Raw genomic sequence first — 894,514 nt, 5'->3', positions numbered from 1 at the left:
TATGGTCCAGCATCGCCGCGAAGGCTTCCTGCAGGCGGTTGGAAAACCCGCGTTCATTCTCCGAGAGTTCGTTCCAGGGCCGGACCCCCGGATTGCGCGGGGCGAGATTCGTGCCCTTCGGGATCACGCCGAGTTCGTTCTGCCGTGCGAACCACTCCTCGCGGACCTCGTCCCAGCCAGCGTCGAAACGGCCACGGTACTTCTCCAGCCAGGCTTCCGGGGCATGGTGCGGCGAATGCGTCGCGCCGAAGGCCATGTACATGAAGAAGGGCCGTTCGGGCACGAGGCTGTGCAGGTCCCGGATCATGGCCATCGACTGATCCACCATGTCCTCCGAGAAGTGATAGCCGTCCTGCGGCGTGCCCGGCGGATCGATCATGTGGTTGTCGCAGGTGATCTCGGGGCTGAAGTGGTCGGTCTCGCCCTGCATGAAACCGTAATAGCGGTTGAAACCGCGCTGCAGCGGCCAGTTGTGAAACGGTCCGGCGGCGGTGCATTCGATCATCGGCGCCAGGTGCCACTTGCCCGTGGCAAAGGTGGCGTAGCCGCTTTCCCGCAACACTTCGGCGACGGTCGCCGCCGAGCGGGGCAAGGCGCCGCGCATGTGCGGGAAGCCGGTGTCCATGTTGGAGATGGCGCGCATGCGGACCGCATGATGGTTGCGCCCGGTCATGATGCAGGCCCGGGTCGGCGAGCAGAGCGCCGTGGTGTGGAAGCTGGAATAGCGCAGGCCGTTCGCGGCCAGCCGGTCGACGTTCGGCGTCTCGATGGTCGAGCCGTAGCTGCCGAAATGGGAGAAGCCCGTATCGTCCAGACAGATCAGCACCACGTTCGGTTTGCCCTTCGGCAGGGCGGGTTCGGGCCACCAGGGTTGCGAGTCCTCGACGTGACGTTCGATGGTGCCGCCGAAATCCGGCTCGGCCGGGTGCCTGTAGGTCATCGCCAATCCTCCCCTGACAGTCTGTGGGAAAAGCATGGCACTATCGGCCTGTGCCGTGAATTGCGCTGAGCGCCGGTCTGCCACCAGCAACCGGTAATGGAAGGGCGCCAGCACGGGGGGAGCAGGACATGACCAGGATCGCCATCTACAACGGACCAAACCTCAATCTGCTGGGAGTCCGCGAGCCGGAGATCTACGGTTCGACGACGCTGGATGCGATAAGGGCCAGCTGCGGCGACCTGGCCGGCCTGCTCGGCTGCGAACTCGATTTCCGCCAGACCAACCATGAAGGGGTGATGGTCGACTGGCTGCAGGAAGCCCGGACGGAAGCGGACGCCGTGATCATCAACCCCGCGGGCCTGTCCTTCTATTCGGTGCCGGTGCTCGATGCGTTGCGCATGATCGAAAGACCGGTGATCGAGCTGCACATCTCCAACGTCCACGCCCGCGACGAGCATCACCGGCACTCGATGATGTCGGGCTCGGTGACGGCCGTGGTCTGCGGCCTCGGCGTCTACGGCTACACGGTGGCGCTGCTCAGCGCAGCGCGCCTGCTCGGCGCCACATCCGACAGCCTTCCCGCCAGCATTGCGGAGGGTCCGGGCTGACAAAGTCAGGGCAAGGCCGGCCTACTCGGGAGGCCGGTTCGCCCGCGCCTCCACGAAGGCTTCCAGGTCCTTGTAGGCCACCCGCCAGTCGCGCCCGAACTTCACGGCCCGCAGATTCCCGTCATTGATCCAGCCGCGCACGGTGCTCTCCTTCATCTTCAGAAGGTCGGATACCTCGTGAATGGTCAGCATCGGCCGGGAGAGCATGATCACGTTCCTGTCTCGAAAGGCGTTTATATAGGTTTATATAATTTTTTACCAGTCTATTGACGTTTTGAATCTTTCGTATACCTCCAGCGCAATTTGTCGTCGTCAATTGAGCGCCTCGACCACGGAAGCCCGTGCGGTACCTAGTACACTGGGGCGCTCCCCGATGGCGCGCGACCTGCGTCGGCTCTTCGTGCTGGCTGACGCCGGCCCAACTGAACGAAACGAGGGGGCCCCAATTGGAAAGCATGATCGATCTCGCGCTCGGTAATCTGTTGAGCCCCATGGTGCTGTTCTTCGCCCTGGGCATGGCCGCCGGGCTCGCCCGCTCCGATCTTGCCGTGCCGGAAGTCCTCGCCAAGGGCATGGCGCTCTACCTGATGCTGGCGATCGGGCTGAAGGGCGGCGTCGCCCTGGCCGAGACAGGCCTGAACGTCGACGTCATCGCCAAGCTGATGCTCGGCGCCGCGCTGAGCTTCGCAATTCCGTTCCTGGCCTTCGCATTGCTGCGCGCCACGTCGCGGATGCCGGCCACGGATGCCGGATCGGTTGCCGCGCACTACGGCTCGATCAGCGTGGTGACCTTTGTCGCCGCCGGCACCTTCCTGACAGAGATCGGCGTCGACTATGGCGGCTCGATGGTCGCCGTGGTCGCCATCATGGAAACGCCCGCCATCGTTGCCGGTCTCTTCCTCGCCCACCGCTACAGCCGTTCCGCCGACGCCGGAAAGCCGGAGGTCGGCGGTCAGCTGGTCCGCGAGATCCTGCTGAACGGCAGTATCGTCCTGCTGATGGGATCCTTCTTCATCGGCTGGATCACCGGGCCAGCCGGCATGGAAGCCGTGGCGCCGTTTATCGCCGAACCCTTCAAGGGCGTGCTCTGCCTGTTCCTGCTGGACATGGGCCTGGTCGCAGCCCGGCGGCTCCGGGAAGCCGGCAATATCGGCTGGGGCAGCTACGCCTTTGCGGTCTACATGCCGGTCATCTCCGCCTGTATCGGTGCGGGTTGCGCGGCCCTGTTCGGATTCTCTGTCGGCGACGTGATGCTGTTCGGCCTCTTGTCGGCCAGCGCGTCCTACATTGCGGTCCCAGCCGCAATGCGGATGGCCTTGCCCGAAGCGAACCCGTCGATCAGCCTGTCGCTGAGCCTCGGCATCACCTTTCCCTTCAACCTCGCCGTCGGCATCCCGCTCTATCTCGGCATGGCGCGATGGCTGACCGGCGGTTGAGCCTCATCCGCCGAAGCTCTCGAATGTCCGGCGCATCGCGGCTGGCTCCGGATCAGCGCCGGTGAACAGCTCGAAGGCGCGGACGGCCTGGTAGACCGCCATCCCCGCGCCGTTCATCACGCCGCAGCCTTTCGCCTGCGCGGCCTTGAGAAAGGCCGTCTCCATCGGGAAATAGATGATGTCGCAGACCCACTGCTCGGGCCGCAGGCATTCGACCGGCATCGGCGTTCCCGGCAGCTTGGCCATGCCGACCGGGGTCGCATTGACGATGCCCTCCGCCTCGGCGGCGGCGGCCTCGAGATCGCTCACGGGCCAGGCCCGCTCGGCGCCATGCTTTTCGCAGAGCTTTTCCGCCAGCGCGGCTGCACGGTCCGGTTCCACATCGGCGATCCACAACTTGCCCACGCCGGAATCCAACAGTGCCACGGAAACTGCCGCCCCCGCCCCGCCCGCGCCGAGCAGCAGCACGTCATCGCGCAATGCGCCCTTCATCGAGCTCTGGAAGCTTTCGCGGAAGCCCCAGTAATCGGTATTGTGGCCCGACAGGCGGCCCGAGCGGATCACGACCGTGTTCACGGCGCCGATGGCGGCGGCCACATCGGACATCTCGTCCAGCAGCGGGATGATCTCCTGCTTGTAGGGATAGGTGACGTTCAGTCCCGAGAAGCGGAACAGCCGCGCATAGCGCACCAGATCGACCAGCGCCGGCGGGTCGCTGCCCATCTCGGCGGTGTCGAGCAGCTTGTAGACCAGATTGAGCCCCTGCCGCGCCGCCTCGGCCTCGTGCATGGCCGGCGTCCGCGATTCCTGGATGCCCTCGCCGATCAGCCCGACCAGCGTCGATCCACGCCGCCTCGACGTTGCGTTCATACTTCTTCTCCGACCCGCCTTCAGGGCATGTGACGACGCAACCCGGCCCTGTCTATAGTTCACGGCATCACAACGGGAGGAGCAATCATGGATCTGGGTCTGAAGGGCAAGATCGCCATCGTGACGGGCGGTTCGGACGGTCTCGGCCGCGCGACCGCGCACCGGCTGGCGCAGGAGGGCGCCAAGGTCGTCATCTGCGGCCGGCGGGAGGATCATCTGAAGGCGCAGGCCGAGGCGATCTCGGCCGAGACCGGCGGCGATGTCGTCGCCGTCCGGGCCGACGTTTCTGTCGCCGCGGACTGCGAGAATCTGGTGAAGGCCACAGTCGAGAAGTTCGGCGGGCTCGACATCCTGATCAACAACGCCGGCGCGTCGGCTGCTGCCAGTTTCGAGGATGTCACCGACGAGAGCTGGCAGGCCGACTTCGAGCTCAAGGTGATGGGCGCGGTCCGCGTGACCCGCGCTTCCCTGCCGCATCTGAAGGCGCGCGGCGGCGGATCCATCGTCAACGCCACCATCGGCCAGGGCAAGGCGCCGCCGGCCAAGGCGCTGCCGACCAGCCTGAGCCGCGCGGCCGGCATCAACCTGACCAAGTCGCTGGCCAATGAATACGCTGCCGACAACATCCGGGTGAACACGATCTGCATCGGCCTGATCAAGTCGGCGCAGTGGGACCGCCGCGCGGGCGACAGGCCGGTCGAGGAACTGCATGCCGAACTCGGCAAGCGCGTACCGCTCGGCCGCATCGGCGAAGCCGAGGACTATGGCGATCTGGCCGCCTTCCTCTGCTCCGAGCGGGCCACCTACATCACCGGTACGGCCATCAATCTCGATGGCGGCGTCTGTCCGGTGGTCTGATGGGACAGCTGGACGGCAAGGTCGCCATCATCGCCGGGGCGGGTCAGACCGCCGGCGAGGGGATCGGCAACGGGCGGGCGACGGCACTGGCCTTCGCCCGCGAGGGGGCACGGCTGGTTCTGGCGAGCCGCTCGTCCGGACCGCTGGAAGACACGCGCGATGCAGTGAGGGCGGAAGGCTTCGAGGCCGAGATCATCACCGCCGACATCACCTCGATGGACGACTGTCACGCCATGGCTGCGGCGGCGATGAAGGCCTTCGGGCGCATCGACGTGCTGCACAACAACGCCGCCATCGGCGCCTTCGAGGGCGACAGCGTCAACATCCAGCCCGAGGAATGGCGGCAGGTGATGGACATCAACCTGAACGGCGCAGCCTTCGCCTCCAAGGCGGTTCTGCCGGCGATGCGGGAGCAGAAGTCCGGCTGCATCACCCATGTCGGCTCCATCGCCGCCGTCGCGATGTATCCGATCATCGCCTACAAGGCCTCCAAGGCAGCGCTGAACGAATTCACCCGCTGGCTGGCCTTCGAGAACGCGAAATACGGCATCCGCGCCAACGTGCTGCAACTCGGCCTGATCGACACGCCCCTGGCCATCGAAGGCTACCACGAGGCGACCGGGACGCCACGCGAGGAACTACGCGCCCAGCGCGCGGCGCAGGTGCCCATGGGGCGCATGGGCACGGCCTGGGAATTGGCCGCCGCTGCAGTGTTCCTGGCCTCGGATGCCGCCAGCTACATCAGCGGTGCGGTCCTGCCGCTCGACGGGGCGCTGGCGACCAAGATCGGGTAGCAGCCATGGGGCAACGGCGGTCGAGGCAATATCTCGGCGCGCCCTGGACTTGATCCAGGGCCCATTCCTGAGCGTTTCCGCTACCGCCGATCGGCCACAACCGCTCCGGCATGGGTCCCGGGTCAGGCCCGGGACACCACCGTAGCTGTCGTCACGCCGCCTGGCGCTGAGGCCGGCCGCTGCCGCCATTGCGGTTGCGGCGGGGCTTCCGGTTGCCCTGGCCGCCCTTCGCCCTGGCCGCGGTTGGGCTTGCCGCCCGGACCGCCGGCATGCTTGCGCGGGCCGCTCTCGCCGCCGGGCTTGCCGCCACGACCGCGGGGCTTCTGGTTCTGGCGCCGCTGGGGGCGTTCGCCGCCCGGCAGGCCGAAATCGAGGCCCGTGACCTTCTCGATGTCGCGCAGCAGGCCGCGCTCGTCAGGGGCGCAGAGCGAGATCGCCACGCCTTCCTTGCCCGCGCGGGCCGTGCGGCCGATGCGGTGGACGTAGGATTCCGGCACGTTCGGCAGCTCGAAGTTGATGACGTGGCTGACATCCGGGATGTCGATACCGCGCGCGGCCACGTCCGTCGCCACCAGCACCTGGATCTCGCCGGTCTTGAAGGCGTTCAGGGTGCGCTGGCGCTGGCTCTGGTTCTTGTTGCCGTGGATGGCGCCGGTCTCGATGCCGGCCTGCTCCAGATGGCGGGCGACGCGGTCGGCGCCATGCTTGGTGCGGGTGAAGACAATGGCGCGCTCGACGTCATGCTCGTCGATCAGGCGGACCAGCGCGTCGCGCTTCTCGGCCGACGGCACCGGCAGAACGGTCTGCTCGATGCGCTCGATCGGGGTCGCGGCGGGGGCGACGGAGATCTCCTTCGGGCCCGACAGGAAGTCGTTGGCCAGCGCCCGGATCGGCTTCGGCATGGTGGCCGAGAACAGCGCCGTCTGACGCTCCTTCGGCATCGCCGCCATGATCTTCCGGATGGCCGGGATGAAGCCCATATCCAGCATCTGGTCGGCCTCGTCGAGGACCACCATCTCGCAGGCGTTCAGCCGCACCGCGCCGGTGGACATGTGGTCCAGCAGGCGGCCCGGGGTCGCGACCAGCACGTCGACGCCGCGCGCCAGGCCCTTGATCTGCGGGCCGGCCTTCACGCCGCCGGTCACCATGGTGACGGAGATGCGCATGTGGGCCGCGTACTTGCGGACATTGTCGGCGATCTGCACGGCCAGTTCGCGCGTCGGCGCGACGATCAGGCTGCGGCAGGTCTTGTTGTCGGGCCGGCGGCGGTCGCCGGCGATGACGTTCAGGATCGGCAGCACGAAGGCGGCGGTCTTGCCGGTGCCGGTCTGGGCGATGCCGACGATGTCGCCACCGTTCATCAGGACCGGGATGGCCTTCTGCTGGATCGGGGTCGGCTGGTCGTAGCCTTCGTCGGCAAGCGCGCGAAGGAGGGGCTCGGCCAGGCCGAGTTCAGTAAAATTGGTCAAAACGTTTCTTTCGGTTGCCGGCGCGCGAATCCATAGCGGCCGCACGGCGCGGCGAGGTCAGTCTTGGATGCTTGCGCAGAACAGCGTCCGTGGGTTTGTCGGCGCGCCCATGTTGCGGGATCTCAGTCCCAGGGGGTCGGCGCACCCGGTTCCGGCAGCGGTCCTAAGTCAGCGGTCACGCGTTCCGGAACTGCCCATCTGCATGCCCGCCAACGTCCGTCTTGGAAGCGGCGCGTTTCCTACGCGCGGGCTGCGATGGCGCATACATAGACGCAAATGCCTGAAGCGCAAGTTAATTGTGCGGTGCGGAAAAGCGTAGGCGGTGCGGTCAGCCGATCCTCAGCAGCGGCAATCTAATTCCAACTTCCGGATAGGATCACCAAACCACGACAAAAACCAAAAGTAGCAACCCCGTAATAATGCCCGCAGCTATTCTGATTGGGTAACCGCCTCGTGGAACATCATACTTGGTAGAAAAGTGACTAAGAAGTTGAGCCGCACCAAGCAATACAGCGACCGCCAAAGCAACTGCGATCAAAGCCATCGGAAGGGAGAGAGTCATCGAATCCCCTTCAGGAGACAGGAATGATCCACAGATTGTAGCTCAAACCGCCTGCGGTCCCCGCACCAGCTTGCCCGGCAACTCCCCCGTCGCTTCGCCGTCTTCCAGGATCGGGCGGCCGGCCTTGATCGTCATGCGGTAGCCGCTGGCCTTCTGGATCAGCCGCCGCGCGCCGGTGGGCAGGTCCCAGGCCATGCGCGGAGCCTCGATGCCCAGCTTCGCGAAGTCGATCAGGTTGATGTCGGCCAGATAGCCCGGCGCGATGACGCCGCGGTCGTTCAGCCCGTGCAGGGAGGCCGTCGACTGCGTCTGGCGGTGCACCAGCCATTCCAGCGGCAGCAGCCCGCCCTTCTTCCGGTCGCGGCCCCAGTAGGCCATGTTGAAGGTCGGCAGGCTGACGTCGCAGATGACGCCACAATGGGCGCCGCCGTCAGAGCCGCTGAAGTGCGTGTAGGGCGCCTGCAGCATCTCCTTCACCGGTTCGAAGCCGTAGTCCGAATAGTTCAGCAGCGGGAAATAGATCAGCCCGCGCCCGCCGAATTCCAGCAGCGTGTCATAGGCGATGTCCTCGGGCCGCCGTCCCTCGGCCTTCGCGCGCTCGGCGAAGCATTCGGCGCGGTCGGGCTCGTAGTTCGGCGGGTCGCCGAGGCGGAACATCTTGTGCCAGCCCTTCAGGAAGAAGTCGGCCATCTCGCCGCCGCGGCCGCCGGATTCCTCGGTGATGATGGCCTCGCGCACCGCCGGGTCCTTCATCCGCGCGATCTTCTCCTCGTGCGGCAGGCCGGCCAGCGCGCGGCAGCTCGGCTTGCCCTGGAAGGGATGCAGCGAGCCGTCGAGACAGAGCAGCAGCCCCGCCGTGCGCCCCGAGACCTGGGCGTAGACCTTGCCGCCCTCGGCATTGGCCTCGGCGATGCCGGCCAGCAGGTCGCGATACTTGGTCGGCGCCTCGTCGTTCTGGAACAGCAGCAGGCTCACCGGCACGCCGTAGCGGATGGAGAGGTCGCGGATCCAGTCCAGCTCCGGCTTGCCCGCCTTCAGCGTCAGGTCGGTCGCCATTTCCAGCACGCCGTGACCCGCCTTCCGCATGCCGTTGGCGATGCCGAACATCTCCGCCGCGCCGGCATAGGTGCCGGGGACGTAGGCGCCGTCCTTCGTCTTGTGGAAGATCGTGCGCGAGGTCGAGAAGCCGAGCGCCCCGGCCTCCAGCCCTTCCTGCACGATGTCCGCCATCTTGCGGATATCGTCCTCGCCCGCCGTCTCCTCGTCGATGCAGCGGTCGCCCATGACATAGGCGCGGACGGCGCAGTGCGGCACCTGCGCGCCGATGTCGATGGCGCGCGGCTTCCGATCCAGCGCGTTCAGATAGCCGGGAAAACTCTCCCATTCCCACTCGATGCCGTCGGCCAGCGCCGCGCCGGGAATGTCCTCGACCGATTCCATCAGGCCGATCAGCCAGTCTTCCTGGCCGGGTGGCACCGGCGCGAAGCCGACGCCGCAATTGCCCATCACCACCGTCGTGCAGCCATGCCAGGACGACGGCGTCAGGTACGGGTCCCAGAGCGCCTGCCCGTCGTAATGGGTGTGGATGTCGACCCAGCCCGGCGCGACCATCAGGCCCCCGGCGTCGATCTCCCGCTTCGCGCGCCCCTCGACCTGGCCGACCTCGACGATGCGGTCGCCGGCAATGGCGATGTCGCCGGTGAAGGCCTCGCGGCCCGTCCCGTCATGTATGGACCCGCCGCGGATGATGATGTCGTGCATGGCGCTGCCTCCCCAGGCTGAGGGCATGAGGGTACTGCGCGCCGCACACTTCGCAAAGGCATGGCCGCACCGCTAGACTGGCGGGACCGCACCATCGCAGGGGAGGAAACCGATGGAGCCCGTGAAATATGTTGACCGCCTGAACGAGAAGTACCAGTCGCTCGGCTTTCCGCCGTATCAGTGGACGGTCAATGACGACGCGCCGATCACGAAGCTGACGAAGCCGCTGTCGGCTTGCTGCGTCTCGATGCTGACGACCTCGGGCGCGTCCTGTCATGGCGTGCCGGGCTTCGATCCGGACGCGCGCAACGATTTGCGCCTGGACGCCATCGCCAGCGACTGGCCCGAGGACGGCTTCGAGATCAACGACAACTACTACGACCACACCGACGCCAGCGCCGACATCAACTGCCAGTTCCCGATCCAGCGCCTGCGCGAACTGGCCGCCGACGGGATGATCGGCCGCGTCGCGCCGCGGCTATGGAGCGGCTTCATGGGCCGCATCTACAAGCGCACGGCGACGCTGGAGAAGGCCGCCGAGCTCATCGCGGATCTGAAGGCGGACGGCGTCGATCTGCTGGTGCTGGTGCCCGCCTGCCCGCTGGACCACCAGACCGCCGGGCTGGTCGCCCGCGCCGTCGAGGAGGCCGGCATCCCGACCGTGCTGGTCTCGACCGGCCGCGACCTCTCGGCCCAGGTGAAGCCGCCGCGCACCGTGTTCGTGAACTTCCCCATGGGCAACGCCTTCGGCCGGCCCCGAGGACGCCGCCCAGCAGCGCCGCATCCTGGAAGACGCCCTCAACCTCGCCGCCACCGGCGCCACCGCCGGCGAACTGGTCGACCTGCCCTATGTCTGGGGCGAGGAAGTCACCGTCTTCTTCAAGCAGACCACGCGGGAATACCAGCTGCGGAAGTAGGGGGAGCGGAGCGCCCACCTTTCCGTTCCACAGCCGTCACCCCGGCTCCCCGAGCAAGTCGGGGACAAGCACCGAGCCGGGGTCCGGTTACTGGATCGCCGTCGAGCGAATGCGCCCGCGATGTGCCGCGGCCCCGGATCCCGGCTCAAGGCCGGGATGACGCTGAGGCAGGATCAATGCCGTAGGACCGGCCCCCCGAGTGGCTGCGCCATCGGGGGTGACCGCCTCCAATGCCACTCCCTTTGCTGTCCTCGGGCTTGACCCGAGGACCTTGTTCCTCCGCCTGCGACGAGGCCTTCGGATCAAGTCCGAAGGCGGCAAAGGGCTGAACGCGAACGGTCCGGCGCCTCGGGGCCGTCACTCCGGCTCAAGGCGGGGATGACGCTGAGGCGGGTCACGACCTCGCTGCGCCGCCAATCCCCTGCAGAAAACTGTCCGCCGCCATCTGAGCATAAGCGTCCGGGCCGACGGGGCCGTCGGGGTCGTACCAGACATAGGTGTAGTTGACCGACCCGACGAACATCATGGTCCGTGCGGTCAGTTCGGCGTCCGGCACCGGGGCGGGCAGCAGGGCGGCGATGAGGCGTTTCACGATGGCGAGGATGCGGCGCTGTTTTTCGACGATCGCGGCGCGCTGGTCCTCGCCCAGATGCTGCAAGTCGTGGAGCAGCACGATCTGCAGCGCACGGGAGCCGGCGTTGATGCGGACGAACTCGGTCACCGCCGAGCGGAACCGCGCCTCCGGCGTCGCCCCGCGCTCCGCCGCCTCGCCGATGGCCTCGACCATCATGTCGAGATGGTCGTTCAGCATCTCGTCGAGCAACGCCTCCTTGGAGGCGAAGTAGTGGTAGAGCAGCCCTCGGGAGATGCCGTTGGCCCGTGACAGATCGGCGATGGAGGCGGCGGCGTAGCCCCGTTCGGCGAACACCTCCGCCGAGCGGGCCAGGATGCCCTGCCGCACCTCGTCGTAGTTCTTCGCTTGCGTCCGGGCCATGCCCTCCGTCCGGTCAATTGCGTACCAACACCCGCTGCGCCTTGGCCTCGTAGCGCGGCAGCGCGCCCTCGGCGTGGCATTCCACCGGCACCTTCAGGCCCAGCCGGCTGGTCAGGCTGCTGGCGACGCTGTCGGCCAGCGCCTCGGGCGATCCGTTGTAGCCGGTCTCGCTCTCGATCGCGACGCTGAGCTGCTTCGGCGCGCTGCCGGGCTGGTCGACATAGATCTGCCAAGCCTCCTTCACCGTGCCCGGCGTGGCGGCGACGACGTCCTCGATCTGGGACGGATAGACGATGACCCCGCGCACCTTCAGCATGTCGTCGGAGCGGCCGATGATGCGCCCGATGGCGCCCATGCCCTTGCGCCCGCACGGGCAGTCGAAGGGCTTCTCGGCAACGCGGACGAGATCGCGGGTGCGCCAGCGCACGACCGGCGACGCCTGCTTGTCCAGCGTGGTGACCACGATCTCCCCGATCTCTCCCGGCCCGACCGGCTTGAAGGTCTCGGGATCGAGGATCTCGGTCAGCACCGTGTCCTCGTTGATCAGGTGCATCTCGTCGCGCCCGTGGCTATGGGGACAGGTGGTGGCGACGATGGGGCCGCCGGCCTCGGTGGTGCCATAGGTGTTGAAGGTCATGAAGCCTTCGGGCAGTTCCGCCTCCAGCTCGTCGCGGAAGGCGCGGCTGACAGACTGCCCGCCGATGACGGCGTGGCGCAGCTTCCAGTCGCGCTTCGGGTCGATGCCCTTCTCCCGCGCCGTGCGGATCAGGGTGGCGAGGAAGACCGGGGAGACCGTGGCCAGGGTGAACTGCATGTCGCGCATCCACTCGGCGACCAGATCGCTGCGGCCCGGCCCGACGGGGAAGTTGGTCATGCCCAGCTCCGCCATGCCGAGATCATAGGCCAGCCCGCCGACCCAGAGTCCGAAGCCGAAGCCGTTGTAGCCCCGGTCGCCCGGCCTGACGCCATGGCAGTGGAGCTGCCGCGCCACCTGTTTCGCCAGCAGCACATGCATGTCGTCGGCGGTGTAACCGAACAGCACCGGCAGGCCCGTGGTGCCGGAAGTAGCGCAGAACTTCTCCACCTTCGCCGGATCGGTACCCAGCATCGGGAAGGGATAACGCTCCCGCAGCTGCGCCTTCTCCAGGAAAGGCAGCGCGTCCAGCGCCTGCCGGTCGGCCAGGTCCTGCGGCTTCAGGCCCGCCTGCCGGAAATGCTCGACCCATTCGGGTGAAGCAGCCAGCCGGTCGCCCAGCGCCGCCAGCTTGCGGTTCTGCAGCGCCAGCATGTCGTCGCGGTCCAGCTGCTCGATCTCGGGGTGCAGCATGCCTGCGGTCACGTCGGTCATTCGGTCGATCTCCCATTGCGTCGCTGCGGCCCTTGTAATATAAACCGGACGACCGTTCAATTAATAAGGAACGACGAGAGATGAATGCGCCCGCGACCGTCACCCGCTATGCCGACCTGATCCGCGGCGACCATGTGCATGGCTCGCTCTACACCGATCCGGCGATCTTCCAGGAGGAACTGCGGAAGATCTGGTACCGGACCTGGGTCTATGTCGGCCACGAGAGCGAGGTCCCGAACGCGCATGACTTCGTGATGAAGTCGATCGGGCCGCAGCCGGTGATCATGACCCGCGATGCGGCGGGCAAGGTGCATCTGCTGCAGAACCGCTGCCCGCACCGCGGCAACGAGGTCTGCCAGCAGGCCAGGGGCAACAGCCGCACCTTCACCTGCCCCTTCCACAACTGGACCTTCGGCATCGACGGAAAGCTGCAGGCGTTCGCCTTCGCCGACGGCTATGACGGCCAGGACATGAGCGGCCTCGGCATGGCGCCGGTGCCGCGCGTCGCCAGCTATCGCGGCTTCGTCTTCGGTTCCTTCGCGGCGGACGGCCCGACGCTGGAGGAACATCTGGGCGGCGCGGCAGATACGCTCGACCGGCTCTGCGAGCACTCGCCCGAGGGCAAGGTGGAAATCACCGCCGGTTTCCTGCAGCACCGGGTGAAGGCGAACTGGAAGTTCGTCCTCGAGAACGAGACGGACGGCTATCACCCGGCCTTCGTCCACGCCTCCATCTTCAAGGTGGCCGAAAGCGGCATCGGCGGGCTCTACGGCTCGAAGTCCACGGCGCTTACGCGCGACTTCGGCGGGGGCCATACCGAACTCGATCTCAGGCCGGAATTCCGGCGCCTCGACAAGCCGATGGGCTGGTTCGGGACGACACCCGAGCGGCTGCCCGAATACACCGCGGCGATGAACGAGAGCTACGGCGAGACGAAGGCGCGGGAAATCATGATCGACGGCACGCCGCACGTGATGATCTTTCCCAACCTCTTCGTCGCCGAGATCCAGATCTTCGTCATCCAGCCGCGCGCCGTGGACGACACGATCCAGCATGTGACCGCACTGCAGTTCAAGGGCGCGAAGGAGATGAACCGGCGGCTCAGGCAGCAGACCATGGGCTCCGTCGGACCGGCGGGTTTCCTGCTGGCCGACGATTCGGAGATGTACGAGCGCACCCATCGCGGCTGCCAGTCGCTCGATCCGGAATGGCTCTTCCTGGGCCGTGGCGCGCACCGCGAACGCGACGACGCCGACGGCTTCCGCGTCAGCCACGCCACCGACGAAGTGCCGTCGCGGGGCATCTGGCAGCACTACAAATCCCTGATGGAGAGCGCGTGATGCTGGCGCCCGTGACCGACGAGACCCTGATGCGGCGGATCGAGCAGTTCATCCATGCCGAGGCGCGGCTGCAGGACGAGCATGCCTACGAGGCCTGGGAACAACTCTGGACCGACGACGCGATCTACTGGGTGCCGGCCAATGGCGCGGACATCGATCCCAAAAGCCAGATGTCGATCATCTACGACAACCGCAGCCGCATCGGCATCCGCGTGAAGCAATTGCTGACCGGCAAGCGCTACACCCAGGAGCCGAAGTCGAACATCCGCCACTTCGTCACCAACATCGAGGTGACGGGCCGCGAGGGCGACGACATCTCGGTCGGCTGCAATGTCATGGTCTACGAGAGCAGCCTGCGCGGCGAGACGATCTGGGCGGCGCGGACCGACTATACGCTGCGCGACGAGGCCGGCGCCTTCCGCATGGCGCGCAAGAAGGTGGCGCTGGTGAACAACGACCGCCCTCTCTACACCCTCTCCTTCCTGATCTGAGGAGCCGCCGATCATGACCGACCTGCCGATCACCGAGGGCAATGTCCTGCTCTCGATCGAGGACCACATCGCCCATATCCGCCTGAACCGGCCCGAAAGCGCCAACGGCATGTCGGTGGAACTGCTGCGCGACTTCTACGAGACGGTGATGATGGTGCACGGGGCCGACGACGTCCGTGCTGTGGTGATCACCGGGGCGGGCAAGAACTTCTGCGCCGGCGGCGACATCAAGGCCTTCCATTCCAAGGGCAAGCACGGCCTGCCCGCCTACAACCGCCGCGCCACGGCCTATCTGCAGGACGCGATGCAGGCGCTGATGCGCCTAGACGCGCCGGTGATCGCCGCAGTGCAGGGTTACGCCACCGGCGGCGGCGGCTTCGGCATGGTCTGCGCCGTCGATCTGGTGGTGGCTGCGGAGAGCGCGAAGTTCCTGGCCGGGGCGACAAAGGTCGGCATGGCGCCCGACGGCGGCACCACGGCCACCCTGCCCGCCATCGTCGGCCAGCGCCGGGCGATGGAGATCCTGCTGCTGAACCCGACCATGACCGCGGCCGAGGCGAAGGATCTCGGCATTGTCAACCGCGTGGTCCCCGATGGCGCCGAGTTCGACACGGCGATCGAGATCGCCCGGACCCTGGCCGCGGGCGCCCCGCTGGGTCAGGCGGCGGTGAAGCGGGAACTCCGCAACCATGGCAAGCTGCCGGTCGAGGCGGTGTTCACGGAAGAGGCGCGTATCGTCGCCGAACTTTCCGGCACCGACGACGCGATGGAAGGTCTGGCCTCGATGATCGAACGGCGTCCGCCGAACTTCACAGGCCGTTGAGCGAGACGACCGCTTCGCGGGGGATGTGGATCGAGAAGACGGCGCCTTCGCCCGGCCGACCGCTGGCCGTGATCAGCCAGCCATGCCGCTCGACGATCGAACGGCAGGTCGAGAGACCCAAGCCCGCGCCATCGACGTCCGCACCCTCGAGACGGCTGAACGGCGCGAATATCCGCGCAGCATCCGCCTGATCGAACCCGATGCCGTTGTCGGAGACGGTCACCGTGCCGCCGCCGCCGGATTCGGACTGCCAACGGATCCGGACCTGTGTCGTCACGTCCTGCCGACGGAACTTCACAGCATTTTCCAGCAGGTTCTGGAAGACCAGCGCCAGATAGACCGGTGTGCCGCGAACAATGGGCAGCGGCCCGATGTCCAGTCGAACCCTGCTACGGTGAATGTCCATCGCCACAGCGCCGGCGGCGGTCTCGAGGACGTCATCCAGGGGGCAGTCGGCGAGTTCCAGCGGTCCGGCGCTGCCGCTCGAGAAATGGTAGACAGCGTCGATGACTTCTATCATCCGGTCCGCATTGTTCCGGATGCTCTCCAGCAGTTCGGCGGAGAACTCGTCCAGCGAGTCTTTCAGGTCGTCGCAAAGCAGTCCGGCGAAGCTGCTGACCTTGCGGGCAGGCGCCTTGAGTTCGTGAGCTGCGCGGGCTGCGAAACCATCCAGATCCGACCGTGACTGCTCCAGCAACAGCCGCGCCCGGCGGTGACGCAGCATCTCGCGTTTCAGCCGAAGGTCGCGGTTGATTGCCTCGAACGGTGCGTCGGCCTCGGAGGCGAGCTGGCAACGCACGATCACTGCCGCCGTGTCGCCCAGCCGGATGCGACAGGCTTCCAGCCGGACATCGCTTCCCCCGTCTCTCGCCCGGACGCGGCCGGGCACAGGGTCGCCGACCGTACGCGCCTCGCTGATCAGTTCCAGAAACGCATCTGCCGGTTCGACGGCTTCGGCCAGCGTTTCGATGGGTTCGTCATTGGCGGGCATCAGCAGGTCGCGGGCCCGGCGGTTGCCATAAACGACCGCGCCGCCGGTCATGCAGACCAGATAGGCATCATCGACATGCTCGAGAACGTTCAGGGTTCCGGCCATCGACCGGACGGAAGGATCACCCTTCTTCGGCGAAGTACTCTCTGCCGACATCGATTTCGGCCCCTTCCACGGGTTCCAGATGAATGATCACCCGGCACCCGCCGTCGCCCGCCGCGATGGTCTCGGCCAGTTCGACGCGAGCATAGCCCAGGTTCTCGGCTGCAATCTTACCAAAGATGTTGGATGTCATCATGCACAGCGAGGGACGCCCCCTGACTTGATCGCCAAACGGACAGACCCTGTTCTGCAGGACGATCGCGTCGTCGGTGATGCTCGTGACACTGAAACCGCCTTCGATCCGGCGCTTGAGATCGACCAGCGCGGCGGCCACCTGTTCCCGGTTCATCTGTGCGCAACCGGCGTGGGAACGGTATTCCTCGTTCATCAGCCGGCCGATCCGCCCGCCCACCGTGCTCATGAAACCGGCGGCCTGGTCGATACCCACGACGCGCTCCAGGGTCCCCGAGAGTTCCCGGACAAACTCCCGGAGAAACTGATCACGATCCCTGCCGATGGGTGCATCGGCAAACGCCGTTTCGAGATCCCGCCCCACTGAGCCACTCCGTCGAACCGACACGATACGCAGTACGCAACTGCACAAGAAAGAAACTCATGAAGTTTCTTGATCAATCAAATATCAGTCAGGTGGAAGGCAATGTCCAGCCTATCCGGCGACGATTTCTTCTGTCGCGCCGTCCCAGTCGTTCGCCGGCCTCGGATTGCCATGGGGCCTCACGATCCGCGTCGCCGGCAGGCTGACGTCGACGCGCGTACCCTCGCCCGGTCGGCTTTGCAGATCGAGGCTGCCGCCGTGAAGCTCCGCGATCCGGATACTGATGGGCAGGCCCAGGCCGGTGCCCTCATGCTTGCGGCTCAGGCGGCTGTCGACCTGGCCGAAGGGTTCGCGCGCCTTGGCAATATCCTCGGGCGCAATGCCGATGCCGGTGTCGGCGACCGACAGGCGCAGGCCGCCCTCATCCGGCGCAGCCGAAACGATAACGACGCCGCCGGCCTCAGAGAACTTGACGGCATTGGAGATCAGGTTGAGCAGCAACTGACGCAGCTGACGGCTGTCGGCCCGGACTTCAGGCAGTCCCGCCGGCGGGACGCACTGGATCCGGATTTCGCCCTCGGCGGCCTTCGGCTGCATGATGCGCACGCAGTCCTCGACCAGCTCCTTCAGGTCGACGACTTCCTCGCGCAGCGACATGTCGCCGGACTCGATCTTGGAGAAGTCGAGAATCCCGTTGATGAGATCCAGCAGATGCCGGCCGCTGAACATGATGTCGTCCAGGTATGCGCGGTAGGACGGATGGCCGATCGGTCCGTTGGGCTCCATCTGGATCAGTTCGGAGAACCCGATAATGGCGTTCAGCGGCGTGCGGAGCTCGTGGCTCATCATGGCGACGAATTCGGACTTGGCCTGGCTGTGCCGCTCGACGGTCGCCAGCGCCTCGGCCAGCGCCACGGTCTTGCCTTCCAGTTCGGCCTGGGTTGCCTCCAGCTGATGGACGTATTCCTGAAGCTTCTCGTTCTCCCGGCGGTTGCGGACATCGACGAAGCGGTCGAAATGGGCAACGACCAGCCCCGCGACGAGAACCATCACGGTAACCGCGGCGACGCCGATCGCGAGCGAGGTGTGGTCGAACGCCGGAACGGCAAGCTCTGCGGCAAAGGGATCGTGCGCCACGACCATCCCGGTCATCGCCGTGAAATGCAGGATGCAGATAGACGCGACCATCAACGTTGTCGCCTGCCAGTGTTTCGTCAGAACCGCCGCGAGCCGGAAGGCCAGCGCTGAAATCGGTAATGCTGCCAGGACCGAGACGGCGACATAGCTCAGTTCCCACTCGATCCGGATCGGGCCGCCCAGTCCGGTCATGCCGGTGAAATGCATGCTGGCGACGCCGGCGCCGGCGACAAGCCCGCCCAGAAGCGCCTCGCCCCGGCGCAGCAGCCAGAACGCCGCCCAGCCCATGGCAACCGCCAGCAGCGCCGACAGCACCGTCGGCAGGACGTCGTAGACGATCGGCAGCGAAGACCGATAGGCGAGCATGGCGATGAAGTGCGTCGACCAGACGCCGGAGCCGAAGCAGATCGCACCGATCACGTTCCAGCGCCACGCCGACCGGCCACGCGCCTGCGCACGCTCGTGCAGGCTGAAGGCGCAATGGCACCCAAGCAGACAGACGACCGCCGCGCACAGCACGAGCAGTATGTCATGTTCGAAGGCGATGCATTCGATGACGCGCAGCATGAGTCTGTTCTAGGCCGGGATGTCTAACAGGCCGTTAACGCTTTCCGAACGCCGCCCCCCGCGTTCAGTTGATCGCGCTGAGCGGCTGCTTGCGCAGACGTTCCCTGTAGGACGACATGAAGGCCTCGAAGCGGTCGACCTGGGCGATTTCCGCGGCCAGGTTCCGGAACTCCGCGCTGTCGCGCTGATCCTCCGCGGTGACGATCTGGAAGGCCGGCCATTCCGGCTGACCGTCCATCCGCGAGGAGAAATCGTCGCGGAGCCGCTCCAGCGCCTGACGGTCGCCGGCCAGCGAACTGGCGATGGCGAAACGGAGAATGTCCTGACGCGCTTCGCGGGCCAGCGGGCCGCGGCTGCTGCGGATCTCGACAAGCCGGTCGCTGAGCGAGGTCGCAGCCTGCTGCCACTTGCGGGCGCGCCACAGGATTTCCGTCCGGACATCGTTGACGTCGTCGCCGCTCAGGCCGTTGAGCAGCAGCAGGGCACGGTCGTACTGGCCAAGCTCGGTGGTGCCGCGCGCCTCGAGCAGCCGCCGCTCGCGCTGCAGTTCCTCGGGCATCGACAGGTTGCGCGAGCTGCGCAGGGCATCGATCGCCTCGCGCGGCTTGCCGTCCAGCAGATAGAGCACCGCCAGCCGGGTTCCGACGCGTGCACGCTCGTCGCCCTTCAGCCGGTGACGCACCTGATGCTCCAGCAGCTTCGCGGCCTCGTCCAGCAGTTCGACGGCCGCGAGGCGGTCGGCCAGGCGCCGGATCATCCGGTCGCCGCGCCCGCCCTCGGGGGTGAGTTCGCGGAAGTCGTAGTAGAGGCCCATCGCCGTGATCGGCGACATCTCTTCGGCGTGACGGCCCTCGAACAGGCTCGCGAAGACGTTGTTCATCTGGCTCGCCAGACGCTGGGCTTCGGGCAGGTTCGGGAACCGGTCCACAGTCTCCCGCATCACCATCATGCCGTCGCGGTAGCGGCCGCTGTCGATGTAGAGCTCGCCCAGACGCTTCAGCAGATCGAACTCGAAGATGTCGCCACGCCAGGTGAAGCGCAGCCGTTCCATCCGCTCGACGGCATCGCTCAGGTTGATGCGGTCTTCCTTCAGCAGCAGATTGGTTTCCAGGAAACGGGCCCGCGCGCGGATGTCGCGATGGATGCTTTCGGCCAGCGTGGCGTAGAGCGACTCCGCTTCCTCGACATCGCCGGTGCGGTCGTTGATCTGCGCCGCGATCAGCTGCGCGTCCTCGTGGCGGCTGGCGGAACCGGCATACTGCAGCAGCTTGCCGACCTGTTCCTCGGCGGTGCCGAAGTCGTGCAGGTGCAGCGCGGTCTGGGCCAGCGCAATGCGGAAGCGCGGGCGCATGTCTTCGGGCAGGTCGTTCAGCCGGCTCCAGCCATGCGTGAACTGACGCCGCGCCTCGATGAAGTCGCGGCGGCGCTCGGCCAGAATGCCGCGGAACAGCGACAGGTCGCCGGCCTCCATCAGGCTCGGATGCGTGAGATCGACATTGGCGTCGTCGAAGCGGCCGGCCAGCAGGTTGGCCACGCCGCGGGTCGCCCGGTAGACCGGATCCAGGTCCGCGCGCGGATCCTCTTCCTCGATCCGGGCCATGACGCCCAGCGCCTCGGCGGCGAGGCCGTTGGCGACCAGGAATCGGACATAGGCGCGCCGTTCGGCGTTGCGGGCCGCGGGCGGGGCGTTGGAGATGCGCACCATCAACGAATGGCGGTCGTCCACGATGTTGCCGCTGCCGCGCCAGGCCGCCAGGTCCATCATCGACCGTTCCGAGGGCCTGATCGCACCGCCAAGAGCCGGCGGCAGCCCGGAATCGGCGCCGGGATCCTTGGCCTCGGCGCTGAGGTTGAGCGTACGTGTCCCCGAAATCGCGAGACCGTCCGGATCGGCATCGACCTGCAGGTCCAGCGTCTTGAAGCGGATGGCGACGCCCTGCGGCGTTTCGGGGATGTCCAGTTTCACGAAGGCGCGCGCCGGCCGGACGCCATGGCCCGGCTCCATCAGCGGCACCAGCGCGATGCGGTCGCCGATCATCGGGTCATCGACGATGATGGGATCCGACGGTGCGGCGACAGGCGCATAGATCCGCGGTCCGTCCTGGGCGTCGGCCTGCGATTCGAACTCGACTGTCTTCTCGGCGCGGCCGCGGCCGCCGCCGATATCGATGATCCATTCGTTGTCGTCGGCGATGACGTCCAGCGCCGCGCCGCTGACCACGTCGATCCGGACCAGCGTGCCCTTCTGCGCCGGTTCGCGGAAGACGGTAAGGACCGGTCCAAGGTCCTGGTCCGACTGGGCGCCGAAATCCGGCTCGCCCTCGACACCAAAGGCCAGCCAGATGTGCTCGCCGCGATGCAGGGCGACCGCAGACGTCTTCTCGGGCCATGCGAAACGGAGGATCGTGCGGTCGGGGCGGCGCTCGACAATGACGGGAACGCGCACCCGGTCGGACGGGACCGCAGGCGCTTCGGTTTCGGCGGCCGGCGTTTCAGCGGGAGCTTCCGGCTGAGGTTCGGGCGCGGGCGCGGGCGCCGCCTTCGCGACAGCCTTCGGGGCCTGCTTCGCCGGTTCGGGCTGCGGGCGAGGCGCAGCCTTGGCCGCGCTTGCGGCCGGGTGCGGCTTCGGCCGCCGGGAGGCCTCCTCACGGGCGGATTCGGGCTGGGCCATCCGGGCCGGCTCGGGCGAGGCCATCTTCGCCGGCGCAGGGGCGTCCGGCTTGCCCGCACCGCGTGCGATGTCCACGACAACGCGGGTGCCGAGCCGGAATTGCTTCAGCACCTGCCCCGATGGCGCCGTGAAGGTGATCGTCTTGCCGTCGTCGGACACCTCGACGCCGGTCATCGCTCGCGGCGCGCGGGCGCGGTAATGCGACAGGTCGAAATCCGCCGGGCGGTCGAAATGGATGGAGACAGAGCCGTTGCCTTCCTCGATCTTGAAGCCGACATCGGCGCCCCAGTCGAAAACAGCGCGGCTGTAGCCCTCGTGATCGCCGAAGCGGATGTTGACCCGTTCGTCGATGGCGGCAAAGGCCATGGGCGCGACGGTCAGCAGCAGCAGGACGGCCAGCAGGACTCTCGGGAAACGCAACATCACTGGTTCTCCTCGCCGACCCGCATGACGATCTCCAACGTCAGCGGCGCCGGTTCCGCAGCAAATCGGGTCCGCACCGGAATATTCCGGGCCACGCCCTGCCGGCTCAGTTCGGAAGCCAGAGCGCCGGCGGCGCGCAGACCTTCGTCGAATGCGCTCTGCGTCGCCGCGAGCCGGGCGCTGCGTCCGCTCATCACCGCGGCAACGGCAATGGGGTAGCCCGCCGTCCTCAGCCAGGCGGCCATGTCCGCCGGCAGGTCGATCCCGCCTGGCTGCAGCACCTGCCGCAACGCGAGGCTGCCGGAGCGGCGTTCGATGGTCCATGGCCAGTCGGCGCGCTCGATGCGGTCCTGGGCGATGGCGGCCAGATAGTCTGTCTGCTCGGAGTCGGCACCGGTGCGGCGCAGCCCCTCGGCGGTCGCACCCGATGCCGGCCTGTCGGCGACCCAGTCGCCCTCGTCCTTGCCGAAGACCGTCGCCAGCGAACTGAGCGCCGGCGCATCGAAGTCGGACATGGCCAGCATCAGAACGAAGAACGCGCAGAGCACGGCGCTCAGATCCGCGAATGCGATCAGCCAGGCGCTGCGGGTCATGACCGGCCCTCGTCTGCAGCGGTCCTGAGTTCCAGCTCGATCGAGCCGGCGGCGGCGGCGTCCGCGCCGATATCGAAGCGGTCATGCGCAAGCCCGTAGCGCAGCATGTCACGGCCGAGGGACGCAGCGCGGCGGCGCGCGAGGTCCGCGTCAGGCCCCTTGCCGATGGTGACGGAGACGGCGAGCCCGTCCATCGTCTGGGCCTCGCCGATGACCTCCGCCATGCGGCGCATCAGGGAGATGCGGCCGGGCTGGAGAACGGAACTGTCGTCGGAGAAGGCGCGGTGCAGCGGAATGCGGATCAGGATGCGGCCGGCGCGGCTGACCAGATCCCACTCGCCATCGGGCATGTGCTCGCCGAACACGTCCTTCAGACGCTGCTCCAGCGGGTCGGCAACGATGGCGGTGTCGGTGACCGGCGCGATGGGCGGCACGACCGGATCGAGCCGCAGACCCGCGACCATGGCGCGGGTGCGGTCTTCCGACAGCGTGGCGTGCGCGTTCAGCATCAGAAAGAAACCGAGCAGGATGAGATAAAGCGCCAGGAAGACCGCCGAGTTGGCGAGTTCGCTGCCTGTGTTCACGTCCGGACCGCTCTCCGGACCCAGCATGTCGTCAAGCGCTGCCATGGCCGTTCCAGATTGCACCGAAGATGGTTAAGGTCGCGTAAACCGGCGAGCCGCCGGCCCGCCGTCTCAGCGCTTGATGCGGCTTTCGATATCGTTGCGCGTGGCCAGCTCGATGGTCAGTTCCTGGGCCCTTTGCGCGCTCATGTTGGCCATGACATCGGCCACCTTGGCTTCCTTCATGCGAGCCGCGACGTCGATCAGGATGTCCATCTCGATCTGTTCGAAGATGCGCGCCGCGTCCTTGGCCTTCATCTTCTCGTAGACGGTGACCAGGCGCGCCATGCGCTCTTCCTCGGCCTCGTCGTGCTTCTTCACCAGGTTCTCGATCCGGCTCTCCAGCGACTTCAGGTCGGCGATCTTCTCGTCCAGACGCTGTTCGGTCGCTGCCAGCAGGCTCTCGCGCACATCCAGTTCGGCGGCGCGCTTCTCGATCTCCTCGCGGCGGCTGGCCAGATTCTCCAGCAGCGCAATCTCGGCCGGCGAGAAGGTGGTCGGATCGCGGCCGGCCAGCGTGCCCGGTTCGGGACCCGCTTCGGCTTCGGCGGCCTTCTCGCCGGCGTCGTCCTTCTCCTCCGCCATCGCCTCGTCCGGCTTCTCGGCCTTCTCCTCGGCGAAGGCCATGGGCAGGGTCACGACCGTGGTCGCGTCATTACCGTCGAAAAGGCTGGAGACGCGCACGCCCAGCACCATCACCAGAACGATCAACGTCACCGGCAGCAGCCGGACCTGAAGCAGTCTCACGTCAACGCACCTTTCTGAGCGCCTGAAGCAGCTCGTTTTCGGCTTCGGATCGCGGCGCGGCCGTGGGCGGCGCCGGACGCTCCTCGCGCATTGCGCCGGTGCCGGCGGCAGCCGCCGCGGCGGGACGCGATTTCTCGACGCCCTTCTCGATCCGGTCGGCCAGGCGGCCGGCGCTCGAGGTCACCACCGACATCTCCTCGAGCATATCCCGGCCGTGCTGGATCTGCGTCTGCAGGTCCTTCGCCATGGCTTCGGCGGTGCTCTTGAGTTCGTCGACGCTGCCGCGCGCGGCCTCGGTCGCCAGGTGGAAGGAACGGACCATCTCGGCCATGTCGCCCTTGGCGTTGCGCAGCCTGGACAGACGGCGGTTGAGGACGAAGCAATAGACCAGGGTGGCGAAGAGCAACCCGGTCAGGACGAGGTCCAGTATCAGATCGAGCGGCAGGTCCATCACCCGTTCCCCAGCTTCCTGTACATCTTGTCGATCCGGACGGCGATGCTCTGGCCGCGGCGGCCCATCCGTCCGGCGCCCATCGGAATACCGCCGCAATCGAGGCGGATCGTGCTGTCCGGCGAGGCGTTCAGCATCATCGTCTGACCGACTTTCAGCTTCATGAACTTCGACAGCGGCATGGTCTGTTCGTCCAGCACAGCGATCATGTCGATGTCTGTCTGCCAGAGTTCGGTGGCCAGATGGTTTTCCCAGATCGAGTCGCGGCCGAACTTCTCGCCCATGAACATCTGCAGCAGCAGTTCGCGGATGGGCTCCAGCGTCGCGTAGGGCAGCATCACGTCCAGCCGGCCGCCCCGGTCTTCCATGTCGATCCGGAGCTTGATCAGGATCGCGGCGTTGGCGGGGCGGGCGATGGTGGCGAAGCGCGGATTGGTCTCGACGCGGTCGAAGTTGAAGGTGACCGGCGACAGCGGCTCGAACGCCGCGGCCATGTCGGCCAGCACGACGGCGACCATGCGCTCGACCAGATTGCGTTCGATGGTGGTGTAGGGCCGCCCCTCGATACGCATCGCCGCGGTGCCCCGGCGGCCACCCAGCAGCACGTCGACGATCGAGTAGATCAGCGAGGAGTCGACGGTGATCAGGCCGAAATTGTCCCATTCGACCGCCCGGAAGACCGAAAGGATCGCCGGCAGCGGGATGGAGTTCAGATAGTCGCCGAAACGGATCGAGGTGATGTTGTCCAGCGTCACCTCGACATTGTCCGAGGTGAAGTTGCGCAGCGATGTCGTCATCATCCGTACCAGCCGGTCGAAGACGACTTCCAGCATCGGCAGGCGCTCGTAGTTGACCAGCGCCGAGTTGATGATCGCCTTGATGCCGGAGCGGTCGGTATCCTCCTCCTCGCTGGCGTCGAAGCCAAGGAGGTTGTCGATCTCCTCCTGGTTGAGGATGCGGTTGGTCTGGCCGCCGCTGCTCTCGCCTGTCAGCTGATCCCAGGCGTCGGCGGCGGACGCCTCGCCGTCGCCGTCGGCCTTCTTGGCCTTGGCATCCGCCTCGGCGGATTCCCACTCCTCGGCCAGCTTTTCCTGATCGACGCTATCGCTCATGAGTTACGCTCCGCCATGAAAACCGGCAGTTACTGGACCAGCATTTCCTTGAACAGCACGTCGCGGACACGCGACGGCTGAACGGACTGGTTGACCCGGATCATCAGTTCTTCCTTCAGCCGGTACATGCCGGCCGAGCCACGAAGGTCCTCCCGCCGCAGTTCGCGCAGGTAGACCTGGAAGTGATCGATGATCCGCGGCATGACCTTGCGCACCTTGCCCACAAGGCGACGGTCGCCGAACTCCAGCGCCACGCGGATCTTCAGGAAACGCGGCTGGCTGCCCGAGGAGTTCAGGTTGACGATCATGTCCGGCAGCTCGAAGAAGATGAGATCGGAACCGGCATAGTTCACCGTGCCGATCGACGGGTCTCCGTCGTCGCCATGGCCGCCACCGTGATCGCCGCCGCCATGGCCGCCCTCGTCGGCGGTCTCGCTGCCGTGACCGGAATCGTCCTCGGCCTTCGCATGTTCCTCCTGCGCGGGCGCGGCCGCCTGGGCCTCCCCGTCGCCGCCGGAAAGCATCATGACCGCGGCGCCGCCACCGCCCAGCAGAAGCAGCAGCGGCAGGCCGATGAAGAGCACCAGCACCTTGCCGCTGAGCTTCTTCTTCTTCGGTTCCGCGCCATCGGCGCCATCTTCTGTCGTCGCGTCTTCGTCAGCCATTTCCACTGCCTTCGGGCACAAGAGATTGCATATGGGCGCAGCATCGTGGGTTTCGGTTAACAAAGGGTTCTTGGCCCGGTTTCACCCGGCAGAAAATGCCGCCCGGAACGGGTTCTGACCGGCACCGAAAGCCGGGTTCAATTTTTTATCCAATAAAATCAATGGGTTGAATTTGGCACGGCGTCTGCTTCCCGGTCTTCCGTGTAACGCTCGACGAATTCGAGGATGAAATGGGTATCGAGAACGCGATCCTGATTGGCCTCTCCCGCCAGATGGCCCTGCGCAACCAGATGGACCTGGTCGCGAACAACATCGCCAACATGAACACGACCGCCTTCAAGTCCGAGGAACTGCTTTTCCGGGAATTCCTGGTGCAGACCCCGGAAGGCGATCAGATGTCCTACGTGGAAAGCTACGGCAGCCTGCGCAATCTCGATGAAGGGCCGCTGCGGCCGACCGAGAACCCGCTGGACGTGGCGATCTCCGGCGCCGGCTACTTCGTGGTCGAGACCGAGGAAGGCCCGCAGTACACGCGCAACGGCCATTTCCGCCTTAACGATGAAGGCCAGCTGGTGACCATGGACGGCGATCCGATCCAGGACGCCGACGGCCGCGTCATCGAGATCGCCGATCCGGGCGCCGAAGTGACGATCTCGAAGGACGGCACGATCACCGCCGGCAACAACGAACAGTTCCGCCTGGCCGTGGTCAGCTTCAAGGACGAGCAGGCGCTCGAGGCGGTCGAGAGCGGCCGCTACAAGACCGACGAGGCGCCGGAGCCTGTCGAGAACCCGCAGATCCTTCAGGGCATGCTGGAAGGCTCGAACGTCAAGCCGATCGAACAGATGGTGCGGATGATCGACGTCCAGCGCGCCTACGAATCCATGCAGAAGATGATGGACACCGACCACGAATTGCAGGCCGACGCGATCGATCGCCTCGGCGCCGTGGCCTAACCCGGAGTACCGAACATGCGCAGCCTTTCCATCGCCGCCACCGGCATGCTGGCCCAGCAGCTGAACGTCGAGGTCATCTCGAACAACATCGCCAACCTGAACACCACGGGTTTCAAGCGTCAGCGCGCCGCCTTCCAGGACCTTCTCTACCAGAACGTCCGCCGCATCGGCGCCAACTCGTCCGACGCCGGCACCATCAACACCTCCGGCGTCCAGATCGGCGTCGGCGTGAAGGCCGGCTCGGTCTACCGCATCGTCGAACAGGGCGATCTGGCGATTACCGAGAACCCGCTGGACCTGGCCATCAACGGCCGCGGCTACTTCCGGGTGACGCTGCCGACCGGCGAGGACGCCTACACCCGCGCCGGCACCTTCTCGATCGCGCCCGACGGCCAGATCGTGACCCAGGAAGGCTTCATCGTCGCGCCGGGCATCCTGGTGCCGAACAACACCCAGGACCTGTCGATCAACGCCAACGGCGAAGTGCTGGCCAAGATCGCCGGTCAGACCGACCTGCAGAACCTGGGTCAGCTGGAACTGGCGACGTTCTTCAACGACGCCGGCCTGGAAGCCATCGGCGACAACCTGTTCCTGGAAACCCCCGCCTCGGGCGCGTCGACCATCGGCATCCCCGGACAGGCCGGCTTCGGCACCGTGCAGCAGGGCTTTCTGGAAACCTCCAACGTGAACCCGGTGCAGGAAATCACGCACCTGATCACGGCCCAGCGCGCCTACGAGATGAACTCCAAGGTCATCACCGCCTCCGACGAGATGATGTCCGCAATCAATACCCTGAGGTAAGCATCATGACCCGACTGATCGCCCTCCTCGCCGCCCTGATCATCCTGCCCGCCGCCGCCAACGCGTCGCGGGAGATCGAGGACGCCACCCTGCGCTACGACATAACCGTCAACAGCTCCAGCATCCTGCTGTCCGACCTTCTGGAAGGCAGCCCGCGGGCCGCGAACATCACCGTCACCCGCGCGCCGGAGCCCGGCCGTTCGCTGGCGCTGAACCCCGTCGCGATCGCCAAGCTGGCCGCGATGCACCGCATCCGCTGGTCGATGCCCCCGGGCCTGCAGCGGATCATGGTCAGCCGCGCCAGCCAGATCGTCGATGCCAGCCTGCTGCAGTCGGAGATCGAGATCGCCCTGGCCAACGCCGTGCCCGACGAGGATCTGGAGATCCAGTTCCAGGGCGGACGCCTCGAAATCCACGTGCCGGCCGATGTCGAACCGACCGTCCGGGTCGAGAGCCTGGACTACAACCCGACCAGCAGCCGCTTCACCGCCATCGTTTCCAGCCCCGCCGGCGATCCCGCCGCCGAGCGCCACCGCATCACCGGCCGCGCCTGGCGGATGACCGAGATCCCGGTTCTGGCCGAGCGCGTCGGCGCGGGCAACGAGATCGAGCCCCATCACATCGCCTGGCAGCGCGTCCGCGCCGACCAGGTGCGCCGCCAGACCGTGCTGGACTACGCCGAACTGATCGGCATGGCGCCGAAGCGCAACATCGCCCCCGGCCGCCCGATCCGCCAGAACGATCTGCGCCGCCCGGTCATGGTCGCCAAGGGCGACGTGGTCACCATGATTTTCCGCTCCGGTCCGCTCACCCTGACCGCCGCCGGCCGCGCCATCGAGGATGGCGGCCGCAACGCGGTGATCCGGGTGATCAACGACCGCAGCCGCCTGACGATCGAGGGCCGCATTGTGGCCCCCGGCCGGATCGTGGTCGGCGAAACCTTCCACCAGATCTCGCAGCTCTCGAACTGAGCGCGTCTCCCGAACTCCCTGCAAAAGGCAAATCCGTCATGAAACTCTTCCATCGCATCGCCGCCCCCGTCCTCCTGGCCGCCACCCTGTCCGCCTGCGGCGCCGTCGACCGCGTCGCCAATATCGGCAAGGCGCCGGACCTGGCTCCGATCGAGGATCCCCGCAAGGAAGACGGCTTCCGCACCGTGAGCCTGCCGATGCCGAGGCCCGAGCCGGTCATGCACCAGGCCAACTCGCTGTGGCGCCCCGGCGCGCGCGCCTTCTTCAAGGATCAGCGCGCAGCGCAGATCGGCGACATCCTGACGGTGGTTGTCGCGATCCAGGACGACGCCACGCTGAACAACTCCACGACCCGTAACCGCACCGCCTCGGAAGACGCCGACGTGACACAGCTGTTCGGTCTGCAGGGCAACTTCGCCAACTTCCTCCCCGACGCGGTGGATCCGGCCAGCCTGGTCAGCGTCGGCAACACCTCCAACCACAACGGCGTCGGCACGGTCGACCGGCAGGAAACGATCAACCTGCAGGTCGCCGCCCTGGTCGTCGACGTGCTGCCGAACGGCAATCTGGTGATCGCCGGGCGTCAGGAGGTCCGGGTCAACTTCGAGGTCCGCGACCTGCGCATCTCCGGCGTCGTCCGCCCGCAGGACATCACCAACACCAACACCGTCCAGCACAGCCAGATCGCCGAAGCCCGCATCGCCTACGGCGGCCGCGGCCAGCTGACCGACGTGCAGCAGCCGCGCTACGGCCAGCAGCTGATCGATGTGCTGATGCCCTTCTGATCCGAAGGCACACCACGGAAACGGCGAAGGGCCGGCTCGCAAGAGCCGGCCCTTCTCGATTCCATCAAGGCGGCGCCGGGTTCAGGCGCGGCGGATCACTCGTCGCGGTAGGATTTCTCGCGGCGCTCGTGGCGTTCCTGCGCTTCCAGCGAAAGCGTGGCGATCGGCCGAGCCTCGAGGCGCTTCAGACTGATCGGATCGCCGGTGTCCTCGCAGTAGCCGTAGGTGTCCTCCTCGATACGCTTCAGCGCCGAGTCGATCTTGGAAATCAGCTTGCGCTGACGGTCACGGGTGCGGAGTTCGAGGGTGCGGTCGGATTCGGTCGACGCGCGGTCGGCGAGATCGGCCAGAGGCTCGGTCTCGGACTGCATGACGCGAATGGTTTCCTGCGAATCCTTGAGGATATCGTCGCGCCAGCGGAGCAGCTTCTTGCGGAAGTACTCCTTCTGCACCGGGTTCATGAAAGGCTCTTCATCGCTCGGCCGGTAGCCATCACTGAGCTGGATTCCCATATCATCCCCTGAATGGACGCCCTGTCATTGGCGCGGGTTAATAGAGGCGCAAGTCGTTGACGACAAGTCCTTTTTTTAGGCAGATTGATGAAACAGGTTTCAGTTAACAGACTGAGCTAACTGTGGTATTTGGCCAGTTCGACCTCGACGCGGAGGTCGATGGCATCCAGCGTTTCCTGCAGCGCCGGATTGTCGGCGCGCTCGGTGCGCTGCTCCAGCGCCCGCCGCAGGTTCTGCAACTTGTCGATCGCGATCCGGCCGCTCAGCAGGCTCAGGCGAATCTCGTCCAGGCGGTCCAGAAGATCGTCGGCGCGCCGGATGGTGCGGCGGCGCTTCTCGGACGGCGTATCCTCTTCCTGGGCGAGCAGCACGGCGCTGGCGGCTGACGGTCCGGACATGCCGGTGAGCCGCGCCGGCGAGGCCGCCGGGCCGGAGCTCTCCAGCGCGAAGGAACTCTCCGGCTGGCCATTGCGCCGTTCGGCCCGCCGCGCGGGTCCCGTCGAACTGATTCTGCCGGTTTCGATCTTCATGCGGCCACAATGAAGCGGCGTCGTTAACAAAGCATTTAGACAGGGAAAAATCTGCCCACCACCGGCAGGAATGATCCGTACTTCCATCAGGCGCATCCCCGCAACTCATTGAAATTGCTGAACCTAGCGTTGGTACGGAACTGGCATTCAACCGTGCAGACACAATGTCCGTCCGAGGCCAGAACATGACCCGCACCCTGCTTGCCGTTCTTTCCGTCCTGCTGCTGACGCTGCACTCGACCGCCGTTTCGGCGTCGCAGGTCCGGCTGAAGGACATCATCGAGTTCGAGGGCATCCGCTCCAACCCGCTGGTCGGCTACGGCCTGGTGGTGGGTCTGCAAGGCACCGGCGACACGCTGAACAACTCGCCCTTCACCCAGCAGAGCCTGGAAGCGATGCTGGAACGCCTGGGCGTGAACACCCGCGATCAGAACATCAACACCGAGAACGTCGCCGCCGTGATGGTCACCGCCGACCTGCCGGCCTTCGCGCGGCAGGGATCGCAGATCGACGTGGTGGTGAACTCGCTCGGCGACGCCGAGAGCCTGCTGGGCGGCACGCTTCTGGTCACCCCGCTGATGGGCGCCGACGGCGAGGTCTATTCCGTCGCCCAGGGCCCGATCATCGTCGGCGGCTTCAGCGCCACCGGCAACGCCCAGACCGTCACCAAGAACATCCCGACCGTCGGCCGCATCTCCAACGGCGCCACGGTCGAGCGCGAGACCGGTTTCGAACTCGCCGACATGCGTCAGATGCGCCTCAGCCTACGCAATCCGGACCTGACCACCGCAATCCGTGTGGAGCAGGCGATCAACGAGAGCTTCGGCCAGCGCATCTCCAAGGCCATCGACCCGACCACCGTCATCCTGGCCATTCCGCCGTCGCACCAGACCGAGATGGTCAGCCTTCTGGCCCAGATCGAGCAGGTCACTGTCCAGACCGACCAGATCGCCCGCATTGTCATCGACGAGAAGGCCGGCGTGATCGTGATGGGCCGCGACGTCCGCGTCGACGAGATCGCCATCGCCCAGGGCAACCTGACCGTGACGGTGACCGAGTCCCAGCAGGTCAGCCAGCCCAACGCCTTCGCCGCCCAGGGCAATACCGAGGTCGTGGACCGCTCCGAGATCCAGATCGACGAGGGCGAGGACCGCAAGCTGACCGTGCTCAACGAGGGCGTCAGCCTGCAGGAGCTGGTCGACGGCCTGAACGCGCTGGGCGTCGGCCCGCGCGACATGATCTCGATCCTTCAGACCATCAAGGCGGCGGGCGCGCTGCAGGCCGAAATAGAGGTGATGTGATGAGCGACTTCATCGATCGCGCCAACTACCCGCGCAACGTCGTTCCCGCCACCCCGGCCGATCCGGTCAACGCGGCCCAGCGCCGGGCGCGGGAAACGGCGGAGGACTTCGAGAGCGTCTTCATTTCCCAGATGCTGCAGCACATGAACATGGGCATCGATCCGGAAGGTCCGTTCGGTGGCGGCAAGGGCGAAGAAGCCTACAAGTCCCTGGTCGCCGAGAAGTACGGCGAGGCGATCACCGAGATGGGCGGCATCGGCATTGCCGACGCCATCTACAAGGAGATCCTGCGGCTTCAGGAGGTCGGAAGTTGAGCCAGCCAGCGAACGCCAGGGACATCGCGGATACCGGCAACCGCCTGATCGCGCTGATCGGTGAAGAGAACCAGTTGCTGGCCGAACGTCAGGCCCAGCGCCTCAGCGAGACCGAGGCCCACAAGCAGGACCTCATCGACAGCTGGCAGGCCGGCGTGCGTCTGCTGCAGTCCGGCCGCCTGTCGCTGACCGGCGCCGACCGGAAGATGCTGATGGACACGGGGCAGCGGCTCGAGACCGCGATGATCGACCACGCCCGCCGCGTCGCCCGGATGAAGTCGATCAACGAAGGCCTGATCCAGGTCGTCGCCAGCCGCGCCGAGCAGAGCACCGGCCCGGCCGACATCTACGGCGCCAGCGGCAATGCCCGCGCCGCCAGCCTGGCGCGCAACGCCTATCGCCGCCCAACGGCGCTTTCGGTCAACCGGATGGTCTGAGGCAGCCGCGGCGCGTCAGTTGGCGCGTCCGCTGTTCGGGACGTAACGCCCGTTGCGAATCGTCTCGAAGAACTCGTCCACCTGCGGATGTCCGACCGGTTCGCCGGACTCGTCCCACAGCAGGTTCTGTTCCGACACATAGGCGATGTAGGTCGTCTCCGCGTTCTCGGCCAGCAGATGGTAGTAGGGCTGGTCCTTGCGCGGCCGCATGTGGGCCGGGATGGACAGCCACCATTCCTCGGTGTTGTTGAACTCCGGGTCGACATCGAAGATCACGCCGCGGAAGGGAAAGATGCGGTGCTTGACGATGTCGCCGATGCTGAATTTCGCCAACGCCATCTGCGTCACGAGGATCACCTCCTGCTCTGGCCGGGGGGCCGGTGATGGACCCCCCAGTAAATGATCACCGGCGGAAGCACGTCAATGGCTCCACACGATATCGCGATATGACGGAAGCGGCCTGAACCCAACATGAAGACGCCGCCGGGGAGGGGGACCGGCGGCGTCGGGTACTCGGACGAAGTGGGTAGGGAGTGCGTCTTTCCTGGAAACCTCGTCTGGTTTCAGATTTGGTGGCAAAACTGCATCTATCAAGTGATATCAGTCACAAGCTGACGGTCAGCCACGATTTGTCGAACATGCGGCAGCGGGGCTGCAATGCGGCCCCAGCCCGTCACGACGCCGGACGCAGTTCCCCGGGCAACACAGGCATGTAGCGGGGTCCGAACGTCTCGATCAGCCGGGCCGCGTCATAGGTCTTGCGGGCCGGATCGCCGGCCTCGTCGGACGACAGCGGGTCGATCACCGCCTCGATGTCGAAATAGCGGATGGCGAGACCGCCGGGCTCGGTCAGGCCTTCCGCCTTCACCGACCGGAACTGGAAGAACGCCGCGCCAGAGCGCCGGGCCACGGCCGCCGAGGACAGCATCAGGATGTCCTGCGCCTCGGCCTGGCTGAAACGGTCCGTGCTGATCGACACCCGAACACCGTCATCGACCGGTTCGGGGCCGCTACGCAGTTGTACCGAAGGCAGGGCGGCGAATCCGCAGCCCGCCAGCACAAGGCTTGTTGCCAGCGCCACCAGCGCCAGAGGCCTCATGACTCGATCCCGTCGCGAAGGATGGCCACCGACGTGTCGAGATAGATCATCGGCAGGTCGATTCCGGTCTCCTCCCGGACGACTTCCGCGGCGCGCGCGTCCTCCCGCCGGATGCCGGCAATGCCGGGCGGGCGGCCGTCGAAGTCCACGACGAAATTGCCCGAATAATAGATGCCGCCCGGCGCCAGCAGCAGCTTCGGGACGGCCTCGGACTGCAATGCCTTCGTCACGGTGCTGCGAAAGACCAGATGCCCTGGCGGATAGAACAGGTCGGATACCGCCTCGTCCGCATCGATCAGGCCGCTGTTCGCCACGGATATCGACTGCAGCATGTAGACGCCCGCCGGGACCTGATAGGCCGCGTAATGGGTCTGCCCTTCGCCGGCCGGACAGTCGTCCCGGTCCAGCGCCAGGGGATTGCAGTAGGCCCGCTCGACAATGAAGGGCGGCCGGCGCGGATCGATATCCAGCGTGCGCATGTCGATCGGCGTGAACACAAGCCGGATGGTCGGGACATCGGAAAAGATCGAGTTCACACCCGACGGGTGCGCGGTCTCCACGCCGATCACGACGATGGCGGTGGCGCCATCTTCCCCGGCGGCCTGCTGCGCAACCACCCCCCGCCCCGCCAGCAGCAGGGCCGCGAAGATGAGTGCCAGAACGATGCGCATCGGCAGGCGCCTTCAGAGCGAAACGACGGATAACGATGCTAGTCCTGCGTGCATGCCGCGGCAATCGGGGCGGCTGTTTCCGCGATCACGATCCATCGCGTTTTTGCCGAGCCAGTTCGATCACGCGCCGGGTCTCGGGCCAGAGCGTCAGCGCCTCGATCTCGGCGGCGTCCATCCAGACGGCATCCGCCGCATCGTCGCCGGCCACCGGGTCGCCGCTGACCCATTGGCCCCAGAAATCGATGAGCGTGTAGTGATATTCCGGGCCGTCGTCGCCTGCCGGCCCCAGACCGTCGATCACGTCGAGCAGACCGCCGATCCGGCAGATGATGCCGGTCTCCTCCAACACTTCCCGCGCGGCGCCGGCAGCTGCGGTCTCGCCCCATTCCTGGCGGCCGCCGGGAATGGACCACTGGCCCATGCGCGGCGGCTTCCCGCGCTTGATCATCAGCACCCTGTCGTCACGGAATATGACCGCGCCGAGCCCGACCCCCGGCCTGCGTCTGGACATGAGCTTCTCCCTCGCGGACCGGACAATGCCACCCCGCCAGGCTCTCGCCAACTGCGGCGGCCTGCGCTAAACCGACAGGACCGCACTTCTGGGGAGGAGAGCCGGCCATGGCCGTACAGTTCGATCCGAACGCGCCCGATACCATCGTCGATCCCTATCCGGGTCTGGCGCAGCTGCGCCACGAGGAACCGATGCACTGGAACCCGGTCAGCCGGGCCTGGTACCTGACGCGCTACGAGGATGTCCGTCAGGGTTTCCGCGACAAGCGCCTGTCGGCGGATCGCATCCGCCCCTTCGTCGAAGCGCAGAAGAACGGTCCGGACGGCGAGGAAATCGCCTTCCTGGGCGAGCACATCAGCCACTGGGCCGTGTTCAACGATCCACCCCGGCACGGCCATCTGCGCGGACTGATGAACAAGGCCTTCACCACCCGACGTGTCGAAAGCCTGCGGGGAGGCGTTGCCGAAATCGTCGAGGGCCTGATCGCGGACTGGAAGGACGGAGAGGAGATCGATTTCCATCAGCAGTTCGCCTACCCGCTGCCGGCCACGGTCATCGCGCTGCTGCTCGGCGTGCCGCAGGAGGACGTGGACAACCTCAAGCGCTGGTCCGATGCGCTGGCCCAGTTCGTCCTGACCTCCAAGACCAACCCCGACAAGTACAGGATCGCGTCGGACGCGCTGAAGGAGATGAACGCCTATTTCGCGGACTTCCTGGAGCAGCGCCGCCGCGAACCCGGCGAACTGGTGACCGACGGCCTGATCAGCGCATCCGACGAGGGCGACCGGCTGACGCCCGAGGAGCTGACCTCGAGCTGTATCCTGCTTCTGTTCGCCGGCCACGAGACGACAACCCAGTTGATGGCCAACGGCCTGCTGGCGCTGATCCGTCATCCCGACCAGATGGCCGATTTCCGGGCCAATCTGGACGACCCGAAATACGTCGCCAATGCGGTCGAGGAACTGCTGCGCTTCGACGGGCCGTCGCTGACCAGCCCGCGGCTGGTGGCGGAGGATTTCGAGATGCACGGCCAGACCGCGAAGGCCGGTCAGCGCCTGTGGCTATGGAACTGCGCCGCCAACCGCGACCCGGACGTCTTCGAGGATCCGGAACGGCTGAACCTGCGGCGGGAGAATGCCGACCGCCACGTCACCTTCGGCTTCGGCATCCATTTCTGCATCGGCGCGCCGCTCGCCCGGCTGGAGGCGCAGGTCGCCTTCCCGATCCTGCTGAAGCGCTTCAGCGATTTCGAACTGCTGCGCGAGACCCAGGTCTGGTCGGATTCCTATGTCAGCCGGGGGATGACCACGCTGCCGCTTCGCGTTCACCGCTGAGCCGAGGCGGGCGTCGTCTCCTCGGCGCTGCGGTTGTCGAAGGCCCCGCGGGTCCGGTTCGCGAAAGCGACGAGCGACAGCATCACCGGCACTTCGACCAGCACGCCGACCACGGTCGCCAGCGCCGCACCCGAATTGAGACCATAGATGCTGATCGCCACCGCAACCGCGAGTTCGAAGAAGTTCGACGTGCCGATCATGGCGCAGGGCGCGGCGATACGGAACGGCACGCGCATGGCCCATGCGGCGCCATAGGCAACGGCGAAGATACCGTAGGACTGGATCAGCAGCGGTACCGCGATGAGCGCGATAACCAGCGGCTGCGTCAGGATGATCTGTCCCTGAAACCCGAACAGCAGCACGACAGTGGCAAGCAGGCCGACGATGGACCAGGGCTTCAGCCGCGCCATGAAGCCGTCCAGGCCGGCGGCGCCGCTGCTGGCCAGCAGCGCCCGCCGCGTCAAGACGCCCGCCAGCAACGGAACCACGACATAGAGCACGACCGAGAGAACCAGGGTCTCCCAGGGGACCGGAATGCTGGTCACGCCCAGCAGCAGCGCCACGATCGGCGCGTAGGCGAAGACCATGATGACGTCGTTCACGCTCACCTGCACCAGCGTGTAGTTGGCATCGCCCCGCGTCAGTTGGGACCAGACGAAGACCATCGCGGTGCACGGCGCTGCGCCAAGCAGGATCAGCCCGGCAATATAGGCTTCCGCATCCGCGGGCGGGATCAGATCGGCGAAGACGTGGTTGAAGAAGATGACGCCCAGCGCCGCCATGGTGAAGGGCTTCACCAGCCAGTTGACGACCAGGGTCAGCAGCAGACCGCGGGGTTGTTCTGTGACGCGTCCGAGGCTGGCGAAATCCACCGCGATCATCATCGGGTAGACCATGGCCCAGATCAGCACGGCGACCACGAGGTTGACCCGGGCGTATTCGACCGCTGCGAGTTGTTCGAAGAGACCGGGAGCGATTTCGCCGAGCGCGATGCCGGCGACGATGCAGAGAGCGACCCAGACGGTCAGGTAACGTTCGAAGATGGTCACGCGGCACCCCGGCTCGCTCTGCCGCCGATCTCGTCCAGCCGCTGCTGCAGCCGCAGCCGGTCAAGCGAGGCGAGCGGCAGGTTGACGAAGATCGAGATGCGGTTGTTCATCATGCGGTAGGTATCGGCGAAGGCCTGCCGCTTCACGGCTTCGGATCCCTCGACCGCAGCCGGGTCCGGAATGCCCCAGTGCGCGGTCATCGGCTGGCCGGGCCAGACCGGACAGACCTCGTTGGCGGCGTTGTCGCAGACCGTGAAGACGAAATTCATCTCCGGCGCACCGGGCGCGGCGAACTCGTCCCAGTCCTTCGAGCGGAACTGCGAGACGTCGTGGTTCAGGTTCTTCAACAGTTCCATGGCGTAGGGGTGGACCTCGCCCTTCGGCTGGCTGCCCGCAGAGAAGGACCTGAACCTGCCCTGCCCCTCCCGCGCCAGAATGGCTTCGGCAATGATGCTCCGCGCCGAGTTGCCGGTGCACAGAAAAAGGACGTTGTAGGTCTGATCGGCCATCGTTTCGCTCCGCTCCAGATCCGATTTCCTCATCAGCGGCGCGCCGCACAGTTCCGGGCGGCCGCCGCAGCAGTCGTCTGCCAGGAAACCCAGCAGATCACGGACGGATGACGGTTCCACGACGTAGTGCACGTGCCGGCCGCTCTGGACGCCGCTCAGCAGGCCCGCATTCGCCAGCTGTCCGAGATGAAATGAGAGCCCCGAAGGCGCCATCCCCATCCTCTCGCACAGTTGCCCGGCCGTTAGACCGTCCGGCGCTGCCTGCAGCAGCGTCCGGAAGATCGTCAGGCGGTGCCTGTTGCCCAGCGCCCTGAACGCCTCCGTCGCCAATCCGAAATCCATATTTCAATATTACTTGAAATGATCCGGCATACAATGGCGGATTGACCGGCAGGGACCCGGCGACGATGTTGCGGCCATGCCGAAACCGCCCGAGCAGCACCGCGCCCGATGAACCAGTGGATCGCCACAGGCGAGGCCGTGCTGCCGATCTTCGGCCTGATCGCTCTGGGCGCCGTGCTGCGCCGGCTGCCGCTGCTGGACGAGAAGGGCTGGGCCGGCCTGGACCGGATCGTCTACTGGGTGTTCTTCCCTGCGCTGCTGTTCGCCTCGGTGGCGCGCGCCGACCTGCAGGGCGTGGCCGTCGGCTGGATGGCCGCAGCCATGATCGGCACGGTCGTCGCGATGACCGCGCTTCTCTACGTGGTCAGCCGCTTCCTCGGGGCCGGCAAGCCCGCGCGGGCCTCGCTGGTGATGGGCGGCATCCGCTTCAACACCTTCCTCGGCGTCGCCATCGCCGAGCAGACCTACGGCGCCACGGGCGTCACGCTGGCGGCGATCTGCATCGCCATCATGGTGCCGACGGTGAACGTGATCAGCGTCTGGACGCTGCAGCAGGGAACGCCGGGCGGCGGTATCCTGCGGACGGTCGGTTCGCTGTTCCAGAACCCGCTGATCCTGGCCTGCCTGTTCGGCGCCGTGGTCAACCTGGCCCGGGTCGAGCCGGAGCCGGTGCTGATGACCGCCGTGGACCTGCTGGGGCAGGCGTCGCTGCCGCTGGGCCTGATCGCGGTCGGCGCCGGGCTGACCTTCGACACGCTCCGCACGCACGGCCGGCTGCTGGCCACCGGCATCGTCGCCAAGATGCTGATTCAGCCGGCGCTGGGCTTCGGATTCCTGCTCGCCGCGGGCCTGTCGGCCCCCACCCTCGTCATTGCACTGATGTGGCTCGCCCTGCCCGCTGCGCCGTCTTCCTATGTCATGGCGCGCACGCTGGGAGGGGACGCGCCGCTGATGGCGGCGCTGCTGACCGCGCAGGTGATCGTCGCCGTGGTCACCCTGCCGCTGTTGCTGGGTTTCCTTTCATGACCGCGGAACCCTGACGGGCTAATTCTGTTGTGAAATGAGAATATTGGCTATGTTGCGGATGCGAGCGGACAGGCACGGCAACGAATGAGCATCTGGGGCAAATTGATCGGCGGCGGCATCGGCTTCGCCTTCGGCGGACCGATCGGCGCATTGATCGGCGGCATCGCCGGACACGCCGTCGACCGCGTCCGGGAGAGCGACGAGGAACACGCCTCCCGCGTCGAGGATGGCCGCCCCGCCGGCACCAAGCAGATCGCCTTCACCATCGGCGTCATCGTGCTCGGCGCGAAGATGGCCAAGGCGGACGGCGTCGTCACCTCGGACGAGATCGAGGCCTTCCGGGAGGTCTTCCAGGTCCCCGAGGACGAGTTGAAGAACGTCGCCCGCGTCTTCAACCAGGCCAAGCAGGACGCGACCGGCTTCGAGCCCTACGCCCGTCAGATCGCCGACATGTTCCGACAGGACCCCGAGGTGCTGGAGGACCTGATGGCCGGGCTGATGCATATCGCCCGCGCCGACAACGTGATCCACCCCGACGAGGTCGCCTTCCTGAAATCGGTGGCCGGCATCTTCGGTCTCAGCGACGCCGACTACCGGCGCCTCCACGCGACCTATCTTGGCCCGGACGAAGAGGATCCCTACACGGTGCTCGGCATCGATTCCTCGGCCACCGACGCCCAGGTGAAGTCGGCCTATCGCGAACTGATCAAGAAGAACCATCCCGACCGCGCCATGGCCCAGGGCATGCCGGAGGAGTTCATCGCCGTGGCCAACGAGAAGCTGGCCAAGATCAATGCCGCCTATGACCAGATCAGCCGGATCCGGGGGCTTGGCTGATCCCGTCCTGATCGAGCGGCCATCGCCCAACTTCGACAGCCGCCGTGGCCGCGCCGTCGACATGATCCTGATTCACTATACGGGGATGCAGTCGGCCGCCGAGTCTCTGGACCGGCTCTGCGATCCGGCGGCGAAGGTGTCCGCGCATTACCTGATCGAGGAAGACGGGGCAGTTCACCGGATGGTCGGCGAGAACGACCGCGCCTGGCATGCCGGGGTCGGCCGCTGGGCCGGCGAGACCGACATCAACGCCATCTCCATCGGCATCGAATTGCAGAATCCCGGTCACGAGTTCGGATACCGCCCGTTTCCGCCGCCCCAGATCGCTGCGCTGACCCGGCTACTGGACGGCATCCGAACGCGCCACGATGTGCCGAACAGGCGGATACTCGGCCATTCGGACGTGGCCCCGGAACGCAAGGAAGACCCGGGCGAACTTTTCCCCTGGGCCGCCCTTGCCGCAGCCGGCCATGGCACATGGGCGGAGACCGGCGGGGCGCCGGCTTCGGAGGACGAGGCGATGGCCGCGCTGACGCGTATCGGCTACGGCCTGCAAAGCACGACGGCGCCGGATCTCTCCGGCGCCGTCATCCTTGCCTTTCAGCGTCACTACCTGCCGGGAGGGCTTTCCGGCCGGCTGGATCTGGCGACTGCCTCTCGCATCTGCGAAATCGCGGCCGCCATGTTCGATGAGTAGAGATCAGGCAAACAGCCCGGAGATCGCGCGGCGGACGGACCGGAGGCCGGCCAGCGTCGTCTGCGCACGCTCCGCCTTGCCGCGGCGGATGTAGTAGTCGACATTCGCCATCGCGACGTCGAGCTGAACCTGATCTTCGATGACCGTGCGGTTCAGGTCATTGATCTTGTTGATATCGTAGGAGCGATATTCCATTTCACTTCTCCATCAAGCTACGGAAGCGGTCTGTCCTCGGGCCGTGTCCGTCATGTCCTTGGATGCGAATATGGGATAGGTCAGCGATATTGACAAAAGATCATTTCTCACCAGATTGATGAACAGAACTCATTGATCATGCAATTGTTGCAACCGCGAAAAGGCCGCCGATGCCACGCCGTCTTCCGCCGCTGAACGCGCTCAGAGCCTTCGAAGCGGCCGCCCGCCATCTCAGCTTCGCCCGCGCCGCCGACGAACTGAACCTCACCCCGTCGGCGATCAGCCATCAGATCAAGGGGCTGGAGGACCAGGTCGGCGTGTCGCTGTTCGACCGGCGCGGGCGCAAGGTCGTGCTGACCGATGCCGGCGCGCGGTATTACCCCGCCCTGCGCCAGGCCTTCGACCGCATGAACGAGGCGACCGAGGAGCTGAAACAGTCGGATTCCCTCGGCGCGCTGACGATCAACGTGCTGCCCACCTTCGCCATACGCTGGCTGCTGCCGCGGATCAGCGACTTCCAGCAGCGCCATCCGGAAATCGAGGTCCGGATGACCACGAATGTCGAGGTCATCGACTTCCGCCAGTCGGCCGCCGACGCCGCCGTCCGTTTCGGCACCGGCAGCTGGCCGGGGCTGACGGCGCACCTGCTGATGACCGAGGAGATCGTGCCGGTCTGCAGCCCGAAGCTGCTGGAGACCGGCCCGGGGCTGAAGACGCCCGCCGATCTGAAACACTATCAGTTGCTGCACGACATCAACCGCCCGGACAACTGGCGGCAGTGGCTCACCGCCGTCGGCGAGACCAGCGTCGATCCCGACCGTGGTCACAAGCTGGAGAGCACCAACCTGGCCGTCCAGGGCGCGCTGCAGGGCCTGGGTGTGGTCCCGGCCAATCCGGGCCTGGTCCGGGGCGAACTGGAAGCGGGCACGCTGATCGAGCCCTTCGCATATCACCTGCCAGTCGAGAGCGGCTACTACCTGGTCTATCCGCAGGGCAGGGAGTCGCGCCCGCGCCTGAAGGCCTTTCAGGACTGGCTGGTCGAGATCACCCAGGGGCTGAAGACCGAGGAGGGTCCGTCGAAGATTTGACGGCGGCCCCGGCCCGGCGTAATCAGCGGTTCGCGTCAGGCGGCCGGATGGCCGCTGCCGGTCCGCCGGCAGAGGAAAGTCCGGGCTCCACGGAAACACGGTGCCGGGTAACGCCCGGCGGGGGCGACCCCAGGGAAAGTGCCACAGAGAGCAGACCGCCGGTCCTTCGGGGCCGGCAAGGGTGAAAGGGTGCGGTAAGAGCGCACCGCGCGGCTGGCGACAGCGGCGGCATGGTAAACCCCACCGGGAGCAAGATCGAATAGGGATGGCGCGCCCCTTCGCGGGGCCGGAGCGTTTCCGCTTCGCCGTCCGGGTTGATTGCACGAGGCGCCGGGCAACCGGCGTCCCAGATGAATGGCCATCCAGCCCCGGTCAGACGGGGTGGACAGAACCCGGCTTACAGGCCGCCTGACGCGCCCGCATGCGCACCGGCCGCCGGCTCGGGAGGAGAGAGGACGGCGGATGATCGCGCTCTGGATTCCGGTCACGATTGCGGCCGCGTTCCTGCAGAATTTGCGTTCGGCGCTTCAGAAGGCGATCAAGGGCCGTCTGTCGACCGCCGGCGCGGCCTATTCGCGCTTCCTCTATGCCCTGCCGCTGGCGGCGCTCTATCTCTGGGGCCTGGTGAGCTTCGGCGGCGAGAAGCTGCCGCCGGCCAACGGGTTGTTCCTGCTCTACTGCGCCCTCGGCGGCCTGTCGCAGATCCTGTTCACGGTCGTGCTGCTCTGGCTCTTTTCCTTCCGCAGCTTCGCCGTCGGGACCACATTCTCGAAGCTCGAAGTCGTGCTGGTTGCGGCCCTGGGCGCAATCCTGCTGGGCGACACGGTCGGCCCGTGGGCCCTGCTTGCCATCGCCATCGGCGCACTGGGCACCATGATCCTGTCGTTCACCGAGACGCGGATGACGCCGATGGGGCTGCTGCGGGGTCTGGGCGACCGCGCCACGGCCGTCGGCATTCTGTGCGCCGCCCTGCTCGGTGCATCGTCGGTCTTCTACCGCGGCGCGATCCTGGCCCTGGAAAGCCCCCACTTCGTTCTCGCCGCCTCCTTCGCGCTGGCCGTGGCGCTGGCCATGCAGACGGCGATGATGGGAGCGTGGTTCCTGCTGTTCGACCGCGCCGAACTCGGGCGTGTCCTCAAGGAATGGCGACGGGCCGCGCCTGTCGGCCTGTCGGGGATGCTCTGTTCGGTCTGCTGGTTCACCGCCTTCGCGGTCCAGAACGCCGCGTATGTCCGCGCCCTTGGACAGATCGAGCTTGTCTTCACCTTCTTCGCCAGCGTGGTGGTCTTCAAGGAGAAGGTGAAGGCGACCGAGTTGCTGGGGACCGGCATGATCGTGGCCGCGATCCTGCTGATCGTGCTCGCCGCCTGACGCGTGCCCCGGAACGGAAACGGCCCCCGGATCGCTCCGGAGGCCGCTTCAAACTCGAATGTGTCCAGTCGTCAGGGCTGGGGCTGCTGACCGCAGGCGGGCCGGGTCGGCGGGCACTGCGACGGGAACGCTGCCTTCGCGGTGTCGAGGCGCGTCACGGTCGGCGCGGCATAGATGGCCGCCGCGCCAAGACCCAGACGCGTCAGCGCAGCGCGGCGCGTCATGCTGGTCTTCTTCTCGGCTTGCTCGGTCATCGGGACCTCCACTTTCCTCATATTTATGTAGTCAACCATCAGATGGTGAACAAGAGGTTGTTCTCATCGTCGAAGAAGTCGACGCCGCCGCCGTTCTGGGCCAGTGCGAAGGCCTGGGTCGACCCGCCAACCAGATTGACGTCGGTGACGGCCGAGCTGTCGAAGGTGATCGTGCCGTTGCCGTCCAGGAAGCTGATGCGCACCACGCCGCCGCCGAGGTTCTCGAAACCGAGTTCGGAGCGGTCGTCGACGCCCAGGATATCGAGCACGTTGCCGGCGCCGAAATCGATGATCTGATCGTCATTGGCTTCCAGGTCGGTGCGGCGGGCGAACTCGTAGAAGTCCTTCTGGTTCGCGCCGCCCAACATGGTGTCGGAACCGTTGCCGCCATTCAGCGTGTCGAAGCCGACATTGCCGCGCAGATCGTCATTGCCGTCGCCGCCGAAGATGCGGTCGTCGCCCTGATCGCCGGTGATGAAGTCGTCGCCCGCGCCGCCGTCGAGTTCGTCCGCGCCCACCTGGCCGCGGATCTTGTCGTTGCCGGCGCCGCCGAAGATGGTGTCGTTGGCGCCCGCGCCGAACAGTTCGTCGTCGCCGTCGCCACCATCGATGAAGTCGTCGCCGCCATCGGCGTTGATGAAGTCGTTGCCTTCGCCGCCGAACAGGAAGTCGCCGTCCAGTCCGCCGCGCAGCTGGTCGTTGCCTTCGCCGCCCTCGATCGAGTCGATGCCGTCATTGCCGCGCAGGACGTCGTCGCCCAGGCCGCCGAAAATGGTGTCGTCGCCATCCTCGCCGTCGGCGAAGTCGTCGCCGTCCTCGCCGTGCAGTTCGTCGTTGCCGTTGTTGCCGCGCAGATTGTCGGCGCCCTCGCCGCCCAGCAGCGTGTCGTTGCCGCCGGAGCCTCGCAGGAAATCGTCGCCCTCGCCGCCCTCGACACGGTCATCGCCGCCGTCGGCCACCATGAAGTCGGCGCCCAGACCGCCAAACAGGAAGTCGCCGTCGCTGCCGCCGCGCAGCACGTCGTCGCCATCGTCGCCGAACAACTCGTCGACGCCGCTGTCACCGCGGATCACGTCGTTGCCCGCGCCGCCCTCGGCCCGGTCGTTTCCGGCGCCGCCTTCCATGAAGTCGGCGCCGAGGCCGCCCAGGATGGTGTCGGCGCCGTTGTGACCGCGCACGGTGTCGTCGCCGTCACCGCCATCGACAAGGTCGTTGCCGTTGTTGCCTTCCAGCTTGTCGTTGCCGTCGCCGCCGGAGACCTCGTCGTCGCCCTCGCCGCCGGAAACGAAGTCATTGCCCGCGCCGCCGGCGACGGTGTCGTTGCCGTCGTCGCCCTTGACCAGGTCGTCGCCCTCGCCGCCGTCGAGATTGTCCGCACCGGCGCTGCCGCGGAGTGTGTCGACGCCCGCGCCGCCGAAGAGGCTGTCATCGTCCTCGCCGCCATCCAGGAAGTCGTTGCCGTCGCCGCCCAGAAGGGTGTCGAGGCCCAGACCGCCCTTCAGCGTGTCGTTGCCGATGCCGCCGTCCAGAACGTCGTTGCCGGCCTCGCCGACCAGCGAGTCGTTGCCCGTGCCGCCGAACAGCAGGTCGTCGCCGCCATTGCCTTCCAGCAGGTCGTCGCCATCCTCGCCATTGACCGTGTCGGCACCGTCGCCGGCCTCGACCGTGTCGTTGCCGATGCCGCCATAGACCAGGTCGTCGCCCTCGGCGGCATTGATGTCGTCGTCGCCTTCCTCGCCATAGAGGATGTCGTCACCTTCGTTGCCGGCCACGCGGTCATTGCCGAAGCCGCCATAGACGGTGTCGTTGCCCGCATTGCCTTCGACGAAATCGTCGCCCCAGCCGCCAAAGACGGTGTCGTCATCGTCGAAGCCGCAGACCGTGTCGTTGCCGGCGCCGCCGAACAGCAGATCGAAGCCGTTGCCGCCGAAGACCCAGTCGCTTCCTACGCCGCCGAAAAGGGTGTCGTCACCGTCGCCGCCGCCGACGAAGTCGTTGTTGGGGAAGCCGTCATCGACCAGCACCGGCAGGGCCGCGAAGATCACCGCGCCGGTATAGACGTTGCCGCCGTTCGGGCGGTCGCCGCCTTCGTCGTTCAGTTCGGTCTCGATGTCGGCGGCATCGAAATTGGCCGCGCCGCTCTGGTAGCCCCGGAACTGCGCCGGATCGTAGGTCAGCTCGCCTTCGGATGCGTCGGTGGTCGCGCCGTTGAACTCGATCAATTCGACGAAGAGATTGCGGTCCTCGTCGCAATCAGGGCCGAAGGAATTCTCGTGGGTGATCTCGTCCCAGGCGTCGTTCAGGAAGTCGATCCGGACTTCGCCCGCACGCTCGATGTCGGTCAGGCCGGAGATGTCGAAGGCGTAGGCCGTCAGCGACTGGGTCACGGTCACGGTGCCGACCACGACGCCGCCGACAGAGACCTGCATCTCGGGGAAGATTCCGTCCAGCGGCGAACCGTGGGCGTTCACGATCAGCGTGTTGCCGTCGCCGTAGCCGTTCGCAGTACCGTCGCCGAACATCAGGTCGTTGCCGTCGAGGCCGCGGAGATCGTCATTGCCGCCGCCGCCAACCAGCGTGTTGTCGCCAAGATCGCCCGTGATCGTGTCGTCGAAGTCGGAACCCCACACGCCCTGGACGCCGTTGAGCACGCCCTCGTTGGCGTCGGCATCCACGAAGCGGTTGTTCTGCAGCGCCGCGACGATGCCGCCGCCGGCGCTCTGGAAGCTGACGGTGTTCGCGCCGGCGCCGCCGTCGATGGTGTCGGCGCCGCCGAAGCCGTCGATGGTGTCGTTGCCATCGCCGCCATTGATGACGTTGGCGCCCGAATTGCCGAACAGGCTGTCGTTGAAGGCCGAGCCGTTCAGGTTCTCGATGTTCTCGAGGCTGTCGATCCCGCCATCACCGTCCTTCTCGGCAATGCCGTGATGCAGGCTGGCCAGCACCGTGCCCTGCGCGCCGGAATAGTCGGCGGTATCGATGCCCGCGCCGCCGTCCAGCACGTCCGCATCTCGGCCGCCGGACAGCACGTCGTTGCCGTCGCCGCCCTGGACGGTGTCGTAGCCGTCGCCGCCGTTCAGGACGTCATTGCCCTGCTGGCCGTCGATGACGTCGTCGCCGCAATCGCCGTTGATGGTGTCGTCGAACGAACCGGTGTTCGGGGTGACGATGTCGATCTGCCAGTTGACGTCGTTGAAGTCGCCGTCGCCGCCGTTCTCCAGGTCTTCCCAGTTCGAGTTGCCGCCCAGTTCATTGTCGGTCTCGTGGTCGAGGCCGTCGCCGTTGAGCGCCTGGCCCGAGAAGAAGACCGGACCATGGCCGCCGGCAGCCGCCACCGGCACGCCGCCGTCGAGGGCCTGCAGCTCGCCGCTGCCGTTGTCGGCAAAGGTCACTGCGTCGCCGTCGGCGAGGTCCGGATTGAGATTGCCGCCATTGGGGATCAGGAAGAAGCCGAGCTTCGAGGCGCCGCCGAGGGCGGCAGCGTCGAGCGTGAAGGTGAAGACGTCGGCGCCTTCGGCCGCATCGGAAGTCTTGACGTTCGCCTTGACGATCTGGCCGGAGACCGGGGTGCCGCTGCCGTCCGCCAGATAGAAGCCGAAGCTGGAACCGAAATCGGCGGAACCGCCGAGATAGTCCATGGTGATGGTGATCTCGCCGAGGCCGGCAACGTCCCAGGTGCCGTCCGCACCCTGGGACAGGGCGGTTTCGCCGGTGACAGCCGCGCCACCGTCGCCGAACAGGGTGTCGTCGCCCTTGCCGCCGAAGATCAGATCGTTGCCTGCACCGCCCTCGACGGTGTCATTGCCGCCGTCGGCGAGAATCTCGTCATCGCCGATGCCGCCGGTCAGGTATTCGTCGAAATCGATCGAATCGTCATCGGCGCAACCGCAATCCTCTTCATCGCCACCGCCAGGCGTGGTGTCGTCGCCGCCCGGAACCGTATCGCAATAGGAACCTTCGGAGCCGTCCGAACCCTTCGAACCGCCGGTGCCGTACGAACCGTCGGAGCCATACGAACCGCCGGAACTATTCGAGCCATCGGAGGACTTGGAACCCTTGGAGCCATCGGAGCCATTCGAACCGTCAGAACCGTTCGAGCCGCCAGAAGACTTGGAGCCGCCGGAGCCATTGGAACCGTCAGAAGATTTGGAGCCGCCCGAACCGGTCGAACCGTCGGAGGACTTGGAGCCGCCCGAACCGGTCGCACCGTCGGAGGATTTGGAGCCCTTCGAGCCGTCCGAACCCTTGGAGCCGTCCGAACCCTTGGAGCCGTCCGAACCCTTGGAGCCTTTCGAACCGCCGGAGCCGTTCGAACCCTTCGAGCTGTCAGAACCCTTCGAGCTGTCAGAACCCTTGGAGCCGTCAGAGGACTTCGAGCCCTTCGAACCGCCGGAGCCGTTCGAACCCTTCTCGTCCTTCCAGTCGTCGTCGTCGTACTTGCCCATGGTCTCGCTGTATCCGGGGTCGGGGGATATGTCTGACCGTTCCGCAGCAAATGGTGTGCCACAAACCCCGGAAGTGATCACAAGTGCCGGAAAACGCGTGCAGATTGAGCCTGAGGTCATCGGGATACCCGCCCCCGAAGGGAAGAGACGCGCGGCGGCGCGACGAAGAAATCCTATTTCATTGAAATCATTTGACTATTCCTGATCCGCCTGAGCGAAGCGACGATCAGGGCTGCGCGTCTCTCAGACGTCGTCATGTACCCGACACCCGGTTCTGCACCTGTCATTTTCTGGGACTCGAGGGGGACGCTGTTGCAGATTCAGGACAAATTCATGTGTCGTCAGGGAGTCGCAAAGTGCACCCTTGCCGCAGGCGGAGACAGGAACGAAACTGAAACAATGAACGCGCGTATCGAGCAGGCCGAACGGCTGATCACCGAAATTCTGGGGCGGCCGCCGGACAGCCACAGCCGCCCGACCGGGTCGTCAGCGCGCGCCATCCGCTTCGTCTCAGGCAACGAGTCGGTGATCGCCTCGCTCCGGCCGAGCGAGCAGCGGGCGCGGCTGGAAGCCGAGGTTCTGACACGGCTGTCGGAAGCCGATGCACCGGTCCCGGGTCTTGTCGCCCGGCGCGGCGCCTGGATCTTCCAGCAGGATCTGGGCGGCCGGCGTCTGACCGAGGCGCTCTGGGACGCCGGCGCCGACCAGCAGGCGCTGATGACGGCAGCGCTCCAGTCGCTTGCCGCCATCCATGCCGCCGCGGCAGGGTCCGGGATCGCCGGCCGGCTCGCCACGCTGGGTGCTTCGGAGGCCTGGCGGCAGGGATTTGCCGGCATGCCGGCCCGACTGGGCGCCGGCGCCGGACTGCCGCCGCCGGCCTTCGACATGGAGACCGCGGCCCGGCTGCTGACGCCGCGCAGGACCGCGCTGGTCAAGTGGGACGCCCGGCCGGCCAACGCCATGCTCTGCGATGACGGCGCGATCCGCTGGTTCGACTGGGAGCATTGCGGCGTGCGCGATCCGCTGGACGATGCCGGATGGCTGCTCGGCGATGAATTCGCACCGGCGGACGGGCCGGGCGTGAACGAGGCTCTCGCGGCCCTGGCGCCCGAAACGTCCGATGGCGAAAGGCATGCCGCGGAGCAGTACCTGCTGTGTTTCGGCACGTTGCACATGTCGGTCCGGCTGGCGCTGATCCTGACCAAGCGGGCGGAAAAGGGCGGCTGGCGGGACTGGCAGGAGGTGCTCAGCCAGGACAAGGTGGGCTCGACGGCGGCGGCCTTCCGGCGCACGGCCAACCGGGCCGGCGACTGGGCCGGGCGCTCGGCCGTTCTCGCACCCCTGTCGCCGTGGTTCCATGACCTCGCGGCCGGTTGTCCCGATGAGTGAGGCCGCCGAGGATCGGCTCTACGGCGACGCCATCGCCCGCGGCGTGATGCGGCTGATGGCGGAACATGACCGGCCGTCGATCAGGGAGATGACGCTGAAGAACGGCCGCCGCGCCGACGTGGTGGCGCTCGGCAAGGACGGCGACATCTGGATCGTCGAGGTGAAGTCGTCGGTCGCCGATTTCCGCTCGGACGCCAAGTGGGGCGATTATCTGGAGTTCTGCGACCGCTTCTTCTTCGCCGTCCCGACCGACTTCCCGAAGGAACTGATCCCGGCGGAATGCGGCCTGATCGTCGCCGACGCCCATGGCGGCGCCTTCCTGCGCGACTCCCCGCTGGAGAAACTCACCGCCGCCCGGCGCAAGGCCGTCACGCTGCGCTTCGCCCGCCTCGCCGCCAGTCGCCTGCTGCCGCCGGTCGGGTTGGTGTAGGGCAAGGGACACGACTTCTGAGAGGCCCTCCCCCTCCGAGGGGGAGGGTTGGGTGGGGGTGGGAGCAGCTCAGGCGCCTGCCATTGTTCCATCAACGCAGCCGACCCCCACCCGTCGCTGCGCGCCGGCCTCCCCCTGCCAGGGGGAGGCTCCGGAGGCGCGAGACAACCTCACACCGAGAAGTATTTCGCCTGCTTGTGCAGGACCACGATGGCGGAGGTGGACTGCTCCGGGTGCAGCTGTCCCTCTTCGGCCATCTCGACGCCGATCCGGCCGGCGTCCAGCAGGTCGAGAATCTGCGACTGGTCCTCGAGATTCGGGCAGGCGGGGTAGCCGAAGCTGTAGCGCGAGCCGCGATAACCCTGCTTCAGCAGCTTGCGCATGTCCGGATCGTCCTCGGCCGCGAAGCCGAGTTCGCTGCGGATGCGGGTGTGGACGTATTCCGCCATCGCCTCGGCCATCTCGACCGAGAGGCCGTGCAGGTAGAGGTAGTCCTGATAACGGTCGGCGGCGAACCATTCGCGCGCCACGTCGGACGCCCTGCTGCCCATCGTGACCAGTTGCAGCCCGATCACGCCCTTCTCGCCGGTCGTCGCCTCGGGGAAGAAATCGGCGATGCAGAGCCCGCCTTCACGCTTCTGGCGCGGCAGCGAGAAGCGCGCCTTCTCCGCACCGCTGTCGGGATCGTAGAGCACGAGATCGTCGCGCTCGCTCGCAGCCGGCCAGTAGCCGTAGACCGCGCGCGGCTGCAGGATGTCCTCCTTCTGGGTCCGGGCGAGCATGTCGTGCAGGATCGGACGGACTTCCTTCGCGGCCCATTCCAGATAGTCGCCGCGGTCGCGCCCGGCCTTGCGGAAGCCCCACTGGAACTGGAACAGCATGGTCTCGTTCAGATAGGGCAGCAGCGTCTTCGACGGCACGCCTTCGAGCACCCGCGCGCCCCAGAACGGCGGCTCGATCTTCTCGGCGTCGCGGTGCAGTTCGCTCCGCCGCAGGCTGACCTCGTCGTAGTCGACAGGACGCTCGGCGCCCGATGACGGCCGCCCCACAGCCTTGCGGGATGACGGCCGCTGCGCCCGGGTCTCGGAGGCCTCCTCGACATGCTTGTCGAAGGCGCGGTTCTTCACCTTGTTCATCAGATTGAGGCCGTCGAAGGCATCCCGGGCATAGGCCACACCATTGCCGCCATAGGCCTGCAGGCAGTCTTCCTCGACATATTTCCGGGTCAGCGCCGCGCCGCCCAGGATGACGGGGGTACGGACCTGCCGGCGTGCCATTTCCTCGAGATTCTCCCTCATGATGACGGTCGATTTCACCAGCAGGCCGGACATGCCGATCGCGTCAGCCTTCTCCTTCTCGGCCGACTCCAGAATTGCGTCCAGCGGCTGCTTGATACCCAGATTGACGACCCGGTAGCCGTTGTTGGTCAGGATGATGTCGACGAGGTTCTTGCCGATGTCATGGACGTCGCCCTTCACGGTGGCGAGGACGATGGTGCCCTTCTGCTGACCCTCGGTCTTCTCCATGTGCGGCTCGAGATGCGCCACGGCGGCCTTCATCACCTCGGCCGAGCGGAGCACGAAGGGCAACTGCATCTTGCCCGCGCCGAACAGCTCGCCGACCACCTTCATGCCGTCGAGCAGGTGCTCGTTGATGATGTCCAGCGGCGGGATGGTCTCCATCGCCTCGTCGAGATCGGCAGTCAGCCCCTCGCCGTCGCCGTCGACGATGCGGTCCTTCAGCCGTTCCTCGACGGTCTCGGCCCGCTGCTTGACGGTCTTCTTCACCTTCCGGTCCTGGAAGATCTCCATGAAGGCTTCCAGCGGGTCATGACCCTCGCGGCGGCGGTCGTAGATCAGGTCCTCGGCGGCCTTGACCTCGTTCTCCGGGATCTGGTGCAGCGGCATGATCTTGGAGGTATGGACGATGGCGGCGGTCATGCCCCGCTTCTGCGCGTGGTCCATGAACACCGAGTTCAGCACATGGCGGGCGGCGGCGTTCAGGCCGAAGGAGATGTTGGAGAGCCCAAGCAGGATCTGGCAGTCGGGCAGTTCCCGGGCGATCCCCTCGATGGCGTCCAGCGTCCAGAGCCCCAGTTTCCGGTCGTCCTCGTTGCCGGTGCAGATGGTGAAGGTCAGCGGGTCGATCATCAGGTCGGACGACGGCAGGCCGTGCGCGGTCGCGAAATCGTGCAGCCGGTGGGCGACGCGCAGCTTGTCCTCGACGGTCTTGGCCATCCCGTCCTCGTCGATGGTCAGGCCGATGATCGCCGCGCCGAAGCGCTTCGCCAGCTCGATGCGGCGGTCCGCCGGCTCCTCGCCGTCCTCGAAGTTGAAGGAATTGATGATCGGTTTGCCGCCATAGAGCTTCAGCGCCTCCTCAAGCACGTTGAGCTCGGTTGAATCGACCACCAGCGGCGCCGTCACCGCGCCGCGCATGCGGGTCAGCACCTCGGACATGTCGCGGACCTCGTCGCGGCCGACATAGGCGGTGCAGAGGTCGATGGCGTGGCTGCCCTCGCCTTCCTGATCGCGGCCCATGGCGACGCAGGCGTCGTAGTTCTCGGCCGCCTGCAGTTCACGGAACTTCTTCGAACCATTGGCGTTGCAGCGCTCGCCCACGGCCAGCACAGCATTCTCCTGCCGAAGCGGCGTCTGCTGGAACAGCGAGGCGATGGACGGCGTCCATTCGGTCTGGCGCGACTTCGGCGCCGGCCGCCGGCGGCCCTCGCCGAGTTCCTGCAGCATCGCGTCCAGGGCGGCGATGTGTTCGACCGTCGTGCCGCAGCAGCCGCCGACCAGCCCGACGCCCTCCTCGCCGACGAAACGCTTCAGCCAGAGCGCGAGGTCGGACGGCGACAACGGATAGCTGGTCTGGCCGTTGACCAGTTCCGGCAGGCCGGCATTGGGCTGCACGGAAACCGGCTTGCCGACATTCGCGGTCAGCCAGCGCACATGCTCGGCCATTTCCTTCGGCCCGGTGGCGCAGTTGAGGCCGATGCCGTCCACGCCAAGAGAATCGAGCACTGTCGCCGCCGCTGCGATGTCGGCGCCGACCAGCATGGAGCCCGTGGTCTCGACGGTGACCTGCACGAAGATCGGCACGTCGGACCCGGCCTCGCGCCGGGCCTTCTTGGCGCCGTTGACCGCCGCCTTCACCTGCAGCGTGTCCTGGCAGGTCTCGATCAGCAGGCCGTGCACGCCGCCCTCGATCAGGGCCGCCGCCTGCAGGGTCAGCCCCGCCTCCAGTTCGTCATAGCCGATATGGCCGAGGCTCGGCAGCTTGGTGCCCGGTCCGATGGAGCCGAACACGTAGCGCGGCCGCTCCGGCGTCGAGAGCTCGTCAGCCACCTCGCGCGCCAGCTCGGCGGCGCGGCGATTGATCTCGGCCGCCTGGTCCTGCAGGTCGAACTCGCGGAGCGTGATCGGCGATCCACCGAAGGAATTGGTCTGCACGATGTCCGACCCGGCTTCGAAATAGCCGCGGTGGATGTCGCGGACCACGTCCGGCCAGGTCAGATTCAGGATCTCTGTGCAGTTCTCGCAGTTCCGGAAATCGGCTTCCAGATCCAGGTCCATGACCTGGACCCGGCTGCCCATGGCGCCGTCACAAAGCAGCACTTCGCGCGACAGCGCGTCCAACAACTCACTCATGTATCAGGGTCTCTTCGTTCAGGCTTCGGCGGGCCGGGCGGCCATGGCGGCAGCGGCGGTCATCGCCCGGTCTGCATCGGCGCTGCCGATCAGCCGGTCGAGGATCGCAGCCGTCATGTCGGCCTTGTTCAGGGTGTAGAAGTGGAAATCGCGGACGCCGTGGCGCATCAGCCGCTCGCAGAGCGCATGCGCCTGGTCGATGGCCACGTTCCGACGGTCGGCGTCGCTGGTGCAGCGCTCGAACCGGGCCAGCACCGTCTCCGGGATCGTGGCCTCGCAGGCCGCGGCGAACTTCTGCACCTGCTCCAGATTGCGGATCGGCAGGATGCCGGGCACCACCGAGCGCCAGACGCCACGGGCCGCGAGACGGTCGCGGAAGCGCAGGTAGATTTCAGGGTCGAAGAAGAACTGGGTGATGGCGCGGTCGGCGCCGGCGTCGAACTTCGCCTTCAGATTGTCGATATCGGCATCCACCGAGGGCGATTCCGGATGCTTCTCGGGATAGGCGGCGACCGAGATGTCGAACTCGTGCAGCCGCCGCAGCCCCTCGGTCAGCGCCGCGGCATTGGCATAGCCCTGCGGGTGCGCCTGATAGCGCCCGCCATTGCCCTGCGGGTCGCCGCGCAGCGCCACGATGCGGCGGATGCCGGCCTGCCAGAATCCCTGGGCGACGGCGTCGACAGTCTCCCGCGCCGCGCCGACCGCCGTCAGATGCGCCGCCGGTTCGGAACCCGCACCTTCGGCGAGGTCGATGGCGGTATCGAGGGTGCCGGTCTGATTGCTGCCGCCTGCGCCGTAGGTCACCGAGCAGAAGGTCAGCCCGAAACGGCGCAGCGCCTCGGAAGCGGCGCGCGCCGAGCGCGCGGCCTTCTCGGTCTTCGGCGGGAAGAACTCCGCCGACAGCTCAAGGCCGGCGGTATCGGAGGGTATGATGTCGATCTGCATGGTTATTCCCCGTTCTCCGCGGAAGGTTTGGTGGCCGACCAGACGCCGACCGGCAGCGGCCGGCCCGTCAGTTTCACGGCAGCGCCAGGCTCAAGTCCGGCGGTCCGGAACCAGGCGCTGATCTCCCGGTCGTCGAAGCCGAGCCGGCGGTGCGCCTGCTCGGTCTTCAGGTGTTCGAGTTCGTGCGGCAGCAGGTCGGCGATGACCAGCCGCCCGCCCGGCGCCAGAACACGCGCCGCCTCCCGGACCACCCGGTCGGGGTCGTCCAGATAGTGCAGCACCTGGTGCGCGGTGATCAGGTCGAAGCTGCCCCGCCGGAACGGCAGGCTGTGAATGTCCGCCTGCCGGACCTGCACGTGCCTCAGGTCGGGCCGGTCGAGCGTCTGCCGCGCCACTGCCAGCATCTCGGCATTCACGTCGACCCCGACCGCCCGTTCGGCACGGCCTGCCAGAATAGCCAGGAGCCGGCCCGTTCCGGTGCCGAGATCGAGCAGCGATCCGATGGCGCCCGGCCCCAGAACACCGTGCAGCGCCGTCTCGACCTCGCGCTCCGACACCTGAAGACGGCTGAGCTCGGCCCATTGTTCGGCGTTCTTCGAGAAGAAGGCCTGCACGCGTTCGCTGCGTTTCGCCCGCACCTCGTCCAGCCGCTCCAGATAGGTGGCGGTCGGATCCATGGCGGTATCGAGGATGGCCACCAGAGCTTCGCCGATCTGCGACGCGGCCTCGGACATGGCATGCCGGTAGATGACCCAATTGCCCTCGGTGTAGCGCTCCAGCAGGCCCGCATCGCAGAGCAGCTTGAGATGGCGCGAGACGCGCGGCTGGCTCTGGTCGAGAATCCAGGTCAGTTCACTGACCGACAGGTCGCACAGCCTGCAGAGCATCAGCAGATGCAGACGCGTCGGATCGCCCGCGGTCTTCAGGACCGTGACGAGAGACTCTGCCGGCAGGCCGTTCGGTTCGACGCGCGCATCCAAGGTGCTGCGACCTCCACTTGTCGCTTCCGCGACAGACATAACGATATCTTTATATGCGACATGAAAGCGGAAAACAACAGCCGGTGTGATCGCGGCTTTGCCGGGTCCGACCGACCCGTGGTAGAGACCCGCCGGGGGTTGACGTCACGATGGGGTGTGGGCACAGAGGCGGCGGACTGCAAAAGCTTGCCTCGCCGCAGAAATGCGACCACATCCAGAGACGGTTCTAACGGGAGCACCAGAAATGATGAATGCGCTTGCGAGCCGGGTACTTGGCCCGATCTGCATCATGCTCGTGATGTCCTTCCAGGCGGTCGCAGCGGAAGAGCCGGCAGCGCTGATCGAGCGGCTGGGCGGTCAGGCGATCGGCATCGTCGCCAACGGCGCCGACACGACAGACGACAAGCAGAAGAAGTTCGAGGCGCTGTTCGACGAGGGCTTCGACGTGCCGCTGGTCGCGCAGATCGTGCTGGGCCGCTACTGGCGCACGGCCACGGCGGAGCAGCGCGACGAGTTCGTGAACCTGTTCCACAAGTACATCATCTCGACCTACGCCTCACGGTTGAACGCCTATTCCGGCCAGACCTTCGCGGTCACCGGCGAGCAGCGCCTCAACGATGACGAGGTCATGGTCAAGTCGGTGGTGAAGGACCCGGGCGGCCCCGACCTGAAGGTCGACTGGCGGGTGCTGAACCGCAATGGCGAGAACCGCATCGTCGACGTCTATGTCGAAGGCGTCAGCATGGCGGTGACCCACCGTTCGGAATTCGCCTCCGTCATCGCCCAGACGGGCCAGGTCGAAACCCTGCTGGAGCGCCTCAGGTCCCAGACCGGACAGGGCTGATGAGCGACGGCTTCCCCGATCCCGCCCAGGTCCAGGAACTGAGCGAGATGATCGCCGGGGCGAAGCGCATCGTCTTTTTCACCGGCGCCGGCATCTCGACGGAATCGGGCATTCCCGACTTCCGCTCGCCGGGCGGTCTCTGGACCAAGTTCCAGCCCATCGACTTCCGCGATTTCATGCGATCCGAGGAGATGCGCAAGGAATCCTGGCGGCGCAAGTTCGGGATGGAGGGCACCTTCCAGGCCGCCGAGCCGAACCGCGGCCACCGGGCGGTCGAGAAGCTGATCCGCGATGGCCGCGCCAGTTCGGTCATCACCCAGAATGTCGACGGTCTGCACCAGGCGTCCGGCGTGCCCGACGAGAAGGTGATCGAATTGCACGGCAACTCGACCTACGCCAAATGCCTCGACTGCGGCACGCGCAAGGAACTGGCCGAGATTCGCGAGGCCTTCGAGCGCGACGAGACCCTGCCCTCCTGCATCTTCTGCGGCGGCATCGTGAAGACCGCCACCATCTCCTTCGGCCAGAGCATGCCGGTCGACGAGATGCGGCGCGCCGAGGAAGAAACCCTGCAGGCCGACCTGTTCATCGTCCTCGGCTCCTCGCTGGTGGTCTATCCGGCCGCCGGCTTCCCCCGCGTGGCCAAGGAGAACGGCTCCCAGCTGGTCATCCTGAACCGCGACCCGACCGATCTCGACGTGTTCGCGGATCTGGTCCTGAACGCCGAGATCGGCCCGACCCTCGGCGATGCCGTCGGCATCAACTGAGCCCCTGCCGCCGGTCCGCCCCTACGAGGCGGCGATGCGGGACGGCCTGGTCGCGCTCTGGACCGACTGCGGTCTGACGCGCCCCTGGAACGACCCGGACGCGGATATCGAGCGGGCTGTGTCGAACCCCGGCTCCACCATCTTCGTCATCTGCCAGGACGATCAGGTCGTCGGCTCGGTCATGACCGGCTATGACGGCCACCGCGGCTGGGTCTACTACCTGGCCAGCGCCCCGGCGATGCGGGGCCGCGGGATCGCGGCGACGCTGATGCGCGCCGCCGAGGACTGGCTGCGCGACCGGGGCTGCCCCAAGATCGAACTGATGGTCCGCGACACCAACGACGCCGCGCTCGGCTTCTACGACCGGCTCGGCTACGAGCACCAGCCCGTCAGCGTGAAGGCGAAGTGGCTGATCGAGCCGGAGGGCTGAGGACAGCCGCCGCCCGTCATGCCCGCTTCATGCGGGCATCCGGTCGGTCATCGACCTTGCGGCGAAGCCGCTCCTGACCCCCGCACAAGGCGGGGGTGACAGCGACAGAATTCCACGAACGTCCGTCTACTCCGCCGCCTGGACCGACTGGGCCGCCTTCGCCGGATTGCGGAAGGCCGACAGCAGGTCCTGCTCGCGGCGCTTCACGGTCTCGATGTTGCGGTCCTTGATGTGACCGAAACCGCGGATCTGTTCCGGCAGCTTCGCCAGTTCCAGCGCATGGATGTAGTTCTCCGCCGAGAGCTTCTGGACGATCTCGCGCACGATCACCTCGTACTCGACGATCAGCTCACGCTCGCGCCTGCGCTCCTCGGTCCGTCCGAAGATGTCGAACTTGCCGCCGCGCAGACCCTTCATTTTCGCCAGCACACGGAACACCGGCATGATCCAGGGACCGAACTCCATCTTCTCGATCTTGCCCGTCTCCGGGTCCGGCCGCGTGATGCCCGGAGGCGCCAGGTGGAAACGCAGCTTGTAGTCGCCATCGAAGGTCTGGCGGATCTGGCGCAGGAAGTTGCCGTCCGTGTAGAGACGCGCGACCTCGTACTCGTCCTTGTAGGCCATCAGCTTGGCGTAGTTCTTCGCCACCGCCTCGGCGAGGCCGGTGAAGCCGCCGCCGCGCGACTGCTCGGCCTTCTGGACCTCGCGGACCAGATCCTCGTAGTGATCGGCATAGGCCTTGTTCTGGTACTTCGTCAGCAGCTCGCGGCGATGCTCGATGATGTCCTCGATATCGGTGAGCGGCTTGTGGAAGGGCAGAACCTGCGCCGCCGGCGCCGCCGCCTTCTCGACCCGGTCGATGTCGTAGGCGGCCATGCGGCCCCAGTTGAAGCTTTCCTTGTTCATGGCGACGGCGACGCCGTTCAGCTCGATGGCGCGCATCAGCGCTTCCTCGCCGACCGGCAGCTGGCCGCGCTGGAACGCGAGGCCCAGCATGAAAAGGTTGGTGGCGATGCTGTCACCCATCAGCGCGGTGGCCAGCCGGGTCGCATCGACGAACTCGGTCTGGTTGCCGCCGGCCGCTTCCTTGATGGCGTCCTGCATGGCGCTCGGACCGTATTTCAGGTCCGGGTTCAGCGTGAAGGCCGCCGTCGGCGCCAGGTGGCTGTTGACAATGGCGCGGGTGCCGCCGTTCTCCATGGTGCCCAGGGCCTTGTCGGAGGCCGCCACGACCATGTCGCAGCCCAGCACCAGATTGGCCCCGCCGGTCGCGATCTGGACCGCCTTGATGTCCTCGGGCCGCTTCGCGATGCGGATGCTGCTCATCACGGCGCCGTTCTTCTGCGCCAGGCCGGTGTAGTCGAGGACGGTCGCGCCCTTGCCTTCCAGATGCGCGGCCATGCCGAGCAGCGCGCCGACGGTCAGAACGCCGGTGCCGCCGATGCCGGTCACCAGAATGCCGAACGGATCGTCCTCGACCGACGCCGTCTCGGGCGCCGGCAGGTCGGCGAAGATGTCACCGCTGCTCTTCTTCTTCGCCGCGGTCGCCGCCTTGGGCTTGCGCAGATCGCCGCCATGGATGGTCACGAAGCTGGGGCAGAAGCCGTTGACGCAGCTGAAGTCCTTGTTGCAGCTCGACTGGTTGATCTTGCGCTTGCGGCCGAGCTCGGTCTCGTGCGGCTCCACCGAGACGCAATTCGATTTCACCGAACAGTCGCCGCAGCCTTCGCAGACATCGGTGTTGATGAAGGCGCGCTTCGCCGGATCCGGGAAGGTGCCGCGCTTGCGGCGGCGACGCTTCTCGGCGGCGCAGGTCTGGTCATAGATCATCGCCGTGCAGCCGGGCGTGTCGCGCAGCATCTTCTGCACTTCGTCCAGTTCCGAGCGGTGGAAGACGTCGGTGCCGCTCGGGAAAGAGCCGGCCGGATACTTGTCCGGCTCGTCGGTCACGACCACCAGCTTGGTGACGCCCTCGGCCTTCACCTGATCGGCGATCTGCATCGGGGTCAGCTGACCGTCATGGCGCTGGCCGCCGGTCATAGCGACCGCGTCGTTGAACAGGATCTTGTAAGTGATGTTCACACCGGCCGAGACCGAGGCGCGGATCGCCAGCAGGCCGGAGTGGAAATAGGTGCCGTCGCCCAGATTGGCGAAGATGTGCTTGTCCTCGGTGAAGGGCGCCTGGCCGATCCAGGGCGTCCCCTCGCCGCCCATCTGGGTGTAGGTCGAGGTTTCGCGGTTCATCCACACCGACATGAAGTGACAGCCGATGCCGGCCGTGGCGCGGCTGCCTTCGGGCACGCGGGTCGAGGTGTTGTGCGGGCAGCCCGAGCAGAAATACGGCGTCCGCTCCAGCTTCTGCTCGCCGCCCTTGTCCTGGGTCACGACCTCGACGACGCGCTGCTTGCGCTTGAAGAACTCCACATGGTCCTCGATTTCCGGCGAGGTGAAGAAGGGCTTCAGGCGATCGGCGATGTGGAGCGCGATCTCTGACGGCTTCAGTTCGCCGTGACTCGGGAACATCCAGTTGCGGTTTTCGTCGAACTTGCCGACGACGCGCGGGCGCACATCCTCGCGCCAGTTGTAGAGCTGCTCCTTGAGCTGGTTCTCCATCAGGGCGCGCTTCTCTTCGATGACGATGACCTCTTCCAGGCCTTCGGCGAAGTGGCGGGCGCCCTCCGGCTCCAGCGGCCAGGGCATGCCGACCTTGTAGACGCGCAGGCCGATCTCGGAGGCGACCTCGTCGGTGATGCCGAGATCCTCCAGCGCCTGCATCACGTCCAGATAGGACTTGCCGGTGGTCATGATGCCGATGCGGGGCTTCGGGCTGTCGATCACCGTCTTGTCGATGCCGTTGGCGCGGGCGAAGGCGAGCGCCGCGTAGACCTTGTTGCGGTGCAGGCGGCGTTCTTCCTCGAAGCGGTCGTCGGGCCAGCGGATCGAAAGGCCGCCCGGCGGCATCTCGAAATCCGGCTCCTTGATCTGCACCCGGTGCGGATCGATGTACACGCTGGCCGCGCTCTCCACAGTCTCGGACACGCACTTGAAGCCCACGGCGACGCTGGCATAGCGGCTCATGGCCCAGCCCAGCAGGCCGAAGTCCAGGTACTCCTGCACATTCGCCGGATTCAGCACCGGAATCATAGCCGACGCGAAGACATGCTCGGACTGGTGCAGCAGGGTGGAGGACACGCCGCCATGGTCGTCGCCGGCCAGAAGCAGCACGCCGCCATGCTTCGACATGCCGGCCGAGTTCATGTGCTTGAGCACGTCGAGCGAGCGGTCGACGCCCGGCCCCTTGGCGTACCAGATGGCGAAGACGCCGTCATACTTGGCCGTCGGGTAGAGGTTGGTCTGCTGCGATCCCCAGACCGCGGTCGCCGCCAGATCCTCGTTCACGCCGGACTGGAAATGGATGTGGTTCTTCTTCAGGAACTTGTCGGCCTGCCAGAGCTGCTGGTCGTAGGTGCCAAGCGGTGAGCCGCGGTAGCCGGAGATGAAACAGCCGGTATTGAGACCGGCGGCAACGTCGCGCTGTCGCTGCATCATGGGCAGGCGGATCAGCGCCTGCGTGCCGGTGATGAAGACACGCCCTTCTTCCAGCTCGTACTTGTCGTCGAGCGTTACCTCGGCAAGGCTCATCAGGAACTCCCCATGCGATACGGATGCATCATTGGAAGGTACTTACGACCTCCCGCAAAGTCAATAATTGGTCAGAATTACTGACCTATATGACGGGACGCTCCAGAACCATCCGGATTCCGCCCAGCCGGCCCTGCTGCACGAGTCCCACGAAAAATGCATAGGGATCCATGTAGCGCCTGTGCGCGTCCGCCCCGTGCACCTTCTCGGTCGCCGCCTCCATGCGCCGGTACATCTCCAGACGCTCGGTCAGGATCGCCTTCCAGTCATCCGAGAGGTCGTCGGACCGGACAATGGCGAACCCGGCCGCCGACGCCATCGTCCGGTACTCGTCCGCGCTCTGAAGGCTGACCATCTGCATGCCGTCCTCGGCCAGATGCCTGCGTTCGTCGTCCGACAGCCCGCCGGCGGCGATCACGTCGGTAAAGACGAATCGGCCGCCCGGCTTCAGGGCATGGAACACGCCATCCAGAACGCGCCGCTTGTCGGGGATGTGCAGCAGCGCTTCCTGGCTGACGGCGGCGTCCAGAGAGCCCTCGCCAAGCGGCAATGCCTGTGCGTCGCAGCGGACCATGGCCACGCGCTCCGCCATGCCGACCATGTCGTTGAGCCGGGCCGCGCCGCTGCAACGGCTCCAGTTGTAGTCCAGCCCGATCACCAGCCGCGTCCGCCGGGTCTCCGCGATCAGCCGCGCCGGGCCGCCCATCCCGGCGCAGACATCGGCGACGACGTCGCCCTCGCCGATCCCCGCCGCGTCGGCCAGCTGGTGCACGACCTCGACGCCGCCATAGTGATCCTGGTCGTGGGGCCGAAGATCCCCTGGCCGCAGCCGGCCCGTGTCCTTCCCCTCGGCGCGGACGGTATCGAGAATCTGCGCCGCGTTGATGGGATGCCGGTCGTAGAGGTCGATCTCGCCCATGCCGCTACCAGGCCATCTCGAGGATTTCGCGGACCTGCTCCGGCCGGTCGATCGGCCGGGGATTGGTGCGGACCCACAGGTTCTGCATCGCGCCCGCGACGATGTCATCGACCTGATCGCGCTTCACATCCATCGACGACAGGGACGACGGCTGGTCCAGCGATGTCACCAGACCGGCGACCGCGGCGGACGCATCACCGTCGCTGCGGCCCATGGCCTCGGCGATCCACTGCTGGCGCGCTTCGGTGTGGCTGCGGTTGTAGCGCAGCACCGGCGCCAGCATGACGCAGGAGGTGTGGCCATGGCTCATGCCGGTCACGGCGCCGAGGCTGTGGCCGATGCCGTGGCTGGCGCCGTACTGCACCCTGAGAATGCCCGATCCGGACAGCCATGCCGCCTGCTGGCAGGCCAGCCGCGCCTCAAGATCGGACGGGTTCCGCTTGGTCGCCGGCAGCGCTTCGGAAAAGAGGCGCAGCGCCTGCAGGCTGCAACCGTCCACCATCGGCGACGGTTCGACGGCGCAGATGCCCTCGGCCGCATGATCGACGCCCCGGATGCCGGTCGAGAGCCAGAGCCAGTCCGGCGTGTGCAGCGTCGCTTCCGGGTCCAGGATCACAGTCGCCGGATTGATGCCGCGGGCGGTGTAGCCGTGCTTGATCTTGCGTTCGGTATCCGTGCAGCCGCCCAGATTGGAAAATTCCGCCGCGGACAGCGTGGTCGGCACGGCGATGTGCGGGATGGGCGGCGGCGGGACGTCGGGAACGAAGCGGCTGCCGTCCTCCAGCACCCGCATGTGGCACGCGTCCATGTCGCCGATCTCGCGGACATTCATCGCGAGACAGACCAGCAGCACCTTCACCGCGTCGATCGGTGTGCCGCCGCCGACCGACACGATCAGGTCCGGCTCCGCCGCGCGCACCGCCGCCAGCGCCGCCATAACCGAGGTTCGCGGCGTGTGCTCCGCGATCTCGTCGAAGACGCCCGCAAGGCGATCGCCGAGCTTCGCCTCGATCCTCCCGATGACGTCTGTCTTTCGATTGAGCGTCCGGCTCGACACAACGAACACCCGCCGCGCACCGCGCCGTTCCATCTCGTCGGCGACAGCGTCCGCTGCCGGCCGCCCCCAGATCACCCGGTCCTGGGGGAGGAACTCGTGCGCATAGGCCTGCATGTCGGGGTCAGCCTTTCCGGTCGGTGAGCTTCAGATCTCCGCGGTTGTAGGCGCCCAGATTGTTCACCGCCTCGTCCTGGACAAGCAGATCCAGGAACAGCGTGCGCTCCAGCGCCAATGCGTCGCGGTCGCCGGGCTCGTTCGCCGCACGGGCGATCCGCTTGATGTGCTGAACGGGAAGGGGCGCATGGGCGGCGATACGCTGCGCCACATCCATGGCATGGGCGACCACGTCACCTTCGATGACGTCATTGACCAGGCCGAGCCTGTGCGCGTCGGCCGGCCCGAAGGCCTCGCCCAGCAGACAGAGTTCCATCGCCTTAGCCGCGCCGATCATCTTCGCCGTCCGGACAACGCCGCCGGCGCCCGGCAGGATCCCGAGCGCGATCTCGATCTGGCCCATGCGGTAGTCGCCGGCCTTCGCGAATCTGAGATCGCAGGCGAGCGCGAATTCCAGCCCGCCGCCCATGCAGTTGCCGTTGATGGCGGCGATGTGCGGCTTCGGGCTGGCGGCGATGCGGCCGAAGACGGTGTCGATATTCCGCTCCGGCAGCAGCTTGTCCGCGGAGAACTGCATGCCCTTGGCGCGCATCCCGTCGGCCATGTCCGACAGGACGTTGGTGTCGAAATGATAGATGAAGGTCGCCGGATCGGCGCCTGTGTAGACAGCGGCGCGGATGCTGTCGTCGCGGTCGATCTCCAGCGTCAGCGCCTCCAGATCGTCCAGCGTGCCGCCGTCCATGTAGCCCTTCGGCGGATTGTCGAACCTGACCAGAAGAACAGGGCCGTCGCGTTCGGTCTTAAGCTGCTTCATCAGAAACACCCCCCACTGCCGTGAATCTGGCATGATTTTGCAACATTCAGAAGGCACACATACCCGAATCGGCTGAAACGGTGCCCGCGCGCACAAGATAACTGATATGCGAGCCGTGAAGGGGAGACGTCCGGAGTGGCTGAGACGATGAACTGGAACCGGAATGCCGGGGAGCAGCCGATCCTGCCTTATCCGGGCCGGTTTGCCGGATATCTTCTGCTGCTCAGTCTGCCGCTGGGCGCCATTCTCGGCGGCTTCGCGGCCAATACGGACGTATCACCTTCGACGGCGCTGATCTGCTGGCTGGGCCTCAGCGGTCTGTTCGCCATCGTGTTGCGGCAGTTGCTGTCGCACCAGTGGCGGGTGCGCAACGAGTCGGTCCGCGAGGTGCGGGAAACCGCCGACGCCCGCGCCGCCGCCGACGACGCCGCCCTCAGGGCCGTCCTCGACGGTCTGCAGATGCCGGTCATGCTGTTCGACGAGGACCGGCGCATCCGCTTCCTCAACCTGTCATCGCGCGATCTGCTCGGGCCCGCATCGCCGGGGAAGGATTTCGCCACCGCGATCCGCAATCCCGAGATCCTGGCCGCCATTGCCCGGGTCATCCGCAGCGGTTCCGGCGAGACCGTCGAGTTCCGCATCCGCCATCCGGTCAACCGGCTGCTGCGCGCCCGCATCGAAAGCCTGCCTGCGCCACCATCGGGGCCGCGCACCTTCATCGTCATGCTGGACGACATGACCGACACCGAGCGGCTGCGCGAGGTGCGATCGGACTTCGTGGCCGATGTCAGCCATGAACTCCGCACGCCGCTGGCCTCTGTCCTCAGCATCGTCGAGACCCTGAACGGCGCCGCTCGCAACGACCCGGAGGCCCAGAAGCGCTTCCTCGCCATCCTGGACGAGCAGGCCCGGCGCATGGCCCGTATCGTCGACGATCTGCTCTCGCTCAGCCGGATCGAGATGAACGAGCACCGCCCGCCATCCGGCATCGCCGATCTGCGCGATGTCATCAGCGGCGTGGTCGATTCGGGCCGGCTGATCGCGCAGGAAAGGGAGGTTCAGATCGAGGTCGACATCCCCGACCCGATCCTGGTCGCCGGCGACGCGCACGAACTTTCCCGCCTGTTCCAGAACCTGGTCGACAACGCGGTCAAGTATGGCGACCCGGGCAGCACGGTCCGCGTGAAGGGGCTGGCGCGCGACAATGCCGCCCTTGTATCTGTGGCCGACTGCGGCGGCGGCATCCCCAGGGAGCACATTCCGCGGCTGACCGAACGGTTCTACCGGGTCGACAAGGGACGCAGCCGCGCCGCGGGCGGGACCGGGCTCGGTCTGGCCATCGTCAAGCATGTCGTGAACCGCCACCGCGGCCGGCTCAGGATCGAGTTGGTCGAGGGCGAAGGCTCGACCTTCACCGTCGAGCTTCCACTCGCCCCGGGCTGACGCACCGCGCTCGGACGAGCGAGTCGATTCCGCCCGCCGGCGGGTATCACGCCCACACGCCAGATTCCCTGCCGCACCTGCTAACAGGCTGGAATCCAAAGCCCCGAAACTGTCGCACCGGACTGTAATAATCCTGTCATGCTCGGCCTATACGGGTCGCCCTGCCTTTCTGAGCAAGGAGAAAGAAAGTGATCAGGAAAGTTCTACTGACGGCTGGCGTCGCGGTGGCCTTTGCAGGCGCTGCGGAAGCCCGCGACCGCATCAGCATTGTCGGCTCTTCGACCGTGTTCCCTTACACCCAGGCTGTGGCGGAAGAGTTCGCCAACAAGACCGGCAACGCGGCTCCGGTCGTGGAATCGACCGGCACCGGCGGCGGCATGAAGATCTTCTGCGGCGGCATCGGCGAAGGCCATCCGGACATCACCGGCGCCTCGCGCGCCATGAAGAAGTCCGAGTGGGAGAACTGCCAGGCGAATGGCGTGGACAGCGTCTCCGAAGCCCTGATCGGCTTCGACGGCATCGCGCTGGCTCACTCCCGCAAGGGTCCCGACATGGATGTGTCCAAGGCCCAGCTGTTCCTCGCCCTGGCCGCCAAGGTTCCGGTCGACGGCAAGATCGTCGACAATCCGTACACCACCTGGAACCAGATCAACGCCAAGCTGCCGAGCACCCCGATCACGGTGTACGGCCCGCCCCCGACCTCCGGCACCCGTGACGCCTGGGTCGAGCTGGTGATGGAAGAAGGCTGCGGCGAGTTCGAGGCCGTCAAGGCCCTGTCCAAGGACGAGCACAAGTCGGTCTGCGAGCGCATGCGCACGGACGGCCCGTTCATCGAGGCCGGCGAGAACGACAACCTGATCGTGCAGCGTCTGGACGCTGACCCGAACGCCTACGGCATCTTCGGCTTCTCGTTCCTCTACGAGAACCAGGACAAGCTGATGGGCGCCAAGGTCGGCGGCGTCGCCCCGAGCTTCGAGACCATCGAATCGGGCGACTACGGTGTGTCGCGTCCGCTGTTCTTCTACGTGAAGAACGCCCACCGCGGCGTCATTCCGGGCCTGAACGAGTTCATCGAAGAGTACATGAGCGACGCCGCCCTGAGCTCCGGCGGCTACCTCAACGAGCGTGGCCTGGTTCCGCTGAACGACACCCGTCGCAGCGAGCTGCAGGACGCCATCCTGAACGGCAAGCAGTTCACCCGCTACGCGGGTTCCTGACCCGTTCGACCGTTGCAGGAAGGGGGCTCCGGCCCCCTTCCTCGCGCGGCCTTCACATTGCCGGCCTCAATTCGTTAGAACCGGACGTCGCCAGAGCCGGAATTCGTTTGAAAGATTGTCGCCATGTTTGACTATGCCTTCGGTCTGATCGTCATCATCGCGGTAGTTGGTTATTTTCTCGGGCGCTCCCGCGCCATCGCTGTCAGCCCCGACGGCGGACTGAGCCTCCACTCCCTGCCGTCCTACTACGGTGCCTACGTCGCGCTCTGGGTCGGCATTCCGGCCTTTCTCCTCGTGATCATCTGGCTCGCGGCGCAGGGCCCTGTGATCGACCAGCTGCTGCTGGCTTCGATGCCCGACGACTTCATGGCCGGCAAGGGCCAGGGCGAGATCGATCTCATCGTCAGCGAGGTCAAGTCGGTCGCTGACGGGCGCATTTTCGGTGAACCGAGCCCTGAAATTCTCGCGGCGGCGGAGCGGTTCAAGGGCTGGCACGACATCGCCGACATGGCGATGGTCGCGCTCGCCATCGTCTGCACCATCCTGGCCCTTGTGGTGACCCGGTCGCAGATCGCCACGCATTTCCGCGCCCGCCAGGGCGTCGAGAAGATCCTCTCCTGGCTGATGATTGTCTGCTCGGTGATCGCCATCCTGACCACGCTCGGCATCATCTTCTCGCTGCTGTTCGAGAGCTTCCGCTTCTTCGCACGGGTGCCCTTCTACGAGTTCCTCTTCGGTCTGAACTGGGAGCCGCAGATCCCGATCCGGGAGGACCAGGTCGCCGCGACGGGCGCGTTCGGCGCCATCCCGGTTTTCCTGGGCACCATCCTGATCGCCTTCATCGCCATGATGGTGGCCGGCCCGGTCGGCCTGCTGAGCGCGATCTACCTGGCCGAATACGCCAGTCCGCGCTTCCGCGGGGCCGTGAAGCCGATCCTCGAGATCCTCGCGGGCATCCCGACGGTGGTCTACGGCTTCTTCGCCGTGCTGACGGTCGCTCCGGCGCTCCGGGACCTCGGCACCACGCTGGGGCTCGATATCGCACCGAACAGCGCCCTGGTGGCCGGTGCCGTCATGGGCATCATGATCATCCCCTTCATCTCGTCGCTGTCGGACGACGCCTTCGCGGCCGTCCCGCGGGCGCTCCGCGAAGGCTCCTACGGCCTCGGCGCGACACAGGCGGAGACCATCGTCTCCGTGCTCATCCCGGCGGCGCTGCCCGGCATCGTCGGCGGCTTCCTGCTCGCGGTGAGCCGGGCCATCGGCGAAACCATGATCGTGGTCATGGCCGCCGGCCTGATCGCCAAGATGACGGTCAATCCGTTCGAGGCCGTGACGACCGTGACCGTGCAGATCGTGACGCTGCTGATCGGCGACACCGAGTTCGACAGTCCCAAGACCCTCGCCGCATTCGCGCTGGGCCTGGTGCTCTTCGTGGCCACCCTGATCCTGAATGTGATCGCGCTCAGGATCGTCCGGAAATACCGAGAGAAATATGAGTAATCAGACCTTGGAAGCGAAAGCACGCGACGTGACGAGCACAGCCGACGAGGAACGCCGCCGGGTGAAGCGGCGTCACGCCGCCAACCGCCGGATGCAGATCTACGGGCTGTCGGCGATCGGCTTCGCCGTGACGCTTCTCGGCATCCTGGTCGGGTCGCTCGTCTGGTCCGGCTCGCCGGCCTTCGTCCAGACGCATATCCGGTTCGAGGTCTTTGTCGATCCGTCGAAGGTCAACCAGGACGACCTGTACCGCAGCAACTGGCGCAGCATCGCCCAGGACGGCTTCCTCGCCACCCTGCCCGAGATCCCGAATCCGCGCGACCGCCGCGCGGCCGCCGGCATCCTGAGTTCCGGCGCACCCTATGTGCTGCGCGACATGATCATCTCGGATCCCGACCTGATCGGGCAGACCTTCGAGGTGTCGCTGCCGGCGTCCGACCCCATCGACCAGTTCAACAAGGGCGTGGTGACCCGGGACGTGCCCGAGGACCAGCGCATCGTGTCGAACCAGGTCATCGAGTGGTACGACATTCTCGACGCCGACGACCGCCTCTCGACCCCGTTCAACTGGCGCCTGATCACCCAGGCCGACAGCCGCTTCCCGGAACTCGCCGGCCTCTCCGGCGCCATCGTCGGTTCGTTCTACGCTCTGATGGTCTGCTTCCTGATCTCCTTCCCGGTCGGCATCGCCTCGGCGGTCTACCTCGAGGAGTTCGCGCCGAAGAACAGGTTCACCGACCTGATCGAGGTGAACATCAACAACCTCGCCGCGGTGCCCTCGGTGGTCTTCGGCCTGCTCGGCCTCGCGGTGTTCCTGCAGTTCTTCGGCCTGCCGCGATCCGCGCCGCTGGTCGGCGGCATGGTGCTCTCGCTGATGACGCTGCCGACCATCATCATCGCCACCCGGTCAGCGCTGAAGGCGGTGCCGCCCTCGATCCGCGAAGCCGCCTTCGGCGTCGGCGCCTCGCGCCATCAGGTCGTCATGCACCATGTCATTCCGCTGGCCATGCCGGGCGCCCTGACCGGCACGATCATCGGTCTGGCGCAGGCGCTCGGCGAGACCGCGCCGCTGCTGCTGATCGGCATGAACGCCTTCATCACCTCCGACCCGGGCGGCATGCTGGACCCGGCGACGGCGCTTCCGACCCAGATCTTCATCTGGGCCGACAGCCCCGAACGCGGCTTCGTCGCCAGGACGTCGGCCGCCATCGTGGTGCTGATCGGTTTCCTGATCATCATGAACCTGATCGCGGTGGTCCTGCGTCAGCGCTTCCAACGCAAATGGTAACCGAGGGGTACCGAGATGAACGAGGCAGCACCCATGACCGATGAGAGCCCGCACACCGCTCCGGCATCGTCCGGCAGCGCCCGGGTCGCCCTTTCGGCCAGCGACGTGAATGTCTTCTACGGCGAGAAGCAGGCGCTGTTCGAAGTGGATCTCGACATCAACGAGAACGAGGTGACCGCGCTGATCGGCCCGTCCGGTTGCGGCAAGTCCACCTTCCTGCGCTGCATCAACCGGATGAACGATGTCATCGAGGGCTGCCGGGTCGAGGGCAGAATCGAGCTCGACGGCACCGACATCTACGGTCGTGAGATCGACGTGGTGCAGTTGCGCGCCCGTATCGGCATGGTGTTCCAGAAGCCGAACCCGTTCCCGAAATCGATCTTCGACAATGTCGCCTATGGCCCCCGCATCCACGGGATGACACGCAACAGGTCGGAACTCGAGAGCCTGGTCGAGGACTCGCTGAAGCGCGCCGGTCTCTGGTCGGAGGTCTCCGACCGTCTGAACGAGCCCGGCACCGGTCTCTCGGGCGGCCAGCAGCAGCGTCTCTGCATCGCCCGCGCCATTGCCGTCCGGCCGGAAGTGATCCTGATGGACGAGCCCTGCTCGGCCCTCGACCCGATCGCCACCGCCCGCATCGAGGAACTGATCGACGACCTGCGCGAGAACTACACGATCGTCATCGTCACCCATTCGATGCAGCAGGCCGCGCGCGTCTCCCAGCGGACCGCCTTCTTCCACCTCGGCAACCTGGTCGAGGTCGGCGCTACGGACCAGATCTTCACGGCGCCGAAGGACAAGCGGACCGAGGACTACATCACGGGTCGCTTCGGCTGACCCCCAGCATTCTGGAGGCCATCGCAATGGCAAGCGAAGTCAACGCCAAGCCGCATACGGTCACCGCGTATGAGGAAGAGCTCGGCAAGCTCAACAACACCATTCTGGAGCTCGGCGGGCTGGTCGAGGTCCAGATTCAGGAGGCGATGCGCGCCATTTCCCGGCGCGACAGCGAGGCCGCGGAGTCCGTGATCCGGATGGATTCGCGCATCGACGACCTGGAAGAGAGCATCAACGAGATGGCCGTCCGCCTGCTGGCGCTGCGGCAGCCGATGGCCGGCGACCTGCGCACCATCGTCTCGGCGATCAAGATCGCGGGCGATCTGGAACGCGCCGGCGACTACGCCAAGAACATCTCGAAGCGGACGCTGGTGATCAACCAGTCGCCGCCGATCAGCTCGATCCGGGCCGTGCCGCGGATGGCCGACCTGGTCCAGACCATGCTGAACGACGTGCTGACCGCCTACAGCGACGTCGATCCGCACAAGGCCCATCAGGTCTGGGAAGCCGATCAGGAAGTCGACGAGCTCTACAACTCGCTGTTCCGCGAGCTGCTCACCTATATGATGGAAGATCCCCGCAACATCACGGCGGCGACGCATCTGCTGTTCGTGGCGAAGAACCTGGAGCGGATGGGCGACCTGGTGACCAACATCGCCGAGCGCATCTATTTCACCTCGACCGGCGACCAGATCGAGGAAGACCGTCCGAAGAAGGACAATACCAGCGTCACCGACGCGGAGGGCGAGACCGTGGAGAACGAGGTCCTCTGATGAAGCCTTTCGTGCTGATCGCCGAGGACGAGGAAAGCCTCGTCGAGCTCCTGTCCTACAATCTCCGCGCCGAGGGCTTCCGGGTCGATCACGTGCTCGACGGTGGCGAGGTCATGGGCCGGCTGGACGAGGAGCTTCCGGATCTTCTGCTGCTCGACTGGATGCTGCCCAACCTGTCCGGCATCGAGATCTGCCGCCAGATCCGCCGCAAGAGCGAGCTGCGAAACCTGCCGGTGGTGATGCTCACCGCCCGCGGCGCCGAGGACGACCGGATCCGCGGCCTGGACGCCGGGGCGGACGACTATGTGCCGAAGCCCTTCTCCACCAACGAGCTGATGGCGCGGGTGCGCGCCGTTCTGCGGCGGACGCGGCCGATCCTTGCCGAGCAGCGCATCGTGCGCGGCGTCGTCGAGCTTGACCTCGACACCCACAAGGTCACCCGCAACGGCACGTCCATACATCTCGGGCCGACCGAGTTCCGCCTGCTGCAGCATTTCATGGAGCACGCCGGCCGCGTGCAGTCCCGCACGCAGTTGCTGGATGCGGTCTGGGGCCGGGATTCGGAAGTCGAGGAACGCACTGTCGACGTGCACATCCGCCGGCTGCGCAAGGCCATGAACGTGGGCAACGCACCCGATATCATCCGCACCGTGCGCTCGGCCGGCTACGCCTTCGAGGCGCCCGCGGCCTGAAGCCCCGCCTGGCGCTCAGGCGGCGTGGCGCATTCCCGCCGGTATCGTGAAGGTCTCCAGCGCCAGCGCCGCACCGCGGCGCGCCTGCATTGCGGACGGCATCACATCCATGTTCGGCCAGAACCCGCTGCCGAGCGCGAGCCGGTAACCGTCGGGCAACCCGGCGGCGGACATTGCGGCAGCCGCTGCGGCGTGGTCGTAGTCAAGCCGGTGGAACCGGACCTCAACCCCCTTCTCCGACGGGCTCAGCACGACGAAGGCGGTATCGGTTCGCCCGTCATTGAAGGGCATGCCCACCACACCGGCATTGATCCACCACCGGCCGCCAGCTGCGTGTGCGAAGGGGACGCCGCTGTGGCCCGCCAGCACGACATCGGCCTCCGTGCGTGCAAGTTCGGCGGCGACGGCTTCCGTGTCGGTCTCGAAGACGAACCGGTTGACGGCGCTGAAGCCGCCATGGATCGCGGTGAAGGAACGACCGGCCATGCGGAAGCGGATCTCGGCCGGGCAGGCCGCCATGAAGGCGCGGTGAGCCGGCGTCAGCCCGGCATTGGCATGGGCCACCCAGTCGCGCGAGGCGAGATCGCAGGCGCTGCCTTCCTCGAAGCCGCACCCGCAGCCCTCGGCTTCGGCCCCGAAGCTCTCCTCGCAATTGCCCAGGACGACATGGCCGCCCTGCGCCATCACCAGATCCGACACCGCCGCGGCGTCAGCGCAATAGGCCACGATATCGCCGGTGTGGATGCGCCGTACGGGCGGAATGCCGAGCCGGTCGGCAGCGTCCAGAAGCGCCTGTGTTGCCTGCAGATTGCTGTAGGTGCCGCCATAGACCAGCACGGGCTCGTCGACCGCGCCCAGGTCGAGCACGCCGTTCACGCCTTGCTGCACGAGCCGCCGCCCAGCACGCAGAACTTGGCGCAATGGGGATGGTTCAGCTTCACCGCCCCACTGGCCTCGGCCAGGGTCTCGCCCATCTGCAGCCGTTCGTCATAGGGCAGCAGCGTGCAGGGCGCGACGACGGCCCGCGCCTCGCCCTTGCGGTGCACCACCATGCGGCTGGTCGCGCACATCATCGCTTCCGGCGAGACATCCAGGATGCCCCAGCAGGCGGTGGTGATCTCGGGCACGTCGGCGCCCATGTCCATCTCGGGAAACAGGACCAGCCGCTCCGGATCGGCGGTGTCCAGGGCGATGTCCCGCCCCGTCAGCATGCGCCGGAAGCCGTCCCGGAGCCGGGCCTCGGTTTCCGACCAGAAGGTCCTGCCGGCCACCGACAGGTGGAAGCCGTTGGCCGCCAGCCAGTCCAGGCCCGGCAGCATGCGGCGGAAGGCGCGCTCGCCCCGCTCCAGATCGTGCAGCCGCGGGGAATAGTGATCGATCGAGACCCGGATGCGCAGCCGCTCGCCATGCGCCGCCTTCAGCGCCAGCAGCTCGTCGGCGCATTTCATCATCGGCCGCATGGCGTTGGTCAGCACCAGAACCTGATAGCCGCGGTCCAGAGCCGAGCCGAGCATCGTCATGAATTCCGGGTTCATGAACGGCTCCCCGCCCGTGAAGCCGATCTCGTGGGCGTCGAAATCCGCATCCAGTTCGTCGAGAAACCGGTCGGCCTCGGCGGCACTCAGATAGATCAGTGCGTCATTGGTCGGGCTGCTCTCGATATAGCAGTTCACGCAGGCGAGGTTGCAGAGCGTGCCGGTGTTGAACCAGAGCGTCCTGAGCGCGGTCAGCTCGACCGCGGCGCGCTGCGAGCCGTCGGCGGTCACATCGGGGTCCCGGAACTTGGCGGGGTCGAGGCCTGTCCGTTCCGTCCTGGTCGTTGCGTCGGGCATGGGCCTCCTTCCGGTCCGGAGCGAATCGGCCGCTTCGGCAAGAAATGTTACAGGCGGCAAGTTGGGCGGGGGTCTGCGGGCTGTCAACGAACGCCGCTCTTGTCTCACGCAGGGGTGAAACAACGCTATCGCCGCCGTGATAGCTCGGATATGAGGCGCGGATGACCGTTCCCGCCCTCGACACCCGGCCGCGCACCGCCATCTTCCTGATGCTCGCCTCCAGCGCGCTGATCGCCGTGACCACGCTGCTGGCCAAGGCGCTGGGGCTGGGCGCGGCCGCCGGCGAGGCCGGCCTGCACCCGCTGCAGGTCAGCGCCGGACGCTTCTTCTTCGCCTTCCTCGCCATCTCCACCGCCAGCCTGGTTCTGAAGCCCGGACTGAAGAGCGACAACTGGGCGCTGCATGTCGGGCGCTCGCTTTCGGGCTGGGTCGGGGTCAGCTGCATGTTCGCCGCCGCCGCGCGGATGCCGCTCGCCGACGCCACCGCCATCAGCTTCCTGAGCCCGGTCGTCACCATGCTGCTGGCGGTCGTACTGTTGCAGGAGCGTGTGGGCGTCCGCCGCTGGGGCGCCGTCGCCCTCGCCCTGATCGGCGCGCTGGTCCTGATCCGGCCCGGCACCGAGTCCTTCCGGCCCGCGGCGCTGATCGCGCTTGGTGCGGCGCTCGCCATGGGTCTGGAAGCGATCCTGATCAAGCGCCTCAGCGACCGCGAGCCTGTCGCGCGGATCCTGCTGATCAACAACGGCATCGGCGCGACCGTGGCCTGCACGGCGGCAATGTTCGTCTGGTCGTGGCCGACGCCGTCGCAGTGGGGGATGCTGGCGGTGCTCGGCCTGACGATGCTCTGCGCGCAGGTCTGCTTCGTCAACGCGATGCGCCGCGGCGAGGCCAGCTACGTCATCCCCGCCTTCTATTCGACGCTGATCTTCGCGACGCTCTACGACTTCGTCGTATTCGGCGACGCCCCCGCCTGGATCGCCGTCGCCGGCGCCGCCATGATCGTCGCCGGCGTGCTCTCGCTTCTGCGGGCGGAGAGGCACTGAGGGGACTCGGGAACGCACGGGCTCCACCACACCGGCGCCATCCCGGGCCTGACCCGGGATCCGGGGTGGCGTTTCAGCTGCAAGGTCTGGCCGGATCGACCGCCTTTCCGGACCCCGGCTCGGGGGCCGGGGTGACGGTGTAGTAAAGGGCGGTCGTCCGGCGCTCGGCCGTCGCCTGAAACGCTTGTCAGCCGGGGCGTCCGGGCATAAGACTGAAGCCAGCGCGGGTATGATGTAATGGTAGCCTGTCAGCTTCCCAAGCTGAACGCGCGGGTTCGATTCCCGCTACCCGCTCCAGCCTCATCCCCTCCCGCAATGCCTGCTGCCGCGAGAACGCGAACTCCGCTATGATTGGTGTGACCCGCCGATCAGGCGGCACGGTCCGGGCAGGAGAGACCGAAGGCGATGCGGGTTCTGGCGGCAGTGTTCTGCTTCATCCTGATCGCGGACGTGGCGCGCGCCAATGACATGCAATCGGCACGCACGGCGCTTGGCAATGGCGACTTCGAAACGGCGATTTACTATCTCACCGAGGCGATACGGACCGGCGACACGGACGGGCTGAGCGTCGGCGAGATCTACTACGAGCGCGGCCTGGCGAAGGGCCGGCTGGGGCGCAATGACGAGGCGCTGGCCGACTACCGGCAAGCGGTGCAGAGCGGCTTCCGTCAGGCGGGCGTGTTCTCGTCGATCTGCTACACGCTGAGTGACCGGCTGGACCGCCAGGACGAGGCGCTGCCCAACTGCAACGAGGCCCTGCGCATCGACCCCTATCATGCGCCGACCTACGGCATCCGCGCGCTGGTCTGGTGGAAACGGGACAACATCACCGAGGCGGAGAAGGATTTCGACCACGCCATCTCGCTGGACCCGAGCAACTGGGGCAACCGCTACAACCGGGGCAACATGTACCACAGCCTCGGCCGGCACCGAGCGTGCAGCGCAGGATTACCGCGCCTTCCGCGACCTGGCGCCGGACTGGGCCCTGAAACTGAAGGCGGGCCGGCTGCGGGAATACGGCATCATCGACTGACGCCGCAGACCGTCAGGCGTCCGTGCCGACGATCCTGCGGTAGAGCGCGGCGGTCGCTTCGTCGAAACAGCAGAAGATGACCCGGGCCGGCCGGTCATCGATACCGCGCACGGTGGCGACGGCGATCCCGGCAGCTTCGTCGGACGGATAGCCGTAGACGCCGGTCGAGATGGCGGGGAAGGCGATGCTGCCGAGGCCGTGTACCGCGGCGAGTTCAAGGCTGTTGCGGTAGCAGGCGGCGAGAAGGTCCGGTTCGCCCGCATGACCGCCGCGCCAGACAGGGCCGACGGTGTGGATGACATGGCGGGCCGTCAGGCGGTAGCCCCTCGTGATCCGCGCCTCGCCCGTCGGGCAGCCGCCCAGCGTGCGGCATTCGGTCAGCAGATCCGGTCCGGCTGCGCGGTGAATGGCGCCATCCACGCCGCCGCCGCCCAGAAGGCTCTCATTGGCGGCGTTGACGATGGCCTCGACGTCGAGGCGGGTGATGTCGCCGGTGACGGTCTCGAGCGTCACTTGTCCTCTTCGGGATTCATCAGCTTGTGCAGCGGGGCGATGAAGTAGCGGATATAGGCGTCGTCGACATTGGACTGGCTGCGACCGCGCCAGGCCTTCATCGCGGCGTCGTAGCTGCTGTAGACGCCGACCAGATCGGTCCGGCTGGGGTCCGCCAGCACGTTCTGGCGCGGATCGACCAGCGCTCCGCCGAAGACCAGGTAGAGATCCTGATTGCTCATTCCGCTGTTCCCTCTGTTGGCTCCCCGGGCGCGGTCTAGGCCGGAAGCCGTCCCGCGCGGAATGGGGCATTTCGCCCCGTCGAAACGAAAGGGGCGCCGCCGGATACCGGCGACGCCCCCGAATTCGGCTTGTCCGGTCCGGTCAGCTGTTCGAGTTGATCCAGGCCTGGATCTGGGACTTCGGAACCGCACCGACCTTGGTCGCGACGACCTGGCCGTCCTTGAACAGCATCAGCGTCGGGATACCGCGCACGCCATACTTCGTCGGCGTGGACGGGTTCTCGTCGATGTTGATCTTCGCGACCGTCAGCTTGCCGTCCATCTCCTTGGCGATCTCGTCCAGCGCCGGAGCGATCTGGCGGCAGGGGCCGCACCATTCGGCCCAGTAATCGACCACGACGGGTCCGTTGGCGCCCAGAACGTCACTCTGGAAACTGTCGTCGGTGACCTTGACAGTCGTCATCTTCTTGCTCCTTTCGCGCGCCGGAGGCGACGCATGAATCCTCTCCGGTGATCGAATTTAGGTAGCGGGTTTTGTCAGGTCAAGCGAGGCCAGCGCCGCGTCCAGCGCATCCCCCGGCAGCACCATCAGGCGTGTTTCCCAGGTCCAGACCAGCGCCGAAATCACCGTCTTGCCGGGGTGGATCTGGCGCAGCACCTCGCGGTAGAGCGCCATCTGCCTGAGATAGACAGGCGCAACGCCGGCCACATCCGCCGGCGGCGGGCGGTTGGTCTTGTAGTCGACGATCCAGACGGACTCCGCGGTCACGGCCAGCCGGTCGACCTGCCCGGACACGACCGCCGTGCCGACCAGCCCCGCGATGGCCGCCTCGGCCCGGCTGCCGGGTGCGAAGGCAGGGGCTATGTCCGGCGCCTCGATCACGGCCAGGGCTTCCTCCAGCAGTTCGGCGCGGAGCGGTTCATCCAGATCGCGTGCGCGCCGCGCCAGCAGGACCAGACCGGTTTCCCGCCGCGCCGCCGGTTCCAGGCCCGGCAGCACTTCCAGCAGGGTATGGATCAGCACGCCCCGGCGGCGGCCGTCGAGACCCGGCGCGCCGCCCGCGAGCGGGCTGGCCACGGCCGGCTCGGCGGCGTCGGTGCGCGACGGCGCCAGTGGCCGCGGGGGCGCAGGCTCGTCGGGCGGCGGTGCGGTCAGCCAGTCCGGCAGCCCGGCCACCAACGCTGCTTCGCTGCCTTCGCCACTGTCCGGCGGCGGCGGTGCGCCCAGCCGAAGGACACCCTCCGCGTCCCGTTCGCCGATCGGTTCCAGCGCTGTCTCGACCAGCCGGTACCAGCCCAGATCGGAGGGCTTCACCCTGTCGCTGTTGTAGAAGCCGCAGACATAGAGCCGGTCCTTTGCGCGGGTCATGGCGACGTAGAGCAGACGGTTGTATTCCGCCAGCATCGCCGCCTCGTCGGCCTCGGCCTGCTGCGCCAGCCGGTCCGGCGAGGCCTGCTTCGACAGGCCGATGGCCGGCAGCGCCGGTCCGTCGAGAGACGGCAATCTGCGGATGCCGCCCGAGGACGGCCGCGGCGGGCGGGCGGTGTCGGGCAGGATCACCACAGGCGCCTCCAGCCCCTTGGCGCCATGCACGGTCATGATGCGGACGGCATCCCGCGTCTGCTCCATGTCGCGCTTGATCTCGGCTTCCGAGCGCCGCATCCGGAACAGGAAGCCCTGCAGCGAGGGCGGGTGGTCGCGCTCGTCGGCCAGCGCCGCATTGAGGAACTCGTCCAGCGGATCGATCTGATCCGCGCCCAGCCGGGCGTAGAGCCGCCGCCGGCCGCCGCGGGCGCTGAGCAGGTCGCTGTATAAGGCGAAGGGCGTGACCTGATCGGCAGCCGCCATCAGTTCGGTCAGCTCGTCCACCGCCGCGCGCCATGCCGGGCGCTCGTCGGCCCGGTCGCGCAGCGCGCGCCACAGCCTGACGCCGCTGTCCCGGCCATGGGCGAGTTCGAACAGGTCGTCGTCGGTGAGATTGTAGAACGGCGATTTCAGCACCGCCGCCAGCGTCAGGTCGTCCTCCGGCAGCAGCAGGAACTCGCCCAGCGCCATCAGGTCCAGCACCGCGATCTGGCTCGCCAGCTTCATGCGGTCGGAACCGGCGACCGGCACACGGATCTCCGGCGCCTTCAGGGCGCGGGCGATCTCCTCCACCAGCGCGTCGCGGCGGCGGACCAGGATCATGATGTCGCCCGGCTTGATGCGGCGCGGCTTGCCATCGTCGCCATCGACCGTCTCGCCCCTGTCGATCAGGCCGCGGATGTGTCGCGCGATCCGCTGCGCCAGCCGCCGCCGGGGACTGGCCGCGCCTTCGGTGTCCATCGGCGCGCGCCAGCGGTCTGGCTCCTCCAGCGTGACCGGCTCTTCCATCGGCCAGATCTCGACCAGACCCCGCGCCTGCTCGCGGCGGGCCTCGTGAGCGACAGCCGTGCCGGATGCGGTCAGTCCTGCGCCCGCCGGCCCGGCGAAGACCGCGTCCACGGCCTGCAGGATCGCCGGGGCGGAGCGGAAAGACAGTTCCAGCCGCAGATCGCGGAACCCGCTGCCGATGTCGCCGGCCTGCCCGCGGAAATGCTGCCGCATGCGGTCGAAGCCCTCCGGGTCGGCACCCTGAAAGCTGTAGATCGACTGCTTCTCGTCGCCCACGGCGAAGACGGTCCTGAGTTTCTCGCGCGCGCCCTCGCCGGCAAAGAACTCGCCGCTGAGCAGTTCGGCGATGCGCCACTGTTCGGGACTGGTGTCCTGCGCCTCGTCGATCAGGATGTGATCGACGCCCTGATCCAGCTTGTAGTGAACCCAGGCCGCGCTTGATTCCAGCAGTTCCAGCGTGGTCTCGATCTGATCGTCGAAGTCGAGCAGCGACAGCCGCCTCTTGGCCGCCCTGTAGTCACGCAGCAGAACCTCGGAGACCGTCAGCAGATCGGCTGTCCGGTCGCAGAGCGATGCCGCCCGCATCCGGTCGGCCAGTTCGACGACCCGCTCCTGCTCCGCCTCGACGACGGCCATGCCGCCTGGATCGGCCTTCTCGGCGCCCTTGCCGTAGATGGTGGTGGGCTTCAGTGGTCCGCCGTCCTGTTTCAGGAACAGCCGCATGTAGTCGTCCAGCGATTCGAGACGCCCCGCGTCGTCGGACATCAGCCAGGCGTCGATGCCGTCGGCCTTCTCCAGCGCCGTCTTGTTGCCCGCCTCGCGCAGCGCCCGGACCACGCGGCGGAGACCGACTTCGTCCCAGGCGCCGAAGGCGGCGCCCTCCTCCCTGACGCGGTCCAGCGTGGCGTCCGGTGATAGTCCGAAATGCCCGCGCAGGGCCACGGTCGTCCCCTGCACGCCGCCATGGTTCTCCAGCGCCGTCCTGATCAGCCGGCGGCTCATGATCGTGCGCGCCAGAAGTTCGTCGAAACTCGCATCCGCCATCTCGTCGAGCAGCCGGTCGATTGCCGCGGCCACTTCCGGCGGCACCTGCGCACCGGCAATGAGGCGGCGCTTGATGTCGTCCAGCAGTTCCGCCGCCGCCGCGTCGTCCATGACGCCGAATTCCGGCGACAGCCCGGCCTCGATCGGAAAACGGCCCAGAACGGATTCGGCGAAGGCGTGGATGGTCTGGATCTTCAGCCCGCCCGGCGTCTCCAGCGCGCGGGCGAAGAGCCGCCGCGCGGCGTCGAGCGGATAGGCCCCGCCGGTTTCCGCGCCGGCCAGTTCGACCAGATGTCCGCGCAGTTCCTCATCGGACGATGTGGCCCAGCCGCTCAGGCGTTCGAACAGGCGGTTCGACATCTCTGCCGCTGCCGCCTTGGTGAAGGTGATCGAGAGGATCTGCGCCGGTTCCGCGCCGGCCAGCATCAGCCGGATCACACGATCGGTCAGCACCCGCGTCTTGCCGGAACCCGCATTGGCGCTGACCCAGGCGGAGCTGTCGGGCGCGGCGGCGTCGCGCTGCGCACCGATGGTCTTCTCGAAGGGCGTCGGCTCGCGGCTCACGTCTCGCCCTCCTCGCCGCCGGCCACCGACCATTCGGCGACGCGCGCCAGATGGTCGTAGTCGCCACTCAAATCCCTGGCGAACTGGACATGCGGCCGCGACAGGTAGGGACGCTCCGCCTCGGCATAGTCGGCCAGCAGGGTGGCGACGCCGTCCCGCGTTTCGGCGATCAGGGCACCCAGATCGTCGGTCTTCACCGGTTTCCACTCGCCGCCGTCCTTCGACCCGTGCACCCTGATATGGACCAGCTCGTCGATCTCCACCGGCACGTCGTCGCCGAAGCCGCCGGTCGCCGCGATGAAGGCGGTCAGCGGCAGCTGCACGGCAAAGCCCGCATCGATCTGGCTTCGGGTCGGAAGCTGCCCGGTCTTGTAGTCCGCGATGGTGACCGTCCCCTTCGCGAGCACATCCAGCCGGTCGGCCTTCGCCGTCAGCGTGAAGTCCGGCAGGCCCGGCAAGCCCTTCACCAGACCCTTCGCCTCGACCAGCCGTTTCGCCACCCTGTCCGGCCGTTCGGCCTCGGTCCGGAGCAGCCACTGGCCGGCGGCGCGGAAGCGGCGCATCCAGAGCGCCCGCCACGAGGGCGGCAGGCCTTCCCGGTCGAACACCTGCTCGCCGATCTTTTCCAGCGCCGGCATCAGGTCCGGCGACCAGTCGCCGGTGTGGATTTTCGCCAGTTCCTCGAAGGCGGCATGCAGGATGTTGCCGCGGTGGCGCGGGCCCGGTTCCTCGTCCAGCGGATCGAGCGCGCGGAGACCGAGGATGCGCCGGGCGAAGATCGCGTAGGGATCGCGGATCAGCGTTTCCACCGCTGTCACCGGCAGCTCGACCGGGCGCGCCGAGGCCGGTGGACGAGGCGTGGGCGGGTTCACGGGCTGCACCGTGTCCGTGCGGTCCAGCCGGCCGGCCCAGTCCAGCGGCGCCTTGTCCCGGACAAGTTCGAGGCCCGCCCCCTTGGCGACCGATTCCAGCCGCAGCAGCCAGCGCGACGGAACCGTCGGCGACCCGTCCGCCTTGGCGCTGCGGGTCAGGATCACGTTGGGCGCCGCGGCAAGCTGCAGGAAGTCGTGCGCCTGAAGACCGGTCCGGCGCTCGGGCGACGGCAGACCGAAATCGGCGCGCATCGGGCGGCTCATCCAGGGATCGTTGCCGGCCGCCGCCGGCCAGACGCCCTCGTTCAGGCCGCCCAGCACGACCAGATCGAAACTCTGCAGGCGCGCTTCCAGCGGTCCCAGGATCTGCAGCCGGGGGTGCAGGCCGAAACGCGGGCGGACCGTCGCGCCACCCACCAGCCTGTCGAAACTGGCGGCGTACTCGGCCGCTGTCACCGCAGGCGAATGGCCAGAGGCGCCGAGAACCGCGGATATGGCGCCGGCGGCAGCCTCCCCATCATCGCCGCGCCAGAGCCGGGTAGCGCTGTCTGCCTCATCCGTCGAAGCCAGCCATTCGCAGAACCCGGCATGGGCGCGGACGAGAGAGCCCAGATCGCCATCGGCGGATCGGAAGGCGCGGGCATGGGCGGCAAGCTCGCCGAGCCACGGCCCCGCGTCGTCTGCAGCGCGTTCGGCCAGTTCCTCCAGTTCATCATAGTGGCGGATGCCGCGCAGATGTCGCCGTTCCAACCGCCGGACCTGACGCCGGAAATCCGGCGCAGCGAGCCCGACCGCGGCCAGCGGATGCTTCAGCAAGGCCAGCAGGTCCGCGGGCGCGAAGCCGTCCGACAGCGCCACCGCCGCCAGTTGCAGGAACCCGCCCGCGCGCGTCAGTCGCAGTGGGGCTCCTGCCGAGTCGTCCAGCCGGACGCCGTAGCGGGCCATCTCGGCGGCGACGCGGCGGGCCAGATTGCGGTCGGGCGTCACCAGCGCCGCCGTCCGGCCAGGCGACTCGAGCACCTCGCGCAGGCGCACGGAAATCGCTGCTGCTTCTTCCCGCAGGCCCGGCGCGACGATCACGCTCAGACCGTCGAGCGCCGCCTTGTCAAACCGTTTCAGATCACCCCAGCGCTCGGTCGTGGAAGCTGGACGCAGCGCCTCGGTCAGCAGCGCCTGCCGCGGCGGGATGCCGCCCTCGCCCAGATCGGCGACTTCGGACGGATCGACGCCCAGCCGGCGCAGCAGGGTCAGCATGCCGTGCTGGGGATGCACCGGCTCGGCGAGCGCCGCCTCCCGGTCGCGTTCGTCCAGGGCGCGGTCGAAACCCGGCAGAACAACCGCGCCCTTCGGCATCGCCAGCACCGCCTGCATCAGATCGGCCGTGGCGGGGATGCTGCCCGTCGAACCCGCGATCCAGACCGGCGTCTCCGGCGGGGTCTCGCGCCAGTGCGCGGCAAGCCGCGCGGCCAGCATGTCGCGGCGCGCGGCGGCGTCGACTGCGCCGAGATCGTTCAGGATGGTGGGCCAGGCGCCGGTCACGATCTGCAGGAAGTCGATGGTCTCCTGCCAGTGGATCTGGAAACGCTCCGGCGCCAGGTCCTTCAGCCGGACGAAGTCGAGCCGTTCGGTCAGCACCTCGTCCAGCATGTCGCCCAGCGACTGCGCCAGGCCAAAGGCCGTCGCCGCATCGGATTCCGGGTCACGCTTCAGGACCAGCTGCGCCAGCAGCATGCGCCGTGTCACCGGGTCCACGGCGGGCGGCAGCTCCGCCTCGGCGGCGCGGTCCGGCGAGAGCATCGCCGGTTCGTCATCGTCGATATCGCCGAGCGGCTGGATCGCGGGGAGCAGCAGCGCCTGCCCCTCGCCCGCCCGCAGGAACGCCTGCGAGAGCGACCGCACCGCCCGGCGCGTCGGCACCAGCACCAGCGCGTCCGCCAGGCTGCCGTCGCCGCCGGCGCCGTGACGCGCCAGCATCTCGCGCGCGAGCAGATCGACGAAGGGCCGGCCGGCGGGAATGGTCGCGACCCGGCCCACCGGTCAGGTCACCTGCTTCAGGAAGGCCTCTGCGAGCTCCAGCGCCGGCCGGGTGCCGACATCGACCCAGTCGCCCTCATGGCGGATGCCGAACAGGCGTCCGCGCTCCGCCGCCAGATCGTAGATCCGGTTGAGCGAGAAGGGCTCGACCTCCATGCCCTCGAAGAGGTCCGGCTTCAGGATCTGGATGCCCGTGAACAGGAACGGCGCGACGCGGCCCCGGCGCTTGCGTGTCAGGCGTCCGTCGGGGGCCATGGTGAAGTCGCCGGCGCCGCGATAGCCGATGGCGAAGACCGTCGGCATCAGCAGCAGCAGCGCATCCATGGTCTCCGGATCGAAGGCGCGGCCCATCCGCTGAAGCGTGCTGCCGAAGCCGTCCCGCCAGATCATGTCGGAGTTCACCGCGAGGAACGGCGCGCCACCGAAATGCTCAAGCGCGTTGAGAACGCCGCCGCCGGTGTCCAGAAGCACCTCCTCGCGGGCGAAGACGATCTCCGGTTCGGTGCGCTGGGCCAGATGCGCCTCCAGCATGTCGCCGCGGTAGTGCAGATTGACCACTGCCCGGCGGATGCCGGCTTCGGCCAGCCGGTCCAGCGTCCGGTCGATCAGCGTCATCCCGCCGACGCGCACCAGCGGCTTCGGCCGGCTGAGCGTCAGCGGCCGCAGCCGGAGGCCGTAGCCCGCGGCGAGCACCATGGCGCTGTCTGGCAGCTCTGGGAAAATCTCGTTCGTCATCGGGATGTTTCGGCAGGATCCTGAGGAATGTGATTGTCGAACCACTGCGCCACGGGTTCAAGGGCCGGGTCCGCGAGATCGCGACGCAGCAAAGCCCATGTGCGCGGCAGCCAGTCCAGATAACGCGCCTTCCCGTCGCGCCGCCAGAGCCGGGTGAAGATGCCGACGATCTTGGCGTTCCGTTGCGCCGCCAGCAGGGTGTAGGCGCGGCGGAACGCTTCGCCGTCGACGCCGGACGCCGCGATGTAGCGGTCGAGCATTGCCGCCTCGAGCGCCGGCGGCACGTCCCGCCGGACGTCGCTCAGCAGCGACGCCACGTCATAGGCGGGATGACCCCGGACGGCGTCCTGGAAGTCCAGCAGGCCGACACGGGCCAGGCCGGCGCGGGACGGCAGCCAGATCAGGTTGTCGACGTGGTAGTCGCGCAGCACCAGCGTGCCGGCGGCGTCGCCAACCTCGGCGAGGACGGACCGCCAGGCTGTGTGCCAGTCCGCGCGCGCCGCATCGTCAAGCGGATGGCCGGCGACTTCCGGATAGCGCCAGTCGATCAACAGATCGGTCTCGGCGACCAGCATGTCGAGATCGTAGGCCGGCAGGTCCGCGGGCGGCGTGTGGCCGGCGAGTTCGACAAGCAGGTCCACAGCGGCTGCATAGAGCTCGCCGGCGTCGTGGCCCCTCTCGATCAGGCGGCTGAAGAGATCGTCGCCCAGATCCTCCAGAACCAGGAACCCGGCAGCTTCGTCGGCGCCGAGAATGCGGGGCGCCGAGAAATCCCATGCCTCCAGAAGACCGGCAATGCGGGCGAAGGGGCGCACATCCTCCTTGTCCGGCGGCGCGTTCATCACCACCAGCGTCCGCCCGTCCGCCATGTGCGCCCTGTCGTAGCTGCGGAAGGAGGCGTCGGCGGCCAGCGTGTCGATCTGCGCCCCGTCAAAGCCGCAATCGGCGAGCAGGCGGTCCCGTGCGGCGCGACGGTCAGGCGTCATAGAAGCGCTCCATGAAGGCCTCCGGGCCGCGCACATGCGCCCGGCGTACCGGCTCCAGGGTGAATTCGACATGCACGCCACCGGCGGCATCGTCCGGATGCAGCCGGTCCGGCCATTCGACGATCGCTGCGCCGATATCGAGCGCATCCGCCAGACCCAGCTCGTCCACCTCGTCGGGACCCGAAAGCCGGTAGAGATCGTAATGCATGACCGGAAAGCCGGGCAGCTCGTAGGGCACCGCCAGATTGAAGGTCGGGCTCGGCACATCGACGGCGGCGCCTGCAAGGGTCTGGATGAGGGCGCGGGCGAGACAGGTCTTGCCCGCACCAAGATCGCCCGACAGCAGCAACAGATCGCCGGTCCTGAGACAGCGCGCGAGCTTCGCGCCCAGCGCGCGGGTCGCGGCCTCGTCGGGCAGGTCGAAACCGGTCCCGGACGTCACGAAGCCGCCGGCTCCACGGCGGCTACTTCCGCTGCAAGCGCCTCGCCGGCCTCGCTGTCGGCATCTTCGGGCGGGAAGGTGCAGACCACCCGGGTTCCGACGCCCACGTCGGATTCCAGCTCGACGGTCCCGCCATGCAGCTCCATGAGGTTCTGCACCAGCGCGAGGCCGAGGCCGGTGCCGCGGCGGGTGTGGCGTTCGCTGGTTCGGAATGTCTCGAAGACCCGCTCCCGCTCTTCCTCGGCAATGCCGATGCCGGTGTCCTCGACCCAGAGCGACATGCCTGCAGGTCCGGAGTCGGCGCCAATGGTGATGCGTCCGTCAGGAGGCGTGAACTTGACGGCATTGGAGAGCAGGTTGCCGAGGATCTGCTGCACCCGCCGGCTGTCGGCGAAGAGTGGCGGCAGATCCGGAGCGACCTGGCTGACCATGGTCAGCTGACGCCGGTCGACACGCTCGCGGAACCGTTCCTGCAGGGTATCGACAAGCTTGATGATCTCGATTCGGTCGCGGTTCACATGCATGTGGCCGGCCTGGATGGTGGCGAGGTCCAGCATGTCGTTGATCATCGACAGGAACTGCTCGGACGCTTCCAGGATGCCGGAGGCATATTCGCGCTGGCGGTCGTTGAGCTCGCCGAAATAGTCGTTCTGAAGAATTTCCGCGAACCCGAGGATCGTGTTCAGCGGCGTCCGCAGCTCGTAGGACATGTTCTCCAGGAACTCGGACTTGATCACGTCGCCGGCCACCAGCGCCTCGTTGCGTTCGCGCAACGCGCGTTCGATCCGCAGCGAGTCCGTGACGTCCAGATAGGTGAACAGCTTCTGCGCATCGGGCAGGGTCAGGGCGTGGGTGTCGATGATCCGCCCGTCCGGCAGTTCGACATGACCGCTGGCGGCGCGCGGTTCGGTGGCGCTGGCGATCAGCGCATCGCGGCGCTGTTGCAGTTCGGGGGGATTGCCGAGGCTCTCCAGCACCCGGTCCACGATCTGGCGGGCATGCGGATTGGATTCGGTCAGTTCCGGCGTCAGCCCCCACATCTTCCGGAACGGCGTGTTGGACAGGTTGAGCCGCCCGTCGGGGCCGAACACCGCCACCGCCTCGTAGAGATTGTCCAGCGTCGCCCGCTGCACGGCGATGTAGGTATTGAGGTTGCGCTCCATGACAATGCGGTCTGTGGCGTCCTCGAACAGGAACATCAGGCCGCCGAGACCGTGCCGCACGATGGTGGTGCGGATCATCCGCTCGTCGGGCCGCTGGTAGAGCTCCTCCATCGGGTCCAGCAGCGCGTTGAACAGCGCTTCCCGGCCCTTGCGGAACTGCCGGAACTCGACCTCCTCGGGCAGCTTGCGCATCTCCTTCACCCGGTCGAGCACCTCGCCGATGGTCGGCACCGAATTCAGGAACGCCTCGTCCAGACCCCACAGCGTGCGGAAGGCCTTGTTGCAGAAGATCAGCTTCTTGTCCCGGTCGTAGACCGACACGGCGGTCGAGATGTGCTCGAAGATGCCATTGTTCGCCTCGATATGCTTGCGCAACTCCAGCCGAACGGCGTCGATGGCGGAAATGTCGATGGCGAAGCCGGCCGAAGTGCCGTCGGCCAGCGGCGGCGTCTCGTGCACCAGATAGGTCCGCCGCTGCCCGTCCACGACGAAGCGCCGTTCCTCGCTGGTCATGCGGCCTTCCTCGCGCGCCTGCTCGACCAGGCGGATAGGCCGGTCCTGATCGACCCGGGAGGCGATCTCGTCGCCTTCGGCGTCCGGGCCGAGGATGCGGTCGAGCGTCCGGTTGCGCCAGATTACCGACCCGGCGGCCTCGCGCCGCCAGGCGGCGATGGGGGCTTCGTTCATCAGGGCCCGGTAGCTGTCGCGTTCGCTGCCCAGCGCATCGATCTTGTCACGCAGCAGCGCCTGCTCGCCGTGAAGGCGCTCGACCTCCAGTGCGGACTGGGTTCGCTCGGCCTCCGACTCGGCAAGCCGGGCGTCGCACTGCTCGACCCGCTGCCCCATCTTCCGCACGACGAAGAAGACGGCGATCAGCGTGCCTGTGAGGAGCGCGATGGCTGCCAGCGCCCAGAACGGCGCGCCATAGATCTCGGGCAGGGGCTGGGCGCGAGCAGGCGCAAACGGCAGGGCCGTGAGTACGGCCGGCAGGATCAGTCGGAAGCGGCCAGTCGATTCGCCTTTCATAAGGGAACCAGACTAGGCCGCGCCCACATGATCGGCAACGCGCGTCAGTAGCGGTAGTGCTCGGGCTTGAAGGGCCCGGCCGCCGGAATGCCAAGATACTTCGCCTGGTCGTCGCTGAGCTTCGTCAGGTTCACGCCGAGGCGGTCCAGGTGCAGCGCGGCCACCTTCTCGTCCAGGTGCTTGGGCAGGACATAGACCTGTTTGGCGTACTTGGTGTGGTTGTGCCAGAGCTCGATCTGCGCCAGCACCTGGTTGGTGAAGGAGGCGCTCATCACGAAGCTGGGGTGGCCGGTGGCGCAGCCCAGGTTCACCAGCCGGCCCTCGGCCAGCAGGATCAGGCGCTTGCCGTCCGGGAACTCGACCTCATCGACCTGCGGCTTGACGTTGTGCCACTGGTAATTGCGCAGGCCGGCCACCTGGATCTCGCTGTCGAAGTGGCCGATGTTGCAGACGATGGCCCGGTCCTTCATCTCCCGCATGTGGTCGAGGGTGATGACGTCCTTGTTGCCGGTCGCGGTGACGAAGATGTCGCCCTTCGCGGCGACGTCTTCCATGGTCTGGACCTCGTAGCCTTCCATCGCGGCCTGCAGCGCGCAGATCGGATCGATCTCGGTCACCACGACGCGGGCGCCCTGACTGCGCAGGCTCTCGGCAGAACCCTTGCCCACGTCGCCGTAGCCGCAGACGACAGCCAGCTTGCCCGCCAGCATCACGTCGGTGGCGCGCTTGATGCCGTCCACCAGGCTCTCGCGGCAGCCATAGAGGTTGTCGAACTTCGACTTGGTCACGGAGTCGTTGACGTTGATCGCGGGCACCTTGAGCGTGCCGGCTTTGGCCATCTCGTAGAGACGCATCACGCCGGTCGTGGTCTCTTCCGAAAGGCCGCGCACCTCGTCCAGCATCTGCGGGTACTTCTCGTGCATCCGCTGGGTCAGGTCGCCGCCATCGTCCAGGATCATGTTCGGATGCCAGCCGTTCGGGCCCTCGATGGTCATGTCGATGCACCACCAGAACTCGTCCTCGTCCATGCCCTTCCAGGCGAAGACCGGCGTGCCGGCCTCGGCGACGGCGGACGCGGCCTGATCCTGGGTCGAGAAGATGTTGCACGACGACCAGCGCACCTCGGCGCCCAGCGCCTGCAGGGTCTCGATCAGAACCGCCGTCTGGATGGTCATGTGCAGGCAGCCGGCAATCCGCGCGCCGGCCAGCGGCTGGCTCTCGCCGAATTCGTCGCGCAGCGCCATCAGGCCGGGCATCTCCGTCTCGGCGATGGCGATTTCCTTCCGCCCCCAGTCCGCGAGGGAAATGTCCTTGACCTTGTAATCGGGGGTCCCGCTCATCGTCATCTGCTCCGCTGGAAAGTGTCGGCGAAGGCGGTACGCCGCCCGTCGCGCATGGGATCAATCTGGGCCGCTATTTAGCGCCCGCACCGGATTCCTGCAACCGGGCCGGCTGCGGCCATCTCGCCAGACCGATGACCAGCGGCGGCCTGTCGCTGCCGGGCCAGGGAATCCCGACGAGACGCTCCGCCCGGGCCGGCGTGTAGGGGCCGAAGGACGGCAGAGGGCTGTTGGGCGAGACCTGCCAGACGATGACGGCCCCCGCCTCGTCGAGTTCCGCCGTGTCGATCCAGGGCGAGATCGCCGGATCGCCATCCAGCAGCACCGAGGGCGAACCTTCAGCATTCATCGCCGCCAGCCCGCCGGTCCAGAACCGTCCGATGACAAAGCGCAGCGGCCTGTCGGGATGGGTCTCGCGCCAGAAGTCGACGGTCGCGGCGCCGATTGCGTCCATCGGCCAGGCCCCGCGCATCGGCTTCAGCCCGGCCCAGGCCGGCCCCTTGCCGACCAGCAGGCCATGAATGCCGGAGACGAGCACGACCAGCACCAGCACCGCAACAAGCTGGCGGCGCAGACGGACGGCGTCGATCCGGCCGCCGAAATACGCGGCGAGAATGAGGCCGGACAGCGCGAACATGGGCATGCCCCACATGTCCTTCAGACCGCTGCCGCCGATGACCGCGCCGATCACGGTCAGGATCAGCGGTCCCAGCCCGAACATCAGCAGGTAGCGGCGGTCGCGGACCGTGCCCGCCGGCCGCCACATGGCCCGACCGATCAGGCCCGCCGGGCCGGCCACGAGCAGGATCGGCAGGTGATCGGCGATCTGTGCGCCGAGGAAAGTCAGCGGCGTCCCGCCGCCGCCCGAGCGCAGCGCCGCCCAGTCAAGCGGCTGGAAGTCATGTGCGAACAGCCAGACCGCTTCCGGCACGATCAGTAGAACGAACAGTGCGGCGGCGGCCCACGGCCCGGGTTCGCGGAGGCGGCCCCTTCCCTCGGGCGTCAACGCAAGCCAGAGGGGCACGAACAGCAGCATGGTGGCGGCCGAGTACTTTCCGTAGATCGCGATCCCGCCCAACAGGCCCAGCATCAGCCAGTCGCGCCAGCGGCCGCGTTCGACCGCGTGGTGCAGGAACAGCGGCACGGCGGCCCAGATCGGCATCTGGACGACGTTGTGGTTGAACTCCGGCGTCGGCCAGGAAAAGTAGAAGATGCCCGCCAGCAGCAGCGCCCCGGCCGCCGCCCGCTCCGCGCCGATCAGCTGCCGGCCCAGCAGGAATGCGGACCAGACCGTCAGCCCGACGCAGATCTGGCTGAGCAGGAACGGCGCCCAGATGACGCTGCCGGTCGCCAGCCGCGCCACCTCCAGCAGCCAGGACGGCAGAGGCGGATGCTTGTGGGTGCCAAGCAGCCATTCGCGGCCCCAGACCAGGCTCTCGGTCACGTCCAGCGGCGGCGCCGAATAGCCCAGCGCCGGGAACAGGGTCCAGAAAAGCAGTTGCGCCGCAATGAAGGCGCCGACTATTGACGGCGGTGAAAGGCGGCCCGGACCGCCGGGCGCCGCATCGGCCTGCGCCATGTCGCCCCCTGCTGACGAACCGTTGAGATGGCCCGGATATGAGCACCATTGAGACAGACGCCGCAAGCGCCGAGCCGCCATTGCTCTCGGTGGTGATACCGGTGAAGGACGAGAGCGAGGGGCTGGAGCGGCTCTTCGGCGCGCTGATGCCGGTGCTGGACGAAATCTCGCCTGATATCGAACTGCTGTTCGTCAATGACGGCAGCGAGGACGACACGGTCCAGCGCCTGCTGGCGCGGCGCGAGAGCGATCCGCGCATCCGCGTCGTCGATCTGAGCCGCAATTTCGGCAAGGAGGCGGCGCTGACGGCCGGGCTGCATCTCGCCCGCGGCCAGGGCGGTGGTCACCATGGACGCCGACCTGCAGGATCCGCCGTCGCTGATCGCCGAGATGGTGGAGAAGTGGCGCGAGGGTGCGGAGATGGTCACCGCACGGCGCACCACGCGGGACACCGACAGCGTCGCCAAGCGGCTGTCGGCGACGGGCTTCTACCGGTTGTTCAACCGCATCAGCGAGACCAAGCTGCCGGTGAATGCCGGCGACTACCGCCTGTTCGACCGCGCCGTGGTCGAGGCCTTCCGCCTGCTCGGCGAGCGCACACGCTTCAACAAGGGTCTGTTCGCCTGGCTCGGCTTCCGGCAGGCCTTCGTCTATCACGAGCGCCCGAAGGGCACGCGCGACGAGAGCCGCTGGAAACCGCTGAAGCTGATCGGATTCGCCGTCGACGGCATCCTGTCCTTCTCGGCGCTGCCGATCCGGCTGTTCACGATCGGCGGGCTGATCGTCTCCGCCTGTGCGTTGCTGTTCGCGGTCTGGATCGTGCTGGCGACGCTGCTGTTCGGCCGCGACGTGCCGGGCTACGCCTCGATGATGGTCTCGATCCTGCTGATCGGGGGCATCAACATGTTCGGCATCGGGCTACTGGGCGAATATGTCGGCCGCACCTTCACCGAGACCAAGCGCAGACCGCTCTATCTGATCCGCAGCGACACCGGCGCGGCGGATGACTGACGCGCGGGCGCTGATCGCCCAGATCGGCCGCTTCGGCATTGTCGGTCTGGCCGCGACGGCGGTCCACGCGCTGGTCTACTGGCTGCTGGTCCAGTTCGCGGCGACCGAGGCCAATCTGGCCAACCTGCTTGCTTTCCTCACCGCCTTCGCCGTCTCGTGGATCGGACACAGCCGCTGGACCTTCGGCGCCGGCGGACGCCAGCGTCTGGCGAGATTCACCGGCGTCGCGCTGGGCGGCTACGCCCTGAACGCGCTGGCGACATGGATCATCGTGGATGGGCTGGTGATGGACCCGCGCTGGCCGCTGGTCTTCATCCTGTTCGTCACCCCGGCGGCGACCTTCGCGGCCGGCCGGTTGTGGGCGTTCCGCTAGAGCGAAACCCGGGTTTCGCAACTTGCGCAGGCCTTTGCCAGTCCTGGAACAGCGTTTGATGTTTCAATCAAATGCTGTTCCGCCAGGGGTCAGCCGATCCGTTGGGCGGATTCGGAAAGGGCGATCGCGATCCTTTCGCCCTCATGGCTGTCGAGGAACTGCAGCGCCGTCTTCTCGCCACGGTGATCGACGACAGTCGCCTGAATGCCGCTGGCGATGACGCCGATGTCCAGGGAGACGATGCCGCCGCGCCCGCGCGTCTCGACTTCCGGACGGATCAGCAGGCCGCTCGTCGAGACGTTGATGGTCATGTGCGCGCTGGAATGGCCGTCGAAGTGAACGATGACCGGCAGGGCGATCGGAAAGCGAGGTGCGCCGCGCCGCTCTGCCAGGCGCAGAACACTTTGCTGCGCCATCTGGGAACTCATGTGTCCGCAACCCCCAATGAAGGACAGGAATACCCCGGTCTAGTGGCGTAAAGTTAAGAATCTGTAATCGCGGTGCGATTATCTGAACTGGGACGGCAGCCAGACCGCGATGTCGGGGAAGATCATCAGGAAGATCAGCACCAGCAGTTCGAGTACAATGAAGGGCAAGGCCGCAGCGTAGATCTGGGTCAGCCGTATCTCCGGCGGCGCGACGCCTTTCATGATGTAGAGCAGCAACCCGAAGGGCGGCGTCAGCAGGCTGATCTCCATCGCGATCAGCATCATCACCATCAGCCAGATCGGATTGAGGGCCAGGCTGTCGGCGATGGGCAGGAAGAAGGGCAGCGTCAGCAGCGCCATCGAGACCTGATCCATGAAGGCGCCGAGGAACAGCAGGATCAGCATCATCATCGCCATGGCGGTCACCGGCGTCAGCTGCAGCCCGCCGACCAGATCGAGCAGCCCGCTGGTCGCGCCGGAAATCTGCAGCACCTGGCTGAAGGTCAGCGACCCGGCGATGATGAACAGGATCATGACGTTGATCTTGGCGGTCTCGGTCAGCGCCTTCATCAGCCGCGCCATGGTCAGTTCGCCGTAGCAGGCGCAGACCGCGAGAGCGGCGACACAGCCCAGGGCCGCCGCCTCCTCGGGCGCGGCGATGCGGAAGAAGATCGAACCCACCACCACGACGAAGATGGTGAACAGCGGCAGCACATCGCGCACGAACGGCCCCCAGCGCGCCCAGCCGCGGGCGGTGTCCGGCTCGTCCTCGACCGGCGCGAGGGACGGGTTCATGCGGCAGCGCGCCATGACATAGACCACGAACAGGATGGCCATCAGCACGCCGGGCAGGATGCCGGCGATCAGCAGGTCCTTGATCGAGCGCTCCGCCAGGCTGGCCAGCAGCACCGCCAGCGCCGAGGGCGGGATCAGCATGGCGATGCCGCCGACCGCCATGATCGGCCCCATGGCGATCTTCGGCTGATAGCCGCGCTTGAGCATGTCGGGCAGCAACACGCTGCCCAGGATCGCCGTGTTGGCGATGGTCGAACCCGAGAGCGACGAGAACGCGGTGCCCCCGGCGATGGAGACCACGGTCAGACGGCCGGGCAGCCGGGCGATCATGCTGTCGATGGCCTTGATAGCGCGGAAGGCGACGCCGGTCTGGAACAGGATCTCGCCCATCAGGATGAACAGCGCCACCGGCACCAGCGAGAACTTCGCGATCGAGAAAACATACTCCATCGGCATGACCGAGAGGCCGATCTCGCCGCGCAGGAAGATGAAGGTGCCGACGATGTTGGCGGCGAAGAAGGCGAACACCACCGGCAGGCCGAGGAACATCAGCCCGATCACCACGCCGAGCATCAGGGTCAGAGCCCAGTACCACTCCATCGCCTCAGAGCCCCTTGCCGCTCTCGGCGCCCGCCTTGGGCGGGGCGCCGCTGCGGATCAGCCGGAAGACGAACTCGACCGCCAGCAGCACGAAGCAGGCGACGAAGACCGCGAGCAGGGCCCATTCGGGCATCTGGAAATACTTCATCTGCATCGACTGGAACATCCAGGCGCTGGACAGGTTGGCCCAGCCGAACCAGACCAGGGTCAGGCAGACCGCGAGGCCGAAGACGTCCAGCGCCCGCTCCATCGCGGCGGTCAGCCGCCCCGGCAGGTTGGAGACCAGCAGGTCGACGCGGACATGGGCGTAGAGCCGCAGCACCCAGGGCGCGGCGAGAAACACCCCGGCGAACAGCAGATACTCGATCACCTCCTGCAGGCCGGGAATGTTGCCCCATTCCAGCAGTCGCAGCAGCAGGTCGAGCGAGATGCCCACGGCGAAACCGCCGATGGTCAGCCCGACCAGCGCGCCGATCGCCGCGTAGATGCGTCCGACGGCCCTGTCGATCCGTTCAAACATGCCCGCGTCCGGAAAGCGGCAGCATGCCTCGCTGACTTCCCCCCTCGAGGGGGAAGTGGCCGCGGAGCGGTCGATGGGGGGGACAGCCAAAGGCTTCTGCTGAAAGTTTCATGTCTCTCTCGGCTGCGCCGATTCACCCCCACCCTGCCCTCCCCCTTCAAGGGGGAGGGGTATCCTGCCGAGAGCTGTCCGCTCTATTCGTTCGCGAAGAACTTGCGCAGCTGCGGGCCGTAGTCCGGGCTGACCTCGACGACACCGGCCCAGCCGGCATCGCGCGCGGTCGAGGACCACTTCTCGGCATCGGCGCCGGTGAAGGTGATGATCTCGTACTCGCCGGCCTGCTTCTCGGTCGAGGCCTTCACCGCGGCGGTGTCGGCGGCGATGCCGGCCTTCTCGGCTTCCATGGCGAGATCGGCGATCAGGCCGCGCGCCTTGTCGTCCAGCCCGTCCCAGCTGCGGGCGTTGACCAGCAGGTTGATGTCGGCGTCATAGAAGCCCGGGTCGACGCGGTAGGCGGTGACCTTCTCCCAGCCGGGCTGGATGCCGGTGATCGGCCAGCCGTAGCCGCCGACCGTGCCGTTCTCCATCAACGGATAAATCTGGGCCAGGTTGGAGTTCTGGGTGGTCGCGCCCAGCGCCTTGAAGAAGTTGGTGTAGATCGGCGCCACGCGGAGATGCAGGCCGGTCAGGTCCGGCTTGTCGATCTTCTTGCCCTCGCCGAGATAGAGGTGGAAGGGCGTGCCGTAGTGGAAGCGCGACAGCGGCACCAGGTTCTTCTCCCGGTGGATCGTCTCCATCAGGTCCCAGCCGCCATTGGCGCGGATCTCGTCAGGCGACTTCTCCAGCAGCTTCCACGCGTCGGACTCCGGCACCGCATTCTGGTAGTAGGCGCCGGTGCAGCTGACGATGTCGTAGACGCCCTGGGCCTGCTTCTGGACCAGGGTGAAGGGGCTGCCGATGGCCGGCGCACCGCCGACATAGTCGATCTGCACGACGCCCTCGCCCTTGGCGTTGACCTGCTCGACGAAGGCCTCGAAGCGCTTCGAGAAGAACGAGCCCTGCGGGAAACAGCTGGCCCCGACCAGCTTGGTCTCGGCGGCGGCGGACTGCGCCAGGCCGGCCACGCCCGCGGCGATGATCGCGGCGCCGAGGGCGCTGCGGATGGTCAGTCGGGACATGGGGTCCCCTCCCTGTTTTTTCTGGTTCCGCAGGGAACTATGCAAGCGCCGCAGTGCAGGCGCAAGCGAGCCGCAGATCAGGTTGGGGCGGGTTTCAACTCGGCGTCATCCGGCCTTGAGCCGGGATCCGGAGCGGCGGTACATCGCAGGCAACTCCGCTCGACCGGCAGGGCTGCAGCCGGACCCCGGCTCAAGGCCGGGGTGACGGCGGTGCAAGCGGCAGGAACGGTCACCCGAGATGGCGCAGCCACTCGGGGGTCCGGTCATTCGGCGGTCGGGTCGGAGCGGCAGCGGCATCGCCGGCCGGATGCCCGCGCAAGGCGGGCATGAACCGTTGCGCCTACTCGGCCGCGGCGGCGCTGCCTTCGGCGCCGATGCCCTGCTTCACGAACTGCTTCGCGTCGAAGTCCTCGGCGACCTTGTTGTCGGCTTCCAGCAGCGCCTCGGCGTCGATCTCGGAATACTGGATCACGCCCATGTCGGCGTAGGCCTTGCGGACCCGCTCGCCCCAGAGGCCGATATCCTTCACCGTCGGCACGATGCGGGTGAACAGGCGCTGGCGGAACTGGGCCATGACTTCGGAATTGGCGACGGCCGCCATCACCTTCTCGCGGCTGAAGCCGACATTCTCCCAGACCTCGATCTGGTTGAAGCGGTCGCGCATGTGGTAGCAGGCCTCGACGACGAACTCTTCGCGCTCGTCGCGCTCGGCCTCGGTCAGCTCGGGGTAGTAGTCGCGCAGCGCCAGGCGGCCGAAGGCCACGTGGCGCGCCTCGTCCTGCATGACGTAGGCGTTCACGGCCTGGACCAGATCGTTCTGCGAGTGGTCGCGTTGACGCTGGAAGGCGGCAAGCGCCAGACCCTCGATCAGGATCTGCATGGTCAGATAGGTCATGTCCCAGCGGCGGTCGGAAAGCCCCTGCTCCAGCAACGACTTCAGGCCCGGCGTGATCGGATAGGCCAGCTGCACCTTCTCGTGCAGCAGGCGGGAGAAGGCCTCGCAGTGGCGCGCCTCGTCCATCACCTGGGTCGCCGCGTAGAACTTGCTGTCCATGTCCGGCACGGTGGCGACGATCTTGGAGGTCGCGATCAGCGCGCCCTGCTCGCCGTGCAGGAACTGGCTGAGCGTCGAGCTCTGCAGATGACGGCGCAGTTCGGCGCGCTCGTTCTCGTTCATCTTGTTCCAGGCGTCGGTGCCGAAGATCGGAATGCCCTCGTCGGGCAGCGCCATCGGATTGGCCCAGTCGACTTCCCGGCTCCAGTCGATGCGCTCGGCGGCGTCCCACTGCTGCTTCTTGCCCTTGTCGTAGAGGGCCAGCAGCGCCGCGCGCTCGTCGTCATATTCCCAGGTGAACGAGATCTCGGTCGCGCCGTCGAACTCCCACCCCGTCTGCTCCACCGGCATGGCATAGAGATGCTGGGTCGCCATCTGATCCTCCCATTTATGTTTGTCGGTTTCCCTTTGCGGAAACTCTTGCCGCTCTACTGACCCGCGGTCAATAAGATTCCGGAGGTCTCAGAAGACCGAGTTGTTGGACGCGTGACCGCCGTCGACCGTGACGATGGTGCCGGAGATGTAGCCGGCCCGCTCGGAGGCCAGGAAAGCCACCACGTCGGCGGTCTCCCGCACCGTCGCGGCGCGGCCCATGGGCAGGTTCGCCAGATAGTCGGGCCACTTCTCCGGGTCGCCCTTCTGCTCTTCGGCGATGGTCCTGAGCATGGTGAAGATGCGGTCCGTCAGCACCGCGCCCGGATTGACGCCGACGATGCGGATGCCGTCATTCATGCTGGTGCCGCCCATGGTCTTGGTGAAGGCCATGATCGCCGCATTGCCGGCGGAGCCCGCGACATAGGACGAATCCGGATTCTCGCCGGCCATGCCGATGACGTTGACGATGGTGCCGTAGCCGCGGTTCCGGAACCGTCCGTAGTAGTCGCGGGTCATGTTGATGTAGCCGAAGACCTTCAGGTCCCAGGCTTCGCGCCAGACCGCCTCGGTCACCTTGTCCAGCGTGCCCGCCGGGATGGCGCCGGCATTGTTGATCAGGATGTCGGGCATCGGGCAGGCCTCGGCCACCTGCGCGATCGCCTCGCTCTTCGACAGGTCGGCGACGGTGATCCGGACATCGACGTGATAGGTCATGTCCAGGATCCGCTTGGCCTCGGTCAGCCGCTCCTCGTTGACCGAGACCAGATGCAGGTTCGCGCCCTCCTGCGCGAAGACTTCGGCGCAGCCGAAACCGATACCGCGCGAGCCGCCTGTGATCAGGACGGTCTTCCCCTTCAGCGCCAGATCCATGGCGTCCTCCCCCTGGTTCTCCTCGTTGCAGGGCCGATCTTACCGGCTGAACTGCGCCGCGCTAGATTGCCGTTGAACGTCAGGGAGCCTCGACCATGTCCGCCACGCGCCGTTTCGCCTTTCTCATGTTCCACGAATACGAGGAACTCGACCTGATCGGACCCTGGGAAATGGCGACGATGTGGCGGGACTACGCCAGCGGGCCGGAATGCGTCACGGTGAGCGAGAAGGGTGGCGCGGTCCGGTGCGCCAAGGGCCTGCAGACGCAGTCGGATCACAGCTTCGCGGACTGCCCCGCATTCGACTACCTGCTGGTGCCCGGCGGCTTCTCGGCCTTCGACGAGATGAACAACCCGGCGCTGGTCGGCTGGGTGCGGGATCGTGGCGCCGCCGCCGCTCATGTGCTTTCGGTCTGCACCGGATCGTTCATCCTGCATGCGGCCGGGCTGCTGGAAGGGCGCAAGGCGACAACACACTGGAAGGCGCTGGCGCGGATGAAGGAATTGCACGGCGTGGAAGCGGTCGAGCAGCGCTGGGTGCGCGACGGCAATGTCTGGTCGTCGGCGGGCGTGTCGGCCGGAATCGACCTGGCCCTCGGCTTCATCGCCGCCATCGACGGCGAGGCTGCGGCGGGCAGCGTGCAACACAATGCCGAATACTATCCGGAAGGCATCGTTTACGGAGAAGGCGGCCCGGCGGCGCAGCGCGCCTGAGCGGGGGGACGGCGGCCACCAGATTCTAGCCGAGACGGTCGCGAAAAAAGGCGGTGATCTCCTCGAACGCCTTCCGGGTCGGGCTTTCCGGCTTGTCGGAGTAATGCAGCGTCAGAACCGCGTGGCGGAAGCAGAGGTCGGGAATCTCCGTCCCCCTGAAGCTGTCGCCGAAGACGTCCTCCAGCCGCCGGAACCGGGCCCTGGGCGACAGCAGGTCGCTGGCGAACCGGTAGCCCAGCAGCGCCGGCTTCGGCATGGCTTCCGCGCGCTGCCGGGACGCTTCGAGTTCCGCCTCCGACAGTCCCAGATCGGCGCGGTTCGATGGCGGGAACAACGGAAACACCAGCGGCGCCGGCTGACAGGTCACGGCCCCGCCGACCTCCGGTTCGGCCAGCAGCATGACCGCGAAATTGCCGGTCATGCACATGCCGATCACGCCCACGGCGCGGCCGCCGGCCCTGTCAGAGACCTCCCGCACCAGCCCCCTGAACCAGTCGCCGACGGGACCGGAATCGCCGCGCCGCCAGGCGGCGAAATCGCGGCGGACGCAGCGGTTGCTGAGCGTGCCCAGCGAATCCGTCCGGCCCGGCTCGCCGAACAGCAGCGGCATCAGAACGCGGAAGCCCTCGCCGCGCAGCCGGGACGCGAGATCGAGGCACTCCGGCGTCATGCCGGGCAGTTCATGCAGCAGCAGCACCGGCGCGCCGTCTCCGCCGCTGTCATAGACGGCATGGCCGATCTGGTAGGCGCCTTGCCTGTCGCTGACATCCGCCTCGACACGGAATGTTTCGTAGCCGTCCAGCGGCGGGGCGTCGCGCGGCTCTGTCGGGGTTCGGCTCATGCAGCGCCTCAGCCTTCTTGTTCCCGTCATGCGGATCGGCTACGCAGCCGCCATGACCATCGACGTGACCGATCATATCGCCCCAATCGCCGCGCGCTACGACGCCTTCCTGTTCGACCTGTGGGGCGTCGTCCATAACGGGCTCGAGGCCTATTCGGGTGCGCTGCGCACGTTGTCGGCGCTGAAGAATGCGGGCAAGACCGTCATCCTGCTGTCCAACGCGCCGCGGCTGGGCACCGATGTCGATCCGTTCATCGCCAGGATGGGCGTCGAGCGGGACCAGTATCTCCGTGTCGTCGCCTCGGGCGACATGGTCCGCCTGGCGCTGGCGGAGAAGCGCATCGATCCGGGCCGGCGGTTCCTCTTCTGGGGCAAGGGCCAGGACCGATCGATCACCGCGGGTCTCGATTTCGAGGAAACGGACAGCCTCGACAGCGCCGATTTCATTCTCTGCGCCGGACTGAACGACGACCAGACCGAGAGCGTGGACGATTACCGGGAGCGTCTGGAACTGGCGAAGGCCGGCGGAAAGCCGCTGGTCTGCGCCAACCCGGACTACGAGGTCATGCGCGGCGACGACATGCTGCCCTGCGCCGGCGCACTCGCGCTGGCCTATCAACAGATGGGCGGCGAGACGCACTGGTTCGGCAAGCCCTACGCCGTCGCCTACGACTATTGCGAGACTGTGCTGGGCGGCATCGACCCGTCGCGCATCCTCGCCGTCGGCGACACGCTCAGGACCGATATCCGCGGCGCCACCGACGCCGGCATCGACGCGGTGCTGGTCACGGGTGGCATCCATGCCCGCGAGGTCATGCGGACCGGCGAGATCGACCGCGCCGCGCTGGACCGCATCTGCGCCGAGGCCGGACTGACGCCTGTCGCCGCCATGCCGGAACTTGACTGGTAGCACCTGAGGCGCCCTGGACTTGATCCAGGGCCCATGCCTGAGCCTCGAAGGATGACCGGCGGCGGCGGAAACGCTCCGGAATGGGTCCCGGGTCAGGCCCGGGACGCGTGAGCGTTTGGCATGACAAGCTGCGCCCCGCTCCGCTAACCTCCCGCGCGGGGAGGACCATCATGCAGATCAGACCAGTACGGACGCCGGCCGACGTTGCCGAAATCGAGAAGACGCCTTTCGAGGAGTTGCTGCCCGCGGACAATATCTACGCGGCGATCAAGGCGAGCGCCGAGCGGCATCCCGACAAGCCCGCCGTCTGGAATCTGAAACGCGGCGAGCGCACCGACGAGCCCGAGAAGGTCACCTATGGCGAGCTCTTCCGCCGCATCACCCAGACCGCCAACATGCTGCGCGGCCTGGGCATCGGGGAAGACGACACAGTCACCCTGCTCATGCCGGTCATCCCCGAGACTGAATACCTGCTCTGGGGCGCCGAGACCGCCGGCATCGTCAATCCGGTGAACCCCTTCCTGGAGCCGGAGCACATCGTCTCCATCTGCAAGGCCGCCGGCACCAAACTGATTGTCGGCTGTCACCCCGACATCAGCGCGGACCCCTGGCCGAAGATCGAGGCCGTCCGCGCAGCCATGCCCGACCTGAAGGTGATGCAGGTCGGCGGACCGGCCGAGCGCGACGATGGCGTGCTGGTCTACGAACGCGAGATCGAGGGCGTCGAGGCCGACCGCCTGACCTTCGAGCGCGATTTCGACATGCACGGAACCGCAGCGCTGTTCCACACCGGCGGCACAACCGGCGTGCCCAAGCTGGCGCGGCACACCCAGAAGGGGCTGATGCTGCAGTGCTGGAACTACGGCAACGCGCTCGGTCAGGAAGATCTGCACGCGCCGATGGGGCTGCCCATGTTCCATGTCGGCGGCGCCACAGCGTGGTCGGCGATGCCCTTCGTCTGGGGCCACACCATCACCATGGTCGGGCCGGAGGGCTACCGGAACCCGAACGCGATCCGCGACTTCTTCGCCAATGCCGAGCGGCTGAAATGGACCATCTGTCCGGTCGTGCCGGCGATCTGGTCGATGCTGCTGCAGCAGGATTCCAGCGCCTACGACCTCTCCGCCCTGAAGTTCGGCGCGGCCGGCGGCTCAACGCTCTCGGTCGAGGTCGCGAACCTGGCCATAAAGAAGCTCGGCATCCCACTGGTCGAGGGCTGGGGCATGACCGAGACCCACGGCTTCGCCACCACCAACCCGTTCGGCGGCGAGACCAAGGTCGGCTCCATCGGCTTCTCACTGCCGCATGTCGATGTGCGCGTGGTCCATGTCGACGACAACGGCCACATCACCGGCGACTGCGCGACCGACGAGATCGGCCTGGTGGTCTGCCGCGGGCCGCAGATCTTCGGCGGCTATCTGGACCCCGTGCATGACGGCAAGGCCTGGCTGGACAGCGAATGGTTCGACACCGGCGATCTCGGCCGCATCGACGCCGACGGCTACATCTGGCTGACCGGCCGCTCGAAGGACCTGATCATCCGCGGCGGCCACAATATCGACCCCGCCACCATCGAGGACATTCTCTACCAGCATCCGGCGGTCGAACTGGCCGCGGCCGTGGGCCGGCCCGACCGGCGCGTCGGCGAGTTGCCCGTGGCCTTCATCCAGTTCGCCAAGGGCCAGAGCGCGAGCGAGGACGACCTGAAGGGCTTCGTCGCCGAGCGCATCACCGAACGCGCCGCGAACCCGGTCGAGATCATCCCCATCGCCGAGATGCCGCTGACCGGCGTCGGCAAGATCTTCAAGCCCGACCTCCGCATCGCCGCCGCCCAGCGGGTCCACGAACGCGACCTCGCCGCCCTGGCCGCCGAGACCGGCGCGGCGATCTCGGTCAAGGTGCGGTCCGACAAGGTGCACGGCACGCTGGCCGTGGTCACGGTCTCCGGCGGCCCCGGCGACATCCAGGACCGAATCCGCGAGGTGATGGGCGGCTACGAGACGAAGTTCGACATCACTTCCGGTTGAATGCCGTGTTGCCTTTTCGCGCAATATGTTTCTAGAATGTTCCGGTCGGCGTGAGGTTGGGAGGCCGGGATGCGTTGGGTTCTGATCTGGGCGATGCTCTGCCTGCCGGCGGCGGCGGAGGCCTTCGATCTGGATCAATTGCGATCCGACTGCCGGGATGAAGCCGGAGAACACCGCCCTGATCTTCAGGCCGCCTACTGCATCGTTCTTGCGGAGAAGACAATGGACAGGGCGGAGGCCGCCAGGGTGACCATCGAGGCCGCGCGCGAGACCGCCAATGCCGGCATGCCGGTGGCGGCTGCCGCGCTTCTCGAAGACCTGCTGGCAGATCAGCCCGGGCTCGCCGAAGGATGGAAGATGCGCGGCCTTGTCGCGATGGCGGTTCGGGACATGGAAAACGGAATCCGTGCCTTTTCGCGGTGGATCGAGATCGAACCCGGCAACCCCGAAGGCTATGCTCACCGCGCCGCGATCCATCTGGTGCAGGAAGACTTCGAAGCCGCCCTGGAGGATTTCAGCAACGCGCTGGCTATCGATCCCCGCAACGAGAAGGCGCTGGCCGGGCGGGCGGCGCTCTATCACGATCTGGAGGAATACGGAAAGGCGCTCTCCGACTACAATTATCTGATCGATCTGTATCCGAACAATGCCCGGTACTATCTGCTGCGCGGTCATTCGAACCAGGGCGCAGAAAAATTCCGGGCGGCGTTCAATGACTATCAGAAATCCATCGACCTCGACGAAGACAACCCCGAGGCCTTGGCCAGTCTCGGCACCATGGTTCTCGCGATCGACCGCCATGACCGGGAATTGAATGAACTCGCGAAGGAACTGCTTCGTGATTCCACACGGCTCGATCCGGATGACGGGACCGCACAGCTTCATCTCGGCCGCGCCGAGGCGCGGCTGGGCAACGTCGATGCCGCGATGAATGCCTTTCGGAGGGCGGCGGACATCGAGCCGCTCATGCTGCTGATGTACAAGGGTTCGCTGCACGGACGTGGCTTTGGTCCGGGAGACGTCGACGAATGCCCCGACGAGCGGATCTGGCCGGCGATGCGCGAATGCATTGCGAAGGGATGCGGCTTCATGGAGTCGCTGGAAGAATGAAACGGGCCCTGAAATTCCTTGTCGGAACGCTGTTCGTCGGCGCCTTCCTGCCATGGGCCGCGAGCGCGAAGGCAGCCTACGAGCCGGAAGCGTTCATGGCCATGTGCGAGGCGGACGGCGATGACTGGCACCTCCAGGCGGCAGCCTGCCTCATCCTGACGACGCTGACGGCCGACCGCGACGATCTCGCCCGGACCTTCTACAATCGCGGCAACGCGCTCGAGGAACTGCGGGAATACGAAGCGGCTATCCGGGACTACGACCTGGCGGTCCGGATCCGGCCCGGCTACACCGATGCCATCGTCAACCGCGGCCTGACCTACCGGCGCATGGGCGACAGCGACCGGGCGGTCGAGGATTACGACCTGGCCCTGACAATGGACCCGGATCACCGTATCGCGCGGATCAACCGCGGCTATGTCTTTCTTCAGCAGGATCGGTTCCCGGAAGCCATCGCCGATTTCGATCATGTGCTCCGCGCGGATCCGGCGAACGCCTTCGCACTGAACAATCGCGGGCTTGCCTTCTGGGAACTCGGAGATATGGACCGGGCGGTGGCCGATTTCACCGCCTCACTGGAATCGGAGCCCGGCGATCCGCGTGCCCGCCAGAACCGCGGCCTTCTCTACAGCAGCATGGGGCGGGACGACCTTGCGATCGAGGATTTCCGCACCATCCTCCAGGTGACGCCGGGCTTCAGCGAAGCCCGGTCCGAACTGGCCGACATCCTCGCCTTCGGGGACGAGAGCCTGCGCAACCTCGAAGAGGCGCTTGCACACAAGATGATCCTGATCGCCGCACGCCCGGACGATGTCGACCTGCGCTACGATGTGGCCGTCATCCTGACCTGGCTGGGCAAGACCGAGATCGCCATCGCGGAACACCGGAAGATCGCCGATGCCGGTGGCTACGCTCCCGAGTACCAGAATGGCCTGGTGAAGATGGGCTACCTCAATCCGGACGATGCGACCGGCGACTGGAATGCCGCGAGCGAGGCGGCGCTGACCGCCTGCGTGAGCGAAGGCTGCCTGCCGCTGGAATACTGAAGAACGGCCGTTACAGCTCCAGCTTCGCTACCTCGGCATTGTTCAGGAAGCGGCCGATCAGCATGTAGAAGAAGGTGCCGTGGCCGACGACGGCGATGCGGCGTTCGGGCCGGCTGGCGAGCCAGCCGCGGAAGCGGTTGACCCGCTGCATCAGCTCGTCATGCGGCTCCTCGGCGAAGGGGCCGTGATGCCCTGCCTTCACATACCACCACGGGTCGGCCAGATGCCCGAAGTCGAGCTCGGGGAAGGCTTCCGCCAGCCTGAGCGGGGAGGAGCCGACATCGCAGCTGGCCGCAAGGTGCTCACGGTGCAGCGGTTCGATGACCATCGGCAGCCCGCGGGCACCGAACGCGCCGATACTGGTCTGGATGGCGCGGGTGAAGGGCGTCGAGACCACCAGATCGACCGGCAGGGCAGCCACTTCGCGCGACAATGCCTTCACCTGCTGCTCGCCCTTCGGGCTGAGCGGCGCGTCGAAGGTCATCGGGTCCTCGCCCGTCAGCGACATGTGCGCGTTGAAGGTCGACTGCCCGTGCCGGATCAGATGGATGGTCTTCGCCACGGCCGCCCCCCAAATGCCCCTCAGGCGTAGTACACCAGCAGATAGAGACCCAGCATCGCCGTCAGCCACAACACGCTGGTGCCGGGGGTCACTGTGCGCGCCAGCAGGCCCTGCGGGTCCGCCAGCCGCCGCGTGGTGGCGATCACCGCGCCGACCCAGTCCAGCATGCCGCCCTTCAGCGCGGCCGACGTCTCGCCGGCCCATTCGATCACCTTGCGCCAGACATCCTGCAGGCCGCGCCGGTAGAACCAGTCGAACTCCACCACCGTCCCGCGCCGGGTCTCCGGCTGCAGACCGGCATGGAGCAGCCAGGCGAAACCGAGGCCGGTGAAGGCCAGCAGCTGCAGCTGGGTCACGACATGCGCCGCCGTGTAGGGCTGGTAGTCGGACTGGAACGGCAGATGGCGGTAGAGCTGCTCGGGCGCCACGCCGATCGCGATGCAGAGCACCGCCGCCCCCGCCATGGCGATCACCATGTTGGCCGGCGCTTCGGCCACCGGGCCGCGCTGCACCTTCGGGGCGGCGAAGAAGGCGGCGAAGGGGATGCGGATGCCGGTGTTGTAGAAGACGCCGACCGAGGCGAGCAGCAGCAGCGTCCAGACCAGGCTGTAGCCTTCCTTGCCAGCCGAGCTGAGGATCAACGACTTGGAGATGAAGCCGGCGAAGAGCGGGAAGGCCGAGATCGAGGCGGCGCCGATCAGACACAGCGCCATGGTCCAGGGCATGGCTCGGGCCAGCCCGCCGAGGTCGCTCGCCTTGGCGCTGCCGGTCCGGTAGAGCACCGCGCCCAGCACCATGAACAGCAGGCCCTTGTAGATCACCCCGGTGAAGGCATGCGCCGCGGCGCCGTCCAGCGCCAGCTCGGTGCCAATGCCGACGCCGACCACCATGAAGCCGAGCTGTACCTGCAGGCTGTAGGCCATCACCCGGCGCAGGTCGTTCTCGATGGTGGCGAAGAACAGCGGGAACACGGCCATCGCCGCACCGATCCAGATCAGTTCCTCGGTGCCGGGGAAACCGCGCGCCAGAGTGTAGACCGCCATCTTGGTGGTGAAGGCCGACAGGAAGACCGTGCCCGTCGGCGTCGCCCTCGGATAGGCGTCCGGCAGCCAGTTGTGCAGCAGCGGGAAGGCGCATTTGACGCCGATGCCCAGGAACATCAACAGCGGCCCGGCGCCCGAGAGCGTCATGCTCTCGAAGGCGACCGATCCCGTCGCCCGCCAGTGCAGTGCGATGCCGCCCAGCAGCAACACGCCCGAGAGGATCTGCACCAGCAGATACCGGATACCGGCGCGGTAGCTCTCGTCGGTGCGGCTGGCGAAGACCAGGAAGGCCGAGGTGACGGCTGTCAGTTCCCAGTAGACGAACAGCGTCAGCAGATCGCCGGCGAAGACCGCGCCGATCGCGGATCCGGCATAGGTCATTGCCGCCACGTCCTGCATCCGGTCGTTCACATGCAGGTGGAAGACCGCACCGATGAAGGCGGCGATGTAGAAGATGTAGCCCCAGATCAGGCTGAGCCCGTCGACCCGGCTGCCGACCAGTTCGGCGCCGAAGAACTCCGTCGTCCAGTAGCTGCCCTCGGGCACCGCGAGCAACTGCAGGAAGCCCACGACCGGCAGGCCGAGCATCAGCAGCTGGCGCAGCCGCCATGGGAGGACCGCGGCGAGCAGCCCGCCGGCGATCAGGATCAGTCCTGGCGGCAGCTCAGTCCACGTCATCGTCGTAATAGTCCTCGTCGCGCATCAGGGTCCGGCGGAGCCAGCGGGAGATCACGGCCACGAACACGCAGCCGGCCAGACCGAAGAAGCCGTAGAAGTTGGGAATGTGCTCGGCGCTGAAATAGGGGTGATGGTGAACCCAGTGTAGCGCCAGATTGACCACGTCGATCAGCCCCAGAACGGCGCAGAGCGCGATCAGCGCAAGGAAGATCCCGCGGGCGGGACCGCGCCGTCCGGTGTCGTTCTGTTGCGCGGGGGCGGTCATCGGGCGGCCCCTCCGGTCTCGGTGATGGGCAGCAGCATGTCATGGATGTGGTCGGCGCCGAAGAACAGCGCGACGCAGAGCAGCGAGGTGATGACGATGGCGATCAGACAGGGCAGCGGCGCTTCGTGGATCTTGACCGGCGCGCCTTCGGGCGATCCGGGCGGGCGGTAGAGGAAGCCGCGCAGCGGGATCGGCATCAGATAAGCGACGTTCAGCAGCGATGACAGGATGAGCACGCCGATCATCAGCTGGAATCCGGCATCGGCGGCGCCCAGCATGATCAGCGTCTTCGACCACGAGCCGCCCAGCGGCGGCACGCCGATCACCGACAACGCGCCGATCATGAAGCAGATCATGGTCACCGGCATCACCCGGCCCAGCCCCTTCATGTCGGAGATCTCGGTCTTGTGGGCGGCGACGTAGATGGCGCCAGCGCAGAAGAACAGCGTGATCTTGCCGGCCGCGTGCATGGCGATGTGCATGCCCGCGCCGACCACGCCCATGGCCACGCCCAGCGCCGCGCCCAGGATGACGTAGGAGAGCTGGCTGACGGTGGAATAGGCCAGCCGGCGTTTCAGGTTGTCCTGCTGCATGGCGATCAGGCTGGCCAGCGTGAGGGTGATCGCGGCGGCGTAGATCAGCCAGTTGGTCGACGGCTCGGTGGAGATCAGCTCCAGCCCGAAGATGTAGACGATCACCTTGATCACGGTGAAGACGCCCGCCTTCACGACCGCGACTGCGTGCAGCAGGGCCGAGACCGGCGTCGGTGCGACCATGGCCGCCGGCAGCCAGCGGTGGATCGGCATCAGCGCCGCCTTGCCGATGCCATACATGTAGAGCGCCAGCAGCAGGCCCGCGGTCAGGCCCTGGACGTGGCCCAGCAGGATGCCGCCGGGCTGGAAGTCCATGGTGCCGGTCAGGCTCCAGGTCCAGATGATCGCGGGCAGCTGCAGGCCGATGGAGGTGGCGATCAGGATGCCGAGATAGGTGCGGCCGCCCCGGCGGGCCTCGTCGTTCTCCTTGTGGGTGACCAGCGGATAGGTCGACAGCGTCAGCACTTCGTAGAAGATGAACAATGTCAGCAGGTTGCCGGCGAAGGCGACGCCCATCGCGCCGGCAATGGCGAGCGCGAAACAGGCGTAGAATCGGGTCTGGCGGACTTCCTTGTTCCCGCGCATGTAGCCGATCGAATAGATCGAGTTGACGATCCAGAGCGACGCGGCGACGGCCGCGAACAGCATACCCAGCGGTTCGACCTCGAACTTCATCGGCAGGCCGGGCAGGATCTCGATCACGCTGACCAGCGGACGGCCGCCCGCCAGAACGACGGGCAGGATGGTCCAGACATTGACCGCGTTGACCGTCGCCGTGATCAGGGTGACGGTCTCGCGCAGGTTCGGCCAGCGGCCGGTCAGGCCGATCAGCACCATGCCGATCAGCGGGACCGCCAGCGCCAGCAGGATCTGGGTCTCGACCGTCAGGTTCATGGCGCCAGCCCCATCAACTGCAGGGCGGCCTCGCGGGCGATGCCGACGGTGAACTCGCTGTCGATGCCGAACCAGAAGCAGCCGCCGACCAGCAGATACATCGGCACCAGCATCATCAGCGGCGCTTCCTCACGCGGCGCCTCGGGGTCCGGGTCGCGGAAATAGGCGACTTCGACCACGCGCCAGACATAGATCACGGCCATCAGCGAACTGGCCAGAATCAGTGCGGTCAGGAAATAGCCGACAGGCCCCTGCGCCAGCGCGGCCTGGACCAGGTACCACTTGGAGACGAAGCCGACGGTCAACGGCACGCCGATCAGGCTCAAGCCCGCCAGCACGAAGGCGAACATGGTCAGCGGCATGCGCCGGCCCAGCCCCTCGAAGCGGACCAGCCGCACCCCGCCCGCGCGCAGGAAGACCGCACCGACGGCCATGAACAGCGCCGCCTTCATCAGGGCGTGGTTGAACAGGTGGACGATACCGGCGGTGACGCCCTCGACCGAACCGAGGCCGATGCCGGTTATCATGTAGCCGATCTGCGCCACCGACGACCAGGCCAGCATCCGCTTCATGTCCTGCTGAAAGATCGCCGACGCCGAACCGACGAGGAAGGCGATCACCGCGAAGGGCAACAGAAGGTTCGCGAAATCGAAGTTCTCACCCACGGTGACGTCGCCGAACACCGTGAACTGGAACCGCATCATCACGTAGACGGAGACCTTGGTCGCCGTCGCCGACAGGAACACCGCCACCAGGCTGGGGCTGTAGGCATAGCCGTTGGGCAGCCAGAAATGCGCCGGGAACAGACCGCATTTCAGCGCGATGCCGACGGTCAGGAAGCCGGCGGCGGCCAGCACCGGCGGCTGGTCGGCGATCGGCGGCACGCGCACCGCCAGATCGGCGATGTTGAGCGTGCCGGTCATGATGTAGAGCAGGCCGACGCCGATCAGGATGAAGGTCGCGCCCAGCGTGCCGAGCACGAGGTAGTTGAACGAGGCTGTCAGCGCCCGCGGATCGCGACCCGAAGCGATCAGCACGTAGGTCGACAGCGACGAAATCTCCAGGAAGACGAAGATGTTGAAGGCGTCGCCCGTGATCGCGATGCCCAGCATGCCGGTCAGGCAGAGCAGCCAGGCGGTGTAGAACAGGTTGTGCTTGTCCAGCGGGATCTCGCGGGCCGACGCCACGCGGGCATAGGGCAGCGCGATCAGGCTGATCATGGACACGATCAGCAGGACGAAGGCATTGACCTTGTCGACACGGTATTCGATGCCGACCGGTGGCGCCCAGCCGCCCATGGCGTAGGACACGACGCCGAGTTCCATCACCTGTTGCAGCAGCAAGCAGGAGACGGCGAAGGTCGCGGCGCTGACCAGCAGCGCGAACAGCCAGGCGAGTCCCTTCGGCTTCAGGAACATGCAGACCGGCGCCGCGACAAGCGGCAGCGCGACCTGCAGCGCCGGCAGGTTGGCAATCAGATCGAAGCCTGCACTTTCGGTCGCCACTAGCCGCCTGCCCGCTCTTTCAGTTCGGCCTCGAAGGCGGCCTGGGCTTCCAGCACCTCGTCTTCCTCGACCGAGCCGTAAGCCTCCTTGATGCGGACGACCAGGGCCAGGCCGATCGCAGTGGTGGCGACGCCGACGACGATGGCGGTGAGGATGAGCACGTGGGGCAGCGGGTTCGAGAAGGTGAGGTCCTCGCCCTCTACGAAGATCGGCGCTGTCGCGTCCCAGATCTTGCTCGACGAGATGTAGAGCAGGAACACGCTGGCCTGGAAGATGTTCAGCCCGACCACCTTCTTCACCAGATTGCCGCGGCTGATCGTGATGTAGAGGCCGAGCGACATTACGATGGCGAAGATCCAGTAGTTGTACTGACCGAGCAGGCTCATGCGCCGTCCTCGTCGCCTGCGGCCTCCAGATCGCGGGTCAGTTTCAGCCGGTCCGCGAACTTGTAGAAGATGGTGATCATGACCGAGGCCACGGTCAGGCCGACCCCCGCCTCGATCAGGATGATACCGAGATGCTGGCCGTGGACGGGATCGTGGCTGTCCAGCGCGTTGTAGTTCAGGAACTCGGCGCCCAGGAACATGGTCGCCACGCCGACGCCGGCATAGAGCAGCAGGCCCACAGCCACACCCGCGGTGACCAGCTTCGGCGGCACCGCGTTCTCGGCGTTGTCCAGCCCGAAGACCAGAGCGTAGAGGATGATGGCCGCAGCCACGATGACGCCGGCCTGGAAGCCGCCGCCGGGGCCGAAATCGCCGTGGAACTGCACGTAGAGACCGAACAGGGCAATGAACGGGATCAGCAGCTTCGAGAGGACGCGGGGTATCAGATGATGGATCATGACGGACCGGCTTCGTCCTGTTTGCGCCGGCGCCGGCGCGGCCCGATGACCGGCATCACGCCCAGCAGGTACATCACGCCGATCCCGGCGGTGAAGATCACCGCGACCTCGCCCAGCGTGTCGAAGCCCCGGTAGCTGGCGAGTACCGCGGTGACGATGTTGGGCACGTCGATCTCGACCGGCGTGCGCTGGATGTAGTCCGGTCCGACATGAAGCTGGGCCGGGTTGTCCGCACGGCCGACTTCGGGCAGCGAATCCACCGCCCAGATAAGCGCGATACCCGTGGCCGCCGAGATCAGCAGCGGCGCGAAGCGGAACCGGTCCGGGATCTTTTCCCGGCGGTTGTCGATCAGCGCCAGCGTGCCCAGCGCGAGGATCGTCGAGATGCCGGCGCCCACCGCGGCCTCGGTGAAGGCCACATCCATGGCGTCCAGCAGGACGAAGACCGAGGCCATGATCAGGCTGAAGATGCCGGCCAGCATGACCACGGCGAACAGGTTACGGACACGCACGATGCCAATGGTGACGATGACCAGCAGCGCCAGCATCACGATGTTGATGATCTCGATCCAGTTCACACCGTCGATCATGCGCTGCCCTCCCGGTCCTCGGTCAGGTCGTGGTCCAGCAGCGGCTTCTCGCCGTCGAAGAAGGCGGCGTGGCCCAGCGCGTAGGACGCGATCGGCGAGGTGAACCACAGGAACACCAGAATGAAGAACAGCTTCACCGCGATCAGCCAGTCGCCACTGACCAGCACCGGAACGGCGCAGCCGGCCAGAACCAGGAAGGTCGCCAGCGTGTCGGTGACGCTGGCGGCGTGCAGTCGCGTGTAGAGATCGGGCAGACGCACCGCGCCATAGGCGCCGACAACCGTCAGCAGCGCGCCGGACCCGACGAGGATCCAGGTCAGGATCTCGGCCCAGGCGCTCAACTGTCCAGCTCCGACTGGCCAAGGTCGCGGTAGCGGACATATTTCAGCACCGCGATGACGCCGATGAAGTTCATCAGGGCGTAGAGCAGCGCCAGGTCTAGAAAATCCGGACGGCCGGCAACGAAACCGACCACGGCGATCAGCAGCACGGTCTTTGTGCCGAACATGTTCACGGCCATGATCCGGTCGTAGATGGTCGGGCCCAGCAGCGCCCGCACCACGGCCAGCACCATGGCCACCAGCAGACCCATCGCAGCGGCGGCGAACATGATCATGCGTCCCGCGCCTCTCGGTGAAGCCGGTCGTTCTCCAGCGCCGCGCAACGCCGGTTCATGTCGTCGGACAGCACACCCTCGGCGCCTGACTTCGACAGGGCGTGGACCAGGATGCCGTGCTCGTGGTCGATGTCGATGGAGATCGTCCCCGGCGTCAGCGTGATCGAATTGGCGTAGATGACCTTGCCGAGATCGGTCCGCTGCAGCGGCGGCGTGCGGATGAGCGTCGGCGAGATATCCGGCGAAGGGCGCAGCAGCCGCAGCACCACATCGATATTGGCCTTCACGATCTCGACGAACAGCCAGGGCCAGTAGATGAGGATGCGCCAGCCGAGATCCAGCGGCACGCCTTCATGATCGACCACATCCATCCGGATGGCGAGAACCACGCAGGCGATCACGGACCCGGCGCCGAGCCAGTAGAGCAGATTGAAGTCGTAGATGCCGGACAACAGCAGCCAGACTGCGGCCAGAACCACCAGCAATCCCAAAGCCCGCGTCACGTCGATCCGATCCCCCGTTTGCCCGCCCGCTACGTTGCGTGCCCATGCTTATCCCGGCGGCATTACGTGATGCAACTCAGAACGGACCTCAATCAGCCTGTCCAGCCGTTCAACTTTTCGAAGCGGCGGATGGCGTTACGCAACGGCCGGCTGGACCGGACCCACTCGCGCTGCGTCTCCGCGGCCGCCGCCAGCGCGGCGGGATCGGCGAGCAGCCGCGGCAGATCCACCGCCGCCTCGGGCGGCGTCATCGAGGCGGCCGGCGGCAGCGGCGGCGCCCCCTCCCGGCCCGCCGGCCATCGATCCGTGGCCACCCCGGCGACCGGCACGCTCATCGCCGCCAACTGCAGCAGGTGCATCTCGTCGGCGGCATCGCAGCGCCAGGCGGCCGCGAGCCGCACATGCGCCAGGAAGGGTGCCGGATCCTCTGGCCAGGCCATGATGTCGACGCCCGCCACCGCCTTCGCGCCGGGCCGGAACAGGACAGGCCTGAGGCCCGGATGGGTGGTGCGCAGCGCATCGGCCAGCGCCGCCAGGGCCGGCGCGTCGTCCGGTACCGGCTCGCCGACAATGGCCAGAAGTCCGGCATCCGCGGCCCCGTCGACCTCGAGGCTCTCGGCAGCGCGATGCCGCGCGACACCGCCCGAGCTGTTCCGGAACGCCGCCAGATCGATCGCCGCAGGCATCGCGACGGCAGGACGTCGGGTCTCCGGCAGGGTCGTCAGGGCCGGCAAGGACGGCAGCACCGCCCGGACCGTCTTCTGGCCGAGCAGCATCCGCACGGCTGCCTCGACGAAGGCTCCGGCGTCGCGACACTTTTCTTCCCAGCCCTCGGCGAGATGCAGCAGCAGCGCCGGCGCGCCTTCATGCAATGCGGCCAGCCCCGCCGTGGCGTAGAGCCCCGGATCGGCGACATGCACCGCGCAGGGCGACAGCGACCGGATGGTCCGGCGCAGATGGGCGGTCTCGGCCACCATGGCCGGGTGCAGATAGCCGAAGGCCGGCGGCATGTCCGGCGCCTCACTGGCGTCCGAGCCCTTCGCCTCCACCCGGAAATCGCCGATTCCGTACCATGCGCCGCTCAGCAGACCGGCATCGGCGAGCCAGTCCGCGGGCAGACCCGGCGCCCTGGTCTGACGCACCGCCACCGGCCCGCGGGCGCGGCGGACAATATCCAGCAACAGGCGTTCCCGGTCGTTGGGCAGCCTGCCGCCCAGCAGCAGCAGGGCCGGTCCGTCGACAGCTTCCTCCGTATGGGGTCCGCCCCGCCCGGATTCAGGCAGCAGCAGCCCGCGGCCGAAGGCCTCCGACGCCATGTCCAGCGGCAGCGTCTCGCCCGCCTCGACCCAGGTGCGGAGATTCGCGGCAGCCGTCGCCACCGCTTCCGCTGACGTTTCGGGCGCTGCAACCGCTCGGCCCAGAACGCCCGCCGCAGATTTCCAGTCCCCCAGACGGTAATGCGCCAGCACCAGGCTGGGTCCGGCGTCCGGATCCTCGTCGGCGGCAAGGGACAGTTCGCTCAGCACCACCCGCTTCAGATGTTCGTAGCCCGGGGCGCCGATGGTCACGGCCAGGTCGGCGAGATGCACCGGCGAGCGCGCGAAGAGATGTATCGCGGAGCCGATGGCGTTGGCCGCTGCCGATGCGTCGCCCGCGACGTCCAGCGCCCGAACCCGGAGGCCGTGCGAGACACCGCTGGGCGCGATCTCGGCCAGCGCGCCGTAGTGGCTGGCAGCCTGCACCAGATCGCCCGCCCATTCGGCGGCCTCGGCGGCAAGGATGCGCATTGCGGGATCGCGGGGATGGGCGGCAACACCGGCGGAAGCGGCCTTCAACGCGCGCTTCCTGTCGCCGATCAGCCTGAAGAAGTGAACCAGCGCGTGGGCGATGCGAGCCGGCTGCGGCGGCCCCGCCAGCCACAGCTCCGCCAGTCCTCGGGCGGCGCGGGCATCTCCGTGCCTGAGACAGAGAGCCAGCGCGGCCACCCGCAGGGCCGCATCCTCCGGACAGCGCATGGCAAGCCGCTTGAGCCAGAGCAGCGCGTCCTCGTTGTCTCCGGCCCTGAACCGGCAGGCCGCCAGTCGACATCCGGCGAGCACGTGCGAGGGATCGAGAACCAACAACTTGCGGTAGGCGCCGGCCGCGGCGTCGTGGTTGCCTTCGGCGTAGAGCGCCTCGGCATATCCGAGCCTGCGCGACAGGTCATCCGGCGCGGCTTTCAGGCTGCGACGCCAGTACGAAACGGACGTCTCGCCTGTTGCCGCATGCGGGTGATCCGGCCCCGACGACGGCCGATAGCCGACGAGTTCATATATTTGATAACGAGAATGAGTCATAAACCGGAGCCGGAAAGAGGCATGTTTTTTAACGAATTCGCCCTTTATTCACATGCTGGCATAGTGATAATGTCACGCTAGACCATGTTAATATTACAAATTGGCCGTACGGGTAATGAGCAGCATGTTTCACGAGGCCACGAAAAAGCCAGCCGTCGAAATCGGCGGTCACCTGAAATGGTTCAACTACGTCAAGGGCTACGGTTTCATCACAACCAGTGATGGTCAGGACGTCTTCCTGCATCTTTCGTGTTTGCGCAAGGCCGGTCTTTCCTTTGTCGAGGAAGGATCGGAGATCTGGTGCGACGCGGTGGAGGGCCCGCGGGGCCTGCAGGCCGTGGCGGTGACGCAGGTCCGGCCCGCGACGCCCGATGCCCAGCCGCAGGCGCAGGCCCGAATGGACGGCGGCCAGCAACAGCCCGGCGACATGCAACCCTCCGGCGAGGAGGAACTGCTCGACGCCACGGTCAAATGGTTCAACAAGATCCGCGGCTACGGCTTCGTGACGGTCGAGGGCAACCCCTCCGACATCTTTCTCCATATCGAGGTTCTGCGCCGCTGCGGCCTGTCGCAGGTTCAGCCCGGCGAGCGTCTCAAGATCACGCTCGAACAGGGCGACAAGGGCCTGTCGGCCCGCTCCGTCTACCTTCCCGAAACCTGACACCGGACCGGCTGCACCGTGACGCGCCATCCCGGCATGGTCGCCGTGCGCCGCGCGCCCGGCAGCACGCGTGAGATCGAAGCCGATCTGTGTGTCGTCGGTTCCGGCGCAGCCGGCCTGTCGGCTGCACTCGAGGCCAGGGCGCTCGGGCTGGACGTGGTCATCGCCGACGCCTCGCCGCAGCTTGGCGGTCAGGCGGTCGAATCCGCCATCGGCACGATCTGCGGGCTCTACGCCAACGGGCTGTCGCCTCACCGCGTCACCTATGGCGCGATGGACGAGATGCTGGCGGCGCTGACCGCAAACGGCGACGCCACTGCGCGCCGGGCCCGCAACACACTGATCCTCGACTATTCCATCAACGCGTGGATGCGCTGGGCCGAAGATGCCGTGGCCGACCGGGGCGTGACGCCGCTGACCGGCGCCATCCTGCGCGAGGTGACGCTGGAGGACGGCCGCGTTGCCGCGCTGGACCTCGCCACACGCTGGGGCGACGTGCGCATCCGCGCCAACGCCTTCGTCGATGCTTCCGGCGACGCCGCGCTGACCTGGCTGACCGGGCAGGAGATGTACCAGGCCGATGCGCCGGTGCACGGCACGGTCATGGCCGTCTTCGAGGATGTCGACACCGACCTCTGCGGCAGCTGGCCGCGCGAGCGGTTCCACGACGCCATGAAGCGCCGCGGCGCCGAGTTCGGTCTCGTCCGCCATGACGGCTTCATCTTTCCCGTGGCGCGCGGCGGCCGGGTGCTGCTGAACATGACCCACATCGAAACCCCGCAGGACGCGGCAGGTCTGGCACTGGCCGGCATCGCCGGACGGCGGCAGGTCGACGGTCTGCTGGCCCTGTTCCGCGACGAGTTCCCGGACGCCTTCGGCAAGGCGCGGGTCGCGCTCTACGGCCAGCCCGGCATCCGTCAGACCCGCACCATCCGCGGCCGCAGCCGGATCACCGTCGAAGATGTCCGGACGGGGCACCGGCCGGACGATGTGATCGCCCGCTGCAGCTGGCCGATCGAACTGCACACCGAGATGGCCGACACCCATTGGGAGGTCTTCGACGAGGACCACATGCACCACATCCCCTTCGGCGCCATGGTGCCCGAGGGACTGGACAATGTGGTTGTCGCCGGACGCTGCATCGACGCCGAACCGGCGGCGCTGGCCAGCGTTCGGGTGATGGGTCCCTGCTTCGCCATGGGCCGGGCGGCGGCCAGTGCCGCGGCGCGGCTGGGCAGCGGCAGCTTCCACCAGATCGACATCGCCGGCCTGCAGGCCGATGTCGCCGACAATCTCGACCGTACCGATCACGATCCCTGGACCAAGAGCTTCATGGCCGAGAGCGGACGCGAGGCCGACGGGGCCTAGGTTCTGAACCCATAAAGGGGATTCTGTTTCGGTTCTTTGGGTGATTCACTCTGGTGGGTGAATCGCAGGAGGTCCGGAATGGCGCGCTTTGATCTGACCGATTTCGAATGGGAGCTGATCGAGCCGCTGCTCCCGAACAAGCCGCGGGGCGTTCCCCGGGTGGATGACCGCAGGGTTCTCAACGGCATTTTCTGGGTGCTGCGCACCGGCTCGCCCTGGCGCGACCTGCCGGAGCGCTATGGCCCGCACACCACGGTCTACAACCGCTTCAACCGCTGGGCGAAGGCGGGCGTCTGGGTGCGGGTCTTCGAAGCGCTGGCCAGGAAATCGCCGGATTCGATGCAGTTCATCGACAGCTCCATCATCCGCGCCCACCAGCACGCCGCCTCCGGCAAAAAGGGGGCGCGGATCACGCCATTGGCCGTTCTCGTGGAGGACTGAGCACCAAGATCAACGCCATGGTCGACGAGCGCGGCCTGCCGGTCGCGCTGGTGCTCAGCCCGGGCCAGGCCTCCGACAAGGCGGCTGTTGCGGAACTCCTTGCCGCCCATCCGGCGACGGGCGACGTGGTGGCCGACCGGGGCTATGACGCCCGGGCCGTGCTGGACCTGATCGCGGCGCAGGGCGGTCGCGGCCACATTCCCACCCAGCGCGACCGCAAGGTCCAGCGCAGCGTCGATCCGGCGCTCTACCGCCGGCGCAATGTCGTCGAGCGCTTCTTCAACAAACTCAAACACTTCCGGAAGATCGCAACACGCTACGAGAAATCCGCCCGAAACTACCTCGCAGCCGTCCTCATCGCTTCAACCCGAATATGGCTGCGCGCTTATGAGTCCGCGTCCTAGACCGGAATCCGCATTTCGACCCTGAGGCCGCCGATCGGCGCGTCGAGCAGGCGGATGTCGCCGCCGTGCTGGCGGATGACGTCGCGGGCGATGGTCAGGCCGAGACCGGCGCCGCCCGAGTCCGGACCCCGCGCATCGTCCAGCCGTGCGAAGGGCCGGAAGACATCCTTGCGCTTGTCGGCCGGGATGCCCGGACCGTCGTCGTCGATCTGGACAAGGATCTGCCCGACCCGGCGCTCGGCGCGGAGCGAGATCCGCTGCGCGAAACGGCGGCTGTTCTCGGTCAGGTTGGTCAGGCAGCGCTTCAGACCATTGGGCCGTCCGATCATGCTCAGATCGCCCACGGCCTCGACCGTGACCGGCGCGCCCTGACGGGCCATGTCGGCGCCGACTTCCTCCATCAATTGCCCGAAATCCATTGGCTCGGCGGGTTCTGTCTCCTGCCCGCGTGCAAAGGCGAGATAGGCATCGACCATGCGCTGCATGTCGGACACATCCCCGCGCAGCGCCTCGACCTCCGGGCTCTCGCCCAGCATGGCGAGTTGCAGCTTCATGCGGGTCAGCGGCGAACGCAGGTCGTGGCTGACGCCCGCCAGCATCTCGCCGCGCTGTTCGATCTGGCGGGTCAGCCGGTGCTTCATCTCCAGCAGGTTGCGCGCGGCCTGCCGCACTTCGGCCGCGCCGCTCGGCCGGAAGTCCGGCGCGTCCTGCCCCTTTCCGAAGCGTTCGGCGGCGGACGCCAGCCAGCGGATCGGCCAGCACCTGATTGCGCAGGAAAAGGATGGCGATGAACAGCACCACGACCGAGGTGCCCATCATGCCGAAGATGAAGACGTTGAGGGTCAGCGAGTAGAGCCGCTCGTCCCGTGTCGTCAGGCGGATGACGCCTTCGGGCAGCTCAACGGCGACGACGAACTGGCGCGGCTGGCTCTCGGTGTCGATGGTGAAGGGCCGCCAGAGCCGGCTCGCCAGGTTGCGCGCCAGCATGCGGTCTTTCAGCGAGAACTTCCGTTCGTCGAAATTCGCCCGCGTGATGGGGTTCTCCAGATGTGCGCCGGGATCGAACTGGATGTCGAGGCTGAGATGGCGGCGCGCGGTGTTGAACAGCCACTCCCGCTTCTGCGGATCCGGATCCAGCCGCATCTGGTCGATGATCACGGCGATCTCGCCGGCCACGCCGAAGGCCATGTGGGCCGAGACCGAGCTCCAGTGCCGTTCGTAGAAGATCCAGGCCACCATGCCCTGCAGCACGACCATCGGCGTGATGATGATCAGCAGCGCGCGCGGGAAAAGCTTCTTCGGCATGTAGCGCCGGAGCAGGGTGTCGAATGGCAGCGGGATGCGCATGGCGTCAGTCCGACGGCGTCGCGTGCAGCACGTAGCCCTCGCCGCGGATCGTGATCAGGTGCACCGGGTTGCGTGGGTCGTCTTCCAGCTTGCGGCGCAGGCGCGTGATCTGGACGTCGATGGCGCGGCCCGCCGGATCGCCGTCATTGCCGATATTCCCGGCCAGCGCCTCCCGTCCGAAGGTTTCGCCGGGGCGGCCGGAAAGCGCCTGTAGCAGCGCTGCCTCGCCGCTTGTCAGGCGGACATGGGCGCCATCCTCGGTCAGACGGCGGCTGTTACGGTCGAAGACGAAGCGGCCGAATTTCAGCCGCGGCCCTGCCGGCGCCCGCCGACCGCGGCGCAGAATGGCCTGCACTCTCAGGATCAGTTCCTTCGGCTCGAACGGTTTGGCCAGATAGTCGTCGACGCCGGCCTCCAGCCCCGCGATGCGGTCGCCGGGATCGCCCAGCGCCGTCAGCATCAGGATCGGCACCGGCTGACCGGCGCCACGAAGGCGGGAGGCGAAGGCCCGGCCGTCCTCGCCCGGCAGCATCACGTCGAGGATCATCAGGTCGAACACGATCCCCCTCAGCCGCTCCTCCGCCTCGGCGGTCGTGCCGGCCTCGGTGACCCGGAAGCCGTTGTCCAGCAGATAGCGGCGCAGCAGATCGCGCAGGCGGCTGTCATCGTCGATGACCAGGATGTGCGCCGCCTCGTCCACGGAATCAGTCGTCGTCCAGCAGCGTCAGCACGTCCTGGCGGTCGCCCGGCGTGACCAGCGCCTTCAGCACGGCCTGATAGCTGGCCACCGCATCCGGCCCCGCCTCCTCGAACGCCTCGCGGACCCGCTGGCGCTGCGGCGCCGAGCAGGCGGCCTCCAGCGCCTCGCCCTGTTCGGTCAGGAACAGGTGGCGCAACCGGCGGTCGCGTTCGCCCTTCTGCTGGCGGATATAGCCGTCGCGCATCAGCGCGCCCAACACCCGCGACAGCGACTGCTTGGTGATGCGCAGGATGTCGAGCAACTGCTGCACGGTGATGCCGGGATGGCGGCCGACGAAGTGGATTACGCGGTGATGGGCGCGGCCGTAGCCGTGCTCCGCCAGAACCGCGTCCGGGCCGGACGTGAAGTCGCGATAGGCGAAGAACAGCAGTTCGATAGCCCGGCGGATCTCCGCCTCGGAATAGGCCTCCGCTTCGGGGGCTCTCGCACGCGACAAATTTAAGTCAACCATGTTGACGTATATTCCTTACAATGTTACGAAGCGAACGTCCTTAGAGACACAATCGTTCAAGCGAGGCCCACAATGAGCAACTTTGCCGACCTGGAAGGTCTGATCTGGTACAACGGCGACATGGTCCATTGGCGCGAGGCGGATGTGCATGTGCTGACCCACGGCCTGCACTATGCCAGTTGCGTATTCGAGGGTGAACGGGTTTATGGCGGCGAGGTCTTCAAGCTGACCGAGCACAGCGAGCGGCTCGTCCATTCGGCCCAGGTGCTTGATTTCGAAATCCCTTATTCGGTTGCCGAGATCGACGCGGCGACCCGGCAGGTGGTCGAGGCCAACAACATCACCGACGGCTATGTCCGTCCCGTCGCCTGGCGCGGCAGCGAGATGATGGGCGTTTCGGCGCAGGCCAACCGCATCAACCTGGCCATCGCGGTCTGGGAGTGGCCGAGCTATTTCGCCCCGGAAGAGCGTCTGCGCGGCATCAAGCTGCAGATCTCCAAGTGGCGCCGGCCCGATCCGATGACCGCGCCGACCGATTCCAAGGCAGCGGGCCTCTACATGATCTGCACGCTGTCCAAGCACAAGGCGGAGAAGGACGGCTATCAGGACGCTCTGATGCTGGACTGGCGCGGCCGGGTGGCCGAGGCGACCGGCGCCAACATCTTCTTCTCGAAGGACGGCGTGCTGCACACGCCGACGCCGGACTGCTTCCTGGACGGCATCACGCGCCGCACGGTGATCGACCTGGCGAAGAAGCGCGGCATGGAGATCGTCGAGCGGCCGATCATGCCCGAGGAGATGGCGGACTTCGAGGAATGCTTCCTCACCGGCACCGCCGCCGAGGTGACCCCGGTGCGCGAGATCGGCCCCTACACCTTCCAGCCGGGCCCGATCTGCGAGACGCTGATCGCCGACTACGACGCCGTGGTGCGCCGCAAGAACACCGCTGCGGCGGCCTGACGCCAGCCTCACACGCACTTTGCGGACCGGGGCGGCTCCTCTATGTAGGGGCCGCCCCGTTTCGTTGTGGAGACAGATCGTGACCAGGAACGGCAAACCGCCCGCCAACCGCCGCAAGCCCGACGGTCCGTCCACCGGTCCGGCCGCCGGCAACCGGCCGCGCCGGCGCTCCGGCGGCCCGCCCCCGGGCGGCGACCGCATCCCCGCCACCGCGCTGACGATCTGGACCGCGAAGGGCGTCACCCAGTTCAAGCTGGGCGTCATCCGTCTCGACGAGACCGGATCCAACGCCGCGCTGGAACTGGCCGCCCGCGCCCGCGCCAGGCCGATCGAGGCCGAAGTGGTCTACGCCTATCTGCTGGAGCGCCCGAAAAGCTCGGCCTGGTGGCGCGAATGGGGCGGCTACGATCTCGAGCAGGAACTCCTCTACGAAGCCGTGATGGCCCGGCCGGCGGTGAAGGCCCTGCTGGCGTCCTTCGACCCGAAGGACAATGAATGGGGCGTCACCGACCGCGACGACTACGCCGACCTGCTGGTCCACGCCCACCACGCCGAGATCGACGCCGACGACATCCGCCGCGGCTTCCGCAACTGGCTGTCGAAACTGGCACCCGACGCAAGGCGCCTGTTCGCGAACGACCTGCGGAAATGGATGGACGGGCGGTAGACTTTCCGTTCGGAAGCTATTGGCTTGCAGATACCCATTGGCACGCTAGCGTTTGCCGATGGGATTCTGCGTCTTCATGCACCGCTCGGACTCGATCTACGAGGATCGTCCGGAGGTTCAGTACCAGTTCCCCAAACAGTATCTGGGACGGGCGCAAACTGCTGAGGGCGACTGGATCATCTATCTGGAACCTTCGAAAGTTCGGGCGACCCGAGGCTATTTCGCAATCGCCCGGGTCAAGGAAATCATTCCAGATCCCGGCGCGCGAGACATGTACCTCGCCTTGATCGAACCCGGCAGCTATCTCGATTTTGCTCAACCTGTTCCCTTCAACGAAGATGATGGGCCCATTGAGCGCGGCCTTCTCAACAACGAGGGCCGAATATCCGGTCGAGCTCAGGCCGCCGTCCGGCCGATCTCGCCCTCCGACTTCAATCGCATTCTTGATGCCGGCCTGGACGAGGCAAAGCCAACGCTCCCGAGACTGGATACAGACTACCAGCCATCGCACCTGGAAGAGCAGCAGGCGCCGTTCGAATTCGAAGCTGAGCGCGCACGCGTCGAAAGCAGGACCAACCGACTTGTCAGGGACCGCGTGTTCAGAAGGCGCGTACTGCAAGTTTATGACGAGAGGTGTGCGTTCACCGGCCTCAAGCTGATCAATGGCGGCGGAAGAGCTGAGGTCAATGCAGCACACATCAAACCGGTCGCAGACGGCGGCCCTGATTCAATCCAGAACGGTCTCGGACTCTCAGGTACCGTCCATTGGATGTTCGACCGCGGGCTGATCAGCCTTGCGGACGATTTCGAGATCCTGATTTCACGACAGGTAAACGACGTCGACAGTATCAAAGGCCTGATAAACAAGGATGGTCGCGCTTGGCATCCGCCGCGCGTGCCTGACCGTCCGCATCCACGCTTCCTGGAGTGGCACCGCACGAACTGCTTCAAGGGCTGATCGTTCAACCCCTCCCCGATTGCCGCCCCATGCGCTTGGCGCTACAAATCCTCCTATGAACAAGGTGCTGCAACCGCCGGGCTGGCCCCGGCCCAAGGGCTACGCCAATGGTGTGGCCGCGCGGGGGACGATGGTCTTCGTGGCCGGACAGATCGGCTGGACGCCTGACGGCGTCTTCAAGGCGACGGATTTCGTCGGCCAGGCGCGGCAGGCCTTCGCGAACACGAAGGCGGTGCTCGACGAGGCCGGCGCGGCGCCGGCGCACATGGCGCGCCAGACCTGGTACGTCACCGACAAGCGCGCCTATCTGGACAACGCAAGAGCCGTCGGCGAGGCCTATCGCGACGTCTTCGGCCGTTCCTTCCCCGCCATGGCGGTGGTGGAGGTGACGGCGCTGATGGAAGACGCCGCGATGATCGAGATCGAAACGACGGCCGTCATTCCCGACGAGGAGGACCAGTCATGAACGCGGATACCGCCGGTTCCACCAAGGCCCAGGCCAGCTTCAACTGGGAGGACCCCTTCGACCTGGACGGTCAGCTGACCGAGGACGAACGCATGGTCCGCGACATGGCCCGGTCCTACGCCCGTGAGAAGCTGCTGCCGCGGGTGATCGAGGCCTTCCGCGAGGAGAAGACCGACCGCAACATCTTCAACGAGATGGGCGAGCTGGGCCTGCTGGGCTCCACCATCGACGGCTATGGCTGCGCCGGCACCAACTACACCACCTACGGGCTGATCGCCCGCGAGGTCGAGGCCGTCGATTCGGGCTACCGCTCGATGATGAGCGTGCAGTCCTCGCTGGTGATGCATCCGATCCACGCCTTCGGCACCGAGGCGCAGCGGGAGAAGTACCTGCCCAAGCTGGCCACCGGCGAATGGGTCGGCTGCTTCGGCCTGACCGAGCCCGATCACGGCTCCGATCCGGGCGGCATGAAGACCCGCGCGAAGTCGGTCGACGGCGGCTACGTGCTGAACGGCTCCAAGATGTGGATCTCCAACGCGCCCTTCGCCGACGTCTTCGTGGTCTGGGCCAAGACCGACGACGACAAGATCCGCGGCTTCGTCCTCGAGAAGGGCATGAAGGGCCTCTCGGCGCCGAAGATCGAGGGCAAGCTGTCGCTGCGCGCCTCGATCACCGGCGAGATCGTCATGGACAATGTCGAGGTCTCGGAAGATCACCTGCTGCCGAACGTCGTCGGCCTGAAGGGCCCGTTCAGCTGCCTCAACAACGCCCGCTACGGCATCGCCTGGGGCGCGCTGGGCGCGGCCGAGTTCTGCTGGCACCAGGCGCGGCAGTATGTGCTGGACCGCAAGCAGTTCAACCGCCCGCTGGCCGCGAACCAGCTGGTGCAGTTGAAGCTGGCCAACATGCAGACGGAGATCGCCATCGGGCTGCAGTCCTGCCTGGCCGCCGGCCGAATGAAGGACGAGGGCCGCTGCCCGCCGGAAACCATCTCCATCATCAAGCGCAACAGCTGCGGCAAGGCGCTGGAGATCGCCCGCATCGCCCGCGACATGCATGGCGGCAACGGCATCCACGAGGAATATCACGTGCTGCGCCACGCGATTAACCTGGAGACGGTCAACACCTACGAGGGTACGCACGACGTGCACGGCCTGATCCTGGGCCGCGCCCAGACCGGCATCCAGGCGTTCTTCTAGGACGCCGCCGAGACCGAAACACCGACCCACAGGAGGTCTTCGTGACCGACGAGATGACCGAGAACCTGCCGCGCCGCATCACCGAGGCGCGGGAGGCGGCAGGCCTGACACGCGCCCAGCTGTCACAGCGCATGGGTGTCACGCCCGACACCGTCGACGCCTGGGAAGACGGGGAGCGCGTCCCCCGCGCCAACCGCCTGGTCGTGCTGGGCGGCATTCTGGGCGTTACCCCGGCCTGGCTGCTGACCGGCGAGGGCGACGACCCGGGCGCGGCGTCGATGGAACTCGGCCCCGGCCGCATCGAGGTGCAGGCCGAACTGGACGCCATCCGCGCCGACCTCGACCGCGCCACCGCGGCGCTGCAGCGGCTTTCGGAGCGGCTGGGTTAGGGCTGCTCCTGACGCCCCCGGATCCGATCCGGGGGCCTGAGGGACCGGCCAGACCATGCATGGCCGGAAGGTCCGAGACGGTGGCGCCCTGAGGTCCGCGGGTCAGGCCCGCGGACGGCAGGTGGTGGCCGTTGCGCTGAGCTCCGCCGCCCCTACCACGTCATGCCGGGCTTGACCCGGCATCCGGCCAAACCATCAGACAGGCGGCGAAGCCGCTCCGGACCCCGGCTCGAAGCCTGTCCCCGACTGGATCGGGGAGCCGGGGTGACGACCGAGAACGCAATCAATGCCGCACAAAACCTTGCCGCCCCCGGACCCCGGATCCGGGGGCCTGAGGGTTCCGCCCGGCTGCGCATGGCCGGAAGGTCCGAGACGGTGGCGCCCTGAGGTCCGCAGGTCGGGCCCGCGGACGGCAGAGTATGGTCCGGCGCCCCTACTTCACCGTGATCGTCACCACCTTCGAGGCCACCGGCGGGTCGAAGGGGACGTGGTTGGCGTCGCCCATCAGCAGCTGCAGCGTGTGCTGGCCGGGCGACAGCTCGATCAGGGCCTCGGTCTGGCCGCCGCCGAAATGGCGGAGGGTCTCCTCGGCCGGCAGGTTGTACTGAAGGTCCTCGCCCGTGGGCAGCGGCCGGTCGATCAGCAGGTGATGGTGACCGGTGTTTTCCTTCTCGACCCCGGCGGGCGCGACACCCATGCCGCGCAGGCCGAAGATCACACGCACCGGGCTGGTCACCTCCGCACCGTCGGCGGGCGAGACGATGTAGACCTCGGCGCCTTCGGGCCAGGGCGACTGGGCCAGCGCGGCGCCCGGCAGGGCCAACAGCATCAGGGCAGCAAGAATTCGCATCATGTCGGATCTCCTCCTCGTTGGGGCCGTCAAGGGTGACAGGCACCGATGACAGGCGTGTGCACGCCCCCGTCCATGATTGATGACGGACCGGCGCTATGTCCATGGGCCGCCACGGGCGTAGGCTGTGACCGTCACACCAGAGCGGGGGCGGACGCATGAAATTCTCACTGATGTACAGCTTCGTCGTGCCGCCGGAGTCGTCGATGAGCCACCTCGACACCTTCCGCGAGATGGACCGGCTGCTGCCGCTGGCCGAGGAGCTCGGCTATCACGGCTTCCACACCACCGAGCATCACTTCCAGTACAACGGATGGGCGCCGAGCCCGCTTGCGGTTCTCGCACATGCCGCGGGGCAGACCACGCGGATGCGGCTGGCTACCAACATCATGATCCCGGCGCTGAACCACCCTGTCCGCCTGCTGGAGGATCTGCTGACCCTGGACAACCTGTCGAACGGCCGGCTGACCATGGGCACCTCGCCGGGCTATGTGGTCGAGGAGTTTGCCGCCTACGGCATTCCCTTCGAGAACCGCTTCCGCCTGCACGAGGAGATCATCGACTTCCTGCAGGCCGCCTGGCGCAATCCCTCGGACATCGGCTTCCAGGGCAAGCTGCTGCAGGTGCCCTCCGCCGAGATGATGCCCAGGCCGGTGCAGGCCGAACTGCCGATCTGGTACGGCGTCTCCGGCCCGAAGCTGCTGGAGCGCGCGGCGAAGCGCCGGGTGCCGATCACGGCCTCGCCCCGCCACGCCATCGGCGAACTGGAAGAGCATTTCCGGCTCTATGACGAGGTCGCCGCGCGGCACGGCTACACGCCCGAGGAGCGCCCGGTCATCCGCGAGACCTTCGTCGCCGACACGCAGGCCGAGGCAGAACGGCACGCCGGCCCGGCGGTCGAGCACATGTTCGGGCTCTATGCGAAGAAGTCCGGCGAGGGCGTGCGCGGGCTCTACAACGACAATGGCGATCTGGTCACGGACGCGGCCTCGGTGAAGTACCAGAACTTCCAGTCCCGCTACATGATCGGCGATCCGGCGCGCATGAAGGCCGATGTCGAGGAACTGATCGCGCGGTTGAAGCCCACCGAGATCGTCCTCAGGATGCAGCTGCCGGGCATCCCCACAGAAGCGCTGGAGCGGTCGATCCGCCTGTTCGCGGAGAAGGTGATGCCGCACTTCGTCTGACCATCCGCCCGCCCCGGGACTTGATCCCGGGGCCCAGCCTGCTGCGCCGCCGTACTGGATTCCGGGGTCAAGCCCCGGAACGGGCGCGGCTTTCGGATGGGCTGCCGGCGCACTATTCTCGACGCGCGCTATTGAGGGAGCACCAGACCGATGACGGACATCATCCTGCACCACTATGACCTGTCGCCCTTCGCCGAGAAGGCGCGGCTGATGTTCGGCATCAAGGGGCTGGCCTGGAAGGGCGTCCAGATCCCGCTGGTGATGCCGAAACCGGACCTGATGCCGCTCACCGGCGGCTACCGCAGGACGCCGGTGATGCAGATCGGCGCCGACATCTTCTGCGACACGCGCCTGATCGCGGAAGAGCTGGAGCGCCGCTTCGACGGACCGTCGCTGATGGCAGGCGGTCTCGGGCTCGCCAATGTCGTCTCCGGCTTCGCCGAGGAGAAGCTGTTCTGGGCCGTGGCAGGGCTGGTCGTCGGCACGAATGCCGACCGCTTCCCGATGGCCTTCCACGAGGACCGCGCGAAGATGCGCGGCGGTTCGGGCAATGTGAACCTCGACAAGCTCAAGGCCGCGTCCGGCATGCAGGTCGAACAGCTGCGGCCGCAACTTGGTTGGGCAGCCGACCTGTTCCGCGACGGCCGTTCGTTCCTGGCCGGCGAGACGGCCGGTCTGGCCGATCTGACGCTGCACCATCCGCTCTGGTTCCTGAAGAACAGCGGCGGCGAGGCGGCGGCGGTGCTGGACGACTACCCCGCCCTGCCGGCCTTTATGGCGCGGGTCGAGGCGATCGGCCATGGCGAGATGTCGGAGATGAGCGCCGCCGAGGCGCTGGACGTCGCCACGAATGCATCACCCGAGGCGGGCCGTGGCGTGGCCGCCAATGCGGAAGGCTGGAAGGCCGGCGATGCGATGGCCGTGATGCCGACCGACTACGCCCGCGATCCGGTGGTCGGCGAACTGACCGGCTATGGCGGCAATGCGATCACGGTGCTCCGCAATGACGACAGGGTTGGCGCCGTGGCCGTCCATTTCCCCCGCGTCGGCTACGCACTCCGCCGGGCGGGTTGATCGCGCCGGACACGCCACCCGCAGCGGGACTTGATCCCGCTGCCCAGTGCTGCCTCCTGGGAAGGCGGCGGCGAGGCCGACTGGGTCCCGGGATCAAGTCCCGGGACGGGCAGTACTGGTGATTGGGTCTGAGACGCGTCGGCTGCCGCCGCGATGGTGCTGGTGCTATCCCGCCTTGCAGTGACCGCAGGGCGTACCAGGGGCGATGAAGGCGCCGCAGTTGGGGCACTTCACCAGATCGACGGACTGGCCGTCGGCATGATCCGGCTGCGCCTCTTTCGGCGAGGCCCCGCCCCGCTTCGACGCCGACCGCGAGGGCGGGCGGTTCATGTAGCGGAAGCCATAGAGCACGGCGGCAATGGCGGCGATGAGCAGAAGGATCTTCCAGAGCATGGGCGAAACCTAATGCCTGCCGACCGGCTGCGCCAGCGGCTTCGACCCATTCAATGAGTCGCTTCCCGCGGTCCGATCTGGCAATAATCGGGGTTCGCCCGAACCGACGATCTTCATGAGGCGGCCTTGGCCTTTCCGAAGCATTTCCTGGATGAGCTGCGCGCCCGCGTGAACGTCGTGGAGCTGGTCGGCCGCACCGTGCAGCTGAAGAAGCGGGGCCGCGACCATTGGGGGTGCTGCCCGTTCCATTCGGAGAAGACGGCGAGTTTCAAGGTCTCCGAGGACCGCGACGACTACCACTGCTTCGGCTGCGGCGCGCACGGCTCGGCCTTCGACTTCGTGATGCAGACCGAGGGGCTGAGCTTCCCCGAGACCGTCGAGCGGCTGGCCGACTTCGCCGGCATGCAGGTGCCGGAGACGACGCCGGAGGACCGCCAGAAGGCCGACCGGGTGACACGGCTGGCCGAGGCCAACGAGGCGGCAGCGAAGTGGTTCACCTCGCAGCTCAACGGCGCGGCCGGCGCCGAGGCCCGCGCCTATGTCGAGCGCCGCGGCCTGTCGCAGAAGGCCGTCGGCGAATTCCGCCTCGGCTTCGCGCCCGACCGCAATGACGGGCTGAAGGCCGCGCTCCTGGACCGCGGCTTCACCGAGGCCGAACTGGTCGAGGCCGGGCTGATCGCGAAGCCCGATGACGGCCGCGCCGCCTATGACCGGTTCCGCAACCGGCTGATGTTCCCCATCGGCGACCGCCGCGGCCGCGTCATCGCCTTTGGCGGCCGCGCGCTGGGCGAGGCGCGGGCGAAGTATCTGAACAGCCCCGAGACGCCGCTCTTCCACAAGTCGCACACGCTCTACAACCACGCCATGGCGCGCGAGGCGTCCCGCGCCGCCGGAACGGTGATCGTGGCCGAAGGCTACATGGACGTGATCGCCCTGGCCGAGGCGGGCTTCCGCAACGCGGTCGCGCCGCTGGGCACGGCGGTGACCGAAGAGCAGATCGCGCTGCTCTGGCAGATGGCGGCGGAGCCGGTCATGTGCCTGGACGGCGACGCCGCCGGCCTGCGCGCGGCGCAGCGGGCCGCCGAACGCGCCCTGCCCGTCCTCAAGCCCGGCAAGTCGCTGCGCTTCGCCCTGCTGCCCGAGGGCCAGGACCCCGACGATCTGATCCGGGCCGAGGGACCGAAGGCGATGGCCGCGCTGCTGGACAACACCTCGTCGGTCGCCGACCTGCTCTGGCGCGCGGCCTCAACGGGGCGCGCCCTGGACACGCCCGAGCGGCGCGCGGCGATGGAGAAGGACCTCGCCGACTTCGCCTTCCAGATCGCCGACGAGACCATCCGGCGGCACTATCTCGACGATTTCCGCGACCGCGCCCGCAGCATGTTCCGGAAGGGCCGCGAGAACCGGCCTGCGGGCCGACCGTGGCAGCCAGGCTCGGGCTTCCGCCGCCGCGAGACCGAGGACCTGACGGCGCTGAAGGCCTCGGCGTCCCAGAGCGGCAGCCGCGCCCGCGAGGAAACCATTCTGGCGGCGATGCTGGACTGGCCCTGGCTGATGACCGATTTCGATGCCGCGCTGGATGATGTGCACCTGCAACACGACGATCTCGACGCCGCTTTCGTGGCCATGCGCGATGCGGCGATACGGCACCCGGAGCTTGACAGGGAGGGCGTAACACGCCATCTCCACGCGGCTGGTTTCGGGTCCATTGTCGAGCGCCTCAATGCGCCGACCGCCGTCAGGCTTTCCTTCCGCAGCCGGCAGGATACGACCCCCGACACGATCGGGGAGCAATTTGGTGCGTTGCTTCATTACCACCGAACCGAGGTACTGGAGTTAGAGACTCGAGAAGCGGCGATGGTCGCGCGGCGCGAGATGACCGCAGCAGCCTACGAGAAATACGCCGCTACGAAGATGGAACTTGAGCGTCACCGCGCGAGCGAGCCCACAGCCACACGGGCCGCGCGCGGCGAGGCGTCATAGCGAACGGGACAGCCATGGCATCCAAAGCAGCAGCCGAAAAAGACACCGCCGCCACCGAGACGAAGGACGGCCCGCTCCTTGATCTTGCAAAGCAGGACGTCAAGAAGTTCGTCGCCAAGGCGAAGGAGCGGGGCTACGTCACCTATGACGAGCTGAACAAGGCGCTGCCGCAGGATCAGGTCTCCTCGGAGCAGATCGAGGACATCATGGCGATGCTGTCCGAGATGGGCATCAACGTCATCGAGAACGAGGAGCAGGAAGACCAGTCCGACGATTCCGAGAAGAAGGAAGTCGCGACCACCACCAGCTCGACCGGTTCCGACGTCGAGCGCACCGACGATCCCGTGCGCATGTATCTGCGCGAGATGGGCTCGGTGGAGCTGCTCAGCCGCGAGGGCGAGATCGCCATCGCCAAGCGCATCGAGGCCGGCCGTGAGGCGATGATCGGCGGCCTCTGCGAAAGCCCCCTGACCATGCGCATGCTGGTCGCCTGGCGCGACGAGATCGCCGCCGGCAACATGCTGCTGCGCGACGTCATCGATCTGGAGACGACCTACGGCAAGCCCGAGGGTCCGTCGGCCAACAATGACGATGACGACGAGGATGGCGACGACAGCGGGAACGACGACGGCAAGAAGGACGAAAGCTCGGCCAAGGGCGAGTCCCCGTCGGCGGCCAACGACGATTCCAAGTCCGGCGACGACGAGGAAGAGACGTCCAAGTCCGATGACGACGATGACGACGACGATTTCGACGAGACCACGCTTTCGCTGGCGGCGATGGAGGAAGCCCTCAAGCCGCGCATGCTCGAAGAGTTCGACGAGATCGCGAAGCTGTTCAAGCGCGTCGACCGCGCCCAGGAAAAGCGCATCACGGCTTCCCTGGAAGGCGAGGAACTGTCCACTTCTTCCGACCGCCGTTACCACAAGCTGAAGGACGAGATCGTCGACCGGATGAAGGCGGTCCGCTTCAACAATCCGCGCATCGAGTTGCTGGTCGAGGAGCATTACATCCTCAACAAGAAGCTGATGGCCGCCGACGGCAAGCTGCTCCGCCTGGCCGAGAAGCACGGCGTCGACCGCCAGGACTTCCTGGACAACCACTATGGCAGCGAACTGGAGCGGGGCTGGGCTGCGCGCGTGACCGGCATCGGCAAGCCCTGGAAGAGCTTCGTCTCGGCCGAGGCCGACCGCATTCAGGATGTGCGTGACGAATATCTGGCCATCGCGGCCATGGGCGGCCTGACCGTCGGCGAGTTCCGCCGCATCGTCTCCACCATCCAGCGCGGCGAACGCGACGCTCGCCGGGCGAAGAAGGAGATGGTCGAGGCCAACCTCCGCCTGGTGATCTCGATCGCCAAGAAATACACCAACCGCGGCCTGCAGTTCCTGGACCTGATCCAGGAAGGCAACATCGGCCTGATGAAGGCGGTGGACAAGTTCGAGTACCGCCGCGGCTACAAGTTCTCCACCTACGCCACCTGGTGGATCCGGCAGGCGATCACCCGTTCGATCGCCGACCAGGCCCGCACCATCCGCATCCCGGTGCACATGATCGAGACGATCAACAAGCTGGTCCGCACCGGCCGTCAGATGCTGCACGAGATCGGCCGCGAGCCGACCCCGGAAGAGCTGGCCGAGAAGCTGGGCATGCCGCTGGAGAAGGTCCGCAAGGTGATGAAGATCGCCAAGGAACCGATCAGCCTGGAGACGCCCATCGGCGACGAGGAAGACAGCCATCTGGGCGACTTCATCGAGGACAAGAATGCGGTCCTGCCGATCGAGAGCGCGATCCATTCGAACCTGCGCGAGACGACGACCCGCGTGCTCGCAAGCCTGACGGCCCGCGAGGAGCGCGTGCTGCGCATGCGCTTCGGCATCGGCATGAACACCGACCACACGCTGGAGGAAGTCGGCCAGCAGTTCTCGGTGACCCGCGAGCGTATCCGCCAGATCGAGGCCAAGGCGCTCCGCAAGCTGAAGCACCCCTCGCGCAGCCGCAAGCTCCGCAGCTTCCTCGACAACTGATCCGGACGTCAGGTCCCCCAGGCTGATGCTGATCGCCCGGCAGGCGATCCTGCTCGCGTTGAGTCTCGCGGGCGCGTGGCTGTGGGTGGCCGTTCTGGAGGACGACATCGCCGGCCCGCCGCTCTGGATACCCGGCATCCTTGTCTGGGCGGCGCAGAGCATGTTCTGGCTGGGCTGGTGGGAGAGCCGGACGAAGCTGCTGCTCTACCTCGCCGGCGCCTGGGTGGGCGTGATGGCGAGCGTCGCGGTCATGGCGACCTTCATCGGCGGCGGGGTCGCCGCCTCCGGCGACCAGACAGCCATCCGCATCGCGCTGGCCGTGATCCTGTTCGTTCCGGTGCTGCTGCTGCCGCGCCTCAAGGTGCTGTGGCCAGGCGGCGCCCTGCCCGCTTCCCCGGCGGTCCACGCCGCACGCAGCCTGTTCGTGCTGCTGCAGTATGGCGGCGTCGGTCTGCTGATGCTGTCGCTGATCCCGGTGGTGACCTGCGTCACCTGCGACTGACGCCGGCGGTCAGCCGACGCGCAGGCGCATGTTCTCGCGGGCGACCGTGTTGCCGATCCACTGGAACCGCGCCTCTTCCTCCAGGCGCTCCATGTACATGTCCTCATGGTCCGGATCGTGGTGGAAGATGACGTGCTGGCGCACATTCGCTGCCTGGCAGAGGCGCATGCCCTCTTCCCAGGTCGAATGCCCCCAGCCGACCTTGGACGCGAATTCCCTGTCGTTGTAGGTGCAGTCGTAGACGACGATGTCGGCGCCCTCGATCAGCGCCAGGATCCGCTCGTCGGGCTTGCCGGGCACGTGCTCGGTGTCGGTGACGTAGCAGAAGGCGCGGCCGGCGTGTTCGACGCGGTAGCCGGTTGCGCCGTCGGGATGGTTCAGCGGCGTCGTGCGGATGACCACGTCGTCATGCAGGTTGAAGGTGTCGCCGGCGTCGAAATCCTCGAAATCGATCTGCGCCTGCATGATCTCGATCGGCACCGGAAACGTCGGCTGGTTCATCTGCGAGGCAAGCACGTCGCGGATGCCCGTGCCCTGCTGCTTCAGATGCCCCGCCATGATGGTGAAGTGGTGATCCTTCTTGAAGGCCGGCGAGAAGAACGGGAAGCCGTTGATGTGATCCCAATGGGTGTGGCTGAGCATCATGTGGGCATGATGCACGTTCTTCTTCATCAGCCAGTGGCCGAGGTTCCGGATCCCTGTGCCGGCATCGAAGATGATGCGCTTGCCGCCGCAGGACACCTCGATGCAACTCGTGTTGCCACCGAAAGCCACATAACGCGGACCCGGCGTCGCGATGGATCCGCGGACACCCCAGAACTTGACCTTGAAGCTCAATGTTTCATTTCCTCATCCTGTCACCCGTTGGAACAGAAAACGCACCGGAGTCTCGTTCTGCACCTGACGGATGCTCTCTGGTCCACTACAGCACGCCCAACCTGCTGCCGGCCCGAAGCGGGGCCTATGAACGCCGTCACAGTCCCGCTTGCCCCTGCAAACATCGCACCATCGAAACGAGTATTGGCGGACCTGACCTTCACGCCTGTTGCGGCAGCTGCATCTGCACCAGCTGGACCCAGTAGGCCGCGCCGACCGGAAGGGCGCTGTCGTTGAAATCGTAGTTCGGGTTGTGAACCTCGCAGCCGCCCTCGCCGCCCGTGCCGTTGCCCGTGAAGATGTAGCAACCGGGCCGGGCCTGCAGCATCCAGCCGAAATCCTCGGCGCCCATATGCGGCGTGACGTTGTCGTTGACGTTCTCCTCGCCCACCAGCGCCCGCGCCGCCGCGACGGCGTGGCCGGTCTCTTCCGGCGAATTGATCGTCGGGCAATAGCGGCGCTGATAGACGAAATCCGCCTCCATGCCGAAACCCTCGGCCATCGAGGTGGCGATTGCCCGCATCCGCTCCTCGACCAGATCCTGCACCTTCGGATCGAAGGTCCGCGTGGTGCCCTGGATGTAGGCCGTCTCCGGGATCACGTTGCCGGTGAAACCGCTCTTGATCTCGGTGGCGCTGATCACGGCCGCCTTCATCGGATCGACATTGCGGGCGACGATGCTCTGCCAGGCCGTGATGATGTGCGCCGCGGCCAGAACCGGATCGCGCGACATGTGCGGATAGGCGCCGTGGCCGCCCCGGCCCTTCAGGGTCAGTTCGAAGAAGTCGGCCGAGGCCATCATCGGGCCTTCGCGCACGGCGAAGGTGCCGACTTCCATGCCCGGCCAGTTGTGCATGCCGTAGACGGCCTCGACGGGAAACCGCTCGAAAAGGCCCTCGTCGACCATCACCCGACCGCCGGCCAGGTTCTCCTCGGCGGGCTGGAAGATGAAATGCACCGTACCGTCGAAATCACGGTTCCGCGACAGGTGGCAGGCCGCGCCCAGCAGCATCGCCGTGTGTCCGTCATGACCGCAGGCGTGCATCTTCCCGTCATTGACCGACTTGTGGTCGAAGCTGTTCAGCTCGGTCAGGTCCAGCGCGTCCATGTCGGCGCGCAGCCCGATGGCGCGGTTGCCGGTGCCCGCCTTCAGCGAACCGACGACGCCGGTCTTCGCCAGGCCGCGATGGACCTCCATGCCGAAGCTCTCCAGCAGGCCGGCGACCTTGTCAGCCGTCCGCTCTTCCTCGAAGGCGGTCTCCGGATGCTTGTGAATGTCGCGCCGCCATTCGGTCATGTCCGCCTGGATGGCGCGCAGATCGTCGATCAGGCCCACTGTTCGCTCCTTCGACTCGGTGTTGCCCGCGCATCGTCGCGCAGAAATGTCGGTGAACACAACACCGGCCGGCACGCATAAGCGCACAGCCCCTAGCGTCGGGTTTCACAACCCGGAACAAGGAGCCTCCCGATGACCGAAGCGGACACCGACCGCCGTGCCGACACGCTCAGGCGCTTCCATGCCGCCGAACGGCGGCGCCGCGCCTGGGACGCGATCCTGGACGACGCCTATGCCTTCGCTCTGCCGCACCACGACACCGTCCGAGCCGGCGCGCCGGGCGGCGCGCGCCGCGACCGCGAGATCTTCGACAACACCGCCGTCCAGGCGGTGCAGTGGCGCAAGTCGCGGCTGCACGGGCAGCTGTTTCCGCCCTTCCGCCCCTGGATGGATTTCGACGCGGTCGAAACCCTGGCCATGGATCCGGAGACCGCCGCGGACTTCGAGGCCCATGCGGCCGAGGTCAGCCACCGCTTCCACGCCGCCATCGAGGCCTCCAACTTCCACATCGAGATCGACCCGGCGCTGGGCGATGCCCTGGTCTCGACAGGCGCGCTGATGGTGCATGAGGGCAGCTTCGCCCAGCCCGTCCGTTTCGAGGCCATCCCCGCCCGCGAACTGATCCCAGAGGAAAGCGCCGGCGGCATGCTCTCCAGCATGTTCCGCCAGCGCCGGCTGCCCGCCCGCCAGATTGCGGATGTCTGGCCGGACGCACTGCTGACGCCGGATCTGGCGCGGCTGGCCGCCGAGGCGCCGGACACCGACATCGAACTGATCGAGGCGGTGATGGCCGATCAGCCGGGCGGACCGGCGAACTACGAGGTCTGGTGCTGCGATCAGCCCGGCGCCGAGGGTTCGAACCGGCTGTTGCAGCGCGACTACGCCGCCTCCCCGCTGATCGCCTTCCGGATGGACAAGGCGCCCGGCGAGTGGATGGGCCGCGGTCCGGTGCTGAACGTGCTGGCCGACATCAAGACCGCGAACAAGGTGGTCGAACTGATCCTGAAAAACGCCTCCATCGCCGTGACCGGCATCTGGCAGGCCGAGGACGACGGGGTGCTCAATCCCGCCAACATCCGCCTGACCCCGGGCACGATCATCCCCAAGGCGGTCGGATCGGCGGGGCTGACGCCGCTGGAAGCGCCGGGCAAGTTCGACGTCAGCCAGATCGTGCTGGCGCGCCTGCAGGACACCATCCGCAGCGCCATCATGGGGCCGGAGCTGCCGCCGGCGGACCAGGGCGTGCGCACCGCGCTGGAGATCGGGATACGACAGCAGGAATCGGCAGGCCGTGGAACTGCCCATGTCGCTCAGGCTGCTGACCGAGCTGGACTATCCGCTGGCGCGGCGGGTGCTGGCGATCCTCTCCAGCCCGGCCATGGTCGGCTCGCCGTACCACATCGAGCCCTTCCTGGCCGACGGCGTGCCGGTGCTGGCCGGCGCCCGACATCGCCGCTGGTGCGCATGCAGGAGGCCGCAGCCGCCGCCGAGCAGCAGGTCGCCTATGCCAGCGCCGCACAGACCTTCCCCGACATACTGGGTCAGGTGGTGGACCGGCCGGGCTATCTCAGGCACTTCCTGAAGCAGTCGGGTTTTCCTGCCGACTACCTGGCCGTCCAGCCGCCGCATGACATGGAGACGTCATCGGCGGACCCCATGATGGCAGCGGACGGCGCACATGCCGCCGAAGGAGACTGAACCGATGAAGACGCTGATCCTGCCCGTTCTCGCGGCGATGACCGTCTGGCTGTCCGCCGCGGCCGCCGAGCCGTTCCGCTTCGTGGCCATGGGCGACCTGCCCTACAACCTGCCCGGCGACTACGAGAAGTTCGACCGGCTGATCGGCAGGATCAACGATCGGCAGCCCGCCTTCTCGGTTCATGTCGGCGACATCAAGTCCGGCGGCAGCGAATGTTCCGACGCCGCCTTCGAGAAGATCCACCGGCAGTTCATGAGCTTCGATCAGCCGTTGTTCTACACGCCGGGCGACAATGAGTGGACCGACTGCCACCGCGAGGCCGCCGGCGGCTACGATCCGCTGGAGCGGCTGTCGGCGCTGCGGCGCATGTTCTTCGCCGAGGCGAAGAGCCTGGGCCGGACGTCCAGGCCCTATCGCCGTCAGGCCGACACGCCGGTCGGCGACGGGCTGATCGAGAACGCCGTGTGGCGGCAGGACGACGTGCTGTTCGTCACCGCCCATGTGGTCGGCTCGAACAACGGCATGGAGCGCAACGCCACCTCGGTCGAGGAGTTTCTCCGGCGCGATGCGGCCAATCTGGCCTGGTTGGCCGCCGCCTTCCGCGAGGCGCAGGACATGAAGGCCGGCGCGATGGTTGTGATCTTCCACGCCAACCCGATGTTCGAGGTGGAGAAGAGCTGGGACTACAGCAATTCCGGCTTCAAGACGACCATCGCCGCGCTGGCCGAGGGTGCGGCGGCTTTCGGGAAGCCGGTGCTGCTGGTGCACGGCGACTTCCACGAATTCATCATCGACAAGCCCCTGCGCGGCGGCGACGGCAAGCTGCTGCGCAACGTCACCCGGCTGCAGGTGATGGGCGCCCGCGACGTCGGCGGGGTCGAGGTCTCCGTCGATACCGCGACCGAGGCCGTCTTCGGCTTCACGCCCATCCTGGTGGAGTGAGCCGCCTCAAAGCTTCTTCATGACGTGGACGCGGGCCTCGGTCCGGTCTTCCGCCCTTGCCCCCGGAAGCACGACGAAGCGGCGGGTGTTGTAGACCGGGGTCATGACCCGCTCCGCGAACAGGCGTTCCGCCACGTCGCGGTATCCCCCGGCCCAGCTTTCCTTGACGATGGTGAAGACGAAGTAGCCGTCCGACTTCACCACCCGGGCCAGTTCCAGCAGGCATTCGGGCGGCGCGTGGCCGATCGTCATGACGCCCGAACTGACCACGGCGTCGAAGCTGCTGTCGCCATAGGGCAGCGTCTCGCCGAGCACGCCCCGCCTCAGATCCTTGTAGACGCCCTTTTCCGCCGCCCGCGTCAGCATGCCGTCGGAGATATCGATGCCGCTCAGATTGCGGTAGCCGACCAGATAGAGCGCCTCGCCGATCATCCCGCTGCCGCAGCCGGCATCCAGGATCTCCGCATCCAGCCGGGCGACGTAGCGGCCCAGCGTGCCGGTGATCATGAAGGGATAGCGGTATCCCATTGCCGCCAGGTCGGCGTCATAGCTTTCCGCCCACTGGTTGTAGCTCTCGGACAGCTTCTTCGTGTCGCCGGCGGCCTGATAGACCTGCTTCAGAATCGCGTCGCGATCGGGCATGCGCATTTCCCCCCAGCGCCCGTTTCGTGCCGGGCTTTGAAGCCATGATAACCGGGTTTGGGATGCTGCGCCGAAATAAGGCCGTGTCAGCGGGGCTGATTCTCGTGGATATCCAGCAGGCTGATCAGCTTGTCGACCCGCTGGCCATCGCTGGACAGCGGCAGGATCAGGCGCTCCATGTCGAATTCCAGCCCCTCGCGGTTGGTGAATTTCATCCAGCAGTGATGGGGCGCGCGGGTCTCGTATGCGGTGACGTAGGACCGGGTGATCGCCTCCCGGTGTCGGCCGAAATAGACCTCGTCGAGATACTTTCCGGTGTTGTCGTTGCCGTACATGACGGTGACGCGCGTCCCGACCAGGCGGAACAGGAACCGGCCGGTATCGGGTTCGATCTCGGTGATCATGATGTGCGGCAGCAGACGGCGGAGATCGACCGGATCGATCTCCTTGCGCGACGGCATTTCGCGGTCGCCCCGGAGGCCGTTCCAGTAATCCAGCAACTCCTGCGTCTTCGGCCCCATGGGACCGGGCCGCGGATCGCCGTCGTCCTCGCTCATCAACAGGTTTCGCATTCCAACGGCTTACTAGACCGTTCCGCATGAACGGACAGTTAACCGTAGACTAGCGGGCCCGCCCCGTCATCTTTTCCGCGGTCCGGAATGCGCCGAGGCCCAGCATGCCCAGCAGGACCGTCATCAGTTCCTCCATGGCCAGATCCGGCGGCATGGAAGCCTGGACGCCGCTGTTGAGGATCGCCCAGGCCAGCAGGTCGCGGGCGACGAAGTTGTAGAACAGCGCCAGACCGCAGACCCAGCCGATGAAGGGCCGCCAGCCGGCCACGAAGACCGAACGGTGTCCGGCCTCGACCTTGTTCAGCTCGGTCTGGACCAGCGACGGCTGCATCAGCATCTTCGTGCGGAGCATTTCGGCGACCCGCTTCTCGTCATCGGTCTCGACGAAACGGTCGACGATCCCGGCCACGCCCTCGGCAGCGGTGACCACGCCGCCGCCGATCAGATCGCCCAGCCAGCTCATTGTCCGCCCTCCCGCGATTTCACCAGTTCGTTGTATATGCGGACGATGGTCTCGTTCATGCCGCGCGTCCGCTCGTCGACCACGGCCGTGGTCCGTTCCAGCCGCTCGATGCGGTCCCAGATGCGCCGGCGAATGACGATGTTGTCGGCAACGTCCCGCCGAAGCCCGGCGACCTGGGCGCTGAGTTCGCGCACCTGCTGCTGGGTGGCGGCAGCCTGTTCCAGACTTCCGAGCCGCGCATTCATGCTGCCGCCCCACCAGACCCCGCCGACGCCGTAACCGATCAGGAACAGCACCACCGGGATCGGCACCGACCAGTTGCGGCCTGCCCGTATCGTCAAGGCGTCACCCCCTCGAAGCTCTGCAGGACGAAACCGGGACCGTGCAGGTCCGAGCCCTCGATCGTGCGGATCAGGCCCTCGGGCCGGTAGTCCTCGACCAGATCCCAGGGCGCGAACAGACGGAAGGCGCCGCCGCAGCCGTCATGCAGCACCAGCCGCGCCTGGTTGGCGGCCGTCCAGTCGAGGCGCGCGATGCGAAGCTGTTCCGCCGTCGCCGCATTCTCGACACGCCAGCCGCTCGGGTGGCTGGCCTGCAGCAGCCGGTCGCCCGACGGCACGGTGAAGGTGATGTCCAGGCTGACATCGTCGACGCGCGCGATGGACTGGATGACCGGCGGCCCGCCGACGGCGGCCCCATGCGCATGCTTCGCCACCAGCCGCCCCGCCCGGCGGCCGAGCGCCATGTAGCCGGCTGCCGACGGATGGACGCCATCCGCCAGATCGACATCGTGATAGTCGAGCGGATGACAGTGCGCGTCCGCCGCCGCCACGGCCAGCGCCGCCCGCCGCCAGACCTGTCCGGCGCCACCCTTGGTCGCGGTGGAAAGATCGCGGCCCGGAATCAGCAGGATCACGGGCAGCGTCGGTCCGGCATAGCCGTTGTTGCCGTTCTCGACCCGGATCTCGCCGATCAGCGCCTCGAGGCCGGCCTGCGCCTTCGCCGCGTCATAGCCCGCAATCGCACCCGGCGCCGGTTCAACCTGCCCCAGGTCGTTGACGCCCAGGCTGATCACGGCGGCGTCGACGGCGGGGAAGTTGCCCATGATCGCCTTCGCATCGGTCAGCGCCTGGGCCTCGCCAAGGGTGGCGAAGTCGAGAAACCGCGCGGCTCCGGCGGTGTCCATCAGCTTCAGTCCGCCGAAACCCGCATTCACCAGCGCGCATTCCCCGGCGAGCCCGGAGAGCGCGCCGATCTCCTTCAGCAGCGCGCCGCCGGCGGGTCCGAAGCGGAAGGCGGACGCAATCGAATCTCCCAGCACCAGCACATGCGAGACGAAGGCGGGCGGCGTGCCGGTCTCGCGGTTCCGTTCATTGGTCAGCAGCATCAGATCTTCTCCAGGTTGAACCACTGCACGCGGAGATCGATCCCCGAGGCATGGGGGTTGTGGGCCAGCAGTTCGATGGCGCCAGCGGGCAGGTCGGAAACCTGGGTCGTGCCGGCGCCGACCGTCGCCGTCTCCCCCGAGGTCTGGCCCGTGATGGTCTCGTCCTCGACCGGCAGGGCGCCGGCGATCAGTTCGAGCCCGATCCGGCCCGGATCGTTCAGACGGTAGGCGACGCGCAGCCGCCGCGTGCCGGAGCCCTCGACATGGACCTCCTCGCCGACGGTGAAGGGGCCGGCATTGCCGCTGATCGCGTATTCTCGGTCCGGCAGCTGGATGCGCGGCGGCGCGACTGAACCCGCGCCCTTGAAAGCGGCCGAAAGCTGCGGAAACGAGAAGTTCCTGAGCGTCGCATCGGTCGCGATCATGAAGCCCGACGGCAGCGTCAGCGGTGCATGTTCGGCGGTCGGGTTGTGATAGGAGACGCCGTCATACAGGCCGATCTCGTTCTCGATCAGGCGGGACGAGCCGCCGACCTGATGCACCGCCGGGCGGAAGCTGTATTCGATCACGTCCGCGATCATGTTGCCGGCGCCGTTGATGGCGCGGCAGGCGACGCGGATGCATTCGCCAGGCGCGATGCGGAACTTCTCGCCGGCCAGGAAGGGTCCGATGACGCTGGCGGTCCCGCCGTGACCGGTCCCCGGATCGACGACGATGTTCCCGCTGCCGCCATGCCGCACATAGGCACGGAATTCCTGCCCCTGGCCGAGCATCCGCAGATCGACCCAGAGATCGCCGGACGCGCCTGTATGGACATGCCAGCGGCCGGAATCCGTCGGCCGGTAGAGGTGATGCAGGGTGCCCGCCGACGGGTCGAAGGTGAGCAACTCGCGGCCATGGGCAAGGACGGGCACGGCAGGGTAACTTGGCGGCAGCTGACCCGCCGACAGCATCACGGCCGCCTGCTGGTTGGCGCCGATCCCGTCGGCGTCGACCGCCGAGACGGCAGCCGCCGCATCGGCGGCGCTGTCGGCAGCGGCGGCCGCACTCGCCTCGGCGCTGGTTGCCGCGGCCGATGCACCGGCTTCCGCCCCTGCGACGGCGATCAGACTGTCGAGTTCGGCGCTCCTGCGGCCGGCGACCGGCGCACCCTCGTCGTCGAAGGCCAGCACACGGCCGGCCCGGGCGGCGCGTTCGGGCAAGGGGCCGATGGCTGCCGCGTCGTGGCCGGGGATCCTGAGCGCACGACCGGCTTCGGCCTGCAGTTCCTGGCCGATCATGGTCAGCCGGTCGAGCTCGGTGTTCAGCGCCACCGCCCGGAGTGCGCTGCCGGCCAGAAAGTCGCTCGTGCGCGCGATCTGCAGACTGCGCAGGATCACGACCGTCGTCCCCGCGCCCGGCGCCGAGGCGAAGTCGATGCTTCCGCCGCCGGAGGCGCCGATACCGTCGACGGTGAAGTCCACACCCGGCGTCTGTTTCGATCCGTCCACCCAGACGCCGAGATCGGCCGCCTCCAGGACGGGAAAGGTGAAGTCGAAACGGGTGATCGCGCCATCGCCGGCATAGCTGACCCATGGCGTCCCGCTGTTGATGACGACGTGTTCGTCGCTCATGACCTGCTCCGCTGCTGCATTGTCCGGTATTCGGTAAAATTACTGGCGCACCGGCAATGCGTGCCGGCTTATTTCTCGGCTGCGGATTTTTCTCTAAGCTCTGCCGCGTCACAGACGGGGAGGACGAGATGGGCAGCAGGAAACCGGCGCTGGCGATTGCGGCGCTGCCGGGGCGGCGTGCGCGGATGATCGAATACGCCAAGGAGGTCGAGCAGCGCGGATTCGAGGGCGTGTTCGTCACCAGCGTCTCGGCCTGTCTGCCCTTCTGCCAGGCGGTGCTGCAGGAGACCAGCCGCATCACGGTGGGGAGTTCGATCCAGCCGATCTATTTCCAGTCGGCGCGGCTGCTGGCGGACAATGCCGCCTTCATGCACGAGATCTCGAACGGTCGCTTCCGCCTCGGCATCGGTATCAGCCACGCGCCCGCACTGGACCGCTACGGCGTGAAGAACACCGGACGCCCGGTCTCCGACATGCGCGATTACGTCGCCGAGATGCGGTCCGCCGAGAACGAGGTCGGGCCGCTGCCGCCGATCGTGCTGGCCACCCTGCGCGACCGCATGCTGGATCTGGCCTGCGAGGTCGGCGACGGCTGCGTCTGGGCAAACGGTCCGCGGGAGACGGTGAAGAAGCAGCTCGCCGCCCGGCCGAAGACCTCGGAGGACGCCTTCTCCACCGCGGCGATGGTGCCTACCGTTATCGACGACGACGTCGACGCGGCGCGGAACGTCCACCGCAAGACGCTGAGCCGCTACGTGCTGCTGCCCAATTACCGCAACTACTGGAAGGCGGCCGGGTTCGAGCAGGAGATGGCGGATGTCGAGGCGGCGATCGCGGCGAAGGATCTGGACCGCATCCCCTCGGTGCTGACAGACGAGTGGCTGGATTCGACCACGCTGTCTGGCCCCGAAAGCCGGGTGATGGAAGGCATCGAGGCCTGGTACGACGCCGGCATCAAGACGCCGATCATCGTGCCTTCGGCGATCAAGGGCGGGCAGACGGCGGGCATCGTCTCGATCTTCGACATGTACGACCGCAAGGGCTGAGGGCGCGGTGCGGATCGCCCAGATCTCCGACACCCATCTGAGCGACCGCCACGGCTTCTTCGTCGAGAACTTCCGGCGCACCGCCGAGGCGGTGAACGCCTGGAAGCCCGATCTGGTCATCCATACCGGCGATCTGTCGATCAACGGCGCCGACCGCGAACGGGACCTGAGCTTCTCCATGGAGATGATGCGCCTGATCGAGGCGCCGCTGCGCGTGCTGCCCGGCAATCACGATATCGGCGAGGAGCCGGGCTTCATGCAGCTGGACCAGCCGACCACCGAGGCGCGGCTGGCGCGCTATACCCGCGCTGTCGGAACGGACCGCTGGGCCTTCGACGCCGGGGACTGGCGGCTGATCGGCCTCAATGCGCAGGTGCTGGGGACCGGCCTCGCCCGCGAAGCAGAGCAGGCGGCCTGGCTGGCGGACGAACTCGAGGCCGCGGCGGGCTGGCCCGTCGGCATCTTCACCCACAAGCCGCTCTTCTTTCCGCGCGAACTGGACGGGCGGCGGCCGCGATCCATCTTCCTGCCCGCGGGTGTCAGGGCGCGCACCTTCAGCCTGTTCCGCCGCCACCGCGTCCGCTTCGTCGCCAGCGGCCATCTGCACAAGTATCTCGACATCGATGTCGGCGGCGTCCGCTGGCTCTGGGCGCCGGCTACCGCCTACAAGTCCGGCCTGAATGTCGGCGTTGGCCATCCGTCGCTCGGGTTCCTGAAGCTGGAACTGACCGGGTATTCGATGACCGCCGAACTCTGCGAGCCGGAGGGGCTCGTCGCGCGCCGCCTGACGCCACTGAAGGGCGGCGAGAAATATCTGAAAGACGCACCGCCGGCCCCGCCCGACTTTCTCGCCGCCGACTGACATTTCCCGGAACGCTTAGGCCCGGCGCGGTCACCATCGCCTCCATTGCCACCCCAAGGACGAAGGAGATGACGATGGGCGGTTTCTTTCCCAATCCCCGAGTACCCGAGCCGGACACCTCGGCGCTGGACGACGCGCGCGAGCGCGAGGAACGTGAAGCCGCGCGGCTGGAAGCGCAGAACGAGGCCCGCATCCGCAACCTGCGCGCCCGCCGCTCCGGCCGCCGCGCCCTGCTGGCCTTCAGCGACCGCAATTCGGGCAATGGCGGCGACGGGCTGCAGACGACGCTGGGTTAGATGGCGGATGCGCCCTGGACTTGATCCAGGGCCCATGCCGGAGCGCTGATGGCCGATCAGCGGCGGCGGAAACGCTCAGGAATGGGTCCCGGGTCAAGCCCGGGACGCAGAGAGAGACGCTGCCGTCCGCGGGCCTGGTCCGCGGACCTCATGGTGGTACCCGGCACCGCCCAGGCAACGGCAAGCTCAGGCCCCCGGGTCTGACCCGGGGGCGGCAGGGCGTATCAGGCGGCCACCCAGTTGCCATGGAAGCCGTGCGGAATGCGGTGGGGCACCTCGCAGACGGCGACGGGTTCCTGATCCACGTTCATCGCATCCAGCACGACCAGATCGCTCCGGTTCTCCTCGGCGCGGAATACCGTGAACAGCACCCAGCCATCGCCCTCGGCCGCATCTTCCATCCGGGGGACGAAGACCGGTTCCGAGACGTGGTGCGCCTCGCCGTCGGACCAGATGGCCCGCCGCCCCGTTTCCAGGTCCAGATGCACGATCTCGGTCCAGTTGCCGCGGTCGCCACGGTTGCGCCGCTCGACGCCGCCGAACCAGCCATGGCGGTAGTCCAGTCCCGCGCGGCGTTCGTCGAAGCGCGGGAACTCGGCCACGCGGTCGTCCAGCGCGGTTTCGCTGACCGTCCCGGCCGCCGGGTCGATTTCCCAGCGGGCCATGTGCGCCGTCGCCTTTTCGGGATCGCCCGGCGTGCCGTCGGCGAGCGGAAAGAGCGGCGCCGCCTCGTATGTCGCGACATCCGCCACGATCTTGCCGCCCGCATCATAGGCGTTCATCGGATGGAAGACATAGCAGGGCGGGATCTCGATCCACTTGATGTCATCCACCGGCGCGTCCCGGCGCAGTACGCCGAGCCAGCCGGGCTGATCCGGCTCCCAGGCGAAGGGCGGCTGGCCGCTCATCGCGCGCTCCAGGCTGCCGGTCAGCGGCAGGATGGGGAAGACGACGTGGTCGCGGGTCACCAGGAAGTCGTGGACCATGGCCGAATAGGGCACCTTGAACTCGTCGGCGCGGCTGATGGCGCCGTCCGGTCCGACGACGTTGAAGGTCATCCGATCGGTGAAGTAACCGCCGGTGGAGTAGCCGAAGAACAGCATCTCGCCGGTCTCGGGATCCATCTTCGGATGCGCGGTCATGCGGTTGCCGGCCATCCTGTCGCCGAAGGTCCAGTAGCCCTTCGAGGCCAGCGTGCCAGTCTCCAGCTCGAAGGGCGGATGGGCTTCCTCCAGCGCCATCAGCCTGCCCGCATGAAAGACGATGTTGGTGTTTGCGAGGCCGGAGTCCTGGCCGACGACGGATTGATCCGTGGTCATCGGATTGCCGAAGGTGCCGAACATGGCCTTGCCCGCCGCGCGCTCGGTCTCGAACTTCGGCGTCCTGACCCAGCGGTTCAGATAGTCGACCCGGCCTTCCCGGAACAGGAAGCCGTGCACCATGCCGTCGCCGGCGAACCAGTGATGATTCCGGTCGCGCGGCGGATATTGCGGGTTCGGCCCGATGCGGTAGAGCGCGCCGTTCAGCTCCGGCGGCAGCTCGCCGCGGACGATCAGGTCGGGCGCATCGGCCTCCATGCGCAGCGGCGCGTAGTTGCCCTGCAGTTGCGGATGGTTGGGGAAAGGCGCGCTCATGGAAGTCTCCCTTGAAAGGCATGCGATGCCGCGCGATGATATTGACAGTGACAATATGGGCAGAAATGGGCAGTGTCAATATGCCGAAGGCGAAGGCCTATCACCGCGGCGGCCTGCGAGAGGATCTGGTCCGGCTGGGCGCGGAGATGCTGGAGCGTGAGGGGCTGGACGGCCTGAGTGTGCGCAAGCTCGCCGCCGAGGCCGGAGTCAGCCACAACGCGCCCTACATGCATTTCGACGACCGCGAGGCGCTCATCGCGGCCATCGCCGCCCATGGCTTCGCCGAGCAGCGCCGGGCCATCGCCGCGGCGGTAGCCGGTTCGCGGGCAAAGGACTGGGCGACCCGGTTCCGCACCGGCTGCCGCGCCTATGTCCGCTTCGCCACCGGCCGCCCCGTGCTCTACGCCGCCATGCACCGGGGCTTCGATCCGGACCGGAACCCGGAGGCGTTCCAGGCCAGCGTCGGGGCGCTGGGTCAATTGAAGGATGCCCTGGACGAGGGCCAGCGGCTGGGCGAGATCCGCACCGGCGACCTGCACGAACTGGCGATCGGCGTCTGGACGGCCCTGCACGGGCTGGCCGGCATCCTCGGACGCCCCGACGGCGGCCGGTTCATCTCCGCCAAGCCGGCCGAGGCTATCGTCGACGACACCCTGGACATGCTGCTCGGCGGGATCGCCCGCCGCGCCTGAGCCCGTCTACATCCCGCCCGGCATCCAGTCGCCACGGCCGGCGGGTGTCAGGTCGAGCAGGTTCCAGACCGGCGAGAGCAGATCGAGACCGCGGTATTCGCCCGGCTTCGGGTTGGCGTAGCCGGTATAGAAATGGCGGATCACGCCGTCTGCGCCGCGGGCGAAGACGCTGATGCCGGGCGACTGGCTGCCCTCTTCGTCCTCGACCTCGAAGTCCGCGTTGAAACCGGTCTTGGACGCCGACAGCATCCGGAGGTTCGTCCAGCCCCGGGCTTCGGCCAGCGCGGCGAGGTCAGCGGCCGGCGCCGCCGCCGAGAGCACCATCCCGGCCCGCTCGGCCACATGAGGCTGGGCGCGGTCATAGGTGTCGACCCACATGGCGCACATCGGACAGGGGCTGGTCTGCGCCTTCCCGTACATCAGATGGATCACGATCAGCGTGTCCTGGCCCGCGGCGAACAAATCCCGTAGCCGCACCTCGCGCACCGTTCCGCCAGCCACTTCCTCGAAGACATAATCATCGACAGCTGGGCCCGGCGGCAGATCGCGCCGCATCTGCGCCACGTTTTCGGCCTGGTCGCGGAGCGCGAGCTCGGCCTCCAGCAGGGCGGCGCGGGCCCGGGCGTATTCGGGGCCTGGTTCGGGCATGTCAGCCTCCATTAATTAACTGAAAGGTAAATTAATGGAGGCTGCAGGAGAATGCAACAGGATCCAAACGAAAACGGCGCCGGATCTCTCCGGCGCCGCCTTCGGCGTTCAGTTGTCGAAGCTGCCTCAGCCGATGGCCTTCTGCAGGTTCTGGTCGAGGGCGTCGAGGAACTGGTTGGTGGTCATCCAGGGCTGGTCCGGGCCGATCAGGATGGCGAGGTCCTTGGTCATCTGGCCGGCCTCGACCGACTCGACGCAGACACGTTCCAGCGTCTCGGCGAACTTCACCACCTCCGGCGTGTCGTCCATGCGGCCGCGGTAGCCGAGGCCCCGGGTCCAGGCGAAGATCGACGCGATCGGGTTGGTGGAGGTCTCCTTGCCCTGCTGGTGCATGCGGTAGTGACGGGTGACGGTGCCGTGCGCGGCCTCGGCCTCGACGGTCTTTCCGTCCGGCGTCATCAGCACCGAGGTCATCAGGCCGAGCGAGCCGAAGCCCTGGGCCACGGTGTCGGACTGCACGTCGCCGTCGTAGTTCTTGCAGGCCCAGATGTACTTGCCGGACCACTTCATGGCGCAGGCGACCATGTCGTCGATCAGGCGGTGCTCGTAGATCATGCCCTTCTTGTCGAAGGCGTCCTTGAACTCGGCCTGATACACCTCCTCGAACAGGTCCTTGAAGCGGCCGTCATAGGCTTTCAGGATCGTGTTCTTCGTGGACATGTACACGTCCCAGCCGCGGTTCAGGCCGTAGTTCATGCAGGCGCGGGCGAAGTCGCGGATCGAGTCGTCCAGGTTGTACATGGACATGGCGACGCCGCCCGACGGGAAGTCGAAGACCTCCCGCTCGATGGTCTGGCCGTCGGTGCCTTCCCACTTCACGGTCATCTTGCCCGGGCCCGGCACGACGAAGTCGGTGGCGCGGTACTGGTCGCCGAAGGCGTGACGGCCGATGACGATGGGATCGGTCCAGCCCGGCACCAGGCGCGGGACGTTCTGGCAGATGATCGGCTCGCGGAAGACGGTGCCGCCCAGGATGTTCCGGATGGTGCCGTTCGGGCTGCGCCACATCTGCTTCAGGCCGAACTCCTCGACGCGCTGCTCGTCGGGGGTGATGGTCGCGCACTTCACGCCGACGCCGTACTTCTTGATCGCTTCGGCGCAGTCGACGGTGATCTTGTCGTCGGTGCGGTCGCGCTCCTCGACTGAAAGATCGTAATAGTGCAGGTCGATGTCGAGATAGGGCAGGATCAGCTTCTGCTTGATGAAGTCCCAGATGATCCGGGTCATCTCGTCCCCATCCAGTTCGACGACCGGATTCTTCACCTTGATCTTGTCCATAACCCCCACCTCGTAGATTGGCTGATTGACCACCGGCCCGGACGGGCCGCCTGAAAGCTTCGCCGCTTATATCACCGGGGGCGGCGGCGTCAAAAGCCAAGGCGGAAGGTCAGCCAATCACACTGGAGCCATGCCGCACCGCGCTCTCGCCGAAACTGATCAGCGCGCGGGTCGAGGCGGCGCCGGCCCGTCCGGCGGCATCGGCGTCGGCGAGCTGGATCCCGGCGTCGCGGAGCGCGGCCGCACCCTGCGCCAGCCCCGCCTGCCGCCGCGCCTGACGGCTGGCGATCAGTGCCTGACGCATCAAAGAGCCGGAAGTCTGCGCGACACCGCGGGCACTGCCCTGCACGGCCTGCTCGGAGAGCTTCTTGCCGAGGCCGAAGGCGCTTCCGTGGCGCTGCTGCGCCAGCTCGAGGTTCGAGCGCGCCTGATCGAGTTCGGCTGTTCGCCATGGCGATGCGGCGGCGGCGCTGCGCCTCGCTCATGGACTGGGCTGTGCCGAGCCCGGACAGGGCGAGCATGGCGAAGGGGGTGGCTTGTCCCATTACTGTGCGACCTCCGTGGTGACCGAGAGAATGGCGGCCGGATCGGTGGACCGGCCGGCGATGCGGACGCAGGCCCCGACGCCGTCGCGGGCGCCGGACCAGCCGAGGAACCGGACCGTGCGCAGTCCGGCGAAGCGGACGGGCGGCGTATCGAAGCTTTCCAGGTCCATGCCGACGCTGGCAACGGCGCGGCCATTGACATCGAAGCGGGTGGCGTAGCCGGCGCGGACCGTCGCCCGGATCAGACGGTGGCGGTTGCCGATCAGCGTGCCGTCGGTCAGCTGCGCCTCGATCGGCATGGTCTCGACCGACCAGTCGAAGGCGAAACCCGCCATGAGTTCCGAGACCGCCGCAGGCACTGCGACCGCGCCGCCGCTCACCACAGCTTCGCCGAGATCCATGCCGTCGCCACAGAGCCGGACGGTCTCGCCCTCCAGCAGATCCAGCCCCGACCATTGCGCCGTCGGCGTGGCGCCAACCGGCGTTGCCGCCACCGCCGAGTCCAGCCGGCAGGCATCGTCCAGCTTCTCGATCAGGCAGCGGGCCTGGCCGCCGATCTCGCGCTCGACCAGACACCAGACATCGGCGCCCACCGTGGCGATAGAACGGACCTTGCCGCCCGCCGCCGGGACGATGCGCGTCCATCCGGCAATCTTCTGCGCGCGCCGTGTGTTCAGCACCGCAACCGAGCCGTCCTGATTGACCAGGAAGAGATGATTCGCGGCGTCCGACGAGCGACCCAGCCGCGCGGCCATCTCGACCGGACCGTCGATCAACCCGCCGGCCAGCAGGCCAAGGTCCTGGGCCACGAACTGCTGCTGCACCTCGTCGAAGATCAGCTCGTTGCAAGTGGCGCGCGCACCGTCGTCGCCACGGCGGACGAAGGCCACCGCGCCGTCGATCTCGACGGGCCTGAGCCGCGCGGCAGGCAGTTCGCTGTGACGTTCCAGAAAGAAGTTTTCCGGCGTCACCGGGGTCTCGCCATTGGCGAAGACGCCGCCCGAGGTGAAGGCGAAGAACTCGTTGGCCGCGAAAAGCTGCTCGACCGAGGCGACCTGATCGTTGTCCAGCGTCATCTCCACGGCCTCGTCGTCGAAACCGTCGGCGGTGAAGCCGAAATCGAAGAACTGCCCCGCCCGGCTGCCCCAGACGGTCTGTGGACGCGTGGCGGTGCCACCGAAATAGAGCCGCCCCTGAAACAGATGCGCCGAGCGCGGCCAGCCGCGCTGATCGGACCAGGCGTCCTCCTCGACCGACCAGAGACCGGGTTCGGCGGCATCCGTTCCGTCGAGCTCGTGTATCACATCGCCGCGGAGCGTCGTGGCGCCGGTCCTTTCGGTCAGCCGCACCAGCCCGTCATTGATGCGGATCCACCAGCCCGGGTCACCGGGATCGAAACTCACATCGCCGAAGTCGGCGCTCTCGGAGGTTATGATTGCGATGTTGCCGCTGGTGCCGTCCGGCGTCGCCGATCCCGCCGTCGGGGCGCCGAAGGCGAAGGTCGGCGCATTTGTCAGCGGCAGGTCCTCGACCGCCCAGCTCGCGCCGCCGCCAAGCCGGACCAGCCGTTTCGGCGCGTGATCGGGATGCACCAGGATCATGGTGTCCAGACTCTGGGTCCAGGCGAGGTCGGGCAGTTCGGCGGAATCGTAGCCTTCGGCCACGAGTCCGGCCAGCGCATCGCCCGCGAAAATCTGGACCTTCTGGTGCGAGAAGGCCACCAGATAGGTGGTCTCGAAGGAGAAGGCGAAACGCGCGAGGCGGATATTCGGCTCGCCTTCGGGCGGCAGGATCTCGGCCACATGGCGCAAGCCGCCGCGGGTTTCGACCCCGCCCTGCGCGAGGCCCAGCATGTTGGTCAGGTCGCGCGCGCCGGCGTAATAGGCCTTCAGGTCCTGACGGGCGTCCAGGGACGGGTCCAGCATGCCGTTGGTGAAGCTGAACTGCTGCAAGGCGGTGCGTCTCGGCATCGGCCTACCCTCTCGCGTCGATAAGGTTGAAGCCGTCGATCGCCTGCGGCGTCTGCTGCTGGCCGTCAACGGTGCGGGCGCGGGCGAATTCCAGCTCGGCGGCCTTGGTCAGCGCCTCGGTGCGCGACGTGTTCTCCGTCAGCGGCAGACAGAACTCGGCCGCCAGCCGCGCGATCAGCGCCTGATCGAAGAAGGGCGGAAAGGCGCTCTCGTCGGGCCGGAAGACATGGGTCAGGGTGACGCCGTCGGCATTCGCGTGCAGTCGCCGTTCGTGAATGCGGTAGGCGATGCCGCGGCCCCGGCCCGATCCGCCCGCGCCAACCGAGAGCACGCGCAGGAAGTCCGCCGGCAGGGCGAAGGCGGCGTCGAAATCGGCGACGGGTTTCGCGGTCAGCTTCGCCAGCGCGATCTGCGCCGTGGCGAAGGACCAGGGGTGCCCGGAGAGCAGTGCGTCGCGGGTGACGCCGTAGAGCAGCGAAGCGACCTCGGCTTCCGCCGTGCCGTCCCCGAAACTGGCGATGGGACTCGCGCCGACTTTCAGAAGCGCACGCGAGCAGAGCTGGATCCGGTTGAGAGCCATGGGCGGGGTCCTTGATCCGGGAGATTGAACACAGACTCCCACCCGTTCCGGGGCTTGACCCCGGAACCCAGTGCAGCGGCAACGCCAGGCTGGGCCCCGGGGTCAAGCCCCGGGGCGGGTTGGAGCGGAAAGGCCGGTTTCCGTTACGCCGTGTCGCTGCCGCCGATGACGGTGGCGTCGGTCAGGTCGACCGTGCCGCCGGCATTGGCGTTGACGATGGCGATGCCGCTGCCGTCGCTGGCCTTGATGAAGACCCAGTCGTCGACCCGCAGCATGTCGCGCGCCTCGTCGAAGTAGCCGGCCGTGCAGACCGCCGCGAGATCGTCGGCGGCGGTGACGTAGCCCCACTGGGCGAAGCCGGCGCCGCCGCCGGCCATGCGTTCCAGTTCCTCGATGCTGAAAGCCATGTCAGCCGCCTCCTCAGGACTCTTCGCAGGGCATGGTGACGATGCCCTGGCCGTCGATCAGGACGGTGCCCTGCGACATGTAGTTGTTGACGAAATGCGCCGCGCGCTCGCCGTGCCAGGTGATGTCGGTGTCGACATCGGCGCCGATGGCGTGACCGAGGGCCGTGCGGTGGTACCAGTGGCAGAGCCGCTTGGACGAGCCGTCCACGGTCAGGCCGGAATGCGGGAACCACAGCGTCCCCAGCCAGCGCTTGGCCTGGGTCGACTTCCACGGCAGCTGGTCGGTGCCGACATAGTCGGCATTGGCGAACTCGGCGATGTCGAGCAGGTCCGACCACTGCTTCCAGCCCACCACGGCATAGCGTTCGCCATCGTCGGGCACGTCGGCCTCGCCCATCGCCTCGAAGGCCTCCAGCACCTTGGCCTTGGTCAGGCCGCCGGTGGTGGTCGCCGTCAGGTTGGTGGACTTGTCCATCTCTGCGATGATCAGTTCGTCGGTCTTCCGGCCCAGCGCGTAGGCGCCGGCATTGGCCTGGATCTGACGCTCGTCGGCGTTGGTCTTCAGTTCGTCCAGCTTGTCCACCCAGTCACCGGCGTAGAAGTCCTTCAGGAAGCACTCCACGGCCTCGTGGGAGACGTTCATGGTCGGTACGATGCCGTGCCGTGCCTTGGTCGAGGCCGCGCCCTTGCCCACCTTGTGGAACACGCAGGACGAGCCCTTCACCTTGTTCTGCGTCCGGACGGTGTTGCGCAGCTTCGTGCCCTGCCGCTGGTAGGCGATATGGACACTGCTGGCATACTCCTTCTCGAACGCCTGATCGACAGAGTCGCTCATGGGATTCTCCGAATGGGGATATGTCTGGTGAGGGAGGCAGGGTCCGCGCGAGCGCGCCGATGAGGCCGGCCATCCGGGTTCAGCCGCTGACCCGAAAAGGCCGGCGCGGGTTCTGGTTCAGACCAGAATGGGCCGCGCCAAGGCTGATATCGGTAAAATTAAGTAATTATACCGGTATTGTCAATGCGTTTGAGTTCGCCGAACGCGTTCAGCCGCGCATAGTCACGACAATCTGGCGGAAGCGGTGTCCGGTAAATGGAAGCCCGACCGTCAGAACTCCGCCGATCAGCGCCTTCAGGTCGGCCTCCGGCCGCGCGCCGTAGTGGCCGATGATCTCGGCCGCCGCGATGGCGCCGAGACGGCCGCAGGTGGCCAGGTCTCGCCCCTGGGTCAGACCGAACAGGAAGCCGGCGGCGAAGAGATCGCCCGCGCCCGTGGTGTCGACCAGCTTTTCCGGCGCCTTCGCCCCGATCATCTGGGTCTCGGTTTCGGTGACGATCACACAGCCCTTTTCCGAACGGGTCAGCACGGCCAGAGGCGCCTCGTGGCGGACCTGCTCGGCGGCCAGGTCGAAATCCTCCGTCTCGTAGAGCGAGCAGATCTCGGCCTCGTTGGCGAACAGGATGTCGACGGGACCGGCGACCAGTTCGCGGAACTCGGCACGGTGCCGGTCGACGCAGAAGCTGTCGGAGAGGCTCAGCGCGACCTTGCGCCCGCCCGCCTTGGCGATCTCCATGGCCTTGCGGAAAGCAGCCTTGGCAGGCTCCGGATCCCAGAGATAGCCCTCGAGATAGGTCACCTGCGCCGAGAGGATCAGATCCGGATCGACATCGTCGGGGCCCATCTCGGCGCTGGCGCCCAGAAAGGTGTTCATGGTCCGCTGCGCGTCCGGCGTCACCAGAATCAGGCAGCGCGCGGTCGCCGGGCCGGCCTGAGCCGCCGGCGGATCGAAGGTCACACCGGCCGCGCGGATGTCATGGGTGAAGACCTCCCCCAGCTGATCGTCCTGCACGCGTCCGACAAAGGCCGCCTTCCCGCCCAGCGCGGCGATACCCACCGCGGTATTCGCCGCCGAACCGCCCGAGCGCTCGACGCCCGGCCCCATGTCGCCGTAGAGCGCCCTGGCCTGCGCCTCGTCGACCAGTTGCATGCCGCCCTTCGCCAGACCGTGCCGGTCCAGAAAGGCGTCATCGCTTTCGGAAAGCACATCGACGATCGCGTTTCCCAGAGCGACGACATCATGCGTGGTGGCGGTCATGCGGTTCTCTCCTCGACTTGCGCAGCGGGGCTGGTTTACACCGTCATACCGTCAACGCAAACTCCGCCTGCCATGAATGAACTGATCGCGCTGAGCGCAACCGAAGCCGTCGCACGCCTGAAGGCCGGCGACATCACCCCGCTGGAACTGGTCGATGCCGCCGAGGCGCGGCATTCGGAAGTCGACGGGGCCCTCAACGCCATGCCAACGGTCTGCTTCGACCGGGCCCGCGACCATGCGAAGCGTCTGAAGACGCCCGACGACCCCGGTCCCGGCCATCTCTATGGCCTTCCGGTGGCGATCAAGGACCTGACCGAGGTCGAGGGCGTGCGCACGACCTTCGGCTCGACCGTCTATGCCGACAACATTCCGAAGCGGTCCGATGCGATGGTGCTGCGGATCGAGGAGCGCGGCGGGCTGGTGACCGGCAAGGCGAACACGCCCGAATTCGGCGCCGGCGCGCAGACCTTCAACGACGTCTTCGGCGTCACGCGTAACCCCTGGAACACCGACAAGACGCCGGGCGGTTCCTCCGGCGGCTCCGCCGTCGCGGTGGCGGCTGGCGAGGTCTGGCTGGCCCAGGGCAGCGATCTCGGCGGTTCGCTGCGCATCCCGGCGTCCTTCGCCGGCTGCGTCGGCCTGCGGCCCAGCCCGGGCCGCGTGCCCTACGGCCCCGGCCGCCTGCCCTTCGCGCCCAACGGGGTGCAGGGCCCCATGGCGCGCAGCGTCGCCGACGTTGCGCTGTTTCTGGACACGCTGGTCGGCCACCAGCCGAAGGACCCGATCTCGCTGCCCGCCCCGGCCGTGCCCTATCAGCAGGCGGTGGCCAACGCCCTGGCCGCCGAAGCGGATCGCCTTCTCGATGGACATGGGCATCTCCCCGATCCATCCGGACGTGCGCGCGGCGACCGAGGCCGCGATGCAGCACTTCCGCGACATGGGCACCGAGATCGTCGACTCCACGGTGGATTTCTCCTGCGCCGAACCCGTCTTCCAGATCCTGCGCGCGGCGCAGTTCGCCGCCGCCTACGGGCCGCTGCTGGAGACCGACCGCGACAAGCTGAAGCCGGAAGTCATCTGGAACATCGAGAAGGGCCTGGCGCTGACGGCTGCGGATATCGGCTGGGCCGAACGCACCCGCGCCGACCTGTTCCACCGCTTCCAGGCGCAGTTCGACGAGATCGACGCCTTCGTCACGCCCACGGTCAACACGCCGCCCTTCGACTGCGACATCCGCTATCTGGAAGAACTGGAAGGCAGGAAGTTCGATAGCTACATAAGCTGGCTGATCATGACCTTCGCCATCACCATCACGACCTGTCCGGCGATTTCGGTGCCCTGCGGCCTGATGGCGGGCGGCCTGCCTGCCGGTCTGCAGATCGTCGGCCCGCAGCGCGGCGAGGACAGCGTCCTGGCCATCGCCGAGATGTACGAGCAGGCCTCGGGCCGCGCCTTCACGAAACCGGTCGACCCGCGCGGGCCCGCTGCATGATCGGACTGGTGATCAACGGCGCGCTGAAGGGCTTCGGCCAGCTCGCCGCGGACGGACAGCTTCGCAGCGTGATGTGGCGCTCGCTGCTGTTCGCGATGGTAGCGGTCGTGCTGGCCCTGATCGCGGCCTACTTCATCACCGACTACGTTCTGGTGACCTATCTCGGCTGGGTCGAGGGCTGGCTGATCAATGTCGCCGATGTGGGCGCCACCATCGGCGTCGGCGGGCTTATGTACATCCTGTTCCCGGCCATCGTAACCGGCATCGCCAGCCTGTTCCTGGACCGCGCCGCACAGGTTGTCGAACTGCGCCACTACCCGGCGGACCTGCCCGGTCAGGAACCGCCGATGGGTCCCGCGATCTGGAACGCCGTCCAGTTCACCGCGCTGGTGATGGTCGTGAACATCGTGCTGGTGCCGCTCTACCTGGTCGGCATCTTCTTTCCGCCGATTCTGCTGTTGATCTTTCTGGTCAATGGCTGGCTGCTGGGCCGGGAGTATTTCGAACTCGTCGCCTACCGCCACCTGAAGCCGGGAGAGGTCTACGACGCGCGCCGCCGCAACTCCGCGTCGGTGTTGCTCGGCGGCATCGCCATCGCGCTCGGATTCACCATCCCCTTCCTGAATCTCCTCGTTCCGGTGGTGGGAGTCGCCATGATGGTGCATATTTTCAAGGGGCTGCAGCGGCGCGGAAAACTGCCGCCTGCCGATGGGGGGCTTGTCCGCAAGGGCGCCTGACGGAAAGCATGACCATGTTCGGACGCAAGCAACCGCATGAGGAAGGCGGCGGAACACCCGATGAGGGGGGTGTCCTGCCACTGAAGAAGGCGAAACCGACCGCATTCAGTCCCGAGCTGGCCAGACGGCGCGAGGACGACGGGCGGAACAAGGGGGAAGCCGGTATGACCGCTGACGCCAAGACCCTGGTCATCGGCCGGGAAATCAATCTCAAGGGCGAAATCGCCGACTGCGAGCGACTGATGGTGCATGGCAGCGCCGATGCGACGCTGGCGGACTGCAAGCAGCTCACCATCACGCAATCGGGCACGCTGACGGGTACGGCCGAAGTCGAACAGGCCGAGGTCGAGGGCCGCTTCGACGGCGAGATGACCGTGCGCGGCCGGCTTGTGATCCGGGCCAGCGGCCGGGTCCACGGGCGCATCAGCTACGCCGAGATCGAGATCGAGCCGGGCGGCCGCATCGACGGCGAGATCACCTCCATCGAACCGGAAATCGTCCGGTCCCGCGCCGCCGGCTGACCACGCGTGCGTTCGGCCGGGCGGCCAGTACTTGCCGCCATCTTCCTTCTGCTGAGCGGCGCCTGCGCCGACGGCCAGGTGCCAGCCTTTCTCAGCTCGGCGCTGGAGCAGTTGCCTTTCCGCATCGACCGGCCGGAACAGCTCGAGGAAGCGCTGCATTCCCGTCAGCCGCCGCCCGACCGCGGCCCGGCAGCCATTGAGCTGCCGCGCGCGAAACCGGCCGTAACCGCCAACCGGCCCCTGCCCGAAGTCGCACCCAGCGCCCTGGTCGGGCTGCCGGCGCGCCGGATCGCCTACTGGATGGGTCCGCCGACAGCGGTCTGGCGGGAGAACGGACACGCCATGTGGCGCTACGTCAGTGCCGGGTGCGTGGTCATGCTGTTCGTCGACCAGGGGGAGACGGTCCGCCACGTCATCATCGGCCGCCGTGATCACCTCGGCGCAGACACATGCACCCGCGCCATCAGCGACCATATCGGCAATGTGGACGTGCCGGTCGGCTGACGGTCAGTCGATCCGGTATTTCGCCAGCACGTCCGGGTCCGGTTCGAAGCCGAGACCGGGACCCTGCGGCAGAAGGATCTCGCCGCTCTCCGGCAACGGGATCGACGGATCGATGAAGGCTTCCGGCCGGATCCAGAAATACTCGAACAGCCCTGCGGCGGGCTTCGCGGCCATCACCTGCGCCGTGGCCCAGTAGCCCGGCCCGAAATAGGGCGAGTGCGGCATCGCCGTGCGGCCGGCCTCGGCAACCGCGTCCAGAATGGCCGCCATCTCGGTGACGCCACCGGTCTTGATCACGCTGGGCTGCACGAAGTCGATCTTCGGGATGGTGCGCCGGAACTCGGTCAGGGTGCAGGCGTTCTCGCCGCTGGCGATGGAGACGCCATAAGTCTGCTGCAGATCGTGCAGCGTGTCGGCATCATCGGGCGGAAAGACCGGCTCCTCGACCCAGTAGAGGCCGAGCCGCTTCATCTCCGGCATCATCCGGTGCGCTTCGTCCAGCGACCAGTTGCAGTTGACGTCGGTCGTCACCCGCACGCCTTCGCCCGCCGCCGCGGCGCCGGCCTCGATGCAGTCGAGCGCGATCTCGTGCAGCTTCACGGTCCCATAGCCCTTCGCCACAGTGTCGCGGACATAGTCGGCGACCTGCGCCGGATCGCCGTAGCGGACCAGGCTGGCATAGGCGGGGATCGACTTCTTCGGCGTCTCCGACAGCAGGGCGGCGAGCGGAACCCCCCTCTCCTTGGCCGCAATGTCCCAGAGCGCGATATCGACCGCCGAGATCGCGAAGATGGTGATGCCGTAGCGGCCGTGCAGGTGAAGCCGCTGCTGCAGCATGCGGTTGAAGGCGGGGATGTCGTCGATCTCCGCGCCGACGACATGCGGCAGCACCATGTCCTCCAGCACGGCGATGGTCGCGCGGCGGCAGTGATAGGCGAAGCCGTCGCCCCAGCCGGTGATGCCGTCCTCTGTCGTGAGCTTCAGAAGCGCCACGTCCAGATGGGTCCATTTCGACGGCATCAGGCCGGTGCCGCGGCTGCCGTCGGTGAAAGGGATCGAAAGCGGGATGATCTCGGCGGAGCGTATCTTCATCCCGCTATTTGAGCAGTTGTTCGACCAGTTTGTCGATCTCCGCGCCCTGCCTGTCGATGATCGCCTCGGCTTCGCTCAGCAGGCCGAGGATGTTGGACCGGTTGGCCGCGTCCATGTCGTCCAGCCCGTCGCGCAGTTCCTTGTCGAAGCGGAAATAGCGCTGATCGGCGCCGCTGGACGACAGCGTCAGGCCGAGATGGTGATCGGCGCTGTCGGCCTGACCGTCCATCATCACGCTGATGATCGGCTGCACCCAGCCCAGCTTGCCCCAGTCGCGGGCGTCTTCGAACGGAATCTTCCGCGTCGCGATGCCGGTGCCGAAGGACGCGACCAGCAGGTCGTCGTGTTTCTGGCCCATCGAGATCGCCTCGAAATAGCCCGCGAGCGAGGGGTTGTTCAGATAGACGCCGCCATCGACGAGCGCGCGGCTGACCGCCGGCTTCGACAGGCTCTTGACGACTTCCGGCTCGAAATAGGTCGGCGCGGCGGAGGTCGCCCGGGCCGCGTCGCGCATGTAGTGGTTGCGTTCGTCCTCCTCCAGCGCGCGGCGGGTCTTGAACAGGTAGGGCTCGCGGCGCTCGATGTCGTAGGCGGTGATGACGACGGGCTTCAGGCAGTCGCGCAGGGTCGTGTTGCCGAGATACTTCTTCAGCAGCTTCTCCAGCGGCGCCTCGTCATAGAGTTCGTCGGTAAGACCGCCGATATTGGTGACGCCGTCCCATAGGGAGCGGTGGAAGATCTCGTGGCCGCGGTCGACATAGAGCGCCAGCATGTCGGCGGCCGAGAATTTCGGCTTCGCCTTCTTGTTGCCCGGCGCGGTCAGGCCGGCGGCGATGATGCCGCCGGTCGAGGTGCCGATGAACAGGTCGCACATGTCGGCCATCGGCTTGCCTGCGCGCTCTTCGACCTCGACCAGAATACGTGCCGGAATGACGCCGCGGATACCGCCGCCGTCTATGGACAACACCTTGAACATGAGAAATCCCCGCCTGAGTGTACGCCCGAGTGGGAGGTTACTACGCGGCCCTGAGCTTCGCCATCAGCTCCTTCGCCTCGTCCGGCCCGTTGGCCGTGACGTCGACCGTCACCCGGTCGAGTTCGCCGCCGAAATTCTCGATCACCCAGTCCGTCACCTGCGCCGGCGTGCCGGCGATGCCGAAGGTGTCCAGCACCTCGTCGGGGATCTTGTGGGCCATCTCGTCCCAGAGGCCCTGCTTGGACATCATGTTCAGCTCGGGCTGCAGATCGCCCCAGCCGTGATGGTCCAGCACCGGCTTGTAGTTCGGCGTCGAGCCGTAGAAGGAGATGCGCTTCTTCAGCGAGAACCGGGCCTTCTCCAGTTCCTGGTCATTCGTGGCAATGGCCGCCATGACCGGCAGGCTGAACTCGAAATCCGCCCGCTTCCGGCCCGCCGCCTCCATGGTCTTCTTCACTGTCGGCACCGTCACCTCGCGGAAGTAGGACGGGGTGGTGAAGGCGTGCACCAGCAGGCCATCCGCGACTTCCGCCGCCGTCTCGGTCATCTTCGGCCCGACCGCGGCGAGGAAGATCTTCGGCTTGCCGTACTGCGTGTTGTCGGGCGTGAACATCGGCGTCATCAGCGTGTGGGTGTAATGCTCACCGTGGAAGTCCAGCCGCGCGCCGTCATACCAGCAGGCCCAGATCGCCTGCACCGCCTGGATCAGCTCCTTCATCCGCGCCGCCGGCGCCGACCAGGGCATGGAGAACCGCTTGGTGATGTGCGGCTTGATCTGGCTGCCAAGGCCCAGGATGAACCGCCCCTTCGAGTAGGCGTTCAGATCGTGTGCCTGGATGGCCAGCGTCATCGGGCTGCGGGCGAAGGCGACGGCGATGGCGGTCGCCAGTTCCACCTTCTCCGAATGCTCGGCGGCAAGCACCAGCGCCAGGAAGGGGTCGTTGGCAAGTTCGGCGGTGGCGATGCCGTCATGGCCGAGCGCCTCGGCCTCGCGGACTTCGCCGGGCACCTTGTCCAGGTCGGTGCGGACAGTGCGGTCGATCTTCACCGGATCACTTCCCGACCGCCTGGGCGCGCTGCCAGGCCGGCCGGGCCTGAATGCGCTCGATATAGGCGGTGACGTTGGGCTTGTCGTCGATCGCCCCGGAGAGACGGCCGCCGACGACGCAGGCATGGCCGCACATGATGTCGGCGCCCGAGAACTCGCCGGCCAGCCATTCGCGGCCCGCCAGATGCAGCTCGATCGCGCCCAGCATGTTGCCGAGCAGCTTCTTGGCCCGGTTCACATTGTCCTCGTTGCGGCGCTCCGGCGGCAGGAACATCGTCTCCACGACGATGGTGTTCACCGGCGGCATGATCATGCCCTCGGCATAGTGGAACCACTGCAGGTAGTTGGCGAATTCGGGCGAATCCGGCGCAGGCTTCATGCGGCCGCCGGCATGCTTGGTCAGGACGTACTCGACGATGGCGCCGCTCTCGAAGATCGTGACGTCGCCGTCATCCAGCGCCGGCACGCGGCCCATCGGATGCTTGGCGCGGTATTCGGGCGTGCGCATGGCCTTGTCGCCCAGCTTGAACAGTTCGAGCTCGTAGTCGAGGCCGAGTTCCTCGAACAGCCAGACGATGCGGACCGAACGCGAATTCGGCGCGTGATAGATTTTCATGATGCGGTGTCCTCCCCAGGGTGACCGTGTGACCCGCATGATGTAGCGCGCTTGCGGGAAGGTCCATCGCGACGGCGGGGAAACCGGCGCGACTATCCGAAGCTGTCGCCGACGGCGATGGCGCCACCCTGCCTCACCACGGCGAAGACGCCGCAGTCGAGATGGCCGAAACCACCCTTGAGGACGCGGGTAAGCTGAAGGTCGCTCTCCGCCGAGTCCGGATTGACATGAGTCGCCGCGCAGCGGTCGATCCGCATGGTGATTTCCAGCGTCGTCCCGCCCGCCTTCACCGTCTGCCCGATGAGGTCGAACTCGGCCCAGGCCGGCAGGCCGTCGATATAGACATTGCCGCGCATCCGCCGCGGGTCGACGGTCGTTCGGGCCACGCGCTCGATGTCGCGCAGCGTCTCCAGATTGATGATCGAGAGTTCCGGCGCGCGGGCGTCGGAAAACGTCTGTCCGTCGCCGCCGACGACCTTCGGCGGCGTGTTCAGTTCATCCTTCAGATAGGCCGCAAGAAACTGGTCGATAAGGGTGCGGCCGATGGGTTGCGACAGCGCCCCGCGCGCCACCTGCCGGCCCTGACGCTTCAGCGTCAGCACCTGGCCGTCCGGCTCGTACTCGGCCACCAGTGTCGCCAGTTTCGGCGTGTTCTTGAGCTGGACGAAGTCCTTCCAGCCGAAATCTGCGAGATCCCGGTCGGCGGCCATGGCCGAGCCGCGTGCGATCCCGAACGCCCGGTCGTCCGGCATGCAGCCGCCCGCCGAGAGCTCCGCCCGTTCGAGCGACACGCCGTTCAGGCCCTTCACGGGCCAGGTCCAGAGCTGTTCGATCTTCGCCATGGCCCGACAGTGCGGGGAGACGCGGGCCGGATCAAGCAGCGGGCGAAAAACCGCCGTCGCGATCTTGCGACAGGGTGACGAAATCACAACATGTTGGAGGCAGGATGCCGCTTCGGGTCCTGTATTGTAGCGACAGAACAGATCCCGGGACGACGGAGGCGGGCCTCAGATGAGGGCGCGGACGGCGGGCCGGACAGAGAGGGATCATGGAATTCGAGAAATACACCGAACGTGCGCGCGGCTTTCTGCAGTCCGCGCAGGGCCTGGCGCTCCGCTCCGGGCACCAGAAATTCACCCCCGACCACGTGCTGAAGGTCCTGCTCGACGACGAGCAGGGCATGGCAGCGCGCCTGATCCAGTCCGCCGGCGGCGACCCGCGCGACGCCCTGCAGCAGACCGAGATGGCGCTGGGCAAGCTGCCGAAGGTCGAGGGCGCAGGCGCCGGTCAGCTCTACATGGACCCGGCGACCGCGAAGGTCTTCAACCAGGCCGAGGAAGCGGCGAAGAAGGCGGGCGACAAGTTCGTCACCGCCGAGATGCTGCTGCTCGCGCTCGCGATTTCCGGCGAGACGCTGAAGAAGGCCAACGTCAATCCGCAGACCCTGAACCAGGCCATCAACGACATGCGCAAGGGCCGCACCGCGGACAGCGCCTCGGCCGAGGAAGGCTATGACGCGCTGAAGCGCTACGCCCGCGACCTGACCGAGGCCGCCCGCGAGGGCAAGCTGGACCCGGTCATCGGCCGCGACGACGAGATCCGCCGCGCCATCCAGGTGCTGTCGCGCCGGACCAAGAACAATCCGGTGCTGATCGGCGAGCCCGGCGTCGGCAAGACCGCCATCGCCGAGGGACTCGCGCGCCGTATCGTCGACGGCGATGTGCCCGAGAGCCTGAAGAACAAGCGTCTGATGGTGCTCGACCTCGGCGCCATGATCGCCGGCGCGAAGTATCGCGGCGAGTTCGAGGAGCGCATGAAGGCCGTGCTGCAGGAAGTGCAGTCGGCCGCCGGCGAGATCGTTCTGTTCATCGACGAGTTGCACACGCTGGTCGGCGCGGGCAAGGCGGACGGCGCGATGGATGCGTCCAACCTGCTGAAGCCGGCGCTGGCGCGCGGCGAACTGCACTGCATGGGCGCCACCACGCTGGACGAGTACCAGAAGTACATCGAGAAGGACGCGGCCCTCGCGCGGCGCTTCCAGCCCGTCTACATCACCGAGCCGACGGTCGAGGACACCATCTCGATCCTGCGCGGCCTGAAGGAGAAATACGAGGTCCATCACGGCGTCCGCATCGCCGACACCGCCATCGTGGCGGCGGCGACGCTGTCGAACCGCTACATCACCGACCGCTTCCTGCCCGACAAGGCCATCGACCTGGTCGACGAGGCCGCGTCGCGCGTCCGCATGGAGGTCGACAGCAAGCCAGAGGCCCTTGAGCTGATCGACCGCCGCGTCATCCAGCTCAAGATCGAGCGCGAGGCGCTGAAGAAGGAGACCGATCAGGCCTCGCGGGACCGGCTCGAGAAGCTGGAGGAAGAACTGACCAGCCTCGAGGAAGAGAGCCGCGCCGCAACCGAGGCCTGGGAAGCCGCCAAGTCGAAGCTGGTCGAGGCCGCCACCGTCAAGGAAGAGCTGGACCACGCCCGCGCCGAACTGGACGACGCCAAGCGCCGCGGCGACCTGGCCCGTGCCGGCGAGCTGACCTACAGCGTCATCCCCGGCCTGGAAGCCAAGCTGAACGACGCCGAGGGCCGCTGCGCCCCGGCCGCGGTGCGCGAGAGCGTCACCGAGGAGGACGTGGCGACCGTCGTCAGCCGCTGGACCGGCGTGCCGGTCGACAAGATGCTGGCCGGCGAGCGCGAGAAGCTGTTGCAGATGGAGAAGCGCATCGGCGAGCGGGTCATCGGCCAGGCGGAGGCGATCACCGCCGTCTCCCACGCCGTCCGCCGCGCCCGCGCCGGGCTGCAGGATCCGAACCGGCCGATCGGTTCGTTCCTGTTCCTCGGCCCCACCGGCGTCGGCAAGACCGAACTGACCAAGGCGCTGGCCGGATTCCTGTTCGACGACGATCAGGCCATGGTCCGTATCGACATGTCGGAATACATGGAGAAGCACGCCGTCGCGCGGCTGATCGGCGCCCCGCCGGGCTATGTCGGCTATGACGAGGGCGGCGCGCTGACGGAGGCGGTCCGCCGCCGGCCCTATCAGGTCGTGCTGTTCGACGAGGTCGAGAAGGCCCACCCGGACGTCTTCAACGTGCTGCTGCAGGTGCTGGACGACGGGCGACTGACCGACGGTCAGGGCCGGACCATCGACTTCAAGAACACGCTGATCATCATGACCTCCAACCTGGGCAGCGAGTATCTCGCCAACCAGAAGGAAGGCGAGGACACCGACCTCGTCGAGGGTCAGGTGATGAATGTGGTCCGCGGCCACTTCCGCCCCGAGTTCCTGAACCGGCTGGATGAGATCATCCTGTTCCACAGGCTGTCGCGTCAGCACATGGGCGGGATCGTCGAGATCCAGCTCGGTCATCTGGAGAAGCTGCTGGCCGACCGGAAGATCGCGCTGGAGCTGGACGACGCCGCACGGGCATGGCTCGCCGACCAGGGCTACGACCCGGTCTATGGCGCCCGGCCGCTGAAGCGGGTGATCCAGCGCAAGCTGCAGAACCCGCTGGCCGAGGCGATCCTGGCCGGCGAGATCATGGACGGCGAGACCGTCCGGGTCTCGGCGGGCGACGACGGGCTGACAATCAACGAGAAGCCCGTCAGCGCCGTGGTCACCGACCGGGGCGGCGACGGCGGCTGGGCCAGCGGCTCGGAAGCACTGCACTGATCCACCACCCTGTCGTGCCCGGGCTTCGACCCGGGCACCTCAGACCGCCGACGCTTCTGAAGTTCCGGCTGAGGTGCGTGTCCCGGGCTTGACCCGGGACCCATTCCAGAGCCTTTCCACCCACGTGGCGGGGCCATCGAGGCTCTGGATTGGGCCCTGGATCAGGTCCAGGGCGCCGGAGAGCTAGGCCGGATAGACCGGCAGTTCCGTCGTCTCCTTGATCCGTTCCATGGAGAAACACGACGTCACATCGTGCAGCGGCGCGGCGGCGATCAGGCGGCGGTAGACGCGGTCGTAGTCGGCGATCGACCCCACCACCACCTTCAGCAGATAGTCGTAGGAACCGTTGAGTTCGATGGAACTCGACAACCTCGTCGATACGGCTGACCCCGGCGGAAAAGCGCTTCAGCCAGTCCTCGGAATGATCGTTGGTCTTCACCTGCACGAAGACGGTGATGCCGAGGCCCAGCCGCTCCGCATCCAGCAGCGCCACCTGTCCGCGGATATAGCCGCGCTCCTGCAGCAGCCGGATCCGGCGCCAGCAGGCGTTCTGGGACAGGTTCACCGCCTCCGCGATTTCAGAGACCGGCCGCGACGCGTCGCGCTGCAGTTCTCTCAGGATGTGACGGTCGCGGCTGTCGAGATCGCCACCGGATGGCGCCTTCATGCAAGAATTTCCCAATTCTGGATGCCTGGCAGTCAGAATATGAGAAAATTCACCGCGATCAATGCGCGATAATGCATCTCTTCCAAACGAAGGAGATGCACCGCCATGATGTCCCTGTTCCGCCAGATGTTCACCGACCACCCGGAAAGCGTGGACGAGAGCTATGTCGAGCACATGGGCCAGGCGGGCTACTTCGCGGGCGCCATGTTCCTGGGCGCCATGGCCTGCCTGGTGCACGCCCTGGTCCCGGGTCTCTGCAAGACCTCTGGCAGCCGCATCATCGGCCATCTGAACGACCGCATGATCGTCAACCGCCGCCGCCACGCCCGCCGCGAGACCGGCGTCCTGCACACGAACTGAGACTTCGGTCTCAGCCCTGCTGCGGCTGGTCCTGCTGCGCGCGCTGCCTGTTCTGCTGGTAGAGCGAGGCGAAATCGATCGGGTCGAGCAGCAGCGGCGGGAAGCCGCCGTCGCGCGTGATGTCGGCAATGATGCGGCGCGCGAAGGGGAAGATCATCCGCGGAATCTCGATCAGCAGCGCCGGTTCCGCCTGCTGGTCGGGGATATTCTCCATGGTGCACACGCAGCCATAGGCGAGTTCCACCAGAAAGACCTGGCTGTCCTCGGCCTTGGCGTTGATCTCCAGCTTCAGGACGACCTCGAAGACATTGCCGTCGAGGCGGCGGGCGTCGATGTCGGTGCTGACGCCGATCTGCGGCTTCTGGTCCTGCTGGACATAGACCTGCGGGGCGTTCGGGACCTCGAAGCTCAGATCCTTGATGTACTGGATGTTGAGCATGATCTGAGGCCGCGCCTGCGGCTGTTCGTCGGCCATCTGGGACCCCGTTGCTTGCGTGAGAACCGAGCCGCTTCGCTAGCACGCGCGCGGGGGCGTGTCACGGCGAACGCGCAGGGCGGAGGCCGTCAGCGGTTGATCTTGGGCGCGTCGGGTTCGACGGTCTCGTATTCGCCGTCGATCACGGTGCCGCCGGGCTGACCCGGTCCGCGCGGACCGCGGGGGCCGCCGGGCCCGCCCCGGAACGTGAAGCTGGCGGAGCCGTGTACGCGCACCCTTGTGGCGATGACCCGGGCCATGGCCTTGCGGAAGGGTGGCAGGAACAGCAGAAAGCCCAGCGTGTCGGTGATGAAACCGGGCGTGAGCAGCAGCAGGCCCGCGGCAAATATGCACAGTCCTTCAAAGAGTTCGAACACCGGCGGCTTGCCCTGATCCGCCTGCTGGCGGATGCGCTGCACGACGCCGAACCCCTGCACGCGCAGCAGGATGGTGCCCGCCACGCCGGTCAGCAGGATGACGGCGAGGGTGGGCCACAATCCGATCAGGTCGCCGGCCTGTATAAAGACAGCGATTTCGGCGATCGGCACGCCGACGAATAACAGGAGCAGCAGGATGGGCATGGCTTGTTCGGCGGACCTCCGGGGCCTATGTTAGTTCCGTGCGCCGCCGATGTTGGCGGACGCCTGACTGTAACCGGCCGGTCAAACCGGAATGGTGGATATGGGTAGCGACTTCCCGATTTTCGAGATTGTGATCTTCGGCATGATTGCCGCGTTCTTCATACTGCGGTTGAAGAACACGCTGGGCAAGCGGACCGGGCACGAGCAGCAGGAGCCCCGCTCCCGCGTGCGCATGGCGCCTGACGACCGCGCCGCCGGCAACAACAGCGCCGACGACAACGTGATCCATCTGCCCGGCGCGGAAGCCCAGCGGGAACAGGCCCCAGCGTTCGACGAGGCCAACGCCACCCCGCTCGAGCGCGGCCTGCACGAGATCGGCCAGGCCGACCGTAGCTTCGACCCCGCCGGCTTCATGCAGGGTGCGCGCGGCGCCTACGAGATGATCGTCACCTCCTTCGCCCAGGGCGACAAGAAGGCCCTGAAGCCGCTGCTCGCCAGCCGCGTCTACCAGAATTTCTGCGACGCCATCGATCAGCGGAAGGCCGAGGATCTGACCCAGGAGACCGAGCTGGTCGGGTTCAATTCGGTCGATATCGTCGAGGCTCGCATGGTCGACCGGAACGCCGAAGTCACGGTCAAGTTCGTGGCCGAGATGATCAGCGTGACCCGCAACAAGGACGGCGAGATCGTTTCAGGCGAGGCCGAGGACGTCAGCGTGGTGACCGATATCTGGACCTTCTCCAAGGATACCCGTTCGCGGAACCCGAACTGGGAGCTGATCTCCACCCGTTCCGCCCACTGAGCGGACCGCCATGCCGCCCGCGTAGCTTGAGAGGCGATCGATCTTGAAACGGGCCGCCCCGCTCCTCTTCCTTCTTGTCGTCATCGCCCTGGCGGCCGTGTTCGCCTGGTACCTGTTCCGCGACAAGGCGCCCGAGGTGGCCGAACCGTCCGTCGCGTTCGAGCGCGTCGATATCGCCGCCCTGCCCGGCTGGAACGCCGACGACCTTTCCGGCTTCCGCAAGGCGCTGGACACCAGCTGCGCCCGCTGGCCGCGCCGCACCAACCCGCTGGGCCCGGCCATGGCCGCCGCCTGCGCCGCCTTGCCGCACGGCGACGCCGCACTGAAACAGCATCTTGTCGCCAACTGGGTTGCCTGGCGGGTGGCCGCGGACGACGGCAAGCTCACGGGTTACTTCGAGCCGGTCTATCCCGGCAGCCGCGATCCAGGCGACGGCTACGAGACGCCGCTCTACGCCGTGCCCGACGACCTGATCAGCGCCGACCTGAAGGATTTCGATCCCGATCTCGGCAGCCGCACCATCCGCGGCCGCCTAGACGGCAAGCAGCTGATCCCCTATTTCGACCGCAAGGCGATCCGTCAGGGCGCGCTGGGCGGCCGCGATCTGGAACTGATGTGGCTCGCCGATCCCGTCGACGCCTTCTTCCTGGAGATCCAGGGCTCGGGCCGTATCGCGCTGCCCGACGGGTCGGTCGCCTATGTCGGCTATGCCAGCCAGAACGGACACGCCTACCGCGCCATCGGCCGCGACCTGATCCAGCAGAATCTCGTGCCGCGCGAAAAGATATCCATGCAGACCATCCGCGACTGGCTGTCGGCCAATGCGGCCCGCGCCAACGAGATCATGGATCTGAACCGCTCCTACGTCTTCTTCACCGAACGCGATGTCGAAGGCGCCATCGGCGCCGAGGGCGTGGTGTTGACGCCGGAGCGCTCCATCGCCATCGACCGGCGGCTCTGGTATTTCGGACTGCCCTTCTGGATCGACGGGGGCCGGCCGGACCTGCAGCGCCTGATGATGGGGCAGGATACAGGTGGCGCGATCCGCGGCGCGGCGCGGGCCGACTATTTCGCCGGGCCGGGCGATGCCGCCGGCGACAAGGCGGGCGCGATGAACGAACCGCTCGGCCTCTGGGTGCTGCTGCCCGACGGCGTGCCGCCGGAGACCGCCCTGCGCTGACGGCCGTCATGCCCTGCCTGTCATTTTCCGCCAACTCGCGCTAGTTCGACCGTGGTTCGATCGCCGCGGCGATCCGTATCGAGGGGAAGAACATGAGCGGCTGGACCGTTTACGGGCTGAAGAACTGCGACACCTGCCGCAAGGCGCGCCGCTGGCTGAACGACGAAGGTATCGTCCACCGCTTCATCGATGTCCGCGATGACGGAATCAGCGAGGCGCAGGTGGCACGGTGGGCCGCGGCCGTGGACCCTTCGGTCCTGATCAACCGCCGCGGCACCACCTGGCGGGGGCTTCCGGAGGGCGAACGCGCCGGCGCGGACAGCGGGGAGGGCGCCGCCCGGCTCGGCGCCGCGCATCCGGCGCTGATCAAGCGCCCGGTCTTCGAAAGCGGCGCCCGCATCCTGGTCGGCTTCACCGATGACGTGAAAGCCGAACTGAAGGGCTAGCCGCGGCCGATCAGGGACTGCCAGCCCTCGCGGACCCGGCGCGCCGTCGCCTCGTGATCGGGGTGGCGGGAGTTGAGATAGGGCTCGGAGGCCTGCAACCGCCGCAGCGCGGTCTCGTCCATCGCCGCCGATGCGGCCGGCGCGTTGCCCGGCACGCCGCGTTCGGTCAGCCGGTCGCGGATCGCCTTCAGAAGCATCACGCCGCGCGCATCGGAGGCCAGTTCCTCGGCTGCCTCCCTCAGCTCCGGCTGTGCTTCGAAGTCCGGCTGCATCAGGGCGCCGAACCAGTGGCCGACATCCTTGCAGACTTCGTCGCAGCGGTGACCGAAGCGTTCCTTCAGCGCCGACATCTGCAGGTCCCGGAACCTGTCGGGGTCCATCATCTCCGCATCCTGGCGGACGAAGGTCTCGACCAGTTCATCGAAGGCGGCCTGGGGCAGGTTGTTGCGCTTCGCCCAGTCCATCGCCGCTGCGGCGAGCGGATCCTCCGGATCGATCTTCCGGCGCGCGCCCAGATCGTCGGGCAGGCGGATCTCGTAGGCCGCCGGCGCCCGGGTCTGGGCCGAGACCTTGCGGCGCAGGTCCCTGTGGCTCTTCAGCAGGGCGGGCAGGTTGACCTCGCCGGCCTCGGCGTCCCAGAACATCTCCGGTATTTCGACATCCTTACCGCGGTACGCGACACGGCGTGCGGCGCTCTCTCCGCCAGCGGCTGCTGCCGAATAGTCGATCATGCTGGTGTTCATTTCCGTCCTCTTTCGATCAGGTTGATGATGTTCCGGACCAGGAAGCGCTGGCCTTCGAGGTGGCGCAGCCGGGCATCCTGCGTGTCCGGGCCCGTCGCGACATCCAGCGTGATCGCCCGGAGATGGGCGATCGCACGCTCGCCATCGGCGCCGCGGAAGCAGCGCGCGAAGCACTTCGCCAGATCGTCTCCGTCCATTCGGCGACTCCGTTCCCGTTGTCCGGCCAGGCTCGACCGCCCGGCGCTTCATCATCAATATCCGATTTCGGTAATTATACAAGAACAATTTTCGTATATTCGGTATTTTTAGGTTGCGCAGACACATTGCGCCGCTAGGCTCGGGTCATCGGAACGAGCGTGAGGGAGACCCGAAATGGGCAAGAGGAGACAGGGGCGGCCGCGGCTGATCATCGGACGGCAGGAACTGCGGCAGAAGCGCGATTGCCTGTGTTGCGGCGAGGCCTTCACCAGCTATGGCCGTTTCAACCGCCTCTGCGCGAACTGCAAGAACGACGAGTCCGACTACAGCATTCTCGGCTTCGACGGGCGGCGGTGAACGCATCGCGCCCGGTACGTTCGCCTGATTGCTAGCTCAGCTTCACATCCACCAGCAGCGGGTGCTTGCCGATATGAGCCAGGTGAGTGACCAGCCCCGCTGCGTCCGACCAGGTGTGCAGCAGACAGGCGGGCGGTTCGTCGACGATGGCGACACCGTCGGTGCGCACGAAGTCGAGCGCGATCTGGTGCGAGGTGCTGGGGCAGGTCTGGGCCAGCGTACCGCCGAAGATCGCGGAGAACGGCCGGTGCACGTGACCGGCGACGACGCGCTGCACCTGCGGATGGCGGCGGATGATCCCGGCCAGCTCTTCCTTGCCGCGGACCAGCGCGTGCGCATCCATGCGGTCGATCCCGCCGGCAAACGGCGGGTGATGCAGGGCGACGATGGTCGGCTTGTCCGGCGCCTCGGAAAGGCGCTCGTTCAGCCAGGCCAGCCGCGCGGCGCAGAGCTCGCCCTCGATCGCGCCCTCGATCTGGCTGTCCAGCGCCACGATCCGCACGGGCAGGTCATCGACCGTGTAGTGGACGAAACCCCCGTCCCCCAGCCAGCCATGCTCCGGAAAGGCCTGGCGCAGCCGGCCGCGGTGATCGTGGTTGCCGACCATCAGATAGACCGGCATGTCCAGAGGCGCGAGGATATTGCGGAGCCGGGCGTACTGGCTCTCCGTGTAGTGGTCGGTGAGATCCCCGGTCGCCAGCACCGCATCGGGCTTCGGCTTCAGCGTCATGATCCAGTCCACCGCCGCTGCCAGCTTGTCGGCCTGACGGGCAATGCGATCCGAAGTCGGTGCCCGGATCGGATACATGCATGTCGCTGATCTGGACGATCAGGGTCATCCGGTTGCGCTCCTGCGCTCAGGCCTCGTCGACGACCGCCAGCATGTCCGGGATGGTCACGAACTTGCGCCGCGGCGCGCCTTCCTTGGCGCGGGCGATCTCGGCGGCGTCGATGGCGTTCCAGTCGTCATACGTCGTCACCCGCACATTGCGCTCCGCCAGCAGCCGGTCAAGTCCGGCGCCGCCCGATTTGCCGCCGCCCTGGCCCAGATCCTCCAGCACCCGCGCGGCGACATCCTGCGCATCGGGGCGGTTGGTGCCGATGGTGCCGGTCGGGCCGCGCTTGGCCCAGCCGACGCAGTAGAGCCCGTCATCGACGCGGCCTTCCACATTGTCGACGATGCCGCCCTTCATCGGCAGGCCCTCGACCTCGCGGCTGACATAGCCGATGCAGCCGATGATCAGCTGGCAGGGAATGTCGATCATCTCGCCGGTGCCGATGGCGCGGTTGTCGACCAGCCGGGTCCGTTCGACGCGGATACCCTCCACCTTGTCGCCGCCCAGGATCTCGACCGGCCGGCGGTAGAACTCGAAATGCACGGTTTTGTCGGCCTGACCGGACCGGTTGCCCTTGAAGCTCTTCAGCACCTCCAGCACCGGCTTGCGGCTGCGCGCTTCCTTGGGGTCCATGTCCCCGGGCAGTTCGTCCGGGATCTGGTCGTCATGGACCACGGAGATGCCCTGCTCCAGCTCGCCCATCTCGCGCATCTCGGCGATGGAGAAGCTGGCCTGCACCGGTCCGCGGCGGCCGAGGATGTAGACGTCCTTCACCGGCGAATCATAGATCGCCTCACCGGCCTGATCGGCAATGTCGGAGAGTTTCATCTCGTTCTGGGTGCGGACCAGCAACCGGGCGCAGTCCAGCGCCACATTGCCGTTGCCGATCACCACCGCCGATTCGATGTTCAAATCGGGCTCCAGATCGGTGAAGTCCGGATGGCCGTTGTACCAGCCGACGAAGGCGAAGGAGCCGTAGACGCCCTCCTTGTCCTCGCCCGGTACGCCGAGCGGCCGGTCGCCCTCGGCGCCGAAGGCGATGATCACCGCGTCGTAGAGTTCGCGCAGTTCCGGAATGCTGATGTGGTCGCCCAGCGCGACATTGCCGACATAGCGGACATTGTCCCGCGCGGCGGTCTGGTCGTACTTCTTGGTCACCTTCTTGGTGGTCTGATGGTCGGGCGCGACGCCCGAACGGATCAGGCCGTGCGGCGTCGGCAGACGGTCGATCAGGTCGACCTGGACGAAGTCCTCCTTCGCCAATGCCTCAGCCGCGTAGAATCCGGCCGGTCCGGCCCCGATGATGGCAACCTGCAGGGTCATTCCAAACTCCTCCCCAGCGCCGGACGGCCTCTCCCCAAAGGCTAGTCTCCGGCTATTCCTCCGAAGCGATGGTAATAGGCCGGACCCGGATTGGGTAGCCGTCCTGACCTTGTTTCCAGCACCTCGCGCGCATGGGACTGGGCCGCCGCGGCGACGCGCCGGTAGATGGCGCCCGCCAGTTCGCGCGCCTCGACGCCGGGCCAGCCGGCGGTCATCAGTTCGGCCGGCAGCATCGGATCGCGCAGCGTGACGCGCCGGAACTCGTGCACCAGCAGCGTCCGGACAATGAAGGCATCGCGCGGCGGCAGGCCCGCCGAACGATCTTCCAGCGGCCCGAAGAGCGCGATGAACTCCCGGTAGCCGGTGGCGATCGCATCATGGTCCCAGGCGCGGGCGACAAGCTCGCGCGCCGCGGCCCCGCCCGCCCCGCCCGGCTCCCGCGAGCGGAAGACCGCGATCCGGTCCGCTGCGCCGAAGTCGGCAAGGATTTCGCGGACATCGTCCAGCGCGGCATCCGGACGGACGAAGACGCCCGGCGCCGCCACGCCGAAGCCCTGCAGCACCAGTTCCCGGGACAGGCGTTCACGGACCGGATCGATCTCCGGCCCGGCGATGAGCGTCAACCAGTCGCCGTCCCAGTCCGGCAGGCCGGTGCGGTAGATCCGCTGATCGGCGGCGGCCGTCAGGTGCCGCCCTGACGGGGCGAGCCGGTAATAGCTGCGCCGTCCGGACTGTTCGCTTTCCAGCCAGCCATCCTTCTGCAGGCGGTAGACCGCCGTGCGCACGACGCGTTCGTTGAGGCCGAAATCCGCAGCCAGCCGGATCAGGCTGCCGAGCCATACCGCCACGCCCGCGGGCGCGATGGTGTCGCCCCAGACCGTGACGATCAGCGACGGCGCCCGGAACCCGGTCCCGTCCAGCAGGCCGGCTGCGATATCGGAAACGCCTGCGGGGGCGGAAACTGACATGGCCGCAAGCTTATCGGCTTCCGCCCCGCATTCAACGGGGCGGGGCTACAGCCCCCGCGTCATGAAATCGGCCATGCGGCGGCTGAAGGCGGCGGGGTCGCTGATCGGTTCGCCCTCGATGATCAGGGCCTGATCGAGCAGCAGCTTCGCCGCTTCCTCGAAGTCGCCCGACGCGCCGCTCTCCTGCACCACGGCGGCCATGCGCCGGATCAGCGGGTGCTTGGGGTTGATCTCGATGATGCGGCGCGACGCCTCGTCGACCTGCTTGTGGGCCTTCAGCATGCGCTCCAGGCGGAGGTCCATGTCGTATTCGTCGGCAACCAGACAGACGGGGCTTTCCTGCAGCCGGTCGGATTCGCGGACATCCTTCACCGCCTCGCCCAGCGCCGTCTTCAGTCCGGCGATCAGCGTACCCATCTCGGTCGCGTCCGGCTTCTCCGCGTCGTCGTCCTTCGGCGCATCCTCGCCACCGCCGATCTTCGACAGGTCGGCCGCACCGCGTGTGACCGAACGCAGGCTCTTCTCCTCGAAGGCGGGGCGGACCGAGATCCAGAAATCGTCGACCGGGTCGGTCAGCAGCAGCACCTCGACGCCCTTGGCGCGGAAGCCTTCCAGCTGCGGGCTCTTGCGGGCGGCGTCCACATCCTCGGCGGTGATGTAGTAGATCGCCTCCTGGCCCTCCTTCATCCGCTCCACATAGGAGGCGAGATCGGTCAGGCCGTCGCCGTTCGTGGAATGGAACCGCGCCAGCTTCAGTATCCGCTCGCCGAATTCCTGATCCTCATATATGCCTTCCTTCAGCACCGGTCCGAAGGCGGTCCAGAACTTCTCGAAGCCCTCGGCATCGTTCTTCGCCTTGCGCTCCAGCTCGGTCAGCACGCGCTTGACGATCTGGCCCCGCATGTGGCGCAGCAGCGGCTCGTTCTGCAGCATCTCGCGGCTGACGTTGAGCGGCAGATCCTCGGAATCGACCACGCCGCGGATGAAACGCAGATAGCTCGGCGCCAGCTCTTCGGCCTCGTCGGTGATGAAGACGCGCTTCACATAAAGCTTCACCCGGTGCTTGCGGTCCGGGTGGAACAGGTCGAAGGGCCGCTCGGTCGGGATGAAGAGCAGCAGACGGTAGTCCACCTTGCCCTCGACATGGGCGTGCAGCGTCAGCCAGGGCTCGTCGAAGCCGCCGCCGACATGGCGGTAGAACTCGATGTACTGCTCCTCGGTGATGTCCGACTTCGAGCGGGTCCAGAGCGCCGAGGCGCGGTTGACCGGCTTGTCGTCATCGTCGGCCTCCAGATCCTCGCCCTTCGCCTCGCCGGACGAGATCGTGATCGGGAAGGCGATGTGGTCGGAATAGGTCTCCACGATGCCGCGCAGGCGGAAGGGCTCCAGGAACTCCTTCTGGTCGTCGCGGATCTTCAGCGTGATGTCGGTGCCGCGGCCGGCCTTCTCCGCATCGGCGATGGTGTAATCGCCCGAGCCGCCGGAGACCCAGGTCCAGGCCTTGTCCTCGCCCGCGCGCCGCGTGGTGACGGCAACCTCTTCGGCGACCATGAAGGCGGAATAGAAGCCGACGCCGAACTGGCCGATCACGGACAGGTCGCCCGACTTCGCACTCTCCAGCTGCTCCATGAAGGCGGTCGAGCCGGACTTCGCGATGGTCCCCAGATTCTCGATCAGCTCGTCACGGGTCATGCCGACGCCGTTGTCGGAGACAGTCAGCGTGCCGGCCGCCTTGTCGATGGCGATGTGGATGCGGAACTCGGGATCGTCTTCCGTCAGCGACGTGTCGGAGATGGCGAGATAGCGTAGCTTCTCGCAGGCGTCCGAGGCGTTGGAGATCAGCTCGCGGAGAAAGATCTCCTTCTCCGAATAGAGCGCGTTGGTGACGATGTGCAGAAGCCTGGAGACTTCCGCCTGGAACTGGAAATTCTCGGCAGTCATCGGTCAGCTGTCCTCTTTGGGCGACGAAACGGTTTCAAGCGAATGCAGGAAATTCTGGGCGGTGAACTCAGCGAACAGATAGGCCCAGCCATCGGCCCGGGCCTTGGCCTTCGCCGCCCGCGCCGCCCCGGCCTCGACATCGATCTCGCGCTTCTTGCCCTCGTCGTTCGGTCCCGGCTCGGGCAGGTCCGCTTCCGGCGTGACCGCTGACGGGTCGTGAGCGATATCGAAGGTGATCCAGTAGCCCGGATCCTTGTCGACCTCGATGCCCGCCTCGACGGTGCGGACGGTGACCGTCGTCCCGTCGTCGATGCGGATCGTGGTGACCACCGCGCCGGTCATGTCGACCTCGGCGGCCGGTTTCACGTCCTTGAACGGCAGGAACTCGAGCGCGCGCTGTGCGGCGGTGAGGCGGATGTCTTCCTCTTTCCGCCCTTCCGGCAGATTCTCGACATGCAGATTGCCGAACTTGCCGCGCGCCAGGTCGAGAACGCCGCCGTCGGCGCGCGCGACGGAGATCGCGCGGACCTCCTCGCGCTTCACCTTGATCAGGTCCTTGTCCAGCCAGGCGGTCGGGTTCTTGCGGATATCGAAACGGCCCTCGACGAGCCAGCTCTGATCCTCGTCCCAGCGGCGGACATAGGCCTGACCGGCCTCGCGGGAGGTCGGAAGCGCCTTGACGCGGCCGATCAGCAGATCGGCCATCGCGTCGCCATCCGCATCCTTCGCCGTGACCCGGACGCTGGTGACATCGCCTTCCTTTTCCAGATCGACCTTCGGCGGCTCAAGATCCAGACGGGCGAACTTCGCCGGATCCGAAGTCCGCGGCGCGACAATGCGGGCGTTGGTCAGCGCGACGACGGCTTCCTTCACCCGGTCGATATCGGCGGGATAGCCATTGCGCTCCGCCAGCACCCAGCGGCCGCCCTCTTCCTTCTTCAGCGTCCACGCGGCGTGTCCCGTATCGACGGACAGCTCGGCCACCCGGTTGGCGCTCGCGCCTTCCAGACCGGGGAACAGCGGCTCGCCATATTCGCGCTCGGCCAGCTGGCGGTTGCGGTCGATCACCGACCAGACGGCGCCCGCGGCGAAGATGGCCGTGACGATCAGAAGGACAATCCAGTTGCGGGATTTCATGGGTCAGGTCTCCCGGACGCGCTGGCTGGCGATGCGCCGCTGACGGCGGTAGAGCGCGATGCCGATGGCAAAGAGCAGCACCAGCGCGGGCATCAGCGCCAGGTTGGCAAGCTGGACCCGCGACTGCAGCGCCTCGATATCGCTGCGCAGGCTGTGCTGCACGGCGCGCAGGTCGCGGCGGGTCTCCAGCATCTGGTTCTGGAAGGTCTCGATCGCCTCCTGCTCCTCGGACGAGAGGAGATCGGTCGAGCCCTCGCCGGTCTTCGACTGCAGCTCGGCCAGTTTCGCTTCGGTTTCCGAGAGCTTCTCGACCAGTGCCTGCTCCTCGGCAAGATACTGCTGCTCCGCCGCGCGGCGCAGTTCCTCGATGCGGCGGAAGGGCCGGTCGCCCTCGGCGCGGCTGCGCAGACCGATCAGGTCGGCGGAACCGGCCAGGTTGTCCAGCGCGTTGATCAGGAAGCTGCCGTTGCCGCTGGTCGGTTGCGAGATCTCCTGACCCAGCATCTGCTGGCGGGTCAGCCAGTAGCGGTCGTCCATCATGTCGGCGTCGGCCACCAGAATGATCTCCACGCTGCCGTCGGATTGCGCGACGTGCTCGGCCTCGACGCCTCCCGGCGCCGCCTCGAAGGCCGATTTGACCGGCCCGCGCAGACGGGCGGCGAGCACGTAGCGCTCCTCGGTCGGCACCATGTCCGCCAGTAGCGCCTGCGGGTTCGGCCGGTGGCGGAAGCGCGAGGCCTCGAACAGCATGGAATCGGCGCTGGACAGAACCAGCGGGCGGACATCCAGCGTCGCGTCCTCGGTCTGCCGGATATGGCCCGCGGTGGGCATGATCAGCGGCATCTGCAGTTCCGCCGTGACCACGTCGTCACCGTTCAGCGCGTCCGGCCCGGCGGTGATCCAGCCGACATAGTCGATGATCGAGCGCCGCCCCTGCCCGGCATTGACCCGAGTGGCGTTGCCGCGGTCGCCGACGATCCTGTCCTGCTCGACCTCGACGCCCCAGGCCTGGAACAGCTCGGGCAGCACCAACTCATGGCGGTCGAGCGGGTTGGGCGCACCGCCGGCCGGCGGCAACTGCGCACCGGTCTCGGAGAACGGATCGGCGAAGACCAGGGCCTTGCCGCCCTTCACGATGTACTGGTCGATGGCGTAGATCTGCTGCGGGGTGAGATCGCGCGCATGCAGCAGCATCAGGACCTCGGTGTCCGCGGGGATCTCCTCCCAGCTGCCCGGCAGGACGTCGGTGATGAAGAACTCCTGCATCGGCTGCATGATGCCGTAGGGTCGGCTCTGCCCCCGCATCGCGGCCTGCACGCCGCCCGGCCCCCATTCCAGCGGATAGGACGACACGATGCTCAGCTTCGGGCGATCCGGGTTGGACAGGCCGTAGATCGTCCGGGTCAGGTCGTATTCCAGAAACCGCGCCCGCTCCGGCGAGAAGAAGCCGATGGCCTCCTGATCGTCGGTCATGTTGGTGCCGACCAGGCCGAAATAGAAGTTCTCCCCGCCCGGGCCGATGGGCACGCCCGACAGGCCGGCGTCGACGGCGCGGTCCTCGGCCTCGGAGAAGGGCTCGGGATCGATGACCTCCAGCCGGATCCTGCCGTTCGACGCGGCCTGGTATTCCTCCAGCATGTTGATCACGTTCTCGGCGTGATTGCGCACCGTCGGCGCGTTGGCGGACAGCGAACGCGAGTAGTAGAGCTTCAGCGTCACCGGCTCGTCGAGACCGCCGAGAAGGTCCAGCGTCCCGTCGGAGAGGGTGAAGAGATCCCGCTCGGTCAGGTCGATGCGGCTGCCGCCCAGGAAACGGTCGGCCAGCACATTGGCCGACAGGAACAGGATCGCCGCCAGGACGACCGCGGAATAGTTGAAGAAGCGCTGGTTGATCATCGGCTCAGCCCACCAGCTTCTTGTGTTCGATGATGACGACATTGGCGAACAGCCAGACCGCGATCAGGGTCCCGAAATAGACCAGATCGCGGATGTCGATCACGCCCTCGACGATCGAGGTGAAGTGCACGAGGAAGCTGAAACTGGCGATCTGGTCCAGCACCGCCTGCGGCGCCCATGCCGAGAAGAACTCCAGCACCAGCGGCGCGCCCGAGACCGTGAAGGCGAAACAGACGACCGTGCCCACCACGAAGGCAATGACCTGGTTCTGCGTCGTCGCCGACAGGCAGGAGGCGATGGCGAGATAGCCGCCGGCCATCAGCAGGCTGCCGACGTAGCCGGCCAGGATGACGCCGTTATCCGGATCGCCCAGATAGTTGACCGTGATCCAGAGCGGGAAGGTCAGCGCCAGGGCGATGCCGGTGAAGGCCCAGGCCGCCAGGAACTTGCCGATGACCGCCGCGGGCACCGAGATCGGCAGGGTCAGCAGCAGCTCGATGGTGCCGGTCTTGCGCTCCTCCGACCAGAGCCGCATGCCGATGGCCGGGATCAGGAACAGGTAGAGCCATGGCAGGTAGGTGAAGAAGCTCTTCAGATCGGCCTGCCCGCGCTCGAAGAAGTTGCCCAGGTAGAAGGTGAAGGCCGCGGTCGTCAGCAGGAAGATGACGATGAAGACATAGGCCACCGGGGTCGCGAAGTAGCCCGAAAGCTCGCGGCGGAAGATGGTCAGCATGTTCATGCGGCCTGCTCCCCGGTTCCGCCAATGGTGATGGTGCGGAAGACTTCGTCCAGCCGGCCCTGATCGACATGGAACGACGACAGTTCCCAGCCCCGCGCCCGGGCGAGCTGCGCCACCTGGTCGGCGATGGCGCGGCCTTCCTCGGGGAAGACGATGAAACGGCCGTCGCCCTCGGTCTCGACCCGCGCGACGCCCGGCACCTTCGAGACGTCGTCGCGGATGGTCTCGAAATCCGGCAGCGTCTCGCCCGAGAGCTGCACGACGACAGCGTTGTGGTAGCGCGAGCGCGCCATCAGTTCGTCCGGCGTGCCATCGGCGACGACGCGTCCGTGCGCGATGATCATGGCGCGCGAGCAGACGGCGGCGACCTCTTCCAGGATGTGGGTGGAGATGATGATCGCCTTCTCCGGTGAGAGCTCCCGGATCAGGTTTCGGACCTGATGCTTCTGATTCGGGTCAAGACCGTCGGTCGGCTCGTCCAGGATCAGTACCTCGGGGTCGTGCAGCAGCGCCTGGGCCAGGCCAACGCGGCGCTTGAAGCCCTTGGAGAGCGTCTCGATCGGCTGATGCATCACCCGCTGCAGCTCGATCCGCTCCACGACCTCGGCGATGCGGCGGCGGCGGTCGGCGCCCGAAAGGCCGCGCACCTCGGCGATGAAATCGAGATAGCCGGCCGGCGTCATGTCGGGATAGGCGGGCGCGCCTTCCGGCAGGTAGCCGATCTTCTTCTTGGCGGCGATGGGATCGGCGATGGCGTCGATGCCGGCGATCCGCACCGCGCCCTCGGTCGGACCGAGAAAGCCGGTGATCATCTTCATGGTGGTCGACTTGCCGGCGCCGTTCGGCCCCAGGAATCCCAGCACCTCGCCGCGCTTCACCTCGAACCCGATCCCGTCCACGGCGGTGAAGGCGCCGAAGCGTCTTACAAGTCCCGACACCTCAAGCATCGTTTCCACGTGCCCGGTCTCCCCTGCTTTCCTGTCGCCATGTGGCCGCTCGCCGGCGCCTGCGATCGCGTGCCGCTTCTTGATCTTGGTTTCGCGGCGTGCGGCTAGTTAGGACAAGCGCAACGGCGGTTCAAGGGGTGGCGGATATGGCGGGCGCGCACACAAGCGTGTCTCGACGCCGCCAGCCACTTGCGCCACAATCAAACGCCATGCTCAGAAGCCTCGTCCTCCTGGCGGCGATCATCCTGGCCATGCCCGGAACCGCCGCTGCAGATCAGAACAACCCCGAACTGGACAAGCTGTTCGGGAAGCTGCAATCCGCCAACGGCCTGTCCGCCCAGGCGGTGCAGGACCAGATCTGGCAGGTGTGGCACGATTCCGGTTCGGAGACCGTCGATCTGCTGATGCTGGATGCTTCCGAGGCGATCAACCGCGGCCTGCTGGATCAGGCGGAGGCGCAATACGACGCCATCGTCGATCTGGCCCCGGCCTTCGCGGAAGGCTGGAACCGCCGCGCGACGCTGCGGTTCATGCGCGGCAACTACACGGGCTCGATCGAGGACATCAACCGGGTGCTGGAGCTCGAACCCCGGCATTTCGGGGCGCTGGCCGGCCTGGGCGCGATCTACGACCGGCTGAACCAGCCGGCCGCGGCGCTGAAGAGCTTCGAGCAGGCGCTGCTGATCAATCCGCACATGCGCGAGGTAAAGCAGCGCGCCGAGGCGCTGGAAAAGGAAATCGGCGACCGGGACATCTGAAGCGGGCACGCATAGGCCGCTGCCCACTAGCCTGAGCCTTCCGAGCTCCGACCGGAAGGACTGCCCCCTTGAGCGCCACCGACCCCATTTCCGATGACACCATCGACCAGCGCCTGAGCGCGTTTCGCGACGACCCGATGGGCTTCGTCCGATGGGCCTTCCCCTGGCGCGTGGCAGGCACGCCGCTGCACAGGGCGCCCGGCCCTGAGCGCTGGCAGGCCGACATTCTCGCCACCATCGGCAGGCGGCTGACAGAGGCGGCGCTTCAAGGCAAGGGGCCGGACACCGAACCGGTGCTGGTCGCCGTCGCTTCGGGCCACGGCGTCGGCAAGTCAGCGCTGGTGGCCTGGCTGGTGATCTGGGCGATGGCGACGGCGCGCGACACCCGTGGCGTGGTCACCGCCAATACCGAGATCCAGCTGAAGACCAAGACCTGGGCGGAACTGGCCAAGTGGTTCCGGCTGAGCCGCGTCCGGCACCGATTCAGGCTCGGCGCGACCGCGCTGCAGGCGCGCGACAGCGAGGCGGCGAAGACATGGCGGATCGACATGGTGCCGTGGTCGCTGACCCAGACCGAAGCCTTCGCCGGGCTGCACAATCAGGGCCTTCGGATCGTGCTGGTCTTCGACGAGGCCAGCGCCATCCCCGCACCGGTCTGGGAGGTCGCGGAGGGCGCGCTGACCGACCGCGGCACCGAAATCGTCTGGGCGGTATTCGGCAATCCGACCCAGGCGGCGGGCCGGTTCCGCGAATGCTTCGGCCGCCGGCGGCACCGCTGGATCACCCGGCATGTGGATTCGCGCGATACCCGGCTGACCAACGCGGACCAGATCGCCAGATGGATCGACGATTACGGCGAGGATTCCGACTTCATCCGCGTCCGGGTGAAAGGGGAGTTTCCGCGCAGTTCCTCACGGCAGTTCATTGGGGCCGACCTGATCGACGCCGCGCGGCAGCGGCATCCCGAACCGGAGGCGGACGCGCCGCTGGTCATGGGCGTCGACGTCGCCCGCTTCGGCGACGACCAGTCGGTGATCCTGCTGCGGCGGGGCAATCTGCTGGCCGGCGAGATACAGCGCTTCCGCGGTCTCGACCTGATGCAGCTGGCGGCGCGGACGGCGGAACGCATCACAGAACTTCATCCCGACGCGGTCTTCGTCGATGGCGCGGGGATCGGCGGCGGCGTCATCGACCGGCTGCGCCATCTCGGCCACCGCGTGCATGACGTCAATGGCGGCGAGGCCGCCCGACGCCGGCGGGACTACGTCAACCGCCGTGCCGAGATGTGGGCCCGGATGCGGCACTGGCTGAAGGACGGCGCCATCCCGGACGACCCGGCGCTGGCCGCCGATCTGGCGGGACCCGAATACGGCTTCGACGCCAAGGGCCGGATCCAGTTGGAGCGGAAGGAGGACATGAAGCGGCGCGGCCTCGCCTCGCCCGACGCAGCCGACGCGCTGGCCCTGACCTTTGCCGACTTTGCCGCGCTTTCGCCCGATCTGAAACCGCAGGACGCGGAGACCGGGTTCAGGGTGCTGTAGCTATTCCGGCAGCCTGTGATCCTTCAGGAACTGCCAGACATGCAGCGCCGCCGGAAAGTCGCGCGGCGCCGGCCCCAGGATCTCGCCCAGCCGGCCCGGCAGGTTCGGCATCAACGCGTCCGGCCAGCGATGGCCCATGCCCTCGAAGCGGTAGAGCACGACCGACGCATCGCCGCGGCAGCCCGTGTAGCGGGTCGCGAGGAGACGCATCCCATCGTCCAGCGGCATCGCGGGCTCCACCGTCGCCGACCCGCAGCCGCTCAGCTGGCGGAATATCTCGACCGTCCGCTCCGTCGGCAGCACATGACCGCGATTGCCCGGCACCATGGCCGCGACCGGCCCGCCTTCCCACGGGATCAGCAGGTCTTCCGTGCCGTTCATCAGCAGCACGGGCACCGGCCGCGAGGGACGGCAGGTCTCTTCCGCCTCGACCGGCAGGCTGGCGATGGCCGGCGCGATGGCGGCGAAGGTATCGGCGGCCTCGCAGGCCAGCCGGAAACTCATCATGCCGCCATTCGATGCACCGGTGGCGTAGGTGCGGCGGCGGTCAGCGATCCCGTCGGCGGTCAGCCGCGCCGCCAGCGCGGTCAGGAAACCGACATCGTCGATCTCGCCGCCCTGCTTCTCCAGCAGTGCCGGCGCGGTGCGCGCGTCGTTCCAGTGCCCCTCGACGCCCTGCGGGTAGACGGTGACGAAACCGGACGCCTCGCCCTGGTGGTGAAAGCGGCTGGAGCGCCGCACCCTCTCCTTCGACCCGCCGCCGCCATGCAGCATGAAGACTGCCGGCGCCGGCAGGGCGAGACCGTCGGGGACAACAAGGTCGTAGCTCCGCTCGATCCCGTCATGAATGAGCGTGTCGGCAGCAGCCGGTGCAGCGAGGCAGAGAAGGGCGAGGATGGCAAGCCGGCGCAGCATCGTTTCACTCCGCAGCCCGGACATCGTCGAGCATCGCTTCCGTATCGTCGAAGGATGGCCACCCGAACCCGAAGGACGGCAGTTGCACCGCGATGGCGGTCAGGAAACGGCCGTTGACGATGCGGACCGTCCCCGCCACGTCGCCCGATGCGGGCCTGTCTTCGGCAAACCGCTCCATGCAGAGCTTGCCTCCCACGGCGGATTCCGTCGCCGCCATGTCCACGCAGCTCGGCTTCACGGCTCGTTCGCCGGCGCCTTCCAGGATCTTGTCGAGAAACGCGCGGCGAAGGTCGCGCTTGTCAGGGTTCTGCATCGACTGGAACAGTCCGCGCAGCAGTTCGAACTGCAGCAGCTGTTGCCCCGTCGCAGGCCATTCCCGGCCGTCCCGCGCCAGCACACCCCAGACCCGGAGCCTGAGGTCGTCGAGGATGGCGGGATCGTCGAGACGCCCGACGGCGCTGCAATCGATCTGGAACACCTTCGGCTCGATGTAGCGCCGGAGCTTCTGTCCGCCGCTCCTGCCGAGGGCCCTGGCGACCAGATCGGAATCCGAGATGTCGCAGAAGCCGTCGGCGGCCGGCACCGTGTAGGTCCTGCCGTTCATCTCGAAGCTGGAGAGATCGGCCGCCGCAACCGGCAACGCGGCAAGGAAAACACATATGGTCAGGACGCAACGCATGAGCGCAGTAGGCGGCAGGCGGGCGCGGATGGCAAGCGGCGACGCCGGGATGGCGGTAACGTTCTCAGGAACGCACCACCGCCTGCGCCTGTTCGTGCCGTCGCCTCAGATCCGCAATCATCTGGAAGGCCCTATCGTCCATCCGCAGGGGCGGCGCGCCCTCGGCCTGCAGCACGATCTCGCCGTCGGAGAAGGTCACGGAAAGCCGCAGCCCACCGGCCTGTTCGATCTGCGCGAAGGTCTCGACGGCAGCGGTCACCCGCACCCGGTCACCGCCGACCGGCCAGATCGACGATGTCGGCGCGTAGCCGTCGGAAGGCCAGCGCGGACTCCTGCTCCTCGATATCGGTCTCGATGGGGTCGATCAGGCCGAAGAAGGCGTCGTCCAGCGCCTGCTCGACCGAGCCTCGCAGATCTTCCTGCGCGGCCTGGTCGAGATCCGAGGCCATCACCGCCGGGCTCATGGCCTTCAGGATGTCCGCCCGTTGCCCCAGCAGCCGTTCGCGCTCGTCGAGAAGATCGTCCAGATGCATGCCACCGTCTCCATGATTGAAGGCGGTATTATCGGTATTTTTACACTATCGTCAAGGTTCAGGCATCCATGATCGCGACGGCGCGGGTCCAGCCCGCCGAGGCGCCCTTGATCTTGACCGGGAAGCAGCAGACCGTGAAGCCGTCGCCCGGCAGCGCCTCCAGATTGTGCAGTTTCTCGAGGTGGCAGTAGCCGATGTCCCGCCCCGCCTTGTGGCCTTCCCAGATCACCGAGGCGTCTTTCTCCTCGGCATATTTCTCGGCGGTATGGACGAAGGGCGCATCCCAGGACCATGCATCGGTACCGGTAACGCGGACGCCGCGCTCCAGCAGATACATGGTCGCCTCGTAGCCCATGCCGCAGCCTGTCTCGACATAGCGGTCCGAGCCATAGGCCGCGCCCGCGGCGGTGTTGACGACGACGATCTCCAGCGGCTGCAGCTCGTGCCCGATCCGCTCCAGCTCGGCTTCGACGTCGGCAGCCGTGACGACATAGCCGTCGCCGAAGCGTCGGAAGTCCAGCTTGACGCCCGGCCGCATGCACCAGTCGAGCGGCACCTCGTCGATGGTGATCGCCCGCTCGCCCTTGTTCATGGTCGAGGCGAAGTGATAGGGCGCGTCGAGATGCGTGCCGTTGTGGGTGATCAGTTCGACCCGCTCGACGGCCCAGGCTTCGCCGTCCGGCAGATCCTCCGCCTTCAGGCCGGGAAAGAAGGGCAGCATCTGCGGCAGCGACATCTTGTGGTCGATGTAGTCGATCTTCGGCCCGAAGGGTTGCGGGTCGGATATGACATCGTTCTCCAGCGGCATGGAGATGTCGATGATGGTCCGGCTCACGACTGCGGCCCCGTCTCCATCGGCAGCGCCTCGTCGACGGACCATTCGGTCAGCGAGTTGTCGTAGAGCGCCACATCGTCCCGCCCCAGCAGCGCCATGACGAAGGCGGGCGTGGTCGCGGCGATGCCGCCGCCGCAATAGGTGATCAGCCGCCCTTCGCCGGTCGCGCCGACATCGTCCAGCATCGCGCGCAGTTCTTCCAGCGAACGGAAGGCCTTGGTCGCCGGATCGATCATCTCGCGGGCAGGCGCGACCTTCGAGCCGGCGATGCGACCGGGCCGGCCGTAGGCGACGCCGCCGCCCTCATGCTGTTCGCGGCTCAGCGCGTTCAGGACCAGCGCACCGCCATTCGTCACCGCGCCCAGCACGTCCTCGCGGCTGGCGATCAGCCCGGGCCGCGGCTTCGCGGTGAAATCGCCCGGCGGGTAGCTGGTCTCGCCGCTCTCGACCGGCTTGCCCTCGGCCTCCCACTTGTCGATGCCGCCATCCAGGATGGCCGCATTGTCGAACCCGAAGGCGCGCAGCATCCACCAGACGCGCGTCGCCCACATGGGATGAAACCGGCTGTAGAGCACGACGCGGCTGTCATTGCCGACGCCAAGCTCGCGCATCGCCTTCTGGAAATGGTCAGGCTCGGGAAAGGTGAAGCGGAGCTTCGGATGGGGCTTCGACAGCTTCGCCTGGATGTCGATGAAGCCGGCGCCCGGAATGTGCGCCGAGCGCCACTCCTCGATGCAGGGAACGACGCGGTAGGTGCTGGCGGGATCCGGCTCCAGCCGGGTCGAGCAGTCGAAGATGCGGACGTTGTCGTCGGCCAGCATCTCTGCCAGCCGGTCAGTGCCGACGAGCCAGCGTTCTGTGCGGTCGGTCATGGTGCTCCCTCCCCGGATTCATGCCCGGAAGGAAGGGTATCTCAGCCCCCGGCGTAGCGCCAATTCTGCTTGTACTGCCGCAAGGACTCCTGCGCCTGGCGCAGGTCGTTCTCTTCGCCGGGGGTCATCGCTGACACCTCGAAGCCGCGCCCCGTCTCACGAATGTAGACCGTTCCGCCGGAACCGAGCCTGAACTTCTCCGCGAGTTCGTCGGGCAGCACGACGGCGGTGCGACCGTTCGCTTTCGTGATCTTTGCTCTGGCCATCGATTTATCTCCACGTTTCCAAGGAGATACATCAAAATTAACATTTGTTCAACAGCGTTCCTGTGGATAATCCCGGCGCCTGCCGATATCGGATGACAGCCAAGCGCTTGTGATGCCTTGGCCGCAACGCCGCCAGGCTGGTAGATTGCACACAAATATCCGGAGGAATGCGACATGGCGGGCATCGTGCTTTCGAACATCGACGATCTGGCGGCAATGGTAACCGACGGCGCCAAGGTGGCGGTGCCGCCCGACTATTCCGGCGTCGCCATGGAGCTGACGCGGGCGCTGGTGCGGCGCGGCGTGCGCGGCCTGCATCTGGTCTGCGTCCCGGTCACCGGGCTGCAGGGCGACATGCTGATCGGCGCAGGCGCGGTGGACACCATCGAGACATCGGCCGTCACCCTGGGCGAGTTCGGCGGCGCGCCGCGCTTCCAGAACGCGCTGAAGTCCGGCGCGCTTAAGATCATGGACGCGACCTGCCCCGCGGTGCACGCCGGCATCCAGGCGGGCCAGAAGGGCATTCCCTACATGCCGCTGCGGGGCATGATCGGCTCCGACATCCTGAAGAACCGCAGCGACTGGAAGGTGCAGCAGAACCCGTTCTCCGACGAGGAGGACCCCATCGTGCTTCTGCCGGCGATCCGGCCCGATTTCGCGATCTTCCACGGCCTGAAGGCGGACCGTCAGGGCAATGTCTATCTGGGCATCCGCCGCGAGCTGTTCGCCATGGCCGGCGCCGCAAAGCAGTCGCTGGTGACGGTCGAGGAGATCGTCGACGGCAACCTGCTGGAGGACGACGCCACCGCGGCCGGCACGCTGCCGGGCCTCTATGTCGGCGGCGTGGTCGAGGCGAAGCGCGGCTGCTGGCCGATTTCCTTCTGGAACGAGTACGGCACCGACGGGGCGCACATGCAGGGCTATGTGGCCGCCGCGCGCTCGGACGAGGGCTTCGCGGCCTATGTGCAGGAGTTCGTCCACGGCGCCGCCTCGGCCGAGGCTGCCGAATGAGCGGCGCTGGCAGACCCTGCGGAGGTCAAGACCGAGGAACTGCTGATCACCATTATCGCCCGTCTGCTGGAAGGCTGCCGGCTGGTGGCGGCTGGCGCATCCTCGCCCATTCCCGGCGGCGGCTGCCTGCTTGCCAGGCGTCATTCGGGCGGCGCGATGCACGTGAACATTCTCGGCAGCCGCGCCAACAACCTGATGACCAATGGCGGCGTCGAACTGTTCGACTGGGCGGGTCAGGGCCGGCTGGACGCCTTCTTCCTTGGCGGCGGCCAGATCGACGGCGAGGCCAACATCAATCTGGTCGGCACCGGCGACTACCCGCAGAACGACATCCGCTGGCCCGGATCGTTCGGTTCGGCCTATCTCTACTATCTGGTGCCGCGCGTGATCCTGTTCCGCGAGGAGCACACGCGCCGCGTCTTCGTGCCGAAGGTCGACTTCGTTTCCACGCCCGGCGTCAGCGACGAGAGCGTCTACCGCACCGGCGGGCCCTACGCGATGGTCTCGCCGCTCTGCCTGATGGGCTTCGACGCGAAGCGCCGGCGCTTCCATCTCAAGAGCGTCCACCCCGGGCACACCATCGAGGAAGTCCGCGACAACACCGGCTTCGATTTCGACGTGCCCGACAACGTACCCGAGACCGAAATGCCCAGCCGCGCCGTGCTCGACGAGATCCGCCAGCACGTCAGCCGCGAGATCGCCGAGACCTATCCGCGCTTCGCCGAACGGGTCTTCGACGTCGCGGCGTAGCTGCCGCTGCCGCCCCGGACCCGATTCCGGGGCGGCCCGCGCGGCGTTGTCCGGCACGGACGCCGAATCGCTTGCGCCGTTCAGCCCGGATTCAGCAGACTTTCCCAACTTCATGATGCGCGGCTGTCCGGTCGCGCGCGGCGGCTCACAATGGCGTCAGATCGCCGGAATCGCCCTGTTTCCGCCCGTTTCGATGGCTTACTTCCAGTCGGGCATTTGCAATTGAGGAGGCTTTCGTGAGCCAGTATAATCCCACTACATCTGGTATGTATGAGGGTTCGATGACACTATCGAGGCGAAATCTGCTGCTGGGTGGCGTGGCGCTGACGGCGCTTGGAGCCGCCGGCATGCCCGTGCGCGCCGAGGAGGCGATGTTCGCCGCGGGCGACATGGCGATGGGCGCCGCCGATGCGCCGGTCGAGATCATCGAATACGCCTCGATGACCTGTCCGCACTGCGCGAACTTCCATCACAGCACATGGCCGGAGCTGAAGGCGAACTTCATCGACACGGGCAAGGTGCGCTTCATCTTCCGCGAATTCCCCTTCGACCGCCCGGGTCTGGCCGCCGCGATGCTGGCCCGCTGCGGCGGCGAGGAGCGCTTCTTCCCGTTCATCGACGTCCTGTTCGAGCAGCAGCCGCGCTGGTCGCGCTCGCCCGATCCGATGGCCGAACTGCAGAAGATCGCCCTGCTGGGCGGCGTCGGCCCCGACAAGTTCCGCGCCTGCATGACCAACAAGGCGCTGGAGGAGCATGTCCTGAATTCCCGCCTGGAGGGCCATCAGAAGTTCGAGGTCAACGCGACCCCGACCCTGATCATCAACGGCGAGAAGTGGGAAGGTGGCAACGACTACGAGTCGCTCGCCGACCATCTCAACGGCCTGACCTCGTAGATGCACGGCCGCGCGCGCTCCATATCCCCTGACACGGCGGCTGCGGCCGCCGGACACGGGGGCGCGCGCTAGATGGCCATGCAGTTCAAGGGGCTCCGGCTCGTCGGCTTCAAGTCCTTCGTGGAAAACACGGAACTGGTCATCCAGCCGGGCATGACCGGCGTTGTCGGTCCCAATGGCTGCGGCAAGTCCAACCTGGTCGAGGCGCTCCGCTGGGTCATGGGCGAGACCTCGGCCAAGAACATGCGCGGCGGCGAGATGAACGACGTCATCTTCGCCGGATCGGGCACGCGGCCCGCCCGCAACACGGCCGAGGTGCAGGTCGCGCTGGACAATTCCGAGGGCGACGGCCCGCCCGATTACGCCAACGAGCCCGAACTGGCGATCACGCGGAAGATCACCCGCGACCAGGGCTCCGACTACAAGATCAACGGCGCGCCGGTCCGCGCCAAGGACGTGCAGCTGCTGTTCGCCGACATGGCCACCGGCGCACGCTCGACCGCGATCGTCAGCCAGGGCCGCGTCGGAGCGCTGATCGGGGCCAAGCCGACCGAGCGGCGCATGCTGCTGGAAGAGGCCGCCGGCATCACCGGCCTGCATTCCCGCCGCCACGAGGCGGAGCTTCGGCTGAAGGGCGCGGAGACGAACCTGGAGCGGCTGGACGACGTCACCCAGCAGCTGGACCAGCAGCTCGGCAATCTGAAGAAGCAGGCCCGGCAGGCCGCCCGCTACCGCAATCTCTCGGCGCAAGCCCGCCAGGTGGAGGCGATGATCCACCACCTGCGCTACACGGCCTCGCTGGAGGCGCTGAACGCGGCGCGGCAGGCCATGGACGCGACACAGGCCGAAGTCTCGGAAGCCACGCGCAAGGCAGCCGCCGTGACCACGCGGCAGGTCGAGCAGGCAGCCCGGATCGACCCGCTGCGCAAGGCCGAGGCCGAGAAGGCTGCGGCGCTCAACCACCTGAACATCGCGCGCGAGCGTCTCGACGCCGAGGAAGCGCGGCTGAACGAGACGGTCCGCAACCTGAGCGAACGCGCCGCCCAGGCGGAGGAGGACCTCCGCCGGGAAAGCGAGCGGACGCAGGATTCCGCCGACCGGTTGAAGGAACTCGACCGGGAGGCCGAGACGCTGACCGTCGCCTCGCAGGGCGAGGATCAGGCGCTGGAAAAGGCAGGCGCCGCATTGAAGGCCGCGTCCGAAGCTGTCCAGTCGGCGGAACAGGAGCTGTCGGCGGCGACCGAGACGCTCGCAGAACTCCGCGCCCGGCGCAGCGCTCTCGCCCGCCGCGCACAGGAATTGCAGCAGAAGAAGGCCGACCTGGAACGCCGGGTCGCCAGCGCCGAACGCGAACTCGCCGCCGCCGCCTCCGGCGATCATGAATCCCGCCTGAAAGCGCTGGAAGGCGAACTGGATACGGCGCGCGAGGCTGTGGAAGCGCTGGCCGGCGAGATCGACACGGCTGAACAGGCACGCGCCGCAGCGGAAACCCGGCTGAACGAGGCCGCAGAGGCCGACCGCAAGGCGAAGTCGGCGCTCTCCGGCCTGAAGACCGAGATCGACACGCTCGCGCGCCTGCTGGCGAAGGAGAAGAATTCCGGCCACGCCCGCATCATCGATCTGGTAAAGGTCGCGCCGGGCTACGAGAACGCTTTCGCCGCGGCACTGGGCGACGGCGTCGAGGGCGCGCTTGAGCCGGATGCGCCGGCGCGCTGGACCGAAGGCGATGCCGACAGCGGCGACCTGCCCAAGGGCGCCGAGGCGCTCGCCGTAAAGGTCGAAGGACCGGCGGCGCTGAACCGGCGGCTGCAGGCGACCGCCGTCGTTGCCGACATCGAAACCGGCGAACGGCTGGCCGACCAGCTGCGGCCCGGCCAGCGGCTGGTCACCGCGAAGGGCGATCTCTGGCGTTGGGACGGCTACCGCCGCCGCGCCGGCAAGCAGGCCAGCGGCGCGATCCGCCTGGAGCAGCAGAACCGCCTCGCCGCCCTGCAGGCGCAGCAGCCGGAAGCCGAGACCGCGGCCCGCGACGCGGAGGCCGGGATGGCCTCGGCCCGGAACGCCGTGGCCCGCGCCATCGAGGCCGAGCGCAACGCGCGCAACCGCCGCCGCGAGGCGGAGCAGCAGGTCCAGAAGACCGGACAGGCGCTGGAAGTGCTGCGCCGGCAGGCCGAGGCCGAACGCCAGAAGAAGGAGCGCATCGCCGCGCTGCTGGAAGGCGCACGGAACGAACTCGCCGCCGCCACTGAAGAGGCCGGCGCCGCCGAGGCCGAGATGCAGGGCCTGCCCGCTGTCGACGGCGCCGAGGCCGACGTCAATGCACGCCGAGAGCGGGTCCGCACCGCCCGCGAGGAACTGGACCGCGCCCGGCAGGCGCTGGACCGGATCGAGCGGGAGAAGCGGTTCCGCGTCCGCCGGCTTGAAGAGATTGCCCGTGACCGCAAGGACTGGGTCCGTCGGTCCGAGGAGGCCGGCAAGGCCTGCGCCGCGCTGGCCGAACGCCGCGACGCCGCAAGACAGGCCATCGAGGACCTGAAGGAGCGGCCGGCGGAAATCGAGGCGCAGCGCACGAAACTGCTTTCCGAGATCGCCGACGCCGAGGGCGCGCGGCGCGAAGCCATCGACCAGCTTTCAGGGGCAGAGATGGCGCTGGCCGAGGCCGACCGGGACCTGAAGGCGGCGCAGGCCGAGGTTCAGGCCGCCCGCGAGACGCTGGTCCGCCGGGAATCGGCGGTCGAACACGGCGTCGAGGAACTCCGCCGCCTGACCCGCGAAATTCAGGAATCGATGGAATGCGCCCCGCAGAAGGTGCTGGAAGTCGCCGGGCTCGACCCGGACGCCGTGATGCCGCCGCTGGACGACTGCGAGCGCAAGCTGGACCGGCTGAAGCGCGAGCGGGAGAACATGGGGCCGGTCAACCTGCGCGCCGAGATCGAGGCCAACGAGGTGCAGGAGAAGCTGGACACGCTGGCCGCCGAACGCGCCGATCTGGAAGGCGCCATCGCACGGCTGCGTCAGGGCATCTACTCGATCAACCGCGAAGCGCGGGCCCGGCTGCTGGAAGCCTTCGAAACGGTGAACGGCCATTTCGAGAAGCTGTTCCGCCGGGTCTTCGGCGGCGGCGAGGCGCGTCTCGCACTGACCGAGGCCGAGGATCCGCTGGAGGCCGGCCTGGAGATCATGGCCAGCCCGCCGGGCAAGCGCATGCAGATCCTGACCCTGCTCTCGGGCGGCGAGCAGGCGCTGACCGCGACCGCGCTGCTGTTCGCCGTGTTCCTGACCAACCCGGCCCCGATCTGCGTGCTCGACGAGATCGACGCGCCGCTGGACGACGCCAATGTCGAGCGGCTGACCGATCTGCTGGACGAACTGGCCAGCCACAAGCAGACCCGCTTCCTGGTGATCACCCACAACCCGATCACCATGGCCCGCATGGACCGCCTGTTCGGCGTCACCATGGCCGAGCGCGGCGTCAGCCAGCTGGTCTCCGTCGACCTGCAACAGGCCGCGCTGATGCGGGAGACGGCGTAGAGGTTCGCCGTCACGCCGTCCTTGACCGGCGCAGATCTCACCCACCGGCGTCATGCCGGGCCTGACCCGGCATCCGGACAGTCATCGAACGCGCGGTGAAGCCGCACCGGACCCCGGCTCGAGGCCGGGGTGACGTCGGTGCTGACCGGCTCACCGATCGATCGGCAAGGCGTTCAGGCGCCCTTGCGCTTCCATCTGAAGTCGCAGTGCGGCGCGCCCTGCATCCGGGTCTGGGTGCGGGTGAATTCCCAGTCGGGCCGGATCCGCGCCTCCGCGGCGAAATCGACCCCGCAGCACATCAGCGCGCCGATCTCCGGCTCGCCGATCTTGCGAAAATGGTCGGCGAAGGCGCAGCCGGTGATGTTGTGGCCATAGGCACCGGGCGTGTTCTCGACGACCTCCTCCTCGACCGGAAAGGCCGGTGCGTTGCCGGCTTCCCGGTCTTCGGCCGGGTGGCTGTTCTCCTCGAACCCCAGCTTCTCGCGCCACGCGACATAGTTCTGCGCAATGGCCTCGCCGACAATGCGGTGCGCCTCCGCCTTGCCGAGTTCCTGTTCCAGCTTCTTCACGATCGGAATGACGATCTTCGCCTGGATCTTCGTTGCATCGAGCACGGATGTCTTCATGACAGCCTCCCCATCTGACCTTGTACGAACAGCCTACCGCGGCGGGCGGCCCTGGGTTTCGAACTTGCGGACGTCTCCGACATCGTCGACCCAGGGCAGGGCGGACCGGCACCAGATCTGGGTGCGCGGTCTCAGTTCGTGACGCTGCCGGCAATTGCCGAGACGGAGCGAGTAAAACGGCGATTCCCCGACGTCGCCCCCATGGATGGAGGTGCCGCAGCGCGGGCAGAAGGACAGCGCCCGCCGATTGCCGCTTTCGGCGGTCTTCACGTAGACCTTCAGTTCGCCGCTGAGCAGTTCGAAATCGTCCGCCGGCACCATCACCGCAATCCGGAAGGCCGTCGCCGAATTGATCTGGCAGTCGGTGCAGTGGCAGATTCCGACCCTGTCCGGATCGATCTTCGCCCGCCAGGTGACGTCTCCGCAGAGACAGTGTCCATCGACCTCCATCGTCCCCTCCCCTTCGTTTCTGGACCCGACGCCCGGGCAAGGTACGATACCAGCTTACCGCGCGGAAAAGGGGACCGGCACAATGAACGTCATGAACAAGGCGGCGGAGGTCCTGAACCATCCGCTGGATCAGCTCACCGCCGCCGAGATCGGCCACGCTGTCGAACTGGTGCGCGCCGCGGACTTCGCGGCCGACAGCCTGAAGTTCGAGACCGTCGAACTGCACTATCCGGACAAGGCCTTCATCCGCGCATGGTCGAAGGGTCAGCCCTTCCCGCGCAAGGCCTTCGTCTGCTGCTACGACACGTCCACCGGCGACGTATTCGAATGCGTCCTTGATCTGTCCGAAGGCAAGGGCGCCGGACAGATGGAAAGTTGCAAGACCATCCCCGGCGCGCGCACCGCGGTGATGTATGACGAGATCAGACGCTGCGTCGAGGTCGTGGCGCAGAACCCGGACTTCATCGCCGCCATGAAGAAGCGCGGCATCACCGATCTCACCCATCTGCAGGTCGATCCGTTCTCGGCCGGCAATTTCGGCTACCCCGAGGAGCAGGACGTGCGCATCGTCCACTGCTGGTTCTTCTGCCGGAACAGCAAGTACGACAATGGCTACGCCCACCCGGTGGAGGGGCTGAACGTCATCTATGACCTGAACCGCGAGACCGTGATCAAGGTGCTGGACCGCACGCCGGAGGTGATCCCGGTGCCGAAGGCCGAGCACAACTACTCGGTCCTGTTCGACGAGATCGCCAAGGGTATCCGCAACGATCTGAAGGCCATCGACATCAAACAACCCGACGGCCCGAGCTTCAGCGTCGACGGCCGCCAGGTCGAATGGCTGAACTGGCGCTTCCATGTCGAGTTCAACGCCCGCGAGGGGCTGGTGCTGAACGACCTCCGTTTCGTCCATGAAGGACGGGAGCGCCCGGTCCTGTTCCGCGCCTCCATCGCCGAGATGGTCGTGCCCTATGGCGATCCCAGCTACGGCCATTATCGAAAGAACGCATTCGATGTCGGCGAATACGGGCTGGGGCGGCTGGCGAACTCCCTGACCCTGGGCTGCGACTGCCGCGGCCACATCCACTACTTCGACGGGGTGATCAACGACACGAAGGGCCAGCCCTTCACCATCGAGAATGCGATCTGCATGCACGAGGAAGACGACGGCATGCTGTGGAAGCACACTGACTTCCCGACCATGGATATCCAGACGCGCCGGTCGCGGCGGCTGGTGATCTCGTCGATCGCGACGGTCGGCAACTACGAATACGGCTTCTTCTGGAATCTCTATCTCGACGGCACCATCGAGCTGGACGTGAAGCTGACCGGCATCATGAACACCGGCGGGCTGAACGACGTGTCCGGCGACAAGTATGGCGGCCATGTCGCCCCCGGCGTCGTCGCGCCCAATCATCTGCATCTCTTCTGCGCCCGGCTCGACAGCGCCATCGACGGCGACGCGAATTCCGCCGTCGAGGTGAATGTCATCCAGCCGCCGATGGGGCCGGACAATCCGAACGGCAACGCCTTCTACGCCGAGGAGACGGTGCTCGCCTCCGAGAAGGCGGCGCGGCGCAAACGCAATGCCGACACCGAGCGCTACTGGAAGCTGACCAATCCGGAGAGCCGCAACGCCATGGGCCGGCCGGTCGGCTACAAGCTGATGTCGCCCAGTATGGTGCGGACCTTCCACCATCCGGAAACCATGCTGGCGAAGCGGGCGGCCTTCACCGCGAACCATGTCTGGGTCACGCCCTACAAGCCCGACGAACGGTATCCGGCCAGGCTACGTGAACCAGAGCACGGGCAGCGACGGCATCGGCGTCTGGACCGAAGCGGACCGGCCGCTGGAGAACACCGACATCGTGCTATGGCACAGCTTCGGCATCGTGCACCTGCCCCGGCTGGAGGATTTCCCGGTTCAGCCGGTGGTGAACTGCGGCTTCGCGCTGATGGCCGACGGCTTTTTCGATCGCAATCCGACACTGGACATGCCGCCCTCGACCGACGGCGGACCGGCATAGCCGCACCCCCGGCTGCGGGTGTAGGATCGGGCCATGACACCCTTTCGCCCGCGCACCGAGTTGACGACCCACGATGTGACCAACCAGGCCGCACCGCTGGAGGACTACAATCTCTACGATGCCGACCCGGCGCTGAAGGAAGCGCTGCACCGCCATGGCGGCGGTGATGCCGAGGACGCGGTCCGGGAAATGGGCGCCGAGCTCGGCTCGGCCGAGAGCTACGAGCATGGCCGCCTGGCCAATGACAACCCGCCGAAGCTGAAGAGTTTCGACCGCTACGGCCAGCGCATCGACGAGGTCGAGTTCCACCCCAGCTACCACCACATGATGGCGCTGGGCATGCGCCACGGCATCCAGTCCCTGCCCTGGCAGGCAGAGAAGGGCGGCCACGTCGTCCACACGGCGATGCACTACCTGCTCTACCAGATCGAATGCGGCGTCTGCTGCCCGCTGACCATGACCTACGCTGCCATGCCCGCGCTGATGCAGCAGAAGGACGCCGTCGGGCCCTGGCTGAAGGGAATTGTCAGCCGCGACTATGACGGACGCAGCCTGCCGCCCGAGCAAAAGACCGGTCTGACCATCGGCATGGCGATGACCGAGAAGCAGGGCGGCTCCGACGTCCGCGCCAACACCACGAAGGCGAAGCCCATTGGCGCCGGCGGCCCGGGCGGCGAGTACGAGCTCTGGGGCCACAAGTGGTTCTGCTCGGCGCCCATGTGCGACGCCTTCCTGAACCTGGCCTACACGGACGAGGGGCTGAGCTGTTTCCTGATGCCGCGCTGGCGGCCCGACGGCACCCGCAACGCCTTCCAGCTCATGCGGCTGAAGGACAAGCTGGGCAACCACTCCAACGCCTCGTCGGAGATCGAATATCACGGCGCATACGCCATCATGATCGGCGGGGAAGGCCGCGGCGTCCGCACCATCATCGACATGGTGATGCACACGCGGCTCGACTGCACCACCGGGCCCGCCGCGATCATGCGCCAGGCGGTGATGCAGGCCGCGAACCACGCCGACGGCCGCACCGCCTTCCAGAAGAAGCTGAACCAGCAGCCACTGATGCGGAACGTGCTGGCCGACCTGTCGCTGGAACAGGAGGCGGCGACGGCCATGTCGTTTGCCGTGGCGCAGGCCTATGACGACGGCATGACCGATCCGGAGGCCGCGGCCTTCGCCCGCATCGCGGTCTCGATTTCCAAGTACTGGGTCAACAAGCGGGTCACGCCGCTGATCGTCGAGGCGATGGAATGCCATGGCGGCGCGGGCTACGTCGCCGAGAGCATGATGCCGCGCCTTTACAAGGAAGCGCCGCTGAACGGCATCTGGGAAGGCTCGGGCAATGTCATCTGCCTGGACGTCCTGCGCGCCATGCAGCGCGAACCCGAGGCGCTGCAGCTGTTCCTGAAGGCGCTGACCGACGCGAAAGGCCGCGACACGCGGCTGGATCGCGCCATCGACGCCGCGGTCGGCGAGTTCGACCGGCTCGAGGGCATCGAGGGCCGTGCCCGGCGCATCGTCGAACGGCTCGCCGTCACCTGGCAGGCCGTGCTGCTGGCATCCTTCGCGCCCACCGCGGTCGCCGAGGCCTTCATCGCCAGCCGCCTCTCCGGCGACTGGGGCCACGCCTTCGGCACGCTCCCCGACGGCCTCGACCTGCAACCCATGATCGACCGCGCCACGCCGATTTCGGTCTGACGACCATGGTCTGCCGCCCCCGGGCCCGACCCGGGGGCCTAAGGGAGCAACTGCCGCGGCCCAATCGGAAATGCACAGCAGCGGCTGCCACAGGTCCCCGGGTCAGGCCCGGGGACGGCAGGAAGTGGTTGCCCTCGCATGCGCCGACTTGACGGATTGGGCTTCGTCGCCAATTCGGCTACACAGCCGATCCGAACACTCACGCGCGGGAGACCCTGCCATGTCCGCCTACGATCTTGTTGCCAAGCGCGCCTCCATCGGTCCCAAGCTGCAGACCGGGGACGACGTGAGCGACGCCGAGTTGGAGAAGCTCTACGAAGCCGCGATGACCGCGCCGGATCACGGCAATCTCAACCCGTTCCGCTTCACCGTGATCCGCGGCGCGGCACGGGAGAAGCTGGGCGACGTCTTCGCCGAGGCGGCGCTGAAGCGGGGCGAGGACCAGGCCGCCGCCGACATCGCGCGCACCAAGCCGATGCGCTCGCCGGTGCTGATCGCCGTGATCGCCACCGTCACCCCCGATCACCCCAAGGCGCCGCCCATCGAGCAGGTGCTGACCGCGGGCATGGCCGGCTACAACATGGTGCTGGCGGCGCAGGCGACCGGCCTGGCCGCGATCTGGCTCTCCGGTCCGCCGGCCTATGATGCGCATGTGCTGGCGTCGCTCGGCGTCGGCGAGAACGAGCAGCTGCTCGGCTTCGTCTATGTCGGCCGGCCGAAGCGCGACGTCTCCGGCCCCCGCCGCGCGGACTGGCGCAAGCATGTGAGCGAATGGACCGGCTGATCGACGAAGCCGCGCTGGCGCTGCAGGAAGGCCGGCTGGTCGCGTTCCCCACCGAGACCGTCTACGGGCTGGGCGCGGATGCGACCAATGACCGGGCCGTCGCGCGGATCTTCGAGGCCAAGGGCCGGCCGAGCTTCAATCCGCTGATCGTGCATGTGCCCGATGCCGCCGCGGCCGCGCAGCTCACTGTCTTCGACGATACCGCCCGCGCGCTGGCCAACGCCTTCTGGCCCGGCGCGCTAACGCTGGTGCTGCCGCGGACGGAAGATTGCACCGCGTCCCGGCTCTGCTCGGCGGGGCTTGAGACGCTGGCCGTCCGCGTCCCCGCCCATCCGCTGGCGCAGCAGCTTCTGCGGACCGCCGGCGTGCCCGTCGCCGCGCCCTCGGCCAATCCGTCCGGCCGGCTCAGCCCGACCGCGGCGGCGCATGTGATCGAGGGCCTGGGCAACAGGGTCGATGTCGTTCTCGACGGCGGCGATTGCCCGGTCGGCGTCGAGAGCACCGTCGTCGGCATCTTCGACGGGAAGCCGGCCCTGCTCCGGCCCGGCGGGGTGGCCGCGGAGGAAATCGAGGCCGTTGTCGGCCCCCTCGCCCGCCCGAAGACCGATCCGAATGCACCACAGAGTCCCGGCATGCTGGTGAGCCACTACGCGCCGGCGCGTCCTGTTCGGCTCAACGCGGCGGAGGCGGGCGATGACGAGATCCTGCTGGGCTTCGGCCCCGATGCGCCGGACGGCCCCAACCTCAGCCGCGACGGCGATCTGGTCGAGGCGGCGGCGAACCTGTTCCGGATGCTGCACGAACTGGACGGCGCCGACGGCCGCGCGATCGCCGTGATGCCCGTGCCGGAGACCGGCCTCGGCCTGGCGATCAACGACCGCCTGCGGCGGGCGGCGGCGGACCGAGGCGCGTGATCACGACCATCGAGACGGCCAGCAGCGCGACCAGATACCAGAGCGCGGGTTCGTAGACCCCGGCCCAGTCGTGGATCAGGCCCATCGAACCCGGCCCGATGCCCTGACAGAGATAGGCGAAGACGGCGAGCAGGCCGTAGTTCTTGCCGTAGCCGTCGGGGCCGAGCCAGCGCCGGATCAGCAGCGGTGGCAGGATCACAAGACAGCCGACCACGAAGCCCGACAATGCGCAGGCCGCGTAGAGCCAGAAGCCGTCGCCGGCGAGGTTCAGCGCGGCGATGCCGATGCCCTGAAGCGCATAGGCGACCAGCGCCACCGCGCGGAGATCGTAGCGCTCGGCCAGAAAGCCCAGTCCGAAACGTCCGATGACACCGGCCGCGGCGGTGACCGCCACGGCGTCTGCGGCGTCCGTCCGGCTCAGACGCTCTTCAAGGATCGGGATCTGGTGCGACAGAAACCCGACCTGGGCCGCGAGGCTGATGCCCGAGGCCGCGACGATGATCCAGAAGACCGGCATCCCCGCCGTCGCCTTCAGGTGTTTCAGCGCCGGAACGCTTGCCGTGGGTACGACGGTGTCGGCGACCGGCCGGGACATGAAGATCAGGCAGAGCGGCGCGACGACCGCGACGGTCAGGCCGCCCATCACCAGCGTCGCCTGGCTGAAGCCCTGCGCCTCGGCGATGCGCGCCATGGCCGGCACCACCAGCATGGCGCCGACGCTTGCGCCGGTGAGCGCGAAGCTCATGGCGACGCTCAGGCCCTTGTCGAACCACGCGCCAAGCGTGGCGCTGATGCCGACCGCGCCCACGGCCGGATAGCCGATCGCCATCACCGCAAAGCAGAGATAGGCCTGCCAGAGCGCCGTCACCTGACCGAGTCCGATGACGCTGGAACCCACCAGTATCGCACCCGTCGCGGTTACCAGCCGCGGACCGAAGCGGTCGATCAGTCCGCCGACCGTGACGGTCATCGGAATGCCGACAATCCAGAAGAAGGAGATCGCGCCGGAGATCTGCCCGGTGGTCCAGCCGTGCTCAAGTTTCAGTGCCGACATGTAGAGACTGTGGCCGTAGAAGACCGTGCCCCAGCCGAAAATGGCCATGAAGAAGCAGCAGGCCGTCACCAGCCAGCCGCGGTGCGGCCCCTTCCTCCCCTGCAGCGCCAGATCGCTCATCGGGCGGACTATAGGGCGGCGCGCGCGCCGGTCACCCCGTCAGTCGCGCATGGTGACCATCCGGCGCCAGAGACCGTACGGCGTCAGGAACGGATGCGCGGAAATCCCTGTCAGATGCGCAATGACATTGCTGCAGGTGAAGAGCCCGCGCGGCTGCCAGACTGCCGGCCGCCGGGCCGTGACGGCGACGCATCGCGCCCGGCCCGTCTCCGTGCCGCGGCGAATCGAGGCCGGCACAAGCGGCCCGCGCACAAGTCCGGCCGTCAGGCCGCATGAGGCCGGATTGACGATCAGCCAGCCGTCCGGCCCCACGGGCGAGACCGCGAAGACATGCCGGAAGCCCGGCCTCAGCAGCCCGAGCAGTGCGCCGAGCAGACGGTTGCGCAAGGGCGTATCCGCCGCGGCGGATGGCGGGTCGAGAAAGACGACGAGCCAGACCTGTGCTGGATCCGGCAGATCGAAGTCGAGGAGGGGTCGGCGCATCGGGAAAGCATGACCCGCTTCGGGCTAAGCGTGCAGACAAATCGCCGTTCAATACGGCGTCATCCCGGTCTTGAGCCGGGATCCGGAGCGGCTTCGCCGCCAGCTGACAGTTCGACCGGATGCCGGATCGCGTCCGGCATGACGCATATGTGCGTCATCTACCTCACGCAAACTCCGCGATCCGGTCCTTCCAGGTCAGCGCGTCCTCGGGGCTGGAGATGGCCGTGAACAGCCCGGCCATGGAGGTCACCGGGACGGTCACCCGGTCCACGCCGGCCGCCGCAAGCGCCTTCAGATCCGCGGGATCGTCAGGCATGGAGACTGTGATTTCCAACTCGCCGGGATTGCGGCCGGCCTCTCGTGCGCTCTCTTTCGCCAGCGCAATCAACTCCGCCGGTGCGCCGCGGGCCGGAAAGAAGCCGTCGCCCAGCCGCCCGGCACGCCGCGCCGCCGCCTTCGAATGGCCGCCGACCACGATGGGCACGTGACGGTTCGCGGGGCGCGGCTCGCAATAGGTCGGGCCGAAATTGATGTAGTCCCCGTGATGCTCCGCCGGGCTGTCGCGCCAGAGTGCGCGCAAGGCCCGGATGGCGTCGTCGGTGCGCGGCCCGCGGGTGGCAAAGTCGGCGCCGAGGATCTCGAACTCCTCCGGCATCCAGCCGACGCCGATGCCCAGGATGATCCGGCCGCCGGCCATGTGATCGAGCGTCGCGACCTGCTTGGCGACATGGACGGGATTGTGCTGCGGCAGGATCAGGATGCCGGTCGCCAGCTTGATCCTCGTGGTCCGGGCCGCGACCCAGGCCATCCAGATCAGCGGATCCGGCAGGTCGATGTCCTCGGCCCCGCCGGCCATCTTGCCGCCTTCGGCATAGGGGTAATTCGGCGCGTAGCCCTTCGGCACGATCGTGTGCTCGACGGTCCAGAGGCTCTCGAAGCCCGCCGCCTCGGCCGCCTCGGCCAGTTCCACCGCCCGCACCGGATCGGTGTAGGCGCCCGTGTTGCAATACCGCATTCCGAATTTCATCGCCTGTCCCTCCCCTGAAACGGCAACGCCGCCGACCATCATGACCGGCGGCGCAACCGAGGTGAAGGGCGATGCGGTCAGCGGATCCCGAGCTTGCCCGCCGCCAGATGATCGGCCGAGAGCGGGCCGGCGCCGCGGATGAAGATGTAGGCCAGCAGGATCATCCAGTAGAAGTGCTCAATATTGTTGTAGGCCGGGTTGGCCGCGCCGAGCACGAACTGGATCACCAGCGCCATCACGAACAGCGGGATCACGGCGAACCGCGTCAGCAGACCAATGGCGATCAGCACCGGCATCGCCAGTTCGAAGAAGGTGGCCGCCATGGCCGCCAAGTCCACCGGCAGGACCGGCACCATGTATTCGTACTCGAAAAGCAGCAGGGTGTTGTCCCAGTCGTTGATCTTGGTCAGGCCCGACAGGAAGAAGACGCGGGCGATCATCAGCCGGATGGCCAGGTCGATCAGCGGTGTGCCGATCCGCTGGACGGGTTCGAAGATGCTCTGTCCCAGGGCGACCAGGCCGATGGAGCTGCGGGATGTGTCGACGGCGCTCATGAGGTTCCTCCGTTGCTGTCGGGGCCGGACGCCGCGAAATGACCGCCGGCGAGATGGCGGGCCAGTGCGCCCTGCAGGTCGAAGGCGGGGTCGGCGGCCTGGCAGGCTGCGGCGGCCTCACCCAGTGTCTGTCCCTCATGCAACGCGGACAGGAAGGCATGTTCGGCTGGTGCGACCGGTACCGCAACCACCTCGGCGCCCGGCCGGATGATCAGCACCGACTCGGCGCGGCGGGCGATGCGGTCGGGATCGGCGCCGACGACAGGGTTCATGCGGATCGCGTGAACCGGCCAGTCCGACCGGATGAGCACCGCCGACGGCAACAGCGGCAGGCGCCGCGCCACCAGTTCCTCCGGCGACAGACCGGCCAGGTTGTCGGGTGTCAGGCTTGCGGCGTCCGCAGCGCCATAAGCGGCGTTCACCGCCCAGTCGAGTTCCGCGACATCGCCCAGCCAGGGCAGATGGGCCAGCGGCTCGGAGCGGCGAATGAAGTCCGGCAGTTCGGATCCGTAGTCCAGCAGGTGGTTCGCCCTTGGCGGCAGATTGCGCACGAAGGCCGCCGAGAGGCGCGGAAACAGCCCCTCGCCGAGGATCGCGGCGACCGTCGGGAAGGCGTCTTCGAGGACCGACTTCAGCGAGGCGAAGGTGTTGTTGCGGTAGATCTCGAAACGGTCCGCCTGACGGCCGTCATCGGCTGCCAGCCCCAGCACGTCTGACGCGTCGCCGGTCACACCCGCGGCGAAGCGGGTCTGCAAATCGGTCAGCGAGGTCACGCCCGCTTCCTGTCCAGTTCGGAAAGGCGGTCCAGCCGCGACTGCGCCTCGGCGACCTCGGCCAGAAGCACGTCCAGTTCGGGGATATCCGTATCCCACTCGACCAGCGTCGGGACCGGTCCGGCGGCCTCCAGCGCGGCGTCATAGAGATCCCAGACGGCCGCGGACCCGGCTGCCGTGATCGTCCAGCAGCAGCGTGCCGGTGGCCGTCTCCCGCTCGGCATGACCGGCAAGATGGATCTCGCCCACGGCATCGAAGGGCATCGCGGCCAGGTAGGCGGCCGCGTCGAAGCCAAGATTGGCGGCGCTGACATGGATATTGTTCACGTCCAGCAGCAGGCCGCAGCCGGCGCGGGCGACGACCTCGGCCACGAAGGCCGCATGGTCCATCTCGGCACCCGCGAATTCGAGATACATGGACGGATTCTCGATCAGCACCTGCCGGCCGACGGCGTCCTGGAAGATCCGGACATTTCGGGCCAGCACGTCCGCTGCTTCCTCGGTGCAGGGCAGCGGCAGCAGATCGTTCATGCTGGCGCCGCCGGCGCCTTTCGGCGCGCGGACCCATGCGATGTGGTCGGAAATGGCGGCGGGCCGGTAGCGGTCGGCCAGCTCCCGGATGCGCTTCAGATGGCCGGCATCCGGCTCGTCCACCGAACCGAGCGACAGGCCCACGCCGTGGAAGCTGAGATCGAAACGTTCGCGGATGGCGTCGAGCTGCCAGAGACGCGGGCCGCCGGCATACATGTAGTTCTCGGTATGGACCTCGACCCAGTCGACGGCGGGCGGCCGGTCGATGACCTGCAGCACATGGGGATGGCGCAGGCCGAACCCGGCGGTCGGCGGAAGGCTGGTGAGGGAATCGGGCATGGGGTCATCGGCGGCGGCAGGGAGCGGCGGCGGAACCGCCGCTCCCGCACCTGAAGCGCCGTATCAGCCGGACAGCTTCTTGTTGACGCCGTCGAAGGCCGCTTCCTGGCCGCCCATGTCCTTGCACTCGGCAGCGGTCGCGAGCTTCCACTCGCCGCCATCGTAGTCGACGGTCGACTGACCGGCGCAGGAATGGGTGCCGGCCTTGTTGGCGCAGTCGTTCTGACCGGCCTTGGCAATGCCGAAGCACTTGACCTTGTCGGCCGCAGCGGCGTCGGACGGAACCAGGGTGGAGGCCATGCCGACGGCGCCAGCCAGAGCCGCGGCAACGGTGAGGGTCTTGATGGTCGAGTTCATGTCATTACTCCTTCGATAGGCGTGACAATCTTCAGGTTTCGGGCAGGAAGGTCAAAGCCTGGTCCCTTTCGGAAACACCCCGGAACGCAATCCCACCCGATAACGGTCCGGTGAACAGGGCGATTACCCTGTCAGGCGATGAAACAGTTGATGTGCTCCTCAGCTCTTCGGTGCATGAGAGGCGTCGAACGCCGGCACGTCGTCGGCCGCCGCGGCCTGGTCTTCCAGGCTCCGCCAGTTGGCCTCCGACGATCTCAGATTGGCGGGAATGTCGGCCTCCCAGAAACCGACGACCCGCTTCGTGATGTTCAGATAGAGCTTGCCGTCCCGGATCCGCCAGAGATGCGGATTGGCCGGCACCTTGCCACCCTTGGCGATGCCGAAGGCGCAGTGTCCGTCATAGGCGGGCGCGTACTTGCCGGGATCGGCGGCGAACATGTCGCGGTTCGCCTCGTTCGCGAAAGCCCACGTGGCTCCGTTGTAGTCGGCGGTGAATTCGGCCTTGCCGGGCACGGCGGCGGGCTGTTCGTCGCCGACCGGCGCCTGCTGCAGGGAATGGTAGGCGACCACGTCGTAGCCGCTGACCGCGTAGCCGGTGCCATCGACATACTGCTCGCCGGCCAGCGCGCCGGTCGAAAACGCCAGTGCGCCCAGCAGTCCGGCAGCGGCAACCTTCAGCGATGATCCTGGCATGGCGGGCACCTCCTCCGTTGTCCCGTCCCGCCGGCGGCGCGTCCCGTTCGCCGGCTGACGGCCATATGATGCGAACTCGCCGGGATTTGTTACCAACGATTACGCGCCATCGGCGTGATCGATCCGTGATCGGCACCGTCACAGGCTTCACACGTGAACGCCCGACATCATGAAAACGTTAATCGATTCAGTTCGTTGAGACACGATCACGGAAATGCCGGTCGCAGTCTTTCACGTTGAGTTGAGCACGTGTTTTTCAATTCCGCGGTGCGTTCATGGCGGAAACGACAGCCGCGACGACACTGTCGGGAACCTCTTCGGGCAGGGGTCCCATTTCGTCGTCGAACAGCCGCTGGCCCACGGCGATCGCCTTCCTGTAGCCGGCCAGGCTGTGCCGGCAGCGGCCGCACAGACGCATGTGCGTCTCGAACTCCCGGCGCTGGGATTCCGGCAGGCTGCCTTCGTGATAGTCGAGCATGAAGCGTTCGAACTCGCCGCAGGTGATCATACCGGGAAAATGGCGGAACACCCAACCGGCCAGACGGTGTCGCAACGGCGCCCGTTCGGCATCGTGGCCACGGGCAAGAACCAGAATGGTCCTGGCCAGCATCTCCTTCATATCCGGCCCTCCGCCAGCAGCGGCGCCATGAGCTGGCGCAATGCCGACCGGGCCCGGTGCACCCGCACCCTTACGGCGCCTTCGGTCAATTCCAGCAATTCGGCGACCTCACTCAGGGGCCGTTCCTCGATATCGCGCAGGATCAGCACGGCCCGGTGCGTTTCCGGCAGGCACTGGATCGCCTCGCGCACCTGACGCCGGGCGTCGTCGCGTTCGAGGATCTCGTCGGCGCTGAGATCGTTGGTCCGGAAGCCGTTATCCAGGAAATCCTGGCTGTCGAAGACGGGCAACAGATCGTCGATCGGAACCTCCTCCCGGTCCCCCTGACGTCGCAGATGCGTGAGCGCGCAGTTGACCGCGATGCGGTGCATCCAGCTCGTGACCTGGGCGCGGCCCTCGAAACGCTCGAAGTTCCGGATCGACTGGATCAGCGCTTCCTGGGCGCAGTCCAGCGCGTCTTCGCGGTTGCCGACATAACGCTCGGCGACCCGGGTCAGCCGGGCGATCGCCTCACGGATGACCGCTTCCTGATCCTGCGGCCGAGTCGCGCCAAGGGCCGCGGCAAGGGCCGACACCGCGAGCTCGCCCGCGGCCTCCGCCTGTTGCCGGAAGAGTTGAAGCCTGCCGCGAAGCCACATCGCGCGCGTTCCTTGCCGAATGCCGGAGCCGGGTTCAGTCTAGGGAACGGCGCGAACGGTGTCACACGAAGACGTGAGACCTTTCGCCGTAACGAAAGCGGTCCCCGGTGCGTCCCATGCGCACGCTTTCGACACCGACGGATGCAGGGGACCGCTATGACCGCACCGACCGACACCGCCACACGCCGCCGTGCGCCGGCCTGGCTTCCGCCCGTCTACCGGCAGACGCTCACCACGACCGAGTTCGCCAGCCGCACGCTCTGGCCGCTTCTCGATCTGTTCATGCGGATCTGGCTCGGTCAGACCTTCCTCGTCGCGGGCATCCTGAAGCTGGGCAACTGGGAGAACGCGCTCTTCCTGGCCGCCAACGAATATCCGGTCTCCTGGATGGACCCCGTCACCGCCGCCGTGACAGGCGTGGCGATCCAGATCGCCGGCGGCCTGCTGCTGACCCTCGGACTGGGCACCCGGATTGCCGCGATCCCGATGCTGATCCTCTCGCTGGTCATCCAGTACGCCTATATCGAGATCAACACGCATCTCTTCTGGGCCATCCTGTTCGGCTGGTACGCCGTCGCCGGCGCCGGACCGATCTCCCTCGACCGTCTGCTGGGCCGCGGTTTCGCGCGCCTGCCCCTGCCCCTCGTCGCCAGCCTCGGCAAGGCAGCCGAACTCAGCCGGACCTGGCTCGGCCCGGTCTATCTGGTCTTCATCCGGCTCTGGATGGCGCAGATCTTCTTCCTCGCCGGGCTGACCAAGATCGAGAGCTTCGAGAACACCGTCCTGCTGTTCCAGTACGAATACGCCGTGCCGGTGCTGCCGCCCGAGCTGGCCGCGGCGCTGGCGACCTTCTTCGAGCTCGTGTGCCCGGTACTGATCGCGCTCGGTCTCGCCACCCGGCTGTCGGCGCTGCCGCTGATCGCGATGACGCTGGTGATCCAGTTCACCTATCTCGACCATATCGACCATCTCTACTGGATCGTGCTGCTGGGCATGATCGCGCTGGTTGGCCCCGGCCCGCTGTCGCTGGACAGGCTGGTTGTCCGGGGCCTGCGGAAGATCTTCCCCGCCGAGCTGGAGCCGGCGCGCTGGGACGACGCATCGGCGCCGCATGTGGTCATCGTCGGCGCGGGCTTCGGCGGCGTCGCGGCGGCGCGAGGCCTGCGGCATTCACCCTGCCGGGTGACGCTGATCGACCGCCGCAATTATCACCTGTTCCAGCCGCTGCTCTATCAGGTCGCGACCGCCGGACTGTCGCCGTCGGACATCGCCACGCCGATCCGCGAACTGTTCCGGAGCCAGAGTAATGTGCGCACCGTGCTGGGGCGGGTTACCGGCCTCGATACGGACGCCCGGCAGGTGACCGTCGGCGAACAGCGCATCGGCTACGACCACCTGATCCTCGCGACCGGCGCCCGGCACGCCTATTTCGGCCGGGACGACTGGGAGGCCTTCGCGCCGGGGCTGAAGAAGATTCCGGATGCGACCGAGATCCGCGGCCGCATCCTGCGCGCCTTCGAATATGCCGAAGCGGAAAGCGATCCGGCGGCGCGGCGCGCCTGGATGACCTTCGTCATCGTCGGAGGCGGCCCGACCGGCGTCGAACTGGCCGGGGCCATCGCAGAGCTGGCGCATTCGGGCATGGAAGGCGAATTCCGTCATGCCGATCCCGCCGAGGCCCGGATCGTCCTCGTGCAGAGCGCCCCGCGACTGCTGCCGCCCTTCCCGGAGGAGCTTTCCCGGCGGACCCGGGCGGCGCTGGAGTCGCTCCGTGTCGAGATCCGGCTGGGCGCGCGCGTGACCGGCATCGACAGCCACGGCGTCGATATCGGCGACGAACGCATCGAGGCGCGCACCGCCATCTGGGCCGCCGGCGTGATGGCCTCGCCGGCCGCCAAGTGGCTGGACGCCGAGCGCGACCGCGCCGGTCGTGTCGCCGTCGGCCCGGACCTCACGGTGCCCTGGCCAGGACGTCTTCGTGATCGGGGACACCGCCCTTTCGGAAGGCTGGGAAGGCAATCCCGTGCCCGGCCTCGCGCCGGCGGCGAAGCAGGGCGGCGCCTATGTCGCCAATCTGCTGCACCGCCGCCTGACAGGACGCGGGGCGCCGGGTCCGTTCCGGTACAAGCACGCAGGCAATCTCGCCACCATCGGCCGATCCCGCGCCGTCGCCGATCTGGGACGGTTCAGGTTCTCCGGCGCGCTTGCCTGGTGGTTCTGGGGCGTCGTCCACGTCATGTTCCTGGGATCGATGCGGAACCGCGTCTCGGTCGCCTTCGAATGGATCTGGGCCTACCTCACCTTCCGCAGGTCGACGCGGCTGATCGCGGAGCAGTCGGACTAGGACGCGGACTCATAAGCGCGCAGCCATATTCGGGTTGAAGCGATGAGGACGGCTGCGAGGTAGTTTCGGGCGGATTTCTCGTAGCGTGTTGCGATCTTCCGGAAGTGTTTGAGTTTGTTGAAGAAGCGCTCGACGACATTGCGTCGGCGGTAGAGCGCCGGATCGACGCTGCGCTGGACCTTGCGGTCGCGCTGGGTGGGAATGTGGCCGCGACCGCCCTGCGCCGCGATCAGGTCCAGCACGGCCCGGGCGTCATAGCCCCGGTCGGCCACCACGTCGCCCGTCGCCGGATGGGCGGCAAGGAGTTCCGCAACAGCCGCCTTGTCGGAGGCCTGGCCCGGGCTGAGCACCAGCGCGACCGGCAGGCCGCGCTCGTCGACCATGGCGTTGATCTTGGTGCTCAGTCCTCCACGAGAACGGCCAATGGCGTGATCCGCGCCCCCTTTTTGCCGGAGGCGGCGTGCTGGTGGGCGCGGATGATGGAGCTGTCGATGAACTGCATCGAATCCGGCGATTTCCTGGCCAGCGCTTCGAAGACCCGCACCCAGACGCCCGCCTTCGCCCAGCGGTTGAAGCGGTTGTAGACCGTGGTGTGCGGGCCATAGCGCTCCGGCAGGTCGCGCCAGGGCGAGCCGGTGCGCAGCACCCAGAAAATGCCGTTGAGAACCCTGCGGTCATCCACCCGGGGAACGCCCCGCGGCTTGTTCGGGAGCAGCGGCTCGATCAGCTCCCATTCGAAATCGGTCAGATCAAAGCGCGCCATTCCGGACCTCCTGCGATTCACCCACCAGAGTGAATCACCCAAAGAACCGAAACAGAATCCCCTTTATGGGTTCAGAACCTAGGCCGTCTGCCCGGCCCCTTCGGCCCGGTCCGGCCATGCGACAAAATTGCCAAGTGAAGGTCGGACCGGGCGCGCCCACCTCTGACCTGAAAGGCACTCCTGCCGAAACAACAACAATAACAGGGCAGACCTATGCTTGGATGGGCTCTTCTTTTCTTTATCGTTGCGATCATCGCGGCCGTGTTCGGCTTCGGTGGCGTGGCGTCGGCGTCAGCCGGCATCGCACAGATACTCTTTTTCATCTTCGTCGTGCTGCTGGTGATCTCGCTGATCTTCGGCGCGGTACGCGGACGCCGCCCGCGTCCGTGATCCCGGGCCACAGCCAGAAACCAGAGACGAGGACAGAAAGATGACTGAAGAAAACAACAACAAGTCCGGCGGTTCGGGTCCCAACATCGCCGCCGTCGCTGCCATCGCCGTCGTGGCCATCGTCGCCGTGATCGCCGTGGCCTTCCTGGTCGAGCAGAACGACGAACCGACACTCGGCGAGGCGATCGAGCAGACCGGCGAACAGCTGGGCGAATCGGTCGAGGACGCCGCCGAGAAGGCGTCGGAAGCTGCCGAAGACGCCAGCCAGAACAACTGAACGACGTCCTTCGCTTCGTAGCGTAGACAGGTGGACCGTACGCGTATCGTGCGGTCCGCCGGCGTAGCGTGGGTCGCGGGCCGCGGGCATGTCCTGTCCGCGGTCCCGTCGTTCATTCAGACTGTCAGGCGGACCATTTCGTCTTCGGCCGTTCCTGCGTTTCCCCGTCGATGGCGATATCCACCTTCTCGTTGAAGAAGCAGAGGTAGTCACGAACCTGGCCAGCTTCCCGGACCGGATCGCGATAGCTCCAGACGAGGTTCTCCAGCGTCTCGCCACCGGCCTCGACATGCCAGTAGCTGGCCACGCCCTTGTAGGGGCAGGCCGTGGTGAGGTCGGACGGCAACAGCGTCGCGCTCACGTCGTCGCGGGGCACGTAGTAGCGGACCGGCAGACCGGTCTCGAACACGAACAGCGCCCGCTCGCTCGACGCCAGGGTCTCACCGTTCAGCGAGACCTCGACCTTCCGTGAGGACGGCAGGACATCGAGACGCACATGCGGATCGCGGGCATGGACGAAGATCTCCTCATCCTCCTCGAACCAGCGGTCCATCTTGTTCCAGTAGAAGGCTGCGTATCCCGCCAGCTCCGGCACCGCCTCGATCGGCGAGGGATAAGCCCAGACGGCGTTCCGTGCCGCCCGGTCGCCGACAATGACGTCCCAGTAGACGGCATCGCCCTTGAACGGGCAGTGGGTGAAATGCTCGGTCCGCTCCAGGAACTCCGCGCGGACATCATCCAGAGGGAAATAATAGACCGGCGTGATCGGCGGCTCGAACAGATAGAGTCCCCTGGTCGTGTCGGCGACGATCTCGCCGTTGAATTCGACCCGGATGCGCTTGCAGCAGGATTCGGTCGTCACCTTGTGGGCGGGCTTGGCGGGGTTGGTATCGGGCATTGCTTGTCTCCCGTGGCGTCTGTCTGGCGATGATCTAGCGCGCGGCGGGCCGGGGTCGATTCACACTCGCGCTATTCGCTGACCGCACCCGCCATGGACTGGCGCAGGTGGTTGATCAGGTCGACCTTTGTGATCAGACCGTAGAAGGTCTCGTCGTCGGCGACGATGGCGACCTTGTCGGCACGCAGGATCGGCATCAGTTCGCTCTCCCCTGACGACGGGTGGATGGTCTCCAGCCGCGTGACCATGAAATTCGAGACCGGCTGCGCGAAGGCCTCGGCCTGCGGCTTGCCCTGGACCGCCAGCAGCAGGTCGCTCTCGTCGACGATGCCGACGATACGGTTGCCGTCCATCACCGGCATCTGCGAGACATCGAACATGCGCAGACGCGAATAGGTGGTCAGCAGCGTGTCGTCCGGGTTGACCGAGACCACGTCGCCCTCGTCGGCGCGGCGGATGATCATGTCGCGCAAATCCCCGTGACGGCGGCGGCGGACCAACCCCTGATCGACCAGCCAGGCCCGGTTGTAGGCCTTGGAAAGGTACTTGTTGCCGGTGTCGCAGACCAGGGTGACGACCCGCTTCGCCTCCGTCTGTTCGCGGCAGTATTTCAGCGCGGCAGCCAGCAGCGTCCCCGTCGACGAGCCCCCGAGGATGCCCTCCTTCGACAGCAGTTCCTGAACCGCGGCGAAGGCTTCGGCGTCGGTGACATAGATGCCGCGGGCGATCACCGAGAGATCGCAATTGGGCGGGATGAAATCCTCGCCGATGCCCTCGACCAGCCAGGAGCCGACATCCTCCGGCACCACGCCGGTATTGGCTGCCTCGGCGACGACCGAGCCCTCGGGATCGGCGACGATCATCTGCGTCTTCGGCGAGTTGTCCCGCATGAAGCGCCCGATGCCCGTGATGGTCCCGCCCGACCCGACGCCACAGAAGACGGCATCCACGTCGCCATCCATCTGCTCGAGGATCTCCGGCCCCGTGCCTTCGTAGTGCGCCTTCGGATTGGCGGGGTTGGAAAACTGGTCCACCCAGAACGCGCCGGGGATCTCCCGCTGCAGCCGCTCGGCGATGTCCTGATAGTATTCTGGATGGCCCTTGCCAACGTCCGAGCGTGTCAACCGCACCTCGACGCCCAGCGCCTTCAGATGCTGGATCTTGTCCAGGCTCATCTTGTCGGGAATGACGAGGATCAGCCGGTAGCCCTTCAGCGCCGCCACCAGCGCCAGCCCCAGCCCCGTGTTGCCGGCCGTCGCCTCGATCAGCGTGCCGCCGGGTTTCAGGCGCCCGTCGCGTTCCGCCGCCTCGATCATGGACAGTCCGATCCGGTCCTTCACGGACCCACCCGGATTCTGGCTCTCCAGCTTGGCGAACAGGCGGCAAGGCCCGGTGTCGAGATTGGTCAGTTCGACCATCGGCGTATTGCCGATCAGGTCGAGCACCGAAGAATTTGTGGTCATGGCAGGCTCCCCGATTGGTAGAAGCCTATCGCGGCGACCGGCGCCGGTCACGCCTTCAGAGGTCGAGCGCCTGACGAAAGACCTCCGGATCGACATTGCCGCCGGACACGATCGCGACCGCCGTCCTGCCGGCGATATCGATGCGGCCCGCCAGAATGGCGGCGAGCGCCGTCACACCGCCCGGTTCGGCCACCAGCTTCAGCTCCAGAAACGCCGTCCGCATGGCCTCCAGCGCTTCCCGGTCGCTGACGACGAGGCCGCGAGACAGATGATGCCGTCCGATCTCGAAGGTGATCTCCCCCGGGGTCGGGGTCAGGATGGCGTCGCAGATGCTGCGCGCCTCCGGGTCCGCCGTCCGCCGTTCGCCGGCCTCCAGCGACCGCCGCCAGTCGTCGAATCCTTCCGGTTCCGCCGGGTGGATATCGATGTCGTCGAACGCTGCCTTTAGTGCGATCGAAACGCCGCTGATCAGGCCGCCGCCGCCGGCCGGGCAGACGACGACATCGGGCTCGGCGGCGAGTTCGGCTGTCTGCTCCTCGATTTCGAGCCCGACCGTGCCCTGACCGGCGATCACGCTGACCTGGTCGTAGGGCTTCACCAGCGTCAGCCCCTGTTCCGCCACCAGCCGTTCGCCAATGGCCTCGCGGCTCTCGCCGAAGCGGTCGTAGAGCACGACGTCGGCGCCGTACTCGGCCGTGTTCCGCTTCTTCAGCGCCGGCGCGTCCGAGGGCATGATGATCGTCGCCGGCACGCCGTACATCTTCGCCGCCAGCGCCACGCCCTGCGCGTGATTGCCCGACGAGTAGGCGAGGATGCCCCTGGCCCGGATGTCAGGGTCCATGCCGGTCAGAGTGTTGTAAGCGCCCCGGAACTTGAAGGACCCGGTCTTCTGCAGGCATTCCGCCTTCACCAGAAGCCGTCCGCCCAGCCGTTCGTTCAGACGCGGACTCTCCAGCAGCGGGGTCAGCGCGGCCTGACCGTCCAGCGCCGCCGACGCCTTCCAGATATCGTCGATGGTGACCTGCATCTCAGCCGGCCCCGACCAGTGGCGGCAGGGCGGAGAGGTCCTTGATCTGCCGGTCGGGTGGCTGCGGGATGCGCTCCTCCGTCTGGCCGAACCGGTTCACCCAGATGACGTTGAATCCGTAGTCCTTTGCCGCAAAGGCGTCCCACCCGTTGGAGGACTGGAAGCTCATGGCGGACGCATCGAGACCCAGACCGTCGACAGCCAGCCTGTAGACGCTCGGATGCGGCTTGAAGACGCCGACGCTCTCGACCGAATAGACGGCGTCCAGAAGATCTCCGATCCCGGCATTGCCGACGGCGGCGGACAGCATGTCGGGCGAACCGTTCGAGAGGATCGCGGTCTTCAGGCCGGCATCCTTCAGCACCGTCAGCGTCTCCTTCACTTCCGGGTAGGCATCGAGCTGGAAATAGAGGTCCAGCAGTTCCCGGCGCAGCGCATCGTCATCGATCTTCAGCGTCGCCAGCGCAAAGTCCAGCGCGTCCTGCGTCACCTGCCAGAACCCGGCATGCCGGTTCATCAGGGACCGCAACCATGTGTATTGAAGCTGTTTGGCGCGCCACAGTTCGGCGAGCGGTTGCCAGTTGTCGCCAAGTCGGTCCTGGCATCGGGCCGCCGCCGCATTGACGTCGAAGAGAGTTCCGTAGGCGTCAAAGACACACCCCCTTACCCCCTCGATCGCTTCGTCCCGCATGGCATTCGCGCTCCCTGTCCCAGACCCGCCCCAACATGCCGCGTCGCCTGCGGTTTTCAAGCGGCGGTCAGGTTCCGTTAACCATTCTTAAACGTCAATTGCCGCAGGATTGCAGCGCATTCGAACCTGTTCAGGGAGCTGCCGAGATGCGCCTGCGGCCCCGATCCGCCCGGACGGGCGGACCGATTCTCCTGTCCATTGCACTATTGCTCGTTCTGATTGTGCTGCCCGCGAATACACCCCGCGCCGGGGAGGTCCTGCAACGGGTGATCGACGACGGCATCATGCGCTGCGGTGTCACCCGCAGCGGCCCGGGCCTGTCGGAGATCGGCGCGGACGGTCACTGGAACGGGCTGTTCGTCGACTTCTGCCGTGTCGTCGCGGCCGCCGTTCTGAACGATCCGGACGCCATCGAATTCGTCGAGGTCAACGACATCATCCGCTTCGACGCCCTGAACGAGGACGGCTTCGACGTGCTGATGGCGAATACGACCTGGACCATCACGCGCAACTCGGCGCTCGGCATCGCCTTCACCGGAACGATCTATTACGACGGACAGAGCTTCCTCGCGCACAAATCGCTCGGCGCGATGTCGCTCGCGGAAATCGAGAAGGCCCGGGTCTGTGTCAGCGGGGGCACGACGACCGTGAAGAACGTCGAGGAGATGGCAGCGGTCAAGTATCCCGGACTGGAGATCCTGGCGTTCCAGTCCATCGACGGCACCTACGAAGCCTTCTTCGCGCGCGAATGCGAAATCATCACATACGACCGGTTGGCGCTTATTGCTCAGTTGAGGAACCGCACCGCCAATCCGGAGAATTTCGTGCTGTTCCCCGAGATCGTCTCCAAGGAACCCCTCGGTCCGGCAGTTCGCAAGGGCGACCAGGCCTGGTTCGACGTGGTGCGCTGGGCGGTGCTAGCGACATTTGCTGCCGAAGAGATGGGGGTAACGTCAAGGAACATCGACGACGTCCTGGCCTCGACCGACCGACCCGAGATCCGGCGCCTCTTCGGCCTGGAGGGCAAAATCGGCGAAGGCCTCGGCATGCCTGGCGATTGGGCCGCAAACATCGTCCGCCAGGTCGGGAACTACGGCGAAATCTTCGACAGGAACGTCGGCGCCGGCTCGCCGCTCAAGCTGGATCGTGGGCTCAACGCCCTCTGGACGGACGGGGGCCTGCACTACGCCCCGCCGATCCGCTAGACTGCCGCGGGGACTGGAGGCCGGATGGCACTTAAGTCTGTATCGTCGAAGCTGATCACGGCGCTCGCCGTCATCACGCTGGTGGTGACCGGCGCGATTGTGCTTGCGCTGTTCACCTTCGACCGCATGCAGACCGACTACAACGCCGTCGCCCGTGAATCGCTGCCTCGTCTGGCCGCCATTTCCCGCCTGGGCAGCGTCACAAGCGCCATTGCGTCCACGGCGCCGTCGCTGGCGCAGACCAAGTCCGAATTCGCCCGCCGCGCCATTTCGGGCCGGCTGTCCGACCGGCTCGCCGTCCTCGACCGGGCGCTGCAACAACTTCGCGAGCAGCACGTTGTGGCTGGCGAGAAGGACTGGGAACTCATCCAGGCCGTCCAGAGCCGGCGGCACGAACTGGTCTGGAATCTCAACGCGCTCAACGATGCGGTGCGGGAGCGGATCGGGATCGGGCAGTCCTTTGAGCGGCTGATCCGGGACGTGGTCCGCATCGACAATGACCTGCAGTCGCTGGAAAAGGACGGCACCGAAATACCCGGCGGCGTCCCCTATGGCTGGATGATCGAGGCCGACTGGTCGCTGACTTCGATCCTGGCGCTTCCCGTGGCACGGTCCGGCCCGCGCATCGACAGTCTCTACGAAGACTTCAATCGCCACGTGGCCCGCGCGGTCGAGCGCTACCACAGCCGGGCGGCGCTGCAGGAGATGCATCCCAGGCTGGAACAGATGCATCTGAAGTTCGAACAGATCACGGAAGAGGCCACCGTCGCCTTCGACATGCAACGCCGGATGCTGGCGCTGGACCGCAGGCAGCGCGGTCTGCTTGCCGACAATGCGCGACTGTCGAGCCGGCTGGACAGCGCGGTCGGGGAACTGTTCTTCCACGCCCAGCAGGAGGCGGAACGCCGCAACGCCGCGATCGCGCAACTGGAGCAGCAGAGCACGGCCATCCTGCTGACCGCACTCGTCATCGGTTTCCTGCTGATCGCCGGCCTGTTCGTCTATCTCAGGGGCAATGTGCTGCACCGCCTCTCGATGCTGAAAAGCGCGATGTTCGACTTCGTCGAGGGCAACCGCCGCACCGCCAGGATCAGCGGCGACGACGAGATCGCGGACATGGGCGAGGCCTTCGAATTCATGGTCGGTGCGATCTCGGAACGCGAGCAGCGCCTGACAGAGGCCCGCAACCGCGCCCTGAACCTGGCCGAGGAAGCCGAAGCGGCCAACCGCTCAAAGTCGATGTTCCTGGCCAACATGAGCCACGAGCTCAGGACTCCGCTCAACGCCATCATCGGTTTCGCCGAGATGATTCACATGGTCCGCTCGACACCAGAGCGGAACGAGGAATATGCGCGCTACATCGGCGAGAGCGGCAAGCACCTGCTCGCGGTCATCAACGACGTTCTCGACTTCTCGAAGATCGAGGCCGGCAAGCGCCAGCTGGATCTGGAGCGCGTCGATCTGGAATCGATCGTCCGCGCCGTGGTGCCGATGGTCGAGTTCCAGCTGTCGGAGAAGAAACTGGACCTCGGGATCGACTTCGAGGAACCGGTCTTCATGCGCGCCGACGCCCAAGCGCTGAAGCAGGTCCTGCTCAACCTGCTCTCCAACGCGGTGAAGTTCTCGCATCCGGGCGGGCCGATCCACGTGACCGGCAGGCAGGCCGACGACGGTCGGTATCTGCTGACCGTCGCCGACAAGGGCGTCGGCATTTCCGAGGACGAACTGTCCCAGATCATGCAGCCCTTCCACCAGGACCGGAACGAATATCAGGCCGACGGCGGCGGCACCGGTCTCGGACTCAGCATCGCTGAAAACCTGATGCGGCTACATGGCGGAACCATCGAGATCGAGAGCCGCCGTGGCGAGGGCACGACGGCGCGGCTCAATTTCCCCGCCGACATGTTGCTCGAAATCGGCAGCGGGCCGGCTCCGATGCAGGCCGCGAACGGCTGAACCCCGGCCCGGTCGCGCGTCAGCAGGGCCTGCCGCTTCTGCCGCCGCACAGATAGGTGCCCTTCAGGCCGATGTCGCGTGCGATCAGCAAGGGCCCATCGTCAGCCCCGTCCAGACGAATCCGGTAAACCTGTAGCCCCTCCAGCACGCGCTGGACGTAGTTGCGGGTTTCCGAGAACGGGATGAGTTCGATCCAGTCGATCGGGTCGACCGACCCGTTGCGGGGTTCGCCATTGGCAGCGACCCACTGCGAAATCCGCCCGGGCCCGGCGTTGTAGGCGGCAGCGGCCATCGGCAGATACCCGTCGAAGTCGGCGATCTGACGCGCCAGATAGGCGCCGCCCAGGCGCGTGTTGTAGGCCGGATCGCGGGTCAGACGGCCCAGCGAATAGGCAACGTTCTCGCTGGCGGCGACGCTTTCCGCCGTGGCCGGCATCAGTTGCATCAGACCCCGCGCGCCGGCGCGGCTGATCGCATACTGGTTGAAGGCGCTTTCCTGGCGGGTGATCGCGTGGGCCATCGCTGAGGCGACCCGCCCCTGGCCGTCGGCGGCCCGGACCACGGGATAGGCGGTCCCGATCGCCTGATAGCCGTCACGCAGCGCCAGCTTGCCGACGATGAGGCTCTGGTTGGCATCGTCCAGCTGCCCGGCCAGACCGGCCGCGAAGGCATGCATGCCAGGATCCTCGAAGCCATTGATCATGTGGGCGAGGAACACGCGGGAGATGTAGCGCTGACCGGTCTCGGTCAGAAGCCGGATCACCGCAGGCAGCTTCGAATTCATCGAACACCTTCTGCTGGGCCGCAGGCGCGGTCCCGGCCGAGGGCAGCCGCAGCCGGTCCTGTCCCAGTTCATGCAGGGCAAGTTGACCGTAGAAGGTGGTGGCGTGCTCGGCCGCCCGCTCGAACCAGGCTTTCGCCTCCTCGGCATTGCCCTGTGCGGCCAGGGCGCGGCCGCTCCAGTAGGCGCCCCGCGAGAGGCTGATCGGGTACCCGACCCCGTCATGGAGCGTCTGGAAATGTCCCAGCGCGGCCACGGGATCGCCAAGGAAACGTAGGGCCAGCCAGCCGGCTTCGAACTCCGCCTGTGCGAATGCCGCCCCCGAGGCGACACCATGGTCGCGCGCAATCCGGTAGGCGGTCCGGTGATCGCCATCCGCGATCAGGTTCCGGACCTGGATCCGGCGCTCGATCCAGAGGCTCTCGTTTTCGCCGGCCAGCGCGCCGTGCTGCAGCAGCAGCGCCTGGGCCTCGCCATCGCGGCCACCGCGGCGGTGCCACCGCACCCGCTCGTAGACCACCCCTGGATCCGCCCGCATCCGGTCGGTCAACGCCCGGTAGGCCCGGTCGGCGCCGCCCTCGTTGAAATGCAGCTGCAGCCGCGCATCCGCCAGCAGCCAGGCGTCCGGACCGACGAAGGGTTTCATGCGCCGCGCCGCGGACCGCTGGCCGTCCCAGACCAGCCGGTCGAGCCGGCGCCAGTGATCGGCGGGCGCCAGCACCCGCGACAGTTCGGATGCGGCCTTCTTCTCGAATTCGTCGCCAAGCCTCTCTTCGCGCCAGGCCGTCCGGACATGCTCCTTGAGGTCGTCCCATCGGCCCTGCTGCTTCAGCAGCATGGCATAGTGGATCATGCCGTCGCCGGTCCGGGGCGGGTTCCGGCCGAACCAGACGAGCGCTTCGGCGTCGCCCAGAAGCTCGATCACGCCGGCCTCGCGGCGGTCCAGCAGCCGGCCCTGCTGCGGAAAGTCCGGGTGTTGCGCCAGGAAACGATCGAAGACCGCCGGCGCTTCGATCACATCCCCGGACCGCAGCCTGAGCCACTGCAGAACCGGGACAAGGCGCTTGTCGGTGGCGGTTTCGGCGGTCGCCAGTGCGGAGTCGTAATTATCCGCCTCGGCCAGGCTGAAGGCCTGCTCGTAGATGGCGAAATCGGTCGCGGACAGGATCCGGTTCTCCGGCGCGGTCATGCGTGCCGGATTCGGGTGAGGCGGTTGCGGCGTGGCGATCGCCGGTGCTGCGGCAGCGCTCATGATCATCAAGGTGACCAGCGCGGCGGTCCGGCCGTGTCGGGGGAACTTCAATCGTACCTCCTCTTCCTGTCCACAGACGTGGTTGGGCACGGGGTCGATCCAACTGTCCAATTCGTCGCGCGACGTCTGAAGTCGCGGCTTGCCGCGCTGGGCGGGTGGTCTGTATAAGCGGGCGTCCGCTTTGCCGGACGATCATACCCCATCCAACGGAGGAAGGCAGATGGATATCAAGGGATCGAATCCCGCCCTGATCACGCCGTTCCAGAACGGCTCCGTGGATGAGGACGGTTTCAAGAAATTCGTCGAATGGCAAATCACCGAAGGCAGCCACGGTCTGGTGCCCTGCGGCACCACCGGTGAATCGCCGACCATGAGTTCATGCCGAGCACCGGCGCGTCGTCGCCCTGTGCATCGAGGTGTCGGCCGGGTGCCGGTGATCGCGGGCACCGGGTCCAACAATACCGCCGAGGCGCTGGACCTGACCCAGCACGCCAAGGATGCCGGCGCGGATGCCTGCCTGATCGTGACGCCCTACTACAACAAGCCCAACCAGGAAGGGTTGTACCGTCACTTCGAGGCGCTGAACGAGGTCGGACTGCCGATCTTCATCTACAACATCCCGCCGCGCTCGGTGATCGACATGACGCCGGAGACGATGGGCCGGCTCTCCAAGCTGAAGAACGTCGTCGGCGTGAAGGATGCGACCGCGAAGCTGGAGCGTGTCTCCATGCAGCGCATGACCTGCGGCAAGGATTTCATTCAGCTGTCGGGCGAGGACGGCACGGCGCTGGCGCACATGGCGCATGGCGGCCGCGGCTGCATCTCGGTGACGGCCAATGTCGCGCCGAAGCTCTGCTCGGAGTTCCAGGAAGCCTGCCTGGCCGGCGATTTCGGCAAGGCGCTGGAGATCCAGGACCGGCTGATGCCGCTTCATGTTGCGCTGTTCGTGGAGCCGAGCCCGGGACCGGTGAAGTACGCCGCCTCCAAGGTCCTTGGACTGAACCCGGATACCCGCCTGCCGCTGGCGCCGGTGACGGACGAGACCAGGGCGCAGGTGGACGACGCGCTGCGCCATGCCGGGCTGCTGAACTAGAGCTGCATCGCTTCGGACCGGACGCCGGGCTTGAACCGGCGTCCGGCTCTGAACATCTGCAGACTGGACGGAACCGCCGCCGCACCCGAAGGCGCGCGGACGCATGACCTGAAAGAGCCGTATCGTGGGCAAGACCATCGCCGAGAACCGCAAGGCCCGGCACAACTACTTCATCGAGGAGACGCTGGAAGGCGGCCTGGTGCTCACCGGGACCGAAGTGAAGAGCCTGCGCAACGGCCGCGCCAATATCGCGGAGTCCTACGCTTCGCCCGAAGGCGACGAGTTGTGGCTGATCAATTCCCACATCGCGGAATACAAGCAGGGCAACCGCAACAATCACGAGCCGACCCGGCGCCGGAAGATCCTGCTGAAGCGGCGCGAGATCGAGCGCCTCGCCGGCGCGCGCAACAAGGAGGGCATGACCCTCGTCCCGCTGAAGCTCTACTTCAACGACCGCGGGCTGGTGAAGCTGCAGATCGGGCTCGCCAAGGGCAAGAAGCAGCACGACAAGCGCGAGACCCAGAAGAATCGCGACTGGCAGCGCCAGAAGGAGCGCCTGCTCCGCGCCAAGGGGTAAGCCGACAAGCCCGTACCCGAAGAGCCCGATCCTGTTCCTGTCACCCCCGATGGCCCCGCGGGCCACTCGGGGGTCCGGTGCGGCTTCGCCGCCGGTCTCATGATAAACCGGATGCCCGCGCAGGGCGGGCATGACCCGTCCGGCTGACCGTCATCGCGGTGCGCTCATGGAGCCCGCTAGAGAAAACTCAACTGATCCCCCGGCGCGGGCGGCACCCGGAAGTGCTTCGTCTCCAGCAGCCGCTTCTCCTCGTTGAGGCCCAGCCGCCGCGCCGCGATGCGGAACCGGCGCGCCATCATCTCGGCATAGGGGCCCTTGCCGGCCATCCGCTGGCCCCAGCGGCTGTCATAGTCCTTTCCGCCCCGCATCTCGCGGATCAGCTTCATGATGCGGCTGGCCCGGTCCGGCGCTTCCGTTTCCAGCCATTCCTGGAACAGGCCCGATATCTCCAGCGGCAGGCGGACGAGGATGTATCCTGCCTCCGAGGCGCCGGCCTCGCGCGCGCGCTCCAGGATCGCCTCCATCTCCGGTTCGTTCAGCGACGGGATCAGCGGCGCGGTCATCACCGCGGTCCGGATACCGGCCTCCGTCAGCTTCCGGATCGCCTCGATCCGGCGTTCCGGCGTCGCCGCGCGCGGCTCCATCGAGCGGGCCAGCCTGCGGTCCAGCGTCGTCACCGACAGGGCGACCTTGGTCAGCCCCTTCTCGGCCATCGGCGCCAGGATATCGATGTCGCGGACAACCAGGTCGGACTTCGTGACGATGCCCACCGGATGGTTGAAACGGGAGAGAACCTCCAGCACCTGCCGCGTTACCTGCCTTCGCCGTTCGATCGGCTGGTAGGGATCGGTGTTGGTGCCGATGGCCAGCGTCCGGCACTCGTAGCTCTTCGCCCGGAGTTCCTTCTCCAGCAGCGCCGCGGCCTCGGGCTTGTAGAGCAGCTTCGTCTCGAAATCGATGCCGGGCGAGAGGCCGAGAAAGGCGTGGGTCGGGCGCGCGAAACAGTAGATGCAGCCGTGCTCGCAGCCGCGATAGGGGTTGATGGAGCGGTCGAAGGAGATGTCCGGCGACTGGTTGCGGGCGATGATTGTGCGGGTCGCGTCAGGCGTTTCGGTCGTCCGCTGACCGGTTGCATCGCCCTGCCACTCCTCCGGTCCGCCCCAGCCGTCATCGACCCAGACCCGCGCCTCACGCTCGAAGCGGCCCGAGGCATTGGAACGCGCTCCACGGCCCCGGCTCTGGCCGGGCGCGGCCCTCGAACTCATGTCGAAGCCTTGGCCTTCGTACAGTATGTTCTTTTTTTGTTCCATGCCGGATTGAACCACCGGGCGGTCAGGCGGTCAAGGCTTGCACGGTGACATCGGCGCGGGCCGCGCTACCCTCGGACAGGCCACCGACGGAGTGAGACCATGCGCGCCATACTGACCGCCCTTTGCCTGCTGTTCGCGCTGCCTGCGGCTGCAGAGATCCGGCCACCGATCGTAGCGGCGGCCCATCCGCTGGCCGCCGAGGCCGGAATGAACATCCTGAAACGGGGCGGATCGGCGGTGGATGCGGCGATTGCGGTTCAGGCCGTGCTCACGCTGGTCGAGCCCCAGTCGTCGGGGATCGGCGGCGGCGCCTTCATGCTGCACTGGCGCGCCTCCGACGGCCAGTTGGACGCCTATGACGGACGGGAGACCGCCCCCGCCGCCGCGACCCCACAGCTCTTCCTGCGCGAGGACGGCACCCCGCTGGGGTTCTTCGAGGCCGTCGTCGGCGGTCGCGCGGTCGGTGCGCCGGGTGTCCTGAGCATGCTGGAACTGGCGCACAGGGATCATGGCAAGCTGGACTGGAAGGCGCTGTTCCAGGACGCGTACCGGCTGTCGGCGGAGGGCTTCGAAGTGACGCCGAGGCTCCACTACCTGCTCACCCGCGACACGTATCTGCAGCTCTCGCCGACCGCCCGGCCCTATTTCTATGGCGATGAGGGCAGGCCCTGGCCGGTCGGGCATCTGCTGAAGAACCCGGAACTCGCCGAGACCTTCGCCGCCATCGCCACCGACGGCGCCGCCGCCCTGAAGACGGGACCCATCGCCGAAGCCATCGTCGAGGCGGTCCGGAACCATGAAGGCAATCCCGGCCTGCTGACGCTTGACGATCTGGCGGGCTACGAGGCGAAGCGGCGCGAACCGGTCTGCATCGACTACCGCGCGAACAGGGTGTGCGGCATGCCGCCCCCGACATCCGGCGGCGTCACGGTGGCGCAGATCCTGGGCATGCTCCGTCATCTGCCCGTCGGCCCGGCAGGACCCGGCACGGCCAAGGCCGTGCATCTGATCTCGGAAGCCGAGAAGCGGGCCTACGCCGACCGTGGTCTTTACCTGGCCGACAGCGATTTCGTGGACGTGCCGGTCCGGCAACTGCTCGACGCGGACTATCTGAAGGACCGCGCCGCCGGCATCGATCCGGCCCGCACGTCGGGCGACGCCGAACCCGGCGCGATCCGGAAGAAGGCCGAATTCGATCCCGGTGCAGACCTCGCTCAGCCCGCGACGACGCATTTCTCGATTGTCGATGCGGACGGCAACGCCGTTTCCATGACCTCGTCCGTCGAGAACGCCTTCGGCTCGCGGCTGTTCGTGAAGGGCTTCATTCTGAACAACCAGCTGACCGACTTCTCCTTCAGCCCCACCGGTGAGGACGGCACGGCGATTGCCAACCGGGTCGAGCCCGGCAAGCGGCCCCGCAGCTCCATGTCGCCGACCATCGTGCTGGATGACGGTGGCGGCTTCCGGCTCGCCATCGGCTCCCCCGGCGGCAGCCGCATCATCGGCTATGTGGCGAAGACGCTGGTCGGTGTGCTGGACTGGAACCTGTCCGTGCAGGCGGCCATCGACCTGCCGCATCACACCGACCGGAACGGCCCGGTCGATCTGGAGGACGGCACCGCCATCACCGGCCTTCAGTCCGCGCTCGAGGCCATGGGCCACGAGGTGAAGCCGAGGACGCTGAACAGCGGCCTGCATGGCATCGAATTCGTGAACGGTACATGGCGCGGCGGTGCGGACCCCCGCCGCGAGGGTGTGGTACTGTCGGCGGACTGAGGCTGGAGGATCCCATGCAGGCCGGACGAAAGACCCTGAAGATCCTGCACTCGATCGCGTCCTGCGGTCTGGTGGGCGGGCTGGCCGTCTACATGATCCTGCTGGTCGTCGCGCCGCAGGACACGCCGGCGGCCTATGCCGATCTCAGGGTCTCCATCGCCGCCATCTCCAACTACGTCCTGCTGCCGTCTCTGGGGCTGGCGCTGGTCACCGGTCTGCTGTCCATGGCGGTCCACAAGCCGTTCATGAACAAGCGCTGGGCCTGGATCAAGGCGGCCGGCGGCATTCTGATGTTCAAGGGCGTGCTGGCCATCGTCGGCTCACTGGCGGACTCGGCAGCCTCGATCTCGGCGGAGATGGCAGCCGGCCAGGACAACGCCGCGCTGCTGGAGACCGTGATCCGCTACGAGTGGCACACGCTCTGGGCGATCATGGCGCTGTCGATCGCGAACATCGTGCTCGGCGTCTGGCGGCCGAAGCTCAAGGGCCGCGAGAAGCAACGCGCGGTATCGGCTACCCGTCCCGCACGCACTGCTGGCTGACATTCCAAGAACGCCGTTTTCGTCTCGCGGCGGCGCAGCCTATGCTGCGCGCCAGGGGAGGACGGCATGAACTACGCATTCACCGAGGAACAGCTCGAGTTCCGGACGGTGCTCCGGCGCTTCTTCGAGGAGCTGTCGCCAGCGACCGAGGTCCGGCGGCTGATGGCGACCGAAGAGGGCTTCGACGAGACCGGCTGGCGGCGGATCAGCCAGGAACTCGGCCTGACCGGCATCGCCATCCCCGAGGAACATGGCGGTCAGGGCTTCGGCTTCGTCGAGCTGGCCATGGTTTTCGAGGAGATGGGCCGGCGGCTGGTCTGCGCCCCCTTCTTCTCCTCCATCGGACTGGCGGCGAATGCGATCCTGAACGCGGGCACCGAGGCACAGAAGAACGCCATGCTGCCGAGGATCGCGAGCGGCGACGCCCGCGCCGCGCTGGCGCTGGCCGAGCCGTCCGGACGCTGGGATACCGGCGGCATCACGGTGACGGCCACCGAGGAAGATGACGGCTACCGCCTCGACGGCGTGAAGAGCTTCGTCGTCGACGGGGCGACGGCGGACCTGCTGATCGTCGCGGCGCGCCGGACCGGCAGCCAGGGCGATGGCGGCCTGTCGCTCTTCACGGTCGACACGAACGCCGAGGGCCTGACCCGCACGCCGCTGAAGGTCATGGACCCGACCCGCAAGCAGGCGATGATCGGCTTCAACAACGTGAAGGGCCAGTTGCTCGGCCGCGAAGGCGCGGCGGCGGAACCGCTGCGGCGGACCCTGCTGCAGGCGGCCACCTGTCTGGCCAGCGAGATGGCCGGGGGCGCGGAGATGCTGCGCGAGTCCGCCCTCGACTACGCCATGATGCGCGTGCAGTTCGGTCGCCAGATCGCGTCGTTCCAGACCATGAAGCACAAGCAGGCCGACATGCTGCACGACGTCGAACTGGCCAAGGCCGCCGCCTATCAGGCCGCGCAGGCCGCCGCGGCCGACAGCCCGGATTTCCCCGCCGTCGCCCATCTGGCCAAGGCCAGCGTCGCCGATGCCTACATGCAGACCGCCATCCACACCATCCAGATTTATGGCGGCATCGGCTTCACCTGGGACAACGACACCCACCTCTGGTTCAAGCGCGCCAAGAGTTCGGAAGTGATGCTGGGCAGCTCCGGATATCACCGCGAACTGATGCTGCAGAACTGGGCGGCCTGAGGGAGGACGGACGATGGAAGACTGGAGCGGCAGGACCGACGCCGAAATCCGCAGCGCCGTCCGCGAATGGCTGGAAGCCAGCTGGGACACCGACCTGACGCTGGTCGAATGGCGGACGAAGCTGACCGAGTCGGGCTGGGGCGTGCCGACCTGGCCGGTGGAATGGTACGGTCGGAACCTCTCGGACCCGCAGGCCTCGATCGTGCAGGCGGAGTTCGACCGCATCGGCGCGGTCGGCGTCGCGCGCACCGGCATCCGCATGCTGGCTGCGGCGACCATCCTGACCCACGGCAATCAGGCCCAGAAAGCCGAATTCCTGAAGCCGATCCTGACCGGCGAGCACACCTGGTGCCAGCTCTTCAGCGAACCGGGCAGCGGCTCCGACCTCGCCGGCGCCATCACCCGCGCCGACCTGAAAGACGGCAAGTGGATCGTCAACGGCCAGAAGGTCTGGACCACCAGCGCCCATCACGCGGACTACGGCCTGCTGCTGGCGCGGACCGACTGGGACGTGCCCAAGCACAACGGCATGAGTTACTTCCTGCTCGACATGCGCCAGCCCGGCGTCTCGGTGCACCAGCTCAAGCAGATGAACGGCCACGCCAGCTTCAACCAGGTTTTCTTCACCGACGCCGAGATCGACCCGGAATACCAGGTCGGGGAACTCGGCGAGGGCTGGAAGATCGCCACCACGACGCTGATGCACGAGCGCCGCAGCGCCGACGGCCTTCGACGCTTCGATACCGGCTCCGACCGGCAGGGCCGCATCTATGACGAGGAGCGCGAGGAAGTCGCGCACATGATGGCGCCCTACACCTGGTATCCGCAGAGGATGGGCCGGGTGGACCTCGTCATCCAGCGGGCGAAGGAGACCGGCCGCTATGACGATCCCGTCGTCCGGCAGGAGATCGCCAAACTGCTGTGTCTGGCCAAGTCGGCGGAATGGACCGCCCGCCGCGCCCGCGCCGCGCAGGAACAGGGCCGCCCGCAGGGCCCGGAAGGCTCGCTGGGCAAGCTGGCAGCCTCCAACGTCGCCCGCGCCGCCAACCACGTGCACACCATGATCTCCGGCGCCGACGCCATGCTGACGGGAGAGGACAGCCCGATGGGCGGCGTGATCGCCGAGATCCTGGTCTCGACGCCGGCCATTTCCATCGCCGGCGGCACCGACGAGATCCAGAAGAACATCATTTCCGAGCGCGTCCTGAAGATGCCGAAGGAACCGCGCAACGATACCGACCGGCCGTTCCGGGAGGTGCCGAGGAACAAGGTCTGAGAGGACAAGGGGCAGGCTGAGCGTATTTGCTTCCCCCCTTGAGGGGGAAGTGGCTGCGAAGCAGTCGATTGGGGGGTATGGCCGAAGGCCAATTCGGCTTCGCCGTTTCACCCCCACCCTGACCCTCCCCCTCAAGGGGGAGGGAAGACAAGATGGGGAGGAGAAACCATGAGCACATATGACAGGCTCGATCCCGAGTTGCAGGAAGGGCTGAAGGTCCTTTTGGACGCCATGCCCGGCGGGCTGAACGCGGTCGCCGAGATCGTGCCGCGGCGGAAGAAGCTGCAGGACACGATGGCGGCGATGACCGCCCATATCGAGCCGAACCCGAACGTCACGATCGAGGACCGGACGATACCCGGCCCCGAGGGCGCACCCGACGTCGCCGTCCGCCTCTACCGCAAGGTTGGCGCGCCGAGCCCGGCGCCCGGCGTGCTCTACATCCATGGCGGCGGCATGATCATGGGCGATCTGTCCATGGGCGAACTGTCGGTGATCCGAATGTGCGACGAGACCGGCGCCACCTTCGTCTCGGTCGACTACCGTCTCGCACCGGAAAACCCGTATCCGGCCGCGGTCGAGGACTGCTACGCCGCGCTGGCGTGGACGGCGGCGAACCGCGGCGATCTCGGCATCCGGCCGGGCGGCCTCGCCATCGTCGGCGGCAGCGCCGGCGGCGGCCTGACCATCGCGACATCGCTGGTCGCGCGCGACCGCGGCGGACCGGCGGTCGGCTTCCAGATGCCCTTCTATCCGATGATCGACGACCGCAACGAGACGCCATCCAGCCACGAGATCACCGATCTCGGCGTCTGGGACCGCGCGGGCAATATCGAGGCCTGGGGCTGGTATCTGGGCGGCAAGCCGGCCGACGGCTACGCCGCTCCGGCGCGCATGGAGAACCTGGCCGGCCTGCCGCCGACCTATCTGGATGTCGGCACGGAGGACCTGTTCCGCGACGAGAACATCGCTTTCGCCGGGCGGCTGGTCTCAGCGGGCGTGCCGACCGAATTCCATCTCTGGCCCGGCGCCTTCCACGCGTCCGAGACCTTCGCGCCCGGCGCCACGCTGAGCCGCCTGATGTGGGTCTGCCGCCTCGCCGCGCTGAAACGCGCGCTGGCCGGCTGACACCGAAACGATGAACCGCGGAACCTGGGGAGGACAACCGCATGAGTGAACTCGACGACCTGCTCGCCTTTCTGGCGAAACAACCGCCCGCGCACACGGTCTCGCTGGCCGAGCGGCGCGATCTCTACGACCGGGCCGAGAAGGCCTTTCCGCTGCCCGACGGGGTGACCGTGGAAGCGTGGCGGGACGGCGACCTGACCGGCGACTGGCTGGAAATCGACGGCAGCACGGGCGGCCGGACAGTGCTCTACCTGCATGGCGGCGGATACGGCATCGGCTCGTCACGCTCCCACCGCCACCTCGCCGCGCTGATCGGCAAGCAGGCAAAGGCAAACGCGCTGGTGCTGGACTACCGGCTGGCGCCCGAACATCCCTACCCGGCTGCGCTGGACGATGCGGTCGCCGCCTACAAGTGGCTTGCGGCAAAGGGCGGGTTGCAGATCGCCGTGGCCGGCGACAGCGCCGGCGGCGGGCTGACGGCCGCCACGCTCTGCCGTATCCGCGACGAAGGTCTTGGTTCGCCGGTGGCTGGCGTCTGCCTGTCGCCCTGGGTCGATCTGCTCTGCGAACCGGGATCCGAAATGGAGAAGGCGGCAGAGACGGACCCGATGGTCGACTTCAAGGATATCCGCGAATACGCGAACGCCTATCTCGGCGGCGCACCGGCAAACGATCCGGGCGCCTCGCCCATCCATGCGCGCATGGCCGGCCTGCCACCCCTGTTGATCCAGGCCAGCAGTGACGAGGCGCTGCGCTTCGATGCCCTGCGGCTGGCGGACAAGGCGAAGGCCGAAGGCGTCGACGTCACGCTGGAGATGGAAGACCGCGTGCCGCATGTCTGGCACTGGTTCTGGCCGCGGCTTGAGATCGCACGCAGGTCGGTCGACGGCATCGCCGCCTGGCTGGAGCCGCGCTGGGGCACCTGACCTGCGCCGCCGGGCAGTTGCAAAGCCACGCCGCGCCGCGCATCGTAGGCGCGGGAGAGAGACGAGGGGAGCGAGCGATGCCGGTACTGGACCGGGATGGCGTAACCATCCATTACGAGATCGAGGGTGAGGGCCCGACCGTGCTGCTGACGCACGGCTACAGCGCCTCGGCGGCGATGTGGCGGGACAACGTGCCGGCACTGGTCGAGGCCGGCTACCGGGTGATCACCTGGTCGATGCGCGGCCATGGCCAGAGCGACTCGCCGGATGACGAAGCAAAATACTCCGCCGATCTGACCGTCGCCGATATCGATGCGCTGCTGGACGTGGCGGACGCCGACAAGGCGGTGATCGGCGGCATGTCGCTCGGCGGCTACATGACGCTGGCCTACAATCTGAAGCATGCGGACCGCATCCGCGCGATCCTGCTGATCGACACCGGACCGGGCTTCAAGAACGACGAGGCCCGCGAGAAGTGGAACGTCTATGCCCGAGAGCGCGGCGACGCCCTGCTGGAGAAGGGCGAGGAAGCCCTGTCGGCCAGCGCCGAGACCCGGCTGCAGGCGCAGAACTTCAGGGGACTGCGCAACGCCGCCTACGGCATGCTGACCCAGAACAGCGCCGACGCCATCAATTCGCTGCCGGGCATCCAGGTGCCCGCGCTGGTCGTGGTCGGCGACCGCGACGAACCTTTCCTCGCCGCCTCCGACTACATGGCCGCGAAGATCCCGAACGCGCGGAAGGTCGTCATCACCGATGCCGGCCACGCCGCGAATGTCGATCAGCCGCCGCAGTTCAATGCCGCGGTGATCGAGTTTCTGAACAATCTGCAGGAGACCTGAAGCATGTCCAGCTATGGCAATTACAAGGATCTGGGCGTCACGCTCGAAAACCACGTCGCCGTCGTCGAGATCCAGCGACCGCCCCACAACTTCTTCGATTTCGAGCTGATCGGCTCGATGGCGAGCGCCTTCGAGGATCTGGGCGCCGACAATGACTGCCGCGCCATCGTGCTCTGCGCCCAGGGCAAGAGCTTCTGCGCCGGCGCCGACTTCTCGGGCGGCGGCTCCGGCCCGCTGGAGAACCGCGGCGGCAGCTCGCTCTATCAGGAAGCGGTGCGCCTGTTCCGCACGCCCAAGCCGGTGATCGCCGCCGTGCAGGGCGCGGCCATCGGCGGCGGCCTCGGCGTCGCGGTGATGCCGGACTTCCGCGTCGCCTGCCCCGAGGCGCGTTTCGCGGCCAACTTCACCCGCCTGGGCTTCCACCCGGGCTTCGGCCTGACCCACACGCTGCCCAAGCTGGTCGGCCAGCAGAAGGCGGCGATGCTGTTCTACACCTCCCGCCGCATCAAGGGCGACGAGGCCTACGAGATGGGGCTGGTCGATATCCTGACGACGCAGGAGAAGCTGCGCGAGACGGCGATCAACTTCGCCGCCGAGATCGCCGAGAACTCGCCGCTGGGCGTGGTCGAGACCCGCGCCACGCTGCGCGCCGGCCTGGCCGACCGTGTGAAGGAAGCCACCGACCACGAGCTGGATGTCCAGGAACGCCTGAAGCAGACCGAGGACTTCGCCGAGGGCGTGAAGGCCACCGCCGAACGCCGCGTGCCGAACTTCAAGGGACGCTGAGCCGGGCTAGGATATCCCGCACCGTCAGTCCCGGTACTTGATCCCGGGACGCGGTTCGGGCTTCGAGGCAGCGGTATCAAGTCCCGCTGCGGGCGGTGGTTTCCCTGTTTCTATTCCAGTCCGAGCGCCTTCGAGAGAAGTACGTCCCGGCCGTAGACATCTTCGCGGAAGGCGACACCGGTGCTGCTGTCTGCGGGCCAGGCGGTGGCATACATCAGATGCACAGGGATCCGTCTGTCCAGCGGCAGCGTCACGGTCTTCCGTGAGTTGCGATACTCCTCGACCTTTTCCGGCTCCGGGCCGTCCGTCGCATCGAACAGCCAGCGCACCAGATCGAACGGCTTCTCCAGGCGGATGCAGCCTGAGGAAAAGGTCCGGACCGGCTTCTCGTAGAGTTCACGCGCCGGGCTGTCGTGCAGATAGACGTCGAAGCGGTTGGGGAACATGATCTTCACTTCACCCAGCGCATTGTTCAGGCTCGGCCCCTGTCGCAGCCGGTAGGGGAAGGCGCCGGGTCCCACCTTCGACCAGTCGATGCTCTCCAGCGGCACCAGCCGGGCGTCAGGCTGCCAGCCGGACCAGACCTCATATCGTCCCTTCGAGAGGAATTCCGGATCCTTCCGGATCTTCGGCAGCAGGTCCTTCACCGCGATCTTCGGCGGCACCGTCCAGGTCGGGTTGATCTCGACATAGCTGATCAGATCGGAAAACACCGGTGTCATGCGGTAGTCGCGGCCGACGATCGAGCGGATGCGAAGATCGACCTTCCCGTTCCGGACCGCCATCGTCTCGAAGCCGGCGATATCGACGATCACGTGCCGGGCGCCGAGATCGTCAGCCATCCAGCGCCAGCGTTCCATGGCCAGTTCGATCTGGCGGATACGCTGTGCAAGCGGCGCATTCAGCGCATTCTGTGTGGCCTTGCCGGCGATGCCGTCCTCTTCCAGCCCGTGGCCCTTCTGGTAGTCCTTCAGCGCAGCGACAACCGTCGGCGTGAGCCCTTCCGCCGCCGCACCCGCGTCCAGCCAGCGCCAGTATTTCAGACGCGCCACCACGGCGTCGGCCCGCGGTCCGGTTTCGCCGGGTTTCAGCGCCGCCCCCTCGGGAACGGATTCGGGCACCGGGTCCACGATCCGGCCGCGCCAGACCGCCAATGCGATCTTGAGGCGGCGATAGGCCTCGTGCTGCGGCGCCAGCCTGGCAAGCACATTGCGGATATTGGCCTGCGGATCGGCCATCCGCTCCAGCACCGCCCCCAGGTCCAAAGGACGGGCCGGCAGGAAGACGTTCGGATCCGCACGCTGCGGCGTCCGCCGGCCGACCGCGACATCGCGGCCATAGGCCAGGATCTGCGTGGTTGCGGTAGCGTCGAGAGCCGCGAGCTGGGCGGCGTTGGCGTCTTCGAGGAAGGCAGGCAGTTCCTCGGCGGTTACCGTCAGCTGGTAATCTTCGGCGCGAAGCCCCTCTTCATCGGCGGCCTCGAGCACTTCCATCGCAGCCCTGAGGCGCTCCTGCTCCTTCTCGCCGCGCGTCACCCAGACCGGCTCCCAGCCGCGGCGTTCGTAGAAGTTCAGGACGGCGCTTTCGATCCGCGGCCTCTGGTCCGCATCTTCGGGCATGTTCATGCCGACGGCGCCGGCGCGCCGAGTCAGCTCCTGGACGACCGCCTCGCGTTCGACGGCGCGGGCCGTGCCGGCCACCGATGCGATCGCAACCGCCGCCAGCAGGCAGGCCGGCAAAATCCATCGTCTCATGTCCATTCCTCACATCACTCCACGGACAGGGCCAACAGGTTGGCTCGATGGCCGCGCCTTGCAACGCCTTTCGTTGAACGGTTCGTCACACTACTGCTATAGAGCCGCCTTCCACACGAAGGAAAGGTCAAGGCCATGCGCACGGCCAGCTACGAGCGCCGCACCAAGGAAACCGAAATCGAGGTGCGGCTCGATCTGGACGGCACCGGCGTCTACGACGTCGATACCGGGATCGGCTTTCTGGACCACATGCTGGAGCAGCTGTCGCGGCACAGCCTGATCGACCTGCACGTCCGTGCGAAGGGCGACACACATATCGACTTCCACCACACCACCGAGGACACCGGCATCGCCATCGGTACCGCCTTCTCCGAGGCACTGGGCGACCGCGCCGGCATCACGCGGTACGGCTCGGCCCTGATCCCGATGGACGAGACGCTGACGCGGGTGGCCCTCGACATTTCCAACCGTCCGTACCTGATCTGGAAAGTGGATTTCTCCCGGCCGAAGCTGGGCGACTTCGATACCGAGCTGTTCAAGGAATGGTTCCAGGCCTTCGCCCAGGCCGGCGGCGTGACCCTGCATGTCGAGAATCTCTACGGCGAGAACAACCACCACATCGTCGAGAGCTGCTTCAAGGCGCTGGCGCGCGCGCTGCGCGAGGGGCTGGAGATCGACCCGCGGAAGTCCGACGCCATCCCCTCGACCAAGGGCGTGCTGGGCGGGAGCCTCTGACACCATGTCCGTCGTGATCGTGGATTACGGGTCGGGCAACCTGCACTCGGCCGCCAAGGCGTTCGAGCGTCAGGCCGCGACCCTGGACAGCCCGCCGAAGGTGCTGGTATCCGGCCGGCCCGAGGACGTGCGGGCGGCCGAGCGGCTGGTGCTGCCCGGCGTGGGCGCGTTCGGCGACTGCCGGGACGGCCTGCGCGCAGTTGCCGGGCTCTGGGAGGCCGTGGCCGAATTCGTCGAGCAGCGTGCCCGCCCCTTTTTCGGCATCTGTGTCGGCATGCAGCTGATGGCCCGGCAGGGGCTGGAGCACGGCACCCATGACGGTTTCGGCTGGATCGACGGCGTCATCGACCGGATCGTGCCGTCGGACCCGTCGCTCAAGATCCCGCACATGGGCTGGAACGAGCTTCAGGTGCAGAGCGACCACCCGGTTTTCAGGGATCTCGGCGAGGATCCGCATGCCTATTTCGTCCATTCCTACGCCTTTGCCGGCATGTCGAGCGGCGAGGTGCTGGCGAAGGTCGAATATGGCGGCCCCGTGGTCGCCGCCGTCGGCCACGGCCACATGATCGGTACCCAGTTCCATCCGGAAAAGAGCCAGCATGTCGGGCTGACACTGATCCGCAACTTCCTGACCTGGTCGCCCGGATGACGAACCCGAAGCAGCGCATTTCCGTCGAGCGGCTGACGAAAATCGAGGAAGCCGATCTTCAGGACCTCTGCAACGCGACGGAGGCCGCGATCCATGACGGCAACGGCTTCGGCTGGCTGAAGCCGCCGCGGCGCAGCGTGCTGGAGGCCTACTGGAAGGGCGTCATCCTGGTGCCGGAGCGCGACCTCTATGTCGGCTGGCTGGACGGTCGCATCGTCGGCTCCATCCAGCTTCTGCGTCCGTCCCGGCACAACGAGGCGCAGGCGCACATGGCACGTCTGACCACCTTCTTCATCGCGCCCAGCGCCCGCGGTCTAGGTCTCGCCCGCGAGATGCTGAACCGGGCCGAGGAAACCGCGCGGGAAGAGGGTTTCCGGCAGCTGGAGCTGGACGTGCGCGAAACCCAGATGGCGGCGATCCAGGTCTATGAGCGGCACGGCTACATCCGCTGGGGCGAACGAGACGCCTACGCCATCGTCGATGACAAGCCGGTGAAGGGCTATTTCTATTCGAAGGCGCTCGATCCGAAGAAGAACAAGAAGAAAGACGCATGAATCTCTACCCCGCGATCGACCTGAAGGACGGCAAGTGCGTTCGCCTTCTGAAGGGCCGCATGGAAGACGCCACCGAGTTCAATCCCGACCCCGCCGATCAGGCCCGGAAGTTCCGCGCCGCCGGCTTCGGGAGGCTGCATCTGGTCGACCTGAACGGCGCCTTCGACGGACGCTCGACCAACGCGGACGCGGTGTCCGCAGTGCTCGGCGCGACCGACGCGCCGGTGCAGCTCGGCGGCGGCATCCGCGACCGCGCGGGCATCGACGCCTGGCTGGAACGCGGGGTCTCGCGGGTCATTCTCGGCACGCTGGCGCTGCGTGATCCGGAAACCGTGAAGGCTGCCTGCAAGGATCACCCTGGCGGCATCGTGGTCGGCATCGACGCCCGCGGCGGCATGGTCGCCGTGGAAGGCTGGGCCGAACAGTCGGACATGCCGGCCCACGATCTGGCGAAGGCCTTCGAAGATGCGGGTGTCGCCGCCATCGTCTTCACCGACATCGACCGCGATGGCGTCCTGCAGGGCGTGAACGCGGAAGCGACCGCCGCGCTGGCCGAAGCGGTTTCCATTCCGGTGATCGCCTCGGGCGGCGTCGCCGGCATCGAGGACATCCGCCGGCTCAGGAAGCTGGCCCATACCGGCATCGAGGGCGTGATCATCGGCCGGGCGCTCTATGACGGCCGCATCGACCCCGCCGAGGCACTGGACATCGCCAATGGATAGGTTCCAGAGTCGCGCCCCGGGCTTGACCCGGGGCCCATTCCGGAGCGCTTCCGGGAACCACGACGGCGGCGGCACGGCTCAGGCATGGGTCCCGGGTCAAGCCCGGGACACCGGCGGCGGACCCGCCGGTGCTTAAGGCCCGTATCATCCCCTGCCTGGACGTGAAGGACGGGCGCGTGGTCAAGGGCGTGAACTTCGTCGACCTGCGCGATGCGGGGGATCCGGTCGAACAGGCGACGGTGTACGACGCTGCCGGCGCGGACGAACTCTGCTTTCTCGACATCACCGCCAGCCACGAGAAGCGCGGCATCCTGCTGGACGTCGTCGCCCGCACCGCGGAGCGCTGCTTCATGCCGCTTACCGTCGGCGGCGGCGTGCGCGAGGTCGCCGACGTGCGGTCGCTCCTGCTGGCCGGCGCCGACAAGGTCTCGATCAACACTGCCGCCGTGAACCGCCCCGAATTCGTCTCGGAGGCCGCCGAGAAGTTCGGCAGCCAGTGCATCACCGTCGCCATCGACGCCAAGTCCACCGGCCCGGACAAGTGGGAAATCTTCACCCATGGCGGCCGCAACCCCACCGGTCTGGACGCCATCGAATGGGCGAAGGAGATGGAGCGCCGCGGCGCGGGCGAGATCCTGCTGACCTCGATGGACCGCGACGGCGCCAAGACCGGCTACGACATTCCGCTGACCCGCGCGATCTCGGACGGTGTCGGCGTGCCGGTCATCGCCTCGGGGGGCGTGGGCAATCTGGACCACATGGTCGAGGGTGTGCTGGAAGGCCATGCGTCAGCGGTGCTGGCGGCGTCGATCTTCCACTTCGGGACCTATTCGATCCAGGAGACCAAGGCCTACATGGCCGAGCGCGGCGTGCCGGTCCGGCTCGTCTAGCCCCGCCGCATCAAGCCGCCAGTTCGACCTCGGGCAGGCTCAGGCCCAGTTCCTCGCAGAGCTCGGTGGCGCGGCGGATGTAGTCGTCGCGCATTTCCAGATTCGTCCGCTGCTTGATCCCCCACTTGCGGAAGATCTCGTTGTTGCGGCTGACCGGCTTGCCGAAGAAGGACGGCAGATAGGGATAGTAGCGGTTGATCGCGTCCTGGATCTCGGCCCGGCCCTCGTCGGTCTGCAGCATCTCGGTGGTGAAGTCCTTGCCGAACTGCGCGTGGAAGCGCTCCTCCGGCATGGTCATGCGGGCCAGATTGCGTAGCGGGTGGAAGCTGCACATGGCCAGATCCTCGACCTGGATGATCTCGGCGAGGTCGGCCAGCAGCTTGATGACGCAGAACTCGGCCCAGGTCTCCAGCGGGAACTCGAAGATCGAGAGCGGCCGCTTGCCGCTTTCGGGCACCATCTTCTCGCCCGGAATGCCCATTTCCTCGCCCAGTTCGCGGAAACGGACATGGTGGCCGTACTCCTCCATCGCCACGCGGCAGGTCAGCCACTTGGCGTAGGGCGTCGGCGCCAGCGCGATGGCGGGCTCGTCGAACACCCGGGCGCCGTGCAGCTCGTTGACGGCGTGGGAAATCACGATCTTCTCCAGCGCCGAGACGTATTCCGGGTCCTGGCCCTTCAACTCGTCGGCGGACTTGATCTGGGGAACGGCGGTCATGGCGGTCTCCTAGACGCAGGGTTCAGTGTTGAAGGCCTCGAGATCGGTCTCGAGCGGGGTGTAGTCGCCGGCAAAGGCCCCGGCGGCCTCGGCCAGGGTCTCGGGCGTCCAGTCGGCGCTCTCGTTGACGACGCGGCCGATGGGGCGCGGCTGTGAGAACAGGAAGACCTCGCGCCCGCGCACGCCGAAGAGCTGGCCGGAAACGTCCTGCGCCGCCGGTGAGCAGAGCCAGGCGACAGCGGTGGCGACATGGGCCGGATCCAGCTTCATCGCCCGCTCCTTGTAGCTCGCCTGCGCGTCATTGGCCGGCGGGATGATGTCGGTGACCCGGGTCCGCGCGAAGGGCGCAAGCGCGTTCGCGGTGATGCCGGAGCGCGCGAGATCCATCGCCACGACGCGGGTCAGGCCGACCAGCCCCGCCTTGGCCGAGGCATAGGGCGACTGCCCGAAATTGCCGTAGAGACCGGCGGTCGAGACGATGTTGACGATGCGGCCCCAGTCATAGGACTCGCCACCGCCGCGTTTCGCCTTGGCGTTGTCGCGGAGCACCGGCGACGCGGCGTTCAGCAGGTAGTACGCGGCGGACAGGTTCGTGCGGATCACCGCTTCCCAGTCCGCCGGATCGCCCTTGAAGATGAAGGCGTCGCGCAGGATCGCGGCATTGTTGACCACGATGTCCAGGCCGCCCAGCTCCGAGACCGCGCGGTCGACCATGGTCTTCGCCGCCGACGGGCTGGCGACCGAACCGATAAAGGCAACAGCGCCATTGCCGATACCGGCCGCAGCCTTCTCGGCGACGGTCGGATCGGCGCCGTCGCCGTTGATCTCACCGCCATGATCGGCGATCAGCACCTTTGCGCCGGCCTCCGCCAGCGCCTTCGAGATGGCAAGACCGATGCCCCGGGCGCCGCCCGTGACGATGGCCCCGCGGCCTTCCAGCAATCCGCTCATGCGGCGTCCCCCTCCCGTTCGGCCAGTTCGGCGGCCGTGTAGAACGCATCGGCGTGGCAGTCCTTCTCGGACATGCCCATGTCGACCAGCGCCTCGACGGAACTCTCGACCATGACCGGCGGCCCGGCGAGATAGGCCTTCCAGCCGTCCAGCGGAAACTCCCGCATCAGATCGGCGCGCAGCACGTCCATCATCAGGCCGGTCCGCCGCGCGGTGTCGCCGGACGGTTCCGACAGCGCCACCGTCAGCGTGACATTGTCATGCGCCGCCGCCAGCGCCTGCAGTTTGTCTTCCAGATAGACGTCCCGCTCGTCGCGGACGCCGGCATAGATGCGGATGGGCTGTCCCATCCCGGCATCCAGAGCGCGCTTCACGATCGAGCGGATCGGCGCCAGCCCGGACCCGCCTGCGATGGCGAGGATCGGCCCGGTATGGGTTTCGCGCAGATAGGAGATGCCAAGCGGCCCTTCGACCCGGACCTTCGACCCCGCGGTCAGTTCGTTGGCAACAAAGGCGCTGACGCCGCCTGCGCCGGAATCGCGGACATGGAAGACAAGCTCCGTCTCGTCCGGTGCGTTGGCCATAGAGTAGTCGCGCGGCGGCTGGCCGGCGAAGCGGACGCTCGCATACTGGCCGGCGAGAAGTCGAACGGTCCGCCGGCGATGATCTTCAGGCGGACCTCGTTGATGTCATGGGTCAGCGGCGTCACCGCCGTCACTTCGCAGTCGAGCTTGCGGAGCGGGTGGGAAACGGTCTCGTCCTGGTCCAGCCAGGCAATCTCGGCATCGCTCCAGGGCACCGAGCGGCAGGCCAGAACCAGCCCTTTCGCCTTCTCCGCATCGGTGAGGGCGTATTCGGAACAGGCGGCCATCTCGACCTCGCCCGAGACCAGGTCGGACTTGCAGGCGCCGCAATTGCCGGACTGGCAGCCACAGGGATAGGCGATGCCCTGACGCAGCGCCGCCTGAAGGATGGTCTCGCCCATCTCGACCGCGATCGGCGTCTCCGCCTGCCGGATCCTGACCGTGAAACTCATTCCGCTCCCTGCACATGCAAATTATTGTTGGGTTACCAAACAATATGCGTCAGACTTGACCCATGGTCAAGACGGACGAGCAACTGGACCGCGGTCTTCTGGACGGGCTGGTCGGCTATCACCTGCGCCGCGCGCAGCTTGCGGTTTTCAGGGATTTCGCCGACAGCGTCGGCGCGCTGGGTGTGACGCCGGGACAGTTCGGCGTGCTGGAGCTGATCGCCTGCAATCCGGGCCTCAGCCAATCCGCTCTGGCGCGGGCGCTGGGCGTGGACCGATCGACGCTGGTCGCGGTGCTGGACCGCCTGCAGGGGGACGGATTGATCGAACGCCGCCCGTCGCCCACCGACCGGCGCAGCCACGAACTGGTGCTCACCCGGGCGGGAACGAAACGCGTCGACGAGGCCCGCGCGGCCATCCGCGCGCATGAGACACGGGTGCTGTCAGGGCTTTCGGAAACCGAGGTGGCGGCGCTGATCCGGGCGTTGTCGACGATCGCCTAGGCCGGCGCGAGGATCGACCAGACCGGCGGCAGACCGGATGCGGCGGGCGTCCATTCGGCCTCGTTGCTGACCCGCCAGACCTCGCCGGTGTCGGTGCCGACAATCACCCCGCCGGGCGCCTCCGGATCGACATTGAGGCCATGGAAATTGGCCGCCGACGGCGCATGGGCGGCATCGCAGAGCGAGCGCCAGCTCTCGCCGCCATCCTCGGACCGGTAGAGCATGGCGTGCGCGCCGCCCTCGTCCTTGTAGCTGGAGAAGGCCGTTGGCGCGCTGGCCACCGTCAGCCCGTAGGGCGTGCGCGGATCGATGCACATCGGCCGGGAATAGCGGGGCGTGATCCCCTTCCAGGCATAGGTCCAGGTCCGGCCGCGGTCGTCGGAACGGAAGACGCCGGCATTGCCCTCGACCATCTCGGCGATGCCGTCCGGGCGCCCGTAACCGGTCGAAGCGTAGAGTACGTCCGGGTCCGCCGGGTGCGCGAACATCATGTGCAGGTCGGGATTGTCGCCGGGCAGATCCATGGTCCAGGTCCGGCCGCCATCGGTGCTGGTCATGATGCCGCCGACCTCGACCCCGATGCGCAGATGCAGCGGATCGTCGGCGTCGATCACCATGGCCCGCGCCCGGCCCGGGATTGGCGGGTCCAGCGGAATGCCCCAGCGCGCAGCTTCCGGCGCGGCGGAGAAGCTCTCGACCTCGGTCCAGTGCAGGCCGCCATCGGTGCTCCGGAACAGATGCGCCGGCTGCGTGCCTGCGTAGAGCGCGCCATCGGCGGCGGCCCGGATCTGCCAGACCTGCAGACCCCGCAGATCGCTCGCCTGCCAGTTCACACCATCGTCATCGGAATAGTAGTGACCGTCCTCGGCCCCGGCATGGATGCGCCCGTCCGTCTGCACCAGTTCACGCACGTGGCGGGTCTGGAGCACCTGCGCCGGATCCGCGGAATTCAGCCGGAAAACGCCGGCGGCGCCCCCTGCGAGAATGGTCATGGCTGCCTCCCCTGCTGCCCCTTCCCGCAATCCTGCGCCCGATCACGGACCAAGGCAAAGGTTAAGCGCGGGTATCCGATTGCCGCCAATTTTCGGAAAAATAGCATATATATCGTCTCGATATATCTTGATTGTTTATATGAGATTGCCATATCCGGCTCACGTTGGATTTCAGACAGCCGGGGCGCCGGCAGTCAGGAAACGAGGCAGAGAAATGAGACGGATCGTTGAACAGCATCTTGGCATCTGGGTTCTTGCAGGAGCCCTGTTCGTCGGACTGAGCGTGGCGTCGGCCACCCCGCAGCACAATGGCTCGGACTTCGCGAACGCGAAGGAGCAGGTCTACGCGCCCCGCGCGGCGCAGACCATCGTGCAGGACCCGACCGGCGAATTTACCGGCTACCGCAGCTCGCTGGCCGTGGGCGCGATGTAGTCGACACACCCCTTCCCCAGCCGGACCCCTCCCCCTTGATCCGGCACCCTCGGGCGGATGCGCTTCCCCTCCTCGCGCATCCGCCCTTTTTCATTTCGGACGTCCGTCCGGCTTGACCTGCCGCGGCAGGGTCCCATCCTTGAGCGGGCATCCGGGGAGGGATCAATGAAATTCGATACGCTGCTGTTCGACGTCGCCGACGGGGTCGCCACGATCACCCTGAACCGGCCGGACGAGGGTAATGCCTGCAATCTGGCGATGATGGAGGACCTCTTCGCCGCCGCGACCGAATGCGATCAGAACGACGCCATCCGCGCTGTCATCCTGACCGGGGCGGGGAAGATGTTCTGCGTCGGCGGCGATCTGGGCGCCTTCATCGAATCCGGCGACAGGGTCGGCACCCTGCTGTCGGGCATGACCAAGAACTTCCACGGCGCGATTTCCATCTTCAACCGCATGAACGCGCCGGTGATCTGCGCAGTCAACGGCACGGCGGCCGGTGGCGGCATGAGCCTCGCCGCCAGCTGCGACCTGGTGCTGGCCGCCGCATCCGCAAAGTTCGCCATGGCCTACACCGCCGCCGGGCTCACGCCGGACGGGTCATCGAGCTACTTCCTGCCACGCCTGATCGGGCTGCGCCGCGCCAAGGAACTGATGCTGACCAACCGCCGGCTCTCGGCGGAAGAGGCGCTGGGCTACGACCTGATCGACCGCGTGGTGCCCGACGGCGAGTTGATGGCGGAAGCCGGCAAGCTGGCGGCGCAGTTCGCCGCCGGCCCGACCTCGGCCTATGGCGGCGTGAAGAAGCTCCTCGCCGGCACCTTCGCCGAAACGCTGGAATCGCAGATGACGCTGGAGGCGCGGACAATCGCCGAACGCGCCCGCAATCACGACGCGCAGGAAGGCCTGCAAGCGTTCTTCGAAAAGCGCAAGCCGAACTTCAGGGGAGTCTGACCCATGCCCATCTCTGCCGCCGAACATCCGAAGAAGTCCGTCGAGGTCCACGGCCGGAAGATGGCCTATGTCGAGATGGGCGAGGGCGATCCCATCGTCTTCCTGCACGGCAACCCGACATCGTCCTATCTGTGGCGCAACATCATGCCCCACGTGGCGCATCTGGGCCGCTGCATCGCGCCGGATCTGATCGGCATGGGCGATTCCGAGAAGCTGCCCGACAGCGGTCCCGACCGGTACCGCTTCGTCGAGCACCGGCAGTATCTGGACGGCATCCTCGAGGCGCTGGGCGTGACTGAGAACGCCGTGCTGGTGATCCACGACTGGGGTTCCGGCCTCGGCTTCGACTGGGCCAACCGGCACCGCGAAGGCGTGCAGGGCATCTGCTACATGGAAGCGATCGTCATGCCGATCCCGAGCTGGGAGGATTTCGGCAAGGCGGCCCCGGTCTTCCAGGGCTTCCGTTCGGAGGCCGGCGAAGGAATGGTGCTGGAGAAGAACATCTTCGTCGAACGTGTCCTGCCGGGTTCGGTGCTGCGCGAGATGACCGAAGAGGAAATGGCGGTCTACCGCCGTCCCTTTGCCGAGGCCGGGGAAGACCGCCGTCCAACACTCACCTGGCCGCGCCAGATCCCGATCGCGGGGGAACCCGAGGACGTTGTCGCCATCGCCTCGGACTATGCCGACTGGCTGAAGGAGACCGATCTGCCGAAGCTTTTCGTCAACGCCGAGCCGGGTGCGATCCTCACCGGCCGCATGCGCGACTTCTGCCGCACCTGGAAGAACCAGACCGAGATCACGGTGAAGGGAAGCCACTTCATCCAGGAAGACAGCCCCAACGAGATCGGTCAGGCCCTGGCGGAATGGATTCCCGGCTTCCGTTGACCGGTTCAAAGTAGCGGCAGGCCAGCCATTCCGCGGCCTTCCGCCGCGCCCGCCCGTCGGTTGATTTCACATCGAATCAAAATCCCCGACTCCTGTGGATAAACCTGTGCAAGCTTCTGGATGGGCGTCCCTAGGTCACAGATTCCATTGGGGATTCATTAGGTTGCCTAAAAATTGTGCAATTGAGCTAATAGATTGTTTTTATTTATGAAATCCGGTGTCCGATTGAAAAGAAAGCTCCATATATCTGTAACAACAGGGTTTCTGCGGGACTCCGGCAAATGCGCCGCCGGGTGTGAACGGCGAACGCCATGAGTTAACACTGAATCCGTCAGAACCGAGGATTTTTTCGCACCTTCATATTTCTGCAACGCGGACAAGGCAGTAAGCGCGGTCCTGAGCGGCGGCAGCGGACTTGAAAATTCCCCGCGGCGTCCCAGCGACGGTGCGTCAACCGTCGAGGCCGGGCGGCTCCGGCGGCCACGGAAGGTGCTGCCCGCCGTCCAGCGCGATCATCTGACCGGTCATCGCAGGCGCATCCAGAAGGAAGCGGACCGCCGCCGCAATTTCCTCGGGTTCGGCCCCGCGCTGCAGCGGCGTCGAGCGCCACTGCCTGCGGAACTGCTCTTCCGATTGCCGCTCATTCGCCAGCACCGGCCCCGGCCCGATGGCGTTGACGCGGATGCGCGGCGCCAGCGCCATGGCCATGGTCCGGGTCAGCATCTCCAGGCCGGCGCGGCTGGCCGTGTAGGACACGAATCCCGGCAGCGGCTTCCAGACCCGCATGTCCAGCAGGTTCACAACCGCGCCCTGGACGTCCTCGGGCAGGGCCGCCGCGAACTGCTGGATCAGGAACAGCGGCGCGCGCAGGTTGACCGCCATGTGCCGGTCGAAGCTCTGCTGCGTCACCGTGGAAATGCGGTCGTTCTCGAACAGGGAGGCGTTGTTGACCAGCACCTCCAACGGCGCACCAATGGCCTCTGCCGCCCGGGGCAGGATCTTCAGCACGGCGTCATGGTCGGTCAGATCGGCCTGAACCGTCGCCGCGGCGACGCCGGACGCTCGCGCCTCGCCGGCGGTGGCCTCGGCGGCGTCGGCCGATCCGTTGTAGTGGATCACCACCGGATGGCCGTCACCCGCCAACCGCAGCGCGATGGCGCGGCCGATACGCTTCGCGCCGCCCGTGATCAGCGCGGGTCCACGGCGCACGGAGGTCACCGGATCGACGCCATCTGATCGACGGGCATGCCCGATATGCCGGCGAACTGCGCCGCAACATAGGCGACATAGGCGGCCAGCAGCGCGAACCCGGCAACCCGACCGACCGGCAGTTTCATAAAGGCGAGCGGGAACAGCACGAGCGCGGCCGCCAGCATCACCCAGATGTCGAAGTGCAGGACCTGCTCGGGCACCGGGACGTGCCGGACCATCGCCGTGATGCCCATGATGCCGAGGATGTTGAACAGGTTCGAGCCGATGACATTGCCGATGGCGACGTCGCCATGGCGGCGAACCGCGGCGACCAGTGACGTCGCCAACTCGGGCAGCGATGTGCCGAGCGCCACCAGCGTGATGCCGATGGCGGTCTCGCTGAGGCCGAAGGAGAGCGCGATCTCACGCGCGCCGTCGACCAGCAGGGTGGAGCCGATCACCAGGCCGACGAGACCGACGGCCAGCAGCGCGATCAGCGCCACCAGATTCTGGGGCACGCCCTCACTCAGTTCGTCGACCTCATCGGCGATCGACCCCGATCCCGAACGGCGCGCCGAGCGGTAAGCCGAATAGAGGAAGAGGCAGAGCAGCAGCAGCATGCCCAGGCCGGGCCAGAAATCGATGATCTGCAGCGCCGCCAATACCATGAAGATGCCGGTCGCGCCGACCATGGCCAGCCCTTCCCGCATCATCGTCGACCGCTCGCAGAAGAAGGGCGCGATCATCGCCGGCGCGCCGACGACAAGCAGGACGTTGGCGATGTTGGAGCCGACGACATTGCCGATGGCGATGGCGGGCGCGTCCTCCAGAACGGCCTGGATGCAGACAAGCAGTTCAGGCGCCGAGGTGCCGAAAGCGACAACGGTCAGGCCGATCACCAGTTTCGAGACACCCAGCTTTTCCGCGAGGGCCACCGCCGCCCGGACCAGTGCCTCGCCTCCGATCAGGAGAAGGATGAGGCCGGCGGCAACCATCAAGTACATCATGGGCGCTTCTTGTTCCCTGTTGCTCTTATTGGAGGGGAGCGTCCCCCGCCGGCCGCGCGGATTATCCAATGTTAAAGGCTATATAACGGCTTGGGCTGATGTTTGAACCCGAAGCCTGCAAATCAATGACGAATTCCGGAGGGTTCGATTTTCGCTGAATTGCGTTACTCTCCGGCATCGGAATCCCCCGTCCGCAAAGGTGCGAGATGCCCCTGATCCGAACCCTTCTCATGGAGGCCGCGCGGCGCGTCGCCTCCGACCCGGAAATGCGCGCCAAGGCGACCGGCTTCGCCCGGGACACGGCCATGCCCGCCGCCCGCAAGGCGGCCCGGGAGGCCGGCGAGACCGTGCGCCGGCATCGGAGCGAACTGGACAAGGAAATCGAGACGGCCCAGAGCGAGGCCGGCGAAGGCGCGACCCGCGCGGAGATCGCCGGGCGCGTGACGCGGAAGCTGGCGAACCGGCTGAAGGGCGAATCCGGCAAGGAATGAGGCGGTTCGTCACTCTAGCGCTGGCGGCGCTGCTGCTCGCCGCCGGCTCCCCGCTGCATGCCGTGGAAGGCCCGGAGACCGGCCTGCCGATGCCGCGCTTCGTCTCGCTCAAGTCGAGCACGGCGAACCTGCGTTCCGGCCCTGGCAGGGACTACCCCATCCGCTGGGTCTACCAGCGCCGCCTGCTGCCGGTGGAGATCCATGACGAGCACGGTCACTGGCGCGCCGTGCGCGATCCCTGGGGCGAGACCGGCTGGCTGCACAAGAGCCTTCTCTCCGGCCGCCGGACCGCCATGGTGCAACGGGACCTGGAACCGCTGCTGCGGGAGCCGCGCCCCGGCAGCGATGTCCTGCTCTACGCCGAACGCAGGGTTATCGGCACGCTGGAGGTCTGCGAGAATGGCTGGTGCCGGCTGAGCATCGACGGCCGCGCCGGCTGGATGCCGGCGGAGGCGCTGTTCGGGGCGGACAGGCCGGCGGCAAAAGGGGGAGAGACGAAGCCATGACGGTGATCATCGCAGGCGGCGGCATCGGCGGGCTGACGGCGGCGCTGTCGCTGCACCGCGCCGGCATCGCCTGCCGCGTCTACGAGGCCGTGCCCGAGATCCGCGCGCTGGGCGTCGGCATCAACCTGCTGCCTCACGCCGTTCGCGAACTGACCGAACTGGGCCTTCAGGACGAGCTGGCGGCGACCGCCATCCCGACGGCGGAACTGATCTACGCCAACCGGCACGGTCAGCAGATCTGGCGCGAGGCGCGCGGCAAGGATGCCGGATACCGCTGGCCGCAATTCTCGATCAGCCGCGGCGCGCTGCAGATGATCCTGCGCGATGCCGTCGCCGAACGGTTGGGCAAGGACGCCATTCTGACCGATCACGAACTCACGGGCTTCGACCAGGACGGCGGAGGCGTGACCGCACATTTCCGCAGCCGGACGACCGGGGAGACGCGCGGCCCGGTCCGAGGCAGCGTGCTGATCGGCGCGGACGGCATCCATTCGACGGTGCGGCGGCACTTCTACCCCGATGAGGGCGCGCCGATCTGGAACGGCTGCGTGCTGTGGCGGGCGACCACGACGGGCGAACCCTATCTCACCGGCCGCTCGATGGTCATGGCCGGCCACGCCAACCAGAAGTTCGTCTGCTATCCGATCTCGAAGTATCTGCACGACGCCGGCCGGGCGCTGATCAACTGGATCGCCGAGATCCGGTTTCCGACCGACCCGCCCTGGCGGCGCGAGGACTGGAACCGGCCCGGCAGGATCGAGGACTTCCTGCCCGCCTTCGAGAGCTGGGACTTCGGCTGGCTGAAGGTTCCGGACATCATCCGGGGCGCGAACGAGATTTACGAATACCCGATGGTTGACCGGGATCCGGTCGGGCGCTGGAGCTTCGATCGGGTGACGCTGATGGGCGACGCCGCGCACGCCATGTACCCGATCGGCTCCAACGGGGCGTCACAGGCCATCCTCGACGCACGGGTGCTGGCGATGCATCTGGCCCGCGATGCGGACCCGGTGGCAGCTCTGGCGGCCTATGACGCCGAACGGCGCCCGCCGACTTCGGCCATCGTCCTCGCCAACCGCGGCAACGGCCCCGAACAGGGCATGCAGATGGTCGAGGAACGCGCGCCGGACGGGTTCAGGGACATCCACGATGTGATGGACCCAGCCGAACTGGCGGACATCGCTGCCCGCTACAAGACGACCGCCGGCTTCGACGTCGACACGCTGAACGGCCGGCCGTCCTTCGATCCGTGAGGACGTGATCAGAGCTGCCGTCCCCGGGCTTGACCCGGGGACCTGAGATCGCGACCGCCTCAGAGGCGGCGAGCTGAGGCCCTCGGGTCAGGCCCGAGGGCAACAGGTCAGGGGCAAATGACCCCGCTCAGTTCGCGCCTTCGAGCAGGCGGCGGGCGATGACCTGCGCCTGGATCTCGCCGGCGCCCTCGAAGATGTTGAGGATGCGGGCGTCGCAGAGGATGCGGCTGATCTCGTATTCCAGCGCGAAACCGTTGCCGCCATGGCTCTGCAGCGCATTGTCAGCATTGGCCCAGGCCACGCGGGCGCCGAGCAGCTTCGCCATGCCGGCCTCCAGATCGCAGCGCCGGCCCTCGTCCTTGGCGCGGGCGGAATAGTAGGTCAGCTGGCGCGCCATCATGGTCTCGACGGCGGCCCAGGCGACCTTGCCGTGCACACGCGGGAACTCGTAGATCGACTTGCCGAACTGCTGGCGGTCGCGGGCGTAGCGCATGCCCGTCTCCAGCGCGTTCTGGGCGACGCCGACGGCACGTGCGGCGGTCTGGATGCGGGCGCTCTCGAAGGTCGCCATCAGCTGCTTGAAGCCGTTGCCTTCCTCGCCGCCGAGCAGGTTCTCGGCCTTCACCTCGAAGCCGTCGAAGCCCAGTTCGTATTCGCGCATGCCGCGATAGCCGAGCACCTCGATCTCGCCGCCGGACATGCCCTCGGCCGGGAACAGGTTGCCGTCATCGCCGCGGGGCTTTTCGGCCAGGAACATCGACAGGCCGCGATAGCCCGGCTCGTCCGGATTGGTGCGCGCCAGCAGGGTCATCACATCGGCACGGGCCGCGTGGGTGATCCAGGTCTTGTTGCCGGTGATCTTGTAGACATCGCCGTCCTTCACCGCGCGGGTGCGCAGCGAGGCGAGGTCGGAGCCCGTGTTCGGCTCGGTGAAGACCGCGGTCGGCAGGATCTCGCCGGAGCAGATCTTCGGCAACCAGGTTTCCTTCTGCTCCTGGGTGCCGCCGGTCAGAAGCAGTTCGGCCGCGATCTCGGAGCGGGTGCCCAGCGAACCGACGCCGATATAACCGCGTGACAGTTCCTCGGAGACCACGCACATGGACATCTTGCCGAGACCCAGTCCGCCGAACTCTTCCGGCACCGTCAGGCCGAAGACGCCGAGCTCGCTCATCTCCCGGACCACATCCATCGGGATGAGTTCGTTGTCGAGGTGCCACTTGTGGGCGTGCGGCGCGACCTTCTCGTCGGCGAAGCGGCGGAACTGGTCACGGATCATGGCGAATGTCTCGTCCAGACCCAGCTCGCCGAAATTGCCGGTGCTCAGCGAATCCTCGATCAGCTGCGCGATGCGGGCCCGGACCGCCGGCGTGTTGCCGGCGAAGATCAGCTTGCGGACAGCGCGGATGGCGAACTTCTCGACCGAGCGCATCTGGATGCCCAGATCCTGCGGGCGGACGACTTCCTGCTGGTTCATCGGGATGCCGTTGCCGATCTGGGCGAGATATTCGCCGAAGCCGGCCTGCAGGATCAGGCGCTCCAGCTCGCCCAGCTTGCCTTCCTCTTCCAGACGGCCGGCCCAGTTGCGCAGTTCGCGCAGCGCCTCGACATAGGTCGCGATCCAGGCGAGGCCGTGGGCGGCGAACTGCTGCGCCTCCAGCTTGCCGGCATTGATCCGGCCCTCGTCGCCGCGCACCATGTCGGCAACGCAGGAAATGGCGACCTGCTTGTAGCGGTCGGCGGAATCGACCGCCTTCAGCGTCAGGTCCATCAGGTCGGAAAGGATCAGTTCTTCGGGGGCGGAATCAATCGCCGGCGCTGTGTCGGGCATCGGTCCCTCTTCATAAGGTTCGCGGAAATCTGCGCGGTTTATGGCGTATTGCACCGCACAAGGCCAGCGGGATGTTGCGTCTGCATGGCCCGCCAGCGCGCCGGCCACGCGGCACAACCCCGACTTTTACAAGATTGCAATAATTCTCGCACTTGCAGCACGGATGGTGCAGCATGAGGCGCAAGCTCCCGGAAAACGACCGATTTCCGGGGGCATGCCTGCCGAACAACAAAACAAGGGAACAGTGCCATGGCATTGCTTGAATCCTTCTTCGGCATCATCGGCGACCTCACCTGGGGCTGGTCCCTGATCCCCCTTCTCGTCGTCTTCGGTGTCGCCATCACACTGCTGACCGGCTTCGTCCAGATCCAGTTCTTCCGCCGGATGTTCCGTGTGCTGTCATCGAAGAACCAGAGCGGTGATCCCAATGCGATTTCGGCCCGGCAGGCGCTGCTGATCTCGGTCGGCGGCCGCGTCGGCGGCGGCAACATCGCCGGTGTCGCGGTCGCCGTCACGCTGGGCGGCCCCGGCGCGGTGTTCTGGATGTGGGCCATCGCGCTGGTCGGCATGGCCACCAGCCTGGTCGAATGCTCTCTGGCGCAGCTCTACAAGCGCCGCCAGGAGAACGGCGACTTCCGCGGCGGGCCGGCGCGCTCGATCCTGCACGGCCTCGGCGAGCACTACCGCTGGCTGGCGGTGGTCTACGCGGTCTGCCTGATCGCTTCCTTCGCCATCGGCTTCAATGCCTTCCAGGGCAACACCGTCGCCGGCGCCGCCGAGGAAAGCCTCGGCCTCTCCCGCTTCATCACCGGTGGCCTGTTGACGATCGTCGCCGGCTTCGTGGTCTTCGGCGGCATCCACCGCATCGCCAAGGTCGCCGACATCGTCATCCCGGTGATGGCGGTCGCCTACATCCTGATGGCCATCGTGGTCATCCTGATCAACATCGGCGACGTTCCGGGCGTCTTCGCCAGCATCTTCGCCAATGCCTTCGGCTTCGAGGAGGCGGTCGGCGGCGGCATGGGTGCGGCCATTGCCAACGGTCTCAGGCGCGGCCTGTTCTCCAATGAGGCCGGCCTCGGCTCGGCCCCGAACGTGGCCGCGACCGCCGACGTCCGCCACCCGGTCAGCCAGGGCATCACCCAGTCCTTCTCGGTGTTCATCGACACGATCATCATCTGCACCTGCACGGCGCTGGTGATCCTGCTGAGCGATGTCTATGTGCCGGGCAACGAGGCCATCGACGGCATCGTGCTGACCCAGCAGTCGCTGGTCTCGCACCTCGGCGAATGGACCCAGTATTTCCTGACCTTCATCATCCTGCTCTTCGCCTTCAGCTCGATCATCTACAACTACTACCTGGGCGAGAACGCGCTCAGCGTGATGACCAAGCATCCGCTGGCGCTGAACGGCCTGCGGGTGGTGGTGATGGCGATCGTCTTCCTGGGCGCGACGGCGCCGGGCGCGACGGCGGTGTTCTTCTTCTCGGATCCCGCGATGGGCCTGCTCGCGCTGGTCAACCTGATCGTCATCATGATGCTGCTGCCGACCTGCCTGCGCATCCTGAAGGACTTCCGGGAGCAGCTGAAGGCAGGTGTGGAGCGGCCGGTATTCAATCCCGACGACTTCCCGGATCTGGATATCGACCGGACCGCCTGGACCGGAAAGGCGCCCGACTAGGGCGGAACCGTCCTGGCCGATCCTTGTGCGCGTTGTGAAGCCTGTCTGATCGGTCCCGATCAGACGGGCGCCGCTCGTTCTAGATTCCCTCGATCTCGAAGGCGATCTCGTCAAGCGCCTTGAACAGGCGTTCCCGGTCGAGGTCGGAGAGCGCCAGCAGCGGCGGACGGATCATCCGGTTCATGCGGTCGGGGAAATACTTCCGCAGCACCGCCTTCACGCCAGGCACCATCGGCCAGTTCTGCAGCGCCAGACGCTGTGTGGTCAGCTTGGTCTGCTCGATCTCGGCCTGCTTGACGTCGCCGTCCTGCAGCGCGGCCCAGACGCGGCCCGCCTGCTGGCTGGTAACGTTGACGGTGGCCGAGATGCAGCCGGCGCCGCCCTTCAGTCGGATCGGAACCAGCAGTTCCTCGGTCCCGGCATAGACCCGGAACTTCGGGATGCGGGACAGGACGCTCGACATCTTGTCGAAGTCGCCCGAGGAGTCCTTCATGCCGACCACAATGTCCGGCCAGGCGTCATTCATCCGCGCCAGCACCCCCGCGCTGAGCGGGAATCCGACCATCTGGGGGAAGTCGTACATGTGGATTTTCGGCATCTCGCGCCCCAGACGGCGCACGATCTCGACCACGGTCTGGAACAGTCCGTCGTCCGGCGGGTTCTTGAAATAGTAGGGCGGCAGCATCAGCACGTTGCCGAATTCGTGGTCGATCGCCTTCAGGATCAGGTTGACCGTGTCCGGAACGGCAGGCGTCCCGACGCCAAGCATGATGCGGTCCTCGGGCCAGCGCCCCTCAAGTTCCTCGATCAGGGCCAGCCGCTCGTTGACGCCGACGGACGTGCCCTCGCCGGTGGTGCCCATCAGCGCGACGCCGTCGCATCCGTTCTCCAGCAGCCAGTCGACATGGGCGCACAGCGCACCGAAATCGATCGACAGATCCGCATTGAACGGCGTGACCGATGCCGCCCAGACCCCCTCACGTGCGATCATGCTCAAGGCTCCCCGTCCAGCACGTGGTTTTCCAGATCGGCATCCGCCTCGTCCTCGGTCACGACCCGGCCGCGGACGGAGATCCCGGCACGATGGACACTGTTCGCGTCGCCGGTGATCAGGGGATGCCATTCCGGTAATTCCCCTCCTTCATCCAATAACCTGTATGCACAGGTCGAGGGAAGCCATTGCAGTTCCCCGACGTTCTCGGGACCCAGCGATATACAGTCCTCTACCTTCTCGAAGCGGTTCGGATAGTCGCTGCATCGGCAGCTGTGGCAGTCCAGCAGGCGGCAGGCGACATTGGTGAAGACGATCTCGTCGGTGTCGATGTCCTGCAGCTTGTAGAGGCAGCACTTGCCGCAGCCGTCGCACAGCGCCTCCCACTGTTCGTTCGTCATGTCGGCAAGCCCGACTGTCTCCCAGAACCGGCTCTCCCGGAGGCGGCGGGGGGCGATGCGCTTCATGCCAGCCACCCCGCATCGCGCACGCCGGACATGAAGGTGCGGCTGACCGGCGCCTCGACGCCGTTCTTCAGCTTCAGGAAGACCTTGCGGTCGCGGCGGACGACATCGGCCAGACCGGCCCGCGCCACCCACCAGGAACGGTGAACCTGCAGGCCATCCAGGCCGTCCAGTTCGGCGATGGCGTCGCTCATGCGGTGCAGGATCAGATCGCTCCCGGTTGCGGTATGGACGCGGATGTAGTGGTCCTCAGCTTGCAGCGCATAGAGATCGCGCCCGAGCGCGACGGGCACGCGCCGGAAGAAGGCTTCCCCCGAGGCCTGCCCTTCCGTCGCGGAGGCGGCCGCATCGATCGCGTCCTCATCGCGGCGGCGGCGGATGAAGTACCAGCTGACAGGCACCATCACCGCGGCGCAGAGAACCAGCACCTGCGGATAGAGGGAGAGGAAACCGATCTCGTCCATGACATGCGGCCGGAACCGGCTTTCCAGCCACAGCACCTCGAAGGTCGCGGGCACTGCGCCCAGGAAGGACGCGCCGAGATTGACCACCCAGAAGCGGTCCCAGGTGAACAGCTGCACCAGCGCCAGCTGGATCAGCCGGAGCTGCAGCCAGTTCACGATGACGATGAAGCCCCAGTACTGCACGCGCTCCAGCCCCGACAGCTCGCCGAACGTGCCGAACGGGCCGATCAGCGCCATCAGGCCGAAGACGGCAAGGACGATCGCCGCCTCCACCGCCAGCGCGGCGCGGTCGTGCCTTTCCGGAAGCGGGATCTGGGTCATGCCGACATCGAGGAAGTTTCAACTGATCCGTAGCGGCGGCGGGTGACGGCCGGCGCAACGGGCGGACATTACTTATCCCGGCACGACAATCCAACCGGCAGCGCTTTCGGCGTGACTGGCGCAGCTTTGGCCGTTATCGAAGCCGCATGGCTCGACACCTGCTGGAAGAGGAAGATCTTTTCGTCGCCTCGTCCGGGCCCGGCTCCGCCAGCCCCGGACGCGTCAGGCTGCGCACGCTGGTCGTGGTGCGCTGGATCGCCGTTATCGGGCAGATGTTCTCGCTTCTGCTGGTGCGGTACGGGCTCGGCTTCGAACTGCCCATTCTGCCCTGCGCCATCACCGTCCTCGCCTCGGCGGTGCTGAACGGCATTCTCGCGATCCAGTACCCGACCACGGCGCGCCTTTCGAACCGGGGCGCGACGCTGTTCCTGGCCTACGACCTGCTGCAGCTCTGCGCGCTGCTCTACATGACCGGCGGACTGACCAACCCTTTCGCGATCCTGATTCTGGTGCCGGTGGTGATCTCCGCGACGATCCTGTCCGCCGGCAGCACATTCCTGCTCGGCGCGCTGGCGCTGCTGTTCTCGATCCTGCTGGCCTTCTGGCACCTGCCGCTGCCCTGGGCGCCGGACCGGCTGGACCTGCCGGTGCTCTACCGCAGCGCGATCTGGACCGGTCTGGCGCTGGGGATTGTCTTCATGTCGGTCTATGCCGGCCGTGTCGCCTTCGAGACGCGGCGCATGTCGGATGCGCTGATGGCGACACACGAGGCCCTGGCGCGGGCCCAGCAGCTCAGCGCCGTCGGCGGGCTGGCGGCCTCGGCGGCGCACGAACTGGGCACGCCGCTCGGCACCATCCATCTGGTGGCCAAGGAGATGGCGCGCGACATGCCGGAGGACTTCGAATACCGCGAGGATCTGGAGCTTCTGGTCACCCAGGCCGAACGCTGCCGGGGCATCCTGAAGGAGCTTTCCCACTCGCCGGGCGATGGCGACGACGCCTTCAAGCTGACCACGCTGACAGGGCTGGTCGAGGCAGCGGTGGAGCCCTACCGGGCCTTCGGCGCCCGCATCGAGGTGCTGCCGCAGACCGGCCATCCGCCGACCGTCTACCGCAGCCCGGAAGTCCTGCACGGTCTGTCGAACTTCGTCGAGAACGCGATGGACTTCGCAAGAAGCGGCGTCCGGGTCGAAATCTACTGGGACCAGCCGGAGATCACGGTGTTCGTCGACGACGACGGTCCGGGCATCCCACTGGACGTGCTGAAGACCCTCGGCGAGCCCTACAGGACCTCTCGGCCGGAGACCGGCGGCATGGGGCTGGGCGTGTTTATTTCCAAGACTCTACTTGAATACTCGGGCGCGAGGGTGCAATTCGCAAACCGGAGCGAGAATAACCGCATTGCAGGCGCCCGCGTTGCCATTCACTGGCCGCGTGGCATTATTGACCCATCTCGCGACTCGCCAGGCCTCGGCGGCGCCTGAGCCAACAAGAAGAACCAACAAAGGACCCTGTAGCATGACTGACCAGACACCTTCCGGCGAAACCGGGCAGATCGATCTGGAAACCCTCGACGACCGTTCGCTGCTGATCATCGACGACGACCGCCCGTTCCGGCAGCGCCTGGCGCGCGCCATGGAGAAGCGCGGCTTCGACGTCGAGGCCGCGGAATCCGTCGAGGAAGGCATGGCGCTGGTGCGGGAGATCCATCCCGCCTTCGCCGTGGTCGATCTCAGGCTGGAGGACGGCAACGGCCTCGACATCGTCTCGGTCCTGCACGAGGTCCGGCCGGAAGCGCGCGTCGTGATGCTGACCGGCTACGGCAACATCGCCACGGCCGTCGCGGCGGTGAAGGAAGGCGCGATCGACTATCTCGCCAAGCCGGCCGACGCCGACGATGTCGCCAAGGCGCTGCTGGTGATCGATGGCGAACGTCCCGCGCCGCCGGAGAACCCGATGTCGGCCGACCGGGTCCGCTGGGAGCATATCCAGCGGGTCTACGAACTCTGCGGACGCAATGTCTCGGAGACGGCGCGGCGGCTGAACATGCACCGCCGGACGCTGCAGCGCATCCTGGCCAAGCGTTCGCCGCGCTAGACGGCTTTCCCCACGACGGTCAGGCGACCCTGGCGTTTCGCGCCTGGGCGGTCAGCAGCGCGTCGATGTGGCGGCCCTGATAGAGGTTGATGCCCAGGCTGCGGCCGTAATCCACCGCGCGGTGGTCGTCGCAGCGGCAGAGCACGATCCGGGTCGGCCCGATATGCTGCACGGCCTTGACCAGATGCTCGTGCTGCGGCCCCTTCGAATCCCAGGTGTCCGGGGTCCAGACCAGCTTCTGGAGATCGAGCTTCAGCATCTTCTTCTCGATCAGCGGCGCCGTCAGATTGGTGACACCATCGAGACAGACCCGGTAACCGCGGTCGCGCACGAAATCACGCGCGAAGGCGAAGCCGGAGAAATCCGCGAACAGGTCGGCCGGCTGGAACTCGAGCACCACGGTCTTGCGGGTCACGGCGCGCAGCTTCTGATCGAACTCCAGGAACTGCGGCGACATCACCGTCTCGACATTGATGTTGATCGACGTCGACAGCGGGATCGACGCCTCGATATCGGGCATGGCGCGAAGGATGCGCTGGTCCAGATACTGCGTCAGATAGCTGAAGAGCGGTGCGCTCGCAGCCAGATCGACCGTCGGCATGACCTGCTTGCGCAGATCGGCGATGGAGACGAAGAGCTCGTTGAAGACCGGACGCGCCTCGTTGTCGGCGGTCAGGGCGCAGACAGGCTGCCGCCGCAGCAGCGAGGAGATGTCCATCGAGGCCAGCTGCTCGACCAGACGGCCGAGATTCTCCGGACGCAGCGGCACGAGCGACTTCTTGCGCTGCGGCTGCGGGCTCTCGGCGGCGCGGCGGAGTTCGATCTGACGCTTCTGCAGCGCGATCTCCTTCAACCGCCGTGCAATGGAAAGGAATTCCGCATAGTCGGCGGACAGATCGTAGAAGGAGATCAGCCGGCCCTCGTCCTGCATCACAGGATCGCCTGACGCGAAGAGATGCTTCAGCTTCTCGATCTCGGGTTCCAGGTCCGCATAGGACGCGCCCTTGGAGATCAGCACCTGATCGCCATTGTCCAGTTCGAACAGGTAGGCGTCGAACCGCTTGATCGCAGCCGTGAAGGTCGCCGCGGCCATGCGCAGCTGCCGTTCGGTGCGGTTCGCCGGCTTCAACCGCGAATAGTGCATGTGCAGCGCCGTCCGCCCGTCGGCGTGACGTTCCAGACGCTCCACGAAGTCTACGAGGCGGTTCTCCTGGTCGATGCGCGCTTCCATGCTGCGCCGGTCTCCGATTGAAATGAGCGGGTCGATATTCGCGGTCTGCACGAGATACTGTCACGCCAGCGTTTGAATTTCGGTTAACGCGCGCTTTCCGCCATTGACCTCGGCTCCGATGGCCTTATCCCATGACGGGGCGGCGAGCGTAGCGCGAGGGTTTCATGCGGGTTCTCTTTCTTCACAACAACTTCCCGGCACAGTACCGGCACGTGGCGACGCGCCTGGCGCAGGAGGGCGGACACCAGCTCGTCTTCGGGACGCAGGCGAAGAACGGGGAGATCCCCGGGGTCGCCAAGGCCTATTACAAACCGTCGCGCGAGGTGCGGCAGGAAACCCACCACTATGTCCGGAATCTGGAATCGGCGGTTCTGAACGGCCAGGCCGTCTACCGCATGTGCATGGAACTGAAGAAGCGTGGTTTCGCGCCCGATCTGGTCTGCGGCCATTCAGGCTGGGGCCCGACGCTCTACGTCAAGGACGCCTTCCCCGACACGAAGCTGATTTCCTACTTCGAATGGTACTACCACGCGCACGGCACCGATGCGGACTACCTGCCGGACAACGAGATCTCCCACGACGACGAATGCCGCATCCGCACCCGGAACGCGGCCATTCTGATGGATCTGGCGCATTGCGACTGGGGCCTGTGTCCGACCATCTTCCAGCGCGACCAGTTCCCGAAGATCTTCCACAACAAGCTGACCGTGCTGCATGACGGCGTCGACACCGACTTCTTCAAGCCCGACCCGGACGCGGTGATGAAGGTCGGCGATCTCGACCTCTCAGGCGCGAAGGAGATCGTCACCTACGCCACCCGCGGGATGGAGCCCTATCGCGGCTTCCCGCAATTCGTCGAGGCGGTGGCGAGGCTGCAGAAGACGCGGCCGGACATGCACGCCGTCATCGTCGGTCAGGACCGCGTCGCCTATGGCCGCAAGCTGCCGGACGGCAAGACCTTCAAGCAGAAGATGCTGGAGGAGACGGAGCTGGACCCGTCGCGCATCCACTTCACCGGGCTGCTGCCCTATGGCGACTATCTGAAGGTGCTGCAGGCGAGCCATGCGCATGTCTACATGACCGTGCCGTTCGTGCTGTCGTGGTCGCTGATCGAGAGCATGGCCGCTGGCTGTCTGATCGTCTCCTCCGACACCGAGCCGGTGCGGGAGGTGATCAAGGATGGCAAGCAGGGCCTGCTGGTCGATTTCTTCGATGTGGACCAGCTGGCCGAGCGCATCGCCGAGGCGCTCGACAACCGCGAGAAGCTGGCGCCGCTTCGCAGCGCGGCCCGCGATGTCGTCCTGAAGAAATACGCGCTGAAGGACACGCTGCCCAGGCAGGTGCGGCTGCTGAAGGAGATCGCGGCTGGCAACATGCCGCCCACTCTGACACCGCCCAAGGCCCCGCGCCGCGGCAAGCGGTAAGGTGCCGGGCGGTGCCGGATATCGCGTTCGCCACCCCCGCCGGACCCGTCGAGGTCACCGGACTGACGCCTGATTTGTTGCAAGCCTTCCGCGCGCAGGCGCCGGACTGGCCGGAGGCCGATGGCGGCGATCCCATCGGCGAGGTCACCGTCGCCCCCGATCCGGGCGGCTGGCGTTTCGTCTCGTCGAACTATGACGCCCCCGATTTCGTCTTCGACCCCGGCCTGGGCGCAGGCAACGGGCTGATCGGCTGTCTGATCCACAGCTTCGTCGCGGCCTCGCCCGGCTCGATCGCACTGCATGCCGGCGCGGTCGAGACGGAGGACGGCTTGACGGTGCTCGCCGGGGACATGATGGCGGGGAAGTCCACACTGACACTGGCGCTGGCCGCGCTCGGTCACCGCGTCTGGTGCGACGACCGGCTGCCAGTCGAGAACAAGGACGGTGGCTTCAGCGGAACGGCGCTCGGGCTCCGGCGAAACTTCGCTGGCCGCCACCGCCGAAAGCGCCGACCCCGTTCCTCGACTTCATTGCCCGGCGCGAAGGATTGTCGGAAGGCGGCATGCGCTACGTCGCGCTTCAACCGGCGGAGAGCGCCGCCCATGGCGCCGCGCTGCCGATCCGCCGGATCCTTCTGCTGGACCGGGACGATGGGCTGAAGACCGACATCGCGGACGCCCCGCTCGGCGAGACAGTGATGCGGCTGGCAGGCTGCACCTTCGCGCCGCATCTGGGCCCTGTCGGCCTGCTGGAGCGGCTGCGTGAACTCTGCACCGCCGCCGAACGCCACATCATCCGTTATGGCGACAGCTTCGAGGCCGCGGCCCTGATCCATCGCCGCTGGAGCACGTCATGACACGGCTGGCGCGCGGCGAGGAGCTGTCGGTGACAGAAATGGACGGCGACCTGTTTCTGGTGCGCGCAGCAACAGGGGAGATCTGGCATCTCGACCCCATGGCGGCCGCCATCTGGAATGCGCTGGACACGCCTGCGGATCGGGACGAACTGCTCGACCTGTTCGCCGAGGCATTCCCGGAAACGCCCGGAGACACGCTCGCCGCCGACCTGGACCGGGCGCTCGTGAACATGATCGATGGCGGGCTTGTCCGGGAAACAGGACCGGAATCATCTTGATTTATCGGCTGAACCCGATAGATAGAGGACTGGAACGGTTCTATATCTGAGAGTCACTCTTAACACCATGATGCGGCTGAGCAAAATGACCGACTACGCGGTGGTGATGATGGTCCACATGGGTCAGACACCGGGCCGCGTGTTCGCCGCCAGCCAGATCGCCGACGATACCGGCGTCGCCCAGCCGACTGTGGCGAAGCTGCTGAAGGAACTGACCCGCGGCGGCCTCCTGACCTCCATCCGCGGCGTCAATGGCGGCTACGTCATCGACCGGGCGCCCGACGACATCTCCGTCGCCGAGGTGGTCGAGGCGCTGGAAGGGCCGATCGCCCTGACCGCCTGCGTCGATGGGGCCGACGACAACTGCACCGTTGAATCGCTCTGCGGCATGCGTGGTAACTGGAATAAAGTTAACAGTGCAATTCGCACGGCGCTGGAGGGGGTGAGCCTGGCCGACATGGCCCTGCAGCCGATGACATTCCCGGCGCCGAAAGAACTCGCGACAGAGGAGCACGCCTGATGGCTGCAACCGCCGAAACCGTCAAGCAGGTCCAGAGCTTGGGCGAGCGCTACAAATACGGCTTCTCCACCGACATCGACATGGAGCTGGCGCCGAAGGGGCTGGACGAGGACATCATCCGCCTGATCTCGGCCAAGAAGGAAGAGCCTGACTGGTTGCTGGAATGGCGGCTGAAGGCCTATCACCGCTGGCTGAAGATGCCGGAGCCGGGATGGGCCTATGTCGACTTCCCGCAGATCGACTATCAGGACGCCTACTACTACGCGGCGCCGAAATCCCAGGACAAGCCGAAGAGCCTGGACGAGGTCGACCCCAAGCTGCTGGAAACCTACGAGAAGCTCGGCATCCCGCTGCGTGAGCAGGAAGTGCTCGCCGGCGTCGAGGGCGCGCCGAAGGTGGCCGTCGACGCGGTCTTCGACAGCGTCTCCGTCGGCACCACCTACAAGAAGCAGCTCGAGGAGAAGGGCATCGTCTTCTGCCCGATCTCCGAGGCCGTGAAGACGCATCCCGAGCTGGTGAAGAAGTATCTCGGCTCGGTCGTGCCGCCCGCGGACAACAAGCATGCCTGCCTGAACTCGGCCGTCTTCACCGACGGCAGCTTCGTCTACATCCCCAAGGGCGTCCGCTGCCCGATGGAGCTCAGCACCTATTTCCGCATCAACCAGGAAAACACCGGCCAGTTCGAGCGCACGCTGATCATCGCCGACGAGGGTTCCTACGTCAGCTATCTGGAAGGCTGCACTGCGCCGATGCGCGACGAGAACCAGCTGCACGCCGCGGTGGTCGAGCTGATCGCGCTGGACGACGCCGAAATCAAGTATTCCACGGTCCAGAACTGGTATCCGGGCGACGAGGACGGCAAGGGCGGCATCTACAACTTCGTCACCAAGCGGGGCGCCTGCCGCGGCCGCAATTCCAAGATCTCCTGGACCCAGGTCGAGACCGGCTCGGCGATCACCTGGAAGTATCCGAGCTGCATCCTGCAGGGCGACAATTCGGTGGGCGAGTTCTACTCGGTCGCCATCACCAACAACCGCCAGCAGGCCGACACCGGCACCAAGATGATCCACATCGGCAAGAACACCAAGTCGATGATCATCTCCAAGGGCATTTCGGCCGGCAAGGCGCAGCAGACCTATCGCGGGCTGGTGCGCATCCAGCCGGGCGCCGAGGGTGCGCGCAACTACACGCAGTGCGACTCGCTGCTGATCGGCGACACCTGCGGCGCGCACACCGTGCCCTACATCGAATCGAAGAACGCCTCGGCCCGCGTCGAGCACGAGGCGACGACGTCGAAGATTTCCGACGACCAGCTCTTCTACTGCCGCCAGCGCGGCCTCTCCGACGAGGAGGCGGTGGCGCTGATCGTCAACGGCTTCTGCCGAGAGGTGATGCGCGAACTGCCGATGGAGTTCGCCGTCGAGGCCACGAAACTGGTCGGCATCAGCCTCGAAGGCTCTGTGGGATAAGGACGACACAATGCTGAAGATCGAGAACCTGCATGTCGATGTCGACGGCAAGCGCATCCTGAAGGGCATCGACCTGGAAGTGCCGGCCGGCGAGGTGCACGCCATCATGGGGCCCAATGGCGCGGGCAAGTCGACCCTGTCCTACGCGCTGGCCGGCCGCGACGGCTACGAGATCGCCGAGGGCTCGGCGAGCTTCAACGGCCACGACCTGCTGGACATGGCACCGGAGGAGCGCGCCTCCGCCGGCCTGTTCCTGGGTTTCCAGTACCCGGTCGAGATCCCGGGCGTCGCCACCATGACCTTCCTGAAGACGGCCGTGAACGCGGTGAAGAAGCAGCGCGGCGAGGAGGAGCTCTCGGCGCTGGAGTTCATGAAGCTGATCAAGGCAAAGGCTGCCGACCTGAAGATCGATCCGGAGATGCTGAAGCGTCCCGTCAATGTAGGCTTCTCCGGCGGCGAGAAGAAGCGGAACGAAGTGCTGCAGATGGCGGTGCTGGACCCGAAGTTCTGCGTTCTGGACGAAACCGATTCCGGCCTGGACATCGACGCGCTGAAGATCGTGGCCGACGGCGTCAACGCCCTGCGCAATCCCGAGCGCGGCATGCTGGTCATCACCCACTACCAGCGCCTGCTCGATCACATCGTGCCCGACAAGGTGCACATCCTGGCCGACGGCAAGATCGTGAAGTCCGGCGACAAGACCCTCGCCCTCGAACTCGAGGAAAAGGGCTACGCGGCCTTCGGGATCGAGAAGGCGGCCTGATGACGGACGCGCTGGATATCCTGCTGAAGGGCGCCGGCGACAGCGCCGCGGCGGCGCGCCTGCGCCAGAGCGGCCTGCCGACGCCTAAGCTGGAGGACTGGAAGTTCACCAGCCTGCGCCCGCTGGAGAAGTTTCTGGCGGAGGGCGGCACAGCCGGGAAGCCGCTCGACGTGCCTGCTCCGCTGGCCGAAGGCGCGGCGCAGATCGTCATCCGCAACGGGCGGCTGGAAAGCGCGCCACATGACGTTAACGGCGTTTCAGTTAACAGTACTGATACAGCTACCGAACCGCGCGAAGGCTCTGCGGTCGCCGACATGGTCGCAGCCCTCGCCGGCGGCGCGCTCGGTCTGGCCATCGAGCGCAATGCGGTCATCGACAAGCCTGTCGAACTGGTCTTTCTCTCCGACGGATCGGCCGGTCCGGCGCAGCATGTCTCGGTCGCCATCGACGCGGGCGAGAATTCCGAAGCGCTGCTGATCGAGCGCCATCTGGGCGATGGCGGTTATCTGAACGCGCAGGCCGTCACCGTGACGCTTGGCCAGAACGCGCGCCTGCGCCACATCAAGGTACAGGACGAGAGCGCGGCCGGTTTCCATCTGGCCGATCTCGACGCAACGCTCGGCCGCGACGCCAGCTATCACCGCTTCATCCTGTCGCTCGGCGCGCGGCTGGCCCGCGATGAGGTCCACGCCACCTGCGCCGGAGAAGGTGCGGAACTGCGGCTACTCGGCGCCTATGCGGGCGCTGATGAGCAGCATCTGGACCACACGACGCGCATCGATCATGCGGTACCGCGCACGACCAGCCACGAAGTCTACAAGGGCGTACTCGACGACAGCGCCCGCGGCGTCTTTCAGGGCGGCGTTCTGGTCCGGCCCGACGCACAGAAGACCGACGGTCACCAGATGAACAAGGCGCTGCTGCTCAGTCCGAAGGCCGAGATCGACAGCAAGCCCGCGCTAGAGATCTACGCCGACGACGTGAAGTGCAGCCACGGCGCGACGGCGGGCGAGATCGAGGCAGATCAGCTTTTCTATCTCCGCGCCCGCGGCATCCCCGACAAGGACGCCCGCGCCCTGCTGGTGCAGGCCTTCCTGGACGAGATCTTCGACGACATCCGCAACGAGGACCTGCGGGAGGCTCTGATTGCCCGCTTGCACGCGAAGCTGGACCGGGAGGACGGCGCCCGTGGCTGATACGCTGAAGAACAGCACCGCCTACGACGTCGACGCCGTCCGCCGCGACTTCCCGATCCTGTCGGAAAAGGTCTACGGCAAGCCGCTGGTGTTCCTCGACTCCGGCGCCAGCGCGCAGAAGCCGCGGCAGGTCATCGACGCCATGTCGGCCTGCATGGAGCGGCAGTATTCCAACGTGCACCGCGGCGCGCACTACATGTCGGCGGCAACCACTGACGAGCACGAGAAGGCGCGCGAGACCGTCCAGAGGTTCGTGAACGCCGAACACCCGGAAGAGATCATCTTCACCGCCAACGTCACCATGTCGATCAACCTGGTGGCGCATGCCTGGGGCCGCGCCTTCCTGAAGGCCGGCGACGAGGTGATCATCTCGGAGATGGAACACCACGCCAACATCGTGCCCTGGCAGATGCTGGCCGAAGCGACCGGCGTGAACCTGAAGATCGCGCCCATCGAGGATGACGGCTCATTCCGGCTGGAGCGCTTCGCCGAACAGCTGACGGACCGCACGAAATTCGTCTCCATCACCCACTGCTCCAACGTGCTCGGCACCCGCGTGCCGGCGAAGGAAGTTGTGAAGCTGGCCCATGACGCCGGCGCGAAAGTGATGATCGACGGTGCGCAGGGCATCGTGCACGGCCCGGTCGATGTCCGCGATCTGGACGTCGATTTCTACGGCTTCACCGCGCACAAGCTCTACGGCCCCAGCGGCCTGGGCATCCTCTACGGCAAGCTGGATCTGCTGGAAGCGATGCCGCCCTTCCTCGGCGGCGGCGAGATGATCGACAAGGTCAGCTTCGAGAAGACGACCTATGCGAAGCCGCCCTTCCGCTTCGAGGCCGGGACGCCGGCCATTGTCGAGACCATCGGCCTGGCCGCGGCCATCGATTACGTTTCCGACATAGGCCACGACGCCATCAGAGCGCACGAGCAGTCGGTACTGGACTACGCCACCGAGCGCCTTTCGGCCATCGAGGGCGTGCGGCTGATCGGCACCGCGCCGGACAAGGCGGCCATCGTCTCCTTCCTGGTGGATGGGACGCACCCGCTGGACGTCGCGACGATCCTGGACCGCCAGGGCGTCGCCTGCCGCGTCGGCCACCATTGCGCCGAACCGCTGATGGACCGCCTTGGCGTCATCGGCACGGTCCGCGCCAGTTTCGCCATGTACAACACGCTGGCCGAGGTCGACGTGCTGGCCGAAGCCATCGAGAAGGCGAAGAGGATGCTGGCCTGATGGGCTGCAGGACGCGATCCACACTGCCTTCCCCCCTTGAGGGGGAAGTGACCGCGGAGCGGTCGATGGGGGGTGAGGCCGCAGGCCATTTCGGCTTCGCCGATTCACCCCCACCCTTGCCCTCCCCCCTCAAGGGGGAGGGAACATCAGCCGCGGCTTCATGTTCAAATCGGGAGCGTTTCTGATGGCGCGCGCGGAATACGAGGAATTCGCCGAGACGCTCGACGCGCTGGACGACGAGGACATGCGCTTCGAATACATCCTCGACCTGGCGAAGGCGCAGGACAGGGAAGGCTTCCCCGAGGCATGGATGACCGACGAGAATCTGATGCATGGTTGCATGTCGAGGGTCTGGATCGTCCATGACAAACAAGGGGATGCGCACTACTTCAAGGGTGCGTCGGAAGCGGCCATCGTGAAGGGGCTGGTCCACATGATGACCCGCTCCTTCTCCGGGCTCACCGGCCAGGAGATCGCGGAGTTCTCCGTCGAAGATGTCCGCCGGCTCAACCTCGGCGCGCTCACCTTCCAGCGGCAGGTGGGCATGATGGCGATGCTGAAGCACATGCAGAAACTGGCCGGGCGCGCCCCGGCGGAAAACGAGGCCTGAAACGAGATGTCGATGAACGGATCCCCGGGACTGCAGCATTTCATGATGGGCGAGGCGCCCCAGGACGTCGTCGCCTATGCCGGCGAGCGCCAGGACGGGCTCACCCAGGTGGACGGCGAGAAGGTCGTCCACCAGTTGAAGACGGTCTACGACCCGGAAATTCCGGTGGACATTTACGAACTCGGCCTCATCTACAGGCTCGACTGCAAGGAAAACGGCGACATCGACATCGACATGACGCTGACCGCGCCGGCCTGCCCCGTGGCCGAGGAGATCCCGCAATGGGTCGCCGACGCGGTGGCCCGGACCGAGGGCGCCGGACAGGTGATGGTGCAGCTGGTCTTCGAACCGCCGTGGACGCCCGACCGCATGTCGGACGAGGCCCGGCTCGAACTGGACATGTTCTAGGAAAGAAGGAGGCGACGGAATGTTTGGCGCCCCTGGAGGCAAACCGATCCTCACGGTCAGCGACCGTGCGACGAAACAGGTCAAGGCGCTGATGGCGCGGGCCGAGAAGAAGGGCGAGAACCCGCTGGGCGTGCGCGTCGGCGTGAAGTCCGGCGGCTGCTCCGGCATGACCTACAATGTCGAATACGCCACCGAGCAGAAGAAGTTCGAGGAAGTGGTCGACGCCGACGGCGTGAAGGTCTTCATCGACCCGACCGCGACGATGTTCCTGCTCGGCGCGGAGATGGACTACGAGGAGACCCGCTTCCGCTCCGGCTTCACCTTCGCCAACCCCAACGAGGCCGACCGCTGTGGCTGCGGCGAAAGCGTGAGCTTCAAGATCGGCGAAGACGGCAAGCCCGTTACGGCGTAAGGCCGGACTGGCCAGCCGCACAGTCGACACCCCGGACCTGATCCCGGGCCTTGGGGCGGCGACTTCAACCGATTTCGCATACGATTGACCGCTGCACCGGATCCCGGCTCGGGGGCCGGGATGACGTTGATGGCTTGCGCCCAGGTGGCGCAAACCGGTCAATCGTCATCTTCAAGCCAGTATGGCTAACCTCGGCATAGCTCCGCCCCCGTCCATTCGGGTAAAATGCGCGCCGGGAGGACCTGCCATGCCTGACTACAGCCACATCACCGTCAAGCCGATCACCGGCGTGCTCGGCGCCGAGATCGAGGGCGTCGACCTGACGAAGCCGTTCACCGATGCCGCTCTGGCCGAGGTCAAGACCGCCTTCGCCGAGCACGGCGTCATCGTCTTCCGCGACCAGCCGATGTCGATCGAGGACCAGAAGCGCTTCACGCGCGCCTTCGGCGAATTCGGCTTCGAGCCCTATGTCGAGACCATGCCCGAGCACCCGGAAGTCATCGAGGTGCTGAAGGAGGCGAGCGAGCACGGCAAGAATTTCGGCGGCAGCTGGCATTCCGACTGGAGCTTCCAGGAGACGCCGCCCATGGCGACCATCCTGCATGCCAAGGAAATCCCGCCCTATGGCGGCGATACCTGCTTCGCCAACATGTATGTCGCCTACGAGACGCTCTCGCCCGGCATGCGCGACCTGCTGGACGGTCTGAACGTGGTGCATTCGGCCCGTCGCCCCTACGGCGTCGACAACAAGCTGTTCGGCACCGAAAAGCGGGCCATGAAAATCATCAACACGGAAGAAGCGCATGCCGAACTGGTGCATCCGGCGGTCCGCACCGTGCCGGAGACCGGCCAGCAAGGCGCTGTTCGTCAACCCGGTCTATTCCATCCGTTTCGAGGCCATGACCGAGGCCGAGAGCCGACCGCTGCTGGACTTCCTGCACGCCCACGCGACGAAGATCGACTTCACCTGCCGCGTCCGCTGGCAGCCGGGCACGTTGACCATGTGGGACAACCGCTGCGTCCAGCACAACGCCATGAACGACTATCACGGCCATCGCCGCCTGCTGCACCGGACGACCGTCAAGGGCGAGCGTCCGTGGCTCGTGGGCCGGGCGCCGGTTTCCAGCATCGAATCTGTGCCGGCCGAGGTTGCCGCAGGGTAACGCGAATCACCCCTCAGGCGATTCGCGTGCCGCAGCATGGTGTTGGCCAAAGGTTCCGGTCTGTTCCGGGAAAGAGATTCAAATCTGTTCTCATCCGGTGACCGCCACTGGTGCCCGGCGATCCCGCTTCGTTCGCATCTGCACGCGAATCACAGCTGTGGGACCTCCCCCATCGAGGGGGAGGGAACTCCGGATCAAGCCCGGGATACGTCAGACATGGTTCACCGGTCGTCCGGTCCCTTGAATCCGAACGCGTCGCGCATTTCCTTGTTGTAGAGCCGATCCACCGCCCCGGCCGCCGTCGTCCCGGCGTGTCCCCTTCAGGTGAAGGCGTCGGGCATCGAATCCTTCTTCTGGCGGATGAAGGCGCCCAGCGCCTCGTCGATGCCCTGGTCCAGCGGCGGCGCCTGGAAGTCGGCCAGCCACTTCCGGACCAGCTCGTTGGCGCGCTGCTCGATCCGCTTCTCGCCCTCGGCCAGCCACTGCTCGTAGGAATTGTTGTCGGCCAGCGGCGAGCGGTAGAAGGCGGTCTGGAAGTTCGCCTGGGTGTGGGCGCAACCGAGATAGTGGCTGCCGGGCCCGACCTCGCGCATCGCGTCCAGCGCCTGCCCGTTCTCGCTGAGGTCGTAGCCCTGCGAGAAGCGCTGCAGCATGGCCAGCTGGTCGCAGTCCATGACGAACTTCTCGTAGGACGACACCAGCCCGCCTTCCAGCCAGCCGGCGGCATGCAGCACGAAATTGACGCCCGCCATCATGGTCGGGTTCAGCGTCGACAGCGTCTCGTAGGCCGCCTGCGCGTCCGGCGCCTTGGAGCCGCAGAGGCCGCCGCCGGAGCGGAACGGCACGCCCAGCCGCCGCGCCAGATGCGCCGCGCCGTAGAGCACCAGCGCCGGTTCCGGCGTGCCGAAGGTCGGCGCGCCCGACTGCATCGAGATCGAGCTGGCGAAGCTGCCGAAGACAACCGGCGCGCCGGGGCGGCAAAGCTGGGCGAAGGCCATGCCGGCCATCGCCTCGGCCAGTGTCTGGGTCAGTACGCCGGCCGCCGTCACCGGGGCCATGGCGCCGGCCAGGATGAAGGGGCTGATCACGGTCGCCTGCCCGGCCCGGGCGTAGGTCTTCAGCGCCCCCAGCATGGTTTCGTCGAAGACCATGGGCGAGTTGGCGTTGATCAGGTTGATCAGGACGCAGTTGTTGTCGACGAAGTCGTCGCCGAAGACGAGCTTCGCCATGGCGATGGAATCCGCGGCGCGTTCGGGATGCGTCACCGAGCCCATGAAGGGTTTGTCGGAGTAGCGGATATGGCTGTAGACCATGTCCAGGTGGCGCTTGTTCACCGGCACGTCGACCGGTTCGCAGACGGTGCCGCCCGAGTGGTGCATCGCCGGCGCCATGTAGGCCAGCTTCACGAAATTGCGGAAATCCTCGATCGTCGCATAGCGCCGTACGCCGTCCAGATCGCGGACGAAGGGCGGACCGTAGACCGGCGCGAAGACCGTGTGGTCGCCGCCGATCTCGACCGAGCGTTCGGGGTTGCGCGCGTGCTGGGTGAACTGGGCCGGCGCCGTCTTGATCAGCTCTCGGCAGAGACCTTTCGGAAACCGGACCCGAACGCCGTCGATGTCGGCGCCCGCGTCGCGCCACATCTCCAGCGCCTCAGGATCGTCCCGGAACTCGATGCCGATCTCTTCCAGGATCAGGTCGGCATTGTGCTCGATCAACTCGACGCCTTCGTCGGAGAGCACTTCGTAGGGCTTCAGCTTCCGCGTGATGAAACGGTAGCTTTCCATCGCGCCGCCGAGCCGGGCGCCACGCCGGGCCTCCGCGCCGCCGCCGCCGCGCCGCCCGCGGCGCCGGCCTGCCTGTTCGTCCGCACCGCTCATCAGATCGTCTCCACGGCATCCCTGTTCTGACCGTCAATTAGATTGCCGTCATTGCCGGGGCTTGTCCCGCTGCGTCACGCAAAGGCCGCGGCGGGAACAGGACAACGCCGACGCCGTCGCAATTGCGTCGTGGCGGAGTCGCAATCGTCGGATCATGGTTGCACAGGTTTCTGCGATATCTGGCACCATGTTGGGGCGCGGAGGGATCTGCGCCCGATGCGTATTCAGGGAGCACCTGACCGATGGCCGACGAAGAAGAAGACATCGTCCTGTCCGAACTGGATGACGAGGAACTCGTCCAGCAGATGATGGACGACCTCTATGACGGCCTGAAGGAAGAGATCGAGGAAGGCGTCCAGATCCTGCTCGGTCGCGGCTGGTTGCCCTATGATGTGCTGACCAAGGCGCTGGTCGAGGGCATGCGCATCGTCGGCATCGACTTCCGGGATGGCATCCTGTTCGTGCCCGAAGTGCTGCTGTCCGCCAATGCCATGAAGGCCGGCATGACCATCCTTCGCCCGCTGCTCGCCGAGACCGGCGCGCCGAAGATGGGCAAGGTGGTCATCGGCACGGTGAAGGGCGACATCCACGACATCGGCAAGAACCTTGTCGGCATGATGCTGGAAGGCGCCGGGTTCGAAGTCGTCGATCTGGGCATCAACAACCCGGTCGAGAACTATCTCGAGGCGCTGGAAGAGCACCAGCCTGAGATTCTCGGCATGTCGGCGCTGCTGACGACGACGATGCCCTACATGAAAGTCGTCATCGAGGCGCTGAAGGAACGGAACATCCGGGACGATTACATCGTTCTGGTGGGCGGTGCGCCGCTCAACGAGGAGTTCGCGGACGCCATCGGCGCCGACGCCTACTGCCGCGATGCGGCGGTGACGGTCGAGATGGCCAAGGACTTCATTGCCCGCCGGCACAATCAGCGCGCGGCGGGATAGAAACGGCTTGCGGCGTCCCGCACCGACGCTGCAACGAAGGAACGCCTCTGGCGTCACGGAGACCGACATGCCTGACACGGCACCCGGCCGGCGCGGACCCGACCTGAGCGGGGCTGCGGCGGAACGCACACTTATCATCGCCTGCGGCGCGCTCGCCCGCGAGATCGGCGGCATCATCGGCCGCGGCGCCATGGGGCACGTCGCGCTGAAGTGCCTGCCCGCCAGCCTGCACAACACGCCCGACCGTATTCCGGACGCCGTCCGCGAGGCGGTCATCCAGGCGCGCGATACCTATGGGCGGGTGCTGGTCGGCTACGCCGATTGCGGCACCGGCGGCGCACTGGACAAGGTCTGCGCCGAACTGGACGTCGAGCGGATTCCCGGACCGCACTGCTACAGCTTCTTCACCGGCAATGCGGACTTCGCGAAACAGGCGGAGGACGAGTTCACCAGCTTCTACCTGACCGATTTCCTGGCCCGGCAGTTCGACACCATCGTCATCAGGTCGCTGGGTCTGGACCGGCATCCGGAATTGCGCGACGACTATTTCGGCCACTACGAGAAGCTGGTCTATCTGGCGCAGACCGACGACCCCGAACTGACGGCGAAGGCCGAAGCGGCCGCCGTCCGGCTGGGCCTGGCCTTCGAACGCCGCCAGGTCGGACTCGGCGACCTCACCGCCTTCGTCGAGGATGCCGGCTGAACCCTGCAACCCCGGCTGGCCATGCCACTCGACTCTTTCGCGAAAATGACCGGCGCGTTAGCCTGTTGAAAAGGATTCGCAGCGTATTCCGGGCATGCTGTCGGACAGGTCGTCCGGCCAGACAGGACCGACCGGCATGAGCAAGATGGACCAGATGGACAATCGGGGACGCGGTGACCAGACGGTGTCGCGCGCGACCGACGACCGTGGCGAAGTCTTCGCCGAGGCGCTGGAGAACATCTCCGAGGCCATCGTCATCTATGACGCGGACGGGCTTCTGGTCGCCTGCAACCGCAATTTCCGTGATCTCTACGGCTATACCGAGGCCGAGGCGGCGCCGGGCGTGCATTTCGCCGAGCTGGGCCGGATCGACGTGGAGCGCGGCAATGTCGTCGTCGGCGACCAGTATGGCGGCGGCGAGGCTTACCTGGCCCGCAAGGCCGAGTACCGCAAGCGGCTGACCGGTTCCTTCATCGTCCGGCTGAGCGACGGCCGCTGGATCAAGACCACGGACCGGCCAATGCGACGCGGCGGCTTTGTCAGCGTCCAGGTCGACGTGACCGACATGAAGCGCGCCGAGGAGGAACTGATCGAGGCCAAGGAATCGGCCGAGGCGGCCTCCCGCCAGAAGTCGGAATTCCTTGCCAATATCAGCCACGACCTGCGCACGCCGCTGAATTCCATCATCGGCTTCTCGGACATGATGCTTTCCGAGGCCTTCGGGCCGGTCGGGCACGAGAAATACCGGGAGTATGCGGAATCGATCCAGTTCAGCGGCAGGCTGCTGCTGTCGCTGGTGGGCGACATTCTCGACACCGCCAAGATGGAAAGCGGCAATCTGGACCTGAGCCCGACCGACCTGGACCCGGTCGCGCTTTCCGGACAGGTCGCGCGGAATTTCGAGCCCGCCACGCTGGAGAAGGGCCTCACCCTGGACGTGGCCGCGGAACCGGATTTTCCGGCGACCGTACGCGCGGACGAACGGGCGCTGACGCAGATCCTCAACAACCTGCTGTCCAACGCCTGCAAGCACACGCCCCAGGGCGGTTCGGTCAGCATCCACTGGTCGCGCCTCGAGGACGGGCTGGTGGAACTCGCGGTCTCCGACACCGGACCCGGCATGCCGGCGGCGCTGGCCGAGCGGCTGGGCGAGCCGTTCCTGCACGACGCGGCCTATGTCGCCGACGGCGAGCGCGGGACGGGCCTCGGCCTCTATATCTGCAAGAAGCTGGCGCAGGCGATGGACGGCGCGATCTCGATCGAGGCCTCGCCCGAGACCGGCACCACTGTCCGGGTCGCCTGGCCCGGCTGACCCCGCCGCCCGCCGCGGCCCCGTCAGCGCAGCCGACCCTCGACCACCCCCATCATCGGATTGGCCGCGTAATGCGTCGTCACCGGCTCCCAGCCGGCGCGGTCCATGATCGCCATGTATTCCTCGGCCGTGCGCTCGCGGCCGGTGCCCCAGCACATCATGTGGATGTCGAACAGCTTCGCGAAGTGCGGCTCGCCCGGCCCCGGCACGACGTGTTCCATCACCATGAGACGCGCGCCGGAGGCCGCCTGCGCCGCGGCGTTCTGCAGGATGCTCACGCATTCGTCGTCATCCCAGTCGTGCAGGATCATCTTCATGCAGTAGGCGTCGGCGGCCGGGGCGGCCTCGAACATGTCGCCGGGCACGAACTCGACCCGGTCGGCCACGCCCAGCGACGCCGCCCAGAGCTTCTCCGGCTCGTCCAGCACCTCGGGGCGTTCCAGCACCATGCCCTTCAGATGGCCGTGCGCCGCGACGATGCTGCAGAGCATGTGGCCGCGGCCGCCGCCGATGTCGCAGATCGAGCCGACGCCGGAGAAGTCGTAGTCCTTCAGCGCCTCCAGGACGAGCGAGGTCTGCAGGCCGGAATAGCTGCTCATGGCGGCGTCGAAAACCTGCGCGTAGCCCTCGTCGGTGTTCGCGTGCTCGAAGGCGTGCCGTCCGAACTCGCGGTCGAAGGCGTTCTGCCTGCCGTCGCGGATCATGTCCGGCAGATGGGTCCAGATCGCGTAGTGCTCCGGCCCCTCTTCCAGCAGCGTCATGCCGCGCATGCTCTCGGGATGATCCGACTGCAGCAGCCGGCCGGCATCGGTGACAGCGAAGCTGCGCGCACCGTCCTCGTCCAGCAGGCCGATGGCGGACAGCGCCCGCATCAGCCGGTAGGTCAGCGCCGGGTCGAGCGACAGTTCGCCCGCCACCGCCGCCGCGTCGCGCCTTGCGTCGCCCAGCGCATCGAAGATCCCGAGCCGCGTCCCCGCATGCAGGATCTGACTGCGCCAGCGCCCGAAAATGAGATCGCCCACAAGTTCTGCCGGATCGCCCATAACCCCCTCCATTGGCATTTCCCGCCGCCGGCCGGACTGTCAGCGTCACGCTGTCCCTCCGGCAACCGGAGGAGATTAACTGTTCCGGAGAAGCCGCAAAAGCCGATCACTCCGACCGGAGCAACTGCGGGAAGGAAACAAGGGCGGTAATTGGCGCGCCTCGAAGGAGACACTTCGAACCGCCTTTTCGACATTCTGACCGAATGGGAAACCCAACTCCAGAACCTGCCACAAGACGAAATCAGGGAACTATTGGGTACTGACTTGCCCGATGCGGAAGGACCGTCACCATGACCCGCTCCGCCTTCAACCACGCATCTGGCGCAGTGCAGAAGCCGTCTCGCCCTACTCCGTTCTCGATCAGGCTGACAGCGGATGAACGTGCCTGGCTGGAGCAGAAAGCGGGCAACAAGCCGCTTGGCACGTATATCCGTGATCGTCTCCTTCGGAGGCACGCGGCAAGCCGAAGAGAAGTTCGTAGCCCGAAGCCTGACTATGCAATGCTCGGCAAAGTGCTTGCTGCGTTGGGGCCGTCTGATCTGGCAACATGCATCTGCATGATGGCAAAGCTGGCTGAGCGCGGCTCGTTACTTGTTGATGACGAGTGCGCCGAAAGCCTCCAGCGTGCCTGCGCGGATATCAGTGCGATGCGCTTGATGCTTGTTCGCGCCCTCGGCCTCAAGCCGGACGGTGATCTATGATACTCGTCGGCAATCAGCGCGGTGGCGCGAAGGATCTCGCCCGGCATCTCATGAGCCAGGACAATGAACATGTCACGGTGCATGAGCTGCGCGGCTTTGTTGCCGATGATCTGGATGGTGCATTCACAGAGAGCTACGCAATCAGCCGTGGAACGAAGTGCAAGCAGTTCCTGTTCTCTCTGAGCCTCAATCCACCAAAAGAGGCTGAGGTCAGCACGGCGGACTTCGAAGCAGCAATAGATCGTGCAGAAGCCAAACTCGGGCTAACGGGTCAGCCGCGTGCAGTGGTTTTTCATGAGAAGGAGGGACCGGGCGGCATGCGCCGCCATGCCCATGCCGTCTGGAGTCGGATCAAGGCCGATGAGATGAAGGCTGTGCAGATGTCTCACTCCCATCACAAGCTGATGGATGTGAGCCGCGAGCTTTATCTGGAACATGGCTGGAAGATGCCGCGCGGTATGGCGGATCAAAAGAATCGCGATCCGCTCAACTACACGCTTGAGGAATGGCAGCAATCCAAACGGGCGGCCCGCGATCCCAAAGAGATCAAGGCGGCCATGCAGGATGCCTGGGCGATCTCAGATTCAAAGACAGCCTATGCGAATGCGCTTCAGGAACGCGGTTTCTGGCTCGCCAAAGGTGATCGGCGGGGCTTTGTCGCCATCGACCATCAAGGGGAGGTGTACAGCCTGTCTCGCTATACAGGCGTGAAGGCCAAGCAGCTTCGCGAACGGCTTGGCGACGAAGACAAGCTGTCGAGTGTCGAAGATGCATCGAAGCGCATGGCGAAGGCCATGGCGCAGAAGATGGAGCGCTTTCAGGATGAACTCACAGCCAGACAGGATGCCGAGAAACAACGATACGAAACGCAGCGTGTGGAATTGGTGGAGCGTCAACGCGCGGAGCGGATGGCACTATCAACCGCTCAAGCCCAGCGGGAGGTATCGGAACATCAGGACCGGCAGGCGCGGCTTCGAAGGGGCGTGCTGGGTCTATGGGATCGCCTGACAGGCGCACGCAAACAGACGTTGGAATCAAATGCGCTCGAAGCCGATCTGGCGCGGCAACGGGATCAGCAAGAACGAGACAAACAGGTCTTCGCGCAAATTCAGCAACGGCGGGAGATGATTGAAGCCAGCAGGAAAGAACGCGATGCGGTGCAAGAGACAGCGCGTGAGCTCACTGCGGATCATGTCCGATATCGAGAGCTGTCTGGCGCAGAGCCAGAACCGCCGAACAAATCCGCTGAGCGAGAGGCGAGACGACAAGAATTCGAGAAGTCTCGCCAGCCTGCTACCAATCCAGAGGTAGGCAGAGGACCATCATTGGAACGGTAGGGGTAACTTGGCGCATCTGTGACGGGTGAGACTTCAGAGCCTTGCTTCGCGTCCATGCCAGACGCGGATGACAGCAAGTGTGTCCGACGGCTCGTCCACGCGGTAGCGCAGCACATAGGCGCTCTTGCCGAAGGGAACGAATAGCTGCCGCTCTGGCTGTCCTCCCATCTTCACGCCTATGTATGGATTGTCGAGAAGGAGAGAGATGCCTTCATCAATGGCAAGCATGGCCTTCTGCGCTGCGATAGCGTCCTTCTCGATCAAAAAGTCATAGAGCCTGTCGATGTCTTCCACTGCCTCAGGCAGGAAGACAAACTTCATTGAGGCTCCGACCTGGCTGAGGCTTCGGCCGCAAGGCCGCGTAGCTTGCTGCGCACCTGATCGAATGGGACAGCACTGCCGCTCTCGACAAAGCGTTGCCAACGCTGCTCATCTTCGGTGCGTTCGGCCTGTGAGCGCTCGATGTCGTCGGCGTAAGCCGTCAGCAGTTTCTCGGTGAACGATTCAAGCGTTTCACCGGCTTCTTCGGCCAAGGCGAGAAGACGCTGCTGGAGCTTTTCGTCTGCGCAAACTGTTTGTCCTGTTTGGTCTTTCATATGTTTAGAATACCACATTCCTGCCGCGAATTTCAATCTTCGCGGGCCCTTGCCCGCTCGCGGTATCCAGCGCCGATCTCCAGCAAATCGCCTTTCAGTTCCCGCTCAAGATAGGCGCTCAGGATCATTGTCAAAAAGTCATCGACGCCAAGACCCGTAGCCGGATCGGCATGAACGCCCAGAAAGCTGCGATAGCCGGTTTCGCTGAAAAATGGCTTGTCCCAATCCACGGCATGGATCGCAAAGCCAAGCCAGTGCGAGTGACTGGCGATACCCAGCATCCCGTGCATTTCGATCTCAACCGGAACATTGGCCAAGGTGAGATTGAAACGTCCGCACTGTCCCCACAGTGGAACCTCGCCAACTGGCGCGGCTGTGCGGTCCATCAACACATTGCCCGGAGCCTCTGGCCCGGCAAGGATGCCGGGCTGGTGATCGTTCAGCTTCTGCGCAAGCAACCGCGCTTCGTGTCTCAACCGGGTGATGTTTGGGATATCAGCCTTCTTCATGGCGATGTCATGGGCAACCAGCAGGGCCGCGTAGAACGGGATTGCTTCTCCCATGCTGCTGGGTAGATGTGCAGTCTCACGTTCGAACATGCGCTGCCGATTCTGCTGATGCGTGTCTGCAAGCAGGGTGTCAAAGCCAAGCTGGTTGGAATCCGTGTGTTTGGTTCTGGTCATGGTCATGCGCTCCTGTAGATGAAGCGCCGACCGGCGATATTGGTTTCGGCGTAGTCGACTGAAAGATCGCGGGCGATGGCATCCAGATCGATGTAGTTCGCGAGATGCTCGGGGATGTCACCAAACAGGCCGTCTTCGACAAACTGCTCGGCTAGCTCGCGCATGGTGTCGATCTCGTAGAGGTCGATATCCAGATCATCCGGGTCGTCGTGCTCCAAATCAAAGGGATTGCCGATCTCCCGCTCTGAGATGATCACGCGGATTTTCTGATCCTCGGTCCAGCCATCTTCAGCATCAAAGTAAGCAGTGATGGTTGCCTGATTGACTTCCAGAGCACTCGCCAGCGCTGCGTCGATCAGCTCGCCGTCGATGAACTGGATCTCGTACTCCTCGACCGGCATGCCGTAGCGGTTCACGTGTCCGGCTGATTGCCTGCGGTAACTCTCCGCATCCTCGAAATAGAAGCCCTTGGCGTTGATGTCGTAGGGTTGGGCGTAGAAGGTGCTCATGGCTGTTTTTCCTTTGGTCTAGGGGTTGCGCATGCAACCGACTAGGCCCGCGCCAATGAGCGGGGGGATGCCGTCACAGACCGAAGAGCGGCACGGGTGGTGCGGGCGCAGCGCGCATGCGCGAGCCACGGCTTGCTGCTCTTCGCCAAAGGGCCCCAGGGGCGACCCGGCTTGGTCTTGACGGCAAGGGGGCGGCAAGCCCCAAACAAACGAAGTGGTTTCGGCCGATAGGCCGTCAGCTTTCACGCGAGGGATGGAAGCCGGATGGCCGAAACCGCCCAGGGCGGGTTTGGTTCACGACAGCCCGGCCCAAAGGGCGCTCAAAAACGGCTATTTCAAATCCGAGACACGCACCGGTGGGGTAGCACTTGCAACAATTTCACAACGGTCGCTTTGCCTCTGTGTTCAACTGATCAGTGAACACCTGACTACTCACCTTTCGGAATGAGAGCCAGGCAGCAATCAGAAAAACGATTAACAGAAGAACGCTCGCGGTTCCCCACCAGTTTTCTGCAGCATTGGCCAACTGGCTTCCGAGCAGAAACCCGAGGCCGACGAGCAAGGCGCACCAGAGCGCCGCAGAGGCCGCATTGAGGAAAGTAAATCTCGACCACGCAATGTCACTCAGCCCGACCGGAAGAGCGCCGATCGTTCGCATGCCTTTCGGGTATCGGTAGAGGAATATGTAAGCAGACCCATAACGCTGCATCACCTGCCCGGCCCGATCCACATATGCGCGCCACCTGGGCCTGGAGGCAAAGAGTCTGCCCCCATACCGTCTGGCAAGGTGGAAACGAACTTCATCACCGAGGTATCCGCCCAGAAATGTCGCGAGGATGACCGGCAAGACGTCCAGAGTTCCGAAATGGGCACGGACACCCGCGAGGAGCGGCAGCGCCCCGCTTTTCAAAGCGCAGTAGCCGAATAGGAGCATGTAGGCGAAGCTCTGATTGACTTCGATCCAGTTCAGAAGGGTGTCCATAAAACCACCAGTCAGCTCAGCTGTTTCTCGACCTGTACGGGAGCGAGATGATTTGGGTTCACTCGATCCTGACTGCCGAAACCGCATGACCTCTGACGAAGGTCGAATTTTATCTTGAACCTAAAGTAGCTAGAGCCTTCATAGTCATGTCCTGAAGCCATCAGCGTCAACAGTATTGATACGCGCTGAGACTGGGGAGGATATCGCGTGTCTGCATCGAACTCGATCGCCCGGCGCCTTGTGGAGTTTGGGGGCAACTTGGCTGCGTACGTATTTCTACCCGGCCTGGCGCTCACATCGATATTCGACATCGCGACACGGCGTTTCCTGCAACTCGGATCGACGCCGCTGCAGGAGTTGACTTGGCACTTCTTCTTTGCGGCGGTGATGTTCGGGATCGGGCTTACGTATCTGAATGATCAGCACGTGCGTGTTGATGTATTGCGGCAGAAGCTTTCGCCAGTCTGGTGTGAGGCGACGGAGCGCACTCTTCTCATCGTACTCCTTATCCCACTGTCGCTTATCATCATCTGGTTCGGTGGTCGAATGGCCTGGATTTCCTATTTGCAGGACGAAGGTTCCCGGGCTGCGCTGGGACTATCTTACCGATGGGTGATCAAGGCTGCTCTGCCTATTGGAGCACTTCTTCTTCTGTTTGCAGCTTGCTGTCGACTCTGGCGAACCGGTCAGCGAGACCGAGGAGATTCTTCGTGATCTTCGTGGATTATCTCCCGATTCTGATGCTCGTGGCATTGGCGTTGTTGTTGTTCAGCGGCTTTCCTGTTGGCGGGGTGTTGGCCGGCGTTGGGATAGGATTCGCACTTGTTGGTTTGGCGATCGGCGAATTTCCGCTCAACTCATTCTTCCTGATTCCCTATCGTGTCTACAGCGCGATCGGTGAGAATCTTGTTTATCCGGCGGTGCCGTTGCTTCTTTTCATGGGAGTTGCCCTTGAGATAAGTGGCGCAGCACGAGAACTGCTGTTGTGCTTGCAGAGACTGATCTCAAAAATCCCCGGAAACATGTGTATCTCGGTGATAATCATCGGACTCCTGCTCGCGCCGATGGCAGGCGTGGTCGGTGCATCAGTTGCAACACTCACGCTGGCCGCCCTGCCCACGATGCTCGAACAACGCTACCGACCAGAGGTGGCTACTGGTGCAATCGCGGCGGCTGGGACGCTTGGGGTGATTGCTCCACCAGCAATCATGCTATTTTTCCTTGCCGATGCCGTGGAAGCAACAATCGCGTCGGTCTTCCTCGCGCCGGTTGTTCCGGTTCTTCTGCTTGCGCTGGTCTTCGCAACCTATTTTGTTGTCTCGGATTTGCTGAAACCGCGTGCGCCTTCGGATATTTCAGACGGTAAACCCAGTATGTCCCTCGCAAGATATATCTTGCGGGGCTTCTTGCTGCCTGTCGGCTTGATAGCCATGGTTCTCGCCGCAATTATTTCCGGGATTGTCGCGCCTTCGGAGGCCGCCGCGGTTGGTGCCTTCGGGGCCGCCGGTATGATGTTTGTCTACCGTGGTCTTGACATCTCGTTGCTGAAAAAAGCGCTTCATCGCACCATGATCCTCACAGCGATGGTGTTTTTTGTCGTCCTGGGTGCGAGCATCTTTTCATTGGTTTTTCGTTTCTACGGCGGCGACGATGTTGCTGAGGGCTTGTTTGAGGGTCTGGCGCTTTCCGACTTCGAGACGCTGTTGATCATTTTGCTGATTTTGTTTGTTCTTGGGTTCTTCATCGATTGGATCGAGATCATCCTGGTGTCTTTGCCGATCCTGTATCCGGTTATCAGGGATCTCGATTTTGCGGCCTATGTCGGTTCCGCACCGCTGGCAAAGGTCTGGATCGCTGCACTGATTGCTTTGGTTCTGCAAACCTCTTTTCTGACGCCGCCCTTCGGTTTTTCGTTGTTCTTTCTCAAGGGTGCGGCACCTCCGCAGATCAAGATAACTCAAATCTACCGGGGAGTTGTGCCGATAGTCCTGTTGCAGCTTTTGGTCATAACGCTCGTGTTGCTCTTGCCGCAAATAGCTATCTGGCTACCTACGACCTTGCTAAATTGAGGTTCTCTCGATGATTGCCGAGATGACAAAATCGCTGAAAGCGAAGAGAATGGCGGCTTGGGCCTTGCTTACGGTTGTTCTGGATCAGGCGTCGAAACTGGCAGCTATTGTTTTCATCGCCAGCGACGCTGTGGAAGTTGAGATTTTACCCTTTCTCTCGTTTGTGCTGAGTTTCAATACGGGTGTCAGCTTCGGGCTTTTCGCGGATACCTTCGGGCATCAGCAGATCGTTGTGGCTGCTATCCTTCTTGTAGTGACGTTGGGTATCGGAGCTCTCGCATTCGGGCGGAATCCGCTTTTCCCTCCTGTTGGAACAGCGCTGATCGTTAGTGGATCCCTCGGAAACGTTATCGACCGTTTCCGGCAGGGTGCGGTGACTGATTTCATCTTACTCCACTATGAGGGTTTTGCCTGGCCGATCTTCAATCTGGCGGACAGCGCCATCTTCCTCGGCTGTGCCTTGATCATTTTTGGCGGACAAGGACGCGCGAACAAACGCAACCCGGAAAGTGCGTCGTGAAAAGCTCTCAAGCCAAATAAGACAGCCGTTGCGCTCAGGCTGATTCTTCGGACGTGGAGTGAACCGCTTCTTCGCGGCGTTCATGAAGCGCCTGTCGGATGATCTGTATTGAGGATGACAGAAACAGACCGGCCATGATGGCCGCGACGATCAGGTCTGGCCAGCCTGTGGTTGTGCCCCAGACGCCCAGCGCAGCGACCATGACTGCGATATTGCCGATTGCGTCGTTCCTGGAGCAAAGCCAAACAGACCGGACATTAGAATCGCCGTCCTTGTAAGCCATGAGGATAAGGACGCTGGCGAGGTTGGCCATAAGGGCCATCAATCCGATAACGCCCATCACGCCAGCCTCCGGCACTCCTGTGTAGAACACGCGATAGACGGTTGAACCAAACACCCATCCGCCCATCAGCAACAGGCTGATGCCCTTTGCCAATGCGGCATTGGTGCGAATACGGATCGAGGCGCCGATAACGGCAAGAGATATGGCATAGGTCAGGGTGTCGCCCAGGAAATCGAGCGCATCGGCTTGCAGCGCCTGCGATTGAGCGTATTGCCCTGCGATCATCTCGACCGCGAACATCACCGCATTGATGGCGATAACAATCCAAAGCCTGCGTTTGTAGTCGTCCGAGACGCCATCGAACTTCGCGTCGCTTCCACAGCAGTTGGCCATTGCGGTTCTCCAGTATCAGATCCAGCGGCGGACGCGCATTCTGTACTGCGCGTATTCTTCGCCAAAATTGTTCAGAAGGGCAGTCTCTTCGGCCCTTATCTGCAGTTCATTCATCGCCAGGACAAAGATCGGGATCGATAAGAACGCAACAACGTCTCCGAGATAGAGGCACCAAGCCAGAAGCAGGAGGACCATACCGAGATACATCGGGTTGCGGGTAAACCGATACACTCCGGTGACGACCAGGTTCTGCGCTCTGGATGGGTCAAGCGGATCGAAGGTCGTGTCATGGTTACTAAAGATGTTCAGCGCGACGGTCAGAAATCCTGCCCCTGCAAGCGCGAAGACTACGGACAGGATGAGCACCGGTGCCCCGCCGAACTTCCAGGCGGGCACGTATTGGCTCGCGCCCCAGGCCAAGGTTCCGGCGGCGAGGATCTGAACGATCGGAGGGATTTTCATCGGACAGCTCCATTTGACATGATGGAACCAACCTAATTGCTCTAGTGACTATAGGTTCAAGGGAAAAAATTTCAGCGGCGAATTTGAGTTGAGGTTGGGAAGGGACGGGATGCTCAGCTGGCGGAACATCGGTCAGGAACGATGGTCAGCCTTCCCCGTCCTGATGATCGGTCAGGCATTCGGAGTGGTCGCGAAGCACTTCCAGTACCCTGCAGTTGCTCGCGCGGCCACCGCCGCATTCACGCACCATGCGCTTGAGTTCAGTTCGCAACGCATTCAGTCGCGAAAGCCTTTGTTCGACCTGTTTCAGTTGGCGGCGTGCAATAACATCTGCTTCATCACACGGTCTGTCGGGATTGTCGCTGAGGTCCAGGAGCTCCCGAATTGCTTCAAGCGAGAATCCCAGTTGCCTTGCGTGCCGAATGAAAGAGAGGCGATCGAGTTCCGCGTCGCCATAGCGCCGCTGACCGCCTTCCGTGCGACCGGGTTCAGGCATGAGTTCAATCTGCTCATAGTAGCGAATGGTCTGAACTTTCGTTCCGGTCCTTTTCGCGAGTTTACCGATTGTATGCATTGACGATCTCCAAAACCTACAATCACTCTAGCATTGTCGCGGAAGCCATGAGTATCGATTTCCTGCTTGACCCTCTAGTAGCTAGAGCCTTTATGCATCCCCCGGTTTGGACTGATACCAAGCGGCTCGCGATGTGATTTTCGGTGGTTCTGAAGGACAGTGAGACTTCGAGATCACATGGCGCGCCGTTCGGAAAGTCCTATCTGGTTTGAAGAGAAGGCCCTGACCCTCGTGCTCAAGATATCTCCAGATGCGGCACTCACACTTGCGTGGCTTGTCGCTCTGGTCGGCTCATTGTCCGTGTTGTTCATTGGAGAAATTCTGGGGCAGACACCATGCAACCTTTGCTGGTTTCAGCGGGCCTTCATGTTCCCCCTGGCCATCATTCTGGGGCTTGGTCTGTGGTGGCGCGATAGGCGGATCGGGCGCTACGCCATGGCGCTGGCGATCGGCGGCGGTTTGCTCGCCCTGTGGCATCTCGCTCTGTATGCCGGTGTTATCCCGGAGGACATAAAGCCCTGCTCTGCGACCGGTCCGTCCTGCACGGACGACAATCAAGTCATTCTGGGTTTGCCCATCCCGCTTTTGGCGCTTGGCGCATTTGCGTCAATCGCCCTGTTGTCCGCCCTGTCCCTGAAGGAGAACGCAGAATGAACCGCCGTGCCCTGATTCTTTCTGCACTTGCTGTCGGCGCAGCCGGTTTCGCAGGTGCCGCCTGGTATGCCACCCGCAAGCCCGAAGTGGCCGAGCAGCCGGCCACTGATCCAAGGCTTGTCGAGGCGTTGATACGTCCGCATTCGCCGATCCTCGGGCCGGCGGACGCGCCTGTGACAATCGTCGAGTTTTTCGATCCTGCTTGCGAGGCCTGCCGCGCCTTCCACCCCATTGTGAAAGACATAATGAAGCAGCATGGAGATGCAGTGCGGGTCGTCATTCGCTACACCCCGTTCCACGGCGAGACGTCCGAGATTGCGGTCCGTATTCTTGAAGCCGCGCGCGCCCAGGGCATGTTCGAACGCATCCTGGAATACATCCTCTGGGGGCAACCGCAATGGGCGGCCCATGGGAAGATGAGGCCCGATGTTCTCTACAAGATGGCTGTGTCAGCTGGGCTGGACCACAAGGCCGCACAGGCTCAGATGCAGTCTGCCGAAACGGGCAGCGTTCTGGAGCAGGATCTTGCGGACGTGAATACGGTTGGTGTCCAGAAAACGCCGACGTTCTTCGTCAATGGAAAGCCGCTCGAAAGATTTGGTGAAGCCGAACTCAGGCAACTGGTCGCGTCCGAAGTCGCTCTGTTGAATTGAATGAGGGTGGTCTGGTGGTTGAGGTCAGATTCACGTTGAGGCAGACCCTGCGTGTCTCGCTGTTGCTACTGGCTGCATTGGCGTTTGCGCCTGCGTATGCCGGTTCGGATGAGGTGATCGTCGATGAGGCCTGGTCCAGGGCCTCGATTGGAACGAGCAGGCCGGGCGTCGTGTACATGACGATCCGGAACGAAGGAAACGAAAGCCGGAAACTAAGCGCGGTCACGACGGACCTGGCAGCACGCGCAGAGATACACCAGACATCGACCAACGAACGTGGTGTGAGTTCAATGTCGCGGGTGGAGGAACTGGAGGTTCCGGCTGGAAGTTCCGTTGCGCTGGAGCCAGGTGGGCTGCATGTAATGCTGATGGGGCTTCAACGCTCGATGAAGAGGGGCGAAAGCTTTTCCCTGACTCTTGTTCTTGACGAAGGCGTTGTTGAGGTTGAGGTGCCGATCCTCGGTTTCACGTCGCGCGGGCCGGAACGCTGACGCCTGTGCGCGCTGTTGTGCTATTCGGGCGCGGCCTCGTTGCCATGTTCGGCGTGGCGCTTTTTCTCGGCTGGTGGCAGGTCGATGGGCCCGGCGCAGAGAGATCGGTGGGCAAACGGCCGATGCCCCTCTCATCGATGGATTTCAGTCTTGTCGATCACCAAGGAAATGACGTCGGCCCTAACACGATGCTGGGCAAGGCATCACTTGTGTTTTTCGGGTTCACTTACTGCCCTGATGTTTGCCCCTCTACATTGATCGACATTGCCGGATGGCTTGATAAGATCGACAAGGCTGCTGAACGGCTAAATGTCGTCTTTGTCACGGTGGATCCCGAACGCGATACGCCGGCAGTCTTGGCCGAGTATGTCTCCAACTTCCATCCCGTGATTCGTGGATGGAGCGGGTCGTCGACGCAGATTCGCCAGATGGCTGACAGCTTCCGGGTATTCTTCGAGAAGGTGCCATCAGGCTCGGATGGCTATGTGCTGAACCACACGGCGAGTGTTTTCCTCTTCGGCCCGGACGGTGATTTTGTCAGCACGATTGATATCCATGAGCCGAGGGATTTCGCGGTTCCAAAGATCCGCCGCGCAATCGGGTTGTTCGAGGGGCAGGATGGCTGAAACCGCCGCGTTCTCGATCTCGCTGATATCAGTGGTCAGTATCCTTGTGCTGGGGGCGATGTCGAAGTGTCTGAAGGAGTTACAATTCTTCCCGCCTCCATCGCGCGGGAGGTGGCAGCACTGGTTGTTCAAGCTGCTTTTTCGCGGTTTCGTCTATCCGTTGGCGGTCTTGAGCATACTTGTTTTCGAGTTCACGTCAGGACCAATGGCCATTGCGCGATATGCCGTCGGGGGCGCACTGTTCGTCATCGGCTTCGGTCTGGCTTTCACGATCACATTCAGCATGGGTTGGCGGAACGCATTCGGCGAAAGGCAGGGCCTGAAAACTGACGGCTGGTTCGCGCGAAGCCGCAACCCCGTATACGTCGTTACGTGGATCGGGCTTGCCGGTTGGGGTCTACTCGTGATGGACACTTCGGTGTCGATACTCCTGTCCCTGTGGGCATTGATGTATCTACTGGCACCTGCCGTGGAAGAGCCTTGGTTGGAACAACAGTACGGAGACGACTACCGGAATTACAAAGCCGCTGTCCCTCGCTTCTTCTGAGCTGTGGGCCAAGGCTGCGGACTTCGGGGTGAGGTCCCAGCGACCCGATCGCGTGTGTCGCGATTATTCAAACATGGTGGGCCCTCCGAACTGAATGCCCACCGGGAACTGGAGGTAAAACGACATGAACGCTCATTGGTTGTCCAGGCGTGCAGCAATTCTTGCAGCAGCACTGGTGCTTCTGACCGGGCCAGTGCCGCAGGCACTTGCGGAACCACTACTGGTCGACGTGTTCAAGACCAGAGGGTGCGGCTGCTGCGTGCTGTGGATCAGGCATCTTGAGGAAAACGGTTTCGAGACACGAAGCGAAGACATGATTCCGGGGATGCTGATGCGCTACAAACTCGATAGTGGCGTGCCGCAGGAGATGGTGTCCTGCCATACGGGCCGAATTGGCGGATACGTGATTGAAGGCCATGTGCCAGCCCGAGACATTCTTCGGCTACTCGATGAGCAGCCGGACGCAATCGGGCTGTCAGTCCCCGGAATGCCCTATGGCTCGCCGGGGATGGGACCGGAAGATGAGCGTGACGCCTACGATGTCTATCTGATCCGCAAGGATGGCAGCACCGAGGTATTCACCAGCTATCCCGGTGCTTGAGTGAAGGCAGAACTGCCGCGTCGTAGCCACGTCTTTTGTGATCAGAACTTGTTTGACATTCCAGTAGGTGGATAGTTGATGGTGTCGACATGAACTGGTTCGTTCAGATGCGACGTTTCATAGCCGCCATTACACTCGCGATGCTGGTGTTGCCGGCGGCAGTGATGGCTGCCGGCTCGCTCATCGACAGCGAGGGGCATGAGCATATGCACAGCAGCGACCACGGCAGTTCTCTGAATGAGGCGTCCGCCACCGGTGACAAGGCGGCACATGACAAGTTGCTTTGCTCTATTGTGGTGCCCTGCGAGCATGGGTTCTGCGCCGGGCTGGGAATATTCCAGCTTGAACAGGATGCCGAGGTGCCGAAATCAGGCTGGTCTGGACGGCATGCCGGTTCTGTGTATCCGGCATGTCCTGAATGCCGTTCACCCCCACCGAAAAGTTTCTCCTGAATCAGACAATAACTGGATCAGCTTGAGGGCTGATCCGCGACACAACTGATGTGCCTGCGTCGCCTTCCGGGACGCACGGCCAGGAGACAGATAAATGAAATCGATCAGAAATGTTCGGGGTCTGTTCATGACCCTTTCAACGGCGACGCTGGTCGCCATGAGCCAGCCCGCGATGGCAGGTGGCAGCCACACTGGCGGCCATGACGACAAGGGAGCAAAAAAATCGGAGAGCGGATATCCGGGCAAAGCATCCGAAGCAACTCGCACGATCACCATTGAGATGTTCGACACTTACTACGAACCGAAAGTCCTGGACCTCAAGGAAGGCGAGACGGTCCGCTTCGTCGTCGTGAACAAGGGTGAACTGGTTCACGAGTTCAACATCGGGACCAAGGCGTCGCACATGGCCCATCAACCGCAGATGATGGAAATGATGGAGAAGGGCGTGCTGGAAATCGACCGTGTCCGGCACAACAAGATGAAGCATGGCGAAGGCGGCATGAGCCATGACCATCCCAACAGTGCCCTGCTGGAACCCGGCCAGTCGGCAGAAGTTGTCTGGACCTTCGACACAGACGCGAAGCTCGAGTTCGCGTGCAACGTGCCTGGACATTATCAGTCCGGCATGGTCGGACCGATCAAGCTCAGTCACTGACAGGCCAGATGGAGGCATGAACATGCGTATTCGCACCATATCTGCCGCCATTGTTGCGCTGGGGTTTACAGCCCCGGCGCTCGCTGGCGAGTACAATCTCACCGTGGACCGGGTCACAGTCGATACCGGTAATTTCACGCGCAGCGGCATCGGTTACAACGGTGCCACTCCGGGGCCGGTTCTGCGCTTCAAGGAAGGTGAGGATGTTGTCATTAACGTGACCAACAATCTCGATGAAGACACCTCGGTCCATTGGCATGGCCTGATCCTGCCTTACCAGCAGGATGGTGTGCCGGGAATCAGCTATCCTGGCATTGCACCTGGCGAGACCTTCACCTACCGGTTCCCGATCATGCAGAACGGCACATACTGGTTCCATAGCCACTCGGGCTTCCAGGAGCCTGATGGTGCCTACGGCTCGATCATCATTGAACCCAGGGAGCCGGATCCCAACACCTACGACCGAGAGTATGTCGTTCAGTTGACCGACGCGCATCCGCATTCGGGTGATCGCATCATGCGCAACCTGAAAATGATGCCGGACTATTACAATCGGAAGCAGCGGACGCTGCTCGATTTCTTCGACGACGCCAGTGAGAAGGGCGTTGGCGAAGCGCTCTCCGACCGGGGTGATTGGGGTGAGATGCGGATGATGCCGACCGACATTGAGGACGTGCACGGGTACACACCCCTGATCAACGGCAAGGGACCTGAGCAGAACTGGACAGGTCTGTTCCGAAAGGGAGAGCGTGTCCGGCTGAGGTTCATCAATTCCTCTGCAATGACGTACTTCGATCTCCGTATCCCGGGTCTGGAGATGACTGTAGTGCAAGCTGACGGACAGAATGTGCAGCCTGTTGTCGTTGATGAACTCCGCATCGCCGTCGCCGAGACCTATGATGTGATTGTGCAGCCGACGGAAGATCGAGCCTATACGATCTTCGGCGAGTCGATGGGGCGCACGGCATTCGCACGCGGCACGTTGGCTCCGAGGGAGGGGATGACTGCCCAGGTCCCTGAATTGCGTGAAGATCCGCTACTGACGATGGCCGACATGGGCATGCCCGGCATGGATATGTCCGGCATGGATATGTCGGAAGGCGGTGGACATGCTGGGCACGGTTCTGGTGGACATGACACGCTCGCGGCCATTACCGGGAAGGACATGGACCATTCAAAGATGGGCCATGCCATGCCGAAGATGGACGGCGAAGTCGATCATGCTGCCACGGGTCATGCCATGCCGAAGAAGGACGGCGAAGTCGATCATGCTGCCATGGGCCATGCCATGCCGAAGAAGGACGGCGAAGTCGATCACGCTGCCATGGGCCATGCCATGCCGAAGATGGACGGCGAAGTCGATCATGCTGCCATGGGCCATGCCATGCCGAAGAAGGACGGCGAAGTCGATCACGCTGCCATGGGCCATGCCATGCCGAAGAAGGATGGTGAAGTCGATCACGCTGCCATGGGCCATGCCATGCCGAAGAAGGATGGTGAGATGGACCATTCAAAAATGGGGCATGATGGAATGGCTACCGGGTCCGATCCGTTCTACGCACCGGGCAGCGGCTTGACGCCGGAAGCAGCGAATGGAGGCAAGTTTCTCTCCTACGCGGACCTGAAAGCGCAGACACCACTCTATGAACATCGACCGGCAACGCGAGAGATCGAGCTCAAGTTGACCGGCAACATGGAGCGGTACATGTGGTCGCTTAACGGCGTGAAGTACGAGGACGCAGATCCGATTGTCCTGCAGTATGGCGAACGGGTGCGGTTCAAGTTTGTCAACACGACCATGATGACCCATCCGATGCACCTGCACGGCATGTGGTCGATTCTGGATGTCGGCGCCGAAAAATGGAATCCGATCAAGCATGTCGTCAGCGTCGCGCCTGGCACAACCGTCTACATGGAGACAGAAGTGGATGCACCAGGTGAATGGGCGTTCCACTGCCACCTTTCCTATCACGCAGATACCGGCATGTTCCGGAAAGTGATTGTCGAAGGCGGTCCGGCTGACGAGCAGTCATCCCGTGAACACTCAAGTGTTGGCGGGAAAGGCTGATCCATGCAGAAGCTGGTGAAACTGGTGGCCGGTGCGATTGCACCGGCCCTCTTCTGGGCGTCTCAAGTAGCGGCTGAGCCGATTGTCTGGGGCATTCAAGTCGAACAGGCTGAGTATCGTATCGATGAGGGTTCGGATGTCTTTGCCTGGGATTTCGATGCCTTCGTGGGCAAGGATGAGTTGAAATTCGTCATGCGCAGCGAGGCTGAATACGCGACAGCGGAAGACAGCTTCGAAACGCTGGAGAATCAATTCCGGTTGCAGACGCCTGTTACAGACTTCTTCGATGCTGTGGTGGGCTTGCGGCTTGATACGCCGGAAGGACCTGACCGACTACATGGCGTGATCGGTCTCCACGGCCTGACAAAACAGTGGTTCGAGGTCGATGCGGATTTGTTTATCTCGGACAACCCTTCGGCCCGGTTCGAGGTTGAGTATGAGGGTCTGATCACCAATCGGATCATCTTCGTGCCCAGCATCGAACTGGACATTCCGTTCGCGGACGATCCCGCTGTGGGCAATGGCGCTTTCGGGCCTACGCTCGAAGTCGGTGGACGGCTGAGTTACGACCTCGTTGATCGTCTCATCTCGCCCTACGTCGGTGTTCACTACGAACGCAAGTTCGGGGCAACAGCGGACTTGGCCAGAGCCAACGGTGAAGAAGCCGGCACGGTGTTCTTCGTGATCGGCGCACGCTTCATCTTCTGAAGCGAGGGTAAGATCGCAGTCACTACCGCAATTGCGCGATTGGCTGGCCCGTCAGGTTACGCGCGCCAGCCAATCGCCATGTGCTTAGGCAGCAAGCCCCAGCATTGAGAAGGCGACGCCTTCCAGGTTTTCGAGAACCAGGAAAGCACCTGCTCCGGCCACCATCGCGCCGGCAATGCGAGCTTTCACATCGCCGGCCTCAGCGACCTTGACGATCCGCTCGAACAGCAATCCAGTACCCAGCACAATCGCCAACTGAATCACGCCGAGACCGATGAGGTAGCCAACAAGAACCTGTGCACCCATGGCTGCTTCCTGCGACGCAATCGTGTCGCCAAACGCAGAACCGTGGAACAGGCCGAAACCCGCGAACAGCAGTACAGCGGGCAGGGTCGCGAGCGCCTTGCCGCGCAACAGGGCACCACCGACAACGACCAGCGAAAGAGCAATCACCAGCTCCTTGGCCGGAAGCCCGAAATTCATCGACATTGCAAGGCAACCGATCAGCATTGCCGCGATATAGGCCGCAGGCGCTGCAACACGGCGCGCCGAAAACAGAGCCGCGACGCCAACTGCGACAACAAAGAAGAGATGGTCAAAACCGAGTAGCGGATGGCCGATGCCGGACAGAAGGCCGTCTGCGAAGCTTTCCATTGGCGCGCCTGCCAGCGGATGATGCGCGAATGCGGTTCCGGGCACCAACAGTGCGCTAACCGCACAGCTATACCGGACGATACGATTGCTCATGTTCTTACTCCTGATTCCGTCTCACCCGACGGTGTTTGAGGACATTGTTCCAGTGGCAGGTCTCCTGGCTTGCGTGCTTCAATTCAACCCTTGCCTTCCCAGAATGATCCAGTGGCATTGTCGGGTGACACCACACGCTTACAGTTGCGGGGGCAGCCATGGAGTTGGTCCCTGATGGGTACGCCGCACCATGTTCCCTTTTCATCCGCCGTTCTGTTCGGTCTGACGGAACCACTCGCTCGACCGCCCCAGAAAGGCTTTGTTTATGCAAGGCGGTTCTTTTCGAAATGAACAGCTTTCAGGGCCGCTTCCGATGGGTTCATAGTCTTTCCGAAGCACAACTGATTTTCATCGCACACAAGAAAAATGCGTCACCGACCTCGCAACATCCAACTAGCTGTCTGCCGACCAGACGATTTGAAACCCGCACTCCGTTGCCGGTGTCAGCGGGACAATTTGCAAGTGTTTGAAGGATATGTTGGTCATTTGGCGGTAGCAGGACCGAATTCTTGAAACGGCGCCCCAGCGCCAACAGCCCAGCGGGATGCAACGGGGCGGCGAGTGCAACGGAGAGCCCCTTGCCGAGGACCGCGTAGCGGCCGCAGTCAAGCGGCGTGGTATTACCACGCACAGCTTGCGCGAAGCGGATTGTTCTGCCGCTATATATTGTGCTCAAGGGGTCTGTGAATTTCGGATGACCCGCCACTGATTTCCGGCAATTTCGCCGTTATCTGATTCTGCCACCGTTCGGGCGGAAATGAAATTCCGCCGCCACATCCCCGGCCGATATCTGAACTGGAGCTATAGGTCCCACTTCCGCAAACGGAACTGGAGACCATCATGGTCCACACCCCCTTTGACATGCTGACGAGCGGGAAAGGCGTGCTCATCACCTGCGCGCTCGTCATCCTTTGCAGCTTCAGCGCCTACATCTCGGTCGAGGGCGTCCTGATGCTTGCCAATGCCTCCATGCAGGGTTTGGCAGGCACCCTGAAGACCTTCCTCCTCGGCGTCGCCCTCTGGGTGATGTTCTACCTGCTCTGGGATCTTTGCCTGAGCATCATCCCCAAAGCCGGGCGTAGCCGCGTTGTTGCGATCTGCATGATGCTGTTTCTCGTCGTTCCCGTCGTCTTCGGCTCCAGCACCACATTCGGCACGACCGGCCTGGCCGGAGATGCGCCGCAGGAGCATCACATGCAGAATGAAGTCGACCAGTTCGATGCGGTGCTGACGGATCGCCTGGCCGTCATCAATCGGCTCTCGGCGATCCAGCCGATCGTGCAGGCTTCGGCGGCTCACTATGGCCGTGAAGCTGAGAAGGAACTGGACGAGGGACATTATACGGGCGTGCCCGGTCCGGGCGCTGTTTCCTCGACATTGCTGGCGATCGAATCTGAACTATCCGCTGTCTCGACCTCGATCAGCAGGATCAGCTCAGGCGCACCGGCCGTCGGCGAGGCCGTGGCCCGGCATATTGCCAATATGCGGGCCCATGTGGATCAGGACATTCCGATCCGTGACCGTGAACGGCTTCTCGCCCATGAGGCTAATCTGGCCCGGGGCTTGATGGTGAAGCTGGATGTCAGCGGCACCGTTAGCGCGATCAAACAGGCGCTTGGTTCCCTTGAGAAGGCGGCCGCCGATCAGGCGGTGTCGTCGCGCTCGGCGAGCCTCGCGGCCGCGCAACGCAAGGCGCTGGAACAGCTCGCAGCCGAGATGCGGGCGAGCGCTGAGAAGCTGAATGGCTTCCTTGATGACATTGATGACGCGGAGGACGCTGTCCTCCCGGCGATCAGCCGCATAACGCCAACCATGGGCGTTCTGATCTACTGGCGGGAGTTCGCGCCGATCTGGGCGGCGGCCATCGGCATCGACTTCACCGTGATCGTGGTCGTCTTCTTCCTCAGCCTGGCCCAGATCCGCAAGGATCAACTTGGCCGGAAACCGGTCGATATCCGCGAGATCCGCTTCGGCGACCTGCTGCACACCAAAGAAGCCATCGCGCAACTCAGTGAGCTGGGCCTGTCTCTGGAGCCTCCGAAGCGCGGTCCGGGGCGTCCCCGCAAATCAGGCAACCCGAAGACCTGAAAGGAGTGTGCCGGATGATCGATCCGTTCGCCGTGGTCGAACGCCACCTGCCCCGGATCGGGGCATGGGGTGTCGCCATCACCGCGCTGGTGGCGCTGGGGGTGCTCGCCTCCACGCCGCAGGAAGCGCCGGTCTCCGCTACTGCCGCAATCGCGCCGGTTTCCATGCCCCAGCCCGCAGACGGCGACGGCTGCCTGACCATGCCGGACGGTCTCTATGTCTGTGACGATGGAGAGAATGACTGATGGATCATATTCGCCGCGCCTTGATCGCCGCTGCACTGGCTCTGCCTGCATTTTCGCTTCCGTCTGCCAGCCGTGGCGCGCGAGCGACTGAGGGCTTGATCTGCACACTGACCCGGCCCAGCTTCGGCATGCCGCACAAGGGAGAACCGCTCGCCCCGGCACCGGAAGCCCGGCTGGCCGTTGGCTGGATCATGGATACAGTCGGCCTGACGCCGAATTTTGCCCTCGGCAAGGCCAACTTCGACCGCAAGGTTGGCGCCTATGCTGTGATCATCATGGGGGAGCGCCGGATCGTCTATGACGCGGATCTCTTCAGCTGGGTCGAGGGCAGCCCCAACTGGCGCGAAACGGGTATCATGGCGCATGAAGTCGGCCACCATCTCGGCGGCCATACACGAACCGACAACGCCACGCAGCATGCACAGGAACTGGAGGCTGACCGGTTCGCGGGCTTCGTGTTGGCGAAGCTTGGCGCCACACTCCCCCAGGCGACACGCTGGGCTCAGGACCTGAGTGAAGAGGGTGCTGAAAGTCATCCGCCGCGCCGCCAGCGGCTCATCGCCATTTCTGACGGATGGCGGCATGGAAAATCGGTCCGTTAGATCGGATCAACTCCCGATCTGATCAATCGCGCGCGGGGCCGCTCCAACGCATTTGATCACTGGCTTTCGCTCAGGCCTGACTGATACGGACAAGGCCACGCGCATCATCCGGGCAGGCCGCCTCGAAGCGCGCGAATGCCCGATCCAGTGTGGAGCGTGAAACGCTCAGGCGCGCCGCGATCTGATCCTTGTTCATGCGGCGTCTGCGGTATAGCGCATGCACGAGCGCGACCTTCTCCGGTGACAATGCAGGCGGTCTCCCGAGGCGCTTGCCGCGCCGTCTGGCCGCCTCCAGTCCGGCGACCGTGTTCTCGACAATAATCTCCCGCTGGAACTCGGCCACAGCACTGAAGACGTAGTAGACCAGCTTGCCGCCAGGCGTGGATGTATTGATGCCTTCATTGAGGGCATGAAAATGAACGCCGTCCTCCCTGAACCGGACCAGCATATCGGCAAGATGCAGGACGGACCGGCCCAGCCGGTCCAGACTGTAAACCACCACCATGTCGCCCGGTTGAAGCTCTGACAGCATGGCGTCGAGACCCGGCCGGTGTTCGTGTTTGCCGGAAACGCCCTGATCATCGAACAGCTTGTCGCATCCGGCCGAAAGCAAGGCGTCGCACTGCATGCGCAGGTTCTGCTCGCGGGTGGATACCCGCGCATAGCCGAGCTTTCTGCCGCGTGATGCGATTTCACCCGTCTTCATGGTGCCCTCCTGTGCGGATCGCCGCCCACGTCATAAACGATCCTTTCTGACGGGCCGGATTGAGGGGAGGGCGGCCACAGATAGGCGTCCGCTAACTCATTGATTTTACGCAAGTTCATAAATCTTATCGTTTTCATAATACAAACTCTCCAATAATCGTCAATATTGATCGATTATGACGTGCATTTTTAAGTCAAATAGTCAAACAAAAACATTGTTTTATTTGCTTTTTAATTCAAAATTGTATATAAGAGAGGCGTATTTGAAAGATTATTTCATGCTCAATAGATTGAAAACATACTGGAAAGAAACTGCTGCGGTGGCTGTTGTCGCGGTCGGAACGGCTTTCGGTGGGCCATCTGCGTCCGCCGAGGGGGCTTGGTTCAAGACGACCGATATTCGCAGCTGGTCAGAAAATGACGTGAGTTCAGCGCCTTACTCCGCATCCAATGACCGGATCGCTGTGATCCTTTACGGTGACGATGACCGCGTGCGTGGCCCAGTCGAGTATGCGGCGGAGTATTACGCCACAGCGGCCCCCGGCACTACAAACGTGCGCTATCTCTGGGCAAAGGACAATGACGGCCATCCCGGCACGCTAAGGGTGGGCATATATGCCAATGGCCGACACTATGGCGATCTTGATATCGGTATCGACCGCGCTGAGACGGAAGAAGGACAGAATGAAATCGTGAATGAGGTATATAACCGGATCCACGGTGCTTACCTCAAATACCTCGCAAAACCACCCAAAGTGGCCGCTCACGATCCCGCGCCGTCTGACTGATTATTCTCTATCCAAGATTTGAAGGTTGGTCCGGCGCATTGGCGATCCGGATTGGTTCTGGATTGGGCGGTTCTGGTGCTTGACCGTCGCCTTCGGCCGCCATCTTGAACGGCTCGGCCAGGCTGGGTGGTTTGGCTCCATCCGGGTCAGCTGATTTTGCAATGGAGGTCGCCCACAGTTCCGGCCCGCCTGTCATGGGCTTGAAACCGGCGGGCTTGAATGAGGCGCGCTTGACCGTTTCAGATGTATCTTGTTCTCCATCGAGCGACGCCTGTTTGGTCACAGATAGTCCAAGCGCCTCACGCGCCTCGTCCTTCCGCTCCTGATTGTCAAAATCCGAGATTGCAGCCTCGCGTGTATCCTTTTTGGCTTCCTTCAGAACCTCGCCCGTTCGGTCAACTCGTTCCTCGCGGTCCACAATCTGAGCGGTTCGGTCCAGCTTGTCCTCCAGCTGGTTCTTTTCCTCTTCAAGGCCCTTTCGTTCATTCTGCTTCCAATCCAGTTGCCTTTGCTCCCACCTGCGCTGTTCCTGCAAGGCAATCATCAGCGCTTCCGGGTCGTTTGGGTCGAGCTTCTTACCGGTCCGCTTCTCATATGCCTCGCGCTGGCGTTGGTATTCGTCATTCTTGAGTGTGCCATCTTCGTTGACCTCAAGCTCCCCGTTGGCCTGCAACTCCTCGATCATCCGGTCGATGACGCCAATGTTCCGCTGGTGCTGGGCAATTTCGTTGTCGAGTTCGCCGATCCGGTTGTTGATGTCGTCCAGGCGTTTGAGCGCGGCATGCATGGCGCGGGTAAATTTGCGGCGCTCTTCATCGCGCTTGTTGGCGCTTCCAGTCTGACGGTGTGCCGCGTGGGTCGCGTTACCGCGATAGCCGCTGCCAACAGCCTCACCAGCGACACCGTCCATGATGCCGTCCACGGAAAGATTTTCGATTGTGCGTTGCAGATCCTGCGCCGTCCGGTGAACCCGTCCGGTCAAACTGCCATCACTGTTTTTTCTATCCCCACTCATGAATAAATGCTCTTATAATTGTCACTTCGACACCTATTATGCTATAAGAACGGTTAATGTTTATGTAAAATTAGATAACATTTATCTCAAATACATTGTAGTTGGGCTAAGTATTTGATTTAGATTTATTTGATGTGATTTGTTGACCATATTTTGATAACAGGTACTCGTAGTGAGTATGCGGCACTGTGCTTTGATAGCCATTGATAAACCGCTGCATGCGCCGGACGCAGAATCCAGGCGGCAGGTCCGACTGGAACCGCACAAGCCGACTGATGCTCAATCCGGTGCGGGATTGCTCTACGCGGATGGGGGCGACGGCTTCGGGGCTGAATGTCAGGAGTTCGGCTTTTTCCGGAAGTGCCTCATAGGCCGACAGGACAAATTCATAGTAGTTCCGCCGGATGGTTTTCGTCGTGCCCTCAACCATCTGGTAGAGCGTGCCCGGCCGAAGGCCGGGAGCCCCCTTCAGCCCAACAAGAATGGCGTAGAATCCAACCCCGGTGCGACGGCGGTGTCCTTCGATGGCCTCGATCATTTCCTGGGTTACGGCGATGCTCGCAGTCTTGCTATCCGGCTGCTGCCGCCAGAGGCCCAGGACAAACTCGATATGATCTCTCCTTGCGGGCGCCAATTTCCCTTTCAGCCATTCGTCCACAATGTCCGGGGTCAAACCATCGGGGATATGTTCTGCGCGCGCGAAAAGTGCGCGCGGACTCATGCCTGAACGCTGCTTCTCAGCTCGCAACCCTTCCGCAACGGTGGCGGTGCTGACATGGTCCATTTCGAACTCCTCGTAGGCCGAAATGAGAATTGCCAGATGATCCTGACGCGCGCTGGCAGCGCGGCCTGACAGCCAATTATAGACATTCTCGGGATTGAAATTGGCAGGCCAGTCAGGTGTTACGGCAGCAATCTGCGCTGGTGACAAACCAGTTGAATGCTTCAGGGTTTCAATTCTTGTGACTATTTCTTTAGTGATCGGAATCAGATTTTTCATTGTTAGAAATGATACCACTAAATCGGGCCGCAATAAATCTCCGGAAATGTGGGCGGATATTGTTATGAATGTATCGCTTCCGCTTTGGCGGGCGCTGAATTCATGCTCTTGATGCCTTGGTGCGCCCGCTCGGTTAGGCTCACGCCGTTAACTTCAACAACCAAGCTATGGTGATGTCGGAACCTCAGTCTTACCGCCTGAGCCTGACCGGTCGTCAGCGGCAGGCCCTGACCCTGGCTCTCGCCTCCGTGGTCGAGCACTACTACGACCCAGCCATCATCGACCGTTGGATGAGTCCGATCTCGTTCGAGGACGTTGAAGGGCTGATGACCCGGCTCGTTACGCCTGTAGAGACAGACGGCGACACCTCGGACCTGCACCTGACCTCAGATGAAATGCTGAGTCTGGGATTGGTGGGGATATGGATCGACACATCCCTCCCAGGCATGTCCATCGACGATCTTGAAGAGATCCAAACCGTCTATGATGCAATTGAGGAAATAAGCGACCGATACTGGTGATCGTGGCCGCATCGGACGGCATCTCAGGCAACTCGGAAACCCGACGTTTCATTTCGTCCACGATCAGAGTTCGCTCGCTGACCGGCAATCGGGTGGCGCCGCAGCCTGCCCGAAGGGTCACCCCCTCGGACAGACCGCAACGTATCAGCGGGTATCCGCAATGCACAAGTGTCCCGGGTTGGTCGGGAGCTTTATGCCAGTTTACGGAAATGGGTTCCCAAAGTTCATCGCATGGCTAGCATTGTCGCCGGAAAATTATTTGTCATTGGGGGAAGCCGATGAGGGCACCTGAGCATATCGTTTCTCTCGTCACAGGAATTCAAGAATCTCTGTTCGAGAGGCAGGGTTTGTCAAAGGATCAAGTACTCGCCGTTCGTGACTATCTCGAGCGAGGACCAGTGGGCCATAGGAGTGCAAAGCCGGAAACCGAATGGCCCGCCGACATCGAAGTAAGGTCGATTGTTTTGGAACGGCTGAACGAATACACATTCGGAGACTATCAAGAAACCAGAGATATGTTCATAAATCCCAGATTGACTCAATATGACAAAACGAATATGGTCCGCAGATTTGTAAATTTATTTCAACTGTGCCGAGAAGAGTTCGGAAACATTAGAAGTACTTATATTTCAACAATCCCCACAATGATGGCAAACGGACTGTGCATCACTACTCCAGAAGACGAAGATGTAATTTTAATTAGTGAAGGACTGCTATATGGATTACCAAACCTAATAAAAGTCGATGTAAAGTACGATTTTCCTAACATACAAGCGATTGCAGAAAATCCGCATGAAACTGACGAATCTACGAGGTCAAAATTCATCCAGTTTGCAAACCTACTTGTCGGAGGATTCATATCTCTTATAGCAGAGGGGGCGTCGCCAGATCGGATGCGTTATTCACCTGCGAAACCCGTTCTTTTTACAGGGTTTGATACATGGAGATCCAATGAAATTTTGCAGAAAAGTATACTCAAGACTCTTGATACATTTGATCGAAATGAAATTCTCCGATATCCCACTGATAATTATCAAATAATGTATTACAAACTGCGTGGAATTGTTCTATTTATTATAGCTCACGAATTTTCTCACGCCGCAAATGAGCACAATAGTATCCGAGCGACTGGAGAGGTGGTAGCAAGCGAAGAATTTGTTCAAATCTTATTGCAAAATTTGATAAATATCGCACCCAAATACGACGGTGTGGCATTGACTGAGTTCGTTAGTCCGCATTTTTTAAGATTTCAGCCGCTGGAGATTCAAGCGGATGCGGACGCGATGTATATGATTTCACGATACGCAGAGCGGCACCAGCTGTCGGACTACCAGACACAAGCGATGTATGAGGGCGTGGCTTTGCTGTACACTCTAATTAACATGTACGAGGAATCCCATCTAGCTGCCCGCCTGGGTTCACAAGATGCAATAAAGGTAATTTCGACACATCCACATGAGCGTAACATTACCATGTCTCGCGAACACCCCTGCCCCTATTCAAGACCAGAACTGGCACTCCAAGTTGCTCAAAGCAGTTATAATTTAGATAGTGAGCGAATAATTGCTCTGATTCACCGATCTATTATCAAGTATGATCTGGCGTGGGGAACAATTCGTGGAGAAGTATTTCGCCAACTGGATGCGGGGGAACTTAGGCTGCAGAATGACGACATTTTATCGGCCTTGCCGCCGCTCCGCTCAATGGGGCACATTGATGAGGGATTGGGACTAAGCACCTAGATGTGGAGCCTCAGAGTCTTCAGCTCATATCAGGAGAGGGATATTCCCCATTCTCGTAGAGCAATGTTTCGTCGAGCTCGCGCTGACGGGCCTGCGCAATTTCCGCGCATACGAGCGCCTCAAATTGTGGAATGTCGACATTGCATAGCTCAGACGATAGCTTTCCGTCTGGGGTTCGTCGAAGCAAATCCAATCTTGGCTCACTTATGAGCAAATCGATTATTTCAGGGGCGCCTGAACTTGCGGCTATGTGTATTGGCCCGAACCCGGTAGTTTCGTCTACACAATTGACATCTGCTCCTGCCACGAGCGCCGCTTGGGTCGCCTCAAGATTAACCATGATGACTGCTTCAATCAGCTTTTTGTCGACATCTGCCTCCGTATCCATAGTTCTTTCACTCCTATCAACAAATTTTGTCCCTTTAATTTCATCAAATACAAAACTGATATTATCAACAACTTGGTCAATACGCAAGAAATTGCGATAAAAGACCGATCTATTTATTCTATTTTCATGATCTTGTTTCGAATTTTCATTGTAGTATGAACATTTTATTACTTGATTCTTCATATTTGACGCATCAAATTCCCGGATAATGTAGTAATTATGGCCGATATAGGGAGTATTGTCTGGGAAAATTGTGATGCTTGGAAATGATGGGTGCAGAATGCAGTATCCATAGCCCTTTGTAATCGACCTTAGATTTTCTGGAATGCTATCTATGCTTGAAATAATGTCGCCAATTCGATTTCGAAATTCGCGATGTTTTTCATTTATGCCTTTTGTTATCTTATATTTTGTCTGCTTTGCAAAGAAAAGATGTGGAATAGGCAATTCGCTCAACTCTAATTGAAAGCAGTACGCTTCAGATTCTCCAGCTACTACAACCCCAAAATTGGCGGCCTCGATATCTGAAATTTTGAGCTCTCGAGTTTCCCGAGGCATCATCGCAATAAAATCTGCGCCGAGTTCAATTATTCGGCGAAAGTACGAAAAGGTATTGATTGAGAGATTGCTAAAAATGTGGAGAAATTCCGCAATAGCTAACACTTTATCCGGTAGCGGTTTCGTAAACTTTCTTCCAGTAGCAGTTCGATCGCCAGAGAGCCAAGTGTCAATATTACGGACTGTAATCCAATATCGAACTTCACCGTCACTGCTTTCTGTAGTGACCGACTGCGGAAGCCATTCGTTCAGGCCTTCCCATTCATGAAGTTCCTGAACGAAATTTGCTCTGGCCATCGACTTGCCGCCCTGGCCGCGGACCGCCAGGTACTGGATAAGCTTGCCTTTAACGACATTGCAGACCGCAGCCGAATCTAAGGCTCGAAGCTCCTCAACGAATCTTTTTCTCTCACGTGAGGTTGTCATGAGGATTGCTCCTTCTGGCTGATGGCAGATTGCTTCACCGGACTAGCGTTCAAGGGCAGCCGAACGCCGGTCTGAAAAACGAGCAATTAAGACGACTGATCGTTGGAGTCCAAGATGCCTTCAAACCAATGCCTAACTTGTTTCGCTCAAAACATATGTCTTTGTGCGAGGGTGCCACTCACCACTGACGCAGATATTAACAAGCCTGAGTTTGTGCGTAAGTTCCGGACGTTCTGTTTCTACCTGCATATCGCGTCATCCGACTGGGCGGAGGCCCTGCATGACCTCTATCGCGACATGCCCGGTCGAGTGTATGTGCGAGGTGTGACCCGCGCGGAAGTGGAACTATTTCTCGGCATGTTCGACAAGCCCGGCATCGAGGAATGGTTCAAGGCATTCTGCAACACACTGCCCGCACCGGGCGTCCGCTGTCATGTGCGCGTCGAAGCCCGGTCTCGCGTCGCCGTGATGTCGACGATCCTGAGGGGCCACTTCCCGCAGGCCGCGTCGGTCTGGCACCTTGAGGCGGCGAACGACAACGATCCGGCAGCCAATGACAACCTCATGGTGTGATGCTGCTTCGCATCCTGCTCAGTAGATGGGGTTCTTGACGGGCGACGCTTCGACAATGAAGCGCCGCCCGCATTAGCTCTGCCCTATCCCCCGGAACCCTGCGGCCGAGGATCTATAAGAACGCTCCCCCTGACGTCACGGGAGCATTCTCATGTCGACCGATACCGAACGCCGAAGCGGGACCGACAAGGCGCTGGCGATGATCACCGGCGCCGCGCCATTGTCGATTGTCTCCGCCATTGCCGTCACCATCGTCGCCGCGCCGGGTGTCTATTCCGGCACCATCGACACTGTCGGCCCGTGGGTCGTCGAGAGCTATGGCGACTGGGCGACGAAGCCGATCCGCGTCGTCTGGGGCGTGATCAGCGGTCTGCTTACCTACTCGGTCTGCCAGGTCGGCACCTACGGCCTGCTGCGCCTGGCCGGTGTCTGGCTTTCCATGCGCTTCACGGCCTTCCACTGAGGGGCGGGCGCATGATCGACAATTCCCGGCACCCTTATGGTTCGGGCCGCTTCGCTTCCCCCAAAGAGGTGGCGCGGGCCGGACTGTTCCGCCAGACGCCGGATTCAGTGATGATCGGCTTCCTTCACGGGCGGCCGATCTACTATGACGGTATGGGCGGTATCCTGACCGTGGCAGGCGCGCGGTCGGGCAAGCTGACCGATCAGATCGGCTACAATTTGGTTCCCGGCATCTGCGATCAATCGCTGCTGTTCCTGGACCCCAAGGGCGAGATCGCCGCCATTTCCCGCTGGCAGATCCCTGACGAACGCTACTGCGTCTATTTCAATCCGGTCGGCATGAACGGCCAGCCCCGGCACCGGATGAACCCTGTCGGCTTCATTCGCCACGACAGCCCGACGCTACAGGCCGATGTGAAGGTGTTCTGCCAGAACGTCATCACGAAGTCCGGGGGCAGCAACAGCCAGTATTTCGAGGAGCGCGGCCGGGAGTTTCTGGAAGCCATCTGCCTGACGCTGGTCAAGCTGAAGGGCGTGCTCATGCTCCCCGACCTCTACGAGGTCATCAACCTGATCCCCGGCAACAGCGAGCGCTGGATCGCCTTTGCCTTCGAGATGCATGAATCCGGGTACGGAATCGCGAAGCGGATCGAGGAAGAGATCGCCACGTCCCGCGAGGACTCCTCCGGCGGTTTCCGGGGCATTCTGGGCGAGATGTTCAAGGGCTTCGCCGCCCTCAGCGATCCCGTCCTGATGGACGCGGTCTCGCCGCCCTACGACTTTGACATCGCGGTTCTCTGCGGCAGCGACCGGCGCCACAATCTCTATCTCATGGTGCCCGAGGATTTCATCGAAAGCTGGTCGGCGGTCATCAAGGCCATCTTCGTTGCCGCCAAGCTCTGCAAGTCGAGAGCGCCTGCCGCGCCGAGGCAGACCTGGATACTCGATGAGGTTGCCCAGCTCGGCCACTTCCCGCTGGTGATGGACCTCTACTCCATCGGCGCGGGCCGGGGCATTCGTCCCTGGGCCTTCGTGCAATCGATGGAGCAACTCAAGAAGCTCGGCCCCGGCGCGGAGACCATCATTCCCTCCTCGGCGGCCTGCCAGAGCTATTTCGCGACCCGCGACCTGCCAACGGCGGAGATGCTCTCCCGGCGGCTCGGATCGCAGACCCTCAATCACATCGATCCGGCCAAACGCGCGGCGGCGCGTCATGCCCGCAACAAGGCGGTGCAGGACCTGATGAACGGCAAGGATGCGTTCGAGGCCGGACTGCATCTCGCCCATCATGGTCAGGGCATCGACATGCCGAGGCAGGTCCGGCGCAACCTTCGGGAGCCGGACGAGATCCTGGGTACGCCGCGCGACCGTCAGTATCTCTGGGTCGATGGCGTGACACACCCGGTCTATGCCGAGCGCGGCCCCTATTACGAGCAGCGCTTCATGGCCAAGCGGGGCTACTTTCCGAACCCTTTCCACCCGCCCCTCGACCGGGTGCGGGTTAAAACCTTGTTCGGACACCGCTGGCGCAAGGTCATCCGGGAACCGGTCCCCGCAAAATACGCGGACTACCCGCAGTACAGGGACGGTTACTGGGAACGCCTCGATTAGAGGGCGCGGCGATGTCCGGCTCCGGCACTGAGGAGGCCAGACCATGACCCGTTCGACCGGCACTCCGCCGTCCGCCGCACCGGCCAGCACCTCTTCATCTGGAAGGGCCGCCAACCAGAATCCTGCGCCGCGCACCGGCACGTCCTACGCTTGGCAAAATCGTCATGACCTGCCCGGCACACCGTCCCGGCTCGACCGGATGAATACGGCGTCTCCCGCCTTCAGGAATGAAGGCCGACAGGGTGACGACACCGGCTCGGAAGGGCAGAGCCGAGAGGAGCGGCGCGAGTCCTTCATGGTGCGCCGGAGCCAGCCGGTCCCGGTGCTGCGCCCGTCACCGCAGCTTTCGCTCGGCGTCGATCGCGCTGTCTTCAATGCGCGCTGGCAGCAGGAAGCCGAGGCCGCGAACGACCGGGCCGCCCGCCGCGCGGCCTTCGAGAAGATGCGCGCCAGTCGCGACCTGAAGCCCACCCGCAATTTCAACCGCACCGTCAGGAGGTAGAGATGACAGATCCGCATGACCGCAGCCCCGCACCGCAGTCCGGGCAGGACGCCAGCCCGGAGCCGCAACGCCCCGTCGAGACCCTGCGCGACGGCTCCATCAAGGCCACCATCTGGCGCAATGAGGGCGAGAATGGCCCCTTCTACGCCACCAGCCTGTCGCGCACCTACACGGATGCCGACGGCAACTCTCGCGACACCAGCAGCTTCATCGGCACGGACCTGCTGAAGGTCGCGGAGCTGGCGCGCGGCGCATACGAACGTACCCGCGAGATGCGCCGCGAAGAGTTCAGCCAGCAGCGTGAGACGGGCCAGCAGAAGAACCGGAACACGGATCGGAGGCGGTAGAAGAAATCAAACATATCTTGCCAAGAACGGATGTTCATGATATGTTCTTTTCTTCGATTTACTTGGCAAGGGAGAAAACAACCCGGACGGCAGAAAGGATAGAGGCCATGAAAGACGGCGACGACCGCACCAGCAATTCAGATATTTCAAGCGAGGCTCAGGGTGCGGAACGACCGTCTTTCTTCGATGGTCCGCTGCCGGACGCGCACCTCTTCGACCCTGCCGACTATCGGGGCGAGTTGGGGCCAGGCGATGGTCCTGCCGACAAGGTGGCTGCGATTTTGGAATACGTCTGGCGGAGCATGTCCATCATGGTCGACAACAGCATCGGCGTCTCATCCATCCACAACTTATTGCCTGAACTTTTTGGCAATCCTGAGGATCTCGCAGCGATCGAGCTAGACTCGAAGCTTGATCGCGTGATTGCCGCATTCAAACGAGCCGCCGTGAATGACGACCATCCGGCGGGGAAAGGTGATGGGGATGAATAAGGGGTCGGGCCGAGTAGCGGTCATTTATTGCCGGGTTTCCAGCAAGAAGCAGGAGAAGGAACATGATGGCCTGGGCTCGCAGCGCGCCCGGTGCATGGAGTTTGCTCGGTTCAAGGGCTATGAAGTCGTTGATATCTTCGTCGATAAGAAGACCGGTAGCTTAATCGACCGGCCCGGCATGCAGGCGATGCTGGCTTTCCTGAGAGCTAATCAAGCGGGTAAACCGGTCGTTCTCGTGGACGACATATCAAGGCTTGCACGCGGTCTGGATGCACACTGGGCTCTGAGAGGGGCCATCGGAAGTGTGGGCGCGACGCTGGAAAGTCCTTCCATCGAGTTTGGCAAGGATGCCGATGGCATCATGCACGAGAACATGATGGCGTCTGTTGCTCAGCATTTTCGTCAGAAGAATGCAGAGCAGACGGTTCACCGTATGCGTTCGCGGGTGCTCAACGGTTACTGGCCGTTTCCACGTCCCCTTGGTTATCGCTATGAGGAGGTCAACGGTCAGGGCAAGGTTCTTAAGCTGAATGAACCTCTTGCCTCAATCATCCGGGAGGGGCTCGAGTCATACGCATCCGGGCGCTTCGATTTGCAGGTCGAGGTGAAGCGCTTCTTTGAGCGGCATTCCGAGTTCCCGCGTCCGAAAAGTGGGCGGATTACCAACCAGCGTGTGACGAACATCCTCCGCCAACCGGTCTACGCAGGTCTCGTGCACGCGCCAAAGTGGGATGTGCCGCTGCGCAAGGGCAATCACCAGGCGCTGATCAGCGTCGAAACGCACCATCGCATCCTTGATCGTCTCGACGGCAAGCCGCGTGCGCCGGTACGCAAGGACATCGCCATCGACTTCCCGCTGCGTGGCAGCGTCGAATGCGGCTGTTGTGGAACGCCGCTCACGTCCTGCTGGTCAACTGCACGGAACGGTAAGAAGCATCCCTATTATCACTGTCCAAAGAAGGGCTGTGAAGTGTACGGCAAGTCCATCCGGCGTGACGTGATCCAGGGCGAGTTCGAGGAGCTGTTACGGGGCATGCGCCCCACCGACAGCCTCTACCGGATCGCCTGCAAGATGTTCCGCAAGCTCTGGGATCATCGCCTGCAATCCGAGACAGAACGGAAGGCCGCGCTCAAGCGAGAGATCACCGCCATCGAGCGGAAGATCGATCAACTTCTGGACCGTATTGTGGAGACGGAGACGCCTTCCGTCGTCCAGGCATTTGAGCGCCGCATCACCGAGGCCGAAGCCCGGAAGCTGGAACTTGAGGACAAGCTGGCTCGGGCCGGGCGTCCCAGGCAGGACTTCGACACCGGACTTAGAACCGCCCTCGCCTTTCTCGGAAACCCGCAGAAAATCTGGGCTTCACACCGCATCGACTACCAGAAGGCAGTGCTGAAACTGTGTTTCACGGAGCGTCTCGAGTATGTCCGGAATGAGGGGTTTAGAACCGCAAATCTGGCCTTGCCGTTCAAGGCTTTAGCGGATTTTTCCGCCTCAAAAAGAGAAATGGCGCGCCGGGGAGGATTCGAACCCCCGACCCCCAAATTCGTAGTCTGGTGCTCTATCCAGCTGAGCTACCGGCGCCTGTGGACGTCGTTGCGTCCGTCGCGGGGCCCCTTGGGGCCGCGAGGCGGTTGCTATACGCGATGCCTTTCCCCTTGGCAAGCGGCCATTTGACGGTTATTCCCCTCTAAAATCATAGGGCTGGTTGTAGCGTCCTGCGCCATTGCGGTACGATTCGTATGATTCGCAGCCGGGTGTTGTGAAGGGGCGCCGAGACAGGGATAGGCGGACACACGGGTATGCTCATGACAGGCTTTCGAGCCATGGTACTCGGAGGGATGACCCTGCTGGCAGGGTGCACATACATCTCCGACACGGCATGGCCGTCGCTTGCCGGCGAGGATCAGCAGGCGCCGGCAACACCGGCCCCCGCCCGCGCGGGCACGCAGTCCGCAGCCGCCGCTTCGGCGACCACGGTCGTCGGACAGCCCCCGCTCGGTACCGGCAGCTTCGCCGCGCCGAACACGCCGGGCATCGGCACGACCGGCACCATCGTCGGTCAGAAGGTGCAACAGCTTTCGGGCGAACTCGACCAGCTTCAGGGCCGCCTGAACCAGCGCAATCAGTCGCTGCAGCAGATCCGCGCCTCCACGGTGCAGAATGCACAGCAGTATCACGGCACCGTCGCCTCGATGGAGGCCAGGCTGCAGGTCGGCTCGACCCCGGGCAACCCCGTCCTGATCAACCAGTGGAACCAGGCCCAGACCGAGCTGGACAGCATCAGCCGCGACATCGCCTCGATGAACCAGCTGGCGAACGATGTCGCCGCCGATTCCAGCCTGGCGGCCTTCCTGCTCGAATCCGCCCGCGCCACCTATGGCATCTCCGGTGCCGTCGATCAGGACCACGCCAACCTGGCGGTGCTGGAAGACAGCATCAACCGGACCCAGGTCGTGGTCGACCGCCTGCTGAACGAACTCTCCGAGGACGTCAGCCGCCAGACCGCCTATGTCGGCAATGAGCGGCGCAATCTCGGCTCGCTCGCGCTGGCGATCAAGAACGGCGAACTCTATGGCGCCAGCCTGGCCTCGCGGGCCTTCCTGCCGTCGGCCGCCGCGCTGAACAGCCGCGCCGTGACCCCGGCCCAGGCAACCGGCCGTCCCCTGGTGGTGATCCGCTTCGACCGGCCGAATGTCGACTACAAGCAGGCGCTCTATACCGCCGTCAGCCGGGCGCTCGACCAGCAGCCCGACGCACGGTTCGATCTGGTCGCGGTCTCGCCCAGCGACGGCTCGCCCGCGGATGTGGCCCTGATGCGGTCGCAGTCGCGCAAGCGTGCGGATGAGGTCCTGCAGACGCTGACCGGCATGGGCCTCCCGCCGGGACGCATCCAGCTGGCCTCGACGACCAATCCGGGCGCCCAGACCGCCGAGGTCCACATCTACGTCCGGTAATCTGCCGGCGCGTCAGAGGCCTTCCGGGGCGTCGATCCCGCTTTTCTGGAGCTGGTCCACCAGCAGGTCCTTTAGACGCCGCAGCCCGTCATCGGTGCGAGCTTCGCAGCGGGCGACCAGGACCGGCTGGGTGTTTGATGCCCGGATCAGCCACCAGCCGTCATCGGTCATGACGCGCGCGCCGTCGACGTCGGAGAACTCGACACCGTCTGCACGCAGCCGGCCGACGATCTCGGTGACCACGTCGAATTTCCGCGTGTCGTCGCAGTCGAAGCGGAGCTCCGGCGTGTTGACGAATTGCGGCATCGCCTTGCGCATCTCCGCGACCGTCTGATCGGTGCCTGCCAGCATGTCCAGCAGACGGACGCCGGCATAGGGCGCGTCGTCGAAGCCGTAGTAGCGGTCGGCGAAGAAGATGTGGCCCGACATCTCGCCGGCCAGCGGGCTGCCGATCTCGGCCATCTTCGCCTTGATCAGGGAATGCCCGGTGCGGAACATCAGCGGTGTCCCGCCCGCCTCGGCGATGCCGTCGAACAGCACCTGGCTCGCTTTTACATCGGCGATGATCGTGGCGCCCGGCCGCTCAGCCAGCACCGCGCGGGCCAGCAGCAGCACGATCTGATCGCCGAACAGCATCTCGCCCTCGCCGTCCACGACGCCGATCCGGTCGCCGTCGCCGTCGAAGGCGATACCGAGATGGGCGCCGGTGCCGCGCACGGTGGAGGCGAGCTGGCGCAGGTTGGCCGGCACGGTCGGATCCGGATGATGATTGGGGAAGGTGCCATCCACTTCGCCATAGAGCACGACATGACGGCCGGGCAGACGGCGCACGATCTCGTCGATCACGGCCCCGGCCGCGCCGTTGCCGCAGTCCCAGACCACCGAGAACTGCCGGTCCGAGCGGTAGGCTTCGGCGACCTTGGTGACATAGGCCTCGACGATATCCGCGGTGGTGGCGGATCCGCTGCCGCTCTCCCAGTCCGCAGCTTCAGCCAGCCGCCCGAGGGACTGGATGTCGTCGCCGAAGAAGGGCTTGCCCGACAGCATCATCTTGAAGCCGTTCATGTCGGGTGGATTGTGGCTGCCCGTCACCATGATCCCGGCGTCGGCCGGCAGGTGGTAAGTGGCGAAATAGAGCATCGGCGTCGGCCCGAGGCCAATATCGGTGACATCGCAGCCCGCCGCGTTGAGCCCCTCGATCAGCGCCGCCGACAGCGACGGCGAACTGAGACGCCCGTCCCGCCCGACGGCGACATGCCGGCCACCGCCTCGGCAGACCAGCGTGCCGAACGAGCGGCCGAGCGCGCGGGCATCGTCTTCGGACAACGTGATGCCATAGGTGCCGCGAACGTCATATTCGCGCAGGCTGGTCGGGTGGAAGCTGTGCGGCGCGGCCATGGCTCAGTTCCCCACCGCCCGGCGTCCGACGCTGACATAACGGAAGCCCGCCTTCTCCATCTCGTCGACCGGGTAGATGTTGCGCAGGTCGATCATCAGCGGCTGCTTCAGCAGCTTCTTCATGCGGCCCTTGTCCAGCGCCCGGAAATGGTTCCATTCGGTCAGGATCGCGACCGCGTCCGCGCCCTCCATGGCCGTGTAGGCATCCTCGCACCAGACCACGTCCGTCAACAGTTCCTTCGCCTCCCGCACCCCTTCGGGATCGGTGGCGCGCACGGTCGCCCCGGCCTGCTGCAGCGCGGGGACGATATCCAGGCTCGGGCTCTCGCGCATGTCGTCGGTGTTCGGCTTGAAGGTCACGCCGAGCACGGCAATGGTTTTCCCCGCGACGTCGCCGCCCATGGCGTCGATGATCTTCGCCGCCATCGCCTTCTTCCGGCTCTCGTTGATGTCGTTGACCGTCTCGACGATCCGCAGCGGTGCGCCGGCGCTCTCCGCGGTCGCGGCCAGGGCGCGGATGTCCTTCGGGAAGCAGGAGCCGCCGAAGCCGGGTCCGGGGTGCAGGAACAGATTTCCGATGCGGCGGTCGAGCCCAATGCCACGTGCGACCGCCTGCACATCCGCGCCGACCCGCTCGCAGAGGTCGGCGACCTCGTTGATGAAGGTGATCTTGGTCGCGAGAAAGCAGTTCGCGGCGTACTTGATCATCTCCGAGGACTCCAGCGAGGTGAAGACCATCGGCGTCTCGTTCAGGAACAGCGGGCGGTAGAGTTCGCGCATCACCTGTTCGGCGTGCTTGCTCTCGACGCCGCAGACCACGCGGTTGGGGCGCATGAAGTCCTCGATCGCCGCGCCCTCGCGCAGGAACTCGGGATTGGAGACCACGTGAAAGGTGGCGCCCGGATTGGTCTCGGCCAGGATGCGGCGCACCTCCGCGCCGGTACCGACGGGCACGGTCGACTTGGTGACGACGACCTTCTCGCCTTCGGTCGCGCCGGCGATGTCGCGCGCGGCCTGATAGACATATGACAGGTCGGCTTCGCCACCGCCCCGGCGGCTGGGCGTGCCCACGGCGATGAAAACCGCTTCGGCATCGGCGACGGCGCCGGTCAGATCGCGGGTGAAAGACAGCCGCCCCGCGGCGACATTGTCCGCGACCAGCTTCTCGAGACCGGGCTCGAAGATCGGAATCTCGCCCTGCTCCAGCATGCGGATCTTGCGCTCGTCGACATCGACGCAGACCACCTGATGGCCGAACTCGGAAAAGCAGGCGCCGGAGACGAGGCCGACATAGCCCGCGCCGATCATTGCAACTTTCATCGGTTATTCCGTTTCTGGTTCAGAGCGTCGGCGCGAGGTCGCGCAGATAGGTCTTCAGCCCCTCGCCCATGTCGTCGCGGGCCAGGGCATAGGCAATGGTCGCCTGCAGGAAACCCAGCTTGTCGCCGCAGTCGAACCGCTCGCCCTCGAAGCGGAGACCGAAGAAGGGTTGCCGGCCGACCAAAGCCGCCATGGAGTCGGTCAGCTGGATCTCGTTGCCGGCGCCCGGCTCCTGCTTCTCCAGCAGTTCGAAGATCTCGGGCTGGAGGATGTAGCGGCCGATCACCGCCTTGTTCGACGGCGCGGCGTCGGGCTTCGGCTTTTCGACCAGCCCCTTCACCTCGATCAGGTTCTCGTGTGCGAAGCCGGGCGAGAGAATGCCGTAGCGGTCGGTGTGCTGCTCGGGCACGTCCATCACCGCGATCATGTTGCCGCCCTGACGGGCCTGCGCATCGACCATCTGCTTCAGGCAAGGCGTCTGCGAAAGGATGAGGTCGTCGGCCAGCAGGATGGCGAACGGCTCGTCGCCGACCAGATGCCGTGCACACCAGACCGCATGGCCGAGGCCCAGCGGCTCCAACTGGCGAGTGTAGGCGATGGTGCCGGCGGTCGGCAGCATCGAGGTCGCGACCTGCAGCATGTCCGACTTGCCGCGCTGGTCCAGCATCGACTGCAACTCGAAGGAATGGTCGAAGTGATCCTCGATCGCCGCCTTGCCGCGTCCGGTGACGAAGATGAATTCCTCGATCCCGGCGGCGGCGGCTTCCTCGACGGCGTACTGGATCAACGGCTTGTCGACGACCGGCAGCATCTCCTTCGGCAGCGCCTTGGTGGCGGGCAGGAACCGCGTGCCCATGCCGCCAACGGGAAAGACCGCCTTCCTGACTCTCGCGCCCATCGAATCGTCCGCCCTCTGTTGCGTCGGGTCCCGGGGTTTCTGCCACGCGCCGCCGTGGCGGACAAGCGCGGCACATCACCTCGACAGCAGCACGTCCTTGGCCTGATTGATCTTGGCTGCGTACCAGGCCGAGCCGCCCTGATCGGGGTGGTGGCGCTTCATCATCCGCTTGTGCGCCTCGCGTACGGCGGCATCGTCGGCGTCTTCGGGAAGTTCGAGGATCTCCAGCGCCTCGCGCACGGTCATCGGACCGCCGGAAGACCCCGTGTTGCGACCGCCCGCATCTTCACCGGCCTCCTCATGGTCCGGGAACACCCTGTCGAGATAGGCCTCGACCAGCCGCGCCGAGTCCGGGTCTTCCAGCCGGGTCTCGCGCAGCAGCGCTTCGAGGTCGTCCTGCGAGAGTTCCGAAAGTCGCCGCCCCTGAAATTCGCCCTCGCGGATCAGACCGTCCATCTCGCCGCTGTCATGGTCCAGCGACATGTCGAGGAAGCGAGTCTTCACACTCGATGCATTGCCCGCCGTCCGGCCCGATCCGCCCAATCCGGGGAAGCCCATGTTCGGCATGCCCTGCCAGCCCAGGCCGCGCGCGAAAAGCATCAGACCGAAGAAGGCCACGGGCGCGCCGACGAAGAAGGCGCCGCGCAGCGTCAGGAACAGGCCGGCGATACCAAGGATCAGCCCCCCGGCGAGGCGGATCGCCTGGGCTATGGTATGTGGGTTGGCGTTGGCCAGCAGCCAGCCGAGCAGACCGAGCCCGACCAGCGTGCAGAGACCCAGCACGAGATAGCTCATGCCGGCCCACCCTCTGTGGCTGCTTTTACGTGCATGGAATCAATATAGGATCGGCAGCCGCCAAGGGGGAGAGCGTGACGGACGCAACCGGCCTGAAAGACGAGAAGAAGCGGCTGCGGCAAGAGGTGCTGTCGCGGCGGGCGGCGCTCTACCGCATGCCCCGGGCGCGGGCGGCGCTGACCCACGCGCTTGACGCCCTGCCCGACGTGCGGGGCCGCCGTCTCGCGCTCTATGCCGGCTTCCGCGACGAGTTGGACCCGATGCCGCTGGTCGACGAGCTTCTGCGCCGGGGCGCCGTGGTGGGCCTGCCGGTCGTCATCGGACCGCGGCGGCCGCTGGTGTTTCGCCGCTATGCCCGCAACGGCCGCTTCACGCTGTCCGGCTTCGGCATCCGCGAGCTGGACGAGCGGACGCCAGTGGTCGTGCCGGAAATCGTCCTCGCGCCGCTGGTCGCCATCGACCGGCGCGGGGTCCGGCTGGGCTATGGCGGCGGGTTCTACGACCGCACCCTGGCGGGCTGGGCGGCGCGCGGACATCGGCCGAAGGTTTTCGGGCTGGCCTTCGAGGCGCAGCTTGTGCCACGACTGCCCCGCGACAGGCACGACGTCCGGCTGGACGGCCTGATCACCGAAGCTGGCATCAGGAGATTTCGTTGAGGGTTCTCTATCTGGGAGACATTGTCGGACGGTCGGGGCGCGACGCGGCCATCGCGCGCCTGCCGGAACTGCGCGAGCGGCTGAAGGCGGACTTCACCGTCGTCAACGGCGAGAACGCCGCCGGCGGCTTCGGCATCACGCCGGCGATCTGCGAGGATCTGTTCGCGGCGGGGACCGACGTCATCGTCACCGGCAACCACGTCTTCGACAATCGCGATATCATGCCCCACTTCCAGCGGGAGAACCGTCTGCTGCGTCCTGCAAACTACCCGGACGGCGCGCCGGGCCGGGGCATCGGCATCTATGACGCGCCCGGCGGCCGCCGTGTTGCGGTGGTGCAGGTGATGGGCCGCATCTTCATGGACCCGATGGACTGCCCGTTCCGCGCTGCGGACGAGGCGCTGAAACCCTATCCGCTGGGCCGGGCGGTTCAGTTCACCCTGGTCGACGTGCACGCCGAGGCCACCAGCGAGAAGATGGCGATGGGGCATTACCTCGACGGCCGCGCCAGCATGGTGGTCGGCACGCACACCCATGCGCCGACAGCCGACAACCAGATCCTGCCGGGCGGCACAGGCTACATGAGCGATATCGGCATGTGCGGCGACTACAACTCGGTCATCGGCATGCAGAAGGACGAGCCCGTCCGCCGCTTCATCCACAAGACGCCGGGCAACCGCTTCGCCCCGGCCGACGGCGAAGGCACGGTATGCGGCGTCTGGGTGGAAAGCGACGACGCCACGGGCCTGGCGAAGCGGATCGAACCGGTCCGCGTCGGCCCGCGGCTGCAGGAGACGCTGCCCGAGGTCGCCTGACCCTGCCCTTGCGGCAATGACCGCGCCCCGCCAGACTTGGCGGCGGGGAGGACAGGGCCATGCCGCTCGATCCGGTGATACCGGCGGCGCGCCGCGAGGCGATGCGCGAGGCCGGGCTTTGGGGTGACGACCTGATCGTCGACCGTTTCGACCGTGTGGCTGCCGACCGGCCCGACAGGGTGGCGCTGGTCGCGCACAGGGCCGACACCGGAACGCGCGAGACCTTCTCCTTCGGGCAGCTGAAGCGGCTTTCCGACCGCGCCGCGCTGGCGCTGCTGGAACTGGGTATCGGACCCGGCGATGTGGTCGCGGCGCAGCTGCCGAGCTGGTGGCACTACTATGTCCTCTACCCGGCCTGCGCCCGCATCGGCGCGGCGCTGAACCCGCTGATGCCGATCTTCCGGCAGCGCGAACTGCGCTTCATGCTGGGCTTCCCGAAAACCAGGCTGCTGGTGGTGCCGCAGTCGTTCCGGGGCTTCGACTATCCGGCCATGATCGACAGCATCCGCGCCGACCTGCCCGACCTTCAGCATCTGCTGATCGCCGAGGGCAGCGACCCGGCAACGGCCTTCGAGCAAGTCTTGCTGGGCGAACGGCGCGAAGATGCGCCGGGTGCCGGCGAACGCCTCGCCGGGATGCGCCCCAAGTCCGACGATGTCACCGAGCTGATGTACACCTCCGGCACCACGGGACAGCCCAAGGGCGTGATGCATACGCCCAACACGCTGCTGGCCAAGGTCAATCTGGCCCGGAAGCTGTTCGGCCTGACCGGGGACGACGCAACCTTCATGGGCTCGCCCGTCGCGCATCAGACCGGCTTCATGTACGCCTGCGTGATGACCCTTTCGCTCGGCATCAAGAGCGTGATCCAGGATATCTGGGAACCGGAGACCGCGGCGCAGTTGATCCAGGACGAACGGTGCTCGGTCACCGTCGCCTCGACACCCTTCCTCGGCGATCTGGTGCGGGCGTCGGCAACGACGCGCTGCGACGTCTCCTCGCTCCGGCTGTTTCTCTGCGCCGGTGCGCCGATCCCGCGCGTGTTGCTGCGCGAAGCGGCCGAGGCCCTGCCTGACCTCTATGTCATGAGCGCCTGGGGCATGACCGAGAACGGCATCGTCACCGCCACCTATCCCGGCGATCCGGAGGAGAAGGTCTTCGAGACCGACGGCAAGGCGGTCCCCACACAGGAAGTGCGCGTCGTCGGCGAGGATGGCGAGGTGTTGCCGCGCGGTTCGGAAGGTCGGCTGCAGTCGCGCGGGCCAACCCACTTCGTCGGGTACTTCAACCGTCCCGACGCCTGGCTGGTGGACGACGATCTCTGGTTCGAGACCGGCGACAACGCCCGCATGGACGAGGACGGCTATATCCGCATCACCGGCCGGTCCAAGGACATCATCATCCGAGGCGGCGAGAACGTGCCGGTCGTCGAGGTGGAGGAACTGCTCTACCGCCATCCGGCGGTGCAGGACGCGGCGGTGGTCGGCGTGCCCGACCCGCGGCTGGGCGAGCGCGGCTGCGCCGTGGTCCAGCTTCGCGAGGGTGGCAGCCTCGACTTCCAGGAGATGATCGCCTTCCTGACCGGGCACGAACTGGCGCGCAACTATCTGCCCGAGCGGCTTGAGATCGTCGACGAATTCCCGCGCACGCCCAGCGGCAAGATTCAGAAATTCAAGCTGAGACAGACCCTGTCCGGAGAGAGCCCGACATGAGCGAACAACGCCCCTTCCGACCCGAGGACGACAGCTTCCATTTCGACGTGATGGATGACGACTGGTGGGCCACCGAAACGGCGTGGTTCTCCTTCCACCATCCGGAACGGAAGCTGGGCGGCTGGTTCTATTCCATGTTCCGCCCGAATATCGGCATCGTCTCCGGCGGCGCCTGGATCTGGGACGAGACAGCCCACCTGCCCTGGGAAGTGCCTTTCTCGTCCAACTACACCGCGCTGCCGATCCCGAAGGATCAGGACCTGACCGACATCAAGCTGCCGACCGGCGTATCGATGCGGATGCTCGAGCCCTGCACATCCTACGCTCTTGGCTATGACGACAATCGCCGGGGCCTGTTCTCGGCCGATCTGCGCTTCGATGCGGTCATGCCGCCGGAGCCTCTTACCGCCGCCGGATCGACCTTCGGTTCGGCGCATCACTACGACCAGTTCGGGCGCGTTCACGGCGAGATCGTGCTGCACGGAGAACGCATCGCCATCGACTGCCTTGGCATGCGCGACCGGACCTGGGGCCGCCGGCCCGAGAACCGCCCCCGTCAGGCCGGCTACATCACCGGCATGGCCGACCCGGACACCGGCTTCCTGGCCGTCACCAATTCAGGCGAAGAGCGCGACGAGGCGGCCTACGGATTCCTGCGGCGCGACGGCCGCACCGTTCCGCTGGCCTCGGGCTGGCGGACGGGCGAGCGCGATGCGGCGACCGGCGTCAGCACATCAGTCGAGATGCACCTGACCGATCAGGAGGGGCGCGAACTGGTTGCGAATGGCGAGGCTGTCAGCCGGATCATCATCAACCGCCACACCTTCATCGACATCAACAGCCTGATCCGCTGGGACTGCGGTGGCGACGGCATCGCCTGGGGCGAGGAACAGGACATGTGGCCGATGCATCGCTTCGAGAAGATGATGCGTGCGAAGAGGGGTTAAGTCACCGACCGTTGCCCGGGTCAAAGCCGTCACCCCGGCCCGCGAGCCGGGGTCCGGTTTGTGCGTTAAGGGAAAAAACTTTGGCTGGAAATGAGACGTCCGCCCGGATCCCGGCTCACGGCCGGGATGACATCGAAGAAGCGCTCAGTCTTTTGACCCTGCCGACTGGGCGCGATGGACGATCAGTACCCCAGATCCCGCGCGGCCCGCTCCAGTACGACCGGGATCGACCATTCCGTCCGCGCCAGCCGGATGTCGTTGCTCGATCCGTCGCGGTAGAGCCCCGACGCGCTCATCCAGAAGGCCGCCGAACGCATGGCGTAGAGCAACTGGTAATAGCCGCAGACGGTCTCGTCGATGGTGAGACCGGTCGCGGCCTCGTAGCGTTCGAAGAACATGTCGCGGGGCACCAGATTGGAGAGCAGGTCGCTGCCCTCCCGGTTCAGGTCGCTCAGCATGTAGGCGACGTCGTACATCGGGTCGCCGATCACCTGCAGTTCCCAGTCCAGCACCGCCGACACCCGGTCATCCTTCAGCAGCAGGTTGCCGGTCCGGTAGGCGCCATGCACCAGCGCCAGCCGGTCGGTCTTCGGCGCGTTCGCCTCCAGCCAGCAGATCAGGTCGGTCAGAACCGGCTCCGGTCCATGGCCCGACAACTCGATGAGTTGCTTCCACTTGGCGATCTCGCGCAGCGCGAACTGGTTCGTGCCCGGCTCCGGCACGCCGAGGAAATCGAGCCCCGCCTCCTGCCAGTCGATATTGTGCAGCGTCGCCAGCGCGTCGGTGAAGCTGGCCGGCAGGGTCCCGCGCTCCGCCGCCTCGGCATAGTATTTCCGCCCTTCACGGCCCCATGGGTTCGGGCATTCGCCGGGCACCTTTTCCATGACCAGAAACGGCGCGCCGAGCACGTTCGGGACGTCCTCGTAGAAATGCACTTTCGGGGTCGCGAGGTCCGTGCCCCCCAGGCATTTCAGCACCCGGTACTGCTCGCCGAGGTCGGAGAGATGCCGCAGCAGCGCATTGCCCGGATCGCGGCGGAGGCAGAACCCGGCGCTGCGCGTCTCGCCGCCTTCCTGCCAGGTCGCGTCGAACAGCCAGGTCTCGTGCGACCAGCCGACGGCGATCTGCTGCATGCCGGCGAGCGCCATGCCGCTCGCCCCCGGCGTCTTCTCCGTCAGATACGCGGCGATCGCGACGGGCACGTCTTCGGCGGGAATGCGTTGGTCCGTCATTTCGCGATCTCCATCCGCCGGTCGATCGCGGCGCGCATCGTGGTGCGGACCCGGCCGAGCAGACTGTCGAACCGCTCCTTGCCCAGCGCCTCACGCTCCGCGTAGAGCGCCTCGATCAGGCGGCAGAGCCCTTCGTCGCCGGAACCCGGCAGCGCGGCGACCGCCTGAGCGACCGCCGCCGGCGCACCGTCGGTCATGGAAGCCAGATCGGTCTCCAGTGCGGCGCGGTCGGTCAGCGCTGCCGCGTCGTGGGTCCTCGCCAGCCGCAGTTCCGCTGCAACCTTCTGCAGCACGACGGCGCTGAGAAACGCCAGTGTCTTCGGATAAGGGTCCTCGATTGCGGGTCCCACATCGGTGCGGAAGCCCGACGCCATCCGCTCGAGCAGATCGCTGCGGTCCATATGAGCGCCTCCCCGCGCCTGTTCTCCCTGTCACCATCCTCTCAGCAGCGGAGAACCGCCGCAAGGAGGCGACGGGTCAGGTCAGGTGCTGGCGGAAGAAGTCCAGCGTCCGGGACCAGGCGAGTTCCGCAGCCTCGGCGTCGTAGCGGGGCGTCGTGTCGTTGTGGAAGCCGTGATTGGCGCCGGGGTAGAAGTGAACCGTGTAGTCCTTGCCGGCCGCATCCAGCGCCGCCTTGTAGTCCGGCCAGCCCTGATTGATGCGCTCGTCCAGCTCGGCGTAGTGGATCAGCAGCGGGGCCTGGATCATCGGGACATCCGCCGCCGCGGCCTGCCGCCCGTAGAAGGGCACCGACGCGGCCAGTTCGGCATAGGCGACGGCCAGCGCGTTGCAGACACCGCCGCCGTAGCAGAAGCCCACTGCGCCGACCTTGCCCGTGCTGCCGGGATGGGCGGCAAGATGCTCGTAGGCGGCGAAGAAATCGCTCATCAGCTTCTCACGGTCGAGCTGGCGCTGCATCTCGCGCCCGTCATCGTCATTGCCGGGATAGCCCCCGAGCGGGGTCAGCCCGTCGGGTCCGAGCGCCAGGAACCCGGCCTTCGCCGTCCGCCGCACGACGTCCTGAATGTAGGGGTTCAGGCCCCGGTTCTCGTGGACGACCAGAACCGCCGGCAGCTTGCCGGACGCCCCCGCCGGCTTCGCCATCAGCCCGCGGATCTCGCCGTGGCCGTCCGGAGAGTTGTAGGTCACCCATTCGGTCTCGATGGCCGGATCGTCGGGCGCGACCTGCTGCGCCAGCGCATAGTCCGGTTTCAGGCTTTCCAGCAACGCGACGGCCGCCGCCGTGCCGACGGCGTATTTCGAGGCCGCATCGATGAAGCCGCGCCGGGTCAGGTCGCCATGCACATAACCGTCGAACAGCTCCAGTATCCGCTGGTCGAAATCCCTGGCCTGCTTGCGCCGCATGATGGCTCTCCCTGTCCGCCGCCTTCGAAAGCGTGATCACGGGAAGCGTACACCAATGCTACGATGGCCCCTCATCACATCACGCGTGAAGTAACCCTTCGGGAGCATCGAGATGAAGAACGTCATCGCCGCCATCGCCCTCGCGGTCACCGCCCTCTTCGCCACCGGCGCAGCGCTCGCCCATCATGGCTGGGCCTGGACCACGGGCGGCAACATCGAGGTCTTCGGCGTCATCACCAAGGCCGAACTGGGCAACCCGCACGGCGTTCTCACCCTCGACGTGGAGGGCGAGACGTGGACGGCGGAAGTCGGCCAGCCCTGGCGCAACGAGCGCGCCGGTCTGAAGGACAGCGACTTCGCCGTCGGCAACGAGATCAAGCTGATCGGCGAGCCCGCCGCCAACATCGAGGACAAGCTGATCAAGGTGGAGCGCCTCTATATCGGCGAGAAGCTCTACGAGCTTTATCCCGAGCGCGACTGAGCCATGATCGAGCCGCTGCTGGCGGCGCTGGAGGCATCGTCGGCGGCCCAGTGGCTCCGCGGCGCCCGCTGGGGCTACGCCGCTGTCAACGCGGCGCACATCTTCGGCCTGGCCCTTCTGATCGGCGCCATCCTGCCGCTGGATCTGCGCCTGCTCGGCTTCTGGAAATCGGTCGACCGGCGCGCGCTCACCCGCGTGCTGGCGCCGGTCGCGGCAACGGGTCTGGCGCTGGCGATCGCGGCGGGCTTCTGCCTCTTCGCCATTCGGGCGCGCGAATACGCCGCCCTCGACGTCTTCCGCATCAAGCTGCTGCTGATCGTCGCCGGCGCGGGAGCCGCAGTGCTGCTGCACGCCCGCGCCGGATGGCTGCTAGACCGGGCCGAGGCGGCGGCACTCCGCCGCCATGCCCTGATCTCCATGGTCTGCTGGCTCGGCGCCCTGATCTGCGGCCGCCTGATCGCCTTCGTGACCTGACCGCCGGGACTACTCGGCCGCCTGCTGCGTCTGCTCGGCGAGCTGCGTCCTGAGCTTGTATTTCAGGATCTTGCCGCCGACGGTCTCCGGGAACGCCTCCATCACCACGATCTTCTTCGGCGTCTCGAAACCCGCCAGCCGCTCGCGGCAGAAGGCGATGATGTCCTGCTCGTCGATGCTCTTGCCGGCATTCGCGATGATGCAGGCGGTGACCATCTCGCCCCAGCGGTCGTCCGGCGTGCCGACCACGGCGGCGCGGGCCACGGCAGGATGCTGCTGCAGCACCGCCTCGACGCGGATCGAGGAGACATTCTCGCCGCCGGACTTCACGATGTCCTTGTAGCGGTCGACCATGATGCGGTTGCCCTCGGCATCGAACTTGAAGCTGTCGCCGGAGTGGAACCAGCCGCCCTTCAGCGACTCCTCGGTCGCCTTGCGGTCGTTGTAATAGCCCGAGAACATGGCCGGCGAGCGGTAGACGGCCTCGCCCTCGACGTCCGGCTGACCCCAGAGATCGTTGCCTTCCTGATCCATGACCGTCGCGCCGAGGATCGTCACCGGGCGACCGACATAGTTGACGGCGGGCGCAGTGCGCAGGAACAGGTCGCGGTTGCGGTTGATGTGGAAGCAGTGACAAGGCACGCACTCGGTCTGGCCTATCAGTTCGTAGGCGGCGAAGTCCGGCGCGCAGAGGCGCGTCAGCTTGGCCAGCGAACCCGGCGACATGGGCGCCCAGCCATAACTCATGGAGCGGACACTGGTGAGATCGTAGGCCAGCGGCGTCTCCTCGCAGGCGCGGATCATGCTCTCCACGAACTGCGGCGAGCCGCCCCAGAGATAGGTCACCGCTTCCTGCGTGCAGGCCTTCGCCATGACATGGCCGTCCGGCTTGCGCCCCATGATCACCGTGCCGCCCGCCAGCAGCGGGGCGAACATCAGGATCTGGTCGCCGATATGGAACGTCATCGGCGTGAAGGTCGCCATCCTGAGGTCGGTCGGCTGCTCGAGACCACGGGTGACGTTGGCCAACTGACCCATCGCGGCCATGTAGGTGTAGGTGTGGCTGATCATCGCCGCCTTCGGCTTCGCCGTGGTACCGGAGGTGAACAGCACTTCCCAGACGTCATCGCTGTGGATGGTGACATCCGGCTCCTCGGCGCCGTGATCAGCGATGAAGTCGTCGAAGGACGGGATTTCGCCGCCATCCTCGCCGCCGACCAGCATGATCGGCACCGATCCGGCCGCACGGGCCGCGTCGCCGAGCTTCTCGTACTGGACCTTGTCCGCGATCAGCTTTGTCGCATCGAGCCGTTCCAGCGCATCGGTGATCACGTCCGGCGCCATCATGGTGTTGACCGGCACCGCGACCAGGCCGGCCTTTGCGATGGCGACCTTCGACAGCCAGGCCTCGTTGGAATTCTCCACCAGCATGCCGATACGCGCCGCTTCCGGCAGGTCCAGCGCCAGCAGGGCATTGGCGATGCGGTTGATAAGATCGTTGGCCTGACGATAGGTCAGCCGCGCATGCGCCGGGTTGACCGTCGCATCCGGCGTCGCGATCAGACAGTCCTTGTCCGGCGTCGCCCAGGTGATGCGCTCGATGATGTCGCCCACAGCCATTCGGTTCCAGCGCTGATCGTTCCGCCGGTTCCGGAAATTCTCGACATCGATGTTCAAAGGTACCTCCCGAAAAAGAACTCTCCATCCCTGCCCCCAAGTTAGGACAGGGATGGAGCGCGGCCAATGCGGGATTTTCGGGAGGGCCCCGGCCGACTAGAAGAGGTTGAAGCGGTAACCGAGGCCAACGCCGACGATCACCGGATTGATGTTCAGGTCCGTGCGCTGCACGCCGGCGTTTGCAGTGGTCAGCGTGACGTCTGAATCGATGCGGACATATTTGACGTCCAGATTGAGGAAGACGTTGTCGGCGATCCGGTAGTCGAGGCCGGCCTGGACCGCGAGTCCGAAGGAGTTCTCGGCCTCGACCCGCGTCGCCCCGACGGCGCCCACGAGCGCCCCGTCCGCATCTTCGCCATAGAAGATCGTGTAGTTGATGCCAGCACCGACATAAGGCTGCAGATCGCCGCCGGGATTGAAGTGGTACTGCAGCGTCAGCGTCGGTGGCAGCAGCCATGCGCTGGCGGCATTGTTGATGCCGCCAAGCGCGCCCTGTCCCTTGATCTGGTGCCGCGTCGTGGCAAGGATCAGTTCTGCCGCGATGTTGTCAGTGAAGAAGTAGGTGAAGTCGAGCTCCGGCACCACGGCGTTGCCGGCGCGCAGCGATCCGTTGGCGAAAGCGGGCAGGACCGGCCCGAGTCGGCGGTCGGCAAGACGCCGATGCCACGAAGCCGCACCTCCAGATCGCCGGCATCGGCCATCGCCGGACCGGCGGCAACCGCCGCGGCCATCAGGCCGCCAAGCATCAACCCCGCAATTCTTGCTGAAAACATTTTTCGCCCGCCTCCGGTCATCTCGATATCCGAATGAAAAATTGCCGGTGCTGCGGGCGCGAATATTTGATCCAGATCAAATTTCCTGACGTATTGACGTCGGTCCCGAAAAATTTTCACGGGCCAGGATCCGAGATCAGGCGATCATGCTGCGAATATTGAATAATTCCGGTTTTTATTGGCAAAAGACAGAGTCGGAAGAGGTCAAGCGCCTGCGGCGCTTGCCAGATTCAGGCTTTGCTGCTACGCAGCATGCCATGTCAGACAGAGCCGCCATGCCTGCCGAACCTGGTGGTTCGATCGACCTGAACCATCTGGAATGCCTGATCGGCGAAGCGCGCGAGGCCTACCTTGCGTTGCAGCGTGATGACGGCCACTGGATCTTCGAGTTCGAAGCCGACGCCACCATCCCTGCCGAGTACGTGATGCTCAATCACTATCTCGACGAGGTCGATGACGAAATGGAGCGGAAGATCGGTGTCTATCTGCGCCGCATCCAGTCCGACGACCATGACGGCTGGCCGCTCTATCACGACGGGGCGATGGACCTTTCCTGCACGGTGAAGGCCTATTTCGCGCTGAAGCTGATCGGCGACGATCCGAATGCGCCGCACATGCTGCGCGCCCGCGACGCCATCCTGGCCGCCGGCGGCGCCGAGCGTGCCAACGTCTTCACCCGTATCGCGCTGGCGCTGTTTGACCAGGTGCCGTGGCGGGCCGTGCCGGCGATGCCGATCGAGATCATGCTGCTGCCGGAGTGGTTCCCCTTCCACCTGTCGAAGGTCAGTTACTGGTCGCGCACGGTGATCGTGCCGCTGCTGATCATGATGGCGAAGCGCAAGCTGGCCGCGAACCCGCGCGGGGTGAACATCCGCGAGCTGTTCCGCGTGCCGCCGGACCAGGTGAAGGAATACAATACCAATCCGACGGGCTCGCCGGTCGGCGGCTTCTTCCTGAGCCTCGACAAGATGGTGCGCCGCGCCGAACCGCTGTTCCCGCAGGGCAAGCGGCAGAAGGCTTTGAAGGAAGCGTTGAAGTTCATCAAGCCGCGCCTGAACGGTGAGGACGGGCTGGGCGGCATCTTTCCCGCGATCGCGAACACGGTGATGGCCTTCCACGCGCTGGGTATTCCGAAGGACGATCCGGACCGCAAGATCGCACGAGCGGCGGTGGACAAGCTGCTTCTGGACCGCGGGACCGAGGCCTATTGCCAGCCCTGCCTGTCGCCGATCTGGGATACGTGCCTCGGCATGCATGCGCTGCTGGAAGCTGGCGAGGCCCCGGACAGCCCGGCCATGCTTCAGGCCGCAGACTGGCTGCTGGAGCGGGAGATCACCGATGTCACCGGCGACTGGGTCTGGAAGCGGCCGGATCTGAAGCCGGGCGGTTGGGCCTTCGAATACTGGAACGACCACTATCCGGACGTCGATGACACAGCCGTCGTCGTGATGGCGCTGCACCGCATGGACGCCGCGAAGTACGGGCCGGCGATCGAACGCGCGGCCAACTGGATCATCGGCATGCAGTCGGCCAATGGCGGCTGGGGCGCCTTCGACGCCGAGAACGACAAGCAGTACCTGAACGCCATTCCCTTCGCCGATCACGGCGCGCTGCTGGATCCGCCGACCGTGGACGTGACCGCGCGATGCATCTCGATGCTGGCGCAGATCGGGCACGACATTGAAAGCCGCCCCGTCTGGCGCGGCCTGAAGTTCCTCCGCCGCGAGCAGGAGGCGAACGGCAGCTGGTTCGGCCGCTGGGGCGTCAACTACATATACGGCACGTGGTCGGCGCTCTGCGCCTTCAATGCCTGCGGCCAGGACATGCAGGCGCCGTTCATCCGCAAGGCGGTCGATTTTCTGCTGGAGTCCCAGCTGGAGGACGGCGGCTGGGGCGAAGGCTGCGAGACCTATAACGAGGACCGGCCCCGCCACATGGTCACCTCGACGCCGTCGCAGACGGCCTGGGCGCTGCTCGGCCTGATGGCGGCGGGCGAGGCCGATCACCCGGCTGTGGCCCGCGGCATCGAATGGCTCATGAACAGCGAGCGCGACGGCGCGCGCTGGGCGGAAGACCTCTATACCGGCGTCGGCTTTCCCCGCGTCTTCTATCTCCGCTATTATGGCTACAGCGCCTACTTCCCGCTCTGGGCGGTCAGCCGCTACAACAACCTGAAGCGCAGGAACGATCCCACCGTCGAATTCGGCATGTGACCGGGCCTGACGCGGCCCTGGGGAGGACCGCATGATCACGCCGATGCTGGCCGATTTCCTGAAGGCCCTCCGCGAAGCGGACCTGCCGATCTCGCCCGCCGAGACGCTGGAGGCGCACCGCGCGATCGACATGATCGGCTGGAGCGACCGCGAGCTGCTGAAGGATTCGCTCGCCGTGACGCTGGCGAAGTCCGAGTTCGAGAAGGAACGCTTCGACGACTGCTTCGAGCGGTTCTTCGCCGTGAGCGAGTTCGACACCACCGAGAGCGCCCGCTCCAACGACAACGAACCCGGCGACGACCGCGAACCCGGCGACGACATGACCGCCGGCGACGGCCAGTCCGGCAGCGGCGGCGGCGAAGGCGGCGAGGGCGAGGCCTCTGGCGGCGGCGGCGGGGGCGGCGCGCCGGGCGAGATGACCGAGGCGCAGCTCGGCGAACTCTCCGAGCTCTCGCAGATGCTGCTGAGCAACGACCGCGCCGGCCTGGAAACCCGCATGGCGGAATCCGCCGAGGCCTCGGGCGTGCGCGATATCGTGTTGTTCACCCAGATCGGACAGTTCACCCGCCGCATCGCCGAGGGCATGGGGCTGGAGGATCTGGACGAGGATCTCGCCAATCTGCGCGAGGCCGGGCTGCAGGGCGACCGCGACGCGGACGGGCTGGGCCAGAAGCTGAACACGCTGCGCGGGCGGATGCTGGAGCGGATCCGCGACTATGTCGAACAGCAGCTGGCGCTGCAGGCCGCCGGCAAGAGCCGCCGGATCCGCGAGGAACTGCTGGAGCAGGTGCGGCTGACCAACATCGAACGCCGCGACTACCAGATCATGCAGGAACTGGTGCGCAAGATGTCGAAGAAGCTGGTCGTGCTGCATTCGCGCCGGCGCAAGAAATCGCACCGCGGGCAGCTCGATATCCGCCGCACCCTGCGCAAGAACCACGGCTATGACGGCATGATCGTCGAGCCGCAGTGGCGCCGGACCAAGATCGACCGCCCCGACGTGCACGTGCTCTGCGACGTTTCCGGCTCGGTCGCCAATGTCGCGCGGTTCCTGCTGATGTTCCTCTATTCGCTGCAGGAGGTGCTGCCCAAGGTCCGTGCCTACGCCTTCGCTGGCGAACTGCGCGAGGTGACAAAGCTGTTCGAGACCCGGCCCATTGAGGAGGCCGTCGCATCGGTGCTGGAGGATTTCGCCTACATGCCGACCGACTACGGTCGTTCGCTGATGGATTTCCGCGATCTGGCGCTGGACGATGTCGACTACCGCTCGACCGTGATCATCCTGGGCGACGCGCGCTCGAACTACTCGGATCCTCGCACCGAAATCGTCCGCACGCTCTACGACCGCTCGAAGCGGCTGATCTGGCTCAACCCGGAGGGCCGGCTGCAATGGGGCACCGGCGATTCCGAGATGCTCCGCTACGCGCCGAACTGCCATCAGGTCGAGGTCTGCAACTCGCTGAAACACCTCGAGCGTATTGTCGACCGGGTGCTGCGCGCCGCGCTCTGACTGCGTTCCTGCTTCTCAAGGGACCGTGAGGCGGGCTTGTGTCAGCCTCAAAAGCCCCCAAGTGGCCGAGCCACAAGGAAGAAAGGGGGCAACCCATGTCCGATCAGCCGCAACTCCACCCCGAAAGCGCCCGTCAGGGCGAAGTCAGCGGCCGCATCCGCTATGTGCTGCTGGGCGGCACTGCCGGCGCGGTCGTCACCCTCGCAATCGTCGCGCTCGTCATCTGAATCCCGGGCGCGCTCCGGGAAACGACCGACCAATTTGTCAGGGAGTTGAGGGGCCGCGCCCGCCCATGCGGTGAGGGGAGGGGGAGGGACACAGGTCCGGCGCGGCCGCCTCGGCTGTTTCGCGTCGCGATCTCAACGCGAGGATGGACGTCTTACGCCACGTCCGTCGCCCCGGATCAGAGCAGGTGTGAAATTATTCCGCGTCTGGCAGATCGAGCTTCATGCCGGCATGGCTGTGAACGAAACCGAGACGCTCATAGAAACGGATCGCGTCCTTGCGTCTGAGATCGGAAGTGAGCTGGACCATGGCTGCGCCGTCCGCGCTGGCCATCCGGATCGCCTCGCCCATCAGCCGCTCGCCAAGCCCCTGCCCGCGCATCGAGGATGCCACGCGAACGCCCTCGACCTGAGCCCGCCGCGCCGCACTTCGGGAAAGTCCGGGAATGAGGGTGTACTGGAAGCAGCCGCAAATCGCGCCCGCCGCGTCCAACGCGACGATGGCCACATTGCCGCCCTGCGCCTGCATGTCCCGGAAGGCCCGCCTGTAGGGCTCCAGATCTTCGGCCGTTTCGCGGCCGCGGCCGATATCGTCGTCGGCCAGCATCGCCACGATGGCCGGCAGGTCCGCTTCGCCGGCCTCGCGAAACACGATCTCTGTCATCATCGCGGCTCCCCTGCCGTCCGCCGCAGTTCCAGTTCGCCGCGCGCCCGCCGTTCGGCGGCAAACTGCAGGATCGCCTTGATCGCCGCAGCTACCGGCAGGCCCAGCAGCGCGCCGAGAATGCCCATGGCGTTGCCCCCGATCAGCACCGCCAGCACGACCCAGATCGGGTGAAGCTGCGTCGGCTTGCCGACCAGCAGCGGCGACAGCACGACCGTCTCCAGCAACTGCGAGAAACCGAAGACCACCGCGACGCCGAGAATAGGCAGGATGGTCTCGAACTGGAACACGGCGATCACCATGCAGATCGAGAACATGACGATGTTGCCGATCACGGGGATGGCCGTGGCGAGACCGGTGAGAATGCCCAGCAGGACCGCGAAATTGAGCCCCACGGCCCAGAGCCCGATGACATGGGTGACGGCCTGGGTCACACAGAGGAAGGTCTGACCCCGGACATAGGCCGCAAGCTGGTTGCGAATGGCTGAACCCAGTTCCCGAACATCTGCCCTGGCGCCGGTCGGCAGCGCCCGGTCGATGATGCCGATCGCGTGGTGGCCGTCGCGCAGCAGGAACAGCAGCGTGAAGGGCGTGATCACGACGAAGAAGATGGTGTCGAACAGCGTCGCCAGCCCGCCGACGGCCCACTTCTCGGCCAGATCGAGCGTCGCCGACGCTTCGGATGCCGCCTCCTCCGCATTTTCCGATCCGGCGCCACCATTGCCGAGGCCGTTGCGGAACGCGTTCTCGAGCCGCTCGGAGACACTGTCCAGGAAGCCGGGCAGCCGGTCGGCAACACTGGTCAGTTCGACGGCAAGGGGGCCGGCCAGAAGCGTCAGCGCAAGGGCGATGACCGCCACCATGCCTGCTGTCACGATCAGGGCGGCCATGGTGCGGCTCATGCCCGTGCGGCGCCTGATGGACGCGAAGGCGGGCGAACCGATCAGGGCGAGCGCACCGGCCAGGATGAACGGTCCGGAATCGCGCCCCAGAACGGCTGTCACGGCGATGACGAGAAACACCGCCAGCGTCCAGAAACTGATACTGAAAAGCGCGCCGGAATGGCGCTTGCGGATCACGCCGGTGCGCGGCGCCGCAGGTGCGTTTTGGTCGGTCATTGGCTTTCGACTTCTTGTTGCCGGCAGCAGAGACACCGCTCCCGGAGATCCTCATCTGGGTACGGACTCACCGATAACCAGTCGCGTAACGTCGCAGCCGCATCCTGCGAGCTGCGACCGTTGCGCACGGCGGTGCGGAACGAATTCCGCGCTGCGGCGTTGACGATTTGGTTCCGGCGCCCCTTCCGGCCGGAACCTAGACCGCCGCAAGCGCGCCCAGCCCCCCCTCAGCCCAAAGGCGGCGCGACTGTCGGCGGCCCGCAGAAAGCCGCTCCGCAGCCATGCAGATGCGGTCCGATGCGGTCCGGCCCCCCGGTCCTTCGGGATCGCGGGGGCCGCAACCGCCTTTCCGGAATTCCTGCGGACCGACGACGGCCATTAAGCCGGCGATCGAAAAAATCTTCGAACTCAAGATCATGATTTACCTAACCAATTAAAGCTTCGCTTCGGACCCGGAAAGGTTTGTTAACCTATGATGCCAGCCTGCAACGCACGAAGCGTACGCTCTGAATCCGGGCAGTACTGGATCGCAGGCCCTCTGCATCCCGCCCGTCGGCCAAGTGGAGTTGCATTCATGATGCGTAGGTTTGAGCCGACACAAGCGCTGAACGACAACAACAACAACCCGCCGAAGGCAGGCAGTCAGGCGGCCGCCCGTGCGGATGTGACGGAGACGGCGCAGGCCGCCGCATGCCCGGAACACGCCTTCGTCGAGGGGCTTCAGGATGCGATGCCCGGCCTGAAGCGCTATGCGCGCTATCTGACGCGCTCCGACGCAGCGGCAGACGACCTGACCCAGGACACGATGGAGAAGGCGATCAAGAGTCACCGCCAGTTCCGGCGTGGCACCAATCTGGAGGCGTGGCTGTTCACGATCCTGCAGAACCGCTTCCGCTCCGACCTGCGCCGGGACGGACGGCGCGGCCATCATCTGGATATCGGCGATCACGAGCACCTGATGCCCGTATCCGGCGATCAGGCCGCCGGCTGCGACGTTCGCGATTTCGCACGCGCCTTTGCACGCCTGCCCTTGCAGGAACGGGCGACGCTCTACCTGATCGGCGTCGAAGGCATGAGTTATGCCGAAGCCGCCGAGCTTCTGGACGTGGAGGTCGGCACGATCAAGTCGCGCACCTCCCGCGCCCGCCAGAAGCTGGAAGAATGGATGGCCCGCACCAGCCCGCATCCCGAAGAGGCCTGATAATCGTCGCAGGCGCGGTCCGTCCCCGCGCTGCCCTTGCGGTAGCCGCTCGCCAAAACTATGAGAGTTGGGCGTGAGGGATGATGACAACGGGAGAAGCCCATGAGATCGCTGCTCGCGGTTCTGACGGTTCTGGCGATTGCCGGATGGGTTGAAGGTGCGACAGCCCAGGAAGGCCGGGTCGCGCTGGAACTCAACAAGCTGGAGCAGCAGGGCGATTCCTGCCGCGCCTATGTTCTGCTGCAGAACGGATCCCAGCAGGACTTCAGCTCCCTGAGGCTGGACCTGGTGATGTTCGACGGCGAGGGCATCGTCGCCCAGCGCCTGGCCCTTGAAACCGCTCCGCTGCCGCCGGCCAAGACCAGCCTGAAGGTCTTCGACATCGCCGGGCTTGCATGCGCCTCGATCGGGCGCATCCTGCTCAATGATGTACTGGCCTGCGATTCGGCCGCTGGCGCGGTCGAGGACTGCCTCGGATTGATCGACGTCTCCGCAAGGGGCGAGCTTTCGCTGATCAAGTAGACGGGGGCATGCCGGCGCCAGGAAACGGTTGCGGGGCGACATGACGGAAACCGCGGCGGAAACGCCCGATCTGGTCTGGTCCGGCGGCATACTGGATCTGCTGACATCCGGCGGACCGGTTGTCGCCGTGCTGATGGTGCTGTCGGTCGCGGCGCTGACCATCATCCTGGCCAAGGGCTGGCAATTCTGGCTGTGCGCCCGCTCGGACGCCGATGCGGTCTCGGACGCCATCGGGGCGTGGCGCTCCGGCGCGCGCCAGGACGCGCTGTCCACCCTGGAACCGCTGAAGGGTCCCCCTGCCCGCGTGACCGCTGCGGCGATGCGCGGCCTGGGCGATCACCTGCCCGAGGACAGCGTACGCGAGGAGGTTCGCCGCATCGGCAGCGGCGATCTGGAACGGCTGCGCCAATGGCTGAGACCGCTGGAAGTCATTGCCTCGCTGGCGCCGCTGCTCGGACTGCTCGGCACCGTTCTCGGCATGATCGAGGCATTCCGCCAGATGGAACTTGCCGGCAGCCAGGTCGATCCGGCCGTGCTGTCGGGCGGTATCTGGGAAGCGCTGCTGACCACGGCGGTCGGCCTGACCGTTGCAATCCCGACCGTCGCCGCGCTGAACTGGTTCGAGCGCCGGGCCGAGCGGCTGGCGCATGAAATGGACGACGCCGTCACACGGGTCTTCACGGTCGACCTGAGCGGCGGCGATCAGGAGCAAGACAATGCGGTCCGAAACGCCCGACCTGCCATCGTTCGCGGCGGCCGCTGAGGCGCCCAGACGGACGATCATCAGCCTGACGCCGCTGATCGACGTCGTCTTCATCCTGCTGATCTTCTTCATGCTGGCCTCATCCTTCGAGCGGTGGCGCGCGATCGGTCTCGAGGCTCAGCCACCAGGCGCCGCAGGAGAAGCGATGCTTGGCGCCATGCTGGTGGAGATCCGGCCCGACGGTCTTCGCCTGTCCGGCGACGCGATCACCGCCGAAGCACTGGCCGCGCGGGTATCCGCCCGCATGACGGCACAGCCGGACCAGTCCTTCCTGCTGCGCGCAGCCGCCGGCGTCCCGCTGCAACGTGCTGTCACCGTGGTCGATCTCCTGTCGGACGCCGGGGCAAGACGGATCAGCTTCCAGCAACCGGGCACCGCGCCGTGACCCCCGGCTTCCATCGTCCACGGCCGCAGCGGCGCAACGAGGAGCGGATCCTGCCGCTGGTCAACATCGTCTTCCTGATGCTGATCTTCTTCATGCTGGCCGGGCAGTTCGCCGTGAGCGAGCCCTTCGACATCCGGCCGGCCGTCTCGCGCAGCCCCAGCGACACGAGCGGCGGCCAGCACCGTTCTGATTTCCGCCGCCGGCGGAATCGCTGTGGACGGCCGGGTCGTCACTGCCGAGGGTCTGCCCGCAGCACTTGGCGAGCCGGGGCCGATCCCGGTCCGCATCAAGGCCGATGCGTCGGCGGAGACCCGGCTGGTGGTCGCGACGATGTGGCGGCTGCAAGCCGCGGGCTTCGAACAGATCGAACTGATGACCGTCGCGGGAGCCGGGCGATGAACCTGCGCCGGCGGCACTGGATCGCGGCGTTCCTGATCTCGTGCCTGCTGCACGCGGCGCTGGGGTTCTCGATCGTCTACCGTAGCGAACAACTGGGTGCCAAGGGCGCCGGACGCGACGGCTTCCGCATGCGGGTAAGTCAGGCCGGCGGCGCGCCGGGGGAGGCTGCGGTCGAGACGGAGCCGCAACCGCCGGCCCGAAGCCGGTCGCCGGAACCGGCCGTCGAGCCCGCACCGTCCTCCGATGTCCGGACCGTATCGGAAACGCCGGAGACGGCCCGCGCCGCCAGGCCGCCATCCCCCGCCGCCGCCCCCACGGTCCAGCCCGGGCCCGTGGTCCGCAAAGCGGAACCGGAAAGGGCTCGACAGCAGAGCACACGCCTGAGCCAGTCGCTGCCGCCATCTCGCGCGGTCACGGCACAGCCCCTGACACCGGTTCAGGCAGACGATGCAACGCCGGTACCGGTCGCGCCCGCCTTGCCTTCTCCCGTGCGACGCGACCGGCCTCAACCTGCTCAACCGGTTCCTGCGGACGTCCAGCCAGCGCCATCGCCGGCCACTGCCGCAACTGCGGCGCCAGCGAGCCCGGTCCCCGAGGCCGAAGCCCGGACATCGGCAGAGGCCCGCCCGGCCCAACCCCTCGAGGCATCTCCCGCGCGTGAGACAGCAACGGCTGCGGCCCGAACGGCCGATCCGGCCCCCGTCGCCGAAACCGCACCTCCGGCCGAGGCACCGGACGCAGCGCCGCAACCTGCGGAACGGCCCGACAGGTCGCGGGAGGCCCGAGTTGCGACGGCACGGCCGGCGCCACAGGCGCTCACCGACGCCAACGCTGCGGCTCAGGCGCCGGGTCAGAGCCAGAACCCCGCCGCCGGCCAGGAGCGCGGCAGGGAAAGCGGCAGCGGACGGGACGACGGCGACGAAGACGGCGGCGCTCCCGGCGTGAAGGCCGACTATATCGCGCGGCTGAAGGCGCACATCGAGACGGAGACCAACGCGCTCGCCGAGGATGAGGACGAGATCGACAGCGTCGCGGCGCTGATCTATCTGGTCATCCGGAGCAACGGACGGATCCGCGAATTCCGGGTGATCGAGGGGACCGGCGATGCCCAGATGGACGCCGCCATCGCGCTGAAGATCCATGAGGCATTGCCGCTGCCGGAATTCCCGGAGCTGCTCAGCCTGCGGCAGATGAAACTGATCATGCCGCTCCGCTTCTCGACGCAATAGGTCCTGCGCAGGTCAGTCTTCACCGGCCTCATGCAGGAACTGGCCGTCGAAGTCGCCTGTTTCGGCCAGCCGCTCCTCGTCGAGCACCTCGATTCCGCGCGGAGAGGTGCTGATGAGGCGGTCCAGAACCAGCCGCCGGATCGTGCGGTTGGTGTGCACGGGGCTGATGCCCAGCGCGTCCGACAGCAGGATCTGGTTGATCGGCAGCAGGTGGACCGCGGCGCCCTCGATACCCGCATGACGCTGCCGGGCGACCATCTCCATGATCAGATGCGCCATGTGCTCGCGGGCCGAACGCTGCCCCAGACCGACGATGCGTTCGCGCAGCATCGCCTCTTCCAGGGCGACGCTCCAGAACATGGCCGTCCCCAGCCGCGGGTTGTCGGCGATCAGGCGCATCAGACGCTCGTGGTTCATGCGCGCATAGACGATGTCGGTCAGCGCCATGACCGAATGGTCCGCTTCCTTGAAGAAGGTGGCCGCGAACCCGACGGCGTCGCCGCGGATCAGGAAGTTCATGACCTGCCGCCGGCCGTCGCGCAGGTATTTCTGCCGCACCGACCAGCCATCGAGCATCACGTAGGAGCCATCATAGGGCTCCCCCTGACGGACAAGATAACCGCCTGCCTGCATCTCGCGCTCCGGCTCGATGCAGGAAGAGATGGCGTCACGCTCCGCATTCGTCAGCGGCATGAACCTGTCCAGTTTGTCGACCAGCGGCATGGACCTCACTCTCACACACATGCTCGACCGATCCTCGGTAATACGGGAGGCGGAAGCAAGCCGGTTGGAACATGAGACCGAGGAAAAGCGTTGACCCGGCATGTACCTGACCACCAACAGGCGAAAGCGGATCTCGAACATCCGCCGACGTCGGCGTGACAGGGACCTGTCGGCAAACGCGTCCCTGACGCTGACCAGCGCGCTGATCGGCGTGCTTTCCGCACACGGACAAGTCGAGCGGGAGTTGCTGCTCGAAGTGCTGGAAACGGCGGAGCTGGTTCACGCCGATCTGGCCGAGGTTGATGCGCTGCCGCGCTTCGACCGCCGGGTCCACGCGCGTACCGCCGGCATCTTCAGACAACTGGCGCGTCAGCACCGCGCGCATTAGCGCCGGCACGGCGGAGACCCTGCGGAAGTGACGGCGAGCTGCGGCGGAAGGACGGCGCCAGACCGCAGAAATCATTGCGACATTTTGATCCGCGGCGGGCACCGAAACTTCTTTTCTTCGGAACACATCACCATTCACGGCATTGCCCCCGTGGAACGAACGCGGGTGCGTTCGACCAGTACAAGAACAAGGGAAACCAACCATGCGTACCACCATGATGAAAGTCAGCGCCCTGGCCATTACCGTCGTTCTGGCGGGACACGGCGCCGCCGCCGCTGCCGCGTCGGACAAGCCGGCCAAGGCCATGAACGGCAACGACCAGGTCGCCGAGGCCTGCGTCGAGGACGTCCGCAACCTGGAAGCCGAGTACCGCGAATACGAAGGTCCGGTCGGCGGCATGCTGCGCCGGGACGAACGTATCCTACGCGATGCGGCCCTGACCTTCGCCCGCAACGGCGATCAGGAGGCCTGCGAGCGGATGATCGAGGAGATCCGCGAACTCCGCGAGAAGCATGAGGACAAGGCCGAGCGTCAGGCTCGCGTCGAGGAGCGGGAGAAGATGCTGAAGGACAGCCAGCCCCTGGACGACAAGGACCGGCTGGTCTGGACCGAGGGCCTGATCGGCGCCGAGGTCGTCAACATGCAGAACGAGGACCTGGGCCATGTCGAGGACGTCGTCGTGCGCGGCGGCACCGGCGGCGAGGTCTATGCGATGATCTCCCATGGCGGCTTCCTGGGTCTCGGCGAGAAGCTGACGCCCGTCCGCCTGACCGACCTGCGTCAGACCGAGGGTTCCGGCACGCTGGTCCTCAAGGTCGGCGCCGAGCGCTTCGCCGAGGCGCCCGAGGTGGACTTCGACGAGGAGGCCCGCCGCACCGCCAGGAGCTGGGGCAACGACATCGAGGCCTGGTGGGACAAGAACATCGGCGCCGACGAGCAGCCCGCCTCCAGCAGCCAGTAACCGCCGCTGCGAACGGACGGCCGCCACTGCGCGGCCGTTCAAGCGCCTCCCCGCCGCTCGTCTGCACGTAACGGAGAGCATGTTCGGGGGGGCGCACCGCAGCCCCGCACACCGATACGACGGAGAACGACGATGAACAGCACCGAACTCAAGGGATACTGGAACCAGCTATCGGGCCAGCTGCGCAAGCAGTGGGGTCAGCTGACGGATGACGATGTCGCCGAGATCAAGGGCGACCGCGACATGCTGATCGGGAAGATCCAGGAACGCTACGGCATCGCGAAGGACGAGGCCGAACGGCAGGTGGACGAGTGGCGGCGCGCGGCCTGATCCGCACACCCTTTCTCGATCATTCCGGGAAACCTGGCGGGTGGCCGGCGGAAGCCGGTCACCCGTCCGCCGTTCCGGACCTCTGTTTTGTGGAATAGCCCGCGACGATCCCGGCCAGAACCGCACCGGCGCCGATCATGAGCGGCGGAAGACCGAGGGACTGGAAGCCGCTCACCATCCGGACCACATCGCCCGAAAGCGCGGCGCGCGCGATGGCTGCCTGCGCTTCGGCCCGGCGCCGGGCGCGCCGGTTCGCGACCAGCAGCACCACCGCAAGGACGATGGCGCCGAGGCTGAGAAAGCCGGCTGCGACGACCGCCGCAGCCGTGAGATCGTCATAGCTGGCGGCCAGTTCGCGGTAGCCACCGACGGCGAGAACGCTCGCCGCCCCGATGAACAGCAGGGCGGCCAGGAGGCAACCGATGATTCGAATGACGGCGCCGCGGGCAGCGACGCGCGCGCGGTTCGCCTCGGCGTCCACGACGCCGATCAGATCGTTGAGCACGGATGGCGGCAGCATGGCTCCCCCCGGATTCTTCAGCGCTTGAGAGCGCGGCCGATCAGGACACCGGCCAGCACGGCGATGCCGATGGTCGCCACCGGACGCTCGGAAACCTGATCGGAAATCCAGTCCCGGCCGGCGTGATAGTTGTCCTCCGCCCGGCGTGCGACCCGGTCGGCCTGACCGCGGGCGCGGTCGGCATATTCCTGCGCCTTGTCCGTGGTCCGGTCACGCGCGTCGGCGGCGCGGTTTCGGGACAGTTCGGCCATCTGCTCGACAAGCTTCGACATGTCGGCGCGAAGCCGGTCGAAATCCTCCCGGAGGTCCTCTGTCGTGACCTCGGCCTCGTTGCTGCGTTTGGAACCGTTTCCGGTGCTGGTCTGGGCGGCCATGATATCTACCTCCGTATCGAAACAGCTGCTTCGTCTGCAATGCATCGACCGCGGGTCGGGTTCCCCGTCGTCCCGTCGTTTCGAGCAGGCGCAAACCGAAGTGAACTCCGCGGACCGGAGTTGATCTGACGCTGCCTTGTTGCTTCTTGTTCTTTACTCAGCGTCTTGCAGGCGCAGCCTGCTGACGACTGTGAGATGAGGCGCTGCGCCGAAACCGCAACCGTCATGCGCCGCATCGCCGCACCGCAGGGCAGACCAGCGGAACCTCACGCTTGCAGCGGCCGGTACCGCTCACCAGATCCAACTCCACTGCAAGAAAAAGAAGGAAAGCAACCCATGGACCTGCTTCGCATCATTCTCTCGATCCTGCTGCCGCCGGTCGGCGTCTTCCTGCAGGTCGGCATCGGCCTTCACTTCTGGCTCAACATCCTGCTGACATTGCTGGGCTATATCCCCGGCATCGTTCATGCCGTCTGGGTGATCGCCAGGAAGTAGCTGCATTCGCAGCCGACAGGGCGCGCCGCAGCCGTCAGACTTGCCGACCGGAGAATCGTCCGAGGAGGCGCGGCATGAAGGCGGCAATCATCGGCGGCGGCGTCATCGGCGGCGGCTGGGCCGCGCGCTTCCTGCTGAACGGCTGGGACGTGGCCGTCCACGACCCCGACCCCGACGCCCCGCGGAAGATCGGCGAAGTGATCGCCAACGCCCGGCACAGCCTGCCCGCGCTTTATGATCGGCCGCTCCCGGAGGAGGGCACGCTGCGCTTCGAGCCGTCCGTGGCGGAAGCCGTCCAGAATGCCGACTGGATCCAGGAAAGCGGACCGGAACAACTCGATCTGAAGCACCGCATACTGGCCGAGATCATCGGCGCCGCCCCCCGCAGCGCGGTCATCGGTTCGTCGACCTCCGGGTTCCGGCCGTCGGACCTCCAGTCCGGGCTCGACCGGCCCGGACAGGTCATCGTCGCCCACCCCTTCAATCCAGTCTACCTGCTGCCTCTCGTGGAACTCGTCGGCGGCTCGGGGAACGCGCCGGACCTGATCGGGCGCGCTGCGGACATCCTGTCCGGCATAGGGATGAAGCCGCTACAAGTGCGGAAGGAGATCGACGCCCACATCGCCGACCGGCTGCTGGAGGCGGTCTGGCGGGAAGCGCTCTGGCTGGTCAAGGACGGCGTGGCGACGACGGAGGAGATCGACGACGCGATCCGCTACGGCTTCGGTCTGCGCTGGGCGCAGATGGGACTGTTCGAGACCTACCGCATTGCCGGCGGCGAAGCGGGCATGCGGCATTTCCTGGCGCAGTTCGGACCGGCACTGTCCTGGCCATGGACCAAGCTGACGGATGTACCAGAGCTGACGCCGGAGCTGGTCGAGACCATCGCCGCGCAGTCCGACGCCCAGTCCGGGGGATCGAGCATCCGCGAACTGGAGCGCCTGCGCGACGGCAATCTGGTGCGCATCATCCGCGCGCTGCGTGAAAGCGGATCGGGCGCGGGCGGCAACGTGAACGAGCACGAGGCCCGGCTGGGTGGCTGACCTCGACGCCCCGCTCAGCCGAGCTTGAAGACCTCGACGCTGCCGCGCCGCCCCTTCAGCTCATGGGTGCCGGCAGGTTCCAGCTTCCAGTCCGGTCCCAGCCGCGCCCGCGTTTCGGCGCTGATCAGGATCGAGATGTCGCTGTCGGCGGAACAGAGCTCCTTGCCCAGCTGCTCTAGCCGCTGCCCCACATTCACCGTGTCGCCGATGATCGTGTAGTTGATCCGGCCGGGCGCACCGATATTGCCGACCGTCGCCTCGCCGGTGTGAATGCCGATCCGCATCCGCACGGGCGAGAGACCCGCAGCCACCCGCTTCTCATTGTCCGCCCGCACCGCGGCGGCGATGGCCAGCGCGGCGCGGCAGGCGTGCTCCTCGGCCCCGTCGACGGGATCGGGGGCGCCCCAGAAGGCCATCACCGAGTCGCCGATGAACTTGTCGACGGTCCCGTCCTCGGCCTCGATGCAGCCCGCGGCCAGTTCGAAATGGCTGTTCACGAAACGCGCAACTTCCGGCGCCGTCATTCCTTCCGAGATCGTCGAGAAGCCCGCAATATCGGTGAACATGACCGTCAGCCGCCGCGAAGAGGTCAGGGCGTCCCGGCCCTCGCCCCGCTGCACCAGCCGGCTGACGATCTTTCTGGGCACATAGAGTTCGAACCAGCGCAGGCCCTGCAGCATGGCGTTGAAGGCCTTCGCCTGATCGTTCAATTCCCGGAAGATGCTGCCCGGCAGGTTCCCGACCCGGTCCACATCCAGATCGCGGATCCGGCCGGCGGCCTCGGAAAAGCGGACGATCGGTTTCGCGATCCTGCGCCCGAGTACGATCGCGGCGACCAGCGCCAGCAGCAGCGCCGCGATACCGGCGACCAGGGAAACGATCATCCGCCGGATCTCCGTGCCGACCTCGACCGCCGGGAAATAGGCGCCGACGATCAGCGGCTCCGGACCGAAGCCGGATACCTCGCGATAGATGAAGATGTAATCTTCGTCGCCCGGCAGCCGCACCACGTGTCCGTCGGTCCGTCCTTCCAGTCTCAGCCCCAGGTCGAAGCGGTCCTGCGATTGCCAGATGGCGGCGAGGACCGGATCCTCGAACCCCTGTACCGTAGGCAGCGGCGCCGAAGGCGTACGGCCGGGATAGGGGTCGGTCAGCCGCGGATGCGCCAGCACGCGGTCGCGGCCATACAGGATGAACTGGCTGGCCCCGTCTGCGATGACGTCCTGGCGGAGAAAGGCCGAAAGGTCGGCGACCGAGACCACAGAAACGACGACACCGGCGAATCCGGCGCTGCCGACCACCGGATGGGCAAGGCTCAGATAGCTCTGGTTCATGTCGTCCCGCCAGATCGGCGCATTCCAGATCGGGCCGTCGGAACGCCGGATACGATTGCGGATCTCCGGATCGTCCGAGTAGTCGAGATCGAACAGGCCGGCCCGGCCGGTCTGCGGATCGCGTCCGGCCAGCACGGTCTGAAGGTCCGGGCCGATGAACATCACAGCCTGGATCTGCGGCGCCGCCGCCAGCGCCCCGGTCAGCAGCTTGCCGAGATCGTCCCGGTCGGCCGCATCGACCTGACCTTCGGTGATGCGCCGGGCGACGAAGGCGGCCTGATCCTCCGCAGGGCGAAGGTGGCGCTCGACACGGTCGGCGGCAAAGCCGATACCCTGATGCGCGTTGCGGCTGAGCAGTTCGAAGGTGTTCTTCTGCGCCAGCCAGACGCCGACGCCCAGTACCGAGCCGACGGAAACCAGGACCAGCAGGAAAATGCTGGCGGTCAGCGTCACCGTGATCGAGACGCGGCCGTTCCACCGCTCGCCGCCGGCGCGGCTATCGTCGGGTGGCAAGGTCATCGCCGCCTCCTGCCTGGATCCATGGCGGGCAAGCTACCGCCATTGCGATTCCGGCGTCGACCGGCAATCGCGTAACGAAGCGCAACGGCTGCGCGGAACCTTCAGTCGTCCGGCAAAAGGTCGATGTGGTGAATATTGAGCGACAGTTGATGGCCGGCGGCCGGCGCCTGCCGGTCCTGAACGGAAATGCCGACCAGTCCCGACATGGTGCGATCAAGGCTCTCGGACAAGGGCAGCAGCAACCGCCCGCCGCTGCGGTAGTTGTTCGAGTTGCTGTAGATCGCGCCGTTCATGTAGACGCCCAGCCCGTCGGCCACCGGCGACCACCGTTGCGCCACCAGCGGCAGCGCCTCCGGGGAAATGATGTCCCTGAGGCTCAGCCCGCGGAAATTGCCGCGATGGAACGCCGCCTGGATTTCGCTGCCAGCGATCCTGTAGCGCCAGTGATGCGGCGGCTCGTCCCGGTCCAGAATGTAGATGTACGGTAACGCCCAGGGAAAGCCGGTCGGGTCCAGTTGACGCCGCGAGGGAAATCCGTCGGCCGGGCGGCAGGCTCTCCAGTGTTCGGCGAACCGCTTCAGCAACGGCTGTTCGATGACATCGAACCCCGCAGAGGTCGTGATGACGGATTCATGAAGCGACACGCCAAGGCGCTCACCGGCCCGGCTCAGAAGCATTGTGCGCCAACGCGGAAGGAGTTCATCCGCGCACCCTGAACCGACAGCGTTACCAGCCGGTTAACCGGCGGACGGACAAGCCGTCCGCCGGACCGTCAGAACTGGAAGTCGTCGCCATCCAGGTTGTTGAAGTCGACGCCCAGCAGGGTGATCGAGTCGCCGGCCCCGTATTCGATCAGCGCATTGCCAGACCCGTCGTCGCCGACGGTCAGGTCGCCGAGGCCGGTGATCGAGGCATCGTTGGAGAAGTCGAGCACGTCTCCGGCGCCGGCGCCGCCCTGGAAGCCGTTCACCTGGTCGTTGCCGTCTCCGGTCTCGAAGATGAAGCGGTCATTGGTACTGAACCCGCCCGCCATCGAGTCGTCGCCCGTGCCGCCGCTGATCGCCAAGGCCGGACCGAAGCCCAATCCGCCGAAGGGGAAGTTGATCTGGTCGTTGCCGCCACCGGCGAAGATCGTGGTGATATCGCCGCCGGTGTTGATCGTGTCATCGAACTCGGAACCGATCAGGACTTCCATTTCGGAAAGCGAGTCCCGGCCGCCGCCTGCATCGAACACGATACTGGATGACAAGTCGGCGGTGATGCCGCCTGTCTCCGACGAGTAGTCGCCGCGTCGATACCATTTCCGCCCGTCAGTGTGTCATCGCCGCCGTCGCCCGAGAGGGTGTCATCGCCTTCGCCGCCCACGATGAAGTCGTTGCCCAGACCGCCGCGCAGGTCGTTGGCGAAATCGCTGCCACTGATGCCGTCGGCGAACGCCGTCCCCACGACGCCCTCGATATCCAGAAGGACATCGACACCGGCCGCCCCGCTGCTCGCCACTTCCCCGACAAGGTCGACGACCACGCTCACCGTGCTCGCGCTGAAGTCGGCGAAATCGAAGTCGTCCCCGCCCTGCAGCGTGTCATCCCCGTCGCCGCCGATGAGCGTGTCGTCGCCATCCAGACCGATCAGGTTGTCGTTGCCGCCGCCGCCCGACAGGAAGTCCGCATTCGGACCCGCCTCGTCGCTGCCGAGAAGCGTGTCGTTGAACGCGGAACCGATGATTCCTTCCATCTGCTGGATATTGGCTGCCAGGGTTCCGCCGATGTTGATCGACCCGAAGCCGGTGTTGAATGCCACCCGACCCAGAACGCTGCCTATGGCGCCAGAAGCGTCCGCAATGTCGAAGCCGTCACCGCCGGTCATGAGATCGACACCGCCAAGCGCGATGAAGCTGCCGACGATGAAGGTGTCGTCGCCATCGCCGCCATCCAGCGAGTCAGCCAGTGCGCTGCCGTCCAGCGTGTCGTTGCCGGCCCCACCGAAGAGCGTGTCGTTCTCCCCGTCGCCCTGGAGGCTGTCATCGCCCTCGCCGCCGAACAGCGTGTCGTTGTCCTGACCGCCGAACAGCAGGTCGTTGCCGTCGTCTCCGTGAACCAGATCAAATCCGCCGCGGCCGCCGACCGTATCGTCGCCTTCGCCGCCGAAGAGCTGGTTGCCCGCGCCGTCCTGGCCGAAGATCGTATCTTCGAAATCCGAGCCGATGACGTTCTCGACATCCAGAACCGTATCGCTGCCCGTGGCGGCTCCGCTGGCGGTCTCCCCGCCAAGATCGACATCGACCGCAGCGCCGGCCGCGCTGAAGTCGACCGTATCGACATCCGCGCCGCCATTGATGAAGTCGTCGCCTGCGCCGCCGTCGAGAACATCCGCGCCGGAACCGCCCGAGAAGGTGTCGTTGCCGTCGCCGCCGATCAGCGTGTCGTTGCCGCCATTGCCACCGATGACATCGTTGCCGTCGCCGCCATCCAGGCTGTCGTCGCCGTCATTCTCGCCGCCGTTCAGCGTGTCGTTGCCGGCGCCGCCGAACAGGGTGTCCCCGTCGGTCGTGCCGTCCGGTATCGCCGAGTCGCCGAGCAGGCTGTCGTCGCCGTCGCCGCCGAAGATCACATCCAGCCCGAGACCGCCCTCGATGGTATCGGCGCCGTCGCCGCCCTCGATCACGTTGGCGTTGTCGTCGCCGGTCAGCGTGTCATCGAAATCCGAGCCGATCAGGTTCTCGATCGAGATCAGGAACTCGACATTGCCGGCGTCAACGGCAAATCCGTTGCCAGGTCCCGCGCCATCCAGGTCCGCGGAGATGCCCGCGCCGCGGTCCGAATAGTCGGCCGTGTCGATGCCGTCGCCGCCGTTCAGCGTATCCGACTGGTCGCCGCCCTGCAGCGTGTCGTCGCCGTCGCCGCCATTGAGGGCGTCGGTGCCGTCGCCGCCGAATAGCAGGTCGTCATTGTTGCCGCCGTCAAGGCTGTCATTGCCGGCATCGCCCAGCAGCGTGTCGTTGGAGCCGGCGCCGGTCAGCGTATCGTCGCCGTCGCCACCTTCCAGCAGGTCCGCCCCGAGTTCGCCGTTCAGCGAGTCGTTGCCGTCATTGCCGACCAGCCGGTCGTTGACGCTGGTGCCGCGGAGCGTGTCGTCCTGGGCGCTGCCCAGCACGGTCTCGATGTCGATCAGGACGTCGGTGCCGCCGAAGCCGTCGGTCGCCGTGCCCGCCGTCAGGTCGACATTGACGCCGCCCGGTGCATCGGCGGAGTAGTCCGCGGTGTCGAAATTGCCGCCGCCATCCAGCGTGTCGTTGCCCGACCCGCCGGCCAGATGATCGGCCTGCAGACCGCCGGAGAGCGAGTCGTCGCCCGCGCCGCCGATCAGCGTGTCCAGGCTGCCGCCGCCATCCAGCACGTCGTCGCCGTCGCCGCCGTCAATGGTGTCGGAGCCATCATTACCTTCCAGCGTGTCGTTGTCAGCGCCGCCAAAGATCTCTTCGGCGCTGGCGCTGCCGCGGATCAGGTCGTCGCCAGCATCGCCGCTCATGGTGTCGTTGCCACCGTCATTGTCGATGGTGTCGTTGCCGTCGCCGCCGAAGATGCTGTCGAAGCCGGTGCCGCCGTTCAGCAGATCGTCACCACCCAGTCCCTGGAAGATGTTCAGCGCCAGATCGCCCGACAGCGTGTCGTCGAAGGCCGAACCGACCAGGTGATTGACGTTGCTGAGGACTTCGGTCTCGCCGTTCTCGGAGCCGCCGCCGGCGTCGAGGTCGATGACGACCGAACCCAGCGCGCCCGAATAGTCGACCGTGCCGCCGCCCGCATCCAGCGTGTCGGAGCCTGCTCCGCCGATCAGCGTATCCGCGCCGCCGCCACCGAACAGCTCGTCGTTGCCTGCGCCGCCGTCCAGCGTGTCTTCGCCGGCAAGGCCCTGCAGGGTGTCGTCCTCATCGCCGCCGACGAGGCTGTCATTGCCGGTCGTGCCGACGATCAGTTCGCCCTGCGGGTTGACCGTGATCTGCTGCGTCGCCACGGTCGTCAGCGGGCCGCCAGCGCCCGTGTTGCCCAGATCATCGGCTTCGACGGTCAGCGTGTCCGTGCCGTTGAAGTCGGTGTCCGGCGTGTAGACCAGAGAACCGATGGCAGCGTTCACGTCGGCCAGCGCACCGGTCACGGTCACCGATCCGGTCTGGTCGCCGAGAATGGTGGCGCCCGTATCGGTCACGTCCAGCGTGCCGTTCAGCACCGTCAGCACGGCCTCGACATTGCCGGCGCCAACATCGACGTCGGAGATGGCAAGCCCGCCGATGGCCAGCGACGTATCCTCGTCGGTCTCGAAGGGGTCGCCCGGCACGGTCAGTTCCGAGACGATCACGTTGTCGCCGACCAGCCCGCGCGAGACGACCGCGATGTTGCCGTCCTCGGTCAGCGCCATGTCCGGATATTCGGAACTGGCGACGAAGACGGCGTCGCCGACCTCGTTTCCGTTCTCGTCAAACCGCTGGACATAGCTGCCGCGGTCGAAGGTGTCCCCGGTCACCGGATCGGTGCCGAAGTTCTGGTTGCTGAAGGCCACGGCGAAGCCGCCATCGGGCAGCGCCATGATCTCGGCGTCGAACTGGTTCGAGGTCCAGTTGACGATTTCCACATCGCCCGACAGCGCATTCCCGGCGGCGTCGAAGATTCGGAAGAAGCTGTCGCGGCCCGCCGCGTCGTTCTCGTCCCAGACCACGACCAGATTGCCATTGGCCAGTTCGGTCACGCCGGCGGTGAAGGCGGCCAGCGGCCAGGCCGTCGCTGTTGCGGTCGACGATGACGTCCTCGGCGACCACGGTGCCGGCCGCATCGACGATCGAGAGCCGCATGTTGGTGCCGGTGCCGTCGCCCGGGAAGGCGAGATAGCTGACCGCGTAGCCGCCGCCGGCAAGCCCCGTCACATCCAGTTCGCCCGGCAGGTTGGTGTCCGGACCGACGCGGATCGGACCCAGGATCTCGTTGCCGTCCTCGTCGTAGCGGCGGGTCATCAGGTCCAGGCCGTCGCGGTAGGCGATGACGAAGCCGCCATCCGCCATCTCGGCGATGGCCAGCTTGTCGTCCGTCGAATTCGTGCCGCCGGGCTTGACCTCCAGTTCGCCGGTCAGCGGATTGCCGGCGCTGTCGAAGACCCGGTAGAGCAGGTCGCCGCGGCCCTCGACCCAGAGCGCCACGATCTCGCCGCCGGTCAGCACCACGATATCCTGCGAGGGATCCTGGCTGCTGTCGAAGGTCGACGAGACCGGCTGCGTCCGCACCAGATCGCCGTTCTCGTCGAAGATCGCCATGCGGGAGCCCTGGCTCGACGGACCCTGGTCGATGGTGACGAAGCCGCCGCCCGGCAGGGCGCCGATCGACATGTCGTTGCCGAAGGTCTTGTCGTTGATCGGTCCGAGCACCGTCGAGACGCTGAAGCCCAGCGCAATCTGCGGATCGGCAGCCGGCAGAGTGATCTCGGGCGCGTCGTTCACCGCGTTGACGGTGATGTCGACCGAGAGGCTGTCGCCCAGCGGGCCACCCGAACCGGTATTGCCCAGATCGGAGACTGTGAGGTCCAGCGTCTCGATGCCGTTGAAGTCCGCATCCGGGGTGTAGACCAGCGAACCGATGGCCGCATTCACGTCCGCCAGCGCGCCGGTGACCGTCACGCTGCCGCTCAGGTCGCCGTCGATCGTCGCGCCCGTGTCGGTCACATCAATCGAGCCGCTCGCAACCGCCAGCACCACCTGGACATCGCCAGAGCCCGCATCGATGTCGGAAACCGCGATACCGTTCAACGCCAGAGGGGTGTCCTCGTCGGTCTCGATGCCCTGGCCAAACACAACATGCACCGAGGCCGGCGTGGGATTGCCAAAGCCGCCATTCGAGGAACCGGCGAGGAAGTCCGGCAGTCCGTCTCCATTGACGTCGAAGCCGCCATCGATGGAGACGATGGACCCGAAGTCAGTGACGCCGTCGATCGCGAAGCCGCCATTTCCGGTTGCCGCATCGTCGAGCGAGATCGTACCCGGCGCCGCCTGACCGAAGACCACGATCGCCCGGCCGTTGTTGTCGTCCGGCGAGCCGCTGTTGACGATGACATCGGCGAAGCCGTCCAGGTTGACGTCGCCGGCCGCCGAAACCTGGCCGGCGCCTTCATCACCGGTCAGGACGATGCCACCGCTTCCGGCGCGGAGATCGTCGACGCCGACGGCGGCGCCATCGGCCTTGCCGAATATGATGTAGGCCTCGCGCGGATCGGACGGATTGTCGGCCGTCGGTGCGCTGACGATGACGTCGGCCAGGCCGTCGCCATTGACGTCGCCGGCGATATCGACGAAGCGGCCGAAATTGTCGTCCAGATCGACGCCGTTGATGGCGAAGCCGCCTGTGCCTGTCTGCACGTCGCCCAGGTTCACGGCGCTGCCATCGGCCTTGCCGAAGACAACGAAGGCATCGCTGGTGGTGGTGTAGCCGATATCGTAGTTCGGCGCGCCGATCACCAGATCGTCGAGACCGTCGCCGTTGATGTCCGCTCCGCCGCTGACCGAGCGGCCTGCGAGATCGTTGTCGGTGACCCCGTTGATCACGAAGCCGCCGACACCGGCCCGGATGTCGTCCAGATCGACCGCGGTCGCACTGGCCTTGCCGAAGACCACATAGGCTGTGCCCGGATCGCGGATCGCATCGTCGTAGGCGTAGGGCGCTCCGATGATCAGATCGTCCAGACCGTCGCCGTTGATGTCGCCGACATTGCTGACCGCACGGCCGGCGAGGTCGCGGACATCCGCGCCCTCGATCACGAAGCCGCCGCCCAGACCGGCCTGGATTGCCGCCAGGTCGACTGCCGCTCCGTCGGCCTTGCCGAACACCGCATAGGCCTTGCCGGAGAGCTGTCCGTCATCGTCATTGCGCTGCGCACCGATGATCAGGTCGGCCAGGCCGTCGCCGTTGATGTCACCGCCGCCGGAAACCGAGCCGCCCGCATCGTCCTGTGCACTCGCACCAAAGATGCGGAAGCCGCCAATCCCGGCATCGATCTCGCTCAGATCGATCGACGCCGTGTCGGCCTTGCCGAAGACAACCGCCGCGCCACCGGAATAGTTCCCATTGACGGTGTTCAGATTGTCGTCGCCGACGATGAAGTCCGCCAGTCCGTCGCCGTTCACATCGCCGGCGAAGGAGATGACGCTGCCGAATCCGCGTTCGGCGGCATCCTGGAAGATGTTGACGGTATCGACGGTGGTGTCGTGGATGACAAAGCCGCCGATGCCCGCCTCGACATCGTCGAGCTCGACATTCCCCGGTGCGAGCACCGGACCGGACAGCACGGGCGCGTCGTTCACCGCGTCGACGGTGACGTTCACGGTGGCCGTGTCGGACGAGCCGTTACCGTCGGTGACGGTGTAGACAAAGCTGTCAGCGCCGTTGAAGTCGGCGTCCGGCGTGTAGCGGATCTGGTTGCCCTCGATCGTTACCGTACCGTTGGAGGCCGAGCCCACCGACTGGATGGAGAGCACGTCCAGCGCGTCCACATCCGTGTCGTTGGCCAGCACGTCGATCAGGACGGAGTTGTCCTCGTCGACGCTCGCCGTGTCGTCATTACCGGTGACCGGATCGTTGTTGCCGGTGATCCGGATGGTGATCGTGCTGGGGTCGGAGGCCGCGCCGTCCGGGTCGGTCGCCGTGTAGACCACCTCGACCTCGCGGACCTCGCCCAGGCTCACATCCTGGAAGCCGCCGTCGAGGCGGAAGTCCAGCTCGCCGAAGTTCAGCGACACACTGCCCTCCGACGGCGCCGAGACGACGTTCAGATCGAGCGAGAAGGCACTCTGATTGCGGTCCGGATCGTCGACATCAAGCGTCTCGAACAGGCCGAAGCTGTCCTCGGCCACGGTGAAGGTCTGGTCGGTGATCACCGGCGCATCGTTGACGCCGCTGATCTCGACCACCGCGAAGCCGTCGCCCTGGATCTCGTCGAAGGTCAGCGTGCGGAAGATGAAGCGGTCGCCCTCGCCCGTCATCTCCAGCCGCGAGACCGGCACGTTGCCGAAGGCGGCCGACAGGTTGGCCTCGAAGATGCCGCCCGAGACCGGAAGGCTGACCGTGCCCAGCGAGTTGCCATCGGCGTCGAAGCCTTCCAGCCCCACCTGCGCGCCGTCCACCGGCGTGGTGTTGCCCACCGTGCCGATGAAGAGCTGCACGTTCACCGCCAGATGGTCGAAGTCGAAGACCAGCTGCTCGCCGATGTCGAAGAAGCTGGACGAGGAGCCGCCGACCACGCCGATACCGTTGAAGTTCAGCACGTTGACATTGGCCGAACCGGTGACCGTCACGCCGTCGAGGTCCAGCGAGGGCGTGTTGAAGCTGCCCAGGCTGTCCAGCGCCAGGGTCTTGCGGGTGACCACCGCGTCGCCGGCCTGCTCGCCGTTCGCGTCCTCGACCACGAAGGTGATGACGTCGGCGATGACGTCGCCCGGCGCCAGATTGTCGTAGTCGAACTGACCGCTGAAGCCGCCGAAGTCGGCGATCAGACCGCCCGACGGATCCAGCGTGATGCCGTCGCCCACCGCGCCGGTGAAGCTCACATTCGCGCCCGACGACGCCTCGGCCGAGACAATCCGGAGACCGTCGCCCGCATCGTTCGCCAGCACATCCAGCAGAACCGGCACGTTCTCCGTGCCCGTCAGACCGATGTCGTTGGTCACCTGCGGGCCGACTTCGTTCACCGTGACGCTGACGTTGGCCGTGTCGGTCGAGCCGTTGCCGTCGGAGACGGTGTAGGTGATCGTGTCGGAACCGAAGAAGTCGGCGTCCGGCGTGTAGGTCAGCGTGCCGTCGGCCTCGATCACCACCGAGCCGTTGCTCGCCGAGGCGGCCGTGACAGACAGAATGTCTAGCGCATCGATGTCGGTATCGTTGGCCAGCACGTCGATGTTGATCGAGCTGTTCTCGTCGACGCTCGCCGTGTCGTCATTGCCGGTGACCGGATCGTTGTTGCCGGTGATCCGGATGGTGATCGTGCCGGGGTCGGAGACCGCGCCGTCCGGGTCAGTCGCCGTATAGACCACCTCGACCTCGCGGACCTCGCCCAGGCTCACATCCTGGAAGCCGCCGTCGAGGCGGAAGTCCAACTCGCCGAAGTTCAGCGACACACTGCCCTCCGACGGCGCCGAGACGACGTTCAGATCGAGCGAGAAGGCACTCTGATTGCGGTCCGGATCGTCGACATCAAGCGTCTCGAACAGGCCGAAGCTGTCCTCGGCCACGGTGAAGGTCTGGTCGGTGATCACCGGCGCATCGTTGACGCCGCTGATCTCGACCACCGCGAAGCCGTCGCCCTGGATCTCGTCGAAGGTCAGGGTGCGGAAGATGAAGCGGTCGCCCTCGCCCGTCATCTCCAGCCGCGAGACCGGCACGTTGCCATAGGCCGCAGACAGGTTGGCCTCGAAGATGCCGCCCGAGACCGGGAGGCTGACCGTGCCCAGCGAGTTGCCGTCGGCGTCGAAGCCCTCCAGCCCCACCTGCGCGCCGTCCACCGGCGTGGAGTTGCCCACCGTGCCGATGAAGAGCTGCACGTTCACCGCCAGATGGTCGAAGTCGAAGACCAGCTGCTCGCCGATGTCGAAGAAGCTCGACGAGGAGCCGCCGACCACGCCGATACCGTTGAAGTTCAGCACGTTGACATTGGCCGAACCGGTGATCGTCACGCCATCGAGATCCAGCGAGGGCGTGTTGAAGCTGCCCAGGCTGTCCAGCGCCAGGGTCTTGCGGGTAACCACCGCGTCGCCGGCCTGCTCGCCGTTCGCGTCCTCGACCACGAAGGTGACGACGTCGGCGATGACGTCGCCCGGCGCCAGATTGTCGTAGTCGAACTGACCGCTGAAGCCGCCGAAGTCGGCGATCAGACCGCCCGACGGATCCAGTGTGATGCCGTCGCCCACCGCGCCGGTGAAGCTCACATTCGCGCCAGACGACGCCTCGGCCGAGACGATCCTGAGACCGTCGCCCGTGTCGTTCGCCAGCACATCCAGCAGAACCGGCACGTTCTCCGTACCCGTCAGACCGATGTCGTTGGTCAGTTCGGGGGCCTGAACCGGATCGATCACCTCGATATTGAAGGTCAGGACCGTGGTCTGCGGGCCGCCGGCGCCCGTGTTGCCGAGGTCGGTCGCGGTCACCGTGATGGTGGCGGTCCCGGAGAAGCCGTCATTCGGCTTGAAGGTCGCGTTGTCCAGCGAATCGGCCAGCGTCACCGGATCGCCGATCAGGGTCACCTGAGCCGTCCGGTCGCCGATCTGGGTGAAGCCGGGGAAGGTCTGGGTGTCGATGGTGCCGTCCGAGGACTCCAGCACGACCTGGATCTGGTTCGTGCCCTCGGCGGCATCCACGTCAAGCACCGACATGTCGAAGAAGCGGACTTCCTGACCGACCTCGGTGACGATGGCGCTGTCGACCGGTGCGTCGCCGGCGACAAAGGGCAGCGACCCCACGATCTGGCCGTCACGATCGTTGCCCGACAGGTCCTGAACCAGATTGGCGCCCAGGACAGTGCCGGTGCCGAAGCCAGTGAACATCTGGCTGAAGACCATATAGAGCTCGAGGGCGTTCTCGGACGCCGGATCGAGCACCTGGTCGAACTCGGCAGCGATGTCGGCGGCCGAGCGCGCCTCGGACCAGACGCGGACCTCGGAGATGTCGCCGACAAAGCCCTGGCTGAAGCCGTCATTGGCGCGGCCGATATTCAGCTCTTCCGTGCCCTGCCTGGGGGTGAAGCCGACGGTGGACGTGCTGCCGGCGACCACGCCATCGACGTAGAGCGTCAGCGTGTCGGCAACGGAGTCATAGACGCCGGCGATATGGTGCGGCTCGCCGTCGGCGACGAAGCCGGCCTGAACGAATTTCTGGCCCAGGGTGAGGTCGTCGAAACGGACATGCGCCTCGCCGTCCCTGACCACCAGGCTGTAGGTCTGCTGGCCGCCGACCGGCTTGGTGACGACGCGGTTGAACTGGCCGTCGGCATCCGTGGTCGTGATCCAGGCCTCGACCGTCCAGCTGTCCGGGCTGAGCCCTGCGTCGTGCGCGACCTGAACGTGATTGGCCCCGTTGCCGTCGAAGCGCATCGCGCCCGCCACCGGCGGGGTCAGCACCGGCGCGTCATTGACCGCATTCACCGTCACCGCAACCTGTGCGGTGTCGGTCAGTTCGCCGTCGGAGACGACGTAGCTGATCGTGTCGGAACCGTTGAAGTCGGCGTCCGGCGTATAGGTCAGCGAGCCGTCGGCCTCGATGACGACCGTGCCGTTGTTCGCCACGGCCGAGGTGACAGTCAGCGTGTCGTTGAGGTCGACGTCGGTGTCGTTGGCCAGCACGTCGATGTTGACCGCCGTGTCCTCGTCCGTGGTGGCTGCCTCGTCCGCCGCGGCCGGGCCATCGTTCCGCCCATTGATCGTGATGGAGACGGATTCCGAGTCCGTGCCGCCATTGTTGTCGTCGATCTCGACGATGTAGGCGATCTCCAGCGATTCCCCGCCGCCCAGATACTCGAACAGCGCGTCGTCGGCCTCGAAGCTCCATGCGACCGAACCCGCCGACCCGAGCGCCGACGACGTCACCGCGCCGAGGCTAAGGAAGCTCAGCAGGGTCGAAGTACCGATTCCATTGGTGTCGCCCGTCGTCGCAACGCCGGTAACTGCAGCGGTGTGGGTGTCCGAAGCATCGACATCGGTGAAGGCGATGGCGCCGCTGTCGAGCAGTCCGTCGACCTCGGCCGAGTAGGCCAGGCTGACGATCTCGTAGAATTCGTGGAACTGGTCGGCGCCGATGAATACGGACACTGCGTCGTCCGCATCGATATAGGTGCCCGGGTCGCCGGTGACGTTGATGGCGGCACCATTGCCCTCGACAAGGGTGATGCGGTCGCTGTCGCCGTCGAGATCGATTTCGCAGGGTGAAGTCCTCGACCTGCGAGCCGCCCGGCAGCGTGCGGTCGGTCAGCGGCGGGTTCTCGGGCGAGGCGATGCCGGCGGGGCCAAGACCCACCATGCTGTCGGCCAGCAGGATGCCGGCGCCGCCATCGGACGAGAAGAAGGACAGGTGCTGGTCGGTGTCGCGGATGCCGAACAGGATGTCCTGATCGGAGCCGTTGCGCTGGATCAGACCGTCGATATCGATGGTGACGCGGGCGTCGGCATCCAGTTCGCCGGCCGTGAAGAGCGGGATCTCGACCAGCACCGTGCGGTCGAAGCCGCTGCCCGGACGCGGGCTGACATGCAACACGTCCAGCGCACCCTCGTCCACGACCACCGCCGAGCGGAACGGACTGACGTAGTTCGCCAGCAGATCGTTGGCGTCCAGACTCGCGGCGCGGGTGAAGCCGGCGGTCAGATCCGAGCTCAGATCCGAGGCGCCTGCGTCGATCACCGGTGCGTCGTTCACGGCGTTCACAGTCACCGCAACCTCGGCGGTGTCGGTGCCGCCGTTCCCGTCATCGACGGTGTAGCTGATCGTGTCCGCGCCGTTGAAGTCGGCGTCCGGCGTGTAGGTCAGCGTCCCGTCGGTCTCGATGACCACGGAACCGTTAGCCGCGGTGGCGGAGGTGACGCTCAGGTCGTCGCTGTCGAAGTCGGTGTCGTTCACCAGCACGTCGACGTTGACGGATGTGTCCTCGTCCGTGGATGCCGCATCGTCGGCCGCCTCGGGCGCATTGTTGGTGCCGTCCGCGAGGAAGTCGCCATCGGCGAAGCTCGCCACCTCGATCCCGTTGAGCACGTCCGTGCCGTCCCGGCCCAGGACCGTGTCCTCGACAGTCACCGTCCCGTCACCGTTGAAGGTGACGATGTATTCATCCGAGGCGCCGGTGAAGGTCGCGACGTCGTTGCCCGCGCCGCCTTCCAGCAGATCGTTGCCTGCGCCGCCAGAGAGGACGTCGCCGTCGTCGCCGCCATCCAGCAGGTCGTCACCGGTTCCACCGTCGAGCGTGTCCGCGCCCGCACCGCCCAGCAACGTGTCTTCGCCTCCGCGGCCGCTCAGCGTGTCGTCGCCATCATTGCCGGTGAGCACGTTGCCGCCGCCGTCGCCCGCCAGATCGTCGGCGAGGCCGCCGCCTGTCAGGTTCTCGATATTGGCAAGGGTAGTGACGCCCTGATCGCTGAACCCGAAATTGCCGATATGGGCGACTTCATCCGCGGACATCTCCTCGACGACCACGGGATCGAGATTATCGATGAGATCCACCAGACGCTGCGCGTCAGCGAGCGTATCGGTCTGTGCGCCGAAATGCAGGATCGACCGCGACTCGCCCGGCGCCAGATCGAAGGTGAAAACATACTCGATGTCGTCATTGACCGCGCTGGCCGACTGCACGGTGACACCACTTTCATTCAGGCCCTGGAAATGATGCAGGATCAGCGGGCGGCCGCTGGCCCCGCCAGAAGCATCGTCGGTGATGACATAGCGGTCATTGGCGTCGAACGACGTGTCGCCCGAGCTTGTCTCCAAGACCTGGATCACACCGTCGGAGCCCAGATCGGAGAAAATTCGCAGGGTGACCGTCTCGGTCGCGCCGGTGGTGTTGGTCAGGGTCTCCACGAAGCGCGCAAAGCCGTCGGATTCCGAAATGTAGAGGCGGCGGTCATAGTCGATCCCGCTGCGGTCCTGCACGTCGCCCTGAAAGGTATGGCCGTCGTCGCTGATGTTGTGCTGCGCCGTGGAATAGAGCTCCGTTACGCCCCCGACGGTCAGCTGCGCCCGCATGCCGCCATCATAGGCGTCGCGGGTGCCGTTGGAGAATTCCAGCCCGGCGCGGACGTCCCAGGTGAAGTTCAGACCGTCCTGAAGGTTGGTCGCGGGCGCTGAGGTGTTGGGCGTCGCGACGGGGGAGCCCAGCAGCACACCATTCAGATCGCTGGAGAAGGAAGCCGTGCCTGCCGCCAGGTCCGCGATTGCGGCGCCACTGTCGAGAACCGCGGTATCATTTCCGGCGCCGCCATCCAGCGTGTTGCTCCCGATGCCGCCGTTCAGCAGGTCGTCCCCGTCGCCGCTATCGATCACGTCGTCCAGGCCGCCGCCGAGAACGGTATCGTTGCCGTCACCGCCAAAGAAGGTGTCACCCAGCGTGAAGCCCGCCTCTGCGGCTTCGGACGCGTTGTCGGCCAGCGTGACGAAATCGTCGCCGTCCAGCGCATCCGTGACATTGCCGTCATCCTGGGCGTCCGCCGCCGTCACGGCATTCAGATCGACGACATCCGCGCCGTTCGTGAACAGGATTTCATCGTTGTCATTGTTGACAGTAACCACGACCTCGCCCGTGTCGCTGCCGCCGCGGCCATCCTCGACCGTGTAGGTGATCGTGTCGGCGCCGTTGAAATCCGGATCGGGGGTGTAGGTGATGGTCCCGTCGGTTTCGATCACCACCGAACCGTTGAGGGCGCTTGCCGCCGTGACGGTCAACTCATTGCCGTCGGCGTCGATGTCGTTGGCCAGAACGTCGATACTGACCGAGCCATCCTCGTTGACGGTCGCCGTGTCGTCCACGGCCACCGGAGCGTCGTTGACCTCGTTGACAATGATCCGGACGGATTCCGAGTCAGTCAGCGGCCCACCGGCGCCTGTATTGCCGAGATCCGACACGTCGATCTGCAGGCTGTCGGTGCCGAAGAAGTGGCTGCCCGGTGTGTAGGTCAGCGCAGCGATGGCCACATTCACGTCAGCCAACGCGCCGGTAACGGTGACCGATCCCGTGCCGTCGCCGCCGACCGTCGCGCCGGTCACGCCGACGTTGAGCACACCTTCGGAAACCGAAAGTACGGCCTCGACCTCACCGGCGCCCTCGCCAGCGTCCACATCGGAAATCACCAGCCCCTCAAAGGTCGCGGAACTGTTCTCATCCGCCTCGAAAACCGGGGCACGGCTGAAGTCGGTGACCGTACGGTCGCCCCCCTTGCCGAAGACGACGAATGCAGAACCGGATTGATTGCCGTTGGGGTCGGAAGAGGCTGCGCCGAGGATGACATCGTTGACGCCGTCACCGTTGACATCGCCTGCGCCGCTGACAACGCCGCCGATCCGGTCGCCGTCCAGTGCGCCGTTGATCACAAAGCCGCCGATACCCGCCTCGACATCCGCCAGTTCGATGGCTGTGCCGTCGGCCTTGCCGAACACGACAAAGCTGGCCCCGGATTGATTGCCATTCGGATCCGCACCCGATGCGCCGATGATCAGGTCGGTCAGACCGTCGCCGTTCAGATCGCCGATTTCGCTGACGGAAGTGCCGGCGAGATCGCCCGCCGCGAGGCCGTTGATGACAAAACCGCCTATACCCGCTTCGACATCCGAAAGCTCTACAGTCGCGCCATCGGCCTTTCCGAACACGACGAATCCCGCGCCGGAATCCAGACCGTTGGGATCATCTGCTCTTGCACCGACAAACAGGTCCGTCAGACCGTCGCCGTTGAGATCTCCGACGCTGCTGACAGAAGAGCCCGCCCGATCCCCGGCAGAAGCACCATTGATGACGAAACCGCCAACCCCCAGCTCGACCTGGGATAGTTCGATGGCTACGCCGTCCGCCTTGCCGAAGACAACGAAAGCCGAACCGGATTCCGCGCCGTTCGGATCATCGAATTGAGCGGCAACGATGACATCGGCGAGGCCGTCGCCGTTGACGTCGCCAGCATCGCTCACCGCCAGGCCGACGCGGTCGCCGGCGGAGACGCCATTGATCGCAAAGCCGCCCGTACCGGATTCCACATTCGACAGCTCAACCGTCGTTCCGTCCGCCTTGCCAAAGACGACATAGGCCCCGCCGGACCGAACACCCCCAGGACTGGCCTCATAGGCGCCGACAAGCAGATCATCCAGACCGTCGCCGTTCACATCGCCTGCACCGCTTACAGCGCGCCCGGAATAATCGTACTCGTTGCTGCCATTGATCAGGAAACCGCCGATGCCGGCCTCCACATCGGCGAGGTCGACGGCGCCAGCATCGGCCTTGCCGAAGACGACGAAGCTCTTACCCGCCGCGTAATTGCTTTCGTAGGTGTAGCCGGTGCCGACGATCAGATCGGCCAGGCCGTCGCCGTTGACGTCGCCCGCGTCGCTGACCGAAATACCGGTACGGTCGCCCGCATCGACGCCGTTGATGACGAAGCCGCCTGCGCCCGCCGCCACGTCGGTGAGTTCGACCGCTGTCCCGTCCGCCTTGCCGAATACGACATAACCCTTGCCGGCGCTGCCCGCGTTTCGCGCACCGACGATCACGTCCGCCACGCCGTCGCCGTTCACGTCGCCTGCGCCGCTCACCGAATAGCCGGCCAGATCGCCTGCGGATTCTCCGTTGATGACGAACCCGCCATCGCCGTTTCTCACCGCCGCAAGTTCGACCGGCAACGTGTCCGCGGGCACACGCAGGGTGACCACCGGCGCGTCGTTCACCGCATTCACCGTCACCGCGACCTGGGCGGTATCGGTCAGTTCACCGTCGGAGACGACATAGCTGATCGTGTCGGAACCGTTGAAGTCGGCGTCCGGCGTGTAGGTGAGCGAGCCGTCGGCCTCGATCGCGACCGTGCCGTTGTTCGCCACCGCCGAGGTCACCGTCAGGCTGTCCCCGTCGACATCGCTGTCATTGGCCAGCACGTCGATGCTGACGGCGGTGTCCTCGTCGGTCGTGACCGCCTCGCCCGCCGCCACCGGGCCGTCGTTCAGGCCGTTGATGGTGACCGTGACGGTCTCCGAGTCGGCGCCGCCATTATTGTCGTCGATCTCGACCGTGTAGGCGATTTCCAGCGTCTCGCCGCCGCCCAGATAGTCGAACAGGGCGTCGTCGGCCTCGAAGCTCCACGCGACCGAGCCGGCCGAACCCAGCGCCGAGGATGTCACCGCGCCGAGACTCAGGAAACCTTGCAGCGTCGCGTTGTCGATGCCGTTCGTGTCGCCAGTGGTCGCCACGCCGGTGACGGAGGCGGTGTGCGTGTCGCTCGCGTCGATATCGGTGAAGACGATGCTGCCGCCGTCGACCAGGCCGTTGACTTCAGCGGTGTAGGCCAGGCTGACGAACTCATAACTCTCGTTATTGCCGTCGCCGCCGACGAAGATGGAAAACCCGTCTTCGGTATCGATGAAGGCGCCCTGACCGGTGGCGGCATTGAAGGCGCCCCCCCCACCCTCGACGAGGGTGAGCTGGTCGCTGGCGCCCGCCAGATCGGCACGGAGGATGAAATCCTGGATCTGCGGGCCGCTGAGCGGGGTGCGGTCGACGCTCGGTGGCAGGTTGGTCAGGCCGACGCCGAAGGGCCCGGCGCCAATCATCTCGTCCGCGAAGAGCAGTCCGGTCGAGCCGTCGGCGGTGAAAAATGCCAGTGCCTGATCAGGATCCCTCAGGCCGAAAGCGATGTCCTGATCGCCAGAGGTCCGCTGGACGACGCCTTCGATGGTGATGGTCAGGTTTGCGTCCGCTGCCAGTTCACCGGCCAGGAACAGCGGAATCTCGACCAGCGACGTGCGGGAAATGCCGCCGGTGCCGACATGCAGCACGTCCAGCGCGCCCTCGTCGATCACCACCGCCGAGCGTGACGGATTGACGAAGTTCGCCAGAAGGTCATTGGCATCAAGGCTCTGCGCCCGGGTGAAGCCCACGATCAGGTCGGCGGACAGGACCGATGCGCCCGCATCGATTTCCGGCGCGTCGTTCACCGCGTTGACGGTGACCGTGACCTGAGCCGTGTCGGTCAGGTCGCTATCGGAGACGGTGTAGGTGATCGTGTCCACACCGTTGAAATCCTGGTTGCCGGTATAGGTCAGCGAGCCATCGGCCTCGATGACGACCGTGCCGTTGGCGGCGGATGCCGACGTGACCGTCAGGCCGTCATTCTCCGCGTCGGTGTCGTTCGACAGGACGTCGATGTTGACGGAAACGTCCTCATCGGTCGTCGCCGTGTCGTCCACGGCAACCGGCGCGTCGTTCACGGCATTGACCGTGATCTCGACGGAGCCCGTATCGGCGCCGCCGTTCCCGTCATCGACGGTGTAGGTGATCGTGTCGGTGCCGTTGAAGTCCTGGTTGCCGGTATAGGTCAGCGAGCCGTCGGCTTCGATCACGACCGTGCCGTTGGCGGCGGATGCCGATGTGACCGTCAGGCCATCGCTTTCGGTGTCGGTGTCATTGGCAAGGACGTCGATGTTGACGGCAACGTCCTCGTCGGTCGTGGCTGCATCGTCGACGGCCACCGGCGCGTCGTTCACGGCGTTCACCGTGACCGCAACTTCCGCCGTATCGGTGCTGCCATTGCCGTCGTCGATGGTGTAGCTGATCGTGTCCGCGCCGTTGAAGTCGGCGTCCGGCGTATAGGTCAGCGTGCCGTCGGCCTCGATCACCACCGTGCCGTTGGCCGCCGACGCCGCCGTGACCGTCAGATCGTCGGAAGCGTCCGGATCGGTGTCGTTGGCCAGCACGGCGATATTGACCGCAGTGTCCTCGTCGGTCGTGACCGCATCGTCCACCGCATCGGGCGCATCGTTCAAACCGGTGATGGTGATGGTGGCTTCCGTGGCCACATCGGCGGTGACGTCGAAATTCGCCGAACCGACATTGATCCCGTCGGTGCGGAAATGGGTGACGTTGTCGAGACGGATGGAGACGCAGCGCTCCCCGTCGGCGGTCGCAATGTCGTGGGCAGTCCAGGTCAGCGTGTCGCCGGAGAACGCGCCGACGAAGCTGGCGCCGCTGACCGAGCCGGCATAGTCGCCGAAATCGAACTCCGAGGCATCCCGGACGGTCTCGACGCCATCCCTGTAGGTCGCCGCCGCCAGCACGCCGCTGAAGCCATTGTTCGGGTTCAGATGCAGGTAGGCGCCATTTTCGGGCTGCAGGCTTGCCGGCAGGAACGGGCCGCTCGAGCGGACGAAGGTGAATATGTTGCCGGTGTCGAAATCAACGACATAGGTGACGCCGCCGTTCGGCACGCCGGGCGAGCCGATGGCGCCGGAGAAGTCCGCCGTGGTGTCGGAGACGTTGTAGCTGACCGTGACCGTCTCGCTCTCGCCCGCGGCCAGATCGTTGAACTGGGCCGGGTCGATGACAAGTTCGCCGCTCTCCTCGTCCACGGTGACGGCGACGTTGCGCGCGGCATTGGTGGAGCTGACGGCGACGTCCTCGACATCCAGATCGTCATTGTCCGGGTCGGAACTGTTCGCCAGCAGATCGATCGTGACCGGCGCGTCGTCCTCGGTGACGCTGCCCGCGTCGACCGGGCCGGTGACCACGGGGCGGTCGTTGATGCCCTCGATCACAAGGGTCGCGGTTGCCGGCGTCGCCGGCGGAACAGCGGCCTGCCGAGGCGTTTCCGATCGACAGGATCCCGCCGGCATTGTCGGTGTAATTCAGGCCCGACAGGACCACCTCGACTTCGCGCGGACCACAGCCGTCGTCCAGCGTCCCCGACCAGGTGATCGCGCTGTTGACCATGGAATCGTTGTAGACGACGCCCGGCCCGAAGAAATTGGGACCGCTGTCGCCCAGCGGACCGGTCGAACCCGAATAGCCGTCGATGGACTGCTCGGATGCGTCCCGGCGGGTCTCGACGCCGTCTTCGTAGGTCCGCACGCCGACATGAACATTCGCATTGTTCGGGTTCAGCGTGATGATGACGCCGTTCTGCGGAATGCTCGACGGGCCGGGGAAGGACAGGCCGCCGCCCGGGACGTTCAATTCGAAGGTCAGAGCGCCGGTATCGAAGTCGAAGACATAGTAGGCGCCATTGTTCGGCGACACCTGTGTCCCGATGCTGTCGGCCGCAAGGCGGTCCTGCTCGATCACGCCGTAGTCGATGGTGATCGTCTCGGTTGCGCCGGACGGCAGATCGTTGAACTGCGCCGGATCGATGATCAGCTCGCCGGTCGCGTCATCGACCGAGAAGGCGACGGTGCGCGCCGCATTCGACGAGGTGACCGAAACCCCGGTCGTCGCCAGGTCGTCGCCCTCGGCGTCCGAGGCATTCGCCAGCAGATCGATGCTGACAGGCGCGGAATCCTCGTCGGTCGCGCCGCCATCGACCGGCCCCGCGACGCGCGGCAGGTCGTTGGTGCCTTCGACGGTGACGTTGACGAACTCGGTCGCCGTACCCCCGGCGCCGTCATTAATGACCAACTGATAGGTGAAGGTCAGGGTCTCGTCACACGCGAGATGATCGAACAGCGCGTTGTCGGCGGAGAAACTCCAGTCGGCGGCGGACCCGTTGATCGCCGCGCTGAAGAAGGCCTCGGCCTGGGCCGGCGTGATGCCGCCGGGATCGCCGGCGGAACCGGTGAAGGTCGCTGCGACGGTGTGGCTGTCGCCCAGATCGACGTCGATGAAGGCGATCGAGCCGCTGTCGGTCAGCGGGTCGGCCGAATCCTCGACCACATTGCCCTCGACATCCGAGCCGAGCGCGAAGATCACCGGCGCGTCGTTGACGGCGTTCACGGTGACCGTGACCTCGGCTGTCGCGAACTCGCCGTTTCCGTCGGTGATCGTGTAGCTGATCGTGTCCGTGCCGTTGAAGTCGGCGTCCGGCGTGTAGGTCAGCGTGTTGTCGGCCTCGATGACCACCGCGCCGTTCGCGGCTGTCGCTTCGGTGACCGTCAGATCGTCGCCATTGTCGTCGACATCATTTGCCAGCACGTCGATGTTGACGGACGTATCCTCGTCGGTCGTCGCCGCGTCATCGACAGCTTCCGGCGCGACGTTGGGCTCGACCACCAGGATGGTGAAGGTCTGCACATCGGTCAGCGCGCCGCCGGCGCCGGCATTGCCCAGATCGTCGGCGGTGATGGTGACGGTCTCTTCGCCGATGAAGCCGGCATCCGGCGTGAAGGTCATGTTCGACAGCGACGCCGAGATCTGGGCCAGCGTGCCGGTCAGCGTCACAAGCTTCGACTGGTCGCCGGCGATTGTTGCGCCCGTGCCCGAAGAGACATCGATCGTCCCGTTGACGGCCTCGATTGTGACCTGAATGACGCCGGTGCCTTCGCCCGCATCCACATCCGCGACCGCGCCGCCGAAGAAGCGGACTTCCTGGCCGACCTCGGTCTGAATGGCCTGATCGACCGGCGCGCCGCCCGCCACGAATTGCGGGCTGCCGAAGATCTGGCCGTCATAATCGTGACCTGACAGGTCCTGGACCTTGCCGGGCTCGGCAAAACTCGGATCGAAGGTCATGTAGAGCTCGAGATCCGGCTCGTTCGATGAATCCATGACCTGGTCGAAATTGTCGGCGATCTCGGCGGTCGAGCGCGCGACCGACCAGACGCGGACTTCGGAGACATCGCCCGTGAAGCCCTGACCGAAGCCGTCGTTGAAGCGGCCAATGTTCAGCTCTTCGGTGCCCTGCACCGGGGTCCTGCCGACTGTCGAGATACTACCCGTCAGGACGCCGTCCACATAGAGGCTGAGCGTGTTCGCGGCATCGTCATAGACGCCGGCGATGTGGTGCGGTTCGCCATCGGCGACGAAGCCGGCCTGCACGAACTGCTGGCCCAGCGTGGCGTCGTCGAAACGGATATGCGCCTCGCCCCCGCGGACCACCAGGCTGTAGGTCTGCCCGCCACCCACCGGCTTGGTGACGACGCGGTTGAACTGGCCGTCCGCATCGGAGGTCGTGACCCAGGCCTCGACCGTCCAGCTGTCCGGGCTCAGATCCGGGTCGTGCGCGACCTGGACATGGTTCGCCGCGTTGCCGTCGAAGCGCATGGCGCCGCCCGTGGGGGCGGTGATCACCGGCGCATCGTTCACCGCGTTCACGGTGACCGTCACCTCGGCCGTGTCCTGGCCGCCGCGGCCGTCGTCGACGGTATAGGTGATCGTGTCGGCGCCGTTGAAATCCTGGTTGCCGGTATAGGTGATGGTGCCGTCGGCCTCGATCGTGACCGAGCCGTTGTCCGCGGTCGCGGAGACGACATCCAGATCGTCACTGTCGAAGTCGAAGTCGTTGGCCAGAACGTCGATGTTGACCGCAGTGTCCTCGTCGGTCGCCGCCGCATCGTCGAAGGCCTCGGGGCCGTTGTTCGTGCCGTCGGCGTTGTAGTCGGCATCCGCGAAGGATGCGGTCTCGACATTGGTCAGGGTCGTCGTGCCGTCGCGGCCGGGCACGGTGTCCGTGATGGTGACCGAGCCGTCCGGGTTGAAGGTGACGTCGTATTCGTCGTGATTGCCGGTGAAGAAGACGGTGTCGTCGCCGTCACCGCCGTCGATGCTGTCGTCCCCGGCGCCGCCCGTGATCTCATCGTCGCCGTCGCCGCCGAAGACGGTGTCGTTACCTGCGCCGGCAATCATCGTGTCGCTGCCACCCCCGCCGGCAATCGCGTCATCGCCGTCGCCGCCATCGACCAGATCGTCGTCTGCGCCGGCATCTATGATGTCGTTGCCCGCACCGCCGCTGATCGTGTCGGCGCCGTCGCCGCCGTCGATGACGTCATTGCCCTCACCACCATCGATGGCGTCTTCACCCGCGCCGCCGTCGACAATGTCGTCTCCGTCGCCGCCGCCGATCGTGTCGGCGCCGATGCCACCATCGATGGTGTCATTGCCCAGACCGCCGATGACGCTGTCGTCACCCGCGCCGCCGGCGATGAAATCGTCATCCTCGCCGCCATCGACGGTGTCATTGCCGTCACCGGCCAGCACGGTGTCATTGCCCGAACCGCCGGAGACGGAATCGTCGCCCTCGCCGGCCGTGACGGAGTCGTCGCCTTCGCCGCCGATGAGCGTGTCGTTGCCGGTATCGCCGAGGATCGTGTCGTTGCCGAGACCGCCATCAAGGACATCGTCACCGGGCCCGCCCTGCAGCAGGTCATCGCCGTCTCCACCAAGAACGGTGTCGTTGCCCGAACCGCCCAGGATCGTGTCGTTGCCTTCACCACCATCCAGGCTGTCGTCGTCGGCCCCGCCGTCCAGGACGTCATCGCCGAGTCCGCCGGTCAGCGTGTCCGCACCCGCATCGCCCGACAGGCTGTCGTCGCCCTCGCCGCCGTCGATGGCGTCAATTCCGTCACCGCCGGAGACCGTGTCGTTGCCGAAGCCGCCGGAGACGGAATCGTCGCCCGCGCCCGCCTCGACAGAGTCGTTTCCATCGCCCGCATCAATGGTGTCGTTGCCGTCGCCACCCAGCACGGTGTCGTCACCGGCACCGGCGGAGACAGAATCGTCGCCTTCACCGCCATCGACAGAGTCATTCCCGTCGCCTGCATCGACAGTGTCGTTGCCCGCACCGCCGAGGATGGTGTCATTGCCCTCGCCACCATCCAGGCTGTCGTTGTCAGCCCCGCCGTCGAGAACATCATCGCCCAGGCCGCCGGTCAGCGTGTCCGCGCCCGCGTCGCCCGACAGGCTGTCGTCGCCCTCGCCCCCATCGATGGCGTCATTGCCGTCGCCGCCGGAGACCGTGTCATTACCGAGGCCGCCATCGACGACATCATCGCCTGCACCACCTTCAGCAGAATCATTACCCTCGCCGCCCAGCAGCGTATCGTTGCCGGCATCCCCGAGGATTGTGTCGTTGCCGACACCGCCGTCGAGGACATCGTCGCCGGGTCCACCCTGCAGCAGGTCGTCACCGTCGCCGCCCAGCACGGTGTCGTTGCCGGCGCCGCCCAGCACGGTGTCGTCGCCGGCTCCGGCCGAGATGCTGTCGTCACCCTCGCCGCCGTCGACAGAGTCGTTCCCGTCACCTGCATCGACAGTGTCGTTGCCAGAACCGCCCAGGACCGTGTCGTTGCCTTCGCCACCATCCAGGCTGTCGTCGTCAGCCCCGCCGTCGAGAACGTCATCGCCGAGACCGCCGGTCAGCGTGTCCGCACCCGCGTCGCCCGACAGGCTGTCGTCGCCCGCGCCGCCATCGATGGCGTCATTGCCGTCGCCGCCGGAGACCGTGTCATCGCCCGCACCGCCGGAGACGGAATCGTCGCCCGCACCCGCCTCGACAGAGTCGTTTCCATCGCCCGCATCAATGGTGTCGTTGCCGTCGCCTGAATCGACAGTGTCGTTGCCCGCACCGCCGAGGATCGTGTCGTTGCCTTCGCCGCCGTCGAGGCTGTCGTCGTCGGCCCCGCCGTCTAGGACATCATCGCCCAGGCCGCCGGTCAGCGTGTCCGCGCCCGCGTCGCCCGACAGGCTGTCGTCGCCCTCGCCGCCGTCGATGGCGTCGTTGCCGTCGCCGCCGGAGACCGTGTCATTGCCGAGGCCGCCGTCGAGGACATCGTCGCCGGGTCCACCCTGCAGCAGGTCGTCGCCAGCGCCAGCAGAGATGCTGTCGTCGCCTTCACCGCCGTCGACAGAGTCGTTTCCGTCGCCTGCATCGACCGTGTCGTTGCCTGCACCGCCCAGGATGGTGTCATTGCCTTCGCCGCCGTCGAGGCTGTCGTCGTCGGCCCCGCCATCGAGAATGTCGTCACCCAGGCCGCCGGTCAGCGTGTCCGCACCCGCGTCGCCCGACAGGCTGTCATCCCCATCGCCGCCATCGATCCCGTCATTGCCGTCGCCACCGGAGACCGTGTCGTTGCCAAGGCCGCCGGAGACGGAATCGTCACCCGCGCCGGCTTCGACCAAGTCGTTGCCGTCACCACCAACGATCGTGTCGTTGCCGCCGCCGCCGAACACCGTGTCGTTGCCGGCGCCGGCGTCGATCAGGTCATCGCCGTCGCCGCCGAAGATCACATCGTCGCCGTCTCCACCAAGAATGGTGTCGTTGCCGTCGCCGCCCTGCACGGTGTCATCGCCAGCGCCAGCAGAGATGCTGTCGTCGCCTTCACCGCCATCGACAGAGTCGTTTCCGGCGCCAGCATCGACGGTATCGTTGCCCGCACCGCCCAGGATCGTGTCGTTGCCTTCGCCGCCGTCGAGGCTGTCGTCGTCGGCCCCGCCGTCGAGAACATCATCGCCGAGACCGCCGTTCAGCGTGTCCGCACCCGCATCGCCCGACAGGCTGTCGTCGCCCTCGCCGCCGTCGATGGCGTCAATTCCGTCACCGCCGGAGACCGTGTCGTTGCCGAAGCCGCCGGAGACGGAATCGTCGCCCGCGCCCGCCTCGACAGAGTTGTTTCCATCGCCCGCATCAATGGTGTCGTTGCCGTCGCCACCCAGCACGGTGTCGTCACCGGCACCGGCGGAGACAGAATCGTCGCCTTCACCGCCATCGACAGAGTCATTCCCGTCGCCTGCATCGACAGTGTCGTTGCCCGCACCGCCGAGGATGGTGTCATTGCCCTCGCCACCATCCAGGCTGTCGTTGTCAGCCCCGCCGTCGAGAACATCGTCGCCGAGACCGCCGGTCAGCGTGTCCGCACCCGCGTCGCCCGACAGGCTGTCGTCGCCCGCGCCGCCATCGATGGCGTCATTGCCGTCGCCGCCGGAGACCGTGTCATCGCCCGCGCCGCCGGAAACGGAGTTGTCGCCCGCGCCCGACTCGACAGAGTTGTTTCCATCGCCCCCATCAACGGTGTCGTTGCCGTCGCCACCCAGCACCGTGTCGTCGCCTGCTCCGGCGGAGATGCTGTCGTCACCCTCGCCGCCGTCGACAGAGTCGTTCCCGTCGCCTGCATCGACCGTGTCGTTGCCTGCACCGCCCAGGATGGTGTCATTGCCCTCGCCACCATCCAGGCTGTCGTCGTCAGCCCCGCCGTCGAGAACGTCATCGCCGAGACCGCCGGTCAGCGTGTCCGCACCCGCGTCGCCCGACAGGCTGTCGTCGCCATCGCCCCCATCGATTGCGTCGTTGCCGTCACCGCCCGAGACCGTGTCGTTGCCCGCACCGCCGGAGACGGAATCGTCGCCCGCGCCAGCCTCGACGGAATCATCGCCTTCACCGCCGACGATCGTGTCGTTGCCGCCGCCGCCGAACACCGTGTCGTTGCCGGCGCCGGCGTCGATCAGGTCATCGCCTTCGCCGCCGAAGATCACATCGTCGCCATCTCCACCAAGAATGGTGTCGTTGCCGTCGCCGCCCAGCACGGTGTCATCACCGGAACCCGCGTCGATACTGTCGTCGCCGGTGCCGCCGTCGATGACGTCGTCGCCCGCACCGCCATCGATGGAATCGTTGCCGTCGCCCCCCGAAAGCAGATCGTCGCCGCCCTCGCCGGACAGGGTGTCGTCGCCGCCACCGCCGGCCAGGACGTCATCCTCGTCGCCGCCCGAAAGATTGTCGTCGCCCGCGCCGCCGGTCTGGATCTCGGTATCCCGGTCGATATCGAGCACGAAGTCGTCGAACACGAGGCGTTCGACCCGGCGCAGTTCGTCGGTGCCGTCGGGACCGTCCACGATGATCCGGTCGCCGCGTCCCTTGGTGATCGAGTGGTCCAGCACCGAGCCCGAGAAGATGGCGGTATCGAAGCCGGAGCCGCCGTCGATGGTGTCGTCGCCAGACCCGCCGGTGATGGTGTCGTCGCCCTGATCCGCCTCGATGTCGTCATTGCCGCGGTCGCCGTCGATCAGGTCGTCGCCCTTGCCGGCCCAGATGCGGTCGTCGAACTCAGGCTGCGGCCCGTCGAACACGTCGATCTGGAAGACGGCATCGTCGAAATCGTTGTCGCCGCCGCCCAGCAGGTCTTCCCAGGCGGAGTTGCCCGGACCGGCACTGTCGACCTCATGGTCGATGCCATCGGGATTGAGCGCGGGATTGGAGAAGAAGACGGTGCCCCGGCCATAGGCGGAATCCAGCACGCGCCAGCCCGAGACCGCCTGCCAGTTGCCGCTGCCGTCCTGCCGGAAGCTGACGGCATCGCCGTCGTCGAGATGCCGGTTGTGGTCGTCGCCGTCGGGAATCAGGAAGAAGCCGAGCGACGACGCGCCCTGCAGATCGTCGGCATCGAGCGTGACTTGACGGTCCTGCCCGCCGCAACGGCTCACATCCTCGAACAGGATCCTGGCTGCTGATCGGGTTGCCGTCGGCGTCGGCCAGGTAGTAGCCGAAAGTGTTGTCGAAGCCGGCATTGCTGCCGATGACATCGACGCTGAAGATCACCGTGTCCAGACCGCTGATGTCGTACGTGCCGTCAGCGTCCCGCTGCAGTTCGGCAGGTCCGGCGATCGTGTCGGAGCCCGGACCGTCGCCGCGGATGACGTCATTGTCCTTGCTGCCGAAGATCAGGTCGTTGCCGGCCCCGCCGGTCAGCGTGTCGTCGCCCTTGCCCGCATAGATCCGGTCGTTGCCCGCGCCGGCATCGACCACGTCGTTGCCATCGTCCGCCAGCAGCCAGTCGTCGCCATCGCCGCCGCCTATGGTGTCGTCGTCATCGCCGCCATAGACGACGTCGTTGCCGCCGCCGCCCTCGACCACGTCGTTGCCGTCGCCGCCATAGATGTATTCGTCACCGTCGTCGCCCCGGACCGTGTCCGCGCCGTCGCCGCCGAACATGTAGTCGTCGCCGCCCTCGCCGGAGACCGAATCGTCGCCGTCGCCGCCGAAGATGGTGTCGCGGTCGGCGCCGCCCGAAATGGTGTCCTCGCCGTCGCCGCCATAGATCCGGTCGCGCCCCGCGCCGCCGTCGATGACGTCATTGCCGTCGTCGCCGCCCATGTAGTCGTCGCCGTCGCCGGCCAGCAGGCTGTCTGCGCCGCGGCCGCCAAACATGGTGTCGTCGCCCGACCCGCCATCGACCAGGTCTTCGCCGTCGCCGCCATAGACGCGGTCGCGTCCTTCGCCGCCGTCCAGGGAATCGTCGCCGTCATCGCCGGAGAGGACATCATTGTCGCCGCCGCCGCTCAGGCTGTCGTCGCCCTCGCCGCCATAGATGGTGTCGTTGTGGTCGCCGCCATCGGCCGTGTCATTGCCGTCGCCCGCATAGACGCGGTCATAGCCGGAGCCGCCGTAGATCAGGTCGGTCCCGTCACCGCCCGAGATCCAGTCATTGCCGTCGCCGCCACGAATCGTGTCATTGCCCGCGCCGCCATAGATCTGGTCATTGCCGCCGCCGGCATCGACTTCATCATCGCCGTCGCCCGCATCGATGGTGTCGTTGTGCCGTCCGCCGGTGACGGTGTCGTTGCCGTCGCCCGCCTCGACCCGGTCGTTGCCATGGCCGCCGTCGATACTGTCGTCGCCGTCGCCGCCATAGAGCCGGTCATTGCCGTCGTCGCCCAGCAGGACGTCGTCGCCATCCCCGCCGAAGAGCTTGTCATTGCCACGATTGCCGAGAATGGTGTCGTTGCCGTCGCCGCCATACAGCTCGTCGCTGCGGTAGCCGCCAACAAGGGAGTTGTCGCCATCCGTTCCGTTCTGACGATCATCATCGTCATCACGCCAGCGACCAAAAAACCATCTGCCCATGACCGTGGCCCCTCAACAACAGGAACCCCGATCCCCCGCTAATGCGATTAGCACTGACGCCGCGGAAATTAAACCCTTGTTAAGGATTGACTTCTCGTCGAAGTAGTATCCTTTCGGGTTAATCAAGACGTCAGCCTGACGCCAACGTCAGCATTTCTGCGGTCCCGGAAATTCAGGTGGTAGGATGATGTTTCAGCAACCAGCCAGAAAAAATTTTGTTGCAGATTTGCGTCATTCGATGAAGCGAGCGTATTGATCAAGCAACGGAAGCACTTCATCGCGCCCCTTGTCCGGGACATCGAACAATACGCGATCGATACCGGCGGCCGCGTAGGCCTTCAACGCCTCGGCATCCGGCGGCGCCCGGAAGACGGTGACCGGCAGTTCCGCCGGATTTCGGCCGGCCGCCTCCGCCGCCCGCTTCAGACGCGCCATTCCTTCGGCCGGATCGAAGGCGTAGTTCGCCCGCGGGAACCAGCCGTCGCCATATTCGACCACACGCTTCAGCGTATGGTCCGTCTCACCGCCCAGCAGCACCGGCGGGTGCGGGCGCTGGGCCGGCTTGGGGCTGACGATCAACCGGTCGTAGTCCAGGAACTCGCCCTTGAAGCTGGCCTCCTCCTCGGTCCACATCGCCTTCATCGCCTTGATCTTTTCCGACATCTCGCGGAAGCGGCTGGCGTGGACGACGCCGTGGTTCTCCATCTCCTCGACGTTCCAGCCGGCGCCGACCGCGAACTCGAAGCGGCCGCCTGAAAGCAGATCCAGGCTGGCGATGGCCTTGGCGGTCACGATGGCGTCGCGCTGCGGCAGCAGGCAGATGCCCGTGCCCAGCCGGAGCTTCGACGTTGCCGCCGCCGCAAAGCTGAGCCCGACGAAGGGATCGTGGGTGTGATAGTAGCGGTCGGGCAGGTCGCCGCCGCCGGGAAAGGGGGTGCGGCGGCTGGCCGGAATGTGCGTGTGTTCGCAGACGAACAGGCTTTCCAGCCCCCGCGCTTCCATCTCGCGCGCCAGTTCGGCGATGTCGATGGCGTAGTGTGTCGGAAAGAAGAATGCGCCGACCTTCATGACTGTTCTCCACTGTTCTTGACGTTCACAGCCTTTGCAAGCCGAGGGACGTTCCGGGTCCAGAAGGGAAAACGGGCAGATCGATGTCCGGAAACCCCTCGTCTGACGTGTGCGGAAATTCTACTTGGAGTTGTTCACATCGCGGACGTCGGACTTGTCGCCGGTCGTGCCCCGGTTGAGCCCGGCCTTCTTCTTGAACATGGCGTCCTGACCGAAGCCCCAGAAGTTCGGGGCGGCCGCCAGCGCGCCGCCGTCGACGACCAGCGTGTGGCCGGTCACGAACTGGCTGTCGCCCGAGGCGAGGAAGACCGCCGCGCCGGCGATATCCGATCCTTCGCCCAGCACAGGCCAGGGCGTCTTGTCCTGCGCCAGCGCCTCCATCTCCGCCGCGCGTCCCGAATGCAGCAGCGGCGTGCGGATGGCGCCCGGCGCGATCGAGTTGATGCGGATACGGTCCTGCGCCAGTTCGGCCGCCGTCGCGCGGGTGAGGTTGGCCACGGCGGCCTTGGCGGCGGAATAGGCCGTCGGCCCGGCGCCGCCGGACAGCCCCGCGATGGAGGCGGTGTTGATGATCGAGCCGCCGTCGCCCTGCCGCTTCATCTGCCGGACGCCGTGCTTGATGCCCAGGAAGACGCCCCGGACCAGAACATCAAAGGTGTAATCCCACTCCTCGACCGTGGTGTCGGTAATGGGGCCGAACGCGCCGCCGACACCGGCATTGTTGAACATGATGTCCAGGCGCCCGAACCGCTCCACGGCCAGGGCGACCAGGGCCTCCACATCAGTCTCCTCCGAGACATCGCCGCGGGCGAAGGCGATCTTGTCGCCGAAGCCGGCGTCACCCGCCTCCTTCACCGCCGATTCGCCGTTCGACATGTTGAGATCGCCGATCACGACCGACGCCCCCTCTTCCAGAAAGCGCATCGCCGTTGCGCGTCCCATGCCCGAAGCGCCACCGGTAATCGCCGCGACCTTGCCGTCGAGTCTGCCCGCCATCCTGAGTCTCCCCTGTCTCTCTCCCGGCCGGCAGTCTAGACGGGCCGGACCGGCGCACGGAAGGGCGGAGAGCGCATGCGGCTATCGCGCGTGGGGATCGGTCAGCAGATCGACGCCCTTCTGCGTCAGTGTCATCTCCGCGGTGACGAATCCCTCGTCCTTCAGCACCTGCACCACCTCGGGCGACGGAAAGGCGCCGGGATCGATGTTCAGGCCGACCCAGGCTTCCTTGGGCAGTTCGGAGGACAGAACCTGGCCGAGCAGGAAGCGGAAGAAATAGTGCTCCCCGATGGTCGTCGATTTCGGCAGCCGCGTGCCCAGATCGGATATCAGCGAGACGTAACCGCCGAACAGGAAGCCGACCACGACGGCTGCGGCCACCAGCCCCAGCGCCTCGGTCCAGAAGACGCTTTCGGGGTCGGCGATGGCGTGCAGTTCCGATCTGTGCACGATCATCTGGATCATCACCGCGACCAGTCCGCTGCCGAAGGCGCCCGCCAGCCCGGCGACGAAGGAATGCCGCGCCGCGCGCAGCCGGTCGAAGGTTCTCGGCGTGTTGTCCAGCGAATAGGCGGCGATGAAGCAGATCACCGCCGGCACGGCCGACCAGGGCGCCAGACGGACCATCTGAGCCCAGGTGCCGGCGTCGTCGAAGACGCGGTACTCGGCCAGGATGAAGAAGCCGATCAGCGAGATCAGCAACCCGACCAGGGCGGCCAGCACGTAGTGCTGCAGATGGTCGCTGCGCTCGTGCCCGTCATAGCCAAGCGGCCACTCGTCAACCGCGGCCACCTTCAGCATGTAGGTCGAGACCACGGGGATCGACACGATCAGCACGGTGCCGAGCACGCTCTTGGCCGCGGCGATCGCCGGCGGCGACTGGATCTCGGCGCCCCGCCAGACCGCGAAGACCAGAAACAGTGCGAAGAACAGCACCACCAGGATGAGGATGTTGGTCACGAAGGCATGGCCGATCTGGTAGCGGAACTCGCGGTAGATCTGGATCGGCACGCCGTCCAGCACGATGCTGCGGATCGTCCGCGAAAAGCGGCGGGAGGCCGTGACAGTGGCGCTGACATAGAGCTGCGAGGCGTTGCGGAACAGCGCATCGACGATCCGGTCCGCGGCATCGCCATGAAAGCGCCTGTCCTGGTTGCGCAGGTTCTCGGCGATGATCCGCTCGACATAGTCCAGCTGGGCGCGCGTCTGCGAATACCCGGACTCCGGATCGTGCACGAAGCGGTCATAGGCCCGGCTGCTGTTCGCGCGGCGCTCGATCGTGTTCAGCAGGAAGCAGGCGTAGAGGAACTTGTAGGCGGTCGAATCTGGCGGCGCCGACCCGTCGCCCGCCTCGACGAAGCGGCTGGCCCGCTGCGCAAGCGCGATCTCGTGTTCGGTGAAGGTCTTCGGGAAGGCGCGGATGGAATTGATCATCATCCGCGCGCGCCGCGGGATCGAGGCACTCTCGTGGAACATGTTCCGCACCGTCGACAGCACGCGCCGCAGCTGCGGGATGCGGTCGACACCGCCGAAGATGACCAGCGCGGCAAGCAGCTGCGGGAAGGTCTTCACCCAGACGTTCTGTTCCAGGTCGGCAAGGCTGCCGTCGGGCAGCAGCGCCGCGTCGAGCACCATCTGGATGATGAAGTAGAGCGCCCAGACATAGCAGAAGAACAGCAGGAACCAGGTCCAGTACTGCCGCGACGGCGCCGCGAAGCGGGGATAGATCGGCTGCGTCGCCAGCGCGAGTTCCAGCGGTTCATGCGGGGCGCCGCGCTGCTCGGACGTCGAGTAGGGCGAGCTGTCGAAATATTTCTTGGAAAACCAGAACAGGTAGATCGCGGTCAGGACCCACCCGACAAGAACCTCGATCCGGTCGTCGCCCGTCACGGCGAACCTCCCAACCGGGGCCTCTGAAATCCGATCCTTCCCTCACCCGCGCGCAGGCTAGAGCGGAACAGCATTTGATTGAAACATCAAATGCTGTTCCAAGACTGGTAAAGGCCTGCGCGAGTTGCGAAACCCGTGTTTGATCGGGATTCGATCAAACACGGGTTTCGCTTTAGACCAGCGTCCCGGCTACGGCAAACAGGCAATTGGTTCAGCTACATGCGGACCCGGGCAGCCTGCGGATCATACATCGGCTTCAGCGAGGCCCCGGCGCGGAAGCGTTCGCCCGCGATCTCGATCTGGTAGTCCGACGCCAGCACGTCGGAAGCCGCCTCGCCTTCGCAGGGGACATAGCCAAGGCCGACAGCGCCGCCGAGGTGATGGCCGTAATTGCCGGAGGTCAGCTGACCGACGATCCGGCCGTCCCGGAGGATCGGCTCGTTGTGATAGAGCAGCGGTTCCGGATCGGACAGGCGGAGCTGGACCAGGCAGCGCTTCAGGCCCTCGTCGCGCTTCCGCAGCACCGCGTCGCGTCCGATGAAGTCGCCCTTCTCCGTCTTCACCGCAAAGCCCAGCCCGGCCTCCAGCACATGATCCTCGTCGGTGATGTCGTGGCCGAAATGGCGGAAGGCCTTCTCGATGCGGCAGGAATCCAGCACATGCATGCCGCAGAGTTTCAGCCCGTGCGCTGCGCCTGCGTCCTCGATCGCCTCGAAGACATGCGCAGCCATGTCGGCGGAGACGTATATCTCCCAGCCGAGTTCGCCGACATAGGTGACCCGGTGGGCGCGGGCGAGACCGTGACCGATCTCGATTTCCCGCATCCAGCCGAAGGGATGGGCGTCATTGGAGAAATCGTTCGGCGAGCAGCCCTGCAGCACCTCGCGCGATTTCGGCCCCATCACGGCGAAGACCGCTTCGCCCGCCGTCACGTCCGTGATCACCGCGTTCATCTCGCCCGCATGGCGGCGGAGCCAGGCGAGGTCGCGTTGCAGCGTCGCCGCCGGCACCACCAGCAGGAAGGCGGTCTCCGACAGCCGCGTCACCGTCAGGTCGCTCTCGATCCCGCCACGCGCATTGAGCATCTGCGTGTAGGTGATCCGGCCCGCCTCGGTGTCCATCCTGTTGCCGCAGAGCCGTTCCAGCAGCGCCAGCGCATCGCGGCCCTCGACCCGGATCTTGCCGAAGGAGGACATGTCGAACAGGCCGGCGCCCTCTCGCACCGCAATATGCTCGGCGCGGGCATTGTCGAACCAGTTCTGCCGCTTCCAGGAATAGCGGTAGTTGCGGTCCTGCCCGTCCGCAGCGAACCAGTTGGCGCGTTCCCAGCCCGCCGTCTCACCGAACACCGCGCCACGCGCCTTCAGATACTCATGCACAGGCGAGCGCCGGACCCCACGCGCGGTCTCGGGCTGGCGATAAGGGAAATGGTCCGCATAGAGCAGGCCCAGGGTCTCCGAGACCCGTTCCTTCAGATAGGCGCGGTTCGACTGGAACGGCTGCGCTCGGCGGATATCGACTTCCCAGAGATCGAAAGGCGGCTCGCCGTCGTTCAGCCACTGCGCCAGCGCGAAGCCCGCGCCGCCGGACGAGACGATGCCAATGGAGTTGTAGCCCGCCGCAACCCAGTAGCCGCCGAGCTCCGGCGCCTCGCCCAGATAGTAGCGGTCGTCGGGGGTGAAGCTCTCCGGGCCGTTGAAGAAGGTGTGGATGCCCGCGTCGGCCATCAGCGGCATCCGGTGCACGGCCTGCTCCAGGATCGGCTCGAAATGGGCGAAATCCTCCGGCAGCTGGTCGAAGCAGAAATCCGCCGGGATGCCGTCCATCCCCCAGGGCTTGGCCTTCGGCTCGAAGGCGCCGAGCATCATCTTGCCGGCGTCCTCCTTGTAGTAGGCGCATTCGTCCGGCATCCGCAGCACCGGCAGCCGGCCCAGCCCCTCGACCGGCTCGGTGACCAGATAGAAGTGCTCGCAGGCATGCAGCGGGATCGAGACGCCGGACATGCGGCCCAGTTCCCGCGCCCACATGCCGGCGCAGTTGATGACGATGTCGGTGTCGATGCGGCCCTCTTCGCCATCGTCGCCCGCCCAGGAAACCCCGGCGACGCGGCCCTTCGCCCGATGCACGTCGGTGACCCGGATGCCCTCGCGGACCGCTACCCCGTTCTGGCGCGCGCCCTTCGCCAGTGCCATGGCGATGTTGGCGGGGTCGCACTGGCCGTCATGGGGCAGGTGCACCGCGGCGGCGACGCCATCGGTGTTGAGATGCGGATAGATCGCTTTCAGTTCGGCGGGCGAGATCTCGTGGACCTCGACACCGAAGGCCCGGGCCATGGAAGCCTGCCGCAGGATCTCCTCGCGCCGTTCGGCGGTGAGCGCCACGGTCAGCGAGCCGTTCTGGCGCATGCCGGTGGCGATGCCGGTCTCGGCCTCCAGCTTCGTGTAGAGATCGGCGGAATACTTCGCCAGCCGGGTCATGTTCTGCGAGGCCCGCAGCTGTCCGATCAGACCGGCCGCATGCCAGGTGGTGCCGCATGTCAGCTGCTTCCGCTCCAGCAGGACGACATCGTCCCAACCCAGCCTGCCGAGATGATAGGCGACCGAGCAGCCGGATACCCCGCCGCCGATGATCACCGCCCGCGCCTTCTCCGGAATGCCGTTCACGCCGCCTCTCCCCGCTCGAATGGCCGCAGCGTGCACGATGCGCTGGCTGCCGCAAGACCGTCGTACCTGGGCACCCCTTGCACAGCGCAGGACTTCTTTTAGAAGTACCGTGCGATACGGCGCACAACCAGCGGATCACGGGACACATGCCACCGGACGGAAAAAGGGAAATCAACTGGCAGTTCAGCAGTTGCCCGCTGGAGTCCGATCCGTCGCGCTTCGGCCCGTTCCGTGACATCGTCGAACTCTGGGCCGCGCGGCGGCCCGAGGATGGCGGCCTGCCGTCGCGGCGCGGCATCGACTTCTACGACCTCAAGGGCTGGCACGGCCGCATCGCCATCGCGAAGATCGAGCGCGCCCCCTTCGATGTCCGCTTCGTGCTCTGGGGCACGACGCTGACGGCCTGGTGGGGCGCCGACTACACCAACGAACTGCTGGGCGCGAACGCGCTGTACCCGGATCTCTGGAAGAAGACCGAGTACCCCTACTTCGCCCGCATGTGCCGAACCCCCTTCATCGGCGTCGTCGGCGGCTATCTGGATCAGCACAACAAGCCCCACAACAAGGTGATCGGCCTCGACCTGCCGATGGGGGACGGGCGGCAGGTCACCCACGTGCTGATGCCCCATGTGAAGGTGGACCTCGATCAGGACATCGCCGACGTCCTGCCCGACTGCCCGCCGCGGACCATGTTCGATTGAGCCGGCGCAGGGTCCGGATTGCCGTTGCCGGGCTGCTGCTGACCCTCGCCGTGTCCTCAGGCGCTGCGCCCGCACTGGCTGCGGACCCGTCCATCGGCCGGATCAATCACGCCGGCTACAAGGGCCGGGCCCACTGCACGGGCTTCGTCGCCCGGGGCGGCCATGTGATCACGGCGGCCCACTGCATGCCGGACCGCCAGCGCTCGGTGCATTTCCTCGCCGGCTACGACCGTGCGCGGTATCTGTGGCACCTGGAATCGCCGAGGTCGGACTGGCGGCAGGTCGAAGGCCTCGATATCGCCATCCTCTGCAGCGGCGCGCCCGGCTTTCCCGCACTCTCCATTGCCGATGCGCCGCCGGAGCCCGGCGAGACGGTGATGGTCGAAGGCTACGCGACGCCGCGCTCGCATGTCCTGCAGACACGGCGCTGCGAGGTGGTCGGCACTGACAGCCGTGGACGGATGGAAATCGGTTGCCGCATGCCGCCTGGCATGTCCGGTGCGCCGGTGCTGATCGGAGAAGGCGACGGCCGCAGCGTCGTCGGCGTGGTCTCGAGCACCGGAACTGCGACCGCCATCGTGCACGGGATCACGCCGCGATCACCTGCAGCGTGCGACTAGCACCGTCATTCCGGAAAAGGTTGGTAGCGGGAGAGGGACTTGAACCCCCGACACGCGGATTATGATGGCGTTTCCCCTGAGTTCCGCCAACTTCCGCTTCATTCCAATATTCTGAAATAATACAATAATTTTAGATTGGAGCTTTGCCAAGGTTCCGCACTATGCCAGAATTCTGGTGACTTACTGGTGACTTTTGGAGCCTCGCGAAATGGAACCAACCCGGCTCGGCGAACGCGCCATTGAGCGCATGAGCTACCAGGGCAGCAATGGCACTCGTGATGTCCGATGGGATACTGAGGTGCGCGGCTTTGGCGTGCGTATCTATCCGAGCGGCGGCAAAGCCTACGTCCTGACATATCGCAACGCATCGAACCGCAAGAAGCTGATGACGCTTGGCAAGGTCGGCGAACTCAAGCTGCGAGCCGCGCGTGATCTGGCGCGCGAACGATTGTCCGATGTACGGCACGGCCACGATCCGCTTGGCGACAAACAAGCCATGCGCCGTGAAGCGACATTCAACGAACTCGCCGACCAGTATCTTGAGTACGAAAGGGTGCGCGGCAAACGCAGTCTCAAGGACGATCGGCAGCGCCTTCGCGACCATATCCGCCCCGTGATTGGCGGAAGGCGTCTGGCGGAAATCACCCATCGCGACCTGCTCAGAATGCAGACAAGGATCGCGTCCGCGACCTCCAACGGAACGGCGAACAGGTGCACGGCGCTCGCGCGGCGAATGCTTAACGTCGCGGTTGAATGGGGGATGCTGGAGACATCGCCCGCAGCCAAGCTCAAGCAGCTCCCCGAGAGCAAACCGCGCGACATCTTTCTGTCAGCTGACGAATTGAAGGCGATCGTCCGGTCATGTGACGAGGACGAGAACCTCTATGCGGCGGCGCTGTTCAAAATGGCGATGCTGACCGGTCGGCGTATCGGTGAACTGAAATCGCTGCGATGGGATCAGGTGGATCTCGACAACGGCATGCTCACGATCCATGAGACAAAGGTGGGTGAAGTACAGCGCGTCTACCTGAATGAACCGGCGCACAAGGTGTTGTCGTCGCTCCCCCGCGTTGAGGGGAACCCGTATGTCATTGTCGGTCGAGTGCCTGGACAACCGCTCAATGCGTACCGGAAGTGCTGGGATCGCATTGTCAAACGCGCAGGGTTGAAGCCGTTCCCGCCGCACGGTCTGCGGCACAGCTTCGCGTCGCAGTTGGTCGTCGGCGGCACGCCGCTCGAAACAGTCGGCGAATTGCTCGGGCACAAGAGCCCTCTCACGACGCGCAAGTACACGCACTTCCGTTCACAGCATCTGCGACAAGCGGCGAATGCGTTCGGAGAACTACTTGAAGCCGAAACAACGCTATCTGACGAGCCGAAAGCAGCGAACGCTGATGGCTGAGAACACAGCCCCTTGGGGAAAGGGGGAGAAGCCGACACCCGAGGCGATCGAGGCGGCGATACGTGTCCGCTACCCGACACTCATTAACGACGAGCGTCCGGTGATCAAAGAGCAAATCGCCTACGACGACGGCAGCGGTTTCGCAAAGGATGAGGAGCAGCGCGGCCCGGATCGCGCTGACTGGAGCCGCGATTTTGTCGTCGACGTTCTCCGATACGCTGAGGCAAACAAATGTTCGCGCAACGCGGCGATCGAGGCGATGCACGAGGAATATTGCAAACGCGGGAACCACAAGGACCTGCCCTCACGCAAGCGCATCTTCAACCGCTATCACGGCCAAATGCGTATTCATAATTTCTGCCTCGCAGTGATGAACAACGACATCAAGCGTGCAGTGCGTGAAGCGATGCAATCACAAACCGTGCGCAATCTCTTCCTGCTTGAAGTCCGCAGGAAGCTCTAAAACCTGTCACTATTTGCGGCAGGCAGGCTGAGCCATCTTCCGGTCACCAAAGGAATCCAGAACCAAGGTGATCAAGAAGATGGAACCTCAAAGCCAAGATGCCTCTCAGAAGCCCGTCGAACAGTCCTCAGAGGTCGGTGAGCTTCGACCGCTACCCGAAGACCCGACGGCCCTGATCCCGGCTGCCTGCCTGCCTCAGCACCTCGGCATTGCCCTCCAGACCCTCGCGCGATGGCGCCATGAGGGATACGGTCCAGCCTACGTGAAGTTGGGGCGGCGGGTTTTCTATCGCTCTGGAGATATACGGCGGTGGATTAACGAAAGGGCAGTAGATCGAATGGATCTCACAGCCTCTGGAGGTTGAGCCCATATATATATACGTGGGGCACGCACGCTAACAAACTGAAAAATAATACATTTTCGGACCGTGCGATATCCTGGAAATCAGACAATTGGCTTCATGACGGACAAAGAATTGTTCAGCGTACAGGACAATCGATCCACCCCTGAAGGCGGAATTGTCCACTATGGCAGACAATCCCGGGACGAGCCACGCCTGCAGGGCAAAGAAAAAACATGGCTCGCACACCAAAAGGTCAATTCTCCGAACTCATTGAGGTTGATGATCTTCGTGACAACCCAAATCGAGCGGAAAAAGCAGTCGATGATGATGTCGGTGTATCGGTCTGGTCAAAGAAACAAGGGCGAAATGCGACCTACTATCGGCAGGTGCATGAACTTCTAGACGACAAGATCGACGAAGCTGAAGTGTATGCGAAGAAAGCCAGACTAGGCTTTAACCCTGGGATCGCATACCGGCTGACTAAATTCACGGAGAAGGCAATTGCTGAGCCCCACAAGGATATCGAGGGCTATCAAAGACATCGAGAGGGAAAGACACTTATGGAGCTGAAGAACCCAGGCTGTCGTGTTTGGCTCACTCAGGCAGAGTTATGTGAAAAGCTTAAGTGTTCGCGATCCGCACTTACAGACACGCTGAGAGCAATGAAAGCCGTCGACCTGATTGTAAATTGGGGCGAAGGCTGGATCGAGTTCGATTGTCTCTGTGTTTGGCGCGGAAAAATCGAATTGAAGATGGCCTACTCGCGTGTACAGAAGGTGCATCAGAGTAAGAGGTGCGTCGTCGTCGGAGGGTCCAATGGTTAGGGCCACTGGTTACTCGACAGCCGCTGCGTTTGCGAGTGCATGTCTAACAATTACGAACGACGCTGAAGATCGTGTCCCTTCGAGCGGGCTCTGGCATCAGTATCGGCGCTTTTGCGTGGATGCTGGCTTGCCGATAGGTTCGCGTTCGGAGCTATCGAACGCACTGATAGCGATCGGCGCGAGGCGCATCAAATCAACTGGCCGCATCTACTATGCGTGCATGCGCTGGCGCTGGAGCGGCGAGGCCAGACCGAGTGACGCGAGCCTTACTGCCAAGCTACTCCGAGTGACGGAGAACCTATTCGAAATCCGGACGCTCTCGATAAGCGATTTCTGCCGCGCCTATGGGCTGAGCCGGAACACCTACTACCGGATGGAGCGCCAAGGACGCGGACCCAGGACGATGCAGATTGGCAAGGCGAAACGCATCCACGTCGACGCGGCGGAAGAATGGGCGCGGCGTGTTGAACGCGAGCCGATCACGTTCCACTAGCAAAGCGATGACGCTCTGTTGGGAGGGCCAGGTACACGCGCATCCCTCCAATCACCTTCGCAAACCCAGCAAAAAGGCCCTGTCCACGAGTGTTGGGGCACTTCCCCGAACTCCAGGAGGACGAGAATTTGAGCGACTTCCCCCCTGACGTCATGGCGCGGTTCATGACCAATCGTGCGATCGAGCAGACCACGGTTGCCTTGTTAGATCGGCAATACATCGTCCGCCTCGTTCATCGAGAGGGATGGTCACCGGAGAATCCGACCATTTCTCGTCACTACACGGTGTGCGACCTTCGCAAACCCGGCACAACGAAGTACCTGCGCTACATGAACTGGCAGGGATACCATGTCTTCTTCCGGCCAGAGCACCCCGGATATGTTCGTGTGGACGACCTTTGCGAAGATGTCATCGACAGAATGCGCGCCGATGAGATCGACCCATGCGCGGTCATCGAGACCAGTGAAGGCCTGTTTCACGCGTGGATACGGCTCATGCGGTGGCGCTCAACTGTGATCACGCCCGCCGAAAACGGAGCGGCAGCGCGGTTGCTCGCCGAACGGTACGGTGGCGACATGGGCGCTAGTGGGGCAATGCAGGTCGGTCGGTTGCCAGGATTTCGGAATGTCAAAGGCTGCCACGAGGACCGGAACGGCGGCTTTCCGCTTGTACGCCTTCGATCGAAATCCGGGGGGCGTGCCGCCGAATGCATTCTGAAAGACGCGCGGCAAAATCTATCTCGCTCGTCGACTATGGAGGCCCACGGAACGGCCCAATTTCTGCCTGAGCAGCAAACATTTATTTCATTGGAAATGCGCGAGCCCGAGGCCGCGGCTATCTACCGAGAGACCGTCAAAGACCTTGTCTCTCGGTTCCCCAATCTGCCGGTAACTGACAGAAGCCGCGTCAACTACGCGGTAGCAGGAACTCTGACCCGCAGAGGATACCAAGTCCCAGAGGTTGTCGCAGTTATTGCAGCTGGATCTGATAAGGCGTTGGAGAGGGGCGCGAAGTATGTTGAACGCACTGTTGAGGCTGCTCGCAAGAAGCTCGGATTAGACCTCTAGTGGATTGATCCGGACAGAAGTGCCCGATTTCCGATTCTCGATTGAGCTCGACTAAGGTCTGCTGCGAGGCCTTCGGCATAGCTTCACATGTTGTCACTTCCGGCCCGGAGCCGACTTTCGACAGCATTCTCGGCCATCGCAGTGCGACGCGTGTAAGCGACCTCTACCGCACGAGCGAAACACTCTGAATGGCCCCACTGAAATGCGCAGCATTCGCATTGCGTTCTGAGTTGGCTTACAGTTGGTATTAGGGACAGCCATCAGGACTAAAGCGCGTGGTGCAACTTAGTATAGACAGTACCCCGAACAAGACCCGATCGGTGAGGTGCCACTTCGAGTTTTTGCCGTTGCGAGGACGATTCAGTGAATAACGCCATCCTCAGGCATAATTGCGCGCAGGCTTGGCTCGCGCAGTTCGAGGAGGGCGACCGTAGCGCGGCTGAAAAGCTTCTGGCGTTAGTCACACTTATCTCAAGTGACGAATTTCGGTCCGGGCTCACTGCGCTTCTCGAGGATCGTCTTGAAGCCGGCCCACAACCCATCGCACTCTACAATGAGGTAGAGCGACGTCATTGGAAAGGCGTCCCCAACCGGCTCTTCAAAGAGCCCCGCCGGAAGATCAAGCGCGCTTGCGGACGGTCGGGTCCTTCACTCATGCCACGCCAACGAAGCATTGATGAGGAGGTGGGCAGCGAAGGTGTCGTCGCGAATATCCTCACGCAGTTCCAGCGAAACCGAAAGCAACGGATCTCGCTGAGTCCGGGGCCAGACATAATTCGCGAGCGACATATTCGACGCTTTGTGCTCGTGACTGATTTCATTGGCTCTGGGAAGAGGGCATGTAGCTTCCTTGACGCGGCTTGGCGCGTGCGATCAGTGCGAAGCTGGTGGTCGCGTCGGGCGCGCAGCGGCTGGAGCTTCGAGGTCGTCGCCTTCGCGGGCCTGCCGTCCGGGATCGCTGAGGTCCGACGCCACCGATGCCAGCCCCGTGTCACAGTCCGCGTGATTGCCCCAACCATTCGCTCCACGTTCCTGCCAAGCGAGGCCCGGATTCTCGAAGATCTCTGCCATCGCTACCCAACAGGTGTTGTCAGCCCCCTTGGATATGACGACGGCGCGGCCCTTATTGCCTTCGCGCATTCGATGCCAAACAATGCGCCTGCAGTCTTTTGGAGCCAAGCAAAGGGCTGGCGAGCGCTTTTTCCTGCTCGTACGACTACGGGAACCGAGACTCCATTTGAAGCCGGTTTAGATGCGGCGGCGATCCAGGAGCGGCTAGGCGCGGCAAGCGGGCTCATATCTTATGCTAAGGGTGAGGCACACATCTCGATCGAGGTAATCGTGCTTTCCGCACTACGGCGATCCCCACGCAGCGTCGACGCGATTTCCGGGAGACTCGGCTTGGATAGGGCGAAGGTCAACGCGGTGCTCAATGAGCTCCGAAAGCTCGAATGGATATCCGAAAGCAACCAGATAACCGAGCGCGGGAGGCTGGTCCTCAAGCGCCTCCAGGATGCCGGCGAGCCGAAATTGCTTCCCCGATCAGATCCAGGCCTTTACTTTCCCAAATCGCTGAGAGCGCTGCGCAATGTCTAGTGGCTGCCGATCCTTAGGTTGGCACCGATGGGCCTGCGGGCTCAGGGCGACCGACTACGGTCCGCTCACGATCAAGCTTGCGCTTGATGATAACCTCGATGAAGGCGCGCGACCTCACGGTCGCCGCATCGCACGCCTCGCTCGCACCTTCATCGAGATCACCCTAACGGGTGACAAGTAGATGGTCGCTTGGCGTTCTCAGCACTTTCTCGATGAGGGCCGACGAGCGGGGATCGACCAGGAGATCCTTAACCGCGCTGTCGAGATCGCCGAACATACCTTGAGAGTGCCTGCGCCCGGTGAACCGATCCTGACCCTAGGCCACCTTGCGCATATGACGGGCGTTGATCACGACTACCTCCGCGCGACTATATCGCGCGCTGGCGAGGACCCGTATCGCGAGTTCACCATCCGCAAGCGTTCGCTCCCTGGTCAGCCTCCGAGACTCCGCTACATCGCAGTACCCGAGCCGCTGCTTATGACAACGCAGAGTTGGATCGCGTCTGAGATCTTACGTCGAGCTCCGTGCCACAAGGCCAGCGTCGCCTATGCGCCGGGAAGCAGACTGGCAACCGCGGCGGCGCGGCATTGTAAAGCCAAGTGGCTCGTCAAGATCGATGTGCGGGAGTTTTTCGAATCGATCACCGAAATCGACGCCTATCGCGTCTTCTTGCAGCGAGGCTATCAGCCGCTTGTTTCGCTCGAGCTTGCGCGACTCTGCACACGGCTCAGGCTTAAGCATCGTAGCTCGACCGCTTGGCTCCCGGCGCGACGACGAGTGGAGTGGCGGTGGAAACGGACGAAGGGGGGGATCGACAATTGTGATCAGCGCCTATTGGGTGTGCTGCCACAAGGTGCACCAACGAGCCCAATGCTTGCCAATCTTGCGGCATGGCGTCTCGACGAAACGGTCCAAGAAATCTCAGATACCTTCGGGGTCCGGTACACTCGATATGCCGATGATCTCACCTTCTCCAGCCCGCGCAAGGAGTTCGGCCGAGCGAGATGTATTCAGCTGATTGGGCGGATCTATCAGGCGCTCGGCGAGCGCGGTCTTGCGCCCAACACAGCAAAAACGGTGCTCGCACCGCCCGGCTCACGGAAGATGGTGCTAGGCCTTCTGGTCGACGGCGCTCGTCCCCGACTGTCGAAGGCGTTTCGCAACAAGCTTAGAATGCACCTACACTTCATCACACGCCCGGACGTAGGTCCTGCGCGCCATGCCGAGCAGCGTGGATTCACCTCGATTGAAGGGCTGCGTCAACATCTCCTCGGTCTCACGGCCTTCGCCACCCAAATCGATCCAGCCTACGGCGCTGAATGCCAAAAGAAGCTAAGATCAGCGCCATGGTGATCCTGTTTCTGTTTGTATCAATCAGTACTCAGTGCTCGAGCATAATCTGAATTTCTAACGGAAATGGAAGAACTGGCCGTCAATGGAATTTGCCCCAAAGCTATGGCTGCCCATCGTTGTCAACAGAGCCTAGTAGTTCCTTTAGGCGGCGAAGATTGTTTTGGTAGCTGAACAGGTATCGCTTGAATGGGTGAGTCAGCGTCGAACGCTCCCTAACCCAATGAGTGCAATCCCAGCCAAGGTCGATCAGATCTGATACTGCGAACACAAACTCGAGCGTGTCTGTCAGAAACGCAAATGTCTCGAATTCATGGCGATAGTCGAAACGGGCCTCACCGCCATGAACGAAATGATTTCGCATTTTCACTGCTTCCACACATGGCAGATCCAGGCTGGGCAATTTTTCGGCGGCGGCAGCGCCAACTCCCTCAGACCGATGCAACACCTTCTTTGTCAGAGACGCTCTGCCAACCCTGCCCAGATTGGAAAGGACCGAGTTCGCGCTCAGCAGACTGGGGCAAGCTCTTGATAAGGCGTTTGCACTCATCGACCGCCGACACCAGCTCTTTCGACAAGCTGGAATCTGGAGGACAAAGATCATCCGGAAGGATGTCGAACATGTTCGCAGCGCTCACCAGCCGGTCAACGCTGTAGTTTTCATAGAATCCGTTGGCAAAACGATTGCGTGCTTCGGAAAGCCTGTCCGCGCTATTCGTCCAAGCCGATACAACTTGGCAAAACTCGTTCAATCGACGCTCGGGGTCCAGGAGCACTTCCGGCACTGAGGCTGCCTCCTCATCGCTCAACTGACGATCATTGCAACCACTCCAATGAAAGTCAGCCCAGTCAAGCAGACCTTGTTCTGCGCCCCTTGATGATGGCAGCGGTTCTAGCCCCAACTGGATCCACTTGTAGGCCTGCCTCTGACCGAGACACAGCTCGAACAGACTGTGCAGCGTCCGTATCGGCTCTAGTACATCCGTAAGGCGGCATGGCTGCTCAAACTCAAGCTCTACGACTACTTCATTCGAAAAACCTACTCCGCGTATACTTCCAGAATCTGAAGTTGTCAGATTCAGAAGCCGGACTACGCCCCATAAGATGGGTACTTCGCAAATTTCAAATTTGCCACTATAATAGGCTAAACTTGGATGCGGCCCCATCACCTGATTATATTTGGGATTTTCCCACCGATTTTTATCGGCAATCTCCTGCCTTTTCTGGTACTCATCTTGGAGAATCCGTTCGACGGCGTCCCTCGACACGATCAAGTTGCGGAACATTTCAAGTCCCGTAAATAGATTGAACAAGCTTTCAAAGTGATAACGCGCCGCGTGGATGCATCTAGGCTCAGCTTCTATATACCTGCCTGATACAACGGCAAAATTCGGATAATAATGATGCCTTATTGTTCCGTCTTCGCGGCCTCCATTGCGCCTGTAACCCAGATATATACAGTTATGTAATGAACAAAGGCGGCCATCATCAAGTTTCCCGAGAATCGTTTCTAGGTTGCGCTCATAAGAATACGACTCGCCTTCGGCCACTACAGAAAACGAATTCTCCGATCCCGAAAGACTTAGATATCCAGCCCCTGGTAAGTTCTCCGGAATGAAAACACCACTATATTGCGAAAACTTTTTCAATTTATAGCACCTCGCAAATCGTCATTCGAAAGATTCCTCTGTTCTCGGCCAGAGGTCTGCTTCCCAATTGCGGCTCGCTTCGATCTCACTCCGAAACTCCGGCAATTTGCGCTTCGCCCACTCAGCGACGACTGGATGGTCGTGATCGGTGAGCGTTTCGAGAAGTGGCAATCGGCTAGTCAGCTTGTCGGTCAGCGAACCCGACCAGGATGTCGGACGAAAGGATTCGTAGATTTCTCCAAGACAAGTTGCCAGATTTGGCGATGCGGCCACCAATTCGCTGAATACATCTCGCCATTCGTACAACCGATTTTCATTGTTTAGTTGAAACAGCTTTGCAGCTCTGCATACTGCAAGCCAACGGGTTTTGGGTGCTAATGAACACCATGCCACCACCGATGCTGTGTCAATCGCTTCAACTGGATTCTCGCAGTGTCGCAGGTCGCTCAACAAGAAACTGTCGAGGCGCCTACGATCCTCTGGATCAGGCTCCAGGAATGCATCCATAAAGGCGCTGGGTTGGTTCTTTGCCAATTCGCAGAGGAGCTGATCGATGTCATGGAGATATAATTTTCCTGCACCGATCAAGCCCGCGATCTTTTTACAAATTTGCTTCGCAGAAGGTTCGGCGGTCTGCCCAGCCCTAAGACATTTCCGAGCAATCTCCTTAAGGGCGTGGTCATCTATCTGTCGATTGCCTCGAGATCCAGCCTCGAGATCATAGCTGCAGAGAAATACTCTGCAAAATTCCATCAGCTTACCCTCCTCTGGGAGAGTGGCTAGTGGCCGTTTGAATAACCTCATTTTGAGAATACTTTTGATAGTCCCATCGCTGTTTTCGCGATTTCCAAGGCACGTTAGCAATTCGACCAGTTCGTCATCACTGAGCCCCGCATGACTCTGACCATAGGCTAAGATCTCATATTGTTCTGTTGCGGCGACACCATGATCTATCGAGGTCAGCAGCCGACGATACGCGGTTGCATTGAGCGCAATTGCGCACTGAAGGTTGGGAAACACCGGTCCAAGGAGATCGTCTTGAACCGCCTCCTCCAAGAGCTTGTTACACAATTTAGGCGACTTTCGGTTCAAACCAATTAAGAAGCCGTAGAAGACCCCCAAATTCCAATCGCCACTCGCCAGTGAGGCGGCTGCGGCATGGAGGCGTCGCCACAACGCCTCCGGATCCTTTGCGTCTTCGGCAAGTCCTTCCCCTACAAAGCCGATACGATTCCCGCCAGGCGATACCAATTCCATCAACAGGTCATTAAACGCCTCTCCGTCCTCTGCGAGCTCTCGTCCTATCCGCCGAGTGATCTCCTCGACTGTCTGAATCTGCTCTGATAGATCGCGCTCCTCGATGTCATCGCTGCCATCAAGATGGTCCAGGCCGTAGCTGCGATCTTGCAAAGCGTAGGCGCGCGCTCTTTCCACGAGCGATGATGGTCGGAGCTGGCGTTCAAGGGATTCAAGCTGTGTCCATTGACCTTTCGATTTCGAGCCGGACTTTGGCGCGTCAAAGTAGATAGTCTCTTTGACAGCGATCCAGCCCTCGACCCATTTGGTCTGCCCCTGAACCTCCGCGAGTGTATCGCTCAGTTCCGCCTGAACTCCTCCACGATGCCAAAGGCCCCGAAACCGTTGTCGAAGTACGTCTCTCGCCCGAACCCCTAGTTTGCCCGGTCTCAACGCCAATCCCTTTAACGCATCAAGGTGTCGTCGATACCATTCACATTGCTCCGCCCAACTCTTGGGCCTGTAGCCATAGTCCCTTGGTCGAGCGCCGAACTGATAGTCCTCGCCCGAGCTGAACCGTGTAGCTTCCAAGGCAGCATCCAAGGCTTCAATCGCGAGTTCCGCTGATGGCTCATCATCCTTTCGCAACAGATCGTTGATAACGGAAATGCGCTGATCGAGAGTTGCATGTGTGCCAGAGAGATGAATAGGAAACAGCGAAATCAGCCTTTCCGTTGCGGAATTCCGGATCTCATCATCATTCGAATTCAGGGCGAAACCTTGGAGCTGAGCACAACACCGCTCGAACAATTTCGGATCATGCGCGATCAGTTTTAGCGTCCGAACACATGCAGTTTGTGCCGAGTTGTCTGCTTGATAGATAGTTTGATTACCGTCCTTTGTAGATCTCTCTATCGCTTCAAGCGCCGTCTCTGGCGCAATTGGTGCAAGGTTTTTAAACATTGCAATGCCGAATGCATTGAGCATCCCAACATCTCCAACCCATCCTTCCTTGCGCAACCAGTCCGCCGCGATGTCACCCACAATCGGATTGTCGTGAAGGAAGGCAAGCCGTCGCGTGAATGACTTGATCAAACGCTCAGAACCGCTTCCTAGAATTCCGCCCACAATCTTGGTCTTGGGCAGTCGCTTCAGAGCATTTGACGCAAGGCGGTTCGCAAGCGCGTGAGGCAGAACCGCTCGCCACCTAGACCGGCTTTGAACTAATTTGCGATCACGCAGTATTGTGACATGACCGAACATGTCATCGGCGGATTCAGTAACAATGTTTCCAAGGTGTGCAAGTTCGGATGATGAAGGATCCGTGTCTTCTCCATCGAAAGAATACGCGAGCGAAAGAGCTTCTGCAGCCCGAAGAAGTCGTTGGTCGTTGTCATGTCGTTGTACGAACAGGCGTTCGAGAAGCGTCTCGTCACGCAAGCCAGAAAGGGTTTCACCGACTTCCACTGTTTCTGCGAGAGCAATAGCCACTCGCGCATTGCCACCAGAGAACTCCGCTATGGTCTGGGCATCGACTGCTGTGATGTGGTCGAAGTGATTGCGGATCAGACGCTCGGTCAGTTCGAGACTGGCGGGCTCCATGAGGTAAACGCCAGTCTTGGTTGGAAGATCATCACGAACGTCATACTCAACGGTCAGAAGACTGACGCAGGAATCATCCTTGATGACAGCTTCTCGCAAGGATGCATGCAACTCAGGAGGGCAGTTGTCCACGATGACGATGCCTGGTTCATCCAGGGCGTTGAGGTTCTCAATAAGCGCCTTCGGCGGCGGTTGGGGATCATCTGCAACGTCACAGTAGTAGGCACGGTTCTTCGGCAACGCACTGGAGCCAACACGCTCGTCGAACAGCGCTTGCACCAAACGGGTCTTGCCAACACCAGAAAGCCCTGCGAGCCGGAGACAAACGCCTACTGATCGAAGGGCTTCTCTAAGCTCATTAATCCCGCTTACCGCATCGACGGGTTGGTCAGAGGGCCTGCGTCCGTTCGAGATTCGCAGCTCCTCGTCGGCCAGATACACCTCCTCGACTCCACCAGGCGCATTGGCCCAGTTTCCATACGGATGCCAACCGATAAGTGGCCTGCCGACACGTTCGCGAACCCACAAAACCATTGAGGGGTGCTGGCGAACCCAGGTCGCAATCTGACCACGATCGAGAAACTGCAGTTCTACCAATCCATTCGGATCGTCCTGAGACATAGCGTCTCGCATCGCCTTCTGTCGTCGTCGAAGCATCGCGTTGCTCGTATTCGCTCCCGACGAAGCGATCAGATAGCAACCACCAACAGCGACCAAGTTTGCGATGTCTTCTCGAAGAGAGCCGCCAGGCTTCATTTCTTCTTTTGCTTTCGCAGGTGCCAAGTCTGGCTTCTTTACCTGAATACCCACGACTGAACGTTGCAAGAGCACGCTGCCAGGCACTCCCGCTTCCGTCCGTACAACAACATCAAATCCGCCATCAGCCGCATTCTGATTGCCTCCCCAAGTGACCGCCTTTGAGTCCAGCCCAGCCTCTCGGCACTCAGCCTCGCAAAGCAATCCGACGAGTTCACGAAGGAGCTTGTCATCCAGTTGAGCGATGTCGTCACCGGTTATGTCGAACACTGAAACTCGCCCCCTTTTCTCACAACTTCACTTGAGCCTGACCATACCAAGTCCCCTTGCTCTTGCTGTGTTGGGCAAAGCGGTGTGTGGCGACGAGGCATTGCAGGTGTTTTTTGACCGTGCTCCGGTTCGCGCCGGTCAGTTGGACGATGTCGAAGGTCGTCAGGCGGCCGTGTTGTGTGGCGAGGGTCAGGACCTCCTGCGAGAGCGGCCGGATGCTCGCGGCCGTGATGTGCTCGCGTTCCAACTTGGCCTCCAGGCTGCGCTTTTGCTGCCGAAGGCTTCGTAGGAAAAATGTCAGCCAGCCCTGCCAGTCGGGATTGTCAGTGTGCATGGTGGTCTGGAATTGCAGGAGCGCCAAGTAGTAGCCTTCCTTGCTTCGCTCCATGACGTTCTCAAGCGAGGAAAAGAGAACGAATGGAGATGCGAATTTAGTCCTACGTTGACAGCCTTGCCCTCCATACCAACGGCTAACGCAATGCGGGTCTATCCACTCTGCGCTGCAAGTATGCATTTCAGGTGCGCAGGCGGCAAGAACGCTCAGAACTTGTCAGAGTTGCTCACAGCCTTCCCCCTCTCCCCAGGGGGCTGTGTTCCACGTTCCGCGAGCCGTCCGCTGCGCTACTGTGTTGCGTCCGACGTCACGGCACCCGCCCCCGCCTGCATATCGCCCCCTGTTTTGGATTTGGCGGGGGGATAGGGGGGCGGCTCTCGCGCCCCCAGGGGCATCCGATGAGCTTCCGGCCCTTGATCAGGGTAAGTGGTTGAATGGGGGGAAGGTTTCGGTTCAGCGGCGACATCCCGAAGTCATGGCGCGCTGGTGACTTATTGGTGACTTGCCAAAGATTGGCAGCCACCAAGCTGACCGTAACTCATTGAAAAAGTTGGTAGCGGGAGAGGGACTTGAACCCCCGACACGCGGATTATGATTCCGCTGCTCTAACCAGCTGAGCTACCCCGCCGCCGAGCGCGCGATATAGGGGCTGGAATGCAGGCCTGTCAAGCGGCTTGGGCCGCTCTTATCCAGCCTAGTAGACAGCCTTCGCCGCCGACGCGCCGCCTTCCCGCCGGACCGCTTCGGCGGCAGCGCCGAGATCGGCCAGGTAATCCTGCCGCGCGGGCGCGTGGAACATCGACAGCATCAGGTGCATGCCCCGGGGATTCTGGGTCCGGCCGGGCAGCCAGCCGCCCTTGGCCATGCGGTCGGCGACGGCGAAGATATCCACGTCCCGCGCGCCGAAATTGAGGATGGTCAGGTCCGGTTCCGCGAACATGTGGAAGCCCTGCAGCGCCTCGATTCCCTCGCGCCAGGCGCGGGCGTTGGCCAGCAGGTCGCGGGCGATGGCGCGGTAACCGTCATGCCCCAGATGGTTCAGCACCGCCCAGGCTGCCGCCACCGCCCCGCCCGGCCGGGTACCGGCGATGGTGTGGGTGACGAAGCGGCCATTGGCCCAGACATCCAGATCGAAGGCCGCCCGCGCCATGTCCTCGGCGTCGCGGAAAAACAGGGTCGAGGCCGGCTTGGGGCAGAAGCCGTACTTGTGCAGGTCGGCCGAGATCGAACGCACGCCCTCCACGGCAAAGTCGAAATCGGGCAGCGGCTCGCCATTCGCCTTCGCGAAGGGGATCAGATAACCGCCGACGCAGGCGTCGACATGCAGCCATAGCCCCCGGTCCCGTGCGACTTCGGCGACGGCAGCGACCGGATCGATGACGCCGAAGGGGAAGCAGGGCGCCGAGGCGACGGTCATCATCGTCCGGTCGTCGGCCGCCTCGGCGATGGCCGCCGGGTCGGCCCGGCGGTCGCCGGCCAGACGCACGCGGCGCACCTCGATCTCCATCGACCGCGCCGCCTTGTCGAAGGCGGGATGGGCGCTCTCCGGCATGACAATGTTGAGCTGCTCGCCGATCTTCGAGCCGCTGGCGCGGTGGGCGTCGCGCGCCGCCTTGACGGCCATGAAGATGCTCTCGGAACCGCCGGTGGTCATGTGCCCGTCGGCGCCGCCGGGCGCGTGGAAGAGGTCGAGACCCATCTCGATCACCTCCCGCTCCATGCCGCCAATGGACAGGAAGGCGCGCTTTCCGCCCAGCGCGTTCTCGGTGAAGAAGGCGTTGAAGGCGGCCTTGCCGATCTCGGCGGCGCTCTCCGAGCCCTTGAAGACGTAGAGCGGCGTTCGCCCGTTGCGCCAGTCGATATCGCCGGCGGTCCGGCTGTCCATTTCGTTCAGCAGCGCATCCGCCGCCCTGCCGGTCTCCGGAAATGCCGTCCGCACCGTCGTTCCTCCCCTGCCGCGCCGGTCTTCAGCCGGCCGGCGCCGATTGTGGACGGCGCGGCGCGGGAAGGAAACCGGTCAGTCGGTGAAGGTCCAGCTGCCCAGATCGCAGAGGTCGGCGCCGTATTCCTCGAAGGTGCCGCCGTCGGCAAAGACGGCGCGGATGTCGTACTCGCAATGATCGCGGCCGTCCTCGATGGCGACCTCGACCTCGTTGCCGGCGGGCAGCACATAGCCGACCGGGATGAGGTTGTCGGACCAGGTGCCCGCGCTGGGCGGCGACACATGGAACTCGACGATGTCCGCAGAACTCTCGTTGATCAGCAGGAAGTACATGTCCTCGGCGGCTGCGCCGGTGCTGACAAGCGACGCCAGACCAAGGGCGGCGATCAGTTTCTTCATTCCCATGTCCTCGAAATCGGCCCCCTGCAGCGACCGCCGCTGCAGCCGGAACCGGGTGTCCCCGGGCAGATTAGGCGGCCAGCGCCTCGGCGTTTGCAAGCGGGAAAACGCGGGCGCAACCGAAGCGGGAATGGCCCGCGCCGCCTCGCCTAGCGGACAGGCAGGGTCTTCAGATAGGCGAACAGATCGTCGCGGAGCGACTTCCGTTTCACACCCTTGAACGGCATCACCGTACCCGGCGCGTATCCCCTCGGGTCGCGGATGAAATCGTGGAGGTTTTCCTCTGTCCAGACGACGCCCCGCGTCTTCAGGTCCTTCAGCGCGTCCGAATATTCGAAGCCCGGCAGCGCCCCGGCAGGACGCCCGATGACGCCGCCCAGATCCGGCGCGGCCATGGTGCGGTTGGGCAGGGGATCGTGGCAGTAGCTGCACGCCTCGTAGATCTCCCGGCCCTTCTCCGGATCGCCGTCCGCGGCGGCGGCCTGCGGCAGCACGGCCAGGCCGAGGCTGCAGACGATGGCCAGATGTCTCATGCGGTCTCCCCTCGCTTGCACGTTCCACCCAGCATGGGAACACCACTCACCCACGGCATTGATCGAGGTCAAGCCACCGGCCCGCCGCGCCCCCGGTGCGCCTTGAACGCCCGGATGGCCTGAACGACGGCGTACATCGCCAGCGTGGCGGCCGAGACATAGACCCAGACGGTGCCGAAGCGGGTCAGCCCGTGCGGTTCGCTGCTGCAGATGATGACGCTGGACTGTTCGGCGCAGAAGCCGGAGAAATCGGCCAGCGCGAAACCCTGCGCTGCAATCGCCGTCGCCGCGGCAATGGCGCCGAAAACGATGAAGCGGTTGCCGAAGAGATTGGCGACCTGGATCAGCGCGAGCACGCTGTAGCTGATGAAGAAGCAGCCGAGCAGCGCCATGTCGATGGCGCTGAAATGCGATGCGCCGCCTTCATCCATCTCTTTGTTCCGCCTCGCTCCAGGGCCCCCCCGGACGGCATTGGAGCACACGGGGCGCTGCGGCGCCCGCCTTCGTTCAGCGGGTCATTCCTTTTCCGGCAGCGTCCTGATGAAGGCGATGATGTCGTCGCGATGGCTGGACCGCTTCAGTCCTTCGAACACCATGATCGAGCCGGGGATGTATCCGCGGGGATCGCGCAGGAAATCGCGCAGGTTCTGCTCCGTCCAGATCATGCCTTCCGCCTTCTTCTCGTTGAAGGCGTCCGAATATTCATAGCCGGGGAAGACTCCGACAGGCCTGCCGATGATGCCGTTCAGCTTCGGCGCCGCCAGCGGATCGCCGGGGATCGGCATGTGGCACTGCTTGCAGAAGCGCATGAAGATCTCCTCGCCCGTCTGCGGGTCGCCGTCATCGGCCAGCGCCGGCAGGCTGAGGAAGACCAGCGAGAGTGCAAGGGCGAAGGAGCGCATCAGTCATTACCTTGGAATTGTTCCAGATTGTCGGCTTATTTGGGTCGCGCCGCGCGGAACGCAATGGCGCAGTGCAGCAGGCGGCGGATTTCTGCGAGGGCGGTCACTCCAGAGGCAGTTTCCGGGCGAGCCAGCCGGGTCCCTGACGGCTGCCGCCCATGCCCTCGCCGATGTCGGCGACCTGGCTGAACCCGTTGGCGGCAAGGAAGGCGGCGGCGCTGCTCGAGCGCCCGCCGGACGCGCAGATCAGCGCCAGAGGACGGGACCTGTCCCCGTTCGTGACCTCAAGCACGTCCTTCAGGAACCCCTCCTCGCCGGAAAGCTGGAGCCAGTTGACGCGCGCCGAGCCACGCGGCGTGCCGGACCACGCCCACTCCGGCGGGGTGCGGATGTCGATGATCAGCAACTCGCCGGCCTCCGCCTTGCGCCAGGCGGCATCGGGCGACATCACGCCCGTCTCCGCCAGAGCGCAGAACGGCAGCAGGACGGCCATCAGCAAGGTCAGCACACGCATAGCCTTCCCTATCGCGCGGGCCGCTTCGCACTGCAATTCAAGGCGGCGTGAGAACATGCCTTCAGAGTGCGTAGCCGTAGTCCGCAGCCCAGCGAAGGCTTTCCTCCGTCGTCGTGCTGGGCCGGTATTCCAGGCTCACCGGGGCGGTCCATCCGCTCTCGTCGATCACGTCGAAGATGAAGCGGTAGTCCAGCTCGCCGGCGCCGGGCTCGCGCCGGTCCGGCGGGTTCGCGATCTGGATATGCCCCGCATCGGCGACATGCTGGCGGTACAGCCGGACCACATCGCCGTGGATGATCTGGAAGTGGTAGAAATCGAACTGCAGCCAGACATTGTCACGGGCAATGCGGTCGCGCAGCCGGAGGGCCTGATCCACGTCGTTCAGGAAGTAGCCCGGAAAATCGACCGGGTTCAGCGGTTCCAGCATCGCGCGGATGCCGTGCGGCGCGGCCAGATCGGCGACGCGCCGGACATGATCGACGAAGGCGGCTTCGGCGGTTGCGTCGCCCCGGTCGGCCAGTCCCGCCATCACGTGAATGCCCATGACGCCGAGCGCCGCCGCCGTCTCCACCGTCTGCCGCGCCTCGTCCTCGCTGCGTTTCGCGGTGGCCAGATCGACGCCGGCGCCGCGGTCGCCGTCGGCCATGCGCGGGATCGGCGTGTTGATCAGCGTGACCCGAACGCCGGCCGCCTTCGCCGCCGCAACGATGTCCGCCGTGTCGTGGGCATGCGGGTTCAGGATCTCGACTTCCGGAAAGCCCCAGGCGGCTGCGGCGGCGAAACGCTCCATGAAGGGGCGTTCGGTGAACATCAGATCGATGTTGGCGGAAAAGCGCGGCATGCTAGAACCCTGCGAGTCTGTCCCCGGCCCGGAGCCTGCGGTTCTTGAGTGACTTGAGCGGTCAATACAGCGGCAATCGCCTCTCGGCGCAACCTGAAGGCGGCGAGGGCCGGCTGGTTCCCGAAAGCGGCGGACGGCTGATGGCCGAGGGCGACTGGACCGTCGCGCACGCGCCGAAGCTGTACAGCGCGATCGCGGCGACCGGCAGCGCCGGCATCATCGATCTCGGCGCACTGCGCCGTCTCGACACCTCGGGCGCGCATCTGCTGGTCAAGCTGGCCGACCGGACCGGCGCCGGCATCGAGAACTGCCCCGAACGGTACCGCAGCCTGATCGAGCGGGTCGCCGCGGCCGAGGGGCCGCCCGCAGAACTGCCGGTTGCCAGCAATCCGCTCATACGGACCCTCGCCCGTCTGGGCCGCGGCACTGAGCGAGGCGCCCGGCGCGCTGTCGGCATGATCGCCTTCCTGGGGGCGGTCTGCGAGGTCTGGGCGCGCACGGCGATGCGGCCGAAGCGGTTCCGGCTCACCGCCACGGTGCGGCACATGGAAGACGCCGGGCTGAGCGCCTTCCCCATCGTCATGCTGATCTCCTTCCTCGTCGGCATTGTCATGGCCTTCCAGGGCGCGGCGCAGTTGCAGCGCTTCGGCGCCGAGATCTTCGTCGTCAACCTGATCGGCATCTCGGTCCTGCGGGAAATCGGCATCCTGCTGACGGCCATCGTCGTCGCCGGACGCTCCGGCAGCGCCTTCGCCGCGCAGATCGGTTCCATGAAGGTGAACGAGGAGGTCGATGCGCTGAAGTCGCTGGGCCTGGACCCGATGGAAGTCCTTGTCCTGCCACGCGTGCTGGCGCTGAGCCTGATGATGTGCCCCATGGCTTTCATGGCCGATATCAGCGGTCTGATCGGCGGCGGGCTGATGGCCTGGCTGGCGCTGGACATTCCGCCGGCGCTGTTCGCCGAGAGGCTGGGCGACGCCATCCCCCTTTCGGCGCTGATGGTCGGCCTGGTGAAAGCGCCGGTCTTCGGCGCGCTGATCGCCATGGTCGGCTGCTATGAGGGCCTGCGCACGGAAGGCAGCGCCGAATCGCTTGGCCGGCAGACCACCCGCGCTGTGGTCGAGGGCATCTTCATCGTCATCGTGGTCGATGCCCTGTTCTCGATCTTCTTCAATCTGGTCGGCGTCTGATGGCGGACGATCCGATCATCCGCGTCTCGGGACTGGTGACCCGTTTTGGCCCGCAGACCGTCCATGACGGTCTCGATCTGGAGGTGATGCCCGGCGAGATCCTGGGCATCGTCGGCGGCTCCGGCACCGGCAAGTCGGTACTCCTTCGGGCCATCATCGGCCTGCTGACCCCGGCCGAAGGCACGATCGAGGTCTTCGGCCAGCGACTGGACCGCCTGTCCGAGGCGGCTCGTCGGCGCGTGGAGCAGCGTTGGGGCGTGCTGTTTCAGGACGGAGCGCTGTTCAGTTCGCTGACGGTGGCGGAGAACGTCGAAGCGCCGATGCGCGAGCACACGGATCTGCCGCAGGCGCTGATGAACGAACTGGCGGGCCTGAAGATCAGCATGGCCGGGCTGCCCTATGACGCCTGCAGGAAATACCCGTCCGAGCTGTCGGGCGGCATGCGCAAGCGCGCCGGACTGGCGCGGGCGCTGGCGCTCGACCCGGAAATCGTCTTCCTCGACGAACCGACGGCGGGTCTCGATCCCATCGGCGCGGCGGCCTTCGACCAGTTGACGCTGGAACTGTCGCGCACGCTGGGGCTGACGGTCGTGATGGTGACCCACGATCTGGACAGCCTGTATGCGATTTGCGACCGTGTCGCCGTTCTGGCCGAGAAGAAGGTGTTGATCGTCGCGCCGATCGAGGAGCTGGAGCGTCACGAACACCCCTGGCTGCAGGACTATTTCCACGGACCGCGGGCGCGCGCCGCGCAGGCGGCGAAGGAGGGCTGACACTGGAAACGCGCGCAAGTCATATCCTGATCGGCAGCGTTGTCCTGATCATCACCTTCGCCTTCTTCGGCTTCGCCATCTGGCTCGCCCAGATCGATCTCGACAGCGAGACCCGGCTCTACCAGATCCATTTCGAAGGTTCGGTCGCGGGTCTCGGCGTCGGGGGCGATGTCCGCTACCGCGGCATCCGCATCGGTTCGGTGACCGATATCGGGCTCGATCCCGAGGATCCGTCAAAGGCGCTGACCGTGGTCGAGGTGGACGGCAAGACCCCGATCCGGGAAGGCGACGTCGCGACCCTGAAACCCCAGGGCATCACCGGCGTGGTCTTCGTCAATATCGAGGGCGCAGAGGCCGGGGCGAAACCCCTCCGCGAGATTTCCGACGAACGCATCCCGGTGATCCCCTCGAAGAAGGGCGATATCGAGATCCTGTTCGCCAGCGCGCCGGAGCTGCTCGACAAGGCAATCCGCGTCACGGACAACCTGGCCCGCATCCTGGGACCGGAGAACCAACAGTCGATCCAGGGCATCCTGGCCGACCTGAAGACCCTGACCGGCACCATCTCCGGACAGAAGGCCAGCATCGACAACGTCCTGAAATCGCTGGAGAGCAGCGCCGCGGACATCGCCGCCACCATGCAGGAGGCGCGCAAGGTCGTCGGCCGCGTCGATGTGGTGCTGGACGACGCCTCCGAAACGCTGGCCGTCGGGCGCGGCGCGCTGGCGGGCATCGACCAGATGGTCACCCGGGACGGCGGCGCGATGCTGGGCGAACTGAAACAGGCGAGCGCCGATCTGGCTGCGGTCACCGGCGCGCTGGCCCGGATCGTCGAGAACAACGAGGGTGATCTGGACAGCTTCGCCAATGACGGGCTTTGGGAGTTCCGGCGTTTCATCAATGAGGGCCGGCTGCTGATCGCATCGATTTCCAGACTGACGGAACGGCTTGAATCCGGCGGGGCTCAGTCGCTGCTGGGCGTGCAGGGCAGCGAAGTGGAGCGGGACAAATGAGACACTGGCTGACGGTGATGGCGACGGCCCTGGTTCTGGGCGCGTGCGGCAGCATCCTGCCCGTGCCGCAGGCGCCGTCGACCTTCTACAACCTGTCGCCGAAGAGCACGTTCAGCCAGCAGCTGCCTGAAGTCAGCTGGCAGCTCGTGATCGAGGAACCGCTGGCGGCCGGCGGCCTCAACTCCTCCAGCATCGCGTTCCGCCCGACGCCGCTGGAGCTGAAATACTTCAAGGACGTGCGCTGGACCGAACGCGTGCCGCGCATGGTGCAGACCCTGCTGGTCGAGAGCTTCGAGAACAGCGGCACCATCGTCGCGGTCGGCCGCCAGGCCATCGGTCTGCGCGCCGACTACAGCCTGCTGACCGAGATCCGGGAGTTCCAGGCCGAACGGATGAACGGCGGCGTGGTGCGGGTCCGCCTGAACGCCAAGCTGATCAAGCAGCCCCGGCAGATCATCGTCTCGTCGCGGAGCTTCGAGACCGCCGTGCCGGATACCGGCGAGAGCATGGACGCCACCGTCCGCGCCTGGGACCGGGCCATCGGCGACGTGATGAAGGATGTGGTCCAGTGGACCATCGTCGAGGGCGAGACCGACTGGCGGCGGCGGCAGGAGCAGCGCCGCCGCAACTGATCCGGAACCGGATCATTTACTCCGGGTTAATGGCACGATTCTAGCTTCGCAATCCGGCGGGGAAGTCGGACTCCGGAAAGAAGACAAGATGCTGAAAAAGAACATGCACATCATCGATCAGGCGGCACGGGTGCTCGTGGGCGTCGCGCTGCTCTATGCGGGGTTTGTCGACCGCTCCCTGATCGCCAACGATCTGGTCTCATGGGCCCTGGGCGCATTCGGCGCGCTCAACCTTGTCTCCGGTCTGCTGGGCCATTGTCCCGTCTACTGGGCCGCCGGCCTGAGCACGAGGTCCCGGACCGCCTGATGCCTGTTGCGGCGCGCATTGCGCTGGTTGCAGCGGTATTGGGTCTGGTCTGTTTCGGGTTTCTGGGCGTCATCGCCTATCAGAATGCCGAGGCCATCAGCACGCTTCACCAGCGCGGTGTCCTCAAGTCAATCGGACAGCGGATAGCGGCCGACGCCGAAACCGGCGGGTTCGCCACCGTCGATCTGTCCCGATACCCGTTACTCGGTTCCCCGGATCTGCAGGCTGCGATCCTGTCTCCAGCCGGCCTGGTCGAGACGAGGGTCACGGACGCAGACAGCGCCGACATTCTGGACCGGGTCGTCGAAACGCGCGCACAATGGGTCAACGCTCCAGCCTACGAGCACCGGATCGACCGCGGCGACAATCGCTTCGTTTGGCATCGGCAGCCGCTGGGCGCCGACGGCGCGGAACTGATCCTTCTGCACCGGTGCATGAAGACGCCTCTGCCCCAGATCACACAGCTCTATATCGTCCCGATCGGCCTCGCCGTTCTGATGGTTCTATGGCTCTCGGTCTGGGCCGGCATAATGGGTCAGAGAATGATCCGCAGCCGCGCCCGGGAACGCTCACTTGAGCTCGAAGTGCTGCGACACGAGGAGACGAGCAAGATCAAGTCGTCCTTCCTCGCCAACATGAGCCACGAGTTGCGGACCCCCCTCAACGCCATCATCGGGTTCTCGGAGATGCTCAAGATCAGGGCCTTCGGCCCGGTCGGCAGCAAGAAGAACGAGGAATATGTCTCGCTGATCGGCGAGTCCGGCCACCACCTGCTCCAGATCGTCGACAACCTGCTGGACCTTTCGAGGATCGAGGCCGGGGCCGAAACGCTGCAGGATGGAAGGCTGGCTGCGGATGCGCTGATCGGCGACTCCGTCGCAATGATCGAGCCGATCACAACCCGCCGCCGGCAGACCGTCGAGACCCGCCTGATCGCCGGAACGCAGGACATTCTGGCCGACCGGCTGAAGCTGAAGCAGGTCATGCTCAACCTGCTGAGCAATGCCTCCAAGTTCGCGCCCGAGGGAACCGCCATCCTGGTCCGGGTGACAACCGTGAATGACGGCGGGCTGTCGATCGAGGTGACCGACAACGGGCCCGGCATCGCGCCGGAGGATCTGGCGACGGTCATGCAGACCTTCGGCCGCGCCGTCTCGGGCGCCGAACTCAGCAAGGACGGGACCGGCCTGGGCCTGCCGCTCAGCGAAGCCCTGATCCGTCTGCACGGTGGCACGCTGACCCTCGTCAGCACACCTGGCGAAGGCACCACGGCGCGGATCTGGCTGCCGCCCGAGCGATGCCTCGGGCGCAGTGCAGTGGCCGGCGAAGCCGCCTAGAGCAGGCCGACGCGCTCCACGGTCCAGTAGAGGCCGACAAAGGCGATGGCGAGCGAGGCCGGTATTACGATGGCACGGCGGTAGAGCCGCTCCGGCAGTCCCCAGATTCCGACCGCCAGCAAGGCCGCCAGAATGACGGCCAGCTGACCGGCTTCGACGCCGATGTTGAACCCGATCAACGCCTCGAGGAATTCGCTGCGCGGCAGGCCGAGTTCGGTCAGCACGCCGGCGAAGCCGAGACCGTGCAGCAGACCGAAGGCGAACACCACGAAGGGGCGCCACGGACTGAGCCGCGCCATGAAGATGTTCTCGATGGCGACATAGGCGATGGAAAGGGCGATCAGCGGCTCGACGATGGCGGGCGGCAGTTCGACGATGCCGTAAAGCGACAGCGCCAGCGTGATGGAGTGCGCGACCGTGAAGGTCGTCACCTGCACCAGCAGCGGCCGCATGTTGCGCGACAGCAGGAAAAGGCCGAGCACGAACAGGATGTGGTCCAGCCCCTTCGGCACGATGTGCACGAAGCCGACATAGATGTACTCGCCGATCACTTCGTACCAGGTGCGCGGCGGGACAAGCCCTTCCAGCGGCAGGGACTGCGTTTCCGTCCCGTCCGGCATCCAGTGGGTCCGGAACTCGGCATCCCCCTCCCGCTTCATCTTCAGCGCGATGGCGCCATAGGCGCGCGGGTAGGAGAAGGTGAAGGTCTCCGCCCCCGGCAGGATCGGGCCGTCGAGCCTCACATCGCTCACACGGGTGACGCTGATGTCCTCGGCGGGTCGCACCTCGATCGACACCAGCCGCGGCCGCACCGTCTGTCCGTCGAACTGCAGGTCGAAGCCGTCAAGCACCGTCGCCTCGCCCTCCCGGAACGCGTCGGCGAACGCCGCCGGCGGCAGCGCGCGGACGCGGTCATAAGCCTCGGCCTGCGGGCTGTCATTGGTGTCGTCGTAGCCCGGTCCGATATCGACCAGCATCGCCTCGGCGTTCACCTCCGCGGCGATGGTGAAGGTGCCGTCCTTGCCCAGGACGACCTCGAAGACGGAAGGTTTGATCTCGTGCGCGGCGGCGGGCAAGCTGACCAGCAGCAACAGACACGCCGCGATGAACCGGCGGACGCCGGGTAGCGTAAGGAAACCCACGATGCTCAAACTCCTCAAACCGCTGGCGGCCGCGCTGGCGGCTGCCGCCGTCGCATCGTCTGCCACGGCGCACGAATTCTGGCTGGAACCGTCCAAGAGCCGCGCGACGGTGGACGAAGAGATACCGGTTACGATTGCGGTGGGCCAGCACTTCGTCGGCAACACGCTGCCCTGGATACCGCAGCGCGCCGTCCGCTTCGACGTCTATGGTCCGGGTGGCAAGATGGAGGAGGCCGGCGCCGCTTTCGCCGCCGATCCAGCGGGCATCGTCCGTCCGGCGGGCCGTCCCGGCCTCTACATCGTCGCCTATCAGAATGTCGGCGACCGGATCACCATCGACGCGCCGACCTTCAACAAGTATCTCGAGGAAGAGGGGCTCGACCACATTCTCCGCCACCGGCAGGAGAACGGCCTGATGGATCAGCCGGGCCAGGAGTTCTACACGCGATTCCCCAAGACCTGGGTCCTGGCCGGGGACAATGTGAACGCCGGACGTTGGGCCGCAGCGCCGTCGAAGCTGACATTCGAGATGGTGCCGGTCTCGAACCCCTTCGAGTTGCGCGCCGGCGACACGCTGACGCTGGACGTGCTCTACGAAGGCCGGCCGTTGAGCGGCATCCAGGTGAACACCTTCGTCAAGGGCGCCGGCGAGCGCATCCAGGCCGTCCGTTCGGACGCGAACGGCCGCGCGACGGTCACCATCGACCGCGCCGGACGCTGGCTGTTCGCCGCGGTGCATGCCATCCCCGCCGAGAAGAAGCCTGGCGTCGACTGGGACTGGGAAAGCTTCTGGACCAGCCTGACCCTGGACGTGCCGCCGCCGCAGTAGAGCCTGCCGCGGCGGCCGGCCCCGGTCAGCTCTTGACGGTCGGGATGGTGAAGTCCGGTCCGATCTGGACGCCGCCCGGCCAGCGCGAGGTCACCGTCTTGATCTTGGTGTAGAACTTCACGCCCTCGGGCCCGTGCTGATTGGTGTCGCCGAAGGCTGAATTCTTCCAGCCGCCGAAGGTGTGGAAGCTGAGCGGCACGGGGATCGGCACGTTCACGCCGACCATGCCGACCTGGACCTTGCGGGCGAACTCGCGCGCGGCATCGCCATTGTGGGTGAAGATGGAAACGCCGTTGCCGAACTCGTGGTCCGAGGGCAGCGCCATGGCGTGTTCGAAGTCGCGGGCGCGGACCACCGACAGCACGGGGCCGAAGATCTCTTCCTTGTAGATCCGCATGTCCTCGGTGACCCGGTCGAACAGGCAGCCGCCCATGAAATAGCCGCTCTCGTAGCCCTGCATCTTGAAGTCGCGGCCATCGACGATCAGCTCGGCGCCTTCCTCGACGCCCAGATCGACATAGCCCTTCACCTTGGCCAGATGCTCGGCGGTGACCAGCGGACCGAAATGCGCGTCCGGATCGTTGGACGGGCCGACCTTCAGGCTCTCGACCTTCGGCACCAGCTTCTCGAGCAGCTTGTCGGCCGCCTCGTCGCCCACCGGCACCGCGACGGAGATCGCCATGCAGCGCTCGCCGGCCGAGCCGTAGGCCGAGCCGATCAGCGCGTCGGAGGCCTGCTCCATGTCGGCGTCGGGCATGACGATCATGTGGTTCTTGGCGCCGCCCATGGCCTGGCAGCGCTTACCGTTGGCTGCAGCCTTGGCGTAGATGTACTGCGCGATCGGGGTCGAGCCGACAAAGCTCACCGCCTTGACGCGCGGGTCGTCCAGAATGCCGTCGACAGCCACCTTGTCGCCGTTGACGACATTCATCACGCCCGCGGGCGCACCGGCCTCCATCATCAGCTCGGCGAGCCGCATCGGCACGCTCGGGTCCTTCTCCGACGGCTTCAGGATGAAGGTGTTCCCGCAGGCAATGGCGATGGAATACATCCACATCGGCACCATGGCCGGGAAGTTGAACGGCGTGATGCCGGAAACGACGCCCAGCGGCTGGCGCATGGAATAGAGATCCATGCCGGTCGCCACCGAATCGGAATACTCGCCCTTCAGCAGGTGCGGAATGCCGCAGGCGAACTCGACGACTTCCAGGCCGCGCTGCACCGATCCGCGGGCGTCGGGCACCGTCTTGCCGTGCTCGGACGACAGCAGCTCGGCCAGTTCGTCCATGTTCTTCTCGATCAGTTCCTTGTAGCGGAACATGACCCGCGCCCGGTGCATCGGCGAGGTCGCGGCCCAGGCCGGGAACGCCGCCTGCGCGTTGGAGATCGCGGCATCCAGTTCCTCGTTGGAGGCCAGCGCGACTTCCTTCGACTGCTCGCCCAGCGTCGGGTTGTAGACCGGGTAGAAGCGGCCCGATGTGCCAGCGACTTCCTTGCCGCCGATGAAGTGTCCGATCTGTTTCATGGTCTCTCTCCCCGCCACGATCCGTGTACTGCCCGGTTTGTAGGACGCCACGTGACGCCGGGCAAGGCGGCGCATCGTGAAGGCTGCCCCGCGCGGCACTATGTTAGAATCGGGCCGCCGGGCGTTGCGTGAATGGAGGACTGCAGAATGCCGATCGTGACAAGGCTTGCCGCGCTGCTGTTGTGTGGACTTCTGGCCGCCTGCGCCCAGTTGAGCGCACAGGTCTCCTCGACCGGCACCCTGCCGGCCGCAGGCGACGGCCGGCACCATCGCCGTCGCCGCCGGAGACGCCCGGCTGAGCGAGTCGCTGTTCTTCGCGCGGACGAAGCGGACCATCGAGGGCGAGTTCCGCGCCCGCGGCTACACCGTCGTGCCGCCCGAGGACGGACCGCTCTATCTGGCCCTGGCCTCCTACGAGGCGGACAGCGGCCGCACGGACCTCGTGACGACCGAGCGCCAGTTCCCGCGCTACGTCTACAAGCAGGGCGTCGGCAACATCTTCGTCGGCTACGACACCATCGTCGATGTCCGCACGGTCGAGAGCTTCGGCAGACAGGTGGATCTGATCATCCAGCGCATGGACAGCCCCGACGGGCCGAAACGCGTCTACGAAGGCACCGCCGTCTCGCGCGGGCGCTGCGGCAACATCAACGAGGTCGCCGACGCCATGTTCGTCGCGCTGATGCAGAAGTTCCCGGCCGGTTCGGGCACGGTGACCGTCGAGAACGAGTCCGGCTGCTGAACGTCAGCCCGCGGCCTTGTCCATGAATGTCGCCAGCTTCACGTCCAGCTTCGTCAACCCGCCCGCGTCGTGGGTCGAGAGCGTGACCTCGACGGTCTTGTAGACGTTGAACCACTCGGGATGGTGATCCATCTTCTCGGCCTTCAGCGCGACGCGGGACATGAAGCCGAAGGCCTCGTTGAAGTCCTTGAACTCGAAGCGCTTCGTTATCGCGTCGCGGCCTTCCACCATCTCCCAGCCGTCCAGCGTCTTCAGCGCGTCGTGACGTTCCGCTTCGGTCAGTTTCTCGGCCATCTTGTTTCTCCTCTGCGGATGATTGCCGCCTAGTAGGTGGCCCTTCCGCCGGAAATGTCGATGACCTGTCCAGTGGTGAAGCTGCAATCTTCCGAGGCGAGCCAGGCGACCAGCGCCGCGACCTCGCCGACTTCCACGAAGCGGCCCATCGGGATCTTGGAGAGCATGTAGTTGATATGCTCCTCGCTCATCTGGTCGAAGATCGCCGTCCGCGCCGCGGCCGGGGTGACGCAGTTCACGCGGATGTCGTGGCCAGCCAGTTCCTTGCCGAGCGACTTGGTCAGTGCGATCACGCCGGCCTTCGAGGCCGAATAGGCGGAGGCGTTGGGATTGCCCTCCTTGCCGGCGATGGAGGCGATGTTGACGATGCGGCCATAGCCGCCCGCGATCAGCTTCGGGGCAACGGCGCGGCAGCAGAAATAGACCCCGTTCAGGTTGATATCCAGGATCTGCCGCCATTCGTCGGGGCTGTAGTCCCAGACAGTCCGGTTGGCCCCGGCGATGCCGGCATTGTTGACCAGGATCTCGACGCCGCCCAGCGCCGCCTCGGTCGTGGCCAGCGCCATGTCGATGGCGGCCGGGTCGGTGACATCCACCTGGATCGCCGTCGCGCCGATCTCGTCGGCGGTGACACGCGCCAGATCGAGATCCCGGTCCCAGATGGCGACCTTCGCGCCCGAGGCGATGAAACGTTCGGCGATCGCGCGGCCAATGCCCTGCGCGGCACCCGTCACGATGGCCCTGCGGCCCTTCAGGTCGATCTGGTTCAAGGTCCCCTCCCCAAACAACAGAACCCCGGACTTGATCCGGGGTCCATTCCGGAGCGTTTCCGCCGCCCCCTGTTATCGTCAGCGAAGCTCAGGCATGGGTCCCGGGTCAAGCCCGGGACGTTCGGCTGCGCCTCACGGCTTCTCCATCGTCAGCAGCAGCCGCCACGTGGCGATGTCCTGCGGCAGTTGCTGCGCGTAATCCGGATGCACTGGCAGATTTTCCGGATCGTCGATGGTCCAGCGCTCGGCTTCAAGCGTGCGGAAGCCGGCGGCCTCCAGCCGGGCGATCATCTCGCTGGCCGGCATGCGGTTGATGTACTGGACGTCGTTCTCCAGCAGCTTCCCGAACATGGCGTCCGAGTGGCGGAGGTAATGCTTCTTCGACCGCGACGGGTCGTAGTGGGCCAGGTGATCGTCCAGACCGACCTGCGCCACCATGCGCCCGCCCGGCTTCAGCACCCGGAACCAGTCGGCGGCGTTCTGGTCGAACCCCGACGAGACGACATGCTCCAGCACATCGACGGAAAAGATGACGTCGAAGCGGTTGTCCTCGTAGGGCAGCCGACCGTTCTCGTCGATGTCATAGCGCATGTTGAGCGCAGCGTAGACCTGATCGAAGTCCGCGGCCTGCTCCATCTTGGCCAGCTTGCGGCCGGCCAGCGCTTTCTGCCCGGCCGTCAGGTCGAGATCGGCCACGGCCTGCTTGAGGACCGGGATCTTCATCTTCAGCGCCCCGAAGGCCCGGTTGTCCCAGACATCGAAGCAGGCCACCTCGGCGTCCCAGATCAGCGCAGGCAGCATGCTGTAGGCGTGCATCCAGCCGGTGCCGAGTTCCAGGAAGGCCGGCGGTTCGCCCACCGGCGCTTCCCGGATCCGGTCCAGCACCCAGCCGGCACGCTCCATCGACAGCTTGCGGTCCACCTTGCGGTTGCCGAGCCAGCGATAGAGCGCCTTGGACGGGCCGTTCACCGAGAAGGCCCGGAGCGCAGCGGCGACCAGGTAGTAGTTCAAGCGCGGTCCGCCCTGCTACTGCGCGTCGGCGGCGACCTGCACCTTCACCATCTTGCCGGGATTGCGCGGCGGTTCGCCCTTCGGAATGGAATCCACATGCTCCATGCCTTCGGTGACCTTGCCCCAGACGGTGTACTGGCCATTCAGGAAGTGGCCTTCGTCGAACATGATGAAGAACTGGCTGTTGGCCGAGTTCGGGTTCTGCGAGCGGGCCATGCCGACGACGCCGCGGTCGAACGGCACGTTGGAGAACTCCGCCGGCAGGTCCGGCTTCTTCGAACCGCCGCGGCCGGTGCCGGTCGGATCGCCCGTCTGGGCCATGAAGCCGTCGATCACGCGGTGGAAGATGATGCCGTCATAGAAGCCTTCGCGCGCCAGTTCCTTGATGCGCTCGACATGCTTCGGCGCGACGTCCGGCAGCAACTCGATGGTGATGCGTCCGTCTTCGGTGTCGATGTAGAGGGTGTTTTCCAAGTCGGCTGCCTCGCTGTGTTGTGCAGTTGCAATCAGAATGGCGCCAGCCAGCGCCAGCAGAAGTCGACGCATCGCGATATACTCCCAAATGCGGTTGCGGTCGGTCTCCGTCAGGGTCCGCAACCTGTAATGCCTTTTTCGCGGCGATGAAACCACGGATCAATCGAAAGGGCATGAGGCGCCATTGCGGGCTGTTTCCGGCGGGAAAACCCCCATGCCAGGGCGCTATGACCAGTCAGCGAAATAACGCGCGGCGTCGCCTTCCAGCTTCTCCGGATCGGCCTGGAAAAGCTCCAGCAGGACCCCGTCCGGCGCCGGGCACATGATGTATTTCCAGGCGCCGAAATCCCGGATTCCGCTGCGGAACGCGATACCGGCCCGGCGCAGGCGTTCTTCCAGTGCCGCCAGATCGCCGGTGCGGATGCCGATGTGATGCACTGCGCCCCGGCCCTCGTCCCGCAGCGGCTGGTCGTAGAAGTGGATCCGGCCGCTGCCGACGCGCATGAAGACATTGCGCGACCCGCCGAACTCGCCGTCGAAGGCGACCTCGCCGCCCAGATGTTCCCGCCACCAGCCAATGGTCGCGTCGAGATCGGCGGCGAAGAGGTGGACGTGATGCAGATGTTCGCTCATGTCCGCGGAGTCAGGCAGGCGTCATGTTGCCGGTCTCGCCCGGCGGGTTGGTGAAGGTCGGGAAAACGTCCTGGTCCCAGACCTCCCGCATCTGTGTCAGCGCCCAGTGCACGCTGGGGAAGGCCAGTTCGTCCCACGGGATCTCGTGCCAGTCGAAGAAGGCGACCTCAAGCGATTCCTCGCCGGCGCTGACCTCGGGCGAGGCGAGGTCGGCCTTGTAGATCAGCTGCACCTGGCTGATCCGGGGGATGTTGTAGACCGCCAGCAGCGGGCCGATGTTCAGGTGGGCGTTGGCCTCCTCGCGCGCCTCTCGGGCGGCACCCTCGGCGGAGCTTTCCCGCTCTTCCATGAAGCCGGCAGGTATGGTCCAGAACCCCTTGCGGGGTTCGATGGCGCGGCGGCAGAGCAGGATCTTCTGTTCCAGCCGGCAGACCGCGCCGACGACGATCTTGGGATTGACGTAGTTCACCCAGCCGCATTCGCCGCAGACCATGCGTTCGCGGTTGTCGCCGGGCGGCACGCGGTTCTCGAAATTGTCCGCGCCTGGCAGGTGTCGGCTCATGCCGTGCTCTCCGTGGGGAAGCGTTGATCTCTCATGAATTCGGCCTGTCCGGCGGCGTGCCGTTTCGGAACAGCTTCATGGCCGCCGATGCTAGTTGGAACACGGCTTCAAGTCCAACCGCCCGCTTTTGGAACATGAGGAACAGACGCTTCCATTGTTACGGTAACGATGGAACCCGCGCAGCGCCTGACGCGAACAGAGCAAGAACTACCAGAATACCCCATGGCACAAGCATTGCAGGTAACAGGGTATGGCACTGGATGCCACTGGTTGATGGTGCCGTAGCATTCCCTTCATCGGCTGTGCCTTGTTCAGCCGACACTTCCGGCGGAGACGTCACCCGACGTCTCCGCCTTTTTATTTGCCGGCTTCCTCGAGACGGCGGATCTGGGCGTCGACGCCCTGCCAGGCCGGCGTACCCGGCTGCAGCATCCCGAGCAGCTTCCGCCACTTCTGCAGCGCGTCCTCGGGCCGTCCCGCCTCGGCGTCGGCGCGGCCAAGCATGAACAGCGCATCCGGGTTCTCAGGCGCAACGTCGGCCAGCGCCTGGAAAGCGGCGACCGATTCCGGCGGCATCGGCCCGTCGGGCGCGGCATCCTGAACGGCGATGGCGTATTGCAGGCGGGTCTGTGGATCCTGCGGCCGCAGGCGGACGGCATTGCCATAGGCCTCGATGGCGCCCTGCTGGTTCCCGGTCACGCCATAGGCGCGGCCGAGACGCATCCAGCCGTCATAGTCGTCCGGCTCCTCCTCGAGGCGGCCAGCGAGGCGCTCGACCATGCCCTGGATCATCGCCTGACGATCCTCCGACGACATGTCCTGCGCGGCCTGCATCTGTTCGGCGGTCGGGCCGGGCGCGGACGGGGCTTCAGCGCCGCCGCTCTCCGCGCTCGCCTGCGGCAACGGCGGCAGTTCCGGCATCGCCGGCGCGCCTTCGGCCGGCAGCGTCGGCAGCGGATCCGGCAGTTCGACATCCAGATCGGCCGCAACTTCCTGCAGCCGGGCGCGCAGCGGTTCCATCCACGGCGCGTCGGACGGCGAGTCCTTGGCCAGCGCCATCCAGCCGTCATAGGCGGCCTGCAGGTCGCCTGCCTGCCCCCGCGCGAGGGCGATGTAATAGCGGGCGCCCGGATGGCCCTGATCCAGCGACAGCACCTTCTGGAAGGCTTCCTGCGCCTCTTCCGGCACAACGCCGCCGGACGCGAAGATCAGTGACTCGCCCAGCTGCATGTGCGGCGCCGTATCCCCTTCGGCCTCGGGCAGGGAGACGGCCTTCTCATAGGCGCGGACGGCGTCGCCGTAGCGCTCCATCACGTTGTAGGAGCGGCCGAGCAGCATCCAGCCGTCGAAGTCCTGGGGATTCTCCTCGAGCCGCTGTTCCAGGCTGCCGACCATCTGATCGACGGAGGCGAGTCCGTCCTGGGTCTGCGCCGGATTGTTGCCGCCGCCGGCGGACGCCGTCATCCGGCCGGCATTGGCCGGGACGTCGGTACGTTCGGCCAGGGGCTGGGAGGGCAGGTCGGGACGGCCGATCTCCAGATAGATCAGGCCCGCAGCCACCGGCAGGGCGAGCGCCACCAGAATGCCGATGATGGCGTTGCTCCGGCCTGCGGTGCCGATTTCGGGCTCGTGATCACGCACCGCCTGCAGCATGCGCCGTTCGATCTCGTTGCGGGCGCCGCGAGCCTCGGCTTCGGTCATTACCCCGCGGGCGACATCCGAATCGAGGTCCTCGATCTGGCTCTGGTAGACGCGCAGGTCGTAGTCGCCGCGCCGGGCGGCGGAAAGATGGGCACGGGCCAGCGGGCGGAGGATGTACACCGCGGCGGCAACCGTGATGGCGGCAATCAGGATCCAGAGGCTCAAGAGGGTCTATTCCCGTTCGGAGAGGGCGCGCTGCAGTTCCTGCCGCTCGGCGTCATCCAGAGCACGCGGGCCACCGCCCGGGGCTGCGCCGCCGGCGGTCGCCAGACGCGGCTGACGCCGGCGGAGGTAGAAGAAGGCGATGACGGCGCCCGGGATCAGGATCAGCAGCGGACCCAGCCAGAGCAGCAGCGTCTTGGCCTTGAAGGGCGGGTCGAGCAGCACCCAGTCGCCGAAACGCTGCACCATGAAATCCATCGCCTCGGCATCGGTGTCGCCGGCGGCAAGCCGTTCGCGCAAAACCACACGCAGGTCGCGGGCGAGCGGCGCGTTGCTCTCGCTGATCGCCTGGTTCTGGCAGACGAGGCAGCGCAGTTCCTTCATCAGCTCCTGCGCCCGCGCTTCCTTCTGCGGATCCTCCAGCGGTTTCTCGGTGAAGATCGCATGGGCGGGAAGGGCGAGCACAAGGAGCAGCGCCACGAGCGCGGCCAGGACAATGCCGTCACCCCGGCCTTGAGCCGGGGTCCGGAGCGGCTTCGCCGCAAGACTGACGATTGACCGGATGCCGGCTCGCGGGCCGGCATGACGCTGAAGAAACGGCATCCTCACTTCCGGAGCTCCGCCAGCAGCGGCATCAGTTCGTCCTTCAGGATCTGCGGCGTGATGGGACCGATGACCTTGTGGACGATGGTGCCGTTGCCGTCGATGACAAAGGTCTCGGGGACGCCGTAGACGCCGAAGTCGATGCCGACGCGGCCGTTCCGGTCCATGCCGATCCGGTCATAGGGATCGCCGAAGCGGTTGAGCCAGCCGACGGCCTCGGCGGGCGCGTCCTTGTAGTTCAGGCCATAGATCGGCACCACGCCCTGCTTCTGCATCTCCATCAGCAGTGGATGCTCGACGCGGCAGGCGACGCACCAGCTGGCGAAAACGTTGACCAGCTTCGGCTCGCCGGTCAGGTCGCTCCTCGCGAAGCCTTCCGACCCCTTGCCGGGCAGCGGCGGCAGCTCGAACTCGGGCGCCGGCTTGTCGATCAGCACAGACGGGATGGACTGCGGGTTCAGCGACAGACCCTGGTAGAGGAAGAAGCCGATCACGGCGAAGACGCCGACCGGCACGATGGCCCAGAGCCAGCGCAGGGCGCTGCCGCCCCGCTGCGGCTGTTCTTCGGTAGCGTCGGTCATGATCAGTCTCCTGCGCCCGCGGGCAATGCGGCGGACGAAGCCGAGCGCCGCGCGGGGGCGCCGATGCGGTGACGGCGGTCGCTCAGCGAAATGATTCCGCCGATGGCCATGAACAGCGTGCCCAGCCAGATCCAGACCACCAGCGGTTTGTAGTAGAGCCGCACGGCGTAGCCGCCCAGACCGTCGGGTTCGCCGACAACGGTGTAGAGATCGCCGGCGAAAGTCGTGCGGATCGCGGCCTCGGTGGTCTCCATCGGCGGCGAGTTGAAGGTCCGCGCCTCCGGATGCAATGTCGTGACCGGCGGCCCTCCCGCATGACCACGAAGGCGCCGGCATGGGCCGTGTAGTTCGGCCCCGGCACCTCGCGCGCGCCCACGAAGGTCAGATCGAAGCCGCCGACCTGTTCGGTGTCCCCGGGGCGCATGATCAGCTGCTTCTCTTCCTGCCAGGTCTCGGACGCGGTGATGCCGAGAACCATGAGCGCGACGCCGAGATGGGCAACCGTCATGCCGAAGCTGGCGCGTGGCAGGCCGCGGGCGCGGCGCCAGCTGTCCAGCGGGCTGCCGCGGAACAGACGGATGCGCTCGGCGACTTCCCAGAGCGCGCCCAGGCCCAGCCAGACAACCAGGATCATGCCGAGCACGGCCAGCAGCGAGACGTCGAAGGCGAAGTAGAGCGTCACCAGGGCGGCGACGAAGGTCAGCCCGGCAACGTATTTCAGCCGCGCCAGCACGCCCATTGCGTCACCGCGCTTCCAGGCCATCATCGGGCCGATGGCCAGCGCCGCCACCAGCGGCGTCATCAGCGGCACGAAGACCGCGTTGAAGTAGGGCGGGCCGACGGAGATCTTCTCGCCGGAGACGGCGTCCAGGAACAGCGGGTAGAGCGTGCCAAGCAGCACCACCAGGCAGGCCGTCGTCAGCAGCAGGTTGTTCAGCACCAGCGTGCCCTCGCGGCTCACCGGCTGGAACATGCCGCCGCCCTTCAGCATGGGCGCACGGAAGGCGTAGAGCGCCAGCGATCCGCCTACCACGACGCCGAGGAAGGCCAGGATGAAGACACCGCGCGCCGGGTCTGTGGCGAAGGCGTGCACGGAGTTCAGCACGCCCGAGCGGACCAGGAAGGTGCCCAGCAGTGAGAGCGAAAAGGCCATGATGGCGAGCAGCACGGTCCAGCTTTTCAGGGCGTCGCGCTTCTCCACGACGATCGAGGAGTGCAGCAGCGCTGTCGCGGCAAGCCAGGGCATGAAGGACGCGTTCTCGACCGGGTCCCAGAACCACCAGCCGCCCCAGCCGAGCTCGTAATAGGCCCAGTAGCTGCCCAGCGCGATGCCGATGGTGAGGAACATCCATGCGGCCAGAGTCCAGGGACGGACCCAGCGGGCCCAGGCCGGATCGACACGGCCCTCGATCAGGGCGGCGACGGCGAAGCTGAAGGCGACCGACAGGCCGACATAGCCGAGATACAGGAACGGCGGATGGATCGCCAGCGCCGGGTCCTGCAGCAGCGGGTTCAGGCCCTGCCCTTCCAGCGGCGCCGGGCTGAGCCGGTCGAAGGGATTGGAGGTGAACAGGATGAAGGCGAGGAAGCCCAGGCCGATCATCGCCTGCACCGACAGCACGCGCGCCTTGAGCGTCGGCGGCAGGTTGTCGCCGAACCAGGCGACCGCGGCGCCGAACAGCGTCAGGATCAGGATCCAGAGCAGCAGCGAGCCCTCATGGTTCCCCCAGACGCCGGAGAACTTGTAGATCAGCGGCTTCAGCGAATGGCTGTTGGTCGCGACCGTCGTTACCGAGAAGTCCGAGGTGACGAAGCTGACCGTCAGGCAGATGAAGGAGAACAGGACCAGCCAGAACTGGGCCTGCGCCGCGGGCGTGGCGATGGCCATCCACGCAGCGTCGCGCCGCGCAGCGCCGATCTGCGGCACGATCGCCTGCACCGCCGCAATGACGATAGCGAGGATGAGGGCGTACTGACCGAGTTCCGGTGCCATCAGCCCTGCTCCGCCGCGCTCATCTGGATCTTGCCCTCGCAGTTGCCGACGCCCTTAACGGTCGCCGCGATCTCGGGCGGCATGTAGTTCTCGTCATGCTTGGCGAGCACTTCCTGGGCGACGAACTGGCCCTGCCCGTTCAGCTGGCCGAGCGCAATCACGCCCTGGCAGTGGCGGAACAGGTCCGGCAGGATCTTGTTGTAGGACACCTCCAGCGAATGCTCGCCGTCGGTAATGGAGAAGATGGTGACGATGCCCGCCTTCCGGATCGAACCATCCTCGACGATGCCGCCGACGCGGAACCGCTTGCCTTCCTCGAAGCCGTCCTCGGCCACCTGGCTCGGGCTGCGGAACACGTCCAGTTCCTCGTTCAGCGCGGTCAGCGAGAACGCCACCGCCCCTCCGATGAACAGCAGACCCAGCAGCACCAGAACCAGGCGCTGACGCTTCGGCTTCATTCTGCCGAGACCCTTGCTCATGCCTCATCTCCCTGACGGCGGCGCCGGCGCGGGCTGAGCGCCTGCAGCGCGCTCGCCTCCCGTTCCATCTTCCTCGCTCCGCGTACGCTCAGAACCAGCAGGACGATCATCGCCAGCGACACGGCGCCATAGGACGACCAGATGTAGCTGGCATATCCGCCCATGCTCAGAAACTCGATCATTGCGGCCTCCGTCTCATTCCGCCGGCTGCATGGCCGCGTGACGGCTGGCCTGGGCCATACGCATCATGCGGCTGCGGCGGGCGTGAATCTCACCCCGTACGCGGTAGATAAGAACGACGACATAATACGCGAAGAACCCGACGATCATCAGCAGCAACGGCCACAGCATGGAGTTGTCGACCTTCGGCCCCTCCATGGTGATCAGCGTCGCCCCCTGATGCAGCGTGTTCCACCAGTCCACCGAGAAACGGATGATCGGCACCATCACCACGCCGACGATGGCGAGGATGGCGGCGGCGATGGCGGCCTTGGCCTCGTCCTCGAACGCCTGCCAGAGCGCCATGTAGCCGATATAGATGAAGAACTGGATCAGCACCGAGGTCAGCCGGGCGTCCCAGACCCACCAGGTGCCCCACATCGGCTTGCCCCAGAGCGAGCCGGTCAGGAGACAAAGGAAGCAGAAGGTCGCGCCGATGGGCGCGGAGGCCTTGGCGATCATGTCGGCGACGGCGTGCTTCCAGATCAGCGCGATGGCACTGGAGATCGCCATGCCCATGTAGATGCCCTGGCTCATCATCGCCGAGGGCACGTGAATGAACATGATCCGGACGGTATCGCCCTGCTGATAGTCCGGCGGCGCGAAGACGAGTCCCCAGACCAGCCCCGTCCCGATACAGACGGCGGCGATCACCACGGCGAACGGCAGCACCGCCGAGGTCAGTCTCAGGAAACGTGTCGGATTGGCGAACCTGTGCATCTGCACCCTTATCTAGTCCGGGAAGCCGGCGCCGGAAGTGACCGGCGTCTCAGCCGTTTCCACTCTCCGGATTCACTATAATTATCAATCGAGCGCAAGCCTTAGCGCCCATCCTGCGGCGATCGGGGCCATCACGATCGCGCCAGACAGGATGGCGGCGAGGAACATGAGGTGTGGTAGCGGGCTGAAACCCTGCAGCGTCGCCTCGATCGCGCCGACGCCGAAGATCAGCACCGGAATGTAGAGCGGCGTCACGATCAGGGTGAGCAGCACCCCGCCGCGGCGGATGCCGACGGTCAGCGCCGCGCCGATGGCCCCGATCAGGCTGAGCGTCGGCGTGCCGAGCGCCATGGAAAGCACCAGCGTGCCGAATCCCTCGAACGGCATCTGCATCAGCACCGCCAGCACCGGCGCCGCGAGAATCAGCGGCAGGCCCGTGGTCAGCCAGTGCGCCGCCACCTTGCCCAGCACGACGACGGCCAGCGGCACGGGCAGCAGCGCCAGCTGGTCCAGGCTGCCGTCCTCCAGATCGGCCTGGAACAACCGGTCCAGCGACAGCAGCACCGCCAGCAGGGCCGCGACCCAGATCGTGCCGGACGAGATCCGCTCCAGCACTTCGGGCGCCGGCCCGACGCCGAGCGGGAACAGCATGATGACCATGACGAAGAAGGCGATGACCAGCAGGCTGCCGCCGCCCTGCTTGCGCGCCAGCAGCAGATCGCGTCCGACGATGCGGAAGAAGACCGTCAGCATCGCTCAGACCGCCTCGAACGCGTCATCGTCGTCGAACCAGTCCGGCTGCAGCTCGGGCGGTGTGATCTCAAGCACCTGCCCCTCCACGCCGGGCAGGGGCGCATGGGTGGCGGCGACGATCAGGCCGCCGGCGTCCAGATGTTCCCGCATGACGCCGCCGAGCACGTCGACGGTGGCGCGGTCGATGGCGGTCAGCGGCTCGTCCAGCAGCCAGAGCGGCTGGCCGCCGAGCAGCAGGCGGCCCAGCGCGACGCGCCGGCGCTGTCCGGCCGACATGTAGCCCACGGGCAGATCGGCCAGATCGGCGATCCCGAACCGCTCCAGCGCCGGCGCGACGCGGTCGCGGCCCGCGCCGGTCAGCCCGGCCCAGAGGTCCAGATTGCCCGCGGCGGTCAGCGCGGTCTTCAGCCCGTCCTGATGGCCGGAATAGACGAATTCGGCGGAAAAGGCGTCGCGGTCGGAGAGCGTCCGCTCGCCGCGCCAGCGCACCTCCCCGGCGAAGGGCCTCACCAGCCCGGCGATCATGCGCATCAGGGTGGACTTGCCCGCGCCGTTGCGCCCGGTCAGCGTCAGAAGTTCGCCCGGCCCCGCACGGAAATCGACATCGGCGAAGATCAGCCGCTCGCCCCGCATGGCGGCGAGCCCTTCCCCCTCCAGGACCGGCGCGTCAGACGACACGGGCGCGGCTCATCTCCACGCCGACGCTTTCCGCGTCGCCGAAGACGTCCAGCTTCTCGATGCGCACGTTCACGTCCAGCACCCGGCGGTATTCGAGAACCATGTCGATGATGCGGTCGGCGAAGATCTCGACCAGATCGATGTGGCCGCGCCCGGCGATTTCCTTGACCCCGTCCAGCAGGTCCTCGTAGGAAACCACGCCGTGGATGCCCTCTTCGTCCGGATCGCGCAGGGTTTCGGCCACCAGATTGATGCGCACCCGCTGCTTGCGGCCCTTCTCATGGGGGTGAATCCCGATCTCCATGGCGAGCACCAGATCGCGGATGAAGATCCTGTAGCTGTCGGACATGCGGGCCCCTGTGGCGTCTGGCGGTGCGACTGCTGGAGGTATCCGCAGCAGCGCACCGGGTCAAGCGCGCGGCTGTCATGGTCTTTTCCGCCGTTGTCGGGGCACGAAGCGACGTTTAGAAGATGAACACGAAGAGGGAAGCGGAAACCGGAAATCCATGTTCAAGAAGATCCTGATCGCCAACCGTGGCGAAATCGCCTGCCGCGTCATCAAGACCGCCCGCCGCATGGGCATCGCCACCGTCGCCGTCTATTCGGACGCCGACGACGGGGCGCTGCACATGCAGATGGCGGACGAGGCGGTGCATATCGGCGGCGCCGCGGCCTCCGAGAGCTACCTGGTCATCGACAGGATCATCGAGGCCTGCAAGCAGACCGGCGCCGAGGCGGTGCATCCGGGCTACGGCTTCCTGTCGGAGAACCAGAAGTTCTACACCGCCCTGGAGAAGGCCGGCATCGCCTTCATCGGCCCGGGCCAGCGCGCCATCGCCGCGATGGGCGACAAGATCGAATCGAAGAAGCTGGCCCAGGCGGCCGGCGTGAACACCGTGCCCGGCTACACCGACGTGATCGATACGGTGGAGGAGGCGGTGAAGATCGCCGCCGATATCGGCTATCCGGTGATGATCAAGGCCTCCGCCGGCGGCGGCGGCAAGGGCATGCGCGTCGCCTTCGACGAGGCCGAGGCCCGCGACGGCTTCAAGTCGGCCAAGTCCGAGGCCGCCTCCAGCTTCGGCGACGACCGCGTCTTCATCGAGAAGTTCGTCGAGGAGCCGCGCCACATCGAGATCCAGGTGCTGGCCGACGGCCAGGGCACGACCCTGTATGTCGGCGAGCGCGAATGCTCGATCCAGCGCCGCCACCAGAAGGTGATCGAGGAAGCCCCCTCGCCCTTCCTGGACGTGGCCACCCGCAAGGCGATGGGCGAGCAGGCCGTGGCTCTGGCCGACGCGGTGGAATACCGCTCCGCCGGCACGGTCGAGTTCATCGTCGACAAGGACCGCAACTTCTACTTCCTGGAGATGAACACCCGCCTGCAGGTGGAGCACCCGGTGACCGAGATGATCACCGGCATCGACCTGGTGGAGCAGATGATCCGCGTCGCCAATGGCGAGAAGCTGGCGCTGACCCAGGACGACATCAAGCTGAACGGCTGGGCGGTCGAGAGCCGCATCTACGCCGAGGACCCGTATCGCGGCTTCCTGCCGTCGATCGGCCGCCTCTCGCGCTGCCAGCCGCCGAAGGAAAGCGGGGCCGTGCGCGTCGACACCGGCGTCATCGAGGGCTCCGAGATCACCATGTTCTACGACCCGATGATCGCCAAGCTGGTGACCTACGGGCCGAACCGCCAGGCCGCCATCGACAGCATGATCGACGCGCTGAACGGCTACCGGATCGAGGGCATCAACCACAACATCAACTTCCTGAACGCGGTCTGCAATCACCCGCGCTTCCGGGAGGGCCGGCTGACCACCAACTTCATCGCCGAGGAATATCCGGACGGCTTCCACGGCGCGCCGCTGGACCTCGACAACCGCCGCCGCATGGTCGCCGCCGCCGTGGTGGCGCATCTGCGCGAGCGCTCCCGCTCCAGCTCGATCACCGGCCAGGTGCCCCACTTCGTCGTCCAGATCGGCCAGGACTGGCGGGTCCGCTGCGGCGAGGACCACTACAAGGTGCACACCACCACCGGCGACACCGCCACCGACGTCACCATCGACGGCGAGCATCTGGTGGTCGAGAGCGCCTACAAGCCCGGCCAGCCGCGCTTCACCGGCATGGTCGGCGGCCGCCAGGTCGAGATGATGATCCGCCCCTCCGAGGAGGGCTACCTGCTCACCTTCGACGGCGCCACGCTGACCTTCCAGGTCCGCACCCCGCAGGCCGACGCCTTCGCCGCGCTGATGCCGGTGAAGGAGGCCGCCGACCTGTCGAAGATGCTGATCTGCCCGATGCCGGGCGCGCTGATGCAGTTGCATGTCGAGGTCGGCGACGAGGTCCAGACCGGCCAGCCGCTGGCCGTGATCGAGGCGATGAAGATGGAGAACGTGCTCCGCGCCGAGACCGACGGCGTCGTCGCCAAGATCAACAACCGCCCCGGCGACAGCCTGGCGGTCGACGACGTGATCCTGGAACTGGAGTAGCCCCATCCCGGCGCCGCGAAAGACCGCCGCCCTCCACGCGACCTTCCGCGGCCGCGTTCAGGGCGTGGGCTTCCGCGCCTTCGTCACCGGGAACGCCAACGAACTGAACGTCCGCGGCTGGGTCCGCAACCGCCTGGACGGCAGCGTCGAGGCGCAGCTGGTCGGCGAGGGCCCCGCCATCAACGAACTCCTCCGCCGCTGCCGCAAGGGCCCGCCCGGCGCCAGCGTCGACAGCGTGAACGCGGAACCGTCGGACGTGCCGGAGCCTGAGCCGGAGGGGTTTGGGGCGCGGTCAACGATTTGAGGGATGGCCGAGAAATCTAAAAAATCAATGTAACGCCCCACCAACCCACCCTAATCAAAAAACAATCCTAGAAATCAACCGACTTCACTAGAAATTCTGCACATGATTTCTGATGATTTCGACCGAAATCTCTAATATATTTCATGAAAATTAATATGAAGACAGTTCAAATTTGCCGCCAACTCACCGATATCGATCACCTTCCGCTTCGCAATGTTTAATAACTTCATCGATCCACCGATCGAACCAGACCCAATTGCCTTTGTAGTCACCCGGACAGCCAAAACCTTTACCAGCGTTCTTTCCGTCTAGCGCCTTCCATAGCTGTGTATGATCATGCATTCTAAAATTCGGGAATCCAGATTTATTAATCTTTTCAACGACCTTACCAGGTGGATAGCGATTTCTATTTACTTCTTTGAAGAAAATCTTCTCAATTTCCAATGCCTCATCGCTGCCAGAAGAAATGACGTGAACGGCTGCATCTGCAGCCCCGGGCTTTTTCGCGGCCATAGGTACAAAGCCGTACGACATGCGGTAGGCAGGATCTTTTAGCTGCTCTTCCGTCAACCCGTGCTCAAAGGCTTCAATTGTGGCTTCTAAGTTCTTGGGTAGCCCAGACACCTTCTTCAAAGCCGAACGCTGTTCCGCGCCGAATGAAACGAATTGAAGCGCCATCGGCAATCTTTTTTCTAACCCGTACTGCACTCCAAATTCTCGCTTAATAAGTTCGTTAAAATTCAATGCACACGATTGAAGTTTTGCGCCCAATTCGTCATCAATACGATTTGTAGAGCGATGTTCTATCTCGTGCCTTATCTCAAGAAGAAATCGCAAGTTTGTGGCAACCCCACCTCTTGCAGGGCATTTTTCATGCTTCAGGCAGCGAGTAATATCCCAATATTTTTCCGCCCCGCCTTTTGTTTTTGCGCCTGGGTATTTATACTCAATTCCCTCCCGCTTAAACCAAGAGTGAAGCAGATATGTCCAAGCTATCATTGAATATACAATAAATAACTCAGCTCGAAATCGCAATCCCGCGCTATTAAATATCTGGACTGCAGCAATCATCGCCTCTCTTGCTTTAATAAGAAGCTCATCACCCTTAATATTTAAACCTGTATCCTGATCAATATCTGGCCAAATCGCCAGAAAAGCATCAAGCCCTTCATCATTTGCTGGAGTAATATGTTTATACTTTTTTTCACTACGAATTTCACTAATTAGACGATGGTTAATTGAGCGCGTCGGCCGCGTAAAATATGCAAGTATGTCTTGATCATTTGTGAAGGGATCGCCACGACTGATCATAGCTTTCACGATGGCAACTTCCCAGTTTTCAAGTTTGTGCCCGCCACGGCGACGAACTTTCTTTTTTTCTGTAGGATTTTTGCCCATTTTTACCCTCCAATATCGCTTTTAACAGAATCTCAAAATTCAAAAAAGGGGGGTTGGTATTCAGAAATTCTTTCAACCACATCCAGGTAATAATTCCGCCAAATCCTCGCTCTTGATGTTGGCTAAAGCTATCTGCTCGGCGCGCCTATAAATGTTAGATGGTGCACCAACGGCTGATCCCCTTGCACCCTCCCGATCCCCATGATCCCATAACCCCACGCAATTCAAGGGGAGGGACTGCGCCATGGACCTTGGGGTCTTCTGCTACAACACCGCCTATTCCATCCGGCCGGCCGAGTTGGCCACGCTGCTGGAGGAGCGCGGCTATGAATCCGTCTGGTTTCCGGAGCACACCAACATTCCGGTCTCTCGCGAGTCGGAGTTTCCGGGCGGCGGGGAGCTGCCCAAGCCCTATTACCACATGATGGATCCCTGGACGTCGCTGGCCGCGGCGGCCGCGGTGACCAGCAAGCTGAAGCTCGGCACCGGCATCAGCCTGGTGATCCAGCACGACCCGATCATCCTGGCCAAGACCATCGCCACGCTGGACGTGATCTCCAACGGCCGGGTGCTGTTCGGCATCGGCGGCGGCTGGAACGCCGAGGAGATGGCCCAGCACGGCATCCCCTTCAAGCGCCGCTGGAAGGTGCTGCGGGAGAAGATCGAGGCGATCAAGACGCTCTGGACCGAGGAAGAGGCTTCCTATGAGGGCGAGTTCGTCAACATCAAGCCGACCTTCAGCTATCCGAAGCCGGTGCAGCAGCCGCACCCGCCGATCATCCTGGGCTCGGCCACCGGCCAGGGGCGCCAGCGCGTGGTGAACTACTGCGACGGCTGGATGCCGATCAATGTGCTGCTGGAGGACATGCCCTCGGCCATCGAGGACCTGCGCCGCCGCGCCGAGGAGGCGGGCCGCGACCCCAACTCGATCAAGCTGTCGATCTTCGCCCAGGTCGGCGTCGACGAGGACCTGCTGCGCCGCTACCGCGACATGGGCATCAGCCGCTCCGTCATCGGCGTGCCGACCTCCCGCCCCGACAAGGCCACCGAGGTGCTGGACCGCTACGCCCCGCTGCTGAAGGAGCTGGCGGCGTAGCGTCGGCCGGTTCTCTGAACCGGTGGTTATCCCCTCCCCCTTGAAGGGGGAGCGACGAAACCGCGTTGCGTGGAATGGTTCGGTCGGCGCGCAACGCGGCTCGGACTTTCCGGAGAGGCATGAGCCGCCCGCCTGGCCGACCCATCCATCCCCGGGCGGGCGGTTTCCATTGCCCCCCACCCGTCGCTGCGCGCCGACCTCCCCCTCAAGGGGTGAGGTTGACGAGTAGCCTGCATGCAGGCACTCGCGTCCCAGTGTTATTGCGTTTCGCTCTTAACAATCATTCTCCCCTCCATCGCGCTGACGGGCTATAGTGGCGGCTCGAGATTTCCCGCCGGTATCGACCGACCGCCGGCGTGGCAATAACGGGACGGCGGGCGCAGAAGGCAGCCCGATAAAAGCCGCCCGGCACTGACAGGGCGTGGAGGGGCTATGCTTGCACATGATGTGCTCAAGCAGCGGCCGATCGTGCTGACGCAGGCGCAGCGTCAGCACTACTTCGACAACGGCTATCTGCATCTGGACGGCTTCATCCCGGAGGCGTGGATGACGCGTCTGCAGGCCGTGACCGACCGCTTCGTGGAACAGAGCCGCGGGGTCGAGCGCTCCGACCGGGTCTTCGACCTTGAGCCGAACCACACCGCCGATGCGCCGCGCCTGCGGCGGCTGAACCAGCCGGCGGAGCAGGACCCCGTCTACCGCGAGTTCGCGCTGGAAGGGCCGATCGTCGATCTGGCGCAGGACCTCCTCGGGCCGGACGTGAAGTACCACCACAGCAAGCTGAACTTCAAATGGGCCTCGGGCGGCGAGGAGGTGAAGTGGCACCAGGACATCCAGTACTGGCCGCACACCAACTATTCGCCGCTGACCATCGGCGTCTACATGGCCGACGTCACCGACGAGATGGGGCCGATGGGGATCATCCCCGGCAGCCACGAGCGCGAGCTGTTCGACCTCTTCGACGATGACGGCGCCTGGACCGGGGCGATCAGGCCGCGGGACCTGGAACGGGTGAACCTGGACGACGTGGTCTGGCTGAAGGGCCGGCGCGGCTCGGTGACCATCCACAACTGCCGCATCGTGCACGGGTCCGAACCGAACCGCTCGGCGACCACGCGGCCGCTGCTGCTGCACACCTACGCCGCCGCCGACGCGCTGCCGATCTGCGCCTCCATCGCCGATGGCTGGCCGCTCGCCAATACCATCGTCCGCGGCAAGCCGGCGCGCTGGATGCGCTTCGATCCCAGGCCCTGCCTGATCCCGCCGGACTGGTCGAAGGGTTACACCTCGATCTTCGCGCTGCAGCAGTCAGAAGCCGCCGAGTGATTGCCTGGCCGGCATTCCGCCGCCGGGCGAGACCGGCGGCCGCCGTCGGGGCATTCCTGCTCGCGGCCACGGTGGCGGTCATCGCCGCGGCGGCCGGTCCCGAGCGGTCGGATGCCGACCCCGGCGCGCGCGCGGAGATGCTGGCCCATCTCGCCCGGACCGCCGGCATCGCCGCCGGACCGCTGGCGCAGGGCGACCGCGACGCCGCGGTGCTGGTGCTGCAGGCGGCGCTGCGGCCGGACCTGAGCAGCCTCGGCATCGTCGGCCGGGACGGGCAACCTGTCGCCGAGGCGGGGGCGCCCGCAGCCGACGCCGAACGCGTGCCGGTGCCGATCGGCGCCGACGCCACGCTGATCGCCTTCTGGACCCCGCCGGAAGCCGTCGCGCCGCCCTTCCTCCTGCCCGCCCTCGCCGCGGTTCTGGCCGCCCTGCTCGGCGCACTGGCCGCGTGGCTGGCGCTGAGGGCCGTCGCGGCGCGGCAATCGGCGCCCGCCGGCGAGGCGAGCGGCGAAGCGGAGCTGAAGCGCGAACTGGAACGGCAGCGGGAGGTCATGACCAACCTGACCACCGCCTACAACCAGCTGCTGATCGAGCACGCCTCCCACGGCCATGACCGCCAGCTGGAGCGCCGCCGCTTCTTCGACGACATCGAACGGCAGAAATCGGAACTGCTGGCCGCGCGCGACGCGGCGCTGACCGAGGCGATGACGCGCAGCCGCTTCTTCGCCGGCATGACGCACGAACTCAGGACGCCGATGAACGCGATCATGGGCTTCTCCGAGGCCATCGAGCGGCAGATCTTCGGCCCGGACGCGGTGGACCGCTATAGCGACTACGCCCGCGACATCCGCGTCAGCGCGCAGCACCTGCTGGACACGATCAACCAGCTGCTCGACATGGCCAAGGCGGAATCGGGCAAGCTGGAGCTCGATTCACAGCCCCTGAACGTCGGCGGCGTCGTCGACGACTGCATCAGCATGCTGCACCGCCTGGCGGAGAACCGGGGCATCCGCCTGGAACGGCTGATCTCGCCCAGCATGGCACCCTACACCGCCGACAAGCGCATGCTGCGGCAGATCCTGATCAACCTGATTTCCAACGCGATCAAGTTCTCGCCGGAGGGCGGCCGCGTTCTGATCGAAGCCGGGCCGGACCTGGCCGACGATCTGCAGATCCGCGTACGCGACTTCGGCAAGGGCATCGCGGCAGAGGACCTGCCGCGGGTCTTCGAGCCCTATGTCCAGGGCCGGATCAAGGGCAGCGAGCCGGGCACCGGGCTGGGCCTGCCCCTGTCCCGGACCTTCGCGCGGTTGCATGGCGGCGAGCTCTCGCTGGAAAGCGAAGTCGGCGAGGGCACGGTCGCGACAATCGGCCTGCCGTCATGGCGCTGGGACCGCAATGGCGGCGAACCCGACGACGAGAGCTTCGACGACGGGGCCAACGCCCAGCAGGTCGCCGGGCATCAGACCTCCGGCTGGCTGTCCGCCCAGCTGAAATAGGCGTCCCGCGCCATCCGGCAGACCGGGCCCGGCTGAAGCTCGCGGTCCTGATAACGGATCATCGGCGTGACCTTGCCGTAATTGCCGGTGGAGAAGATCTCGTCCGCACTCAGCAGATCGGCCGGCGTCAGCGTGGTCTCCTCGACCGGCTGCCCAGCCTCCCGCAGCAGACCGATGATGCGCTGCCGCGTGACTCCGTTCAGGAAGGTGCCGTTCCAGACCGGCGTCTTGGCGACGCCGTCCTTCACGATCCAGACATTGGCCGTGGCCAGCTCGGCGACATTGCCGGACGGGTCGCAGATCACCGCATTGTCGTAGCCCCGCTCGGCCGCCTCGCGCAGGGCGCGCTGCGAGTTGGGATAGAGACACCCGGCCTTGGCGTCGGTCGGCGCCATGTCGCGGGCCGGGCGGCGGAAGCTGGAGAGGCAGGCCGAGAAGCCCTTGCCCTCGGGCAGCGGCGATTCATAGACCGACAGCACGAATTCGGTCGATTCCGGTTCCGGCGAGACGAAGCCGCGGCGGGCGAAGAACATCGGCCGGATGTAGTAGGCATGTTCCTTCGGCAGCTTGCGGACCGCCTGCTTGCAGAGATCCTCGACCTCGTCGACCGTCAGCTTCGGCTCCAGCAGCATGGCCGCGGCCGACCGCATCAGACGTTCGCAATGGGGCCGCAGATCGGGGGCCTTGCCGTCGAAGGCGCGGGCGCCGTCGAAGACCGCGCTCGACATCCAGAAGGCGTGATCCATCGGGCCGGTGAGCTTCGGCTCTTCCGTCAGCCACTCGCCTTCGTAGTAGAAGATCTGATGCATCGCCGCGCCTCCCGCCGTCCGCCCACCTTGAAACCGATAGCTCTAATATTGGCTCCAGCAGATGCGGTAAACCCATCGGACGTCCCGGCGGCTGATACTCTGGTTCTCGGCGCGGCGATTGAGCGCCCTGACCGTCAGCGAAGACGCGCTCCGGTCGACGACTTCGCGCACCAGAATGTCGTCGTTGCGCATGCACAGGACCAGCCGGTCGCCGGGATCGATCCGGGTGACCCTGAGCACGACAACCGTCTCCCCATTCCGGAACCAGGGCTCGAATGAGCGGTCCGGAATTTCCAGTGCAAAGGCCTCCGGATCGCCGCGCGCAGGAAACCCGGTGCGCCGCCAGGTGGCCCCATGCGGCCGGCCCGCCTCATCCAGCCGGGAAACGTCCAGATGGGCGAGGGACATGCAAGGCAGCCGGGCCGGCATGGGCGGTTTGCCCGACATCAGCGCAGGCAACTCGGCGAATTCCGTCCCCGTGGCTTCCAGGATCTTCGACAGGCTCTCGGTGGACGGCCAGCGCGGCTTTCCCTTTGCGCTGACCCGTTTCGACCGGTTCAACGCTGTGGCGTCGAGCCCGGCCTTCGTCGAAAGCGCCGACAGCGACAGACGGTGGCGTTCCGCCAGCCGGTCGATGGCCAGCCATATGCCCTCGTGGGTCAACATGGGCCGCATGTTCACGGGAACGCCCCCACGAGTTCGACCCGAACAAATGTTAAATCTGGCGCGGCCACCGATTTGACATCTTCCCGCGCCGGCCGGCGGGCCTAGGTTCGGGCCGATGCCGATCCCCTATGCCCTCGTCCGCCGCCTGCTCTTCGCGCTCGACGCCGAACGCGCCCACCGCGCGACCATTTCGGCGCTGAAGCTCGGCCTCGCGGGCGCCCGGCCGCCGAAGGGAAACCCGGTCGAGGTTGCCGGCGTCCGCTTTGCCAATCCCGTCGGCCTCGCGGCCGGTTTCGACAAGGACGCGGAGGCGGTCGATGCGCTGCTGGGCCTCGGTTTCGGCTTTGTCGAGATCGGCGGCGTCACGCCGAAGCCCCAGCCGGGCAATCCGAAGCCCAGGGTCTTCCGCCTGACAGGGGACCAGGCCGTGATCAACCGCTACGGGCTGAACTCCGCCGGCGCGGAGGCGGTCGCGCGAAACCTGGAGAAGCGCCGCAAGCCGGGCGTCGTCGGCGTCAATCTCGGCGCCAACAAGGAGAGCGAGGACCGTATCGGCGACTATGCCGAATGCCTGAAGGTGATCGGGCCGCTGGTGGATTTCGCGACGGTCAACGTGTCCTCGCCGAACACGCCGGGTCTGCGCGCGCTGCAGGACCGCGCAGCGCTGACCGGGATCTTCGAACGGCTGCATGCGGCCCAGTCCGGCGGACGGGCGATCCCTCTTTTCCTGAAGGTCGCGCCGGACCTGAGCGACGCCGACATCGACGACATCGCCGAAGCCGCGCCGGAGATCGGCGTCGCTGCGCTGGTCGTCTCAAACACCACGATCGCCCGCCCGAACAGCCTGACCAGCCCGCATGCGCAGGAGACCGGCGGGCTGAGCGGCGCGCCGCTCATGGGACCGTCCACAGACCTGCTGCGCCGGTTCCACGAGAAGCTCGACGGCCGCGTGCCGCTCATCGGCGTGGGCGGAATCCTCTCCGGCGCCGATGCAAAGGCGAAGATCGACGCCGGCGCGGCGGCGGTGCAGATCTATTCCGGACTGGTCTATCGCGGCCCCGAACTGGTCGGCGAGTGTGTCGAGGCGCTTGCGCAGGCATGACGGCGAGACGCCGCAGCGACGTCGAGACCGGCATGCTGCTGATGGCCGTGGCCATGCTGGCGCTGCCCTGCATCGACGCCATCGCCAAGTCGATGGCCGGGCGCGTCCCGTCCGCCGAGATCGCCCTGGCGCGCTTCGTCATGCAGACGGCGATCCTGCTGCCCTTCGCCATCGGGCGCGGCATGGCCGCGAGCGGCCGGGTGCTGGCGGCACATGTCATGCGCGGGGCGCTGATCGCGGCGGCCACCCTGCTCTTCTTCACGGCATTGCAGTATCTGCCACTGGCCGACGCCATCGCGATCTTCTTCGTCGAACCCTTGCTGCTGACCCTGCTGTCCCCCTTCTTCCTGGGCGAGAAGGTGGGCTGGCGCCGCCTGACGGCCGTTGCCGCCGGGTTCGCCGGCGCGATGATGATCATCCGGCCGAGTTTCGAGGAAGCCGGCTGGCCGGCCCTGCTGCCGCTCGCCGCCGCCCTCTGCTTCGCGTTCTATCTGGTCCTGACACGGCGGCTGGCCCGGACCGGCGACCCTGTGGTGATGCAGGCCCATGCGGGGATATTCGGCGGACTGACGGCCGGACTGGCGCTGGCCGCGGGCGCCATGACCGGCGCCTTTCCGGATGTGCTTGTGCCGGTCCTGCCGGACCTGACGGACCTGCTGCTGCTGACAGTGCTCGGCATCATCGCGACCGGCGGGCACATGCTGGTCGTGCATGCGTTCAAGCGTGCGGACGCCGGGCTGCTGGCGCCGTTCCAGTATCTGGAAATCATCAGCGCCACGGCGCTCGGCCTGCTGATCTTCGGGGACTTCCCGGATCCGCTGACCTGGGCCGGTATTGCGGTGATCGTCGGATCCGGCCTTTATGTCTTCCACCGCGAAAGGGTGGCTCAGACGCTGTCCAGCACACCCTGAAGGATGAACGCCGCGGCATGGGCGTCGATGGTCTCGGCGCGGCGGCGGCGGGAGGTGTCCTGCTCGATCAGGCTGCGCTCGACGGCGACCGTTGACAGCCGCTCGTCGCGCAGCAGCATCGGCAGGTCGAAGACCTTCTCCAGATTGCGCTGGAAGGCGCGGGCTGCCTGCGCCCGGGGACCCGACGACCCGTCCATGTTCAGCGGATGGCCGATGACCAGCCCGCCGATACCGTACTCGTCGACGATCGCCCGAAGCTCGGCAACGTCGGCGGCGAACTTCTTCCTCGCAATGGTGCGATGAGGCGTCGCCACCTTGTGGCCGGGGTCGGACAGAGCCGTGCCGATGGTCTTCGTGCCGGGATCCAGTCCCAGCAGCCGTTTGCCTGCCGCCGCCTGTTTCAGCGCGGCCGGACCGGCCTCGAGATGCCCGGCTATGCCAGCACCCGCGCGATGTCGTTCTTTCCGCACACGTCGCGGCCCCGCATCAGATAAAGGGGCCGCGTGACGAAATCGACCGAGCCGCCGGTGCGCTTCGTGATCTCGGCGCCGATCTCCCGGTCGAAATGCGATGTCGTCGGCATGAAGCGCAGCACATAGCCCGCACGCCGTTTCGGCGACCGGTTCGGTTTCGAGCCATGCACCATGTAGATGTCGTGCAGCGAGATCTGGCCCGGTTCCAGCACGATGTCGACGGCGTCGTCCTCGCTGTATTCCTCGGGGCGAAGCTGCTGGTTCAGCGTCAGGTGGCCGCCATCATTGGTGTCATGGCCACGCAACCGTTTGTCCCGGTGGCTGCCGGGAATGACGCGCAGGCACCCGTTCTCGGCCGTCGCCTCGTCCATGGCGATCCAGACCGAGCAGGTGGCCAGCGGCCGGATCGGCCAGTACTCCCCGTCCTGATGCCAGGGCGTCTCCTTGCCCGAATGCGCCGGCTTGCCGAAGACCGTGGTGCCCCAGAGCAGGAAGTCCGGGCCGATCACCTGTCCGACCATGTCGAGGATCTCCGGGATCGCCGCGTAGTCCAGCCAGACCGGATCGCCCTTCAGCCCCTGCGGCCCGTGATCCGGCTCGTGCGGCGTGAACATGGCGTCGGGCGCGACATGCGGATTGGCCTTGATCAGGCGGTCCAGATCGCGCCGCATGGCGTCCAGCACCGCCTCGGGTACACGGTAGCCCGAGGGCACGACGTAACCCTGTTCGTGATAGTGCTCGACTTCCTGTGGTGTCAGCATGGCGGCGCTCCCATGCGCAGAAAATAGCCCCGGTCCGGGGCATTGGAAAGACACAGGCGCCGCCCCATACTCGATTGCAGGGGAATGCATTTCGAGGAGACGACGCATGAAGGCCGCGCTGCTGACCGAGCCGGGGATCGACAATCTGAAGGTCGTGGACACCGACGAGCCTTCGCCCGGACCGGGTCAGGTCAAGGTGCGGCTGCGCGCCAGCACGCTGAACTACCGCGATCTGGTCACCATCCAGGGCGGCTACGGGTCGAAGCAGAAGCAGTCCGGCCTGATCCCGCTGTCGGACGGCGCCGGCGAGGTCGTCGAGGTCGGCAAGGGCGTGACGCAGTACCAGGCCGGTGACCGGGTGACGCCGATCTTCTTCACCAACTGGTTCGCCGGCGAGCCGACCGCACAGGCCCAGTCGCAGGCGCTGGGCGGTTCGGCGCAGGGCTGTGCCGCCGAGTACATTTGCCTTCCCGCCCACGGCGTGGTGCCGACACCGGACTATCTCTCCGACGCGGAAGCGGCGAGCACGGTCTGCGCCGGGCTGACGGCGTGGCAGGCGGTCATCGAGAAGGGCGGCATCCGCCCCGGCGACTGGGTGCTGACGCAGGGCACAGGCGGCGTCTCCATCTTCGCGCTGCAGTTCGCCAAGGCGATGGGGGCGCGGGTGATCGCGACGACCTCGTCGGACGCCAAGGCGGCGCGGCTGAAGGAACTCGGCGCCGATCACGTGGTGAACTATCTCGACATCACCGAATGGGGCAAGGCGGCCAAGAGCCTGACCGGCGGCGCGGGCGTCGATCTGGTGGTCGAGGTCGGCGGCGCGGGCACGCTGACGCAGTCCCTGAAGTCCATCCGCATCGGCGGCACCGTGGCGATGATCGGCATCCTGGCCGGGCAGTCGTCGGAGGTGAACATGGGCTACGTGCTGATGACCAACAGCCGCATCCAGGGCATCACCGTCGGCAGCCGCGAGATGCATCTGGCCATGTACAGGGCGATGGAAGCGCACCGGATCAAGCCGGTCATCTCCGACAGCTTCCCGCTCGCCGACATCCGCAGCGCGCTGGAACACCAGAAGGCCAGCCGTCACTTCGGCAAGATCGCGCTGGAGATCTAGCCGGCGGCCTTTCCGGCCAGCAGGGCGGGAATCGCAGCCGCAGCGGCCCGGGCAACGTCATCGGCTATGGGCTCGCCATCGGTTGCGCCGGCCAGCACCAGAGCGCCGACGGCCATGGCCGCCGCCTGCAGCGCACGCGGGTCCGGCGCGCCGTCAGGTATTTCGTCCAGACCGCGCTGGAACTCCGCCACCAGATCGCCAAGCACTTCGGCCACGGCCGCTCGGTCCCCGGCGTCGCCGCGGGCCGCGTCCTGGGACAATGACGCCAGCACACAGCCGGGCCACGTCAGATGACGGTGTGACGGGTCGAGATAGTCCGCGGCCACCGCCGCCGCCTCGGCGTTCAGGTCGGCCCCGGCCCGCTCGGCCAACCGGCGCCTGAAGTCCGGTTCGAAGCCGATGGCCTCCCGGAACAGTGCCTGCTTGGACCGGAAGTAGGTGTAGAAGGTGCCGCGCGTCAGGCCCGCCTCGGCCATGATCCGGTCGACATTCACCCCGCCATAGCCATGACGGCGGAACAGCCGCGCCGCCGCCTGCAGCACCGCCTTCCGGTTCCGCTCCCGGTATTCCGACGAGACCGTCAGTTTCCGCTCCTGATTCGCTACGACAGTGTTATGATGTATATCATAACATCTGCTGGGACAGTCCCCTTCATGACCGAACTCTGGCAATTCCGGTTCTCGCCCTACAACGAGAAGGCCCGCTGGGCGCTGGCGCTGAAGGGCATTCCCTACACGCCGCGCACGGTTCTGCCGGGCCCGCACATGCGGACGATCCGGAAGCTGTCGGGCCAGCAGAAGACGCCGGTTCTGGTGATGGACGGTATCGTCACGCCGAACTCCGCCGATATCGTCGCAAGGCTGGAGACGGCCTTTCCCGATCCCCCGCTGATGCCTGGGGACGCCGAGGGCCGGGAACGGGTCCTGGAGATCCAGCGCCTGTTCGACGACGGGTTCGGGCCGCGAATCCGCCGCGCGGTGCTGGACAGCATGCTGGGGTCGCCGGGCTATGTCGCCACGGTCTTCGCCGGTGACAGGGGCTGGCTGCAGCGCACCGTCTACCGCGCGACGCTGCCGCTGGCGGCGGGCCTGATCCGGCGGGGCAACGGCATCGGGGGAGCAGCCGATGTGGCGGACGGCATCGCCGCCATTACCGACGCGATGGATTTCGTCAGCGCAAACACGGCGGCGACGGGCTATCTCGTGGGGGACCGCTTCACGCTGGCGGACATGGCGGCGGCGGCGACGCTGGCCACCGTGGTCAATCCCGACCACCCCGCGATGAAACGCCCGGAACCAATGCCGTCAGCGACGCGCGCGCTGATCGAGCGTCATGCCGGCCATCCGGCTGCCGGCTGGGTCCGGCGCATCTATGCCGCGCACCGGCCCCTGCCGTGAAGGGCTAGAGGAAGCAGGCCGCCGTATCGCTGACCAGCGTCCCGACCGGCAGCGCGTTGCTGCCTGCCGGGCAGGGAATCAGGTTGAGGCCGCCATTCAGGCCGCCCACGATATTCTGCGTCCTGCCCTGGTCCGCATCGAAGCCGAACTGGCCCAGCGCCAGCGGATCGTTCTGCGACAGCTGATCGAAGAAGTCCCGGATTTCCTCGGCCGTGGTGATGACGCGGCCCGGCCCTTCGGAATCATTGCCGCCGCCGTTCAGGAAGCTGTCGAGATCGTTCGCCGTCAAGGAGGTCTGTTGCGGGTCGCCGAGCGGCGCGCCGTTCCGGATGAGGAATTCGAGCTCGGCCTGCAGCGCGGCGATGTTGTCGCGTTCGAGGTTGAGTTCCTGAAGTCTCGCAAACCGTGACCCGCTCTCGCTTCCGAGTTCGTTGCGGCGACGGCTGAGTTCATCGATACGATCCTGGACGGCATCCCGGTCGATCTGATTGTTCGCAATCTGGTCGAGAGCATTCCGGACCCCGTCCTTGGCCTCCTGAAGTGCGGCGAGCTGGTCCTCGATCTGCTGAAGCACCTGGGCAGAGGGCTCCCCGTTCTGCGCGATCCCCCGGATCTGCTGCTCCACCTCTTCCAGGCCCCTCAGTCTTTCCTCCAGTTCGGCCGGGTCGGAAAGTAGATCCTGCGCCGCAGACAGCTCGGCATTGATGGCGTCGAACTCTTCGTTCGTCGCATTGATCTCGGCATTGATCTCGTCGAGTTCCTGATCGATCTCGGCCAGTCGTTGACCGGCGCCCGCGAGGCCCTCCGCCAGTTCCTGCAGTCGTTCTCCGGCTTCGGCGTCGTTTGAGAGCGCGGTCTCAACCTCGCCGTTGGTCCTGTCGAGGAATGCATCGAGCACACCGGCGCCGGAGCCCTTTTCGTTGGCGCGAAACTCGATCTCGGCCAGTTCCTCCCTTCTTTGCGCTTCGCGCTCCCGCAGCTCCTCGAACCGCCGGATCTCGTCGACAGGAATCTGCTCCGCAACCGCATTGCCGTCTGCGACCAGTTCCTCAACGTCATTCTTCAGGTTCTCCAGCCGCTGCTCGACGGTTCCGAGGGTCTTGATCTCGAAATCCTCCAGATCGCCATCGCGCCGCAGACTGTCTTCGGCAAAGCTGATACTGGCGCCGCGGACAATGATGAACTGCGACTGGCTGATGAAACTCGACAGGTTGATGTTCACGTCAAAACTGTCAGCCGCGCCCGCTTTCACTGCCTGAGTAGCCGCATCGGAGAGCTGCCTCAGGACTTCGAGCAACCCGTCCGCGCTCTGCTCGATCTGCTGCAGCGCATCGGCGTCGGCCCCGGCCCCGCTCAGCGCGTCGATCTGCTCGACCAGTTGGTTGGCGGATTCCAGAAACTCCTGTTTCACGGCGTCGAAATTGTTGGCTGCCTGCACCCCTTCCGCCGAAATCTTGCCGACCTGCTGGCCGAGATCCCGCTGCTCCCGATCGAGCGCCTGAAGATCCTTCTGGCGCTGGCCGTCTTCGGTGAGTTGCCCCTGACGCTGATCGATCAGGGCCTGCAGCTGCGGATCGGCCTCGGCCAGCGCGCTGCCGCACCAGAGCAACAGGGCGGCCACGGTGGGGGCAAGGGTGCTTCTCCTCGGTAGCAGCATGGTGGTCACCTCCTGTGACGGATTCGCGCCTCTCTAGAAATTCAGACGAAGTCCCGCCCCGATCACTGCACTGGTGCGGTCGATGCGGTCGATGGTGGAGATCACGCGGGTGACGCTGAGATTGCCGTTCAGGAACAGGTTGTGACCGAGCTCACGCCGCGCCACCACACTGCCCGAAAAGGTCGTGTCCTTGCGCCGGATGTTGTCCACCGGATCGTCGTCGTTGAACTGCGCGCGCCCGGCCAGCACTTGTGCGGTCAGGGTGAACCAGCCGTCGATCTCGGTCTCGCGCGCGGCGAAGATGCTGATCGCCGAGTGCGCCGAGGACTGCGCCTCGGCGGAAACCAGCGCGAGTCGGCCGCCCAGCGTGAACGCATTCTCGGGTGCGCCGGCGTCGGGCCGGGTCCACGACATCGCGACCGCATTGGTCAGATTGTCGTCGTCGTCGACATTGTTGAAATTGCTCCAGATCAGCGAATAGCCGCCGCGCAGCAGGTCGCCTGACGCCAGCCGGTAGAGACCGGTCACGCTGCCCCCGTGCTGGCGGACGAAGAGGTCCAGACCGTTGCCGCTCAGGCTTGTCGTGTGGTCGTAGCGGACCGAGAGCGACAGGTCCTCACCGATACGCCGGGACAGGCTGAGGAACGGCTGGTGGTTCTGCTGGTTGAAGCCGTCATTCTCGAAGAACATGCGGTGGGTGAACCGGTAGCCGGCGACCGGTTCGAATTCGGCAGGCCGCCAGGGCAGACGATAGGTGCCGGCGCCGGTCAGGGTGACCCGCAGATCGCCTTCGCGTACGGCGGCGCCGTTCACGTCGAATTCCTTCAGCAGACCGGTGACGTAATCGAGACCCAGACCGGCCGTGATGCCGTAGTCGCGCGGCGCCTCGATGCCGTGCTGCCGGGCCAGATCGGGATAGTCGGCCGCCAGATTGCCCAGCCGCAGGGCCGCGATCTGGATGCGCTCGGCGACGGCGTCCTGCTCCGGCGGCAGGCCGGCGCGCGCGCCGCGGTGGCGGTTTCGATCGCCAGGCGGTACTGCTGCAGCTGAAGTTGGGTGCGCGCCAGCCAGACACGGCCCGCCGGCGTATCGATGGCTGCGAAGACGTCTCTTGCCGTCTCGAAATTCTGCTGGCTGTAGAGCAGAACGCCGGCATTGAGCCGCGACGTGCTGTCCTGCGCCTGAACCGACGGCCCGGCACAGATCACGATGGCCAGAAATGCGGCAGCAATGGCAGCAATTGGACGCATGAGAACTGATCCCCTCAAATCAGTTTTCAGGACACGCTACTTCCCTCGCATGTCGACGCTACGCAGTTGTGCTCATTGATACCGGCACACGTGCAGACAGACCAGCAACCTGCCGGTCGATGACACAGATTTGTTCGGCGCCGTTGCCGGAAAGGGACGTCCCTAGAACCCGAGCTGCCGGGCGGCGAGGTCGCGCATGATCTCCTCGGCGCCACCGCCGATGGCGTTGACGCGGACCTCGCGATAGATCCGTTCGACCTTCTGGCCGCGCAGATATCCGGCGCCGCCGAAGGTCTGCACGGCCTCTCGGGCGCAGAATTCCATGGTCAGCGTCGCCTGGTTCTTCAGCATGCAGATCTCGGCCACCGGGCTTTCGCCCTGGTCGATGCGCCAGGCCAGGTTCTCCAGCATCGCCTGGGTCGCGTTGATGCGCATGGCCATGTCGACCAGCTTGTGGCGGACCACCTGATGGTCGATCAGGCGCTTGCCGAAGGTCTGCCGCTCCCGGGCATAGGCGAGGGTTTCGTCGTAGCAGGTCTGGGCGAAACCGTTGCAGCCGGCGGCCATCATCAGCCGCTCGAAATTGAAGTTCTGCATGACGATCCGGAAGCCCTGATTCTCCTCGCCGATCAGGTTCTCGACCGGCACCCGGACATCGTCGAAATAGAGCGTCGCGGTGTCGGAGGCGTGCCAGCCCATCTTGCGGAGCGGCGTGCGGGAGAAGCCCGCCATGTCGGCCTCGATCAGCAGCATGGAAACCCCACCCATGCCCGGCCCGCCGGTGCGTACGGCGGTCGAGACGAAATCCGCCTGCATGCCCGAGGTGATGAAGGTCTTGGAGCCGTTGACGATGTAGTGGCCGCCGTCGCGCCGCGCTGTCGTCTCCAGATTGGCGACGTCGGAGCCGCCCGAAGGCTCGGTGATCGCCAGCGCCGCGATCTTCCGCCCTGACATGACCTCCGGCACGACGCGTCTCTTCACCGCATCGGTCGCGGCGCGCGTGATCGGCGGCAGGCCAATGGCGTGACTGCCCAGGCTGGCCGAGACGCCGCCCGCGCCGGCCCGCGCCATCTCCTGCCCGGCGACGACCATGTAGAACAGGTCTTCCATGATCCCGCCGACTTCGGGCCGGTGGTGGGCCGCGATGAGGCCGAGATCGCCGGCCTTCCGGAAGAGGTCCCGGGGCAGCAGCTCGGCTTCCTCCCATTCATCGACGAAAGGCTCGATTTCCTTCTCGACGAAGCGGCGGACGGTGTCGCGCCAGGCCTCATGGTCGTCGGTGTAGTAAGGGCTGGTCTTGGTGTTCGGTATCATGCGGTGTCCGGCCTCCCATCCAGGCAAATCATGGTGACAAGCGCGGTCGCGATCAGCGTCTCCTCGCCGCCGGTCACGGCCGCGACCTTCGCCTCGCAGACCGTGAGCGTCCGGCCGGGCTTCAAAACTGTCCCGCGCGCGATCAGCGTCTCACCCTTGCCGGGCGCCATCAGGTTGATCTTCATCTCGACGGTCAGCGGCGCGGAGTCTTCCGGCATCAGGCTGAAGGCGGCATAGGCCGCCGCCGCGTCGGCCAGGGTCGCGATGACGCCGCCATGGGCAAAGCCGTGCTGCTGCGCCAGCTTCGGATCCATCGGGCAGACGATCTCCACGAAGCCCGGCTCGATCCGGCCGGTGTCATAGCCCAGCAGCTTCGCGAAGCCCTGCCGGTGCAGGCTTTCCCGGACCTTTTCGGCGTAGCCGGGATCGCGTGGCTGGAAACCGGTCACAGCAGCAGCCACGCGCCGAGGCCGAGAAAGACGAAGAAGCCGACGATGTCGGTGACCGTGGTCAGGAACACCGCGCTGGAGACCGCCGGGTCTACTCCGGCGCGGTCGAGGCCGATGGGGATCAGGATGCCGGCCAGCCCGGCGACAATCATGTTCACGACCATGGCGACGGCGATGACACCGCCCAGCAACGGGTCCTGGAACCAGAGCAACGTCGCCACGCCGATCAGAATGGCGAAGGCAATGCCATTGAAGACGCCGACGGCCAGTTCCTTGACGACCTGGCGCAGCATGTTCGACGAGGTCAGATCCTTGGTGCCCAACGCGCGGACGGCGATGGCGAGGGTCTGGGTACCGGCATTGCCGCCCATCGAGGCGACGATGGGCATCAGCACGGCCAGGGCGACCACCTGCTCGATGGTGGCGTCGAAGAAGCCGATGACCACCGAGGCCAGGATGGCGGTCAGCAGGTTCAGCGCCAGCCAGGTGAAGCGGCTGCGTGTCGTGCGCGTGATCGACTGGTTGAGGTCGTCCTCCTTGACGCCGGAGATCTGGAACAGGTCCTCCTCGGCCTCCTCCTCGACCACGTCCATGACGTCGTCGACCATGATCACGCCGATCATGCGTCCGTTGTCATCGACCACCGGCGCCGAGGTCAGATCGTATTGCCGGACCTGATAGGCGACGTGCTCGACGTCCATCCCGACGGAGAAGGTCACCGGGTCCTCGTCCATGATCTCACCGACCTGGATGGGCCGCTTGGTGCGCATGGCGCGGTCCAGCGGCACCCAGCCGATGGGTTTGAAGGACGGGTCGATCACATAGATGCTGTAGAAGTGGTCGGGCAGGTTCTCCGCCTCGCGCAGGTGGTCGATCACCTGGCCCATGGACCAGAAGGCCGGCACGGCGACGAAGTCGCGCTGCATCAGACGGCCGGCGGTGTCCTCGGCGAAGGACAGGCCCTCGACCAGCGGCCGCCTTATGTCCTCGGAGACCAATTCCAGCACCGCCTTCTGCTGCTCTTCGGACAGCGCGTCGAGGACGTAGACGGCATCGTCCTCGTCCAGTTCGGAAACCGCCTCGGCCAGTTTCTCCGGTCCCAGCATCTCCACGACGGCGTCGCGGACCGGCTCTTCCAGTTCGGCAATAGTGTCCGGCGAGAGGTCCTGTCCGACGACTTCAAGCAGCAGGTTGCGGCGTTCGCGGTCGAACAGCTCGAACAGGTCGGCCTGGTCGGCGGCGTGAAGCTCGCCGAAGGAGATGCGGACGTCGTCGTTGCGGCTCTCGTCGAGGGCGATGCGGATCTCGCGGACCAGATCCGGCGTCAGGCCGCGGGCTTCGGCCTGCTCCTCCGGGGCCTCGACCTGCATCGCATCACTCATCGGCCACCCCCGGTCCGGCTTGCTTGATGCCATGATATACGCCTGCCGCCTCGCCCCGGGTCAAGCGCAGCCCGTGCGGCGGATCGTCAGAAACTTATTGAACATTGTTCATTTCATCCCATCTCCATTTTGAACGATGTTCATAAGGAGGGGTCATGACCGTTCGGACCCCGGCTGCCGAGACCCGTGAGGGCAAGGCGGCGACGCCCCGTCAAGGCAGGACAAGATTTGCGCCCGTTTCCGAGTTCAGCCGCGTGCTGCGCCGGAAGATCGGGGAGTACAGCCAGACGTCCGGCAGCAGGTTCGCCGACATGCTCACCTGGGCAAAGACGGCAGCGGCCTTCGGTCTTGGCGCCACGGCCTATGCGGTGTTGATGGCCGCCGGCCCTGACGCCGCAGCGCCGGTCCAGCTGGCGCTGGTCGGCGCCACGGCGTTCTGCGCCTTTCTGCTGCTCGTCTTCGCGGGTCACGACGCCGCCCACGGTTCGATCTCGTCCAGCCGACGGGTCAATCGCACGCTGGTCTTCGGCATCTTCGCCATCCACGGCGTCAGCGGACAGCTCTGGGCGGACCGCCATGTCCGGCTGCATCACGCGCTGCCAAACGTCCCGGGCACGGGGATCGACGCCGACAGCAGCAACATCGTCAGGCTTCAGCCGCAACGGCCGCCCCGGTTCTGGCACCGGTTCCAGATGATCTACGCGCCCCTGCTCTATCTCCTCGGGCAGCTGCAGCTGGTCTGGTTCGAGGACTTTCGCGACTTCCGCCGGATGCGCAAGCAGGATCCGGCGCGGTTCGGCGGCGCAGGGCCGCTGGCCGAGTTCGCGGCGACCAAGGCGGTCCATCTCGCTCTAGCTGCCGGTCTTCCGGTCCTGATCGGCGGCTTTGCCTGGACCTCGGTGTTGCTCGGCTACCTGATGGCGACGGCCGCCGTGTCCTTCTGCTTCGCCGTCCTGGTGATCGGCACCCATGTGTCGGACCGGGCGGCATTTCCGGCGCCGGACAGTAACGGCCGCCTGCCCTGCGACTGGGCGGAACTGCAGCTGGTAACCTCGATCGACTGGGCGCCCCGCAGCCGCTTCTTCGCCGAACTGACCGGCGGGGCGAACGCCCACACCGCGCACCACCTCTTCCCCGCCTGGGCCCACAATCACGCCAGCAGGCTGGCGCAGATCGTGATCGAAGCCGCCCGGGAATGCGGCCTGCCGTATCGGGCCACCAGCTTTCAGGGCATGGTGGCCGCCCATCTCCGGCATCTGCGGGCAATGTCCAGACCCGCCTGACAGCGCCGGAAACGAAAAAGGGGAGCGCCGCGGCGCTCCCCTTGTCGTTTGCAGCCGTTCAGGCTCAGCCGAGCTTGGTCAGCGGGCCCGGCGGGATGGCGCCCGACTCATGATCCTGCGCAGCCACCACGGCCACGGCGGTCATGTTGACGATGCCGCGGGTGGTGATGGCCGGCGTGATCACATGCGCCGACTTGGCCATGCCGATCAGGATCGGGCCGACGGACATGCCCTCGTTGGTCTCCTTGACCAGGTTGAAGGCGATGTTGGCGGCGTCCATGTTCGGGCAGATCAGCACATTGGCATTGTCGGTGAGGCTCGAGTCCGGGTTGATCCGGTCGCGCACCGACTTGTTCAACGCGGTATCGCCCTTCATCTCGCCATCCAGTTCCAGGTCCGGGGCGATCGCCTTGATGATGTCGTAGGCGTCCCGCATCTTCTGCGAGGACGGGCTGTCGTCATCGCCGAAATTGGAATGCGACAGCAGGGCCACGCGCGGCTCGATGCCGAAGCGGTTCACGACCTCGGCCACCATCACGGCCATCTCGGCGACCTGTTCGGCGTTCGGATCGTCGGTGACATGGGTGTCGGCGATGGCGATGGTGCCCCGGTCCATGACGATGATCTCGATCGCCGACGGTTCGGTGACACCGTTGCGCAGGCCGACGATGTCGCGCACCCACTGGATGTGCCGGTCATAACGGCCGACCAGCCCGCAGAGCATGCCGTCCACGTCGCCGCGCTTGGCCAGCAGGCTGGCGATGACGGTCGAGTTGGTGCGGATCTGGTAGCGCGCCTCCTCCGGGGTGACGCCCTTGCGGCCCATGACGGCGCGCAGGGTTTCGGTCAGGCTGTCGACCATCTCGTCGGACTGGACGTCGAAGACATCGAAATCCTCGCCCGCCTTCATGCGCAGGCCGAAACGCTCGATCCGGCGTTCGATCGTGTCCTTGCGGCCGATCAGCACCGGACGGGCAAGGCCGTCGTCGATCACAACCTGCGCGGCGCGCATCACGCGCTCCTGCTCGCCGTCGGCATAGGCGATCTTCTTCGGCGCCTGCTTGGCGCGGTCGAAGACCGGCTTCATGGCGAAGCCCGTCTTGTACATGTAGGCGCTGAGCTTCTGGCGGTAGGCGGCCATGTCCTCAATCGGACGGGTGGCCACGCCGGAGTCCATCGCGGCCTGGGCGACAGCCGACGAGACCTCGACGATCAGGCGCGGATCGAACGGCTTCGGAATGATGTATTCCTCGCCGAACTCCAGGCTCTCGACGCCGTAGGCCTTGGCCACGACCTCGGAGACTTCCTGCATGGTCAGGTCGGCGATGGCCTTGGTGGCCGCGACCTTCATTTCCTCGTTGATCGTGGTCGCGCCGCAATCCAGCGCGCCGCGGAACAGGAACGGGAAGCAGAGCACGTTGTTGACCTGGTTCGGATAGTCCGACCGGCCGGTGGCGATGATCGCATCCGGACGGGCGGCCTTCGCCTCTTCCGGCATGATTTCCGGCGTGGGATTCGCCAGCGCCATGATGATCGGACGCTCGGCCATGGCCTTGACCATCTCGCCCTTCAGCGTGCCGGGACCGGACACGCCGACGAACACGTCGGCGCCCTTCACCGCATCCTCGATGGACCGGGCATCGGTCTCGGTGGCCCAGTACTCCTTGTACTTGTCCATCTTCTCGGTCCGGCCCTTGTAGATCGGACCAGCGCGATCGCAGACGATGATGTTGTCCTTGGTCACGCCCATCGAGACGATCAGCGCCATGCAGGCTTGGGCCGCGGCGCCGGCGCCGGAGCACACGACCTTCACGTCGGCGATGTTCTTGCCGACCAGGCGCAGCGCGTTGTAGATCGCCGCGCCGACGCAGATGGCGGTGCCGTGCTGGTCGTCGTGGAAGACCGGAATGCCCATGCGCTCACGGCAGAGGCGCTCGATCTCGAAGCAGGCCGGCGCGCCGATGTCTTCCAGATTGACGCCGCCGAAGGTCGGCTCCAGCGCGCAGACAATCTCGACCATCTTCTCGACGTCGGTCTCGTTGACCTCGATGTCGAAGACGTCGATGCCGGCGAACTTCTTGAACAGCACGCCCTTGCCTTCCATCACCGGCTTGGACGCCAGCGCACCGATATTGCCCAGTCCCAGGACGGCCGTGCCGTTGGAAATCACCGCGACCAGATTGCCGCGCGCGGTCATGTTGGCGGCCTCCAGCGGATCCTCGTGGATCAGCATGCAGGCGGCGGCGACGCCGGGGCTGTAGGCCAGCGAGAGGTCCCGCTGATTGGCCAGCTTTGTGGTCGGCGTGACCGAAATCTTTCCGGGCGTCGGATACCGGTGGTAGTCCAACGCCATCTTGTTCAGATCGTCGCTCATGTTGCCCCCCTTCAGAGCCCCCTTTTTGATCCCTGCAGGCATCATCGCCCCGGGGTAGGAAAAATCAACCTGCGTTGGCCGCAGGCGACGGTGTCCGCGCGCACATTCGGGCGGCAATAAAAAAGCGGCTCCGGATCGCTCCGAAGCCGCTCAAGCCAGTTCCGGTCCTGTTGCCGGATCCATCTGTGGAATGTCAGTGCAGGTGCTTGCCGATTCCCGAGATCGCATTGTCGATCAGCGCCTGGCCGGCATCGCCCTTCATCTCCTCGCGGAGGATGCTGGCCGCCGCGGCGGAGGCGATATCGACGGCGCGGTTGCGCACCTCGTCGATTGCCTGCTGCTCGGCCTGGGCGATCTTCTGCTCGGCCTGCGCCTTGCGGCGCTCCAGCGAAGCCTCCAGATCGGCGCGCATCTTCTCGGCCAGGCGGGCCGATTCTTCCTTGGCGTGCGCGACGATGTTCTCGGCTTCCTGCTGGGCCTCCTCGGCCTTGCGCTGGTATTCGGCGTAGAGCGCCTGGGCCTCCTCGCGCAGCCGCTTGGCCTCTTCGAGCTCGTTGCGAATGCGGTCGGCGCGGGCATCCAGCTGTGACAGCAGCTTGCCCGGGACCTTCAGATAGACGATCAGCGCAAAGAACAGGATGAACGCGACGGCGACCCAGAAGGCCGGATCCGTGAACATCGAACCGTGAGCGGCTTCCTCGGTCGCGGCGTAGGCGGCGGAAATGAACATCAGCGGCCTCCCTCGCGGACGCTCTGCACGGCGCCGGTGACACGGTCTTCAGACGGCGTGGAACCGCCCAGCTTCTCGACCAGCGCCGAGGTCACCGACTTCGCGATATCGTCCAGCGACGCCAGGGCGGAGTCGCGCTGGGCCTGGATCTGCTTCTCGGCCTCGGCCTGCTTGGCATCGAGTTCGCTGTCGATCTCGGCGCGGCGCTTGTCGATCTCGGCGTTCACCTCGGCCTTCATCCCGCCGACGATCTCGCCGGCGCTCGCCCGCGCTTCCGCCAACCGCTTCTCGTAGTCGGCGATGGCGCGCTCGGTGTCGGATTTCAGTTCCTCGGCCTTGTCCAGGTCGGAACGGATCCGCTGCTCGCGGTCCTCCAGGATGCCCCCGATACGCGGAATCACGACGCGCGCCATGATCACGTAGAGCACGATGAAGGTGATCGCCAGCCAGACGATCTGCGATGCAAATGTTTCTGCTGCTAGCTGCGGCATGCGCCTCAGGCCCTCGCTGCTTCCTTGGGATCTTGCGGCCGTGTCGGAAAGGGCGCTCCCCGGGCGGGGAGCGCCGCCGACATCAACCGAACAGGATCAGGAACGCGATAACCAGGGCGAACAGCGCAACGGCTTCGGTCAGCGCGAAGCCCAGCAGCACGTTGCCGAACACGCGGCCGGCGGCGCCGGGATTGCGCAGCGAGCCCGCCACGAAGTTACCGAAGATGTTACCGATACCGACGCCCACACCGGCGAGCGCGATGGTGGCCAGACCGGCGCCAATCATCTTTGCGGCTTCAACTTCCATTTCCTTGTTCCCTCTTCAGTTCAGGTTGGGATGACGAATATCAGGTTCGCGTCGCGCCGGGATCAGTGGCCCGGATGCAGCGCGTCGTGGAGATACAGGCAGCTCAGCACCGTGAAGACGTAGGCCTGCAGCATGGCGATGCCGATTTCGAGGCCGGTCAGCGCGACGATGAAGGCCAGCGGCGCCCAGCCGGCGACAATGCCCAGCGAGACGACGAAACCGCCGAACACCTTCAGCATGGTGTGGCCCGCCATCATGTTGGCGAAAAGCCGGAGGCTGAGCGAGATCGGACGCACGAAGTACGAGATGATCTCGATCGGCACCAGGATGAACATCAGGAAGATCGGTACGCCGGACGGCGCAAAGAGCTTCAGGAAGCCGAGCCCGTTCTTGGCGATGCCGATGATGGTGACGCCGATGAAGACGACCAGGGCCATCGCGAAGGTGACGATGATGTGGCTCGTCGGCGTGAAGCTGTAAGGCACCATGCCCAGCAGGTTGCAGAACAGGATGAAGAAGAACAGCGTGAACAGGAACGGGAAGTAGGGGCGGCCTTCGGAGCCGGCATTGTCCCGTATCATGTTGGCGATGAACTCGTAGCTCAGTTCGGCGATCGACTGCATCCGGCCCGGAACCATGGCGCGGCCGCGCATGCCGATGGTCAGAATCACGGTCGAGACGACGATGGCGATCACCATCCACAGTGCGGAATTGGTGAAGGACACGTCCACGCCGCCGATCTCGAGCGGAAGGATCGGCTTGATCTCGAACTGCGCCAGGGGGCTCTCGCCAGCGGCCATGCTACCTGTCCCTTCCCTCTCTGTCCCTCGCCTCGGCCTCACGCGATACCCGCATGGCGACCGCATACACGTTTCTTATGCCGACCCCGCCGCCAAGCAGCAAGCCCGTGACCAGCCCCCAGGGGCGGGTGCCGACCCACTCATCGACCCAGTAGCCGATGAAGCCGCACACAAGAAAGGCGGCGACCAGCTCGGCGGAAATCCGCCAGGCGACGCCGTCCGCCCTCGATCTCTCCTGCTTCTCGGCCCTGTCACGAGCCCGGCCGTCCGGTCCGGATTCCCGAGCCGCCCGCAGGCGGTCGCTCAGCGAACCCAGCCGGTCACCCGGTTTTCCGTCATGGTCTGACATGCGCGGAAACTGGACCGGTTCAGAAGCGGGCGCAACCTAAGCCGCGGCCATAGGGGGGTCAACGCAGCCCCAATGGACCAAATGACGCACCGCAGCGGTGCCGTTAGACTGCCGGAAAACCGCCCGATTCAGCGAAGGAGGAGCGCGCCCGTGGCCACTGTCAGCCCACCCCAGAACCCCGAATCCGACCCGCGTGTGAAGGCGGTCTTCGATGACATCCGCAGGACTCGCGGCACCGACTTCATCAACAACTTCTGGCGCTACCTGGCCTTCGATCCGGCGCTGCTGGAACAGGTCTGGACCGACGTGCGCGACGTGATGGCGAAGCCGACGCTGCTGGACGCCAAGACCAAGGAAATGATCTACATCGCCGTCTCGATCGCCAATTCCTGCGACTACTGCATCCACTCCCACACCGCATCGGCCAGGGCGCAGGGAATGAGCGACGCCGAGCACGCGGAACTGCTGCGCATCGTCTCGACGGCGGCGCGGACCAACCATCTGGTCAACGGCATGAAGGTCCCGGTGGACGAGGCCTTCGACTCCGACGCCTGAACTCAGACGCTGCCGAGCAGCTGGGCATTGCCCCCGGCGGCGGTCGTGTCGATACAGATTGCGCGTTCATGGGCATAGGCCGCCGGACAGATCCGTTCGGCGATGAGCGGCACAATGGCGCCGTCGCGCGCTGCGAGCGCCTGCCGGATTTCGCGCAACCTCTGAGCGCTGCCGTAACAGGCGACAGCGCCCACCTCGGCCGAAGTCAGGGCCGCGGCCTCGGCGACACCGTCCAGCGCCATCACCGGCAGCTTCGCCTCGATCAGCGGCCTTGCAGCAACAGCCGCGTCCGGCGCAATCATCAGCGCCGGCGCGCCGACCCGAAGCGCCTGCACCGCCTGGTCCAGCGCGTCGTCCGCGTCCGGCCCGAGGCAGAGAACCGGCCCGCGTCCGACCAGCCAGAAGCGGTTCGATTCGCCGGTCGGGCCCGGCAGGTCGATGGGACCGCAATCCAGCGCGGCTGCGGCAGTCATCGCGGCCTCCGCACGTCCCTTCAGGGCCTGACGCAGCGCCGAGACGCGGCTGGCGCCCGCCGGAAACCCCTTCTTCGTCAGGCTGGCAAGCGCCGAACCGATGGCCTGCGCATTGATCATGGCGCCCTTCAACTCTGTCCCCGGCTCGCCGGCGGTGGTCCGGAAGCGGCGGAGGTAATGCGGCCCACCCGCCTTCGGTCCCGTCCCCGACAGGCCCTCGCCACCGAAGGGCTGGCAGCCGACGATGGCGCCGATCTGGTTGCGGTTGACGTAGAGATTGCCGGCGTGGATGCCGTCGACCAGATCCTGCACCCGCCGGTCGATGCGGCTGTGAACACCGAAGGTGAGGCCGAACCCCCGCGCATTGATGTCATCCACCACCCTGTCGATGTCCTCGGCCCGGTAGCGGGCGACATGCAGGACCGGGCCGAAGATCTCCCGCTCCACCGCGCCGATGCCGTCGACCTCGATCACCGCGGGCGCGGCGAACAGGCCGGCGGGCGGCGTCTCGAGGCGCTTGAGCAGACGTCCCTGCTTCGCGGCAGCGTCGATGTAGTCCGTGATCTGCTGCTTCGCCTCCTCGTCGATGACGGGTCCCACGTCGGTCTGCAGGAACCAGGGATCGCCCAGGTCCAGCGCGTCCATGGCACCGAACAGCATCTCGAGCAGCCCATCGGCGATATCCGCCTGCAGATAGAGCACACGCAGCGCCGAACACCGCTGGCCCGCGCTCTGGAAGGCGCTGGCGAGAATGTCGCGGACCGCCTGTTCCGGCAGTGCCGTGGAATCGACGATCATCGCGTTGAGCCCGCCGGTCTCCGCGATCAGCATCGCATCTGGCGCGGCAGTGTCGGCCAGCTGCCGGTCGATCAGACGCGCCACTTCGGTCGAGCCTGTGAAACAGACGCCCGCAATCCGCGGATCGGCCGTCAGCGGCGCGCCGACAGACGGCCCGTCGCCGGGCAGAAGTTGCACGACATCGTCCGGAATACCGGCCTGATGCATCAGCTCTACGGCCCGGGCGGCAATGAGTGGTGTCTGTTCGGCCGGCTTGGCGACGACGGCGTTGCCGGTTGCCAGCGCCGCCGCGATCTGGCCGGTGAAGATGGCCAACGGGAAGTTCCAGGGGCTGATGCAGACAATGACCCCGCGCGCCCCGGTGCCGTATTCGGCCCGCGGCGCCTGCAGCGCGTAGTAGCGCAGGAAGTCGACTGCCTCGCGCACCTCGGCCACGGCGTCGAGCAGCGACTTGCCCGCCTCCCGCGCCGCCAGCGCGAAGAACTCTGCCGCATGCGCCTCGTAGAGATCGGCCACCTTGCGCAGCATTGCGGCACGTGTGCCGACGGGCGTCGCTGCCCAGCCCGGCTGCGCATCGACCGCACGGGCCACGGCCGCCGCGGCCGCATCTGCACCGACCTCGCAGACCTCGCCGACGATGTCGTCCGGATCCGCCGGATTCAGTGCGGGCCGTCCCTTGCCGGGCGGGCCGGCGCGCCAGACATGCGGCCGCGCGAACGGCGCCCGTCCGGCCTCGATCGCAGTGATCTCGGCCGGATCGGTGGTGTCCCAGCCCTTCGAATTGCGGCGGGCGGCGCCGTAGAGATCCGGTCCCCGCGGGATGGCCGGATGCCGGACACTGTCGAGCGCCTCATACTCGGCGAAGGGATCGGCGGCGATGGCCGCCGGATCGACTTCCGTGTCGGCGATCTGGTGCACGAAGGAGCTGTTGGCGCCGTTCTCCAGCAGGCGCCGGACCAGATAGGCGAGCAGATCGCGGTGTTTGCCCACCGGCGCGTAGATGCGGCAGCGGTTGCCTTCGTCGTTGCGCACGGCCTCGTGCAACGCCTCGCCCATGCCGTGCAGACGCTGGAACTCGTAGCTGCCGGTGTCGCTGCCGGCCATCTGCAGCACCGCGGCCACCGTGTGGGCATTGTGGGTCGCGAACTGCGGATATATGCGGTCGCGCCGGTTCAGCAGCCGGCGGGCGTTGGCGATATAGGAGATGTCGGTGTTCACCTTGCGGGTGAAGACTGGGAAGCCGTCCAGCCCCAGCGTCTGGGCGCGCTTCACTTCCGTGTCCCAGTAGGCCCCCTTCACCAGCCTGACCATGATGCGCCGGTCGAGCATCTCCGCCAGCGCGTGGAGCCAGTCGATGACATGCCCGGCGCGCTGGCCATAGGCCTGCACGACAACGCCGAAACCGTCCCAGCCCGCCAGCGACGGATCCCCAAGCACCCGCTGGATCACGTCGAGCGAGGGATCGAGCCTGTCGGCCTCCTCGGCGTCGATATTGAAGCCGATGCGGGCGTCCGCGGCCTGCCGCGCCAGCTTCAGCGTCCGTTCGGCCAGTTCGGCCAGGACGGTCGCGCCCTTGCCGTACTCGTAGCGCGGATGCAGCGCCGAAAGTTTCACCGAGATGCCGGGATTGGCCGCGATCTCGTCGGATTTCGCATGCTTTGCGATGGCGGCAATAGCGTCCGAATAGGCCTTCGCGTAGCGCGCCGCATCGGCCTCGGTCCGCGCCGCCTCGCCCAGCATGTCGAAGGAATAGGTGTAGCCGTTCTCTTCGGCTTCCCGCCCCCGCTTCATGGCCTCGCGGATGTCCTGGCCGAGCACGAACTGGCCGCCGAGTTCCTTCATCGCCGTCGAGACGGCCGTGCGGATCACCGGCTCGCCCATCCGCCGGACAAGCCCGCGCAGCGCCCCGGCGACGCCGGGCGGCTCGTCCTCCAGCACCCGGCCGGTCAGCATCAGCGCCCAGGTCGAGGCATTGACCAGGATCGAACCGGAATCGCCCACATGGCTGCCCCAGTCATGGGGCGCGATCTTGTCCCGGATCAGCTCGTCGACCGTCTCGGCATCGGGCACGCGGAGCATCGCCTCGGCGAGGCACATCAGCGCCACGCCCTCGCTGGTCGACAGGCCGTATTCGGTCAGGAAGGCTTCCAGCGCCACCGGCGGCCCGGCGTCGCGCACCTGGCGCACCAGCCCGGCGGCCCGTTTCGAGATCAGCCGCCGGTCATGCGCCGACAGCCGCGCCTTTTCCGTCAGCCGGGCCAGAACCGCGGCCTCGTCTTCCAGCACCGCCGCCCGCAGCCGGGCGCGGATTTCCTCGAGCGACTCTTCTGCCATGGGCGGAGCCTAACAGAGCCGTCCGCGCGTTAAAGGCGCTTCAGAGATCGAGCCTGTAGACCCGTTTCGCCGTGTCGTGGAACAGGGCGTCCCGCTCGGCGTCGGTGTAGGCAGACGCGATCAGCTTGAAGGCGTTCCAGAGGACCGGATAGCTGACCGAGTTCTTGTCGACGGGGAAGTTGCTCTCGAACATGCAGCGGTCCGGCCCGAAGACGTCGATGGCATGGGCGTACCAGTCGCCGGTCGCCTGAACGAGTTCCTTCGACGTCGGCGGATTGTCCAGCTTGTGCCAGCCGAAGCCGTTGATCGCCATGTTGATGCCGCCCAGCTTGGCGACGACGTTCTCGCAGGCCGCCAGCTCCGCGAATTCGCCCTTCCAGACCTCGAAGATCTCCTCGCGCCGGCCCTCATAGGGACCGACGCCGACGGGACCGAGAAAATGGTCGGCGATGATCACCGTGTCAGGGAAGGCCCGGGCGAGATCGATCACGTCGCCGATCTGGGTGTGATAGCACCAGGCCTCGAAGCTGAGCCCGCGTTTGCCCAGTTCAGCGAAGCCCTCACGGAAGGTGGCGTCGCCGAACATGCCCGGAAACGGATTCGTGTGCGAGTTCCGCACCTCGTCCGACTCGTCCCAGCCGCCGGCATGGCGGATGCCGCGGAAGCGCGCGGGCGCGGCGGCGATATGGGCGTCCAGCACCTCGCCCACCTTCGCGCCGAGGTTCAGGTCGGCCAGGCTGACAATGCCGGCGCAGGCGCGGACGGGCCCGTAGAAGCCCGACGCGGTCATGGCCGCGACGCCGTTGACGAACTCGGTCTCGCCGACGGGCTTCAGATGCTCCGGCCCGTCGGCGCGGTAATAGCTGGCGCACTCGACGAAGACGGTCGCGACGACGTTGTGGCCTGAATTCAGGTCGTCCAGAAGGTCGTGCAGCAGGTAGCGACCGGCGGGCAGCTTGCTGATCGACGGCCGGTCCCAGAGATGGTGGTGCGGATCGATGATGGGCCGGTCCGGATCGATGATCGGTTCCCTGACCTTGTCCAGCCAGGCAGGATCGATGGGCATCGCGAATTCCTCCCCCGAATGCGCGTGATTTCACTTGCCGGACCCATCATACATGCCAACGTATGCGCGCGAAGGGGCCGGGTAAGGGCTCTCAATGGGGGAAACACGAACATGACCTACGGTCTCGGCCTGTTCCTTGAGGACGGCATCGTTCTGACCGCTGACACGCGCACCAACGCCGGCGTCGATCACGTCGCCACGGTCGAGAAGGTGAGCGTCTTCCAGAACCCCGGCGAACGGGTGATGATCCTGGCATCGGCCGGCAATCTCGCCACGACGCAGGCGGTGGTGACCCTGCTGCGCCAGCGTCTGCTGCAGCCCGAGAACCCCACAAACCTGAATTCGGCGCAGACCATGTTCGACGCCGTGACAATGGTCGGCAGCGTTCTGCGCGAGGTGATGAACAAGGACGCCCAGCACGTCCAGGGCTACGGCGACGCCTCGGGCAGCTTCCTGTTCGCGGGACAGATCGCAGGCGGCAAGCACCGGCTGTTCCTCATCTATCCGGCCGGCAACTTTATCGAGGCGTCCTACGACACGCCCTACCTGCAGATCGGGGAGACGAAGTACGGGAAGCCCATTCTGGACCGTGCAATGAACCATTATGCCGGCGTCGCCGAGGCGGTGAAGCTGACGCTGATCAGTTTCGACGCCACGGTCCGGTCGAACCTGTCCGTCGCGCCGCCCTATGACATGGTGGTCTACCGCAAGGACACGATCGGTCCGGTTCAGGTGCGCCGCATCGCCGATACCGATCCCTATCTGCAATCGGTCCGCGACGGCTATGGCAACGCCATCCGCGACGCGGTGCGCGGCCTGCCGCTGGCCGACTGGCCTGAAATCGGATGACCCGCCCGCTGCCAGCGCCGGCCGACATCGAAGCGGCGCTGGCCGCCGCCTGGAAGGTCGGCAAGGCCCGCTGCGCCGACGGCAAGGTCGCGGCCTACATTCCCGAACTCGCCCGTGTGGATCCAAGCCTGTTCGGCCTCGCGATCCATACCGTCGACGGCCAATCCTACAGCCATGGCGACGCGCAGCATCCCTTCACGCTGCAAAGCGCCTCGAAGGTCTTCTCGCTTTCGGCGGTTGTGGCCGCCTCGGGCGAAAAGGTTTTCGATCACATGTCTGTCGAGCCGTCGGGCGACGCCTTCTTCTCCATCGTCAAGCTGGAGGAAGAGAAAGGGCAGCCGCGCAACCCCTACATCAATGCGGGCGCGATCCTGACCTCCAGCCATCTGCAGGGCGCGACCGCGGACGCCAAGATCGATCGCTTCCGCACCTTTCTCGGCCAGTCTTCCGGGCTGGGCGCGGGGGCCTTTCCGGTCAACGAGGATGTCTTCCGTTCGGAGGCCGATACCGGGCACCGCAACCGGGCGCTGGCGGAGATCATGCGCCATCACGGCACCATTCCGGACGTCGAGGTCGCGGTGGAAACCTACTTTCGCCAATGCGCGACCAGCTGCACCGCCGAAAGCCTCGCCCGCCTCAGCCTCTACCTGGTCAACAACGGCCGCGACCCCCTGACCGGAAAAAGGGTACTCGCGCCCGCGAGCAATCACGGCATCGTCGCGCTGATGGCGACGTCAGGCATGTATGACGAGGTCGGCAGCCATGCGATCGAGGTCGGTCTGCCGTCGAAAAGCTCGGTCAGCGGCGCAGTGCTGGCCATCGCGCCGGGGCGGATGGCGATTGCCGGCTTCGGCCCGGCGCTGGGCCAGAAGGGCAACAGCATCGGCGCCATGAAGGCGCTGGGCGTCCTCGCCGCCCGGCTGGAACTCTCGGTCTACCGCTAGGTCTTCTGCCGCAGCCTGACGGTGACGGTGGTGCCGGCGCCCGGCGCCGTCTCGAAGGCGAGTTCGCCGGCATGCTGGCGCACCAGCGCATGGGCCAGCGGCAGACCGAGGCCCGCGCCCGACTTGGCCTTGTAGGCGCTGACGCGCACCATCTCGAAGGGCACCAGCAACCGCTCGATCTCGCTTGGGTCCATACCCGGACCGTTGTCGGCGATGCCGAAGACGACCCAGCCGCCGGCGACCGCCGCGGACAGCACGACCTCGCCCTCCTCGGGGCTGAACTTGACCGCGTTGGAGGCCAGGCTCTCGAGCACGCGGCGCATCAGCTGCCGGTCAAGCACCGCTTCCGTTTCCGGTCCCGCCGCATCGATCCGCACGGTCACCTTGGCCTCGGCGGCGCTCTCGGCCACCGCGGCAGCTGTCTCCTCCAGCAGCTCGTCGAGTTGAACGCTCTCCGGCTCCAGCCGGAAATCGCCGGTCTCGACGCGTGAGATATCAAGGATGTTATCGACGAGGCGAAGCATGTTGCGGCTGCTGTCGTGAATGTCGACGACGTAGTCGCGGTAGACCGGCGGCTCGATCTTCCCCAGCATCTCCTCGCGCATCATCTCCGAGAAACCCATGATCGCATTCAGCGGCGTGCGCAGTTCGTGGCTCATCCCGGCCATGAAGCTGGCCCGCGTCTCGTTCAGCTTCTCGGCCAGCAGCAGTTGTTCCTGCTGGCGGCGCAGGCCCAGCGCCAGGGCGATGGCGAAATAGAGCGTCGCGATGGCGCAGCCGATGGCCGTCAGATAGTGGTTGAGCGGCGTGTAGGGCGTGACGTCGAAGATCCGCAGATAGATGAAGACCGACGTCACCTGGCTGAAGCCCCAGCCGAAGGCGACGACGCGCGCCCTGTCGCTGCCGCGGACCGCCAGGAAGATCGAGATCCCCAGAATGAACAGCGCCCCCGGCCCGGCCACGAAGGCGATGGCCAGCTGGCCGACAGCCGAAGGCAGCCACGGGGTGAGGCTGGTCAGCAGCCCGACGGCGATCAGGACGCGCATCACGATGTCGACCCGGGGCGCCCGTTCCGGCGTCTGCATGTAGCGCTGGAAGAACCGCGCGCCGGATGCGAACAGCAGTCCCTGAACGATGAAGAACAGGTCGTTGGCGTTCTCCCAAGCGCCGGGCCAGATCCAGGTCTGGCCCATGCCTGAGGCCACCGCCACATAGAGGGCGTAGGTCATCGAGAAGGCTATGAAGTCAAGAAACGCCTTGTCGCGCACCGTCAGATAGACCGTGACCACATACATGCAGACGGCGATCACCGCGCCGAACAGCGCTGCGAACAACAACTGGTCGCGCAGGTTCGCGGTCTCGAAGGCTTCCGCCGAGTAGAGCCGGACCGGTGTCAGCCGGACCGAGGTCGTCTCGACAGTGAGATAGAGGTCGAGGACCGCGCCCGCCGCGACATTGACCGGGAAGGCCGGGAAATGACTGCGCGGCAGCCGCGGGTCCGGCGGCGCGCTGTCGCCGGTGAGCAGGCTGACGGGCCGCCCGCGAACGTCCGTGCCGAGGAACCGGATCCGGTCGATGTAGGGGAACTTGTAGACCAGCACGCCCCGGAAGACGTCGTCGGTCGGATTGTCCACCCGGACCCGGAGCGCAAGCGGCTCGCGGTCGAAGCCGAAATGGGCGTGGTCGGCGTCGATCTGCCGCCAGGATACAGCGCCAGCCGGTTGCCAGTTCTCGCCCGCGCGCCCGAAAGCGACGGGCCCTTCCGCGACCGAGACCTCGGTCGTCACGGCGCCTGCCGGCTGATCCGGGACCGGTGTCACCCCGTCGCGATCGATGAAGAGCAGCCATGAGAGCACCAGCACCGCAATCAGTGCTGTTGCCTGGCCAGCGCGCGGGATGCGCCAGTTGCGAATGCGCGTGGCCCTAGAGGCCATTCGTCCTGTCATCGCGGCAGGATAGAGAGTGAAGCATTCACACCACGTTAATTTCGTTAACGAATCGGGCAAAGCTTTCCGCGCCGCCGAGGCGCCGCCGTCTGCCGGCCATGGCCTCTCGCCCTCGTCATCCGGCCCCGGGTGGCCTATCTTGGGGAGCGATCGCGAACAACGGAAGACAGGCATGAGCAAGACCTACGCAAAGACCGAGGCCGCCGTCGAGAAGCTCGACCGGGTGCAGTATGCGGTGACCCAGCAGGACGCCACCGAACCGCCCTTCCGCAACGAGTTCTGGGACCATAAGGAAGCCGGCATCTATGTCGACATCGTATCGGGCGAACCGCTGTTCGCCTCGTCGCAGAAGTTCGACAGTTCCTGCGGCTGGCCGAGCTATTTCGAGGCGCTGGAGCCGGACAACATCATCGAGAAGCGCGACACCAGCCACGGCATGATCCGCATCGAAGTGCGCTCGAAGCACGGCGACAGTCATCTGGGCCACATCTTCCCGGACGGGCCGCCGCCGACCGGCATGCGCTACTGCATCAACTCGGCCTCGCTGCGCTTCATCCCCGCCGCCGATCTGGAAAAGGAAGGCTATGGCGAGTACGCGCACCTGTTCGAGGGCAAGGACGCGGGCTGACGGCCTGCAGGCACTATTCACGGAGACTGGAGATCAGGGGTCACCCCCGCTTCACGCGGGGGTCCGGTGCGGCTTCGCCGCAAGATCCGACGATCGCCCGGATGCCCGCGCAGGGCGGGCATGACCCTCTGACCAGGGTTCAACACAAGGGGAGGAAACCATGCGCGTCTGGGAGCTGGCATCGCATGACGGGATCGACGGGCTGAAGCTGGCGGAGCGGCCGCTGCCGGAACCGGGGCCGGGCGAGGTGCGGGTGCGCGTCGCCGCGAACTCGATCAACTACCGCGATCTCTCGACCATCGAGAATTCGGAGGCGCGCGGGGTCGCGTTGCCGCTGATCCCGAACTCCGACGGCGCGGGCACCGTCTCGGCCGTGGGCGCAGGTGCGCCCTACAGGGAGGGCGACCGGGTCACCGGCTGCTTCTTCGCGGACTGGACGGCCGGCGAGATCGGGCCGCAGACCATGGGTTCGGCGCTGGGCGGACCGCGCCCGGGTATCCTGGCCGAGGAGATCGTGCTGCCGGCCCATGGCGTCATTCCGACGCCCGTGCATCTGTCCGACGAGGAAGCGGCGACCCTGCCCTGCGCGGCGCTGACCGCATGGCACGCGCTGACCCTGCCGAAGCCGATCCAGGCCGGCGAGACCGTGTTGCTGCTCGGCACGGGCGGCGTCTCGGTCTTCGCGCAGCAGTTCTGCAGGATGATGGGCGCGCGGACCATCGTCACCTCGTCATCAGACGCCAAGCTCGAGCGGATGAAGGCGCTCGGCGCAGACGGGACCGTCAACTACCGCGACAATCCCGACTGGGATCAGGCCGTGCTGGAGATGACCGGCGGTCTGGGCGTGGACCGCGCCGTCGAGGTCGGCGGGCCGGGCACCTTCGACCGCTCGGTCAACGCCACCCGCATCGGCGGGATCATCGGGCTGATCGGCATCCTGACCGGGCCGGCCGGGACCGTGCATCCGACGAACTTCATGCGGAAATCGATCACCGTGCGCGGCATCTATGTCGGCAGCCGCGCCATGTTCGCCGACATGAACCGGGCCATCGAGCTGCACGGCCTCACGCCGGTGATCGACGAGACCTTCGGTTTCGAGAGCGCGCCGGACGCCTACCGCGCGATGCGGGCCGCCGGGCATTTCGGCAAGCTGGCGATCCGGGTCGGTTGAGCCCGTTGCGAGTCAGATTGACGCGAACGTAATCTGTGGCAGAGTCGTCAGCCTGTTCTTCTGGGGAGGAGATACGGAACATGAGCGGCAAGGAACCCGTCGGCGACTGGGCCACCGATTTCGACATTCTGGACGACAGCTACGTGAAGGACCCGGCGCCGGTGTGGCGCGATCTCCGCGGCCGTTGTCCCATCGCGCACACCGACCGCCGCGCCAGCAGCTGGCTGCCGACGCGCTATGCCGACATGCAGGCGCTGGTGAAGATGGTGCCGGAGCTGTCATCGAAGCAGCCCGGCGTCATCCCGCCGCCGCCCGGCAAGGAAGAGCTGACCGACTACAACGCGCTGGAGGCGCCGCCGATCACCTCGGACCCGCCGGACCAGATCGCCTACCGCCGGCTGATCCTGCCCTTCTTCACGCCGAAGGCCGTGGCCGAACGTCGGCCCTTTGTCGAGACGCTCTGCCATGAGCTGATCGACCGGTTCGCGGACCGCGGCCATGCCGACGCGGCGGTGGAGTACGCCCAGGAGATCCCGAGCCGCACCATCGGCCACATGCTCGGCATCGACCCGTCGCGGAACGACGAGTTCCTCGGCTGGGTGCGCGGCGTGCTCGAGATCGGGCAGCGCGATCTGGATTCGCTGAAGCGGAACCGCCGCGCCATCCGCGACTTCTTCAGGGAACTGGTGCATGAGCGCCGGCAGAACCCCGGCGAAAACGACCTGATCTCGCAATTGCTGGAGAAGGATTTCGACGGCGAACCGCTGTCCGACAAGGTGCTCGTCGGCATCTGCAACCTGCTGTTCGTCGCCGGCATCGACACGACCTGGTCGTCCATCGGCGCGGCGCTGCTGCATTTCGCCGGCCACCCGGAGGACCGCCGCCGCATGGCCGCCGAACCGGAACTCTGGCCGACCGCCATCGAGGAACTGCTGCGCTTCTATTCGCCGGTCACCATGGCCCGTGTGGCCCAGGAAGAGGTCACCCATGACGGCATCACTTTCCAGAAGGGCGACCGCATCCTGCTGAGCTTTCCCGCCGCGAACCGGGACCCGGACATCTTCGAGCGCGCGGACGAGGTCGTCCTCGACCGGGAGAAGAACCGCCACATCGCCTTCGGCATCGGCATCCACCGCTGCGCCGGCTCCAACCTCGCGCGTATGGAAATGGAGGTGGCGCTGAAGGCCTGGTTCGACCGTATTCCGGAATTCGAGCTCACCGATCCGGATGCCGTCACCTGGGCCGGCGGGCAGGTCCGCGGACCACGCAACATTCCGGTCGCCTTTCCGGTCTGAACACCCGCCCGTGCATGGCCGGCATCGCGCGGTCCGGCTTCACACCCGCGGGCGGCTGCGGCAGAATATTAAGTCAGTTGCATGACGCGGGAGGATGACGGCATGGGCATGACTTTCGAACCGCTGGACGGCATCAGCTTCGGCGCCCGGGTAACCGGCGTGAAGCTCGCTTCCATTTCCGACGAGGACTTCGCCGAACTGTATCGGCAGTGGCTGGAATACGGCCTGCTGATCATGCCGGGCCAGTTTCTCGACAAGGGCGACCAGATCGCCTTCGCCAGGCGCTTCGGCGATCTGGAATTCGACATGGCCGAGATCGGCAACATGAAGAAGGACGGCTCGCTGCGGCCCGACGACGGCTCCGACGACATGATGAAGGTCAACCGGGGCAACATGGGCTGGCATCACGACAGCACCTACATGCCGGTGCAGGCCAAGGGCGCGGTGTTCTCGGCCGAAATCGTCCCGTCGGAAGGCGGCGCCACCGGCTTTGCCGACATGCGCGCGGCCTATGACGCGCTCGACGATGCGACGAAGCGGAAGATCGAGGGACTGCGCGCCCATCACTCGCTGCACTATTCGCAGAGCAAGGTCGGCCACGAGACGAAGCCGGTGAAGGACGGCAAGGTGAACATCGATGACGATTCCGGCCAGACCTATGGCGGCTACGGCCTGCATGACGGCCCGGTCTCGATCCGCCCGCTGGTCAAGGTGCACCCGGAGACGGGGCGGAAGAACCTGCTGGTCGGCCGCCACGCCTACGACATCATCGGCATGGACCCGGCGGAATCCGAGAAGCTGCTGAACGATCTGGTGGCCTTCGCCTGCCAGCCGCCGCGCATCTACCACCACCAGTGGGAAGCGGGCGACGCGGTGATCTGGGACAACCGCCGCCTGATGCACCAGGCGACCCCCTGGCCCTTCACCATGGCGCGCCGCATGTGGCACAGCCGGATCGCAGGCGATCCGGAGACCGAGGCCGCGCTGGCCGCCTGAGCGGGAAATCTTCAGGCTAACGGGAGATGCCACCAGACCGCGTCCAATGCCAGTTCTGCATTTCAGAGATTCATCCCGAAAGCAGGATCTGTTCAGTCTGCGGCACTGACCAACGAGCCGCTGTTCGCCATTTCAAACGCTGGGGCGCAATCCTCTCTACGCTTTCAGTTGTCCTGGGCATCCTGACAATTGCGATCTCGCTGTGGCCGCAGGCATTGAGAGCTCTGTTCTACGAGGAAGGCATCGATATCTATGAGTATGTCGCCCGCGAGGCTCCAGGGCGCTCCAAGCTTACCTTCTTGAACAATGGCGACGGCGATTTGTTCGTCAATGAGGTGGTCTTCGAATACGTATCTGATGCCGGGAATCGTCTCGATCGCACAATTATCGTCAACGAGTGGATCCGCAGAAACGAAGTGAGATCTTTTTATCCCCGAACGGTTCAGCCGGTAAGCCATAGCACTTCCGGCCCGAAACGTTTTGATGCCATGGCCTCCGAACTCGGATCCCTGGCAGAGATAAAGCGCTGCTTTTCGCTGATGATCGCGGACTACGCATGGAAGCAGCGTCCGCTTGGATTCAACGTGCCTCCAGGCGTGGTTGATGTCCCGGTGACCGCACTTGTCCGCGCGAGTTCGGCACGCTCGAAGGAACTCATCGATTTCAGTGCAACTGGTGACTATGCAGGTTTCATCATGCTGGCGGAACGATGCAGAGGTGCCGGTTGAAAAACTGGTCCGGCGGTCCTGTGCTGAGCGCCGGTCTGGCGGCTTGAGCAGGGTCAGCCGCCGCCTGTCGCCTCGATGCCTCGGACGATGACCATGTTCGTCGCCGACGACCCGCGCCGGTGTTCTGACAGCGCTTGATAGGCCGGATCGCTGTACCAGTCGACCGCGGCCTGACGGCTGGGGAACCGCATCACGACGGTCTGCGGCAGCGCCCAGTCGCCCTCCAGCACCTCAGTCTCGTCCGCCGAGATCGTCAGAAGTTCGCCGCCGTGCTTCTCCAGCAGGGGCCAGAAGCCGGCGAGATATTTCTGGTAGGCGGCCGGATCGTCGACCCGGACCTGTGCGATGACATAGGCGCTCATGACCGTTCCCCCTCACGCGTCGGTGTAGCCTAGCACCACGGCGCTGCACTGCAACATGGCGGCCGGTTCGCGTCACGACCGGCCGCTTCCCCGATACCGCTCCCGTCCCGATGGGGATATAGGGGAGCGGGGAGCCTGCCATGACCAACACCGCCGCCTACGACGAGACCAACCGCCCGCTCGCCGGAATCGTCTTCATCCTGGCCGGGATGTCGATGATCTCGGTGAACGATGTGCTGGTGAAATACCTCTCGGACGGCTATCCGCTGCACCAGATCGTGCTGGTCCGCTCGCTCGTCGGCATCTGCTTCAGCCTGGTGATGGTCCAGTTCGAGGGCGGCTGGCGCATCCTGAAGACCGACCGGCCGATCCTGCACATTCTCCGCGGCCTGCTGATCGTCGTCGCCAACCTGACCTTCTTCATGGCGCTGGCCGCGATGCCGATCGGCGAGGCAACGGCGATCTTCTTCGTCGCGCCGCTGTTCATCACGCTGCTCTCGGTCGTGATCCTGGGAGAAAGCGTCGGTATCCGCCGCATCGGCGCCGTGATCGCCGGGTTCGCAGGCGTGGTCGTGATGCTGAACCCGCTGGGCCGCGGCGGCGAAGGCCCCGGACTGCTCGTGGCGCTGCTGCCCATTGTCGCCGCCTTCACCTACGCTTCCTTCCAGATCATGACGCGGAAGCTGGGCGCCAGCGCCCGCGCCTCGGCCATGGCGGTCTACATCCAGACCATCTTCATCGTTGTCAGCCTCGGGTTCTTCCTTGTCGTCGGCGACGGCCGTCTCGCCGAAGAGACCGACAATCCCAGCCTGATCTTCATCTTCCGCGTCTGGGTCTGGCCGCCCGTCGACGACTGGCCGGTCTTCGCCGCGCTGGGCGTGATCTCGGCCGGCGTCGCCTATGCGCTCAGCCAGGCCTATCGGGTTGCATCGGCGGCGACGGTCGCGCCGTTCGAATACGTCGCCCTGCCACTGGCGACACTATGGGGGTTCCTGATCTTTCACGAGACGCCCGACCTGCGGGGACTGGCCGGCATGGCGCTGATCCTCGGCGCGGGCCTCTACATCCTCGCGCGAGAACGGCGCCGGGGCAGGGTCCGGCGGGACGCAAGGCCGGTCCGCCGTTGATGGGGTGACAAAACCGGCTCTGCAGGTGCTAAATCCAGCTCAGCATCTCATCAGGGGAGGACAGGATGGCTGATCTGGAAACCAGCATCGACGGCGGCATCGCCACCGTGACGATGAACCGGCCCGACGCGCGCAACGCGCTGTCGATGGACATGCGGGCGATGATGTCGGAGACGTTCCACGAGCTGGAGCGCGACGACACGGTCCGCTGCATCGTGCTGCAGGGCGCGGGCGACCACTTCATGGCCGGCGGCGACGTCAAGAACATGCACGAATATCTCAAGACCGCCTCGGGCGCGGAGATCGAGAACTACTTCGTCAACCGGATCCACAACCTGCATCCGATCATGTTCTCCATGCGGCGCATGCCCAAGCCGATCGTCGCCAAGGTGCGCGGCGCGGCGGCCGGCGCGGGCGTCTCGGTCGCGGCGGCCTGCGACCTGATCATCGCCGAGGAGAGCGCCTTCTTCACCCTGGCCTACTGCCATATCGGCACCACGCCGGACGGCTCGGCCAGCTATCACCTGCCGCGCGCTCTGGGCATCAAGAAAACCATGGAGATGACCCTGCTGGGCGACCGCTTCACGGCGCAGCAGATGGCCGACCACGGGCTGGTCAACTTCGTCGTGCCGGACGCCGATCTGGACGCCGAGACGACCAAGCTGGCGACCCGCCTCGCCAACGGTCCGACCTTCGTCTACGGCCAGGCCAAGAAGCTGATGTACCGCAGCCAGCAGAACGAGTTCGAAAGCCAGCTGCAGATGGAAGGCGAGATGTTCGCCTCCTGCGCCGCCCGCGAAGACTACCGCGAAGGCGTCGCCGCCTTTGTCGAGAAGCGGAAGGCCAAATTCACCGGGCGCTGAGACACCGTTTCTGTGCCATGACTTTGACCATGCGCCGCGTTATGTTCCGCGGCAGGATTGACTTGCGGACCGTGCCGTCCGCCGACAGGGGAGAAATCACATGAACGAAGCAGTCATCGTTTCGACGGCGCGTACGCCGATCGGCAAGGCCTATCGCGGCGCCTTCAACAACACCGGCGGCGCCGAGATGGGCGGTCACGTCGTCAAGCACGCCGTCGAACGCGCTGGCATCGAAGGCGGCGAAGTCGAAGACGTGCTGATGGGTTGCGCCAATCCCGAAGGCACCACCGGCGGCAACATCGCCCGCCAGATCGCGCTGCGCGCCGGCCTGCCGGTTTCCGTGCCGGGCGCCACCGTGAACCGCTTCTGCTCGTCGGGCCTGCAGACCATCGCCATGGCCAGCCAGCGCATCATCGCCGACGAGGCTGACGTGCTGGTCGCCGGCGGCCTGGAATCGGTCAGCCTGGTGCAGACCGAGCATGCCAACCGCTACCGCAGCCAGGACGAATGGCTGGTGAAGACCCATCCGGGCATCTACCACTCGATGATCCAGACTGCGGAGACCGTGGCCAAGCGCTACAACGTCACCCGCGAGTATCAGGACGAGTACGGCCTGCAGTCGCAGATGCGCACCGCCGCCGCACAGCAGGCCGGCAAGTTCGATGACGAGATCGTGCCGATGGAGACGGTCAAGATCGTCACCGACAAGCAGACCGGCGAGACCTCCGAAGTGAAGGTCACGCTGGAGAAGGACGAGGGCAACCGCGCCGACACCAACATGGAAGGGCTGGCCAGCCTGAAGCCGGTGGTCGGCGATGACGGCTTCATCACCGCGGGCAACGCCTCGCAGCTTTCCGACGGCGCCTCCGCCGCGGTGGTGATGAACGCGAAGGTGGCCGAGAAGAAGGGCCTGCAGCCGCTGGGCTACTTCCGCGGCTTCGCCGTCGCCGGCCTGGAGCCGGACGAGATGGGCATCGGCCCGATCTACGCCGTGCCGAAGCTGCTGGAGCGCACCGGCCTGAAGATGGACGACATCGACCTGTGGGAGCTGAACGAGGCTTTCGCGGTGCAGGTGCTCTACAGCCGCGACCAGCTGGGCATTCCGAACGAGATCCTGAACGTCAATGGCGGCGCGATCTCCATCGGCCATCCCTTCGGCATGTCGGGCGCGCGCATGGTCGGCCACGCCCTGATCGAGGGCAAGCGCCGCGGCTCCAAGTATGTCGTCTGCACCATGTGCATTGGCGGCGGCCAGGGCGCTGCGGGCCTGTTCGAGGTCGCGTAACAGAAACCGCCCGTCTGGGGATGGTTGGGTCGGCCAGACGGGCGGCTCAGGCGTTTCCGGCGAGGTAGCGGGACGGGGTCGGCCGGTTCGGTCGTTCCGCACGCCCGCCAGGGTCTGAAGAGAGGCCGTCCGGTTCGCCGGGCGGCCTTTTTCGTTCTCACGCTGCCGTCCCCGGGCCTGACCCGGGGACCTGAGACCGCAACGCCGCGGCGGTTGCACGGTGAGGCCCCCGGGTCAGGCCCGGGGGCAACAGAGTGGGACTGTCCGCAGCCTCAGGACGACACCGGCCGATAGGCCGGCGTGTCGCCCTCGATCCCCTTCAGCGGAAACGCGCCGACCCTGTCGAAGGCCGCGCTGCAGGTGTCGGCGAAATCCGCGGAGACAAGCACTGTCTCGCCGAGTTCGCCGGCCAGCTTCTCCAGCCGGGCGGCGCGGTTCACCGCCGGTCCGATGACGGTGAAGTCCAGCCGTTCGGCAGCGCCGATATTGCCGTACCAGACCTCGCCGACATGCAGCCCGATGCCGATCTCCAGCGCCGACTTGTCTTCGCCGGCACGGCGCGCATTGAGCCCGACGATGCGATCCAGCATGCCCCGCGCCGCCGCCATCGCCCGGTCGCAGGCCGCACGCCGCGCGCCGTCCTCGACCGGGAAGATGGCCAGCGCCGCATCGCCGATGAACTTCAGGATCTCGCCGCCCTGATCGTCGACCGCCGCGCCGACTTCGCCGAAATAGTCGTTCAGCACGCGGACGATGAAATCCCGCGGCAGCCGCTCGGAAAGCGCCGTGAAATCGCGGAGGTCGCAGAACAGCAGCGCCGCATTGATGCGCTGGACGCTGCCGCGGCGGATGGCGCCGGCCAGGACCCGCTCGCCGGTGCCATGGCCGATATAGACGTCGAGCAGCGACCCGGCGAGGTGATGGCTGGCATGGATCTCGATGTGCAGGCCCAGAAGGCTGCGGAGCGATTTCAGGCCCTCGATCTCGGCATCGCTGAAGCCACCCGGACGCCGGCTGCAGACCATCAGCGGCCCGTGCCGGCGGCCTGACAGCGGCACGCCGAGCATCAGGTAGTCGGTGTAGCCGTTCGCCATCAGGCCTTCGAGAAAGGCGTATTCCAGATCCGGATCGTCGCCTTCCAGACGGCAGCGGACCATGTCCCCGCCCTCGTGGATGATACGGACCGGGCTGACCAGGTAATGGCTTGAGCCCTGAATCTCGAGGCCGACCGTGTACTGGCTCACCGCCGCCATCGGTTCTTCCCAGACAAAGGCCAGCGCCGCGATCTCGGGATGCAGCGTCTGGTATCCGAGCGAGAAGCGCTGGAAGTCGAGTCCGGCTTCCAGCAGCCGCTGGCGGAACTGCTCGGCGAAGGTCAGCATGTCCGGCATTTCGCGCGCCCGCGACAGCAGCCAGTCCGCGACGGCTTCGTGATCCATGCCTATTCCCCCATCAGGTGCAGCGCCACGCGCCGGTCATGCGGTCGGACCCGGTGTTCGAACAGATAGACGCCCTGCCACGTGCCCAGCAGGGGCCGGCCGCCCGCCACCGGGATGGCGAGGCTGGTCTGGGTCAGCGCCGAGCGGATATGAGCCGGCATGTCGTCGGGGCCTTCGGCGGTATGGCGGTACAGCGCGGGATCGTCGGCAACGAGGCGCCCGAAGAAGTCGTCCAGATCGCGGACGACGTCCGGATCGGCGTTCTCCTGAATGGTCAGCGAGGCCGATGTATGGCGGATGTAAAGGTTCAGCAGTCCCTCGACCACACCGGTACCGCCACACCAGCCGGCGACGTCACGGGTAATCTCGTGGAGGCCACGGCCCGGCGTGCGGAAGACCAGTTCGTCGAGATGCTGCTGCAAGATACCCCCGCCCGTTGACCGTTCGCGTACCAGTTTCGACGCTCAGCGCCTCCGGGCGCAAGCCATGGCGACAGTTCGTGACACGCATTCGCAGCGAACACGTGCACTGCCGGGCGGCGGTGGCCTAGCATGGAAGAAGGACCGGTCCGGGGAGAGATCGGGATACGGTCTGCCGCACGCACAATCCTGGGGAGGATCACCATGCGTATTCTATCGAGCCGTCTTCTGGCGGCCTTGGCCGCAACGGCATTCGCCGTCTCGACATCGGCATCCGCCGATACGCTCAAGCTGGCCACCGGTTTTCCGACCGGCAGCGTCGCCGCGGAGTTGGCCGAACTGCTCGCCAAGAAGACCGAGGAGCTTTCCGGCGGCGACCTGAAGGTCAAGGTCTTCGCGCTGTCGCTGCTGAACCTGAAGGAAACGCCGCCCGGCCTGCGCGACGGCATCGCCGACCTCGGCTATGTCCTGCCGCCGTACTATCCGGCGGAGTATGCGAACAGCAATCTGGCGGCCGATCTCAGCATGCTCGCCACGCTGGGCGACGACCAGTCGGGCGCCCCGGCCGCCGTCGCCGGTGCGATGAGCGAGTACGTGTTCTTCAACTGCCCCGACTGCCAGAAGGAATGGAAGCAGCAGAACCAGGTCTATCTCGGCACCGGCGCCTCGGGCATCTACATCCTGCAGTGCCGCATGCCGGTGATCACGCTGGCCGACGCAAAGGGCAAGAAGTTCCGTTCCGGCGCCGCCAATTTCGGGCGCTGGGCCGAAGCCATGGACGGCATCAAGGTCTCCATGCCGGGCAACGAGATCTATTCCGCGCTGGAACAGGGCGTGCTCGACTGCGGCATGTACTCGACGGCCGAGCTGTCGAACCTGCAGCTCTTCGACGTGACCAAGGATATCACGAGGCGGGTGCCGGGCGGCCTGTTCGCCGGCATCGCGCTGAACAACGCCAACCGCGATGTGTGGCAGGAACTGCCGGAAGCGCAACGCCGTGCGCTGATCGACGCTTCGGCCTACTCCACCGCCTTCTTCACCTACGAGTATGTCCGCCGCGGCGACGAGAATCTGGAGAAGGCCAAGGCCATGGGCATCTCGGTCAACGAGCCGGCCGCGGACCTGCTGGACGCGAGCCGCGAATTCGCGCGCAACGACGTGAAGACGATCGTCGAGACCTTCACCAATGACTACGGCGTCGAGAACGCTGAGGCAAAGGTGAAGGCGTTCCGCGAACTGCTGGCCAAGTGGGAAGGGCTCACCGCCGGCATGGGCGACGACCTCGACGGCCTGACGAAGCTGTTCGCCGCCGAAATCTACAGCAAGGTCGACGCCTCGACCTACGGCATGGACTGATCGACTGCGGCATTCCGGTGCCGAACCGGGGGCGGCGGCGGGATGCCGCCGCCCCTTTCGTTTCCGGGACTATTCGTTCCACCACCAGGTCGTCAGCACGGGACCGTAGATCGGCAGCGTCTCCGGCCGGCCCGAGTCCCTGCTTGACCACCAGCAGCTCCTTCGGCTGCCAGTAGAGCGGCACCACGTAGCGGCCGGCGCGAAGGATGCGGTCGAGCGACCGCGCCGCCGTCTGCAGTTCGGCGCGCGTAGAGGCGGCGGTCATGCGGCCGACCATCTCGTCCACGGCCTCCAGCCGGACGCCCGGGTAGTTCCGGCTGCCCGGATTGTCGGCCTGCGCCGAACCCCAGTAGTACCATTGCTCGGAACCGGGGCTGAGGGACTGGTACCACCAGTTAATGATCATGTCGTAGTCGAAGCTGCGGCGGCGGCGTTCGTACTGCGAGGGATCGACCGACCGGACCGCGACCTCGATCCCCAGCCGCTCCAGCGTGCGCGCGAAATGCAGCGACAGCTTCTCGTCGCCGGGATCGAACAGCAGGATCTCGAAGCTCATCGGCTGGCCGTCTGCATTGCGCAGCTTCCGATCCGTGCCGATGGACCAGCCCGCCTGCTTCAGCAGCGCGAAGGCGCGCTTCAGGTTGTCCCGGCGCGCCGCGGCGTCGGGGGTCGCGGGCGGCGTGACCGCAGGGGCGAAGGCATCCTCGGGAATGCGCCCGCGCCACGGCTCCAGCAGCGCCAGCTCTGCCGGAGACGGTGCGCCGCCGGCGGCGAGATCGCTGTTCTCGTAGAAGCTCTCGTTGCGGCGGTAGGCGCCGAAGAAGAGGTTCTCGTTCGCCCATTCGAAGTCGAAGGCGAGGCTCAACGCCTCACGCACCTTCGGATCGTCGAAGGGCGCGCGGCGGGTGTTCATCACGAAGCCGCGCATGCCGACCGGCCGCTTCATGGGCAGTTCGACCCTGGTGAGCCTCCCGTCGGCGATGGCCGGGAAGTCGTAGGCCTCGGCCCAGCGGCCGGGATCCTCTTCGAAATGGACGTCGTAGACGCCGCCCTTCAGCGCCTCGAACTTCGCCGTCGCGTCGCGGAAGAACTCGTAGTGAATGCGCTCGAAATTGTGGTCGCCGCGGTTCACCGCCAGATCGCGGCCCCAGTAGTCCTCGCGTCGCGCATATTCGATGCGGCGGCCCTGCTCGACCCGGTCGACGCGATAGGGACCGCTGCCCGGGATCGGCTCCAGCGTGGTCTGCTCGAAGCCGTTGGCCTCGAACCAGTGCGCCGGCAGCACCGGCATCAGCGCCATCAGCAGCGGCAGTTCCAGATTGTCGCCATTGCGGAAGTGGAAGGTGACGTCACGGCCCGACACCTCGGTCCGAGCCACTTCCTTGTAGTAGAGGCGGTGGTTTGGCCGGCCCTTGTCGCGCAGGGTCTCCCACGACCAGAGAATGTCGGACACCTTCACCGGCTCGCCATCGGCGAAGCTGGCGCCCTCGCGCAGGCGGAACCGGATCCATTCGCGCGACGCGTCCATCTCGACCTCTTCGGCCAGCAGACCGTAAAGCGAGAACGGTTCGTCCTGGCTGCGCTTGGTCAGCGGCTCGAAGACCAGCCGCCAGCCCTCAGCCGCCTGCCCCTTGAAGATGAAGGGATTGAGACTGTCATAACCGCCCTGGCGCGAGGCCAGAGTCAGCGTGCCGCCGACGGGCGCATCCGGATTGACGTAGTCGAAATGCTCGAAGCCGGACGGGTATTTGGGCTCGCCATGCATGGCGATGCCCTGGGTGCCGGCTGCCGCAGGTGCGGCGAGGAGAAGGCCGAGTGTTAGGAGTCCACCAGCCAGTCGTCGAAGGTCGAGCGTTCGACGCCCAGCGCGGCGTCGATGCGGACGCGCAGTTGCTCCAGGTCGGCGCGGCTGATGCGGCGCGAGATCACCGAATCGTCGTTTATCGCAACCGCAATGCGGAATCCGTTCTTGCTCTCGGAGATCAGCACAGGCAGATCGAACATGGTCGGGCTCCTTGGCAGTCGCCATGGTTCCGGCGGCCCACAGGCGCCGGAAGTCTGGCCATCGTGACCATGATACCGTTAACAAACCGTCGATACGCGCCAAAACCCGACTCTCCCTGTATCACCGTCACACATAGACCGTCCCGCAGCGGACGCAATGCAACACGACTCGAGGCTCCATGACCGACACCATACCCGCCGGATTCGAACCCATCACGAATGCGGGCAACTTTTCCACCATGATCGGCCCCACCTGGCAGCGCCGCGAGGATGACGGCAGCCTGACCTTCGGCCTGATGGTCGAGGAGAAGCACCTGAACGGCCGCGGCGTCGTGCATGGCGGCATGCTGATGAGCTTCATGGACCAGTTGCTCGGCCGCACGGCGCACAATCTGATCGGGCGGAAGCCGACGGCGACGGTGCAACTGGACAACCAGTTCCTGGCCAGCGTACGCGAGGGTGACTGGATCGAGGGCCGCGGCGCGGTGGAACGGGAAACGCGGAGCCTGCTGTTCGTGACCGGCCGGTTGACCGTCCGCGGCAAGACGGTGCTGCTGTCCTCGGGGGTCTGGAAGATCCTCGGCCAGTGAAGTTGCACGTTCCCAAGCCACTGGCCCCGCACTAGACTTTCCCGAACCGCTCCGGGAGACCGATGGCCGACACCGACACCAGAAATCCGCACCACAAGCGCGTGGTGCTGTTCGTCGCGAACAGCGACGAACGTCAGGTCGACCGTACGCTGATGGCGGCCTGGTCCGTCCGGCAGCGCCATCAGGACGCGCCGATCGGGGTCGTGACCACGAACCCCGGCCACAGGCTCTGGCGCACAGGCATGTTCAACATGGTGATCTCGGCGGCCGGTCTCCGGCAGCCGACGGTGGCCGACTGCCTTAGGCTGGCGATGGAAAGGGGCATCTTCGAGCGCGCCGTCTACATGGACAGCTTCTGCCGTCTGAGGGCGAAAAGCATCCTGCCCGTCTTCGAGGCGCTGGACAGTTCGCCGGTCTGCCTGTCTGCGGTGCGGACCGACGAGGGCATGCGGATTTCCGGACGGCTGGTCGCCATGGCCCGCGGCGAGCCCACGGCGGCCTTCCTGACGGCGCTCGCGCCGCACCAGCAGGAGGCCGGGGGCGATCAGGACCAGGCGCTCCGCGCGCTGATCCAGTCCGGCGAGATGCGGCCCATCGTGAAGTTCGGCGCGCTGGGCGAGACCTGGGTTCCCGGCATCCCGGCGAAGGGCGCGCAACCGCCGCCGGTGGAGATGCGCGAGGGCAACAGCCGCAGGCTCTATGCCGAGATGCTGATGTTCGCCATGCATCGGCTGGTATCGAGCGACATGAAGCGGGCGGCGATCATCTATGCGCGCGTCGCCATCGCCTCGAACCCGGAACTGCCGCAGCTCGGCGCACAGCGTCTGGTGCCGCACATGATGCAGACCTTCTCGCTGAAGGTGCCCGACATGTCCGGCGGCGACCGCGACCGGCTGGAGTTGCTGGTCCGTCACGCGGCGCACGAGGATCCGGCGGGCAACCTGCTGGGCATCGCGGCACTGCATCTCGACGTCGGTCAGGTGAAGACCGCCATCGCGGTGCTGAAGATGATCCACACCATGAAGTTCGAGAAGCCGGTGCCGGTACCGGAGTAGGAACCCGTGACCTTTCCGCCTTCGGACTTGATCCGAAGGCCCCGGCGCAAGCAGATGGACAAGGTCCTCGGGTCAAGCCCAAGGACGGCAAAGATAGCCGTTGCGAACGCCCTACTCCGGCGGCGTCGGGTGCCAGGCGCCGTCGAGGCCGAGATACTCGGACTCGCCATTGCGGTAGAAGCTCTCCGCGCCTGCATCCTTCAGCACGCGCAGCATCTTCGGCAGCTCGCGGCCCTCCTGTTCCAGCCTGGCGATCACGCGCGCCGGGCCGAGCGAGTCCAGGAACTGGAACGGTCCCTCGGTCCAGGCAAAACCCCAGCGCATGGCGCGGTCGATATTGACCACGTCGTCGGAGATCTCCGGCACCAGATCGGCCGCGTAGAACAGCGCCCCGCCCATCAGGCTCCAGGCAAAGCGGCCCTCGACGCTGTCGTCGAACATCAGCGAGCTACCGTTGCGGTGGGAGTCCGAGAGCTCGACCGCATGATCGCCACGCCAGGCCTCACGCTCCAGATCGAAGACCTCGCGGCTGCGGTTGCCCTCGGCGTCCTTCGACATGCGGTAGAAGCCGCCGCCGGTCTTTCGGCCCAGCTGCCCGGCGTCGTACATGCGCTGCACCACTGGCGGGAAGGATGTGTATGCGCGGCCCTCGTCCTTCGACGGCAGGTTCACGTCCAGGTTCTTGCCGACCAGATACATGACGTCGAGACCGATCAGGTCGATCAGTCCGAACAGCCCGGTCGGCGGCAGACCGACGGGCTTCGACATCAGCGCATCGATGGTTTCCTGATCCATGCCCTGCGACAGCGCCTCGCGCGCCTTGTGAAGGCCCGACAGCATCCAGAAACAGCCGATGCGGTTGCCGATGAAGTTGACGGTGTCCTTGGCGTTGACCACGCCCTTGCCGAGCCGGCCGCCGAGGAAGTCCGTGAAGGCCTCGATCACGTCCGGCGTGGTATCGGCGCCGGGGATCAGCTCCATCAGGCGCATGACCTTCACCGGGTTGAAGAAGTGCGTCACCGCGATGTTGCGGCGCAGGCTGTCGGGCATGCCTTCGCAGATATCCTTCAGCGGAATGCCGGAGGTGTTGGTGGAGATCACCGAGCCCGGCTTGCGCAGCGGCTCCAGCCGTCGGAACAGCTCGCGCTTGGTCTCCAGATCCTCGACGATCGCCTCGCAGATCCAGTCATAGTCCGCGATCTTCGCCAGATCGTCAGAGAGCGTGCCGAGCTTGATCAGATGCGCCTTGTCCGCGTCGTCCAGCGCCGGCGGGCGGCCGTTGACGATGCGGTCCAGCGCCTTCTCGGCCGTCGGCATGTCGACGTCCAGCAGCAGCACTTCGCAGCCCAGCTGCGCCGCGGCGCCGGCGATGCCCGCGCCCATGGTGCCGCCGCCCAGAACGGCGACGGAATTGATCTCGCGGGTCATCGGCGCATCCTCAGTTCGGGTTGGCGGGGAGGCCGAGCGCCTCCAGATAGAGCGCCAGCACGGCCTCCTGCTCCTGACGGTCGGAGGGTTCCATCTTCCGGATCTTGATCACCTGCCGCATGGTCTTGCTGTCGAAGCCCTGCGCCTTGGCCTCCGCATAGACCTCGCGGATGTCGGCCGCCAGCGCCGCCTTTTCCTCTTCCAGGCGTTCGATGCGCTCGATGAGCTGGCGCAGATGATCGGCGGCGACGGCTTCGGTCATGACGGTGCTTTCCTGATGCTTGAGTCCGGCAGGGCGCGGAACCTAGCCGCTCTCTCGAACGGCCTCAATAGATCGAATGGGGAAATGCGCAGGTCCGGCTAGCGCGCCGCGCGGCGACGGGGGGCGCCGGCATGCTGCGTCGGGCCGTCATCCTCGTCGAACAGTTCGGCCAGCTTCTCCATCATCACGCCGCCCAGCTGCTCGGCGTCGACGATGGTGACGGCGCGGCGGTAGTAGCGCGTGACGTCATGACCGATACCGATGGCGATCAGCTCGACCGGCGAGTAGGTCTCGATCCACTCGATGGTCTCGCGCAGATGGCGGTCCAGATAGTTGCCGGCATTGACCGACAGCGTGGAATCATCGACCGGCGCACCGTCGGAGATGACCATCAGGATGCGGCGCTGCTCGGGTCGTGCGATCAGGCGGTCATGCGCCCATTTCAGCGCTTCGCCGTCGATGTTTTCCTTCAGCAGCCCCTCGCGGAGCATCAGGCCCAGGTTCTTCCGGGCCCGGCGCATCGGCGCGTCGGCCTGCTTGTAGACGATGTGGCGAAGATCGTTGAGCCGGCCCGGATTGGCGGGCTTGCCGGCGGTCAGCCAGCGTTCCCTCGACTGCCCGCCCTTCCAGGCGCGCGTCGTGAAACCCAGGATCTCCACCTTCACCGCGCAACGCTCCAGCGTGCGGGCCAGGATGTCGCCGCACATGGCCGCAACCGTGATCGGCCGGCCGCGCATGGAGCCGGAATTGTCGATCAGCAGGGTGACCACCGTGTCGCGGAAGTCCATGTCCCGCTCCATCTTGTAGGAGAGGGGCAGCACCGGGTTGGCGACGACGCGGGCCAGCCGCGCGGTGTCGAGATAGCCGTCTTCCAGATCGAATTCCCAGGACCGGTTCTGCTTCGCCAGCAGGCGGCGCTGCAGGCGGTTGGCCAGCTTTGCGACGACGGCCTGCAGGTGATGCAGCTGCTGGTCCAGCTGACCGCGCAGTCGGGTCAGTTCCTCGGCGTCGCAGAGATCGGTCGCTTCGACCACCTCGTCGAACTCGGAGGTGAAAGGCTGGTAGCGGCGGCGGTCGGGATCGTTGGCGAAATCGTCCGGATAGACCGGGCGCTTGCCCTTGCCGGCCTCCTCGCCCTCGCCTTCCATGTCGTCGTCGCCCATGGCCTGGACCTGCTCGCCCTGCTCCTCGGCGCTCTCGTCCCCCTCGCCCTGTTCGGCCGACTGCGGTTCGGAGGCCTGCTCGGACCCCTCCTCGCCTTCCTGTTCGGACTGCTGCTGCTGTTCCGAGCTCTCGTCCTGGGAGTCCTGATCGTCCTCCTCGCCGTCGGTGGGCTCGTCTTCCATGTAGCCGAGGTCGCGGATCAGCTGACGTGCGACCCGGGCGAACTCTTCCTGGTCGTCCAGACAGCCCATCAGGTCCTTCACGTCGCCGCCGGATTTCTCCATCAGCTCGTCGCGCCAGAGGTCCAGCAGGTTCTTGGCGTCATCGGGCAGGGTCCGCGAGCCCAGCGCCTCCCGCATGAGAAAGCCCACGGCCTCGGAGAGCGGCGCCTCGGACTGGTCGCGCAGGCGGCCATAGCCGCGCACCCGGCAGCGCTCGGTCAGCGCGGCGTGCAGATTGTCCGCGACGCCGGACATCGACTTCGCGCCCAGCGCCTCGACCCGGGCCTGCTCCATGCTTTCGTAGATCGCCCGCGCGGTGCCGCCCTGAGGCAGGTTCTTCCGGTGCACCTTGGCGTCGTGATAGCGCAGCTTCAGCGCGAAGCTGTCGGAGGCGCCCCGGATCTGGGCGAGCTCTTCAGGCTCCATACGCCGGCTGGGGACGGGCAGCCTTGCGCGCTTGCCACGCAGCGCCGGGGTCTCGGGGCCATAGCTGACCTCGATATCGGGCTCGCGCGCGATCGCCCTCAGTGCGGACGCAACGGCCCGCTTGAAGGGTTCGGTCGGCGGCTCGTTCCCCTTGGCCAAGCGTGCCTCAGCTGACGGTCGCGTTCGCCGCGGATTCGGGCAGGTCCTTGCCCATGCAGCGCTGGTAGTACTCGGCGACGACCGGACGCTCCATCTCGTCGCACTTGTTCAGGAAGGTGACCCGGAACGCGAAGCCCAGATCGCCGAAGATCTCGGCGTTCTCCGCCCAGGTGATCACCGTACGCGGCGACATCACGGTGGAGATGTCGCCGTTCACGAACCCGGCGCGGGTCAGGTCGGCCAGATTGACCATCGAGCTGATGGTCTCCTTGCCCTGGCTCGAATTGTAGGCCGGCGCCTTGGACAGCACGATGTCGCACTCTGCGTCGTGCTCCAGGTAGTTCAGCGTGGTGACGATGTTCCAGCGGTCCATCTGGCCCTGGTTGATCTGCTGCGTGCCGTGATAGAGGCCCGTCGTGTCGCCCAGACCGATCGTGTTGGTGGTCGAGAACAGGCGGAAGCAGTTGTGCGGATGCAGGACGCGGTTCTGGTCCAGCAGGGTCAGCTTGCCGTCATGCTCCAGCACACGCTGGATCACGAACATCACGTCCGGCCGGCCGGCGTCGTATTCGTCGAAGACCATCGCCACCGGGTTCTGCAGCGCCCAGGGCAGGATGCCGTCCCGGAACTCGGTGACCTGCTGGCCGTCGCGCAGCACGATGGCGTCCTTGCCGACGAGGTCGATACGGCTGATGTGGCTGTCCAGGTTGACGCGGACGCAGGGCCAGTTCAGGCGGGCCGCGACCTGCTCGATATGGGTCGACTTGCCGGTGCCGTGATAACCCTGGACCATGACGCGGCGGTTGTGCTTGAAGCCGGCGAGAATCGCCAGCGTCGTCTCGCGGTCGAAAAGGTAGGCCGGATCGACGGCGGGCACACGGTCGGAACCGTCGGAAAAGGCGGGGACTTCCATGTCGCTGTCGATGCCGAAGGTCTGCCGCACCGACAGCATCACGTCAGGATTCCCGGCAGGCAGGCTCGGCAGCTCGGAAGCGTAGTCGGTCGAAGTCATGAACTATCCTTGATCGTCTGTCCCGCTGGGGCCGTTGCAGGCCCTTTAGCCAAGACTGGCGCTGAGCACGCCGTAGGCTTCGTTGATGCGCTTCAGCCGGTCTTCAAAGCCGCGGTCACCGCCGTTGGCGTCCGGATGGAAGCGCTTTGCAAGCTGCTTATAACGAAGCTTGATCTCACGCAAGTCGTCGGTCGGTTCCAGCTGCAATACGCCGAACGCACGCTTCTGGTCCGCGGTGAAGCGGCGTTCCTGCCGCCGTTGCCGCTCTTCAGCCGACTCGGCGCTTTCCGCGAAGCCGAAGGGATCGGAAAATGAACCGTCCTGGAAGCTCCGCGTCCGATGGTCGCCCATGCGCCATGTCGGCCGGTGCGCCCAGGGCGCGGAACGCTGGAAGGCGTCCACTTCGGAGTCCGACATCCCGGCGAAGAAGTTCCAGCCCTTGTTGTATTCGCGGACATGCTCCAGGCAGAACATGTGGTAGCCCTCGGACGGGTCACGGGATTTCGGCGCCCGGTAGGCTCCCTCTCCGACGCAGCCCTCGACGTCGCAGAACCGCTCGATGGGGCGGTTGCGATCCTCGCTGGTCTCGTATTTCTTGCGCCTGCCGTAGTGCATGACGGCGGAGTATGGGTAGGCTGAAGTTAACGAACAAGCTTGACAGCCGCAGAAGTCGCCTGTTCGGCGCCTGGAGGACGAATTGACCTATCGCGAACGCATCGAGAGCCGGCTCACCGCCGCGTTTCAGCCGGTCTCACTGGAGATCCGCGACGACTCCCACAAGCACAAGGGCCATGTCGGCCATCGTCCCGAGGGCGAGACACACTTCCATGTCCGCATCGTCTCGGCGGCCTTCGAGGGCCAGAACCGTGTCAACCGTCAGCGCGCGATCTACCGCGAGTTGAAGGCCGAGATGGAGGAGCGCGTCCACGCGCTCTCGCTGGAAGTCCTGACGCCCGCCGAAGCCTGATCCGGCCCCGAAGTCCGCGTCGTCAGAACAGCCAGATCAGCGCCGCCACGCCGCCGGCGTAGAGACCCAGCATGCCGACGCTTTCGAAGCCGATATTCGCCGGGCCGTGGCGCTCCCGGCGCAGCATCCCGAGCAGCAGGATCGCCGTCATCAGGATGGCGAGCAGGCAGACGAAGACCTGATCGGGCGCCATGGCGTGATAGATCGAGCCGTCGCGATAGGCGACGTCGGAGAAGGCGGCGAACAGCACATCGAAGGCGTTGCCGCCGAGAATGCCGCTGACCGTGAGAGTCAGCGCGCCCCGGCGGACTGCGGCGACCGTCGTGACGAGTTCGGGCGTCGATGTCGCGACCGACGTCATCAGCGCGCCGACCAGCCCTTCGCGCAGGCCGGTTCGCTCCACCAGCGCGATGCCGCTTTCGGCGATCGCCAGACCCGCCGCCGCGACGAGCACACCGAGCAGGACGATCCCGGCCGCCAGCCGGGCCGGCGAGGCATCAGCGTCCGACGGTTCGTCCGGGTTGTCGAGACGGGTCCTGTCCGTCTTCGCCGGCCCCCACATGGGGGCCTCTTCGGCCTGCGCCGCCATGCGCATGCCTGCCGCGTAGACCAGCAGCAGCATCGGCGTGACAGGATGGATCCCGAGCACGGTGACCGGCGGCAGCAGGCCAGTGGCGATCAGCATAGTGAGCAGGACGATCAGAACCATGCCGCTGAAGATCGTTGGCAGCGACGCCGCCGCGTGCTCCAGATTGGCCTTTCGATAGAAGATGTCGGCGACGACCAGAAACGCCGTCTGCGCGGTGATGCCGCCCAGCGCGTTGGAGAGCGACAGTTCGGGATGGCCGGTTGCAGCGGTCCAGACCGAAGTCACACTGCCCGACAGCGACGTCACAAGACCGAGGAACACCGCGCCGGTCAGGGCCTCGCCGATGCCGCTCGCGTCAGCGAAGCGGTCGGCCAGCCGGGTCAGACGCACCCCGGCGAGAAGCACCACAAGCCCGGCTGCCGCGAACACCGCGACGATGGCCCAGGAAGGTTGTCCGGCCAGATCGATCACGCCGGCGATCTGTCGTCCTGATGTCCTCGGGCGCTCGTCATGCGACTACGCTACGCTCCCCGCTTCCCGGTGTTCTTGCGCGGCCGGTACTGCCGGCCATTGCAACCCACTTGGGTCCGGCGAGCGTTCGTTTCCACCCGGCGGCGCGATCAGCCGCGGGTGAAGAGCGCCGCGAGCTCGACGTCGGGGGACCAGTAGAACTGATCGATCGGCCGCAGCTCGACGAGCCGGAAGCCGCCACCGGCGAGGATCCGCGCGTCGCGGGCAAAGCTGGGCGGGGCGCAGGACACATAGACGATGCGCCCGATCTTCGAGGCTGCAAGCTGTTCAGCCTGTTCCCTCGCCCCCGCCGCCGGCGGGTCCAGCACCGCCGTGTCGAACCGTTTCAGTTCGTCGGCCATCAGCGGCCGCCGGAACAGGTTGCGGGCCGACGTCTTCAGGTCGACACCCGGCGCGGCATCGACACCCCGTGAGAGCGCCGCCATCGCGGCATCGTCGGCATCGACAGCGAGGGTTTCGGGACCGGACGGCAGGGCGCTGGTCAGCGTCCCCACCCCGGCGAAGAGATCGACCGCCCGCTTCGCCGCCGACGTCCAGGCCGCAACGGTCTCCCGCATCATGCGCTCGGCCTGACGGTCCGCCTGCAGGAATGCGCCCGGCGGCGGCGTGACCTTCAGCGGCGACCAGTCGAGTACCGGCGGCCGGCGTTCGGCGATGGTCCGCGGTCCGGCGGGATCGGCAAGCGACAAGCGGGCGAGGTCGTTCGCCCCGGCGAACCCGGCCAGGGTCTCATGGGTGGCAAGCCCGTCCGGGACCGGGCCGTCGATCAGGACATCGGCGCCGCCATCGGTCAGGTTGATCTGAATGCGGGCCTCGGTCCGCGGCTGCAGCAGTCCCGCCATGAGATCGCGCAGCGGCCCGATCAGCACTTCCAGAGCGGGTTCGAGTACGGGACAGGGTCCGATGCCGATGACCCGCTTGCCGCGGCGTTCGTGAAAGCCCAGGGCCAGCCGCCCCTTGCCGAACGACAGCGCGGTGAACGACGCGCGGCGGCGGCGGCCGGGTCCACCGGCGAGGCCTTCCGTCAACGGCACGTTCTCGAAGCCCTTGCGGCCCAGCGCCTCGACGATCCGCTGCCGCTTCCAGTCCTGGAGGAAATCGGCGTTCAGATGCTGCAGCGCGCAACCGCCGCAGGTCCCGAAATGCGGACAGGGCGGCTCGGTTCTTCCGGAGCCGGCCTCGATCAGCCCGGTCAGCCGCGCGCGTCTGGGCGCGTTGCGCCCGCCGGCCTTCTCCGGAGCGGCCTCGACGATATCGCCCGGCGCCGTGCCCGCCACGAACCAGCGCTCGCCATCCAGCAGGGCGATCCCGTCGCCCGCCTGTCCGACCTCGACGATCTCCAGCTTCATTCAGTCCTTCCAGGCGGCGATGAGGAATTCGCGGTTGCCGTCGCTGCCCCGGATCGGGCTGTCGGTCACGCCGGCCACGCGCCAGCCCATAACACCCTCCAGCCAGGCCGACAAATCCCCGGGCACGGCATCGCGCACGGCATCGTCGCGGACCACCCCGCCCTTGCCGACATGGTCGCGCCCGACCTCGAACTGCGGTTTGGCCAGGGCGGCGAGCCAGCAGCCGGGCGCGGCAAGAGCCAGCGCAGCCGGGAGCGCAACCTTCAGGCTGATGAAGCTGAGATCGGCCACGATGGCGTCGACCGGGTCCGCGATCAGGTCGCGATCCAGATCCCGGCAGTTGGTGTTCTCCAGCGAGATGACGCGTTCATCGTCCATCAGACGAGAGTGCAACTGCCCGTGCCCGACATCGACAGCCCAGACCTTCGTCGCGCCGCGCGCCAGCAGCACATCGGTGAAGCCGCCGGTCGAGGCGCCGCAGTCGAGGCCGATGCGCCCTTCGGCGGGCAGACCGAAATGATCCATCGCATGGACCAGCTTCAGACCGCCGCGCCCGACCCAGGGATGGTCGGGTTCGGCCAGATGCAGTTCGGCGTCTGCCGCCATCATCTGGCCAGGCTTGGAAACACCCTCGACCTTGCCGTCCAGAATGAGCGACCGCGCGCGGGCCCGGCTCTCGGCCAGGCCGCGGGCGACCAGAAGGACGTCGGCGCGTTCGCGGCTCATCCGGGCAACCGCCCGCGGCAGGTCAGCCGAGCATCGTCTGCGGCAGCCAGGTGATGATCGCCGGGAACATGACCAGGCCTGCGACCGTCAGCACGTCGGCGATGAAGAAGGGGCCGATGCCGCGGAAGACGTCGGAAAGAGGGATGTCCGGCCTGACGCCGTTCACCACGTAGCAGTTCAGCCCGATGGGTGGCGTGACCAGACAGATCTCCACCATCTTCACGACGATGATGCCGAACCAGATCGAGACCTCGGCGGTGCTCTCGAAGCCGAGTTCCGGCCCCAGCGCGATCACCGCCGGATGCACCACAGGCAGCGTCAACAGCAGCATGCCGATGGCGTCCATGAACATGCCGAGGATCGCGTAGGCCAGCAGGATCAGGATCATGATGAACCACGGATCCAGCGGCAGGTTGACGATCCAGTTGGCGAAGGTGTCGGGCAGGTTGGCGAAGCCGAGGAAGCGCACGAAAATCAGCACGCCCCAGATGATCGAGAAGATCATCACCGTGAGCTTCGCCGTCTCCAGCAGCGCTTCCTTCAGGCTTTCCCATTTCATGCCCCGCCAGGTCGCCATGACGTAGACCACGAAGGCCCCCAGCGCGCCGGCCTCGGTCGGCGTCGCCAGACCTGCATAGATGCCGCCGATGATGATGGCGATGACAAGAAGGATGGGGAAGGTGCCGGGCACGGATTCGAAGCGCTCGGCCCAGGTGAAACCGCGGATCGGCTTGCCAAGCTCCGGATTGCGAACGGCCCTGAACACGATCAGCAGCGCATAGATCACGGCCGAGAACAGGCCCGGCAGGAAACCGGCGAGCAGCAGGGCGCCGACCGATTCCTCGACGATGATGGCGTAGAGCACAAGGATGGCGCTGGGCGGAATGAGCGAGGCGAGTGTGCCGCCCGCCGCGACCACGCCGGCTGCGAGCTTGCGGTCGTAGCCGTTCTTCAGCATCTCCGGAATGGCGATGCGGGCGAAGACCGCCGCCGTCGAGGTGGAGGCGCCGGACACCGCGGCGAAACCGGCGGTGGCGAAGACGCTGGCAACGGCCAGCCCGCCCGGCACCCAGCCGATCCAGCGGCGCGCCGCCTCGAAGACGGCCGTCGTGATGCCGGCATAGAAGGCGAGGAAGCCGATCAGCACGAACATCGGCAGCACGCTGAGCGGATAGGCCACGGCCTTGGAATGCGGGGTCTGGCCGGCGATGCCGCCGGCGACCTCGAAGGCCCGCCAGAGGTCGAAATTGGGCTTGATGTAGAAGATGGCTATCAGCCCGACGAAGCCGACCAGGGCGGTGGCGAACACGACGCGCATGCCGATGGCGATGAGCACGCCCAGGACGATCATGCCGATCACGCCTATCGTCAACGGATCCATGGGTCAGGCCTCCTGCCGGGAAGCGTGACGCCGATCGTCCGATTCCTCGATGTCGTGCTGGGCGATTTCCTCGATCGTCTGGATCGTCGGCACCGCCACCGGATCGGCTTCGGGCTTGAACATCAGACGGATGAAGCCGGCGAGATGTACCAAGAGGCGGAGCCAGAGGAGAGAGAAGGCAACGGTCACCAGAAGCTTCGACGGCCACACGGGCAGTTGCACGTCGATGGTGGAGTCGCCGCTGACATAGGAACGCTCGAAATGGGTGAAGCTGTAATAGATCAGGACCGCGACCACGATCAGCGAGAGCAGGATCGCGAGGAACTCGGAGATCCAGAGTGCGCGTCGCGACAGGCCGCGCAGCGCAAGGTCCATGCGCACATGGCCGCCCATCCGCTGGCAGTAGGCGATGCCGAGGAAGGCGAATAGGGCGATCGCCTGTTCCATGACGTCGATATAGCCGGGGATCGAGAACCAGAGCCCCGGATCGACCTCCAGGTTGGCGACCAGCCTGTCGTTGATCCAGAGGAGGATGCGTCCCAGCACCTGCGCGACGCCCAGGAACATCAGTCCGAAGATCGACGCAGCTGCGATCAGATTGAATGCGGTTTCGACGGCAAAAAGCCCGCGGTCTACCGCAGACAGGCCGCCGGCGTCCGAACGGTCGCTCATGCCGGTCCCACCGAAGGAGTCAGGAAAGACAAGGGGGCGGCGGCGTTCCGGCCGCCGCCCCGCGGGTCAGTCGTTTCAGGAGCCGCCGCGGGCCTTGGCGGCCTCGGCGAGCAGGAAGTCGAGAAGCTCCTGCGTCGGCAGCCGGTCGGCATAGCGGTCGACGAAGCTCTCTTTCCACAGCGGCTTGCCCACCTGGGCCTGGAACTCGGCCAGCTCGTCCTCGGTGAAGCGGACTTCCTCCAGCTTCTCCTTGAACAGCGGCAGGTTCACTTCGTCGGCGGCCAGATAGGCTTCCTTCTGCTTCTCGTAGACGCCCATCTTCAGCTCCATCAGCAGGTCCTTGTACTGCTGCGGCAGCGCGTTCCAGGCATCCAGGTTGAAGACCGTCGGGCAGTCCGCGGTGCCGGGCTGGAAGTTCGCCGTGTACCAGTCGGCCACTTCATGCACCTTGTAGGCGGCATGGGCGTAGGTATACGGGAACGAGACCGCGTCCACCGTGCCACGCTCCAGCAGCGTGTAGACCTCGGTCGCCGGCACGGTCTGCAGGGTCGCGCCCAGCTTCGACATGGCGTCGGCCACACCGCCGCCCGCACGGACCTTCAGGCCATTCCAGTCCTCGAGCTTCCGCGGCGGCTTGCCACGGCCCAGGAACTCGTACTGAGGCAGCACGCCGGCCATGTAGATCATGGCGTTCATGCCGGCCATTTCCTTCTTCACGGCCGGATGCTGGTAGTAGGCGTCGGAGGCCTCGATGCGGACCTTCCAGTCGCCGATCGGCAGGAACGGCAGCGAGAAGATCATGGACGCCGGCGTCCGGTCCGGGCTGTAGAAATTGCAGAAGTTGGCCGCCTCGAAGGCGCCAATCTCGATGCCGTCCAGGTTCTCCTTCGGCTTCGACAGGCCGCCATAGTTCAGATTGTACTTGAACTTGCCGCCGGTCCGCTCGGCCAACTGCTCGGAAAGCCACTCCAGACCCTTGGTAAAGGCGCGGGGCTTGCCCCAGAGCGAGTGGTTCCAGGTCACTTCCGGACCGTCGACCATCTTCGAATGCGACCCGGCGCTTGCGGTGCCGCCATACACGAACGCGACGGCCGCAACGGCAACGCCGGTCAGTACCTTGTGGAACATTTTCAATCCTCCCTGATGTAACGCGATGTTCGTTCTTATTGGGGTGCGACAATAGCGACGCCCGCCGAACCGATCAATTCGGTTCTGACACCACGCCGTCCGCGATCAGCGCGTCGATCTCAGCGTCGTCCAAGCCGATATCTCTCAGATACTTGCGGCTGTGCGCGCCCTTCCGCGGCGGCGGCGTTGGCTCTGTGACCATGGCGTCGGGATCGCCGAAGCCAAAGCCGGGCCCCAGCACCTCGATGCCGCGGCCCAGACCCGGCACATCCGGTATCTCGTGGATCAGGCCGCGCGCGCGGACATGCGGATGCGCGGCGATCTCGTCGACGCTGCGCAGCTTGCCGGCCGGAACGCCGGCCGGTCCCAGCAGCGCTTCCCACTCAAGCGCGGTCCGCGACGCGAATATCCCGTCCAGCATGGGCTGGATCCGTTCCGACACATCCGGACGGCCACCCCAGGGAAAGATCGCCGGATCGCCGACCAGATCCTCGCGGCCCGCCACACGGAGCAGGTTCTCCGCCTGCTTCTGCGTGTTCGCAGCGACGACCAGCGTGCCGTCGGCCGTCTCGAACATGCCGGAGAACGGGCTGCCGGAAGCGGCCTGCCGCCCCGTCTTCACCTGCCTGCGCTGGCTGGTCAGCCAGGGCCCGATCACCGGCCCCATGATGGCCAGCGCCGCGTCCAGCATGGCGACATCGACATACTGGCCCTGCCCTGAAACCTTGCGCCCGTAGAGCGCCGACGACAGGGCGAAGGCCGCCACCAGCCCGGCGACATAGTCGATCACCGGCCAGCCGACGCGGACCGGCCCGGTCTCGCCGTCGTCCTGCACCGACATCATGCCGGAAACGCCCTGCACGAAATGGTCGTAGGCCGGAATGTCCCTGAGCGGCCCCGACTGCCCGAAGCCCGACACCGAGGCGTAGATGAGGTCCGGACGGTCCTTCATGAGATCGTCCGGGCCGAGACCCAGCTTCGCCATGGTGCCCGGACGGTAGTTCTCGATCACGACGTCGGCGGTCGCCGCCAGCTTGCGGAAGGCGTCCTGGCCGCGCGGGTCCTTGAGGTCCAGCGCGACAGAGTGCTTGTTGGCGTTCTGGATCAGGAAGGCGTCGGCCATGCCGGCCCGCTGCTGCGCCTCGTCCGGCGAGGCGTAACGGATGAAGTCCAGCGGCTTCACCGCCTCGACCCGGATCACCTCGGCGCCCAGCCAGGCCATCTGATACGTGCAGTACGGCCCGGCAAAGACATGCGTCGCATCCAGGATGCGGATTCCCTCGAACGGTTTCATAGCATTTCCTCCCCCTTCGGCACCCACAGAATCAGCCATTCAGCGTAGGCGATCGGGTCCGGATTGCCGTCCTGTTCGAAACGGTTGGCGGTCTTCACCATCAGCCGCCCGCCCGTCCGCCATGCCGTCTCCATGATGGTGATGCGGTCCCGGATCCGGGTGTCGTCGCCGGCGACCAGCGGGGCCAGGTAGCGTACCTTCTCGTAGCCGTAGTTCAGGCCGAAGGCGGCGTCGGCCGGCCGCATCTTCACATTGTCCATGAAGTGGCTGAGCAGGCTGGTGACCAGAAAGCCGTGCGCCAGCGTCCCGCCATAGGGGCCGTCGCGCAGCGCGCGCTCGGTGTCCAGATGCAGCCAGTGCCGATGCTCGGTGGCGATGCCGAACATGGTCACCCGCTCCTGGTCGATGGTCACCCAGTCGCTGACGCCGATCTCCCGGCCCGTCAGCGCCGGATAGTCGGCAATCTTCAGCGTTCCCGGCTCGGGATCGGTCGGTGTCGGATCGACGATCATGTGCAGTTCCTCCCCGCCGGCAGGGTATCGCCAAACTTGTCCGAGAGCGGAGGAAATTTGCCTCGTCCGCTTCCGGGCCGGCGCTATCTTCGCCGCCGTATCAGCGGAGTATCCACAGATGACACGAGCCCAGATCCGCCGTCAGGCCATTCTTTCCGGTCCCATCTGGCCGGTGCTGGCGCGCATGGCCGCGCCCGGCATCGCCGCCATGATGATCATGTCGATGATGAGCATCGTGGAAACGTGGTTTCTCGGCAGGATCGGCACCGGCGCACTGGCGTCGGTGGCGCTGGTCTTTCCGGTGTTCATGCTGACCAACATGCTCTCGGCCGGTTCGGTCGGCGGCGTCATCAGCGGCGCCACTGCGAACATGACCGGCGCGGGCGACGAAGGCGGCGCCGAAGCCGTGTTGCGAACCGGCACATTGATGGCAAGCGTCTGCGGTCTGGCCATGGCCGGCTTCTTCTGGCTCGCGGGCCCGTCCTTCTACCGCCTGCTCGGCGGCGAGGATGCGGTGCTGGAAGGCGCGCTCACCTATTCGTCCATCCTGATGATCGCGATCCCGCTGATGTGGCAGTTCAACATGCTGGCCGGCGTGTTGCGCGGGTCCGGCGACATGTCTACGCCTGCCGTGATCCAGGGTCTGGTGACCCTCGGCCATTTCGGCTTCTGCTGGCTGTTCATCCAGCGACTGGACCTTGGGATCGCCGGTGCGGGCTACGCCGTCCTCGCCGCCTTTCGGCCGGCCTCGGTCTGTTGCTGGCGGTGTTCCTGTCCCGCCGCAGCGCCGTGGCCTTCCGGCGCGGACCGGTTCCGGCGGCGCTGCTCAAGCCGCTCAGCCGCCTCGCCTTCCTTGCCGGGTTCCAGGCGGTGCTGACCGTGGTCACCGTCATGCTGATCACCGGCATGGTCGGCCGGCTCGGTCCGGTCTGGCTGGCCGGCTACGGTGTCGGCGCGCGGCTGGAGTTCCTGATGATCCCGATCATCTTCGGCATCGGCGCGGCGCTGATCGCGATGGTCGGGGCCAACCGCGGCGCCGGACAGCGAGAGCGTGCGGCGGCGATCGCCTGGCGTGGCACCCTGCTCGCCACGGTCATCGTCGGCGGGATCGGCGCGCTGTCGGCCGCCTTCCCGAGCGCCTGGGCCAGCATCTACAGCGACGACCCCGAGGTCATCGCCGCCTGCGCCGTCTACATGCAGCGCGTCGCCCCCTTCTACGCCTTCTTCGCGCTGGGTCTGGCGCTCTACTTCGCCAGCCAGGCGATGCAGACGCTGACGGTACCGGTAATCGGTTCGCTGCTGCGCTTCGCGATCATCGCCGGCGGCGGACTGACGCTGTCGGCCTTCGACCTGGCGACGCCGGCATCGGTGTTCTCGCTGGTGGCGCTGGGCATGGCGGCCTACGGAATCTGGGTCGCCGCCGGCCTGCGGTTCGTGTCCTGGCGGCCCGGCCTGCAGCCGGCCTGAGGCAAGTCAGAAGGGACGCGAGGCCGCCGCTTCGGGGTCGTCAGTCGGCGCCAGCGCGGCGCGCTTCCGACGCCGCCATCCGAGCCATTCATCCATCAGCCCGACGCCCAGCACGAGGCCGACGGTCACCGACGCCAGCCCGGCGAACTGGTAGAGCGTCGGGATCTCGCCGAGGATCGGCGCACCCATAAGGATGGTGAAGCCTGGCACGAGCGACGGAAAGACCGCGGCGCGGGCGGGACCGATCTTGGACACAGTCACCACGAACATGAGCGTCGCAAGGAACCCGTTCATCACGCCCTGCCCCAGCAGCTGGATGCCGATCTCGCCCCAGCCCATCTGCATCAGCGCGCCGTAGTCGGAGAAGGCGATGTGAAAGGGGATCAGGCCCAGGGACCCGAGAACCACCGTGACCGCCGTGCCCCGCAGCGGATCGATCTGCCAGACCCGGAGCAAGAGCGTGAAGACGGCCCAGCAAGCCGGCGCGCCGACGATCAACAGGTCGCCCAGAAGCACGTCGGTGTTGAAGGTGGCGAGGAAGGAGAGACCTGCAACCATCACCACGCCGGACAGGATCAGGACGAGTCCGATCAGCCGCAGCCGGCTCAGCCGCTCGCCGATGAAGATCACCGCCAGCAGGGTGGTGATCAACGTCAGCGACGACGGCGCGATGACGCCGCCATGGGAGATCGGCGTCAGGTTGAGGCCGAAGCTCATGAACAGCGCAAAGGGCGGTCCGGCGAAGATCGTCAGCACCAGCCCCCGGCCCCACCCGATTCCGCCGAGATCGCGGATGCCGACGCGGAGCAGCACCGGCAGCATGATCAGCCCGGCCGGCCAGTAGCGGGCCGCGGCCATGTCGATGGGCGCGAAGCCGCTGGTGACACCATGGCGGACCAGGATCATGTAGGCCGACCAGATCAGCGCCGTCGTCAGGCCCAGCGCGACGCCGATCCCGAGGGCGGCAGTATCGGTCGTTGCGTGGGCGGACGGACGGGACGGCTGGGACGACATCGGCAACCTCTTGGCGGACGGGATCTCGCCCCACCATGTTGCGCCGCACACAGAACGGGCAAGTCAAACCCGCCCGCGCCTGACGCAGGGCGGCCATGCCCGGCCGCCCCGCCGCTCAGAACTTGCCGGACTGGTAGTCCTGGAAAGCCTGCATGATCTCCTCCTTCGTGTTCATCACGAAGGGGCCGTAGCGCGCCACCGGCTCACCGATGGGCTCGCCCGCGATCAGCAGGAAGCGCGCATTCTCGCCGGCCAGCGCCGCCGCCTCGACCTGGCCGCCCTCGGTCAGCAGGGCCATGTCGCCGTTTCCGGCAACGGTCTCGCCGATCTTCAGGCTGCCGCCGAAGACATAGATGAAGGCGTTGTGGCCCTGCGGCACCGGCTGGCTGAAGACCTCGCCTGCGGGCAGGGTCACGTCCAGATAGAGCGGCTTCACGGCGATGTCGCTGACCGCGCCCTTGACGCCATCGGCCTCGCCGGCAACCACGCGGATCTTCGTACCGTTCTCGCGCGTCACCTCGGGAATGTCGGAGGGATCGATGTCCTGATAGCGCGGCGCGGTCATCTTCGATCCGGACGGCAGGTTGACCCAGAGCTGGAAGCCCCACATCAGCCCGTCTTCCTGTTCCGGCATCTCGGAATGGACGATGCCGCGTCCTGCGGTCATCCACTGCGCACCGCCGGGCAGCAGCAGGCCGGAATTGCCCTGATTGTCGCGGTGGCGCATTCGGCCGGCCAGCATGTAGGTCACTGTCTCGAAGCCGCGGTGCGGATGGTCCGGAAAGCCCGCGATGTAGTCGCCGGCCTTGTCGGAGCAGAACTCGTCGAGCAGCAGGAAGGGGTCGAACAGCTGCAACCGCGGTCCGCCAAGGCTGCGCTTCAGCTTCACGCCGGCGCCGTCCTGCGCGTCCACGCCAGGCACCACGCCCATCACCTGCCGTATGCCGGTCTCTGTCATCGTGTCTGTCATTGTCTTCTGCTCCTGACTTCTGTTGGGCAGGATGTGATCGGCGCGCCCTTCCGGATCAATCGGCGCTGGGGAAACGCATTGTTTCCCGGTCAGCGCTGCGCCGCGGCCTCGCTTTCCAGCCTGTCGAGCTGGCGGTCGTATTCCGGCACCAGATCGCGCAGCAGCGTCAGTGTCCGGTCTGTCCGCCGCGCCTGCGCATGGCCGCCGAGCTCGTCCAGCGCGCGGGCCAGGATCGCGTGGTCTGCCGCCCGCGGCGAAGCCAGCAGGACCCCGTCGATCTCGGTCTCGCTCAGCTGCTCGGAGCTGTGCAGCAGTTCCTCGTAGAGCTTCTCGCCCGGCCGCAGCCCGGTGAACTCGATCTTCACGTCGCGGTCGGGCGTCAGTCCGGCAAGGCGGATCATCATCCGCGCGAGGTCCTGGATGCGGACCGGTTCGCCCATGTCCAGCACGTGGATGCGGCCGGCCTGCTCGTTGCCGTCGCTGTGCGCCGCCGCCTCGAGAACCAGTTCGACGGCCTCGCGGATGGTCATGAAGTAGCGGGTGATCTCGGGGTGGGTCACCGTCAGCGGGCCGCCCTCGGCGAGCTGGCGCTGGAACAGCGGCACCACCGATCCGGTCGAGCCGAGCACGTTGCCGAAGCGGACCGTGACGAAATTCGTCCGGTCCTGCGCCACGTCGAGGGACTGCGCATAGGCCTCGGCAAGCCGCTTGGTCGCGCCCATCACATTGGCCGGGTTCACCGCCTTGTCGGTCGAGATCAGCACCATGACCTTCACGCCGTGCGCGATGCAGGCGTCGGCGACGCGGCGCGTGCCGATCACGTTGGTCAGCACCGTCTCGTCGGGATTGCCTTCCGACAGCGGCACATGCTTCAGCGCGGCCGCATGGAAGACCAGATCCGGCCGGAACCCCGACATGATGTCGTCGATGCGGACGGGATCGCGCACGTCAGCCAGATAGAGCCGGCGCTCAAGCCCCGGGAAGCGTTCGTCCATCTCCCGGTCGATGGAATAGAGGGCGAATTCGGACAACTCGGCGAGCGCGATTTCCGCCGGGGCCAGCGCCGCGATCTGGCGCACCAGTTCGCTGCCGATCGATCCGCCCGCGCCCGTGACCAGCACCCGGCGCCCGGCCACCAGCGCTTCCATGGCGCTGCGGTCGAGCGATTTCTGCGCCGGCCGAGCAGGTCCTCGACCCGGACTTCTCGCACCTCGACCCGGTCGGAAACGCCGGCCTCCAGCGCGCCGATGTCCGGCAACCGGCTGATCGGGATGGCCAGATCCTCCATCTGCGCCAGCAGTTCGCGCAGCAGTTCGGGATCGAGATTCCGCTTGGTGACGATGACCCGCTGGGGCCGACGCCCGCGACGCGTCAGCCGATCGATGACATCGCCGATGTCGCCCAGCGCACCCACAACGGTGCGGCCGCGGATGGACCGGCCGACCTGCCCGCCAGTGTCGTCGATGATGCCGACCGGCTCGTAGGAGGCATGACCGCGGTCGACTTCGCGCAGGAACAACTCGGCGCCGCGCCCAGCGCCCACCAGCAGCACGGGCACGCCGCCCATCGGCTTCAGGCGACCGGTGAAGGTCCCGACGCCGCCTTCCGCCAGCATGCGGGTGAGCAGGCGCGGCCCGGCCAGCAGCGCGACCAGCAGCGTGAAATTGATGAAGGGCACCGTCCGGGGCACATCCTCCAGCCGGTTGAAGGCGAACAGGACGGGGAAGAAAACCAGCACCACCATGCCGGCGGCGCGGAAGATGCTGGCCAGATCTCGGGTCGAGACATAGCGCCAGACGCCGCGATGCAGCCCGGAAAGCCAGACAGCGCCCAGGCCGATCACGAAAAGGGCCGAGCAGGCTTCCAGCCAGAAATGCGAGGTCTTCTCGTAGCCGACGACGCCATAACGGAGCAGCAACGCGCCAACGAAGGCCACCGGCGCCATTGCCGCGTCATAGATCAGCGCGCCGGCCGTCTTCCATGTGGAGCGTCGTTTCTGCAAGTCGCCTGTCCTGCGCGGTTCCTGCGCTTTCGAACGATTCACACTGGTTAGCACGGATGCTCGCGGCGGAACAGAAATCCACCGACGACGAAAAAGGGGCGCCCCCGGGGGACGCCCCTTCTCGTGTTCGGGATATCGACGGGATTCAGCTTTTGCCGAACTGGTTCTTCATCTCGTCGACGCTCTCCATCATGCGCTTCTGGAGAATGTCCATGATCTCGGTCTGCGACTTAGTCGCCATCTCGGAGAGCTCACGGATGTTCAGCTGAGCCTTCTCCATCGCCGCACGGGCGGCTTCGATCTGCGACTGGACGTCGACCTGGCCCTTGCTCTCGGCAGCGACGCGGATCGCAGCCTGGGCTTCCTCGACGGAATTCTGGGCGATCTGCACCTGGCGCTCGAACAGCGCGCGCATGCCGTCCAGAGCGATCTGGTTGGCGGCGGTCATGGCTTCGACGTTCTTCTTCTGCATCTGAACGAAGGCGTCCATGTCGAAGGCCGGCAGCTTCATGTCCTTCAGTGCATTGGAGAAATCGGCAAACGGATTGGCAGGCGTGGGCATTTCTCGCTCCTCTCGAGTGGCGGTTGCAGCGCAGCGCGCTTTCTACGGCACCGCAGCATTACGCTCGTTATGGGGGCGTAACGTTATCGCGTCAAGATTTTTTTGTGCGATGCAGCAATAAAGAAAAGGCCCGCCGTTTGACCGGCGGGCCCCTCCGTGGCGATGTCGCCGGATCAGTTCAGCTTGAACTGACCCTTGACCTCTTCCATGCCGTCCAGCATGCGCTTGTTGAGGACGTCGAAGACCTCGTTCTGCGACTTGGCGGCCATCTCGGACAGCTCGCGGATGTGGGCCGCGGCCTTCTCCATGGCGTCCTTCGCAGCAGCGGTCTGCTCCTCGACGTCAACCTTGGCGCTACCTTCGGCCAGCGCCTTGATGGCGATCTGGGCTTCCTCGACGGAATTCTGGGCGATCTGCACCTGGCGCTCGAAGACGGCGCGCAGGCCGTCCATGGCCAGCTGGTTGGCGGCGGTCATGGCCTCGAAGTTCTTCTTCTGGAAGGCGGTGACGGCCTCGAAGTCGAACATCGGCATCTTCATGTCGCCGAAGGCCTTGGTGAAATCGGCAAAGGGGTTTTCAATCTTGGTCATCGTTCTGATCTCCGGTCGGTTGGTGGCGTCCGGAGACCTGCCTTGTTCAGGCGGCCCGGAGCCTCAAAATCTTGCTGCAATGCAGCATGGCCCTGTTATGGCGATGGCATGGCCCGGCGTCAAGGAATTTTTTGTGCAGTGCACAAAAAGACATTCCGGACCCGTAATCCCGGGAGATCGGCGGCAGGGGATTTATCCCGCCCCGCGTTTGTATCATAAGAGACGGGGGGAGGCGCTCATGACCGAACAGGAACCGCTGATCAGGGAAGACCGCGACGGCGTCGCGTGGCTGACCATGAACCGGCCCCATGCGCTGAACGCGCTGGACCGGACGCTGGTGCAGGCGATGCACGGCGCTTTTCTGGACGTCGAGCGCGACCCGGGGGTCCGCGCCGTCGTGCTGACCGGCGCCGGCCGCGCCTTCAACGCCGGCGCCGACATGTCGCTGCTCAACCGTCTGGCCGAGTCCGGCGAGGCGCCGGGCGACGAGGTGGCCGACGCCATGGAGTACGAATTCAACCCGATGATGCGGGCGATGTACGCGGTCTCCAAGCCGATGATCGCCGCGGTCAACGGACCGGCCGCCGGCGGCGGCGCCTCGATCGCGCTGAGCTGCGACATCGTCCTCGCCGCCCGCTCGGCCTATTTCCAGCTCACCTTCGGACCGAACCTCGGCATCGTGCCGGACATTGGCGGGTCCTGGCTGTTCGCGCGGGCCGGCAGCCGCGCCCGCGGCCTGGGCATGGCGCTGACCGCCGACAGGCTGTCGGCGCCCGACGCGGCGGCGGCGGGTCTGATCTGGCGCTGCACGCCCGACGACCTGTTGACCGAGACCGCCGGCAGGATGGCGTCGAAGCTGGCGAAGGGCCCGACCCGCGCCTACCAGATGATCAAGGAAGCGATGCGGCTGCAAGCCGGATCCAGCCTGTACGAACAACTCGCCCTGGAAGCGCGCCTGCAACGCGAGGCCGGCAAGACCGCCGACTTCGCCGAAGGCGTGGCGGCCTTTCTGGAAGGACGGCCCGCGGCCTTCAGGGGACGATAGGAGAAAGACATGGACTTCGATCACATCACCTTCGGGATCGCCGACGGCATCGCCCGCATCACCCTGAACCGGCCCGACCGGCTGAACGCCTTTGCGCCGGGCATGCCGCTGGAGATCAAGGCCGCGGTCGAGATGGCCGACAGGGATCCGAAAGCGCGGGTCATCGCCATCACCGGCGCCGGGCGCGGATTCTGCGCGGGCGCGGACCTGACGGCCGGCACCGCCGCCCAGCCGGACGAGGAGCGCGACGCCGGCAAGCTGCTGGAGACCCAGTACAACCCGATGATCCTGACCATGCGGTCCTGCGAGAAGCCGATCGTGGCGCTGGTCAACGGCCCCTGCGCCGGCGCGGGCATGAGTCTCGCGCTCGCCTGCGACATCATCATCGCCGGCGAGTCCGCCGTCTTCCTGCAGGCCTTCTGCAACATCGGCCTTGTCCCCGACGCCGGCAGCACCTGGTACCTGCCGCGCCAGGTCGGCCGCGCGCGGGCGATGGGCATGGCGCTGCTGGGCGAGAAGATCACCGCCCGCGAGGCGGAGGACTGGGGCATGGTCTGGAAAACCGTCGATGACGATGCACTGGAAGCCGAAGGCGGCAAGGTGCTGGCCAGGCTGGCCGCCGGCCCGACCCGCGGTCTCGGCCTGATCCGGCGGGCCATGCACAACGCACAGAGCCAGACCCTGGCGCAGCAGCTGGACACCGAGCGCGACAGCCAGCGCGTTGCCGGTTCGACGCGCGACTTCGCCGAGGGCGTCCAGGCCTTTCTGGAGAAGCGGCCCGCGAAGTTCACCGGCCGCTGACCATGACGCAGACCCCGGACGAGATTGCCGGCGCGGTAGCGCGCGCGCTCTACGCCAACGACCGTGCCGCCCGCTCGCTGGGGATCCATGTCGTCGAGGTCGGCGCGGGGCGTTCGGTGCTGCGCATGGCGGTGAGAACGCAGATGACCAATGGCTACGACATCGGCCATGGCGGCATCACCTTCACCCTGGCCGACACGGCGATGGCCTATGCCAGCGGCTCCTTCAACCGCACCGCGGTTGCCTCGATGGCGCAGATCAGCTTCCTGAAGCCGACCTATGCCGGCGACATCCTGACCGCGACCGCCGAGGAGACGGCAGCGGCCGGGCGCACCGGCGTCTACGATATCGACGTCCGGAACCAGAAGGGCGAGCAGGTCGCGGTCTTCCGCGGCCAGACCCAGACCATCAAGGGCAAGGTCATCGAGGACCTGCCCGTGACCCGAGAGAGGTGAGAGCCGCCGCATGACCGACCCGCGCGCGAACCCGGAGCCGATCGAGACCGCCAGCCGCGACGAGCTCTCGGCGTTGCAGCTCGAACGCATGAAGTGGTCGCTCGCCCACGCCTTCGAGAACGTGCCGCACTACCGCAAGGCCTTCGAGGCGCGGGGCGTGCATCCGGACGATCTGAAGGATCTCTCCGATCTGGCGAAGTTCCCCTTCACGGTGAAGACCGACCTCCGCGACAACTACCCCTTCGGCATGTTCGCGGTACCGCGCGAGAAGGTGGTCCGCATCCACGCCTCGTCGGGCACAACGGGCAAGCCGACCGTGGTCGGCTACACGGAGAAGGACATCGACACCTGGTCGACGGTGATGGCCCGCTCGATCCGGGCCGCTGGCGGCCGGCCGGGCGACATCGTCCATGTCTCCTATGGCTATGGCCTTTTCACCGGCGGTCTCGGCGCGCATTACGGCGCCGAACGGCTGGGCTGTTCGGTGGTGCCCTTCGGCGGCGGCCAGACCGAGCGGCAGGTGCAGCTGATCCGGGATTTCGGCGCCCGGATCATCATGGTCACGCCCAGCTACATGTTCGCCATCGCCGACGAGATGAAGCGTCAGGGCATGTCGGTCGCCGACAACCCACTGGAGATCGGCATCTTCGGCGCCGAACCATGGACGGAGAAGATGCGGGAGGAGATCGAGGCCGCCACCGGCCTGGACGCGGTCGACATCTTCGGCATGTCGGAGATCATCGGCCCGGGCGTCGCCCAGGAGTGCATCGAGACCAAGGACGGGCTGCACATCTGGGAGGATCATTTCTATCCCGAGATCATCGACCCGGACACGGGCGAGGTGCTGCCGGACGGCGAATTCGGCGAACTTGTGATCACCTCGCTGACCAAGGAAGCGCTGCCCATGGTGCGCTACCGCACGCGGGACCTGACGCGGCTTAAGCCCGGCACGGCGCGCAGCCACCGCCGGATCGAGAAGATCACCGGCCGCTCCGACGACATGCTGATCATCCGCGGCGTGAACCTGTTTCCCACACAGATCGAGGAACTGCTGCTGCAGGACGGCCGCCTGAGCCCGCACTACCAGTTGCAGGTCGACCGGCCCGGCGCGATGGACGAGCTGACCGTGCGGGTCGAGCCGAAGACCGAGACGGCCGGCGACACCGCCGCCGTCGAGGCCGCCGGGCGCGACCTGCGGGAGCGGATCAAGACGATGTGCGGCGTCACGGCGAAGATCGAGATGAACGAGGTCGGCGGCGTCGCGCGGAGCCAGGGCAAGGCCCAGCGCATCGTCGACAACCGTCCCAAGGGATGAGCCAGCGCGGTCTGCCAGGAATGGCCGCGGGCCTGGGTGGCGCGCTGATGCTGGCGAAGCGGGACCCGGGCGGGGCCGGCCTGCTCGACGGCTCGCCAGAAGGCTTCTGGTTCAGCTTCCGCGCCGCCATCCTGCTGGCTCCGTTCTACGGCATCCTGATCTGGGTCGCGCGCTATTCGTCCGTGCCGGAAGCGGACCTGACGGCGGTCTTCTGGATCGAGGCCGTCTCCTATGTCGGCGCCTGGATGTTCTGGCCAGTTCTGGCTTTCGAACTGGGCCGGGTGATGAACCAGGGCCACGACATCCGTCTCTACATCGTCGCCTGCAACTGGTCCGAGGTCTGGATCATGCTGCTCCGGCTGCCGGTCGTCGCGCTGGGCGCGGCCGGCATGCTGGGGGGCGGGATTCTCGGCCTCTTCAGCTTCGCCGTGCTCGTCTTCGTGCTCTATTACCGCTACTTCATCGCGCGGACGACGCTGCCGGCGCAGCCGCCCGTCGCGGTCGGTTTCGCGATCGCCGACATGCTGGCCGGGCTGCTCTGGCGGGCAGGCACCGACATGGCCATCGCGCCCTATCTGACGGCTGTCTGACTCAGACCTTGTCGAGGCGGCGGACGATGCCCTCGACCCCGCCGGTGGCCGCGTAGATGTCGGGCTGCTCGACTTCCATTCGGGCGAAGTAGCGCGACAGCGGCTCCGCCGAATTGCGCATGAGGCCGCGAAGGTTCTCCCGGTCGAACAGCAGCGCGCAGCCCTGGACCAGGGCCCGCTCCAGAGGCACCTCCTCGCCGGTCGCGCTCTCGATCCAGCCCGCCAGCACGCCGGCCACCTCGACTTCGGCGACGCTCATCGCCTCCAGCCCGACCACCGCGCGGTCGGCGCCTTCGGCCCGGGTCTCGAGGCGCTGCCGCTCCATGCGGATGCCGGCGCGCGCCGCCTGTCCGGTCGCTCTCTGGACCAGCAGGTTCACCTCGCCCAGCCAGTCGGCATGTTCGGGGTAGGCCTGCTTGCAGTCCTGGGTGACGCGGTTGAGAAAGCTGTACCAGAAGACGCCCTTGCGAAGATCCTGATCGACCAGCGCCCAGTGACGGTGGTCGACGCCCTGAACGCCGGTCAGCGTGCCGTCGGCGTGCAGCACCGGCTTGTCGAAGGCCGCCGGCGGCAGCTCCTCCGGCTCCAGCGTGCCGCAGGCTGCGAGCAGGGCCGCAAACAGGGCGATGGCGAGCGGCCGCCTCACGATGCGGCGGCTCCGGCCCGGGTCTGCAGGATGTGCAGGCATTCCAGCGTCATGATCACGTCGCCGTCCTGATTGAAGGTGTCGTGGCGCATGCGCACCGTACCCCGGTCAGGCCGCGAGGCCGAGGGCACGAGATCGATCACCTCGCATTCAACATGGATCGTGTCGCCCGGACGCAACGGTTTGCGCCAGCGCAGACCGTCGATCCCTGCGCCGCCCACGGCAGCCGGCTGTACCAGCTGCAGCTTGAAGAACAGCGCGAAGCTGAGATTGAGGGTCTGGAAGCCGCTGCCGATCAGGCCGCCGAAATGGCTTTCGTCCGCCGCCGCGACATTGGTGTGGAACAGCTGCGTATCGTATTCGCGCGCGAACCGGAGGATCTGGCCCTCCGTCACCGTGACCGAGTCGGTCACGTAGCGGTCGCCCAGCGCGTAGTCGTCGAAATACGTTGTCGCCCGCATCATCTGCTCATGGGTACCGCCGCGGCGGTCATGCTATAGGTCATGAGCAAACAGTCAAAGGGGGTGGAGATGGACGCGAAAGCCGCATTCGAACTGCAGCATTGCCTGATGAGCGAGGCGCAGGTGCTGCCGATGCTGGAGGGCCGCCGCGAGACCGATGGCGGCCGCGTCATGGATCCCAAGGCCCAGGTCGTGGCGGAGTTCTCGCGCTCGGTGCGCGTGCCGGGTTACTTCCCGCCGCTGCCCGAACTGCGCCAGCAGCTGACCACGCTGGTGAGCCTGCTCGACGAGCCGGCGCCGGAACTGGCGAAGATCGGCGATATCAGGATCCCCGGCGGCGGAGACCGGCAGATCGGCGCGCGCGTCTACAAGCCGGCCGAGACCGACGGCAAGCTGCCGGTGCTCTGCTTCTTCCATGGCGGCGGCTGGGTGCAGGGCGATCTGGAGAGCCATCACGGCCTCTGCGCCCGCCTGGCGCTCTGGTCGGGGGCGATGGTCGTCGCCATCGATTACGGCCTGGCGCCCGAGAACAAGTTCCCGAAGGGCGTCGAGGACTGCCTGTCCGCCTACCGCTGGCTACGCCGCGTCGCCAACGAGATCGGCGGCGATCCGGATCGCGTTGCAGTGGGCGGGGATTCCGCCGGCGGCAACCTGTCGATCGTCGTCAGCCAGATGACCGCGGGCGCGGGCGAGAAGGCTCCGGACTTCCAGCTGCTGATCTATCCGGCGACCGATTTCTCCACGGACACCCGCTCCCACAAGACCTTTGTCGAAGGCGCGATCATCCCCCGCGACCGCATCGAATGGTACCAGGAGCAGTATCTGAACGGCGACGCCGACAAGGCCGATCTGCGCGCCTCGCCCGCCCGGACCGCCGACCTGACGGGTCAGCCGCCCGCGCTGTTCCTGACCGCCGGATTCGATCCGCTGCGCGACGAGGCGAAGGACTATGCCGACCGGCTGGCGGAGGCCGGCGTCGGCGTGACCTTCCACGAGTACACAGGCCAGATCCACGGCTTCATGATGATGGCGAAGGCGATCCCGGAGGGTCTGGAGGCCACCCGCGAGGCCGCCGACTACATGCGGCGGCGCTGGGACCTCAACTGACCGTCGCCAGCGCCGGCGAGACCAGCCCCGTCGCTTCGCGGCCCGCATCGGTCAGCGGCTTCATCTGCACCCGGTGATCGGGCTCGCCCTCGATCACCAGCGACTGGCCGCTGGCCGGGGTGAAGCCGTATTGCAGGTAGAGCTTGGGATCGCCGATCAGCACCACCAGATCGGTGCCCGCATCCTCGACCAGCTGCAGGCTGCGATTCACCAGCCCGCGCGCGGCGCCCCGCCCCCGATAGGCCGGCGCAACGGCCAGTGGGCCGAGCAGCTGCGCGTCCACGCCATCGACATGGCAGGGCCAGTACTGGATGGCGCCGACCAGCAGGTCTCCATCCCAGGCGGCCATGCCGAAGCGCTCGTCCTCGGGCACGTCGTCACGGAAGCGGTAGGCGATCTTCGAATGCCGGTCGGGACCGAAGGAAACGTCGAGCAGGGCGGTTAACGCCGACCGGGCGGCGTCGTCGAGCATGGTGTAGGCAAACATGGATCGGGTCTTTCGGATCGAATCAGACGACGGGACGCACGCGGGCGCTGCACGGGATGTCCCTGTGTCCCGGCAGGCTCAACGGCCTCGTCGTCGTGCGGATGCGATCCTTGTCATGCAGCCGATTTAACCCCGCGGCACCGCGCCGCCAAGCAAAAAGTCCCGCCGCGATTGATCGGCCCCTGCCTGCGGCCTACCTTTCAGCCGTCCATTTTCCGGGGAGAAACCGATGTTCTACCGCGCCGACGAGCACCACGGCATGAAGCACAATCCCTTCAAGGCGCTGGTCTCGCCCAGGCCGATCGGATGGATTTCCACCCGCAGCGCCGACGGTCTCATCAACCTCGCGCCCTTCAGCTACTTCAACGCGGTGACGGACTTCCCGCCGACGGTCGTCTTCGGCTGCAACGGCACAAAGCCCGCCGGCGGCGGCAAGGACACGGCAGACCATGTCCGCGAGACCGGCGAATTCGTCGTCAACATGTGCACCTATGAGCTGAAGGATCAGATGAACGCCTCCTCGGCGCACCTGCCCCGGGATCAGGACGAATTCGCGGCCGCCGGCCTGACGGCTGCCGACTGCGAACTGGTCAAGGCGCCGCGGGTCAAGGAGGCGCCGGCGAACCTGGAATGCCGGCTGGTGCAGATCGTCCAGCTGCGTTCGAACAATCCGAAGGTGACCAACAATCTGGTCATCGGCGAGGTGGTCGGCGTCCACATCGACGAGAGCATCGTCAAGGACGGCATGATCGACATGACCGTCTACCACCCGCTCGCCCGGCTGGGGTACATGGACTACACCTATGTCGAGAAGGTGTTTGCGATGGACCGGCCCGATTGAAGCCATCGACGGATCTGAAACCCTATCGCGAGACGCCGGTCTTCGACCGCGGGAACGTGCCGGCGGCGCTGCTGTCGGATCATTCGATCAAGGCCGGCACCTGGGGCCGACTGGAAGTCCTCGACGGAGAGGTCCGCTATGCCGAGGCCGGCTTTCCCGGCCGCGACGTCGCCGTCCGGGCGGGCGGCAGCCTCATGATCCCGCCGACGGCCCCGCACCGGGTCAGCCTGTCGGAGGACGCGCGGTTCAGGGTCGTGTTCCTGAAACCCGTCAGCCCAGCTTGAGATCGATCAGCAGGGTTTCCGTGTATAGGTGATCGACGCGCCAGTCCGGCAAGGCCGGATCGGCGCGGCGCACCATGCGGCGGTACTGCAGCGGCTCCTTGCGGCCGCCGACGGCGTTTCCGTTGAAGAAGCGCTCGTCCGCCAGCAGGCGCGCCCGCGGATCGTCGCCCAGGATGCGCGGCGCGGCGGCGTCGATCATCGCAGCCAGCTTCGCCGGATCCCCGGTGTAGATCAGGTCGTGGCAAAAGCCCTTGTCGCCCCGGTCCTGCCGGAGGAAGAAGCTCAGCACATCGCCCGCCGGCCCGGACAGCAGCACCGGAAAGGCCTTCATGTCCCGGTGATCGTGCAGATAGCGGCGTTCCTCCTCGGAGACGCGCGGCGCGATCCGGTCGGGGTCCTCGATCACCTCGATGTCGCCGGGCACGCCGTCCGCCTGCCAGACGTAGCGGTTCAGATCGAGGTCCCGGAAACCGCACTGTTCGAGGATGGCATGCACCCGCTTCGACGGATCGAAGACCGTGTAGGTGATGTCGGGGCGCGCCTCGTAGGTCTGCATCATCCGCAGACCGAGATTCTCGCCCCGCCAGTCCCGGTGGATATAGAGCGAGGTGAAGCTGCCGAAGACGCGCGGGCCGTCGGGCAGGAACCGCGTGGAGTACACGTTGCCGTGGAAGCCGACGATCTGGCCGTCCGCCTCCACGACCATGCCCACATGGGGCTTCTCTCCGGCCCAGCCGTAGTCCATCAGCCGCCGGAAGGTCTCGGGCGGCACCTTGCGGTTCATGTGCTGGTGCAGCAGGTCGGCGACCTGATCGATGTCGGCGTCCGTGCCGGGCCTGAATAGCGCGTCCTTCAAGCGCCCCGGTTCCGGCAGTCGGTCTGTTGTTCGCGGACCCACGGGTTGTCGAGCACGCCGGTGCCGTCGGCGATGATGCGGTCGTTGATGCCGATGGCGAGTTCGCGCTGCCGTTCGCTGACATTCCTGAACGTCTTGCCGAAGGCCTCCTGACGGGTCTCGTCGCCAGCGTTCACACGCAGCTTGACCGCCCGGTCGGACAGGATTTCGGCGCTGTTGCGGAACTCCGGCGCGCGTTCCACTTCCGCTTCCCGCGCATTCACCGAGGTCGTCAGGTTGGCAGCGACGGCGCCGTTGAAGGCCGCGCATTCCTCCAGCGTGTTCAGGCGCGCGCGATCCGAATCGAGCAGGCCGCCGATGGTGCGGACCGCCGACGATTCGCAGGCGGTCAGCGCGGCAAGCGCAGCCAGCAGAACGGGAACTCTCATGACATCACCTTGCAAAGATCCACTACAGGTCCGGCGGCAACCTATCGCCGCCCCGGGCTCATGAACAGGCCTCCAGCCCGGCGCGGTCGAGCCAGCGTCCGGCAGGGTGGGCGTTGACGGTCTCGATCACCGCCTCGATGGCGTGCCAGGCCGGCTCGTCGTTGATCCAGACATGGGTCAGCAGCCCGGTCGGCTCGTCCTCCACCAGACCGGCGCGGCGGGCCTGAAGATGCTCGACCAGCCGGTTCGACGTCTTCTCGGCGCCGATGAAGCTGCGGTCGCGCTTCCAGGAGATGATGTCGCAATGGCCGTTGATCTGACGCAGTCCCGGCACGGGCTCGGGGGCCGGCCGCGGCGCGAAGGTCGACAGGATCTCGAAGCCAATCTCCGGCAGGTCCGGATAGAGCCCGGCATCGATGCGGTTCCAGGGCGGTCCCAGCATGGGCTGGAAGCGCGGACCGAACAGCTCCTGCATCCGCGCCCAGCCGGTCCGCAACTCGTCCAGGATCTCGTCGCGGCCGCGGTGCAGGCCCAGTTCCCACTTTCCCTTCACATCGGCCGGCGAGTGGTCCCGATGGGCGTAGCCGTGCTGGAACGGCACCGCCGTCGGACAGTCGATCATCGGCTCGGAGAGCGCATCCACCGCGCGGGCCGGGACTACGGCAATGAAGACGGGCGCGCCCGTTCTCGCCGACAGGTCCAGCATGCGCATCACGGGGGCGTCCGGCGCCTCGGCATCGTCGTCGCGCCACCAGAAGTTGGCGGCGCGTCCGTCCGCTTCCCAGCGGTCCAGTTCGCGCCTCAGGCCATCGAGTTCTTTCATCCCGCCCCGCAATTGTTCAATCTCCCGGCCATGAGCGATGACCGGCCGGACCCGACCAACCCCGAGATCTATACGCACTGGGCGGACGACACGATCCGTTTCGGCGATATGGACGCCACGGGCCACGTGAACAATGTGGCCTTTGCGCGCTATGTCGAGGGTGGCCGCGTGCCCTTCATGCGCTCCGGCATCGTGCCGGCCTATGACGAGCGCCAGCGCTTCGTGGTCGGCAACCTGTCGATCCGCTTCCGCGCCCAGGCCTTCTACCCCGGCACCGTGCAGATCGGCACGGGCGTCGCCGCGCTGGGCCGCACATCGATCACGCTCGGCCACGGTGTCTTTTCCGACGGTGTCTGCCTGGCCACCGCCGAATCGGTCGTCGTCTACATCGTCGACAACCGCGCCGCGCCGCTGGGCGACGAGATGCGGGCGCGGCTGGAGGCGGTCCTGATGCGCTGACGCGCGCGGCCTAGCTGTAGTCGCCGCCGCTGTCGATCTTGCCGAGGCCCTCCTTCAGCACACCCTGTCCGGGAACATGATTGACCTCGAAGCGGAGTCCGTCCGGATCCTCGAACAGCACGTAGTAGTAGCCCGGCGCCCATGCCCCCTCCATCGGGCCGCGGACGATGGCGCCGCCGGCTTCCTTGACCAGTTCGGCCGTGCGGTCGATGTCCTCGCGGCTTCGCGCCCTGAGGCAGAAGTGATGCAGGCCGACGCGGGTCTGGTCGAAGGTCTCGCCCGCATGTTCCGGCGCGGCGCGGTTCAGCCCGATCGCCGTCCGCGCGCCGACGTGGTAGCAGAACTCGTCCCCGTCGAAGACCAGCTTCATGCCCATTTCCGGCAGCAGCTTCTTGTAGAACGCGGTCGCCTCCGCCCACTTGTTCACGGTCACCACCAGATGCGCCATGCCGTTGATGTCGATCATCGGCCCCTCCCCTATGCCGGCGTGGCATCTGAATGCCACAATTGCTTGCTCTAACAAGAACAAATACATCGAAAACGTGTAGTCATTAGTCTAGCTTATTGTGCGAGGCGGTGTGCAAGCGCGCAGAATGCGCGTTGCGAATGCGCGGCGCGGGCGTGACAAGGGACCCCGATGTCCGACCGGATCACAGACGGCCAGCAGGATGTCATTGCCGGCCTGACGGCGACGGATGCGTTGCTGCGGGGCGCTGACGAGTCCGATACGCTCCGCGGCGGCGATGGCAGTGACACGCTGTCCGGCGCCGACGGCGCGGATTCGCTTCTGGGCCAGGGCGGCGATGACCTGATCTTCGGCGGTCTGAGCGACGACGTGCTCCGCGGCGGGGAGGGTGACGATTTCCTCGCCGGCGGGTCCGGCGACGACCGGCTGCGCGGCGATCTGGGCGACGACACCCTCTTCGGCGGTTTCGGCGACGACCAGCTGACCGACAGCGGCGGCAACGATGCCCTCTTCGGCGAGGCCGGCGATGACGTCATCCGTCCGGGCGCCGGCAGCGACAGTGCCTATGGCGGCGACGGCCGCGACCGCATTTCCGGTGGCGACGAGAATGACTTCCTCTATGGCGGGCTGGGCGACGACTTCGTGCAAGGCGAGGACGGCGACGACTGGATCCGCGGCGGCGGCGGCGCGGACGCCCTGAACGGCGATGACGGCGACGACACGGTCTTCGGCGACGAGGGCGGCGACAGCCTGCAGGGTGGCGGGGGCGGCGATGCGCTCTTCGGTGGCGCGGACGCCGACCTGCTGCTGGGCGAGGCCGACGCCGACCGCCTCGAAGGCGGCGACGGGGACGACACGCTGCTGGGCGGCGGCGGCGCGGACGCCATCCTTGGCGGCGACGGCGACGACGTGGCCGAAGGGGGCGATGACGGCGACACGCTGGTCGGCGGCGACGGCGACGACCGCCTGAGCGGTCAGGCCGGCGCCGACACCATCGATGGCGGCCATGGCGCGGATAGCCTGTTCGGCGGCGGCGGCGATGACGCCATGGACGGCGGGCTGGGCGACGACACGCTGCAGGGCGGAGAGGGTGACGACATCCTCGACACCGGCGGCGCCGGCCGGAACCTGGCCGAAGGCGGCGGCGGAAACGACACCCTGCTCAGCGGCCGCGGCTTCGACACGCTGCATGGCGATGCCGGCAACGATTCCATCGACGGCGGATCGGGCCGAGACGTGATCTTCGGCGGGACGGGCAACGACCTTCTGATCGGCAGCAGCGAACGCTGGCCGATCAATGACGACGACCTGATCTTCGGCGGCGACGGCGACGATACGCTGATCGGCGGCGACGAGGACGACACGATGAACGGCGGCGCAGGCCGGGACGTGTTCGTCCTGACCGACAATTACGGCGCGAACGTCATTCAGGACTTCACCATCGGCGAGGATCTGATCGACGTCAGCGCGCTGGCCGGCTTCGCCGACATCGGCATCAGCAACACCGAGGACGGCGCCCTGCTCAGCGTCGGCAGCAAGAAGACCCTGCTGAGCGGCGTCGATGCCGCGCTGCTGGACGACAGCATCTTTGTCTATGCGCAGAACCACCCCGGCAGCGAAGCGGTCGCTCACGGGGGCGACGGCAACGACCTGATCGAGGGCGGCGACGCAGCCGAACTGCTTTCGGGACTGGGCGGCGATGACACGATCATGGCCGGGGCCGGCGACGACATCGTCAAGGGCGGGGACGGCCGCAAACTTCTCGATGGCGGCGCGGGCGACGACCGGCTGCTCGGCGGCGACAGCTTCGACACGCTGATCGGTGGCGGCGGTTCGGATACGCTGAACGGTGGGCGGTTCCCGGACACGTTCGTGATTCCGGCGGACGGCGAACCGGTTGTCATCGAGGATTTCGTCGAATGGTCCGACCGCATCCTCTTCGCAGGCGACATCGGCGACGGCGCGCGCGTCGAGATCCTGCTCGACCTTACCGTCAGCGCAGACGCGACGGTTCTGCTGGACGGCCACCACGTCGCCACACTGCCCGACTACGGCCGCGAATGGCTGAACAGCGGCAACTTCCCAGATCTGGAACTGGAACCCCATCAGCAGTTGACCGGCGCGGACGGCAATGACGGTTTCGTCGGCGGGACCGGCCGGGACACGCTCGCCGGCGGCGGCGGTCACGATACCCTCGAAGGCGCAACCGGCGATGACAGCCTGACCGGTGACGCCGGCTCGGACTGGCTGGACGGCGGCGCGGGCAGTGATCGCCTGTTCGGCGGAGACGGCAGCGACCGGCTGTTCGGCGGCGTCCACGGTCTGCCTGAGGCTGGCGACAACTATCTGGACGGCGGTGCGGGCGACGACGGACTCCATGGCGGCGACGGGGTCGACTCCCTGATCGGCGGTGCAGGCAACGACACGCTCGACGGCGGGTCCGGCGCAGACGATCTGACCGGCGGCGCCGGCGCGGACCTGTTCGTGATCGACACTGTCGAGCGCGGCCCGGACCTGATCACCGACTTCCGCATCGGCGAGGACCTGATCGATCTGGGCGGTCTCGCGACCGCGTTCAGCGACCTGCAGATCACCGCGGACCTCGGCGACACATTCATCGCTCTTGGCGGTGAAGAGGTGGTCCGCCTGATGGGCGTCGATGGCGGCGACGTCACCGCGGAGATGTTCGTCGATCTGATCGACGATTCTCCAGCCGTTTCGGGCACCGACGGCGACGACCTGCTTGAAGGTGGCGCAGACAACGAAAGCCTGTTCGGCGGTCCGGGCGACGATACCCTGTCGGGTGGCGGCGGCTTCGATACACTGTCCGGCGGCGCGGGTTTCGACATTGCGGACTATTCCGGTCAGGACTCGTCGGCGATCCACAACCGCATCGACCTGTCGGACGGCGATGTCCGGACAGAGTTGCAGGGGAACCTTTTCATCACCGACGAACTGTCCGGCATCGAGGGCGTGACCGGCAGCCGGAACGACGACCACATCCTTGGCGACGACGGCGCCAACCGGCTGTTCGGCGGCAGCGGCGGCATGGATCAGATCTTCGGCGGCGCGGGCGACGACACGCTGGGCGGCGACGGTTTCGACACGCGCCTGACCGGCGGCGAGGGCGCGGATGTCTTTGTCGCCAGCCGTCAGTTCGAGACCACCATCGATGTGCGCGACTTCGAGGACGGGACCGACCGCATCGACCTGTCGGAACTTCACGGCGCAGCCTTCGACCGGCTGTCCTTCATCCAGTCGGGCAGCCGCGTGGACATCCTGCTGAACGATCCGGATTTCGGTGCAACGCGGGTTGTGCGTGTCCGGGAGGCTACCCCGGATCAGTTTACGGAAGACGACTTCATCTTCTGACGCGGCCGCGCCCTACCCCTTCCGCCATTTCGTCAGCGCCAGCATCGCGCCGCCGGCCAGCAGGCCCCAGAAGGCGCCGCTGATGCCGAAGAAGGCGAGACCCGAGGCCGTCACCAGGAAGGTGATCACCGCCGCCTCCCGGCTGCCCTCTTCCGTCACCGCGCCGACCACCGCGCCGCCGAAGGCGCCGAGCAGGGCGAGACCCGCCACGGCCTCGATCAGCACCGGCGGGGCCGCGCCGATGAAGGCCGTGGCCCAGCCCGCGATGAAGGCGAACAGCACGTAGAACGCGCCCGAGGCGATGCCGGCCCAGTAGCGGCGCTTCGGATCCGGATGCGCGTCGGGTCCGGCGCAGAGCGCCGCCGTGATCGCGGCGAGGTTCACCGCGTGCGCCCCGAACGGCGCGCCGGCCAGCGTGAACAGGCCCGTCCCGGTGAACAGCGGTCCGGGCTCCGGGCGGTAGCCGTTCACGTTCAGCACGGCGATGCCCGGGATGTTCTGCGACGCCATGGTCACCAGGAAGAGCGGCAGCGCCAGGCCCACCGCCTCCAGCGAGAAGACCGGCGTCACCCAGACCGGCATCGGCGCAATCGGCCCGAGCTCGGCCATGGTCACTTCGGTCTGCAGGCCGATCAGCACGATGGTCACGACCACGGCGGCCGGCACCGCGAACAGCCGGTTGAAGCGGGCCACGAGCACCCAGACCAAGAAAATGGCGATGCCGGCGGCGGGCTGCTCGGCGACGGCGCGGACGGGGGCGAGGCAGAGCCCGAACAGCACGCCGGCCAGCATGGCGTTGGCCAGCGGCGAAGGAATCGCCTGCACCGCGCCGGCCGAAGGGTCTGATCAGGCCGGCCAGCACGATCAGCACGCCGGAGATGATGAAGGCCGCGACAGCCTCGGGGAAGCCGCCGTCCAGCGCCGCCGAGGTCGCCAGCAGCGCCCCGCCCGGCGTCGACCAGGCCACCGAGACCGGCATCTTCAGCCAGGCGCTGAACAGCAGGCCCGACAGCCCCATGGCCAGCGACAGCGCCATCAGACCCGACGCGGCCTCGGCTGTGTTCGCGCCGACGGCCGTCAGACCGGCGATGATGACCGCGAAGGAGCTGGCGAAACCGACCACGGCCGCCAGCAGCCCGGCGCCCACAGCCTGGGCGGAGATGTCACGGAGCATGAGGGGGGCGCCTCCACGCTGTCATGCCCGCTTCATGCGGGCATCCGGTCAATCGAAGAACTCGCGGCGAAGCCGCACCGGACCCCGGCTCGGTGCCTGTCCCCGACTTGCTCGGGGAGCCGGGGTGACAGTCCGGGTGGTTCAGTCGTCCCCGCTGCCTTCCTTCGCCGCCTTCTTCAGGTCCGGCTCGTGGTGGGAGCCGAGCGGCGTGTTGGGGCCTGACGACTGCTTCAGCGCCTCGGCGGCGCGGGGGTTCTGGTGGATCTTGGCCAGGATGGCCTGCCCGGCGCGCTCGAAGCTCTCGCGGTGCTCGACGACGTAGTTCCGGCTCTCGCGGTAGGCGTCCAGCATGCCGTTCAGTTCCGGCACCACGTAGCGGGCGACCAGGTCCCAGCTCTTGCGGGTGTTGGCGCGGCTGGCCCAGTCATGCACGAAGCCGATGGCGACGCCGAAACCGCCGGTCAGTTCGATCAGGTCGCGCAGGCGCTGCACCAGATCGTCGGGCGTGCCGATCACCGCGGTCGCGCCGTCGGCGAAGGCTGTGAGTTCGACCGCCTCGTCCCGGTCCTTGAAGGCCTCGACGCCGGGCCGCATCAGGGTGCCGACATTGTATTCGTTGTGCCAGCGCAGCAGGCCGTCGCGGCTCTCCTCGATAGCCTTCTCGCGGGTCTCGGCGATGTGCCACATCAGCACGATGCGCCAGTTCTTCCGGTCGACGACGTTGCCGTGCTTCTCGGCCGATTCCTCGGCGAAGCTCCACTGGGTCGAGAGGTTCTGCAGGCCGGCCGTCGACATGGAGCCGATGGAGAGCACGCCGGTGCCGTACTTGCCGGCCAGCGTCATGCCCGACGGGCTGATCATCGAGGCGACGGCGAAGGGCATCTCCTCCTGCAGCGGGCGGAGCTGCAGCTTGGCGTCGCGGACGGTGAACCAGTCGCTCTCGTGGGTGACGCGCTCCTCGCCGCGCAGCAGCTTCTGGATGACGCCGATGGCCTCGTCCTGCCGGTCGCGCTGGGTCATCGGATCGATGCCCATCAGGAAGGCGTCGGACGGCAGCGCGCCGGGACCCGAGCCGAAGATGGCGCGGCCGCCGGTCATGTGGTCGAGCTGCACCATGCGCTGGGCGACGATGAAGGGGTGGTGATAGGGCAGCGAGACGACGCCGGTGCCCAGCCTGATGCGGTGGCTGCGCTGGCCGGCCGCGGCCAGGAACATCTCCGGCGAGGCGATCACCTCCCAGCCCGTGGAGTGGTGCTCGCCGCACCAGAATTCCTCGTAGCCCAGCTTGTCCAGCAGCTCGACCAGTTCCAGGTCGGCCTGGAACTGCAGCATCGGATGTTCGCCGATGGGATGGTGGGGCGCCAGGAACGCGCCGAACTTCAGACCTGCCATGATGACCTCCCGGACCTCTTTCGCGGAAACCTAGCGCGGCGGGGCTGTCTTGGCGACGCCGAACGACATGCGCCGGCGCAGTTGCCGCTGCTCCCGGGGCTGCGTACATTCCGGCCATCTTTGTTCACTCGGGGAGGAGAAGACGCATGGGCATGCTGGACGGCAAGGTGGCGCTGGTCACCGGCGCAGGACGCGGCATCGGGCGCGAGATCGCGCTGCAGCTGGCGGGGCACGGGGCGAAGGTGGTCGTGAACGATCTCGACGCCGAACCCGCCGACGAGGTGGTGGCCGAGATCAAGGCCGCCGGAGGCGAGGCGCTGGCCTGCCCGGGCAGCGTCTCCGAGAAGGCTTTCGCAGAGAAGTTCGTGAAGACGGCGGTCGATGCCTGGGGCAACCTGCACATCATCGTCAACAATGCCGGCTACACGTGGGATGCGGTCATCCAGAAGATGTCCGAGGACCAGTTCGACGCCATGATCGACGTCCACCTGAAGGCGCCGTGGCGCATCCTGCAGGCGGCGTCCGAGATCATCCGCATCAAGTCGAAGGAAGAGCAGGAGAAGGGCGGCGTCAACGTCCGCAAGGTGGTGAACATCTCGTCGATCTCCGGCACGCGCGGCAATGCCGGCCAGACCAACTATTCCGCCGGCAAGGCGGGCGTGGTCGGCTTGACCAAGACGCTGGCCAAGGAATGGGGCCGCTATCAGGTCAACGTCAACGCGGTCGCCTTCGGCTTCATCGAGACCCGCCTGACCGAGGGCACCGACGAGAAGAAGACCATCTCCGTCGAGGGCAACGAGGTTCAGATCGGCATCCCGAAGCAGAACGTCGAGATCGCCAAGCGGATGATCCCGATGGGCCGCCCGGGCACCCCGAAGGAAGCCGCCGGCGCCGTGGTCATGCTCTGCCTGCCGCTCAGCGACTATGTCAGCGGCCAGATGCTGGAAGTCACCGGCGGCAACTAGCGCACGCCCGCATGGCCGTCCCGCACGGGACGGCCTTTCCCTCCGCGCCCGCCTGCTCCACCATGACGGGGTCATGGGGAGGACATCAGGATGAGCGAGGCGCGCCCGGACCGGGGCGACAGCGGCTATGGCTGGATCATGGTCGCGGTCGCCTTCGGCATGCAGGCGCTCGCCTTCGGCGGCATCGGCTCGGTCGGCGTCTTCCTCAAGCCGCTGGCCGCCGATTTCGGCTGGTCGCGGGGCGAGGTGTCCGCCGGCTATACCGCCGTGGCGCTGTCGGCGGCGGCCTTCGGCATCTTCTGGGGCTGGCTTGCCGACCGCCGCGGGGGCCGGCACATCGCGCTGTTCGGCGTGATCATGATGGGCCTCAGCTACTTCGCGCTGACCTTCACCGAGAACCTTCTCTACTACTACCTGATGCATTTCGCCTTCGGCGCGCTGGGCAACAGCGCCGTCGGCACACCGCTTTTCGCCACTGTCGGATTCTGGTTCACGCGCAACCAGGGCCTCGCCATCGGGCTGATGGCCGCCGGCGGCGCCTTCGGGCAGGCGCTGTTCCCGTTCCTGGCCCGGACCCTGATCGACATCTGGGACTGGCAGACGGCCTATGCGGCCATCGGCATCACCTTCCTTGCGCTGGGCGTGCCACTGGCGCTGCTGGTGCGCGATCCGCCGTCGCGCGTCAGGACCAAGGGGATGCCGCCGCCGGTCACCCATGGCGAGCCCCCGCCGCCGGTACCCCCGCGCGTCAGCCTGCCCTTCCTGTCGGCGGCGGCCTATTTCTGCTGCATCTGCATGTCCGTGCCGATCGTCCATGTGGTGGCGCTGACCAGCGACCGCGGCATCGATCCGACGCTGGCCTCCACCGTGCTGTCGGTGCTGATGATCGCCGGCATCAGCGGCCGCATCCTGGGTGGCAAGTTGGCCGATATGGTCGGCGCGGTGCCCGGCTGGATGATCGCGTCGGCCGGACAGACGACGCTGGTGCTGCTGTTCCCGTTCACCGAGAACATCTGGGCGACCTATGTGCTGGCCGCCGTTTTCGGCGTCTTCTATTCCGCCGACATGTCGTCGATCCTGGTCGCCGGGCGGATGCTGATGCCCGCCCGCATCGCGGCGCAGGCGCTGGGCGTCGTGGTCTTCTTCGGCTGGCTCGGCATGGGCACCGGCGCCTGGCTCGGCGGCGCGCTCTACGACCTGACCGGCAGCTATGTCTGGTCCTACGCGGCCGCGGCGCTGGGCGGCGTGGTCAATCTGATCATCCTGTCCGCGTTCTGGCTCAGGCTGCGCGGAAAGCGCGTGGAACTGCCCCGTCTCGACGACGATCCGGGCGGGCTGGCCAGCCCCGGCATGATGCAGCCATGATCGGATGAACACTGGGGAGGAATGAGATGGGCATCGAAATCCAGGCCATGACCTGCGGCTGGCTCACGATGAGCGCGAAGCTGATGATCGAGGGCGGCGAAGGCAAGCTGACCGTGCCGATCCCGAGCTATCTGATCCGGCATCCGAAGGGCAACGTGCTGTTCGATACCGGGCTCAACAAGCAGGTCCAGACCGACCCGGTCGGCCGGCTCGGCGACCTGACCAAGTATTACGGCATCGACTTCCACCCCGGTCAGGACGTCAAGGCGCAGCTGGAGAAGCTGGGCGTCGAGCCGAAGGACATCACCTATCTGGTCAACAGCCACCTGCACTTCGATCACTGCGGCGGCAACGACCAGATCGACTGCTGCCCGATGGTGGTGCAGAAGGCCGAATGGGCGGCGGCGACCGACCCGGACATGGCCGCGAAGATCGGCTTCGAGGCCAAGGACTTCGACCACGGCCACGACCGGATCATCGCCGATGGCGAACACGACCTGTTCGGCGACGGTGGCGTCGTCTGCATCCCGACGCCGGGCCACACGCCGGGGCACCAGTCCCTCAGGGTGAAGCTGGATTCGGGCGAGATCGTGCTGACCGGCGACGCCTGCTATCTCCGCCAGACGCTGGCCGAGATGAAGCTGCCGCGGATCCTGTTCAACGCCGAACAGATGCTGGAAAGCCTGCGCAAGCTGAAGGCGCTGCAGGACCGGGGCGCCCGAATCTTCTACGGCCACGATCCCGAATTCTGGAAGACCGTCCCCCAGGCGCCGGAAGCGATCCGGTAGGGGGAGTTCGCCTATCTCTCGATTGTCCAACGCGCGAACCTGGCCGGAAAGCCGCGATCACAAGCCGTGTCCCGGGCTTGACCCGGGACCCATTCCGGAGCGTTGCCACCGCCGCTGATTGGCCAGCCACGCTCAGGCATGGGCCCTGGATCAAGTCCAGGGCAGAGGACAGCCCTACGACACGATCCGGAAGTCGTTGAAGTCCGGTTCGGCCATCTCTTCCTCGAAGCGCTCGAAGTCCCAGGGCCACATGGCGGGATTGCCGTTCCTGTCCAGATACCAGCTGGAGCAGCCGCTGACCCAGACCGTGCCGGTCATGGCGTCGGCGATGGCGCCGTTGAAGCGGTCGGTCGCCTCCCGGCTCGGCTCGATCTCGCGGGCCTCGCCGCTGGCGATCCTGTCCACCAGCCGCATGATGTAGGCGAACTGCATCTCGGAAATCATGATCAGCGAGAAATTGCCGATCGGGCTGTTCGGGCCGACGATGGTGAAGAAGTTCGGGAAGCCCGGGATGCCGATGGATCGGTAGGCGCGGTTCGCCTCCGCCCACTCCTCGTCCAGCGTATGCCCGTCCCGGCCGACGATCTGCATCGGGCGCATGAACTTGTGGGCCTCGAAGCCGGTGGCGCAGACAAGCAGGTCGATCTCGTGCAGCCGGCCGTCCTTCGTGCGAACCCCATTCCTCTCGATCCGCTCGATCCCCTCGGTCACGACCTCGACCGTGTCGCGCTGCACCTCCTCGTAGAAGGTGTCCGACATGATCAGCCGCTTGCAGGCCGCCTGGTAGTTCGGCGTGAGCTTCGCGCGGAGTTCCGGGTCCTTCACCGTGGCAAGGTTCTCCTCGCAGGCCTTCTCGACCTTGGCGAGTTCCTCGGCGTCGCCCACGACGGCGCGGGCGAAGGTGTTCTGAAAGCGGTCGGCGAGGAAGAAATAGAGCTCTTCCATCCGTTTCGGATCCTTTGCCAGCGCTTCCTGCTCGCGCTCGGAGATTTCCGGATTCTCGACCGGCACCACCCACTGCGCCGTGCGCTGGAACAGCGACAGCTTGCCGACCTCCTTCGCCACAGCCGCCGTGATCTGGATCGCCGTCGAGCCGGTGCCGATCAGGCCCATCCGCTTGCCGCGCCAGTCATGGCTGTGGTCCCAGCGCGCTGAATGGAAGACCGGCCTCTCGAAATCCTCTAGCCCCGGAATGTCCGGCATCACCGGGTCGCGCAGGACCCCGGTCGCGGTGATGACGATGTCGAAAATCTCGGTCTCGCCGCCCTTCGTGGTCAGCTGCCAGGCCGCGCCGTCCCACTCGGCGCGCACGATCTCCGAATTGAAGCGGATGCGGTCGCGGACGCCGTAGTCGCGCGCCACCTTGTCCAGGTACTGCCAGATCTCGCCGCCGCTGGAGAAGCGCCGGGTCCAGTGCGGGTTCGGCGCGAAGCGATAGCGGTAGACGTGGCTCGGGACATCGCAGCTGAGCCCCGGATAGGTATTGTCGCGCCAGGTTCCGCCGAGGTCCCCTTCCCGCTCGAAGATCTCGACTTGCCGGAACCCGGCCTCTTCCAGCTTGATCGCCGCCAGCAGGCCGGACATGCCGGCGCCGATGACCGCAAACCTCAGATCGGCCCGCGCCGGCCGGTTCAGCTCTTCCGCTGCACTCATGGAATATCTCCGCTTAAAAACTAGGCTGCTACTTGAGCCTCCCCCTGGCAGGGGGAGGCCGGCGCGCAGCGACGGGTGGGGGTCGGCTGCGCTGATCGAAAAACGGCAGACACCTGCACTACTCCCACCCCCACCCAACCCTCCCCCTCGGAGGGGGAGGGCGGATCGTGGTGTGCGGTCTCGACTACATCCGGCCCACGCCGAAGCTGTTGGGCTTCAGCGGCCGGTCCTGCGCCTCGCGGCAGATGTCGAGGCAGAGGCCCAGCACCTTCCGCGAATCCCGCGGATCGATCAGGCCGTCGTCATAGATCAGCGCCGTGTTGTAGAGCGCCCGCCCCTCATGCTCGAACTGCGCGACGATGCCGTCATACATCTTCTGGATGCGGGCGTGGTCGGGCTCGACGCCCTTCCGCTTCGCGCCCTGTTCGGAAACGATCTTCAGCACGGTCGCGGCCTGCTCGCCGCCCATCACCGACATCTTGTAGTTCGGCCAGCCGAAGATGAAATCCGGGTCGTAGGCGCGTCCGCACATGGCGTAGTTGCCCGCGCCGAAGCTGGCGCCGACATGCAGGGTCAGCTTCGGCACGCGGATGTTGGAAACCGCCTGGATCATCTTCGAGCCGTGCTTGACCATGCCGCCCCGCTCGCTCTCGGTGCCGACGATGAAGCCCGTGGTGTTGTGCAGGAAGATGACCGGCGTGTCCGACTGGTCGCAGAGCTGCATGAACTGCGCGGCCTTGGTGGCGCCGGCATTGTCGATCGGCCCGTTGTTGCCGATCAGGCCGACCGCGTGACCCATGATCTCGGCGAAACCGCAGACGGTCGGCGCGCCATATTCGGCCTTGAAGTCGACGAAGTCGGAACCGTCCACCAGCCGCGCCACGAGTTCGCGGACGTCGTAGGGCTTACGGTAGTCGACCGGGACCACGCCGCAGATCTCGTCCGGATCGTAGACCGGCTCGGCGAAGGTCCGCGGCTGCGCCGCCGGCAGGCGGTCGTTCCATCTGAGCTTGCCCATGATCTCGCGCGCCAGCCGGATGCCATCGGCGTCGTCCGCGGCCATGTATTCGGAGACGCCGGAGACCAGTGTGTGCATCTCGGCGCCGCCGAGATCCTCGTCGGTCGCGACCTCGCCCGTCGCCGCGAACAGCAGCGGCGGTCCGGCCAGAAACACCTTGGCGCCGCCCTTCACCATGATGGTGTAGTCGGACATGCCGGGCACATAGGCGCCGCCCGCCGTGGACGAGCCGTGCACCACGGTGATCTGCGGAATGCCCTCGGCCGAAAGACGCGCCTGGTTGTAGAAGCCCTTGCCGCCCTCGACGAAGAGGTCCGCCTGGTATTTCAGGTTCGCGCCGCCGCTTTCGATCAGGCTGATGCGTGGCAGCTTCTGCTTCAGGGCGATGTCCTGCGCGCGCAGGCTCTTCTTGGAACCAAGCGGCGCGATGGTGCCACCCTTGATACCGCTGTCGGAGGCGTTGATCATGCAGCGCACGCCCTGGACGTAGCCGATGCCGATGATGGCGCCGCCGCCCATCACGTCGTTGACGCCGTCATCGTCATGGAAGCCCAGACCGGCCAGTGTCTGGATCTCCAGGAAGGGCGAGCCCTTGTCCAGCAGCAGGTCGATGCGTTCGCGCGGCGGGATCTGGCCGCGCGACTTGAAGACGTCGGCCTTGGCGTTGGAGGTGTCGCGCACCTTCTGCTCCAGCGCGCGCACCTCGCCCAGCATCCTCAGCATGTCCTCGCGGTTCTGCCTGAACGCGTCCGACGCGGTGGAGATCTTCGATTGCAGAACGGCCATGGTCTACTTGCCCTGTTTCAGGATGTCGGGTTCGGAATAGCGGTGGAAGCCGTGGAAGGCCCGGTTTTCCCGCGGCCCATCCTCCGACGGGCGGTAACCGCGTTCAAGGGGCGCCCCGCCGTCGACGGCGATGGAGGTACCGGTGATGAAGGCGGCCGCGTCGGAGAGCAGGAAACAGACGGCGGCCGACAGTTCGGCCTCGGTGCCATGTCGCTTCAGGGGCACGTGATCGGCGCGCTGCGCGATCGCCGCCGAGACCTCCTTCGGATAATTGTCGTAGCCCGAGGAGGCGATCCAGCCCGGCGCCACCGCATTGACGCGGACATTCGAATGCGCCCATTCCAGCGCCGCCGTGCGGGTGAAGTTGTCCATGCCCGCCCGCGCCGCGCCCGAATGACCCATGTCCGGGAGGCCGAGACCGAACTCGGCGGTGATGTTCACGATCGACCCGCCATGGACCTCCATCCACTGGCGGTAGACCTCCCGGCTCATCAGGAAGCCGCCGGTCAGGTTGTTTCGGACGACCGCGTCCCAGCCCTTGGCCGATATGTCTTTCAGCTTCGCCGAGAACTGGCCGCCGGCATTGTTTACCAGCCCGTTGATGCGCCCGAAGTCCGCAAGGATCTCGCCGATCATGGCGGTGACGCGTTCCTCGTCGCGGATGTCGGCTGTGTAGCAGCGGGGATCGCCGGCCGGACCCTCATTGTCCTCGGCGATCTCGGCAGCGGAGGCTTTCAGCTTCTCCAGCGTGCGGCCGACCAGCGCCACGCGCCCGCCCAGCGCCGCGATCTCATGCGCGATGCAGCGCCCGAACCCCGACCCGCTGCCGGTCACGATGTAGGTGCGGCCGGCAAAGATGCCGTCCCGGAAAATGGACGAATAGCCCAACGCCAAAGCCTCCCCGCCTGCGTTCCGCTGCCTCCGGTCTAGCAGCTATTCCCGCCGGCGGGTAGACGCCCGCGCAGACGTGGGACCCGATCACGCCGCAGGCCTCGACGGGACATGGCAGCCTGCCGAAGCATCCGGGAAGACGTTGCGCCGCCAATCCGCTTTACTGGCCGCCGGGAGCAGAAGCCGGACAGGGGAGAGATCGGCATGAGCGGCAACGTCCTTCAGATCGAGAAGCAGGGCCGGGTGGACTGGGTGACCATGAACCGCCCTGACGCCTACAACAGCCTCAATGCGGAGATGATCGATGCGCTGCTGGATTATTTTCAGGGGCTCTACACCGACCACGAGACGCGTGTCGTCGTGCTGCGCGGCGCGGGGCGCGGCTTCTCCGCCGGGCTCGACCTGAGAGAGCGCGCGACCAGCAACGAGGAGCAGCTGGAATCCCGCTCTTCGGCCGACGGGCTCCGCTCGCAGCGCCGGATTTCGGAAATCGTGATGCGCATGCGGCGTTGTCCGCAGCCCATCGTCTCGCTGATCCATGGCGGCTGCGCCGGCGGCGGCTTCGCCTTCGCACTGGCTTCCGACATCCGCATCGCCGGCAGGAGCGCGAAGATGAACGCCGCCTTCATCCGCATCGGCCTTTCGGCCTGCGATATCGGCGTGAGCTATTTCCTGCCCCGGCTGGTCGGCGTCTCGGTGGCGAGCGAACTGATGATGACCGGCCGCTACATCATGGCCGACCGCGCGCTGGCGACGGGACTGGTCTCGGAGGTGGTCGAGGATCACGAACTGGCCGACGCGGCGCAGTCCTATGTCGACGACCTGCTGCACGCGACGCCGCTGGGCCTGCGGCTGACAAAGGAGTGCCTCAACATGTCGGTCGACGCGCCCAGCCTGGAGGCCGCCATCGCCATGGAGGACCGCAACCAGATCCTCTGCGCCAGCGGCCCGGACTTCCGCGAAGGCATCCGGGCCTTCATGGAAAAACGGCGGCCTGACTACTCCGGTACCTGACCCGTCTGTGACCGGCCCGAATCGGGCCTTGTGCATTGCCGCGACGGTACAACGCACCTATGCTTCCGCCTGAGGGAATCAGCGCGGTTGGAGCGGGTCAGGGATGAAGGTCACTTCCGGTGAATATGGCGACGCGATCGTGGTGCGGGTATCCGGCCGGATCGACCAGAACTCTGCGGCCGAATTCCAGAAGGCGCTGACCTCACGCGTGGACGAGGCGATCGAGAGCAAGGCTCAGATCGTCGTCGATTTGAGCAAGGTGGACTACATTTCCTCGGTCGGTCTGCGTGCGTTGATGATCGCCAACAAGCAGGCGGCGCCGAAGGGCGTCACCATCCGCGTCGCCTCGATGCAGGAAGTCGTCAAGGAAGTCTTCCACATCAGCCACTTCGACAAGGTCTTCCCTACCTTCGACGAGATGCCCGCCGCGCTGCAGGCCGTCTCCGCGCTGGCTGCCGCCGCGTACACGGACGAGTAGCCCGATGCGGGTGAAGTTCTGGGGCACGCGGGGATCGGTGCCCACGGCCATGCCCAATGACGACATGCGCAGCCGCGTCGTGCGCGTTGCCCAGGCGGTGCTCGACAGCGGCTCGAAGGATGTCGAGGCCATCGTCGGGGAAATGCCCTTCCACCTCCGCGGCACCTATGGCGGCGAAAGCTCCTGCGTGCAGATCGAGACCGGCGGCGACGAGTATGTCGTCTGCGACATGGGCTCCGGCGCGCGGCGCTTCGCCCTCGACTGCCTCGGGCGGCACGGCCCCGGCAGTCCGCAGACCTACAACGTGTTCCAGAGCCACGTGCACTGGGATCACATCATGGGCTTCCCCTTCTTCGTGCCCGCCTACATTCCGGGCAATGTGGTCCGTATCCATGGCTGCCACGACGTGCTGGAGCACGCCTACCGACGCCAGCAGGCCGATCCCAGCTTCCCGGTGCATTTCGAGTTCCTCGGCTCGACCATCGAGTTCGTCCAGCTGGAGCCGGAGCAGACCTACGAGATCGCCGGTCTGGCGGTCACGCCGTTCCGTCAGCTGCATGCCGGCGATTCCTATGGCTACCGCTTCGAGAAGGGCGGCAGGACCGTGGTCTACTCCACCGACAGCGAGCACAAGCTTGAGGACAAGGAAACCACCGACTACTTCGTGAAGTACTTCCGGGACGCCGACGTCGTGGTCTTCGACAGCATGTATTCGCTGGCCGAGGCGACATCGCTGAAGGAAGACTGGGGCCATTCCTCGAACATGGTCGGGGTCGAACTCTGCCACCAGGCCGGAGTGAAGAAGCTGTGCCTGTTCCATCACGAGCCGATCTACTCCGACGAGCAGATCGACCAGGTTCTGGCGGAAACGCAGCGTTACGAGGAGATCATGCGGGGCGAGAACACGCCGCTGAAGGTGCTGGCATCCTATGACGGCCTGACCGTCGAGGCCTGACCATGGCCGGACCGGCCGACACACAGGCCGTTTCCGAGGACGATGTCCGCGGCCAGATGAACCGCCTCATGCAGATCTTCACCCTGTGGCGCTGCCGCGCCGCCGGTCTGGCCATCCTGATTCTGGGCCTGGCGATACAAGGCGTTCTTGTTCGCGACGACAATCTGATCCGGCTGGCGCAGATCGACCTCTACCAGCAGATCTCGCCGCGCGTGCAGGAATCCCATCTGCCGATCATCGTCGCCGTCGACGAGGAGTCCATCCGCGAGGAAGGCCAGTGGCCGTGGCCCCGCACCAAGGTCGCCGATCTGGTCGTCCGCACCGCCGAGGCCGGACCGCTGGTCGTCGGCCTCGATATCCTGTTCCTGGACGAGGACCGGCAATCCCCGGCGCGGGCCATCACGGAAGGCGCCGTCGTCCCGCCCCAGCTGAGGAGCTTCCTTGCGACGCTGCCCGACTATGACAGGGTCCTCGCCGACGCGCTGGGCCGGACCTATTCGGTTCTCGCCCTGGCCGGCACACGTCATGGCAAGGGCATCAACGGCAAGCCGCCGCCGGCCCGGATCGGCTTCGACGATCTGGAGCTGATCGGCCGGTTGCGCAGCTTTCCCGGTGCCGACCGTTCGATCCCGCTGATCTCGGATGCGGCGCTGGGCCGGGGACTGGTCAACGCGATCGAGGATCGGGACGCCATCATCCGCCGGATTCCACTGGTGGCGATGGTCGACGGCCAGCCGACACCGGGGTTCGCCGTGGAGCTGATGCGGGTCGCCATGGAGGCCCAGGTCGAAGTGCTGGGCGAGGGCGACGAGGATATCGAGGCCGTGCGGATCGGGGACTGGCGGATCCCCGCCCTGCCCGACGGCACCATGTACGTCCCCTTTTCCCCGCCCTATCAGGACCGCTATGTCTCCGCGCACAAGGTTCTGGCCGGCGACCCGGCAACCCTGGCCAGGCTGGAAGGCGCCATCGCCATCATCGGCCTGACCGGCCAGGGCCTGATCGATTTCCCCACAACGCCGCTGCGCGACCGGCTGCCGGGCATCGAGGTGCATGCCCAGGCCATCGAGGCGATGCACGAACAGTATTTCATCTACCGGCCCGAATGGACGCCCATCGTCGAGTTGCTGATGATCCTCGGAGCCGGGGTCCTGTTCATCTTCATCGTGCCGAAGATGCGGCCGGTCTTCAGCGCGCCCGTGGTCATCGGAACGCTGGCGCTGGTGATCGCGGTCGGTGGCATCGTCTTCGCCCTCACGCAGATCATCATCTTCACCATCGGGCCGAGCATCGCCGGGATCCTGATCGGCATCACCATGCTGCTCACAACATTGCAGCTCTCGGTCGCGCAGCGGCGGGCGCTGTCCTTCAACCTGCAGCGCCAGCGCGAGGAGCGGGCCCGCATCCAGGGCGAGCTGGACGCCGCCCGCGACATCCAGTTCAACCTGCTGCCCAAGCTGGAGGACGTGCATATCAACGATCCCCGCTATTCGCTGGCGGCAATGCTCGAGCCGGCCCGCGATGTCGGCGGCGATCTCTACGACTTCTTCCTGATCGACGAGGATCACCTGTTCGTCGCGGTCGGCGACGTGGCCGGCAAGGGCGTGCCCGCCAGCCTGTTCATGGCGGTGGCCAAAGCCCTCTACAAGTCGGCCGTGATGCGCGGCATCGAGGGAATCGACGAGATCACCGCCGCCGCCAACAACGAGATCAGCCGCGAGAACCCGGACATGCTGTTCGTCACCCTGTTCGCAGCGATCATCGATCTGAACACGGGCGAGATGGCCTTCTGCAATGCCGGTCACGAGCCGCCGCTGCTGTTCACGCCGGGCAGCGGCGGCGAACCGGCGCCCCTCGCCGGCGGCGGCGGCCCGCCGATCTGCGTCATGGATGACTTCCCCTACATGCCCGCCGAACATCGGTTCAGCCCCGGCGAGACCATGCTGATCACCACCGACGGCATCGGGGAGGCCATGAATGAAGCCGGGGAACTCTACGGCAATCCCCGGCTGACGCGGCTGTTGTCCGAACTTCCGGAGAAAGCCGACGCCGAGGCGATTCAGGCGACGATCTATGGCGACGTGAAAACGCATGCCGGCACTGCAGATCCGTCGGACGATCTGACCATCCTCGGCTTGCGATGGTACGGCCCAGCCGCTTCAATGAAAGCGGCAGGGGAGGGTCAAGATGCAGACACGTCAGATCGTACTGGCGAGCCGGCCTGACGGCTGGGTCGTCCCGGAGAATTTCGCCGTTCGCGAGGCCGACATGCCGTTGCTGGATCCGGGCGACGTGCTGGTCCGGCATCTCTACATGTCCGTCGATCCCTACATGCGCGGGCTGATGAACGATGGCGGCGTCGCCTATGCCGCCGGTTTCCAGATCGGCCAGCCGCTGTTCGGCCGCGTCATCGGCGTCGTCGAGAGCAGCCGGAACAAGGATTTCAGGGAGGGCGACTGCGTCTTCGGCATGCTCGACTGGGCCGAGCGGTCGGTGGCCCGCGGCGGGGAGAGCCTGCGCGTCGTCGATCCGGCGAAGGCCCCGCTCTCGCATTATCTCGGCACGCTCGGGTTTCCCGGACTGACCGCCTATGTCGGCATGACGCTGATCGGCCAGCCGAAGGAGGGCGAGACCGTCTACGTCTCCGCTGCCTCGGGCGCGGTCGGCCAGGTCGCGGGGCAACTGGCCCGCATCGCCGGCGCACGCGTGATCGGCTCGGCGGGCACCGACGAGAAGGTCCGGTTCGTCGTCGGCGAGTGCGGTTTCCACGACGGTTTCAACTACCGGACCGTGCCGTCCATCCCGGAAGCGCTCCGGCTCTACTGCGCCGACGGCATCGACGTGAATTTCGAGAATGTCGGCGGGGCCAATCTCGACGCTGTACTGGTCCAGGCCAATCCGTTCGCGCGCTTCGCCATGTGCGGCATGATCAGCCAGTACAACGAGCACGAGCCGTATCACCTGAAGAACCTCAACGAGATCGTCTCGAAGCGGCTGAACGTCCAGGGCTTCGTCGTCCGCGACCACAGCCATCTGATCGAGCAGTTCATCGAGGAAACTGCCGATCACATCGCCGCCGGCCGCATGACGGTCGCCGAAGACATCACCAACGGCCTGGAGAACGCCCCGGCGGCCTTCATCGGCATGCTGAAGGGCGAGAATTTCGGCAAGCAGGTCGTGAAGGTCGGGGAGCTGTAGGGCATGACTGCCACTCTGCCCTGCCGTCCCCGGGCCTGACCCGGGGGTCTGGGATCGCCACCGCCGCGGCGGCGGAACCGTAAGGTCCCCGGGTCAGGCCCGGGGACGGCAGAGAGTTCCGACTTGCCCCCTACCCCCGGCCCAGCACGTCGAGCAGTTCGGCGTGCAGGTTGGGGCCGCAGGCGATGAGGTTGGGGTGACGCGGGCGCTCGCGGTTGTAGGTGAAGCCGCCGTTCTGGACCGTCGTGCACTTCGCACCGGCCTCGGTCAGGATCAGGTCGGCGGCGGCGATGTCCCAGTCATGCTTGCCAGCCATCGAGATCGCCGCGTCGAAACGACCGCAGGCGACCAGCGCCATGCGGTAGGCGATGGAATTCATCCAGGTGCAGAGCATCTCCTCGCCCGGCTTCGGCCAGTCGAAATAGGTCATGTTCCGCTTGCCGGTCAGAAAGTGCGCATCGCCGGAATTGTCCACCGCCGACGGCGTGATGCGGCGGCCGTTGAGCCGAGCGCCGCCGCCCCGGACAGCCTCGAAGAACTCGTCCTTGGCCGGGTTGTAGACCGCGCCCAGCACCGGCACGCCGTCCTCGACCAGCGCCACGCAGATGGTGAACTCCGGCACCTGGCGCATGAAGGCGCGCGTGCCGTCGATCGGGTCGGCGATCCAGACGCGCCGCCGGTCGAGCCTGTTCAGGTCGTCCGCGGTCTCTTCCGACAGCCAGCCATAATCCGAGCGCGCGCCGACCAGCCGCTCACGCAGCAGGCGGTCGACGGCGATGTCCGCCTCGGTGACCGGATGATCGCCGCCCTTGTCCCAGGTCTTCAGATCGGTCTCGAAATAGTCGAGCGCCAGCGCCCCGGCCTCCCGGACCGTGGACATGAGAAGGCTGTGATCGGCCTTCCGTTCCTGCGCGACGGCCAAGCGCGTCAGGCTCCGGCGACGGTCATGCCGTCGATGCGGACCGTCGGCGCGTTGGTGCCATAGCGGAACGCCAGATCGTCAGCGGGCGTCAGCGACAGGAACATGTCCTTCAGATTTCCGGCGACCGTCATCTCCGAGACCGGATGCGCGAACTTGCCGTTCTCGATCCAGAACCCGGCGGCGCCGCGGCTGTAGTCGCCGGTGACGTAGTTGATGCCGAAGCCGATCAGTTCGGTGACATAGAAGCCTTCCCCGATGTCAGCGATCAGTTCTTCGACGGTCTGGCTTCCGGCTTCCAGATAGAGATTGCTGGGTCCGGGCGAGGGCGGACCGCCGGTGCCGCGGCCGGCATGGCCTGTGGTCTCCAGACCCAGTTGCAGGGCGGTCGAGGTATCCAGGATCCAGCTCTGCAAGACACCGTCATCGATCAGGTTCATGCGGCGCACGGCGACGCCCTCGCCATCGACCGGACGGGAGCGCAGCCCCCGCCGCCGGAGCGGATCGTCGACGATGCGGATACCTTCTTTGAAGATCTCCTCGCCCATCCGGTTCTTCAGGAAGGAGGTGCCGCGCGCCACCGCCGAGCCGTTGATCGCCTGAGCGAAATGCCCCACCAGACCGTTGGCGACACGGGGATCGAAAACGACGGGCAGCTTGCCCGAACCCATCTTGCGCGAACCGACGCGGCGCACCGCATTCAGCGCCGCCTGCCGGCCGACCTCGGACGGGCTGCCGACATCCTCGAAATGACGGGCCGAGCTGAAATCGTAGTCACGCTCCATGTGTCCCTGCCCGTCCTCGGCGATGACGGAACAGGAAACGCTGTGGCTGGACGCGCTGTAGGACGCCTCGAACCGGGCCTCGGGACCGCGGATGGCCAGCGCCACCATGCTACGCCCGGCGCTGGCGCCGCCGCCTTCGGACTGCTTGACGCCATCCACGGCCAGGGCGGCTTCCTCGGCAGTGCGGGCGCGCTCGATCAGGCGCTCGGCGTCCTTGTCCGGATGATCGTCCAGATCCAGCGTCGGCACTTCGGCCGCATAGAGCGACGGGTCGGCGAGACCGCAATACTTGTCGACGGGGCTGACGCGGGCCATGGCGACCGCGCGTTCGGCCAGTTCGTCGAACCCGGCCGGGTTGAGGTCTGTGGTGGCGACGACCGCCTGCCGCTGCCCGATCATCACGCGGAGACCGACATCGGTGCTTTCCGAGCGTTCCAGATCCTCCGGCTTGCCCATACGCCAGGATGCCCCGACGGAATCCGATCGGACCATCACCGCATCGGCGGCGTCGGCCCCGAGCGCCTTGGCGCGCTTCAGCAGATCGTCCAGCAGCGTCAGGTGATGTTCGGCGGTCACGGTATCGGGCATGGGGTCTCCTTGTTCTGCGCCCAATCTAGGGACTGACCGCGGGGTTGCCTATAGTCCGGGCACTCAGAGAGGCCGATGGCCCCGCCATTGCCAGCGTGAGACCATGAACAGCGTCAGGGTCAGCAGGGCCATCGCCGCGCCGGCCCAGCCCAGCGCCGACATGCCGACGTCCTGCAGCACCAGCGCGCCGACCGCCGCGCCCAGCGCCTGGCCGACATACATCGACGAGGCGTGCAGCGAGAGCACCACGCCGCGCAGGTCCGGCGCGAGCCGGACCAGCCGCGCCTGCTGGGCCGCGGCGAAGCTGAAACCGCACATGCCCCAGACAGCCAGCAGCACCGCCGCGGCCACCAGGCCGAACTGCATCAAGCCCAGCCCCGCCAGAACCAGCGGCAGCGCGATCATGCCCGCCAGCAGCGTCGGCTCGGGTCCGAAGCGGTCAGAAGCCCGACCCGAGATGACATTGCCCACCAGGCTGGCCAGTCCGAAAGTCAGAAAGACCGCGGTGATGCCCTCGGTCGTCGCGCCTGCCCACTGGATCAGCAGCAGGGCGATGAAGGTATAGGGGATGAACTGGCTGGCCATGTTCGTGGCGCCCATCGAGAGCGCCACCATCAGCCGCCGGTCGGCCAGAACCCGCCCGAGGGCCCGGAAGCTCGCACCCTCGGCGCGCAGACCGCCGGGGATGGCGAACAGGGTCGTGATGCCAGCCAGGGCCGCCAGCGCAGCGACGAACCAGAATGTGACCGGCCAGCCGAATGCGCCGCCGATCCAGGTGCCGAGCGGCACGCCGAGCAGCGAGGAGATGACGAAACCGCCGAAGACGATGGAGATGGCGCTCGCCACGCGTTCGGGCGGCACCATCATGGTCGCGACGGCTGCCGCGCCGGGCGAGAACAGCGCTGCGCCGACGGCGGCGGCCACGCGCGCCGCCAGCAGCCATGAGAACTCGGTGGAGACGGCCGCCAGCGCGTTGGCCGCTGCGATCAGGAAGGCCGACGCGGCGAGCAGCAGTCGACGGTCGATATTGCCGGTCAGCGCACCGACGAGCGGGGCGCAGACCGCGTAGGTGACCGCATAGACGGTGATGAGTTGCCCGGCCCCGGCGTCGGTGACGCCGGTGTCTCGGGCGATGTCCGGCAGGATGCCGGCCACGACGAGCGCGCCGGTGCCGACCGCGAAGTTTCCGAGGGCGAGGCCCCAAAGCGCTTTCATGCGCCGAACCTAGGGCTGCCCCCGCGGCCGGACCAGCGCGTCGGGCGCGGTCACTCCATGCGGAAACCGATCTTGAGCACCACCTGGTAGTGACCGACCTTGCCGTCGGTGACATGGCCGCGGGTCTCGACCACCTCGAACCATTCGACGTTGCGCAGCTTCTTGTTGGCGCGTGCGACAGCGCCCTGGATGGCATCCTCGATACTGGTTTCGGAGGAGCCGACGACCTCGATCTTGCGATAAACGGCGTCACTCATTTGTTGTTCTCCTTTCGACGCTTTTCACGGGCGCCCATTCGCCCGGACTCCCCATATGGGAACCACACAGCGCTTTAAAGGAGCCGCAGGAAATGCAGCCGGGTGCGGCCGTAGTCGCGCTGGCGCGTGACCTCGAAGCCCGGGGGCGCCTCGACCGCATCGCGCTTGTCGGTTTCCACGACAATCACCGTATCCGGACCGATCCATCCGTCCCGGTTCAGCGCCGTCAGCGCTCGGCCGGTCAGGTTCTCGCCATAGGGCGGGTCCATCAGGACGAGGTCCGCGCGCCGCCGGGCCGGACCCGGCGACAGCGCGTCGCGCTCCAGGATGTCGCTGGCCCCGCCGGCCTTCAGCTTCGCGATATTGGCCTTCAGGATCTTCAGCGCCTCGCCGCCCTTCTCGATGAAGCTGACATGGGCCGCGCCGCGCGAATAGGCCTCCAGCCCAAGCGCACCGGTCCCGGCGAAGACGTCGGCCACGCGGGCGCCTGCCGGGAACGGTCCCGCCTCGCTGCGCAGGTCGGGATCGTGGGCGAGGATGTTGAACAGCGCCTCCCGCGTCCGGTCGGTCGTCGGGCGGATGTCCCGCGTCTCGACCTCGGCCAGCTTCAGGCCACGGCTTCTACCGCCGACGATCCGCATCGCGCGTCCTCGGCATTTCCAGCACCCCGCGGAGCGCCTTGCGCATCTCGAAGCCCGGCACCTCCTCGACGCGGCCGCGGGGCATCTGACCCAGCGCGAAGGGGCCGTAACCGACCCGGATCAGCCGGTTCACGGTCAGCCCGACCGTGTCGAGCGCGCGCCTCACCTCGCGGTTCCGGCCCTCGGTCAGCACTGCCTGCAGCCAGATATTCTTGCCCGAGGCCTTCTCCACCTCGATCTCCATCGGCTGGAACCGCTCGCCGTCGACCGTGACGCCCCGGCGCAGCTTCTCCAGCCCTGCATCGGTGATCTCGCCGAAGGCCCGCACGCGGTAGGTCCGTCGCCAGCCGGTCGAGGGCAGTTCCAGCTTCCGCTTGAGCCCACCGTCATTGGTCAGCAGCAGCAGGCCCTCGGAGTTCAGGTCCAGCCGTCCGATGGACATGACCCGCGGCATCCGCTTCGGCAGGTGCTCGAAGATGGTCGCGCGGCCCTGATCGTCCCGCGCGGTCGTGACCAGTCCGGCAGGCTTGTGATAGCGCCAGATCCGCGGCGGTTCCGGCGCGCCGACTGGCTTGCCATCGACCTCGATGGCGTCGTCGGGGCCGACCAGAACGGCAGGCGTCTTCAGCACGCGGCCGTTCAGCTTCACCCGGCCGGCCTCGATCATGCGCTCGACCTCGCGCCGGCTCGCCACACCCGCCCGCGCCAGCCGTTTGGCGATCCGTTCGCCGTCGCCATCCGGTCCAGAAACTTTCTCTTCAGTCATCCACCGTCACCTCGCTGTCACCCCCGCCTTGTGCGGGGGTCCGGTATGGGCGGACAATCATCAATCGAACCACCGTTGAGGATTGCGGACAGGTCACGCCAACCCGGGTTCACGCTTTCAATGACGTTGAACTTGAATGCGCGCGGCCAACGCTTGATGCGCTTCTCGCGGCTGATGGCGACGTCGATATGATCGTGAACTTCATACCAGGCCAGATAGCGCACCCCATAGCGCCGGGTGAAGCTGTTTCCTGTCTGCATCGCATGTTGGCCGCAGCGGCGCGCAAGATCATTGGTTACGCCGCAATAGAAAACGCCGTTTCGATGATTGGTCAGCAGATAGACAAAATAGTTCGTCGGCATTCGAGGAGCATAGGCTGACCGGACCCCCGCACAAGGCGGGGGTGACAGGTCGGATGCGTATCGCGCCAGTTCCGGCTTCGGCTGTCACGGGGGATTGTTGCGTCACTGTTGCGGCAGCCGTTGCCGCGGCGGGGTCATCGTCCTATGTTGCGCGATGCGGCGGGCTGGCCCCGATTCAGTCTCCGTCGCCGCGTCGGGGAGGGCGCGTATTCTACACAGCGATCAGGCAGAACGTTTCAGACATGTCCAATACGGCAGAGGTCATCGAACCGCGCGAGGGCCATCGCGAGGTTCTCGAATCAGTCGTCGTCCGTTTCGCGGGCGACTCGGGCGACGGCATGCAGCTTACCGGAACCCAGTTCACTCACTCCACGGCGCTGACCGGCAACGATCTGGCGACATTCCCGGATTTCCCAGCCGAAATCCGCGCGCCCGTCGGGACGACCTTCGGCGTCTCGGCGTTCCAGATCAATTTCGGTGCCCGGAAGATCATGACCGCCGGCGACCAACCGGACGTGCTGGTCGCGATGAACCCGGCGGCGCTGAAGGTCAATCTGGGCAATCTCCGCGAAGGCGGACTGGTCATCGTCGATGCCGGCACCTTCAAGGACCGTGACCTGCGCAAGGCCGGCTATGTCAGCAACCCGCTGGAAGACGGCAGCCTGGAGGGCTACCAGGTCATCGAGATCGACGTCTCCAGGCTGGTCCTGGAATCGGTCAAGGAATTCGGGCTCGGCAACAAGGACGGCCTGCGCTGCAAGAACATGTGGCTGCTGGGTCTGGTCTACTGGCTCTACGGTCGCCGGCGGCAGTCTTCCGTCGACTGGCTGCAGGCCAAGTTCAAGTCCAAGCCGGACGTGGCCGCCGCCAACATCGCGGCGCTGAACGCCGGTCACGCCTATGGCGAGACCGCCGAACTGCCGCGCGGCATCCTCGGCTACACGGTCCGGGAAGCCTCGGTCGAGCCGGGCGTCTACCGCAACATCACCGGCGCCGAGGCCCTGGCCTGGGGTCTGGTCGCGGGCGCGCAGCTGGCCGAGCTGCCGATGTTCTTCGGCTCCTACCCCATCACGCCGGCCTCGACGCTGCTGCACACCCTGTCGCGGCTGAAGCAGTTCGACATCACCACCTTCCAGGCCGAGGACGAGATCGCGGCGGTCTGCTCCGCCATCGGCGCGTCCTACGCCGGACAGCTGGGCATCACCTCTTCGTCGGGACCGGGCATCGCGCTGAAGGCCGAGGCCATCGGCCTCGCGATCATGGTGGAATTGCCGCTGGTGGTCGTGAATTCGCAGCGCGCAGGTCCCTCGACGGGCATGCCGACCAAGACCGAGCAGTCGGACCTCTACCAGGCGGTGTTCGGCCGCAATGCCGACAGCCCGCTGGTCGTGCTCGCCTCGAACGGGCCCGGCGACTGCTTCGAGACGGCGATCGAGGCCTGCCGCCTGGCGGTCCAGTTCATGACCCCGGTCATGCTGCTGACCGACGGCTACGTCGCCAATGCCTCCGAACCCTGGAAGATTCCGGACTACGACAGCTTCGAGAAATTCCCGGTCAGGCATCACACCGAGACCGAGGACTTCTCGCCCTACAAGCGCAATCCGGACACGCTGGCCCGTGTCTGGGCCGTGCCGGGAACACCGGGGCTGATGCACCGCGTCGGCGGCATCGAGAAGGATTTCGACACCGGCCACATCTCCTACGATCCGGCGAACCACCAGCGCATGACCGATGTGCGCCACGCCAAGATCGCGAAGGTCGCCGACCACATCCCCGAGCAGGAAGTCGATCAGGGCAACCAGACCGGCAAGCTCGCCATCATCGGCTGGGGCTCGACCTATGGCCCGATCAGCCGTGCGGTGGGCAATGCGCGCGACGACGGCTACGACGTCAGCCACATCCATCTGCGCCATATCTGGCCGCTGCCGCGGAACCTCGGCGAATTGCTGAAGGGCTTCGACCGCGTGATCTGCCCGGAGATGAACCACGGACAGCTGTCGACCGTGCTGCGGTCGGAATACGTGCTGCCGATCGAACCGCTGACCAAGGTGCAGGGGCTGCCCTTCAAGATCGCCGAGATCGAGGCCGCCATCCGCCAGGCCCTGGACGGGCAGGAGTAACGACCATGAACGAGCAAACCGCGATCAACTTCACGCCCAAGGATTTCGCCACCGATCAGGAAGTGCGCTGGTGCCCCGGCTGCGGCGACTACGCCATCCTGAAGGGCGTGCAGAAGGCGCTGGCCGATATCGGCACGCCGCCGGAGAACGTCGTCTTCGTCTCCGGCATCGGCTGCGCCGCACGCTTCCCCTATTATGTCGAGACCTTCGGCTTCCACACCATCCACGGCCGCGCCCCGGCCTTCGCCACCGGCATCAAGCTGGCAAACCCGGAGCTGGACGTCTGGATCGTCTCCGGCGACGGCGACTCGCTGTCGATCGGCGGCAACCATCTGATGCATGTGCTGCGCCGCGACGTCGACGTGAACTACCTGCTGTTCAACAACGAGATCTACGGCCTGACCAAGGGCCAGGCCTCACCGACCTCGCGCATGGGCACCCGCTCGCCCTCGACGCCGGCCGGTTCGGTCGATCACCCGTTGTCGCCCTGCGTGACCGCGCTGGGCGTCGGCGCCCGCTTCGTGGCCCGCGGCATCGACCGCGGCCAGAAGGAACTGCCGGGCATCCTGCAGCGCGCCCACGACCACAAGGGCGCGTCCTTCGTCGAGATCCTGCAGAACTGCATCGTCTACAATGACGGCATCTTCGACAGCGTGACCGACAAGTCCGTCTCGGACTTCGCGCAGGTACACGTGCAGCACGGCGAGCCGCTGCTGTTCGGCCCGGAGAACAAGATGGGCCTGCACCTGAACCCGAAGACCCTGCGTCTGGAAGTGGTCGAGCTCGGCGAGAACGGCGTCAGCCTGGACGATGTCATCGTTCACGACGAGACCAACAGGATGCTTGCCCAGATGCTGGCCGGCATGGAGCGCCCGGACTTTCCGGTCGCCGTCGGCGTGCTCTACAACAACCCGGCCGATGTCACCTACGAGGCGGCGGTGGCGCGTCAGAACGAGACCATGGCCCATCAGGCCCGGATCAAGACCGTGTCGGAACTGCTCCACTCCGGTTCGACCTGGACCGTCTGATGGCGGCCGACAGCGCGGCGTCCGGACCGGAACTGACCCGGGCGGACGCCTACCGTTACTGGATCACCGACAGGATCCGGTTCAGCGACACCGACCAGGCCGGCCACGTGAACAATGTGGCCTTCGCCGCGTATGCGGAAACCGGCCGGCTCAACTTCATGGACCTCGAGATCCGGCCGCTGCTGGAAGCGGGCAACCGTTTCATCGCCGCCTCGGTCACGGTGAATTTCCTGCGCGAGAGCCACTATCCCGGCGAGGTCCGGATCGGCACCGGCGTCGCCCGTGTCGGCCGCACCTCGCTGACCGTCGGACAGGGCATCTTCAAGGATGACGTCTGCGTCGCCTCGGCCACCGGTACGGTCGTGCACCTGACCGGCAACACGGCGATCCCGCTGACCGACGCCATGCGGCGCCGGGCCGAGGAACTGCTGATAAATTAGCCGCTCGTTCAAATAGAATACCCAACAGTCGCGTTCTCGAGTACATTTGAATTCGGTAAATTGCTGCGTACCCTAGTTATCGTTGAAAATGATGGCTGGGCTGCAGTTTGAAATCATTTACCTAGTGAGGTCCTTGTCGTTCTAACCGCTGGGGAATTTCGCAGATGGAAATCGTTGCGCCGGGGTTTTTGATTTTTGCTTCAATTTCGTTGTTATTACTTGAAGTTATTCAAATAACTTTTGATCACAACAAAAATAGCCGGAAAAATGTGTTAAAATTTCTTGTTTTTTCAAAAGAAAATATCATTTTTTCAATTCTTCTGTGCTCTTTTATTTCTTTTTTTACTCTAATTTTGATAAGCTATTCTTCTAGATTAGTCGGTCTATCTCCACTTTTTTATATTTTTGCAGTATTTTTTACATTTTTGTCAATTTTCCTCTTACCATTCTTCGAGTCGTTTTCAAATTTTTCTGCAAAATTTTATTTCAATAGATTTAATTTCACTGCAATGATCGCCTGTATATTTTTCTTAATTTCAACTATGAATATTTTGCTTTTCGAACATTCAGCCAAAGCTATAATACTACTAATTAATAGCGAGTACATTTATGAATCCGTGATTGAGAATATTACTGACAAGAGAATTAAAGAAGATATCCGCACGTCTTGGGCGCGAAAAACACAGCATGATTTAGCGGCGCGAGAAAAGGAATCCTATGTGAGTATTTTTCTTGATCCAAATTTTGAAAAAATAAGAGAGCATTTGTCTGCTTACCCTCAGGGCAAATTTCACAAGTTATTTACGGCGGCTTTAGATTCTCGCAATCATGAGGTTTATGATCCTAGTGTTAAATACATTTTTATTTGTGAGACATTGCAATCAAGCAAAAGATGGGCGGGGGATTTCAGTATTGAATCGCTTCTAGCGGACTTTGGAGCGCGAATGGGTATAAATACCCATTTATCGCATCAATGTGATGAAAAATACCTAAACGAATCGCAGCAAAAAAATGTAATCATTTTTATTATCGCTGAAATAGAATCGAGATTCGGTTATTATCAAAATCCCAAAGGAGGGCGACAAGATTCAGTAGAAAGTGGGTATTCGATCAATGGTATTATCCGATATAAAAAAATGGACAAACAATTCTCCAGGAGTTTTAGTGTATTTGAAGCGCCCCCAGCAAGTATGACAAAAATTGGCCATTCCTACCCCGGGCGATCTAGCGCTTGGGAAGCCTCACTGGCATCAGGTTCGCTCGTCCAGACACTCGTCAGCGTCCTATTTGATATTGGAGGTGCGTACGCGCTCCTAGAGATCCAAAGCGAGAAAAATAGTTGGATGGACGAGACTGTATCAATTTATTGTTTGGATACGTTGTCGAATTCGGGACTAGTGGATAGTGACGAACGCATGGAGATGTATCAGATTCTTGGAAATCGCTGATTGGTCGGCCTGAATATTGCCTTCTTAGCTTGGCGTCATGTTCTTATCACTTGCGTGGCAGCCTACAGCTTCTCGAGCTTCACCGGCAAGCCGTCGAGCGGCTTCGGGATCGGGATCCGTGCCCATTTCGGTTCGTAGCCCGGCTCGATCTTCACCTCGAATCGCTGCAGCAGCTGGAAGGCGAAGGCCTTCACCTGCATGTAGGCGAAGTGCATGCCGAGGCACTTGTGCGCGCCGCCGCCGAAGGGCGCCCAGGCGAAGCGGTGGTTACGGTCCTCGGCGCGGTTGGGGCTGAAGCGGTCGGGATCGAACTTCGTCGGCTCGGTCCAAAGCTCCGGCATCATGTGGACGTAGCCCGGGCTGACCGAGACATTGGCGCCGGCCGGGATGCGGATGCCCTCGAACTCGAACTCGCGGACGACGCGGCGCGGGATGAACGGCACCGGCGGGATCATGCGCAGCGCTTCCTTGAAGACGCGCTCGGCCACGTCCATCTTCGCCACGTCCTCGTAGCTCAGATGCTCGCCGCCGATCTCGGCGACTTCGCGGCGGATGCGCTCCTGCCATTCCGGATGCGCAGCCAGCGCCCAGATCATCGTCGTCAGCGAACTGGTGGTGGTGTCATGCGCCGCCATCAGCAGGAAGTTCATGTGATCGATGATCTCCTGGTCGGTGAGCATCTGCCCCTCATCCGACTCGGCGTGGCAGAGCTGGCTGAACATGTCGTCGCCGGGCGTCTCCGCACCGCGGCGCTCCTCGATCAGCCGGCCGAACAGGTCGGACAGGAACTGCCGCGCCTTCACGCCCTTGTACATCTTCAGGCCAGGCACCGGCCGGCGGACGATGGAAATCGAGGCCGCGACCTCGTCGACGAAGGCCTGGTTGATCTTGCGCGCCTCGGGGCCGGCATCGATGCCGAGGAAGACGCTGGCGCCGAGGTCGAGGGTAAGCTGCTTGATCTGCGGGTAGAAGTTGAACGCCGGCGCCTTCGCCCATTCGTCCAGACGCTGGTCGATACCCCCGTTCATGCGCAGCAGATAGTCCTTCATCGGCGCCGGCTTGAACGCCACCTGCATGATCTTGCGGTGCGCGCGGTGATCGTCGAAATCGCGCAGCATCAGCCCGTCGGAAAACAGGCGGCTGAGCATGTGATGCCAGCCGGCGCGGGAGGAGAAGTTCTTCTCCTTGTCCATCAGCACGGCCTCGAGCGCGTCCGGGCCCAGCATCGAGACCGACCACTGCATGAAGGTCCGGGACTTGTAGACATTGCCGTAGTCCGCATGGGCCTGCATGGTCGTGCCCAGCGGATCCTTGATGAAATCGATGGTGCCCTTGAGTGGAATCCTGCTGGGCTTGCCCGGCAGATGCGCCAGTTCCGCCTCGCCCGCACGGTGGTAGCCGCCCACCATGTTTTCGCTCTGCTCGACAACGGCCATGATCAAAGCTCCATCACCTGGAAATCCCGAACACCTCGCAACTGAACCATAGTCAGTTACGAGCCATGACGCAAAGGTAAACGCGGCGCAGGCCGGCCGGGCAACCGGCTTCGCAGTCAGATCTGCTGGACCACCTCGAAGCCTTCGAAGACGGGATGACCGAGATAGATGTGGCGGCGGTCGCCGGCGCCGGCATGGGCGGCGCGGAAGGCCTCCGACTTCGTCCACGCCTCGAAATGGGCGTGGCTCTGCCAGACGGTGTGGGAGGCGTAGAGCGTATGGTCGTCTTCCTTCGGCCCCTTCAGAAGGTGGAACTCGACGAAGCCGGGGACCTCCTTCAGGTGCGTGTCGCGTTCCTTCCAGACGGTCTCGAAGGCTTCTTCCTCACCGGGCACGATACGGAAGCGGTTCATCGCGATGTACATGGCGGTCTCTCCTCGGTCGGCGGTCGAAGGACGGCGTCCGGGGCAGACGGCTCTCAGCCCCTGTTGGCCATCTTCTGCAGCATCTCGGCCATGAGACTGTGCAGTTTCTCGATCGCCTTCAAGGGGCGGACCATGACCTTGAAGTCGGTGATCCGGCCATCGGCGTCCCACTCGATCATGTCGACGCCGTTGATCTGGATGCCGTCGATCTCGGTGACGAATTCCAGCACCGTCCGCTCGCCGCAATCGAAAGTGCGGACATATCGGAAATCCGGGCTGAACAGCACCCGGGTCGCGGCCACCAGATAAGCCTTCGTGATCGCCTTGCCGCGCTGGGGCGTGTGCACCACCGGCGAATGGAAGACAACGTCGTCATGCAGCAACCGGTCCAGAATGGCCGGGTCCTGGCTCTGCTCGTAGTCGTGCCAGGCGTCGAGACGCATCGGCGTGCCGGTCATTGCTCCAGCATCTCCACATGGGCCGTCAGGTGGCGATGAAAATGGCCGATGGCCTGCTCGAAACGGCCGAAGGTCAGATGGGTGTTGGCGCCGCTGGCGATGTGGTCGTTGATGCCCTTCGCCGCCTCGCGGTCCTCGATCAGGCCGGTGTCCTGCACGAAATTCGCATCGCGCTTCACGCGCTCCATGTCGATCTCACGGCCGGGCACCGCCTTCGGGCTCATCTGGTAGACCACCCAGCGGGTCTCGTTCACCGAGACCGGGTCCAGAATGATCAGGATCGAATGGTCCGTCAGCACCGAGACATGCGTGTTCGGGAACAGCTGATAGACGTCAGTCACCATCCCCTGAAGACGGCGTTCCTCGCGCGGCTTGTCGCGCAGCTTCTCGATGCGGCGGAAGGGGAAGACGATGCGGCTGTTGCGACCGTAGGTCTCGACGACATTGAGGTTGTCGAAGCCGTAGGGGAAGAAGGATTTATTGTGCAGGGCCTTGATATGATAGCCCTCCATCGAGGTCTCGCCGATCAGCTTCCAGTTGGCCTGGTCCAAGAATTCCAGATTGTTGAACAGCTTCTGTTCGGGCGTGAACAGCTCCGGCAGTTCCGAAAGCGCGCCGTCGGAGATCGGTTCGTCCTGGGTGATGAAGACGACCCCGCCATGCTCCTGTACCTGATGAACCGGCGTCAGCCCGTGTTCGGCCGGATCGAGGCCGGGAAAGCCCTCCGCCGCGCCGCCGGGAATGTGCTTCAGCGCGCCGTCGAGCCCGTAGGTCCAGTTGTGGTAGCGGCACTGGAAGGCGCGGGCGCAGCCGCCGCCATTCTCGGCCACCGGCATGCCGCGGTGGCGGCAGGCGTTCCGGAAGCCGCGGGCCACGCCGTCGTCCCCGCGCACGACGATCAGCGGCGTCATCGCGGCATTCCGGGCCACATAGTCGCCGGCGTTCGGGATCGCATCCGAAGGGCAGAACGGCACCGGCACCCGGCGCAGCACCTGGATCTCGGCCGCGAAGCGCTCTTCGGAGACATAGTTCTCCACCGGCTCGCGCCAGACCTCGCCCCCGGCGTCGGTCGACTTGCCGTCGATGTGCTCGAAGATACGGTCGATCAGATCCTGATCGTTCAGCAGGCCCATGGTCGTCTCCCCCGGATCGCGTTCGTTCGATTGGCGGGGAACCTATCACAAAGCCGCGCCTGCCGGACAAGCCGCGGCGGGCGCATGCGGGTCATTCATGCGGCGCCGTGCCGGACACGCTAGGATCGCTGCCGGGTTCCGGCGGAGCGGCAATACCATGGTCAACGCGGCCTTCAGACAATACGAGCCGCTGCTCAGGGAACTGAGCGAGGCCGAGCTTCGGCGCGAGATCGATGCGCCCGACCGGCTGCTGATCGAAGCGGAGATCGTTGGCCGACGCCGGATCGAGATCGCCTACACGCCTTTCGACCACGTCAATCCTTTGGCACGCATCGCCATCGTGGGCATCACGCCCGGCCGCCACCAGATGCGCAACGCCGTGCTGGAGGCATCCCGACAGTTGAAGGCAGGAGCGGATCCGGCCACCGCGCTGGCCGCGGCGAAGAAGCACGCTGCGTTCTCCGGCCCGCTGCGGGCCAATCTGGTTAGCCTTCTCGACTTCGTCGGCGTGAACGGCCTGCTCGGCATCCGCTCCACCGGCCAGTTCTGGGACGACCGCTACGACCTCGTCCAGTTCGCCTCCGCCATCCGCTACGCCACTTTCGTCGATGGGGCGAACTACTCCGGCAGTCCGTCAATGATGAAGACGGAGATATTGAAAGCGGTCTGGAGCCGGGTGCTGGTCGACGAACTGCGACAGCTCGACGGCGCGGTGATCGTCCCGCTGGGTCCGAAGGTGACGGAGGTCGTGACCGAAGCGGTCGACCGCGCCGGCGTCAGCCGGACCCGGATACTGGCAGGCCTGCCGCATCCCAGCGGCGCCAACGCCGAGAGGATCGCCTACTTCCTGGGCCGCAAGCCGCGAGAGACGCTTTCGGACCGGACCAATCCGGACCTGCTGGACCGGTCTCGCGCGGCGCTTCTGGAACAGATAGGCGGCCTCCGCGAATAACGGTCATGACAGCTGAGCAACGCGAGGGCGAAGGGCCTGTGAAGCCGGTGCGGGGGTGGGCATACTGGCCCCAGTAACCGGGGAGGGTTCGATGACCACATTCGATCTGGCGGAGACGGACCGCCTGCTGACGACCACGCGCGCGGTGCGCAAGCGCCTGGATCTGGAGCGGGAGGTGCCGCGCGGGATCATCCGCGAATGCCTGGAGATCAGCCAGCAGGCGCCGACCGGCAGCAACCGTCAGGGCTGGCGCTGGATGGTGGTGACCGACACGGCGAAACGCGCGGCGCTGGCCGATCTCTACCGCCGCGGCGCGGGCAACTATCTCAGCGACGGCGAGAAGCAGTCCGCGGCCGCGGGCAAGTCGCAGGACGCGCGCGTCTTCGGCTCGGCGCAATATCTCGCCGAGCGGCTGCAGGACGTGCCGGTGCATGTCATCCCCTGCATCCGCATTGACCACCTGCCCGAGAACCCGCCGCCGCGGGCCTGGGCCGGGCTGATGGGCTCGATCTGGCCGGCCGTCTGGAGCTTACAGCTCGCACTCCGCGCCCGCGGCCTCGGCTCCGCGCTCACCACGCTGCACCTGGCGCATGAGAAAGAGGCCGCCGAGCTGCTCGGCATCCCCGAGACCGTCATGCAGGTCGGGCTGCTGCCGGTGGCCTACACCATCGGCACCGACTTCCAGCCGGCGAAGCGCCCGCCGCTGGACACGATCCTGCACTGGGACGACTGGGACGCGGCCAAGGACGGCTGACGCGGCCCCGTGCCGCCTGCATTCAGTCCCAGGTTCCTTCCGGCATGTCGCCGAGCCGCAGCGGCCTGATGGCGTTGCTGCGGGCCACGGTGGCCTCGCCGCCGGTGCGGTCCATGTCGCGCGGCAGGGACGGGTCGGCCAGGGTCAGCGGATGGCCCGACTCGACGAAGCCCAGATAGGGGCCGCCGAAGTCGTAGCCGATCAGCTTGAGCACCTCGTGCGGGATCTCGCCGGCCTTCTCCGGCGGGATCGAGAGGAACTGGTTCTCCTCCTGGCGCAGCCAGCCGAGATTGTAGTGCAGGCCCACGCCGCGGCGGACGCCGTTGGAGCGGTTGGCGCCGCTGCCGTGGATCAGGTTGCTGGTGTAGATCAGCACCGAACCGGCCGGCATCACGGCGTTGATCACTTCTTCAGGCTTCGCCTCGCGCTCATGCGCCCAGCGGTGGCTGCCGGGCACGACCTGGGTGCCGCCATTCTCGGCGGTGAAGTCGGTGCAGGCCCACATGGTGCCGACCGTCATCGGGATCGTCGGGAAGCGCACCGGATAGATCATGCCGTCGCGGTGCAGCCCCTGCGCCGCCTCGCCCGGCTGCAGCTCCACCAGCAGCGTGACATGCAGGTGGTAGCGCGCGCAGTAGGGCAGCAGCACGCGGTCGCAGACGCCCATGAGCGTCGGATGGATGGCAAGCTCCCGGCAGGTTTCCGACTTGGCGATCAGGTTGTTGATGCGCTTGGTCTTGTGCCCGGCGAAGTCGGTCTGCCCCAACTGGACGGCATCGACATGGGGATCGAAGTCGGCGTTGAGCCGCGCCATGGTCGCCGCGTCCGCCAGTTCGTGAACAATGGCATAGCCGTGTTCCTCGAGGCTTTCGGCAATGGCGTCGGGACTGGCGTCCCGGTCGAAATCGGGTCCGGTCATTGTTGCGGCTCCGTGGTCGGGTCAGACGCCATTTCAACGGCGCAGCCTGGCGGGCGCAAGGTAGCATGACGGGCAATGCACAGCGCAGTCCGAACGCTCACGCGCAAATGACGGCTTCCGTCCCGACTCGGTTCCGACCGTCGCGCTCACCGCTGCCTATCGATGCAACCTCAGCAAGACCCGCTTCAGGCGGGACGCACGGCGCGGCATGCACACCTTGGAGGTGGAATCCCGATGACCCATGGATTCGTGCAGCAAGAGATCGTCGCCGGCTTCGATGCTCACGTCGGAGCAGCGGAAGAGATGCGGCCAGATGAGATAGGATGCGGCCGCCTGGTCGAAGGCTGGCAGCGTGGCGCCGCCGCCCACGAACCAGAGGATCAGCATCCAGCTCCAGGCCCGGTCGCGCAGCCGGTCCGGAAGCGTCCGCAGGTCAGCGAAGTCGAGCCGGATCTGATTGCCGGCCGCGAACGGGACCAGATGAAGCGGCACACCGGATTCGAGGACCGTTCTGAATGCGTCGCGATCGGTTTCGTAGTTCAGATCTCTCAGTTCCCGATCCCAGAGACCCTCGCCCAGACGAAAGGCTTCGCCCGGACGCCGGCCCGCCACAGCGACGACGCGGTCGATGCGTGAGGCTGCATTGCGGTCGCAGCGTATCGCCTGCGCGATATTGGTGAGCGACCCGAGAGCGAGCACGGTCAGTGATCCCTGACGAAGCGCCTTCAGCAGCCCCGCGACCGCCGGATTGCGACAGGACGTCCCCGGCCTTCCACGATGGAGCGGAAGATCCCGGAACTCCCGGCGCGCGCTTTCCCACGTCGCGGCGGCGGAGGCGTTGCCGCTCGCGGTGGACAGACCTTCAACCGCGAGGCGGGCATTCAGGATCATCCGAACCGCCAGGACATCATCGATGTCGGCAGTCTGATTGGAACGCGAGACCATATCGGTATCGATCCAGAGCGGAGTGGATCTGATGCTGGCCGCGACCGGTTCAAATACCGTCTGGGGCGGCTTCCCCGTACAGGCAGCCATTGCGAGGCAGAACGTCAGCATCGTGGCGCACACGGCCCTTTCCGCCACCGTATGGTTGCGGCGTTTGTCCGGCTGGTGAAAGGTCAAGCAGAACGGTTATCTGTCTCGATGATCTCCGTATTGCCGTACCGGTCGCGTGGGACTTCATCGCGACGGGTTCGGCAATGCCGCCGCACAGGGCAGGCGTTCAGTCGGTCACAGGAATGGCGGCTGGTTCGGGGTCGCCGGATAGAATTTCCCGGAACGGCTGTGAAAATACTCGTAGCTGCCGTCTGCACGCCTGTAGAAGGTGTAGTCGGTGGTCTGGCCTTCCAGCGTGCCGGCGGCGTTCATCTCATATTCCCAGGTGCCCCGCGGCGTCGCACTGTGGAAGTCCTTGTATGTATAGGTACCACTGTCTCTGAACAGGAATGCACCGCTGGGTCCGTGCCAGGGCGTTCCAATAAACAATGCACTGACTTCATTCCTATCAAGCTGGGCACGTTCGGCATTGTCTTGCGTCGTCTGACAGGCCGCAAGCGCCATTATCAATATACCTGCCCAGACAAATGCCAGAACTCTACGAACCAAAGGCACAAATACCTCCCTCGATCACTTGGACAATGGCCGAGTCCTGTCGCAGCTCATTTCCGGTGTCAACCCGTCGAGCCGGACATTTCCGGTGAGGCATCGGGACGATCTCCGGGCAGCATTTTGGCGTCTGGTAGCTGTCGCCTGGGACGTGGCCACCCTACACTGCCGGGCAAATGCGGGAGGACGCCATGACCGAAGATCTCACAGCCTTTCTGACGCCCGGGCCGACCGTCGAGAGCGGGCATCCGGACATCGTCGCCTTCGCCCGGGCGAACCACGATCCGGACGCGTCGATCCGCGAGAAGGCGGTGCAGATCTACTACGCCGTGCGCGACGGCTTCCGCTACGACCCCTACACCTCGGCGCTGGATGTCGAGGGGCTGCGCGCGACCCGCGTGCTGGCCGAGGGGCGCGGCTGGTGCGTCTCCAAGGCGATCCTGATGGCCGCCGCCTGCCGCGCCGCCGGCGTACCCGCCCGGCTCGGCTTCGCCGACGTGCGCAACCACATGTCGACCGAGAAGATGCGGGAGCGGATGAAGACCGACATCTTCTACTGGCACGGCTACACCTCGACCCTGATCGACGGGCAGTGGATCAAGTCGACTCCCGCCTTCAACGTCGAGCTCTGCGACAGGTTCGGGCTGAAGCCGCTGGAATGGGACGGCACGGCGGATTCGATCTATCACCCGATCGACAAGGCCGGGAACCGGCACATGGAATATCTGAACTATCGCGGCGAGTTCGCCGAACCGCCGCTGGATCGGATGATCGCCACCTTCGTCGAGCACTACCCGCACTGGCGCGACCGCGCCAACAGCACCGCCGGCGACTTCGACGCCGAAGTCGCGCGCGAGACCGCCTGACGCCCCCGACGTCATCTGGAAGGAGAGCGGCCATGGCCGACGCCGAAGTCCTCTACGCGGTCCGCGACCACGTCGCGACCATCACGCTGAACCGCCCCGAGCGGATGAACACCATCTCGCGGGCCATGCTGGAGGCGGTCTCGGCGCGGCTGCTGGACGCACGGGACGATCCGGAAGTCCGCGTCGTGGTGCTGACCGGCACCGGCCGCGCCTTCTGTGCCGGGCTGGACCTGCGCCGCGACGAGAGCGGCGGCAGCCGCGGGATCCTGGACCCCGACGCCCCGGTGCGCACCACCATCGACCTGCGCAACGCGCCGCCCACGGTGCTGCACGAGATGGACAAGCCGACGCTCTGCGTGCTGAACGGCTCGGCGGCGGGCTACGGTTTCGACATGGCCATGGGCTGCGACATCCGGCTGATGTCGTCGAAGGCCAAGCTCTCGGCAGCCTTCACGAAACGCGGCATCGTCCCCGAAAGCGGCGGCACCTGGCTGCTGCCCCGGATGCTGGGCTGGGCGAAGGCGGCGGAACTGATCTTCACCGGCCGGACGCTGAGCGCCGAAGAGAGCCTGGAAATGGGGCTGGTCTCGGCGGTGCACGAGCCGGAGGCCCTGGACAAAGCCGCCGCCACCCTCGCCGCCGAGATGGCAGGCTCCGCCCCGCTGGCCGTGCAGGCAGCGAAACGGATGATGCGCATGGGCCTCAGCGAACCCTTCGCCGAGCATGTCCACCACGTCTACCTGCAGCTGCTGCCGCTGATGCAGACCGAGGACCAGAAGGAAGGCATGAAGGCCTTCATGGAAAAGCGGGAAGCGGTGTTTCGAGGAAATTGACGCGGCATATTCGTCGTTGCTTCAATAAACCCTATCCTACGGCGTTCATGCTTTAAGAGAGCCGAAAACAAGGGCAATTCTACTGATCAGATAGGAATTTGAGTAGTTTCTCGCTCAGTGAATTCAGGTCCTTGGTCTGACACTCCCACACAGTAAGAATTCGCCAGCCTCTTGTTTCCAAGCTTTCGATGTTCTTGCGGTCCCGTTCCCGGTTGCGGATCAGCTTCGGTTCCCAGTATTCGAGTCTGGATTGTGGGACGTGGCTGCGCTTGCATAAGGGATTACTGTGCTGATGCCAAAAGCATCCATGGACGAAGACCGCTTTCCGTCGTCCGATGAAAGCCAGATCCGGTTTGCCCGGAAGGTCCTTTCTGTGGAGCCGGTAGCCCGAATAGCCGAGTCGTCGGACAATCCTCCGCACTATCATCTCAGGCTTTGTATCCTTTGATGATATCGAGGCCATGTTGCGCGAACGCGTTGGCTCAACATTTGAGAAACGGTCAGTCGGCAATTCCGAGCTTCTTGATAATGCCTTCTTCGAACTCTGGAAGTGTTGTCGGCGTGCCTGCGGTCAACCCCTCGACCGCCCGTTCGAGCGTAGTGAACCTAATGTCATCGACAACTAGCTCGGCACCGAATGCGCCGTCCGTTTCCTCATATCTGACGATGAACCATATGATGTCGCAGTTTGAGATGTGAGGAACCGCGTCCATCGCTCCGAGCGCATCGAAGAATGGCCGATCGACCACGACCACCATCTTTTTGCCCCAACGCCTTAACGTGGGAACTTTGGTCTGCAGCTGAGGCATTAGGCGCTTCGGGCCTGAACTTCGAAAATCGGGGCGGCGATTCCCGCCAGGCTGAGGAACCCCGTTACCAGAGTGCTTTCGGATGACCGAATAGTCCTTCGACATTTCGGCACCAGAGAAATACACAGCCTGGAGTTCCACGGCACACCAATCCAGTCGGCCCGTGGAATCGTCGACCATCACCATGTCTATCTTTCCGACGGTCTTGGTCCCTGTATCTTCAGCTTCGCTGCCAGATCCGTCGTTCCGCTTCAGGAATGGCACCTCGTTGATAATAAGTGCGTCCTCATTGTCAAAAAGCAACCCGCCGATGCGCTTGAAGACCCGCCCGTCTTGATAGAACCGCTTCGGACAAGTCGTTGTTATGTCGCCAAATTTTTGCCCATCACTACCGTCGATGTAGCTTCGAAGAGAGCATACGCCTCCCTTCTTGCTGCATTGGGTCTTAGGCAACTTGGACTTCTGATCGATGGGAGCCAGGCGAGGGAAGCTCACCAAATGCGGGCAATCTGGCGGTGACTTTGAATCGAGCAGCTCAATCCGTCTGTCATTCGATATTGCATTGAACCGCTCGCCGTATAGCTCTGCGATGCCATAGGACACCTTGCGGATTTGACGCTTTGCCATGCGCTCTCCTCTCAGAAGAGAGCGTCACCCTTCGATCAGGCCGCTACGCTCCCCTCTAACTCACCCGGACTGGCTCCGTGGCGAATCTCTGACGCCCGAACTATAGCTTCTGCCACGTTGCGACCCAAAAGCGGTGGCACCGCATTGCCCACCTGAACGTACTGTTCAGTCTTGGATCCAACGAATTTGAACCAGTCAGGGAAGCTTTGGAGCCGCGCGGCTTCGCGAACCGTGATGGCCCGGTTCTGAATAGGATGGATGTAGGCCCCCCAGTGAATGTCGCATTTGGTAAGGACCGTGCAAGAAAGGCCATGGCGTCGCATCCTGCCATACCGCTTCGTATGATCGCTGCGCTTGGCCTTCTTCATGCCTGCAGGCAACATGTCGAAGGGAATGTCTCTCCACGATCCGCCCTCCGGAATATGCCGCAGACGGTCGAGATTCACTTGACCGAGCTTAGGGGCGGAATGGTTGTGCAACTCAACTGCGTTGCCGCGAACATAATGCTGATACCAACCCTTGGGAGACGCTGCGTATGAGGTCACACCCGGATCCTCACCATTCTCGACGAACGGCAGGTCACCTATGGCATCCCAAACAGTCGTAAACGGCGTGCCATATTGTCCATGTGTCGGTGCCGGGAACTGTATTTCGGCATCTGTTCTTGTGCCGATGAAGAAGATACGCCGTCGCTCCTGCGGGACACCGAAATCTTCCGCCTTCAGAACCATGTGCTCAACCCGGTATCCCAACTCGCCGAACTTGGCCTTGATCGTGTCGACGATGGAGCCGTTGGCAATGGAAATGATACCGGTGACATTCTCCATCACCACCCACTTCGGCTGCAGGCCTTCAACAAGCCGCAGATACTCCCGAAATAGATTGGCCCGATCATCGTGCAGACCACGTTGATGGTTGTAGACCGAATACGCTTGGCAGGGCGGGCCGCCGATAAGCACATCCAACTCGCCGACTTTGAGGCCCGCCGCGTCCAGCAACATCTCAGGTGCGATATCCTGAATTGCCCCCCCCAAGAATACCGCTTCAGGGTGTGTGGCCGCATAGGTCCGCCCGGCAGCCTCGTCAATATCGTTGCCGGCTAGTACATGGAAACCGGCCTGCCGGAATCCTTCCGAGAGCCCGCCAGCCCCACAGAAGAGATCAATCGCCGTTCGTCTCATGCTCACCTCCACATATGGCAGGCTATATCGACACCGCCACGAAATCTAGAACATTGAAGCGAACAAGATAAGAACATATTGTAGATTGTCAAACATTCAATTATGCAATCATGAGGTGTCACCGGACGACGATATCGACTGGCGAGTTCGAAGCCATACAGCAGAGATGTTGGAAAATGGCGGACCCGACAGGATTCGAACCTGTGACCTCTGCCTTCGGAGGGCAGCGCTCTATCCAGCTGAGCTACGGGTCCTCGCCGGAACGCCTGAGATAACCGAAACTGCGCCGCGCTGCAATCGCGCTTCTGGCGGGGCCGGGCAAGCCGCACCGTCCGGGACGCGCCGCCAGCCGTCCGGTATGTTCCCGGCGTGAGCATCCTCCAGACAGTATTGTGGGCGGCGGGATCGGCCGGCGTCGCGGCCGCGGGCGCACTGCTGCTGCTGCGCCTGGCCGACCGGCGCCGAGACGCGGCAGCCTGGCGATCGCTGTCGGTATCATCCCCGCCTGGCGGCGCCCGCTTCGACCCCGCCATGGTCGGGCACCTGCCGGAGCCTGCGCGCCGCTACTTCGGATACATGATCCGCCCCGGCGCGCCACTTCACCGGGCGGTCTCCCTTGGCCTTCGGGGCGAGATCGGCCTGGGCACGCGCGAGAAGCCGGGATACAGGCCGTTCGTGGCCGATCAGGTTCTGGCCTGTCCCGCGGGGCTGGTCTGGCGCATGGGCGCCGGCGCGATCTCCGGCACCGACGCCATGCTGCCGGAGGGGTCATGGTCGCGGTTCCGGCTCTTCGGGCTCGTGCCCGTCGCCCGCGTCTCCGGAAACCCGGATCACTTCCGGTCCGCCTTCGGCAGGGTCGTCGCCGAGGCCGCCTTCTGGACGCCGGCGGCCCTTCTGCCCGGACCCGGCGTGACATGGTCGGAGGCGGGACCGGACACGGCGCGGGCCGTGGTGTCGGCGCACGGACTGAGCCAGGCCGTGGACATCGTCGTCGCCGATGACGGCCGGCCGCTGACGGTCTGCATCCAGCGTTGGAGCAACGAGAATCCGGGGCGCGTCTACCGGCTGCAGCCTTTCGGGGGCGTGCCGTCGGACTTCGAGGAGAAGGACGGCTACCGCCTGCCCCTGTCCGTCGAGGGCGGCAACCACTTCGGAACGCCGGACTACTTCCCGTTCTACCGGGCGAAGGTCACGTCGCTGGTCGCACTTGGGTAGGCACCACGGGAGTCAGGCGCTGAGCTTCGCCGGCGCCGCGGCCGTCTCCCTGGACGAGTCCAGCATGAACTCGCGGAATCGGCTCAGCAGGTCCATGTCCAGATGGCCCTTGAAGCTGGACATGATCCCGAACGCCTTCTCCTTCGGCATGGCCGGCTTGTAGGCGCGCTCCTCGGTGAGCGCGGCATAGACGTCGGCGATGGCGGTCAGCCGCGTCGGGTCGTCGATCTGCGCCGATGACAGCGCGTCCGGATAGCCGGTGCCGTCCAGCTTCTCGTGGTGATGCACGGCCATGCGGACGATCCGCTCCTCCAGCCCGTGCTCCCTCAGCATGATCTCGCGGGAGAAGCCCGGGTGGCCCTTCATGGTCTCCCATTCGGCCTCGTCCAGCTTGCCCGGCTTGTCCAGGATCGCCAGCGGGATGCGCGACTTGCCGACATCGTGCAGGAAGCCGCCCGTGGTCAGGTCCATCAGGTCGCTGCCCTTGATGCCGATCTCGTGGGCGAAGAAGGCCAGCGCCCCGCACACATACATGCTGTGGCGGTAGGTGCCGTCGTGATGGCCGGAGAGCGCGTTCATCCAGCGGTCGACGTCGGAGACGCCGAGGGCGACGCGGATGTCCTCGCAGGCCGCGTGGATCTCGGCCATCGGCAGCGGCTCGCCGTTGCGGCCGGCGGTCATCAGGCTGCCGAAGCTCTTCACCGACGACTGCAGGGCGCGCTGTTCCTCGGCGGAAAGGTTCTGCCAGGCGCTCTCGACCGCCTGGTTCACCGCCTGAATGACGGCGCCGTTGATGAGGTGGGCGGGCTCGGCCTCCGCGAAGACATTGCCGGCGCCCAGGGCGCGGGCCATCTGGCGCTGGTGCGGGCGCGCATCGGCAAGGACGAAGACGGCATCCTCGGCGCGGAGCGTCGCGCGGACCGCGGCGCCGCCGCTTTCGGCATCCGCCAGGCTGAAGACCGTCGCGGCGCCCTTGTGGCGGTCCGGCGGCGGCGGCGCATCGACCGTGTAGATGCCGATGCGGAACCGCTCGCCCAGACGCGCCGACAGCCTGGCTGCGAAGGGTCGTCCGTCGTGAATCAGGACGACTTCCGCGCCGCCCGTCTGCGCATCTCTGTTCATGATTGTGCCCGCCTTCTCGTTCCCCATCCGCCAGTCTGGGGCCCAAGGCGTTAAGGAACTGCCTACACGGCGGGCGCTTGCTACTGCGGTTCGATCCAGCGGCCGTGATAGTCGCAGAGCGCCAGCACCCGGCGCTCGGGGTCCGGCCAGTGCGTGTAGTAGACCGCGGCCTTGTGGCGGTCTTCCTCATAGGGCTCCATCCGGACCCAGCAGAGCGGCGCGCGGTCGTCGGCCAGATCGCCGGCGACCTCGATGGCCGAGCGGATGGTGCGCTGATGCTCGGCCGGCAGGTACTGCCAGAAGATCGAATGGAAGACGACGGTCGTGCGGGCGCCGGGCCGCAGCGCCAGCGTCGAGACCAGCCAGTCGGCGGCGTTGGCGCGGGCGAGGCTGACGCCTTCCTCCTGCGCGATGCGGATGGCGCCGTCGAGCCGGGTCATGCGCGCCTGCTGGTCGGGCCAGACATAGCTGCGCAGCCGCAACGCCTGCTCCGGATCCGTGACCCTGAGCGGGTTCAGATCGCAGGCGGCGGTCGCAGCCTTCGGCACCTCGATCAGTTCCGGCGCCGCCCCGCGCCATTCCGGCGTGAGCTGCACCGGCGAATCCTTCGGCCCCCAGACCGCGCCGCCCAGATTGTAGCGGAAGCGGTCCCAGTTCTGGTTCAGCCCGGCGCTGGCGCCGATCTCCAGCATGTGCAGCGGCAGACCGGTCTCCCTCGCCGCCTCCTGAAAGCCCAGCAGCAGGCAGGCCGCGCGGGCGGTCTCGTTGGTCTGGGGCGGGTGCTGGAAGAACTCGTCCAGAAATTCGTCATGGGCGGACAGGGCGCGTTCGACGGCGGACCAGAGCGCGTCGTCATCCTCAGGCGGATTGTTCGGCGGCCAGTATCCGGCCAGTCCCGAATCGCGTCCCGACAGCGCCAGCGCATGCAGGCCGCCGGCAAAGCGGAGCGCGGGCGCATCGTCCAGAACGCGGTCTTCAGGCCAGTCCAGAATGCGCCGCGCGGCGGCGGATTCCGGCTGCAGCCGGTCGCCGGCCATGCGCAGCAGACGGCGGGTGAAATCCGAGCCCATCTCGCCGCAGACGCGGCCCTGCATCTTGAAATTCTTCCGGACCTGATCGCCCACACGCACCCCCCGCTACGGTTCCCAGAACAGGAACCGCCGGCCGCTTCCTGTGCTGTCTAGGTAACATTCCGCAGGTGCGAAAGGAACCGGGTTGACTTTGGCGTCACCTGACATTAGATGCGCGCTCCGAACGCAATCGCACGGGCTTCCCTTCAATGGGACCACGTCACGGCGTGAGCGTCTCTGTTTGGCTTAGGAAATGCGCTGGCCATGGTGGCCGGGGGCTGATGGAGAATTGCCATGCCGTTCATGCGACGACAGACCTGACTTCGCTGAAGTCAAAGGCGGAACAAGGCCCGGTCCCGGGATAACCGCCGCCCGCAAGGGCACATCTTTCTGAAAAGAAAAATCCGCACCCCGGTCCGCCGCCCCTTCGGACGTCCGGGGTCGTTGTCACATGCGTTATGGGGACGAGATCTATGGACTTCACGACCGCAGCCGCCCTGGATGAGGGCCTGGAGCTGGACGACCGCGCCGACGAGGCGCGCAAGGATTTCTTTGTGGTGAAGGACGGCGAATGCTTCGCCGGCACTCACCTGCTTGTCGATATCAGGGAAGCCGAGTACCTGGACGACATCACCCACATCGACCGGACCCTCCGGAAGTGCGTCGAGGCAGCTGGCGCCACGCTTCTGTCCATCGACCTGCACAATTTCGAGCCCAATGGCGGCGTCTCCGGGGTCGCGATCCTGGCCGAGTCCCACATTTCCATCCATTCCTGGCCGGAATACGGCTACGCCGCGCTGGACGTCTTCATGTGCGGAGATGCCATGCCGCAGAAGGCCGTTCCCGTGCTGAAGAAGGCGTTCAACGCCGGCCGGGTCGATGTTCAGGAGGTGCGCCGCGGCAAGGGCATGGTCGGATGACCGACTGGATCACCGAAGAACTGCATGGCGGCCTGAAAACGTCCTTCAGGGCGGATGAGATTCTCGTCCGCCGGCCCGTGAGCACACAGGATCTGGTGCTGTACCGCAATCCGGTCTTCGGACGGATGCTGGCGCTGGACGGGGTGACCCAGGTCACCGAGAAGGACGAGTTCATCTACCACGAGATGCTGACCCACGTTCCCGTGCTGGCGCATGGCAACGCGACGTCGGTTCTGATCGTGGGCGGCGGCGACGGCGGCATGCTGCGCGAGACCATCCGTCACCCCGGCATCGAGCGGGTGGTGATGGTGGAGATCGACGAGGGCGTCGTCAGCTTCTCGAAGGAGCATCTGCCGACGGTTTCCGACGGGGCGTTCGACGACCCGCGGCTGGAGCTCGTCATCGCCGACGGTGCGGACTACATGCGCACCGCAACCGAGCAGTTCGACGTGATCATCGTCGATTCCACCGACCCGATAGGGCCTGGCGAGGTCCTGTTCACCGACCATTTCTACGGCCACGCGAAAGCGCGGCTGAAGGATGGCGGGGTGCTGGTGACCCAGAACGGCGTGCCCTTCATGCAGGGCGCCGAACTGACCGGCACCATGCGGGCCTTCCGCAGCCTCTTCGAGGTCGCAACCTGCTACCTGGCCACCGTGCCGACCTATGTCGGCGGCCCGATGGCCTTCGGTTTCGGAACCGACAATCCCGGCCTGCTGGCGGTGACGGCGGAAACGCTGGCCGCCCGCCAGACCGCGGCCGGTTTCGAGACGCGCTATTACACGCCGGACGTGCACAAGGCCGCCTTCGCGCTGCCCGGCTACGTCCAGAACCTTGTCAGCGCCTGAGCGGCGCCCTTTTTTGACGGAAAGGTTGCGGAGCCTGCCATGACCGAGCGGATTCGCGATTATCTGGAGCGCACGGCGCACGACGCCCCGTGCCTCGTCATGGACCTCGAGCGGGTCCAGGACAACTATGAAGCCTTCCGGCGCGCCATGCCGGATACGCGGGTGTTCTACGCCATCAAGGCGAACCCGGCGCCGGAGATCCTGTCGCTGCTGGCCGATCTGGGCAGCTGCTTCGACGCGGCCTCCCTGCGCGAGATCGAGATGGCCATCCAGGCCGGCGCCACCGCCGACCGGATCGCCTTTTCCAACACGATCAAGCGCGAGCGCGAGATCGCCGCGGCCTGGCGTCTGGGCGTGCGTCAGTACGCCTTCGACTGCGACGCCGAGCTGGAGAAGATCGCCCGCGCCGCGCCCGGCAGCCGCGTGGTCTGCCGCCTGCTGTGCGACGGCGACGGCGCCGACTGGCCGCTGTCGAAGAAGTTCGGCTGCGCGCCGGAGATGGCCGCCCGTCTGATGGCCCGCGCCCCGGGCCTCGGCCTGATCGCGCACGGCCTGTCCTTCCATGTCGGCTCGCAGCAGCCCAACCCGATGATGTGGGACGGCGCGCTGAAGACCTGCGCGAAGCTGTTCCGCGATCTGGGCGAGCAGGGCATCGAGATGAAGATGGTCAATCTGGGCGGCGGCTTCCCGGCCCGCTACCTGCGCGACGTCCCGAATGTCGGCGCCTACGGCCAGGCCATCAACGGCTCGCTGAAGCAGCATTTCGGCAACCGGATCCCCGAGACCATCATCGAGCCGGGCCGCGGCCTGGTCGGCGATGCGGGCATCATCCGCTCCGAGATCCTGCTGATCTCGAAGAAGGACGACAACGATCCGATGCGCTGGGTCTTCCTGGACATCGGCAAGTTCGGCGGTCTGGCGGAGACCATCGACGAGTCCATCCGCTATCCGATCAAGACGTCGCATGAAGGCGACGAGCTGGCGCCGGTGGTGCTGGCGGGCCCGACCTGCGATTCGGTGGACGTGCTCTATGAGAAGGAGCCGTACCTGCTGCCGGTCACGATCGAGATCGGCGAGACCGTGCTGATCGAATCGACGGGCGCCTACACCTCGACCTATGCGTCGAACGGCTTCAACGGCTTCGATCCGCTGCGCTGCGTCTGCGTCTGAAACCTGATCGAGCCGGTTCCCGTTCCGGGGACCGGCTCACAGGCGCTTCTCGAAATGGAACCGTCGCAGGCCGCCGCCCAGAACCTTGTTGGAGCCGTCCGCCTCTGCAGTTTCCGCGACCTCGGCATAGCCTGACGAGCGGTAGACGCCCAGGGCGGCCTGCTGCACTTCCGACGTGCTGAGGATCAGGCGCACCGCGCCCAGCCGCCGCGCCTCCGCTTCGGCGGCGGCCAGCAGTTCGCGGCCGTAGCCCATGCCCCGGCATTCGGGCGCGACATACATGCGCCTGAGTTCCAGCACGACCTGCCCGGCCCGCTCCAGCCCGAACATCCCGGCCAGATGGCCATCCTGCTCCGCGACGAAGAACAACCCGTCCCTTTCGGCGTAATAGGGACCGATGCGGCCGATTTCCGCCTCGATCGAACGTTCGATGTAACGCTCGAACGCATCCTCCATGCCGGGCGGCGCCAGCAGCCGGTTGACCCGGATGAACAGGCTGCGGACCGCGGGCGCATCCCGTTCCTCGAACCGCCTGATCTTCAAGCCGTCATTCGTCATCGCCTGCCTCGTTCCGGATCCAGTCTACCGAAATGGCTCGTCCGCCGCCGGGATCAAACCGGCGGCGCCCTCTCACGCCCGGGCCAGCAGGTCCATCAACTGCCGTGCCGGCTCGGTCGGCACATCCGGCCCTTCGATCACCAGCGCCTTGCCGGTCGTGGCCGTCGCCTCGAAGGGCCGGACCAGTGCGCCGGAGGCCAGGTCGCCGGCCACCAGGCAGCGGTGTCCCATGGCGACGCCGCCGCCGGCCTTCGCTTCGGCAATGGCCATGCTGTAGAGCGAGAAACGCGGCGCGGCCTGCAGGTCCGGCAAGGCAATGCCGGTGGCGTCGGCCCAGAGCGGCCAGTCGTCGGCCCAGGACTCGTCGACCAGCAGCATCATTCCTTCAAACCCGCCGTGCCTGCGGATCCGCTCGGCCAGCGCCGGCGTGCAGACCGGGAAGATCTCGTCGTCCTCGATTGCCCTTCCGGGATCGCGGTTTCGCGGCGGCCGGATGAAGATCGAGAGATCGAACAGGTTCCGCCGCAGGTCCGGCGGCGTCTCCACGGCATAGACCGAAACCATCACGCCGCCCATCTCGCCGCGGACCCGCGCAAGCCGCGGCTGCAACCAGAGCTGCGCCACCGATGGCAGGGCCGCGACGGTCAGGGTCGGACCGCGGTTGCGGTCGCGCATGATCCGCGCCGCCTCGAAGATGTTGTCGAAGCCCGCCGTCAGCCGCGGCGCCATGCTGCGCCCCTCGGGCGTCAGTTCCACGCCCTGCGCGCGGCGCCGGAACAGCGGCGCCCCTGCCCAGGTTTCCAGCGACTTGATCTGCTGCGAGACCGCGCCGGGGGTTACCGAGATCTCCTCGGCGGCCGCGGCGAAGCTGCCGAGACGGGCCGCAGCCTCGAAGGCGCGGAGGGCGTTGAGCGGCGGCGTTCTGGGCCTTCGCGGCGATACCGGCATCGATCTACCCGTAGATTTTCTATAGTCATTGTAGCCGCAATCTGGTTTGCGTGACCAGTAGCCGCGCGGCAGCATCGGCGGATCATCATCGGAGTGCCGCCATGCCCCTTTCGCGCCGTTCCTGGGTCCCCGCCCCGTCGGAGGACCTCGTCCAGTCCATCGCCGCCCGCACAGTCGGCGCCGGCTCGCCCGATCTGCTCGACAAGGTCTGGCAGCTGGCGCAACGCAGCCGACAGATCCACGAGCGGGACTGCTTCAATCTCAACCCGGCAACCAATGTGATGAACCCGAGGGCCGAGGCGCTGCTGTCCTCGGGGCTGGGCTCCCGGCCCTCGCTCGGCTATCCGGGCGACAAGTACGAGACCGGCCTCGAGGCCATCGAGGAGATCGAGGTCATCGCCGCCGAGCTCGCGTCGGAGGTCTTTCAGGCGCGCTTCGCCGAGATCCGCGTGCCGTCCGGCGCGCTGGCCAACCTCTACGCCTTCATGGCGCTCAGCCGGCCCGGCGACACCATCATCGCGCCGCCGGCGACCATCGGCGGCCATGTCACCCACCACCAGGCGGGCTGCGCCGGGCTCTTCGGTCTCCGGACCCTGCCCGCGCCGGCCGCCGCCGACGGCTACACGGTCGACACGGACGCCCTGCGCGAACTGGCCCGGACCGAGCGGCCGGCGCTGATCACCATCGGCGGCAGCCTGAACCTGTTCGAACACCCCGTCCGGGCGATCCGGGAGATTGCCGACGAGGTGGGCGCGAAGGTTCTGTTCGACGCGGCGCATCAGTGCGGGATCATCGCCGGGCGAGCCTGGGCCGACCCGCTGGCCGAAGGCGCGCATCTGATGACCATGAGCACCTACAAGAGCCTCGGCGGCCCGGCCGGCGGCCTGATCGTCACCAACGAGGCCGGTATCGCCGAGCGGCTCGACCGCATCGCCTATCCCGGCCTGACAGCGAATTTCGACGCCGCCAAGTCGGCAGCGCTGGCGGTCACCCTGCTGGACTGGCGCGAATTCGGCCCGGCCTACGCTGAGGCGATGATCGCCATGGCGCGGGCGCTGGCGGAGGCGCTGAATGCCGAGGGCGTGCCGGTCTTCGGGCGGGCAAGAGGCTTCACCCGCTCGCATCAGTTCGGCATCGAGGCGGCCAGGTACGGCGGCGGTCAGGCGGCCTCGCGGAAACTGCGGGCTGCCGGGTTCCTCGCCTGCGGCATCGGCCTGCCGCTGCCGCCGGTCGGGGGCGACACCAACGGCCTGCGCATCGGCACGCCCGAACTGGTCCGCTTCGGCATGACCGTCGCCGACGCGCCGCGCCTCGCCGGCCTGATCGCGGCAGCGCTGGCGTCCGACGACCCCGCCACCCTCGCCCCCGAGGTCGCAGCCTGGCGGCGGCAGTTCACGGCGCTGCATTTCGTGAGTGATACAAGATCGTCAAATTCCTTCGTCCACAGGATCAATAATCTCACGCACGCAGAAACAATCTAGTCAAATAACGAAAGTGGCTTAATGAATTGACCGTCGATATTTCTTGTATCATTATTTTGAATGGCAACAAATTGGTTATCATTTTTCATTTTTAGAAACCTACTAAATATCTTTTTATCTTCTCCAAATATTTCTAAGAATCCGTTCTTTACCCTCCAAGTATTTTCATTCTCATTTCTGCCATCCCCAATCAATCCATCATTTTCGAAAGAAATTATTTTACTCTTATTATTTTTTGGATTAAAAAATAGTCTATACTTTTGATTTTTCAAAGAATTTTCTATTGATAGATCTGATTTATCAATAGAACTGTCTAAATCGCCGCTTTTTAGAAGCGAGTTCCAGCCCTCATAGGACAAAAATAGACCGCTTTTTGGGCGACTTTTATCTCTGAGTTCTATTTGATCGGCAATCATATTCGGATGTGACTCAATTCTATCTAGCCGGTCCAAAATTTCGATTAATACTTTATTGCTTGGATCCCCAGACTCCTCAATTGTGATGCGCTCTCTATACCTGGAAACTGGATTTTCAAAATTAAGAGCGTCCTCTTCAATCATTTTTAACTGTGACCTCAATTCGTCCCGAGCTCTGTCAGAACCTGAAAATGAGCCTGATTCAATGAATATTGTCCCAATACCTGCTGTATCGAATGGTATCTTCGTGCCCGCTCGAGCTAAGTGAATATAAGGCTTCTTCGTAATGTGTCTTATTCCTATTTCATAAAATACATTGGGATTCAAAAGTGTAAGATCTGCGATCACAAGGTCTGATTCAAAAATGTCTCGTATCATATGATTAGTGATCTCACCGGGCTTCGCATCATCTATTGCGCGGCGCGCAACATATCCAAAGTCATCGGCAATAGGCTGGATCAAGCCAAAAAATACATCATCGGACCAATTTCTTACTTCGTCACCACTTTCCCCAATAGGGCATATGACAAAACACGTCTTCCCAGTTTGCTTGACAGCCATGACCAATCCTGAACAAACGTTATGCGCGAATAATCATAGATAGATTCGTGGAGAAATTGAACATTCTGCTACACCGCCGTCCCCGCCGTCAGGTCCGTGCCGTCGTGGAAGCGGCTGAAGCGGAAGGCGGAGAGGTCGAGCGAGGGCTGGCCGACGGCGATGATCTGCGCCACCAGCTTGCCGACGATGGGACCCATGCCGAAGCCATGGCCGGAAAAGCCTGTCGCCAGGATGAGGCCGCGCGGGTTCTCCTGCGCCTCGATCACCGGCAGCAGGTCGGGGGTCATGTCGATATAGCCGGCCCAGCTCTTCGCCGTCGCCGCCTCGCCGACCGCAGGGATCGCGCGCTTCAGATCGGTCAGCGCGGCGGCGAGCACTGCGTGGTTCGGCTCCGGGTCCAGCGTGCGGTAGCGGGTCAGCTCCCGCGCCAGCGCGCGCTCCGAGAAATGCCCCATCGCGGTGTCGAACAGGATGCGGCGGAAGCGGATGCGGAAATCGCGCATGTGCTGCTTGCCGACGCCGAAGAAGTGCCGCCCATGCAGCACGGTCTGCATCATCAGATCGGCGTCGGATGAGCGGACGGCGAAGTTGATCGAACCGTCCTGGCGCTGGCGGAAGGCGACGCCGCCCCAGACCGCCGACTCGGAGATCGGCGCGACAGGCTCCGTCCGACCGACCGAGCCCTTGATCCAGACCTGCGGGAACTTCAGCCCCAGATGGCTCAGCATCTTCGACGACCAGGCCCCGGTGGCCAGCACCACGACCGGCGCGCGGATCTCGCCATGCTCGGTCATCACGCCGGAGACGTGCCCGCCCTCGGTCAGCACCCTGAAGACGGCGCAGTTCTCCAGGAAGGTCGCGCCGCGCCCTTCTGCGGCGCGCGCCAGCGCCGGCGTCGCCTTGGCCGGTTCCGCATGGCCGTCGGAGGCGGTGTAGATCGCGCCGAGTTCACCCAGCGTCGTCCCCGGCACGATGCGCTCCACTTCTGACCTGTCGATGATGCGGCTGTCGAGACCGGCGCCCTTCGCGTGCTCCATCCAGCGCTCGAACATGGCCCGCTCTTCCCCGGTGCGGAAGACGACCATGTTGCCGCCGACGGTCCATTCCAGATCGGCGTTCAGTTCCCGCTCCAGCCCGCGCCAGATCCCGTTGGCCTCCATCATCAGCGGAATTTCCGCCGGATCGCGCCCCTGCTGGCGCACGAAGCCCCAGTTGCGGCTCGACTGCTCGCCGGCGATGCGGCCCTTCTCGCAGACCACCACGTTCATGTTGCGGTGGGTGAGATAGTAAGCCGTCGCCGTGCCATGGATACCGGCGCCAATGACGACGACGTCGGCTTCCTTCGGGATGGATCGTGTGTCGGACATGGGCCCTCCGTTCCGGACGGCCCATCCTTTCAGAGCTTCCGGTCCACCGGAAGCGTCAGATGCGGGCGAGCAGCTCCGCCTTCTTGGCGTCGTACTCGGCCTCGGTCAGCGCACCCTTGTCGCGCAGTGAGGCCAGCCGTTCGATGGTGTTCAGGATGGCGTCGACATCGCCGCCGGAGACCGCAGGCGCTGCCGCCGGGGCCGGCGATGGTGCTGGCGGCACGGCTTCGGAGGCCGGTTCCGGCTCGTGCGGCTCCGGTTCAACGGTCGCCGCCTCCGGCTTCACCGCCGCATCCGCAGGCTCGACCGCTTCCGGCGCCACGGGTTTCTCTGTCTCTTCCGGCTCGCTGGCGCGGGGCAGCTCGACGACCGAGAGCGTGCCGTACTGGCTCTGGAAGCTGAGCGCCGACAGCCCGCCGCCCTGCTGGCTCTGGGAGACCCCGCCGATCATGTGATCCTTCGTGTCGAACAGGTGCACCCGACCGCCATAGCGGATGGCCAGCCGCCGCGACGACGGGAAGACGGCATAGGCGATGTCGTTCTGGCTGCCGGTCGAGCTGGGCTGGCCCAATTCCTCGGGCCACCAGCCCTGCGAACTGCCGAACGTACCCGCAGGCGGCTGTTCGATCAGGCGCGGGCCGTTCATCGACTGCGCCAGATCCTGGCAGAGGTTGGATACCTTCGCCTGCAGGCCGTAGTTGAACATGTCGCCGACCATGGTCATGCCGCCGGCCAGCCACTGGCCGCTGCCGCCCAGTTCGGGAATGTTGAACTGCGCCATGGTGCCGTTGCCGCGGATAACCGCATGCAGCATGGCTTCGGCGGTTTCGGCGCTGACGCCGTGACGGTCCGCCGCCTGGCGGACCACGTCCCGGCCGGCTTCGGTCAGTCCAGTCATCGTGCTGTCCTCCGTTCGGGTCCGGTCAGCCTACCACGAGCGGCGGCTGCGCGTCCGGGCAGGGGTCAGGATGCCGCGCGGCGCTCGTTCTTCTTGCGCTCATGGCGGTCCAGGAAGCGCTTGCGCAGCCGGATATGGTTCGGCGTCACCTCGACCAGTTCGTCATCGTCGATATAGGCGATGGCCTGTTCCAGCGTCATCTTCCGGGGCGGCGTCAACAGCACCGCGTCATCCTTGCCTGCGGCGCGGATATTGGTGAGCTTCTTGCCCTTCAGCGGGTTCACTTCCAGATCGTTGTTCTTGGCGTTCTCGCCGATGACCATGCCGTCATACAGCTCCTCGCCCGGTCCCACGAACAACACCCCGCGCTCCTCGAGGTTCCACAGCGCGTAGGGAACGGCCTTGCCGTTCTCCAGGCTGATCAGCACGCCGTTGCGGCGGCCCTGGATCGGCCCCTTCCACGGCGCGAAGCTGTGGAAGACACGGTTCATGATGCCGGTGCCCCGCGTGTCGGTCAGGAACTCGCCGTGATAGCCGATCAGGCCACGCGACGGTGCGCGGAAGGTGATGCGCGTACGGCCTTCGCCGGAGGGGCGCATGTCGGTCATCTCACCCTTGCGCGCCGCCATCTTTTCCACGACCACGCCCGAAAACTCGTCGTCGAGGTCGATCACGACCTCCTCGATCGGTTCGACGCGGGTGCCTTCCTCGTCCTCGCGGAACAGGACACGCGGGCGGCTGATCGACAGCTCGAAGCCCTCCCGGCGCATGGTCTCGATCAGCACGCCGAGCTGCAGCTCGCCGCGGCCCGCGACCTCGTAGGCGTCCTTGTCCGCGGTCTCGGTGACGCGGATGGCGACATTGCCCTCGGCTTCCTTCAACAGCCGCTCGCGGATGACGCGGGACTGCACCTTGGAGCCGTCGCGGCCCGCCAGCGGGGAATCGTTGATTCCGAAGGTGACCGCCAGCGTCGGCGGATCGACCGGCTGCGCGTCAATGGCGTCGGTGACCGACGGATCGCAGAGCGTGTTGGAGACGCCCGCCGCCGTGACGCCGGCAATGGCGATGATGTCGCCAGCGCGGGCTTCCTCGACCGGCTTTCGCTCCAGCCCGTCGAAGCTGAGCAGCTTGGTCACGCGGATGGTCTCGACCGGCTTGCCGTTGCGGTCGATGGCGCGGATCGTCGAATTCGGACGGATGGTACCGTCATAGACCTTGCCGGTCAGCGTTCGGCCCAGGAACGGGTCGGCGTCTAGCAGGCTGGCCAGCATGCGGAACGGCTTCGACGGATCGCCCGCCGGCTCCGGCACGTGGCGCAGGATCAGCTCGAACAGCGGCGTCAGGTCGCCGCCGCCGGCGCTCGGGTCCTCCGACGCCCAGCCGTCGCGGCCGACGGCGTAGAGCATCGGGAAATCGAGCTGTTCGTCATTGGCGTCCAGCGCCGCGAACAGGTCGAAGACCTCCTCGTGCACCTCGTCGGGACGGGCGTCCTGGCGGTCGATCTTGTTGACCACGACGATGGGCTTCAGCCCCAGGCCGAGCGCCTTCGAGGTGACGAACTTGGTCTGCGGCATCGGGCCCTCGGCGGCGTCGACCAGCAGGATGACGCCGTCGACCATCGACAGGATGCGCTCCACCTCGCCGCCGAAATCGGCGTGGCCGGGCGTGTCGACGATGTTGATGCGGGTCCCGTTCCAGACGACCGAGGTGCACTTGGCGAGGATGGTGATTCCCCGCTCCTTCTCCAGGTCGTTGGAGTCCATCGCCCGTTCGGCGAGTTGCTGATGCGCCTTCACGGTTCCGGACTGGCGGAACAGGGCGTCGACCAGCGTGGTCTTGCCGTGATCGACGTGGGCGATGATGGCTATGTTGCGGCGCGGCATGTTTTCCATGGCGCGCCTTCTACAGGGGGAATGTTGCAACGGCAATGCAACATATCGGGACCGGCCCAACCTTTCACAGACAAGTTGCGGAAATGTTCCCAACCCACTAATCTGCCTGAGTCTTTTTCTCTGCACTGATTCGCTCGCCGCCGCGCCATGACCAATGCACGCCTCGACGAACTGACGGATTATCCGTTCCAGCGACTCCGGAACCTGCTCGACGGGACCGAAGGCGGCGGTCCGATGCTGAATTTCGCGCTGGGCGAACCGCAGATGGGCCCGCCCACGCTTCTGACCGAAGGGCTGGCGTCCGACACCGCCGGATGGGGCAAATACCCGCCCGCGAACTCGACGCCGGAACTGCGCGGCGCCATCGCCGACTGGCTCGACCGGCGCTACGGCCTGACAGGCGACGCCGCGATGGATCCGGAGAGCGAGATCATGCCGCTGAACGGCACCCGCGAGGGGCTGTTCCAGATCGCCAACCTGGTGGTGCCCGCCGTGCGCGCGGCGACGCGGCCCCTGGTGCTGGTCCCGAACCCCTTCTACCAGTGCTATATGGGCGCCGCCGTGATGGCCGGCGCCGAGGTCGGACTGATGCCGGCGATCGCCGATAATGGCTTCCTGCCCGATCTGGAGGCGCTGGACCGGGAGACGCTGCACCGCGCGGTGCTGATGTATGTCTGCACGCCGGCCAATCCGCAGGGCTCGATGGCGGACGAGGCCTATCTCGAGAAGGCGCTGGAAATCGCGCGGGCCAACAACATCGTCCTCGCCCTCGATGAGTGCTACGCCGAGATCTACGACGAGACGCCTCCGCCGGGCGGGCTGCAGATTGCGGCGGCCACACCGGAACGGTTCGCCAATCTGGTCGTCTTCCATTCCCTGTCCAAGCGGTCCAGCGCGCCGGGCCTGCGTTCGGGCTTCATGGCCGGCGACCGGGACCTGGTGGCGCGCTTCGGCAAGCTCCGCAGCTTCGGCGGCGCGCCGCTGCCCAACCCTGTCGCGGCCGCATCGACCGCCCTCTGGCGGGACGAGGCGCATGTCGAGGGGATCCGGGCGCATTACAGGCGGCTGTTCGATATCGCCGACGAGACGCTGGGCAACAGGCGCGGCTATTTCCGGCCCGCCGGCGGATTCTTTCTCTGGCTCGACGTCGGCGACGGCGAGGCCTTCGCAAAGAAGCTCTGGGAAGCCTCGGGCGTCCGCGTGCTGCCGGGCGGCTACCTCGCCCGCGACGAGGCCGCCGGCAATCCCGGCCAGCCCTTTGTCCGCGTGGCGCTGGTCCATGACGAGGCGACGGTGCGGAAGGCGCTGACCGCGATCGCGGCACTGATGGAGTAGGTACATGTCGAGCACGGATGCAGGCCGTTCGATCTCTTTCGCCCCGCCGGAGCTGAAACGCTTCCTGCGCCGCCGCGCGGTGGAGACGGGCGGGCTGTTGATCGCTGCCCTGTCGCTCGCGGCGCTGCTGGCCATCGCCAGCCACGACGCCGCCGATCCCAGCTGGAACCGCGCCACAGATGGCGCCGTCGCCAACTGGCTCGGCGCACCCGGCGCCATCTTCGCCGACCTGATGCTGCAGGCCGCCGGGCCGGTGACGCTGCTGCTGTTCGTCGTGCCGTTCTGCCTCGGCATCCGTGTCGCGGCGCACCGTCCGGCCGCTCGGCCGCGCCGCCGCGCCGTCTTCGCTCTGGCCGGAACGGGCGTTGCCGCCTTCGGGCTCGGCGCGGCCTCGGACATGGCCGGCTTCGGGGCGACCCAGTTCGGCGGCGTGCTCGGTTCAGCCGGATCGCTGATGGCGGGTCTCGCGCCGGAAGGCATCGCCTGGATCGCGCCCGTGGCCGGCGCCCTGCTGGTTCTGTCGGGCCTGATCATGCTGGCCTGGGCCTCGGCGGTACCGCCGGGCTGGATGGCGCTGCCGGTGACCGTCTTTTTCCGCCGCCCGTCCGCCGAGGATGACGACGACGATGCCGCGGAGACCGACGGCACGGCGAAGGCCGAACCGCGGTCGAAACCGCAGAAGCCGAAGCAGACCCGCGCCGAGAAGCGGGTGAAGGCGAAGGCCGCGAAGCCGAAGCCCGGTGTCCGGGCCGAGAAGGAACGCCAGCCGGAACTGGCCCTGCAGCCCGACGCGGAGAAGGAAGAGCCGCAGCTGCCGCCGCTCTCACTGCTCTACGAACCCACTGCCGACGACTACCCCGAACGGGCCAGCGCCGAGGCCCTGGAACAGAACGCCCGGATGCTGGAAAGCGTGCTTGACGATTTCGGCGTGAAGGGCGAGATCACCGATGTCCGCCCTGGCCCGGTCGTGACCCTCTACGAACTCAAGCCCGCGCCGGGCACGAAGTCCTCCCGCGTGATCGGCCTCGCCGACGACATCGCCCGCTCGATGAGCGCGATCTCGGCCCGCGTCGCCGTGGTGCCGGGCCGCGACGCGCTCGGCATCGAATTGCCGAACAACACCCGCGAGATCGTCTTCCTGCGCGAGATGCTGGCTTCGGCCGAGTTCGAATCGCACAAGGGCACGCTGACCCTGGCGCTGGGCAAGGATATCGGCGGCGATCCGGTCTTCGCGGATCTCGCCAAGATGCCCCACCTGCTGATCGCGGGGACCACCGGCTCGGGCAAGTCGGTCGGCATCAACACCATGATCCTGTCGCTGCTCTACCGGCTGACCCCGGACCAGTGCCGCATGATCATGATCGACCCGAAGATGCTGGAACTGTCGGTCTACGAAGGCATTCCGCATCTGCTGACCCCGGTCGTCACCGACCCGAAGAAGGCCGTCGTCGCGCTGAAATGGGCGGTGAAGGAGATGGAAGCGCGCTATCGCAAGATGTCGGACCTGAACGTCCGCAACATCGCGGCCTTCAACCAGCGCGTCGCCGAAGCGGCGAAGAACGGCGAGGAGCTGTCCAAGCGGGTGCAGACCGGCTTCGATCCCGAGACCGACGAGGCGACCTTCGAGGACGTGCCGCTGGACACCAGCCCGATGCCGCAGATCGTCATCATCGTCGACGAGATGGCCGACCTGATGCTGGTCGCCGGCAAGGAGATCGAGGGCGCGATCCAGCGGCTGGCGCAGATGGCCCGCGCCGCCGGCATTCACCTGATCATGGCGACGCAGCGGCCCTCGGTCGACGTCATCACCGGCACCATCAAGGCCAACTTCCCGACCCGGATCAGCTTCTCGGTCACCTCCAAGATCGACAGCCGCACCATCCTGGGCGAGCAGGGCGCCGAGCAGCTGCTTGGACAGGGCGACATGCTGTTCATGCCGAACGGCAGCCGCGTCGGCCGCGTGCATGGCCCATTCGTCTCCGACGGCGATGTCGAGAAGATCACGAAGTGGATCGCAAAGACCGGCAAGCCGGAATACCTGGACGACATCACCCGTGAGCCCGAGGGCGAAGGCGATGGCGGCTTCGGCATGGAGGGCGGCGGCAATTCATCAGACGATCCGATGTTCGACCAGGCGGTCGAGGTCGTGGCGCGGTCGGGCAAGGCCTCGACCAGCTTTGTGCAGCGCCAGCTGAAGATCGGCTATAACCGCGCCGCCCGTATCATCGAGCAGATGGAAGAAGAAGGCATGGTCTCGGCCGCCGACCATGTCGGCAAGCGCGAGGTCCTGCTGCGCAACCCTGACGAGGACTGACGTTCAGTCGAGCCGCAGCCGGCTCAGCCACAGGGCGACGAGCGGCATCCCGACCACTTCCAGCAGTACCGAACCGATGGCGTCGGGCCCGGTGATGACGTCCATGTCGCCGATGCTCAGCCGCGCGATGCCGCCGACCCAGACGGCGAAGATGATGGCGTAGAGGGTCTTCTTCATCGGCCCCGGCCGGGCGGCGCACAACAGGATCACGAACCCCAGCCCGAGCCAGACGCCGCCGACGAAGCGGATGTGATTGTCCTGCTGCGAGAACCTGTCCGCATCGGTGATGGCGAAGAACTCGCCGCCGGTTTGCATGCCCAGCGACGCCAGGCCGCCGAAGCCGATGTCGATGCCCGAATAGACGGCGATCAGGCCGCAGACCGTGATGAAGACGCGGAACAGGATCAGGCTCGGTCGGCTGGCCAGGATGTTCACGTGGCTGCTCCGCTGCATATGGCCCATCGGGTGTTCGCCGATGCGTCGCGGCCCCGAATGCTCTAGATTCGCCCGAAGCTATCAGGAACATGTGGTTTCGGGGAGGGAACTGTCATGCGCACCGGCACATTCAAGGGCTACGAGACCTGGATCAGCGATCCCGGGATTCTCTGGATCCGGTTCAACCGCCCGGAACAGAAGAACGGGATGACAGCGGTCGTCAAACGCGACCTGATCGAGACGCTGACCGAGGCCCAGATGGACAACGCCGTCCGGGTGATCGTCTTCACCGGCTCCGGCGACAGCTTCTCCGCCGGCGACAATCTGAAGGGCTACGCCCGGCTCGACCGGGAGAGCGACGACAACCAGGTGAAGCTCATTCCCGGCGGCCACGACACCGGCATCGGCACCTATTCGGCGCTGCGCACGGTCTCCCAGGCGCTCAACACGCGCATCCGGGAGATGGACAAGATCACCATCGCCGCGATCAACGGCGTCTGCATCCAGACCGGGTTCTCGCTGGCGCTGAGCTGCGACTTCCGCATCGCCTCGACCGAGGCCCGGCTGGGCAGCGGCACGCTGCGCTTTGCGCTGCTGCCGGACGAGGGCGGACAGTATCTGCTGGTCCAGCACATGGGTCTGGCCAAGACCATGGACTTCCTGATGCGGAAGAAGATCGTCCCGGCGGCCGAGGCCCAGGAACTGGGACTGGTTGGCGAGGTTGTCGCCCCCGACGCGCTGATGGACGCCACCGAGGCTCTGGCCCGCGAGATGGCCGAAGGTCCGCAGGTCGCCATGCGGCTGCTGAAGCGGTCGGTCTACAATGCCGCGGAGATGAACTGGCTGCAGGCGCTGGACGACATCGCCGGCAAGACCGCCGTGTCCGATCACCATCCGGATTCGCGGGAAGGCATCGCCTCGTTCAAGGAAAAGCGCAAGCCGGCCTTCAACAAGTGGCTCGACGAGGCCGGCTGACCCATGACCGCATGGATCTCCCAGCCTGTCACCCCCGCCCTGTGCGGGGGTCCGGTGCGGCTTCGCCGCGAGTTCTCAGGATGCGACCGGATGCCCGCATGAAGCGGGCATGACATCCGGGACAGGATCGCGGAGGCACTGACAATGAGCGTCCTTCAGGGCATTCGCGTGATCGACGCCGCCACCTATATCGCGGGGCCCAGCGCGGCGACGGTGATGAGCGATTTCGGCGCCAACGTGATCAAGGTGGAGCCACCGACGGGCGACGCCTATCGCGGGCTGCAGCAGATGCCCGGCATCCCGGAGGCCGACACCGAATATCTCTGGCATCTCGACAACCGCAACAAGCGCAGCCTGCGGCTGGACCTGTCGGACCCGGACGAGATGGCGGTGATGCGGGCGGTGATCGCCGAGGCCGACATCTTCATCACCAACCACCCGCATCCGGTCCGCCGCAAGCTCGGACTGGAATACGAGGACCTGGCGCCGCTGAACCCGCGTCTGATCTATGCGTCGCTGACCGGCTTCGGGGAGACCGGGCCGGAGGCCGACAACCGCGGCTACGACCTGTCGACCTACTGGGCCAGGTCGGGCCTGATGCATCTGGTCCGCAACGACATGGACGGCCCGCCGGCCGGATCCGTGGCCGGACAGGGCGACCACCCGACCGGCATCGCGCTGTTCGGCGCGATCATGCTGGCCCTGTTCGAACGGGTGAAGACCGGGCATGGCCGGGAGGTGCATACCTCGCTGATCGCCAACGGGCTCTGGTCGAACGCCTGTCTGGCCCAGGCGGCGTTGGCCCGCGGCGAACCACCTGTCCGCAAACCGCGCGAGGCGCCGTGGTCGGCGCTGGTGAACCTCTACCGCAGCCGCGACCAGCGCTGGTTCATCTTCTCGGCGCTGCAGCCGGACCGGGACTGGCGGCGGCTGGTGGCGGCCATCGACCGCCCGCACCTGCTGCACGACCCGAATTTCGAGACCATGGAGAAGCGGCGCGACCACGCCCGCGAACTGGTGGCCCTGCTGGATCCCATCTTCGCGGAGAAGGACTGGGCCGACTGGAAGGTGATCTTCGACCGGGTCGAACTGCAGGCGGGACCTGTCTACGACACCTTCGATGCGGTCGCCGATGCGCAGGCCCGGGCCAGCGGCGCGATCATGCCCGGCGAGGCGTTGCCGGAGATGATCGACAGCCCCATGTGGCTGACCGGGGTGACCAAGACCGCGCCGCGCCCGGCGCCGTCGCTGGACCAGCACGGCCCGGATATCCGGGCGGCCATCGCAGCGGGGCGCTCGCCCTGGACGACCGAACAGAACTGAACGGCGGAGTTTCATGACCGATACCGACGACGAGATCGTCTTCGGCCGCGAGGGCGGCCTGGGCACCGTATTGCTGAACCGGCCGAAGGCGCTGAACGCACTGACCCACGAGATGTGCGTGGCCCTGGACAAACAGCTTCGCGACTGGGCCACCGATGGGGGCATCAAGGCCGTGCTGGTGAAGGGCGCGGGCGAGAAGGCCTTCTGCGCCGGCGGTGACATCCGCAAGCTCTATGACGAGGGCCGGGCCGGCGGCCGCTATCCCTACGATTTCTACCACGACGAATACATCACCAACGCGCTGATCCACTACTTCCCGAAGCCTTATGTCAGCTTCCTGGACGGCATCGTCATGGGCGGCGGCTGCGGCGTCTCGATCCCCGGCAGCCACCGGATCGCGACCGAACGGGTGATGTTCGCCATGCCGGAGACGGGCATCGGGCTGTTCCCGGATGTCGGCGGCTCCTTCTTCCTGTCGCGCTGTCCGGGCCGGGTTGGCGAATATCTGGCCCTGACCGGCGCGCGGCTGAAGGCGGCGGACTGCGTCCATGCCGGTGTCGCGGATTGGCATGTGCCGTCGGACCGGCTGATCGAGCTGGAAACGGCGCTGAAAGACGCTGATCTGACCGATTTCGAGCGGGCAAGCGCCGTGATCGCTACGTTCGCGGCCGATCCGGGCGAGGCGCCGCTGGCGCAGATGCAGACCGGCATCGACAGGCTGTTCTCAGGCGATTCGGTCGAGGCGATCCTCGCCGCGCTAGACGACGACGGCGGCGAATGGGCGGCGAAGCAGGCCTCGATCATCCGCGCCAAGTCGCCGACCTCCAGCAAGATCGCGCTGCGTCAGGTCCGCGAGGGCGCCAAGCGCGACTTCCATGGCTGCATGCAGATGGAATGGCGGATGGTGAACCGCATCATCGCCGGACACGACTTCTATGAAGGCACAAGGGCCACCGTGATCGACAAGGATCAGGCCCCGAAATGGCAGCCGCCGTCGCTGGAGCAGGTCTCCGAGGCGGATGTCGATGCCTACTTCGCACCGCTGGATGACGGCGATTTGAAGTTCGATTGACAGCGCCGCCGCCCTAGTTCCGTCGGGAACGCGACGACGGAGACCGCCATGAACGCGCCGAACAGCGATATCGCCTTCACGCCGACGGTGAAGAAGGCCCAGGAAGAGCGCGGCTCCCGCCGCAACTATGCCCGCATGGAGGAGAAGGGCGGCTGGCGCGTCGAGATCGACGCCGATCTCGCCGCCTTCATCGCCGAACGCGACAGCTTCTATCTCGGCACCGCCAACGCCGACGGCCAGCCCTACATCCAGCACCGCGGCGGCAAGCGGGGGTTCCTGAAGGTGCTGGGACCGACGACGCTCGGCATCGCCGACTTCGCCGGCAACCGCCAATACATCTCTCTGGGCAATCTGGCCGACAACCCGAAGGCCTTCATCTTCCTGATGGACTATGCCAACAAGCGGCGCATCAAGATCTGGGGCGAGGCGCGCTTCGTCGAGGGCGACGAAATCCTGGAGAAGCGGCTCGCCGACCCCGACTACCCGGGCAGGGTCGAGCGCGCGCTGGTGTTCGAGGTGAAGGCCTGGGACGTCAACTGCCCGCAGCACATCACCCCGCGCCACGACGAGGAGATGTTGCAGATGGTGAACCAGAAGCTGCTGCTGCGCGTCGCCGAACTGGAGGCGGAGAACGAGCGGTTGCGGGGCGAACCGGGATAGTTTGCTGCGTCATCCCGGCCTTGAGCCGGGATCCGGAGCGGCTTCGCCGCAAGCCCGATAGTCTGACCGGATGCCGGATCAGGTCCGGCATGACGACCCTGGGGACAGCGCCCTACCCCTTGAGCCGTTCCTCGGCGACCTTCTCGATGGTGCTGCGCAGATCCGGATTGTCGTCCAGCAGCTTCTGGAAGTCCCGCCGCTCCAGGATCAGCAAGTCGGAGAAGGTCTCCGCCACCACGTCGGCGGTACGCGGCGCGTCCTTGAGCAGGGCGATCTCGCCGAAGAAGTCGCCCGAGCCCAGCATCACCGGATGCGGCTGCACCTGGACGGCGATGGCGCCCGAAGATACGAAATACATCGAGTTGCCGGCCTCGCCCTTGGTGCAGATTGCCTCGCCAGGCAGCGCAAGCTGCGGCTTCAGCAACCGGGTGATGGCGCGGATGCGTTCCTGACTGAGGTCCTTGAACATGGGCACCCGGCCGACCAGCGTCTCCGGATCGAGGCCGAGATCCAGTTCCGGCCGCTTGCCCAGCTCGTCCTCGCGGTCTTCCAGCTCGTTCTGCAGGTTGGCGTAGATCTCGGCGCCGATGATGGCCTCGTCGTGCAGACGGGCGTAGTCGGTGCGTTCCTGCCGCAGCGCCACCTGGAACAGATAGCGTTCCTGCAACTCGGCCGCGTATTCCGGATACTGCGCCCTGAGCGCCATCAGCGCCGACATGGTCCGCTCGATCCGCTCGTCGAGAATGAGGCAGAGCTCGTCCGCCGCCGCGTCGCCGACGAGGGAGCGGATATCGTCCACGCCGGACTTGCGGACCTCGCTCAGCACGGCCTGCGTGGTGCGCAGCCGCTCCATCCGGTTGGCCAGCCGCTTGCCGACCGGTCCGGCGATACCGAAGCGCCGCTGGACCCACATCGAGGTGCGGAAACGCCAGTTGAAGCCGAGAATCTTCTCGCAGCCACGACCGTATCCGTCGACGCCCCCGGCCTTGGTCGCGTCCATCAGTTCGTCGGTGTGGGCGACCAGTTCACGGGCGATGGCGCTGGCCACATAGCCGCGCGAATACTGGTTGAAATAGCCCTGACGCTCCTGGCCGACGGTGGCCATAAGGCCGATCTTCAGCCAGTCCTTGTCCGACAGCGGGGCGCTCTCGCCCTCCGCCGCCTCGATGGCTTCGACGCGTCGGGCATAGGCATCGGCGACGCGGGTTGCGACATCGGCGGGGATCTTGCGGTCCTCGGCGACCCGGTGAACCGATGAGCCGATGTCCTCCAGCGCCCGGGCGATGGTGCGGTTTCGGATGGCGAGGTCGGCCGGCGACAGCTTGTCGAGGCCGAACGCCTTCATCACGGCGCCGACCGTGGTGGCGTTGATGAAGAGGGTGAACAGCACGAAGGCACAGACCAGCGCGGCGATGAAGTTGCGGACGTCCTCGGGGAAGGCGTCGTTCTCGAAGACGGCCAGCGCCAGCGCCAGCGAGACGGCGCCCCTGAGGCCGCCCCACCACATCACGGTGCGGAAGCCGAGACTGACATCGGCGGCCACATGGGCGCGGGACAGCATGGGCAGCACGGCGAAGGTCAGCAGGCCGCGGGCGAAGAAGGCGACGACGATCAGCACCACGAGGGTCAGCCACATGCCGCCGGAGAAGACCGACAGGATCTCCGGCACCGCCATGCCCACCAGCACAAAGATCAGCGAGTTTGCCCAGAAGCCCAGATTCTCCCAGGTCTCGGAGAGCAGGTGCCAGCCGCCGCCGGACATGCTGGTGCGGCCCAGCGACCCCATCACCAGCGCCGCGGTCACCACCGCCATGACGCCGGAAACGTGCAGGTAATGCTCGGCGATCAGGAAGGAGAGATAGGCCAGCGAGATGGTCAGCGTCACCTCGACCAGGGCGATGCCGCCGACATGGCCGATGATCCAGGCGAAGACCCGCGCGAGCAGGTAGCCGACGATGATGCCGCCGACGAAGACCTTGAGGAAATTCCAGACGCCGCCGAACAGGTCCGCATCCGCCGAACCCAGGATCATCGCCACCAGGATGTTGAACAGCACGATGGCGGTGGCGTCGTTGAACAGACTCTCGCCCTCGACCAGGATCGCCAGCCGCTTCGGCGCGCCGAGATCCTTGAAGATGGCGACGACGGCGACGGGGTCGGTCGCAGACAGGATCGCGCCGAGCAGCAGACAGACGACGAAGCCCATGCCGCTGACGGCATAGACGGCGCCGCCCACCATGAAGGCGGATATCAGCAGTCCGATGACGGCGAGGAACAGGATCGGTCTTATGTCGGCAATCAATTTGCGGACATCGATCGACAGGCTGCTTTCGAACACCAGCGCCGGCAGGAAGACGAAGATGATCACTTCCGACGTCAGTTCGAAGCTTTCGAAGCTGTGGAACAGGTCGGACACGGGGCCGAGATGCGCGCTGTGCGTCGCATCGACGAGCAGACCCAGCGCGATGCCGACCACTGCCAGCAGCACGGTGTAGGGAAACTTGTAGCGTTTGGACAATGGCAGGATGAGGACCGCAATGGTCATCAGCCCGAACAGCCCAAGTATGGTCGTCCAGATCCCTTCGTGCATCGCGTATCCCCTCTGAAACCGATGCAACCCCTCTATGGAAACAAGTATAGGCGCGAAAACATTGATTGGGCCAGCGTTTGACGAAATCCACAGTCGCGAAGCGGGGATTTTCGCCGAAGCCCGGCTGTCCTATGATCCACGCCAAGGGACATCATGGGGAGAGAAACGATGGCCGATACCGCACCCGCCAATGCCTGGGACGAGATCAAGGAACCGGACAGCTATGACTGGAAGGCGATCGTCGACGGGCTGAACACCTATCTCAGGCTCCGCACCACGCCGATCGGCATGAAGCTGTTCGAGACCAAGGCCGAGATGGAGGCGATCAACCGGATCCGCCGGCCGAAGGACGTCCACACCACCGACCAGATCGTCGGCCAGGCCTCGCGGCTCGGCTTCACGGTTGGCGTCACCATGGACGATCTCGTCGGCGCGCAGTGCGGCGCGGTGATCGGTCTGCATCCGCAGAACGAGGAATGGCTCGGCGGCGAGCGCATGAAGGGCGTCTGGTACGAGACCTCCGACGACACCGCGGCGCACCAGGCCGCCATGGATGTGGTCCCCTATGGCCGCTACGAGGCGATGGCGGTCTCGCCGCTGGCCGCGGGCCGGCTGGACCCGCCGGACATCGCCCTGATCTACGCCACGCCGGCGCAGATGATCATCTTCATCAACGGCCTGCAGTGGGCCGGTTACCGCAAGCTGGAATGGGGCTGCGTCGGCGAGAGCTCCTGCGCCGACAGCTGGGGCCGGGCGCTGTCCACCGGCGAGCCGAGCCTGTCGATACCCTGCTTCGCGGAGCGCCGCTATGGCGGCGTGATGGAAGACGAATTGCTGATGGCGATCCCGCCGCGCTTCCTGCCCAAGATCATCGAAGGGCTCGGGCGGCTGTCGGCCAACGGCCTGCGCTATCCGATCCCGCCCTATGGCATCCAGAACGACGTCCGGGCCGGCATGGGCGCCAGCTACGACTGATCACTGCGGCCCGCCTCGCCCTTTGCCGCCTTCGGACTTGATCCGAAGGCCTCGGCGCAGGCGGAACCACAAGGTCCTCGGGTCAGGCCCGAGGACATCAAAGGTGCGGGGTGGAAATGGACCGCTAGTAGAGCGGCTCCACGCTGGCGAGGCCGAAGCCCATCAGCTTGAAGCGGCCGTCCTGGATCTCGATCGGGATGCGGACGAACTTGTTGCCCTCGGTGTCGGTCTCCTCCAGCGCGGTGATGCCGAGTTGCAGCCCCAGCCTGGCGCCGCCGGCAAGCTGGCCGGCCGCCGCCACGGCATCGACGAAGGCGTCGGCGCCGCGCACGATCAGCGTCGCGGCGCCTTCGGCCCTGCGCGCGGTGTCGAGGGCGAAGGTGCCCTTGCCGGTGATGGACAGATCGCCCGTCGCGACCTCGAAGGCCTGCACCTGCAGGACGCCGCCGGCATCGCGCCAGGCGTCGAGATGCCCGGGCGCGGTCGAATCCGGCAGCGGCTCGAAGGTCACCGTGGTCCGGTAGCGGTCAATGTTCTCGCCCAGCGGGGAAGCTTCTGGGTCCACTTTCAGCCCCGTGCCCGAGACGGACAGGTCGAAATGCGGTTGCTCGCCGGCTTCCGGCCGCAGCCGGCCATGAACCTGCAGGCGCTCCGCCTCGCGCAAGGGCAGCGAACCGGCGACCTTCACCTGCGTCAGATCGGTATCGACGCGGGTCATGACGCCCCGGTCGGTGAAGCGGAAGGAAGCCAGCGCCTGCTCCGAAGTGACGGTGGCGTTGCGCCGGACCGTGCCTTCGGTCCAGCCGATCCTTTGCGGCCCGAAGGCCTGGGCGATGCCGTGGCCGCGCTTCCAGGTCTGGAAATAGAGCACCAGCCGGTCGGCGGCCCAGGCGGGCGCGCCGTTCAGCCCCGCCGCCTCGATCGACGGCTGTTCTATGTGCAGTTCCAGCCGGTAGGGGAAGCCCGAGACCTCGGCGCTCGAATAGGCGACCTCGGTGCCCTCGGCCCGCCGGTCCTCGGCCCATCGGGCGAAGCCCCGCTCCAGCCCGTCGGCCAGCGTCGACCAGTAGAACCAGTAGCCGCCGGCCGCCAGCAGCACGATGAGCACGATGATGGGGCCGATCCAGCGTTTCACGTCAGGCACTCCCGGATTGCGATGTCCGTTGAAGTAGGTACGAAGCCGGCAATATCCCAGATGACCGGCTTGAACCAAGCCTGAATGGCGGGGACACCAACCACCTGTCGTCCCCGGGCTTGACCCGGGGACCTGGTCTGGCCGACTGCGCCGGAGGCCTTCGGATCAAGGCCTGCCCCCAGTTTGAACGGGGGTCCGAAGGCGAAAAAGGACGCCGTCGACCGCCTACCCCGTCAGCGACTCGACGATCTTGAACTTCTGCACCTTGCCCATCGGGTTGCGGGGCAGTTCGGCGGCGATCTCGACGCGGCGCGGGGCCTTGTAGTGGGCCAGGTTCTCGCGGCAATGGCCGATCACGGCCTCCGGCGTCAGCTCCGCGCCCTCCCGCGGGACCACCATGGCCGTGACCATCTCGCCCCACTTGTCGTCGGGAAGTCCGACCACGGCGGCCTCCAGAATGCCGGGGTGCTCGACCAGGATGCGCTCGACCTCCGCCGTGTAGACGTTCTCGCCGCCGGAAATGATCATGTCCTTCTTGCGGTCGACGATGCAGAGCCGCCCGTCCGCCTGCCAGATGCCGACATCGCCCGACATGACATAGCCGTTCTTCCAGGACTCGGCGGTGGCGTCGGGCCGGCCGAGATAGCCGGAGAAATGGGTGACCGACTTCACGCCGACCTCGCCCGGCTCGCCGATGGGCGCAGGCGCGCCGTCCTCCAGGAAGACGCCGACCTCGTTGCCTGCCGTCGGCCAGCCGACCGAATGCGCCAGCAGCGTCTCCTTCTCCTTGACCTCGAAGGTGACCCAGCCGCCCTCGGTCCAGCCATAGGCCTCGGCGATGCGGGCGTTGTTGAACATCTCCATCGCCTCGACCGTCATCGACAGCGGACCCGGTGCGCCGGAAGAGATCATGAAGCGGAAGGCGTTCACCGGCGGCTTGCCGCGCTTCTTCCATTCCTCGGCGATCATGGTCGTCATCGACGGCACCAGGAAGGCGAAGGTGCAGTGGTCCGAGAGTTCGTCCAGCGCCAGCTGCGGCTCGAAGCTCTGCATGATGCGGACCCGCGCGCCGATCATCAGCGCCCCCATCGCCAGCCCGGCATAGGAGAGGTGGAACAAAGGACCCGGACACAGCATCACATGGTCCGCCGTCAGCCCGTATTCCCAGCACCAGCGCATCTGCGCCGTCAGATAGTGGTCGTTGGAATAGAGCGCGCCCTTCGGAAAGCCCGTCGTGCCGGAGGTGTAACCGACGACGCAGTCGCGCTCGCCATAGCCGTGCTCGCCGAAGACCGGCCGCTCGACGCTTTCCGGGGTATCGATCCTGTCCGCATCGATGACGACGGCGCCGCATTTCGCGCCGACCTTTCGCGCCATCTCCAGCCAGGGCTCGGCGGCGAGGATGGTCTTCGCGCCGCTGTCGGAGATCTGGAATTCAATCTCGGGCTCGGCCAGACGCGAATTCACCGGCACGGCGGCCATGCCGACCCACTGGCAGGCGAGATAGCCCAGCACGTGATCGGCGGCGCTGGGCAGGAAAAGCCCCACCATCTTGCCGTGCGGCCCTTCGGCGGTGCTGCGGATCGCGTCGGCCAGCGCCACGATGCGCGGCAGAAGCTGGCCATAGGTCAGGGTCTTCCCTCCCTGAAGCTCCTCGATCGCGATCCTGTCAGGCTGGCTCAGCGAGCGGACGGCGATGGTCTCGGCGACGGTAAGGCGCAATGTCTCCTCCCCAGGGTCGTTGCGGTCATTTCCAGGCGAACACCGGCTGTTCGTAGTGTGCCACACGGGTCTCCCGTCCGTGCAGGGCCACGTCGCGGAACTGGTACAGCACCGCCGCGGTGGGCGCGTGGATCTTGTTGTCCATGATGGGCATGCGGATCACCGGCCGGTCGCTTTCCGGGATGGTCACGAACTGCGGCGAGTCCTCCCGGTCGAGATCCCTGAGCGGGATCAGGTGCAGCTCCTGCACCTCGGCCGGGTTGAGCACGAAATCCGGCTTCCGCCCGATCCAGGCGACCACCGGCGCGATGCAGTAGCCCGAGCGGGTGACGTAGTCGTCCAGCCGTCCGAGCACCTCGGCCTCGGGCACGGTGACGCCGACCTCTTCCTCGACCTCGCGCAGCGCCGCCTCGACGACGCTCTCGCCGTCGTCCAGCCGTCCGCCGGGCAGGGCCCACTGGCCCTTGTGGCTGGACAGCTTCGACGACCGGCGGGTCAGCACGAAGCACGGCGTTCCCGCGTCGTCCTCGGTGATCAGGCAGGCGACGGCCGCCCGCTTGGCGACGGCGCGCGAGGGCGGATGCCGCTCGAACGCCGAAAGGTTCGCCGCCGCATGGTCCCTCAGCCGCCCGGCGTCCCACGCCGCGGTCCAGTGATCGAACGCGCTCATGCACCGACAATAGCGCCACCGGATGACAATCCGCATCCGATATGCGATGCCCCTGCCATGCATGGGCGGCAGGCGGGAGGCAAAGCCATGAAGATCGCGATTGCGGGCGCGGGCGGACGCATGGGCCGGACGCTGGTCCGGATGATCACCGAAGGCGGGCACGGCACTGTCTCCGGCGGGCTGGAGCATCCCGACAGCCCGGCGCTGGGCCAGGACCTCGGCACGCTGGCCGGCATCGGCGAACTCGGCGTCGCGGCGAGCGCCGACCGGGACGCCATCTTCGCCGAAGCGGATGTCGTCATCGACTTCACACTTGCAGAAGCGACCTCTCTCAACGCGCTGGCCGCGGCCGAGGCCGGCACCGCCTTCGTCGTCGGCACCACCGGCATGAACCCCGAGCAGCAGGCCCGGATCGACGAGGCCGCCAAAACCGTCGCGGTCATGCAGGCCGGCAACATGTCGCTGGGCGTGAACCTGCTGGTCCAGGTGACGAAGCAGGTCGCCGGCGCGCTGGGCCTCGACTGGGACGTCGAGGTGGTCGAGAGCCATCACCGCTGGAAGGTCGATGCGCCGTCGGGCACGGCGCTGATGCTGGGCAAGGCCGCCGCCGAAGCCCGCGGGCAGGACCATGATGCGGTCGCCGTTGGCGGCCGCTACGGCATCACCGGCGAGCGGAAGAAGGGCGAGATCGGCTATGCGGCGCTGCGCGGCGGCAATGTCGTCGGCGAGCATTCGGTCGTCTTCGCCACCGACAACGAGCGGGTGACGCTGGGCCACATCGCCTCCGACCGCTCGATCTTCGCCGCCGGCGCGATCCGCGCGGCACTGTGGGTCGCGGACAAGCCGGCGGGGATTTACGACATGATCGACGTGCTGGGGCTGAAGTCCGATGGCTGACAGCCTCTACGCCGAGGCCTGCGCCCAGACCACGGCGATCGAGCGTTTCTTTCAGGTCGCGCCGGGCGATTTCACCGACTGGATCTCGTTCGGCGAAGCCATCGCCGCCAACGGCGTGCTGAAACGCGTGGCCGAGAACGATTTCCCCATGTCGAAGGGCGAGCGGATGCTCTGCCTCGTGATGGTGGCGAAATCCGACTACGGCCACATCGCCGCCCAGGCCGAACCGAACGTCTGGGGCCAGGGCGGCTTCTGGTCGATGGACCGCAAGAACGGCGCGCTGGCGCTGCGCATCATCGCCGAAGGGGTTTGGGCGTAGGGAAAGCCGCAATGCCCGGATAGGCGGTTTCCCAACTGCTCCCACGCCCACCCAACCCTCCCCCTCGGAGGAGGGGGGCTCACTAGGGATAATCCTGGCTCACATGAGCCTCCCCCTGGCAGGGGGAGGCCGGCGCGCAGCGACGGGTGGGGGTCGGCTGCGGGTCATGGCAGAATGACGTCATGAGCCGGTCCACCGCCAGATCGCTGCGCAAGCGCATGACCAACGCCGAGCAGAAGCTCTGGTGGCGTCTTCGCTACCGTCAGGTGAGCGGTTGCCGCTTCCGGCGTCAGCACCCGATCGGCCCATACGTCGCTGACTTCTGCTGCATCGAGAAGCGCCTGATTATCGAGGTCGACGGCAGCCAGCACGCCGTCCGGCAAGGCAAGGATGCTGAGCGTACGGAAGTTCTTAATGCGCTGGGCTATTGGGTTCTGCGCTACTGGAACAACGACGTGCTCGCGCGCACCGAAGAGGTCGTGGAAGACATCCGGCGTCATCTTCTCGAACGCTAAGCGGCTCCCACCCCCACCCAACCCTCCCCCTCGGAGGGGGAGGGCGTTACAGGCCAAGGACATACAACAGAAAAGGGCCCCCGGATCGCTCCGGAGGCCCTTTCCCCAGGGATGGCCGGACCAGACCGGCCAGTCAGTTCACGAGCAGCCGGTGGTCCCGCCGCAGGTGTCGCATTTCAGGCAGGTGCCGTTGCGGACCAGCGTGAAGTTGCCGCATTCGTCGCAGGAGTCGCCCTCGTAGCCCTTCATGCGGGCCATCGCGGCCTGCTGCGCCCGGTTGCCGGCGGCCGAACCGCCACCGGTCGATGTCGAGACCTCGGCCGAGCTGGCGCGGACGATGGTGGTCTCTCCCCCGCCGCCGCCGGCCGCACGCATCACCTCGGCGGTGCGTTCGACCGCGGCCGCCGTCGCCTGGCGCTTGTCGGCGTTCAGGACGTAGAGGTTGGAGCGGACATAGCCGGTCGACGCGACCTTCATCACCGCTTCCAGCGCCTCGTCGGTGGCCCGGATCTCGCCGGCCTGCGCGTCGGGCAGCTCGCCCTCATGCGCGCCCTCGCCCAGCGCGTCCGCACGCAGGTCGCTCGGCTCGACATGGGCCAGGTCGTTGCGGCCCATGTAGCTGACGGCCAGCTCGCGGAACACATAGTCCAGGATCGACGTCGCGTTCTTGATCGCGTCGTTGCCCTGCACGATGCCGTTCGGCTCGAAGCGGGTGAAGGTGAAGGCCTCGACGAACTCCTCCAGCGGCACGCCGTACTGAAGGCCGATGGAGATGGCGATGGCGAAATTGTTCATCAGGCTGCGGAAGGCAGCGCCTTCCTTGTGCATATCGATGAAGATCTCGCCCAGCTCGCCGTCGTCGTATTCGCCGGTGCGGAGATAGACCTTGTGGCCACCGACCAGCGCCTTCTGGGTGTAGCCCTTGCGCCGCTGGGGCAGACGCTTCCGCTCGTGCACCACCACCTTCTCGACGATGCGTTCGGCGACGATCTGCGCCTTCTCGGCCAGCGGCTTCTCGGCCACCGCCTCTTCCAGCGTCTCTTCCTCGTCGTCGAGGGCCACGGCGTTCAGCGGCTGCGAGAGCTTGGAGCCGTCGCGGTAGAGCGCGTTGGCCTTCAGACCCAGGCGCCATGACAGCATGTAGGCGTCCTTGCAGTCCTCGACCGTCGCCGAATTCGGCATGTTGATGGTCTTGGAGATGGCGCCCGAGATGAAGGGCTGCGCCGCCGCCATGATGCGGATGTGGCTTTCCGCCGACAGGTAGCGCTTGCCGATACGGCCGCAGGGATTGGCGCAATCGAAGACCGGCAGGTGCTCGTCCTTCAGATGCGGGGCGCCCTCGACAGTCATCGCACCGCAGACATGGGTGTTCGCGGCCTCGATCTCCTTCTTCGAGAAGCCCAGCGCGCCGAGCATGTCGAAGTTGACGTCGTCCAGCTGCTCCGGCTCGAAGCCCAGCACGCGGATGCAGAACTCCTCGCCCAGCGCGTACTTGTTGAAGGCGAAACGGATGTCGAAGGCGCTCTGCAGACCCTGCTCCAGCTCCTCCAGCACGCCGTCGGTGAAGCCCTTCGCCATCAGGCTCTCGTAGTTGATGAAGGGCGCGCCATCCAGGGTGCCGTGACCGACCGCGTAGTTGATGATGTCCTCGCGCTCCGACTGGGAATAGCCCAGCGTCTCGAGCGCCTGCGGCACCATGCGGTTGATGATCTTGAAGTAGCCGCCGCCGGCCAGCTTCTTGAACTTCACGATGGCGAAGTCCGGCTCGATGCCGGTGGTGTCGCAGTCCATCACCAGGCCGATCGTGCCGGTCGGCGCGATCACGGTGGCCTGGGCGTTGCGGTAGCCGTTCTCCATGCCCAGATCGACGGCGCGGTCCCAGGCGCGGCAGGCGGCCTCGGCCAGCGTGGCCTGCGGGCAGTCGGCCGCGTTCAGCGGCACCGGCGGCACCGAGAGGCCCTCATAGCCGCCGGTCTCGCCATAGGCGGCGCGGCGGTGGTTGCGCATCACCTGCATCATGGCGTCGGCATTGTTGCGGAAGCCCGGGAAGGCGCCCAGCTCGCCCGACATCTCCGCCGAGGTCGCGTAGGAGACACCGGTCATCAGGGCGGTGATGGCGGCGCACATGGCGCGGCCCTCGTCCGAGTCATAGGAGAGGCCCATGGCCATCAGCAGACCGCCGATATTGGCATAGCCCAGGCCGAGGGTGCGGAACTTGTAGGACAGCTCCGCGATCTCCTTCGACGGGAACTGCGCCATCATCACCGAGATTTCCAGGGTGACGGTCCACAGCCGGCAGGCATGCTCGAAGGCCGCGATGTCGAACTCACCGTCCTTCGTGCGGAACTGCATCAGGTTCAGCGAGGCCAGATTGCACGCCGTGTCGTCCAGGAACATGTACTCCGAGCACGGGTTCGAGGCGTTGATGCGGCCGTCGTTCGGGCAGGTGTGCCAGTCGTTGATGGTGGTGTCGTACTGCACGCCCGGATCGGCCGAGGCCCAGGCGGCATAGCAGATGTCTTCCCACAGCTTCTCGGCGTCGATGGTCCGGGCGACCTTGCCGTTGGTGCGGTTGACCAGATTCCAGTCCGCCTTCTGCTCGACGGCGTTCAGGAACGCGTTCGGCACGCGGACCGAATTGTTCGAGTTCTGGCCGGAGACGGTCAGATAGGCGTCCGAGTCCCAGTCCTTGTTGTAGACCGGGATGTCGATCTGCTTGTAGCCCTGCTTCGCGAACTGGATGGTGCGCTGGATGTAGTTCTCCGGGATCACGGCCTTGCGGGCGGCGATGATCTCCGACTTCAGCGCGGCGTTCTCCTTCGGATCCAGACGGCGCTCGTCATCGGGCGCGAACTGGTCGGTCCAGCAGGCGGCCAGGATCAGGTTCAGGTGCTTGTTGGCGAGGGTCGAGCCGGAGACCAGGGCGGCCACCTTCTGCTCCTCGACCACCTTCCACATGATGTATTCCTCGATATCCGGGTGATCGAGGTCGACGGTGACCATCTTGGCCGCACGGCGCGTGGTGCCGCCCGACTTGATGGCGCCGGCGGCGCGGTCGCCGATCTTGAGGAAGCTCATCAGGCCCGACGAGCGGCCGCCGCCCGACAGCGGCTCGCTCTCGGACCGCAGGGCCGAGAAGTTGGTGCCCGTGCCGGAGCCGTACTTGAACAGACGCGCCTCACGGACCCACAGGTCCATGATGCCGCCCTCGTTCACCAGATCGTCGGAGATGGACTGGATGAAGCAGGCATGCGGCTGCGGATGCTCGTAGGCGCTTTCGGAACGGACCAGTTCGCCGGTCTTGAAGTCGACATAGCAGTGGCCCTGGGCGGGACCGTCGATGCCGTAGGCCCAGTGCAGGCCGGTGTTGAACCACTGCGGGGAATTCGGGGCCGCCATCTGCCGGGCCAGCATGTGGCGCATCTCGTCGTAATAGGCCTGGGCGTCGGCTTCCGCGTCGAAATAGCCGCCCTTCCAGCCCCAGTAGGTCCAGGTGCCGGCGAGGCGGTCGAAGACCTGCCGGGCGCTGGTCTCGCCGCCGAAGCGCTGCGGTTCCGGCAGCTTCTTCAGGGCCTTCTCGTCGGGCGCGCGGCGCTGCAGCCAGGCGGGCACGTCCTCTTCCTCGACCGCAACGGTTGCCGCGGGGATGCCGGCCTTGCGGAAATACTTCTGCGCGATGATGTCCGCCGCCACCTGCGTGAACTGCCGAGGCACCTCGAAATCCGCCAGCCGGAAGACCACGGATCCGTCCGGATTCCTGATCTCGCTCGTGGTGGTACGGAAGTCGATGGCGTCGTAAGGCGACGCGCCCTCACTGGTGAATCGACGCTCGATACGCATGATTGTCCCCCTGCCTGCCGCGTTCTGGCCCGGATGTGTCCCTGATTGCCGCGATTTCGCTAGGCCTTGAGCCCCGGCGACTGCGGACCACCAGATATTGGGGGAAGCACACATATAGCGTCAACAGGAAATCTCTACATCTTGTGTGTTTCTGTTCCATGACACGGAATATTTGGAACATATGGAGTCCGCTCCGGCAGCTGTGGCGTTGTTCGGCTTGCCCGGCGCAACCCGATGGGGCAGGGTTCCGGCGTCATTCCACCTGTTCGGGGTTCTTCCTGCCATGCGCCGTCTTCTCGTATCCGTCATCGGCCTTGCCGTCCTTGCCGCCTTCCCCGCCCTGGCCCATGAGGGCGAAGGCGTCGGCGGCGGCCTGATCAGCGGCTTCCTGCATCCGATCCTCGGCTGGGATCACGTCGCGGCCATGGTCGCGGTGGGTCTGTGGGGCGCGTTCCTCGGCAAGCCCGCCATCTGGCAGCTGCCCGTGATCTTCCCGCTGGTCATGGTCTTCGGCGGCATTCTCGGCATCGCCGGGATCCCGATTCCCCAGGTCGAGACCGGCATCGCCGCCTCGGCGCTTGTGCTCGGCGTTCTCGTCGCGCTGGCCGTCCGGCCGCCGCTCTGGGTCGCCTGGATCGTCGTCGGCGTCTTCGCCATCTTCCACGGCCATGCCCATGGCACCGAACTGCCCGGCGCGGCCAACGCCATCGCCTACTCGATCGGCTTCGTCGTCGGCACCGGCCTGATGCACATGATCGGTATCGGCTTCGGCCTGCTGGCGAAGTGGCCGCAGGGCCGGATCGCGGTGCGGGCCGGCGGCGGCCTGATCGCGCTGGCCGGCCTCGGATTCCTGACCGGCGCCGTGTGATCGGGCGCATTCGGGGCGGCCTCGCGGCGGCGGCGCTCGCGTCGCTGCCGGCGCAGGCCTTTGCCCACACCACCATCGAGGGGATCGACGCCGTCTATGGCGGCCTGCTCCATCCCTATTTCGTGCCGGGCCACATCCTGGCCCTGACCGCGCTCGCGCTGCTGGTCGGCATCATGAGCTGGGCCATCTGGCGGCTCGCCATACCCGTCTATCTGGCCGCCCTGCTGGCCGGACTCGCCATCGGCGCAGCCGGCATACCGCCCTGGCAGCCCGCCATCGTGCTGCTGGTCCTGGCCATGCTCTGCGGCGGCGGCGCGGCTCTCGCGCTGCCGTCCAATTCGATGGCGGCAGCCGTCGCGGCGGCGCTGATCGGCGTGACGGTCGGTCTGGATTCGGTGCCCGAGGATCTGTCGGCCGGCGTGCCGTGGCAGGTGCTGGCCGCCACCTTCATCGGCGCGGGCGTGTTCCCGGCCTATGTCGGCGCGCTGCTGCTCCGGTTCCGGCGCGGCTGGCTGACGCTGGGCGCGCGCATCGCCGGATCCTGGGTCGTCGCGGTCTCGGCCATGGTGCTCGCCCTCAGCCTCGCACAGGCATGACCGCCCTGCCCGCCGCCGGCTGGTACAAACCGAACAGCACCAGCAGCGCCGCCGCCGTCGGGATCGGCCATTCCGGCGCGCCCATGGTGAACAGGGTCAGCGCGCTGAAGGCGAGCCACAGAACCGGCACGGCCGCCATCAGGATCCGCCACCATAACCGCCCGGCCAGCAGCGCAAGGGCGCCGGCGGCCATCGCCGTCGGGTCTGGCGCGATCCCGACGATTTCCGCCCCGGTCACGTCCCGGCCCATGACCGGCGCGAGATAGGGATAGATCACCACGGCGAGAAAGATCAGCGGTGCCGGGACCGCCGAAGGCCGCCGCGCCGCCCGTCCGCCGGCCACCGCGAAGATCAGGAACAGCAGGCCCGCGGCGGCGAAGGCGGGGACGGCGTAGTCCATGGCGAAGTTGATCGGCTGGAACAGCTGCCAGAGAAAGGCCCAGGCGATCCAGATCAGCCCGGCCCCCGCAATAAGCGCCGCCAGCCGCACCAGCAGGCCCCGGGACCAGAGAGCGGCCGCCAGCATCACCAGCCCCAGCGCCAGACCGGCCAGCGGCGCCGGCCAGTAGAGCTCGTTCGCGCGTTCGAAGAGCCGCCAGTAGGTCTCCGGCGAGAACAGCAGGAAGTCGGCAAGACTGTAGCTGGTGATGTCCCCCATCAGAGCGCGTCGACGTGGCGCGCGATCTCGCCGCGCATGGCGGCGTCGGGCATGGGGCCGCGGACGGCGCGCTTGTTCTGGCGGACATGTGCGGCGCTGGTGGTGGCCGGAATCGCCACGGTGAGCGCCGGATGAGAGAGGATGAACTTCAGGACGACCTCGGACCAGTCGCGGGCATCCAGCTCGCCGGCCACGGGCGGCAGCGGCTCGCCCTGCAGCCGGCGGAGCAGCGCGCCCCGCTGGAACGGGCGGTTGGCGATGACGGCGATGCCCTTCTCCTGCGCCAGCGGCAGCAGCCGGTCCTCGGCCTCCCTGTCGGCAACGTTGTAGGTCAGCTGCACGAAATCGATCGGATGGCGCGCCATGATGCGTTCCATCTCGCCGTGCCGGCGGCCATGGGAGGTCGTGATGCCGACGTGACGTATGCGCCCCTCGTCCTTCATCCGTAAAAGGGTATCCAGATGCCCCTCCCAGGCAACCAGATTATGCACCTGCATCAGATCGAAGCGCTGGACGCCCCAGTTTCTGCGGGCTTCTTCCATCTGCGACGGCCCGCCCTCGACCGAGGTCGTCCAGACCTTGTCCGCGGCGAAGACCGGCGTCTGGTGGCCGAGTTTCTGCAGGCCGTAACCGACAGTCTGCTGGGCGGAACCGTACATGGGCGACGAATCAATCATGCCGCCGCCCTCGTCGAAGAAGGCGGCCATGACGTCGGCCGAACGGTCCAGCAACGCCGGATCGCGCCCGACATTGAAGGTGATCCAGGTGCCGAGCCCGACTGCGGGCACGGCCTCGCCGGTCGAGGGGATGATGCGCGTGTCGCCGGGTCCGGGTGCCGCGCGCTCCAGAGCGGGCGCCAGCGTGGCGGCCAGGGCGCCAGTAAGCAGTTGTCTGCGGCCGATCTTCATGAACTCGCCTCCGTGTCTGTCCGGCAGGTGTCTCGAGTCCATGTTGGGTCGCCCACGCCAATTTCGAGCGCGGGTCCCGATTCAGGCAGCGATCCGGCGTTCCCGGCGAAGCCCCAGGAGCGTGTTTCCGATCAATGCGGCCAGAATGATGACGCCGCCGATGACGCCGAGTTCCGTCGGCGCCTCCTTCAGGACCAGCCAGACCCAGAGCGAGCCGAACACGGTTTCCAGCAGCAGCAGCAGACCGACTTCGGAGGGAGGCAGGTAACGCGGGCCGATGGTCAGGCCGACATAGGCAACGGGAATGAAGAAGAAGCCGCCGGCCAGGATCGCGATCCAGCCGATCTGCGTGGCCGGCTCCTCGTAGAAGGGCAGGCCGAGCGGCACGGTGATCAGCAGGGCCAGCGCCGTCGCGGGCAGCATGTTGATCGCCCGCGCCGAGCGGATGACCACGAAGGTGATCGAGATGCCGAGGACGCAGACCAGCGCGAACAGCTCGCCCAGGCCGGCGTTCAGGGAGACCTGCTCGCCCGCCACCAGCGCGACGCCGATCATCGCCACCGCCGACGCGATCCAGACCCGCGGCGGGCTGTGCTCCTTCAGGAACAGGCTGGCGAAGATCGCCGAGAACAGCGGCGTGGTCGCCACGATCACCAGCACATTGGCGGCATAGGTGTAGGTGTTCGCCGCCGTGAAGCAGCTGTTGGAGATGGCGTAGAAGACCGTGACCAGCACGCCCGCCTTACCGATGGCCCGGAACTGACGCAGCGTGCGGGCGCGCCAGAACAGCGCCAGCACCAGCGTCAGCGTCAGCCCCACCAGCGCACCCCGCCAGAAGATCATCGCCGGGGCCGGCAGGCCCGAGAGCTTGATGATCAGGGCGTCCGGGCTGAGCGCCATGATTCCGCCCGCCGTCAGCAGGTAACCCTTTGCCCGCTCGTTCATGTCGCAGGCTTCTGCCACTTCACGAACAGCAGGAAGGGAATCGCCGACAGCGAGACGATGGCGAAGAGGTAGAAGGCGTTGATGTAGCCGATCATCACCGCCTGCCGCTGGATCTCGCCGGCCAGCGCCATCAGCCCGCTGGTGCTCTCGGGGTTCCAGCCGCCGATCACCGACGGAAACCGGAGCGATTCATTGAGCGGGGATATCTGTCCCGCCAGATCCGAATAGTTGAGCTTCGAGGTCCGGAGCGCCACTGCGACCGAGACCGAAATGAAGAAGCTGGAGCCGAAATTCCGGATCAGGTGGAAGACGGCGCTGCCCTCCGGCGCCTTCTTCGGGTCCAGCGTCGCAAAGGCGATCTGCGTCACCGGCACCCAGCAGACGCCGGTGCCCAGTCCCTGCAGCGCGCTGGTCCAGGCGACGTCCCACGGCGTCAGGTTGATGTCGAAGCTGGTGATGTAGAGACCTGCTATGCCCTGCATGGCGAATCCGAGCGCCATCCATATGCGCGGGTCGTATCGGGTCAGCCAGATCATGGCGATGAAGCCGACCAGCGTCCCGAGCCCGCGCGAGGCGAGCAGCCAGCCGATGGTCATCTCGGGGAACCCCCGCAGTTGCTGCAGCATCGGCGGGAACAGCACCATCGGCGTGAAGTTCAGCATGCCGAAGGCCAGGATGAAGCCCATCCCCAGCGCGAAATTCCGGTCCTTCAGCATGGCGAAGTCGAGGAACGGCGTCTTCGACGCGGTCAGGCTGTGGCTGATGAAGATGTAGAACGAGACCGCCGCGAGCACGGCGCAGGTGATGATCTCCGGGCTCTCGAACCAGTCCTCCCGCTCGCCGCGGTCGAGCATGAACTGCGTCGCGGCGACGGCCAGGCTGAGCGCGATGAAGCCGGTCCAGTCGAAGCGGGGCTTGCCCGGGTCGCCGATGTCGCGGACGAAGGCCAGAATGCCGAGGATGGCCACGATCGCGCAGGGGACGACCATGAAGAAGACCCAGCGCCAGCCATACTCCTCCGACAGGTAGCCGCCCAGCGTCGGCGCGATGATCGGCCCCAGCACGACGCCGACGCCGAAGATCGCCATGGTCGAGCCGTGCTTTTCCTTCGGGAAGGCCTGCAGAACGATGGACTGGCTGCCGGGCACCATGGGCGCGCCGAACATGCCCTGAAGGATGCGGAAGAAGACGATCTGCTCCAGCGACGTCGCCATGCCGCAGGCCATCGTCGCGCAGGTGAAGCCCATCGCGGAGAACAGCATCACCCGCCGCTGGCCCAGACGCGCCACCAGCCAGCCGGTCATCGGCGTGACGACAGCCGTGGCGACGAGGTTGAAGGTCACGACCCAGCTGATCTGGTCGGCCGTCGCGCCGAAGGCGCCCTGCATCTTGGGCAGAGCGACGTTCGCGATGGTCACCGTCATCGCGTAGAGCATGGTCGACATGGTCAGCGTGAAGATCAGCGCCGCGCGCTCGAAGCCCGTCGGCATCGGCCGCGCCACCTCTGCGGGAGCGCTCATGGCCCTGTCCCGGCGGTTATTCCCTCCCCCTTGAAGGGGGAGGGCCGGGGTGGGGGTGAATCGGCGAAGCCGAATTGGCCTGCGGCCTCACCCCCCACCCGTCGCTGCGCGCCGACCTCCCCCTCAAGGGGGGAGGTTCGAGGACGTCTCGCTCCCCGTTGCCGGTCTATGGTGGCTACAGTGCTCAAGCCGCCCGTTCGCGCATGCGTTCCAGCTGTTCCCAGCCGAGATAGGCGGTGAAGCGGTCCTCGCCGAAGAACAGCACCGGCCCGTCGCAGATGAACAGGTACTCGGTGTCCTCCAGCGCCGTCGTCGCGCCGTGAACCATGCCGTTGGGCTCGTAGACATAGTCGCCGGTTTCCAGGATACCGTCGCGCACCTGCAGCCGGCCCTTCAGGATGAAGGTATGCGCGGCCGAGAGATGCTTGTGCGGCGGGGCGACGTAGCCCTTGGTCCACTTCAGCAGCACGGCCCAGCGGCCGGTCTCCGGCCCGGTCCAGAGCACCTTGATCCAGGCCTGGCCCTTGTCGGTCTCGATCCACTTCATCTTCGAGGTCTGCGCCAGCGAATCCATCAGTTCGCTGTTCACCGGCGCGATGTCCTGCGGCAGCGGCATGGCGTCCTCCTATGTCCTCAGCGTCAGCCCGCCATCGACGGTCAGGCTGTGGCCCGAAACGAAGCCGGCATCGTCCGAGGCCAGGAACAGCGCCGCGCGGGCAATGTCGATCGGGTTGCCGAGGCGGCGCAGCGCCGCCTTCTTGGCCCAGATCTTCGCGATGTCCTCATTGGCGAAGCTGGCGGCGGTCATGCCGGTCTGGATCGCGCCCGGCTCGATGCAGTTGACCGTGATGCCGAACTTGCCGAGCTCCAGCGCCAGGGTCCGGGTCATGCCCGCCACGCCGGCCTTGGAGGCGCAATAGGCGGTCAGGCCGTAGTCGGTCATCCGCGCCATCACCGAAGCGGTGGAAATGATGCGGCCGGCCTTGCTCTCGCGCAGATGCGGGATGGCCGCCCGGGCGATCTTGAACGCGGCGGTCAGGTTGACCGCGATGGTGATGTCCCATTCCTCGTCGGTCATCATCTCGCCCAGCGCGTTCCGGCTGACGCCGGCATTGTTGTAGACGATGTCCAGCTTGCCGAACTTCGAGACGGCAGCGTCGACGATCTTCTCCGCGGCGCCGGCCTCGACGATATCCTGCTCCATCGTAGTGACGTAGCTGTGCTCGTGCTTAGAGGCGATGTCGGTGCCGGGCCGGTCGACGGCCAGCACCATGGCGCCTTCCCGCGCGAAAAGGTCCGCCGTCGCCTGTCCGATACCGCTCGCCGCGCCGGTGACGATCGCCGCGCGCCCTTCCAGTCGAAGTGACATTGTCTTTCCTCCCCCGTTCGTATCCTGCCCGATCCTATTGTCTGATCGGTCCCGCCGCACCGGGGAATTCCGCACAGCCGCAATGCCTTCATTGTCTGGCGACGATTCCGGATTACATTGGGCGCTCGGGCGGTGCTCTGCGGGGCCCGTGCGGCACAGCAAGCCCCTGGGCCAATAAACATCTCTAGGGAGCTGTCCCTGGCCGGAGCCCTGGTTCCGGACATACGGCGCCCACCTGGTTGACCAGGTCTCAGAGGTGCTTCAAGACGTGCTCACGGCCACTGCGGTCCCGCCCGAACCCGCGCTGCACCCGTCGCAGCGCGTCCCGGGCCTGACCCGGGACCCATTCCAGAGCATTTCCGCCACCCCTGACCATCCATCGACACTCAGGCATGGGCCCTGGATCAAGTCCAGGGCGCCACCGAGCAGAGGAAAAGCAGTAGATGCTTCCGAGCGGCTACGCCGGCATGGGCCGGAGCATGGCTTCCTCGCGGCGGATCGGGCTGAAGCCCATGCGCTGATACATCGGCAGCGCAGCCGGATGGTCGGCGGTGCAGGTGTTCACGGTCACCGCATGAGGCGTCCTCGACCAGAGCTCGCTGACCGCCCAGTGCAGGAACCAGGGGCCCAGCTTCATCCCGATGAAGTCGGGCATCATGCCGAAATAGGCGAGGTCGGCGGTCTCCGGAAGCCCGCGGAAATCCAGCTCGGCATAGCCCGCCGGCACGCCGCGGACATAGAGCACCATGATCTCGACATCCGGATCGCGGACGATTTCGCCCAGCTCCTCGTCGGGCATGTAGCGCCGTTCGGTCCAGACCCAGCGCTCGCCCACGGTGTTGTAGAGGTAACGGTAGAAGTGGACGGTCGGCTTCTCCGCCCGCATCACCGCGTGGGGAATGGCTGGCGCGGGCGGCGGATTGCGGCCCGGCTGCTGGTCCATCCGCAGATAGGTGATGGTGACGGGGATCGTCCGCTCCGGCAGATCGTCCTCGCCGCCGCTCATCGGCTGACCGGCAGGTCCTCGCGCCCGCCCCACTCGGTCCAGGAGCCGTCATAGACGGCCGTCTGGCGGTGGCCGATCAGATGCAGGCCCAGCGCCAGGATACAGGCGGTGACGCCCGACCCGCAGGTCGTGACCACCGGCTTCTGCATGTCGATGCCCGCACCCTCGAAGGCCGCGCGGAGATCATCCGCCGCCTTGAGCGTGCCGTCGGCCTTGAACAGCTGCTGAAAGGGCAGGTTGAGACTGTTGGGGATGTGGCCGCTGCGCAGGCCCTCCCGCGGCTCAGGCTCGGTGCCGGCGAAGCGGCCGGCGGCGCGGGCGTCCAGCACCTGCTCCCGGCCCTTCTTCACATTGTCCAGCATCTGGTCGACGTCGCGGACGAGGAAGGTGTTGTAGCGCGCGGACAGGTGCCGTTCCCGCGGCACATCGGGCAGGTCGCCCAGCGGCCGGCCTTCGGCCTTCCACTTCGGCAGGCCGCCGTCCAGGACGGACACGTCCTCGTGCCCGAAGGCGCGGAACATCCACCAGGCGCGGGCCGCTGCAGTCAGGCCGCCGCCGTCATAGGTGACGATGCGGACGCCGTCGCCCAGCCCCAGCCGGCGGCAGCGCGAAGAGAACTTTTCCGAGCTGGGCAGCATGTGGGGCAGGTCGCTGTCGGTGTCGGCGATCTCGTCGATGTCGAAGAAGACCGCGCCGGGAATGTGCTCGGCGTTGAATTCGGCCTTCGGATCGCGGCCCAGCTGCGGCATGTACCAGCTGGCATCGACGACACGGACGTCGGGGGCGTTCAGGTGCCGCTCGAGCCATTCGGTCGAGACCAGCGATTGTGGGTTGGCGTAGCCTATCTCGGCCTCCTCTGGTGCGCGCTATTCGGCGAACTGGATGCTGACGCGCCGGTTCTGCCGGCCCTTCTTCTCGATCTTGCGGACCTCGACCCGGCCGATCTCGCCGGTTCGGGAAATATGCGTGCCGCCGCAGGGCTGCAGATCGCGGCCCTGAACCTCGACCAGGCGGACGTGGCCGGCGCCGGTCGGCGGCTTGACGGACATGGTCTTCACCAGCTCCGGGCTGGCCTCCAGCTCGGCGTCGGTGATCCAGCGGAAGCCGACCGGATCGTCGGCCTCGATCAGCCCGTTCAGCTCCGCGGTGATGGCGTCCTTGTCCAGCACCGCCTCGGGAATGTCGAAGTCGAGACGGCCCTTGTCCGCGCCGACCTGCCCGCCGGTCACCGGATAGGGCAGCACGGCCGACAGCAGGTGCAGGCAGGTGTGCATGCGCATGTGGGCGTAGCGGCGGTCCCAGTCGATCCCGGCGGTGACGGTCTCGCCCGCGGCCGGCGGAGTCTCGCCCTCGGCGGGCACGTGGACGACCGCGTCCGGGGTCTCGCCCTTCACCGCCGTGGCGATGCGCACTTCCCGGCCGTCGGCGCAGGTCAGCACCCCGCTGTCGCCGGGCTGGCCGCCGCCGGTGGGATAGAAGACCGTCCGGTCCAGCACCACGCCGCCGCGCTCGTTGACGGCGAGGACCGTCGCTTCGCAGCTTTTCAGGTAGGCGTCGTCGCGGAACAGGGGCTCGGTCATCGGGGCGGTGTCTCCTCCAGGCAGCGCGCCCCTTCCGATTAGTCCAGCCAGGGCGGCGTGGGCAAGCCCTTGCTGCGCAGGAACTCCGGATTGTAGAGGCGGCTGAAGTAGCGCTGGCCCCCGTCGCAGAGCACCGTGACGATGGTGTGACCGGGTCCGAGATCCTTCGCCAGGCGCACCGCGCCGGCCACATTGATGCCGCTGGACCCACCCAGAATCAGGCCTTCGTGCTGGGCCAGATCGAAGACCATGTTCACGATCTCGGTATCGTCGATGCAGTAAGGGAAATCGACCGACAGCCCTTCCAGATTGGCGGTGATGCGGCCCTGGCCGATGCCCTCCGAGATCGAGCTGCCCTCGGCCTTCAACTCGCCGTGTGCGTAGTAATTCCAGAGCGCGGCGCCATGCGGGTCCGCGAGGCCGATCTTCACATCCGGGTTCCGCTCCCTCAACGCCGAAGCGACGCCGGCCAGCGTGCCGCCGGAACCGACGGCGCAGATGAAGCCGTCCACCTTGCCGTCCGTCTGATCGAAGATCTCGGGACCGGTCGTCTCGTAGTGGCCCTGCCGGTTGGCGACATTGTCGAACTGGTTGGCCCAGATCGCGCCATTGGGGCTCGTCGCCGCCAGTTCCTCGGCCAGACGGCCCGAATAGCGGACGAAGTTGTTGGGGTCCTTGTAGGGCACGGCGGGCACCTGGCGCAGATCGGCGCCGCAGATGCGCAGCATGTCCTTCTTCTCTTCGGTCTGGGTCTCCGGGATCACGATCACGCACTTGTAGCCGCGGGCCGCCGCGACCAGGGCGAGACCGATGCCGGTATTGCCGGCCGTCCCCTCGACGATGACGCCGCCAGGCTGCAGCAACCCCTTCTTCTCGGCGTCGGCGATGATGGCCAGCGCCGCGCGGTCCTTCACCGACCCGCCGGGGTTCAGGAACTCGGCCTTGCCGAGAATCTCGCACCCCGTCTCCTCCGAAACCTTCTTCAACCGGATAAGCGGCGTATTCCCGATCGTGCCGACGAAGCCCTGCTTGATATCCATTTTCGCGCCGTAGTTTTCCTGCCCCACATTCAAGGCCCGGTATTTAGGGCGAACCACAGAACGGGTAAAGCGCGGTGTCAAAAGGGGTCAGCTGCCCTTGATCGCCTCGAAGGCGTCCAGCGCCCGGCGGCGAGCGGCAGGATGATCGACAATGGGCCGGGGATAGTCCCGGTCCAGCTCGACGCGGGCCACTTTCAGCACCTCGGCCGGGGCCTCCCACGGCGCGTGCAGATGCTTGTCCGGCAGGCCTGCGATCTCCGGCACCCAGCGGCGGATATAGACACCCTTCGGGTCGTAGTCCTGACCCTGCTTGATCGGGTTGAAGATGCGGAAATAGGGGGCGGCGTCGGCGCCCGAGCCGGCGACCCACTGCCAGCTGGCCGAATTGTTGGCCAGGTCCGCATCGACCAGCGTGTCCCAGAACCAGTCCTCGCCATGCCGCCAGTGGAGCAGCAGGTGCTTGATCAGGAAGCTGGCCGCGATCATGCGCACCCGGTTGTGCATGTAGCCGGTGTGCCATAGCTCCCGCATGCCGGCATCCACCATCGGATAGCCCGTGCGCCCCTTCTGCCACGCAGTCAGGGCGTCGGAGTCCTCGCGCCAGGGAAAATCGTCGAATTTCCGCCGCCAGTTGTTTTCCGGCAGGTCGGGGAAGTGGAACAGCAGGTGGTGGCTGAACTCCCGCCAGACCACTTCCGAGCGGAACTTGCCGACCGACTTCGCCCCGTCCTTCTCGGCAAAGTCGATGCGCTGCCAGATCTGGTTCACCGAGATCTCGCCGAAGTGCAGATGCGGGGAGAGCCGGGAGGTCACGTCCCGGTCCGGGTAGTTCCGGCCCTTTGCGTAGTCGTCCAGATCGCCCGCCAGAAAACTCTCCAGCCTGTCGGCTGCCCCCGCCTCTCCCGGCGTCCAGCTGTCGCGCAGACCGCCGGCCCAGTCCGGCTTCGTCGGCAGCAGGCCCCAGCTGTCCAGATCTTCGGAGGCCGGCCAGTCGCCGGGCACGCCGATGCCTTCGGGCGCCGGCAGTGGTGCGGCCGGCGGGTCCGCGGCCAGGCAGGCCTTCAGGAAGGGCGAGAAGACCTTGTAGGGATCGCCGCTGCCGGTGCGGATGGTCCAGGGCTCGAAGCCCAGATTGCCGCGGCAGCTTTCCGCCATCAGGCCGCGGTCCTTCAGCGCCGCCTTGATGCGCTTGTCGCGCTCGATCTCCGCCGGGTCGTAGAGCCGGTTCCAGTAGACGGCTTCCGCACCGCTCTCGTCGATCACATCGTCCAGAACCTCGTCCGCCCGGCCCCGGCGCAGGATCAGGCGGTTGTTGCGCTTGTGCAGATCCGTCGCCAGCGCCTCCAGCGCATTGTGCAGCCACCAGCGCGACGCCCCGCCCATGCGCCACTCGCCCGGCGTCTCGTCGTCCAGCACGTAGAGGCAGATCACCGGCCGCCCGGTTCCGGCGGCGGCGGTGAGCGCGGGATTGTCGGCAAGGCGCAGGTCCCGGCGGAACCAGCAGATGACCGGGCTTTGAGACACGTCGGACCTCAGGTCAGTTGACGGTCGCGCGCACCTCCCCCAGCAGGCTGTGGCGGTAGACCAGAGTCTGGCCTACGGAGGGGAACTGGGTCCGGATCACGGTGCCGGTCAGCACCCAGTCGCCCGCCCGCAGCACGCAACCCTGCGCGGTCATTTCGTCCGCCAGCACCCGCAGCCCCTGCAGCGGATGCCCCAGCGCATCGCGGCCGACGCCACGGCCGGCCTCGGCCCCGTCGATCTCCAGCAGCGCGGTGGCATCGGCGAGCCCGTCCAGCGTTTCAGGCCCGTGCACCTCGCCCAGCACCATACCCGCATTCCAGGCGTTGTCGGCGATCAGGCTGAAGGCGTCGAGACGGCTGTAGTCCGCATTCCGGTCGTCGGCGACCTCGAAGGCTGCGGCAACGCCATCGACGCTGTCGCGGATCGCCTCGTCCAGAAACGGTGCGCCGCGCTGCGTCAGGTCCCGGTTGAGCCTGAGCGCGACCTCGCATTCGAAGCAGATCCGGCCGTAATCGGCGGCAGGCAGGTCCGCCGGGCTGTCATGCAACTGCGGAGCGGCGATCATGCCACCCACCGGCCGGTCGATGCCCACCATCTGCTGCATCGTCGTGGCGGTAAGCGCGATTTTCCAGCCGAAGGACGGCCGTCCTCGCTGTCTCAGCCGGGCGACCAGCGCCTGCTGGATACGGTATGCCCCGGCCAGGTCGGCGGGACGGAACCGGTCGGGCAAGGGCTCGAAGGCCGCGCCTTCCAGGTGCTGGTTGTCGAGCCAGGTGGCAGCCTGATCCGCGATTTCGGTTGTGGTCATCGGCAGGTCCCTGTGGTCTGTTTCCCCAGAGCCTACCGGGCCAGAGCCGACAGGAGAACCGGGATGCCCGACATCCGCATCGTCGTTGCGAAAAAGATCATCACCATGAATCCGAACCGGCCGGTCGCGACCCATGTCGCCATCCGCGGCGGCCGCATTCTGGGCGTCGGCAGTCTGGAAGACCTGGAAGGCTGGGGCGAATACACGCTGGATACGGACTTCGCCGACAAGGTGCTGATGCCGGGTCTGGTGGAAGGTCACAGCCATTCGATGGACGGCGCGGTCTGGGACTATTGCTACACCGGCTTCTTCGACCGCACCGACGCCGCCGGCAAGGTCTGGGCGGGCGCCGACAGCATCGATGCCGTTGTGGTCCGGCTTCAGGAGGCCGAGCGGCAGATGACCGACCCGGAAGAGACCCTGTTCGCCTGGGGCTTCGATCCGATCTACTTCCCCGGCCGGCGGATGGTGGTGTCCGATCTGGACATGGTGTCGGCCACGCGGCCGATCCTGCTGCTGCACTCCAACGGGCATCTGCTGAACGTGAATTCCGAGGTCATGCGCCGCGGCGGCATCACCCGGGATGTGAATATCGAAGGCATCATCAAGGACGCGGACGGCAATCCGACCGGCGAACTCGCCGAGTTCTCGGCCAAGTACATGGCCTACAAGGCGGTCGGAAATCCGTTCATGAACGGCCTCAGCCCGGAGGCGCTGCGCCGCTTCGGGCAGATGGCCGTTAACACCGGCGTCACCACGGCCACCGACCTGCACTCGCCGCTCGACGAACCGACGCGGGAAACGCTTGTCTCGGTCACGGCGGACCCGGATTTCCCGATCCGCGTCATGCCCGCCTTCGGCGCGGTGAATGCCAGCATCGAGGAAGGGCTGGAGCGCGTCGCCGGCTTCGCCAAGCACGGCCACGACAAGCTGTTCACCGGGCTGGTCAAGATCATGACCGACGGCTCGATCCAGGGCTTCAGCGCCCGGATGAAGTGGCCGGGCTACTACAACGGCGCGCCCAACGGCGTCTGGAACCTGGAACCGGAGGTGCTGACGAAGCAGCTCAGGGCCTATCACGACGCCGGCTATCTGGTGCACATGCATACCAATGCCGACGAAGCGATCGAGCTGATGATCGACGCGGTCGAAGCGGCCCAGGACGGCAATCCGCGGCGGGACCACCGGCACACGCTGCAGCACTGCCAGATGGCCTCGCCGGCGCAGTTCCGGCGCATGAAGGCGCTGGGCATGTGCTGCAACCTGTTCGCCAACCACATCTACTACTGGGGCGAGGAGCACCGCGCCTACACCATGGGCCCGGACCGGGCCGAGCGCATGGACGCCTGCGGCACGGCGCTGCGCGAGGGCGTGCCCTTCGCCATCCATTCCGACGCGCCGGTGACCCCGCTGGGGCCGCTGTTCACCGCCTGGTGCGCGGTCAACCGGCTGACGCGCACCGGCCGCGTGCTGGGGCCCGAGGAGCGGATTTCCGTCGACGCTGCGCTGCACGCGATCACCCTCGGCGCGGCCTTCACGCTCAAGAAGGACCACCTCGTCGGCTCCATCGAGGTCGGCAAGTTCGCCGACTTCGCCGTGCTGGAGGACGACCCGACCGAGGTCGCGCCGGAAGAACTCAAGGACGTGCGGGTCTGGGGCACGATGCTCTCCGGCAAGCCCTTCGAGGCCGCGAAGGGCTGACATGCCCATCCCGTTCACCGTCATCGGCGGCTTTCTGGGGGCTGGCAAGACCACGCTGCTGAACCACCTGCTGACCCAGACCGAGGGCGTCCGCTACGCGGTCTTTGTCAACGATTTCGGATCGCTGAACATCGACAAGCGGCTGATCCGCAGCCATGGCGGCCGCACCATCGCGCTGGAGAACGGCTGCATCTGCTGCTCCATGGCCGATGGGCTGACCCAGTCGCTGCTGGCCCTGCTGTCGATGGACGATCCCTGCGACCACATCGTCATCGAGGCGAGCGGCGTCGCCGACCCTGCCCCCATTGCCGATGTCGCCGTGCTGGACCCCGACCTCGCGCCCGACGGCGTGGTCGTGCTGGTCGACGCCGCCGACGGCATCCGCTGGCTGGAGCACGAGCAGGTCGGCGACATGGTGCGGAAACAGATCGCCGCCGCAGACCTGCTGGTGCTGAACAAGCTGGACGTTGCCGAACCGGACAGCGTGGCCGCCCTGAAGGCGCGGCTGGACGACCTCGCGCCGGACGCCATTCGCGTCGAGACCGAACATAGCCGGCTGCCGATGCCGCTGGCCTTCTCGACAGTGAAGGCCGGCGGCGGTCAGGGGCACGGTCACGATCACGGCCCGGATTTCCGGACCTGTACCATCGAGATGCCGGAAACCTGGACCCGCGCGGAACTGACCGCCGCCCTTCAGGCGCTGCCCGCCGGCGTGCTCCGCGCCAAGGGCTTCGTGAAGCTGACCGGCGGCGGCCTGCATCTGGTGCAGATGGCCGGACGCCGCATCTCGATCACGCCGGCGGACGGCGACGAACCCCCCGCCCTCGTGCTGATCGGCGTCGGCGATATGCCGGACGTGATCTGATCCTCTTTCGTCACCCCGGCCTTGAGCCGGGGTCCGGAGCGGCTTCGCCGCAAGGCTATGATTGTCTGGAGCCGGATCGTGGTCCGGCATGACGGTGAATGCGCGAGCCCTCAGAGTCCCGCCAGCTTCGCCATACGGTCCAGCATCGGCAGCACCTTGTCTTCCTTCTCCGGCGGCAGGCCGAAGACCAGCCGTTCGACGCCCGCATCGGCAAAGGTCTTGATCTTGTCCTCGTCCTGCTGCGCCGCGAAGATCGTCACCGGCAGTTCCTCCGGCCCGCGATCCGCCTCGGCGGCCATCTGGCGGAACTGCGAAAGCGTGTCGGTGATGTCCCAGCCGCGCCCGTCGATCGGCATCCAGCCATTGCCATAGGCGATGGCACGCTTCGCACCCCCCGGAAAGCCGCCGCCCAGGATGATCGGCGGCCCGCCCTTCTGGACCGGCTTCGGCCAGGCGTAGACGGGGTCGAAGTCGACATGCTTGCCGTGATACTCGGCCTTGTCCTGCGTCCAGATCGCCTGCATCGCCTCGACCTTCTCGCGCATGATGCCGAAACGCTTCGTGAAGTCGGTGCCGTGGTTCTCCATCTCCTCGCGGTTCCAGCCCGCGCCGATGCCCAGGATGACGCGGCCGTCGGAAAGCTGGTCCAGCGTCGCCACTTCCTTGGCCAGCTGGATCGGGTCGCGCTGGATCACCAGACAGATGCCCGTGCACAGCTTGATCTTCGACGTCACCGAAGCTGCCGAGCCGTGCGACACGAACGGATCCATCACGTCGTGATACATCTTCGGCAGGTCGGGGCCGCCCGGCCACGGCGAGAGCCGCGAGGCCGGAATGTGCGAGTGCTCGGGAAACCAGAGCGATTCGAAGCCGCGCTCCTCGGCGGCCTTCGCCAGCACCGCCGGCCGGATGGAATAGTCGGTCGTGAAGATCTGCACGCCGTATTTCATGAAACCCTCCCCAGGATTGACGGCGCCGATCCTAGCAGCCCGATCGTCCGCCGTCTCCGGCCTGATCCGACAGCCGGGATGCCGCGTATGGGTGGAAAAGAGCGAGGGGGGAATCATACGGTGAAACTGCCCTATACCTGTCATACGGCGTTCGGCGACACCTACGAGATCGAGTTCCAGCTGCACGACGCGACCGAAAACCCGATGCGGACCGGTCAGCTCGTCGATGCCATCCTGGGCGCAATAGATCGGGACATCGACGTCTGCGGCGACACGTCGAACGGCGATGTGCTGCAGGCGCTGGCCATGGCGATGGCAATCCGGAGCGGCATGATCCACGCGCCCAAGCCGGTCACCGACCAGCTTGCCCGGGACCTGCTGGACCGCGCCATCGACGCCATGAGCGAAGCCAACCAGACATCGCCCGAAACCGGCCACGCCTGACCGCAGCGCGATTGATCGCCGGGGCGGCTTCTGGAAGCATGCGCCGATGCAGGAGAGGATCATCGACGCTGGCGTCCTGAATGTCGCCTACCGCGAATACGGCCCCGCCGCCGGCTGGCCCGTGATCCTGTGCCACGGCTTTCCCTATGACGTGGAAGCCTATGCCGAGGCTGCGCCGATGCTGGCTGCGGAGGGCGCGCGGGTCATCGTGCCGTATCTGCGCGGCTATGGGCCGACGCGGTTCCTTTCAGCAGCCACGCCGCGCTCGGGCGAGCAGGCCGTGCTCGGCAACGATCTCCGCTGCCTGATGGACGCGCTGGGGATCGAGCGGGCCGTGCTGGGCGGCTACGACTGGGGCGGCCGCGCCTGCTGCGTCGTCTCCATCCTCTGGCCGGAACGGGTGACCGCGCTGGTCTCCGGCAACAGCTACAACATCCACGACGTCGCCCGCGCGATGGAGCCCGCGCCCGCACGGCTGGAAGCGGCGTTCTGGTACCAGTACTACTTCAATCTGGAGCGCGGCCGCCGCGGGCTGGAAGCCAACCGACGCGACATCACCCGCCACCTCTGGGAACACTGGTCGCCGGCCTGGGCCTTCGACGACGCCACCTTCGAAAAGACCGCCGCCAGCTTCGACAATCCCGATTTCGTCGACGTCGTCATCCACTCCTACCGCGTCCGCTACGGGCTGGTCGAGGGCGATCCGGCGGTGGCGGAGATCGAGGACGTGCTGGCGAAGCAGCCCGACATCACCGTCCCGGCCATCACCATCGACGGCGGCGCGTCCGGCCTGTTCGACAGCACCGCCCGCCACGCGAAGAAATTCACCGGCCCGCACGAGCACCGCCGTTTCGAGAGCGCCGGCCACAACCTGCCGCAGGAAAGCCCGGACGAATGGGTCCGCGCCGTTCTGAACGCCAAGGCGCTGGCGGGTTGAGGCCTTGCATTGCCGCCCTTCGCTGGCGCCGGTAGCCTGAGGGTCCGGGCTGCAAGGGGGACCGCATCATGATCAGACTGGCGCTGCCGATCCTCGCCATGACCGCGCTTGCCGCGCCGGCGCTGGCGACGGATGTCTGTCAGGGACCCGACTGTCCGCCGACGGCCACGAGACCGCACCTTGCCGGCAACACCAATGGCGGTTACCCGGTTGCGGCGGCCGCGCGCATGGTGAACGGCAAGCCGAGCTACCTTGTCCGGTTCAGTCAGGAGACCCATGACTGGTCGAACATCACCGAATACGCGATCAGCACCGATCTGACCCGCGCCGAGTATCGCCGGGAGTTCGCCGAACGTGGCGTCGAGACGCCCGGCATCATGACCAACATGTGCCCCGGCGCGCATGCGATGGCCGAGGACGGCAGCCGCGAATACTGGGTTGTCGTCTGGGTGAACAAGGACAACACGCTGCTGCCCTGCATCTCCGCACCCTGAGCCGCGATCTACTCCTCGGGCACCGGCACGTTCTCACCGGCGTCGCGTGCGGCGAGCCAGTCGCGCCAGACATCGCCCCGATAGGGCTGGATCGGCCGCCAGTTCGCCGGGTCCGGCTCGGTTTCCAGACCCGGACCGGTGATGCACCAGCGCGGCGGCGCGGGATCGAGGAACGCGGCCCGCCGCTCGTCGACGGGCAGACAGCGCGAGAGCGACGCCTTGGCCTTCGCCACCAGCGCCTGCGTGTCGGGTTCGGTATCCGGGATCGCCGTTCCCTCGGCCGACACATACAGGACGGACCGGCCGTCGGGCAGGAAACGGACATCGCCGGTCTGGACCGCGGCGTTCTCCTCGTCGGTGATGGCGATCTCACGCAGCAGCCCGGAGGTCGCCGTGTCGAAGATGCGCACATGGCCGTCCCAGGAGATCGTCGCGGCGCGGGTGGCGTCGGCATTGAAGCGTGCGGCAAGCAGGCTGGCGTCATGCCCTTCGAGAACACCAAGCGCCGCGCCGGTGTTCACGTCCCAGATGCGTGCGGTCCGGTCCTTCGACGCCGTGATCAGCCGTTCGCCGGTGGCATCGAACTCGACGCTTTCGATGACGATGTAGTCGACATCCCCGCCGCGCCAGCCCTTCGGCGCCTTGCCGTGGCCCTCCATCACGTGAACCAGGCTGCCGTCTGAAGTCCGCCAGAGCCGGACCTTGCTGTCGTCGGCCACGGTCGCCAGCAGGCTGCCGTCCGGGCTGATCGCCATGTCGCGCAGATAGGCTTCGTGATCGGCCAGCACCGCGATCCGCTCTCGGCTTGTCAGGTCCCAGAGATGGACATCGCGATAGCTCATCGCCGCCAGCCGGGTCCTGTCGGGCGTGATGGCCAGCGTGCGGTTCGGGTTCTTCGGCGCGGCCAGTGTCTCTTCGGCACCGGTCCCGTCGAGGGAGACGATGCGTATCGGCGGCGCCTCGCCGCCATTCAGATGGAAGGAGACGGCGAGGCGGCCGTCACCCAGCTCGACGACGCCGCCAATGACCAGGTTCTCGCCACCGACATCGACCTCGGCGAGTTGCTTGCCGTCAGCCACGTCATGCAGCGTGATCACCCCGTTCCAGCGGCCCACGATGACGCGTTTCCCGTCGTCGCTGAACTGCGCCAGCCGGATCTGTTCGGGCTTGGTCTCGAGCCGCCACCGGGTCTCGCCGGTCGTCAGATCGAGCAGGGCGAGCCATTGCGGGTCGCCCCGCGGGGCTGCGAGATAGCTGCGGCCGTCCGGAGAGAGACCGAAACCGTGGCCGATCCCCTCGAACGATCTGGCGTCCGTCGCTGCCGTCTCGAGACTCCATATCCGGATGCGCCCGTTGCCGCCGCCCGTGATCAGCCGTTCGCCATCGGGTGTGAAGACCAGCGCCGTGACCGCTTCGTCGACGCCGTCCAGCGTGATTTCGGGCTGCCAGCCGCCATTGGGCAGGATGACGGCCCTGGCGGCCTGCCCGCCGATCGCCAGCCGCGATCCGTCCGGGCTATAGACCAGTTCGTAGACGGCGCCGGTGCCGAAGTCGAAACGGTCCCCGATGTAGCCGTCGGCGACGTCCACGAAGATGATCTCACCCTTCCGTGTGCCGAGCACGACCCTTGCACTGTCCGGCCGGTAGGCCACCGACTCGATCGCATCCACGCCCTGAATCTTCTGCGGCTCAACGATCGGGAGGCTGGTCGCCGGATCCCAGATCGCGAAGCTGCCGTCCCCGCCGATGCTCGTCAGGGACTTGCCGTCGGGGCTGTAGACGGCCTGTCTGACAATCGCCCGATGACCGCGCAGCACCCAGAGGAAAGTCGGATCGTCCATGGACCAGACGATCACCTCGTCCTTCATCCGGAGCGCGACCCACTTGCCATCGGGCGACACGGCTGCCCGGTTCGGGATCATCGCGCCGGGGATGTTCTCCAGGCAGTAGACTTTCGAAAGGTCGGCCGTCCGCCAGATACAGGCGTCATTGGCGCGGGAAGAACTGACGATCTTCTCGCCATTCTCCACAAAGACCGCGCCCAGCAGCGGCTGGTCATGGGCCTCGAAACTGTGCAGCAGCTGGCCCGTCCCGACATCGAACAGCCGGACATTGCGGTCGTAGTTGCTGCCGTCATCGACGGCAGTCAGCGCCAGCTTGCCGTCCGGGCTGAAAGAGGCCTCGTGCAGCAGCCAGGCATGGGCTTCCAGCTCATGCGCCAGCCGCCCGGTCGTCAGATCCCAGATTCTCGGCTCGAAGTCCCCGCCGACCGACAGCAGCCGCGTTCCGTCCGCCGAGACGTCGAAGCTGCCGATCCCGGGGCTGTGCCCGTCCAGCACATGAAGCTCGCGGTTCCGCGTCACGGTCTCGAACAGCAGCCGTTCGGCCTGCGGCACGGCCGGACGGGACGACAGCGGTTTGCCGTCGGGGCCCGGCGTCGCATCCGGCAGCGCCTCCAGCGCCAGCGCCATGGCGGCGACAAGATCGGTGCCCTGCCCCGAGGTACGCTGCACACCAAGATCGGCGAGGAACCGGGACTGCGTGCTCAGCGCCTGATCCAGGTTCCGCTGCGCCTCTTCCGCCCGTGCATCGGCCCGCGCGGCGTTCGCTTCGGCCAGCCGGGCGTTCTCCTGCGCCAGATCGGCATTGGTCTGGGCGACGTCGCGCTGCCGGTCGGCCTCGATGCTCTGCCACGCTGCGACCGCCGCCAGCGCCAGGGTCGCCGCCGCGACGCCAAACGAGCCGCCGATCCACCAGCGCTGCCGCCGCAGCGCCTGACGCCGGCTCTCGGCGATGAAGGCGGATTGCCGCTCGGTCAGCACCGGGGCCTCGCGCGGTCGGTCGTCGCGCCAGCGTTCGGCATCGGCAATATCCTGTCCGCGCAGCAGCAGCCGCGAGGGCCGGCCCTGCTCGTGCCAGCGCCGCGCCAGGGTGGCGATCCTCGTGTGTTCGCGGATCCAGTCGATATCGACGCCCAGCGCGGAGACCAGGCTGTCCACGGCGTCCTCGAAGCGGTCCCGCTCGGTGCAGAAGATGAAGTTCAGATGGGTCAGCGGTTCCGGAATGGTCTCGGCGGGCACATCGTCGATGACGATGGGCGCGATCCGCTTGTTCAGGTCGCGCGCCAGATCGACCTCCCAGGCGCAGACCTCGGAAGCGGCGGAATGCGGGCTGAGCAGGAAGACGATGGTGTCGGCCTCGGCGATCAGCTGCTCCAGCCGGACCCGCCATTCCTCGGTCGGCAGGATGTCGTCGGTATCGCGGAAGACGCCGAAATGCCGGTCGCGCAGCACATCGGCGATGCGCTGGGCGCGTTCGCGGTCCTTGCGGGAGTAGGAGAGAAAGACCTTCGCGTTCTCGTCCCCGAGGTCCAGATCGTCCTCGGGCGGGGTCGTCTTGTCGCTCATGCCGCATCCGCGTCGTTGTCGCCGGGGCGCAGACTGTCCGGACGCGCTGCGAATGACAAGCCCGGCGGCCCGCCCTCAAGTCCGGAAGTCAGTTGCCGAAATGCGGCTTCGTATCCTCGCGGTCGAGAAGCCGTTGCGTCTCGCGTTTGGCCAGCCGGTCGAGCCGCAGGGCCGGGAACGACATCATGTGCCGCGCCGTCTGGGTCGCGGCAACCTCCCGGTAGCTGGCGATCAGGCCGTCCTTCAGATCGCAGATCGAGACGCCCTCGAAGCCGGCCCGGACGCCTCTGGAATCCGGCAGCTTCGAGTTCCAGCTGAACAGGTAGCGGGCGTAGCCCACGCTGCCGTCCGACACCGGATCGTGAAAGCTCCAGCGGAAGTTCTCGCCGTCGCGATAGAAGAAATCGGAAAACAGCCGTGCGATCTCCGCCCGGCCCTGGAACGACCCGTAGAAGTCGTCGTGATAGACGCCGTCAGGCGTGAAACAGGCGGCGGCCTCCTCGAAAGCGCCGCGGCACACCGCATCGCCCATGCGGACGATCAGGTCCTCGAATGACATGCTTGTTCCTCCCCAGGAATTGCCGGACCAATGCTAGCCCGGTTGCAGCGCGGATTGAAAAGTTTCCTGACCGCAGCATCCCCGATCCCCGCCAGCGGCCTATTCCTCCGGCAGGTCGGGTTCCGGCCAGTCTTCCGTGACCTCGGCCTGCACGGGGCGTTCGACCAGGTTGGAAAGCGTCACGAAGCTGCGCGTCGAGACCACGCTTTCCAGCGCCAGCAATTGCCTGAGCAGATGCTCCAGCGCGGTCGAAATCGGCCAGCCGCACCTTCAGGATCATCGAGGTGTCGCCGGTGACCGAGTGCGCCTCCTCGACTTCCGGCAGCGTGCAGATTTCCTGCATCGCACGGCTGTAGCCCCAGGTCTGGGTGGTCACGTGGATGAAGACCAGCAGCGGCTTGCCCACCGCGGCCCCGTCGATCTGCGCGGCAATCGAGCGGATCACCCCTGACCCCTTGAGCCGCTTGACCCTTTCATGCACGGCCGGTGGCGAGAGGCCGACGGTGCGGCCGAGATCGGCGTAGCTCTGCGACGCATCGGCGACAAGCGCGCCTAATATTCTTCGGTCCGTCGGGTCTATCGGCGGCGGTGCCGCGCCCCTTTTCCGAATGGTTTCTGTATTTGCCATGCCTGCTCCGTTTCGGGTTGATCGCCGAACGTGATTCACCGATCTAGCCATTCAAAGCATAGATCATTCAGCGATTGGAGCGAAACAGATGAACATCATCGACACCGACCTTCGCCTGGGCGACTTCGGAATCACGCCGGAACGCGGCTTCCTCTCGGCCTTCAACCCTGACGAGACCGCACTGCCGGAGAGCATGAGCACGGTCCGCGATCACGCAATGGCGCTGCCCCGGCTGCTGCCGACCGGCGACGTGCGGCGGCGGCTCCGCGCGATCCCGGCGCCGGACATGGACGCCTTCCTGGCCGAAGCGGACGAAGCCCAGCGGCGCATCGCCATGGTTCACCTCTCCTTCCTGATCCAGGCCTGGGTCTGGGGCGAACCCGAGGCGCCGAGATCGCTGCCCGCGAATCTCGCGGCGCCGGTCTGGCGGCTGGCGGAGGCCATCGGGCAGCCGCCCCTGCTGCCCTATTCGGGCTATGTCCTCGACAACTGGGGCCGCATCGACGCGGATGGTCCGATCACGCTGGAAAACGTCTACATGATCCAGCAGTTCCTGGGCGGCCAGGACGAGAACTGGTTCGTCACCATCCATGTCGCCATCGAGGCCGCCGCCGGCGCGCTGCTGGCGGAGGTTCCCGGCCTGATCCGGGCCGCCGACCGAGGCGAGATGGACCTGATGGAGGACCATCTGGCGGTCATGGCCGGCGTCTGGGAGAAGATGATCGCCATCTTCGACCGCATGCCGGAGCGCTGCGATCCCTACATCTACTTCAACCGGGTGCGGCCGTGGATCCATGGCTGGAAGGATAACCCGGCGCTGGGCGAGGGCCTCGTCTACGAAGGCGTCACCGACGCCGAGGGCCGTCCGCAGAGCTTCCGCGGCCAGACCGGTTCGCAGTCCTCCATCGTGCCGACGGTCGACGCACTGCTGGGTGTGGGCCACGCCCATGATCCGCTTCGCAGCTTCCTGGACGAGTTGCACGCCTACCGCCCGCCGCAGCACCGGCGCTTCATCGACGCCGTCCGCGCCCGCTCTACTGTCCGCCAGCGGCTGGAGCATGACGGCTCGGTGTCGCAGAAGGAGGCCTACAACGCCAATGTCCAGGCGCTGGCCCGCTTCCGCACCCGGCACCTCGAATACGCCGCCAGCTACATCAACCGCCAGAACCGCGACGCGGCCGGCAACGACACCGAAGTCGGCACCGGTGGCACGCCCTTCATGAAGTACCTGAAGAAGCACCGCGACGAGGCCGAGCGGCATCTGCTGCGCTGAGACGGAGCGGCGGCGGGCTGATCTGCGGACCCGCCGCCGCCGTACCCCCCGGCGTTGGTTCCGCGAGAGGAAGAATCGCCGCGATGAAATGGCTTCTGCCCGCCCTGGCCCTGCTGCTGCTCAGCGGCTGCGGCACCCCCGATCTGGACGACTACCGCGATCAGGGTCCGCCCCTGGTGCTGGACGACTATTTCCTCGGCAAGACCCGCGCCTGGGGCCAGTTCCAGGACCGCTTCGGCGAAGTCCGACGCCGTTTCGAAGTGCTGATCGACGGCCGGATGGACGGCGACGAGCTGGTGCTGACCGAGGACTTCACCTATGCGGACGGCGAGACCGAGACACGGGTCTGGCGCATCCGCCGGCAGGGGCCGGACACCTGGGAAGGCGTATCCGACGGCGTCGTCGGCACGGCTTTCGGACGGCAATCGGGAAATGCGGTGAACTGGCGCTACGACTACGACCTCGCGGTGGGCGACAGCGTCTGGCAGGTCCAGTTCGACGACTGGCTCTGGCGGCAGACCGAGGACGTCGTGATCAACCGCGCCTATGTCTCGAAATTCGGGATCACGCTGGGCGAGGTGTTCATCACCTTCGTCAAGGAGCGCTGACGCCCGGCCCGCATTGCTTCCATTTGAAATAATTCCATCTGGAAGTAAAATCGGCGGATGGACACCGCGCGCCCGCCTGCCATCCGCCTGGACGACTACCTGCCCTATCTGGTGAACCGGATCGGACCGCCAGTCGAGGACGGGTTCGGGCCGCCGCTGCATCGGGCCGGGATCACCCTGCCCATGTGGCGGGTGATCGCCGTAGTGCTCAACGACGGGCCGCAGCGCCTCAACGATCTGGCCGCCCGGATCAGCCTGCCGGCCTCGTCGGCCTCCCGGCTGGTGTCGGAGATGGTCGCCGAGGGCCATCTGAGCCGTGTCCGCAACGACCGGGACGGCCGCGCGGTTCATGTCGACCTCACCGAACCCGGCCGCATCATCGCCGGCGGGGTCGCCCGGGCCGCGGCGCAGTACGAAGATCACATCACACGGAATTTCACCGCTGCCGAGACAGCCGAACTCAAACGGCTGCTGAAGAAGCTGCACGGCGCCCTCGCCGATGCGGACGCGATATGGGACGGCGCGACGGAGGAGACGAGCCATGGCTGAAACCGCCGAAGCGGAGGGTGCGGCGCGCGCCTTCGACATCTACGACCTGCCGCGGTCCTTCCTGGAGGATCCGTTCCCGACCTATCACCGGCTCAGGGACACCGATCCGGTGCACCGGAACAGGGACGGGACCTGGTTCATCACCCGCTACGAGGACGTGGCCAAACTCTACCGGACCAAGACGACCTTCTCCGACAAGACGGAGATGTATGTGAAGAAGTTCGGCGAGGGACCGCTACTGGAGCAGCACACGAAATCGATGCTGTTCTCGGACCCGCCGGCGCATACCCGCATCCGCAAGCTGGTGGCCCACGCCTTCACGCCGCGCGCGATGCGGTCGCTGGAGCACCGCGTCGTCGAGCTGGTCGACGATCTGCTGGACCGCTGCGAGAGGGACGGCGGCATGGACCTGATCACCGGCTTCGCCTTCGCCCTGCCGGTCGAGGTGATCTGCACCATGCTGGGTATCCCGCCTTCGGAGCGCGAACCGCTGCAGCGCTGGTCCAACGCCATCCTGACGCCGCTGGAGCCGGTGGCGACGCCGGAGATGGTGGCGAAGGGCAACGATGCGGTGGCCGAGTTCAAGCAGTATCTGAAGGAGTTGCTGGACGACCGCCGCGTCAACCCGGCGAAGTATGGCGACGACATCCTGAAGCAGCTCACCGAGGCGGAAGAAGACGGCGACCGGCTGACCGAGACCGAGCTGATCCAGAACTGCATCTTCATGCTCAACGCCGGGCACGAGACCACAACCAACCTGGTCGGCAACGGCGTCAACGCGCTGCTGGATTTCGACGATCAGCTGAAGCTGCTGCGCGCGCAGCCCGACCTCATCGACGGCGCGGTCGAGGAGATGCTGCGCTTCGACAGCCCCCTGCAGATCGGCAACCGGGGCGTCAGCGAACCCATCGATTTCGGCGACGTCACCCTGCCGGCCGGCACGCAGATCATGACCTCGATCGGCGGCGCGAACCGGGACCCGGCCCAGTTCTCCGATCCGGACCGCTTCGACATCACCCGCAAGCCCAACCGGCACATCGCCTTCGCCGCCGGCATCCATGCCTGCCTCGGCGCGCCGCTGGCCCGGATGGAGGGCACCATCGCCGTCGGGCGGCTGGTCGAACGCTTCCCCGAAATCCGCCGCGCGGGTCCCGCCCGGCGCGGAGGTCGTGCGCGTTTCAGGGGCTTTGTCTCGCTGCCCGTTCAGGTATAAGTGACCCCCGGTCAGAAGGGAGGTCCGCCATGAACGTCACCGCTGCGCCCCAGCCGTCCGTCTCGCAGGATGTCGAGCACTTCGACGTGCTGATTGTCGGCGCCGGCATTTCCGGCATCGATGCGGCCTACCATCTGCAGAAGAACAACCCGTCGAAGACCTTCACACTGCTGGAGAAGCAGGAGGATTTCGGCGGCACCTGGCACACCCACAAGTATCCGGGCATCCGCTCCGACAGCGACCTCTTCACCTTCGGCTATGGCTGGAAGCCCTGGCGCGACAAGCCCATCGCCACGGCCGACAAGATCATCCGCTATCTGGACGAGGTGCTGGACGAGCAGGACATCCGCCGCCACATCCGCTACCGCCAGGAGGTGAAGTCGGCGAAATGGTCCAGCGAGGACCAGCGCTGGCATGTCGAGGTCTTCGACGCCGAGGCCGGCGAGACCCGTCACTATTCCGGCAGCTTCCTCTGGATGTGCCAGGGCTACTACAAGCACGAGCAGGGCTACACGCCGGACTTTCCGGGGTTCGAGACCTACAAGGGCACGGTCGTCCATCCGCAGAAGTGGCCCGAGGATCTGGACTACGCCGGCAAGAAGGTCGTCGTCATCGGCTCCGGCGCGACCGCGGCGACGCTGATCCCGGCCATGGCCGACAAGACCGAGCACATCACCATGCTGCAGCGGTCGCCGACCTACTTCTTCGCGCGGCCGAACGAGAACGAGCTGTTCAGCATGCTGAAGCCGCTCGACGTGCCCGACGAGTGGGTGCACGAGATCGTCCGCAAGAAGATCCTGCACGATCAGCAGATGATACAGACCCTGTCGTTCAACCAGCCGGACTACCTGAAGAACGAGCTGCTGACGGCGGCGAAGGAGCATCTGGGCGATTCCGTCGATATCGACAAGCACTTCACCCCGCGCTACCGCCCGTGGCGGCAGCGGCTGGCGCTGATCCCGGACGGCGACCTCTACAAGGCGATCAAGGCGGGCAAGGCCTCGGTCGTCACCGACGAGATCGACAGCTTCACCGAGACCGGCATCCGCACGAAGTCGGGCGAGGAGCTTGAGGCCGACATCGTCGTCACCGCGACGGGCTTCGACTTCTGCATCCTGGGCGACGTCGAGTTCGAGATCGACGGCAGGCGGCTCGACTTCTCGGACTGCGTCACCTATCGCGGCGTGATGTATTCCGGCGTGCCGAACATGGCCTGGGTCTTCGGCTATTTCCGGGCCAGCTGGACGCTGCGCGCCGACCTGATTGCCGACTACATCAGCCGGTTGCTGACGCATATGGACGAGAAGGGCGCCACATCGGTCACGCCGACGCTGCGCGACGAGGACAAGGGCATGAACTTCGGTCCCTTCATCGACCCGGAGAACTTCAATCCGGGTTACGTCATGCGCTCGCTGCATCTGCTGCCGAAGCAGGGCGACAAGGACCCGTGGCGCTTCGAGCACGACTATCACGCCGAGAAGAACGTGCTGCCGGCGGCCGAGCTCGACGACGGAGTGCTGATCTACCGCTGACCCGGCCGCGTAGCCATGGCGTGTTCGATCCCGAACGGAGACGCGCCATGATCCGACGCCTGTTCCTGATTGCGGCTGCCTGTCTGCTTGCCGCCCTTCCCGCCGCCGCCGACGACTTGGCCGCGGCGAAGGAACCCGGCGCCATCGTGATCATGCGTCACGCGCTCGCCCCCGGCACCGGCGACCCGACGACGGTGGTGATCGGCGACTGTTCCACCCAGCGCAACCTGGACGACCGGGGCCGCGATCAGGCGCGGCAGATTGGCGCCGCCTTCCGAGAACGCGGAATCGGGTTCGACCGCGTGCTGACCAGCCAGTGGTGCCGCTGCCGCGAGACGGCGGAACTGCTCGGCCTCGGCGCGGTCGAGGACCTGCCGGCCATGAATTCCTTCTTCCGCCGCTTCGACCGACGCGAAAGTCAGACCGCCGAGCTGAAAGGGTTCATCGCCTCGCTGCCGGCGGATGCGCGGGTGATGCTGGTGACGCACCAGGTGAACATTTCCGCGCTCACCGGTCAGGGCACCTCGTCGGGCGAGGCGCTGGTGCTGAAACGGCTGGACGGCGGCGAGGTCGAGGTCACCGGCAGCATCTTGATCCGGCCCTAGAGATTGAGGCTACCGCGCCTCTTCCGGGAAGTGCGGCGCGAACTCGGCGACGACCTGGCGGTAGGTGTCGCGCTTGAACTCGATGGCCATGTCGACGAGTTCCGAGAGCCGCGCCCAGCGCCAGGTCTCGAATTCCGGGTGATCGGTCTCGATATCGATGTCGGTGTCCTCGCCGGTGAAGCGCAGCAGGAACCATTTCTGCGCCTGCCCGCGGAAGCGGCCCTTCCAGACCTTGCCGACCAGATGCGCCGGCAGGTCGTAATTCACCCAGCCGCCGGATTCGGCGATCAGTTCGGCCTTGGCCGTTCCGACCTCTTCCTCGAGTTCCCGGAACGCCGCGGTCCGCGGGTCCTCGCCCTTGTCGATACCGCCCTGGGGCATCTGCCAGGCCTCCACCTGCTGGTCGATGCGCTGACCGACGAAAACCCGCCAGTCGCGGTTCACCAGCATGATGCCGGCGCAGGGCCGGTAGGGAAGTCCGTCGGTCTTCTCGGTCATGCGTCTATTCCTGCCTGACGACCGCGGTGATCGGCGCCAACCGGAAGCCCCGCTTCAGCATTTCCGGGATCCAGACCCTGAGCCGTTCGATGGTGACCGGATAGGCCTGGGCGAAGCCGATGGCCGAGCCCTGGGCCAGCGACAGCTGCTCCAGCTGGGCCAGACGGCTGTCGATGGAGTCGCGGGCGGCCTGCTGGTCGATCAGCCGGTCGCTGGTGGCCGCCGGCACGCCCATCTCGGAGGCCAGCTTGCCGGCCACCGAGACCGGCGTGACCTTCGGGTCGATATAGACCAGCCCGCGGTCGGCAAGCACGTCAAGGATCGGCCGCATGTCCCGCGGCGAGACGGTCATGCGCGAGCCCATGAAGCTGGTCACGCCGACATAGCCGGTCGCCCGCGACAGCACCCAGCCCAGCCGGTCGAGATTGATCTCGGGGCTGTTGGTGGTCATCAGCGCCTTGTCGCCGGGATCCATCAGTTCGGTGTTGCGCGGCTCCATCGGCACTTCCAGCAGCACCTCGTGCCCGGCCGCCCGGGCCGCCGGCACCCACTCGTCGAGGCGCTTGGAATAGGGCGAGAAGGCCAGCGTGATCTCGCCCGGCAGATCCTGAATGGCCGACAGCGTCGGCGTCTCGGCGAGCCCCAGTTCGGAGATGACGATGGCGATCAGCCGGTCGCCGGTATTGCGGGTGAACGGATGACCGTAGACCCGCCAGGCCATGCGCCCGTCGGGCCCGCGTTTCGGCAGCGGCCCGTACCGGCCGCGGTCGGTCAGCTCGGGATCCGGCGCCGGCGCCAGCGGCTTGCGGTCCTGGCTGTCCGCGACGACGGGCAGATCCTTGAGCGGCGTTCGGCCGTTTCCGGAGCCGGCGAGGTTCGGCGTCGATGGGCGGTCGGGTCTGGGCGCCGGCTGCGCCGCCGGTCTCGGGGCGTCGGCCTTCGGCATCTCCCGCATGGCTTCGGCGGGGTCCGTCGACCGTTCGGCGGCGTCGGCGTGCGGCGGCTCGTTGCGGTGCTGCGGATCCGGCGCAGCCTCGCCGGTCGAGGCTGCATGTCCGTCGCCTTCGGGCTTGCCGGCGACCTCATCCGCCTCGCGCTCGGCAGGGGCGTGGCCGGTGCTGCCGTGATCCGCCGTGGTTTTGTCGGCTGGCTTTTCCTCGGCCGCAGCGGGTTCCGGTTCGCTCGGCGCTTCGGCGACAGGCGGCGGGCCCGCGCCTTCGGGCGCCATCTCGCCGGCCCACCAGAGCCAGCCGATGACTCCGGCGTAGAGCAGCGCGAGCAAGGGCGCCACGATCAGGAGCGCTGTCTGCGCCGCCGGTCTGCGGCCCCGATCCGCCATGCGCTGCCGCCTAGTTCTGCGTCGACCGGGCCAGATAGATGGCCTTCACGGTATCGAGCGCGCGTTGCAGCTGATAGTCCTTCTGCTCCGGCACGCCGACCGGACTGTCCTGAGCCGACTGGTCGTCGCCGGCCGCCCCGTCATCACCATTGGTGTCGTTCTCAAGACGGTTGCGGAGGTCGGCTTCGGAGCGGCGGTTTGCCGGATCGATGACTTCCAGCTTCGCCTGCGGCACCTCGATGTCCGGCTCGATGCCGGTGGCCTGGATGGAGGTGCCCGACGGTGTGTAGTAGCGCGACGTGGTCAGCTTGAGCCGGTTGCCGCCCTGCAACTGGATGATCGACTGCACGGAACCCTTGCCGAAGCTCTTGGTGCCCATGAGGATCGCGCGCTTGTGGTCCTTGAGCGCGCCCGCGACGATTTCCGAGGCGCTGGCCGAACCGCCATTGATCAGCACGACGATGGGCATGCCATCGGCGATGTCGCCGGGCCTTGCGGTGTAGCGCTCGATATCGTCGGAGCTGCGGCCGCGTGTGGAGACAATCTCTCCGCGGTTGAGGAAGGCATCGGAGACGTTGATCGCCTGGTCCAGCAGGCCGCCCGGATTGTTGCGCAGGTCCAGCACGACGCCCTGCATGCTGTCGCCCAGTTCCGACTTCAGATCGTCCATCGCCGCGCGCAGGTTGGTGGTGGTCTGCTCGTTGAAGCTGGTGATGCGGATATAGGCGACCTTGCCCTCGACGCGCGACCGGACCGAACGGACCCGGATCACGGCGCGGGTGATGGTGACGTCGAAGGGTTCGGCCTCGCCGCCACGGATCACGGTGAGCTGGATATCGGTTCCGACGGCGCCGCGCATGCGCTTGACCGCCTCGGTGAGGGTCAGGCCCAGCACCGGTTCACCGTCGATGTGGCTGATCAGATCGCCCGGCTGCATGCCGGCTTCCGAGGCGGGCGTGTCGTCGATGGGAGTCACCACCTTGACGAAGCCGTTCTCCATCGTGACCTCAATGCCCAGGCCGCCGAACTCGCCGCGGATATCGACTTCCATCTCCTTCACCCGCTCGGGGCTGAGGAAATTGGAGTGCGGATCGAGAGACTGCAGCATCCCGTTGATGCCGGCCTCGATCAGCTTCTTGTCGTCGACATCCTCGACATAGTTGGAGCGGATCTTGGCCAGGGCATCGCCGAAGAGCTCCAGCAGCCGGTAGACGTCGCGGTCGTCCTGCGCCCGCGCGGGCGCACAGGCGGCGAGGCTGCCGGCGCCGATCATCACGGCGGCAACGAACACGGTCAGGGTGCTTCTGTAGATCATTATCCGCTTGTCTTTCCTTGCCTTGGGGCCAGCCAGGGCCCTGGGTCGATCGGTAAGCCCGCGCGCCGGAGCTCGAGATAGATTTCGGGCCGGCCATCCGCCGCGGCTTCCGGCATGCGTCCGACCGGCTCGCCGGCCAGCAGCCACTGGCCAGCGACAACGTCGATGCCAGAAAGTCCGGCAACAAGCAAATGATAGCCGTCGCCGAAATCCAGTATCAACAAGCGACCATAAGACCGGAAGACGCCCGCGAAACGCACGATCGCGTCATGCGGCGCCGTGACCAGCGCACCGGGCCGGGTGCTGAAGATCATGCCGTTGGCGTTGCCGGCATCGGCGCTCTCGCCGAAGGCCTTTTTCATGTTGCCGGAGACCGGCAGCGGCAGCCGCCCCTTCAGCGAACCGAATTCAGTCGGGGGCGCGGCCACGGCGGGCGCGGCCACGGGTTCCAGGCGCTCCAGTTCCCGCAACAGCGCCGTCAGCGTGTCGACCTTCTTCGCCAGTTCCTTCACCCGCGCGTTGGCGGCTCGGGCGGCATCCTCCGTCTTCTCGGCAAGCGCCCGTTTCCGCGCCAGCAGTCCGTTCAGGGTTTCCCGGTCCTGCTGCATCGCCGCCAGCGCCTGCGCCGCCTTGTCGCGGAGTTCGGCCAGTTCGCGGCGCTTGCGTTCCAGTTCGTCGAGTTGCGCGCGCAGCGCCGTCATCCGCGCCTCGAGGCCGGGCCGCAGCCCCGCCAACGCCGAAGCGGCCAGCCGTGCGTTGCGGATCTCCCCTGGCCGGGCGATGGCGGCCAGCGGCGGCACGCGGGCGACGCCGGCCAGAGCCGACAGCGAACGGGCGATCTCGGCGCGCCGGTCGGTCAGCGAGTCCTGCAGGATGCCGACATCGGCGACCAGCCCGGCCTCCTCGGCGTCGAGCCGGTCCAGTTCCGTCTCGCCGGCCCGAACCCGTTCGGCCACGGCGGCCATATCGCGCGAGACCGTGCGGGTCTGCTCGCGAAGGGCTGCGGCTTCGGACGCCAGCTTCTCGGCACGGGCTTCGGCTTCGGACTTGAGCGCCCGGGTTTCGTCGAGGTCGCCCGACTGGGCAAGGGCCGGCATCCCGCCTGCCATCGCGGTGAGCAGGGCGCAGAGCGCCGCCAGCGTGATCGGTCGTGCCGTCCGGCTACGCAATCGCGCGCGCGCCGCCGGCGGCGGCCGCAGTCAGCAGCGATCCGCCGGTCATCGCTTCGGGCTTCGGCAGCCCCATGAGTTCCAGCACCGTGGGCGCGATGTCGGCCAGGCGCCCGGGCCTCAGCACACGGCCCGCCGCGCCGCCGACCAGCACCAGCGGGACCGGATTGGTGGTGTGCGCGGTATGCGGTTGCCCGGTGTCGGGGTCCGTCATCATTTCCAGATTGCCGTGGTCCGCGGTGATCAGCATCGACCCGCCGGCGGTCTCAACGGCCTCCGAGAGACGGCCGAGGCAGGCATCGATGGTCTCGACAGCCTTCACCGCCGCCGCCAGGACGCCCGTATGACCCACCATGTCGGGATTGGCGAAGTTGACCACGATCAGGTCGGTGCGCCCGGCGCGGATGGTCTCCACCAGCCGGTCGGTGACCTCGGCCGCGGACATGTCCGGCTTCAGATCGTAGGTGGCGACGTCGGGCGACGGAATCAGGATGCGGTTCTCGCCCTCGAACTGGGTCTCCTGCCCGCCATTCAGGAAGAAGGTGACGTGGGCGTATTTCTCGGTTTCTGCGATACGGAGCTGCGTCCGCCCCGCCTTCGCGACGACATCGCCCAGCGTGTCTTCCAGTTCCTCCGACGGGAACAGCGTCTCCAGGAAGGCGTTCAGCGCGTCGGAATATTCGGACATGCCCACCGCCTTCGCGAATTCGGGCCGGCGCGCGCGGTCGAAGCCGTCGAAATGCGGATCCAGCAGCGAGGTCAGGATTTCGCGCGCCCGGTCGGCGCGGAAGTTGGCCATCAGAAGTCCGTCGCCGTCCCGCATGCCGTCATATCCGGCGATCCGGCGCGGCTTGACAAACTCGTCGGTCTCGTCGGCGGCATAGGCATCGGCCAGCGCCGCGCCGGCGGAGCCGAAATCCGCAACGCCGGCATCGACCCAGGCGTCATAGGCCAGCTTCACGCGGTCCCAGCGCTTGTCGCGGTCCATGGCCCAGTAGCGGCCGCAGATGGTGGCGATACGCGCGCCCCCGGGCAGGGCCGCCTCGAAAGCCTCGATGAAGCCGCCGGCTGATTCCGGCGGCGTGTCGCGGCCGTCCAGAATGGCATGCACCAGCACCTCGACGCCCTGCGCCGTCAGCACCCGCGCCAGCGCGGCCATGTGGTCCTGATGGGCATGTACGCCGCCTGGCGACAGCAGCCCCAGCAGGTGAACGCGTCGGGTCGCTTCGGCCAGCGCGGTCAACGGCGCCAGCGCGGCAAGCTCGCCGGATTCGATGGCGGCATCGATACGCGGCAGGTCCTGCATCACCACCCGGCCGGCGCCGATATTCATGTGGCCGACCTCGGAATTGCCCATCTGGCCGTCCGGCAGCCCGACGGCAAGTCCGGACGTCTCGACCAGCGTCGAGGGACAGGTCGTGCTCAGCCGGTTCCAGTTCGGCGCGTCGGCCTGGCGGATTGCATTCGCCTCCGCCTCGATACGGTGGCCCCACCCGTCCAGAATGCAAAGGACGACGGGCTTGCTGGTCGTGTTCTCGGTCATGGGCTGGATATAGCGGAACCGTGGTTAAAGTTTTAGCCCCTTCAGCGGCTTCGTCAGAATTGTTGCGCCAATGGGCCGGATCTGCCGATCAGGCCGGACTCCCGCCAGCATCGCCCCGGCCATCAGTCCCGGTGATAGGGATGACCGCTCAGAATTGCCGAGGCACGGTAGAGCTGTTCCGCCAGCAGGGCGCGGACCAGCAGGTGCGGCCAGGTCAGCCGGCCGAAGCTGACGATCCGGTCGGCCCGGGCGCGTGTTTCCGCCTCCAGGCCGTCAGCGCCGCCGATCAGGAAGGCGACGTTGCGGCGGCCCTGGTCGGCGAAATCCTGCAGCAGGGCGGCAAAGGCGCGGGAATCGATCTCGCGGCCGCTCTCGTCCAGCGCAATCACCGCATCTGACCCGGTGAGCCGCTCGCGCAGCAGCGCGTTCTCGCGCGCATTGCGCTCGGCGTCGGAACCGCCGCGGCGGTCTTCCAGCTCGACGAGGTCGCAGGGCCAGTTCAGCCGGCGCACATAATGCTCGTAGAGATCCCGTTCCGGCCCGCGCCCGAAGCGGCCGATGCTCAGGATGCTGGCGCGGATCAAGTCAGGCGAGCGCCGCGCCCGGCTCCGCTGCCGCCAGATCCGTCGACCACATCTTCTCCAGCCGATAGAAGTCGCGGACTTCGGGGCGGAACAGATGCACGATGACATCGCCCGCATCGACCAGCACCCAGTCGCAGGCATTGGCGCCTTCGACGCGGGGCCGTCCGAACCCGGCATCCTTCAGTTTCTCGACCAGATGGTCGGCAATGGCGGAGACATGTCGCGCCGAGCGCCCGGAAGCGATCAGCATGTGATCGGCGATGTTGGTCTTGCCGGCGAGGTCGATCTGGACGATCTCCTCGGCCTTGTCATCGTCCAGCGACGTGGAAATCAGGTCGAGAAGCTGCTTCACGACCCGGTCGGCCCTGTCCTGACTGACTATCTCAGTCCTCCATTGCTGGCGCGGTTTCGGGCGGCCAGGGCGCTGCGCCACACGACCTGACCTTGGTGGCCGACAACGGGTGGCGCTTCATCCTGAAGAACCCCCAGGCCGGCGGCGTGGCCGAAGCCAGCGCTCGCCCGTCAGCCTGTTGCCAGAAGAAACGACGGTACCGATTCGCCGCTCGTTGCCCAAGCACCGTGTAAGAATAGGGATCGCGGTCGAACACGGCAACGGGGACCGTTTCCATGATCTTTTCCCACCTGTTCCAGCGCGGCAGCTGCTTCAGATTGTCCGCGCCCATCAGCCAGACGAAGCTATGCTGGCTGTATCGCGTCGTCAGTTTCTCCAGCGTGTCCGCGGTAAACCGCGTGCCGATCCGACGCTCGATATCGCTGACCCGGATGCGCGGATGCCGCGCGACCTGTTCGGCCCGCCGCATTCGCTGCGCGAAGCTGGCCATGCCGGCCGACGCCTTCAGCGGGTTCTGCGGCGAGACGAGCCACCAGACCTGATCGAGCTGCAACAGCTTCAGCGCGAAGATCGACAGATGACGATGGCCGTCATGGGCGGGATTGAAGGAACCGCCCAGAAGGCCGATGCGGAGGCCGTGCTTGTCCATTCAGGGGCGGGTCTGACCTTCACCCCGGACGACATACTTGAAGCTGCAGAGCTGCTCGACGCCGACGGGACCGCGGGCGTGCATCTTGCCGGTGGCAATTCCGATCTCCGCGCCCATGCCGAACTCGCCGCCGTCAGCGAACTGGGTCGAGGCGTTGTGCATGACGATGGCCGAATTGACCTCGTTCAGGAACCGCACCGCCGCCGCATCGTCATCGGTGACGATGGCGTCGGTATGCTCGGAGCCGTGCTGGCGGATATGGCGGACGGCGGCATCGACGCCCCCCACCATCGCGGCGCTGATGACCGGCGCCAGATACTCGGTGTCGAAATCCTCCGCGCTGGCCGGCACCACCCGGTCATCCAGGGTCTGCACGCCGGAGTCGCCGCGCACTTCGCACCCCGCCTCCAGCAGCGCCTTCACCACGCCTTCGGCCGAAGCCCTGTTCAGGCCCGTGTCCAGCAGCAGCGTTTCCGCCGCGCCGCAGATCGAGGTGCGGCGCATCTTGGCGTTGACCACGACATCGCGCGCCATGGCCGGATCGGCGGCGGCATGGACGAAGACATGGCAGCGTCCCTCAAGATGGGCGAAGACCGGCATGCGGGCCTCGCTCTGCACCCGGCCGACAAGCGACTTGCCGCCGCGCGGGACGATAACGTCGATATACTCCGCCGCCGCAAGCATGGCACCGACCGCAGCCCGGTCGGTGGTCGGCACAAGCTGGATCGCCGCTTCCGGCAGACCCGCGGCCTTGAGGCCTGCGACCATTGCCGCGTGCAGCGCCGTGTTGGAATGGAAGGCCTCCCGGCCGCCGCGCAGGATCACGGCATTGCCCGCCTTCAGGCACAGGCCACCGGCATCGGCTGTCACGTTGGGTCGGCTTTCATAGATGACCCCGACCACGCCGAGCGGTGTCCGGACGCGGCTGATCTTCAGCCCGTTGGGCCGGTCCCATTCGGCAATCACGCTGCCAACCGGATCGTCCAGCGCCGCGATATCCTCCAGCCCCTTCGCGACCGATTCCAGACGGGTCGCGTCCAGCTTCGCGCGGTCGATCATGGGCGCGGCGAGGCCGGCGTTCTCCGCCGTCTCGATATCGACGGCATTGGCTTCCAGAATCGCATCAGCGCTGTCGCGGATCGCCTCCGCGCCCGCGGTCAGGGCCCGGTTCTTGTCGGCGGTGGCCGCTGTCGCCAGCACGGCCGCAGCCTGCTGGGCGGCCTTGCCCATCTTCGCGATCATCCGGCGCAGATCGTCGGACTGTCCGAAATCGGCTTCGACAACGCTCATGTCCTGACTTCCTCCTCGACCTGTTCCAGCACCATGTCGTCGCGGTGGATCATCTCGTCGCGGCCACGGTAGCCCAGCAATTCGCCGATTTCATCGCTCTTGTGGCCGGCGATCCGGCGCGCATTGGACGCGGAATAGGCCGACAGGCCCCGCGCCAGGACGCGGCCGGCCAGATCCCGCACCCAGACGGCGTCGCCCCGGTCGAACTCGCCCTCCACGGCCCGCACGCCCGCCGGGAGCAGGCTGCGGCCGCGCGACAGCGCCCGGGCGGCGCCGTCATCGATCGTCAGGCTGCCGCTCGGCTTCAGCGAACTCGCGATCCACTGCTTGCGCGCCGTGCGCGGCGAACTCCAGGGCAGAGAACCAGGTGCAGCGGGCGCCGCCGGCAATGCGGCTGAGCGGCCAGTCGACCCGGCCGTCGGCGATCACCATGTTGCAGCCCGCGCCGACGGCGATCTGCGCCGCCTTCAGCTTGGTTTCCATGCCGCCGACGCCGACGCCGCTGCGGCTCGCGCCAGCCATGGCCAGCACCTCGTCGTCGATCTCGGCGACCTCGGGCAGGAATTCTGCGGTCGCGTTCTGGGCCGGGTCCTCGGTGTAGAGACCGTCGATATCCGACAGCAGCACCAGACAGTCCGCCGAGATCATCTGCGCCACACGCGCCGCCAGCCGGTCATTGTCGCCATAGCGGATCTCGGCAGTCGCGACGGTATCGTTCTCGTTGATCACGGGCACCGCGCCGAGATGGAACAGCGTCTCCAGGGTCGAGCGGGCATTGAGATACTGACGCCGGTTCTCGGTCGCGCCGAAGGTCACCAGGATCTGGCCGCAGATCAGCCCGTGCGCCGCCAGTTCCTCCTGCCAGGCATGAGCGAGCGCAATCTGCCCGACCGCCGCCGCAGCCTGCTTCTGCTCCAGCCGTTCGCGGCGGGGCAGACCGAGCCGCCGGCGGCCCAGCGCGATGGAGCCCGAGCAGACGATGGCGACGTCCTGCCCGCGCTTGCGCGCATCGGCGACATCGGTGGCCAGCGCCTTCATCCAGTCGCGCTTCAGGGCGCCGGTGCCGTGATCCACCAGCAGGGCCGACCCGATCTTGATGACGATGCGCCGCGCGCCTGTGAGACGCTCCGCGCCCTTCAGGGCCGCCACGGTCCTGACTCCTCCGCCTCTTCGGCTTTCTCCTCGGCGACCATGGGCCGGATCACGCGGGCCGCCGCACGCAGCAGTTCGCGGACGCCGTCGCCGGAGACGCCGGAGATCAGATGCACCTCCGCGCCGCTTTCCTTGGCCAGCGCGTCGCGCCGTTCCGAAGCATCGTCATCGTCGATGGCGTCCGACTTGTTGAGGACGACCAGTTCGGGCTTGTCCGGCAGTCCGGCGCCATAGGCCTCCAGTTCGCCACGCACGGTGCGATAGGCCGCCGCAGGATCCTCCTCCGTGCCGTCGACCAGATGGATCAGCACCCGGCAGCGCTCGACATGGCCGAGAAACCGCGTGCCCAGGCCCACGCCCTCGCTCGCACCCTCGATCAGGCCGGGGATATCCGCGATGACGAAGCGGCTCTCGTCGACTTCGGCAATGCCGAGGTTCGGGTGCAGCGTGGTGAAGGGATAGTCGGCGATCTTCGGATTCGCACGGCTGACAGCCGAGAGAAAGGTCGACTTGCCGGCATTGGGGAGCCCAACCAGTCCGGCGTCGGCAATCAGCTTCAGCCGCAGCGTCACCCGCATCTCCTCGCCGGGATAGCCGGTGTCGGCGCGGCGCGGGGCGCGGTTGGTCGAGGTCTTGTAGTGGGCATTGCCGAAGCCGCCGTCGCCGCCCTTCAGCAGCACCACCCGGTCACCCGGCGCGGAGAGATCGGCGATCAGTTCCTCGCCTTCCTCATCCAGGATCTGGGTGCCGACCGGCACCTTGAAGACGACATCCTTGCCGTTCGCGCCCGTGCGGTTGCTGCCCTCGCCCGGCCGGCCATTGCCCGCGCGGATATGCTGGCGAAACCGGTAGTCGATCAGGGTGTTGAGGCCGAGTGTCGCCTCGGCGATCACATCCCCGCCGCGGCCGCCGTCGCCGCCGTTCGGTCCGCCGAATTCGATGAACTTTTCGCGCCGGAACGACAGGCAGCCCGAGCCGCCATTGCCGCTCTGCAGGTAGATGCGCGTCTGGTCGAGGAACTTCATCGACGAAGCTCCTGCGTCATGTCGGTTGTCTCAGGTACCGGCGCCTTGCCGGAAAAGGCGGGCGCCGTATCGGCCCGCCCTGTCATCCTGGCGGACCCTTACTCGGCCGCCGCCGGCTGCACCACGTTGATGGTGCGCTTCAGACCGCCATTGGCGAACTGAACCTCGCCTTCGATCTTGGCAAAGATCGTGTGGTCCTTGCCCATGCCGACGCCGACGCCCGGGTGCCACTTGGTGCCACGCTGGCGCAGGATGATGTTGCCGGGGATGACATGCTCGCCGCCATACTTCTTGACGCCGAGACGGCGGCCTTCGGAGTCGCGTCCGTTACGGGATGAACCGCCTGCCTTCTTGTGAGCCATATCGATTGACCTCCGTTGCCGCGCGTTACGCGGAGATGGCGCCGATGCGGACGACCGTCAGGTTCTGGCGGTGGCCCAGCTTGCGGCGGTAGCCCTGGCGGCGCTTCTTCTTGAAGATGATGATCTTCTCGCCGCGGGTGTGATCCAGGATCTCGGCCTCGACCTTCGCGCCGTCCACCAGCGGGGTGCCGACCTTCATGTCAGCGCCGTCGCCGACCGCCAGGACCTCGTCGAAGGCCACGGTCGAGCCGGGCTCGCCCTGCAGGGTTTCGATCTGCAGCACGTCGCCTTCGGCCACCCGATACTGCTTTCCGCCGGTCTTGATTACTGCGTGCATCGTTCTGCTTCGTCCGGTTTCCGGGCCGCGGCGCCGAAGATCGGGCCGGGCGGCACATAAAATACGGTCCGCCGGGCTGTCCACCCGCCGGGAGAGAGCGGCTTTTAGACCCGGCCCACGGGGCTGTCAACACCCGAGGGGCCCAGAAGTTCCGCTTCGATCAGCGCCTTTTCGGCCGCCGGCGGCGGGACCGACTTTCCGCCCACCGCGTGGACCAGAACCGTGCGCCCCTTCGCCACGCACCGCTCGCCCTCGAAGACGCCGGAGATGACCGTATAGCTGGTGTTGCCGACGCGGACGACGCGGGTGCCGACATCCAGCTCGGACGGGAAGGTGAGCTCGCCCAGAAAGTCGATTTCCACCCGCGCGACCACCCACGGATTGGCGATATTCGCTTCCGGCATCATCTGCGTGATCAGCCGGACCCGCCCGGCCTCGATGAACTGGCCGTAGACGGTGTTGTTGACGTGGCCGTTGGCGTCGGTGTCGCAGAAGCGCGTCATCGCCTTCACCCAGCGCCAGTAGCTGGCGCGGTCGGTCGGGTCGGGTTCGTTCATGCGGGCAGGCCCTCGTCGCCGTCTGTCGGAAGCATGCCGGTCTAGACCTGTTGCCCGGCTCAGTCGAGGCGGAACCCGATGGCGCGGACGTGGTCGCCGAAATCGTCGCGTTCCGGCACGGCGTACTGGCGCGCCTTGTCCTCGGACCAGCCATAGGTCTCCGCCACGCCGAAGCGGGCGGGATCGCGCTGCGCCCTGTAGGGCATGATTTCATCCCGGCGGCGGTCATAGGCGTCGATGCCGTCTTCCTGGGCCGCATCATCGTAGCGGTTGCGGTGCACGGTCAGATCGAGGGACAGCCGCGGTGTAATCATCGGCTCGCGCACAGGACGGCCCAGGGCCAGTCCGGCGACGGGGAAGACATGAGGCGGCAGGTCCAGCAGGCGCGACAATTCGGCCGCATGATTGCGGATGGCGCTGATCGGGCAGGCCCCCAGACCGGCGGCCTCTGCCGCCAGCACCAGCGCCGACAGGGCGATGCCGGCATCGACCGCCGCGTTGAAGAAGGCGTCCAGATGATCGTTGGCGAACGGATGGCCGCGCATGGCGTGGATCTGGCGCTGCCTGCGGTTGTTACCGAGCACGACAAGCAGATGCGGTGCGCCCGCGATCCATGGCTGCCCGGGGGTCAGAAGACCGTCGAGCGAGGCGCGAAGCGCCGGCTCGTCGATGAAGACGATATCCCGCTGCTGCAGGTCGCTCTTGGACGGCGAGGCCAGCGCCAGCGCGCAGATGGTCTCGATCAGGCCGGCATCCACCGGCGCAGCCTCGAACCGGCGGCAGCTCCCGCGCCCGGCAAGTCCGCGCCACAGGTCCGGAATGTCCGTCCGATCGCCGCCCGCCGGCGCGGTGCCGAAGCGGCGTTCCAGTTGCTCCCTGAAATCCTGATCCATCCCGGCCTCCCCGCCGCATCCGTGATTCAGCGGCAGCATAGACTGCTGCGGACCGGCGGCGGCAAGCGCGGCGGCACGTGAGACCGTCAAAGCCCGCCCGAAACGCCACATGGGACATCCCGCGCCATTCTCCCGCGCCTCCGATGGCCGGATAATGACGGCATGGCACAGGGGATCCGGACACAACGATCGCTGCCGCGGCTGCGGCGGCACCTGTTTTCGGCGATCCGGCAGCGTCTCTGGCTGCAGGTGCTTGTCGGCATGTTCCTCGGCGTCGGTTTCGGCACGCTGGTCGGACCGGCGTCGGGCATCGTCGCAGCGGACTATTCGGCCCTGATCGGCAACTGGGTGGCGCTGCCGGGGCGGCTGTTCCTGCTGGCGATCCAGTTCGTCGTCGTGCCGCTGGTCGTCGCCTCGGTGATCCGCGGCATCGCCGGCGGCAGCGCGGGGTCCGATCTCGGACGGATCGGCGGCCGCGCCGTCGCCTTCTTCCTGGCGACCACCATGCTGGCCGTCGCCATAGGCGTGGCCTCGGCGCTGCTGATCCAGCCCGGCAGCTTCGTCGACCCCGGCGCGGTCGCCAGCGTGATGGACACCGCCGCCCCAGCGCCGGCCACCCCGAAGGCGCCGGGCGCCGCCGAGATCCCCGACCTGATCGTAAGCATCTTCCCGACCGACCCGCTGGCGACCTTCGTCAGCGGCAACATGCTGCAGATCGTCATCGCCGCCGCGGTCTTCGGCCTCGCCCTGGTGATGACGCCGGCCGACCAGCGCCGCGCGCTGCTCGACCTCATGGCCTCGGTGCAGGCGGCCTGCATGGTGATCGTCGGCTGGGTGCTGCGCTTCGCACCGCTGGCCGTCTTCGGCCTGCTCGCCAACATCACCGCCCGCGTCGGCCTGTCGGCGCTGCTGGGCGTCGGCATGTATGTCGTCAGCGTGCTGGCCGGGCTGCTGGTGCTGGTGGCCGCCTATCTGCTGATCGTGCAGTTCCGGACGAGGGTCGGCGCGGCGAACTTCCTCCGCCAGACCCGGGAAGTCGCCCTGCTCGCCTTCTCCACCTCCAGCTCCGCCGCGGTGATGCCGCTGACCCTGAACACGGTCGAGAGCAAGCTGGGCGTCTCCAGCGCCGTGGCGCGGTTCGTCGTGCCGCTGGGCACCACGATCAACATGGCCGGCACCGCGCTCTACCAGGGCGTGGCGACGCTGTTCCTGGCCCAGGTCTTCGGGGTCGAGCTGGGCCTGGGCGCGATCCTGCTGATCGTCATCATGGCGACCGGCGCGGCCGTGGGTTCGCCCGGCACCCCCGGCGTCGGCATCGTCATCCTCGCCACCATCCTGGCCAGCGTCGGTATCCCGCCGGCCGGCGTCGCCATCATCCTCGGCGTCGACCGGCTGCTGGACATGTGCCGCACGGCGGTGAACGTCAGCGGCGACATGGTCGCGTGCCTCTATGTCGACCGCGCGCTGCACCACCACGGTCCGGCCGCCGCCCCGGCACAGCAGGAGTCAGCGGCGGACGGCGCACCGCCCACCTGACGGAAACCGCAGGGGCGGAAACGCATTGCGGCGCAGCGAACCATCGGCTATTCATCGCGCCCGCTTGCCCGAAAGGCGGCCACATTGCCTGTGATCAGGCCCGCGGAGAGGTGCCGGAGTGGTCGAACGGGGCGGTCTCGAAAACCGTTGTACTGGCAACAGTACCGAGGGTTCGAATCCCTCCCTCTCCGCCATATAACTATCTAATTTCAAGAAACCTTTTCCGTCGCGAATTGCGGCGGCATATTTTGTGATCTTGACGCGACTCGGCGGTTTTTCAAATGGATCGCAGACATCAACGAGAGATCGAGGCACTCCCCCGCCGCCGCTAATGGGTTACATTATACATTAATGTCAGGTGTCGGGACGGCGTTGGAATGGGTGAAGGACGGGAACGGCTGCTGGACGCGGCGGAACGGCTGTTCGTCGACCACGGGGTCGAGACGGTGTCGCAACAGGCCATCCTGACGGCAGCAGGACAGCGCAACCAGTCGGCCATACAGTACCATTTTGGCGGCATTGCGGGGCTACGTGCAGCAGTTTTCGAACGCGGCCTGATGGCAATCAACGCCCGCCGCGTCGAAATCCTGGAACTGGCCGAGGCGGTCGGCCGGGCGCCAACCATCCACGATGTCGTCGATGCAATGGTCCTGCCCCTTGCCGAATACGTCGAGCGAGGCGAAGGCGGTCGAAGATATCTGAGACATCTCGCCGGCGCGATGCGGGACCCGGGTGTAAGAGCGAGCGACGTCATTGCCGCCCACAACGACGGTCTGCAGCGCGCGCAGAAGCTGCTGAGAAGTCTCCTGCCTCATTTGCCGCCAGCGGTAATCAGCATTCGAACTCTATGCCGCGACCTGGACGATCGTCGGCAGCCTCAGCGAGTGGGACCGCGAGGGCCGGCACCCGGCGCGGACGCGAACCTTCGTCGCCGACCTCCGCAACATGGTGGTGGCGATGTTCACCGCTCCGGCGCCCGAGCCGGAACCGGAGGCATAGCTCTCTTGCCGAAGTCGAGGTCGGTGACCTGTCAGGCCGCGGCGCGCTCTATCTGTCTGTCGAGCCCGCGCTGGAAGTCGTCCATCGTGAGCGTCCGGTAGGCCGACCCGTCGGGGTCGAGCAATTCGAAGACCTTGCCGTCGATGGCGCTCATCATCAGCAGGATGACCGCGCCGTCCGGTCCGCCGCCCTCAACGTGCGATTCGTTTCCGCGGTTCGAACCGAAACCGCCCGCGTGTCGCACGACCTTCGCCGGTCCGTGGTCCGGCGTCGGGTCGTAGAGGCTATGAACGCCTTCAATGACGAGCGTCTTGGTCGGCCCGACATGGCGGTGCGGCACGCATTCGGCATGCGGGTCGAACTTCATCAGGACGTCGACCACCTGGTCCTCATGATCGACGCTCAGGATGTAGTAGTGCAGCCCGTCGAAGCCTTGGAACGACGCCCAGTCGATGCGACGGTCGTCGAAGCTGTAGCTGTAGTCGGTCACGGTTGTTTATCCTCCGTCAAATGCTGGATTTTCACTGCATCCGCAACGCTGCGTCGGCCAACGCCTGATCGTCGGCGTCCTGGTCGTCCCCGAGGTCGAAGGCGATCTCGCGGATGGTGCCGGCAAATACGAAAGGTGCTGTGAAGTCGCCGACTTCGGGTGGCGAGACGCGGCCGACTTCCAGTCCGCGGAATGACATCAGGCCGCGGTACATCGCCGGGATTTCCACCTCGCCGCAAGGCGCGCCGTCGATCTCGAGCCTGCCGATGCCGCGGAACGAGCCGGTTCGTTGCATGGCGAAGCGCACGGTGACTGCGCCCTCGGGCAGCGGACGGTCCGAGCGGACGACATGGTGCCGGCCGACGAAATTGTAGTCATGCACCAGGTGCCCGTCCTTCACGTAGAAGGCGTAGCCGCCGCACCAGTCACCCATCGCGACCAGGATGCCGTCGGCGCCCCCGGACGGGATCTCGAGCGTGGCCGTGATCGAATAGGAACGGTTGCGCAGGTCCGGCGAGGCCATCGGCGGCACGCGCGTACCACCTGGGCGGTAGACCTGTCGCCGGCGCTTCGAGACCCCGTGCGGCGAGGCGACGGCCCAGCGGTTCGGCTTGCCGATCAGCGGCAGCACGTTGTAGCGGCCGGCCTCCACCCACCAGCGGTCGATCATGGCACGCAAGCGCTCCGGTTCCGCTTCGGCGAGGTCGTGGACCTCGTTGAAGTCCTCTTCGACGTGATAGAGTTCCCAGACATCCTCGTCGAAGTCCGTGTTCGGGGCATGCCAGGTCACGGCCTTCCAGCCGTCGAGCCAGATGCCGCGATGGCCCAGCATCTCGAAATACTGGGCCTGCTTCGTGGTCGGGCTCTCCGGTTCCGCGAAGCTGTAAGCGAAGCTGGTCCCCTCCAGCGGTTTCTGGACGATGCCGCCGATGCTCTCGGGCATCTCGAAGCCGGTGACGTCGAGCACCGTAGGCGCTACGTCGCTGACATGGTGGAACTGTCGGCGGATCCCGCCCTGGTCCGCGATGCGACGTGGCCACCGCACGATCAGCGGATCGCGGACGCCGCCGCCGTGGGTGTTCTGCTTGTAGCGGCGAAGCGGCGTGTTGCCCGCCATGGCCCACCCTTGAGGATAGTTGTTGTTGAGGTGGGCTTCGCCGATCTGGTCGATGTAGGGCAGGTTCTCGGCCACGGTCTCGCGCACGCCGTTGATCGTCCGGAGCGCATTGATCGTGCCGTTTCGGGCGCCCTCCTGGCTGGCGCCATTGTCGGAGATCAGGACGACTAGGGTGTTGTCGGCGCGGCCGAGTTCGTCGAGCGCCGCCAGCAACCGGCCGATGTGGACGTCGGTGTGTTCAAGCATGCCGGCATATGCCGCCTGCAGGCGGACGAAGAAGCGCTTCTCGTCCTTGTCGAGGTCGTCCCAGGCCTTCACGCCGGGATTGCGGGCCGGCATGACCGTACCCTCAGGCACGACACCCAGCGCCTTCTGGCGGACGAGACGGTCTTCCCGTGTTCGGTCCCAGCCCTTCTCGAAGACCGGTATGTACTTGTCGATGAACGATTTCGGCGCGTGGTGCGGGGCGTGCGCCGCGCCGAAGCACATGTAGAGGAAGAAGGGCTTCTCTTCGGCGACGGCGACCTGCGCCCGAATCAGCTCGATCGAGCGGTCGACGATGTCCTCGGTGACGTGGTAGTTGGGCCTGTTCGGGACCTCCAGGTGGACGTTGTCGCGCGTGAGATCGGGGTGATACTGGTTCGTCTCGGCCTCGAGAAATCCGTAATAGCTGTCGAAGCCGCGCTGCAGCGGCCATTGCTCGAACGGACCGGCGGCAGAGGTCTCGCTGGGCGGCGTCAGGTGCCACTTGCCGGTCGCATAGGTCCCGTATCCCTGCGCGCGGAGCACCTCGGCGAGCGTGCCGGCGCTCTTCGCGACACGGCCCCGGTGCCCGGGGTAGCCCATGTCCCAGTCCGCGATGCCGCCCATCCCGACCGAGTGATGGTTACGGCCGGTAAGCAGGCAGGCCCGCGTCGGCGAGCAGAGCGCCGTGGTATGGAAGTTGGTGTACCGCAGGCCGCCCGCCGACAGCGCATCCATGTTCGGCGTCTCGATCTCCGAGCCGTAACAGCCGAGATCGCTGAAGCCGACATCGTCGAGCACGATGAAGACGATGTCGGGGCTGCCTTCGGGCGCCTTGCCGGGTTTGGGCCACCAGGGCCGCGACTCCGTATCGTAGCGGCCGACGACGCCGCCGAACTCCTGATCGGTCATGGTTTTCTCCCTGGCTGGCCGGGTGGGTCGCCTGCCGGCGCGTCTTCTTCCTCGGGGTCAAAGTCGCGCGCGCAGCGGAAGCCGGTGTGGCAGGCGCTCGAAGTCGGTTCGTTGCCGGTGCGCGCCGAGGTGCGGTAGCGCATGCAGTAGGACGAATGGCAAAGAAATGAGCCGCCCTTGAGCACGCGTCGCGTCCCGTGGTCCGGGCCGCGCGGATCGATCAGCGGACCATCCGGATGGCGCAGCGCGAACCAGTCGGCGCACCATTCCCAGACATTGCCGGTCATGTTGTGGAGACCGTAGCCATTGGCCGGGAAGGCATCGACCGGCGCGGTGCCGGCATAGCCGTCGGCGGCCGTGTCCTCGACCGGGAAGTCGCCCTGCCAGACGTTCATCCGGTGCTCGCCATCGGGTTCGAGTTCGTCGCCCCAGGGAAATGGCTGCCCGATCAGGCCGCCGCGGGCCGCGAACTCCCATTCCGCCTCCGTCGCCAGCCGCTTGCCGGCCCAGGCCGCGTAGGCGCGGGCGTCGTCCCAGGAGACATGGACCACCGAGTGCTCCTCACGGCCGTCGAGCGTGGACCGCGGTCCTTCGGGGTGACGCCAGTCGGCACCCTCGACGAGCCGCCACCACGGCGCGTCGGCAACCGCCTGCGTGACGAGTGACAGATCCTGCAGCAGTCCGGCGAAGACGAAGGAACTGCCCTCGCGCTCGGCAGTCGTCCGATAGCCGGTCGCCTCGGCAAAATCGAGAAAGTCGAGATTGCTGACAGCGCAGCGGTCAAGCCAGAACGGCCGCAGCATGACCTCCCGTTCGGGCACTTCGCCATCGCTGGCGTATCCCTGGTCGGGGGTCGTCCCCATCAGTCCACGCCCACCGGGGATCAGCAGCATCCTCGAATTCAAATGGCATCCATCGGCGACCGCGCCGACAGCAGCGGATCGGGCGGCTCCGGCGGGCGCACTTCCCTGCAATCGACTCGACGACCGGATCGGCTCGCAACATTGATGACCGATGGCCATCACTTCTCCCCAATAAGATTTAATGGAATCCATTATTCCATCAAATCCGGCCGACAGGAAGAGGAATTCGAGTGTTCATAGAGTTTGGCGGCATCGTGCAATTGGGCGCGCCGGTCGACCGGGATTGTTGGCCGGCAGGTCTGAGCCGCACTACGAAAGCTCTCCGCCAATTTGCTCATCCTGCAGTTTGAGTTGCGGTCCGCAGGACAAATCGCCCGGCCGAACGCCCCATGAATTCATTTGACATGCGGGCGGGCAGGCTATGATTGCGGCGGTCTTCGTCGGATGTCCCGTGGAGGCCAGCCCCACCCCTGTCCGATGGAGAACTATCAGGGATGCGCAAGGTCGTTCTGCTCGCCGCTTCTGCGGCACTTTCCGTCTTCGCCGCCGGTTCCGGCGCGGCTATCGGCGCCGAGGAAAAGGTCCTCAACGTCTACAACTGGAGCGACTACATCGCCGAGGACACGCTTGCCCGTTTCACCGAGGAAACCGGGATCAAGGTGAACTACGACGTCTACGACTCGAACGAGATCGTGGAAGCCAAGCTGAGCGCCGGCAAGTCCGGCTACGACGTCGTCTTCCCCTCCGCCATGCCCTTCCTCGCCCGCCAGGTGAAGGCCGGCATCTACCAGAAGCTGGACAAGGCGAAGCTGAAGAACCTGGGCGGGCTGGAACAGGGCGTGCTCAACAGCCTGGAGAAGGCCGACCCCGGCCTGGAGCATGCGGTGCCCTACATGGTGGCCGGCACGGGCATCGGCTTCAACGTCGAGAAGATCCGCCAACTGGCGCCTGACGCCCCGGTGGACAGCTGGGCGCTGATCTTCGACCCCGAGTGGTCGTCGAAGCTGAAGGACTGCGGCGTCACGCTGCTGGACGATGCCAGCGAGGTGTTTCCGGCGGCCCTCGCCTATCTCGGCAAGGATCCCAATTCCGACAGCCCCGAGGATCTGAAGGCGGCCGCCGCGGTCATCGACGCCATCCGCGGCAACCTGAAATACGTCCACTCCTCGACCTACATCAACGACCTGGCCAACGGCGAAATCTGCGTCGCCCACGGCTATGGCGGCGACCTGATCCAGGCCCGCGACCGCGCGACGGAAGCCAACAACGGCGTCTGGGTCCAGGTCTTCCTGCCGAAGGAAGGCGCCCAGGTGGTCATCGACGTGATGGCGATCCCGGCCGACGCGCCGCATCCGGAAAACGCGCATGCCTTCATCGACTTCATGATGCGCCCGGACGTGGTCGGGCCGATCACCGAGGCGGTCGGATACGCCAACGCGGTCAAGGGGGCGGACGCCTTCGTTTCCGAGGAGCGGAAGGCCGACCCGGTGATCTATCCGCCGCAGGAAACCCGCGACCGGTTCTTCTCGGTCTCGCCCAAGTCGCCGTCCTACGACCGGCTGCGGACCCGCGAATGGACCCGGATCAAGACCGGCCAGTAAAGCCGGTCCATCCCCGGACACCCGATTGATCGGCGGGCGGAAGCACTGCACACTCGGCTTCCGCCCGTCGTCCTTCGCTGCTGAGGGATAGCGCTCCATGACCGAGCCCCGACCCCGCCCCGCCAGACAGCAGGACCCGTCAGAGCCCTGGACCGATCCGGACGCCCTTCCGCTGATCCGCATCGAGGGCGTCACCAAGACCTTCGACGGCGAGGTCGCGGTCAACGATGTCAGCCTCGACATCTACCGGGGCGAACTCTTTTCCCTGCTCGGGTCGTCCGGCTGCGGCAAGACCACGCTGCTGCGCATGCTGGCCGGCTTCGAGACACCGAGCGCCGGGCGGATCGTCATCGACGGCGCCGACATGACGGCCGTGCCGCCCTACGAGCGGCCGGTGAACATGGTGTTCCAGTCCTACGCGCTCTTCCCCCACATGTCGGTGGCCCAGAATGTCGGCTTCGGTCTCCGCCAGGACGGCGTGGCCCGGAAGGAGGTGGCCGAGCGGGTGGAGGAGATGCTCGGCCTCGTCGAACTCGGCCCCTACGCCCGGCGCAAGCCGCACCAGCTCTCCGGCGGTCAGCGTCAGCGGGTCGCCCTGGCGCGGGCCCTGATCAAGCATCCCAAGGTGCTGCTGCTGGACGAGCCGCTCGCCGCACTCGACAAGCGGCTCCGGGAGAAGACCCAGTTCGAGCTGGTCAACCTACAGGAGAAGATGGGCATCACCTTCGTCATGGTCACCCATGACCAGGAAGAAGCGATGACCATGTCCGGGCGCATCGGCGTGATGAATGCCGGCGGCCTGCTTCAGGTAGGCACGCCTTCCGAGATCTACGAATACCCGGCGACCCGGTTCGTCGCCGACTTCATCGGCACGGCGAACCTGTTCGACGGCGTTCTCGGCAGCGAGGACGAGGCCGGGGCGCCCATGCACTGTCCCGAGCTCGGCATCGACATGCGGGTCTCCCGGCGCGGCGCGGCCGCGGAAGGCGCGCCGGTGACCGTCATGGTGAGGCCGGAGAAGATGCACATCACGCTGGACGAGAATACCGCGCTGCAGCCCAACCGCCTGCCCGGCATCGTCCAGGACATCGGCTATCTGGGGGACATGTCCGTCTACCATGTGCGGCTGGAGTCGGGCCGCGTTGTGCAGACATCGCAGCTGAACTCCCAGCACACGGCCGAACGCCGCATCACCTGGGAGGACCGGGTCGTGCTCTCCTGGCATCCGGACAACGCCGTGGTGCTGGCGCGTTGACAGGCGGGGGGAGGCTCCGCGGCTGGTTCGGACGCTGGGCCGTGCTGGCCCTGCCCTATGGCTGGATGGCCTTCTTCTTCCTGCTGCCCTTCCTCATCCTGCTCCGGCTCAGCTTTTCCGAGGCTCGGATCGGCATCCCGCCCTATTCCGAGGTCTTCGAATGGCTCGGCGGTCTGCAGTTCGAGATCAACGGCACGCTCGGCAACTACCACTTCCTGATCGACGACCCGCTCTATGTCTCGGCCTATCTGAACTCGATCAAGATGGCCGCGGTTTCGACCCTGGCCTGCCTGGTGATCGGTTATCCGCTGGCGCTCGGCATCAGCCGGGTGCGGAACCCGTCGCTGCGCAACACGCTGCTGATGCTGGTGATCCTGCCCTTCTGGACCTCGTTCCTCATCCGCGTCTACGCCTGGGTCGGCCTGCTTCGCAACGAGGGGCTGATCAACCAGGTCCTGCTGGCGGTCGGGATCGTCGATCAGCCGATCCCCATGCTGCACACCCCGTTCGCGGTCTATCTCGGCATCACCTACACCTACCTGCCGTTCATGGTACTGCCGCTCTACGCCACTCTCGAACGGCTCGACGGAACGCTGCTGGAAGCCGCCGCCGACCTCGGCGCGAAGCCCTTTTCCGCCTTCCTCCGCATCACCCTGCCGCTCTCGGTGCCCGGCATCATCGCGGGCTCCATGCTGGTCTTCATCCCGGCCGTGGGCGAGTTCGTCATCCCGGACCTGCTCGGCGGCTCGAGCACGCTGATGATCGGCAAGGTGCTGTGGAACGAGTTCTTCCTGAACCGGGACTGGCCCCTGGCGGCGGCGGTCGGCGTGGTCATGCTGGTACTGCTGGTGACGCCCTTCGTCTGGTGGCAGCGGCGACAGACCCAGCTGGAGGACAGCCGGTGAGACCCCTGCGCTTTCCCGTCGTGCTGACCGCCATGGCCTTCGCCTATGCGTTTCTCTACGGCCCCATCGTCTCGCTGATCGTCTATTCGTTCAACGAATCCAAGCTGGTGTCGGTCTGGGGCGGCTTCTCGACCAAATGGTATGGCGAGTTGCTTCGGAACGAGGCCCTGCTTGCCGCTGCCTGGCAGAGCCTGCTGGTCGCGGCGCTGTCGGCAACCGTGGCGGTGCTGCTGGGTACGCTCGCCGCCGTGGCTCTCGTGCGCTTCGGACGCTTTCTCGGCCGCAGCCTGTTCCAGGGCATGCTGACGGCGCCGCTGGTCATGCCCGACGTGCTGCTCGGCCTCTCCATGCTGCTGCTGTTCGTCTCGCTGGAACGCAATGTCGGCTGGCCGGACGGACGCGGCCTGCTGACCATCTCCATCGCGCACATCTCCTTCGCCGTCGCCTATGTCGTGATCGTGGTCCAGTCGCGCCTCAGGCAGGCCGACCGCTCCATCGAGGAGGCGGCGCTGGATCTCGGTGCGCGCCCGGTCAGGGTGTTCTTCGTCATCACGCTGCCGATGATCGCGCCGGCGCTGCTGGTCGGCTGGCTGCTCGCCTTCACCCTCTCCCTGGACGATCTGGTGATCGCCAGCTTCACCTCCGGACCCGGATCGACGACCCTGCCCATGGTGGTGTTCTCCTCGGCACGGCTGGGCGTCAGCCCGCAGATCAATGCGCTGGCGACCATCCTGGTCGGCGCGGTCGCCCTGACGATCCTGATCGTGGCCCAGGTGATGGGCCGCAGGCGGACCTGACGGCCCGCCGCGTCGGCGTACCGGTCGGCGGATTCGGCCTGCGCCACTTTCGTTTTCTGCCGCGCATGCCCATGTGCGAGAGAGGAATGGAGGCCCGCCTTGAGCATGTATTCAGCGAAATCCGGACCCATCGATCCATCCCGTGCAGCCGTGATCGAGGCCTTCGGTGCGACCATCACGCCGCTCCACCCGATCGGGGCGGAGGTCGAAGGCATCGATCTGACGTCCGGCGCAGCGCCGCCGCCTGAGGTCATCAGCGCACTGGAACTCGAGATGGCGCATCGGGGGTTCCTGGTCTTCAGGAACGAACGGCAGCTGGACGTCGACGATTTCCTGCGGGCCAGCTGCTGGTGGGGCGGCCGGGAACTGCACAGCACGCACGGCGTGCACCCGGCGACGCCCGGCGGAAATCCGCACATCTTCCGCCTCTCGAACGACGAGCGCCACGGCATCCCGGGCGTGGGACCCCAATGGCACAATGACGGCAGTTTCGTCGCCGACACCTTCTCCCACGCCGGCTACCACATCATCCGCCCGGCGGAGAAAGGCGGCGCGACCTGTTTTGCCCACCAGGGCGACGCATACGACGCCCTGCCGGCGGAGACACGGGAATACTGGAGCCGACTATCCTCGGTGAATTCGGCGTCGGGCGTGATCCATCCTCTGGTGCATGAACACCCGCTGTCGAAGCGCAAATGCATCTGGCTGCATCTGGGCATGACGGGCGCCGTGATCGAACGCGCCCCGGCGGAGGACCGTTTCCGGCTGCTGACCGCCGAGGAGCTGACTGCGCTCTGTCACCGCTACAACGACATCCTCGATGCCGGGCTGGAGGACGGATACGCCATCGCCTACGAGTATCGGGAGAACGACTGCGTCTTCATCGACAATCTGGCCGTGGCCCACCGGGCGTCGCCCGAGGCGCACGCGCCCGCGGACGAGCAGGGTCTGCGCATCATGCACCGCAGCACCGTCCGCGGCGTGCAGAAGCTCGCGCCCGGTTTCGGCCTGCCGCTTCAGGTCAACATCCACGGCCCCAATCCGTTCGGCGAGGGCGTCTGGCAGGGCGGCGGAATCGGCTTCCGCTGGGAAGAAGGCATTCGAATGCAGAACTAGGGACCACCCGGCCCTGGCCGGGGCGCATGGAGAAATTTCGCCGGGCGGGCATCGCATTCCGTGCGGGTCGTGGCCACATTTGCCGCCGCGCCCCGGGGCTCGCCCTTCTGCATGGACAGGATACAGGGACATGTTCGACATCTGGCTACCGCTGATCGGCGGTCTCGTCCTGCTTATCGCCGGCGGCGATCTGCTGGTCCGCGGCGCGGTCCGCATGGCAAGCGCCTTCGGCGTCTCACCGCTGGTGATCGGCCTGACAATCGTAGGGTTCGGGACATCGATGCCCGAACTCGTGACCTCGGTACAGGCGGCGCTGGCGGGCGCGCCGGGCATCGCCTACGGCAACATTGTCGGCTCCAACATCGCGAACACGCTGCTCATCGCCGGCGCGTCGGCGCTGCTGTTTCCGATCGCCGTGACATCGTCCGGCCTGCGCCGGGACGGGCTGGTGATGCTCGGCGTCAGCATCGCCTTCGCCGGCATCGCCGCAACGATGCCGATGAGCCGGCCTGTCGGCGGCCTGTTCCTGATTCTGCTGGCCGGCTACGTCTATCTCGCCTTCCGGCAGGAAAGGCACGCGACGGCGGACGACCATGGCGCGGCGTTCGAGAAGGGCGCCGCCCTGCAGTCGGCCGATCCGGGCACCGTGCCCGTCCCACGGGAACGCGGTTCCGTTCTGGTGCCCGTGATCACCGCGCTGGCCGGGCTCGCCCTCGTAGTGGCCGGCGGCAACTTCCTTGTCGGCGGGGCGGTCGCGCTGGCGCAATCGTTCGGCATCCCGGAAAGCGTGATCGGCCTGACGATCATCGCCGTCGGCACATCCCTGCCCGAACTGGTGACGTCGGTGATCGCCGCCCTGAAGCGGCAGGGCGACGTCGCCTTCGGCAACATCGTCGGCTCCAACATCTACAACCTGATCGGCATCGGCGGCGCGACGGCCCTGATCGCGCCGGGTGCGGTGCCGGCCGAGATCGTGCGCTTCGACAGCCCCGTGATGGTCGGCGTCGCGCTGCTGTTCATCGTCTTCGCCTGGACCGGGCTCAGGATCGCCAGGCGGGAGGGCGCGCTGCTGCTGCTGGGCTATGCCGGCTACATCTACGCCACCTGGCCCTGAGCGGCCCCCGGCATCTCCCACGCCCGCACAGCCCGGCCATGACGCAGTGTCATGGCACGAGACCCAAATCGCTGCCATGATCGGACCCGTTCCGGCCACAATCCGGGACGGGGAGGCAGTATGAAGAGTTCCGACAACCGGAGGCCCGTTTGCGGGCGTCCAGGTGACAGTTTGGCATGAGCGGTCCACTCGACGGCATTCGGGTCCTCGACCTGACGCGCTACGTCTCCGGCCCGCACGCGACCCAGATGATGGGCGATTCCGGCGCCGACGTGGTCAAGATAGAGGGCTTCGCCGGTGACGGCATGCGCATGGCCGACAGCAAAGTCGGCAAGCCCGACAGCCTGCTGTTCATGACCATCAACCGCGCCAAGCGCAGCCTCGCCATCGATCTGCGCACCGATGACGGCAAGGCGGTGCTGCGCGATCTGGCGGGCACCGCAGATGTGATGGTGGAGAATTTCCGCCCCGGCGTCCTTGAGCAGATGGGCTTCGGCTGGGACGTGCTGCACGAGATCAATCCACGGCTGATCCTGGTGCGCGTTTCCGGCTTCGGGCAGGACGGTCCCTGGCGCGAACGCGCGTCCTACGATCCGGTGATCCAGGCGCTGAGCGGTTTTCAGGAACTGACCGGCGCGCCCGACGGGCCGCCGACGGTCTGCGGCACTGTGGTCACCGACTATCTCGCCGGGCTGCACGCCATGATCGGCGCGGTGACCGCGCTGCAGGGCCGGGAGCGCACCGGCAAGGGCCAATGGGTCGATGTTTCCATGCTGGACTCAGCGACGAGCCTGCTGATGTCGTCGATACCGGAGTATCTCAGGCTGGGCGAGACGCGCACGCGCCGCGGCAACAAGAACCCGGTCTCGGTGCCGTCGCACTGTTTCGAATGCGGCGACGGACGCCATGTCCACATCACCGCCTGGACCGACAGCGAGTTCGCCAAGCTGGCCAAGGCGATGGAAATGCCGGAGTTGCTGGACGATCCCCGCTTCACCGACATCGAGAGCCGCGTCGCGAATGACAAGGCGATCGAGACCATCATCGCCGGCTGGATGATGCAGTTCGACGCCGCGGAGGTGGAACGCCGGCTGATGACGGTGAACCTGCCGGCCGCGCGGGTCGCCACCATCGACGAGGTCGCCGGGAACCCGCAGCTGAAGCACCGGGGCCACTTCGTCGAGGTCGAGCACCCGACCCAGGGCCGGACGCCCGTCGCCGGGCCGGCCATCCGCTATTCCGGCAGCCCGCTGCCGCCGTCGCCGCGCGTGCCGCTTCTGGGGGAACACAGCGCCCAGGTGCTGCAGGAATGGCTCGGCTACGACGACGCCCGGATCGGCGCGCTGGCAGACGCGGATGTCATCCGCGTCGCGGCCTCCGCCGGGGAATGAGCGCCGGGGGCCGCAAACCGCCGGACTTGCATCGCGTTGACGCAGGGTGAATCCTGCGACCCGTGGCAATTGTTCCGGTCGGAAGTCCGGCCGGAACGCCGCTCCGTGCACTGGAGGAGACGCACGGACGGCAGCCCGAAACGCCTTTACCAAAGGGGAGAGTGATCATGAGAACTGTAACGAAGGCAATCGCGCCGCTTGGCATCGCATTCGCGATGATGGCCGGCGCCACGCAGGCCCAGGCCGAGTGCGACAAGGTCTACACGCTGAAATACCACAACGCCTATCCGCCGACGCTGGCGCTCTACAACAAGGTCGGCGCGGGCTTCAAGGAGCGGGTCGAGGCCTGGTCCGGCGGCTGCATCAAGTTCGAGAACTATGACTCCGGCGCGCTGACCTCGGTCGGCGGCATGGTCGACGCGGTCGACCAGGGCATCATCGACATCAGCCACTCCTGGGGGGCGTTCTATGTGGGCGACGTTCCCGAGGCCGACATCGAGGTCGGTCTGCCGCTGGCCTGGGGCGAGACCTACGAGGTCTACGACGCCTACTACAACCGCGGCCTGAAGGAAGTGATCGCCGAGGCCTATGAGAGCCGCTTCAACGTCAAGCACTTCCCGTCGATCCTGGGCCTGGAATACGTCCTCGCCACCCGCGAGGAGATCAGCAGCCTGGCCGACCTGAACGGCAAGAAGCTGCGCGCGCTGGGCATCTATGGCGAGATCGCGCAGTCGGTCGGCGCATCGGCCGTCGTCATTCCCGGCGGCGAGCTCTACACCGCGCTGCAGCTCGGCACCATCGACGGCCTGATCTACGGCGCCGAAGCCATCGTCGCCCAGGGTCTGCAGGAGTTCCTGAAGACCGCCATCGTCGAGCCGAACCTGAATGCGGGCGCGGCCCACTGGCTGTTCAACCGCAACACCTGGGAAGATCTGCCGCCGGAGCTGCAGCAGGTCATCGAACAGGCTGTCGACTACGGCAACCTGGCCGGCGCCATGGACTATCGCATCGTCGAAGCCATGAACATCGGCGTTCTGGAACGTGACGGCGTGAAGCTGCTGGAGCTGTCGCCCGCCGACAACGATCAGCTGAACCAGACCGCGCTGGGTCTCTGGGACAAGATCGCCGAGCGTTCGCCCCTGGCCGCCAAGGGCGTCGAGATCGTGAAGCAGCAGCAGCGCGACTTCGGACAGATCGAATAGGCGAAGGGATACCGGCGGCAGTCTGTACGGCTGCCGCCGGTCCCGCCCGATGCCGGTGGCGCGGCGCCGCCGGCGACCCCTGACCTGTCCTGGAGAGTGACCTGATGGATCGACTGAAGTCGATCGACCGGATCAGCGGCTGGCTGTCGGTGATCTCGTCGTGGACGCTGTTGGCGATGACCCTGATCGTGGGCTTCGAAGTTGCGTCGCGTTACCTGTTCAACAGCCCGACCATCTGGGCGTGGGACATCAACGTGCAGCTGATGCTGCTGCTCTTGATGTTCGGCATCTCCGAAGCCTACCGCCGCGACGTTCATGTCCGCGTCGACATCCTGACCGGCGCGCTGTCGCCGCGCGGGCGCGCCATCGTCGACGCGCTCTATGCGCCGGTGTTCTTCCTGATCACGGTGATCGTCGTCTGGACCGGCTGGGAATATTTCCATCAGGCCTTCGAGCGCAACCAGACCGCGCCGACGATCCTTGCGCCGCTGCTCTGGCCCATCAAGTTCACCATTCCGCTGGGCGGCGCGGTTCTGCTGCTGCAGGGTCTGGCCAAGCTGATCCGCGACCTGCATGTCGCCTTCGGCGGCGAACCGGAAGCGAGCGAGGACCGGACGTGAGCCCGGAACTCATCACGATCCTGATCTTCGTCAACCTGATCCTGTTCCTGGGGACCGGGTTCCCGGTGGCCTTCTCGTTGATCGGCGTCTCGCTGATCTGGATCCTGATCCTGCACGGGACGCGGCCGCTCGGCATGGTGCCGTCGACGATCTTCGACACCGCGACGACCGACATATTCATCGCCGCGCCATTGTTCATCTTCATGGCCATCGCACTTTATCGGGTCGGGATCGGCAATCTGATCTACGAGGCCATTCATCACTGGACCGCCGGCGTGCCCGGCGGCCTGGCCATCGGCACCGTATCCGCCGCGGCCCTGATCGCGGCGATGACCGGCATCGGCGGCACCGCAGTGCTGGTGCTCGGCGTGCTGGCGATCCCCGAGATGCTCCGGCGCGGCTACAATGTCCGCCTCGCCATCGGCGGCCTGCCGCCGGGCGGCTCGCTGGGCGTTCTGATCCCACCCACGGTGATCGGCGTGCTGCTGGGCGGCTTCGCCGGCATCCCGGTCGGCCACCTGTTCTTCGGCGCGGCCGTGCCGGGCATCCTCATCGCCATCCTGTTCTGCGTCTTCATCGTCATCCGCTGCACCATCAGCCCCGGTCTCGCGCCCCGGCTGGCGAAGGAAGACCGGCCCTCGATGCGCGAGAAGCTGCGCGCCACCGCCCGGATCGCCCTGCCGATGCTGCTGATCGTTCTGGTCCTGGGCAGCATCTGGCGCGGCGTTGCGACGCCGTCGGAGGCCGCCGGCATCGGCGCCCTGGGCACGCTGCTGATCGCCATCGGCATGCGCCGACTGGACCTGAAGACATTGCGAGAAATGCTGGCCGATGCCGGTCAGGTCTCGGTCATGGTGCTGACGCTGGTCGTCGGCGGCGCGCTGTTTTCGCGCCTGCTGCAGTTCTCCGGTTCGGCGCGGATGATCGCCGACATGATGGTCGGCATCGATGTCGGCATCTACGGCACCCTGCTGATCTTCCTCGGCCTCGCCATCCTGCTGGGCATGTTCATCGACGGCGCGGCGATCATCTTCATCGTCACACCGATCATGATGCCGGTGGTCAAGACCATGGGCATCGACCCGGTCTGGTTTGGCGTCATGCTGATGATCGCCGTCGCCATCGGCTATGTGACCCCGCCCTTCGGCATGAACCTGTTCTACCTCAAGGGCATCATCGAGCAGATCAAGGATTCGCCCGGCTGCGAGGTGCTCGACCGCGTGGGCGTCCGCGACATCTGGCTGGCCTGCCTGCCCTATGTCGGCGTGATGGTGGTGGCGCTGATACTCGTGCTGCTGATGCCGGGACTCGCGACCTGGCTGCCAAGCCACATGTGACCGCTGCGTCCCGCCGGGGAGGGCGGGCGCCAATCCTGGGAGGAGAACCATCATGGCCGAGGAAGTCATCAAGGCCGGCGCGAAGCCGCATTATCCTGACGGCGTCGCCGTCGTCGTCGGCGGCTCGGGCGGCATCGGCCGCGGCTGCTGCGAACGGCTGGCCGCACACGGCACCGACGTCGCCCTGACCTACCGAAGCAACAGGGCCAAGGCCGACGACGCCGTGGCGGCCGTCGAGGCGGCGGGACAGAAGGGCTACGCCGCGCCGCTCGATCTGGTCGACCGCGACGCCGTGACCGCTTTCTTCGACGACGTCGCCGAGCGCTTCGGCGCCATCCACACCGTGGTCTTCGCCGTCGGCGCGGACATCACCATGACCTATGTCGGCGACATCGATCCGGACGAATGGCACCGCACCATTGATGGCGACCTGAACGGATTCTTCCATGTTGTCCGGGCGAGCCTGCCCCATCTACGCAAGCAGGGCGGCGCCTATGTCGCGCTGACCTCGGCCGGCATTCCGCGCCATCCGCAGAAGGACATCCTCTCGACCGCGCCGAAGGCCGGTATCGAGGCGCTGATCCGTGGCATCGCCCGCGAGGAAGGCCGCTACGGCATCCGGGCCAACGCGATCCAGCTCGGCGTGATCGACGCCGGTCTGTTCGACCGCATCCGCGAGCAGCTGTCGTCCAACTTCGTGGAAGCCATGAAGAACAACACCGCGTTGCGCCGCTTCGCCTCGGCGCACGAGGTCGGCGACGCGGCGGTCTACCTGTCGTCGTCGGTGGGCAGCTTCATCACCGGCCACAGCCTGCTGTTCGACGGCGGCTACGCCGTCTGACCGAAAGAAAAATCAAGGAGGAACAGGGCATGAGCGATAGCAAGGGCATCCTGCCCAGCATGCGGCTGGACGGCATGACCGCGCTGGTGACCGGCGCGGGACGCGGCATCGGGCGCGGCTGCGCCATGGCGATGGCCGAGGCGGGGGCGGAAGTGATCTGCGTCTCCCGCACCCGTTCCGAGCTGGACGAGCTGGTGGGCGAGATCGAGGCGCTGGGCGGCACCGCCCGGGCCGAGACCTGCGACGTTGCCGAGCCCGAGCAGATCGAGACTCTGTTCGCCGGGCTCGGGAAACTCGACATCCTGCTGAACAATGCCGGCATGAGCACGGTGCATCCGGTGGCCGAGATCCCGGTCGAGAACCTTGACCGCATGCTGACGGTGAACTGCCGCGGCATGGTGCTGGTCGCAAAGGAAGCCGCGAAGATCATGCAGGCCCAGGGCAGCGGCGTGATGATCAATCTCTCCTCGACCTACGGCAAGGTCGGGCGACCGACCAATTCGGTCTACGCCGCCACCAAGCATTTCGTTGAGGGCTTCACCAAGTCGATCGCCGTCGAGCTGGCGCCGAAGGGCGTGCGCGTCTGCGCCATCGGTCCGACCGCCATCGAGACGCCGATGACCTACGACCGGCTGCACGATCCGGTCTACGGCCCCGACATGCTCTCGCGCCTGCCCATCGGGCGCTTCGGCCAGGTCGCCGACGTGGTGGGCGCGGTGGTCTTCCTGGCCTCCCCCGCGGCGGCGCTGATCACCGGCACCACGCTCATGGTCGACGGCGGCTGGACGGCGCAGTAGCCGAACGGCCGGTCAGCGCGCGTTCGTGATCGTCCATTCCAGCGCGCCGTCACCGACGGCAACCTCCACATCCATGAAGGCCCGCTGCGCCTGCACGACGCCGCGCCAGAGTTCGATCCAGCAGGCCAGCAGGTCACCGCGCTCTTCCGGCGTCAGCCCGCGCACGATCCGGAGACCGATCTGGCGCACCGTAGCGCTGGCCGCCGGCGATCTCCACGGCCGCCTCGTCGCCCATGCCTTCGAACATTGACGCCAGCAGCCGCGCGGATTCTTCCGGGCCGCCATCGGGGAAGCCCAGGGCGCCGGCCATGTGCCGCCAGTTCTGCAGCCCGGTCAGACGCGCGGCCTTCTTCGCCAGTTCCAGCGCCCGGTCACGGCCGGTCACGCCGACCAGTTCGCGGACGCCGTTGCGGATGTATTCGACGGCGTAGTTCCGGTTCGCCCTGGCCAGCCGCTCGGCGTTCCACTGGTCGTCCGGGGGCGCCGGCTGGGCATCCGGATCGAAAGGCGGCGGCGTCTCGTCAGGGGCGAAGCGCAGGCGCTCGCTCTCGTCCAGATCGCGGTCGTATTCCATGAAGTACCCGCAGAGGCCGAACTGGCCCGTCATGTCCTCGGAGACGCAGACGAAACCGAGCCGCGGGTTATTCAGCGAGACCCCGTTCTGGGCGTACCAGCCCCTCAGGAAACCGCGGCTGGCCTCGACCGGCACGCCGCACAGCGCGGGCCCGTCATACATCCAGCGGGGATAGCGGAACCGGACCCAGGCCTTGGTGTCGGATTCCTCCATGTACTCGACCGGCACGCCGCCCATGCTGTTGGACAGCACGTGATAGCGGGCGCAGGCCACCGCGTCGGGCAGGCCGGACAGGCCGAGCTTCTCGAAGCTGGAGAGGAACTTCTCCTCGTGCTGGCGGCGGAACAGGCGGAACATCCAGTCGCCGATGACGTCCGGGCCCTCGTTGACGGCGACCATCAGCTCCAGCCCGAGCAGATACTGGTGATGAAATTCGGCCTGGGCCTCGATGGCCCGGATGGTCTCGCTCATGGTTCCGTCCTCCCCCGGTGACGTGTTGCCGCTTCCTATTAGCCGACCGCCGGGCCGGGGCCTAGTATCCGGCCATGACCCGCAGGCTCGTCATCGGCGGCACCTTCAATCCCGTGCACCGCGGCCATGTCGCGATGGCCGAAGGCGCGCAGGACGCACTCGGCATCGGCACGGTCGACTGGGTGCCCTGCCACACGCCGCATCACCGCGCGGACGACGACCTGCTGCCGTTCGAACTGCGTTGCGACCTGATCCGCGCCGCCACCGGCGGCAGCAGCGGCATGACGGTGAACGCCATCGAGGCGGATCTGCCAAAGCCGTCGCTGACCTGGCGCACGATCGCGGCGCTCGCCGAAGCGGAACCGGAGGCCCGGCTTCACTTCGCGCTCGGACCGCGCGAATTCCTGCGCCTGCACAGATGGGTGAACGGACGGAAAATCGCCGAGGCGGCCCACATGGTGATCGTGCCGCGCGGGCCGCTGGAACGCGTGGCCTTCGAGCACGAGTTGCTGGCCGCCTGGCCCGGCGCGCAACGGGTCGACCCGCCGCCCGGCGCAGCGGCGGCCTGGGACATCCTGTCCGGCCGCCATGCCCTGCTGCTCGACCTGCCGCCGGTCGAGATCAGCGCCACAATGGTGCGGGACCGCTGGCGCGCGGGCGGCGACATCGCCGACCTTGTGCCCGAACCGGTGTACAGGCACATGCTGGCGGAACGCGCGGTCATCGACCGTGTCTGGAGCGGAACCCGGGGGGAGAGAGGGACATGACCTACGATCTGCGCGACGACATCTTCGCGTCGCTGGGCGAGCGGCGCTTCACCGCCGAGATCAGCGTGACGACGGCGGGCGTCGTCTGCGGTGTCGAGGATGCGGCGGAGAAGGCGGCCGGGCTCGGCTGCGAGGTGCTGCACGCGCTGGCCGACGCCGACGAGGCCGTGCCGGAGGAACCAGTTCTGGTGATCCGCGCGAAGGCCAAGGAGATCGCCATCGCCGAGGACACGCTGCTCGGCGCCATCGCCAAGCCGTCCGCCATCGCGCGCGCCGCCCGGCAGGCGCAGGAGATTGCCGGCGACCGGGTGCGCATCGTCTCCGGCGCGGCCAAGAAGATGCCCATCGAGATCAAGCCGCAGGTGCGCCGCGCCATCCACCGCGGCGGCGGCTCGGGCCGCATCACGCCGCCGCCCTTCGTCTACCTGGACAAGAACTATGTCCGCATGTTCGGCGGCGTCCGGCGGACGCTGGAAGCGGTCTCCGTGCTGGAAGGGCACACGCGCTGCATCCAGCTGCGCGGCCTGGTCGAACCGCTGGAGGACGAGGCGCGGGCCGCCATCGAGATGGGCGCGGAGATCCTGATGGTGGACACAGGCGATCTGGACGATCTCGACCGCGTTGCGGCCATGGTGCGCGCCGCCGGCCGCCGCGAGGTGACCGAGATCGCCTTCTCCGGCGATATCGCGCTGGCCGACATTCCGGCCATTGCGGCGCACGATGTCGACATCCTCGATATTGGCCGCGCGGTGATCGATGCGCCCAGCGTCGACGTGAAACTGGATGTCGTCGACGCCCCGACCTGACGCCGGGCAGGTCGCGACTGTTTTCTCTAATTATCTGAAATAATTGTATTTATTGGTCAAATTGCCGGGCGATCATCGACCCGCACGGCTTGACCCGCCCCTCTCTGCTTACTAGAATGAAAAGAAAAGCAACCCGCCAGTATTTGCCGACAGCCCGACAGGTTTCGTTCGCCGCGACAGCGGACCGGGCGCACCCGGCGAGCGACGAATGAGCGCGGAACGGACGGGAGGAGCACATGGTTACATTGAAATACCAGGCCGCAGTGATCGACGAGAACTGCACCGGCTGCAAGAAATGCGTCTGGGTCTGCCCGACGGAGGCGATCCACATGGAAGACAACATCGCCATCATCAATGACGATCTGTGCGTCTCCTGCCCCAACTGCCACGGCATATGCCCCGACGATGCGATCACCCGCGTCGAACGCGCCGAGCCGAAGGAACTGAAGGTTCCGCTCGAGGACGTGCCGGCGGAGGACATCCTGGACCTCTGCCGCAAGGCCAACATCCATCCCAAGCAGTGGCACTGCCTCTGCACGGCGACGCGGGCCGAGGAGGCCGCCGCAGCCGTGCTGAAGGGCGCGATCACGCCCGAACAGATCGCGCTCGACACCGGCACCCGCTCGGGCTGCACCGTCTATTGCCAGATGATGTCCATGCGCCTGCTCGAGGCCGCCGGGCACGAACTCAAGAAGCCCGAGAAGTGGCGCTGGTATCCCACGACGCAGAGCATCTGGAATGTACCCCAGGAGGTTGTCGACAAGTATGCCGGCTACTTCCTGGAGGAAGACAAGGACGTCTTCCGCAAGTTCTGATCCGCTGACGCATCCGATCCGACCTGAAAGGATCATCTCATGACCCATTTCGCCGTATCCGAACTTCCGAGGCCCGCGCCGGGCGAAATCCGCGCCTCGCAGTACGGGCCTCAGACCTCGACCGGCCTGCCGGCCATGCGCGCCGCCGACCTGCCCGGCATGGTCGGCCTGCCGATCTCCGAGCTGTTCCCCGACGTGCCGAAGGCGATCTATGTCGAGGGCGACGACCTGACGCCGCTGCGCAAGGCGACCGAGGAATCCCTGAAGAACGTCGATATGTCGATGATCAAGGAACGCTCGACGGTCAACATTCTCGCCTCGCAATACGGCTTCATGATCATGGGCGGCTACGCCTATCGCGAGGTCATCCGGACCATCAAGGAGGTCGTCGAACAGCGCACCGGCTGCAAGCGCGTCCGCCTGCGCGTCGCCACCGGCTTCCGGCTGAAGGAGCCGGAGGAGGTCATCAAGCATTACGGCCTGGACGAGATGTTCGACGGCCGCGCGCTGCCCGCGCTCTACATCGATCAGGGCGTCGAGATCGAGACGCCCATCGGCACGTTGATGGGCATCAAGCGCATCTACGACGCGGACTTCATCATCCACTGCCACCACGGCGAACTGCGCGAACTGGACATGCACCGCATGATCAGCCGCACGATGAAGCCCTTCTCGATGTCCTACGCCCGCTTCGAGACGCGCTCCGTGCATCACATGAATTTCGGCCCGCGCTCGTCGAACCTGATCCCGCGCCTGGTCTTCGAAAGCGACTTCGTCCAGAAGAAGTGGGCCTTCGGCGTCTTCATGGCCGCCTCGCCGCAGGGCGTCACCGGCATCGAGGCCGGCAACGACCTGATGCCCATCGACCGCAAGCTGGCGCTGCTGGCCTTCAAGTCCTACGGCAAGATCCGCGAGCTCTACAACGAGATCGAGGACTGCATCGCCATCATCGACGGCACCGGGGAGCCCCGCTACATGGTCGGCGGCGGCACCACCTTCGGCAATCTGACCGAGGCGGAACTGGACCTCTTCGATCTCGACACGGTGCCGGTCAGCCTCGGCTTCGGTCTCTGGCAGCCGCCGCCGGAGCAGCCGAAGCTGAAGCCGGTCAACCCGGCCGTCCGGGCGCTGGTGATGAACCATTTCTGGACCGGCGTGCCGCAGATGGAGCTGGCCAATTCCTGTCCGATGGTCCTGGTCGGCGACGAGATGGCGAAGCTGGTCGAGGAAGACTGCATGAACATCGAGATGATCAACAAATGCGTCACCGCCCACGATCTGCCGGCCGCCGTGAACTTCGCCAAGCGCATCGTGAACTCGGAGAACCTGATCGTCTTCGACGGCGCCTACGGCTCGCTGACCTGCAACGAGAAGCTGGCCGAGCGCCTGATCGAGCGCGCGCCCATCGCCGACCGCCGCGTCGAGGAAGAGCTGATGCCCAAATGGATGCGCCAGCGCGGCTTCGATCCGTCGGAGGCGCTTTGACCGCCGGAAAGGCGCGGGACAAGGGAGAGCGCCGTGGCTGACTATGACATGATGGGCAAGACCGAGCTCAGCCTGCACGGGCTGGAACTCGCGGACGCCAATCTCACCCATGTGGCCGACGCGGTGGCGAAGGTTCTGGTGCTGGACCGCACCGAGATCCTGGTCACCGACGTCCGCGGCGACAATCTGGTGCTCGACATCCTGCGCCGCGGCATCGACGCGAAGAACATCGTCGGCAAGGAGCGCGAGCTGCTCGACGCCGTGGCCGCGGTCGAGGGCGTCGGCGTCGCCGAGGACGCGCGCGTCGAATCCCGCGGCCTGCTGAGCTGGGTTTCCGCCGACAGCGAAGGCGCGCTGGAGCAGATGGAAGCGGCCGAACGGCAGATGGCCGAGATCCGCGAGAAGCTGGAGAAGACCGTCGTTGTCTTCCCGACCGGCACCGAACTCGCCAACGGCCAGGTCAAGGACACCAACAGCCCGGCGATCCGCGAGAAGCTGACCGTCAACGGCTACGCCGTCAGCCAGGGCATGCCGCTGAAGGACGACGAGTACTACATCTCCGCCGCCATACGCGAACGCGCCGAGGAAGGCTTCGGCATGGTCGTCACCACCGGCGGCGTCGGCGCCGAGGTCAAGGACCGCACCATCGAGGCGGTGCTCATCGCCGACCCGGACGCCTCGACGCCGACCATCGTCGAATACGAGCTCGGCGTCGGCCGGCACGTGCACAAGAACGCCGTCCGGATCGCCGTCGGACAGGTGCTGGACACCATGGTCGTCGCCCTGCCCGGCCCGACCGACGAGGTCTTGCTGGGTCTCGACGCGCTGGTCCGCGCGCTCACCGAGCCGGGCCTCTCCAATCCCGCCATCGCCGAACGCATCGCCGACGTGCTGCGCAAGCGGCTGCGCGAGAAGGCGCACGCCCATGCCTGATACCGCGCGCCCCGATACCGGCGCCGACGCCGAGGCGCGCCTGCTGGCGGCGCTGGCCGCGCATGACGGCCTGACGGTGGCGGTCAGCGGCGGGATCGACAGCATGGTGCTGGCCTTCGCCGCCCATCGCTCCGGCCGCCTGCCCGTGCGCATGGTGCATGCGGTCTCGCCCGCCGTGCCGCCCGCCGCCACCGAGCGCGTCCGCGCCTATGCAGGCCGCGAGGGCTGGGATCTGCATGTGGTCGAGGCCGGCGAATTCGGCGACCCGGACTACCTGAAGAACCCGGTGAACCGCTGCTACTTCTGCAAGTCGAACCTCTATGACCGGCTCGGTGGACTGGCGCTCGGCACCGTCGCCTCGGGCGCCAACACCGACGACCTGGGCGACTACAGGCCCGGCCTGGACGCCGCGGCCGAGCGCGACGTGGTGCACCCCTATGTCGAGGCCGGGATCGGCAAGGCGGGCATACGCGCCCTCGCCCGCCGCTACGGCCTCACCGACATCGCCGAACTGCCGGCCCAGCCCTGCCTCGCCAGCCGGGTCGAGACCGGAATCGCCATCGACGCCGCGGACCTGGCCTTCATCGACCGGATCGAGACCCGTCTCCGCAGCCGCTTCGGCGAGACGCGGACCATCCGCTGCCGCATCACCGCCGCCGGCGTCGCCGTCGAGGCCGACGAGAGCCTGAGCCCCGACCATGCCGAAATGGCGGACCTGATCCGGGGCGACTGCGAGGCCGAGGGCCGCCGCTTCCTGGGCGTCCGCCCCTACCGCCGCGGCTCCGCCTTCCTGCACGGAACCGGAGGCGCATGAGGGACGTCCTGTTCGACCATGGCCGGGCCGCCCGCATCGGCCTGCCCGAGGCCGTGTTCTGCGAAGGCAAGCCCGCCGGCACCGTGCAGGCCCTGCTGACCGAGTTCGCCGCGCCCGACGTGCAGCCGGTACTTTTCACCCGCCTGTCCGAAACCGTGTTCGACGGCGCGCCTGCCGAGATCGCCGAACGCTATGACTACCACCCGCTGTCCCGCACCGCATGGCGGGCGACCCTGCCGGAACGCAAGGGCCGCGTCGCCGTGGTCTCCGCCGGTACCGCCGATGGCCACGCGACCTGGGAGGCGGCGCGGACGCTGACCTATCTCGGTATCGAGGCAGAGGTCTTCGAGGATTGCGGCGTCGCCGGCCTCTGGCGGCTGACCGACCGGCTGGCCGACATCAACAAGGCCGACGTGGTGATCGTCGTCGCCGGTCTTGATGCGGCGCTGGCCTCGGTGCTGGGCGCGCTGACGCCGAAGCCGGTGCTGGCCGTGCCGACATCGGTCGGCTATGGCGCGGCGCAAGGCGGCATGGCCGCGATCCAGAGCATGCTGGTGAGCTGCGCGCCGGGCGTCGCCGTGCTCAACATCGACAATGGCTACGGCGCGGCCTGCGCCGCGGCCCGCATCCTGGGCCCGGCATGACCGCCGCCGACTTGCTGGTCGTGCGGCCGAACAGCGGGCTGTCCGGCGATATGCTGCTGGCCGGCTTCGCGCGGATGGCCGGCGCGGCGACCGCCGACCTCGCCGCGATCGCCGAAAGCCTCGGCCTGCCGAAGGACTGCGTCGCCCTGGTCGAGAAGTCGGTGAACCAGATCGGCGGCTGGCATGCCCGCGTGAGCCTGCCGAAGGAACACCATCACCGCACCCTCGCCGATGTGGAGAAGATCATCGCCGCCAGCGCGCTGGGCGGGACCGCACGGGATCTTGCGGTGAAGGCCTTCACCATCCTCGCCGCCGCGGAAGGGCGGGTGCACGGCATCCCGCCGGAGAAGGTCACCTTCCACGAGGTCGGCGCGCTCGACAGCATCCTCGACACCTGCCTCGCCGCCTGGCTCTACGAGCGGATGGGCTGCCCACGGCTGGTCTCCGGGCCGCTGCCGCTCTGCGACGGGACCGTGCGCTGCGCCCATGGCCTGCTGCCGACGCCCGCGCCGGCAGTGCTGGACATGCTGGAAGGCGTGCCGGTGCGCGGGCTCGCCTCCTCGGGCGAGACCGTCACACCGACCGCGATCTCGGTGCTGAAGGCGCTGGACGCCGAATTTGGCGACTGGCCGGCGATGACTGTTCGGGAGCGAGCGCTGGTCTACGGGACCAGGGTGCTGCCCGGCGTCGCCAACGGCGCCATCTTCGCCCGCGGCCCTGCTCAGAGCGGGTAGTCGCGCGCCGGCTCGATGCCGCAGGTCTCGATGAACTTGCGCACCTGAACCACCTCGTCCTTGTGGACATCGTGGCCGCCGTGATGGATGACGACCGTGTTGCCGTTCAGGGTCACCGCGATGCGGCTGCCCTGCCGGTTCTCGATCCCAGCGCCCAGTTCGCCGAGCACGGATTCGATATCGCGGAAGCTCATGTTCGCGTTGACCGGATGCTGGAAGATCTGGTGCAGGATCTTGCGGTGATGATGGTTCATGGCGCTCTCTCCGTCGGTTGATGGAGAGACGCTAGACCCGCCGCAAACGCCCGACCTTGATCCGGATCAAGCCGGCGCCGGGAGGATCAGACCGCCCCTCAGTACTTTGACGGGACGTAGAGCTCCCTCGGCAGGGTTTCCCGTTCGTAGTTCGGATTGAACACGCGGTCGGGCAGCTGCACGGGCTCGTGCGGCACGGGGCCGTAGGGGATCTGCTGCAGGAAGTGGTCGATGCAGTTCAGCCGGGCGCGCTTCTTGTCGTTGCCCTCGACGATGTACCAGGGCGCCTCGGGGATGTTGGTGCGCTCCAGCATGTCTTCCTTGGCCTTGGTGTAGTCCTCCCAGCGGACGCGGGACTGCAGGTCCATGGGGCTCAGCTTCCACTGCTTCATCGGGTCGTGGATGCGCATGAGGAACCGCATCTGCTGTTCCTCGTCCGTGATCGAGAACCAGTACTTGATCAGCCGGATGCCGGAGCGGACCAGCATGCGTTCGAATTCCGGCACGTCGTGGAAGAACTGCTCGACCTGATCCTCGGTGGCGAAGCCCATGACGCGCTCGACGCCGGCGCGGTTGTACCAGGAGCGGTCGAACAGCACGATCTCGCCGCCCGCCGGCAGGTGCGGGACGTAGCGCTGGAAGTACCACTGCGTCTTCTCGCGGTCGGACGGCGCGGGCAGCGCGACGACACGGGCGATGCGCGGGTTCAGCCGCTGGGTGATGCGCTTGATCACGCCGCCCTTGCCGGCGCTGTCGCGGCCCTCGAACAGGACAACGACCTTCTCCCTGTTGTGGGCGACCCAGTCCTGAAGCTTGATAAGTTCCGCCTGCAGGGTCAGCAGCGCGCGGAAATACTCGGGCCGGGTGAGCGTCGCCGGACGGGTCTTCCGGTATATCTTGCGGATCTCCATGGAGATCTCGGGATCGGACAGTTCGAGTTCGTAATCCTCGTCCAGCGTGTCGGCCAGTTCCGCCTCGAGCCAGTCGCCCGCGTCGTTTTCCTTCTCCGGTCCCGGCATGTCCCGTCTCCCTGCGTTGCCCTTCAGCGGCCAATCTGGCCGGGAAATGTGACAGCACTGTAACGGCAGGATGTCAGCCCAGATGAAGCGGCCCTGAGGGGTCCGGGGGCTCCAGCCCGAAGGCGGTGTAGACGGCGGCGAAGCCATCCCGCGCCCCTTGGTGGAGGCGGGCCGTATCGGTCTCGATGTTGGCGACTTCGGCGGCGGAGGATTCGGCCGCGACGGCGATCACCGTCCGCTCCGGCGCTTCGGCAGCTTGCCGGACAAAGAGAAGTTCGTTGCGGTAGCGGCCGGGCTGACGGCGGTAGTCGTCTCCGGCCCCGCGCTGCTGCCGGTTGAGCCAGGGAATGACGATCAGCTTCTCGGCCAGTTCCAGGCCCTCCGGGATGACGCCCCGGGGCCGCGTCATCAGGGCCACGACGTGACTCGCGCCGCGTTCGCGGGCCGAGACGATGGGCACGTTCTCGTAGACGCCGCCATCGACATGCCGCCGCCCGTCGATGATCACCGGCGGACCGGCGACGCCGGGGATGCGGGCGCTCGCCTTCAGCGCCGCGAACAGGGCCTCCCGGTCCTCGAAACCCTCCAGCCGCGCCGCCTGTTGCCGGTCGATATCGGCGGCGATGCAGACCAGCCGCGTCTCCGAGTCCAGCACGGCCTGCCAGTCGAGCCGCTTGGCGTTGCGGCAGACATCGTCCAGCAGGAAGTCGACCGAGACGACAGGGCGGCGGAGCCAGAGCCGGCGCTTGTCGATGAAGCGCCGGTTGTTGATCTCCTCGTAGAAGATGCGCGTGCCGAAGGCGGCCTGCCCGGCGATGAAATAGGCGCCCGCGATGGCTCCTGCGGAACAGCCGATCACCTCGTCGAAGGCGTGCGTCAGACCCAGGCTCTCCAGCGCCGCGACCATGCCGCCGCAGACCACGCCGCGCATGCCGCCGCCTTCGATCGCCAGGGTGATCTGGGCGCCGTCGTTGCGCGATCCGGTCTCGCGCCGGCGTTGCAGCAGATCCAGCAGCGGGTGCCCGCCGAGACGCGGCGGCTCCGGGGTCATGCGCCGGCCGCACCGCCCAGCACGAAGGCGCCATAGACCGAGGGCGGGAGGCCCATGGCCTTCAGCCGGTCCCGCGCCGCCAGCCAGGCGCCGCCATAGTCGCCGGTCCGCGCCTCCCGGTGGAACACTTCCATGAAGACCCGAGTCGGCTTGTCATGCACCGGCCAGAGGCTGTTCATCACCGCTCGCGCGCCGCCGAGATAGAAGCTGCGCGCCAGGCCCAGGAAATCGTCGCCCGCCACCGCCTGGCCGAGCCCGGTCTCGCAGGCCGACAGCACCACCAGATCGGCCGCCAGCGGCGCTTCGAACAGGCGGGAGGCCGTCAGCGAAGCCTGACCATCGCCGTCGCTCAGCAGGATGGCCGAGGCCAGCGGATCGCGGGCGTCGAACAGGCCATGGGTCGCCAGATGCAGGACGCCGACGCCCTTGCCGATCCGCTGCCGCAGCGCCCCTTCCTGCGCCTCGGCGCCGATCAGCGGACGGGTGCTGTAGAAGCTGCTCACCGTCTGCGCCTCGGCCCGCGCGCCGGGCAGCGCTTCCCAGTCGAGACCGAGCTGCGGATCGCCGACAACCACGGCGGTACGGACCTGGCCGCCCCCGCCGCTGCGGGTCAGCCAGCCGCCCGTCGGCAGCACCACGACCGGACGGCCCACATCCAGCGCGCCCCAGGGCACGAAGTAGAGCGGCCCGCTGGGCACCACATAGAGCACACCCCGCGTGGCGTCCGCATCCAGACCCAGCGAACGGCTCAGCATCGCTGACGCCTTCTGCTGCGCCGGCGCCTGCTCCAGCGGGTCGTCGGTGCTGAAGGGAATCAGAACCTTCTCGATCTCCGCTGCACCGATGCTGGCGGTATACAGGCTGACACCGTTGCGGCGGATGTCCAGAAAGCGCATCGGCGCGTCGTCATCAGCAGCCGGCAAGGCATAGAGCAACCGGTCGGCCGAACCCAGACGGCGCTGCACGGCCTTCAGGTCCGGCGTGCCGACGGAGACGGCGTCGGCCAGTTCCGGATCGTCGCGCCGCAGCCCGGCCAGCAGGACTTCGCGCTCGTCCAGAAGGGCAGAGACCCGCTCGACCCCCGCGCTCGACGCCATGCCCGGCGCGGCGTTGATCGCGCGCTGGCGGCGGATCGCCTCGGACAGGTTCCGTATCTCGCCCATGCGCGCATCCTGACGGCCAGCCGCCAGCCGCTGCTGACCCAGCATGTCGACGAAGGCACGCGCCCGTCCCCTTTCCAGATCGGCGAAGGCCATGCCCAGATCGCCGCGGGCGAGGTCGAGTTCCACCAGCGCTCGGGTGACGCCTTCCTTGCCGACGCCGAAGCGGCGCTTGGCGCCATCGGTCGCCAGCGCGCCGGATACCGCATCGATGCCCAGCTGCGCCGAGCGGAAGGCCTTCTCGGCCTCAACCGGCTTGCCTGCCGCCATCAGCGCCTCGCCCTGAAGCGCCTGAAGCTGCCAGAGGATGCCGGCCTGGCCCCGTTCCGCCGCGCGCCGGGCGGCATTCGCGGCCTGCGCCGCAGCCTCGGCGGGGCGGCCCGCATCGATGAGCGCGCGGGCGCGCACGGCATCCACCGTGGCGATGCCGGCCTCGTAGCCCATGGCTGTCAGATAGGCGCGCGCCGAATCGAACAGCCGCTCCGGCAGGGCGGAGCCGCTCTGCTCCTGCATGCGAGCGGCGCCGATGATGGCGAGGTTCAGGCCGCGGGCGAAGAACATGTCGCGGTCGATCTTCAGATAGGCGCTGTAGAGCTGGTGCTGCCAGGAGTAGTGCGCTTCCTCGAACAGCTGCTCGGCGGCCTCGGCCCAGGGCAGCGCGCGTTCGTACTCGCCCTGGAAGATCAGCGCGTTGGCGATCACCATGTAGGCACGGAACTGCGAGCGGTTCATCAGCGCGAGCTGCGGGATCTGCGGCGGGAAGACGAACAGCGTCGGCGCGCGGAAATCGCCCAGCGCCTCGACCACCTGAAGCTCGTCGCGGATCGCGGCCTCGTAGTCGCCGAGCCAGAACCGCGCCTCGCCGCGCAGCGAGCGCGCGCCCAGATTGGTCCCGAAATAGGCGATCTCCAGCGCCTCGGTTTCCGGCAACATCGCCTCCGCGTCGGCCGCGCGGCCGGCGGCGATCAGGGTCCGCGCGCGGGAATAGGAGACGAACCAGCGCTCCAGCGAATCGTCGGCTTCCGCTGCCGCCCGGTCGAGTTGCGCCAGCGCCGCCTCGTAGTCGCCGGCGATGAAGGCCTCGTTGACCGCGGCCAGGGTTGGGGTGACCTCGAAGTCGAAGCTGTTGGCCTGGCCTTCGCCCGGCAGGGAGATCGTGTGGCTGGCCGGCACCGGCAGCGTCATCTCCTCGCGCGTCTCCAGATCGTCGGGCCGGACCTTGATCGCCGTGGCCAGGCGCTCCGCCGTCACCGGCGACGGTGCGGGCAGGACGCCGATCACATTGGTTTCCTGCGGGATCAGGCCGATGTCGTAGCGGACATAGTCGCTGATCGAATCCACGACCAGTTCGCTCCAGAGATACTGCGACTGCTCGAAATAGGCCTTGGCCCAGTCCAGAATCGGTTTCTGGGCCGCGTCGTCGCCGGTCAGCCCGATGCGGGCGGAGCCGAGAAAGGTCAGCAGCCAGGCCTCGCCCTCGTAGAGATGCGCATCGGCCTTCACGACGATGCCCCAGATCGGATGCTGGGTCAGGCGGATGACCTGCTGCTGACGCTCCAGCCCGCGCTGGGCCCAATGGGCCGCCTGGGCGTAGTCGTGCTTCATCAGGTACGAGCCGGCCATGCCGATATAGGCCCGCGCCATCGCCTTGGCGATCCGGGTCACGGTGCCGGTGTTGTCGGGCATGCCGTAGAAGAAGTCGGGGATCCACCAGTCGCCGGCGTCGGCCAGCAGCTGGGTGTAATAGCCGATGGCCTTGTCCGGCTGGTTCAGCCAGAGGTGCACCTGGCCGTATTGCGACAGCGTCTCGGCGTTGTCCCCGAACAGCTCCAGTTCCATGTCGCGGAAGGTCTTCAGGGCGACATGGACATCGTCGGTCCGGCCGGCATGGATCATGGTCGCGATCCGGAGGGACTGCAGGAAGAACCGCGCCTCGGTCGTATCGGGCAGCGAAGCCGCCGCATCGTCGAGCCGAGCATTCCAGTACTGCCAGTCCTTGTCGTAGGAGGCGCGCCAGAGCTTCTCCAGCTCCGGCGTCACGGTCAGGCCGAAGGCGGTCTTCTCGCCCGTCCGGGGCAGGTGAACGTCCGGATCGATCGGCGGGATGTTCAGTTCGGCCACGCTCGGCAGCGGCGGCGGACCGTCGAGATCGATCGCCTCCAGCTTCTGTTCACGTTCGGCCGAAAGTTCCGGTTCCAGACTCATCGGCGCCATTTCCGGCGTCTCGATATGCATGGTGCAGCCGGCGGCCAGCAGAAGAAGAACGGGGAGCAGCAGTCGGGAAATCTGGGGCATGGGCACTCGGGGTCTGGTCGTCTGGAAGTCGGCGGCGCGTGTTGTACAGTGCCATACTGGGATTGAAGGGATAAATAAACTCTTCGGCGGCAGAGGGTTGGCGGGCGGCGGATGAGCGAATCGGAGAGCAGGCGCGGGAGATCTGGCGGGCGCGGCGCGCTTCGCCGGCTTGCGACCGGTCTCACGATCGCCCTGACCGTGACCGCAGTCACAATGGCGGGGTTCATCGCCTTCGCACCGCTGGTCGCCCTCGAAGGCGCGCTCAGCGACCGGCTCACTGCGGCCGCGCGGCCGCCGTCGGAGGCACAGCATCCCGGCGTCTCGGTCATCACCATCAACGAGGCCACGCTGGCCAAACTGCCCTACCGCTCGCCCATCGACCGCGGCTTCCTCGCCGACGTTCTTGAAGCGATCCGCGAAGCCGGCGTGAAGGCGGTCGCCTTCGACATCCTGTTCGACCAGCCGACCGAGGACGCCAAGGACGTGCGTCTCGCCCTCGCCATCCGTGACTTCCCCGCCCCGGTGACAGTCGCCTGGGCCGACGCCCGCGCCGGCATGACCGAGGACCAGGATGCGTGGCTGGCCGCCTTCATCGATGCGAGCGAGGCGCAGCCCGGCGGCGCCGGGTTGCTGTTCGACGCCGACGGCGTGATCCGCCGCCACCGGGTGCTGGACCCTGAGAGCGGCGTGGTCTCGCTGCCCGCGGGTCTGGTCGGCGCCGACGAAGGCGGACCGGAGACCATCGCCTGGCTGGCCGACACGGCCGACGGCAAGTCGGCGTTCCAGGTCCTGCCGGCCCACAGCATCGTTCTGATGGCGAAGCGGCCGGCGATCCTGAAACGATGGCTGGAAGGACGGGTTGTCCTGATCGGCGCCGACCTGCCGCAGCAGGACCGGCACCTCACGCGCCTCTCGGCGGATCCCTCACAGCCGGCGACGATACCCGGCGTCGTGATCCACGCCCATGTCGCCGCGCAGATGCTGGACGGGCGCGCCATCGGTTCCCCCGGCGAGACCGGCTTCGCGATCCTGATCGCCGCCGCTGCCCTGCTCGGCGTGCTGATCGGCTTCGGCGGCATCGCGTTCTGGCTGCAGATCGCCGGCGGTCTCGTCCTGCTCGGCATCTGGGGCGCGGCGGCGGTCTGGCAGTCGCGGCAGGGCTTCCTGCTGCCGGTCGCGCCGATGCTGTTCGCCTATGCCGCCGCCTATGCGCTGGCCGCCGGGATCGAGGCCCTGCTGCAGCGCCGAGAAAAGGCCTTCATCCGCAATGCCTTCGGGCATTACGTCGCGCCGCAGCTGGTGGCCGAGTTGTCGCGGCATCCCGACCTGTTGAAGCTGGGCGGCGAGCGGCGGCGGATGAGCTTCCTGTTCAGCGACATCGCCGGCTTCACCTCGATGAGCGAGAAGCTGCAGCCGGAAGAACTGACCTCCCTTCTGAACGACTATCTGGACGGCATGAGCGATATCGTCCTCGCCCATGGCGGCACGCTGGACAAGTTCATCGGCGATGCCGTGGTGGCGATCTTCGGCGCGCCGGTCGACCAGCCGGATCATGCCCGCCGCGCCATGGACTGCGCCCTGGCGCTCGACCACTTCGCGGAAGACTTCCGCGGTCAGCACACCGGGAAGGGACTTGGCGTGACGCGCATCGGCGTCCATCACGGCGAGGCGACGGTCGGGAATTTCGGCGGCCGCCAGCGCTTCGACTACACCGCCATGGGCGATGCGATGAACACTGCCGCCCGGCTTGAAGGTGCAAACAAGGCCTTCGGCACGCGCGTCGCGCTGAGCGGCGACCTGCTTGAAGCCGCAGCGCAATCCGGCGATCTGCCGCCGTTCCAGAAGGTCGGCGGCGTCGTGCTGAAGGGCCGCAAGGCGTCGGTGGACGTCTATACGCCGGCCGAAGATGCAGCGCCCGGGCTTCTGTCGTGCTATGCGGAGGCCCTGACGGCGATGGATACGGACCTGCCCTGCGCCCGCGACCGGTTCGACCGGCTGGGCAAGGACTGGCCCGATAACCCTCTGGTGAAGTTTCACCGTCAACGTCTGGAGGCCGGCGAAAGCGGGTCGACGTTCGAACTGAAGGAGAAATGATGCGGTCACTCGGACTTCTGAGCTTCCTGGCCTGTCTCGCCGCCGCCTGGGCGGCCAGCGCCGCGGAGATCGTCATCCTGGAATCCACTGCGCCCGGCATCGAGGCTGGCGCGATCGTCGAGGACACTGACACTGTCGAGGTGCCGGACGGCGCAATGATCCTGATCGTCGAGGAAGACGGTTCCAGCCGGGAGATCGCCGGCCCCTTCAGCGGCGCCATCGGTTCGGCCGGCAGCGGCGGGGAGTCCGGCGGCGGTCTGATCGCCAATCTGGGCAAGCTTGTGCAGGACCGCGAATCCAAGCGTCAGGTGCTCGGCGCGATCCGCGCCGCGCCAGGCCAGGTGTCGCCGCAGATCTATCTTGTCGACGTCGCGCGCTCCGAGACGGTCTGCATCCCGACCGGCCAGACGCCAACGCTGTGGCGTCCCGCGACCATGGCCGCCGAGACCGAGGTGGAGATGGCCGGCGCGAGCGGCGCATCGGCGCGCTTCCTCTGGCCGGACGAGGCCCAGTCGGCGGCCTGGCCCGACGGGCTGCCTCTGGCCGATGGCGGCGCCTACGCACTCAGGCTGGCGATTGCGCCGCGCCCGACGGAAGTCAAGCTGCGGCTGGTCCCGGATACCGTGACCGAGACCGCCGCCAGGGCCGCCTGGATGTACCAGGCCGGTTGTCACCGGCAGGCCATCGCGCTCATCGAGAGTCTGGCGACGGACTGACGCCGCCGCGGCGCTGCCCGCCGGAGGCCCTTTCCGATCCGTAATCATCGCCGCGACCTGAACCGCGCGAACGGATAGCAGACGCGACCGCCATGCCGCTTTACAGCGGATGCTACTCACCGGTATCATTCGGAAACCGTCGCGCTCTGGGGAGGGAGGGACGTGCTCGACACCTCGCAGGTGTTCCACATCAACATCAACTGCAGCGATCTCGAACGGTCGCTGGAATTCTACCGGCTGCTCGGGTTTCGCGAGGTCATCAACTTCAATGCGACCGGCGAGGGCACGGCGGATACCGACGTGCTCGGCGACCCCGTGCTGGGCCCGGCGCTGGGGCTGCCGGCCAGCTCGCAGGCGCGGGCGCGGATGCTGATGCTGGGCGACAATCCGCGGTCGGCGCGTCTGGACCTGATCCAGTGGATCGAACCGAAGGCCGAGGGCCGGTCCTATCCGCATCTGGCGCATATCGGCATCGCCCGCATCTGCTTCCGCGTCGGGAACGTCGAGGACGCGTGGCGGCAGCTCGAGGACGCCGGCGCCGAACCGTTCACCGAACCGGTGCTGATCGAGATGGGCGGATCGCGGCAGAAGTTCTTCTGCGCGAAGGACCCTGACGGCGTCGTCGTCGAGTTCATGGAGTTTCTGAAGGACTGAGAAGGTTCTTCACCACGGCCGGGCCGAATTTGGCGCCGGGCAAAACGGCCGGATGGCCGAACAAGGGAGGAGAGAAGATGCTAGCGAGGAAGTTCGTCTACGCGGCCGCAGGTGCGGCCATGCTGACGGCTGCGGGAGCGGCCCAGGCAGAAACGTTGAAACTGGCTGTCGGTTTTCCGACGGGCAGCGCGGCGGTCTATGCGCTCGAGAATTTCGCCAAGAATGTCGAGGCGACCAGCGACCTGAAGGTCAAGGTCTTTTCGCTGTCGCTGCTGAACCTGAAGGAGACCCCTCCGGGCATCCGTGATGGTATCGCCGACATGGGCTTCGTCCTGCCGCCCTACTATCCGGCCGAGTTCGCCGAGACCAACCTGGCGGCGAACCTGTCGATGCTGGCCACGACCGGCGAACAGATCGAGAGCCCCGGCACCGCCATGGGCGCGGCCATGACCGAGTATGTCTTCCTGCACTGCCCGGACTGCCTGGCCGAGCACAAGAAGCAGAACCAGGTCTATCTCGGCACCGGCACCAGCCCGACCTACATCCTGCATTGCACGACCCCCATCCGCACCATGGAGGACCTGAAGGGCAAGAAGTACCGTTCCGGCGCCGCCAATTTCGGCCGCTGGGCCGAAGCCGTGGGCGGCACCAAGGTCTCGGTGCCGGGCAACGACATCTACGAGGCGATGGCCCAGGGCGTCGTCGACTGCGGCATGTTCTCGGCGACCGAGCTGACGAACCTGCAGCTGTTCGACGTGACCAAGTTCATCACCACGAAGATCCCCGGCGGCGTCTTCGCCGGCGTCGCGACCAACAACATCAACCGCGACGTCTGGGCCGATCTGACCCCGGCGCAGCGTGAGGCAATCTTCAAGGCCTCGGCCCGGTCTTCGGCCGACGTTACCTGGAAGTACTACGCCGACGCCAAGCGGAACCTCAACGACGCACCCGGCAAGGGTATCGAGATCATCGAGCCGACCGCCGAGATGGTGAAGATGTCGGAAGACTTCGTGAAGTCCGACCTGGCCGTGATCTCGAAGCAGTTCACCGACGACTACGGCCTGTCGAACGTCGACGCCAAGATCGCCAAGATCTCGGAGCTGGTCGACAAGTACAAGAAGCTGACCGCCGGCATGGCCGACGACCCGGAAGCACTCGCCAAGCTCTACTGGGACGAGATCATGTCCAAGGTCGACCTCTCGACCTACGGCATGGACTGAGGCGCGCGCGGACGGGACGCCCCCGCGTCCCGTCCGCACCGCTCTTCCTGATCCGGAACAATCATGGATTTCATTGACCGCTGGCTCGGACGGGCCGTGAACCTGACAAGCGTTGTCGGCTCGATCGCCGTCGGGCTGATGATGGTGCACATCACGGCAGACGTGATCGGCAAGTTCATCTTCTTCTCGCCGGTTCCGGCGACCATCACGCTTGTCTCGAACTACTACATGGTCGTGGTCGCCTTCCTGCCGCTGGCGCTGGCAGAACGGCGCAACGCCCATATCAGCGTGGAAGTGCTGACCGAGCGCTTTCCGGCCGCCCTGCAGCGCCACATCAACGGCTGGACCTACCTGCTGTCGGCGGTCGTGTTCGGCCTGCTGACCTACCGCAGTTTCACCGACGCGCTGGACAAGCAGGACACCGGCTCCTTCATCATGGAACAGAGCACCAAGGTCCTGATCTGGCCCGGCCATTACCTGCTGCCCATCGGGGCCGGGCTGATGGTTCTGGTGCTGGTCTACAAGTTCGTCTGCTACCTGACCGGACGCCACATTTCTGGCGCTCCCGGCTATATCGCCGAATAGGAGGCCGGTCTGACAGACGTCCAGATAGGTTTCACGGGGATCGGCATCCTGCTGGTGCTGATCGCCCTTCGCGTGCCGATCGGGGTTTGCCTGATCGGTGTTTCCTTCGCCGGAATCTGGGCCCTGGTCGGTGAACGCGCCGCCTGGGGGTCGCTCGGCGTCATCCCCTACAGCTTCGCCGCCACCTGGCAGCTCAGTTCGGTGCCGATGTTCCTGCTGATGGGCTTCCTCTGCTATCACGCAGGCCTGACAAAGGGCATGTTCGACGCCGCACGCATGTGGCTGTCGCGATTGCCGGGCGGACTGGCCATCGCCACCGTGTTCGGCGCCGCCGGCTTCGCCGCCGTGACCGGTTCGTCGGTGGCCTGCGCCGCCGCCATGGGCCGGATCGCGGTGCCGGAGATGATGCGCTACCGCTACGACGCCTCGCTGGCCACCGGCACCGTCGCCGCCGCCGGCACCATCGGCGCGCTGATCCCGCCGTCGATCCTGATGATCCTCTACGGCATCATCGCCGAGGTGCCGATCAGCTCGCTCTTCCTGGGCGGCGTCGGCGCCGGCCTGCTGACCGCTTTCAGCTACGTCGCGGTCATCCTGATCCGGGCCAAGCTCAACCCCGCCCTCGCGCCGGCCCTGCACGAGGAAGTCTCCTTCAGCGACAAGGTCACCGCGCTGCGCGACACATGGCCGGTGCTGCTGCTGATGATCGGCGTCTTTGGCGGCCTGTTCTCCGGCGCATTCACGCCGACCGAGGCCGGCGCCGTCGGCGCGGCCATCGCCACGCTGATCGCGGCGCTGAAGGGCTCGCTGAACTGGGTGAGTTTCCGCGATGCGCTGGTCGAGACGCTGTTGACCTCGGCGTCGCTGTTCATCATCGCCATCGGCGCCAGCATGCTGACCCGCTTCCTCGCATTCAGCGGCGCCGGGGACTACCTCTCCGACGCGGTTGCGGCGATCGGCGCGGACCCGATCCTGCTGCTCATCGGCATTTCGCTGATCTATCTGCTGCTGGGCATGTTCCTGGAGCCGATCGGCGCCATGCTGCTGACCCTGCCGATCCTGCTGCCGATCCTGGACACCGCCGGGTTCAGCCTGATCTGGTTCGGCATCCTGCTGACCAAGTTCCTCGAGATCGGCATGATCACGCCGCCCATCGGCCTGAACGTGTTCGTCATCAAGGGGGTGGTCGGCGATCTCGCCTCGACGGGCCTGATCTTCAAGGGCATCGCATGGTTCCTTGTGGCGGACCTGATTGTGGTCGTCGCGCTGATCGCCATTCCGGACATCGTCCTCTACCTGCCCAGCCTGGTCGGCTAGGGCGTGAAGGAGCGTTCGTCATGCTGATACCGGCAGCCGCCGCGGGCGGCGACCTCGGCAGCGTCGAGACCGAACTGACCCCGCGCCGGCTGCTGGCCTTTGCCGCCGGCCTGGGCCTCTCGGACGAGTGCTATCTGGACGACGGACGGCCCGGCGGACCGGCGATGATGCCGGCGATGTGCGCGGCCATCGAATGGCCGCTGGCGGACGGCAACGCCAGTTCCGCTCGGATGGGCGTGACGCTGGCGCAGTACCGCAGCGTCGGCGTCCACGCCGAGCAGGACACGATCTTCCACCGCCCGCCCCGGGCCGGCGAGACCCTCAGGACGTCGGCGGTGATGGAATCCCTGCGCCAGACACGGGCCGGCGTGCTGATGAGCCTGCGCTGTGACAGCGTCGACGGCGACGGCCAGCCGGTGATCACCAGCTACATGGTGGGCATGCTGAGAGGCTGGAAACTGGACGCGCCATCGGGCGGGACCGACAGCCGCGACCTGCCCGGTCCGGCGGATCTTCAGGCGGATGCAACATCCGAAACCGTGCACGTGCCGCGCTGGCTGCCGCATTCCTATTCGGAATGCTCGCAGATCTGGAACCCGATCCACACCGAGCGTGAGGTGGCGCTGGCCGCCGGGCTGCCCGACATCATCCTGCACGGCACCGCGACCTGGGCGCTGGCCATGGACCGCGTCATCCGCGCCCATGCCGGCGGCGACCCGCGCCGGCTGCGCCGCTTCGCCTGCCGCTTCACCGGCATGGTCATTCCGGGCGAGGACATCACCGTCCGCCACGCCGGCGACGGCAGCGGCCGGATCCGCGTGGAGGCGCTCGACGCCCGCGGCGTCCCGGTGCTGCAGCACGGCCTGGCCGAGATTCTGCCCGAAGCACCCTGAGGCGACGTCAGTGCGGCACGCCCTGCAGCCATTTCAGGGCGCCGGGCCGCATGCCCTTGAACTTCGGCCGGCCATCCATAGGCGCGACCAGCAGCGGCCCGTGATGGTTCAGATTCCACTTGATGCGGTGATAGAGCTTCGACGGCGTCAGATCGGCGTCGAAGACGAAGAGGTCGTCGGAGAGCTGGAACCAGTCCGCGTCGAGATCGAACTCGGCGCGCCCCTCATAGCCTGGAAGGTGGACCAGATAGAGCGTCATGATGGGCAGCCAGATGTGAACTCACCGGCTCTCCATCAATACGCCGCTTCGCCGCATCCGCCTGTCAGATCGCCCGCCCCTTCCACGGCACGAAGCCGGGGACCGCAAGTCGGTAGTCGCGATAGGCGTCGCCGTAGAGGTCAATCAGCCGCCGCTCCTCGTATCGCGCGCCGATGATGAAGTAGGCGGCGGCCCAGATCGAACTTGCGAGGCCGAAAGGGTCGTCGGCGATGCCGGCAAGCATCAGCAGCGCGCCGCTGTAGAGCGGGTGGCGGACATAGCGGTGCAGACCGGCGGTGTGCAGGGGTTCCGGCGGCGCATCTGCGGCGACCGGTCTCCACCCCGTGAAACGGCCGCCGTCATAGTGACGGTAGGCGACAAGCAGGACAGCCGCCCCCAGCACCATCGAGGCGGTCATTGCCCAACGAACCGGCGTCGCCAGATCGAAGGCTTCGGCTGTCCGGCCGCCCAGCCAGAACCACCCCGCAAACACGATCGCGGCCAGATGAATAACCGCGATGGCGTTGTAGGCGAGCCGTTCCCGCGTGCCGAAAACCGAGCCGGTGATCCGCTTGGCGCAGGCCGAGGCCAGTACCGAGTGCCCGAGGCCGAAACTCAGCCACAGCAAGGCGTAGATGACGTGTTCGGTAGCTGTCATGAAGGTCCCTTTGAAGACGGCGACGCGCGAAGCGGTTTGCATGCTGGCGCACAATCGCCGGACAGAGGGCGAAACCGCCGCTTATGAGATTGTGGCGCGGGCCGGGGCGTGTTGTCATGCAGGCTCACAAGTCTTCGGGAGCCCATCTCATGAACGACATCGGCAATTCGCCGTCGGCGCGGGACATCGAGAGCGTCATTCACCCCTACACCAATCTGGACCTGCACCGCCGCAAGGGTCCGATGATTATCGAAAAGGGCAAGGGTGTTCTGGTCTGGGATGACGAGGGCTCGGAATACATCGAGGGCATGGCGGGCCTGTGGTGCGCCAGCTTCGGCTTCGGCGAGGAAGAGCTGATCGACGCCGCCGTCGAGCAGATGCGCAAGCTGCCCTTCTACCATCAGTTCGGCCACAAGAGCTCGATGCCCTCCATCGATCTGGCCGAGAAGCTGCTGGAAATAGCGCCCGACGGCATGTCGAAAGTCTTCTTCGCCAATTCCGGCTCCGAGGCGAACGACAGCCAGGTCAAGCTGCAGTGGTACGTCAACAATGCCCTCGGCCGGCCGCAGAAGAAGAAAATCCTGGCCCGCATCAAGGGCTATCACGGCGTCACCGTGGCCGCGGCCTCGCTGACCGGCCTGCCGGCCAACCACGCCGAGTTCGACCTGCCGATCGCCAATATCGGCCATGTCGACATGGCCTACCCCTATCGCGGCATGGAGCCGGGCGAGACCGAGGAAGAGTATTCGGACCGGCTGGCGCGCCAGCTCGAGGAACGCATCCTGGCCGAGGGGCCGGACACCGTCGCGGCCTTCATCGCCGAGCCGGTCTGCGGCGCGGGCGGCGTGCTGGTGCCGCCGGCGGGCTACTTCCCGAAGATCCAGGCGGTGCTGAAGAAGTACGACATCATGATGATCGCCGACGAGGTGATCTGCGGCTTCGGGCGCACCGGCAACATGTGGGGCAGCCAGACCTATGGCATCGAGCCGGACACGCTGTCCTGCGCCAAGCAGCTGTCGTCGGCCTATCTGCCGATCTCGGCGGTGATGGTGAACGACCGCGTCCACGACGCCATGATCGAGCAGTCGAAGAAGATCGGCACCTTCGCCCACGGCTTCACCTATTCGGCCCATCCGGTCTGCGCCGCCGTCGCGCTCAGGACCATGCAGCTGATGGAGGAGCGGAAGATCCTGGATCACGTGCGCGAGGTTGCGCCGGTGATGCAGGGCCGCATGCAGAAGCTGGCCGATCACCCGCTGGTCGGCAATGTCCGCGGCGTCGGCCTGGTCGGTGCGATCGAACTGGTGAAGGACAAGGCGACGAAGGAAGCCTTCGATCCCAAGGCGATGGTCGGCTTCAACTGCGCCGAGTTCGCGCTGAAGCACGGCCTGATCACCCGCGCCATGGGCGACAGCCTCGGCTTCTGCCCGCCGCTGATCATCACCGAAAGCGAGATCAACGAGATGTTCGACCGCTTCGAGAAGGCGCTCGAGGACACCGAGCGCTGGATCAAGGCCGAACTGGGCTGAGGCAACGATGATTGTCGGCACCCCGAAGGAGATCAAGAACCACGAGTACCGCGTCGGACTGACGCCCGAGAGCGCCGCAGAGCTTGTGCTGCACGGCCATACGGTGCTGATCGAGCGCGGCGCCGGCGGCGGCATCGGCGAATCCGATGCCGACTACGAGAGGGCCGGCGCGGAACTGGTCGGCACCGCCGAAGAAGTCTTCGCCCGCGCCGAGATGGTGGTGAAGGTGAAAGAGCCGCAGGCGGTCGAACGGGCGATGCTGCGCGAAGGCCAGATCCTGTTCACCTACCTGCATCTCGCGCCCGATCCCGAGCAGACCGCCGATCTGGTGAAATCCGGCGCGGTGTGCATCGCCTATGAGACGGTCACCGGACCCGGCGGCGGCCTGCCGCTGCTGAAGCCGATGAGCCAGGTCGCGGGCCGCATGTCGATCCAGGCCGGCGCGACGGCGCTGGAAAAATCCCATGGCGGCCGCGGCGTGCTGCTGGGCGGCGTGCCCGGCGTGATGCCGGGCCGGGTTGTGGTCATCGGCGGCGGCGTGGTCGGCTTCAACGCGGCGCAGATGGCGGTCGGGCTCGGCGCTGACGTGACCATCGTCGACCGCAGCCCCGAGGTGCTGGAACGGCTCGGCATCTATTTCGAGGCCCGCGCCAAGACGCGCTTCTCCAACCATGCGAACCTTTCCGAGAGCGTCGCGCAGGCGGATCTGGTGATCGGCGCGGTGCTGATTCCCGGCGCCGCCGCGCCGAAGCTGGTGACCCGCGCCATGCTGAAGACGATGAAGCGCGGCTCGGTGCTGGTAGACGTCGCCATCGACCAGGGCGGCTGCTTCGAGACCTCGAAGCCGACAACCCATGCCGATCCGACCTATGTCGTCGACGATGTCGTCCACTACTGCGTCGCCAACATGCCCGGCGGCGTCGCGCGCACCTCGACCTATGCCCTGAACAATGTGACCCTGCCGCATGCGCTCCGCATCGCCGACATGGGCTGGAAGGGCGCCCTGCGCGCCGACCCGCATCTTCTCGGCGGGCTGAACGTCTGGAACGGCAAGGTCACCTGCGAGCCCGTGGCCCGCGACCTCGGCTACGACTACATCCCCGCTGCGAACGCGCTCGCGGCCTGATGGCGGAGACGGCCGAGGTCCTGATCATCGGCGCCGGCGCGTCCGGCGCGGTGGCGGCGAAGCATCTGGCCGAGGCAGGCGTGAAGGTCGTCTGCCTGGAGCAGGGCCGGAAGGTCGAGACGGACGAGTTCTACGGCGACAAGCCGGAATGGGAACTGATGACCCAGCGCCGCTGGCATCCCAACCCGAACGTGCGGCAGATCGAGAGCGACTATCCGATCAATGTCGACGAGTCCGACGTCAATCCGCTGATGTACAATGCGGTCGGCGGCTCGACGATCCTCTATTCCGCGCACTGGCAGCGCTTCATGCCCTCGGATTTCCGGGTCCGCAGCCTGGACGGCGTCGCCGAGGACTGGCCCTTCACCTATGAGGACCTCGAGCCCTTCTACGATCTGGTGGATGTCGAGATGGGCGTTTCGGGGCTGGCCGGAGACCCGGCCTATCCGCCGATGACGCCGCCGCCGCTGCCGCCGATGCCCATCGGCAGGATCGGGCGGCGCGCCGCGGAGGGCATGAACCGGCTCGGCTGGCACTGGTGGCCCGCCCCCATGTCGGTGCCGTCGCGCGCCTGGCGCGGACGCAGCCAGTGCGTGCGCCGCGGCACCTGCAGCCAGGGCTGCCCCGAACAGGCCAAGGCCTCGACCGACCTGACCCACTGGCCCGACGCGATCCGCTTCGGCGCGAGGCTGATCACCGGCGCGCGGGTGAGCCGCATCACGACCAACGCGAAGGGCCTCGCCGACGGCGCGGTCTGGCGCGACCGCGAGGGCGTCGAGCATCACCAGAAGGCGGAGATCGTGCTGGTCTGCGCCAATGGCATCGGCACGCCGCGCCTGCTGCTGAACTCGGCGACGAAGGATCATCCGGACGGGCTGGCGAATGCCTCCGGTCTGGTGGGCCGAAACCTGATGATCCACCCCTATGCGGCGGTCACCGGCTATTTCGACGAGGACATGGAAAGCTGGATCGGTCCGGCCGGACAGGCGATCCAGTCGATGCAGTTCTACGAGACCGACGAATCCCGGGGCTTCGTCCGCGGCGCCAAGTGGCAGGTGATGCCGACCGGCGGACCGCTGGGCTTCCGCTCGATCCATGCCGGCGGCCCGCTGGAAGAGGCCTGGGGCGAGGCCTTCCACGCGAAGACCGCGCGCACGCTGGGCCGGTCCTTCGAGTGGGGCATCATCGTCGAGGATCTGCCCGAGGAATCGAACCGCGTCGTGCTCGATCCGGAGATGACCGATGCCGACGGCGTGCCGTCGCCGAAGATCCTCTACCGGACCTCGGACAACACGCACCGGCTCATCGACTTCCATCTGGCCCGCCAGAAGGAGGCGATGGCCGCCGCCGGCGCGGTCTCCACGACCGACACCGCGCTGATGCGCGACAGCGGCTGGCACATCATGGGTACGGCGCGGATGGGCAACGATCCGAAGACCTCGGTGCTCGACCAATGGTGCCGAAGCCACGAGGTGCCCAACCTCTACGTCATGGACGGTTCGACCTTCGTGACCTCGTCAGGCGTCAATCCGACCGGCACGATCTGCGCCATCGCCCTGCGTGCGGTGAGCCACATGCTGGAAAACCGCGCCTCGGTGGCGGCCGCCTGATGCTGGACGACGGACAGCGCGCGGCTTTCGCCCGCATCGCCGACGCACTGATCCCGGCGGTACAGGGCATGCCGTCCTTCAGCCAGTCGGACGCCGACCCCGTCCATCTCGACCGGGTGCTGACGCTCAGGCCGGAACTGCTGGCACCGCTGCAGGCCGCGCTCGAGAAGGCGGCCGCCGGCATGGACGCCGAGGCGCTGAACCGCGACCACCCTGAAGCCATCGGCGTGATCGGACTGGTGGCGTCCTCGGCCTACTACCTGTCACCGGACATCCGCCGCAGGCTCGGCTATCCGGGACAGATCCAGCGCCCGGCCGCCGAGGAAGAAGAGCACGACTACGCCGACCTGCTGCAGCCCGTCATCGACCGGGGCCGCATCTACCGCGAGGTCTGATCTTTCAGGACACCGGCCGCCCAGGCCAGTGCGCGGTCTTCGTAGACGGCCTTGCCCGGCGCCGGGAAATCCGGGTCGGCGAAAGCGCCCACAGCGACCGCGACCCGCTCCGCCATCCGTTCGGGATGCCAGAACACTGTCGAGCCGCAGGACGCGCAGAAGTGGAAATGCACGGGAAGCCCGCTGTCGGCCTCCCGGCTGAACGTCCGGTAATCGCCCGAAACGATGATGTCTTCCCTGCCGAAGAAGGCGGCGATGCCGAAGGCGCTGCCCGTCCGGCGCTGGCAGTCGGAACAATGACAGAGCGACACGCTCAGCGGCGTCTCCGGACAACGGACGCGAAGCTGGCCACAGGCGCAGCTGGCTTCGCGCTCGGTGCTCATCGCCGCCTCACGGCTCAGGCCAGCGCGTCGCGGATCTTCTGCATCAGCGCGTTGCGTTCGGCCCGCGCCTGCAGCGCCTGATCCATGTCGACCTTCACGAACTGCGTCGGCGTGTGCGGCTGCATCTGGCCGATCAGGTCCATGTCGGCCGAGATGACCGCGCCCAGCATGAAGTAGCCGCCGCCGGAAACCGCGTCGCGGTGCAGGCAGATCGGTTCCGTGCCGCCGGGCACCTGGATGGAGCCGTAGGGATAGCAGCCATCGACGATGTTGGACGGATCGGAGCCCGCGCCGAAGGGCCGTTCGCGCTCGGTGAACTCGATCGGGTGGCCGCCGCGGAAGCGGTAGCCGATGCGGTCGGCTTCCGGCGCAACCTTCCAGATGTCGTTGAAGAACTGCTCGCCCGAGGCGTCCGAGACCCAGTGCCAGTAGATGCCGGGCAGCACCCGGATCTCCGCCGGGTTCCCCGGCGCGCGCCGCATTGAGGCGTCCAGCGACTTGCCCGCGGTGCCCGAGGCGCTGCCGACGGGGAGTTCGTCGCCCGCAGCGATGGCGCGGCCCTCGAAGCCGCCCAGCGCACCCAGCGCATAAGTGGAACGGCTGCCGAGCACGACCGGCACATCGATGCCGCCGGCAACGGCGATATAGGCGCGCGCGCCGCCCTTCAGGAAATCGAAGCTGAGCACCTGTCCGGCCTTCACCGGGAAGGATGACCAGTTCTCCTGCGCCTCGCCGTCCAGTTTCGGGGTCATCGCCGCGCCGGTCACCGCGACGACGCTGTCGGCGGTGAACTCCAGCTCCGGGCCCATGAAGGTGGCTTCCAGAACCGCCAGATCGCCCGGGTTGCCGACCAGCAGGTTGGCGGCTTCCAGCGCCAGCAGGTCCATGCCGCCGGACTGCGGAATACCCAGGTGGTAGTAGCCGGGACGGCCGGTGTCCTGAACGGTGGTCGCCAGGCCGGGTTTGATCACCTTAATCATTCAGCGCACCCTCCAGCTTGGCGTTGTAGGCGTCGGCGCCCTTGTTGAACTCGTCCAGCGAGAACTCGACCGGCCGCACCTTCGGCTCGAAGCGGTTGGCGGCGACCTCCTCCAGCGCGGTATCGTACTGGTCACGCGTGATCGGCTTGAACTTCACCAGATCGCCAGGCTTGAAGTAGATCATGAAGTCGCGGAGGTAGCTGGTCTTCTGCTGCGGGTCGAAGATCGTCATCGGCGTGATGCCGAACATCTGGTAACCGCCGGCGCCGCGCACCGAGTAGATGCAGGAGAAGCAGCCGCCATAGCCGACCGTCTGCTTCGGCGTGTCGGTCCGCGGCCGGAGATATTTCGGCACCTCGATCTGCCGTGCGCGCTCGACCGTCTGGTAAAGGAACGGCAGCCCGGCCACAAAGCCGACCATCGACACGAACCAGGGCGAGCCGGAGTGCGCGGTGATGAAGTCGTCCACCGTGTCGTAGCCGTTGATCCGGGCCGAATAGTCCAGATCGGTGCCCGACGGGTCCTGATGCCGCTCGCGGAACCGCATCAGCGTCTCGTGCGTCCAGGGATCGTTGTAGAGCACCGGGATCTCGACGATGCGGGTGTCGAGACGATTCTCGGCAGCGTCGGCCTGGGATTCCAGCTTCTGGATCTCGGCCAGCATGTCCTGTGGCTTGATGATGTCCGGATCGAACTTGACCTGATAGGACGCATTCGCCGCACAGATCTCGGTAACGCCCTTGATCTGGCTCTCGCGGACCGCGTTGGTCATGGACAGGCTCTTGAAGAAGGCCTCCAGCGACATCTCCTCGCCAAGCTGGCAGAAGATGTGTTCGTCGCCGCCGAATGTGTATCGGGATTCCATCTTGGTGGCGCCTCCTTGGGATTATTCGGGAGCTATCGGATGTTCCGCGAGCCAGGGCTCGAGGAACTGGGTGTGGACCGCATTGGCGCGCACGGCGTCCGACGCGGCCAGCACCTTGTGCAGCGGAATGGTCGTCTTCAGGCCCTCGATGGTGAGCCCTTCCAGCGCCGCGGCCATGCGCTCGATCGCGCCGGCCCGGTCGGGCCCGTGGACGATCAGCTTGCCGAGCAGCGAGTCATAGAAGGGCGGCACCTGGTAGCCTTCGTAGAGCAGCGTGTCGAAGCGGACATGATCCGCCTCCGGCACGCCCAGCTTTCCGATGACGCCGGGGCCGGGCATGAAGTTGTTCGACGGATCCTCGGCATTGATGCGGCACTCGATGGCGTGGCCGCTCAGCGTGATGTCCGCCTGCTTCAGCCGCAGCGGCTCGCCGCCGCAGATGCGGATCATCTCCTGCACCAGATCGATGCCGGTGACCATCTCGGTGACCGGATGCTCGACCTGGATGCGGGTGTTCATCTCGATGAAGTAATGCGCGCCCGAGCGGTCGTCGAAGAGGAACTCGAGCGTGCCCGCGCCGCGGTAGCCGACCGATTTCGCCAGCGCCACGGCGCTTTCGCAGATGGCCTGCCGCTGATCTTCGGTCAGCGCCGCCGAGGGTGCCTCTTCCCAGACCTTCTGCCGGCGCCGCTGCAGTGAGCATTCGCGTTCGAAGCAGTGCACCGCATCGGTGCCGTCACCGAGCACCTGAACCTCGATGTGCCGGGCGTCCCGGATCACTTTCTCCATGTAGAGTGCGTTGTCGCCGAAGGCCGCCTGGGCCTCGTTCCGGGCCTCAGCCACCAGCTTCGCCAGCTCGGTCTCGTTCTCGGCGATCTTGATACCGCGTCCGCCGCCTCCCGCGGCGGCCTTGATCATCACCGGATAGCCGATTTCGGAAGCCGCAGCCTTCGCCTCGTCAGCGCCCGAGAGCACGCCCTCGCTGCCGGGTACGGTCGGCACGCCAGCCTGCTTCGCCGCCTCCCGCGCCGCGGCCTTGTCGCCGAGGCGGGAAATGGTCTCGGGGCGCGGTCCGACGAAGATCAGCCCCGCGTCTTCCACCGCCTGTGCGAACTTCGCGTTCTCCGACAGGAAGCCATAGCCCGGATGGATGGCGTCGGCGCCGGTCTTGCGCGCCGCCTCCAGCAGGTTGTCGATGTTCAGATAGGACTTGGCCGCGTGGGGCGGACCGATATCGACGGCCTCGTCGGCCATGCGCACCGCCAGCGAGTTGGCATCGGCCATGCTGTGGACCTGCACGGTCGGGATGCCCAGCCCCTGCGCGGCCCGGACAATGCGGACCGCAATCTCGCCCCGGTTCGCGATCAGCAGTTTCTTGATCGCCATGATCCGCGGTCAGTCGAGCTCGAGAAGCGGCTGCCCCGCCATGACGGGTTCCTCATTGTCGGCGAGGAACGCGGTCACGGTGCCGGCGGTCTCCGCCTTCACCTCGTTGAAGGTCTTCATGACCTCGATCAGGCCGATGACGTCGCCAACCGCGACGCTGTCGCCGACATCCTTGAACGCCGGTTCGTCGGGCGACGGCTTGCGGTAGAAGGTGCCGGGCAGCGGCGAGAGAATCTGTTCGGCCACGATGGGGTCTCCTGTCGGTGTTGTCTCTTATTCCGCCGCAACGGCCATGAAGGGCTGTACGGCGTTCTTCACGGCCGTCGCCACATCGACGGCGTTCGGCGTGTCCGAATGTACGCAGATGCTGTCGCAACGGACTGGCGTGTCGTTGCCGGCGGTCGTCTGCGTCTTGCCTTCCTGGATGGCGCGGACGCAGCGGGCGGCGGCGTCTTCCGGATCGACCGGGTCGTGCACCATGGTCACGATCAGGCCGCCATTCTCGTCGTAGTGCAGGTCGGCGTAGAACTCGGCGACGAAGTCATGACCGCGCGCGGGATAGATCTCCTCGTGCAGCGTGCCCGTCATGCCGAACAGCGGCACCTTGAAGATGTCGGCGACGTCGCAGACCGCGTGGGCGATGTGCTCCTGCTTCGCGGCCATGCCATAGAGCGAGCCATGCGGCTTGATGTGGTTGAGCTCCATGCCCTCGGCCTCGAGGAAGCCCTTCAGCGCGCCGACCTGATAGATCAGGCAGTTGGCCATGTCCTCGCGGCCCATCTTCATCTCGCGCCGGCCGAAGCCCTGCAGGTCCGGCAGCGAGGGATGCGCGCCGACCCGGACGCCGTGCTTCTTGGCCAGCTGTACGGTCTTGCGCATGTGGTTGTAGTCGGAAGCGTGGAAGCCGCAGGCGACGTTCGCCACCGTGATGTGCGGCATCAGCGCCTGATCGTCGCCGATGGTGTAGAGCCCGAAGCTCTCGCCCATGTCGCAATTGATCTCGATCGCCATGACAGATCCTCCTTTGCGCCCGTTCAGTTCGTCCGCTTCAGCACGTAGCTCCCGCTCTCGTGCAGCGAAGCGTGCCAGCCCGGCTCGATGACGATGGTCGTCGTGACCTCCTCGATCACCGCCGGTCCCGTGATTTCCGCGCCCGCACCCAGCTTCTCGCCATCATAGACCGGCGCGTCGATGGCCGCACCATCGGGCGAGAAGATCATCGGACGGCGGGTCTTCAGCGCGCCGGCGACGTCGCTGCCGGTGGCCAGAACCGGCAACTCCGGCCGGTCGACGCGCCCGTAGAGCGTGCTCTCCAGGTTCACCACCTCGATCGGCGTGCCCTTCTCCGAATAGGTGTAGAGCTGCTCGTGCTTGGCGTGGAACCCGTTCTTCAGCCGGTCGACCGTGCTGGCGTCGATGGTGAAGTTGTCGATCTCGACCGTGCATTCGTGGATCTGGCCGACATAGCGCATGTCGATGGAGCGCTTGATGGCGATCCGGTCGCGTTCGAAGCCGTCGGCCTCGAGATGCGCGATGCCCTCCGCCTCGATCTCGGCATAGGTGTCGTTGATCCGCTTGTAGGCCGCCTCGCCCTCCAGCCGGACAGGGCTGGTGGCCATGTAGTTGTACTTCACGTCGGAAATGATCTGGCCGAAGGCGCAGAGGCCGGAGGCCAGCTTCGGCACCAGCACCGTGCCGATGCCCATTTCCTTGGCCAACGCGGTGATGTGCGCCGCACCGGCGCCGCCCGCCGCCACCAGCACGAAGTCGCGCGGATCGTAGCCGCGTTCCACCGAGACCCGGCGGATGCCGTTGACCATGTTGTTGTTGACGATCGTGAACATGCCGTAGGCGGCGCGTTCGACCGAGATCCCCAGCGGGTCGGCGATCTTCGTCTTCACCGAGGCGTAGGCCTTCTCCCGGTCCAGATCCATGCGCCCGCCCAGCAGCGCCGTCGGGTTGACGTAGCCCAGGATCAGGTTGGCGTCGGTCGTGGTCGGCTCCTCCCCGCCATTGCCGTAGCAGGCGGGTCCCGGATCGGCGCCGGCCGACTGCGGGCCGACCTGCAGCAGGCCCATCTCGTCGATCCAGCCGATCGAACCGCCGCCGGCGCCCAGGGTCTCCACCTGGATCATGGGCACGCCGATGCGGTAGCGCAGGAAGTCGATGTCCTTGTTGATGTTGGTGCTGCCGCCGCGGGTCAGCGTGATGTCGAAGGACGTGCCGCCCATGTCGACGGAGATGACGTTGTCGATACCGAACGGCTTCGCGACGAACAGGCCGGCCTGCGGCGCGGAGGCCGGGCCGGAGTTGATCGCGTAGACCGAGCGGTCGCTCATCGCCTGGCCGATGGCGAGGCCGCCGTTCGACTGGAAGTAGCGCACCGGATACTCGGCCCCCAGATCGCGGAAGTACTTGTCGATGCCGTCGACATACTTCTTCAGGATCGGCCCGAGATAGGCGTTGGCGATGGCCGTCGATGTCCGGGTGTATTCGCGGATCTGCGGATAGAGTTCCGACCCGACGGTCAGGAAGGCCTCCGGCATCATCTCGCGGACGATCTCCGCCGCCCGGCGCTCGTGATCCTGGTGCAGCACCGACCAGACGAAGGAGATGGCGACGGCCTTCACGCCTTCCTTGATGAACAGTTCGCAGGCCGCGCGGACATCGTCCTCGTTCAGCGGGATCTTCACGCTGCCGTCGGAGACGACACGCTCGGCGACGCCGCGGCGCAGGTAGCGCGGGACCAGCATTTCGGCCGGCGGGTATTCGGCGTCGTAGCGGTAGCCGTCTTCCTTGTGGCCCAGCCGGATCTCGATCGAATCCTCATGGCCCTTCGTGCAGATCAGGCCCGTCTTCGCGCCCTTGTGCTGGATCAGCGCGTTCAGCCCGACCGTGGTGCCGTTGATGCAGAGATCGCACTGGGAGATGATTTCCTTCGGGCTCTGGCCGACATCGGTCGCGATCAGCTTCAGCCCCTCGGAGATCGCCTCGGTGGGATCGTGCGGCGTCGACGGCGACTTGTAGAGCCGCACCCCGCCCTCCGCATCGGCAAGGACGAAATCCGTGAAGGTGCCGCCGGCATCGACGCCGAGCCTGTAACGTGTGCGCATGAGCCCTCCCTCAAGCTGCGCGGAAACCAGGGATGGTGATGGTCTTGCCGCCGCTTACTCGGCGGCGACGTTGTGGCCGCGCTGCGCCGCCGTGGCCTCCATGTCGACCACGAGGTTCTCCGCATCGGCGAAGATGACGCCATAGTCCTCGCGGGCGCCGTCGATCGAGACGAGACCGTTCTTCACGTCCCACTTCACCGCATCGACGTCGCGCTCGAACGGATCGCCGTAGCCGCCGCCGCCGGGGTTCATGTTGGCCGCGCGCTCGCCCGGATTGATGGTCTCGATGACGTTCGACTTGATCAGGTCGACCTTGCCGCCGCGGGTGATCTCGATGCGGCCGACCTTCGGCTCGATCATCTTCGACTTCGCGCCGGCCGCACCGGTCGCCGGATACTTCCGGCCCTCGCCGAAGGTGATGAAGTCCATCGGCTTGTCGATCGGCTCGACCTCCCATCGGGTGCCCGAACCGCCGCGGAACTTGCCCGCGCCGCCCGAGTTGGTCATCAGCCCGTATTCGTGGATGATGATGGGATAGGAGTATTCCAGCAGCTCGACATCGCCCGAGGTGAGCGCACCGAAGCAGCACTCCGGCCCGCAGGCGTGCCAGCCGTCCTGGGAGGGCGTCGCGCCGGCGCCGGAGATCAGCGAGGCCAGCACCATGGTGACGTATTCCTCGTTGTGACGGGTGTCCCAGCCGGCGATGTTGCAGCCATTGGCGTGGCCCCAGCCGGCCGAGACCTTGTCGGGCGCGGCCTCCTCGAAGGCGAGGCGCACGGCGTCGGTCAGCGTCTCCATCGGCGTCGTCGTGCAGTTCATGTGCGGCGCGGGTTCGACCGCGTTGCAGATCGTGCCCTTCGGTCCCATGTCCACGTCGAAGCAGCGGTAGAGCCCCTCGTTGTAGGGCGGCGGCAGCTGCGCGAACATCATCACGCCCAGATAGACGCCCGAGTAGGAATTCCCCTCGTAGGAATTGATGAAGTAGGGAATCTGCTCGGGGCTGTCGATCTGGATCTTGCAGGTGTCGCCCTTGACGGTGACCGTCGCGGTGATGTCGATGTCGCCGAAGCCGTGACCGGCGTCCTCGATGGTGGAGAGGCCGGTATAGGTGCCGTCGGGAACGGTGCTGATCAGCGCCCGCATTTGACGGTCGGCCATGTTCATCAGTTCGTCGATGCAGGCGCGGACCTGATCCAGACCGTACTTGTCGAGCATCGCGATCAGGTTGCGCTCACCGACCTGCACCGCACCCAGCTGCGCGTTGAAATCGCCTTCCTGATCGCGGCGGGCGCGCATGTTGGTCAGCAGCAGGTTGATGACGTCATAGCGGCGGACGCCCTTGTCGTAGATCTTCACCGGCGGGATGCGCAGGCCCTCGCCGTAGATCTCGGTTGCGTCCGGATTGTAACCGGCCGGCACCGGGCCGCCGATGTCGGTCAGGTGGCCCTTGCAGACCGTCCAGAAGACGAGCTCGCCCTTGTAGAACACCGGCTTGTACATGCAGGTGTCGATCATGTGGCTGCCCATGTAGGCCGGATCGTTGTGCATGATCACGTCGCCCGGATGGATGTCGTCGCCGAAATAGCCGGCAACCGCCTTCATGGCCGGGATCAGGCTGCCCAGATGGATCGGGATGTCCTGGCCCTGCATGATCATCTCGGGCACGTGGTTGAACAGCGCATTGGAATAGTCGTGCGCCAGGTTGAACACGCTGGAACGGGCGGTCTTCTCCAGCGCCAGGGTCATTTCGCGCTGGGTCGTCTCAAGGACGCCGCGGACCACGGAGAGGGTAATCGGATCGACATCAGCCATGAGAGGCCTCCTCTTCGGCAACAGGCGGAAGTTGGTTGATCAAACGATAACAGCCCCCCGGAGGCCCGCAACGCTCCACCGGGCCTCGTGAAGCGGGGTTCAGGTCAAAGTGCGCTCTGATCCAACTCGGCCAGCAGGGCGTCCGTGGTGACCTGCCGGCAGTAGCCGCGGTTGAGCCTCAGCGAGGCCTGGTGCCGCTCCATCGAGTGGGTCGCGCAGGCGTCCGTGACCACGGTGACCAGATAGCCCATGTCGCAGGCGTCGCGGACCGCGGAATCGACGCACTGATCGGTCAGCAGCCCGCTCATCACCACCTGTTTCACGCCCAGATTGCGCAGCACGTAGTCGATGTTGGTCGAGATGAAGACACTGGAGGAGGTCTTGGGGATGACGATCTCGTCCGGTCCCGGCGCGATGGCGTCGATCACCTTCGCATCCCAGGCTCCCTTCGGCACGTTGAACCCGGTGATCTTGTAGTCGAGGCTGCGGTCGCGGCCGTCGGCGGTCAGGCTCTCGATCACCGTGTACATCACCTCGATCCCTGCCCTGCGGCAGCCGGCCTGGAGACGCTGCATGTTGGGCAGGGTCTCGGCCTCGAAATGCCTGAAGAACCAGCCGTATTTCGCTTCGAAGGCGTCCGGTGCGGTTTCCGTGTATTCGCCCCCTTCGCGGTGAGCGCCGAAGTTCTGGACATCGATGAACAGCAGCGCTGACTGCGCCGGCACCAGCGGTATGTCGCGGGACAGGGGTTCGTTCATTCGGGCCGGCTCCTGAGATATTCGTTGACCGCCCCCGCAAGGAGGTCGGCCCAGTAATCGATGCCGCCCGGCGTGCCCAGCTGGTCGTTCCGGATCTCGATCAGGGCGTGCGGGATGCCGCCTTTCTCCCCGTGCACGGGGATGGTGAAATCGGAAATGTCGTCCACGGTGTAGGGCTCGTTGTAGGCGAAAGTCAGATAGGGCTCCCGGCCGGACGCGATGGCCAGCAGGGTCTCGGCGGTCGCGGGCTCGCGGTTGGCCAGGAATCCGGCATGCCAGGGCCGGCTCTCGCCGTTCATCTCCGGCGTGAAACTGTGGATCGACAGCAGCAGTTCCGGCCGCGCCCGCTCGATCTCGGCGGCGATGCGGTCGTGATAGGGCGCGTGGATGGCGCCGATCCGCGCCGCCTTGGCGGTTTCGGAGAGGTCGCGATTGGCCGGGATTTCGGTGCCATCGGACACTTCCGGCGTCAGGTCGGGCGCGATCAGGGCGCGGTTGCAGTCGATCACCAGCCGGCTGTAGGCCTGCGCGACCACTCGGGCCTGCAGCCGCTCCGCCAGCGCCTTCGAGAGGTCGAACGCGCCGACGTCCCAGGCGATGTGGCGCTCCCAGTCCGCCGGACCGACGCCCATGTCGCCCAGCGCCGCCGGCGTCGCCCGCCCGGCATGTTCGCAGGTGATCAGGACCGGCCCGGCCGCGTCGATGTTGTGCGTCAGCACGGGATCGGGGTCGTCGATGTGGAGCATGGGCGGGTCTCTTTCGGGGCCGGCGAATTGACAGCGATTGTCACGGTCCGGAAGATCGCCGTCCAGTCCGGGCTTTCGGGACAGGGGGACCGCCTGTGGACACGACCCAATCGATCATCATGGCCTGCTGCTCGGACATCGCGGGACAGGTCCGCGGCAAGGGCTTCCCCGAACACGAGCTGGAAACCCGCCTGAAGCGCGGTGTCGGCTGGACCCCGACAAACGTGCAGATCACCTGCTTCGACGTCATCGCCGACAGCCCCTTCGGCGCGCTGGACGACTTGGTGCTGGTGCCGGATCCGGCAACCCGTTTCCGGGTCGACCAGATCGAGCGCCAGATCGAGGACACCATGCTGGGCGACATCCTGACCCTGGACGGCCAGCCCTGGAGCTGCTGCACCCGCAGCGCGCTGAAGTCCGCGCTGAAACGGCTCGAGGACGTGGCTGGCGCGTCGCTGACCATCGCCTTCGAGCACGAGTTCCAGCTGGAGGGCGGGTCCGGGGCAGGTTCCGCCTACTCCCTGGAAGGCGCGCGTGCCGGACGGGCGCTGGGCCAGCGCATCTTCGATCTGATGGCCGCAAACGGGCTGGAGCCGGACACTTTCATGAAGGAATACGGACCGGACCAGTACGAGGTCACCATGAAGCCCGCGGACGCGCTGAAGGCGGTCGACAACGCCGTGATCCTGCGCGAGTTGGTCCGGCTCGCAGCCGACGGCTTCGGTCAGCGCGCCACCTTCACGCCGATCCGCGATCCGGACGGCGTCGGCAATGGCGTCCACATCCATCTCAGCCTGAATGACATGAACGGCGAGCCGGCGACCCACGATCCCGAAAGCGCCACGGGCCTGTCGAAGCTGGCGGGCAGCTTCGTCGCCGGCGTCTGCGCCTACCTGCCGTCCATCGTCGCCTTCCTGGCGCCGTCGGCGATTTCCTATCTCCGCCTGACGCCGCACCGCTGGAGCGCGGCCTGGAACAATCTCGGCCTCCGGGACCGGGAGGCGTCGGTCCGCATCTGTCCGGTCACGGCGCTGGATCCACGGGACATCGCCCGGCAGTTCAACTTCGAGGTCCGCGCCTGCGACGCCGCCGCCAGCCCTTATCTGCAGCTCGCCGCCATCGTCCATGCGGGCGCGGAAGGGATCGCCCGAGGGCTGACGCCGCCCGAGGCAACGCATGCCGATCTGGACGCCCTGAGCGAGAAAGAGATTGCCGCCATGGGCTACCGCCGCCTGCCGCAGAGCCTGTCCGCCGCGCTGAAGCTCTTCGAGTCGGACGAGACCGCCCGGGGCTGGTTCGGGGCCGAGTTGTCCGACGTCTATCTGCGCCACAAGCGCGGCGAACTCGGCGTTCTGGAGGGGCTGGGCCCGTCGGAGATGTGCCACCGCTACCTGAGCGTCTATTGACGCTGAAAGGGGCGGTCCCGTCCAACTCCGGCCGCCTCGGGCCGCGCTATCCTTTCCGAAGTCTGATAGCGGGTGGAGGCGTGCGATGGCGGAGCAATCGGTCGGAGTGGATGTCGGCGGAACTTTCACGGATTTCGTCGCCTACGACCCGGACAAGCGGGAAATCCGCGTCTGGAAGAACCTCTCCACCCCGGCGAACCCCACCGACGGCGTCCTGACCGGCCTCGGCGAGGTCGAGAGTCCGATCGGCAATCTGCGCCTCGGCACGACGGTGGCAACCAATGCCATCCTGGAGCGCAAGGGCGCGCGCGTCGGCTATGTCACGACGGCCGGCTTCAAGGACATCCCCTTCATCCAGCGCGGCAACCGCAAGCACCACTACGATTCCCAGTGGCAGAAGCCGAAGCCGCTGATGAAGCGCCGCGACTGCTTCGAGATCGCCGAGCGGGTGATGGCGGACGGCACCGTGCTGACCGAACTCGACGAACAGGGCGTGCGGGATCTGGCGAAGCAGGTGAAGGCCGATGGCGGCATCCAGTCGCTGGCGGTCAGCTTCCTGTTCTCCTACGTCAATCCGGCGCATGAGCAGCGGCTGAAGGCCATCCTGGCGGAGGAATTGCCGGACATCCCGGTCTCGATCTCCTACGAGGTGCTGCCGAAGTGGAAGGAGTACGAACGTTCCTCCACCACCATCGCCGACGCCTTCGTGAAGCCGCTGGTGGCCAACTATCTGCACGATCTCGACCGGCGACTGGGCGAGCGTGGCGGCATCCGCAGCGTCTCCATCATCAAGTCGAACGGCGGCGAGATGACGCCCGACGCGGCCGCGGACGCGCCGATCCACATGACCGTCTCAGGCCCGACCGGCGGGGTGGTAGCGGCCAAGCACGTTGCGAAGCAGCTCGGCGTCGATCACCTGGTCACCTTCGACATGGGCGGAACCTCGACCGACTGCTCCACCGTCGTCGGCGGCCGCGAGAGCTTCACCACGGATTTCGAGATCGAGTTCGGCGTACCCATCCAGGTGCCGATGATCGACATCCGCACCATCGGCGCCGGCGGCGGCTCCATCGCCTGGATCGACAAGGGCGGCATGCTGCGCGTCGGCCCGCAGAGCGCCGGGGCCAATCCCGGCCCGGCCTGCTACGGCTTCGGCGGCACGGAACCGACCGTGACCGACGCCAATGTCATCCTGGGCCGCATCAGCCCGGACAATTTCCTGGGCGGCAGCATGAAGCTGGACGCGGCGAAGGCCCGCGCGGCCATGGCGACCGTCGCCGATCCGCTGGGCCTCTCGGTCGAGGAAGCGGCGCTGTCGGTCCTCAAGATCGTCGCCAACAACATGACCGGTGCGCTCCGTTCGGTGCTGACCGAGCGTGGCCTCGACCCGCGGGACTTCGCACTGCTGGCCTTCGGCGGCGCCGGCCCCCTGCATGTCGCTGACCTGATGGAGGAAGCCTCGATCCCGACCGGCGTCGTGCCCAACCATCCCGGCCAGTTCTCGGCCTTCGGCTTCATCATGACCGACGCCCGCGTCGATCTGGAGCGGACCGTGCAGATGACGTCGAAGAGCTTCGATCTGGACCGCGCCAACGAGGTGATGAAGCAGCTTGTCGATGACGCGCTCGGCAATCTGAAGCGCCAGGGCTACACCGAGGGCCTGTCGGTGCACCGCACGCTGGAGCTTCGCTATCTCGGCCAGAACTACGAGCTTGAGGTGCCGGTCAATTTCGAGACCTTCAACGAGGAAACCGCGGCGAAGGCCTGGAACACCTATCACGAGATGCATCTGGCCCGGTTCGGCTTCAACATCCCGCGCGAGGTGATCGAGGTGATCACCTTCAAATGCACGGCGGTCTCGGCCGCCTCGACGCCCGAACTGCCGACCCTGCCGAAATCCGACGGCGCGCCGTCCCCCGACGGCACCCGCACCGTGATATTCGAGGACGGCGCGGAAGAGACGGCGGTCTATCAGCGCGGCAGCCTGAAGGACGGCGACACGCTGAAGGGACCGGCGCTGGTGGAAGAACCGGCCTCCGTCACCGTCGTCAAGCCAGGACAGTCGCTGAGCGTCGACACCTGGGGCAACATGAGCATCACAGCGGACTGAGCGGAGAGCACGAAAATGATCGATCCGGCCAAGACCGACTTCGTCACCATGAACATCATCGAGAGCTCGATGATCTCGATCTGCCGCGAGATGGGCATCACCCTGATGAAGACGTCGTATTCGACGATCTTCAACGAGGCGCTCGATTTCACCTGCGCCATCGCCAGCCCCCAGGGCGAGATGTGGGCGGTGGCCGAGTTCTGCCCGGCGCAGATCGGCGGCATGCCGCTGATCATCCGCTCCAGCCTTGAGGAAATCCCGCTGGAGAGCATCGAACCGGGCGACGTGCTGGTCCACAACGACCCCTATCGCGGCGGTCTGCACACGCCCGAGCACACGCTGTTCTGCCCGGTCTTCGTCGACGACCAGCTGGTCGCCTTCACCGTCGCCATCGGCCATGTCGCCGAGGTCGGCGGCATGGTGCCCGGCGGCTTCGCCTCGGAAGCGACCGAGATCTTCCACGAGGGCATCCGCGTGCCGCCGGTGAAGATCAAGAAGCGCGGCGAGGATGTCGAGGAGGTCTGGAAGCTCTGGCTCGCGAATGTCCGCACCCCCCGCTACAACTACGGCGACATGCGCGCCCTGATCAGCGGCGTCGAGGTCGGCTCGGCCCGCATGGCCGAGACCGTGAAGAAGTACGGCACCAACGCCTTCAACTCGATCTGCGCCGACCTCATGGACTATTCCGAAGCCCGCATGCGCGCCGAGATCCAGGAGATCCCGGACGGGCGGTATGTCTTCGACGACTTCATGGACAATGACGGAGTCACCGAGGAAGAGATCCGCATCCACGTCGAATGCCACGTGCAGGACGACGAGATCGTGGTCGATTTCGACGGCTCCTCGCCGCAGGTGCCGGGCCCGATCAATGCCACGCTGGGTGTGACATGGTCGGCGGCCTACAACGCCGTGCTGCACCTGACCGACCCGTCGATCCCGAAGAATTCCGGCTGCTTCCGGCCGATCCGCGTGCTGGCGCCGGCGGGCACCATCGTCAATGTCGACTATCCGGCGCCGGAAGTCGGCGGCAACACCGAGACCCACCCGCGCATCGCCGGCACGGTGATCGGCGCGCTGGCGCGGGCGAAGCCGGACCGGGCCATGGCCTGCGAAGGCGGCACGCATCTCAATTTCGTCTTCGGCGGCGAGGACAAGAAGAACGGCGAGTATTTCGCCTGCTACGACATCGAACTGGTGGGCTGGGGCGCGACGCCGTCGGGCGACGGCAATGACGCCACCGACGCCATCAACGGCAATTGCAGGGTCATCCCGGTCGAGGTCTTCGAGACCCGCTATCCGTGGCTGACCGAGCAGTTCAGCCTGGTGCCGGACTCCGGCGGCGCCGGCCGGACGCGCGGCGGGCTGGGCACGCAGAAGACGCTGCGTTGCCTGGACGCGGAGATCACCGCCAGCCAGCTCTCCGACCGCCACGTCAACCGCGCCTACGGCCTGAACGGCGGCGGCGAGGGCCAGCCCGGCGCGACGCTGTTCCGCAAGGCCGGCACCGACGACTGGAAGCCGATGACCGAAGCCTTCGGCAAGGCCTCCAGTTCCAAATGGTCGAACATCAAGATCCGCCCCGGCGACAGCGTCCGCTTCGTCATGGCCGGCGGCGGCGGGATGGGTCCGGTCACGGAGCGCGACCCGCAGTCCGTGCAGGAGGACATCCTGGAGGGCTACATCACGCCGGAGACGGCGAAGGCGGTCTATGGCTATACCGCCGAGGGAGACGACTGATGCGCTTTTCCGACACCGGCTACTACATCGAGAGCTACGTCAAATGCGGCAATTGCGGCGTGCTGGTCTATGACGAGGGCGTCAAGTCGAGCCGGGCCGATCTGGCCGCCGAGACCTTCTGCTCCGACTGGTGCGTCAGCTGGAAGGACCAGAAGGCCGCCGGCGTCGCCGATCCCCGCATCAAGGCCGGCTGACGCAACGGAATGGCAGCTCCGCCTTTCGCGGCGTTGACTTGATCGGCCGAAACGTCGAATGACCTGACCCCGGAGCTGTGACGGGGAGGTCAGCATGTATCCCGGCGAATACGCCAAGAGCCGGCCGGACCATCCGGCGATCATCGACGCGCGCTCCGGCGCAGTCACGACCTATGCCATGCTGGACCGCGCCTCCAACCGGGTCGCGCAGTACCTGCATGCGAAGGGCCTGCGCCGGGGCGACTGCATCGCGGTCCTGCTGGAGAACACCCCGCGCTACTACGAGGTCGCATGGGCGGCGCTGCGTTCGGGGCTCTACATCACGCCAGTCAACCGCTACCTGCTGGCGAAGGATGTCGCCTACATCCTGGAAGACTGCAGCGCCAGGGCGCTGTTCACCTCGGCACGCTTCGCCGAGATCCTGCACGGCATCGAAGGGCAGGCGCCGGACTGCGCCATCCGGCTAGCGATCGGCGGCGCGGAAGCCGGTCTGCCGGATCTGGACGCGGCGCTGGCTGGCAGCCCCGAAACCCCGCTCGCCGATGAGCCGTTGGGTCAGATGATGCTCTACAGCTCCGGCACGACCGGCCGGCCCAAGGGCATCGTCCGTCCGCTGCCGGACCAGCACGTTTCCGACGGTTTCAGCCACGGCTACAGCGTCCGCGATTTCGGCATCGACGCCGACAGCGTCTATCTCTCCCCCGCGCCGCTCTATCACGCCGCCCCCTTCGCCTGGTCGCTGGGGGTCACCTGCAATGGCGGCACCGTGGTGCTGATGGACCGCTTCGACGAGGAGTGGGCGCTGCAGCTGATCGAGCGCTACCGCGTCACCTGCAGCCAGTGGGTCCCGACCATGTTCGTCCGCATGTTGAAGCTGCCTGAGGAGATCCGCGCGAAATACGACCTGTCCAGTCACCGGATGGCCGTCCACGCCGCCGCGCCCTGCCCGGTCGAGGTGAAGAAGCAGATGATCGAGTGGTGGGGGCCGATCATCAGCGAGTACTACGGCGGCTCCGAGGGCAATGGCCGCACGGTGATCCACAGCGCCGACTGGCTGACCCATCCCGGCTCGGTCGGCCGCGCCAACATGAACATCCCGCATATCTGCGACGATGACGGGCGCGAACTGCCGGTGGGCGAAAGCGGGCTGATCTATTTCGAGCAGGAGGGCGAGCCCTTCCGCTATCACAACGACCCCGACAAGACAGCCAAGAGCCGCCACCCGGTGCACCCCAACTGGACCACGCTGGGCGATGTCGGCTACCTCGACACGGACGGCTTCCTCTACCTGACCGACCGCAAGACCTTCATGATCATCTCGGGCGGGGTGAACATCTATCCGCGTATCATCGAGGACGCGCTGATCGTGCATCCGGAGGTCACCGACGTCGCGGTCATCGGCGTCCCGAACGACGAGTTCGGCGAGGAGGTGAAGGCCATCGTGCAGCCTGCCGACCCGGCCGCCGACCGCGGCGCGCTCGCATCCGAACTGGCGGCCTTCGCGAAGGCGAACCTGGCCGGCTACATGGTGCCGCGCTCCTTCGACTTCATGGACGAACTGCCCCGCCTGCCGACCGGCAAGCTGAACAAGAACGACCTCAAGGCGCCCTACTGGCAGCAGAGCGGCAAGCGCATCTGACCGGCAGTAGGGTCGGCCGTACCCTCCCGCAGCGGGTCACCCCCGATGGCGCAGCCACTCGGGGGTCCGGACCTTCGGCGGCAGGGTCGAGCCGATGGCGTGGCAGACGCCGACCGGATGCCCGCGCAGTGCGGGCATGACCATCTATCCTGAAATGCCCGTCTGTCTGGCCGTCACGGCCGCGGCGGGCGCTTCGTGTGCCAGTCGGTGGCCTGCTGGAAGGCGTGCCCGGCGCGGAGCACGGTCGCCTCATCGAAGGCGCGCCCGGCCAGCTGCAGGCTGACCGGCAGCCCGTCGGCAGCAAAGCCGCAGGGCACCACCAGCGCCGGCAGGCCGGTCAGGTCGAAGGGCTCGGTGTTGCGCAGGATGGCGCCGAAGATCGGCTCCTCGGTGCCGTTGATCGCGACGTTCACATCGCCGATGGGCGTTGCGGTGATGGCGATGCCGGGCGTCGCCAGTACGTCCACATCCTTCATCACCTCGGCCATGCTCTGACCCAGCATGCTGCGGTAGCGCTGGGCGTGCAGATAGTCCTTGGCCAGCACCTGATCGCCGATCTCCAGAAAGACCCGGACCTGATCGGTGAACAGGTCGATGCGGTCGTCCATGGTGTCGTCGTGATAGGCCGTGGCCTCGGCGGCGTAGATCGGGAAGGCCGCCGTGCCGGCCAGGCTGATATGCGGGATCTCGACCTCGACCAGCACCGCGCCGAGCTTCTCCAGCTCCTTCAGCGCCGCCTCGACCACGTCGGTGACCTGGGTCTGGGCGAGATCGTAGAAATACTCGCGGCAGATGCCGATCCGCATGCCCTTCACACCGCCGTCGATCCCGGAGAGATAGTCGTCGACCGGCCGGTCGGGCGCCGCCGCATCGCGGCCGTCAGCGCCAGCGGTCGCCTGCAGGATCAGCGCCGAATCCTTCGCCGTCCGCGACAGCGGCCCGGAATGGTCCATCGTCCAGCAGAGCGGCAGGATGCCGGTCCTCGGCACGCGCCCGTAGGTCGGTTTCAGCCCGGTCACGCCGCAGCAGGCCGCGGGCATACGGATCGAGCCGCCGGTGTCGGATCCCGTCGCCACGGGCGCGAGCCCCGCCGCGACGACCGCACCGGAGCCGCTCGACGATCCGCCGGTGATGCGGTCGGTATCCCAGGGATTGCGCGTCGGTCCGAAGCTGGAGTTCTCGCCGGTCGGGCCGTAGGCGAATTCATGCGTGTTCAGCTTGCCCAGCGTGACCATGCCGGCCTCGGCCAGCCGCGCCACCACGGTCGAATCCTCGGCCGGGGCATTGTCGGCCAGCACCCTGGAGCCGCCCGTCGTCAGCACCCCGGCCGTGGCGTAGAGATCCTTGTGGCCGATGGGCAGGCCATGCAGCGCGCCGCGCCGCTTGCCAGCCGAAATCTCGGCTTCCGCGGCCTTCGCCGTTTCCAGCGCGGCCTCGGCGGTCATCGTGACGAAGGCGTTGTAATGGCCGTTCTCGGCCTCGATGCGGTCGAGGAAGGCCTGCGCGATCTCGACGGGCGACGCCTTCTTCGCCTCGATCAGGTCCGACAGTTCGACGAGGTCGCAGAGGGTCAGGTCAGTCATCGGGCTTCACCTCGACGGGGCGGAAGACGGTCGCGGGTTCGGCGTCCTTCATCGGCAGCCGCCGTAGCGCCTCCAGGTTCTGGAACACCGGTTCCAGCGCCTCGGCCAGCGCGGCGGCGCGTTCGGGCGCCAGCGGATGACCCGCATTCTCGGCGGCGACGGCGGAGATGGTCCCGACGCTGATCGGGCTGCGTTGTCCCATGGTTCGGCTCCTCAGCTGGCGGCCTTCTTCTGGTTTTCGGTATCGGAGTCGCCGGCGCGGCCGCCGAACATTCCGCGCTGCCGCATGCCGAGCCAGTGGCCGTACTGGACCGGCATGTCGGCGAAAGCGCTCGGCTCCTGCAGCGCGATGGCCGCATGACGGGGAAAGTATGGATCGTTCAGGGCCTCGCGGGCCAGCGCGACGAGATCGGCGGCGCCGGCGCGGAGAATGCTTTCCGCCTGCGCCGGTGCGGTGATCAGGCCCACGGCCTGGGTGGCGATGCCGGCCTCGCGGCGGATATCGGCAGCGTGGCCCACCTGATAGCCGGGCGTCGCCGGTGGCAGCGTGTTCTCTCCATAGCCCGAAATGCCGCCCGAGGAGCAGTCGACCACGTCGACGCCCAGCGCCTTCGCCCGCTTCGCCAGTTCGATGGAATCCCCGATGGCCCAGCCATCCTTCTTCCCGTCGATGCAGGAGATCCGCAGGAAGAGCGGCATCGCGTCCGGGATGGCCCCGCGAACGGCCTCGACCAGTTCCAGCGTGAAGCGCATCCGGTTGTCTCGGCTGCCGCCATACTCGTCGGTGCGCCGGTTCGACATCGGCGAATAGAAGCTGTGGCTGAGATAGCCATGGGCGGAATGGATCTCGATCAGGTCGAAGCCCGCCGCCACGGCCCGCTTCGCCGCCGCCACCCATTCGCCGATCAGGTCGGCGATCTCGCTCTTCGTCAACTCGTGCGGGACGATCCAGCCCTCGTCGAAGGGCACGGGGCTGGCGCCGACGGTCTCCCAGGGCACCTCGCCCTTTGCGATCTCGCGTTCCGACAGCGGACAGTCGCCCTCCCAGGGCCGGCTGATCGAGGCCTTGCGGCCGGCATGGGCCAACTGGATGCCGATGGCCGCGCCGCGCGCCTTTACCGACTCGACCACCGGCCGCGCGGCGTCCATATGCGCGTCCGACCAGAGGCCCGTGTCGCCCCAGGTGATGCGGCCGCGCCGCTCGACGGCCGTCGCCTCGGTGAAGACGAGGCCGAAGCCACCCATCGCGAACTGGCTGAGATGCACGGTCTGCCAGTCGCCGAACATGCCTTCGGTCGCGCTGTACTGACACATGGGCGCGACCACGGCGCGGTTCTTCAGCGTCAGGCCGCGGATCTCGAAGGAATCGAATAGCTTGTTGCGGGCCATCCCGGTCAGGCGCCCCTCACCGTCTCGGTCCCGGCCCAGCTTTCCAGCGAGGGGACGTTGAAGTTCACCAGGAAGTCGATCTTGCGGAACTTCCAGACGCCGTCCTCGCGGACATATTGCTCGTCATAGTCGCCCAGGATCCAGCGGCTGACCTTCTCGCCGTCCTCCATCATCGTGCAGGGCATCAGGATACGCCAGAGACCGGTGGCCTCGTCGCCGTCCACGTCGATGACGAAGTTCATCGCCAGATGCGCCGCGAAGACGATCTGGGCCGAGATGCCACCGAAGAAGTCCTCGATCGCCTTGCGTCCCGCATGATGGCCGAAGACCGCGCTGGTCCAGACAGCATCGTCGGTGAAGAGCGGGCCCAGATGCGCCGGCTGGTACCCTAGGTCGCAGTGGTTCATGTAGACATGCTTCAGCTTCTTGATCGCCTCGGTCGATTCCAGGCGGTCGATGCGCTGTTCCAGCGTCAGACTCATGGCGGTTCTCCTCCTGCGTCGTCCGCGATTTCCCAATGCCCGGAATGGTAGGACCGCGCGGACCGGCGGATTAGGAGAATCGCGTCACAAAGCATGAAGACTCCCGCCCCGCGGTCATTCTGCTGTTGCCGGAACGGCTGCGGCATTGCCTGACTCCGGTTGCGACGCCAGAATTGGCGCGTCGCCAGGCGGCAGTCAGGAGGATCCGGTGATGCGTACCGACACCTCATCCACGATCTCATGGTACCAGGTGAACGATCAGCCGGACCACAAGCGGGTCATGGCCTGGGCCGACACGATCAACGACACCTACTACCCGCTGGACCTGAAAAGCCTGACCGGCGACTTCCGCACCGGCCGGGTGGGCATCTTCGACGTCAGCCGGATCCGGGTGGCGCAGGTGCACAGCGACCCGATGCTCTGCGTCCGCCGCCGCACCCATACGGCCCGCTCCGGCGGCGACTTCTATTTTCTGCCCATTCCGTATGACCGTCCGCTGGCTGTGGCGCAGAGGCATGGCACGCCAGCCGAGCTGGCGCCGGGCGACTTTTCGGTGATCTCGACCTACCAGCCCTATTCCTATGAACAGCCGACGGAGAACCGGCTGATCTCACTGCGGATCGACGGCGCCTATCTGCGCGAGCGCATCCCCGCGATCGACGATCTGCTTGGCCAGCACTGGTCCTCGGAGCGCCCGGCCGTGCGGCTCTTCACCGACATGGCGCGGTCCTTCGCCCGGAATGCGCCCGAACTGGATGCGGCGTCGGCCGCCCGCCTCGCCGGCACGCTGACCGATCTGCTGGCGCTGTCTCTGGAGGCGCCGGAAGGCGCGTATCTGAGCGCCGAGAGCCCGGTCCGGGCGGCGCACCGCAGCCGTATCTTCAATGCCGTCGAACGCCATCTGGCGGACCCGGCCCTGTCACCGGCGCAGATCAGCCGCGAACTGGGACTCTCGATGCGCTACATCCAGAAGCTGCTGGCAGAGCGCGACGAGTCGCTCTCCGGCCTGATCCGCCGCCGCCGGATCGCGGCGGCCAGGGCCGACCTCGCCGACCCGGGGCGCGCCAATCTCTCCGTCGGCGCAATCGGCTTCGGCGTCGGTTATGTCGACGCCGCCTATTTCAGCCGCGTCTTCCGGGCAGAGACCGGCATGACGCCCAGCGAATACCGGCGTCAGTCCCTCAACTGATCTGTTCCCGGATCACCGTCTGACCTGCCCAGGAGGTCCCGGCGGGCACGTTGAAATTGAACAGGATGTCCAGCTTCCGGATCAGCCAGCGCTCGTCCTGGCGGACATAGTCGTCGCGGTAGTCGATCAGGATCTGCCGCGCGACCGGTTCTCCCTCCTCGACGAACGTGCCCAGCAGGATCGCGCGCCATATCCCCGTCGCCGTGTCGCCATTCACCGCGATCACGGGGTTCATGCCCAGATGGGCGCAGAAGGGCAGCACTGCCGACGCACCGTTGAAGAAGTCGCGGATCGCCTCCCGTCCTTCGTAGTGACCCAGCTCGGCGTTGGACCAGACCCCGTCCTCGGTGAACAGCGGCGCGATCCGGTCGCCCAGCAGGCCGACATCGTTGTAGTGCCAGTACAGGTTCTTGAGATGGACGATTTCCTCGATATCCGACATGACGGCCTCAGCTCGGCGAGGCGCCGACGATGCGGCCCAGCAGCACGCTCTGGTGCCAGCAGACCAGCTTCCAGCCGTCGCCGCCGAGATACCAGGTCAGGGTGAAACCCATGAAACGCTGCCGGAAGCCCGCGTCGCGCGGTTTGCCGCGGAAGGTGGAGAAGCCGCTGACGTGTCCGGTCGTGCCGAACACCTTCACGTTCACCTCACGCGGGACCCACTGGAAGAACTCCCAGAGGCTCTCTCCGGCGCCCTTCGCGTGAAAGTCGATGTGGTCGATGATTTCCGTCCTGGTCATGCGCCAGGGGAAATCCTCGTCCAGGGTTTCCGATTCCTCGTCGAAATAGGTCCAGAACTTCTCGATGTCGCCGTTCAGCGCATCGGTCCAGTCCTGGAACACTGCCGTCAGGCTCTCCACCGTCGCTTCGTCTGCCATGATGCCCCGTCCTCCGGATTAGTTTCCGGAACGAGGCTAGGGCCGGCGGCGTCAGGCCTTTAGGAACATCGCGCCTGAACGTCTTCAGTATCGCGCCCTTGGCGGACCGGCGGTCAGGTTGCCGCCGGCACGATGGCGAGGCTGCCCGAGGACTTGCGGCTGACCTTCGCGCCCGGGCCGACCACGACGGTGGTGAAGCTGCTCTCGACGATGGCGGGGCCGTCGATCTCGTCGCCGGCGGTCAGTTCGTCGAAGCTGTGGATCGCCGCGTCGGTCCAGCCTGCATCCTTGAAATAGGCGAAGCGGCGGGCGGCATTGCCGGTGCCCGCCGACTGGTCGGACAGGCTGGACAGATGACCCTTGCGCAGGCGGCAGCTCACTCGTGCGGACCAGCCGATGATCTCGACCTCGGAATCCGGGTCGCTGATGGCGAAGACCTCGTCATGCGCGGCATGGAAGTCGGCGACCAGATTGCGGACATCCGCCTCGGAGGCGAAGCTGTCGCCGCGCAGCGGGACCTCGATCTCCCAGACCTGGCTGGGATAGCGCGCCTCGGCGGTGAAGCCGATGGTGGTCTCGGTCGCCCCCTCGCCCGGGCCTTCGGCGAAGGCCTCGCACTGCGCCTTCAGCTCGGCCAGCACCGCGTTGACGCCCTCGATGTCGAACTTGTCGGTGGTGGTGTAGTGGGTCGCCCGCGCGTCGGAGATCAGTTCCGACATCAACGCGCCGGCGGCCGAAAGGCCCGCGCCCACATCCGGGATCAGGACCATCGGGCAGTTCAGCCGCTGGCCGATCCGCTCGGAATTCAGCCCCGCCGCGCCGCCGCCGCCGATCAGCACCGCCTTCGCCGGGTCGATGCCCTGGTTGACGGTGATGTCCATGATCGCCTGCACCATGTTCTCGGTCGCGACCTGCACGATGGCGATGGCCGCGTCCTCGACGGAAATGCCGAGCCGGGAACTCACCTTCTTTTCGATGGCGCGTTTCGCCGCCTCCCGGTCGAGGCGCATCGCGCCGCCCAGGAAGTAGTCCGGATCGACATAGCCCAGCGTCACGCAGGCGTCGGTCAGCGTCGGCTCCTGGCCGCCCTGGCCGTAGGCCGCCGGACCGGGCACGGCCTGTGCCGATTGCGGCCCGACATGCAGCAGCCCGCCATCGTCCACCCAGGCGATGGAGCCGCCGCCGGCGCCGATGGAGCGCACATCGACCGAGGGGAAGCCCGTCATGTGGCCGCGATACTCGCCGCCCACCCAGGTTTCGCGGGTCCACGGAATCCGCCCGCGCCGCACAAGGCTGAGGTCGTAGGTCGTGCCGCCGGTGTCGGCGACGATGGCGGTCTCGGCCTTCGCATCCACATCGGCGAAGTGCCGCCCGGCAACCGGCGCCATGGACGGTCCCGAATTGATCAGATGGACCGGCATCTCGGCCGCGTCGGCGGCGTCGATCACACCGGCGCCCGAGGTCACGATCAGCACGCGCCCGCCGAAGCCCGCCTCGCTCAGACGGCCCTGCAGGTTGCGCATGTAGGCGCCCATCAGCGGCTTCAGCGAGGCGTCGATGGCGGTCGAGGAGGCCCGGCGATATTCGCGCAGCGACGGGTTAAGGCGGTTGGAGAGCGTGTAGGGGACGCCCGGCAGATGCTCTTCCAGCAATTCGCCGATGCGTGCCTCGTGCTTTCCGTTCACGATCGACCAGAGCAGGCAGACCGCGACGGCCTCGACGCCAGCCGCCTTCAGCTTGCCGATGGTCTCGATCACCTGCGCCTCGTTCAGCTCGGTCAGCACGCTGCCATCGGCGCCGATCCGCTCGTCGATCTCGAAGGTGAGCGAGCGCGGCACGTAGGGATCCGGATAGGGGACGGTGAAGTTGAACACGTCCGACCGGCCGCCCTCGCGCAGCACCAGGATGTCCGGATGCCCCGCCGTGGTCAGGAAGGCGGTCTTCGCCGTCGCGCCGGTGATGATGGCGTTGATGGCGCGCGTGGTGCCGTGGATGAACAGCGTGCCCTCTTCCAGCAGATCCGCCAGCGGGCGCTGGAAATGATCGGCCGCGACCTGCAGGCTGTCGATCACGCCCCGTATCGGATCGTCGGGCGTGGTCGCCGCCTTGAACATGTTCAGCCGGCCGTCCGACTGCTCGACCAGCAGGTCCGTGAAGGTGCCACCGGTATCGACCGCAAAACGCATTATCCGCATCCCTCAAGTTGTACGCATTGGTCCAACGCGGCTCTCTGCGCCGCGGCTGTAGGATTCCCGCCGAAACCGCCCGGGAGGGGATGGCGATGGAAAAGACGCTGGGCGTAACGCCCATTTCGATGCTGATTGCGGCAGCGCTGATCTACGGGCTGGTGTTCCCGTTCAACGCGCTGGCCACGGAGGCCGGCGCGACCTTCTTCGGTCACGCCTTCTGGCAGGTCTTCACGGGCGGCGTGGCGCTGTTCGCCGTTGCGCTGGCGCGCGGCCGCACGGTCAGCTTCCGCTGGACCTTCTTCAGGGCCTACGTGATGGTCGGCGCCTTCGGTTTCGGCCTGCCCATGGCGCTGCTGACCCTGGCCGGGCCGCACCTGCCCAAGGGCATCCTGCCGCTGGTGCTCGCGCTCTCGCCGATCTTCACCTACCTGGTCAGCACCGTCTTCCGCCTCGACCGCATGTCGATCTACGGCGTCATCGGTATCGCGCTCGGCTTCGGCGGTGTCGCGGTCGTGCTGGCGCCCGACAGCGCCCTGCCCGGCGAGGATTCGGTCAGCTGGTTCATGCTGGCGCTGATCGTGCCGTTCATGCTGGCCATCGCCAACGTTTCCGCCGCCCTGCTGCGCCCGCCCGAGACCACCTCGGTGGTCATGGGCAGCGGTTTCCTGCTCGGCGCGGCAATCTCGCTGTTTCCGCTGATGCTGATCTTCGGCCAGTTCTACGTGCCCGCCAGCGCCGGTCTGCTCGTTCCGACCCTTGGATCGGCGGCCGTGAACGGCGTCTTCATCGTGCTGTTCGCCGAGATCGTGCGGCGCTTCGGCCCGACCTTCTTCGCCCAGTTCAACTATCTGGCCGTGGTCGCGGCCCTCGGCTGGGCTTTCGTCTTCTTCGCCGAACTGCCATCGGTCTACGCGCTGGTGGCGCTGGCCCTCATGGCGACGGGCGTTCTGATCTCGGAACTGCGTCATCGGGGTCGCGATCCGGCGCCCTAGGCCCTCAGCGCAGCCGTCGCCTGGGCATCGACGCGCCCGTTCGCATCCAGCGCGACGCGGTAGACCTCGCGCGCCCGATCCGCGCTGACCCAGCCCTCGCGCACGTCGCGGCGCACCAGTTCGGGGTCGCGCTTGGCCGGTGCGCCGTAACCGCCGCCGCCGCAGCAGTGGGAGACGATGGTCTCGCCCGTCTTCAGCGTGACCACGGTGGAGTTCTCCGTCGGGGTCACTTCGCCGCCCGTCGCCTTGCGAATGCCCTGGAAGGCGTTGCCGCCCAGGCCGCCGCCGCGCACGCCCTGCGCCGGGTTGTAGGTGCCGTCGGAGACGAAGGCGACTTCCATGTCGCCCCGTGTCGGGCCGAACTCGACCAGCATGCCCGGCCCGCCCTTCTGCTTGCCCGCGCCTTCCGAGTCGGTGATGAAACGGCGCGTGCGGACCAGCAATGGCTGGCGCATCTCGTCCAGTTCGATGCTGTCCTGATAGCAGAGCCCGGCATTGCCGACATGGCCGAGCGTGATCCAGGCATCCGTGGACGGCGCCCCGGCACCGCCGGTCATGGCGAGGAAGAGCTGGTTCACATAGCGCTCCTTCGTCACCGGATCGTAGCCGGAGACGACGCCGACCGATGCCGGCAGGATGGCGCCGGATTCGGCCATTCCGAAACCTTCCTCCAGTTCGGCGATCGCGGCCTGCACCGAATTGGCGACCCGGTCGGCAACGTTGGTCGTGGCGACCGAGCAGCTGGTCGGGTGTTCGGGAATGCCGCAGATGGCGTTCTTCTTCAGCTTGATGTCGAGACGGCGGAAGGCGCCGGCATTCTTCGGCACGGTCGGATCGATGGAGTTGAACACCCCGATCATCGCCGCGGTCCGTGCGCAGGCCTCCGACAGGTTCAGCCCGCAGGGCAGCGCGTCCATGTTGTCGGTCAGGTCGACGGTGATCTTCGCAGCCTCCCGGTCGACATTGACGGAGACGTTGATCGGAATGCCGTCTTCCGGCGTGCCGGGTACGGGATCGTGGCGGCTGGTCCATGTCGTCGAGCCGCTCGGCAGCTTGCCGATGGCGTTGACCATGCGGCTTTCGGTGTAGTCGAACCACTGTCCGGTGAAGTCGTGCAGCGTGTCCCAGCCGACCTCCTCGGCCAGCGCCAGCAGTTCGCGCTCGCCGATCCGGGCCGCGCCGATCATGGCGAGATAGTCGCCCCACCACTGTTCGGGCACGCGGATGCGCATCATGCACATCCGGACGATGTCCTCGTTGTTCCTGTAGTTCTCCTGGACCTTCACGCCCGGGAAGATCAGCGCGCCCTCGTTGTAGACGTCCTTGGCGTTGCCCATGTAGGTCGTCGGCTCGGAGTTGCCGCAGTCTGCCTGATGGGCCTTGGCGAGAACGGTGAAATGATGCGTGCCCTCGTCGTCGATCACGGGGACGATCAGTGTGTGGTCGGCCGGATGCGAGCAGCCGTGATAGGGCGAGTTGTGCAGGAAGGCGTCGCCCTTCTTCAGATCCGGGTGAAACTCCTTGATCGAGCGCGCCATCAGGTCCGGGCCGCTGAGCACGTGGATCGGCAGGCTTTCCGCCGTCGCCAGCAGCTGGTCGTCCGCAGTGATGATGCAGCAGGAGAAGTCGCGGGCGATGTTGAGCACGCCCGAGCGGCCGGTGCGCAGCAGCGTGTTCGCCATCTTGCGCGCGACGCCCTCGAGGCGGTTGTTCAGAATGGCGAGCTGAACGCCATCGATCTGCTTGCCACCGGCTTTCACGTTCATCGGCCCCGCTCCCTTCCTGCTTCCCATGCGTTCACCATGCACGCCATCCGCCATCGACCGGTAGGATCACGCCGTGCACTGACTTGGCGTCATCGGAAGAAAGGAAGACGACGGCGCCTGCCATGTCCTTCGCCGGCAGGAAATCGTCGCCCGACGGCGTCCGCTCCCGCATCTTCGCGGCCCAGTCCGGATCGGCGCGCAGGTCGGCGTTCATCGGCGTGACGATGTTGCCGGGCGCGATGGCGTTGACGTTGATGCCGTGCTCGGCCAGTTCCAGGCAGAGCGACTTGGTGAGGTTGTTCATGCCGCCCTTCGAGGCGCAATAGGCGGCGGACTGCGGAAAACCGCCGATGCCGGCGATCGAGCTGACCATGACGATCTTGCCCCAGCCCTGCGCCTTCATGTGGGGCACCGCGGCCTGCGACAGGAAGAAGGCGCTCTTCAGATTGACGTCGATCTGCTGGTTCCAGTTGGCCTCGTCGACCTCCTCGATCGGCCGCGGCATGAAGACACCGGCATTGTTGATCAGGATATCGACCGGCCCCAGCGCGGCGCCGACATCCTCCCAGAGCCGCCGGATCGCGGCCACGCTGGCGATGTCGCACTGGAAGGCGGCGGCATTGCCGCCCGCGGTGCGGATGCGGTCGACGATGCCGGCCGCGGTCTCGCGGTTGCTGCGGTTGACGATGGCGACCGCCGCGCCTTCGGCCGCAAGCGCCAGTGCGATCTCGGCGCCGATGCCCTGGCTGCCACCGGTGACCAGCGCCACACGTCCCTTGAGTTTCACAGTTCCGTCTCCCCCAGAGACGCCGAAGGCCCCGCCCCGGATCACCGGAACGGGGCCCCCGACTGTCAGCAAGACCGACCGATCAGCGCGCGATGTAGGTGTAGCGCTTGCCGAACAGCACATCCATCGGGACGGGCTCGGAGATCGTGTAGCTGTCCGCCACGGCAGGCTTGCCGTCGGTGGTTTCCACGATCAGGTACGGGCCGTAGTTCTGATGATGCAGCGTCGGCGTGAAGGTCCGGGTACCGATCAGGAAGGGCTCGTCCTTGAACTTCTCCATCTCGGCCACGACCGCGTCGGTGTCGAAGGTGCCGGCACGCTCCACGGCGCGGGCCCACATCTCGACCACCAGGTAACCCGGGTAGGTGTACTGGCTGTTCGGACGCTCGCCGAAGCGGGCTTCGTACTTCTTGTTGAACTCCTCGACCTCGGGACGCGGATCGTCGCCGTAGATCGACGCCTGCTCCGGCACGTAGTGGCCGGTCAGGCCTGGCACGGAGTCGAGCCAGTAGGTGCCGCTCATCGAGGAGCCGCCGGCCAGGGCCGAATTGATGCCCGCCGCGCGGATCTGACGGAGCGCCGAAGCGCCGCCCGGCACGTAGGAGCAGTTCATGATGATGTCCGGCTCGGTCGGCAGGTTCTTGATGCGGGTGATCTGGGCCGCGATCGAGGCGTCGTTGTTCAGGTAGACGTCGTGACCGAGGATCTCCAGGCCCAGCTTCTCGCGCCACATCCAGTCAAAGCCGTAGCAGATGCCCTTGTTGTACTCGATGGTGGTGTCGAGAAGGATGTAGGCCGTCTTCCAGCCCTTGGTCTTCATGCCCCACTCGGCGATGGTCGCGCCCTGCACGGCCGCGAGGATCGAGGACGAGAAGGCATTCTTGCCGACGCCCTGGATACCGGCCAGCACGCTTTCAGCGCACAGGAAGATGGCGACCTTGTTGGCGTTCTTGGCCGCCAGCGCCGCCGGCGCGCCGAAGTCGTAGTCGCAGTCGACCGCAACCATCTCGGCGCCTTCGTTCAGCACCTGCTGGCCGGCCTTGGCGCCTTCGACACGGTCGGTCTTGGCGTCGGCCATGACCGCCTTGATCTGCTTGCCGAGCAGTCCGCCCTTGGCGTTGATGTCGTCGATGGCGATCAGCGCCGCATTGGTCGACGGCTGGCTGTACGCCTGCATCCAGCCGGAATAGGAAGCGGCGAAGCCGATGACCACTTCGTCTTCGGCTACCGCCGACGTCGTGGCCAGGCCGAGAGCCGCCAGACCCGCAAATGCGGAAGTTGCTAGTTTTCTCATAGGACTTGAAGCCTCCTGTCAGTTACGCGAACCCGTTCGCTGATCCGCCGGGTTCCGGAACGGCAACCGCCGCCGGCCCTGGCCGCGCAGTGCCCGTCGCGCTGGCAAATATGCTACGGCAAATCATGGACCTGACAACCGTCCGGACCCCCTCCGGGCTTGGACCGAAGCGCCCAAAAGACCCACAGTTTGCGCACGAAACGGCTCCGAAAGCCACTTCCGGCCGTTATTCTTACAAGCAATATCAACAGGTTACGTCTATGCTGCACATGCGTTGACCACTGCTTACTACTTGTCGCTTTCCGACAAGCTGTCTAACCTCCGCCCAGCGCACACGGTTGCGCCAGTGGTTAATTTTCAGGGGCCAGAGGGGACAGGGTGCAGCCCGCGAAGGATTCCGGTTCAACGCTCGAAGTCGTTGGCGTCACAGTCCGTTTTCAGGGCCTGACAGCCATCGATTCCGTGGACGAGGCCCTGGTCTCGGGCGAGATCCTCGGTCTGATCGGCCCGAACGGCGCCGGCAAGACCACGCTTGTCAATGTCATGACCGGCTTCCAGGCCCCGACAGAGGGCCGCGTGAAGCTGGACGGCGAGTCCGTCAATGAGGTCAAGCCCCACGACCTGCGACGCCGCGGCGTCGCCCGCACCTTCCAGGCCGGGCGGCTGTTCCGCGAGATGAGCGTCGTCGAGAATGTCGAGGTCGCCGGCGTCGGCATGGGCCTGACCCGCATTGCAGCGCACAAGGAAGCCATGGAACTGCTGGACTGGATCGGCCTCGCCGACCGCGCCAACGTTCTGGCCGGCGCCCTGCCCTATACGGACGAGCGCCGCGTGGGCATCGCCCGCGCCCTGATCCAGTCGCCCAAGTTCATCCTTCTCGACGAACCGGCCGCCGGCATGTCGGACCTGGAGTGCGACGACCTGATGGGTCTGGTGCAGCAGGTCCGCGACCGTTTCGGCTGCGGCGTCGTGCTGATCGAACACAACATGCGGGTGGTGATGGGCATCAGCGAGCGCATCCATGTGCTCGATTCCGGCAAGACCATCGCGCGCGGCAAGCCGCAGGAGGTTCAGAACAACCCCGCGGTGATCGAAGCCTATCTGGGCAAGGGATAACCGCATGCTCGAGGTCACCGATCTTCATGTCCAGTACGGCCGCCTGGTGGCGCTGCGCGGCGTCTCCATCTCGGTGAAGGAAGGCGAGATCGCCTGCATCGTCGGCCCCAACGGCGCCGGCAAGTCGACCACGCTGCTGTCGATCTCCAGCGTGCTGCAGCCGACCGAAGGCACCATCACCTTCGACGGCCAGACGGTGAACGGCATGCGCGCCGAGGATGTCGCCCGCATGGGTATCTCCCAGGTGCCCGAGGGCCGGCACATCTTCACCTCGCTGTCGGTCGAGGAGAACCTTCAGGTCGGCGCCGCGGTCCGCAAGGACAAGGGCGCGATCCGCAAGGACATGAACCGGATCTTCGAGACCTTCCCGATCCTCGGCGAGCGCCGCAACCAGCCGGCCGGCAAGCTGTCCGGCGGCGAGCAGCAGATGCTGGCCATCGGCCGCGCGCTGATGACCAATCCCCGCTTCATGACCATCGACGAACCGTCGCTCGGTCTGGCGCCGAAGATCGTCGACCGGGTCTACGAAGTGGTGACCGAACTGCGCGAGAAGCAGGGCCTGACGCTGCTGATCGTCGAACAGAGCTCCGAGCGCGCGCTGAAGGCGGCGGACACGCTCTATGTGCTCCGGAACGGCGCCATCCAGCTCGGGGGAAGGCCGCGGACCTGCAGGACGGCAAGGAGGTCCACAAGGCCTATTTCGGCTTCAAGGAAGACCACGAGGGCGAGGTGATGATCTGATGGCGTTCGTGATCCAGGTCATCGTCGACGGGTTGAGCCTCGGCAGCTTCTACGCGCTGGCGGCACTGGGCATCGGCCTGCTGTTCGGCGTGCTGAAGCTCATCAACTTCGCCCATGGCGACTTCATCACCGTTGGCGCCTATGCGCTGATCATTCCCTCGGCGGCCACCGAGGCGACGCTTTTCATCGGCGACTTTCACCCGATCCTGCTGATCCCCTGCATCATCGGCATCGTCATCGTGCTGGCGCTGATTTCGGAGTTCACGGTCTTCAGGCCACTGCGCAATGCCTCGCCGGCCACGCTGATGATCGGATCCTTCGCGCTGGGCTTCGTCATCCAGAACATCATCATCATGATCTACGGCGGCTGGCCGAAGGCCGTCGGCATCTGGTCCGACCTGAACCAGGGCGTGCAGTTGATGGAAGGCGTGCAGGTGCCGCAGCTGCAGCTGATCATCATCTCCGTGACCGTCCTGATGATGGCGCTGCTGGTGCTGTTCCTGAAGCGGACGAAATACGGCATCCACATGCGCGCCGCCGCCGAGGACTTCCGCATGGCGCGGATGCTGGGCGTCGAGGCCAACCGCGTGATCATGCTGGCGGTCGCGATCTCGGGCATGCTGGCCGCCGCGGTCTCGATGCTGTTCGTCGTGCAGACCGGCATCCTGGACTTCCGCATGGGTGTGCCGCTGATGCTGTTCGCCTTCATTGCCACGGTCATCGGCGGCATGGGCAGCCTGCTGGGCGCAGTGGTCGGCGGATTCACCGTCGGCTTCCTGTCGATCCTGCTGCAGACCTTCCTGCCGTCGGAATACCGCGTCTTCCGCGACGTGTTCGTGTTCGCGATCGTCATCGTCATTCTGCTGGTCCGGCCGCAGGGCCTGGTGTTGTCCAGCGCCGCGAAGGAGCGCGTCTGACATGGAGCCGAAGACCCCTGGCGCGCTGTTCCTGCGCGAGATCTGGCCGCTTCTGCTACTGGTCGTGCTGCTGCTGGTCATCGTCGGCGGCATCCAGGCCATGGGCGACCGGATCGTCAGCCAGTCCCTGACCGAGGCGCTGATCCGCCTTTCGGTCGTGGTCGGACTCTACATCTTCGTCGGCAATTCCGGCCTGATCTCCTTCGGCCACATCGGTTTCATGATGATCGGCGCCTACGCGACCGCCTGGCTGACCATGGATCCGATGACAAAGGACATCTTCATCCCCGGCCTGCCCGGTTTCATCCAGACCGCCCAGCTCTCGACAGCGTGGTACGAGTGGGTCTTCGCGACCGTGGTCGGCGGCGTTCTGGCCTCGATCGTCGCCTTTGTCTCCGGACTGGCGCTGATGCGCCTGTCGGGCATCGCGGCCTCGATCGGCACCTTCGCGCTGTTCATGAGCTTCTATTCCTTCTACCTGCAATGGAGCACCTGGACCGCGGGCCAGAGCTCGCTGGTCGGCATTCCGGTAACGACGACGCCATGGGTCGCGCTCTGGTTCGCCATCGCGGCCATGATCGGCGCCTTCCTCTACTCAAGATCCAAGTTCGGCCTTGCGCTCCGGGCCAGCCGCGAGGACGAGGTTGCGGCCAAGGCGGCGGGCGTGAACGTGACGCTGGAGCGAGTGATCTCCTTTTCCATCAGCGCCTTCTTCGTCGGCATGGCGGGCGGGCTCTACGGCCACTTCCTCGGCCTGCTGACGGTCGACACCTTCTACCTGCCCCTGACCTTCATCACGCTGTCGATGCTGGTCGTCGGCGGCATGCAGAGCCTGTCCGGGGCCGTGATCGGCACCATCGCGCTCAGCTTCATCATCGAGTTCCTGCGCGCGTTCGAGAAGGGCTTCAAGTTCGGCGATACGGTGATCGGCCTGCCGGCGAGTTCGGCGGAAGTCGGCCTCGGCGTTGTACTGCTGCTGATCCTGATCTTCCGGCCCACCGGCCTGACCCGGAACGCCGAGATCTACTGGCCGTGGAAGCACAAGGTGCAGATGACCACGGTGACGCGCCGCCAGTCCTGACGTCCAACGCGGCGCTCCGCTTTTCACGCGCGCCGGTGTATCCTCCCCCGACCTGCCGGCAGAAGGCCGGTCGGATCGCGTGAGGATCCCATGGAAAAGGTTCAGGGTATCGGCGGTTTCTTCTACCGGGCGAAGGATCCGGCGAAGCTTTCGGACTGGTATGCGGCGCATCTGGGCATTGATCTGTCCAGCGGGCCATGGCGGCAGGAGGCCGGCGCCTGCATCTTCGTGCCCTTCCCGGACCGCTCCGACTATTTTCCCACCGACCGCCGCTGGATGATCAATTTCCGCGTCGACGATCTCGACCGGATGATCGCGCAGCTCGAAGCCGAGGGCATCGAGGTGACAACGGACCCGGGCTGGGATTCGGAAGTCGGTCGCTTCGCCAGAATCCACGATCCGGAAGGCAATCCGATCGAGCTCTGGGAACCTTCCGACCTCGCCCGGTAGGACGCCTCAGCCGCTCTCGGCAATCCGCAGCAGACCCAGCCCGTCCAGACGGAAGCGCTGGCCGGGCAGGATCCGCGTGGTCGACGTCGCCTCCAGCACGATGGCCGGACCGTCGAGCGCCGTCTCCAGCGGCAGTTTCTCACGGTCCCAGATCGCCGCCTCATGCGTGCCGTCATCGCCGAAATGTACCGGACGGCGGTCCAGCAAGGCGGCGTCCCGTGAACGTCCGTCACCTTTAACGGGCTGCAGATCTGGCAGGCGGCGGACCTGCTCACTGGCCAGGTGGAAGTGAATGATCTCCACCCGGGTGTCTTCGAGGCGGAAGGTGTAGGCGCGCCTGTGCGCCTCGTGAAACGCCTCGATCAGCGCGGGCATCGTGATCGATCCGGGCTCCACCGCGACCGAGACCGTGTGCTCCTGCCCGTGATAGCGGAGCTCGATCCGGGCGGTGTGGGACAGCGCGCCGTCGCCGCCGAAATAGGAGGCGGCTTCCGCCGTCATCTGCCGGAAGACGGCCTCGAGCGCCGCCGCTTCCGTGGTCTCCGCGGGCATCGGTTCGGTGCGGGTCTGGTCGTGCCGCGGGGCCGTCGCCAGCATGCCCCAGGCCGAGAACAGGCCCGGATGGCGCGGGATGACGATCTCCCTGACGCCGAGTTCGCGCCCCAGCGCCGCGGCGTGCATCGGCCCGCCGCCGCCATAGGCCAGCATGGCGAAATCCCGCGGATCGTGACCGCGCTGGACCGAGATCAGCTTCAGCGCATTGATCATGTTGGCCTCGGCCATGCGCACCGCCGAGGCGGCTGCTTCGGTCAGGCCCATCGACAACGCCTCCGCGATCGGACGGTAGGCGGCCTCCGACCTCTCACGCGACAGCGCGATGCGGCCGTCCGAGAACCTGCCGGTGTCCAGCACGCCGGTCAGCAGCATGGCGTCGGTGACGGTCGGCTCTGTGCCGCCGACGCCATAGCAGGCGGGGCCGGGATCGGCCCCCGCCGACTGCGGCCCGACCTTCAGCCGGCCGGCGGCGTCGATGCGGGCGATGGAGCCGCCGCCCGCGCCGACCTCGACAATGTCCACGACAGGCGCCTTCACCGGATAGCCCGGATGATGCTGCGTCTTCTCGATCCAGTAGTCGGTCCGGACCGTCGCCATGCCGCCGCGGATCAGCGAGCACTTGGCCGTTGTGCCGCCGACATCGAAGGCGATCAGGTCCGGCAGGTCCGCCGCGCGGCCGACGACGACAGCGCCGTTGACGCCCGCCGCCGGCCCGCTCTCGACCAGGGTCAGCGGATGGGCGCGGGCGCTGGCGAAGCTGGTGGTGCCGCCATTGGACTGCATCGCCTGCAGCGGCGCGGCAACCGATACCGACAGCAGCCGGTCCTCGAGGCGGTCGAAATAGCGCTGGATGATCGGCTGGACATAGGCGTTCAGCGCGGCGGTGCTGGAACGCTCGTATTCCCGCCACTCGCGGGTCAGGTCCGATGACAGGGTGATCGCGGCGTCCGGCAGAAGCTCCGAGAGCCGCTTGCCGCAGGCCTGCTCATGCACCGGATTGCGGTAACTGTGCATGAAACAGACGGCGACCGCCTCAATGCCGTCGCGGCGGCAGGCTTCGGCGACCGCCTCCAGCGCGGCCTCGTCCAGGTGCGTGACGACCCGGCCATCCGCGTCCAGCCGCTCCCGGACCTCGAAGCGCCAGCGGCGCGGCACGAAGGGGCGCGGCGGCTCGAACTGCAGATTGTAGAGGTCGGGCCGGTTGCCGCGGCCAATCTCGAGCACGTCGCGGAAGCCTTCGGTGGTCACCAGCGCCGTCCGCACGCCCTTGCGTTCGGTGATGGCATTGATGACCGTGGTGCCGCCATGGACGAACTCGCCGATGGACGCGCCGTCGAGCCCGCTCAGCGCCAGCGTCGACATCACGCCGCCGGACTGGTCGGCCGGCGTGGTCAGGTCCTTGGCCACGATCAGCCGGTCATCCGCCTCGTCCCAGGCGACCAGATCGGTGAAGGTGCCGCCAACATCTGTCGCGAGCCGGATCACGCGCCGTAGGCCGCCCGCGCTTCATCGGCGCCGATCAGCCCGTCGGCGATATCGGCCTCGATGGCCGCCCGGTCGCGCGCCGCCGGATCGCCCCAGCCACCCCCGCCGCCGGTGACAATGGCGACGCGGTCGCCCTTCTTCAGACCCGCATGAGGAATGCGCGCGACCCGCCGCGTCTTGCCGCCGGAGGTGATCTCGATGTAGTTGCGGCTACCGGGCGCGCCGCCATCCGCGCCCCAGGGCTGCTCCACGGACCGGCCGAGGCTGGCATAGGTGAAGGCGTTGTCGGACAGCACCTCGTATTCGCGCACCAGACCGTAGCCGCCGCGATGTCGCCCCGCGCCCGGCCCTTCCGCCGTGTTGAAGGCGTAGCGCACCAGCCGGAGCGGGTATTTCGCCTCCAGAAGCTCGGCGGAGAGGTTGTAGGTATCGCCGTCCGTGATCGCGATAAGACCGCTGGCCCCGTCCCGCTCGGGCGTGGCGCCCCAGCCGCCATGCTGCGGCTCGATATGGACGAAGGCCTCGCCGTCGCGGTCCTCGCCGCAGATATAGGTGGCGCAGAGGCTCATGTAGCTGCCGGCGCTGAACCGTTCCGGGGCGACCGGCGCCAGGGCCTTCCAGACCAGTTCCGAGGCCTGCGCCGCACCCTCGTAGTACCAGCCGATGGGCGACGGGCTCACGGCGCTGAAGACCGTGCCCTCGGGCACGGTGATGTCCACCGGCCGGAACCAGCCCTCGTTGGAGGGTGCGTGCGGGCCGACCAGCGCCTTGAACACCGACTTCACCGCCGATTGCAGCGCGCCGGTGGTGCAGTTGATCGGTCCGGGCCGGGCGGCGGACGACCCGGTGAAATCGGCGGTCAGCCGCTCGCCCTCGATCCGGACGCTGACCTGGATCGGGATGCGGTCCTCGGTCCGGCCGTCGCCGTCGATGAAGTCCTCGGCCTCGTAGATGCCGTCTGGCAGCGCAGCCAGCGCCGCCCGCGCTTCGCGCTCTCCGGTCTCCAGAATGTGCCCGAAGGCCTCGGCCAGACCGTCCGCGCCGTAGCGCCCGCACAGTTCCCCGATCCGCGCCGCGGCGATGTTCACCGCGGCCAGTTCCGCGTTCAGATCGCCCAGCGCCATCTTCGGCAGCCTGGAATTGGCGGCGATCACGTCGCGTACATCCTCCAGCAGTTCGCCGTCGCGGCAGAGCCGGATGCCCGGCAGCCTCAGCCCCTCCTGGAAGACCTCGGTCGCATCCGCGGGGAGACTGCCGGCCACAGCCCCGCCGACGTCCAGCCAGTGCGCCACCGAGATGGCGAAGCCGACGCGCACGCCGTCGTGGAACAGCGGCTTCACCACCGCCATGTCGCAGCAGTGGGTGCCGCCGTGAAACGGATCGTTGGTGATGAAGGCGTCGCCCGGCTGCATACGCTCGCCGTGCTTCTCGATGATGAAGCGGACCTGGGCGGCGAAGGTGCCGGTGAACAGCGTCAGCCCGTTGGCCTGGGCGATCAGGTCGCCCTTCGGGTCGCAGATGCCGCAGGCGAAGTCGAGCACCTCGTAGATCACCGGACTCATGCTGGTCCGGGCCAGCACGGCGCCCATCTCGTCCACCGTGGCAAGCAGCTTGCCGTGGACGATTTCCAGCGTCACAGGATCCAACGCGGCCTCCTCGATTTCGGGTGTCCAAGCCTCGGGACCGCCGGCAGCCAAGTCAATCGTGCGGGCTTTCGTGGAGCGGCCCAATTCCTTGGACGGAACCGCATTGCCGTTCACGTCTCTTCGCACCTGCAACAAACATATGGACAAGCTAATATGACCGCATCATGATTTCCCCATGAACCTGCGCCCAAACACTGGCGGCCGGCAGGTCGCCATTCAGAGTTTCGACATCAGCGACAGCCCGGTGCCCGCCCGGCTCGGCGCCTGGACGGAAATTCTCTACGACACCTTCTATCCGCTGGACCTGATCAGCCGGGATGCCGAGTTCTCCTTCGGAAAGCTCAACATCCTCGATATTCCGGGCATCCGCTTCGGCACCATCGACAGCGCGCCGATGTCGGTCTTCCGCCGCCGACAGCATCTCAGCCAGTCCGGCGGCGATTTCTACTACATCCCGCTGCCGATGAAGGCGCCGCTCTACCTGCGCCAGCACGGCCGCGAGGCGCGGATCGAGCCCGGCGACTTCGCCATCGTCGCCACCGCGGACATGTACCAGTACGAGCAGAACACCGAGAACCGGCTGGCGACGCTGCGTATCGACGGGCCGCTGATGCGCGAACGCGTCCCCCTGATCGACGATCTGGTGGCCCGGACCTGCGACGGCCACGCGCCGCTGGTTCAGGTCTTCGTCGATTTCGTGCATTCGATCATGCGCCAGTCCAGCCGGCTGGATCATGAATCCGCGGCGGCGATGACACCCCACCTGCTGGACCTGCTGGCGCTGGCCGTGACCGCGCCGGTGGACGCCATGAAGAGCAGCGAGAGCTCGGTCCGGCTGGCGCATCTCAGGCGCATCATGCGCATGATCGAGGACCGACTCGACGACGAGACGCTGGGACCCGGCATGCTGGCCAAGGAACTCGGCCTGTCGGAGCGCTACATCCAGAAGATGTTCGCCGACCGCGGCGAGACCCTGTCGGGCACCATCCGCGCCCGGCGCATCGCGACGGCGCAGCGCCGGCTGATCGATCCGACCCGGCGCAGTTCCTCCATCGCCACCATCGCCTTTTCGGTCGGCTACTCCGATCCGGCGCATTTCAGCCGGATCTTCCGCTCCATCGTCGGCCTGTCGCCGAGCGAATACCGCGACGGCCGCCGCATGGACGACGGCAAGGCCTGACGCGACCACCTACTGTTTCGACTTGATCGCCCGGTTGATCCGGGCCCTCAGACGGCGGTCGACGCGGTCGCGGCGGCGTTCCAGACGCCGCTGGTCCGGATTGAAGCCGCGGGCGTCACGGATCGCTTGCCGGTCGGCCTGATGGGAGAGCAGCCGGTTCATGCGCTGATCCGCATAGTCGTTGCGCTGTTGCCGGCGGGCATCCAGCCCCTGCAGGCGGCCGATACTGTTCAGCCGCCGCATCTCGGCGGCGTCAACCCCGGGGTTCAGGACGTTGTCCTGCTGCAGTTCACGGATCGCTTCCTCCCGGCCAATGGAAGGCGGCGCCTCGCCACGCTCCTGCGCAGCTGCGGCCAGAGGCAGAAGGCCGAGAGCGAACAGGATTGCGCTGTTCAGACGGAACGCCATGGATGTCAGATAGGCACGGATCGGCACCTGGACCAATCACGCTTCGGTCCGCGACGGCTAGTAGAAGGTCATCAGCACGAAGAAGCGGTCCACCGTACGTCCGTCATCGGCGAGCGGCAGCACCAGTGATTCATGATGGCGGAAATCGCGGTCACGCCATGCCACCCGGCCCCAAGTCCGGACCGGCTGCGGCTTCTGCATCAGATGCTGGAAGATCTCCAGCGCCGCCGGCGGCAGGGTCTCGCTGACCGGCTTGCCGGTGTTGTCGCGTCCGACCTTCTCGACGATGCGTGTGCCGATCAGGCGATAGACCAGATCATCGCCGCCGGGGGCAACCTCGGCGACACAGAGCCAGCCCATGAAATCCTTCAGCTCAAGCACGTCGAAATCGCGCCGGGCGGGAAGGCCGCCATTGCTCCGCCGTGACTGCCAGCGGTCCAGAAGCCGCGGCGCGAGCTCGTTCTGGAAGTCGAGCGACGTGTCCACCTGGAACCCCGGCGCCTCGCCCAGAGCCGCCAGTTCATTCACCGGGTTGATCCTTCCGGGGGACATTCCGCCTCCGTACACGCCCTGAGGCCCATCACCGCCACAAGCGGCAACGGCCTCCGGATTGTATCGGCAAGGCCCGCGCCCGGCCACTCACGCATGCGTTTGACGGCTAGCTGCAGTCCATCCGCACCGGAAAGCGCCGGTAGCCGCGGAACCGGGCGCGGCCGCCGCGGACGAAGTCGCCGTCGCGCTCGATGGAAGCGAAGCGCTGCAGCAGCCGGCCGATGGCGATCTTGCCCTCCATCCGAGCCAGCGAGTTGCCGAGGCAGATATGAGCGCCCCAGGCGAAAGCCAGGTGCTTGTTCGGTCTGCGGGTGATGTCCAGCCGGTCCGGGTCCGGGAAATGCGCCGGGTCGCGGTTGGCGGCGCCGATGCCGAGATGGATCACCGTGTCGGCGGGCACCTCGACGCCCGAGAAACTCACCGGCTGCGTCGTGCGGCGGTTGCCGAGCTGGTTCGAGCTCTCGAAGCGCAGGAATTCCTCGATGGCCGTATCCATGAGCGCGGGTTCCGCCCGCAGCCGCGCCATTTCTTCGGGAAATTCCAGCAGCCCGGCCATGCCGTTGCCGATCAGGTTGGTCGTGGTCTCGTGCCCGGCGTTCAGCAGGAAGATGCAGTTCTGGATCAGCTCTTGCTCGGTCAGGCTTTCCCCGTCCACCTCGCCGGCGATCAGTTCCGACAGGATGTCGCCCTCTTCCAGCCGCGTCCGGCGCTCCGCGATCAGCTCCTTCAGATAGGCCGAGAAGCCGGCCACGGCGCGGTTGCCGCGGTCGAGCTGCTCCGGCGTGATGGTGGGCTCCAGCGCACCCAGTATGGTCATGGCCCAGTCGCGCAGATGCTCGCGGTCCTGTGGCGGGATGCCCAGCATGTCGCAGATCACGCCGACCGGCAGGGCGAAGGCGAAATCGCCGATCAGGTCGATCCGCCCGCCGCGGTCCTCGGCCCGGTCGAGGAAGCCGTCGACCATCGTCACAATCCCCGGCTCCATCGCCGCCAGCGCCCTGGGCGTGAAGGCCTGCGCCAGCAGCTTGCGGACGCGGGTGTGCAGCGGCGGGTCGTTGAAGACCAGGCTGGTCGTGTGATGGGTCAGCAGCGGGCCCTCGCCGAACTTCGGCCCGAAATCCTTCTTCTTGTCCGACGACATGGTGCGGTCGCGGTAGCAGGCGATGACGTCGTCATAGCGACTCAGAAACACCGAGCCGTCCGGCATGCGGTGGACCGGACTGTGTTCGCGCAGCGCGTGATAGACCGGGAAAGGGTCGTCCAGATACTCGGGCGTCAGGGCGTAGATGTTGAACGCCTCGGCCGTTTCCCTGGACGCCGTCTTCATCGTGCGAGATATCCGCCGTCGACCGGCAGCTCGATCCCGGTGACGAACTTGCCGGAATCCGCCACGAGATAGAGCACACCCTCGGCGATGTCGCGGGCCTCGCCGATCCGCCGCATGGGCGTGTCGCCGATCATGCGTTTCTCGATCATCGAGGCGCCGAATTCCTGCTTGGTCGATTCCAGCATGGCCGTCTCGATGAAGCCCGGATGGATCGAGTTGATGCGGATGGGATAGCGCAGATAGCTGCACTCCATCGCCGCCGCCTTGGTCAGCGTGCGCACGCCGCCCTTGGAGGCCGAATAGGCGCCGATCATGGCGGCGCCAGCGATGCCGTAGATCGACGAGGTCGAGACGATCGCCCCGCCCTTCTGCTTCATCGCGCGGATGCCGTGTTTGATGCCCAGGAAGACGCCGTCGATGTTGATGGCCATGTGCGCCTGCCAGTCCTCCAGCGTGGTGTCTTCCAGCGGCACGGTCTTGGGCCGCACGCCGGCATTGTTGAACAGGATCGAGACATCGCCCAGTTCCGACACCGCCTTCTGATAGGCCTGCACCCAGTCGTCCTCGACCGAGGTGTCATGGCGCATGAAGATGCCGCCGCACTCCTTCGCGACCTGCCGCCCCAGCTCTTCCTGGATATCGGTGACCAGCACCTTCGCGCCCTCTTCCGAGAGCAGCCTCGCCGTCGCCGCGCCCAGTCCCGATGCGCCGCCGGTCACAATGGCCACGCGGCCGTCTACACGTCCCATGCAATCCTCCCCTGAATGCAGCCCGGATCGTAGGGCCTATCCCGGCCACTTGGAAGGGATGCCCGGGTCTGGTCACCCCCGCCTTGCGCGGGGGTCCGGGCGTGCCGAAGTCGCAAGCGCTTTCGCCTGACCGAAACGCCCATCCGGACCCCCGAGTGGCTGCGCCATCGGGGGTGACCATTGCGCCGGGACTTGCCAGCCCATGAAGGTCGGCGCTATCCCGATATCAAGAAAACGCGCCGGAGGACGCGGCCATGGCCGATACGCCTGCCCCCGTGATCGACAAGGACGCGCTGAAGCAGCGCTATGCCGAGGAGCGGGAGAAACGCATCCGGGCCGACGGCAACGATCAGTATCAGGAACTGAAGGGGCAGTTCGCGCACTATGCCGGCGACCCCTACACGGCCTTCACCGAGCGGGACCCGGTCACCGACCACGTCACCTTCGCCTTTGTCGGCGGCGGTTTCGCGGGGCTGGTCACCGGCGCGCGGCTGAAGGAGGCGGGGATCGACGATGTCCGCCTGATCGAGAAGGGCGGCGATTTCGGTGGCACCTGGTACTGGAACCGCTATCCGGGCGCGCAGTGCGATACCGCCTCGATGATCTACATGCCGCTGCTGGAAGAGACCGGGCACATGCCGAGCGAGAAATACGCGCACGGCCCGGAGATCCGCCAGCACTGCGTCCGCATCGCGAAGCAGTTCGGCCTCTACGAGCACGCGCTGTTCCACACCGAGGTGGAACAGATCCGCTGGGACGACGACGGCAAGGTCTGGGAGATCGCGACCAACCGCGGCGACCGCTTTACAGCGAGTTTCGTCGGCATGGGCACAGGCCCGCTGCATGTGCCGAAGCTGCCCGGCATTCCGGGCATCGAGAACTTCCGGGGCCACAGCTTCCACACCAGCCGCTGGGACTACGACTACACCGGCGGCGATGCGGACGGCGCGCCGATGACGAAGCTGGCCGACAAGCGTGTCGCCATCATCGGCACTGGCGCGACCTCGGTGCAGTGCGTGCCGCATCTCGCGAGGGCCTGCAAGCGGCTCTACGTCTTCCAGCGCACGCCGTCCTCGGTCGATGTCCGCGACAACCGGCCCATCGATCCGGACTGGTTCGGCGAGATCGCCACGCCGGGCTGGCAGGACCGCTGGCTGGAGAACTTCACCGCCAACCAGGGCGGGCTGACCATGGAAGACGACTGGGTGATGGACGGCTGGACCGAGATCTCGCGGCGCGTCCGCACCAAGATCATGCAGCTGCCGCCGGGCGACATGACCATCGAGAAGATGATGGCGGTCTACGAGGACAGCGACTTCGAGAAGATGGAGGAGATCCGCCGCCGCGCCGAGGCCGTGGTGAACGATCCCGGCACCGCCGAGAAGCTGAAGGCCTGGTACCGGCAGCTCTGCAAGCGGCCCTGCTTCCATGACGACTATCTGCTGGCCTTCAACGAACCGGCGACGGTTCTGGTCGACACCGACGGCAAGGGCGTCGAGCGGATCACGGAGACGGGCGTCGTCGCCGGCGGCAACGAGTACGAGGTCGACTGCATCATCTACGCGTCGGGTTTCGAGGTCGGCACCGAATGGACCCGCCGCTCGGGCTTCGATCTGCAGGGCCGGGACGGGCTGAAGCTTTCCGGGCACTGGTCGAAGGGGATGCGGACCCTGCACGGCGTCCACGTCCACGGCTTCCCCAACGCCTTCTTCGTGCAACCGACCCAGGGCGCGAACCTGATCTCCAACGTGCCCCACAATCTCACCGAGGCGGGCCGGAGCATCGGCATGATCGTCGCCGAAGCGCTGAAACGCGGCGCGCAGGAGGTCGAGGTGACGGCCGAGGCCGAGCAGAAATGGATCGAGATGCTGCTGACCGCGCCGGACCGTCTGATCGGCGGGCCGGACTGCACGCCCGGCTACTACAACAACGAGGGCCAACCGCGCGGGCCGGAGGACAAGCTGAACTTCGTCGGCTATCCAGCAGGGGCGCTGGCCTATTTCAAGTATCTGAAGGAATGGCGGAATTCCGGCGAGTTCAAGGGGCTGGAGTTCCGGTAGGGACACCAGAAGTCACCGGAGACGCCGTCATGGGTCCCGGGATCAAGTCCCGGGACGGGCGGGAGCTTGTGGCGCGGTAGATTGCAACCCGCCACCCGCAGCGGGACTCGATCCCGCTGCCCAGTCTCTCCGGACCACGAAGGGCATGACGCCCTGGCCGACCGGACCCCGGCTCAAGGCCGGGGTGACGTGGTTGGCTGGCGCAGATGCCGCGATCTTCCATCATGCCGGACCCCCGATCCGGCATCCGGGCCGAATTGGACCCAGTCGCGCCAACTGCGGCCACCTCACCATTCTGCCGCCCCCGGGCCTGACCCGGGGGCCTCAGCGCGCAACCGGCACAGCGGCGCGGGCTGGACCCTCAGGTCCGCGGGTCAGGCCCGCGGACGACAGTGTTTCATCTGAACGCGGCTTCCATCTCGCGGCGGAAGGCGACGGTCGGATCAGCGGCGTCGAACTCGACATCGTCCCAGGTGACGTGGCCGTCCTCGGGGATGTCGCGTTTCAGCTTCACGCCATGCGCCAGGCCGAGCGGCAGGACGCCGGCCTTCAGCGATTCGTCGGCGCGCATCAGCTTGCCGTAGACGGTGAAGCCGCCTTCCCCGTCCAGTATCTCGCCGGCCTTCAGCTGCCGCTTCGCCGTGGCCGCGACATCGCCGCGGAAATCCTCGGTCGTGCCGGTCGGCTCCTCGCGCAGCGCCACCGACGCCACCGAGATGCCCAGTTCCAGCCCGATCAGGTGATAGGGCCGCCATAGCGCGCCGTAGTCGCCGGTGTCGTCGACCACGAGGCCGTAGTCGGAGAAGCAGCGGCGGACATACTCGTCGGGCGCCCTGAAGGTGACATAGGTGCCCCAGCGCAGATCGTTCGGCACCGGCACGCCGTCATGGGTCTCGCAGGAGACGACCTCGACCGTGCCTTCGTGCTCCAGCGTGCCGCCAACATTGTGCGGGCGCAGGATCGAGCAGAGTTCCTCCACCGCGGCGGGCGGGAAGCTGAGGCCGTGGCTCTGCGGGGTGAGACCGCAGGCGTTGGAAACGGCGGCCATCTCGATCGCCGACTTGGTGCCGTCCAGGAAGGAGTTGAACATCTGCGGGTTCATGCCCGAGGCGGCGGCGTGCTCGGCGGTCAGGCCGTAATGGTCCCAGACCGTGTCCGGCGTCGAGCGGTGATAGATCGGGCGGTACTTGGTCCCCTTGCCGGCGCACACGACCTCCAGCCCGATGGCCCGCGCCCAGTCGACCTGCTCGGAAATCAGGGCCGGCTGGTCGCCATAGGCCATGGAATAGACGACGCCGTGCTCCAGCGCCTTCCGCGCCAGCAGCGGCCCGGCGAGCACGTCGGCCTCGACATTGACCATGATGACGTGGCGCCTGTTGCGGAAGGCGGCGAGCGCGTGGCGGATGCCGGCGGCGGGGTTGCCGGTGGCGTCGATGACGACATCGAGCCCGTCCGCCTCGATCAGCTTCATCGAATCCTGCCCGCACCAGGTCCTGCCGGTCTTCAGCGCGTCCGCCGGGTCGGTCGCGTCGATCTGCTCGTCCGGCCAGCCCGTCGTGCGGCAGCTCTCGGCGGCGCGCCCCTCGGCCAGATCGACCACGCCCAGCAGGTGCATGCCCGGCGTCCGGCGGCACTGCGCCAGGAACATGGAGCCGAACTTGCCCGCGCCGATCAGTCCGACGCGCACCGGTTCGCCGAGCTCGTCCTGGATCTTCAGCAGCCGATAGAGGTTCATCCGATTTTACTCATTATCGTTTATCGCAGCCGAATTGAGAAATCATGATAGGAGATATTGTAGATCCTTTGCCAATCGGTGTGAGAAATGTCGGAAAGCATTTGGGGACTCCTCGATAATCCGTGGGTGGTAGGCATCGGCGGCGGGATATTGAGCGGGCTTTTTGTTGCCTTAGTAACCCGAGTGATTTTTGGTCGCCGCGACAAAAAAGAGTACAATCAAAAGGTATTTCGCGCGAATAGCGAAGTTGTTTACGCGATTAGGCCAGGAATTTCTGAGGGAATTATTCCAAATGGCGAGGTCATTAAAAAACTTTCTTCGGCAACGGCTCGAAAATATGATGTAAATGATCAGGATTTATATGATATAGATGAAATATCAGGAGAACTTATAAAAGAAGTAATGGATTCAAGTTTTATCTCTGCTGAAATGAAAAATGACTACTGCGTGAAAATATCAAACATTTCAAAAGATGCCCCTAGATCCGAGTCCCCTGCCCCTGAATCTAGAAATGAAGATGCACGAAAGGCCGCATATGTGGGACAATTGTCAGTGATAGTTTCGTTGATGGCTGGCGTTGCTACTGCACTGGCTGTCGGACTGGATATAGGCGGCACAGAAAACAAGACAATAGTTGATGATTTTGAAGTAATTAGTCTCATATCTTTGGGAACAGTTTCGATTGCAGTATTGGGAGTTCTGATAAGCCGTGCGGCGCGAGATTTAAAAATATCTAGCGCAGAACTGCGGCTTGCGGGTATTTCCGCAAGTTTTAGGTCGAAAAGCGACCATCATGAAAAGAAAAAACCATTGTCAGATGCTGATGAGGCCCGATAGACAGGGTGGAGGTTACGATTAGCCTCCGCAGCCGCTTCGCCCTATCTTCCACTTCACGCTATTTCAAGCTTCGAGGAGAAACGCGATGAGCAGCGATCCGATCGTCATTGCGGGCATGGCCCGGACCCCGATGGGCGGCTTTCAGGGCGAACTGGCCGGTGAGACCGCCAGCGCGCTGGGCGCGGCCGCGATTTCCGCAGCGCTGTCGCGCGCCGGCGTCGAGGGCGCCGACGTGGACGAGGTCATCATGGGCAACGTGCTGCCCGCCGGTCAGGGCCAGGCGCCCGCGCGGCAGGCTTCCAAGGGCGGCGGCATTCCCGACGCGGCCGGCTGCACGACCATCAACAAGATGTGCGGCTCCGGCATGAAGGCGGCGATGTTCTCCCACGATCTGCTGGTCGCGGGCGTCAACGACATCATGGTCGCCGGCGGCATGGAGAGCATGACCAACAGCCCCTACCTGCTGCCCAAGGCGCGCGGCGGCATGCGGCTCGGCCATGGCGAGGTCAAGGACCACATGTTCCTGGACGGGCTGGAGGACGCCTATGACAAGGGCCGCCTGATGGGCACCTTCGCCGAGGACTGCGCCCAGCATTACCAATTCACCCGCGACTCGCAGGACGAATACGCCATCCGCAGCCTGACCCGCGCCCAGAAGGCGCAGGAGGACGGCACCTTCGCCGGCGAGATCGCCGGGGTCACCGTCAAGACCCGCAAGGGCGAGATCACGGTCGACACCGACGAGCAGCCGCGCAACGCCAATCTGGACAAGATCCCGACGCTGAAGCCCGCCTTCCGCAAGGATGGCACGGTGACCGCCGCGAATTCCTCCTCGATCTCCGACGGCGCGGCCGCGCTGGTGATGATGCGCCTCTCCGAGGCCGAGAAGCGCGGGCTGACGCCGCTGGCGAAGATTCTCGGCCACACCAGCCATGCGCAGGAACCGGCCTGGTTCACCACCGCGCCGGTCTTCGCGATCCGGAAGCTCTACGAGAAGCTCGGCTGGTCCGATGCCGACGTCGATCTCTACGAGATCAACGAGGCCTTCGCCGTGGTGCCGATGGCGGCAATGCAGGAGCTGAACCTGGACGCCGAGAAGGTGAACGTGAACGGCGGCGCCTGCGCGCTGGGGCACCCCATCGGCGCCTCGGGCGCGCGCATCATGATCACGCTGATCAACGCGCTGAAGACCCGCAACATGCAGCGCGGCGTCGCCGGCATCTGCATCGGCGGCGGCGAGGCGACCGCCATCGGGCTGGAGCTGATGAACTAGGCTTCGACCTGACGCCCCCGGGCCTGACCCGGGGGTCTGGGAGTCAATGCCGCGCTATCACGTCATCCCGGACAAGGTGCGCAGCGCCGCGATCCGGGATCCGGGCAAACCAATAGACTTGCGGCGAAGCCGCTCCGGACCCCGGCTCGGTGCCTGTCCCCGACTTGATCGGGGAGCCGGGGTGACGTCGGAGTTTGACGTGCGTTCAATGCCAGACCAGACCGGCGCTGTCGTCCTGGCCGAGCAGGCCGTCGGCGGCGGACTGGACCAGTTCCCACATGGCGTGCAGTTCCATCTGGCCTTCCTCGGCCATGGCGGTGGCGCGCTCGCGGGCGACGGCGGCGGCGTTCTCGCCGTGGCTGTCGATGAGGCGGCTCGCGGCCCAGGAAATCGAGTGGCTGACGACATAGGCGGTGCGGGTCATCGGGGTTCTCCGTTCTGGCTGCCGGAGACACAGCAAGCCGCGTGCCGCAGAAAAATCCCGTCTTTTCAATAGCTTGAAATTCCACACCAGCGGTGACAGGCAGGATTTGCCCGGCAGCGGCTTCCGCTCCATCATTCAGCCGGGGAGGACGGGACCATGACCGAGACCATCGAGATCGCCGCCCGCGGCATGTGCTTCACCGCCGACGCCGCGGGACCGGCGGACGGCGAGACCGTCATCTTCCTGCACGGCTTCCCCAATTCCCGCCACAGCTGGCCGGCCCAGATGGACGCTGTTGCGGCGGCGGGCTTCCGCGGCATCGCCTACGACCAGCGCGGCTATTCCGCCGGCGCGCGGCCCGAGGGGATCGAGGCCTATCATGTCGACGAGATCGTCGCCGATGTCGCCGCCATCGCCGATGCCGTGGGCGCGGACCGGTTCCATCTGGCGGGACACGACTGGGGCGGGCAGATCGCCTGGCTGACGGCCATCGCCCATGCGGACCGGCTGCGGTCGCTGACCGTGCTGTCACGCCCCCACCCGGCCGCCTTCGCCCGCGCCTTCAAGGCCGATCCGGCGCAGCAGAACCGCAGCCGCCACCACAAGGCGTTTCAGGATCCGGGGATGGCCGACCGTCTGCTGAAGAACGGCATCGAGCCGCTGCGCAACACGCTGACATGGGAGAATGCGACCGGCATGTTCGGTGTCGGCGACGGCGCGAAGGTAACCCGGCGCATGTCCGACGCACAGGCGGACGCGCATCTCTCCGTGCTGAAGGACCGGCCGGCGATCGACGCGGCGCTGAACTGGTACCGCGCGGCCTTCGGCGGCGGCTCGACCCTGGCGCGCGAGGAGACGCCGCGGATCGCGGTGCCGACGCTCTATCTCTGGGGCACCGAGGACATCAGCGTCGGCCGGGCAGCGGCAGAGGGCACCGCCGGGTTCATCGACGCGCCCTACCGCTTCGTCGAGATCGAGGGCGCGGGCCATTTCCTCGCCGAGGAAGTGCCGGAGACGGTCAACGCGGCGCTGGTGCCGCATCTGGAGGCGAACCGTGGCTGAGCCGATCGAGTTCCATTTCGACTTCATCTCGCCCTATGCCCTGCCCGGCCTGGTGGCGATGGAGCGGGTTGCAGCCAAGCATGGCCGGACCCTCGAGATGCATCCGATGATGCTCGGCGTCTCGGTGCCCAAGGCGATGGGGCTGCCGCCGCTGCTGGATACGCCGCTGAAGGGGGATTACCTGCTGATGGACGTGCCCCGGGTCTACGAATTCCACGGCATCCCGTTCCGGCCGGCGCTGGAGCGGTTCCTGACCAACCCGCTGGTGCCGCACCGGCTGTTCTGCTGGATGCTGGGGCAGGACCGCGCCCGGGCGCAGCAGGCCGCGCGGGCCATGCTGGCCGCCAACTGGTCGGAAGGCAGCGACGTCTCGAAGCTGGAGAACGCCCTGCCCCATGCCGTCGCTGCGGGCTTCGACGAGACGGACGCCCGCGCCGCGCCCGACGACGAGGCCGTGAAGCAGGATCTGAAGCAGCGCATCGAGGCCTCCATCGGCCGGGGCATCTTCGGCAGCCCGACCTTCATCGTCGACGGCGAGATGTTCTGGGGTTCCGACAGGACGCACGTCATCGACCGCTGGCTCGAGACTGGAGGCTGGTGATGACGGACGGCAAACCGCCTATCGAGTTCTGGTTCGATTTCCTCTCGCCCTTTGGCTATCTCGGCTCGATCCAGATCGAGAAGCTGGCCGCCGAACACGGCCGCGAGGTCGTCTGGCGGCCGACGCTGCTGGGCGTCATGGTGATGAACGTGATGGGCCTGCCGGCCGTCCCCGCGACGCCGCTGAAAGGTCCCTATTCGGGGCGCGAGCGGGACCGGAACTTCGGCTATTTCGGCGTCGAGCTGAACCCGCATGGCGACGGCGTCCTGCCGCCGCTGCCCGCCATCCGCACCTTCACCTGGCTGAACATGACCGATCCGGCGCTGGCGAAGCGCTTCGGCCAGGCGCTCTACCGCGCCCACTGGTCGGAGGCGACCGACGTCACCACGCCCGAGGCCGTCGCCGCCTTCGCGAAGGCCCGCTTCGATCTCGACCCGGACGCGGTCATCGCCGCCATCGACGACCCGGCGGTCAAGGACGTACTGAAAGCCTCGGTCGGCGCGGCGCTGGAAGCGGGCGTCTTCGGCGTGCCCACTTTCGTCGTCGACGGCCAGCGCTTCTGGGGCAATGAGCGCCTGCCCATGGTCGAGCGCCTGCTGGCGACGGGCAGCCTGGCGCCGGCGGGCTGAATTCCAATACCTCGAGGCCAAACAACCGCTGTCACCCCCGCCTTGTGCGGGGGTCCGGTCGCGGCAGAGCCGTCAGCTTCGCGTCGATCTGATCGGCCCATACCGGATCCCCGCACAAGGCGGGGATGACATGAGGAGGCGAAGGACGGGATGCCGCTGCAGCCTGAGAGGGGTTCCCGAACTGGTGCAGATCACAATGCGTCCGTCAGCACGTATTCCGCGCCTTTCTCGGCGATCATCAGGACGGGCGTGTTGGTGTTGCCGGAGGTGATGGTCGGCATCACCGAGGCGTCGATCACCCGCAGACCCTCCAGCCCGATGACGCGGAGCCGCTCGTCGGTCACGGCGTTCGGGTCGTCGAGGCGGCCCATCCTCGCCGTGCCGACGGGATGGAAGATGGTGGTGCCGATATCGCCCGCGGCCTTCGCCAGCGATTCCTGGTCGTCGCCAACATCGGGGCCGGGCAGGTATTCCTCCGGCCGGTATTTCGCCAGGGCCGGCTGGCCCATCAGCCGCCGCGTCACGCGGATGGCGTCGGCGGCGACGATGCGGTCGGCCTCGGTGTCGAGATAGTTCGGCCGGATCAGCGGCGCGTCCGACGGATCGGCGGAGCGCATGCGGATGGTGCCGCGCGAGGTCGGGCGCAGGTTGCAGGCGCTGACGGTGACCGCCGGGAAGCGGTGCAGCGGGTCGCCGAACTTGTCCAGCGACAGCGGCTGGATGTGGAACTGGATATTGGCGCGGTCGTGGTCCGGACCGGAACGGGTGAACATGCCGAGCTGCGAGGGCGCCATGGTCATCGGCCCCTTTCGGAAGAGCGCGTAGGAGAGTCCGATCCCCGCCTTGCCCAGCAGCGAGTGATAGGTCTCGTTCAGCGTCTTCACGCCGTGCACCTTGTAGATCGCGCGCTGCTGCAGATGGTCCTGCAGGTTGCGCCCGAGCCCGGGCATCTCGTGGACAACCTCGACACCCTCCTCCGACAGCCACTCGCCGGGGCCAACGCCCGAGCGCTGCAGGATCACCGGGGAGGCCACGGCCCCCGCGCTCAGGATCACCTCGCCCCGCGCCTTCGCCAGCAGGGCCTGGCCGCCCTTCAGGAACCGGACGCCGCTGGCCCGCTTGCCCTCGAAGGTCACCCGGTCGATCAGCGCCTCGGTCACGACCTTCAGGTTGGAGCGGTCCATGACCGGCTTCAGGAAGCCCCGCGCCGCCGACCAGCGCGTGCCCTTCCGCTGGTTCACATGGAAATAGCTGACGCCCTCATTGTCGCCGGTGTTGAAGTCGGCGACCTTCGGCACGCCCATCTCGGCCGCCGCGTCGCGGATGGCGTCCAGCACCTCCCAGCTGAGGCGCTGCTGCTCGACACGGTACTCGCCATCGTCGGCATGGTGTTCGTCCGGCCCGAGAAAATGCTGGTCGAGGCGGCGGTAGACCGGCTGCACATCCTCCCAGCCCCAGCCGTCCAGGCCCTGCTGGCGCCAGAGCCGGTAGTCCTCGGCCTGGCCGCGCATGGAGATCATGCCGTTGATCGCCGAGCAGCCGCCCAGCGTCTTGCCGCGCGGATAGATCAGCGCCCGGCCGTTCAGGCCCGGTTCCGCCTCGGTCCGGAACATCCAGTCGGCCTTCGGATTGCCGATGGCGAACAGATAGCCGACCGGAATGTGGAACCAGATCCAGCTGTCCTTCCGCCCGCCCTCCAGCAGCAGCACCCGCTTCTTCGGGTCCGCCGACAGCCGGTTGGCCAGCAGGCAGCCCGCCGTGCCCGCGCCGCAGATGATGTAGTCCCACTCGCCCTCGAACGGCGCCGCGTCGTCCCCGTGTTTCATGGCCGCGATTGTCCGGAGCCAGCCTGCAGAACGCAAGCCGCCTCCTCGTTGTCATGCCCGCTTCATGCGGGCATCCGGCCGGGCATCGGACCAGCGGCAAGGCCGCACCGGACCCCCGCATAAAGCGGGGGTGACAATTCGGGGGCGTCAATTACCCAATGTTCCATCGGGCAGGGCAGGGAGGATCGAGATGCAGCAGGCGACGGATTTCCGCGCGGAGTGCGATGCGCTGAAGGCGCTGATCGCGCCGCTGAAGGACGCGGATTTCGAGAAGGTTACGGCCTTCAAGGACTGGACCATCAACGACGTGATGGGCCACCTGCACATGTGGAACCGGGCCGCCGAGCGCGCGCTCAACGCCCCCGAGGAGTTCCAGGAGATGCTGGGCCGGCTGCTGGCCTTCCGCGAGAAGGGCGGCGACATGCCCACCTTCGAGCGGGAATGGCGGGGCGGCATTGCCGGCCGCGAGCTGGCCGACGCCTGGGCCGAGACCTACGCCGAGGTCGCGGACGTCTTCGCCGAGGCCGATCCGTCGAAGCGGGTGCCGTGGGGCGGACCGTCGATGAGCGCCCGGTCCTCGATCTCGGCGCGGCTGATGGAAACCTGGGCGCACGGGCAGGAAGTCTATGACGTTCTGGGCGTCGTGCGGCAGAACGCCGACCGCATCCGCAACATCGTCGTCCTGGGCGTCAACACCTTCGGCTGGACCTATGCCTGCCGCGAGGAAACGCCGCCCGGTCCGATGCCCTTCGTCAAGCTGACCGCGCCGTCGGGCGAAATCTGGACCTATGGCGAGGAATTGCCGGGCGAACGGATCGAGGGGCTGGCAGAGGAGTTCTGCCAGGTCGTGACGCAGGTGCGGAACATCGCCGACACGTCGCTGCAGGTCACCGGACCGGTCGCCACCGACTGGATGTCGAAGGCGCAGTGCTTCGCCGGCGCCGCCTCCCCGCCGCCCGCGCCGGGCACGCGGAGGACCGCGAAGGCGGCCTGATTTTCAGACGACTTACGGGCTTGGCAATAGGTTGACGGCAGAGTTCCCTCCCCCTTGAGGGAGGAGGGTCAGGGTGGGGGTGAATCGGCGAAGCCGAAAGGCCTGCGGCCTTACCCCCCATCGACCGCTTCGCGGCCACTTCCCCCTCAAGAGGGGAAGGAAAGGTACCGTGACGCGCTGAGGTCTACAGGTCCGGCAGCACCCGGTCGGGCGGGGTGTGGCCGTCGACGAAGGTCTTGATGTTGATCAGCACCTTCTCGCCCATGTCCACGCGGCCTTCGATGGTGGCCGAGCCCATGTGCGGCAGCAGCACGACATTGTCGAGCTCGACCAGCTTCGGGTTCACCGCCGGCTCGTGTTCGAACACGTCCAGGCCCGCGCCCGCGATGTCGCCGGCGCGCAGCATCCGGGTCAGCGCGTTCTCGTCGATCACCTCGCCGCGCGAGGTGTTGACGACATAGGTCTGCGGCTGCAGCAGCTTCAGGCGCCGCGCCGACAGCAGGTGATAGGTCGCAGGCGTGTGCGGGCAGTTGACCGAGATGATGTCCATCCGCGCCAGCATCTGGTCGAGGCTCTCCCAGTAGGTCGCCTCCAGTTCCTTTTCGACGCTCTCATGCACGCGGCGGCGGTTGTGATAATGGATCGACAGGCCGAAGGCCTTGGCGCGGCGGGCGACGGCGGTGCCGATCCGGCCCATGCCGATGATTCCCAGGCGCTTGCCCCAGATGCGGTGGCCCAGCATGTGGGTCGGCGACCAGCCCTGCCAGTCGCCCTCGCGCAGCTTGCGCTCGCCTTCGGTCAGCCGCCGCGGCACGGCCAGCAGCAGCGCCATGGTCATGTCGGCGGTGTCCTCGGTCAGCACACCCGGCGTGTTGCAGACGGTGATGCCGCGCTGACGGGCCGCGGCGAGGTCGATGTGGTCGACGCCGGTGCCGAAGCTGGCGATCAGCCGCAGGTCCGGATTGGCCTGGCTGAGAATGCCGGCGTCGATGCGGTCGGTCACCGTCGGCACCAGCACGTCGGCCACCTTGACCGCTTCCATCAGGTCCGCCTTCGACATCGGCTTGTCGTCGAGATTGAGCCGCGTGTCGAACAACTCCATCATCCGCGTCTCGATCGCGTCCGGCAGCTTGCGCGTGACGATCACCAGCGGTTTCTTCTGCGAACTCATCGGCGGACCCGCCCCCTCGCATGTGTGGATTTCCAGCAGGCGTGAGTAGCAGCGCCCTCCGTGGTTGTCCAGCAAGCTCAAGGTGCCGCAGGCGCTGCGATTGACGCTTTGCGCAAAGGGTGCTTCTGACTATGCTCCGCCGCCGCCTGGGGACGATGAGGGAATGAGGGCCGGAATGCCGGAAGACACCACGGCAAGCCTCGACAAGCTGCGCGAAGAGATCGACCGCATCGACGGCGAGCTGCACCGCCTGTTGCGGGAGCGTGCGGCCGTGGTCAAGCGCATCGGACTGGCCAAGCGCACCGCCGGAGGCTCCAATGCCGCCTTCGTCCGGCCGGGCCGCGAGGCCGGCCTGATGCGCGGACTGCTGGAGCGCCATGACGGCGCCCTGCCCGCGGCGACGGTCGCGCGCATCTGGCGCGAGATCATGTCGGCCGCCTGCTTCATGCAGCAGCCGCTGCGCGTGGCGCTCTACGCGCCGGAGCGGTCGATCTCGCACTGGGATCTGGTGCGCAACCATTTCGGCGTGCTGACGCCGATCCGTCTCTGCGGCAGCCCGCAGCGGGTGCTGCAGGAAGCCGGCGAGGGCAATGGCGCTATCGGCGTGCTGCCCTGGCCCGAGCATGACGAGGCGCAGCCCTGGTGGCCGAATCTGGCCGCCGAGGACAGCGAGACCATGAACATCGTCGGCGTGCTGCCCTTCTACGAGAGCGCGACCGGCCGCTTCGAGAGCCGGCGCATGATGGTGGTGGCCACCTATCCGCCCGAGGCCTCGGGCGACGACACCAGCTATCTGATCGCCCGCACCGACCCCGAACTGTCCCGCACCCGCCTAAGCGGCATCCTGAAGGAGGCCGATCTGGCCGGCGGCGTCATGGTGGCGCGCCAGACCGAGGGCTACATGCACCTGCTGCTCGAGGTCCAGGGCTTCGTCGGACGCGACGACGAGAGGCTGCGCCGCGTCGAGGCGGCGTCGGGCGGAACGATCAGTTCCGTCCTCGCGGTCGGCGCCGCGCCGCGCCCGGTCGGCGTGCTGGACGGCGATTGAGGAGAACTCCATGACCACGCCCACCCCGCAGCCCGGCCTGATGGACATCACCCCCTACAAGGGCGGTGAATCGGAAATCGAGGGCCTGGCGAATGTCCGCAAGCTGTCGGCCAACGAGACCCCGCTGGGTCCGAGCCGGCGCGCCATCGAGGCGCTGCGCGATGTCGCCACGCGGATCTCCGAGTATCCGGACGGCGGCGCGGTGAAGCTGAGGAAGGCGCTGGGCGCGCATTACGGTCTCGATCCCGACCGGCTGATCTGCTCCAACGGTTCGGACGAGCTGATCAGCCTGCTGGTCTCTGCCTATGCCGGTCCGGGCGACGAGGTCCTGTTCAGCCGGCACGGCTTCCTGATGTACCCGATCGCGGCGAAGGCCAATGGCGCGACGCCGGTGATGGCGCCGGAGACCGACCTGACCGCCAGTGTCGACGCGCTGCTGGACAAGGTGACCGAGCGGACCCGCATCTGCTTCCTGGCCAATCCGAACAACCCGACCGGCACCTATCTGCCGCGCGGCGAGGTCGAGCGCCTGCGCGAGGGCCTGCGGGACGACATCCTGCTGGTGATCGACGCCGCCTATGCCGAATATGTCAGCCGCAACGACTATGACGCCGGCGTCGAGCTGGCCGGCCGCACCGACAACACGATGATGCTGCGGACCTTCTCGAAGATCTTCGGCCTGGCCGGGCTGCGGGTCGGCTGGGGCTATGCGCCGGCAGAGGTGATCGGCGTGCTCCACCGCGCGCGGGGGCCGTTCAACGTCAATCTGGCCGCGCAGGCCGCCGCCATCGCGGCGCTGTCGGACACCGCCCATATCGACGCGGCGCGGACCCACAACGACATCTGGCTGCCAAGGCTGATCGAGGCGCTGCGCGGCATGGGCCTGGAGGTCACCTCCTCCATCGGCAATTTCGCGCTGGCCCGGTTCCCCGGCGGCGAGGCGCAGGCGCAGGCGGCCGACGCCTTCCTGAAGAAGCGTGGCATCATCGTCCGACCCGTGGCCGGCTACGGCCTGCCGGACTGCCTGCGCATCACGGTGGGGACCGAGGATGACAACCTGGCGGTGATCGGGTCTCTGAAAGAGTTCCTGTCGAGCTGATGTCCGACTTCGTACCTTTCCGGAGGCTGTGCCTGATCGGCATCGGCCTGATCGCCTCTTCCATTGCCCATGCGGCCCGCGAGAACGGGCTGGCGGAGACCATCGTCTGCGCCACGCCGGACCCGGCGCACCGCAAGACGGCGCTGGAACTCAGTCTGGTCGAGGAAGCCTTCGCCTCCAACGCCGAGGCGGTGCGCGGCGCCGATCTGGTGATCCTCTGCACCCCGCCGGGCGCGATGGGCGGCATTGCCCACGAGATCGCCGGCGAGCTGGCCGAAGGCACCATCGTCTCCGACGTCGGCTCGGTGAAGGAGAAGATCGTCGAGGCGGTCGGCCCCGTTCTCCCCGCGCATGCCCGTTTCGTGCCCGCCCACCCGATCGCCGGCACCGAGAATTCCGGCCCGGCCGCCGGTTTCGCCAGCCTGTTCCGGAACCGCTGGACCATCATCACGCCCAACGGCCACGCCGATGCGGACTCCGTCGCGCGGGTCCGGAGCTTCTGGGAAGGCATGGGCGCGCTGGTCGAGGAGATGGACGCGAAGCACCACGACCAGGTGCTGGCCATCACCAGCCACATCCCGCACCTGATCGCCTACAACATCGTCGGCACCGCGGACGATCTGGAGGCCGTGACCAAGTCGGAGGTGATCAAGTTCTCCGCCGCCGGCTTCCGCGACTTCACCCGTATCGCCGCCTCCGATCCGACCATGTGGCGCGACGTCTTCCTGAACAACCGGGAAGCCGTGCTGGAGATGCTCGGCCGCTTCAGCGAGGACCTGACGGCGCTGCAGCGCGCGATCCGATGGGGCGACGGGGAGACGTTGTTCAACCTGTTCACCCGCACCCGCGAGATCCGCCGCGCCATCATCGATGCCGGCCAGGAGACGGACGCACCGAACTTCGGCCAGCGACGTGCCGCCGGAGGAAAAATAGGGCCCTTCCGTATTCGCCGGCAGCGGATAGCCGGACTCACCGAACGGGCTCAGACATTTGCCGCCTCTAGTGTGCCTTTCGTTTGACCTCTTCCGGATTGAAGGGGAGGACAAACATGAGATCTCCCACTTCGCGGGCCGTAATGATCTTTCCAGCGCCGTCAATGATGTCCGCTCTTGCGAACAGAAGATCGGATCCATTGAATCTTTTGATGATTATGCCGAATTCTCGGGCAAAATCGATCACATCCGGCGGGTCATGATAGTATATGGGCTTTGCATCCATGTAATAGCAGTTGAAATCATCCCCGCCATTGCCGATCAACTGCCCTGATGTCTTTGCCAAGGCAACGGGTAGAGTGGTGCCTGGATGGCGATCGATATAGGTTCTCAGCATGCGCGCATAACGGACGGTCTCTTGCCTACCGACGCATACCGGTATGAATTGCATCTCGGCCAGACCCTGGCTGATCTCATACGAGCCGGCGGCCGCCAGATTCGGCCAGCAGACTACAAGGGCGAAAATCACCTTGCAGAAACCACTCATGCTGGATCTTGGAAGGCTCATCCGGACTGCATCAGTCTTCATTCTGAGGTTGCCTTCGTATTCCGATACATCGAGCAATGTCGGCCCTTGATCCGGGCCCGGAGCTCCGGTGAAGGATTATTGCGGCTTTGAAAGGCAATTCGAAGCCGGTATTGCCAACAAGCCGGACTCCGGCCGGGCAGCACGCGGCGCAGGTCATGCGCAGGGCCCGGAAGGTCAAACCGGATGAGGGAGGGGACTTTCAATGAAGCAGTTCGATTTCACCGGCAGGCGGGTGCTGATCACCGGCGGCACCAACGGCATGGGCAACGCCATGGCCCGCGCCTTCCGTGAGCTCGGCGCGGCGGTCACCGTGACGGGCACGAAGCCGCGCGAGGCCTATGACACCGACCTGCACGGGCTCGACGTCCGGCAGTTCGACGCCGGCGATCCGGACCAGGTCGACCGACTGATCGGCTCGATCGACGCGCTGGACGTGCTGATCAACAACGGGGCCATGGTGCTCTATCGCGGTCAGGAGTTCGAGATGGAGGGCTTCCGGCGGGTGATGGAAGTCAACATCAACGCGGTGATGCAGCTCTGCACCGGCTTCCGGCCGAAGCTGGCCAAGCGCCGCGGCGCCATCGTCAACGTCGCCTCGCTGGCCGCCTTCGGCGCGGTGCGCGGCAACCCGGCCTACGGCGCTTCCAAGGCCGCCGTCGTCAACCTGACCAAGACACTGGCCGTCGCCTTCGCCAAGGACCAGATCCGCGTCAACGGTCTCGCGCCCGGCTATGTGAAGACCAACATCACCGAGGTCAGCCACACGAACGAGCAGATCTCCGACGCCATCGTGCAGAAGACGCCGATGCGCCGCTGGGGCGAACCGGAGGACATGGTCGGCCCGGTGCTGTTCCTCGCCTCCAACGACATCGCCGGCTTCGTCACCGGCCAGACGCTGGCTGCCGACGGCGGCTATTCGCTGCAGATCTGAGGCGGAAAGGCACCGCAAACCACTGACGTCATGCCGGCCCCCGAGCCGGCATCCGGTCGATCGTCAGTCTTGCGGCGAAGCCGCTCCGGACCCCGGCTCAAGGCCGGGGTGACGGCGGAGGATGGGCCGACCTAGGCCCTGTCGAACTGGCGCAGGAACTCAACGTCCAGCGGCAGTTTCTCGCCCAGCCAGAGCGGGAAGGTCTCGTGGTCGGGCACGTCCTCGCCGGTGCGGGGATGGATCAGGATGGTCAGGTCGCGCCGGTTCAGCATCAGCCAGGGCACGAATTCCGGAAACTCCTCCACCCCGAAGGCGACCTGGTACATCGGCAGGGGATGCGGGCCGACCGGCTGGTCCCGCCAGCGCCCCAGCTCGACCTCGAAGACGGCGGACAGCTGGCTGCGCAGCACCGCGGCCTCTGCCTTCTCGGCGTCGTTCCGGTAATAGATGTGGGCGTGGTAGCCCTCGATGTCGCTGGCCGGGCGCGGGTTCGGATGGTCGGTCATGGCGTTCTCCTTCCCGCCAGAATTGGCGTGTTCGCGGCCGCAGCGCAACTGACCGCGGTTCAACAGTGTGTTGACCGGTCGCCGGTACGGGGTGACACTTCCCGCCACGGAAACGAAAAGATTTCCGCAACAGGGAGGTAGAATATGATTTCGCTCAAACGAGCGGTCGCGGGGATGGTCGCGACCGCCGCACTGGCTACCGGTCTGTCAGCTCCGTCGGCGTCCGGCGCCAAGGAACTGACCGTCGCCATCGAAACGGATCTGCGCGGCTTCGACGCCATCAAGTCGCGCGTCCTCGGCATCGCCGCCAGCACGGTGATGAATGCGACGAACGACCGTCTGATCCAGCGTGACGCCGACGAGAACATCGAACCGCAGCTGGCCACCGAGTGGACCGCCTCGGCCGATGGCAAGACCTACACCTTCACGCTGCGCCAGGGCGTGAAGTTCCACAATGGCGACGACTTCACCGCGCGCGACGTGGTCGAGCACTGGTCGCGCCTGCTGGATCCGGCCAACAAGTATTTCGGCCGCCTGTTCTTCAGCCCGATCGAGAAGGTCGTGGCCGACGGCGACCACACGGTGAGCTTCCAGCTGAAGCACCCCTGGCTGCCGATGGAACGGCTGCATGCAGGCGTGAATTTCGGCACCTACGTGCCGTCCAGCCGGGCCGTGGCCGAGGACACCATGAACCGCGAACCGGTGGGCACCGGCGCCTACATGCTGACCGAATGGCGCTCGGGCGACCGGGTGATCGTGGACAAGAACCCGAACTACTGGGACGCCGACAAGGTCTCGATCGACCGCGTGGTCTTCCGCATCATTCCCGATCAGGCGACCCGCTATGCGGCGCTGCTGTCGGGCGATGTCGACGTGATCTGGACCGACCGTGGCGACACCATCGAGAAGGCGATGGAGGACGGCAAGCTGACGGTGCACAGCCGCGTCGGCCAGGGCGCCATCATCAACTTCATGAACACGGCCAAGCCGCCCTTCGACAATGTCGACGCGCGCCGCGCCGTGCAGCACGCCTGGAACCAGGCCACCTATCTGAAGGTCTCGTTCAAGGACACCGTGCCGGCGGTCGAACATCCGCTGGGCGCATCCTCGACCTGCGACGCTGGCTACCGCGGCCCGGACAACGCCATGGCGAAGGAATTCGCCGCCAAGGCCGAAGCCGCCACGGGGTCGCCGATCGCCTACGAGATGATCCACACCTCGACCCAGCGCGGCCGCGAGTCCGGCGAGATCATGCAGCAGCTCAACCGCCGCGCCGGCATCACGGTGAACCTGCAGCCGGTCGACCAGCTGCAGCTGCGCCAGAAGGTGTTCACCAACAACTACAACATGTCCGGCTGGCGCATCGCCGACGCGCAGGACGTGGGACCGCAGCTGTTCGCGCTGCTGCATTCCAAGAGCCCGTACAACCTGACCAAGTACAACAACCCGAAGATGGACGAGTTGCTGGTCAAGATGCGGACGGCGGGCACCGAGGAATCCCGCGCCGAGGCCATGTGCAACGTGGTGCGGCTGATGAACGACGAGGTGCCGATCCAGTACCGCGGCGGCCGCAAGCACTACACCATCACCCAGAAGGGCATCAGCGGGATGCGCCCGCTCTATCAGGGCGTACCCGACGTACGCTACCTGACGATCAACTGACGGACATGACAGTCCGCCAGAGAGGGGCGCGGCGTCTTCGGACGCCGCGCCTTTTTCGTTGGGGCCCGGAGAAACCGGCCCCGCTCACAGGGAGAAGGAAGATGAAGACCCGGAAACACCTTGTTGCAGGCGTCGCTGCGGCGCTTGCACTTGCCGGCGCCGCCATACCGGCGGCGGCGGACGACAAGACGCTGGTGGTTGCGCTGGAAACCGACCTGCGCGGCTTCGAGGCTCTGAAGGCCAACGTTCTGGGCATCTCCGCCAGTGCGGTGATGGCCGCGACGACCGAGCGCCTTGCCGAATGGGACGGCAAGGGCGGCGCTGTCCCGCAACTGGCCACGTCGTGGGAGATCGCGCCGGACGGCACCTCGATCACCTATCAGCTGCGACAGGGCGTGAAGTTCCACAATGGCGACGACTTCACCGCCCGTGACGTTGCCGAGCACTGGAACCGCCTGATGGATCCGGCCAACAAGTATTTCGGCCGGCTGTTCTACGGACCGGTGAAGAACGTCGTCGCCGACGGGGACCACACGGTCACCTTCCAGCTCGCGCATCCCTGGGTGCCGGCGGAAACCATGCACGGCTCCTACAGCTTCGGCAGCTTCGTGCCCTCCAGCCGGAACGTGAACGAGGAGAAGCAGATGCGGCACCCGGTCGGCACCGGGCCGTTCAAGTTCTCCGAGTGGCGATCGGGCGACCGCCTCATCGTCGACCGCAATCCGGACTACTGGGATGCCGACAGGGTCAAACTGGACCGCGTTGTCTTCCGCGTCATTCCCGATCAGGCGACCCGCTTCGCGGCGCTGCAGTCGGGCGAGGTCGACATGATCTGGACCGACCGCGGCGACACCATCCTGAAGGCCGAGAAGGACGACCGTCTGGTGGTCAACTCGCGCGTCGGCGCCGGCACGATCATGGGCTTCCTGAACAACGCCAAGCCGCCCTTCGACGATGTCGATGCGCGCCGCGCCTTCCAGCACGCCTGGGACCAGAAGGCCTATCTGAAGGTCTCCTACAAGGACACCGTCCCGGCGATCGAGCATCCGCTCGGTCCCGATGTCCAGTGCGACGCTGGCTACCGCGACCATGACACGGCGAAGGCCAAGGAACTCGCCGCCGCCTACGAGGCCAAGCATGGCAAGCCGCTCGACTTCGAGGTCATCCACACCTCGACCCAGCGCGGCCGCGAGTATGGCGAGATCACGCAGCAGCTGATGCGCCGCGCCGGCATGACCGCCAGCCTGACGCCGGTGGATCAGCTCCAGCTGCGCCAGCGGGTCTTCACCAACAACTACAACGTCTCCGGCTGGCGCATCGCCGATACCGGCGATGTCGGCCCGCAGCTCTTCGCGCTGCTGCATTCGAAGAGCCCCTACAACCTGGCCAAATACGTCAATCCCGCGATGGACGAGCTGGTCGTGAAGATGCGCGTCGCCCCCACCCAGGATGCACGGAACGCGGCCATGTGCGATGTCATCCGGCTGATGAACGACGAGGTGCCGATCTTCTACACCGGCGGCCGCAAGCATTACGTCATCACCAGCAAGTCGGTGAAGGGCCAACTGGACCTGTTCCAGGGCGTGCCGGACGTCCGTTACCTGTGGAAGGAAACCGCCGGCTGACGGCGTGAACGTCGGGGGCGGGCCGGCGTCAGTGCTGCGCCAGCCTGCCCCTGATCTTCCTCAGCACCCATCCGATCACGGGCAGGCGCTCGTACATCTGGCTGGCCGCGTCCCAGTAGTCGATATGCTCGCGCACACGCCCGTCATCGGCGAAGCGGATGACGCTGCAGCCCTCGACCACCCAGAGGTCCCGCCCGAGCTGCTTCACATGACCCGACATGGTCCAGCGCACGAAACCGGAATCCGGGCCGATCATCCCGGCCTCGTCGATCACCAGCCGGTAGTCGCGCATCTTGGTGAACATGCCGCGGAAGATTTCCGTAAGGGTCGGCAGGCCCCGGAAATCGCTGAACGGATCGGCGAAGTGCACGTCCTCGGTATAGATCTCCCCGATCCGCGCCAGATCCGTCTCCGCCAGCCCCTCGAAATAGCCGGTGAAGCGGTCAAGCCTCCCGTCCGCGGGTGACGTAGCGAGCGAGGGGGAAGTAGAGACCATAGGGAAGCATCCTTCCGAGTTTCATCAGCCACACGAAGGTGCGCGGGAAGACGACCTCGAACTTGCCCGAAAGCACGCCGTCGACCATCTCGCGCGCGGCCTTGTCGACCGGCATCAGCATCGGCATGGGGAATTCGTTCTTCTGCGTCAGCGGCGTGTCGATGAAGCCCGGATTGACCACGCCGACCGTCACGCCCAGTGGCTTCAGCTCGGTCCTGAGCGATTCGGCCAGGTTGATCAGCCCGGCCTTGGTCATGCCGTAGGCGCCGGCCCGCGGCAGGCCGCAATATCCGGAGACCGAGGCGACGAGATAGATGCGGCCGCGCTTGCGGGCGATCATCCGCGGGATCAGATGCTCCAGCGGCCAGGCGGCGCCCATGACATTGGCTTCGAACTGCTTCCGCACCGTCTCGGCGCTGAAATCCCGGCCCATCATCGGGTAGTAGGTCCCCGCATTGAGCACAGCGGTCGTGATGTCGCCGAGTTGCGTCTCGATCTCCGAGATCACCTCGGCCATGCGCTTCGGATCGGTGACGTCGCCCGGAAAGGCGGTGACGTCGCCCAGATGTCCGGCCGCCTCCGCTTCCAGCGACTTCAGGTTCTCCTCGTTGCGCGCCGTCGCGGCGACGCGCCAGCCGCGCTTCGCGAATTCCAGCGCGGCCTGCCGTCCGAGGCCCTGGCTCGCGCCGGTGATCCAGACCAGCCCGCTCATTGCGCACCCGCCCTGCCGCATTCGATGCAGCGGTATTCGACCCGGCCCCCGCGGCTGTCGGTGAAGGCCAGCTTCACCCAGCGGCCCTTGTCGTCGTACCAGACGCTGGTGTCGCGCAGGTCGCCGGAATAGCTGTAGCGGACCGCCCGGACAGGTCCGAGGTTGGTATTCACCGTTTCGGTGCCGGCCGGCGCGATGCGCACTTCCGCCAGTTCGCCGGTCAGCGTGTTGACGACGACATTCTCGCTCACCACGGCCGGGTTCCAGTGATTGGTCGGGAAGATGACGCCATCGCGGCTGACCGTGCCCTTCGGCCCCGAGACCACCGTCGCGCCATTGGCCATTTCCGCACGGACCTCGCTCGGCGTTCCATCGTCGTCGATCCTGGAGACCAGCCGCTCGGGCCTGCCGTCGCGCCAGACCGAATCGGAATCGTAGGAGAACCGGTAGACCGTCAGACCGAGCATCTTCACCGCGACGTCGAAATTCACATCCACCGCCACGCTCTCGCCGTCACGGCGGAAGCGGACCTCGTGCGTGCCGATGCGGCTGTCGTCACGGTAGACCTCGAAGCTCATGCGGTCGCCATAGGCGGCGAGCGGGTCGAACGCGGTCGTCGCTCCGGCGCCCGCCGGCAGGGCCGCGAGAAACAGGCTGGCAAGCACGGCAGATGGCGTCTTCATGGGCAGACGTGTCGTCCTGGTTCGGGATCGAAAGTATCGTGTCATTGGCTACGCCCTCTTTGCGGGGGTGGATCACAGGTGACAGGCCCGAAGCTTGCCCACCGGCCTATTGCATGGTGATGATGCCCGCCCCGATCAACGGCAGTCGCCCGGAAGGAGCATGGATGCGCATGGTTCTGTACACCCTCATCGCATTCGCTGCGGCGCTGGCGGCGCTTTTCCTTCTGGGACCACGGGAGCGGATCGACGCCACGATCCGTTTCGATCCGGCGACGCTGGGCGCCGACCCGGAGGCGGTACTGGCGCAGTCGGAAGCTCGCTTCTCCGACATCCGCGAGGGCCTGCAGAAGGAAATCGTCTGGCGCGATCCGGCGACGAAGCGGGTGACCGACTGGGCCGTCGTCTATGTGCATGGCTTCTCCGCTTCGAAGACGGAAATCCGGCCCCTGCCCGATCTCGTCGCCGAGGCGCTGGACGCCAACGTCTTCTATACCCGCCTGACCGGACATGGACGCACCGGCGAAGCCATGGCCGAAGCCGAAGCCGGCGACTGGCTGAACGACGCCGCCGAGGCCATCGAGGTCGGACGCCGGATCGGCCGGAAGGTGCTGGTCGTGGCGACCTCGACCGGAGCCACCGCCTCGGCCTTCTTCGCTCCCGATCCCGCGCTGTCGAAGGACATCGCCGGCTTCGTCTTCGTCTCGCCGAATTTCGGGGTGCAGGCGCCCGGCGCGGACTATCTGACATTGCCCTGGATGCGCCGGATCGTGCCGCTGATCTTCGGAAAGGAACGAGAGTTCACCAGTGGCGACGCTGCGCACAATCTCGCCTGGACGACCCGATATCCGGTCGTCGCCGTGCTGCCGATGATCGCGCTGGTGAAGCATGTCCGCGACCTCGACTTCACGAAGGCGCGTCAGCCCCTGCTCGTCCTGCACGCCCCCGACGACGAGGTGGTGAAGCCCGAGGCCACGCGGAAGATCCACGACCGCTGGGGCGGCCCGAAGCACTGGATCGACGTGGAAGGCACCGGCAACAGCCATCACGTCATCGCCGGCGAGATCATGGAACCGGAGCGGACCGGACCGCTCGCCGACGAGGTGATCGCCTGGGTGAGGGCGCTGCCGTGACCTCTGTGCGCCGGGCATCGCGCCGCGCTTGACCCGCCGGCCCGATTTGAGGCTAAAGAGAGCGCAATCAGGACAGTTCGTTGAGGGAGCGGCGCATGGCCGGCCATTCACAATTTAAGAACATCATGTACCGCAAGGGCGCGCAGGACGCGAAGCGCGCCAAGCTGTTCACCAAGCTTGCGCGGGAGATCACCGTCTCGGTGAAGGAGAGCGGCGAGGATCCGTCCGCCAATCCGCGCCTGCGCTCGGCCATTATCGCCGCGCGCAAGGAGAACATGCCGAACGACAATATCGACCGCGCCATCAAGCGGGCGACCGGCGACGGCGCGGCGGACCAGTTCGAGACCATCCGCTATGAGGGCTACGGCCCCGGCGGCGTCGCGCTGATCGTCGAGGCGCTGACAGACAACCGCAACCGGACGGCGTCGGAAGTCAGGTCCGCCTTCTCGAAGCATGGCGGCTCACTGGGCGAGACCAACTCGGTTTCCTTCATGTTCGATCATGTCGGCGTCATCGAATATCCGTCGGACGCCGCCAATGCGGAGGCCATGTTCGAGGCCGCGGTCGAAGCCGGCGCGGACGACGTGCAATCAACCGACAACGGCCATGAGGTGATCTGCGCCGTCGAGAGCTTCGCCGATGTCCGCGATGCCCTGGAGAGCGCCTTCGGCGAAGCGCGCGAGGCCGGCCTCGTCTGGCGTCCGCAGAACACCGTCGAGATCGACGAGGAGAAGGCCGGCACGCTACTGAAGCTGGTCGACACGCTGGACGACAGCGACGATGTCCAGAAGGTGCATTCCAACTTCGAGGTCTCCGACGAAGTCATGGCGAAGCTCGCGGGGTGACCCGCACCCGCCTGATCGGCCTCGACCCGGGCCTGCGCCATACCGGCTGGGGCATCGTCGACGCCGAGGGCAACCGCCTGATCTGGGTAGCCGACGGGTCGGTGGCCTCCGACCCGAAGGCCACGCTGGCCGAGCGGCTGGTGCAGCTGCATGACGGGCTGCAGCAGGTCATCGCCGAGTGGCGGCCCGACGTCGCCGCGGTCGAGGAGACCTTCGTCAACAAGAACCCGACTTCGACCCTGAAGCTGGGTCAGGCGCGCGGCGTGTCCCTGCTGGTCGCCTCGCTGAACGGCCTGCCGGTCACCGAATACGCGCCGAACGCGATCAAGAAGGCCGTGGTCGGCACCGGCCACGCACACAAGGATCAGATCGCCCTGATGGTGAAGACCCTGCTGCCCGGCGCGAAACAGTCCAACGAGCACGCCACCGACGCGCTCGCCGCCGCCATCTGCCACGCCCATCACGGGGTGCGCTGACCGGCCCTTTGCCTCAGCCGGCGTGGCGCTTCAGCAGCTGGCGCGCCAGCGACGACATGTGCACCTGATCGGGTCCGTCGCCCACGCGGATATAGCGCGCCCATGTCCAGGCCTTGGGCAGGAAGGTGTCCTCGGTGAAGCCCTTGGCGCCGTGAACCTGCATGGCCCGGTCGATCACCTCGGTCGCCATCTTCGGCACGACGATCTTCGCGGCGGCGATCAGGTCGCGGGCGGCCTTGCTGCCCTCCCGGTCCATCTTGTCGGCGGCCATCAGCGTCAGAAGCCGGGCCTGCTCGATATCGCAGAAGGACTTCGCGATGTCTTCGCGCAGCGATCCGTGCTCCGAGAGTTTCCGGCCGAAGGCGCTGCGGCTCTCGGCGCGCTGGCACATCAGCTCCAGGGCGCGCTGGGCCGAGCCGATGAAACGCATGCAGTGATGGATCCGCCCCGGCCCGAGACGACCCTGAGCGATCTCGAAGCCCCGGCCCTCGCCGAGCAGGATGCTGGAGGCCGGCACCCGCACATTCTCGAAGACGATCTCGGGATGGCCGCCCGGCGCGCCGGTGTAGCCGAAGGTGGTCGGGTTGCGCTCGAGGCGCAGGCCGGGCGCATCCTTCGGCACCAGGATCATCGACTGCTGGCGGTAGCGGTCGGGATCGTCCGGCGCCGTCTTGCCCATGACGATCACCAGCCGGCAGCGCTCGTTTGCGAAGCCTGAGGAGAACCACTTCCGGCCGTTGATCACATAGTCGTCGCCGTCGCGGGTGATGCGGCACTCGATGTTCGTCGCATCCGAGGAGGCCACCGCCGGTTCGGTCATGGAGAAGCAGGAGCGGATCTCGCCGGTGAGCAGCGGTTCCAGCCACCGCTTCTTCTGATCCTCGTCGGCGTAACGGGCCAGCGTTTCCATGTTGCCTGTGTCCGGGGCCGAGCAGTTGAAGACCTCGGAAGCCCATTCGACGCGGCCCATGATCTCGGCCAGCGGGGCGTATTCCAGATTGGTCAGGCCGGCGCCATAGCGCTCGTCGGGCATGAACAGGTTCCACAGCCCTGTCGCCTTCGCCTTCTCCTTCAACTCGTCGATCACCGGCGGCGTGGTCCAGCCCCCGGCCTCGGCGACGTGGCGGTCGTAGTCGTGCTCCAGCGGATAGACGTGCTCATCCATGAAGGCGACGACACGCGCCTGCAGGTCCTTCACCTTGTCGGACGTCTCGAAATTCATCGGCTCTTCCCTCCCCTGTCCGGCCGCTCAAGCGCAGAGGGCCGGACGACTTCCATCTTCAATTCCACGCTGCGCATCACCGCCGCCATCGCCTCGTCCCAGCGGTCGTCGAGATCGCCGGCGCGCAGCGCGCGGCAGAGCGCGTCGATCTCGCTCTCGCCGTCCGCGGCGTTCGTCAGACCGCGCAGCGTCTCGCGTTCAGAAGCATCGAAATCCGGACGGTCACGCAGTTCCCGCTCGACGATGCCGAGCAGATGGGTCGCGACGCGCAGATCGAAGCGGTGCGTCTCGTCGATCTTGCCGGCAAGACCTTCCAGATAGTCCCGGACGGTGCCGACAAGATCGTGGGCGGCGGGCTGATCCTGTTTCATCGCGGTCCCCTCCCGTTCAGCGCCTGCATCAGTTCGTGCTCGACCATGGCGACATTGCGCCCGCAGGCGGCCCAGACCATCGACCGCCGTCCCTCATGCACATGCCCGAAGCCCTGCATGACGTTCAGCACCGCCCAGCGGACCATGCCGAAGATCTCCCAGTAGCGGACTTCCTCGTCGTCCACCTTTCGGTCGCTCGCGGCCTCGTAGGCGGCGTAGAGATCGGCGCGCTCCCCGAAGCCGCCGACAGGCCGGTCCAGATTGCCGAAGCGCCAGGACGGGACGCAGAGCCAGCCGAGATCCTCCATCGGGCGGCCGTGATGGCTGCACTCCCAGTCGAGGATTGCGGCGACGCCGCTGTCGTTCACGATGAAATTGCCGTTCCGGAAATCGCCATGCAGCGACACCCGGTCGCCGCCCTCGGGACGGTTCAGTTCCAGCCAGCGCAGGCCGAGTTCGAGGGCCGGATGCGGTTCGCGGTAGAGGTCCAGCCGTTCTCGCTGAGCCGCCAGCGGATCGATCGTGTCGGCCACGTCTGCGAGGAAGTCCGTCGCCTCAAGACCGAAGTCGTGGATCGCGGCCAGCAGTTCGCCGCAGCGGGCCGCGAGGCCGGGCCGGATCGTGTCGAAACGCGGGTCGTTGTTGATCCGCCGCGGCAGGGTCTCCCCGTCGACGAAGCCCATGACGAAGCCCTGGCCGAGCCCGTCCGCCGGCTCCAGCTCGAAGACGGGTTCCGGCACAGGCAGATCGCGCGCATGCGCCACTTCCAGCAGACTGTATTGCTTGTGCGATGGCAGGAACGGGTTGCCGGTGCCCTCGTAGGTTTCCCGGCGCAACACCAGCCGCCGGGCCGCACCGCCGCCTTCGGCGACGTCGAAGATGGCCGTGTGGTTGATGCCGCCCATGCTGGGCTCGCCCACCGGCCGGACATCGGCGGTATCGCCGAACCGCCGCCGCACGGCGCGGGTCAGCTTCTCGACGAACGCCGGTTCGTCGAGCGCCTTCGATGCGGTCATGCGTCTCCCTCCCCGGATGCGCCGCCCCGGCGCTTTCTAGCACCCGGGCGCGGGCCGCGTCTTCCGGCAGTTCCGGCGGGCTGCCGGGCATCGATGACAAAGCTGTGGCCGGGTCTGCGGGCGCGCCCGGAATCTGCTAGAACGGAGCGATAACGAATTGGTCCGGACCCGCCCCCCATGATCGCCACGCTGAAAGGCATTCTCGACCGCGTTGCCGCGGATCACGCCGTCATCGATGTCGGTGGCGTCGGCTACCTCGTCTTCTGCTCGGGCCGCACGCTGTCGGCGCTGGGCCAACCCGGCGCAGAGGTCCGCGTCGAGGTCGAGACCCATGTCCGCGAGGATCACATTCACCTCTACGGTTTCGCCGATGCGGCCGAGAAGGAAAGCTTCGGCCTGCTGCAGTCGGTCCAGGGCGTTGGCGCCAAGGTGGCGCTGCAGATTCTTTCCGCATTCCCGGTGGACGAGCTGCGGCACGCCATCGCCTCGGGCGACGTCACCGCCGTCACCCGCGCGCCGGGCGTCGGCAAGAAGCTGGCCCAGCGCATTGTGACGGAACTCCGCGAGAAGGTTGGCGCCCTGCCCGATGCGCCCGGGCTTGCCGCGGCCGCGCGCCGGCGGCAAGGGGACCCGCGGCAGAGGCGCTGTCGGCGCTGACCAATCTCGGCTACCGCCGCGGGGAGGCCGAATCGGCGATCGCGCGGGCCGAGGCGGCGCTGGGCGATGACGTCACGGTCGAGAAGCTGATCACCGGCGGCCTGAAGGAGCTGGCGCGGTGAGCGAGGAGCGCATCGTCACCACCGAGCGCCGCGAGGAAGACGGCGGCGAGGCCAGCCTGCTGCCGCTGGAACTCACTGATTTCGTCGGTCAGGCCAAGGTGCGGGAGAATCTGCGCGTCTTCATCGACGCCGCCCGCAGCCGCGGCGAGGCGATGGACCACACGCTGTTCTTCGGCCCGCCAGGCCTGGGCAAGACCACGCTGGCGCAGATCGTGGCGCGGGAACTGGGCGTCGGCTTCCGCGCGACCTCGGGCCCGGTGATTGCGCGGGCCGGCGATCTGGCGGCGATCCTTACCAATCTGGAAGCCCGCGACGTCCTGTTCATCGACGAGATTCACCGCCTTAATCCTGCCGTAGAAGAAATCCTATATCCGGCCATGGAAGATTTTCAGCTGGATCTGGTGATCGGCGAAGGCCCGGCTGCGCGTTCCGTCAAGATCGACCTGCCGCCCTTCACGCTGGTGGCGGCGACCACGCGGTCGGGGCTGCTGACGACGCCGCTGCGGGACCGTTTCGGCATCCCCTGCCGGCTGGAATTCTACACCCCGGCGGAACTGGAGAGCATCGTCCGCCGCGGCGCGGGCGTGCTGGGGCTGAAGCTGACCGCCGACGGCGCCGCCGAGATCGCCCGCCGCTCCCGCGGGACGCCACGCGTCGCCGGCCGGCTGCTGCGCAGGGTCCGCGATTTCGCCGCCGTCGCCGGGACCGGCGAGGTCGATGCGGTGAAGGCCGACGCCGCCCTGCAGCGCCTGGAGGTGGACCAGAAAGGCCTGGACGCGATGGACCGGCGCTACATCCGCTGCCTCGCCGAGAGCTATGGCGGCGGCCCGGTCGGCGTCGACAATCTGGCCGCTGCGCTGTCCGAGCCGCGCGACGCAATCGAGGACATCATCGAGCCCTATCTGATCCAGAACGCGCTGATCGTCCGTACCCCAAGGGGCCGTATGCTGACGGCGGCAGCCTGGGACCATATCGGTCTGCCCGCGCCTAAGTCGGCCACGGCCCAGATGGACATGCTGGACCGCGACGATGGCTGAGCGGGGCGCGAGCGGCCGGATCGAGGGCGATGCGCATCTCTTCCCCGTGCGCGTCTACTGGGAGGACACCGACGCCGGCGGCATCGTCTACTATGCCAACTATCTGAAGTTCACCGAGCGAGCGCGGTCCGACCTGTTGCGCGGCCTGGGGGTCGATCAGCAGGCCATGCTGGGCGACGGCGAGGGCGCCATGTTCGCCGTGCGAGACGTGACGATCGAGTACCTGTCGCCAGCCCGCCTGGACGACGATCTGGTTGTCGCCACGCGGCTGGTCGCGCTAAAGGGCGCAACCATCACGCTGGACCAGGACGTGCTGCGCGGCGGCGAGGCGCTGGTCCGCTCGCGCGTGCGCGCGGCATTCATCGGCCTCGGGGGCAGACCGAGGCGCATTCCGACGGACATCCGCCAGGCCATGGAAGGGCTGGCGGCGAGGGGCGAGGAAGAAGAATCATGAATCAGGAAGTGATCGCGGAGCAGTTCGCCAACGCAGGCAGCATCGACCTGTCCATGTGGGGGCTGTTCCTGCGCGCCGACATCGTGGTGCAGATCGTCATGATCGCGCTGCTGTTCGCATCGATCTGGTGCTGGGCGATCATCTTCGAGAAATGGATCCGCTACCGCCGGGTCTCGCGTCAGGCCGACGAGTTCGAGCGGCAGTTCTGGTCGGGCGGCAATCTGGAAACCCTCTATGACGAGATCGGGGCCGACGCCAACCACCCGATGTCGGTGCTGTTCGCGGGCGCGATGCGGGAATGGCGCCGCACCGCCGAACGCGGACTGGCGCGGCGCAACAACCTGCGCGCCGGGCTGCAGGAGCGCATCAGCCAGGTCATGCGGATCACCATCGACCGGGAGGTCGACCGGCTGGAACGCTATCTGGGCGTGCTGGCGACCGTCGGTTCGACGGCGCCCTTCGTCGGTCTGTTCGGTACCGTCTGGGGAATCATGAACAGCTTCCAGTCCATTGCCGCGACCAACAACACCTCGCTGTCGGTCGTTGCGCCGGGCATCGCCGAGGCGCTGTTCGCCACCGCGCTGGGTCTGGTCGCGGCCATCCCGGCAACCGTCGCCTACAACAAGTTCGCCAACGACATCGCCCGCTACGCCACGCGGCTCGAAGGCTTCGCCGGCGAGTTCTCGGCGATCATGTCCCGCCAGCTCGACGAGGGGGATTCCGACTGATGGCCATCCAGGTTCACGGCGGCCGCTTCCGCCGCAAGCGCTTCAGCCCCATGTCGGAGATCAACGTGACGCCGTTCGTCGACGTCATGCTGGTGCTGCTGGTGGTGTTCATGATCGCCGCGCCGCTGCTGTCGGTGGGCGTGCCCGTCGAACTGCCGAAGGCCGTGGCGCCGACGCTGCAGGGGCTGGACGAGCCGCTGGCGGTGACCATCGACGACCAGGGCAGGATCTATGTGCAGGAAAAGGAGATCGACCTGGGTGAACTGGTGCCGACCCTGATCGCCATTACCGACGGCAATCAGGAGCGCCGCATCTTCGTGCGCGGCGACGCCTCCATCAATTACGGCCGCGTCATCGAGGCGATGGGCGCGATCAACGCTGCAGGCTTCACGCGCGTCGCCCTCGTCGCCCAGGCGCCCTCGCGCGTGGGGCAGTGATCCGGAGAGGCCCATGATCCGTGGCGGCGTCCTTTCCTTCGGCCTGCATGCGCTGGTCGCCGTCGCCATCCTGCTGGACGTCGCGTTCTTCGGCGCGCCGGAGCCGCTGGAAAGCGCCGCCATCATTCCGGTCGAGCTGACCACGATCGGTCCGGAGACCAACCAGGCCACCGCCGGCGAGAAGGATCCCGAAGTGCCGCCGCCAGAGCAGGCTACCGCCCCTGAGGAGCCGTCGCCGCCCCCGCCGGTCGAATCCGCGCCGCCGCCCGAAGCGCCGCCCGCGCCCCTGCCGGACACCAACACGCTGGTGCAGGCCCCGCCCGAGCCGACTCCTGCGCCGGCGCCCGAACCCGAGCCGGCAGAGGCCGCACCGCCGCCGCCCGCACCCCGGCCTGTCGAGGAACGGACGGCCGAGAGCCGCCTGCCAGCGCGCGAAAAGGTGGCGGAGGCGCCGGAGAAGCTGGCCGCGCTGGAACCCCTTCCGGAACCCGAGCCGAAGCCGGAACCGGAACCCGAGAAGGCGCCCGAACCCGAGCCGGAGACCAAACCCGAACCGGAGCCCGAGGTGGCGAAGCAGCCAGAGCCGGAACCCGCACCGGAGCCGAAGCCCGAACAGCAGGTCGCCAAGGCGCCGCCGCCGAAGCCCAAACCGCCGGAGAAGAAGAAGGAATCGCTGGATCTCGACCGGTTGTCGGCCAAGCTGGACAAGCTGGCCGAGAACAAGGAACCGCGCCCGCGCGATACCGACCGGCGCCAGCTTGCCGACATCCGCGTCGGCGAGGGCGGCGTGTCACAAAATCGGCTCAATCAGAAGCTATCGGTCACCGAAGTCGATCTTCTCCGCCGTCGGCTGAGCAAGAACTGGAGCCCCAATCACGGCGCGCCGGGCGTCGAACGCATGCAGGTGATCATCCGCATCTTTCTCAATCCCGACGGGACGCTGACGGGGCGGCCCCAGGTCATCGACGGCTTCGACGCCGGTCAGTCGGCGGAGATGTTCAACGCCTTCTCCGAAAGCGCCATCCGGGCGGTACAGAAATCGGAGCCGTTTCCGCTGCCGCCGGAGAAGTATCAGGACTGGCGGGAGATCGAGATCAACTTCAACCTCAGGGAAATGCAAGGCTAATGAGTTATCTGTCGAAGACCTGCCGGGCCGCGGCCCTGACCGCCCTGGCATTCGCGGGCCTGAGCATGGCCGCCGCGCCCTCGCAGGCGCAGCTGCAGATCGACGTCAACAGCGCCAATGTCGAGCCGCTGCCCGTCGCCGTGACCGACATTCACGGCGAGACCCCCACCACGCAGGATCTGGGGCGCGAGATCGCCTCCGTGATCCGCGGCAACCTCACCCGTTCGGGCCTGTTCCGCGTGGTCGATCCCAAGGCCCATCTGCAGGATCCCGGCGACATCCAGGTGCGCCCGAACTTCGCCGACTGGCGGGTGATCCAGGCGCAGGCGCTGGTGGCGGGCAACGTCGCCATCGTCTCCGATGGACGGCTGCGGACCGAGTTCCGGCTCTGGGACGTGTTCGGCGGCCAGCTGCTGACGGGTCTGGTCTATTTCACCACGCCGGAGAACGCGCGCCGGATCGGCCACATCATCTCCGACGCGATCTACAAGCGGCTCACCGGCGAGGACGGCTATTTCGACACCCGCATCGTCTACGTCGCCGAGTCCGGTCCGCCGGACCGCCGGGTGAAACGGCTGGCGATCATGGATCAGGATTCGGCGAATCACCGCTACCTCACCGACGGGCAGAACCTGGTGCTGACGCCCCGCTTCTCGCCGACGCAGCAGGTCGTCACCTACATGTCCTACTTCCAGAACCAGCCGCGGGTGTATCTCTACAACATCGACACCGGCCAGCAGGAGATCCTGGGCGAGTTTCCGGGCATGACCTACGCGCCGCGTTTCTCGCCGGACGGCGAAAGCGTCGCCTTCTCCATGTCGCGGGACGGCAATTCGGACATCTTCGTGATGGACCTTCGCACCCGCATCACCCGCCGGCTGACGCAGAATCTGGCGATCGACACCTCGCCCAGCCTGTCGCCCGACGGGCAGCGCGTGACCTTCAACTCCGACCGTTCCGGCACGCAGCAACTCTACACCATGAACATCGACGGGACCGACGTGCAGCGCATCACCTTCGGCGAGGGCCGCTACGCGACGCCGGTGTGGTCGCCACGCGGCGACCTGATCGCCTTCACGCGCTTCCACCGGGGCCGCTTCTTCATCGGCGTCATCCGCCCCGACGGCACCGGCGAGCGGCTGCTGACCGAAAGCTATCTGGACGAGGGCCCGACCTGGTCGCCCAACGGGCGCGTGATCATGTTCTTCCGACAGGTCCCGGGCAGCAATGACGGGCGCGGCGGCAGCGTGAAGCTCTGGTCGGTGGACCTGACGGGCCAGAATCTCCGCCGGGTGAACACGCCGCTGGACGGATCCGATCCGGCCTGGTCGCCGCTGTCGCATCATTCGGAGTAGGGACATCCGGCGTTCGAGAGCACCAATTGTTGCGCCGGAGCCTCGAAATCAGCCATCTGGACACAGACTTGTCACAATTTGCCGTGCGTTCGCCCCACTCCGCCGTTTTGCTTTGCACAACGGAATGCTAAACACCGGCTCGGTAGAGGCTGCGCAGTTTCGAGGGAGTTCAGGCGCAGAGGACGTCGGGGCGCCGCGGCGCCCCATCAACAAGAGGGAGCGAAAGCTATCATGCGTCATGGATTTCTGATCAAGGCCGGTGCCGTACTCGTAACGGCGTTTCTGTTGGCTGCCTGTGGCGAGGACGAGCCCGTCACCAACACGTCCAACGCCGGCAACAGTCAGGCCACCACGCCGGCGCCGCAGCAGCCGGTGAACACGCAGCCCAGCGGGCCAGCTCCCGGCACCCAGGAGCACTTCGTGCTGAATGTCGGCGACCGCGTGTTCTTCGCCACCGACCGCCACGATCTTGACGGCGACGCCCGCAACACCCTGCGGCGTCAGGCGGCCTACATGGCCGAGAACCCGGCCATCTCGGTCGTGATCGAGGGCCATGCCGACGAGCGCGGCACCCGCGAGTACAACCTCGGCCTCGGCGACCGCCGCGCGAATGCCGCACGCGACTATCTGGTCAGCCTGGGCGTGCAGCCGAACCGCGTCACCACCATCTCCTATGGCAAGGAGCGCCCGGTGGCGCTCGGCCACAACGAGGCGGCCTGGTCCCAGAACCGCCGGTCGGTGACGATCATCGGCAACTGACGCCAGGTCTCCGGACGAACCGACGGCCGCCCGTCGATCCGGTTCGGCAACGGGCCGGGCCGGCGGGCGGTTCCGTCTGGTGACCCCCAAGACAGGAGCGTGACATGATGAGGTTTCTGGCAGTTCCGGCCCTGGTCTGCGCCGTGATGGCCGCAGACCCGCACCCCGCAGCGGCCCAGGACCTTGCGCCGCTGCAGGACCGGGTGGACCGGCTGGAGCGGAGCATCAACGATCTGAAGCAGTTCGTGCATCGCGGCAAGCCTCTGCCGGCCGGGACCGAACCGTCGGGCGCAGCCCTGGACTCAGGGTCCGAGGGCGGCAGCATCACCCGCAAGATCGACGCGCTGGAAGCCGAAGTCCGCGACCTCACCAACCGGCTTGAGGAAATCAACTTCACCGTGCGGCGGCTGGACGACCGGCTGACCCGGCTGGTGGAGGATGTCGATTTCCGGCTGACCGCGATCGAGCGGAACATGTCGGCCGGCGGCGCACCTGCCGGCGGATCGGACACCGGCACCGCGCCCGGCTCTTCCTCGTCGGCGGCCGCATCCGGCCCGCGCAGCCTGGGCACGGTCAGCCAGGGCGCCGTCGACAATGTCCCCGCCAATGGCGGCGATACGGACGCCCCGCGCACCGCAGCCGTCCGCACACCCGCCGAAGCGCCGGCCTCGGCGCTGGAAGGCGCGGCAGAAGACCGCTACGCCGCCGCCTTCGGTCTGCTGCAGTCGAAGCGGTTCGGCGAGGCCGAAGACGCGTTCCGGCGCTTCGTCGGCGATCATCCCGAGCATGAGCTGGCCGGCAACGCCCAGTACTGGCTCGGCGAGACCTATTACGTGCAGGGCGACTACGAGCGCGCCGCCGGCGCCTTTCTGGACGGCTACAAGAAGTACCGCTCCAGCTCCAAGGCCGCCGACAACCTGCTGAAGCTCGGCATCACGCTGTCGCTGCTGAACCAGAAGGCCGACGCCTGCGCGGTCTTTGCGGAGCTGGGCGACCGGTTCCCGAATGCGCCGGGCAACATCACCCGCCGCGCCAAGCGGGAGCGCAAGAACGCTGGCTGCTGACGGCGCGCCGGACGACGCCATCGGCCGGGCGCTCGCCCGGTTCGAAGGCGAGGCGCCCCTGCTTGCCGTCGCCCTGTCCGGGGGACCGGACAGCACTGCCCTTCTGCATCTCGCCATTGGCTGGACCGAGCGTCATGCCGGATCGGTCGCCGCGCTGACGGTCGATCACGGCCTGCGGCCCGAATCCGGCGACGAGGCCCGGCTGGTCGCGGACCGCGCCGCGGCTGCAGGCGCGATCTCCCACATCCTTCGCTGGACCGGCCCGAAGCCGGACAGCGGCATTCAGGACGCCGCGCGGAACGCCCGCTACGCCCTGATGCTGGACTGGTGCCGCGAGCACGGCGCCGCGGCCCTGCTGGTCGGCCATCACCGGGACGACCAGGCCGCGACCGTGCTGATGCGGCTGCAGCGCGGCAGCGGACCCGACGGTCTGGCGGCAATGCGGCCGGCGACCGAGCGGGACGGTGTGCTGCTGCTGCGCCCGCTGCTGGAAACCGGCAAGACAACGCTGCTGGACTGGCTCGCCGCGCAAGGCCACCCCTTCGTGGAAGATCCGAGCAACCGGCTGGACCGCTTCGAGCGGAACCGGCTCGACCGCCTGCTGGCAGCCGAGGATCCCGATGGCGGCCTTGCCGGGCGGCTGGGCCGCGCCGCCGGCCGGCAGGCCCGCGCCGTCGAGGCGCTGGAACGCTGGACCGCCGACGCCGAAGCGGCGCTCTCGCGCGGCGGAGGCAATGAATGCACGGCGCTGGATCTGGAGGGCTGGCTCGCCCTGCCGGACGAGATTCGTCTCAGGTTGCTGGGGCGCGCCGTCGCCCGCGCAAGCGGCCGCGAGCCCGGCCTCGGCGCTCTGGAAACCGCACTGGAACAGCTCGCGTCGCAGGCGCGGACCAACCTTGCGGGCGCCCTGATCGAGCGGTCAGGCGGGCTGTTGCACATCCGTCCCGAACCGCCGCGCCGCCATTCGTGAGGCCCGGCGGCTGATATCCGTCCTTGCATGCGCTTGTTGGAAAGGTTTTAAACATTATCTGACAGTCTGTTGACGGAATGGCGGCAGATGCCGCCCGCGTGTCCGGCTTCAGAGACATCAACGGGACTCCTTCGCATGGCGCCATTCGGCAGAAACCTCGCACTCTGGATCATCATCGCGCTGCTCGCGCTGGCGCTGTTCAATCTGTTCCAGAGTCCCTCGAACAACCGCGCCGGGGAGCAGCTCAGCTATTCCCAGTTCATGTCGCGGGTCGAACAGGGGCAGGTGCGCGACGTCACCATCGAAGGCAACGACATCACCGGGCATCTGACCGGCGGCGGCCAGTTCCGCACCTATGCGCCATCCGATCCGACGCTGATCGACACGTTGCGGGCCCGTGGCGTCGATATCGACGCCCGTCCGAAGGAAGAGGGTTCGACCCTGTTCACGATCTTCGTCAGCTGGTTCCCGATGCTGCTGCTGATCGCGATCTGGATCTTCTTCATGCGCCAGATGCAGGGTGGCGGCGGCAAGGCCATGGGCTTCGGCAAGTCCAAGGCGCGGCTGATGACCGAACGCACCGGCCGCGTCACCTTCGAGGACGTCGCCGGCGTCGACGAGGCCAAGGAGGAACTCGAGGAGATCGTCGAGTTCCTGAAGGACCCGCAGAAGTTCCAGCGACTGGGCGGCCGCATCCCGAAGGGCTGCCTGCTGGTCGGCCCGCCCGGTACCGGCAAGACCCTGATCGCGCGCGCGGTCGCGGGTGAGGCCAATGTGCCCTTCTTCACCATTTCCGGCTCGGACTTCGTCGAGATGTTCGTCGGCGTGGGCGCGTCGCGCGTCCGCGACATGTTCGAACAGGGCAAGAAGAACGCGCCCTGCATCATCTTCATCGACGAGATCGACGCCGTCGGCCGCCATCGTGGCGCCGGCCTGGGCGGCGGCAATGACGAGCGCGAGCAGACCCTGAACCAGCTGCTGGTGGAGATGGACGGCTTCGAGGCGAACGAGGGCGTGATCCTGATCGCCGCCACCAACCGCCCCGACGTGCTCGACCCGGCGCTGCTGCGTCCCGGCCGCTTCGACCGTCAGGTTGTCGTCCCGCTGCCCGACATCCTGGGCCGCGAGAAGATCCTGAAGGTGCACATGCGGAAGGTGCCCCTGGCGCCGAACGTCGATGCCCGCATCATCGCCCGCGGTACGCCCGGCTTCTCCGGCGCGGACCTGCAGAATCTGGTCAACGAGGCCGCACTGATGGCCGCGCGCAAGAACAAGCGCCTGGTGACCATGACCGAGTTCGAGGAAGCCAAGGACAAGGTCATGATGGGCGCCGAGCGGCGCTCCATGGTGATGGACGAGGAGGAGAAGAAGCTGACCGCCTTCCACGAGGCCGGTCACGCCATCGTCGGCATCTTCATGCCCGGCTCCGATCCGATCCACAAGGCGACCATCATCCCGCGCGGCCGTGCGCTGGGCATGGTCATGCGCCTGCCGGAGAAGGACCAGCTGTCCATGCGCTACGACCAGCTGATCGCCCACCTGGCGGTGGCGATGGGCGGCCGCGTTGCGGAAGAACTGATCTTCGGCAAGGACAAGATCACCACCGGCGCCGCCAGCGACATTCAGCAGGCCACCGGCCTGGCGCGGCGGATGATCACCGAGTGGGGCTATTCCGACAAGCTGGGCCAGGTCCGCTATTCGGCCAATGAGGAAGAGGTCTTCCTGGGCCATTCGGTGACCCAGCAGAAGAACATCTCCGAGCACACCTCCGAGCAGATCGACGCCGAGATCCGCCGCCTGATCGACGAGGCCCTTGAGACCGCGCGCCGGATCCTGGAAGAGAACAAGGAGCTGTTCAACCGCGTGGCCAATGCGCTGCTGGAGTACGAGACCCTGTCGGGCGACGACATCCAGGCCCTGAAGCGCGGCGAGAACATCCAGCGCAAGGACGACAGCGGCGACAAGCCGAAGAAGTCCGGCCCGTCCTCGGCGGTCCCGGAGACCGACGGCCACGCCGACGACAAGAACAAGGGCGACGACACCGGCGGCATGGAGCCGGAGCCCCAGCCGGGCAGCTAGGACGCGGACTCATAAGCGCGCAGCCATATTCGGGTTGAAGCGATGAGGACGGCTGCGAGGTAGTTTCGGGCGGATTTCTCGTAGCGTGTTGCGATCTTCCGGAAGTGTTTGAGTTTGTTGAAGAAGCGCTCGACGACATTGCGTCGGCGGTAGAGCGCCGGATCGACGCTGCGCTGGACCTTGCGGTCGCGCTGGGTGGGAATGTGGCCGCGACCGCCCTGCGCCGCGATCAGGTCCAGCACGGCCCGGGCGTCATAGCCCCGGTCGGCCACCACGTCGCCCGTCGCCGGATGGGCGGCAAGGAGTTCCGCAACAGCCGCCTTGTCGGAGGCCTGGCCCGGGCTGAGCACCAGCGCGACCGGCAGGCCGCGCTCGTCGACCATGGCGTTGATCTTGGTGCTCAGTCCTCCACGAGAACGGCCAATGGCGTGATCCGCGCCCCCTTTTTGCCGGAGGCGGCGTGCTGGTGGGCGCGGATGATGGAGCTGTCGATGAACTGCATCGAATCCGGCGATTTCCTGGCCAGCGCTTCGAAGACCCGCACCCAGACGCCCGCCTTCGCCCAGCGGTTGAAGCGGTTGTAGACCGTGGTGTGCGGGCCATAGCGCTCCGGCAGGTCGCGCCAGGGCGAGCCGGTGCGCAGCACCCAGAAAATGCCGTTGAGAACCCTGCGGTCATCCACCCGGGGAACGCCCCGCGGCTTGTTCGGGAGCAGCGGCTCGATCAGCTCCCATTCGAAATCGGTCAGATCAAAGCGCGCCATTCCGGACCTCCTGCGATTCACCCACCAGAGTGAATCACCCAAAGAACCGAAACAGAATCCCCTTTATGGGTTCAGAACCTAGATCCTGATCATTCGCGCAACGCGGCAGGGCCCGCCTCCGACTGTCATCCCCGCCTCGTGCGGGGGTCCGGAGCGGCTTCGCCGCAAGTCGAATGACTGACCGGATGCCCGCATGAAGCGGGCATGACACGGATGTAATGCAAAGACACAATCCGGCCCTGGACAGAGGTCGTCACTTGACGACGGTTGGCAGCCAGAGGTCCCCGGATCACGTCCGGGAGCAGCAAGGGTCTTGAGATCAGACCGCCTGACGCGCCCGCTTCACCAGCCGGACGAGTTCCACCCGCGCCTGCTCGGCGGTGGCCACCTGCTTGTCGAAGGCGATGCGGCAGCGGTCGCCGGGGCGCGCCAGATCGGCGCCTTCCGGGTCGACGCCGGTCAGCCGCCAGCCGACGCCGGGCCGGCCGCAGAGCACATTGGCGTAGAGACCGACGGCGTCCGAGTGATCCTCGTTCATGTGGCCAACGACATCCGCCTCGGCTTCGGCCAGCTCCGCCGCGCCCGAGATGTCTGTCAGCAGGTCCGCCTTCTCCACCCAGTTGATCTTGCCGAAGCCGGCGACGATATGCGCCCGCTCCGGCTCGACCCTGTAGACCGCGAAGTCGCCGAAGGCGGCATACATCGCTGCCGACGGATGACGCGCAATGAACCGGGCCCTGGCATGGGCGTCGTCGGTCTTCGCAGCCCGGCCCATGACTGTCACCCTCGATCCGGTCAGCCTCTCCCGGTACTCCGTGGTGCCGTCAAACATCAGCGAGACCCGTTCGTCGCGCAGGATGTTCTGCGTGTGCTCGGCCAGGGTCGAGATCAGCAGGATCGGCCGCGCGGCGTGATCGGCGGCCACCAGCACCAGCGAGCCGTAGGGCCAGCCGTCGCCGCCATGGCCGGTCGACAGCGTCGCCGCGGGTTCGGCGCGCATCAGCCGGCGCGCCTCGGTTGCTGCGTTGTAGCTCATGGCGCCGATTATTTGGCGATCAGGGCCCAGTAGTCGAGGTCGAGCACCACACCGCGGGCGTATTTTCCGTCGTCGCCCATGTAGGGGAATTCGGCGGCGTTGCCGTTCTTGCAGGCCACCGTCCGGATGCGCAGCGCCCCCAGCGGCCCGTCGAGATCGGCGGTCTCCAGGATTTCCGACCAGGCATAGACCGTATCGCCCGCGAAGCAGGGCGCGGTGTGGCCGCCGGCATTGATCGCGGCGATCCACATCGCCGGCGCGAGGCCGTTGTAGCTCAGGCCGCGGGCGAGGCTGATGATGTGGCCGCCATAGACCAGCCGCCGCCCGAACCGGCCTTCGCCTTCGGTGTGCTGGTTGAAGTGCACCTTCGCCGTGTTCTGGTAGAGGCGCGTGGCCATCATGTGCTCCGCCTCCTCGATGGTGACGCCGTCCACATGATCGATCTTCTCGCCCACCTTGTAGTCGCCGAAGCGATGCGGCTGGCCGATCACGCGCGGGTCGTAGTCGGCGAGATCGACGCCCGGCGCGGCCAGCGTCGCCGGGTCCACGCGGTCCGGCAGGTCGGGCACGACCGGTTCCGGCGCCGGGGCGCTCTCGTCGCGCTTCCGGATCATCACCCAGCGGCAATAGTCGAGAACGATCCTGCCCTCCTGATTGCGGCCGACCGAGTTGACGTAGACCGTGCCGGTCTTGCCGTTGGAGTTCTCCTTCAGCCCGATCACGGTCGAGGTCGCCGACAGCGTATCACCGGGATAGACCGGCAGCAGGAAGCGGCCCTGTGCATAGCCCAGATTGGCGACGGCGTTCAGCGAGACGTCCGGCACTGTCTTGCCGAAGACGATGTGGAAGACCAACCAGTCGTCGATCGGCGCGCCCGGATAACCGATGTCCTGGGCCGCGCGGTCGGCGCTCTGCAGCGCGAACCGGCCGCCGTAGAGCGCGGTGTAGAGCGCGGTCTCGCCCTCGGTGACGGTGCGCGGGGTGGCGTGCACCAGCTCCTGCCCGATCTCGAAATCCTCGAAGAAATTGCCCGGATTGGTCTTGCCCGACATGCTTCAGCGCGCCCCGTCTGATGGAATGGAAGATGGGGCGGGTCTATCACGTGATCGGTGGTCACGGAACGGGTAAGGCGACGCAGTTCAAGCGGGCGGGCCGCCGAAGCGGTCAGTCAGCGGCCTTGCACAGCAACCGCGCCAGCTCCGGCACATAGCCGCCGGTGTGGCCTTCGCCGCCTTCGGCGATGGCGGCGGCGACGCCCTGGGCGACGTTGCAGGATGCGCCCGCGGCGTCGGCCATTTCGATGTAGTAGCCGATATCCTTGCCGGCATTGCCGATGGAGAAGGGCACGTTGGAGGCGTCGCCGGTGGTGATGAAGGGCGTCAGCCGGTCCAGCGCGATCCCGGCACCGCCGCCATTCGCCAGCACGGCGACGAAGGTTTCCGCGTCGACCCCGGCGTCTGCGGCGTGGGCCGCGGCCTCGGCGATCAGCGTCATGGTGCCGACCGAGACGAAGTTGTGCAGCAGCTTCATCCGATGGCCCGCGCCCACCGGGCCGACATGATCGACCCGCTCGGTGAAGGCCGCCAGCACGGACATGACGGCGTCGAGGTCCGCCGCTTCGCCCCCGGCCAGCAGGTTCAGCGTGCCTTCATGCGCCTGTTTCGCCAGCCGGGTCATGGGCGCGTCGACGAACCGCCCGCCGGCTTCTTCAACCAACGCCGCCATGCGCCCGGTGGACTCCGGCAGCGCGGTGGAGCAGTCGACCACGAAGGTGCCGTGCTTGAGACCGGCGATCACGCCGTCATCGCCCGTCAGCACCGCCTCGACCTGGGGCGAGCCGGTCACGCAGAGAATGACCACGTCGCTGGCCGCGGCAACCGCCGCGGGCGTGGCCACGGGCGTCGCACCGAGTTCCAGGATCTCATCCACGGGCTGGTTGCCGGCATGCTCCATGAAGGTGAGCGCGAAGCCGCCCCGCCGCATCACGTTTCGCGCGATGCCGTGCCCCATCAGTCCGACGCCGATCAGTCCCACATCCATGCTTGCCTCCCCAGCCCTGTTTCCGGGGAGGATAGGCCGGACCGAGGCCCGCGTCAGGTCCTGAAGCGGCCGTTACGGATTGTCAGGGGTAGCGCTTGCTCGCCGTCGCCGTGCCCAGCGTGTCGCTGAAGAAGCCGTCGCCGTCCTTCGCCCGGGCTTCCCATTCATAGGTATGGGATCCGTTCGGCGGGCACGGGCTCTGATAGGTGAAGGCGCCGGGTGCGATGGAAGACTGCCCCGTATATTCGACGGTGCCGCCGCCATGGTCGTATTGCGGGACATCGAGGTCGGTCAGCGTGAACCTGATGAACTTCGTGCCTTGGGGAACGTTCTGCAGCGTGAAGGTCGGGTTCGGCACCGTGTTCGGCGAGCCGGTCGTGCAGCGCGGGATGTTGCCCCAGTCGAAGGCGAAGGCGAAATCGTCGGCCGCCGCCGTCCGGGCCATGCCGAGGACACACAGCGCGACGGTCAATCCGATGAGGTTCGGGCGCATGGCAACTCCAGTCGTTCATGTCGGACAGGTGCGGGCCGGAACTGCCGCCACCGGAACTATGCGGCCACCTCGATGCCGGACACAACCCGGAAGTGCGGACAATGCCGGAATTGCACTCCGGCGAAAGCGGGCGGGCTCCGCCATCGAAACGCCGGGCTGTTCGTGTCATCATCGGCAGTCTGCGACACGCTGCACCGGGGGCGAACCGATGAGCCGACAATTGCCTGAATCTGCGCCGCAAAGGGGATTCCGGCTGTTTGCGGCCCGCCTGACGCGCCTCGCCCTGCTGCTCTCGGTCCTCGCCGCGCCCGTTCCGTCAGCGGCGCAGGGCGTCGACCTGTTCGAGCTTCTGGAAGGCCGTTGGGACCTGCCGGAGGTCTATGACATGAAGGGGGACGACTGCGTCCGCGACGCCAACGGCCACTGCGCGACAGTGCGGAAACAGGACTGGTGCCAGCCCTCGTCGAACTTCGTCACCATATCCTTTTCCGAGAACCGTTCGGAGGCGGTGTTCGACTGGAACCGGCCGCTGAAATCCGCGATCGGAAAGACGGTGGAACAGTCGCGCTACATCGTCCTCAGCCGCGAGCCACAGGTGCTGACCATGCTTCTCGAGGGCGAAACCCGCAAGACCGCCGAGGGCGAGGCCGTCCTCTGGCAGCTCCGCGTCCTGGACGCCGGCACCTTCTGCTGGCGGCGGACCGACTGGAAGCCCGGCGCCTGCACGGTCGTCAGGACCCGCTGCCCGTAGGGTCAGCTGTCGCCTACTCCGATCACCATTTCCGCCAGATAGCCGCCATCCGCTTCGCTCAGCGCGGCCAGAGCGGCGTCGCCGGCCCGCTGCGCAATCCGATCGTTGGCGTTGGTGGCCCGGCGGGTCGCCTCGCGCATGTAGGCCGGCGCCGACCCGTAGATCCGGTCGGACACGGCATCGGGCAGGAAGATCTGTCCGGTGAGCGTGCTGCGGCTGTCGGGAAAGGCCTTGAAGTGGATGTGCGGCGTCCGGCCCAGATACCAGCCCGGATAGACAGTCGTGAACTCGACGATCCCCGCGCTGTCCGCAAACAGGGTGCCGCGCAGGAAGGTCTCGTCCTTCATGCCGTCCCGGCCGGTCTCGCGCATACCGAATGCCGAATAGACACCACCGGCATCGCAGTGCCAGACATCGACGCGGGCATCCGGCAGCGGACGGCAGGCGGCGTCGACCACTTGCAGCCGGAGCCGCAGCGGCACGCCGGCCCGGTCTTCCCGGATGTCCTGCCGGACCAGGTCCTCATCCAGATAGAACGGTCCCGCCGTGGTTTCCGGCGTCAGGGTGCAGACCCCGTTGCCGATCAACGCGACCGACACGTCCTTGGCCCGGAGCGACCGCGGCAACAGCGTGGCGCCGATCGTTGCAATGGCGGCGGCCAGCGCCTGGCGCCGGGTCGCTCGTCCGGTCATCTCGGCCTCCTGCGTCAGCCCGACTCGGTGTCGTCCCGTTTGTCCACCACCTCCAGCGGTGTGCGAAACAGGACCTCGCGGTGCGGGAAGGGGATCTTGATGCCCGCTTCCTTGAACGCATCCCAGAGCGCCAGCAGCACCTTCCCGCGCACGTTCACAACGCCGTCCGCCGGGTCGAGGATCCAGAAGCGCAGCACGAAATCCAGCGAACTGTCGCCCATCTCGTAGAAGTGACAGACCGGCGCCGGCTGTTCGAGCACCCGTTCCACGCCGGCGGCGGCCTTCGCCGCGACCTCGCGCACCTGATGCGGATCGCTGTCATAGGCGACGCCAAACTTCACCTCCAGGCGCACGCGGGTGTGGGAGTAGGACCAGTTGATGACCTTGCTGGTGATCAGGTCCTCGTTGGGGATCAGATGCTCGCGCCCGTCGCGGGTGATGACCGAGACGTGCCGCGCGTTCAGCTTGTTGATCCAGCCATAGGTCTGGTCGAGCGTGATCACGTCGCCCGGCTTGATCGACTTGTCCATCAGCAGGATGAAGCCGCTGACCAGATTGGAGATCACCTTCTGCAGGCCGAAACCGAGGCCGAGCCCCACCGCGCCGCCGAACACCGCCAGCGCCGTCAGGTCGATACCGGTCAGGTCCAGCGCGACGACGAAGGCGATCACCAGCGCGCCGACGCGGAACAGCTTCGACAGCAGCACCCGGGTGGCCGGCTGCAGATCCGTCGAGGCGTCCAGCCGGGTCTCGACCAGGCGGCTGGCCCCGACGGCGAACCAGACCAGCAGCACGATCAGCCCGACCGCGTTGAACACGGCCAGCGCGGTGACCCTTGTGTCGCCGATATTGATCGAGATGCCGTCCAGCGCCTCGATGGTGGCCGGAAGCACGCCCAGGATGTTGAGCGCGGCGATGGTCCAGATCACCAGCGCCGCCGTCCGCGCCATCGCGCGGTTGCGCATGATCTTGGTCAGGATGGAAATCACCACCCAGGCCGTCACCAGATTGGCGACGATGCGGATCAGCCGCACATGATCGGCCGGCTGGCTGTCGGCCAGCACCAGCACCGCCACCCACAGCAACAGCATCAGGGTGAGCGACCGGCGGCGGTGATACAGCATGGTGAGGAAGCGGTGCAGCAGCTGCCGCCCCGACAGGCCGGCGACCGCGCGCTCCAGCAGCGGTCCGGACCGGAGGTGGATGACATGCGACAGCGCCACCAGCGCGATCAGGATCGCGATCTGGATCAGGTTCCAGGCGGTGACGATCTCTTCCAGCCAGAAGTGCGAATCCGTGACCAGCGGCAGGTAGCGGTCGATCAGCGCGTTCAGCTGGCGGAAAAGCGGAAGGTCTTCCATGGTCTACAGGCCGTTGGCGGGCGCACACCCCGGCGCGCCCGCCCGGCCGTCACAACTCCCTATCCGAACACGAAGAAGCAGAGCTTGTTGCCGTCCGGATCGCGGACATAGGCGCCGTAGAAGCGGTCCGGAATCCGCTGGCCCGGCCCGCCCTCGTCCGTGGCGCCGAGAGACATGGCCTTCTTGTAGAGCGCGTCGACATTGGACTTCTCGCCGGCCGGGATGGCGATCATGACGCCGTTGCCGGGCGTCGGGGCCTCGCCGTTGTAGGGCTCGCAGACCGCGATCATCGGCTCGCCGCGCTTGGCGCCGATGAAGGCGATGCGGCCGGCGTCCATGACGACCTTGCCGCCCATGTCCGCGAACAGGTCGCTGTAGAACTTCTTGGCGGCTTCCATGTCCTTCACGCCGATGGTGGTGTAACCGATCATCTGTCTCTCCCCGATACGGTTGTGGCGGGCGCGGGCCGCGGCCCTCCCCGATGGCCGACCGCCGGCATTGCGCCCTGTCGGACGCAGTTTCCGACGAGCCGCGCCGGCATGTCCAGCACGGTTCGGCGGCAGCCGGCGCAGATTGCCGTGAAGTGGAATCCGCCGCTGTCCTACTCCGCGGCGGCAGCCGTACGCGGGTCCGTCTGCCGGCGCAGGACCTGGCCTGGCCCCTCGACGCCGGTATAGTCCGCGCCGTCATGCACCCGGACGCCGTTGACGAAGGTGCCCTTCAGCCCCGGCGCCCGGCGGACCAGACGCTCGCCGCCCGCCGGCAGGTCCTTCAGCTTGATGGTGCCCGAGAGCGCAAGTTCGGCAGGATCGAACAGGATGAAGTCCGCGGCCGCGCCGACGGTCAGCTCTCCGCGTCCCTCCAGGCCATAGATGCGCGCCGGCTCGCTGGTCAGCTTGGCGATGGCTTCCGGCAGGCTGAAACGTCCGGTCTCCCTGACCCAGTGGCTGAGGAAATGGATGCCGAACCCGGCATCGCAGAACAGCGTGTGATGCGCCCCGGCGTCCGACAGGCTGACCAGATTGCCCGGCATCGACAGCAGTTCGGCGACGCGGTCCTCCTCGACATTCAGCAGCTTGGCGGTGAAGACGGTCCGCAGATCCTCGACCAGCGCGAGATCGAGGAAGGCGTCGAGCGGATCGGCTCCGCGGCGCTCGGCGAGCTCCGCGACGGTCACGCCGGTCAGCCCCTCGTCGCGCGCGATGGTGACTTCGACGCGCTCCCAGTGGCCGTTGAAGATGCGCGTGCCCGACGGCCTGGCGAGGTCGTCGCGGATGCACTGCCGGACTGCCGCGTCGGCGAAGGCCCGCTTCATGGCTGCGAGCTCGCCGCTCTGCGGCCAGCCGTCGATGGTCAGCATCGGGTAGGCCGCTTCCAGGGTGAAGTCCATGGACAGGGGCTGGCAGGAGCACTGCGGATAGACCGCCGGCCCTGATCCCGCTCCGCGGCGCATTCCCGGGCGATGCCGATGGCGCGCTCCGGCTGGTTCGAATAGTGCAGCAGCGGCGCGTAGACCGTCGCGCCCTTCGACAGCGCCGCCAGCTCGCCAAGGAAGGGAATGTCCGTGTCATTGCCGCAGGTCGCCATGATGACGCCGCCGCCGGCCTGACCAAGGGTCTCCGCGAAGGCGCGGAACTCGGCGCGGTCGGCCATGCGCGAGGGCACCGGCCGCCGCCGTCGCCGAAGTGGTTCTCGAAGGTCGAGGACCCCATCCCGATCGCGCCGGCTGACAACGCCTCGCGGAACAGCGCCCGCATGGCGTCGAGCTCGCTGTCTGTCGCGGCGCGCTCGGACCCGGCCGCGCCCATGACCGCGGTCCGCATCACCGAATGCGAGGCCAGGGCCGCGACGTTGGGATAGGGCTTCTTGCGCTGCACGAGATCGAGATACTCGCCGAAGCTCTCGAACGAGAAGTCGACGCCCGCATGCAGGCTGTCGAGGGACATGGCCTCGACCACGGAGAGATTGGCCAGGATGGTGTCGCGCGCCTCGGGCGGCGCCGGTGCGATGCCGAAGCCGCAATTGCCGATCACCACGGTCGTGACGCCCAGCGCGGGCGAGGGCGAGGCGGTCGGGTCCCAGGTCAGCTGCGCGTCGTAGTGGGTGTGGACGTCGACGATGCCCGGAGCCACCACCGCGCCGCCAGCGTCGATCTCCTCGGCGCCCCGTCCGGCCACCTGGCCGATGGCCGCGACGCGACCGTCGATGACCGCCATGTCGCCGGAAACCGGCAGACTGCCCAGCCCGTCATGGATCACCGCATTTCGGACCACCAGATCGTAGTCGCTCATGTCGCTCCTCCCGTGTTTCCGCCGATTCTGACGTCCAACGCCGCCAAGTCCAGCGAAGCAGGCCGCTCAGGCGCGCCAGAAGCGGGGCGTGAACAGCACCATCACTGTCAGGAATTCCAGACGGCCGAGCAACATTCCCGCCGAAAGCAGCCACTTGGCCGTGTCCGGCAACGGCTGGAAATTGCCGGCCGGTCCGATGGTGTCGCCCAGGCCGGGCCCGACATTCGACACTGCCGTGGCGGCGCCGGAGATCGCCGTGGTCAGGTCCAGCCCGGTCAGCGTCAGCAGGAAGGCCAGCGTGCCGAATACCATGGCGAAGAGGAAGAAATAGCCCATGACCGCGTCGATCACATGGGTCTCCAGAGGGCGGCCGTTGAAGCGCGGGACGATCACCGTGTTGGGCCGGATCAGCTGCACGATCTGGATGCGGGCGCTTTCGAACATCACCCGGAAGCGGAAGATCTTGATGCCGCAGGAGGTGGAGCCGGCGCAGCCGCCGATGAAGGTGAAGAAGAAGAACAGCACGGTCGCGGATCGGCCCCATGCGCCGTAGTCGTCGGAGGCGTAGCCCGTGCCGGTAATGATCGAGATGACGTTGAACGCGGCCAGCCGCACGGCGTCGAGCGCCTCATCGGTGCGCTCGGTCAGGCCGCTCAGGGCGAGGATCAGCAGGATCGCCCCGCCCACCGTCGCGAAGAACCAGCGGACCTGGGTATCGCGCCAGAGCAGCAGCGGCCGTCCGCGCACCGCCTGCAGATAGAGCACGAAGGGCAGCGAGCCCAGCACCATGAACAGGGTGATGATCCATTCCGCCGAGGCGTTCTGCAGCCCGCCCACCGAGGCGTCCATGGTCGAGAACCCGCCGGTCGCCACCGTCGTCATGGCGTGGGCGATGGCGTCGAAGGCCCGGACGTCAACGGCGAAGAGTGCGGCGGCGCAGGCCACCGTCAGGATGACATAGGCCACCGTCGTCGCGCCGGCGATCTGCGCCGCGCGCGGCAGCGCCTTGTCGGACTGTTCCGAGCTTTCCATGCGGAACAGCTGCATGCCGCCGACCTGCAGCAGCGGCAGCACGGCGATGGCGGTGACGATGATGCCGACGCCGCCGAGCCATTGCAGGATGGCGCGCCAGATCAGGATGCCGGGCGGCGAATTGTCGAGGCCGGTGATCACCGTCGCGCCCGTCGTCGTCAGGCCCGACATCGCCTCGAAATAGGCGTCGGTGTAGGACATCCTGAGTTCGGAGAAGGCGAGCGGCAACGCGGCGAAGGCCGGCAGCACGATCCAGACGCTGGTGGTCAGGATGAAGGCCTGGCGGATGTTGAGCTGGATCCCGCGGCGGAAGGTGGCCGTCACCATGGCGCCGCCGCAGAAGATGGTGACCCCCGCGGATTCGATGAAGACGATGTGGTCGGGATGGCCGTAGGCGAGGTCGACCAGCGCCGGAATCAGCATGGTCAGGCCCAGCATCGTCAGCAGAACGCCGTTGATCAGGACGACGCCGCGCGGGTCGTACTGGGACATGCCGCCCCTCAGTTCAGCGCCCGGCCGCCGTCCGGCAGGTCGAGCGAAAAGGCCGGCACCTCGATGCGGAAGGGCTCGCCTTCCGCGGAGACCATCTCGTAGTGGCCCGCCATGATGCCGCTCGGCGTCGGCAGCGGACAGCCGCTGGCGTAGCTGTGGCTCTCGCCCGGGTTCAGGACGGGCTGCTCGCCGACCACGCCGGGACCCTCGACTTCCTCGACGCGGCCATTGCCGTCGGTGATGCGCCAGTAGCGGCTGATCAGCTGCGCGGTCGTGTCGGACCTGTTCTCGATGGTGATCTCGTAGGCCCAGACATAACGGCCCGCCGCCGGATCGGACTGGCGCGGCAGGTAGACAGGCTTCACCCGGACGGTAAAGCCGTCGGTGACGGCCACATAACGGCCGTCCTCGTCGAATGTCGCGTCTGCGGACATGATCCTATTCAGCACCATTCGCCGCCAAAGGGAAAGCGGTTGGCGGAAGGCGCAAAGAAAAAGGGCCGCCGGATCAACCGGCGGCCCCGATATTCAGGCTTCGATCGGTTCGATCAGGAACCGGAGCCGATGGCGCCGTCGATGACAGGGCCGAAGCGCTTCCACGACTCGCCCTCGAACTCGACAAGCTGCCACTGTTCGATCGGGAAGAAGTCGTTCGGGCCGGTATTGACCACGATCCCCGGCAGGAGCATCGGCGCGCGATAGTCCTTCAGGTTCGCGGCCTGAGCCATGATGTTCTCGCGGCTGAGATCGTCGCCGGCCTGGTTCAGGACCTGCACCATGGTGTTGCAGACGGACCAGCCATAGGCCGTGAAGGCGTCGGTCTTGTCGCCATCCGGGAAGTGCTGGTCCATGAAGGCTTCCCACTCCTTCTTCTCGGCATCGTCCGCCCAGGCCGGATCGGTCGGGTCTTTGAGGTAGAATGCCGAGATGATGTTCTGGGACTTGTCGAAGCCGGCCTTGGACATGACCGAGCCGATCGAGTTCGACACCGAGTTCAGGACGTGCAGCGGGTTCCAGTCGATTTCGGCGATCTTGGTGATGGCCTGCGCGGCGAACTTCGGCGTGGTCACGTTGTAGAACACGTTCGCGCCCGAAGCGGCCAGGTTCACGACCTGCGACTCGATGGTCGGGTCGGTGACCTCATAGGACTCCTTGGCCACGATGATCTCGTCGGCCTTGTCACCGAAACCGATCTCCATGCCGTGGAGGTAGTCCTTGCCGTAGTCGTCGTTCTGGTAGAGGACGGCGACCTTCGGATCGTCGACGGTCTCGAGGATGTAGCGCGCATAGACGACGCCCTCGGACTGGTAGTTCGGCTGCCAGCCCATGGTCCACGGGAAGTTCTGCGGGTCGCCCCACTTGGTGGCGCCGGTCGCCACGAACAGCTGCGGCACCTTCTTCTTGTTCAGGTAGGCGTGCACGGCCGAGTTGGTCGGCGTGCCCAGGCCCTGGTACATGAAGGCGACGTTCTCGCGCTCGACCAGCTTGCGGGTCTGTTCCACGGTGCGCGGCGGGCTGTAGCCGTCGTCCACCGAGATGAAGTTGATCTTGCGGCCGTTGATGCCGCCCTCGGCGTTCACCTTGTCGAAGCAGGCATTGATCGACTTGCCGCTCGAGCTGTAGGCCGCGGCCGGGCCCGAATACGGGTTGGTGTTGCCGATCTTGATTTCGGTGTCGGTCACGCCCGGGGCATTTCGGGCCTCGGCGACGCCGGTCGCCACCACGGCAATGGCCGCGGCGGCAATCAGGCTCTTGGTAGCAGATTTCATTCTAATCTCCTCTGTTTCGTCGGGCTTTCATGTTGCTCCCGGCTCTCCTTGCCCCTTGGGTCCGGCCGGGTTTGTTGAGTGGCAGTCTAGCGCCGGACTCCGATCTTGCGCACCAGAATCTGAACGAGACCTGTCAGTCCCATCGGCATGACGTAGACGGCGAAGATCAGGAAAAGACCGTAGACCGTCCAGGACAGACCCTGCGGATTTGCGATGAAGCTTTCCAGCAACGCCGCGATGGAGTCGGAGAAGTTCGGCACGTAGAGCACGAACGCACCGCCGAACACCGCGCCGAACAGGCTGGCGATGCCGCCCACGACGCCGCCGACCAGGAACTTGATCGCCTCGGCGAAGGTGAAGCTCTCGGGGGCCAGGTATTCGTCCATGATCGCGAACAGCGAACCGGCGACGCCGGTGAACATGGCGCTGACGCCGAAGCAGGCCGATTTGAACATCGCGGTGTTGATGCCCATGGTCTTCGCCGACAGCGGGTTGTCGCGGATCGCGATCAGCGCGCGCCCGGTGCGGGAACGGATCATGTTCTGGGCCAGCCAGAACATGATCACCACGACGATCGCGGTGAAGATGTACTTCCAGCGGTCCACGGACAGCTCCTGACCGGTCAGGGACTTGGCGATGCCGTCGATCCAGGCCGGCGGATAGGGCGTGTCGAGCACGATGCCCTGCACGCCGCCGGTCAGCGGCGCCAGCCCGTCGAACTTCAGGATCTGCGGCGTCGCGATGGCCAGCGCGAAGGTGGCCAGCGCCAGGAACAGCCCCTCAAGCCGCAGCGCCGGCAGGCCGAACAGGAAGCCCGAGATGAAGCAGACGGCCGCGGCCGGGGCGATGGTGGTCCAGTAGGGCATGCCGAACTGGTCCATCAGGATCGCCGTGGTGTAGGCGCCGACCGCGAAGAAGGCGCTGTGACCCAGCGAGAACTGTCCGTTGAAGCCGGTCAGGATGTTCAGCCCCAGCACCGCCAGCGCATACATCAGGATCTTCGAGAACTCGTAGATCTCGTAGCCGTCGAAGAAGATCGGCAGCGCGATGACCACGACGAGGCCGAACCAGAGCAGGATCTTCTCCAGCAGCGGCAGCCGCACGCCGAAGACGAATACGCGGTTCTTGGGGTTCTCGCGCAGGAAGGCCGGAAGCGATCCGGCGTAATCGGTGGTCGCCATGGCCTCAGACCCTCTTCACGACTTGCCGGCCGAACAGGCCCGCCGGCTTGACCAGCAGAACGGCGATGATCAGCACCAGCGCGACGGTCAGCTTCAGCTGGCTGCCGACGACGAAGGTGCCCATCCAGTTCTCGATGACGCCCACCAGGAACCCGCCGACGACGGCGCCGAACGGGCTGGTCAGCCCGCCGACCACCGCTCCGGCAAAGCCGTAGAGCAGCGTGCCCAGCATCATGTCGGGCGTCAGGAAGGTGATCGGCGCGATCAGCATGCCGGCGACGGCGCCGATGGCGGCGGCCAGGCCCCAGCCGAGCGACAGCATGAACTTCACGTTGATGCCCACCAGCCGCGCCGAATCCGGCGCGGCGGCCGAGGCGCGCATGGCCAGACCGATCGGCGTGTAGCGGAAGAAGGCGTAGATCACGCCGAGCATGATCAGCGTCACCGCCACCATGCCGGCCCTGTGCGCGCTGAGCGGCACGCCGTCGATCAGCGCCTCATGCCCGAACGGGGTCGGGAACTTCTTCGGCGTGAAGTCGAAGAGGAAGCCCGCCATCGAGTTGAAGATGGAGAACAGCGCGATGAAGACGATGATGTGGCTCAGCACCGGCGCATCGGCGATCGGTGCGAAGACGATCCGTTCGACGAAGAAGCCGCCAACCAGCGACACCACGATACAGATGAAGAAGGCCGCCACGAAGGGCATGCCGGCGACGGCGATCAGCCACCAGGCGATATAGGTCGAGAACATCGCCATCTCGCCCTGGGCGAAATTGAAGTGGTCGATGGCCTGATAGATCATGACCACGGCGAGAGCCAGGCAGGCGTAGATCGCACCGCTCGCGAGGCCGCTCAGGGTCTGCTCGATGAAAAGCTCCATGTGCCTCTTTCCTCAGTAGCCGAGGTACGACTTGCGTACCTGCTCGTCGTTCATGATCTCGTCCGCCGGGCCGGTCATCGCGATGTTGCCGGTTTCCAGCAGGTAGGCCCGCTTCGAGATATCCAGCGCCAGGTTGGCGTTCTGCTCGACCACGAGCATGCTCACGCCTTCTTCCCGGTTGATCGTGCCCAGGATCTTGAACAGTTCCTCGGTGATGATCGGGGCGAGGCCGAAGGACGGCTCGTCCAGCAGCATGATCTTCGGCCGCAGCATCAGCGCGCGGCCGACGGCCAGCATCTGCTGCTCGCCGCCCGACAGCGTGCCGGCCTGCTGGTTGCGGCGCTCCTTCAGGCGCGGGAAGTAATGGTAGACCCGCTCGTAGTCCTGCTCGATCTCCTTGTCGCGGCGCGTGAAGGCGCCGAGGCGGAGATTTTCCTCGGTGGTGACGCGGACGAAGGTGCCGCGGCCTTCCGGGACGTGCGCGATGCGGTGGCGGGAAACGATCTTCTCCGTCGACATGCCGGCGACGTTCTCGCCCTCGACGACGATCGAGCCCTCGGTGCGGACCATGCCGCAGATCGAGCGGAGGCTGGTGGTCTTGCCGGCGCCGTTGGCGCCCAGCACGGCCGTGATCTCGCCTTCCTCCAGGGTGAAATCGATGCCGTGCAGGGCCTCGATCTGTCCGTAGTAGGCCTTCAGGCCCTTGACTTCGAGAATAGCCATCAGTGCCCCGTCCCCAGATAGGCCCGGATCACTTCCGGATCGTTCTGGACCTCTTCGGTGGTGCCTTCCGAGATCTTGCGGCCGAAATCGATGGCCACGACCTTGTCGGAAATGCTCATCACCAGGCCCATGTGATGCTCGACCAGCAGCACGGTGATGCCGCGGTCGTCGCGCAGCTGCTGGATCACCGCGCCCAGTTCGTCGAGTTCGTCATGGTTCAGACCGCCGGCCGGCTCGTCCATGAGCAGCAGCTCGGGGCTGGACGCCAGCGCGCGGGCCAGTTCGACGCGCTTCTGCGTACCGAACGGCAGGCCGCCGACGATGGAATGGGCGACATTGCCCAGGCCCAGATACTCGATCAGCGCGCCCGAGCGTTCCCGCAGCTCCTTCTCCTCGCGGCCCCGCGCCGGCAGGCGCAGCGCGTTGGAGATGAAGTCGCTCTTCGTCGTCGAGTGCCCGCCCACCATGACGTTCTCCAGGACCGTCATGGTCGAGAACAGCGCCAGGTTCTGGAACGTGCGCCCGATACCGATCTCCGCAATGTGATGCGGCGGGCTTTCCAGAATTGTCTCGCCCTTGAACCGGATATCGCCCTCGGTCGGGACGTACAGACGGCTGAGACAATTGAACAGCGTGGTCTTGCCGGCGCCGTTCGGTCCGATCAGACCGACAATCTTGCCGGTCGGCATGGTGAACGACACACCGTCCAGCGCGACGATGCCGCCGAACCTGACATGGACGTTGTCGACTTCCAGAATATCAGCCGTCATCGCGCGCCCTCGGACGCGCGGACGGATCGCATACACCTGTGGTGCAAGGCGACCTCCCCTTTTCGACCCCGGTACATGTTTTTTACTGCCGGGTATGCTTCCCTGTGTCGCTCTTATTAGCAGCGTTGCACAAGTCGTCAAGCAGTCATGCGTACCCGGAAACCGTGCAACGCGCCAATGGTTGTGGCTCCGCAACGGCAGGCTTAGTGTACCCGCCCATATCCAAGTCGCGACTGAGGGGAGGCTCAAGACATGCGCAGCATGCAGTTCGACGAATACGGCGCGCCGCTGAAGGAATTCACCTACGAGAACCCGCAGCCGAAGGGCAAGGAGGTCCTCGTGCGGATCGAAGCCTGCGGCGTCTGCCATTCGGACATCCACCTGCATGAAGGCCATTTCGACATGGGCGGCGGCAACAAGGCCGACGTCACCCGCGGCCGGAAGCTGCCCTTCACGCTCGGCCACGAGATCGTCGGCGAGGTCGCGGCGGTCGGCCCGGATGTCACCACCGCGAAAGTCGGCGACAAGCGGATCGTCTACCCCTGGATCGGTTGCATGGAGTGCGACGTCTGCAAGGGCGGCAACACCCAGCTTTGCGCAACGCCGCGCAATCTGGGCGTCCAGGTCGACGGCGGCTACTCCGACCACGTCATGTGCCCGGACGAGCAGTTCCTCTATGACTACGGCGACGTCCCGACCGGACTGGCGGCGACCTACGCCTGCTCCGGCATCACCGCCTATGGCGCACTGATGAAGGTCCGTGAGGCCGCCGAGCGCGGCGGTTATGTCGGCATCATTGGCGCGGGCGGCGTCGGCATGGCCGGCCTGATGATCGCCAAGGCCGTCTTCAAGGCCAAGACGGTGGTTTTCGACATCGACCCGGCAAAGCTGGAAGCTGCTAAGGCGGCCGGCGCGGACCACGTCTTCGATCCGTCCGACGGCGCGACCCGCAAGGAAGTCATGAAGCTGACCGGCGGCGGTCTGCCGGGCGCGGTCGACTTCGTCGGCTCTGACAAGACGGCGACCTTCGGCGTCATGAATCTCGGTCCGAGCGGCGTTCTGGCGATCGTCGGCCTGTTCGGGGGCGCAATGACCATTCCCGTGCCGCTGTTCGCCTTCAAGAACATCACCGTGCGCGGGTCCATGGTCGGCAGCCCGGCCGAGATGGCGGAGCTGATGGATCTGGTGAAGGCGGGCAAGGTGCCGCCGCTGCCGGTCAAGGAGCGGCCGCTGGACGCTGCCTGGGACACGCTGGAGGACCTGCGGGCCGGCAAGATCGTCGGCCGCGTGGTGCTGACGCCCTGACGGCGGCGCGGCGCCAGAGAATTACCTACTGGGGAGAGAGAAGAGCATGAGCAACGAGAAGATGCTTGAGGGCAAGGTCTGCGTCGTCACTGGCGGCGGCGGCGCGATCGGCGGCGAGATTTCGAAGCTGATGGCGGCCCACGGCGCCAAGGTCGTCGTCAACGACCTCGGCGGTTCGGTGTCCGGCGACGGCGGCGACGAGAAGCCGGCGCGCGACGTGGTGGCCGAGATCGAGGACGCCGGCGGCACCGCCATTCCGCATTTCGGTTCGGTCTCCGAGCGCAAGGACACCGAGGACATGATCAAGACCGCGACCGACGCGTTCGGCCGGGTCGACTGCATCGTCAACAATGCGGGTATCCTGCGCGACGTCATCTTCCACAAGATGAGCGAGCCCGACTGGGACATGGTGCTGGCCGTGCACCTGAAGGGCTCCTTCAACGTCGCCCGTTCGGTCGCGCCGCTGTTCCGCGAGCAGAACTCCGGCTCGATGATCCATTTCACCTCGACTTCGGGCCTGATCGGCAATTTCGGGCAGGCCAACTACGCCGCCGCGAAGCTGGGCATCGCCGGGCTGTCGAAGTCCGTCGCGCTGGACATGGGCCGCTTCAACGTGCGCTCCAACTGCATCTCGCCCTTCGCCTGGTCGCGCATGATCGGCACCATCCCTTCGGACACGCCGGAACAGCAGGCGCGTCTGGACAAGATCAAGCGCATGACCCCGGCGCAGCAGGCGCCGCTGGCCGTCTACCTGGCATCCGACGCGTCCAAGCACGTCACCGGCCAGATCTTCGGCGTGCGTTCGAACGAGATCTATCTCTTCAGCCAGCCGCGCCCGATCCGCTCGGTGCACCGCGGCGAGGGCTGGACGCCCGAAACCATCGCCGAGCACGGCATGCCGGCGCTGGAGAAGAGCTTCTTCGAACTGGAGCGCTCGGGCGACGTCTTCAGCTGGGATCCGATCTGAGGAAAACGCCGGGCTGCGGCCTGGCGTCTTCAGAAGGAATACCGGGAGGGGCTGGCGGCGACGCCGGCCCCTTTCTCGTTCAGCACATCTGTCAAGTCCGGGCCTGACCCGGGGGCCTGAGGCTGAAGCCGGCACGGCACGGCCAGGCTCGGCCGCGAGGTCCACGGATCACGTCCGCGGACGGCAGGTGGATTCTTCAGAACCGCATGACGTTGAGCCGGTCGGCATTCGTCACCGCCCCGCTTCGGCCGATGAAGTCCTCCCGCGTCATCGCGGTCAGCAGGTCCGGATCCTTCGGCGTGTTGGCGACGAAGCGTGGGGCCATCGGATCGGACCCATCGCCCAGCCTGCCGAACAGGATGCCAGCCGCCGGGGCGCCGTCGCGGCCGAAGACGACCGTGTAGGTCTCGACCACCGCTTCGCCTTCCGCCGCCTTCACCACCGGCGGGACCGGCAACGCGTCCAGCTCAGCCTGATAGACCGCCGGGTTCTCCCGCGCCCAGCCGCTGCCGTCATGCGCAGGCGACGGGTCGGTGGAGTAAATCCCGGCCGCGTGCTTGGTCAGATAGCCGCCATTGGCCGTGACCAGGCCCTTCGAGCCGGGCGCGCCGCGGACCTTGTCCACCATCGCCGCGATGGAGGTGGTGACGTAGTTGTTCCCGGCCCCACCGTGATAGGGCAGCCCGCCCGTGACGGTCAGCGGCCGCGGATCGTCCGCCGCAATGCCCAACTCGTCGCAGGCCACCTCGACGGCCGAGGGAAAGCAGGAATAGAGGTCGATATGGTCGATCTCGTCCATGCCGATCCCGGCCATGCCCAGCGCCTTCTCGCCCATCACCCGGATCGCCGGGCAGGCATGGTAGTTCTGCCGCTCCGAGATCAGCATCGGCTCGAAGGCGTCGGCGCAACCGTGCAGATAGACGATCCGGTCCGCCGGCACACCCCAGGTCTTCGCCTTGCCGAGCGAGGTCATCAGGATGGCCGCCGACTGATCGACATTGTTGAAGGCGTTCATCAGCTTCGTGTAGGGCCAGTTGACCATCCGGTTGTCGGCGGTCGGCGTGGCGATCTCCTCGGCCGTCCGGCGCTGCGGAAACCAGGCGCCGTCGGTTTGGGCGGCGACCTCCGAGAAGCGCGCGAACAGCCGCCCCATGGCCAGCTGGTGATCCTCGATGGTGCGGCCGTAGTGGTGGCGCAGCCCGTTCTCGATCATCGCGTAGACGGTCGCGGCCAGCCAGACGCCGTGCGCCTGTTCGTAGCCGTTCGACATCTTCGCGTCCGGCACGAGGAACTCGGCCTCGTTGTCCGGGCCTTCCGACCAGTCGATGGGGAGGCCGGCCTTCTTCAGCCGCCGGACGCTGTCCTTGGGCTCGCAGCCGGCGATCAGCACCAGTTCGTTCTCGCCCTTCGCGATTGCCTCGGCGTAGCGGTTGACCAGATATTGCGGGCCGTTGCCGCCATCGGGCATCAGCCAGCCCTGCGCCTTGTCCGCGCCGAGACGGCGGGCCAGCGAAGCCGGCGAATTCGGGGTCGATTCACGGAAGCACTTCACCAGCGCGATGGTGTCCAGCCCGGCCGCCTTCGCCCGGAGCAGGCCGGCGTCGTCGAAGGCCCGCTCCGCCGCCATCTCAAGCAGGCCCATCGGACCGGGCAGTTGATCCAGCGGCCGGCCCTTGTCCGTGATCCGGCCCACGCCGACGATGACGGGTGTGCGGTCGTCGCTCATGCCGTTATCCCTCCAGACCGTTCCACAGCCTCGTCCCCTCCCCCTTGAGGGGGGAGGGTCAGGGTGGGGGTGAATTCGGCGAAGCCGAAATGGCCTTCGGCCTCACCCCCCATCGGCCACTTCGCGGCCACTTCCCCCTCAAGGGGGGAAGAACACAGGCGACCAGCCAGCGCGGTTTCCGACCCGGTCAGACTTGCGCTCATGCCGATGCCTCCGCGGTTCGTTTGGCCCAGCGATAGTCGGGCTTGCCGTTGGCGAGGCGGCCGACCTTGTCCACGAACAGGAACGCCTTGGGCAGCTTGTAGCGGGCGATGTGCTTCTCGGCCTCGGCCAGCAGTCCGGCCTCGTCGGGTTCGGCGCCGTCGCGCAGTTCGATCATGGCGACCACCTCGTTGCCCCAGCGCTCGGAGGGGCGGCCGGCGACCAGCACGTCGGCGACCGAGGGATGCGGCTTCAGCGCCTCCTCGACCTCCTCGGCGAAGATCTTCTCGCCGCCGGAATTGATGGTCACCGATTCGCGGCCGAAGAACTCGATCTCCCCGTTCTCCAGCAGCCGCACCTTGTCGCCGCCGACGACGTAGCGTTTTCCGTCTATGGCCGGGAAGGTCTGCTTCGTCTTCGCCTCGTCGCCGTAATAGCCGTATGGCACGCGGCCGCCGATGGCGAGCCAGCCGGCCTCGGGCTCACCGGGTTCGAGGAACCGGCTCCGGTCCTCGGCCATGACCCGCGTATCGGACATGGTGCGGAAATCGCCCTTCTCGACACCGGATTTCGGCCCGGAGATGTTCTGCGCCTGGATGCCGGTCTCCGAGGAGCCCAGCGAATCGATGATGGTCAGGCCCGGGATCGCCTCCATCAGCCCGGCCTTCACCCCCTTCGACATGATCGCGCCGGTGTTGGTCAGGAACTTCAGGCTGCTGGTGTCCCAGGAGCCGCGCCGGAGTTCGTCGAGCAGCGGCCGGCCGAAGGCGTCGCCGATGGCGAGCATCAGGTTGGCCCGCTCCGTCCCGACCAGCGACAGCACGTCAGCGGGATTGAACCGGTCGGTCACGTTCTGGATCAGCAGGGTGTTGCCCTCGAACTGCGAGCGCAGCGCCAGATACTTGCCGGCCCCATGCATGAAGGGCGGCGGCGGGAAGATGACATAGCCCTTCTTCGCGCACGCCCGCTCGACGGCCTCCTCGACGCTGCCGACCTCGTTCCGGCCGTCGTAGCGCCCGCCCATCTGGCTCATGTAGGCGTCTTCCTGACGCCAGAGGACGCCGCGCGGCATGCCGGTGGTGCCACCGGTATAGAGGATGAAGAGATCATCGGGCTCGCAGTCCAGTCCGGTCGGCGCCGGCGAGCTTTCCGCCAGCACGGTCTCGTAGTCCAGCGCCCCGTCGAGCAGAGGCTCCCCCGAGCCGTCATCGACCTGGATGAGCAGACGGAGCGTCGGCACGGCGTCGCGCACCTGATCCATCACCGGCGCGTAGCGGGCGTGATAGACCACCGCCTTCGCATCAGCGTCGTTCAGCAGGTATTCCAGCTCCTCGCGGACATAGCGGTAGTTGACGTTGAACGGCACGGCGCGCGCCTTGTAGCCGCCCAGCAGCGTCTCGACGTACTCGTTGCAGTTGGTCATGTAGACCGCGACGTGATCCTGACCGGATTCCCAGTTCTGCAGCGCGCTGCGCGGCGTGTGCAGCGTGATGCCCTGGGAGATGAAGAAGTTGGCCAGCCTGCGCGTGCGCTCCGCCACCTGGGCATAGGTCAGCCGCCGGTCGCGGAAGATGATGGCCGTGCGGTCCGGCAGGGCGGCGCTGACCGCCTCGTGAATGGTGCCGAGGGAAAGGGTCATGGGCTCAGAAACCGCGTAGAGTTGTGCGTTGCCGGATACCGGAGCACCGTGAGTAGGGTCGGCACGCAGCGCGGCTGTGCGTTTCCGGAAAGGTCCGCGCCGCCAACCTGGCCGACCCAACCATCCCCAGGTTGGCCGTTTCCGTTATCACTCAAAGAACCCGTTCATCCGCTCGAAGGCGGCGATGAAGTCTTCCTTGAAGGCCTGCACCACCTGACCGGCGCCGAGCGGTTCGTTCATCAGGCCCACACCCTGGCCGACGAAATAGGAGGCGAGCTGCTTGGCGCCCTCGTGTCCGCCTTCGGCCATCCGGGTGACCCGGCCCATGACCGGCTCGGTGATGATCGACTGATACGGCATCGGCAGCGGCGCCGGCGCGGCTTCGCTCTCCCACGCGTCGGTCCAGGCCGAGCGGAGCTGGCGCGAATACTTGCCGGTCCGGGCCTTGGAGCGGATCGTGTCGCGCGACGACGCGGCCAGCATCTTCTCCTTCACCACCGGCGAGGTCTCGGCCTCCGCGGTGGTCAGCCACACCGAGCCGGTCCAGGCCCCGTCCGCGCCCATCGCCATGCAGGCCGCCATCTGCTCGCCGGTGACGATGCCGCCCGCCGCCAGGATAGGCACCGGGTTGTCCGCGGATGGCCCTGACCGCGCGCGCGATCTCCGGTACCAGCACCAACGTGGAGACATCGCCGCAATGGCCGCCGGCCTCGCCGCCCGCAACGACCAGGATGTCGACGTCGGCCTGCACCTGCTTGATGGCGTGTTCCTTCGCGCCGACCAGCGCCGCGACCGGCACGCCCTCCTTCTTCGCCCGCTCGGTCATGTAGGCCGGCGGGGTGCCCAGCGCGTTGGCGATCAGCTTGATCGGATGGGCGAAGCAGACGTCCAGCAGCGACAGCGCGCCGTCATCGGCCATGTTGTCGCCCAGCCGCGTGCCGCGCTTCAAGCGGTCGGCGGTCATCACCTCGTCGGGGTCGATGTCGTGGGTGCGCAGGATCGAGCGGACGAACTCCTTGTGACCCTCCGGCACCTTGTCGACATTGCTGCCGGGCTTCGACTTCTCGCCCTTGGACGCGAACTTCGTGGGCACGATCAGGTCGACGCCATAGGGCCGGCCGCCGATCTTGTCGTCGATCCAGCGGAGCTCGGTCTCCAGCTTCTCCGCGGACATGCCCGCCGCGCCCAGCACGCCCATGCCGCCGGCCTTGGAGACCTCGACGACAACGTCGCGGCAATGGGTGAACGCGACCAGCGGGAACTCGATGCCCAGCATTTCGCAGATCGGTGATTTCATGATCCAGCCTCCTCCCCGAAGCGCAGGCCAATATCTGCCACAGCGCGCGCTTGACGCAACCCACACCGATGCAGGCGGGCCCTGCAGCCGTCCTGCCGCCCCCGGGCCCGTCCCGGGGGCCTCACATTGCCGCCGCCGAGGCGGTTGCACCCCGAGATCCGCGGGTCAGGCCCGCGGAGGACAATTGCCAGGACCGTTGAACGACGGCCACGGTTCGGCCCAAGATGACGCCCACGTCACCGGGGAGGAAATCAAGTGGCCATCATCGAGACCGAGAAGCGCGAGCACATCTTCATCATCACCCTGAACCGGCCCGAGGCCCGAAACGCCGTGAACGGCGACGTGGCCGAGGGGATCGAGGCGGCGATCGACGAATTCGAGGCCGACGACCAGCTCTGGGTCGGCATCATCCGCTCCTCGGGCAAGGTGTTCTGCGCCGGCGCCGACCTGAAGGCGATCTCCCAGGGCGATGCGGGGCGGCTGTCCACGAAGCGCGGCGGCTTCGCCGGCATCGTGAAGCGGGAACGGACCAAGCCGCTGATCGCCGCAGTCAACGGCTTCGCCGTCGCCGGCGGCTGTGAGATCGTGCTGGCCTCCGACATGGTGGTCGCCGCCGAGGAAGCCGCCTTCGGCGTGCCCGAAGTGAAGCGCAGCCTGGTCCCCGCCGCGGGCGGCCTGTTCCGCCTGCCCCGCGCCGTCGGCCCCGCCGTCGGCATGGAACTGATGCTGACCGGCGACACCATCCCCGCCCGCCGGGCATACGAGCTCGGGCTGGTGAACTACGTCGTCGCCCAGGACGAGCTGATGGACAAGGCGCTGGAGCTGGCCGGGCGCATCACCGCCAACGCGCCGCTGGCCGTGCAGCGGGCGATGCAGATCACCAGGCGCGCGATGATGGACAGCGACGAGGACCTCTGGGCCGCCAGCTCGGACGCCATGCGCTACCTCGCCGGCACCGAGGACTTCAAGGAAGGCCCCCGCGCCTTCATCGAGAAGCGCGATCCGGTGTGGAAGGCGAAGTAGGCCGAGCCAACGGGTCACCCCCGATGGCCGCAGGCCACTCGGGGGTCCGGACGGCGCTTCGCATCGCGCCGCTGGGCGAGACGGGGACATAGTCCCGGATCCCCGAGTCTCGCTGACGCTCGATCGGGGATGACCACAGAAGCCGACAGGAGACCTTCATGGATCTCAGACTGAGCCCGGAACACGAAGCCTTCCGCGATGACGTCCGCGCCTTCATCGCGGAGCACGGGCACAAGGCCCCGCGGGGGCGGCGGAGCCAGCGGGATCCGGAGCTGCACGCCTGGCAGAAGCTGCTGATCGAGCACGGCTACGCGGCGCGGACCATCCCGGCGGAGTATGGCGGCTACGGGGCTGAACCCGACATCCTGAAGTCGCGCATCATCGCCGAGGAGTTCGCCGCCAGCGGGACGCCGGGCGGCATGTCCAGCCAGGGCATCTCCATGCTGGTGCCGACCCTGCTGGAGCTCGGCACCGAGGAACAGAAGCGGCAATGGATCCGGCCGACCCTGCATGGCGAGGTGATCTGGTGCCAGGGCTATTCCGAGCCGGGCGCAGGCTCCGATCTCGCCAGCCTGAAGACCTCGGCCCGGGTCGAGGACGGCCATTTCGTCATCAACGGCCAGAAGATCTGGACCTCGACCGCGCGGCAGGCCGACATGATGTTCGCGCTGATCCGCACCGAGCCCGACGCGCCGAAGCACAGGGGCATCTCCTTCCTGCTGCTGTCGATGGACACGCCGGGCATCGAGGTCCGCCCGCTGGTCGACATGACCGGTTCCGCCAACTTCAACGAGGTCTTCTTCACCGACGTGAAGGTCCCGGTCGGGCAGATCGTCGGCGAACGCGGCCAGGGCTGGCAGGTCGCCAACGCCGTGCTGACCCACGAGCGCGGCATGCTGGGCGATCCGAATGCCGGGCTGAACCGCCTCGCCGCCATCGTGAAGCTGATGGAGACCGAGACCATCGACGGCCACCGCGTGATGGACAACCCCGTCTTCCGCGACCGGTTGATCCGCCTGCAGGCCGAGGTCCACGCCATGCGCGCCCACGGGCTCAGGCTGATGGCCATGAGCCAGAAGGGTGAACCGAAGGGCCTCGCCGGACTGATCGTGAAGCTGCAGGGTTGCGAGCTGAATCACCAGCTCGCCGCCTTCGCCGTCGACGTGATGGGCGAGCTTGGCATCCTCTACGAGGAGGGCGACTACCTCCGCTCCGGCGGATCGTGGCAGTCGCGCTACATGTACGATCTCGGCCTGATCATCGGCGGCGGCACGGCGCAGATCCAGAAAAACATCATCGCCGAGCGCGGCCTGGGGATGCCGCGCGAACCGAAGGCGGCGAAGGCGTGACCACCAATTTGTCATGCCCGCTTCATGCGGGCATCCGGTCAGTCATCATCTTGCGGCGAAGCCGCACCGGACCCCCGCACGAGGCGGGGGTGAAAGTCTGAGCTGAACGGAGAAGCTGATGGAATTCGGACTGTCCGACGACCAGCGGATGCTGCAGGAGACCGTCGACCGCGCGCTGGCCGTCGCCGCCGATCTGGAGATCGTGCGCAAGGCGGCCGGAGACGACGCCGCGGCGCAGGCCGCCATCGACGATGCGGTCGCCGCGTTGGGCCTCAGCGGCATCATGGTGCCCGAAGCGCATGGCGGGGCCGGGCTGGGGCTGCTGGATGCCGCCGTGGTGCAGGAGATGCTGGGCCGACACGTGACGCCGTCGCCCTTCATGGCCAACGCCGGGCTGGCCGCCATCGCCATCGCCCGCGCCGGCACCCCGGCACAGCAGGACACCTGGCTGCCGAAGCTGGCGGCGGGCGACGCGCGCTTCGCCGCCGCATTGTCGGAAGCCGCCGGTGCGCGGGAGACTGCCGGCGTCTCGGCAGAAGGCGGCAGGTTGACAGGCAAGGCACTGTTCGCGCTGGAAACGCGCAGCGCCACCCACGTCATCGTCGCCGACCGGGAACGGAAGCTGCACCTGGTGGCGATGGACGCCGCCGGGCTGACGGCCCACCGGATGCGCAGCATCGACCGCACCCGCGAGACGGCGGAACTGGTCTTCGACAGTGTCGAGGCGGAGCCGCTGGACGGCGCCAATGACCCGGCGGCGGTGACCCACGACCTGATCGCCGCGGGCCGGGTGTTGCTGGCCGCCGACACGCTGGGCGCGGGGCAGCGCATGATCGAGAAGGCTGTCGCCTACGCCATGGAGCGCGAGCAGTTCGGCCGCACCATCGGCTCCTTCCAGGCGGTGAAACATCTCTGCGCGGAGATGGCGGCGCGGCTGGAGCCCTGCCGCTCGCTGATCTGGTTCGCCGCCCATACCATGGACGCCGAACCGGACGAGTTTCCGGTGATGGCCGCGTTGGCGAAATCCCACACCGCCGAGACCGGCACCTTCGTCGCCCGCACCGCGACCGAGGTGCATGGCGGCATGGGCTTCACCGACCTGATGGGCCTGCACTACTGGTTCAAGCGCATCGGCCTGAACCGCCAGCTGCTCGGCGGCCCCGAAACCGTCCGCGCCGACGCCGCCCGGATGCAGGGGTATGGCGACGCGGCGTAGCGCCCGCCGTCACCTTGGCCTTGAGCCGGGGTCCTGTAGTCCAGGGGTTGGCCCTGAACCACAAACCCGCAGCGGGACTTGATCCCGCTGTCCAGTTCTGAATCACAGGCTTGTGCCGGCATGGCCGGACTGGGTCCCGGGATCAAGTCCCGGGACGGGAGGGCGCTACGCCGACGTATCGACCTTGTTGCCGGTCTGGCTCTGCGATTTGGTCACCACAACGCGGGCGGGGCGGAGGAGACGGCCGTTCAGCGTGTAGCCGCGCTCGATCACCTGGATGCAGGTCGAGGGCGGCGCGCCGGGCACGTCGATCTCGGTCATGGCCTCGTGCAGGTTCGGATCGAACTTCTGGTCCTGGGCGTCGATCTCCTGCACGCCGTGGCGTTCGAAGATCTGCTTCAGCGAATCGCGGGTGATCTTGACGCCTTCCAGCACCGCCTTGGTCTCGGCGTTCGCGTCCTCTTCCGCGGTCGCGTCCAGCGCGCGCTGCAGGTTGTCGGCGACCTCGCACATGTCGCGGGCGAACTTCTGCGCCCCGTATTTCAGGGCGTCCTCGCGGTCGCGCTGGGCGCGGCGGCGGTTGTTCTCCAGCTCCGCCATGGTGCGCATCAGGCGGTCCTTCAGCGCGGCGTTCTCTTCTTCCAGCACCGCGACGGGGTCCGGCTCGACCGGCGGGGCCTCCTCGTCGACGATGGAAGCGGCATCTGCAGCCGCGGCTTCCGCAGCAGCCTCGTCCCCGCCCGAAGCGGCCTCGGTGGCCTCTTCCAGGGTCTTTTCAGGTTCTGCGCCCTCGGGCGTCTTGTCCGACGCCGGCTTGTCGTTCTGGTCAGTCATAGCGATGTCCCGATGATGCTTGGGTCCCGGACGGAACGGCGTTCTAGCCGATCAGGCGTCCGATGACACGCGCCGTGTAGTCAACCATGGGAATGATGCGGGCATAGTTCAAGCGGGTGGGCCCGATCACGCCGATGGAACCGACGATCTTCTGGTTGCCGTCGGTGAAGGGCGCAACGATCATCGAGCTGCCCGAGAGGCTGAACAGGTTGCTTTCGGAGCCGATGAAGATGCGGACGCCGTCGCCCTGATGGGCCAGGTCGAGCATGTTCAGAAGTTCGCTCTTGGTCTCCAGATCGTTGAACAGCCGCCGCACGCGGTCGAGATCCTCGATCGCCTGCACGTCCTCGAGCAGCTTGCCCTGCCCGCGGATGATCAGCCGGCCGGCATCGTCGCCGCCGGCCCAGTCGGCCAGACCCGCCTCGACGACCTGCGCGGCGAGTTCGTCCAGCTGCGCCTTGCGCGCTTCCAGCTCTTCCAGGATGGCCTGCCGCGCCTCGGCGAGGGTGCGGCCGCGCAGCCGGTCGGAGAGATAGTTCGAGGCCTCGACCAGCGAAGACGGCGGCATGCCCGGCGGGACGGCGATCAGCCGGTTCTCGACCACGCCGCCGACGGTGACCATGACGACCAGCGCCTTGCCCGGCGCGAGGCTGACGAATTCGAGATGCTTCAGCGGCTGGTCGCTCTTGGGCACGGTCACCAGACCGGCATAGCCCGAGAGGTCGGAGAGCATGTTGGAGGCTTCCGACAGCATGTCGGTGTAGTTCCGGCCCTGGGTGTTGCAGCGCGCCTCGATCGACGAGCGTTCCCCGTCCGAAAGGTCGCCGAGTTCCAGCAGGCCGTCCACGAACAGCCGAAGCCCCAGCTCGGTCGGCAGCCGGCCGGCGGACGTATGCGGCGCGTAGAGCAGGCCCAGCTCTTCCAGGTCCGACATGGTGTTGCGCACCGAAGCCGGCGACAGCGCCGTGGTCAGATGGCGCGAGATCGTGCGCGAGCCGACCGGCGCCCCATTGTCCAGATAGCCCTCGACGATGTAACGGAAAATCTCCCGGCTACGCGCGTCGAGAGACTGAATAGCGTCCTTGTCCGTCATCTCTGTCCGGCGAAAATCCAGCATTCTCAACGGCAAAAAGGTATGGTCGCGGCCCTTGCCGGTCAACGGTCGGCGAATACGTTTCGCTGCAGCCGCAAATCGCCTAGAACCCCCATCGACAGATCAGAAGAGGTGACACATGAACCGCCCCTCGGGCCGGAAGCCCGACCAGATGCGCGACGTCAGTATCGAAACCGGATTCGCCAAGCATGCCGAAGGATCGTGCCTCATTCGCTTTGGCGATACGCATGTGATCTGCGCCGCATCGGTGGAAGAGCGCGTGCCGCCGTGGCTCAGGAATTCCGGCCGCGGCTGGGTGACCGCCGAATACGGCATGCTGCCCCGCTCGACCCACACGCGCACCGACCGCGAGGCCGCGCGCGGCAAGCAGTCGGGCCGGACCCAGGAAATCCAGCGCCTGATCGGCCGTTCGCTGCGCGCCGTGACCAATCTGGAAGGCTTCGGCGAGCGGCAGATCCGCGTGGACTGCGACGTGCTGCAGGCCGATGGCGGCACCCGCACCGCCTCGATCACCGGCGCCTGGGTGGCGCTGCACATGGCCTTCGACGGTCTGGTGAAGGCCGGAGCGATCAAGTCCATCCCGATGATCGGCCAGGTCGCCGCCATTTCCTGCGGCATCTATGAAGGCGTTCCGGTCCTCGACCTGGACTATGCCGAGGACTCGAACGCCGAGACCGACGGCAATTTCGTCATCACCGATGGCGGCACGCTCTGCGAAATCCAGGCGACGGCCGAGGGCACGCCCTTCACCGACGACGAATTCATGGAGCTGCTGCGGCTGGCCAAGAAGGGTTGCGGCGAGCTGGCCGAAGCCCAGCGGCTGGCGGTCGGAGGCTGAGTTGGCGCGCAAGCTGACCGAGAGGAAGATCGTCGTCGCCAGCCACAATCGCGGCAAGGTGGTCGAGATCGCGGAACTGCTGCGCCCCTTTGGCATCCAGCCGGTCTCCGCCGCCGAGCTGAACCTGCCGGAGCCGGAAGAGACCGAGACCACCTTCACCGGCAATGCGCTGCTGAAGGCCCGGGCCGCGGCGGAGGCGTCCGGCCTGCCGTCCCTGTCCGACGATTCGGGGCTGGCGGTGACCGCGCTCGGCGGCGATCCGGGGATCTACTCGGCGCGCTGGGCGGGTCCGGAACGCGACTTCGATCTGGCCATGCAGAAGGTCGAGGACGCGTTGCAGGAGAAGGGCGCGACCGACCGTTCGGCCCGCTTCATCTGCGCGCTGGCGCTCTGCTGGCCCGACGGCGAGACGGCGGTGTTCGAGGGCAAGGTGGAAGGCGATCTGGTCTGGCCGCCGCGGGGCACGAACGGGTTCGGCTACGACCCGGTCTTCGTCGCCACCGGCCGCAAGATCACCTTCGGCGAGATGGACCCGGCGGAGAAGCACGCGATGAGCCATCGCGCCGACGCGTTCCGGCAACTGCTCGCCGCCTGCCTTTGAGCGGCCACGCCATATATGTCCACTGGCCCTTCTGCGTGGCCAAGTGCCCCTATTGCGATTTCAACAGCCACGTAAGGGAGCGGATCGACGAGGCACGCTGGCGCGATGCGCTCTGCCGGGAGATCCGAACCTGGAGCGAGCGCTGCGGTGGTCCGGCGGAAACGGTCTTCTTCGGCGGCGGCACGCCGTCCCTGATGAGCCCGGATACCGTCGGCGCGGTGCTGGAAGAGATCGACCGCTGCTTCGGCCTGACGCCCGACTGCGAGATCACGCTGGAGGCGAACCCGTCCTCGGTCGAGGCCGGCCGCTTCCGGGGCTATCGCGCCGCCGGGGTGAACCGTCTGAGCATGGGCATCCAGAGCTTCGACGATGCCGCGCTGAAGTTTCTCGGCCGGGTACACGATGCCGAGGCGGCGCTGGCCGCCATCGAGACCGCGCGGGATGTCTTCGGACGGTTCTCCTTCGACCTGATCTATGCCCTTCCGGGCCAGACCGAGGCCGCGTGGCGCGAACAACTGGACCGCGCGCTCGGTCTCGCGGCGGGACATCTGTCGCTGTACCAGCTGACCATCGAACCGAACACGGGCTTCGCCGGCGCCGTGCGGCGGGGCGTCTGGACGCCGATGGACGACGACCGCGCCGCTGACTTCTTCGAACTGACGCAGGAGATCTGCGAAGGCGCCGGTCTGCCGGCCTACGAGATTTCCAACCATGCCGCGCCGGGTCAGGAAAGCCGCCACAACCTCGTTTACTGGCGCTACGGGTCATGGATCGGAATCGGGCCGGGCGCACACGGGCGGCCGGTCTGCAGCGATGGAAGCCGGCTCGCGGCTTCAAACCTGAAGAAGCCGGAGCGCTGGCTGGAAGCTGTGACCGAGACGGGTTCGGGCGCGGAAGAACTGCGGCCGCTCGATACAGCGGAACAGGCCGAGGAAGCGGTGATGATGGGCCTGCGCCTTGCCGAAGGGCTCGATCTCTCGAGGCCGGGCGCAGCCGCCTGCATTGACGAGGAAGCCGCCGAGCGGCTGTCGGCGCACGGTCTGATCGAACGGGGGCCGGCGCGGCTGACGGTGCGCCCCGAAGGCCGGCTGCTGCTGAACAGCATCACCGCCAGCCTGCTCGGCCGGGATGCCGCTGCATGAGCCTGCGTGAAGGTGGCGGGCTGGGCCGCAATCTGGCGCTGATCGGCTTCGGCGCCTTCATGTGCCTGCAGTCCAGCGTCGGCCAGACCTATTTCATCTCGTTGTTCGGCGGCGAGTTCCGCCAGACCTTCGGCCTGAGCCATGGCGAGTTCGGGCTGGTCTACATGATCGGGACCATCGCCAGCGGCGCGACCCTGATCATGTTCGGACGCATCGTCGACGTGCTGTCGCTGAATTCGAGCAGCTTCATCGTCCTGACCGGGCTGGCCGCGGTGGCGGCCTTCACCGCGCTGACCTGGTCGCCGGTGGCGCTGACGCTGGCGATCTTCGGGCTGCGGCTGTTCGGGCAGGGCATGTCGACCCATGTCGGGATCACCGCGATGGCGCGGCATTTCCAGCGTTTCAGGGGACGGGCGATCTCCATCGCCTCGCTGGGCCACGCGGTCGGGGTCGCCGCGTCGCCGCCCTTCGTCATCCTGTTGCTGTTGCTGATGGACTGGCGGGAAGCGTGGCTGGCCACCGCCGTGTTGGTGCTGGTGCTGATGCCGCTGGTCCCGCTGATGCTCTACGGCACGGGCTGGCGGCGGCCGGCGCTGGATGCCGCCGCGCCGGCGACCGGGGGACCGGCTGGTACGCCCCGTGATTTCACGCTGGCCGAGACGCTGCGGGACCGGGGGCTGTGGCTGCGACTGCCGGCGCTGCTGGCGCCGGCCTTCATCTCGACGGGCTTCTTCTTCCATCAGGTGCATCTGGCCGAAAGCCGGGGCTGGTCGATCGAGGTCATGGCCTATTCCTTCAGCGCCTTCGCGATCGCCACGGTTCTCGGCCTGCTGGGCGGCGGTATGCTGGTCGACTGGCTGTCGGCACGTCGGCTGGTGGGCGTGTTCCTGACCCCGCTCGCGCTCTCTTGCCTGGTGCTGTGGGGGTTCGACGGCGCGTGGTCCGCCCCTGTGTTTCTGGGGCTGATGGGCCTTGGCGCGGGACTGACCCAGGTGCTGCTCGGCGCGCTCTGGGCGGAGCTCTACGGCACCCGCCACATCGGGGCGATCCGCGCCTTCGCCACCGCCATGATGGTCTTCTCCACCGGCCTCGCACCCTTCATCATGGGCTGGGCCATCGACCTCGGGTCCTCCATGGCCGGCATCGCCATCTGGTCGGCGATCTACTGCCTTGCGGCGTCGGTGTTTGCCGGGGTCGCAACGCGGCCGCCGCGGCGGATCACAATGTGATGCCGCGGTCACTGGTCAGGGGTTGGGCATTTGACAACGACACCGGGCTACGGCAGCTTGCGCGCCAATTCCCCCAGAGATCGAAGAAGGCTTCAGCACCCATGCCGAGTATGAGTTCAAGCGTCCTGAAGACCGTGCGCGCGGGCCTTGTCGCCACCGCGGCCATGCTTGCCGTCAGCGGTTGCGCGGAACCCCCGAAGCAGACGACCGCCGCCCCTGTTCGGCCGGTGATCCAGAAGCCCAACGTGGTGAATGTCAATCAGGCGCGGCGGATCCTGGACAGCGGCACGAGCGCGGCGGCCTACAGCCAGGCCGTGGCTCTGCTGCGGCCCGAGGCCGAGAAGGGGTATCCGGACGCGCAGTTCCTGCTGGGCCGGGCCTTCTGGGAAGGCAAGGGTGTGGAGCGGGATCCCGTTCGGGCGGTGCAGCTGTTCGAGTCCGCCTCGAGCCGCGGCCATGTCGAGGCCGCCATGCTGGCCCACGCCGCCTATCGCGACGGCACCGGCGTGCCGCGCGATCCCGCCAGGGCGATGGCATTTCTGAAGGTGGCCGCCGATGGCGGGGAAGCCGACGCGGCGTATCAGGTTGCGCAGGCCTACCACAACGGGGCCGGCCTGCGTCAGGACCCGAAGGAAGCGGCGCGCTATTACGAGATGGCGGCCGAGCACGGCATCATTCCCGCCGTGGTCTATGTGGCCGAGGCCTACGAGACGGGCAACGGGGTCGAACTGGACCCGGTCTGGGCGCTGCGCTGGCACGAGCGGGCCGCCAATTTCGGCATCGTGGATTCGCAGGTCAAGTTCGGCCGGATGATCTGGTCGGGCGAAGGCCTGCCGGTCAATCAGTCCGAAGGCATGAAGTGGCTGCTGATCGCGTCCGAGGCCGGGAGCAAGGAGGCGCGGTCGACGGTGCCGAAGTTCCGCCGCCGCATGTCGCGCGCCGATTTCCGGGCCGGCAAGGAAGCCGCCGATGCCTGGCGGGCGCAGCAGTCGGGGACCGCGCAGGTGGTCGATGCGGCGACCGTGCGGTTCGTTCAGGCGTCCTTCAATCAGATCGGCATTCCGATCGCCGGCATCAATGGCCGCAACGATCTCGCCACGCGGGACGCAGTCGAGTCCTTCCGTGACATCCGGGAGCTCGGTCCGGGGGGCGAGATCGATCTTGAGACCGTCTATGCGATCCGGGATTTCCGGCTGTTGACGCACAAGCGGGCCGAGGAGTTCCGGCGGCAGCGGCAGGCCAACCGCACCTCCTGAGGCGGTTCAGATCAGGCCGGCCACGCGCCGGCGCAACTCGGGCAACACTTCGGCCTCGAAGAACGGGTTCCGGCGGAGCCACAGATTGTTTCGCCCCGACGGGTGCGGCATGGGCAGGCGCCGCGGCAATGCCTGGCGCCAGTTGCGGACGGTTTCCGTGAGCGTCGGCCGCTTCAGATCCGGCATGTGATAGTCGATCGCGTACTGGCCGATGCAGAGCGTCAGCTCGATCTCCGGCAGCGCGGCGAAGATCCGGTCGTGCCACGTGGCGCGGCATTCCGGCCGGGGCGGCAGGTCGCCCTTTCCCTTGACCGTTCCCGGATAGCAGAAGCCCATGGGAACGATCGCGAATTTCGACGTGTCGTAGAAGGTGTCGCGATCGACCCCGAGCCAGTCCCTGAGCCGGTCCCCGGAGGGATCGTTCCAGGGCGTACCGGTCCGGTGCACACGGATTCCGGGCGCCTGTCCGGCGATAGCGATGCGCGCACCGCGGTCCGCCCGAAGCAACGGTAGCGGCCCTTCGGGAAGACTGTCGGCGCAGATGCGGCAGGCGCGCACGGCGGCCAGCAGCGGCTCGAGCGGCTCTGTCATCTGAAAAGCAAAGGGCGCACCGGGTTGAGCCGGCGCGCCCTGTCAGCTTCGTCGATCCCGTCAGTCTTCAGGCGTCGAGTTCCATGTCGGACTTCGGCACGGAGATGCAGGTCAGGCAGGAGCCCTTGTCCACATCCGCGCTGGGATCGGTGTTGTAGTTGACGTCGCCGGCCAGCACCGCGGTGATGCAGGTGCCGCAGGCCCCGGCGCGGCAGCCCGAGTCCATGTCGATGTCGTTGGCCTCGGCGAATTCCAGAATGCTGTCGGCGGACCCGTCCCAGACGATCTCCTTTTCCGACTTCACGAACTTCAGCTTGAAGCCCGTCGCCGGTGCGGCATCGGCCTTCCCGTCGTCCTTGTCCGCGGACTTCTTGGACTTCACGGTCGCGGGACCGAAGGCCTCGAAATGGATGCGCGATTCCGGGACATCCCAGTCGCGGAGGCCGTGGAACAGGCTCTCCATCATCGGGGGCGGGCCGCAGAAGTAGTAGTCGTAATTGTTCGACGGGAGGACTTCCTTGAACAGGTCCGCGCCGACACGGCCCTTGTGGTGATAGTCCTTGCCCTCGACATCGCTCTCGTCCGGACCGGAATAGACGATCCGGACATGAACGTTCTCGTTGGCCTGGTCGATGGCTTCCAGATGCTCGCGGAAGACATGCTCCTTGCCGTTGCGGATGCCCAGGAAGAACCAGGTCTCCCGCGTGGAGCCGCTCTCGACGATGGCGTTCAGCATGGACAGCACGGGCGTGATGCCGATGCCGCCGCCGATCAGCACGACAGGAGTTGAACGGTGCATGTCCAGGAAGAAGTCGCCGCCCGGCGCATGGACGTTCAGGATGTCGCCTTCGTTGACCTGGTCATGGAAGAAGTTGGACGACGACTTGCCGATATCCGCCTTGGCCGGGTCCTTCGGTGGCGGATTGCGCTTGATCGAGACGCGGTAGTATTCGCCCTTGGGGCTGTCGGACAGCGAATAGCAGCGGGTGGTCACCTTCTTGGCCGACGGCAGGTCGAGCTTGAAGGTGAGATACTGACCGGGCTCGAAGGGCGGCAGCGGCCGCTCGTCATGCGGCTGCAGGTAGAAGGAGCAGATCTCGCCGTTTTCCGGGTGCTTGCGGGCGACGCGGAACTTGCGCGCGCCGTTCCAGGAGAGTTCGTTCTTCTGCTTGTCGAATTCGCGGACGGCCTTGATGCGGTCCACCCGCTCCTTCAGGAAGCGGATTTCCTCGGCGACACCGCGGTCGGTGACGCCGGCAGCCCTGAAATTGTTGTAGATGAGCGACAGGACGTAGAGCCCCATCAGCGCCAGTACGGCGATCGCGACGTAGTTGACGACCCCAAGTTCCATCGCGCCATTACCCCCTTGTTAGACGCCAGGATCCGGATTCCCGGCCGGCCCCGCACGGAGCCGGCCGGGTCCGTGCGTCAGAATTTGCGACGAACCTCGAACCGGATGCCGGCCAGATCGTCGTTCTCGGTGTTGATACCGTACATCGCATCGGCACGGAGAATCCACGCCTGAGACACCGGCAGCTGCCAGCGCACGCCCAGTGCGTACTGGTCGCCCTGGATATTGGCGTCGTTACCGTGGGTCTGCACCGTCGCGGCCTCGACCACCAGCTGCTGATCGAGATTGAACAGGTACTGCAGGCCGACGGCGCCGCCGAAGGTGTCGGCTGCGGTATCGTCGAGGAACGGGAAGCCGGTGAGGCCATCGGTCTCGAAGTTGATGCCGGTGTTGATCAGGATGCCGTTGGCGTTGATCAGCGACTGCGGACGGCCGAAGCCGACGAAGAAGTTGGCGTAGGGCAGCAGCGTGTACGGCTTGTGCGTCATGTAGCTGGTTTCCAGCAGGAACGCCATGCCGTTGCCGAGATCCTGGCCACCGTCTTCGCGGTTCTGGCGGCTGAAGATGCCGCGGACCGAGTAGGACAGGATGTCATGGTAACGCGCCGACCAGGAAAGGCCCGCGCTCCAGAGGTTCTGGTCGCCCAGCTTGTCCTCGTCGACATCGATGTAACCGACGCCCGCTTCGATGTAGCCCTGGAGCATCTCGATGAAGGCGTTGGCGCCGTAGACGTTGGCGTTCTTGTCGGCGACCGCGCCGCCGGCATCCAGGATTCCGTCATTCTCGACATTGTCGAAGCCGGCGAAGAAGGAAAACTCCATGTTGGAGATGTCCAGCGCCGGCGAGTTCTGGGCCGGAATGGCGTAGGCCGCGCCGAGGACGGCGTCGTTCACCCAGATGCCGTTCTGGTAGAAGATCGGGACGAGGCCGACGGCGAACGGATAGTCGCCCTTGTAGTACTCGCCGGTAAAGCCAGCCGCAATGGCGCCGAGGTCGCCTTCGAAGAACAGGGTCTCGATGTTCGGCTGGAGTTCCAGATTGCACTGGTCCTCGCTGTCACCGCCGGCGAATTCGCAGCGGGTGAACTGGTTGCCGGTGTCGATCGGCCGGATGAAGGCGTGCAGACGCTCGGTCGACGTGATCTTGAAATCGATGTCGATGTTCAGGCGGGTCGCGATCTGGGCGACCTCGTCATTGGCGTTGTCGTTGAAGGCGATGGCGGTGCGCCAGTCGCCGAACGCCTGGATGGCGAACTGGGTCGGGTTCAGCCGTCCGAAGACATAGCTCGGCTCGGAAAGCTGGCCGGAGACATATTGGGGCTGGCCCAGTTCGAACAGCGGACGCGGTGCCGTGACCTCGCTCTTGCCGCCGTAGATCGCCAGCTGCGCTTCGATGTCGTAGTCGAGGTCCTCATAGGCCGGCATCGGCTTGAACGCGTCTGCCTTGTATTCGACGCGCTTGGCGCCCTCGGACATCTTCGGGTTGTAATCCTCGGCCGCAAGGCTGGTCCCTGCGGTCCAGGCGATGATCGCCGCTGCAGCCGTCAGGCCGGCGACTTTGCTTGTGAAATGACGCACTTCACCCATCTCCACTTGACCCCCAATAGGCCCCTCTCGGGACCGAAGATTGTGTCGTAGCGCGGTCCGGGCGGCGCCCCTCCAGACGCCGCCCGCCCCACTGATCCGAGGTTACTGGACCTCGACTTCCACGGTGTAGGGATGCATGTCGAGCATCCACTGGTTCATGGACTGCTCCATCTCCTTCGTCGCGCCGACGAAGCGCATGAAGTAGATCGGCTCAGCCCGGCTCCGCATCCGCGCCGAGATCTTGTACGTCCCCGGCTTGGTCAGGAGCTCGCCCGGCACCGTGTAGTTGGCGTCGCGCTTGCCCAGCGGCGGGATCGAACGCCCTTCCATCCGGATGAAGGCCGGGTGGTTGAGGACGGTCGTCGGCGTGTTGGGCTGCCGCAGGAACGGCCGCTGGTCGATGTCGAAGCTCACCGGCAGGAACATCTCCCGATCCGTACCCTTCAGGTTCGTGGTCAGGAACTTGGTCTGCAGGTTGAACAGCTGGTCGTCATGCTCGATCGTGCCTTCCTGGACGTCCTTGGAGTGCAGATCGGCCATGTCGCCGTCGCTGTCGACGTAGCCCGATTCCCAGATGCGGTTCCCGTCCGGATCGGTGACCGCGACGTTCAGCCAGATTTCCGGCTGGGCGCCCAGCGAACCCGAAGGCAGGTTGTGACCCGGGTTGATGTTCTCGACCGTGTAGTTGAAGGAGAAGTCCTGGCCGACACGCGGGCCCTGTGCGAAGAACGGACCGTCCAGATGGCTGCCGTTCTCCATGACCTGGCGGCGGAGGTCCTTCTTGTATTCCAGACCCTCGAGGTTCTCCTCGATGATGTAGCGGGCCTCGAAGCGGTCATCTTCCGACGACCAGACCTCGGGGAACTCCACCTCGATCTCGCCGTTGTAGACCTTGTCCTCGAACTCCTCGGTGCCCCAGCCCGAGCGGTAGTCGAACTGCAGCCACTCTTCCATGGTCCAGTTCTCGGCCGCCGGATTGTGCGGGAAGATACCCGGATGGGCGATCGGATAACCCGGGCCGTAGAAGGCGTGGTTGTGACGGTCGCGATCGGGATTGATCGCCTCGCCGTTCACCACGGCCGCCGGGCCCTTGGCGTAGCCGTTGGCCGTACCCGGAACCTTGCCCATGTGGCATTCCTGGCAGGTGATGCCCTGTTCGAGCGCCGGGCTGTCGCGGTATTGATCCCAGACGACTTCCAGCTTGATGCCGAGGTTCACCGCCACCTGGTGGCAGCTCGCACAGAACTCGGACTTCGAGATCTGCTCGAACTTGACCACTTCGGTGTGGATCTTGTTGCCCCGCTCCTCGTCGTTGGTTGCGACGCGGTAGAAGCTCTTGTCCTCGATGACCTTCTTGAGGCCCTCACCGTCCGAGTTGGTGTAGACCGAAGAGTAGATCTGACCCGGCTCGATGCGGCGTTCGCCGTTGGCCTTGTAGTACTCGCTCTTCACCCGGTGGCAGGTAATGCAGGTGATGCCCTCGCGGGACACCTGGCTGCGTTCCCACAGCGGCGCGGCGCGGCTTTCACCCAGCGTCGTGCCGACGCTCTGGTGGCAGCGCACGCAGAACGTGCCGATGGTGCCCTGGGTCAGGTTGGTGATCGCCTGTTCGAACTTGTGGAACATCGGCGAGATCGAGGCGTAGGCGTGGTTGGACGACGCCCATTCCTTGTAGATCGCCTCGTGACACGAGGCGCACTTCGAAGCGCTGGGGAACTGTTCGTCAGTGAACAGTTCCGTGTGGGCCTGATCAGCCAGATTTTCGGCGTTGCTCTGGGCCTGCGCTTCACTCAGACCCGTCACAACGACCAGCGCAACGGCCAGCGCGCCCAGCCGGGCGAGCCAGCCGGTACGAACCGACCGATGTTCAGTAACGTCAAACATCATCATCCTCCGTCCTTGCCTGCGTCCGCCTGCCGGGGCTCGGAAGATCCGACCATCGACTCGATGAACTTCGGCTCGAGATGGTATTCATGACAAAGCAAGCAATCCTGCTTCACCTTTGCCTCAGTGTGGCACTCCGCACAAGTCTGCTTGGACACCGCCTGGAAACCTGAACTGTAGTCTGTTGCATCAAAGTGACTGAACGATGCAGCGTAGTTGGCTTCCGGGTTGGGCTTGTGGCACTTCACGCAGAGCGATCCGGGCCCCAGCAGATTTACATGCGGTGCATGGTCGTACTGTACGTAAGGGCGGTCATCCACTGGTTGAAAACCCCATTCGACCATCAGAGTGGTAGCAGGGTCGCCTGATTCCGCCGATTTGTCGGTGACTTGGGTCACAGCGTGACACTTGGTGCAGTTTCCAAAACCTTGATCTGACAAGAGATTTTCGCGCAAAGCCTCGGCCTGTGCGATCACATCTTCGTCAGCGCCCGCCGTTTCCGCCAGAAGCGGCGCGTTGACGGCGTAGTCGAACCAGGCGCGGGCCACCGGGTCGGCGTGACCCGTCGGTACATAGGTCACCGAGACGTCGCCGGCGGTCCAGCCGCCGCCCGCCGATTCGCTCGGCGCCTCGTAGTATTCCTTCTGCATCCAGGCGCAGGCGGCCCGCCGGACCAGCTCGCCGTCCAGACCGCGAAGCAGCCGCCGCGCGTCCGGCTCGCCCGGCAGGGCTTCCAGCCGGTCGATCAGGGGCTGCGCACCGGACTCGGCGATCTCGGCGTAGAGTTCGCCGATCGGGTCGGTATAGGCGTCGAGGTCGTCATTCGGCACGCCGAGCGCGAGCGCGAGAACGGCGGTGACGTAGTCGCCCTCGTCCTCATAGAAGTACTCGTAGGGCTCCGGCGCCTCGGCGTCGGCATCGCCGTCGGCCCGTGCCTGGAGGTACTCGATCTGGTCCGGAGTCAGGCCGCAAACCTCGGCGACCGTATCCGGATCGAACGGGTCCTCTTCCATGTAGGGGACGCCGATCAGGTAAAGCGGCCGGTCGACGATCCCGCTCGTGTGGCAGGAGGCGCAGTTCTGTTCGAAGCTCCCGGCCGGCACCGAAAGACCGGCGCGTTTCACGTCGTGGCAGTCGACGCAGTTCCGCGTGGCGTTCTCTTTCGGGAAATGCTCGTTGAAGTGCTTGACGTGATTGAACTGGATCGCTCCACGCGCGCGGTGCGGATAGTTGTCGCCGAAATCCGGATGGTCCTTGGCGAACGACTTGACCGTGGCCTGGTGGCAGCTGTTGCACTGCTGGTCCCGCATCGTGGCGATGTTGGCTTCCTGGCCCTTGTGCTCGGTGTGGCACATGACGCAGTCGGTCTTCATGCCCGCGCTCGGCGAGTCGGACTTGAAGACGGCGTTGTCGAACGTCGCGTTGTGCGGCGAATCGGCGGGGCCGCCGAAACCGTGGCAGCCGACGCAGCTTTCGCCGACGGACTGGCTGGTCACGAAAGCCTTCGCCCAGGCGACCACGCCGAGGCCATGCGCCTCGTGGCAGGCGGTGCAGCCCTTCGCCTCGAGCGCGAAGTTCGAATGCGCACCGGACAGCGGGCCCGGCATGATCGAGGAAGCCTGCGCCCGGTCGCCCTGGAAGGCTTCGGGGCTGAACTGCAGGAAGGCCAGGATCGCGGCGACCACGAACATCGCCACCAGGAAGGATATGCGCTGGCGGCGGCGACGCAGCGACGGGCGCGGCGTGCAGGGCGGGTGCTGCATGCAGCAGCTGCCGTCCGGCAGCGGGCCGTCCTCGCAGGGGCCGCCCGAGGCGGGCGCCCGCCGGCATTCCCAGCGGTCGCCGTTGCGGAACGGCGTGCATTCGGTGGTGCCCCCGCAGCCGCCGCTGAAGGTCGGGCCGTTGGGGCAGGGTTTGCCGAAGGAGCAGGCACGGCCACAGACGTAGGGGAACGTCGGCCGTTCATAGGTGCTCTTCTGGTAGCTGAAGCGGTCTTGGTCAGTGATCATAGCAGGTACACATGCACAAGGATGATGTGCCAGATCATCAGCAGCAACACGCCAACAGCCATGGGCACATGGAAAAGCAGCCACAGCTTCGCCATGCCGTTGACGGCGTAGGCGAAGTCGAGCCGGTTCTTGATCTGGGCCAGATCCTCGAGCTGACCGAGATACTGGCGCTCGGTGTCATCGAGGTATCGGGCAATCGCCGTGAACTCGCGGCGGATATAGGCGCGGCCGGTCTGGAAGCCGACGAAGTGGCTGGTCAGGAACCGCGGTCGGCGGAAGTACCAGGCCAGCGTCTCGGTGTAGTAGCGCGCCAGCGTGTCGGACGCCGCCTTTTCGGCGGCCTCCTCGACGATCGCCTCCGCCTTGCCGCGGATCTCGGCGACCTCGTTGGGGATGCGCTCCCAGATCACCTCCAGACCGTTCTCGGTCAGGCGGCGCGGGATCACCTTCTGCATCCAGTAGCCGAGAATGCCGGACAGGCTGACCAGATAGAAGAACAGCGCGAACAGCTGCTCATAGGCGCCCGACGGCCAGAAGCTGCCGGTGTGCACCCAGAAAAGGCCCAGCGTCAGCGTGCCGAAGACGGCGTGCGCGGCGGTCCAGTAGGCACCGCGGCCGAGCGGAACCATGGACAGCTTCTTGCGGCTGTTGAACAGGCCCAGGAAGACCATCAGGCCGGCCAGGGTATAGCCGGTGACGATTGCCGGCTCGCCGTTCTGCAGCCAGGTCTGCCATGAATTCCAGAGCAGGAAGATGAAGGCGGCTGCCGCGACCAGCCAGAAGACCATGTAGGCGCGGGTGACGGACCTCATTGATAGCCTCCGCGGAAGGGATCCGGCCCGCGGAAATCAACGCGTCGCAGGGCGTCGTGCGGGCAGGCGCGCTGACAGGCGGGCCCGCCGGGATTGCTGGAGCAGAAGTCGCACTTGGTCGCCTTCATGATCGGCTTGTGCTCGCCGTCGACAAGCGGCTCGCCGTGCAGGTTCGCGACCTGGACCAGGCGGATGTTGTCGTAGGGGCACGAGGCGGCGCAGGTGCCGCAGCCGATGCAGGTGTCGTCGTTGACCACCACCGAGCCGTCCAGCATCGAGCGGTGGATCGCGCCGGTCGGGCAGCCGATCATGCAGACCGGGTCGGCGCAGTGCATGCAGGAATTGGCCACCATCCAGTGGTCGAAGGTGGCGCCATGCCGGATGAAGCGCGGGTTGCCGCCATGGGTGGAGGCGCAGGCGCGCACGCAGTCGTCGCAGCGCGTGCAGCGGTTGAGATCGATCAACATCGCCCGCGTGCCGTTGATGTAGCGGCGGCCGACGGCCCATTCCTTCAGCGCGTCGGAGCTGATCTCGGCGCCCGCCAGATCCGCCAGCCGCTGGCGCGGCGGCGCCATCTGCGGAAAGGCGTATTCCTCCAGCACGGTGCGCGGGATCCGCAGCAGGTCGACATAGCCGAGCGCCGTCAGCGAGGTCTCGAGGACGACATCCTCGCCCTTGTTCTGCCAGGCGCGGTAGAGCTCCTCGAGGCCGTAGACGTCGCCGGCGCCCAGATAGGTCAGCGTCCGCTCGCCATTGCCGAGCTGCGCGGAAACGCGGGCGAAGCCGGCGCGCACCATAAGGATGCCGTCGGGATAGTCGCCCTGGCGCGCGATCGGTGTGCCGTGCTCCATCTCGCGGCCCTGGGCCAGCATGCGCTTGTAGCTGGTGTGCCAGTCGAACGCGCCATGCGTCTCGAACAGCGTCTCCTCTTCCACCGCCTTCAGCTGCTCCTCGGTGAGGTGGCTGAACATCGGCGCTTCCGACAGCGCGTTGTGCAGCGCGTTCTTGCGGTAGGCGAGGTCGATCTTTTCCTTCCAGGTGGTATCGAAGCGGCGCAGTTCCCGAAGGCCCTGCCAGCGCATCTCCAGCACCCGGACGTCGGATTCGGCGAAGATGGATGCGGTCCGGGGCACGCGGCCCAGCGCGGCCAGCTCGCCGAAGATCATCTCCGGTCCCAGCTGTGCGGTCTGGTGCTTGTCCAGGATCGCGGGAATGTCCTGCAGATAGACGCCGGCCGTGCCACCCGAAGATCCGGCTGAGGTGGCGCCCTGATAACGGCCGGGATCGCGCACCTCGGGCCGCCAGCTGTTGGTCCAGAGCTGGCTGAGGGCCTCGACGAAGCCCTTCTTCTTCATGCTCAGACGGCCGAGCATGTTCTGCGGCAGGTTCGGGTTCAGCACGACGCGCAGATAGCCGTCCAGGATCAGGAAGGCCGAGTTGCCGTAGTCACCTTCGCGAACCACGATCTCGCCGGGTTCGTAGTTCACCACCCGCGTATCGTTGAGAAGGATGCCCCTGAGCGGCGTGTTGCCGGGGAAGCGGCTTTCGTCGATGTCGCGGAAAATCGGCAGCGTCATCAGTTCGTCGACGATCGCTTCCGTCATGTCCGGACCGAAAGGAGTCGCCCAACGCTGCGGCCGGGCCATCGTCTCGACGGCTGTCACCATGTCCGGTTTGCCCCCTCCAAGCCCTGCCGGCCCCCCTGGCCCGCAAGACAATTACCCCTGTCGAATCAATTGCCGGAACGCCGCCGGAAAGGCAAGCCCTCCGGCGGCGACCAGGCAACCTGTGTGGCTAGCAAGCCACGGTTGGTCTCACGTTACTTGTAGTCACTCTTGGCCGGCAGCATCGAGCCGACCTGGGCGGTCAGATCCATGTCCTCGGTATAGATCTTCGCGACCAGTGCCCGCGCCTTCTCCTCGGTCGGATCGGCGATCAGCGCCTTGGCCTCGGCCAGGCCGGTGGCCTCCAGAGCCGCCTTGGCCTTGTCGGCCCGGGCGTTCTGCGCAGCGACATACTTCGGATGATCCGTCTTCTTGAGCGCGTTCGCGGCCTGAACCAGCGACGCCGCCTGACCGGTCACGAAGAAGCGCGACAGCTCGGCCGGGGTCATCTCCGGATTCTCGGACTGGCTCTCATAGAAGCGGTGACGGACCTGGCCCTGGCTGTACTTGACCAGCTCGAAGTCCGGGTTCAGCGGATGGCCCGCGTCCAGCATCTTGCCGGCGGTCTCGGCGTCGAGCGAGTCGCGCGCCATGCCGTGGCAGTTGAAGCAGTTCTGCGCCACCGCGTAGTTCTGGCTGGCGGGCATCGCCGGGATGTCCTTGCGCCACCGCGGCCAGCGCATGCCGGCAGCCGTCGACTCCTCGTAGCGCTTGTTCTTGTGCTCGGCGGACTCGTCTTCCTTCTTCGTGCCCTTCGGCCCGTAGACGTTGTGGATGTTGATGTATTCCGAACCCGGGCCGTGGCAGCTCTCGCAGGACGGGCCGAAATTGTTCGACACGCGGCCGCCCGGCTTGTTGGGCGCCTCGGTGTAGTGGCACTGCCCGCAGGTGTCGGAGCGCTTCATCGAACGCTCGCCCAGCGCATCGGTGACCTTGTCGGCCAGATCACGCTTGTGAATGTCCTTATAGGACTCGGCGTGCGGGGTATTTTCCCAAACCGCATATTCGGCGCCGTGGCAGTCCTTGCATTCGAACGGCCCGACATTCTCCTGCGCCTGCGCCGCTGCGCCGGCCAGCATGAAGCCGGCCGCCGTCACGGCCGCAAGTGCTAGATGTCTAAGTCCAGACATGAGCATGTCTGTCACCCCTTGATTGGTTGCCTCAACTCTGTCTCGCGAGCCGGCTGCCGCCTTGTCCTCTCCGGCGGTGCGCTGGATCACGCCGCGTCAGTTTAACAGTCCCTTCGCGTGATGAAAGAGTTGATTCGAACGGTTACCGGATCGATAACCCGTTTGAATCACACGTCACTTTTCTGAAAAGAAGGCACGTATTCCGGATGCAGCCGAGCTTCGCGATCATCGCCGCAGCCGCCGCAATCGCGGCGGGCGGCGTTGCCTGGGTGGGCGCAGACCGCCTTTCCGCGCCGGGTAACAGCACACCGCCCGCAGCCTCCGTCGCGGGTCTCGAGCAATTTGTCGACCGCAATCCCGAAAACGTGAAGGGCTGGAAAGCGCTCGGCAACGCGCTGCGCAGGGCCGGCCGCAACGCCGAGGCGGCGGACGCGCTGGTGCGGGCCGCGCGGCTCACACCGAACGATCCGGAAATCATAACCGCGCTCAGGGACCTGGCGCCGTCTCTGGGGCGCTGACACCTGTTGCAGCCACGCAACATTACCCCCCGAAAAAGCCCTGACCGCACCGCCTCACCCCTGCACGGCCCGGCCTCTTTCTCTGATTTAAATGTTGAAAAACAATTAGTTACGGGAATTCGGCGGCGGATTCACGCCGCATTTACCGCGCTGCCCGCGGCTGTTGCTTGTGCTTGCACGGCCCGTTCGGCTGGCGTAACAGAAATCCAAGCCGCGGCGACCGGAGTGTGAATCCGTCGTGGGGCGGTGGAGGAAGTGGGTTTATTCCTTTAGGAGGGCAAACAAGGTGAACCACAAGCATCTTCTCGCAGGCGTTGCCGCCGCCGCCGTCATGGCTGCCGGTAATGCATACGCTGCTGCTCATGCCAGCGTAGAAGACCAGATCAAGGCGAATTCGGCTGCCATCGACGCGCTGTCGAAGGAAGTCGAGGCCCTGAAGGCCGGCGGCGGTGAGATTCAGAAGGGCGTCAAGGGCGTCAACCTGAAGATCTCCGGCCACGTCAACCGCGCTGTCGCGCTGTTCAGCGACGCCAACGGCGCCACCGACATCACCTACGTCGACAACGACGCGTCCTCGACGCGCGTGCGCTGGGATGCCGACACCACCACCTCTGGCGGCCTGACCATCGGTACCCGCCTCGAGATGGAAATGGAGTCGAACTCCTCGGTCGCCGTCAACGGCCAGGCCGCGAACAACAATGCCGGTGGCGACGCTTTCGCCGCTCGTCATGCCTATGTCTTCATCAAGGGCGGTTTCGGCACCCTGACCACCGGTCAGCAGGGCGAAGCCACCGAAGGCATCCTGCACAACTCGTTCAACTTCGCCTCGCTGGCTGACATCAACCCGGAGCACACCAACGGTTCCGCGATCGTCGGTGGCGGCTTCCTGGTCTTCGGTGACGGCGGTCGTCAGGACTCCATCCGTTACGACACCCCGCAGTTCGGTGGCTTCCAGGCTGCTGTCTCGGCCCGTGACAACGGTGAAGTTACCGTCGCCGGCCGTTACTCGGGCAAGGTCGCCGGTCTCGGCGTTCTGGCCGGTGTCGGCTACGAAGAGAACTTCGGCAACCAGATCGTCTCGGCCTCGGCCGGCATCAACTTTGGCGTGATCGCGCTGAACGGTGCCATGGCTGTCCAGATGAACGAAGGTGCCGGCGTTGAGGACGACGCTGCCTGGTACGTGGGTCTGGCCCATCGCGGCAACTACTCCGACATGGGCGCCACCTCGCTGGGTGTCGACTTCTCGAACAACAACGGCCAGCGTAACAACGGCATCAACAACTCCTCGATCGGCATCGGTATCGTCCAGGGCATGGCCCCGGGTGCTGACGCCTACGCCTCGCTCCGCCACTTCTTCGGCGGCGACGCTCAGGACGGTGCCCAGGCTGCCATGGTTGGTATGCGCGTCACGTTCTAATGATGCGTAGCTTCCTCCGTATCGTTCTGTTCGGCACTGCAGTCGGCCTTCTGGCCGGCTGCAGCGGCCACCAGCCTCTGGATGAGGCGCCGCCGCCGGCTCCCGGAGAGATCTCCGGACCCGGGCTGATCTCCGGCGCCGACGGAGGGTTCTACCTCAGCGGTGGACCTTCGGAACGGAAGAAGCGTACCTACTGATTCGGGAACTCCGGTTCCTGTTCGGGAAAGGGCGGCCCTCGGGCCGCCCTTTTTCGTTTGTGCGGCTGTGCTTTGTACGGCTTTGCGCGGCGATGACCCGCCGCCTGGCCGTCCCGCGCAACCCGGAACGGTCCGGTGTCTGTGGGTCCGGTGCGCCTGCCCCCTCGCAACCGCCAATCCGCTCCTTATAGTAAGTCGGGTAACCCGCTCCGCCGGACACCGTCACGGCAGGCAACCATCACCGCAGGCCCGACCGAACGGATGACCGACGCCAGGAAAACCCCAGCACCGCACCGGAAACGACGACGCCTGCTGGCGGCCGCCGTTCTGGCAGCGGCGGTGCTGACGCTGTTGCCGGCCGGCACGGCCGAGGCCGCCTGCTCGGAAGCAGACGCGCCCGAGATCCGCATTCGCCTGGAGTTGCCGGAGCCGGAGCTCATTCACGACTACGCGTCCGACGACATCCCCGAAGGCACCGTCGAGACCGCCCGGCGCGTCCGCGAACTGAACAGCCGCCTGCACGGCCTCACCGTCTTCCAGATGGAGACCGGCCACGAGGTCGCCGTCCGCCAGTTGCGCCCTGGCCGGGACTGCTTCCGGCTGGAGCGGTTGAACGTCTGGATCCGCGTCAACAAGCTCAGGGTCTACATTGCCCGCGAACTGGCCCGCGGCTCCTGTCTCTACGACGTCACGCTGCGCCACGAGAGCCGGCATGTCGACATCTACAGCACGGGCGTGAAGTCGATGCGCGACGAGATGGCGAAGGCCCTCACCGGGACGCCGCTGACCGCGCCGCTGCGCGCGCGCAGCGTCCAGGCCGCGCTGACGCGCTACAGCACCGCCATCGGCACGGTGCTCTCCGATATCCGTCAGAAATCTTCGCTGGAAATGACGCGGGACAATGCCCGCCTCGACACGCCTTTCGCTTACCGGGCCGAACAGGCGCCCTGTTTCTGAAACGCTCTAGCCGTTCCCGAAGCCGTCGAGGAACGCGGCCAGATTGGCGCCCAGTTCATCGCAGAGATAGCCGCCTTCCTGCACGATCAGCGTGTCCAGACGCGCGCCGGCGACACGCGCGCCCGCCTTGCGGAACCCCTCCGTCGTCACCTTGAGCACGCCGAGCGGGTCGTTCTCCTGCGGATCGAGTCCCAGCGACAGGACCAGCAGATCGGCCCCGTAGCGCGCGACGGCCCCAAGCCCTTCGGCGATGGCTTCCAGATAACCGTCATCGCCGGTGCCGTGGGCCTGAGGCAAGTTCAGATTGTAGCCCTCGCCCGGTCCTTCGCCCCGCTCCCCGGCATAGCCGCTGAAAAAGGGGTAGTAGTTCGTCGGGTCGGCGTGCACAGAGACGAAGAAAACGTCGCTGCGGCGGTAGAAGATGCCCTGCGTGCCGTTGCCGTGATGGACGTCGATATCCAGGATGGCGACCCGCCGGCCGCCGGCGGCCGCACGCGCCGCCGCGATTCCGGCATTGTTCAGGAAGCAGAATCCGCCGGCCATGTCGGCGAAGGCGTGATGACCGGGCGGGCGGCAGAGCGCATAGGCGGGACCGGCGCCGTCCAGCACCAGATCCATGGCCGTGACGGCGCAGTCGGCGGCGGCCCGCGCCGCGCGCCAGGTTCCCTCGCCCACCGGACAGGCGGTATCGGCCATGAAATAGCCGGCCTGCCCGATGACATGAGCGGGCCGCGCCACCATGTGACGGCCGGGATGCACATTGGGTATCACCTCGGGCCCCGGATTCGGCAGCGCCGACCAGCGTGCATGGGCGGTTTCCAGAAACCGGAGATAGTCCGGCGGATGTATCGCGGCCACAGGTCCGATGCCGTGTTCGCGCGGCGCGGCGACGTCGTGGCCCGCGCCGGTGACGGCGGCCAGGAACCGTTCGGCCCGCTCGGGGCATTCGGGGCTGGGAGCGACCCGTCCGCTGGTGATAAAGGACGACGGATCGTGGTCCTGCTGGACGGGGCTGTAGATGACCTGCATGCGGCGAGCATGCGCAACCGCCCGCGCCAGCGCAAGCGCGGCATGATGGAAACGGCGGAGGCCCGGTTTTGGAGATCGTGATTGCAGGAGCGGGCGTCATCGGGGTGACGACCGCGTGGGAACTGGCGTCCCGGGGACACGAGGTCACCGTGATCGAGGCTGCGCCGGGTCCGGCGGAGGGCGCCAGTTTCGCCAACGGCGCACAGATCAGCCCCTCCGAATCGGTTCCCTGGGCCAGCCCGTCCAACCTGCGCATGGCGGTGAAATGGATGTGGCAGGCGGACGGTCCGTTCCGCCTGAAGCCGACGGCGGATACACGGCAATGGGGCTGGCTCGTTCGGTTCCTGGCCAATTGCCGGCAGAACCGTTGGGAGGCCAACGCCCGCCCCATGGTCGCGATGGCGCTCTACAGTCAGCAGCGTCTGGCGGCGATCCGCGACGCGGCCGGCATCGACTACGACCGGGAGGATCGCGGCATCCTGCGCATCTTCCCGACGGCGCCTGCGCTGCACGAGGCCGGGGACGTGATCGGGGTGATGGCCGGACACGGGGTCGACATGCGCATGCTGGGCGGGGACGAGATCGCCGAACTGGAACCGGCGCTGGGACCGGCGCTGGAGCAGGGCAGGATCGCCGGCGGCATCCTGGCCCCTGGCGACGAGACCGGCGACGCCGCCGGCTTCACGGCCGGCCTGGCCGCGGCCGCGGCACGGGAAGGCGTTCGGTTCGCCTGGAACAGCAAGGTCGAGCGCATCGTCACCCATGGCGACCGGTTTCACGCCGTGGAGACGCCCGGCGGCCGCATCGGCGGCGACGCACTGATCGTCTGCGCCGGGCTGGGGGCGCCGCAGCTGACGCGCCGGCTCGGGTTCGACCTGCCGATCTACCCGTTGAAGGGCTATTCGGTGACGCGGCGTCTGGGCTCCAGCAACCTGGCCCCGCGGATCAGCATCACCGACGAGGGCCGACGAATGGTGATCAGCCGCCTCGGCGGCCGCATCCGCGCGGCCGGAAAGGCCGATCTGGTCGGATACGATCCGGCCCTGAAGACGGCGCGCGCCGGCGGTCTGATGCGCGATCTGGAGCGGATCTATCCGGCACTCGACTATGACGGACCGCCGGAATACTGGACAGGGCTTCGTCCCATGACCCCGAACGGCATTCCGCTGATCGGGACGACGCCGGTTCAGGGGGTCTATCTGAACACCGGCCACGGCTCGCTGGGCTGGACCATGGCCTGCGGTTCAGCGGGGCTGATCGCGGATATCCTGGACGGCCGGACACCGGCGCTGCCGGCCCGGGACTACCGTCCCGTTCTGTTCTGAGCGCTGCCCCGGTACGCGTAACCCACGCCCATGTTCATGACCGCGACCACGCGCCATTTCCGCAGCAGAAAGCCGACACGCAGGTCGTAGAAGGCTTTGGAATCCTTGATTCCGGAAAGCCGGGCGACGGCATCGTCGAAGGGCGGCAGGCTCTCATAGACCAGACGCCGGCGCCTGAACGCCTGCAACTCGGACCGGGTCGTGGTCAGGATCAACGGCGCGAACTTGCGGTTCAGCGCCGCGGACTGGGCGATTTCCTCGGCCAGATGCTCCAGATCGCCATCGGGCCGGCCGATGAGGTTGAAGGCCAGCGGCCGCAGGTCGCCCCGGTTCAGCCCGAACGCGGCAAGGCCGGGCGACAGCCGGAAGGTCAGGCCGAAGGGGCGGGGAATCGAACCGAAGGGCTCGTCCAGCGGCTCGCCCGGGATGACCGGCTGCATCTCGCCGGTCTCGGCGCCGCCCTGCATCCAGGACTCGAGCCCGGCGTCCGCTTCGCCTGCCGCCGCGGCGCCGCCCCGATCCGGCAGATCCATGACCTCGCGCACCGACAGCTTCAGCAGCGGACCGTGCCGGTTGCCCTCGGCTTCCGACTTCTCTCTGGCCCGCAGGAGCTGATAGTGATCCTCCAGCAGCTTCCGGTAGAGGCGGTCGCGCTCCAGATGATCGGCCAGCATCATGCTTTGCCGCTCGACCTGCCGGCGCAGCCGGGCGTTTTCCTCCTCCAGCGCATCGAATCCCTGCGCGAAGGCCCGCCGCAATCCGTCCTCCCTGCTTTCGTCGTCCGTCATGCCGTCGTCTTCATCCCGTAGAGCGCCAGCGTGCGGGTGATCATCGCCGCCTGGCCGAAGGTGCCGGCGGAATGTGAGGCAGCCTTCGCCCCGAAGGTCAAGCGCAGGTCGCGATCGTCGACCAGAGGCGCGAGACGCGCTGCAATGGCCCGCGGCGACGGATCGGGACACAGCAGACCTGTTTCGCCGTCGATGAAGGTTTCCGAAGCGCCGCCCGCCGGGGTGGCGGCGACCGGACAGCCATGCGCCTGGGCCTCGATCAGCACATTGGGCAGCCCCTCGGTGCGGGACGTCAGCAACAGAAGGTCCATGCGGCGGTACTGGGCGTCCATGTCGCTGCGCCGTCCGGCAAGTTCGATGATGTCGCCTGCCCCCTCGGTGGCGATGCGCGCTTCCAGTTCCGGGCGCATCGCGCCGTCGCCGACCAGCAGGCCGCGGACCGGATGGCCGGCGCGCGCCAGTTCCAGAACGCTTTCGAGCCAGAGCAGCGGGCGCTTCTCCTCGGTCAGCCGCATGACACCGCCGACGACGACCGGGCCACCCTCCGGACGCTGAGCCGGCGGCGCAAGGGCCAGCGCGCCGAAGTCGAAACCGTTCGGGACGTGGGCGATCGACAGTCCGGGCGCGCCGAGCCATTGGCGGTAGTCACGGATCCCGGCCAGGCTGTTGTTGCAGAAGCGGACGCGTGGATGGCGCGCGAGACGCTGCATGAGCGCCTGCAGGAACGGGCGGTTCCGGCCTTCCTTGCGGTCCGGCGCCTGGCTGCGGGTGCCGATGACGATGCGGGGTACGCCGCTGAGCAGACCGGCAAGCGCCGTGACGACCCCGGTCATGTCCTGCCACCCGTGCACCACGGCGGGCCGTTGGTCGGCGATAAGGCCGGCGAGCGCCGCGATCTGTCCGGCGATGTTGGGCGGCAGCGGATCGAGGAGCGGCTGGTACATCGCCAGCTCCAGAGGGAGGCGGCGCGATTCGTAGGCCGGCGCGACCGCGAGGTCGTGGAACGCCACGCCGGCCGCCTCGACCTGGCCGCTCAGATGATCGCCCGCCTGCCGCGTCAGATCCTGCAGCGTCGCCACGGCGACCCGGCCACCGAAACGGTCATCGGCAGACAGGCCCGTAGCTGTCAGGGCAGCCTGGCGTTCGGCGCCGCCCGGCCCCAGAGCGCCACTGACGATGAGCACGCCCGTCCCCGATTGGCGTGAGGGCCGGCGCGCCATGCCGCGGTCCAGCAGCGCGTGCAGAAGGGTGTCCGGCAAACGGACACCGCGTTTTTCCAACTCGACGATCCCCTTCAGCGGGTCGATCCCGAGCGCGGTCATGGTCAGATCGAGACGGTCGCGTTCCCGGTCGCTCAACCGCTTCGACCAGCCGCCACGGGGCGAGAGGCTGCGGTAACCGGCAATGCCCTCGGCGACAAGGCCGTCCTGGACCAGATGGCTCGACATGCGCCGGATCTGGCGGCGAGCTTCTGTCTCGTCCAGCGATCCGGCGCGGCGTCTCAGCGTTTCCGCCGGCCCCGTGAAGCCGTTGCGCCGCAGCAGCCGCGCGGCGGCGGCGAGGTCCCCCGCCTCCAGCAGACGGTCGAGACCGGCGGCGGCTTCCTGCGCAGCGGCCCGGCGCCGGCCCAGTCGGCGGTTGGCGGACATGGCCAGACCGATCATGGAAGCGTCAGGGGCCGCGCCGTCACCGCTGGCGCGCTCCAGATGCCCGAGTGCAGTCTCGAAACTGCGGGCGCGCCCGTCCAGCCGGGCCTTCAGCCGCAGCGCCCCCGCGTGAGCCGGCATCTCGGCCAGCACCGCCTCCGAGAGGGCATGGGCCTCCGCGTCCCGGCCGAGCCGGATCGCGGCCTCGCCGGCGGCGATCCGCCAGAAGACGGCGTCCCCGGCATGGCCGGCCAGCCGGCTGGCCAGCGCCAGCAGGTCGGCATCGCGCCCCCGGCCGCGTAGCAGCTGCACCGTCCGTTCCCTGAGCAGGCTATCGTCCGGAAAGCGCTCCACCGCAGCCAAGATCTCGACCAGCGGGTCCCCGCCAGCGGCGGTGACGGCCTCGACGAAGGCGTTCAGATCTTCCGGATCCGGCGCGCGCGCGCGGAAGAGATGGGCGTAGAGCCGTGCGGCCTCGTCATATCGGCGGACCTGGCGCAACTGCGCCGCGATCTGCCGCGTCAGCGCGGCGCCCGATGCACGGTGTCTGGTGGCCTGGGGGGTCATGCCTGCACTGTCGCGCCGCCGGACGGCGGTATCAAGCAGGGCAGAGGGCGGCGATGGCCTCGGCCGCCTGCCGCGCGCCGTTCACGGCGACGCCGGGGTCCAGAAGCCGGGACGGGCGCTCCAGGACACGGTTGACCGCCGCCTCGATCCGGCCAGCGAAGGTTCCGGCCGGACTGCGCAGCTCCACCTCGGCCCAACCTTGCGTGGCTGCGTGGCCGGCGCGGCGCGCCTGATCGTCGACCTCCATGCGGTTGGGCACGAATATCGCCGGGACCCGTGCTGCGGCCAGTTCGTGATAGGAATTGTAGCCGGCCGCGCTCACGACCATGTCGAAGGCCGGAAACAGCCGCGCCAGCGGGTAGGCGTCCAGCACGGTCACATCCTCGCCGAACATCGGCAGGTCGCCGGCGATCTTCCATCGCGCAAGGAAGATGCGCACGCCGCCGCGCCGCCTGAGCGCCGCGATCGCGCCGCCGGCCGCATCCCAGTTGCGCTCGATCGCGCCGGCCCCGAGCTGGATCAGCACGGCCTTCTCGCCATTGCCGATGCCCAGCCGCACACGGGCCGCGGGCCGGTCGAGGATCTCGCTGTCATCCAGCAACCGGATCGGAGCGGTCCGGACGAAACGCGCGGGCGGCGGCGCAAGCTCCATCGCGCGCGTCGTCGGGCCGTCATCGATCTCGGCCGCAGCCTCGCCGGGTTCGATCACCAGATCGCAGAATTTCTGGTTCTCCAGATTCTTGTATACCGCCTCGACATCGCGCCACATCGGCCGCCGGATCCAGGCCAGCCGCCGCCCGAGATCGTTGCCCAGCACACCGTCCAGCAGCCAGGGATAGAGCGCGGTGCCGTCCTGAACGACCACGGTCGCGCCGTAGAACCGCAGCAGGGCGTCGAACTCCCGCCGCAGCTGGCTGGTCCAGGCACGCCGGGACATGTCCAGATAGTCGAAGCCGGGTATGTGTTCGATAACCGCGCCGGGCAGCAGATCGAAAGCGTCGAGCGCCGGCGAGTTGGAGACGATCAGCGGCGTGATGCCTTCGGGCAGCCGCCGCGCGATGGCCAGGATGCGGGTGGCATGCCCCATGCCCGAGCCGTTGATGCAGACGAAGGCGACAACCCGTTTCACGCCGCCTGCCCCTTCGATGCCGCACCGCCGATGCCGGCGGCGATCCGGCGGAGCCATGGCTCGAACGGCGTTCGGTCTGCCGGCAGCGGCGCCGTGCCGGTTTCCCCCGTCAGCGCCGCTTCGAGCAGGGCGGTGGCTGGTCCCGGACCCAGTTCCACGACCGGCACCCCGGCCATGTCCGCGGCCGCCGCATAGGCGCTGCGCCAGCCCTGGAAACGGATGGCGGCAATGGACGCGGCGCGGCGGGCGACCCAGTCCGGCGAGACCCGCCCGGCATCGAGGCGGGCCAGCGTCGGCGGCAGGTCCGGGATGGCCTCGATACCGCTTTCCAGCACGAGGACCAGGCGGCGGCCATGCCTCGCCACTGCGGATTGCGCCGCGTCGACAAGCTCCCTCGGATCGGGGTCGCCGGCCGCGATCAGCAGCACGAGCGGCGCCTCCGCGGATCGAGGCGCAGCGGAGGCCCCGGTGCCGGCTGAACGAGGGAGAATGGCTGTAACGATATCGACCTCATCGGCCAGATCCGGCTCGCTGGTCCGGCCGGCCGCCACGTCGGCGAAACGGACGGCGGCGAATCCCAGCGCCAGAAGGCGATGTTCGGCGAACAACAGGGTAAAGGCGCGCAGGGCGGGATCGTGCCCGCCCCAGTCCTGAACGATCACCAGCGCCGCGGCGCCGTCGGCCACAGCCGGGCGCATGCGCAAGGTGAGATCGACAGCGCTGTCGAGAGAGGCGAACACGGCCAGAGTGCCGGTCTCGATCCTGCCGGGCGCATCGTCGGGCGTGCAGGACGTCATGCCGGCTGGAGGTGCAGACATGCCAAAGCCAGCGCCGTTGTCGATCAACAGCACTGGCCCGGACCAACTGTCTGGGTTTGTTTCCGGTCCCGTATCAGCCATGGCGATGGGACCGGTCAGGTGTTCCCGTCAGGCTGCGTCGCCGGCGGTCGGGACCGGCCGGCGTGCAGCAGTCAGCGCGATCAGCTGGAGGCGAGGATCTGCTGAACGTCGTTCAGGTCCAGACCTTCGATGACGTCCTCGACATCGACGCCGTCGGAACCGCCGTCACCAAGGCCTTCGACCTCACCCGACGCCACCAGGCCCTGCACCGCCTCGTCCAGCGCGCCAGCCTGCAGCAGGGCACCGGTGTCGACGCCGCGCGAATTCAGCACGCGGATGGAGTCCTCGACGACATCGGTCGCCGTACGCGGCTGGTTCTGCGCCACCTGCACATACTGCTCGGACTGCGCCAGGGCGGCATCCGCCTTGGCATCGATCTCGAACCGCACGCCTTCATCGGATGCGACGCGGTCGCGATGCGCGCCGTCGTCACGCGTAGCCGCGTCTGCAAACTTGGCCGGCAGCACAACCGCTGCAACCGTCTGCAGGACAACAATGCTGCCCCGCAGGATCGCGCCGATGGTATTACGAAACTTGCTCATCTCTTGGCTTTCCTGCACCAGTTACCAGTTGGTCTTGCGCCTTCCGCCGGACCTACTTACCGCTGTTGAACAGCAACCTCACGCCCACGGCAACCTGCGGCCCGGTGAAGTCCTGCGTAGCTATATTAGATTGCTGATCTACCACGCCCGCTTCTGCGAAGCCCGTCACAGATTTGGTGAATTCATAGTCCACGCGGCCAAAAAGCTCCATGATCTCGTCGGCGCGGCCGCTGTCGAAGTCCTTGTCGCTGTAGCGCGCGCGCAGCAGGGCCTTGAACTCCGGCGTGAAGGAGTAGCCGAAGCGCGCGCCGATCCACCAGAGGTCGGTCGACTGGGCACTGTTGTCCGCGTTCACGCGCTGATAGCCGGACGAAGCGTACAGGAAGGTGGTGTCCTGGAACGGATACCAGAACGCAAAGCCGCTGACCGAGGCGCGGGTCTGATCGAGTCCGGGGAAGTTCTGGTTGTCGAAATCGCGATAGGCGAAGTTCGTGTTCAGGCCCACCCGGTAAGAACGGCTGCCGAGGTAGTTGATGCTCGGGCTGATGCCGTTCTCGATATATTGGTCGACGCCGTCCTTGCGGCGATAGTCGGCGGCGTAGCGCACACGGGCGAAGATGCCGTTGTCGAAGCGCTTGGCAACGCTGCCATAGGCGCCGATCAGCAGGTTGTCCTGATCGGTACGCTCGAAGAACTGGAAGTACTGCAGACGGCCGCCCACGCGGACCAGGACGTTGCCCTCGTAGCGTCCCGTTGCGTAGAAGTCGTTCCGGGTCGATGCCCGGACGTCGCTCTCACGGATCGCAGCGTTCTGCTGATCGTTGGCGAAATTGTCCAGATAGCGGATCTCGTTGACCGAAAGGAACGTCGAGCCCCACTCGGCGGCGTTCGCGGAACCCGCAGCCATCGCGATACCCGCCGCTGCGGCGAGCGCGATACCCGTGGTCGAAACCTTCAAGACGTTCTTGCGCAAGTCGAACATTCCCTCGACACCCTCACTAGTCCAACGTGAGATCCTACTTTCAGGACCAAGCAAAGGTTCTCTACTCCGCGGTTTCTGGGCGGTCAAGCCACCCGGTCACTGTTGCGACCCCGTTGTTGCGAATATGCCGCAAACCTTTGATTCCCCGACAACGACGCTTCATCAGGACACTCGGACCCGAAACTGCCATCTCAGGGTTTCATTTTGGTTAACCCTGACCGTCAGCATGCCAGCACCATCTTCCCCACGACCCGCCGCGAGGAGATCTCGGCCAGGGCGTCGACCGCCCGCTGCAGGGGCATCACCGCGTGCACATGCGGCTGGAGCTTCCCGGAATCCGCGAGTTCCAGCATGTGGCGCATGACCTGACGGCCCGCCGCCGGATCGCGGCGTCCGTACTCGCCGGCGCGCACGCCTATCACCTTGCAACTCTTCAACAAAGCGTAGTTCGCAGGCACCTCCGGTATCGTGCCGCCGGCGAATCCGATGATCAGGAGGCGTCCGCCCCAGGCGATGGAACGGAGCGACTGAAACACCACATCGCCGCCGACAGGATCGTAGATGACGTCGGCGCCGGCCCCATCCGTGATCTCCATCACGCGGTCGCGGAAGCTCTCCGTCCGGTGGTCGATGGCGAAATCCGCACCCTTCGCCAGCACGGCGTCGCACTTCGCCTTTCCGCCCGCGACGGCGATCACCCTTGCGCCCAGCGCATGCGCGAGTTCCACCGCGGCCAGACCGACGCCCCCGGCCGCGCCGTGAATCAATGCGGTTTCTCCGGCCTGCATCCGCCCGCGCGACACGAGACCCACATAGGCGGTCAGATAGGCCGACCAGAACGCCGCGCCCTCCTCGAAGCTCCATGATTCGGGCAGTGGCACAGCCCAGGCTTCGGGCACCACCGCCTGCTCGGCATACATGCCGCCCTTGCCGTGGATGATCACCCGCTGGCCGGGCGCGTAGTCCGTGACGCCATCGCCGACATCGAGCACCTCGCCCGCCGCCTCCATGCCCGGCGCGAAGGGCAGGTCGGGCTTGTGCTGGTACTTGCCCGCGATCATCAGGATGTCGGGGAAGTTCAACCCCACCGCCCGGATGCGGACGCGGATCTCGCCCGGCCCGGCAACCGGATCCGGCATCTCCTTGAACTGCATGATCTCGGGTGGACCGAGTTCGTCGACCATCATTGCTTTCATGAATGCCACTATATCGTCCCGATGCGGCGGCGGCACTGCCGGTTGCGCTTGACGGGCATGTGACTGGCGCGATAGCCCGCCTCTCCGATATCCAGACGCGTCAACAGGGACCAGGCGGGCAAATGGCGGCATCGATCAGCTATCTGGCGGCGGCGGGCGGCGGGTTCATCTCGTTCCTCAGCCCCTGCGTGCTGCCTCTGGTGCCGGCCTATCTCTGCTATCTCGCCGGCGCATCCTACGAGGACCTGACCGAGAAGGCCGGCAAGGACGCCGCCATGACCCGCCGCGTCGTCGGCATGTCGGTGCTGTTCGTGCTCGGCTTTTCCATCGTCTTCGTCGCGCTCGGGGCCGGCGCCAGCGCGGTGACCGAGTTCCTGCGCCCCAATCTGGACATCCTCGGCAAGATCGCCGGCGCCGTGATCATCATCTTCGGCCTGCACATGACCGGCGTCTTCCGGCTCGCGTTCCTGAACCGGGAAGCGCGGATGGACGCTGCCACCCAGGGCCTGCGCGCGCCGGGCGCCGTCTTGCTGGGCATGGCCTTCGGCTTCGGCTGGACGCCCTGCATCGGCCCGATCCTGGCGACCATCCTGGCCATCGCCGCCAACGAGCAGAACGTCTGGTCGGGCGCTGCGCTGCTGGCGGTCTACGCGCTGGGGCTCGGCATTCCCTTCATCCTGGCAGCCCTGGGCGTGCGCGCTTTCCTGGGTTTCCTGATCCGCTTCCGCCGCCACATGCGCACCGTCGAGATCGGCACCGGCGTGCTGCTGATCGTCACCGGCATCCTGATCTTCACCAACCGCCTGCAGGTCATCGCCATCTGGATGCTGGAGATGTTCCCGGGCCTCGCCACCATCGGCTGACCCTTCTGGCATTGCGCCGGACGCACGGCTGCGGCAAAACTCCAGCAGGGGTTTGGGAAATCCGGACAGCACGTTCAGGGGGAGCCGCTTGGCCGACACCGCGCCATCGAAGCCGGAAAAGCGCGTCGCGAAGACCACCTGCTACATGTGCGCCTGCCGCTGCGGGATCGACGTGCATCTGGAGGATGGCGTGGTCCGCTACATCGCCGGCAACCGCGACCATCCGGTGAACCGCGGCGTGCTGTGCGCCAAGGGTTCGGCCGGAATCATGCAGCATTACTCGCCGGCGCGGCTCAGGAAGCCGCTGAAGCGGGTTGGCGAACGCGGCGAGGGCAAGTTCGAGGAAATCGAGTGGGACGAGGCGCTGACGCTGGCCGCAACCTGGCTGGCCCGCACCCGCGCCACCGATCCGAAGAAGCTCGCCTTCTTCACCGGCCGCGACCAGAGCCAGTCCTTCACCAGCTTCTGGGCGCAGCAATACGGCACGCCGAACTACGCCGCCCATGGCGGCTTCTGCTCGGTCAACATGGCCGCCGCGGGCATCTACACCATCGGCGGGGCGTTCTGGGAGTTCGGATCGCCGGACTGGGAACGGACGAAGCTGTTCCTGATGTTCGGCGTCGCCGAGGACCATGACAGCAACCCGATCAAGCTCGGCATCGCCGAAATCAAGAAGCGCGGCGCGCGATTCGTCTCCGTGAACCCCGTCAGAACGGGCTATTCGGCGGTGGCGGACCAGTGGCTGGGCGTCCGGCCAGGCACCGACGGACTGCTGATCCTGTCGCTGATCCACGAACTGCTGAAGGCGGGGCGGGTCGATCTGGACTATCTGCGCCGCTACTCCAACGCCGCCTGGCTGGTGATCGAGGGGCCGGGCACGGCCGAGGACGGGCTGTTCCTGCGTGACGGGGATGGCGAGCCGATGGTCCGCGACCGCGGGACGGGCGAGGCCGTGGCGGCAAAAGGCGCGGATGCCGCGCTGCGCGGACGCGTGAAGGTCGACGACTACCGCACGGCGCTGGCCGGTCTTCGAGCTGATCGCCGAGCGCTATCTGGACGAGCGCTATGCCCCCGAGGCCGTCGCCGCCGAGACCGGCATCGATGCAGACACGATCCGCAACCTCGCCGCCGAGATCGGGCGCGTCGCCTTCGACGAGGCCATCGAGATCGACCAGCCCTGGACCGACGTGAACGGGGAACGGCACGAGAGCTTCCGCGGCCGGCCGGTCAGCTTCCACGCCATGCGCGGCATCTCGGCCCATTCCAACGGCTTCCAGACCTGCCGGGCGCTGCACCTGCTGCAGGTGCTGATCGGCGCGGTGGACTGCCCCGGCGGGTTCCGCTTCAAGCCGCCCTATCCGAAGCCGCTGTCGGCGCATCCGAAGCCCACAGCCGCCAGCGCCGGCTATCAGATCGTCGGCGAGATCTATCCGAACACGCCCCTGAAGGGCCCGCATCTGGGCTTTCCGCACGGTCCGGAAGACATGCTGGTCGACGAGGATGGCGGGCCGGTCCGCATCGACAAGGCCTTCAGCTGGGAAGCGCCGCTGTCGGCCCACGGCATGATGCACATGGTCATCGCCAACGCCGCGGCAGGCGATCCCTATCCGGTCGACGTATTGTTCATGTACATGGCCAACATGTCCTGGAACTCGACCATGAACACGGCCGGGACCATGGAGATGCTCTCCCGGAAGGACCCGGAGACCGGCGAGTACGTGATCCCGAAGATCATCTATTCCGACGCCTACCAGTCGGAGATGACGGCCTATGCCGACCTGATCCTGCCCGACACGACCTACCTGGAACGCCACGACTGCATCAGCCTGCTGGACCGGCCGATCGGCGAACCGGACATCGCCGCGGACGCCATCCGCTGGCCGGTGATCGAGCCCGACCGGGATGTGCGCGGCTTCCAGTCGGTGCTGATCGACCTCGGCGCGCGCCTCGGACTGCCGGGCTTCATCGCCGAGGATGGCGGACCGGCCTGGGAGGACTATGCGGACTACATGGTCAACCACCAGCGCCGCCCGGGCGTCGGCCCGCTGGCCGGCTGGCGCGGCGCGGATGGCGACGGCATGGGGCGCGGCGAGCCCAACCCGGAACAGATCCGGCGCTACATCGAGAATGGCGGCTTCTGGTCCGAGGAAATCCCCGAAGAGGCCCGCTTCTACAAGTTCGCCAACAGGGCCTATCAGGACTTCGCGGTCGAGAAGGGCTTCTTCGACGCGCCGCAGCCGGTGACCTTCCAGCTCTGGCTGGAGCCGCTGCAGAAGTTCCGTCTGGCCGCCGAAGGCCACGGACCCAAGCAGCCCCCCGAGCATCGCCGCAAGGCCATCGCCGAGGCCTTCGACCCGCTGCCGGTCTGGTATCCGCCCTTCGAGGGCGAGGCGGTAAGCGGTGACGACTACCCGCTGCACGCGCTGACCCAGCTGGCCGATGGCGATGTACCATTCCTGGGGGTCCCAGAACGCCTGGCTCCGCCAGATCCACACCGCCAACGCGCTCTATGTGCCCGAAGCCCTGCTGGACGAGCTGGACATCGCGGACGGCGAACTGGCCGATCTGGTCTCCCATCACGGCCGGATCCGGGTGCCGGTCCAGCGCATGCGGGCGGTCAACGGCTCGACGGTCTGGACCTGGAACGCCATCGGCAAGCGGGCAGGGGCCTGGCGGCTCGATCCGGACGCCCCCGAAGCCGAGAAGGGCTTTCTGCTCAATCATCTGATCCGGGAGTTGCTGCCCGACGACGGCAGCGGGCGGCGGGTCTCGAATTCCGATCCGGTGACCGGGCAGGCGGCATGGTTCGATCTCCGCGTCCGGCTGGAGAAGGTCGAGGATCAGGAGAGCGCGCAGACCGAACCGCGCTTTCCCGTGCAGCCGCCTGCGCCGGGCTCGAAACCGGCGCCGTCGATGCAGGGGCACCATCCGACGCGGCCGGTGCGCCGATGACCGCCTTGCCGAAGAACACGGAGAAGAAGCTCGGTCTGGTGATCGATCTCGACACCTGCGTCGGCTGTCATGCCTGCGCGGTGAACTGCAAGGAATGGAACACCGGCGGCGATCTCGCGCCCCTCGCCGATGAGGACCCCTATGGCGCCGACGTCTCCGGCGCCTGGCTGAACCGCATCCACAGCTTCGAATACGACGCCGGCGGCGGCGCGCGGCTGGTGCATTTCCCCAAGAGCTGTCTGCACTGCGATGACGCGCCCTGCGTCACCGTCTGCCCGACCGGCGCATCGCTCAAACGCGCCGAGGACGGCATCGTGCTGGTGGACGAGGACCGCTGCATGGGCTGCGGCCTCTGCGCCTGGGCCTGCCCCTACGGCGCGCGGGAGATGGACCCGGCCGCCGGCGTGATGAAGAAATGCACGCTATGCGTCGACCGGATCTATTCGGACGAGCTGCCCGAGGAAGACCGCATCCCGGCCTGCGTCCGCACCTGCCCGGCCAAGGCGCGGCATTTCGGCGATCTGGCCGACCCCGATTCGGAGGTCAGCCGCCTCGTCGCCGACCGCGGCGGCGTCGAGCTGATGCCGGAGATGGGCACGAAGCCGGTGAACCGCTACCTGCCGCCGCGCAAGCGCGAGGTGCCCGCCGCACAGGCTGCGCCTGTCGACAATGGCGAAGGCCTGACCGGCTTCTGGAAATGGCTCGACGGCGCGCTGGAGAAGCTGGGGTGAGCGGCCCACGCTCAGCTGCCGTCCATCCGCCGCTGGGTCCCGGGATCAAGTCCCGGGACGGGCATGAGCGTATGGGCATGACAGCGACAAAATCCCTCCCGCAGCGGGACTTGATCCCGCTGCCCAGTGGCGGAAGATTTTCCGAATGAACCCCGCGCTTTCGATCATCCTGTTCACGACCCTGTCCGGGGCCGGTTTCGGAGCGCTGGCAGTCGCCGCGATTGCCTCGCGATATCTGGGCGAGACCGGCTTCTGGCTCTGCTTCGGCATCGGTTTCGTCATGGCGGGTGCAGGGCTGTTCTGCTCCCTCGGTCATCTGAGATCGCCGGCCCGCGCCCGCTTCGCGCTGAGCCAGTGGCGCACGAGCTGGCTCAGCCGGGAGGGCGTGCTGGCGATCCTGACCATGGGGCTGGCGGCGGTCGCCGCGCTGGTGCTGCTGGCCGGCGACGCCACGCCATACGAGCGGACGGAGCTGGTCGCCTGGATCGAGACGCCATGGCTGACGCTGGCCGCCGCGATCCTGTTCGGTCTCGCCTTCGCCACGGTGCGCGCGACCGGCATGATCTACCAGTCGCTCAAGGCCGTGCCCGCCTGGTCCGGCCAGCCGACCGCGCTGATGTTCATCCTGTTCGCCCTGGCAGGCGGGTCGCTGATCGCGCTGGCCGCGGCGGGACCGGCGCTGAACATGGGCTATGGCCTCGCGCTCTTCTTCCTGTTCGTCCTCTGGTACTTCAAGATCGTGATCTGGGGCCGCATCGACAGCGCCGCCCCGGCGGCGACCGTGGCCTCGGCGACCGGCCTCGACGGTGAGGACATCCGCCTGTTCGAGCGCCCGCACGTCACCGAGAACTGGCTGACCCACGAGATGGGCTACCGCGTCGCCCGGCGTCATGCCATGGTGCTGCGCGGGGCCGCCGTGCTGCTGGGCGGGGTGCTGCCGGGCGCCATCGTCGGCGGTGTGCTGGCCGGCCTGCCGCACGGGCTCTGCTGGATCGCCGCGGCGCTGCATTTCGCTGGCGTGGTGCTGGAGCGCTGGCTGTTCTTCGCCGAGGCGAAACACGTGCAGTCGCTCTACTACGGCGAGACGGCGGTCTGACGGCCGCCACTTCCAAGCCACGGCAAATGCCGTAGTCTGCCGCCCATGCATCTGACCAGCCGGGCGCGGCTCTACGCGGGACTGATCCTGTTCGTGTTCGTCGCGACGCACATGGCGAACCACGCGCTCGGCATCATTTCCGTGCCTGCGATGGATGCAGGGCGCGACATCTTCCTGTTCGTCTGGCGCAGCTGGATCGGCACGCTGGTGCTGGTGGGCGCGCTGGTGGTCCACTCCGCACTGGTCGGCCTGTCGGCCTGGCGGCGGCGGACATGGGTCGGGCTCAGCCGCACCGACTACATCCAGTACGTCACCGGCATCGTCATCCCGCCGCTGCTGGTGCTGCATGTCCTCGCCAATCGCGGTCTGCACGAGCTTCACGGCCTGGACGACACCTACGCCTGGGTGCTGATGGCGCTGTGGCGGCTGGACCCGATGTCGGGCGTACAGCAGGCCATTCTGGTGGTCGTCACCTGGGTACATGGCTGCGTCGGCGTCCACATGTGGCTGCGCCTGAAGCCTGCCTACCGCCCCTGCATTCCCGCCGCCTACACGGCGGCGCTGCTGCTCGTGGTGCTGAGCCTGATCGGCTTCGTTCATGGCGGGCTGGAAATCGACCGGCTGGCCGAGGATCCGGTCTGGATGGCGGCTTACCGGGAAGCAACCGCACTGCCGCCCGAGGCGGCCGCCTGGGTCTACACGGCGCGCGACACGGCCTGGACGGGCATGATCGTGGCGCTGCTGGTCTTCGGGGCGAGCCGCGCCATGCTGCATGTCTACGAACGCCGGAAGGGGCTGGTCACCATCTACTACCCGGAAGACCGCCGGGTCTCGGTCGAACCGGGCGTCACCGTGCTGGAGGCCAGCCGCCGCGCCGGCATCCCCCACGCCAGCATCTGCGGCGGCCGCGGGCGCTGTTCCACCTGCCGCGTGAAGATCGTCGACGGGGGCGAGGGCCTGCCTGCGATGGAGCGGCAGGAAAAGAAGGTGCTGCGCCGGATCGGCGCGCCGGAAGGCGTCCGGCTGGCCTGCCAGCTGAAACCGCCGCACACCGTCAGCGTCATCCCCCTGCTGCCCGAACCGACGCCGATGAAGGAAGCCTTCGCCAATCCCGGTTTCGCCCAGGGCGCCGAGCGGCGCATCGCCATCCTGTTCGCCGATCTGCGCAACTTCTCCCGCTTTGCCGAGACCAAGCTGCCCTATGACGTCGTCTTCGTGCTGAACCAGTACTGCCGTTACATGGGCGAGGCGGTGGAGGCGCATGGCGGGCGGCTGGACAAGTTCATCGGCGACGGGGTGATGGCCCTGTTCGGCATCGAGGCCGGCGGCGAGGCTGGCGCGCGTCAGGCGCTGGAAGCGGCCCGGACGATGTCGCTGGCGCTGGAGCAGATGAACCAGGCGCTGCGTGGCGATCTGGAGACACCCATGCGCATGGGGATCGGTATCCATGTCGGGGATGTCATCGTCGGCGAAATGGGCTATCGCAGCGTCGTCAACTTCACCGCGATCGGGGACGCCGTGAACATCGCAAGCCGTCTGGAAGCCGCCAACAAGAGCTTCGGCAGCCAGCTCGTCATTTCGAAGGCCGTGGCCGAAGAGGCCGGACTCGACCTGACCGGGATGGAGGCCCGCGACATCGAGGTGCCAGGCCGAGACCGTCCTGTCCGCATCTTTGTGCTGGACTCGGCCCAGGATCTGCCCCCGCGGGAGACGCAGAGCGCCTGATGCCCGGTCCCGTCGAAACCTTCCGCGGCATGGTCCGCGCCGAGCAGTGCGACCATTTCGGCCACATGAACGTGCAGTTCTACGACGCCGCGCTGTCCGACGGATTCTTCTACATGATGAACCTGATCGGCCTGAACCGGGAGGAGGTGGCGCGCCGCCAGCTCGGCCTCGCCGCCATCGAGATGACGCTGAACTTCCGCCGCGAGCTGCGGCCGGGCGACATCTACAAGGTCGAGACCGGCTTCCTGAAGCTGGAGCCGATGGCGCAGCACACCGCCCACAGGATGACGCGCCTGACCGACGGCAAGGTGGCGCTGACCGCACGGTCCACCGGTTTCCCGATGGACCTCGCCGCCCGCAAGCGCACCGCCATGCCCGACGACATCCTCGCGAAGATGCACGATTTCCTGATCGACGCGGACGAGTTCGCTTCCTGATGGCGGAGCAGGTCTACTGGCGCGGGACGTTCAACCGCTGGCAGCTCGGTCTGGGCGCCCACATCAATGTCCAGCACTACGCCCAGGCGCTGGACGAGGCGCGCCACGCCGCCGCGCTGGAACTCGGACTGGGACCGCTGGAACTGGCCGCCAAGGGACTGGCCATCCGCCCGGTCCGCGACCGCCTCGACTTCCGCAAGGAACTCGCGCCGGGCGATTCGGCCTGGCTCAAAGGCCAGCTCAGCGGCGACGGGAACGGGCGCGCCGTGCTGAACGGCAGCGGCCATCTGGCGCCGTCCGAGACGCTGACCTCCCGCTTCGAGACCGTGTTCGGCCCCGTCCGGATCGACAGCCGCGAGGCCGTCGACTGGCCCGCGCCGCCGCCCGGCAGGCCGGATCCGCTGCGCGCCATGCGGGAGATCGCGGAGCCGTTGATGCCCGCCACGCCGCCGGCAAACGCGTGGACGACCTGGCAGGGCACCGTCGAGGTCCGGGATTGCGACATCACCGGCCTTCAGAGCGCGCGCGGCCTGTTCGACATCTTCACCCGGGGCCTCTGGGCCGTGCATATCCGGCTGGGCCGGCACCGCGACCACATGGCCGAGCGCGGCACGGCGGGCGGCGTCACCGCGCTGCAGATCCGCCATGGCCGTCCGGCGCGGATGGGGGACCTGCTGGAGATCCGCACGGCACTGCTGGGCGTCGGCAGCAATTCGGTCCGCATGGGCCATCTGATCCGCGACGTGACCGACGGCGCCGCTGTGGCGCAGATCGAATACGTCAACACCTTCATCGACCGGAAGACCGGCCGGAAGACGCCGCCGGAACCGGACTATCTGGAGGGCCTGATGGACATGCGGCTTTGACCGCGGTCCTCAACTCGGTCCTGCCCCTGTTCGCGCTGGTGCTGGTCGGCTACGGCGCGATGCGGTTCCGGGCGCTGAGCCCCGAGGGCCTCGCCGGTCTCAACCGCTTCGTCTACGTCTTCGCCCTGCCGGTGATGCTGTTCTTCACCATGGCGCGCAGCCCGCTGGACGGGCTGTTCGACTGGCGCATCGTCGCCGCCTATTCAGGCGCGTCGGTGACGGTCTTCGTGGCGGCGCTGTTGCTCATGCCGCTGCTGTTCCCGGGCCGGAGCATCGCCGAGCGCACCGTCGTCGCCGGGGCCGGCAGCTTTTCGAACATCGCCTATCTGGGCGTGCCGCTGGTGATCGGCGCCTTCGGTCCCGGCGTCGGCGCACCGGCCGGCCTGATCCTGCTGGCCGACAACCTGATCCTGATTCCACTGATCATGGCGTTTCTGGAAGGCTCCACCGGCAGCCGGACCTCGCCGCTCCGGCTGGTGGGCAAGGTGCTCGCCGGGTTCGCCCGCAACCCGTTCCTGCTGGGCATGCTTGCCGGCGCGGTCTGGGGGATCCTGCGTTTGCCGCTGCCGGAGCCGGTCCTGCGCTTCGGGGACCTGCTGGGCGGGGCCGCGGGACCCTGCGCCCTGTTCGCGCTGGGCGGATCGCTCTACGGGCGGCCCATCGCCGAGGGGCGCGCCGAAGTCGGGTTCGCCAGCCTGCTGAAGCTGTTTGCGCATCCCGCGCTGGCCGCTGTGGCCGCGTTCTGGATCTTCGGGCTGCCCGACGAGATCGCGGTTCTGGTCGTCGCCATCGCAGCCCTGCCGACCGGCGCGAACATCTTCGTCCTGGCCAGCCAGTACGAGGCCGCGGTGGCCCGCGCATCGACCGTGGTGCTAGTCACCACGGGGATGGCGGTCGTTACCGTGTCGGGATTGCTGCTCTACCTCGCCGGCCGGACCTGATCAGGCCGCGGCCTCGGCGGAAGCGGCGGTCTGAAGCGCGACGCCGGCGAGCGGCAGCTTCAGCATGAAGATGCGCTGTCCGCTGCGGTTCTCCAGATGCAGGGAGCCGCGGTTGGCGCGCATCAGGGTGGAAACCAGCGAGAGGTGCACGGCGGTCGGGCTGACCGACGCGATGCCGCCTTCCGAATTGGCCTCTGAATAGGCCGCCGCGCCCAGCGCGTCATGGCGGAGCTCAGGCGGCACGTCGTCCAGCACCCAGCCCTTGCGGTCCGCGGTCACGGTCAGGACCGCCCAGCCGGCATCCTCGCGGCAGTCCACCCGGCAGAGCGCGCCGGTCTCCGAGGTGGCGATCGCCGCCTGCAGCGTATGCCCCAGCGCCTGCTTGAAGGCGCGCGGATCGGCGGCGGCCCGGAGATCGACATCGACCGGGCCGCGGGCAACCATGACGCCGCGCTGCTCGGCGCGGAAATGCATCAGACCGATGGCCTGGTCGACGGTCTCGCCGACCGCGACCGGCTGCAGATCGAGACCGCCGTCGACTTCAGCCGCGCCGATCTCGGTCAGAACCTTGACGGTCTCCATCAGATCGCCGCCGGAGCGGCCGATATTGGAGGCGTAATCCTTGTACTTCTCGCCGCCGAGCGGGCCCATGACCTCGTTCGACATCATCTCTGCGAAACCGATGATGTGGTTCAGCGGCGTGCGCAGTTCGTGGCTCATGCTGGAGAGCAGCTCGAGCTTGCCGCGGAAGTGCTTCGCGTCGTCTTCCTTCTCGGCGCGCAGGGCGTCCAGCGCCGCGTCGAGCCGGGTGATGCTTTCCTGCACATTGGCCATCAGCACGCCGGCCTCGTCACCGTATTTCGTCGGCAGCGAAGGCACCGCGCGGTCCTGCAGATAGGCGTTCAGGGCCTTGGCGGCCATCCGGACCGGCGCAAGCAGGCCGTGGTGGATGATCAACGTCGCCGCGGTGCCCACCAGGGTCGCGACCAGCATGGCCAGGACGATGTCGATGTTTTCCATCACCCCGCGGCCGCTGGAGAGCAGGATGTAGGTCACCGCACCGATGATCGGCACGTGGACGCCCAGAAAACTGATCAGCAGGATCTTTCCGAGATAGCTACGGGAAAGAACGAACTTGTTGACCGCACGATACAGATACATGGAACCCCTCGATTCGCAGAAACTTGCGAACCAGAAGCATGAACTATACCAGTTAACGGCCGATTACGGCGCCCCTGCGCCGCAGGCTCAGGCCTCGTTGGCGATCGGATTGACCAGCGTGCCGATCTTCGAGATCTCCACCTCGACCGTGTCGCCGTCCTTCATGAACAGCGGCGGGGTCCGCTTCATGCCGACGCCGCCCGGCGTGCCCGAAGCGATCACGTCGCCCGGCTGCAACTCCATGAAGCTGGAGATGTAGGAAATGACGAAGGGAATGTTGAAGATCAGCTGATCGGTATTGGCGTTCTGCACGACCTGCCCGTTGAGGCGCGTGGTCAGCGTCAGCGTGGCCGGGTCCGGGATCTCGTCAGCGGTCACCATCCACGGGCCGAAGCCGCCGGTGGCGGTGAAGTTCTTGCCCGGCATGAACTGGTGGGTATGGGCCTGCCAGTCGCGGACCGAGCCGTCATTGTAGCAGGAGTAGCCGGCGACCAGGCTCAGCGCGTCCTCACGGCTGACATGGCGGCCGGCCTTGCCGATGATTACCGCCAGTTCGCCTTCATAGTCGAACATGTCGGAATTCTTCGGCTTCACCATGGCCTGCTGGTGACCGACCTGGCAGTTGGCGTAGCGCGGGAACAGCACAGGATAGCCCGTCGGCTCGCGTCCCGTTTCGATGCGGTGATCCTCGTAATTCAGGCCGACGCAGATGATCTTGTTCGGATTCGGGACAACCGGCAGGAAGGTCACGTCGGCCAGCGCATGATCGGCCGGCCTGCCCTCGGCGGCCTTCGCGGCCTCGGCCAGCGCGCCCGCTTCCAGCACGCTCAGGATATCGGCGTACTTGCCGCCCATCGCCTTGCCCAGATCGACGACGCCGTCGCCGCTCACCGCGCCGAAGCTGGCCGCTCCCTTGGCTTCATAGGTCATCAGGCGCATGGGTTCCCTCCTCCCGGAATTCGTTTGTGTGCAAACTAGTGGGGCGGCGCGGGATTGTGAAACGGCTTGTGCGCCGCACTGCCGGTTTTTTGTCGCAGAAGGCCGGTAGCCGCAGCCTAGAAGCGGAAGCTGGCCTGGTTGCCCGGTCCCACGGTGAGCACGCCGGTAGAGATCACATCCATCCCGATGAGCAGGTCATATGAATCCGCCGCAGCGTCAAAATCAGGTCCTCGTATCGCGTGGGGATAGAAGAGTACCGGCCCAGTGGCCGGCTGGAATCCCAAATGAAAATAGTACTCATTGTGCTCGAAGACGCCGCTGGCGCTGCGAAGCCCCCGTTTTCCCACCACGGCGAACTCCGCCAATTGTGCGAAACGGGCGCTGATGCAGGAAAGCTCTGCGCCTGTGTCGACCAAGGCGGTCGCGGACGACACGAATCGGGGGGCGCTTTCGTCGATCAGCTGCTGGAAGTGCTCAGGAGAAACCACAACCACATCGGCAAGGATCTTTCGTCCGGTGTGGATCAGGCCTACTTCATACACGCGAGAAGATGCCCAGATCGACAATCCGATCGTCGATTTCTTGCACCGAAAAGAGTTGATCGGAGAAGCGGTCGCGGCCACTCAAGAACGCAGCGTATCCGTCATCAAAGAACTCGACGATTTCCTGATGCCGGATCAGCGCGTATTCGCCTTTGCGCGAGACAATGAGCCTTGGGAGCACAGTCTTGAAATACGCGTAGTTCTGATCGATTTCCGCCTGCAACGCGTTTCTGTTGTTCGGCATGGCTGACTCCGTCAAGCGCATTCGATTCAGCGCCAGTGAATCACACGCGGATTCCGGCTGCAAGCCGGGCTCAGTTCAGGTAGCGCGCGTCCAGGTGGGTGCGGAAGGCGTCTGCCGAGAGCGGGGCGCCGGTGGCGTCGGCGATGACCTCGCCGGTCGTGGCCGACAGGGCACGGGCATGCACCTTCTCTCGCAGCCAGCCGGTGAAGGCGGCGAAATCGCCGGCCTCGGTGCGGGCGTCCAGATCCGGCACGTCGCGCCGGACCGCCGCCATCAGCTGCGCCGCGCCCAGCGCGCCCAGCGTGTAGGTCGGGAAATAGCCCACGGCCCCATCCATCCAGTGGATGTCCTGCAGGCAGCCGTCACGGTCGTCGGGCGGGCGGACGCCGACCAGATCGGCCATGCCGTCGTTCCAGGCGCCGGGCAGGTCGGCGACGGCGAGATCGCCGGCCAGCAGCGCCTTCTCCAGCCGGTAGCGCAGGATGATGTGCAGCGGATAGGTCGCCTCGTCGGCATCGACGCGGATCAGACCGCGCCGGACGCGGGTCACGAGACGCGAGATATTGGCCACGTCCAGCGCGGGCTGCCCGCCGAAGGCCTCGGCGAGCATGGGCGCGACATGGCCGACAAAGGCCGGGCCGCGGCAGAGCTGCATCTCGACGATCAGCGACTGGCTTTCGTGCAGCGCCATGCCGCCGGAATTGCCGACCGGCTGCCCCCGCCAGGCCTTCGGCAGGCCCTGTTCGTAGAGCGCGTGCCCGGTCTCGTGCAGGATGCCCATCATGGCCTCGACGAAGCCGTGCTCGGTGTAGCGGGTGGTCAGGCGGACATCGTCCTGAACGCCGCCGGTGAACGGGTGCATGCTCTCGTCCAGCCGGCCCTGTTCGAAGTCGAAACCGAGGGCGCGCATCAGCCCTTCGCCGAGCTGTTTCTGGATGGCCCGGTCGAAAGGACCTTCGGGCGCCGACGGCGTCTCGGCCGAAGCCTGGCGCTCCAGAATCGCCGCGACCTTCTCCGGCAGCCAGCTTCCCAGATCGGCGAAAACCGGCGCGATGTCGGTGTCGCGCAACCCCGGTTCGAACAGTTCCAGCTGCGCGTCGTAGGGATCGAGACCGAGCGCCGCGCCACGGACCGACGCCGCCTCCCGCACCAGACCGAAGACCTTTTCCAGGTGCGGCCGCTGGCTGGCGAAATCGTTCTCACGGCGGGCCGTGCGCCAGTTCATTTCGGAAGCCGCGCCGGCGCGCTGCATGGCCTCGACAAGATCGGAGGGGATGGCGGTCGCCAGCCGGTGTTCCCGCCGCATCAGCTCGAGGTTCCGGGCCTGCCAGCCATCGATGGCGCCGGCATCCGCTTCCGCCTCGCCGAGCAGATCTTCCGTGGCGGGGTCGAGCAGGATCTCTCGGGCGATCTTCGTCAGCTCGGCGATCTGGTCGGTGCGGCCGTCGGCGGCGCCGGCGGGCATCAGCGTGGCATTGTCCCAGTGCAGGATGGACAGGGCGTCCTGGACGCGGGCGCGGCGGCGGAACCGCTCCTCCAGCGCGCGATAGGCTTCGGCTGCATTCATTGTGGCGTCTCCGTGCGGCCACGCCGGAAACCCATCAGCAGCCAGATCACGAGCAGGACGGCGGCGAGCGAGAACCAGGTCATGGCGTATCCGAGATGGTCGTTCTTCAGGCTCAGCTGCGGGGGCCCGGCCCGGGGCCAGTCGGCCGCCGAATCCCGGTCCACGACATACCAGGGTGGCACGGTCAGCCCGTACGCCGCGGCCATCGCCACAGGATCCGATGCGAACCAGATGTTGGCGGCCGGATCGTCGTCGGGGGTGAAGGTGTTGCGGGGATCGGGGAGGCGGACAATGCCGGTGATCGTGACCTCGCCCGCCGGCGGATCGCCGGGCCGCGCCGCCGGGTCCTTCAGCGGTTCAGGAACCCAGCCGCGCTCGACCATGACGATGCCCCCACCGTCGGCGCGCCGCAGCGGCGTGAAGATGCGGTAGCCGATGGCGCCGCGCTCGGGCCGGCCGGTCCGGTGGGATTCCGCGTCATGGACGAAGCTGCCGGTCACGGTCACGGGCCGGAAACGCCAGGCGTCCGGATCGTCCAGCGTTTGCGGCAGCGGTACCGGTTCGCCGCCCATCCGTTCGTCGATCTGCGCGATCAGGCCTTCCTTCCACTCCAGACGCTGCAATTGCCACACGCCGAGGCTGCACAGGATCGCGAAGGCGATGCCCGCGGAAACGGTCAGCCACAGGGAGGGTCGGAAACGCATGTCAGAGAGTCCAGAGAAAGCCGCCGTACCAGGCCGCGCACAGAAGCAGTATCCAGGCGGTGTCCACAAGGTGCCAGTTCCAGACCGCGACCTCGTTGCCCAGGCCGACGGCGCCGCCGCGCGCCACAACGAGGATGCCCGACAGGCCGACAAGGGCCGTGGCCGCGATCAGGTACCAGGCGTGGTAGCCGGCCACGAGCATGGCCATCGAGCCGGCAAGGCTGCCGCTGCCGAATGTCGGCTGGCCCAGCCGCCAGGACTGGACGGCGACGAAAGCCAGCGCGAGTACGATCGCGATCAGATGACCCGCGATCGCCCCGCGGGCGTCGCCGCGCCGCATCGCCGAGAGGCCGCGCCCCAGTGCGAGGGAGGCCAGCATCAGCAGCAGGACTGTGGCAAAGATGGACCCGTCCGGATCGGTGTCGCCCGGCCCCTCGGGCCAGCCCGGACCGGGATCCGTCAGAACAAGGCCGGCGAGCACATAGAGATGGAGCCCGATCCAGAGCCAGCTGACCAGAACCAGCACAGCCAGCAGGCCGTCGAAGGACAGCCAGCGCCGCCGGGGCCGGTCAGGGCTGAAGGTCGACATCCTGTGTCGCGGCGTTCTTGTACTGCAGCGCGATGAGCAGCGCCTTCATCGGCCGGAGCAGGACAAGGGAGCCGCCAAGCACCAGCGGCAGCAGATAGATGACATGGACCCAGACCGGCGGCTCGAAGTTGAACTCCACCCAGAGGGCCAGGGCCGCGGCGACGGCGCCGATGATGAAGATGACGAAGACGGCGGGTCCGTCGCCCGAATCCACCTTCGAATAGTCGAGATCGCAGACATCGCAGCCGGTGGCCACGGCGAGGAAACCGCCATAGAGCCGGCCTTCGCCGCAGCGCGGACAGCGGCAGGCAAGACCGGCCCGGAACGGTGAGACGAAGACCTCGCTCATGGCGTCCGGGCCGGAAGTGCGATCAGTGCGCGGCGATCACGCCGCCTGCGCCGCCCCACCAGTAGATGCAGACGAACAGGAACAGCCAGACGACATCGACGAAATGCCAGTACCAGGCCGCCGCCTCGAAGCCGAAGTGGTGCTCTGCCGAGAAGTGGCCCCGGGTGGCCCGGATCAGGCAGACCAGCAGGAAGATGGTGCCCACCAGAACGTGGAAGCCGTGGAAACCGGTCGCCATGTAGAAGGTCGAGGCGTAGATGCCGTCGGTGAAGCCGAAGGCGGCGTGGGCGTATTCGTAGCCCTGCACGCAGGAGAACAGCGCGCCCAGCACCACGGTGCAGATCAGGCCGTTGACCAGCCCCTTGCGGTCGCCTTCCTTCAGCGCGTGGTGCGCCCAGGTGACGGTGGTGCCCGACAGCAGCAGGATGACCGTGTTCACGAAGGGCAGATCCCACGGATCGAAGACCTCGATGCCCTGCGGCGGCCACTGGTTGCCGATACCTTCGTTGGGATACAGCGCGGCGCCGAAAAAGGCCCAGAACCAGGCGACAAAGAACATCACCTCGGAGGCGATGAACAGGATCATGCCGTAGCGGTGGTGCAGCTGAACGACCGGCGTGTGATAGCCCTTGTTCTGCGCCTCGTCGACGACATCCCGCCACCAGACGAACATGGTGTAGAGGACGCCCAGCAGACCGACGGCGAGCACCAGATTCGGAATCAGGCCTTCGCCTTCCTCGGCATGCATCGACGTGACGGCGCCGATCGCCATAGTGAAGGCCGAGATCGCCCCGACCGCCGGCCAGGGGCTTGGATCTACCAGATGGTAGTCATGATTCTTCGCGTGACCGTCCGCCATCCTCTCACTCCCTCAATCCCGCGCCGCCCGTGGCGGCGTCGGCTTCCGTTTCGCGCTCTCCACCCTCGGATTGCGTCTCGAAGAACGTGTACGAGAGCGTGATCGTGCGCACCTCGTCCGCGTTCTGATCCTTCTCGATCGCCGGATCGACATAGAACTGGACCGGCATGTCCACGCTCTGACCCGGCTGCAGCGTCTGCTCGGTGAAGCAGAAGCAGTCGATCTTCATGAAATACTCGCCCGCCTTCTGCGGCGTGACGTTGAACGAGGCCGTCCCGGTGACCGGCCGGTCGCTCAGATTGGTGGCCCGGTAGAAGATCAGCCCGGTCTCGCCGGTCCTGAGCGTCACGGGTGCGGCCGGTTCGAACTTCCACGGCATCCCGCGCGCCAGCGAGGCGTCGAAGGTGACCTTCATCAGGGTGCTGCCTGTCGTCTCCGACGCGCCCTCGGCCTGCTGGGTGGTGCCGCCGAAACCGGTGACGCGGCAGAACAGGTCATAGAGCGGCACGGCGGCGAAGCTCATGCCGGTCATCAGCGCGACGACGCCGACGCAGGTGATGACGATGCGGCGGGGGCTGGCCATGCCTCAGCCTCCGACCGTGTTGTTCAGCACGGGAATGTCGCCGCCGCTCATCTTCACCAGCGATCCGGCGAAGACCAGCGCCACGAAGGCGACCAGCGCCAGCGCCAGCACGACATTGCGGCTGCGGCGGCGGCGGGCCTCTTCATGGGTGAGCGGCGACGGATGTTCCATCAGACCAGCCCGGCCGCATGTTCGACGCCCAGCAAGGCGAAGAGCAGGAAGAGATAGAGGATCGAGAAGCCGAACAGGCGGCCCGCCTGGCGGTAGACGCCCTCGGCCTCACGCAGGACGCCGACGGCCAGCACAATGAAGGCGAGGCCCGTGGCCATGGCGCCGGCGACATAGAGCACGCCCGCGATGCCCAGCGCGGCGGGCGCCAGGCTGCAGGCCACCATCAGCACCGAATAGGCGACGATCTGGCGGCGCGTCGCGCGCTCGCCGGCGACCACCGGCAGCATCGGCACGCCCGCATTGCGGTAGTCCTGGTTGCGGAACAGCGCCAGCGCCCAGAAGTGCGGCGGCGTCCACATGAAGATGATCAGGAACAGGCTCCAGGCCGGCAGCGATGTCAGATCGCCGGTGACGGCGGCCCAGCCGATGACCGGCGGAAACGCGCCGGCGGCGCCGCCGATGACGATGTTGTGCGGGGTCAGCCGCTTCAGCCACATCGTGTAGATGACGGCATAGAAGAAGATCGTGAAGGCCAGCAGAGCCGCCGAGGCCAGGTTGACCAGCAGCCCCATGGTCCCGACCGAGGCGGCGGAGAGGAACAGGCCGAAGCCGAGCGCGTCGCCGGCGCTGACCTGCCCCGCCGGCACCGGGCGCCTGGCCGTCCGGGCCATGCGCGCGTCGATGTCGGCGTCGTACCACATGTTGATCGCACCCGACGCCCCGGCGCCGACGGCGATGCAGATGATGGCGATCACCGCGGTTACCGGATGGATCGCGCCCGGTGCGGCCAGCAGGCCCACCAGGCTGGTGAACACCACCAGCGACATCACCCTGGGCTTCAGCAGGGCGAGAAAATCGCCCGGCCCGGCCACCGCGGATGCGGAGGCCGGGACCGGGGTGTCTGCGGTCCTTGAGGCGACGCTGTTCATGGCAGGTCAGACGTCTCCGGTCAGCCCTGCTGCCGCTCGGTGACGGTCGGCAGGTCCTCGTACTGGTGGAACGGCGGCGGCGAGGGCAGCTTCCATTCCAGCGTCGTGGCGCCTTCGCCCCACGGATTGTCGCCGACCCGGCGCTTGGCCATGAAGGCCTCGACCACGCCGTAGAGGAAGATCAGAACCGCGAAGCCCGAGATGTAGGCGCCGTAGGAAGAAACCTCGTTCCACAGGGCATAGGCGTCCGGATAGTCCGGAATACGGCGCGGCATGCCGGCCAGGCCCAGGAAGTGCTGCGGGAAGAACAGCAGGTTCACGCCGATGAAGGTGACCCAGAAGTGCAGCTTGCCCACGAACTCCGAGTACATGTAGCCCGACATCTTCGGGAACCAGTAGTACCAGGCGCCGAAGATCGCGAAGACGGCGCCCATCGACAGCACGTAGTGGAAGTGCGCGACCACGTAGTAGGTGTCGTGCAGGTAGTTGTCGAGGCCGGCATTGGCGAGCACCACGCCGGTGACGCCGCCCAGGGTGAACAGGAAGATGAACCCGATCGCCCAGACCATCGGCGTGCGGAAGCTCATCGAGCCGCCCCACATGGTGGCGATCCAGGAGAAGATCTTCACGCCGGTCGGCACCGCGATGACCATGGTCGCCGCGGTGAAGTAGGCGCGGGCGTCCAGGCTCAGGCCGACGGTGTACATGTGGTGGGCCCAGACGATGAAGCCGACGACGCCGATCGCGACCATGGCGTAGGCCATGCCGAGATAGCCGAAGACGGGCTTCTTCGAGAAGGTCGAGACGATGTGGCTGATGATGCCGAAGGCCGGCAGGATCAGGATGTACACCTCGGGGTGACCGAAGAACCAGAACAGGTGCTGGAACAGGATCGGGTCACCGCCGCCGGAGGCCACGAAGAAGTTGGTGCCGAAGTTGCGGTCCGTCAGCAGCATGGTGATGGCGCCGGCCAGGACGGGCAGCGACAGCAGCAGCAGGAAGGCCGTGATCAGCACCGACCACGCGAACAGCGGCATGCGGTGCAGGGTCATGCCCGGCGCGCGCATGTTGAAGATGGTGGTGATGAAGTTGATCGCGCCCAGGATCGACGAGGCGCCGGCGATGTGCAGCGACAGGATCGCGAAGTCCATCGCCATGCCCGGATGCCCCAGACTGCCCGACAATGGCGGATAGATCACCCAGCCTGCACCCACGCCGTCGCCGCCCGCGGGACCCGGCACGAACATCGAGATCACCAGCAGGCCCAGCGCCGGCGGCAGCAGCCAGAAGGAGATGTTGTTCATGCGCGGGAAGGCCATGTCCGGCGCGCCGATCATCAGCGGCACGAACCAGTTGCCGAAGCCGCCGATCAGCGCGGGCATGACCATGAAGAAGATCATGATCAGGCCGTGGCCGGTGATCAGCACGTTGAACAGGTGATGGTCGCCGCCCAGGATGCCGTTGCCCGGATCCTGCAGCTCCATGCGCATCAGCATGGACATGACGCCGCCGATGATGCCGGCGATCACGGCGAAGATCAGGTACATCGTGCCGATGTCCTTGTGGTTCGTCGAATAGACGAAACGCTTCCAGCCGGTCGGGTTGCCGTGGGAATCGACGGACTTACCGAGATAGCTCATCTGGCTTGCTCCTGCAGAATCTCTTAGCGGCGCTCGGCGGCGGCGACCTTCACGTCGCTCTCCGCGGCGCCGAACTGCACCTTGGCCTCTTCGACCCAGGCGGCGAATTCTTCCTTGCTGACGACCTTGACCTGGATCGGCATGAAGCCGTGATTGCGGCCGCACAGCTCCGAGCACTGGCCGTAATACATGCCTTCCTTCTCGAAGTAGATCGGCAGTTCGTTCAGGTGACCCGGCCAGCCGTCGACCTTGCCGCCGGTGGCCGGCATGGCCCAGCTGTGGCCGACATCGGCGGCGGTGACCAGCACGCGGATCTTGGTCTGCACGGGCAGCACGACAAGGTTGTCGGTGGTCAGCAGCCGCAGCTCGCCTTCGGCCAGCTGGTCGTCTTCCTTCATGATGGCGTCGAAGCTGAAGCCGCCATGATCGGGATATTCATAGCCCCAGTACCACTGATAGCCGGTGGCCTTCAGGGTCATCTCGGCGTCCTCGACCTCGTGCGTGTTGATCAGCAGCTTGAAGGACGGGATGGCGATGACCAGCAGGATCAGGATCGGGACAACGGTCCACACGACCTCGATCAGCGTGTTGTGAGAGGTCTTGGAGGCGACCGGATTCGAGCGCTCGTTGAAGCGCACCATGACCCAGATCAGCAGGCCCAGGACGAACAGCGTGATCAGCGTGATGACCACCAGCAGCAGATTGTGGAAGGTCAGCATCTCTTCCATCAGCGGCGACGCCGCCTCCTGCATGCCCAGCTGGCCGGGCGCCGCGTGGCCCAGTTCGGCGAAAGCGGGCGCCGAACTCGTCACCAGCGCCAGAAAAGCGAGAAACAGCCGCATGATTTCCGTTCCGATCCCTTGCAGATTTGCGGTTCGGAAGCCCCCAATCCGGCTTCCGGCCCCATGACTTATAACCGGGCCGGAACCTATCGGCCAACGTCTGGCGGCCACAGGGGCAATAATGTCGCGGTTCGCTTGTAGTTTCGGCCCGGCCTAACCATCGCCGTCCAGGGCGGTCCGGCCGGTCACGTGGGACGCCGCGTCGGAGCGCCCGCGCAGTTCCCGGGCCCACTTCACCGACTTCGAATGCATCAGGTCGGGCTTCACGCCCAGTTGCACCATCGCCGCCGAGCCGTTGGCGGTCTCCCGGTAGCTGCGAATCAGCCCGTCAGGGTCGAAGTGGAAGATCGACGTGCCCTCCAGCAGCACCTGGTTGCCGCTGTAGGCCGGCATGGTCGAGGTGAAGCTGAAATAGTAGCGCGCATAGCCGACCCTGCCGTCGCAGACCGGATCCAGCATCTGCCAGCGGAAATTCGTGGCGTCGCCCCAGAAATGGCTGTTCAGCATGCGGCCGATCTCGGCCCGTCCGGTGAAGGCGCCGTAGATATAGTCGTGATAGACGCCATCCTCGGCGAACAGCGCCCCCAGGGCCGCACCGTCATTCGCCTCGACCGCGCCGGTGAAGCGCTTCAGCACCGATTCGAAATCGAGCATCCCTTGTTTCCTCCCCTGTTGCGGACCATAAGTAGGCCAGAAGCCGCCGGCGGGGTCACGCGGATTGAAACGAAACGTGGATGTCCGCCCTGTCCGGACCGGCCGGATGAGAACAGATTTGAATCTCTTTACCGGAACAGAAGCGAACGAAGCCGGTAGACGGTCGTTGACGGGGGAAGCGATTCGCCCCCAATTCGCACCGCAGCCATGAACGAAGGAAACCGACCATGATCTTTCGCGATCCCATCCAGATGACCGAGGAAGTCGGCATGCTGCGCGACACCGTCCGCCGCTTCGTCGCCGACGAGGTGATGCCCCACGGCGAGAAATGGGAAGAGGAAGGCCAGAGTCCGAAATCGGTGCTCAAGAAACTCGGCGATCTGGGCATGCTCGGCATCCGCTACGAGGAGAAATACGGCGGCTCCGAGATGGACACGCTCGCCACGGTCGCGCTGCACGAGGAACTCGGCCAGCTCCACCTTCGGCGGCTTCCACGCCATGATCTCGGTGCACACCGACATGGCCTCGCCGCATCTGGAGCGCTACGGCACGCCGGAGCAGAAGGACAAGTACATGCCGGCCATCGTCGCCGGCGACATCCTCACCGCCGTCGCGGTCTCCGAGCCCGGCGCCGGATCCGACGTTGCGGGGATGTCGACCAAGGCGGTGAAGGACGGCAATGGGTGGCGGCTGAACGGGCGCAAGATCTTCATCACCAACGGCGCCCAGGCCGACGTTCTGTTCGTCGGCGCCAAGACCGACACGTCGGTCAAGGGCAGCCGCGGCATCTCCATCTTCATCGTCGAGCGCGACACGCCCGGCTTCGAGGTCGCCCGCAAGCTGGACAAGACCGGCTGGCGCTCGTCGGACACCGCCGAGCTGGTGTTCGAGGACGCGAAGCTGCCCGGCGACGCCCTGCTGGGCACCGAGAACAAGGGCTTCTACGCCATCATGGACAATTTCCAGAACGAGCGGCTGACGCTGGGCGCCGCCTCGGTCGGCATGGCCATGGAAGGCATCGAACGGACCCTGGACTGGGTCAAGCAGCGCAACGCCTTCGGCGCGCCGCTCTGGGACAAGGGCGCCATCCGCCAGCGCATGGCCATGGCCGCCTCGCAGGTCGAGGCCGCGCGGCACCTGCTCTGGCACGCCGCCTGGCTGGACGCCAACAAGCAGGACTGCGTGCGAGAGGTCTCGATGGTGAAGGCGCTGACCGGCGAGATGGTCAACAAGGTGCTCTACGAATGCACCCAGTTCTTCGGCGGCATGGGCTTCATGCGCGAGAACCCGGTCGAACGCATGTACCGCGACGCCCGCGTCATGTCGATCGGCGGCGGCGCGTCGGAAGTGATGCTGGAGGAAGTCGCGAAGCGGCTGTAACAAACCTCGAAGACCCCTCCGGCGTCATGCCGGACCTGATCCGGCATCTGGTCGATCTGTCAGCCTTGCGGCGAAGCCGCTCCGGACCCCGGCTCGGGGGCCGGGGTGACGGCTGAGCATTCGGTCAGGCCCAGGGACGGCAAGCAGCAGCGTCATTTCATTTCGAAGCGCCAGGCGCCGTCGCGGAGGCGGCAGGCGTCGCCATAGCCGATCTCGGTGCCGGCGGGCGTGCGCACGGTCTGGCGGAAGCGGCGGCAGGTGGTGTCACCGGACTGCGCGATCTCCAGCAGTTCGATGAAGCCCGACCGGGAGGCCGTGTGGAAGTTCACCCGGTCGCCCTGGGCGATGCGGAGCACGCCCTGCAGCGCGGCCTCGTAGGTGAACATGGTCGGCCGGATCAGCACCGGCAGGTTGTCCGCAGCCGGCGCGGTCACGGTGGTCTGCGACCAGGCGCGTTCGGCCTGCGCACGCTGGAAATCCCGCTGCGCCTGATGGCGGCTCATCTGGCTCTGATGCCGGTAGCTCGGCACGCGGCGCTGGTCGGCGCGGTCGTATGACGGCTTCGCGCCATGGACGCCCGACGCCCCGCGGCCCGGCAGCAGGTTCAGCAGATCGTTGGCGCCGGCCGCGGCGGGCGCGAGCGAAACCGCCATCGCGGCGATGAGTAGAGGCATGCGCATCGCCTCCATATGGGTGTCCCGCCGCGGGCGGCCAATCACGTCTGACATTGCCGCCCTACGCGCCGCGCCGTAGTCTCGGCCAAAAGCACACGGGGGAGGGATCGCGCCATGAGCGACGACGACAAGAAATACCGCAGCGCGGAGTGGTTCGGGGCCGGTTCCAAGGACGGCTTCAACCACCGGTCATGGATGAAGAACCAGGGCCGGCCGCACGATCAGTTCGATGGCCGCCCGGTCATCGGCATCTGCAATTCCTGGTCGGAGCTGACACCCTGCAACGCGCATCTGCGCGACGTCGCCGAGCGGGTGAAGCGCGGCGTCTACGAGGCCGGCGGCTTTCCGCTGGAATTCCCGGTCATGTCGCTGGGCGAGACCCTGATGCGGCCCACGACCATGCTGTTCCGGAACCTGATGTCGATGGACGTGGAAGAGAGCATCCGCGCCTATCCGCTGGACGGCATCGTGCTGCTGTCGGGCTGCGACAAGACCCAGCCGGCCATGCTGATGGGTGCGGCGTCGTGCGATCTGCCGACGCTGGTGATCACTTCCGGCCCGATGCTGAACGGCAAGTTCCAGGGTCAGGACATCGGCTCCGGCACCGACGTCTGGCGGTTCTCGGAGGACGTGCGCGCCGGCAAGATGACGCTGGAGGACTTCATGGAGGCGGAGAACTGCATGTCCCGCTCCAACGGGCACTGCATGACCATGGGCACCGCCTCCACCATGGCCTCGATGACCGAATCGCTCGGCATGACGCTTCCGGGCGCCTCGGCGATCCCGGCGGTCGACGCGAACCGCTACCGCGTCAGCCATCTGGCCGGCCGCCGCATCGTCGAGATGGTCCGCGAGGACCTGAAGATGTCGAAGATCATGACCCGGAAGGCCTTCGAGAACGCCATCCGCATCAACGCCGCCATCGGCGGTTCGACCAATGCCATCATCCATCTGATCGCCATGGCCGGGCGGCTGGGCGTGAAACTGTCGGTGGAGGATTTCGACGAACTGGCCCGCGGTGTGCCGCTGCTGGTGAACCTGCGCCCCAACGGCCAGTATCTGATGGAGGACTACTACTATGCCGGCGGACTGCCGGTGGTGGTCCGCGCGCTGGCCGAGAAGGGCCTGCTGCACGACGACGTGGTCACCGTGAACGGCGCCTCGCTGACCGAGAACTCGAAGGACGCGCGGAACTACAACGAGGAGGTCATCCGCACCTTCGACAACCCGCTGAACAAGGATGTCGGCCTGGCCGTGCTGAAGGGCAATCTCTGCCCCGACGGCGCGGTGATCAAGCCGTCGGCCGCGACCCCGGCGCTGCTGAAGCACAAGGGCCGGGCCGTGGTGTTCGAGAACATCGAGGAGCTGCGCCGCGAGGTCGAGAACGACGATCTGGATATCGACGAAACCTGCGTCATGGTGCTGAAGGGCGCCGGGCCGAAGGGCTATCCGGGCATGCCGGAGGTCGGCAACTTCCCGCTGCCGGCCAAGATCCTGAAGAAGGGCATCACCGACATGGTCCGCATCTCGGACGCGCGCATGTCGGGCACGGCCTATGGCGCGGTGGTGCTGCATGTCAGCCCCGAAAGCGCCGCCGGCGGACCGCTGGCGCTGGTGCAGACCGGCGACATGATCGAGCTGGACGTCGAGAACCGCCGCCTGCATCTCGACATCACCGACGAGGAGATGGCGAAGCGGAAGGCCGCCTGGACCCCGCCGCCGCCGCCGTCCGAGCGCGGCTGGGTCAGGCTCTACTACGACACGGTCACCCAGGCGCATGAGGGCGCGGACCTCAACTTCCTCTCCGGCGGCTCCGGCGCGCCGGTGCCGCGCGAAAGCCACTAGGAGGCCCGCATGACCGCTCATGTCAGCGTGCAGATCAAGGTCAAGGACCGCGAGAAGCTGAAGGAATACGGCAAGCAGGCGCCGGCGACCGTGGCCGCGCATGGCGGGCGCTTCATCGTCCGGGGCAATGTCACCGAGGTGCTGTCGGCCAATGCCGATCTCGACGTCGTCGCCATGCTGGAGTTCCCTGACGCCGCGACGGCGCGGCGCTGGTACAACAGCCCGGAATACCAGGCGCTGATCCCGGTCAGGGAACAGGGCGCGGACATGGTGTTCTCGCTGGTGGAGACGCCGTGAGGACCACGCGCCTCAATCCGCCGGACCTGTTCGACAGCGGCCCGACCGGCTTTTCCCAGGTCGTCTGGCGCGACGAAGGCCCCTGGCGGCGCATCCACCTGTCGGGCCAGGTCGCCTGGGGACCGGACCGCAAGGTGGCGGGCGACGGCGGGGTGGAGAGCCAGGTGATCGCCAGCCTGCGCAACATCGAACGGGCGCTGCGCCATGCGGGCGCGCGGCTGGCCGACGTCATGGGCATGCGCATCTACATCGTCGAGAGCCGGATCGGCGAGCACCAGGCGGTCACGCGCGGACTGAAGGCGGTGTTCGGCGACGCGCCGCCGGCCAGCACCTGGGTCGGCGTCCCCTGTCTCGCCTCGCCCGACTTCCTGGTCGAGATCGAGCCCGATCCGGTGATCATCCCCTGGACGCCGGAAAGCCGGTGAGACGCCGCCCGCATACCGACCTGCCCTCCGCCCGAATCGGCTGCGGCGGCGGCGCGCCGTTGCCGGTGCGCACCCCGGAACTCGGCGCTCACAACGAGGCCGCTTCCATGTTCTCAGAACTGACGCGGCGCCTCGTCTCTCTCATCCGTCACCCCGGCTCCCCGATCCGGTCGGGGACAGGCACCGAGCCGGGGTCCGGCCATGCCGCCGCAGGCGGCAAACCCGCAACCGGATCCCCGATCAGGTCGGGGATGACGCTTGTGTTTCTGGCGATCGTCCTTGGCATGCTCCTCCCGGCCATCGCGCTGGCGGAGACGGTGCTCACCATCGGCCATGTCCAGCTGAAGAAGGACCGGAGCTACGGCAAGTCGCGGAGCTTCGCGCAGTATCTGATGCAGCCGCTGGGACGGCCCTGGGACGGGGCGCAGGTGGCGCTGGGCGAGGTGAAATGGCACGGCGCGGCGGCTGGGGTGAGCTTCGCGCTGGAGCGCGCGCGGACGGATCCCGACAGCATCGCCGCCACGGTGCGGGAGATGGCCGGGCAGGGCGTCCGCTTCTTCGTGCTCGACCTGCCGGGCGACGTGATGGCCGAGGCCGCGGCGGCCCTGAAGGGCGAAGACGTCCTGCTGTTCAACGCCTCGGCCCGGGACGACGTGCTGCGCGGCGCGGCCTGCCAGCCCAACCTGCTGCATGTCATGCCCAGTCACGCCATGCTGGCCGACGCGCTGGGCCAGTATCTCGCCTTCAAGCGCTGGACCGAGGTGCTGATGCTGACCGGGCCGTCGGACGCCGACAGGGCCTGGGCCGACGCCTTCCGCCGCACGGCGAAGCGCTACAACATCGAGATCGACGAGGACCGCGCCTTCGTCCTCTCCAACGATCCGCGCCTGCGGGAAGAGAACAATCCCGTGCTGCTGACCTCGGATGCCGACTACGACGTGGTCTTCGTCGCCGATACCGACGGCGAGTTCGCGCGCAACCTGAACTACCGCGTCCGCGATCCGCGGCCCGTGATCGGCGCCGAGGGCCTCGCCCCGCTGGCCTGGCACTGGGCTTGGGAACGGCACGGCGCGCCGCAGCTGGAAAGCCGCTTCCAGGAGGAAGCCGGCCAGCCCGATGCGCGATGTCGACTGGGCGGCCTGGATGGCGGTCAAGACCGTGGCCGAGGCGGTGCAGCGCACGGCCAGCGCCGACTTCGCCACGCTGAGCGGCTACATCAAGGGCCCGGACCTCGTGCTGGACGGCTTCAAGGGCAACCGGCTGAACTTCCGTCCCTGGAACGGGCAGTTGCGCCAGCCGGTGCTGCTGGCCACCCACAACTGGGTGGTCGAGCGTGCGCCCATCGAAGGCTTCCTGCACGAGACCGACAATCTTGATACATTGGGCATCGACGCGCGCGAGAGCGCCTGCGAGAGACAGGAGTGACCGACATGGACAGGGCCACGTTCGAGGCGGAACTCGCCCGCGACGGTTTCGAGGCCGCCGGGGTGAAGACGCTGGAGCCCCACTGCCACAACGACGCCCACGCGCATGACTTCGAGGTCCGCGCCATGGTCATCGAGGGCGAGATCACGCTGACCTACGACGGCAAGACCGAAACCTGCCGCCCCGGCGACGTGCTCACCATGGCCAAGGGTTGCGAGCACACCGAGGATGTCGGCGCAGACGGCCTGAAATTCGTCGTCGGGCGGAAGTACTGAAGCCCATGAACGGCGCCTTCGAGGACATCGAGATCGGGCTGAGCCGGGAGACGCCGTCGCGCACCGTCACCGAGGACGAGATGCTCGCCTTTTCCCGCGAGTTCGATCCGCAGGTCTTCCATCTCGACCCGGAAGCGGCGAAGGAGTCCGTCTTCGGCGGCCTCTGCGCCAGCGGCTGGCACACGGCCTCGCTGATGATGCGGCTGCAGATGGATTCGTGGAAATCGGCGTATTCGATGGGTTCGCCGGGCTTCGACGACCTGAAATGGCTGAAGCCGCTGTTCCCCGGCGACAGCATCCGCGTGCGCTCGACCTGCATCGACAAGACCCCGTCGCGCTCCAAGGCGGACCGCGGCTCGGCCGTCTGGAAGACCGAGGTGGTCAACCAGAAGGACGAGGTTGTGCTGTCGGCCAATCTGATCGGCATCTACCGCAAGCGCGACACCGGCTGAGCGAATCTGCCGCCCCCGGGCCTGACCCGGGGGCCTCACGGTTCGGCCGCCGCAGCGTTGCAGTCCCAGGTCCCCGGGTCAGGCCCGGGGACATCAGAGGAGTATCCCTATTCGCACCCGCAGCGGGACTCGATCCCGCTGCCCAGTCCGGCGGCGACGGCGCGCTCGACGGGCGCTCGCTGGGTCCCGGGATCAAGTCCCGGGACGGGTGGGTGTTGGACGTCGAAAATCCTTGGCGGCAAGTCCCTCAACTGCCGCCCCCGGGCCTGACCCGGGGGCCTCACGGTTCGGCCGCCGCAGCGTTGCAGTCCCAGGTCCCCGGGTCGGGCCTGGGGACATCAGAAGGGTCACCCGCAGCGGGACTCGATCCCGCTGCCCAGTCCGGCGGCGACGGCGCGCTCGACGGGCGCTCGCTGGGTCCCGGGATCAAGTCCCGGGACGGGTGGGTGTTGGACGTCGAAAATCCTTGGCGGCAAGTCCCTCAACTGCCGCCCCCGGGCTTGACCCGGGGGCCTCGCGGTTCAACCGCCGCGGCGTTGCGGGCTCAGGTCCCCGGGTCAAGCCCGGGGACATCAGAGGCGGGGGGGCCGGCCTATTCCTCCGGCTTCCGCGCCATGACGACCTTGGTCATGGCTGGGATCAGTTCCTCGGTTCGCGCGCCGGTGAAGCCGGCGCCTTCCATGACGCCGCTGACCCAGATGGGCGTGATCGACTTGGCCGCCGGGGTGAAGGCCATGTGCTGCAGCTGCCAGAGCGCGGCGAGCGTCGGGCCGGAGCGGTCGTCCTCCACCATGAAGTCGTGCACGATGTAGTGGCCGCCCGGATTGAGGCAGCGGAAGGCGTTGCGCGCCAGGTCGGGGATCGATTCGCCGGGCACGCCGTTGAACAGGTACGACATGATGATGGCGTCCTGCTTCTCCGGCCATTCGGCTTCCAGCGCGTTGCCGCCGATGAAGCGGATGCGGTCCGACAGCCCGGCCTCGGCGACGAACTTCTCGCCCAGCGAGATCACGTTCGGGAAGTCGAGGATGGTCACGTTCAGCTTCGGATAGGCGCGGCAGAGCTCGATGGCGAAGGCGCCGGTGCCGCCCGCCACGTCCAGCAGGTTCTCGACATCCGACAGGTCCGCCATGCGGGCGAGCGAGCGCGCCGGGCCGAGCGAGCCGGAATGCTGCGATTCCGAATAGAGCCGCGCCTCCTCCGGATCGGCCATCCACTTGGCGTAGGAATCGATCTGGTCCGGCTCCATGTCGTCGCGGATCACGGCCTCCAGCCCCTGCATGAAGGGGAACATCTGCCGGTCGATCTGGAAGCGCAGATAGTCGCCGAAATCGTAGCGCGCGCCCTTCACCAGAAAGGCCTGGGCGCCGGGCGAGTTGACGAAGCGGCTGCCCTCCCGCTCCAGCAGGCCGATGGAATTCAGCGCCGTCATCAGGGTGGTCATGCGGTTTTCCTGCACGCCCGCGGCCTCGGCGACCTCGGAGGCGGTCTTCGCCCCGTCCGACAGTTTGGTGAAGACGTCGACATGCAACGCGACGAACAGCGCCTTCGACGCCATGAACCCGAAGGCGATGTTGGAAATCTGTTCGGCCTCGGTAACAGGCTGGACCACGTTCTCACTCCCTGCTGATTATCGACAGAGGAGAGGTTAGCAGGCCGTCAAGTATTTTGCAGCGCAGCATAAGGGCGCGGCTGCTATTCGCCCTCTTCCTCGCGCCCGATCATGTGAAGCGCCTTCGCCTCCAGGCCCATGGCGCGGGCCTGATGCACCAGCGCGTCCTCGCGCCCGTGGGTGACCCAGATCTCGCCCGCATTGACGTCGCCGATGGTCTGGCAGAGTTCGTCCCAGTCGGCGTGGTCGGAGACGATCAGCGGAAGTTCGGCGCCCCGCTGGCGGGCGCGGGCGCGGACCCGCATCCAGCCCGACGCGACCGCGGTCACCGCATCGCCGAACTTCCGCGACCAGCGGTCGGCGATGGCCGAGGGCGGGCACATCACCAGCTTGCCCTTCAGCGCCGAGCCCGGCAGCCCGGCCGCGGGCGCGGTCGGCCCCAGATCGACGCCGAAGCGCCGGTAGAGCTTGCAGAGCTTCTCCAGCGCGCCGTGCAGATAGATGGTCTCGTCATGGCCGGCGGCGCGCAGCAGCAGGATCATGCGCTGGCACTTGCCCAGCGCGTAGACCCCCAGCAGGTGCGTCCGGTCGGGAAAGGCGGCCATGCTGTCGAGCAGCTTGCCGATCTCCTCGGCGTCCGGCGGGTGGCGGAAGACCGGCAGGCCGAAGGTCGCCTCGGTGATGAAGATGTCGCTCTCGACCACCTCGAAGGGCGCGCAGGTCGGGTCGGCGCGGCGCTTGTAGTCGCCCGATACGGTGATGCGCTGCCCGCGATGCTCCATCACCACCTGGGCGCTGCCTAGAATGTGGCCCGCCGGGACCAGCCGCAGATCGACCTCGCCCAGCCGGATGGTCTCGCCATAGCTGAGCGCCTGCACCCGGTTCGCCGCCCGGCCCTCGTAGCGGCTCTCGGCAATGGCCAGCGTCTCCGGCGTCGCCAGGATGGCGTCATTGCCGGGCCGCGTGTGATCGGCATGGCCATGCGTCAGCACCGCCCGGTCCACCGGCCGGTGCGGATCGATATGAAACCCGCCCGGCACGCAGTAGAGCCCCTCGGGCCGGTTCTCGAGCCAGGTTTTCTCAGCGCCGGTCATCGATCGGCCTGATTCCTGATAGCGCGATTGACCGCCACCGCATTCTCGATGCCGAACAGTTCGTTGTCGTCGGAGCCAGGCAAGCGGCCAAATTGCCGTTCGCTGTCGCCAATCGTGATGCTTCCCCGCCCGCTCGACCATTCCGACAAACCCAACTCCGGCAGCGATCGCAGTTGGAACGACCGGGTATGCGGTTTGAAAAAGCCGGTCCGGATCAGCACGCGTTTGTCGGTCAACGCGTAAGAGGTCGCAGAACGGTCCAGAATGTCATGCACGAAACGTCCGGCGAGCAGATAGAGGCCGATCGCCACAAACAACAGCGGAATAAGATCGAATAACGAATCTATCCCGCGCTCCAGTACTGCGCCGGAACCGACGAACGCGCTCCCGCTCCACACCAGGCTGAACGGGACAATAAACAGATCCTCACGGCGAAGCACGAACCCCTGTTTCGGCTTCGCCGCCCACAGTATCTTCTCGCCGGGATCGAGGTAGGGCGCGATCTCATCCACGGCCGTCTGATCCCGGTCGAGCGAGGTCACCTCGGCACCTCGTAGCCGATGCTTTCGCGGTCCCAGGTGTCGGCGGTGACGCCGGCGTCGCGGATGTCGCCCTTGCGGAGCTTGCCCGACGCGGTCTTGTCCAGTTCCGCAATCTTCTGCACGAAGCGGGGCACGGCGTAGCGGGGCATGCGGGGGACGCAGTAGTCGAGCAGCGCTTTCGGCTCGACCGTCTTGCCGGGCTGCTCGACGATCACCGCCATGACCTCCTCCTCGCCGCCTGCGCCCTCGACCCTGACGCCGACCACGGCGCTTTCGGCGATATCGGGGTGGCCGTTCAGGATCTGCTCGACCTCGAAGGCGGAGATGTTCTCGCCGCGGCGGCGGATGCAGTCCTTGATGCGGTCGACATAGTGCATCCGGCCCTTCTCATCCATGCGGCAGGCGTCGCCGGTGTGGAACCAGAGATTGCGCCACGCCTCGACTGTCTTCTCCGGCATCCTGTAGTAGCCTGCCGAGAAGATGCCGGCATATTTCGGCCGGATCAGCAGTTCGCCCACCTCACCCCGGGGCATCGGCGCGTCGGTCTCAGGATCGCCGATGCGGACCTCGTAGAACTCGTCGTCGATATAGCCGCAGCAACCCGGCTCCAGCCCGGATTCGGCGCGGTCGCCCCAGGCGGTCATGCCCACCTCGGTCATGCCGAAACCCTGCATGATCTGGAAGCCGAAGCGTTCCTCCATCGCCGAGCCCCATTCCGCCGAGATCGGCACCGCCAGCACCAGGCGCAGCTTGTGGTCGCGGTCGCGCGGGTCGGCGGGGGTGTTGAAGACGAATTCCGGCATCACGCCCAGCAGGTTGGTCAGCGTTGCGCCGCTGTCGATGACGTCGTCCAGCCAGCGGTTGGGGCTGAAGCGCTGCACGACATGCGCCCTGGCCGCCGGCCATGAAGGTGCCCAGCGCCTGCAGGTTCAGCGCGTTGACGTGAAACAGCGGCATGCAGATGTAGTAGACGTCGTCCTCCCGCTGACCGACCTTCTCGATCTGGCGGGTGATCCAGACATAGAAATGCCCGTGCGGCAGCAGCACGCCCTTGGCCGGCCCGGTGGTGCCGGAGGTGTACATGATCGCGGCCATGTCGTGGATGGTCGGCGTGAAGTCCGGCGGGGCCAGCCCCTCGCCGGAGGCCTCCAGCGCCGCGAAGGTCTGCGCCGCCCCCGTCGCCAGTGCGGCAGGCAGCGTCTCGGGCACATCGCCGGCGACGATGACGGTGTGCGCCGGTTCCGCACCGGCTGCGTCCACGCCCTCGAAGTGATGCACCAGATCGGTATCGACCAGCGCTGCCTTCGGCTCGGCGTTGCGCAGCTGGTGCTGCAGGAAGTCGCCCTTCAGTTCGGTGTTGATGGGCACGAAGACGGCCCCGGTCTTCATCACCCCGAACAGCGCCACCATGAACTCGGCGCGGTTCTTGACCATGCAGAAGACGCGGTCGTCCGGCCCGACGTCCAGCTTCGCCAGCGCAGCCGCAAGGGCATCCGAGCGGCGGTCGAGCCCGGCATAGGTGAGCTCCAGACCGCTGTCGAAAGTCATGTAGGTCCGTTCGCCCAGCTTCGCCGCCTGTTCGCGGACCAGATGAACGACCGTCCAGTTGTCGAATTGATTCATGCAGATGCGTCCTCCCGCGGCGCATTCTTGGCCGCGGGAGGACGATCAGGCAACCGTCGGGTTGCGCAGGTCTGACGCCCGGTCAGGACCGGTTTTCGTCGTCGTCCGCTTCGGCCTCGTCCTCGTCGCCGGTGGCGCGGGAAATGGCCTCCAGGAGATCCTCGGCGCCCTGCGGGCCCTTCTCCAGCAGCTCCTCGACTTCCTCGACGTCGATGACCTCGTCATCATAGTCGTAGTCGTCGTCATCGTCGCGCCGCAGCACGTTCTCGCCGCGCAGCTGCGCCCGGGCCTCATCCTCGGAGCGGGCGACATTGATGCCCACCTCGACGATGACTTCCGGATGCAGGCGGACCGAGACGTCGTGGATGCCCAGCGTCTTGATCGGCCGGGTCAGCTGGACCTGGCGGCGTTCGATGGTGAAGCCCTCGGCCGAGACCGCGTCGGTGATGTCGCGGGTGTTGACCGAGCCGTAGAGCTGGCCGGAATCCGACGACTGGCGGATCACGGTGACCTTCAGCTTGTCCATGCGGGCCGCGATGTCCTCGGCCTCCTTGCGGAGCTCCAGGTTGCGGGCCTCCAGCTGCGCGCGGCGGGCTTCGAAGGCCTTCAGCGTCGCGTCGGTGGCGCGCTGGGCCTTGCCCTGCGGCAGCAGGTAGTTGCGGGCGTAACCGTTCTTGACGTTCACGATGTCGCCCATCTGGCCCAGCTTCTCGATGCGTTCGAGCAGAATCACTTTCATGTCGGCTCTCCCGTCAGTCCTGGACGTAGGGCAGCAGAGCCAGGAAGCGCGCGCGCTTGATCGCACGGGCCAGCTCACGCTGCTTCTTCGCCGACACCGCAGTGATGCGGCTCGGAACGATCTTGCCGCGCTCCGACAGGTAGCGCTGCATCAGCTTGACGTCCTTGTAGTCGATCTTCGGCGCGCCTTCCCCGCTGAAGGGGCAGGTCTTGCGGCGGCGGAAGAAGGGACGGCGGCCGCCCTTGACGGCGGCGCGGACGATACCCTTGTGCTCGGTACCAATGCTCATGAGCGGTCTCCTTCACGGCGCGGTTCGCGGTCGCCACGGTCACCGCGATCACCACGGTCGCCGCGGTCACCACGATCTCCGCGCTCCCTGCGGTCATCGCGGTCGCGGCCACCCGGACGGCCGCCGTCACGCCGGCCGCCACGGCCGCCGTCGCGTCCACCGCCGCGGGACTGCATCTGCGCGGACGGGCCTTCCTCCAGCTCTTCGACGCGGATCGACATGTAGCGCAGGATGTCGTCGTGCAGGCGCATGACGCGCTCCAGCTCCTGCAGCGCGTCGGCCGGCGCGTCGATGTTGTGAAGGACGTAGTGGCCCTTGCGGTTCTTCTTGATCTTGTAGGCCAGGTTGCGAAGACCCCAGTATTCGGTCTTCTTGATCTCGCCGCCATTCTCCTTCAGCAGTTCGGTGATCGTCTCGTTGATCTGGTCGACCTGCTGGGTCGAGATGTCCGGCCGCGCGATCAGCACGGTCTCGTAGTAAGCCATCGATGTCCTTTCCGTTGGCCGGCGCCCGCCCACAGGATCCGGAAAGTTCCCGGGACTCGGACGCCCGCGGCCACGGCATGCGACAGCGGGCGGGACGCCAAGCCGCGGCTTACACCACAAATCGCAGGGCGGCACAAGCCCCCGTTCGCGCCATCACGCGGCGCGCATCGGATCGGGCACGGCGGCGGCGGTCACGTCGTCCGGACCGAACAGGACGCGGACGCTGGTGCCGCCGCCCTCGCGCGGATCGATCTTCAGTTCGGCGCCGTGCAGCCCGGTCAGCGCCGCGACCAGAGCCAGGCCCAGGCCCCAGCCCTCCACCTTCCTTGAACCGGCGCGTCTTGCCTGCTGGAAGGGCTGCAGAAGCCGCGGCACATCGGCCGGATCGATGCCGGGTCCGCGGTCGTGCACGGCCAGCACCGCGCCACCGCCCGGAAGCGGCGATGCCTCCAGCTCGATCCGGGTGTCGCGCGGCGAGAACTTGATGGCGTTGGTCAGAAGGTTGAGCAGGATCTGGCGCAGCGCCCGCTCGTCGGCGTGGATGCTGTCCAGAGCGGGGTCGCAGGAGACATGGATGGTCTGGCCGTTCTCATCCGCCCGGCCCAGCGCCATGCGGCGGACGGCGTCGAAGATATCCTCGATGTGCAGCCACTCCAGATGGAGTTCCGCCTTGCCGGCCTCGATCTTCGACAGGTCCAGCAGGTCGTCGATCAGCGACAGCAGGTGCCGACCACTGCCGTATATGTCGGCGGCGTACTGCACGTAGCGGGGGTCGGGCAGCGGACCGAGCTTCTCCCTCGAGATCATCTCGGAAAAACCGAGAATGGCGTTCAGCGGCGTGCGCAGCTCGTGACTGGTATTGGCCAGCATCACCGTCTTGGCCCGGTTGGCCGCCTCGGCCTCCTCGCGGGCGCGGCTGGCTTCCTCGTGCGCCTTCGCCAGCGCTTCCAGCTGCTCGCCGGAACGGACGAAGGCCTCGAACTCCATGCGCCGGAACAGGTTGAGCTGCCGTGCCGCCAGATAGCCGATGAAATTGGCCAGAACCGTCCAGATGACCATGCCCGGTCGCTCGATCCGGGTCAGGTCGAAATGCACGAACAGCATGACGGCAAACATCGCCGAGAAGGCGACGAGAACCAGCGAAATCGGCACCAGCCGCCCCGGATAGAGCACGTAGGCGACCGTCACGATCATCAGCGACTGGACGATCATCAGACTGCTGGTCGCGTCAGACACGATCAGGTTCACCGCGTTGACCGCCAGCATGGATCCGGCGCCGGCGAAGACAGCGCGGTTCAGCTCGGCGAATGGCGCACGGCGCCGGACCGCGTCCAGAAGCCATAGCGTGATCACGACCTGCACGAGACGCATCGCGGCGACCCAGGCAAAGGTTTCCGTCGGCCCGTGAATGCGCCAGGTGGTCCAGAGATACGGAATGGCGGCCAGCACCATCAGCCAGCCGACGATGCGGAACTGGGGCAGGGCGGCGTCGTAGCGCCAGCCGCGGAAGCGCGATTCCATCGCCGGATCGGCGAACTCGCCGCCCCAACGGTTCATGGCGGCGGAGCTGTTTCGCAGCTCGCCTGGCGCAACACCACCCTTGTCGTTTCTCTGGCTCATCGCGTCCCGGTCAGCAGGGGGTCCGCCCCATACGCCCGAACACTATGATCGCGCGGAATTAACGCCGCCTCAACGGCGCAGACGCCCTGCCCTCACATGAAGGTCGAGCGCTGGTCCTCCATGCCCTTGTAGAGATGCGCGACGTAGTCGCCATAGCCGTTGTAGATCACGGTCGGAATGCGCCGGTCAGCGCCCAGCACCTCCTCCGACGCCTGACTCCAGCGCGGGTGGTCGACTTCCGGGTTCACATTGGCCCAGAATCCGTATTCGCGCGCCTGCAGCGTCTCCCAGAAGCTAACCGGCCGCTGGTCGGTCAGGGTGACCTTCACGATCGACTTGATCGACTTGAAGCCGTACTTCCAGGGCAGGTGCAGGCGGATCGGCGCGCCCATCTGCTTGGGCAGCGGCTTGCCGTAGGCGCCGGTCACCAGCAGCGGCAGCTCGTTCGCCGCCTCCTCGACAGTCACGCCCTCGACATACGGCCAGGGCTGCCAGTCCTGCCGCTGGCCGCTGGCCATGTCCGGATCCAGGAAGGTCTCGAAGCGGACGTATTTCGCGCCGGCCTGGGGCTCGGCCATCTCGACCAGCTTCGACAGCGGGAAGCCGGTCCAGGGCACGACCATCGACCAGGCCTCGACACAGCGGTGGCGGTAGACCCGCTCCTCGACGCCGGCGGTGCGGATCAGGTCGTCGATGTCCCAGACCTTCGGCTTGGCCACCATGCCGTCGACGGTCACCGTCCAGGGGCGCACCACCAGATCCTGCGCATTGTCGTAGATCCGCTTGTGGGAGCCGAACTCGTAGAAATTGTTGTAGGTGGTGTTGACCTTCTCCGGCGTGATGGCGCGCTCGACCATGTAGCGGTCGTTGCGCGCGGCCGGGTAGAGATCCGCCGTCGGGATCGTCTCGTCTGCGTGCGCTCCGCGGCCGACCATGGCCGAGGCGGCGATACCGGCCGCACCGAATCCCGCGGCCTGCAGGAACCGTCGCCGGTTGAAGAAGACATGCTCCGGGGTGACCTGGCTCTCCGGAATTTCCCAGCCGCGTCGTTTCCTGATCAGCATGTCGGGGCTCCACTTATCATTGTGTCGTTGTCAGGCCGCCAAACTGGCCGCCCCGGACGATCCGCACCAATCAAAGGGCCGTTACGCCGAACGTGATCAGGCGGCCTCGCCGGATTGTCCGGCCGCCCGCCGGACGCGCTGGCGGGGCACCAGCAGCGAGGCGCGTGTGCCCTTGCCCGGCGCGCTGTCGATGCGAAGCTCCGACTGGTTGGCCCGGGCCAGCGCATCCGCCAGCGGCAGCCCCAGACCCCAGCCCTCGGCCTTGCGGGCGACGCCCGAGTCGGCCTGCTCGAAGGGGCGCAGCAGCTTGTCGATCTGGTCCTGCGGAATGCCCGGGCCGCTGTCGGCGATGCAGATGCGGAGCCCGCGCCCCGGAGCGGACAGCTCCGCCGAGAAGCCGACCGGCCCGCCGCTGCCACCGTATTTCAGTGCGTTGGACAGCAGGTTGACCATGATCTGCCGCAACGCGCCGGGGTCGGCATAGACCTCGATATCGTCGACCGCGCCGACCGCGATGGCCGTCTCGTCCAGGCTGTTGGCCGAGCGGACCTGGCGGACGCAGTCGGCGATCGCCGTCCGCAGGCCGATCCAGGCCGGCTGCATCTCCATCTTGCCGGCTTCCAGCTTGTTCAGGTCCAGCAGGTCGTTGATCAGCGCCAGCAACTGCTGCCCGCTTGTCTGGATATCGCCGACATATTCGCGGTAGCGAGGGTTGCCGACCGGACCGAACATCTGCCGGCCCAGCACGTCGGAGAAGCCGATGATGGCGTTCAGCGGCGTGCGGAGCTCGTGGCTGACATTGGAGAGAAAGGCGCTCTTGGCCGAGTTCGCCCGCTGCACCTCTTCGTAGGACCGCACCAGCGCGGCGTTGGCCGCCAGCAGTTCCTCGGAGCGGTAGAAATCCGAGCGGCGCAGATTGGCCATCCAGGTTCCGGCCATGAAGCCGAACAGGAAGGCGATGACCAAGATCAGCGTCAGGGTCATCGCTGTATCGGGGGGCAGGGGCGCCAGCAGCCAGAAGGCGCCCGCGAAGGCCGGAAAGGCGGTCACGTTCATGGCCAGGCGGTACCGGATCGGCAGGGCCAGCATGACGTTGGCGATGATCACGTAGAGCGGCAGCCGCGCCGCCATGGGCACCACGTCGTCGCCGAAGACGCGGATCATCACCACGGCGTCGGCGATCATGTAGACGATGTAGGCGAAGACCAGGGCGTCGATGACCGGATAGCGGAACTTCCGGGACGTGGCGAAGATCCAGAGGGCAGGCAGGATGTTGGACAGCCCCCGCAGCGCGGTGATGATCTCGATGTCGTCCACGTGCCGGACCCGGAAATAGTCCGCCAGCAGCAGCGGCCCCGAGACCAGCAGGATCAGCACACCGAGTTGCTGGACCTGTCGGCGGTAGGCGTCGGCGGAGGTTTCCCGGTAACGGACCTCCAGCGCCGGATCGCGGAATTCGCCGGAGAACAGCGACCGCGCACCGGGGCCCTGCCGGCCACGGGTACCGCTCTTCCGGTAGCTCAAATCGTGCCTCCCGTGCCGGACCAGAGCTAAATCATTGCAGTCAGGGCTTAATTTTTCATTGCCGGGCTTCCGGCGCATGCCCGCCTCCGCACGCGAAGGGCTGGAAACGCCTTCGTTTCGCTTCTACCGTCTTGGCCGTATCCAGCAAGAAGGGGGCAGGGGTATGGCGGGGTCCATCATCGCCGTGGCGCAGCAGAAGGGCGGCGCCGGCAAGACGACGCTGACGGCGCATCTGGGCGCCGCGCTGGCGGGGCTGAAACGCTCCGTAGCGCTGATCGACATCGATCCGCAGCAGTCGCTCACCGCCTGGCATGCGGTGCGGACGGCCCGCGGCGACGCGCCGCCGCTGGAGCTGCGCCAGATCTCGGGCTGGCGCACCGGCAGCGAGGTCGGGCGGCTGAAGCGCGACTTCGACGTCATCCTGATCGATTGCCCGCCGCACGGCGAAACCGACGCCCGCGCCGCGGTCCGGGCCGCCGACCGGGTGCTGATGCCGATCCAGCCGGGTCCGCTGGACTACTGGGCGGCGAAGCAGACCATCGAGATGGCGGAGCGCGAACGCACCGACTTCGTGCTGGTGCTGAACCGCCTGCCCGCGCGCGGCAAGCTGGCCGGAAGGATCCGGGAGATGATCGCAGCCGACGGGCTGAAGGCGGCGAAGGCGACCCTGGGCAACCGCCAGCATTTCGCCTCGGCCATCATGGAAGGGCTTGGCGTTACCGAACTCGCCCCGCGCAGCACCGCCGCGCAGGAGATCACCGCTCTGGCGAAGGAGGTCGTTCGTGGCCTCTGACCGTCCCCGGCCCATGCAGGGCCTCACCGTCCTCGACTTCACCGCCTTTGTCGCCGGCCCTTATGCCAGCCGCCTGCTCGCCGACATGGGTGCGACCGTGATCAAGGTGGAGCCGCCCGAGGGCGAGACCCTGCGCGGCGCGCCGCCCCAGGTGAACGGCATGAGCGGCTTCTTCTCCCAGCTCAATGTCGGCAAGAAGAGCGTGACGCTGAACCTCAAGACCGAGGCCGGCCTCGATCTCGCGCGCCGGCTCGCGGCGAAATCCGACATCCTGCTGGAGAACTTCCGCCCGGGCGTGATGAAGCGGCTTGGGCTCGACTACGACAGGCTGTCGGCCGGTCATCCCGGGCTGATCTACTGTTCGATTTCCGGCTACGGCCAGACCGGACCGGATTCCGGACGGCCCGCCTTCGCGCCGATCATCAACGCCGCCAGCGGCTACACCCTGGCCGAATTCCGCTACCAGCGGGCGCAGGACAAGCCGGAGCGGTCGCGGACCATCGCCGCCGACGTGCTGGGCGCGAACCACGCAACCATCGCCATCATGACCGCGCTGTACCGGCGCGAGCAGACCGGCCGCGGCGACTATATCGACGTCGAGCTGCTGGCCGGGCTGATGAACATGATCCCCTTCGAGATCCAGGAGGCGCAGTTCCCGCTGGAGAAGCTGAACGTCCCGGTCTTCGATCCGATCCGGGCGCAGGACGGCTACTTCGTGGTCGCGCCGGTGACGCAGAAGAACTTCCACGCCATGGCGGAGGCCTGCGGCAAGCCGGAATGGATGGAGGACGCGCGCTTCCGCACCAGCACCGACCGCATGGCCAACTGGGACGAACTGTTCGGGCTGGTCGAGGAATGGGCCGCCGACAAGACGGCCGTCGACGCCGCCCGCGCCATCGAGGCGGCGGGCTGCCCGGCGCGGCGCTACATGACGCCGGCGCAGGCGCTGGAGAACCCGCACATGCTGGAACGCGGCTCGATCGTCGAGGTCGAGGACCAGATGGGCCGCCACAAGGTGGTGAACACGCCCTTCCGCTTCCGCAACGCCGAGGCCGGCGTCACCGCCGGCGCGCCGACGCTGGGCGCGGACACCGCCGGGGTGCTGGCCGATGTGCTGGGCATGGACCAGGGCCAGATCGCGGCGCTGAAGGAAGACGGCGCGGTCTGACGGCTGCGGCATTCGGCGCCGCCCGCCGCCGTTGATCCCCCGCCTTCCGTCCCCATCTGCCGTTCCGAAGGCAGACCGGACAACAAGAAGCGGGACACACCGCCATGAGCCAGAGCGCCTGCGCCGACGCAGCCGGCGTCGCGGAAGACAGGGACGACGACGGCCGTCAGTCGCTGACGGATTTGCTGGACCGGATCGAAGCACGGTCGCGGCAATCCGACAGGATCACGGTGCAGGACATGATGAAGGCGCTGCAGGCGCGGGGCTTCGCGCCGCTGCTGCTGGTGCCGGGCCTGATCGCGCTGGGCCCGGTCGGCGCCATTCCGGGCATGTCGCTGTTCACCGGATCGATCATCTTCCTCGTCTCGATCCAGATCCTGCTGGGCCGCAACCACCCTTGGCTGCCGGAGAAGGCGCTTGGCTTCCAGATTCCCTCTCGAAGGCTTTCGAAGCTGATCGGGTATTCGCGCAGGCCCGCCCGCTTCATCGACCGGTTCCTGAAGCCGCGGCTGACCTGGTTCGCGGAAGGCCTGCCGGGCCGACTCGGCTCGGCCATGTGCGTCGCGATGGCGCTGACCATGTTTCCGCTGGCGCTGGTGCCCTGGGGCGTGATGCTGCCCGCCGGATCGGTTTCGGCCTACGCGCTGGGGCTGGCGACGCGCGACGGCGCGCTGGTGCTGGCCGCGAACGTGCTCGGCCTCGGCGCCCTGGGCCTGACCGCCTGGTTCCTGACCACGCTCTGAGCTAGCGGGCGGCGGGTCCGCGGAGCACGATGGAAAGGCCGCCATCGTCCTCGTTCTCGGCATGGGCGGTGCCGCCCATCGCCTCCATGTTCCGGCGCACGATCCAGAGGCCGAGACCGTCATGGCCCTCGTCGCCCTCCTTGCGGCCGCTGAACTTGCGGTCGAAGATCTGCTCCAGCGCATGGTCGTCGACGCCGGGACCGGTGTCGGTGATGCGGATCTCGATCGCCTGCTGATGCTCCTCGTTCAGCACGGTCACGGTGATCCTGCCGCCCCGCGGCGTCAGTTCCAGCGCGTTCTCGATCGGGTTTTCGATGGCGATGCGGAGCAGGTCGGCATTGCCGCGGAACAGGATGCCTTCGAGGCCCTCGGTACCGAGTTCGATGCCGCGGTCCCGGGCGATGGGCCGGTATGCATCGACCACATCCCGCGCCAGCGCACCGGCGTCCAGCGGTCGGAGCCGCGGCGAGACCAGCGCCGCGGCGGCCTCCTCGCTGCGCCGGATCACGGTGATCAGATGATCCAGTCGGTCGACGGAATTCTCGATCAGCTCCGCCGACCGGGTGCGGCGCTGATCGCCCTCCACGGCCTTCCTGAGCGGTTCGAGGGCCTGCGCGATCACGCCGACCGGGGTCTTCAGGGCGTGGGCGTTCTCTTCCGACAGCCGCAGCAGGATCTCCGCGGAGCGGCGGAGATTGGCGACCATGCGGTCGAACTCGACCGCGACCCCGTCCAGTTCCGGCAGACGGTTCAGATCCTGGAAGCGCGCGTCCTGTTCGCCCTCGCCGGCGCGGCGGGCGGTGCGCGCGAAGGTCTTCAGGTCGCGGCGCAGGCTCAGCAGGATCAGCAGGACCAGACCGACCATCGCCACATAGACCACCGCGCTGATGATCATTTCCGGCGACTGCCAGTAGGGGCGGGTGCCGTCCGGACCGAAGCGGGCGACTTCCTGCCGGGTCAGGATCACGGCCCAGCAGCCGTTCTCCTGCACCACGGTGACGATGGAGGCGATCACACGCCGGTCGCCGCTGACCGTGTCGTAGACCGAACCGCGGTCGAAGCCGTAGACGCAGTCCCGGCCGATCTCCGCCACCGAGGCGGTCTGCAGCAGCGCCGCGCGCTCGGCCTCGAACTTGGCCGCCGGCAGCGCCGGTGCAGCGGCCACGAAATAGAAGGCGCTCGCAGCCTCGCCGGCCGGTCGGTAGAGCAGCCGGAGTTGCGTGCCCGGCGTCTCGAAGCGGCCGAGCACGTCGTTCAGGTCGGGCAGGCGCGCCGGGTCCAGCGACGTCCGCAGCGCCTCGGCGGTGATCCGGCCCTGTGCGGCAACCGACTGGCGCAGCAGCCGGCTGCGTTCCTGGTCGGCGGACTGGAGCTGGTTGTAGATGATCACCGGCGCGATCAGCAGCACGGCCGCGATGACCGCCAGGCGGGTCCACATGGACCGCATGTATCGGGCGATCACCGGTCTTCCGGCCGTCGCCACCGGTAACCGAAGCCGGGGTAGTTTTCGATTTCGGCGAAATCGGCGTCCAGGTTCTCGAACTTGCGGCGCACGCGCTTGATCATGCTGCGCACATTGGTGCGGAAGCCGTCCTCGCCCGCCCCGGCGTGGAAGCCCTCACCTCTCACAAGATCGTAGAGCTCGCGATAGCGGCAATCCCTGCCCTGCCGCGCCGCGAGATGGTGGACGATGGAGAACTCGGCGACCGTCAGGTCGACCTCCTTGCCGCGCCAGCGGGCGCGGGCGGAGTCCGGGTCCAGCGCCAGACCGCCGATTTCCAGCAGCCCCTCCGCCGGCGCCTCGGACTGGCCGCGCTTGCCGCCGACGATCAGGTCGATGCGGCGGCGGAGAATGGAGAAGCTGCGCGACTTCTCGATGAAATCGACGGCGCCGCCGATCAGGGCGGCCTCCTCGTAGATCTGGTCGGAAAGAACGGTGAGGAAGATCACCGGCACCTGGCCGCCATCGCCGCGATAGGTCTTCAGCACCTCGATGCCGTTCATCCTGGGCATCTTCCAGTCGAGCAGGATCAGCGACGGCTTCGGGTCCTGCTTCAGCCGTTCCAGCACCTCCGGCCCGTCGGGAAACTCCTCCACCGTGAATCCGTCATCGCCGAGATTCTGGCTGACCGATTCCCGGAACAAGTCGTCGTCGTCGACGATGAAGATGAGCGCGCCGTCAGCCACTCAGCTTGCCGCCCGTTTCGGCGCAGCGGGGATCGGTCTTCGCGCCGGCGGCCGGCGCGGCGGGCTCGGCCTCGAAGGCCAGCGCCTTGGCCTCACCGCTGGAGACGTCCTGGAAGATGAAGAGCTTGAGATCGCAGCCGCTGATGCCATAGCGCCAGACCCGGGCCGGCGGCTGGTCGCCGATGCTGTCGGGCGCGCCGAGTTCGCGGCGCAGCTCGGTTTCGGTCATGCCGACAAGGCTGGAGAAGGCGACGGGCGTCTTCGCGTCCGCCGCGGCCGTGCGGTCGGCCTGCTGCTTCAGCGTCCGGCGCTGCGCCGGCGCCGGGCCGGCGGGCCGGCTGGGCGGCGGCGGCGGGGCGTCCACGTCTGCTGGCGCAGCGGCCGCCGCCTGCGCGGGCCGGCTGACGACCGGTTCCGGCTCACCGGCCGGTCCCGCCTCTTGCTGCGCACAACCGGCCAGCAAGGCGACGGACAGTATCAGAATACCGGTCCTGAGACGTGACATGAACGCGACCGCAATTTCCTCGACCCGTACCGAATGTATAGCGTCCGATCCGGACACGCCAGCCGCATTGGCAGCGACAAATCGCGTTGCGTCAATTCATTGACGGCTTTCCTTGCGTCATCACTCGATGAAAAAAATTACGCCGACGCTCGCGAATCAGGCGGGATATTGACAGTATGATCGCCGTCAATATGGTGCAGGCGGTTCGATTGGCTGGGACTGACAAGTTGAGAATGGTGTTCGAGCGGACGCTGACCGGCGGCAAGGGCCGGAAGCCACGACTGACCGTTGCCGCGATCGCGCTGGGCCTTCTGGCCGGCGCGGCGGGACTTTCCTACAGCGTGGTCGATCGCGACCTGCACAACAGCGCCTCCGCCGCCGTGGGCGGCGCGGACCGTTCCGGCACCGTGGAGCTGCTGGTGAGTCAGCGCGCCCGCGACGTCGACGGTTTCATCGAACGGGTGTTCCCGTCGCTGCAGGACGACGAATCGGGTCATGCCGAGAGCACATCGCCTGTCGAGGACCGGCTGGTCAGGACGGTGATCAAGTCCGGCGACACCCTGGCCCGCGCCCTGGCCGATGCCGGCGCCGACAAGCTGAGCGCCCACAACGCCTCCGTCACGCTGGCGACCCTCACCGATCTCCGCCGGCTGCGTCCGGGGCAGGAGCTGACGCTGTGGTTCGATGCCTCGACCGACGCGCTGCGCGGCGTGAGCCTGAAGGAAAGCGTCGAGCGCACGGTCCTGGCCCGCGCCAATCCCGAAGGCGTCTTCGAAGGCAGCGAGGAGAAGGCCACCTTCGAACGCTCGCTGGTCAAGGCCCGCGGCGTGATCGACGATTCGCTGTTCCTGGCCGCCGACCGCGCCGGGCTGGAGCATGAGGTGATTGCCGAGCTGATCCGCATGTTCAGCTTCGATGTCGATTTCCAGCGCGGCATCCACACCGGCGACTCCTTCGAGCTGACCTACGAGCAGTATCTCGACGACGCCGGCAACGTGGCCAAGACCGGCGCCATCCTGAAGGCGACGCTGGTCCGTCAGGGCAACCCGCTGACCTACTATCTCTACGAGCCCAAGGACGGGAACGGCGCCGACTATTTCGACGCGAAGGGCCAGAGCGCCAAGAAGACCCTGATGCAGACGCCGATCGACGGCGCGCGCATCTCGTCGGGCTTCGGCAAGCGCCGCCATCCGATCCTGGGCTACACCAAGATGCACAAGGGCACCGACTTCGCGGCCCGCAGCGGCACGCCGATCATGGCCGCCGGCGACGGCACCATCGAGTCGCTCGGCTGGAACGGCGGCTATGGCCGCTACATCCGCATCCGCCACAACGGCACCTACAAGACCGCCTACGCGCACATGAAGGGCTTCCGCAAGGGCCTGAAGAACGGCAGCAAGGTCAAGCAGGGCCAGATCATCGGCTATGTCGGCACCTCCGGGCGTTCGACCGGTCCGCACCTGCACTACGAAGTGCTGAAGAACGACCGTCAGGTGAACCCGCGCTCGATCAAGCTGCCCACGGGCATCAAGCTGGCCGGCGCCGACCTGAAATCCTTCGAGCGTCATGTGAAGGGTCTGGAATCGCGCATCGCCGCCCTGCCCTACAGCAGCGGCGCGGATGTCGCCTCGGCTTCGCCGGAAGACTGACCGCCGGCGCGGCCAACTGGCCGCTGTGAAAATCGCCGCCGCCGCGCTATCCATCGGTCATGTTCGATCTCATGACATTGCGGCCGCAGGGCGATGAAGACCCGCCGCCCTTCCACCTTCTGAACACGGACGGCGCCGCACGGGCCTTGCTGGTCTGCGATCACGCCTCCAATGCGCTGCCGCGGCGCTACGGCACGCTGGGGATCGATCCGGACAAGATGTTCGAACACATCGCCTGGGACGTCGGCGCGGCGGCCGTCACCCGGACGCTGTCGGATCTGCTGGATGCGCCGGCGATCATGGGCGGCGCATCGCGCCTGCTGGTCGATCTCAACCGCTATCCGGAGGATCCCAGCGCCATCCCCGCCCGCTCCGACGGCACCCATGTCACCGGCAATGACGGGATCGGCGAGGCGGAGCGGACCGAGCGGCTGGCCTGGCACGCGACCTACCACGCCGAGGTCGAGCGTCTGATCGCCGGTTTCGACGGCGCGCCGGTGCTGCTGTTCATCCACAGCTTCACGCCACGGATCGGCGGCAAGGGACGGCCCTGGCATCTGGGCGTGCTGCATCACGGCGGCAGCCCGGAAAGCGACGCGCTGCTGAAGGTGCTGCATCAGGACACGGCCATCGTGACCGGCGACAATCAGCCCTATTCGGTCGACCAGCCGAAGTCGCATTCGATCTTCCGCCACGCCATCGATGCAGGACGGCCCTATATCGCGCTGGAAATCCGTCAGGACCTGATCGAGACCCTGCCCGATGCCGAGACATGGGCCGAACGCATCGCAACCGCCTTCCGCGAGGCACTCTCGCCGGGCGGCTTCTTCGGGGAGGCTTGAACCCATGATGGACGACCCGAGCCTGACCATGGGAATCGAGGAGGAATACCTCCTCATCGACCCTGAGACACTCGACCTGGCGGCCGACCCGCCGGAGAGCCTGCTGGAGCGGGCCCAGGCGCTGGCGCCGGACCAGCTGGTCACGCCGGAATTCCTGCGCGCGCAGATCGAGGTCGGGACCCGGGTCTGCGCCACGGTCGCCGAGGTCCGCGCGGCCCTGGTGGAGCTTCGCCGCGCGGTCCGGACCGCGGTCGGCGAGCACGGGCTCGCCTTCGCCGCGGCCTCGACCCATCCCTTCGCCGAGTGGTCGGCGCAGCACCCGACGCGCAAGGAGCGCTACGAGACCCTCGCGCGGGACCTGCAGTCGGTGGTCCGCCGGCTGCTGATCTGCGGCATGCATGTCCATGTCTGCATCGAGGATGACGAGCTGCGCATCGATATCATGAACCAGGTGCGGTACTTCCTGCCGCATCTGCTGGCGCTGACCACCTCCTCGCCCTTCTGGCAGGGCCGGATCTCGGGCCTGCAGTCCTACCGCCTGACCGTGTTCGACGCCCTGCCGCGCACCGGCATGCCGGAAGCCTTCTCGTCCTGGCCTGAATACGACCGCCTGGTGCAGCAGTTCATCAATGCCGGCGTGATCGAGGACGCCTCCAAGCTCTGGTGGGACATCCGGCCAAGCGCCAAGTATCCGACGCTGGAGATGCGCGTCGCCGATGTCTGCACGGAGATCGACGACGCCATCGCGGTCGCTGCGCTGTATCTGTGCCTGATCCGGATGCTGATCCGGCTGAAGCGCAACAACCAGCGCTGGCGCATCTACCCGGCCGCCCTGATCCGGGAGAACCGCTGGCTGGCCATGCGTCACGGCGCGACCGGCAAGCTGGTCGATTTCGGCAAGGGCCAGCAGGTGCCCTATGCCGACCTGATCGAGGAGATCTTCGAACTGGTGGCCGAGGACGCGGAGGCGCTGGGCTGCCAGAACGAGATCCGGCACGCCCGCACGATCGCGATGCGCGGCACCTCGGCCAGCCGGCAGCTGAAGCTGTTCGAGGAGCGCAAGGCGGCCGGCGACGACGACCGCACGGCGCTGAAGGCGGTGGTCGCCGATCTGGTCGAGCGCACCGGCGCGGGGCTGGATTGAGCGCGCCACCCGCCTTATCTGGGGGAGACGAAACGGAGGATCACGCCATGGACAAGCAGACGCAGACCGAACTGGAAGCCGCCGCGTTCCGCCGCCTGGTCGGCCATCTTCGCGAGCGCACCGACGTGCAGAACATCGACCTGATGAATCTCGGCGGGTTCTGCCGCAACTGTCTGTCGAACTGGTACCGCGAGGCCGCCGAGGACAAGGGGATCGACATGTCCAAGGACGAGTCGCGCGAGATCGTCTACGGCATGCCCTACGGCGAGTGGAAGGACAAGTACATGACCGAGGCCTCGCCCGAGCAGAAGAAGGCTTTCGACGCCCAGGGCGGCGGTCACTGACCGGCGCTTGATCGTCTCGGCGAGCTACCGCTCGGACATTCCCGCCTTCCACGCCGCGCGCTTCCGCCGTCAGCTGGCGCAGGGCTTCGCCACGGTGAAGAACCCCTATGGCGGGCCGGACTACCGCGTCTCGCTGGCGCCCGAGGATGTCGACGGCTTCATCTTCTGGACCCGCAATGCACGCCCCTTCCGGGACGGCCTGACCGAGGCCGGCCGGATCGCGCCCTTCGTCATTCAGTACACGGTTACCGGCTACCCCGAGACACTGGAACGCGGCGTCCCGCCGGCGGACCACGCCATCGCCGAGATCGCACGGATCGCGGCGGAACAGGGGCCGGGCCGCGTCGTCTGGCGCTATGACCCGGTCATCTGGACCGGGCTGACCGGCGCGGACTTCCACCGCGACAACTTCCGTCGGCTTGCGGACCGGCTCGCCGGCCAGGTCGACGAGGTCACCTTCTCGGCGGCGACGCTCTACGCGAAGTCGAAACGGAACCTGAAGCGCCACGCGCCGGCAGTGGACGTGTCGGACCCGGACGACGACGCCAAGCGCGCGCTGCTGGCGGATCTGGCCGGGGCGGCGGCGGAACGCGGGCTGAGGCCGACGCTCTGCAGCCAGCCGCATCTGCTCTCGGAACCGATGACCGCTGCGAAATGCGTCGATGCCGGCCGGCTGCAGCGGATCGGCAGCGCGTCCTTCCGGTCGAAGCAGAAGGGCAACCGCCCGGGCTGCGACTGCGCCGAATCACGCGACATCGGCGCCTATGACAGCTGCGCCCATGGCTGCCTCTACTGCTACGCCGTCAACGACCACGAGAAGGCGAAAGCCGCCGTGGGCGGACGGGCACCGTTGAACCGGCATCCCAGGTAGAGCCCTCCCTCTCCGAGGGGGAGGGTTGGGTGGGGGTGGGAGGAGCTCGGAAACCGCCCGTCTGGGGATGGCTGGGTCGGACAGACGGGCGGCTCAGTCCTTGCCGGAAGAATCTGAGCCGCGCTGCGTGCCAGCCGGACCTTCCCACGCAGCGCGGTTTCACTTTCCCCCACCCGTCGCTGCGCGCCGGCCGCCCCCTGCCAGGGGGGAGGCACCTGTTCAGACCGTCCCTCACACACCTGATGTCCCCGGGCTCGACCAAGGAACCTGAGACCGCCACCGCCCGGGCGTCGGAACCGTGAGGCCCCCGGGTCAAGCCCGGGGCGACAGGAGTGGCGAGGCGCGAGCGACTACAGCCCCATCAGCTCCATCGCGGCGCGGTCGAGCTGGATGAAGCTGTCGATCACCCGGTCGGCGTCGAGTTCGTGCGCCGGGGTGCGGCCGTAGCCGAAGCTGACCGCGATCACCGGCACGCCGGCATTGCGGGCCGCGCCGGTGTCGGAGGCCGAATCGCCGATCATGACGGCGCAGGCCGGATCGCCGCCGGCGGCCCTGATGGTCTCGGTCAGATGCCGTCCGTCGGGCTTGCGGAAGGGATAGCTGTCCGCGCCCTTCACGGCGTCGAACAGGTGCCGGATGCGCCAGGCCGCCAACTGCTTTTCCGCGAACTCGATCTTCTTGTTGGTGCAGATCGCGATCAGCGCCCCGCGCGCCTTCCAGCGATGGATCGCCCCCAGCGCCTCGGGGAAGGGCTGACTGCGGTCGGCCAGATGCACCACGTAGTAGTCGAGGAAATCCTTCAGCAGCCGCTTGTAGTCGTCGCCTTCCGGCGCGCCGCCGGTGTCGCCGAAGCTGCCCATGATCATCGGACCCGCGCCATCGCCGATGAATTCCTTCATCCGCGCGAAGGGCACGCTTGGCCGCCCCTCCTTCGCCAGCAGGTAGCAGACCGTGCCGTAGAGGTCGGGGGCGGTGTCGGCAAGGGTGCCGTCCAGATCGAACACAATGGTGGGGCGCGTCATGAATCCTCCACGGAGCGGCTGGCGCGGTTTCTGCAAATCACTGAAACGATGTTTGAATTGGCGCTGCGGAATGGGTCATGCCATAGCATTTCGCAGCCATCTCTGGGGAGCAGAATATGGGCGAACGAGCCGTAGCCGCTGTCATCCTGGCGGCCGGAATGGGCACACGGATGAAATCCGTGCTGCCGAAGGTGCTGCATCCGGTGGCCGGACTGCCGATGATCAACCACATCCAGAAGGCGCTGGCGCCGCTGGATCCCGCGCGGACGGTCGTCGTGACCTCTCCGGGCCAGGACGACGTACGCGCCGCCGTCGCACCGGCCGACACCGCGGTCCAGACCGAGGCGCTGGGCACCGGCCATGCGGTGCTGGCAGCGCGGGAGCAGCTGGACGGCTTCGACGGCACGGTTCTGGTGCTGTTCGGCGACACCCCGCTGCTGCGGACCGAGACCATTCAGGCCATGGCCGAGATCATGGAAGGTCCGGAAGACCCGGCCGTGGCCGTTCTGGGCTTCCGGCCCAAGGACCCGACGCTCTACGGGCGGCTGGTGACCGACGCCGACGGCCATCTGGAAGCCATCGTCGAGCACCGCGACTGCAATGAGGCGCAGTTGAAGATCGGCTTCTGCAACGCCGGGATCATGGGTCTGGACGGGCGCGTCGCGCTCGAGTTCCTCGACCGCATCGGCAACGACAATTCCAAGGGCGAATACTATCTGACCGATATCGTCGCCATCGCCCGGGCCGCGGGCCGCACCTGCGTCACCGTCGAGGGCGATCCGGAAGAGGTCATGGGCGTCGATCACCGGGGCAAGCTGGCCCAGGCCGAGGCGGTCGCCCAACGCCGGCTGCGCGATGCGGCGATGGCAGGCGGCGCCACGCTGGTGATGCCTGAAACCGTCTATTTCAGCCATGACACCGTCATCGGCCAGGACGTCACCGTGGAGCCCAACGTGGTCTTCGGGCCCGGCGTGCGGATCCACGACAATGTCCACATCAAGGCCTTCAGCCATCTGGAGGGCTGCGAGGTCCACCCCGAAGCCGAGATCGGCCCCTATGGCCGTCTGCGTCCGGGCGCGGAAATCCGCACCGGCGGCAAGATCGGCAATTTCGTCGAGGTGAAGAAGGCGGTGATCGAGGAAGGCGCCAAGGTCAATCACCTGACCTATATCGGCGACGCCCGCGTCGGCCGGAAGGCCAACATCGGCGCCGGCACCATCACCTGCAATTACGACGGCTTCTTCAAGTACCACACCGACATCGGCGCGGGCGCCTTCATCGGCTCCAACACCGCGCTGGTCGCCCCGGTGAAGATCGGCGACGGCGCCATCGTCGGCGCCGGCAGCACCATTGCGAGGGATGTCCCCGCCGACCAGTTGGCCCTCACCCGGGCGCAGCAGGCCGGCAATGACGGATGGGCCGCGCGGTTCCGCGAGACCCAGACCGCCAAGAAGAACGCGAAGAAATAAGGAAGAACGAAGATGTGTGGAATTGTCGGAGTGATCGGCAGGGACGGTGTGACGCCACGACTGGTCGAGGGCCTGAAGCGTCTCGAATACCGCGGCTACGATTCGGCGGGCGTCGCCACCCTGGTCGGCGACGAGATCGGCCGCCGCCGCGCCGAAGGCAAGCTGCGGAATCTGGACGCGGTGCTGGAGAAGACGCCGCTGGACGGCGATATCGGCATCGGCCACACGCGCTGGGCCACCCATGGCGTGCCCAACGAGGCCAACGCCCATCCGCACGCGACCGAGCGCGTCGCGCTGGTCCACAACGGCATCATCGAGAACTACCGCGAACTGGCCAAGGAACTGACCGACGCCGGCCGCACCTTCGCCTCCGAGACCGACACCGAGATCGTCGCGCATCTGATCACGGTCAATCTGGACCGCGGCATGAGCCCGAAGGAGGCCGTCGCCGCCGCGCTGAAACGGCTGGAGGGCGCCTTCGCGCTGGGCATCATCTTCACCGGCGAACATGACCTGATGATCGGCGCCCGACGTGGCAGCCCGCTGGCCATCGGCTTCGGCGACGGCGAGATGTATCTGGGCTCCGACGCCATGGCGCTGGCGCACATGACCAACCGGATCGCCTATCTGGAAGAGGGCGACTACGCCGTCCTGACCCGCAAGACCGCGACCTTCTACGACGAGAACGACAACGAGGTCAGCCGCGAGGTCAAGCAGTCCGCGATCTCCGGCGCCGCGATCGGCAAGGGCAACCACGCCCATTTCATGCTGAAGGAGATCTACGAGCAGCCGGCCGTCATGGGCGACACGCTGCATTCCTATCTCAATCCGTCGACCGGCGAGATCACCCTGCCGGGGCTGGATTTCGACATGATGCAGGTGCCGAAGATCACCATCATCGCCTGCGGCACCTCCTTCTATGCCGGCATGGTCGCGAAGTACTGGTTCGAACAGGTCGCCCGCGTCTCCGTCGAGGCCGATGTCGCCTCCGAGTTCCGCTACCGCGAGGCGCCGGTGCCCGAGGGCGGCCTCGCCATCTTCATTTCCCAGTCCGGCGAGACCGCCGACACGCTGGCGGCGCTGCGCTACTGCAAGTCGCAGGGCCAGAAGATCGTCTCCATCGTGAACGTGCCGGAGAGCTCCATCGCCCGTGAATCCGACGTTGTGCTGCAGACCCTGGCCGGCCCGGAAATCGGCGTCGCCTCGACCAAGGCCTTCACCTGCCAGCTCTCGACGCTGGCCTGCCTGGCCATCGCGATTGCCCGCAAGCGCAACGCCATCGACGACGCCGAGGAAGACCGGCTCGCCCTCGCCCTGGCCCACGTGCCGGCCATGGCGGCGCAGGTGCTGAACCATGACGGCGAGATCCTGCAGCTGGCCCGGTCGATCTTCGAGGCCCGCGACGTGCTCTATCTGGGCCGCGGCACCGGCTTCCCGCTGGCGCTCGAAGGCGCGCTCAAGCTCAAGGAAATCAGCTACATCCACGCCGAGGGCTATGCCGCCGGCGAGATGAAGCACGGCCCCATCGCCCTGATCGACGACCAGGTGCCCGTCATCGTCATCGCGCCGACCGACGCCCTGTTCGACAAGACGGTGTCCAACATGCGCGAGGTCATGGCCCGCGGCGGCAAGGTGATCTTCCTCTCCGACCGGGAGGGCCTGGACGAGGTCGGCGCCGAAGCCTTCGCCAGCATCGAGCTGCCCGACGTCGACAGCTTCGTCGCCCCGCTGCTCTACGCCATCCCGGTGCAGCTGCTCGCCTACCACGTCGCCGTGCTCAAGGGCACCGACGTCGACCAGCCCCGCAACCTCGCCAAATCCGTGACGGTGGAGTAGGGCGACGGTCCCTTGACGTCCCCGGGCCTGACCCGGGGACCTGAGGGTTCAACCGCCGTGCCTTCTGACGTCCCCGGGCCCGACCCGGGGACCTGTGGGTTCAACCGCTGAGGCGGTGGCGACCTGAGGCCCTCGGGTCAGGCCCGAGGGCGGCAGGTGCTATTGCAACCTCCGACCCGTCCCGGGACTTGATCCCGGGACCCACAATCAGGCGTTCGCCCTCGGAACTGGGCAGCGGGATCAAGTCCCGCTGCGGGCATGTATGAGACCCCACGCCACGGCCTTCTCGGACCCCGGCTCAAGGCCGGAGTGACGAAGGTGTGTGGCAGCGCCGCAGAGCAAACACGTCATGCCGGCCCCCGAGCCGGCATCCGGCAGTCTGTCCACCGGCGGCAAAGCCGCGCCTCAGCCCGCGGCGATGGCGGCCTGAGCCGCGGCCAGCCGTGCGATGGGAACGCGGAAGGGGGAGCAGGAGACGTAGTCCAGGCCGGTCTCCTCGCAGAAGCGGATCGAGGCCGGGTCGCCGCCGTGCTCGCCGCAGATGCCCAGCTTGATGCCTTCGCGGGTCTTGCGGCCGCGCTCGGCGGCGATCTGCACCAGTTCGCCGACGCCATCGCGGTCCAGGCTGACGAAGGGATCCTTCTCGAACACGCCCTGCTCGACATAGGCGTCCAGGAAGGAGGCCGCATCGTCGCGGCTGATGCCGAAGGTGGTCTGCGTCAGGTCGTTGGTGCCGAAGGAGAAGAAGGCCGCGGATTCGGCCAGTTCGTGGGCGCGCAGCGCGGCCCGCGGCAGTTCGATCATGGTGCCGACCAGATAGTCGATGGCGACGCCCTTCTCGTTGCGGACGGCCTCGGCCACGCGGTCGATCAGCGCCTTCAGGATGTCGATCTCCCGCTTGGTCGCGGCCAGCGGGATCATGATCTCCGGCGTCACCGGATCCTCGCCGGCGGCGGCGATCTCGGCCACGGCCTCGAAGATGGCGCGCGCCTGCATCTCGTAGATCTCGGGGAAGGAGATGCCCAGGCGGCAGCCGCGGTGGCCCAGCATGGGGTTGAACTCGTGCAGTTCCGAGGCCCGACGGCGCATCCGTTCGGGGTCGGCCTCCATCGCCGCGGCGACCGCGCGGATGTCCTCATCGGTCTTGGGCAGGAACTCGTGCAGCGGCGGGTCGAGCAGGCGGATCGTGACCGGCAGGCCGGCCATGATGCGGAACAGCTCGGCGAAGTCGGCGCGCTGCATCGGCAGGATCTTCTTCAGCGCCGCGCGGCGCTCGCTCTCGCGGTCGGAGAGGATCATCTCGCGCACCGCGATGATGCGCTCGTCCTCGAAGAACATGTGCTCGGTGCGGCAGAGGCCGATGCCCTCGGCGCCGAAGCCGCGGGCGGTCTCGGCGTCGGCCGGGGTCTCGGCATTGGTGCGGACCTTCAGGCGGCGGATGCCGTCGGCCCACTCCATCAGCTTCGCGAAGTCGCCCGACAGTTCCGGCTGTATGGTCGCGACCTCGCCTTCCATGACCTCGCCCGTGGCGCCGTCGATGGTGATGATGTCGCCCTCGCCGAAGCTCTCGCCCAGCACCGACATCTCCTTCTTGCGGTAGTCGATGCGGATGTGGCCGGCGCCGGAGACGCAGGGTCGGCCCATGCCGCGGGCGACGACGGCCGCGTGGCTGGTCATGCCGCCGCGGCTGGTCAGGATGCCCTCGGCCGCGTGCATGCCGTGAATGTCCTCGGGGCTGGTTTCCTCGCGCACCAGGATGACCTTCTCGCCCATCTTCGACAGGTGCTCGGCCTCGTCGGCGGTGAAGACGATCTTGCCCGACGCGGCGCCCGGGCTGGCCGGCAGGCCCTTGGCGATGACCTTGCGCTCGGCTTCCGGGTCCAGCGTCGGGTGCAGCAGCTGGTCCAGCGCCGCCGGATCGATGCGGGCGACGGCCTCGCGCTCGGTGATCAGGCCTTCGCCGACCATGTCGACGGCAATCTTGAGCGCCGCCCTGGTGGTGCGCTTGCCCGAGCGGGTCTGCAGCATCCAGAGCTTGCCGCGCTGCACGGTGAACTCGATGTCCTGCATGTCGCGGTAGTGCTTCTCCAGCGTCTGGTAGACGCGGACAAGCTGGCCGAAGACCTCCGGCATCGCCTCTTCCAGCGACGGATCGGTCTCGCCGGAGCGCTCGCGCGCTGTCTTCGTCAGCAGCTGCGGCGTGCGGATGCCGGCGACGACGTCCTCGCCCTGGGCATTGATCAGATACTCGCCGAAGAAGATCTGCTCGCCGGTCGAGGGATCGCGGGTGAAGGCGACGCCGGTGGCCGAATCCTGGCCCATGTTGCCGAACACCATGGCCTGCACGTTGACCGCCGTGCCCCAGCTGGCGGGGATGTCGTTCAGACGGCGGTAGGTGCGGGCGCGGTCGTTCATCCACGACCGGAACACCGCGCCGATGGCGCCCCAGAGCTGCTCTTCCGGATCCTGCGGGAAGGGCTTGCCGGTGACCCGCTGCACCTCGTCCTTGAACAGGCCGACGATGGATTCCAGGTCGGCGACGGTCAGTTCGCTGTCCATCCAGATGCCGCGGGTTTCCTTCACCCCCTGCATCAGGTCCTCGAAGCCCGCGTGATCGACGCCCAGCACGACATCGCCGTACATCTGGATGAAGCGGCGGTAGCTGTCGAAGGCGAAGCGGCGGTCGCCGCCGGCGCTGGCGGCCAGGCCCTCGACCGTCTCGTCGTTCAGGCCCAGGTTCAGCACCGTGTCCATCATGCCCGGCATGGAGGCGCGGGCGCCGGAGCGGACCGAGACCAGCAGCGGGTTCGCGCTGTCGCCGAAGGTGGCGCCAACCGAGTCGCCGACCCGGGCGACCGCAGCCGAAACCTGCGCCGCCAGATCGGCCGGATAGCCGCCCTCGTTCTCGTTGAAATGGGTGCAGACCTCGGTGGTGATGGTGAAGCCCGGCGGCACCGGCAGGCCGATATTGCTCATCTCGGCCAGGTTCGCGCCCTTGCCGCCGAGCAGGTTCTTCATGTCCGCACGGCCTTCCGCCGCACCGTCGCCGAAGCTGTAGACCCATTGCGTCATTGTTCGTCTTCCTCACGAGTGGCGCATTCCGCAGCGGCGGCTGCGCCGGATTGCAGTGCCCGGCTCCTCACACCGGTTTCAGCCGGGGGCATCGCAACATCCGGACCGGATACTATCCTTCGATCCTGCTGAAATCCGCTACCTGATGCAGCGTGTCGCGGATCTCGGCCAGCAGCTTGAGGCGGTTGGCGCGCAGCGCCGGATCGTCGGCATTCACGGTGACCGCATCGAAGAAGGCGTCGACCGGGCCGCGCAGCGCCGCCATCAGGCCCATGGCCGTGGCCAGATCCTCGCGGGCGATGGCCCTGGCCGACTTCTCGGTCGCCGCCTCCAGCGCCGCGCCGAGCGAGGCTTCGGGCGAGCCCTTGAACAGGCTGCGGTCGGCCGGGCCGGCATAGCTCTGCCCGTCCTTCTTCTCCTCGATGCGCAGGATGTTGGCCGCGCGGCGGTAGGCGATCAGCAGGTTGGCGCCGTCGTCGCTCTCCAGCAGGTCCATCAGCGCCTGCACCCGCGCCGTCAGCCGGATCAGGTCCCCGTCGCGGCCGAGCGAGATCACGGCGCTGACCAGATCGTGGCGCACGCCCTTCTCGCGCAGGGCGACGACCATGCGGTCGGCGATGAAGTCCAGCAGTTCGGCGACGACCTGATCGCGCGGCACCGGGGGCGCCTCGGCGAAGTCGGCGGAGACCAGCTCATGCGCCTGCGCGATCGCGTCGGCGAGATCGAGGCGAATGCCGTTCTCCAGCACCAGCCGGATGATGCCGAGCGCCCCGCGGCGAAGCGCGTAGGGGTCCTTCGACCCGGTCGGCTTCTCGCCGATGCCGAAGAAGCCGGCGAGGCTGTCCAGCTTGTCGGCCAGCGCCACGGCGACGGCGACCTTGTCGGACGGACAGGCGTCGTTCGGACCCGCCGGGCTGTAGTGGCTGGCGATGGCGGCGGCGACCGCGTCCGACTCGCCGTTGTGGCGTGCGTAGTAGGCGCCCATCAGGCCCTGCAGTTCCGGGAACTCGCCGACCATCTCGGTGGTCAGGTCGGCCTTGGCCAGCAGACCGGCGCGGCGGGCATCCATGACGTCCGCGTCGATCTGGTCCGCGATCCATCCGGCGAGGATCGAGATGCGCTCGGCCTTCTGCCTGACCGAACCCATGGCGGCGTGGAAGACGATGGGATCGAGATCCTTCAGGCGGCTCTCAAGCGTCCGCTCACGGTCCTGATCCCAGAAGAAGCGCGCATCGGACAGCCGCGCGCGCAGCACCTTCTCGTTGCCGGCGGTGATGGCCGCGCCCCCGTCTTCCGCCGTCAGATTGGAGACGGTGACGAAAAACGGTGACAGCGCACCGTCGGGCGTGCGGGTCGCGAAATATTTCTGGTGTGTCCGCATGGACAGGATAAGCACCTCGGGCGGCACGTCCATGAAGGCGTCGTCGATCCGGCCCATCAGCGGCACCGGCCATTCGACCAGACCGGCGACCTCGTCCAGCAGCCCGGCATCGTCGATCAGCTGCACGCCCTTGTCGGCGGCCAGCGCGCGGGCCCCGGCGTCGATCACCTGCTTCCGCTCTTCCCGGTCCAGGATGACGTCGGCATCCAGCAGCTTCGCCTGATAGTCCGCAAAGTCCGTCACTTCGAAGGCGTCCGGCGCGTGGAACCGGTGGCCACGTATCGTGTTCGACGCCGTCACCGGGCCGAAGCGGACCGGCAGCACCGCGCCGCCGAACAGGCAGAGGATCGAATGCAGCGGCCGCACCCAGCGCACCGGATGCGCGCCCCAGCGCATGGATTTCGGCCAGGGCAGCTTCGCGATCGCGCCCTCGATCAGCGCGGGCAGCACCTCGGCGGCGGGCTGGCCGGGCTTCTCGATCACGGCGAACAGCACCCTGCCCTTCGGCGTGTCGCGCTCCTCCACTTGATCGCGGGTCAGGCCGGTCGAACGCAGGAAGCCCTCGATGGCCTTTTCCGGCGCGTCGGCCTTCGGGCCCTTGCGCTCCTCGCGGACATCGTCGGTGGCCTCCGGCACATCGCGGACGACCACGGTCAGCCGCCGCGGCGTGGAATGGTGGACGACGTCGCCAATCTTCAGCCCGGCTTCCGCGCAGGCGGCCGCGATCAGCCCCGCCAGATCGGCAGCAGCGCGGTCCTGCATGCGGGCCGGGATTTCCTCGGAGAACAGTTCGAGCAGCAGTTCGGCCATGACCTACGCCTCCACCGTCAGGTGGCCGCGGCTGATCAGCCATTCCTCGGCGCAGCGCTTGGCCAGCGCGCGGACCCGGCCGATATAGGCAGCGCGTTCGGTCACGCTGATCACGCCGCGCGCGTCCAGCAGGTTGAAGACGTGGCTCGCCTTGATGCACTGATCATAGGCCGGCAGCGCGAGGCCCTGTCCGGCGATGGCGTGGCACTCGGCCTCGGCGTCCTGGAAGTGGCGGAACAGCATCTCGGTGTTGGCGTGCTCGAAATTGTGCGCCGAGTATTCGCGCTCGGCCTGCAGGAAGACGTCGCCATAGGTGACGCCGCGGCCGTTGAAGTCGAGGTCGTAGACATTGTCGACGCCCTGCACATACATCGCCAGACGCTCCAGCCCGTAGGTCAGCTCGCCCGAGACCGGATTGCAGTCGAAGCCGCCGACCTGCTGGAAATAGGTGAACTGGCTCACCTCCATGCCGTCGCACCAGACTTCCCAGCCCAGCCCCCAGGCGCCCAGCGTCGGGCTTTCCCAGTCATCCTCGACGAAGCGGATGTCGTGGTTCTTCGGGTCGATGCCGATCTCGTAGAGGCTGCCCAGATAGAGCTCCTGGAAGTCGTCCGGGGACGGCTTCATGATCACCTGGTACTGGTAATAGTGCTGCAGCCGGTTCGGGTTCTCGCCGTAGCGCCCGTCTGTCGGCCGTCTGGACGGCTGCACATAGGCCGCGTTCCAGCTCTCCGGACCGAGCGCCCTGAGCGTGGTCGCCGGGTGGAAGGTACCGGCGCCCACTTCCATGTCATAGGGCTGGAGAATCAGACAGCCCTGCGCGGACCAGTACTGGTGCAGGCGCAGGATCAGCTCCTGGAAGGAGGGTGCGGCGGACATGGAAGCCTCTCGGACGATACCCGGACGGGACGCGCGGAGACGTAGCCCCCGCCCGGGTACCGGTCAAGTTCAGTCCTTCGCAGGGTCCCACTGTTGGGCCTGCGCCATGCGGAAATCGCGGATGCAGTCCGGCATTTCGACGTCCGGCAGGTTGCGCGGGTCCGGAATCGGTTCGCCGACAGTCTGGTGGACGGGAATGACGCCGGCCCAGATCGGCAGGGCGTAGTCCTCCTCGTCGTCGATCGGGCCCTCGCCGCGGATCTTGGCCGAATATTCCTCGATCGGCATCGACAGCACCGTCGTCGCCTTCTTCTCCTGGGTGTTCATCGGGCGGATGAGCCCGGACTGACCCGGAAACAGCCCGTCGATGAAGGTGTCGAGATGCTTCACCTTGGCGGCCTCGTCCTCGACGATCTCCGCCTCGCCCAGGATCATGGCCGAGCGGTAGTTGACCGAGTGGTGGAATCCCGAGCGGGCCATGACAAAGCCGTCCAGGCAGGAGACCGTCAGGCAGACGCGGGCGGATTTCGCCGCGCGCAGGGCCTGGCTGGCGGACGAGCCGTGCCAGTAGACCCGGTCGCCCTCGCGCCACTGGAAGGTCGGCGTGACGAAGGGGTGGCCGTCCTTCACATAGCCGACATGGCAGAGCGGCTGCGCGTCCAGGATGGCGTAGACGGCGTCGCGTTCGTAGGTGGCGCGGACGAAGGCGCGCTTCACGCGGGTCCGTTCGCTGGGGGCCTTGGCCGTCATGTCACACTCCTTCTCGCTCTCTTCGGATGACGCCGCCCTGATAGGCGCTTGAGTGGCCCGGCGAAATAGCCAAAATCGGCCAAATGAATAAGTCCACTTCACAGGCCGCGATCCTCTCCGTCGCGCTGGAGCGCAATGCGCGGCAGCCGTTGCAGGCGCAGCTGGCGCAGACGCTCCGCGACCTCGTACACGGAAGCCGCCTCCGGCCCGGCGACCGGCTGCCCTCCAGCCGGGGGTTGGCGGAGGAACTGGCGGTGTCCCGCGTCACTGTCACCACCGCATACGACCAGCTGATCGCAGAGGGCTATCTGGAGGGACGGCGCGGCTCCGGCGTCTATGTCGCCGCCGATCTGCCCGACCTGCCGGCGCCGGACGCACCGGACAGCGGCGGCGCGGAAGCGCCCGATCTGGCCCTGCCCGAACCGGACCGGCCATTCCAGATTTCGGTACCGGACCTGCGCGAGTTCCCCTTCCGCGACTGGGCGCGGCTGTCGGACCAGATCTGGCGGGCGCCGGAACCGGCGCTGCTGACCCGGCCCGATCCGCTGGGCTGGCCGCCGCTGCGCGCCGCCATCGCCGGGCATCTGCGCGACTGGCGCGGCCTCGACTGCAAGCCCGGCCAGATCGTCATCACCTCGGGCCTCGCCGAGACGCTGGAGCTGATCGCGCGCGCCGTCCTGCCGCCGGGCGGCCGGGTCGCGGTCGAGGAGCCGGGGCACGGGCCGTTGCGCACCGTGCTGACCCGCGCCGGGCTGGAGGTCGCGCCGGTGCCGGTGGACGAGCAGGGCTTCGACATCGACCGCGCGCCGCCGGGCACGGCCGCCGCCGTGGTCACGCCCTCGCGCCAGTTCCCGCTGGGCATGATCCTGCCGCTGGCCCGGCGGCTGCGGCTGCTGGCCTGGGCGCGGGAGACGGGCGGCACCATCCTGGAAGACGATTTCGACGGGGAGTACCGCTACCGCGGCCAGCCGCTGCCGGCGGTGATGAGCCTGGATGACGGCGACCGCGTGCTCTATGTCGGCAGCTTCTCCAAGGTGCTGTTCCCGGCGCTGCGGCTGGCCTTCGCCGTGCTGCCGGAGCCGCTGGCGCCGCAGGTGGAGGCTGTCATCCGCAGCGCCGGTCCGAAGGCCTCCCTGATGCCGCAGCCGGTGCTGGCGCGCTTCATCGAGACCGGCGGCTTCGCCACCCATATCCGCCGCATGCGCCGGCTCTACGCCACCCGTCAGAAGGCGCTGACCGAGGCCATTGCCCGCCACGCGCCGGACCTGTTCGAGGCCGAGGCCGAGCCCGGCGGCATGCATCTGGTCGTCCGCCCCGGCCCCGCACTGGCCGGCCGCATGAGCGACCGCGAGGCCGTCCGCATCGCCGAGTCCGCCGGCATCGCCGCCCGCCCGCTGTCAGCCTTCTTCGCCGGGCCACCGGACCGCGAAGGCTTCATCCTGGGCTACGCAGCGTTTGGCGAAGCGGAGCTGGATGCCGCGGTCCGATGCTGGGCCGAGGCGTTACGGCGGCAACTCTGACAACGCAGTGCCTTGCCAGAACCGCCGCCGCAGACGTAATGGTATTACACACCAGCAGGGAGCAGTGCGTGCCGGAAGCGCTTGTCAGGGGCGAAGGACTTGGGGTCAGCGATGGCGGGCGGTGGCTCGTGCGCGGCGTCGACCTTTCCGTGCATCCCGGCGAGATCGTCACGCTGATCGGCCCGAACGGCTCGGGCAAGACCACCACGGCCAAGATGGCGACCGGCGTGCTGCGGCCTTCCGAGGGCCGGATCGAGCGCCGCGCGGGCCTGCGCATCGGCTATGTGCCGCAGCATCTCAGCATCGACAGGACCCTGCCGCTGTCGGTGGAGCGGCTGATGCGGCTGACGGGCCGCCATGACGCCGCCACCGTCGCCCGCGCCATGGAGCGCACCGGTGTCGCGCATCTGGCCAAGTCGGAGGTGCAGAACCTGTCGGGCGGGGAGTTCCAGCGCGCGCTGCTGGCCCGCGCCCTGATCGGGGAACCGGACCTGCTGGTGCTCGACGAGCCGGTGCAGGGCGTCGACTTCTCCGGCGAGGTGGCGATCTACGACCTGATCCAGGACCTGCGCGAGGAAACCGGCTGTGGCGTGCTGCTGATCAGCCACGACCTGCACATCGTCATGGCCGCGACCGACACGGTGCTGTGCCTGAACGGCCATGTCTGCTGCGCCGGCAGCCCGACCTCGGTCGCGCGCAATCCGGAATATCTGAAGCTGTTCGGGGCGCGGGCCGCCGAGACGCTGGCGATCTACCAGCACGATCACGACCACACCCACCTGCCCGACGGCCGCATCCAGCACCCGGACGGGACCATTTCCGACAGCCACGATCACGACCACGAACACGGTCACGAGGGCGAGCATCACCATCATGGATGATTTCCTGATCCGAGCGCTGGCCGCCGGCATCGGCGTGGCGCTGGTCGCCGGCCCGCTCGGCTGCTTCGTCGTCTGGCGGCGCATGGCCTATTTCGGCGACACCATGGCCCATGCCAGCCTGCTGGGCGTGGCGCTGTCGCTGCTGCTGGCGGTCAACCTGGCCCTGACCGTCTTCGTCGTGGCGACGCTGTCGTCGCTGGCGCTCTACGCGCTGGAGCGGCGCCGGACCCTGCCCATCGACACGCTGCTGGGCATCCTGGCGCATTCGACGCTGGCGCTGGGCCTGGTGCTGGTCGCCCTGATGGACTGGGTCCGGGTCGACCTGCTGTCCTATCTGTTCGGCGACATCCTGGCCGTCGGCGTGACCGATATCTGGATCATCTGGGTCGGCGGTGCGGCGGTGCTGGGGCTGCTGGCCTTCATCTGGCGGCCGCTGCTCGCCGCGACGGTCAGCGAGGAACTGGCCGAAGCCGAAGGGCTGAAGCCGCAGCGGGCGCGGGTGCTGTTCATGCTCGCCCTGGCGCTGACCATCGCCATTGCCATGAAGGTGGTCGGCATCCTGCTGATCACCTCGCTGCTGATCATTCCCGCGGCCACCGCCCGGCGCTTCGCCGCCACCCCCGAGCAGATGGCGCTGCTCGCCGCCGGGATCGGCACTGCGGCCGTCGCGGGCGGCATCGGCGGATCCTTCGTCTGGGATACGCCGACCGGACCGAGTATCGTGGTCGCCGCGCTGCTGGCCTTCCTTCTGAGCCTGGCCGCGCCCGGGGAGCGCGCGATCCGATGACCGATCTGACACGCAATCAGGAACTGGTGCACAAGGCGCTGGAGCAGGCCGACGGCCCGCTTTCGGCCTATGCCATCCTGGACCTGCTGAAGGGCGACGGGCTGCGCGCCCCGCTGCAGATCTACCGCGCGCTGGAGAAGCTGGTGGAGTGCGGCATGGCGCACCGGCTCGAATCGCTGAACGCCTGGGTCGCCTGCAGCCACCGCCACCGGCCGGGCGGCGTCGCCGTCTTCGCCATCTGCCGCGACTGCGGCGACGTCGACGAGTTCCAGGACGGCGAGGTGCTGGAGCGCCTGACCGGACGTGCAGGCGAGCGGCGTTTCGCCATGGACCACCTGACCGTGGAGCTGCACGGGCTCTGCAAGGACTGCAACGGAACCGGCGGATGAACGGCGTCATCGAGATTCTGGAACGGTTCCGGGCGGGCAGGATCGAGGCCGCGCCCGGACCGTCGGAGGCCGATTATTTCGCGCACTGGCGCGCGCAGGAAACCGGCGCGCAGGAGACGGCGCCGATGGCGCTGGCCGGCGGACTGATGGCGCGGTCGCTGTCGCAGGTCTTCATCGCCGGCTATCAGGCCGCCCTGCGCTCTGTCTTTTCCGGCATCGCGGACGACGAATGGGCCGCATTTGCTGCCGCCGAGGACCGGCACGATCCGGAGAACCATCCCGGCACCGTGCTCACCGGCGGCCGGGTCAACGGCTTCAAGTCCTGGGTGGGCCAGTCGCGTCATGTGACCCGGCTGTTCGTCACGGCGAAGGACGGGGAGACGGTCCGGATCCTGCGCTTCGAGGCCGCGCAGCCTGACATCCGCATGACCCACCGCGAGGCGCCGAAATTTCTCGCCGGGCTGAGCCAGGGCTTCGCCGAGTTCCGCAGCGCCGAACCGCTGGAGATTGTCGACGGCGTCGAGGGCCGCGACTTCGCCCGCGCCGAGCCGCTCTACATCATGCTCGCCGGGGCGGGGTTCCTGCTGGCGCATGGCATCGAGCCGGACCGTGCGACGGCGCTGACGGTGGGACTGGCCGGCTACGCGGCGGGCGGCGTCTACGCGCCGAAGACATACGCCGCGCTGGACCGCGAACTGACGGCGCTCGCCGGGACGTTCGACGGCGCAGGCGTCGAGGGCTGGGCCGCGGACAGGGCGTTGCTGTCCATGTACAGCCCGAAGATCCAGAAGCGGGGCGCGTAGCTGGCTCTGCCGCCTTCGGAGTTGATTCGAAGACCTCCGGTGCAGGCGGGACATCAAAGGTGTGACACACCTGCTTGCCCGAAGCGGAACCCGGTATCTGTTCGCACTCTCTGCCGCCCTCGGGCTTGACCCGAGGGCCTCAGCTCTCCACCGCCCGGGCGGTTGAACCGTCAGGTCCCCGGGTCAGGCCCGGGGACGACAGAGGGGCGTCTGCCACCACCCGCAGCGGGACTTGATCCCGTTGCCCAGTTCTGAAGCGATGGTATGTGCGGGGCCGCCGGTCCGGGTCCCGGGATCAAGTCCCGGGACAGGCCGCCGGATCACATGTTGATCGTGCGCTTGTGGACCGCGAGGGCGGCTTCCTTGACGGCTTCGTTCAGCGTCGGGTGGGCGTGGCACATGTGGCTGATCTCGGTCGCCGTGGCGCCGAGTTCGATGGCGGCCAGCGCCTCATGGATCATGTTGCCCGCGTCGGGCCCGATGATGTGGACGCCCAGCACCCGGTCGCTTTCCTTGTCGGCCAGGATCTTCACCAGCCCGTCCTTCTCGCCGATCGAGCGGGCGCGGGAATTGGCGGAGAAGGGGAACTTGCCGGCATTGTAGGCCGTGCCGGCTTCCTTCAGCTGCTCCTCGGTCTTGCCGATGGAGGCGACCTCCGGCCAGGTGTAGACCACGCCCGGAATGGCGTCGTAGTTCACGTGCCCCGCCTCGCCGGCCAGGTAGTCGGCCAGCACGACGCCCTCATGCTCGGCCTTGTGGGCGAGCATCGGGCCGGGAATGACGTCGCCGATGGCGAAGACGCCCGGCACGGACGTCTGGAAGTGCTCGTCGACGGGGATGAAGCCGCGCTCGGTCTCGAGGCCGATATTCTCCAGCCCCAGCCCCTCGGTGTAGGGACGGCGGCCGACGGAGACGAGCACGACCTCGGCGGTCAGAGTCTCCGCGTCACCGCCATCGGCGGGCTCGACGGTCAGCTTGACCTGGGTCTTCTGCTTCTCGGCCTTCGTCACCTTGGTCGAGAGTTTGAAGTCGATCCCCTGCTTGGCGAAGATCACGCGGCTGCGCTTGGAGATCTCGTTGTCCATGCCCGGCATGATGCGGTCAAGGAACTCGACCACGGTCACCTCGGCGCCCAGCCGCCGCCAGACCGAGCCCAGCTCCAGTCCGATATAGCCGCCGCCGATGACGATCAGGCTCTTCGGCACCTTCTTCAGGTCCAGCGCACCGGTGGACGAGATGATCTGCTTCTCGTCGATCTCCACATTCGGAATGTTGGCGACGTCGGACCCGGTGGCGATCAGGATGGTGTCGGTCTTCAGTTCCTGCTTCTTCTTCCGCCCGCCCGGCGCGACCTCGACGGTCTCGGTGTCGATGATGGTGCCGGTGCCGGTGATGTAGTCGACGCCGTTCTTCTTGAAGAGCAGTTCGATGCCGTCGGTCAGGCTGGTCACCACCTCGTCCTTGCGGCCCAGCATGGTCTTCAGGTCCAGTTTCGGCGTCGCCTTGATGCCGTGCTCGGCGAAGTGCTTGTCCGCCTCCTCGAACAGGTGGCTGGACTGCAGCAGCGCCTTGGACGGGATGCAGCCGATGTTCAGGCAGGTGCCGCCCAGCCGCCCGCGCTTCTCCACGCAGGCGACCTTCAGGCCGTTCTGCGCCGCGCGGATGGCGCAGACATAGCCGCCCGGGCCGCCGCCGATGATCACCAGGTCGTAGCGCTTGTCGTCACTCATGCTCGCATCCCGTTTTTCGCCCGGCGCTGCCGGAGCGGCGCCGGAAACCCATGCTGTCATCCCCGCCTAGTGCGGGGATCCGGTCCGGGTCCTGCCCCCTGCCGCCGCAACCGGACCCCCGCATGAAGCGGGGGTGACACGGAGCGGGCGGCAGATCGGCGCCCGGTCAACTCACGTCCGCTACAGGTCGAGGATCAGCCGGCGCGGATCCTCGAGCGTCTCCTTCACCTTCACCAGGAACAGCACCGCCTCGCGGCCGTCGATGATGCGGTGGTCGTAGGACAGCGCCAGATACATCATCGGCCGGAGCTTGATCTCGCCGTTCACCTCCATCGGGCGCTGCTGGATCTTGTGCATGCCCAGGATGCCCGACTGCGGCGGGTTCAGGATCGGCGTCGACATCAGCGAGCCGTAGACGCCGCCATTGGAGATGGTGAAGGTGCCGCCCTGCAGCTCGTCCAGGCCCAGCTTGCCGTCGCGGGCGCGGACGCCGAGATCGTTGATCGTGCTTTCGATCCCCGCGATCGACTTCTGATCGGCGTCGCGCACAACCGGCACCACCAGGCCGTTCGGCGTCCCGACGGCCACGCCGATGTGGTAGTAGTTCTTGTAGATGATGTCGCCGCCGTCGATCTCGGCGTTCACCGCAGGCAGCTCCTGCAGACCGGCGATCACCGCCTTCACGAAGAAGCCCATGAAGCCGAGACGGCTGCCATGCTTCTTCTCGAACGCCTCCTTGTAGGACGAGCGCAGCGCCATGACCTCGGTCATGTCCACCTCGTTGAAGGTGGTCAGCATGGCCGCGGTGTTCTGGGCTTCCTTCAGGCGGGAAGCGATGGTGCGGCGCAGGCGCGACATGCGCACGCGTTCCTCGCGGTCCGCCTCGGGCCGCGGCCCGGACGAACCCGGCACATCGACCGAAGCCAGCGCCGGCGCGCCCGAACCCTGGACCGGCGCATCGGCCTTCTTCGCGCCGGCCGGCGGCGATGGCCCCGGCGACGTCGGCGCGGGTGATGCGGCCGTCCTTGCCGGTGCCTTCGATGCCCTGAAGGCTGACGCCCTTCTCCTCGGCCAGCTTCTTCGCCGAGTCCATCACGGTGACGTCGCGGGCCGGCTGCGACGGCGCAGGCGCGGGCTTCGGCGCCTCGGCCTTCTTCTCGGCCGGCTTCTCTTCCTTGGCCGCGGCCGGCTCTTCCTTCTTCGCCGGCGCCTCGGCCTTCTTGCCTTCGGCGCTCTCGTCGATGGTGCAGAGCAGGGCGCCGACCTCGACCGTGGCGCCTTCCTCGGCGATGATCTCGGCCAGTGCGCCCGCAGAGGTGGCGTTCACCTCCAGCGTGACCTTGTCGGTCTCCAGTTCGCACAGCGGATCGTCGACCGCCACCGCGTCTCCGACTGCCTTGAACCACTGGCCCACGGTCGCTTCGGAGATGGATTCGCCCATGGTGGGCACCTTGATTTCGACTGCCATGTCTCGCCCTTGTGTCCGGGGGTTCGGTTCAGTATTCGGCGACCGACAGATCGTCGGCCTTCGCGGCGATCGCCTGCTCGCAGAGCAGGTTCTGCTGCTTGACGTGGATGCTGTTGAGGCCGGTCGCCGGCGAGGCCGCCGGTTTCCGCCCTGCATAGAGCGGCCGCTTCGCCTTCTTCATGCCGGCCTGGGCGAAGCAGTGCTCCAGCCAGTGGCTGACGAAGGTCCAGGCGCCCATGTTCTTGTGCTCTTCCTGGCACCAGACGATGTCGTCAACATGCTCGTAGCCCTTGAGCTCCTCGACCAGCGCCTCGGTCGGGTAGGGGTAGAGCTGCTCGATGCGCAGGATGTGCACGTCGTCGGCGCCGAGCTCCTCGCGCTTGTCGACCAGGTCGAAATAGACCTTGCCCGAGCAGAGGATGACCCGCTTGGCCTTCTTCTTCGGCGTCGGCAGCTTCTCTTCGTAGAGCACGCGGTGGAAGGACGAGCCCGGTCCCATGTCGGCCAGTTCCGAGACGCAGGCCTTGTGGCGCAGCAGCGACTTCGGCGTCATCAGGATCAGCGGCTTGCGGAAGCCGCGGTGGACCTGGCGGCGCAGGATGTGGAAGTACTGCGCCGGCGTCGAACAGTTGGCGACCTGCAGGTTGTCCTCGGCGCAGAGCTGCAGATACCGCTCCAGCCGGGCCGAGCTGTGCTCCGGTCCCTGGCCTTCCATGCCGTGCGGCAGCAGCATGACCAGACCGCTCATGCGCAGCCACTTGGCCTCGCCGTTGGAGAGGAACTGGTCGATGATCACCTGCGCGCCGTTGGCGAAGTCGCCGAACTGCGCCTCCCAGAGCACCAGCGCGTTCGGCTCGGCCAGGCTGAAGCCGTATTCGAAGCCCAGCACCGCCGCTTCCGACAGCATCGAATCGATGACCTCGTAGGGGGCCTGATCCTCGGTGATGTTGGACAGCGGGATGTAGCGGTCCTCGCTCACCTGATCGACCAGCACCGAATGGCGCTGGCTGAAGGTGCCGCGGCCCGAATCCTGACCCGACAGGCGGACCGGCACGTTCTCCATCACCAGGGTGCCGAAGGCGAGCGCCTCCGCGGTGGCCCAGTCGAAGCCCTCGCCGGTCTCGAACATCTTCTTCTTCGCCGCCATCAGCCGCTTGATGGTGCGGTGGGCGTTCAGGTCATCGGGCAGGTGGGTCAGCCGCTCGCCGATCTCCTTCAGCTTCTCGATCGGCACGGCGGTGTCGCCGCGGCGGGCGCCCAGCGGCGCGACCTGCATGCCGCTCCAGCGGCCTTCCAGCCAGTCGGCCTTGTTCGGCTTGAAGGAATTGCCGGCCTCGAACTCGCCTTCCAGGTATTCGCGGAAGCCGGAGACCATCTGGTCGGCCTCTTCTTCCGTGATCACCTTCTCCTCGATCAGCTTCTTGGCGTAGATCTGGCGCGTGGTCGGGTGCGAGGCGATCTTCCGGTACATCTGCGGCTGGGTGAAGGACGGCTCGTCGCCCTCGTTGTGGCCGTGGCGGCGATAGCAGAACATGTCGAGCACCACGTCGACGCCGAACTCCTGACGGAACTCGGTCGCGACCTTGGCGGCATGCGTCACCGCTTCCGGATCGTCGCCGTTCACGTGGATGATCGGGGCCGCCACCATCTTGCCGACATCCGAGGGATACGGCGAGGAGCGCGAATAGCGCGGCGCGGTGGTGAAGCCGATCTGGTTGTTGACGATGATGTGGATCGTGCCGCCGACGGCGTAGCCCTTCAGACCCGACAGACCCAGGCACTCGGCGACCATGCCCTGACCGGCGAAGGCCGCGTCGCCGTGCAGCAGGATCGGCAGCACCTTGTGCGAACTGTTGGGGCCGAGCTGGCGGATCTTCGCCCGCGCCTTGCCGATCACGACCGGATCGACCGCCTCCAGATGGGAGGGGTTGGCGGTCAGCGACAGGTGCACCTTGTTGCCGTCGAACTCGCGGTCCGACGAGGTGCCGAGATGGTACTTCACGTCGCCCGAACCCTGCACGTCCTCGGGGTTCGCGGCATTGCCCTGGAACTCCGAGAACACGGCCCGGAAGGGCTTGCCCATGACGTTGGTCAGCACGTTCAGGCGGCCGCGGTGCGGCATGCCGAGGACGATGTCCTGCACGCCCAGCTGGCCGCCGCGCTTGATGATGGCTTCCATCGCCGGCATCAGCGCCTCGCCGCCGTCGAGGCCGAAGCGCTTGGTGCCGGTGTACTTGACGTTCAGGAAGCTCTCGAAGCCCTCGGCCTCGGCGATCTTGTTCAGGATCGCCTTCTTGCCCATCAGGGTGAAGGTGACTTCCTTGTCCGGCCCCTCGATGCGGTTCTGGATCCAGGCCTTCTGCTCCGGCGACTGGATGTGCATGTATTCCACGCCCATCGTGCCGCAGTAGACCTTCTGCACGACCTCCAGAATCTCCCGCATGGTCGCGGTTTCCATGCCGAGCACGTTGTCGAGGAAGATCGGACGGTCCATGTCCGCTTCCTCGAAGCCGTAGGTCTTCGGATCCAGCTCCGGATGCTCCATCGGCTTGTCGAGGCCGAGGGGATCCAGATTGGCCATCAGATGCCCGCGCACGCGGTAGGCGCGGATCAGCATCAGCGCGCGCAGGCTGTCCAGCGTCGCCTTGCGCGACATCTCCGGATCGGCCGCCTTGCCCGGCTGCGCGCCGGCGCGGATCGCGGGCCCGAGGATCTCGTAGGGGTCGTCGGCCTGCAGCGACCCGTTCTTCAGCCCCCAGCTGGCGCCGTGCGTGGCGCGTTCGACGGTTTCCAGGTCGTCGCCGAGCTGGCTGAAGAAATCAGCCCAGCTCTGGTCGACCGACCCGGGATCGTTGAGATACCTGGCGTAGAGGTCCTCGATGAAGCCCGAATTGCCGCCATTCAGGAAGGCGGCTGCCAAATTCTCAGAACTCATCCGTTCCCCGGCGCGGGGCTTTCCCCCGCGTCCCTTTCATTCAGTTGTCAAAGGGGCGGGTAGCATAGTCATGTTGCCGCCCGGTTAACCCTTCAGTTTCTCCACCAGCGTGGTGCCGAGAGCCGCAGGCGAGTCCGCGACCGAGATCCCGGCCGAGCGCATCGCCTCCATCTTGTCGCCGGCGCCGCCCTTGCCGCCTGCAATAATCGCACCGGCATGGCCCATGCGGCGGCCCGGAGGCGCCGTGACGCCCGCAATGAAGCCGACGACGGGCTTTTTCACCTTCGACGCCTTCAGGAAATCGGCCGCCTCTTCCTCGGCGGTGCCGCCGATCTCGCCGATCATGATGATGCTTTCGGTCTCATCGTCGCCCAGGAAAAGGTCAAGACAGTCGATGAAGTTGGTGCCGTTGACCGGATCGCCGCCGATGCCGATGCAGGTGGTCTGGCCCAGGCCCGCGGCCGTGGTCTGCGCCACCGCCTCGTAGGTCAGCGTGCCGGAGCGGGAGACGATGCCGACCGTGCCGCGGCGATGGATGTGGCCGGGCATGATGCCGATCTTGCACTCGTCAGGGGTGATGACGCCCGGGCAGTTCGGGCCGATCAGCCGGCTGGAGGAGCGCTGCAGGGCGTTCTTCACCGTCACCATGTCGAGCACCGGAATGCCCTCGGTGATGCAGGTGATCAGCTCGATCCCGGCGTCGATCGCCTCCAGGATCGCGTCGGCCGCGAACGGCGGCGGGACGTAGATCACGGACGCATTGGCGCCGGTCTTCTCCTTCGCCTCGGCGACGGTGTTGAAGACGGGCAGGCCGAGATGCTCGGAGCCGCCCTTGCCCGGGCTGGTGCCGCCGACCATCTTCGTGCCGTAGGCGATCGCCTGCTCGGAATGGAAGGTGCCCTGGTTGCCGGTGAAGCCCTGGCAGATCACCTTGGTGTCCCTGTTGACCAGAACAGCCATTATGCAGCCTCCTTCACGGCCTTGACGACCTTGTCCGCGGCGTCGGCCAGATTGTCGGCGGCGACGATGGTCAGCCCCGAATCGGCCATGATCTGCTTGCCCTTCTCGACGTTCGTGCCCTCCAGGCGCACGACCAGCGGCTTGTCCAGCGAGACCTCGCGGGCCGCGGCGACCACGCCCTCGGCGATGACGTCGCAGCGCATGATACCGCCGAAGATGTTGACCAGAATGCCCTTCACGTTCGGGTCGGACAGGATGATCTTGAAGGCCTCGGTGACCTTCTCCTTCGTCGCGCCGCCGCCCACGTCCAGGAAGTTCGCCGGCTCGGAGCCGTAGAGCTTGATGATGTCCATGGTCGCCATGGCCAGGCCCGCGCCATTGACCATGCAGCCGATCTCGCCGTCCAGCTTGACGTAGTTGAGGTCGTATTCGGAGGCCTTCACCTCCATCGGATCCTCTTCCTCGACGTCGCGCAGCTCGGCGACGTTCTTGTGGCGGAACAGCGCGTTGTCGTCGAAGTTCATCTTCGCATCCAGCGCGATCACCTCGCCGCCGCCGGTGACGACCAGCGGATTGATCTCGACCAGGCTGGCGTCGAGTTCGACGAAGGCGGTGTAGAGCGCCATGATGAACTTCGTCGCCGACTTCACCTGGTCGCCCTCAAGGCCCAGGAAGAAGGCGATCTTGCGCGCGTGGAAGCCCGAGATGCCGGTCGCCGGATCGACCTTCACCCGGATGATCTTCTCCGGTGACTTCTCCGCCACGTCCTCGATGTCCATGCCGCCCTCGGCGGAGGCCATGAAGGTGATCGAGGAGGTGCCGCGGTCCAGCAGCACCGACAGGTACAGCTCGCGGGCGATGTCGCAGCCATCCTCGATGTAGAGGCGCTTCACTTCCTTGCCCGCCTCACCGGTCTGCTTGGTCACCAGCACGTGGTTCAGCATCTCGCCGGCGTTCTCGCGGACCTCGTCGACCGACTTGGAGACGCGCACGCCGCCCTTGCCGTCCGGATTGCCCTTGAAGCGCCCGGCGCCGCGGCCGCCCGCGTGAATCTGGGATTTGACGACCCACACCGGACCGCCCAGTTCCTCGGCGGCCTTGACCGCTTCGTCCACCGTGAAGGCCGGGTGGCCCTTCGGCGTTGCGACGCCATACTGCCGCAGCAGGGCCTTCGCCTGATATTCGTGAATGTTCATGATGTTCCGGGTTTCCGAGACAAAAGGAAGCCGGCGCGCCACGGGTCCGGCGCGTCGGGAGGGGCCAACCTAACGGGGGCGGGGGCCGGGATCAATGCGTCCCGGCCAACCCTGCCATGTCGGATTGGCGGAAAGCGGCTTACGCCAGGCTGGAATCGATGCCCTTGCAGGCCTCGACCAGGCCCTTCACGGCGTCGACGGACTTGTCGAAGCCGGCCTTCTCGGCCTCGTTCAGTTCGATCTCGACGATGCGCTCGACGCCGTCCGCGCCGATCACCACCGGCACGCCGACATAGAGATCGTCGACGCCGAACTCGCCGTCCAGATAGGCGGCGCAGGGCAGCACGCGCTTCTGGTCGCCCAGATAGGCCTCGGCCATCTGGATCGCCGCGGTCGCGGGGGCGTAGAAGGCCGAGCCGGTCTTCAGCAGGCCGACGATCTCGGCGCCGCCATCGCGGGTGCGCTGCACGATCTGGTCCAGCTTCTCCTGCGTGATCCAGCCCATCTTAACCAGGTCGGGCATCGGAATGCCGGCCACCGTGGTGTAGCGGGTCGAGGGGACCATGGTGTCGCCGTGGCCGCCCAGCACGAAGGCGGTGACGTCTTCAACCGAAACGCCCATCGCCTCGGCCAGGAAGAAGCGGAAACGGGCCGAGTCCAGCACGCCGGCCATGCCGACGACCTTGTTCTTCGGCAAGCCGCAGGCCTTCTGCAGCACCCAGACCATGGCGTCGAGCGGGTTGGTGATGCAGATGACGAAGGCGTCGGGGGCATATTTCTTGATGCCCTCGCCGACCTGGCCCATCACCTTGATGTTGATGCCCAGCAGGTCGTCGCGGCTCATGCCCGGCTTCCGGGCCACGCCCGCGGTCACGATGATGACGTCCGCGCCGGCGATGTCGGCATAGTCCTGGGTGCCGGACATGGCGGCATTGAAGCCGTCGACGGGCGCGCTCTCGGCCAGGTCCAGCGTCTTGCCCTGGGGCAGACCCTCGACGATGTCGAAGACGACCACGTCGCCCAGTTCCTTCATGGCCGCGAGATGGGCCAGAGTGCCGCCGATATTGCCGCCGCCGATCAGTGCGATTTTCTTCCGGGCCATGAAATGAAGTCCCCCTGGTTGGTCCGATATAGAGATGGCGCGCATCAAGACGCGCGTGATGGCAGGCCGCCAGTGTGCCAGTTGTCGCGGGGGCCGAACAGGGGGCGCTACTGCAATCCGATTGTCAGATTCTCGCCCAGCCGGGTCTTGAAGACGATGATCGCCGCCAGCGCGATCAGCAGCACCGTCCAGACGGCCAGGTTGATGCGGATCGACCATTTCGCCTTCTTGGCCTCGAACCAGGTGCGCGGGCGGATGCCCTTGGTGCGGAAGATCAGCTGCGCCGACAGGTTCACGCAGACCACATTGACCGCCAGCAGCAGCAGCGCATCGGCGGCGAGCTTCCATTCGCTCCAGCCCAGCATGATGCCGACCGTGGCCGCCGGCGGCAGCAGCGCCACCGCGACCATGACGCCCACCAGCGTCGCCGACAGCCCGGTGGTCAGCGACAGCGCCGCCGCCGCGCCGGAGGCCAGCGCCACGGCGATGCTGTCCAGATCCACCCGGGTGCGGCTCAGCAGTTCCTCGGACTCCAGATTCTCCTGGAACAGCAGCCCGACGCCGACGCTCAGCACCAGCGTCAGCGCGACGCCGAACGCATTGGTGACGATGGTCTTCCGGATCATGGTCATGTCGCCGACCGCGGTGGCGAAGGCCAGCGCCAGATTCGGCCCCAGCAACGGCGCGATCACCATGGCCCCGATGACCACGGCGATGTTGTCCTCCATCAGCCCGATGGTGGCGACGACCGCCGACAGTGCCACCAGCAGGGCGAAATTCTGGTCCAGCTCGGCGCCGCGGCCGATCTGGGTCGCCAGCTCCTCCCGCGAGAGGCCCCCGGTCATGCGCTTCTGCTTCGCCTTCTCGGAGTCGTGCTTCTCTTCCTCGATGATCGGCAGGGTCGCCTCGACCGGCAGGATGATGATCCGCCAGTTCGACGATGTGGACAGCATCATCTGCAGCGCGTCCAGCAGCCGCTGCCGGTCCAGCGTACCGCAGGCGATGCGGATGACGCGCCGGCCGTCGTCGGTCCGGGCGCCGATGATCACGTCGTCGGCGCCGCTCGAATCGGCCAGGCTGCGGATGCGTTCTGTCTGCCGGTCCTCGGCAATGACCTCGATGATGCGGGCTGTCACGTACGCTCCCCCTGAGGCCGCGTCCTCTATTGGACGCCGCCGCGCAAATCTGGCATAGGCGGCGCGTCTGACCAAACGGTACGCCATGCATGACTACGCCGTCGTGATCCCCGCCATGAACGAGGCCGGCAATATCGGCCGCCTGGTGCGCGAGATCCACGACACCCTGACCGATCGCCCCCCGCGGGAGATCATCGTGATCGACGACGGCTCCGACGACGCGACGCCCGAGGAGCTGCGCGCCCTCATGGCCGAGGTGCCGGAACTGCGGGTGCTGCGCCACGACATCCGTTCCGGCCAGAGCGCGGCGGTCCGCTCCGGCGTGCGGGCAGCGGCCTCCCCGGTGATCGTGACCATGGACGGCGACGGCCAGAACCCGCCCGCCGACATCCCGAAGCTGCTGGCCGAACTGGCCGGCGATGCGCAGGGCGAACCCGCCCTGGTCAATGGCTGGCGCACCGGGCGCAAGGCCACCGGCAGCCGCCGCTTCGCCAGCCGCTTCGCAAACGCGGTCCGGCAATGGGCGCTGAAGGACGACTGCCCCGATTCGGGCTGCGGCCTGAAAGCGTTCTGGCGGGAGAACTATCTGGCGCTGCCCTTCTTCGCGACCATGCACCGATTCATGCCGGCCACCTTCGGCCTCTACGGGCGGACCACGGCGATGGTCGAGATCGGCGACCGCGCCCGCGACAGCGGCACGTCCAAGTACACCAACTGGAAGCGCGCCCTGGACGGCGTGTTCGACCTGCTGGGCTTCGTCTGGCTGCGCAAGCGGACCCGGAACCCTGCCGCGACGGAGATCTCCCGATGATCGAGGCCATCGTCGACTGGTGGAACCGGATGACCGGGATCGAAGCCTGGCTGGTGATCTTCGGCCTGGTCGCGCAGTCGATGTTCTTCATGCGCTTCCTGGTACAGTGGATCGTCTCCGAGAAGGCGCGCCGGTCGGTGGTCCCGGAGATGTTCTGGTACTTCTCCATCTCCGGCGGGATCCTGATGTTCATCTACGGGGTGCTGCGGGAGGACCCGGTGATCATGCTGGGCCAGTCCACCGGCATCTTCATCTATTCCCGCAACCTCTACTTCATCTGGCGCGAGAAACGCCGCTTCCCCGGCGCCGACTGACCGCCATGCCCCGAAACCGCTTTCGCACGGCGCGGCGGAACGGCAGATTGGCGGGCAACGAGAAACGAGGGGAGGATGGCGATGAGCCAGGAAATCGATCTTTCGGGCCGCGCGGCGATGGTCACCGGCGCGGGCAGCGGCATCGGCCGCCGGACGGCGCATGTACTGGCGGAGGCCGGCGCTTCCGTGGCCTGCACTGACGTCAACGCCGCCAGCGCGCAGGAAACCGCGACCGCGATCCAGGAAGCCGGCGGGCAGGCCATCTCGGTCGCCCATGACGTGGTCGACGAGGCGCAGTGGGCCGCCGCGGTGAAGGCCACCACCGACGCCTTCGGCAATCTGCGCATCATGGTCAACAATGCCGGCATCGAGCTGGTGAAGACCATCGACCAGATTTCCACAGCCGATTTCCGGCGCGTCATGGACATCAACGTGCTGGGTGTCTTCCTGGGCATCCAGGCCTGCGCCGACGTGATGCACGAATCGGGCGGCGGTTCGATCATCAACCTGTCGTCGGTCGCCGGCCTGATCGGCGCGCCGCGTCAGGCGGCCTATTGCGCGTCGAAGGGCGCGGTGCGGCTGATGACCAAGGCGACGGCGCTGGAACTGGCCGGTTCCGGCAGGAAGGTGCGGGTGAACTCGGTCCATCCAGGCATCATCGAGACCCCGATGATGAACGACCTGATCATGGGTGTGCCCGAGGACCAGCGGGAGGCCCGCATCGCCCAGATGCACGCCCGCCACCCCATCGGCCGGCTGGGCCAGCCCACCGACATCGCCAACGCCATCCTGTTCCTGGCCTCGGACATGTCCGACTTCATGACCGGCTCGGAAGTGGTCGTCGACGGCGGCATGACCGCGAACTGAGGACGGACACTCTGACGCCCCCGGGTCAGGCCCGGGGGCCTGTGCCCGCCACCGCCGCGACGGCTGGACCGTGAGGTCCGCGGGTCAAGCCCGGGGACGGCAGAGTCACGAGGACAGGTTTCATCCCTTTTCAAGGCCGCCTGCGCCGGACCGGATCCCCGAGTCTCGCTGACGCTCGATCGGGGATGACAGGCCGAGACGGTCACCCCTGCTGGCGCGCAGCGACACGCGGGGGTCCGGAAATGCGGAAGGGCTTCCACCTGCTGACGCCCCCGGGCCCGACCCGGGGACGGCAGTGAGTTGCCTCAGCCCTTCTTCTTCTTCGCCGCCTCGGCGAGGCTGGCGATGGTGGCGGTGGGGGTCAGGACTTCCGGGTCGATGCGGATCTCCAGGATGCTCGGCCCCGGCTGGTCCAGCGCCTTCTCCAGCGCCGGATAGAAGTCCTTCGTCTTCTTGATCACCGCGCCGTAGCAGTCATAGGCCTCGGCCAGTTTCGCGAAGTTCGGGTTCTTCAGGTCGGTGGCGATCTTGCGGCCGGTGTAGTCGCGTTCCTGATGCATGCGGATGGTGCCGTACATCGCGTTGTTCACGACAATGAAGACGATGGGCAGGTCGTACTGCGCCGCGGTGGCGAATTCCTGGCCGTTCATCATGAAACAGCCATCGCCGGAGAAGCTGATCACGTGCCGTTCCGGATGCACCAGCTTGGCCGCGACCGCCGAGGGCACGCCATAGCCCATCGAGCCCGAAGTCGGCGCGAGCTGCGTGCGGTAGCGCTTGTGGCGCATGAAGCGGTGGACCCAGAGCGTGGCGTTGCCGCCGCCATTGGTGACGATGGTGTCGGGCGGCAGCTTCTCGGTGATGTGGTGGACGATCTCGGCCAGCTGTACCGGCCCGTCCATCTTTGTCGGCTCGGTGAATTCGAGGTAGCGCTTGTGGGCGGCCTTCGCCACGCCCTTGTTCTTGCGCACGACGATGTTCTCGACCGCGCCGGCGAAGCCCGCCGGAGTCGCCACCAGCCCCAGATCCGCCTGATAGACGCGGCCGATCTCCTCCGGGTCCGAATGGACGTGGATCAGCCGCTGCTGCGGGCGCGGGATGGCGAGGTAGGAATAGCGGCCGCTGGTCATCTCGCCCATGCGCGCGCCCACCACGATCACCAGATCGGCGGTCTTGATGCGCTCCACCAGCTTCGGGTCCGGCGCGATGCCCGCGACGCCGGCATAGGCCGGGCCGGTATTGTCGACGAAATCCTGGCAGCGGAAGGAGGTCATCAGCGGGATGTCGTTGGCCTCGGCGAACTTCGAGATCTTCTTGCCCGTCTCCTCCGACCAGCGCCCGCCGCCGACGATGATCACCGGGCGCTCGGCGCCGGCGACCATGATCTCGAAGCGCGTCAGATCCTCGACCACCGGACCGTATTCCGGCGCGTGATAGGGCGTGCCCAGCGCACCCTCGGCGCGGTCGCGCAGCATGTCCTCGGGCAGCGAGATCGCTACCGGGCCGGGCCGCCCGCCCGCGGCGGTGTGGAAGGCGTGGCTGACGAACTCCGTCGCGCGGCCGGCATCCTCCAGCTCGCCGGTCCACTTGGTCAGCTGGCTGAGGAAGCGGCGGTAGTCGAGCTCCTGGAATGCCTCCCGCTCCGACTGGTCGCGGGCGACCTGGCCGATGAACAGGATGATGGGCGAGCTGTCCTGATGGGCGATGTGCAGGCCCGGCGTGGCGTTGGTGGCGCCGGGACCGCGGGTGACGAAGGCGATGCCGGGCTTGCCGGTCAGCTTGGCGTAGGCGTCGGCCATCATGGTCACACCGCCTTCCTGACGGCAGGTGATCAGCCGGATCTGCGGCGTGTCGTGCAGCGCGTCCAGCGCCGCCAGATAGCTCTCGCCCGGCACGCAGAAGGCCAGGTCCGCGCCGTGATGCGCCAGCGCGTCGACCAGCAGCTGCCCGCCCGTGCGCCGATTGCTCTTGCTCATCCGTCCCTCCCCCGCGGTCGTATGCCTCGCGACGCTATGGGCATCCCCGCGCGCTGGCAAGGCAGACCCGCAGCGGGGGGTGATTGATTCCGGCCCGCCCGCTGGTAGTTTGGCGGCCGGGGAGACGAAAGGACCGACCGGATGGGATTCTTCAATTTCGAGCCGCTGACCCTGCCGCCCGAGGCGGAGCAGCTGCGCCAGGAAGTGCGCGACTTCCTCGACGAGGCGATGGCGGACATGCGGCCGGTGGACCGCGCCTTCAACTGGATGGGCCGTGACGCCGAATTCTCGCGCAAGCTGGGCCGGAAGGGCTGGATCGGCATGACCTGGCCGAAGCAGTTTGGCGGGCAGGAGCGCACCTTCCTGGAGCGCTACGTTCTGAGCGAGGAACTGCTGGCCGCCGGCGCGCCGGTCGCCGCGCACTGGATCGCCGACCGCCAGTCCGGGCCGATGATCATCTCCGTCGGCACCGATGAGCAGCGCGAATTCTTCCTGCCGAAGATCGCCGCGGGCGAAATGAGCTTCTGCATCGGCATGTCGGAGCCGGACAGCGGCTCCGACCTTGCCGCAACCCGTTCGAAGGCCGAAAAGGTCGATGGCGGCTGGAAGCTGTCGGGCACCAAGGTCTGGACCTCTGGCGCGCACGAGGCCGACTACATGATCGGCCTGTTCCGCAACGAGGCCAATCCCGAGAAGAAGCATGAGGGTCTGACCCAGTTCCTGATCGACATGAAGTCGGACGGGCTGACCATCCGGCCGATCATCAACCTGGCCGGCCAGCACCACTTCAACGAATGCGTCTTCGACGAGGTCTTCGTCCCCGACACCCGCGTCGTCGGCAAGGTCGGCAATGGCTGGAAGCAGGTGACGTCCGAGCTCGCCTTCGAGCGCAGCGGACCGGAGCGCTATCTCTCCTGCATCCAGCTGATCATCGAGATGATCCGGCTGGCCAAGGACCGCGACGACCCTTCGCTGAACGAGGAACTCGGCCGCATGACCGCGCATGTCATGACGCTGCGGCGCATGTCGCTGGCCGTCGCCGGCAAGCTGCAGCGCGGCGAGAACCCGGCGCTGGAGGCCAGCGTGGTGAAGGATGTCGGCGGCGTCTTCGAGCAGTCCCTGCCCGAGATCGCCCAGCGCCTGTTCGAGGACGAGCCGACCCTGATGGACGGTACCGACTTCCAGGAGGTCCTGGCCTTCCTGATGCAGGAAGCCCCGTCCTTCAGCCTGCGCGGCGGCACGCGCGAGATCCTGCGCGGCATCATCGCACGGGGGCTCGGCCTCCGATGAGCGAACTGCGGAACATCCTGACCGACAGCGTCAACGGCCTCTTCGGCGACCGCGTGACCAAGGAACTGCTGACCGAGTTCGACACCTCGGGCGGCGCGGACGGCCTCTGGGACGAGGTCGAGGCCCAGGGCCTGACCCGGCCGCTGGTCTCCGAGGAGAAGGGCGGCGTCGGCGGCGAGTGGCGCGACGCCCATGTGCTGCTGTTCGCGCAGGGCTATCACTGCGCCCCGCTGCCGCTGGGCGAGACCATCCTGGCGACCTGGCTGGCCGAGAAATCCGGCCTCGACGTGCCCGACGGCGCGGTCACGGTGATCGACGGGCGCGGTTCGCTGACGCTGGACGGCGGCAAGCTGTCGGGCACCGCGGCGCGCGTGCCCTGGGCGTCGAAGGCGGCGAACGCGGTCGTCATCGCCGAAAACGGGGCCGGGCCGAAGATCGGCCTGCTGGACCTGTCGCAGGCGGAGATCGCGTCCGGCGAGAACGTCGCCAAGGAGCCCCGCAACGACGTCACCCTGTCGGGCGCAGCGGTCGACATGAAGCCGCTGCCGAACGACGTGCCCGCCGACGGCATCATGCTTTACGGCGCCATGGTGCGGGCGGCGCAGCTTGCCGGCGCGCTGGAGAAGGTGCTGCAGCAGGCGGTGCAGTACGCCAACGAACGCACCCAGTTCGGCCGCCCCATCGGCAAGTTCCAGGCGATCCAGCAGGAGCTGGCGCGCTGCGCCGGCGAGGCCGCGGCCTCCGCCGTCATCGCCGAGGCGCCATTCGCGGCGCTGGACGAGGGCCAGCCCGCCGAATACCTGATCGCCGCCGCCAAGGCCCGCGCCTCGGAGGCCGCCGGTATCGCCGCCTCGGTCGGCCACCAGACCCACGGCGCCATCGGCTTCACCTACGAACACAGCCTGCACTTCGCGACACGGCGGCTCTGGTCGTGGCGGTCGGAGTTCGGCGGTCAGCGGTTCTGGTGGAAGAAGCTGGGCGAACGCACGGTCAGCCGCGGTGCCGACAATTTCTGGCCCGACATCACGGGCTGACATCTATCTGCAGCCCCCGGGCCTGACCCGGGGGTCCTGGAACAACGCGCGTCACGGCGCCACGGATCATGTCCGGGGCCGCCATGGCGTGCGGCATGAGGGGAAGAACGGCCATGACCGACTACAAGACCATTCTGGTTGAGCACGAAGTGCGGCCGGGCGGCGAGATCGCGCGCATCACGCTGAACCGGCCGGACAAGCTGAACGCCATGTCCAGCGAGATGAACCGGGAACTGCGCAAGGCGGCCTATGCGCTGTCGAAGGACAAGGACCTGCGCGCCGTCGTGCTGGCGGCAGCGGGCGGCAAGGCCTTCGTCGGTGGCGCGGACATCAACGAGATGGCCGAGATGGACGCCCAGACCGCACGGGACTTCATCACCAACCTGCACCGCGCCATCAATCAGGTGCGCATGCTGCCGGTGCCGGTGATCGCGCGGATCGACGGCTACTGCCTGGGCGCCGGGCTGGAGCTGGTGGCGGCCTGCGACATGCGCGTCTGCACGGAAGACACGAAACTCGGCATGCCCGAGGTCCGCGTCGGCATGCCCAGCGTCATCGAGGCGGTGCTGCTGCCGAAGATCATGGGCTGGGGCAAGGCCGCCGAGATCCTGCTGACCGGCGACATGATCGACGCGCAGGAGGCGCTGACGTGCGGCCTGGTGCAGAAGGTCACGCCGAAGGGCGGGATCGACGAGCAGGTCGACGCCTGGCTCGGCTCCATCCTGTCCTCGGGCCCGCAGGCCGTGCGCATCCAGAAGCGGCTGCTGCGGTCGTGGGAGAACCTGCCCATCGACGCCGCCATCCGCGCCGCCATCGACGCCTTCGAGGAGAGCCATTCCGGGCCGGAGCCGCGGGCCTACCTGTCCAGATTCCTGCGCAAGGACTGACATTCTTTCGCCCTCGGGCTTGACCCGAGGGCCCTGGCGAGGCCTGTGCCGGAGGTCCTCGGGTCAAGCCCGAAGACGGAAAATAAGAGGGGTCCGGACACGATATGCGAGCCGCCATCGCAGCATTCGCAGCACCCTTGCTTCCCCCCTTGAGGGGGAAGTGGCCGCGAAGCGGTCGATGGGGGGCGCAGCCAAAGGCTTCCGGCTGCTGCCAGGCCGCAATTTCGGCTTCGCCGAACCACCCCCATCCTGACCTTCCCCCCTCAAGGGGGAAGGAAGGCGTTGCCGCCACATGCTGCGCTGCATGCCGACCCATCCATCCCCAAACGGGCGGTTTCTGAATGGGCGCGGTCTTCGAGGTCGTCTTTCCGGTCTTTGCGCTGATCGCCATCGGCTACGCGCTGGGCAAGTCGCCGCTGCTGGCCGGTGAGGCCGGCATCCAGGCGCTGACGAGCTTCGTCTTCTACGCCGCCATTCCCGCCCTGCTGTTCCGTCTCTTCGGCCGCGGCCTGCCCGAGGGCGGGATCGAATGGTCCATCGTGCTCGGCTATTTCGCGGCGACGCTGCTGCATTTCGGGCTGACCATGGGGGTCAGCCGCTTCGTCTTCCGGAACCCCAGTGTCGAACTGGGGCTGGCGGGCATGACCGCCAGCTTCTCCAACACGGTGCTGATGGGCATCCCGCTGATCTACACAGCGTTCGGCGACGACGGGATGCTGCCGCTGCTGATGATCGTCACCTTCCACCCGATGATCCTGATTCCACTGGCGACCATCATCACCGAATCGATGCGCGGCGACGCCAGCCAGCGCCGCAGCCCGGTCCTGATCCTCTTCAATTCTGTGAAAAGTCTGGCCGTGCACCCGGTGATTCTGGGCATGCTGGCGGGGCTGGTCTTCGGCATGACCGGATGGACCCTGCCGGTGGTGCTCGACAGGCTCGTCGACATGCTCTCCAGCGCCGCGACCCCGGCCGCGCTCTGCGCGCTCGGCGCGTCGCTGACCCGCTTCTCCATCGCCGGCGACATCAAGGAAAGCCTGACGCTGGTGGCGTTGAAGCTCGCCGGGCTGCCCTTCCTCGTCTGGGTCTTCACCGCCCATGTCTTCGACAACGACCCGCTCTGGGTCACGGTGGCGACCATCAACGCGGCCATGCCCTGCGGCGTGAACGCCTTCCTGCTGGCCCGCTACTACGGCACCTACACCCAGCGGTCGGCCAGCGCGATCCTGATCGGCACTGGGTTCTCGGTGGTCACGGTCTCGGCGCTGTTCGCGCTGATGGGGACCTGACGGCGCTCAGCCCGGCTTTGCAGATTCACCTTCGCCGCCGCCAGGCGCCGGCAGACGCTCGGCCAGACGCGCCACGTCCTGACGCAGCGCCACCAGCTCCTCCAGCATCCGGACCCGCTCGTCATGGGCGGTGCTCTCCGCCTCGCGCAGTTCGGCCTCGTGCTGGGACTGCATGGCGTTGACGATGACGGCGATGAACAGGTTCAGAACGGTGAAGCTGGTCAACAGGATGAAGGTGACGAAGAAGATCCAGGCGTAGGGATACTGCTCCATCACCGGGCGGACGATGCCCATGGACCAGCTTTCCAGCGTCATGATCTGGAACAGGCTGTAGGCGGACGCGCCGAGATCGCCGAACCATTCCGGGAAGTCGTTCTTGAACAGCTTCGTCGCGATGACCGCACAGATGTAGAAGACGAGCACCAGCAGGGCGATGATCGAGCCCATGCCCGGAATCGCCTTGAACAGCCCCTGCACCACCTTGCGCATGCTGGGGATGCCCGAGACCAGCCGCAGGGCGCGCAGGATGCGCAGCGCCCGCAGCACCGACAGGCCGCCCTCGGACGGGACCAGCGCAATGCCCACGACCGCCAGATCGAAAAGGTTCCAGCCATTGCGGAAGAAGCCGCGGCCATAGGCGAACAGCTTCAGGGCGATCTCGACGACGAAGACCGTCAGCGCCGCCCCGTCCAGGAACAGGATCAGCGGTCCCGCAGCCGCCATCGCCGAGGGCGAGGTCTCCAGCCCCAGCGTGACCGCGTTCAGGCAGATGATCACCAGGATCGCGCGTTCGAAGGTCGGGTTCTCGACCAGAGTGCGAACCCGCCCGCGCGTGCGCGTCAGCCAGTTCGTGTCTTCACCGGTCTGGCTGATGGGGTTCATGATCGCTCCGGGAAGATGCAGGGGACGGACGCGCCAACAGATAGGTGCCGTCGTCCGGCTTCGCCAGCGCCGCCCGGTCAGGTTCCGGAAAAGAAGCTTCTCAGCACCCGTTCGTAGATCGCAGTCAGTTTCGGGATGTTCTCGACGGCGCAGCACTCGTCGACCTTGTGCATGGTCTGGCTGATCAGGCCGAACTCGACCACGGGGCAGGCATTCTTGATGAAGCGCGCGTCCGAAGTGCCGCCCGTGGTCGAGAGATCGGGATCGACCTTCAGTTCCGAGCCGATGGCGGCTTCCAGCATGGCGGTCAGATCCCCCGGCGCGGTCAGGAACGGATCGCCCGAATTGCGCACGGTCAGCGTGTAGTACCCGCCGACCGAGTCGCAGGCCGCGCGGATCTTCGCCTCCAGGCCGGCCGCGTCCTGCTCGGTATTGTAGCGGACGTTGAAACGGGCCTCGCCGCGGGCCGGGATGACGTTGGAGGCCGCGTTGCCGACATCGATGGTGGTGATTTCCAGGTTCGACGGCTGGAAATGGTCGGTGCCCCCGTCCAGCTGCAGCCCGGCGATGTTGTCGAGCATCTTCACCAGCCGCGGCAGCGGGTTGTCGGCCAGATGCGGGTAGGCGACATGGCCCTGCTGGCCGGTGACGACCAGATGGCCGGAGAAGGAGCCGCGGCGGCCGATCTTGGCCATCTCGCCCAGCACCATCGGGTTGGTCGGCTCGCCGACAAGGCAGGCGTCGATGCGCTCGCCGTTCTCAGCCATCCAGTCCAGCACCTTCACGGTGCCGTTGATCGCCGGGCCTTCCTCGTCGCCGGTGATCAGGAAGGCGATGGAGCCGTCGATGCCGTCGGCGATCACGCGCGCGCTGGCCTCGGCCATGCAGGCGATGGCGGTCTTCATGTCCACCGCGCCGCGTCCGTAGAGATAGCCGTCATGGATCTCGGCCCCGAAGGGATCGAACGCCCACGCATCGGCGTCGCCCACCGGGACCACGTCGGTGTGGCCGGCGAAGCAGAAGACGGGGCCTTCCGTGCCGTAGCGGGCGTAGAGGTTCTCCACGTCCGGCGTGTCATCGTCGGAGAAGGTCAGCCGGTGACAGGTGAAGCCCAGCGGCTTCAGCGCGCCCTCCAGGCAGGTCAGCGCGCCGCCCTCCTCGGGCGTCACCGAGGGGCAGCGGATCAGGTCGCGGGCGAGTTCCAGCGCATCGGTCATCGGTCGGCCTTGTTCATTTCATCGTTTGCAGAACACTCTATGGCATCCGCTCCGCACAGACGTCACCCCGGCCATGAGCCGGGGTCCGGAGCGGCTTCGCCGCCAGTTGATGGGTCGACCGGATGCCGGGTCAAGCCCGGCATGACGGATGAGCAATGTCAGGACCTCAGTCCAGCGGCTTGCCCTGGCGGCCGGCGAGGTCCTGGATGTACTGCCAGGCCACGCGCCCGGAGCGGGAGCCGCGGGTGGTCGCCCATTCGAGCGATTCGGCCTTCATGTCGTCCTCGGAGATCGTCAGCCCGTAGCGCTCGCAATAGCCGCGGACCATGGCGAGATAGTCCTGCTGGCTGCAGGAATGGAAGCCGAGCCAGAGCCCGAAGCGGTCCGACAGCGAGACCTTCTCCTCGACGGCCTCGGAGGGGTTGATCGCGGTCGAGCGCTCGTTCTCCACCATGTCGCGGGGCATCAGGTGACGCCGGTTCGAGGTGGCGTAGAAGATGACATTGGCCGGCCGGCCCTCGATGCCGCCCTCCAGCACCGCCTTGAGCGACTTGTAGGCGGTGTCGTCATGATCGAAGGAGAGGTCGTCGCAGAACAGGATGAAGCGGGCGTCGGCGTGGCGCTTCAGCAGGCCGAGCAGGCGTGGCAGGGTGTGGATGTCCTCGCGGTGGATCTCGATCAGCACCAGCCGCCCCTCGGTCTCGGCATTGACCGTGGCGTGCGCCGCCTTGACCAGCGAGCTCTTGCCCATGCCGCGCGCGCCCCAGAGCAGGGCGTTGTTGGCCGGGTGGCCGCTGGCGAAGCGGCGCGTGTTGTCGGTCAGGATGGCGCGCACATGGTCGATGCCCTGCAGCAGGCCCATCTCGACGTGGTTGACCTGCGGCACCGGAATCAGGCTGGCGCTCTCGGCGCTCCAGACGAAGGCCGAAGCCGCCTCGATATCCAGTTCGCCCAGCGGCGGCGGCGCGATCCGCTCCAGCGCATCGGCGATCCGGACCAGCAGTTCCCTCGTGTCGGCGTCGGTCATGGCGCTGGCGTTCCTCCCTCAGATCTCTGCGATATCGGCGCCCAGGCCGCGGAAATGGCCGGTGAAGGCCGGATAGCTGGTGGCGATGGTCTCGGCGCCGGTGACCTCGATGGCCGCCTCTGCCGCCAGGCCCAGCACCAGAAAGCTCATGGCGATACGGTGATCGTGGCTGGCGTCGATGCTGCAGCCGCCGGCCGGACACTTGCCCGCGCCGCCATGCACGGTCATGCCGTCCTCATGCTCCTCCACCTCGACGCCAGCGGCGCGGAGCCCCTGAACCATGACAGCGATGCGGTCGCTTTCCTTCACGCGCAGCTCCTCGATGCCGCGCATCTCGGTCCGGCCCTCGGCCAGCGCCGCGGCGACGCAGAGGATGGGATACTCGTCGATCATCGAGGCCGCGTTCGCCGGCGGCGCGGCGACGCCCTTCAGGTCGGAGCCGCGCACGCGCAGATCGCCGACCGGCTCACCGCCCTGCACCCGCTCGCCCAGCACCTCGATCGAGCCGCCCATGGCGCGCAGCACCTCGAACAGCCCGGCGCGGAGCGGGTTCAGCCCGACATTGCGGATGGTGACGTCGCTGCCCGGCAGGATCAGCGCGGCGACCGTGGCGAAGGCGGCCGACGACGGGTCGCCCGGCACCTCGATGGTCTGCGGCCGGAGCTCGGGCTGGCCGGTGACCTTGGCCACGAACAGCCCGTCCTCCTCCCGGCTTTCGACCTCGGCCCCGAACTGGCGCAGCATGTTCTCGGTGTGGTCGCGGCTGGGCTTGGGCTCGCGCACGGTGGTGACGCCGGGGGCGTTCAGGCCGGCCAGCAGCACCGCCGACTTCACCTGGGCCGAGGCGACCGGGCTGACATAGTCGATGGGCATGGCGGTTTCCGGTCCGGTCACGGTCAGCGGCAGGCGGCCGCCCTCGCGCGACTGGAACACCGCGCCCATGCGGCTCAGCGGTTCGATCACGCGCTGCATCGGCCGCTTCGAGAGCGAGGCGTCGCCGGTGAAGGTCGCGGTGATATCGTGGCCCGCCACCAGACCCATCAGCAGGCGCGCGCCGGTGCCGGAATTGCCCATGTCGAGAACGCCGGACGGCTCGGCCAGCCCGCCCACGCCGACACCGTCGATCGACCAGCGGCCTTCCGCCCGGCGCTCGATGGTGGCGCCCAGCGCCCGCATCGCGCCCGCCGTGGCGCGCACGTCCTCTCCCTCCAGCAGGCCGCTCACCTCGGTGCGGCCGACCGCCAGCGCGCCGAACATCAGCGAGCGGTGGGAGATCGACTTGTCGCCGGGCGCGTCGATGGCGCCGTTGAGGCCTCCCTGCCCCAGCGGCCGTGCGGCGATGGTGGTCATCGGATCGTCCTGTCAGAACCTGATGAGCGGGCGATAGCACGGGCGGGGCGGCGCGCGCCAGCGGCTTGAACAGGTTCGCAAACGCCATAAATATAGGCATGCGGATGCCTCAGGCAGGGTCCGTGTCCGGGCCGGCTCGACAGGCCGGCCCAGTCTAGCTCGCTTATCCGAAGGAGTGGACGGTCCATGACCCGTATGTCGCTTTTCAACAGCCCGCTGCTGCTGGGCTTCGATCACGTGGAGCGCGTGCTCGACCGCGTGGCCAAATCGGCCAATGACGGCTACCCGCCCTACAACATCGAACAGACCGGCGATCAGTCGTTGAGGATCACCCTCGCGGTCGCCGGGTTCGAGGACCGGGATCTCTCGGTCACGGTGGAGGAGAACCAGCTGGTGATCCGCGGCCGCCGCGGCGAAGAGGATTCCGAAAGGATTTTCCTGCATCGTGGCATCGCAACGCGCCAGTTCCAGCGCGCCTTCGTCCTCGCCGAAGGGATTGAGGTCGACGACGCCCGGCTGGACAACGGCCTGCTGCATATCGACCTGAACCGGCCGACGTCGGAGACCCTGGTGAAGACCATTCCGATCCGCTCGAAGCAGGAAGAAGCGAAGCCCATGATCGACGGCCGCAAGGCCAAGGAGGCGACCGATGAGTGACACCGCCCGCGACATCAAGCAGATGACCCCCGAAATGGTCGCCGCCGTCGGCCAGCAGGCCATGGCCTATGTGCGCCCCGTCGAGCTGGAAGGCGGCCAGACCGCCTACGGCATCTTCGCCGCCAACGGCCAGCACCTCGGCGTGGCACCGTCGCGCGAACTGGCCTTCATCACCGTCCGCCAGCACGAACTGATGCCCGTCAGCGTGCACTGACCGGACCCGCTACGCCCCCACACCTGTCGTCCCCGGGCCTGACCCGGGGACCTCTCGGTTCAACCGCCGCGGCGGTGGATGGCTGAGGCCCTCGGGTCAGGCCCGAGGTCGGCAGAGTGTTCTACTGGTCAACAGGAGCCTCCCCCTGGCAGGGGGAGGCCGGCGCGCAGCGACGGGTGGGGGTCGGCTGCGATGATGGAATAATGACAGACGCCTGAGCTGCTCCCACCCCCACCCAACCCTCCCCCTCGGAGGGGGAGGGCTTGAAGGGACGACCGCTGACCACTTGCGGGACCGGCCCTCTACTGCTGACTTCAGGATGTCCGATCAAGGTTGCGGCAAGCCAATCACCTTGCGGAACGTCACGCCGGACCCCCGCGTGACGCTTGGCGCCAGTGGGGGTGACCTCTCAGGGTGTCATCCCCGATCGAGCGTCAGCGAGACTCGGGGATCCGGCGGACAAACAGTCCTGCGCCAAGGCTGCCCCACACCTGTCGTCCCCGGGCCTGACCCGGGGACCTCACGGTTCAACCGCCGCGGCGGTGGATGGCTGAGGCCCTCGGGTCAGGCCCGAGGGCGGCAAAGGAGGCTCAACGCTTCCTCAATAGCCCCTTGTAGATCTCCCGGTGGCCGACGATGCCGGCGAGGCGGCCGTCGTCGACGATCAGCAGCGGCGCTTCCGAGGCTTCGCAAAGCTCGATGGCGGTCTGGATGACGATCTCCGGGCCGGCCAGGGTCATGCAGTCGGGCCGCACCTCGCCGCCACTGTCGAGCGCGATCAGGTCCGCCGGCGCGCCGTTGCGGGCCGCGCCCTCGACCGCGCCGGCCGCGTCCAGCGTCACGGTCCAGCCGTCCTCCAGCTCCAGCGTCCGCGCACCCGATCCTTCGACAGGCCGCATGATCGTGGCCGCGCGGAGCACCTGCAGCGGGTTCATGTGGGCGACGAAGTCGGCGACGTAGCCGTTGGCCGGGTTGAGCACGATGTCCTCCGGCGCGCCGGTCTGGACGATCACACCGCCCTCCATGATGGCGATGCGGTTGCCGATCTTGATCGCCTCGTCGAGGTCGTGACTGACGAAGATGATGGTCTTTTTCAGCCGGGACTGCAGGGCCAGCAACTCATCCTGAAGCCGTGAGCGGATAAGCGGGTCCAGCGCCGAAAAGGGCTCGTCCATCAGCAGCACGGGCGCGTCGGTGGCGAAGGCGCGGGCAAGGCCGACGCGCTGCTGCATGCCGCCCGACAGCTCGTGCACCTTCGCCTCGGCGCGGTCTTCCAGATGCACCAGCTCGAGCTGCCGCTGCACCCGCTCGCGCCGTTCGGCGGCGGGCACGCCGGCCAGCTCCAGCCCGAAGCCGACATTCTCCGCGACCGTGCGCCAGGGCAGCAGCGCGAACTGCTGGAACACCATGGCGATGCGCCCGGTGCGCAGGCGGCGGAGTTCGGCGGCGCCGCAGGTCGCAACGTCGATCTCCCGCGCGCCGTCATGCACCTGCACCGCGCCGCGGGTGACGCGGTTCAGCCCGTTGACCGCGCGCAGCAGGGTCGACTTGCCGGAGCCGGACAGGCCCATCAGCACGACGATCTCGCCCTCGTTCACGTCCAGGCTGGCGCCCATGACGCCGACGACATTGCCGGTCTCGGCCTGGATCTCGGCGCGCGAGCTGCCGCCGTCGATCAGCGGCAGCGCCCGGTCCGGCCGTTCGCCGAAGACGATGTCGACGTCGCGGAAGCGGACGGCGGGCCCGCTCATCGCCCGGGTCCGGCGTCGTCGCGGCGGCAGAGCCGGTCGAGGATGATGGCGATCAGCACGATGGCGAGGCCGACCTCGAAACCGCGGGCGATGTTGACCTGATTGAGCGCACGGAGCGTCGGCACGCCCAGCCCGTCGGCGCCAACCAGCGCCGCGATCACGACCATGGACAGCGACAGCATGATGGTCTGGGTCAGACCCGCCAGGATCGAGGGCAGGGCATAGGGCAGCTCGACCTTCCAGAGCAGCTGCGAGCCCGTGGCGCCGAAGGCCTCGCCGGCCTCGATCAGCGGCTTCGGCGTCGAGCTGACGCCCAGATGGGTGAGCCGGATCGGCGCGGGCAGGGCGAAGATCACGGTCGCGATCAGGCCAGGAACCATGCCGAGGCCGAACAGGATCAGCGCCGGGATCAGATAGACGAAGGTCGGGATCGTCTGCATCAGGTCGAGGACCGGCCGCATGGCCTTGTAGAGCCATGGCCGGTGGGCCGCGGCGACGCCCAGCGGCACGCCCACCGCCATGCAGACCACGGCCGAGGACAGCACCAGCGCCAGCGTCTCGGTGGTCTCCTCCCAGTAGCCCTGGTTGACGATCAGCAGCAGCGCCGCAGCGACGAAGCCGGTGAACCAGACGGACCGCTTCAGCACCCAGGCGAGGCCTGCCACGATGGCGATGGTGACGAAGGGATGCGGCGCCTGCAGCAGCCACAGCAGGCCGTCGATCATGGTCTCCAGCCCGATGGCGATGCCGTCGAAGAACCAGCCCAGATTGTCGGTGATCCAGTCGACGAAGCTGCTGACCCACTTGCCGACAGGCAGCTTGTTCTCGGTCAGCCAGTCCATGGCCGAGCCTTCCGTGATGCCGTCATCCGCGTTCCCCTCCCGCGGCGCGGATCAGCCGGGTCTGGTCAGCCGGAAATGCGCCACGTCGATCGAGCCGGACTGAAATCCGGCGGTGCAATAGAGCAGATAATAGTTCCACATGCGGCGGAAGCGGAGATCGAAGCCCGGCATGGCCTGGATCCTCTCCCAGGCGCCGTTGAAGCGCTGGTGCCAGTCCAGCAGCGTCCGAGCGTAGGACGGGCCGAAGAAGCGCTCGCCGTCGACGCTCAGGCCGGCGTCGCGGGCCTGGTCGCGGAACTTGCCCGGGCTGGGCAGCATGCCGCCGGGAAAGATATAGCGCTGGATGAAGTCGGCGCGGCGGCGGTAGCTCTCGAACATGCTGTCGTCGATGGTGATCGCCTGCACCAGCGCGTTGCCGCCGGGCTTCAGCCGCTCGAAGACGGTGTGAAACCAGGCCGGCCAGTGCTCCTCGCCGACCGCCTCGAACATCTCGATGGAAACGATCTTGTCGTAGTGGCCGGCGGTGTCGCGGTAGTCGGTCAGGTGGAAGCTGGCCCGGTCGGCGTAGCCGCCGCGCTCCGCCCGCTCCCGCGCCCAGGCGAGCTGCTCGGTCGACAGCGTCACGCCCTCGACGGTGGCGCCGAACTCGGTCGCCGCGACCTCGGCGAAGCCGCCCCAGCCGCAGCCGATCTCCAGCACCCGGTCGCCGGGCCGGATGTTCGCCTGGCGGCAGATTTCCCGGTACTTGGCGAGCTGGGCGGTCTCCAGATCGTTGGCCCCGCTGTCATAATCGGCGGCCGAATAGGTCATGGTGGGGTCCAGCCACGCGGCGTAGAAGCCGTTGCCCAGATCGTAATGGGCGGCGATGTTGCGGCGGCTGCCGCTGCGGGTGTTCGACCGCCGCCGGTGCGCGGCCATGTTCAGCAGCCGCGAGGCCCAGGTGCCGCGGATGGCGGCGATGATGTCGGCGCGGTTCGCCTGCGCCACCTGGAAGACCGCCAGCAGGTCCGGCGTTTCCCATTCGCCGGCGAGATAGGCCTTCGCCAGACCGAGCTCGCCGCCCAGCGCCAGCCGCCGCAGCGCCTTCCAGTCGCGGATGTCGATGCGGGCCGAAGGCGTGCCACTGCCGCCCGAGAGCGTGCGCCCGTCGGGCAGCGTCAGCGTCAGCGCGCCGTGGCGCAGCTCGCCCAGCACCGGCTTCAGGATCGCCAGCCAGAGCCGCGCCTCGACGCGGCCGATGTCAGTAGCGGAATCGTTCATCCGTCAGTTGCCCTGACGCCGCGTTCCGGCGTTTCCGGTCCCTTGCGCCCCAGAAAGGGCACGCCCTTCAGCCACAGTTTCAACGCCTCCCAGTGGATCCCCGCAATGATCTTGTGGGTCATCAGCGGGTGGCGCAAGACCGCAGCGGCGAGGGCCCTGTCGGTCAACGGGCGGCGATTGCCTGAAAAAG

Annotated in this window: 860 protein-coding genes, 5 tRNA genes, 2 other RNA genes, 27 pseudogenes and 1 riboswitch (2 of these 895 only partly in view); of the genes and pseudogenes, 414 read left to right on the top strand and 480 right to left on the bottom strand. The window is 66.3% G+C overall.

What is annotated here, in order from left to right; translation table 11 throughout:
* Positions 1-940, bottom strand: the start of a protein-coding gene (locus tag ACMVY4_RS08705; protein WP_416899769.1) for an arylsulfatase. 1,334 nt of this gene lie to the left of the window's left edge; the window shows 940 of its 2,274 coding nt (coding positions 1-940); the start codon lies at positions 938-940; its stop codon lies beyond the left edge, outside the window.
* Positions 941-1,068: 128 nt separating this feature from the next.
* On the opposite strand from ACMVY4_RS08705, the gene ACMVY4_RS08700 reads away from it, so the two are divergent.
* On the top strand, positions 1,069-1,548 hold the full coding sequence (locus ACMVY4_RS08700; protein WP_416899768.1) for a type II 3-dehydroquinate dehydratase: 480 nt from the start codon (positions 1,069-1,071) through the stop codon (positions 1,546-1,548).
* A gap of 21 nt (positions 1,549-1,569) precedes the next feature.
* Here ACMVY4_RS08700 and ACMVY4_RS08695 read toward each other — a convergent pair whose 3' ends face one another.
* On the bottom strand, positions 1,570-1,755 hold the full coding sequence (locus tag ACMVY4_RS08695; RefSeq protein WP_416899767.1) for a helix-turn-helix domain-containing protein: 186 nt from the start codon (positions 1,753-1,755) through the stop codon (positions 1,570-1,572).
* 248 nt (positions 1,756-2,003) lie between these two features.
* On the opposite strand from ACMVY4_RS08695, the gene ACMVY4_RS08690 reads away from it, so the two are divergent.
* Positions 2,004-2,984, top strand: a complete 981-nt coding sequence (locus tag ACMVY4_RS08690) for a sodium-dependent bicarbonate transport family permease (protein WP_416899766.1) — start codon at positions 2,004-2,006, stop codon at positions 2,982-2,984.
* A 3-nt stretch (positions 2,985-2,987) separates the two neighbouring features.
* Here ACMVY4_RS08690 and ACMVY4_RS08685 read toward each other — a convergent pair whose 3' ends face one another.
* The gene (locus ACMVY4_RS08685) at positions 2,988-3,854 is read right to left on the bottom strand and encodes a shikimate dehydrogenase (RefSeq protein WP_416899765.1); all 867 of its coding nucleotides are present in this window, start codon (positions 3,852-3,854) and stop codon (positions 2,988-2,990) included.
* Positions 3,855-3,941: 87 nt separating this feature from the next.
* Between ACMVY4_RS08685 and ACMVY4_RS08680 the strand changes: the two genes are divergently transcribed.
* Complete coding sequence (locus ACMVY4_RS08680; RefSeq protein ID WP_416899764.1) at positions 3,942-4,712, top strand: SDR family NAD(P)-dependent oxidoreductase; 771 nt, start codon at positions 3,942-3,944, stop codon at positions 4,710-4,712.
* Entirely contained in the window at positions 4,712-5,506 is a 795-nt protein-coding gene (locus tag ACMVY4_RS08675) for an SDR family NAD(P)-dependent oxidoreductase (protein WP_416899763.1), read from the top strand. The genes ACMVY4_RS08680 and ACMVY4_RS08675 overlap by 1 nt, the downstream gene beginning before the upstream one ends.
* Positions 5,507-5,628: 122 nt before the next feature.
* Here ACMVY4_RS08675 and ACMVY4_RS08670 read toward each other — a convergent pair whose 3' ends face one another.
* Positions 5,629-6,975, bottom strand: a complete 1,347-nt coding sequence (locus ACMVY4_RS08670; RefSeq protein WP_416899762.1) for a DEAD/DEAH box helicase — start codon at positions 6,973-6,975, stop codon at positions 5,629-5,631.
* A 604-nt stretch (positions 6,976-7,579) separates the two neighbouring features.
* On the bottom strand, positions 7,580-9,298 hold the full coding sequence (locus tag ACMVY4_RS08665) for an N-acyl-D-amino-acid deacylase family protein (RefSeq protein ID WP_416899761.1): 1,719 nt from the start codon (positions 9,296-9,298) through the stop codon (positions 7,580-7,582).
* Positions 9,299-9,410: 112 nt separating this feature from the next.
* Between ACMVY4_RS08665 and ACMVY4_RS08660 the strand changes: the two genes are divergently transcribed.
* Positions 9,411-10,400: a glycine/sarcosine/betaine reductase selenoprotein B family protein gene (locus tag ACMVY4_RS08660; RefSeq protein ID WP_416899760.1), complete on the top strand. Its 990-nt coding sequence runs from the start codon at positions 9,411-9,413 to the stop codon at positions 10,398-10,400.
* A gap of 209 nt (positions 10,401-10,609) precedes the next feature.
* On the opposite strand, the gene ACMVY4_RS08655 is transcribed toward ACMVY4_RS08660, so the two are convergent.
* Positions 10,610-11,209, bottom strand: coding sequence for a TetR family transcriptional regulator (locus ACMVY4_RS08655; RefSeq protein WP_416899759.1), 600 nt, complete (start codon positions 11,207-11,209; stop codon positions 10,610-10,612).
* A 13-nt stretch (positions 11,210-11,222) separates the two neighbouring features.
* The gene (locus ACMVY4_RS08650) at positions 11,223-12,557 is read right to left on the bottom strand and encodes a phenylacetate--CoA ligase family protein (RefSeq protein WP_416899758.1); all 1,335 of its coding nucleotides are present in this window, start codon (positions 12,555-12,557) and stop codon (positions 11,223-11,225) included.
* Positions 12,558-12,637: 80 nt separating this feature from the next.
* Here ACMVY4_RS08650 and ACMVY4_RS08645 point away from each other — a divergent pair, with 80 nt between their 5' ends.
* Genes ACMVY4_RS08645 through ACMVY4_RS08635 form a run of 3 tightly spaced genes read left to right on the top strand, consistent with a single transcriptional unit; the run spans position 12,638 to position 15,211 of the window.
* Entirely contained in the window at positions 12,638-13,897 is a 1,260-nt protein-coding gene (locus ACMVY4_RS08645) for an aromatic ring-hydroxylating oxygenase subunit alpha (protein ID WP_416899757.1), read from the top strand.
* Positions 13,897-14,388, top strand: coding sequence for an aromatic-ring-hydroxylating dioxygenase subunit beta (locus ACMVY4_RS08640; protein ID WP_416899756.1), 492 nt, complete (start codon positions 13,897-13,899; stop codon positions 14,386-14,388). Before ACMVY4_RS08645 ends, ACMVY4_RS08640 begins: the two co-directional genes overlap by 1 nt.
* A gap of 13 nt (positions 14,389-14,401) precedes the next feature.
* On the top strand, positions 14,402-15,211 hold the full coding sequence (locus tag ACMVY4_RS08635; RefSeq protein ID WP_416899755.1) for an enoyl-CoA hydratase/isomerase family protein: 810 nt from the start codon (positions 14,402-14,404) through the stop codon (positions 15,209-15,211).
* On the opposite strand, the gene ACMVY4_RS08630 is transcribed toward ACMVY4_RS08635, so the two are convergent.
* From ACMVY4_RS08630 to ACMVY4_RS08585, 10 genes are all read right to left on the bottom strand, one after another.
* A complete protein-coding gene (locus ACMVY4_RS08630) occupies positions 15,198-16,307 on the bottom strand; it encodes a sensor histidine kinase (protein ID WP_416899754.1) in 1,110 nt (369 codons plus the stop codon). The genes ACMVY4_RS08635 and ACMVY4_RS08630 overlap by 14 nt on opposite strands.
* Before the next feature lie 16 nt (positions 16,308-16,323).
* Positions 16,324-16,860 carry a methanogen output domain 1-containing protein gene (locus ACMVY4_RS08625; RefSeq protein ID WP_416899753.1) on the bottom strand — a complete coding sequence of 179 codons (537 nt, stop codon included), beginning with the start codon at positions 16,858-16,860 and terminating at the stop codon, positions 16,324-16,326.
* Positions 16,861-16,971: 111 nt separating this feature from the next.
* Positions 16,972-18,564, bottom strand: a complete 1,593-nt coding sequence (locus ACMVY4_RS08620) for an MHYT domain-containing protein (protein ID WP_416899752.1) — start codon at positions 18,562-18,564, stop codon at positions 16,972-16,974.
* Positions 18,565-18,628: 64 nt separating this feature from the next.
* Positions 18,629-21,658 carry a tetratricopeptide repeat protein gene (locus ACMVY4_RS08615; RefSeq protein WP_416899751.1) on the bottom strand — a complete coding sequence of 1,010 codons (3,030 nt, stop codon included), beginning with the start codon at positions 21,656-21,658 and terminating at the stop codon, positions 18,629-18,631.
* On the bottom strand, positions 21,658-22,251 hold the full coding sequence (locus ACMVY4_RS08610; RefSeq protein ID WP_416899750.1) for a flagellar motor protein MotB: 594 nt from the start codon (positions 22,249-22,251) through the stop codon (positions 21,658-21,660). The genes ACMVY4_RS08615 and ACMVY4_RS08610 overlap by 1 nt, the downstream gene beginning before the upstream one ends.
* Positions 22,248-22,880 (bottom strand): hypothetical protein, encoded by a 633-nt coding sequence (locus ACMVY4_RS08605; RefSeq protein WP_416899749.1) that lies wholly within the window; start codon positions 22,878-22,880, stop codon positions 22,248-22,250. The genes ACMVY4_RS08610 and ACMVY4_RS08605 overlap by 4 nt, the downstream gene beginning before the upstream one ends.
* 66 nt (positions 22,881-22,946) lie before the next feature.
* Positions 22,947-23,621, bottom strand: a complete 675-nt coding sequence (locus tag ACMVY4_RS08600) for a MotE family protein (protein ID WP_416899748.1) — start codon at positions 23,619-23,621, stop codon at positions 22,947-22,949.
* A gap of 1 nt (position 23,622) precedes the next feature.
* The gene (locus ACMVY4_RS08595) at positions 23,623-24,072 is read right to left on the bottom strand and encodes a DUF6468 domain-containing protein (protein WP_416899747.1); all 450 of its coding nucleotides are present in this window, start codon (positions 24,070-24,072) and stop codon (positions 23,623-23,625) included.
* Complete coding sequence (fliM, locus tag ACMVY4_RS08590) at positions 24,072-25,184, bottom strand: flagellar motor switch protein FliM (RefSeq protein WP_416899746.1); 1,113 nt, start codon at positions 25,182-25,184, stop codon at positions 24,072-24,074. Before fliM ends, ACMVY4_RS08595 begins: the two co-directional genes overlap by 1 nt.
* A gap of 29 nt (positions 25,185-25,213) precedes the next feature.
* Positions 25,214-25,849, bottom strand: a complete 636-nt coding sequence (locus ACMVY4_RS08585; protein WP_416899745.1) for a flagellar basal body-associated FliL family protein — start codon at positions 25,847-25,849, stop codon at positions 25,214-25,216.
* A gap of 230 nt (positions 25,850-26,079) precedes the next feature.
* Here ACMVY4_RS08585 and flgF point away from each other — a divergent pair, with 230 nt between their 5' ends.
* The 4 genes from flgF to flgH are packed head-to-tail and all read left to right on the top strand — an operon-like array spanning position 26,080 to position 29,362.
* The gene (gene flgF / locus ACMVY4_RS08580; protein WP_416899744.1) at positions 26,080-26,805 is read left to right on the top strand and encodes a flagellar basal-body rod protein FlgF; all 726 of its coding nucleotides are present in this window, start codon (positions 26,080-26,082) and stop codon (positions 26,803-26,805) included.
* A 15-nt stretch (positions 26,806-26,820) separates the two neighbouring features.
* The gene (gene flgG, locus ACMVY4_RS08575) at positions 26,821-27,606 is read left to right on the top strand and encodes a flagellar basal-body rod protein FlgG (RefSeq protein ID WP_416899743.1); all 786 of its coding nucleotides are present in this window, start codon (positions 26,821-26,823) and stop codon (positions 27,604-27,606) included.
* Positions 27,607-27,611: 5 nt separating this feature from the next.
* On the top strand, positions 27,612-28,577 hold the full coding sequence (gene flgA, locus ACMVY4_RS08570; protein WP_416899742.1) for a flagellar basal body P-ring formation chaperone FlgA: 966 nt from the start codon (positions 27,612-27,614) through the stop codon (positions 28,575-28,577).
* 38 nt (positions 28,578-28,615) lie between these two features.
* Entirely contained in the window at positions 28,616-29,362 is a 747-nt protein-coding gene (flgH, locus tag ACMVY4_RS08565) for a flagellar basal body L-ring protein FlgH (protein WP_416899741.1), read from the top strand.
* Positions 29,363-29,457: 95 nt separating this feature from the next.
* On the opposite strand, the gene dksA is transcribed toward flgH, so the two are convergent.
* Together dksA and ACMVY4_RS08555 are read right to left on the bottom strand one after the other, a co-directional pair.
* A complete protein-coding gene (gene dksA / locus ACMVY4_RS08560; RefSeq protein ID WP_416899740.1) occupies positions 29,458-29,874 on the bottom strand; it encodes an RNA polymerase-binding protein DksA in 417 nt (138 codons plus the stop codon).
* A gap of 116 nt (positions 29,875-29,990) precedes the next feature.
* Positions 29,991-30,491 (bottom strand): flagellar assembly protein FliX, encoded by a 501-nt coding sequence (locus ACMVY4_RS08555; protein WP_416899739.1) that lies wholly within the window; start codon positions 30,489-30,491, stop codon positions 29,991-29,993.
* 98 nt (positions 30,492-30,589) lie between these two features.
* Here ACMVY4_RS08555 and ACMVY4_RS08550 point away from each other — a divergent pair, with 98 nt between their 5' ends.
* Genes ACMVY4_RS08550 through ACMVY4_RS08540 form a run of 3 tightly spaced genes read left to right on the top strand, consistent with a single transcriptional unit; the run spans position 30,590 to position 32,456 of the window.
* Positions 30,590-31,705: a flagellar basal body P-ring protein FlgI gene (locus ACMVY4_RS08550; RefSeq protein ID WP_416899738.1), complete on the top strand. Its 1,116-nt coding sequence runs from the start codon at positions 30,590-30,592 to the stop codon at positions 31,703-31,705.
* Complete coding sequence (locus ACMVY4_RS08545) at positions 31,705-32,019, top strand: rod-binding protein (protein ID WP_416899737.1); 315 nt, start codon at positions 31,705-31,707, stop codon at positions 32,017-32,019. Before ACMVY4_RS08550 ends, ACMVY4_RS08545 begins: the two co-directional genes overlap by 1 nt.
* Positions 32,016-32,456, top strand: coding sequence for a hypothetical protein (locus ACMVY4_RS08540; protein ID WP_416899736.1), 441 nt, complete (start codon positions 32,016-32,018; stop codon positions 32,454-32,456). The genes ACMVY4_RS08545 and ACMVY4_RS08540 overlap by 4 nt, the downstream gene beginning before the upstream one ends.
* Before the next feature lie 15 nt (positions 32,457-32,471).
* Here ACMVY4_RS08540 and hspQ read toward each other — a convergent pair whose 3' ends face one another.
* The 4 genes from hspQ to ACMVY4_RS08520 all read right to left on the bottom strand — a co-directional run bounded on the left by hspQ (position 32,472) and on the right by ACMVY4_RS08520 (position 34,737).
* The gene (gene hspQ, locus ACMVY4_RS08535; protein ID WP_416900281.1) at positions 32,472-32,795 is read right to left on the bottom strand and encodes a heat shock protein HspQ; all 324 of its coding nucleotides are present in this window, start codon (positions 32,793-32,795) and stop codon (positions 32,472-32,474) included.
* Positions 32,796-33,129: 334 nt separating this feature from the next.
* Positions 33,130-33,555, bottom strand: coding sequence for a hypothetical protein (locus ACMVY4_RS08530; RefSeq protein ID WP_416899735.1), 426 nt, complete (start codon positions 33,553-33,555; stop codon positions 33,130-33,132).
* Positions 33,552-34,226 (bottom strand): hypothetical protein, encoded by a 675-nt coding sequence (locus ACMVY4_RS08525; protein ID WP_416899734.1) that lies wholly within the window; start codon positions 34,224-34,226, stop codon positions 33,552-33,554. The genes ACMVY4_RS08530 and ACMVY4_RS08525 overlap by 4 nt, the downstream gene beginning before the upstream one ends.
* Before the next feature lie 85 nt (positions 34,227-34,311).
* Positions 34,312-34,737 (bottom strand): NUDIX hydrolase, encoded by a 426-nt coding sequence (locus ACMVY4_RS08520; protein ID WP_416899733.1) that lies wholly within the window; start codon positions 34,735-34,737, stop codon positions 34,312-34,314.
* A gap of 107 nt (positions 34,738-34,844) precedes the next feature.
* On the opposite strand from ACMVY4_RS08520, the gene ACMVY4_RS08515 reads away from it, so the two are divergent.
* Positions 34,845-36,071, top strand: a complete 1,227-nt coding sequence (locus ACMVY4_RS08515; protein WP_416899732.1) for a cytochrome P450 — start codon at positions 34,845-34,847, stop codon at positions 36,069-36,071.
* Here ACMVY4_RS08515 and arsB read toward each other — a convergent pair.
* Together arsB and ACMVY4_RS08505 are read right to left on the bottom strand one after the other, a co-directional pair.
* Entirely contained in the window at positions 36,062-37,120 is a 1,059-nt protein-coding gene (arsB, locus tag ACMVY4_RS08510) for an ACR3 family arsenite efflux transporter (protein ID WP_416899731.1), read from the bottom strand. The two genes, ACMVY4_RS08515 and arsB, sit on opposite strands and share 10 nt — an antisense overlap.
* Positions 37,117-37,959, bottom strand: a complete 843-nt coding sequence (locus tag ACMVY4_RS08505) for a metalloregulator ArsR/SmtB family transcription factor (RefSeq protein WP_416899730.1) — start codon at positions 37,957-37,959, stop codon at positions 37,117-37,119. Before ACMVY4_RS08505 ends, arsB begins: the two co-directional genes overlap by 4 nt.
* 120 nt (positions 37,960-38,079) lie before the next feature.
* On the opposite strand from ACMVY4_RS08505, the gene ACMVY4_RS08500 reads away from it, so the two are divergent.
* The 3 genes from ACMVY4_RS08500 (at position 38,080) to ACMVY4_RS08490 (ending at position 40,531) form a co-directional block, all read left to right on the top strand.
* Positions 38,080-38,997, top strand: a complete 918-nt coding sequence (locus tag ACMVY4_RS08500) for an AEC family transporter (protein ID WP_416899729.1) — start codon at positions 38,080-38,082, stop codon at positions 38,995-38,997.
* A gap of 84 nt (positions 38,998-39,081) precedes the next feature.
* Positions 39,082-39,834 (top strand): TerB family tellurite resistance protein, encoded by a 753-nt coding sequence (locus tag ACMVY4_RS08495; RefSeq protein WP_416899728.1) that lies wholly within the window; start codon positions 39,082-39,084, stop codon positions 39,832-39,834.
* A complete protein-coding gene (locus ACMVY4_RS08490; protein ID WP_416899727.1) occupies positions 39,800-40,531 on the top strand; it encodes an N-acetylmuramoyl-L-alanine amidase in 732 nt (243 codons plus the stop codon). The genes ACMVY4_RS08495 and ACMVY4_RS08490 overlap by 35 nt, the downstream gene beginning before the upstream one ends.
* A gap of 3 nt (positions 40,532-40,534) precedes the next feature.
* On the opposite strand, the gene ACMVY4_RS08485 is transcribed toward ACMVY4_RS08490, so the two are convergent.
* A complete protein-coding gene (locus tag ACMVY4_RS08485) occupies positions 40,535-40,726 on the bottom strand; it encodes an RSP_7527 family protein (protein WP_416899726.1) in 192 nt (63 codons plus the stop codon).
* A 170-nt stretch (positions 40,727-40,896) separates the two neighbouring features.
* Between ACMVY4_RS08485 and ACMVY4_RS08480 the strand changes: the two genes are divergently transcribed.
* The 3 genes from ACMVY4_RS08480 (at position 40,897) to ACMVY4_RS08470 (ending at position 43,185) form a co-directional block, all read left to right on the top strand.
* Positions 40,897-41,814 carry a transcriptional regulator GcvA gene (locus tag ACMVY4_RS08480; protein WP_416899725.1) on the top strand — a complete coding sequence of 306 codons (918 nt, stop codon included), beginning with the start codon at positions 40,897-40,899 and terminating at the stop codon, positions 41,812-41,814.
* Between the two features lie 35 nt (positions 41,815-41,849).
* An RNA gene (rnpB, locus tag ACMVY4_RS08475) (RNase P RNA component class A) lies at positions 41,850-42,230 on the top strand.
* A gap of 46 nt (positions 42,231-42,276) precedes the next feature.
* Positions 42,277-43,185, top strand: coding sequence for an EamA family transporter (locus tag ACMVY4_RS08470; RefSeq protein WP_416899724.1), 909 nt, complete (start codon positions 42,277-42,279; stop codon positions 43,183-43,185).
* Positions 43,186-43,256: 71 nt separating this feature from the next.
* Here ACMVY4_RS08470 and ACMVY4_RS08465 read toward each other — a convergent pair whose 3' ends face one another.
* Both ACMVY4_RS08465 and ACMVY4_RS08460 read right to left on the bottom strand, forming a co-directional pair.
* Complete coding sequence (locus ACMVY4_RS08465) at positions 43,257-43,439, bottom strand: hypothetical protein (protein ID WP_416899723.1); 183 nt, start codon at positions 43,437-43,439, stop codon at positions 43,257-43,259.
* A 38-nt stretch (positions 43,440-43,477) separates the two neighbouring features.
* The gene (locus tag ACMVY4_RS08460; RefSeq protein WP_416899722.1) at positions 43,478-47,884 is read right to left on the bottom strand and encodes a calcium-binding protein; all 4,407 of its coding nucleotides are present in this window, start codon (positions 47,882-47,884) and stop codon (positions 43,478-43,480) included.
* Positions 47,885-48,283: 399 nt separating this feature from the next.
* On the opposite strand from ACMVY4_RS08460, the gene ACMVY4_RS08455 reads away from it, so the two are divergent.
* Both ACMVY4_RS08455 and ACMVY4_RS08450 read left to right on the top strand, forming a co-directional pair.
* Positions 48,284-49,273, top strand: coding sequence for a phosphotransferase (locus tag ACMVY4_RS08455; RefSeq protein WP_416899721.1), 990 nt, complete (start codon positions 48,284-48,286; stop codon positions 49,271-49,273).
* Positions 49,266-49,703: an MmcB family DNA repair protein gene (locus ACMVY4_RS08450; protein ID WP_416899720.1), complete on the top strand. Its 438-nt coding sequence runs from the start codon at positions 49,266-49,268 to the stop codon at positions 49,701-49,703. Before ACMVY4_RS08455 ends, ACMVY4_RS08450 begins: the two co-directional genes overlap by 8 nt.
* A 170-nt stretch (positions 49,704-49,873) precedes the next feature.
* Here ACMVY4_RS08450 and metH read toward each other — a convergent pair whose 3' ends face one another.
* Genes metH through ACMVY4_RS08435 form a run of 3 tightly spaced genes read right to left on the bottom strand, consistent with a single transcriptional unit; the run spans position 49,874 to position 55,281 of the window.
* Positions 49,874-53,356 (bottom strand): methionine synthase, encoded by a 3,483-nt coding sequence (gene metH / locus ACMVY4_RS08445; protein WP_416899719.1) that lies wholly within the window; start codon positions 53,354-53,356, stop codon positions 49,874-49,876.
* An 18-nt stretch (positions 53,357-53,374) separates the two neighbouring features.
* Positions 53,375-54,301, bottom strand: coding sequence for a methylenetetrahydrofolate reductase (locus ACMVY4_RS08440; protein ID WP_416899718.1), 927 nt, complete (start codon positions 54,299-54,301; stop codon positions 53,375-53,377).
* 2 nt (positions 54,302-54,303) lie between these two features.
* On the bottom strand, positions 54,304-55,281 hold the full coding sequence (locus ACMVY4_RS08435) for an ArsR/SmtB family transcription factor (RefSeq protein ID WP_416899717.1): 978 nt from the start codon (positions 55,279-55,281) through the stop codon (positions 54,304-54,306).
* Between the two features lie 244 nt (positions 55,282-55,525).
* Between ACMVY4_RS08435 and ACMVY4_RS08430 the strand changes: the two genes are divergently transcribed.
* From ACMVY4_RS08430 to ACMVY4_RS08420, 3 genes are read left to right on the top strand one after another with little or no spacing between them, the layout of a single operon-like run.
* Positions 55,526-56,125: an MlaC/ttg2D family ABC transporter substrate-binding protein gene (locus ACMVY4_RS08430; RefSeq protein ID WP_416899716.1), complete on the top strand. Its 600-nt coding sequence runs from the start codon at positions 55,526-55,528 to the stop codon at positions 56,123-56,125.
* Entirely contained in the window at positions 56,125-56,892 is a 768-nt protein-coding gene (locus ACMVY4_RS08425) for an SIR2 family NAD-dependent protein deacylase (RefSeq protein WP_416899715.1), read from the top strand. The genes ACMVY4_RS08430 and ACMVY4_RS08425 overlap by 1 nt, the downstream gene beginning before the upstream one ends.
* A complete protein-coding gene (locus ACMVY4_RS08420) occupies positions 56,873-57,322 on the top strand; it encodes a GNAT family acetyltransferase (protein ID WP_416899714.1) in 450 nt (149 codons plus the stop codon). Before ACMVY4_RS08425 ends, ACMVY4_RS08420 begins: the two co-directional genes overlap by 20 nt.
* Positions 57,323-57,448: 126 nt before the next feature.
* On the opposite strand, the gene ACMVY4_RS08415 is transcribed toward ACMVY4_RS08420, so the two are convergent.
* From ACMVY4_RS08415 to ACMVY4_RS08400, 4 genes are all read right to left on the bottom strand, one after another.
* Positions 57,449-60,964: an indolepyruvate ferredoxin oxidoreductase family protein gene (locus ACMVY4_RS08415; RefSeq protein WP_416899713.1), complete on the bottom strand. Its 3,516-nt coding sequence runs from the start codon at positions 60,962-60,964 to the stop codon at positions 57,449-57,451.
* An 85-nt stretch (positions 60,965-61,049) separates the two neighbouring features.
* Positions 61,050-61,883, bottom strand: a complete 834-nt coding sequence (locus tag ACMVY4_RS08410; protein ID WP_416899712.1) for a class I SAM-dependent methyltransferase — start codon at positions 61,881-61,883, stop codon at positions 61,050-61,052.
* A gap of 4 nt (positions 61,884-61,887) precedes the next feature.
* A complete protein-coding gene (locus ACMVY4_RS08405) occupies positions 61,888-63,054 on the bottom strand; it encodes an iron-containing alcohol dehydrogenase (protein WP_416899711.1) in 1,167 nt (388 codons plus the stop codon).
* A gap of 7 nt (positions 63,055-63,061) precedes the next feature.
* The gene (locus ACMVY4_RS08400; protein ID WP_416899710.1) at positions 63,062-63,868 is read right to left on the bottom strand and encodes an enoyl-CoA hydratase/isomerase family protein; all 807 of its coding nucleotides are present in this window, start codon (positions 63,866-63,868) and stop codon (positions 63,062-63,064) included.
* Between the two features lie 135 nt (positions 63,869-64,003).
* Here ACMVY4_RS08400 and ACMVY4_RS08395 point away from each other — a divergent pair, with 135 nt between their 5' ends.
* The 7 genes from ACMVY4_RS08395 to phoB all read left to right on the top strand — a co-directional run bounded on the left by ACMVY4_RS08395 (position 64,004) and on the right by phoB (position 71,621).
* Positions 64,004-65,311, top strand: a complete 1,308-nt coding sequence (locus ACMVY4_RS08395) for an ATP-binding protein (protein ID WP_416899709.1) — start codon at positions 64,004-64,006, stop codon at positions 65,309-65,311.
* Positions 65,312-65,502: 191 nt separating this feature from the next.
* Positions 65,503-66,528, top strand: a complete 1,026-nt coding sequence (locus tag ACMVY4_RS08390) for a substrate-binding domain-containing protein (protein WP_416900280.1) — start codon at positions 65,503-65,505, stop codon at positions 66,526-66,528.
* Between the two features lie 123 nt (positions 66,529-66,651).
* Entirely contained in the window at positions 66,652-68,031 is a 1,380-nt protein-coding gene (gene pstC / locus ACMVY4_RS08385; protein WP_416899708.1) for a phosphate ABC transporter permease subunit PstC, read from the top strand.
* Positions 68,024-69,319 carry a phosphate ABC transporter permease PstA gene (pstA, locus tag ACMVY4_RS08380; RefSeq protein ID WP_416899707.1) on the top strand — a complete coding sequence of 432 codons (1,296 nt, stop codon included), beginning with the start codon at positions 68,024-68,026 and terminating at the stop codon, positions 69,317-69,319. Before pstC ends, pstA begins: the two co-directional genes overlap by 8 nt.
* 33 nt (positions 69,320-69,352) lie before the next feature.
* A complete protein-coding gene (pstB, locus tag ACMVY4_RS08375) occupies positions 69,353-70,156 on the top strand; it encodes a phosphate ABC transporter ATP-binding protein PstB (RefSeq protein ID WP_416899706.1) in 804 nt (267 codons plus the stop codon).
* Positions 70,157-70,182: 26 nt separating this feature from the next.
* Complete coding sequence (gene phoU / locus ACMVY4_RS08370) at positions 70,183-70,929, top strand: phosphate signaling complex protein PhoU (protein ID WP_416899705.1); 747 nt, start codon at positions 70,183-70,185, stop codon at positions 70,927-70,929.
* Complete coding sequence (gene phoB / locus ACMVY4_RS08365; RefSeq protein WP_416899704.1) at positions 70,929-71,621, top strand: phosphate regulon transcriptional regulator PhoB; 693 nt, start codon at positions 70,929-70,931, stop codon at positions 71,619-71,621. Before phoU ends, phoB begins: the two co-directional genes overlap by 1 nt.
* A 15-nt stretch (positions 71,622-71,636) precedes the next feature.
* Here phoB and ACMVY4_RS08360 read toward each other — a convergent pair whose 3' ends face one another.
* Positions 71,637-72,509 carry a metallophosphoesterase family protein gene (locus ACMVY4_RS08360; RefSeq protein ID WP_416899703.1) on the bottom strand — a complete coding sequence of 291 codons (873 nt, stop codon included), beginning with the start codon at positions 72,507-72,509 and terminating at the stop codon, positions 71,637-71,639.
* Positions 72,494-73,453: a radical SAM protein gene (locus ACMVY4_RS08355; RefSeq protein WP_416899702.1), complete on the bottom strand. Its 960-nt coding sequence runs from the start codon at positions 73,451-73,453 to the stop codon at positions 72,494-72,496. Before ACMVY4_RS08355 ends, ACMVY4_RS08360 begins: the two co-directional genes overlap by 16 nt.
* 161 nt (positions 73,454-73,614) lie before the next feature.
* Between ACMVY4_RS08355 and ACMVY4_RS08350 the strand changes: the two genes are divergently transcribed.
* The 3 genes from ACMVY4_RS08350 to ACMVY4_RS08340 all read left to right on the top strand — a co-directional run bounded on the left by ACMVY4_RS08350 (position 73,615) and on the right by ACMVY4_RS08340 (position 75,609).
* A complete protein-coding gene (locus ACMVY4_RS08350) occupies positions 73,615-74,496 on the top strand; it encodes a DMT family transporter (protein WP_416899701.1) in 882 nt (293 codons plus the stop codon).
* Positions 74,497-74,719: 223 nt separating this feature from the next.
* Positions 74,720-74,793: transfer RNA gene (locus ACMVY4_RS08345), tRNA-Gly, on the top strand.
* A gap of 108 nt (positions 74,794-74,901) precedes the next feature.
* Positions 74,902-75,609: a tetratricopeptide repeat protein gene (locus ACMVY4_RS08340; RefSeq protein ID WP_416899700.1), complete on the top strand. Its 708-nt coding sequence runs from the start codon at positions 74,902-74,904 to the stop codon at positions 75,607-75,609.
* Here ACMVY4_RS08340 and ACMVY4_RS08335 read toward each other — a convergent pair.
* From ACMVY4_RS08335 to ACMVY4_RS08285, 11 genes are all read right to left on the bottom strand, one after another.
* Positions 75,542-76,042, bottom strand: coding sequence for an O-acetyl-ADP-ribose deacetylase (locus tag ACMVY4_RS08335; RefSeq protein WP_416899699.1), 501 nt, complete (start codon positions 76,040-76,042; stop codon positions 75,542-75,544). The two genes, ACMVY4_RS08340 and ACMVY4_RS08335, sit on opposite strands and share 68 nt — an antisense overlap.
* Positions 76,039-76,263, bottom strand: a complete 225-nt coding sequence (locus tag ACMVY4_RS08330) for a DUF4170 domain-containing protein (RefSeq protein WP_416899698.1) — start codon at positions 76,261-76,263, stop codon at positions 76,039-76,041. The genes ACMVY4_RS08335 and ACMVY4_RS08330 overlap by 4 nt, the downstream gene beginning before the upstream one ends.
* A gap of 142 nt (positions 76,264-76,405) precedes the next feature.
* Positions 76,406-76,726, bottom strand: coding sequence for a thioredoxin TrxA (trxA, locus tag ACMVY4_RS08325; protein ID WP_416899697.1), 321 nt, complete (start codon positions 76,724-76,726; stop codon positions 76,406-76,408).
* A 57-nt stretch (positions 76,727-76,783) separates the two neighbouring features.
* Complete coding sequence (gene addA / locus ACMVY4_RS08320; protein ID WP_416899696.1) at positions 76,784-80,245, bottom strand: double-strand break repair helicase AddA; 3,462 nt, start codon at positions 80,243-80,245, stop codon at positions 76,784-76,786.
* Positions 80,242-83,151 carry a double-strand break repair protein AddB gene (gene addB, locus ACMVY4_RS08315; protein WP_416899695.1) on the bottom strand — a complete coding sequence of 970 codons (2,910 nt, stop codon included), beginning with the start codon at positions 83,149-83,151 and terminating at the stop codon, positions 80,242-80,244. The genes addA and addB overlap by 4 nt, the downstream gene beginning before the upstream one ends.
* Positions 83,152-83,154: 3 nt before the next feature.
* A complete protein-coding gene (locus tag ACMVY4_RS08310) occupies positions 83,155-83,886 on the bottom strand; it encodes a nucleotidyltransferase family protein (RefSeq protein ID WP_416899694.1) in 732 nt (243 codons plus the stop codon).
* On the bottom strand, positions 83,883-84,872 hold the full coding sequence (locus ACMVY4_RS08305; RefSeq protein ID WP_416899693.1) for an aminoglycoside phosphotransferase family protein: 990 nt from the start codon (positions 84,870-84,872) through the stop codon (positions 83,883-83,885). The genes ACMVY4_RS08310 and ACMVY4_RS08305 overlap by 4 nt, the downstream gene beginning before the upstream one ends.
* Positions 84,862-85,314: a tRNA (adenosine(37)-N6)-threonylcarbamoyltransferase complex ATPase subunit type 1 TsaE gene (gene tsaE, locus ACMVY4_RS08300; protein WP_416899692.1), complete on the bottom strand. Its 453-nt coding sequence runs from the start codon at positions 85,312-85,314 to the stop codon at positions 84,862-84,864. The genes ACMVY4_RS08305 and tsaE overlap by 11 nt, the downstream gene beginning before the upstream one ends.
* Positions 85,311-87,503, bottom strand: coding sequence for an ATP-binding protein (locus ACMVY4_RS08295; protein ID WP_416899691.1), 2,193 nt, complete (start codon positions 87,501-87,503; stop codon positions 85,311-85,313). The genes tsaE and ACMVY4_RS08295 overlap by 4 nt, the downstream gene beginning before the upstream one ends.
* Positions 87,504-87,547: 44 nt before the next feature.
* Positions 87,548-88,843, bottom strand: coding sequence for an adenosylhomocysteinase (gene ahcY, locus ACMVY4_RS08290; RefSeq protein ID WP_416899690.1), 1,296 nt, complete (start codon positions 88,841-88,843; stop codon positions 87,548-87,550).
* A gap of 73 nt (positions 88,844-88,916) precedes the next feature.
* On the bottom strand, positions 88,917-90,422 hold the full coding sequence (locus tag ACMVY4_RS08285) for a glycosyltransferase family 39 protein (protein ID WP_416899689.1): 1,506 nt from the start codon (positions 90,420-90,422) through the stop codon (positions 88,917-88,919).
* Positions 90,423-90,460: 38 nt separating this feature from the next.
* Here ACMVY4_RS08285 and ACMVY4_RS08280 point away from each other — a divergent pair.
* Together ACMVY4_RS08280 and ACMVY4_RS08275 are read left to right on the top strand one after the other, a co-directional pair.
* A pseudogene (locus tag ACMVY4_RS08280) lies at positions 90,461-91,433 on the top strand (glycosyltransferase family 2 protein).
* Positions 91,426-91,806: a GtrA family protein gene (locus ACMVY4_RS08275; protein WP_416899688.1), complete on the top strand. Its 381-nt coding sequence runs from the start codon at positions 91,426-91,428 to the stop codon at positions 91,804-91,806. The pseudogene ACMVY4_RS08280 and the gene ACMVY4_RS08275 overlap by 8 nt, the downstream one beginning before the upstream one ends.
* A gap of 89 nt (positions 91,807-91,895) precedes the next feature.
* Here ACMVY4_RS08275 and ACMVY4_RS08270 read toward each other — a convergent pair whose 3' ends face one another.
* From ACMVY4_RS08270 to ACMVY4_RS08245, 6 genes are all read right to left on the bottom strand, one after another.
* A complete protein-coding gene (locus tag ACMVY4_RS08270) occupies positions 91,896-92,234 on the bottom strand; it encodes a PilZ domain-containing protein (RefSeq protein WP_416899687.1) in 339 nt (112 codons plus the stop codon).
* A 78-nt stretch (positions 92,235-92,312) separates the two neighbouring features.
* On the bottom strand, positions 92,313-93,629 hold the full coding sequence (locus ACMVY4_RS08265) for a TRAP transporter large permease (protein WP_416899686.1): 1,317 nt from the start codon (positions 93,627-93,629) through the stop codon (positions 92,313-92,315).
* A 4-nt stretch (positions 93,630-93,633) separates the two neighbouring features.
* Complete coding sequence (locus tag ACMVY4_RS08260) at positions 93,634-94,149, bottom strand: TRAP transporter small permease (protein ID WP_416899685.1); 516 nt, start codon at positions 94,147-94,149, stop codon at positions 93,634-93,636.
* A 194-nt stretch (positions 94,150-94,343) separates the two neighbouring features.
* Positions 94,344-95,327: an ABC transporter substrate-binding protein gene (locus tag ACMVY4_RS08255; RefSeq protein WP_416899684.1), complete on the bottom strand. Its 984-nt coding sequence runs from the start codon at positions 95,325-95,327 to the stop codon at positions 94,344-94,346.
* A gap of 340 nt (positions 95,328-95,667) precedes the next feature.
* Entirely contained in the window at positions 95,668-96,756 is a 1,089-nt protein-coding gene (locus ACMVY4_RS08250; RefSeq protein ID WP_416899683.1) for a diiron oxygenase, read from the bottom strand.
* Positions 96,757-96,843: 87 nt separating this feature from the next.
* Positions 96,844-97,626 carry a short-chain dehydrogenase/reductase gene (locus ACMVY4_RS08245; protein ID WP_416899682.1) on the bottom strand — a complete coding sequence of 261 codons (783 nt, stop codon included), beginning with the start codon at positions 97,624-97,626 and terminating at the stop codon, positions 96,844-96,846.
* Between the two features lie 95 nt (positions 97,627-97,721).
* Here ACMVY4_RS08245 and ACMVY4_RS08240 point away from each other — a divergent pair, with 95 nt between their 5' ends.
* Complete coding sequence (locus tag ACMVY4_RS08240) at positions 97,722-98,339, top strand: DJ-1/PfpI family protein (RefSeq protein WP_416899681.1); 618 nt, start codon at positions 97,722-97,724, stop codon at positions 98,337-98,339.
* A gap of 25 nt (positions 98,340-98,364) precedes the next feature.
* On the opposite strand, the gene ACMVY4_RS08235 is transcribed toward ACMVY4_RS08240, so the two are convergent.
* A complete protein-coding gene (locus ACMVY4_RS08235) occupies positions 98,365-99,180 on the bottom strand; it encodes a dienelactone hydrolase family protein (protein ID WP_416899680.1) in 816 nt (271 codons plus the stop codon).
* Here ACMVY4_RS08235 and ACMVY4_RS08230 point away from each other — a divergent pair.
* The 4 genes from ACMVY4_RS08230 to ACMVY4_RS08215 all read left to right on the top strand — a co-directional run bounded on the left by ACMVY4_RS08230 (position 99,179) and on the right by ACMVY4_RS08215 (position 104,273).
* Positions 99,179-100,090, top strand: a complete 912-nt coding sequence (locus ACMVY4_RS08230; RefSeq protein ID WP_416899679.1) for a TIGR01459 family HAD-type hydrolase — start codon at positions 99,179-99,181, stop codon at positions 100,088-100,090. The two genes, ACMVY4_RS08235 and ACMVY4_RS08230, sit on opposite strands and share 2 nt — an antisense overlap.
* Before the next feature lie 170 nt (positions 100,091-100,260).
* Positions 100,261-102,117, top strand: a complete 1,857-nt coding sequence (locus ACMVY4_RS08225; RefSeq protein ID WP_416899678.1) for an acyl-CoA synthetase — start codon at positions 100,261-100,263, stop codon at positions 102,115-102,117.
* A gap of 69 nt (positions 102,118-102,186) precedes the next feature.
* A complete protein-coding gene (locus ACMVY4_RS08220; protein WP_416899677.1) occupies positions 102,187-103,227 on the top strand; it encodes a tetratricopeptide repeat protein in 1,041 nt (346 codons plus the stop codon).
* Positions 103,224-104,273 carry a tetratricopeptide repeat protein gene (locus ACMVY4_RS08215; RefSeq protein WP_416899676.1) on the top strand — a complete coding sequence of 350 codons (1,050 nt, stop codon included), beginning with the start codon at positions 103,224-103,226 and terminating at the stop codon, positions 104,271-104,273. Before ACMVY4_RS08220 ends, ACMVY4_RS08215 begins: the two co-directional genes overlap by 4 nt.
* A gap of 10 nt (positions 104,274-104,283) precedes the next feature.
* On the opposite strand, the gene ACMVY4_RS08210 is transcribed toward ACMVY4_RS08215, so the two are convergent.
* From ACMVY4_RS08210 to ACMVY4_RS08155, 12 genes are all read right to left on the bottom strand, one after another.
* Complete coding sequence (locus ACMVY4_RS08210) at positions 104,284-104,835, bottom strand: histidine phosphatase family protein (protein ID WP_416899675.1); 552 nt, start codon at positions 104,833-104,835, stop codon at positions 104,284-104,286.
* A gap of 20 nt (positions 104,836-104,855) precedes the next feature.
* On the bottom strand, positions 104,856-106,556 hold the full coding sequence (locus ACMVY4_RS08205) for a Na(+)/H(+) antiporter subunit D (RefSeq protein ID WP_416899674.1): 1,701 nt from the start codon (positions 106,554-106,556) through the stop codon (positions 104,856-104,858).
* A complete protein-coding gene (locus ACMVY4_RS08200) occupies positions 106,543-106,821 on the bottom strand; it encodes a hypothetical protein (RefSeq protein ID WP_416899673.1) in 279 nt (92 codons plus the stop codon). Before ACMVY4_RS08200 ends, ACMVY4_RS08205 begins: the two co-directional genes overlap by 14 nt.
* A complete protein-coding gene (locus ACMVY4_RS08195) occupies positions 106,818-108,308 on the bottom strand; it encodes a proton-conducting transporter membrane subunit (RefSeq protein ID WP_416899672.1) in 1,491 nt (496 codons plus the stop codon). The genes ACMVY4_RS08200 and ACMVY4_RS08195 overlap by 4 nt, the downstream gene beginning before the upstream one ends.
* The gene (locus ACMVY4_RS08190) at positions 108,305-109,813 is read right to left on the bottom strand and encodes a monovalent cation/H+ antiporter subunit D family protein (RefSeq protein WP_416899671.1); all 1,509 of its coding nucleotides are present in this window, start codon (positions 109,811-109,813) and stop codon (positions 108,305-108,307) included. The genes ACMVY4_RS08195 and ACMVY4_RS08190 overlap by 4 nt, the downstream gene beginning before the upstream one ends.
* Positions 109,813-110,199 carry a cation:proton antiporter subunit C gene (locus ACMVY4_RS08185; RefSeq protein WP_416899670.1) on the bottom strand — a complete coding sequence of 129 codons (387 nt, stop codon included), beginning with the start codon at positions 110,197-110,199 and terminating at the stop codon, positions 109,813-109,815. Before ACMVY4_RS08185 ends, ACMVY4_RS08190 begins: the two co-directional genes overlap by 1 nt.
* Positions 110,196-110,657: a Na(+)/H(+) antiporter subunit B gene (locus ACMVY4_RS08180; RefSeq protein ID WP_416899669.1), complete on the bottom strand. Its 462-nt coding sequence runs from the start codon at positions 110,655-110,657 to the stop codon at positions 110,196-110,198. The genes ACMVY4_RS08185 and ACMVY4_RS08180 overlap by 4 nt, the downstream gene beginning before the upstream one ends.
* Positions 110,654-111,247 (bottom strand): DUF4040 domain-containing protein, encoded by a 594-nt coding sequence (locus ACMVY4_RS08175; RefSeq protein ID WP_416899668.1) that lies wholly within the window; start codon positions 111,245-111,247, stop codon positions 110,654-110,656. The genes ACMVY4_RS08180 and ACMVY4_RS08175 overlap by 4 nt, the downstream gene beginning before the upstream one ends.
* Entirely contained in the window at positions 111,244-111,588 is a 345-nt protein-coding gene (gene mnhG, locus ACMVY4_RS08170; RefSeq protein WP_416899667.1) for a monovalent cation/H(+) antiporter subunit G, read from the bottom strand. Before mnhG ends, ACMVY4_RS08175 begins: the two co-directional genes overlap by 4 nt.
* Positions 111,585-111,857 carry a monovalent cation/H+ antiporter complex subunit F gene (locus ACMVY4_RS08165; protein WP_416900279.1) on the bottom strand — a complete coding sequence of 91 codons (273 nt, stop codon included), beginning with the start codon at positions 111,855-111,857 and terminating at the stop codon, positions 111,585-111,587. Before ACMVY4_RS08165 ends, mnhG begins: the two co-directional genes overlap by 4 nt.
* Positions 111,858-111,859: 2 nt before the next feature.
* Complete coding sequence (locus tag ACMVY4_RS08160; RefSeq protein ID WP_416899666.1) at positions 111,860-112,366, bottom strand: Na+/H+ antiporter subunit E; 507 nt, start codon at positions 112,364-112,366, stop codon at positions 111,860-111,862.
* Positions 112,367-112,458: 92 nt separating this feature from the next.
* Positions 112,459-114,702: a hypothetical protein gene (locus tag ACMVY4_RS08155; RefSeq protein ID WP_416899665.1), complete on the bottom strand. Its 2,244-nt coding sequence runs from the start codon at positions 114,700-114,702 to the stop codon at positions 112,459-112,461.
* Between the two features lie 115 nt (positions 114,703-114,817).
* Between ACMVY4_RS08155 and ACMVY4_RS08150 the strand changes: the two genes are divergently transcribed.
* The 3 genes from ACMVY4_RS08150 to ACMVY4_RS08140 all read left to right on the top strand — a co-directional run bounded on the left by ACMVY4_RS08150 (position 114,818) and on the right by ACMVY4_RS08140 (position 117,576).
* The gene (locus ACMVY4_RS08150) at positions 114,818-115,363 is read left to right on the top strand and encodes a cold-shock protein (RefSeq protein WP_416899664.1); all 546 of its coding nucleotides are present in this window, start codon (positions 114,818-114,820) and stop codon (positions 115,361-115,363) included.
* 18 nt (positions 115,364-115,381) lie between these two features.
* Positions 115,382-116,731 (top strand): FAD-dependent oxidoreductase, encoded by a 1,350-nt coding sequence (locus ACMVY4_RS08145; protein WP_416899663.1) that lies wholly within the window; start codon positions 115,382-115,384, stop codon positions 116,729-116,731.
* 78 nt (positions 116,732-116,809) lie between these two features.
* Positions 116,810-117,576, top strand: a protein-coding gene (locus tag ACMVY4_RS08140) for an IS5 family transposase (protein ID WP_416898553.1) whose coding sequence is annotated in 2 segments (ribosomal slippage) — positions 116,810-117,134 and positions 117,134-117,576 — 768 coding nt in all. Because the reading frame shifts where the segments join, the coding sequence is not laid out codon by codon here.
* Here ACMVY4_RS08140 and ACMVY4_RS08135 read toward each other — a convergent pair.
* Positions 117,573-118,247, bottom strand: a complete 675-nt coding sequence (locus ACMVY4_RS08135) for a sensor histidine kinase (protein ID WP_416899662.1) — start codon at positions 118,245-118,247, stop codon at positions 117,573-117,575. The two genes, ACMVY4_RS08140 and ACMVY4_RS08135, sit on opposite strands and share 4 nt — an antisense overlap.
* Between ACMVY4_RS08135 and ACMVY4_RS08130 the strand changes: the two genes are divergently transcribed.
* The gene (locus tag ACMVY4_RS08130) at positions 118,228-118,977 is read left to right on the top strand and encodes a hypothetical protein (RefSeq protein ID WP_416899661.1); all 750 of its coding nucleotides are present in this window, start codon (positions 118,228-118,230) and stop codon (positions 118,975-118,977) included. The two genes, ACMVY4_RS08135 and ACMVY4_RS08130, sit on opposite strands and share 20 nt — an antisense overlap.
* Here ACMVY4_RS08130 and ACMVY4_RS08125 read toward each other — a convergent pair.
* Positions 118,928-119,623 carry a response regulator gene (locus ACMVY4_RS08125; protein WP_416899660.1) on the bottom strand — a complete coding sequence of 232 codons (696 nt, stop codon included), beginning with the start codon at positions 119,621-119,623 and terminating at the stop codon, positions 118,928-118,930. The genes ACMVY4_RS08130 and ACMVY4_RS08125 overlap by 50 nt on opposite strands.
* A 4-nt stretch (positions 119,624-119,627) precedes the next feature.
* A complete protein-coding gene (locus ACMVY4_RS08120) occupies positions 119,628-120,119 on the bottom strand; it encodes a MarR family winged helix-turn-helix transcriptional regulator (protein ID WP_416899659.1) in 492 nt (163 codons plus the stop codon).
* Between the two features lie 87 nt (positions 120,120-120,206).
* Between ACMVY4_RS08120 and ACMVY4_RS08115 the strand changes: the two genes are divergently transcribed.
* The 6 genes from ACMVY4_RS08115 to ACMVY4_RS08090 all read left to right on the top strand — a co-directional run bounded on the left by ACMVY4_RS08115 (position 120,207) and on the right by ACMVY4_RS08090 (position 124,773).
* Entirely contained in the window at positions 120,207-121,094 is an 888-nt protein-coding gene (locus ACMVY4_RS08115; protein ID WP_416899658.1) for a branched-chain amino acid aminotransferase, read from the top strand.
* Between the two features lie 79 nt (positions 121,095-121,173).
* On the top strand, positions 121,174-121,761 hold the full coding sequence (locus tag ACMVY4_RS08110) for a hypothetical protein (protein WP_416899657.1): 588 nt from the start codon (positions 121,174-121,176) through the stop codon (positions 121,759-121,761).
* Between the two features lie 58 nt (positions 121,762-121,819).
* Positions 121,820-122,719 carry an HNH endonuclease gene (locus tag ACMVY4_RS08105; RefSeq protein ID WP_416899656.1) on the top strand — a complete coding sequence of 300 codons (900 nt, stop codon included), beginning with the start codon at positions 121,820-121,822 and terminating at the stop codon, positions 122,717-122,719.
* A gap of 55 nt (positions 122,720-122,774) precedes the next feature.
* Positions 122,775-123,185 (top strand): RidA family protein, encoded by a 411-nt coding sequence (locus tag ACMVY4_RS08100; protein ID WP_416899655.1) that lies wholly within the window; start codon positions 122,775-122,777, stop codon positions 123,183-123,185.
* On the top strand, positions 123,182-124,384 hold the full coding sequence (locus tag ACMVY4_RS08095; RefSeq protein WP_416899654.1) for an acyl-CoA dehydrogenase: 1,203 nt from the start codon (positions 123,182-123,184) through the stop codon (positions 124,382-124,384). The genes ACMVY4_RS08100 and ACMVY4_RS08095 overlap by 4 nt, the downstream gene beginning before the upstream one ends.
* 41 nt (positions 124,385-124,425) lie before the next feature.
* Positions 124,426-124,773: a helix-turn-helix domain-containing protein gene (locus tag ACMVY4_RS08090; RefSeq protein WP_416899653.1), complete on the top strand. Its 348-nt coding sequence runs from the start codon at positions 124,426-124,428 to the stop codon at positions 124,771-124,773.
* A gap of 433 nt (positions 124,774-125,206) precedes the next feature.
* On the opposite strand, the gene ACMVY4_RS08085 is transcribed toward ACMVY4_RS08090, so the two are convergent.
* On the bottom strand, positions 125,207-125,626 hold the full coding sequence (locus ACMVY4_RS08085) for a DUF4399 domain-containing protein (RefSeq protein ID WP_416899652.1): 420 nt from the start codon (positions 125,624-125,626) through the stop codon (positions 125,207-125,209).
* 155 nt (positions 125,627-125,781) lie between these two features.
* Here ACMVY4_RS08085 and ACMVY4_RS08080 point away from each other — a divergent pair, with 155 nt between their 5' ends.
* Together ACMVY4_RS08080 and ACMVY4_RS08075 are read left to right on the top strand one after the other, a co-directional pair.
* On the top strand, positions 125,782-126,810 hold the full coding sequence (locus ACMVY4_RS08080) for an LLM class flavin-dependent oxidoreductase (RefSeq protein ID WP_416899651.1): 1,029 nt from the start codon (positions 125,782-125,784) through the stop codon (positions 126,808-126,810).
* 150 nt (positions 126,811-126,960) lie between these two features.
* On the top strand, positions 126,961-127,884 hold the full coding sequence (locus ACMVY4_RS08075) for a glutathione S-transferase family protein (protein WP_416899650.1): 924 nt from the start codon (positions 126,961-126,963) through the stop codon (positions 127,882-127,884).
* Positions 127,885-128,049: 165 nt separating this feature from the next.
* Here the strand turns inward: ACMVY4_RS08075 and ACMVY4_RS08070 are convergent, their stop codons facing one another.
* Complete coding sequence (locus ACMVY4_RS08070) at positions 128,050-128,277, bottom strand: hypothetical protein (protein ID WP_416899649.1); 228 nt, start codon at positions 128,275-128,277, stop codon at positions 128,050-128,052.
* A 126-nt stretch (positions 128,278-128,403) separates the two neighbouring features.
* On the opposite strand from ACMVY4_RS08070, the gene dnaG reads away from it, so the two are divergent.
* Genes dnaG through ACMVY4_RS08055 form a run of 3 tightly spaced genes read left to right on the top strand, consistent with a single transcriptional unit; the run spans position 128,404 to position 132,789 of the window.
* Entirely contained in the window at positions 128,404-130,260 is a 1,857-nt protein-coding gene (dnaG, locus tag ACMVY4_RS08065; protein WP_416899648.1) for a DNA primase, read from the top strand.
* A 14-nt stretch (positions 130,261-130,274) separates the two neighbouring features.
* The gene (gene rpoD / locus ACMVY4_RS08060) at positions 130,275-132,287 is read left to right on the top strand and encodes an RNA polymerase sigma factor RpoD (RefSeq protein WP_416899647.1); all 2,013 of its coding nucleotides are present in this window, start codon (positions 130,275-130,277) and stop codon (positions 132,285-132,287) included.
* 25 nt (positions 132,288-132,312) lie between these two features.
* A complete protein-coding gene (locus ACMVY4_RS08055) occupies positions 132,313-132,789 on the top strand; it encodes a hypothetical protein (RefSeq protein WP_416899646.1) in 477 nt (158 codons plus the stop codon).
* A gap of 9 nt (positions 132,790-132,798) precedes the next feature.
* Here ACMVY4_RS08055 and ACMVY4_RS08050 read toward each other — a convergent pair whose 3' ends face one another.
* Together ACMVY4_RS08050 and ACMVY4_RS08045 are read right to left on the bottom strand one after the other, a co-directional pair.
* Positions 132,799-133,626, bottom strand: a complete 828-nt coding sequence (locus tag ACMVY4_RS08050) for an MBL fold metallo-hydrolase (RefSeq protein ID WP_416899645.1) — start codon at positions 133,624-133,626, stop codon at positions 132,799-132,801.
* Between the two features lie 199 nt (positions 133,627-133,825).
* Positions 133,826-135,001, bottom strand: coding sequence for a M20 aminoacylase family protein (locus ACMVY4_RS08045; RefSeq protein WP_416899644.1), 1,176 nt, complete (start codon positions 134,999-135,001; stop codon positions 133,826-133,828).
* Between the two features lie 132 nt (positions 135,002-135,133).
* On the opposite strand from ACMVY4_RS08045, the gene ACMVY4_RS08040 reads away from it, so the two are divergent.
* Together ACMVY4_RS08040 and ACMVY4_RS08035 are read left to right on the top strand one after the other, a co-directional pair.
* Positions 135,134-136,699 (top strand): portal protein, encoded by a 1,566-nt coding sequence (locus tag ACMVY4_RS08040; RefSeq protein WP_416899643.1) that lies wholly within the window; start codon positions 135,134-135,136, stop codon positions 136,697-136,699.
* A 4-nt stretch (positions 136,700-136,703) separates the two neighbouring features.
* Complete coding sequence (locus ACMVY4_RS08035; protein WP_416899642.1) at positions 136,704-137,642, top strand: metallophosphoesterase; 939 nt, start codon at positions 136,704-136,706, stop codon at positions 137,640-137,642.
* Between the two features lie 6 nt (positions 137,643-137,648).
* Here ACMVY4_RS08035 and ACMVY4_RS08030 read toward each other — a convergent pair whose 3' ends face one another.
* The 6 genes from ACMVY4_RS08030 to ACMVY4_RS08005 form a co-directional block, all read right to left on the bottom strand.
* Complete coding sequence (locus ACMVY4_RS08030; protein WP_416899641.1) at positions 137,649-138,284, bottom strand: class I SAM-dependent DNA methyltransferase; 636 nt, start codon at positions 138,282-138,284, stop codon at positions 137,649-137,651.
* Between the two features lie 86 nt (positions 138,285-138,370).
* The gene (locus tag ACMVY4_RS08025; protein WP_416899640.1) at positions 138,371-138,841 is read right to left on the bottom strand and encodes a PAS domain-containing protein; all 471 of its coding nucleotides are present in this window, start codon (positions 138,839-138,841) and stop codon (positions 138,371-138,373) included.
* A 64-nt stretch (positions 138,842-138,905) separates the two neighbouring features.
* Positions 138,906-139,319, bottom strand: a complete 414-nt coding sequence (locus ACMVY4_RS08020) for a 3TM-type holin (protein WP_416899639.1) — start codon at positions 139,317-139,319, stop codon at positions 138,906-138,908.
* Positions 139,316-139,660, bottom strand: coding sequence for a hypothetical protein (locus ACMVY4_RS08015; RefSeq protein WP_416899638.1), 345 nt, complete (start codon positions 139,658-139,660; stop codon positions 139,316-139,318). The genes ACMVY4_RS08020 and ACMVY4_RS08015 overlap by 4 nt, the downstream gene beginning before the upstream one ends.
* Entirely contained in the window at positions 139,657-140,706 is a 1,050-nt protein-coding gene (locus ACMVY4_RS08010) for an SGNH/GDSL hydrolase family protein (protein ID WP_416899637.1), read from the bottom strand. Before ACMVY4_RS08010 ends, ACMVY4_RS08015 begins: the two co-directional genes overlap by 4 nt.
* Positions 140,706-142,319, bottom strand: a complete 1,614-nt coding sequence (locus tag ACMVY4_RS08005) for a phage tail fiber protein (RefSeq protein ID WP_416899636.1) — start codon at positions 142,317-142,319, stop codon at positions 140,706-140,708. The genes ACMVY4_RS08010 and ACMVY4_RS08005 overlap by 1 nt, the downstream gene beginning before the upstream one ends.
* A gap of 128 nt (positions 142,320-142,447) precedes the next feature.
* Between ACMVY4_RS08005 and ACMVY4_RS08000 the strand changes: the two genes are divergently transcribed.
* The 3 genes from ACMVY4_RS08000 to ACMVY4_RS07990 all read left to right on the top strand — a co-directional run bounded on the left by ACMVY4_RS08000 (position 142,448) and on the right by ACMVY4_RS07990 (position 144,523).
* Positions 142,448-143,365, top strand: a complete 918-nt coding sequence (locus ACMVY4_RS08000) for an LLM class flavin-dependent oxidoreductase (RefSeq protein ID WP_416899635.1) — start codon at positions 142,448-142,450, stop codon at positions 143,363-143,365.
* A gap of 7 nt (positions 143,366-143,372) precedes the next feature.
* A complete protein-coding gene (locus ACMVY4_RS07995) occupies positions 143,373-144,227 on the top strand; it encodes a metallophosphoesterase family protein (RefSeq protein WP_416899634.1) in 855 nt (284 codons plus the stop codon).
* A gap of 74 nt (positions 144,228-144,301) precedes the next feature.
* Positions 144,302-144,523 carry a hypothetical protein gene (locus ACMVY4_RS07990; RefSeq protein WP_416899633.1) on the top strand — a complete coding sequence of 74 codons (222 nt, stop codon included), beginning with the start codon at positions 144,302-144,304 and terminating at the stop codon, positions 144,521-144,523.
* A 224-nt stretch (positions 144,524-144,747) separates the two neighbouring features.
* On the opposite strand, the gene ACMVY4_RS07985 is transcribed toward ACMVY4_RS07990, so the two are convergent.
* On the bottom strand, positions 144,748-146,157 hold the full coding sequence (locus ACMVY4_RS07985) for a carotenoid oxygenase family protein (protein WP_416899632.1): 1,410 nt from the start codon (positions 146,155-146,157) through the stop codon (positions 144,748-144,750).
* An 80-nt stretch (positions 146,158-146,237) separates the two neighbouring features.
* Here ACMVY4_RS07985 and ACMVY4_RS07980 point away from each other — a divergent pair, with 80 nt between their 5' ends.
* Positions 146,238-146,849 carry a TetR/AcrR family transcriptional regulator gene (locus tag ACMVY4_RS07980; protein ID WP_416899631.1) on the top strand — a complete coding sequence of 204 codons (612 nt, stop codon included), beginning with the start codon at positions 146,238-146,240 and terminating at the stop codon, positions 146,847-146,849.
* Positions 146,850-146,855: 6 nt separating this feature from the next.
* On the opposite strand, the gene ACMVY4_RS07975 is transcribed toward ACMVY4_RS07980, so the two are convergent.
* The 8 genes from ACMVY4_RS07975 to ACMVY4_RS07940 form a co-directional block, all read right to left on the bottom strand.
* Positions 146,856-147,497 (bottom strand): DUF899 family protein, encoded by a 642-nt coding sequence (locus ACMVY4_RS07975; protein WP_416899630.1) that lies wholly within the window; start codon positions 147,495-147,497, stop codon positions 146,856-146,858.
* A gap of 126 nt (positions 147,498-147,623) precedes the next feature.
* Complete coding sequence (locus tag ACMVY4_RS07970) at positions 147,624-148,835, bottom strand: NADP-dependent isocitrate dehydrogenase (protein WP_416899629.1); 1,212 nt, start codon at positions 148,833-148,835, stop codon at positions 147,624-147,626.
* 109 nt (positions 148,836-148,944) lie between these two features.
* Entirely contained in the window at positions 148,945-149,139 is a 195-nt protein-coding gene (locus tag ACMVY4_RS07965; RefSeq protein WP_416899628.1) for a hypothetical protein, read from the bottom strand.
* Between the two features lie 240 nt (positions 149,140-149,379).
* The gene (locus tag ACMVY4_RS07960; RefSeq protein WP_416899627.1) at positions 149,380-151,350 is read right to left on the bottom strand and encodes a hypothetical protein; all 1,971 of its coding nucleotides are present in this window, start codon (positions 151,348-151,350) and stop codon (positions 149,380-149,382) included.
* A 4-nt stretch (positions 151,351-151,354) separates the two neighbouring features.
* Positions 151,355-151,930, bottom strand: a complete 576-nt coding sequence (locus tag ACMVY4_RS07955; RefSeq protein WP_416899626.1) for a hypothetical protein — start codon at positions 151,928-151,930, stop codon at positions 151,355-151,357.
* A 143-nt stretch (positions 151,931-152,073) separates the two neighbouring features.
* Positions 152,074-152,337 carry a hypothetical protein gene (locus ACMVY4_RS07950; protein ID WP_416899625.1) on the bottom strand — a complete coding sequence of 88 codons (264 nt, stop codon included), beginning with the start codon at positions 152,335-152,337 and terminating at the stop codon, positions 152,074-152,076.
* 13 nt (positions 152,338-152,350) lie between these two features.
* Entirely contained in the window at positions 152,351-153,172 is an 822-nt protein-coding gene (locus tag ACMVY4_RS07945) for a phage capsid protein (RefSeq protein ID WP_416899624.1), read from the bottom strand.
* Between the two features lie 208 nt (positions 153,173-153,380).
* Positions 153,381-154,430 carry an adenosine kinase gene (locus ACMVY4_RS07940; RefSeq protein WP_416899623.1) on the bottom strand — a complete coding sequence of 350 codons (1,050 nt, stop codon included), beginning with the start codon at positions 154,428-154,430 and terminating at the stop codon, positions 153,381-153,383.
* Here ACMVY4_RS07940 and ACMVY4_RS07935 point away from each other — a divergent pair.
* From ACMVY4_RS07935 to ACMVY4_RS07915, 5 genes and pseudogenes are all read left to right on the top strand, one after another.
* Positions 154,413-155,201 (top strand): annotated as a pseudogene (locus ACMVY4_RS07935) (amidase); the annotation flags it as partial. The gene ACMVY4_RS07940 and the pseudogene ACMVY4_RS07935 overlap by 18 nt on opposite strands.
* A 91-nt stretch (positions 155,202-155,292) precedes the next feature.
* On the top strand, positions 155,293-155,922 hold the full coding sequence (locus ACMVY4_RS07930; RefSeq protein WP_416899622.1) for an amidase family protein: 630 nt from the start codon (positions 155,293-155,295) through the stop codon (positions 155,920-155,922).
* Positions 155,919-156,659 carry an EI24 domain-containing protein gene (locus tag ACMVY4_RS07925; protein ID WP_416899621.1) on the top strand — a complete coding sequence of 247 codons (741 nt, stop codon included), beginning with the start codon at positions 155,919-155,921 and terminating at the stop codon, positions 156,657-156,659. The genes ACMVY4_RS07930 and ACMVY4_RS07925 overlap by 4 nt, the downstream gene beginning before the upstream one ends.
* 14 nt (positions 156,660-156,673) lie before the next feature.
* A complete protein-coding gene (locus ACMVY4_RS07920; RefSeq protein ID WP_416899620.1) occupies positions 156,674-157,180 on the top strand; it encodes a bactofilin family protein in 507 nt (168 codons plus the stop codon).
* A 6-nt stretch (positions 157,181-157,186) separates the two neighbouring features.
* On the top strand, positions 157,187-157,684 hold the full coding sequence (locus tag ACMVY4_RS07915; protein ID WP_416899619.1) for a hypothetical protein: 498 nt from the start codon (positions 157,187-157,189) through the stop codon (positions 157,682-157,684).
* Between the two features lie 3 nt (positions 157,685-157,687).
* On the opposite strand, the gene ACMVY4_RS07910 is transcribed toward ACMVY4_RS07915, so the two are convergent.
* The 5 genes from ACMVY4_RS07910 to ACMVY4_RS07890 form a co-directional block, all read right to left on the bottom strand.
* Positions 157,688-158,776 (bottom strand): mandelate racemase/muconate lactonizing enzyme family protein, encoded by a 1,089-nt coding sequence (locus ACMVY4_RS07910; protein ID WP_416899618.1) that lies wholly within the window; start codon positions 158,774-158,776, stop codon positions 157,688-157,690.
* 4 nt (positions 158,777-158,780) lie between these two features.
* Entirely contained in the window at positions 158,781-159,752 is a 972-nt protein-coding gene (locus ACMVY4_RS07905) for a patatin-like phospholipase family protein (RefSeq protein WP_416899617.1), read from the bottom strand.
* Between the two features lie 40 nt (positions 159,753-159,792).
* Complete coding sequence (locus tag ACMVY4_RS07900; RefSeq protein WP_416899616.1) at positions 159,793-160,800, bottom strand: TIGR03617 family F420-dependent LLM class oxidoreductase; 1,008 nt, start codon at positions 160,798-160,800, stop codon at positions 159,793-159,795.
* A 4-nt stretch (positions 160,801-160,804) separates the two neighbouring features.
* Entirely contained in the window at positions 160,805-161,416 is a 612-nt protein-coding gene (locus tag ACMVY4_RS07895) for a glutathione S-transferase family protein (protein ID WP_416899615.1), read from the bottom strand.
* Between the two features lie 92 nt (positions 161,417-161,508).
* A complete protein-coding gene (locus ACMVY4_RS07890; protein WP_416899614.1) occupies positions 161,509-162,258 on the bottom strand; it encodes an MOSC domain-containing protein in 750 nt (249 codons plus the stop codon).
* Positions 162,259-162,464: 206 nt separating this feature from the next.
* Here ACMVY4_RS07890 and clpB point away from each other — a divergent pair, with 206 nt between their 5' ends.
* Complete coding sequence (clpB, locus tag ACMVY4_RS07885; protein ID WP_416899613.1) at positions 162,465-165,095, top strand: ATP-dependent chaperone ClpB; 2,631 nt, start codon at positions 162,465-162,467, stop codon at positions 165,093-165,095.
* Between the two features lie 183 nt (positions 165,096-165,278).
* Here the strand turns inward: clpB and ACMVY4_RS07880 are convergent.
* Positions 165,279-165,762, bottom strand: a pseudogene (locus ACMVY4_RS07880) (Lrp/AsnC family transcriptional regulator).
* A 105-nt stretch (positions 165,763-165,867) separates the two neighbouring features.
* On the opposite strand from ACMVY4_RS07880, the gene ACMVY4_RS07875 reads away from it, so the two are divergent.
* Positions 165,868-166,122, top strand: a complete 255-nt coding sequence (locus tag ACMVY4_RS07875; RefSeq protein ID WP_416899612.1) for a DUF6356 family protein — start codon at positions 165,868-165,870, stop codon at positions 166,120-166,122.
* A gap of 10 nt (positions 166,123-166,132) precedes the next feature.
* Here the strand turns inward: ACMVY4_RS07875 and secB are convergent, their stop codons facing one another.
* Together secB and ACMVY4_RS07865 are read right to left on the bottom strand one after the other, a co-directional pair.
* Entirely contained in the window at positions 166,133-166,597 is a 465-nt protein-coding gene (gene secB, locus ACMVY4_RS07870; RefSeq protein WP_416899611.1) for a protein-export chaperone SecB, read from the bottom strand.
* Between the two features lie 89 nt (positions 166,598-166,686).
* Positions 166,687-167,178 (bottom strand): FxsA family protein, encoded by a 492-nt coding sequence (locus ACMVY4_RS07865; RefSeq protein WP_416899610.1) that lies wholly within the window; start codon positions 167,176-167,178, stop codon positions 166,687-166,689.
* A 100-nt stretch (positions 167,179-167,278) separates the two neighbouring features.
* Here ACMVY4_RS07865 and ACMVY4_RS07860 point away from each other — a divergent pair, with 100 nt between their 5' ends.
* From ACMVY4_RS07860 to ACMVY4_RS07850, 3 genes are all read left to right on the top strand, one after another.
* Positions 167,279-167,980, top strand: coding sequence for a Tim44/TimA family putative adaptor protein (locus ACMVY4_RS07860; RefSeq protein WP_416899609.1), 702 nt, complete (start codon positions 167,279-167,281; stop codon positions 167,978-167,980).
* A 43-nt stretch (positions 167,981-168,023) separates the two neighbouring features.
* The gene (locus tag ACMVY4_RS07855; RefSeq protein WP_416899608.1) at positions 168,024-169,160 is read left to right on the top strand and encodes a murein transglycosylase A; all 1,137 of its coding nucleotides are present in this window, start codon (positions 168,024-168,026) and stop codon (positions 169,158-169,160) included.
* A gap of 92 nt (positions 169,161-169,252) precedes the next feature.
* Positions 169,253-169,606 carry a Spx/MgsR family RNA polymerase-binding regulatory protein gene (locus ACMVY4_RS07850; protein ID WP_416899607.1) on the top strand — a complete coding sequence of 118 codons (354 nt, stop codon included), beginning with the start codon at positions 169,253-169,255 and terminating at the stop codon, positions 169,604-169,606.
* Here the strand turns inward: ACMVY4_RS07850 and ACMVY4_RS07845 are convergent.
* Together ACMVY4_RS07845 and ACMVY4_RS07840 are read right to left on the bottom strand one after the other, a co-directional pair.
* Positions 169,603-170,349 carry a capsid assembly protein gene (locus ACMVY4_RS07845; protein WP_416899606.1) on the bottom strand — a complete coding sequence of 249 codons (747 nt, stop codon included), beginning with the start codon at positions 170,347-170,349 and terminating at the stop codon, positions 169,603-169,605. The genes ACMVY4_RS07850 and ACMVY4_RS07845 overlap by 4 nt on opposite strands.
* Positions 170,346-170,546, bottom strand: a complete 201-nt coding sequence (locus ACMVY4_RS07840; protein ID WP_416899605.1) for a hypothetical protein — start codon at positions 170,544-170,546, stop codon at positions 170,346-170,348. Before ACMVY4_RS07840 ends, ACMVY4_RS07845 begins: the two co-directional genes overlap by 4 nt.
* A 175-nt stretch (positions 170,547-170,721) precedes the next feature.
* On the opposite strand from ACMVY4_RS07840, the gene ACMVY4_RS07835 reads away from it, so the two are divergent.
* Positions 170,722-170,904 (top strand): hypothetical protein, encoded by a 183-nt coding sequence (locus ACMVY4_RS07835; RefSeq protein WP_416899604.1) that lies wholly within the window; start codon positions 170,722-170,724, stop codon positions 170,902-170,904.
* 31 nt (positions 170,905-170,935) lie between these two features.
* Here the strand turns inward: ACMVY4_RS07835 and ACMVY4_RS07830 are convergent, their stop codons facing one another.
* The 8 genes from ACMVY4_RS07830 to ACMVY4_RS07795 are packed head-to-tail and all read right to left on the bottom strand — an operon-like array spanning position 170,936 to position 180,691.
* Positions 170,936-171,712: a phosphodiesterase gene (locus ACMVY4_RS07830; RefSeq protein ID WP_416899603.1), complete on the bottom strand. Its 777-nt coding sequence runs from the start codon at positions 171,710-171,712 to the stop codon at positions 170,936-170,938.
* Between the two features lie 49 nt (positions 171,713-171,761).
* The gene (locus ACMVY4_RS07825; protein WP_416899602.1) at positions 171,762-173,063 is read right to left on the bottom strand and encodes an FAD-dependent oxidoreductase; all 1,302 of its coding nucleotides are present in this window, start codon (positions 173,061-173,063) and stop codon (positions 171,762-171,764) included.
* A 41-nt stretch (positions 173,064-173,104) separates the two neighbouring features.
* Positions 173,105-174,031 (bottom strand): phenylacetic acid degradation operon negative regulatory protein PaaX, encoded by a 927-nt coding sequence (gene paaX / locus ACMVY4_RS07820; protein WP_416899601.1) that lies wholly within the window; start codon positions 174,029-174,031, stop codon positions 173,105-173,107.
* A gap of 45 nt (positions 174,032-174,076) precedes the next feature.
* Positions 174,077-175,972 (bottom strand): molecular chaperone HtpG, encoded by a 1,896-nt coding sequence (htpG, locus tag ACMVY4_RS07815; RefSeq protein WP_416899600.1) that lies wholly within the window; start codon positions 175,970-175,972, stop codon positions 174,077-174,079.
* A gap of 3 nt (positions 175,973-175,975) precedes the next feature.
* Complete coding sequence (locus ACMVY4_RS07810) at positions 175,976-177,109, bottom strand: DUF4340 domain-containing protein (RefSeq protein ID WP_416899599.1); 1,134 nt, start codon at positions 177,107-177,109, stop codon at positions 175,976-175,978.
* A gap of 3 nt (positions 177,110-177,112) precedes the next feature.
* Positions 177,113-179,005: a Gldg family protein gene (locus tag ACMVY4_RS07805; protein ID WP_416899598.1), complete on the bottom strand. Its 1,893-nt coding sequence runs from the start codon at positions 179,003-179,005 to the stop codon at positions 177,113-177,115.
* Between the two features lie 4 nt (positions 179,006-179,009).
* Positions 179,010-179,744 carry an ABC transporter permease subunit gene (locus tag ACMVY4_RS07800; RefSeq protein WP_416899597.1) on the bottom strand — a complete coding sequence of 245 codons (735 nt, stop codon included), beginning with the start codon at positions 179,742-179,744 and terminating at the stop codon, positions 179,010-179,012.
* Positions 179,741-180,691 carry an ABC transporter ATP-binding protein gene (locus ACMVY4_RS07795; protein ID WP_416900278.1) on the bottom strand — a complete coding sequence of 317 codons (951 nt, stop codon included), beginning with the start codon at positions 180,689-180,691 and terminating at the stop codon, positions 179,741-179,743. The genes ACMVY4_RS07800 and ACMVY4_RS07795 overlap by 4 nt, the downstream gene beginning before the upstream one ends.
* A 209-nt stretch (positions 180,692-180,900) precedes the next feature.
* Between ACMVY4_RS07795 and ACMVY4_RS07790 the strand changes: the two genes are divergently transcribed.
* Both ACMVY4_RS07790 and ACMVY4_RS07785 read left to right on the top strand, forming a co-directional pair.
* On the top strand, positions 180,901-181,449 hold the full coding sequence (locus ACMVY4_RS07790) for a tetratricopeptide repeat protein (RefSeq protein WP_416899596.1): 549 nt from the start codon (positions 180,901-180,903) through the stop codon (positions 181,447-181,449).
* Between the two features lie 68 nt (positions 181,450-181,517).
* A complete protein-coding gene (locus ACMVY4_RS07785; protein ID WP_416899595.1) occupies positions 181,518-182,990 on the top strand; it encodes a terminase in 1,473 nt (490 codons plus the stop codon).
* On the opposite strand, the gene ACMVY4_RS07780 is transcribed toward ACMVY4_RS07785, so the two are convergent.
* The 7 genes from ACMVY4_RS07780 to ACMVY4_RS07750 form a co-directional block, all read right to left on the bottom strand.
* The gene (locus ACMVY4_RS07780) at positions 182,991-183,905 is read right to left on the bottom strand and encodes an alpha/beta hydrolase family esterase (RefSeq protein ID WP_416899594.1); all 915 of its coding nucleotides are present in this window, start codon (positions 183,903-183,905) and stop codon (positions 182,991-182,993) included.
* A 4-nt stretch (positions 183,906-183,909) separates the two neighbouring features.
* Positions 183,910-184,545: a hypothetical protein gene (locus ACMVY4_RS07775; protein WP_416899593.1), complete on the bottom strand. Its 636-nt coding sequence runs from the start codon at positions 184,543-184,545 to the stop codon at positions 183,910-183,912.
* 103 nt (positions 184,546-184,648) lie between these two features.
* Positions 184,649-184,843 (bottom strand): hypothetical protein, encoded by a 195-nt coding sequence (locus ACMVY4_RS07770; protein ID WP_416899592.1) that lies wholly within the window; start codon positions 184,841-184,843, stop codon positions 184,649-184,651.
* A gap of 10 nt (positions 184,844-184,853) precedes the next feature.
* On the bottom strand, positions 184,854-185,117 hold the full coding sequence (locus ACMVY4_RS07765; RefSeq protein WP_416899591.1) for a hypothetical protein: 264 nt from the start codon (positions 185,115-185,117) through the stop codon (positions 184,854-184,856).
* Between the two features lie 58 nt (positions 185,118-185,175).
* Complete coding sequence (locus tag ACMVY4_RS07760; protein ID WP_416899590.1) at positions 185,176-185,952, bottom strand: cyclase family protein; 777 nt, start codon at positions 185,950-185,952, stop codon at positions 185,176-185,178.
* Positions 185,949-186,824 (bottom strand): sulfurtransferase, encoded by an 876-nt coding sequence (locus ACMVY4_RS07755; protein ID WP_416899589.1) that lies wholly within the window; start codon positions 186,822-186,824, stop codon positions 185,949-185,951. Before ACMVY4_RS07755 ends, ACMVY4_RS07760 begins: the two co-directional genes overlap by 4 nt.
* 41 nt (positions 186,825-186,865) lie before the next feature.
* Entirely contained in the window at positions 186,866-187,090 is a 225-nt protein-coding gene (locus tag ACMVY4_RS07750; RefSeq protein ID WP_416899588.1) for a hypothetical protein, read from the bottom strand.
* A 174-nt stretch (positions 187,091-187,264) separates the two neighbouring features.
* Between ACMVY4_RS07750 and ACMVY4_RS07745 the strand changes: the two genes are divergently transcribed.
* The 5 genes from ACMVY4_RS07745 to smc all read left to right on the top strand — a co-directional run bounded on the left by ACMVY4_RS07745 (position 187,265) and on the right by smc (position 193,275).
* Positions 187,265-188,101, top strand: a complete 837-nt coding sequence (locus ACMVY4_RS07745; RefSeq protein WP_416899587.1) for a CoA transferase subunit A — start codon at positions 187,265-187,267, stop codon at positions 188,099-188,101.
* A 6-nt stretch (positions 188,102-188,107) separates the two neighbouring features.
* Positions 188,108-188,851: a CoA-transferase gene (locus ACMVY4_RS07740; RefSeq protein ID WP_416900277.1), complete on the top strand. Its 744-nt coding sequence runs from the start codon at positions 188,108-188,110 to the stop codon at positions 188,849-188,851.
* A gap of 46 nt (positions 188,852-188,897) precedes the next feature.
* On the top strand, positions 188,898-189,077 hold the full coding sequence (locus ACMVY4_RS07735) for a hypothetical protein (protein WP_416899586.1): 180 nt from the start codon (positions 188,898-188,900) through the stop codon (positions 189,075-189,077).
* Between the two features lie 55 nt (positions 189,078-189,132).
* Positions 189,133-189,744 (top strand): DsbA family protein, encoded by a 612-nt coding sequence (locus ACMVY4_RS07730; protein ID WP_416899585.1) that lies wholly within the window; start codon positions 189,133-189,135, stop codon positions 189,742-189,744.
* A 72-nt stretch (positions 189,745-189,816) separates the two neighbouring features.
* Positions 189,817-193,275, top strand: a complete 3,459-nt coding sequence (smc, locus tag ACMVY4_RS07725; RefSeq protein WP_416899584.1) for a chromosome segregation protein SMC — start codon at positions 189,817-189,819, stop codon at positions 193,273-193,275.
* Positions 193,276-193,448: 173 nt separating this feature from the next.
* Here the strand turns inward: smc and ACMVY4_RS07720 are convergent, their stop codons facing one another.
* Positions 193,449-193,901: an L-2-amino-thiazoline-4-carboxylic acid hydrolase gene (locus tag ACMVY4_RS07720; protein WP_416899583.1), complete on the bottom strand. Its 453-nt coding sequence runs from the start codon at positions 193,899-193,901 to the stop codon at positions 193,449-193,451.
* 33 nt (positions 193,902-193,934) lie between these two features.
* A complete protein-coding gene (locus tag ACMVY4_RS07715) occupies positions 193,935-194,351 on the bottom strand; it encodes a GFA family protein (RefSeq protein ID WP_416899582.1) in 417 nt (138 codons plus the stop codon).
* Positions 194,352-194,433: 82 nt separating this feature from the next.
* Between ACMVY4_RS07715 and ACMVY4_RS07710 the strand changes: the two are divergent.
* From ACMVY4_RS07710 to ACMVY4_RS07695, 4 genes and pseudogenes are all read left to right on the top strand, one after another.
* Positions 194,434-196,378: pseudogene (locus tag ACMVY4_RS07710) on the top strand (primary-amine oxidase).
* Between the two features lie 33 nt (positions 196,379-196,411).
* On the top strand, positions 196,412-198,079 hold the full coding sequence (locus tag ACMVY4_RS07705) for an acyl-CoA dehydrogenase family protein (protein WP_416899581.1): 1,668 nt from the start codon (positions 196,412-196,414) through the stop codon (positions 198,077-198,079).
* Between the two features lie 220 nt (positions 198,080-198,299).
* On the top strand, positions 198,300-198,863 hold the full coding sequence (locus ACMVY4_RS07700) for a nitroreductase (RefSeq protein WP_416899580.1): 564 nt from the start codon (positions 198,300-198,302) through the stop codon (positions 198,861-198,863).
* Complete coding sequence (locus ACMVY4_RS07695; RefSeq protein WP_416899579.1) at positions 198,851-199,777, top strand: L-threonylcarbamoyladenylate synthase; 927 nt, start codon at positions 198,851-198,853, stop codon at positions 199,775-199,777. The genes ACMVY4_RS07700 and ACMVY4_RS07695 overlap by 13 nt, the downstream gene beginning before the upstream one ends.
* Here ACMVY4_RS07695 and ACMVY4_RS07690 read toward each other — a convergent pair.
* The 10 genes and pseudogenes from ACMVY4_RS07690 to ACMVY4_RS07645 all read right to left on the bottom strand — a co-directional run bounded on the left by ACMVY4_RS07690 (position 199,734) and on the right by ACMVY4_RS07645 (position 206,965).
* Positions 199,734-200,951 carry an MFS transporter gene (locus ACMVY4_RS07690; RefSeq protein WP_416899578.1) on the bottom strand — a complete coding sequence of 406 codons (1,218 nt, stop codon included), beginning with the start codon at positions 200,949-200,951 and terminating at the stop codon, positions 199,734-199,736. The genes ACMVY4_RS07695 and ACMVY4_RS07690 overlap by 44 nt on opposite strands.
* Before the next feature lie 39 nt (positions 200,952-200,990).
* Positions 200,991-201,434: a hypothetical protein gene (locus tag ACMVY4_RS07685; RefSeq protein ID WP_416899577.1), complete on the bottom strand. Its 444-nt coding sequence runs from the start codon at positions 201,432-201,434 to the stop codon at positions 200,991-200,993.
* 163 nt (positions 201,435-201,597) lie between these two features.
* Positions 201,598-202,461 (bottom strand): LLM class F420-dependent oxidoreductase, encoded by an 864-nt coding sequence (locus ACMVY4_RS07680; RefSeq protein WP_416899576.1) that lies wholly within the window; start codon positions 202,459-202,461, stop codon positions 201,598-201,600.
* 77 nt (positions 202,462-202,538) lie between these two features.
* Positions 202,539-203,015 (bottom strand): DoxX family protein, encoded by a 477-nt coding sequence (locus ACMVY4_RS07675; RefSeq protein WP_416899575.1) that lies wholly within the window; start codon positions 203,013-203,015, stop codon positions 202,539-202,541.
* The gene (locus tag ACMVY4_RS07670; RefSeq protein ID WP_416899574.1) at positions 203,012-203,788 is read right to left on the bottom strand and encodes a putative DNA-binding domain-containing protein; all 777 of its coding nucleotides are present in this window, start codon (positions 203,786-203,788) and stop codon (positions 203,012-203,014) included. The genes ACMVY4_RS07675 and ACMVY4_RS07670 overlap by 4 nt, the downstream gene beginning before the upstream one ends.
* Positions 203,785-204,658, bottom strand: a pseudogene (locus ACMVY4_RS07665) (DUF692 domain-containing protein). The gene ACMVY4_RS07670 and the pseudogene ACMVY4_RS07665 overlap by 4 nt, the downstream one beginning before the upstream one ends.
* A 63-nt stretch (positions 204,659-204,721) precedes the next feature.
* Positions 204,722-205,015, bottom strand: coding sequence for a DUF2282 domain-containing protein (locus ACMVY4_RS07660; RefSeq protein ID WP_416899573.1), 294 nt, complete (start codon positions 205,013-205,015; stop codon positions 204,722-204,724).
* A gap of 159 nt (positions 205,016-205,174) precedes the next feature.
* Positions 205,175-205,708: a YHS domain-containing (seleno)protein gene (locus tag ACMVY4_RS07655; protein ID WP_416899572.1), complete on the bottom strand. Its 534-nt coding sequence runs from the start codon at positions 205,706-205,708 to the stop codon at positions 205,175-205,177.
* A gap of 256 nt (positions 205,709-205,964) precedes the next feature.
* The gene (locus tag ACMVY4_RS07650; RefSeq protein ID WP_416899571.1) at positions 205,965-206,327 is read right to left on the bottom strand and encodes an anti-sigma factor family protein; all 363 of its coding nucleotides are present in this window, start codon (positions 206,325-206,327) and stop codon (positions 205,965-205,967) included.
* Positions 206,324-206,965: an RNA polymerase sigma factor gene (locus ACMVY4_RS07645; RefSeq protein WP_416899570.1), complete on the bottom strand. Its 642-nt coding sequence runs from the start codon at positions 206,963-206,965 to the stop codon at positions 206,324-206,326. Before ACMVY4_RS07645 ends, ACMVY4_RS07650 begins: the two co-directional genes overlap by 4 nt.
* A gap of 141 nt (positions 206,966-207,106) precedes the next feature.
* Here ACMVY4_RS07645 and ACMVY4_RS07640 point away from each other — a divergent pair.
* Positions 207,107-207,421 (top strand): annotated as a pseudogene (locus ACMVY4_RS07640) (DoxX family membrane protein); the annotation flags it as partial.
* A 30-nt stretch (positions 207,422-207,451) separates the two neighbouring features.
* Positions 207,452-209,309 (top strand): annotated as a pseudogene (locus ACMVY4_RS07635) (FAD-dependent oxidoreductase).
* On the opposite strand, the gene ACMVY4_RS07630 reads toward ACMVY4_RS07635, so the two are convergent.
* A protein-coding gene (locus tag ACMVY4_RS07630; protein ID WP_416898553.1) for an IS5 family transposase occupies positions 209,306-210,072 on the bottom strand; the annotation gives its coding sequence in 2 pieces (ribosomal slippage) (positions 209,306-209,748 and positions 209,748-210,072; 768 coding nt in all). The pseudogene ACMVY4_RS07635 and the gene ACMVY4_RS07630 sit on opposite strands and share 4 nt — an antisense overlap.
* A gap of 213 nt (positions 210,073-210,285) precedes the next feature.
* Between ACMVY4_RS07630 and ACMVY4_RS07625 the strand changes: the two genes are divergently transcribed.
* Together ACMVY4_RS07625 and ACMVY4_RS07620 are read left to right on the top strand one after the other, a co-directional pair.
* Entirely contained in the window at positions 210,286-210,462 is a 177-nt protein-coding gene (locus tag ACMVY4_RS07625) for a DUF1328 domain-containing protein (protein WP_416899569.1), read from the top strand.
* 40 nt (positions 210,463-210,502) lie between these two features.
* A complete protein-coding gene (locus tag ACMVY4_RS07620) occupies positions 210,503-210,739 on the top strand; it encodes a hypothetical protein (RefSeq protein WP_416899568.1) in 237 nt (78 codons plus the stop codon).
* 124 nt (positions 210,740-210,863) lie between these two features.
* On the opposite strand, the gene ACMVY4_RS07615 is transcribed toward ACMVY4_RS07620, so the two are convergent.
* The 4 genes from ACMVY4_RS07615 to ACMVY4_RS07600 form a co-directional block, all read right to left on the bottom strand.
* Positions 210,864-211,637 (bottom strand): DUF427 domain-containing protein, encoded by a 774-nt coding sequence (locus ACMVY4_RS07615; protein WP_416899567.1) that lies wholly within the window; start codon positions 211,635-211,637, stop codon positions 210,864-210,866.
* Positions 211,638-211,708: 71 nt separating this feature from the next.
* Positions 211,709-213,100 (bottom strand): pyridoxal-phosphate dependent enzyme, encoded by a 1,392-nt coding sequence (locus ACMVY4_RS07610; protein WP_416899566.1) that lies wholly within the window; start codon positions 213,098-213,100, stop codon positions 211,709-211,711.
* 55 nt (positions 213,101-213,155) lie between these two features.
* Positions 213,156-214,127 (bottom strand): threonine ammonia-lyase, encoded by a 972-nt coding sequence (locus ACMVY4_RS07605; protein ID WP_416899565.1) that lies wholly within the window; start codon positions 214,125-214,127, stop codon positions 213,156-213,158.
* Between the two features lies 1 nt (position 214,128).
* On the bottom strand, positions 214,129-214,818 hold the full coding sequence (locus tag ACMVY4_RS07600; protein WP_416899564.1) for a haloacid dehalogenase type II: 690 nt from the start codon (positions 214,816-214,818) through the stop codon (positions 214,129-214,131).
* 35 nt (positions 214,819-214,853) lie between these two features.
* Here ACMVY4_RS07600 and ACMVY4_RS07595 point away from each other — a divergent pair, with 35 nt between their 5' ends.
* Both ACMVY4_RS07595 and ACMVY4_RS07590 read left to right on the top strand, forming a co-directional pair.
* On the top strand, positions 214,854-216,023 hold the full coding sequence (locus ACMVY4_RS07595; protein WP_416899563.1) for an amino acid ABC transporter substrate-binding protein: 1,170 nt from the start codon (positions 214,854-214,856) through the stop codon (positions 216,021-216,023).
* Positions 216,024-216,047: 24 nt separating this feature from the next.
* On the top strand, positions 216,048-217,979 hold the full coding sequence (locus ACMVY4_RS07590; protein ID WP_416899562.1) for an ATP-binding protein: 1,932 nt from the start codon (positions 216,048-216,050) through the stop codon (positions 217,977-217,979).
* 19 nt (positions 217,980-217,998) lie between these two features.
* Here the strand turns inward: ACMVY4_RS07590 and ACMVY4_RS07585 are convergent, their stop codons facing one another.
* Both ACMVY4_RS07585 and ACMVY4_RS07580 read right to left on the bottom strand, forming a co-directional pair.
* Positions 217,999-218,655, bottom strand: a complete 657-nt coding sequence (locus ACMVY4_RS07585) for a lytic transglycosylase domain-containing protein (RefSeq protein ID WP_416899561.1) — start codon at positions 218,653-218,655, stop codon at positions 217,999-218,001.
* The gene (locus tag ACMVY4_RS07580) at positions 218,573-220,063 is read right to left on the bottom strand and encodes a hypothetical protein (protein WP_416899560.1); all 1,491 of its coding nucleotides are present in this window, start codon (positions 220,061-220,063) and stop codon (positions 218,573-218,575) included. The genes ACMVY4_RS07585 and ACMVY4_RS07580 overlap by 83 nt, the downstream gene beginning before the upstream one ends.
* A gap of 169 nt (positions 220,064-220,232) precedes the next feature.
* On the opposite strand from ACMVY4_RS07580, the gene dapA reads away from it, so the two are divergent.
* Both dapA and smpB read left to right on the top strand, forming a co-directional pair.
* Positions 220,233-221,105 (top strand): 4-hydroxy-tetrahydrodipicolinate synthase, encoded by an 873-nt coding sequence (gene dapA / locus ACMVY4_RS07575; protein ID WP_416899559.1) that lies wholly within the window; start codon positions 220,233-220,235, stop codon positions 221,103-221,105.
* A 124-nt stretch (positions 221,106-221,229) separates the two neighbouring features.
* On the top strand, positions 221,230-221,682 hold the full coding sequence (gene smpB, locus ACMVY4_RS07570; RefSeq protein ID WP_416899558.1) for an SsrA-binding protein SmpB: 453 nt from the start codon (positions 221,230-221,232) through the stop codon (positions 221,680-221,682).
* Positions 221,683-221,858: 176 nt separating this feature from the next.
* On the opposite strand, the gene ACMVY4_RS07565 is transcribed toward smpB, so the two are convergent.
* Positions 221,859-222,947, bottom strand: coding sequence for a PA0069 family radical SAM protein (locus ACMVY4_RS07565; protein WP_416899557.1), 1,089 nt, complete (start codon positions 222,945-222,947; stop codon positions 221,859-221,861).
* 144 nt (positions 222,948-223,091) lie between these two features.
* Here ACMVY4_RS07565 and ggt point away from each other — a divergent pair, with 144 nt between their 5' ends.
* The 8 genes from ggt to ACMVY4_RS07525 all read left to right on the top strand — a co-directional run bounded on the left by ggt (position 223,092) and on the right by ACMVY4_RS07525 (position 231,465).
* The gene (gene ggt / locus ACMVY4_RS07560; protein WP_416899556.1) at positions 223,092-224,768 is read left to right on the top strand and encodes a gamma-glutamyltransferase; all 1,677 of its coding nucleotides are present in this window, start codon (positions 223,092-223,094) and stop codon (positions 224,766-224,768) included.
* 14 nt (positions 224,769-224,782) lie between these two features.
* The gene (locus ACMVY4_RS07555) at positions 224,783-225,310 is read left to right on the top strand and encodes a hypothetical protein (protein ID WP_416899555.1); all 528 of its coding nucleotides are present in this window, start codon (positions 224,783-224,785) and stop codon (positions 225,308-225,310) included.
* Between the two features lie 66 nt (positions 225,311-225,376).
* Positions 225,377-226,507, top strand: a complete 1,131-nt coding sequence (locus tag ACMVY4_RS07550) for an acyl-CoA dehydrogenase family protein (protein ID WP_416899554.1) — start codon at positions 225,377-225,379, stop codon at positions 226,505-226,507.
* Positions 226,508-226,520: 13 nt separating this feature from the next.
* Positions 226,521-227,783 (top strand): acyl-CoA dehydrogenase family protein, encoded by a 1,263-nt coding sequence (locus ACMVY4_RS07545; protein WP_416899553.1) that lies wholly within the window; start codon positions 226,521-226,523, stop codon positions 227,781-227,783.
* 168 nt (positions 227,784-227,951) lie between these two features.
* Entirely contained in the window at positions 227,952-228,911 is a 960-nt protein-coding gene (locus ACMVY4_RS07540; protein ID WP_416899552.1) for an alpha/beta hydrolase, read from the top strand.
* A 41-nt stretch (positions 228,912-228,952) separates the two neighbouring features.
* The gene (locus ACMVY4_RS07535; RefSeq protein ID WP_416899551.1) at positions 228,953-229,837 is read left to right on the top strand and encodes an alpha/beta hydrolase; all 885 of its coding nucleotides are present in this window, start codon (positions 228,953-228,955) and stop codon (positions 229,835-229,837) included.
* 77 nt (positions 229,838-229,914) lie between these two features.
* Complete coding sequence (locus ACMVY4_RS07530) at positions 229,915-230,679, top strand: alpha/beta fold hydrolase (protein WP_416899550.1); 765 nt, start codon at positions 229,915-229,917, stop codon at positions 230,677-230,679.
* A gap of 3 nt (positions 230,680-230,682) precedes the next feature.
* Entirely contained in the window at positions 230,683-231,465 is a 783-nt protein-coding gene (locus tag ACMVY4_RS07525; protein WP_416899549.1) for an enoyl-CoA hydratase/isomerase family protein, read from the top strand.
* Between the two features lie 110 nt (positions 231,466-231,575).
* Here the strand turns inward: ACMVY4_RS07525 and ACMVY4_RS07520 are convergent, their stop codons facing one another.
* A complete protein-coding gene (locus tag ACMVY4_RS07520; RefSeq protein WP_416899548.1) occupies positions 231,576-233,219 on the bottom strand; it encodes a L,D-transpeptidase family protein in 1,644 nt (547 codons plus the stop codon).
* A gap of 135 nt (positions 233,220-233,354) precedes the next feature.
* Here ACMVY4_RS07520 and hisB point away from each other — a divergent pair, with 135 nt between their 5' ends.
* The 5 genes from hisB to hisF all read left to right on the top strand — a co-directional run bounded on the left by hisB (position 233,355) and on the right by hisF (position 236,769).
* Complete coding sequence (hisB, locus tag ACMVY4_RS07515) at positions 233,355-233,954, top strand: imidazoleglycerol-phosphate dehydratase HisB (RefSeq protein ID WP_416899547.1); 600 nt, start codon at positions 233,355-233,357, stop codon at positions 233,952-233,954.
* A 4-nt stretch (positions 233,955-233,958) separates the two neighbouring features.
* Positions 233,959-234,603, top strand: a complete 645-nt coding sequence (hisH, locus tag ACMVY4_RS07510; protein ID WP_416899546.1) for an imidazole glycerol phosphate synthase subunit HisH — start codon at positions 233,959-233,961, stop codon at positions 234,601-234,603.
* On the top strand, positions 234,600-235,157 hold the full coding sequence (locus ACMVY4_RS07505) for a GNAT family N-acetyltransferase (protein WP_416899545.1): 558 nt from the start codon (positions 234,600-234,602) through the stop codon (positions 235,155-235,157). The genes hisH and ACMVY4_RS07505 overlap by 4 nt, the downstream gene beginning before the upstream one ends.
* Positions 235,154-235,879, top strand: coding sequence for a 1-(5-phosphoribosyl)-5-[(5-phosphoribosylamino)methylideneamino]imidazole-4-carboxamide isomerase (hisA, locus tag ACMVY4_RS07500; protein ID WP_416899544.1), 726 nt, complete (start codon positions 235,154-235,156; stop codon positions 235,877-235,879). The genes ACMVY4_RS07505 and hisA overlap by 4 nt, the downstream gene beginning before the upstream one ends.
* 128 nt (positions 235,880-236,007) lie before the next feature.
* Positions 236,008-236,769 (top strand): imidazole glycerol phosphate synthase subunit HisF, encoded by a 762-nt coding sequence (gene hisF / locus ACMVY4_RS07495; protein WP_416899543.1) that lies wholly within the window; start codon positions 236,008-236,010, stop codon positions 236,767-236,769.
* Positions 236,770-236,779: 10 nt separating this feature from the next.
* Here the strand turns inward: hisF and ACMVY4_RS07490 are convergent, their stop codons facing one another.
* The 4 genes and pseudogenes from ACMVY4_RS07490 to ACMVY4_RS07475 all read right to left on the bottom strand — a co-directional run bounded on the left by ACMVY4_RS07490 (position 236,780) and on the right by ACMVY4_RS07475 (position 239,423).
* On the bottom strand, positions 236,780-237,487 hold the full coding sequence (locus ACMVY4_RS07490; protein ID WP_416899542.1) for a Phenylacetic acid catabolic protein: 708 nt from the start codon (positions 237,485-237,487) through the stop codon (positions 236,780-236,782).
* A gap of 9 nt (positions 237,488-237,496) precedes the next feature.
* On the bottom strand, positions 237,497-238,438 hold the full coding sequence (locus ACMVY4_RS07485) for an SDR family NAD(P)-dependent oxidoreductase (RefSeq protein WP_416899541.1): 942 nt from the start codon (positions 238,436-238,438) through the stop codon (positions 237,497-237,499).
* Positions 238,435-239,043 (bottom strand): annotated as a pseudogene (locus tag ACMVY4_RS07480) (oxidoreductase); the annotation flags it as partial. The gene ACMVY4_RS07485 and the pseudogene ACMVY4_RS07480, both read right to left, overlap by 4 nt.
* Positions 238,932-239,423: a 2Fe-2S iron-sulfur cluster-binding protein gene (locus tag ACMVY4_RS07475; protein WP_416900276.1), complete on the bottom strand. Its 492-nt coding sequence runs from the start codon at positions 239,421-239,423 to the stop codon at positions 238,932-238,934. The pseudogene ACMVY4_RS07480 and the gene ACMVY4_RS07475, both read right to left, overlap by 112 nt.
* 113 nt (positions 239,424-239,536) lie before the next feature.
* Here ACMVY4_RS07475 and ACMVY4_RS07470 point away from each other — a divergent pair, with 113 nt between their 5' ends.
* Positions 239,537-239,974: a MarR family winged helix-turn-helix transcriptional regulator gene (locus ACMVY4_RS07470; protein ID WP_416899540.1), complete on the top strand. Its 438-nt coding sequence runs from the start codon at positions 239,537-239,539 to the stop codon at positions 239,972-239,974.
* Here ACMVY4_RS07470 and ACMVY4_RS07465 read toward each other — a convergent pair.
* Positions 239,971-240,966: a WD40/YVTN/BNR-like repeat-containing protein gene (locus ACMVY4_RS07465; RefSeq protein WP_416899539.1), complete on the bottom strand. Its 996-nt coding sequence runs from the start codon at positions 240,964-240,966 to the stop codon at positions 239,971-239,973. The two genes, ACMVY4_RS07470 and ACMVY4_RS07465, sit on opposite strands and share 4 nt — an antisense overlap.
* Before the next feature lie 214 nt (positions 240,967-241,180).
* Between ACMVY4_RS07465 and ACMVY4_RS07460 the strand changes: the two genes are divergently transcribed.
* The 3 genes from ACMVY4_RS07460 (at position 241,181) to ACMVY4_RS07450 (ending at position 243,238) form a co-directional block, all read left to right on the top strand.
* The gene (locus ACMVY4_RS07460; RefSeq protein ID WP_416899538.1) at positions 241,181-241,399 is read left to right on the top strand and encodes a hypothetical protein; all 219 of its coding nucleotides are present in this window, start codon (positions 241,181-241,183) and stop codon (positions 241,397-241,399) included.
* A gap of 165 nt (positions 241,400-241,564) precedes the next feature.
* Positions 241,565-242,353 (top strand): enoyl-CoA hydratase/isomerase family protein, encoded by a 789-nt coding sequence (locus ACMVY4_RS07455; RefSeq protein WP_416899537.1) that lies wholly within the window; start codon positions 241,565-241,567, stop codon positions 242,351-242,353.
* Positions 242,354-242,356: 3 nt separating this feature from the next.
* The gene (locus tag ACMVY4_RS07450) at positions 242,357-243,238 is read left to right on the top strand and encodes a haloalkane dehalogenase (protein WP_416899536.1); all 882 of its coding nucleotides are present in this window, start codon (positions 242,357-242,359) and stop codon (positions 243,236-243,238) included.
* A 450-nt stretch (positions 243,239-243,688) separates the two neighbouring features.
* Here ACMVY4_RS07450 and ACMVY4_RS07445 read toward each other — a convergent pair whose 3' ends face one another.
* Positions 243,689-244,456 (bottom strand): SDR family oxidoreductase, encoded by a 768-nt coding sequence (locus ACMVY4_RS07445; protein WP_416899535.1) that lies wholly within the window; start codon positions 244,454-244,456, stop codon positions 243,689-243,691.
* Entirely contained in the window at positions 244,453-245,436 is a 984-nt protein-coding gene (locus ACMVY4_RS07440) for a calcium/sodium antiporter (protein WP_416899534.1), read from the bottom strand. Before ACMVY4_RS07440 ends, ACMVY4_RS07445 begins: the two co-directional genes overlap by 4 nt.
* Positions 245,437-245,642: 206 nt before the next feature.
* Between ACMVY4_RS07440 and ACMVY4_RS07435 the strand changes: the two genes are divergently transcribed.
* From ACMVY4_RS07435 to ACMVY4_RS07425, 3 genes are read left to right on the top strand one after another with little or no spacing between them, the layout of a single operon-like run.
* Entirely contained in the window at positions 245,643-245,927 is a 285-nt protein-coding gene (locus ACMVY4_RS07435; RefSeq protein WP_416899533.1) for a hypothetical protein, read from the top strand.
* Positions 245,924-246,433, top strand: a complete 510-nt coding sequence (locus ACMVY4_RS07430; RefSeq protein WP_416899532.1) for an SH3 domain-containing protein — start codon at positions 245,924-245,926, stop codon at positions 246,431-246,433. The genes ACMVY4_RS07435 and ACMVY4_RS07430 overlap by 4 nt, the downstream gene beginning before the upstream one ends.
* Positions 246,430-247,686: a flavin-dependent oxidoreductase gene (locus ACMVY4_RS07425; RefSeq protein WP_416899531.1), complete on the top strand. Its 1,257-nt coding sequence runs from the start codon at positions 246,430-246,432 to the stop codon at positions 247,684-247,686. The genes ACMVY4_RS07430 and ACMVY4_RS07425 overlap by 4 nt, the downstream gene beginning before the upstream one ends.
* A 127-nt stretch (positions 247,687-247,813) precedes the next feature.
* On the opposite strand, the gene ACMVY4_RS07420 is transcribed toward ACMVY4_RS07425, so the two are convergent.
* Entirely contained in the window at positions 247,814-249,514 is a 1,701-nt protein-coding gene (locus tag ACMVY4_RS07420) for an acyl-CoA dehydrogenase family protein (RefSeq protein ID WP_416899530.1), read from the bottom strand.
* 249 nt (positions 249,515-249,763) lie between these two features.
* Here ACMVY4_RS07420 and ACMVY4_RS07415 point away from each other — a divergent pair, with 249 nt between their 5' ends.
* On the top strand, positions 249,764-251,194 hold the full coding sequence (locus ACMVY4_RS07415) for an alanine/glycine:cation symporter family protein (protein WP_416899529.1): 1,431 nt from the start codon (positions 249,764-249,766) through the stop codon (positions 251,192-251,194).
* Positions 251,195-251,273: 79 nt separating this feature from the next.
* On the opposite strand, the gene ACMVY4_RS07410 is transcribed toward ACMVY4_RS07415, so the two are convergent.
* The 3 genes from ACMVY4_RS07410 to ACMVY4_RS07400 are packed head-to-tail and all read right to left on the bottom strand — an operon-like array spanning position 251,274 to position 253,434.
* Positions 251,274-252,185, bottom strand: a complete 912-nt coding sequence (locus ACMVY4_RS07410) for a dihydrodipicolinate synthase family protein (protein ID WP_416899528.1) — start codon at positions 252,183-252,185, stop codon at positions 251,274-251,276.
* 2 nt (positions 252,186-252,187) lie between these two features.
* On the bottom strand, positions 252,188-252,652 hold the full coding sequence (locus ACMVY4_RS07405; protein ID WP_416899527.1) for a YcgN family cysteine cluster protein: 465 nt from the start codon (positions 252,650-252,652) through the stop codon (positions 252,188-252,190).
* The gene (locus tag ACMVY4_RS07400; protein WP_416899526.1) at positions 252,649-253,434 is read right to left on the bottom strand and encodes a LytTR family DNA-binding domain-containing protein; all 786 of its coding nucleotides are present in this window, start codon (positions 253,432-253,434) and stop codon (positions 252,649-252,651) included. The genes ACMVY4_RS07405 and ACMVY4_RS07400 overlap by 4 nt, the downstream gene beginning before the upstream one ends.
* Positions 253,435-253,580: 146 nt before the next feature.
* Between ACMVY4_RS07400 and ACMVY4_RS07395 the strand changes: the two genes are divergently transcribed.
* Positions 253,581-254,918, top strand: coding sequence for an ActS/PrrB/RegB family redox-sensitive histidine kinase (locus tag ACMVY4_RS07395; protein ID WP_416899525.1), 1,338 nt, complete (start codon positions 253,581-253,583; stop codon positions 254,916-254,918).
* A 34-nt stretch (positions 254,919-254,952) separates the two neighbouring features.
* The gene (locus ACMVY4_RS07390; RefSeq protein WP_416899524.1) at positions 254,953-255,531 is read left to right on the top strand and encodes an ActR/PrrA/RegA family redox response regulator transcription factor; all 579 of its coding nucleotides are present in this window, start codon (positions 254,953-254,955) and stop codon (positions 255,529-255,531) included.
* Positions 255,532-255,550: 19 nt separating this feature from the next.
* Here the strand turns inward: ACMVY4_RS07390 and ACMVY4_RS07385 are convergent, their stop codons facing one another.
* Entirely contained in the window at positions 255,551-256,762 is a 1,212-nt protein-coding gene (locus ACMVY4_RS07385; protein WP_416899523.1) for a hypothetical protein, read from the bottom strand.
* 164 nt (positions 256,763-256,926) lie between these two features.
* Here ACMVY4_RS07385 and ACMVY4_RS07380 point away from each other — a divergent pair, with 164 nt between their 5' ends.
* From ACMVY4_RS07380 to ACMVY4_RS07315, 14 genes and pseudogenes are all read left to right on the top strand, one after another.
* Positions 256,927-258,186, top strand: a complete 1,260-nt coding sequence (locus tag ACMVY4_RS07380; RefSeq protein WP_416899522.1) for a glycosyltransferase family 4 protein — start codon at positions 256,927-256,929, stop codon at positions 258,184-258,186.
* An 11-nt stretch (positions 258,187-258,197) separates the two neighbouring features.
* Positions 258,198-258,845, top strand: coding sequence for a hypothetical protein (locus ACMVY4_RS07375; RefSeq protein ID WP_416899521.1), 648 nt, complete (start codon positions 258,198-258,200; stop codon positions 258,843-258,845).
* A 38-nt stretch (positions 258,846-258,883) separates the two neighbouring features.
* The gene (locus tag ACMVY4_RS07370; protein WP_416899520.1) at positions 258,884-259,042 is read left to right on the top strand and encodes a hypothetical protein; all 159 of its coding nucleotides are present in this window, start codon (positions 258,884-258,886) and stop codon (positions 259,040-259,042) included.
* Entirely contained in the window at positions 259,039-259,320 is a 282-nt protein-coding gene (locus tag ACMVY4_RS07365) for a PqqD family protein (RefSeq protein WP_416899519.1), read from the top strand. Before ACMVY4_RS07370 ends, ACMVY4_RS07365 begins: the two co-directional genes overlap by 4 nt.
* A 67-nt stretch (positions 259,321-259,387) precedes the next feature.
* Positions 259,388-259,840, top strand: a complete 453-nt coding sequence (locus ACMVY4_RS07360; RefSeq protein ID WP_416899518.1) for an SUF system Fe-S cluster assembly regulator — start codon at positions 259,388-259,390, stop codon at positions 259,838-259,840.
* Positions 259,840-261,309 (top strand): Fe-S cluster assembly protein SufB, encoded by a 1,470-nt coding sequence (gene sufB / locus ACMVY4_RS07355; RefSeq protein WP_416899517.1) that lies wholly within the window; start codon positions 259,840-259,842, stop codon positions 261,307-261,309. The genes ACMVY4_RS07360 and sufB overlap by 1 nt, the downstream gene beginning before the upstream one ends.
* Positions 261,310-261,319: 10 nt before the next feature.
* A complete protein-coding gene (gene sufC / locus ACMVY4_RS07350) occupies positions 261,320-262,072 on the top strand; it encodes a Fe-S cluster assembly ATPase SufC (RefSeq protein WP_416899516.1) in 753 nt (250 codons plus the stop codon).
* The gene (gene sufD, locus ACMVY4_RS07345; RefSeq protein WP_416899515.1) at positions 262,072-263,268 is read left to right on the top strand and encodes a Fe-S cluster assembly protein SufD; all 1,197 of its coding nucleotides are present in this window, start codon (positions 262,072-262,074) and stop codon (positions 263,266-263,268) included. Before sufC ends, sufD begins: the two co-directional genes overlap by 1 nt.
* Entirely contained in the window at positions 263,261-264,505 is a 1,245-nt protein-coding gene (locus ACMVY4_RS07340) for an aminotransferase class V-fold PLP-dependent enzyme (RefSeq protein WP_416899514.1), read from the top strand. Before sufD ends, ACMVY4_RS07340 begins: the two co-directional genes overlap by 8 nt.
* A 184-nt stretch (positions 264,506-264,689) precedes the next feature.
* On the top strand, positions 264,690-265,115 hold the full coding sequence (locus tag ACMVY4_RS07335) for a SufE family protein (protein ID WP_416899513.1): 426 nt from the start codon (positions 264,690-264,692) through the stop codon (positions 265,113-265,115).
* A 12-nt stretch (positions 265,116-265,127) separates the two neighbouring features.
* Positions 265,128-265,523 carry an SUF system Fe-S cluster assembly protein gene (locus ACMVY4_RS07330; RefSeq protein ID WP_416899512.1) on the top strand — a complete coding sequence of 132 codons (396 nt, stop codon included), beginning with the start codon at positions 265,128-265,130 and terminating at the stop codon, positions 265,521-265,523.
* Positions 265,524-265,542: 19 nt separating this feature from the next.
* Positions 265,543-265,935, top strand: coding sequence for a HesB/IscA family protein (locus ACMVY4_RS07325; RefSeq protein WP_416899511.1), 393 nt, complete (start codon positions 265,543-265,545; stop codon positions 265,933-265,935).
* Between the two features lie 181 nt (positions 265,936-266,116).
* A pseudogene (locus ACMVY4_RS07320) lies at positions 266,117-266,746 on the top strand (TauD/TfdA dioxygenase family protein); the annotation flags it as partial.
* Positions 266,739-267,098 carry a TauD/TfdA dioxygenase family protein gene (locus ACMVY4_RS07315; RefSeq protein WP_416900275.1) on the top strand — a complete coding sequence of 120 codons (360 nt, stop codon included), beginning with the start codon at positions 266,739-266,741 and terminating at the stop codon, positions 267,096-267,098. The pseudogene ACMVY4_RS07320 and the gene ACMVY4_RS07315, both read left to right, overlap by 8 nt.
* A 320-nt stretch (positions 267,099-267,418) precedes the next feature.
* Here the strand turns inward: ACMVY4_RS07315 and ACMVY4_RS07310 are convergent, their stop codons facing one another.
* A complete protein-coding gene (locus ACMVY4_RS07310) occupies positions 267,419-268,978 on the bottom strand; it encodes a trimethylamine methyltransferase family protein (RefSeq protein ID WP_416899510.1) in 1,560 nt (519 codons plus the stop codon).
* 242 nt (positions 268,979-269,220) lie between these two features.
* On the opposite strand from ACMVY4_RS07310, the gene ACMVY4_RS07305 reads away from it, so the two are divergent.
* The 3 genes from ACMVY4_RS07305 to ACMVY4_RS07295 all read left to right on the top strand — a co-directional run bounded on the left by ACMVY4_RS07305 (position 269,221) and on the right by ACMVY4_RS07295 (position 271,940).
* A complete protein-coding gene (locus ACMVY4_RS07305) occupies positions 269,221-269,925 on the top strand; it encodes a corrinoid protein (RefSeq protein WP_416899509.1) in 705 nt (234 codons plus the stop codon).
* Positions 269,926-269,992: 67 nt separating this feature from the next.
* Positions 269,993-270,628 (top strand): DUF1638 domain-containing protein, encoded by a 636-nt coding sequence (locus tag ACMVY4_RS07300; RefSeq protein WP_416899508.1) that lies wholly within the window; start codon positions 269,993-269,995, stop codon positions 270,626-270,628.
* A gap of 136 nt (positions 270,629-270,764) precedes the next feature.
* Positions 270,765-271,940, top strand: coding sequence for an ATP-binding protein (locus tag ACMVY4_RS07295; protein WP_416899507.1), 1,176 nt, complete (start codon positions 270,765-270,767; stop codon positions 271,938-271,940).
* A 23-nt stretch (positions 271,941-271,963) separates the two neighbouring features.
* Here ACMVY4_RS07295 and ACMVY4_RS07290 read toward each other — a convergent pair whose 3' ends face one another.
* Positions 271,964-272,983 (bottom strand): methyltransferase, encoded by a 1,020-nt coding sequence (locus ACMVY4_RS07290; RefSeq protein WP_416899506.1) that lies wholly within the window; start codon positions 272,981-272,983, stop codon positions 271,964-271,966.
* Between the two features lie 290 nt (positions 272,984-273,273).
* On the opposite strand from ACMVY4_RS07290, the gene ACMVY4_RS07285 reads away from it, so the two are divergent.
* Both ACMVY4_RS07285 and ACMVY4_RS07280 read left to right on the top strand, forming a co-directional pair.
* On the top strand, positions 273,274-273,684 hold the full coding sequence (locus tag ACMVY4_RS07285) for a hypothetical protein (protein ID WP_416899505.1): 411 nt from the start codon (positions 273,274-273,276) through the stop codon (positions 273,682-273,684).
* Entirely contained in the window at positions 273,681-275,021 is a 1,341-nt protein-coding gene (locus ACMVY4_RS07280; protein WP_416899504.1) for a relaxase/mobilization nuclease domain-containing protein, read from the top strand. Before ACMVY4_RS07285 ends, ACMVY4_RS07280 begins: the two co-directional genes overlap by 4 nt.
* Positions 275,022-275,054: 33 nt before the next feature.
* Here ACMVY4_RS07280 and ACMVY4_RS07275 read toward each other — a convergent pair whose 3' ends face one another.
* The 5 genes from ACMVY4_RS07275 to ACMVY4_RS07255 all read right to left on the bottom strand — a co-directional run bounded on the left by ACMVY4_RS07275 (position 275,055) and on the right by ACMVY4_RS07255 (position 277,791).
* Entirely contained in the window at positions 275,055-275,342 is a 288-nt protein-coding gene (locus tag ACMVY4_RS07275) for a type II toxin-antitoxin system RelE/ParE family toxin (protein ID WP_416899503.1), read from the bottom strand.
* Positions 275,339-275,653, bottom strand: coding sequence for a hypothetical protein (locus ACMVY4_RS07270; protein WP_416899502.1), 315 nt, complete (start codon positions 275,651-275,653; stop codon positions 275,339-275,341). The genes ACMVY4_RS07275 and ACMVY4_RS07270 overlap by 4 nt, the downstream gene beginning before the upstream one ends.
* Positions 275,650-276,300 carry a hypothetical protein gene (locus ACMVY4_RS07265; RefSeq protein WP_416899501.1) on the bottom strand — a complete coding sequence of 217 codons (651 nt, stop codon included), beginning with the start codon at positions 276,298-276,300 and terminating at the stop codon, positions 275,650-275,652. Before ACMVY4_RS07265 ends, ACMVY4_RS07270 begins: the two co-directional genes overlap by 4 nt.
* Positions 276,301-276,302: 2 nt before the next feature.
* Positions 276,303-276,809, bottom strand: coding sequence for an antirestriction protein ArdA (locus ACMVY4_RS07260; RefSeq protein WP_416899500.1), 507 nt, complete (start codon positions 276,807-276,809; stop codon positions 276,303-276,305).
* Between the two features lie 379 nt (positions 276,810-277,188).
* Entirely contained in the window at positions 277,189-277,791 is a 603-nt protein-coding gene (locus tag ACMVY4_RS07255; protein WP_416899499.1) for a DedA family protein, read from the bottom strand.
* Between the two features lie 207 nt (positions 277,792-277,998).
* On the opposite strand from ACMVY4_RS07255, the gene ACMVY4_RS07250 reads away from it, so the two are divergent.
* From ACMVY4_RS07250 to lspA, 3 genes are read left to right on the top strand one after another with little or no spacing between them, the layout of a single operon-like run.
* Positions 277,999-278,505 (top strand): TRAP transporter small permease subunit, encoded by a 507-nt coding sequence (locus ACMVY4_RS07250; protein WP_416899498.1) that lies wholly within the window; start codon positions 277,999-278,001, stop codon positions 278,503-278,505.
* Positions 278,502-279,860, top strand: a complete 1,359-nt coding sequence (locus ACMVY4_RS07245; protein WP_416899497.1) for a TRAP transporter large permease subunit — start codon at positions 278,502-278,504, stop codon at positions 279,858-279,860. The genes ACMVY4_RS07250 and ACMVY4_RS07245 overlap by 4 nt, the downstream gene beginning before the upstream one ends.
* 10 nt (positions 279,861-279,870) lie before the next feature.
* A complete protein-coding gene (gene lspA, locus ACMVY4_RS07240) occupies positions 279,871-280,380 on the top strand; it encodes a signal peptidase II (RefSeq protein WP_416899496.1) in 510 nt (169 codons plus the stop codon).
* A gap of 34 nt (positions 280,381-280,414) precedes the next feature.
* Here the strand turns inward: lspA and ACMVY4_RS07235 are convergent, their stop codons facing one another.
* The 3 genes from ACMVY4_RS07235 to ACMVY4_RS07225 all read right to left on the bottom strand — a co-directional run bounded on the left by ACMVY4_RS07235 (position 280,415) and on the right by ACMVY4_RS07225 (position 282,092).
* The gene (locus ACMVY4_RS07235) at positions 280,415-281,056 is read right to left on the bottom strand and encodes a cation transporter (RefSeq protein ID WP_416899495.1); all 642 of its coding nucleotides are present in this window, start codon (positions 281,054-281,056) and stop codon (positions 280,415-280,417) included.
* Positions 281,057-281,071: 15 nt separating this feature from the next.
* Positions 281,072-281,518: a methyltransferase family protein gene (locus tag ACMVY4_RS07230; protein WP_416899494.1), complete on the bottom strand. Its 447-nt coding sequence runs from the start codon at positions 281,516-281,518 to the stop codon at positions 281,072-281,074.
* A 145-nt stretch (positions 281,519-281,663) separates the two neighbouring features.
* Positions 281,664-282,092, bottom strand: a complete 429-nt coding sequence (locus ACMVY4_RS07225) for a MerR family transcriptional regulator (RefSeq protein ID WP_416899493.1) — start codon at positions 282,090-282,092, stop codon at positions 281,664-281,666.
* Between the two features lie 177 nt (positions 282,093-282,269).
* Between ACMVY4_RS07225 and ACMVY4_RS07220 the strand changes: the two genes are divergently transcribed.
* The 10 genes from ACMVY4_RS07220 to ACMVY4_RS07175 all read left to right on the top strand — a co-directional run bounded on the left by ACMVY4_RS07220 (position 282,270) and on the right by ACMVY4_RS07175 (position 289,547).
* Positions 282,270-282,746, top strand: coding sequence for a disulfide bond formation protein B (locus tag ACMVY4_RS07220; protein ID WP_416899492.1), 477 nt, complete (start codon positions 282,270-282,272; stop codon positions 282,744-282,746).
* The gene (locus ACMVY4_RS07215) at positions 282,743-283,399 is read left to right on the top strand and encodes a DsbA family protein (protein WP_416899491.1); all 657 of its coding nucleotides are present in this window, start codon (positions 282,743-282,745) and stop codon (positions 283,397-283,399) included. The genes ACMVY4_RS07220 and ACMVY4_RS07215 overlap by 4 nt, the downstream gene beginning before the upstream one ends.
* Before the next feature lie 14 nt (positions 283,400-283,413).
* Positions 283,414-283,890 carry a copper chaperone PCu(A)C gene (locus ACMVY4_RS07210; RefSeq protein WP_416899490.1) on the top strand — a complete coding sequence of 159 codons (477 nt, stop codon included), beginning with the start codon at positions 283,414-283,416 and terminating at the stop codon, positions 283,888-283,890.
* Between the two features lie 44 nt (positions 283,891-283,934).
* A complete protein-coding gene (locus ACMVY4_RS07205; protein WP_416899489.1) occupies positions 283,935-284,516 on the top strand; it encodes an SCO family protein in 582 nt (193 codons plus the stop codon).
* Complete coding sequence (locus ACMVY4_RS07200; RefSeq protein WP_416899488.1) at positions 284,509-285,063, top strand: methyltransferase family protein; 555 nt, start codon at positions 284,509-284,511, stop codon at positions 285,061-285,063. Before ACMVY4_RS07205 ends, ACMVY4_RS07200 begins: the two co-directional genes overlap by 8 nt.
* A 139-nt stretch (positions 285,064-285,202) precedes the next feature.
* Positions 285,203-285,664 carry a DUF411 domain-containing protein gene (locus ACMVY4_RS07195; RefSeq protein WP_416900274.1) on the top strand — a complete coding sequence of 154 codons (462 nt, stop codon included), beginning with the start codon at positions 285,203-285,205 and terminating at the stop codon, positions 285,662-285,664.
* Positions 285,665-285,753: 89 nt separating this feature from the next.
* Positions 285,754-286,116: a hypothetical protein gene (locus tag ACMVY4_RS07190; protein ID WP_416899487.1), complete on the top strand. Its 363-nt coding sequence runs from the start codon at positions 285,754-285,756 to the stop codon at positions 286,114-286,116.
* Positions 286,117-286,210: 94 nt separating this feature from the next.
* Positions 286,211-286,771 (top strand): cupredoxin domain-containing protein, encoded by a 561-nt coding sequence (locus ACMVY4_RS07185; RefSeq protein ID WP_416899486.1) that lies wholly within the window; start codon positions 286,211-286,213, stop codon positions 286,769-286,771.
* Between the two features lie 22 nt (positions 286,772-286,793).
* Positions 286,794-288,839, top strand: coding sequence for a copper resistance system multicopper oxidase (locus tag ACMVY4_RS07180; RefSeq protein ID WP_416899485.1), 2,046 nt, complete (start codon positions 286,794-286,796; stop codon positions 288,837-288,839).
* A 3-nt stretch (positions 288,840-288,842) separates the two neighbouring features.
* Positions 288,843-289,547, top strand: a complete 705-nt coding sequence (locus ACMVY4_RS07175; RefSeq protein WP_416899484.1) for a copper resistance protein B — start codon at positions 288,843-288,845, stop codon at positions 289,545-289,547.
* An 84-nt stretch (positions 289,548-289,631) separates the two neighbouring features.
* Here the strand turns inward: ACMVY4_RS07175 and ACMVY4_RS07170 are convergent, their stop codons facing one another.
* Entirely contained in the window at positions 289,632-290,294 is a 663-nt protein-coding gene (locus ACMVY4_RS07170; RefSeq protein ID WP_416899483.1) for a HupE/UreJ family protein, read from the bottom strand.
* Between the two features lie 36 nt (positions 290,295-290,330).
* Positions 290,331-290,545: riboswitch (cobalamin riboswitch) on the bottom strand.
* A gap of 589 nt (positions 290,546-291,134) precedes the next feature.
* Here ACMVY4_RS07170 and ACMVY4_RS07165 point away from each other — a divergent pair.
* From ACMVY4_RS07165 to ACMVY4_RS07155, 3 genes are read left to right on the top strand one after another with little or no spacing between them, the layout of a single operon-like run.
* The gene (locus ACMVY4_RS07165) at positions 291,135-292,382 is read left to right on the top strand and encodes a hypothetical protein (RefSeq protein WP_416899482.1); all 1,248 of its coding nucleotides are present in this window, start codon (positions 291,135-291,137) and stop codon (positions 292,380-292,382) included.
* A 14-nt stretch (positions 292,383-292,396) separates the two neighbouring features.
* Positions 292,397-292,627, top strand: a complete 231-nt coding sequence (locus ACMVY4_RS07160; protein ID WP_416899481.1) for a hypothetical protein — start codon at positions 292,397-292,399, stop codon at positions 292,625-292,627.
* Positions 292,627-293,229 (top strand): hypothetical protein, encoded by a 603-nt coding sequence (locus tag ACMVY4_RS07155; protein WP_416899480.1) that lies wholly within the window; start codon positions 292,627-292,629, stop codon positions 293,227-293,229. The genes ACMVY4_RS07160 and ACMVY4_RS07155 overlap by 1 nt, the downstream gene beginning before the upstream one ends.
* A 70-nt stretch (positions 293,230-293,299) precedes the next feature.
* Here the strand turns inward: ACMVY4_RS07155 and ACMVY4_RS07150 are convergent, their stop codons facing one another.
* A complete protein-coding gene (locus ACMVY4_RS07150) occupies positions 293,300-293,935 on the bottom strand; it encodes a recombinase family protein (RefSeq protein WP_416899479.1) in 636 nt (211 codons plus the stop codon).
* A gap of 262 nt (positions 293,936-294,197) precedes the next feature.
* On the opposite strand from ACMVY4_RS07150, the gene ACMVY4_RS07145 reads away from it, so the two are divergent.
* A complete protein-coding gene (locus ACMVY4_RS07145; protein WP_416899478.1) occupies positions 294,198-294,722 on the top strand; it encodes a hypothetical protein in 525 nt (174 codons plus the stop codon).
* Positions 294,723-294,729: 7 nt separating this feature from the next.
* On the opposite strand, the gene ACMVY4_RS07140 is transcribed toward ACMVY4_RS07145, so the two are convergent.
* Together ACMVY4_RS07140 and ACMVY4_RS07135 are read right to left on the bottom strand one after the other, a co-directional pair.
* Complete coding sequence (locus tag ACMVY4_RS07140) at positions 294,730-295,737, bottom strand: hypothetical protein (protein WP_416899477.1); 1,008 nt, start codon at positions 295,735-295,737, stop codon at positions 294,730-294,732.
* A gap of 106 nt (positions 295,738-295,843) precedes the next feature.
* The gene (locus tag ACMVY4_RS07135) at positions 295,844-296,737 is read right to left on the bottom strand and encodes a hypothetical protein (RefSeq protein ID WP_416899476.1); all 894 of its coding nucleotides are present in this window, start codon (positions 296,735-296,737) and stop codon (positions 295,844-295,846) included.
* A gap of 173 nt (positions 296,738-296,910) precedes the next feature.
* On the opposite strand from ACMVY4_RS07135, the gene ACMVY4_RS07130 reads away from it, so the two are divergent.
* Both ACMVY4_RS07130 and ACMVY4_RS07125 read left to right on the top strand, forming a co-directional pair.
* Positions 296,911-297,258, top strand: a complete 348-nt coding sequence (locus ACMVY4_RS07130; RefSeq protein ID WP_416899475.1) for a hypothetical protein — start codon at positions 296,911-296,913, stop codon at positions 297,256-297,258.
* Positions 297,259-297,536: 278 nt separating this feature from the next.
* Complete coding sequence (locus ACMVY4_RS07125) at positions 297,537-299,000, top strand: hypothetical protein (RefSeq protein WP_416899474.1); 1,464 nt, start codon at positions 297,537-297,539, stop codon at positions 298,998-299,000.
* A 19-nt stretch (positions 299,001-299,019) separates the two neighbouring features.
* Here the strand turns inward: ACMVY4_RS07125 and ACMVY4_RS07120 are convergent, their stop codons facing one another.
* Positions 299,020-300,372 (bottom strand): hypothetical protein, encoded by a 1,353-nt coding sequence (locus ACMVY4_RS07120; protein ID WP_416899473.1) that lies wholly within the window; start codon positions 300,370-300,372, stop codon positions 299,020-299,022.
* A gap of 171 nt (positions 300,373-300,543) precedes the next feature.
* Here ACMVY4_RS07120 and ACMVY4_RS07115 point away from each other — a divergent pair, with 171 nt between their 5' ends.
* The 7 genes and pseudogenes from ACMVY4_RS07115 to ACMVY4_RS07085 form a co-directional block, all read left to right on the top strand.
* On the top strand, positions 300,544-300,945 hold the full coding sequence (locus ACMVY4_RS07115) for a hypothetical protein (protein ID WP_416899472.1): 402 nt from the start codon (positions 300,544-300,546) through the stop codon (positions 300,943-300,945).
* 151 nt (positions 300,946-301,096) lie between these two features.
* The gene (locus tag ACMVY4_RS07110; RefSeq protein ID WP_416899471.1) at positions 301,097-301,408 is read left to right on the top strand and encodes a hypothetical protein; all 312 of its coding nucleotides are present in this window, start codon (positions 301,097-301,099) and stop codon (positions 301,406-301,408) included.
* Positions 301,409-301,419: 11 nt separating this feature from the next.
* Positions 301,420-303,018 carry a type IV secretory system conjugative DNA transfer family protein gene (locus tag ACMVY4_RS07105; RefSeq protein ID WP_416899470.1) on the top strand — a complete coding sequence of 533 codons (1,599 nt, stop codon included), beginning with the start codon at positions 301,420-301,422 and terminating at the stop codon, positions 303,016-303,018.
* A gap of 43 nt (positions 303,019-303,061) precedes the next feature.
* Positions 303,062-303,520, top strand: coding sequence for a hypothetical protein (locus tag ACMVY4_RS07100; RefSeq protein ID WP_416899469.1), 459 nt, complete (start codon positions 303,062-303,064; stop codon positions 303,518-303,520).
* A 2-nt stretch (positions 303,521-303,522) separates the two neighbouring features.
* On the top strand, positions 303,523-303,867 hold the full coding sequence (locus ACMVY4_RS07095) for a hypothetical protein (protein ID WP_416899468.1): 345 nt from the start codon (positions 303,523-303,525) through the stop codon (positions 303,865-303,867).
* Positions 303,868-303,974: 107 nt separating this feature from the next.
* Positions 303,975-304,358 carry a hypothetical protein gene (locus tag ACMVY4_RS07090; protein WP_416899467.1) on the top strand — a complete coding sequence of 128 codons (384 nt, stop codon included), beginning with the start codon at positions 303,975-303,977 and terminating at the stop codon, positions 304,356-304,358.
* Positions 304,318-304,806, top strand: a pseudogene (locus tag ACMVY4_RS07085) (recombinase family protein); the annotation flags it as partial. The gene ACMVY4_RS07090 and the pseudogene ACMVY4_RS07085, both read left to right, overlap by 41 nt.
* A gap of 120 nt (positions 304,807-304,926) precedes the next feature.
* Here ACMVY4_RS07085 and ACMVY4_RS07080 read toward each other — a convergent pair.
* Positions 304,927-305,145 (bottom strand): hypothetical protein, encoded by a 219-nt coding sequence (locus ACMVY4_RS07080; protein ID WP_416899466.1) that lies wholly within the window; start codon positions 305,143-305,145, stop codon positions 304,927-304,929.
* On the opposite strand from ACMVY4_RS07080, the pseudogene ACMVY4_RS07075 reads away from it, so the two are divergent.
* Positions 305,071-305,376 (top strand): annotated as a pseudogene (locus ACMVY4_RS07075) (zinc ribbon domain-containing protein); the annotation flags it as partial. The gene ACMVY4_RS07080 and the pseudogene ACMVY4_RS07075 sit on opposite strands and share 75 nt — an antisense overlap.
* 490 nt (positions 305,377-305,866) lie before the next feature.
* On the opposite strand, the gene ACMVY4_RS07070 reads toward ACMVY4_RS07075, so the two are convergent.
* Positions 305,867-305,943: transfer RNA gene (locus ACMVY4_RS07070), tRNA-Arg, on the bottom strand.
* 257 nt (positions 305,944-306,200) lie between these two features.
* Here ACMVY4_RS07070 and ACMVY4_RS07065 point away from each other — a divergent pair.
* Complete coding sequence (locus ACMVY4_RS07065) at positions 306,201-307,316, top strand: hypothetical protein (protein ID WP_416899465.1); 1,116 nt, start codon at positions 306,201-306,203, stop codon at positions 307,314-307,316.
* A gap of 12 nt (positions 307,317-307,328) precedes the next feature.
* Here ACMVY4_RS07065 and pgmG read toward each other — a convergent pair whose 3' ends face one another.
* From pgmG to ACMVY4_RS07045, 4 genes are all read right to left on the bottom strand, one after another.
* Positions 307,329-308,714 carry a phosphoglucomutase/phosphomannomutase PgmG gene (pgmG, locus tag ACMVY4_RS07060; RefSeq protein WP_416899464.1) on the bottom strand — a complete coding sequence of 462 codons (1,386 nt, stop codon included), beginning with the start codon at positions 308,712-308,714 and terminating at the stop codon, positions 307,329-307,331.
* Positions 308,715-308,717: 3 nt separating this feature from the next.
* Positions 308,718-310,034 (bottom strand): UDP-glucose dehydrogenase family protein, encoded by a 1,317-nt coding sequence (locus ACMVY4_RS07055; RefSeq protein ID WP_416899463.1) that lies wholly within the window; start codon positions 310,032-310,034, stop codon positions 308,718-308,720.
* Between the two features lie 19 nt (positions 310,035-310,053).
* A complete protein-coding gene (gene galU, locus ACMVY4_RS07050; RefSeq protein WP_416899462.1) occupies positions 310,054-310,932 on the bottom strand; it encodes a UTP--glucose-1-phosphate uridylyltransferase GalU in 879 nt (292 codons plus the stop codon).
* A 75-nt stretch (positions 310,933-311,007) separates the two neighbouring features.
* Entirely contained in the window at positions 311,008-311,727 is a 720-nt protein-coding gene (locus ACMVY4_RS07045) for a molecular chaperone DnaJ (RefSeq protein ID WP_416899461.1), read from the bottom strand.
* A 74-nt stretch (positions 311,728-311,801) separates the two neighbouring features.
* Between ACMVY4_RS07045 and ACMVY4_RS07040 the strand changes: the two genes are divergently transcribed.
* From ACMVY4_RS07040 to ACMVY4_RS07025, 4 genes are read left to right on the top strand one after another with little or no spacing between them, the layout of a single operon-like run.
* Complete coding sequence (locus ACMVY4_RS07040; protein WP_416899460.1) at positions 311,802-312,383, top strand: 5-formyltetrahydrofolate cyclo-ligase; 582 nt, start codon at positions 311,802-311,804, stop codon at positions 312,381-312,383.
* Positions 312,380-313,198: a TIGR00282 family metallophosphoesterase gene (locus tag ACMVY4_RS07035; RefSeq protein WP_416899459.1), complete on the top strand. Its 819-nt coding sequence runs from the start codon at positions 312,380-312,382 to the stop codon at positions 313,196-313,198. The genes ACMVY4_RS07040 and ACMVY4_RS07035 overlap by 4 nt, the downstream gene beginning before the upstream one ends.
* Positions 313,199-313,257: 59 nt before the next feature.
* Positions 313,258-314,910 carry an AMP-binding protein gene (locus ACMVY4_RS07030; RefSeq protein WP_416899458.1) on the top strand — a complete coding sequence of 551 codons (1,653 nt, stop codon included), beginning with the start codon at positions 313,258-313,260 and terminating at the stop codon, positions 314,908-314,910.
* Positions 314,907-315,857: a DUF7065 domain-containing protein gene (locus ACMVY4_RS07025; protein ID WP_416899457.1), complete on the top strand. Its 951-nt coding sequence runs from the start codon at positions 314,907-314,909 to the stop codon at positions 315,855-315,857. Before ACMVY4_RS07030 ends, ACMVY4_RS07025 begins: the two co-directional genes overlap by 4 nt.
* Positions 315,858-316,039: 182 nt before the next feature.
* Here the strand turns inward: ACMVY4_RS07025 and ACMVY4_RS07020 are convergent, their stop codons facing one another.
* The 3 genes from ACMVY4_RS07020 to yghX all read right to left on the bottom strand — a co-directional run bounded on the left by ACMVY4_RS07020 (position 316,040) and on the right by yghX (position 318,454).
* Positions 316,040-317,089 carry a phosphotransferase family protein gene (locus ACMVY4_RS07020; protein WP_416899456.1) on the bottom strand — a complete coding sequence of 350 codons (1,050 nt, stop codon included), beginning with the start codon at positions 317,087-317,089 and terminating at the stop codon, positions 316,040-316,042.
* A complete protein-coding gene (locus tag ACMVY4_RS07015) occupies positions 317,086-317,490 on the bottom strand; it encodes a hypothetical protein (protein WP_416899455.1) in 405 nt (134 codons plus the stop codon). The genes ACMVY4_RS07020 and ACMVY4_RS07015 overlap by 4 nt, the downstream gene beginning before the upstream one ends.
* 76 nt (positions 317,491-317,566) lie before the next feature.
* Entirely contained in the window at positions 317,567-318,454 is an 888-nt protein-coding gene (yghX, locus tag ACMVY4_RS07010; RefSeq protein ID WP_416899454.1) for a YghX family hydrolase, read from the bottom strand.
* Between the two features lie 112 nt (positions 318,455-318,566).
* Here yghX and ACMVY4_RS07005 point away from each other — a divergent pair, with 112 nt between their 5' ends.
* Positions 318,567-318,935, top strand: coding sequence for a DUF6152 family protein (locus ACMVY4_RS07005; protein ID WP_416899453.1), 369 nt, complete (start codon positions 318,567-318,569; stop codon positions 318,933-318,935).
* 3 nt (positions 318,936-318,938) lie between these two features.
* Positions 318,939-319,409 (top strand): hypothetical protein, encoded by a 471-nt coding sequence (locus ACMVY4_RS07000; RefSeq protein ID WP_416899452.1) that lies wholly within the window; start codon positions 318,939-318,941, stop codon positions 319,407-319,409.
* Positions 319,410-319,418: 9 nt separating this feature from the next.
* On the opposite strand, the gene ACMVY4_RS06995 is transcribed toward ACMVY4_RS07000, so the two are convergent.
* The 3 genes from ACMVY4_RS06995 to ACMVY4_RS06985 form a co-directional block, all read right to left on the bottom strand.
* Positions 319,419-321,086, bottom strand: coding sequence for a class I adenylate-forming enzyme family protein (locus ACMVY4_RS06995; protein ID WP_416899451.1), 1,668 nt, complete (start codon positions 321,084-321,086; stop codon positions 319,419-319,421).
* 96 nt (positions 321,087-321,182) lie between these two features.
* Complete coding sequence (locus ACMVY4_RS06990) at positions 321,183-321,668, bottom strand: OmpW/AlkL family protein (protein WP_416899450.1); 486 nt, start codon at positions 321,666-321,668, stop codon at positions 321,183-321,185.
* The gene (locus ACMVY4_RS06985) at positions 321,614-321,979 is read right to left on the bottom strand and encodes a hypothetical protein (RefSeq protein ID WP_416899449.1); all 366 of its coding nucleotides are present in this window, start codon (positions 321,977-321,979) and stop codon (positions 321,614-321,616) included. Before ACMVY4_RS06985 ends, ACMVY4_RS06990 begins: the two co-directional genes overlap by 55 nt.
* A gap of 137 nt (positions 321,980-322,116) precedes the next feature.
* On the opposite strand from ACMVY4_RS06985, the gene shc reads away from it, so the two are divergent.
* The 3 genes from shc (at position 322,117) to ACMVY4_RS06970 (ending at position 325,809) form a co-directional block, all read left to right on the top strand.
* Positions 322,117-324,072 (top strand): squalene--hopene cyclase, encoded by a 1,956-nt coding sequence (gene shc, locus ACMVY4_RS06980; RefSeq protein ID WP_416899448.1) that lies wholly within the window; start codon positions 322,117-322,119, stop codon positions 324,070-324,072.
* A 31-nt stretch (positions 324,073-324,103) separates the two neighbouring features.
* The gene (locus ACMVY4_RS06975; protein WP_416899447.1) at positions 324,104-325,582 is read left to right on the top strand and encodes a VWA domain-containing protein; all 1,479 of its coding nucleotides are present in this window, start codon (positions 324,104-324,106) and stop codon (positions 325,580-325,582) included.
* Positions 325,583-325,677: 95 nt separating this feature from the next.
* Complete coding sequence (locus tag ACMVY4_RS06970; protein ID WP_416899446.1) at positions 325,678-325,809, top strand: hypothetical protein; 132 nt, start codon at positions 325,678-325,680, stop codon at positions 325,807-325,809.
* Positions 325,810-326,002: 193 nt separating this feature from the next.
* Here ACMVY4_RS06970 and ACMVY4_RS06965 read toward each other — a convergent pair whose 3' ends face one another.
* Complete coding sequence (locus tag ACMVY4_RS06965) at positions 326,003-326,470, bottom strand: GNAT family N-acetyltransferase (RefSeq protein WP_416900273.1); 468 nt, start codon at positions 326,468-326,470, stop codon at positions 326,003-326,005.
* A complete protein-coding gene (locus ACMVY4_RS06960; RefSeq protein WP_416899445.1) occupies positions 326,470-327,588 on the bottom strand; it encodes an AI-2E family transporter in 1,119 nt (372 codons plus the stop codon). The genes ACMVY4_RS06965 and ACMVY4_RS06960 overlap by 1 nt, the downstream gene beginning before the upstream one ends.
* A gap of 574 nt (positions 327,589-328,162) precedes the next feature.
* Here ACMVY4_RS06960 and ACMVY4_RS06955 point away from each other — a divergent pair.
* The 6 genes and pseudogenes from ACMVY4_RS06955 (at position 328,163) to ACMVY4_RS06930 (ending at position 332,087) form a co-directional block, all read left to right on the top strand.
* A complete protein-coding gene (locus ACMVY4_RS06955) occupies positions 328,163-328,789 on the top strand; it encodes a sigma-70 family RNA polymerase sigma factor (RefSeq protein ID WP_416899444.1) in 627 nt (208 codons plus the stop codon).
* 102 nt (positions 328,790-328,891) lie between these two features.
* Positions 328,892-329,311, top strand: a complete 420-nt coding sequence (locus ACMVY4_RS06950; RefSeq protein WP_416899443.1) for a Tat pathway signal sequence domain protein — start codon at positions 328,892-328,894, stop codon at positions 329,309-329,311.
* A 40-nt stretch (positions 329,312-329,351) separates the two neighbouring features.
* Positions 329,352-330,074: a MotA/TolQ/ExbB proton channel family protein gene (locus ACMVY4_RS06945; protein ID WP_416899442.1), complete on the top strand. Its 723-nt coding sequence runs from the start codon at positions 329,352-329,354 to the stop codon at positions 330,072-330,074.
* Positions 330,028-330,459, top strand: coding sequence for an ExbD/TolR family protein (locus ACMVY4_RS06940; protein ID WP_416899441.1), 432 nt, complete (start codon positions 330,028-330,030; stop codon positions 330,457-330,459). Before ACMVY4_RS06945 ends, ACMVY4_RS06940 begins: the two co-directional genes overlap by 47 nt.
* A 177-nt stretch (positions 330,460-330,636) precedes the next feature.
* Positions 330,637-330,858: pseudogene (locus ACMVY4_RS06935) on the top strand (ExbD/TolR family protein); the annotation flags it as partial.
* Positions 330,855-332,087 carry a TonB C-terminal domain-containing protein gene (locus ACMVY4_RS06930; protein WP_416899440.1) on the top strand — a complete coding sequence of 411 codons (1,233 nt, stop codon included), beginning with the start codon at positions 330,855-330,857 and terminating at the stop codon, positions 332,085-332,087. The pseudogene ACMVY4_RS06935 and the gene ACMVY4_RS06930, both read left to right, overlap by 4 nt.
* Before the next feature lie 12 nt (positions 332,088-332,099).
* Here the strand turns inward: ACMVY4_RS06930 and ACMVY4_RS06925 are convergent, their stop codons facing one another.
* Positions 332,100-332,810 (bottom strand): Crp/Fnr family transcriptional regulator, encoded by a 711-nt coding sequence (locus ACMVY4_RS06925; RefSeq protein ID WP_416899439.1) that lies wholly within the window; start codon positions 332,808-332,810, stop codon positions 332,100-332,102.
* A 100-nt stretch (positions 332,811-332,910) separates the two neighbouring features.
* Here ACMVY4_RS06925 and ACMVY4_RS06920 point away from each other — a divergent pair, with 100 nt between their 5' ends.
* The 3 genes from ACMVY4_RS06920 to ACMVY4_RS06910 all read left to right on the top strand — a co-directional run bounded on the left by ACMVY4_RS06920 (position 332,911) and on the right by ACMVY4_RS06910 (position 334,489).
* Positions 332,911-333,198: a hypothetical protein gene (locus ACMVY4_RS06920; RefSeq protein ID WP_416899438.1), complete on the top strand. Its 288-nt coding sequence runs from the start codon at positions 332,911-332,913 to the stop codon at positions 333,196-333,198.
* A 202-nt stretch (positions 333,199-333,400) separates the two neighbouring features.
* The gene (locus ACMVY4_RS06915) at positions 333,401-334,159 is read left to right on the top strand and encodes a PRC-barrel domain-containing protein (protein WP_416899437.1); all 759 of its coding nucleotides are present in this window, start codon (positions 333,401-333,403) and stop codon (positions 334,157-334,159) included.
* A 132-nt stretch (positions 334,160-334,291) separates the two neighbouring features.
* A complete protein-coding gene (locus ACMVY4_RS06910) occupies positions 334,292-334,489 on the top strand; it encodes a CsbD family protein (RefSeq protein ID WP_416899436.1) in 198 nt (65 codons plus the stop codon).
* A 58-nt stretch (positions 334,490-334,547) separates the two neighbouring features.
* On the opposite strand, the gene ACMVY4_RS06905 is transcribed toward ACMVY4_RS06910, so the two are convergent.
* Entirely contained in the window at positions 334,548-335,009 is a 462-nt protein-coding gene (locus ACMVY4_RS06905; RefSeq protein WP_416899435.1) for a hypothetical protein, read from the bottom strand.
* 17 nt (positions 335,010-335,026) lie between these two features.
* Positions 335,027-335,383: a DUF883 family protein gene (locus tag ACMVY4_RS06900; RefSeq protein WP_416899434.1), complete on the bottom strand. Its 357-nt coding sequence runs from the start codon at positions 335,381-335,383 to the stop codon at positions 335,027-335,029.
* Positions 335,384-335,719: 336 nt separating this feature from the next.
* Between ACMVY4_RS06900 and ACMVY4_RS06895 the strand changes: the two genes are divergently transcribed.
* Together ACMVY4_RS06895 and ACMVY4_RS06890 are read left to right on the top strand one after the other, a co-directional pair.
* Entirely contained in the window at positions 335,720-335,878 is a 159-nt protein-coding gene (locus ACMVY4_RS06895; protein ID WP_416899433.1) for a YqaE/Pmp3 family membrane protein, read from the top strand.
* Between the two features lie 74 nt (positions 335,879-335,952).
* Positions 335,953-336,912: pseudogene (locus ACMVY4_RS06890) on the top strand (3-hydroxyacyl-CoA dehydrogenase NAD-binding domain-containing protein); the annotation flags it as partial.
* A gap of 23 nt (positions 336,913-336,935) precedes the next feature.
* On the opposite strand, the gene ACMVY4_RS06885 reads toward ACMVY4_RS06890, so the two are convergent.
* From ACMVY4_RS06885 to ACMVY4_RS06830, 12 genes and pseudogenes are all read right to left on the bottom strand, one after another.
* Positions 336,936-338,774, bottom strand: coding sequence for an adenylate/guanylate cyclase domain-containing protein (locus ACMVY4_RS06885; RefSeq protein WP_416899432.1), 1,839 nt, complete (start codon positions 338,772-338,774; stop codon positions 336,936-336,938).
* A gap of 101 nt (positions 338,775-338,875) precedes the next feature.
* A complete protein-coding gene (locus ACMVY4_RS06880; RefSeq protein ID WP_416899431.1) occupies positions 338,876-339,418 on the bottom strand; it encodes a PAS domain-containing protein in 543 nt (180 codons plus the stop codon).
* A 128-nt stretch (positions 339,419-339,546) separates the two neighbouring features.
* The gene (locus ACMVY4_RS06875) at positions 339,547-339,969 is read right to left on the bottom strand and encodes a hypothetical protein (protein ID WP_416899430.1); all 423 of its coding nucleotides are present in this window, start codon (positions 339,967-339,969) and stop codon (positions 339,547-339,549) included.
* Positions 339,957-343,517, bottom strand: a complete 3,561-nt coding sequence (locus ACMVY4_RS06870) for a beta strand repeat-containing protein (RefSeq protein WP_416899429.1) — start codon at positions 343,515-343,517, stop codon at positions 339,957-339,959. Before ACMVY4_RS06870 ends, ACMVY4_RS06875 begins: the two co-directional genes overlap by 13 nt.
* 730 nt (positions 343,518-344,247) lie before the next feature.
* Positions 344,248-350,505, bottom strand: a pseudogene (locus tag ACMVY4_RS06865) (Ig-like domain-containing protein); the annotation flags it as partial.
* Positions 350,393-358,054, bottom strand: coding sequence for a tandem-95 repeat protein (locus ACMVY4_RS06860; RefSeq protein WP_416900272.1), 7,662 nt, complete (start codon positions 358,052-358,054; stop codon positions 350,393-350,395). The pseudogene ACMVY4_RS06865 and the gene ACMVY4_RS06860, both read right to left, overlap by 113 nt.
* Positions 357,936-365,291 (bottom strand): tandem-95 repeat protein, encoded by a 7,356-nt coding sequence (locus ACMVY4_RS06855; RefSeq protein WP_416900271.1) that lies wholly within the window; start codon positions 365,289-365,291, stop codon positions 357,936-357,938. Before ACMVY4_RS06855 ends, ACMVY4_RS06860 begins: the two co-directional genes overlap by 119 nt.
* A 91-nt stretch (positions 365,292-365,382) precedes the next feature.
* Positions 365,383-367,065 carry a calcium-binding protein gene (locus tag ACMVY4_RS06850; RefSeq protein WP_416899428.1) on the bottom strand — a complete coding sequence of 561 codons (1,683 nt, stop codon included), beginning with the start codon at positions 367,063-367,065 and terminating at the stop codon, positions 365,383-365,385.
* A 231-nt stretch (positions 367,066-367,296) separates the two neighbouring features.
* Positions 367,297-368,133, bottom strand: coding sequence for an LLM class F420-dependent oxidoreductase (locus ACMVY4_RS06845; RefSeq protein ID WP_416899427.1), 837 nt, complete (start codon positions 368,131-368,133; stop codon positions 367,297-367,299).
* Between the two features lie 120 nt (positions 368,134-368,253).
* Positions 368,254-369,129 (bottom strand): SDR family NAD(P)-dependent oxidoreductase, encoded by an 876-nt coding sequence (locus tag ACMVY4_RS06840; protein ID WP_416899426.1) that lies wholly within the window; start codon positions 369,127-369,129, stop codon positions 368,254-368,256.
* A gap of 81 nt (positions 369,130-369,210) precedes the next feature.
* A complete protein-coding gene (locus tag ACMVY4_RS06835; RefSeq protein ID WP_416899425.1) occupies positions 369,211-371,019 on the bottom strand; it encodes a hypothetical protein in 1,809 nt (602 codons plus the stop codon).
* Positions 371,020-371,234: 215 nt separating this feature from the next.
* Complete coding sequence (locus tag ACMVY4_RS06830; protein WP_416899424.1) at positions 371,235-373,682, bottom strand: GcvT family protein; 2,448 nt, start codon at positions 373,680-373,682, stop codon at positions 371,235-371,237.
* Between the two features lie 146 nt (positions 373,683-373,828).
* Between ACMVY4_RS06830 and ACMVY4_RS06825 the strand changes: the two genes are divergently transcribed.
* From ACMVY4_RS06825 to ACMVY4_RS06780, 10 genes are all read left to right on the top strand, one after another.
* Positions 373,829-374,383 (top strand): hypothetical protein, encoded by a 555-nt coding sequence (locus ACMVY4_RS06825; protein WP_416899423.1) that lies wholly within the window; start codon positions 373,829-373,831, stop codon positions 374,381-374,383.
* Positions 374,380-375,003 carry a trypsin-like serine peptidase gene (locus ACMVY4_RS06820; protein WP_416899422.1) on the top strand — a complete coding sequence of 208 codons (624 nt, stop codon included), beginning with the start codon at positions 374,380-374,382 and terminating at the stop codon, positions 375,001-375,003. The genes ACMVY4_RS06825 and ACMVY4_RS06820 overlap by 4 nt, the downstream gene beginning before the upstream one ends.
* 208 nt (positions 375,004-375,211) lie before the next feature.
* Positions 375,212-376,405, top strand: coding sequence for a tyrosine-type recombinase/integrase (locus ACMVY4_RS06815; protein WP_416899421.1), 1,194 nt, complete (start codon positions 375,212-375,214; stop codon positions 376,403-376,405).
* Positions 376,398-376,868 carry a hypothetical protein gene (locus ACMVY4_RS06810; RefSeq protein ID WP_416899420.1) on the top strand — a complete coding sequence of 157 codons (471 nt, stop codon included), beginning with the start codon at positions 376,398-376,400 and terminating at the stop codon, positions 376,866-376,868. The genes ACMVY4_RS06815 and ACMVY4_RS06810 overlap by 8 nt, the downstream gene beginning before the upstream one ends.
* A 79-nt stretch (positions 376,869-376,947) precedes the next feature.
* Positions 376,948-377,232: a helix-turn-helix transcriptional regulator gene (locus ACMVY4_RS06805; RefSeq protein ID WP_416900270.1), complete on the top strand. Its 285-nt coding sequence runs from the start codon at positions 376,948-376,950 to the stop codon at positions 377,230-377,232.
* 212 nt (positions 377,233-377,444) lie between these two features.
* A complete protein-coding gene (locus tag ACMVY4_RS06800; protein WP_416899419.1) occupies positions 377,445-378,035 on the top strand; it encodes a hypothetical protein in 591 nt (196 codons plus the stop codon).
* Positions 378,036-378,321: 286 nt separating this feature from the next.
* Positions 378,322-378,528: a helix-turn-helix transcriptional regulator gene (locus tag ACMVY4_RS06795; protein WP_416899418.1), complete on the top strand. Its 207-nt coding sequence runs from the start codon at positions 378,322-378,324 to the stop codon at positions 378,526-378,528.
* 128 nt (positions 378,529-378,656) lie between these two features.
* Positions 378,657-379,595 carry a DNA-primase RepB domain-containing protein gene (locus ACMVY4_RS06790; RefSeq protein ID WP_416899417.1) on the top strand — a complete coding sequence of 313 codons (939 nt, stop codon included), beginning with the start codon at positions 378,657-378,659 and terminating at the stop codon, positions 379,593-379,595.
* 363 nt (positions 379,596-379,958) lie between these two features.
* Complete coding sequence (locus ACMVY4_RS06785; RefSeq protein ID WP_416899416.1) at positions 379,959-381,191, top strand: hypothetical protein; 1,233 nt, start codon at positions 379,959-379,961, stop codon at positions 381,189-381,191.
* Positions 381,192-381,372: 181 nt separating this feature from the next.
* A complete protein-coding gene (locus ACMVY4_RS06780; RefSeq protein ID WP_416899415.1) occupies positions 381,373-382,545 on the top strand; it encodes a reverse transcriptase family protein in 1,173 nt (390 codons plus the stop codon).
* 100 nt (positions 382,546-382,645) lie between these two features.
* Here the strand turns inward: ACMVY4_RS06780 and ACMVY4_RS06775 are convergent, their stop codons facing one another.
* The 12 genes from ACMVY4_RS06775 to ACMVY4_RS06720 form a co-directional block, all read right to left on the bottom strand.
* Positions 382,646-383,092 carry a HEPN domain-containing protein gene (locus ACMVY4_RS06775; protein WP_416899414.1) on the bottom strand — a complete coding sequence of 149 codons (447 nt, stop codon included), beginning with the start codon at positions 383,090-383,092 and terminating at the stop codon, positions 382,646-382,648.
* Positions 382,974-384,191, bottom strand: a complete 1,218-nt coding sequence (locus tag ACMVY4_RS06770; RefSeq protein ID WP_416899413.1) for a hypothetical protein — start codon at positions 384,189-384,191, stop codon at positions 382,974-382,976. The genes ACMVY4_RS06775 and ACMVY4_RS06770 overlap by 119 nt, the downstream gene beginning before the upstream one ends.
* Positions 384,192-384,212: 21 nt before the next feature.
* Positions 384,213-388,055, bottom strand: a complete 3,843-nt coding sequence (locus ACMVY4_RS06765) for a hypothetical protein (RefSeq protein ID WP_416899412.1) — start codon at positions 388,053-388,055, stop codon at positions 384,213-384,215.
* A 19-nt stretch (positions 388,056-388,074) separates the two neighbouring features.
* Positions 388,075-388,443, bottom strand: a complete 369-nt coding sequence (locus ACMVY4_RS06760; RefSeq protein WP_416899411.1) for a hypothetical protein — start codon at positions 388,441-388,443, stop codon at positions 388,075-388,077.
* Positions 388,444-388,940: 497 nt separating this feature from the next.
* Positions 388,941-389,017 (bottom strand) — tRNA-Met (locus tag ACMVY4_RS06755).
* A gap of 66 nt (positions 389,018-389,083) precedes the next feature.
* A complete protein-coding gene (locus ACMVY4_RS06750) occupies positions 389,084-390,328 on the bottom strand; it encodes a pyridoxal phosphate-dependent decarboxylase family protein (protein WP_416899410.1) in 1,245 nt (414 codons plus the stop codon).
* A 78-nt stretch (positions 390,329-390,406) separates the two neighbouring features.
* Entirely contained in the window at positions 390,407-390,730 is a 324-nt protein-coding gene (locus ACMVY4_RS06745; RefSeq protein ID WP_416899409.1) for a hypothetical protein, read from the bottom strand.
* A gap of 149 nt (positions 390,731-390,879) precedes the next feature.
* Positions 390,880-391,263, bottom strand: coding sequence for a c-type cytochrome (locus ACMVY4_RS06740; protein WP_416899408.1), 384 nt, complete (start codon positions 391,261-391,263; stop codon positions 390,880-390,882).
* A gap of 68 nt (positions 391,264-391,331) precedes the next feature.
* The gene (locus tag ACMVY4_RS06735; RefSeq protein ID WP_416899407.1) at positions 391,332-391,694 is read right to left on the bottom strand and encodes a hypothetical protein; all 363 of its coding nucleotides are present in this window, start codon (positions 391,692-391,694) and stop codon (positions 391,332-391,334) included.
* Between the two features lie 84 nt (positions 391,695-391,778).
* The gene (locus ACMVY4_RS06730; protein WP_416899406.1) at positions 391,779-392,165 is read right to left on the bottom strand and encodes a c-type cytochrome; all 387 of its coding nucleotides are present in this window, start codon (positions 392,163-392,165) and stop codon (positions 391,779-391,781) included.
* A 103-nt stretch (positions 392,166-392,268) separates the two neighbouring features.
* Positions 392,269-392,679, bottom strand: a complete 411-nt coding sequence (locus ACMVY4_RS06725; protein ID WP_416899405.1) for a rhodanese-like domain-containing protein — start codon at positions 392,677-392,679, stop codon at positions 392,269-392,271.
* A 61-nt stretch (positions 392,680-392,740) separates the two neighbouring features.
* Positions 392,741-393,520, bottom strand: coding sequence for a hydroxypyruvate isomerase family protein (locus ACMVY4_RS06720; protein WP_416899404.1), 780 nt, complete (start codon positions 393,518-393,520; stop codon positions 392,741-392,743).
* 44 nt (positions 393,521-393,564) lie between these two features.
* Here ACMVY4_RS06720 and ACMVY4_RS06715 point away from each other — a divergent pair, with 44 nt between their 5' ends.
* From ACMVY4_RS06715 to ACMVY4_RS06690, 6 genes are all read left to right on the top strand, one after another.
* Positions 393,565-394,710 carry an MlaE family lipid ABC transporter permease subunit gene (locus ACMVY4_RS06715; protein ID WP_416899403.1) on the top strand — a complete coding sequence of 382 codons (1,146 nt, stop codon included), beginning with the start codon at positions 393,565-393,567 and terminating at the stop codon, positions 394,708-394,710.
* Positions 394,710-395,483, top strand: coding sequence for an ABC transporter ATP-binding protein (locus ACMVY4_RS06710; RefSeq protein WP_416899402.1), 774 nt, complete (start codon positions 394,710-394,712; stop codon positions 395,481-395,483). Before ACMVY4_RS06715 ends, ACMVY4_RS06710 begins: the two co-directional genes overlap by 1 nt.
* Positions 395,420-396,496, top strand: coding sequence for an MlaD family protein (locus ACMVY4_RS06705; protein ID WP_416900269.1), 1,077 nt, complete (start codon positions 395,420-395,422; stop codon positions 396,494-396,496). Before ACMVY4_RS06710 ends, ACMVY4_RS06705 begins: the two co-directional genes overlap by 64 nt.
* Entirely contained in the window at positions 396,493-397,128 is a 636-nt protein-coding gene (locus ACMVY4_RS06700; RefSeq protein ID WP_416899401.1) for an ABC-type transport auxiliary lipoprotein family protein, read from the top strand. Before ACMVY4_RS06705 ends, ACMVY4_RS06700 begins: the two co-directional genes overlap by 4 nt.
* Positions 397,129-397,216: 88 nt before the next feature.
* Complete coding sequence (locus ACMVY4_RS06695; protein ID WP_416899400.1) at positions 397,217-397,435, top strand: DUF2892 domain-containing protein; 219 nt, start codon at positions 397,217-397,219, stop codon at positions 397,433-397,435.
* Complete coding sequence (locus tag ACMVY4_RS06690) at positions 397,435-398,772, top strand: sensor histidine kinase (RefSeq protein ID WP_416899399.1); 1,338 nt, start codon at positions 397,435-397,437, stop codon at positions 398,770-398,772. The genes ACMVY4_RS06695 and ACMVY4_RS06690 overlap by 1 nt, the downstream gene beginning before the upstream one ends.
* On the opposite strand, the gene ACMVY4_RS06685 is transcribed toward ACMVY4_RS06690, so the two are convergent.
* Positions 398,769-399,914 carry a HupE/UreJ family protein gene (locus ACMVY4_RS06685; RefSeq protein WP_416899398.1) on the bottom strand — a complete coding sequence of 382 codons (1,146 nt, stop codon included), beginning with the start codon at positions 399,912-399,914 and terminating at the stop codon, positions 398,769-398,771. The genes ACMVY4_RS06690 and ACMVY4_RS06685 overlap by 4 nt on opposite strands.
* Before the next feature lies 1 nt (position 399,915).
* Here ACMVY4_RS06685 and ACMVY4_RS06680 point away from each other — a divergent pair, with 1 nt between their 5' ends.
* Positions 399,916-400,743 carry a DUF4198 domain-containing protein gene (locus tag ACMVY4_RS06680; RefSeq protein ID WP_416899397.1) on the top strand — a complete coding sequence of 276 codons (828 nt, stop codon included), beginning with the start codon at positions 399,916-399,918 and terminating at the stop codon, positions 400,741-400,743.
* A 25-nt stretch (positions 400,744-400,768) separates the two neighbouring features.
* On the opposite strand, the gene ACMVY4_RS06675 is transcribed toward ACMVY4_RS06680, so the two are convergent.
* A complete protein-coding gene (locus ACMVY4_RS06675; protein ID WP_416899396.1) occupies positions 400,769-402,268 on the bottom strand; it encodes a CoA-acylating methylmalonate-semialdehyde dehydrogenase in 1,500 nt (499 codons plus the stop codon).
* Between the two features lie 370 nt (positions 402,269-402,638).
* On the opposite strand from ACMVY4_RS06675, the gene ACMVY4_RS06670 reads away from it, so the two are divergent.
* Entirely contained in the window at positions 402,639-403,010 is a 372-nt protein-coding gene (locus ACMVY4_RS06670) for a hypothetical protein (RefSeq protein WP_416899395.1), read from the top strand.
* 3 nt (positions 403,011-403,013) lie between these two features.
* Here ACMVY4_RS06670 and ACMVY4_RS06665 read toward each other — a convergent pair.
* From ACMVY4_RS06665 to ACMVY4_RS06590, 16 genes and pseudogenes are all read right to left on the bottom strand, one after another.
* Positions 403,014-403,307 (bottom strand): annotated as a pseudogene (locus ACMVY4_RS06665) (4a-hydroxytetrahydrobiopterin dehydratase); the annotation flags it as partial.
* A 26-nt stretch (positions 403,308-403,333) separates the two neighbouring features.
* Entirely contained in the window at positions 403,334-404,074 is a 741-nt protein-coding gene (locus ACMVY4_RS06660; protein ID WP_416899394.1) for an SDR family NAD(P)-dependent oxidoreductase, read from the bottom strand.
* 132 nt (positions 404,075-404,206) lie between these two features.
* Positions 404,207-405,085: a methyltransferase domain-containing protein gene (locus ACMVY4_RS06655; RefSeq protein ID WP_416899393.1), complete on the bottom strand. Its 879-nt coding sequence runs from the start codon at positions 405,083-405,085 to the stop codon at positions 404,207-404,209.
* A gap of 15 nt (positions 405,086-405,100) precedes the next feature.
* Positions 405,101-405,631, bottom strand: coding sequence for a peptidylprolyl isomerase (locus ACMVY4_RS06650; protein WP_416899392.1), 531 nt, complete (start codon positions 405,629-405,631; stop codon positions 405,101-405,103).
* 153 nt (positions 405,632-405,784) lie between these two features.
* The gene (locus tag ACMVY4_RS06645) at positions 405,785-406,192 is read right to left on the bottom strand and encodes a VOC family protein (RefSeq protein WP_416899391.1); all 408 of its coding nucleotides are present in this window, start codon (positions 406,190-406,192) and stop codon (positions 405,785-405,787) included.
* Positions 406,193-406,202: 10 nt separating this feature from the next.
* Positions 406,203-406,754, bottom strand: coding sequence for an NUDIX domain-containing protein (locus ACMVY4_RS06640; protein WP_416899390.1), 552 nt, complete (start codon positions 406,752-406,754; stop codon positions 406,203-406,205).
* Positions 406,755-407,111: 357 nt separating this feature from the next.
* Positions 407,112-408,620 carry a c-type cytochrome biogenesis protein CcmI gene (gene ccmI, locus ACMVY4_RS06635; protein ID WP_416899389.1) on the bottom strand — a complete coding sequence of 503 codons (1,509 nt, stop codon included), beginning with the start codon at positions 408,618-408,620 and terminating at the stop codon, positions 407,112-407,114.
* A gap of 6 nt (positions 408,621-408,626) precedes the next feature.
* The gene (locus ACMVY4_RS06630) at positions 408,627-409,220 is read right to left on the bottom strand and encodes a cytochrome c-type biogenesis protein (RefSeq protein ID WP_416899388.1); all 594 of its coding nucleotides are present in this window, start codon (positions 409,218-409,220) and stop codon (positions 408,627-408,629) included.
* Between the two features lie 2 nt (positions 409,221-409,222).
* Positions 409,223-409,801, bottom strand: coding sequence for a DsbE family thiol:disulfide interchange protein (locus ACMVY4_RS06625; RefSeq protein WP_416899387.1), 579 nt, complete (start codon positions 409,799-409,801; stop codon positions 409,223-409,225).
* A 2-nt stretch (positions 409,802-409,803) separates the two neighbouring features.
* A pseudogene (locus ACMVY4_RS06620) lies at positions 409,804-411,794 on the bottom strand (heme lyase CcmF/NrfE family subunit).
* Positions 411,794-412,273: a cytochrome c maturation protein CcmE gene (ccmE, locus tag ACMVY4_RS06615; RefSeq protein WP_416899386.1), complete on the bottom strand. Its 480-nt coding sequence runs from the start codon at positions 412,271-412,273 to the stop codon at positions 411,794-411,796. Before ccmE ends, ACMVY4_RS06620 begins: the two are co-directional and overlap by 1 nt.
* Entirely contained in the window at positions 412,270-412,455 is a 186-nt protein-coding gene (gene ccmD, locus ACMVY4_RS06610) for a heme exporter protein CcmD (protein WP_416899385.1), read from the bottom strand. The genes ccmE and ccmD overlap by 4 nt, the downstream gene beginning before the upstream one ends.
* A gap of 13 nt (positions 412,456-412,468) precedes the next feature.
* On the bottom strand, positions 412,469-413,212 hold the full coding sequence (locus ACMVY4_RS06605) for a heme ABC transporter permease (protein ID WP_416899384.1): 744 nt from the start codon (positions 413,210-413,212) through the stop codon (positions 412,469-412,471).
* An 84-nt stretch (positions 413,213-413,296) separates the two neighbouring features.
* Positions 413,297-413,962, bottom strand: a complete 666-nt coding sequence (ccmB, locus tag ACMVY4_RS06600; RefSeq protein ID WP_416900268.1) for a heme exporter protein CcmB — start codon at positions 413,960-413,962, stop codon at positions 413,297-413,299.
* Between the two features lie 6 nt (positions 413,963-413,968).
* Positions 413,969-414,643 (bottom strand): heme ABC exporter ATP-binding protein CcmA, encoded by a 675-nt coding sequence (gene ccmA / locus ACMVY4_RS06595; RefSeq protein ID WP_416899383.1) that lies wholly within the window; start codon positions 414,641-414,643, stop codon positions 413,969-413,971.
* On the bottom strand, positions 414,633-414,992 hold the full coding sequence (locus ACMVY4_RS06590) for a dihydroneopterin aldolase (protein ID WP_416899382.1): 360 nt from the start codon (positions 414,990-414,992) through the stop codon (positions 414,633-414,635). Before ACMVY4_RS06590 ends, ccmA begins: the two co-directional genes overlap by 11 nt.
* A gap of 157 nt (positions 414,993-415,149) precedes the next feature.
* Here ACMVY4_RS06590 and ACMVY4_RS06585 point away from each other — a divergent pair, with 157 nt between their 5' ends.
* Positions 415,150-417,135: an acetyl-CoA carboxylase biotin carboxylase subunit gene (locus tag ACMVY4_RS06585; RefSeq protein WP_416899381.1), complete on the top strand. Its 1,986-nt coding sequence runs from the start codon at positions 415,150-415,152 to the stop codon at positions 417,133-417,135.
* Between the two features lie 4 nt (positions 417,136-417,139).
* Complete coding sequence (locus ACMVY4_RS06580; RefSeq protein WP_416900267.1) at positions 417,140-417,439, top strand: acylphosphatase; 300 nt, start codon at positions 417,140-417,142, stop codon at positions 417,437-417,439.
* A 183-nt stretch (positions 417,440-417,622) separates the two neighbouring features.
* Here the strand turns inward: ACMVY4_RS06580 and ACMVY4_RS06575 are convergent, their stop codons facing one another.
* Positions 417,623-418,837: a DUF3644 domain-containing protein gene (locus ACMVY4_RS06575; RefSeq protein WP_416899380.1), complete on the bottom strand. Its 1,215-nt coding sequence runs from the start codon at positions 418,835-418,837 to the stop codon at positions 417,623-417,625.
* 244 nt (positions 418,838-419,081) lie between these two features.
* Between ACMVY4_RS06575 and ACMVY4_RS06570 the strand changes: the two genes are divergently transcribed.
* From ACMVY4_RS06570 to ACMVY4_RS06560, 3 genes are all read left to right on the top strand, one after another.
* Positions 419,082-419,933, top strand: coding sequence for an LLM class F420-dependent oxidoreductase (locus ACMVY4_RS06570; RefSeq protein WP_416899379.1), 852 nt, complete (start codon positions 419,082-419,084; stop codon positions 419,931-419,933).
* Positions 419,934-420,365: 432 nt separating this feature from the next.
* Entirely contained in the window at positions 420,366-421,259 is an 894-nt protein-coding gene (locus ACMVY4_RS06565) for a phytanoyl-CoA dioxygenase family protein (protein WP_416899378.1), read from the top strand.
* The gene (locus ACMVY4_RS06560; RefSeq protein ID WP_416899377.1) at positions 421,256-422,758 is read left to right on the top strand and encodes a sensor histidine kinase; all 1,503 of its coding nucleotides are present in this window, start codon (positions 421,256-421,258) and stop codon (positions 422,756-422,758) included. Before ACMVY4_RS06565 ends, ACMVY4_RS06560 begins: the two co-directional genes overlap by 4 nt.
* Here the strand turns inward: ACMVY4_RS06560 and ACMVY4_RS06555 are convergent.
* Both ACMVY4_RS06555 and ACMVY4_RS06550 read right to left on the bottom strand, forming a co-directional pair.
* Positions 422,722-423,567, bottom strand: a complete 846-nt coding sequence (locus tag ACMVY4_RS06555) for a branched-chain amino acid aminotransferase (RefSeq protein WP_416899376.1) — start codon at positions 423,565-423,567, stop codon at positions 422,722-422,724. The genes ACMVY4_RS06560 and ACMVY4_RS06555 overlap by 37 nt on opposite strands.
* 42 nt (positions 423,568-423,609) lie before the next feature.
* Positions 423,610-424,242 carry a S24 family peptidase gene (locus ACMVY4_RS06550; RefSeq protein WP_416900266.1) on the bottom strand — a complete coding sequence of 211 codons (633 nt, stop codon included), beginning with the start codon at positions 424,240-424,242 and terminating at the stop codon, positions 423,610-423,612.
* A gap of 106 nt (positions 424,243-424,348) precedes the next feature.
* On the opposite strand from ACMVY4_RS06550, the gene ACMVY4_RS06545 reads away from it, so the two are divergent.
* Both ACMVY4_RS06545 and ACMVY4_RS06540 read left to right on the top strand, forming a co-directional pair.
* Positions 424,349-425,335: a quinone-dependent dihydroorotate dehydrogenase gene (locus ACMVY4_RS06545; RefSeq protein WP_416899375.1), complete on the top strand. Its 987-nt coding sequence runs from the start codon at positions 424,349-424,351 to the stop codon at positions 425,333-425,335.
* Complete coding sequence (locus ACMVY4_RS06540) at positions 425,332-426,246, top strand: DMT family transporter (RefSeq protein ID WP_416899374.1); 915 nt, start codon at positions 425,332-425,334, stop codon at positions 426,244-426,246. The genes ACMVY4_RS06545 and ACMVY4_RS06540 overlap by 4 nt, the downstream gene beginning before the upstream one ends.
* On the opposite strand, the gene ruvX is transcribed toward ACMVY4_RS06540, so the two are convergent.
* Together ruvX and ACMVY4_RS06530 are read right to left on the bottom strand one after the other, a co-directional pair.
* Positions 426,222-426,683, bottom strand: a complete 462-nt coding sequence (ruvX, locus tag ACMVY4_RS06535) for a Holliday junction resolvase RuvX (RefSeq protein ID WP_416900265.1) — start codon at positions 426,681-426,683, stop codon at positions 426,222-426,224. The genes ACMVY4_RS06540 and ruvX overlap by 25 nt on opposite strands.
* Complete coding sequence (locus ACMVY4_RS06530) at positions 426,680-427,480, bottom strand: phytanoyl-CoA dioxygenase family protein (protein ID WP_416899373.1); 801 nt, start codon at positions 427,478-427,480, stop codon at positions 426,680-426,682. The genes ruvX and ACMVY4_RS06530 overlap by 4 nt, the downstream gene beginning before the upstream one ends.
* 106 nt (positions 427,481-427,586) lie before the next feature.
* Here ACMVY4_RS06530 and ACMVY4_RS06525 point away from each other — a divergent pair, with 106 nt between their 5' ends.
* Positions 427,587-428,597, top strand: a complete 1,011-nt coding sequence (locus ACMVY4_RS06525) for a zinc-dependent alcohol dehydrogenase family protein (RefSeq protein WP_416899372.1) — start codon at positions 427,587-427,589, stop codon at positions 428,595-428,597.
* Here ACMVY4_RS06525 and ACMVY4_RS06520 read toward each other — a convergent pair.
* Entirely contained in the window at positions 428,594-429,139 is a 546-nt protein-coding gene (locus ACMVY4_RS06520; RefSeq protein WP_416899371.1) for a TetR/AcrR family transcriptional regulator, read from the bottom strand. The two genes, ACMVY4_RS06525 and ACMVY4_RS06520, sit on opposite strands and share 4 nt — an antisense overlap.
* A gap of 111 nt (positions 429,140-429,250) precedes the next feature.
* Between ACMVY4_RS06520 and ACMVY4_RS06515 the strand changes: the two genes are divergently transcribed.
* Positions 429,251-429,994 (top strand): glutathione S-transferase family protein, encoded by a 744-nt coding sequence (locus tag ACMVY4_RS06515; protein WP_416899370.1) that lies wholly within the window; start codon positions 429,251-429,253, stop codon positions 429,992-429,994.
* Between the two features lie 4 nt (positions 429,995-429,998).
* Here the strand turns inward: ACMVY4_RS06515 and ACMVY4_RS06510 are convergent, their stop codons facing one another.
* From ACMVY4_RS06510 to mgtE, 6 genes are all read right to left on the bottom strand, one after another.
* Positions 429,999-431,651, bottom strand: coding sequence for a hypothetical protein (locus ACMVY4_RS06510; RefSeq protein ID WP_416899369.1), 1,653 nt, complete (start codon positions 431,649-431,651; stop codon positions 429,999-430,001).
* Positions 431,652-431,684: 33 nt separating this feature from the next.
* Positions 431,685-432,464 (bottom strand): hypothetical protein, encoded by a 780-nt coding sequence (locus ACMVY4_RS06505; protein WP_416899368.1) that lies wholly within the window; start codon positions 432,462-432,464, stop codon positions 431,685-431,687.
* Positions 432,465-432,475: 11 nt separating this feature from the next.
* A complete protein-coding gene (locus ACMVY4_RS06500; RefSeq protein ID WP_416899367.1) occupies positions 432,476-432,901 on the bottom strand; it encodes a hypothetical protein in 426 nt (141 codons plus the stop codon).
* A 162-nt stretch (positions 432,902-433,063) separates the two neighbouring features.
* A complete protein-coding gene (locus tag ACMVY4_RS06495; protein ID WP_416899366.1) occupies positions 433,064-434,215 on the bottom strand; it encodes an acyl-CoA dehydrogenase family protein in 1,152 nt (383 codons plus the stop codon).
* Entirely contained in the window at positions 434,212-434,664 is a 453-nt protein-coding gene (locus tag ACMVY4_RS06490) for a PaaI family thioesterase (RefSeq protein ID WP_416899365.1), read from the bottom strand. Before ACMVY4_RS06490 ends, ACMVY4_RS06495 begins: the two co-directional genes overlap by 4 nt.
* Positions 434,661-436,046, bottom strand: a complete 1,386-nt coding sequence (gene mgtE, locus ACMVY4_RS06485; protein ID WP_416899364.1) for a magnesium transporter — start codon at positions 436,044-436,046, stop codon at positions 434,661-434,663. Before mgtE ends, ACMVY4_RS06490 begins: the two co-directional genes overlap by 4 nt.
* A 155-nt stretch (positions 436,047-436,201) precedes the next feature.
* Between mgtE and ACMVY4_RS06480 the strand changes: the two genes are divergently transcribed.
* Entirely contained in the window at positions 436,202-437,329 is a 1,128-nt protein-coding gene (locus tag ACMVY4_RS06480) for a fatty acid desaturase family protein (RefSeq protein WP_416899363.1), read from the top strand.
* A 64-nt stretch (positions 437,330-437,393) separates the two neighbouring features.
* On the opposite strand, the gene ACMVY4_RS06475 is transcribed toward ACMVY4_RS06480, so the two are convergent.
* From ACMVY4_RS06475 to ACMVY4_RS06450, 6 genes are all read right to left on the bottom strand, one after another.
* Positions 437,394-439,703: an NADP-dependent malic enzyme gene (locus ACMVY4_RS06475; protein WP_416899362.1), complete on the bottom strand. Its 2,310-nt coding sequence runs from the start codon at positions 439,701-439,703 to the stop codon at positions 437,394-437,396.
* Positions 439,704-439,896: 193 nt separating this feature from the next.
* On the bottom strand, positions 439,897-440,433 hold the full coding sequence (locus ACMVY4_RS06470; protein WP_416899361.1) for a F0F1 ATP synthase subunit B: 537 nt from the start codon (positions 440,431-440,433) through the stop codon (positions 439,897-439,899).
* The gene (locus ACMVY4_RS06465; RefSeq protein ID WP_416899360.1) at positions 440,433-440,924 is read right to left on the bottom strand and encodes a F0F1 ATP synthase subunit B'; all 492 of its coding nucleotides are present in this window, start codon (positions 440,922-440,924) and stop codon (positions 440,433-440,435) included. Before ACMVY4_RS06465 ends, ACMVY4_RS06470 begins: the two co-directional genes overlap by 1 nt.
* 82 nt (positions 440,925-441,006) lie before the next feature.
* Entirely contained in the window at positions 441,007-441,231 is a 225-nt protein-coding gene (locus tag ACMVY4_RS06460; protein ID WP_416899359.1) for an ATP synthase subunit C family protein, read from the bottom strand.
* A gap of 62 nt (positions 441,232-441,293) precedes the next feature.
* Positions 441,294-442,031 carry a F0F1 ATP synthase subunit A gene (locus ACMVY4_RS06455; RefSeq protein ID WP_416899358.1) on the bottom strand — a complete coding sequence of 246 codons (738 nt, stop codon included), beginning with the start codon at positions 442,029-442,031 and terminating at the stop codon, positions 441,294-441,296.
* Between the two features lies 1 nt (position 442,032).
* Positions 442,033-442,380 (bottom strand): AtpZ/AtpI family protein, encoded by a 348-nt coding sequence (locus ACMVY4_RS06450; RefSeq protein WP_416899357.1) that lies wholly within the window; start codon positions 442,378-442,380, stop codon positions 442,033-442,035.
* A gap of 150 nt (positions 442,381-442,530) precedes the next feature.
* Between ACMVY4_RS06450 and ACMVY4_RS06445 the strand changes: the two genes are divergently transcribed.
* Positions 442,531-442,935: a carboxymuconolactone decarboxylase family protein gene (locus ACMVY4_RS06445; protein ID WP_416899356.1), complete on the top strand. Its 405-nt coding sequence runs from the start codon at positions 442,531-442,533 to the stop codon at positions 442,933-442,935.
* A gap of 2 nt (positions 442,936-442,937) precedes the next feature.
* Here the strand turns inward: ACMVY4_RS06445 and putA are convergent, their stop codons facing one another.
* Both putA and ACMVY4_RS06435 read right to left on the bottom strand, forming a co-directional pair.
* Positions 442,938-446,540 carry a bifunctional proline dehydrogenase/L-glutamate gamma-semialdehyde dehydrogenase PutA gene (gene putA / locus ACMVY4_RS06440; RefSeq protein ID WP_416899355.1) on the bottom strand — a complete coding sequence of 1,201 codons (3,603 nt, stop codon included), beginning with the start codon at positions 446,538-446,540 and terminating at the stop codon, positions 442,938-442,940.
* A 40-nt stretch (positions 446,541-446,580) separates the two neighbouring features.
* A complete protein-coding gene (locus ACMVY4_RS06435) occupies positions 446,581-447,606 on the bottom strand; it encodes an amidohydrolase family protein (RefSeq protein ID WP_416899354.1) in 1,026 nt (341 codons plus the stop codon).
* A gap of 111 nt (positions 447,607-447,717) precedes the next feature.
* Between ACMVY4_RS06435 and ACMVY4_RS06430 the strand changes: the two genes are divergently transcribed.
* Both ACMVY4_RS06430 and glsA read left to right on the top strand, forming a co-directional pair.
* Positions 447,718-448,455 carry a peptidase gene (locus tag ACMVY4_RS06430; RefSeq protein WP_416899353.1) on the top strand — a complete coding sequence of 246 codons (738 nt, stop codon included), beginning with the start codon at positions 447,718-447,720 and terminating at the stop codon, positions 448,453-448,455.
* On the top strand, positions 448,452-449,399 hold the full coding sequence (gene glsA, locus ACMVY4_RS06425) for a glutaminase A (protein ID WP_416899352.1): 948 nt from the start codon (positions 448,452-448,454) through the stop codon (positions 449,397-449,399). The genes ACMVY4_RS06430 and glsA overlap by 4 nt, the downstream gene beginning before the upstream one ends.
* Here glsA and ACMVY4_RS06420 read toward each other — a convergent pair.
* A complete protein-coding gene (locus ACMVY4_RS06420) occupies positions 449,396-451,333 on the bottom strand; it encodes a 7TM diverse intracellular signaling domain-containing protein (protein WP_416899351.1) in 1,938 nt (645 codons plus the stop codon). The two genes, glsA and ACMVY4_RS06420, sit on opposite strands and share 4 nt — an antisense overlap.
* A gap of 184 nt (positions 451,334-451,517) precedes the next feature.
* On the opposite strand from ACMVY4_RS06420, the gene msrB reads away from it, so the two are divergent.
* The 5 genes from msrB (at position 451,518) to ACMVY4_RS06395 (ending at position 456,163) form a co-directional block, all read left to right on the top strand.
* On the top strand, positions 451,518-451,973 hold the full coding sequence (gene msrB / locus ACMVY4_RS06415) for a peptide-methionine (R)-S-oxide reductase MsrB (RefSeq protein ID WP_416899350.1): 456 nt from the start codon (positions 451,518-451,520) through the stop codon (positions 451,971-451,973).
* Positions 451,974-452,133: 160 nt separating this feature from the next.
* Positions 452,134-453,144, top strand: a complete 1,011-nt coding sequence (locus ACMVY4_RS06410) for a zinc-dependent alcohol dehydrogenase family protein (protein WP_416899349.1) — start codon at positions 452,134-452,136, stop codon at positions 453,142-453,144.
* A gap of 80 nt (positions 453,145-453,224) precedes the next feature.
* The gene (locus tag ACMVY4_RS06405) at positions 453,225-454,439 is read left to right on the top strand and encodes a cytochrome P450 (RefSeq protein WP_416899348.1); all 1,215 of its coding nucleotides are present in this window, start codon (positions 453,225-453,227) and stop codon (positions 454,437-454,439) included.
* Between the two features lie 102 nt (positions 454,440-454,541).
* Positions 454,542-455,435: a TauD/TfdA dioxygenase family protein gene (locus ACMVY4_RS06400; RefSeq protein ID WP_416899347.1), complete on the top strand. Its 894-nt coding sequence runs from the start codon at positions 454,542-454,544 to the stop codon at positions 455,433-455,435.
* A 26-nt stretch (positions 455,436-455,461) separates the two neighbouring features.
* Positions 455,462-456,163 carry a hypothetical protein gene (locus tag ACMVY4_RS06395; protein ID WP_416899346.1) on the top strand — a complete coding sequence of 234 codons (702 nt, stop codon included), beginning with the start codon at positions 455,462-455,464 and terminating at the stop codon, positions 456,161-456,163.
* A gap of 53 nt (positions 456,164-456,216) precedes the next feature.
* On the opposite strand, the gene ACMVY4_RS06390 is transcribed toward ACMVY4_RS06395, so the two are convergent.
* Positions 456,217-456,525, bottom strand: coding sequence for a DUF1330 domain-containing protein (locus ACMVY4_RS06390; RefSeq protein WP_416899345.1), 309 nt, complete (start codon positions 456,523-456,525; stop codon positions 456,217-456,219).
* Positions 456,526-456,665: 140 nt separating this feature from the next.
* Between ACMVY4_RS06390 and ACMVY4_RS06385 the strand changes: the two genes are divergently transcribed.
* The 3 genes from ACMVY4_RS06385 (at position 456,666) to ACMVY4_RS06375 (ending at position 459,800) form a co-directional block, all read left to right on the top strand.
* Positions 456,666-457,652, top strand: a complete 987-nt coding sequence (locus ACMVY4_RS06385) for a DMT family transporter (protein WP_416899344.1) — start codon at positions 456,666-456,668, stop codon at positions 457,650-457,652.
* Between the two features lie 65 nt (positions 457,653-457,717).
* Positions 457,718-458,515 (top strand): enoyl-CoA hydratase/isomerase family protein, encoded by a 798-nt coding sequence (locus ACMVY4_RS06380; RefSeq protein WP_416899343.1) that lies wholly within the window; start codon positions 457,718-457,720, stop codon positions 458,513-458,515.
* A gap of 100 nt (positions 458,516-458,615) precedes the next feature.
* Complete coding sequence (locus ACMVY4_RS06375) at positions 458,616-459,800, top strand: acetyl-CoA C-acyltransferase (protein ID WP_416899342.1); 1,185 nt, start codon at positions 458,616-458,618, stop codon at positions 459,798-459,800.
* A 272-nt stretch (positions 459,801-460,072) separates the two neighbouring features.
* On the opposite strand, the gene ACMVY4_RS06370 is transcribed toward ACMVY4_RS06375, so the two are convergent.
* Both ACMVY4_RS06370 and ACMVY4_RS06365 read right to left on the bottom strand, forming a co-directional pair.
* Positions 460,073-461,239, bottom strand: a complete 1,167-nt coding sequence (locus tag ACMVY4_RS06370; protein WP_416899341.1) for an adenylate/guanylate cyclase domain-containing protein — start codon at positions 461,237-461,239, stop codon at positions 460,073-460,075.
* Between the two features lie 2 nt (positions 461,240-461,241).
* Positions 461,242-461,661, bottom strand: a complete 420-nt coding sequence (locus ACMVY4_RS06365) for a secondary thiamine-phosphate synthase enzyme YjbQ (RefSeq protein WP_416899340.1) — start codon at positions 461,659-461,661, stop codon at positions 461,242-461,244.
* Between the two features lie 201 nt (positions 461,662-461,862).
* Here ACMVY4_RS06365 and ACMVY4_RS06360 point away from each other — a divergent pair, with 201 nt between their 5' ends.
* Positions 461,863-463,014 carry a C4-dicarboxylate TRAP transporter substrate-binding protein gene (locus ACMVY4_RS06360; protein WP_416899339.1) on the top strand — a complete coding sequence of 384 codons (1,152 nt, stop codon included), beginning with the start codon at positions 461,863-461,865 and terminating at the stop codon, positions 463,012-463,014.
* Here the strand turns inward: ACMVY4_RS06360 and ACMVY4_RS06355 are convergent.
* Both ACMVY4_RS06355 and ACMVY4_RS06350 read right to left on the bottom strand, forming a co-directional pair.
* The gene (locus tag ACMVY4_RS06355; protein WP_416899338.1) at positions 462,917-464,779 is read right to left on the bottom strand and encodes an extracellular solute-binding protein; all 1,863 of its coding nucleotides are present in this window, start codon (positions 464,777-464,779) and stop codon (positions 462,917-462,919) included. The two genes, ACMVY4_RS06360 and ACMVY4_RS06355, sit on opposite strands and share 98 nt — an antisense overlap.
* A gap of 53 nt (positions 464,780-464,832) precedes the next feature.
* Positions 464,833-465,018, bottom strand: a complete 186-nt coding sequence (locus tag ACMVY4_RS06350) for a hypothetical protein (RefSeq protein WP_416899337.1) — start codon at positions 465,016-465,018, stop codon at positions 464,833-464,835.
* Between the two features lie 179 nt (positions 465,019-465,197).
* On the opposite strand from ACMVY4_RS06350, the gene ACMVY4_RS06345 reads away from it, so the two are divergent.
* Positions 465,198-465,608: a PaaI family thioesterase gene (locus tag ACMVY4_RS06345; RefSeq protein WP_416899336.1), complete on the top strand. Its 411-nt coding sequence runs from the start codon at positions 465,198-465,200 to the stop codon at positions 465,606-465,608.
* Between the two features lie 62 nt (positions 465,609-465,670).
* Positions 465,671-466,663, top strand: a complete 993-nt coding sequence (locus ACMVY4_RS06340; protein ID WP_416899335.1) for a hypothetical protein — start codon at positions 465,671-465,673, stop codon at positions 466,661-466,663.
* A 111-nt stretch (positions 466,664-466,774) separates the two neighbouring features.
* On the opposite strand, the gene ACMVY4_RS06335 is transcribed toward ACMVY4_RS06340, so the two are convergent.
* From ACMVY4_RS06335 to ACMVY4_RS06315, 5 genes are all read right to left on the bottom strand, one after another.
* A complete protein-coding gene (locus tag ACMVY4_RS06335; RefSeq protein WP_416899334.1) occupies positions 466,775-468,091 on the bottom strand; it encodes a 3-hydroxyacyl-CoA dehydrogenase family protein in 1,317 nt (438 codons plus the stop codon).
* 10 nt (positions 468,092-468,101) lie between these two features.
* Positions 468,102-468,353 (bottom strand): DUF2312 domain-containing protein, encoded by a 252-nt coding sequence (locus ACMVY4_RS06330; RefSeq protein WP_416899333.1) that lies wholly within the window; start codon positions 468,351-468,353, stop codon positions 468,102-468,104.
* Positions 468,354-468,451: 98 nt separating this feature from the next.
* Positions 468,452-470,323: a cobaltochelatase subunit CobT gene (gene cobT / locus ACMVY4_RS06325; protein ID WP_416899332.1), complete on the bottom strand. Its 1,872-nt coding sequence runs from the start codon at positions 470,321-470,323 to the stop codon at positions 468,452-468,454.
* 7 nt (positions 470,324-470,330) lie between these two features.
* Positions 470,331-471,335: a cobaltochelatase subunit CobS gene (gene cobS / locus ACMVY4_RS06320; protein ID WP_416899331.1), complete on the bottom strand. Its 1,005-nt coding sequence runs from the start codon at positions 471,333-471,335 to the stop codon at positions 470,331-470,333.
* A 45-nt stretch (positions 471,336-471,380) separates the two neighbouring features.
* Complete coding sequence (locus tag ACMVY4_RS06315; protein ID WP_416899330.1) at positions 471,381-471,950, bottom strand: J domain-containing protein; 570 nt, start codon at positions 471,948-471,950, stop codon at positions 471,381-471,383.
* A gap of 82 nt (positions 471,951-472,032) precedes the next feature.
* Between ACMVY4_RS06315 and ACMVY4_RS06310 the strand changes: the two genes are divergently transcribed.
* On the top strand, positions 472,033-472,302 hold the full coding sequence (locus ACMVY4_RS06310; protein ID WP_416899329.1) for a BolA family protein: 270 nt from the start codon (positions 472,033-472,035) through the stop codon (positions 472,300-472,302).
* Positions 472,303-472,324: 22 nt separating this feature from the next.
* On the opposite strand, the gene ACMVY4_RS06305 is transcribed toward ACMVY4_RS06310, so the two are convergent.
* From ACMVY4_RS06305 to ACMVY4_RS06270, 8 genes are all read right to left on the bottom strand, one after another.
* Positions 472,325-473,362 (bottom strand): sodium:calcium antiporter, encoded by a 1,038-nt coding sequence (locus ACMVY4_RS06305; RefSeq protein ID WP_416899328.1) that lies wholly within the window; start codon positions 473,360-473,362, stop codon positions 472,325-472,327.
* Positions 473,363-473,511: 149 nt separating this feature from the next.
* Positions 473,512-474,771, bottom strand: coding sequence for a class I SAM-dependent RNA methyltransferase (locus ACMVY4_RS06300; RefSeq protein ID WP_416899327.1), 1,260 nt, complete (start codon positions 474,769-474,771; stop codon positions 473,512-473,514).
* Positions 474,772-475,497 carry a TlyA family RNA methyltransferase gene (locus ACMVY4_RS06295; RefSeq protein WP_416899326.1) on the bottom strand — a complete coding sequence of 242 codons (726 nt, stop codon included), beginning with the start codon at positions 475,495-475,497 and terminating at the stop codon, positions 474,772-474,774.
* A 22-nt stretch (positions 475,498-475,519) separates the two neighbouring features.
* Positions 475,520-476,878, bottom strand: coding sequence for a TRAP transporter large permease (locus ACMVY4_RS06290; protein ID WP_416899325.1), 1,359 nt, complete (start codon positions 476,876-476,878; stop codon positions 475,520-475,522).
* Positions 476,879-476,881: 3 nt separating this feature from the next.
* On the bottom strand, positions 476,882-477,550 hold the full coding sequence (locus ACMVY4_RS06285; RefSeq protein ID WP_416899324.1) for a TRAP transporter small permease subunit: 669 nt from the start codon (positions 477,548-477,550) through the stop codon (positions 476,882-476,884).
* Positions 477,551-477,625: 75 nt separating this feature from the next.
* Positions 477,626-478,678 (bottom strand): TRAP transporter substrate-binding protein DctP, encoded by a 1,053-nt coding sequence (gene dctP, locus ACMVY4_RS06280; RefSeq protein WP_416899323.1) that lies wholly within the window; start codon positions 478,676-478,678, stop codon positions 477,626-477,628.
* A 73-nt stretch (positions 478,679-478,751) separates the two neighbouring features.
* Positions 478,752-479,972 (bottom strand): CaiB/BaiF CoA transferase family protein, encoded by a 1,221-nt coding sequence (locus ACMVY4_RS06275; protein ID WP_416899322.1) that lies wholly within the window; start codon positions 479,970-479,972, stop codon positions 478,752-478,754.
* Positions 479,969-480,484 (bottom strand): MaoC family dehydratase, encoded by a 516-nt coding sequence (locus ACMVY4_RS06270; protein WP_416899321.1) that lies wholly within the window; start codon positions 480,482-480,484, stop codon positions 479,969-479,971. Before ACMVY4_RS06270 ends, ACMVY4_RS06275 begins: the two co-directional genes overlap by 4 nt.
* A 118-nt stretch (positions 480,485-480,602) precedes the next feature.
* Here ACMVY4_RS06270 and ACMVY4_RS06265 point away from each other — a divergent pair, with 118 nt between their 5' ends.
* Positions 480,603-481,361 carry an MATE family efflux transporter gene (locus ACMVY4_RS06265; protein WP_416899320.1) on the top strand — a complete coding sequence of 253 codons (759 nt, stop codon included), beginning with the start codon at positions 480,603-480,605 and terminating at the stop codon, positions 481,359-481,361.
* Positions 481,274-481,951 (top strand): MATE family efflux transporter, encoded by a 678-nt coding sequence (locus ACMVY4_RS06260; protein ID WP_416899319.1) that lies wholly within the window; start codon positions 481,274-481,276, stop codon positions 481,949-481,951. Before ACMVY4_RS06265 ends, ACMVY4_RS06260 begins: the two co-directional genes overlap by 88 nt.
* 6 nt (positions 481,952-481,957) lie before the next feature.
* Here the strand turns inward: ACMVY4_RS06260 and ACMVY4_RS06255 are convergent, their stop codons facing one another.
* The 5 genes from ACMVY4_RS06255 to ACMVY4_RS06235 all read right to left on the bottom strand — a co-directional run bounded on the left by ACMVY4_RS06255 (position 481,958) and on the right by ACMVY4_RS06235 (position 487,089).
* Complete coding sequence (locus tag ACMVY4_RS06255; protein ID WP_416899318.1) at positions 481,958-482,965, bottom strand: DMT family transporter; 1,008 nt, start codon at positions 482,963-482,965, stop codon at positions 481,958-481,960.
* A gap of 115 nt (positions 482,966-483,080) precedes the next feature.
* The gene (locus tag ACMVY4_RS06250) at positions 483,081-483,935 is read right to left on the bottom strand and encodes a pirin family protein (RefSeq protein ID WP_416899317.1); all 855 of its coding nucleotides are present in this window, start codon (positions 483,933-483,935) and stop codon (positions 483,081-483,083) included.
* 89 nt (positions 483,936-484,024) lie between these two features.
* Positions 484,025-485,083, bottom strand: coding sequence for a UDP-N-acetylglucosamine 4,6-dehydratase family protein (locus ACMVY4_RS06245; protein WP_416899316.1), 1,059 nt, complete (start codon positions 485,081-485,083; stop codon positions 484,025-484,027).
* A gap of 999 nt (positions 485,084-486,082) precedes the next feature.
* Positions 486,083-486,499: a phasin family protein gene (locus ACMVY4_RS06240; protein WP_416899315.1), complete on the bottom strand. Its 417-nt coding sequence runs from the start codon at positions 486,497-486,499 to the stop codon at positions 486,083-486,085.
* Positions 486,500-486,672: 173 nt separating this feature from the next.
* Positions 486,673-487,089, bottom strand: a complete 417-nt coding sequence (locus ACMVY4_RS06235; RefSeq protein WP_416899314.1) for a phasin family protein — start codon at positions 487,087-487,089, stop codon at positions 486,673-486,675.
* Between the two features lie 238 nt (positions 487,090-487,327).
* Between ACMVY4_RS06235 and ACMVY4_RS06230 the strand changes: the two genes are divergently transcribed.
* From ACMVY4_RS06230 to ACMVY4_RS06210, 5 genes are read left to right on the top strand one after another with little or no spacing between them, the layout of a single operon-like run.
* The gene (locus tag ACMVY4_RS06230; RefSeq protein ID WP_416899313.1) at positions 487,328-488,134 is read left to right on the top strand and encodes an enoyl-CoA hydratase-related protein; all 807 of its coding nucleotides are present in this window, start codon (positions 487,328-487,330) and stop codon (positions 488,132-488,134) included.
* Between the two features lie 9 nt (positions 488,135-488,143).
* Complete coding sequence (locus ACMVY4_RS06225; RefSeq protein WP_416899312.1) at positions 488,144-488,935, top strand: enoyl-CoA hydratase-related protein; 792 nt, start codon at positions 488,144-488,146, stop codon at positions 488,933-488,935.
* 2 nt (positions 488,936-488,937) lie between these two features.
* On the top strand, positions 488,938-489,390 hold the full coding sequence (gene paaI / locus ACMVY4_RS06220; protein WP_416899311.1) for a hydroxyphenylacetyl-CoA thioesterase PaaI: 453 nt from the start codon (positions 488,938-488,940) through the stop codon (positions 489,388-489,390).
* Between the two features lie 10 nt (positions 489,391-489,400).
* On the top strand, positions 489,401-490,705 hold the full coding sequence (gene paaK, locus ACMVY4_RS06215) for a phenylacetate--CoA ligase PaaK (RefSeq protein ID WP_416899310.1): 1,305 nt from the start codon (positions 489,401-489,403) through the stop codon (positions 490,703-490,705).
* Between the two features lie 20 nt (positions 490,706-490,725).
* The gene (locus ACMVY4_RS06210) at positions 490,726-491,295 is read left to right on the top strand and encodes a hypothetical protein (protein WP_416899309.1); all 570 of its coding nucleotides are present in this window, start codon (positions 490,726-490,728) and stop codon (positions 491,293-491,295) included.
* Position 491,296: 1 nt separating this feature from the next.
* Here the strand turns inward: ACMVY4_RS06210 and ACMVY4_RS06205 are convergent, their stop codons facing one another.
* The gene (locus ACMVY4_RS06205) at positions 491,297-491,941 is read right to left on the bottom strand and encodes a hypothetical protein (protein WP_416899308.1); all 645 of its coding nucleotides are present in this window, start codon (positions 491,939-491,941) and stop codon (positions 491,297-491,299) included.
* Positions 491,938-492,402, bottom strand: a complete 465-nt coding sequence (locus tag ACMVY4_RS06200; protein ID WP_416899307.1) for a MaoC family dehydratase — start codon at positions 492,400-492,402, stop codon at positions 491,938-491,940. Before ACMVY4_RS06200 ends, ACMVY4_RS06205 begins: the two co-directional genes overlap by 4 nt.
* A gap of 69 nt (positions 492,403-492,471) precedes the next feature.
* Between ACMVY4_RS06200 and ACMVY4_RS06195 the strand changes: the two genes are divergently transcribed.
* A complete protein-coding gene (locus tag ACMVY4_RS06195; RefSeq protein WP_416899306.1) occupies positions 492,472-493,509 on the top strand; it encodes an alpha/beta hydrolase in 1,038 nt (345 codons plus the stop codon).
* On the opposite strand, the gene ACMVY4_RS06190 is transcribed toward ACMVY4_RS06195, so the two are convergent.
* Complete coding sequence (locus ACMVY4_RS06190; protein WP_416899305.1) at positions 493,502-493,996, bottom strand: GNAT family N-acetyltransferase; 495 nt, start codon at positions 493,994-493,996, stop codon at positions 493,502-493,504. The two genes, ACMVY4_RS06195 and ACMVY4_RS06190, sit on opposite strands and share 8 nt — an antisense overlap.
* A gap of 229 nt (positions 493,997-494,225) precedes the next feature.
* Here ACMVY4_RS06190 and ACMVY4_RS06185 point away from each other — a divergent pair, with 229 nt between their 5' ends.
* Positions 494,226-494,837 (top strand): flavin reductase family protein, encoded by a 612-nt coding sequence (locus ACMVY4_RS06185; protein ID WP_416899304.1) that lies wholly within the window; start codon positions 494,226-494,228, stop codon positions 494,835-494,837.
* Positions 494,834-495,121: a DUF1971 domain-containing protein gene (locus ACMVY4_RS06180; protein WP_416899303.1), complete on the top strand. Its 288-nt coding sequence runs from the start codon at positions 494,834-494,836 to the stop codon at positions 495,119-495,121. Before ACMVY4_RS06185 ends, ACMVY4_RS06180 begins: the two co-directional genes overlap by 4 nt.
* Here the strand turns inward: ACMVY4_RS06180 and ACMVY4_RS06175 are convergent.
* Genes ACMVY4_RS06175 through ACMVY4_RS06165 form a run of 3 tightly spaced genes read right to left on the bottom strand, consistent with a single transcriptional unit; the run spans position 495,108 to position 497,228 of the window.
* Positions 495,108-495,977: a GNAT family N-acetyltransferase gene (locus ACMVY4_RS06175; protein WP_416899302.1), complete on the bottom strand. Its 870-nt coding sequence runs from the start codon at positions 495,975-495,977 to the stop codon at positions 495,108-495,110. The genes ACMVY4_RS06180 and ACMVY4_RS06175 overlap by 14 nt on opposite strands.
* Positions 495,974-496,405: a hypothetical protein gene (locus ACMVY4_RS06170; RefSeq protein WP_416899301.1), complete on the bottom strand. Its 432-nt coding sequence runs from the start codon at positions 496,403-496,405 to the stop codon at positions 495,974-495,976. Before ACMVY4_RS06170 ends, ACMVY4_RS06175 begins: the two co-directional genes overlap by 4 nt.
* A gap of 58 nt (positions 496,406-496,463) precedes the next feature.
* Positions 496,464-497,228 (bottom strand): polysaccharide deacetylase family protein, encoded by a 765-nt coding sequence (locus tag ACMVY4_RS06165; RefSeq protein ID WP_416899300.1) that lies wholly within the window; start codon positions 497,226-497,228, stop codon positions 496,464-496,466.
* 30 nt (positions 497,229-497,258) lie between these two features.
* Here ACMVY4_RS06165 and ACMVY4_RS06160 point away from each other — a divergent pair, with 30 nt between their 5' ends.
* A complete protein-coding gene (locus ACMVY4_RS06160) occupies positions 497,259-497,687 on the top strand; it encodes an acyl-CoA thioesterase (protein ID WP_416899299.1) in 429 nt (142 codons plus the stop codon).
* Between the two features lie 10 nt (positions 497,688-497,697).
* Here the strand turns inward: ACMVY4_RS06160 and ACMVY4_RS06155 are convergent, their stop codons facing one another.
* Entirely contained in the window at positions 497,698-498,153 is a 456-nt protein-coding gene (locus ACMVY4_RS06155) for a VOC family protein (protein WP_416899298.1), read from the bottom strand.
* A gap of 171 nt (positions 498,154-498,324) precedes the next feature.
* Here ACMVY4_RS06155 and ACMVY4_RS06150 point away from each other — a divergent pair, with 171 nt between their 5' ends.
* The gene (locus ACMVY4_RS06150) at positions 498,325-501,525 is read left to right on the top strand and encodes a calcium-binding protein (RefSeq protein ID WP_416899297.1); all 3,201 of its coding nucleotides are present in this window, start codon (positions 498,325-498,327) and stop codon (positions 501,523-501,525) included.
* 12 nt (positions 501,526-501,537) lie between these two features.
* On the opposite strand, the pseudogene ACMVY4_RS06145 reads toward ACMVY4_RS06150, so the two are convergent.
* Together ACMVY4_RS06145 and ACMVY4_RS06140 are read right to left on the bottom strand one after the other, a co-directional pair.
* A pseudogene (locus ACMVY4_RS06145) lies at positions 501,538-502,699 on the bottom strand (benzoate/H(+) symporter BenE family transporter).
* Positions 502,700-502,840: 141 nt separating this feature from the next.
* Positions 502,841-504,091 (bottom strand): LLM class flavin-dependent oxidoreductase, encoded by a 1,251-nt coding sequence (locus ACMVY4_RS06140; RefSeq protein WP_416899296.1) that lies wholly within the window; start codon positions 504,089-504,091, stop codon positions 502,841-502,843.
* A gap of 146 nt (positions 504,092-504,237) precedes the next feature.
* Here ACMVY4_RS06140 and ACMVY4_RS06135 point away from each other — a divergent pair, with 146 nt between their 5' ends.
* The 3 genes from ACMVY4_RS06135 (at position 504,238) to ACMVY4_RS06125 (ending at position 507,209) form a co-directional block, all read left to right on the top strand.
* The gene (locus tag ACMVY4_RS06135; RefSeq protein ID WP_416899295.1) at positions 504,238-505,056 is read left to right on the top strand and encodes an SDR family NAD(P)-dependent oxidoreductase; all 819 of its coding nucleotides are present in this window, start codon (positions 504,238-504,240) and stop codon (positions 505,054-505,056) included.
* A 90-nt stretch (positions 505,057-505,146) separates the two neighbouring features.
* Complete coding sequence (locus ACMVY4_RS06130; RefSeq protein ID WP_416899294.1) at positions 505,147-506,421, top strand: MFS transporter; 1,275 nt, start codon at positions 505,147-505,149, stop codon at positions 506,419-506,421.
* A 26-nt stretch (positions 506,422-506,447) separates the two neighbouring features.
* Positions 506,448-507,209, top strand: a complete 762-nt coding sequence (locus tag ACMVY4_RS06125) for an N-acyl homoserine lactonase family protein (RefSeq protein ID WP_416899293.1) — start codon at positions 506,448-506,450, stop codon at positions 507,207-507,209.
* A 174-nt stretch (positions 507,210-507,383) separates the two neighbouring features.
* Here the strand turns inward: ACMVY4_RS06125 and ACMVY4_RS06120 are convergent, their stop codons facing one another.
* From ACMVY4_RS06120 to ACMVY4_RS06110, 3 genes are all read right to left on the bottom strand, one after another.
* Entirely contained in the window at positions 507,384-508,862 is a 1,479-nt protein-coding gene (locus tag ACMVY4_RS06120) for a flavin-containing monooxygenase (protein WP_416899292.1), read from the bottom strand.
* A 184-nt stretch (positions 508,863-509,046) separates the two neighbouring features.
* The gene (locus ACMVY4_RS06115; protein ID WP_416899291.1) at positions 509,047-510,666 is read right to left on the bottom strand and encodes an acyl-CoA carboxylase subunit beta; all 1,620 of its coding nucleotides are present in this window, start codon (positions 510,664-510,666) and stop codon (positions 509,047-509,049) included.
* Between the two features lie 3 nt (positions 510,667-510,669).
* Entirely contained in the window at positions 510,670-511,554 is an 885-nt protein-coding gene (locus ACMVY4_RS06110) for an SDR family oxidoreductase (protein WP_416899290.1), read from the bottom strand.
* A gap of 207 nt (positions 511,555-511,761) precedes the next feature.
* On the opposite strand from ACMVY4_RS06110, the gene ACMVY4_RS06105 reads away from it, so the two are divergent.
* The 5 genes from ACMVY4_RS06105 (at position 511,762) to ACMVY4_RS06085 (ending at position 517,202) form a co-directional block, all read left to right on the top strand.
* Positions 511,762-512,571 carry an enoyl-CoA hydratase/isomerase family protein gene (locus ACMVY4_RS06105; protein WP_416899289.1) on the top strand — a complete coding sequence of 270 codons (810 nt, stop codon included), beginning with the start codon at positions 511,762-511,764 and terminating at the stop codon, positions 512,569-512,571.
* A 103-nt stretch (positions 512,572-512,674) separates the two neighbouring features.
* Positions 512,675-513,049, top strand: coding sequence for an STAS domain-containing protein (locus ACMVY4_RS06100; protein WP_416899288.1), 375 nt, complete (start codon positions 512,675-512,677; stop codon positions 513,047-513,049).
* A gap of 4 nt (positions 513,050-513,053) precedes the next feature.
* On the top strand, positions 513,054-514,004 hold the full coding sequence (locus ACMVY4_RS06095) for an MBL fold metallo-hydrolase (RefSeq protein ID WP_416899287.1): 951 nt from the start codon (positions 513,054-513,056) through the stop codon (positions 514,002-514,004).
* Positions 514,005-514,006: 2 nt separating this feature from the next.
* Positions 514,007-516,229 carry a CHASE2 domain-containing protein gene (locus ACMVY4_RS06090; RefSeq protein ID WP_416899286.1) on the top strand — a complete coding sequence of 741 codons (2,223 nt, stop codon included), beginning with the start codon at positions 514,007-514,009 and terminating at the stop codon, positions 516,227-516,229.
* Entirely contained in the window at positions 516,192-517,202 is a 1,011-nt protein-coding gene (locus ACMVY4_RS06085) for an NADP-dependent oxidoreductase (protein WP_416899285.1), read from the top strand. The genes ACMVY4_RS06090 and ACMVY4_RS06085 overlap by 38 nt, the downstream gene beginning before the upstream one ends.
* A 130-nt stretch (positions 517,203-517,332) precedes the next feature.
* Here ACMVY4_RS06085 and ACMVY4_RS06080 read toward each other — a convergent pair whose 3' ends face one another.
* The 7 genes from ACMVY4_RS06080 to ACMVY4_RS06050 all read right to left on the bottom strand — a co-directional run bounded on the left by ACMVY4_RS06080 (position 517,333) and on the right by ACMVY4_RS06050 (position 522,735).
* Positions 517,333-518,124 carry a 3'(2'),5'-bisphosphate nucleotidase CysQ gene (locus ACMVY4_RS06080; protein WP_416899284.1) on the bottom strand — a complete coding sequence of 264 codons (792 nt, stop codon included), beginning with the start codon at positions 518,122-518,124 and terminating at the stop codon, positions 517,333-517,335.
* A gap of 5 nt (positions 518,125-518,129) precedes the next feature.
* On the bottom strand, positions 518,130-519,494 hold the full coding sequence (locus tag ACMVY4_RS06075) for a TldD/PmbA family protein (RefSeq protein ID WP_416899283.1): 1,365 nt from the start codon (positions 519,492-519,494) through the stop codon (positions 518,130-518,132).
* Between the two features lie 63 nt (positions 519,495-519,557).
* Entirely contained in the window at positions 519,558-520,709 is a 1,152-nt protein-coding gene (locus ACMVY4_RS06070) for an MFS transporter (protein ID WP_416899282.1), read from the bottom strand.
* Between the two features lie 50 nt (positions 520,710-520,759).
* On the bottom strand, positions 520,760-520,966 hold the full coding sequence (locus ACMVY4_RS06065) for a dodecin (protein ID WP_416899281.1): 207 nt from the start codon (positions 520,964-520,966) through the stop codon (positions 520,760-520,762).
* 74 nt (positions 520,967-521,040) lie between these two features.
* Complete coding sequence (gene rsmD / locus ACMVY4_RS06060) at positions 521,041-521,607, bottom strand: 16S rRNA (guanine(966)-N(2))-methyltransferase RsmD (RefSeq protein WP_416899280.1); 567 nt, start codon at positions 521,605-521,607, stop codon at positions 521,041-521,043.
* Positions 521,588-522,373, bottom strand: a complete 786-nt coding sequence (locus tag ACMVY4_RS06055; RefSeq protein WP_416899279.1) for a pseudouridine synthase — start codon at positions 522,371-522,373, stop codon at positions 521,588-521,590. The genes rsmD and ACMVY4_RS06055 overlap by 20 nt, the downstream gene beginning before the upstream one ends.
* Before the next feature lie 17 nt (positions 522,374-522,390).
* Complete coding sequence (locus ACMVY4_RS06050; RefSeq protein ID WP_416899278.1) at positions 522,391-522,735, bottom strand: GIY-YIG nuclease family protein; 345 nt, start codon at positions 522,733-522,735, stop codon at positions 522,391-522,393.
* Positions 522,736-522,977: 242 nt separating this feature from the next.
* Between ACMVY4_RS06050 and ACMVY4_RS06045 the strand changes: the two genes are divergently transcribed.
* The 4 genes from ACMVY4_RS06045 (at position 522,978) to ACMVY4_RS06030 (ending at position 527,771) form a co-directional block, all read left to right on the top strand.
* Complete coding sequence (locus ACMVY4_RS06045; RefSeq protein ID WP_416899277.1) at positions 522,978-524,855, top strand: 2-oxoacid:acceptor oxidoreductase subunit alpha; 1,878 nt, start codon at positions 522,978-522,980, stop codon at positions 524,853-524,855.
* Positions 524,856-524,860: 5 nt separating this feature from the next.
* On the top strand, positions 524,861-525,883 hold the full coding sequence (locus ACMVY4_RS06040; RefSeq protein WP_416899276.1) for a 2-oxoacid:ferredoxin oxidoreductase subunit beta: 1,023 nt from the start codon (positions 524,861-524,863) through the stop codon (positions 525,881-525,883).
* Entirely contained in the window at positions 525,883-526,323 is a 441-nt protein-coding gene (locus ACMVY4_RS06035) for an acyl-CoA thioesterase (protein ID WP_416899275.1), read from the top strand. The genes ACMVY4_RS06040 and ACMVY4_RS06035 overlap by 1 nt, the downstream gene beginning before the upstream one ends.
* A 164-nt stretch (positions 526,324-526,487) precedes the next feature.
* Positions 526,488-527,771, top strand: a complete 1,284-nt coding sequence (locus ACMVY4_RS06030; RefSeq protein WP_416899274.1) for a hypothetical protein — start codon at positions 526,488-526,490, stop codon at positions 527,769-527,771.
* 62 nt (positions 527,772-527,833) lie between these two features.
* On the opposite strand, the gene ACMVY4_RS06025 is transcribed toward ACMVY4_RS06030, so the two are convergent.
* The 4 genes from ACMVY4_RS06025 to ACMVY4_RS06010 form a co-directional block, all read right to left on the bottom strand.
* The gene (locus ACMVY4_RS06025) at positions 527,834-529,207 is read right to left on the bottom strand and encodes a cytochrome P450 (RefSeq protein ID WP_416899273.1); all 1,374 of its coding nucleotides are present in this window, start codon (positions 529,205-529,207) and stop codon (positions 527,834-527,836) included.
* 116 nt (positions 529,208-529,323) lie between these two features.
* Positions 529,324-529,632: an antibiotic biosynthesis monooxygenase family protein gene (locus ACMVY4_RS06020; protein ID WP_416899272.1), complete on the bottom strand. Its 309-nt coding sequence runs from the start codon at positions 529,630-529,632 to the stop codon at positions 529,324-529,326.
* A gap of 53 nt (positions 529,633-529,685) precedes the next feature.
* Complete coding sequence (locus ACMVY4_RS06015) at positions 529,686-530,090, bottom strand: nuclear transport factor 2 family protein (RefSeq protein ID WP_416899271.1); 405 nt, start codon at positions 530,088-530,090, stop codon at positions 529,686-529,688.
* Positions 530,087-531,223: an aromatic ring-hydroxylating oxygenase subunit alpha gene (locus ACMVY4_RS06010; RefSeq protein WP_416899270.1), complete on the bottom strand. Its 1,137-nt coding sequence runs from the start codon at positions 531,221-531,223 to the stop codon at positions 530,087-530,089. Before ACMVY4_RS06010 ends, ACMVY4_RS06015 begins: the two co-directional genes overlap by 4 nt.
* Before the next feature lie 157 nt (positions 531,224-531,380).
* On the opposite strand from ACMVY4_RS06010, the gene ACMVY4_RS06005 reads away from it, so the two are divergent.
* Together ACMVY4_RS06005 and ACMVY4_RS06000 are read left to right on the top strand one after the other, a co-directional pair.
* Positions 531,381-532,175 carry a hypothetical protein gene (locus ACMVY4_RS06005; RefSeq protein ID WP_416899269.1) on the top strand — a complete coding sequence of 265 codons (795 nt, stop codon included), beginning with the start codon at positions 531,381-531,383 and terminating at the stop codon, positions 532,173-532,175.
* 91 nt (positions 532,176-532,266) lie between these two features.
* Positions 532,267-532,929 carry a nitroreductase family protein gene (locus ACMVY4_RS06000; RefSeq protein ID WP_416899268.1) on the top strand — a complete coding sequence of 221 codons (663 nt, stop codon included), beginning with the start codon at positions 532,267-532,269 and terminating at the stop codon, positions 532,927-532,929.
* 22 nt (positions 532,930-532,951) lie between these two features.
* On the opposite strand, the gene ACMVY4_RS05995 is transcribed toward ACMVY4_RS06000, so the two are convergent.
* From ACMVY4_RS05995 to ACMVY4_RS05985, 3 genes are all read right to left on the bottom strand, one after another.
* On the bottom strand, positions 532,952-533,848 hold the full coding sequence (locus ACMVY4_RS05995) for a phytanoyl-CoA dioxygenase family protein (RefSeq protein WP_416899267.1): 897 nt from the start codon (positions 533,846-533,848) through the stop codon (positions 532,952-532,954).
* 156 nt (positions 533,849-534,004) lie between these two features.
* A complete protein-coding gene (locus ACMVY4_RS05990) occupies positions 534,005-534,970 on the bottom strand; it encodes a nucleoside hydrolase (protein ID WP_416899266.1) in 966 nt (321 codons plus the stop codon).
* Positions 534,971-535,078: 108 nt separating this feature from the next.
* On the bottom strand, positions 535,079-535,216 hold the full coding sequence (locus ACMVY4_RS05985) for a hypothetical protein (protein WP_416899265.1): 138 nt from the start codon (positions 535,214-535,216) through the stop codon (positions 535,079-535,081).
* Between the two features lie 428 nt (positions 535,217-535,644).
* Between ACMVY4_RS05985 and ACMVY4_RS05980 the strand changes: the two genes are divergently transcribed.
* A complete protein-coding gene (locus tag ACMVY4_RS05980; protein ID WP_416899264.1) occupies positions 535,645-536,319 on the top strand; it encodes a transglutaminase domain-containing protein in 675 nt (224 codons plus the stop codon).
* A gap of 32 nt (positions 536,320-536,351) precedes the next feature.
* A complete protein-coding gene (locus ACMVY4_RS05975; RefSeq protein ID WP_416899263.1) occupies positions 536,352-537,152 on the top strand; it encodes an enoyl-CoA hydratase/isomerase family protein in 801 nt (266 codons plus the stop codon).
* Between the two features lie 79 nt (positions 537,153-537,231).
* Here the strand turns inward: ACMVY4_RS05975 and ACMVY4_RS05970 are convergent, their stop codons facing one another.
* From ACMVY4_RS05970 to ACMVY4_RS05955, 4 genes are all read right to left on the bottom strand, one after another.
* Positions 537,232-537,663 carry a very short patch repair endonuclease gene (locus ACMVY4_RS05970; RefSeq protein ID WP_416899262.1) on the bottom strand — a complete coding sequence of 144 codons (432 nt, stop codon included), beginning with the start codon at positions 537,661-537,663 and terminating at the stop codon, positions 537,232-537,234.
* Positions 537,653-538,588, bottom strand: coding sequence for a NotI family restriction endonuclease (locus tag ACMVY4_RS05965; protein WP_416899261.1), 936 nt, complete (start codon positions 538,586-538,588; stop codon positions 537,653-537,655). The genes ACMVY4_RS05970 and ACMVY4_RS05965 overlap by 11 nt, the downstream gene beginning before the upstream one ends.
* A 35-nt stretch (positions 538,589-538,623) precedes the next feature.
* Positions 538,624-539,769 (bottom strand): DNA cytosine methyltransferase, encoded by a 1,146-nt coding sequence (locus tag ACMVY4_RS05960; protein WP_416899260.1) that lies wholly within the window; start codon positions 539,767-539,769, stop codon positions 538,624-538,626.
* Positions 539,770-539,946: 177 nt separating this feature from the next.
* Positions 539,947-540,023 (bottom strand) — tRNA-Arg (locus ACMVY4_RS05955).
* Between the two features lie 115 nt (positions 540,024-540,138).
* Here ACMVY4_RS05955 and ACMVY4_RS05950 point away from each other — a divergent pair.
* On the top strand, positions 540,139-540,984 hold the full coding sequence (locus ACMVY4_RS05950) for a DUF6544 family protein (protein ID WP_416899259.1): 846 nt from the start codon (positions 540,139-540,141) through the stop codon (positions 540,982-540,984).
* Between the two features lie 12 nt (positions 540,985-540,996).
* Here ACMVY4_RS05950 and ACMVY4_RS05945 read toward each other — a convergent pair whose 3' ends face one another.
* Together ACMVY4_RS05945 and ACMVY4_RS05940 are read right to left on the bottom strand one after the other, a co-directional pair.
* A complete protein-coding gene (locus ACMVY4_RS05945; protein WP_416899258.1) occupies positions 540,997-542,106 on the bottom strand; it encodes an HD-GYP domain-containing protein in 1,110 nt (369 codons plus the stop codon).
* An 80-nt stretch (positions 542,107-542,186) separates the two neighbouring features.
* Positions 542,187-543,230, bottom strand: a complete 1,044-nt coding sequence (locus tag ACMVY4_RS05940; RefSeq protein WP_416899257.1) for a DUF2332 domain-containing protein — start codon at positions 543,228-543,230, stop codon at positions 542,187-542,189.
* Between the two features lie 419 nt (positions 543,231-543,649).
* Between ACMVY4_RS05940 and speD the strand changes: the two genes are divergently transcribed.
* From speD to ACMVY4_RS05925, 3 genes are read left to right on the top strand one after another with little or no spacing between them, the layout of a single operon-like run.
* On the top strand, positions 543,650-544,096 hold the full coding sequence (gene speD / locus ACMVY4_RS05935) for an adenosylmethionine decarboxylase (RefSeq protein ID WP_416899256.1): 447 nt from the start codon (positions 543,650-543,652) through the stop codon (positions 544,094-544,096).
* Positions 544,093-544,944: a polyamine aminopropyltransferase gene (speE, locus tag ACMVY4_RS05930; RefSeq protein WP_416899255.1), complete on the top strand. Its 852-nt coding sequence runs from the start codon at positions 544,093-544,095 to the stop codon at positions 544,942-544,944. Before speD ends, speE begins: the two co-directional genes overlap by 4 nt.
* 39 nt (positions 544,945-544,983) lie before the next feature.
* Complete coding sequence (locus tag ACMVY4_RS05925; RefSeq protein ID WP_416899254.1) at positions 544,984-546,114, top strand: type III PLP-dependent enzyme; 1,131 nt, start codon at positions 544,984-544,986, stop codon at positions 546,112-546,114.
* A 36-nt stretch (positions 546,115-546,150) separates the two neighbouring features.
* Here ACMVY4_RS05925 and ACMVY4_RS05920 read toward each other — a convergent pair whose 3' ends face one another.
* Positions 546,151-546,672 (bottom strand): GNAT family N-acetyltransferase, encoded by a 522-nt coding sequence (locus ACMVY4_RS05920; RefSeq protein WP_416899253.1) that lies wholly within the window; start codon positions 546,670-546,672, stop codon positions 546,151-546,153.
* Between the two features lie 72 nt (positions 546,673-546,744).
* On the bottom strand, positions 546,745-547,620 hold the full coding sequence (locus tag ACMVY4_RS05915; RefSeq protein ID WP_416899252.1) for a LysR family transcriptional regulator: 876 nt from the start codon (positions 547,618-547,620) through the stop codon (positions 546,745-546,747).
* 101 nt (positions 547,621-547,721) lie between these two features.
* Between ACMVY4_RS05915 and glyA the strand changes: the two genes are divergently transcribed.
* A complete protein-coding gene (gene glyA, locus ACMVY4_RS05910; protein WP_416899251.1) occupies positions 547,722-549,101 on the top strand; it encodes a serine hydroxymethyltransferase in 1,380 nt (459 codons plus the stop codon).
* On the opposite strand, the gene ACMVY4_RS05905 is transcribed toward glyA, so the two are convergent.
* The 4 genes from ACMVY4_RS05905 to typA all read right to left on the bottom strand — a co-directional run bounded on the left by ACMVY4_RS05905 (position 549,098) and on the right by typA (position 554,226).
* Complete coding sequence (locus ACMVY4_RS05905) at positions 549,098-550,078, bottom strand: hypothetical protein (RefSeq protein WP_416899250.1); 981 nt, start codon at positions 550,076-550,078, stop codon at positions 549,098-549,100. The genes glyA and ACMVY4_RS05905 overlap by 4 nt on opposite strands.
* A gap of 68 nt (positions 550,079-550,146) precedes the next feature.
* Positions 550,147-551,445, bottom strand: coding sequence for an NAD(P)/FAD-dependent oxidoreductase (locus ACMVY4_RS05900; protein ID WP_416899249.1), 1,299 nt, complete (start codon positions 551,443-551,445; stop codon positions 550,147-550,149).
* 55 nt (positions 551,446-551,500) lie between these two features.
* The gene (locus tag ACMVY4_RS05895) at positions 551,501-552,343 is read right to left on the bottom strand and encodes an SHOCT domain-containing protein (protein ID WP_416899248.1); all 843 of its coding nucleotides are present in this window, start codon (positions 552,341-552,343) and stop codon (positions 551,501-551,503) included.
* Positions 552,344-552,408: 65 nt separating this feature from the next.
* Entirely contained in the window at positions 552,409-554,226 is a 1,818-nt protein-coding gene (typA, locus tag ACMVY4_RS05890) for a translational GTPase TypA (protein ID WP_416900264.1), read from the bottom strand.
* 156 nt (positions 554,227-554,382) lie between these two features.
* Here typA and ACMVY4_RS05885 point away from each other — a divergent pair, with 156 nt between their 5' ends.
* Both ACMVY4_RS05885 and ACMVY4_RS05880 read left to right on the top strand, forming a co-directional pair.
* Positions 554,383-555,570 carry an aminotransferase class I/II-fold pyridoxal phosphate-dependent enzyme gene (locus ACMVY4_RS05885; protein WP_416899247.1) on the top strand — a complete coding sequence of 396 codons (1,188 nt, stop codon included), beginning with the start codon at positions 554,383-554,385 and terminating at the stop codon, positions 555,568-555,570.
* Between the two features lie 4 nt (positions 555,571-555,574).
* Positions 555,575-557,884, top strand: coding sequence for a DNA translocase FtsK 4TM domain-containing protein (locus ACMVY4_RS05880; RefSeq protein ID WP_416899246.1), 2,310 nt, complete (start codon positions 555,575-555,577; stop codon positions 557,882-557,884).
* A 3-nt stretch (positions 557,885-557,887) separates the two neighbouring features.
* Here the strand turns inward: ACMVY4_RS05880 and ACMVY4_RS05875 are convergent, their stop codons facing one another.
* Positions 557,888-558,346 (bottom strand): DUF4345 domain-containing protein, encoded by a 459-nt coding sequence (locus ACMVY4_RS05875; protein WP_416899245.1) that lies wholly within the window; start codon positions 558,344-558,346, stop codon positions 557,888-557,890.
* A gap of 87 nt (positions 558,347-558,433) precedes the next feature.
* Here ACMVY4_RS05875 and ACMVY4_RS05870 point away from each other — a divergent pair, with 87 nt between their 5' ends.
* From ACMVY4_RS05870 to ACMVY4_RS05855, 4 genes are all read left to right on the top strand, one after another.
* Complete coding sequence (locus ACMVY4_RS05870; RefSeq protein WP_416899244.1) at positions 558,434-559,294, top strand: enoyl-CoA hydratase/isomerase family protein; 861 nt, start codon at positions 558,434-558,436, stop codon at positions 559,292-559,294.
* Positions 559,295-559,438: 144 nt separating this feature from the next.
* Complete coding sequence (locus ACMVY4_RS05865) at positions 559,439-560,617, top strand: CaiB/BaiF CoA transferase family protein (RefSeq protein ID WP_416899243.1); 1,179 nt, start codon at positions 559,439-559,441, stop codon at positions 560,615-560,617.
* 13 nt (positions 560,618-560,630) lie between these two features.
* The gene (locus ACMVY4_RS05860) at positions 560,631-561,689 is read left to right on the top strand and encodes an enoyl-CoA hydratase/isomerase family protein (RefSeq protein WP_416899242.1); all 1,059 of its coding nucleotides are present in this window, start codon (positions 560,631-560,633) and stop codon (positions 561,687-561,689) included.
* Positions 561,690-561,737: 48 nt separating this feature from the next.
* On the top strand, positions 561,738-562,349 hold the full coding sequence (locus tag ACMVY4_RS05855) for a pyridoxamine 5'-phosphate oxidase family protein (protein WP_416899241.1): 612 nt from the start codon (positions 561,738-561,740) through the stop codon (positions 562,347-562,349).
* 112 nt (positions 562,350-562,461) lie between these two features.
* Here the strand turns inward: ACMVY4_RS05855 and ACMVY4_RS05850 are convergent, their stop codons facing one another.
* A complete protein-coding gene (locus ACMVY4_RS05850) occupies positions 562,462-564,939 on the bottom strand; it encodes a cation:proton antiporter (protein ID WP_416899240.1) in 2,478 nt (825 codons plus the stop codon).
* A 168-nt stretch (positions 564,940-565,107) separates the two neighbouring features.
* On the opposite strand from ACMVY4_RS05850, the gene ACMVY4_RS05845 reads away from it, so the two are divergent.
* Complete coding sequence (locus ACMVY4_RS05845) at positions 565,108-565,914, top strand: DUF169 domain-containing protein (RefSeq protein ID WP_416899239.1); 807 nt, start codon at positions 565,108-565,110, stop codon at positions 565,912-565,914.
* A gap of 124 nt (positions 565,915-566,038) precedes the next feature.
* Here ACMVY4_RS05845 and ACMVY4_RS05840 read toward each other — a convergent pair whose 3' ends face one another.
* The 3 genes from ACMVY4_RS05840 to ACMVY4_RS05830 all read right to left on the bottom strand — a co-directional run bounded on the left by ACMVY4_RS05840 (position 566,039) and on the right by ACMVY4_RS05830 (position 569,441).
* Positions 566,039-567,049, bottom strand: coding sequence for a DUF2125 domain-containing protein (locus ACMVY4_RS05840; RefSeq protein ID WP_416899238.1), 1,011 nt, complete (start codon positions 567,047-567,049; stop codon positions 566,039-566,041).
* 225 nt (positions 567,050-567,274) lie between these two features.
* Complete coding sequence (locus ACMVY4_RS05835; RefSeq protein WP_416899237.1) at positions 567,275-568,771, bottom strand: class I adenylate-forming enzyme family protein; 1,497 nt, start codon at positions 568,769-568,771, stop codon at positions 567,275-567,277.
* Positions 568,772-568,796: 25 nt separating this feature from the next.
* Positions 568,797-569,441 carry an NUDIX hydrolase gene (locus ACMVY4_RS05830; RefSeq protein WP_416899236.1) on the bottom strand — a complete coding sequence of 215 codons (645 nt, stop codon included), beginning with the start codon at positions 569,439-569,441 and terminating at the stop codon, positions 568,797-568,799.
* An 87-nt stretch (positions 569,442-569,528) separates the two neighbouring features.
* Between ACMVY4_RS05830 and dapB the strand changes: the two genes are divergently transcribed.
* From dapB to ACMVY4_RS05815, 3 genes are all read left to right on the top strand, one after another.
* Positions 569,529-570,338, top strand: a complete 810-nt coding sequence (gene dapB, locus ACMVY4_RS05825; protein WP_416899235.1) for a 4-hydroxy-tetrahydrodipicolinate reductase — start codon at positions 569,529-569,531, stop codon at positions 570,336-570,338.
* Positions 570,331-570,657 carry a hypothetical protein gene (locus ACMVY4_RS05820; RefSeq protein WP_416899234.1) on the top strand — a complete coding sequence of 109 codons (327 nt, stop codon included), beginning with the start codon at positions 570,331-570,333 and terminating at the stop codon, positions 570,655-570,657. Before dapB ends, ACMVY4_RS05820 begins: the two co-directional genes overlap by 8 nt.
* A 182-nt stretch (positions 570,658-570,839) precedes the next feature.
* Entirely contained in the window at positions 570,840-571,172 is a 333-nt protein-coding gene (locus ACMVY4_RS05815) for an endonuclease domain-containing protein (protein WP_416899233.1), read from the top strand.
* A gap of 138 nt (positions 571,173-571,310) precedes the next feature.
* Here ACMVY4_RS05815 and ACMVY4_RS05810 read toward each other — a convergent pair whose 3' ends face one another.
* Positions 571,311-575,012 carry a vitamin B12-dependent ribonucleotide reductase gene (locus ACMVY4_RS05810; RefSeq protein WP_416899232.1) on the bottom strand — a complete coding sequence of 1,234 codons (3,702 nt, stop codon included), beginning with the start codon at positions 575,010-575,012 and terminating at the stop codon, positions 571,311-571,313.
* A gap of 283 nt (positions 575,013-575,295) precedes the next feature.
* Here ACMVY4_RS05810 and ACMVY4_RS05805 point away from each other — a divergent pair, with 283 nt between their 5' ends.
* Both ACMVY4_RS05805 and ACMVY4_RS05800 read left to right on the top strand, forming a co-directional pair.
* Positions 575,296-575,880 carry a HupE/UreJ family protein gene (locus ACMVY4_RS05805; protein WP_416899231.1) on the top strand — a complete coding sequence of 195 codons (585 nt, stop codon included), beginning with the start codon at positions 575,296-575,298 and terminating at the stop codon, positions 575,878-575,880.
* A complete protein-coding gene (locus ACMVY4_RS05800; protein ID WP_416899230.1) occupies positions 575,877-576,476 on the top strand; it encodes a HupE/UreJ family protein in 600 nt (199 codons plus the stop codon). Before ACMVY4_RS05805 ends, ACMVY4_RS05800 begins: the two co-directional genes overlap by 4 nt.
* Here the strand turns inward: ACMVY4_RS05800 and ACMVY4_RS05795 are convergent.
* From ACMVY4_RS05795 to ACMVY4_RS05770, 6 genes are all read right to left on the bottom strand, one after another.
* On the bottom strand, positions 576,457-577,134 hold the full coding sequence (locus ACMVY4_RS05795) for a hypothetical protein (RefSeq protein ID WP_416899229.1): 678 nt from the start codon (positions 577,132-577,134) through the stop codon (positions 576,457-576,459). The two genes, ACMVY4_RS05800 and ACMVY4_RS05795, sit on opposite strands and share 20 nt — an antisense overlap.
* Positions 577,134-578,042, bottom strand: a complete 909-nt coding sequence (locus tag ACMVY4_RS05790) for an aldo/keto reductase (protein WP_416899228.1) — start codon at positions 578,040-578,042, stop codon at positions 577,134-577,136. Before ACMVY4_RS05790 ends, ACMVY4_RS05795 begins: the two co-directional genes overlap by 1 nt.
* A gap of 81 nt (positions 578,043-578,123) precedes the next feature.
* The gene (locus ACMVY4_RS05785; RefSeq protein WP_416899227.1) at positions 578,124-578,987 is read right to left on the bottom strand and encodes a DMT family transporter; all 864 of its coding nucleotides are present in this window, start codon (positions 578,985-578,987) and stop codon (positions 578,124-578,126) included.
* The gene (locus ACMVY4_RS05780) at positions 578,984-580,507 is read right to left on the bottom strand and encodes a DHA2 family efflux MFS transporter permease subunit (protein ID WP_416899226.1); all 1,524 of its coding nucleotides are present in this window, start codon (positions 580,505-580,507) and stop codon (positions 578,984-578,986) included. The genes ACMVY4_RS05785 and ACMVY4_RS05780 overlap by 4 nt, the downstream gene beginning before the upstream one ends.
* 184 nt (positions 580,508-580,691) lie before the next feature.
* On the bottom strand, positions 580,692-581,123 hold the full coding sequence (locus ACMVY4_RS05775; protein ID WP_416899225.1) for a cupin domain-containing protein: 432 nt from the start codon (positions 581,121-581,123) through the stop codon (positions 580,692-580,694).
* A 9-nt stretch (positions 581,124-581,132) separates the two neighbouring features.
* Positions 581,133-581,876, bottom strand: a complete 744-nt coding sequence (locus ACMVY4_RS05770; protein WP_416899224.1) for an SDR family NAD(P)-dependent oxidoreductase — start codon at positions 581,874-581,876, stop codon at positions 581,133-581,135.
* 131 nt (positions 581,877-582,007) lie between these two features.
* Between ACMVY4_RS05770 and ssrS the strand changes: the two genes are divergently transcribed.
* Positions 582,008-582,170: non-coding RNA, 6S RNA (gene ssrS / locus ACMVY4_RS05765), on the top strand.
* A 163-nt stretch (positions 582,171-582,333) separates the two neighbouring features.
* Here the strand turns inward: ssrS and ACMVY4_RS05760 are convergent.
* From ACMVY4_RS05760 to ACMVY4_RS05735, 6 genes are all read right to left on the bottom strand, one after another.
* Positions 582,334-582,882, bottom strand: a complete 549-nt coding sequence (locus ACMVY4_RS05760; RefSeq protein WP_416899223.1) for a GNAT family N-acetyltransferase — start codon at positions 582,880-582,882, stop codon at positions 582,334-582,336.
* Positions 582,879-583,727 (bottom strand): 3-mercaptopyruvate sulfurtransferase, encoded by an 849-nt coding sequence (sseA, locus tag ACMVY4_RS05755; RefSeq protein WP_416900263.1) that lies wholly within the window; start codon positions 583,725-583,727, stop codon positions 582,879-582,881. The genes ACMVY4_RS05760 and sseA overlap by 4 nt, the downstream gene beginning before the upstream one ends.
* A gap of 21 nt (positions 583,728-583,748) precedes the next feature.
* Positions 583,749-584,462, bottom strand: coding sequence for an alanyl-tRNA editing protein (locus ACMVY4_RS05750; RefSeq protein WP_416899222.1), 714 nt, complete (start codon positions 584,460-584,462; stop codon positions 583,749-583,751).
* A gap of 38 nt (positions 584,463-584,500) precedes the next feature.
* A complete protein-coding gene (locus tag ACMVY4_RS05745; protein WP_416899221.1) occupies positions 584,501-585,502 on the bottom strand; it encodes a cysteine synthase A in 1,002 nt (333 codons plus the stop codon).
* An 87-nt stretch (positions 585,503-585,589) separates the two neighbouring features.
* On the bottom strand, positions 585,590-587,026 hold the full coding sequence (locus ACMVY4_RS05740) for a cryptochrome/photolyase family protein (RefSeq protein ID WP_416899220.1): 1,437 nt from the start codon (positions 587,024-587,026) through the stop codon (positions 585,590-585,592).
* Positions 587,027-587,039: 13 nt separating this feature from the next.
* Entirely contained in the window at positions 587,040-587,834 is a 795-nt protein-coding gene (locus ACMVY4_RS05735) for a 2-keto-4-pentenoate hydratase (protein WP_416899219.1), read from the bottom strand.
* Between the two features lie 63 nt (positions 587,835-587,897).
* On the opposite strand from ACMVY4_RS05735, the gene ACMVY4_RS05730 reads away from it, so the two are divergent.
* Positions 587,898-589,535, top strand: a complete 1,638-nt coding sequence (locus ACMVY4_RS05730) for an amidohydrolase (protein WP_416899218.1) — start codon at positions 587,898-587,900, stop codon at positions 589,533-589,535.
* 1 nt (position 589,536) lies between these two features.
* On the top strand, positions 589,537-590,400 hold the full coding sequence (locus ACMVY4_RS05725) for a CobW family GTP-binding protein (RefSeq protein WP_416899217.1): 864 nt from the start codon (positions 589,537-589,539) through the stop codon (positions 590,398-590,400).
* 110 nt (positions 590,401-590,510) lie between these two features.
* Here the strand turns inward: ACMVY4_RS05725 and ACMVY4_RS05720 are convergent, their stop codons facing one another.
* Positions 590,511-591,350 carry an LLM class F420-dependent oxidoreductase gene (locus ACMVY4_RS05720; RefSeq protein ID WP_416899216.1) on the bottom strand — a complete coding sequence of 280 codons (840 nt, stop codon included), beginning with the start codon at positions 591,348-591,350 and terminating at the stop codon, positions 590,511-590,513.
* Between the two features lie 120 nt (positions 591,351-591,470).
* Between ACMVY4_RS05720 and ACMVY4_RS05715 the strand changes: the two genes are divergently transcribed.
* The 3 genes from ACMVY4_RS05715 (at position 591,471) to ACMVY4_RS05705 (ending at position 593,225) form a co-directional block, all read left to right on the top strand.
* Positions 591,471-591,794: a hypothetical protein gene (locus ACMVY4_RS05715; protein ID WP_416899215.1), complete on the top strand. Its 324-nt coding sequence runs from the start codon at positions 591,471-591,473 to the stop codon at positions 591,792-591,794.
* 46 nt (positions 591,795-591,840) lie between these two features.
* The gene (locus ACMVY4_RS05710) at positions 591,841-592,731 is read left to right on the top strand and encodes an alpha/beta fold hydrolase (protein ID WP_416899214.1); all 891 of its coding nucleotides are present in this window, start codon (positions 591,841-591,843) and stop codon (positions 592,729-592,731) included.
* A gap of 68 nt (positions 592,732-592,799) precedes the next feature.
* Positions 592,800-593,225 (top strand): hypothetical protein, encoded by a 426-nt coding sequence (locus tag ACMVY4_RS05705; protein WP_416899213.1) that lies wholly within the window; start codon positions 592,800-592,802, stop codon positions 593,223-593,225.
* A gap of 8 nt (positions 593,226-593,233) precedes the next feature.
* Here the strand turns inward: ACMVY4_RS05705 and ACMVY4_RS05700 are convergent, their stop codons facing one another.
* The 3 genes and pseudogenes from ACMVY4_RS05700 to ACMVY4_RS05690 form a co-directional block, all read right to left on the bottom strand.
* Positions 593,234-596,632 (bottom strand): toll/interleukin-1 receptor domain-containing protein, encoded by a 3,399-nt coding sequence (locus tag ACMVY4_RS05700; RefSeq protein WP_416899212.1) that lies wholly within the window; start codon positions 596,630-596,632, stop codon positions 593,234-593,236.
* Positions 596,633-596,720: 88 nt separating this feature from the next.
* On the bottom strand, positions 596,721-597,191 hold the full coding sequence (locus tag ACMVY4_RS05695; RefSeq protein WP_416899211.1) for a nuclear transport factor 2 family protein: 471 nt from the start codon (positions 597,189-597,191) through the stop codon (positions 596,721-596,723).
* Between the two features lie 99 nt (positions 597,192-597,290).
* A pseudogene (locus ACMVY4_RS05690) lies at positions 597,291-597,819 on the bottom strand (Lrp/AsnC family transcriptional regulator).
* Positions 597,820-597,907: 88 nt separating this feature from the next.
* Here ACMVY4_RS05690 and ACMVY4_RS05685 point away from each other — a divergent pair.
* The 6 genes from ACMVY4_RS05685 (at position 597,908) to ACMVY4_RS05660 (ending at position 603,599) form a co-directional block, all read left to right on the top strand.
* Entirely contained in the window at positions 597,908-599,092 is a 1,185-nt protein-coding gene (locus ACMVY4_RS05685) for an indoleamine 2,3-dioxygenase (protein ID WP_416899210.1), read from the top strand.
* An 83-nt stretch (positions 599,093-599,175) separates the two neighbouring features.
* A complete protein-coding gene (locus tag ACMVY4_RS05680; RefSeq protein WP_416899209.1) occupies positions 599,176-599,700 on the top strand; it encodes a DUF3833 domain-containing protein in 525 nt (174 codons plus the stop codon).
* A 57-nt stretch (positions 599,701-599,757) separates the two neighbouring features.
* Positions 599,758-600,249, top strand: coding sequence for a MarR family winged helix-turn-helix transcriptional regulator (locus tag ACMVY4_RS05675; protein ID WP_416899208.1), 492 nt, complete (start codon positions 599,758-599,760; stop codon positions 600,247-600,249).
* Positions 600,242-601,462 (top strand): cytochrome P450, encoded by a 1,221-nt coding sequence (locus tag ACMVY4_RS05670; RefSeq protein WP_416899207.1) that lies wholly within the window; start codon positions 600,242-600,244, stop codon positions 601,460-601,462. The genes ACMVY4_RS05675 and ACMVY4_RS05670 overlap by 8 nt, the downstream gene beginning before the upstream one ends.
* A 29-nt stretch (positions 601,463-601,491) precedes the next feature.
* Positions 601,492-602,994, top strand: coding sequence for a flavin-containing monooxygenase (locus ACMVY4_RS05665; RefSeq protein WP_416899206.1), 1,503 nt, complete (start codon positions 601,492-601,494; stop codon positions 602,992-602,994).
* Positions 602,995-603,041: 47 nt separating this feature from the next.
* A complete protein-coding gene (locus ACMVY4_RS05660; protein ID WP_416899205.1) occupies positions 603,042-603,599 on the top strand; it encodes a histidine phosphatase family protein in 558 nt (185 codons plus the stop codon).
* A gap of 9 nt (positions 603,600-603,608) precedes the next feature.
* Here the strand turns inward: ACMVY4_RS05660 and ACMVY4_RS05655 are convergent, their stop codons facing one another.
* The 15 genes and pseudogenes from ACMVY4_RS05655 to ACMVY4_RS05585 all read right to left on the bottom strand — a co-directional run bounded on the left by ACMVY4_RS05655 (position 603,609) and on the right by ACMVY4_RS05585 (position 616,664).
* Positions 603,609-604,097, bottom strand: coding sequence for an RNA pyrophosphohydrolase (locus tag ACMVY4_RS05655; protein ID WP_416899204.1), 489 nt, complete (start codon positions 604,095-604,097; stop codon positions 603,609-603,611).
* A gap of 4 nt (positions 604,098-604,101) precedes the next feature.
* Positions 604,102-605,436 (bottom strand): divergent polysaccharide deacetylase family protein, encoded by a 1,335-nt coding sequence (locus ACMVY4_RS05650; RefSeq protein ID WP_416899203.1) that lies wholly within the window; start codon positions 605,434-605,436, stop codon positions 604,102-604,104.
* Between the two features lie 10 nt (positions 605,437-605,446).
* Complete coding sequence (locus ACMVY4_RS05645) at positions 605,447-606,751, bottom strand: S41 family peptidase (protein WP_416899202.1); 1,305 nt, start codon at positions 606,749-606,751, stop codon at positions 605,447-605,449.
* On the bottom strand, positions 606,751-607,920 hold the full coding sequence (locus ACMVY4_RS05640; RefSeq protein WP_416899201.1) for a murein hydrolase activator EnvC family protein: 1,170 nt from the start codon (positions 607,918-607,920) through the stop codon (positions 606,751-606,753). Before ACMVY4_RS05640 ends, ACMVY4_RS05645 begins: the two co-directional genes overlap by 1 nt.
* Positions 607,913-609,463 carry a 2,3-bisphosphoglycerate-independent phosphoglycerate mutase gene (gpmI, locus tag ACMVY4_RS05635; protein WP_416899200.1) on the bottom strand — a complete coding sequence of 517 codons (1,551 nt, stop codon included), beginning with the start codon at positions 609,461-609,463 and terminating at the stop codon, positions 607,913-607,915. Before gpmI ends, ACMVY4_RS05640 begins: the two co-directional genes overlap by 8 nt.
* A 122-nt stretch (positions 609,464-609,585) precedes the next feature.
* Positions 609,586-610,047 (bottom strand): 23S rRNA (pseudouridine(1915)-N(3))-methyltransferase RlmH, encoded by a 462-nt coding sequence (rlmH, locus tag ACMVY4_RS05630; RefSeq protein WP_416899199.1) that lies wholly within the window; start codon positions 610,045-610,047, stop codon positions 609,586-609,588.
* A 1-nt stretch (position 610,048) separates the two neighbouring features.
* The gene (rsfS, locus tag ACMVY4_RS05625; protein WP_416899198.1) at positions 610,049-610,399 is read right to left on the bottom strand and encodes a ribosome silencing factor; all 351 of its coding nucleotides are present in this window, start codon (positions 610,397-610,399) and stop codon (positions 610,049-610,051) included.
* Between the two features lie 31 nt (positions 610,400-610,430).
* A complete protein-coding gene (locus ACMVY4_RS05620) occupies positions 610,431-611,048 on the bottom strand; it encodes a nicotinate-nucleotide adenylyltransferase (protein WP_416899197.1) in 618 nt (205 codons plus the stop codon).
* Entirely contained in the window at positions 611,049-612,338 is a 1,290-nt protein-coding gene (locus ACMVY4_RS05615) for a glutamate-5-semialdehyde dehydrogenase (protein WP_416899196.1), read from the bottom strand.
* Positions 612,335-613,487: pseudogene (gene proB / locus ACMVY4_RS05610) on the bottom strand (glutamate 5-kinase). The gene ACMVY4_RS05615 and the pseudogene proB overlap by 4 nt, the downstream one beginning before the upstream one ends.
* A complete protein-coding gene (obgE, locus tag ACMVY4_RS05605) occupies positions 613,475-614,515 on the bottom strand; it encodes a GTPase ObgE (protein WP_416899195.1) in 1,041 nt (346 codons plus the stop codon). Before obgE ends, proB begins: the two are co-directional and overlap by 13 nt.
* 98 nt (positions 614,516-614,613) lie before the next feature.
* The gene (rpmA, locus tag ACMVY4_RS05600; RefSeq protein ID WP_416899194.1) at positions 614,614-614,877 is read right to left on the bottom strand and encodes a 50S ribosomal protein L27; all 264 of its coding nucleotides are present in this window, start codon (positions 614,875-614,877) and stop codon (positions 614,614-614,616) included.
* 25 nt (positions 614,878-614,902) lie between these two features.
* Complete coding sequence (gene rplU, locus ACMVY4_RS05595) at positions 614,903-615,214, bottom strand: 50S ribosomal protein L21 (protein ID WP_416899193.1); 312 nt, start codon at positions 615,212-615,214, stop codon at positions 614,903-614,905.
* 104 nt (positions 615,215-615,318) lie between these two features.
* The gene (locus tag ACMVY4_RS05590; RefSeq protein ID WP_416899192.1) at positions 615,319-615,771 is read right to left on the bottom strand and encodes an acyl-CoA thioesterase; all 453 of its coding nucleotides are present in this window, start codon (positions 615,769-615,771) and stop codon (positions 615,319-615,321) included.
* 59 nt (positions 615,772-615,830) lie between these two features.
* Positions 615,831-616,664 (bottom strand): nitroreductase family protein, encoded by an 834-nt coding sequence (locus ACMVY4_RS05585; protein WP_416899191.1) that lies wholly within the window; start codon positions 616,662-616,664, stop codon positions 615,831-615,833.
* Between the two features lie 162 nt (positions 616,665-616,826).
* Between ACMVY4_RS05585 and ACMVY4_RS05580 the strand changes: the two genes are divergently transcribed.
* The 3 genes and pseudogenes from ACMVY4_RS05580 to ACMVY4_RS05570 form a co-directional block, all read left to right on the top strand.
* Positions 616,827-618,200, top strand: coding sequence for a dicarboxylate/amino acid:cation symporter (locus ACMVY4_RS05580; RefSeq protein WP_416899190.1), 1,374 nt, complete (start codon positions 616,827-616,829; stop codon positions 618,198-618,200).
* Positions 618,201-618,304: 104 nt separating this feature from the next.
* A tRNA-Ser gene (locus ACMVY4_RS05575) sits at positions 618,305-618,394 on the top strand.
* Positions 618,395-618,577: 183 nt separating this feature from the next.
* A pseudogene (locus tag ACMVY4_RS05570) lies at positions 618,578-618,682 on the top strand (TetR family transcriptional regulator); the annotation flags it as partial.
* A 45-nt stretch (positions 618,683-618,727) separates the two neighbouring features.
* On the opposite strand, the gene ACMVY4_RS05565 reads toward ACMVY4_RS05570, so the two are convergent.
* Positions 618,728-619,015, bottom strand: coding sequence for a hypothetical protein (locus ACMVY4_RS05565; protein WP_416900392.1), 288 nt, complete (start codon positions 619,013-619,015; stop codon positions 618,728-618,730).
* Between ACMVY4_RS05565 and ACMVY4_RS05560 the strand changes: the two genes are divergently transcribed.
* Positions 618,899-619,300, top strand: coding sequence for a hypothetical protein (locus tag ACMVY4_RS05560; protein ID WP_416900262.1), 402 nt, complete (start codon positions 618,899-618,901; stop codon positions 619,298-619,300). The two genes, ACMVY4_RS05565 and ACMVY4_RS05560, sit on opposite strands and share 117 nt — an antisense overlap.
* On the opposite strand, the gene ACMVY4_RS05555 is transcribed toward ACMVY4_RS05560, so the two are convergent.
* Genes ACMVY4_RS05555 through ACMVY4_RS05545 form a run of 3 tightly spaced genes read right to left on the bottom strand, consistent with a single transcriptional unit; the run spans position 619,231 to position 622,983 of the window.
* Entirely contained in the window at positions 619,231-619,689 is a 459-nt protein-coding gene (locus ACMVY4_RS05555; RefSeq protein ID WP_416899189.1) for a cupin domain-containing protein, read from the bottom strand. The two genes, ACMVY4_RS05560 and ACMVY4_RS05555, sit on opposite strands and share 70 nt — an antisense overlap.
* A gap of 31 nt (positions 619,690-619,720) precedes the next feature.
* Entirely contained in the window at positions 619,721-621,961 is a 2,241-nt protein-coding gene (locus tag ACMVY4_RS05550) for an arylsulfatase (protein WP_416899188.1), read from the bottom strand.
* Entirely contained in the window at positions 621,958-622,983 is a 1,026-nt protein-coding gene (locus ACMVY4_RS05545; RefSeq protein WP_416899187.1) for a formylglycine-generating enzyme family protein, read from the bottom strand. The genes ACMVY4_RS05550 and ACMVY4_RS05545 overlap by 4 nt, the downstream gene beginning before the upstream one ends.
* Before the next feature lie 335 nt (positions 622,984-623,318).
* Between ACMVY4_RS05545 and ACMVY4_RS05540 the strand changes: the two genes are divergently transcribed.
* The 12 genes from ACMVY4_RS05540 to ACMVY4_RS05485 all read left to right on the top strand — a co-directional run bounded on the left by ACMVY4_RS05540 (position 623,319) and on the right by ACMVY4_RS05485 (position 635,800).
* Positions 623,319-624,425, top strand: coding sequence for a polyamine ABC transporter substrate-binding protein (locus ACMVY4_RS05540; RefSeq protein ID WP_416899186.1), 1,107 nt, complete (start codon positions 623,319-623,321; stop codon positions 624,423-624,425).
* Between the two features lie 97 nt (positions 624,426-624,522).
* Complete coding sequence (locus ACMVY4_RS05535; protein ID WP_416899185.1) at positions 624,523-625,680, top strand: ABC transporter ATP-binding protein; 1,158 nt, start codon at positions 624,523-624,525, stop codon at positions 625,678-625,680.
* A 41-nt stretch (positions 625,681-625,721) separates the two neighbouring features.
* A complete protein-coding gene (locus ACMVY4_RS05530; protein ID WP_416899184.1) occupies positions 625,722-626,585 on the top strand; it encodes an ABC transporter permease subunit in 864 nt (287 codons plus the stop codon).
* A 32-nt stretch (positions 626,586-626,617) separates the two neighbouring features.
* A complete protein-coding gene (locus tag ACMVY4_RS05525) occupies positions 626,618-627,382 on the top strand; it encodes an ABC transporter permease subunit (protein ID WP_416900261.1) in 765 nt (254 codons plus the stop codon).
* A 105-nt stretch (positions 627,383-627,487) separates the two neighbouring features.
* Positions 627,488-628,498 carry a TauD/TfdA dioxygenase family protein gene (locus ACMVY4_RS05520; protein WP_416900260.1) on the top strand — a complete coding sequence of 337 codons (1,011 nt, stop codon included), beginning with the start codon at positions 627,488-627,490 and terminating at the stop codon, positions 628,496-628,498.
* A gap of 130 nt (positions 628,499-628,628) precedes the next feature.
* Positions 628,629-629,612, top strand: coding sequence for a calcium/sodium antiporter (locus ACMVY4_RS05515; protein WP_416899183.1), 984 nt, complete (start codon positions 628,629-628,631; stop codon positions 629,610-629,612).
* A 176-nt stretch (positions 629,613-629,788) separates the two neighbouring features.
* The gene (locus ACMVY4_RS05510; protein WP_416899182.1) at positions 629,789-631,003 is read left to right on the top strand and encodes a CaiB/BaiF CoA transferase family protein; all 1,215 of its coding nucleotides are present in this window, start codon (positions 629,789-629,791) and stop codon (positions 631,001-631,003) included.
* A gap of 167 nt (positions 631,004-631,170) precedes the next feature.
* Positions 631,171-632,205 (top strand): TRAP transporter substrate-binding protein DctP, encoded by a 1,035-nt coding sequence (gene dctP / locus ACMVY4_RS05505; protein WP_416899181.1) that lies wholly within the window; start codon positions 631,171-631,173, stop codon positions 632,203-632,205.
* 104 nt (positions 632,206-632,309) lie between these two features.
* Positions 632,310-632,825: a TRAP transporter small permease subunit gene (locus tag ACMVY4_RS05500; RefSeq protein WP_416899180.1), complete on the top strand. Its 516-nt coding sequence runs from the start codon at positions 632,310-632,312 to the stop codon at positions 632,823-632,825.
* Positions 632,822-634,162, top strand: a complete 1,341-nt coding sequence (locus ACMVY4_RS05495) for a TRAP transporter large permease (protein WP_416899179.1) — start codon at positions 632,822-632,824, stop codon at positions 634,160-634,162. The genes ACMVY4_RS05500 and ACMVY4_RS05495 overlap by 4 nt, the downstream gene beginning before the upstream one ends.
* 52 nt (positions 634,163-634,214) lie before the next feature.
* Positions 634,215-635,003 (top strand): SDR family NAD(P)-dependent oxidoreductase, encoded by a 789-nt coding sequence (locus ACMVY4_RS05490; RefSeq protein WP_416899178.1) that lies wholly within the window; start codon positions 634,215-634,217, stop codon positions 635,001-635,003.
* Positions 635,004-635,032: 29 nt separating this feature from the next.
* Positions 635,033-635,800, top strand: a complete 768-nt coding sequence (locus ACMVY4_RS05485) for an SDR family NAD(P)-dependent oxidoreductase (RefSeq protein ID WP_416899177.1) — start codon at positions 635,033-635,035, stop codon at positions 635,798-635,800.
* 12 nt (positions 635,801-635,812) lie between these two features.
* Here the strand turns inward: ACMVY4_RS05485 and ACMVY4_RS05480 are convergent, their stop codons facing one another.
* Complete coding sequence (locus tag ACMVY4_RS05480) at positions 635,813-635,965, bottom strand: hypothetical protein (protein WP_416899176.1); 153 nt, start codon at positions 635,963-635,965, stop codon at positions 635,813-635,815.
* Entirely contained in the window at positions 635,934-636,845 is a 912-nt protein-coding gene (locus ACMVY4_RS05475) for a hypothetical protein (protein WP_416899175.1), read from the bottom strand. Before ACMVY4_RS05475 ends, ACMVY4_RS05480 begins: the two co-directional genes overlap by 32 nt.
* A 74-nt stretch (positions 636,846-636,919) precedes the next feature.
* Here ACMVY4_RS05475 and ACMVY4_RS05470 point away from each other — a divergent pair, with 74 nt between their 5' ends.
* From ACMVY4_RS05470 to larC, 8 genes are all read left to right on the top strand, one after another.
* Positions 636,920-637,612 (top strand): nicotinate-nicotinamide nucleotide adenylyltransferase, encoded by a 693-nt coding sequence (locus ACMVY4_RS05470; protein ID WP_416899174.1) that lies wholly within the window; start codon positions 636,920-636,922, stop codon positions 637,610-637,612.
* Complete coding sequence (locus ACMVY4_RS05465; protein ID WP_416899173.1) at positions 637,609-638,418, top strand: quinolinate phosphoribosyl transferase; 810 nt, start codon at positions 637,609-637,611, stop codon at positions 638,416-638,418. Before ACMVY4_RS05470 ends, ACMVY4_RS05465 begins: the two co-directional genes overlap by 4 nt.
* Positions 638,419-638,654: 236 nt before the next feature.
* The gene (locus ACMVY4_RS05460; RefSeq protein ID WP_416899172.1) at positions 638,655-639,233 is read left to right on the top strand and encodes a DUF362 domain-containing protein; all 579 of its coding nucleotides are present in this window, start codon (positions 638,655-638,657) and stop codon (positions 639,231-639,233) included.
* Positions 639,234-639,272: 39 nt separating this feature from the next.
* Complete coding sequence (locus ACMVY4_RS05455; RefSeq protein ID WP_416899171.1) at positions 639,273-640,718, top strand: hypothetical protein; 1,446 nt, start codon at positions 639,273-639,275, stop codon at positions 640,716-640,718.
* A 33-nt stretch (positions 640,719-640,751) separates the two neighbouring features.
* The gene (locus ACMVY4_RS05450; RefSeq protein WP_416899170.1) at positions 640,752-641,651 is read left to right on the top strand and encodes a molybdopterin-binding protein; all 900 of its coding nucleotides are present in this window, start codon (positions 640,752-640,754) and stop codon (positions 641,649-641,651) included.
* Positions 641,644-642,465, top strand: a complete 822-nt coding sequence (locus ACMVY4_RS05445; RefSeq protein WP_416899169.1) for an adenine nucleotide alpha hydrolase — start codon at positions 641,644-641,646, stop codon at positions 642,463-642,465. Before ACMVY4_RS05450 ends, ACMVY4_RS05445 begins: the two co-directional genes overlap by 8 nt.
* The gene (gene larB, locus ACMVY4_RS05440; protein ID WP_416899168.1) at positions 642,462-643,109 is read left to right on the top strand and encodes a nickel pincer cofactor biosynthesis protein LarB; all 648 of its coding nucleotides are present in this window, start codon (positions 642,462-642,464) and stop codon (positions 643,107-643,109) included. The genes ACMVY4_RS05445 and larB overlap by 4 nt, the downstream gene beginning before the upstream one ends.
* A complete protein-coding gene (gene larC, locus ACMVY4_RS05435; protein WP_416899167.1) occupies positions 643,106-643,843 on the top strand; it encodes a nickel insertion protein in 738 nt (245 codons plus the stop codon). The genes larB and larC overlap by 4 nt, the downstream gene beginning before the upstream one ends.
* On the opposite strand, the gene ACMVY4_RS05430 is transcribed toward larC, so the two are convergent.
* The 4 genes from ACMVY4_RS05430 to ACMVY4_RS05415 all read right to left on the bottom strand — a co-directional run bounded on the left by ACMVY4_RS05430 (position 643,831) and on the right by ACMVY4_RS05415 (position 649,622).
* Positions 643,831-644,097 (bottom strand): hypothetical protein, encoded by a 267-nt coding sequence (locus ACMVY4_RS05430; RefSeq protein ID WP_416899166.1) that lies wholly within the window; start codon positions 644,095-644,097, stop codon positions 643,831-643,833. The genes larC and ACMVY4_RS05430 overlap by 13 nt on opposite strands.
* Positions 644,098-644,195: 98 nt before the next feature.
* On the bottom strand, positions 644,196-645,116 hold the full coding sequence (gene ppk2 / locus ACMVY4_RS05425) for a polyphosphate kinase 2 (RefSeq protein WP_416899165.1): 921 nt from the start codon (positions 645,114-645,116) through the stop codon (positions 644,196-644,198).
* Positions 645,117-645,189: 73 nt separating this feature from the next.
* Entirely contained in the window at positions 645,190-646,167 is a 978-nt protein-coding gene (locus ACMVY4_RS05420; RefSeq protein ID WP_416899164.1) for a patatin-like phospholipase family protein, read from the bottom strand.
* Positions 646,164-649,622, bottom strand: a complete 3,459-nt coding sequence (locus ACMVY4_RS05415; RefSeq protein WP_416899163.1) for a CHAT domain-containing protein — start codon at positions 649,620-649,622, stop codon at positions 646,164-646,166. The genes ACMVY4_RS05420 and ACMVY4_RS05415 overlap by 4 nt, the downstream gene beginning before the upstream one ends.
* Positions 649,623-649,820: 198 nt before the next feature.
* Between ACMVY4_RS05415 and ACMVY4_RS05410 the strand changes: the two genes are divergently transcribed.
* The 7 genes from ACMVY4_RS05410 (at position 649,821) to ACMVY4_RS05380 (ending at position 657,101) form a co-directional block, all read left to right on the top strand.
* The gene (locus ACMVY4_RS05410; protein WP_416899162.1) at positions 649,821-651,716 is read left to right on the top strand and encodes a CHASE2 domain-containing protein; all 1,896 of its coding nucleotides are present in this window, start codon (positions 649,821-649,823) and stop codon (positions 651,714-651,716) included.
* Positions 651,713-652,432, top strand: coding sequence for a hypothetical protein (locus tag ACMVY4_RS05405; RefSeq protein WP_416899161.1), 720 nt, complete (start codon positions 651,713-651,715; stop codon positions 652,430-652,432). Before ACMVY4_RS05410 ends, ACMVY4_RS05405 begins: the two co-directional genes overlap by 4 nt.
* Positions 652,433-652,594: 162 nt before the next feature.
* On the top strand, positions 652,595-653,086 hold the full coding sequence (locus ACMVY4_RS05400) for a VOC family protein (protein ID WP_416899160.1): 492 nt from the start codon (positions 652,595-652,597) through the stop codon (positions 653,084-653,086).
* 77 nt (positions 653,087-653,163) lie between these two features.
* Positions 653,164-654,306 carry a C4-dicarboxylate TRAP transporter substrate-binding protein gene (locus ACMVY4_RS05395; RefSeq protein ID WP_416899159.1) on the top strand — a complete coding sequence of 381 codons (1,143 nt, stop codon included), beginning with the start codon at positions 653,164-653,166 and terminating at the stop codon, positions 654,304-654,306.
* A 63-nt stretch (positions 654,307-654,369) separates the two neighbouring features.
* Positions 654,370-654,891 (top strand): TRAP transporter small permease, encoded by a 522-nt coding sequence (locus ACMVY4_RS05390; RefSeq protein WP_416899158.1) that lies wholly within the window; start codon positions 654,370-654,372, stop codon positions 654,889-654,891.
* Between the two features lie 9 nt (positions 654,892-654,900).
* Positions 654,901-656,208 carry a TRAP transporter large permease gene (locus ACMVY4_RS05385; RefSeq protein WP_416900259.1) on the top strand — a complete coding sequence of 436 codons (1,308 nt, stop codon included), beginning with the start codon at positions 654,901-654,903 and terminating at the stop codon, positions 656,206-656,208.
* 20 nt (positions 656,209-656,228) lie between these two features.
* Positions 656,229-657,101, top strand: coding sequence for a MaoC/PaaZ C-terminal domain-containing protein (locus ACMVY4_RS05380; RefSeq protein ID WP_416899157.1), 873 nt, complete (start codon positions 656,229-656,231; stop codon positions 657,099-657,101).
* 7 nt (positions 657,102-657,108) lie between these two features.
* Here the strand turns inward: ACMVY4_RS05380 and ACMVY4_RS05375 are convergent, their stop codons facing one another.
* Positions 657,109-657,360 (bottom strand): hypothetical protein, encoded by a 252-nt coding sequence (locus ACMVY4_RS05375; RefSeq protein ID WP_416899156.1) that lies wholly within the window; start codon positions 657,358-657,360, stop codon positions 657,109-657,111.
* A gap of 64 nt (positions 657,361-657,424) precedes the next feature.
* Positions 657,425-658,018, bottom strand: a complete 594-nt coding sequence (locus ACMVY4_RS05370) for a methyltransferase family protein (RefSeq protein ID WP_416899155.1) — start codon at positions 658,016-658,018, stop codon at positions 657,425-657,427.
* Between the two features lie 149 nt (positions 658,019-658,167).
* Between ACMVY4_RS05370 and ACMVY4_RS05365 the strand changes: the two genes are divergently transcribed.
* From ACMVY4_RS05365 to ACMVY4_RS05350, 4 genes are read left to right on the top strand one after another with little or no spacing between them, the layout of a single operon-like run.
* The gene (locus ACMVY4_RS05365; RefSeq protein WP_416899154.1) at positions 658,168-659,547 is read left to right on the top strand and encodes an aspartate aminotransferase family protein; all 1,380 of its coding nucleotides are present in this window, start codon (positions 658,168-658,170) and stop codon (positions 659,545-659,547) included.
* Between the two features lie 7 nt (positions 659,548-659,554).
* On the top strand, positions 659,555-660,673 hold the full coding sequence (ald, locus tag ACMVY4_RS05360) for an alanine dehydrogenase (protein ID WP_416899153.1): 1,119 nt from the start codon (positions 659,555-659,557) through the stop codon (positions 660,671-660,673).
* The gene (locus tag ACMVY4_RS05355; RefSeq protein ID WP_416899152.1) at positions 660,673-662,283 is read left to right on the top strand and encodes a GMC family oxidoreductase; all 1,611 of its coding nucleotides are present in this window, start codon (positions 660,673-660,675) and stop codon (positions 662,281-662,283) included. The genes ald and ACMVY4_RS05355 overlap by 1 nt, the downstream gene beginning before the upstream one ends.
* Positions 662,283-662,678 carry a hypothetical protein gene (locus ACMVY4_RS05350; RefSeq protein ID WP_416899151.1) on the top strand — a complete coding sequence of 132 codons (396 nt, stop codon included), beginning with the start codon at positions 662,283-662,285 and terminating at the stop codon, positions 662,676-662,678. Before ACMVY4_RS05355 ends, ACMVY4_RS05350 begins: the two co-directional genes overlap by 1 nt.
* Here ACMVY4_RS05350 and ACMVY4_RS05345 read toward each other — a convergent pair.
* From ACMVY4_RS05345 to ACMVY4_RS05300, 10 genes are all read right to left on the bottom strand, one after another.
* A complete protein-coding gene (locus ACMVY4_RS05345) occupies positions 662,663-663,061 on the bottom strand; it encodes a GFA family protein (RefSeq protein ID WP_416899150.1) in 399 nt (132 codons plus the stop codon). The two genes, ACMVY4_RS05350 and ACMVY4_RS05345, sit on opposite strands and share 16 nt — an antisense overlap.
* A 14-nt stretch (positions 663,062-663,075) precedes the next feature.
* The gene (locus ACMVY4_RS05340; protein WP_416899149.1) at positions 663,076-664,041 is read right to left on the bottom strand and encodes a biotin-dependent carboxyltransferase family protein; all 966 of its coding nucleotides are present in this window, start codon (positions 664,039-664,041) and stop codon (positions 663,076-663,078) included.
* Complete coding sequence (locus ACMVY4_RS05335; RefSeq protein ID WP_416899148.1) at positions 664,034-664,906, bottom strand: 5-oxoprolinase subunit B family protein; 873 nt, start codon at positions 664,904-664,906, stop codon at positions 664,034-664,036. Before ACMVY4_RS05335 ends, ACMVY4_RS05340 begins: the two co-directional genes overlap by 8 nt.
* A 21-nt stretch (positions 664,907-664,927) precedes the next feature.
* Positions 664,928-666,292 carry an acetyl-CoA carboxylase biotin carboxylase subunit gene (locus ACMVY4_RS05330; protein WP_416899147.1) on the bottom strand — a complete coding sequence of 455 codons (1,365 nt, stop codon included), beginning with the start codon at positions 666,290-666,292 and terminating at the stop codon, positions 664,928-664,930.
* A gap of 9 nt (positions 666,293-666,301) precedes the next feature.
* Positions 666,302-666,541: an acetyl-CoA carboxylase gene (locus ACMVY4_RS05325; RefSeq protein WP_416900258.1), complete on the bottom strand. Its 240-nt coding sequence runs from the start codon at positions 666,539-666,541 to the stop codon at positions 666,302-666,304.
* 24 nt (positions 666,542-666,565) lie between these two features.
* The gene (locus tag ACMVY4_RS05320) at positions 666,566-667,303 is read right to left on the bottom strand and encodes a LamB/YcsF family protein (protein ID WP_416899146.1); all 738 of its coding nucleotides are present in this window, start codon (positions 667,301-667,303) and stop codon (positions 666,566-666,568) included.
* A 23-nt stretch (positions 667,304-667,326) separates the two neighbouring features.
* Positions 667,327-669,405, bottom strand: a complete 2,079-nt coding sequence (locus ACMVY4_RS05315) for a hydantoinase/oxoprolinase family protein (protein WP_416899145.1) — start codon at positions 669,403-669,405, stop codon at positions 667,327-667,329.
* A gap of 54 nt (positions 669,406-669,459) precedes the next feature.
* On the bottom strand, positions 669,460-671,217 hold the full coding sequence (locus tag ACMVY4_RS05310; protein ID WP_416899144.1) for a hydantoinase B/oxoprolinase family protein: 1,758 nt from the start codon (positions 671,215-671,217) through the stop codon (positions 669,460-669,462).
* 104 nt (positions 671,218-671,321) lie between these two features.
* Complete coding sequence (locus ACMVY4_RS05305; protein WP_416899143.1) at positions 671,322-671,975, bottom strand: cysteine hydrolase family protein; 654 nt, start codon at positions 671,973-671,975, stop codon at positions 671,322-671,324.
* Complete coding sequence (locus tag ACMVY4_RS05300; RefSeq protein WP_416899142.1) at positions 671,972-672,721, bottom strand: N-formylglutamate amidohydrolase; 750 nt, start codon at positions 672,719-672,721, stop codon at positions 671,972-671,974. The genes ACMVY4_RS05305 and ACMVY4_RS05300 overlap by 4 nt, the downstream gene beginning before the upstream one ends.
* A 119-nt stretch (positions 672,722-672,840) precedes the next feature.
* Here ACMVY4_RS05300 and ACMVY4_RS05295 point away from each other — a divergent pair, with 119 nt between their 5' ends.
* The 5 genes from ACMVY4_RS05295 (at position 672,841) to ACMVY4_RS05275 (ending at position 679,807) form a co-directional block, all read left to right on the top strand.
* Positions 672,841-674,127 (top strand): glutamine synthetase family protein, encoded by a 1,287-nt coding sequence (locus ACMVY4_RS05295; protein ID WP_416900257.1) that lies wholly within the window; start codon positions 672,841-672,843, stop codon positions 674,125-674,127.
* An 85-nt stretch (positions 674,128-674,212) separates the two neighbouring features.
* On the top strand, positions 674,213-676,237 hold the full coding sequence (locus ACMVY4_RS05290) for a hydantoinase/oxoprolinase family protein (RefSeq protein ID WP_416899141.1): 2,025 nt from the start codon (positions 674,213-674,215) through the stop codon (positions 676,235-676,237).
* A gap of 15 nt (positions 676,238-676,252) precedes the next feature.
* The gene (locus tag ACMVY4_RS05285; protein ID WP_416899140.1) at positions 676,253-677,974 is read left to right on the top strand and encodes a hydantoinase B/oxoprolinase family protein; all 1,722 of its coding nucleotides are present in this window, start codon (positions 676,253-676,255) and stop codon (positions 677,972-677,974) included.
* Complete coding sequence (locus tag ACMVY4_RS05280; RefSeq protein ID WP_416899139.1) at positions 677,974-678,168, top strand: hypothetical protein; 195 nt, start codon at positions 677,974-677,976, stop codon at positions 678,166-678,168. Before ACMVY4_RS05285 ends, ACMVY4_RS05280 begins: the two co-directional genes overlap by 1 nt.
* Positions 678,169-678,262: 94 nt before the next feature.
* Entirely contained in the window at positions 678,263-679,807 is a 1,545-nt protein-coding gene (locus ACMVY4_RS05275) for an acyl-CoA synthetase (protein WP_416899138.1), read from the top strand.
* 173 nt (positions 679,808-679,980) lie between these two features.
* Here the strand turns inward: ACMVY4_RS05275 and ACMVY4_RS05270 are convergent, their stop codons facing one another.
* Genes ACMVY4_RS05270 through ACMVY4_RS05255 form a run of 4 tightly spaced genes read right to left on the bottom strand, consistent with a single transcriptional unit; the run spans position 679,981 to position 683,261 of the window.
* On the bottom strand, positions 679,981-681,390 hold the full coding sequence (locus tag ACMVY4_RS05270) for an amidase (protein ID WP_416899137.1): 1,410 nt from the start codon (positions 681,388-681,390) through the stop codon (positions 679,981-679,983).
* Entirely contained in the window at positions 681,383-681,592 is a 210-nt protein-coding gene (locus ACMVY4_RS05265) for a hypothetical protein (RefSeq protein ID WP_416899136.1), read from the bottom strand. Before ACMVY4_RS05265 ends, ACMVY4_RS05270 begins: the two co-directional genes overlap by 8 nt.
* An 11-nt stretch (positions 681,593-681,603) precedes the next feature.
* Entirely contained in the window at positions 681,604-682,779 is a 1,176-nt protein-coding gene (locus ACMVY4_RS05260; RefSeq protein WP_416899135.1) for an NADH:flavin oxidoreductase/NADH oxidase, read from the bottom strand.
* A 5-nt stretch (positions 682,780-682,784) separates the two neighbouring features.
* Positions 682,785-683,261 (bottom strand): nuclear transport factor 2 family protein, encoded by a 477-nt coding sequence (locus tag ACMVY4_RS05255; RefSeq protein WP_416899134.1) that lies wholly within the window; start codon positions 683,259-683,261, stop codon positions 682,785-682,787.
* A 211-nt stretch (positions 683,262-683,472) separates the two neighbouring features.
* Here ACMVY4_RS05255 and ACMVY4_RS05250 point away from each other — a divergent pair, with 211 nt between their 5' ends.
* Positions 683,473-684,450, top strand: coding sequence for a helix-turn-helix domain-containing protein (locus ACMVY4_RS05250; RefSeq protein WP_416900256.1), 978 nt, complete (start codon positions 683,473-683,475; stop codon positions 684,448-684,450).
* Here ACMVY4_RS05250 and ACMVY4_RS05245 read toward each other — a convergent pair.
* From ACMVY4_RS05245 to ACMVY4_RS05235, 3 genes are all read right to left on the bottom strand, one after another.
* Complete coding sequence (locus tag ACMVY4_RS05245) at positions 684,443-684,892, bottom strand: nuclear transport factor 2 family protein (protein WP_416899133.1); 450 nt, start codon at positions 684,890-684,892, stop codon at positions 684,443-684,445. The genes ACMVY4_RS05250 and ACMVY4_RS05245 overlap by 8 nt on opposite strands.
* 7 nt (positions 684,893-684,899) lie before the next feature.
* Positions 684,900-685,328 (bottom strand): nuclear transport factor 2 family protein, encoded by a 429-nt coding sequence (locus ACMVY4_RS05240; protein WP_416899132.1) that lies wholly within the window; start codon positions 685,326-685,328, stop codon positions 684,900-684,902.
* A 113-nt stretch (positions 685,329-685,441) separates the two neighbouring features.
* A complete protein-coding gene (locus tag ACMVY4_RS05235; protein WP_416899131.1) occupies positions 685,442-687,514 on the bottom strand; it encodes a hydantoinase/oxoprolinase family protein in 2,073 nt (690 codons plus the stop codon).
* Positions 687,515-687,609: 95 nt separating this feature from the next.
* On the opposite strand from ACMVY4_RS05235, the gene ACMVY4_RS05230 reads away from it, so the two are divergent.
* Positions 687,610-688,509 (top strand): DMT family transporter, encoded by a 900-nt coding sequence (locus tag ACMVY4_RS05230; RefSeq protein WP_416899130.1) that lies wholly within the window; start codon positions 687,610-687,612, stop codon positions 688,507-688,509.
* On the opposite strand, the gene ACMVY4_RS05225 is transcribed toward ACMVY4_RS05230, so the two are convergent.
* From ACMVY4_RS05225 to ACMVY4_RS05215, 3 genes are all read right to left on the bottom strand, one after another.
* On the bottom strand, positions 688,506-690,275 hold the full coding sequence (locus ACMVY4_RS05225) for a hydantoinase B/oxoprolinase family protein (RefSeq protein ID WP_416899129.1): 1,770 nt from the start codon (positions 690,273-690,275) through the stop codon (positions 688,506-688,508). The genes ACMVY4_RS05230 and ACMVY4_RS05225 overlap by 4 nt on opposite strands.
* Positions 690,276-690,306: 31 nt before the next feature.
* Complete coding sequence (locus ACMVY4_RS05220) at positions 690,307-691,062, bottom strand: SDR family NAD(P)-dependent oxidoreductase (RefSeq protein WP_416899128.1); 756 nt, start codon at positions 691,060-691,062, stop codon at positions 690,307-690,309.
* Positions 691,063-691,144: 82 nt separating this feature from the next.
* Complete coding sequence (locus ACMVY4_RS05215; RefSeq protein ID WP_416899127.1) at positions 691,145-692,356, bottom strand: ABC transporter substrate-binding protein; 1,212 nt, start codon at positions 692,354-692,356, stop codon at positions 691,145-691,147.
* A 378-nt stretch (positions 692,357-692,734) separates the two neighbouring features.
* Between ACMVY4_RS05215 and ACMVY4_RS05210 the strand changes: the two genes are divergently transcribed.
* From ACMVY4_RS05210 to ACMVY4_RS05190, 5 genes are all read left to right on the top strand, one after another.
* Complete coding sequence (locus ACMVY4_RS05210) at positions 692,735-693,472, top strand: ABC transporter ATP-binding protein (RefSeq protein ID WP_416899126.1); 738 nt, start codon at positions 692,735-692,737, stop codon at positions 693,470-693,472.
* Between the two features lie 4 nt (positions 693,473-693,476).
* Positions 693,477-694,205 carry an ABC transporter ATP-binding protein gene (locus ACMVY4_RS05205; protein WP_416899125.1) on the top strand — a complete coding sequence of 243 codons (729 nt, stop codon included), beginning with the start codon at positions 693,477-693,479 and terminating at the stop codon, positions 694,203-694,205.
* Positions 694,206-694,212: 7 nt separating this feature from the next.
* Positions 694,213-695,130, top strand: coding sequence for a branched-chain amino acid ABC transporter permease (locus ACMVY4_RS05200; protein WP_416899124.1), 918 nt, complete (start codon positions 694,213-694,215; stop codon positions 695,128-695,130).
* 1 nt (position 695,131) lies between these two features.
* Complete coding sequence (locus ACMVY4_RS05195; protein WP_416899123.1) at positions 695,132-696,211, top strand: branched-chain amino acid ABC transporter permease; 1,080 nt, start codon at positions 695,132-695,134, stop codon at positions 696,209-696,211.
* Positions 696,212-696,301: 90 nt separating this feature from the next.
* The gene (locus ACMVY4_RS05190; RefSeq protein ID WP_416899122.1) at positions 696,302-696,661 is read left to right on the top strand and encodes a VOC family protein; all 360 of its coding nucleotides are present in this window, start codon (positions 696,302-696,304) and stop codon (positions 696,659-696,661) included.
* Positions 696,662-696,667: 6 nt separating this feature from the next.
* Here the strand turns inward: ACMVY4_RS05190 and ACMVY4_RS05185 are convergent, their stop codons facing one another.
* Positions 696,668-698,701, bottom strand: coding sequence for a hydantoinase/oxoprolinase family protein (locus tag ACMVY4_RS05185; protein ID WP_416899121.1), 2,034 nt, complete (start codon positions 698,699-698,701; stop codon positions 696,668-696,670).
* Positions 698,698-700,338: a hydantoinase B/oxoprolinase family protein gene (locus ACMVY4_RS05180; RefSeq protein ID WP_416900255.1), complete on the bottom strand. Its 1,641-nt coding sequence runs from the start codon at positions 700,336-700,338 to the stop codon at positions 698,698-698,700. Before ACMVY4_RS05180 ends, ACMVY4_RS05185 begins: the two co-directional genes overlap by 4 nt.
* A 184-nt stretch (positions 700,339-700,522) precedes the next feature.
* On the opposite strand from ACMVY4_RS05180, the gene ACMVY4_RS05175 reads away from it, so the two are divergent.
* The gene (locus ACMVY4_RS05175) at positions 700,523-701,527 is read left to right on the top strand and encodes a helix-turn-helix domain-containing protein (RefSeq protein WP_416899120.1); all 1,005 of its coding nucleotides are present in this window, start codon (positions 700,523-700,525) and stop codon (positions 701,525-701,527) included.
* A 9-nt stretch (positions 701,528-701,536) separates the two neighbouring features.
* On the opposite strand, the gene ACMVY4_RS05170 is transcribed toward ACMVY4_RS05175, so the two are convergent.
* From ACMVY4_RS05170 to ACMVY4_RS05155, 4 genes are all read right to left on the bottom strand, one after another.
* A complete protein-coding gene (locus ACMVY4_RS05170) occupies positions 701,537-701,962 on the bottom strand; it encodes a hypothetical protein (protein WP_416899119.1) in 426 nt (141 codons plus the stop codon).
* A 30-nt stretch (positions 701,963-701,992) separates the two neighbouring features.
* Positions 701,993-702,487 (bottom strand): PAS domain-containing protein, encoded by a 495-nt coding sequence (locus ACMVY4_RS05165; protein ID WP_416899118.1) that lies wholly within the window; start codon positions 702,485-702,487, stop codon positions 701,993-701,995.
* Positions 702,488-702,593: 106 nt separating this feature from the next.
* Positions 702,594-703,814 (bottom strand): cytochrome P450, encoded by a 1,221-nt coding sequence (locus tag ACMVY4_RS05160; RefSeq protein ID WP_416899117.1) that lies wholly within the window; start codon positions 703,812-703,814, stop codon positions 702,594-702,596.
* Entirely contained in the window at positions 703,811-704,563 is a 753-nt protein-coding gene (locus tag ACMVY4_RS05155) for a glucose 1-dehydrogenase (RefSeq protein ID WP_416899116.1), read from the bottom strand. Before ACMVY4_RS05155 ends, ACMVY4_RS05160 begins: the two co-directional genes overlap by 4 nt.
* A gap of 254 nt (positions 704,564-704,817) precedes the next feature.
* On the opposite strand from ACMVY4_RS05155, the gene ACMVY4_RS05150 reads away from it, so the two are divergent.
* A complete protein-coding gene (locus tag ACMVY4_RS05150) occupies positions 704,818-706,623 on the top strand; it encodes a flavin-containing monooxygenase (protein ID WP_416899115.1) in 1,806 nt (601 codons plus the stop codon).
* Between the two features lie 397 nt (positions 706,624-707,020).
* Here the strand turns inward: ACMVY4_RS05150 and ACMVY4_RS05145 are convergent, their stop codons facing one another.
* On the bottom strand, positions 707,021-708,358 hold the full coding sequence (locus ACMVY4_RS05145; RefSeq protein ID WP_416899114.1) for an NAD(P)H-dependent oxidoreductase: 1,338 nt from the start codon (positions 708,356-708,358) through the stop codon (positions 707,021-707,023).
* An 87-nt stretch (positions 708,359-708,445) separates the two neighbouring features.
* Here ACMVY4_RS05145 and ACMVY4_RS05140 point away from each other — a divergent pair, with 87 nt between their 5' ends.
* Complete coding sequence (locus ACMVY4_RS05140; protein ID WP_416899113.1) at positions 708,446-709,195, top strand: hypothetical protein; 750 nt, start codon at positions 708,446-708,448, stop codon at positions 709,193-709,195.
* An 85-nt stretch (positions 709,196-709,280) separates the two neighbouring features.
* Complete coding sequence (locus ACMVY4_RS05135) at positions 709,281-710,468, top strand: acetyl-CoA C-acetyltransferase (RefSeq protein ID WP_416899112.1); 1,188 nt, start codon at positions 709,281-709,283, stop codon at positions 710,466-710,468.
* Positions 710,469-710,673: 205 nt separating this feature from the next.
* Here the strand turns inward: ACMVY4_RS05135 and ACMVY4_RS05130 are convergent, their stop codons facing one another.
* Positions 710,674-710,892 carry a hypothetical protein gene (locus ACMVY4_RS05130; RefSeq protein WP_416899111.1) on the bottom strand — a complete coding sequence of 73 codons (219 nt, stop codon included), beginning with the start codon at positions 710,890-710,892 and terminating at the stop codon, positions 710,674-710,676.
* A 156-nt stretch (positions 710,893-711,048) separates the two neighbouring features.
* On the opposite strand from ACMVY4_RS05130, the gene ACMVY4_RS05125 reads away from it, so the two are divergent.
* The 3 genes from ACMVY4_RS05125 to ACMVY4_RS05115 are packed head-to-tail and all read left to right on the top strand — an operon-like array spanning position 711,049 to position 713,184.
* A complete protein-coding gene (locus tag ACMVY4_RS05125) occupies positions 711,049-711,954 on the top strand; it encodes an alpha/beta fold hydrolase (protein WP_416899110.1) in 906 nt (301 codons plus the stop codon).
* Positions 711,947-712,555, top strand: coding sequence for a 2-hydroxychromene-2-carboxylate isomerase (locus ACMVY4_RS05120; protein ID WP_416899109.1), 609 nt, complete (start codon positions 711,947-711,949; stop codon positions 712,553-712,555). The genes ACMVY4_RS05125 and ACMVY4_RS05120 overlap by 8 nt, the downstream gene beginning before the upstream one ends.
* A complete protein-coding gene (locus ACMVY4_RS05115; RefSeq protein ID WP_416899108.1) occupies positions 712,555-713,184 on the top strand; it encodes a 2-hydroxychromene-2-carboxylate isomerase in 630 nt (209 codons plus the stop codon). The genes ACMVY4_RS05120 and ACMVY4_RS05115 overlap by 1 nt, the downstream gene beginning before the upstream one ends.
* 191 nt (positions 713,185-713,375) lie before the next feature.
* Here the strand turns inward: ACMVY4_RS05115 and ACMVY4_RS05110 are convergent, their stop codons facing one another.
* Positions 713,376-715,010, bottom strand: a complete 1,635-nt coding sequence (locus tag ACMVY4_RS05110; protein ID WP_416899107.1) for a GMC family oxidoreductase — start codon at positions 715,008-715,010, stop codon at positions 713,376-713,378.
* 190 nt (positions 715,011-715,200) lie between these two features.
* Between ACMVY4_RS05110 and ACMVY4_RS05105 the strand changes: the two genes are divergently transcribed.
* A complete protein-coding gene (locus ACMVY4_RS05105) occupies positions 715,201-716,004 on the top strand; it encodes a TIGR03084 family metal-binding protein (protein WP_416899106.1) in 804 nt (267 codons plus the stop codon).
* 184 nt (positions 716,005-716,188) lie between these two features.
* Here the strand turns inward: ACMVY4_RS05105 and ACMVY4_RS05100 are convergent, their stop codons facing one another.
* Positions 716,189-717,175, bottom strand: coding sequence for a 2-hydroxyacid dehydrogenase (locus ACMVY4_RS05100; protein ID WP_416899105.1), 987 nt, complete (start codon positions 717,173-717,175; stop codon positions 716,189-716,191).
* A 175-nt stretch (positions 717,176-717,350) separates the two neighbouring features.
* Between ACMVY4_RS05100 and pheA the strand changes: the two genes are divergently transcribed.
* The 3 genes from pheA to ACMVY4_RS05085 are packed head-to-tail and all read left to right on the top strand — an operon-like array spanning position 717,351 to position 720,341.
* Positions 717,351-718,223 carry a chorismate mutase gene (gene pheA, locus ACMVY4_RS05095; protein ID WP_416899104.1) on the top strand — a complete coding sequence of 291 codons (873 nt, stop codon included), beginning with the start codon at positions 717,351-717,353 and terminating at the stop codon, positions 718,221-718,223.
* 10 nt (positions 718,224-718,233) lie between these two features.
* Positions 718,234-719,322: a histidinol-phosphate transaminase gene (gene hisC / locus ACMVY4_RS05090; protein WP_416899103.1), complete on the top strand. Its 1,089-nt coding sequence runs from the start codon at positions 718,234-718,236 to the stop codon at positions 719,320-719,322.
* Positions 719,322-720,341, top strand: a complete 1,020-nt coding sequence (locus ACMVY4_RS05085) for a prephenate/arogenate dehydrogenase family protein (RefSeq protein ID WP_416899102.1) — start codon at positions 719,322-719,324, stop codon at positions 720,339-720,341. The genes hisC and ACMVY4_RS05085 overlap by 1 nt, the downstream gene beginning before the upstream one ends.
* Here the strand turns inward: ACMVY4_RS05085 and ACMVY4_RS05080 are convergent.
* Positions 720,322-720,843: a hypothetical protein gene (locus tag ACMVY4_RS05080; RefSeq protein ID WP_416899101.1), complete on the bottom strand. Its 522-nt coding sequence runs from the start codon at positions 720,841-720,843 to the stop codon at positions 720,322-720,324. The genes ACMVY4_RS05085 and ACMVY4_RS05080 overlap by 20 nt on opposite strands.
* Positions 720,844-721,045: 202 nt before the next feature.
* Between ACMVY4_RS05080 and ACMVY4_RS05075 the strand changes: the two genes are divergently transcribed.
* Positions 721,046-721,774 (top strand): SDR family NAD(P)-dependent oxidoreductase, encoded by a 729-nt coding sequence (locus ACMVY4_RS05075; RefSeq protein WP_416899100.1) that lies wholly within the window; start codon positions 721,046-721,048, stop codon positions 721,772-721,774.
* 131 nt (positions 721,775-721,905) lie between these two features.
* Here the strand turns inward: ACMVY4_RS05075 and ACMVY4_RS05070 are convergent, their stop codons facing one another.
* A complete protein-coding gene (locus tag ACMVY4_RS05070) occupies positions 721,906-722,280 on the bottom strand; it encodes a DOPA 4,5-dioxygenase family protein (RefSeq protein ID WP_416899099.1) in 375 nt (124 codons plus the stop codon).
* Positions 722,281-722,424: 144 nt separating this feature from the next.
* On the opposite strand from ACMVY4_RS05070, the gene ACMVY4_RS05065 reads away from it, so the two are divergent.
* Positions 722,425-723,942, top strand: coding sequence for an ABC transporter substrate-binding protein (locus ACMVY4_RS05065; RefSeq protein ID WP_416899098.1), 1,518 nt, complete (start codon positions 722,425-722,427; stop codon positions 723,940-723,942).
* Between the two features lie 101 nt (positions 723,943-724,043).
* The gene (locus ACMVY4_RS05060) at positions 724,044-725,567 is read left to right on the top strand and encodes an ABC transporter substrate-binding protein (protein WP_416899097.1); all 1,524 of its coding nucleotides are present in this window, start codon (positions 724,044-724,046) and stop codon (positions 725,565-725,567) included.
* 28 nt (positions 725,568-725,595) lie between these two features.
* On the opposite strand, the gene ACMVY4_RS05055 is transcribed toward ACMVY4_RS05060, so the two are convergent.
* Genes ACMVY4_RS05055 through ACMVY4_RS05045 form a run of 3 tightly spaced genes read right to left on the bottom strand, consistent with a single transcriptional unit; the run spans position 725,596 to position 727,458 of the window.
* The gene (locus ACMVY4_RS05055) at positions 725,596-726,063 is read right to left on the bottom strand and encodes a nuclear transport factor 2 family protein (RefSeq protein WP_416899096.1); all 468 of its coding nucleotides are present in this window, start codon (positions 726,061-726,063) and stop codon (positions 725,596-725,598) included.
* Positions 726,011-726,775 carry an SDR family NAD(P)-dependent oxidoreductase gene (locus ACMVY4_RS05050; RefSeq protein WP_416899095.1) on the bottom strand — a complete coding sequence of 255 codons (765 nt, stop codon included), beginning with the start codon at positions 726,773-726,775 and terminating at the stop codon, positions 726,011-726,013. The genes ACMVY4_RS05055 and ACMVY4_RS05050 overlap by 53 nt, the downstream gene beginning before the upstream one ends.
* Positions 726,772-727,458, bottom strand: a complete 687-nt coding sequence (locus ACMVY4_RS05045) for a DUF6134 family protein (RefSeq protein WP_416899094.1) — start codon at positions 727,456-727,458, stop codon at positions 726,772-726,774. Before ACMVY4_RS05045 ends, ACMVY4_RS05050 begins: the two co-directional genes overlap by 4 nt.
* Positions 727,459-727,622: 164 nt before the next feature.
* Between ACMVY4_RS05045 and ACMVY4_RS05040 the strand changes: the two genes are divergently transcribed.
* From ACMVY4_RS05040 to ruvC, 3 genes are all read left to right on the top strand, one after another.
* Positions 727,623-728,588 carry an alpha/beta hydrolase gene (locus tag ACMVY4_RS05040; RefSeq protein ID WP_416899093.1) on the top strand — a complete coding sequence of 322 codons (966 nt, stop codon included), beginning with the start codon at positions 727,623-727,625 and terminating at the stop codon, positions 728,586-728,588.
* 95 nt (positions 728,589-728,683) lie between these two features.
* Positions 728,684-729,433 (top strand): YebC/PmpR family DNA-binding transcriptional regulator, encoded by a 750-nt coding sequence (locus tag ACMVY4_RS05035; protein WP_416899092.1) that lies wholly within the window; start codon positions 728,684-728,686, stop codon positions 729,431-729,433.
* Entirely contained in the window at positions 729,430-729,909 is a 480-nt protein-coding gene (gene ruvC / locus ACMVY4_RS05030; protein ID WP_416899091.1) for a crossover junction endodeoxyribonuclease RuvC, read from the top strand. Before ACMVY4_RS05035 ends, ruvC begins: the two co-directional genes overlap by 4 nt.
* Before the next feature lie 13 nt (positions 729,910-729,922).
* Here the strand turns inward: ruvC and ACMVY4_RS05025 are convergent, their stop codons facing one another.
* The 3 genes from ACMVY4_RS05025 to ACMVY4_RS05015 are packed head-to-tail and all read right to left on the bottom strand — an operon-like array spanning position 729,923 to position 732,518.
* The gene (locus tag ACMVY4_RS05025) at positions 729,923-731,131 is read right to left on the bottom strand and encodes an acyl-CoA dehydrogenase family protein (protein ID WP_416899090.1); all 1,209 of its coding nucleotides are present in this window, start codon (positions 731,129-731,131) and stop codon (positions 729,923-729,925) included.
* On the bottom strand, positions 731,128-731,502 hold the full coding sequence (locus tag ACMVY4_RS05020) for a DUF6285 domain-containing protein (protein WP_416899089.1): 375 nt from the start codon (positions 731,500-731,502) through the stop codon (positions 731,128-731,130). Before ACMVY4_RS05020 ends, ACMVY4_RS05025 begins: the two co-directional genes overlap by 4 nt.
* A complete protein-coding gene (locus ACMVY4_RS05015; protein ID WP_416899088.1) occupies positions 731,499-732,518 on the bottom strand; it encodes a phosphotransferase family protein in 1,020 nt (339 codons plus the stop codon). The genes ACMVY4_RS05020 and ACMVY4_RS05015 overlap by 4 nt, the downstream gene beginning before the upstream one ends.
* A gap of 177 nt (positions 732,519-732,695) precedes the next feature.
* Between ACMVY4_RS05015 and ruvA the strand changes: the two are divergent.
* The 11 genes and pseudogenes from ruvA (at position 732,696) to ftsH (ending at position 743,306) form a co-directional block, all read left to right on the top strand.
* Positions 732,696-733,297, top strand: a pseudogene (gene ruvA, locus ACMVY4_RS05010) (Holliday junction branch migration protein RuvA).
* Positions 733,294-734,334 (top strand): Holliday junction branch migration DNA helicase RuvB, encoded by a 1,041-nt coding sequence (gene ruvB, locus ACMVY4_RS05005; RefSeq protein ID WP_416899087.1) that lies wholly within the window; start codon positions 733,294-733,296, stop codon positions 734,332-734,334. Before ruvA ends, ruvB begins: the two are co-directional and overlap by 4 nt.
* Positions 734,327-734,788: a tol-pal system-associated acyl-CoA thioesterase gene (ybgC, locus tag ACMVY4_RS05000; RefSeq protein WP_416899086.1), complete on the top strand. Its 462-nt coding sequence runs from the start codon at positions 734,327-734,329 to the stop codon at positions 734,786-734,788. The genes ruvB and ybgC overlap by 8 nt, the downstream gene beginning before the upstream one ends.
* Positions 734,785-735,516 (top strand): protein TolQ, encoded by a 732-nt coding sequence (gene tolQ / locus ACMVY4_RS04995; RefSeq protein ID WP_416899085.1) that lies wholly within the window; start codon positions 734,785-734,787, stop codon positions 735,514-735,516. The genes ybgC and tolQ overlap by 4 nt, the downstream gene beginning before the upstream one ends.
* Positions 735,516-735,953 (top strand): biopolymer transporter ExbD, encoded by a 438-nt coding sequence (locus ACMVY4_RS04990; protein WP_416899084.1) that lies wholly within the window; start codon positions 735,516-735,518, stop codon positions 735,951-735,953. The genes tolQ and ACMVY4_RS04990 overlap by 1 nt, the downstream gene beginning before the upstream one ends.
* Before the next feature lie 13 nt (positions 735,954-735,966).
* A complete protein-coding gene (locus tag ACMVY4_RS04985) occupies positions 735,967-737,079 on the top strand; it encodes a TonB C-terminal domain-containing protein (RefSeq protein WP_416899083.1) in 1,113 nt (370 codons plus the stop codon).
* Positions 737,079-738,434 carry a Tol-Pal system beta propeller repeat protein TolB gene (gene tolB, locus ACMVY4_RS04980; RefSeq protein WP_416899082.1) on the top strand — a complete coding sequence of 452 codons (1,356 nt, stop codon included), beginning with the start codon at positions 737,079-737,081 and terminating at the stop codon, positions 738,432-738,434. The genes ACMVY4_RS04985 and tolB overlap by 1 nt, the downstream gene beginning before the upstream one ends.
* A 231-nt stretch (positions 738,435-738,665) precedes the next feature.
* Complete coding sequence (gene pal, locus ACMVY4_RS04975) at positions 738,666-739,193, top strand: peptidoglycan-associated lipoprotein Pal (RefSeq protein WP_416899081.1); 528 nt, start codon at positions 738,666-738,668, stop codon at positions 739,191-739,193.
* 104 nt (positions 739,194-739,297) lie between these two features.
* Positions 739,298-740,257: a tol-pal system protein YbgF gene (gene ybgF, locus ACMVY4_RS04970; protein WP_416899080.1), complete on the top strand. Its 960-nt coding sequence runs from the start codon at positions 739,298-739,300 to the stop codon at positions 740,255-740,257.
* On the top strand, positions 740,199-741,227 hold the full coding sequence (gene tilS, locus ACMVY4_RS04965) for a tRNA lysidine(34) synthetase TilS (RefSeq protein ID WP_416899079.1): 1,029 nt from the start codon (positions 740,199-740,201) through the stop codon (positions 741,225-741,227). Before ybgF ends, tilS begins: the two co-directional genes overlap by 59 nt.
* Positions 741,228-741,362: 135 nt before the next feature.
* A complete protein-coding gene (gene ftsH, locus ACMVY4_RS04960; protein ID WP_416899078.1) occupies positions 741,363-743,306 on the top strand; it encodes an ATP-dependent zinc metalloprotease FtsH in 1,944 nt (647 codons plus the stop codon).
* On the opposite strand, the gene ACMVY4_RS04955 is transcribed toward ftsH, so the two are convergent.
* From ACMVY4_RS04955 to ACMVY4_RS04935, 5 genes are all read right to left on the bottom strand, one after another.
* A protein-coding gene (locus tag ACMVY4_RS04955) for an IS5 family transposase (RefSeq protein WP_416898553.1) occupies positions 743,303-744,069 on the bottom strand; the annotation gives its coding sequence in 2 pieces (ribosomal slippage) (positions 743,303-743,745 and positions 743,745-744,069; 768 coding nt in all). The two genes, ftsH and ACMVY4_RS04955, sit on opposite strands and share 4 nt — an antisense overlap.
* 319 nt (positions 744,070-744,388) lie before the next feature.
* The gene (locus ACMVY4_RS04950; protein ID WP_416899077.1) at positions 744,389-745,105 is read right to left on the bottom strand and encodes a HugZ family protein; all 717 of its coding nucleotides are present in this window, start codon (positions 745,103-745,105) and stop codon (positions 744,389-744,391) included.
* 8 nt (positions 745,106-745,113) lie between these two features.
* On the bottom strand, positions 745,114-746,157 hold the full coding sequence (locus ACMVY4_RS04945) for a MaoC family dehydratase (protein ID WP_416899076.1): 1,044 nt from the start codon (positions 746,155-746,157) through the stop codon (positions 745,114-745,116).
* Between the two features lie 112 nt (positions 746,158-746,269).
* The gene (locus tag ACMVY4_RS04940; RefSeq protein ID WP_416899075.1) at positions 746,270-747,145 is read right to left on the bottom strand and encodes an NAD(P)-dependent oxidoreductase; all 876 of its coding nucleotides are present in this window, start codon (positions 747,143-747,145) and stop codon (positions 746,270-746,272) included.
* Positions 747,146-747,227: 82 nt separating this feature from the next.
* Positions 747,228-747,638, bottom strand: coding sequence for a phospholipid-binding protein (locus ACMVY4_RS04935; RefSeq protein WP_416899074.1), 411 nt, complete (start codon positions 747,636-747,638; stop codon positions 747,228-747,230).
* 220 nt (positions 747,639-747,858) lie between these two features.
* On the opposite strand from ACMVY4_RS04935, the gene ACMVY4_RS04930 reads away from it, so the two are divergent.
* Positions 747,859-748,389: a hypothetical protein gene (locus ACMVY4_RS04930; protein ID WP_416899073.1), complete on the top strand. Its 531-nt coding sequence runs from the start codon at positions 747,859-747,861 to the stop codon at positions 748,387-748,389.
* Between the two features lie 2 nt (positions 748,390-748,391).
* Here ACMVY4_RS04930 and ACMVY4_RS04925 read toward each other — a convergent pair whose 3' ends face one another.
* From ACMVY4_RS04925 to ACMVY4_RS04865, 13 genes and pseudogenes are all read right to left on the bottom strand, one after another.
* Positions 748,392-749,081, bottom strand: coding sequence for an intradiol ring-cleavage dioxygenase (locus tag ACMVY4_RS04925; RefSeq protein WP_416899072.1), 690 nt, complete (start codon positions 749,079-749,081; stop codon positions 748,392-748,394).
* Between the two features lie 14 nt (positions 749,082-749,095).
* Entirely contained in the window at positions 749,096-750,442 is a 1,347-nt protein-coding gene (locus ACMVY4_RS04920) for a mechanosensitive ion channel family protein (protein WP_416899071.1), read from the bottom strand.
* Positions 750,443-750,501: 59 nt separating this feature from the next.
* Positions 750,502-750,873, bottom strand: a complete 372-nt coding sequence (locus ACMVY4_RS04915; protein WP_416899070.1) for a VOC family protein — start codon at positions 750,871-750,873, stop codon at positions 750,502-750,504.
* 170 nt (positions 750,874-751,043) lie between these two features.
* Entirely contained in the window at positions 751,044-751,832 is a 789-nt protein-coding gene (locus ACMVY4_RS04910) for an amidohydrolase family protein (RefSeq protein WP_416899069.1), read from the bottom strand.
* Positions 751,796-752,107 carry a hypothetical protein gene (locus ACMVY4_RS04905; protein WP_416899068.1) on the bottom strand — a complete coding sequence of 104 codons (312 nt, stop codon included), beginning with the start codon at positions 752,105-752,107 and terminating at the stop codon, positions 751,796-751,798. The genes ACMVY4_RS04910 and ACMVY4_RS04905 overlap by 37 nt, the downstream gene beginning before the upstream one ends.
* 92 nt (positions 752,108-752,199) lie before the next feature.
* Positions 752,200-752,658, bottom strand: a pseudogene (locus ACMVY4_RS04900) (amidohydrolase family protein); the annotation flags it as partial.
* Positions 752,659-752,799: 141 nt separating this feature from the next.
* Positions 752,800-754,257: a TrkH family potassium uptake protein gene (locus tag ACMVY4_RS04895; RefSeq protein ID WP_416899067.1), complete on the bottom strand. Its 1,458-nt coding sequence runs from the start codon at positions 754,255-754,257 to the stop codon at positions 752,800-752,802.
* A gap of 8 nt (positions 754,258-754,265) precedes the next feature.
* Positions 754,266-754,691 (bottom strand): Co2+/Mg2+ efflux protein ApaG, encoded by a 426-nt coding sequence (gene apaG / locus ACMVY4_RS04890; protein ID WP_416899066.1) that lies wholly within the window; start codon positions 754,689-754,691, stop codon positions 754,266-754,268.
* A gap of 113 nt (positions 754,692-754,804) precedes the next feature.
* On the bottom strand, positions 754,805-756,025 hold the full coding sequence (locus ACMVY4_RS04885; protein WP_416899065.1) for an ABC transporter substrate-binding protein: 1,221 nt from the start codon (positions 756,023-756,025) through the stop codon (positions 754,805-754,807).
* Between the two features lie 86 nt (positions 756,026-756,111).
* The gene (locus ACMVY4_RS04880; RefSeq protein WP_416899064.1) at positions 756,112-757,206 is read right to left on the bottom strand and encodes a branched-chain amino acid ABC transporter permease; all 1,095 of its coding nucleotides are present in this window, start codon (positions 757,204-757,206) and stop codon (positions 756,112-756,114) included.
* Positions 757,207-757,210: 4 nt separating this feature from the next.
* Positions 757,211-758,086 carry a branched-chain amino acid ABC transporter permease gene (locus ACMVY4_RS04875; protein WP_416899063.1) on the bottom strand — a complete coding sequence of 292 codons (876 nt, stop codon included), beginning with the start codon at positions 758,084-758,086 and terminating at the stop codon, positions 757,211-757,213.
* A 12-nt stretch (positions 758,087-758,098) separates the two neighbouring features.
* A complete protein-coding gene (locus tag ACMVY4_RS04870) occupies positions 758,099-758,812 on the bottom strand; it encodes an ABC transporter ATP-binding protein (RefSeq protein WP_416900254.1) in 714 nt (237 codons plus the stop codon).
* Positions 758,809-759,579: an ABC transporter ATP-binding protein gene (locus ACMVY4_RS04865; protein WP_416899062.1), complete on the bottom strand. Its 771-nt coding sequence runs from the start codon at positions 759,577-759,579 to the stop codon at positions 758,809-758,811. Before ACMVY4_RS04865 ends, ACMVY4_RS04870 begins: the two co-directional genes overlap by 4 nt.
* 252 nt (positions 759,580-759,831) lie before the next feature.
* Here ACMVY4_RS04865 and ACMVY4_RS04860 point away from each other — a divergent pair, with 252 nt between their 5' ends.
* Positions 759,832-760,884: an alcohol dehydrogenase gene (locus tag ACMVY4_RS04860; protein ID WP_416899061.1), complete on the top strand. Its 1,053-nt coding sequence runs from the start codon at positions 759,832-759,834 to the stop codon at positions 760,882-760,884.
* Between the two features lie 61 nt (positions 760,885-760,945).
* Positions 760,946-761,851: an SDR family NAD(P)-dependent oxidoreductase gene (locus tag ACMVY4_RS04855; protein ID WP_416900253.1), complete on the top strand. Its 906-nt coding sequence runs from the start codon at positions 760,946-760,948 to the stop codon at positions 761,849-761,851.
* A 196-nt stretch (positions 761,852-762,047) separates the two neighbouring features.
* On the opposite strand, the gene ACMVY4_RS04850 is transcribed toward ACMVY4_RS04855, so the two are convergent.
* From ACMVY4_RS04850 to ACMVY4_RS04840, 3 genes and pseudogenes are all read right to left on the bottom strand, one after another.
* Positions 762,048-763,577: an acetyl-CoA acetyltransferase gene (locus ACMVY4_RS04850; protein ID WP_416899060.1), complete on the bottom strand. Its 1,530-nt coding sequence runs from the start codon at positions 763,575-763,577 to the stop codon at positions 762,048-762,050.
* 199 nt (positions 763,578-763,776) lie between these two features.
* Positions 763,777-765,417 carry an acyl-CoA synthetase gene (locus ACMVY4_RS04845; protein WP_416899059.1) on the bottom strand — a complete coding sequence of 547 codons (1,641 nt, stop codon included), beginning with the start codon at positions 765,415-765,417 and terminating at the stop codon, positions 763,777-763,779.
* Between the two features lie 147 nt (positions 765,418-765,564).
* Positions 765,565-766,714: pseudogene (locus ACMVY4_RS04840) on the bottom strand (nitronate monooxygenase).
* A 255-nt stretch (positions 766,715-766,969) separates the two neighbouring features.
* Here ACMVY4_RS04840 and ACMVY4_RS04835 point away from each other — a divergent pair.
* From ACMVY4_RS04835 to ACMVY4_RS04825, 3 genes are all read left to right on the top strand, one after another.
* Complete coding sequence (locus tag ACMVY4_RS04835) at positions 766,970-767,737, top strand: crotonase/enoyl-CoA hydratase family protein (protein WP_416899058.1); 768 nt, start codon at positions 766,970-766,972, stop codon at positions 767,735-767,737.
* A gap of 158 nt (positions 767,738-767,895) precedes the next feature.
* Positions 767,896-769,086 carry an acyl-CoA dehydrogenase family protein gene (locus ACMVY4_RS04830; RefSeq protein ID WP_416899057.1) on the top strand — a complete coding sequence of 397 codons (1,191 nt, stop codon included), beginning with the start codon at positions 767,896-767,898 and terminating at the stop codon, positions 769,084-769,086.
* 118 nt (positions 769,087-769,204) lie between these two features.
* A complete protein-coding gene (locus ACMVY4_RS04825) occupies positions 769,205-770,302 on the top strand; it encodes an acyl-CoA dehydrogenase family protein (protein WP_416899056.1) in 1,098 nt (365 codons plus the stop codon).
* Between the two features lie 165 nt (positions 770,303-770,467).
* On the opposite strand, the gene ACMVY4_RS04820 is transcribed toward ACMVY4_RS04825, so the two are convergent.
* Together ACMVY4_RS04820 and hrcA are read right to left on the bottom strand one after the other, a co-directional pair.
* Positions 770,468-771,136, bottom strand: a complete 669-nt coding sequence (locus ACMVY4_RS04820; protein WP_416899055.1) for a nucleotide exchange factor GrpE — start codon at positions 771,134-771,136, stop codon at positions 770,468-770,470.
* A 43-nt stretch (positions 771,137-771,179) separates the two neighbouring features.
* The gene (hrcA, locus tag ACMVY4_RS04815; RefSeq protein ID WP_416899054.1) at positions 771,180-772,229 is read right to left on the bottom strand and encodes a heat-inducible transcriptional repressor HrcA; all 1,050 of its coding nucleotides are present in this window, start codon (positions 772,227-772,229) and stop codon (positions 771,180-771,182) included.
* A gap of 139 nt (positions 772,230-772,368) precedes the next feature.
* On the opposite strand from hrcA, the gene rph reads away from it, so the two are divergent.
* The 5 genes from rph (at position 772,369) to ACMVY4_RS04790 (ending at position 777,316) form a co-directional block, all read left to right on the top strand.
* On the top strand, positions 772,369-773,088 hold the full coding sequence (rph, locus tag ACMVY4_RS04810) for a ribonuclease PH (protein WP_416899053.1): 720 nt from the start codon (positions 772,369-772,371) through the stop codon (positions 773,086-773,088).
* A gap of 1 nt (position 773,089) precedes the next feature.
* The gene (gene rdgB, locus ACMVY4_RS04805; RefSeq protein WP_416899052.1) at positions 773,090-773,689 is read left to right on the top strand and encodes an RdgB/HAM1 family non-canonical purine NTP pyrophosphatase; all 600 of its coding nucleotides are present in this window, start codon (positions 773,090-773,092) and stop codon (positions 773,687-773,689) included.
* Entirely contained in the window at positions 773,686-774,831 is a 1,146-nt protein-coding gene (gene hemW / locus ACMVY4_RS04800; RefSeq protein ID WP_416899051.1) for a radical SAM family heme chaperone HemW, read from the top strand. Before rdgB ends, hemW begins: the two co-directional genes overlap by 4 nt.
* On the top strand, positions 774,828-776,060 hold the full coding sequence (locus ACMVY4_RS04795) for an MFS transporter (RefSeq protein WP_416899050.1): 1,233 nt from the start codon (positions 774,828-774,830) through the stop codon (positions 776,058-776,060). The genes hemW and ACMVY4_RS04795 overlap by 4 nt, the downstream gene beginning before the upstream one ends.
* A 110-nt stretch (positions 776,061-776,170) precedes the next feature.
* Positions 776,171-777,316: a tetratricopeptide repeat protein gene (locus ACMVY4_RS04790; RefSeq protein WP_416899049.1), complete on the top strand. Its 1,146-nt coding sequence runs from the start codon at positions 776,171-776,173 to the stop codon at positions 777,314-777,316.
* Positions 777,317-777,322: 6 nt separating this feature from the next.
* Here the strand turns inward: ACMVY4_RS04790 and ACMVY4_RS04785 are convergent, their stop codons facing one another.
* The 8 genes from ACMVY4_RS04785 to ACMVY4_RS04750 all read right to left on the bottom strand — a co-directional run bounded on the left by ACMVY4_RS04785 (position 777,323) and on the right by ACMVY4_RS04750 (position 788,310).
* Positions 777,323-777,907 (bottom strand): uracil-DNA glycosylase family protein, encoded by a 585-nt coding sequence (locus ACMVY4_RS04785; RefSeq protein ID WP_416899048.1) that lies wholly within the window; start codon positions 777,905-777,907, stop codon positions 777,323-777,325.
* A gap of 67 nt (positions 777,908-777,974) precedes the next feature.
* Positions 777,975-779,258 (bottom strand): 2Fe-2S iron-sulfur cluster-binding protein, encoded by a 1,284-nt coding sequence (locus ACMVY4_RS04780; protein ID WP_416899047.1) that lies wholly within the window; start codon positions 779,256-779,258, stop codon positions 777,975-777,977.
* 77 nt (positions 779,259-779,335) lie between these two features.
* Complete coding sequence (locus ACMVY4_RS04775; protein ID WP_416899046.1) at positions 779,336-780,835, bottom strand: hypothetical protein; 1,500 nt, start codon at positions 780,833-780,835, stop codon at positions 779,336-779,338.
* Positions 780,836-780,946: 111 nt separating this feature from the next.
* Positions 780,947-782,728: a multiheme c-type cytochrome gene (locus ACMVY4_RS04770; RefSeq protein ID WP_416899045.1), complete on the bottom strand. Its 1,782-nt coding sequence runs from the start codon at positions 782,726-782,728 to the stop codon at positions 780,947-780,949.
* Between the two features lie 2 nt (positions 782,729-782,730).
* On the bottom strand, positions 782,731-784,737 hold the full coding sequence (locus ACMVY4_RS04765; RefSeq protein ID WP_416899044.1) for a hypothetical protein: 2,007 nt from the start codon (positions 784,735-784,737) through the stop codon (positions 782,731-782,733).
* Complete coding sequence (locus tag ACMVY4_RS04760; protein ID WP_416899043.1) at positions 784,734-785,549, bottom strand: hypothetical protein; 816 nt, start codon at positions 785,547-785,549, stop codon at positions 784,734-784,736. The genes ACMVY4_RS04765 and ACMVY4_RS04760 overlap by 4 nt, the downstream gene beginning before the upstream one ends.
* Complete coding sequence (locus ACMVY4_RS04755; RefSeq protein ID WP_416899042.1) at positions 785,546-787,216, bottom strand: cyclic nucleotide-binding domain-containing protein; 1,671 nt, start codon at positions 787,214-787,216, stop codon at positions 785,546-785,548. The genes ACMVY4_RS04760 and ACMVY4_RS04755 overlap by 4 nt, the downstream gene beginning before the upstream one ends.
* 152 nt (positions 787,217-787,368) lie before the next feature.
* Positions 787,369-788,310 carry a multiheme c-type cytochrome gene (locus tag ACMVY4_RS04750; RefSeq protein WP_416899041.1) on the bottom strand — a complete coding sequence of 314 codons (942 nt, stop codon included), beginning with the start codon at positions 788,308-788,310 and terminating at the stop codon, positions 787,369-787,371.
* Between the two features lie 239 nt (positions 788,311-788,549).
* Between ACMVY4_RS04750 and ACMVY4_RS04745 the strand changes: the two genes are divergently transcribed.
* From ACMVY4_RS04745 to ACMVY4_RS04735, 3 genes are all read left to right on the top strand, one after another.
* A complete protein-coding gene (locus ACMVY4_RS04745; protein WP_416899040.1) occupies positions 788,550-788,861 on the top strand; it encodes a tetratricopeptide repeat protein in 312 nt (103 codons plus the stop codon).
* Between the two features lie 286 nt (positions 788,862-789,147).
* Positions 789,148-790,278 carry a porin gene (locus tag ACMVY4_RS04740; RefSeq protein ID WP_416899039.1) on the top strand — a complete coding sequence of 377 codons (1,131 nt, stop codon included), beginning with the start codon at positions 789,148-789,150 and terminating at the stop codon, positions 790,276-790,278.
* Positions 790,279-790,736: 458 nt separating this feature from the next.
* Positions 790,737-791,432: a hypothetical protein gene (locus ACMVY4_RS04735; RefSeq protein WP_416899038.1), complete on the top strand. Its 696-nt coding sequence runs from the start codon at positions 790,737-790,739 to the stop codon at positions 791,430-791,432.
* Positions 791,433-791,438: 6 nt separating this feature from the next.
* Here ACMVY4_RS04735 and ACMVY4_RS04730 read toward each other — a convergent pair whose 3' ends face one another.
* Positions 791,439-792,461: a histone deacetylase family protein gene (locus ACMVY4_RS04730; RefSeq protein ID WP_416899037.1), complete on the bottom strand. Its 1,023-nt coding sequence runs from the start codon at positions 792,459-792,461 to the stop codon at positions 791,439-791,441.
* A 77-nt stretch (positions 792,462-792,538) separates the two neighbouring features.
* Here ACMVY4_RS04730 and ACMVY4_RS04725 point away from each other — a divergent pair, with 77 nt between their 5' ends.
* Positions 792,539-793,786: a D-amino acid dehydrogenase gene (locus ACMVY4_RS04725; RefSeq protein ID WP_416899036.1), complete on the top strand. Its 1,248-nt coding sequence runs from the start codon at positions 792,539-792,541 to the stop codon at positions 793,784-793,786.
* Here ACMVY4_RS04725 and ACMVY4_RS04720 read toward each other — a convergent pair.
* From ACMVY4_RS04720 to ACMVY4_RS04690, 7 genes are all read right to left on the bottom strand, one after another.
* The gene (locus tag ACMVY4_RS04720) at positions 793,765-794,574 is read right to left on the bottom strand and encodes a hypothetical protein (protein ID WP_416899035.1); all 810 of its coding nucleotides are present in this window, start codon (positions 794,572-794,574) and stop codon (positions 793,765-793,767) included. The genes ACMVY4_RS04725 and ACMVY4_RS04720 overlap by 22 nt on opposite strands.
* Positions 794,571-796,787, bottom strand: a complete 2,217-nt coding sequence (locus ACMVY4_RS04715; RefSeq protein WP_416899034.1) for a glycosyltransferase — start codon at positions 796,785-796,787, stop codon at positions 794,571-794,573. Before ACMVY4_RS04715 ends, ACMVY4_RS04720 begins: the two co-directional genes overlap by 4 nt.
* Before the next feature lie 31 nt (positions 796,788-796,818).
* Entirely contained in the window at positions 796,819-797,916 is a 1,098-nt protein-coding gene (locus ACMVY4_RS04710; protein WP_416899033.1) for a glycosyltransferase, read from the bottom strand.
* Complete coding sequence (locus ACMVY4_RS04705; RefSeq protein WP_416899032.1) at positions 797,913-798,734, bottom strand: hypothetical protein; 822 nt, start codon at positions 798,732-798,734, stop codon at positions 797,913-797,915. The genes ACMVY4_RS04710 and ACMVY4_RS04705 overlap by 4 nt, the downstream gene beginning before the upstream one ends.
* Before the next feature lie 161 nt (positions 798,735-798,895).
* On the bottom strand, positions 798,896-799,357 hold the full coding sequence (locus ACMVY4_RS04700) for a hypothetical protein (protein WP_416899031.1): 462 nt from the start codon (positions 799,355-799,357) through the stop codon (positions 798,896-798,898).
* A 52-nt stretch (positions 799,358-799,409) separates the two neighbouring features.
* A complete protein-coding gene (locus tag ACMVY4_RS04695) occupies positions 799,410-800,330 on the bottom strand; it encodes an outer membrane beta-barrel protein (protein WP_416899030.1) in 921 nt (306 codons plus the stop codon).
* Positions 800,331-800,560: 230 nt separating this feature from the next.
* Positions 800,561-801,535: an NADPH:quinone oxidoreductase family protein gene (locus ACMVY4_RS04690; protein ID WP_416900252.1), complete on the bottom strand. Its 975-nt coding sequence runs from the start codon at positions 801,533-801,535 to the stop codon at positions 800,561-800,563.
* A 122-nt stretch (positions 801,536-801,657) separates the two neighbouring features.
* Between ACMVY4_RS04690 and ACMVY4_RS04685 the strand changes: the two genes are divergently transcribed.
* The 8 genes and pseudogenes from ACMVY4_RS04685 to ACMVY4_RS04650 all read left to right on the top strand — a co-directional run bounded on the left by ACMVY4_RS04685 (position 801,658) and on the right by ACMVY4_RS04650 (position 811,146).
* Positions 801,658-802,398 (top strand): cytochrome c biogenesis CcdA family protein, encoded by a 741-nt coding sequence (locus ACMVY4_RS04685; protein ID WP_416899029.1) that lies wholly within the window; start codon positions 801,658-801,660, stop codon positions 802,396-802,398.
* 88 nt (positions 802,399-802,486) lie between these two features.
* Positions 802,487-805,350 (top strand): annotated as a pseudogene (locus ACMVY4_RS04680) (molybdopterin oxidoreductase family protein).
* Complete coding sequence (locus ACMVY4_RS04675) at positions 805,347-806,081, top strand: 4Fe-4S dicluster domain-containing protein (protein WP_416899028.1); 735 nt, start codon at positions 805,347-805,349, stop codon at positions 806,079-806,081. Before ACMVY4_RS04680 ends, ACMVY4_RS04675 begins: the two are co-directional and overlap by 4 nt.
* Positions 806,082-806,226: 145 nt before the next feature.
* Entirely contained in the window at positions 806,227-807,177 is a 951-nt protein-coding gene (locus ACMVY4_RS04670) for a dimethyl sulfoxide reductase anchor subunit family protein (protein WP_416899027.1), read from the top strand.
* Between the two features lie 45 nt (positions 807,178-807,222).
* Positions 807,223-808,902, top strand: a complete 1,680-nt coding sequence (locus tag ACMVY4_RS04665; RefSeq protein ID WP_416899026.1) for an adenylate/guanylate cyclase domain-containing protein — start codon at positions 807,223-807,225, stop codon at positions 808,900-808,902.
* Positions 808,902-809,339, top strand: coding sequence for a thioesterase family protein (locus tag ACMVY4_RS04660; RefSeq protein ID WP_416899025.1), 438 nt, complete (start codon positions 808,902-808,904; stop codon positions 809,337-809,339). The genes ACMVY4_RS04665 and ACMVY4_RS04660 overlap by 1 nt, the downstream gene beginning before the upstream one ends.
* On the top strand, positions 809,339-810,205 hold the full coding sequence (locus ACMVY4_RS04655; RefSeq protein ID WP_416899024.1) for an acyl-CoA thioesterase: 867 nt from the start codon (positions 809,339-809,341) through the stop codon (positions 810,203-810,205). The genes ACMVY4_RS04660 and ACMVY4_RS04655 overlap by 1 nt, the downstream gene beginning before the upstream one ends.
* Positions 810,202-811,146, top strand: a complete 945-nt coding sequence (locus tag ACMVY4_RS04650) for an AEC family transporter (RefSeq protein ID WP_416899023.1) — start codon at positions 810,202-810,204, stop codon at positions 811,144-811,146. The genes ACMVY4_RS04655 and ACMVY4_RS04650 overlap by 4 nt, the downstream gene beginning before the upstream one ends.
* On the opposite strand, the gene ACMVY4_RS04645 is transcribed toward ACMVY4_RS04650, so the two are convergent.
* The 15 genes from ACMVY4_RS04645 to ACMVY4_RS04575 form a co-directional block, all read right to left on the bottom strand.
* The gene (locus tag ACMVY4_RS04645) at positions 811,147-812,307 is read right to left on the bottom strand and encodes a sensor histidine kinase (RefSeq protein ID WP_416899022.1); all 1,161 of its coding nucleotides are present in this window, start codon (positions 812,305-812,307) and stop codon (positions 811,147-811,149) included.
* An 87-nt stretch (positions 812,308-812,394) separates the two neighbouring features.
* The gene (locus tag ACMVY4_RS04640; RefSeq protein WP_416899021.1) at positions 812,395-813,246 is read right to left on the bottom strand and encodes a fumarylacetoacetate hydrolase family protein; all 852 of its coding nucleotides are present in this window, start codon (positions 813,244-813,246) and stop codon (positions 812,395-812,397) included.
* 116 nt (positions 813,247-813,362) lie between these two features.
* Entirely contained in the window at positions 813,363-813,788 is a 426-nt protein-coding gene (locus ACMVY4_RS04635) for a hypothetical protein (RefSeq protein ID WP_416899020.1), read from the bottom strand.
* Positions 813,781-814,032, bottom strand: coding sequence for a hypothetical protein (locus ACMVY4_RS04630; protein WP_416899019.1), 252 nt, complete (start codon positions 814,030-814,032; stop codon positions 813,781-813,783). The genes ACMVY4_RS04635 and ACMVY4_RS04630 overlap by 8 nt, the downstream gene beginning before the upstream one ends.
* A 70-nt stretch (positions 814,033-814,102) precedes the next feature.
* Positions 814,103-815,599, bottom strand: a complete 1,497-nt coding sequence (locus tag ACMVY4_RS04625; protein WP_416899018.1) for a carboxypeptidase M32 — start codon at positions 815,597-815,599, stop codon at positions 814,103-814,105.
* Positions 815,596-816,303: an SURF1 family protein gene (locus tag ACMVY4_RS04620; protein ID WP_416899017.1), complete on the bottom strand. Its 708-nt coding sequence runs from the start codon at positions 816,301-816,303 to the stop codon at positions 815,596-815,598. The genes ACMVY4_RS04625 and ACMVY4_RS04620 overlap by 4 nt, the downstream gene beginning before the upstream one ends.
* Position 816,304: 1 nt before the next feature.
* A complete protein-coding gene (locus ACMVY4_RS04615) occupies positions 816,305-816,892 on the bottom strand; it encodes a cytochrome c oxidase subunit 3 (protein WP_416899016.1) in 588 nt (195 codons plus the stop codon).
* Entirely contained in the window at positions 816,873-817,241 is a 369-nt protein-coding gene (locus ACMVY4_RS04610) for a DUF983 domain-containing protein (protein WP_416899015.1), read from the bottom strand. Before ACMVY4_RS04610 ends, ACMVY4_RS04615 begins: the two co-directional genes overlap by 20 nt.
* A gap of 22 nt (positions 817,242-817,263) precedes the next feature.
* Positions 817,264-818,100: a cytochrome c oxidase subunit 3 gene (locus ACMVY4_RS04605; RefSeq protein WP_416899014.1), complete on the bottom strand. Its 837-nt coding sequence runs from the start codon at positions 818,098-818,100 to the stop codon at positions 817,264-817,266.
* A 4-nt stretch (positions 818,101-818,104) separates the two neighbouring features.
* On the bottom strand, positions 818,105-818,683 hold the full coding sequence (locus ACMVY4_RS04600) for a cytochrome c oxidase assembly protein (protein WP_416899013.1): 579 nt from the start codon (positions 818,681-818,683) through the stop codon (positions 818,105-818,107).
* A 3-nt stretch (positions 818,684-818,686) separates the two neighbouring features.
* Positions 818,687-818,854, bottom strand: a complete 168-nt coding sequence (locus ACMVY4_RS04595) for a hypothetical protein (protein ID WP_416899012.1) — start codon at positions 818,852-818,854, stop codon at positions 818,687-818,689.
* The gene (locus tag ACMVY4_RS04590) at positions 818,854-819,783 is read right to left on the bottom strand and encodes a heme o synthase (protein ID WP_416899011.1); all 930 of its coding nucleotides are present in this window, start codon (positions 819,781-819,783) and stop codon (positions 818,854-818,856) included. Before ACMVY4_RS04590 ends, ACMVY4_RS04595 begins: the two co-directional genes overlap by 1 nt.
* Positions 819,784-819,803: 20 nt before the next feature.
* Positions 819,804-821,423, bottom strand: a complete 1,620-nt coding sequence (gene ctaD / locus ACMVY4_RS04585) for a cytochrome c oxidase subunit I (RefSeq protein WP_416899010.1) — start codon at positions 821,421-821,423, stop codon at positions 819,804-819,806.
* 23 nt (positions 821,424-821,446) lie between these two features.
* Positions 821,447-822,265, bottom strand: coding sequence for a cytochrome c oxidase subunit II (gene coxB, locus ACMVY4_RS04580; protein ID WP_416899009.1), 819 nt, complete (start codon positions 822,263-822,265; stop codon positions 821,447-821,449).
* A gap of 153 nt (positions 822,266-822,418) precedes the next feature.
* The gene (locus tag ACMVY4_RS04575) at positions 822,419-822,919 is read right to left on the bottom strand and encodes a nuclear transport factor 2 family protein (RefSeq protein WP_416899008.1); all 501 of its coding nucleotides are present in this window, start codon (positions 822,917-822,919) and stop codon (positions 822,419-822,421) included.
* Between the two features lie 227 nt (positions 822,920-823,146).
* On the opposite strand from ACMVY4_RS04575, the pseudogene ACMVY4_RS04570 reads away from it, so the two are divergent.
* A pseudogene (locus ACMVY4_RS04570) lies at positions 823,147-824,299 on the top strand (acyl-CoA dehydrogenase family protein).
* A gap of 152 nt (positions 824,300-824,451) precedes the next feature.
* Here ACMVY4_RS04570 and ACMVY4_RS04565 read toward each other — a convergent pair.
* A complete protein-coding gene (locus ACMVY4_RS04565) occupies positions 824,452-824,973 on the bottom strand; it encodes a hypothetical protein (RefSeq protein WP_416899007.1) in 522 nt (173 codons plus the stop codon).
* Between the two features lie 114 nt (positions 824,974-825,087).
* On the opposite strand from ACMVY4_RS04565, the gene araD reads away from it, so the two are divergent.
* From araD to ACMVY4_RS04535, 6 genes are all read left to right on the top strand, one after another.
* Positions 825,088-826,818: an L-arabinonate dehydratase gene (araD, locus tag ACMVY4_RS04560; protein WP_416899006.1), complete on the top strand. Its 1,731-nt coding sequence runs from the start codon at positions 825,088-825,090 to the stop codon at positions 826,816-826,818.
* A gap of 9 nt (positions 826,819-826,827) precedes the next feature.
* Positions 826,828-827,115: a DUF1330 domain-containing protein gene (locus ACMVY4_RS04555; protein WP_416899005.1), complete on the top strand. Its 288-nt coding sequence runs from the start codon at positions 826,828-826,830 to the stop codon at positions 827,113-827,115.
* A complete protein-coding gene (locus ACMVY4_RS04550; RefSeq protein WP_416899004.1) occupies positions 827,112-827,540 on the top strand; it encodes a Rid family hydrolase in 429 nt (142 codons plus the stop codon). Before ACMVY4_RS04555 ends, ACMVY4_RS04550 begins: the two co-directional genes overlap by 4 nt.
* Before the next feature lie 251 nt (positions 827,541-827,791).
* A complete protein-coding gene (locus ACMVY4_RS04545) occupies positions 827,792-828,916 on the top strand; it encodes an ABC transporter substrate-binding protein (protein WP_416899003.1) in 1,125 nt (374 codons plus the stop codon).
* Between the two features lie 54 nt (positions 828,917-828,970).
* Positions 828,971-829,240 carry a cupin domain-containing protein gene (locus tag ACMVY4_RS04540; protein ID WP_416899002.1) on the top strand — a complete coding sequence of 90 codons (270 nt, stop codon included), beginning with the start codon at positions 828,971-828,973 and terminating at the stop codon, positions 829,238-829,240.
* A 5-nt stretch (positions 829,241-829,245) separates the two neighbouring features.
* Positions 829,246-829,692, top strand: a complete 447-nt coding sequence (locus tag ACMVY4_RS04535) for a MaoC family dehydratase (protein ID WP_416899001.1) — start codon at positions 829,246-829,248, stop codon at positions 829,690-829,692.
* A gap of 592 nt (positions 829,693-830,284) precedes the next feature.
* Here ACMVY4_RS04535 and ACMVY4_RS04530 read toward each other — a convergent pair.
* From ACMVY4_RS04530 to ACMVY4_RS04480, 11 genes and pseudogenes are all read right to left on the bottom strand, one after another.
* A complete protein-coding gene (locus tag ACMVY4_RS04530; protein ID WP_416899000.1) occupies positions 830,285-831,304 on the bottom strand; it encodes a methyltransferase in 1,020 nt (339 codons plus the stop codon).
* Positions 831,305-831,387: 83 nt separating this feature from the next.
* Positions 831,388-832,398 (bottom strand): ligase-associated DNA damage response exonuclease, encoded by a 1,011-nt coding sequence (locus ACMVY4_RS04525; protein WP_416898999.1) that lies wholly within the window; start codon positions 832,396-832,398, stop codon positions 831,388-831,390.
* Complete coding sequence (locus ACMVY4_RS04520; protein ID WP_416898998.1) at positions 832,395-832,940, bottom strand: PH domain-containing protein; 546 nt, start codon at positions 832,938-832,940, stop codon at positions 832,395-832,397. The genes ACMVY4_RS04525 and ACMVY4_RS04520 overlap by 4 nt, the downstream gene beginning before the upstream one ends.
* Positions 832,937-833,821 carry an AMP-binding enzyme gene (locus ACMVY4_RS04515; RefSeq protein ID WP_416898997.1) on the bottom strand — a complete coding sequence of 295 codons (885 nt, stop codon included), beginning with the start codon at positions 833,819-833,821 and terminating at the stop codon, positions 832,937-832,939. The genes ACMVY4_RS04520 and ACMVY4_RS04515 overlap by 4 nt, the downstream gene beginning before the upstream one ends.
* 22 nt (positions 833,822-833,843) lie before the next feature.
* Positions 833,844-834,563 (bottom strand): annotated as a pseudogene (locus ACMVY4_RS04510) (AMP-binding protein); the annotation flags it as partial.
* 82 nt (positions 834,564-834,645) lie between these two features.
* Positions 834,646-835,302 carry a 50S ribosomal protein L9 gene (rplI, locus tag ACMVY4_RS04505; protein WP_416898996.1) on the bottom strand — a complete coding sequence of 219 codons (657 nt, stop codon included), beginning with the start codon at positions 835,300-835,302 and terminating at the stop codon, positions 834,646-834,648.
* 13 nt (positions 835,303-835,315) lie between these two features.
* Positions 835,316-835,591: a 30S ribosomal protein S18 gene (rpsR, locus tag ACMVY4_RS04500; RefSeq protein WP_416898995.1), complete on the bottom strand. Its 276-nt coding sequence runs from the start codon at positions 835,589-835,591 to the stop codon at positions 835,316-835,318.
* Positions 835,588-836,076: a 30S ribosomal protein S6 gene (gene rpsF / locus ACMVY4_RS04495; RefSeq protein ID WP_416898994.1), complete on the bottom strand. Its 489-nt coding sequence runs from the start codon at positions 836,074-836,076 to the stop codon at positions 835,588-835,590. Before rpsF ends, rpsR begins: the two co-directional genes overlap by 4 nt.
* A 153-nt stretch (positions 836,077-836,229) precedes the next feature.
* Positions 836,230-837,633, bottom strand: a complete 1,404-nt coding sequence (locus tag ACMVY4_RS04490; RefSeq protein ID WP_416898993.1) for a sensor histidine kinase — start codon at positions 837,631-837,633, stop codon at positions 836,230-836,232.
* A gap of 155 nt (positions 837,634-837,788) precedes the next feature.
* Positions 837,789-838,760 carry a protein-methionine-sulfoxide reductase catalytic subunit MsrP gene (msrP, locus tag ACMVY4_RS04485; protein ID WP_416898992.1) on the bottom strand — a complete coding sequence of 324 codons (972 nt, stop codon included), beginning with the start codon at positions 838,758-838,760 and terminating at the stop codon, positions 837,789-837,791.
* Between the two features lie 96 nt (positions 838,761-838,856).
* Positions 838,857-840,284 (bottom strand): sensor histidine kinase, encoded by a 1,428-nt coding sequence (locus ACMVY4_RS04480; protein WP_416898991.1) that lies wholly within the window; start codon positions 840,282-840,284, stop codon positions 838,857-838,859.
* Positions 840,285-840,447: 163 nt separating this feature from the next.
* On the opposite strand from ACMVY4_RS04480, the gene parA reads away from it, so the two are divergent.
* The 3 genes from parA (at position 840,448) to ACMVY4_RS04465 (ending at position 842,988) form a co-directional block, all read left to right on the top strand.
* A complete protein-coding gene (parA, locus tag ACMVY4_RS04475) occupies positions 840,448-841,077 on the top strand; it encodes a ParA family partition ATPase (protein WP_416898990.1) in 630 nt (209 codons plus the stop codon).
* On the top strand, positions 841,067-842,245 hold the full coding sequence (locus ACMVY4_RS04470) for a CaiB/BaiF CoA transferase family protein (protein WP_416898989.1): 1,179 nt from the start codon (positions 841,067-841,069) through the stop codon (positions 842,243-842,245). Before parA ends, ACMVY4_RS04470 begins: the two co-directional genes overlap by 11 nt.
* Positions 842,246-842,349: 104 nt before the next feature.
* Positions 842,350-842,988, top strand: a complete 639-nt coding sequence (locus ACMVY4_RS04465; RefSeq protein WP_416898988.1) for an exopolysaccharide biosynthesis protein — start codon at positions 842,350-842,352, stop codon at positions 842,986-842,988.
* Position 842,989: 1 nt separating this feature from the next.
* On the opposite strand, the gene ACMVY4_RS04460 is transcribed toward ACMVY4_RS04465, so the two are convergent.
* Genes ACMVY4_RS04460 through ACMVY4_RS04450 form a run of 3 tightly spaced genes read right to left on the bottom strand, consistent with a single transcriptional unit; the run spans position 842,990 to position 845,680 of the window.
* Positions 842,990-844,450, bottom strand: coding sequence for a sensor histidine kinase (locus ACMVY4_RS04460; RefSeq protein WP_416898987.1), 1,461 nt, complete (start codon positions 844,448-844,450; stop codon positions 842,990-842,992).
* A complete protein-coding gene (locus ACMVY4_RS04455; protein ID WP_416898986.1) occupies positions 844,447-845,175 on the bottom strand; it encodes a response regulator transcription factor in 729 nt (242 codons plus the stop codon). The genes ACMVY4_RS04460 and ACMVY4_RS04455 overlap by 4 nt, the downstream gene beginning before the upstream one ends.
* A complete protein-coding gene (locus ACMVY4_RS04450) occupies positions 845,168-845,680 on the bottom strand; it encodes a hypothetical protein (RefSeq protein WP_416898985.1) in 513 nt (170 codons plus the stop codon). The genes ACMVY4_RS04455 and ACMVY4_RS04450 overlap by 8 nt, the downstream gene beginning before the upstream one ends.
* 233 nt (positions 845,681-845,913) lie before the next feature.
* Between ACMVY4_RS04450 and ACMVY4_RS04445 the strand changes: the two genes are divergently transcribed.
* Genes ACMVY4_RS04445 through ACMVY4_RS04425 form a run of 5 tightly spaced genes read left to right on the top strand, consistent with a single transcriptional unit; the run spans position 845,914 to position 850,530 of the window.
* Positions 845,914-847,329 carry a M23 family metallopeptidase gene (locus tag ACMVY4_RS04445; RefSeq protein WP_416900251.1) on the top strand — a complete coding sequence of 472 codons (1,416 nt, stop codon included), beginning with the start codon at positions 845,914-845,916 and terminating at the stop codon, positions 847,327-847,329.
* Between the two features lie 59 nt (positions 847,330-847,388).
* Positions 847,389-848,171: an N-formylglutamate amidohydrolase gene (locus tag ACMVY4_RS04440; RefSeq protein ID WP_416898984.1), complete on the top strand. Its 783-nt coding sequence runs from the start codon at positions 847,389-847,391 to the stop codon at positions 848,169-848,171.
* Between the two features lie 7 nt (positions 848,172-848,178).
* Positions 848,179-849,315, top strand: a complete 1,137-nt coding sequence (locus tag ACMVY4_RS04435) for a carboxylate-amine ligase (RefSeq protein WP_416900250.1) — start codon at positions 848,179-848,181, stop codon at positions 849,313-849,315.
* Positions 849,316-849,362: 47 nt separating this feature from the next.
* Positions 849,363-849,659 carry a DUF1244 domain-containing protein gene (locus ACMVY4_RS04430; protein WP_416898983.1) on the top strand — a complete coding sequence of 99 codons (297 nt, stop codon included), beginning with the start codon at positions 849,363-849,365 and terminating at the stop codon, positions 849,657-849,659.
* Positions 849,660-849,666: 7 nt separating this feature from the next.
* Positions 849,667-850,530, top strand: a complete 864-nt coding sequence (locus tag ACMVY4_RS04425; RefSeq protein WP_416898982.1) for a DUF1848 family protein — start codon at positions 849,667-849,669, stop codon at positions 850,528-850,530.
* 350 nt (positions 850,531-850,880) lie between these two features.
* Here the strand turns inward: ACMVY4_RS04425 and ACMVY4_RS04420 are convergent, their stop codons facing one another.
* Positions 850,881-851,552, bottom strand: coding sequence for an HAD hydrolase-like protein (locus tag ACMVY4_RS04420; protein WP_416898981.1), 672 nt, complete (start codon positions 851,550-851,552; stop codon positions 850,881-850,883).
* A gap of 116 nt (positions 851,553-851,668) precedes the next feature.
* Here ACMVY4_RS04420 and glmU point away from each other — a divergent pair, with 116 nt between their 5' ends.
* On the top strand, positions 851,669-853,021 hold the full coding sequence (gene glmU / locus ACMVY4_RS04415) for a bifunctional UDP-N-acetylglucosamine diphosphorylase/glucosamine-1-phosphate N-acetyltransferase GlmU (protein ID WP_416898980.1): 1,353 nt from the start codon (positions 851,669-851,671) through the stop codon (positions 853,019-853,021).
* Positions 853,022-853,033: 12 nt separating this feature from the next.
* Positions 853,034-854,857: a glutamine--fructose-6-phosphate transaminase (isomerizing) gene (gene glmS / locus ACMVY4_RS04410; RefSeq protein ID WP_416898979.1), complete on the top strand. Its 1,824-nt coding sequence runs from the start codon at positions 853,034-853,036 to the stop codon at positions 854,855-854,857.
* A gap of 405 nt (positions 854,858-855,262) precedes the next feature.
* Here the strand turns inward: glmS and ppdK are convergent, their stop codons facing one another.
* The 4 genes from ppdK to ACMVY4_RS04390 form a co-directional block, all read right to left on the bottom strand.
* Entirely contained in the window at positions 855,263-857,929 is a 2,667-nt protein-coding gene (ppdK, locus tag ACMVY4_RS04405; protein WP_416898978.1) for a pyruvate, phosphate dikinase, read from the bottom strand.
* Positions 857,930-858,041: 112 nt separating this feature from the next.
* Positions 858,042-860,120: a glycine--tRNA ligase subunit beta gene (gene glyS, locus ACMVY4_RS04400; protein WP_416898977.1), complete on the bottom strand. Its 2,079-nt coding sequence runs from the start codon at positions 860,118-860,120 to the stop codon at positions 858,042-858,044.
* 3 nt (positions 860,121-860,123) lie between these two features.
* On the bottom strand, positions 860,124-860,999 hold the full coding sequence (locus tag ACMVY4_RS04395) for a glycine--tRNA ligase subunit alpha (protein WP_416898976.1): 876 nt from the start codon (positions 860,997-860,999) through the stop codon (positions 860,124-860,126).
* 69 nt (positions 861,000-861,068) lie between these two features.
* Entirely contained in the window at positions 861,069-861,749 is a 681-nt protein-coding gene (locus tag ACMVY4_RS04390; RefSeq protein WP_416898975.1) for a pyridoxamine 5'-phosphate oxidase family protein, read from the bottom strand.
* An 83-nt stretch (positions 861,750-861,832) separates the two neighbouring features.
* On the opposite strand from ACMVY4_RS04390, the gene ACMVY4_RS04385 reads away from it, so the two are divergent.
* The 5 genes from ACMVY4_RS04385 to ACMVY4_RS04365 all read left to right on the top strand — a co-directional run bounded on the left by ACMVY4_RS04385 (position 861,833) and on the right by ACMVY4_RS04365 (position 866,129).
* Positions 861,833-863,269: a PLP-dependent aminotransferase family protein gene (locus ACMVY4_RS04385; protein WP_416898974.1), complete on the top strand. Its 1,437-nt coding sequence runs from the start codon at positions 861,833-861,835 to the stop codon at positions 863,267-863,269.
* A gap of 68 nt (positions 863,270-863,337) precedes the next feature.
* Positions 863,338-864,150 (top strand): ATP-binding cassette domain-containing protein, encoded by an 813-nt coding sequence (locus ACMVY4_RS04380; protein ID WP_416898973.1) that lies wholly within the window; start codon positions 863,338-863,340, stop codon positions 864,148-864,150.
* Positions 864,140-864,937, top strand: coding sequence for a zinc ABC transporter permease subunit ZnuB (znuB, locus tag ACMVY4_RS04375; protein ID WP_416900249.1), 798 nt, complete (start codon positions 864,140-864,142; stop codon positions 864,935-864,937). Before ACMVY4_RS04380 ends, znuB begins: the two co-directional genes overlap by 11 nt.
* Entirely contained in the window at positions 864,934-865,326 is a 393-nt protein-coding gene (locus tag ACMVY4_RS04370) for a Fur family transcriptional regulator (RefSeq protein ID WP_416898972.1), read from the top strand. The genes znuB and ACMVY4_RS04370 overlap by 4 nt, the downstream gene beginning before the upstream one ends.
* Positions 865,323-866,129 carry a hypothetical protein gene (locus ACMVY4_RS04365; RefSeq protein WP_416898971.1) on the top strand — a complete coding sequence of 269 codons (807 nt, stop codon included), beginning with the start codon at positions 865,323-865,325 and terminating at the stop codon, positions 866,127-866,129. Before ACMVY4_RS04370 ends, ACMVY4_RS04365 begins: the two co-directional genes overlap by 4 nt.
* A 320-nt stretch (positions 866,130-866,449) precedes the next feature.
* Here the strand turns inward: ACMVY4_RS04365 and lpdA are convergent, their stop codons facing one another.
* From lpdA to ACMVY4_RS04330, 7 genes and pseudogenes are all read right to left on the bottom strand, one after another.
* Positions 866,450-867,859, bottom strand: a complete 1,410-nt coding sequence (gene lpdA, locus ACMVY4_RS04360; RefSeq protein ID WP_416898970.1) for a dihydrolipoyl dehydrogenase — start codon at positions 867,857-867,859, stop codon at positions 866,450-866,452.
* Between the two features lie 180 nt (positions 867,860-868,039).
* Positions 868,040-869,327 (bottom strand): annotated as a pseudogene (gene odhB / locus ACMVY4_RS04355) (2-oxoglutarate dehydrogenase complex dihydrolipoyllysine-residue succinyltransferase).
* A gap of 28 nt (positions 869,328-869,355) precedes the next feature.
* On the bottom strand, positions 869,356-872,262 hold the full coding sequence (locus ACMVY4_RS04350) for a 2-oxoglutarate dehydrogenase E1 component (protein ID WP_416898969.1): 2,907 nt from the start codon (positions 872,260-872,262) through the stop codon (positions 869,356-869,358).
* An 84-nt stretch (positions 872,263-872,346) separates the two neighbouring features.
* Positions 872,347-873,222 carry a succinate--CoA ligase subunit alpha gene (gene sucD / locus ACMVY4_RS04345; protein WP_416898968.1) on the bottom strand — a complete coding sequence of 292 codons (876 nt, stop codon included), beginning with the start codon at positions 873,220-873,222 and terminating at the stop codon, positions 872,347-872,349.
* The gene (gene sucC, locus ACMVY4_RS04340; protein WP_416898967.1) at positions 873,222-874,418 is read right to left on the bottom strand and encodes an ADP-forming succinate--CoA ligase subunit beta; all 1,197 of its coding nucleotides are present in this window, start codon (positions 874,416-874,418) and stop codon (positions 873,222-873,224) included. The genes sucD and sucC overlap by 1 nt, the downstream gene beginning before the upstream one ends.
* Before the next feature lie 139 nt (positions 874,419-874,557).
* Positions 874,558-875,520 (bottom strand): malate dehydrogenase, encoded by a 963-nt coding sequence (gene mdh / locus ACMVY4_RS04335; protein WP_416898966.1) that lies wholly within the window; start codon positions 875,518-875,520, stop codon positions 874,558-874,560.
* A gap of 107 nt (positions 875,521-875,627) precedes the next feature.
* The gene (locus tag ACMVY4_RS04330; RefSeq protein WP_416898965.1) at positions 875,628-876,656 is read right to left on the bottom strand and encodes a TIGR00341 family protein; all 1,029 of its coding nucleotides are present in this window, start codon (positions 876,654-876,656) and stop codon (positions 875,628-875,630) included.
* A gap of 85 nt (positions 876,657-876,741) precedes the next feature.
* Here ACMVY4_RS04330 and ACMVY4_RS04325 point away from each other — a divergent pair, with 85 nt between their 5' ends.
* The 3 genes from ACMVY4_RS04325 to ACMVY4_RS04315 all read left to right on the top strand — a co-directional run bounded on the left by ACMVY4_RS04325 (position 876,742) and on the right by ACMVY4_RS04315 (position 878,648).
* Positions 876,742-877,467: a glycosyltransferase family 2 protein gene (locus ACMVY4_RS04325; RefSeq protein WP_416898964.1), complete on the top strand. Its 726-nt coding sequence runs from the start codon at positions 876,742-876,744 to the stop codon at positions 877,465-877,467.
* Positions 877,464-877,781 (top strand): lipid-A-disaccharide synthase N-terminal domain-containing protein, encoded by a 318-nt coding sequence (locus ACMVY4_RS04320; RefSeq protein ID WP_416898963.1) that lies wholly within the window; start codon positions 877,464-877,466, stop codon positions 877,779-877,781. Before ACMVY4_RS04325 ends, ACMVY4_RS04320 begins: the two co-directional genes overlap by 4 nt.
* An 81-nt stretch (positions 877,782-877,862) precedes the next feature.
* The gene (locus ACMVY4_RS04315; RefSeq protein WP_416898962.1) at positions 877,863-878,648 is read left to right on the top strand and encodes an SDR family NAD(P)-dependent oxidoreductase; all 786 of its coding nucleotides are present in this window, start codon (positions 877,863-877,865) and stop codon (positions 878,646-878,648) included.
* Positions 878,649-878,953: 305 nt separating this feature from the next.
* Here the strand turns inward: ACMVY4_RS04315 and ACMVY4_RS04310 are convergent, their stop codons facing one another.
* Complete coding sequence (locus ACMVY4_RS04310) at positions 878,954-880,624, bottom strand: thiamine pyrophosphate-binding protein (protein WP_416898961.1); 1,671 nt, start codon at positions 880,622-880,624, stop codon at positions 878,954-878,956.
* A 141-nt stretch (positions 880,625-880,765) separates the two neighbouring features.
* Here ACMVY4_RS04310 and ACMVY4_RS04305 point away from each other — a divergent pair, with 141 nt between their 5' ends.
* From ACMVY4_RS04305 to ACMVY4_RS04290, 4 genes are all read left to right on the top strand, one after another.
* Positions 880,766-881,914 carry an acyl-CoA dehydrogenase family protein gene (locus ACMVY4_RS04305; protein WP_416898960.1) on the top strand — a complete coding sequence of 383 codons (1,149 nt, stop codon included), beginning with the start codon at positions 880,766-880,768 and terminating at the stop codon, positions 881,912-881,914.
* Positions 881,911-882,948: an acyl-CoA dehydrogenase family protein gene (locus ACMVY4_RS04300; RefSeq protein ID WP_416898959.1), complete on the top strand. Its 1,038-nt coding sequence runs from the start codon at positions 881,911-881,913 to the stop codon at positions 882,946-882,948. Before ACMVY4_RS04305 ends, ACMVY4_RS04300 begins: the two co-directional genes overlap by 4 nt.
* A gap of 113 nt (positions 882,949-883,061) precedes the next feature.
* Positions 883,062-883,835 carry an enoyl-CoA hydratase gene (locus ACMVY4_RS04295; protein WP_416898958.1) on the top strand — a complete coding sequence of 258 codons (774 nt, stop codon included), beginning with the start codon at positions 883,062-883,064 and terminating at the stop codon, positions 883,833-883,835.
* Positions 883,836-884,176: 341 nt separating this feature from the next.
* Entirely contained in the window at positions 884,177-885,124 is a 948-nt protein-coding gene (locus ACMVY4_RS04290; RefSeq protein ID WP_416898957.1) for an AEC family transporter, read from the top strand.
* Positions 885,125-885,130: 6 nt separating this feature from the next.
* On the opposite strand, the gene ACMVY4_RS04285 is transcribed toward ACMVY4_RS04290, so the two are convergent.
* From ACMVY4_RS04285 to aroA, 4 genes are all read right to left on the bottom strand, one after another.
* Positions 885,131-886,006: an ion transporter gene (locus ACMVY4_RS04285; protein WP_416898956.1), complete on the bottom strand. Its 876-nt coding sequence runs from the start codon at positions 886,004-886,006 to the stop codon at positions 885,131-885,133.
* A 77-nt stretch (positions 886,007-886,083) separates the two neighbouring features.
* A complete protein-coding gene (gene dapE / locus ACMVY4_RS04280; protein WP_416898955.1) occupies positions 886,084-887,223 on the bottom strand; it encodes a succinyl-diaminopimelate desuccinylase in 1,140 nt (379 codons plus the stop codon).
* Positions 887,224-887,389: 166 nt separating this feature from the next.
* Positions 887,390-888,250 carry an ATP-binding protein gene (locus ACMVY4_RS04275; RefSeq protein WP_416898954.1) on the bottom strand — a complete coding sequence of 287 codons (861 nt, stop codon included), beginning with the start codon at positions 888,248-888,250 and terminating at the stop codon, positions 887,390-887,392.
* Between the two features lie 18 nt (positions 888,251-888,268).
* Entirely contained in the window at positions 888,269-889,600 is a 1,332-nt protein-coding gene (aroA, locus tag ACMVY4_RS04270) for a 3-phosphoshikimate 1-carboxyvinyltransferase (protein ID WP_416898953.1), read from the bottom strand.
* Between the two features lie 186 nt (positions 889,601-889,786).
* Between aroA and ACMVY4_RS04265 the strand changes: the two genes are divergently transcribed.
* Together ACMVY4_RS04265 and ACMVY4_RS04260 are read left to right on the top strand one after the other, a co-directional pair.
* Positions 889,787-890,257, top strand: coding sequence for an Hsp20 family protein (locus ACMVY4_RS04265; protein WP_416898952.1), 471 nt, complete (start codon positions 889,787-889,789; stop codon positions 890,255-890,257).
* Complete coding sequence (locus ACMVY4_RS04260; RefSeq protein ID WP_416898951.1) at positions 890,250-890,471, top strand: DUF1150 family protein; 222 nt, start codon at positions 890,250-890,252, stop codon at positions 890,469-890,471. Before ACMVY4_RS04265 ends, ACMVY4_RS04260 begins: the two co-directional genes overlap by 8 nt.
* A gap of 590 nt (positions 890,472-891,061) precedes the next feature.
* Here ACMVY4_RS04260 and choV read toward each other — a convergent pair.
* The 4 genes in view from choV to ACMVY4_RS04240 are tightly spaced (at most 51 nt apart) and all read right to left on the bottom strand, a layout consistent with a single transcriptional unit that may run on beyond the window.
* Positions 891,062-892,222: a choline ABC transporter ATP-binding protein gene (gene choV / locus ACMVY4_RS04255; protein ID WP_416898950.1), complete on the bottom strand. Its 1,161-nt coding sequence runs from the start codon at positions 892,220-892,222 to the stop codon at positions 891,062-891,064.
* Positions 892,219-893,064 (bottom strand): choline ABC transporter permease subunit, encoded by an 846-nt coding sequence (gene choW, locus ACMVY4_RS04250; RefSeq protein ID WP_416898949.1) that lies wholly within the window; start codon positions 893,062-893,064, stop codon positions 892,219-892,221. Before choW ends, choV begins: the two co-directional genes overlap by 4 nt.
* Before the next feature lie 51 nt (positions 893,065-893,115).
* Positions 893,116-894,324: a class I SAM-dependent methyltransferase gene (locus ACMVY4_RS04245; RefSeq protein WP_416898948.1), complete on the bottom strand. Its 1,209-nt coding sequence runs from the start codon at positions 894,322-894,324 to the stop codon at positions 893,116-893,118.
* On the bottom strand, positions 894,321-894,514 hold the end of the coding sequence (locus ACMVY4_RS04240; protein WP_416898947.1) for a DUF1365 domain-containing protein. 580 nt of this gene lie beyond the right edge of the window; 194 of the gene's 774 nt are visible here — the last part of the coding sequence; its start codon lies off the right edge, out of view; its stop codon occupies positions 894,321-894,323. Before ACMVY4_RS04240 ends, ACMVY4_RS04245 begins: the two co-directional genes overlap by 4 nt.

Source organism: Minwuia sp., assembly GCF_048007105.1.
In the GTDB taxonomy this organism is placed as follows: Bacteria; Pseudomonadota; Alphaproteobacteria; order Minwuiales; family Minwuiaceae; genus Minwuia.
This window is presented reverse-complemented; position numbering and strand designations above follow the sequence as displayed.

What these genes read in the sequence shown, in the direction of transcription:
- ACMVY4_RS07505 (WP_416899545.1), top strand. Translation starts at nt 234,600, where the DNA reads ATGACGAACCCGAAGCAGCGCATTTCCGTCGAGCGGCTGACGAAAATC.
- ACMVY4_RS05885 (WP_416899247.1), top strand. Translation starts at nt 554,383, where the DNA reads ATGACCAATGCACGCCTCGACGAACTGACGGATTATCCGTTCCAGCGA.
- ACMVY4_RS05525 (WP_416900261.1), top strand. Translation starts at nt 626,618, where the DNA reads ATGGCCTTCGCCTATGCGTTTCTCTACGGCCCCATCGTCTCGCTGATC.
- ACMVY4_RS04450 (WP_416898985.1), bottom strand. Translation starts at nt 845,680, where the DNA reads ATGTCACGTCTCAGGACCGGTATTCTGATACTGTCCGTCGCCTTGCTG.
- ald (WP_416899153.1), top strand. Translation starts at nt 659,555, where the DNA reads ATGATTGTCGGCACCCCGAAGGAGATCAAGAACCACGAGTACCGCGTC.
- ACMVY4_RS06200 (WP_416899307.1), bottom strand. Translation starts at nt 492,402, where the DNA reads ATGCGGGCGACAACGTATTTCGACGACTACGCGCTGGGCGACCGCTAC.
- ACMVY4_RS05815 (WP_416899233.1), top strand. Translation starts at nt 570,840, where the DNA reads ATGAGCCGGTCCACCGCCAGATCGCTGCGCAAGCGCATGACCAACGCC.
- ACMVY4_RS05465 (WP_416899173.1), top strand. Translation starts at nt 637,609, where the DNA reads ATGACCTACGATCTGCGCGACGACATCTTCGCGTCGCTGGGCGAGCGG.
- ACMVY4_RS08605 (WP_416899749.1), bottom strand. Translation starts at nt 22,880, where the DNA reads ATGGCAGCGCTTGACGACATGCTGGGTCCGGAGAGCGGTCCGGACGTG.
- dapB (WP_416899235.1), top strand. Translation starts at nt 569,529, where the DNA reads ATGAAGATCGCGATTGCGGGCGCGGGCGGACGCATGGGCCGGACGCTG.
- ACMVY4_RS08550 (WP_416899738.1), top strand. Translation starts at nt 30,590, where the DNA reads ATGACCCGCACCCTGCTTGCCGTTCTTTCCGTCCTGCTGCTGACGCTG.
- ACMVY4_RS07920 (WP_416899620.1), top strand. Translation starts at nt 156,674, where the DNA reads ATGTTCGGACGCAAGCAACCGCATGAGGAAGGCGGCGGAACACCCGAT.
- ACMVY4_RS08000 (WP_416899635.1), top strand. Translation starts at nt 142,448, where the DNA reads ATGGGCAGCAGGAAACCGGCGCTGGCGATTGCGGCGCTGCCGGGGCGG.
- ACMVY4_RS06150 (WP_416899297.1), top strand. Translation starts at nt 498,325, where the DNA reads ATGTCCGACCGGATCACAGACGGCCAGCAGGATGTCATTGCCGGCCTG.
- ACMVY4_RS07530 (WP_416899550.1), top strand. Translation starts at nt 229,915, where the DNA reads ATGCCGGTACTGGACCGGGATGGCGTAACCATCCATTACGAGATCGAG.
- ACMVY4_RS05995 (WP_416899267.1), bottom strand. Translation starts at nt 533,848, where the DNA reads ATGACCGGACCCGATTTCGACCGGGACGCCAGTCCCGACGCCATTGCC.
- ACMVY4_RS07395 (WP_416899525.1), top strand. Translation starts at nt 253,581, where the DNA reads ATGGCTCGACACCTGCTGGAAGAGGAAGATCTTTTCGTCGCCTCGTCC.
- ACMVY4_RS04420 (WP_416898981.1), bottom strand. Translation starts at nt 851,552, where the DNA reads ATGACGCGCCCCACCATTGTGTTCGATCTGGACGGCACCCTTGCCGAC.
- ACMVY4_RS08615 (WP_416899751.1), bottom strand. Translation starts at nt 21,658, where the DNA reads ATGTTGCGTTTCCCGAGAGTCCTGCTGGCCGTCCTGCTGCTGCTGACC.
- ACMVY4_RS06025 (WP_416899273.1), bottom strand. Translation starts at nt 529,207, where the DNA reads ATGGCCGTTGTCGAGCAGAGCGAAAACATGGTGGGCGGCTACCACCGT.
- ACMVY4_RS08195 (WP_416899672.1), bottom strand. Translation starts at nt 108,308, where the DNA reads ATGAACCTGACGGTCGAGACCCAGATCCTGCTGGCGCTGGCGGTCCCG.
- ACMVY4_RS06100 (WP_416899288.1), top strand. Translation starts at nt 512,675, where the DNA reads ATGAAGGTCACTTCCGGTGAATATGGCGACGCGATCGTGGTGCGGGTA.
- ACMVY4_RS05775 (WP_416899225.1), bottom strand. Translation starts at nt 581,123, where the DNA reads ATGCCGCTGCCGCAGGACATCGCGCCGGTGAACAGCGAACTGATGGAT.
- ACMVY4_RS08245 (WP_416899682.1), bottom strand. Translation starts at nt 97,626, where the DNA reads ATGGATCTGGCGCTGAAGGGGAAGACCGTCCTGATCACAGGCGGCTCG.
- ACMVY4_RS06740 (WP_416899408.1), bottom strand. Translation starts at nt 391,263, where the DNA reads ATGAGACATCTGGCCATCGTCTGCAGCCTCGGCCTGGCCGTGCTGCCG.
- ACMVY4_RS07475 (WP_416900276.1), bottom strand. Translation starts at nt 239,423, where the DNA reads ATGGGCGAGACCATCCTTCAGGCGGCGCTGCGTCAGGGCATCGCCTAT.
- ACMVY4_RS05985 (WP_416899265.1), bottom strand. Translation starts at nt 535,216, where the DNA reads ATGAACGCCGCCGGCACGCTGGAAGGCCAGACCACCGACTACACCTTC.
- rpoD (WP_416899647.1), top strand. Translation starts at nt 130,275, where the DNA reads ATGGCATCCAAAGCAGCAGCCGAAAAAGACACCGCCGCCACCGAGACG.
- ACMVY4_RS07110 (WP_416899471.1), top strand. Translation starts at nt 301,097, where the DNA reads ATGTCGACCGATACCGAACGCCGAAGCGGGACCGACAAGGCGCTGGCG.
- ACMVY4_RS07940 (WP_416899623.1), bottom strand. Translation starts at nt 154,430, where the DNA reads ATGACCGCCACCACGCATGATGTCGTCGCTCTGGGAAACGCGATCGTC.
- ACMVY4_RS05745 (WP_416899221.1), bottom strand. Translation starts at nt 585,502, where the DNA reads ATGGATATCAAGCAGGGCTTCGTCGGCACGATCGGGAATACGCCGCTT.
- flgA (WP_416899742.1), top strand. Translation starts at nt 27,612, where the DNA reads ATGACCCGACTGATCGCCCTCCTCGCCGCCCTGATCATCCTGCCCGCC.
- ACMVY4_RS07960 (WP_416899627.1), bottom strand. Translation starts at nt 151,350, where the DNA reads ATGCCGAGACGCACCGCCTTGCAGCAGTTCAGCTTCACCAACGGCATG.
- ACMVY4_RS05280 (WP_416899139.1), top strand. Translation starts at nt 677,974, where the DNA reads ATGCGCTTTTCCGACACCGGCTACTACATCGAGAGCTACGTCAAATGC.
- ACMVY4_RS05670 (WP_416899207.1), top strand. Translation starts at nt 600,242, where the DNA reads ATGGCTGAAACCGCCGAAGCGGAGGGTGCGGCGCGCGCCTTCGACATC.
- ACMVY4_RS05380 (WP_416899157.1), top strand. Translation starts at nt 656,229, where the DNA reads ATGCTGATACCGGCAGCCGCCGCGGGCGGCGACCTCGGCAGCGTCGAG.
- ACMVY4_RS06295 (WP_416899326.1), bottom strand. Translation starts at nt 475,497, where the DNA reads ATGAGCCGCGAACGCGCCGACGTCCTTCTGGTCGCCCGCGGCCTGGCC.
- ACMVY4_RS08655 (WP_416899759.1), bottom strand. Translation starts at nt 11,209, where the DNA reads ATGGCCCGGACGCAAGCGAAGAACTACGACGAGGTGCGGCAGGGCATC.
- ACMVY4_RS08175 (WP_416899668.1), bottom strand. Translation starts at nt 111,247, where the DNA reads ATGATCGACGGTGTGAACTGGATCGAGATCATCAACATCGTGATGCTG.
- ACMVY4_RS05415 (WP_416899163.1), bottom strand. Translation starts at nt 649,622, where the DNA reads ATGCCCCAGATTTCCCGACTGCTGCTCCCCGTTCTTCTTCTGCTGGCC.
- ACMVY4_RS07565 (WP_416899557.1), bottom strand. Translation starts at nt 222,947, where the DNA reads ATGAGTTCGAGGGCCGCGCCCGGCCAGAGCCGGGGCCGTGGAGCGCGT.
- ACMVY4_RS06475 (WP_416899362.1), bottom strand. Translation starts at nt 439,703, where the DNA reads ATGAGCGACGATCTGAACAAGATGGCGTTGGACTACCACCGGTATCCG.
- ACMVY4_RS06585 (WP_416899381.1), top strand. Translation starts at nt 415,150, where the DNA reads ATGTTCAAGAAGATCCTGATCGCCAACCGTGGCGAAATCGCCTGCCGC.
- ACMVY4_RS06360 (WP_416899339.1), top strand. Translation starts at nt 461,863, where the DNA reads ATGCGTATTCTATCGAGCCGTCTTCTGGCGGCCTTGGCCGCAACGGCA.
- ACMVY4_RS07120 (WP_416899473.1), bottom strand. Translation starts at nt 300,372, where the DNA reads ATGACAACCTCACGTGAGAGAAAAAGATTCGTTGAGGAGCTTCGAGCC.
- ACMVY4_RS08685 (WP_416899765.1), bottom strand. Translation starts at nt 3,854, where the DNA reads ATGAACGCAACGTCGAGGCGGCGTGGATCGACGCTGGTCGGGCTGATC.
- ACMVY4_RS06270 (WP_416899321.1), bottom strand. Translation starts at nt 480,484, where the DNA reads ATGATCGTCGATCCGACACCGACCGATCCCGAGCCGGGAACGCTGAAG.
- ACMVY4_RS04310 (WP_416898961.1), bottom strand. Translation starts at nt 880,624, where the DNA reads ATGAGCAAGAGCAATCGGCGCACGGGCGGGCAGCTGCTGGTCGACGCG.
- ACMVY4_RS05240 (WP_416899132.1), bottom strand. Translation starts at nt 685,328, where the DNA reads ATGGCAGACGAAGCGACGGTGGAGAGCCTGACGGCAGTGTTCCAGGAC.
- ACMVY4_RS05160 (WP_416899117.1), bottom strand. Translation starts at nt 703,814, where the DNA reads ATGAAGACGGCGTCCAGGGAAACGGCCGAGGCGTTCAACATCTACGCC.
- ACMVY4_RS04865 (WP_416899062.1), bottom strand. Translation starts at nt 759,579, where the DNA reads ATGACGGCTGATATTCTGGAAGTCGACAACGTCCATGTCAGGTTCGGC.
- ACMVY4_RS08235 (WP_416899680.1), bottom strand. Translation starts at nt 99,180, where the DNA reads ATGAGCCGAACCCCGACAGAGCCGCGCGACGCCCCGCCGCTGGACGGC.
- ACMVY4_RS06250 (WP_416899317.1), bottom strand. Translation starts at nt 483,935, where the DNA reads ATGACAGACACGATGACAGAGACCGGCATACGGCAGGTGATGGGCGTG.
- ACMVY4_RS05255 (WP_416899134.1), bottom strand. Translation starts at nt 683,261, where the DNA reads ATGAGTCTGACGCTGGAACAGCGCATCGACCGCCTGGAATCGACCGAG.
- ACMVY4_RS06780 (WP_416899415.1), top strand. Translation starts at nt 381,373, where the DNA reads ATGGTCGCTTGGCGTTCTCAGCACTTTCTCGATGAGGGCCGACGAGCG.
- ACMVY4_RS04440 (WP_416898984.1), top strand. Translation starts at nt 847,389, where the DNA reads ATGTTCGATCTCATGACATTGCGGCCGCAGGGCGATGAAGACCCGCCG.
- ACMVY4_RS08470 (WP_416899724.1), top strand. Translation starts at nt 42,277, where the DNA reads ATGATCGCGCTCTGGATTCCGGTCACGATTGCGGCCGCGTTCCTGCAG.
- rsmD (WP_416899280.1), bottom strand. Translation starts at nt 521,607, where the DNA reads ATGCGGATCGTCGGCGGTAGAAGCCGTGGCCTGAAGCTGGCCGAGGTC.
- ACMVY4_RS05015 (WP_416899088.1), bottom strand. Translation starts at nt 732,518, where the DNA reads ATGACCGCATCGAAGGCGCTCGACGAACCGGCGTTCGTCGAGAAGCTG.
- ACMVY4_RS05750 (WP_416899222.1), bottom strand. Translation starts at nt 584,462, where the DNA reads ATGACCGAGCCCCTGTTCCGCGACGACGCCTACCTGAAAAGCTGCGAA.
- ACMVY4_RS08425 (WP_416899715.1), top strand. Translation starts at nt 56,125, where the DNA reads ATGAGCGACGGCTTCCCCGATCCCGCCCAGGTCCAGGAACTGAGCGAG.
- ACMVY4_RS07255 (WP_416899499.1), bottom strand. Translation starts at nt 277,791, where the DNA reads ATGGACACCCTTCTGAACTGGATCGAAGTCAATCAGAGCTTCGCCTAC.
- ACMVY4_RS05660 (WP_416899205.1), top strand. Translation starts at nt 603,042, where the DNA reads ATGATCCGACGCCTGTTCCTGATTGCGGCTGCCTGTCTGCTTGCCGCC.
- ACMVY4_RS04820 (WP_416899055.1), bottom strand. Translation starts at nt 771,136, where the DNA reads ATGACTGACCAGAACGACAAGCCGGCGTCGGACAAGACGCCCGAGGGC.
- ACMVY4_RS08620 (WP_416899752.1), bottom strand. Translation starts at nt 18,564, where the DNA reads ATGCTGCGCGTCATCGAATGCATCGCCTTCGAACATGACATACTGCTC.
- ACMVY4_RS04600 (WP_416899013.1), bottom strand. Translation starts at nt 818,683, where the DNA reads ATGGCCAGCCCCCGCCGCATCGTCATCACCTGCGTCGGCGTCGTCGCG.
- ACMVY4_RS06700 (WP_416899401.1), top strand. Translation starts at nt 396,493, where the DNA reads ATGAGACACTGGCTGACGGTGATGGCGACGGCCCTGGTTCTGGGCGCG.
- ACMVY4_RS08095 (WP_416899654.1), top strand. Translation starts at nt 123,182, where the DNA reads ATGAACGCGGATACCGCCGGTTCCACCAAGGCCCAGGCCAGCTTCAAC.
- ACMVY4_RS07490 (WP_416899542.1), bottom strand. Translation starts at nt 237,487, where the DNA reads ATGACCGCCGTTCCCCAGATCAAGTCCGCCGACGAGTTGAAGGGCCAG.
- ACMVY4_RS06085 (WP_416899285.1), top strand. Translation starts at nt 516,192, where the DNA reads ATGCAGACACGTCAGATCGTACTGGCGAGCCGGCCTGACGGCTGGGTC.
- ACMVY4_RS06510 (WP_416899369.1), bottom strand. Translation starts at nt 431,651, where the DNA reads ATGCTGCTACCGAGGAGAAGCACCCTTGCCCCCACCGTGGCCGCCCTG.
- ACMVY4_RS05700 (WP_416899212.1), bottom strand. Translation starts at nt 596,632, where the DNA reads ATGAGCGACAAGACGACCCCGCCCGAGGACGATCTGGACCTCGGGGAC.
- pal (WP_416899081.1), top strand. Translation starts at nt 738,666, where the DNA reads ATGCGTCATGGATTTCTGATCAAGGCCGGTGCCGTACTCGTAACGGCG.
- ACMVY4_RS05100 (WP_416899105.1), bottom strand. Translation starts at nt 717,175, where the DNA reads ATGAGTTCGCAGAAGAAACCGCTGGTGATCGTCACGCGCAAGCTGCCG.
- ACMVY4_RS07165 (WP_416899482.1), top strand. Translation starts at nt 291,135, where the DNA reads ATGGTCCACACCCCCTTTGACATGCTGACGAGCGGGAAAGGCGTGCTC.
- ACMVY4_RS06050 (WP_416899278.1), bottom strand. Translation starts at nt 522,735, where the DNA reads ATGCCGACGAACTATTTTGTCTATCTGCTGACCAATCATCGAAACGGC.
- ACMVY4_RS07875 (WP_416899612.1), top strand. Translation starts at nt 165,868, where the DNA reads ATGATGTCCCTGTTCCGCCAGATGTTCACCGACCACCCGGAAAGCGTG.
- ACMVY4_RS07980 (WP_416899631.1), top strand. Translation starts at nt 146,238, where the DNA reads ATGCCGAAGGCGAAGGCCTATCACCGCGGCGGCCTGCGAGAGGATCTG.
- ACMVY4_RS04855 (WP_416900253.1), top strand. Translation starts at nt 760,946, where the DNA reads ATGCTTGAGGGCAAGGTCTGCGTCGTCACTGGCGGCGGCGGCGCGATC.
- ACMVY4_RS04315 (WP_416898962.1), top strand. Translation starts at nt 877,863, where the DNA reads ATGAGCCAGGAAATCGATCTTTCGGGCCGCGCGGCGATGGTCACCGGC.
- ACMVY4_RS06390 (WP_416899345.1), bottom strand. Translation starts at nt 456,525, where the DNA reads ATGAGCGCCTATGTCATCGCACAGGTCCGGGTCGACGATCCGGCCGCC.
- glyS (WP_416898977.1), bottom strand. Translation starts at nt 860,120, where the DNA reads ATGGCCGAACTGCTGCTCGAACTGTTCTCCGAGGAAATCCCGGCCCGC.
- ACMVY4_RS07835 (WP_416899604.1), top strand. Translation starts at nt 170,722, where the DNA reads ATGGGCAAGAGGAGACAGGGGCGGCCGCGGCTGATCATCGGACGGCAG.
- ACMVY4_RS06000 (WP_416899268.1), top strand. Translation starts at nt 532,267, where the DNA reads ATGACCACATTCGATCTGGCGGAGACGGACCGCCTGCTGACGACCACG.
- ACMVY4_RS05065 (WP_416899098.1), top strand. Translation starts at nt 722,425, where the DNA reads ATGATTTCGCTCAAACGAGCGGTCGCGGGGATGGTCGCGACCGCCGCA.
- parA (WP_416898990.1), top strand. Translation starts at nt 840,448, where the DNA reads ATGGCGGGGTCCATCATCGCCGTGGCGCAGCAGAAGGGCGGCGCCGGC.
- ACMVY4_RS07200 (WP_416899488.1), top strand. Translation starts at nt 284,509, where the DNA reads ATGGCTGAAACCGCCGCGTTCTCGATCTCGCTGATATCAGTGGTCAGT.
- ACMVY4_RS06330 (WP_416899333.1), bottom strand. Translation starts at nt 468,353, where the DNA reads ATGACCGAAGCCGTCGCCGCCGATCATCTGCGCCAGCTCATCGAGCGC.
- ACMVY4_RS08415 (WP_416899713.1), bottom strand. Translation starts at nt 60,964, where the DNA reads ATGAGCCTTGCCGAGGTAACGCTCGACGACAAGTACGAGCTGGAAGAA.
- ACMVY4_RS08610 (WP_416899750.1), bottom strand. Translation starts at nt 22,251, where the DNA reads ATGACCCGCAGCGCCTGGCTGATCGCATTCGCGGATCTGAGCGCCGTG.
- ACMVY4_RS08635 (WP_416899755.1), top strand. Translation starts at nt 14,402, where the DNA reads ATGACCGACCTGCCGATCACCGAGGGCAATGTCCTGCTCTCGATCGAG.
- glsA (WP_416899352.1), top strand. Translation starts at nt 448,452, where the DNA reads ATGACCCGCCCGCTGCCAGCGCCGGCCGACATCGAAGCGGCGCTGGCC.
- ACMVY4_RS06450 (WP_416899357.1), bottom strand. Translation starts at nt 442,380, where the DNA reads ATGTCAGACCATGACGGAAAACCGGGTGACCGGCTGGGTTCGCTGAGC.
- ACMVY4_RS05175 (WP_416899120.1), top strand. Translation starts at nt 700,523, where the DNA reads ATGAACCTGCGCCCAAACACTGGCGGCCGGCAGGTCGCCATTCAGAGT.
- ACMVY4_RS08690 (WP_416899766.1), top strand. Translation starts at nt 2,004, where the DNA reads ATGATCGATCTCGCGCTCGGTAATCTGTTGAGCCCCATGGTGCTGTTC.
- ACMVY4_RS07205 (WP_416899489.1), top strand. Translation starts at nt 283,935, where the DNA reads ATGTTCGGCGTGGCGCTTTTTCTCGGCTGGTGGCAGGTCGATGGGCCC.
- ACMVY4_RS04350 (WP_416898969.1), bottom strand. Translation starts at nt 872,262, where the DNA reads ATGAGTTCTGAGAATTTGGCAGCCGCCTTCCTGAATGGCGGCAATTCG.
- aroA (WP_416898953.1), bottom strand. Translation starts at nt 889,600, where the DNA reads ATGACCACCATCGCCGCACGGCCGCTGGGGCAGGGAGGCCTCAACGGC.
- ACMVY4_RS05720 (WP_416899216.1), bottom strand. Translation starts at nt 591,350, where the DNA reads ATGAAATACGGCGTGCAGATCTTCACGACCGACTATTCCATCCGGCCG.
- ACMVY4_RS07090 (WP_416899467.1), top strand. Translation starts at nt 303,975, where the DNA reads ATGAAAGACGGCGACGACCGCACCAGCAATTCAGATATTTCAAGCGAG.
- ACMVY4_RS05730 (WP_416899218.1), top strand. Translation starts at nt 587,898, where the DNA reads ATGCCCGACATCCGCATCGTCGTTGCGAAAAAGATCATCACCATGAAT.
- ACMVY4_RS07485 (WP_416899541.1), bottom strand. Translation starts at nt 238,438, where the DNA reads ATGAGCGGATTGCTGGAAGGCCGCGGGGCCATCGTCACGGGCGGCGCC.
- ACMVY4_RS06055 (WP_416899279.1), bottom strand. Translation starts at nt 522,373, where the DNA reads ATGACTGAAGAGAAAGTTTCTGGACCGGATGGCGACGGCGAACGGATC.
- yghX (WP_416899454.1), bottom strand. Translation starts at nt 318,454, where the DNA reads ATGCGGCGCAAGCAGGCCAGGGATTTCGACCAGCGGATACTGGAGCTG.
- ACMVY4_RS06410 (WP_416899349.1), top strand. Translation starts at nt 452,134, where the DNA reads ATGCGCGTCTGGGAGCTGGCATCGCATGACGGGATCGACGGGCTGAAG.
- ccmD (WP_416899385.1), bottom strand. Translation starts at nt 412,455, where the DNA reads ATGATCGAGTTTCTGAGCATGGGCGGATATGCCAGCTACATCTGGTCG.
- ACMVY4_RS06930 (WP_416899440.1), top strand. Translation starts at nt 330,855, where the DNA reads ATGAACCTGCGCCGGCGGCACTGGATCGCGGCGTTCCTGATCTCGTGC.
- ACMVY4_RS06470 (WP_416899361.1), bottom strand. Translation starts at nt 440,433, where the DNA reads ATGTTCATTTCCGCCGCCTACGCCGCGACCGAGGAAGCCGCTCACGGT.
- pstC (WP_416899708.1), top strand. Translation starts at nt 66,652, where the DNA reads ATGTTTGACTATGCCTTCGGTCTGATCGTCATCATCGCGGTAGTTGGT.
- ACMVY4_RS06370 (WP_416899341.1), bottom strand. Translation starts at nt 461,239, where the DNA reads ATGGATCACGAAGCCGTCGCGGACTGGCTGCTGTCGCGGGCGCGCGAA.
- ACMVY4_RS05370 (WP_416899155.1), bottom strand. Translation starts at nt 658,018, where the DNA reads ATGACAGCTACCGAACACGTCATCTACGCCTTGCTGTGGCTGAGTTTC.
- ACMVY4_RS04545 (WP_416899003.1), top strand. Translation starts at nt 827,792, where the DNA reads ATGACGCTTGTGTTTCTGGCGATCGTCCTTGGCATGCTCCTCCCGGCC.
- ACMVY4_RS07425 (WP_416899531.1), top strand. Translation starts at nt 246,430, where the DNA reads ATGACGGTGATCATCGCAGGCGGCGGCATCGGCGGGCTGACGGCGGCG.
- ACMVY4_RS05070 (WP_416899099.1), bottom strand. Translation starts at nt 722,280, where the DNA reads ATGACCGACCATCCGAACCCGCGCCCGGCCAGCGACATCGAGGGCTAC.
- ACMVY4_RS07215 (WP_416899491.1), top strand. Translation starts at nt 282,743, where the DNA reads ATGAACCGCCGTGCCCTGATTCTTTCTGCACTTGCTGTCGGCGCAGCC.
- ACMVY4_RS05675 (WP_416899208.1), top strand. Translation starts at nt 599,758, where the DNA reads ATGGACACCGCGCGCCCGCCTGCCATCCGCCTGGACGACTACCTGCCC.
- ACMVY4_RS08450 (WP_416899720.1), top strand. Translation starts at nt 49,266, where the DNA reads ATGAGTGAGGCCGCCGAGGATCGGCTCTACGGCGACGCCATCGCCCGC.
- phoB (WP_416899704.1), top strand. Translation starts at nt 70,929, where the DNA reads ATGAAGCCTTTCGTGCTGATCGCCGAGGACGAGGAAAGCCTCGTCGAG.
- ACMVY4_RS08070 (WP_416899649.1), bottom strand. Translation starts at nt 128,277, where the DNA reads ATGCTCTGGAAGATCCTTCTGCTCATCGCCGCCATTGCCGCCGTGCTC.
- ACMVY4_RS06650 (WP_416899392.1), bottom strand. Translation starts at nt 405,631, where the DNA reads ATGCGTCGACTTCTGCTGGCGCTGGCTGGCGCCATTCTGATTGCAACT.
- ybgC (WP_416899086.1), top strand. Translation starts at nt 734,327, where the DNA reads ATGGCTGAGCGGGGCGCGAGCGGCCGGATCGAGGGCGATGCGCATCTC.
- ACMVY4_RS07865 (WP_416899610.1), bottom strand. Translation starts at nt 167,178, where the DNA reads ATGCCCATCCTGCTGCTCCTGTTATTCGTCGGCGTGCCGATCGCCGAA.
- glmU (WP_416898980.1), top strand. Translation starts at nt 851,669, where the DNA reads ATGGGCGAACGAGCCGTAGCCGCTGTCATCCTGGCGGCCGGAATGGGC.
- ACMVY4_RS08650 (WP_416899758.1), bottom strand. Translation starts at nt 12,557, where the DNA reads ATGACCGACGTGACCGCAGGCATGCTGCACCCCGAGATCGAGCAGCTG.
- metH (WP_416899719.1), bottom strand. Translation starts at nt 53,356, where the DNA reads ATGAGTGAGTTGTTGGACGCGCTGTCGCGCGAAGTGCTGCTTTGTGAC.
- ACMVY4_RS04795 (WP_416899050.1), top strand. Translation starts at nt 774,828, where the DNA reads ATGAGCCTGCGTGAAGGTGGCGGGCTGGGCCGCAATCTGGCGCTGATC.
- ACMVY4_RS08665 (WP_416899761.1), bottom strand. Translation starts at nt 9,298, where the DNA reads ATGCACGACATCATCATCCGCGGCGGGTCCATACATGACGGGACGGGC.
- ACMVY4_RS06555 (WP_416899376.1), bottom strand. Translation starts at nt 423,567, where the DNA reads ATGCATCAGATCTTCTACTACGAAGGCGAGTGGCTGACGGAAGAGCCG.
- ACMVY4_RS08025 (WP_416899640.1), bottom strand. Translation starts at nt 138,841, where the DNA reads ATGAGCGAGGACGACGGCGATCCGCGGCCCGGTCCCATGGGGCCGAAG.
- pstA (WP_416899707.1), top strand. Translation starts at nt 68,024, where the DNA reads ATGAGTAATCAGACCTTGGAAGCGAAAGCACGCGACGTGACGAGCACA.
- ACMVY4_RS07705 (WP_416899581.1), top strand. Translation starts at nt 196,412, where the DNA reads ATGACACCCTTTCGCCCGCGCACCGAGTTGACGACCCACGATGTGACC.
- ACMVY4_RS05695 (WP_416899211.1), bottom strand. Translation starts at nt 597,191, where the DNA reads ATGTCATTCGAGGACCTGATCGTCCGCATGGGCGATGCGGTGTGCCGC.
- ACMVY4_RS05585 (WP_416899191.1), bottom strand. Translation starts at nt 616,664, where the DNA reads ATGGATCAGGATTTCAGGGAGCAACTGGAACGCCGCTTCGGCACCGCG.
- ACMVY4_RS05520 (WP_416900260.1), top strand. Translation starts at nt 627,488, where the DNA reads ATGTATTCAGCGAAATCCGGACCCATCGATCCATCCCGTGCAGCCGTG.
- ACMVY4_RS07545 (WP_416899553.1), top strand. Translation starts at nt 226,521, where the DNA reads ATGGAAGACTGGAGCGGCAGGACCGACGCCGAAATCCGCAGCGCCGTC.
- ACMVY4_RS06625 (WP_416899387.1), bottom strand. Translation starts at nt 409,801, where the DNA reads ATGACCGACGCTACCGAAGAACAGCCGCAGCGGGGCGGCAGCGCCCTG.
- ACMVY4_RS05150 (WP_416899115.1), top strand. Translation starts at nt 704,818, where the DNA reads ATGGCCGATACGCCTGCCCCCGTGATCGACAAGGACGCGCTGAAGCAG.
- ACMVY4_RS08695 (WP_416899767.1), bottom strand. Translation starts at nt 1,755, where the DNA reads ATGCTCTCCCGGCCGATGCTGACCATTCACGAGGTATCCGACCTTCTG.
- ACMVY4_RS07650 (WP_416899571.1), bottom strand. Translation starts at nt 206,327, where the DNA reads ATGAAGGAGATGCTGGCCAGGACCATTCTGGTTCTTGCCCGTGGCCAC.
- ACMVY4_RS08250 (WP_416899683.1), bottom strand. Translation starts at nt 96,756, where the DNA reads ATGGCGACCCAGCATCTCTATGCCATGCCGGTGGAGCAGACGGGGTGG.
- ACMVY4_RS05130 (WP_416899111.1), bottom strand. Translation starts at nt 710,892, where the DNA reads ATGACCCGCACCGCCTATGTCGTCAGCCACTCGATTTCCTGGGCCGCG.
- ACMVY4_RS04610 (WP_416899015.1), bottom strand. Translation starts at nt 817,241, where the DNA reads ATGAGCGAGGTCTTCGTCTCACCGTTCCGGGCCGGTCTTGCCTGCCGC.
- ACMVY4_RS07400 (WP_416899526.1), bottom strand. Translation starts at nt 253,434, where the DNA reads ATGACCCAGATCCCGCTTCCGGAAAGGCACGACCGCGCCGCGCTGGCG.
- ACMVY4_RS04265 (WP_416898952.1), top strand. Translation starts at nt 889,787, where the DNA reads ATGACCCGTATGTCGCTTTTCAACAGCCCGCTGCTGCTGGGCTTCGAT.
- ACMVY4_RS08185 (WP_416899670.1), bottom strand. Translation starts at nt 110,199, where the DNA reads ATGAGCCTGCTCGGTCAGTACAACTACTGGATCTTCGCCATCGTAATG.
- ACMVY4_RS06645 (WP_416899391.1), bottom strand. Translation starts at nt 406,192, where the DNA reads ATGAGCGAACATCTGCATCACGTCCACCTCTTCGCCGCCGATCTCGAC.
- ACMVY4_RS05515 (WP_416899183.1), top strand. Translation starts at nt 628,629, where the DNA reads ATGTTCGACATCTGGCTACCGCTGATCGGCGGTCTCGTCCTGCTTATC.
- ACMVY4_RS04675 (WP_416899028.1), top strand. Translation starts at nt 805,347, where the DNA reads ATGACCGCCTTGCCGAAGAACACGGAGAAGAAGCTCGGTCTGGTGATC.
- ACMVY4_RS05475 (WP_416899175.1), bottom strand. Translation starts at nt 636,845, where the DNA reads ATGAGCGAGACCATCCGGGCCATCGAGGCCCAGGCCGAATTTCATCAC.
- ACMVY4_RS07285 (WP_416899505.1), top strand. Translation starts at nt 273,274, where the DNA reads ATGACCCGCTCCGCCTTCAACCACGCATCTGGCGCAGTGCAGAAGCCG.
- gpmI (WP_416899200.1), bottom strand. Translation starts at nt 609,463, where the DNA reads ATGACCGAGAACACGACCAGCAAGCCCGTCGTCCTTTGCATTCTGGAC.
- ACMVY4_RS05580 (WP_416899190.1), top strand. Translation starts at nt 616,827, where the DNA reads ATGGCACAGGGGATCCGGACACAACGATCGCTGCCGCGGCTGCGGCGG.
- ACMVY4_RS05055 (WP_416899096.1), bottom strand. Translation starts at nt 726,063, where the DNA reads ATGGTCTCTACTTCCCCCTCGCTCGCTACGTCACCCGCGGACGGGAGG.
- ACMVY4_RS05275 (WP_416899138.1), top strand. Translation starts at nt 678,263, where the DNA reads ATGTATCCCGGCGAATACGCCAAGAGCCGGCCGGACCATCCGGCGATC.
- ACMVY4_RS06745 (WP_416899409.1), bottom strand. Translation starts at nt 390,730, where the DNA reads ATGAAGAAACTGATCGCCGCCCTTGGTCTGGCGTCGCTTGTCAGCACC.
- ACMVY4_RS06690 (WP_416899399.1), top strand. Translation starts at nt 397,435, where the DNA reads ATGCCTGTTGCGGCGCGCATTGCGCTGGTTGCAGCGGTATTGGGTCTG.
- ACMVY4_RS05895 (WP_416899248.1), bottom strand. Translation starts at nt 552,343, where the DNA reads ATGACTGGACTGACCGAAGCCGGCCGGGACGTGGTCCGCCAGGCGGCG.
- ACMVY4_RS08105 (WP_416899656.1), top strand. Translation starts at nt 121,820, where the DNA reads ATGGGATTCTGCGTCTTCATGCACCGCTCGGACTCGATCTACGAGGAT.
- ACMVY4_RS06010 (WP_416899270.1), bottom strand. Translation starts at nt 531,223, where the DNA reads ATGGGCCTGCTGAACGATCAGGATCTGATCGACCGTATCTTCGAGCAC.
- ACMVY4_RS08680 (WP_416899764.1), top strand. Translation starts at nt 3,942, where the DNA reads ATGGATCTGGGTCTGAAGGGCAAGATCGCCATCGTGACGGGCGGTTCG.
- ACMVY4_RS07450 (WP_416899536.1), top strand. Translation starts at nt 242,357, where the DNA reads ATGCCCATCTCTGCCGCCGAACATCCGAAGAAGTCCGTCGAGGTCCAC.
- ACMVY4_RS07615 (WP_416899567.1), bottom strand. Translation starts at nt 211,637, where the DNA reads ATGCCCGATACCAACCCCGCCAAGCCCGCCCACAAGGTGACGACCGAA.
- ACMVY4_RS07190 (WP_416899487.1), top strand. Translation starts at nt 285,754, where the DNA reads ATGAACTGGTTCGTTCAGATGCGACGTTTCATAGCCGCCATTACACTC.
- ACMVY4_RS07700 (WP_416899580.1), top strand. Translation starts at nt 198,300, where the DNA reads ATGTCCGCCTACGATCTTGTTGCCAAGCGCGCCTCCATCGGTCCCAAG.
- ACMVY4_RS07690 (WP_416899578.1), bottom strand. Translation starts at nt 200,951, where the DNA reads ATGAGCGATCTGGCGCTGCAGGGGAGGAAGGGGCCGCACCGCGGCTGG.
- ACMVY4_RS06805 (WP_416900270.1), top strand. Translation starts at nt 376,948, where the DNA reads ATGGAACCTCAAAGCCAAGATGCCTCTCAGAAGCCCGTCGAACAGTCC.
- ACMVY4_RS04395 (WP_416898976.1), bottom strand. Translation starts at nt 860,999, where the DNA reads ATGTCCGCCGCACCCTCCTTCCAGGAGCTGATCCTGCGCCTGCACCAG.
- ACMVY4_RS07810 (WP_416899599.1), bottom strand. Translation starts at nt 177,109, where the DNA reads ATGAAATCCCGCAACTGGATTGTCCTTCTGATCGTCACGGCCATCTTC.
- ahcY (WP_416899690.1), bottom strand. Translation starts at nt 88,843, where the DNA reads ATGAGCGGGACCCCCGATTACAAGGTCAAGGACATTTCCCTCGCGGAC.
- ACMVY4_RS08265 (WP_416899686.1), bottom strand. Translation starts at nt 93,629, where the DNA reads ATGGAGTGGTACTGGGCTCTGACCCTGATGCTCGGCGTGGTGATCGGG.
- ACMVY4_RS04755 (WP_416899042.1), bottom strand. Translation starts at nt 787,216, where the DNA reads ATGGTGACAGCCGTCGAGACGATGGCCCGGCCGCAGCGTTGGGCGACT.
- ACMVY4_RS05850 (WP_416899240.1), bottom strand. Translation starts at nt 564,939, where the DNA reads ATGCACGAAGGGATCTGGACGACCATACTTGGGCTGTTCGGGCTGATG.
- ACMVY4_RS07610 (WP_416899566.1), bottom strand. Translation starts at nt 213,100, where the DNA reads ATGACCACAAATTCTTCGGTGCTCGACCTGATCGGCAATACGCCGATG.
- ACMVY4_RS04690 (WP_416900252.1), bottom strand. Translation starts at nt 801,535, where the DNA reads ATGAAAGCAATGATGGTCGACGAACTCGGTCCACCCGAGATCATGCAG.
- typA (WP_416900264.1), bottom strand. Translation starts at nt 554,226, where the DNA reads ATGCCGCGCCGCAACATAGCCATCATCGCCCACGTCGATCACGGCAAG.
- ACMVY4_RS06875 (WP_416899430.1), bottom strand. Translation starts at nt 339,969, where the DNA reads ATGGAAGTCCTGATCGGTTCCGAGTTCGATGACACGATCAACACCGGC.
- ACMVY4_RS07680 (WP_416899576.1), bottom strand. Translation starts at nt 202,461, where the DNA reads ATGAAATTCGGAATGCGGTATTGCAACACGGGCGCCTACACCGATCCG.
- dapE (WP_416898955.1), bottom strand. Translation starts at nt 887,223, where the DNA reads ATGACCGATGCGCTGGAACTCGCCCGCGACCTGATCCGCTGCCCCTCG.
- pgmG (WP_416899464.1), bottom strand. Translation starts at nt 308,714, where the DNA reads ATGGCCGCGCCGCACAGCTTCCACCCGACCAGCCTGCGCGAATATGAC.
- ACMVY4_RS06105 (WP_416899289.1), top strand. Translation starts at nt 511,762, where the DNA reads ATGAGCGGCAACGTCCTTCAGATCGAGAAGCAGGGCCGGGTGGACTGG.
- ACMVY4_RS06675 (WP_416899396.1), bottom strand. Translation starts at nt 402,268, where the DNA reads ATGAAACAGATCGGACACTTCATCGGCGGCAAGGAAGTCGCTGGCACA.
- ACMVY4_RS08525 (WP_416899734.1), bottom strand. Translation starts at nt 34,226, where the DNA reads ATGCGCATCGTTCTGGCACTCATCTTCGCGGCCCTGCTGCTGGCGGGG.
- ACMVY4_RS06735 (WP_416899407.1), bottom strand. Translation starts at nt 391,694, where the DNA reads ATGGATGAAGGCGGCGCATCGCATTTCAGCGCCATCGACATGGCGCTG.
- ACMVY4_RS04445 (WP_416900251.1), top strand. Translation starts at nt 845,914, where the DNA reads ATGGTGTTCGAGCGGACGCTGACCGGCGGCAAGGGCCGGAAGCCACGA.
- ACMVY4_RS04435 (WP_416900250.1), top strand. Translation starts at nt 848,179, where the DNA reads ATGGACGACCCGAGCCTGACCATGGGAATCGAGGAGGAATACCTCCTC.
- ACMVY4_RS06075 (WP_416899283.1), bottom strand. Translation starts at nt 519,494, where the DNA reads ATGCCCGATACCGTGACCGCCGAACATCACCTGACGCTGCTGGACGAT.
- ACMVY4_RS07660 (WP_416899573.1), bottom strand. Translation starts at nt 205,015, where the DNA reads ATGAACTCGACCATCAAGACCCTCACCGTTGCCGCGGCTCTGGCTGGC.
- ACMVY4_RS07015 (WP_416899455.1), bottom strand. Translation starts at nt 317,490, where the DNA reads ATGGACCGCAGCGATCTGCTCGAGCGGATGGCGTCGGGCTTCCGCACC.
- ACMVY4_RS07895 (WP_416899615.1), bottom strand. Translation starts at nt 161,416, where the DNA reads ATGAAAATCTATCACGCGCCGAATTCGCGTTCGGTCCGCATCGTCTGG.
- lspA (WP_416899496.1), top strand. Translation starts at nt 279,871, where the DNA reads ATGATTGCCGAGATGACAAAATCGCTGAAAGCGAAGAGAATGGCGGCT.
- ACMVY4_RS05290 (WP_416899141.1), top strand. Translation starts at nt 674,213, where the DNA reads ATGGCGGAGCAATCGGTCGGAGTGGATGTCGGCGGAACTTTCACGGAT.
- ACMVY4_RS05145 (WP_416899114.1), bottom strand. Translation starts at nt 708,358, where the DNA reads ATGAACCTCTATCGGCTGCTGAAGATCCAGGACGAGCTCGGCGAACCG.
- ACMVY4_RS04615 (WP_416899016.1), bottom strand. Translation starts at nt 816,892, where the DNA reads ATGTCGACCTTCAGCCCTGACCGGCCCCGGCGGCGCTGGCTGTCCTTC.
- ACMVY4_RS07780 (WP_416899594.1), bottom strand. Translation starts at nt 183,905, where the DNA reads ATGCTGCGCCGGCTTGCCATCCTCGCCCTTCTCTGCCTCGCTGCACCG.
- ACMVY4_RS07795 (WP_416900278.1), bottom strand. Translation starts at nt 180,691, where the DNA reads ATGCTTGAGGTGTCGGGACTTGTAAGACGCTTCGGCGCCTTCACCGCC.
- ACMVY4_RS05485 (WP_416899177.1), top strand. Translation starts at nt 635,033, where the DNA reads ATGAGCGATAGCAAGGGCATCCTGCCCAGCATGCGGCTGGACGGCATG.
- ACMVY4_RS06285 (WP_416899324.1), bottom strand. Translation starts at nt 477,550, where the DNA reads ATGAGCGACCGTTCGGACGCCGGCGGCCTGTCTGCGGTAGACCGCGGG.
- ACMVY4_RS08285 (WP_416899689.1), bottom strand. Translation starts at nt 90,422, where the DNA reads ATGGCGCAGGCCGATGCGGCGCCCGGCGGTCCGGGCCGCCTTTCACCG.
- ACMVY4_RS04640 (WP_416899021.1), bottom strand. Translation starts at nt 813,246, where the DNA reads ATGCGCCTGATGACCTATGAAGCCAAGGGAGCGGCCAGCTTCGGCGCG.
- ACMVY4_RS06170 (WP_416899301.1), bottom strand. Translation starts at nt 496,405, where the DNA reads ATGAGAGTTCCCGTTCTGCTGGCTGCGCTTGCCGCGCTGACCGCCTGC.
- ACMVY4_RS08490 (WP_416899727.1), top strand. Translation starts at nt 39,800, where the DNA reads ATGACCAGATCAGCCGGATCCGGGGGCTTGGCTGATCCCGTCCTGATC.
- ACMVY4_RS04630 (WP_416899019.1), bottom strand. Translation starts at nt 814,032, where the DNA reads ATGCCGAACAACAGAAACGCGTTGCAGGCGGAAATCGATCAGAACTAC.
- ACMVY4_RS08305 (WP_416899693.1), bottom strand. Translation starts at nt 84,872, where the DNA reads ATGACGCCTGACCGTCGCGCCGCACGGGACCGCCTGCTCGCCGATTGC.
- ACMVY4_RS07140 (WP_416899477.1), bottom strand. Translation starts at nt 295,737, where the DNA reads ATGAGTGGGGATAGAAAAAACAGTGATGGCAGTTTGACCGGACGGGTT.
- ACMVY4_RS08455 (WP_416899721.1), top strand. Translation starts at nt 48,284, where the DNA reads ATGAACGCGCGTATCGAGCAGGCCGAACGGCTGATCACCGAAATTCTG.
- ACMVY4_RS07260 (WP_416899500.1), bottom strand. Translation starts at nt 276,809, where the DNA reads ATGAGCACCTTCTACGCCCAACCCTACGACATCAACGCCAAGGGCTTC.
- ACMVY4_RS04880 (WP_416899064.1), bottom strand. Translation starts at nt 757,206, where the DNA reads ATGGCGACCACCGATTACGCCGGATCGCTTCCGGCCTTCCTGCGCGAG.
- ACMVY4_RS04385 (WP_416898974.1), top strand. Translation starts at nt 861,833, where the DNA reads ATGAATAAGTCCACTTCACAGGCCGCGATCCTCTCCGTCGCGCTGGAG.
- ACMVY4_RS05915 (WP_416899252.1), bottom strand. Translation starts at nt 547,620, where the DNA reads ATGCCGGTATCGCCGCGAAGGCCCAGAACGCCGCCGCTCAACGCCCTC.
- larB (WP_416899168.1), top strand. Translation starts at nt 642,462, where the DNA reads ATGAGGGACGTCCTGTTCGACCATGGCCGGGCCGCCCGCATCGGCCTG.
- ACMVY4_RS05965 (WP_416899261.1), bottom strand. Translation starts at nt 538,588, where the DNA reads ATGGCAAAGCGTCAAATCCGCAAGGTGTCCTATGGCATCGCAGAGCTA.
- ACMVY4_RS04745 (WP_416899040.1), top strand. Translation starts at nt 788,550, where the DNA reads ATGCAGCCGAGCTTCGCGATCATCGCCGCAGCCGCCGCAATCGCGGCG.
- ACMVY4_RS07550 (WP_416899554.1), top strand. Translation starts at nt 225,377, where the DNA reads ATGAACTACGCATTCACCGAGGAACAGCTCGAGTTCCGGACGGTGCTC.
- ACMVY4_RS08595 (WP_416899747.1), bottom strand. Translation starts at nt 24,072, where the DNA reads ATGGACCTGCCGCTCGATCTGATACTGGACCTCGTCCTGACCGGGTTG.
- speD (WP_416899256.1), top strand. Translation starts at nt 543,650, where the DNA reads ATGGACTTCACGACCGCAGCCGCCCTGGATGAGGGCCTGGAGCTGGAC.
- sufD (WP_416899515.1), top strand. Translation starts at nt 262,072, where the DNA reads ATGACGGACGCGCTGGATATCCTGCTGAAGGGCGCCGGCGACAGCGCC.
- ACMVY4_RS07850 (WP_416899607.1), top strand. Translation starts at nt 169,253, where the DNA reads ATGAGCGGCTGGACCGTTTACGGGCTGAAGAACTGCGACACCTGCCGC.
- ACMVY4_RS07100 (WP_416899469.1), top strand. Translation starts at nt 303,062, where the DNA reads ATGACCCGTTCGACCGGCACTCCGCCGTCCGCCGCACCGGCCAGCACC.
- rph (WP_416899053.1), top strand. Translation starts at nt 772,369, where the DNA reads ATGAACCGCCCCTCGGGCCGGAAGCCCGACCAGATGCGCGACGTCAGT.
- ACMVY4_RS06355 (WP_416899338.1), bottom strand. Translation starts at nt 464,779, where the DNA reads ATGCATGGCGAGCCCAAATACCCGTCCGGCTTCGAGCATTTCGACTAC.
- ACMVY4_RS06695 (WP_416899400.1), top strand. Translation starts at nt 397,217, where the DNA reads ATGCTGAAAAAGAACATGCACATCATCGATCAGGCGGCACGGGTGCTC.
- ACMVY4_RS08020 (WP_416899639.1), bottom strand. Translation starts at nt 139,319, where the DNA reads ATGAGCTGGCTGGGCGATCTGATCGGCGGCGGCGTGGTCACCGCTGCC.
- ACMVY4_RS06160 (WP_416899299.1), top strand. Translation starts at nt 497,259, where the DNA reads ATGAGCGATGACCGGCCGGACCCGACCAACCCCGAGATCTATACGCAC.
- mdh (WP_416898966.1), bottom strand. Translation starts at nt 875,520, where the DNA reads ATGGCCCGGAAGAAAATCGCACTGATCGGCGGCGGCAATATCGGCGGC.
- ACMVY4_RS04915 (WP_416899070.1), bottom strand. Translation starts at nt 750,873, where the DNA reads ATGATCGGTTACACCACCATCGGCGTGAAGGACATGGAAGCCGCCAAG.
- ACMVY4_RS06925 (WP_416899439.1), bottom strand. Translation starts at nt 332,810, where the DNA reads ATGCCGCTGGTCGACAAACTGGACAGGTTCATGCCGCTGACGAATGCG.
- ACMVY4_RS05795 (WP_416899229.1), bottom strand. Translation starts at nt 577,134, where the DNA reads ATGGGGGACATCACCAGCTACAGTCTTGCCGACTTCCTGCTGTTCTCG.
- ACMVY4_RS06590 (WP_416899382.1), bottom strand. Translation starts at nt 414,992, where the DNA reads ATGTCCGACAGCTACAGGATCTTCATCCGCGATCTGGTGCTCGCCATG.
- ACMVY4_RS04655 (WP_416899024.1), top strand. Translation starts at nt 809,339, where the DNA reads ATGGCGGAGCAGGTCTACTGGCGCGGGACGTTCAACCGCTGGCAGCTC.
- ACMVY4_RS04765 (WP_416899044.1), bottom strand. Translation starts at nt 784,737, where the DNA reads ATGATCACTGACCAAGACCGCTTCAGCTACCAGAAGAGCACCTATGAA.
- sucC (WP_416898967.1), bottom strand. Translation starts at nt 874,418, where the DNA reads ATGAACATTCACGAATATCAGGCGAAGGCCCTGCTGCGGCAGTATGGC.
- ACMVY4_RS06525 (WP_416899372.1), top strand. Translation starts at nt 427,587, where the DNA reads ATGAAGGCCGCGCTGCTGACCGAGCCGGGGATCGACAATCTGAAGGTC.
- ACMVY4_RS05060 (WP_416899097.1), top strand. Translation starts at nt 724,044, where the DNA reads ATGAAGACCCGGAAACACCTTGTTGCAGGCGTCGCTGCGGCGCTTGCA.
- ACMVY4_RS07845 (WP_416899606.1), bottom strand. Translation starts at nt 170,349, where the DNA reads ATGAACACCAGCATGATCGACTATTCGGCAGCAGCCGCTGGCGGAGAG.
- ACMVY4_RS06290 (WP_416899325.1), bottom strand. Translation starts at nt 476,878, where the DNA reads ATGGATCCGTTGACGATAGGCGTGATCGGCATGATCGTCCTGGGCGTG.
- ACMVY4_RS08420 (WP_416899714.1), top strand. Translation starts at nt 56,873, where the DNA reads ATGCCGTCGGCATCAACTGAGCCCCTGCCGCCGGTCCGCCCCTACGAG.
- ACMVY4_RS05075 (WP_416899100.1), top strand. Translation starts at nt 721,046, where the DNA reads ATGAAGCAGTTCGATTTCACCGGCAGGCGGGTGCTGATCACCGGCGGC.
- ACMVY4_RS06915 (WP_416899437.1), top strand. Translation starts at nt 333,401, where the DNA reads ATGCGTACCACCATGATGAAAGTCAGCGCCCTGGCCATTACCGTCGTT.
- ACMVY4_RS05455 (WP_416899171.1), top strand. Translation starts at nt 639,273, where the DNA reads ATGACCCATTTCGCCGTATCCGAACTTCCGAGGCCCGCGCCGGGCGAA.
- ACMVY4_RS04620 (WP_416899017.1), bottom strand. Translation starts at nt 816,303, where the DNA reads ATGCGTTTCCGACCCTCCCTGTGGCTGACCGTTTCCGCGGGCATCGCC.
- ACMVY4_RS04665 (WP_416899026.1), top strand. Translation starts at nt 807,223, where the DNA reads ATGCATCTGACCAGCCGGGCGCGGCTCTACGCGGGACTGATCCTGTTC.
- ACMVY4_RS04830 (WP_416899057.1), top strand. Translation starts at nt 767,896, where the DNA reads ATGGATCTCAGACTGAGCCCGGAACACGAAGCCTTCCGCGATGACGTC.
- ACMVY4_RS06245 (WP_416899316.1), bottom strand. Translation starts at nt 485,083, where the DNA reads ATGGAAGCGCTGGTGGCCGGGCGCCGGGTGCTGGTCACGGGCGCGGGC.
- ACMVY4_RS07295 (WP_416899507.1), top strand. Translation starts at nt 270,765, where the DNA reads ATGAGCAAGATGGACCAGATGGACAATCGGGGACGCGGTGACCAGACG.
- ACMVY4_RS05215 (WP_416899127.1), bottom strand. Translation starts at nt 692,356, where the DNA reads ATGAGAAAACTAGCAACTTCCGCATTTGCGGGTCTGGCGGCTCTCGGC.
- ACMVY4_RS04825 (WP_416899056.1), top strand. Translation starts at nt 769,205, where the DNA reads ATGGAATTCGGACTGTCCGACGACCAGCGGATGCTGCAGGAGACCGTC.
- ACMVY4_RS05390 (WP_416899158.1), top strand. Translation starts at nt 654,370, where the DNA reads ATGGATTTCATTGACCGCTGGCTCGGACGGGCCGTGAACCTGACAAGC.
- ACMVY4_RS07435 (WP_416899533.1), top strand. Translation starts at nt 245,643, where the DNA reads ATGCCCCTGATCCGAACCCTTCTCATGGAGGCCGCGCGGCGCGTCGCC.
- phoU (WP_416899705.1), top strand. Translation starts at nt 70,183, where the DNA reads ATGGCAAGCGAAGTCAACGCCAAGCCGCATACGGTCACCGCGTATGAG.
- ACMVY4_RS05945 (WP_416899258.1), bottom strand. Translation starts at nt 542,106, where the DNA reads ATGAACAGAGATGCGCAGACGGGCGGCGCGGAAGTCGTCCTGATTCAC.
- ACMVY4_RS08660 (WP_416899760.1), top strand. Translation starts at nt 9,411, where the DNA reads ATGGAGCCCGTGAAATATGTTGACCGCCTGAACGAGAAGTACCAGTCG.
- ACMVY4_RS08055 (WP_416899646.1), top strand. Translation starts at nt 132,313, where the DNA reads ATGCTGATCGCCCGGCAGGCGATCCTGCTCGCGTTGAGTCTCGCGGGC.
- ACMVY4_RS05355 (WP_416899152.1), top strand. Translation starts at nt 660,673, where the DNA reads ATGGCGGAGACGGCCGAGGTCCTGATCATCGGCGCCGGCGCGTCCGGC.
- ACMVY4_RS06565 (WP_416899378.1), top strand. Translation starts at nt 420,366, where the DNA reads ATGCTTGCACATGATGTGCTCAAGCAGCGGCCGATCGTGCTGACGCAG.
- ACMVY4_RS07065 (WP_416899465.1), top strand. Translation starts at nt 306,201, where the DNA reads ATGACCCTGCTGGCAGGGTGCACATACATCTCCGACACGGCATGGCCG.
- ACMVY4_RS06235 (WP_416899314.1), bottom strand. Translation starts at nt 487,089, where the DNA reads ATGACCAAGATTGAAAACCCCTTTGCCGATTTCACCAAGGCCTTCGGC.
- ACMVY4_RS07830 (WP_416899603.1), bottom strand. Translation starts at nt 171,712, where the DNA reads ATGTATCCGATCCGGGCACCGACTTCGGATCGCATTGCCCGTCAGGCC.
- ACMVY4_RS07730 (WP_416899585.1), top strand. Translation starts at nt 189,133, where the DNA reads ATGACACTATCGAGGCGAAATCTGCTGCTGGGTGGCGTGGCGCTGACG.
- ACMVY4_RS05445 (WP_416899169.1), top strand. Translation starts at nt 641,644, where the DNA reads ATGCCTGATACCGCGCGCCCCGATACCGGCGCCGACGCCGAGGCGCGC.
- ACMVY4_RS08180 (WP_416899669.1), bottom strand. Translation starts at nt 110,657, where the DNA reads ATGATCCATCATCTGATACCCCGCGTCCTCTCGAAGCTGCTGATCCCG.
- ACMVY4_RS07385 (WP_416899523.1), bottom strand. Translation starts at nt 256,762, where the DNA reads ATGGAAGCGCGCATCGACCAGGAGAACCGCCTCGTAGACTTCGTGGAG.
- ACMVY4_RS08515 (WP_416899732.1), top strand. Translation starts at nt 34,845, where the DNA reads ATGGCCGTACAGTTCGATCCGAACGCGCCCGATACCATCGTCGATCCC.
- ppk2 (WP_416899165.1), bottom strand. Translation starts at nt 645,116, where the DNA reads ATGCCGGGACCGGAGAAGGAAAACGACGCGGGCGACTGGCTCGAGGCG.
- ACMVY4_RS08150 (WP_416899664.1), top strand. Translation starts at nt 114,818, where the DNA reads ATGAGCAGCATGTTTCACGAGGCCACGAAAAAGCCAGCCGTCGAAATC.
- ACMVY4_RS04735 (WP_416899038.1), top strand. Translation starts at nt 790,737, where the DNA reads ATGACCGACGCCAGGAAAACCCCAGCACCGCACCGGAAACGACGACGC.
- ACMVY4_RS05190 (WP_416899122.1), top strand. Translation starts at nt 696,302, where the DNA reads ATGGAAAAGGTTCAGGGTATCGGCGGTTTCTTCTACCGGGCGAAGGAT.
- ACMVY4_RS06895 (WP_416899433.1), top strand. Translation starts at nt 335,720, where the DNA reads ATGGACCTGCTTCGCATCATTCTCTCGATCCTGCTGCCGCCGGTCGGC.
- ACMVY4_RS06605 (WP_416899384.1), bottom strand. Translation starts at nt 413,212, where the DNA reads ATGCACAGGTTCGCCAATCCGACACGTTTCCTGAGACTGACCTCGGCG.
- ACMVY4_RS05235 (WP_416899131.1), bottom strand. Translation starts at nt 687,514, where the DNA reads ATGCGTTTTGCGGTCGATACCGGTGGCACCTTCACGGACCTGCTGGTC.
- ACMVY4_RS07020 (WP_416899456.1), bottom strand. Translation starts at nt 317,089, where the DNA reads ATGACGGACCAACGCATTCCCGCCGAAGACGTGCCCGTCGCGATCGCC.
- ACMVY4_RS07230 (WP_416899494.1), bottom strand. Translation starts at nt 281,518, where the DNA reads ATGAAAATCCCTCCGATCGTTCAGATCCTCGCCGCCGGAACCTTGGCC.
- ACMVY4_RS04525 (WP_416898999.1), bottom strand. Translation starts at nt 832,398, where the DNA reads ATGACCGGCGCTGAGAAAACCTGGCTCGAGAACCGGCCCGAGGGGCTC.
- lpdA (WP_416898970.1), bottom strand. Translation starts at nt 867,859, where the DNA reads ATGAGTGACGACAAGCGCTACGACCTGGTGATCATCGGCGGCGGCCCG.
- ACMVY4_RS07925 (WP_416899621.1), top strand. Translation starts at nt 155,919, where the DNA reads ATGATCGGACTGGTGATCAACGGCGCGCTGAAGGGCTTCGGCCAGCTC.
- ACMVY4_RS06335 (WP_416899334.1), bottom strand. Translation starts at nt 468,091, where the DNA reads ATGACCCGCGAGATCAATTCCGTCGCCGTTCTGGGCGGCGGCACCATG.
- ACMVY4_RS06125 (WP_416899293.1), top strand. Translation starts at nt 506,448, where the DNA reads ATGGGCATCGAAATCCAGGCCATGACCTGCGGCTGGCTCACGATGAGC.
- ACMVY4_RS07655 (WP_416899572.1), bottom strand. Translation starts at nt 205,708, where the DNA reads ATGCCAGGATCATCGCTGAAGGTTGCCGCTGCCGGACTGCTGGGCGCA.
- ACMVY4_RS06225 (WP_416899312.1), top strand. Translation starts at nt 488,144, where the DNA reads ATGGACTTCGATCACATCACCTTCGGGATCGCCGACGGCATCGCCCGC.
- ACMVY4_RS04985 (WP_416899083.1), top strand. Translation starts at nt 735,967, where the DNA reads ATGATCCGTGGCGGCGTCCTTTCCTTCGGCCTGCATGCGCTGGTCGCC.
- ACMVY4_RS05860 (WP_416899242.1), top strand. Translation starts at nt 560,631, where the DNA reads ATGACCGATACCGACGACGAGATCGTCTTCGGCCGCGAGGGCGGCCTG.
- ACMVY4_RS07095 (WP_416899468.1), top strand. Translation starts at nt 303,523, where the DNA reads ATGACAGATCCGCATGACCGCAGCCCCGCACCGCAGTCCGGGCAGGAC.
- ACMVY4_RS05265 (WP_416899136.1), bottom strand. Translation starts at nt 681,592, where the DNA reads ATGGGACAACGCAGCCCGATCAGCGTCGGGACCATCTCCGCCGTCGCC.
- ACMVY4_RS05340 (WP_416899149.1), bottom strand. Translation starts at nt 664,041, where the DNA reads ATGATTAAGGTGATCAAACCCGGCCTGGCGACCACCGTTCAGGACACC.
- ACMVY4_RS07750 (WP_416899588.1), bottom strand. Translation starts at nt 187,090, where the DNA reads ATGGCCAGAGCAAAGATCACGAAAGCGAACGGTCGCACCGCCGTCGTG.
- paaX (WP_416899601.1), bottom strand. Translation starts at nt 174,031, where the DNA reads ATGTCAGTTTCCGCCCCCGCAGGCGTTTCCGATATCGCAGCCGGCCTG.
- ACMVY4_RS06455 (WP_416899358.1), bottom strand. Translation starts at nt 442,031, where the DNA reads ATGGCCGCTGGCGAGAGCCCCCTGGCGCAGTTCGAGATCAAGCCGATC.
- ACMVY4_RS07305 (WP_416899509.1), top strand. Translation starts at nt 269,221, where the DNA reads ATGGCCGACGAAGAAGAAGACATCGTCCTGTCCGAACTGGATGACGAG.
- ACMVY4_RS08100 (WP_416899655.1), top strand. Translation starts at nt 122,775, where the DNA reads ATGAACAAGGTGCTGCAACCGCCGGGCTGGCCCCGGCCCAAGGGCTAC.
- ACMVY4_RS05805 (WP_416899231.1), top strand. Translation starts at nt 575,296, where the DNA reads ATGCGCCGTCTTCTCGTATCCGTCATCGGCCTTGCCGTCCTTGCCGCC.
- ACMVY4_RS04260 (WP_416898951.1), top strand. Translation starts at nt 890,250, where the DNA reads ATGAGTGACACCGCCCGCGACATCAAGCAGATGACCCCCGAAATGGTC.
- ACMVY4_RS06760 (WP_416899411.1), bottom strand. Translation starts at nt 388,443, where the DNA reads ATGGAGCGAAGCAAGGAAGGCTACTACTTGGCGCTCCTGCAATTCCAG.
- ACMVY4_RS05350 (WP_416899151.1), top strand. Translation starts at nt 662,283, where the DNA reads ATGCTGGACGACGGACAGCGCGCGGCTTTCGCCCGCATCGCCGACGCA.
- ACMVY4_RS05335 (WP_416899148.1), bottom strand. Translation starts at nt 664,906, where the DNA reads ATGGAATCCCGATACACATTCGGCGGCGACGAACACATCTTCTGCCAG.
- ACMVY4_RS08520 (WP_416899733.1), bottom strand. Translation starts at nt 34,737, where the DNA reads ATGTCCAGACGCAGGCCGGGGGTCGGGCTCGGCGCGGTCATATTCCGT.
- ACMVY4_RS05295 (WP_416900257.1), top strand. Translation starts at nt 672,841, where the DNA reads ATGGCCTGCTGCTCGGACATCGCGGGACAGGTCCGCGGCAAGGGCTTC.
- secB (WP_416899611.1), bottom strand. Translation starts at nt 166,597, where the DNA reads ATGGCCGACGAACAGCCGCAGGCGCGGCCTCAGATCATGCTCAACATC.
- ACMVY4_RS06140 (WP_416899296.1), bottom strand. Translation starts at nt 504,091, where the DNA reads ATGGCAGGTCTGAAGTTCGGCGCGTTCCTGGCGCCCCACCATCCCATC.
- sucD (WP_416898968.1), bottom strand. Translation starts at nt 873,222, where the DNA reads ATGGCTGTTCTGGTCAACAGGGACACCAAGGTGATCTGCCAGGGCTTC.
- ACMVY4_RS05590 (WP_416899192.1), bottom strand. Translation starts at nt 615,771, where the DNA reads ATGAACGAACCCGACCCGACCGACCGCGCCAGCTACTGGCGCTGGGTG.
- ACMVY4_RS07175 (WP_416899484.1), top strand. Translation starts at nt 288,843, where the DNA reads ATGCAGAAGCTGGTGAAACTGGTGGCCGGTGCGATTGCACCGGCCCTC.
- ACMVY4_RS07805 (WP_416899598.1), bottom strand. Translation starts at nt 179,005, where the DNA reads ATGATCAACCAGCGCTTCTTCAACTATTCCGCGGTCGTCCTGGCGGCG.
- ACMVY4_RS07105 (WP_416899470.1), top strand. Translation starts at nt 301,420, where the DNA reads ATGATCGACAATTCCCGGCACCCTTATGGTTCGGGCCGCTTCGCTTCC.
- ACMVY4_RS07970 (WP_416899629.1), bottom strand. Translation starts at nt 148,835, where the DNA reads ATGGACAAGATCAAGGTGAAGAATCCGGTCGTCGAACTGGATGGGGAC.
- ACMVY4_RS05105 (WP_416899106.1), top strand. Translation starts at nt 715,201, where the DNA reads ATGCAGCAGGCGACGGATTTCCGCGCGGAGTGCGATGCGCTGAAGGCG.
- msrB (WP_416899350.1), top strand. Translation starts at nt 451,518, where the DNA reads ATGAGCAAGACCTACGCAAAGACCGAGGCCGCCGTCGAGAAGCTCGAC.
- galU (WP_416899462.1), bottom strand. Translation starts at nt 310,932, where the DNA reads ATGGGCGCGAGAGTCAGGAAGGCGGTCTTTCCCGTTGGCGGCATGGGC.
- ACMVY4_RS06545 (WP_416899375.1), top strand. Translation starts at nt 424,349, where the DNA reads ATGCCGATCCCCTATGCCCTCGTCCGCCGCCTGCTCTTCGCGCTCGAC.
- ACMVY4_RS06630 (WP_416899388.1), bottom strand. Translation starts at nt 409,220, where the DNA reads ATGCCGTTTCTTCAGCGTCATGCCGGCCCGCGAGCCGGCATCCGGTCA.
- ACMVY4_RS06120 (WP_416899292.1), bottom strand. Translation starts at nt 508,862, where the DNA reads ATGAGTGCAGCGGAAGAGCTGAACCGGCCGGCGCGGGCCGATCTGAGG.
- ACMVY4_RS06905 (WP_416899435.1), bottom strand. Translation starts at nt 335,009, where the DNA reads ATGCTGCCGCCATCCGTGCTCAACGATCTGATCGGCGTCGTGGACGCC.
- ACMVY4_RS06530 (WP_416899373.1), bottom strand. Translation starts at nt 427,480, where the DNA reads ATGCTGACACCACAGGAAGTCGAGCACTATCACGAACAGGGTTACGTC.
- ACMVY4_RS07540 (WP_416899552.1), top strand. Translation starts at nt 227,952, where the DNA reads ATGAGCACATATGACAGGCTCGATCCCGAGTTGCAGGAAGGGCTGAAG.
- ACMVY4_RS04605 (WP_416899014.1), bottom strand. Translation starts at nt 818,100, where the DNA reads ATGGCGGACGGTCACGCGAAGAATCATGACTACCATCTGGTAGATCCA.
- ACMVY4_RS04285 (WP_416898956.1), bottom strand. Translation starts at nt 886,006, where the DNA reads ATGAACCCCATCAGCCAGACCGGTGAAGACACGAACTGGCTGACGCGC.
- ACMVY4_RS04945 (WP_416899076.1), bottom strand. Translation starts at nt 746,157, where the DNA reads ATGTCGGGCAAGACCAATCCGGGCAATTTCTTCGAGGATTTCGAGATC.
- ACMVY4_RS05320 (WP_416899146.1), bottom strand. Translation starts at nt 667,303, where the DNA reads ATGGCGATCGAGATCAATTGCGACATGGGCGAGAGCTTCGGGCTCTAC.
- ACMVY4_RS08240 (WP_416899681.1), top strand. Translation starts at nt 97,722, where the DNA reads ATGTCCGCCACGCGCCGTTTCGCCTTTCTCATGTTCCACGAATACGAG.
- ACMVY4_RS06885 (WP_416899432.1), bottom strand. Translation starts at nt 338,774, where the DNA reads ATGACCTTGCCACCCGACGATAGCCGCGCCGGCGGCGAGCGGTGGAAC.
- ACMVY4_RS05405 (WP_416899161.1), top strand. Translation starts at nt 651,713, where the DNA reads ATGATGCGGTCACTCGGACTTCTGAGCTTCCTGGCCTGTCTCGCCGCC.
- hisH (WP_416899546.1), top strand. Translation starts at nt 233,959, where the DNA reads ATGTCCGTCGTGATCGTGGATTACGGGTCGGGCAACCTGCACTCGGCC.
- ACMVY4_RS07950 (WP_416899625.1), bottom strand. Translation starts at nt 152,337, where the DNA reads ATGGCTTTCAGCATCGAGGAACTGGAACGCATGGCCGGCGGCGGCGCC.
- ACMVY4_RS07790 (WP_416899596.1), top strand. Translation starts at nt 180,901, where the DNA reads ATGCTCAGAAGCCTCGTCCTCCTGGCGGCGATCATCCTGGCCATGCCC.
- ACMVY4_RS08040 (WP_416899643.1), top strand. Translation starts at nt 135,134, where the DNA reads ATGACCGAAGCGGACACCGACCGCCGTGCCGACACGCTCAGGCGCTTC.
- ACMVY4_RS07595 (WP_416899563.1), top strand. Translation starts at nt 214,854, where the DNA reads ATGCCGCGTCGCCTGCGGTTTTCAAGCGGCGGTCAGGTTCCGTTAACC.
- ACMVY4_RS06800 (WP_416899419.1), top strand. Translation starts at nt 377,445, where the DNA reads ATGGCTCGCACACCAAAAGGTCAATTCTCCGAACTCATTGAGGTTGAT.
- ACMVY4_RS06435 (WP_416899354.1), bottom strand. Translation starts at nt 447,606, where the DNA reads ATGCCCATCGATCCTGCCTGGCTGGACAAGGTCAGGGAACCGATCATC.
- ACMVY4_RS07625 (WP_416899569.1), top strand. Translation starts at nt 210,286, where the DNA reads ATGCTTGGATGGGCTCTTCTTTTCTTTATCGTTGCGATCATCGCGGCC.
- ACMVY4_RS06115 (WP_416899291.1), bottom strand. Translation starts at nt 510,666, where the DNA reads ATGGCCGTTCTGCAATCGAAGATCTCCACCGCGTCGGACGCGTTCAGG.
- ACMVY4_RS05770 (WP_416899224.1), bottom strand. Translation starts at nt 581,876, where the DNA reads ATGTCACTTCGACTGGAAGGGCGCGCGGCGATCGTCACCGGCGCGGCG.
- ACMVY4_RS07460 (WP_416899538.1), top strand. Translation starts at nt 241,181, where the DNA reads ATGAGACGGATCGTTGAACAGCATCTTGGCATCTGGGTTCTTGCAGGA.
- ACMVY4_RS05780 (WP_416899226.1), bottom strand. Translation starts at nt 580,507, where the DNA reads ATGAGCGCTCCCGCAGAGGTGGCGCGGCCGATGCCGACGGGCTTCGAG.
- flgH (WP_416899741.1), top strand. Translation starts at nt 28,616, where the DNA reads ATGAAACTCTTCCATCGCATCGCCGCCCCCGTCCTCCTGGCCGCCACC.
- ACMVY4_RS05250 (WP_416900256.1), top strand. Translation starts at nt 683,473, where the DNA reads ATGCGTACCGACACCTCATCCACGATCTCATGGTACCAGGTGAACGAT.
- sufB (WP_416899517.1), top strand. Translation starts at nt 259,840, where the DNA reads ATGGCTGCAACCGCCGAAACCGTCAAGCAGGTCCAGAGCTTGGGCGAG.
- ACMVY4_RS06035 (WP_416899275.1), top strand. Translation starts at nt 525,883, where the DNA reads ATGGCGGCCGACAGCGCGGCGTCCGGACCGGAACTGACCCGGGCGGAC.
- ACMVY4_RS07280 (WP_416899504.1), top strand. Translation starts at nt 273,681, where the DNA reads ATGATACTCGTCGGCAATCAGCGCGGTGGCGCGAAGGATCTCGCCCGG.
- ACMVY4_RS06430 (WP_416899353.1), top strand. Translation starts at nt 447,718, where the DNA reads ATGACCTACGGTCTCGGCCTGTTCCTTGAGGACGGCATCGTTCTGACC.
- ACMVY4_RS06900 (WP_416899434.1), bottom strand. Translation starts at nt 335,383, where the DNA reads ATGGCCGCCCAGACCAGCACCGGAAACGGTTCCAAACGCAGCAACGAG.
- rplU (WP_416899193.1), bottom strand. Translation starts at nt 615,214, where the DNA reads ATGCACGCAGTAATCAAGACCGGCGGAAAGCAGTATCGGGTGGCCGAA.
- ACMVY4_RS04670 (WP_416899027.1), top strand. Translation starts at nt 806,227, where the DNA reads ATGAACCCCGCGCTTTCGATCATCCTGTTCACGACCCTGTCCGGGGCC.
- ACMVY4_RS07360 (WP_416899518.1), top strand. Translation starts at nt 259,388, where the DNA reads ATGATGCGGCTGAGCAAAATGACCGACTACGCGGTGGTGATGATGGTC.
- ACMVY4_RS05225 (WP_416899129.1), bottom strand. Translation starts at nt 690,275, where the DNA reads ATGAACGTGAAAGCCGGTGGCAAGCAGATCGATGGCGTTCAGCTCGCC.
- dctP (WP_416899181.1), top strand. Translation starts at nt 631,171, where the DNA reads ATGAGAACTGTAACGAAGGCAATCGCGCCGCTTGGCATCGCATTCGCG.
- htpG (WP_416899600.1), bottom strand. Translation starts at nt 175,972, where the DNA reads ATGACTGCCGAGAATTTCCAGTTCCAGGCGGAAGTCTCCAGGCTTCTG.
- ACMVY4_RS07645 (WP_416899570.1), bottom strand. Translation starts at nt 206,965, where the DNA reads ATGTGGCTTCGCGGCAGGCTTCAACTCTTCCGGCAACAGGCGGAGGCC.
- ACMVY4_RS08495 (WP_416899728.1), top strand. Translation starts at nt 39,082, where the DNA reads ATGAGCATCTGGGGCAAATTGATCGGCGGCGGCATCGGCTTCGCCTTC.
- ACMVY4_RS05165 (WP_416899118.1), bottom strand. Translation starts at nt 702,487, where the DNA reads ATGTCCCCCGGAAGGATCAACCCGGTGAATGAACTGGCGGCTCTGGGC.
- ACMVY4_RS04645 (WP_416899022.1), bottom strand. Translation starts at nt 812,307, where the DNA reads ATGTATCTGTATCGTGCGGTCAACAAGTTCGTTCTTTCCCGTAGCTAT.
- ACMVY4_RS07535 (WP_416899551.1), top strand. Translation starts at nt 228,953, where the DNA reads ATGAGTGAACTCGACGACCTGCTCGCCTTTCTGGCGAAACAACCGCCC.
- ACMVY4_RS07955 (WP_416899626.1), bottom strand. Translation starts at nt 151,930, where the DNA reads ATGGCTCTCAACCGGATCCAGCTCTGCTCGCGTGCGCTTCTGAAAGTC.
- ACMVY4_RS06825 (WP_416899423.1), top strand. Translation starts at nt 373,829, where the DNA reads ATGCCACCGGACGGAAAAAGGGAAATCAACTGGCAGTTCAGCAGTTGC.
- ACMVY4_RS08430 (WP_416899716.1), top strand. Translation starts at nt 55,526, where the DNA reads ATGATGAATGCGCTTGCGAGCCGGGTACTTGGCCCGATCTGCATCATG.
- ACMVY4_RS04305 (WP_416898960.1), top strand. Translation starts at nt 880,766, where the DNA reads ATGGGATTCTTCAATTTCGAGCCGCTGACCCTGCCGCCCGAGGCGGAG.
- fliM (WP_416899746.1), bottom strand. Translation starts at nt 25,184, where the DNA reads ATGAGCGATAGCGTCGATCAGGAAAAGCTGGCCGAGGAGTGGGAATCC.
- ACMVY4_RS08545 (WP_416899737.1), top strand. Translation starts at nt 31,705, where the DNA reads ATGAGCGACTTCATCGATCGCGCCAACTACCCGCGCAACGTCGTTCCC.
- msrP (WP_416898992.1), bottom strand. Translation starts at nt 838,760, where the DNA reads ATGCTGATCAGGAAACGACGCGGCTGGGAAATTCCGGAGAGCCAGGTC.
- ACMVY4_RS07695 (WP_416899579.1), top strand. Translation starts at nt 198,851, where the DNA reads ATGGACCGGCTGATCGACGAAGCCGCGCTGGCGCTGCAGGAAGGCCGG.
- ACMVY4_RS08205 (WP_416899674.1), bottom strand. Translation starts at nt 106,556, where the DNA reads ATGACGTGGACTGAGCTGCCGCCAGGACTGATCCTGATCGCCGGCGGG.
- cobS (WP_416899331.1), bottom strand. Translation starts at nt 471,335, where the DNA reads ATGACTTCGACCGACTACGCTTCCGAGCTGCCGAGCCTGCCTGCCGGG.
- ACMVY4_RS06965 (WP_416900273.1), bottom strand. Translation starts at nt 326,470, where the DNA reads ATGACAGAGATCGTGTTTCGCGAGGCCGGCGAAGCGGACCTGCCGGCC.
- ACMVY4_RS05550 (WP_416899188.1), bottom strand. Translation starts at nt 621,961, where the DNA reads ATGACCGATCAGGAGTTCGGCGGCGTCGTCGGCCGCTACGATACGGAG.
- ACMVY4_RS06030 (WP_416899274.1), top strand. Translation starts at nt 526,488, where the DNA reads ATGGAAATCGTTGCGCCGGGGTTTTTGATTTTTGCTTCAATTTCGTTG.
- ACMVY4_RS04540 (WP_416899002.1), top strand. Translation starts at nt 828,971, where the DNA reads ATGGACAGGGCCACGTTCGAGGCGGAACTCGCCCGCGACGGTTTCGAG.
- hisB (WP_416899547.1), top strand. Translation starts at nt 233,355, where the DNA reads ATGCGCACGGCCAGCTACGAGCGCCGCACCAAGGAAACCGAAATCGAG.
- ACMVY4_RS07275 (WP_416899503.1), bottom strand. Translation starts at nt 275,342, where the DNA reads ATGAAGTTTGTCTTCCTGCCTGAGGCAGTGGAAGACATCGACAGGCTC.
- ACMVY4_RS05420 (WP_416899164.1), bottom strand. Translation starts at nt 646,167, where the DNA reads ATGACCCCGGAGCCGCCGCGTCTCGGCGGGCACCCGCTGCTGGATCTG.
- ACMVY4_RS07130 (WP_416899475.1), top strand. Translation starts at nt 296,911, where the DNA reads ATGTCGGAACCTCAGTCTTACCGCCTGAGCCTGACCGGTCGTCAGCGG.
- ACMVY4_RS07755 (WP_416899589.1), bottom strand. Translation starts at nt 186,824, where the DNA reads ATGACCGACCGCACAGAACGCTGGCTCGTCGGCACTGACCGGCTGGCA.
- clpB (WP_416899613.1), top strand. Translation starts at nt 162,465, where the DNA reads ATGGAATTCGAGAAATACACCGAACGTGCGCGCGGCTTTCTGCAGTCC.
- ACMVY4_RS04565 (WP_416899007.1), bottom strand. Translation starts at nt 824,973, where the DNA reads ATGCCTCTACTCATCGCCGCGATGGCGGTTTCGCTCGCGCCCGCCGCG.
- ACMVY4_RS06020 (WP_416899272.1), bottom strand. Translation starts at nt 529,632, where the DNA reads ATGTACATCGCGATGAACCGCTTCCGTATCGTGCCCGGTGAGGAAGAA.
- ACMVY4_RS05665 (WP_416899206.1), top strand. Translation starts at nt 601,492, where the DNA reads ATGAACGTCACCGCTGCGCCCCAGCCGTCCGTCTCGCAGGATGTCGAG.
- ACMVY4_RS07910 (WP_416899618.1), bottom strand. Translation starts at nt 158,776, where the DNA reads ATGAAGATACGCTCCGCCGAGATCATCCCGCTTTCGATCCCTTTCACC.
- ACMVY4_RS08480 (WP_416899725.1), top strand. Translation starts at nt 40,897, where the DNA reads ATGCCACGCCGTCTTCCGCCGCTGAACGCGCTCAGAGCCTTCGAAGCG.
- ACMVY4_RS08700 (WP_416899768.1), top strand. Translation starts at nt 1,069, where the DNA reads ATGACCAGGATCGCCATCTACAACGGACCAAACCTCAATCTGCTGGGA.
- larC (WP_416899167.1), top strand. Translation starts at nt 643,106, where the DNA reads ATGACCGCCGCCGACTTGCTGGTCGTGCGGCCGAACAGCGGGCTGTCC.
- ACMVY4_RS07745 (WP_416899587.1), top strand. Translation starts at nt 187,265, where the DNA reads ATGGCGGGCATCGTGCTTTCGAACATCGACGATCTGGCGGCAATGGTA.
- ACMVY4_RS04245 (WP_416898948.1), bottom strand. Translation starts at nt 894,324, where the DNA reads ATGAACGATTCCGCTACTGACATCGGCCGCGTCGAGGCGCGGCTCTGG.
- ACMVY4_RS05050 (WP_416899095.1), bottom strand. Translation starts at nt 726,775, where the DNA reads ATGAGCGGGCTGGTCTGGATCACCGGCGCGAGCCAGGGCCTCGGACGG.
- ACMVY4_RS07990 (WP_416899633.1), top strand. Translation starts at nt 144,302, where the DNA reads ATGGGCGGTTTCTTTCCCAATCCCCGAGTACCCGAGCCGGACACCTCG.
- ACMVY4_RS06240 (WP_416899315.1), bottom strand. Translation starts at nt 486,499, where the DNA reads ATGCCCACGCCTGCCAATCCGTTTGCCGATTTCTCCAATGCACTGAAG.
- ACMVY4_RS06850 (WP_416899428.1), bottom strand. Translation starts at nt 367,065, where the DNA reads ATGGGCAGATGGTTTTTTGGTCGCTGGCGTGATGACGATGATGATCGT.
- ACMVY4_RS04920 (WP_416899071.1), bottom strand. Translation starts at nt 750,442, where the DNA reads ATGGAAGACCTTCCGCTTTTCCGCCAGCTGAACGCGCTGATCGACCGC.
- ACMVY4_RS07715 (WP_416899582.1), bottom strand. Translation starts at nt 194,351, where the DNA reads ATGGAGGTCGATGGACACTGTCTCTGCGGAGACGTCACCTGGCGGGCG.
- ACMVY4_RS05200 (WP_416899124.1), top strand. Translation starts at nt 694,213, where the DNA reads ATGGCGTTCGTGATCCAGGTCATCGTCGACGGGTTGAGCCTCGGCAGC.
- ACMVY4_RS07405 (WP_416899527.1), bottom strand. Translation starts at nt 252,652, where the DNA reads ATGAAGCGCATCGCCCCCCGCCGCCTCCGGGAGAGCCGGTTCTGGGAG.
- ACMVY4_RS06275 (WP_416899322.1), bottom strand. Translation starts at nt 479,972, where the DNA reads ATGAAACCGTTCGAGGGAATCCGCATCCTGGATGCGACGCATGTCTTT.
- ACMVY4_RS06680 (WP_416899397.1), top strand. Translation starts at nt 399,916, where the DNA reads ATGCTCAAACTCCTCAAACCGCTGGCGGCCGCGCTGGCGGCTGCCGCC.
- ACMVY4_RS04895 (WP_416899067.1), bottom strand. Translation starts at nt 754,257, where the DNA reads ATGTCCCAGTACGACCCGCGCGGCGTCGTCCTGATCAACGGCGTTCTG.
- ACMVY4_RS04320 (WP_416898963.1), top strand. Translation starts at nt 877,464, where the DNA reads ATGATCGAGGCCATCGTCGACTGGTGGAACCGGATGACCGGGATCGAA.
- ACMVY4_RS07180 (WP_416899485.1), top strand. Translation starts at nt 286,794, where the DNA reads ATGCGTATTCGCACCATATCTGCCGCCATTGTTGCGCTGGGGTTTACA.
- ACMVY4_RS06255 (WP_416899318.1), bottom strand. Translation starts at nt 482,965, where the DNA reads ATGTCGTCCCAGCCGTCCCGTCCGTCCGCCCACGCAACGACCGATACT.
- ACMVY4_RS04430 (WP_416898983.1), top strand. Translation starts at nt 849,363, where the DNA reads ATGGACAAGCAGACGCAGACCGAACTGGAAGCCGCCGCGTTCCGCCGC.
- ACMVY4_RS08355 (WP_416899702.1), bottom strand. Translation starts at nt 73,453, where the DNA reads ATGCCCGACGCAACGACCAGGACGGAACGGACAGGCCTCGACCCCGCC.
- ACMVY4_RS05375 (WP_416899156.1), bottom strand. Translation starts at nt 657,360, where the DNA reads ATGACGCTCTATCTGGTCCACCTTCCAGGCTATGAGGGGCGCGCCGAG.
- ACMVY4_RS07330 (WP_416899512.1), top strand. Translation starts at nt 265,128, where the DNA reads ATGAACGGATCCCCGGGACTGCAGCATTTCATGATGGGCGAGGCGCCC.
- ACMVY4_RS05975 (WP_416899263.1), top strand. Translation starts at nt 536,352, where the DNA reads ATGGCCGACGCCGAAGTCCTCTACGCGGTCCGCGACCACGTCGCGACC.
- ACMVY4_RS08585 (WP_416899745.1), bottom strand. Translation starts at nt 25,849, where the DNA reads ATGGCTGACGAAGACGCGACGACAGAAGATGGCGCCGATGGCGCGGAA.
- ACMVY4_RS07890 (WP_416899614.1), bottom strand. Translation starts at nt 162,258, where the DNA reads ATGGCGAAGATCGAACAGCTCTGGACCTGGCCCGTGAAGGGCCTGAAC.
- ACMVY4_RS07170 (WP_416899483.1), bottom strand. Translation starts at nt 290,294, where the DNA reads ATGAGCAATCGTATCGTCCGGTATAGCTGTGCGGTTAGCGCACTGTTG.
- ACMVY4_RS08075 (WP_416899650.1), top strand. Translation starts at nt 126,961, where the DNA reads ATGACGGACATCATCCTGCACCACTATGACCTGTCGCCCTTCGCCGAG.
- ACMVY4_RS07080 (WP_416899466.1), bottom strand. Translation starts at nt 305,145, where the DNA reads ATGGTGCGTTTCGACGCTGATCAGCGCCTGGTGATTGCCCTTGCGCAG.
- ACMVY4_RS07585 (WP_416899561.1), bottom strand. Translation starts at nt 218,655, where the DNA reads ATGCATGCCTTCGCGGCCGGTCTGGCCGGGCAGCTGGACGATGCCAAC.
- ACMVY4_RS06130 (WP_416899294.1), top strand. Translation starts at nt 505,147, where the DNA reads ATGAGCGAGGCGCGCCCGGACCGGGGCGACAGCGGCTATGGCTGGATC.
- choV (WP_416898950.1), bottom strand. Translation starts at nt 892,222, where the DNA reads ATGAGCGGGCCCGCCGTCCGCTTCCGCGACGTCGACATCGTCTTCGGC.
- ACMVY4_RS05205 (WP_416899125.1), top strand. Translation starts at nt 693,477, where the DNA reads ATGCTCGAGGTCACCGATCTTCATGTCCAGTACGGCCGCCTGGTGGCG.
- ACMVY4_RS05645 (WP_416899202.1), bottom strand. Translation starts at nt 606,751, where the DNA reads ATGATCTACAGAAGCACCCTGACCGTGTTCGTTGCCGCCGTGATGATC.
- ACMVY4_RS08340 (WP_416899700.1), top strand. Translation starts at nt 74,902, where the DNA reads ATGCGGGTTCTGGCGGCAGTGTTCTGCTTCATCCTGATCGCGGACGTG.
- ACMVY4_RS06015 (WP_416899271.1), bottom strand. Translation starts at nt 530,090, where the DNA reads ATGACCGGCACGCCGATGCGTCTCGACGCCTGGCACGACTACGAGCAG.
- ACMVY4_RS05735 (WP_416899219.1), bottom strand. Translation starts at nt 587,834, where the DNA reads ATGACCACAACCGAAATCGCGGATCAGGCTGCCACCTGGCTCGACAAC.
- ACMVY4_RS06775 (WP_416899414.1), bottom strand. Translation starts at nt 383,092, where the DNA reads ATGAGTGCAAACGCCTTATCAAGAGCTTGCCCCAGTCTGCTGAGCGCG.
- putA (WP_416899355.1), bottom strand. Translation starts at nt 446,540, where the DNA reads ATGGCAGAAGAGTCGCTCGAGGAAATCCGCGCCCGGCTGCGGGCGGCG.
- paaI (WP_416899311.1), top strand. Translation starts at nt 488,938, where the DNA reads ATGACGCAGACCCCGGACGAGATTGCCGGCGCGGTAGCGCGCGCGCTC.
- paaK (WP_416899310.1), top strand. Translation starts at nt 489,401, where the DNA reads ATGACCGACCCGCGCGCGAACCCGGAGCCGATCGAGACCGCCAGCCGC.
- ACMVY4_RS04325 (WP_416898964.1), top strand. Translation starts at nt 876,742, where the DNA reads ATGCATGACTACGCCGTCGTGATCCCCGCCATGAACGAGGCCGGCAAT.
- ACMVY4_RS07030 (WP_416899458.1), top strand. Translation starts at nt 313,258, where the DNA reads ATGCCGCTCGATCCGGTGATACCGGCGGCGCGCCGCGAGGCGATGCGC.
- ACMVY4_RS05300 (WP_416899142.1), bottom strand. Translation starts at nt 672,721, where the DNA reads ATGCTCCACATCGACGACCCCGATCCCGTGCTGACGCACAACATCGAC.
- ACMVY4_RS05315 (WP_416899145.1), bottom strand. Translation starts at nt 669,405, where the DNA reads ATGCGCACACGTTACAGGCTCGGCGTCGATGCCGGCGGCACCTTCACG.
- ACMVY4_RS04790 (WP_416899049.1), top strand. Translation starts at nt 776,171, where the DNA reads ATGAGTTCAAGCGTCCTGAAGACCGTGCGCGCGGGCCTTGTCGCCACC.
- sufC (WP_416899516.1), top strand. Translation starts at nt 261,320, where the DNA reads ATGCTGAAGATCGAGAACCTGCATGTCGATGTCGACGGCAAGCGCATC.
- ACMVY4_RS07380 (WP_416899522.1), top strand. Translation starts at nt 256,927, where the DNA reads ATGCGGGTTCTCTTTCTTCACAACAACTTCCCGGCACAGTACCGGCAC.
- ACMVY4_RS05345 (WP_416899150.1), bottom strand. Translation starts at nt 663,061, where the DNA reads ATGAGCACCGAGCGCGAAGCCAGCTGCGCCTGTGGCCAGCTTCGCGTC.
- ACMVY4_RS05260 (WP_416899135.1), bottom strand. Translation starts at nt 682,779, where the DNA reads ATGGCCCGCAACAAGCTATTCGATTCCTTCGAGATCCGCGGCCTGACG.
- ACMVY4_RS08255 (WP_416899684.1), bottom strand. Translation starts at nt 95,327, where the DNA reads ATGTCCCGACTGACCATCCGCAGCGCCCTCGGCGCCGCGATCATCGCC.
- ACMVY4_RS04465 (WP_416898988.1), top strand. Translation starts at nt 842,350, where the DNA reads ATGAGCCAGAGCGCCTGCGCCGACGCAGCCGGCGTCGCGGAAGACAGG.
- ACMVY4_RS07930 (WP_416899622.1), top strand. Translation starts at nt 155,293, where the DNA reads ATGGACATGGGCATCTCCCCGATCCATCCGGACGTGCGCGCGGCGACC.
- ACMVY4_RS08010 (WP_416899637.1), bottom strand. Translation starts at nt 140,706, where the DNA reads ATGCTGCTGACCAATGAACGGAACCGCGAGACCGGCACGCCGCCCGCC.
- ACMVY4_RS05820 (WP_416899234.1), top strand. Translation starts at nt 570,331, where the DNA reads ATGGCTGACAGCCTCTACGCCGAGGCCTGCGCCCAGACCACGGCGATC.
- ACMVY4_RS04860 (WP_416899061.1), top strand. Translation starts at nt 759,832, where the DNA reads ATGCGCAGCATGCAGTTCGACGAATACGGCGCGCCGCTGAAGGAATTC.
- ACMVY4_RS08220 (WP_416899677.1), top strand. Translation starts at nt 102,187, where the DNA reads ATGCGTTGGGTTCTGATCTGGGCGATGCTCTGCCTGCCGGCGGCGGCG.
- ACMVY4_RS07225 (WP_416899493.1), bottom strand. Translation starts at nt 282,092, where the DNA reads ATGCATACAATCGGTAAACTCGCGAAAAGGACCGGAACGAAAGTTCAG.
- ACMVY4_RS05085 (WP_416899102.1), top strand. Translation starts at nt 719,322, where the DNA reads ATGTCCGACTTCGTACCTTTCCGGAGGCTGTGCCTGATCGGCATCGGC.
- ACMVY4_RS08005 (WP_416899636.1), bottom strand. Translation starts at nt 142,319, where the DNA reads ATGAGCGACGAACACGTCGTCATCAACAGCGGGACGCCATGGGTCAGC.
- ACMVY4_RS07300 (WP_416899508.1), top strand. Translation starts at nt 269,993, where the DNA reads ATGCCTGACACGGCACCCGGCCGGCGCGGACCCGACCTGAGCGGGGCT.
- rpsR (WP_416898995.1), bottom strand. Translation starts at nt 835,591, where the DNA reads ATGAGCATTGGTACCGAGCACAAGGGTATCGTCCGCGCCGCCGTCAAG.
- ACMVY4_RS05565 (WP_416900392.1), bottom strand. Translation starts at nt 619,015, where the DNA reads ATGAGGCAGGAGACTTCTCAGCAGCTTCTGCGCGCGCTGCAGACCGTC.
- ACMVY4_RS07975 (WP_416899630.1), bottom strand. Translation starts at nt 147,497, where the DNA reads ATGCCCGAACCAGGCCCCGAATACGCCCGGGCCCGCGCCGCCCTGCTG.
- ACMVY4_RS05285 (WP_416899140.1), top strand. Translation starts at nt 676,253, where the DNA reads ATGATCGATCCGGCCAAGACCGACTTCGTCACCATGAACATCATCGAG.
- ACMVY4_RS06385 (WP_416899344.1), top strand. Translation starts at nt 456,666, where the DNA reads ATGACCAACACCGCCGCCTACGACGAGACCAACCGCCCGCTCGCCGGA.
- glyA (WP_416899251.1), top strand. Translation starts at nt 547,722, where the DNA reads ATGCCCCTTTCGCGCCGTTCCTGGGTCCCCGCCCCGTCGGAGGACCTC.
- ACMVY4_RS07520 (WP_416899548.1), bottom strand. Translation starts at nt 233,219, where the DNA reads ATGAGACGATGGATTTTGCCGGCCTGCCTGCTGGCGGCGGTTGCGATC.
- ACMVY4_RS04685 (WP_416899029.1), top strand. Translation starts at nt 801,658, where the DNA reads ATGGCGGCATCGATCAGCTATCTGGCGGCGGCGGGCGGCGGGTTCATC.
- ACMVY4_RS05035 (WP_416899092.1), top strand. Translation starts at nt 728,684, where the DNA reads ATGGCCGGCCATTCACAATTTAAGAACATCATGTACCGCAAGGGCGCG.
- ACMVY4_RS08270 (WP_416899687.1), bottom strand. Translation starts at nt 92,234, where the DNA reads ATGAGTTCCCAGATGGCGCAGCAAAGTGTTCTGCGCCTGGCAGAGCGG.
- ACMVY4_RS08295 (WP_416899691.1), bottom strand. Translation starts at nt 87,503, where the DNA reads ATGAAAGGCGAATCGACTGGCCGCTTCCGACTGATCCTGCCGGCCGTA.
- ACMVY4_RS06420 (WP_416899351.1), bottom strand. Translation starts at nt 451,333, where the DNA reads ATGGCCTCTAGGGCCACGCGCATTCGCAACTGGCGCATCCCGCGCGCT.
- ACMVY4_RS06550 (WP_416900266.1), bottom strand. Translation starts at nt 424,242, where the DNA reads ATGCGGCCCATGTTGACCCACGAGGGCATATGGCTGGCCATCGACCGG.
- ACMVY4_RS05865 (WP_416899243.1), top strand. Translation starts at nt 559,439, where the DNA reads ATGAGCGTCCTTCAGGGCATTCGCGTGATCGACGCCGCCACCTATATC.
- ACMVY4_RS06350 (WP_416899337.1), bottom strand. Translation starts at nt 465,018, where the DNA reads ATGTTCGATCTGCCTGTGCTGATCTCCGAGAGCAAGAACGGATTCCGC.
- ACMVY4_RS05045 (WP_416899094.1), bottom strand. Translation starts at nt 727,458, where the DNA reads ATGAAGACGCCATCTGCCGTGCTTGCCAGCCTGTTTCTCGCGGCCCTG.
- ACMVY4_RS07965 (WP_416899628.1), bottom strand. Translation starts at nt 149,139, where the DNA reads ATGCGTCAGGCACTGATCGCCAGCCGTCAGGCGCGGCGGCAGGCGGGG.
- ACMVY4_RS07310 (WP_416899510.1), bottom strand. Translation starts at nt 268,978, where the DNA reads ATGAGCGGTGCGGACGAACAGGCAGGCCGGCGCCGCGGGCGGCGCGGC.
- ACMVY4_RS06315 (WP_416899330.1), bottom strand. Translation starts at nt 471,950, where the DNA reads ATGCACTACGGCAGGCGCAAGAAATACGAGACCAGCGAGGATCGCAAC.
- ACMVY4_RS05880 (WP_416899246.1), top strand. Translation starts at nt 555,575, where the DNA reads ATGTCGAGCACGGATGCAGGCCGTTCGATCTCTTTCGCCCCGCCGGAG.
- ACMVY4_RS05960 (WP_416899260.1), bottom strand. Translation starts at nt 539,769, where the DNA reads ATGAGACGAACGGCGATTGATCTCTTCTGTGGGGCTGGCGGGCTCTCG.
- ACMVY4_RS06920 (WP_416899438.1), top strand. Translation starts at nt 332,911, where the DNA reads ATGTACCTGACCACCAACAGGCGAAAGCGGATCTCGAACATCCGCCGA.
- ACMVY4_RS07045 (WP_416899461.1), bottom strand. Translation starts at nt 311,727, where the DNA reads ATGAGCTATCTCGTGCTGGGTCTCTGCACGCTGGTCGGGCTCGGTCTG.
- glmS (WP_416898979.1), top strand. Translation starts at nt 853,034, where the DNA reads ATGTGTGGAATTGTCGGAGTGATCGGCAGGGACGGTGTGACGCCACGA.
- ACMVY4_RS05115 (WP_416899108.1), top strand. Translation starts at nt 712,555, where the DNA reads ATGACGGACGGCAAACCGCCTATCGAGTTCTGGTTCGATTTCCTCTCG.
- ACMVY4_RS06725 (WP_416899405.1), bottom strand. Translation starts at nt 392,679, where the DNA reads ATGCGTGTGCTGACCTTGCTGATGGCCGTCCTGCTGCCGTTCTGCGCT.
- ACMVY4_RS08555 (WP_416899739.1), bottom strand. Translation starts at nt 30,491, where the DNA reads ATGGAAGTACGGATCATTCCTGCCGGTGGTGGGCAGATTTTTCCCTGT.
- ACMVY4_RS08275 (WP_416899688.1), top strand. Translation starts at nt 91,426, where the DNA reads ATGACTGACGCGCGGGCGCTGATCGCCCAGATCGGCCGCTTCGGCATT.
- ACMVY4_RS07555 (WP_416899555.1), top strand. Translation starts at nt 224,783, where the DNA reads ATGCAGGCCGGACGAAAGACCCTGAAGATCCTGCACTCGATCGCGTCC.
- ACMVY4_RS06460 (WP_416899359.1), bottom strand. Translation starts at nt 441,231, where the DNA reads ATGGAAGTTGAAGCCGCAAAGATGATTGGCGCCGGTCTGGCCACCATC.
- ftsH (WP_416899078.1), top strand. Translation starts at nt 741,363, where the DNA reads ATGGCGCCATTCGGCAGAAACCTCGCACTCTGGATCATCATCGCGCTG.
- ACMVY4_RS05790 (WP_416899228.1), bottom strand. Translation starts at nt 578,042, where the DNA reads ATGAAGATCGGCCGCAGACAACTGCTTACTGGCGCCCTGGCCGCCACG.
- ACMVY4_RS08260 (WP_416899685.1), bottom strand. Translation starts at nt 94,149, where the DNA reads ATGTTTGAACGGATCGACAGGGCCGTCGGACGCATCTACGCGGCGATC.
- ACMVY4_RS07220 (WP_416899492.1), top strand. Translation starts at nt 282,270, where the DNA reads ATGGCGCGCCGTTCGGAAAGTCCTATCTGGTTTGAAGAGAAGGCCCTG.
- ACMVY4_RS07265 (WP_416899501.1), bottom strand. Translation starts at nt 276,300, where the DNA reads ATGACCAGAACCAAACACACGGATTCCAACCAGCTTGGCTTTGACACC.
- ACMVY4_RS06230 (WP_416899313.1), top strand. Translation starts at nt 487,328, where the DNA reads ATGACCGAACAGGAACCGCTGATCAGGGAAGACCGCGACGGCGTCGCG.
- ACMVY4_RS07150 (WP_416899479.1), bottom strand. Translation starts at nt 293,935, where the DNA reads ATGAAGACGGGTGAAATCGCATCACGCGGCAGAAAGCTCGGCTATGCG.
- ACMVY4_RS07410 (WP_416899528.1), bottom strand. Translation starts at nt 252,185, where the DNA reads ATGATCGCACGTGAGGGGGTCTGGGCGGCATCGGTCACGCCGTTCAAT.
- ACMVY4_RS05725 (WP_416899217.1), top strand. Translation starts at nt 589,537, where the DNA reads ATGCCCATCCCGTTCACCGTCATCGGCGGCTTTCTGGGGGCTGGCAAG.
- ACMVY4_RS08035 (WP_416899642.1), top strand. Translation starts at nt 136,704, where the DNA reads ATGAAGACGCTGATCCTGCCCGTTCTCGCGGCGATGACCGTCTGGCTG.
- ACMVY4_RS05900 (WP_416899249.1), bottom strand. Translation starts at nt 551,445, where the DNA reads ATGTCCGACACACGATCCATCCCGAAGGAAGCCGACGTCGTCGTCATT.
- ACMVY4_RS06400 (WP_416899347.1), top strand. Translation starts at nt 454,542, where the DNA reads ATGGGCATGACTTTCGAACCGCTGGACGGCATCAGCTTCGGCGCCCGG.
- ACMVY4_RS04590 (WP_416899011.1), bottom strand. Translation starts at nt 819,783, where the DNA reads ATGAACAGCGTCGCCTCAAGGACCGCAGACACCCCGGTCCCGGCCTCC.
- rplI (WP_416898996.1), bottom strand. Translation starts at nt 835,302, where the DNA reads ATGAAAGTGATTCTGCTCGAACGCATCGAGAAGCTGGGCCAGATGGGC.
- ACMVY4_RS05920 (WP_416899253.1), bottom strand. Translation starts at nt 546,672, where the DNA reads ATGACGAATGACGGCTTGAAGATCAGGCGGTTCGAGGAACGGGATGCG.
- ACMVY4_RS08230 (WP_416899679.1), top strand. Translation starts at nt 99,179, where the DNA reads ATGCAGCGCCTCAGCCTTCTTGTTCCCGTCATGCGGATCGGCTACGCA.
- ACMVY4_RS07235 (WP_416899495.1), bottom strand. Translation starts at nt 281,056, where the DNA reads ATGGCCAACTGCTGTGGAAGCGACGCGAAGTTCGATGGCGTCTCGGAC.
- hisC (WP_416899103.1), top strand. Translation starts at nt 718,234, where the DNA reads ATGACCACGCCCACCCCGCAGCCCGGCCTGATGGACATCACCCCCTAC.
- ACMVY4_RS05980 (WP_416899264.1), top strand. Translation starts at nt 535,645, where the DNA reads ATGACCGAAGATCTCACAGCCTTTCTGACGCCCGGGCCGACCGTCGAG.
- ACMVY4_RS05500 (WP_416899180.1), top strand. Translation starts at nt 632,310, where the DNA reads ATGGATCGACTGAAGTCGATCGACCGGATCAGCGGCTGGCTGTCGGTG.
- ACMVY4_RS05135 (WP_416899112.1), top strand. Translation starts at nt 709,281, where the DNA reads ATGAGCAGCGATCCGATCGTCATTGCGGGCATGGCCCGGACCCCGATG.
- dctP (WP_416899323.1), bottom strand. Translation starts at nt 478,678, where the DNA reads ATGTTCCACAAGGTACTGACCGGCGTTGCCGTTGCGGCCGTCGCGTTC.
- ACMVY4_RS05710 (WP_416899214.1), top strand. Translation starts at nt 591,841, where the DNA reads ATGCAGGAGAGGATCATCGACGCTGGCGTCCTGAATGTCGCCTACCGC.
- ACMVY4_RS06950 (WP_416899443.1), top strand. Translation starts at nt 328,892, where the DNA reads ATGAGATCGCTGCTCGCGGTTCTGACGGTTCTGGCGATTGCCGGATGG.
- ACMVY4_RS06480 (WP_416899363.1), top strand. Translation starts at nt 436,202, where the DNA reads ATGACCGTTCGGACCCCGGCTGCCGAGACCCGTGAGGGCAAGGCGGCG.
- ACMVY4_RS04875 (WP_416899063.1), bottom strand. Translation starts at nt 758,086, where the DNA reads ATGGAGCTTTTCATCGAGCAGACCCTGAGCGGCCTCGCGAGCGGTGCG.
- ACMVY4_RS06570 (WP_416899379.1), top strand. Translation starts at nt 419,082, where the DNA reads ATGGACCTTGGGGTCTTCTGCTACAACACCGCCTATTCCATCCGGCCG.
- ACMVY4_RS08215 (WP_416899676.1), top strand. Translation starts at nt 103,224, where the DNA reads ATGAAACGGGCCCTGAAATTCCTTGTCGGAACGCTGTTCGTCGGCGCC.
- ccmE (WP_416899386.1), bottom strand. Translation starts at nt 412,273, where the DNA reads ATGAGCAAGGGTCTCGGCAGAATGAAGCCGAAGCGTCAGCGCCTGGTT.
- hisA (WP_416899544.1), top strand. Translation starts at nt 235,154, where the DNA reads ATGAATCTCTACCCCGCGATCGACCTGAAGGACGGCAAGTGCGTTCGC.
- ACMVY4_RS06070 (WP_416899282.1), bottom strand. Translation starts at nt 520,709, where the DNA reads ATGAAAGCGCTTTGGGGCCTCGCCCTCGGAAACTTCGCGGTCGGCACC.
- ACMVY4_RS06135 (WP_416899295.1), top strand. Translation starts at nt 504,238, where the DNA reads ATGGGCATGCTGGACGGCAAGGTGGCGCTGGTCACCGGCGCAGGACGC.
- ACMVY4_RS06090 (WP_416899286.1), top strand. Translation starts at nt 514,007, where the DNA reads ATGGCCGGACCGGCCGACACACAGGCCGTTTCCGAGGACGATGTCCGC.
- ACMVY4_RS05460 (WP_416899172.1), top strand. Translation starts at nt 638,655, where the DNA reads ATGGTTACATTGAAATACCAGGCCGCAGTGATCGACGAGAACTGCACC.
- ACMVY4_RS07055 (WP_416899463.1), bottom strand. Translation starts at nt 310,034, where the DNA reads ATGAAAGTTGCAATGATCGGCGCGGGCTATGTCGGCCTCGTCTCCGGC.
- ACMVY4_RS05615 (WP_416899196.1), bottom strand. Translation starts at nt 612,338, where the DNA reads ATGAGCGTTGTCGAAGCCGATTTCGGACAGTCCGACGATCTGCGCCGG.
- ACMVY4_RS05195 (WP_416899123.1), top strand. Translation starts at nt 695,132, where the DNA reads ATGGAGCCGAAGACCCCTGGCGCGCTGTTCCTGCGCGAGATCTGGCCG.
- hrcA (WP_416899054.1), bottom strand. Translation starts at nt 772,229, where the DNA reads ATGACGGACAAGGACGCTATTCAGTCTCTCGACGCGCGTAGCCGGGAG.
- ACMVY4_RS05855 (WP_416899241.1), top strand. Translation starts at nt 561,738, where the DNA reads ATGAACGCGCCGAACAGCGATATCGCCTTCACGCCGACGGTGAAGAAG.
- ACMVY4_RS05705 (WP_416899213.1), top strand. Translation starts at nt 592,800, where the DNA reads ATGATCAGACTGGCGCTGCCGATCCTCGCCATGACCGCGCTTGCCGCG.
- ACMVY4_RS06970 (WP_416899446.1), top strand. Translation starts at nt 325,678, where the DNA reads ATGTCCGATCAGCCGCAACTCCACCCCGAAAGCGCCCGTCAGGGCGAA.
- ACMVY4_RS04300 (WP_416898959.1), top strand. Translation starts at nt 881,911, where the DNA reads ATGAGCGAACTGCGGAACATCCTGACCGACAGCGTCAACGGCCTCTTC.
- ACMVY4_RS07985 (WP_416899632.1), bottom strand. Translation starts at nt 146,157, where the DNA reads ATGAGCGCGCCTTTCCCCAACCATCCGCAACTGCAGGGCAACTACGCG.
- ACMVY4_RS07005 (WP_416899453.1), top strand. Translation starts at nt 318,567, where the DNA reads ATGAAGAACGTCATCGCCGCCATCGCCCTCGCGGTCACCGCCCTCTTC.
- ACMVY4_RS06495 (WP_416899366.1), bottom strand. Translation starts at nt 434,215, where the DNA reads ATGATACCGAACACCAAGACCAGCCCTTACTACACCGACGACCATGAG.
- ACMVY4_RS05395 (WP_416899159.1), top strand. Translation starts at nt 653,164, where the DNA reads ATGCTAGCGAGGAAGTTCGTCTACGCGGCCGCAGGTGCGGCCATGCTG.
- ACMVY4_RS08465 (WP_416899723.1), bottom strand. Translation starts at nt 43,439, where the DNA reads ATGACCGAGCAAGCCGAGAAGAAGACCAGCATGACGCGCCGCGCTGCG.
- ACMVY4_RS05535 (WP_416899185.1), top strand. Translation starts at nt 624,523, where the DNA reads ATGACCGAGCCCCGACCCCGCCCCGCCAGACAGCAGGACCCGTCAGAG.
- ACMVY4_RS04940 (WP_416899075.1), bottom strand. Translation starts at nt 747,145, where the DNA reads ATGGATGTGGGACTGATCGGCGTCGGACTGATGGGGCACGGCATCGCG.
- ACMVY4_RS07525 (WP_416899549.1), top strand. Translation starts at nt 230,683, where the DNA reads ATGTCCAGCTATGGCAATTACAAGGATCTGGGCGTCACGCTCGAAAAC.
- ACMVY4_RS07420 (WP_416899530.1), bottom strand. Translation starts at nt 249,514, where the DNA reads ATGCCCGACACAGCGCCGGCGATTGATTCCGCCCCCGAAGAACTGATC.
- ACMVY4_RS05655 (WP_416899204.1), bottom strand. Translation starts at nt 604,097, where the DNA reads ATGACCGAGAAGACCGACGGACTTCCCTACCGGCCCTGCGCCGGCATC.
- ACMVY4_RS04275 (WP_416898954.1), bottom strand. Translation starts at nt 888,250, where the DNA reads ATGACCGACGCCGACACGAGGGAACTGCTGGTCCGGATCGCCGATGCG.
- ACMVY4_RS04760 (WP_416899043.1), bottom strand. Translation starts at nt 785,549, where the DNA reads ATGAGGTCCGTCACCCGCGCCTACATGGTCTTCTGGCTGGTCGCGGCA.
- ACMVY4_RS05785 (WP_416899227.1), bottom strand. Translation starts at nt 578,987, where the DNA reads ATGAACGAGCGGGCAAAGGGTTACCTGCTGACGGCGGGCGGAATCATG.
- ACMVY4_RS07765 (WP_416899591.1), bottom strand. Translation starts at nt 185,117, where the DNA reads ATGCATCTGGACGATCTTCTCGACGAGCGCGAACGGCTGCTGGGGCAA.
- ACMVY4_RS07125 (WP_416899474.1), top strand. Translation starts at nt 297,537, where the DNA reads ATGAGGGCACCTGAGCATATCGTTTCTCTCGTCACAGGAATTCAAGAA.
- ACMVY4_RS07590 (WP_416899562.1), top strand. Translation starts at nt 216,048, where the DNA reads ATGGCACTTAAGTCTGTATCGTCGAAGCTGATCACGGCGCTCGCCGTC.
- ACMVY4_RS07840 (WP_416899605.1), bottom strand. Translation starts at nt 170,546, where the DNA reads ATGGACGGAGACGATCTGGCGAAGTGCTTCGCGCGCTGCTTCCGCGGC.
- ACMVY4_RS04660 (WP_416899025.1), top strand. Translation starts at nt 808,902, where the DNA reads ATGCCCGGTCCCGTCGAAACCTTCCGCGGCATGGTCCGCGCCGAGCAG.
- ACMVY4_RS05270 (WP_416899137.1), bottom strand. Translation starts at nt 681,390, where the DNA reads ATGACTGACCTGACCCTCTGCGACCTCGTCGAACTGTCGGACCTGATC.
- ACMVY4_RS05230 (WP_416899130.1), top strand. Translation starts at nt 687,610, where the DNA reads ATGGAAAAGACGCTGGGCGTAACGCCCATTTCGATGCTGATTGCGGCA.
- ACMVY4_RS08460 (WP_416899722.1), bottom strand. Translation starts at nt 47,884, where the DNA reads ATGGGCAAGTACGACGACGACGACTGGAAGGACGAGAAGGGTTCGAAC.
- ACMVY4_RS04885 (WP_416899065.1), bottom strand. Translation starts at nt 756,025, where the DNA reads ATGAAATCTGCTACCAAGAGCCTGATTGCCGCCGCGGCCATTGCCGTG.
- ACMVY4_RS07605 (WP_416899565.1), bottom strand. Translation starts at nt 214,127, where the DNA reads ATGCAGGTCACCATCGACGATATCTGGAAGGCGTCGGCGGCGCTGGAC.
- ACMVY4_RS06840 (WP_416899426.1), bottom strand. Translation starts at nt 369,129, where the DNA reads ATGGCGGGCAGACTCGACGGCAAGGTCGCGGCGATTACCGGTGGCGCT.
- speE (WP_416899255.1), top strand. Translation starts at nt 544,093, where the DNA reads ATGACCGACTGGATCACCGAAGAACTGCATGGCGGCCTGAAAACGTCC.
- ACMVY4_RS07000 (WP_416899452.1), top strand. Translation starts at nt 318,939, where the DNA reads ATGATCGAGCCGCTGCTGGCGGCGCTGGAGGCATCGTCGGCGGCCCAG.
- ACMVY4_RS08200 (WP_416899673.1), bottom strand. Translation starts at nt 106,821, where the DNA reads ATGACCGCCCCCGCGCAACAGAACGACACCGGACGGCGCGGTCCCGCC.
- ACMVY4_RS05310 (WP_416899144.1), bottom strand. Translation starts at nt 671,217, where the DNA reads ATGGCTGATGTCGATCCGATTACCCTCTCCGTGGTCCGCGGCGTCCTT.
- ACMVY4_RS07675 (WP_416899575.1), bottom strand. Translation starts at nt 203,015, where the DNA reads ATGAGCGCCGTCGACACATCCCGCAGCTCCATCGGCCTGGTCGCCCTG.
- ACMVY4_RS06345 (WP_416899336.1), top strand. Translation starts at nt 465,198, where the DNA reads ATGACCGACACCATACCCGCCGGATTCGAACCCATCACGAATGCGGGC.
- ACMVY4_RS08400 (WP_416899710.1), bottom strand. Translation starts at nt 63,868, where the DNA reads ATGAAGCAGCTTAAGACCGAACGCGACGGCCCTGTTCTTCTGGTCAGG.
- ACMVY4_RS06575 (WP_416899380.1), bottom strand. Translation starts at nt 418,837, where the DNA reads ATGGGCAAAAATCCTACAGAAAAAAAGAAAGTTCGTCGCCGTGGCGGG.
- apaG (WP_416899066.1), bottom strand. Translation starts at nt 754,691, where the DNA reads ATGTCCGCAGACGCGACATTCGACGAGGACGGCCGTTATGTGGCCGTC.
- ACMVY4_RS06810 (WP_416899420.1), top strand. Translation starts at nt 376,398, where the DNA reads ATGGCTGAGAACACAGCCCCTTGGGGAAAGGGGGAGAAGCCGACACCC.
- ybgF (WP_416899080.1), top strand. Translation starts at nt 739,298, where the DNA reads ATGATGAGGTTTCTGGCAGTTCCGGCCCTGGTCTGCGCCGTGATGGCC.
- ACMVY4_RS08165 (WP_416900279.1), bottom strand. Translation starts at nt 111,857, where the DNA reads ATGTTCGCCGCCGCTGCGATGGGTCTGCTGGTGGCCATGGTGCTGGCC.
- ACMVY4_RS06465 (WP_416899360.1), bottom strand. Translation starts at nt 440,924, where the DNA reads ATGCCGCAGCTAGCAGCAGAAACATTTGCATCGCAGATCGTCTGGCTG.
- ACMVY4_RS05125 (WP_416899110.1), top strand. Translation starts at nt 711,049, where the DNA reads ATGACCGAGACCATCGAGATCGCCGCCCGCGGCATGTGCTTCACCGCC.
- araD (WP_416899006.1), top strand. Translation starts at nt 825,088, where the DNA reads ATGAGCGACGACGACAAGAAATACCGCAGCGCGGAGTGGTTCGGGGCC.
- ctaD (WP_416899010.1), bottom strand. Translation starts at nt 821,423, where the DNA reads ATGAGCTATCTCGGTAAGTCCGTCGATTCCCACGGCAACCCGACCGGC.
- ACMVY4_RS04535 (WP_416899001.1), top strand. Translation starts at nt 829,246, where the DNA reads ATGAACGGCGCCTTCGAGGACATCGAGATCGGGCTGAGCCGGGAGACG.
- ACMVY4_RS06515 (WP_416899370.1), top strand. Translation starts at nt 429,251, where the DNA reads ATGACCGAACTCTGGCAATTCCGGTTCTCGCCCTACAACGAGAAGGCC.
- tolB (WP_416899082.1), top strand. Translation starts at nt 737,079, where the DNA reads ATGAGTTATCTGTCGAAGACCTGCCGGGCCGCGGCCCTGACCGCCCTG.
- ACMVY4_RS06940 (WP_416899441.1), top strand. Translation starts at nt 330,028, where the DNA reads ATGCGGTCCGAAACGCCCGACCTGCCATCGTTCGCGGCGGCCGCTGAG.
- ACMVY4_RS04715 (WP_416899034.1), bottom strand. Translation starts at nt 796,787, where the DNA reads ATGACCCCCCAGGCCACCAGACACCGTGCATCGGGCGCCGCGCTGACG.
- ACMVY4_RS04490 (WP_416898993.1), bottom strand. Translation starts at nt 837,633, where the DNA reads ATGAACCGTTGGGGCGGCGAGTTCGCCGATCCGGCGATGGAATCGCGC.
- ACMVY4_RS06720 (WP_416899404.1), bottom strand. Translation starts at nt 393,520, where the DNA reads ATGCCGCGCTTTTCCGCCAACATCGATCTGATGTTCACCGAACGCCCC.
- ACMVY4_RS08310 (WP_416899694.1), bottom strand. Translation starts at nt 83,886, where the DNA reads ATGACGAACGAGATTTTCCCAGAGCTGCCAGACAGCGCCATGGTGCTC.
- ACMVY4_RS04850 (WP_416899060.1), bottom strand. Translation starts at nt 763,577, where the DNA reads ATGAGCGACGACCGCACACCCGTCATCGTCGGCGTGGGCCGGATCACG.
- ACMVY4_RS05925 (WP_416899254.1), top strand. Translation starts at nt 544,984, where the DNA reads ATGACCGAGCGGATTCGCGATTATCTGGAGCGCACGGCGCACGACGCC.
- ACMVY4_RS07860 (WP_416899609.1), top strand. Translation starts at nt 167,279, where the DNA reads ATGGGTAGCGACTTCCCGATTTTCGAGATTGTGATCTTCGGCATGATT.
- mgtE (WP_416899364.1), bottom strand. Translation starts at nt 436,046, where the DNA reads ATGAGTGATGCGATGCAGGTCGAGGCCCCGGAGGAGCAGGCCGAAGCC.
- ACMVY4_RS07720 (WP_416899583.1), bottom strand. Translation starts at nt 193,901, where the DNA reads ATGAAGACATCCGTGCTCGATGCAACGAAGATCCAGGCGAAGATCGTC.
- ACMVY4_RS08115 (WP_416899658.1), top strand. Translation starts at nt 120,207, where the DNA reads ATGAGCAACTTTGCCGACCTGGAAGGTCTGATCTGGTACAACGGCGAC.
- pstB (WP_416899706.1), top strand. Translation starts at nt 69,353, where the DNA reads ATGACCGATGAGAGCCCGCACACCGCTCCGGCATCGTCCGGCAGCGCC.
- ACMVY4_RS07325 (WP_416899511.1), top strand. Translation starts at nt 265,543, where the DNA reads ATGTTTGGCGCCCCTGGAGGCAAACCGATCCTCACGGTCAGCGACCGT.
- ACMVY4_RS06185 (WP_416899304.1), top strand. Translation starts at nt 494,226, where the DNA reads ATGTTCTACCGCGCCGACGAGCACCACGGCATGAAGCACAATCCCTTC.
- ACMVY4_RS04730 (WP_416899037.1), bottom strand. Translation starts at nt 792,461, where the DNA reads ATGCAGGTCATCTACAGCCCCGTCCAGCAGGACCACGATCCGTCGTCC.
- ACMVY4_RS04290 (WP_416898957.1), top strand. Translation starts at nt 884,177, where the DNA reads ATGGGCGCGGTCTTCGAGGTCGTCTTTCCGGTCTTTGCGCTGATCGCC.
- ACMVY4_RS05365 (WP_416899154.1), top strand. Translation starts at nt 658,168, where the DNA reads ATGAACGACATCGGCAATTCGCCGTCGGCGCGGGACATCGAGAGCGTC.
- ACMVY4_RS04700 (WP_416899031.1), bottom strand. Translation starts at nt 799,357, where the DNA reads ATGAGCAAGTTTCGTAATACCATCGGCGCGATCCTGCGGGGCAGCATT.
- ACMVY4_RS06340 (WP_416899335.1), top strand. Translation starts at nt 465,671, where the DNA reads ATGGCCGACACCGACACCAGAAATCCGCACCACAAGCGCGTGGTGCTG.
- ACMVY4_RS07825 (WP_416899602.1), bottom strand. Translation starts at nt 173,063, where the DNA reads ATGACCCTGCAGGTTGCCATCATCGGGGCCGGACCGGCCGGATTCTAC.
- ACMVY4_RS07620 (WP_416899568.1), top strand. Translation starts at nt 210,503, where the DNA reads ATGACTGAAGAAAACAACAACAAGTCCGGCGGTTCGGGTCCCAACATC.
- ACMVY4_RS07600 (WP_416899564.1), bottom strand. Translation starts at nt 214,818, where the DNA reads ATGCGGGACGAAGCGATCGAGGGGGTAAGGGGGTGTGTCTTTGACGCC.
- ACMVY4_RS06945 (WP_416899442.1), top strand. Translation starts at nt 329,352, where the DNA reads ATGACGGAAACCGCGGCGGAAACGCCCGATCTGGTCTGGTCCGGCGGC.
- ACMVY4_RS06210 (WP_416899309.1), top strand. Translation starts at nt 490,726, where the DNA reads ATGGCCGCGGGCCTGGGTGGCGCGCTGATGCTGGCGAAGCGGGACCCG.
- ACMVY4_RS07685 (WP_416899577.1), bottom strand. Translation starts at nt 201,434, where the DNA reads ATGCGCCGACCCCTCCTCGACTTCGATCTGCCGGATCCAGCACAGGTC.
- ACMVY4_RS05870 (WP_416899244.1), top strand. Translation starts at nt 558,434, where the DNA reads ATGCGCACCGGCACATTCAAGGGCTACGAGACCTGGATCAGCGATCCC.
- ACMVY4_RS06815 (WP_416899421.1), top strand. Translation starts at nt 375,212, where the DNA reads ATGGAACCAACCCGGCTCGGCGAACGCGCCATTGAGCGCATGAGCTAC.
- shc (WP_416899448.1), top strand. Translation starts at nt 322,117, where the DNA reads ATGTCAGACAGAGCCGCCATGCCTGCCGAACCTGGTGGTTCGATCGAC.
- ACMVY4_RS08675 (WP_416899763.1), top strand. Translation starts at nt 4,712, where the DNA reads ATGGGACAGCTGGACGGCAAGGTCGCCATCATCGCCGGGGCGGGTCAG.
- ACMVY4_RS06375 (WP_416899342.1), top strand. Translation starts at nt 458,616, where the DNA reads ATGAACGAAGCAGTCATCGTTTCGACGGCGCGTACGCCGATCGGCAAG.
- ACMVY4_RS05760 (WP_416899223.1), bottom strand. Translation starts at nt 582,882, where the DNA reads ATGAGCGGCGGCGAGGACGATCTGCCGGAGCGGACGATCCCCGTCACC.
- ACMVY4_RS08085 (WP_416899652.1), bottom strand. Translation starts at nt 125,626, where the DNA reads ATGATGCGAATTCTTGCTGCCCTGATGCTGTTGGCCCTGCCGGGCGCC.
- ACMVY4_RS08500 (WP_416899729.1), top strand. Translation starts at nt 38,080, where the DNA reads ATGAACCAGTGGATCGCCACAGGCGAGGCCGTGCTGCCGATCTTCGGC.
- ACMVY4_RS07365 (WP_416899519.1), top strand. Translation starts at nt 259,039, where the DNA reads ATGACACGGCTGGCGCGCGGCGAGGAGCTGTCGGTGACAGAAATGGAC.
- smc (WP_416899584.1), top strand. Translation starts at nt 189,817, where the DNA reads ATGGCCATGCAGTTCAAGGGGCTCCGGCTCGTCGGCTTCAAGTCCTTC.
- ACMVY4_RS06190 (WP_416899305.1), bottom strand. Translation starts at nt 493,996, where the DNA reads ATGTTTGCCTACACCATGCTCGACGACGCCGCCCGGTCGGCGTTAACC.
- ACMVY4_RS06910 (WP_416899436.1), top strand. Translation starts at nt 334,292, where the DNA reads ATGAACAGCACCGAACTCAAGGGATACTGGAACCAGCTATCGGGCCAG.
- ACMVY4_RS05830 (WP_416899236.1), bottom strand. Translation starts at nt 569,441, where the DNA reads ATGAGCGCGTTCGATCACTGGACCGCGGCGTGGGACGCCGGGCGGCTG.
- ACMVY4_RS08155 (WP_416899665.1), bottom strand. Translation starts at nt 114,702, where the DNA reads ATGACTCATTCTCGTTATCAAATATATGAACTCGTCGGCTATCGGCCG.
- ACMVY4_RS06500 (WP_416899367.1), bottom strand. Translation starts at nt 432,901, where the DNA reads ATGCGTCCAATTGCTGCCATTGCTGCCGCATTTCTGGCCATCGTGATC.
- ACMVY4_RS04390 (WP_416898975.1), bottom strand. Translation starts at nt 861,749, where the DNA reads ATGACGGCCAAGGCCCCCAGCGAACGGACCCGCGTGAAGCGCGCCTTC.
- ACMVY4_RS04770 (WP_416899045.1), bottom strand. Translation starts at nt 782,728, where the DNA reads ATGTTTGACGTTACTGAACATCGGTCGGTTCGTACCGGCTGGCTCGCC.
- choW (WP_416898949.1), bottom strand. Translation starts at nt 893,064, where the DNA reads ATGGACTGGCTGACCGAGAACAAGCTGCCTGTCGGCAAGTGGGTCAGC.
- ACMVY4_RS08225 (WP_416899678.1), top strand. Translation starts at nt 100,261, where the DNA reads ATGCAGATCAGACCAGTACGGACGCCGGCCGACGTTGCCGAAATCGAG.
- ACMVY4_RS05110 (WP_416899107.1), bottom strand. Translation starts at nt 715,010, where the DNA reads ATGAAACACGGGGACGACGCGGCGCCGTTCGAGGGCGAGTGGGACTAC.
- ACMVY4_RS06045 (WP_416899277.1), top strand. Translation starts at nt 522,978, where the DNA reads ATGTCCAATACGGCAGAGGTCATCGAACCGCGCGAGGGCCATCGCGAG.
- ACMVY4_RS08080 (WP_416899651.1), top strand. Translation starts at nt 125,782, where the DNA reads ATGAAATTCTCACTGATGTACAGCTTCGTCGTGCCGCCGGAGTCGTCG.
- ACMVY4_RS04785 (WP_416899048.1), bottom strand. Translation starts at nt 777,907, where the DNA reads ATGACAGAGCCGCTCGAGCCGCTGCTGGCCGCCGTGCGCGCCTGCCGC.
- ACMVY4_RS04370 (WP_416898972.1), top strand. Translation starts at nt 864,934, where the DNA reads ATGACCGATCTGACACGCAATCAGGAACTGGTGCACAAGGCGCTGGAG.
- flgF (WP_416899744.1), top strand. Translation starts at nt 26,080, where the DNA reads ATGGGTATCGAGAACGCGATCCTGATTGGCCTCTCCCGCCAGATGGCC.
- ACMVY4_RS05685 (WP_416899210.1), top strand. Translation starts at nt 597,908, where the DNA reads ATGAACATCATCGACACCGACCTTCGCCTGGGCGACTTCGGAATCACG.
- ACMVY4_RS08405 (WP_416899711.1), bottom strand. Translation starts at nt 63,054, where the DNA reads ATGCAGGCCTATGCGCACGAGTTCCTCCCCCAGGACCGGGTGATCTGG.
- ACMVY4_RS08645 (WP_416899757.1), top strand. Translation starts at nt 12,638, where the DNA reads ATGAATGCGCCCGCGACCGTCACCCGCTATGCCGACCTGATCCGCGGC.
- ACMVY4_RS07945 (WP_416899624.1), bottom strand. Translation starts at nt 153,172, where the DNA reads ATGAGCGACTCTGTCGATCAGGCGTTCGAGAAGGAGTATGCCAGCAGT.
- ACMVY4_RS05845 (WP_416899239.1), top strand. Translation starts at nt 565,108, where the DNA reads ATGGCCGATACCGCACCCGCCAATGCCTGGGACGAGATCAAGGAACCG.
- rpsF (WP_416898994.1), bottom strand. Translation starts at nt 836,076, where the DNA reads ATGGCTTACTACGAGACCGTGCTGATCGCGCGGCCGGACATCTCGACC.
- ACMVY4_RS05430 (WP_416899166.1), bottom strand. Translation starts at nt 644,097, where the DNA reads ATGAACCATCATCACCGCAAGATCCTGCACCAGATCTTCCAGCATCCG.
- ACMVY4_RS06265 (WP_416899320.1), top strand. Translation starts at nt 480,603, where the DNA reads ATGACACGAGCCCAGATCCGCCGTCAGGCCATTCTTTCCGGTCCCATC.
- ACMVY4_RS06155 (WP_416899298.1), bottom strand. Translation starts at nt 498,153, where the DNA reads ATGATCGACATCAACGGCATGGCGCATCTGGTGGTGACCGTGAACAAG.
- ACMVY4_RS04625 (WP_416899018.1), bottom strand. Translation starts at nt 815,599, where the DNA reads ATGAATGCAGCCGAAGCCTATCGCGCGCTGGAGGAGCGGTTCCGCCGC.
- ACMVY4_RS06730 (WP_416899406.1), bottom strand. Translation starts at nt 392,165, where the DNA reads ATGCGCTCCTTCGCCCTTGCACTCTCGCTGGTCTTCCTCAGCCTGCCG.
- ggt (WP_416899556.1), top strand. Translation starts at nt 223,092, where the DNA reads ATGCGCGCCATACTGACCGCCCTTTGCCTGCTGTTCGCGCTGCCTGCG.
- ACMVY4_RS06710 (WP_416899402.1), top strand. Translation starts at nt 394,710, where the DNA reads ATGGCGGACGATCCGATCATCCGCGTCTCGGGACTGGTGACCCGTTTT.
- coxB (WP_416899009.1), bottom strand. Translation starts at nt 822,265, where the DNA reads ATGCGGCTGTTTCTCGCTTTTCTGGCGCTGGTGACGAGTTCGGCGCCC.
- ACMVY4_RS07160 (WP_416899481.1), top strand. Translation starts at nt 292,397, where the DNA reads ATGATCGATCCGTTCGCCGTGGTCGAACGCCACCTGCCCCGGATCGGG.
- ACMVY4_RS04365 (WP_416898971.1), top strand. Translation starts at nt 865,323, where the DNA reads ATGAACGGCGTCATCGAGATTCTGGAACGGTTCCGGGCGGGCAGGATC.
- ACMVY4_RS04950 (WP_416899077.1), bottom strand. Translation starts at nt 745,105, where the DNA reads ATGAGCTACAACGCAGCAACCGAGGCGCGCCGGCTGATGCGCGCCGAA.
- ACMVY4_RS07185 (WP_416899486.1), top strand. Translation starts at nt 286,211, where the DNA reads ATGAAATCGATCAGAAATGTTCGGGGTCTGTTCATGACCCTTTCAACG.
- ACMVY4_RS05140 (WP_416899113.1), top strand. Translation starts at nt 708,446, where the DNA reads ATGTCGGAAAGCATTTGGGGACTCCTCGATAATCCGTGGGTGGTAGGC.
- ACMVY4_RS04295 (WP_416898958.1), top strand. Translation starts at nt 883,062, where the DNA reads ATGACCGACTACAAGACCATTCTGGTTGAGCACGAAGTGCGGCCGGGC.
- ACMVY4_RS08350 (WP_416899701.1), top strand. Translation starts at nt 73,615, where the DNA reads ATGACCGTTCCCGCCCTCGACACCCGGCCGCGCACCGCCATCTTCCTG.
- ppdK (WP_416898978.1), bottom strand. Translation starts at nt 857,929, where the DNA reads ATGACGCAATGGGTCTACAGCTTCGGCGACGGTGCGGCGGAAGGCCGT.
- ACMVY4_RS06845 (WP_416899427.1), bottom strand. Translation starts at nt 368,133, where the DNA reads ATGAAGGTCGGCGCATTCTTCTTTCCGACACACTACGCCATCGACATC.
- ACMVY4_RS06040 (WP_416899276.1), top strand. Translation starts at nt 524,861, where the DNA reads ATGAACGAGCAAACCGCGATCAACTTCACGCCCAAGGATTTCGCCACC.
- ACMVY4_RS05875 (WP_416899245.1), bottom strand. Translation starts at nt 558,346, where the DNA reads ATGGGCCATATGCAGCGGAGCAGCCACGTGAACATCCTGGCCAGCCGA.
- ACMVY4_RS06005 (WP_416899269.1), top strand. Translation starts at nt 531,381, where the DNA reads ATGGTCAACGCGGCCTTCAGACAATACGAGCCGCTGCTCAGGGAACTG.
- ACMVY4_RS05490 (WP_416899178.1), top strand. Translation starts at nt 634,215, where the DNA reads ATGGCCGAGGAAGTCATCAAGGCCGGCGCGAAGCCGCATTATCCTGAC.
- ACMVY4_RS04935 (WP_416899074.1), bottom strand. Translation starts at nt 747,638, where the DNA reads ATGCGCCCGAACCTCATCGGATTGACCGTCGCGCTGTGTGTCCTCGGC.
- obgE (WP_416899195.1), bottom strand. Translation starts at nt 614,515, where the DNA reads ATGAAGTTCCTCGACCAGACGCGCATCTACCTGCAGAGCGGCAATGGC.
- ACMVY4_RS08530 (WP_416899735.1), bottom strand. Translation starts at nt 33,555, where the DNA reads ATGAGGCCTCTGGCGCTGGTGGCGCTGGCAACAAGCCTTGTGCTGGCG.
- ACMVY4_RS05025 (WP_416899090.1), bottom strand. Translation starts at nt 731,131, where the DNA reads ATGAATTTCGAGACGTCCGACAAGGTGAAGGACCTGCAGGCGCGTGTC.
- ACMVY4_RS04720 (WP_416899035.1), bottom strand. Translation starts at nt 794,574, where the DNA reads ATGACGGACGACGAAAGCAGGGAGGACGGATTGCGGCGGGCCTTCGCG.
- ACMVY4_RS08410 (WP_416899712.1), bottom strand. Translation starts at nt 61,883, where the DNA reads ATGGGCGAGATCGACCTCTACGACCGGCATCCCATCAACGCGGCGCAG.
- ACMVY4_RS04910 (WP_416899069.1), bottom strand. Translation starts at nt 751,832, where the DNA reads ATGGACTTCACCCTGGAAGCGGCCTACCCGATGCTGACCATCGACGGC.
- ACMVY4_RS05545 (WP_416899187.1), bottom strand. Translation starts at nt 622,983, where the DNA reads ATGGCCATCGGTCATCAATGTTGCGAGCCGATCCGGTCGTCGAGTCGA.
- ACMVY4_RS06975 (WP_416899447.1), top strand. Translation starts at nt 324,104, where the DNA reads ATGATCACGCCGATGCTGGCCGATTTCCTGAAGGCCCTCCGCGAAGCG.
- ACMVY4_RS05155 (WP_416899116.1), bottom strand. Translation starts at nt 704,563, where the DNA reads ATGGGACGTGTAGACGGCCGCGTGGCCATTGTGACCGGCGGCGCATCG.
- ACMVY4_RS07465 (WP_416899539.1), bottom strand. Translation starts at nt 240,966, where the DNA reads ATGACCATTCTCGCAGGGGGCGCCGCCGGCGTTTTCCGGCTGAATTCC.
- ACMVY4_RS04990 (WP_416899084.1), top strand. Translation starts at nt 735,516, where the DNA reads ATGGCCATCCAGGTTCACGGCGGCCGCTTCCGCCGCAAGCGCTTCAGC.
- ACMVY4_RS06955 (WP_416899444.1), top strand. Translation starts at nt 328,163, where the DNA reads ATGATGCGTAGGTTTGAGCCGACACAAGCGCTGAACGACAACAACAAC.
- ACMVY4_RS04705 (WP_416899032.1), bottom strand. Translation starts at nt 798,734, where the DNA reads ATGTCTGCACCTCCAGCCGGCATGACGTCCTGCACGCCCGACGATGCG.
- ACMVY4_RS06640 (WP_416899390.1), bottom strand. Translation starts at nt 406,754, where the DNA reads ATGAGCCGACACCTGCCAGGCGCGGACAATTTCGAGAACCGCGTGCCG.
- tolQ (WP_416899085.1), top strand. Translation starts at nt 734,785, where the DNA reads ATGAATCAGGAAGTGATCGCGGAGCAGTTCGCCAACGCAGGCAGCATC.
- ACMVY4_RS04555 (WP_416899005.1), top strand. Translation starts at nt 826,828, where the DNA reads ATGACCGCTCATGTCAGCGTGCAGATCAAGGTCAAGGACCGCGAGAAG.
- ACMVY4_RS05020 (WP_416899089.1), bottom strand. Translation starts at nt 731,502, where the DNA reads ATGAAACAGGATCAGCCCGCCGCCCACGATCTTGTCGGCACCGTCCGG.
- ACMVY4_RS08630 (WP_416899754.1), bottom strand. Translation starts at nt 16,307, where the DNA reads ATGGCCGGAACCCTGAACGTTCTCGAGCATGTCGATGATGCCTATCTG.
- ACMVY4_RS04575 (WP_416899008.1), bottom strand. Translation starts at nt 822,919, where the DNA reads ATGCTCGATTTCGAATCGGTGCTGAAGCGCTTCACCGGCGCGGTCGAG.
- ACMVY4_RS04780 (WP_416899047.1), bottom strand. Translation starts at nt 779,258, where the DNA reads ATGGAACTTGGGGTCGTCAACTACGTCGCGATCGCCGTACTGGCGCTG.
- ACMVY4_RS05680 (WP_416899209.1), top strand. Translation starts at nt 599,176, where the DNA reads ATGAAATGGCTTCTGCCCGCCCTGGCCCTGCTGCTGCTCAGCGGCTGC.
- rpmA (WP_416899194.1), bottom strand. Translation starts at nt 614,877, where the DNA reads ATGGCTCACAAGAAGGCAGGCGGTTCATCCCGTAACGGACGCGACTCC.
- hspQ (WP_416900281.1), bottom strand. Translation starts at nt 32,795, where the DNA reads ATGGCGTTGGCGAAATTCAGCATCGGCGACATCGTCAAGCACCGCATC.
- ACMVY4_RS05810 (WP_416899232.1), bottom strand. Translation starts at nt 575,012, where the DNA reads ATGCGTATCGAGCGTCGATTCACCAGTGAGGGCGCGTCGCCTTACGAC.
- ACMVY4_RS08440 (WP_416899718.1), bottom strand. Translation starts at nt 54,301, where the DNA reads ATGCAGATCGACATCATACCCTCCGATACCGCCGGCCTTGAGCTGTCG.
- ACMVY4_RS05620 (WP_416899197.1), bottom strand. Translation starts at nt 611,048, where the DNA reads ATGGACAAGCACGGCCTCCGCATCGGCCTTCTGGGCGGTTCCTTCAAT.
- ACMVY4_RS06395 (WP_416899346.1), top strand. Translation starts at nt 455,462, where the DNA reads ATGCCACCAGACCGCGTCCAATGCCAGTTCTGCATTTCAGAGATTCAT.
- ACMVY4_RS05470 (WP_416899174.1), top strand. Translation starts at nt 636,920, where the DNA reads ATGACCCGCAGGCTCGTCATCGGCGGCACCTTCAATCCCGTGCACCGC.
- ACMVY4_RS07800 (WP_416899597.1), bottom strand. Translation starts at nt 179,744, where the DNA reads ATGAACATGCTGACCATCTTCCGCCGCGAGCTTTCGGGCTACTTCGCG.
- ACMVY4_RS06095 (WP_416899287.1), top strand. Translation starts at nt 513,054, where the DNA reads ATGCGGGTGAAGTTCTGGGGCACGCGGGGATCGGTGCCCACGGCCATG.
- ACMVY4_RS05650 (WP_416899203.1), bottom strand. Translation starts at nt 605,436, where the DNA reads ATGGCGGATCGGGGCCGCAGACCGGCGGCGCAGACAGCGCTCCTGATC.
- ACMVY4_RS04845 (WP_416899059.1), bottom strand. Translation starts at nt 765,417, where the DNA reads ATGACCCTTTCCCTCGGCACCATTCACGAGGCGGTCAGCGCCGCCCTG.
- ACMVY4_RS06380 (WP_416899343.1), top strand. Translation starts at nt 457,718, where the DNA reads ATGGCTGATCTGGAAACCAGCATCGACGGCGGCATCGCCACCGTGACG.
- ACMVY4_RS06195 (WP_416899306.1), top strand. Translation starts at nt 492,472, where the DNA reads ATGGACGCGAAAGCCGCATTCGAACTGCAGCATTGCCTGATGAGCGAG.
- trxA (WP_416899697.1), bottom strand. Translation starts at nt 76,726, where the DNA reads ATGACGACTGTCAAGGTCACCGACGACAGTTTCCAGAGTGACGTTCTG.
- ACMVY4_RS06065 (WP_416899281.1), bottom strand. Translation starts at nt 520,966, where the DNA reads ATGAGTGACGCCGTTTATCGCAAGATCGAGGTCGTCGGCTCCTCCGAA.
- ACMVY4_RS05510 (WP_416899182.1), top strand. Translation starts at nt 629,789, where the DNA reads ATGAGCGGTCCACTCGACGGCATTCGGGTCCTCGACCTGACGCGCTAC.
- dksA (WP_416899740.1), bottom strand. Translation starts at nt 29,874, where the DNA reads ATGGGAATCCAGCTCAGTGATGGCTACCGGCCGAGCGATGAAGAGCCT.
- pheA (WP_416899104.1), top strand. Translation starts at nt 717,351, where the DNA reads ATGCCGGAAGACACCACGGCAAGCCTCGACAAGCTGCGCGAAGAGATC.
- ACMVY4_RS07415 (WP_416899529.1), top strand. Translation starts at nt 249,764, where the DNA reads ATGGCATTGCTTGAATCCTTCTTCGGCATCATCGGCGACCTCACCTGG.
- ACMVY4_RS07390 (WP_416899524.1), top strand. Translation starts at nt 254,953, where the DNA reads ATGACTGACCAGACACCTTCCGGCGAAACCGGGCAGATCGATCTGGAA.
- ACMVY4_RS05305 (WP_416899143.1), bottom strand. Translation starts at nt 671,975, where the DNA reads ATGAACGAACCCCTGTCCCGCGACATACCGCTGGTGCCGGCGCAGTCA.
- ACMVY4_RS07905 (WP_416899617.1), bottom strand. Translation starts at nt 159,752, where the DNA reads ATGTTCAAGGTGTTGTCCATAGACGGCGGCGGTATCCGCGGCGTCATT.
- ACMVY4_RS07025 (WP_416899457.1), top strand. Translation starts at nt 314,907, where the DNA reads ATGAGCGAACAACGCCCCTTCCGACCCGAGGACGACAGCTTCCATTTC.
- ACMVY4_RS08030 (WP_416899641.1), bottom strand. Translation starts at nt 138,284, where the DNA reads ATGCCCGATCGCGACGCGATTCTGAAGCAGGTCTATCAGGCCGCCGGC.
- ACMVY4_RS07335 (WP_416899513.1), top strand. Translation starts at nt 264,690, where the DNA reads ATGGCGCGCGCGGAATACGAGGAATTCGCCGAGACGCTCGACGCGCTG.
- tilS (WP_416899079.1), top strand. Translation starts at nt 740,199, where the DNA reads ATGCGCCGGGCAACATCACCCGCCGCGCCAAGCGGGAGCGCAAGAACG.
- ACMVY4_RS07455 (WP_416899537.1), top strand. Translation starts at nt 241,565, where the DNA reads ATGAAATTCGATACGCTGCTGTTCGACGTCGCCGACGGGGTCGCCACG.
- ACMVY4_RS06405 (WP_416899348.1), top strand. Translation starts at nt 453,225, where the DNA reads ATGAGCGGCAAGGAACCCGTCGGCGACTGGGCCACCGATTTCGACATT.
- ACMVY4_RS06165 (WP_416899300.1), bottom strand. Translation starts at nt 497,228, where the DNA reads ATGAAAGAACTCGATGGCCTGAGGCGCGAACTGGACCGCTGGGAAGCG.
- ACMVY4_RS07315 (WP_416900275.1), top strand. Translation starts at nt 266,739, where the DNA reads ATGCCGAACTGGTGCATCCGGCGGTCCGCACCGTGCCGGAGACCGGCC.
- ACMVY4_RS07440 (WP_416899534.1), bottom strand. Translation starts at nt 245,436, where the DNA reads ATGATGTACTTGATGGTTGCCGCCGGCCTCATCCTTCTCCTGATCGGA.
- ACMVY4_RS06960 (WP_416899445.1), bottom strand. Translation starts at nt 327,588, where the DNA reads ATGACCGACCAAAACGCACCTGCGGCGCCGCGCACCGGCGTGATCCGC.
- ACMVY4_RS07290 (WP_416899506.1), bottom strand. Translation starts at nt 272,983, where the DNA reads ATGGGCGATCCGGCAGAACTTGTGGGCGATCTCATTTTCGGGCGCTGG.
- ACMVY4_RS05040 (WP_416899093.1), top strand. Translation starts at nt 727,623, where the DNA reads ATGCGCATGGTTCTGTACACCCTCATCGCATTCGCTGCGGCGCTGGCG.
- ACMVY4_RS07470 (WP_416899540.1), top strand. Translation starts at nt 239,537, where the DNA reads ATGGTCAAGACGGACGAGCAACTGGACCGCGGTCTTCTGGACGGGCTG.
- dapA (WP_416899559.1), top strand. Translation starts at nt 220,233, where the DNA reads ATGGATATCAAGGGATCGAATCCCGCCCTGATCACGCCGTTCCAGAAC.
- ACMVY4_RS05330 (WP_416899147.1), bottom strand. Translation starts at nt 666,292, where the DNA reads ATGGCGATCAAGAAACTGCTGATCGCGAACCGGGGCGAGATTGCGGTC.
- ACMVY4_RS08330 (WP_416899698.1), bottom strand. Translation starts at nt 76,263, where the DNA reads ATGAGCAATCAGGATCTCTACCTGGTCTTCGGCGGAGCGCTGGTCGAT.
- ACMVY4_RS07155 (WP_416899480.1), top strand. Translation starts at nt 292,627, where the DNA reads ATGGATCATATTCGCCGCGCCTTGATCGCCGCTGCACTGGCTCTGCCT.
- ACMVY4_RS06540 (WP_416899374.1), top strand. Translation starts at nt 425,332, where the DNA reads ATGACGGCGAGACGCCGCAGCGACGTCGAGACCGGCATGCTGCTGATG.
- ACMVY4_RS06300 (WP_416899327.1), bottom strand. Translation starts at nt 474,771, where the DNA reads ATGAAGCTGGAGATCGTCGAGGTCGGACAGGCGGGCGACGGGATCGCC.
- ACMVY4_RS08485 (WP_416899726.1), bottom strand. Translation starts at nt 40,726, where the DNA reads ATGGAATATCGCTCCTACGATATCAACAAGATCAATGACCTGAACCGC.
- ACMVY4_RS07430 (WP_416899532.1), top strand. Translation starts at nt 245,924, where the DNA reads ATGAGGCGGTTCGTCACTCTAGCGCTGGCGGCGCTGCTGCTCGCCGCC.
- ACMVY4_RS04925 (WP_416899072.1), bottom strand. Translation starts at nt 749,081, where the DNA reads ATGACCGGACGAGCGACCCGGCGCCAGGCGCTGGCCGCCGCCATTGCA.
- ACMVY4_RS08640 (WP_416899756.1), top strand. Translation starts at nt 13,897, where the DNA reads ATGCTGGCGCCCGTGACCGACGAGACCCTGATGCGGCGGATCGAGCAG.
- ACMVY4_RS05080 (WP_416899101.1), bottom strand. Translation starts at nt 720,843, where the DNA reads ATGAAGACTGATGCAGTCCGGATGAGCCTTCCAAGATCCAGCATGAGT.
- flgG (WP_416899743.1), top strand. Translation starts at nt 26,821, where the DNA reads ATGCGCAGCCTTTCCATCGCCGCCACCGGCATGCTGGCCCAGCAGCTG.
- ACMVY4_RS05245 (WP_416899133.1), bottom strand. Translation starts at nt 684,892, where the DNA reads ATGTCGGATATCGAGGAAATCGTCCATCTCAAGAACCTGTACTGGCAC.
- ACMVY4_RS04595 (WP_416899012.1), bottom strand. Translation starts at nt 818,854, where the DNA reads ATGGAACATCCGTCGCCGCTCACCCATGAAGAGGCCCGCCGCCGCCGC.
- ACMVY4_RS07370 (WP_416899520.1), top strand. Translation starts at nt 258,884, where the DNA reads ATGCGGCTGGCAGGCTGCACCTTCGCGCCGCATCTGGGCCCTGTCGGC.
- ACMVY4_RS05540 (WP_416899186.1), top strand. Translation starts at nt 623,319, where the DNA reads ATGCGCAAGGTCGTTCTGCTCGCCGCTTCTGCGGCACTTTCCGTCTTC.
- ACMVY4_RS05905 (WP_416899250.1), bottom strand. Translation starts at nt 550,078, where the DNA reads ATGGCTGTCAAGCAAACTGGGAAGACGTGTTTTGTCATATGCCCTATT.
- ACMVY4_RS07135 (WP_416899476.1), bottom strand. Translation starts at nt 296,737, where the DNA reads ATGAAAAATCTGATTCCGATCACTAAAGAAATAGTCACAAGAATTGAA.